This is a genomic window from Pseudomonas sp. PK-RTE-24 (assembly GCF_054052265.1).
Window position 1 is genome coordinate 4361329 of record NZ_CM133224.1, and the last position, 910791, is coordinate 5272119.

Annotated in this window: 829 protein-coding genes, 10 tRNA genes, 5 pseudogenes and 2 riboswitches (1 of these 846 only partly in view); of the genes and pseudogenes, 403 read left to right on the forward strand and 441 right to left on the reverse strand. The window is 60.1% G+C overall.

Features of this window, described 5'->3' with window-relative positions; all coding sequences use genetic code 11:
* Positions 1-274: 274 nt before the first annotated feature.
* From ACV8MC_RS19555 to ACV8MC_RS19580, 6 genes are all read right to left on the reverse strand, one after another.
* Positions 275-1978 carry an amidase gene (locus ACV8MC_RS19555; protein ID WP_457263077.1) on the reverse strand — a complete coding sequence of 568 codons (1704 nt, stop codon included), beginning with the start codon at positions 1976-1978 and terminating at the stop codon, positions 275-277.
* A 165-nt stretch (positions 1979-2143) separates the two neighbouring features.
* The gene (gene proP, locus ACV8MC_RS19560) at positions 2144-3649 is read right to left on the reverse strand and encodes a glycine betaine/L-proline transporter ProP (RefSeq protein WP_252886249.1); all 1506 of its coding nucleotides are present in this window, start codon (positions 3647-3649) and stop codon (positions 2144-2146) included.
* A 382-nt stretch (positions 3650-4031) separates the two neighbouring features.
* Entirely contained in the window at positions 4032-5330 is a 1299-nt protein-coding gene (locus ACV8MC_RS19565; protein ID WP_457263079.1) for a carbohydrate porin, read from the reverse strand.
* A 97-nt stretch (positions 5331-5427) separates the two neighbouring features.
* Entirely contained in the window at positions 5428-7833 is a 2406-nt protein-coding gene (locus ACV8MC_RS19570; RefSeq protein ID WP_457263080.1) for a glucose/quinate/shikimate family membrane-bound PQQ-dependent dehydrogenase, read from the reverse strand.
* A gap of 556 nt (positions 7834-8389) precedes the next feature.
* A complete protein-coding gene (locus ACV8MC_RS19575) occupies positions 8390-9406 on the reverse strand; it encodes an NADP-dependent oxidoreductase (protein ID WP_457263081.1) in 1017 nt (338 codons plus the stop codon).
* Positions 9407-9461: 55 nt separating this feature from the next.
* Positions 9462-10250, reverse strand: coding sequence for an SDR family NAD(P)-dependent oxidoreductase (locus ACV8MC_RS19580; protein ID WP_457263083.1), 789 nt, complete (start codon positions 10248-10250; stop codon positions 9462-9464).
* A 138-nt stretch (positions 10251-10388) separates the two neighbouring features.
* Between ACV8MC_RS19580 and ACV8MC_RS19585 the strand changes: the two genes are divergently transcribed.
* A complete protein-coding gene (locus tag ACV8MC_RS19585) occupies positions 10389-10970 on the forward strand; it encodes a TetR/AcrR family transcriptional regulator (protein ID WP_076562830.1) in 582 nt (193 codons plus the stop codon).
* Positions 10971-11156: 186 nt separating this feature from the next.
* On the opposite strand, the gene ACV8MC_RS19590 is transcribed toward ACV8MC_RS19585, so the two are convergent.
* From ACV8MC_RS19590 to ACV8MC_RS19605, 4 genes are all read right to left on the reverse strand, one after another.
* On the reverse strand, positions 11157-12269 hold the full coding sequence (locus ACV8MC_RS19590; RefSeq protein ID WP_431077998.1) for an alkene reductase: 1113 nt from the start codon (positions 12267-12269) through the stop codon (positions 11157-11159).
* Between the two features lie 171 nt (positions 12270-12440).
* Positions 12441-14675 (reverse strand): molybdopterin cofactor-binding domain-containing protein, encoded by a 2235-nt coding sequence (locus ACV8MC_RS19595; RefSeq protein ID WP_457263085.1) that lies wholly within the window; start codon positions 14673-14675, stop codon positions 12441-12443.
* A complete protein-coding gene (locus tag ACV8MC_RS19600) occupies positions 14672-15145 on the reverse strand; it encodes a (2Fe-2S)-binding protein (RefSeq protein ID WP_258706726.1) in 474 nt (157 codons plus the stop codon). The genes ACV8MC_RS19595 and ACV8MC_RS19600 overlap by 4 nt, the downstream gene beginning before the upstream one ends.
* Positions 15142-16410 carry a c-type cytochrome gene (locus ACV8MC_RS19605; protein WP_457263087.1) on the reverse strand — a complete coding sequence of 423 codons (1269 nt, stop codon included), beginning with the start codon at positions 16408-16410 and terminating at the stop codon, positions 15142-15144. Before ACV8MC_RS19605 ends, ACV8MC_RS19600 begins: the two co-directional genes overlap by 4 nt.
* A gap of 298 nt (positions 16411-16708) precedes the next feature.
* On the opposite strand from ACV8MC_RS19605, the gene ACV8MC_RS19610 reads away from it, so the two are divergent.
* The 3 genes from ACV8MC_RS19610 (at position 16709) to ACV8MC_RS19620 (ending at position 20550) form a co-directional block, all read left to right on the forward strand.
* Complete coding sequence (locus ACV8MC_RS19610; protein WP_457263089.1) at positions 16709-17908, forward strand: MFS transporter; 1200 nt, start codon at positions 16709-16711, stop codon at positions 17906-17908.
* 94 nt (positions 17909-18002) lie between these two features.
* Complete coding sequence (locus ACV8MC_RS19615; RefSeq protein WP_041480316.1) at positions 18003-18917, forward strand: LysR family transcriptional regulator; 915 nt, start codon at positions 18003-18005, stop codon at positions 18915-18917.
* Between the two features lie 130 nt (positions 18918-19047).
* Entirely contained in the window at positions 19048-20550 is a 1503-nt protein-coding gene (locus tag ACV8MC_RS19620) for a sensor domain-containing diguanylate cyclase (RefSeq protein WP_457263092.1), read from the forward strand.
* Positions 20551-20556: 6 nt separating this feature from the next.
* Here the strand turns inward: ACV8MC_RS19620 and ACV8MC_RS19625 are convergent, their stop codons facing one another.
* From ACV8MC_RS19625 to ACV8MC_RS19635, 3 genes are all read right to left on the reverse strand, one after another.
* A complete protein-coding gene (locus ACV8MC_RS19625; RefSeq protein ID WP_457263094.1) occupies positions 20557-22095 on the reverse strand; it encodes a cryptochrome/photolyase family protein in 1539 nt (512 codons plus the stop codon).
* A 195-nt stretch (positions 22096-22290) separates the two neighbouring features.
* Entirely contained in the window at positions 22291-23412 is a 1122-nt protein-coding gene (locus ACV8MC_RS19630) for an alkene reductase (protein WP_457263096.1), read from the reverse strand.
* A 102-nt stretch (positions 23413-23514) separates the two neighbouring features.
* Positions 23515-24192 carry a type 1 glutamine amidotransferase domain-containing protein gene (locus ACV8MC_RS19635; protein ID WP_122692540.1) on the reverse strand — a complete coding sequence of 226 codons (678 nt, stop codon included), beginning with the start codon at positions 24190-24192 and terminating at the stop codon, positions 23515-23517.
* Between the two features lie 212 nt (positions 24193-24404).
* Here ACV8MC_RS19635 and ACV8MC_RS19640 point away from each other — a divergent pair, with 212 nt between their 5' ends.
* On the forward strand, positions 24405-24989 hold the full coding sequence (locus tag ACV8MC_RS19640; protein WP_056786121.1) for a TetR/AcrR family transcriptional regulator: 585 nt from the start codon (positions 24405-24407) through the stop codon (positions 24987-24989).
* A 149-nt stretch (positions 24990-25138) separates the two neighbouring features.
* On the opposite strand, the gene ACV8MC_RS19645 is transcribed toward ACV8MC_RS19640, so the two are convergent.
* Together ACV8MC_RS19645 and paoC are read right to left on the reverse strand one after the other, a co-directional pair.
* Entirely contained in the window at positions 25139-25471 is a 333-nt protein-coding gene (locus ACV8MC_RS19645) for a hypothetical protein (RefSeq protein WP_110600526.1), read from the reverse strand.
* A 25-nt stretch (positions 25472-25496) separates the two neighbouring features.
* Complete coding sequence (gene paoC, locus ACV8MC_RS19650) at positions 25497-27707, reverse strand: aldehyde oxidoreductase molybdenum-binding subunit PaoC (RefSeq protein ID WP_457263099.1); 2211 nt, start codon at positions 27705-27707, stop codon at positions 25497-25499.
* Positions 27708-27973: 266 nt separating this feature from the next.
* On the opposite strand from paoC, the gene ACV8MC_RS19655 reads away from it, so the two are divergent.
* The gene (locus tag ACV8MC_RS19655) at positions 27974-30100 is read left to right on the forward strand and encodes a TonB-dependent siderophore receptor (protein ID WP_457263100.1); all 2127 of its coding nucleotides are present in this window, start codon (positions 27974-27976) and stop codon (positions 30098-30100) included.
* Between the two features lie 235 nt (positions 30101-30335).
* The gene (gabP, locus tag ACV8MC_RS19660) at positions 30336-31742 is read left to right on the forward strand and encodes a GABA permease (RefSeq protein WP_457263102.1); all 1407 of its coding nucleotides are present in this window, start codon (positions 30336-30338) and stop codon (positions 31740-31742) included.
* Here the strand turns inward: gabP and ACV8MC_RS19665 are convergent.
* Positions 31739-31951, reverse strand: coding sequence for a hypothetical protein (locus tag ACV8MC_RS19665; RefSeq protein WP_041480326.1), 213 nt, complete (start codon positions 31949-31951; stop codon positions 31739-31741). The two genes, gabP and ACV8MC_RS19665, sit on opposite strands and share 4 nt — an antisense overlap.
* An 18-nt stretch (positions 31952-31969) precedes the next feature.
* Positions 31970-34021: a 2Fe-2S iron-sulfur cluster-binding protein gene (locus tag ACV8MC_RS19670; RefSeq protein WP_375123738.1), complete on the reverse strand. Its 2052-nt coding sequence runs from the start codon at positions 34019-34021 to the stop codon at positions 31970-31972.
* Between the two features lie 284 nt (positions 34022-34305).
* On the opposite strand from ACV8MC_RS19670, the gene ACV8MC_RS19675 reads away from it, so the two are divergent.
* A complete protein-coding gene (locus ACV8MC_RS19675; protein WP_056786106.1) occupies positions 34306-34935 on the forward strand; it encodes a glutathione S-transferase family protein in 630 nt (209 codons plus the stop codon).
* Positions 34936-35305: 370 nt separating this feature from the next.
* Positions 35306-36226, forward strand: a complete 921-nt coding sequence (locus ACV8MC_RS19680; protein ID WP_122610581.1) for a LysR family transcriptional regulator — start codon at positions 35306-35308, stop codon at positions 36224-36226.
* Positions 36227-36254: 28 nt separating this feature from the next.
* Here ACV8MC_RS19680 and ACV8MC_RS19685 read toward each other — a convergent pair whose 3' ends face one another.
* Positions 36255-37031: an alpha/beta fold hydrolase gene (locus tag ACV8MC_RS19685; protein WP_457263106.1), complete on the reverse strand. Its 777-nt coding sequence runs from the start codon at positions 37029-37031 to the stop codon at positions 36255-36257.
* Positions 37032-37186: 155 nt separating this feature from the next.
* Positions 37187-38092 carry an AraC family transcriptional regulator gene (locus ACV8MC_RS19690; RefSeq protein WP_457263107.1) on the reverse strand — a complete coding sequence of 302 codons (906 nt, stop codon included), beginning with the start codon at positions 38090-38092 and terminating at the stop codon, positions 37187-37189.
* 125 nt (positions 38093-38217) lie between these two features.
* Between ACV8MC_RS19690 and rclC the strand changes: the two genes are divergently transcribed.
* On the forward strand, positions 38218-38793 hold the full coding sequence (gene rclC, locus ACV8MC_RS19695) for a reactive chlorine resistance membrane protein RclC (protein WP_095180050.1): 576 nt from the start codon (positions 38218-38220) through the stop codon (positions 38791-38793).
* Positions 38794-38823: 30 nt separating this feature from the next.
* Entirely contained in the window at positions 38824-39051 is a 228-nt protein-coding gene (locus tag ACV8MC_RS19700) for a DUF2790 domain-containing protein (protein ID WP_041480333.1), read from the forward strand.
* A gap of 1 nt (position 39052) precedes the next feature.
* Here the strand turns inward: ACV8MC_RS19700 and ACV8MC_RS19705 are convergent, their stop codons facing one another.
* Positions 39053-40294, reverse strand: coding sequence for an MFS transporter (locus ACV8MC_RS19705; RefSeq protein ID WP_457263110.1), 1242 nt, complete (start codon positions 40292-40294; stop codon positions 39053-39055).
* A 118-nt stretch (positions 40295-40412) separates the two neighbouring features.
* Entirely contained in the window at positions 40413-41546 is a 1134-nt protein-coding gene (locus tag ACV8MC_RS19710; RefSeq protein ID WP_457263111.1) for a lactonase family protein, read from the reverse strand.
* A 275-nt stretch (positions 41547-41821) separates the two neighbouring features.
* On the opposite strand from ACV8MC_RS19710, the gene ACV8MC_RS19715 reads away from it, so the two are divergent.
* Positions 41822-43114, forward strand: coding sequence for an Nramp family divalent metal transporter (locus tag ACV8MC_RS19715; RefSeq protein WP_370695140.1), 1293 nt, complete (start codon positions 41822-41824; stop codon positions 43112-43114).
* Between the two features lie 42 nt (positions 43115-43156).
* On the opposite strand, the gene ACV8MC_RS19720 is transcribed toward ACV8MC_RS19715, so the two are convergent.
* The 5 genes from ACV8MC_RS19720 to folE all read right to left on the reverse strand — a co-directional run bounded on the left by ACV8MC_RS19720 (position 43157) and on the right by folE (position 46259).
* The gene (locus ACV8MC_RS19720) at positions 43157-43960 is read right to left on the reverse strand and encodes a DUF1206 domain-containing protein (protein ID WP_236168796.1); all 804 of its coding nucleotides are present in this window, start codon (positions 43958-43960) and stop codon (positions 43157-43159) included.
* 126 nt (positions 43961-44086) lie between these two features.
* Positions 44087-44392 carry a DUF6482 family protein gene (locus ACV8MC_RS19725; RefSeq protein ID WP_016774774.1) on the reverse strand — a complete coding sequence of 102 codons (306 nt, stop codon included), beginning with the start codon at positions 44390-44392 and terminating at the stop codon, positions 44087-44089.
* Positions 44393-44406: 14 nt separating this feature from the next.
* Positions 44407-45117 (reverse strand): SDR family oxidoreductase, encoded by a 711-nt coding sequence (locus ACV8MC_RS19730; protein WP_457263112.1) that lies wholly within the window; start codon positions 45115-45117, stop codon positions 44407-44409.
* A complete protein-coding gene (locus tag ACV8MC_RS19735) occupies positions 45114-45656 on the reverse strand; it encodes a DUF3833 domain-containing protein (RefSeq protein WP_076562880.1) in 543 nt (180 codons plus the stop codon). The genes ACV8MC_RS19730 and ACV8MC_RS19735 overlap by 4 nt, the downstream gene beginning before the upstream one ends.
* Before the next feature lie 45 nt (positions 45657-45701).
* A complete protein-coding gene (gene folE, locus ACV8MC_RS19740; protein ID WP_016774771.1) occupies positions 45702-46259 on the reverse strand; it encodes a GTP cyclohydrolase I FolE in 558 nt (185 codons plus the stop codon).
* A 354-nt stretch (positions 46260-46613) separates the two neighbouring features.
* Here folE and ACV8MC_RS19745 point away from each other — a divergent pair, with 354 nt between their 5' ends.
* Positions 46614-46925 (forward strand): hypothetical protein, encoded by a 312-nt coding sequence (locus ACV8MC_RS19745; protein WP_122880606.1) that lies wholly within the window; start codon positions 46614-46616, stop codon positions 46923-46925.
* 171 nt (positions 46926-47096) lie between these two features.
* Here the strand turns inward: ACV8MC_RS19745 and ACV8MC_RS19750 are convergent, their stop codons facing one another.
* On the reverse strand, positions 47097-48092 hold the full coding sequence (locus ACV8MC_RS19750; protein WP_457263114.1) for a LysR family transcriptional regulator: 996 nt from the start codon (positions 48090-48092) through the stop codon (positions 47097-47099).
* Positions 48093-48145: 53 nt separating this feature from the next.
* On the opposite strand from ACV8MC_RS19750, the gene ACV8MC_RS19755 reads away from it, so the two are divergent.
* The 3 genes from ACV8MC_RS19755 (at position 48146) to ACV8MC_RS19765 (ending at position 50990) form a co-directional block, all read left to right on the forward strand.
* A complete protein-coding gene (locus ACV8MC_RS19755) occupies positions 48146-48964 on the forward strand; it encodes an NAD(P)H-dependent oxidoreductase (protein ID WP_457263116.1) in 819 nt (272 codons plus the stop codon).
* Positions 48961-49251: a hypothetical protein gene (locus ACV8MC_RS19760; protein ID WP_457263118.1), complete on the forward strand. Its 291-nt coding sequence runs from the start codon at positions 48961-48963 to the stop codon at positions 49249-49251. The genes ACV8MC_RS19755 and ACV8MC_RS19760 overlap by 4 nt, the downstream gene beginning before the upstream one ends.
* Before the next feature lie 284 nt (positions 49252-49535).
* Positions 49536-50990, forward strand: a complete 1455-nt coding sequence (locus ACV8MC_RS19765; protein ID WP_457263119.1) for a TrkH family potassium uptake protein — start codon at positions 49536-49538, stop codon at positions 50988-50990.
* Between the two features lie 59 nt (positions 50991-51049).
* On the opposite strand, the gene ACV8MC_RS19770 is transcribed toward ACV8MC_RS19765, so the two are convergent.
* The 5 genes from ACV8MC_RS19770 to ACV8MC_RS19790 all read right to left on the reverse strand — a co-directional run bounded on the left by ACV8MC_RS19770 (position 51050) and on the right by ACV8MC_RS19790 (position 57013).
* The gene (locus tag ACV8MC_RS19770; protein WP_457263120.1) at positions 51050-51535 is read right to left on the reverse strand and encodes a DUF6130 family protein; all 486 of its coding nucleotides are present in this window, start codon (positions 51533-51535) and stop codon (positions 51050-51052) included.
* A gap of 121 nt (positions 51536-51656) precedes the next feature.
* Positions 51657-54047: a TonB-dependent siderophore receptor gene (locus tag ACV8MC_RS19775; RefSeq protein WP_457263122.1), complete on the reverse strand. Its 2391-nt coding sequence runs from the start codon at positions 54045-54047 to the stop codon at positions 51657-51659.
* Between the two features lie 121 nt (positions 54048-54168).
* Positions 54169-55149, reverse strand: coding sequence for a FecR domain-containing protein (locus ACV8MC_RS19780; protein WP_457263124.1), 981 nt, complete (start codon positions 55147-55149; stop codon positions 54169-54171).
* Positions 55136-55654: a sigma-70 family RNA polymerase sigma factor gene (locus tag ACV8MC_RS19785; RefSeq protein ID WP_125927061.1), complete on the reverse strand. Its 519-nt coding sequence runs from the start codon at positions 55652-55654 to the stop codon at positions 55136-55138. Before ACV8MC_RS19785 ends, ACV8MC_RS19780 begins: the two co-directional genes overlap by 14 nt.
* 270 nt (positions 55655-55924) lie before the next feature.
* Positions 55925-57013, reverse strand: coding sequence for an NAD(P)/FAD-dependent oxidoreductase (locus ACV8MC_RS19790; RefSeq protein ID WP_457263126.1), 1089 nt, complete (start codon positions 57011-57013; stop codon positions 55925-55927).
* Between the two features lie 405 nt (positions 57014-57418).
* Here ACV8MC_RS19790 and ACV8MC_RS19795 point away from each other — a divergent pair, with 405 nt between their 5' ends.
* Complete coding sequence (locus ACV8MC_RS19795) at positions 57419-58255, forward strand: MliC family protein (RefSeq protein ID WP_457263128.1); 837 nt, start codon at positions 57419-57421, stop codon at positions 58253-58255.
* Between the two features lie 273 nt (positions 58256-58528).
* Here ACV8MC_RS19795 and ACV8MC_RS19800 read toward each other — a convergent pair whose 3' ends face one another.
* Positions 58529-59530 carry a zinc-dependent alcohol dehydrogenase family protein gene (locus tag ACV8MC_RS19800; protein ID WP_457263130.1) on the reverse strand — a complete coding sequence of 334 codons (1002 nt, stop codon included), beginning with the start codon at positions 59528-59530 and terminating at the stop codon, positions 58529-58531.
* 108 nt (positions 59531-59638) lie between these two features.
* Here ACV8MC_RS19800 and ACV8MC_RS19805 point away from each other — a divergent pair, with 108 nt between their 5' ends.
* Positions 59639-60520, forward strand: coding sequence for a LysR family transcriptional regulator (locus ACV8MC_RS19805; RefSeq protein ID WP_457263132.1), 882 nt, complete (start codon positions 59639-59641; stop codon positions 60518-60520).
* Between the two features lie 186 nt (positions 60521-60706).
* Here ACV8MC_RS19805 and ACV8MC_RS19810 read toward each other — a convergent pair whose 3' ends face one another.
* The 10 genes from ACV8MC_RS19810 to ACV8MC_RS19855 all read right to left on the reverse strand — a co-directional run bounded on the left by ACV8MC_RS19810 (position 60707) and on the right by ACV8MC_RS19855 (position 68550).
* A complete protein-coding gene (locus ACV8MC_RS19810) occupies positions 60707-61336 on the reverse strand; it encodes an isochorismatase family cysteine hydrolase (protein WP_457263134.1) in 630 nt (209 codons plus the stop codon).
* An 84-nt stretch (positions 61337-61420) separates the two neighbouring features.
* Positions 61421-62449 (reverse strand): D-cysteine desulfhydrase family protein, encoded by a 1029-nt coding sequence (locus tag ACV8MC_RS19815; protein ID WP_457263136.1) that lies wholly within the window; start codon positions 62447-62449, stop codon positions 61421-61423.
* 98 nt (positions 62450-62547) lie between these two features.
* A complete protein-coding gene (locus ACV8MC_RS19820; RefSeq protein WP_457263138.1) occupies positions 62548-63204 on the reverse strand; it encodes a DsbA family oxidoreductase in 657 nt (218 codons plus the stop codon).
* Positions 63201-63416 carry a tautomerase family protein gene (locus tag ACV8MC_RS19825; RefSeq protein ID WP_024012974.1) on the reverse strand — a complete coding sequence of 72 codons (216 nt, stop codon included), beginning with the start codon at positions 63414-63416 and terminating at the stop codon, positions 63201-63203. Before ACV8MC_RS19825 ends, ACV8MC_RS19820 begins: the two co-directional genes overlap by 4 nt.
* A gap of 204 nt (positions 63417-63620) precedes the next feature.
* Positions 63621-64088, reverse strand: a complete 468-nt coding sequence (locus ACV8MC_RS19830) for an HvfA family oxazolone/thioamide-modified RiPP metallophore (RefSeq protein ID WP_041480354.1) — start codon at positions 64086-64088, stop codon at positions 63621-63623.
* Between the two features lie 266 nt (positions 64089-64354).
* Complete coding sequence (locus ACV8MC_RS19835; RefSeq protein ID WP_252886210.1) at positions 64355-65131, reverse strand: HvfC family RiPP maturation protein; 777 nt, start codon at positions 65129-65131, stop codon at positions 64355-64357.
* On the reverse strand, positions 65124-66008 hold the full coding sequence (locus tag ACV8MC_RS19840) for an HvfB family MNIO-type RiPP peptide maturase (RefSeq protein ID WP_457263141.1): 885 nt from the start codon (positions 66006-66008) through the stop codon (positions 65124-65126). The genes ACV8MC_RS19835 and ACV8MC_RS19840 overlap by 8 nt, the downstream gene beginning before the upstream one ends.
* A 112-nt stretch (positions 66009-66120) precedes the next feature.
* On the reverse strand, positions 66121-66540 hold the full coding sequence (locus ACV8MC_RS19845) for an organic hydroperoxide resistance protein (RefSeq protein WP_457263143.1): 420 nt from the start codon (positions 66538-66540) through the stop codon (positions 66121-66123).
* 59 nt (positions 66541-66599) lie between these two features.
* Positions 66600-67115, reverse strand: a complete 516-nt coding sequence (locus tag ACV8MC_RS19850; RefSeq protein WP_095180030.1) for an HvfX family Cu-binding RiPP maturation protein — start codon at positions 67113-67115, stop codon at positions 66600-66602.
* Between the two features lie 373 nt (positions 67116-67488).
* Positions 67489-68550 carry an SDR family oxidoreductase gene (locus ACV8MC_RS19855; protein ID WP_457263146.1) on the reverse strand — a complete coding sequence of 354 codons (1062 nt, stop codon included), beginning with the start codon at positions 68548-68550 and terminating at the stop codon, positions 67489-67491.
* A gap of 104 nt (positions 68551-68654) precedes the next feature.
* Here ACV8MC_RS19855 and ACV8MC_RS19860 point away from each other — a divergent pair, with 104 nt between their 5' ends.
* Together ACV8MC_RS19860 and ACV8MC_RS19865 are read left to right on the forward strand one after the other, a co-directional pair.
* Positions 68655-69272, forward strand: a complete 618-nt coding sequence (locus ACV8MC_RS19860) for a dTMP kinase (protein ID WP_457263148.1) — start codon at positions 68655-68657, stop codon at positions 69270-69272.
* Positions 69273-69406: 134 nt separating this feature from the next.
* Complete coding sequence (locus tag ACV8MC_RS19865) at positions 69407-69772, forward strand: low affinity iron permease family protein (RefSeq protein ID WP_150742172.1); 366 nt, start codon at positions 69407-69409, stop codon at positions 69770-69772.
* Positions 69773-69846: 74 nt separating this feature from the next.
* Here the strand turns inward: ACV8MC_RS19865 and ACV8MC_RS19870 are convergent, their stop codons facing one another.
* The 7 genes from ACV8MC_RS19870 to ACV8MC_RS19900 form a co-directional block, all read right to left on the reverse strand.
* A complete protein-coding gene (locus tag ACV8MC_RS19870; RefSeq protein ID WP_252876305.1) occupies positions 69847-70959 on the reverse strand; it encodes a hypothetical protein in 1113 nt (370 codons plus the stop codon).
* 126 nt (positions 70960-71085) lie between these two features.
* Positions 71086-71427, reverse strand: a complete 342-nt coding sequence (locus ACV8MC_RS19875; protein ID WP_159894614.1) for a helix-turn-helix domain-containing protein — start codon at positions 71425-71427, stop codon at positions 71086-71088.
* A 518-nt stretch (positions 71428-71945) separates the two neighbouring features.
* A complete protein-coding gene (locus ACV8MC_RS19880; protein WP_353187949.1) occupies positions 71946-72125 on the reverse strand; it encodes a hypothetical protein in 180 nt (59 codons plus the stop codon).
* Positions 72126-72388: 263 nt separating this feature from the next.
* Entirely contained in the window at positions 72389-74791 is a 2403-nt protein-coding gene (locus ACV8MC_RS19885) for a TonB-dependent siderophore receptor (RefSeq protein ID WP_457263151.1), read from the reverse strand.
* A 67-nt stretch (positions 74792-74858) separates the two neighbouring features.
* The gene (locus tag ACV8MC_RS19890) at positions 74859-75809 is read right to left on the reverse strand and encodes a FecR domain-containing protein (RefSeq protein WP_457263153.1); all 951 of its coding nucleotides are present in this window, start codon (positions 75807-75809) and stop codon (positions 74859-74861) included.
* The gene (locus ACV8MC_RS19895; RefSeq protein ID WP_056786013.1) at positions 75809-76318 is read right to left on the reverse strand and encodes a sigma-70 family RNA polymerase sigma factor; all 510 of its coding nucleotides are present in this window, start codon (positions 76316-76318) and stop codon (positions 75809-75811) included. The genes ACV8MC_RS19890 and ACV8MC_RS19895 overlap by 1 nt, the downstream gene beginning before the upstream one ends.
* An 81-nt stretch (positions 76319-76399) precedes the next feature.
* Positions 76400-77296, reverse strand: a complete 897-nt coding sequence (locus tag ACV8MC_RS19900) for a helix-turn-helix domain-containing protein (RefSeq protein WP_056786010.1) — start codon at positions 77294-77296, stop codon at positions 76400-76402.
* 162 nt (positions 77297-77458) lie between these two features.
* Between ACV8MC_RS19900 and ACV8MC_RS19905 the strand changes: the two genes are divergently transcribed.
* The 5 genes from ACV8MC_RS19905 (at position 77459) to ACV8MC_RS19925 (ending at position 83802) form a co-directional block, all read left to right on the forward strand.
* The gene (locus tag ACV8MC_RS19905) at positions 77459-78817 is read left to right on the forward strand and encodes a glutamine synthetase family protein (protein WP_041480368.1); all 1359 of its coding nucleotides are present in this window, start codon (positions 77459-77461) and stop codon (positions 78815-78817) included.
* A gap of 154 nt (positions 78818-78971) precedes the next feature.
* Entirely contained in the window at positions 78972-80060 is a 1089-nt protein-coding gene (locus tag ACV8MC_RS19910; protein WP_457263155.1) for a polyamine ABC transporter substrate-binding protein, read from the forward strand.
* Positions 80057-81358 (forward strand): NAD(P)/FAD-dependent oxidoreductase, encoded by a 1302-nt coding sequence (locus ACV8MC_RS19915; protein WP_457263157.1) that lies wholly within the window; start codon positions 80057-80059, stop codon positions 81356-81358. Before ACV8MC_RS19910 ends, ACV8MC_RS19915 begins: the two co-directional genes overlap by 4 nt.
* Before the next feature lie 222 nt (positions 81359-81580).
* Positions 81581-83236, forward strand: a complete 1656-nt coding sequence (locus ACV8MC_RS19920) for a PqiB family protein (RefSeq protein ID WP_236168823.1) — start codon at positions 81581-81583, stop codon at positions 83234-83236.
* Between the two features lie 17 nt (positions 83237-83253).
* The gene (locus ACV8MC_RS19925) at positions 83254-83802 is read left to right on the forward strand and encodes a PqiC family protein (RefSeq protein WP_457263159.1); all 549 of its coding nucleotides are present in this window, start codon (positions 83254-83256) and stop codon (positions 83800-83802) included.
* A 6-nt stretch (positions 83803-83808) separates the two neighbouring features.
* Here ACV8MC_RS19925 and ACV8MC_RS19930 read toward each other — a convergent pair whose 3' ends face one another.
* Positions 83809-84747 (reverse strand): site-specific integrase, encoded by a 939-nt coding sequence (locus ACV8MC_RS19930; RefSeq protein ID WP_305965242.1) that lies wholly within the window; start codon positions 84745-84747, stop codon positions 83809-83811.
* 241 nt (positions 84748-84988) lie between these two features.
* Between ACV8MC_RS19930 and ACV8MC_RS19935 the strand changes: the two genes are divergently transcribed.
* The 5 genes from ACV8MC_RS19935 to ACV8MC_RS19955 all read left to right on the forward strand — a co-directional run bounded on the left by ACV8MC_RS19935 (position 84989) and on the right by ACV8MC_RS19955 (position 91061).
* A complete protein-coding gene (locus ACV8MC_RS19935) occupies positions 84989-86368 on the forward strand; it encodes a UDP-glucose dehydrogenase family protein (protein WP_236168825.1) in 1380 nt (459 codons plus the stop codon).
* A 244-nt stretch (positions 86369-86612) separates the two neighbouring features.
* Complete coding sequence (locus tag ACV8MC_RS19940; protein ID WP_236168826.1) at positions 86613-87791, forward strand: MFS transporter; 1179 nt, start codon at positions 86613-86615, stop codon at positions 87789-87791.
* A gap of 156 nt (positions 87792-87947) precedes the next feature.
* Positions 87948-88634 (forward strand): HPP family protein, encoded by a 687-nt coding sequence (locus ACV8MC_RS19945; protein WP_236168827.1) that lies wholly within the window; start codon positions 87948-87950, stop codon positions 88632-88634.
* A gap of 165 nt (positions 88635-88799) precedes the next feature.
* Positions 88800-89906 carry an enoyl-CoA hydratase/isomerase family protein gene (locus ACV8MC_RS19950; RefSeq protein ID WP_457263162.1) on the forward strand — a complete coding sequence of 369 codons (1107 nt, stop codon included), beginning with the start codon at positions 88800-88802 and terminating at the stop codon, positions 89904-89906.
* Between the two features lie 3 nt (positions 89907-89909).
* On the forward strand, positions 89910-91061 hold the full coding sequence (locus ACV8MC_RS19955; RefSeq protein WP_039762931.1) for an acyl-CoA dehydrogenase family protein: 1152 nt from the start codon (positions 89910-89912) through the stop codon (positions 91059-91061).
* A gap of 362 nt (positions 91062-91423) precedes the next feature.
* Here ACV8MC_RS19955 and ACV8MC_RS19960 read toward each other — a convergent pair whose 3' ends face one another.
* The 6 genes from ACV8MC_RS19960 to ACV8MC_RS19985 form a co-directional block, all read right to left on the reverse strand.
* Positions 91424-92197 carry an enoyl-CoA hydratase gene (locus ACV8MC_RS19960; protein WP_016774718.1) on the reverse strand — a complete coding sequence of 258 codons (774 nt, stop codon included), beginning with the start codon at positions 92195-92197 and terminating at the stop codon, positions 91424-91426.
* A 15-nt stretch (positions 92198-92212) separates the two neighbouring features.
* Entirely contained in the window at positions 92213-93340 is a 1128-nt protein-coding gene (locus tag ACV8MC_RS19965) for an acyl-CoA dehydrogenase (RefSeq protein WP_130910508.1), read from the reverse strand.
* A gap of 142 nt (positions 93341-93482) precedes the next feature.
* Positions 93483-94676 carry an acetyl-CoA C-acyltransferase gene (locus tag ACV8MC_RS19970; protein WP_457263165.1) on the reverse strand — a complete coding sequence of 398 codons (1194 nt, stop codon included), beginning with the start codon at positions 94674-94676 and terminating at the stop codon, positions 93483-93485.
* Between the two features lie 12 nt (positions 94677-94688).
* On the reverse strand, positions 94689-95450 hold the full coding sequence (locus tag ACV8MC_RS19975; protein WP_041480381.1) for an SDR family NAD(P)-dependent oxidoreductase: 762 nt from the start codon (positions 95448-95450) through the stop codon (positions 94689-94691).
* An 18-nt stretch (positions 95451-95468) separates the two neighbouring features.
* Positions 95469-97133, reverse strand: a complete 1665-nt coding sequence (locus ACV8MC_RS19980; RefSeq protein ID WP_457263167.1) for an AMP-binding protein — start codon at positions 97131-97133, stop codon at positions 95469-95471.
* Positions 97134-97424: 291 nt separating this feature from the next.
* Entirely contained in the window at positions 97425-98441 is a 1017-nt protein-coding gene (locus ACV8MC_RS19985; RefSeq protein ID WP_236168833.1) for an AraC family transcriptional regulator, read from the reverse strand.
* A 272-nt stretch (positions 98442-98713) separates the two neighbouring features.
* On the opposite strand from ACV8MC_RS19985, the gene efeU reads away from it, so the two are divergent.
* Genes efeU through efeO (ACV8MC_RS20005) form a run of 4 tightly spaced genes read left to right on the forward strand, consistent with a single transcriptional unit; the run spans position 98714 to position 102913 of the window.
* Complete coding sequence (gene efeU, locus ACV8MC_RS19990; protein ID WP_236168834.1) at positions 98714-99553, forward strand: iron uptake transporter permease EfeU; 840 nt, start codon at positions 98714-98716, stop codon at positions 99551-99553.
* Positions 99554-99561: 8 nt separating this feature from the next.
* Positions 99562-100746, forward strand: a complete 1185-nt coding sequence (efeO, locus tag ACV8MC_RS19995) for an iron uptake system protein EfeO (RefSeq protein ID WP_236168835.1) — start codon at positions 99562-99564, stop codon at positions 100744-100746.
* Between the two features lie 17 nt (positions 100747-100763).
* The gene (gene efeB, locus ACV8MC_RS20000) at positions 100764-102062 is read left to right on the forward strand and encodes an iron uptake transporter deferrochelatase/peroxidase subunit (protein WP_457263170.1); all 1299 of its coding nucleotides are present in this window, start codon (positions 100764-100766) and stop codon (positions 102060-102062) included.
* A gap of 26 nt (positions 102063-102088) precedes the next feature.
* On the forward strand, positions 102089-102913 hold the full coding sequence (efeO, locus tag ACV8MC_RS20005) for an iron uptake system protein EfeO (protein WP_457263172.1): 825 nt from the start codon (positions 102089-102091) through the stop codon (positions 102911-102913).
* Between the two features lie 105 nt (positions 102914-103018).
* Here the strand turns inward: efeO (ACV8MC_RS20005) and pssA are convergent, their stop codons facing one another.
* Positions 103019-104362 carry a CDP-diacylglycerol--serine O-phosphatidyltransferase gene (pssA, locus tag ACV8MC_RS20010; RefSeq protein ID WP_122507334.1) on the reverse strand — a complete coding sequence of 448 codons (1344 nt, stop codon included), beginning with the start codon at positions 104360-104362 and terminating at the stop codon, positions 103019-103021.
* Between the two features lie 215 nt (positions 104363-104577).
* Between pssA and ACV8MC_RS20015 the strand changes: the two genes are divergently transcribed.
* The 3 genes from ACV8MC_RS20015 (at position 104578) to ACV8MC_RS20025 (ending at position 106707) form a co-directional block, all read left to right on the forward strand.
* Positions 104578-105141: a TetR/AcrR family transcriptional regulator gene (locus ACV8MC_RS20015; RefSeq protein WP_457263174.1), complete on the forward strand. Its 564-nt coding sequence runs from the start codon at positions 104578-104580 to the stop codon at positions 105139-105141.
* Positions 105142-105195: 54 nt separating this feature from the next.
* A complete protein-coding gene (locus tag ACV8MC_RS20020; RefSeq protein ID WP_016774707.1) occupies positions 105196-105675 on the forward strand; it encodes a nuclear transport factor 2 family protein in 480 nt (159 codons plus the stop codon).
* A 252-nt stretch (positions 105676-105927) separates the two neighbouring features.
* Positions 105928-106707 (forward strand): TSUP family transporter, encoded by a 780-nt coding sequence (locus ACV8MC_RS20025; RefSeq protein ID WP_016774706.1) that lies wholly within the window; start codon positions 105928-105930, stop codon positions 106705-106707.
* Here ACV8MC_RS20025 and nudC read toward each other — a convergent pair.
* The 4 genes from nudC to ACV8MC_RS20045 form a co-directional block, all read right to left on the reverse strand.
* Positions 106675-107505, reverse strand: a complete 831-nt coding sequence (nudC, locus tag ACV8MC_RS20030) for an NAD(+) diphosphatase (RefSeq protein WP_095180000.1) — start codon at positions 107503-107505, stop codon at positions 106675-106677. The genes ACV8MC_RS20025 and nudC overlap by 33 nt on opposite strands.
* A 7-nt stretch (positions 107506-107512) precedes the next feature.
* Positions 107513-108325, reverse strand: a complete 813-nt coding sequence (locus ACV8MC_RS20035; protein ID WP_457263176.1) for a crotonase/enoyl-CoA hydratase family protein — start codon at positions 108323-108325, stop codon at positions 107513-107515.
* A gap of 205 nt (positions 108326-108530) precedes the next feature.
* A complete protein-coding gene (locus ACV8MC_RS20040) occupies positions 108531-109676 on the reverse strand; it encodes a PQQ-dependent sugar dehydrogenase (protein WP_457263178.1) in 1146 nt (381 codons plus the stop codon).
* A gap of 52 nt (positions 109677-109728) precedes the next feature.
* On the reverse strand, positions 109729-110049 hold the full coding sequence (locus ACV8MC_RS20045) for a hypothetical protein (protein WP_042609927.1): 321 nt from the start codon (positions 110047-110049) through the stop codon (positions 109729-109731).
* Positions 110050-110237: 188 nt separating this feature from the next.
* Here ACV8MC_RS20045 and ku point away from each other — a divergent pair, with 188 nt between their 5' ends.
* The gene (ku, locus tag ACV8MC_RS20050; RefSeq protein ID WP_073474486.1) at positions 110238-111104 is read left to right on the forward strand and encodes a non-homologous end joining protein Ku; all 867 of its coding nucleotides are present in this window, start codon (positions 110238-110240) and stop codon (positions 111102-111104) included.
* Positions 111105-111235: 131 nt separating this feature from the next.
* Here ku and lpxO read toward each other — a convergent pair whose 3' ends face one another.
* Entirely contained in the window at positions 111236-112135 is a 900-nt protein-coding gene (gene lpxO / locus ACV8MC_RS20055) for a lipid A hydroxylase LpxO (protein ID WP_041480397.1), read from the reverse strand.
* Between the two features lie 309 nt (positions 112136-112444).
* Between lpxO and ACV8MC_RS20060 the strand changes: the two genes are divergently transcribed.
* Positions 112445-112879 carry a short chain dehydrogenase gene (locus ACV8MC_RS20060; protein WP_457263181.1) on the forward strand — a complete coding sequence of 145 codons (435 nt, stop codon included), beginning with the start codon at positions 112445-112447 and terminating at the stop codon, positions 112877-112879.
* A gap of 33 nt (positions 112880-112912) precedes the next feature.
* On the opposite strand, the gene ACV8MC_RS20065 is transcribed toward ACV8MC_RS20060, so the two are convergent.
* From ACV8MC_RS20065 to ACV8MC_RS20080, 4 genes are all read right to left on the reverse strand, one after another.
* Complete coding sequence (locus ACV8MC_RS20065; RefSeq protein ID WP_258706673.1) at positions 112913-113857, reverse strand: class I SAM-dependent methyltransferase; 945 nt, start codon at positions 113855-113857, stop codon at positions 112913-112915.
* 14 nt (positions 113858-113871) lie between these two features.
* Positions 113872-115239, reverse strand: coding sequence for an iron-containing redox enzyme family protein (locus ACV8MC_RS20070; RefSeq protein ID WP_056785944.1), 1368 nt, complete (start codon positions 115237-115239; stop codon positions 113872-113874).
* 110 nt (positions 115240-115349) lie between these two features.
* Complete coding sequence (locus ACV8MC_RS20075; protein WP_056785943.1) at positions 115350-116279, reverse strand: ZIP family metal transporter; 930 nt, start codon at positions 116277-116279, stop codon at positions 115350-115352.
* 15 nt (positions 116280-116294) lie between these two features.
* Entirely contained in the window at positions 116295-117521 is a 1227-nt protein-coding gene (locus tag ACV8MC_RS20080; RefSeq protein ID WP_056785940.1) for a zinc-dependent alcohol dehydrogenase, read from the reverse strand.
* Between the two features lie 377 nt (positions 117522-117898).
* Between ACV8MC_RS20080 and ACV8MC_RS20085 the strand changes: the two genes are divergently transcribed.
* On the forward strand, positions 117899-119485 hold the full coding sequence (locus tag ACV8MC_RS20085) for an ABC-F family ATPase (RefSeq protein WP_016774693.1): 1587 nt from the start codon (positions 117899-117901) through the stop codon (positions 119483-119485).
* 283 nt (positions 119486-119768) lie between these two features.
* The gene (locus ACV8MC_RS20090) at positions 119769-120956 is read left to right on the forward strand and encodes an MFS transporter (protein WP_457263183.1); all 1188 of its coding nucleotides are present in this window, start codon (positions 119769-119771) and stop codon (positions 120954-120956) included.
* 127 nt (positions 120957-121083) lie between these two features.
* On the opposite strand, the gene ACV8MC_RS20095 is transcribed toward ACV8MC_RS20090, so the two are convergent.
* Together ACV8MC_RS20095 and ACV8MC_RS20100 are read right to left on the reverse strand one after the other, a co-directional pair.
* Positions 121084-122121 (reverse strand): alpha/beta hydrolase family protein, encoded by a 1038-nt coding sequence (locus ACV8MC_RS20095; RefSeq protein WP_457263185.1) that lies wholly within the window; start codon positions 122119-122121, stop codon positions 121084-121086.
* A gap of 167 nt (positions 122122-122288) precedes the next feature.
* Positions 122289-122900, reverse strand: a complete 612-nt coding sequence (locus ACV8MC_RS20100) for an FMN-dependent NADH-azoreductase (protein ID WP_016774691.1) — start codon at positions 122898-122900, stop codon at positions 122289-122291.
* A 126-nt stretch (positions 122901-123026) separates the two neighbouring features.
* On the opposite strand from ACV8MC_RS20100, the gene ACV8MC_RS20105 reads away from it, so the two are divergent.
* Both ACV8MC_RS20105 and ACV8MC_RS20110 read left to right on the forward strand, forming a co-directional pair.
* On the forward strand, positions 123027-123935 hold the full coding sequence (locus ACV8MC_RS20105; RefSeq protein WP_056785936.1) for a LysR substrate-binding domain-containing protein: 909 nt from the start codon (positions 123027-123029) through the stop codon (positions 123933-123935).
* The gene (locus ACV8MC_RS20110) at positions 123932-124291 is read left to right on the forward strand and encodes an MmcQ/YjbR family DNA-binding protein (RefSeq protein ID WP_110645259.1); all 360 of its coding nucleotides are present in this window, start codon (positions 123932-123934) and stop codon (positions 124289-124291) included. Before ACV8MC_RS20105 ends, ACV8MC_RS20110 begins: the two co-directional genes overlap by 4 nt.
* A gap of 166 nt (positions 124292-124457) precedes the next feature.
* Here ACV8MC_RS20110 and ACV8MC_RS20115 read toward each other — a convergent pair whose 3' ends face one another.
* Positions 124458-124886 (reverse strand): DUF1294 domain-containing protein, encoded by a 429-nt coding sequence (locus ACV8MC_RS20115; RefSeq protein WP_457263187.1) that lies wholly within the window; start codon positions 124884-124886, stop codon positions 124458-124460.
* On the reverse strand, positions 124883-125713 hold the full coding sequence (locus ACV8MC_RS20120) for an undecaprenyl-diphosphate phosphatase (protein ID WP_016774688.1): 831 nt from the start codon (positions 125711-125713) through the stop codon (positions 124883-124885). Before ACV8MC_RS20120 ends, ACV8MC_RS20115 begins: the two co-directional genes overlap by 4 nt.
* A 304-nt stretch (positions 125714-126017) precedes the next feature.
* Here ACV8MC_RS20120 and ACV8MC_RS20125 point away from each other — a divergent pair, with 304 nt between their 5' ends.
* The 10 genes from ACV8MC_RS20125 to ACV8MC_RS20170 all read left to right on the forward strand — a co-directional run bounded on the left by ACV8MC_RS20125 (position 126018) and on the right by ACV8MC_RS20170 (position 136763).
* Positions 126018-127652, forward strand: coding sequence for a methyl-accepting chemotaxis protein (locus ACV8MC_RS20125; RefSeq protein WP_095179989.1), 1635 nt, complete (start codon positions 126018-126020; stop codon positions 127650-127652).
* A gap of 230 nt (positions 127653-127882) precedes the next feature.
* On the forward strand, positions 127883-128446 hold the full coding sequence (gene pnuC / locus ACV8MC_RS20130) for a nicotinamide riboside transporter PnuC (RefSeq protein ID WP_457263190.1): 564 nt from the start codon (positions 127883-127885) through the stop codon (positions 128444-128446).
* Positions 128443-128967 carry an AAA family ATPase gene (locus ACV8MC_RS20135; RefSeq protein ID WP_457263191.1) on the forward strand — a complete coding sequence of 175 codons (525 nt, stop codon included), beginning with the start codon at positions 128443-128445 and terminating at the stop codon, positions 128965-128967. Before pnuC ends, ACV8MC_RS20135 begins: the two co-directional genes overlap by 4 nt.
* Positions 128968-129298: 331 nt before the next feature.
* Complete coding sequence (locus ACV8MC_RS20140) at positions 129299-129748, forward strand: hypothetical protein (RefSeq protein ID WP_457263193.1); 450 nt, start codon at positions 129299-129301, stop codon at positions 129746-129748.
* A gap of 1 nt (position 129749) precedes the next feature.
* Complete coding sequence (locus ACV8MC_RS20145) at positions 129750-130322, forward strand: hypothetical protein (protein WP_041479691.1); 573 nt, start codon at positions 129750-129752, stop codon at positions 130320-130322.
* Positions 130323-130395: 73 nt separating this feature from the next.
* The gene (locus ACV8MC_RS20150) at positions 130396-131388 is read left to right on the forward strand and encodes a hypothetical protein (RefSeq protein WP_056785920.1); all 993 of its coding nucleotides are present in this window, start codon (positions 130396-130398) and stop codon (positions 131386-131388) included.
* Between the two features lie 64 nt (positions 131389-131452).
* A complete protein-coding gene (locus ACV8MC_RS20155) occupies positions 131453-132133 on the forward strand; it encodes a C39 family peptidase (RefSeq protein ID WP_073474518.1) in 681 nt (226 codons plus the stop codon).
* 43 nt (positions 132134-132176) lie between these two features.
* Complete coding sequence (locus ACV8MC_RS20160; RefSeq protein ID WP_217848650.1) at positions 132177-132923, forward strand: hypothetical protein; 747 nt, start codon at positions 132177-132179, stop codon at positions 132921-132923.
* Between the two features lie 45 nt (positions 132924-132968).
* Complete coding sequence (locus ACV8MC_RS20165) at positions 132969-134285, forward strand: hypothetical protein (protein ID WP_041479694.1); 1317 nt, start codon at positions 132969-132971, stop codon at positions 134283-134285.
* A 225-nt stretch (positions 134286-134510) separates the two neighbouring features.
* On the forward strand, positions 134511-136763 hold the full coding sequence (locus ACV8MC_RS20170; protein WP_457263196.1) for a hypothetical protein: 2253 nt from the start codon (positions 134511-134513) through the stop codon (positions 136761-136763).
* A 56-nt stretch (positions 136764-136819) separates the two neighbouring features.
* Here ACV8MC_RS20170 and ACV8MC_RS20175 read toward each other — a convergent pair whose 3' ends face one another.
* A complete protein-coding gene (locus ACV8MC_RS20175) occupies positions 136820-138145 on the reverse strand; it encodes a sigma-54 dependent transcriptional regulator (RefSeq protein ID WP_041479695.1) in 1326 nt (441 codons plus the stop codon).
* 523 nt (positions 138146-138668) lie between these two features.
* Between ACV8MC_RS20175 and ACV8MC_RS20180 the strand changes: the two genes are divergently transcribed.
* From ACV8MC_RS20180 to nhaB, 3 genes are all read left to right on the forward strand, one after another.
* On the forward strand, positions 138669-138935 hold the full coding sequence (locus ACV8MC_RS20180) for a hypothetical protein (protein WP_095179983.1): 267 nt from the start codon (positions 138669-138671) through the stop codon (positions 138933-138935).
* A gap of 263 nt (positions 138936-139198) precedes the next feature.
* Entirely contained in the window at positions 139199-140488 is a 1290-nt protein-coding gene (locus tag ACV8MC_RS20185; RefSeq protein WP_457263198.1) for a hypothetical protein, read from the forward strand.
* Positions 140489-140575: 87 nt separating this feature from the next.
* Positions 140576-142078, forward strand: a complete 1503-nt coding sequence (nhaB, locus tag ACV8MC_RS20190; RefSeq protein ID WP_252878147.1) for a sodium/proton antiporter NhaB — start codon at positions 140576-140578, stop codon at positions 142076-142078.
* Positions 142079-142238: 160 nt separating this feature from the next.
* Here the strand turns inward: nhaB and ACV8MC_RS20195 are convergent, their stop codons facing one another.
* From ACV8MC_RS20195 to gnd, 3 genes are read right to left on the reverse strand one after another with little or no spacing between them, the layout of a single operon-like run.
* Positions 142239-143060, reverse strand: a complete 822-nt coding sequence (locus ACV8MC_RS20195; protein WP_457263200.1) for an HAD family hydrolase — start codon at positions 143058-143060, stop codon at positions 142239-142241.
* A complete protein-coding gene (gene zwf, locus ACV8MC_RS20200; RefSeq protein ID WP_252886011.1) occupies positions 143057-144580 on the reverse strand; it encodes a glucose-6-phosphate dehydrogenase in 1524 nt (507 codons plus the stop codon). The genes ACV8MC_RS20195 and zwf overlap by 4 nt, the downstream gene beginning before the upstream one ends.
* Positions 144577-145557 (reverse strand): phosphogluconate dehydrogenase (NAD(+)-dependent, decarboxylating), encoded by a 981-nt coding sequence (gnd, locus tag ACV8MC_RS20205; RefSeq protein ID WP_095179978.1) that lies wholly within the window; start codon positions 145555-145557, stop codon positions 144577-144579. Before gnd ends, zwf begins: the two co-directional genes overlap by 4 nt.
* A gap of 275 nt (positions 145558-145832) precedes the next feature.
* Between gnd and ACV8MC_RS20210 the strand changes: the two genes are divergently transcribed.
* The 3 genes from ACV8MC_RS20210 (at position 145833) to ACV8MC_RS20220 (ending at position 148355) form a co-directional block, all read left to right on the forward strand.
* The gene (locus ACV8MC_RS20210) at positions 145833-146015 is read left to right on the forward strand and encodes a DUF6026 family protein (protein ID WP_016774671.1); all 183 of its coding nucleotides are present in this window, start codon (positions 145833-145835) and stop codon (positions 146013-146015) included.
* Positions 146016-146226: 211 nt separating this feature from the next.
* Positions 146227-147969: a phosphoethanolamine transferase CptA gene (locus ACV8MC_RS20215; protein ID WP_457263203.1), complete on the forward strand. Its 1743-nt coding sequence runs from the start codon at positions 146227-146229 to the stop codon at positions 147967-147969.
* A 176-nt stretch (positions 147970-148145) separates the two neighbouring features.
* Positions 148146-148355, forward strand: a complete 210-nt coding sequence (locus tag ACV8MC_RS20220; protein WP_041479703.1) for a hypothetical protein — start codon at positions 148146-148148, stop codon at positions 148353-148355.
* 116 nt (positions 148356-148471) lie between these two features.
* Here ACV8MC_RS20220 and ACV8MC_RS20225 read toward each other — a convergent pair whose 3' ends face one another.
* From ACV8MC_RS20225 to zapE, 3 genes are all read right to left on the reverse strand, one after another.
* Positions 148472-148969 carry a GNAT family N-acetyltransferase gene (locus ACV8MC_RS20225; RefSeq protein ID WP_457263205.1) on the reverse strand — a complete coding sequence of 166 codons (498 nt, stop codon included), beginning with the start codon at positions 148967-148969 and terminating at the stop codon, positions 148472-148474.
* A 201-nt stretch (positions 148970-149170) separates the two neighbouring features.
* Positions 149171-149752 carry a DinB family protein gene (locus tag ACV8MC_RS20230; RefSeq protein WP_457263207.1) on the reverse strand — a complete coding sequence of 194 codons (582 nt, stop codon included), beginning with the start codon at positions 149750-149752 and terminating at the stop codon, positions 149171-149173.
* Positions 149753-149769: 17 nt separating this feature from the next.
* On the reverse strand, positions 149770-150888 hold the full coding sequence (zapE, locus tag ACV8MC_RS20235; protein WP_457263209.1) for a cell division protein ZapE: 1119 nt from the start codon (positions 150886-150888) through the stop codon (positions 149770-149772).
* Between the two features lie 263 nt (positions 150889-151151).
* Here zapE and ACV8MC_RS20240 point away from each other — a divergent pair, with 263 nt between their 5' ends.
* On the forward strand, positions 151152-152618 hold the full coding sequence (locus ACV8MC_RS20240) for a nucleobase:cation symporter-2 family protein (RefSeq protein WP_252880086.1): 1467 nt from the start codon (positions 151152-151154) through the stop codon (positions 152616-152618).
* Positions 152619-152684: 66 nt separating this feature from the next.
* Positions 152685-153158 carry an LEA type 2 family protein gene (locus ACV8MC_RS20245; RefSeq protein ID WP_056785875.1) on the forward strand — a complete coding sequence of 158 codons (474 nt, stop codon included), beginning with the start codon at positions 152685-152687 and terminating at the stop codon, positions 153156-153158.
* Between the two features lie 136 nt (positions 153159-153294).
* On the opposite strand, the gene ACV8MC_RS20250 is transcribed toward ACV8MC_RS20245, so the two are convergent.
* Positions 153295-154218 carry a carbon-nitrogen hydrolase family protein gene (locus ACV8MC_RS20250; RefSeq protein ID WP_150742094.1) on the reverse strand — a complete coding sequence of 308 codons (924 nt, stop codon included), beginning with the start codon at positions 154216-154218 and terminating at the stop codon, positions 153295-153297.
* Between the two features lie 84 nt (positions 154219-154302).
* On the opposite strand from ACV8MC_RS20250, the gene ACV8MC_RS20255 reads away from it, so the two are divergent.
* Positions 154303-155217: a LysR family transcriptional regulator gene (locus ACV8MC_RS20255; protein ID WP_457263212.1), complete on the forward strand. Its 915-nt coding sequence runs from the start codon at positions 154303-154305 to the stop codon at positions 155215-155217.
* Between the two features lie 6 nt (positions 155218-155223).
* Here the strand turns inward: ACV8MC_RS20255 and ACV8MC_RS20260 are convergent, their stop codons facing one another.
* On the reverse strand, positions 155224-155478 hold the full coding sequence (locus ACV8MC_RS20260) for a hypothetical protein (protein ID WP_003224595.1): 255 nt from the start codon (positions 155476-155478) through the stop codon (positions 155224-155226).
* 154 nt (positions 155479-155632) lie between these two features.
* On the opposite strand from ACV8MC_RS20260, the gene ACV8MC_RS20265 reads away from it, so the two are divergent.
* Complete coding sequence (locus ACV8MC_RS20265) at positions 155633-155950, forward strand: DUF883 family protein (RefSeq protein ID WP_016774661.1); 318 nt, start codon at positions 155633-155635, stop codon at positions 155948-155950.
* Positions 155951-156153: 203 nt separating this feature from the next.
* Here ACV8MC_RS20265 and ACV8MC_RS20270 read toward each other — a convergent pair whose 3' ends face one another.
* Positions 156154-157182, reverse strand: a complete 1029-nt coding sequence (locus ACV8MC_RS20270; RefSeq protein ID WP_150635369.1) for an Ldh family oxidoreductase — start codon at positions 157180-157182, stop codon at positions 156154-156156.
* A 233-nt stretch (positions 157183-157415) separates the two neighbouring features.
* Between ACV8MC_RS20270 and ACV8MC_RS20275 the strand changes: the two genes are divergently transcribed.
* The gene (locus tag ACV8MC_RS20275; RefSeq protein ID WP_457263215.1) at positions 157416-162263 is read left to right on the forward strand and encodes a dermonecrotic toxin domain-containing protein; all 4848 of its coding nucleotides are present in this window, start codon (positions 157416-157418) and stop codon (positions 162261-162263) included.
* 71 nt (positions 162264-162334) lie between these two features.
* Here the strand turns inward: ACV8MC_RS20275 and ACV8MC_RS20280 are convergent, their stop codons facing one another.
* Positions 162335-162604 carry a PepSY domain-containing protein gene (locus ACV8MC_RS20280; RefSeq protein WP_095179971.1) on the reverse strand — a complete coding sequence of 90 codons (270 nt, stop codon included), beginning with the start codon at positions 162602-162604 and terminating at the stop codon, positions 162335-162337.
* Positions 162605-162757: 153 nt separating this feature from the next.
* Here ACV8MC_RS20280 and ACV8MC_RS20285 point away from each other — a divergent pair, with 153 nt between their 5' ends.
* Complete coding sequence (locus tag ACV8MC_RS20285; protein WP_150742091.1) at positions 162758-163759, forward strand: FecR family protein; 1002 nt, start codon at positions 162758-162760, stop codon at positions 163757-163759.
* 53 nt (positions 163760-163812) lie between these two features.
* On the opposite strand, the gene pvdQ is transcribed toward ACV8MC_RS20285, so the two are convergent.
* Positions 163813-166152 (reverse strand): bifunctional acylase PvdQ, encoded by a 2340-nt coding sequence (gene pvdQ / locus ACV8MC_RS20290; protein ID WP_457263217.1) that lies wholly within the window; start codon positions 166150-166152, stop codon positions 163813-163815.
* A gap of 243 nt (positions 166153-166395) precedes the next feature.
* Here pvdQ and ACV8MC_RS20295 point away from each other — a divergent pair, with 243 nt between their 5' ends.
* Positions 166396-166773, forward strand: a complete 378-nt coding sequence (locus tag ACV8MC_RS20295; RefSeq protein ID WP_041480968.1) for a fe2+ zn2+ uptake regulation protein — start codon at positions 166396-166398, stop codon at positions 166771-166773.
* A gap of 9 nt (positions 166774-166782) precedes the next feature.
* Here the strand turns inward: ACV8MC_RS20295 and ACV8MC_RS20300 are convergent, their stop codons facing one another.
* A complete protein-coding gene (locus ACV8MC_RS20300; RefSeq protein ID WP_041480969.1) occupies positions 166783-166971 on the reverse strand; it encodes a hypothetical protein in 189 nt (62 codons plus the stop codon).
* 358 nt (positions 166972-167329) lie between these two features.
* Between ACV8MC_RS20300 and ACV8MC_RS20305 the strand changes: the two genes are divergently transcribed.
* Genes ACV8MC_RS20305 through ACV8MC_RS20325 form a run of 5 tightly spaced genes read left to right on the forward strand, consistent with a single transcriptional unit; the run spans position 167330 to position 174379 of the window.
* Positions 167330-168577, forward strand: a complete 1248-nt coding sequence (locus ACV8MC_RS20305; protein ID WP_315435037.1) for an MFS transporter — start codon at positions 167330-167332, stop codon at positions 168575-168577.
* Positions 168578-168586: 9 nt separating this feature from the next.
* Positions 168587-169717, forward strand: a complete 1131-nt coding sequence (locus ACV8MC_RS20310) for a LuxE/PaaK family acyltransferase (RefSeq protein WP_457263220.1) — start codon at positions 168587-168589, stop codon at positions 169715-169717.
* A gap of 1 nt (position 169718) precedes the next feature.
* On the forward strand, positions 169719-172121 hold the full coding sequence (locus ACV8MC_RS20315) for an aldehyde dehydrogenase family protein (RefSeq protein ID WP_457263222.1): 2403 nt from the start codon (positions 169719-169721) through the stop codon (positions 172119-172121).
* A 43-nt stretch (positions 172122-172164) separates the two neighbouring features.
* The gene (locus ACV8MC_RS20320; RefSeq protein WP_457263223.1) at positions 172165-173475 is read left to right on the forward strand and encodes a phenylacetate--CoA ligase family protein; all 1311 of its coding nucleotides are present in this window, start codon (positions 172165-172167) and stop codon (positions 173473-173475) included.
* Positions 173444-174379: a GNAT family N-acetyltransferase gene (locus tag ACV8MC_RS20325; protein WP_095179965.1), complete on the forward strand. Its 936-nt coding sequence runs from the start codon at positions 173444-173446 to the stop codon at positions 174377-174379. Before ACV8MC_RS20320 ends, ACV8MC_RS20325 begins: the two co-directional genes overlap by 32 nt.
* 45 nt (positions 174380-174424) lie before the next feature.
* Here ACV8MC_RS20325 and ACV8MC_RS20330 read toward each other — a convergent pair whose 3' ends face one another.
* Positions 174425-174952: a hypothetical protein gene (locus ACV8MC_RS20330; RefSeq protein ID WP_024012886.1), complete on the reverse strand. Its 528-nt coding sequence runs from the start codon at positions 174950-174952 to the stop codon at positions 174425-174427.
* 353 nt (positions 174953-175305) lie between these two features.
* Between ACV8MC_RS20330 and ACV8MC_RS20335 the strand changes: the two are divergent.
* The 19 genes and pseudogenes from ACV8MC_RS20335 to ACV8MC_RS20425 all read left to right on the forward strand — a co-directional run.
* Positions 175306-176388, forward strand: a pseudogene (locus ACV8MC_RS20335) (cache domain-containing protein); the annotation flags it as partial.
* A gap of 381 nt (positions 176389-176769) precedes the next feature.
* Positions 176770-177297: pseudogene (locus ACV8MC_RS20340) on the forward strand (methyl-accepting chemotaxis protein); the annotation flags it as partial.
* Positions 177298-177537: 240 nt separating this feature from the next.
* A complete protein-coding gene (locus ACV8MC_RS20345) occupies positions 177538-177984 on the forward strand; it encodes a DUF411 domain-containing protein (RefSeq protein WP_236168868.1) in 447 nt (148 codons plus the stop codon).
* Positions 177984-178418, forward strand: coding sequence for a YqaA family protein (locus ACV8MC_RS20350; protein ID WP_056785840.1), 435 nt, complete (start codon positions 177984-177986; stop codon positions 178416-178418). The genes ACV8MC_RS20345 and ACV8MC_RS20350 overlap by 1 nt, the downstream gene beginning before the upstream one ends.
* A gap of 86 nt (positions 178419-178504) precedes the next feature.
* The gene (locus ACV8MC_RS20355) at positions 178505-179551 is read left to right on the forward strand and encodes an alpha/beta fold hydrolase (protein WP_457263227.1); all 1047 of its coding nucleotides are present in this window, start codon (positions 178505-178507) and stop codon (positions 179549-179551) included.
* A gap of 12 nt (positions 179552-179563) precedes the next feature.
* Positions 179564-180517 carry a D-2-hydroxyacid dehydrogenase family protein gene (locus ACV8MC_RS20360; protein WP_457263228.1) on the forward strand — a complete coding sequence of 318 codons (954 nt, stop codon included), beginning with the start codon at positions 179564-179566 and terminating at the stop codon, positions 180515-180517.
* A gap of 590 nt (positions 180518-181107) precedes the next feature.
* Positions 181108-182694: a glycogen synthase GlgA gene (glgA, locus tag ACV8MC_RS20365; RefSeq protein ID WP_016774645.1), complete on the forward strand. Its 1587-nt coding sequence runs from the start codon at positions 181108-181110 to the stop codon at positions 182692-182694.
* A 17-nt stretch (positions 182695-182711) separates the two neighbouring features.
* Positions 182712-184514 carry a malto-oligosyltrehalose trehalohydrolase gene (gene treZ, locus ACV8MC_RS20370; protein WP_457263230.1) on the forward strand — a complete coding sequence of 601 codons (1803 nt, stop codon included), beginning with the start codon at positions 182712-182714 and terminating at the stop codon, positions 184512-184514.
* Complete coding sequence (gene malQ, locus ACV8MC_RS20375) at positions 184511-186589, forward strand: 4-alpha-glucanotransferase (RefSeq protein WP_095179954.1); 2079 nt, start codon at positions 184511-184513, stop codon at positions 186587-186589. The genes treZ and malQ overlap by 4 nt, the downstream gene beginning before the upstream one ends.
* The gene (locus tag ACV8MC_RS20380) at positions 186586-189360 is read left to right on the forward strand and encodes a malto-oligosyltrehalose synthase (protein WP_457263232.1); all 2775 of its coding nucleotides are present in this window, start codon (positions 186586-186588) and stop codon (positions 189358-189360) included. Before malQ ends, ACV8MC_RS20380 begins: the two co-directional genes overlap by 4 nt.
* A gap of 21 nt (positions 189361-189381) precedes the next feature.
* Positions 189382-189720 (forward strand): DUF2934 domain-containing protein, encoded by a 339-nt coding sequence (locus tag ACV8MC_RS20385; protein ID WP_095179950.1) that lies wholly within the window; start codon positions 189382-189384, stop codon positions 189718-189720.
* A gap of 239 nt (positions 189721-189959) precedes the next feature.
* On the forward strand, positions 189960-192119 hold the full coding sequence (glgX, locus tag ACV8MC_RS20390; protein ID WP_457263234.1) for a glycogen debranching protein GlgX: 2160 nt from the start codon (positions 189960-189962) through the stop codon (positions 192117-192119).
* A 1-nt stretch (position 192120) separates the two neighbouring features.
* Positions 192121-193119 carry an acyl-CoA dehydrogenase family protein gene (locus ACV8MC_RS20395; RefSeq protein ID WP_150635384.1) on the forward strand — a complete coding sequence of 333 codons (999 nt, stop codon included), beginning with the start codon at positions 192121-192123 and terminating at the stop codon, positions 193117-193119.
* Positions 193116-193874: a PIG-L deacetylase family protein gene (locus ACV8MC_RS20400; protein ID WP_150635385.1), complete on the forward strand. Its 759-nt coding sequence runs from the start codon at positions 193116-193118 to the stop codon at positions 193872-193874. The genes ACV8MC_RS20395 and ACV8MC_RS20400 overlap by 4 nt, the downstream gene beginning before the upstream one ends.
* Entirely contained in the window at positions 193871-194470 is a 600-nt protein-coding gene (locus ACV8MC_RS20405) for a class I SAM-dependent DNA methyltransferase (RefSeq protein ID WP_252887904.1), read from the forward strand. The genes ACV8MC_RS20400 and ACV8MC_RS20405 overlap by 4 nt, the downstream gene beginning before the upstream one ends.
* Positions 194467-195126, forward strand: coding sequence for a glycosyltransferase (locus ACV8MC_RS20410; protein WP_457263236.1), 660 nt, complete (start codon positions 194467-194469; stop codon positions 195124-195126). The genes ACV8MC_RS20405 and ACV8MC_RS20410 overlap by 4 nt, the downstream gene beginning before the upstream one ends.
* Positions 195127-195304: 178 nt before the next feature.
* Positions 195305-196063: a PIG-L deacetylase family protein gene (locus ACV8MC_RS20415; protein WP_056785811.1), complete on the forward strand. Its 759-nt coding sequence runs from the start codon at positions 195305-195307 to the stop codon at positions 196061-196063.
* A gap of 198 nt (positions 196064-196261) precedes the next feature.
* Positions 196262-197044: an endonuclease/exonuclease/phosphatase family protein gene (locus tag ACV8MC_RS20420; RefSeq protein ID WP_056786852.1), complete on the forward strand. Its 783-nt coding sequence runs from the start codon at positions 196262-196264 to the stop codon at positions 197042-197044.
* A gap of 379 nt (positions 197045-197423) precedes the next feature.
* Complete coding sequence (locus ACV8MC_RS20425; protein WP_457263239.1) at positions 197424-198476, forward strand: autotransporter domain-containing protein; 1053 nt, start codon at positions 197424-197426, stop codon at positions 198474-198476.
* Between the two features lie 116 nt (positions 198477-198592).
* Here ACV8MC_RS20425 and glgB read toward each other — a convergent pair whose 3' ends face one another.
* The 3 genes from glgB to ACV8MC_RS20440 form a co-directional block, all read right to left on the reverse strand.
* Entirely contained in the window at positions 198593-200824 is a 2232-nt protein-coding gene (gene glgB, locus ACV8MC_RS20430; protein WP_457263240.1) for a 1,4-alpha-glucan branching protein GlgB, read from the reverse strand.
* A 2-nt stretch (positions 200825-200826) separates the two neighbouring features.
* The gene (treS, locus tag ACV8MC_RS20435) at positions 200827-204168 is read right to left on the reverse strand and encodes a maltose alpha-D-glucosyltransferase (protein WP_457263241.1); all 3342 of its coding nucleotides are present in this window, start codon (positions 204166-204168) and stop codon (positions 200827-200829) included.
* Positions 204169-204354: 186 nt separating this feature from the next.
* Entirely contained in the window at positions 204355-206352 is a 1998-nt protein-coding gene (locus ACV8MC_RS20440) for an alpha-1,4-glucan--maltose-1-phosphate maltosyltransferase (RefSeq protein WP_150635389.1), read from the reverse strand.
* A 217-nt stretch (positions 206353-206569) separates the two neighbouring features.
* Here ACV8MC_RS20440 and ACV8MC_RS20445 point away from each other — a divergent pair, with 217 nt between their 5' ends.
* Positions 206570-206728 (forward strand): hypothetical protein, encoded by a 159-nt coding sequence (locus ACV8MC_RS20445; RefSeq protein ID WP_167351302.1) that lies wholly within the window; start codon positions 206570-206572, stop codon positions 206726-206728.
* A gap of 150 nt (positions 206729-206878) precedes the next feature.
* Here ACV8MC_RS20445 and ACV8MC_RS20450 read toward each other — a convergent pair whose 3' ends face one another.
* A complete protein-coding gene (locus ACV8MC_RS20450; protein WP_056785798.1) occupies positions 206879-207391 on the reverse strand; it encodes an MgtC/SapB family protein in 513 nt (170 codons plus the stop codon).
* Positions 207392-207512: 121 nt separating this feature from the next.
* On the opposite strand from ACV8MC_RS20450, the gene ACV8MC_RS20455 reads away from it, so the two are divergent.
* From ACV8MC_RS20455 to mapR, 3 genes are all read left to right on the forward strand, one after another.
* Entirely contained in the window at positions 207513-207761 is a 249-nt protein-coding gene (locus tag ACV8MC_RS20455) for a DUF3203 family protein (protein ID WP_056785796.1), read from the forward strand.
* 195 nt (positions 207762-207956) lie between these two features.
* Positions 207957-209387, forward strand: coding sequence for a cytochrome c oxidase accessory protein CcoG (gene ccoG, locus ACV8MC_RS20460; RefSeq protein ID WP_457263244.1), 1431 nt, complete (start codon positions 207957-207959; stop codon positions 209385-209387).
* 500 nt (positions 209388-209887) lie between these two features.
* Positions 209888-211297, forward strand: coding sequence for a GntR family transcriptional regulator MpaR (mapR, locus tag ACV8MC_RS20465; RefSeq protein WP_457263245.1), 1410 nt, complete (start codon positions 209888-209890; stop codon positions 211295-211297).
* 131 nt (positions 211298-211428) lie between these two features.
* On the opposite strand, the gene ACV8MC_RS20470 is transcribed toward mapR, so the two are convergent.
* From ACV8MC_RS20470 to ACV8MC_RS20515, 10 genes are all read right to left on the reverse strand, one after another.
* Positions 211429-212175, reverse strand: coding sequence for an SDR family oxidoreductase (locus ACV8MC_RS20470; RefSeq protein ID WP_457263247.1), 747 nt, complete (start codon positions 212173-212175; stop codon positions 211429-211431).
* Positions 212176-212352: 177 nt separating this feature from the next.
* Positions 212353-214434, reverse strand: coding sequence for a putative bifunctional diguanylate cyclase/phosphodiesterase (locus tag ACV8MC_RS20475; RefSeq protein WP_041480997.1), 2082 nt, complete (start codon positions 214432-214434; stop codon positions 212353-212355).
* 301 nt (positions 214435-214735) lie between these two features.
* A complete protein-coding gene (locus tag ACV8MC_RS20480; protein ID WP_041480998.1) occupies positions 214736-216205 on the reverse strand; it encodes an efflux transporter outer membrane subunit in 1470 nt (489 codons plus the stop codon).
* On the reverse strand, positions 216202-219309 hold the full coding sequence (locus ACV8MC_RS20485) for an efflux RND transporter permease subunit (RefSeq protein ID WP_071172349.1): 3108 nt from the start codon (positions 219307-219309) through the stop codon (positions 216202-216204). The genes ACV8MC_RS20480 and ACV8MC_RS20485 overlap by 4 nt, the downstream gene beginning before the upstream one ends.
* Before the next feature lie 136 nt (positions 219310-219445).
* Positions 219446-222547 (reverse strand): MdtB/MuxB family multidrug efflux RND transporter permease subunit, encoded by a 3102-nt coding sequence (locus ACV8MC_RS20490; protein ID WP_056785779.1) that lies wholly within the window; start codon positions 222545-222547, stop codon positions 219446-219448.
* Positions 222544-223848, reverse strand: a complete 1305-nt coding sequence (locus tag ACV8MC_RS20495; protein ID WP_041481001.1) for an MdtA/MuxA family multidrug efflux RND transporter periplasmic adaptor subunit — start codon at positions 223846-223848, stop codon at positions 222544-222546. Before ACV8MC_RS20495 ends, ACV8MC_RS20490 begins: the two co-directional genes overlap by 4 nt.
* Positions 223849-224022: 174 nt before the next feature.
* Positions 224023-224523, reverse strand: a complete 501-nt coding sequence (tpx, locus tag ACV8MC_RS20500) for a thiol peroxidase (protein WP_076563099.1) — start codon at positions 224521-224523, stop codon at positions 224023-224025.
* A gap of 288 nt (positions 224524-224811) precedes the next feature.
* Entirely contained in the window at positions 224812-225489 is a 678-nt protein-coding gene (locus ACV8MC_RS20505) for a DUF3313 domain-containing protein (RefSeq protein WP_071172345.1), read from the reverse strand.
* 129 nt (positions 225490-225618) lie between these two features.
* Positions 225619-226593 (reverse strand): hypothetical protein, encoded by a 975-nt coding sequence (locus tag ACV8MC_RS20510; RefSeq protein ID WP_457263250.1) that lies wholly within the window; start codon positions 226591-226593, stop codon positions 225619-225621.
* Positions 226594-227022: 429 nt separating this feature from the next.
* Positions 227023-227514, reverse strand: a complete 492-nt coding sequence (locus ACV8MC_RS20515; RefSeq protein ID WP_457263252.1) for a hypothetical protein — start codon at positions 227512-227514, stop codon at positions 227023-227025.
* Positions 227515-227711: 197 nt separating this feature from the next.
* On the opposite strand from ACV8MC_RS20515, the gene ACV8MC_RS20520 reads away from it, so the two are divergent.
* Entirely contained in the window at positions 227712-228404 is a 693-nt protein-coding gene (locus tag ACV8MC_RS20520; protein ID WP_095179921.1) for an aspartate/glutamate racemase family protein, read from the forward strand.
* Position 228405: 1 nt separating this feature from the next.
* On the opposite strand, the gene ACV8MC_RS20525 is transcribed toward ACV8MC_RS20520, so the two are convergent.
* The gene (locus ACV8MC_RS20525; protein ID WP_310219930.1) at positions 228406-228924 is read right to left on the reverse strand and encodes a GNAT family N-acetyltransferase; all 519 of its coding nucleotides are present in this window, start codon (positions 228922-228924) and stop codon (positions 228406-228408) included.
* Positions 228925-229551: 627 nt separating this feature from the next.
* Here ACV8MC_RS20525 and ACV8MC_RS20530 point away from each other — a divergent pair.
* Together ACV8MC_RS20530 and ACV8MC_RS20535 are read left to right on the forward strand one after the other, a co-directional pair.
* A complete protein-coding gene (locus ACV8MC_RS20530) occupies positions 229552-229911 on the forward strand; it encodes a DUF6124 family protein (RefSeq protein WP_252878118.1) in 360 nt (119 codons plus the stop codon).
* Between the two features lie 423 nt (positions 229912-230334).
* Positions 230335-232947 (forward strand): Ig-like domain-containing protein, encoded by a 2613-nt coding sequence (locus ACV8MC_RS20535; RefSeq protein ID WP_457263255.1) that lies wholly within the window; start codon positions 230335-230337, stop codon positions 232945-232947.
* A gap of 364 nt (positions 232948-233311) precedes the next feature.
* Here ACV8MC_RS20535 and ACV8MC_RS20540 read toward each other — a convergent pair whose 3' ends face one another.
* The 10 genes from ACV8MC_RS20540 to ACV8MC_RS20585 form a co-directional block, all read right to left on the reverse strand.
* Positions 233312-234292, reverse strand: a complete 981-nt coding sequence (locus ACV8MC_RS20540) for a substrate-binding domain-containing protein (RefSeq protein ID WP_457263257.1) — start codon at positions 234290-234292, stop codon at positions 233312-233314.
* A 145-nt stretch (positions 234293-234437) separates the two neighbouring features.
* The gene (locus ACV8MC_RS20545; protein WP_457263259.1) at positions 234438-235379 is read right to left on the reverse strand and encodes a peptidylprolyl isomerase; all 942 of its coding nucleotides are present in this window, start codon (positions 235377-235379) and stop codon (positions 234438-234440) included.
* Positions 235376-235846 carry a YbjN domain-containing protein gene (locus ACV8MC_RS20550; protein ID WP_236169736.1) on the reverse strand — a complete coding sequence of 157 codons (471 nt, stop codon included), beginning with the start codon at positions 235844-235846 and terminating at the stop codon, positions 235376-235378. Before ACV8MC_RS20550 ends, ACV8MC_RS20545 begins: the two co-directional genes overlap by 4 nt.
* A gap of 17 nt (positions 235847-235863) precedes the next feature.
* Entirely contained in the window at positions 235864-236493 is a 630-nt protein-coding gene (locus ACV8MC_RS20555; protein WP_150635406.1) for a DNA repair protein, read from the reverse strand.
* A gap of 17 nt (positions 236494-236510) precedes the next feature.
* Positions 236511-238208 (reverse strand): putative porin, encoded by a 1698-nt coding sequence (locus ACV8MC_RS20560; protein WP_457263262.1) that lies wholly within the window; start codon positions 238206-238208, stop codon positions 236511-236513.
* 39 nt (positions 238209-238247) lie between these two features.
* Positions 238248-238952 carry an energy transducer TonB family protein gene (locus tag ACV8MC_RS20565; RefSeq protein ID WP_457263264.1) on the reverse strand — a complete coding sequence of 235 codons (705 nt, stop codon included), beginning with the start codon at positions 238950-238952 and terminating at the stop codon, positions 238248-238250.
* A gap of 3 nt (positions 238953-238955) precedes the next feature.
* Positions 238956-239381 (reverse strand): ExbD/TolR family protein, encoded by a 426-nt coding sequence (locus ACV8MC_RS20570; RefSeq protein WP_003201710.1) that lies wholly within the window; start codon positions 239379-239381, stop codon positions 238956-238958.
* A gap of 11 nt (positions 239382-239392) precedes the next feature.
* Complete coding sequence (locus ACV8MC_RS20575) at positions 239393-241192, reverse strand: DUF2341 domain-containing protein (RefSeq protein ID WP_457263266.1); 1800 nt, start codon at positions 241190-241192, stop codon at positions 239393-239395.
* Positions 241193-241204: 12 nt separating this feature from the next.
* Positions 241205-242803, reverse strand: coding sequence for a ShlB/FhaC/HecB family hemolysin secretion/activation protein (locus ACV8MC_RS20580; protein WP_056785742.1), 1599 nt, complete (start codon positions 242801-242803; stop codon positions 241205-241207).
* A 54-nt stretch (positions 242804-242857) separates the two neighbouring features.
* Entirely contained in the window at positions 242858-243469 is a 612-nt protein-coding gene (locus ACV8MC_RS20585) for a transposase (RefSeq protein ID WP_095179898.1), read from the reverse strand.
* Positions 243470-243845: 376 nt separating this feature from the next.
* Between ACV8MC_RS20585 and ACV8MC_RS20590 the strand changes: the two genes are divergently transcribed.
* From ACV8MC_RS20590 to ACV8MC_RS20605, 4 genes are all read left to right on the forward strand, one after another.
* The gene (locus tag ACV8MC_RS20590; protein WP_457263268.1) at positions 243846-245471 is read left to right on the forward strand and encodes an NADP-dependent glyceraldehyde-3-phosphate dehydrogenase; all 1626 of its coding nucleotides are present in this window, start codon (positions 243846-243848) and stop codon (positions 245469-245471) included.
* Between the two features lie 102 nt (positions 245472-245573).
* Positions 245574-245930 (forward strand): DUF3302 domain-containing protein, encoded by a 357-nt coding sequence (locus ACV8MC_RS20595; RefSeq protein WP_150742061.1) that lies wholly within the window; start codon positions 245574-245576, stop codon positions 245928-245930.
* A 2-nt stretch (positions 245931-245932) separates the two neighbouring features.
* A complete protein-coding gene (locus ACV8MC_RS20600; RefSeq protein ID WP_016774598.1) occupies positions 245933-246892 on the forward strand; it encodes an HlyD family secretion protein in 960 nt (319 codons plus the stop codon).
* A 57-nt stretch (positions 246893-246949) separates the two neighbouring features.
* Positions 246950-247990 (forward strand): FUSC family protein, encoded by a 1041-nt coding sequence (locus ACV8MC_RS20605; RefSeq protein ID WP_150742060.1) that lies wholly within the window; start codon positions 246950-246952, stop codon positions 247988-247990.
* A 3-nt stretch (positions 247991-247993) separates the two neighbouring features.
* On the opposite strand, the gene ACV8MC_RS20610 is transcribed toward ACV8MC_RS20605, so the two are convergent.
* Positions 247994-248887 (reverse strand): DMT family transporter, encoded by an 894-nt coding sequence (locus tag ACV8MC_RS20610; RefSeq protein WP_457263270.1) that lies wholly within the window; start codon positions 248885-248887, stop codon positions 247994-247996.
* 147 nt (positions 248888-249034) lie between these two features.
* Here ACV8MC_RS20610 and ACV8MC_RS20615 point away from each other — a divergent pair, with 147 nt between their 5' ends.
* Both ACV8MC_RS20615 and ACV8MC_RS20620 read left to right on the forward strand, forming a co-directional pair.
* Positions 249035-249472: an Lrp/AsnC family transcriptional regulator gene (locus tag ACV8MC_RS20615; protein ID WP_457263272.1), complete on the forward strand. Its 438-nt coding sequence runs from the start codon at positions 249035-249037 to the stop codon at positions 249470-249472.
* Positions 249473-249530: 58 nt separating this feature from the next.
* Positions 249531-249860 (forward strand): YceK/YidQ family lipoprotein, encoded by a 330-nt coding sequence (locus tag ACV8MC_RS20620; protein ID WP_130910296.1) that lies wholly within the window; start codon positions 249531-249533, stop codon positions 249858-249860.
* Positions 249861-249924: 64 nt separating this feature from the next.
* On the opposite strand, the gene ACV8MC_RS20625 is transcribed toward ACV8MC_RS20620, so the two are convergent.
* Positions 249925-250596: a Bax inhibitor-1/YccA family protein gene (locus tag ACV8MC_RS20625; RefSeq protein WP_008006561.1), complete on the reverse strand. Its 672-nt coding sequence runs from the start codon at positions 250594-250596 to the stop codon at positions 249925-249927.
* 123 nt (positions 250597-250719) lie between these two features.
* Between ACV8MC_RS20625 and ACV8MC_RS20630 the strand changes: the two genes are divergently transcribed.
* Positions 250720-250807: transfer RNA gene (locus ACV8MC_RS20630), tRNA-Ser, on the forward strand.
* A 152-nt stretch (positions 250808-250959) separates the two neighbouring features.
* Here ACV8MC_RS20630 and ACV8MC_RS20635 read toward each other — a convergent pair.
* From ACV8MC_RS20635 to pstS, 6 genes are all read right to left on the reverse strand, one after another.
* Positions 250960-251601, reverse strand: a complete 642-nt coding sequence (locus ACV8MC_RS20635; protein ID WP_457263274.1) for a hypothetical protein — start codon at positions 251599-251601, stop codon at positions 250960-250962.
* Complete coding sequence (locus ACV8MC_RS20640; protein WP_056785687.1) at positions 251601-252299, reverse strand: hypothetical protein; 699 nt, start codon at positions 252297-252299, stop codon at positions 251601-251603. The genes ACV8MC_RS20635 and ACV8MC_RS20640 overlap by 1 nt, the downstream gene beginning before the upstream one ends.
* A gap of 93 nt (positions 252300-252392) precedes the next feature.
* A complete protein-coding gene (pstB, locus tag ACV8MC_RS20645; RefSeq protein WP_016774591.1) occupies positions 252393-253154 on the reverse strand; it encodes a phosphate ABC transporter ATP-binding protein PstB in 762 nt (253 codons plus the stop codon).
* 75 nt (positions 253155-253229) lie between these two features.
* A complete protein-coding gene (gene pstA, locus ACV8MC_RS20650) occupies positions 253230-254141 on the reverse strand; it encodes a phosphate ABC transporter permease PstA (protein WP_016774590.1) in 912 nt (303 codons plus the stop codon).
* The gene (gene pstC, locus ACV8MC_RS20655) at positions 254141-255106 is read right to left on the reverse strand and encodes a phosphate ABC transporter permease subunit PstC (RefSeq protein WP_024012838.1); all 966 of its coding nucleotides are present in this window, start codon (positions 255104-255106) and stop codon (positions 254141-254143) included. The genes pstA and pstC overlap by 1 nt, the downstream gene beginning before the upstream one ends.
* A 74-nt stretch (positions 255107-255180) precedes the next feature.
* The gene (gene pstS / locus ACV8MC_RS20660) at positions 255181-256212 is read right to left on the reverse strand and encodes a phosphate ABC transporter substrate-binding protein PstS (RefSeq protein WP_051600442.1); all 1032 of its coding nucleotides are present in this window, start codon (positions 256210-256212) and stop codon (positions 255181-255183) included.
* 313 nt (positions 256213-256525) lie between these two features.
* On the opposite strand from pstS, the gene ACV8MC_RS20665 reads away from it, so the two are divergent.
* Positions 256526-257965, forward strand: a complete 1440-nt coding sequence (locus ACV8MC_RS20665; protein ID WP_130899380.1) for an ATPase domain-containing protein — start codon at positions 256526-256528, stop codon at positions 257963-257965.
* Positions 257966-257988: 23 nt separating this feature from the next.
* Positions 257989-258348, forward strand: coding sequence for a response regulator (locus ACV8MC_RS20670; RefSeq protein WP_016774585.1), 360 nt, complete (start codon positions 257989-257991; stop codon positions 258346-258348).
* On the opposite strand, the gene ACV8MC_RS20675 is transcribed toward ACV8MC_RS20670, so the two are convergent.
* The gene (locus ACV8MC_RS20675) at positions 258343-259299 is read right to left on the reverse strand and encodes a fimbrial protein (protein ID WP_056785684.1); all 957 of its coding nucleotides are present in this window, start codon (positions 259297-259299) and stop codon (positions 258343-258345) included. The two genes, ACV8MC_RS20670 and ACV8MC_RS20675, sit on opposite strands and share 6 nt — an antisense overlap.
* Before the next feature lie 330 nt (positions 259300-259629).
* Between ACV8MC_RS20675 and ACV8MC_RS20680 the strand changes: the two genes are divergently transcribed.
* Positions 259630-260214: a hypothetical protein gene (locus ACV8MC_RS20680; protein WP_056785683.1), complete on the forward strand. Its 585-nt coding sequence runs from the start codon at positions 259630-259632 to the stop codon at positions 260212-260214.
* 38 nt (positions 260215-260252) lie between these two features.
* Here ACV8MC_RS20680 and ACV8MC_RS20685 read toward each other — a convergent pair whose 3' ends face one another.
* The 6 genes from ACV8MC_RS20685 to ACV8MC_RS20710 form a co-directional block, all read right to left on the reverse strand.
* Positions 260253-261881, reverse strand: a complete 1629-nt coding sequence (locus ACV8MC_RS20685) for a methyl-accepting chemotaxis protein (protein WP_457263278.1) — start codon at positions 261879-261881, stop codon at positions 260253-260255.
* 114 nt (positions 261882-261995) lie between these two features.
* Positions 261996-262457, reverse strand: a complete 462-nt coding sequence (locus ACV8MC_RS20690; RefSeq protein WP_252885945.1) for a hypothetical protein — start codon at positions 262455-262457, stop codon at positions 261996-261998.
* A 308-nt stretch (positions 262458-262765) separates the two neighbouring features.
* The gene (locus tag ACV8MC_RS20695; RefSeq protein ID WP_016774580.1) at positions 262766-263143 is read right to left on the reverse strand and encodes a type 1 fimbrial protein; all 378 of its coding nucleotides are present in this window, start codon (positions 263141-263143) and stop codon (positions 262766-262768) included.
* A 102-nt stretch (positions 263144-263245) separates the two neighbouring features.
* A complete protein-coding gene (locus ACV8MC_RS20700; protein WP_323620637.1) occupies positions 263246-266878 on the reverse strand; it encodes a transporter substrate-binding domain-containing protein in 3633 nt (1210 codons plus the stop codon).
* A gap of 7 nt (positions 266879-266885) precedes the next feature.
* Entirely contained in the window at positions 266886-267593 is a 708-nt protein-coding gene (locus ACV8MC_RS20705) for a response regulator transcription factor (protein WP_258708205.1), read from the reverse strand.
* A 173-nt stretch (positions 267594-267766) separates the two neighbouring features.
* The gene (locus ACV8MC_RS20710; RefSeq protein ID WP_095179872.1) at positions 267767-268987 is read right to left on the reverse strand and encodes an EAL domain-containing response regulator; all 1221 of its coding nucleotides are present in this window, start codon (positions 268985-268987) and stop codon (positions 267767-267769) included.
* 320 nt (positions 268988-269307) lie between these two features.
* Between ACV8MC_RS20710 and ACV8MC_RS20715 the strand changes: the two genes are divergently transcribed.
* The 3 genes from ACV8MC_RS20715 to ACV8MC_RS20725 all read left to right on the forward strand — a co-directional run bounded on the left by ACV8MC_RS20715 (position 269308) and on the right by ACV8MC_RS20725 (position 273388).
* Entirely contained in the window at positions 269308-269913 is a 606-nt protein-coding gene (locus ACV8MC_RS20715; protein ID WP_056785673.1) for a fimbrial protein, read from the forward strand.
* A gap of 68 nt (positions 269914-269981) precedes the next feature.
* Positions 269982-270731: a fimbrial biogenesis chaperone gene (locus ACV8MC_RS20720; protein ID WP_457263283.1), complete on the forward strand. Its 750-nt coding sequence runs from the start codon at positions 269982-269984 to the stop codon at positions 270729-270731.
* A gap of 197 nt (positions 270732-270928) precedes the next feature.
* Entirely contained in the window at positions 270929-273388 is a 2460-nt protein-coding gene (locus ACV8MC_RS20725) for a fimbria/pilus outer membrane usher protein (protein WP_457263285.1), read from the forward strand.
* Positions 273389-273509: 121 nt separating this feature from the next.
* Here the strand turns inward: ACV8MC_RS20725 and ACV8MC_RS20730 are convergent, their stop codons facing one another.
* The 9 genes from ACV8MC_RS20730 to ACV8MC_RS20770 form a co-directional block, all read right to left on the reverse strand.
* Entirely contained in the window at positions 273510-274415 is a 906-nt protein-coding gene (locus tag ACV8MC_RS20730) for a LysR family transcriptional regulator (protein ID WP_016774575.1), read from the reverse strand.
* Between the two features lie 87 nt (positions 274416-274502).
* Entirely contained in the window at positions 274503-275039 is a 537-nt protein-coding gene (locus tag ACV8MC_RS20735; protein WP_024012829.1) for a 2,4'-dihydroxyacetophenone dioxygenase family protein, read from the reverse strand.
* A 108-nt stretch (positions 275040-275147) separates the two neighbouring features.
* Complete coding sequence (locus ACV8MC_RS20740; protein ID WP_095179870.1) at positions 275148-276293, reverse strand: glycerol dehydrogenase; 1146 nt, start codon at positions 276291-276293, stop codon at positions 275148-275150.
* 24 nt (positions 276294-276317) lie between these two features.
* Positions 276318-277088 carry an SDR family oxidoreductase gene (locus ACV8MC_RS20745; protein WP_056785667.1) on the reverse strand — a complete coding sequence of 257 codons (771 nt, stop codon included), beginning with the start codon at positions 277086-277088 and terminating at the stop codon, positions 276318-276320.
* A 33-nt stretch (positions 277089-277121) separates the two neighbouring features.
* A complete protein-coding gene (locus tag ACV8MC_RS20750) occupies positions 277122-277826 on the reverse strand; it encodes an ABC transporter ATP-binding protein (RefSeq protein ID WP_073474647.1) in 705 nt (234 codons plus the stop codon).
* A complete protein-coding gene (locus tag ACV8MC_RS20755) occupies positions 277819-279600 on the reverse strand; it encodes a branched-chain amino acid ABC transporter ATP-binding protein/permease (RefSeq protein WP_236168954.1) in 1782 nt (593 codons plus the stop codon). The genes ACV8MC_RS20750 and ACV8MC_RS20755 overlap by 8 nt, the downstream gene beginning before the upstream one ends.
* 11 nt (positions 279601-279611) lie before the next feature.
* A complete protein-coding gene (locus ACV8MC_RS20760) occupies positions 279612-280487 on the reverse strand; it encodes a branched-chain amino acid ABC transporter permease (protein WP_024012825.1) in 876 nt (291 codons plus the stop codon).
* Between the two features lie 77 nt (positions 280488-280564).
* A complete protein-coding gene (locus ACV8MC_RS20765) occupies positions 280565-281812 on the reverse strand; it encodes an ABC transporter substrate-binding protein (protein WP_016774568.1) in 1248 nt (415 codons plus the stop codon).
* A gap of 202 nt (positions 281813-282014) precedes the next feature.
* Positions 282015-282920, reverse strand: coding sequence for a LysR family transcriptional regulator (locus ACV8MC_RS20770; protein WP_252885941.1), 906 nt, complete (start codon positions 282918-282920; stop codon positions 282015-282017).
* 118 nt (positions 282921-283038) lie between these two features.
* Between ACV8MC_RS20770 and ACV8MC_RS20775 the strand changes: the two genes are divergently transcribed.
* A complete protein-coding gene (locus ACV8MC_RS20775; RefSeq protein ID WP_177434188.1) occupies positions 283039-283965 on the forward strand; it encodes an alpha/beta hydrolase in 927 nt (308 codons plus the stop codon).
* Between the two features lie 94 nt (positions 283966-284059).
* Positions 284060-284269, forward strand: coding sequence for a hypothetical protein (locus ACV8MC_RS20780; RefSeq protein ID WP_056785649.1), 210 nt, complete (start codon positions 284060-284062; stop codon positions 284267-284269).
* A 1-nt stretch (position 284270) separates the two neighbouring features.
* Here the strand turns inward: ACV8MC_RS20780 and ACV8MC_RS20785 are convergent, their stop codons facing one another.
* Positions 284271-285245, reverse strand: coding sequence for an NAD-dependent epimerase (locus tag ACV8MC_RS20785; protein ID WP_457263290.1), 975 nt, complete (start codon positions 285243-285245; stop codon positions 284271-284273).
* A gap of 685 nt (positions 285246-285930) precedes the next feature.
* Here ACV8MC_RS20785 and rfaH point away from each other — a divergent pair.
* From rfaH to ACV8MC_RS20870, 17 genes are all read left to right on the forward strand, one after another.
* Complete coding sequence (gene rfaH / locus ACV8MC_RS20790) at positions 285931-286449, forward strand: transcription/translation regulatory transformer protein RfaH (RefSeq protein ID WP_150742041.1); 519 nt, start codon at positions 285931-285933, stop codon at positions 286447-286449.
* 51 nt (positions 286450-286500) lie between these two features.
* Complete coding sequence (locus ACV8MC_RS20795; protein WP_252887874.1) at positions 286501-287661, forward strand: outer membrane beta-barrel protein; 1161 nt, start codon at positions 286501-286503, stop codon at positions 287659-287661.
* Between the two features lie 12 nt (positions 287662-287673).
* The gene (locus ACV8MC_RS20800) at positions 287674-288207 is read left to right on the forward strand and encodes a polysaccharide biosynthesis/export family protein (RefSeq protein WP_236168959.1); all 534 of its coding nucleotides are present in this window, start codon (positions 287674-287676) and stop codon (positions 288205-288207) included.
* 2 nt (positions 288208-288209) lie between these two features.
* The gene (locus ACV8MC_RS20805; RefSeq protein WP_457263293.1) at positions 288210-290519 is read left to right on the forward strand and encodes a GumC family protein; all 2310 of its coding nucleotides are present in this window, start codon (positions 288210-288212) and stop codon (positions 290517-290519) included.
* A gap of 66 nt (positions 290520-290585) precedes the next feature.
* Positions 290586-291977, forward strand: a complete 1392-nt coding sequence (locus tag ACV8MC_RS20810; RefSeq protein WP_457263295.1) for an undecaprenyl-phosphate glucose phosphotransferase — start codon at positions 290586-290588, stop codon at positions 291975-291977.
* Positions 291978-292023: 46 nt separating this feature from the next.
* Positions 292024-293382 (forward strand): UDP-glucose dehydrogenase family protein, encoded by a 1359-nt coding sequence (locus ACV8MC_RS20815; RefSeq protein ID WP_457263297.1) that lies wholly within the window; start codon positions 292024-292026, stop codon positions 293380-293382.
* The gene (locus ACV8MC_RS20820; protein WP_457263299.1) at positions 293379-294086 is read left to right on the forward strand and encodes a WecB/TagA/CpsF family glycosyltransferase; all 708 of its coding nucleotides are present in this window, start codon (positions 293379-293381) and stop codon (positions 294084-294086) included. The genes ACV8MC_RS20815 and ACV8MC_RS20820 overlap by 4 nt, the downstream gene beginning before the upstream one ends.
* Before the next feature lie 11 nt (positions 294087-294097).
* A complete protein-coding gene (locus tag ACV8MC_RS20825) occupies positions 294098-295177 on the forward strand; it encodes a glycosyltransferase (RefSeq protein WP_457263301.1) in 1080 nt (359 codons plus the stop codon).
* Complete coding sequence (locus ACV8MC_RS20830) at positions 295174-296280, forward strand: glycosyltransferase (RefSeq protein ID WP_252878094.1); 1107 nt, start codon at positions 295174-295176, stop codon at positions 296278-296280. Before ACV8MC_RS20825 ends, ACV8MC_RS20830 begins: the two co-directional genes overlap by 4 nt.
* Before the next feature lies 1 nt (position 296281).
* On the forward strand, positions 296282-297589 hold the full coding sequence (locus tag ACV8MC_RS20835; RefSeq protein WP_252883730.1) for an O-antigen ligase family protein: 1308 nt from the start codon (positions 296282-296284) through the stop codon (positions 297587-297589).
* On the forward strand, positions 297583-298512 hold the full coding sequence (locus tag ACV8MC_RS20840) for a glycosyltransferase family 2 protein (protein WP_252880034.1): 930 nt from the start codon (positions 297583-297585) through the stop codon (positions 298510-298512). Before ACV8MC_RS20835 ends, ACV8MC_RS20840 begins: the two co-directional genes overlap by 7 nt.
* A 17-nt stretch (positions 298513-298529) precedes the next feature.
* Positions 298530-299948 (forward strand): oligosaccharide flippase family protein, encoded by a 1419-nt coding sequence (locus tag ACV8MC_RS20845; protein ID WP_457263303.1) that lies wholly within the window; start codon positions 298530-298532, stop codon positions 299946-299948.
* A gap of 31 nt (positions 299949-299979) precedes the next feature.
* Complete coding sequence (gene galE / locus ACV8MC_RS20850; protein ID WP_457263305.1) at positions 299980-301035, forward strand: UDP-glucose 4-epimerase GalE; 1056 nt, start codon at positions 299980-299982, stop codon at positions 301033-301035.
* Between the two features lie 30 nt (positions 301036-301065).
* A complete protein-coding gene (locus ACV8MC_RS20855) occupies positions 301066-302541 on the forward strand; it encodes a LamG domain-containing protein; glycoside hydrolase family 16 protein (protein WP_457263307.1) in 1476 nt (491 codons plus the stop codon).
* Positions 302542-302949: 408 nt separating this feature from the next.
* Positions 302950-304134 carry an MFS transporter gene (locus ACV8MC_RS20860; RefSeq protein ID WP_236168969.1) on the forward strand — a complete coding sequence of 395 codons (1185 nt, stop codon included), beginning with the start codon at positions 302950-302952 and terminating at the stop codon, positions 304132-304134.
* Between the two features lie 27 nt (positions 304135-304161).
* Positions 304162-304836: a polysaccharide lyase family 7 protein gene (locus ACV8MC_RS20865; protein WP_457263309.1), complete on the forward strand. Its 675-nt coding sequence runs from the start codon at positions 304162-304164 to the stop codon at positions 304834-304836.
* A 333-nt stretch (positions 304837-305169) separates the two neighbouring features.
* A complete protein-coding gene (locus ACV8MC_RS20870) occupies positions 305170-306462 on the forward strand; it encodes an MFS transporter (protein WP_024012798.1) in 1293 nt (430 codons plus the stop codon).
* Positions 306463-306469: 7 nt separating this feature from the next.
* Here ACV8MC_RS20870 and ACV8MC_RS20875 read toward each other — a convergent pair whose 3' ends face one another.
* On the reverse strand, positions 306470-306598 hold the full coding sequence (locus ACV8MC_RS20875) for a hypothetical protein (RefSeq protein ID WP_024012797.1): 129 nt from the start codon (positions 306596-306598) through the stop codon (positions 306470-306472).
* 132 nt (positions 306599-306730) lie between these two features.
* A complete protein-coding gene (locus tag ACV8MC_RS20880; RefSeq protein WP_095179831.1) occupies positions 306731-307282 on the reverse strand; it encodes a cytochrome b in 552 nt (183 codons plus the stop codon).
* 206 nt (positions 307283-307488) lie between these two features.
* Here ACV8MC_RS20880 and ACV8MC_RS20885 point away from each other — a divergent pair, with 206 nt between their 5' ends.
* From ACV8MC_RS20885 to ACV8MC_RS20925, 9 genes are all read left to right on the forward strand, one after another.
* Positions 307489-308166 carry a thermostable hemolysin gene (locus ACV8MC_RS20885; RefSeq protein WP_457263312.1) on the forward strand — a complete coding sequence of 226 codons (678 nt, stop codon included), beginning with the start codon at positions 307489-307491 and terminating at the stop codon, positions 308164-308166.
* Positions 308156-309634: an AMP-binding protein gene (locus tag ACV8MC_RS20890; RefSeq protein WP_457263314.1), complete on the forward strand. Its 1479-nt coding sequence runs from the start codon at positions 308156-308158 to the stop codon at positions 309632-309634. Before ACV8MC_RS20885 ends, ACV8MC_RS20890 begins: the two co-directional genes overlap by 11 nt.
* Entirely contained in the window at positions 309634-310308 is a 675-nt protein-coding gene (locus ACV8MC_RS20895; protein WP_457263316.1) for a TenA family transcriptional regulator, read from the forward strand. Before ACV8MC_RS20890 ends, ACV8MC_RS20895 begins: the two co-directional genes overlap by 1 nt.
* Positions 310295-311104 carry an SDR family oxidoreductase gene (locus ACV8MC_RS20900; RefSeq protein WP_095179828.1) on the forward strand — a complete coding sequence of 270 codons (810 nt, stop codon included), beginning with the start codon at positions 310295-310297 and terminating at the stop codon, positions 311102-311104. The genes ACV8MC_RS20895 and ACV8MC_RS20900 overlap by 14 nt, the downstream gene beginning before the upstream one ends.
* Positions 311101-311745 carry a tetratricopeptide repeat protein gene (locus ACV8MC_RS20905; protein ID WP_041478760.1) on the forward strand — a complete coding sequence of 215 codons (645 nt, stop codon included), beginning with the start codon at positions 311101-311103 and terminating at the stop codon, positions 311743-311745. The genes ACV8MC_RS20900 and ACV8MC_RS20905 overlap by 4 nt, the downstream gene beginning before the upstream one ends.
* Before the next feature lie 11 nt (positions 311746-311756).
* Positions 311757-312419 carry a response regulator gene (locus tag ACV8MC_RS20910; protein ID WP_016774538.1) on the forward strand — a complete coding sequence of 221 codons (663 nt, stop codon included), beginning with the start codon at positions 311757-311759 and terminating at the stop codon, positions 312417-312419.
* The gene (locus tag ACV8MC_RS20915) at positions 312416-313786 is read left to right on the forward strand and encodes an ATP-binding protein (protein WP_457263319.1); all 1371 of its coding nucleotides are present in this window, start codon (positions 312416-312418) and stop codon (positions 313784-313786) included. Before ACV8MC_RS20910 ends, ACV8MC_RS20915 begins: the two co-directional genes overlap by 4 nt.
* 8 nt (positions 313787-313794) lie before the next feature.
* Positions 313795-313998: a hypothetical protein gene (locus ACV8MC_RS20920; RefSeq protein WP_224787232.1), complete on the forward strand. Its 204-nt coding sequence runs from the start codon at positions 313795-313797 to the stop codon at positions 313996-313998.
* 342 nt (positions 313999-314340) lie between these two features.
* Entirely contained in the window at positions 314341-314553 is a 213-nt protein-coding gene (locus ACV8MC_RS20925) for a hypothetical protein (protein WP_224787233.1), read from the forward strand.
* Here the strand turns inward: ACV8MC_RS20925 and ACV8MC_RS20930 are convergent.
* Positions 314547-315518, reverse strand: a complete 972-nt coding sequence (locus tag ACV8MC_RS20930) for a universal stress protein (protein WP_095179823.1) — start codon at positions 315516-315518, stop codon at positions 314547-314549. The genes ACV8MC_RS20925 and ACV8MC_RS20930 overlap by 7 nt on opposite strands.
* A 233-nt stretch (positions 315519-315751) precedes the next feature.
* Between ACV8MC_RS20930 and fnr the strand changes: the two genes are divergently transcribed.
* From fnr to ACV8MC_RS20945, 3 genes are all read left to right on the forward strand, one after another.
* Positions 315752-316492, forward strand: a complete 741-nt coding sequence (fnr, locus tag ACV8MC_RS20935; protein WP_457265580.1) for a fumarate/nitrate reduction transcriptional regulator Fnr — start codon at positions 315752-315754, stop codon at positions 316490-316492.
* A gap of 202 nt (positions 316493-316694) precedes the next feature.
* Positions 316695-318035 carry a putrescine-ornithine antiporter gene (gene potE / locus ACV8MC_RS20940; RefSeq protein ID WP_457263322.1) on the forward strand — a complete coding sequence of 447 codons (1341 nt, stop codon included), beginning with the start codon at positions 316695-316697 and terminating at the stop codon, positions 318033-318035.
* A 49-nt stretch (positions 318036-318084) separates the two neighbouring features.
* Positions 318085-318990 (forward strand): amino acid ABC transporter substrate-binding protein, encoded by a 906-nt coding sequence (locus tag ACV8MC_RS20945; protein ID WP_457263324.1) that lies wholly within the window; start codon positions 318085-318087, stop codon positions 318988-318990.
* 41 nt (positions 318991-319031) lie between these two features.
* On the opposite strand, the gene ACV8MC_RS20950 is transcribed toward ACV8MC_RS20945, so the two are convergent.
* Positions 319032-319943 carry a universal stress protein gene (locus tag ACV8MC_RS20950; protein ID WP_150635443.1) on the reverse strand — a complete coding sequence of 304 codons (912 nt, stop codon included), beginning with the start codon at positions 319941-319943 and terminating at the stop codon, positions 319032-319034.
* Positions 319944-320166: 223 nt separating this feature from the next.
* Here ACV8MC_RS20950 and ACV8MC_RS20955 point away from each other — a divergent pair, with 223 nt between their 5' ends.
* Entirely contained in the window at positions 320167-320730 is a 564-nt protein-coding gene (locus ACV8MC_RS20955; RefSeq protein WP_315434987.1) for a GNAT family N-acetyltransferase, read from the forward strand.
* Positions 320731-320783: 53 nt separating this feature from the next.
* On the opposite strand, the gene ACV8MC_RS20960 is transcribed toward ACV8MC_RS20955, so the two are convergent.
* The 4 genes from ACV8MC_RS20960 to ACV8MC_RS20975 form a co-directional block, all read right to left on the reverse strand.
* Positions 320784-321707 carry a universal stress protein gene (locus ACV8MC_RS20960; protein ID WP_457263326.1) on the reverse strand — a complete coding sequence of 308 codons (924 nt, stop codon included), beginning with the start codon at positions 321705-321707 and terminating at the stop codon, positions 320784-320786.
* A 100-nt stretch (positions 321708-321807) separates the two neighbouring features.
* Positions 321808-323049, reverse strand: coding sequence for an MgtC/SapB family protein (locus tag ACV8MC_RS20965; RefSeq protein WP_457263328.1), 1242 nt, complete (start codon positions 323047-323049; stop codon positions 321808-321810).
* Positions 323050-323095: 46 nt separating this feature from the next.
* A complete protein-coding gene (locus ACV8MC_RS20970; RefSeq protein WP_150742046.1) occupies positions 323096-323320 on the reverse strand; it encodes a hypothetical protein in 225 nt (74 codons plus the stop codon).
* 35 nt (positions 323321-323355) lie between these two features.
* On the reverse strand, positions 323356-324429 hold the full coding sequence (locus ACV8MC_RS20975) for an NAD(P)-dependent alcohol dehydrogenase (RefSeq protein WP_252869420.1): 1074 nt from the start codon (positions 324427-324429) through the stop codon (positions 323356-323358).
* A 255-nt stretch (positions 324430-324684) separates the two neighbouring features.
* Between ACV8MC_RS20975 and ACV8MC_RS20980 the strand changes: the two genes are divergently transcribed.
* The gene (locus ACV8MC_RS20980; RefSeq protein WP_095179806.1) at positions 324685-325611 is read left to right on the forward strand and encodes a universal stress protein; all 927 of its coding nucleotides are present in this window, start codon (positions 324685-324687) and stop codon (positions 325609-325611) included.
* Between the two features lie 144 nt (positions 325612-325755).
* Here ACV8MC_RS20980 and ACV8MC_RS20985 read toward each other — a convergent pair.
* Positions 325756-325842, reverse strand: a tRNA-Leu gene (locus ACV8MC_RS20985).
* A 490-nt stretch (positions 325843-326332) separates the two neighbouring features.
* On the opposite strand from ACV8MC_RS20985, the gene ACV8MC_RS20990 reads away from it, so the two are divergent.
* Positions 326333-326866 carry a GAF domain-containing protein gene (locus ACV8MC_RS20990; RefSeq protein WP_164488345.1) on the forward strand — a complete coding sequence of 178 codons (534 nt, stop codon included), beginning with the start codon at positions 326333-326335 and terminating at the stop codon, positions 326864-326866.
* Positions 326867-326952: 86 nt separating this feature from the next.
* Here the strand turns inward: ACV8MC_RS20990 and ACV8MC_RS20995 are convergent.
* From ACV8MC_RS20995 to ACV8MC_RS21020, 6 genes are all read right to left on the reverse strand, one after another.
* Positions 326953-327026 (reverse strand) — tRNA-Cys (locus tag ACV8MC_RS20995).
* 46 nt (positions 327027-327072) lie between these two features.
* Positions 327073-327148, reverse strand: a tRNA-Gly gene (locus ACV8MC_RS21000).
* Between the two features lie 60 nt (positions 327149-327208).
* Positions 327209-327769: a CDP-diacylglycerol--glycerol-3-phosphate 3-phosphatidyltransferase gene (gene pgsA / locus ACV8MC_RS21005; protein WP_041478738.1), complete on the reverse strand. Its 561-nt coding sequence runs from the start codon at positions 327767-327769 to the stop codon at positions 327209-327211.
* A gap of 32 nt (positions 327770-327801) precedes the next feature.
* The gene (gene uvrC / locus ACV8MC_RS21010; RefSeq protein WP_252869366.1) at positions 327802-329625 is read right to left on the reverse strand and encodes an excinuclease ABC subunit UvrC; all 1824 of its coding nucleotides are present in this window, start codon (positions 329623-329625) and stop codon (positions 327802-327804) included.
* Positions 329626-329627: 2 nt separating this feature from the next.
* Positions 329628-330269 (reverse strand): response regulator transcription factor GacA, encoded by a 642-nt coding sequence (gacA, locus tag ACV8MC_RS21015; protein WP_024012761.1) that lies wholly within the window; start codon positions 330267-330269, stop codon positions 329628-329630.
* 127 nt (positions 330270-330396) lie between these two features.
* Positions 330397-330840: a GNAT family N-acetyltransferase gene (locus ACV8MC_RS21020; RefSeq protein WP_256809904.1), complete on the reverse strand. Its 444-nt coding sequence runs from the start codon at positions 330838-330840 to the stop codon at positions 330397-330399.
* A 605-nt stretch (positions 330841-331445) separates the two neighbouring features.
* On the opposite strand from ACV8MC_RS21020, the gene ACV8MC_RS21025 reads away from it, so the two are divergent.
* Positions 331446-332519, forward strand: coding sequence for a 3-deoxy-7-phosphoheptulonate synthase (locus ACV8MC_RS21025; RefSeq protein WP_095179767.1), 1074 nt, complete (start codon positions 331446-331448; stop codon positions 332517-332519).
* 54 nt (positions 332520-332573) lie between these two features.
* Here ACV8MC_RS21025 and ACV8MC_RS21030 read toward each other — a convergent pair whose 3' ends face one another.
* Complete coding sequence (locus ACV8MC_RS21030; protein ID WP_095179766.1) at positions 332574-333653, reverse strand: hypothetical protein; 1080 nt, start codon at positions 333651-333653, stop codon at positions 332574-332576.
* Positions 333654-333987: 334 nt separating this feature from the next.
* On the opposite strand from ACV8MC_RS21030, the gene ACV8MC_RS21035 reads away from it, so the two are divergent.
* The 10 genes from ACV8MC_RS21035 (at position 333988) to ACV8MC_RS21080 (ending at position 347020) form a co-directional block, all read left to right on the forward strand.
* Positions 333988-334857, forward strand: a complete 870-nt coding sequence (locus ACV8MC_RS21035) for an esterase/lipase family protein (RefSeq protein ID WP_457265582.1) — start codon at positions 333988-333990, stop codon at positions 334855-334857.
* A gap of 95 nt (positions 334858-334952) precedes the next feature.
* Positions 334953-335234 (forward strand): peptidylprolyl isomerase, encoded by a 282-nt coding sequence (locus tag ACV8MC_RS21040; RefSeq protein ID WP_236168984.1) that lies wholly within the window; start codon positions 334953-334955, stop codon positions 335232-335234.
* Between the two features lie 131 nt (positions 335235-335365).
* The gene (locus tag ACV8MC_RS21045; RefSeq protein WP_457263334.1) at positions 335366-337234 is read left to right on the forward strand and encodes an extracellular solute-binding protein; all 1869 of its coding nucleotides are present in this window, start codon (positions 335366-335368) and stop codon (positions 337232-337234) included.
* Positions 337234-338295: a microcin C ABC transporter permease YejB gene (locus ACV8MC_RS21050; protein ID WP_056785267.1), complete on the forward strand. Its 1062-nt coding sequence runs from the start codon at positions 337234-337236 to the stop codon at positions 338293-338295. Before ACV8MC_RS21045 ends, ACV8MC_RS21050 begins: the two co-directional genes overlap by 1 nt.
* Positions 338295-339317, forward strand: coding sequence for an ABC transporter permease (locus tag ACV8MC_RS21055; RefSeq protein ID WP_217850340.1), 1023 nt, complete (start codon positions 338295-338297; stop codon positions 339315-339317). The genes ACV8MC_RS21050 and ACV8MC_RS21055 overlap by 1 nt, the downstream gene beginning before the upstream one ends.
* 9 nt (positions 339318-339326) lie before the next feature.
* Positions 339327-340901, forward strand: a complete 1575-nt coding sequence (locus ACV8MC_RS21060) for an ABC transporter ATP-binding protein (RefSeq protein WP_457263337.1) — start codon at positions 339327-339329, stop codon at positions 340899-340901.
* A gap of 132 nt (positions 340902-341033) precedes the next feature.
* Positions 341034-342449, forward strand: coding sequence for a sigma-54 interaction domain-containing protein (locus ACV8MC_RS21065; protein WP_252885914.1), 1416 nt, complete (start codon positions 341034-341036; stop codon positions 342447-342449).
* Between the two features lie 274 nt (positions 342450-342723).
* Positions 342724-344115 (forward strand): GntP family permease, encoded by a 1392-nt coding sequence (locus tag ACV8MC_RS21070; protein WP_016774505.1) that lies wholly within the window; start codon positions 342724-342726, stop codon positions 344113-344115.
* Between the two features lie 7 nt (positions 344116-344122).
* Positions 344123-344896, forward strand: a complete 774-nt coding sequence (gene hbdH, locus ACV8MC_RS21075; RefSeq protein ID WP_375123553.1) for a 3-hydroxybutyrate dehydrogenase — start codon at positions 344123-344125, stop codon at positions 344894-344896.
* 150 nt (positions 344897-345046) lie between these two features.
* Entirely contained in the window at positions 345047-347020 is a 1974-nt protein-coding gene (locus ACV8MC_RS21080; RefSeq protein ID WP_457263339.1) for an acetoacetate--CoA ligase, read from the forward strand.
* A gap of 18 nt (positions 347021-347038) precedes the next feature.
* Here the strand turns inward: ACV8MC_RS21080 and ACV8MC_RS21085 are convergent, their stop codons facing one another.
* Positions 347039-350728: a hypothetical protein gene (locus ACV8MC_RS21085; protein ID WP_457263341.1), complete on the reverse strand. Its 3690-nt coding sequence runs from the start codon at positions 350726-350728 to the stop codon at positions 347039-347041.
* A 142-nt stretch (positions 350729-350870) separates the two neighbouring features.
* Positions 350871-351980 (reverse strand): PilT/PilU family type 4a pilus ATPase, encoded by a 1110-nt coding sequence (locus ACV8MC_RS21090; protein ID WP_056785248.1) that lies wholly within the window; start codon positions 351978-351980, stop codon positions 350871-350873.
* Between the two features lie 109 nt (positions 351981-352089).
* Here ACV8MC_RS21090 and ACV8MC_RS21095 point away from each other — a divergent pair, with 109 nt between their 5' ends.
* On the forward strand, positions 352090-354627 hold the full coding sequence (locus tag ACV8MC_RS21095) for a PAS domain-containing hybrid sensor histidine kinase/response regulator (protein WP_041478717.1): 2538 nt from the start codon (positions 352090-352092) through the stop codon (positions 354625-354627).
* 52 nt (positions 354628-354679) lie between these two features.
* Positions 354680-354955, forward strand: coding sequence for a peptidylprolyl isomerase (locus tag ACV8MC_RS21100; protein ID WP_007912322.1), 276 nt, complete (start codon positions 354680-354682; stop codon positions 354953-354955).
* A 116-nt stretch (positions 354956-355071) separates the two neighbouring features.
* Here ACV8MC_RS21100 and kdgK read toward each other — a convergent pair whose 3' ends face one another.
* The 8 genes from kdgK to ACV8MC_RS21140 all read right to left on the reverse strand — a co-directional run bounded on the left by kdgK (position 355072) and on the right by ACV8MC_RS21140 (position 361734).
* Positions 355072-355992, reverse strand: coding sequence for a 2-dehydro-3-deoxygluconokinase (kdgK, locus tag ACV8MC_RS21105; RefSeq protein ID WP_457263343.1), 921 nt, complete (start codon positions 355990-355992; stop codon positions 355072-355074).
* Between the two features lie 133 nt (positions 355993-356125).
* Entirely contained in the window at positions 356126-357340 is a 1215-nt protein-coding gene (locus tag ACV8MC_RS21110) for an amino acid deaminase (protein ID WP_256809899.1), read from the reverse strand.
* Positions 357341-357378: 38 nt separating this feature from the next.
* Positions 357379-358143: an IclR family transcriptional regulator gene (locus ACV8MC_RS21115; protein ID WP_150635937.1), complete on the reverse strand. Its 765-nt coding sequence runs from the start codon at positions 358141-358143 to the stop codon at positions 357379-357381.
* 147 nt (positions 358144-358290) lie between these two features.
* Entirely contained in the window at positions 358291-358680 is a 390-nt protein-coding gene (locus tag ACV8MC_RS21120) for a RidA family protein (protein WP_016774497.1), read from the reverse strand.
* Between the two features lie 31 nt (positions 358681-358711).
* Positions 358712-359503, reverse strand: coding sequence for an amino acid ABC transporter ATP-binding protein (locus tag ACV8MC_RS21125; protein ID WP_041478713.1), 792 nt, complete (start codon positions 359501-359503; stop codon positions 358712-358714).
* The gene (locus ACV8MC_RS21130) at positions 359500-360162 is read right to left on the reverse strand and encodes an amino acid ABC transporter permease (RefSeq protein ID WP_252869351.1); all 663 of its coding nucleotides are present in this window, start codon (positions 360160-360162) and stop codon (positions 359500-359502) included. Before ACV8MC_RS21130 ends, ACV8MC_RS21125 begins: the two co-directional genes overlap by 4 nt.
* A 9-nt stretch (positions 360163-360171) precedes the next feature.
* Positions 360172-360834 (reverse strand): amino acid ABC transporter permease, encoded by a 663-nt coding sequence (locus ACV8MC_RS21135; RefSeq protein ID WP_024012746.1) that lies wholly within the window; start codon positions 360832-360834, stop codon positions 360172-360174.
* A 51-nt stretch (positions 360835-360885) separates the two neighbouring features.
* A complete protein-coding gene (locus tag ACV8MC_RS21140) occupies positions 360886-361734 on the reverse strand; it encodes a transporter substrate-binding domain-containing protein (RefSeq protein WP_041478710.1) in 849 nt (282 codons plus the stop codon).
* 458 nt (positions 361735-362192) lie between these two features.
* Between ACV8MC_RS21140 and ACV8MC_RS21145 the strand changes: the two genes are divergently transcribed.
* A complete protein-coding gene (locus tag ACV8MC_RS21145) occupies positions 362193-362624 on the forward strand; it encodes a thioredoxin family protein (protein ID WP_457263346.1) in 432 nt (143 codons plus the stop codon).
* Between the two features lie 132 nt (positions 362625-362756).
* Here ACV8MC_RS21145 and ACV8MC_RS21150 read toward each other — a convergent pair whose 3' ends face one another.
* From ACV8MC_RS21150 to cobW, 5 genes are all read right to left on the reverse strand, one after another.
* Positions 362757-364316, reverse strand: a complete 1560-nt coding sequence (locus ACV8MC_RS21150; RefSeq protein ID WP_457263348.1) for a TerC family protein — start codon at positions 364314-364316, stop codon at positions 362757-362759.
* 356 nt (positions 364317-364672) lie between these two features.
* Positions 364673-365365 carry a vWA domain-containing protein gene (locus ACV8MC_RS21155; protein WP_310219959.1) on the reverse strand — a complete coding sequence of 231 codons (693 nt, stop codon included), beginning with the start codon at positions 365363-365365 and terminating at the stop codon, positions 364673-364675.
* On the reverse strand, positions 365338-366348 hold the full coding sequence (locus tag ACV8MC_RS21160) for an ATP-binding protein (RefSeq protein WP_457263350.1): 1011 nt from the start codon (positions 366346-366348) through the stop codon (positions 365338-365340). Before ACV8MC_RS21160 ends, ACV8MC_RS21155 begins: the two co-directional genes overlap by 28 nt.
* Positions 366349-366564: 216 nt before the next feature.
* A complete protein-coding gene (gene cobN / locus ACV8MC_RS21165) occupies positions 366565-370413 on the reverse strand; it encodes a cobaltochelatase subunit CobN (RefSeq protein ID WP_457263351.1) in 3849 nt (1282 codons plus the stop codon).
* A gap of 3 nt (positions 370414-370416) precedes the next feature.
* Complete coding sequence (gene cobW, locus ACV8MC_RS21170; protein WP_457263352.1) at positions 370417-371481, reverse strand: cobalamin biosynthesis protein CobW; 1065 nt, start codon at positions 371479-371481, stop codon at positions 370417-370419.
* Positions 371482-371580: 99 nt separating this feature from the next.
* Positions 371581-371792: riboswitch (cobalamin riboswitch) on the reverse strand.
* 879 nt (positions 371793-372671) lie between these two features.
* A riboswitch (cobalamin riboswitch) is annotated at positions 372672-372890 on the forward strand.
* Positions 372891-373013: 123 nt separating this feature from the next.
* On the opposite strand from cobW, the gene ACV8MC_RS21175 reads away from it, so the two are divergent.
* The 4 genes from ACV8MC_RS21175 (at position 373014) to cobM (ending at position 375159) form a co-directional block, all read left to right on the forward strand.
* Positions 373014-373211 (forward strand): CbtB domain-containing protein, encoded by a 198-nt coding sequence (locus tag ACV8MC_RS21175; protein ID WP_041478703.1) that lies wholly within the window; start codon positions 373014-373016, stop codon positions 373209-373211.
* A gap of 11 nt (positions 373212-373222) precedes the next feature.
* Positions 373223-373924 carry a CbtA family protein gene (locus ACV8MC_RS21180; RefSeq protein ID WP_056785224.1) on the forward strand — a complete coding sequence of 234 codons (702 nt, stop codon included), beginning with the start codon at positions 373223-373225 and terminating at the stop codon, positions 373922-373924.
* On the forward strand, positions 373921-374334 hold the full coding sequence (locus ACV8MC_RS21185; protein ID WP_122507089.1) for a cobalamin biosynthesis protein: 414 nt from the start codon (positions 373921-373923) through the stop codon (positions 374332-374334). The genes ACV8MC_RS21180 and ACV8MC_RS21185 overlap by 4 nt, the downstream gene beginning before the upstream one ends.
* Before the next feature lie 78 nt (positions 374335-374412).
* The gene (gene cobM, locus ACV8MC_RS21190; RefSeq protein WP_056785217.1) at positions 374413-375159 is read left to right on the forward strand and encodes a precorrin-4 C(11)-methyltransferase; all 747 of its coding nucleotides are present in this window, start codon (positions 374413-374415) and stop codon (positions 375157-375159) included.
* Between the two features lie 144 nt (positions 375160-375303).
* Here the strand turns inward: cobM and nfuA are convergent, their stop codons facing one another.
* The gene (gene nfuA / locus ACV8MC_RS21195) at positions 375304-375888 is read right to left on the reverse strand and encodes a Fe-S biogenesis protein NfuA (protein WP_003225494.1); all 585 of its coding nucleotides are present in this window, start codon (positions 375886-375888) and stop codon (positions 375304-375306) included.
* Between the two features lie 104 nt (positions 375889-375992).
* On the reverse strand, positions 375993-378287 hold the full coding sequence (locus tag ACV8MC_RS21200; protein WP_457263356.1) for a fatty acid cis/trans isomerase: 2295 nt from the start codon (positions 378285-378287) through the stop codon (positions 375993-375995).
* 155 nt (positions 378288-378442) lie between these two features.
* On the opposite strand from ACV8MC_RS21200, the gene metH reads away from it, so the two are divergent.
* Positions 378443-382153 carry a methionine synthase gene (metH, locus tag ACV8MC_RS21205; protein WP_236168996.1) on the forward strand — a complete coding sequence of 1237 codons (3711 nt, stop codon included), beginning with the start codon at positions 378443-378445 and terminating at the stop codon, positions 382151-382153.
* Positions 382154-382207: 54 nt separating this feature from the next.
* Here metH and ACV8MC_RS21210 read toward each other — a convergent pair whose 3' ends face one another.
* Positions 382208-389500 (reverse strand): NEL-type E3 ubiquitin ligase domain-containing protein, encoded by a 7293-nt coding sequence (locus ACV8MC_RS21210; protein ID WP_457263358.1) that lies wholly within the window; start codon positions 389498-389500, stop codon positions 382208-382210.
* A 157-nt stretch (positions 389501-389657) separates the two neighbouring features.
* On the opposite strand from ACV8MC_RS21210, the gene ACV8MC_RS21215 reads away from it, so the two are divergent.
* The 3 genes from ACV8MC_RS21215 (at position 389658) to ACV8MC_RS21225 (ending at position 392485) form a co-directional block, all read left to right on the forward strand.
* Entirely contained in the window at positions 389658-389876 is a 219-nt protein-coding gene (locus ACV8MC_RS21215; protein ID WP_041478699.1) for a DUF2970 domain-containing protein, read from the forward strand.
* 472 nt (positions 389877-390348) lie between these two features.
* A complete protein-coding gene (locus ACV8MC_RS21220; protein WP_236168998.1) occupies positions 390349-392007 on the forward strand; it encodes a nitrite/sulfite reductase in 1659 nt (552 codons plus the stop codon).
* Entirely contained in the window at positions 391991-392485 is a 495-nt protein-coding gene (locus tag ACV8MC_RS21225; RefSeq protein WP_041478697.1) for a DUF934 domain-containing protein, read from the forward strand. Before ACV8MC_RS21220 ends, ACV8MC_RS21225 begins: the two co-directional genes overlap by 17 nt.
* Positions 392486-392550: 65 nt before the next feature.
* On the opposite strand, the gene sohB is transcribed toward ACV8MC_RS21225, so the two are convergent.
* Positions 392551-393582, reverse strand: coding sequence for a protease SohB (sohB, locus tag ACV8MC_RS21230; RefSeq protein ID WP_236168999.1), 1032 nt, complete (start codon positions 393580-393582; stop codon positions 392551-392553).
* Between the two features lie 204 nt (positions 393583-393786).
* Between sohB and ACV8MC_RS21235 the strand changes: the two genes are divergently transcribed.
* The gene (locus tag ACV8MC_RS21235) at positions 393787-394497 is read left to right on the forward strand and encodes a histidine phosphatase family protein (RefSeq protein ID WP_041478696.1); all 711 of its coding nucleotides are present in this window, start codon (positions 393787-393789) and stop codon (positions 394495-394497) included.
* Between the two features lie 63 nt (positions 394498-394560).
* Positions 394561-394878, forward strand: a complete 318-nt coding sequence (locus ACV8MC_RS21240) for an SCP2 sterol-binding domain-containing protein (protein ID WP_150635532.1) — start codon at positions 394561-394563, stop codon at positions 394876-394878.
* A gap of 78 nt (positions 394879-394956) precedes the next feature.
* Here the strand turns inward: ACV8MC_RS21240 and ACV8MC_RS21245 are convergent, their stop codons facing one another.
* The 5 genes from ACV8MC_RS21245 to ACV8MC_RS21265 all read right to left on the reverse strand — a co-directional run bounded on the left by ACV8MC_RS21245 (position 394957) and on the right by ACV8MC_RS21265 (position 398287).
* Positions 394957-395463, reverse strand: coding sequence for a hypothetical protein (locus tag ACV8MC_RS21245; RefSeq protein ID WP_236169000.1), 507 nt, complete (start codon positions 395461-395463; stop codon positions 394957-394959).
* 95 nt (positions 395464-395558) lie between these two features.
* On the reverse strand, positions 395559-396596 hold the full coding sequence (locus ACV8MC_RS21250) for a hypothetical protein (protein ID WP_130929837.1): 1038 nt from the start codon (positions 396594-396596) through the stop codon (positions 395559-395561).
* A gap of 12 nt (positions 396597-396608) precedes the next feature.
* Positions 396609-397136 (reverse strand): PAAR domain-containing protein, encoded by a 528-nt coding sequence (locus tag ACV8MC_RS21255; RefSeq protein WP_041478692.1) that lies wholly within the window; start codon positions 397134-397136, stop codon positions 396609-396611.
* Between the two features lie 183 nt (positions 397137-397319).
* Complete coding sequence (locus ACV8MC_RS21260; RefSeq protein ID WP_016774476.1) at positions 397320-397814, reverse strand: RES family NAD+ phosphorylase; 495 nt, start codon at positions 397812-397814, stop codon at positions 397320-397322.
* Positions 397811-398287: an MbcA/ParS/Xre antitoxin family protein gene (locus ACV8MC_RS21265; protein ID WP_041478690.1), complete on the reverse strand. Its 477-nt coding sequence runs from the start codon at positions 398285-398287 to the stop codon at positions 397811-397813. The genes ACV8MC_RS21260 and ACV8MC_RS21265 overlap by 4 nt, the downstream gene beginning before the upstream one ends.
* Positions 398288-398637: 350 nt before the next feature.
* Here ACV8MC_RS21265 and ACV8MC_RS21270 point away from each other — a divergent pair, with 350 nt between their 5' ends.
* The 3 genes from ACV8MC_RS21270 (at position 398638) to ACV8MC_RS21280 (ending at position 401831) form a co-directional block, all read left to right on the forward strand.
* Positions 398638-399501 (forward strand): LysR family transcriptional regulator, encoded by an 864-nt coding sequence (locus ACV8MC_RS21270; RefSeq protein ID WP_056785192.1) that lies wholly within the window; start codon positions 398638-398640, stop codon positions 399499-399501.
* 111 nt (positions 399502-399612) lie between these two features.
* Positions 399613-400758 carry a sterol desaturase/SRPBCC family protein gene (locus tag ACV8MC_RS21275; protein ID WP_236169001.1) on the forward strand — a complete coding sequence of 382 codons (1146 nt, stop codon included), beginning with the start codon at positions 399613-399615 and terminating at the stop codon, positions 400756-400758.
* Positions 400755-401831: an SMP-30/gluconolactonase/LRE family protein gene (locus tag ACV8MC_RS21280; protein ID WP_236169002.1), complete on the forward strand. Its 1077-nt coding sequence runs from the start codon at positions 400755-400757 to the stop codon at positions 401829-401831. Before ACV8MC_RS21275 ends, ACV8MC_RS21280 begins: the two co-directional genes overlap by 4 nt.
* Before the next feature lie 131 nt (positions 401832-401962).
* On the opposite strand, the gene ACV8MC_RS21285 is transcribed toward ACV8MC_RS21280, so the two are convergent.
* Together ACV8MC_RS21285 and ACV8MC_RS21290 are read right to left on the reverse strand one after the other, a co-directional pair.
* The gene (locus tag ACV8MC_RS21285) at positions 401963-402127 is read right to left on the reverse strand and encodes a hypothetical protein (protein WP_016774471.1); all 165 of its coding nucleotides are present in this window, start codon (positions 402125-402127) and stop codon (positions 401963-401965) included.
* 98 nt (positions 402128-402225) lie between these two features.
* On the reverse strand, positions 402226-402480 hold the full coding sequence (locus tag ACV8MC_RS21290) for a DUF465 domain-containing protein (protein WP_041478686.1): 255 nt from the start codon (positions 402478-402480) through the stop codon (positions 402226-402228).
* A gap of 204 nt (positions 402481-402684) precedes the next feature.
* Here ACV8MC_RS21290 and ACV8MC_RS21295 point away from each other — a divergent pair, with 204 nt between their 5' ends.
* On the forward strand, positions 402685-403206 hold the full coding sequence (locus tag ACV8MC_RS21295; RefSeq protein ID WP_236169003.1) for a DUF4142 domain-containing protein: 522 nt from the start codon (positions 402685-402687) through the stop codon (positions 403204-403206).
* A 56-nt stretch (positions 403207-403262) separates the two neighbouring features.
* On the opposite strand, the gene ACV8MC_RS21300 is transcribed toward ACV8MC_RS21295, so the two are convergent.
* Positions 403263-403526, reverse strand: coding sequence for a hypothetical protein (locus ACV8MC_RS21300; protein ID WP_038862096.1), 264 nt, complete (start codon positions 403524-403526; stop codon positions 403263-403265).
* Positions 403527-403786: 260 nt separating this feature from the next.
* Between ACV8MC_RS21300 and ACV8MC_RS21305 the strand changes: the two genes are divergently transcribed.
* From ACV8MC_RS21305 to ACV8MC_RS21330, 6 genes are read left to right on the forward strand one after another with little or no spacing between them, the layout of a single operon-like run.
* On the forward strand, positions 403787-404638 hold the full coding sequence (locus ACV8MC_RS21305; protein ID WP_041478684.1) for an STAS domain-containing protein: 852 nt from the start codon (positions 403787-403789) through the stop codon (positions 404636-404638).
* Positions 404639-404640: 2 nt separating this feature from the next.
* Positions 404641-405003, forward strand: coding sequence for an STAS domain-containing protein (locus ACV8MC_RS21310; RefSeq protein ID WP_056785183.1), 363 nt, complete (start codon positions 404641-404643; stop codon positions 405001-405003).
* A complete protein-coding gene (locus ACV8MC_RS21315; protein WP_016774465.1) occupies positions 405000-405404 on the forward strand; it encodes an anti-sigma regulatory factor in 405 nt (134 codons plus the stop codon). The genes ACV8MC_RS21310 and ACV8MC_RS21315 overlap by 4 nt, the downstream gene beginning before the upstream one ends.
* Positions 405401-406414: an ATP-binding protein gene (locus ACV8MC_RS21320; protein WP_315435837.1), complete on the forward strand. Its 1014-nt coding sequence runs from the start codon at positions 405401-405403 to the stop codon at positions 406412-406414. The genes ACV8MC_RS21315 and ACV8MC_RS21320 overlap by 4 nt, the downstream gene beginning before the upstream one ends.
* Positions 406407-407282 carry a sensor histidine kinase gene (locus ACV8MC_RS21325; protein ID WP_041478682.1) on the forward strand — a complete coding sequence of 292 codons (876 nt, stop codon included), beginning with the start codon at positions 406407-406409 and terminating at the stop codon, positions 407280-407282. The genes ACV8MC_RS21320 and ACV8MC_RS21325 overlap by 8 nt, the downstream gene beginning before the upstream one ends.
* Positions 407272-409215, forward strand: coding sequence for a response regulator (locus ACV8MC_RS21330; RefSeq protein ID WP_457263364.1), 1944 nt, complete (start codon positions 407272-407274; stop codon positions 409213-409215). Before ACV8MC_RS21325 ends, ACV8MC_RS21330 begins: the two co-directional genes overlap by 11 nt.
* A 123-nt stretch (positions 409216-409338) precedes the next feature.
* Here the strand turns inward: ACV8MC_RS21330 and ACV8MC_RS21335 are convergent, their stop codons facing one another.
* The 19 genes from ACV8MC_RS21335 to ACV8MC_RS21425 all read right to left on the reverse strand — a co-directional run bounded on the left by ACV8MC_RS21335 (position 409339) and on the right by ACV8MC_RS21425 (position 433665).
* Positions 409339-411972, reverse strand: coding sequence for an excinuclease ABC subunit UvrA (locus ACV8MC_RS21335; RefSeq protein WP_236169006.1), 2634 nt, complete (start codon positions 411970-411972; stop codon positions 409339-409341).
* Between the two features lie 38 nt (positions 411973-412010).
* On the reverse strand, positions 412011-414122 hold the full coding sequence (locus ACV8MC_RS21340) for an ATP-binding protein (protein ID WP_252869333.1): 2112 nt from the start codon (positions 414120-414122) through the stop codon (positions 412011-412013).
* A gap of 135 nt (positions 414123-414257) precedes the next feature.
* Positions 414258-414947, reverse strand: coding sequence for a GntR family transcriptional regulator (locus tag ACV8MC_RS21345; RefSeq protein WP_076563214.1), 690 nt, complete (start codon positions 414945-414947; stop codon positions 414258-414260).
* 517 nt (positions 414948-415464) lie between these two features.
* Positions 415465-418542 carry an error-prone DNA polymerase gene (locus ACV8MC_RS21350; RefSeq protein ID WP_252869332.1) on the reverse strand — a complete coding sequence of 1026 codons (3078 nt, stop codon included), beginning with the start codon at positions 418540-418542 and terminating at the stop codon, positions 415465-415467.
* Positions 418539-419954 (reverse strand): Y-family DNA polymerase, encoded by a 1416-nt coding sequence (locus ACV8MC_RS21355; RefSeq protein ID WP_252869331.1) that lies wholly within the window; start codon positions 419952-419954, stop codon positions 418539-418541. Before ACV8MC_RS21355 ends, ACV8MC_RS21350 begins: the two co-directional genes overlap by 4 nt.
* 5 nt (positions 419955-419959) lie before the next feature.
* On the reverse strand, positions 419960-420577 hold the full coding sequence (gene imuA, locus ACV8MC_RS21360) for a translesion DNA synthesis-associated protein ImuA (RefSeq protein WP_041478676.1): 618 nt from the start codon (positions 420575-420577) through the stop codon (positions 419960-419962).
* Complete coding sequence (gene lexA, locus ACV8MC_RS21365; protein ID WP_041478675.1) at positions 420577-421194, reverse strand: transcriptional repressor LexA; 618 nt, start codon at positions 421192-421194, stop codon at positions 420577-420579. Before lexA ends, imuA begins: the two co-directional genes overlap by 1 nt.
* A gap of 193 nt (positions 421195-421387) precedes the next feature.
* Positions 421388-421666: a DUF971 domain-containing protein gene (locus ACV8MC_RS21370; RefSeq protein ID WP_095179719.1), complete on the reverse strand. Its 279-nt coding sequence runs from the start codon at positions 421664-421666 to the stop codon at positions 421388-421390.
* A complete protein-coding gene (locus tag ACV8MC_RS21375; protein WP_252869330.1) occupies positions 421663-422625 on the reverse strand; it encodes a HEAT repeat domain-containing protein in 963 nt (320 codons plus the stop codon). Before ACV8MC_RS21375 ends, ACV8MC_RS21370 begins: the two co-directional genes overlap by 4 nt.
* On the reverse strand, positions 422622-423470 hold the full coding sequence (locus ACV8MC_RS21380) for an ABC transporter ATP-binding protein (protein ID WP_252869329.1): 849 nt from the start codon (positions 423468-423470) through the stop codon (positions 422622-422624). The genes ACV8MC_RS21375 and ACV8MC_RS21380 overlap by 4 nt, the downstream gene beginning before the upstream one ends.
* Positions 423470-424249, reverse strand: coding sequence for an ABC transporter permease (locus tag ACV8MC_RS21385; RefSeq protein ID WP_024012709.1), 780 nt, complete (start codon positions 424247-424249; stop codon positions 423470-423472). The genes ACV8MC_RS21380 and ACV8MC_RS21385 overlap by 1 nt, the downstream gene beginning before the upstream one ends.
* A 329-nt stretch (positions 424250-424578) precedes the next feature.
* Positions 424579-426003, reverse strand: coding sequence for an ABC transporter substrate-binding protein (locus ACV8MC_RS21390; RefSeq protein WP_252869328.1), 1425 nt, complete (start codon positions 426001-426003; stop codon positions 424579-424581).
* A 211-nt stretch (positions 426004-426214) separates the two neighbouring features.
* Positions 426215-426460: a 4Fe-4S dicluster domain-containing protein gene (locus ACV8MC_RS21395; RefSeq protein ID WP_003225615.1), complete on the reverse strand. Its 246-nt coding sequence runs from the start codon at positions 426458-426460 to the stop codon at positions 426215-426217.
* Positions 426461-426487: 27 nt separating this feature from the next.
* Positions 426488-428218, reverse strand: coding sequence for a fumarate reductase/succinate dehydrogenase flavoprotein subunit (locus tag ACV8MC_RS21400; RefSeq protein WP_457263369.1), 1731 nt, complete (start codon positions 428216-428218; stop codon positions 426488-426490).
* Positions 428215-428967 carry a GntR family transcriptional regulator gene (locus tag ACV8MC_RS21405; RefSeq protein WP_236169017.1) on the reverse strand — a complete coding sequence of 251 codons (753 nt, stop codon included), beginning with the start codon at positions 428965-428967 and terminating at the stop codon, positions 428215-428217. Before ACV8MC_RS21405 ends, ACV8MC_RS21400 begins: the two co-directional genes overlap by 4 nt.
* A gap of 225 nt (positions 428968-429192) precedes the next feature.
* On the reverse strand, positions 429193-430158 hold the full coding sequence (locus ACV8MC_RS21410) for a Gfo/Idh/MocA family protein (RefSeq protein WP_252869326.1): 966 nt from the start codon (positions 430156-430158) through the stop codon (positions 429193-429195).
* A 9-nt stretch (positions 430159-430167) separates the two neighbouring features.
* On the reverse strand, positions 430168-431055 hold the full coding sequence (locus ACV8MC_RS21415) for a Dyp-type peroxidase (RefSeq protein WP_071172020.1): 888 nt from the start codon (positions 431053-431055) through the stop codon (positions 430168-430170).
* A gap of 74 nt (positions 431056-431129) precedes the next feature.
* Positions 431130-431867, reverse strand: a complete 738-nt coding sequence (locus tag ACV8MC_RS21420) for a DUF72 domain-containing protein (RefSeq protein WP_457263371.1) — start codon at positions 431865-431867, stop codon at positions 431130-431132.
* A gap of 10 nt (positions 431868-431877) precedes the next feature.
* On the reverse strand, positions 431878-433665 hold the full coding sequence (locus ACV8MC_RS21425; RefSeq protein WP_457263372.1) for a thiamine pyrophosphate-requiring protein: 1788 nt from the start codon (positions 433663-433665) through the stop codon (positions 431878-431880).
* A gap of 180 nt (positions 433666-433845) precedes the next feature.
* Between ACV8MC_RS21425 and ACV8MC_RS21430 the strand changes: the two genes are divergently transcribed.
* The 4 genes from ACV8MC_RS21430 to ACV8MC_RS21445 all read left to right on the forward strand — a co-directional run bounded on the left by ACV8MC_RS21430 (position 433846) and on the right by ACV8MC_RS21445 (position 439175).
* On the forward strand, positions 433846-434349 hold the full coding sequence (locus ACV8MC_RS21430) for a cupin (RefSeq protein WP_256809870.1): 504 nt from the start codon (positions 433846-433848) through the stop codon (positions 434347-434349).
* Positions 434350-434578: 229 nt separating this feature from the next.
* On the forward strand, positions 434579-435418 hold the full coding sequence (gene yghU, locus ACV8MC_RS21435) for a glutathione-dependent disulfide-bond oxidoreductase (RefSeq protein WP_457263374.1): 840 nt from the start codon (positions 434579-434581) through the stop codon (positions 435416-435418).
* A gap of 268 nt (positions 435419-435686) precedes the next feature.
* The gene (locus ACV8MC_RS21440; RefSeq protein ID WP_457263375.1) at positions 435687-437855 is read left to right on the forward strand and encodes a TonB-dependent siderophore receptor; all 2169 of its coding nucleotides are present in this window, start codon (positions 435687-435689) and stop codon (positions 437853-437855) included.
* A 126-nt stretch (positions 437856-437981) separates the two neighbouring features.
* A complete protein-coding gene (locus ACV8MC_RS21445; RefSeq protein WP_457263376.1) occupies positions 437982-439175 on the forward strand; it encodes a GAF domain-containing sensor histidine kinase in 1194 nt (397 codons plus the stop codon).
* A gap of 8 nt (positions 439176-439183) precedes the next feature.
* Here ACV8MC_RS21445 and ACV8MC_RS21450 read toward each other — a convergent pair whose 3' ends face one another.
* The gene (locus tag ACV8MC_RS21450; protein ID WP_457263377.1) at positions 439184-440116 is read right to left on the reverse strand and encodes a helix-turn-helix transcriptional regulator; all 933 of its coding nucleotides are present in this window, start codon (positions 440114-440116) and stop codon (positions 439184-439186) included.
* Between the two features lie 541 nt (positions 440117-440657).
* On the opposite strand from ACV8MC_RS21450, the gene ACV8MC_RS21455 reads away from it, so the two are divergent.
* The 4 genes from ACV8MC_RS21455 (at position 440658) to ACV8MC_RS21470 (ending at position 444579) form a co-directional block, all read left to right on the forward strand.
* Positions 440658-442007 (forward strand): MFS transporter, encoded by a 1350-nt coding sequence (locus tag ACV8MC_RS21455; protein WP_457263379.1) that lies wholly within the window; start codon positions 440658-440660, stop codon positions 442005-442007.
* A gap of 99 nt (positions 442008-442106) precedes the next feature.
* On the forward strand, positions 442107-442799 hold the full coding sequence (locus ACV8MC_RS21460) for a fumarylacetoacetate hydrolase family protein (protein WP_252887790.1): 693 nt from the start codon (positions 442107-442109) through the stop codon (positions 442797-442799).
* Positions 442800-442832: 33 nt separating this feature from the next.
* Positions 442833-443591 (forward strand): SDR family oxidoreductase, encoded by a 759-nt coding sequence (locus ACV8MC_RS21465; protein ID WP_457263381.1) that lies wholly within the window; start codon positions 442833-442835, stop codon positions 443589-443591.
* Positions 443592-443622: 31 nt separating this feature from the next.
* Complete coding sequence (locus ACV8MC_RS21470; RefSeq protein WP_457263382.1) at positions 443623-444579, forward strand: 2-hydroxyacid dehydrogenase; 957 nt, start codon at positions 443623-443625, stop codon at positions 444577-444579.
* An 880-nt stretch (positions 444580-445459) separates the two neighbouring features.
* On the opposite strand, the gene ACV8MC_RS21475 is transcribed toward ACV8MC_RS21470, so the two are convergent.
* Positions 445460-445801: a YajG family lipoprotein gene (locus ACV8MC_RS21475; RefSeq protein ID WP_252885876.1), complete on the reverse strand. Its 342-nt coding sequence runs from the start codon at positions 445799-445801 to the stop codon at positions 445460-445462.
* An 88-nt stretch (positions 445802-445889) separates the two neighbouring features.
* On the reverse strand, positions 445890-446531 hold the full coding sequence (locus ACV8MC_RS21480) for an ATPase (RefSeq protein ID WP_406229183.1): 642 nt from the start codon (positions 446529-446531) through the stop codon (positions 445890-445892).
* A gap of 167 nt (positions 446532-446698) precedes the next feature.
* Between ACV8MC_RS21480 and ACV8MC_RS21485 the strand changes: the two genes are divergently transcribed.
* From ACV8MC_RS21485 to ACV8MC_RS21495, 3 genes are all read left to right on the forward strand, one after another.
* Complete coding sequence (locus ACV8MC_RS21485) at positions 446699-446947, forward strand: hypothetical protein (protein WP_041480432.1); 249 nt, start codon at positions 446699-446701, stop codon at positions 446945-446947.
* 105 nt (positions 446948-447052) lie between these two features.
* Positions 447053-448210: a GGDEF domain-containing protein gene (locus ACV8MC_RS21490; RefSeq protein WP_406228931.1), complete on the forward strand. Its 1158-nt coding sequence runs from the start codon at positions 447053-447055 to the stop codon at positions 448208-448210.
* An 8-nt stretch (positions 448211-448218) separates the two neighbouring features.
* Positions 448219-448734 carry a PaaI family thioesterase gene (locus ACV8MC_RS21495; RefSeq protein ID WP_056785119.1) on the forward strand — a complete coding sequence of 172 codons (516 nt, stop codon included), beginning with the start codon at positions 448219-448221 and terminating at the stop codon, positions 448732-448734.
* Between the two features lie 499 nt (positions 448735-449233).
* On the opposite strand, the gene ACV8MC_RS21500 is transcribed toward ACV8MC_RS21495, so the two are convergent.
* Positions 449234-451438, reverse strand: a complete 2205-nt coding sequence (locus tag ACV8MC_RS21500; protein WP_095179702.1) for an OsmC domain/YcaO domain-containing protein — start codon at positions 451436-451438, stop codon at positions 449234-449236.
* A gap of 220 nt (positions 451439-451658) precedes the next feature.
* Here ACV8MC_RS21500 and ACV8MC_RS21505 point away from each other — a divergent pair, with 220 nt between their 5' ends.
* Entirely contained in the window at positions 451659-454268 is a 2610-nt protein-coding gene (locus ACV8MC_RS21505; RefSeq protein WP_457263384.1) for a bifunctional diguanylate cyclase/phosphodiesterase, read from the forward strand.
* A 3-nt stretch (positions 454269-454271) separates the two neighbouring features.
* Here the strand turns inward: ACV8MC_RS21505 and cydB are convergent, their stop codons facing one another.
* From cydB to ppk2, 5 genes are all read right to left on the reverse strand, one after another.
* Positions 454272-455273 (reverse strand): cytochrome d ubiquinol oxidase subunit II, encoded by a 1002-nt coding sequence (cydB, locus tag ACV8MC_RS21510; RefSeq protein WP_457263386.1) that lies wholly within the window; start codon positions 455271-455273, stop codon positions 454272-454274.
* A gap of 12 nt (positions 455274-455285) precedes the next feature.
* A complete protein-coding gene (locus ACV8MC_RS21515; RefSeq protein ID WP_457263387.1) occupies positions 455286-456635 on the reverse strand; it encodes a cytochrome ubiquinol oxidase subunit I in 1350 nt (449 codons plus the stop codon).
* Positions 456636-456662: 27 nt separating this feature from the next.
* Entirely contained in the window at positions 456663-457052 is a 390-nt protein-coding gene (locus ACV8MC_RS21520) for a VOC family protein (RefSeq protein WP_041480439.1), read from the reverse strand.
* A 23-nt stretch (positions 457053-457075) separates the two neighbouring features.
* Positions 457076-457291 (reverse strand): hypothetical protein, encoded by a 216-nt coding sequence (locus ACV8MC_RS21525; protein WP_041480440.1) that lies wholly within the window; start codon positions 457289-457291, stop codon positions 457076-457078.
* Between the two features lie 707 nt (positions 457292-457998).
* On the reverse strand, positions 457999-458814 hold the full coding sequence (gene ppk2, locus ACV8MC_RS21530; protein ID WP_056785103.1) for a polyphosphate kinase 2: 816 nt from the start codon (positions 458812-458814) through the stop codon (positions 457999-458001).
* A 190-nt stretch (positions 458815-459004) separates the two neighbouring features.
* On the opposite strand from ppk2, the gene ACV8MC_RS21535 reads away from it, so the two are divergent.
* The 3 genes from ACV8MC_RS21535 to msrA all read left to right on the forward strand — a co-directional run bounded on the left by ACV8MC_RS21535 (position 459005) and on the right by msrA (position 462807).
* On the forward strand, positions 459005-461131 hold the full coding sequence (locus ACV8MC_RS21535) for a TonB-dependent receptor family protein (protein ID WP_457263390.1): 2127 nt from the start codon (positions 459005-459007) through the stop codon (positions 461129-461131).
* A gap of 237 nt (positions 461132-461368) precedes the next feature.
* Positions 461369-462154 carry an enhanced serine sensitivity protein SseB gene (sseB, locus tag ACV8MC_RS21540; protein ID WP_457263391.1) on the forward strand — a complete coding sequence of 262 codons (786 nt, stop codon included), beginning with the start codon at positions 461369-461371 and terminating at the stop codon, positions 462152-462154.
* A 146-nt stretch (positions 462155-462300) separates the two neighbouring features.
* Complete coding sequence (gene msrA / locus ACV8MC_RS21545; protein WP_457263393.1) at positions 462301-462807, forward strand: peptide-methionine (S)-S-oxide reductase MsrA; 507 nt, start codon at positions 462301-462303, stop codon at positions 462805-462807.
* Between the two features lie 18 nt (positions 462808-462825).
* Here msrA and ACV8MC_RS21550 read toward each other — a convergent pair whose 3' ends face one another.
* Entirely contained in the window at positions 462826-464043 is a 1218-nt protein-coding gene (locus ACV8MC_RS21550) for an MFS transporter (RefSeq protein WP_076563247.1), read from the reverse strand.
* A 130-nt stretch (positions 464044-464173) separates the two neighbouring features.
* On the opposite strand from ACV8MC_RS21550, the gene ACV8MC_RS21555 reads away from it, so the two are divergent.
* The gene (locus tag ACV8MC_RS21555) at positions 464174-464797 is read left to right on the forward strand and encodes a TetR/AcrR family transcriptional regulator (RefSeq protein WP_150635571.1); all 624 of its coding nucleotides are present in this window, start codon (positions 464174-464176) and stop codon (positions 464795-464797) included.
* A 5-nt stretch (positions 464798-464802) separates the two neighbouring features.
* Here ACV8MC_RS21555 and ACV8MC_RS21560 read toward each other — a convergent pair whose 3' ends face one another.
* Positions 464803-466029: an MFS transporter gene (locus ACV8MC_RS21560; RefSeq protein WP_457263395.1), complete on the reverse strand. Its 1227-nt coding sequence runs from the start codon at positions 466027-466029 to the stop codon at positions 464803-464805.
* Between the two features lie 59 nt (positions 466030-466088).
* On the opposite strand from ACV8MC_RS21560, the gene ACV8MC_RS21565 reads away from it, so the two are divergent.
* Together ACV8MC_RS21565 and ACV8MC_RS21570 are read left to right on the forward strand one after the other, a co-directional pair.
* Positions 466089-467084, forward strand: a complete 996-nt coding sequence (locus tag ACV8MC_RS21565) for a cupin domain-containing protein (protein ID WP_457263397.1) — start codon at positions 466089-466091, stop codon at positions 467082-467084.
* A 360-nt stretch (positions 467085-467444) separates the two neighbouring features.
* Positions 467445-468203 (forward strand): NYN domain-containing protein, encoded by a 759-nt coding sequence (locus ACV8MC_RS21570; protein WP_457263398.1) that lies wholly within the window; start codon positions 467445-467447, stop codon positions 468201-468203.
* A 23-nt stretch (positions 468204-468226) separates the two neighbouring features.
* On the opposite strand, the gene ACV8MC_RS21575 is transcribed toward ACV8MC_RS21570, so the two are convergent.
* Genes ACV8MC_RS21575 through ACV8MC_RS21585 form a run of 3 tightly spaced genes read right to left on the reverse strand, consistent with a single transcriptional unit; the run spans position 468227 to position 470488 of the window.
* Positions 468227-468988 carry a carboxymuconolactone decarboxylase family protein gene (locus tag ACV8MC_RS21575; protein ID WP_457263400.1) on the reverse strand — a complete coding sequence of 254 codons (762 nt, stop codon included), beginning with the start codon at positions 468986-468988 and terminating at the stop codon, positions 468227-468229.
* A gap of 12 nt (positions 468989-469000) precedes the next feature.
* Positions 469001-469435 (reverse strand): cyclophilin-like fold protein, encoded by a 435-nt coding sequence (locus ACV8MC_RS21580; protein WP_224787240.1) that lies wholly within the window; start codon positions 469433-469435, stop codon positions 469001-469003.
* A 24-nt stretch (positions 469436-469459) separates the two neighbouring features.
* On the reverse strand, positions 469460-470488 hold the full coding sequence (locus ACV8MC_RS21585; RefSeq protein WP_095179692.1) for an alpha/beta hydrolase: 1029 nt from the start codon (positions 470486-470488) through the stop codon (positions 469460-469462).
* A gap of 134 nt (positions 470489-470622) precedes the next feature.
* Here ACV8MC_RS21585 and ACV8MC_RS21590 point away from each other — a divergent pair, with 134 nt between their 5' ends.
* Complete coding sequence (locus tag ACV8MC_RS21590) at positions 470623-471531, forward strand: LysR family transcriptional regulator (protein WP_252869309.1); 909 nt, start codon at positions 470623-470625, stop codon at positions 471529-471531.
* A 200-nt stretch (positions 471532-471731) separates the two neighbouring features.
* On the opposite strand, the gene ACV8MC_RS21595 is transcribed toward ACV8MC_RS21590, so the two are convergent.
* Positions 471732-471974, reverse strand: coding sequence for a hypothetical protein (locus tag ACV8MC_RS21595; protein ID WP_457263403.1), 243 nt, complete (start codon positions 471972-471974; stop codon positions 471732-471734).
* Between the two features lie 223 nt (positions 471975-472197).
* A complete protein-coding gene (locus ACV8MC_RS21600) occupies positions 472198-473115 on the reverse strand; it encodes a LysR substrate-binding domain-containing protein (protein WP_457263405.1) in 918 nt (305 codons plus the stop codon).
* A 194-nt stretch (positions 473116-473309) separates the two neighbouring features.
* On the opposite strand from ACV8MC_RS21600, the gene ACV8MC_RS21605 reads away from it, so the two are divergent.
* From ACV8MC_RS21605 to ACV8MC_RS21645, 9 genes are all read left to right on the forward strand, one after another.
* Complete coding sequence (locus tag ACV8MC_RS21605; RefSeq protein WP_073474913.1) at positions 473310-474059, forward strand: SDR family NAD(P)-dependent oxidoreductase; 750 nt, start codon at positions 473310-473312, stop codon at positions 474057-474059.
* 100 nt (positions 474060-474159) lie between these two features.
* Positions 474160-475458 (forward strand): MFS transporter, encoded by a 1299-nt coding sequence (locus ACV8MC_RS21610; RefSeq protein ID WP_123442684.1) that lies wholly within the window; start codon positions 474160-474162, stop codon positions 475456-475458.
* Between the two features lie 17 nt (positions 475459-475475).
* The gene (locus ACV8MC_RS21615) at positions 475476-476324 is read left to right on the forward strand and encodes a transketolase (RefSeq protein WP_457263408.1); all 849 of its coding nucleotides are present in this window, start codon (positions 475476-475478) and stop codon (positions 476322-476324) included.
* A complete protein-coding gene (locus ACV8MC_RS21620) occupies positions 476321-477349 on the forward strand; it encodes a transketolase family protein (RefSeq protein ID WP_457263410.1) in 1029 nt (342 codons plus the stop codon). The genes ACV8MC_RS21615 and ACV8MC_RS21620 overlap by 4 nt, the downstream gene beginning before the upstream one ends.
* 61 nt (positions 477350-477410) lie before the next feature.
* Positions 477411-478370 carry an alpha/beta hydrolase gene (locus tag ACV8MC_RS21625; protein WP_457263412.1) on the forward strand — a complete coding sequence of 320 codons (960 nt, stop codon included), beginning with the start codon at positions 477411-477413 and terminating at the stop codon, positions 478368-478370.
* Between the two features lie 408 nt (positions 478371-478778).
* Positions 478779-490496 (forward strand): BapA/Bap/LapF family large adhesin, encoded by an 11718-nt coding sequence (locus ACV8MC_RS21630; RefSeq protein ID WP_457263414.1) that lies wholly within the window; start codon positions 478779-478781, stop codon positions 490494-490496.
* A gap of 73 nt (positions 490497-490569) precedes the next feature.
* The gene (locus ACV8MC_RS21635; RefSeq protein ID WP_457265585.1) at positions 490570-491976 is read left to right on the forward strand and encodes a TolC family outer membrane protein; all 1407 of its coding nucleotides are present in this window, start codon (positions 490570-490572) and stop codon (positions 491974-491976) included.
* On the forward strand, positions 491973-494135 hold the full coding sequence (locus ACV8MC_RS21640) for a type I secretion system permease/ATPase (protein ID WP_252887770.1): 2163 nt from the start codon (positions 491973-491975) through the stop codon (positions 494133-494135). The genes ACV8MC_RS21635 and ACV8MC_RS21640 overlap by 4 nt, the downstream gene beginning before the upstream one ends.
* 5 nt (positions 494136-494140) lie before the next feature.
* Positions 494141-495328 carry an HlyD family type I secretion periplasmic adaptor subunit gene (locus tag ACV8MC_RS21645; RefSeq protein WP_370593533.1) on the forward strand — a complete coding sequence of 396 codons (1188 nt, stop codon included), beginning with the start codon at positions 494141-494143 and terminating at the stop codon, positions 495326-495328.
* On the opposite strand, the gene ACV8MC_RS21650 is transcribed toward ACV8MC_RS21645, so the two are convergent.
* Positions 495329-495925, reverse strand: a complete 597-nt coding sequence (locus tag ACV8MC_RS21650; RefSeq protein ID WP_156388168.1) for a trypsin-like peptidase domain-containing protein — start codon at positions 495923-495925, stop codon at positions 495329-495331.
* Between the two features lie 238 nt (positions 495926-496163).
* On the reverse strand, positions 496164-498053 hold the full coding sequence (locus tag ACV8MC_RS21655) for a sigma-54-dependent Fis family transcriptional regulator (protein ID WP_056785066.1): 1890 nt from the start codon (positions 498051-498053) through the stop codon (positions 496164-496166).
* 246 nt (positions 498054-498299) lie between these two features.
* Here ACV8MC_RS21655 and ACV8MC_RS21660 point away from each other — a divergent pair, with 246 nt between their 5' ends.
* The 5 genes from ACV8MC_RS21660 (at position 498300) to ACV8MC_RS21680 (ending at position 503580) form a co-directional block, all read left to right on the forward strand.
* Positions 498300-500123: an NAD(P)/FAD-dependent oxidoreductase gene (locus ACV8MC_RS21660; RefSeq protein ID WP_056786821.1), complete on the forward strand. Its 1824-nt coding sequence runs from the start codon at positions 498300-498302 to the stop codon at positions 500121-500123.
* 114 nt (positions 500124-500237) lie between these two features.
* Positions 500238-501242: an NAD(P)-dependent oxidoreductase gene (locus tag ACV8MC_RS21665; protein WP_457263417.1), complete on the forward strand. Its 1005-nt coding sequence runs from the start codon at positions 500238-500240 to the stop codon at positions 501240-501242.
* A gap of 86 nt (positions 501243-501328) precedes the next feature.
* Entirely contained in the window at positions 501329-501895 is a 567-nt protein-coding gene (locus ACV8MC_RS21670; protein ID WP_457263419.1) for a GNAT family N-acetyltransferase, read from the forward strand.
* Between the two features lie 84 nt (positions 501896-501979).
* Positions 501980-502885, forward strand: a complete 906-nt coding sequence (locus ACV8MC_RS21675; RefSeq protein WP_024012654.1) for a LysR family transcriptional regulator — start codon at positions 501980-501982, stop codon at positions 502883-502885.
* Between the two features lie 137 nt (positions 502886-503022).
* A complete protein-coding gene (locus ACV8MC_RS21680; protein WP_056785061.1) occupies positions 503023-503580 on the forward strand; it encodes a flavin reductase family protein in 558 nt (185 codons plus the stop codon).
* Between the two features lie 45 nt (positions 503581-503625).
* Here the strand turns inward: ACV8MC_RS21680 and ACV8MC_RS21685 are convergent, their stop codons facing one another.
* Both ACV8MC_RS21685 and ACV8MC_RS21690 read right to left on the reverse strand, forming a co-directional pair.
* On the reverse strand, positions 503626-503841 hold the full coding sequence (locus tag ACV8MC_RS21685) for an Atu4866 domain-containing protein (RefSeq protein WP_056786820.1): 216 nt from the start codon (positions 503839-503841) through the stop codon (positions 503626-503628).
* Between the two features lie 235 nt (positions 503842-504076).
* The gene (locus ACV8MC_RS21690) at positions 504077-504646 is read right to left on the reverse strand and encodes an NAD(P)H-dependent oxidoreductase (protein WP_016774391.1); all 570 of its coding nucleotides are present in this window, start codon (positions 504644-504646) and stop codon (positions 504077-504079) included.
* Between the two features lie 204 nt (positions 504647-504850).
* Here ACV8MC_RS21690 and ACV8MC_RS21695 point away from each other — a divergent pair, with 204 nt between their 5' ends.
* Positions 504851-505759, forward strand: coding sequence for a LysR substrate-binding domain-containing protein (locus tag ACV8MC_RS21695; RefSeq protein ID WP_423661776.1), 909 nt, complete (start codon positions 504851-504853; stop codon positions 505757-505759).
* On the opposite strand, the gene ACV8MC_RS21700 is transcribed toward ACV8MC_RS21695, so the two are convergent.
* Both ACV8MC_RS21700 and ACV8MC_RS21705 read right to left on the reverse strand, forming a co-directional pair.
* Positions 505753-506883 (reverse strand): MFS transporter, encoded by a 1131-nt coding sequence (locus tag ACV8MC_RS21700; RefSeq protein WP_252883650.1) that lies wholly within the window; start codon positions 506881-506883, stop codon positions 505753-505755. The genes ACV8MC_RS21695 and ACV8MC_RS21700 overlap by 7 nt on opposite strands.
* A gap of 210 nt (positions 506884-507093) precedes the next feature.
* The gene (locus ACV8MC_RS21705; RefSeq protein WP_457263421.1) at positions 507094-507927 is read right to left on the reverse strand and encodes an oxidoreductase; all 834 of its coding nucleotides are present in this window, start codon (positions 507925-507927) and stop codon (positions 507094-507096) included.
* Positions 507928-508222: 295 nt separating this feature from the next.
* Here ACV8MC_RS21705 and ACV8MC_RS21710 point away from each other — a divergent pair, with 295 nt between their 5' ends.
* On the forward strand, positions 508223-508654 hold the full coding sequence (locus tag ACV8MC_RS21710) for a DoxX family protein (protein ID WP_082228565.1): 432 nt from the start codon (positions 508223-508225) through the stop codon (positions 508652-508654).
* 60 nt (positions 508655-508714) lie between these two features.
* Positions 508715-509650, forward strand: coding sequence for an NADP-dependent oxidoreductase (locus ACV8MC_RS21715; protein ID WP_076563265.1), 936 nt, complete (start codon positions 508715-508717; stop codon positions 509648-509650).
* Here ACV8MC_RS21715 and ACV8MC_RS21720 read toward each other — a convergent pair.
* The 5 genes and pseudogenes from ACV8MC_RS21720 to ACV8MC_RS21740 all read right to left on the reverse strand — a co-directional run bounded on the left by ACV8MC_RS21720 (position 509628) and on the right by ACV8MC_RS21740 (position 516398).
* On the reverse strand, positions 509628-512687 hold the full coding sequence (locus ACV8MC_RS21720) for an efflux RND transporter permease subunit (RefSeq protein ID WP_457263423.1): 3060 nt from the start codon (positions 512685-512687) through the stop codon (positions 509628-509630). The two genes, ACV8MC_RS21715 and ACV8MC_RS21720, sit on opposite strands and share 23 nt — an antisense overlap.
* Complete coding sequence (locus tag ACV8MC_RS21725; protein WP_457263425.1) at positions 512684-513793, reverse strand: efflux RND transporter periplasmic adaptor subunit; 1110 nt, start codon at positions 513791-513793, stop codon at positions 512684-512686. The genes ACV8MC_RS21720 and ACV8MC_RS21725 overlap by 4 nt, the downstream gene beginning before the upstream one ends.
* 100 nt (positions 513794-513893) lie before the next feature.
* A pseudogene (locus tag ACV8MC_RS21730) lies at positions 513894-514157 on the reverse strand (outer membrane protein transport protein); the annotation flags it as partial.
* A gap of 141 nt (positions 514158-514298) precedes the next feature.
* Positions 514299-514925, reverse strand: a complete 627-nt coding sequence (locus tag ACV8MC_RS21735; protein ID WP_016774383.1) for a TetR/AcrR family transcriptional regulator — start codon at positions 514923-514925, stop codon at positions 514299-514301.
* Between the two features lie 150 nt (positions 514926-515075).
* Positions 515076-516398: an APC family permease gene (locus ACV8MC_RS21740; RefSeq protein WP_457263427.1), complete on the reverse strand. Its 1323-nt coding sequence runs from the start codon at positions 516396-516398 to the stop codon at positions 515076-515078.
* A gap of 550 nt (positions 516399-516948) precedes the next feature.
* Between ACV8MC_RS21740 and ACV8MC_RS21745 the strand changes: the two genes are divergently transcribed.
* Complete coding sequence (locus ACV8MC_RS21745; RefSeq protein ID WP_056785034.1) at positions 516949-517311, forward strand: DUF6124 family protein; 363 nt, start codon at positions 516949-516951, stop codon at positions 517309-517311.
* Between the two features lie 176 nt (positions 517312-517487).
* Here the strand turns inward: ACV8MC_RS21745 and ACV8MC_RS21750 are convergent, their stop codons facing one another.
* The 3 genes from ACV8MC_RS21750 to ACV8MC_RS21760 form a co-directional block, all read right to left on the reverse strand.
* Positions 517488-518624 (reverse strand): nickel/cobalt efflux protein RcnA, encoded by a 1137-nt coding sequence (locus ACV8MC_RS21750; protein ID WP_122750723.1) that lies wholly within the window; start codon positions 518622-518624, stop codon positions 517488-517490.
* 7 nt (positions 518625-518631) lie between these two features.
* Positions 518632-518931, reverse strand: a complete 300-nt coding sequence (locus ACV8MC_RS21755) for a metal-sensing transcriptional repressor (RefSeq protein ID WP_130930014.1) — start codon at positions 518929-518931, stop codon at positions 518632-518634.
* A gap of 372 nt (positions 518932-519303) precedes the next feature.
* A complete protein-coding gene (locus ACV8MC_RS21760; protein WP_457263430.1) occupies positions 519304-520278 on the reverse strand; it encodes an AraC family transcriptional regulator N-terminal domain-containing protein in 975 nt (324 codons plus the stop codon).
* 191 nt (positions 520279-520469) lie between these two features.
* On the opposite strand from ACV8MC_RS21760, the gene ACV8MC_RS21765 reads away from it, so the two are divergent.
* The 4 genes from ACV8MC_RS21765 (at position 520470) to ACV8MC_RS21780 (ending at position 524627) form a co-directional block, all read left to right on the forward strand.
* Entirely contained in the window at positions 520470-520982 is a 513-nt protein-coding gene (locus ACV8MC_RS21765) for a nuclear transport factor 2 family protein (RefSeq protein ID WP_457263432.1), read from the forward strand.
* Between the two features lie 257 nt (positions 520983-521239).
* Positions 521240-523648, forward strand: a complete 2409-nt coding sequence (locus ACV8MC_RS21770; RefSeq protein ID WP_282382178.1) for a DUF4238 domain-containing protein — start codon at positions 521240-521242, stop codon at positions 523646-523648.
* Positions 523649-523881: 233 nt separating this feature from the next.
* Positions 523882-524154 carry an ECs_2282 family putative zinc-binding protein gene (locus tag ACV8MC_RS21775; protein WP_282382181.1) on the forward strand — a complete coding sequence of 91 codons (273 nt, stop codon included), beginning with the start codon at positions 523882-523884 and terminating at the stop codon, positions 524152-524154.
* Complete coding sequence (locus ACV8MC_RS21780) at positions 524151-524627, forward strand: hypothetical protein (protein WP_336341367.1); 477 nt, start codon at positions 524151-524153, stop codon at positions 524625-524627. The genes ACV8MC_RS21775 and ACV8MC_RS21780 overlap by 4 nt, the downstream gene beginning before the upstream one ends.
* A 107-nt stretch (positions 524628-524734) precedes the next feature.
* On the opposite strand, the gene ACV8MC_RS21785 is transcribed toward ACV8MC_RS21780, so the two are convergent.
* Positions 524735-525652, reverse strand: coding sequence for a LysR family transcriptional regulator (locus ACV8MC_RS21785; protein WP_457263433.1), 918 nt, complete (start codon positions 525650-525652; stop codon positions 524735-524737).
* 146 nt (positions 525653-525798) lie between these two features.
* On the opposite strand from ACV8MC_RS21785, the gene ACV8MC_RS21790 reads away from it, so the two are divergent.
* The 3 genes from ACV8MC_RS21790 to ACV8MC_RS21800 all read left to right on the forward strand — a co-directional run bounded on the left by ACV8MC_RS21790 (position 525799) and on the right by ACV8MC_RS21800 (position 529281).
* Positions 525799-526845, forward strand: a complete 1047-nt coding sequence (locus ACV8MC_RS21790) for an oxidoreductase (RefSeq protein ID WP_457263435.1) — start codon at positions 525799-525801, stop codon at positions 526843-526845.
* Positions 526846-526902: 57 nt separating this feature from the next.
* The gene (locus ACV8MC_RS21795; protein WP_457263437.1) at positions 526903-528213 is read left to right on the forward strand and encodes an NTP/NDP exchange transporter; all 1311 of its coding nucleotides are present in this window, start codon (positions 526903-526905) and stop codon (positions 528211-528213) included.
* 165 nt (positions 528214-528378) lie between these two features.
* The gene (locus ACV8MC_RS21800; RefSeq protein WP_016774370.1) at positions 528379-529281 is read left to right on the forward strand and encodes a bestrophin family protein; all 903 of its coding nucleotides are present in this window, start codon (positions 528379-528381) and stop codon (positions 529279-529281) included.
* 43 nt (positions 529282-529324) lie between these two features.
* Here ACV8MC_RS21800 and ACV8MC_RS21805 read toward each other — a convergent pair whose 3' ends face one another.
* Positions 529325-529624 (reverse strand): hypothetical protein, encoded by a 300-nt coding sequence (locus tag ACV8MC_RS21805; RefSeq protein WP_016774369.1) that lies wholly within the window; start codon positions 529622-529624, stop codon positions 529325-529327.
* Between the two features lie 110 nt (positions 529625-529734).
* On the opposite strand from ACV8MC_RS21805, the gene ACV8MC_RS21810 reads away from it, so the two are divergent.
* Complete coding sequence (locus ACV8MC_RS21810; protein WP_457263439.1) at positions 529735-530346, forward strand: transferase; 612 nt, start codon at positions 529735-529737, stop codon at positions 530344-530346.
* A gap of 118 nt (positions 530347-530464) precedes the next feature.
* Here ACV8MC_RS21810 and ACV8MC_RS21815 read toward each other — a convergent pair whose 3' ends face one another.
* The 6 genes from ACV8MC_RS21815 to ACV8MC_RS21840 all read right to left on the reverse strand — a co-directional run bounded on the left by ACV8MC_RS21815 (position 530465) and on the right by ACV8MC_RS21840 (position 537421).
* Positions 530465-530920 (reverse strand): hypothetical protein, encoded by a 456-nt coding sequence (locus ACV8MC_RS21815; RefSeq protein WP_457263440.1) that lies wholly within the window; start codon positions 530918-530920, stop codon positions 530465-530467.
* Between the two features lie 113 nt (positions 530921-531033).
* Positions 531034-531891, reverse strand: a complete 858-nt coding sequence (locus ACV8MC_RS21820) for a tetratricopeptide repeat protein (RefSeq protein WP_457263442.1) — start codon at positions 531889-531891, stop codon at positions 531034-531036.
* Positions 531857-532078, reverse strand: coding sequence for a hypothetical protein (locus ACV8MC_RS21825; RefSeq protein WP_457265588.1), 222 nt, complete (start codon positions 532076-532078; stop codon positions 531857-531859). The genes ACV8MC_RS21820 and ACV8MC_RS21825 overlap by 35 nt, the downstream gene beginning before the upstream one ends.
* A gap of 236 nt (positions 532079-532314) precedes the next feature.
* Positions 532315-532608, reverse strand: coding sequence for a DUF7660 family protein (locus ACV8MC_RS21830; RefSeq protein WP_071171967.1), 294 nt, complete (start codon positions 532606-532608; stop codon positions 532315-532317).
* Positions 532609-532798: 190 nt separating this feature from the next.
* Entirely contained in the window at positions 532799-536317 is a 3519-nt protein-coding gene (locus ACV8MC_RS21835; RefSeq protein WP_457263444.1) for an AAA domain-containing protein, read from the reverse strand.
* A 327-nt stretch (positions 536318-536644) separates the two neighbouring features.
* Positions 536645-537421: a methyltransferase domain-containing protein gene (locus tag ACV8MC_RS21840; RefSeq protein WP_241149611.1), complete on the reverse strand. Its 777-nt coding sequence runs from the start codon at positions 537419-537421 to the stop codon at positions 536645-536647.
* Between the two features lie 163 nt (positions 537422-537584).
* Here ACV8MC_RS21840 and ACV8MC_RS21845 point away from each other — a divergent pair, with 163 nt between their 5' ends.
* The 3 genes from ACV8MC_RS21845 to ACV8MC_RS21855 all read left to right on the forward strand — a co-directional run bounded on the left by ACV8MC_RS21845 (position 537585) and on the right by ACV8MC_RS21855 (position 540411).
* Positions 537585-537986 carry a GNAT family acetyltransferase gene (locus tag ACV8MC_RS21845; RefSeq protein ID WP_457263445.1) on the forward strand — a complete coding sequence of 134 codons (402 nt, stop codon included), beginning with the start codon at positions 537585-537587 and terminating at the stop codon, positions 537984-537986.
* A 148-nt stretch (positions 537987-538134) separates the two neighbouring features.
* The gene (locus ACV8MC_RS21850) at positions 538135-539118 is read left to right on the forward strand and encodes a helix-turn-helix domain-containing protein (protein WP_122750713.1); all 984 of its coding nucleotides are present in this window, start codon (positions 538135-538137) and stop codon (positions 539116-539118) included.
* A gap of 165 nt (positions 539119-539283) precedes the next feature.
* Positions 539284-540411, forward strand: a complete 1128-nt coding sequence (locus tag ACV8MC_RS21855; RefSeq protein WP_457263447.1) for a mechanosensitive ion channel family protein — start codon at positions 539284-539286, stop codon at positions 540409-540411.
* A 36-nt stretch (positions 540412-540447) separates the two neighbouring features.
* Here ACV8MC_RS21855 and ACV8MC_RS21860 read toward each other — a convergent pair whose 3' ends face one another.
* Complete coding sequence (locus ACV8MC_RS21860; RefSeq protein WP_457263449.1) at positions 540448-542367, reverse strand: tyrosine-protein phosphatase; 1920 nt, start codon at positions 542365-542367, stop codon at positions 540448-540450.
* A 338-nt stretch (positions 542368-542705) separates the two neighbouring features.
* On the opposite strand from ACV8MC_RS21860, the gene ACV8MC_RS21865 reads away from it, so the two are divergent.
* From ACV8MC_RS21865 to ACV8MC_RS21875, 3 genes are all read left to right on the forward strand, one after another.
* Complete coding sequence (locus ACV8MC_RS21865) at positions 542706-544244, forward strand: class I SAM-dependent methyltransferase (protein WP_150742651.1); 1539 nt, start codon at positions 542706-542708, stop codon at positions 544242-544244.
* A 280-nt stretch (positions 544245-544524) separates the two neighbouring features.
* Positions 544525-545406, forward strand: a complete 882-nt coding sequence (locus ACV8MC_RS21870; protein WP_457263450.1) for a manganese catalase family protein — start codon at positions 544525-544527, stop codon at positions 545404-545406.
* A gap of 51 nt (positions 545407-545457) precedes the next feature.
* Positions 545458-545670 (forward strand): hypothetical protein, encoded by a 213-nt coding sequence (locus ACV8MC_RS21875; RefSeq protein ID WP_095179668.1) that lies wholly within the window; start codon positions 545458-545460, stop codon positions 545668-545670.
* 73 nt (positions 545671-545743) lie between these two features.
* Here the strand turns inward: ACV8MC_RS21875 and ACV8MC_RS21880 are convergent, their stop codons facing one another.
* Positions 545744-546175, reverse strand: coding sequence for a DNA methylase (locus tag ACV8MC_RS21880; RefSeq protein WP_457263451.1), 432 nt, complete (start codon positions 546173-546175; stop codon positions 545744-545746).
* 160 nt (positions 546176-546335) lie between these two features.
* Between ACV8MC_RS21880 and ACV8MC_RS21885 the strand changes: the two genes are divergently transcribed.
* Positions 546336-547907: a sensor domain-containing diguanylate cyclase gene (locus ACV8MC_RS21885; RefSeq protein WP_457263453.1), complete on the forward strand. Its 1572-nt coding sequence runs from the start codon at positions 546336-546338 to the stop codon at positions 547905-547907.
* Positions 547908-547917: 10 nt separating this feature from the next.
* On the opposite strand, the gene ACV8MC_RS21890 is transcribed toward ACV8MC_RS21885, so the two are convergent.
* Complete coding sequence (locus ACV8MC_RS21890; RefSeq protein ID WP_457263455.1) at positions 547918-549012, reverse strand: GNAT family N-acetyltransferase/peptidase C39 family protein; 1095 nt, start codon at positions 549010-549012, stop codon at positions 547918-547920.
* 94 nt (positions 549013-549106) lie between these two features.
* Here ACV8MC_RS21890 and ACV8MC_RS21895 point away from each other — a divergent pair, with 94 nt between their 5' ends.
* Together ACV8MC_RS21895 and ACV8MC_RS21900 are read left to right on the forward strand one after the other, a co-directional pair.
* Positions 549107-550687: a RimK family protein gene (locus tag ACV8MC_RS21895; RefSeq protein WP_056784954.1), complete on the forward strand. Its 1581-nt coding sequence runs from the start codon at positions 549107-549109 to the stop codon at positions 550685-550687.
* Between the two features lie 3 nt (positions 550688-550690).
* Entirely contained in the window at positions 550691-551602 is a 912-nt protein-coding gene (locus tag ACV8MC_RS21900) for a magnesium transporter CorA family protein (protein WP_457263456.1), read from the forward strand.
* 42 nt (positions 551603-551644) lie between these two features.
* Here ACV8MC_RS21900 and ACV8MC_RS21905 read toward each other — a convergent pair whose 3' ends face one another.
* Positions 551645-551911: a hypothetical protein gene (locus tag ACV8MC_RS21905; protein WP_041480507.1), complete on the reverse strand. Its 267-nt coding sequence runs from the start codon at positions 551909-551911 to the stop codon at positions 551645-551647.
* A gap of 133 nt (positions 551912-552044) precedes the next feature.
* Here ACV8MC_RS21905 and tspO point away from each other — a divergent pair, with 133 nt between their 5' ends.
* The 3 genes from tspO (at position 552045) to ACV8MC_RS21920 (ending at position 553939) form a co-directional block, all read left to right on the forward strand.
* A complete protein-coding gene (tspO, locus tag ACV8MC_RS21910; protein ID WP_041480509.1) occupies positions 552045-552488 on the forward strand; it encodes a tryptophan-rich sensory protein TspO in 444 nt (147 codons plus the stop codon).
* On the forward strand, positions 552485-553468 hold the full coding sequence (locus ACV8MC_RS21915) for an alpha/beta hydrolase (protein ID WP_457263459.1): 984 nt from the start codon (positions 552485-552487) through the stop codon (positions 553466-553468). The genes tspO and ACV8MC_RS21915 overlap by 4 nt, the downstream gene beginning before the upstream one ends.
* A gap of 219 nt (positions 553469-553687) precedes the next feature.
* Positions 553688-553939, forward strand: a complete 252-nt coding sequence (locus tag ACV8MC_RS21920; protein ID WP_039758903.1) for a DUF2790 domain-containing protein — start codon at positions 553688-553690, stop codon at positions 553937-553939.
* Positions 553940-554009: 70 nt separating this feature from the next.
* Here ACV8MC_RS21920 and ACV8MC_RS21925 read toward each other — a convergent pair whose 3' ends face one another.
* Positions 554010-554936 (reverse strand): LysR family transcriptional regulator, encoded by a 927-nt coding sequence (locus ACV8MC_RS21925; RefSeq protein ID WP_076563297.1) that lies wholly within the window; start codon positions 554934-554936, stop codon positions 554010-554012.
* Positions 554937-555147: 211 nt separating this feature from the next.
* Between ACV8MC_RS21925 and ACV8MC_RS21930 the strand changes: the two genes are divergently transcribed.
* From ACV8MC_RS21930 to ACV8MC_RS21940, 3 genes are read left to right on the forward strand one after another with little or no spacing between them, the layout of a single operon-like run.
* Positions 555148-556584: an NAD-dependent succinate-semialdehyde dehydrogenase gene (locus tag ACV8MC_RS21930; protein ID WP_150635619.1), complete on the forward strand. Its 1437-nt coding sequence runs from the start codon at positions 555148-555150 to the stop codon at positions 556582-556584.
* Between the two features lie 10 nt (positions 556585-556594).
* Positions 556595-556927 carry a carboxymuconolactone decarboxylase family protein gene (locus ACV8MC_RS21935; RefSeq protein ID WP_150635620.1) on the forward strand — a complete coding sequence of 111 codons (333 nt, stop codon included), beginning with the start codon at positions 556595-556597 and terminating at the stop codon, positions 556925-556927.
* A gap of 1 nt (position 556928) precedes the next feature.
* Positions 556929-557930, forward strand: coding sequence for an NAD(P)H-quinone oxidoreductase (locus ACV8MC_RS21940; RefSeq protein WP_457263460.1), 1002 nt, complete (start codon positions 556929-556931; stop codon positions 557928-557930).
* 66 nt (positions 557931-557996) lie between these two features.
* Here ACV8MC_RS21940 and ACV8MC_RS21945 read toward each other — a convergent pair whose 3' ends face one another.
* Positions 557997-559007 carry a zinc-dependent alcohol dehydrogenase family protein gene (locus ACV8MC_RS21945; protein WP_236169206.1) on the reverse strand — a complete coding sequence of 337 codons (1011 nt, stop codon included), beginning with the start codon at positions 559005-559007 and terminating at the stop codon, positions 557997-557999.
* Between the two features lie 157 nt (positions 559008-559164).
* On the opposite strand from ACV8MC_RS21945, the gene ACV8MC_RS21950 reads away from it, so the two are divergent.
* The gene (locus ACV8MC_RS21950) at positions 559165-560079 is read left to right on the forward strand and encodes a LysR family transcriptional regulator (protein WP_056784938.1); all 915 of its coding nucleotides are present in this window, start codon (positions 559165-559167) and stop codon (positions 560077-560079) included.
* A gap of 37 nt (positions 560080-560116) precedes the next feature.
* Here the strand turns inward: ACV8MC_RS21950 and ACV8MC_RS21955 are convergent, their stop codons facing one another.
* Complete coding sequence (locus ACV8MC_RS21955) at positions 560117-560509, reverse strand: carboxymuconolactone decarboxylase family protein (protein WP_370593534.1); 393 nt, start codon at positions 560507-560509, stop codon at positions 560117-560119.
* 70 nt (positions 560510-560579) lie between these two features.
* Positions 560580-560966, reverse strand: coding sequence for a MerR family transcriptional regulator (locus ACV8MC_RS21960; RefSeq protein ID WP_457263463.1), 387 nt, complete (start codon positions 560964-560966; stop codon positions 560580-560582).
* 281 nt (positions 560967-561247) lie between these two features.
* On the opposite strand from ACV8MC_RS21960, the gene ACV8MC_RS21965 reads away from it, so the two are divergent.
* From ACV8MC_RS21965 to ACV8MC_RS22000, 8 genes are all read left to right on the forward strand, one after another.
* The gene (locus ACV8MC_RS21965; RefSeq protein ID WP_056784934.1) at positions 561248-561604 is read left to right on the forward strand and encodes a metalloregulator ArsR/SmtB family transcription factor; all 357 of its coding nucleotides are present in this window, start codon (positions 561248-561250) and stop codon (positions 561602-561604) included.
* A gap of 64 nt (positions 561605-561668) precedes the next feature.
* Positions 561669-562139, forward strand: coding sequence for an arsenate reductase ArsC (locus ACV8MC_RS21970; RefSeq protein WP_457263465.1), 471 nt, complete (start codon positions 561669-561671; stop codon positions 562137-562139).
* Between the two features lie 47 nt (positions 562140-562186).
* Positions 562187-562900: an arsenical resistance protein ArsH gene (arsH, locus tag ACV8MC_RS21975; protein WP_457263467.1), complete on the forward strand. Its 714-nt coding sequence runs from the start codon at positions 562187-562189 to the stop codon at positions 562898-562900.
* A 68-nt stretch (positions 562901-562968) separates the two neighbouring features.
* The gene (locus ACV8MC_RS21980) at positions 562969-564042 is read left to right on the forward strand and encodes an ArsO family NAD(P)H-dependent flavin-containing monooxygenase (RefSeq protein ID WP_457263468.1); all 1074 of its coding nucleotides are present in this window, start codon (positions 562969-562971) and stop codon (positions 564040-564042) included.
* A gap of 211 nt (positions 564043-564253) precedes the next feature.
* Positions 564254-564586, forward strand: a complete 333-nt coding sequence (locus ACV8MC_RS21985; RefSeq protein ID WP_323621009.1) for a hypothetical protein — start codon at positions 564254-564256, stop codon at positions 564584-564586.
* 198 nt (positions 564587-564784) lie between these two features.
* Positions 564785-565609: an oxidoreductase gene (locus ACV8MC_RS21990; RefSeq protein ID WP_252883625.1), complete on the forward strand. Its 825-nt coding sequence runs from the start codon at positions 564785-564787 to the stop codon at positions 565607-565609.
* A 752-nt stretch (positions 565610-566361) separates the two neighbouring features.
* On the forward strand, positions 566362-567303 hold the full coding sequence (locus ACV8MC_RS21995; RefSeq protein ID WP_252883624.1) for an AraC family transcriptional regulator: 942 nt from the start codon (positions 566362-566364) through the stop codon (positions 567301-567303).
* Positions 567304-567422: 119 nt separating this feature from the next.
* The gene (locus tag ACV8MC_RS22000) at positions 567423-567836 is read left to right on the forward strand and encodes a PaaI family thioesterase (protein ID WP_056784917.1); all 414 of its coding nucleotides are present in this window, start codon (positions 567423-567425) and stop codon (positions 567834-567836) included.
* A gap of 69 nt (positions 567837-567905) precedes the next feature.
* Here the strand turns inward: ACV8MC_RS22000 and ACV8MC_RS22005 are convergent, their stop codons facing one another.
* Together ACV8MC_RS22005 and ACV8MC_RS22010 are read right to left on the reverse strand one after the other, a co-directional pair.
* Positions 567906-569483 carry a GMC family oxidoreductase gene (locus ACV8MC_RS22005; RefSeq protein WP_457263470.1) on the reverse strand — a complete coding sequence of 526 codons (1578 nt, stop codon included), beginning with the start codon at positions 569481-569483 and terminating at the stop codon, positions 567906-567908.
* Positions 569484-569509: 26 nt separating this feature from the next.
* Positions 569510-570283, reverse strand: coding sequence for an alpha/beta hydrolase (locus tag ACV8MC_RS22010; protein ID WP_122746497.1), 774 nt, complete (start codon positions 570281-570283; stop codon positions 569510-569512).
* Positions 570284-570371: 88 nt separating this feature from the next.
* On the opposite strand from ACV8MC_RS22010, the gene ACV8MC_RS22015 reads away from it, so the two are divergent.
* Positions 570372-571811, forward strand: a complete 1440-nt coding sequence (locus ACV8MC_RS22015; protein ID WP_457263472.1) for an HD domain-containing phosphohydrolase — start codon at positions 570372-570374, stop codon at positions 571809-571811.
* Positions 571812-571824: 13 nt separating this feature from the next.
* Here ACV8MC_RS22015 and ACV8MC_RS22020 read toward each other — a convergent pair whose 3' ends face one another.
* Positions 571825-572733 (reverse strand): LysR substrate-binding domain-containing protein, encoded by a 909-nt coding sequence (locus ACV8MC_RS22020; RefSeq protein WP_457263474.1) that lies wholly within the window; start codon positions 572731-572733, stop codon positions 571825-571827.
* A 208-nt stretch (positions 572734-572941) separates the two neighbouring features.
* Here ACV8MC_RS22020 and ACV8MC_RS22025 point away from each other — a divergent pair, with 208 nt between their 5' ends.
* On the forward strand, positions 572942-573718 hold the full coding sequence (locus ACV8MC_RS22025; RefSeq protein ID WP_457263475.1) for an SDR family oxidoreductase: 777 nt from the start codon (positions 572942-572944) through the stop codon (positions 573716-573718).
* A 48-nt stretch (positions 573719-573766) separates the two neighbouring features.
* Here ACV8MC_RS22025 and ACV8MC_RS22030 read toward each other — a convergent pair whose 3' ends face one another.
* Entirely contained in the window at positions 573767-574660 is an 894-nt protein-coding gene (locus tag ACV8MC_RS22030) for a LysR family transcriptional regulator (RefSeq protein WP_252885809.1), read from the reverse strand.
* A gap of 95 nt (positions 574661-574755) precedes the next feature.
* Between ACV8MC_RS22030 and ACV8MC_RS22035 the strand changes: the two genes are divergently transcribed.
* Positions 574756-575922, forward strand: a complete 1167-nt coding sequence (locus tag ACV8MC_RS22035; protein WP_041480537.1) for an MFS transporter — start codon at positions 574756-574758, stop codon at positions 575920-575922.
* Between the two features lie 12 nt (positions 575923-575934).
* On the opposite strand, the gene ACV8MC_RS22040 is transcribed toward ACV8MC_RS22035, so the two are convergent.
* Positions 575935-577110, reverse strand: coding sequence for a XylR family transcriptional regulator (locus tag ACV8MC_RS22040; protein WP_016774329.1), 1176 nt, complete (start codon positions 577108-577110; stop codon positions 575935-575937).
* Between the two features lie 289 nt (positions 577111-577399).
* Between ACV8MC_RS22040 and xylA the strand changes: the two genes are divergently transcribed.
* The 4 genes from xylA to ACV8MC_RS22060 all read left to right on the forward strand — a co-directional run bounded on the left by xylA (position 577400) and on the right by ACV8MC_RS22060 (position 582716).
* Positions 577400-578716 (forward strand): xylose isomerase, encoded by a 1317-nt coding sequence (xylA, locus tag ACV8MC_RS22045; RefSeq protein WP_353187664.1) that lies wholly within the window; start codon positions 577400-577402, stop codon positions 578714-578716.
* 147 nt (positions 578717-578863) lie between these two features.
* On the forward strand, positions 578864-579865 hold the full coding sequence (gene xylF / locus ACV8MC_RS22050) for a D-xylose ABC transporter substrate-binding protein (protein ID WP_016774327.1): 1002 nt from the start codon (positions 578864-578866) through the stop codon (positions 579863-579865).
* Between the two features lie 157 nt (positions 579866-580022).
* Positions 580023-581579 (forward strand): D-xylose ABC transporter ATP-binding protein, encoded by a 1557-nt coding sequence (xylG, locus tag ACV8MC_RS22055; protein WP_457263479.1) that lies wholly within the window; start codon positions 580023-580025, stop codon positions 581577-581579.
* Complete coding sequence (locus tag ACV8MC_RS22060; RefSeq protein ID WP_076563313.1) at positions 581580-582716, forward strand: sugar ABC transporter permease; 1137 nt, start codon at positions 581580-581582, stop codon at positions 582714-582716.
* Between the two features lie 168 nt (positions 582717-582884).
* On the opposite strand, the gene ACV8MC_RS22065 is transcribed toward ACV8MC_RS22060, so the two are convergent.
* A complete protein-coding gene (locus ACV8MC_RS22065; protein ID WP_457263480.1) occupies positions 582885-583967 on the reverse strand; it encodes an alkene reductase in 1083 nt (360 codons plus the stop codon).
* Positions 583968-583995: 28 nt separating this feature from the next.
* Positions 583996-584736, reverse strand: coding sequence for an SDR family oxidoreductase (locus ACV8MC_RS22070; protein WP_056784894.1), 741 nt, complete (start codon positions 584734-584736; stop codon positions 583996-583998).
* Between the two features lie 26 nt (positions 584737-584762).
* Here ACV8MC_RS22070 and ACV8MC_RS22075 point away from each other — a divergent pair, with 26 nt between their 5' ends.
* Positions 584763-585800: a LysR family transcriptional regulator gene (locus ACV8MC_RS22075; RefSeq protein WP_236708157.1), complete on the forward strand. Its 1038-nt coding sequence runs from the start codon at positions 584763-584765 to the stop codon at positions 585798-585800.
* A gap of 338 nt (positions 585801-586138) precedes the next feature.
* Here ACV8MC_RS22075 and dctA read toward each other — a convergent pair whose 3' ends face one another.
* Positions 586139-587446 (reverse strand): C4-dicarboxylate transporter DctA, encoded by a 1308-nt coding sequence (dctA, locus tag ACV8MC_RS22080; RefSeq protein WP_042610193.1) that lies wholly within the window; start codon positions 587444-587446, stop codon positions 586139-586141.
* Between the two features lie 102 nt (positions 587447-587548).
* Positions 587549-588718 (reverse strand): mandelate racemase/muconate lactonizing enzyme family protein, encoded by a 1170-nt coding sequence (locus ACV8MC_RS22085; protein ID WP_315435498.1) that lies wholly within the window; start codon positions 588716-588718, stop codon positions 587549-587551.
* Between the two features lie 98 nt (positions 588719-588816).
* On the opposite strand from ACV8MC_RS22085, the gene ACV8MC_RS22090 reads away from it, so the two are divergent.
* A complete protein-coding gene (locus ACV8MC_RS22090) occupies positions 588817-589692 on the forward strand; it encodes a LysR family transcriptional regulator (protein ID WP_024012581.1) in 876 nt (291 codons plus the stop codon).
* 182 nt (positions 589693-589874) lie between these two features.
* On the opposite strand, the gene ACV8MC_RS22095 is transcribed toward ACV8MC_RS22090, so the two are convergent.
* Positions 589875-590843: an oxidoreductase gene (locus tag ACV8MC_RS22095; protein ID WP_150635638.1), complete on the reverse strand. Its 969-nt coding sequence runs from the start codon at positions 590841-590843 to the stop codon at positions 589875-589877.
* A gap of 88 nt (positions 590844-590931) precedes the next feature.
* Here ACV8MC_RS22095 and ACV8MC_RS22100 point away from each other — a divergent pair, with 88 nt between their 5' ends.
* Positions 590932-591852, forward strand: a complete 921-nt coding sequence (locus tag ACV8MC_RS22100) for an AraC family transcriptional regulator (protein ID WP_224787244.1) — start codon at positions 590932-590934, stop codon at positions 591850-591852.
* A 51-nt stretch (positions 591853-591903) separates the two neighbouring features.
* The gene (locus tag ACV8MC_RS22105; protein ID WP_457263483.1) at positions 591904-592356 is read left to right on the forward strand and encodes a thiol-disulfide oxidoreductase DCC family protein; all 453 of its coding nucleotides are present in this window, start codon (positions 591904-591906) and stop codon (positions 592354-592356) included.
* On the opposite strand, the gene ACV8MC_RS22110 is transcribed toward ACV8MC_RS22105, so the two are convergent.
* A complete protein-coding gene (locus ACV8MC_RS22110; protein WP_150635640.1) occupies positions 592339-592836 on the reverse strand; it encodes a DUF2269 family protein in 498 nt (165 codons plus the stop codon). The two genes, ACV8MC_RS22105 and ACV8MC_RS22110, sit on opposite strands and share 18 nt — an antisense overlap.
* Before the next feature lies 1 nt (position 592837).
* Complete coding sequence (locus ACV8MC_RS22115) at positions 592838-593965, reverse strand: saccharopine dehydrogenase family protein (RefSeq protein ID WP_457263485.1); 1128 nt, start codon at positions 593963-593965, stop codon at positions 592838-592840.
* Between the two features lie 171 nt (positions 593966-594136).
* Here ACV8MC_RS22115 and ACV8MC_RS22120 point away from each other — a divergent pair, with 171 nt between their 5' ends.
* Both ACV8MC_RS22120 and ACV8MC_RS22125 read left to right on the forward strand, forming a co-directional pair.
* Complete coding sequence (locus ACV8MC_RS22120; protein ID WP_041480553.1) at positions 594137-594352, forward strand: PLD nuclease N-terminal domain-containing protein; 216 nt, start codon at positions 594137-594139, stop codon at positions 594350-594352.
* A 256-nt stretch (positions 594353-594608) separates the two neighbouring features.
* Positions 594609-595085: a hemerythrin domain-containing protein gene (locus ACV8MC_RS22125; RefSeq protein WP_016774305.1), complete on the forward strand. Its 477-nt coding sequence runs from the start codon at positions 594609-594611 to the stop codon at positions 595083-595085.
* 373 nt (positions 595086-595458) lie between these two features.
* On the opposite strand, the gene ACV8MC_RS22130 is transcribed toward ACV8MC_RS22125, so the two are convergent.
* The 3 genes from ACV8MC_RS22130 to ACV8MC_RS22140 form a co-directional block, all read right to left on the reverse strand.
* A complete protein-coding gene (locus ACV8MC_RS22130) occupies positions 595459-596385 on the reverse strand; it encodes a LysR family transcriptional regulator (RefSeq protein ID WP_457263487.1) in 927 nt (308 codons plus the stop codon).
* Entirely contained in the window at positions 596382-597356 is a 975-nt protein-coding gene (locus ACV8MC_RS22135; protein WP_457263489.1) for a quinone oxidoreductase family protein, read from the reverse strand. The genes ACV8MC_RS22130 and ACV8MC_RS22135 overlap by 4 nt, the downstream gene beginning before the upstream one ends.
* Positions 597357-597509: 153 nt before the next feature.
* A complete protein-coding gene (locus tag ACV8MC_RS22140; protein ID WP_056784860.1) occupies positions 597510-598001 on the reverse strand; it encodes an anti-virulence regulator CigR family protein in 492 nt (163 codons plus the stop codon).
* 126 nt (positions 598002-598127) lie between these two features.
* On the opposite strand from ACV8MC_RS22140, the gene ACV8MC_RS22145 reads away from it, so the two are divergent.
* On the forward strand, positions 598128-598286 hold the full coding sequence (locus ACV8MC_RS22145; RefSeq protein ID WP_081932631.1) for a DUF2986 domain-containing protein: 159 nt from the start codon (positions 598128-598130) through the stop codon (positions 598284-598286).
* A gap of 1 nt (position 598287) precedes the next feature.
* On the opposite strand, the gene ACV8MC_RS22150 is transcribed toward ACV8MC_RS22145, so the two are convergent.
* On the reverse strand, positions 598288-599499 hold the full coding sequence (locus tag ACV8MC_RS22150; RefSeq protein ID WP_412070908.1) for an MFS transporter: 1212 nt from the start codon (positions 599497-599499) through the stop codon (positions 598288-598290).
* Between the two features lie 131 nt (positions 599500-599630).
* On the opposite strand from ACV8MC_RS22150, the gene ACV8MC_RS22155 reads away from it, so the two are divergent.
* Positions 599631-600533, forward strand: coding sequence for a LysR family transcriptional regulator (locus tag ACV8MC_RS22155; protein ID WP_310220446.1), 903 nt, complete (start codon positions 599631-599633; stop codon positions 600531-600533).
* A gap of 330 nt (positions 600534-600863) precedes the next feature.
* Here the strand turns inward: ACV8MC_RS22155 and ACV8MC_RS22160 are convergent, their stop codons facing one another.
* Genes ACV8MC_RS22160 through ACV8MC_RS22170 form a run of 3 tightly spaced genes read right to left on the reverse strand, consistent with a single transcriptional unit; the run spans position 600864 to position 602751 of the window.
* Complete coding sequence (locus tag ACV8MC_RS22160; protein ID WP_150635647.1) at positions 600864-601676, reverse strand: DUF3618 domain-containing protein; 813 nt, start codon at positions 601674-601676, stop codon at positions 600864-600866.
* Positions 601673-602101, reverse strand: coding sequence for a phage holin family protein (locus ACV8MC_RS22165; protein ID WP_310220444.1), 429 nt, complete (start codon positions 602099-602101; stop codon positions 601673-601675). Before ACV8MC_RS22165 ends, ACV8MC_RS22160 begins: the two co-directional genes overlap by 4 nt.
* Positions 602101-602751 (reverse strand): hypothetical protein, encoded by a 651-nt coding sequence (locus ACV8MC_RS22170; RefSeq protein ID WP_252877904.1) that lies wholly within the window; start codon positions 602749-602751, stop codon positions 602101-602103. The genes ACV8MC_RS22165 and ACV8MC_RS22170 overlap by 1 nt, the downstream gene beginning before the upstream one ends.
* Before the next feature lie 298 nt (positions 602752-603049).
* Here ACV8MC_RS22170 and ACV8MC_RS22175 point away from each other — a divergent pair, with 298 nt between their 5' ends.
* Positions 603050-604906 (forward strand): ABC transporter ATP-binding protein, encoded by a 1857-nt coding sequence (locus tag ACV8MC_RS22175; protein WP_457263492.1) that lies wholly within the window; start codon positions 603050-603052, stop codon positions 604904-604906.
* A gap of 39 nt (positions 604907-604945) precedes the next feature.
* Here ACV8MC_RS22175 and ACV8MC_RS22180 read toward each other — a convergent pair whose 3' ends face one another.
* The 7 genes from ACV8MC_RS22180 to ACV8MC_RS22210 form a co-directional block, all read right to left on the reverse strand.
* Entirely contained in the window at positions 604946-606091 is a 1146-nt protein-coding gene (locus tag ACV8MC_RS22180) for an ATP-binding protein (protein ID WP_457263494.1), read from the reverse strand.
* Between the two features lie 179 nt (positions 606092-606270).
* Positions 606271-606612: an antibiotic biosynthesis monooxygenase family protein gene (locus ACV8MC_RS22185; RefSeq protein ID WP_457263496.1), complete on the reverse strand. Its 342-nt coding sequence runs from the start codon at positions 606610-606612 to the stop codon at positions 606271-606273.
* A 28-nt stretch (positions 606613-606640) separates the two neighbouring features.
* Complete coding sequence (locus ACV8MC_RS22190) at positions 606641-607615, reverse strand: zinc-dependent alcohol dehydrogenase family protein (RefSeq protein ID WP_457263498.1); 975 nt, start codon at positions 607613-607615, stop codon at positions 606641-606643.
* Positions 607616-607678: 63 nt separating this feature from the next.
* Positions 607679-607981, reverse strand: a complete 303-nt coding sequence (locus ACV8MC_RS22195; RefSeq protein ID WP_024012559.1) for an ArsR/SmtB family transcription factor — start codon at positions 607979-607981, stop codon at positions 607679-607681.
* Positions 607982-608088: 107 nt separating this feature from the next.
* Positions 608089-608487, reverse strand: coding sequence for a nuclear transport factor 2 family protein (locus ACV8MC_RS22200; RefSeq protein WP_252883597.1), 399 nt, complete (start codon positions 608485-608487; stop codon positions 608089-608091).
* A gap of 49 nt (positions 608488-608536) precedes the next feature.
* Positions 608537-609133, reverse strand: a complete 597-nt coding sequence (locus tag ACV8MC_RS22205; protein ID WP_457265591.1) for an NADPH-dependent F420 reductase — start codon at positions 609131-609133, stop codon at positions 608537-608539.
* Positions 609134-609140: 7 nt separating this feature from the next.
* Positions 609141-609893, reverse strand: coding sequence for a 3-oxoacyl-ACP reductase family protein (locus ACV8MC_RS22210; protein WP_457263500.1), 753 nt, complete (start codon positions 609891-609893; stop codon positions 609141-609143).
* Positions 609894-610005: 112 nt separating this feature from the next.
* Here ACV8MC_RS22210 and ACV8MC_RS22215 point away from each other — a divergent pair, with 112 nt between their 5' ends.
* Positions 610006-610932, forward strand: coding sequence for a LysR family transcriptional regulator (locus ACV8MC_RS22215; RefSeq protein WP_457263501.1), 927 nt, complete (start codon positions 610006-610008; stop codon positions 610930-610932).
* Positions 610933-611100: 168 nt separating this feature from the next.
* Positions 611101-612060 carry an EamA family transporter gene (locus tag ACV8MC_RS22220; RefSeq protein WP_056784828.1) on the forward strand — a complete coding sequence of 320 codons (960 nt, stop codon included), beginning with the start codon at positions 611101-611103 and terminating at the stop codon, positions 612058-612060.
* A 435-nt stretch (positions 612061-612495) separates the two neighbouring features.
* Here ACV8MC_RS22220 and ACV8MC_RS22225 read toward each other — a convergent pair whose 3' ends face one another.
* From ACV8MC_RS22225 to ACV8MC_RS22245, 5 genes are all read right to left on the reverse strand, one after another.
* Positions 612496-613152: a DUF2931 family protein gene (locus ACV8MC_RS22225; RefSeq protein ID WP_457263503.1), complete on the reverse strand. Its 657-nt coding sequence runs from the start codon at positions 613150-613152 to the stop codon at positions 612496-612498.
* Entirely contained in the window at positions 613152-614693 is a 1542-nt protein-coding gene (locus ACV8MC_RS22230; RefSeq protein ID WP_457263505.1) for a T6SS phospholipase effector Tle1-like catalytic domain-containing protein, read from the reverse strand. Before ACV8MC_RS22230 ends, ACV8MC_RS22225 begins: the two co-directional genes overlap by 1 nt.
* Positions 614694-614831: 138 nt before the next feature.
* Positions 614832-615191, reverse strand: coding sequence for a DUF6124 family protein (locus tag ACV8MC_RS22235; RefSeq protein ID WP_252887711.1), 360 nt, complete (start codon positions 615189-615191; stop codon positions 614832-614834).
* Between the two features lie 617 nt (positions 615192-615808).
* On the reverse strand, positions 615809-616369 hold the full coding sequence (locus ACV8MC_RS22240) for a nucleotidyltransferase family protein (RefSeq protein ID WP_095179616.1): 561 nt from the start codon (positions 616367-616369) through the stop codon (positions 615809-615811).
* Positions 616370-616493: 124 nt separating this feature from the next.
* Positions 616494-617360, reverse strand: a complete 867-nt coding sequence (locus tag ACV8MC_RS22245; RefSeq protein WP_095179615.1) for a LysR family transcriptional regulator — start codon at positions 617358-617360, stop codon at positions 616494-616496.
* Positions 617361-617503: 143 nt separating this feature from the next.
* On the opposite strand from ACV8MC_RS22245, the gene ACV8MC_RS22250 reads away from it, so the two are divergent.
* Positions 617504-618478 carry a hypothetical protein gene (locus ACV8MC_RS22250; protein WP_095179614.1) on the forward strand — a complete coding sequence of 325 codons (975 nt, stop codon included), beginning with the start codon at positions 617504-617506 and terminating at the stop codon, positions 618476-618478.
* A gap of 143 nt (positions 618479-618621) precedes the next feature.
* Positions 618622-619389 carry a sulfite exporter TauE/SafE family protein gene (locus tag ACV8MC_RS22255; protein ID WP_457263509.1) on the forward strand — a complete coding sequence of 256 codons (768 nt, stop codon included), beginning with the start codon at positions 618622-618624 and terminating at the stop codon, positions 619387-619389.
* Between the two features lie 12 nt (positions 619390-619401).
* Here ACV8MC_RS22255 and ACV8MC_RS22260 read toward each other — a convergent pair whose 3' ends face one another.
* Positions 619402-620346: a GlxA family transcriptional regulator gene (locus ACV8MC_RS22260; protein ID WP_457263511.1), complete on the reverse strand. Its 945-nt coding sequence runs from the start codon at positions 620344-620346 to the stop codon at positions 619402-619404.
* A 116-nt stretch (positions 620347-620462) separates the two neighbouring features.
* Here ACV8MC_RS22260 and ACV8MC_RS22265 point away from each other — a divergent pair, with 116 nt between their 5' ends.
* Positions 620463-621227: an SDR family oxidoreductase gene (locus ACV8MC_RS22265; RefSeq protein ID WP_375123466.1), complete on the forward strand. Its 765-nt coding sequence runs from the start codon at positions 620463-620465 to the stop codon at positions 621225-621227.
* Between the two features lie 57 nt (positions 621228-621284).
* Here the strand turns inward: ACV8MC_RS22265 and ACV8MC_RS22270 are convergent, their stop codons facing one another.
* On the reverse strand, positions 621285-626747 hold the full coding sequence (locus ACV8MC_RS22270; protein WP_056784805.1) for a trifunctional serine/threonine-protein kinase/ATP-binding protein/sensor histidine kinase: 5463 nt from the start codon (positions 626745-626747) through the stop codon (positions 621285-621287).
* A 56-nt stretch (positions 626748-626803) separates the two neighbouring features.
* Positions 626804-627475: a response regulator transcription factor gene (locus ACV8MC_RS22275; RefSeq protein WP_056784803.1), complete on the reverse strand. Its 672-nt coding sequence runs from the start codon at positions 627473-627475 to the stop codon at positions 626804-626806.
* A gap of 199 nt (positions 627476-627674) precedes the next feature.
* Between ACV8MC_RS22275 and ACV8MC_RS22280 the strand changes: the two genes are divergently transcribed.
* From ACV8MC_RS22280 to ACV8MC_RS22305, 6 genes are all read left to right on the forward strand, one after another.
* Entirely contained in the window at positions 627675-628679 is a 1005-nt protein-coding gene (locus ACV8MC_RS22280) for a GlxA family transcriptional regulator (RefSeq protein WP_056784802.1), read from the forward strand.
* A gap of 96 nt (positions 628680-628775) precedes the next feature.
* Positions 628776-629132 carry a response regulator transcription factor gene (locus tag ACV8MC_RS22285; protein WP_056784799.1) on the forward strand — a complete coding sequence of 119 codons (357 nt, stop codon included), beginning with the start codon at positions 628776-628778 and terminating at the stop codon, positions 629130-629132.
* A 223-nt stretch (positions 629133-629355) separates the two neighbouring features.
* On the forward strand, positions 629356-630558 hold the full coding sequence (locus ACV8MC_RS22290) for an NAD(P)/FAD-dependent oxidoreductase (protein ID WP_056784796.1): 1203 nt from the start codon (positions 629356-629358) through the stop codon (positions 630556-630558).
* Between the two features lie 40 nt (positions 630559-630598).
* Positions 630599-631531, forward strand: coding sequence for an MBL fold metallo-hydrolase (locus ACV8MC_RS22295; RefSeq protein WP_457263513.1), 933 nt, complete (start codon positions 630599-630601; stop codon positions 631529-631531).
* Positions 631532-631709: 178 nt separating this feature from the next.
* Positions 631710-631916, forward strand: coding sequence for a hypothetical protein (locus tag ACV8MC_RS22300; RefSeq protein ID WP_371924020.1), 207 nt, complete (start codon positions 631710-631712; stop codon positions 631914-631916).
* A gap of 84 nt (positions 631917-632000) precedes the next feature.
* Positions 632001-632249, forward strand: a complete 249-nt coding sequence (locus ACV8MC_RS22305) for a DUF6555 family protein (RefSeq protein ID WP_041480580.1) — start codon at positions 632001-632003, stop codon at positions 632247-632249.
* Positions 632250-632418: 169 nt separating this feature from the next.
* Here ACV8MC_RS22305 and ACV8MC_RS22310 read toward each other — a convergent pair whose 3' ends face one another.
* A complete protein-coding gene (locus ACV8MC_RS22310) occupies positions 632419-632928 on the reverse strand; it encodes a nucleoside deaminase (protein ID WP_056784788.1) in 510 nt (169 codons plus the stop codon).
* A gap of 33 nt (positions 632929-632961) precedes the next feature.
* On the reverse strand, positions 632962-634302 hold the full coding sequence (locus tag ACV8MC_RS22315) for a nucleobase:cation symporter-2 family protein (RefSeq protein WP_457263514.1): 1341 nt from the start codon (positions 634300-634302) through the stop codon (positions 632962-632964).
* 202 nt (positions 634303-634504) lie between these two features.
* On the opposite strand from ACV8MC_RS22315, the gene ACV8MC_RS22320 reads away from it, so the two are divergent.
* The gene (locus tag ACV8MC_RS22320) at positions 634505-635419 is read left to right on the forward strand and encodes a LysR family transcriptional regulator (protein WP_123441644.1); all 915 of its coding nucleotides are present in this window, start codon (positions 634505-634507) and stop codon (positions 635417-635419) included.
* Here the strand turns inward: ACV8MC_RS22320 and ACV8MC_RS22325 are convergent, their stop codons facing one another.
* A complete protein-coding gene (locus ACV8MC_RS22325; RefSeq protein ID WP_150635660.1) occupies positions 635420-635845 on the reverse strand; it encodes a VOC family protein in 426 nt (141 codons plus the stop codon).
* 170 nt (positions 635846-636015) lie between these two features.
* Positions 636016-636468, reverse strand: coding sequence for a winged helix-turn-helix transcriptional regulator (locus tag ACV8MC_RS22330; protein ID WP_056784779.1), 453 nt, complete (start codon positions 636466-636468; stop codon positions 636016-636018).
* A 107-nt stretch (positions 636469-636575) separates the two neighbouring features.
* Between ACV8MC_RS22330 and ACV8MC_RS22335 the strand changes: the two genes are divergently transcribed.
* Positions 636576-637802, forward strand: coding sequence for an MFS transporter (locus tag ACV8MC_RS22335; protein WP_457263515.1), 1227 nt, complete (start codon positions 636576-636578; stop codon positions 637800-637802).
* 112 nt (positions 637803-637914) lie between these two features.
* Here ACV8MC_RS22335 and ACV8MC_RS22340 read toward each other — a convergent pair whose 3' ends face one another.
* The 5 genes from ACV8MC_RS22340 to ACV8MC_RS22360 form a co-directional block, all read right to left on the reverse strand.
* The gene (locus ACV8MC_RS22340; RefSeq protein WP_177434183.1) at positions 637915-638061 is read right to left on the reverse strand and encodes a hypothetical protein; all 147 of its coding nucleotides are present in this window, start codon (positions 638059-638061) and stop codon (positions 637915-637917) included.
* A 108-nt stretch (positions 638062-638169) separates the two neighbouring features.
* Positions 638170-638397, reverse strand: a complete 228-nt coding sequence (locus ACV8MC_RS22345) for a PLD nuclease N-terminal domain-containing protein (RefSeq protein WP_024012535.1) — start codon at positions 638395-638397, stop codon at positions 638170-638172.
* A gap of 86 nt (positions 638398-638483) precedes the next feature.
* Positions 638484-638939: a DUF421 domain-containing protein gene (locus tag ACV8MC_RS22350; protein WP_016774256.1), complete on the reverse strand. Its 456-nt coding sequence runs from the start codon at positions 638937-638939 to the stop codon at positions 638484-638486.
* A gap of 7 nt (positions 638940-638946) precedes the next feature.
* On the reverse strand, positions 638947-639465 hold the full coding sequence (locus ACV8MC_RS22355) for a hypothetical protein (RefSeq protein ID WP_457263517.1): 519 nt from the start codon (positions 639463-639465) through the stop codon (positions 638947-638949).
* Positions 639462-639971 (reverse strand): CinA family protein, encoded by a 510-nt coding sequence (locus tag ACV8MC_RS22360; protein ID WP_150635663.1) that lies wholly within the window; start codon positions 639969-639971, stop codon positions 639462-639464. The genes ACV8MC_RS22355 and ACV8MC_RS22360 overlap by 4 nt, the downstream gene beginning before the upstream one ends.
* Positions 639972-640136: 165 nt before the next feature.
* Here ACV8MC_RS22360 and ACV8MC_RS22365 point away from each other — a divergent pair, with 165 nt between their 5' ends.
* Positions 640137-642518 (forward strand): DUF3772 domain-containing protein, encoded by a 2382-nt coding sequence (locus ACV8MC_RS22365; RefSeq protein WP_457263518.1) that lies wholly within the window; start codon positions 640137-640139, stop codon positions 642516-642518.
* 5 nt (positions 642519-642523) lie between these two features.
* Here ACV8MC_RS22365 and ACV8MC_RS22370 read toward each other — a convergent pair whose 3' ends face one another.
* A complete protein-coding gene (locus ACV8MC_RS22370) occupies positions 642524-643537 on the reverse strand; it encodes a LacI family DNA-binding transcriptional regulator (RefSeq protein WP_095180279.1) in 1014 nt (337 codons plus the stop codon).
* A gap of 203 nt (positions 643538-643740) precedes the next feature.
* On the opposite strand from ACV8MC_RS22370, the gene ACV8MC_RS22375 reads away from it, so the two are divergent.
* From ACV8MC_RS22375 to ACV8MC_RS22385, 3 genes are read left to right on the forward strand one after another with little or no spacing between them, the layout of a single operon-like run.
* Complete coding sequence (locus ACV8MC_RS22375; protein WP_457263520.1) at positions 643741-644904, forward strand: Gfo/Idh/MocA family protein; 1164 nt, start codon at positions 643741-643743, stop codon at positions 644902-644904.
* The gene (locus tag ACV8MC_RS22380; RefSeq protein WP_056784758.1) at positions 644894-645976 is read left to right on the forward strand and encodes a sugar phosphate isomerase/epimerase family protein; all 1083 of its coding nucleotides are present in this window, start codon (positions 644894-644896) and stop codon (positions 645974-645976) included. Before ACV8MC_RS22375 ends, ACV8MC_RS22380 begins: the two co-directional genes overlap by 11 nt.
* 42 nt (positions 645977-646018) lie before the next feature.
* Positions 646019-647257, forward strand: coding sequence for a nucleoside permease (locus ACV8MC_RS22385; RefSeq protein WP_457263522.1), 1239 nt, complete (start codon positions 646019-646021; stop codon positions 647255-647257).
* A 79-nt stretch (positions 647258-647336) separates the two neighbouring features.
* Here the strand turns inward: ACV8MC_RS22385 and ACV8MC_RS22390 are convergent, their stop codons facing one another.
* On the reverse strand, positions 647337-647633 hold the full coding sequence (locus tag ACV8MC_RS22390) for a hypothetical protein (RefSeq protein ID WP_042609596.1): 297 nt from the start codon (positions 647631-647633) through the stop codon (positions 647337-647339).
* Positions 647634-648666: 1033 nt separating this feature from the next.
* On the opposite strand from ACV8MC_RS22390, the gene ACV8MC_RS22395 reads away from it, so the two are divergent.
* Positions 648667-649503: an AraC family transcriptional regulator gene (locus ACV8MC_RS22395; RefSeq protein WP_457263524.1), complete on the forward strand. Its 837-nt coding sequence runs from the start codon at positions 648667-648669 to the stop codon at positions 649501-649503.
* 54 nt (positions 649504-649557) lie between these two features.
* On the forward strand, positions 649558-650151 hold the full coding sequence (locus ACV8MC_RS22400) for a LysE family translocator (RefSeq protein ID WP_076563371.1): 594 nt from the start codon (positions 649558-649560) through the stop codon (positions 650149-650151).
* Here ACV8MC_RS22400 and ACV8MC_RS22405 read toward each other — a convergent pair.
* Positions 650148-650918, reverse strand: coding sequence for an AraC family transcriptional regulator (locus ACV8MC_RS22405; protein WP_252885778.1), 771 nt, complete (start codon positions 650916-650918; stop codon positions 650148-650150). The two genes, ACV8MC_RS22400 and ACV8MC_RS22405, sit on opposite strands and share 4 nt — an antisense overlap.
* Before the next feature lie 221 nt (positions 650919-651139).
* Between ACV8MC_RS22405 and ACV8MC_RS22410 the strand changes: the two genes are divergently transcribed.
* The 5 genes from ACV8MC_RS22410 to ACV8MC_RS22430 all read left to right on the forward strand — a co-directional run bounded on the left by ACV8MC_RS22410 (position 651140) and on the right by ACV8MC_RS22430 (position 657615).
* Positions 651140-652765, forward strand: coding sequence for an APC family permease (locus ACV8MC_RS22410; RefSeq protein WP_252869223.1), 1626 nt, complete (start codon positions 651140-651142; stop codon positions 652763-652765).
* 22 nt (positions 652766-652787) lie between these two features.
* Positions 652788-653714: a 4-hydroxyproline epimerase gene (locus ACV8MC_RS22415; RefSeq protein WP_457263527.1), complete on the forward strand. Its 927-nt coding sequence runs from the start codon at positions 652788-652790 to the stop codon at positions 653712-653714.
* A 54-nt stretch (positions 653715-653768) separates the two neighbouring features.
* Complete coding sequence (locus ACV8MC_RS22420; RefSeq protein WP_150635671.1) at positions 653769-654716, forward strand: dihydrodipicolinate synthase family protein; 948 nt, start codon at positions 653769-653771, stop codon at positions 654714-654716.
* Between the two features lie 63 nt (positions 654717-654779).
* Positions 654780-656372 carry an aldehyde dehydrogenase (NADP(+)) gene (locus ACV8MC_RS22425; RefSeq protein ID WP_457263529.1) on the forward strand — a complete coding sequence of 531 codons (1593 nt, stop codon included), beginning with the start codon at positions 654780-654782 and terminating at the stop codon, positions 656370-656372.
* Positions 656362-657615 carry an NAD(P)/FAD-dependent oxidoreductase gene (locus ACV8MC_RS22430; protein ID WP_457263531.1) on the forward strand — a complete coding sequence of 418 codons (1254 nt, stop codon included), beginning with the start codon at positions 656362-656364 and terminating at the stop codon, positions 657613-657615. The genes ACV8MC_RS22425 and ACV8MC_RS22430 overlap by 11 nt, the downstream gene beginning before the upstream one ends.
* Here ACV8MC_RS22430 and ACV8MC_RS22435 read toward each other — a convergent pair.
* Positions 657612-657821: a hypervirulence associated TUDOR domain-containing protein gene (locus ACV8MC_RS22435; protein WP_051600414.1), complete on the reverse strand. Its 210-nt coding sequence runs from the start codon at positions 657819-657821 to the stop codon at positions 657612-657614. The genes ACV8MC_RS22430 and ACV8MC_RS22435 overlap by 4 nt on opposite strands.
* A gap of 164 nt (positions 657822-657985) precedes the next feature.
* Between ACV8MC_RS22435 and ACV8MC_RS22440 the strand changes: the two genes are divergently transcribed.
* From ACV8MC_RS22440 to ACV8MC_RS22450, 3 genes are all read left to right on the forward strand, one after another.
* A complete protein-coding gene (locus tag ACV8MC_RS22440; RefSeq protein WP_056784730.1) occupies positions 657986-658213 on the forward strand; it encodes a hypothetical protein in 228 nt (75 codons plus the stop codon).
* A gap of 147 nt (positions 658214-658360) precedes the next feature.
* Positions 658361-659410 (forward strand): NAD(P)-dependent alcohol dehydrogenase, encoded by a 1050-nt coding sequence (locus tag ACV8MC_RS22445; protein ID WP_150635674.1) that lies wholly within the window; start codon positions 658361-658363, stop codon positions 659408-659410.
* Between the two features lie 129 nt (positions 659411-659539).
* On the forward strand, positions 659540-660238 hold the full coding sequence (locus ACV8MC_RS22450) for a tRNA (adenine(22)-N(1))-methyltransferase (protein WP_457263534.1): 699 nt from the start codon (positions 659540-659542) through the stop codon (positions 660236-660238).
* A gap of 189 nt (positions 660239-660427) precedes the next feature.
* Here ACV8MC_RS22450 and ycaC (ACV8MC_RS22455) read toward each other — a convergent pair whose 3' ends face one another.
* Positions 660428-661057, reverse strand: coding sequence for an isochorismate family cysteine hydrolase YcaC (gene ycaC / locus ACV8MC_RS22455; protein WP_016774235.1), 630 nt, complete (start codon positions 661055-661057; stop codon positions 660428-660430).
* Between the two features lie 287 nt (positions 661058-661344).
* Here ycaC (ACV8MC_RS22455) and ACV8MC_RS22460 point away from each other — a divergent pair, with 287 nt between their 5' ends.
* Together ACV8MC_RS22460 and ACV8MC_RS22465 are read left to right on the forward strand one after the other, a co-directional pair.
* Positions 661345-662055 carry an SDR family NAD(P)-dependent oxidoreductase gene (locus ACV8MC_RS22460; RefSeq protein WP_041480604.1) on the forward strand — a complete coding sequence of 237 codons (711 nt, stop codon included), beginning with the start codon at positions 661345-661347 and terminating at the stop codon, positions 662053-662055.
* 94 nt (positions 662056-662149) lie between these two features.
* Positions 662150-663079 (forward strand): LysR family transcriptional regulator, encoded by a 930-nt coding sequence (locus ACV8MC_RS22465; RefSeq protein ID WP_016774233.1) that lies wholly within the window; start codon positions 662150-662152, stop codon positions 663077-663079.
* Here the strand turns inward: ACV8MC_RS22465 and ACV8MC_RS22470 are convergent, their stop codons facing one another.
* Positions 663080-663997, reverse strand: a complete 918-nt coding sequence (locus ACV8MC_RS22470) for an AraC family transcriptional regulator (protein ID WP_095179591.1) — start codon at positions 663995-663997, stop codon at positions 663080-663082. It lies immediately after the preceding gene.
* Positions 663998-664171: 174 nt separating this feature from the next.
* Entirely contained in the window at positions 664172-664936 is a 765-nt protein-coding gene (locus ACV8MC_RS22475) for an SDR family NAD(P)-dependent oxidoreductase (protein ID WP_056784713.1), read from the reverse strand.
* Between the two features lie 259 nt (positions 664937-665195).
* On the opposite strand from ACV8MC_RS22475, the gene ACV8MC_RS22480 reads away from it, so the two are divergent.
* The gene (locus ACV8MC_RS22480; RefSeq protein ID WP_457265593.1) at positions 665196-666077 is read left to right on the forward strand and encodes a helix-turn-helix domain-containing protein; all 882 of its coding nucleotides are present in this window, start codon (positions 665196-665198) and stop codon (positions 666075-666077) included.
* A 127-nt stretch (positions 666078-666204) separates the two neighbouring features.
* Positions 666205-666942 carry an SDR family oxidoreductase gene (locus ACV8MC_RS22485; protein WP_125915955.1) on the forward strand — a complete coding sequence of 246 codons (738 nt, stop codon included), beginning with the start codon at positions 666205-666207 and terminating at the stop codon, positions 666940-666942.
* A gap of 381 nt (positions 666943-667323) precedes the next feature.
* Here the strand turns inward: ACV8MC_RS22485 and ACV8MC_RS22490 are convergent, their stop codons facing one another.
* The 3 genes from ACV8MC_RS22490 to ACV8MC_RS22500 all read right to left on the reverse strand — a co-directional run bounded on the left by ACV8MC_RS22490 (position 667324) and on the right by ACV8MC_RS22500 (position 669354).
* Complete coding sequence (locus ACV8MC_RS22490) at positions 667324-667524, reverse strand: hypothetical protein (RefSeq protein WP_016774226.1); 201 nt, start codon at positions 667522-667524, stop codon at positions 667324-667326.
* Between the two features lie 144 nt (positions 667525-667668).
* A complete protein-coding gene (gene ycaC, locus ACV8MC_RS22495; protein WP_016774235.1) occupies positions 667669-668298 on the reverse strand; it encodes an isochorismate family cysteine hydrolase YcaC in 630 nt (209 codons plus the stop codon).
* A 129-nt stretch (positions 668299-668427) separates the two neighbouring features.
* Positions 668428-669354: a Gfo/Idh/MocA family protein gene (locus ACV8MC_RS22500; RefSeq protein ID WP_457263537.1), complete on the reverse strand. Its 927-nt coding sequence runs from the start codon at positions 669352-669354 to the stop codon at positions 668428-668430.
* A 273-nt stretch (positions 669355-669627) separates the two neighbouring features.
* Between ACV8MC_RS22500 and ACV8MC_RS22505 the strand changes: the two genes are divergently transcribed.
* Positions 669628-670233, forward strand: a complete 606-nt coding sequence (locus ACV8MC_RS22505; protein WP_016774221.1) for an SCO family protein — start codon at positions 669628-669630, stop codon at positions 670231-670233.
* Positions 670233-670712, forward strand: a complete 480-nt coding sequence (locus ACV8MC_RS22510) for a copper chaperone PCu(A)C (RefSeq protein WP_457263539.1) — start codon at positions 670233-670235, stop codon at positions 670710-670712. Before ACV8MC_RS22505 ends, ACV8MC_RS22510 begins: the two co-directional genes overlap by 1 nt.
* A 218-nt stretch (positions 670713-670930) precedes the next feature.
* On the opposite strand, the gene ACV8MC_RS22515 is transcribed toward ACV8MC_RS22510, so the two are convergent.
* Complete coding sequence (locus ACV8MC_RS22515) at positions 670931-671947, reverse strand: ABC transporter substrate-binding protein (RefSeq protein WP_095179586.1); 1017 nt, start codon at positions 671945-671947, stop codon at positions 670931-670933.
* Positions 671948-672274: 327 nt separating this feature from the next.
* Between ACV8MC_RS22515 and ACV8MC_RS22520 the strand changes: the two genes are divergently transcribed.
* Positions 672275-674485 carry an LTA synthase family protein gene (locus tag ACV8MC_RS22520; RefSeq protein ID WP_256808868.1) on the forward strand — a complete coding sequence of 737 codons (2211 nt, stop codon included), beginning with the start codon at positions 672275-672277 and terminating at the stop codon, positions 674483-674485.
* A gap of 9 nt (positions 674486-674494) precedes the next feature.
* Here the strand turns inward: ACV8MC_RS22520 and ACV8MC_RS22525 are convergent, their stop codons facing one another.
* The gene (locus ACV8MC_RS22525) at positions 674495-674923 is read right to left on the reverse strand and encodes a hypothetical protein (RefSeq protein ID WP_256808869.1); all 429 of its coding nucleotides are present in this window, start codon (positions 674921-674923) and stop codon (positions 674495-674497) included.
* A gap of 260 nt (positions 674924-675183) precedes the next feature.
* Between ACV8MC_RS22525 and katG the strand changes: the two genes are divergently transcribed.
* Positions 675184-677460 (forward strand): catalase/peroxidase HPI, encoded by a 2277-nt coding sequence (gene katG / locus ACV8MC_RS22530; protein WP_256808871.1) that lies wholly within the window; start codon positions 675184-675186, stop codon positions 677458-677460.
* Positions 677461-677570: 110 nt separating this feature from the next.
* Here katG and pepN read toward each other — a convergent pair whose 3' ends face one another.
* Genes pepN through ACV8MC_RS22560 form a run of 6 tightly spaced genes read right to left on the reverse strand, consistent with a single transcriptional unit; the run spans position 677571 to position 684088 of the window.
* Positions 677571-680228, reverse strand: a complete 2658-nt coding sequence (pepN, locus tag ACV8MC_RS22535; RefSeq protein WP_095179582.1) for an aminopeptidase N — start codon at positions 680226-680228, stop codon at positions 677571-677573.
* A 10-nt stretch (positions 680229-680238) separates the two neighbouring features.
* A complete protein-coding gene (locus ACV8MC_RS22540) occupies positions 680239-681069 on the reverse strand; it encodes a DUF2797 domain-containing protein (protein WP_236169540.1) in 831 nt (276 codons plus the stop codon).
* Complete coding sequence (locus tag ACV8MC_RS22545) at positions 681066-681326, reverse strand: YeaC family protein (protein WP_016774215.1); 261 nt, start codon at positions 681324-681326, stop codon at positions 681066-681068. Before ACV8MC_RS22545 ends, ACV8MC_RS22540 begins: the two co-directional genes overlap by 4 nt.
* A 34-nt stretch (positions 681327-681360) precedes the next feature.
* Entirely contained in the window at positions 681361-682230 is an 870-nt protein-coding gene (locus ACV8MC_RS22550; protein WP_305382673.1) for a rhomboid family intramembrane serine protease, read from the reverse strand.
* Entirely contained in the window at positions 682227-683198 is a 972-nt protein-coding gene (locus ACV8MC_RS22555; RefSeq protein ID WP_095179579.1) for a metallophosphoesterase, read from the reverse strand. Before ACV8MC_RS22555 ends, ACV8MC_RS22550 begins: the two co-directional genes overlap by 4 nt.
* Positions 683198-684088, reverse strand: coding sequence for an NAD(+) kinase (locus ACV8MC_RS22560; RefSeq protein WP_041480619.1), 891 nt, complete (start codon positions 684086-684088; stop codon positions 683198-683200). Before ACV8MC_RS22560 ends, ACV8MC_RS22555 begins: the two co-directional genes overlap by 1 nt.
* A gap of 114 nt (positions 684089-684202) precedes the next feature.
* On the opposite strand from ACV8MC_RS22560, the gene ACV8MC_RS22565 reads away from it, so the two are divergent.
* Positions 684203-685153, forward strand: a complete 951-nt coding sequence (locus tag ACV8MC_RS22565) for a DUF1853 family protein (protein WP_056784677.1) — start codon at positions 684203-684205, stop codon at positions 685151-685153.
* 115 nt (positions 685154-685268) lie between these two features.
* Here ACV8MC_RS22565 and ACV8MC_RS22570 read toward each other — a convergent pair whose 3' ends face one another.
* Both ACV8MC_RS22570 and ACV8MC_RS22575 read right to left on the reverse strand, forming a co-directional pair.
* Entirely contained in the window at positions 685269-686552 is a 1284-nt protein-coding gene (locus ACV8MC_RS22570) for an arsenic transporter (protein WP_110599012.1), read from the reverse strand.
* 149 nt (positions 686553-686701) lie between these two features.
* On the reverse strand, positions 686702-687259 hold the full coding sequence (locus tag ACV8MC_RS22575; RefSeq protein ID WP_039763234.1) for an NADPH-dependent FMN reductase: 558 nt from the start codon (positions 687257-687259) through the stop codon (positions 686702-686704).
* Positions 687260-687442: 183 nt separating this feature from the next.
* Here ACV8MC_RS22575 and ACV8MC_RS22580 point away from each other — a divergent pair, with 183 nt between their 5' ends.
* A complete protein-coding gene (locus ACV8MC_RS22580; protein ID WP_071171849.1) occupies positions 687443-687673 on the forward strand; it encodes a hypothetical protein in 231 nt (76 codons plus the stop codon).
* A gap of 85 nt (positions 687674-687758) precedes the next feature.
* Positions 687759-688652: a LysR family transcriptional regulator gene (locus ACV8MC_RS22585; protein WP_457263544.1), complete on the forward strand. Its 894-nt coding sequence runs from the start codon at positions 687759-687761 to the stop codon at positions 688650-688652.
* On the opposite strand, the gene ACV8MC_RS22590 is transcribed toward ACV8MC_RS22585, so the two are convergent.
* The 4 genes from ACV8MC_RS22590 to ACV8MC_RS22605 form a co-directional block, all read right to left on the reverse strand.
* Positions 688618-689232: a GNAT family N-acetyltransferase gene (locus ACV8MC_RS22590; RefSeq protein WP_016774208.1), complete on the reverse strand. Its 615-nt coding sequence runs from the start codon at positions 689230-689232 to the stop codon at positions 688618-688620. The genes ACV8MC_RS22585 and ACV8MC_RS22590 overlap by 35 nt on opposite strands.
* Positions 689233-689530: 298 nt before the next feature.
* The gene (gene dnaQ, locus ACV8MC_RS22595) at positions 689531-690289 is read right to left on the reverse strand and encodes a DNA polymerase III subunit epsilon (protein WP_150742734.1); all 759 of its coding nucleotides are present in this window, start codon (positions 690287-690289) and stop codon (positions 689531-689533) included.
* A gap of 213 nt (positions 690290-690502) precedes the next feature.
* A complete protein-coding gene (gene rnhA, locus ACV8MC_RS22600) occupies positions 690503-690973 on the reverse strand; it encodes a ribonuclease HI (protein WP_007910572.1) in 471 nt (156 codons plus the stop codon).
* Positions 690974-691064: 91 nt separating this feature from the next.
* Positions 691065-691823 carry a class I SAM-dependent methyltransferase gene (locus tag ACV8MC_RS22605; protein WP_041480625.1) on the reverse strand — a complete coding sequence of 253 codons (759 nt, stop codon included), beginning with the start codon at positions 691821-691823 and terminating at the stop codon, positions 691065-691067.
* A gap of 66 nt (positions 691824-691889) precedes the next feature.
* On the opposite strand from ACV8MC_RS22605, the gene gloB reads away from it, so the two are divergent.
* The 9 genes from gloB to ACV8MC_RS22650 all read left to right on the forward strand — a co-directional run bounded on the left by gloB (position 691890) and on the right by ACV8MC_RS22650 (position 706015).
* Positions 691890-692657, forward strand: a complete 768-nt coding sequence (gene gloB / locus ACV8MC_RS22610) for a hydroxyacylglutathione hydrolase (protein WP_056786790.1) — start codon at positions 691890-691892, stop codon at positions 692655-692657.
* Between the two features lie 99 nt (positions 692658-692756).
* Positions 692757-694220, forward strand: coding sequence for a transglycosylase SLT domain-containing protein (locus ACV8MC_RS22615; RefSeq protein ID WP_041480626.1), 1464 nt, complete (start codon positions 692757-692759; stop codon positions 694218-694220).
* Between the two features lie 325 nt (positions 694221-694545).
* Positions 694546-696378 carry an extracellular solute-binding protein gene (locus tag ACV8MC_RS22620; RefSeq protein ID WP_056784667.1) on the forward strand — a complete coding sequence of 611 codons (1833 nt, stop codon included), beginning with the start codon at positions 694546-694548 and terminating at the stop codon, positions 696376-696378.
* Positions 696375-698216 carry an extracellular solute-binding protein gene (locus ACV8MC_RS22625; RefSeq protein WP_457263548.1) on the forward strand — a complete coding sequence of 614 codons (1842 nt, stop codon included), beginning with the start codon at positions 696375-696377 and terminating at the stop codon, positions 698214-698216. The genes ACV8MC_RS22620 and ACV8MC_RS22625 overlap by 4 nt, the downstream gene beginning before the upstream one ends.
* Before the next feature lie 4 nt (positions 698217-698220).
* Positions 698221-699294, forward strand: coding sequence for a microcin C ABC transporter permease YejB (locus ACV8MC_RS22630; RefSeq protein WP_016774154.1), 1074 nt, complete (start codon positions 698221-698223; stop codon positions 699292-699294).
* Between the two features lies 1 nt (position 699295).
* The gene (locus ACV8MC_RS22635) at positions 699296-700315 is read left to right on the forward strand and encodes an ABC transporter permease (RefSeq protein ID WP_016774153.1); all 1020 of its coding nucleotides are present in this window, start codon (positions 699296-699298) and stop codon (positions 700313-700315) included.
* Position 700316: 1 nt separating this feature from the next.
* Complete coding sequence (locus ACV8MC_RS22640; RefSeq protein WP_457263551.1) at positions 700317-701927, forward strand: ABC transporter ATP-binding protein; 1611 nt, start codon at positions 700317-700319, stop codon at positions 701925-701927.
* 19 nt (positions 701928-701946) lie between these two features.
* Positions 701947-702741, forward strand: coding sequence for an enoyl-ACP reductase FabI (gene fabI / locus ACV8MC_RS22645; protein WP_003202751.1), 795 nt, complete (start codon positions 701947-701949; stop codon positions 702739-702741).
* Positions 702680-706015 carry a hypothetical protein gene (locus ACV8MC_RS22650; RefSeq protein WP_457263552.1) on the forward strand — a complete coding sequence of 1112 codons (3336 nt, stop codon included), beginning with the start codon at positions 702680-702682 and terminating at the stop codon, positions 706013-706015. The genes fabI and ACV8MC_RS22650 overlap by 62 nt, the downstream gene beginning before the upstream one ends.
* 267 nt (positions 706016-706282) lie before the next feature.
* Here ACV8MC_RS22650 and ACV8MC_RS22655 read toward each other — a convergent pair whose 3' ends face one another.
* The 4 genes from ACV8MC_RS22655 to ACV8MC_RS22670 are packed head-to-tail and all read right to left on the reverse strand — an operon-like array spanning position 706283 to position 710520.
* Entirely contained in the window at positions 706283-707245 is a 963-nt protein-coding gene (locus ACV8MC_RS22655) for a sensor domain-containing diguanylate cyclase (RefSeq protein WP_095179571.1), read from the reverse strand.
* Between the two features lie 54 nt (positions 707246-707299).
* Complete coding sequence (locus tag ACV8MC_RS22660; protein ID WP_056784654.1) at positions 707300-707878, reverse strand: hypothetical protein; 579 nt, start codon at positions 707876-707878, stop codon at positions 707300-707302.
* Between the two features lies 1 nt (position 707879).
* Positions 707880-710042 carry a molybdopterin cofactor-binding domain-containing protein gene (locus tag ACV8MC_RS22665; RefSeq protein WP_457263554.1) on the reverse strand — a complete coding sequence of 721 codons (2163 nt, stop codon included), beginning with the start codon at positions 710040-710042 and terminating at the stop codon, positions 707880-707882.
* A gap of 22 nt (positions 710043-710064) precedes the next feature.
* Positions 710065-710520, reverse strand: a complete 456-nt coding sequence (locus tag ACV8MC_RS22670; RefSeq protein WP_041478642.1) for a (2Fe-2S)-binding protein — start codon at positions 710518-710520, stop codon at positions 710065-710067.
* Between the two features lie 247 nt (positions 710521-710767).
* On the opposite strand from ACV8MC_RS22670, the gene ACV8MC_RS22675 reads away from it, so the two are divergent.
* Positions 710768-711598: an alpha/beta fold hydrolase gene (locus tag ACV8MC_RS22675; RefSeq protein ID WP_150635694.1), complete on the forward strand. Its 831-nt coding sequence runs from the start codon at positions 710768-710770 to the stop codon at positions 711596-711598.
* Positions 711599-712641: 1043 nt separating this feature from the next.
* Here ACV8MC_RS22675 and ACV8MC_RS22680 read toward each other — a convergent pair.
* Positions 712642-712842: pseudogene (locus ACV8MC_RS22680) on the reverse strand (GFA family protein); the annotation flags it as partial.
* A gap of 162 nt (positions 712843-713004) precedes the next feature.
* On the opposite strand from ACV8MC_RS22680, the gene ACV8MC_RS22685 reads away from it, so the two are divergent.
* The gene (locus ACV8MC_RS22685; protein WP_457263556.1) at positions 713005-713838 is read left to right on the forward strand and encodes a helix-turn-helix domain-containing protein; all 834 of its coding nucleotides are present in this window, start codon (positions 713005-713007) and stop codon (positions 713836-713838) included.
* Positions 713839-713981: 143 nt separating this feature from the next.
* Here the strand turns inward: ACV8MC_RS22685 and ACV8MC_RS22690 are convergent, their stop codons facing one another.
* The 4 genes from ACV8MC_RS22690 to ACV8MC_RS22705 form a co-directional block, all read right to left on the reverse strand.
* Positions 713982-714569, reverse strand: coding sequence for a LysE family translocator (locus ACV8MC_RS22690; RefSeq protein WP_122750638.1), 588 nt, complete (start codon positions 714567-714569; stop codon positions 713982-713984).
* Between the two features lie 301 nt (positions 714570-714870).
* On the reverse strand, positions 714871-717108 hold the full coding sequence (locus ACV8MC_RS22695; protein ID WP_315435683.1) for an ATP-binding protein: 2238 nt from the start codon (positions 717106-717108) through the stop codon (positions 714871-714873).
* Complete coding sequence (locus tag ACV8MC_RS22700) at positions 717105-717710, reverse strand: biliverdin-producing heme oxygenase (RefSeq protein ID WP_041478637.1); 606 nt, start codon at positions 717708-717710, stop codon at positions 717105-717107. The genes ACV8MC_RS22695 and ACV8MC_RS22700 overlap by 4 nt, the downstream gene beginning before the upstream one ends.
* A 194-nt stretch (positions 717711-717904) precedes the next feature.
* Entirely contained in the window at positions 717905-718180 is a 276-nt protein-coding gene (locus ACV8MC_RS22705; protein ID WP_457263559.1) for a hypothetical protein, read from the reverse strand.
* A 161-nt stretch (positions 718181-718341) separates the two neighbouring features.
* Here ACV8MC_RS22705 and ACV8MC_RS22710 point away from each other — a divergent pair, with 161 nt between their 5' ends.
* Positions 718342-719460 (forward strand): carboxylate-amine ligase, encoded by a 1119-nt coding sequence (locus tag ACV8MC_RS22710; RefSeq protein WP_457263560.1) that lies wholly within the window; start codon positions 718342-718344, stop codon positions 719458-719460.
* On the opposite strand, the gene ACV8MC_RS22715 is transcribed toward ACV8MC_RS22710, so the two are convergent.
* A complete protein-coding gene (locus ACV8MC_RS22715) occupies positions 719442-719873 on the reverse strand; it encodes a VOC family protein (RefSeq protein ID WP_243243298.1) in 432 nt (143 codons plus the stop codon). The two genes, ACV8MC_RS22710 and ACV8MC_RS22715, sit on opposite strands and share 19 nt — an antisense overlap.
* Positions 719874-719982: 109 nt before the next feature.
* Here ACV8MC_RS22715 and ACV8MC_RS22720 point away from each other — a divergent pair, with 109 nt between their 5' ends.
* Both ACV8MC_RS22720 and ACV8MC_RS22725 read left to right on the forward strand, forming a co-directional pair.
* Complete coding sequence (locus ACV8MC_RS22720; RefSeq protein ID WP_076567500.1) at positions 719983-721065, forward strand: bifunctional transcriptional activator/DNA repair enzyme AdaA; 1083 nt, start codon at positions 719983-719985, stop codon at positions 721063-721065.
* Positions 721066-721123: 58 nt separating this feature from the next.
* A complete protein-coding gene (locus tag ACV8MC_RS22725; RefSeq protein ID WP_457263563.1) occupies positions 721124-721741 on the forward strand; it encodes a DNA-3-methyladenine glycosylase family protein in 618 nt (205 codons plus the stop codon).
* 44 nt (positions 721742-721785) lie between these two features.
* Here the strand turns inward: ACV8MC_RS22725 and ACV8MC_RS22730 are convergent, their stop codons facing one another.
* Positions 721786-722721, reverse strand: a complete 936-nt coding sequence (locus tag ACV8MC_RS22730; RefSeq protein ID WP_150742752.1) for a LysR family transcriptional regulator — start codon at positions 722719-722721, stop codon at positions 721786-721788.
* A gap of 296 nt (positions 722722-723017) precedes the next feature.
* Between ACV8MC_RS22730 and ACV8MC_RS22735 the strand changes: the two genes are divergently transcribed.
* Genes ACV8MC_RS22735 through ACV8MC_RS22745 form a run of 3 tightly spaced genes read left to right on the forward strand, consistent with a single transcriptional unit; the run spans position 723018 to position 725599 of the window.
* The gene (locus ACV8MC_RS22735) at positions 723018-723716 is read left to right on the forward strand and encodes a CoA transferase subunit A (RefSeq protein WP_016774135.1); all 699 of its coding nucleotides are present in this window, start codon (positions 723018-723020) and stop codon (positions 723714-723716) included.
* Positions 723717-723740: 24 nt separating this feature from the next.
* A complete protein-coding gene (locus tag ACV8MC_RS22740; protein WP_150742753.1) occupies positions 723741-724406 on the forward strand; it encodes a CoA transferase subunit B in 666 nt (221 codons plus the stop codon).
* An 11-nt stretch (positions 724407-724417) separates the two neighbouring features.
* Positions 724418-725599 (forward strand): acetyl-CoA C-acetyltransferase, encoded by a 1182-nt coding sequence (locus tag ACV8MC_RS22745; RefSeq protein WP_252883555.1) that lies wholly within the window; start codon positions 724418-724420, stop codon positions 725597-725599.
* Between the two features lie 219 nt (positions 725600-725818).
* On the opposite strand, the gene cobF is transcribed toward ACV8MC_RS22745, so the two are convergent.
* Positions 725819-726574: a precorrin-6A synthase (deacetylating) gene (gene cobF, locus ACV8MC_RS22750; protein ID WP_252879854.1), complete on the reverse strand. Its 756-nt coding sequence runs from the start codon at positions 726572-726574 to the stop codon at positions 725819-725821.
* On the reverse strand, positions 726574-727143 hold the full coding sequence (locus tag ACV8MC_RS22755; protein WP_252880147.1) for a histidine phosphatase family protein: 570 nt from the start codon (positions 727141-727143) through the stop codon (positions 726574-726576). The genes cobF and ACV8MC_RS22755 overlap by 1 nt, the downstream gene beginning before the upstream one ends.
* Positions 727144-727462: 319 nt before the next feature.
* Here ACV8MC_RS22755 and ACV8MC_RS22760 point away from each other — a divergent pair, with 319 nt between their 5' ends.
* The 8 genes from ACV8MC_RS22760 (at position 727463) to ACV8MC_RS22795 (ending at position 735675) form a co-directional block, all read left to right on the forward strand.
* Entirely contained in the window at positions 727463-728317 is an 855-nt protein-coding gene (locus ACV8MC_RS22760) for a MurR/RpiR family transcriptional regulator (RefSeq protein ID WP_095179557.1), read from the forward strand.
* A gap of 2 nt (positions 728318-728319) precedes the next feature.
* Positions 728320-728964: an isochorismatase family cysteine hydrolase gene (locus ACV8MC_RS22765; protein ID WP_457263567.1), complete on the forward strand. Its 645-nt coding sequence runs from the start codon at positions 728320-728322 to the stop codon at positions 728962-728964.
* A complete protein-coding gene (locus ACV8MC_RS22770) occupies positions 728961-730292 on the forward strand; it encodes a glutamine synthetase (protein WP_457263568.1) in 1332 nt (443 codons plus the stop codon). The genes ACV8MC_RS22765 and ACV8MC_RS22770 overlap by 4 nt, the downstream gene beginning before the upstream one ends.
* A complete protein-coding gene (locus tag ACV8MC_RS22775) occupies positions 730276-731028 on the forward strand; it encodes an N-formylglutamate amidohydrolase (RefSeq protein WP_457263570.1) in 753 nt (250 codons plus the stop codon). Before ACV8MC_RS22770 ends, ACV8MC_RS22775 begins: the two co-directional genes overlap by 17 nt.
* 54 nt (positions 731029-731082) lie before the next feature.
* Positions 731083-732432, forward strand: coding sequence for an APC family permease (locus ACV8MC_RS22780; protein WP_457263572.1), 1350 nt, complete (start codon positions 731083-731085; stop codon positions 732430-732432).
* Positions 732433-732550: 118 nt separating this feature from the next.
* The gene (locus tag ACV8MC_RS22785; protein ID WP_041478622.1) at positions 732551-733567 is read left to right on the forward strand and encodes an arginine N-succinyltransferase; all 1017 of its coding nucleotides are present in this window, start codon (positions 732551-732553) and stop codon (positions 733565-733567) included.
* A 49-nt stretch (positions 733568-733616) separates the two neighbouring features.
* A complete protein-coding gene (gene astA / locus ACV8MC_RS22790) occupies positions 733617-734651 on the forward strand; it encodes an arginine N-succinyltransferase (RefSeq protein ID WP_041478621.1) in 1035 nt (344 codons plus the stop codon).
* A 154-nt stretch (positions 734652-734805) separates the two neighbouring features.
* Entirely contained in the window at positions 734806-735675 is an 870-nt protein-coding gene (locus tag ACV8MC_RS22795) for an isocitrate lyase/PEP mutase family protein (protein ID WP_016774123.1), read from the forward strand.
* 129 nt (positions 735676-735804) lie between these two features.
* Here the strand turns inward: ACV8MC_RS22795 and ACV8MC_RS22800 are convergent, their stop codons facing one another.
* The 3 genes from ACV8MC_RS22800 to ACV8MC_RS22810 all read right to left on the reverse strand — a co-directional run bounded on the left by ACV8MC_RS22800 (position 735805) and on the right by ACV8MC_RS22810 (position 739002).
* Entirely contained in the window at positions 735805-736083 is a 279-nt protein-coding gene (locus tag ACV8MC_RS22800) for a hypothetical protein (RefSeq protein ID WP_457263575.1), read from the reverse strand.
* A gap of 401 nt (positions 736084-736484) precedes the next feature.
* The gene (locus ACV8MC_RS22805) at positions 736485-737720 is read right to left on the reverse strand and encodes a M20/M25/M40 family metallo-hydrolase (RefSeq protein WP_457263576.1); all 1236 of its coding nucleotides are present in this window, start codon (positions 737718-737720) and stop codon (positions 736485-736487) included.
* A gap of 208 nt (positions 737721-737928) precedes the next feature.
* Entirely contained in the window at positions 737929-739002 is a 1074-nt protein-coding gene (locus tag ACV8MC_RS22810; RefSeq protein WP_457263577.1) for a diguanylate cyclase, read from the reverse strand.
* A gap of 188 nt (positions 739003-739190) precedes the next feature.
* On the opposite strand from ACV8MC_RS22810, the gene ACV8MC_RS22815 reads away from it, so the two are divergent.
* The 7 genes from ACV8MC_RS22815 (at position 739191) to ACV8MC_RS22845 (ending at position 748070) form a co-directional block, all read left to right on the forward strand.
* A complete protein-coding gene (locus ACV8MC_RS22815) occupies positions 739191-740645 on the forward strand; it encodes a flavin-containing monooxygenase (RefSeq protein ID WP_457263579.1) in 1455 nt (484 codons plus the stop codon).
* Between the two features lie 21 nt (positions 740646-740666).
* The gene (locus tag ACV8MC_RS22820) at positions 740667-741593 is read left to right on the forward strand and encodes an alpha/beta fold hydrolase (RefSeq protein WP_016774118.1); all 927 of its coding nucleotides are present in this window, start codon (positions 740667-740669) and stop codon (positions 741591-741593) included.
* A gap of 92 nt (positions 741594-741685) precedes the next feature.
* On the forward strand, positions 741686-743185 hold the full coding sequence (glcD, locus tag ACV8MC_RS22825; protein WP_457263581.1) for a glycolate oxidase subunit GlcD: 1500 nt from the start codon (positions 741686-741688) through the stop codon (positions 743183-743185).
* The gene (gene glcE, locus ACV8MC_RS22830) at positions 743185-744234 is read left to right on the forward strand and encodes a glycolate oxidase subunit GlcE (protein ID WP_457263583.1); all 1050 of its coding nucleotides are present in this window, start codon (positions 743185-743187) and stop codon (positions 744232-744234) included. The genes glcD and glcE overlap by 1 nt, the downstream gene beginning before the upstream one ends.
* Positions 744235-744236: 2 nt before the next feature.
* Positions 744237-745457: a glycolate oxidase subunit GlcF gene (gene glcF, locus ACV8MC_RS22835; protein ID WP_457263585.1), complete on the forward strand. Its 1221-nt coding sequence runs from the start codon at positions 744237-744239 to the stop codon at positions 745455-745457.
* A gap of 88 nt (positions 745458-745545) precedes the next feature.
* Positions 745546-746934 carry a 2-oxoadipate dioxygenase/decarboxylase HglS gene (gene hglS, locus ACV8MC_RS22840; protein ID WP_457263586.1) on the forward strand — a complete coding sequence of 463 codons (1389 nt, stop codon included), beginning with the start codon at positions 745546-745548 and terminating at the stop codon, positions 746932-746934.
* 308 nt (positions 746935-747242) lie between these two features.
* A complete protein-coding gene (locus ACV8MC_RS22845; RefSeq protein ID WP_457263588.1) occupies positions 747243-748070 on the forward strand; it encodes a glycosyltransferase family 2 protein in 828 nt (275 codons plus the stop codon).
* Positions 748071-748393: 323 nt separating this feature from the next.
* Here the strand turns inward: ACV8MC_RS22845 and ACV8MC_RS22850 are convergent, their stop codons facing one another.
* The 6 genes from ACV8MC_RS22850 to ACV8MC_RS22875 all read right to left on the reverse strand — a co-directional run bounded on the left by ACV8MC_RS22850 (position 748394) and on the right by ACV8MC_RS22875 (position 753835).
* Positions 748394-748978, reverse strand: coding sequence for a hypothetical protein (locus ACV8MC_RS22850; protein WP_056784570.1), 585 nt, complete (start codon positions 748976-748978; stop codon positions 748394-748396).
* Between the two features lie 86 nt (positions 748979-749064).
* Positions 749065-749265, reverse strand: coding sequence for a hypothetical protein (locus ACV8MC_RS22855; RefSeq protein WP_457263590.1), 201 nt, complete (start codon positions 749263-749265; stop codon positions 749065-749067).
* An 11-nt stretch (positions 749266-749276) separates the two neighbouring features.
* Positions 749277-749519 (reverse strand): hypothetical protein, encoded by a 243-nt coding sequence (locus tag ACV8MC_RS22860; protein ID WP_056784562.1) that lies wholly within the window; start codon positions 749517-749519, stop codon positions 749277-749279.
* Between the two features lie 137 nt (positions 749520-749656).
* Positions 749657-750724 carry a lipocalin-like domain-containing protein gene (locus tag ACV8MC_RS22865; RefSeq protein WP_457263592.1) on the reverse strand — a complete coding sequence of 356 codons (1068 nt, stop codon included), beginning with the start codon at positions 750722-750724 and terminating at the stop codon, positions 749657-749659.
* Positions 750714-753182, reverse strand: coding sequence for an FtsX-like permease family protein (locus ACV8MC_RS22870; protein WP_457263593.1), 2469 nt, complete (start codon positions 753180-753182; stop codon positions 750714-750716). Before ACV8MC_RS22870 ends, ACV8MC_RS22865 begins: the two co-directional genes overlap by 11 nt.
* Positions 753182-753835, reverse strand: coding sequence for an ABC transporter ATP-binding protein (locus ACV8MC_RS22875; RefSeq protein WP_457263595.1), 654 nt, complete (start codon positions 753833-753835; stop codon positions 753182-753184). Before ACV8MC_RS22875 ends, ACV8MC_RS22870 begins: the two co-directional genes overlap by 1 nt.
* Positions 753836-753974: 139 nt before the next feature.
* On the opposite strand from ACV8MC_RS22875, the gene ACV8MC_RS22880 reads away from it, so the two are divergent.
* On the forward strand, positions 753975-755948 hold the full coding sequence (locus tag ACV8MC_RS22880; protein ID WP_457263597.1) for an alkyl/aryl-sulfatase: 1974 nt from the start codon (positions 753975-753977) through the stop codon (positions 755946-755948).
* Between the two features lie 219 nt (positions 755949-756167).
* On the opposite strand, the gene ACV8MC_RS22885 is transcribed toward ACV8MC_RS22880, so the two are convergent.
* Complete coding sequence (locus ACV8MC_RS22885) at positions 756168-757019, reverse strand: helix-turn-helix domain-containing protein (protein WP_457263599.1); 852 nt, start codon at positions 757017-757019, stop codon at positions 756168-756170.
* 96 nt (positions 757020-757115) lie between these two features.
* On the opposite strand from ACV8MC_RS22885, the gene ACV8MC_RS22890 reads away from it, so the two are divergent.
* Positions 757116-758060, forward strand: a complete 945-nt coding sequence (locus ACV8MC_RS22890) for a LysR family transcriptional regulator (protein WP_457263601.1) — start codon at positions 757116-757118, stop codon at positions 758058-758060.
* Complete coding sequence (locus tag ACV8MC_RS22895) at positions 758057-759076, forward strand: helix-turn-helix domain-containing protein (protein ID WP_457263602.1); 1020 nt, start codon at positions 758057-758059, stop codon at positions 759074-759076. The genes ACV8MC_RS22890 and ACV8MC_RS22895 overlap by 4 nt, the downstream gene beginning before the upstream one ends.
* Before the next feature lie 140 nt (positions 759077-759216).
* Here ACV8MC_RS22895 and ACV8MC_RS22900 read toward each other — a convergent pair whose 3' ends face one another.
* On the reverse strand, positions 759217-760914 hold the full coding sequence (locus ACV8MC_RS22900; RefSeq protein ID WP_457263604.1) for a sulfatase-like hydrolase/transferase: 1698 nt from the start codon (positions 760912-760914) through the stop codon (positions 759217-759219).
* A 389-nt stretch (positions 760915-761303) separates the two neighbouring features.
* Here ACV8MC_RS22900 and ACV8MC_RS22905 point away from each other — a divergent pair, with 389 nt between their 5' ends.
* From ACV8MC_RS22905 to ACV8MC_RS22985, 17 genes are all read left to right on the forward strand, one after another.
* Entirely contained in the window at positions 761304-762656 is a 1353-nt protein-coding gene (locus tag ACV8MC_RS22905; protein WP_056784540.1) for a UDP-glucose dehydrogenase family protein, read from the forward strand.
* On the forward strand, positions 762653-763687 hold the full coding sequence (locus ACV8MC_RS22910) for an NAD-dependent epimerase (protein ID WP_095179537.1): 1035 nt from the start codon (positions 762653-762655) through the stop codon (positions 763685-763687). Before ACV8MC_RS22905 ends, ACV8MC_RS22910 begins: the two co-directional genes overlap by 4 nt.
* Before the next feature lie 14 nt (positions 763688-763701).
* Positions 763702-764448 carry a sugar transferase gene (locus tag ACV8MC_RS22915; protein WP_041478600.1) on the forward strand — a complete coding sequence of 249 codons (747 nt, stop codon included), beginning with the start codon at positions 763702-763704 and terminating at the stop codon, positions 764446-764448.
* The gene (locus tag ACV8MC_RS22920; RefSeq protein ID WP_024012451.1) at positions 764448-765095 is read left to right on the forward strand and encodes a CpsD/CapB family tyrosine-protein kinase; all 648 of its coding nucleotides are present in this window, start codon (positions 764448-764450) and stop codon (positions 765093-765095) included. The genes ACV8MC_RS22915 and ACV8MC_RS22920 overlap by 1 nt, the downstream gene beginning before the upstream one ends.
* Positions 765096-765116: 21 nt before the next feature.
* A complete protein-coding gene (locus ACV8MC_RS22925) occupies positions 765117-766139 on the forward strand; it encodes a polysaccharide biosynthesis/export family protein (protein ID WP_095179536.1) in 1023 nt (340 codons plus the stop codon).
* Between the two features lie 16 nt (positions 766140-766155).
* Complete coding sequence (locus ACV8MC_RS22930; protein WP_095179535.1) at positions 766156-767748, forward strand: GumC family protein; 1593 nt, start codon at positions 766156-766158, stop codon at positions 767746-767748.
* A complete protein-coding gene (locus tag ACV8MC_RS22935; RefSeq protein WP_457263607.1) occupies positions 767745-768836 on the forward strand; it encodes a glycosyltransferase family 4 protein in 1092 nt (363 codons plus the stop codon). The genes ACV8MC_RS22930 and ACV8MC_RS22935 overlap by 4 nt, the downstream gene beginning before the upstream one ends.
* Positions 768833-770203, forward strand: a complete 1371-nt coding sequence (locus ACV8MC_RS22940; RefSeq protein WP_457263609.1) for an O-antigen ligase family protein — start codon at positions 768833-768835, stop codon at positions 770201-770203. Before ACV8MC_RS22935 ends, ACV8MC_RS22940 begins: the two co-directional genes overlap by 4 nt.
* Positions 770200-771168: a glycosyltransferase gene (locus ACV8MC_RS22945; protein WP_457263610.1), complete on the forward strand. Its 969-nt coding sequence runs from the start codon at positions 770200-770202 to the stop codon at positions 771166-771168. Before ACV8MC_RS22940 ends, ACV8MC_RS22945 begins: the two co-directional genes overlap by 4 nt.
* A complete protein-coding gene (locus ACV8MC_RS22950) occupies positions 771161-772297 on the forward strand; it encodes a glycosyltransferase family 2 protein (RefSeq protein ID WP_150635726.1) in 1137 nt (378 codons plus the stop codon). The genes ACV8MC_RS22945 and ACV8MC_RS22950 overlap by 8 nt, the downstream gene beginning before the upstream one ends.
* A gap of 13 nt (positions 772298-772310) precedes the next feature.
* Positions 772311-773312 (forward strand): polysaccharide deacetylase family protein, encoded by a 1002-nt coding sequence (locus ACV8MC_RS22955; protein WP_041478593.1) that lies wholly within the window; start codon positions 772311-772313, stop codon positions 773310-773312.
* Entirely contained in the window at positions 773309-774613 is a 1305-nt protein-coding gene (locus ACV8MC_RS22960; RefSeq protein ID WP_095179530.1) for an oligosaccharide flippase family protein, read from the forward strand. The genes ACV8MC_RS22955 and ACV8MC_RS22960 overlap by 4 nt, the downstream gene beginning before the upstream one ends.
* A complete protein-coding gene (locus ACV8MC_RS22965; protein ID WP_252877835.1) occupies positions 774610-776529 on the forward strand; it encodes a hypothetical protein in 1920 nt (639 codons plus the stop codon). Before ACV8MC_RS22960 ends, ACV8MC_RS22965 begins: the two co-directional genes overlap by 4 nt.
* 68 nt (positions 776530-776597) lie before the next feature.
* On the forward strand, positions 776598-777287 hold the full coding sequence (locus ACV8MC_RS22970; RefSeq protein ID WP_252877834.1) for a GNAT family N-acetyltransferase: 690 nt from the start codon (positions 776598-776600) through the stop codon (positions 777285-777287).
* A gap of 4 nt (positions 777288-777291) precedes the next feature.
* The gene (locus tag ACV8MC_RS22975) at positions 777292-778479 is read left to right on the forward strand and encodes a GNAT family N-acetyltransferase (protein WP_252877833.1); all 1188 of its coding nucleotides are present in this window, start codon (positions 777292-777294) and stop codon (positions 778477-778479) included.
* Positions 778451-779242: a carbohydrate deacetylase gene (locus tag ACV8MC_RS22980; protein ID WP_041478588.1), complete on the forward strand. Its 792-nt coding sequence runs from the start codon at positions 778451-778453 to the stop codon at positions 779240-779242. Before ACV8MC_RS22975 ends, ACV8MC_RS22980 begins: the two co-directional genes overlap by 29 nt.
* A 57-nt stretch (positions 779243-779299) precedes the next feature.
* Positions 779300-779992 carry an N-acetyltransferase family protein gene (locus tag ACV8MC_RS22985; protein ID WP_457263614.1) on the forward strand — a complete coding sequence of 231 codons (693 nt, stop codon included), beginning with the start codon at positions 779300-779302 and terminating at the stop codon, positions 779990-779992.
* Between the two features lie 126 nt (positions 779993-780118).
* Here the strand turns inward: ACV8MC_RS22985 and ACV8MC_RS22990 are convergent, their stop codons facing one another.
* Positions 780119-780916 carry a class I SAM-dependent methyltransferase gene (locus tag ACV8MC_RS22990; RefSeq protein WP_056784504.1) on the reverse strand — a complete coding sequence of 266 codons (798 nt, stop codon included), beginning with the start codon at positions 780914-780916 and terminating at the stop codon, positions 780119-780121.
* Positions 780917-781224: 308 nt separating this feature from the next.
* Between ACV8MC_RS22990 and relB the strand changes: the two genes are divergently transcribed.
* Both relB and ACV8MC_RS23000 read left to right on the forward strand, forming a co-directional pair.
* Positions 781225-781416 carry a type II toxin-antitoxin system RelB family antitoxin gene (gene relB / locus ACV8MC_RS22995; RefSeq protein WP_056786779.1) on the forward strand — a complete coding sequence of 64 codons (192 nt, stop codon included), beginning with the start codon at positions 781225-781227 and terminating at the stop codon, positions 781414-781416.
* Positions 781406-781675 carry a type II toxin-antitoxin system RelE/ParE family toxin gene (locus ACV8MC_RS23000; RefSeq protein ID WP_457263617.1) on the forward strand — a complete coding sequence of 90 codons (270 nt, stop codon included), beginning with the start codon at positions 781406-781408 and terminating at the stop codon, positions 781673-781675. Before relB ends, ACV8MC_RS23000 begins: the two co-directional genes overlap by 11 nt.
* Positions 781676-781747: 72 nt before the next feature.
* Here the strand turns inward: ACV8MC_RS23000 and ACV8MC_RS23005 are convergent, their stop codons facing one another.
* Positions 781748-782647: a LysR family transcriptional regulator gene (locus tag ACV8MC_RS23005; RefSeq protein ID WP_056784501.1), complete on the reverse strand. Its 900-nt coding sequence runs from the start codon at positions 782645-782647 to the stop codon at positions 781748-781750.
* A gap of 235 nt (positions 782648-782882) precedes the next feature.
* On the opposite strand from ACV8MC_RS23005, the gene ACV8MC_RS23010 reads away from it, so the two are divergent.
* Both ACV8MC_RS23010 and ACV8MC_RS23015 read left to right on the forward strand, forming a co-directional pair.
* A complete protein-coding gene (locus ACV8MC_RS23010) occupies positions 782883-783902 on the forward strand; it encodes an alpha/beta hydrolase (RefSeq protein ID WP_095179524.1) in 1020 nt (339 codons plus the stop codon).
* Between the two features lie 108 nt (positions 783903-784010).
* Positions 784011-785438, forward strand: coding sequence for a mechanosensitive ion channel domain-containing protein (locus ACV8MC_RS23015; protein WP_457263619.1), 1428 nt, complete (start codon positions 784011-784013; stop codon positions 785436-785438).
* 224 nt (positions 785439-785662) lie between these two features.
* Here ACV8MC_RS23015 and ycaC (ACV8MC_RS23020) read toward each other — a convergent pair whose 3' ends face one another.
* The 6 genes from ycaC (ACV8MC_RS23020) to ACV8MC_RS23045 form a co-directional block, all read right to left on the reverse strand.
* The gene (gene ycaC / locus ACV8MC_RS23020; protein WP_016774080.1) at positions 785663-786286 is read right to left on the reverse strand and encodes an isochorismate family cysteine hydrolase YcaC; all 624 of its coding nucleotides are present in this window, start codon (positions 786284-786286) and stop codon (positions 785663-785665) included.
* A 68-nt stretch (positions 786287-786354) separates the two neighbouring features.
* Positions 786355-788193 (reverse strand): amidohydrolase, encoded by a 1839-nt coding sequence (locus ACV8MC_RS23025; protein WP_042609477.1) that lies wholly within the window; start codon positions 788191-788193, stop codon positions 786355-786357.
* A 40-nt stretch (positions 788194-788233) separates the two neighbouring features.
* Positions 788234-788860, reverse strand: coding sequence for an antibiotic biosynthesis monooxygenase (locus ACV8MC_RS23030; protein ID WP_110646470.1), 627 nt, complete (start codon positions 788858-788860; stop codon positions 788234-788236).
* Positions 788853-789266, reverse strand: a complete 414-nt coding sequence (locus ACV8MC_RS23035) for a DoxX family protein (protein ID WP_024012430.1) — start codon at positions 789264-789266, stop codon at positions 788853-788855. Before ACV8MC_RS23035 ends, ACV8MC_RS23030 begins: the two co-directional genes overlap by 8 nt.
* Before the next feature lie 636 nt (positions 789267-789902).
* The gene (locus ACV8MC_RS23040) at positions 789903-790826 is read right to left on the reverse strand and encodes a LysR family transcriptional regulator (RefSeq protein ID WP_039762138.1); all 924 of its coding nucleotides are present in this window, start codon (positions 790824-790826) and stop codon (positions 789903-789905) included.
* A 54-nt stretch (positions 790827-790880) separates the two neighbouring features.
* On the reverse strand, positions 790881-791864 hold the full coding sequence (locus ACV8MC_RS23045) for an MBL fold metallo-hydrolase (RefSeq protein WP_056784490.1): 984 nt from the start codon (positions 791862-791864) through the stop codon (positions 790881-790883).
* A 236-nt stretch (positions 791865-792100) separates the two neighbouring features.
* Between ACV8MC_RS23045 and ACV8MC_RS23050 the strand changes: the two genes are divergently transcribed.
* On the forward strand, positions 792101-792532 hold the full coding sequence (locus tag ACV8MC_RS23050) for a helix-turn-helix domain-containing protein (RefSeq protein WP_041478577.1): 432 nt from the start codon (positions 792101-792103) through the stop codon (positions 792530-792532).
* Positions 792533-792666: 134 nt separating this feature from the next.
* A complete protein-coding gene (locus ACV8MC_RS23055) occupies positions 792667-795516 on the forward strand; it encodes an ATP-binding protein (RefSeq protein WP_457263621.1) in 2850 nt (949 codons plus the stop codon).
* On the opposite strand, the gene ACV8MC_RS23060 is transcribed toward ACV8MC_RS23055, so the two are convergent.
* On the reverse strand, positions 795481-796953 hold the full coding sequence (locus tag ACV8MC_RS23060; protein ID WP_457263622.1) for an ATP-binding protein: 1473 nt from the start codon (positions 796951-796953) through the stop codon (positions 795481-795483). The genes ACV8MC_RS23055 and ACV8MC_RS23060 overlap by 36 nt on opposite strands.
* 90 nt (positions 796954-797043) lie before the next feature.
* The gene (locus ACV8MC_RS23065) at positions 797044-797994 is read right to left on the reverse strand and encodes a GlxA family transcriptional regulator (protein ID WP_041478574.1); all 951 of its coding nucleotides are present in this window, start codon (positions 797992-797994) and stop codon (positions 797044-797046) included.
* A 220-nt stretch (positions 797995-798214) separates the two neighbouring features.
* On the opposite strand from ACV8MC_RS23065, the gene ACV8MC_RS23070 reads away from it, so the two are divergent.
* On the forward strand, positions 798215-798937 hold the full coding sequence (locus ACV8MC_RS23070; protein ID WP_457263623.1) for a pirin family protein: 723 nt from the start codon (positions 798215-798217) through the stop codon (positions 798935-798937).
* Between the two features lie 41 nt (positions 798938-798978).
* Here ACV8MC_RS23070 and ACV8MC_RS23075 read toward each other — a convergent pair whose 3' ends face one another.
* Both ACV8MC_RS23075 and ACV8MC_RS23080 read right to left on the reverse strand, forming a co-directional pair.
* Complete coding sequence (locus ACV8MC_RS23075; protein WP_252869157.1) at positions 798979-799485, reverse strand: hypothetical protein; 507 nt, start codon at positions 799483-799485, stop codon at positions 798979-798981.
* A gap of 180 nt (positions 799486-799665) precedes the next feature.
* A complete protein-coding gene (locus ACV8MC_RS23080; protein ID WP_375123402.1) occupies positions 799666-800541 on the reverse strand; it encodes a LysR family transcriptional regulator in 876 nt (291 codons plus the stop codon).
* 111 nt (positions 800542-800652) lie between these two features.
* Between ACV8MC_RS23080 and ACV8MC_RS23085 the strand changes: the two genes are divergently transcribed.
* From ACV8MC_RS23085 to ACV8MC_RS23095, 3 genes are all read left to right on the forward strand, one after another.
* Complete coding sequence (locus tag ACV8MC_RS23085; RefSeq protein ID WP_457263625.1) at positions 800653-801852, forward strand: YbfB/YjiJ family MFS transporter; 1200 nt, start codon at positions 800653-800655, stop codon at positions 801850-801852.
* A gap of 60 nt (positions 801853-801912) precedes the next feature.
* On the forward strand, positions 801913-802911 hold the full coding sequence (locus ACV8MC_RS23090; RefSeq protein ID WP_457263627.1) for an NAD(P)H-quinone oxidoreductase: 999 nt from the start codon (positions 801913-801915) through the stop codon (positions 802909-802911).
* Between the two features lie 114 nt (positions 802912-803025).
* Positions 803026-803970, forward strand: a complete 945-nt coding sequence (locus tag ACV8MC_RS23095) for an alpha/beta hydrolase (RefSeq protein ID WP_041478569.1) — start codon at positions 803026-803028, stop codon at positions 803968-803970.
* 30 nt (positions 803971-804000) lie between these two features.
* Here the strand turns inward: ACV8MC_RS23095 and ACV8MC_RS23100 are convergent, their stop codons facing one another.
* Positions 804001-804330 (reverse strand): hypothetical protein, encoded by a 330-nt coding sequence (locus ACV8MC_RS23100; RefSeq protein WP_041478568.1) that lies wholly within the window; start codon positions 804328-804330, stop codon positions 804001-804003.
* Positions 804331-804526: 196 nt separating this feature from the next.
* Between ACV8MC_RS23100 and ACV8MC_RS23105 the strand changes: the two genes are divergently transcribed.
* Positions 804527-804802, forward strand: a complete 276-nt coding sequence (locus tag ACV8MC_RS23105; RefSeq protein WP_457263629.1) for a hypothetical protein — start codon at positions 804527-804529, stop codon at positions 804800-804802.
* Positions 804803-804929: 127 nt separating this feature from the next.
* The gene (locus ACV8MC_RS23110; protein ID WP_041478566.1) at positions 804930-805145 is read left to right on the forward strand and encodes a hypothetical protein; all 216 of its coding nucleotides are present in this window, start codon (positions 804930-804932) and stop codon (positions 805143-805145) included.
* An 82-nt stretch (positions 805146-805227) separates the two neighbouring features.
* Here ACV8MC_RS23110 and ACV8MC_RS23115 read toward each other — a convergent pair whose 3' ends face one another.
* The 3 genes from ACV8MC_RS23115 to ACV8MC_RS23125 form a co-directional block, all read right to left on the reverse strand.
* Positions 805228-805515: a hypothetical protein gene (locus tag ACV8MC_RS23115; protein ID WP_041478565.1), complete on the reverse strand. Its 288-nt coding sequence runs from the start codon at positions 805513-805515 to the stop codon at positions 805228-805230.
* 173 nt (positions 805516-805688) lie between these two features.
* On the reverse strand, positions 805689-806714 hold the full coding sequence (gene rtcA / locus ACV8MC_RS23120; RefSeq protein WP_457263631.1) for an RNA 3'-terminal phosphate cyclase: 1026 nt from the start codon (positions 806712-806714) through the stop codon (positions 805689-805691).
* Between the two features lie 161 nt (positions 806715-806875).
* The gene (locus ACV8MC_RS23125) at positions 806876-808102 is read right to left on the reverse strand and encodes an RtcB family protein (RefSeq protein WP_457263633.1); all 1227 of its coding nucleotides are present in this window, start codon (positions 808100-808102) and stop codon (positions 806876-806878) included.
* 195 nt (positions 808103-808297) lie between these two features.
* Between ACV8MC_RS23125 and rtcR the strand changes: the two genes are divergently transcribed.
* Entirely contained in the window at positions 808298-809902 is a 1605-nt protein-coding gene (gene rtcR / locus ACV8MC_RS23130; protein ID WP_457263635.1) for an RNA repair transcriptional activator RtcR, read from the forward strand.
* A 419-nt stretch (positions 809903-810321) separates the two neighbouring features.
* Here the strand turns inward: rtcR and ACV8MC_RS23135 are convergent, their stop codons facing one another.
* From ACV8MC_RS23135 to thrS, 10 genes are all read right to left on the reverse strand, one after another.
* Positions 810322-810537, reverse strand: a complete 216-nt coding sequence (locus ACV8MC_RS23135; RefSeq protein WP_076567342.1) for a hypothetical protein — start codon at positions 810535-810537, stop codon at positions 810322-810324.
* A gap of 209 nt (positions 810538-810746) precedes the next feature.
* Positions 810747-810823, reverse strand: a tRNA-Pro gene (locus ACV8MC_RS23140).
* A gap of 89 nt (positions 810824-810912) precedes the next feature.
* Positions 810913-811269, reverse strand: a complete 357-nt coding sequence (locus ACV8MC_RS23145; protein ID WP_003179985.1) for a MerR family transcriptional regulator — start codon at positions 811267-811269, stop codon at positions 810913-810915.
* Entirely contained in the window at positions 811250-811552 is a 303-nt protein-coding gene (ihfA, locus tag ACV8MC_RS23150; protein WP_002553164.1) for an integration host factor subunit alpha, read from the reverse strand. Before ihfA ends, ACV8MC_RS23145 begins: the two co-directional genes overlap by 20 nt.
* A 3-nt stretch (positions 811553-811555) precedes the next feature.
* Positions 811556-813934: a phenylalanine--tRNA ligase subunit beta gene (pheT, locus tag ACV8MC_RS23155; RefSeq protein WP_457263637.1), complete on the reverse strand. Its 2379-nt coding sequence runs from the start codon at positions 813932-813934 to the stop codon at positions 811556-811558.
* Between the two features lie 26 nt (positions 813935-813960).
* Positions 813961-814977 (reverse strand): phenylalanine--tRNA ligase subunit alpha, encoded by a 1017-nt coding sequence (pheS, locus tag ACV8MC_RS23160; protein WP_003226365.1) that lies wholly within the window; start codon positions 814975-814977, stop codon positions 813961-813963.
* Positions 814978-815086: 109 nt separating this feature from the next.
* Positions 815087-815443, reverse strand: coding sequence for a 50S ribosomal protein L20 (gene rplT / locus ACV8MC_RS23165; RefSeq protein ID WP_002553161.1), 357 nt, complete (start codon positions 815441-815443; stop codon positions 815087-815089).
* 27 nt (positions 815444-815470) lie between these two features.
* Complete coding sequence (gene rpmI / locus ACV8MC_RS23170) at positions 815471-815665, reverse strand: 50S ribosomal protein L35 (RefSeq protein WP_002553160.1); 195 nt, start codon at positions 815663-815665, stop codon at positions 815471-815473.
* 60 nt (positions 815666-815725) lie between these two features.
* Positions 815726-816277: a translation initiation factor IF-3 gene (gene infC / locus ACV8MC_RS23175; RefSeq protein ID WP_169432615.1), complete on the reverse strand. Its 552-nt coding sequence runs from the start codon at positions 816275-816277 to the stop codon at positions 815726-815728.
* Positions 816277-818199 (reverse strand): threonine--tRNA ligase, encoded by a 1923-nt coding sequence (gene thrS / locus ACV8MC_RS23180; RefSeq protein ID WP_024012407.1) that lies wholly within the window; start codon positions 818197-818199, stop codon positions 816277-816279. The genes infC and thrS overlap by 1 nt, the downstream gene beginning before the upstream one ends.
* Positions 818200-818569: 370 nt before the next feature.
* Here thrS and ACV8MC_RS23185 point away from each other — a divergent pair, with 370 nt between their 5' ends.
* Together ACV8MC_RS23185 and ACV8MC_RS23190 are read left to right on the forward strand one after the other, a co-directional pair.
* A complete protein-coding gene (locus ACV8MC_RS23185; RefSeq protein WP_041478556.1) occupies positions 818570-818872 on the forward strand; it encodes a hypothetical protein in 303 nt (100 codons plus the stop codon).
* A 290-nt stretch (positions 818873-819162) separates the two neighbouring features.
* A complete protein-coding gene (locus ACV8MC_RS23190; RefSeq protein WP_003179963.1) occupies positions 819163-819375 on the forward strand; it encodes a cold-shock protein in 213 nt (70 codons plus the stop codon).
* Positions 819376-819440: 65 nt separating this feature from the next.
* On the opposite strand, the gene ACV8MC_RS23195 is transcribed toward ACV8MC_RS23190, so the two are convergent.
* Together ACV8MC_RS23195 and ACV8MC_RS23200 are read right to left on the reverse strand one after the other, a co-directional pair.
* Complete coding sequence (locus ACV8MC_RS23195; RefSeq protein WP_016774047.1) at positions 819441-819758, reverse strand: I78 family peptidase inhibitor; 318 nt, start codon at positions 819756-819758, stop codon at positions 819441-819443.
* A gap of 166 nt (positions 819759-819924) precedes the next feature.
* On the reverse strand, positions 819925-820227 hold the full coding sequence (locus ACV8MC_RS23200) for a hypothetical protein (RefSeq protein WP_056784439.1): 303 nt from the start codon (positions 820225-820227) through the stop codon (positions 819925-819927).
* A gap of 129 nt (positions 820228-820356) precedes the next feature.
* Between ACV8MC_RS23200 and ACV8MC_RS23205 the strand changes: the two genes are divergently transcribed.
* Complete coding sequence (locus ACV8MC_RS23205) at positions 820357-820557, forward strand: hypothetical protein (RefSeq protein ID WP_056784436.1); 201 nt, start codon at positions 820357-820359, stop codon at positions 820555-820557.
* A gap of 34 nt (positions 820558-820591) precedes the next feature.
* Here ACV8MC_RS23205 and ACV8MC_RS23210 read toward each other — a convergent pair whose 3' ends face one another.
* The 8 genes from ACV8MC_RS23210 to ACV8MC_RS23245 all read right to left on the reverse strand — a co-directional run bounded on the left by ACV8MC_RS23210 (position 820592) and on the right by ACV8MC_RS23245 (position 828205).
* Positions 820592-821620, reverse strand: coding sequence for a nucleoside hydrolase (locus ACV8MC_RS23210; RefSeq protein ID WP_056784434.1), 1029 nt, complete (start codon positions 821618-821620; stop codon positions 820592-820594).
* A 31-nt stretch (positions 821621-821651) separates the two neighbouring features.
* A complete protein-coding gene (gene rbsD / locus ACV8MC_RS23215) occupies positions 821652-822056 on the reverse strand; it encodes a D-ribose pyranase (protein WP_041478553.1) in 405 nt (134 codons plus the stop codon).
* Entirely contained in the window at positions 822053-822970 is a 918-nt protein-coding gene (rbsK, locus tag ACV8MC_RS23220; protein ID WP_150741504.1) for a ribokinase, read from the reverse strand. The genes rbsD and rbsK overlap by 4 nt, the downstream gene beginning before the upstream one ends.
* Positions 822971-822994: 24 nt before the next feature.
* Positions 822995-824014 (reverse strand): LacI family DNA-binding transcriptional regulator, encoded by a 1020-nt coding sequence (locus ACV8MC_RS23225; RefSeq protein WP_252869136.1) that lies wholly within the window; start codon positions 824012-824014, stop codon positions 822995-822997.
* Positions 824015-824017: 3 nt separating this feature from the next.
* Positions 824018-824995, reverse strand: coding sequence for an ABC transporter permease (locus tag ACV8MC_RS23230; protein ID WP_016774040.1), 978 nt, complete (start codon positions 824993-824995; stop codon positions 824018-824020).
* Positions 824992-826545: a sugar ABC transporter ATP-binding protein gene (locus tag ACV8MC_RS23235; protein WP_457263642.1), complete on the reverse strand. Its 1554-nt coding sequence runs from the start codon at positions 826543-826545 to the stop codon at positions 824992-824994. The genes ACV8MC_RS23230 and ACV8MC_RS23235 overlap by 4 nt, the downstream gene beginning before the upstream one ends.
* Positions 826546-826600: 55 nt before the next feature.
* Positions 826601-827557, reverse strand: coding sequence for a sugar ABC transporter substrate-binding protein (locus tag ACV8MC_RS23240; protein WP_024012403.1), 957 nt, complete (start codon positions 827555-827557; stop codon positions 826601-826603).
* Positions 827558-827755: 198 nt separating this feature from the next.
* On the reverse strand, positions 827756-828205 hold the full coding sequence (locus ACV8MC_RS23245; protein ID WP_041478549.1) for a hypothetical protein: 450 nt from the start codon (positions 828203-828205) through the stop codon (positions 827756-827758).
* Positions 828206-828541: 336 nt separating this feature from the next.
* On the opposite strand from ACV8MC_RS23245, the gene ACV8MC_RS23250 reads away from it, so the two are divergent.
* The 3 genes from ACV8MC_RS23250 to ACV8MC_RS23260 all read left to right on the forward strand — a co-directional run bounded on the left by ACV8MC_RS23250 (position 828542) and on the right by ACV8MC_RS23260 (position 830791).
* Positions 828542-829630, forward strand: a complete 1089-nt coding sequence (locus ACV8MC_RS23250; RefSeq protein ID WP_095179504.1) for an asparaginase — start codon at positions 828542-828544, stop codon at positions 829628-829630.
* 197 nt (positions 829631-829827) lie between these two features.
* Positions 829828-830097 (forward strand): DUF1654 domain-containing protein, encoded by a 270-nt coding sequence (locus ACV8MC_RS23255; RefSeq protein WP_016774035.1) that lies wholly within the window; start codon positions 829828-829830, stop codon positions 830095-830097.
* Between the two features lie 4 nt (positions 830098-830101).
* The gene (locus ACV8MC_RS23260; protein ID WP_041478547.1) at positions 830102-830791 is read left to right on the forward strand and encodes an endonuclease; all 690 of its coding nucleotides are present in this window, start codon (positions 830102-830104) and stop codon (positions 830789-830791) included.
* 85 nt (positions 830792-830876) lie between these two features.
* Here ACV8MC_RS23260 and ACV8MC_RS23265 read toward each other — a convergent pair whose 3' ends face one another.
* Positions 830877-831242 carry an SPOR domain-containing protein gene (locus tag ACV8MC_RS23265; protein ID WP_041478546.1) on the reverse strand — a complete coding sequence of 122 codons (366 nt, stop codon included), beginning with the start codon at positions 831240-831242 and terminating at the stop codon, positions 830877-830879.
* A gap of 250 nt (positions 831243-831492) precedes the next feature.
* Between ACV8MC_RS23265 and csrA the strand changes: the two genes are divergently transcribed.
* Positions 831493-831687: a carbon storage regulator CsrA gene (csrA, locus tag ACV8MC_RS23270; RefSeq protein ID WP_003179932.1), complete on the forward strand. Its 195-nt coding sequence runs from the start codon at positions 831493-831495 to the stop codon at positions 831685-831687.
* A gap of 219 nt (positions 831688-831906) precedes the next feature.
* Here csrA and ACV8MC_RS23275 read toward each other — a convergent pair whose 3' ends face one another.
* Together ACV8MC_RS23275 and ACV8MC_RS23280 are read right to left on the reverse strand one after the other, a co-directional pair.
* Positions 831907-832362 (reverse strand): DUF2214 family protein, encoded by a 456-nt coding sequence (locus ACV8MC_RS23275; RefSeq protein ID WP_457263645.1) that lies wholly within the window; start codon positions 832360-832362, stop codon positions 831907-831909.
* A 463-nt stretch (positions 832363-832825) separates the two neighbouring features.
* Positions 832826-832895, reverse strand: a tRNA-OTHER gene (locus ACV8MC_RS23280).
* A 171-nt stretch (positions 832896-833066) separates the two neighbouring features.
* On the opposite strand from ACV8MC_RS23280, the gene ACV8MC_RS23285 reads away from it, so the two are divergent.
* On the forward strand, positions 833067-833276 hold the full coding sequence (locus ACV8MC_RS23285; protein ID WP_457263646.1) for a hypothetical protein: 210 nt from the start codon (positions 833067-833069) through the stop codon (positions 833274-833276).
* 169 nt (positions 833277-833445) lie between these two features.
* Positions 833446-834891, forward strand: coding sequence for a hypothetical protein (locus ACV8MC_RS23290; RefSeq protein WP_457263647.1), 1446 nt, complete (start codon positions 833446-833448; stop codon positions 834889-834891).
* Between the two features lie 83 nt (positions 834892-834974).
* Here ACV8MC_RS23290 and ACV8MC_RS23295 read toward each other — a convergent pair whose 3' ends face one another.
* The 27 genes from ACV8MC_RS23295 to ACV8MC_RS23425 form a co-directional block, all read right to left on the reverse strand.
* Positions 834975-835397: a cell wall hydrolase gene (locus tag ACV8MC_RS23295; protein WP_150635448.1), complete on the reverse strand. Its 423-nt coding sequence runs from the start codon at positions 835395-835397 to the stop codon at positions 834975-834977.
* 60 nt (positions 835398-835457) lie between these two features.
* Positions 835458-836120, reverse strand: coding sequence for an SGNH/GDSL hydrolase family protein (locus ACV8MC_RS23300; protein ID WP_150635449.1), 663 nt, complete (start codon positions 836118-836120; stop codon positions 835458-835460).
* 138 nt (positions 836121-836258) lie between these two features.
* Complete coding sequence (locus ACV8MC_RS23305; RefSeq protein WP_150635450.1) at positions 836259-836618, reverse strand: hypothetical protein; 360 nt, start codon at positions 836616-836618, stop codon at positions 836259-836261.
* Positions 836618-837868, reverse strand: a complete 1251-nt coding sequence (locus ACV8MC_RS23310) for a hypothetical protein (protein ID WP_457263650.1) — start codon at positions 837866-837868, stop codon at positions 836618-836620. Before ACV8MC_RS23310 ends, ACV8MC_RS23305 begins: the two co-directional genes overlap by 1 nt.
* 21 nt (positions 837869-837889) lie before the next feature.
* The gene (locus tag ACV8MC_RS23315; RefSeq protein ID WP_457263651.1) at positions 837890-838570 is read right to left on the reverse strand and encodes a hypothetical protein; all 681 of its coding nucleotides are present in this window, start codon (positions 838568-838570) and stop codon (positions 837890-837892) included.
* Positions 838570-838881 (reverse strand): hypothetical protein, encoded by a 312-nt coding sequence (locus ACV8MC_RS23320; protein ID WP_457265595.1) that lies wholly within the window; start codon positions 838879-838881, stop codon positions 838570-838572. The genes ACV8MC_RS23315 and ACV8MC_RS23320 overlap by 1 nt, the downstream gene beginning before the upstream one ends.
* An 8-nt stretch (positions 838882-838889) precedes the next feature.
* The gene (locus ACV8MC_RS23325) at positions 838890-841931 is read right to left on the reverse strand and encodes a phage tail tip fiber protein (RefSeq protein WP_457263653.1); all 3042 of its coding nucleotides are present in this window, start codon (positions 841929-841931) and stop codon (positions 838890-838892) included.
* Positions 841928-842326, reverse strand: coding sequence for a DUF6950 family protein (locus ACV8MC_RS23330; protein WP_252869412.1), 399 nt, complete (start codon positions 842324-842326; stop codon positions 841928-841930). The genes ACV8MC_RS23325 and ACV8MC_RS23330 overlap by 4 nt, the downstream gene beginning before the upstream one ends.
* 2 nt (positions 842327-842328) lie before the next feature.
* On the reverse strand, positions 842329-842931 hold the full coding sequence (locus tag ACV8MC_RS23335; protein WP_047297606.1) for a hypothetical protein: 603 nt from the start codon (positions 842929-842931) through the stop codon (positions 842329-842331).
* On the reverse strand, positions 842931-843515 hold the full coding sequence (locus ACV8MC_RS23340) for a hypothetical protein (protein ID WP_252869411.1): 585 nt from the start codon (positions 843513-843515) through the stop codon (positions 842931-842933). The genes ACV8MC_RS23335 and ACV8MC_RS23340 overlap by 1 nt, the downstream gene beginning before the upstream one ends.
* 19 nt (positions 843516-843534) lie before the next feature.
* Positions 843535-846450, reverse strand: coding sequence for a phage tail tape measure protein (locus ACV8MC_RS23345; RefSeq protein WP_457263655.1), 2916 nt, complete (start codon positions 846448-846450; stop codon positions 843535-843537).
* 57 nt (positions 846451-846507) lie between these two features.
* The gene (locus tag ACV8MC_RS23350; protein WP_457263656.1) at positions 846508-846807 is read right to left on the reverse strand and encodes a hypothetical protein; all 300 of its coding nucleotides are present in this window, start codon (positions 846805-846807) and stop codon (positions 846508-846510) included.
* A gap of 36 nt (positions 846808-846843) precedes the next feature.
* Positions 846844-847083, reverse strand: coding sequence for a hypothetical protein (locus ACV8MC_RS23355; protein WP_457263657.1), 240 nt, complete (start codon positions 847081-847083; stop codon positions 846844-846846).
* A 2-nt stretch (positions 847084-847085) separates the two neighbouring features.
* Positions 847086-847571 carry a hypothetical protein gene (locus ACV8MC_RS23360; protein ID WP_457263658.1) on the reverse strand — a complete coding sequence of 162 codons (486 nt, stop codon included), beginning with the start codon at positions 847569-847571 and terminating at the stop codon, positions 847086-847088.
* Positions 847572-847642: 71 nt separating this feature from the next.
* Complete coding sequence (locus ACV8MC_RS23365; protein WP_064361194.1) at positions 847643-848563, reverse strand: phage tail tube protein; 921 nt, start codon at positions 848561-848563, stop codon at positions 847643-847645.
* Positions 848564-848626: 63 nt separating this feature from the next.
* A complete protein-coding gene (locus ACV8MC_RS23370; protein WP_110598845.1) occupies positions 848627-849022 on the reverse strand; it encodes a phage tail terminator-like protein in 396 nt (131 codons plus the stop codon).
* The gene (locus tag ACV8MC_RS23375) at positions 849019-849594 is read right to left on the reverse strand and encodes an HK97 gp10 family phage protein (protein ID WP_457263660.1); all 576 of its coding nucleotides are present in this window, start codon (positions 849592-849594) and stop codon (positions 849019-849021) included. Before ACV8MC_RS23375 ends, ACV8MC_RS23370 begins: the two co-directional genes overlap by 4 nt.
* On the reverse strand, positions 849594-849953 hold the full coding sequence (locus ACV8MC_RS23380) for a hypothetical protein (protein ID WP_457263662.1): 360 nt from the start codon (positions 849951-849953) through the stop codon (positions 849594-849596). The genes ACV8MC_RS23375 and ACV8MC_RS23380 overlap by 1 nt, the downstream gene beginning before the upstream one ends.
* A 3-nt stretch (positions 849954-849956) precedes the next feature.
* Positions 849957-850346, reverse strand: a complete 390-nt coding sequence (locus tag ACV8MC_RS23385) for a DnaT-like ssDNA-binding protein (RefSeq protein ID WP_457263664.1) — start codon at positions 850344-850346, stop codon at positions 849957-849959.
* A gap of 40 nt (positions 850347-850386) precedes the next feature.
* Positions 850387-850932, reverse strand: coding sequence for a hypothetical protein (locus ACV8MC_RS23390; RefSeq protein WP_457263666.1), 546 nt, complete (start codon positions 850930-850932; stop codon positions 850387-850389).
* Between the two features lie 46 nt (positions 850933-850978).
* Complete coding sequence (locus ACV8MC_RS23395; protein WP_457263667.1) at positions 850979-851995, reverse strand: hypothetical protein; 1017 nt, start codon at positions 851993-851995, stop codon at positions 850979-850981.
* Between the two features lie 14 nt (positions 851996-852009).
* Positions 852010-852705 carry a hypothetical protein gene (locus ACV8MC_RS23400; protein ID WP_457263669.1) on the reverse strand — a complete coding sequence of 232 codons (696 nt, stop codon included), beginning with the start codon at positions 852703-852705 and terminating at the stop codon, positions 852010-852012.
* Positions 852706-852785: 80 nt separating this feature from the next.
* Complete coding sequence (locus ACV8MC_RS23405; protein ID WP_457263671.1) at positions 852786-853829, reverse strand: minor capsid protein; 1044 nt, start codon at positions 853827-853829, stop codon at positions 852786-852788.
* Positions 853822-855285 carry a DUF4055 domain-containing protein gene (locus ACV8MC_RS23410; protein WP_457263673.1) on the reverse strand — a complete coding sequence of 488 codons (1464 nt, stop codon included), beginning with the start codon at positions 855283-855285 and terminating at the stop codon, positions 853822-853824. Before ACV8MC_RS23410 ends, ACV8MC_RS23405 begins: the two co-directional genes overlap by 8 nt.
* Before the next feature lie 7 nt (positions 855286-855292).
* Positions 855293-856594, reverse strand: coding sequence for a terminase large subunit domain-containing protein (locus tag ACV8MC_RS23415; RefSeq protein WP_457263675.1), 1302 nt, complete (start codon positions 856592-856594; stop codon positions 855293-855295).
* Complete coding sequence (locus ACV8MC_RS23420) at positions 856581-857042, reverse strand: DUF2280 domain-containing protein (RefSeq protein ID WP_085703915.1); 462 nt, start codon at positions 857040-857042, stop codon at positions 856581-856583. Before ACV8MC_RS23420 ends, ACV8MC_RS23415 begins: the two co-directional genes overlap by 14 nt.
* A gap of 30 nt (positions 857043-857072) precedes the next feature.
* A complete protein-coding gene (locus ACV8MC_RS23425) occupies positions 857073-857696 on the reverse strand; it encodes a putative metallopeptidase (RefSeq protein WP_457263677.1) in 624 nt (207 codons plus the stop codon).
* 59 nt (positions 857697-857755) lie between these two features.
* Between ACV8MC_RS23425 and ACV8MC_RS23430 the strand changes: the two genes are divergently transcribed.
* Positions 857756-857953 (forward strand): hypothetical protein, encoded by a 198-nt coding sequence (locus tag ACV8MC_RS23430; RefSeq protein ID WP_016773999.1) that lies wholly within the window; start codon positions 857756-857758, stop codon positions 857951-857953.
* 45 nt (positions 857954-857998) lie between these two features.
* On the opposite strand, the gene ACV8MC_RS23435 is transcribed toward ACV8MC_RS23430, so the two are convergent.
* The 14 genes from ACV8MC_RS23435 to ACV8MC_RS23500 all read right to left on the reverse strand — a co-directional run bounded on the left by ACV8MC_RS23435 (position 857999) and on the right by ACV8MC_RS23500 (position 864730).
* Positions 857999-858181, reverse strand: coding sequence for a hypothetical protein (locus tag ACV8MC_RS23435; RefSeq protein WP_047297581.1), 183 nt, complete (start codon positions 858179-858181; stop codon positions 857999-858001).
* Positions 858141-858527 carry a hypothetical protein gene (locus ACV8MC_RS23440; RefSeq protein ID WP_457263679.1) on the reverse strand — a complete coding sequence of 129 codons (387 nt, stop codon included), beginning with the start codon at positions 858525-858527 and terminating at the stop codon, positions 858141-858143. The genes ACV8MC_RS23435 and ACV8MC_RS23440 overlap by 41 nt, the downstream gene beginning before the upstream one ends.
* Positions 858524-858847, reverse strand: a complete 324-nt coding sequence (locus tag ACV8MC_RS23445; protein WP_047301230.1) for a phage holin, lambda family — start codon at positions 858845-858847, stop codon at positions 858524-858526. The genes ACV8MC_RS23440 and ACV8MC_RS23445 overlap by 4 nt, the downstream gene beginning before the upstream one ends.
* Before the next feature lie 257 nt (positions 858848-859104).
* Positions 859105-859782: a hypothetical protein gene (locus ACV8MC_RS23450; protein ID WP_449100275.1), complete on the reverse strand. Its 678-nt coding sequence runs from the start codon at positions 859780-859782 to the stop codon at positions 859105-859107.
* Positions 859779-860393, reverse strand: a complete 615-nt coding sequence (locus ACV8MC_RS23455) for a recombination protein NinG (protein ID WP_457263681.1) — start codon at positions 860391-860393, stop codon at positions 859779-859781. Before ACV8MC_RS23455 ends, ACV8MC_RS23450 begins: the two co-directional genes overlap by 4 nt.
* Positions 860393-860791, reverse strand: a complete 399-nt coding sequence (locus ACV8MC_RS23460) for a recombination protein NinB (protein ID WP_457263683.1) — start codon at positions 860789-860791, stop codon at positions 860393-860395. The genes ACV8MC_RS23455 and ACV8MC_RS23460 overlap by 1 nt, the downstream gene beginning before the upstream one ends.
* A complete protein-coding gene (locus tag ACV8MC_RS23465) occupies positions 860788-861195 on the reverse strand; it encodes a hypothetical protein (RefSeq protein WP_457263685.1) in 408 nt (135 codons plus the stop codon). The genes ACV8MC_RS23460 and ACV8MC_RS23465 overlap by 4 nt, the downstream gene beginning before the upstream one ends.
* Position 861196: 1 nt before the next feature.
* A complete protein-coding gene (locus ACV8MC_RS23470) occupies positions 861197-861664 on the reverse strand; it encodes a DNA translocase FtsK (RefSeq protein ID WP_457263687.1) in 468 nt (155 codons plus the stop codon).
* Positions 861661-862377, reverse strand: coding sequence for a replication protein P (locus ACV8MC_RS23475; RefSeq protein ID WP_457263689.1), 717 nt, complete (start codon positions 862375-862377; stop codon positions 861661-861663). The genes ACV8MC_RS23470 and ACV8MC_RS23475 overlap by 4 nt, the downstream gene beginning before the upstream one ends.
* Positions 862374-863156 carry a DnaT-like ssDNA-binding domain-containing protein gene (locus ACV8MC_RS23480; RefSeq protein ID WP_457263690.1) on the reverse strand — a complete coding sequence of 261 codons (783 nt, stop codon included), beginning with the start codon at positions 863154-863156 and terminating at the stop codon, positions 862374-862376. Before ACV8MC_RS23480 ends, ACV8MC_RS23475 begins: the two co-directional genes overlap by 4 nt.
* Positions 863156-863968, reverse strand: a complete 813-nt coding sequence (locus ACV8MC_RS23485) for a Rha family transcriptional regulator (protein ID WP_457263692.1) — start codon at positions 863966-863968, stop codon at positions 863156-863158. Before ACV8MC_RS23485 ends, ACV8MC_RS23480 begins: the two co-directional genes overlap by 1 nt.
* A gap of 97 nt (positions 863969-864065) precedes the next feature.
* Positions 864066-864272, reverse strand: a complete 207-nt coding sequence (locus ACV8MC_RS23490) for a hypothetical protein (protein ID WP_047297572.1) — start codon at positions 864270-864272, stop codon at positions 864066-864068.
* Between the two features lie 18 nt (positions 864273-864290).
* On the reverse strand, positions 864291-864503 hold the full coding sequence (locus ACV8MC_RS23495) for a hypothetical protein (RefSeq protein ID WP_047297571.1): 213 nt from the start codon (positions 864501-864503) through the stop codon (positions 864291-864293).
* Positions 864504-864535: 32 nt separating this feature from the next.
* A complete protein-coding gene (locus tag ACV8MC_RS23500) occupies positions 864536-864730 on the reverse strand; it encodes a Cro/CI family transcriptional regulator (protein WP_028236757.1) in 195 nt (64 codons plus the stop codon).
* A 108-nt stretch (positions 864731-864838) separates the two neighbouring features.
* Here ACV8MC_RS23500 and ACV8MC_RS23505 point away from each other — a divergent pair, with 108 nt between their 5' ends.
* From ACV8MC_RS23505 to ACV8MC_RS23520, 4 genes are all read left to right on the forward strand, one after another.
* Entirely contained in the window at positions 864839-865630 is a 792-nt protein-coding gene (locus ACV8MC_RS23505; protein WP_457263695.1) for a LexA family transcriptional regulator, read from the forward strand.
* 32 nt (positions 865631-865662) lie between these two features.
* Positions 865663-866049: a hypothetical protein gene (locus ACV8MC_RS23510; protein ID WP_457263697.1), complete on the forward strand. Its 387-nt coding sequence runs from the start codon at positions 865663-865665 to the stop codon at positions 866047-866049.
* Entirely contained in the window at positions 866036-866767 is a 732-nt protein-coding gene (locus tag ACV8MC_RS23515; protein WP_457263698.1) for a hypothetical protein, read from the forward strand. The genes ACV8MC_RS23510 and ACV8MC_RS23515 overlap by 14 nt, the downstream gene beginning before the upstream one ends.
* A 488-nt stretch (positions 866768-867255) precedes the next feature.
* Positions 867256-867453 (forward strand): hypothetical protein, encoded by a 198-nt coding sequence (locus tag ACV8MC_RS23520; RefSeq protein ID WP_125926727.1) that lies wholly within the window; start codon positions 867256-867258, stop codon positions 867451-867453.
* A gap of 192 nt (positions 867454-867645) precedes the next feature.
* Here the strand turns inward: ACV8MC_RS23520 and ACV8MC_RS23525 are convergent, their stop codons facing one another.
* A complete protein-coding gene (locus tag ACV8MC_RS23525) occupies positions 867646-867996 on the reverse strand; it encodes a hypothetical protein (RefSeq protein WP_041478739.1) in 351 nt (116 codons plus the stop codon).
* A 195-nt stretch (positions 867997-868191) separates the two neighbouring features.
* Here ACV8MC_RS23525 and ACV8MC_RS23530 point away from each other — a divergent pair, with 195 nt between their 5' ends.
* From ACV8MC_RS23530 to ACV8MC_RS23570, 9 genes and pseudogenes are all read left to right on the forward strand, one after another.
* Complete coding sequence (locus ACV8MC_RS23530; protein WP_457263700.1) at positions 868192-868428, forward strand: hypothetical protein; 237 nt, start codon at positions 868192-868194, stop codon at positions 868426-868428.
* Positions 868425-868658, forward strand: coding sequence for a hypothetical protein (locus ACV8MC_RS23535; protein ID WP_016773974.1), 234 nt, complete (start codon positions 868425-868427; stop codon positions 868656-868658). Before ACV8MC_RS23530 ends, ACV8MC_RS23535 begins: the two co-directional genes overlap by 4 nt.
* Positions 868655-868825 carry a hypothetical protein gene (locus tag ACV8MC_RS23540; RefSeq protein ID WP_236170494.1) on the forward strand — a complete coding sequence of 57 codons (171 nt, stop codon included), beginning with the start codon at positions 868655-868657 and terminating at the stop codon, positions 868823-868825. Before ACV8MC_RS23535 ends, ACV8MC_RS23540 begins: the two co-directional genes overlap by 4 nt.
* A gap of 246 nt (positions 868826-869071) precedes the next feature.
* Positions 869072-869581 carry a zinc-finger-containing protein gene (locus ACV8MC_RS23545; protein ID WP_457263702.1) on the forward strand — a complete coding sequence of 170 codons (510 nt, stop codon included), beginning with the start codon at positions 869072-869074 and terminating at the stop codon, positions 869579-869581.
* A 55-nt stretch (positions 869582-869636) separates the two neighbouring features.
* Positions 869637-870443, forward strand: coding sequence for a phage recombination protein Bet (gene bet / locus ACV8MC_RS23550; RefSeq protein WP_457263704.1), 807 nt, complete (start codon positions 869637-869639; stop codon positions 870441-870443).
* Positions 870440-872063 (forward strand): annotated as a pseudogene (locus ACV8MC_RS23555) (YqaJ viral recombinase family protein). The gene bet and the pseudogene ACV8MC_RS23555 overlap by 4 nt, the downstream one beginning before the upstream one ends.
* The gene (locus tag ACV8MC_RS23560) at positions 872060-872302 is read left to right on the forward strand and encodes a hypothetical protein (RefSeq protein WP_108183209.1); all 243 of its coding nucleotides are present in this window, start codon (positions 872060-872062) and stop codon (positions 872300-872302) included. The pseudogene ACV8MC_RS23555 and the gene ACV8MC_RS23560 overlap by 4 nt, the downstream one beginning before the upstream one ends.
* Complete coding sequence (locus ACV8MC_RS23565; protein ID WP_457263706.1) at positions 872299-872763, forward strand: hypothetical protein; 465 nt, start codon at positions 872299-872301, stop codon at positions 872761-872763. The genes ACV8MC_RS23560 and ACV8MC_RS23565 overlap by 4 nt, the downstream gene beginning before the upstream one ends.
* Before the next feature lie 75 nt (positions 872764-872838).
* A complete protein-coding gene (locus ACV8MC_RS23570) occupies positions 872839-873201 on the forward strand; it encodes a hypothetical protein (protein WP_457263708.1) in 363 nt (120 codons plus the stop codon).
* Here ACV8MC_RS23570 and ACV8MC_RS23575 read toward each other — a convergent pair.
* Positions 873198-873515: a hypothetical protein gene (locus ACV8MC_RS23575; protein WP_457263710.1), complete on the reverse strand. Its 318-nt coding sequence runs from the start codon at positions 873513-873515 to the stop codon at positions 873198-873200. The two genes, ACV8MC_RS23570 and ACV8MC_RS23575, sit on opposite strands and share 4 nt — an antisense overlap.
* Positions 873516-873599: 84 nt before the next feature.
* On the opposite strand from ACV8MC_RS23575, the gene ACV8MC_RS23580 reads away from it, so the two are divergent.
* Positions 873600-874379 (forward strand): DUF2786 domain-containing protein, encoded by a 780-nt coding sequence (locus tag ACV8MC_RS23580; protein ID WP_457263711.1) that lies wholly within the window; start codon positions 873600-873602, stop codon positions 874377-874379.
* A gap of 23 nt (positions 874380-874402) precedes the next feature.
* On the opposite strand, the gene ACV8MC_RS23585 is transcribed toward ACV8MC_RS23580, so the two are convergent.
* Positions 874403-875044 carry a DUF4760 domain-containing protein gene (locus ACV8MC_RS23585; protein ID WP_122426742.1) on the reverse strand — a complete coding sequence of 214 codons (642 nt, stop codon included), beginning with the start codon at positions 875042-875044 and terminating at the stop codon, positions 874403-874405.
* Positions 875045-875332: 288 nt separating this feature from the next.
* On the opposite strand from ACV8MC_RS23585, the gene ACV8MC_RS23590 reads away from it, so the two are divergent.
* From ACV8MC_RS23590 to ACV8MC_RS23635, 10 genes are all read left to right on the forward strand, one after another.
* Positions 875333-875833 (forward strand): DUF4406 domain-containing protein, encoded by a 501-nt coding sequence (locus ACV8MC_RS23590; protein WP_457263713.1) that lies wholly within the window; start codon positions 875333-875335, stop codon positions 875831-875833.
* Positions 875830-876567, forward strand: coding sequence for a hypothetical protein (locus ACV8MC_RS23595; RefSeq protein WP_457263714.1), 738 nt, complete (start codon positions 875830-875832; stop codon positions 876565-876567). Before ACV8MC_RS23590 ends, ACV8MC_RS23595 begins: the two co-directional genes overlap by 4 nt.
* Positions 876564-876743 (forward strand): hypothetical protein, encoded by a 180-nt coding sequence (locus tag ACV8MC_RS23600; protein ID WP_457263716.1) that lies wholly within the window; start codon positions 876564-876566, stop codon positions 876741-876743. Before ACV8MC_RS23595 ends, ACV8MC_RS23600 begins: the two co-directional genes overlap by 4 nt.
* A gap of 52 nt (positions 876744-876795) precedes the next feature.
* On the forward strand, positions 876796-877299 hold the full coding sequence (locus ACV8MC_RS23605; RefSeq protein ID WP_457263717.1) for an HNH endonuclease: 504 nt from the start codon (positions 876796-876798) through the stop codon (positions 877297-877299).
* A gap of 73 nt (positions 877300-877372) precedes the next feature.
* Positions 877373-877720, forward strand: coding sequence for an ead/Ea22-like family protein (locus ACV8MC_RS23610; RefSeq protein ID WP_457263719.1), 348 nt, complete (start codon positions 877373-877375; stop codon positions 877718-877720).
* Positions 877721-877769: 49 nt separating this feature from the next.
* Positions 877770-878534 (forward strand): hypothetical protein, encoded by a 765-nt coding sequence (locus ACV8MC_RS23615; RefSeq protein WP_397478736.1) that lies wholly within the window; start codon positions 877770-877772, stop codon positions 878532-878534.
* A gap of 56 nt (positions 878535-878590) precedes the next feature.
* Positions 878591-879241: a DUF1281 family ferredoxin-like fold protein gene (locus tag ACV8MC_RS23620; RefSeq protein ID WP_457263721.1), complete on the forward strand. Its 651-nt coding sequence runs from the start codon at positions 878591-878593 to the stop codon at positions 879239-879241.
* A gap of 44 nt (positions 879242-879285) precedes the next feature.
* The gene (locus ACV8MC_RS23625) at positions 879286-879519 is read left to right on the forward strand and encodes a hypothetical protein (protein WP_016773953.1); all 234 of its coding nucleotides are present in this window, start codon (positions 879286-879288) and stop codon (positions 879517-879519) included.
* Positions 879519-879617, forward strand: coding sequence for a phage integrase Arm DNA-binding domain-containing protein (locus ACV8MC_RS23630; protein ID WP_457263723.1), 99 nt, complete (start codon positions 879519-879521; stop codon positions 879615-879617). Before ACV8MC_RS23625 ends, ACV8MC_RS23630 begins: the two co-directional genes overlap by 1 nt.
* The gene (locus tag ACV8MC_RS23635; RefSeq protein WP_457263725.1) at positions 879617-880654 is read left to right on the forward strand and encodes a tyrosine-type recombinase/integrase; all 1038 of its coding nucleotides are present in this window, start codon (positions 879617-879619) and stop codon (positions 880652-880654) included. Before ACV8MC_RS23630 ends, ACV8MC_RS23635 begins: the two co-directional genes overlap by 1 nt.
* A gap of 109 nt (positions 880655-880763) precedes the next feature.
* On the opposite strand, the gene ACV8MC_RS23640 is transcribed toward ACV8MC_RS23635, so the two are convergent.
* Positions 880764-880840 (reverse strand) — tRNA-Val (locus tag ACV8MC_RS23640).
* Positions 880841-881023: 183 nt separating this feature from the next.
* Between ACV8MC_RS23640 and ACV8MC_RS23645 the strand changes: the two genes are divergently transcribed.
* A complete protein-coding gene (locus ACV8MC_RS23645) occupies positions 881024-882307 on the forward strand; it encodes an NAD(P)/FAD-dependent oxidoreductase (RefSeq protein WP_252869132.1) in 1284 nt (427 codons plus the stop codon).
* A gap of 129 nt (positions 882308-882436) precedes the next feature.
* Here ACV8MC_RS23645 and ACV8MC_RS23650 read toward each other — a convergent pair whose 3' ends face one another.
* The 23 genes from ACV8MC_RS23650 to leuC all read right to left on the reverse strand — a co-directional run bounded on the left by ACV8MC_RS23650 (position 882437) and on the right by leuC (position 907583).
* Positions 882437-883408, reverse strand: a complete 972-nt coding sequence (locus tag ACV8MC_RS23650; RefSeq protein WP_457263728.1) for an XdhC family protein — start codon at positions 883406-883408, stop codon at positions 882437-882439.
* A gap of 1 nt (position 883409) precedes the next feature.
* On the reverse strand, positions 883410-884645 hold the full coding sequence (locus tag ACV8MC_RS23655) for a c-type cytochrome (protein WP_457263729.1): 1236 nt from the start codon (positions 884643-884645) through the stop codon (positions 883410-883412).
* A 2-nt stretch (positions 884646-884647) separates the two neighbouring features.
* Positions 884648-885187, reverse strand: coding sequence for a (2Fe-2S)-binding protein (locus tag ACV8MC_RS23660; protein WP_016773947.1), 540 nt, complete (start codon positions 885185-885187; stop codon positions 884648-884650).
* Entirely contained in the window at positions 885180-888011 is a 2832-nt protein-coding gene (locus tag ACV8MC_RS23665; protein WP_457263731.1) for a xanthine dehydrogenase family protein molybdopterin-binding subunit, read from the reverse strand. The genes ACV8MC_RS23660 and ACV8MC_RS23665 overlap by 8 nt, the downstream gene beginning before the upstream one ends.
* Positions 888012-888500: 489 nt before the next feature.
* Positions 888501-888577 (reverse strand) — tRNA-Asp (locus tag ACV8MC_RS23670).
* Between the two features lie 93 nt (positions 888578-888670).
* Positions 888671-888747 (reverse strand) — tRNA-Asp (locus tag ACV8MC_RS23675).
* A gap of 55 nt (positions 888748-888802) precedes the next feature.
* A tRNA-Val gene (locus ACV8MC_RS23680) sits at positions 888803-888878 on the reverse strand.
* 166 nt (positions 888879-889044) lie between these two features.
* A complete protein-coding gene (locus ACV8MC_RS23685; RefSeq protein WP_252869128.1) occupies positions 889045-889821 on the reverse strand; it encodes an SDR family oxidoreductase in 777 nt (258 codons plus the stop codon).
* Positions 889818-891029: an O-succinylhomoserine sulfhydrylase gene (locus ACV8MC_RS23690; RefSeq protein WP_457263733.1), complete on the reverse strand. Its 1212-nt coding sequence runs from the start codon at positions 891027-891029 to the stop codon at positions 889818-889820. Before ACV8MC_RS23690 ends, ACV8MC_RS23685 begins: the two co-directional genes overlap by 4 nt.
* A gap of 71 nt (positions 891030-891100) precedes the next feature.
* Positions 891101-892606 (reverse strand): amidophosphoribosyltransferase, encoded by a 1506-nt coding sequence (purF, locus tag ACV8MC_RS23695; RefSeq protein WP_016773943.1) that lies wholly within the window; start codon positions 892604-892606, stop codon positions 891101-891103.
* Positions 892607-892647: 41 nt separating this feature from the next.
* Positions 892648-893208: a CvpA family protein gene (locus ACV8MC_RS23700; protein WP_016773942.1), complete on the reverse strand. Its 561-nt coding sequence runs from the start codon at positions 893206-893208 to the stop codon at positions 892648-892650.
* A 98-nt stretch (positions 893209-893306) separates the two neighbouring features.
* Positions 893307-893966: an SPOR domain-containing protein gene (locus ACV8MC_RS23705; protein WP_041478538.1), complete on the reverse strand. Its 660-nt coding sequence runs from the start codon at positions 893964-893966 to the stop codon at positions 893307-893309.
* A complete protein-coding gene (gene folC / locus ACV8MC_RS23710; RefSeq protein ID WP_310215432.1) occupies positions 893950-895257 on the reverse strand; it encodes a bifunctional tetrahydrofolate synthase/dihydrofolate synthase in 1308 nt (435 codons plus the stop codon). Before folC ends, ACV8MC_RS23705 begins: the two co-directional genes overlap by 17 nt.
* Positions 895254-896174 carry an acetyl-CoA carboxylase, carboxyltransferase subunit beta gene (gene accD, locus ACV8MC_RS23715; protein ID WP_457263735.1) on the reverse strand — a complete coding sequence of 307 codons (921 nt, stop codon included), beginning with the start codon at positions 896172-896174 and terminating at the stop codon, positions 895254-895256. The genes folC and accD overlap by 4 nt, the downstream gene beginning before the upstream one ends.
* Positions 896175-896372: 198 nt before the next feature.
* Positions 896373-897005, reverse strand: coding sequence for a phosphoribosylanthranilate isomerase (locus tag ACV8MC_RS23720; RefSeq protein ID WP_457263736.1), 633 nt, complete (start codon positions 897003-897005; stop codon positions 896373-896375).
* A gap of 64 nt (positions 897006-897069) precedes the next feature.
* Entirely contained in the window at positions 897070-897894 is an 825-nt protein-coding gene (truA, locus tag ACV8MC_RS23725) for a tRNA pseudouridine(38-40) synthase TruA (protein ID WP_016773937.1), read from the reverse strand.
* A gap of 268 nt (positions 897895-898162) precedes the next feature.
* Positions 898163-900823 (reverse strand): FimV/HubP family polar landmark protein, encoded by a 2661-nt coding sequence (locus ACV8MC_RS23730; RefSeq protein ID WP_457263738.1) that lies wholly within the window; start codon positions 900821-900823, stop codon positions 898163-898165.
* A gap of 209 nt (positions 900824-901032) precedes the next feature.
* A complete protein-coding gene (locus ACV8MC_RS23735; protein WP_095179494.1) occupies positions 901033-902043 on the reverse strand; it encodes an aspartate-semialdehyde dehydrogenase in 1011 nt (336 codons plus the stop codon).
* Positions 902044-902288: 245 nt separating this feature from the next.
* Positions 902289-903401, reverse strand: a complete 1113-nt coding sequence (gene asd, locus ACV8MC_RS23740) for an aspartate-semialdehyde dehydrogenase (RefSeq protein ID WP_016773934.1) — start codon at positions 903399-903401, stop codon at positions 902289-902291.
* A 66-nt stretch (positions 903402-903467) separates the two neighbouring features.
* On the reverse strand, positions 903468-904550 hold the full coding sequence (gene leuB / locus ACV8MC_RS23745; RefSeq protein WP_016773933.1) for a 3-isopropylmalate dehydrogenase: 1083 nt from the start codon (positions 904548-904550) through the stop codon (positions 903468-903470).
* A gap of 55 nt (positions 904551-904605) precedes the next feature.
* Complete coding sequence (locus ACV8MC_RS23750) at positions 904606-905373, reverse strand: class I SAM-dependent methyltransferase (RefSeq protein WP_095179493.1); 768 nt, start codon at positions 905371-905373, stop codon at positions 904606-904608.
* A 132-nt stretch (positions 905374-905505) separates the two neighbouring features.
* The gene (gene leuD, locus ACV8MC_RS23755; RefSeq protein WP_256811258.1) at positions 905506-906150 is read right to left on the reverse strand and encodes a 3-isopropylmalate dehydratase small subunit; all 645 of its coding nucleotides are present in this window, start codon (positions 906148-906150) and stop codon (positions 905506-905508) included.
* A gap of 2 nt (positions 906151-906152) precedes the next feature.
* Positions 906153-907583: a 3-isopropylmalate dehydratase large subunit gene (leuC, locus tag ACV8MC_RS23760; RefSeq protein WP_252879794.1), complete on the reverse strand. Its 1431-nt coding sequence runs from the start codon at positions 907581-907583 to the stop codon at positions 906153-906155.
* 139 nt (positions 907584-907722) lie between these two features.
* Here leuC and ACV8MC_RS23765 point away from each other — a divergent pair, with 139 nt between their 5' ends.
* Together ACV8MC_RS23765 and ACV8MC_RS23770 are read left to right on the forward strand one after the other, a co-directional pair.
* Positions 907723-908613 carry a LysR family transcriptional regulator gene (locus ACV8MC_RS23765; RefSeq protein ID WP_039762039.1) on the forward strand — a complete coding sequence of 297 codons (891 nt, stop codon included), beginning with the start codon at positions 907723-907725 and terminating at the stop codon, positions 908611-908613.
* A 63-nt stretch (positions 908614-908676) separates the two neighbouring features.
* Positions 908677-910791 carry the 5' portion of a PAS domain S-box protein gene (locus tag ACV8MC_RS23770; protein WP_024012383.1) on the forward strand. The gene runs 1164 nt beyond the window's last position, so the window shows 2115 of its 3279 coding nt (coding positions 1-2115); the start codon lies at positions 908677-908679; its stop codon lies beyond the right edge, outside the window.

The following is a 910791-nucleotide window of genomic DNA, read 5'->3' on the forward strand; positions in this document are numbered from 1 at the left end:
GTAATCAGGATGGCGCTGATGATCGGCGGATTGGCCTGGAAAGGATTGGGCCGGTGTGCTGAGTTGGCAGCCCTCACACCAAACCCTGTGGGAGCGAGCCTGCTCGCGAATGCGGAGTGTCAGTTAACAAAAATGCTGACTGACACAGCGCTTTCGCGAGCAGGCTCGCTCCCACAGTTTGAGTCGGGGTAGTCAGGTGGAAATGTGGCGGCTGTCAGGCCTCCATCGCTGGCAAGCCAGCTCCCACAGGGTTTGTGGGAGCTGACACAGTGCATTAAGCCAGCGGCGGTGTGCGCGGTGGGATCTGGCGTTTGCTGCCGGTGGATTCGAAGGCGGCGGCGAAGCGCAGCAGGTTCGAGTCGTCGTAGGCGCGGCCGGCGAAGGTCAGGCCGACCGGCATACCGATATCGGCCATCACGCCCATGGGCACGGTGACGGTCGGAACGCCGAGGTGGCGGATCGCGAGGTTGCCGTTGGCCACCCAGACGCCGTTGCTCCAGGCGATGTCGGCCGAAGCAGGATTGACATCCGCATCGGCCGGACCGACGTCGGCGACGGTCGGGAACAGCACGGCGTCGAGGCCGAGGTTGTCCATCCAGTCTTCAAGGTCGATGCGTCGGGTTCGCTCCAGACCGCGCAAGCCATCAGGCACGGTAGGGATTTCATTCCACGGCGTGATGCCGCGTTCGGCCATGCGCACGTATTCGTCCATGCCGGCGGCCAGATCGCCCTCGCGGTTGGGCAGGGTGCCGGGGTCGTGCGGGAAGATCTTCGGCCCGTCGACATCCACCAGACGATTAAGCTTCGGGTCACCGTTGGCCTGCAGGAAGTCGTCGAACGCCCAGGCTGTCAGATCCCACAGTTCATGGTGGAGGAATCCTTTCGACACCAGCCCACGGGTGAACACGGTTGGCGCGCCAGGGCGGTCACCTTCGCAATTGGAGACCAGCGGGAAGTCGGTTTCGACGACTTCGGCGCCAGCGGCCTCGAGGGCTTGGCGCGCCTGCTTCCACAAATCAATCACGGACGCGCGGGTGTTGATGCGCTGGCCGGTCGGGCCGCCTATGCCGGGGGCTTCGCTGGTGCCGGCGTCGGGGTCGGCGTTGATGTACATGCGCGGGATGGCGAAGCGTTTGCCGGCCAGGGCTTTGGCATCGGCGGCCAGTTCACTGTACGCAGCCGGGCGCACTTCGCTGACGCGCGGGATCGGCACCCACGGTTGCAGGCGCCAGAGGTCGCCACGGGTGTCCGGGTCTTCGGCGACGACCACGTCGAGCACTTCGAGCAGGTCGGCCATGGTCCGCGCGAACGGCACGACGACGTCCATGGTCGGGGTCAACGGCCAGTTGCCGCGCACCGAAATCACCCCGCGCGACGGGGTGTAGGCGCACAGGCCGTTGTTCGACGCAGGGCCACGGCCGCTCGACCAGGTTTCCTCAGCCAGGCCGAAGGCAGCGAAACTCGCAGCGGTCGCGGTGCCGGCACCGTTGGACGAGCCGGAGGCGAACGGGGCGGTGAGGTAAGCGGCGTTGTACGGACTTTCGGCGCGGCCATAGACGCCGCGTTGCATGCCGCCATTGGCCATCGGCGGCATGTTGGTCTTGCCCAGGCAGATCGCCCCGGCAGCGCGCAGGCGTTCGATGGTGAAGGCGTCGCGATGGGCGACCAGATCGGCAAATGCCGGGCTGCCGGAAGCGGCGGTCAGGCCCTTGACCAGATAACTGTCTTTGGCGGTGTAGGGGATGCCATCGAGCGGGCCGAGGGTTTCACCGTTGGCGCGGCGGGCGTCGGAGGCGCGGGCTTCGTTCAGCGCTTCAGGGTTGCGCACGACGACGGCGTTGAGTGCCGTCGAAGTGTCGGCGCCATCGTAGGCATCAATGCGTGCCAGATAGGCCTGCACCAGCTCCACGGCAGTGGTCTGGCCGGATTCAAGGGCGGCGCGCAGTTGGGCGATGGAGACTTCGGTGACTTCGATCATTGGGTCACCTGTTGAGCGTGGTTGTTTGGGGCAGGGGTATTCATAGCGGTTCTCGTTGCACGGCTTTAAGCGACAAGGTCAAGACTGGCGCCTATTTAACACCAAGCCGCGCTTCGAGTAATCGGCGGGGTGACGGCCCCGCCGATTTTTTCTGCGTCCAGCGGATCATCCATTGATGCGCGGATGCTGCTGGACCAGCACTTTGCGCTTGGCCTCCAACTCGGCGATCTCGGCATCAATGTCTTCGATTTTCTGCTCGATGTTGTCGTGGTGTTCCTGCAACAGTTCCTTGGCCTCTTCGAGGTCGGAAGCCGCCGGGGCCGCGCCGCGCAGAGGTTTGTTGGCGGTTTCCTTCATGGTCACACCAGTGACCAGCCCAACCACGGCGATGACCATCAGGTAATACGCAGGCATGTACAGATCGTTGGTGCTTTCCACCAGCCAGGCCACGGCAGTCGGGGTCAGACCGGCGATCAGCACCGAAACGTTGAAGGCACTGGCCAGCGCGCTGTAGCGGATGTGGGTGGGGAACATCGCCGGCAGGGTCGAGGCCATCACACCGATAAAGAAATTGAGCAGCACCGCGAGGATCAGCAGGCCGGAGAAGATCAGGGCGATGCTGCCGCTGTTGATCAGCATGAACGCGGGAATGGCGAAGATAAACAGGCCAATGCTGCCGACGACGATGAAAGGCTTGCGGCCGATCTTGTCGCTGATGAAACCGATCAGCGGCTGCACAAAGAGCATGCCGACCATGATCGCGATGATGATCAGCACGCCGTGGTTTTCGCTGTAGTGCAGGTTGTGCGTCAGGTAGCTCGGCATGTAGGTGAGCAGCATGTAATAGGTGACGTTGGTCGCCGCCACCACGCCGATGCAGGTCATCAGGCTGCGCCAGTGTTTGGTTGCGACTTCCTTGAACGACACTTTCGGGCCACCGGCTAGGCCTTCGCGGTCGCCTTGTTCGAGTTTTTCCACGTGCTGCTGGAACGCCGGGGTTTCTTCCAGGGCGTGGCGCAGATACAGGCCGATCATGCCCAGCGGCAGGGCGAGGAAGAACGGAATCCGCCAGCCCCATTCTTCGAAGCGCTGTTCACCGAGAATCGTCGAGATCAGCACCACGACACCGGCGCCGAAGACGAAACCGGCGATCGAGCCGAAATCCAGCCAGCTGCCGAGGAAGCCGCGTTTGCGGTCCGGCGCGTATTCAGCGACGAAGATCGAGGCGCCGGTGTATTCACCACCGACCGAGAAGCCTTGGGCCATTTTCGCCAGCAACAGCAGGATCGGCGCCCAGATGCCGATCGAGGCATAGGACGGAATCAGGCCGATGGCGAAGGTACTCAGGGACATGATGACGATGGTCGCGGCGAGGACTTTCTGTCGTCCGTATTTGTCGCCCAGGGCACCGAAGAACAAACCGCCAAGCGGACGGATGAGGAACGGCACGGAGAAGGTCGCCAGCGCGGCGATCATTTGCACGCCGGGATCGGCGCCGGGGAAGAAGACCTTGCCGAGCACATAGGCGACAAAGCCGTAGACGCCAAAGTCGAACCATTCCATGGCGTTGCCCAGTGCGGCGGCGGTAATCGCCTTGCGCATCTTGGCGTCGTCGACAATGGTGATGTCTTTCAAACCGATCGGTTTGACGGTGTTCTTGCGTGATTTCATTGCGCTGTTCCCGCTCGCTGATCCAGATTACCGCTGCGATGCCATCTCCATGATGGCGCCGGCTCTTCTGGCTCAGATACATGCGGACACGAAATAATTCACCGATGGGCTGGAATTAATTTCGACAGGTGGGGCTGGTGGTCGGTGCTCTGAAGGGCTTGGTTGGAGCATTCAAGATAGCGGTTGTCTGAACCAATGCCATCGCGAGCAGGCTCACTCCTACAGTTTCGCGCGGCGAATCACAATTCCCTGATCCAACACAAATCCCCTGTGGGAGCGAGCCTGCTCGCGAAGGCGGCGACACATTCAACATCGCAGTCGCCTGACCCGGCGCTTTCGCGAGCAGGCTCGCTCCCACAGTGGTTTTGTGTTTCGCAGGGACTTATAGCGCAGCCTTCACCTGCAAGCCCACCACCAGCGCATTGTCGATGTCCTGCCCGGAAAACGCGCCCGGTTCGATGATGTATTGCAGGTTCGGGCGCAGCGTCAGCCATGGGGTGGCCTGGTAGCCGTAGCCCAACTCGATCAACTGCTCGGCGCTATCGAGGTTCGGAAACGCAGCACCATTGGCCAGCGCGGCATCCTGTTGCACATCGCGGCTGCGCGGGTTCGGCACGGCGCGGCCATAGCCCAGGGCCACGGTGTCACGCGGGCGGCCTTCGAACGGTTTGTACAAAACCACGCCGGTGCCGTACCACTTGCTGAACGGCGAGGCGGCTTCACTGGCCGCCGAATACTGACCGAACGCATGCAGGCTGCGGCCCTCGGAGGTCGGCGAACGCCATACGGCCTGATCGATCAACAAATAATGCCCGCCACGACCGGACACTTCATCGTCGCTGCCAATGCGTTTGACGTCAGAGCTGTCGTAGTAATAGCCGAGCTTGTACTCACCCGGCAGCTCGCCGGCGTGCTTGTACACCAACTCGATCGGCACGACGGTGCCGGTGGTGTGCTTCGGCCCCAGATGCCAGGCGCGGCTGGAATTGCCGTTGCTCTCGGGGTCGACGTTGAACGCAGCCACACGCAGTTGCCAGGACGGCGACAGGTCGTATTTGACCCGCACGCCCAGACGCGCGTTGGGGTAGTTGGTCCAGCCGCTGCCGCCGGACATGTTCAGCGGGTGACCGCAGAAACCGGCGTTCATGAAGTTGCACAGAATGCCGCTATCCAGACCGCCGAGGTCGTTGCCCATGGCCATGTAGCCGAGCTTCACGTTCAGCGCCGGGGTGAACAGGCTGCGCTCGTAACTCAGTTCAGTCAGGCGCGTGTACAGGCCGCCGTAGTTTTCCTGAATCGGCAAGCGGTTGCCGACCAGATCTTCCGACGCGCTGTTGCCGCGCCGGTCGTTGATGGTCAGTTGCACTTTGCCGGCGTTGTCGACGCCGTAGAGTTTGCTCAGATCAAACTGCACGCCGAGCTTGATGTTCTGCGAGTAGCGCGCCGAACGGTGCAGGCCGCCGTCGGCGTTGTAAGCGGTTTCGCCGCTGTAATCGCCAGTGAACTTGATGCCGTCTTCATCGAGTTGATGACGCAAGCCGCCCCAGTCACCGGTGAGGGTGCTGCGGGTCAGCAGATCGGAGTCGCTGGCGGCCAGCGCGGGTAGGGCAGTGGTGCAGCTCAGACCCAGCAACAGGCCAGTGGAAAGCTTGGTACGAGAAAAGCGAACAGCCGATGACATGTGAATCCTTCCTGCTGAAATCTTTAACGCAATAAAACGGCGACGCGGTGCTTTGGGGCACCGCGCGCTTGGAGGAGGTTGGTTGTGCGGCAGCGAGTTACGGCAGGGCGTAAGCCATCACGTAATCGCCACGATCGGTCGACTGGCGTGCGCCGCCAGCGGTGACGACGATGTACTGCTTGCCGGTCTTCGGCGAAACGTACGTCATCGGGCCGCCCTGGCTGCCGACTGGCAGACGGGCTTTCCAGACTTCTTCGCCGTTGCCGCTGTTGAAGGCGCGCAGGTAGAAGTCCTGGGTGCCGGCAATGAAGATCAGGCCGCCCTGGGTCGACAGGGTGCCGCCGAGGGTGGGGAGACCGATCTTGATCGGCAAGTGCATGCGAATGCCCAGGGGACCGGTGTCTTCAACGGTGCCGACCGGAACCTGCCATGCGACTTTCTGGGTCTTCATGTCGATCGCGGTCAAGGTGCCGAACGGCGGCGCCTGGCACGGAATGCCGGCCACCGACAGGAAGCGGTTCTTGTTCACCGCGTACGGCGTGCCTTTGAGCGGAACAGCGCCCATGCCGGTGTTCAGCGCTTCGCCACCGCCAGCGGCCTGGCCTTTGTTCTGCGACGGGATCATCTGGATCCACAGACCCAGGCGCATGTCGTTGACGAAGATGAAACCGTGCACCGGGTCAGTGGAGATGCTGCCCCAGTTCATGCCACCCAGCGAACCCGGGAAGCTCAGCGATTTGTCGGTACCCGGCGCGGTGTACAGACCGTCGTAGCGCATGCTCTTGAAGTCGATACGGCAGAGCAACTGGTCGTACGGCGTGGCGCCCCACATGTCCGATTCGGTCAGGTGCTGCGCGCCGATCTGCGGCATGCCCACGGATTTCGGCTGGGTCGGCGAGTACGGCTCGTTAGGGATGTTCGCGGCTTTCACCGGTACTTCCTTGACCTCGGTCAGCGGCTTGCCAGTGGCGCGGTCGAGCACATAGATCTGCCCGGCCTTGGTGCCGATGACCAGCGCCGGAACGCTTTGGCCGTCCTTGTCGAAATCGATCAGGCTCGGCTGCATCGGCAGGTCGAAGTCCCACAGATCGTTGTGCACGGTCTGGAACACCCAGCGTTCTTCACCGGTGCTGGCGTCCAGCGCGAGGATCGAGGCGCCGTACTTGTGGTCCAGTTCGCTGCGCTCGACGCCATAGATGTCGGTGGACGAGCTGCCCATCGGCAGGAATACGGTGTTGGTCGCCGCGTCGTAGGACATCGGCGCCCAGCTGTTCGGCGTGCTGCGCACGTAGGTTTTGCCGTCGGCCGGCGCGTTGCGGTCCTGCGGGTTGCCCGGGTCGAACGCCCAGCGCATGGCGCCGGTGATCACGTCAAAACCGCGAATCACACCGCCCGGCATGTCGCTCTGCACGTTGTCGGCAACACGACCGCCAACCACTACGGTGGTGCCAGCCATCAATGGCGCGGACGACAACTGATAGTAGCTGTCCGGAACATCACCCAGACCGGCCTTCAGATCGACTTGGCCGTTGTTGCCGAAACCCTGGCAGAACTCGCCAGTGTCAGCGTCGACCGCGATCAGGCGAGCATCGATGGTATTGGTCAGCAGACGACGCTGGCAGTTGGCAGCCGGCGCCGGTTTGGCTTCGATGATCGAAGAGTTGCTCGGCTGAGCGATGGTCGCGGTGGCGTCGAAATAGGCCATGCCACGGCAGCGCTGCCAGACTTTCGATTGCGCGTTGATCGCGTTCTTCCAAAGCTCTTTACCGGTGTCGGCATCGAGGGCGATCAGGTTGTTGTGCGGGGTGCAGATGAATACTTTGTTGCCGACCTGCAGCGGGGTGAGCTGGTCTTCGGCGCCGTTGCCATCGCTCTCGGCGACGTCCCCGGTGTGGTAGGTCCACGCGACTTTCAACTTGTCGACGTTGTTGCGGTTGATCTGGTCGAGCGCGGCGAAGCGGCTGCCACCTTCGGTGTTGCCGTAGTGCGCCCAGTCTTTCTGCGCCTTGGCCGGCTCGACCGGAGTCAGGCCCGGGCCAGTGCCAGTGGCGGCAACCGTAGGGTGAGCGACAAACATGTTGCCCGCCGCAATGGCCACGCCGACCGCCAGCACAGCGGCCACGGCATATGCACCACGACCGGCAGCCCGGCCATTGGCGCGCGCCAGCAGCGGGTAGACCAGAGCGACGACCATACCGATGGCGCTGAACATGAACAGCCGCGAGAACATCGGCCAGAACACCAGCCCGGCGTCAGCCACGGCCCAGATCGCGGTGGCCACGAGAAACGCGGCGAACAACCAGGCGCCTGCGGTTTTCTTCAGTGCGATCAGCACGCCGGAAACGGTCATCGCCAGACCGCCGACCAGGAAGTACCAGGAACCGCCCAGGCTGACCAGCTTCACACCGCCGGCCGCGAGCGCCAGACCGAGCAGGGCGATGATCACGCCAAGGCCGACCAGAATGAACGTTGAAACGCCTGAGACGCGTTGACTGTGGTTCACATTGAAAGTCCCGTTTGAATGAAGCGCGGGATTATAACGGTAACTAACCATTCAGTTAACCGCAGTTTTGCCATGAAACCGTGCACTTCTGTGAATCAAGCGTGGTGCAGGATTAGCAAAACGCAAGTTGAGAGGGGTTTCTCGAGGTTTCAGCATGAGGGGCGGATTGAGCGTGGTATTGCAATGCACATGCTTGGACACCGCGCTGGATTCACCCCTCACCCCAGCCCTCTCCCCGAGGAGAGGGAGCTGATTTGTGGGCTTTTTGAGACCTGTGTTCGCCTCGGTATCTCAGATCGGTGTAACTCGCGCATTCAACTCGGTCAGTCCTCTCTCCCTCTGGCAGAGGGAGCCGATTCGTGGGCTTTTTGAGACCTGTGTTCGCCTCGGTATCTCAGGTCGGTGTAACTCGCGCATTCAACTCGGTCAGTCCTCTCTCCCTCTGGGGGAGGGAGCCGATTTGTGGGCTTTTTGAGACCTGTGTTCGCCTCGGTATTTCAGGTCGGCGTTACTCGCGCATTCAGCTCGGTCAGTTCCCTCTCCCTCTGGGAGAGGGCTAGGGTGAGGGGCTTTTGAGGTTGGCCGCGATGGCAACCTTGCCCTTTGCCCGGCCTTTTTCTACGTAGTGCAAGGCGTCAGCTATCTGATCGAACGGAAAAGTACGATCGATCACCGGTTTGATCACCCCGGCCTCAATCAACGCAGTGATTTTCTGCAACTGGATGCCGTCGGCACGCATGAACAGAAACGAATAACCCACCCCGTGTTTGCGTGCTTTACGGCGAATACCACTGCTGAGCAGGCGCATCACCACCTCGAGCAGCCACGACAAACCCTGCTCCTGAGCGAACTGCGCAGTCGGCGGCCCTGACAGGGAAATCAGTTGCCCGCCCGGTTTCAACACCCTCAACGATTTTTCCAGCACATCGCCGCCGAGGCTGTTGAGCACCACGTCGTAGTCGCGCAGCTCATTGGCGAAATCCTGCTGTTTGTAATCAATCACCACATCAGCGCCCAGCGCCTTGACCCACGCGACATTCGCCGTGCTGGTCGTAGTCGCAACAAAAGCGCCGAGGTGTTTGGCCAGTTGAATGGCGACCGTGCCAACGCCACCGGAGCCGGCGTGAATCAGTACCTTCTGGCCTTTTTGCACGTTGGCGACTTCGACCAGTGCCTGCCACGCCGTCAACGCCACCAGCGGCATGCAAGCCGCCTCGGTCATGGCGAGATTGGCGGGTTTCAACGCGACCGCTGTTTCATCGACAGCGATGCGTTCGGCAAACGTGCCAATCCTGTTATCAGGCGCACGCGCATAAACCTCATCGCCCGGCTTGAAACGCTTGACCGCCGCACCGGTGCTGAGCACCACACCGCCGACATCGTTGCCCAATATCAAAGGCATTTGATAGGGCAGGATCATCTTGAATTCGCCGCTGCGAATCTTCAGATCCAGCGGGTTGACGCTGCTGGCGCGCACTTCGATCAGCACGTCGTGAGCGCCAACCAGCGGTTCGGGCAGGTCGCCAATCCGGCCGTTCTGCTTGCCGTAGCGCTCGATGAAAAATGCCTTCATTGCGGAAGCTCTTGTCGGAAGAAAACCGCCGGCATAGCGGCGGGTTTGAATGAGGTCAGGCCTGAGTCAGATAACGTTGCGCAACAGCCGACTGGCGGATCTGCCCCAACAGGCCTTGCCGCGCGGTTTGCAGGGCATCCCAGCGCTCGCCCTCGTGCAGCGGCGGGATGGTCACGACTTCGCGACGGTCGAAGCCGACCAGCGCTGCATCGACCATGTCGCCGACTTCCATGATGTCGGTGAGGGTGTTGATGTCGATACCGGCGCGGTCCCAGATTTCCGTGCGGGTGGCGGCGGGCAGGACCGCTTGCACATACACGCCTTGTGGCGACAGTTCCAGGCTCAGGCCTTGAGAGAGGAACAGCACGAACGCCTTGGTCGCGCCATACACCGACATGCCGAACTCCGGCGCCAGGCCCACCACCGAGCCGATATTGATGATCGCGCCATCGCCGGCCTTGGCCAAGCGCGGGGCGATCGCACTGGCCAAACGCACCAACGCGGTGGTGTTGAGCGCGACCAGTTGCGCCACGCTGTCGGTGCTCTGCTCGATGAAGGTACCGGACTGCGCGGCGCCGGCATTGTTGACGAGGATACCGATGCGCGAGTCGTCACGCAGACGCGCCTCGACGGTTTGCAGATCGCTCAGTTGCGTCAGGTCGGCCTGTTGCACTTCGACATGGACGTTGTGTTCAGCGCGCAAACCGGCAGCAAGGGTGTCCAGGCGCGACTGGTCACGGGCGACCAGCAGTAGATCGTGCCCGCGCTGGGCGAAACGTGCGGCGTAGACGGCGCCGATGCCGGTGGAGGCGCCAGTGATCAGAACAGCAGGGCGAGTAGTCATGGTATTGGCTCTTTTTCAGGTGAAGACTGATTTCGGGCTTTTAGGATGATGATCCAAATCTAAACTGTCAACGGTTTTGATTATGGCTAACATCTATGTATCATCGAGCCATGATTTTTCAGCGCTGGAGGATTCAACATGCGCGTATCCAAAGCTCAGGCTCAGGCCAATCGCGAGCACATTGTCGAAACGGCTTCGGTGATGTTCCGCGAACGCGGTTATGACGGGGTCGGCGTGGCTGACCTGATGGCGGCCGCCGGTTTTACTCACGGCGGTTTCTACAAACACTTCGGCTCCAAGGCCGACCTGATGGCCGAAGCCTCGGCCAATAGCCTGGCGCAGTCCACGGCCGCCGCCGAAAGCATGAGCGTGCAGGATTTCATCGACGTGTACGTGTCCCGCGACCATCGCGACGGCCGTTCCACCGGTTGCACTATGGCGGCGCTGTGCGGCGATGCGGCGCGACAGTCCGGGGACGTGAAAGCGGCGTTCGCTGAAGGCATCGAGCGTACGTTGCAGACGCTCGGCGAGAAATACCCGACGGCAGCGGATGCACCGCAAGGTGAGGGCCGAACCCGGATGATCGACCTGCTGGCCCGCGCGGTCGGGGCGATCATGCTGTCGCGGGCCTGTCCGGATGACTCGGCGCTGGCCGATGAGATTCTGGCGGTGTGTCACGCTTCGATGACGGCGTCGTTGCCAGTCATCGAGGCGCCCTGACCCTAACCCTCTCCCAGAGGGGATTGACCGAGTTGTTTGGGCGATTTACGCCAGACGCTGATATCGGGTCGAACTCCGGTTCTGAATGCTCCATAGATCAGCTCCCTCTCCCTGGGGAGAGGGCTGGGGTGAGGGGTGAATCCGGCGCGATACCAAAGCCGAACGCCAGCACTTCGCCTCAGAAACTCAAGCGTGAAACGGATAATCGACGTAACCACGCTGATCACCGCCGAAAAAACTGCTCGGATCCGGTGTGTTCAGCTCAAGCCCATCGTGCAGCCGACGCGGCAGATCCGGGTTGGCCAGGAATGGCCGGCCAAAGGCGATGATGTCGGCGCGATCGGCGTTCAACGCCTGTTCGGCGGACTCGGCGTCGTAACCGCCAGCGAGGATCAGCACGCCGTTCCAGGTCTGGCGCAACTGGGCAATGATCGCGTCCCAGCGCGGATCAAAGTTTTCGTCCTTGACCGTGCCGACCATGGCCGGCTCGACCAGGTGCAGGTAGGCCAGATTCCACTGGTTGAGCGCTTCGACCAGATAACCGAAGGTCGCTTCGGGCGTGTCATCGCCCATGCCCATGAAGCGACCCATCGGCGTCAGTCGTACGCCGACGCGCTCGGCACCGACTTCATCAGCCACGGCGGCGACCACTTCGAGCAGGAAGCGCGCGCGGTTTTCTACGCTGCCGCCATAGGCGTCGTCGCGCTGGTTGCTGTTGCTGTTGAGGAACTGGTCGAGCAGATAACCGTTGCCGGCATGGATTTCCACGCCGTCCATGCCAGCGTTCAACGCGTTACGCGCAGCGCGGCGATAGTCTTCGACGATGTCGGCAATTTCCGCTGTTTCGAGGGCGCGCGGTACCGGCACATCACCCCACACGCCGTTGCCTTGTTCATCGACGATAAAGGTCTTGCCCGGCACTGGCAGGGCGCTTGGCGCCACCGGCAAGCCGGCGTCCGGCTGAAAGCTGGGGTGCGAGACCCGGCCGACGTGCCACAGCTGCATGAAGATCAGACCGTTCGCTGCGTGCACCGCCGTGCTGACTTCGCGCCACGCCTGGACTTGCGCATCGGTGTAGATCCCCGGCGTCCACGCATAACCTTGGCCTTGCTGAGAAATCTGCGTGGCCTCGGTAATGATCAGCGCAGCACTGGCGCGTTGGCGGTAGTACTCGGCGTTCATCGTGGTCGGAACGTCGCCCGGCTGGCCAGCGCGCGAGCGGGTCAGGGGCGCCATCGCCACACGATGGGCAAGGGTGTAAGGGCCGAGGGCAATGGGTTGGAACAGGCGACGGGTCATGGGTAGCTCCGGATGTCGATGAGTAGGGTACAAGCGCGGCAGCCAGGTGCCGCGTGCTGTGCAGGTAACTTAACCGGGGGTGGCGGGGCTGATAATCCGTGGCCGGCGCTACGCAGTTTTGCGCGCAACGCAACGGCACCCGCGCTCATCGGTGATGAACGCGGGCGTGGTTCAGGCGGGTTGGGTCGAGCGAGTCAGCGGCAGATTCAGCCAGCGCCGGCCGGTGGCATTGCTGACCGCGTTGCCGAGGGCAGCAGCCATTGGCCCTTGGACGATTTCGGCAGCGCCGAGGAAGGGTTCGCCCGGTTGATCAAGCAAATGCACATCGACTTTTTTCGGCAATTGGGTGAAACGCAGAATCGGATAACCGCTCCAGTCGTAGCTGCGAATGCCGCCCGCGTCGTAGGCGACTTGTTCGTAGAGCGTCCAGCTGGCCGACTGGACAATGCCGCCCTCGACCTGATTGCGCAGGCCATCGGGGCTGACGATCTGGCCGACGTCGACCGCCGTCACCACATGGTCAACGCGGATTTCACCGGTCTGCGGATGCACCCGCAATTTCACCGCGAGGGCGCAGTAACCCATGATGTTCTTGTAGCGAGCGAAGGCAAAACCGATCCCAGCACTGGGCTCGTTGCTCTTGTGTGGCCAGCCGATTTCATCACGCACGCGCTCGATCACGGCACGGGCACGCGGGTCGCGCAGATGCGCCAGACGCAACGCCACGGGATCGAGTCCGGACTTGATCGCCAACTCATCAATACCCGCCTCGATCGCAAAGATATTGATGTGCGCACCGAGCGAGCGCATGGCCGAAGTACGGAACGGCATGGTGGTGACGAAATTCATGTTGATCCGCGTCGCGCCCAGTTCATACAGCGGCACCGCGTTGCGATCGCCGTCACCTTCGGGCTGGGCAATCGGTACCGACGGCGCCGAAGCGAAGGGGTTCGCCAGCAGGCGTGCCGGCAGCAGGCGCCCGGCATTGACGATGCGTTCGTTGTGCGGCGTGGTCCACAGCTCGTAGTTCCAGTCCTGCAAACGGCCGTGGCTGAGGCCGGCATCGACTTCGGTGACCATCGCCGAACTGTACGGCTCCCAGAGATTTTCCTGCTCGCGCATCCATTGCACGCGCACCGGCGTGCCCGGCAGGCGCATCGCGATCAGCGCGGCATCGGCGGCGGCATCATCGGCGCCGTTGTGGCCGTAGCAACCCGAGCCTTCGGTATGAATGCAGCGCACACGCTCCGGCGGCAGACGCAGCATTTCGGCGATACCGGCGCGCAGTGGATAGACGCCCTGGGTGTGGGTCCACACCGTGAGCACGCCATCGTTAAACCAGGCCACCGCACAGGACGGGCCGATAGAGCCGTGCATCAAATACTGCTTGGTGACCCGCGCCTTGAAGCGCGTTTCGGTCGCGCCGCCGGGATTGTCGGTGTTGCTGATCGGATAGCGCTTGGAGGGCAATTGCTTGAGCAAATCGTGAATCCCGGCGGCTTCGGGAATCGCCTCGCCGCCGCTCCACTTGGCACTTTCCATGCCGCTGCGCATGGCCTTGATCGCTTGCCACTCATCACGAGCGACCACCGCCAGATAGTTGCCGTCGCGGATCACTTTGACCACGCCGCTGAGCGCTTCAATCGATGCCGTATCGAACGCCTGAAGCGTGCAGCCGGGACGCGGCGGGCGGATGACACGCGCATGCAGCATGCCCGGCAGGCGCATGTCCTGCACAAATGCCGCGCCGCCGCTGACCTTGGCCGGAATGTCCAGGCGCGGCAGGTTGTGGCCGATCAGTTTGAAGTCGGCCGCCGCCATCGTCGGTGATTGCGCCTTGGCGTATTGGTGCACATCGACATGCTTGACCGCGTCGGCATAAGCAATGCGCTGACCGGTCGGCCCTTCGATGATTCCGTCGCGAGTGCTCAGTTGCGCAGCATCGACTTGCCAACTGCGCGCAGCGGCATCGACGAGCATTTCCCGCACCTGCGCGGCAGCGTTGTACAGCGCGGTGCCGCTGTCGAAAATGCTGTGGCTGCCGGCGGTGTAGCCTTCGTTGGGCGTCAGCGCAGTGTCGGCGGTGAGCAAGTTGATTGCGCTGGCCGGCACCTGCAAACGCTCGGCGGCGATTTGCAGTAACGCGGTTTTCACTCCAGTGCCCAGTTCGACTTTGCCGGTGTACACGGTGATGCCGTCGGCACCGATGCGAATCCACGCGTCCAAGTAAGGGTTGGTGCGCAGGCTGCCGGGCAGATCGGGGGCCAGCACTACGGTGCCGAGGGTGTCGACTTCGGTGTCGGCCAAGACACGCCGCGCTACCGGCATCAGGGTGAAGGCCATCAGTAGTGCGCCGCCACGCAGGAAGGCCCGGCGGCTGGGGTTCAAGCCGTTAGCGTCGCTCATGTCCGGCTCCCGTTGTGCCCGGCCACCTGTTTGATCGCCTCGATGATGCGCAAGTGCGTGCCGCAACGGCACAGATTGCCGGCCATGTGCTCACGAATGGTTTGTTCGTCCGGGTGCGGATCACGTTCGAGCAACGCCTGCGCGCGCATCAGCATGCCGGCGATGCAGTAACCGCATTGCGCCGCTTGCTTGTCGATGAATGCCGTTTGCAACGGGCCGGGTTTTTCTGCGCTGCCGAGGCTCTCCACGGTGCGGATCTTTTTCCCCTCAAGGCCTGCGCAGGGTGTGAGGCAGGCGAACACCGGCTGGTCGTCGACGATCACCGTGCACGCGCCGCACTGGCCCAGGCCGCAGCCGTACTTGGCGCCGTTGAGGTTCAAGTGATTGCGCAGCGCATACAGCAGCGGCATGTCCGGCTCCAGCTCCAGCGCTTGGGCGGCTCCATTGACGGTGAGAGTGATCTGGCTCATTTCGTCTCCTGACGTAACGCTTCAATAGTGGAAGAAAGGTCGGTCCATGGCTGCTCGGGTCTGGCTTGCTCGCGCAAATACGCCGCCAGTGCGCCGAGCTCGGCGTTATCGAGGCTGGCGGCGAACGACGGCATCACCGGGCCGGGCGCGCCGGGAATGGCGGGCACGCCTTCGAGCACGGTCTTGAGAAAGTTGCGCGGGCTGGCCGCTTGCAGCGCCGAAGTGCTTTGCAGGCCTGGGCGGCCGTCGATTTCGCGCATCGGCGCGGCGGGTGCGTGACATCCGGCGCAGGCGCTGCTGAAGAGCAGGGCGCCGGTGCTGTGATCCGCTGGACTGCTCGGCTGCTTTTTCGGGGTGATTTCGGTCACCGCGTGCGGGCTTTGCAGGCTCAGCAGGTAGTCGGCAATCGCCTCGGCTTCACTGGCCGGCAAGCGCGCCAGACTCAGGCTGACCGGGCGCATCGGGCCGGCGGGTGTGCCGTGACCATCGACCACGTCAGCGCGCAGGTAGCCGACCAATTGCTCGCGATTCCATGGATTGGCGCGTTGCTGGAGGCCGACCAGTGCCGGCGCTTCCCAGCCATCAACGCTGCCGCCCTGCAGATACTCCGAGGATTTCTCCGCGCCGATCAGGTTCAGCGGCGAATGGCAGCCGGCGCAGTGGCCCGGGCCGTCGACCAGATAGCGTCCGCGATTCCATGCCGCGCTGTGTTCGGCCAGCGGCGTCAGTGGCTCGCCATGCAGAAACAGCAGGTTCCAGAACGACACCAGCGGGCGGATGTTCATCGGGAAATTCATCTGGTTCTGCTTGGCGGGCGCATGTACGGCGGGGCCGCTCATCAAGTAGGCATAGGCGTCGGCGATGTCTTCGGAGCTCATGCGCCGGTAGTGCACGTAAGGAAACGCCGGGTAGAGAAAGTGGCCGTCGCGGGCAATGCCTTCGCGCATCGTCCGCTCGAAGGCCGGCAATGACCACTCGCCGATCCCGGTCTGCGCATCTGGAGTGATGTTGGTGCTGTACAGCGTGCCGAACGGCGTCACCAGCGGCAGCCCGCCGGCCAGGTATTCGCCGCCGGGGCGGGTATGGCACACCGCGCAGTCGCCGGCCTCGACCACCCGTGCGCCGCGTTGCAACTGCGCAGTATCGAATGACGTGGGGCGTTTGATTGGCGCGATCGCCGGGCGCCACATCAGCGCGACGGCGACGATCAGGCCGAGTACCGCGAGCACGGCGACGCTGATCCACAGGGTTCTGGATTTGAGCAAATGGCTGTTCATGGTCGGCAGAAAAACGCGGCGGACAGTGGCAGGACGAGTGCAGTGCGGGTCATGGAAACGCTCCTTGTAGCAGCCGGGGGAAGGGCGCCGATGCGGACGTCTGCGCCAGGGCCAAAGCGTAGAGAAGACCCTTGCAGTGGAGAATCACTGGCCCGCGCAACAGCGCGTTGCGCCACAAGCAACGTTGCGCGCCGCGCATCAGTGCGTTGCCAGTGGCACGGATTCTCGCCCCCGCCGGCTCACCGTAGCCTTGGCACAACTTTCCCGAACTCAACGAGGTGTCACCATGCTTACGGGCAACCCTGCCGTTGCGGCCCCCGCCGAACAGCCTGCTTCACTCTCCGGCCTGATGGTCGCGTTTCTGGCATTTTGCTGCGGCGCGGTCGTCGCCAACCTGTATTACGCACAACCCATCGTCGAACTGATCGCGCCGCAGATCGGCCTGTCCAGCGCCAATGCCAGCCTGATCGTGTCGCTGACGCAGTTCGGATACGCGCTGGGCTTGTTGCTGCTGGTGCCGCTGGCCGACCTGATGGAAAACCGCCGTCTGGTAGTCGGTTTCACCCTCGCCGCCAGCGTGACGTTGCTGTGCGCTGGCCTGACCCATTCGCCGTCGCTGTTTCTGCTGCTCTCTTTGCTGATCGGTCTGACCTCGGTAGCGGTGCAGATTCTCGTGCCGTTGGCTGCGCATTTGGCGCCGGAAGCCAGCCGGGGCCGCGTGGTCGGCAATATCATGAGCGGCTTGCTGCTGGGGATTCTGCTGTCGCGGCCGCTGTCGAGCCTGTTGGTTGAAGTGTTCGGCTGGCGCGGGGTGTTTTACAGCGCGGCGGCACTGATGGCGGTAATCGCGCTGATTACCGCTGTGGCATTGCCGCGCCGGATGCCGACGCACAAAGCCACCTATGTCGCGTTGATCGGTTCGGTGTTTGCCTTGGCCCGACGCTTTCCTGTGTTGCGCCAGCGTTCGCTGTATCAGGGTTTGCTGTTCGCCAGTTTCAGCCTGTTCTGGACTCTCGCGCCGATTGAGCTGATGCGTCACCACGGTTTCAGCCAGGCGCAGGTGGCGATCTTCGCTCTGGTCGGCGCGGTGGGTGCGATTGCTGCGCCGATTGCCGGGCGTCTGGCCGATGCCGGGCACGGTCGTCGCGGTACCTTGGTGGCGTTGCTGCTGGCGCCGCTGTCACTGTTGATCGCCGCGTTGCCGGGCAGTGGTTACGTGTGGCTGGTGGTGTGTGCGGTGCTGCTGGATTTTGCCGTGCAGTTGAACATGGTCCTCGGCCAGCGCGAGGTCTACGCCCTCGACCCGCACAGCCGCGCACGCCTGAATGCGGTGTACATGACCAGCATCTTCGTCGGCGGCGCCCTCGGTTCACTGGTCGCCAGCCCGCTGTACGAACACTTCGGCTGGAACCTCTCGGCCGTCGCCGTAGCGGTGTTGCCGGCGCTGGCGCTGGCGTTGCTCCTGAGCCGCAAGGCTGATGGCTGAGGGCGCGATGAGGCCCGGCAAGCACGACGATACAAGACGTGTGGCGAGCACTGATGCACAATCAGCGGCGTTCCCTCACCACCGGATCCCGCTTATGGACAAGTTGCTGGCCTTGAAGATGTTTGTTGAAACCGTGCGCTGCGGGGGCTATTCCTCGGCGGCGCGCAAGCTTGGGATTTCGACGTCTTCGGTGACACGGCAAGTGGCGGGGCTGGAGAACGAGTTGGGCGCCAGCCTGCTCAATCGCACCACGCGCAACACCAGCGTGACCGTCGCCGGTCAAACCTATTTCGAGAAGGCCGTGGCGATTCTCGATGCCATCGACGAAGCCGATGCGGTGGTCGCCGATCGTGGCAGTGATGCCCAGGGCCGCTTGCGTATCAGCGTGCCGGTGGAGTTTGGCCGCCGGCTGATCGCGCCGCACCTGAGCCGCTTGCTCGAACGTCATCCGGGGCTGGAGATCAGCCTGTCGCTGAGCGATCAGGTCAGCGATTTGCTCAGCGAGCAGATCGACGTTTCAGTACGGCTCGGCTCGACGGTGGTCAGCGAAGATATCGTCAGCAAACGCGTCGGGCAGTTTCAGCGTTGGATTGTCGCCAGCCCGGATTATCTGGCGCGCAGCGGCGTGCTCGAACATCCGCGGGATCTGCTTGAGCACCAATGCCTGCGTTTCGATTACGGCGGCAGCCATCATCACTGGACCTTTCAGGGCGACGAAGAGCCGATTCAGCTCAACGTTGCGGGACGCCTGCAAAGCAACAACGCCGACATTCTGCGCGAAGCGGCGATTGGCGGTGGCGGGGTGGCGCTGCTGGCCGACTGGCTGGTGCGCGACGACGTCGCCGCCGGGCGCCTGACGCGCTTGCTTGAGCACTACGAGGTCAATCCCGGCAGTGCCAGCAGTTGCATCAACGCGCTGTACCTGCCCAATCACCGTGGATCGAGCCGGATCAACGTGTTCATCGATTTTCTCGTGGAAATCCTCAAACCCGCCGCACCTGCCGCTTAGCGCTGCACACTCTGTTGCTGCGGCCGCTGCACACTGCTTGTATGCTTGCGCCCCGGAACACGTGGCCGCCGTGAGTGCCGACGTTCGAATGATGGCTGGAATGGATACCGGACTTCCTTAAGGTACTGACGTGAAGCGTGATACTCGCCTTGTAATGCTCCTGCTGCTGGTGATTGGCTGTTCCCTGACTTCGCTGACGATCTGGAAAGTCTGGTCTTCGCGTGAGCGCGCGCTGGCCGAGGTCGATGTGCATGGCCTGAACCTGACCCAGGCGCTCAACACCTACACCGAAGGCATTGTCCGGCAAAGCTCGCTGCTCTTGCTCGGGCTGGTCGAGCGCCTGGAAACCGAGGGCAACGGCCCGGCGCAGATTCAGCGCATCCAGAGCCTGATCGACCGTCAGCAGCCGCTGATGCCCCAGCTCAGCGGCATCATCATCTATGACCGGAACGGGCATTGGCTGATGTCCTCCAACCGGCCGATTCCGGAGGGCGCCAACAGCAGCGACCGCGCCTATTTCATTCACCACCGTGAAAACCGCAGCCGCGAGCCGTTCATTGGCCCGCCGATCCAGAGCCGTGCCAATCATGAATGGGTGGTGACCATCAGTCGGCGCTTCAATGACGCCGGTGGCCAGTTCGCTGGCGTTGTAGCAGTGACGCTGGGGGTGGAAAACTTTCTGCGAGTGTTCGGCAAACTCGACGTTGGCCAGGACGGCGCGATAGGCCTGTCGTACACCGATGGCACGCTGCTGGTGCGTTACCCGTTCCGCGAGCAGGACATGGGCCGCAACTTCTCCAGTTCGCCGATCTACGCCAAATACCTCGTCGACCGTTCGGTCGGCACTGCCTCCTACACCTCCAGCCTCGACGGCGTGGAGCGGTTGTACGCGTTCCGTAAAAGCGAAACGCTGCCGCTGATCACCACCGTGGCCCTGGGCAAGGACGAAGCGCTAGCGGCGTGGCGCATCGAAGCGGCGCTGTCGGCGGTGGTGGTGATCGGGCTGCTGGGGCTGACCGGGTTGATCGGCTGGTTCCTGATCCTTGATATCCGCCGCCGCACCGAGGCCGAAGAAGCCTTGCGCGATGCCCAGCAGCAATTGCTCGCGTCCAATCGCCAGCTGGAATTACTGGCTCTGAAGGACGCGCTGACCGGCCTGGCCAACCGCCGCTGTTTCGATGAAACCCTGACGGTGGAAGCGCGGCGCGCGCAGCGTGACGGGACTTCGCTGGCCTTGCTGATGATTGATATTGATCACTTCAAATTGTTCAACGATGCCTTGGGCCACGTCGCCGGCGATGCCTGCCTGCAAGCGGTCAGCAAGATTCTTGAAGGCTGCGTGCGACGCCCCTCGGATCTGGTCGCGCGCTACGGTGGCGAGGAAATGGCGGTGATCATGCCGGCCACCGACAGCGCCGGTGCGACGGTGGTGGCGCAACTGATGCTCGAGCGTTTGCAGCAGGCGAACATCGCCCACCCGGGCAGTCCGTTTGCTCGGATCACGGTGAGTATCGGCATGGCGGTGGGGACGGGCGCTCAACTGGATTCGCTGCCGCAACTGATCGAGGCCGCCGACCAAGCGCTCTATCGCGCGAAAGCGGCGGGGCGCAACGGGATGGCCAGGCAGGCCTGAGGCGCACTAGAAAGCTTCGCCGCTATCCAGTTTCGCCAACAGCATTTGTCCGCGTTGCCACAGTGCATCCTGCTTGGCCAGCGGCATGCGGTCGAGGTTCTTGTACATCATGCCCATGCGCTGATTGCCACGCAGAATATCGCCGTGGCGCATGAGGAAATGCCAGTACAGCGCATTGAACGGGCAGGCATCGTCCGCGCTGCTTTCCTTGACCTTGTAGGCGCAGTCGCCGCAGTAATCCGACATTCGATTGATGTACTGGCCGCTGGCGCAGTAAGGCTTGGAGCCGAGATAACCGCCGTCGGCATGCATGACCATGCCCAGGGTGTTGGGCAGTTCGACCCAGTCGAAGGCGTCCATGTAGATCGCCAGATACCACTCACAGATTTCCTTCGGCGCAATCCCGGCGAGCAAGGCAAAGTTGCCGGTGACCATCAGCCGCTGGATGTGGTGGGCATAGGCATGTTGCAGGCTTTGACCGATGGCCTGGCGCATGCAGTTCATCTGCGTTTCACCCGTCCAGTAGAACTCCGGCAGCGCACGCGTGTTAGCAAACACGTTGCCCTCGGCGTAATCCGGCATCTTCAGCCAGTACACACCGCGCACGTATTCGCGCCAGCCGATCAGCTGCCGAATGAAGCCTTCGGCAGCGTTGAGGCCGATGCTCCCTGACCAGTAAGCCGCCTCGACATCGCTGCACAGCTGGCGCAAATCGAGCAGGCCGATGTTCAGCGCGGCACTGATCCGCGCGTGAAACAGGAACGGTTCGTCGCTGGCCATGGCGTCCTGGTAATCACCGAAGCCGGCCAGCGCGTAGTCGAGAAAGTACTGCCACAGGGCCTGAGCATCGGCGTGGGTCACCGGGTAATTGAAGTCATCCAGCGTGCCGTAATGCGTGGCAAAGCGCTCGCCGACCAACGCCAGCACCTCTTGGGTGATTGCGTCATTGGCGAAACGCGCCGGGTAGGGCGGTTTGGCGTGTTTAGGCAGCGCCTTGCGATTCTCCGCATCGAAATTCCACGCACCGCCGACCGGCGTGCCGTCACCATTAAGCAGCAGCCGACTCTTGCGCCGCATCTCGCGGTAGAAAAACTCCATGCGCAGCTGCTTCTTGCCGCTGGCCCAATTGGAAAACTCTTCGCGGGAGCAGAGGAAGCGGCTGTCTGAATGCCAGTGCACGGGCAAGCCCGAATCTTTGATTGACTGCTCAAGGCGCCAGTCGCCGCATTCGGTGATGTGAATCTCTTCGGCGCCGGTGAGGGTTTGCCAGCGCTGCAATTCGCCGGGGATGGAGCCGCTGTTATCCGGGTCGTCGAGGCGGACGTATTGGACGCGGTAGCCTTTATCGCGCAACGCCTCGGCAAAGTGGCGCATGGCGCTGAAGATCAGGGCGATTTTTTGCGGATGATGGGCGACGTGAGTCGCTTCCTCCATGACCTCGACCATCAGCAGCAGGTCTTGCTGGGGATCGAGTGGCTGCAGGGAGGCCAGGTCGAAAGACAGCTGGTCGCCGAGGATCAGGAGCAAGCGGTGGGCAGGGGGCATGGAGCTAAGTCCGGTGAACGATTCGAACTCCAATAGTTATACAGATTGTTTGTTATGTATAGGTTTTAGCGGCCACTGACATCCTATTGTGGGAGCGAGCCTGCTCGCGAAAGCGTCCTGTCAGTCAATTCAAGTGCTGACTGACCCACCGCCTTCGCGAGCAGGCTCGCTCCCACAGGAACTTGTTTTGGGTTCTTAGGCGGGGTAGGTCGGGTAATCGATATAACCCTCGGCACCACCGCCATACACCGTCGCCGGATTCAATTGGTTCAACGGCCAGTCATTGGCAATCCGCGCCGGCAGGTCCGGGTTGGCCATGAACGGTCGGCCAAACGCAACGAGATCCGCCAGGCCCGACTCAAGCAATTGCGCGCCGGTTTCGGCGGTGTAGCGACCGGCATAAATGATCGCGCCGCTGAACGTGTCGCGCACGGCCTGGCGAAAGGTCTGCGGCATGGCTGGCGCGTTGTCCCAGTCGGCTTCGGCGATCGACAGGTATGCGATGCCGACGTCTTCAAGAATCTTGATCGCCGCAATGTAAGTTGTGTGCGGATCTTCCTCGACCAGGCCCAGATACGTCCGCGCTTCATCGGTGGTAGTGAACAGCGGCGCAAACCGCACACCGACCTTGTCCTTGCCGATGCATTCGGCGACGCCGGCCACCACTTCGCGCAAGAAGCGCAAGCGATTGTCCAGTGAGCCGCCGTACAGGTCGGTGCGCAGGTTGCTGTGGGCGGAGATGAACTGGTTGACCAGATAACCGTTGGCGCAGTGCAGTTCGATGCCATCGAAACCCGCATCCATCGCGTTGCGCGCGGCCTGGATGTACAGCTGAATCAGTTCCTGCACTTCATCGGTGCTCAACGCGCGCGGAGCGGACGGCGGCACCAGTTCACCGACACCGGGCGCGGTTTCGATGAACACGCTGACGCGGTCCGTGGCGACCGCAGAGGCCGACACCGGCGCATCGCCGTTGGGCTGCAACGCCGTGTGCGAGACCCGACCGACATGCCAGAGCTGGGCGAAGATCACGCCATCCACGGCGTGCACCGCCTCGGTGACTTTGCGCCAACCGGCGATCTGCTCCGGCGTGTGAATGCCCGGCGTCCACGCATAACCTTGCCCGCGCGGTTCGATCTGCGTGCCTTCGGTGACGAGCAAACCGGCACCGGCGCGCTGCTGGTAATACTCGGCCATCAATTCGTTGGCGACATTGCCCGGTTGCGTACTGCGCTGGCGGGTGAGGGGCGGCAGGACGATGCGGTTTTTCAGGGTGTGGGCGCCCAATTTGCCAGGCGTGAAAAAAGCGTTATTCATGGAGTAAGCCTTGAATCTGATTAGACCAGTCGACTAGTGACTGGGCAAAAAAACAACGCCGGGCTGTACGCACGCGGCGTTGATCGGGTTGGAGCGAGGGATTCAGCCGAGCATCTTCAACAGCTTTTCGGCAACGGCGGCGGAGCTGGCCGGGTTCTGGCCGGTGACCAGTTGACCGTCAGCGACCACATGCACCTGCCAGTCGGCGACTTTCGAGTAACGCCCGCCCAGACGCTGGAACTCGTCTTCGATGAGGAACGGCACCACGTCAGTCAGACCAACAGCAGCTTCTTCGGCGTTGGTGAAACCGGTGACGTCGCGATCTTTGACGATCGGCTGGCCGTCAGCGCGCACCACATGACGCAATACGCCGGGTGCGTGGCAGACAAAACCGTGAGGTTTGTTGGCGCGGTCGAAGGCTTCGATCAGCGCGATCGAGGCCTTGTCTTCGGCCAGATCCCACAACGGGCCGTGGCCGCCTGGGTAGAACACGGCATCGAAATCTTCGGCCTTCACATCAGCCAACCGGCCAGTAGTGGCGAGTGCCTGTTGTGCGGCCGGATCAGCGCGGAAGCGATCGGTTTCGGCAGTCTGCGCGCTTGGCTCATCGCTTTTCGGATCGAGCGGCGGCTGGCCGCCGGCGGGCGATACCAGGGTGACGTCGGCGCCGGCGTCCTTGAAGGCAAAGTAGGGCGCGGCGAACTCTTCCAGCCAGAAACCGGTTTTCTTGCCAGTGTTGCCGAGTTGATCGTGGGAAGTCAGAACCATCAAGATTTTCATAGAGCACCCGTGGGTTGGTCTGGCATCGGCAGAAGGCGAGGGATTCGCTTGTTGTCGGTGCCGCATGAATTTGTGTGTCGGGGCGCAGCATAGTTTCCAATTAGACCAGTCGTCTAGTAATTTTTTCAGAAAATGTTTTTGCCCGTCGGTTATGGCAAACTCCCGGTCCTGAAAACTATACGACTGGTCTATTGTCTGGAATTTTGCGCACCATGAAGCCGACCTTTGACGACACCCGCCAACACTTGCTCGACACCGGCCACCGGATGATGGCCGAGAAGGGCTTCACCAGCGTCGGCCTCAACGAGATCCTGCAGACCGCCGGCGTGCCCAAGGGCTCGTTCTATCACTACTTCAAATCCAAGGAGTTGTATGGCCAGGCGCTGCTCGAGGATTACTTCGTCGACTACCTCGCCGACATGGAGCGCCGCCTGACATTGCCTGGGCTGACTGCGTTCGAGCGTTTGATGGATTACTGGCAGGGCTGGCAGAACCGCTGCACCCTCGAAGGCCACGGCGATGAATGCCTGGTGGTGAAACTCAGCGCCGAAGTCGCCGACCTGTCCGAATCAATGCGCCTGACCTTGCGCGACGGCGCCGAACGCATCGTCGCGCGCATCACCGAATGCATCGAACAAGGCCAAAATGACAAAAGCCTGCCCGAGGGCGATGCGCGGAAGTTGGCTGAGACGCTGTATCAGCTCTGGCTCGGCGCGAGTCTGCTGAACAAACTGCAGCGCACCGGGCAGTCGCTGGAAACTTCGATGGCAATGACCCGGCAGTTGTTGCGAGTCTGAGCCTCGCCGCAGATCCCTGTGGGAGCAAGCCTGCTCGCGATGGCGGCGGCACATCCAACATCTTCTTTAACTGACCCAATGCATTCGCGAGCAGGCTCGCTCCCACAGGAGATCTGTGTTGATTGGTGAGATTGGAGATCATTCAAAACTCAGGCAGAACTGCTGTCCTCTTCAGGCAGTTGGGCAAACCACTGCGCATACGGTGTATTGCTCACCTTGAATCGGTTGTAATCCGGGCTGCCGTCATCCCACCACACCGGCCCGCGTTCACCCAGCGCGACTTTGGCCTCGTTGACGCGAGCTCTCGCCGACTTCAACGCCTGTGCATCCTCCGCACGCTTTGCCTCTTTGACCGCACGCCGCGCTGACATGAGCTCGGCTACAAACGCCTCACGCTCGGCGGCTGGCAGTGATGGATTGCTGCAACGCCACAGCTGTTGCTTGACCACAAAATAGCGGCCATCGGGGGTGGTGGGGTACATGGGCGATATCCTGCGCGATCGAGTCTTAGACCGGGTAGGACAACTCGCCGATGAGTTTATCCAGCGTAATCGGATAATCGCGCACCCGTACACCACACGCGTTATAGATCGCGTTGGCGATGGCCGCCGCCGCGCCGCTGATACCCAGCTCGCCAACGCCTTTGGCTTTCAACGGGGTTGCATACGGATCGACTTCATCGAGAAAGATTACTTCCTGATGGGGAATGTCGGCGTGCACCGGCACCTCGTATCCGGCCAGATCGTGATTGACGAAAAAGCCGATTCGATGATCAACCGCCAACTCCTCCATCAATGCCGCACCTGCGCCCATGGTCATGCCGCCGATGATCTGGCTGCGCGCGGTTTTCGGATTGAGGATGCGCCCGGCGGCGCACACGGCCAGTTGCCGGCGCAGGCGAATTTCGCCGGTCGCCGCATTGACCGCGACCTCGGCGAAATGCGCGCCGAAAGTCTGCTGGGCAAAACGCTCGGCCAGATCGCCGTATTCCATGCGGTCCTCGCCCGTCAGCTCGCCATTGGCTGCGGCCTGAGCCAAGGCAACCTGCTGCGAGCCTGCGCGAATTTGCCCGTCGACAAACTCCGCTTGCTGCGGGTCAATCCCGACGGCGCGAGCGGCGGCTTCACGCAGTTTCACACACGCGGCATACACGCCGGCAGTGGAGGAGGCCGCGCCCCACTGGCCGCCGGAGCCCGACGATTCCGGAAACCGCGAATCGCCCAAGTGCACCACGACACGGTCCAGCGGCACGCCCATCATTTCGGCAGCGGTCTGGGCGATGATGGTGTAACTGCCGGTGCCGATGTCGGTCATGTCGGTTTCCACGGTGATGACGCCTTGACGATCGAGACGCACCCGCGCCGCCGAAGCGGTGGTCGGTGCGCCGCGAATCGCCGAGGCCAGCCCGATGCCGATCAGCCAGCCATCCTCACGGCGCTGAGCGGGTTGAGGGTTGCGCTGACGCCAGCCAAAGCGTTCGGCCCCAGTGTTCAGGCATTCCACCAACTGCCGTTTGGAGAACGGCCGCGCCGGTTGCTCCGGATCGACCTGCGAATCGTTGAGGATGCGCAGCTGCAGCGGATCCATCTGCAGCTTTTCGGCCAGTTCATCCATGGCGATTTCCAGCGCCATCATCCCCGGTGCCTCGCCCGGCGCGCGCATCGCCGAACCCTCGGCGAGATCAAGCACGGCGAGATTCAAACGGGTCATGCGATTGGCCCCGGCGTAAAGCAAGCGGGTTGACGCGGTGGCCGCTTCGGCGCGACCACCGCGCAGATTGCCCGACCAGCTCTCATGGCCGATCGCCGTGATCACGCCGTCACGGTTGGCACCGATGCGCAGGCGCTGAAGCGTCGCCGGACGATGGGTCAGGTTGTTGAACATCAGCGGCCGCGGCAGCGCGACTTTCACCGGTCGCCCGGCATGTCGAGCGGCCAGGGATGCCAACACAGCGTCGCAAAGAATCGTGCCCTTACCGCCGAAACCACCGCCGATATACGGCGAGATCAGGCGCACATCTTCCTTGGCGATGCCGAGGGTTTTCGCCAGATCGCGCACGCCCCAGTTGATCTGTTGGATCGATGTCCACAAGGTCAACTGCGTGCCACTCCAACGGGCAATGGTTGCGTGCGGTTCCATCATCGCGTGGGCCTGGTCAGGCGTGCTGTAGTGCTGATCGATTTGCACTGGCGCAGCGTTGAAGGCGCCTTCAAAGTCACCGACGCTGGTCTGCGGCGGCGGGCCGAAACCGGCCGGTGGCGGTGGGGTTGCGGAGTCTTTCGCAGCCGCCAGATCAAATGAACCTGCTTCGGCCACGTAGCGGATGTCGAGCAAGCCGGCGGCCGCGCGGGCCTGTTCAAAAGTGTCTGCGACGACAATCGCCACGGCCTGGTGATAGTGATCGACCTGCGGCCCGGCCAAGGCCCTGGCTACGTAAAACTCGCCTTTGGCCAATGCCCCGGCGTTTTCGTAAGTGACGACGGCGATCACCCCTGACGCCTCCCGCGCTTGCGTCGAATCGATCGAGGCAATGCGCCCCTTGCCGATCCCTGCGCCGACGATATAGCCGTAGGCGGCGTCCGGCACCGCTGCGTTTTGCTCGTAGGCGTAGGGGGCGGTGCCGGTGGTTTTCAGCTTGCCGTCGATGCGGTCGGCAGGTTGGCCGATCACCTTCAGCTGGTCGATCGGATTGGAGCCGGCCGGGGTGTCGAATTTCATCTGCAAATTCCTTCCAGACAGGCTGGCGACGCACACGTAGCGCGGCGCAGCCATCGGTTGACGTCGGATCTCTACGAGCCTAGGCCATCGACGCGCCACTGATAATGCGCGGATTCAGGATGGAGTGATGAATCTCGCTCACCAATCCAGATCAATGTGACAAATAGGAATACGTTTCAATTACTAATGCGACCGTATACCATGCGCGACGTTTTCACTGGCGGTTTTGCCCTTCGTTCTGGCCTATTCGTAAAGGTTTTCACCTCATGCGTCGAACTCTGCTTTCCATTTGTGTGCTGCAGGCGTTGTCTTCTTCCTCGTGGGCTGAGTCAGCCGAACCGACTTCTTCAACGCTTGAGCTGGAAGCTACCGACGTAGTCGGCACAGCGGATTACGAACGGGCAGACGGCCCGGTGCAAGGCTACCGCGCGACCCGTTCGGCCAGCGCCACGCGCACCGACACTTCGATTCATGAAACCCCGCAGTCAATCAGCGTGGTCACCAAGGACGCCGTCGAAGACCTCGGCGCCACGCGTTTGCAGGATGCGCTGGATTACGCCGGCGGCGTCGGGCGGGCGAACAATTTCGGTGGGCAGGGCCTGACCACCTTCACCGTGCGCGGCTTCACCACGGGCGAGTTCTACCGCAACGGTTTCCCGATCAACCGTGGCTACCCGAACATGCCCGACGCCAACACCATCGAGCGTCTGGAAGTGCTGCGCGGCCCGGCGACCATGCTCTATGGCCGTGGCGACCCAGGCGGTACCTTCAACGTGGTGTCGAAACAGCCGTTGCCCGAGCGCACCGTTACGTTAGGCAGCCAGTTGAACGACCAAGGCATGAAGCGCGGCACCCTCGACGCTTCCGGGCCACTCGACGAAGAAGGGCGTCTGGCCTATCGCTTGAATGTGGTGGGCGAGGGCGGTGACACCTTCCGCGATCATGTCGAGAACGAGCGCTACGGCATCACGCCGGTGCTGACCTGGCAGGCCACCGATGCGACCAAGCTGATTTTCGAAGGCGACTTCATGCGCAACAACGCGCCGCTCGATCGTGGCGTCACGCGCTACCCGGCGCAGATCGGCACCGCCTCGCGCGATACCTTCTTTGGCGAGAAGGACGTCGGCAAGCTGCACAACGACAACAACATGGCGCAGTTGCGTTTCGAGCACATGCTCAACGATGACTGGACCCTCGGCGGTGGTTTCCAGTGGCTCGACGGCTCGCTCAAGGGCAATGCGATCGAGGCCAACGGCATTGCCGCTGACGGCCGCACGCTGGGGCGCAACTTCAACTACCGCAAGCTGGAATGGACCGACAAGGACACCCAGCTCAACCTCACCGGGCATTTCGACACTGGTGGTCTGCAGCACACCTTGCTCACCGGCATCGAGTACGAAGATTACGACTACAAGTCGATCATCCAGCGCTCCAGCGGCGCGGTCAGTGCCTACCCGATCGACATCTTCAATCCGGTTTACGGCCAGCCACGCCCGGCGCTGACCCGCACGCCGACCCACGACAAAGAGAACCTCAAGACCTACGCGGCATTCGTGCAGGATCAGGTAGCCCTTACCGACAAACTGAAAGTGCTGGCCGGCGCGCGTTTCGAGCGCTTCGAGCACGATTACGAAACCTACGTGCCGGGTGGCAAGAGCTGGCAGGCCAGCGACAATGCCGTCACCCCGCGTATCGGCGTGACCTACGATTTGACCGAAACCCTGGCGGTGTACGCCAACACCGCGCGCTCGTTCAAGCCCAACACCGGCGCCAGCCGCGAAGGCGGCGGTTTCGCCCCGGAGAAAGGCAAGTCCTACGAGATGGGCGTGAAGTGGGAAGCGCTGGATCAGCAGTTGAGCGTCGACGCGGCGATCTACCAGATCGAAAAGCGCAACGTGCTGACCACCGACCCGGTGGATTCGACTTTCAGCGTCGCCGCCGGTGAAGTGCGTAGCCGTGGTTTCGACGTCAATGTCACCGGCAACCTCACCCCGGAGTGGCGAGTGGTCGGCGGTTACGCTTACGTTGACGCCGAGGTGACCAAGGACAACACGCTGCGCTCCGGCACGCGCCTGCTGAACATCCCGAAGAACAGCTTCAGCCTGCTCAACATGTACGAGTTCCAGGACGGCACGCTCAAAGGTCTTGGCCTTGGCACCGGCCTGAAATACGTCGACGAGCGCGCGGGGCAGACCGCCAACACCGCGTTTTCCATGGGCAGTTACACCGTGGTCGACCTGCTGAGCTTCTACAAAGTCAACGACAAGGTGCGCCTCAATCTCGATGTGAAAAACATCTTCGATCGTGACTACGAAGAGGGCGCCTTCGGCAACGTTTACGCCTACCCAGGCGCGCCGCGAACCGTGCAGGTGGGGATTTCCTACACGCTGTAAATCGCCGCAGCGGTTGCCGCCGCCCCATGGTGGCCTGAGAGTGGCATGTCGAAATCAGACATCGGCATGCCGCACTCAGGCTAGTTGCGCGGCGGTCGGGCCACGTAAGGTGAAGCATCATTTCGTCGGCAAAGCGTCTGCGTCGCAGCTTTCGCCTGATGCCGACACCGGAAATGATGATCGCCTGACGCTCAGTCAGTGGCCCAAACGTCGATCATGAGAACAATAAGAACCCATGAACAGCCTGAACCCCAAGGACTCCAACGGTCAGTTGGCGCAAGGTTTCAAACCGCGTCACGTCACCATGCTTTCCATTGCCGGCATCATCGGCGCAGGACTTTTCGTTGGCTCAGGCCACGCCATCGCCGCTGCAGGACCTGCGGTGCTGCTCGCTTATCTGTTCTCCGGTCTGCTGGTCGTGCTGGTGATGCGCATGCTCGGTGAAATGGCCGTGGCGCATCCCGACACCGGCTCGTTTTCCACCTACGCCGATCAAGCCATTGGCCGCTGGGCCGGCTTCACCATTGGCTGGCTCTACTGGTGGTTCTGGGTGCTGGTGATTCCCATTGAAGCACTGGCCGCCGGTCACGTGCTCAATCAGTGGTTTCCCCAGGTCGATGCCTGGTTGTTCGCCTTGCTGTCGATCGTGCTGCTGGTGATCACCAACCTGTTCAGCGTGTCGAAATACGGCGAGTTCGAATTCTGGTTCGCCATGGCCAAGGTCATCGCGATCATCGGTTTCATCGGCCTGGGTTTTGCGGTGCTGATGGGCTGGATTCCCGAGCGCGAAGCGAGTGGCTTGAGCACGCTGATGGCCGAGCACGGCGGCTTTGCGCCGAACGGCAAGTCGGCGGTGGTCGGCGCGTTCATCACCATCATGTTCAGTTTCATCGGCACCGAAGCGGTGACCATTGCCGCTGCGGAATCGAACAATCCGGCGCAGAACATCGCCAAGGCCACCCGTTCGGTGATCTGGCGTATCGGCATTTTCTATCTGCTGTCGATCTTCGTGGTGATTTCCGTGGTGCCGTGGAATGACCCGCAACTTGCCTCGGTCGGTTCCTACCAGCGCGCACTGGAACTGATGAACATCCCTAACGCCAAATTCCTCGTCGACGTGGTCGTGTTGATCGCGGTGGCCAGTTGCATGAACTCCTCGATCTACATTTCCTCGCGCATGCTCTATTCCTTGGGTCGACGCGGCGATGCGCCGCCGGCATTGAAGGTGACTTCGGCGGCAGGCGTGCCATGCGCGGCGGTCATTGCCAGCACGGTGATTGGTGCGGGCGTTACCTTGCTCAGCTATTTCATGCCGGCCGGGCTGTTCCAGTTCCTGCTCGCCAGCTCCGGTGCGATTGCCTTGCTGGTGTATCTGGTGATCGCCATTTCGCAGTTGCGCATGCGCCGCCGACTGGAACGGGAAAAGGTCGAAATGACCCTGCGCATGTGGCTGTTTCCCTGGCTCACCTGGCTGGTCATCGCCTTTATCTGCGCGGCTTTGGCGGTGATGATGATCACCCCTGAACATCGCCTGGAAGTGACCTCGACCATTGGCTTGGCGCTGCTGATTTCCTTCGTCGGATTGATCACCAGCCGCCAGCATGGGCCGGCGGGCAGAGTGGCGGCGGTGAGCAAAGCCTAAGCAAACAACGCCTTGAGCCCACGGGAAAACCAGCCGTTCGGGCTCGAAGGCAGATGCTCACGTTGATTGAATGAGCCCGTCAACGCGCAGGTTTCACCGGCGAGCGAGCCCATCAGTTGCGGCAGCAAAAAGCTGCGTTCGCATTCGCTGGCGGACAGTCCGGTTTTCTCTTGCGGCCAAACGACGCTGGTTTCGGCAAACGGCTTCATGGCACACCTCCTCAACATTCAAACATCCAGCACCAGGGTGTCGCTGCCCTGCGCCGGGGCGGCGCAGCAGATCAGCACTTCGTCATCCGCCAGACGCATGGCCGGCGGGGTGAGGTAATGCACCTGGCCGCTGGTAAGGCGGGTTTTGCAGGTGCCGCACGAGCCGCCGCGACAGCTGAACTCAGGATTCAAGCCACGCGCCTCGGCCAGTTCCAGCAAGGTGCCGCTGCCCGGTTCCCAGCGTGCTTCCTTGCCGGACGTGGCAAACAGCACCTTGACCGGCTCTTCCGCGACCGGCACTTGCGGCGGCGCCGGGGTGCTGATTTCGACATCGCGGATCAGCGTCGACGGGCCGAAGGTTTCGGCGTGGATGCGATCGTCCGGGATGCGCATTTTGCGCAGGCCGTCGTACAGCGCCTGGGTAAAACTGCCCGGGCCGCACAGGTAGAAATCGTAGTCATCCAGCGGCAGCAGGCTCTTCAGCAAGGCGATGTCGATGCGCCCGGCATGATCGTAACCCTGCGCTGTTGCTTCCAGCGGCGGCTGGCTGACCACGCGCAGCACCTTGACCTTGTCACCGGCGCGTGCAGCCAAGGCGTCGATTTCTTCGCGAAAGGCCAGATCCTCGACGGTGCGACTGCTTTGCACGACCCAGGTCGGGCGCATGCGGCTGATGCGTTTGCCCTGATAGACCACCTCGCGCAGCATCGACAGCAACGGCGTCACCCCAACCCCGGCGGCCAATAGCACCAGTGGCCGGCGTTCGGTGGCGTCAACGGTGAAATCGCCTTGCGGCGCGCGGGCTTCGATCAAATCCAGTGCCTGGACCCGATCATGCAGATGCGAAGACACCGAGCCGTCGCGTTTGACGCTGATGCGCAGGAACTCGTCCGACGGCGCGCTGGACACGCTGTAGGTGCGGATCGACGCGGCATCCTGACCGTCGAGCAAGACCTTGATCGGCAAGTGCTGGCCCGGTTCGAAGCGCGGCAGGCCGAAGCCGTCGTTGGCTTGCAGGTAAAAGGAGCGGATCTGCGGACTCTCATCGACCACCCGCGTGACGTGCAGCGCGCGCCATTGATTGCGCAGCGCCTCGGCCTGCAAACGCTCGCGGGTCTGCTCCCAGCTGCCGGTCATTTGCGAATTGGGCGAATCGCCTTGCGGCTGCTCGGCCCAGCGTAGTGGCAATGCGGCCTGACGGTAAACGATGCGCTGCGGCTTGAAGCGCCACAGACGCTCGGCGCCCTGGAACGCGGCGATTTGCGGATCGTCGAGCAGCACTTCTGCGCTGCCGGTCATCTGCAACAGATCGCCGCTTTCAAAATCGATGAAGGTCAGCCCGGCGCGCGGGTTGAGCAGGATGTTGCCCAAGGTGTTGAAGAACAGATTGCCGGAGAAATCCGGGATGGTCAGGGTGCCGTCCTCGTCCATATGGACGAAACCGGATTTGCCGCCGCGATGGGACACATCGACTTGCCGCTCACCGTCGCGCACCACGTAAGTGGCCACGTAGAACGAATCGGCGGCGGTGATCATGTCGCGCACCAAGGGTTCGCTGACAGGCAGGTCGAGCGCGGTGTCGGTGGTTTCGTCGACGAACGCGTAATGGCGCAGATTGATGTAGCGCGGGCAGTTGCCGTAAGCCTGGGTCACGCCGATCTCAAGAATGTTGTCATCGCGGCGGCTGATGTTGCCGTTCATGCGATTGCGCCGACGGGTGTGCAGCTCGATGCCGAGCATGCCGATCGCGTCGCCGGGCTGCAGGCCTTGATTGGCCGGGTCATTGGGCTGGGCGTCAAGTTTGATCTTCAGAACCTGTGGTGACGGCGAATCCATGAACCCCGGTTGACCGGTGCGCAGCGTCGCCCACGGGTCGCCCTGGCCATCAACGGCGCCGAGCACGACGAAGGGCAGTTGCGCATAGAACTCGCGGTGCTGATCCGGCATCCAGTCGCGGGCCAGTTGCCGCTGGCCGACACCGACCATCATCTCCACCGCGCCGACGGCACGTTGCAGGGTCAGCTCACCTTCATGCCAGGGCGAGGGCTGCGGTTTCGACGCTGTGTCCATTTCGATTCTCCTCGGGTGCAAACGGGCCGGTGAGCCGCCAGGGGCTGAAGCTCAAGTGGGCTCATGTTCGCCCTCGGCCGGTTGCGAGGGAATGGCCAGAAACTGCAATCCACTGTTTCACGCGGTGAAATGATCCCTACGCGCGCCTAAGGACGAGGATGATTATTTCACTGGCTGAAATGCTCGATTGTATTTGCTGAGGATTCCGCGATTTGCGGCAGGGGAGCAGGATGAGCCCATCGACACGATCAGCGGGTCGACCTCAAATAATCCAGGAGCACGTCATGTCTCAGTCAGCCGTCAAACTGTATCGCCATCCGTTGTCCGGCCACTCGCATCGCGTCGAGTTGATGCTGTCCCTGCTGAATGTTCCGACCGAACTGGTGTTCGTCGACCTGATGAAGGGCGCACACAAAACCCCTGAATTCCTCGCCCTCAACCGTTTCGGCCAGGTGCCGGTGATTGATGACAACGGCACGGTGCTCGCGGATTCCAACGGCATTCTGGTTTATCTGGCGAGCAAATACGGCAACGGCCAGTGGCTGCCGAGCGATCCGGTCGAGCAAGCCAAGGTGCAACGCTGGTTATCGGTAGCTGCCGGGCAGATCAGCTCCGGCCCGGCCACGGCGCGCTTGATCACGGTGTTCGGCGCCGGTTACGACGCGGCTGATGCGATCAAGCGTTCCCACGCTTTATTGCAAGTGATGGAAGACGAGTTGGCCAACAGCGCATTCCTTGCCGGCGACAAGGCAACCGTCGCCGATGTGGCCGCCTACACTTACGTCGCCCACGCACCGGAAGGCAATGTCTCGCTGGACGAATATCCGAATGTTCGGGCGTGGCTGGAACGGGTCGAGGCGCTGCCGAAATTCGTCGGCATGCAGCGCACAGCGGTGGGCCTGCAAAGCGCTTGATATCAGCACACGCCAAAAAACCTTGTGGGAGCAGGCTTGCCCGCGATAGCGGTGGGTCATTCAACGGTGATGTTGACTGACAGAATGCCTTCGCGAGCAGGCTCGCTCCCACGGGTTTGGCGTCAGCTGTCCCATCCATGCATTGGAAGACACTGTCTCGCTGGAGGAATATCCGAATGTGCGGGCGTACTGGCGGGAGTTGAAGCATTGCCCAAATTTAACTGTGTACACCAAACCCTGTGGGAGCGAGCCTGCTCGCGAAAGCGGTGTGTCATGCAACGGTGATGTTGACTGACGGAAAGCTTTCGCGAGCAGGCTCGCTCCCACATGATTTCACTGTGTTTTCGAGGTTTTTTACAGGTCCCCAGCTATGGATCGTTTTCAGGAAATGCGCATGTTCCTGGCCGTGGCCGAGGAGGGCGGCTTTGCGGCGGCGGCCCGGCGCTTGAACACCTCGCCCCCCAGCGTCACCCGCGCCATTGCCGCGCTGGAACAACGCATCGGCACGCGTCTGTTGTCGCGCACCACGCGCAGCCTGCACCTGACCGAAGCCGGGCATCGTTATCTGGACGATTGCCGAAGAATTCTGTGCGACGTCGACGAAGCCGAAGAGGCCGCTGCCGGCAGTTATCGGGTGCCGTGCGGGCACTTGAGCGTGACCGCGTCGGTGTTGTTTGGCGAGTTGTTCATCGCGCCGTTGCTGGCGCAATACGTCGATGCGTTTCCTTCGGTGCATCTGAAGGCTTTGCTGGTTGATCGCGTGGTGAACATGGCGGAAGAGGGTATCGATGTCGCCGTGCGCATCGGCCATTTGCACGAGAACAATCAGCATGCAATCAAGGTCGGCGAGGTCCGCCAAGTGATCTGCGGCACCCCCGATTACTTCGCCCGCTATGGCCGACCGCAACATCCGAACGAGCTGAGCCGCGCCAATATCGTCATGTCGTCCGCCAGTCATTTGCTCAGCGATTGGCAATTCGCCCATGCCGACGGGCCGTTGAGTTTTCGCTTCGAGCCGCGTCTGGTGGTCACCGCGAATCAGGCGGCGATCAACATCGCCAGTTCCGGTTGGGGCATTACCCGGGTGCTGTCTTATCAAGTCGCCAGCCAGGTTGCGGCCGGTGAACTGGAATTGGTGTTGCAGGCCTATGAGCCGCCGGCGTTACCGGTGCAACTGGTCTATCTGAAACATCCGCGCGTACCGGCGAAGGTTCGCACGTTTGTCGATTTCCTCAGCGAACGTCTACAACATCATCCAGCGCTGAAAGCCGTGAACAGGGTTCACGGCTAAGGCTTCAAGGGTTCAACTCAGCGCTGGATCACTTCGCGGCCGCAGCGGTTTCGATCAGGCTGGCAACGGCTTTCGGGTTCGACACCATCACCACGTGCGACGCGCCTTTGACCACGACGGTCTGCTTGGAGTGCGCGCGCTCGGCCATGAACGCCAGGGCTTGCGCCGGGATGTTCTTGTCCTGGTCCCCGTAGACGAAGTACGACGGCACGGTTTTCCATGCAGGCTCGGTGGCGGCTTCGTTGAGCGCGGCGACGGTCACCGGGCGCTGGGTGGCGGCCATCAACTTCGCATCTGCCGGGGAAACATCAGCTGCGAACTGCTCATGGAATTTGTCCTGCTGGATGTACAAATCCTTGCCACCATCGGCCAGCTCAACCGGGGCCGACAGGGTCGGGCCAAGAGTGCTGCCAGGGAAGCGGCCGGACAATTCGGCTGCGGTTTCACCCTTTTCCGGAGCGAACGCAGCGACGTACACCAGCGCTTTGACATTGGCATTGCCGTAAGCGGCTTCGCTGATCACCGGGCCACCGTAAGAGTGGCCGACCAACACCACCGGAGTTTTCACGCTGACCAGCACATCCGCCACCGATTGCGCATCACTCTTGACCGAGCGCAGCGGGTTGGCCGCAGCGATCACCGGATAGCCATCCTTCTCGAGAATCTTGACCACGCCGTTCCAGCTGCTCGAATCGGCGAATGCGCCGTGTACCAGCACCACGGTAGGTTTGACCGGTGCGGCGAACGCGGCGGTGGCGCCAAACATGGCAGCGGTGAGGGCGAGGGTAGCGAAGACTTTGTTCATGGTGATGTCCTGTCGATTGATTAAGGTAGGAATGGAAGCGACAGGGGTATTTAGCGCGCTAAATGTGTCAGTTGTGTGTGCGCACGGCCGAACTTCGCATGCGTGTGTATCTGTGTCGGCAAATGCTACACGCTGATACAAAGCGACCCATCCGCTCAGATCGCGCGGCGGATCTTGCCCGGGGTCTCGCCGTAGGTTTCCTTGAATTTCTTGCTGAATGCAGCTTGCGACTGGTAGCCGACCTGCACGGCAATGTCATTCAGGCCCAGATGCGAACGGCTGAGCAGACTGAACGCCAGCTCCATGCGCAACTGGGTCAGCAACACCCACGGCGATACGCCAGCCACCCTGGCGAAGGTGCGCATGAACGTTGCACGGGACATGTTCGCGGTGTCGGCCATGGCTTCGATAGTCCATTCGTGCGCCGGGTCGGCCAATATCGCCTGACAGGTGCGGCCGAGGCGCTGGTCGCCGAGCAGCGCCAGGGTGCTCTTGTCCTGCTCCGCACGGGTCAGGTGCGCACGCAGAATCAAGGTGAACAACGCTTGGGACAGTGAATCGAGGAGGAACCGCGCGCCCGGCTGTTCGCTGTCGGCTTCGCTGCGCAACAGCGCAATCAGGGCGGTCAGCGGCTGATCGACCGGCAGGCCATCGTTGGCAATCAACAGGTAATCGGGGAGGGCAGCGAACAGCATCGATGCGCGGTTGTAATGAAAGCCACCGCAGAGCATGTCCAGATCGGCGCTCGCGCCACCCAGCCGATAGATCGGCAACACCCCGCCGGGAATCAGTGTTGGCAGCATTGGCGCTACATCTTTACCGCCGCTGTGCAGCACATGCGGCGTGCCCCGTGGCAACAGCAGAATATCGCCGGCGCGCATCGCCAGACGTTGTCCGCTGGCCAGCTCAACCCGGCATTCACCTTTGAGCACGACGTGATAGGGCGCCTTGCCCAAGGCTTCCTGTTGATGATCGCGCGCCCAGTCGCCCTGGAACTGGCAACGCAGATCAAGACTGCCGCGCACGTTGGCCAGGCTGATGAGCTTATCAAGCGAGTTCATTGGCACCCATTACGAAGGAATCCGCAAAGTTGAGACGATTGAGCAAGACGTTGAGCATGACCGACAAAAGCGCGATTCGGTAACACCGCAGACTGACTCCACTTTCATTGATCTGGAGACGTCGCATGTTCACCTCAATCAACGCCGGACTACAACAGCTCGGCAAACTCGATCGCCTCGGTATCCCGCTGATGCGCGTGGCCATCGCCATCGTGTTCCTGTGGATCGGCGCGCTGAAATTCGTCCCGTACGAAGCCGACAGCATCACGCCCTTCGTCGCCAACAGCCCGGTGATGTCGTTCTTCTACGAACACCCGCAGGACTACAAGGCGCACCTGACCCATGAGGGCGAGCTGAACGCCGACAAGCGCGCCTGGCAGACCGCGAACAACACCTACGGCTTTTCCACCGGGCTTGGCGTGGTGGAAATACTCATCGGTCTGCTGGTCCTGTCCAACCCGCTTTCCCGCCGCACCGGCCTGCTCGGTGGCGCGCTGGCGTTCGCTACGCCGCTGGTGACCCTGAGCTTTCTAGTCACCACGCCTGAAGCCTGGGTCGCTGCGCTGGGCGATGGTCAGCATGGCTTTCCCTATCTGTCCGGTGCCGGACGCCTGGTGCTCAAGGACGTCCTGATGCTCGCCGGAGCGCTGCCTGTCATGGCCGATTCCGCGCGCCAATTGCTGACCGAACGTCAGGCCTGAATTCCTCATCCTTTATAGAGAGATCACACCATGAAAACGCTTTTTGCTTTGACCCTGGCCATCCTCGCCGGCAACGTGTTCGCCGCCACCGAACCCGCCCAGACCGGCGTGCCACTGGACATCGCCAAAACCATCAGCATCACCGACACCAGCGCCGCCTGCGGAATTGTTCCGGTGGAGGTCGTCTATGAAGACAGCCACGGTCAGCGGCATGTTGCCACGTACAGCGTTTTAGGCGATGGCTGCGGTGGCGATTAGCTCAGCTTTGGCCCATAACTGCAGCGGACTCGAATTTCTCAGTCCGCTGCAGCGTTTCCGGGACACCGATCAACAGCAGCAGGAACGCTGCCGCTGCGACTCCGGCGAGGGTCAGGAATGCCGCGCTGTAACCGGCGGCCTCGACGACAAATCCGGCCAGCCCATTGCTCAGCGCCGCGCCCAGGCCAAACGCTGTGGTCAGCGCGCCGAGGCTGACATTGAAATGCCCGGAGCCGAGGGTCAGATCCTTGACCATCACCGGGAACAGCGCGCCGAACAGCCCAGCGCCGACGCCGTCGAGCAACTGCACCGCGACCAGCCAGTACGGATCATCCGAGAAGGTGTAGAGCAACCCGCGCAGCGGCAGGATCAGAAAACCCGCCAGCAATAACGGTTTGCGCCCCCAGACATCGGCTTTCGCACCGGCCAGCAGCGCCATCGGCACCATCACCAGTTGCGCGGCGACGATGCACGCCGACGTCAGCGGCGTGGCCATGTGCAAGTTGGCTTGGGCGAGTTTCTGGCTCACCAGCGGCAGCATCGCCGCGTTGGCCAAGTGAAACAGCGAGCAGCACAGGGCAAACATCAGTAACGGGCGATTGCTCAGCAGTACCTTGAATCCGGACGGCTGATGGCTTTGATCGCCAGGCTGCAAACCGCGCGCGACGTCGTGATCTATCGCTTCTGCCGAAACGAACAGCACGGCAATCACGCTGGCCAGCGCCATGACCGCCATCAAATAAAACACCGCCACCGGACCAAACAGATAGGCAAACAAACCGGCCAATAACGCTGCGCACGCGTTGCCGGCATGGTTGAACGTCTCGTTGCGACCTGTACGCCGGGTGAATGCTCGTGGGCCGGTGATCCCCAGGGTGATCGCGGAAATGGCCGGGGCAAAAATAGATGCTGCCGCCGCGCTCAAGGCTTGAGTCAACGCCACCAGACTGAATGACGAAATGAACGGCAGCAGCAGACAACTCACCGTCACCAACAGCGCGGCGATGATGACCAGCGCCCGTTTCGCCCGGCTGCTGTCAACCAGCGCACCAGCGGGCGTCTGCGTGATCAGTGCGGCGATACCGGCAAGGGTCATGACCACGCCGATACTGGCCGGGTCCCAGTGGTGCACGGCGAGCAAGTAGATGGCGAGGTACGGCCCGAGGCCGTCGCGGACATCGGCGAGGAAGAAATTCAGACTGTCCAGCGAGCGGTTGTTACGGCGATCGAGATGGCTGATCACGGTGGGCAGTCTCTTGAAAGTGAGGTCTGCGAAAATGTATCAACCTCGGCAAACCTAATGACCGAAGCGGCGGGGGATTAGTTGCAGAACGGCGGAGCAGTTGCTGCTCCGCAGATATTCAAGCGTCAGGCGTTTGCAGTATTTCTATCCATAATGCGCCTTTGCCGGAGGCCGCTTCACCGACACGCTTCAGCGCGCCATCCTTGCTGACCGCGTACGTACCGACCTTGGCGCTTTTCTCGCCCGTCACCAGCAGCCAGTGGCCATCGGGGGAGAAGGCGATGTTGCGTGGTTGCTGTTCCTGCACTGAGTAGTTATCGAGGAACTTCAGTCCTCCGGTTGCCGGATCCACGGCAAATGCCGAAACGCTGCTGCTGGTGCGCTCACTCATCAGCAGCAGTTTTCCATCCGGCGACATGCGCAGGTCAGCGGCCCAGATGCGTCGGGTCGGATCGTCTTTCAAATCGTTGTTGCGCGCATCACGGACTTCGCCGTGGGCCAGTTTCAATCGCTCGGGAATGCCGTTGGCCACAGCGATCTGCGTTAACGCGCCGCTGGCGTCGTCGATTGAAAACGCGGTCACGGTGCCGCTCATTTCACCGACCACGTAAAGGAATTTGCCGTTCGGCGAGAACGCCAGGTGCCGAGGCCCGGTTTTCTCCGGAACACTGACCGAGCCGTTGCCGATCGGGCTGAGCTCGCCAGTCTTGGCATCCAGGCGGTATTGCAGCACCTTGTCGGTGCCCAGGTTGCCGGCGTAGGCAAAGCGATTGCTCGGCTCGGTGCGAATCGAATGCGCGTGCAGGCCGGTCGGATAACGCAGGATGTTGGCGGAAGGTTGCTGATCTTCGCCGATCTTTTGAACGCTGAGGGTGTCGGCGCCGTAGGACGCGGCGAGCAGGTAGCGACCTTTTCGATCGGTCGACAGGTAGGCCATGCTCTCTGCCAGGGGCGCTTGGGTGAATTTTGTCAGGCGACCGCTTTGGCGATCGATCCGGTAACCCAGCACCTGAAAGGGTTTGACGCGCAAGGCTGCAAACAGCACCTTGCCATCCGGGGTGAGCGCCATGGGATTGACCTGATCACCGGCCTGAATCTGTTCGACCAGGGTAAGCGCGCCGTTGCTCTGATCAAGGCGATATTGCGAGATCAGACCGTCGCCGGGGCTTGAGATGTAAGCGTAGGTAGCGGCGTTAGCCGTCACGCTCAACGTGGAGGCGAGCGCAGCAATCAAGAGCGTTCTGTTCATCATTTTCAGCCTTATTGTTGTTGTGATCAGTCATCCTATGAGTGAATGGCGAAGGCTTCAATGTCTATTTCATGGAGCTGGAACGTCGCCTAGCCTGGTTTTATAGACGCGAATTAGAGGATGTTGATCAACAGAAATGATCGAGCAGCACGGTAATCAGCGAGCTGTGAAACATTTTTACATACTCTCCTATTAGCGTTGTTGTACGACATCCTACCTAATGTGCGCACTGCATCAATTCTCACAAAAACAATAACGGAGATACCCCTATGACGAGCATGGCTCCACTCGATCATCAGGCCGCTGCGAAACCGCAAAACCTGTTCCTGCGAACGCTGAAACTGCTCGGCCCCGGCATTATCGCCGTGCTGTCGTGGCTCGGTGCGGGCGATCTCATCACGTCTTCAGTGGCCGGTGCGAACTACGGCTACGCCATGATGTGGGTGCTGGCGGTCTCGCTGTTGCTCAGGTACCTGATCGTCAACATCATTGCCCGGTTCCAGCTGTGCAATAACCAGGGCATGACCATTCTGCAGGGCTACGCCCAGCTCAACCCGGTGTTCGCCTGGTTCATGCTGGTTTATGCCCTGTTGATGGGGCACTTGATGAACGCCTACATGATCAAGGGGGCAGGGGAGTCGCTGGCGATGCTGTTCAAGATCGATCAGCCATTGCTGTGCTCGGTGGCGGTGGTGCTGGCGGTCTGGATGCTGGTCGGGCGCAACATCTACACGATGATCGAAGGCGTGATGAAGCTGCTGCTGGCGATCATGACCCTGGCGTTTATCGCCCTGGCGGTGATGTCCGGCCCGGATGTCAGCGGCATCATCAAAGGCACCATCGGCTTCAGCATTCCGCCGGACGAAGGCGTGCATGGCGCGTTGCTGGTGGCGGTCTCGGTAATCGGCGCGGTCGCCGGCTCGATCGCCAACTTCGTGCACCCCTATGTCATGCGCCAGAAAGGCTGGACCGGGCCGCAGCACAAGCGCATTCAGCGTAACGATCTGCTGTTTGCGGTGTTCGTCGGGATCATCATCAACCTGGCGATCTGGATTGTCGGCGCGGAAATCCTGCGGCCCAACGGCATCGAGGTGAAAACCTTGGGCGATCTGGGCAAGGCGCTGGAAATCTTCTTCGGCCCGATCGGCTGGTATGTGTTCTTCATCGGCGTATTCGCGACCTTGTTTGCCAGTATTTCAGGCAAGACCACGGCGTTTCCGATGCTGATCACCGATGCCTTCCAGCACGTTCGTCCTGAGCGTCGCGAGAAGTACGGCAAAGAGTTCCATCATGACCCGATGCACAAGTGGTTCATGCTGTTCATCCTGGTCACGCCGCTGATCTGGTCGATGCCGGGCATGCCGGATTTCGTGACTCTGACCATTGGTGTCAGCGCATTGAACATCATTGGTTTGCCGGTGATTTCACTGGGCTTGCTGATCATGTCCAACCAGAAATCGCTGCTGGACAAGCAATACCGCAACAACCTGTTTGAAAACATCGCGCTGCTTTTCGCTACCGGGCTGGCGCTCTGGGTAGCGTTCCAGTTGGGCGTTGATCTGTTTACTTGACGGGAAGCAGTCGAGGGGGCACACACCCCCTCGATTCGCCGCTTACAACGGCACATCCATTTCGATCCGGCGCCAGGCCGCTTCGGAAAAGCTGTACACCGAAAACGCGATCAGCCCCAACGCCATCAGCATCAACAGCACGCCGCCTGCCGGAAGATTCTGCAAAGCATCCAGCGCTTCTTTCATGCCGGGTGGATTGGTCGCTTGGTAAACCGAGCCGCTGACCGCCATCAGCACTGCAATCTCGATAAACACCACGCCTCGGGCGATCAAGCCGAAGCGCGACACCGGGCGCACGTAGCGCATCACTTCGTCATCCGCTTCGAAGTACTTCTCGAACGTGGCCTTCCAGCCTTTGATGATGTGGGCGATACCGACGCCCAGTGGGATCAGCGCAATCAGGTAGATCAACAGGTTCGAATGCTCGAATGACAGCAGCTGCGCGAGCAGATCCTTGGTCTTGCCATCGCCGGAACCGCCGGAACTCCTGAGGCCACTCACCAACAGCCCCAGAGCAAAGAAGGCCAGCGCCGCGTTGACCAGCCCGCCGGCGAGCAGACCTGCGCGAATGACCAGGCCTTTGAACTCGGTGCCGTGGTGGTCGACATCGCGGATCGCTTGCAGCGCACGCCAGGCGGCGAAGGCCAGCAGGCCGGCGACCACAACACCGATCAGCACGTAGCCGAAGGGCTGGCTGAGCAATGCTTCAAGGCTCTTGTGGCTGTCTTTCGGTTTGGTGGAGTCGTGCGCTGCCAACAGCGCGAAGATGCCGATGATCAGATAGAGAACGCCGCGCGCGGCGTATCCGCCTCGGGCAAGCAGGACAAGCGTGTGTTGAGTGGGCATGGGTTTTACTTCCAGGGAATCGATGTGAAGCAGACCCGTGGACGGGGCAGGGGTTCGATAAATGCGTCGCCGGTGGGCGACGCGCGCCTTATCAGCCTGCCATTCAGTGCTCGCCGCGCTTGAGCCTCATAAAGGCGTGGTCAGCGAAAATGGAATGCGCAGCTCTTCGACCGGCCCTGAATCCCGGCCACACATTTCGTCGTGCACGCATTGCTGCACCAGCACGCAGGGAAACGCCGGCACGGTTTGCAGCAAGTCGCGCAGGTGGGTGATCGAGCGCAGGTGCATTGGCTTGGCCGCGTCATCGAGCAAGGTGAATTGGCCTTGATCCACGCGAATTCTCGCCAGATAAAATCCACCTTCAAGTGACAGCAGCTCCAGTTCGCGAACTTCACTGTTGGCCGCACGTTCAGTGAGGGTTTGCAGATTCATGCTTCACTCCTTGCCTACCAGGGCAGGCGTTCTCCATCGTAGGCGAAGAAATGGCCGCTATCGGCCGGCGTCAGCGTGTCAATCAAACTCAGTAATTGCGCAGCGGCAATGTCTGCCGGGCGGGCGCTCGAGGCTCCGCGAAAAGGTTGCGACAACGGCGAGACCACCGTGCCTGGGTGCAGACTGAGCAAGCGGCTCTGCGGGCGCGTGCGCGAAAGCTCGATGGCGGCGGTCTTGATCAGCATGTTCAGCGCAGCCTTGGAGGCGCGATAGGCGTACCAGCCGCCCAAACGGTTGTCGCCGATGCTGCCGACTTTCGCCGACAGCATCGCCATCGCGCCTTGAGGCGCAAGCAATGGCAGAAAGTCGCGCAGCAGCAATGCCGGCCCCAGCGTGTTGACTTGAAACACGGCCTGCAGCGACTCGGCTTCGATTGCGCTGTAGCTTTTTTCCGGCTTGATTTGGTCGCGATGGAGCAGGCCGGCCGCGTGAATGATCAGGTGATAAGGCGCTTCGGCTGCCAGTTCGGCGGCCGCGCTGGCGATCGTTTCGGGCTGCTCGAGGTCGAGCTTCGGCACAGTTTTGCGTCCCAGCGCACGGACGCTGGCGCAACGTGGATCCTGTTTCAAATGTTGGCAAAACGCCGTGCCGAGGGCGCCACTGGCGCCGATCACCAAGGCGCGATAACCGTCGCCGAACGAGGCCAGGGTCAACCCGCTGCTCATGGGTTCGCTCCAGCGTTCTGGCGCCGGAAGAACACCGTCACCTGACCGACTTCGAAACCCCACTTGGACATACGCGTGCGGTTGATCAGCGTGTCTTCGTCGACCAGGTACATCCAGTCGTCCATGCTCATTTCGTAGGTCGAGTCGTCGACTGGCAGGTTCAGGCGATAACGCCAGTGGAAGGTATTTCCAGCGATCTGGCCCTGAGCAACCCCGACCACATCGTGCGCGCGACCGCTCCACTGACCATTGCCCCCGGGCGTGAGGGTCCAGACCCGACGCTCACGGGTGCCGTCGCTGTAACGGAAGCGCTCGTCGAGGATCAGGTTTTCACCTTCACGACGGCTGGCGATATCGACCTCGAAACGTTTGACCACTTCGCCGTTGCGCTTCTGGAACATTCCCCAGGCTTTGACGGGCTGGCTGAAAAACTGCTCCAGATTCAATGCCGGTTGCTGATCCGCGTAACGAGCAACATCGACACTGCCGCAGCTTGCGATGCTGAGCGCCAGTCCTAACAGCAGCAGAAATCGGGTCATGTGCCTACTCCTTGAGCTTGTACAGGTAACAGATTGTGTATAGGCCTAGCGCCGTCCGATGAGCTGGAGAAATTCCTGCCGCGTCGTCGAGCTGTCGCGAAAGGCACCGAGCATGACAGAGGAGGTCATGATCGAGTTCTGCTTCTCAACACCGCGCATCATCATGCACATGTGCCTGGCTTCAATAACCACCGCGACACCGGCAGCATCGGTGATCTGCTGGATCGCCTGAGCAATCTGCCGAGTGAGGTTTTCCTGGATCTGCAGGCGCCGCGCGAACATGTCGACCACCCGCGCCACCTTCGACAGCCCCAACACCCGGCCAGTAGGGATATACGCCACATGCGCCTTGCCGATAAACGGCAGCATATGGTGCTCACACAGCGAATAAAGCTCGATGTCGCTGACGATCACCATCTCATCGCTCTGCGACTCGAACAGCGCACCGTTGGTGACGTCTTCCAGGCTCATCGCATATCCGTTGCACAGGTATTGCATCGCCTTGGCGGCGCGCTGGGGCGTGTCCAGCAAACCCTCGCGTTCCGGGTTCTCACCGACGCCAACGAGGATTTCACGGTAATGGCTGGCTAGTAGTGGGCTCATTCGGGTTACTCGTGGCGGTGCGGGTTAGGGATACTGTCGGGCGAAAAGGTTGTACGCATACAGGTTGGCTGTATAGGTTTTATTGAAGATAGGCTGAAAAGGATCAACTGACAACGCATCGGTGGTTTTTTTGTGCGGGTTTGGGAGTTTAGACAGGACAAACCTGGGGCCAGGTTTGGTGAGTGGCTTGCTTGGGCCAGATGTACGGGCGTTTCAGCTGATAGCTGCCGGTGGCGGATGGCAGCTATCGGTCAGAGCGTACGCCCAACGCACTTTTTTCCAACCCAAAGCGGTCATCATCATGTTCAAGTATTATTGCGTCGATGCTCGGACTGTTCATAGGTAGGTTGATGCATGGCCAGAAGCGTTAGGCTTCAACAGAAACTTCATTCAAAGTATCTCGTTGAGGTAGCAGGAGAGGTGGTGCTTGATGACTGCCTTGTTGAAAAGCTGTGGGCGCTCAACAGAGGTGACAGGTTTGAGTTGAATTCACGCTCCTTCGGTTTTGGACCTGTTCAAAAATACCGCTTGGAATACGCGATAACGAGAGGCCCCATTCCTGGGCATTGGCTCTACAAAGAATTTGACCCAAAGGAACTGACATTATTTTTTACGGCAAAAGACTTTGCCGGCATTTGCCATGGCTGGACCTTGTTTGACGAGTGACCATTCACGGTTCGCTGCCTGGGAGGCAGCTTCCGGCCAAAAGCAGTCATTCAGGTATGCCGATAAAAACCCATAATCGACCGTAAGGAGATGGATGGAAATTTATTGCCTCAGCGAGCTTGCAAGAGCGAGCCAACCAGCGAGCCTTTGAGCTATCGAGTACTCGACACGCTAGCTTGTCTGGACGGGTTTTAAGGTCGTCAGAGATCTTGGGTTGCCATAATCGGATGCACGAGAATCGGCCACGCGAGTGATGAACTCACGTACCCATTTGAAGCCGGCGTGCCCATCCGACCGCTCATGCCAGAACAAGCCAATCGCAAAACCTTCCACCGGCAAGGGAGGGACTACGCACAGCAGTTGCTCGCTGCGACCGTCTACAAGACGACTTGGAACCAGGGCCACACAATCGGACTGCGCGACCAACTCCGGTACTGGAAGAAATGACGACGCTGAATGAACGACGTTACGCCGCAGCCCGTGCGCTACCAAGGCGTGATCCACCGAGGTAGAGAAGCCTCCGCCGCGCAGTGACACCACGACATGTTCCAGCTGCGCGAACTCATCCACGGTCAGGTCCGCGCGCAGGCTTGGATGCCCACGACGCCCGATCAGCACGTAACTCTCATCATAGAGGTGCTGCGAGTGCAGTGCGGGCGGAACCCCGTTCATGTTTATCACGGCCAGATCCACCTCGCCGCGGGTCATCTGCAGCTCCAGCTGTGGAACGTCCAGGATGCGCAGTGCGATGCGGACACCCGGCGCTTCGCGTCGCATGGCGACAACGAGATGTTTGATCAAAACCGCCTGCACGTAATCCGTGCAGGCGATTGATACCGTCAGGCTCGCCGTCGCGGGCTCGAAATTCAGATGAGTAGTGACCGTCGCCCTTACCTGGTCAAGTGCCTGGCGAAGCGGCACGAGCAGCTCCAAGGCTTTGACGGTGGGCGTCATTCCACGCTGCGCGGGGATCAGAAGAGGGTCGTTGAAGACGTCGCGCAGACGGCTCAACTGAGCGCTGACTGCTGGCTGGCTCAAATGCAGACGGGCGGCAGCCCGGGTCACGTTCTGCTCAATGAGAAGGGCCTCCAACGTCACAAGCAGATTTAGATCAAAGCGTCTGGTATCCATCGATTTTATGTTAGCAGCAAAATTTTGCGATTTCACAGATGGCCCGAGCCCCGCGACACTCCTTCGAAATCACAGCGGAGCCGTCCTTCATGTCGAAAAAAATATTGATCATCTATGCCCATCCCGAGCCTTCGTCGCTAACGCGGCAACTGGTGGATGTGTCTGTTGAATGCTTGACTGCGCAAGGACACGAGGTCCTGCAATCCGATCTATACGCCATGGGCTGGAAAGCGATATTCGACGAGCACGACTTTCCTCAGCGGGCCAACCCTCAGCGGCTGTCGTTCGGAGCAGAGTCCGCCCACGCCTATCGTCATCGCAGCCAAAGCCCTGACGTGGCGGCGGAGCAAGACAAGGTTCTAGCGGCAGACGTTGTCATCTTCCAGTTTCCGCTTTGGTGGTACGGCATGCCGGCCATCATGAAGGGATGGATAGATCGCGTCTGGGCAGCCGGACTCGCCCACGGCTACAAGGACGCTGGCAACGCCTACCGCTATGGTGACGGCGCTTTCAAAGGCAAGCGGGCCATGTTGTCAGTCGCTGTCGGCGGCCCCGCAGAAGACTACTCGCCGCGCGGCATCAACGGACCACTCGAGCAATTGCTGTTTCCGATCACGCACGGCTCGCTCTACTTTCCTGGGTTCGATGTGCTGCCGACGTTCGCCATATACGGCACTGGCAACTTGACCGCCGCAGATGCCGTCGCAGCCAAAGAGGCTTGGCGCACCCGACTCGAGGATTTGTTCACAGATGCGCCAATACCTTTCCGGCCTCAAAACGGTGGGGACTACACTCCCGGCAATGAGCTTAAACCGCATGTGGCCGTGGGCCAGAGCGGCATAATGGCGCACGTCGCTTATGGTGAAACAATCCAGCGCAAGCAGCTGAAAACGGAGGAGGTGACATGAAAACCTTCGTGATTCTGACTCGCCGTGCTGATGGAGCGGCAGAAGACTTCAAGCGGCTGGCGAAACCGGAGGTAGTGCACGTTTGGCAAGGCTTCGCTGGCGGTATCGTGCGCGCAGTTCATGGGCTGGCCGATGGTCCCGGTGCCGCGTTTGAACTGGAGTCCGTCACCTTCGAAGAGGCGCGTGATTACATCGAGGCGCTGCCTTACGTCAAAGGGAATCTGCTACACGTGCAGTACTGCGCGCTCAAGCCCTTCTCTGATTACGAGAGACTCGTTTCCTCCTGATGAGCGATCAGCGCAGATCAACTCCCGTTTGCACGGCGCTGCATGCTGCAGCCAGATTTTACGCGCAGCATGCAGCGTCAGGCCGGGACTCGTTTGATGCGAAGAGGGCTGGCACTGGCGGCTTCTGCCGTTTCCGGCCTGTTGCGAAGGCCTGTAATTGACTCATAGCCACGCTTTGACTCCCGCAGCCTGACTGATTGCAGGTCAAAATTTTACGGAGAATTTACGCAGTCTTTATTGAGGGCATCCGATACTGCGCGGCGCTAATTTGGAACGCTATCGTGATGTCCCTCGCAGCAATTCGGCTTATCGGCTTCATCTTGGGTATTTTTCTGATCACCCTGGCGGTAAGCATGGCTATACCCATGGTCACGCTGGTGGTCCATGAGCGTAGCGACGATCTGTCGGCCTTTCTCTGGTCGAGTCTGATTACCTTCATCTGTGGTCTGCTGTTGATCGTGCGAGGGCGTCCGGAGACCGGCAATCTTCGGCCCAGGGACATGTACCTGCTGACTACCGCGAGCTGGGTTGTTGTGTGCGCCTTCGCAGCGTTACCCATGGTTTTCATCAGCGATATCAGCTACACCGATGCGTTCTTTGAAACGATGTCGGGCATCACAACCACTGGCTCGACGGTACTCACCGGTCTGGATAGCGCCTCTCCCGGCTTGTTGATCTGGCGTTCCATGCTGCACTGGCTAGGCGGCATCGGTTTTATCGGCATGGCTGTCGCGATTCTTCCGCTCTTGCGAGTCGGCGGCATGCGTCTTTTCCAGACAGAGTCCTCGGACTGGTCGGAGAAAGTGACACCACGTTCTCATGTCGCAGCCAAGTACATCCTTTTGCTCTATCTGGGCCTGACGGGTGTCGGCACTTTGGCGCTCTGGCTCGCAGGAATGACCCCATTCGAAGCGATCAACCACGCAATGTCGTTGATCTCTACCGGCGGGTTCTCGACGTCGGACTCCTCCCTCGGGCACTGGGAGCAGCCAGCAATTCACTGGGTGGCGGTAGTCATCATGATCCTGGGCAGCCTGCCATTCACCTTGTACGTCGCAACCTGTCGGGGCAATCGGCGTGCGCTGATCAAGGATCATCAGGTACGCGGGTTTATTGGATTCTTGCTCGTCACATCGTTGGCAGTAGGTACCTGGCTGTATTTTCACAGCGACTACGGATGGTGGGACGCGTTTCGTATCGTGGCGGTCAATGTGACCTCGGTCGTCACGACCACCGGAATTGCGGTTGGCGACTACACCTTGTGGGGCAGCTTCGCTGTGTTGCTGTTTTTCTATCTGACCTTCGTCGGTGGTTGCTCCGGCTCAACGGCAGGCGGGCTGAAAATCTTCCGTTTTCAGGTGGCTGCCGCGCTTCTGGTCAGCAGCTTGAAGCAGTTGATCCATCCCCGAGCCGTGATTCAGAAAAAATACAATGGTCATCCCATCGACGAGGAAATCGTCCGTTCGCTGCTGACCTTCTCGTTTTTTTTCACCATCACGATTGCCGCCATCGCTTTGGGCCTGGCGCTGATCGGGCTTGATTGGATTACCGCACTGAGCGGTGCCGCTACGGCGGTGTGTAACGTCGGCCCAGGACTGGGTACGATTATCGGGCCGGCAGGTAATTTCTCGTCACTGCCGGATGCGGCGAAATGGCTACTCACCGTTGGCATGCTGCTAGGCCGGTTGGAAATCCTGACGGTGTTGGTGCTAGTGACCCCGGTTTTCTGGAGATATTGAGCCAGTCAATCGCTGGCAGAGACGCCGATCATTGCCTGTTTCGGTGAATAGCACAGCAGTCATGGTTTTACCGCGTGATCATCGTCAGTACGGGGAGCGTCCATCGGTTTCTTCTCCGGTACTGTAAAACTCACTGTCGTACTGGTGATGATCTGGTGCGTCGGGTCGGCCACCTCCAGCAGAACCTTGTGAGGACCGGGCGTTAGCCCGACCAGGATAATCGGGTCTTCACTGGTGTGCGCCCACGTACCTTTCCAGTCATCGACGGTCACGTGAAGGTGACCTAAGCGTGGTGATACCTGCGCAGCCACCTTGCCAAAAACCGGCATGATCCTGGCGTGCTCTGTTCGAAACTGGATGATGACCACTCCACGGGCGAGCGGCTCGGCAAGCGGCGGGTAGGCAATGAGTTTCGGCGCACTCTCGGATGCCAATGGCAGTATTGCCGGTGGAGAATCGCTGTCTGCTGCCCCTTGTCCGAGCACGGATGTGCAAAAGCAGACACCCAAAGCCAGGGCCAATAGACTTCCGGGAGCGAGGGACATGATCTGGTTCTCCGCGTGATTTCATTCAAGCGTAGATCAACCTGGGTATTGCCCGTAGTTAACGGTGCCCGCGGTAACGCGGGCACCGTTTTCTGCGTGGGGAAAACGCTGACCCGCCTGCTTACCAGTTGTAGCTCAGCTTGGCGGTAATCTCGCGGCCCGGGTTGTAGAAGTTCGCGGTGCCGGAGCCGACCACGTGCTGCTCGTCCAGCAGGTTGCTGACATTCACCGCCAGGTCGGTGCCTTTGGCGATCTTGTAGTTGAAGGCGGCGTCGAACAGCGTGGTGCCATCGCTTTTGCCGGAGTTGGCTGCATCGAAGTAATAAGCGCCGACGTAGCGCGCACCCAGGCCCACGCTGACATCGGTGGCGGGTACGTCGTAGTAACTCCACAGCGAAGCGGAGTGCTTGGGTGCCGTGGCGAACTCGTTGCCCTTCAGGGAACTGCCGTCATACAACGAACCGCGCAGTACCTCGGACTCCATATAGGAATAGCCACCGATCAGGCTCAGGTTTTGCGTCACCTGCGCCTTGGCCTCCAAGTCGAGGCCACGCGCCCGCGATTCGCCCACTGTCTGCTGCTCGATGATGCCGCTCGGCAGCACCACGGCGATGGTGACGTTTTCCTGGGTCAGGTCATACACGGCGGCGGAGAACAGTGCGTCCATCCCCATCGGCGCATACTTCACGCCCACTTCGTACTGCCTGCCTGTCTGCGGTGTTACGCCAACCTGCGGCGGCGAGACGGATTCGACCATGCTCACGTAGGTGGACACCTCATCGTTGACGATATAGGTCAACGCACCTCGGTAGGAGGTTTCGGAGAAGGTGTCTTTCTCATTGGATTGCAAGCCTTTGCTGGTCAGGTCCATCGAGTCGTTGCGCACGCCTCCGGTGACGATGAAACGCTCGTAGAACGACAGGTTCTGCTGAAGGAAGACGGCCTTGGTGGTCGCGTCTCGCTTGTTGACGGCATACGGCGCGATTGAGCGTGGAACGCCAGTAAACACAGGGTTGGCAATATCGATCGGGGTTGTCAGGGCGTAGACCGAGCTTTCCTTGGTGGTCGAATCGAGATACTCCACGCCCACCAGGCTGCTGCTGTCGATGTTCTCGAAGCGGGCATCGTATTGCAGCATCAGATTGCCGTTGAACTGGTCAGCTTCGGTGTCGGTGCCAAACAGGTATCGATCAACGGTGGTACCGACACGCGCGGCGCTGTCGCTGAGGTACACGTAGCCGAAATCATCGGTCAACTTGCTGTAACGCAGATTGCTGCGCAGCACGAAACCGTTGTCGAAATCATGGGTGACGTTACCGCTGAGGCTGGTGCGCTCGACATCGTGGAAGTTGTAGCTGGGCTCGCCATAAAACTTGCTGCGGTCGTATTCCCGATCCAGCGGATAGCCGCCGCTGTTGGGCGAACTCTCGGTTTTCAGGTAATCCAGAATCATCGTGGCCGATGTGTAATCCGTCGGTGCCCAAGTCAGGCCACCCATGAACAACTGGTTGTCGTCCTGCGAATGATCGTACTCGCGATCGCTGTTCTGGCCTTTGGCAGTAAAACGGCCGGCCAGGGTTTTCTCGTCGTTCAGCGCATCGCCGACATCGATGCCGGTCTCGACATGGTCAAACGAACCGTAGGTCACATAGCCTTGGCCAAACTTCTCGAAGCGCGGCTGTTTGGTCACGAAATTTACCGAACCGCCCGGGTCCGCAGGGCCAAACAGGGTGGAGTTGGCGCCACGCAGAATCTCGATGCGCTCATAGGCGAACGGATCTTCGCGTACGCCGCGCATCGAGCTGAGGGTCAAGCCGTCACGGTAGGTGGTGGCCTGGAAGCCGCGGATCTGGAAATAGTCGTTGCGATCATCCGTACCATAAAAGTCGCTGACCACGCCCGGCGTGTATTGCAGCGCTTCTTCCGTGGTGCTGACGCTGCGCTGCTGCATTTCCTTGTTGGTTACCACCGACACCGATGCCGGTGTATTGAGAATGCTGGTGGCCACCTTGCCGCCCACCCAGAGCTCCTTGGCAACCACCGAGTTGGCGTCGTCGTCGGCACTGACCCGGACCTTGGCATTGATGATGAGCGGGGCGAGGCGGTAGTCCTCGACGGCCGTTGCGTCGAGTTCCAGCGGGCCGGCGGTTTTTGCTTGAGGGGTCAGCAGGTAAGCATTCGGGCCTTGCTGTTCGACCTGCAATTCGCTTCCCTGGAGCAGCGATGACAGCGCTGCCGATGTATCGAGCGAGCCATTCACGCCAGCCGTGGTGCGGTTCGCCACACTCGAGGCGTCGAAGGAAAGGCTGATGCCAGCCTCGCGCGCAAAGCGGTCAAGCGCTGGCGCCAGTGGCCCGGGGGCGATATTCCACTGTTTGACCTGACTGCTCTGGTCAGCGCCCGAGGTTTGCGCCAGCGATGGCAATGCGTAGCTGCTCACGATCAAACCCAGGATCGCACCGTGCATGGCACGACTTAATGGATGGCGCTGTGAAACCGGGGACGAACTCATTTTCTCGCTCCAAGAAAGGACATCGGCAGACTGGCCTGTATTCCGGCCTTCCTTACAGGTCGAACGAGAATGAGAAACCACCTCATTAATTTTCAGGTAGCGAAGAAATAATCGGGTGGAGTCAGGTGGCAGCGGTTACGGTGACCCAGTAACGGGTTCGGTAATCAATGTGCAGGCGCAGTGACTGCGCGATCAATGCCAGGACCCGATCGTTGTCGGCGAGCTGGAAGGTGCCGGAAACGCGTCGATCAGCGACCTCTTCGGCGCAGCGCAGGACTCCTGGGCGATAACGCGACAACTCTGCGATGAAGTCACCAAGGCGCATATGGTTCGCACTGATCACACCGTCACCCCAACCCCATGGATCAAGACCGTTGTCCCTGAACGTTCGGGTGCCGCTTGGGGTGAACAGCAGTTGGTTTCCTGCCAGGACGTTGCGGCTCGCAGGCGTTTGACTGGAGCCGGGGAACACCGTGACTGATCCTTCCTGAGCTGCGACCAGAGTGCCGTCGTCACGCTCGCGGACCAGAAAGCGCGAGCTATGGGCTCGCATCATTCCGTCGCGTGATTGCACCCACAACGGTCGCGCTTGCGGCGAGTGTTGATCCGCACCGACATTCACGATGATTTCACCACGGCGCAGGATGATCAGGCGCCGCTGGGCGTCGAAATCGCTGTCGACGGCGCTATCGCTATTGAGCTGGATAAGGCTGCCATCATCGAGTTTGAAACGTCGTTGCTCGCCGGTGCTGCTGCGCTGCTGTGCAAGCATGGAGGGCAGGGGGGTGTAGTCGCGGCCGAGCCAGGCTGCCGTGCCGACCGTCGCCAATACGCCCAGTAGCTTCAGGCTTTCCCGCCGGCGCATTCCATGTTGGGCGCCCTTAAGGGTTTGTCGAGCCAGCTGAGCTGGCACGCGTTCGAATTCATCGCCAAGCGTTTCCACACGCTGCCACGCCAACGCATGCTCCGGGCGCTGCTGCAGCCAGTGCTCAAACGTGCGCTGTGTCTGTTCATCGGCTTGATTGAAGCGAAGGCGCACCAGCCATTGGATCGCCTGCTCGACAATGGCCGGATCCAGCGCCTCGGGCTCAGGCCTCGACATAACGCAAGCGATAGCAGTTTTGCAGGGCCGTGGCCAGGTCGCGCTCCACCGTCGCGCGGGAGACTCCGAGCTTTTCGGCGATTTGCGCGCAGGTCAGACCGTCGAGTCGGGCAAATAAAAACGCCTGGCGTACTCTTGGTTTAAGCGAGTCGAGCAAACGGTCTATGCGCTCGAGCGCATCGAGAATCATCAGCCGGCTTTCTTCCGATGGAACCTCGTGTTGCGGCAGCAAGGTGATGCTTTCCAGGTAGGCACGTTCGAGTTCGCGACGACGATACTGATCAATCATCAGACCGCGGGCAATGCTGCTCAAATAGGCGCGTGGCTCGCGCAGGGCGCCGGACTGATGGCGGTGTTTGAGCACACGCACAAAGGTGTCCTGCGCCAGATCTGCGGCGTTATCGCGACAGCCAATGCGACGGACCAGCCAGCCCTGTAACCACGAGAAGTGGGTGCGATAGAGCAGCCCTGGATCTGCAGTACCTAGTGTTTCGTCGCTACGCATCGGCATCCCGGGACATACATGATTGATAATGAATCGCATTCTACTCAGGCGTTGGGCCATCAGGCAAATACGTCGCGCGTAGTGTCTGCTTCGGGCGAAATGACGCCCCGGGTTTCCTGGACAATTGGCCACAGTTCAGGCTGACGCGCCGATCCCGGTAATAGGCCCAGGCTGGGTTGCTACGTTACTGGTCAGAGGTGCAGTCATTCTTGTTTTTCTCCTCATCGCATCACCTTAGGATCGAACGTCTGCTCTTGGCCGATTTCTGCCTCACAAGAGGCTTCCCTCCGCTTGCAAAAAACGATCAGGCCGGCATGGGCAAAGGGCACTGGACACCTTGTCATCGATGATCTCTTCGCTGGCCAGACGTCCCACTATCGCCGCCAAAGTAATTCCAGGGTGCATTGCACAAACGTAGACGCCACCTATATTGGGGAGATAACCGATGATGGGGATGCCATCGGCAGGCATGGGCCTGAGGCCGACACAAGCCCGTTCCGGTTCTATGGAGACGACACCATGGAGTTCGTTCTGGATTGTCTTGGCAGTGCGAAGCGCTATCGCTGCCGGCTGATTTTCCACGGCATCGTTCAGATAATCTTCCGCCGCGAGCAACGCACCATCCGAACTTTGCCGCACTTCCATTTCAGGGCTGGATATGAGGGTGTGTACGAGGTCGGGTTGTGACTTGTAACGGATGAAAATGGCAGGGGAGGCCTCTATTGGCAGGGACACTCCAAGCATGTCTGTCAGTTTCGTGATGCCTGCCCCGGCTGCCAATACGACAATATCGGCATCGATGACGCCTTTGGTTGTTTCGATTCCTGTCACCATTGCGCTCTGGGTTACAAAACCGAGCACTCGCGTCTGAGTGAGAATCTTCGCCCCATATGCCTGCGCACCTGCGATCAACGCATGCGTAGCTGCCACTGCGTCCAGCGCTCCTTCTTCAGCCGCATACAGAGCAGACTGGGGAGGGTTCTTGAGATTTGGTTCCAAGTCGAGAATCCGCGATCGAGACACCAGGTTTGCTGAAGCCTGGTGACCTGAGACTGGCAGCGCCTCAATCGCCATCGCACTGTAAGACAAGGCGCCTGTCCATCTTATCTCCAGACCTGGCAGCTGCGTTTCGAGTCGGCGGTACTCCTTGATGGCAGAACCGCGCAGTTGCGCGATTGGGTCGGGTTCGGGGTGTGAGGCATTGAGCCAGGCGAATGAGCTGCCAGTCACTCCCGAAGCTATATCTTCAGCTTCTAGCAAAGTGACATTCGCGCCTTTACTTGCCAAGTGATACGCCAATGACGCGCCAACGATGCCTGCACCAATGACAACGACCCTTTTGCCCTGACCATTTCCCATATCAACCTCCGTTTTGTCGATGTGCCGATGGTACGGCAGCCGGATGATTTCATGACATGAGAACCTGATCGTTGAGCTTTTTAAGTGTCTGCTTCTGGCCGAATCCGACAACGGTGCCGCGCGACTGATCCACCCCGGTCCTTCACCCACGTGGAGGGCACCACCATGTACACAATCGTTAAATATCGACCTCAGCCATGGAATAAGGGGAAGCTCGTCGGCCAGAAAGCTCCGCTTCGAGTCAGGGATATCTGAGCCTTGAGGCAATCAATCTCCTTCCATCTACTTATGGCCGATTGATGTGGCTCATCAGGTGCTGCAATCACTATTGACTCACCAATCACTAGCGGATGAGACCGGCTAAGATGAGTGGTTGGCGACTGCGTAAATCCAGGGAAACCGCACATGCGCAAATATTTGGTCTTGCTATTGATTGGCGTCACAGGCGTTGCCAAGGCGCAATCTCAATGCTCAAACACGTGGTATCAATCGGTCGATAAGGTTCTGCATACGGCTGATATGCAAGGGCACGGACCGGATCTAGGTTCTGACGAATGGAAGTCAGTGATCGAGATAAAGCTGGGGCTTCAAGATGGGTTAGATGTCCCTGAGCGAAGCTCCGAACAGTGGTGCAATTACATTGATCAGCAAATCAGTGCGATACAGTCGACCGGGGCGCGCACGGGAACATCGTCGGCTATCAATTCGTCACCTGGTCCATCTTACGATTGCTCAAAGGCGGAGCCTGGCGGTGTCGAAGCATTGATATGTGAAGACAAGGAATTATCTGCCCTCGATCGCAAACTCTCGGCAGTGTATGCCAGTGCGAGTATCAAGGCTGGCAACGAGCATCCTCCAATGCTCAAAGCAGAGCAGCGGGGGTGGATCAAGGGGCGGGACGATTGCTGGAAGAGTGATGACGTCGGTGCATGCCTGCGCATGGAATACCAGAACCGCATCGCTGAGTTGCAAGCACGGTACCGACTGATCTCTGGCACTGGACCTGTCTTTTACGAATGCGACGGCAACCCTGCAAACGAGGTAACTGTCAGGTTCTTCGAAACTGATCCGCCGACATTAATAGCCGAGCGTGGCGACAGCGTATCGCTGATGTACCAGCAACTCAGTGGCATTGGCATCAAGTACGTTGGGCGTAATGAATCGCTTTGGGAACATAAGGCCGAAGCCATCATCACTTGGGGATATGGTGCGCCCGAAGAGCAATGCAAAAGAAAACCTTGAGCAGCGGTTTGTTCAGGCCAGGTAATTACAAATGGGTGAGAGGCCAGCTCTCATAGAAAGAGCCGCCTAAAGGGATCGGGTTGCCATCCATATGGTGTGCGGCCCATGCCAATAGGTGTGCCATACGTTCGGCAGCAACTGGCGACAGCGTTTTGGGCTGGAGAAGACCATGGGGGCGGCAGCTCTTGGCCGAAAGCGGTTGCCCTTGTGTGGCAACTAACGGCCAAAGGCGGACGCTTTTGGCCGAGTGCGCTCTAAAAAGATTACAAGGAACTATGCACCCACAAACTCGATCACCGTCTTGCCCTTGCCGCGGCCTTCGGCGACTTGGCGAAACGCCTCGTTGACGTCCTGCGGCGCAAAGTGCTGTTGATCCACGCGGATCGTCAGTTGATCCGCGTCGGCCAGCGCAGCGGCCTCGCGCAGGATAGCGCCGTGATGTTCGCGTCCTTTGCCGGTGAGCAGCGGAGCCAGAGTGAAGACGCCCGAGTAGGTGGCACTTTTGAACGATAACGGTGCCAGGCTGTGCTGGCCCCAGCCCAGGCAGCTCAGCACGTGCCCGGTATAGGCTTTCACGGCTTTGAATGATGCATCCAGCGTGCTGCCGCCGACGGTGTCGTAGACAATGTCGAACCCTTCGCCGGCGGTGTAGTGCTCGACATAATCCTCAACGCTCTGTGCCTGATAGTCGATCGCCGTCGCCCCCAGCGAGCGTATGAAGTCCAGACTGCCCGCCGAACCTGTGGCGTAGACATCGGCACCGCGAGCCTTGGCCAGTTGCACAGCCACTTGGCCGACCCCGCCCGCGCCGCCATGAATCAGTACTCGCTGGCCGGAGCGAACATTGGCGCTATCGACCAGACCTTCCCATGCGGTGATGAATACCAAAGGCAATGCAGCCGCCTCACGCATGCTGAGGGTGTGTGGCTTGACCGCGATCAGGCGGGCATCCACGGCAATGTACTCGGCCATGGTGCCTTGGGCACCGCCGATCCCGCCGGGCATGCCGAAGACTTCCTGGCCCTGGGTGAATCCTTGGACTGCTTCACCCACTTCAACCACCGTACCGGCGAGGTCAAGGCCGAGCACGGCCGGCAGCGTTTGACGGGCGTGAGCCCCTGCGCCGGCGGCAATTTTGGTATCGAGCGGATTGACCCCTGCGGCGTGAACCTTGACCAGGACTTGCCCCTTACCGGCAACAGGGCGATCGATGTGACGGATGGCCAGAGGGGATTGAGCGGACTCGGCGATGGCGGCAAGCATGGAATGTTTCATGGCGCGAACCTGTGTTGGGATGGACGCTTACAGATTGCCGCGCTTTAATCATTCCGATAAGAAACCCAATGTGCATATGACTTATTCCCCAAAGAGAACCAATCGTCGATGGATCTGTTCGACAGCATGCATGTCTTTGTTCGCGTCGTGGAGCGCGGGTCTTTCTCGGCGGTCGCCCGTGAACTGAACATGGGGCAGCCGGCAGTGAGCAAGCAAGTGCGCGCGCTGGAGCAGTATCTGGGTGGGCCATTGTTCGCACGCAGCACTCGGCATTTGGCCCTGACCGACCAAGGTCAACGCTTCTACGACCACTGCCAGGAAATTCTCGGCCACGTCGAAACTGCTACACGGAGCTTTACCAGTGGCCAGGAGCAGATCGCCGGCCCTTTACGAGTCGCCGCCCCGGTCAGTTATGGAAGGTTATGCATCGCACCGCTCATAGGGATTTTCCTGCAACGCCATCCTGACGTGCGGATTGACCTGCGGCTGAGTGACCACAATGAAGACCTGCTCAAGGAAAACATCGATCTGGCTATTCGCATTGGCGCGGTGAAGAGCGAGGGATTGGTGGCACTGCCACTAGGCAATAGCCCACGGCGTGTCTATGCCGCGCCCGGTTACCTGGCTCTGCACGGCGTGCCACTTGAGCCAAGCGAACTGTCCGATCACAACTGCATCGGCTTCACGTTGCTGGAGCATTACGACCGTTGGCACTTTACGCACCTCGGCCAGGCGTTCGATGTAGTTATCCAGGGTAACGTCACCAGCAACAGCAGCGAGGCCATCCGCGAAATGGTGCTCTGCGGCTTGGGTATTTCCCTCTCACCGCAATGGCTGTTCACAGCTGACGTCGAGCAGGGCAGGGTGAGTACCGTACTCGACAACTATCAGACCAGCGCGCTGCCTGTCAGCGCCGTACTCAGCCGCGAGCGACGACGTTCAGCGCGGACGATGGCGTTCATCGATTTTCTACGCGAGCAATTGTTGTAGAAGCGTTTCGCCGGGAAGACGGATCTACATCGACCATCAGCGAATTTTCCTGCCATTGAAGCCGACAAGAACAGGTGGCTCAAGCTGATTTCTGCACAGCTCTTATTGGCGGTCGATCAAGCGCTGAGTTGTCCTTGGAGTGAGCGCGCTACGGCAAACTGGCGAAATCGGTGAGGTTCCTCGCCATTACACCTGCGCTGCAAGCGCCTCAATCAATTCCTGGGTGGTCACGATTGAATGAGCGAAAGTCGGCCCGTTCAACTCGTGGGCGGCGTGCATCATTTCCGCACGGAAAGCGGCGGTCGCATCCCGCACCAGCGTGACGTGGTAGCCCAGTTCCGAGGCGTAGCGGGCGGTCGCTTCGATGCAGGTGTTGGCGAGCAGGCCGACGATGATGACGTGGGTGATGCCTTTCTGCTTCAAACGAAAATCAAGGTCGGTATTGGCAAAGCCGCTGGAGCCCCAATGTTCCTGCACGACAATGTCGCCGTCCTTTGGCGCGAAATCGGGATGCCATTCGCCGCCCCATTCACCACGTGCGAAGTGGTGCATGTGCATGATTTTGCATTGGGTCGGTGTTGGATGATCCCAGCCTTCGTAGTCGCCATGTTCCCAACGGTGGTGCGGCACGATGACCACCGGAATGTTCTGCGCTCGTACGGCGCGATCGAGGGCCCGCAGGTTGTCGAGCAGCCCGACCTGTTCGGCAATCGGCTTGATCAAGGGGAAGACCTTGCCGTTTTCCGAGAGAAAATCGTTGTACGGATCGACCAGCAGATAAGCGGTGCGGTTCAGCGGGTAAGAGGCGTTCGACATGACGATGTACTCCACGCAAGTTGAGTGACCGATGCCGTGGGCTCGCCCGGGCATCAGTTTTTTATGACGACGAAAAAGCTCAAGTCAGTTGAAGGCGCTGCGGTAGGCAAAGAGGCCAGGCAAGCCGCCGGTCATCACAAACAGTAGATTGCTTCCTGCCGGGTAGTCGCCTTGGCGCACGGCAGCGAGCAACCCGGCGAAGGCCTTGCCACCGTAGACCGGATCCGTCAGCAAGCCCTCAACGGAGGCCAGCAGCCGGACCGCTTCGAGCATCGATTCGGTGGGGGCGCCATAGGCGTCGCCACGTTGACTGCCATCCACAGTGATTGCGCTTTCCGCAAGGGTTGCGGACGGGTCCAGGAGCTGCAAGGTTTCCCGAGTTTTGCTCAGGGTCGCCGCCGTGGCCTGCTCCTCAGTTGCCAATACCGAATAGCCGATAACTTCGGTTGATGATCGAGCGAGTGCCAGACCCGCTTGCAGTCCTGCATGGGTTCCGGCGCTGCCGTTGGGGATGATGATCCGCTCGAAGTGAACGCCGAGCGCGTCTGCCTGGCGGAGGATCTCCCCTGCACAAGCGGCGTAGCCCAGACTGCCCCTGGGGCTGGAGCCGCCCAACGGTATGAGGAAGGGTTTTTTGCCTTGGCTTTTGAGCGCGCTGAGCAATTCGCCAGCGTAGCTGTCCGGCGTCAGACCCCGCGGCAGTCGATGAACCTTTGCGCCAAACAGGTCATCAAGCAATACGTTGCCGTTATGACAAAAATCATCATCGCTGCGCACCGCAGACGGGGTCAGGATAAGCTCGCAGGCCAAACCTTGGCGGGCCGCGACGGCGGCGGTCAGCCTGGCGTGATTGGATTGAAAACCGCCCCAGGTAACCAGTGTGTCGGCGCCTTCGGCCAATGCTTCGCCAAGCAGGAATTCAAGTTTGCGCAGTTTGTTACCACCACCGCCAAGGCCCATCAGGTCATCGCGTTTGACGTAGAGATTGCAGCCATGCAGCTCGGCTGCCCGGCTCAGGCGGGACAGCTTCTGAATCGGTGTCGGACCTTCCAGCAGCGCCACTCGAGGGTAAGCAGCCAGCGCAGTTTCCAGTTGATTCAAGTCGTGAGGCATGACGGTTCACTTGACGTTGATGAAAGGAAGTGGGGCGGTCACTTCACCAAGGCCCCGGCCAAATGGTTAATAACTGGTATTGAAGTTAAGTCGCTTTGTCAGGCTGTGGCGGGCTCTCGTGCGACTTGCCTGAGGATTTGTTCGTATTCCTTGACGGATAGCGATCCGGACACCAACTGACGACCGTTCAGTACCATGGCCGGGACCGAATTAATTCCGCGCTCAAGGTAAAAACTCTCAAGTTCACGGACCTCGAGAGCGAACGCCTCGCTGGCCAAAATCTCTCGGGCGCGGGTGGTTGAAAGTCCCGCTTCACCGGCCAGGCGCACCAATGTTTCGTGGTCGCTGGGGTTCTCGCCATTGGTGAAATAAGCCTCGATCAGGATTTTCTTCAGCGCGACCTGGCGGCCTTCCTGCACGGCCCAGAGCAAAAGGCGATGGGCATCGAAGGTGTTGTAGAAATGACTGCGCTTTTCCAGGTCGAACTGAAAACCGATGGCTTTGCCGCGCGCGACGATCATTTCATTGCGCGCGGCGACTTCTTCGGCGCTGCGCCCGTATTTGCGCATCATGTGCTTGATGGCGTGCTCGCCCTCGGCCGGCATGTCCGGGTTCAGTTCGAACGGCTTGAAGGTCAGTTCTACGGCAACCTCGCCGGCAACATTGGCGATGGCTTGTTCCAGCGCCGTGGCGCTGAGTGCGCACCAGGGGCACACCACATCCGACACAAAGTCGATACGGACGGGGAAAGTCATTTCTTCGACTCCGCCAGCTGTTGGCGGTACTCGGTGGTGGTAATTCCGGCATAGCCCCAGTTATCGGTGTCGACCTCTTCAATGACGATATGGGTGAGGTGCGGGTCCTTGTTGAGGACTGTTTGCATGGTTTTGGTGATCTCGGCGATGACTTGGGATTTCTGTTCTTTGGTAACGCCGTCGCGAGTGATACGAACGCTGATGAAAGGCATGGGATAAGTCTCCTGTGGGCGCCCCATCGACATGATGAGGGGAGCAGTGGGATGGACTTTAGAGTGTTGCGTTCAGGGGATAAATCAGGGGCGGAGAACATCACTTATAACGCGGTGTAATCAATACAACTGGTGGCTTTGCAGAAGGTAAATCGCCCTCCCTGGCTGCAGGCGCGGGGAGGGCGAATGCTACGGCGGGAGGAATCAGTTCTGCGCTTTGCTCATGCGGGTAAATAGCTCGGTGGGTACTTTCTTGCCGTTGGAAATGTACTGGTTGGTTCTGAACTTGTAGACCTCACCTTCCGAAAGAAAACCATCGTGGTTGGTGTCCATCGCTTTGAATTCTTCACCGCCCTGAGGTGCCACAGCCAGCAGCTCTTTAAGAGAAACGAGGCCATCATGGTCGGTATCTGTGCGAGCGAAAGAGTCGTCCCCACATTTGCCTTCACCGCACTTGCCCTCGGCAGTAGCGGACTTGTCGCTGGCTTCGCTGGCGCCGCATTTGCCTTCGCCACACTTGCCTTCGCCGGTTTTATCGGCCGATGCCAGTTGGTAGCCTTGGGGCAATGGCTCAACAGCAAAAGCCGCAGACGATGCCAGGCTCATGCCACCGGCTAAGGCAATTGCGGCCAGGCCGAGACTGGTTTTGTTCGACATTGGTTTACGGTACATAGTGCTTCTCCAGATGCTTTGCGCGGCGAGGCCGCGATTCATGTCACGGGGCGGATAGACCCTCAAGGAAGCTCGAGGCGAAGGGCGCAAGCGTCTTCCACTTCGACAGAGCGACCTTATTCGGGCAGGCCTATTTAGCGGGAGTCATGTATCGGCGATGTATCGGCGAGAGGAGCATTTGTAAGCCAATCCCAAGACTTCGCGTTTGGGTACATAGAGATACAAAAACCGACCTCAGCCTTTGCGCGTCAGTCAGGACAACAGCTTTAAACGGGTGTCGCTGCTACCCCGACGGCAGCTTGCGCATGCAGCTGGCGCAGCAGAACCAGTGCGTCAGCGACGAAGCCGGTCACGTCTGAAGCACCAGCCTCCGCAGCCAAAGCGTGCAACTGCGCTCGACCATCCATGTCAGGGAACTGCTCGATCCGCTGCAACAAACGGAACGCGAGAGGGCTGACCTGGGAGAATTGCACCTGGCCACTCTGCACACGGCTGATCAGCAGCAACGTCGGTTGTTCTGGCGGTTCAGAAGGCAGATGACCTGGCCCGAGACGATGTACGGCCCAGGTGTAAGCCAGCGGCCAGACGAGCGGGGAGAGCCTGAGGGGGCGGTCGAGTAAGTGCGCCGCATCACTGGCCTTTAACGGCGCAGCGTCCAACTGTTGCAGCGCCATTTCCACCCACTCGTAATGCGCCAATTCAGGCAAGAACGGGTACCAGGGGTGTTCGTGATCAGGCGAGTCCTCCAGGCTCGCTACGAAGTCTACAAACTCACGAGCAATTTCTCCGAAGCGTGGCGTTTGCGCGCGGTAATCACGCAAAAAACGTCGCACCAGCGCACGCCAACCGGCATCACCCAGCACGGCAACCAGCACCGGAAACGTCCCACCCAGCAACCCCAACAGATTGTTCAACACCAAGTTGAGATAGACCTGCGCTCTTGCGGGATTCATCTGCGCAGGCGGCGCATAACTGTCCGGGTCACGCAGGTACCGGGTCAGCGCGAGCTGCTGACTGTGCAAACTTGAAGGGGAGTCAGCCATCGACAGTCACCCGCGCCAAAGCACCCGCGTCGCGTTGCAAGCGCCTGATGGTGTTCAGCTCAGCCACCAGTTCGTCGTAGGACGGAAAGTTGAAATCGCGCTCCAGCAGGGTTGGCTTCACGCCGAAAAGGTCATAAGCCTGTCCCAGCAATGACCAGACTACCGGTTTGACCGACGCACCATGGGTGTCGATGATCAGGTCATCAGCTTCGTCGTAATGCCCAGCCACATGCATGGCGACTACGCGTTCTGGTTCCAGGCCGGCGAGGAAAACCGTTGGATCAAAGCGATGGTTCACTGAGTTGACGTACACATTGTTTACGTCGAGCAACAGGTCGCAATCGGCCTCGCGAAGCACTGCATTGGTAAAAGTGAGTTCGTCCATGTCCTGATGAGCAGCGGCGTAGTAGGAGACGTTTTCTACAGCAAGACGACGACCGAGAATGTCCTGTGCACGGCGGATGCGCGCAGCAACGTGATGAACTGCCTCCTCAGTGAATGGCAACGGCAGCAGGTCGTAGAGATGGCCATCGTCACTGCAGTAACTCAGGTGTTCGCTATAGAACGGCACGTTGAAGCGATCGAGAAACCCGCGGACTTGCTCAAGAAAAGACTCGTCCAGCGGCGCACTGCCACCCAGCGAAAGTGACAGACCATGGCATGACAGCGGATAACGTTCAGCTAGCATCTGCAGGGCCGCTCCATGCGCGCCGCCGATGCCGATCCAGTTCTCTGGAGCAACCTCTAGAAAATCGAAATCACCGACTGGAGCGTCACGAAGCGTGTTGAGCAGCGCACGGCGCAACCCGAGCCCGACTGTCGCCTCCAGGGGGAGCTGTGGATCTACATGCGTTGGTGATGAAGTGTTCGTTTGCATGAGCTCAATACTCCGATTCGACGTCTGGAACCCCCGATCCACAGCACCTCCACGGTTACCGCAGGCAGCCGGGGGGTGTGAATCGGGTGATTGAAACCCGCCACAGTTCTGCTCAAACGAGGTTGATCACCACGTTGATGTTGTTCCGCGTCGCTTTGGAGTACGGGCATGTCTGGTGTGCGGTATCGATCAGCTCTTGAGCGACGTTGCGATCCAGGCCGGGAAGGAAGACGTTGAGGCGAGCCTGGAGGAAATACGCACCATCGGTTGTGCCTAGATCCACTTCGGCGTAAACGGCAAGGTCAACCGGGAGGGTGACTTTCAGCTTGCTCGCCGCAAGCCCCATCGCGCCGATAAAACAGGCCGACCAACCTGCGGCGAACAACTGCTCTGGGTTGGTACCGGCGCCAGAGGTGCCAGGCGACGACAGCTTTATATCCAGTCGGCCGTCGTCACTGACGGCGGTGCCATTGCGACCACCCGAGGAGGTATGGACTTTGCCGGTGTACAGCACTTTATCAATATGGGACATGATGAAACTCCTGATTACTAGTGGGGTTGAGAGCGATAACCTTGGTGAAGCGATAACACTCAGCGTGCATTCAAGCGCTTGAGATACCGACCGATGAATGCATCCAAGCTCAGCTTGCCGGCGCCTGTGAACACGAGTGGCAGAAGTGCGACGAGATAGATCAACGGCAGCTTGAAATTGCCGTAGCCTTTGTTGCTGATGGAGTACCCCATAGCCAGTTCGCTCAACGTCGACCACTCTGCTGGCCAGTGAACTGCGGCAGTTGCCACGACGGTGACCACTATGAGGATCAGTGCCGAAAGGCGTGTTCCCAGGCCTACAAGCAAAGCAATGGAACAGAGCAGCTCTGCCCACATGGATAACTGCCAATTGAACGTAGCCGGCAGCTGATTGAAGGGAAAAGGAAAGGCCCCTTGAATGCTGGGGAACCAGTTCTCACCGTTCCACTTTTCCCATCCCGCTTCAAAAAACTCCCAGGCCAGAAAAACGCGCAGGCTTAACGGCGCGATCCAGTCTCCAGCACGATCGAGATTAAGGTGCAGCCGATTCAAGACCGATGACGGATTTGTTTGCATTGGTTTAATCCTCCAACTTGTCGTCAAGAAAGTGGAAGCCGTTCAGGTGCTCCCAATGACAGGTGTCAGGCACAGGAGCACTGCGCTGGCCGTGAGCGCAGTTCATCGTGCTGGTGTATCTCGCTTGTGTCTGAGGGGGCGGGAAGATCAATGTTGTGTAACGTGTTTGCGTCCGTACACACTTGGATACAGAGCGATACCTGTGGAAGGCGCTATTTTGGAGTTGGGATATACGATCGGCTGCGTTCTGCCGGTGACTGGCAGGAGGATTTCACAGGGCGAATGAAAGTCGCAGATGTGGGGGGCGAGGGCGTGGAAATGACTGTTGAATGAGGGGGCACGCCAGGTGCCCACCTTATCTGTCTGGAACCGCCTAAGGGATCAAGCGCATCTCCCGCAGTTTGTCGAACACGTCGAAAAATGCCTGATCGCTCGCCTGGTAGGCAGTGAAGCCCATCAGGCGGCTTTTCGACATATCCGTGACCACTTCGATGGGGCGGCCAAGGTCGGCATCGGTATGCCATGGGGAAATCAGACGTCCAATGTCGGACTCTTTCAAACCGTGCTCCGCGACTATTTGCGCCCATACGGCTTGATCGTCAGCCATCTGCTTTTCAAGGGGTGAGACTGAAGCGGGATAATCGGCAGCAGGCAGGTCGAAGTATTCGGCAATGCGGCCCCACATCCATTTCCACCGGAATACATCGCCATTGGTGATATTGAATGCCTGATTCGCCGCAGCCGGCGTGGTGGCCGCCCACAGTTGTTGTTTCGCCAACTGCCGCGCATCGGTCATGTCGGTGAGGCTGTCCCACTGCACTTTTGATCCTGGAAATACGAAAGGGCGATTGGTGTGTTTGCAAATCGAGGCATAGACGGCGAGGGTGGTTGCCATGTTCATCGCGTTGCCCACGGCCACCCCAGTGACGGTATGCGGGCGATGAACGCTCCAAGTGAAACCGTCCTGTTCAGCAGCGGCGAAGAGTTCGTCTTCCTGAGCGTAATAGAAATTCTCGACATCGAGACGACCCTGTTCTTCGCGAAACGGCGTCTGCGGCAGACTGCCTTTCCCATAGGCTTCGAAAGGGCCGAGATAGTGTTTCAGGCCGGTAACCAGTGCTACGTGTTTGACGCTTTTCGCTGGGCGAATGGCCGAGAGCACGTTGCGCACCATGGCGGCATTGACGCGAATGTTTTCGGCCTCCGTGGCTTGCCGCGACCATGTGGTAATGAACACATGCGTGGGTTTCACATCCCTCAGCGCCTGTTCCAGAGAAGCAGTATCCTGAAGGTCTGCCGCGACAGGCATCACGCCTTGAACTTGAGATGGATGCCTCGACAGCGCGGCGACCTGCCACTGGTTGTCGATAAGTAACTGGGTGATGGCGCTGCCGACAATGCCGCTGGCGCCCACGACTAGAGCTGTCTGGGTCATAGGTTTCTCCTGAATTCAGGTTTGGGAGTCCGCCTGAGCAGAAGAGGTTCAACCTGAAAATCCGTTAGAGTGCGCGCTACTCCCCGTTAAAGCCTGTGAGAAAAATGACTCGTCCGCTGTTTGTCGCTCTGGATGGCCCCAAAGGCGTCGGCAAAACCTCGCTGTTGGAGGCCATCACTGAAGTCCTGAGGGCAGACAACCAGAAAGTCATCCGACTCTGCGAGAAAAAAAGCGACCCGTTCAGGGGCGAGACAATGCACTTGGTGAACCGGCTCGTCCGCCATCCTGACAGGAATCTGGAACTGGAAGTTTGCCAACGCCTGGCTGACAGCCGCCGCTGGATTTCCCGAAACGTGCTGACCAGACAACCCACCGACAGCATCATCCTGATCGATCGCTGGTATCCATCCGATGCGGCGTTTCGCCGGATAGTCCCGTTTGCTGAAATCCTGCAATTAAACCGTGATCGCAACGTTCAGGTGCCCGACCTGCATGTTGGCGTGGTCACGGCGGCGGAGATTTCGTGGGCGAGGGCGGGGGCGCGACGGCGTGGCTTGAGCAGTACTGTGCTTCGCGGTCTGGAGGAGCATGTCGACTGTACCCAGGCTTTTGAGCAAGCCGCTGCCGAACAGGGTTGGTTTATATGCCGCAATGAGGGAGCAATCGAGGAGGCGACGGGGCGGGTGGTAGGGGAGATTAATCGGGTGGTGAGCCGCCGGTGAGCCGCCGGTGCAGCCGCTCGATCTGACGCCTGAGCAATCGTGCGAATCTGCGCCACCGACGAGCGGCGCAAATATGACAAAGTATTTCGCCACCAAACGAGGTCAAGTGATTAGGTTTATTCAGAGGTTTCAAGATGAGATTTGCACGCTTTTGCCAGACACTGTCCAACTGGGCGGGTAGCCCGAAGACCTTTTTGACAGCGATCGTTCTGATCGTCGCCTGGGCTGGCACAGGGCCGTACTTTCATTACAACGACACTTGGCAACTGATCATCAACACCTCGACAACGATCATTACGTTCCTGATGGTATTCCTCATTCAAAACACCCAGAACCGCGACAATGACATTCTGCATCTGAAGATCGATGAGCTGATACGAGCTACCCACGAGGCACAGAATGCTACGTTGGGGCTGGAGCAAATGGGCTCGAGTGAGCTGCGAAAACTTCGTGAACAATACCGCATGCTGGGTGAGTCAGGGCAGATCAAGTTTGATTGAAACTGGCGAAGCACCCGCAAAGCTACGGGGCTCCAGCATTGCGAGCATTGCTGGAGCCCCGCATCGATCGGCTATCAGTCGAAACTCAGTTCCTGAGTCTTGATGTGATTGGCCACTGCGCCGGAGATGGCGTCGAAGATTGCTTTTTCATTGTTGCTGTAGACCTCCATGTCGAGATCCAGGGTAATGGCAGCGCTGCGGATCATTACACCTTCATGGTGGTAGCTGACAAACAGTGAGTGCCAGTCTGTGAATTCCACATCCAACACGAGGTAAACCACTGTCACCGAAGCCATGCCCTGGTCGTTCTTGATGGGGCCAAAGGCGACAGTCGTGCGGCCGTCCTTAGTGCTGGCCTTGTTCCACCAGAAGGTCATGAAGTCGTGGGTGCCCGAATCGTTGGGATCCTTGGCCAAGAGCGTCGCGAGCTGCTTGAAACTCTCGAGTTCCGTCGCTCCCAGATACGTGCCAACGATGGTGGTCAGCAAACTACCGATGTCCACGTCACCTGAAGAGACATCCTGCCTGACCTGGCCGCCACTCGCTGCCTTTACGGTAAAGCCCAGATCGGTCAGTTGGTAAACCACAGCATCGAACCATTGCTTCGTCTGCAGATAGTCCGTATTGGTGATGTCCACGCCCTTGTTTTTCAGGACGGCGCGCGCAGCCCCCTGTGCGTAGAGGTTCAGGTGAGAGTATGCGCTGACCTGCTCCGGGGTAGCATCGGTCATGGCATAAACCAACTGCGAGTCGATGGCTGTGGCGTCGATTGTCGTCGTAGTTCCACCGGTTAGTACGCTGCCCAGCTTCGGCGGCGCAAGGGCAGGCCAAGCGCAGGTGATGATCCTGCTCGTAAACCCCACACCATCGCGAAGATAGGCTTGACGAGAGCGCCAGTCGGGATGGGAAGTGCGGTCGATAGTGAAAGGGACGTCACGCAAGCCTTCGGGAGGGTTACCTATAGACTTGTCGATTGCCACGTTGAGTCTCTTCAGAAGCCCGTCGCACTCGCATTTCGCGAAAACATTCAGATGGTAGTTCAGGCCTTCTGTGTTGGTGACTTGCACGTGAGCACCAGCCCCCAGGGCCGCTTGGCAAGTTGAGATGTTCCGACCGAAAAGGCTGAACGTTTTCTGGGACTCGAACTTCACTTCTACATCAGCTTTTGCAGATTCCTTAGTGCACATGATGATCTCCAGCTCATACCCAGGCGTCATTGCTTGGGCATCTAGAAGTTATCAATATCGGCCCCTTCGTGAAGCTCAGTCGGTTGAGCAGGGCTCACGAATTGCCCTGAAAATATTGCGTGGCGCTCAAGGTGCTGGAGTAGTCACTTCATCAAGAAACTTGGCGAGGTTACGAACATCGTTGTCGGCCATTCTTTCAATTACGTCCGCGAGCGCTTTGCGATGCGGCGCGTCATGCATGGCGCCGAGCGTGTGCTGTCCACGGCCGAGCAGAAGCCAATCGGCATTGACGTTCAGCTCGACGCACAGCTTGGCGAAGTTCTCCATACTGATTGGCTCTGAACGAAACCACCGACTGAGGGCGCTGTCCGTCACACCGATTCGGTGTGACAGCGCGTAGAGTTTTGGAAACCCACGAAGGGTATATGCGAACTGAAGTCTCTCGCCGTAGCTTTTGATGCCATGCATTTCCATATCTTTCTTCGTCCTTTACTCGGAGAGGCATCGAAAGCTTCAGAAGTCCGCAGCCTCTCCGGGTTTAAGGCGGGTGAAGCCCCCAAGAGCGAATCGAGTGTGGTGAGAGGCACATGGCAGCGCGCCAACGATTGCTCTCGTCCATGCTAAAGACGAACTCATGTGCAGTGATATGAACTTTGCCGACTGAGAGCTCAGGTAGGTGTCCGGCCAAGGTGGTGAGAGGTCAAGGTGGGAGAAAAACGACGCTGGATAAGTTTAAGCCCAGACGATGCTGCATACCTTATTTAACATAATATACATTACACGTAACAAGATGTTACGGGCTTCGCGTGGTTGTCGTGGTTGTCACGGGTAATCGAAATCCACTGCCACGATAAATACTGCCAAACCTCTACCTCCGGTATTGCCGCAGATTTCCCCATCCGATCATTCAACTGAAAAAATCCCGCTACTTACCGTAACGGGATTTCTGAGCTGGTTGAAACGCCTCGACTACACTTCTGGAAAATTTACTCGTCACTCACCGGGTTTATAGGCTCGGTCGTTTGCGCATTAATAATCTTCGTAACAGCACGCTGATCCACCGGTTCGTTGATTAAATCCTTTCGGCGTGCCAGTTGCGCGGGTGTTAATTGTTTCAATTGCTCTGGAGTCAGGTTCAAGAGCTGGTCATCGCTGAACGTTGTCATGGAGTTTGCTCCTTGGAGGAATGTGCTCATTACGCAGCGACTATCCTTTGCGCCTCAGAGCAATTTTAAAACTGTAAGAAATAACAGTTTTTTAGGCCCGTTCGCGTTATCGCTCATAACGAAAAGCCATGTAGAGATGCGACTGGTTGGGCTGAGTCATTACCTCGGCCGCTATCGCGACTGATTTTTGTTAGCTCAACTAAACGGTCATTTAGTGTAGTTAACGTATTTTCGACGACGATCGACGCACTTACCCTGCTCCGTTAGAAGTCTACCGTCGCCGACAGCAGATACGTTCGCGGCGTCGAAAGCGTCAATCCCGGCTCACTATCATCCGATGCACCCGCCGAGCTCCAATAGCGTTTATCCAGCACGTTTTCGACATTTGCGCGCAAGGTGATCGTCTTCTCGTCCAACTTGAAAGCATAGCGTGTGCCTACGTCGAACCGTTCCCAGGAGTCGATTTCCTTATCATTCGCCTGATCCAGATACTGCGAACTCGAATAGATTGCACGACTGGTCAGTGTCAAACCCTGCACGCTCGGCACGTCCCACTCTGCACCAAGGTTGACGTTGTATTTCGGTGTTGCCGGTGCGCGGTTGCCGTCGAATGTGCCGTTGGTGGTGTGGGTCAGTTCGCTGTCGATGTACATCACACCGCCCAGCAACCGGAAACCTTTGAGCGGTTCGCCGAACACGCTCAGTTCTACGCCGTTGTTTCCGCGTTTGCCGTTCGGGCCGAAGACTCGTGTGGTCGCATTGGTTTCGTAGGCAGGTTGTTTGATGCGGAACACCGCTGCCGTCAGCGCGTATGCACCCGCGTCGTACTTGGCGCCGACTTCGACCTGGCGGCTGATGAATGGCGGGAAGATTTCGTCTTCGTTGATCGACGTCGATGGCGCGATCTTGCCTTGGCTCAGACCTTCCATGTAGTTGGCGTACAGCGAAAGTTTGTCCGTCGCCTTGAACAGAATCCCGCCCGACGGCGAGACCTTTTCTTCATCGTAGGCCGTATCGCCCTTGATGCCGTCGCTCCAGTCATCGACTTTGACCCGCTGCCAGCGCGCGCCCAAAGTCAGCAGCAGTCGATCCTCGAAGAAACCGAGCGTGTCGGACAAGGCCACGCCGCTGAAGCGATTTTCGGTGTAGACCTTGGCGTCATTGCGGGTCGGCGTGCCGGGTCTGGCTATTTCCACCGGGTCGTAGAGATTGCTGCGCCCGGCCGCGTAACGGGCGCCGCCGTTTTCGAAGTCCATATAAAAGTAGTTGGCCGCCAGGTTCACTTCATGGCTGACCGGTCCGGTCTGGAACCAGTTGCGCACCCCAGCGGTAGCCGTGCGAACGTTTTCGTCGCGAGTGAAGTCGCGCGGCTGGACGCTGAAGTCGCCGGCGTCATTGGTCACTGAAACCGCGTGGCGCAAGAAGTCGTGATTGCTTTTGCGTGCGCCGACGCCGCCATACAGCATGACCGAATCGCTGACATCGAACTCGCCGTTGAGCGTGCCGAAAGTGTCTTTGGTTCGCGCCCGGCTCCAGGGTTGCGCATAGTTGTCGCGCACATCATTGGCGTTCGGCACCTTGGCGTTGGTCGCGACTTGCACGCGTTCCTGCGGTGCGTCGGTGTCGCGTTCGGTGTGGCCGATATCGGTGGAAAGTCGCAAGCGTTCACCACGGAAATCCAGACCGAGTACTGCCATGTCGCGATCGACACTCTGATGATCCCATTCTGTATCACCGGACTGTTTAACCCCGTTGAAGCGCACCCCGAATTGATTGTCTTCGCCAAAACGCCGTCCGACATCCACCGCGCCGCCGACTTGATTGTTCGAGGCGTAATTGGCTGTCAGCGAGGTGATCGGCTTGTCGGTCGCGCGTTTCGGCACGACGTTGATCCCCCCTCCTACACTGCCCCGTGGCGAAATCCCGTTGATCAATTGGCTCGGGCCTTTGAGGATGTCGACGCGATCGGCCATTTCCATATCAATCGTGTAAGTCGGCAACACACCGTAGAGGCCGTTGTAGGCAACATCACTGTTGAACAGGCTGAAACCACGGATGGTGAATTGCTCATAGCGGCCACCGGCAGGGTTGGTGGCGCGTACCGAAGGGTCGGTACTGATCAGATCGCCGAGCGTGCGCGCCTGTTGGTTTTTCACCGTTTCGCTGGTGTAGGTGGTCATGCTGAACGGGGTTTCCATGAAATCCCTGGAACCCAACAACCCTTGCGAGCCACGCCGCGCGACCTGACCGCCAGCAAACACGTCGGCATCCGCTGAACCGCTCGCGCCGAGAATGGATGTCGGCGCAAGTTGCAAGGTGCTGCCTTGCGCTGCGGGCACCAGCGTATAAGCCTGATCGCCGACCGGTTGCAGCTGCAAACCCGAACCCAGCAACAACCGGCTGAACCCCTCCTCCACGCCATATTCACCGGACAAACCATTGCTGTTGCGGCCGCTGACCAGTGCCGGATCCACCGACAGATTGACGCCGGCGAGACCGGCGAAGCGCGTCAGCGCTGTACTCAGACTACCGGCCGGCACCTGATAACTGCGGCGACTGCCATCGTCGGCCCAGCTCGATTGGATCAACACGGGGCTGGCACTCAGGCTCAGCAAAAGGCTCAACTGCAACAACGGACGCAAACGACCTGGAAATACTGCGGGCATTGGAAGAAGCTCTCGATTTTGTTCACTTGCCTGGAATGACCAGCGAGGCGAAAAAAAGGGACAGGCTTCAGCCAGTTTTTTCTGCACGCGGTACCAGTGACACCCAAAATCGCGTTCGCGTATGCACATCGACGGGCAAACTGGCTGCCAGCAGTGCCAGCACTTGATCGGTATCGTCGACGCGAAAGCTGCCAGTGACGCGCAGCGATTCCAGCGCCGGATCCCAGCGCAGAACACCCGAGCGGTAGCGACTCAGCTCGCGGAGGAAATCACCCAGCGGCTGGTTTTGCGCCATTAGCACGCCATCGCGCCACCCGGGCATCAACGCATCGAACGCCGTCACCGCCCCGGCGCCCGAAGCTTGCAGGCTGACTTGCTGGCCCTGCTGCAATACCAGCGCCGGGCCGTGCAGTGGCTGCAATTGCACCGAACCACGCAGCACGCAGACCTGGCAATCGCGCGCATTGAGGCGCACCGAGATGTCGCTGTGTTTGACGATCATCCGTCCATAAGGCGCGTTGACGATAAAGGCTGAATCGCCTGCCGCGTTGAGCGCCATCTCGCCACGAATCAGCGTCAACTGACGTGCCGCCAGATCGACATTAACCGCGCTGTCGGTGTTGAGTTGCAATGAATAATCCTGGGCCAACTGCACTTTGCGCCGCTCGCCAGTGCTGGTGTGCAGGTCGGCGCGCCAGACCTCCAGCGGCAGCTCCCGACTGATCAACCACACCGCCGGCACTAGCGCTGCCACGCCCAAAGCACGCTTGAGAGCAGCGCGCCGCGCCGGATCCGGCCGGTCCAGCGTGGCCAGGGCAAGCGCCGGGGGCAAGCCTGCAAAGCGTTGACGCAGTTGTTGAATTTTCTGCCACGCGTTCTCGTGGCGACTGTCACTGGTACGCCAATGCTGCAATCGGGCGTGATCTTCATCACTGGCACCACCGGACTCGAGCAGTGCCAGCCATTGCGCCGCTGCCCGCGCCACTTCCCGCGTTTCCTCGCTGGGGGCAACGCGCATCACAGATCCACCAGCAAGCAATGCTCGTACGCCTGGGCCATGTAGCGTTTCACCGTGCGCTCGGAAACCTGCAAGCGCTCGGCAATCTCGCGGTAGCCAAGGCCCTCGAGTTGACTCCAAAGAAATGCCCGGCGCACGGGGCGCGGCAAGCCATCGAGCAATTCATCCAGCGCCTGCAAGGTTTCCAGCAGCAACCAGCGCTGCTCCGGCGACGGTGCGCACGCTTCCGGCAATTGCGCCAAGGCATCGAGGTAGGCTTTTTCCAGGTGGCGCCGCGTGTAGAAATTGCTCAGCAACCGTTTGCCGACGGTGAGCAGATAAGCGCGCGGCTCGCGCAATTCAGCCAGTGGCGGCGCGTTGCACAGGACGCGGACAAAGGTGTCTTGACTGAGGTCCGCCGCATCCCACGCATTGCCCATGCGCCGGCGCAGCCAGGTTTCCAGCCAGCCGCGATGCTCGCGGTACAACTGCTGCAGGCTTTGCTCCGACGGTGACGTGGCTTCAATCATCTCAAGAGACCCTGCGCGAAGGTAGATTCAAATGAGACTGATTCTATTTAACTTCTGCGAGGACACAAAGCCTTTTTCTGCTCAGCGCTTGAGCGTTTCGCTCGGCAGCTCCTTGAACAGCGCGCGGTAACTGCTGGAAAACCGCCCCAGATGCCAGAACGACCAGCGCATCGCCACTTCGGCAACGGTGGTTTCGCAAGGTCGGCGCTTGAGCAATTCACGGTGCGCACTGTTCAACCGCCTCAGGCGTAACCAATGGCTCGGGGTCATCCCGGTGTAGGCCTTGAAAGCTTGTTGCAACTGGCGCAGGGGTACGCCGGCAACGTGGGAAAGTTCGAGCAGATTGACCGTGTCTTCCGGCGAATCAGCCGCCCACTCCCCTACTCGCTTCATGATTTGGCGTTCGTTGTTGCGCTGCTGCAATCCTCCACGATCAAGACGGGTTTGAGCGTTGTCGAGGATGAACAGGCAGTCCTCGAGCAGTTGCCGAGTCAGGCGATCTTTATCAAGTGGATCAGCAGCTTGCGACAACTTCGTGAGAATCGAGCTTAGCCAGCCGCTGAACAAAGCGTTCTGTCCGCAGTTCAGCGGCGCCATGAACAAACCTTCGAGCTTTGCCACTTGCAAACCGTGCTCGCGGACAAAATCCGGACCGAACACCACAGCGATTTCCCGGTAGTTCTCCGGGGTGATCCAGATGTTGCGGCTCTCTTCGTTGAGCAGATACAGCGCGTTGTCGCTGCGATCGAAACAGAACGCCAGAGCCCCGGATGGCGCACTGAAGTTTTGCTCGACCCGGGTGTTCATCTGTTCTTCATAAACCTCGACGCCCTGCAGATCCAGATAGCGAATCTGCCCGGCGAAATGCCCCGGCGACATCTGCTGGTAATGCTGGACCCAGCCCGGTGTAGCGCGGATTTGCTCGGCCACGTCGGCGGTATTGAACGCTTGAACCTGAAGCGGATTGCACGTTGTCATGGGGTGACCCTGCGCACTCTTTTGGTGCGCTTTGGTGCTGCTGAAAGTGGATAGATGGAATCGCAAGCCGCGCCCAAGATAGTCGCCAACGCGCCACAGGGGAAGGGGCGGAAGATGAAACCCGCCCTCCCCGGCGTCTACAAAACCAATAACGAGGTCTTTATGAACGCCCCTTTCGATCAGCTGTTCACCTGGCTGAAAGATCACAAGATTACCGAAGTCGAATGCGTGGTCAGCGACCTGACCGGCATCGCCCGCGGCAAGATTGCACCGACCAACAAGTTCCTGCATGAGCGCGGCATGCGCCTGCCGGAGAGCGTGCTGCTGCAAACGGTAACCGGGGATTTTGTCGACGACGACATCTACTACGACCTGCTCGACCCGGCTGACATCGACATGGTCTGCAAGCCGGTTTCCGACGCCGTCTACGTCATTCCTTGGGCAATCGAGCCGACTGCCATCGTCATCCACGACACCTTCGACAAGTTCGGCAACCCGATCGAACTGTCGCCGCGCAATGTGCTGAAGAAAGTCCTGCAGCTCTACACCGACAAGGGCTGGAAGCCGATTGTCGCGCCGGAAATGGAGTTCTACCTGACCCAACGGTGTGAAGACCCGGACCTGCCGCTCAAGGCACCACTGGGTCGTTCGGGTCGTGCGGAAAGCGGTCGCCAGTCATTCTCGATCGATGCCGCTAACGAATTCGATCCGCTGTTCGAAGACGTCTACGACTGGTGCGAACTGCAAGGTCTGGATCTCGACACGCTGATCCACGAAGACGGCCCGGCGCAGATGGAAATCAACTTCCGCCACGGCGATGCGCTGGATCTGGCTGACCAGATCACCGTGTTCAAACGCACCCTGCGCGAAGCAGCGCTCAAGCACAATGTCACCGCGACGTTCATGGCCAAACCGATCGGCGACGAGCCCGGCAGCGCCATGCACCTGCACCAGAGTGTGGTCGAGATCGCGACGGGCCAGCCGATCTTTGCCGATGCCGAGGGCAACATGAGCGAGCTGTTCCGTCATCACATCGGTGGCTTGCAGAAATACATCCCGAAAGTGCTGCCGATGTTCGCGCCGAACGTCAATTCGTTCCGCCGTTTCCTGCCGGACACCTCGGCACCGGTCAACGTCGAATGGGGTGAAGAGAACCGCACTGTGGGCCTGCGTGTGCCGACTTCGGGACCTGAATCGATGCGGGTGGAGAACCGCTTGCCCGGTGCCGACGCCAACCCCTATCTGGCGATTGCCGCGAGCCTGCTGTGCGGCTACATCGGCATGGTCGAGAAGATCGAGCCGAGCGCGGCGGTCGAAGGCCGGGCCTATGAACGGCGCAACCTGCGCCTGCCCATCACCATCGAAGAAGCCCTGACGCAGATGGAAGACTGCCCGAAAGTCGCCGAATACCTGGGCAGCAAATTCGTCCGCGGTTACGTTGCGGTCAAACGCGCCGAGCATGAAAACTTCAAGCGCGTGATCAGCTCGTGGGAGCGTGAATTTCTACTGCTCAGCGTCTGACGGCGCGCCCGTCCCTGTGGGAGCGAGCCTGCTCGCGAAGACGTCAGTACATTCAATATTGACGTCGACTGGAACACCGCTTTCGCGAGCAGGCTCGCTCCCACATGGGATTGTGCAGCGCCTGAGAATTCCAATAAATCCAAGAGGTGTCGATATGCGTCCATTGAAATCCATACTTCCCGTCGCGCTGAGCGTGCTGTTCAGTGCAGCAGCCCACGCCGAGCCCCAGGTCAGCGTCTACAACTGGACCGACTACATCGGCGAAACCACCCTCGCCGACTTCCAGAGCAAGACCGGGATCAAGGTGATCTACGACGTCTTCGACTCCAACGAAACCCTTGAAGGCAAACTCCTCGCCGGCCGGACCGGTTACGACGTGGTCGTGCCGTCCAACCACTTCCTCGCCCGTCAGGTAAAGGCCGGCGCGTTCATGAAGCTCGATCGTTCACAGTTACCAAACTGGAAGAACCTTGACCCGAAACTGCTTGAATTGCTTGAGAAAAACGATCCAGGCAATGAGCACTCGGTGCCCTATCTGTGGGGCACCAACGGCATCGGCTACAACGTCGACAAGGTCAAGCAAGTGCTCGGCATCGACCACATCGATTCCTGGGCCGTGTTGTTTGAACCGGAGAATCTGAAGAAGCTCAGCCAGTGCGGTGTGTCGATGATGGACTCCGCCGACGAAGTCTTCCCGGCCATCCTCAACTACATGGGCATGGATCCGCGCAGTGAAAACCCTGAAGACTACAAAAAGGCCGAAGCCAAGCTGCTGAGCATCCGTCCGTACATCACCTATTTCCATTCTTCCAAGTACGTGTCGGACCTGGCCAATGGTGACATCTGCGTCGCGTTCGGTTACTCCGGCGATGTGTTCCAGGCGGCCAACCGCGCCAAGGAAGCGAAGAACGGCGTCAATATCGCTTACGCCATTCCCAAGGAAGGCGCCAACCTGTGGTTTGATCTGCTGGCGATCCCAGCCGACGCGAGCAACGCCAAAGAGGCCCATGCCTTCATCAATTACCTGCTTGATCCGCAGGTGATCGCCAAGGTCAGCGCCACCGTCGGCTACGCCAACCCGAACCCGGCGGCCAAGCCGTTCATGGATGAGGAACTGGTCAACAATCCTGAGGTTTATCCGCCGCAGTCGGTGCTCGACAAACTCTACATTTCCTCGACCCCGCCCCAGGCGATCATGCGTCTGATGACCCGGTCGTGGAGCAAAGTGAAGTCGAACAAATGAATCAGCACAATTCACAGCACGCCCGCTCCTGGTACGCCGCTTCTGCGCGGGCGAGCACGCCCTACCCTGCGCTGGACGGAGATGTGCTTGCCGATGTCTGCGTAATCGGCGGCGGCTTCACTGGCGTCAATACCGCGATTGAGCTGGCGCAGCGCGGTTTGTCGGTGGTGTTGCTCGAGGCGCGACGTATCGGCTGGGGCGCCAGCGGCCGCAATGGCGGGCAGCTGATTCGCGGCATCGGCCATGAAGTCGAGGGTTTCGCGCGCTACGTTGGCCAGGACGGCGTGCATTATCTGCAGCGCGCCGGCATCGATTCGGTGGCGCTGGTGCGCCAGCGCATCACTGAAAACGCCATCGACTGTGATCTGCGCTGGGGCTTTTGCGAACTGGCCAACACCGCCGCGCAATTTGCCGCGTTCCAGCAAGAGCAGGACAGCCTTGCCGAACTCGACTATGCCCACGCAACGAGGCTGGTCGGGCCGGAGCAGATCCGGCAGCAAGTGGTCGACGCCGGTGTGTACGCCGGCGGATTGATCGACATGGGTTCGGGCCATTTGCATCCGCTTGATCTGGTTCAGGGCGAAGCGCGTCTCGCCGCGTCGCTGGGCGTGCGGATCTTCGAGCAGAGTCCGGTCCTGGAAATCCTCCATGGCCCGACCGTCGAGGTGCGCTGCGCCACCGGTTCAGTACGCGCCGGCAGCCTGGTGCTTGGCTGCAACGCGCATCTGGATGACCTCGAGCCGAAACTCAGCGGCAAAGTGCTGCCCGCCGGCAGTTACATCATCGCCACCGAGCCGCTGGACGAAAGCCGTGCCGCGCAGTTGATCCCGCAGAACCTGGCGCTGTGCGATCAGAAAGTCGGGCTCGATTATTACCGTCTCTCGGCGGATCGACGTCTGCTGTTCGGCGGTGCTTGTCATTACTCCGGGCGCGATCCGGCGGATATCGCCGCCTACATGCGACCGAAAATGCTCAAGGTGTTCCCGCAACTGGCCGACGTGCGCATCGACTACCAATGGGGCGGGAAGATCGGTATTACCGCCAATCGTTTCCCCCAGGTTGGCCGGCTCAAACAGCACCCGAACGTGTTTTACGCGCAGGGCTATTCCGGCCATGGCCTCAACGTCACCCACTGGTGCGCGAAATTGCTGGGCGAAGCCATTCACGCCGGCCATAGCCAGGGCATGGACGTGTTCAGCAGCGTGCCGCACATGACGTTCCCCGGCGGCCCGGCGTTGCGTTCGCCGTTGTTGGCGCTGGGCATGTTCTGGTATCGCCTGCGCGAAATGCTCGGTTAACAGGCGCTTACACTGATCGTTCCCACGCTCTGCGTGGGAATGCAGCCCGGGACGCTCCGCGTCCCAAACTCGATCAAAAGATCTCAGCCTTCGGCAGCTCCTGGACTGCAATCGCGTCCCACGCCAGCTATACACATTTGCTCTATCGCCAAGCACTTCTATATTGATGAAGTGCTTTTGCGTTCCTGACGCTCAGTGCCCGATTAATTGAGGAGGACATGGATGAAGTCGTCAGCCAGCGACGAGCCGCGAGCACCCGGTCAGGCGCCGGTCAAAACCCGCCGATTCGGTATCTCGCTGGTATGGATCGTGCCGATCGTGGCGGTGCTGGTGGGCATTTCGCTGGTGATTCACAACATCCTCCAGGAAGGCCCGACGATCACCGTCACCTTCAAGACCGGCGATGGCCTGACCGCCAACAAGACCGAAGTCAGGTACCGCAACGTAGTCATCGGCCATGTCTCCGATGTTGAACTGGCCAACGACCATAAACACGTCAACGCCACGATCAAACTCGCCAAGCAGGCCGAAGCCTTCACCCGCGAGGACTCGCAATTCTGGGTGGTACGTCCGCGCATCGGCGCCGGCGGGGTATCGGGCATCGACACACTGCTGTCGGGCGACTACATCGGTGCCGACATTGGCCAGGCCAATACCCGTTCAAAAAACTTCAAGGGTCTGGAGAACCCGCCGCCGATCACCTACGGCGAACCGGGCAAGCGCTTCACCCTGCACACCGCCGACCTCGGCTCGCTGGACATCGGCTCCCCCGTCTATTACCGCAAGATCCCGGTTGGCCAAGTGGTGTCCTATGCCTTGGACCAGGACGGCAAAGGGGTCAACATCGAAGTCTTCGTGCATTCTCCGAACGACGCCTACGTCACCGAAAACACTCGTTTCTGGAACGCCAGCGGCATCGACATCAATGTCGGTGCCAACGGCTTTGCGGTGAAAACCGAGTCGCTGTCGACCCTGCTGGTGGGCGGCATCGCTTTCCGCGCTCCGGATTACAGTCCCAACGATTCGCCAGCCAGTGAAGACAAGGGTTTCGAACTGTTCGCCGACCAAGCCACCGCCCTCGCCCCGCCCAACGGCAAGGCACAGTATCTGTCGCTGCGCTTCGATCAAGCCTTGCGCGGGCTCAAGGTTGACGCGCCGGTGGAGTTCCTCGGAGTTGAAATCGGCCGGGTGGTGGCAGTCAATCTCGACTTCGACGAGGTCAAGCGCACCTTCCCGGTGAATGTCGGCATCGTCATCTATCCGCAGCGTCTGGGCCGCGCTCACACGAAAATGCTCAAGGCTTACCATGGCGACGAAAACGATGAGGCCACCGGGGCGCGCCTGATCGGCACGTTCATCGAAAATGGCCTTCGCGCCCAGGCCCGCAACGGCAACCTGCTCACCGGTCAGTTGTATATCTCGCTGGATTTCTACCCCAAAGCGCCGAAAGTCGCTTTTGACCCTACGGCACGGCCGGTCACCATTCCGACCGTCCCCGGCAGCCTTGAGCAATTGCAGGAAAAACTCGAGGCGATGGTCAACAAGATCAACGCGCTGCCAGTGGAGCGCATCGCCAGCAACCTCGACGGCAATCTGGTCGAGCTGCGCAAAGGCCTGAAGCAGTTCAACGCCAGGACCCTGCCGGGTGTACAGAGCACCCTCGCCGACGTCAGCAAGACCTTGCAGTCCGCCAATTCGACCCTGGCCGAGGATTCACCGCAGCGCGAGCAACTCACCGAGACCCTCGACGAGCTCGGGCGCATGTCGCGCTCGTTGCGAGAGCTGTCGGATTACCTCGGTCGCCACCCTGAGTCGCTGATTCGCGGACGCCCCGACAACGCCGCGCCGCTGGACCTCAAAGGACCGCCACGCAATTGAGCACAGGAGCTGCATCCATGGTTTTACCGTTGAAGATCTCCCTGCTCGCTGCGCTCGTGCTGCTGGCCGCGTGCCGTAGCGACCCGATCAGCTTCCATACGCTGACCCCGGCGCAACCGGGTGCCAGCCGCAACGGCGCCGACATCGCCATCGAAAGCATCAGCGTGCCGCCGCAGGTCGATCGCGCGCAGATCGTGATTCGCCAAGGCAACAGCGGCGTGGCCATCCTGGATACCGATTGGTGGAGCGCCACCCTTGCCGATGAGTTGCGCGGTGCGCTGGTCGATCAATTGAGCGGCGGCGTCGGCCAGCAGCGCGCCTCCGTGCGTATCGACGTGCAGCGCTTCGATTCGATTCTCGGTCAGTACGCCTTGATCGACGTGAAATGGCGAGTGCGCCCATTAGGTGCGGCGGACGCGGCGCTGCTGAGCTGTCGCTCGGTGTTGCAGACGCCTTCAGGGCCGAGCATCGACGAACTGGTGACCGCGCAACAGAACAACGTCAAACGCCTCGCTGCGCACATCGCGCAGGGTGCCAGCGGCTCGCGCTGCCCGCCGCAGACCTGACACCGCTTACAAATCGAAGCGATCCACCGCCCGCCGCCGCTCGTTGTCATCGCGCACATCGTAGTTGGCTGTCGTCTGGATATTGCTGTGATGCGCCAGTTTCTGCGCGATCGACAGGTCGTGCTCTTCGATCACCCGGGTGATGAATGAACGACGGAAGTCATGGGGCATGATTTTCACCCCGACCTGCGTACCGCGCTGGCGGGCAATGTAGTAAATCGCGTGTTTGGTGATGCGCTCGCGGGTGATGTGGCTGCCCCGGCGAATACGGTTGAACAGAAACGCATCGTCGCTCTCGCCTTCCTTGAGCTGTGAACGACGCAGTTCCAGCCAGGCATCGAGCTTGGCAAAGGCCCAGGCCGGCGCGTACTTGATCAACTGTTTGTTGCCCTTGCCGGTCACCGTCAGGCTGCGTTCGTGAAAGTCGACCTGGCTCAGATCCAGATCCACCGATTCCGACTTGCGCATGCCGGTGCCGTACAGCAGCGCAATCACCGCCGCATCACGCAGGCCCTGCGGGCGCGGGTCGGCAGCGCAGACCTCCATCAGTTCATGAATCAGCGTGCGCTTGAGGTTGCGCCCCTGGGACAGCCGCGTGCCGGCTATGCCCTTGACCGAACGCATCTTCAGCAGGTGATCCTGGCTGATCAGGCTCATGCGCCATGCTTCGTTCATCACCCCGCGTACGGCGTTCACGTACAGCGACGAGGTGTTCGGTGCATAACCATCGGCACGCAAAGCGGCGACCAGCGCCACCACGTCTTCCGGTTGCAGGCCGTGCCAGGGGATTTCTTCGATATCGACGTCCTCGAAACCGAGGCGGTCAGCGGCGTCTTGCAGCACATAACGCATGGTCAACTGGCTGGAAGGTGCCAGTCGCGCCAGGTAAACGGTCAGCGGATTGTTGTTGGACGGTGCAGGTTGGGTACTCGACAAATCACTCAAACGAAACGGCCTTGAAATAAAAAACGATTCAACAAAAACAATAAATGCATGAAATGAAACGCAAAAAACGGCATGACTCGATGACAAGGGTTACCGCGAAAGGCCCACAACCTGCCGTTCGAGGCGGTAAAAGTCAATCGGGCATTCCCCGAACGGTCTGTTTGCTGATTCTTCAGCAGTAGGCGAACTGAAACATCGCGCTCTTATGTTCAGTGCAGGGAACTGCGAGCAGGAGTGCGGCATGAAGATCACGGTGTTTGGCAGTGGTTATGTCGGTCTGGTGCAGGCGGCGGTGCTGGCCGAGGTCGGTCACGACGTCGTGTGCATGGATGTCGACGCGCAGAAGATCGAGCAATTGGGCCAGGGGCACGTCAGTATTTACGAGCCGGGGCTGGCCAGTCTGGTGCGTGAAGGCCTGGATTCGAAACGCCTGCAATTCACCACCGATGAGCGGTTTGCGGTGTTGCATGGGCGTGTGGCGTTCATCGCGGTGGGCACGCCGTCACGCGAGGATGGTTCGGCGGACCTGCGCTACGTCCTCTCGGTTGGCGACGCGATTGCCCGACATCGCCAGCAGCCATTGATCGTGGTGGAAAAGTCCACGGTGCCGGTGGGCACGGGCGACGCTTTGCGCAGCCACATCGAAAAGGCCCTGATCAGGATTGGCCGCCTGCTGCAGTTCGATATTGTCTCCAACCCGGAATTTCTCAAGGAAGGTTCAGCGGTTGCTGATTGCCGGCGACCGGATCGCATTGTCATTGGTTGCGAAGGTACTGAAGTGCGCGATGTGATGCGCGATCTGTACGCGCCGTTCAACCGCAACCATGACCGCATCCTGTTCATGGACCTGCGCAGCGCCGAGCTGACCAAATACGCCGCCAACTGCATGCTGGCGACCAAGATCAGTTTCATCAACCAGATCGCCGAACTCGCCGAGCACCTCGGCGCGGACATCGAATCAGTGCGCCAGGGCATCGGTGCCGATACGCGGATTGGCTATCACTTTATCTATCCGGGTTGCGGCTACGGCGGTTCGTGTTTTCCCAAGGACATGCGCGCGTTGATTCACAGTGCCGAGCAGGCACATTGCTCCAGTGATCTGCTGCAAGCGGTTGAGGCGATCAACCAGCGCCAGAAGCACAAGCTCTTTGAGCGCATCAACGCGTTCTACCGGGGTGATTTGCGCGGCAGGACCTTTGCCCTGTGGGGCCTGGCGTTCAAACCCAACACCGACGACATGCGCGACGCGCCGAGCCGGGTTCTGCTAGAAGATTTATGGGCTGCCGGGGCCAATGTTCGTGCGTTTGATCCTGAGGCCATGGTCGAAACGCAGAAGCTCTATCCGGATGAGTCGAAGCTGACGTTGATGGGGACGCCGGAATCGGTACTGGCCGGCGCCGATGCGCTGATCATCTGCACCGAATGGCAACAGTTCAAGGCCCCGGATTTCGAGCTGATCAAACAGCGCCTCAACAGCCCGGTGATCTTTGACGGCCGCAACCTGTACGACGCCGAGCGCCTGGCGCGCAATGGCTTTCAGTATTTCCCGATGGGGCGCGGTGAGTCTTGCAAGTTGCCGATCACCTTGCGGCAGTGGCCCGCGGCTTCGGATGTGGCTTGAACTGGCCCTGTGGGAGTCATTGCAAATTGTGAGCTACACAGACCCTGTGGGAGCGAGCCTGCTCGCGAATACGGTATGTCAGCGACATAGCAGGTGACTGATCCGCCGCCTTCGCGAGCAGGCTCGCTCCCACAGGGAAATCATGTGCTCCGAGAGACGCTGGTGTATCAGCTTGACCGGTGGCGGCTGCCCAGAGAGGATGGCGTTCGCCCTAGGCAATCCGAATAAGGACATTCCCCCTCCCTTGGCCATCTATTCGCCGTTCATTCGCCGGTTGATGCTCAGCTCGCTGACCGTGGTCATCAGCCGCGCCCTGATCAGCCCGCTGCTGACGCTGTTCCTCAGCAATAAGCTTGGCCTCGATCCGGAGGATGTCGGTTTGCTGCTCGGTATCGCCGTGTTCAGCGCAACATTGCTGTCGCTGTACGGTGGCTACATCATCGACAAGCTGGACAAGCGCCAGTTGCTGGTCCTGGCCATGCTCTCCAGCGGTATCGGCCTGATCCTGCTGACCTTCGCGCAGAATCTGTATGTGGTCACCCTGGTGCTGATCATCAGCGAAACCGCGTCGGCGCTGTTCCTCATCGGCTCCAAGGCGATCCTCAGTGAAAACCTGCCGGTGGGCCAGCGGGTCAAGGCGTTTTCCCTCAATTACACGCTGACCAATATCGGCTACGCCGTCGGCCCGATGATTGGCGTGGTGATTGCCGGGGTGCAGCCGTCCGCGCCGTTCATCGTTGCCGGTGCGATCGCCATTGGCAGTATTTTTCTGCTGCTCGGCGCGACCAGGGATGCCAGTCCGATAAGTTCCGGCAGTGCGCCGCAAAGTTTCCTCGACACGCTGATGATCCTGAAAAACGACCGTACCATGGTGCTGTTCACCCTCGGTTGCCTGCTCAGCACATTGGTGCACGGGCGCTTTACGCTGTACCTGTCGCAATACCTGCTGGTCACCCACACCCAGCAACAAACGCTCGACACCATGGCCGCCCTGCTCGCCTGCAACGCAATCACAGTGATCCTGCTGCAATACCAGGTCGGTCGCTGGCTCAGTCGCGAACACCTGCGTCACTGGATTGCTGGCGGCACTGCGCTGTTCATCGTCGGGTTGATTGGTTTCAGTCTGGCGGACAGCCTGCTCGGCTGGTGCGTGGCGATGTTCATCTTCACCCTGGGCGAGATGATCATCTACCCCGCCGACTTCCTCTTCGTTGACACCCTCGCCCCGGAGGCACTGCGCGGCAGTTACTACGGCGCGCAGAACCTGTCAGCACTCGGCGGCGGCGCGAGCCCGGTGATGTGTGGGTTTCTGCTGATGCACACGCCGGCGCCGAGCATGTTCTACGCCCTGAGCGGTTTGGCGGCGCTGGGTGGATACCTATGCTTCGTCAGCGCTCGGCGCACCGCTTCAATGCAAAAATAGTGCACTAAAACTGCATTTATATGAATTTGTCAGCATCGATTTTGATCGGCAAACTACGCGCGTTCCTCCCCCAATGTTGGAACGCTTCTAGGGCTTTCCGGATATGCCGGACAAGTCCTTTTTTTTGCCCCGGATTTTGTAAAGGATCAGTTCTACATGCTCGCTCGCTGGTTGCCCGCTGCCATCAACACCCGCCCTACTGAATGGAGCCGTGCCGCGATCGGCATGGCCCTGGGCACGCTGTTCAGCGTGTGGATGTGCGCGCAGGTGTTCGGGCACGACGTTGCGTTCCACCTGGTCGGCCCGCTCGGCGCTTCGGCGGTGCTGCTGTTCGCGGTGTCCTCGGGCGCCCTCGCCCAGCCATGGTCGATTCTCGGCGGCTACCTGTGTGCTGGCGTGGTCGCCTTGCTGGCCGCCCATGTGCTTGGCCGTACGCTGGGCAGCGCCTGCCTTGCTGCCGGCATGGCGGTGATTCTGATGTGCTGGCTGCGTTGCCTGCACCCACCGGCCGGCGCCTTGGCGTTGACGCTGGTGCTGGCCGACCCGGCAACCATCGCCATGGACTGGAAAGCCATGGAGCCGGTGATGCTCGGCGCGCTGTGCATGCTCATTAGTGCGCTGGCCTATAACAACCTGACCCGCATCCGCTATCCGAAACGCGCTGCCGACCCGGCTCCGCCAGTGGTCCCGATCGACCGCCAGGCAATTACCGCCGAAGACCTGAAACTGGCGCTGGCCGACATGGAAGCCTTCATCGACGTCACCCCCGAAGACCTCGAACGCCTGATTCACGCCAGCGAACTGCATGCCAAACGCCGCAGCATCAGCGAAACCTTCAGATGATCCCTTTGCACTCGTCAGCTCCTACACGGACAGCGGCGCTAAGAGAAAAACGCAGATTCCCCCTGCACATATCCCCGTTGTACACGACAAATTTGCACTGTTACGATCCGCTAACGCCCGCGCGCGGGCTTTTCGAATAAAGACAATAAAAGCAGGGAGTTACTGATGACAGCTCAGGCTTCATCCCGGCGGACCCCGTCCATGGATGCCATGCAAAACGACGTGATGGCCGAGGTGCGCAATCATATCGGCCACCTGACCCTCAACCGCCCTGCGGGCCTCAATGCCATCACCCTCGAGATGGTGCGTCTGCTGCAACAGCAGCTCGATGCCTGGGCGTCTGATGCCGATGTTCACGCCGTGGTATTGCGCGGCGCTGGTGAAAAGGCCTTCTGCGCCGGTGGCGATATTCGTTCGCTGTACGACAGCTACAAGAGCGGCGACACGCTGCACGAAGATTTCTTCGCCGAGGAATACGCCCTCGACCTGACGATTCATCACTACCGCAAACCGGTGCTGGCCCTGATGGACGGTTTTGTCCTCGGCGGCGGCATGGGCCTGGTGCAAGGCGCCGATCTGCGCGTGGTCACCGAGAAGAGCCGTCTGGCGATGCCGGAAGTGGCCATCGGTTATTTCCCTGATGTCGGCGGCAGTTACTTCCTGCCGCGGATTCCCGGTGAGCTGGGGATTTATCTGGGCGTCAGCGGCGTGCAGATTCGCGCCGCCGATGCGCTGTACTGCGGCCTCGCCGACTGGTATCTGGACAGCAGCAAACTTGCGCTGCTCGACGAGAAACTCGACCAGATGGAGTGGCAGGACACGCCGCTCAAGTCGCTGCAGAACCTGCTGGCCAAGCACGCCGTGCAAACTCTGCCCGATGCACCCCTCCAAGTGTTGCGCCCGGCCATCGACCATTTCTTTGCCCTGCCCGACGTGCCGAGCATGATCGAGCAATTGCGCGCCGTCACTGTCGCTGACAGCCATGAATGGGCGGTCACCACGGCGGATCTGCTGGAAACCCGCTCACCGCTGGCCATGGCCGTGACCCTGGAAATGCTCCGTCGCGGCAGACATTTGAGTCTGGAGAATTGCTTTGCGCTGGAGCTGCATCTGGACCGCCAGTGGTTTGCCCGTGGCGACCTGATCGAAGGCGTGCGCGCCCTGCTGATCGACAAGGACAAGTCACCGCGCTGGAACCCGCCGACCGTCGCTGAGCTGGACGCTGCGCAGGTGGCGAGCTTCTTCCATGGTTTTGATGAGAGCGGGAGCTGAGTCATGCACGATCTCGAACTGACTGAAGAACAAGTGATGATCCGCGACATGGCCCGGGATTTTGCCCGTGGCGAAATCGCACCCCACGCCCAGGCCTGGGAAAAGGCTGGCTGGATCGACGACGCCCTGGTGGCGAAGATGGGCGAGCTGGGCCTGCTCGGCATGGTCGTGCCCGAGGAATGGGGTGGCACCTACGTCGATTACGTCGCCTATGCACTGGCGGTTGAGGAAATCTCTGCCGGTGATGGCGCGACCGGCGCGTTCATGAGCATCCACAACTCGGTCGGCTGCGGCCCGGTGCTCAACTACGGCAGCGACGAACAGAAACAAACCTGGCTGGCTGATCTTGCCAGTGGGCAGACCATCGGTTGCTTCTGCCTGACCGAACCCCAGGCCGGCTCCGAAGCGCACAACCTGCGCACCCGCGCCGAACTGCGCGACGGCCAATGGGTGATCAACGGCGCCAAGCAATTCGTCAGCAACGGCAAACGGGCAAAACTGGCGATCGTCTTCGCCGTGACCGACCCGGAGCTGGGCAAAAAAGGCCTGTCAGCGTTTCTGGTGCCCACCGACACACCGGGTTTCATCGTCGATCGCACCGAACACAAGATGGGCATCCGCGCCTCCGACACCTGCGCGGTGACGCTGAACAACTGCAGCATCCCCGAGGCCAATCTGCTCGGCGAGCGTGGCAAGGGCCTGGCGATTGCCCTTTCCAACCTTGAAGGCGGCCGCATCGGCATCGCCGCGCAGGCATTGGGCATTGCCCGGGCGGCTTTTGAAGCGGCGCTGGCTTACTCGAAAGACCGGGTGCAATTCGACAAGCCGATCATCGAGCACCAGAGCATTGCCAATCTGCTGGCTGACATGCACATGCAGATCAACGCCGCGCGGTTGCTGATCCTCCATGCAGCGCGGCTGAGGACGGCGGGCAAACCATGCTTGTCCGAGGCTTCGCAGGCCAAGCTGTTCGCATCGGAAATGGCCGAGAAGGTCTGTTCGTCGGCGATCCAGATTCATGGCGGCTATGGCTATCTGGAAGATTACCCGGTCGAGAAGTACTACCGCGACGCGCGGATTACCCAGATCTATGAAGGGTCGAGCGAGATACAGCGGATGGTGATTGCGCGGGATTTGAAGAACTATCAGCTGTAATGGCGTTGGCCCTTCCCCTCACCCCAGCCCTCTCCCCAGGGAGAGGGAGCCGACCGAGTCGGTTACGGATTCAGCGGCAACATTTCAGGTCGGCGTAATTCGCCCATATCCCGCGGTCAGTCCCCTCTCCCCAGGGAGAGGGAGCCGACCGAGTCGGTTACGGATTCAGCGGCAACTTTTCAGGTCGGCGTAATTCGCCCATATCACGCGGTCAGTCCCCTCTCCCCAGGGAGAGGGAGCCGACCGGGTCGGTTACGGATTCAGCGGCAACATTTCAGATCGGCGTAATTCGCCCATATCACGCGGTCAGTCCCCTCTCCCTGGGGAGAGGGCTAGGGTGAGGGGCTTTTGAAGGTCACACACTATTTGCCTTGGAATGCAGCCTCACGCTTGGCAATAAACGCCGCCATCCCTTCCTTCTGATCCTGCGTCGCAAACGCGGCATGAAACACCCGCCGCTCGAAACGCACGCCTTCGCTCAGGTTGACCTCGAACGCCCGATTCACGCTCTCCTTGATCATCATCGCAATCGGCAATGACTTGCCGGCGATCACCGCCGCGACTTTCAGCGCCTCATCAAGCAACTCATCGCTCGGCACGATGCGCGCGACGATGCCGCAGCGCTCGGCTTCTACCGCGTCGATCATGCGTCCGCTCAGGCACATTTCCATGGCTTTGGCTTTGCCCACGGCGCGGGTCAGGCGCTGGGTGCCGCCCATGCCCGGCAGCACGCCGAGGTTGATTTCCGGCTGGCCGAATCGGGCGTTGTCGCCAGCCAGAATGAAGTCGCACATCAGTGCCAGTTCACAGCCGCCGCCGAGGGCGAAACCATTGACCGCGGCGATGATCGGCTTGCGCCGGTTGGCCACGCGATCGCTGTCGCTGAACAGATCGTCCATGTAGATCTGCGGATAGGTCAGCTCAGCCATTTCCTTGATGTCGGCGCCAGCGGCGAAAGCTTTTTTCGAACCGGTGAGGACGATGCAGCCAATGTGCGCATCGGCTTCCAGCGTATCGAGGGCGTGGTTCACTTCGCTGACCAGTTGCGCGTTCAGCGCGTTCAATGCCTGTGGCCGGTTGAGGGTGATCAGGCCGACGCGGTCGCGGGTTTCCAGCAGAATCGTTTCGTAAGTCATGAATAAAATTCCTTGTCAGAGATTGCGCGAAATGACCATGCGCTGAATGTCGCTGGTGCCTTCGTAGATCTGGCAGACGCGCACGTCGCGGTAGATGCGTTCCAGCGGAAAGTCGTTGAGGTAACCGTAACCGCCAAGGGTTTGCAAGGCCATGGAGCAGACCTTCTCAGCCATTTCCGAGGCGAACAGCTTGGCCATCGACGCCTCGACCAGCGCCGGTTGGCCGCTGTCACGCAAGGCTGCGGCGTAATGCACCATTTGCCGGGCGACGGCAATTTGCGTGGCCATGTCCGCCAGGCGAAACGCTACGGCCTGATGCTCGATGATCGGCTTGCCGAAGGTGTCACGCTCGCGGGCGTAATCACGGGCGGCTTCGAACGCGGCGCGGGCCATGCCGACGGCTTGCGAGGCGATACCGACGCGGCCGCCTTCAAGGTTGGCCAAGGCAATCTTGTAGCCCTCGCCCTCCTCGCCGAGGCGGTTGGCGACCGGCACTTTCACATCTTCGAAGAGGATCTGGCAGGTGTCGGACGCGTGCTGGCCGAGTTTGTCTTCGACCCGCGCGACTTTGTAGCCTGGCGAGTCGGTCGGCACGATAAACGCGCTGATCCCGCGTTTGCCGGCGCTCGGGTCGGTCACGGCAAACACGATCACGATGCCGGCGTTCTGCCCGGAGGTGATGAACTGCTTGCAACCGTTGAGCACGTAGTGATCGCCTTCCAGGCGGGCGCGGGTTTTCAGGCTGCTGGCATCGGAACCGGCCTGCGGTTCGGTCAGCGCGAAGGCGCCGAGCATCGCGCCGCTGGCCAGCGGTTTGAGGAAGCGCTCGCGCTGATCGTCATTGCCGAATTTGAGAATCGGCACGCAGCCGACCGAGTTGTGCACGCTCATGATCGTCGAGCAGGCACCGTCGCCGGCGGCGATTTCTTCCAAAGCCATGGCGTACGCGAGGTAGCCGGTGTCACAGCCGCCCCACTGCTCCGGCACGAGCATGCCGAAGAAGCCCAGCTCAGCCATCTCGGCGATGGCTTCCCTGGGGAAACGGTGCTCGCGATCCCACTCGGCGGCGAACGGCTTGAGCCGCTCCTCGGCAAACTGCCGGGCCATGTCGCGGATCTGGGTCTGGTCTTCGTTGGGGATCATGGTGAGTCCTTGAAATCTGAGTACGACATTGAACCCTGTGGGAGCGAGCCTGCTCGCGAAAGCGGTGTATCAGTCACGCATGTGCCGGCTGAAACGACGTCTTCGCGAGCAGGCTCGCTCCCACAGTTGATCGGCGATGCCTTCAGTAAACGCATTCCACAGCCATGGCCGTGGCTTCGCCGCCGCCAATGCAGATCGCTGCAATGCCGCGCTTGAGTTGTTTCTGCCGCAGTGCCGCGAGCAACGTCACCAGAATCCTCGCTCCCGAGGCGCCGATCGGATGGCCCAGCGCGCAGGCGCCGCCATGCACATTGAGCTTGTCGTGGGGAATCTCCAGGTGCGTCATCGCCGCCATGCCGACAACGGCAAACGCCTCGTTCACTTCAAACAGATCCACTTGATCCAGCGCCCAACCGGTCTTGTTCACCAGTTTCTTGATCGCGCCAATCGGCGCGGTGGGAAAAAGGCCAGGGGTATCAGCGAACGCAGCGTGGCCATGAATCACCGCCAGCGGTTTGAGGCCCAGTTGCTGCGCATGGGACTGGCGCATCAGCACCAGCGCCGCCGCACCGTCGGAAATCGAGCTGGAGTTGGCTGCGGTGACCGTGCCGCCCTCGCGGAACGCCGGTTTCAGCGAGGCAACCTTGTCGAGTTTGGCTTTTGGCGGCTGCTCATCGTTGCTGATCACCACCTGCTCTTTGCCGACGGTCACCGTCAGCGGAACGATTTCGTCGGTGAAGCTGCCATCCTTGATCGCCTGTTGTGCGCGGGTAGTCGAGGCAATGGCGAAAGCATCCTGCGCTTCGCGGCTGAAGCCGTTGGCCTCGGCGCAATCCTCGGCGAAGGTGCCCATCAGGCGGCCCTTGTCGTAGGCGTCTTCGAGGCCGTCGAGGAACATCGAATCAAGCACGCGGCCATGGCCCATGCGATAGCCGGCGCGGGCGCGATCGAGCAGGTACGGCGAGTTGGACATGCTTTCCATGCCGCCGGCGATCACCACGTCGGCACTGCCGGCAAACAGCATGTCGTGAGCCATGATGGTGGTCTGCATGCCCGAGCCGCACATCTTGTTCACCGTGGTGCAGCGCGTCGATTTATCCAGTCCGGCGCCCAGGGCAGCCTGACGTGCCGGCGCCTGACCGAGGCCGGCGGGCAGTACGCAACCAAACAGCACTTCATCAACCGCGTCGCTGGCGACACCGGCGCGTTCGACCGCAGCCTTGATCGCCGCCGCCCCGAGTTGCGGTGCGGTGAGGCTTTTCAGTTCACCTTGAAAACCGCCCATCGGCGTGCGGACGGCGCTGACGATAACAATCGGATCATTGGACATAGTCATGACTAATCCTCCTTACTTGGCGGCCATGCGCAAGGCGCCGTCGAGACGGATCACCTCGCCGTTGAGCATGCTGTTTTCGATGATGTGGCGCACGAGCGCGGCGTATTCGGCAGGCTTGCCCAGACGCGGCGGGAATGGCACACCCGCGGCCAGCGAATCGCGCACTTCCGGGGTCATGCCGGCCATCATCGGCGTTTCGAAAATGCCCGGTGCGATGGTCATCACGCGGATGCCGAAGCGCGCCAGTTCGCGGGCGGCCGGCAGAGTCAGGCTGGCGATCGCACCTTTCGAGGCCGAGTACGCGGCCTGGCCAATCTGGCCGTCGAACGCTGCGACCGAGGCGGTGTTGATGATCACTCCACGCTCGCCGTCAGCATTGGCTTCGCTCTCGGCGATCGCCGCCGCAGCCAGGCGCAGCATGTTGAAACTGCCTATCAGGTTGACGTTGATCACCTGCGCGAAGCTGCTGAGTGCGTGCGGGCCGTTCTTGCCGAGAATTTTCTCGCCGCGAACGATGCCGGCGCAGTTGATCAGGCCGTTGAGGCTGCCAAATGCGGCAACGGTCGCCTGCACAGCGGCTTCGGCGGCGGCTTCATTGCTGATGTCGGCAACCACGCTTTGCGCACCCAGGCGCTGCGCCTGAGCGGCGACGGCTTCGGCGTTCATGTCGACCAGCATGACTTTGGCGCCGGCACTGACCAGCAATTCAGCGCTGGCGGCACCGAGGCCTGACGCGCCGCCGGTGACGATAAAAACCTTGTTCTCGATCTGCATGACGGTGTTCCCTTGGATTCAAGCTGAAACTCTGTGCGCCGCGGCCTCTTGAGCTTTGGCGATTTCCTGGTTGCGCAAGATAAAGCGCTGCAATTTGCCACTCGGGGTTTTGGGCAATTCGCTGACAAATTCGATTTCACGCGGGTACGAATGCGCGGCCAGACGCTTGCGCACGTGTTGGCGCAGTTCTTCGGCCAACTCCGGCGCGGCGCGGTACTGCGCGCTCAGCACGACAAAGGCTTTGACCAGTTCGGTGCGTTCCGGGTCGGGTTTGCCGACGACCGCCGCCTCGACCACCGCCGGGTGTTCGATCAGCGCGCTCTCCACGTCGAACGGGCCGACGCGGTAGCCCGAAGTGGTGATCACATCATCACTGCGGCCGACGAAGCTGATGCTGCCGTCCGGGTTCCACTCCACGGTGTCGCCGCTTAGATAGTAGTTGCCGACAAAGGCCTTGGTCGGCGCGCCTTCGTAGCCACCGAACCAGCACATCGGCGACTGCGGGCGGTCGATGGCGAGAATGCCCGGCTGACCTACGCCGAGTTCGTTGTACTGCTCATCGAGCACGACGATGCGATGGCCCGGCGAAGCGAAACCAGCGGCGCCGACATGCACCGGGTGCTCAAGGCCGTGGTGGTTGCACAGCACCATGCCCAGTTCGGTCTGGCCGTAGTGGTCGTGGATGACCACGTCGAGGTTGTCGGCGAACCAGCGGATCACTTCCGGGTTCAGCGGCTCACCGGCGCTGCTGACGATGCGCAGTTTGCCCTTGATCGATCTGGCGAACTCCTCGCCACCGGCAATCAGCAAACGATAGGCAGTGGGCGAGCCGGTGAGATTGGTAATGCCGTATTTGTTGATCACCCGACAGGTGCTTTCGAGGGTGAACGGGCCATCGTAGAAGGTAATCGGGTGGCCCAGCGCCAACGGCCCGGTGACGCCGAAATAGATGCCATAGGCCCAGCCCGGATCGGCGACGTTCCAGAACGCGTCTTCGGGGCGCAGGTCCACCGCATCGCGGGTGTAGCTCTGGAACGCGACGATGGCTTTGAGCGGCACTGACAGCGCTTTCGCCGGCCCTGTGGTGCCCGAGGTGAACATCAGCAGGAACGGGTCTTCGCCGGTTAGTAACACCGGTTCGCAAACATTGGAATGGTTGGCCAGCTCAGCCCAGAAACTGAAATCACCGCGAACAATGCCCTGACCTTTGGCGCCGGCCACGGTGACGATGGTCGGGCATGCGCTGACTTCATTGAGCTTGGGCCGGTTGACCGCGTCGGTGACCACGATTTTAGCCCCCGAGCTGTTCAGGCGGTGCTCTAGCGCTTTCGGCCCGAATGCGGTGAATAGCGGCTGATACACCGCGCCGATGCGCCAGGTGGCGAGCACGGTGATGAGCAATTCGACGTTGCGTGGCAGCAGGCCAGCGACTTTATCGCCCTTCTGCACGCCCTGGGCGAGGAGGAAATTGGCGAAACGCGCGGCTTTGTCTTGCAGATCAGTGAAGGTGTAAGTCGCACTTGAGCCGTCGCGACCTTCCCAGAACAACGCAATGCGCCCGGGCAAGGCATGGCGGTCGCAACATTCAACGCAGGCGTTGAGTGCCGCCAGCGTGCCGCTGAGCGACGCATCGACGGTGTGCTGATAGTTGAACTGTTCGGTGGCAGACAAGTAATCGCGCATTGCCAGAATCCCTCGGTGTTTTTATTAGGCTGGGAACCGTAAACAACACAGGGATAGTCGCGCCGCGCGGGCCTTGGGGCAATGGTCAAAGCTATCAACGTGGTTGACTGGTTTGGCCAAGAGGTTGCGGCCGCATGCCCTGTAGGAGCTGACGAGTGCAACGAGGCTGCGATCTTTTGATCTTGATTTTTACCATCAAGTACAAGATCAAAAGATCGCAGCCTTCGGCAGCGCCTACAGGGGAACGCATTTCAAAAATGTGGGAGCGAGCCTGCTCGCGAAGGCGTCGGGTCAGACCACCTCATTGAGGATCAGCGTCCGGTAATGCCCTGGGTTCGACCCCGACCACTTGCGAAACGCTTTGTAGAACGAACTGGCATCAGCAAAGCCCAGCCGTGCAGCAATCTCGACAAAACTGATCGAAGGCTCCGCCAGCCAGGTAATCGCCAGCTCTTTGCGCACGCTGTCTTTCAGCCCCTGATAAGTCTGCCCTTCCTCGGCCAGACGCCGGCGTAATGTCGACGCGGACATACAAAGTTGCTGGGCCAGCGCCTCGGTTTCCGGCCATTGCTCGGCGGGGAGCTGCCGCAGATCCTGCTTGATCCGGCTGGCGAGGCTGTCGGGGTCGCGGTACTTGACCAGAATGTTGGCCGGCGCCTGGGCGAGAAAGCGCTTGAGTTCTTCGGCGCTGCGTTTGATCGGCAGATCGAGGCAATCGGCGGAAAAAATCATCCGCGTACGTGGGCGCTCAAACCGCAGGTTTTCGGAAAACATCACCCGATAGTCATCAGTGAAATCCGGTTCGGCGCAGCGCAGTTCAATCGCCAGAATCGGAATCCGCCGCCCGGCCAGCCAGCACGCCACGCCGTGCACGATCATCCAGTAAGTGAAATAGGTGAAGGCGCGGCGCGGTTCGGCGTCGTCTTCGAGCAGGACGATTTCCGCAAGGCTCTGCTGATGCACCAGTTGCGCCGGCAGTTTTTCCAGCATCAGCGACAGGAACGTCAGACCGGTATCCAGCGCCGCCGCCAGCGTCGGTTGCGCCATGGCGCTGCGACACAAAAACGCCAGGCTGCCGGATTTGAGCGGGCGCGGGTCCATGCCGAAGAACTCGTCATCACCGCGTAGCGCCAGCAGGCGCCAGAGTCTGGCGTATTGCGAGGCCGGCACCCTGCCCTCATCGGCCGCTAACAAAGCCGGATCAATGCCGACCTTGCTCAACGCCTCATTCGTCGCCGCACCCGGGGCACAACTTTGCAGCAGCGCTTCGCGCACCAGTTGAATGGCAATGGTGTCTTTTTCTGCCATGGAGCGAGGTGAACCTTGTTGTTTTTCGGTGGTGGGCATCTTAACCCAGCTGCTGAAGTCATCGCAGGGCCAATGTGGGAGCGAGCCTGCTCGCGAACGCGGTGTGTCAGATAAACAAATGTCACAGGCATACCGCATTCGCGAGCAGGCTCGCTCCCACAGGAATCACAGTTGTTCAGCTAAGGTTCAGCTAAATGTCAATGAATGCCATTTGGGAATGAGTGTCATTATGTTACAACTTAGCCTCCTATCTAAATCGCTGTGGCTCGCCAATGCTCGTTCCCTTTTTGATCATGTTGCGCGAAGGCATCGAGGCCGCGCTCATCGTCGGCATCATTGCCAGTTATCTGCAGCAGACCGGCCGCGGTCAATGGATGCCGGCGTTGTGGATCGGCGTTTTCCTCGCTGCTGCCCTTGCGCTGCTGGTCGGCGGTGGCCTGGAGCTGGTGAGCGCTGAATTCCCACAGAAGCAGCAGGAGTTGTTCGAAGGCGTCGTCGGTCTGGTCGCCGTGGGCATCCTCAGTTCGATGGTGTTCTGGATGCGCAAGGTCGCGCGGTCGATCAAGCACTCGCTGCAAGCCTCGCTGGATCAAGCGCTGACGCAATCCAGGCATCAGGTGATTGCATTGATCGCCATGGTTTTCTTCGCCGTCGCTCGCGAAGGCCTGGAAACCGTATTCTTCCTGCTCGCCGTGTTCCAGCAAAGCGAAGGCCCGGGCGCGCCGATTGGCGCCCTGCTCGGCCTGATCCTGGCGGTGATCGTCGGTTTCCTGATCTACAGCGGCAGCATGCGCCTCAATCTCTCGGCGTTCTTCAAGTGGACCGGATTGTTCATCCTCGTGGTCGCCGCCGGGATTCTCGCCAACTCGGTGCAGGCGCTGCATGAAGCCGGGCTGTGGAATCACCTGCAAACGGTGCTGTTCGACTTCAGCGCGACGCTGCCGATGGACGGCCCGCTGGGCTCGGTGCTGGCCGGCATGTTCGGTTATCAGGATGCGCCGACTGTCAGCACCTTGGGCGCGTACCTGATTTATCTGCTGCTGGCACTGGTGATGTTCTTCATGCCCGCGCCGCGCCAGGCGACGCCAACCACTTCCGTTTCCAGCCAATAAGGCCCTTCATGTCTACTACCCAAACCCCTCCGGCCCTGCGTTGGGCGCTGGCCGGCTCGGTGCTGCTGATGATCGCCGCCGGCGGGCTGTTCTGGTACGCCTCGAACATGGCCGCCGCCAAGCGTCAGCACAACCACGACGAAATCGTCGTCAACATCCATCCCCACAGTTGCGAGCCGAACGCACTGACGGTGCCGGCCGGCCGCGCCAGTTTCCGCATCGTCAACCGCTCTGAGCGTGCGGTCGAGTGGGAAATTCTCGACGGCGTGCTGGTGGTCGAAGAGCGGGAAAACATCGCGCCGGGCCTGAGCCAGGTGATCAACGCCAACCTGCAACCGGGCGACTATGCGATCACTTGCGGCTTGCTCAGCAACCCGCGCGGCACTTTGCACGTGACGCCGACGGCAGCCTCGGATGCCGCGGCCAAGGCCAAGCCGTCGATGGTCGCGTTCGTCGGGCCGTTGTCGGAGTTTCGTGTGTATCTGGCCGTCCAGGGCAGCGCGTTGATCAAAGCGGCGACGGCGCTGAATCAGGCGATCGCCAGTGGTGATCTGGCGCAGGCGCAAGCGTTGTACCTGCCGGCGCGTGCCGCTTATCAGCGTCTGGCGCCGGCGGCGCAGCGCCTGGCCGAGCTGGACAATCAGATCAATGCCCGCGCCGATTATTTCGAAAAGCGCGAGCAGGATCCGGCGTTCGTCGGTTTCCATCGCCTCGAATACGCGCTGTTCCAGCAGCGCAATCTCGACCATGTCGCGCCGATTGCCCAGCGCTTGCTCGCAGATGTCACCACTCTCAAGCAACAGTTGCTCGCGCAGTCGCTGCCGCCGGAGCAACTGGTGAGTATCGTCGTGCGCAACCTCAACAGCCTCGCCGATGTGCGCGCCGGCAGCGGCGAAGAAGAACGCTACAGCCAGAGCGACCTCAACGGTTTCGCCGCCAACGCGCAGACTGCGCGCAAGGTCGTCGACCTGTTGCGCCCGATGCTGAGCAAATCCGCTGCTGAGCTGTTGCCGGAGATCGACCAGGCGCTGGACGATTTCGACAGCCAGCTCAACGCCTTCAAATCCGCCGATGGCTACGTCAGTTACGACGCCGTGACCGCCGCGCAACGCCAGCAGATCGCCGCCAAAGCCAAGGCTCTGGCCACGGCACTGGATGGCATCGACCCCGCCCTCGGCCTTTCCGGCCTGTAAGCAGAAGACCACGACAGATGAACGATTCAGAACCTCTCAACCTGCAACGGCGCCGCGTGCTGATGGGCATGGGCGCCGCCGGTGTCGCCCTTGCCGGATCGGCGCTGAGTTGCCCGGCCATGGCCGCGCTGCCTGCGCAAGTTACCGAAGCGCCGAGCAGCGACAAGACCGAAGACCGCCACGATTTTCACGGTGTGCACCAGGCCGGCATCGTCACCCCGCGCCCGGTCTCCGGGATGCTGGTGGCGTTCGATGTGCTGGCCAGCGATCGCGAAGACCTCGAGCGGCTGTTCCGCACCCTCAACGAACGCATCGCGTTTTTAATGAAGGGCGGCCCGGTCGCGCAGGTCGACCCGAAACTGCCGCCGCTGGACTCCGGCATCCTCGGCCCGGTGGTCACCCCGGACAATCTGACCATCACCGTTTCCGTCGGCGACTCGCTGTTCGACGAACGCTTCGGTCTCGCGGCGGCAAAGCCCAGGCGTCTGCAACGCATGGTTGGCTTCCCCAACGATGCGTTGGACGCCGATTGCTGCCATGGCGACCTGAGCCTGCAGTTCTGCGCCAACACCGCCGACACCAACATTCACGCCCTGCGCGACATCGTCAAAAACCTGCCCGACCTGCTGCTGGTGCGCTGGAAACAGGAAGGCAGCGTGCCGCCGCAAGCCCCGGCCAAACCCGGTGTGCCGGCGCAGTCGGCGCGCAACTTTCTCGGTTTTAGCGACGGTTCGGCCAACCCCGATTCCAACGACGCCAAGGCCATGGAGCGGATTGTCTGGGTACAGCCGGACAGTGACGAACCGGCCTGGGCTGCCCACGGCAGTTATCAAGCGGTGCGCATCATCCGCAACTTCGTCGAGCGCTGGGATCGCACGCCGTTGCAGGAGCAGGAAAGCATTCTCGGCCGGGTCAAGAGCAGCGGCGCGCCCATCGGCGGCCACAAGGAAAGCGAAGTGCCGGATTACAGCAAAGACCCGGCCGGCAAGCTGACCAAACTCGACGCGCACATCCGATTGGCCAACCCGCGCACCGCCGCGACCCAGGCCAATCTGATCCTGCGCCGGCCGTTCAACTACTCCAACGGCGTCAACAAGAACGGCCAGCTCGACATGGGCCTGCTGTTCATCTGCTACCAGGCCCATCTGGAAAAAGGCTTTATCACCGTGCAGACCCGACTCAACGGTGAACCGCTCGAGGAATACCTCAAACCGGTCGGCGGCGGGTACTTCTTCACCCTGCCCGGAGTGACCGGCGAAGACGATTTCATCGGTCGCTCGTTACTGGCTGCCACCTCCCAAAACAAAACCGCATGACACCCAACCGACACTGGAGCCGCCCCATGAAAAAGACGCCACTCGCGTTATTGCTGACCCTTGGTTTGCTCAACACCCCGTTGTCGGCGTTCGCCGCGACTGCGCCGCTGGATCTGGTGAGCCCGGTGTCGGACTACAAGATTTACGTCACCGAAAAGCTCGATGAACTGGCCAGCCACACCCAGCAGTTCACCGACGCAGTGAAGAAAGGCGATCTGGCCACCGCGCAGAAGCTCTACGCGCCGACGCGGGTGTATTACGAGTCGATCGAGCCGATCGCCGAGCTGTTCAGCGATCTCGATGCGTCCATCGATTCTCGCGTCGACGATCACGAAAAAGGCGTAAAGGCCGAAGACTTCACTGGCTTTCACCGGCTCGAATATTCGTTGTTCGCGGAGAAATCCACCAAAGGCCTGGACGCATTGGCCGACGGTTTGAACAAAGACGTGCAGGATCTGCAAAGCCGTGTGGCCGGTCTGACCTTCCCGCCGGAGAAAGTCGTCGGCGGCGCTGCTGCGCTGTTGGAAGAAGTCGCGGCGACGAAGATTTCCGGCGAGGAAGACCGCTACAGCCACACCGACCTGTACGACTTCCAAGGCAATATCGACGGCGCCAAGAAAATCGTCGACCTGTTCCGCCCGCAGATCGAACAGCAGGACAAGGCGTTTGTTGCCAAGGTCGACAAGAACTTCGCCACGGTCGACAAGATCCTCGCCAAGTACAAAACGGCGGATGGCGGCTTTGAGACCTACGACAAAGTGAAGGACAACGACCGCAAAGCGCTGGTCGGGCCGGTGAATACGCTGGCGGAGGATCTTTCGATGATGCGCGGGAAGTTGGGTCTGAACTGATTTTTTAGCCTCTGGTCTGGCCCCTTCGCGAGCAGGCTCGCTCCCACAATTGGAATGCATTTCCCTGTGGGAGCGAGCCTGCTCGCGAAAGCTATTCCGGACGCGCTAGAGAATCCTGTAGAGCAACCGCTCAATCCTCACCCGACTCACCCGTTTGAGAAACTTCGCCACCCCGGCCGGGTAATCCGGCAGCGTTTCAAGCGTTTGGAAGTTATCGATCCGCGTGGTATGGCGGAAGATGTTTTCCAGCTCTTTCGCCCGTGGCTCCAGCCACTCGCCTTTCGGGTCTTCGATCAGCAGCGCGTTTTCGAGGTCGAGGCGGAACGCGCGGGGATTGAGGTTGTTGCCGGTCAGCAAGGTATAGCGCTGATCGATCCACATGCCCTTGAGGTGATAAGTGTTGTCGCCGTCGCGCCACAAGTGCAGGTTCAACTGGCCGCTGTCGATGCTGTGCTGATGGCGTTTGGCGAAGCGGCGCAGGCTGATTTCGTATAGATACGGCAGCGCGGCGATCACCTTGAACGGCTCGCTCGGCGGAATGTAGAAATCGTTGGCGGTCTTGTCGCCAACCACGATGTCGATCTTCACGCCACGGGCCAGCGCGCGGTTGATCTCACGGATCACGCCCAGGGGCAGGTTGAAGTACGGAGTGCAGATGGTCAGCTGCTTTTGCGCGCTGGCGATCAGTTCCAGAATCGCCCGGTTCAGCGGGTTGTTCTTGCCGACGCCGAGCAGTGGCGTGACCGACAGCCCTTCTCGGCTGGTGCTGCCGGCGCCGGTGTCATAAGTCGCGTATTTGAGACGGCTGCGCAGGTCGCCGATGTCGTTGCGCAGGCTGCGGGTAGTCGGCAGGTTGGGCAGGTCGAGGCGGTGCACGGCTTTCGATTCGATCAGGCCGTGCTTGACCAGATGATGCATCGAATCCGCCAGCTCGCGACTGTGCAGCACGTGGTAGCGGTCGAAGCGGTACTTGTCGAGTTTGTGCAGGTAGACGTTGTTCAGACTCGCGCCGCTGTAGACCACCTTGTCGTCGATCACGAAACCTTTGAGGTGCAGCACGCCGAACAGCTCGCGGGTCTGCACCGGCACGCCGTAGATCGGCACTTCGCTCTGGTGCGTGCGGGTCATGTCCTGATACCAGGCGGCGTTGCCCGGCTGCTTGCCCGCGCCGATCAGACCGCGCTGGGCACGCAACCAGTCGACCACCACGGCGATTTCCAGCTCGGGACGCTTGAGCTTGGCTGCGTGCAGGGCATCGAGGATTTCCTGACCGGCTTCGTCCTGCTGCAGATACAGCGCGACGATGTAGATGCGCTGCGTCGCTGCGGCGATTTGCTCGAGCAGGCAGCGTCGGAATTCGGCAGCACTGGACAGAATGCTCACCGCCTCGGCGGTCAGCGCGAAGCTGCGCAGTTTGGGCAGCAGAGAACGTTTGAAAAGCAACGGCATAAGGCTCGCAAGGTTCGATTCCGAAGAGTTTGAGAGCTTACACCATCGTCTGCGCCGGGTCTTGTCAGTGTCAGTAATGGCCCCTTCGCGAGCAGGCTCGCTCCCACCGTTAAAATGCATTCCCCTGTGGGAGCGAGCCTGCTCGCGAAAGCGTTTTCACACACGCCGAAGAAATTCGCTTGACCAAGGAGAACAGTCGTTCTACTGTTCGCCACATGAACGAATCAATCAGCAATGACACACGCGACATCATTCTGGATGTCACCGAAAAGTTGATCTACAAAAGTGGCATCGCTGCCACCAGCATGGATCTGCTGGTGAAGACCGCCGGCGTCTCCAGAAAAAGCATTTACCGTTACTTTGCCGATAAGGACGCCTTGGTGGTCGCAGCCCTGCAACGGCGGGATATTCGCTGGATGCACTGGTTCACAAGTGCCGTCGATCAGGTCGAAACCCCGGCCGATCGTCTGCTCAACCTGTTTACTGTGCTCAAGGGCTGGTTCGACTCGGAAGGCTTTCGCGGCTGCGCCTTTATCAACACTAGCGGCGAAACCGGCGATCCACAGGATCCAGTGCGGCTGGTGGCCAAAGAACACAAACAGAAGCTGCTCGACTACGTGTGCGAGCTGTGTGCCGAATATGGTGTCGAGGATCCGCAACTATTGGCCAGACAGTTGCTGATCCTGATTGAAGGCGCCATTACCGTAGCGCTTGTGATGGGTGATCACAGTGCCGCCGATAATGCGCAATGCATGGCGCGAAAGTTATTGGGCCTGTAACTCTTAATAAGCCGGACTTGTTGTTCAAACATTAAATGAATCAGGAGATTGAACATGTCGACTGCAGCCCAGGTACGTCCGCCATTGCCGCCGTTCAACCATGCGTCAGCCATCGAGAAGGTGCGTCTGGCCGAGGATGGCTGGAACAGCCGCGATCCGGAAAAGGTTTCGCTCGCCTATACCCTCGACACCAAATGGCGCAATCGCGCCGAGTTTGCCAACAACCGCGAAGAGGCCAAGGCGTTTCTGACGCGCAAATGGGCGAAGGAACTGGATTATCGCTTGATCAAAGAACTCTGGGCCTACTCCGATACGCGTATCGCGGTACGTTATGCCTATGAATGGCACGACGATTCCGGCAACTGGTTCCGCTCGTACGGCAACGAGAACTGGGAGTTCGATGACAACGGCCTGATGTTCCAGCGCTATGCCTGCATCAATGACATGCCGATCAAGGAAAGCGAGCGCAAATTCCATTGGCCGCTGGGCCGCCGACCGGATGATCATCCGGGGCTGAGCGAACTCGGTCTCTAAAGCCAACCCACCCCTGTGTAGGAGCTGCCGAAGGCTGCGATCTTTTGATCTTGATTTGATCGTTCCCACGCGCAGCAGCCGGGGCGCTCCGCGCCCGAGAAGATCGCAGCCTTCGGCAGCTCCTACACAGGAATGTATTCCAGACTGTAATTGACGACGGCATGCTCTGGCTCGCCGCAACAGTTCGATACAGGTAACATAACCGCCCTCCCCGCAGCCCACGTTCTGCGCCTTGCCGAATAAGCCGACTCCATGCCTTTCGAACTCAGCGTTGACCTCACCACCCTGGCCATTCTGGCTGCTGTTGCTTTCCTTGCCGGTTTCATCGATGCCATCGCTGGCGGTGGCGGTCTGTTGACCACGCCGGCGCTGCTGACGGCGGGCCTGCCGCCGCATCTGGTGCTGGGCACCAACAAGCTGAGCTCGACCTTCGGTTCGGCGACCGCCAGCTTCACCTTCTACAAACGCAAACTGTTTCATCCACGCCAGTGGACCCACGCGATTGTCGGCACCCTGGTCGGCGCGCTTACTGGCGCGGTGGTTGCGCATTACCTGCCGGCCGAGTGGCTGAACAAGATGCTGCCGGTGATCGTTTTCGCCTGTGGCCTGTATTTGCTGTTTGGCGGCACGCCGAAAGCGCCGCTGGACAGCGACGCGCCGATCAAAAAGAAATGGCAATCGACCCAAGGCTTCAGCCTCGGCTTCTACGATGGCGTGGCCGGCCCCGGCACGGGCGCGTTCTGGACCGTGAGCAGTCTGCTGCTGTACCCGATCGACCTGGTCAAGGCCAGCGGCGTAGCGCGCAGCATGAACTTTGTCAGCAACATCGCAGCGCTGTCGGTGTTCATCTTCTCCGGTCAGGTCGACTGGATCATTGGCCTGTGCATGGGCCTGTCGGTGATGGTCGGGGCCTTCTTCGGCGCGCGCACCGCAATCAGCGGCGGGGCCAAATTCATTCGTCCAGTGTTCATCACCGTCGTGCTCGGCTTGACCGTGCGTCTAGCCTGGCAACACTGGTTCAGCGTGGCCTAAGCGCCGCGCGACGTAGACGTCGATCAGGTAACGGGCAATCGAACGCGACGCCGGCAACGGCGGCAAGTCATGCACGTTGAACCACTGGGCGTCCTCGATCTCGTCTTCCTGACAGACAATTTCGCCACCGGCATATTCGGCATGGAAGCCGAGCATCATCGAATGCGGGAACGGCCAGCACTGGCTGCCGATGTACTGGATGTTCTTCACTTCGATCTGCACTTCTTCACGCACTTCGCGAATCAGGCAATCCTCGGCCGATTCCCCCGGCTCGGCGAAACCGGCCAGCGTGCTGTAAACCCCGGTGACGAAACGCGGCGAGCGCGCCAGAAGGATTTCGTCGCCACGGGTGATCAGCACGATCATGCTTGGTGAAATGCGCGGATAACTGCGCAGATCGCACGGCTGGCAATACATCGCTCGTTCGCGCGGGACTTGCGTCATCGGCTGGCCGCAGTTGCCGCAGAAGCGATGCTCTCGTGCCCAAGTGCCGATCTGAGCGGCATAACCGAGCACTTTGTACAGCGTGTGATCGCCTTCGAGCATGAACGCTCGCAGCCCCTTCCAGCCGCAACCGGGCACATCGCTGACGCTGTGCAACTCAAGCAGATAGACCGGTTCGCCGTCGAGATGACCTATCCCGTGCTCAGCGAGGACCGACAGGTCCTGGCGCTTGAGCCACTCGCGCGGGAACAGTGCGCCGTTGTCATCGAACAGGAAGCCTTCCGGGCTGCGCGCTACGGCCCAGCCGCCGGGTTGATCGGTGTCGAGTACTGCAGTGGTCCAGCGAGAGATCATGGTTAACTCAATCCAGAAATTCGGGTTTCTGTTTGCTCATGTGGGCGGCCATGGCCACGCGCAGATCGGTGGATTGCAACATGGCGGCGTTCCAGGTGGCAACGTATTCAAGACCATCGTCGATGCGATGGTCGCGCATGTAGCTGATCATTTCCTTGGTACCGGTCACGGCGATCGGCGACTTCGCAGCGATGTCACGGGCAATGTCGAACACGCCTTCGAGCAGCGTGTCCTTATCGCCGTAGACGCGATTGACCAGGCCCATGCTGCGTGCTTCCTCGGCGCCAAAGGTGCGACCGGTGTAAGCCAGTTCACGCAGCATGCCGTCTCCGATGATTCGCGGCAACCGTTGCAGCGTACCGACGTCAGCGGCCATGCCGATGTCAATTTCCTTGATGGAAAATTGAGCGTCCTCGGCGGCATAACGCATGTCACAAGCCGAGATCAGATCGATCGCCCCGCCCAGGCAATAGCCCTGAATCGCAGCGAGTACCGGTTTGCGGCAGTTGTCGACGGCGTTGAACGAGGCTTGCAGATTGAGAATCTTGCGCCGCAACAGGCGCGCATTACGGCCCACGTCCTTGCCCAGTTCATTGGCGACACCGGCGAGCATCATCAGGTCGATGCCCGATGAAAAATGCTTGCCGTTACCGCTTAGCACCACCACGCGGACTTCGTCGGTATCGTCAACCCAGTGAAAGATTTCGACGATTTCGCTCCAGAACGCCGCGTTCATTGCGTTGATCTTTTCCGGGCGATTGATCTGCACATGGGCGATGTTGTCGGCCAGTTCGACGCTGAAGGCGGAGTATTGAGTCATGGCAGTGATCCTTTACCGGGCTGGGAAATAAGCCTCGAACTATAACAAGGCAAGGGGGCGGCGGTTCGGCCAAATGCGGGACTGCCCGAAGTCTGCGCAAGATGCGCGGGCCTCTTCGCGAGCAGGCTCGCTCCCACAGGGAGACTGCATTTCAATGTGGGAGCGAGCCTGCTCGCGAAGGCGTCGGATCATTCACCGCACGCAATTATTTCAGCCCCAGCCTGTAAAGCGAGCCATTCTCTTCATCCGTCAGCACATACAGATAGCCATCCGGTCCTTGGCGCACGTCACGGATACGCTGATTCAACTCACCCAGTAAACGCTCCTCATGGACCACCTTGTCGCCATCGAACTGCAGGCGAATCAGTTCCTGGGTCACCAGTGCGCCGATAAACGCGTTGTGCTGCCACGGCGTGAAGCGATCCGCGTCATAGAAGGCCATGCCGCTAACCCCTGGGGATTTTTCCCAGACATGGTGCGGCGCCACGGTGCCTTCAGCAGTTTTGCCCTTCGCCTCAGGAATCGGTTGCATCGAATAGTTGATGCCATGGGTCGCCAACGGCCAGCCATAATTCTTGCCACGTTCGATGATGTTCACTTCATCGCCGCCACGTGGCCCGTGTTCGTTCTCCCACAGCGTGCCGGTCCACGGATTGAGCGCCGCGCCCTGCGGGTTGCGCAGGCCATAGGACCAGATTTCAGGCCGGACACCGGATTGGCCGACGAAAGGGTTATCGTCCGGCACCTTGCCATCCGGGAAGATGCGTACGACTTTGCCTTGCAACTTGTCGAGGTCCTGCGCAGTCGGCCGATCGTTGTTTTCACCGAGGGTGATGAACAGATACCCGTCGCGATCGAACACCAGCCGTGAACCGAAATGGTTGCTCACTGACAGTTTCGGTTCCTGACGGAAGATCACATTGAAGTCCTTCAGCGTCTTCAGGTCATCGGAAAGCCGTCCGCGCCCTACCGCCGTACCAGCCTTGCCGCCTTCCCCACCGCCCTCGGCATAGGACAGGTAAACCATGCGGTCCTGCTTGAAGTCCGGCGATAGCGCCACATCGAGCAAGCCGCCCTGCCCTTTGGCCCAGACTTGCGGCACGCCACTGATCGGCTCCGACAGTTTGCCGTCCTTGCTCACGACGCGCAGATGACCCGGGCGTTCGGTCACCAGCATGCCCTTCTGATCAGGCAGAAACGCCAGTGCCCAAGGATGTTCCAGGCCTTGGGCAATGGTGGTGACTTCAAGAATGCCCTGCTCGCTTTTCAGCTCTTTGGACGCGGCGGCGAACGCCGGGGCACTGATCAGCGCGGCGGCGCAACAGGTGGCTAGTAGGGTTTTACGCAACATGCACGATTCCTTTTGTTCGTGTGAAAGGCTGACAGAACATCAGTCCTGCCGTTCAACGGTTGCTGCCGGTGCCCCGTGAGGGCGGGTTGGGAATGAAAGTTGGCGGATTGCTCGGCACCGAACGAATCGGTTGACCATTGCCGATGCCGCGATTTTCAACGGTCGGCTGACGTGGCACGGGAACGGTGTTCGGCCCGCGAAGCGGCGGAGCGCTGGGCTGGGTGCCCTGCATGCTGTTGGGATTGGCCCGGCGGATCGGGCTGTTGTAGGGATTGTTGCTGTTCCCGGTGGGGCTTTGTGCGAGCACGACATCGGCATGAACCAGGCCACCACTTAAGGCGAGGACGGCGATGCCAATCAGAAACCGGTTCATGGGAATACCTCTCGATGTGCGTGGACTAGAGCCTTGGAGCCCACGCTACGCCGTGGGTTCGCATTTGTTAACCCTCGCGCCTTCAACAACATGTAACACGGCTTGACCATACCGTTGGAAGCCGCGCAATCACTGGAAACTTTCTCGCCGCGCCACGGGTCACCTGATCATCACTCGGAGGACAGGTCATGGCTCGGGCAATCTGGAAAGGCGCAATCAGTTTTGGACTGGTACACATCCCCGTGGCGCTGGTTTCAGCGACGTCGTCCCAAGGCGTGGACTTCGACTGGCTCGACAGCCGCAGCATGGACCCGGTGGGCTACAAACGCATCAACAAGGTCACCGGCAAGGAAGTCACCAAAGAAAACATCGTCAAAGGCGTGGCCTACGAAAAGGGCCGCTACGTGGTGCTCAGCGAGGAAGAAATCCGCTCGGCGCACCCCGTCTCGACACAGACCATCGATATTTTCTCTTTCGTCGACGCCGAGCAGATTCCGCTGCAGAACATCGATACGCCCTACTATTTGGCGCCAGACAAGCGCGGCGGCAAGGTTTACGCGTTGCTGCGCGAAACCCTGAGCAAAACCAACAAGGTCGCCCTCGCCCGCGTTGTCCTGCATACCCGTCAATACCTGGCCGCGTTGATGCCGCTGGAGTCGGCGCTGGTTCTGGTGAAACTGCGCTGGCCGCAGGAAGTGCGCAGTCTTGATGAACTGGCGCTGGGCAGTGAAGTGACCAAGCCGCAATTGGCCAAGGGTGAGCTGGACATGGCCAAACGTCTGGTTGAAGACATGACCTCGGAGTGGTCGCCTGAGGACTACAAGGACGAGTTCGAAGACAAGATCATGGCGCTGGTCGAGAAAAAAGCCCACGAAGGCAAGATCGAGGACGTCGAGACCACCACTGGCGAGGAAGAACGCAAGACTGCCGATGTTATCGACTTGACCGAGCTGCTCAAACGCAGCCTCGGTGGCAAGGCACCGGCCAAGCCCAAGGCCAAATCAACCAGTAAGGCGGCGCCGGCGAAGAAGACTCGGAAGGCGTCCGGGGAGTAAGCGTTGGGCCAGCTAGAGGTTTGTTTGAAGTGAAGCCGCCTTCGCGAGCAGGCTCGCTCCCACAGGGAAACGCATTTCAAAATGTGGGAGCGAGCCTGCTCGCGAAGAGGCCGGTACTGACACCGCAAGTCTCAGATCAGAATAAAGATCGCCAACAACGCCGCAAAAATCGCCCACTTCTCCAGGTAATACCGCGTACGGTTGCGTTTCTTCAGCTCTTTGCCGCGCAAACGGATCTTGTAGATCTTGGTAAACAAGCGGTTGATACCACCGGTTTTGTCCCCCGCATCATTCGGCGCGCCTGCCGCTGACATCACGGTGCGGCTGAACCAGCGGTTGAACGCCGCCGCCCAGCGGTACTTCAACGGCCGCTCAATGTCACAGAACAGAATGATCCGGTTCTGATCCGTGGTGTTTTCAGCGTAATGAATAAACGTCTCGTCGAACATCACCGCTTCGCCATCGCGCCAGTGATAGTTCTCACCGTCGACGTTGATGTAGCAGCCGGGATCATTCGGCGTATCCAGACCCAGGTGATAACGATAGGAACCGGCGTACGGATCGCGGTGGCGCACCAGCTTCGAGCCCGGTGGCAGCTCGGCAAACATCGCCGCCTTGATTGAGCCGATGCTCTGCACCAATTCAGTGGTGCGCGGGCACAGCTTCATCGCCGATGGATGGCTGTCGCCGTACCACTTGAGGTAGAAGCGCTTCCAGCCAGTCTTGAAGAAAGAGTTGAAGCCGACATCGTCATACTGATTCGAGCGCTTGATCTCGCCGGCACGCAGCAGATTCTGGCCTTCCTCGCGAATCTCTTGCCAGTGCGCCTGCAACGGGCTCAGATCCGGGAAATCCGCCGGATTCAGGTACGGCTTGTTGGGAATCTTCGAAAACAGATAAAGGAAGCAGTTGATCGGCGCGAGGAACGTCGAGTGGTCACTCAGTTGCCGCCCCAGCTTGTGGCGCACGCGTCCACGCAAGTGAACGTAAGCAATCGAGATGACATAAACAGCGGCAATGATGAGTTTCACGGAAAAGGGTCACACGTCAAAAGTGAACAAACTGCGCGCGTGGCGACCTGAGGCCCAGCGTCTTATGCAGCGGTCTTGATGCACAGGGCGCGTCCTTGGCCCGCGCCGTTTCCGGGCGCTCGGTGAAAGGGTGGCATTTTAGCCACAGTTCGTAACCGATAGTGAACCCTCAACTGTGAAAAACTGTCTTGCGCGTTTGCGTGTAAAGCTCCAGCACACTTGAATCCATACAAACGCCCGTTGCTCATTTCGATGGAACCACGCTTGGCACGCGCTCCTCTATCGCTTACCAATAACGGAGGAACCCCCATGATCGCCCCACAAACCGGTATGAAACCAGGTCAGCGCTATCGCATTGAGAGCGTCGAGCGCGCGCCGCAATTCTCTGGCTTTTTTCTCGATGGAAAGTATTTCCTGGGGCCTGAGTTGCAGACCGCCGTCGGCTGGCTTGAAGGGCAAATATTCTTCTACGACCAGCTCGACCCGACCGGTGAGCCGGTTTATCCGGGCAGAATTGCCGGCACGATCGAAGGGCTGACGTTGGTAATGCCGGACGGCTTACGCCTGGAGATCGAAGAAGCGCCTTATCTGGCGGAACCTGCCGCACCTGTACGCGCTTCCCTCGCCGGGCGCATTGAGCGTATCTCGCGGCAGCCGATTCGCCCTTCGCCGCTGTTGGTAGTCGGGGCCGCGATGTTAGTAGGTGTTTGCCTGCTGACGATCTCGCGCATCAGAAATCGCTGACGGCCACCGCGCAAGCAGTGGCCCAACTATCGGTCACTGCTCGCGGGTTACCGTCAGTGCGACCACGGCGATTCGCTCGGCGCGCTCGTATTCAGGCTTGAGCAGTTCCTCGCTGAACACATCCGGATCGAGTTCGCGATAAGTCCAGCCAAAACGCTCGCCCTTGAGCAGAGGCGCCACGGCCTCGCGGAACGGGTCCTGCCCGGCGACGATCGCCACGCCGGTGTACACCAGCAACGTGCCGCCGACTTCCAGACGAGGCAACGCTTCACGCACGATACGCACCGACAAGCCTTCGCCCAGCGCCCCGCCGCCGTGGCGATAGGCGCGCTGTTGCTGGTCGTTCATATACGGCGGGTTGGCGATGATCAAGTCGAACTGACCTTCGACACTGGCGAGCAGATCGCTGTGGTACACCGACACGTTGTTGGCCCCGGCCAGCTCAGCGTTGACGGCACTCATGCGCAACGCCTGCGGATTGATATCCACCGCCAGTACTTGGGCATCCGGCCTTGCTTTGGCGATGAGCACCGCCCCGGCGCCGCTGCCGCAGCCGATGTCTACTGCGCGCCTGATCGGCGAAAAGCGCTGCTGCAACTGCGCTTCTATGGCCTGAGCGAAACGGTAGGTATCCGGACCGAAGAACACCGCATCGCTCGCGGTTGTCGGGAAGGCGGAATGAGCGAACAACCGCTCATTGAGCGTCGACCAGCGCACTTGACTGCGCCACACCGCGCCATCGCGTTCGACTACGCCGGCCTGCTCCAGCGTGGCCAGTTCTTCTGCGCGAAACAGCTCTGAAGGAAACGGCATCGACCAGCCAAACACATCACGCAGATCTTTCGCCAACGGCGTGGCAAAGCGCTGCAGAAAACGTTCGTGGGTCAACGGCGTTGGGGTAATGAAGTGATAACCGCTGTCGAGCAGGCGCTTGCCCAACTCGAACAGCGCTCTGTCCGATGTTTCTTGTGCCGACATGAAGCCTCCTTGTTTCAACGCAAGCGGGCGCGCAGTTGCATGAAGCGACGCGTCGCGAAAAGTCCGGCCGGACGCCAGTGCCGCTGGGGTTGCAGCCATGGCATCAACAATGACATCTGTTCGGCGGCAGGCTTGTCGGCCAGTGCCGCTTCCAGGTTGAGCAGATCGGCGTCATCGTCAAAGGTTTCTTCGACGGCAGCTTCGCGGCGTACGTAAGGCCGAGGCCGGGAGGCCGGGCAATCCTGAGTGATCCAGTCGCGCAACAGCTGTTTCTCATAGCCATTGAACACCCCGAACATCGCCGCATCGCTGCCGTCGATCAAACGCCAGAAACGACTTTCTTCCACCGCCTCACCGCGTTTGATCCAGCTTTTGCGCTCCAGCGCCGAAAGAAACTCGCCCATCTGTCCCGGCGTGGCCAGCCACTGATTGATGGTGCGGTTTTCGATACGGCAGTAGTCGGAATGCATGTGCCGGCCAAAGACAGCTTTACGCTCAAGCATGGCGATGACTTCGTGGTCCAGATCAAACTCTGTGATGACGGCGGTTGTGCCTTTGCCGACATCATTGAGGCGATAACCGACAGCCATGCGCCGGTAGAACTCATCGCGTTCATCGCCAAGTGGCAACAGCTCGAGCATTGATTGCACTGCCTTGCGCGCATGGCCGGTGCTGGCGTTGTCGATGGTCACGTGCAGGCGGAAATAGTGCGGATCGATGCCCAGCTCCGCTAGCTCATAAGCACTGATCAACAAGTGCAGCGGCAGTTGCTCGTAGCCGAGGTTGAAGCCGATGACTTCTGGCAGAAACTGCCCGCCGAAACGTCCCAGTGCCAGCTGCACCGCGCCTTGCAGAAAATACTCGTCGGCAAGACCGCTCAGATCAGAGCATTCATGCTCGGCGAGCAGCTTGCGATAGATCACCACATGATTCTGCCGTGGCACGCCCTCGCCCAGCTCTTCAAGATAGGTATCGAGCAAATCGTCGAAACGCGGGTCCTGCCACTGCGGCAACAGCCCAGCCAGCCAAGCGCCATCGACCTCTTTGGTCGGTGCCACATGCAAGATGAAATACAACGCGTGGGATTTGTTGCGGAAATAGCGGCGCGGCGCGCCCTGCTGACGTTGTTCGAGGTAATCGGCGTACTCGGCCGCCACGCTGGCGCAGCGGGTTTCCGACCATTGCAGCAGCTCTTCGGCGCTGGCCGGCAAATCGTCAGACAGCGCAGCCGCCTTGCTCAGCTGCCGGCGCAGGAAGTCCAGTGCCGCACGATCAACCGTGGAGTCTTCCGCCAGCAATCGGTCATAAAGCCGGCGCTCGGTATCCGCCGGCGTGGATGTTTTACCCGAAGACTTCCTGGTCGGGATTTCGATCAGCGACATGACTCATTCCCCTGCGTTATTGGCATTGCCTATAAACGAAAGAGTGATTGGCGCTGAAAAAAATTCCTTTTTTGTGCGAGACGATAGGCTCAGTGGTGCACGTCGTTTTTTTAACCCAAAGCGGTATCGAGAAACATCATCACGCCGAACCCAAGCATCAGCCCGAGCGTGGCAGGCGTCTCGTGGCCGTTGCGGTGAGTTTCCGGGATCACTTCATGCGACACCACAAAGATCATCGCGCCCGCCGCCAGGCCCATCGCCACCGGAAAACCCAACGCAAAACTGTTGGTGATGCCCAATCCGACAATCGCGCCCAACGGTTCCATCAATCCTGAAGCGGCGGCAATCAACGCTGCACGCCCTGCGGAAATGCCGGTCACGCGCAATGCCAACGCGACCGCTAGTCCTTCTGGAATGTCCTGAATGGCGATCGCAGTGGTCAGCGGCAAGCCGATTTTCATGTCGCCGGTGGCGAAGCTGACGCCGATCGCCATGCCTTCCGGAAGGTTGTGCAGAGTGATCGCCAGCACGAACAGCCAGACCCGATTGAAGCGCTTGGCTTCAGGCCCGCGCCGGCCGCTTTTTTCATGTTCGTGGGGGACGAAGCGGTCGAGACCGACCATCAACGCCACGCCTAAAGCCATGCCGGCCACAACGACGGCAGCGGCGAGCATGGGGCTGCTCACCGCTTCCTTCGCCGCCGCAATCCCCGGCAGGATCAGTGAAAAGGAACTGGCAGCCAACATCATCCCTGCCGCAAACCCGAGCATGGTGTCTTGAGTTCGCGAAGTAATCGCCCGCAACGCCAGGGCCAGCAACGCACCGATTGCCGTGGCGGCAAAACCCGACAGACCGCCTAGAGTGGCGAGGCGTAGCGTGTCGCGGCCGGTACTGACCAAACCGGTGTAGCCGCTGATCAGCAACAACACGGTTACACCGACCAGGGTCAGCCAGAAAATGCGCCCTCCCCAGCCCGTGCGCGACAGGTTCACAAACCATGCTCGCACGGGAGCTGCGAACGAAGATGACGGTAGCGCCATGAAAAGTCCTCGGTTTCAGGTGGCCGGTACGAACGGCGTGGTTTCATCCAGCTGCGCCAGCGGAACATCGCTGCCACCCGGGGTCAGAATCACCTTGCGGCATTCTTCCTGCTTCTTATTGAAGATCTTGTAACCCTCGGCCGCCTGCTCCAGCGACAGCCTGTGTGTGATGATCGCCTCGGGCTGCAACTTGCCGGTTTCGATGTAGCCAAGCAGCTCCGGGAGAAAACGCTGTACGTGAGTCTGGCCCATTTTGAAGGTCAGGCCCTTGTCAAAAGCGTCGCCGAACATGAAGCCATGGATAAATCCTGCATACACCCCCGGAACGCTGACCACACCGCCACGGCGGACGGCGGCGATGCACTGGCGCAAAGCCTTGCCGCTGCTGCCTTCAAGCTTGAGTGTAGCCATGACCGTTTCGGTGGTGCTGCCCTTGGCTTCAAGGCCGACGGCATCGATCACGGCATCGACGCCGCGATGGCCGGGAGTCTGGCTGGTAATGGTGTCGGCCGGGTCATCGTCTTCATCGAAGTTGATCGGAATCACGCCGTAGGTGCGCTGGGCATAATCGAGGCGGTACTGGTGATGGTCGACCATGAAAATCAGCTCAGCACCGAGCATTCTCGCGCAGGCTGCGGTGAGCAAACCGACCGGCCCGGCGCCGTAGATCGCCAGACTCGAACCCTGTTTGACGCCAGCGTTGATCACGGCTTGCCAGGCAGTCGGCAGGATATCGGACAGGAACAGCACCTTCTCGTCCGACAGCGTGCCCGGCACCTTGAACGGGCCGGTATTGGCTTTCGGCACGCGCACCAGTTCCGCCTGGCCACCGGGAATTCCGCCATACATACGGCTGTAGCCGAACAGCGCTGCTGGCGGCGGAATCATTTTCTTGTTCAGCGCCGCGCCGGGGCCTTCGTTGGTGGTCTCGCAAGCGGCGTAAAGCTCTTGCTGGCAGAAGAAGCAATCGCCACAGGCGATCACGAACGGAATTACCACGCGGTCGCCGCGCTGCACGGCCGTGACGGCTGGCCCGGTTTCTTCGACGATGCCCATGAACTCATGACCGAATATATCGCCGTGCTCGACGGTGGGTATTTTGCCTCGGTACAGGTGCAGGTCCGACCCGCAGATGGCGGTAGCGGTGACGCGCAGGATGATGTCGTCGGCGGCTTCAAGTTTCGGGTCCGGTACGGTTTCGACGCGCACGTCATGGGCGCCGTGATAGGTCATTGCTCGCATGGCTTGGTCCTCACTCGTTTGAACGAAAATGGCTGCTGCTCCACTTTCCGAAGTGAAAATGGCCGAGTGAGTTCATTCGGGTTTTCGAGATTTTGATCAGCGGATACTGGGGACTTCTCGGACGAGCCGATGCGTACGCCAGTTTGCCTGCCATATAACTGCCGTCTGAGTTATGCGACAATGCGCGCCAATGTCCAACAAGAACCCCGTACTCGTCGCTCAGCAGCTTGCCTTCAACGGCCCCAGTTGCGGACGGCTTATGCGCGTTGGCTCAACTCAAGCACAGACTGGGGGGGAGCTGGAAAAGCTCCAGATTGGTATTCAAGTCCGGTACCAAGCACCACAGACCAGCTCTAACCCATTGATAGGTAAGGTAATTGATCTCCACAGCTAACATCACGATGCAGTTTGGCGCCAAGCCGCTGTTCGAAAACGTTTCGGTCAAATTCGGCGCAGGCAATCGCTACGGCCTGATCGGTGCCAACGGTTGCGGCAAGTCGACCTTCATGAAAATCCTCGGCGGCGATCTCGATCCGTCCGGCGGTCAGGTCATGCTTGAGCCGAACGTGCGTCTGGGTAAGCTGCGCCAGGATCAGTTCGCCTACGAAGAATTCACCGTGATTGACACCGTGATCATGGGTCACGAAGAGCTGTGGAAGGTCAAGGCCGAGCGCGATCGCATCTACTCGCTGGCTGAAATGTCCGAAGAAGACGGCATGGCCGTTGCCGAGCTGGAAACCGAGTTCGCCGAGATGGACGGCTACACCGCCGAATCCCGTGCCGGCGAATTGTTGCTGGGTCTGGGCATTCCGCTGGAACAGCATTTCGGCCCGATGAGCGAAGTCTCGCCAGGCTGGAAACTGCGCGTGTTGCTGGCGCAGGCACTGTTCTCCGATCCGGAAGTGCTGTTGCTCGACGAACCGACCAACCACCTGGACATCAACACCATTCGCTGGCTGGAAAACATCCTCACCCAGCGTAACAGCCTGATGATCATCATCTCCCACGACCGTCACTTCCTGAACAGCGTGTGCACGCACATGGCTGACCTGGATTACGGCGAGCTGCGCCTGTTCCCGGGCAACTACGACGAGTACATGACCGTGGCGACCCAGTCCCGCGAGCAACTGCTGTCGGACAACGCCAAGAAGAAAGCGCAGATCTCCGAGCTGCAATCGTTCGTCAGCCGCTTCTCGGCCAACGCCTCGAAAGCCAAGCAGGCCACCTCCCGTGCCAAGGCGATCGACAAGATCCAGCTGGCCGAGGTCAAGCCTTCCAGCCGCGTCAGCCCGTTCATTCGTTTCGAGCAGAACAAGAAGCTGCACCGTCAGGCGGTCATGGTCGAGAAAATGGCCAAGGGTTTCGATGGCAAGCCACTGTTCAAGGACTTCAGCTTCCAGGTTGAAGCCGGCGAGCGCGTTGCGATCATCGGCCCGAACGGTATCGGCAAGACCACCCTGCTGCGCACTCTGGTCAACGAACTGACCCCGGATGCCGGTAGCGTGAAATGGACCGACGCCGCCGAACTGGGCTACTACGCTCAGGACCACGCCCACGACTTCGAAGACGACGTCACCCTGTTCGACTGGATGGGTCAGTGGACCCAGGGCGAGCAGATGATTCGCGGTACTTTGGGCCGGATGCTGTTCTCCAACGACGAGATCCTCAAGTCGGTCAAGGTCATCTCCGGTGGTGAGCAAGGTCGCATGCTGTTCGGCAAGCTGATCCTGCAAAAGCCCAACGTGCTGATCATGGACGAACCGACCAACCACTTGGACATGGAATCGATCGAAGCACTGAACCTGGCGCTGGAAAACTACCCGGGCACGCTGATCTTCGTCAGCCACGACCGTGAGTTCGTATCGTCCCTGGCCACGCGTATCATCGAGCTGAGCCCGAACGGCGTGACCGACTTCAGCGGCACTTATGACGACTACCTGCGTAGCCAGGGCGTCGTTTTCTAAGAGCAGCCTATTAGTTTCAAGCGGCAAGCTGCAAGTTAAAAGCCCTGTCCGTGTGACGGGGCTTTTTGCATTCGGCGTTTGGGAATTGTGGGTGCGCCGATATTCGCGAGCAGGCTCGCTCCCACAGGGGAATGCATTTCAAATGTGGGAGCGAGCCTGCTCGCGAAGGGGCCGTCAGCAGCCCCATCAATCCCAAGGGAAAGTAGTTAGCCTGCTTTCTTTTATCCCAGCCCCGCGCGATGATGTCGGCAACTCTCCCACCGCCGCCCGCGAACGAGTGCTCATGTCTGCGCAGCCACTGCCACCGCAAAGCTCCCTGGCGATCACCCTGCAGATCGTCTCCATCGTTTTCTATACCTTCATTGCCTTTCTCTGTATCGGGTTGCCGATTGCGGTATTGCCAGGTTACGTCCATGAGCAACTGGGTTTCAGCGCGATCATTGCCGGCCTGGTGATCGGTTCGCAGTACCTCGCCACACTGCTCAGCCGGCCGATGGCCGGGCGCATGTCGGATACCCTGGGCACCAAGCGGGCGATCATTTATGGCTTGTGGGGGATTGTCCTCAGCGGCGCGCTGACGTTGCTGTCGACCTTGCTGCAAAGTTTTCCGCTGACCAGCCTGTTGATCCTGATCGCCGGGCGCCTGCTGCTTGGCATTGCCCAAGGCTTGATCGGTGTCGGCACCATCAGTTGGTGCATGGGCCAGGTCGGTGTCGAGCACACGGCAAAATCCATCGGCTGGAACGGCATCGCTTCTTACGGCGCGATTGCCATTGGCGCGCCGTTGGGCGTGGTGATGGTCGCTGTATATGGCTTTGTCAGCCTTGGCATCGCGCTGTCGGCGTTGGCGGCAAGTGCGCTGTGGTTGATCCGCAACAAACCCTCGGTGCCGGTGATTCGTGGCGAGCGCCTTTCGTTCTGGGCCGTATTCGGCAAGATTGCGCCGTACGGCACCAGCCTGACGCTGGCCTCGATCGGCTACGGCACGCTGACCACGTTCATCACCCTTTATTATCTCAACCGAGGCTGGACCGGTGCGGCGTACTGCCTGACCGTGTTTGGCGTGTGTTTCATTCTGTCGCGGCTGTTGTTCATCTCGGCGATTGCCCGGTTTGGCGGGTTTGCCTCAGCCATCGTTTGCATGTCGGTTGAAACTGTCGGGCTGGTGATGTTGTGGCTGGCGCCCTCCACTGCGTATGCGTTGATTGGCGCAGGGCTGGCGGGGTTTGGGCTGTCTCTGGTGTACCCGGCGCTGGGGGTTGAAGCGATCAAACAGGTGCCGAGTTCCAGCCGTGGTTCAGGGTTGGGGGCTTATGCGGTGTTCTTCGATCTGGCACTGGCGATTGCCGGGCCATTGATGGGCGCGGTGGCGTTGAATCTGGGCTATTCGTGGATTTTCTTCAGCGCGGCGTTGTTGTCGGTGACCGGGCTGGGCCTGACCTTGTTGCTCAAGCGTCGTGCACTTCCCTGAAAACAGACAATTCAATCTCCGTGGGAGCGAGCCTGCTCGCGAAGGCGTCGTGTCAGAGAAAGATGCGCTGGCTGACTCACCGCTTTCGCGAGCAGGCTCGCTCCCACAGGGGAATGCGGTGTTTGAGTTATTGATCCGCCGTCTGCATCCCCGCCCTGCTCGATTTACCCAGTGTCTGGGCAAAAAACCGTCCGGCCTCGGAGATCAGGTTGCGGTGTATATCCTCGCGATCCACCCCGTCGGCATCGGTACACAACGCCGGCATGGCGCGGATCTGCTCTTCGGTGCACGGCGCCATGAACACGAAGTGCCCTGCTCCGGCGAGCAGTTTGAAGTCCGGCGCGGTGGGCAGTTTGCGCGCCAGGGCGGCGGCGTTTTTATCGAAGGCCACCAGTTTGTCGCCGTCGCCGCTGTAGAGCAGCACCGGTACGTGCACATCGGCAAGGGTGTGGCGGCCGAACTTCAGGCTCAGCGGTGCCATCAGCAATAACGCGTGAACCCGTGGATCGGCCACTGGCTGCAAGTCATCGCGATCAACAATCAGTTCACCCTGGGTGTTACAGGCATCGTGATCGTCCGGGCGTTCCTGGCAATAGCGGCGCAGACGATCCAGATCCGGTTGCGCCCCGGAAAGAATCAACGCGGTCTCGCCTCCAGCCGAATAACCGATCACACCAACCTGATCAGCATTGACGAACGGCGCCAGCATGTTGTCTGCGAGCGTCGCGGTGATCGCTTGGGAAATCTGGATTGGCCGCCCGTAGAGATTGCTCAAAGTGCCAAGTCGGCTATGGTCGCGCCAGTTGTCGCCGGGATGAATCACCGCCACCACGACAAACCCCTTGCGCGCCAGCGAAGTGGCCAGATCATGCAAGGCCAGCGGCGTGCCGGTATTACCATGGGAGAGCATCAACATGGGAAAGCGGCCGATGGCAACTTTGGTGTCTTCTCCAGCCTCGACCGAATAGCCCTCAAGCAAACTCATATGCTCACGGTCACTGGACGGGTAAAAAGCGATGGCGCGCATCGGTTGCAGATCGAGCGGGTCGAGAAAGGTCATCTCGTGATAACCGACGCTCCAGACAGGGTGCCGCCCCGGCGCGGCCTGCACTGAATTCAGGCTGCCCAGCAGGCAAATCAGCAACATTGCACAAAGATGCCTCATGAATGCCCCACCCTGTCGGACCACATCGTCGGATGTGCTGAAACTGCATAACCCGGGCCAGATTATGTAACAGCCAGAAACAAAAAACTCCGTAATCAGCCCTTGCGGAATCAGAATACAGAGTTTTTTGGGGATTGCCTGAACAGACGCTGTTCTTTACGCAAGCCTTACGCGGCGGCGAACAGTTGCTCGCTGATCTTCGCTTGCGCAGCGCTCATGGCGTTGTTGCGCACTTCTTCGCCATAGGCCAGACCTTCAGCGCGGACGATTTCGATATCGGTGATGCCGAGGAAGCCCAGTACCAGCTTCAGATACTCTTCGTGAGCGATGCCGCTGGCCTGACCGGCATGGATGCCACCAGAGGTCGACACAATCACCACTTTCTTGCCGCCGCACAGGCCTTCAGGGCCGGCTTCGGTGTAGCGGAACGTCTGGCCGGCGACGGCGACGCGGTCGATCCACGCTTTGAGCTGGGTTGGAACGGTGAAGTTGTACATCGGCGCGGCAATCACCACGGCGTCGGCAGCGATGAATTCGGCCAGGGTCGAAGCGCTCAGCTCGGCTTCGTGCTGTTGCGCAGCGTCGCGCAGTTCGGCGGTGGTGCCGGCGGCAACCAGCGTGGTCGACGAGAAGTGGCTGATCGCATCGGCGGCCAGGTCGCGGTAGGTAACCACGGCGCTCGGCTCGGCGGCTTGCCAGGCGTCGACGACTTGACGGCTCAACTGACGGGAAGCCGAGTTGTCGCCGAGAATGCTCGAATCGATGTGCAACAGTTTCATGTGGGTTCTCCTGAAAGAATCGCCGGCGGCGACGGAATGGAGACAATCCTACGCAACAAACCAATAGCTGATTAGTCGCCGACAATGCGATAGTTCGTCCCATTGATAGAACGACTGGAAACGCGCATGCAGGACCTCAACGATCTCTACTATTTCGCCAAAGTGGTCGAAGCCGGCGGTTTTGCCGCCGCCGGGCGTTTGCTCGGTATTCCCAAGTCACGGCTTTCGAGAAGAATTGCCGAGCTGGAAGAGCGCCTCGGTGCACGTCTGCTGCAACGCACTACCCGCCAACTGAGCCTAACAGCCGTGGGCGAACGCTACTTGCGCCACTGTCAGGCGATGCTGCTGGAAGCGGAAATGGCTGACGAGGCGGTGGCGAGCATGTCCAGCGAGCCTCGCGGACGCTTGCGGGTGTCGTGCCCGACCGGTCTGGCCCATGAAATGCTGCCGACGGTGATCAGCGACTTTCTCGGCAAGTTTCCTCAGGTGCAGCTGGAGGTCGTCCTGCTCAACCGCCGGGTCGATCTGGTCACCGAAGGCATCGATGTCGCCTTGCGTGTGCGCGATCACGGTGATGAAGATCCTTTGCTGGTCACCCGGCGCTTGCGTCAGGCTCAGGCGGTGGTGATCGCCAGCCCGGCGTTCATGCAAGGCAAGACGATCACTCATCCGCAGGACCTGAAAAACCTGCCGGTACTCGGCGCGCTGGAAGCCGACCGCATGGTTCATGTGCGTCTGCTCGATCAGCAAGGCAAGAGCGTCGATCTGAGCATGGAAGCGCGGCTGGGCATTGATGACTTCGTGGTGCGCAAGGCCTGCGTGCTCGCCGGTCAGGGCTTTACCGTGCTGCCGATGATGTTCTGCGAAACCGAATTGCGTAACGGCACACTGGTGCAAGTGCTGCCGCAATGGTCATTGCCTGGCGGCTGGCTGCAAGCGGTCTATCCGCACCGGCGCGGGGTAATGCCGGCGGTGCGCGCATGGATCGATCACCTGGTCGAATCGTTCAATGCCTGCGGGGACAGATTTCTATGAAACAAGGAAGAATGAGCGAAGCCGAAGTTGCCGAGTTTTGTCTTGCCCTGCCCGGCGCGCGGGAAGATTACAAATGGGGCGGCGTGCGGGTGTTCTCGATTGCCGGCAACAAGATGTTTGCCTTGCAGGGATTACGTGGGGATTCGCTGGCGTTCAAGGTCGACAAGGATCTGTTTCTCGGCCATTGCGACCGCCCGGGGATTCATCCGGCGCCGTATCTGGCGCGGGCGCAGTGGATCATCATGCACCCGCCCTACCCGCTGGGTGCCGAGGAATTACAGGGTTTGTTGCAGCGATCGCATCAACTGGTGGTGGGCAAGTTGCCTAAGAAAACCCAAATCGGCCTGCTTTTGTAAGCACGCAAATCCTGTGGGAGCGAGCCTGCTCGCGAAGGCGGTTTGTCAGGCGACTCATCAGCGAGGATTGATCGTTCCCACGCTCTGCGTGGGAATGCAGCCGGGGACGCTCTGCGTCCCAAAAGATCGCAGCCTTCGGCAGCTCCTACAGGGGTAAGTGTGTTCTTTAGATCAAAGACAACAGGTTGGAACCGAGGAAAATCTGGTCAATCCAGAACACCTGATGCAGCAACACGATCGCCCAGAACAGAATCTGAAACGACACCTTGCGCGTTTTGTGCCGAAACACCTGCTGCGCAATCAACGCTCCCGGCCAGCCGCCCGCCAGTTCGACCGCATGCAGGATATTTTCCGGGGTGCGCCAGGCATCGGCGCGGGCTTTGCGTTTGTCGGCCCAGTACAGAAAGAACGCCAGCACACTGACAATCCCGTACGCCGCCAACGGCACCCGCGAGATGCCGCTGAACCACATCGACAGCGAGCCGAACAGCGGCAGCGCGCAGACGATCAGCAGCACCCCAAGCTTCAACTTCAGATGCTGAAGGCGCCCGCCTGAAGGTCGTCCCTCAGGGCGGCGCGAGCGCGAATCATTCATGCCTTGGCCGCCGACCAGTCCACCCAGCCGAACTGCCAGGTGGCCAGAATGAACAGGCCGAACGCAATCCGGTACCAGGCAAAGGCTGCGTAGCTGTGGCTGCCAATGAACTTGAGCAGGCCGCGCACAGCGATCATGGCGAAGATGAACGCCGTGACAAAACCAATGGCGAACACCGGGAAATCCGCCGGCACGAACAGGTCGCGATATTTGTAACCGGAATACACCGCCGCACCGACCATGGTTGGCATGGCGAGGAAGAACGAGAACTCGGTGGCCGTCTTGCGCGAAAGGCCGAACAGCAGGCCGCCAATGATCGTCGAGCCGGAACGCGAGGTTCCGGGAATCATCGCCAGGCATTGCGCGAAGCCGATTTTCAGCGCGTCGGTCCAGCGAATCTCGTCGACGGTTTCGGCGTGGACTTCATGCTGGCGCTGTTCGGCCCACAACATGATGATCCCGCCGATGACCAGCGCTGCCGCCACGGTGATCGGGTTGAACAGATATTCGTGGATCAGATCGGCAAAAATCACGCCGAGCACTACGGCCGGCAGGAAGGCGATCAGCAGGTTGGCGGTGAAACGCCGTGCGCTCGGCTGGGTCGGCAGGCCGATCACCACGTCGAGGATCTTGCGGCGAAATTCCCAGACCACCGCGAGGATCGCGCCGAGCTGAATGATGATGTTGAACGCCATGGCCCGCTCGCCGCCGAAGTTCAGCAAGTCGGCGACGATGATCTGGTGTCCGGTACTCGAAATGGGCAAAAACTCCGTCAGCCCTTCTACAACTCCTAGAATCAGTGCCTGCAAGGCGGTCCAAAGATCCATCAATCCCCCAAAGAGCGATGCACGCGGGCATGCCCCGATAGTATTTTTTCGTTCACTGCGTCCAGCGTAGCCGGTAAAAGCTGTAGCGATTGCGCGCGCACAGGATCCACACGAAACGGTAAAAATTCCGTGAAATATCAAAACCGGATTCAGGTTTTCGCGCGCGGGGCCGAAATCCTAACAGACAAGCCTTAATAGCGCTCCCCGCGTTAGGCGGCTCAAGTCGCGCAATCGCGAGCCCACAGCGGTGGCTGGATGCTGGCGATCGTTTATTACAAGAACAAGAACCCGGAGTGACAGCGTTATGAACAGCTTGCGCAGTGTGTCGATCAGCCGACGCTTGTGGCTCATTTTGATCGTGGCGGTGGTCATGTTGCTGACCTTGGGCGTGTTGATGCTCAAGCAGATCCATGACGACCTCTACCACGCCAAGGCGCAGAAAACCCAGCACGTGGTGCAGACCGCCAGTGGCCTGCTCACCTATTACCAAGGTCTTGAGACCGCTGGCACCCTGACCAGGGACGCGGCGCAAAAGCAGGCGCTGACCGCGATCCGTGGCCTGCGCTACGACCAGAGCGACTACTTCTGGATCAACGACCTCACGCCCGTGATGGTCATGCACCCGACCAACCCCAAACTTGAAGGCCAGAACCTCTCGGCGATCCGCGACCCGGACGGCTTTGCCGTGTTCAACGAAATGGTCGCCATCGCCAAGGCCAAAGGCGCGGGCATGGTCAATTATCGCTGGCCGAAGCCGGGAGCGACTGATCCCGTTGCCAAGACTTCTTATGTGAAGCTGTTTGAGCCGTGGGGCTGGGTGATCGGCTCCGGCGTGTACGTCGACGATGTGCAAGCCGAATTCCAAGGGCAGATGATCAAGGCGTCGGCCATCGGTCTGGCGATTGCGCTGATCATGGCGCTGCTGGTGATTCTGATCGCACGCAGCATCGTCCGTCCATTGCAGGAAACCGTGAATGCGATGGCCAACATCGCCAGTGGCGAAAGCGACCTGACCCGCAGCCTCGATACCCATGGCAAGGATGAAGTCACCGAACTGGCCCATCATTTCAATGCATTCACGGCCAAGCTGCGCCGAGTGATTGGTGATCTGCAGGTCTCGGCCAGCGCTTTGGGCCAGTCTTCCAGCGAGCTGGGTAACGATGCCTCGCAGGCGCAGCAGCGCAGCCAGCAGCAGTCGCAGCAGATGGAACTGGTGGCCACAGCGATCAACGAAGTCACCTACGGCGTGCAGGACGTGGCGAAAAACGCCGAACACGCCGCCGCAGAAATGCGCGATGCCGAAGCGCAGGCGCAACAGGGGCAGATCAATATTGACGGCAGCCTGCAACAGATCGACAAGCTCTCGGGCACGATCGATCAGGCGGTGGAAGTAATCCGCACCCTGGCGGCGGAGAGTACGCAGATTGGCAGCGTGCTGGAGGTGATTCGTTCGATTGCCGAACAGACCAACCTGCTGGCCTTGAACGCGGCGATTGAAGCGGCGCGCGCGGGAGAACAGGGTCGCGGGTTCGCCGTAGTCGCCGATGAGGTGCGCTTGCTGGCCCAGCGTACGCAGAAATCGACGGCGGAGATTCAGTCGATGATCGAGCGTTTGCAGAATCATTCGGAGGCTGCGGTGAAGGTGATCGGCGACAGCAGCAAGGCCTCGCAATTGACCATCGAACAGGCGGGACTGGCCGGGGCGAGCCTTAATGCGATTGGCCAGGCATTACGTAATCTCAACGGTCTCAATGCGTCGATTGCCAGCGCTACGCTGCAACAGGCGCAAGTGGTTGAGGACATCAACCAGAACGTCACCCAGGCGGCCGGGCTTTCCCATAGCACCGCGTTGGCGGCTGAGCAGTCCAGTGCAGCCAGCCTGCGGCTTGGGCAACTGAGCGAACAGCTCAACGGGTTGCTGCGCCAGTTCCGGGTCTGACCGGTCACCGAGGTGAGCCCACCCCTCACCCCAGCCCTCTCCCCGAGGAGAGGGAGCAGATCACTGCGCTTTTCATGATCTGCGTTCGACGCGATATTCCAGGTCGGCGTACCACGACCAAACAACGCGGTCAGTTCCCTCTCCCTCCGGGAGAGGGTTAGGGTGAGGGGCTTTTGACCTGACTAATGCAGTACAATCCGCCCCCTTCTCAACTCCCCCAAGGATCACTCATGTCCGGGCTTGAACTGTTTGCCGCTGCCCTCGGTGTCATCGCCGTGTGGCTGACGGTCAAGCAGAATCCGTGGTGCTGGCCGATCGGGCTGGTCATGGTGTTGCTCTACAGCTGGATCTTCTTTGAGGTGAAGCTGTATTCGGACATGTTGCTGCAAGTGATCTACGCCGCGCTGCAGATCTACGGCTGGTGGCAGTGGACCCGCGCCGGGACGATGCATGACGGTCGACAGGTTACCCGCCTCGATGCACGCTCGATGGTGCTCGGCCTCGGCGTTGGGGCGATCGGCAGCCTGTCGCTGGGCGCGGCGATGGCGCACTGGACCGACGCCGCACAGCCGTGGCTCGATGCCGCGCTCACCGGTTTCAGTCTGGTCGCGCAACTGTGGATGGCGCAAAAACGTCTGCAATGCTGGGCGCTGTGGTTCGTCCTCGATGTGATCTTTGTCGGCCTGTTCATCTACAAAGGCCTGTACCTGACCGCCGCCCTGTACGCGCTGTTTACCCTGCTCGCCGTGCAAGGCTGGCGGGAATGGCGTGCCGATCCGGCGTTGCGCGCATGAAAGTCGTTGTTCTCACCGGCCCGGAATCCACCGGCAAGAGTTGGCTGGCGGCAGGGTTGGAGCAGCGTTTCGGCGGCGTGCGCGTTGATGAATATGTTCGTCGGTTCATCGAAGACAACCCACGCGACACTTGCCTTGCGGATATCCCTGATATCGCCCGGGGCCAGTTGCAATGGGAAGATCAGGCGCGCGCGAAACAGCCCCCACTGCTGATTCTCGACACCCACCTGCTCAGCAACATCCTCTGGAGCCAGACTTTGTTTGGCGACTGCCCGGCCTGGCTGGAAACCGAGTTACTGGCGCGCCATTACGACCTGCACCTGCTGTTATCACCGCAGCAAGTCGACTGGACCGAAGACGGCCAGCGCTGCCAACCGGATCTTGCGGATCGCTTGGCGTTCTACGAAGCCACCCGCGTTTGGCTGATCCAGAACCAACAGCCGTTGCAAGTGATCAAAGGCAATTGGGCCGAACGCCAGACACAAGCCTTTGCGGCGGTCGAGCGTTTGCTGTCCAGATAAGCCGCCCGGCGGCTTTTAACGCAAAACTGTCCGTTTTTGAAACACTCACGACCGCGCAAAGGCCCCGCCCAAGCGTCATTCACCATTGCGTCCCGTGATCTGTTACGCCGGTGAAACACCTCGGCGCAAACCCTTGTTCCAGAGCTTTCCGGCGCCCATTGCCCCGTAAGCGATCCGCCCTGTGTCTCAGCGCTGAAACAGTGCCCGCAACAGGGAATTTCCCAAAGCATGTAAGCCGTTGAAATAAAAAGATAATTCAAAACCGGCACAGCTTTCGCTCTCTCCTTCACAACGCTGAATAACCCAGCCCACTGAAGAAGGAATTGCAGCCGTGGGGAAATTCAATAAAGGCCTGACCTGCCTCCTGCTGATCGGATCAGCCGCCAGCGCTTTGATCAGCGTCAGCGCCCAGGCTGAAGGCAACGGCGTGATCGTCCTTAACCGCGACGTTCAACCCGTCGCGATTGGGCGCAATGGCGGCAAAGACCCCTATCCGACCACGGTCAACGCCAACCCTTCGGCGCGGATCAACCAGACCCTCAGCAGTACCGAACTCACTGACGGTGATTTCGCCAGTGTCGCCAGCGGCTCATCGATTCGCGGCAACATGACCACGCCCAGTTCCAACCTGCCCGGCATGAACACCCTGACCAATCAGAACGGCCTGCCCGGCATGCGTACTGGCAGCGGCGGTGGTTCTGGCGCCTCGATCTCCAACACGGTCAACCGGGCGATGAGTACCGGGCTGGCGCCTCTGACTCGCATGGCCGGAGGCCAATGACATGAATCGCACCCTGCTGCTTCTTGCCCTGCTCGGCTGCACCAGCGCCATGGCCGATTCGGCTTCAGTCAACAAGGCAAACATTCAGGATTCCGGCGCTCAGTATCGCGGCAACTTCAATGTCAACCAGGCTGCCGGTGACCAGATGCAACAAGCCAACACCAAGGCGATTGCCATCGGCACCGAAGCCCATGCCACCACCAGCGTCAGGCAAACCATCGACACGCCCGCCAGCCGCGCCATCGACGCGAGCGCCAACATCGGCGGCAACTCTTTCAGCAATGGCAACGGCATCCTCGGTGTGAACCAGGGCGCCGGTGCCAACAACCAAATGGCCAACGTCACGCGCGTCAGCATCAGTGCCGGCCCGCAGAGCGTTGACGACAGCGCCCTTTCACAACAGAACGTGGCGTTTTTACCGAGCTCAGGAGCAACTGGTACCTCAATCGGCAGTCGCCAGGTCACGACAAGTGATCAGGCCTTCACCGGCAGCCGCGGGGTAATCCAGGTGAACCAGAGTGCCGGGGTGGGGAACCGCATGGCTAACACCCTGAGCATCCGGGTCGCAGACTGACCCAAATAAAAAGCAGTGCAATTAGAAAAGTCCCAACACTTAACCAACTAATAAGCACGACGGAGAAACAACCATGAAACCTACAATGGCTCTCAAACCACTGGTTTTCGCACTCGCAGCAGTGATGGCAATGGCAGCACAGGCTGGCGGCCGTGGTGACAACAACGGTCATGGTAACGGGCACGGCAACGGTCACGGCCAGCCACAAGGTCCGAATCTTGAACAACTGCTGCAGATCACCGCAGGCGCCGGCGCCGCTGTACTCGACGCACAAAACAGCGACGGCAACGTGGTGAAAAACCAGGGCACCCTGAACAACGCCAATGCCAGCGACTCGCTCAACGGCTCCAACGGCAACATGGGTGCCAACGTGGCGGGCGGCGACGGCAACCAGCAGGACAACGCTGCTGCACTGGCCACCGCTGACGAAAGCTTCATCTTCGGCAATGCTGTTGCCGCCTCGAGCGCGACTCAGGTGAACAACAACAACTACGTGAAAAACTCTTCCACCTTCAACAACGCCAACCTCACCAATACTGGCAACAACGGTTCCGGCAACATCGGCATCAACGTGACCGCCGGCAACTTCAACCAACAGAAAAACAACCTCGCCATCGCCGTTTCCGGTGGTCGTGTAGCGCAGGCTGCCGCCTCTGCCAACCAGTCCTCGACTGGCCTGGTCGTGGAAAACAAAGGCGTGCAGGCTTACAAAACCGACACCCTTACCGGTACTTATGCAGCCGCTGGCGTGTTCAAAGCCAAAGGCACTGCGACCATCGAAGACGACAACGACCATGGTGGTTGGGGTAACCGTGGCGGCGGCCATGGCGGCAACGATGATCAGAAAGCCAAGTTCGAAGCCGTGGGTACTTTTGGCCTCGCTGGCGTCACCACCCAACAAGTGTTGACCAAAGATGGCTGGAAAACTCCTGTCGTCAACAACGCCAACATGACCAACTCGATGAACAACTTCTCCGGCAACGGCGGAGCCAACGTCTCGGCGGGTGTGGGCAACCAACAAAGCAACTCGCTGTCCATCGCCGCAGGTTGCAAAGCCTGCATGTAATCGCGATCGAAACGAAAGCCCCGGCAACGGGGCTTTTCCTCGGTTCCACAAGGCGTATTCGATCATGCGGACTCCTGCCCTCCTCGCTCTGCTTTGTCTGTGCGGCCTGACTCAGGCGGCCCAGATGCCCATCGCTGCCCTGCCGGGTGGCGTGCTGGTCTACAAGGACGTGCAAAGCATTCGTGAGCGCAAGTTTGCCGACATCGTCGAACAGAAAACCGATTTCAGCTGCGGCGCTGCTGCACTGGCAACGGTCCTGCGCCAGGCCTATTGGCTCGACGTCGATGAGGAGCACATCATCAAAGGCATGCTGGTCAACGCTGACCAGGACCTGGTGCGAACCCAGGGTTTCTCCATGCTCGACATGAAGCGCTACGTAGAAAGCATCGGCATGCGCGCCCGTGGCTACCGGATCCCGCCCGAGAAACTCGAAGCGGTGACCATTCCGGTGGTGGTTCTGATGGACATTCGTGGTTACAAGCATTTCGTCGTCCTGCAGCGTTCGGACAAGGATTGGGTCTACATCGGTGACCCGGTTCTCGGCCACAAGCGCTACAAGCACGACGACTTTGTCAAAGGTTGGAACGGGATTGTCTTTGCCATCGTCGGCCCCGGCTACGACAAGGCCAACGCCTTGCGCAGCCCTCCCGTGCCGCTGACGGCGAAGAACTCGCTGGACAGTTTCAACCCCGTCAAAGATGCGGAATTGATGGATTTCGGGTTCATTCAGAGCGACTTCTTTTAATCGCCGAGTTAGAGAATGGGACTGGATGTCCCGGGAGCAGCAGATGAAAAGCTCATACTGGCTGGCCGCCGCCTGCCTGGCAGCGAGTGCGTCAGGTTTAGCCCATGCCGGATTCAAACCCATCGAAATCAAGGACCAGGAGCTCGCCGAGCTGCGCGGTCGTTACGTCATGCCGGGGCGGATCATCAGCTTCGGCATTGTCATGAGCAGCACCTGGCGCAACGCCAGCGGCGACTTGATCGGGGCCGCGACCTCGATGCAGATCCAGGCCGCAACCGTCAAACCGGAATTCTACGTCTCGACCATCAAGGAGTCGGGCAACGGCAGCGCCCTCACCGCAGGCACCGGCAGCGTAATCGGTGGCGCCGGCCTCAACAGCAGCCAGGGTGTGACGCAAAGCGTACGCGCCGCCGGCGATGGCAACACCGCCAACAACAACGTCGCGATCAACGTCAGCGAAGCCAGTCAGGCGCCGGCACTGATGCCGTCGCAAGGCCAGGCCCTTATCGCCGGACAAACCATTACTGGCAGCAACGGCGCCGGCAGTGTCGCGGTTTCAGCCAATGGCGGTGGCGTGCAAATGGCCATTCAGGCCAGCGGCAATCAAGGCACCGCGCTGCAACAGGTCGCCCAGGGCGGGCTGCTGCAGAACACCCGTTTGCTGGGCAGCGCCAACGTGGTCAACAACCTTACGCAACTCAACGTCGTACTTAACAATAACGGCAGAAGCGCCGGTGCACTGGATTGCAACCTGACCCAACTCGGGGCCCTACGCAATATCGGATATTGAACTACGCTGAGTCTCGATCATTGGGCTTAAAGGGACGGCTTATTCATGTATCGATCAGTATCACTGCGTGCCGCAGTGTGTTTGAGTACCCTTCTCCCGGCGGCAATGCTGCAAGCAGCACCCGACGCCGATGTAGAAGCCCTGAAACGGGAACTTCTGGAACTGAGACAACGATACGAACAACAACAACAAGCGCTGGCGGTACTTGAACAACGGGTCCGCCAAGTAGAAGAAACACCCGCGGCCCCACCGCCAAAACGGCTGGCCAAATCGCCGTCCGACATGAAAGGCAATCGCGTCGCCGCCGGAGCCGCCACAGGCACCGGTGCGGCCGCTGCATCGGGAGGCGCCGCCGGGGGCAGCGGCGCTTCCTACGGTCAATCGCTGGCCGATGATTCACAACCGGCGCAGAGCGTTTCCAACCTGTATGACGAAGCCAGCGGTTTCTTTGGCGGCGGCAAGTTCAGCGTGGAAACCGGCCTGACCTATTCGCGCTACGACACCCGCCAGTTGATCCTCAACGGGTTCCTTGCGCTGGATTCGATCTTTTTGGGCAACATCAACCTCGACCGGATCAAGGCCGACACCTGGACCCTGGACCTCACCGGCCGCTACAACTTCGATAACCGCTGGCAGTTCGACCTGAACGTGCCGGTGATCTATCGCGAGTCGACGTATCAATCCGGCGGCGGCAACGAGGGTGCGGCTGGCGTAACAACAGAAGAAACCGTCACCAAGGATCCAACCATCGGCGACGTCAACTTCGGTATCGCCTACAAGTTCCTCGACGAATCGGTCAACACCCCGGACGCCGTCGTCACCTTGCGCGTCAAGGCGCCGACCGGCAAAGACCCGTTCGGCATCAAACTGCGCCAGACCGACGCCAACTCCAACCTGTTCGTCCCCGACACCCTGCCCACCGGCAACGGCGTCTGGTCCATTACGCCGGGTATCTCGCTGGTCAAGACGTTTGACCCGGCGGTGCTGTTCGGCAGCCTTTCCTACACCCACAACCTCGAGGAGTCGTTCGACGACATCAGCTCTACGGTCAATCAGAAAAACCCGGGCAAGGTTAAGATTGGCGATAGCTTCCAGATCGGCGCCGGTATCGCCTTCGCGCTCAACGAGAAGATGAGTATGTCGTTCTCGGTCTCCGACCTGGTGCAACGCAAAAGCAAGCTGAAACAGGACGGCGGCGATTGGGAATCGGTAGTGTCCAGTGATGCCAACGCCGGTTACTTCAACGTCGGCATGACCATCGCAGCCACCGACAACCTGACGATCGTGCCGAACTTGTCGATCGGCATGACCGATGATGCGCCGGACTTTTCGTTCAGCCTGAAATTCCCGTATTACTTCTAAAAGCAAAAGATCGCAGCCTTCGGCAGTCCCTACATTGTTCCGTGTAGGCGCTGCCGAAGGCTGCGATCCTTTGATCTGTCGGCTTTTCGCTGCTGGTGCAACTCGCGACCACTTATCGGAAATATGTCCGCACCTGTCAGATCTGACAGGTGCGCCCTACCGCTGAATCCGCTTACATGACTCCAGCGCCTCGCACCTTGCAACAGGCCGTAATGGAGCATCGACATGAACCAGACGCCGGATGAAAACCGCATTCTCGCTCTGAATCCACCCTTTGTTTTGAAACAGGCCGTTTTGAAGGATGGGGGCTACGACGGTGGCATTTCGCTCGAGACCGTCGAAAATGATTTGCTGATCATCGTAGATCCGTGGGTAGGGATGGCGATGTATGACAACTGCAAAATGTATTTTGATGGCGTCGAGGTTGGGACAATTCCGGTCGATGGAAGCAACTTGAATAAGCGGCTCGAATTCAAAGTCCCCAAGGGTCAAGTCACCAATGGCGAAGCACTGATCGTTTACACCGTACAGCGCTTGGGTCAGGACCCGGTCAGCTCCGAGCCGGTACGGCGTGTGTGGGTCCAACTCACACAACCAGGTGGCACCGATAGCGACAGCGAAGAAGGCAACTCCGGCCTGATCTATACGCTTAGCCCGGATCCGTCCAATGGCGTGAATGAGGATTTGGCCCGGCGGGGAATCCGCATGAACATCGTACCCTATGAGAACATCGCCATCTTCGACACCATTCGGTGCCGTTGGGGTGATCAGGTGGTGACGTACTACCCGGTCACCAGAGAGCAGATCGACGATCCGGTCAACCATCCGATCTTCGCCACCTTCACCGAGGACGTCATCAGGGCGCAAGGCAACGGCAACAATATCGAAGTGAGCTATCAGGTCGTCGACCGGGTGGGTAATCTGCCGGATCCGAAGGCGCGGTGGGCGAAAATCACTTACGTCTCGGTGGATCTGAACAATCGCTTGCCGGCGCCGACGATCTGGGTCAACGGCCAGAACGTCACCACCATCGACCTGAAGGTACTGGGCACGAGCGACGCCGCCGCCCGGGTTTACTTCACAGGCGCCGACTACCAGGCTGGTGACAAGGTCGTCCTGACCTGGGCCGGTACGACGTCTGGAGGACAGCCCGTGATCGTCGGCCCGCTGGAAAAAACTGTCGACAGCGTGCCCGGCCATCACGACTTCCCGATCCCGAACGACAAGATCACAGCGATCGTCAACGGTTCGGCCAAGGTCGGCTTTCAGCTGCTGCGCGCCGGCGCACCTGCGCGCCCGTCCAGTGACATTGTGATTGCGGTCACCGGCGAAGTCAGTCAGTTGAAACCGCCAACGGTTGTGCAGGCGCCCGATTACAGGCTGAACCCGAATCTGCATCAAAGCGGATTTACCGTGGTGTTTGACACTTCGACGTTTGGCGCCAATCACGAAGTGCAACTGGAAATCGCCGGCAGACCCGGCGCCGGCTCAGTGCCTCCCCAGCACAAGCCGGTGGCGGGACAGTCGAAAGTGCAATTCGATATCGATTCTTCTATCACCGGGGCAAATCTGCAGCGCAGTGTGGAATTGAAATACAACTTGATCGTCAATGGCCAGCCGACGCCTGTGCAGAGCGTGACGTTGGTGATTGGCGAGTTGCTGCAATCGAGCATGCCGATGCCGAAACTTGAGGGTTTTGATGGTGAGGTGCTGGATGTTGGAATGCTCAACGATGACACGAAGGTTTTGTGTGAGGCTTGGCCATTTCAGCAGGCGGGATTACCGATCTGGTTAAGGTATGTGGAGACGTTCACGAGTGGTGGAGAGCGCGTCAAGGAGCAGTTTGTCGGGGCGGCGCATGATCAGGGAGGGGGGCTTGATTATTTGGCTGAGGTGGAGTGGTTGCGCGGGTGTAAGGCTGATTCGAAGTTGGCTGTTGTATTGAAGGTGGGATTGCATTCGGGGGCGGTTGAGGGTGAGGCGGTGGCGTGTCGGGTGAGGAATTATGGGGTCAAGGCTGGGTTGGATGATTTGACTACGTTTGAGGGGTATGACTGGAATCATTGGGTAAACAAGGGGAGTAAAAGCATCTATCACTCCAAGATTTCTTATTCTTCGGATGAATACTATTTGGAGTCTCTACCAAGTTCAACTCCGCACGATACAACTTTGTTGATCTGTAAGTCTTTTCAAGGTATTGAGGCAGGAGACTTCTTCGAGTTCAGCTTTGAATATAGAAGCTTAGGCATTACAAAATTTTCATTTGAACAAAACTATAAGTTCGAACTCCTTCCGAATGGAGTTCCATCTCAATTATGGCAGAAAAAAAGCGTGACATTTAATGTTGCAGAATATCCAACGCCGAGCACGCTAGTGCTGGTATTCACCGCAGGATCTATCCCGCAGCCAACCCACCTTAGGAAGGTTAGATTAAGAGCGATGTACAACTTAACTTCTATGTCAGCCGCAAAAAAATAACGTTACCAGGCCAAACTTTCTTCCGAAAGCATTGGCAATTACATCAACGTTTACCCTCATCTAATCTGATGCTTATGCAACAACCGATAAAACGTAGGCCGCGAAACTCCGAGGACTTTCGCGGCCACACTCAAATTATCACTGTGCCGGTTCAACACATCACACAACGCCTGCCGTTCCGCCCGGGTCTTGTAGTCTTCCAGCGTGCCCATCGGCGTGGCGATGGAATGCTGACTGATCAACCCTAAATCCCGCGCCTCGATCTGGCGGCCCTCCGCCAACACCAACCCACGCCTGACCCGGTTAGCCAGCTCGCGCACATTGCCCGGCCAGTCGTGCTTGCCCATGGCAATCAACGCATCTTCGCTGAAGCTTCTTGGCCGGCGCCCGGTTTCGTGGCTGTAGAAGTGCGAAAAGTGGTTGGCCAGCATCGACAGATCGCCATGACGTTCACGCAACGGCGCTGTGACCACTTGCAGGACGTTCAGCCGGTAATAAAGGTCTTCACGAAAGCGCTTCTTCTCGATTGCTGCTTCCAGGTCAACGTGGGTTGCGGCCAACACGCGCACATCCACCGGTATCGGCTGACTGCCCCCTACCCGTTCAATATGCTTTTCCTGCAGAAAGCGCAGGAGATTGGCCTGCAATTCCAGCGGCAGGTCGCCGATTTCGTCCAGGAACAATGTGCCGCCATTGGCCGCTTCGATGCGTCCGACCTTGCGCTGGTGTGCGCCGGTGAACGCGCCTTTTTCGTGGCCAAACAATTCGGACTGAATCAAATGCTCGGGAATCGCCCCGCAGTTGATAGCTACAAACGGTTTGTTGTGGCGCTGGGATTGGCGGTGCAAGGTGCGCGCGACGAGTTCCTTGCCGGTGCCGCTTTCGCCGCGAATCAGCACGGGCGATTCGGTCGGGGCCAGTTTGCTAAGGAGTTTGCGCAGTTCGCGGATCGGTTTGCTGTCGCCGAGCAGTTCGTGCTCCGGCTGATCGACATGAATCGTACCCTGCCCGCGCAGGCGTGCCATGCCGAAGGCGCGGCCGAGGGTGACCTGTACGCGGGAAACGTCGAAGGGCAAGGTGTGGAAATCGAAAAACCATTCACAGACGAAGTCACCGACGTTCTGCAAGCGCAGGACTTCCTGATTGAGCACGGCGATCCACTCGGTGCCGCTGCGGCTGATCAGCTCTTTGACGGCTTCGGGTCGTTCCAGGTGGTAGGGCTGCAAACGCAGCAGGCCGACATCGCAGGCCCGGGATGCGGCGTTTTCCAGATTACAACTGTCGACATCCCAACCCACAGCGCGCAATCCGGGCAACAGGCGATAACAGTCGTCGCAGGGATCGACCACCAGTAAACGTCTCGATGCAGGCGCTTCGCTCATGACTGTTCCTTGGCGCCAAATTTGATAAATGATCGTAAAAACAGTCATTTGGCAGACCCGGTTGTAACACTAGCAAGATTTTGACGGAGGCTTGTACCGATTGCTTATAGGCTGGGTATTAAAAGAGTTATAAGAAAGTTGGTTGTTAGTTAGCTATCGACTATTTGCCGTGAATCAAAGAGCGGCCCCTCACCCTAGCCCTCTCCCGAGGGAGAGGGAACTGACCGAGGTGTTTACGCGAGGTCAGCCGATCTGAAAGACCGAGCCGAACTCCAGTTTGAAAAGCCCACAACTCGGCTCCCTCTCCTCGGGGAGAGGGCTGGGGTGAGGGGTGAATTCAGCGCGGTGTTCGGACATGTGCAGGATTAACGAAACGAACTTACGTTATGTAAAGAATCTGAAATTTCTTTGTTTCACGTGTGACCCGCCCCCCGGTTGCGTGCATCAGTACAAGTAACCAGCCGCACGGTATGCCCAACCGACGGCACATCATTTGATTGGGCGCCAATAGAGAGAAGACCCCATGACTGCCCCGCTGCGTATCAACGAAGCTCTTTTGATTGCCAACCACGCGTTCAAGCCTTTTCAATGCGTGGCCTGGGCGCCACAAGACGGCAATGGCGAACTGAGCCTGACCGTCGTCGACCGCACCAACTCCCACATCGGTCGCAAACAGATCCCGAGCAGCGCCTACTCTGACCCGGCGCAACTCGAACAACTGCTGCAGCAGGCCCGCGCTGAGCTCAGCGAAGACGGCCACACACTGCAATCGTGGTCGATGCCACACTGATTACCGAACAAGGGCGGATGACGTTAAAGTCATCCGCCCTTGTTGTATGCGTAGCCGAATAAGCAACGTACTTGCAGCGCAGTTTCATCCAAAGTACTTGGCTCGCTTGCGACTGGTTCAACAAGACACTGTTCTGGCACAGTGCGACCGTCGTCTGTTAATTCGTCCAGTTGTACTTCTCGCGGTTCAGGGATTGAATGTTTCGCTCGTGCAGTCAGCCGCCCAATCACTGGGTATGGGTTCACTCGCAAGGAGACGCGTGCATGTCCACTCTGAACACTTATGCGCTGCCCACTGCATGGAACAACCCCGGTTCGCTCGACGCGACATTTGCCATTGGCGGTTTTGCGCAGGTGTACTTTTCCGGCAGTCTGTCCAGCCAGACCCAACATGTCACGCTCGATGCACAGGGTCGGATTCTGGTCGCGGCCAAGGTCGGTACATCCAAGGGGAGTCGTTTTGGCCTGGCGCGGCTGCTGGCCGATGGGTCGGCGGATTTGTCGTTCGGCTTTCAGGGCAGCGTGATCGGCAGTTTCGTCGAGGGTTTTGAAGCCAAGGCCGGCAAGGTTCAGGTGTTAGCCGACGGCAAGATTCTGCTGGCCGGCCTGCATTATGAAGATACCCAACGCACCCTGCCCGCCCTCGCCCTGTTCGATGCCAACGGCCAGCCAGACCGATTCTTCGGCGATGACGGTTTCCAGGTGGTGCGACTGCCCGGCGAGCTGTCCATGGGCACCCGCGACAACTGGTTGCCGCCGGGCGTGCCGGGCGTCGAAGCCTGTGACTTTGTGGTGCAGGAAGACGGCCGAATTCTGCTGATCGCCAACCATCATTTCAGCCTTGCCGACCACGCCGGCATATTGATCCGCCTGCAGCCCGATGGATTTCTCGACGAATCATTCAACGGACGCGGATTTGTAGTGGTCCGCCACCTGCTGCTCAATACCTGGCTGAGCACGCTGTTGTTGAAGGAGGATGGGCGCATCGTCGTCGCAGGTTCCATCGACTTTCCTCAGCAAGGCCTGCTGGCGGTGTATCGGCCCGATGGCAGCCTGGATGAGCGCTTCGCCGTCGATGGCTTCATGGCCTTCAAGGCTCACGGCAACAGCGCTCAGGTCAGCCAGATTATTGAGTCCGACGACAGGCTCTACTGCTTCGGCAGCAGCCGCGATCCGATCCGCTGTTTGACGTTTGTCCTGCACGCCAACGGTCGACCGGACCTGCACTGTCATCATGGCCAGCCACAGGTGTTGGACATCGGCCCCAGCGGATGCCAATGGAACGCCGCCCAGCAAATGAGCGACGGTCGCATCGTCGCCGTGGGCGCGACCATCGGCGGAGTCGAAGCTGACTTCATGGTGGCGCGATATCAACTCGATGGCAGCCTTGATCCAGCGTTCGGTGAGGGCCATGGCTGGTTGCGCACGCGACTGGGGCGAAGTCTCGATACAGCCAATACGCTGGCCGCACAAACTGACGGAGCCATCGTGGTGGGCGGCTATTCGCTGGATGGCAACTACCGGGCAATGGTTGCGCGTTATCTGAATCCATAGAGCATTCAACAGGATCGAGGTATCGGCGACTTGATCTTCCCTGAAACATCCGGCAACTTTCGCGCTTCTAAATAAAAGGAGCAGCCGATGTCCGGTTCAATCGCCCAGGCGTTCGCGCACAACTTCCTCGGGCAATCGCCACGCTGGTACAAGGCGACCATCGTCGGTTTTCTCATTCTCAACGCCGTGGTGCTGTTCACCATCGGCCCGGTCGCCGCAGGCTGGTTGCTGGTGATCGAATTCATCTTCACCCTGGCCATGGCCCTCAAGTGTTATCCGTTGATGCCCGGCGGCCTGCTGTTGATTGAAGCGTTGCTGTTGAAGATGACCACGCCGCAAGCGCTTTACGATGAGTTGCTGCACAACTTTCCGGTGATCCTGCTGCTGATGTTCATGGTCGCTGGCATCTACTTCATGAAAGATCTGCTGCTGTTTCTCTTCTCGCGCCTGCTGTTGGGCGTGCGCTCGAAAGCAATTCTGGCGCTGATGTTCTGCTTCTTGTCGGCATTTCTTTCGGCATTTCTTGATGCGCTGACCGTGACGGCGGTGATCATCAGTGCGGCTGTCGGCTTCTACTCGGTGTATCACCGCGTCGCGTCGGGCAATGATCCACGCAAGGACAGCGAATTCGCTGACGATCAGCATTTACCGTCGCGACACCATGACGACTTGAATCAATTCCGCGCATTCCTGCGCAGCCTGTTGATGCATGGCGCAGTGGGAACAGCGCTCGGTGGGGTTTGCACCTTGGTCGGTGAGCCGCAGAACCTGCTGATCGGTCATGAGATGGGCTGGCATTTCGGTGAGTTCTTCACCAAGGTTGCCCCGGTATCGCTGCCGGTACTGGTGGCGGGTCTGGTTACTTGCGTGCTGCTGGAGAAGCTGCGCTGGTTCGGATACGGCACGCTGCTGCCGGACAACGTCCGCGCTGTGTTGGCCAACTACGCTGCCGAGGACAACGCCAAACGCACGCCTCGTCAGACGGCGGCGCTGCTGGTGCAAGGTGCGGCGGCACTGATTCTGATTGGTTGCCTGGCGTTTCACCTGGCTGAAGTCGGCCTGATCGGATTGATGGTGATCGTATTGATCACCGCGTTTACCGGGATCACCGACGAGCATCGCCTGGGCAGCGCGTTCAAGGACGCCATGCCGTTTACCGCGCTGCTGGTGGTGTTTTTTGCCGTGGTGGCGGTCATTCACGATCAGCATCTGTTCGTCCCACTGATCGAGTGGGTCTTGGCGCTGCCGATGGATCAACAGCCGGGCATGTTGTTCATCGCCAACGGCTTGCTCTCGGCAATCAGCGACAACGTATTCGTTGCGACCATTTACATTACCGAAGTGAAACAGGCTTTTCTCGCCGGGCACATGACTCGCGAGCACTTCGAGACATTGGCGATTGCGATCAATACCGGCACCAACCTGCCGAGCGTGGCGACCCCTAATGGTCAGGCAGCGTTTCTGTTCCTGCTGACCTCGGCGATTGCACCGCTGGTGCGGTTGTCGTACGGGCGCATGGTGTGGATGGCGGTGCCGTATACCGTGGTGATGGGACTGCTGGGCTGGTATGCGGTGAGCTATTGGCTCTAAGCAACACTGAATAAACCTGTGGGTTACCGGGGTTTGCACGCGCCGCGAAAACCTGTGGGAGCGAGCCTGCTCGCGAAGAGGTCGTGTCAGGCAACGAATCTGTTGAATGACACACCGCCTTCGCGAGCAGGCTCGCTCCCACATTGGTTTTGGTGTTGGGTCAGTGCGGGAGGATGTATTTCTCGATCGCCAGGACCACGCCGTCTTCAGTGTTTGGCGCTGTAACGACATCAGCCTGGTGCTTCACCGCCTCTTCCGCCTGGCCCATGGCAATCGAAAAGCCAGCGCATTTGAACATCGCCGGGTCGTTGCCGCCGTCGCCGATGACAGCGGTTTGCTCCAGCGGCACGCCGAGGTATTCGGCGATGGTCGTCAATGCCGTGCCTTTGTTGGCCTCAAGCGCCGTAACGTCGAGATACACCGGCTGCGAGCGCGACACTTGCGCCATGCCGTTGACCTTGGGCAGGAGCTGCGCCTCCAGCTCAATCAGCAACTCAGTGTTGTTGCTGGTAGCGACGATCTTGTCGATGCGCTCCAGATACGGTTCAAAACTCTCGACCACCACCGGCGGATAGCCGAGGCCGCTCTGTTCACGCGGCACCATCGGCCCGTGCGGGTCCTTGAGCAGCCAGTCGCCGCCGCTGAACACCCAGATTTCCACCTCCGGTTGATCGGCAAACAGTGCCAGTGCGATCAGCGCTGTGGTCGCCGGCAAATAATGCGCGGCCAACAGCGTGCCGTCCGGTTTGACGATGGTGCCGCCATTGAACGCCGCTGTCGGCAGATCAACGCCTAGCGCCTCGATCTGCTGCAACATGGCTTTCGGCGGGCGGCCGCTGGCGAGGCTGAACAGCACGCGGGCATCGCGCAGCGAGCGCACGGCTTCGATGGTACGTTGGTTCAGCGTGTGATCCGGCAGCAACAGCGTGCCGTCCATGTCGCTGAGCAGAAAACGTATGGGTTGTTTCGGCAAATCACTCATCCCAGGCCATGCCAGACGCGACCATCGCGAGTCAGGAGATCTTCGGCTGCTTGCGGGCCATCTTCGCCAGCCGCGTAGGTCTCGACGCTCGCATCCTGCTGCCAGGCATCAAGGAAAGGCTGCACGGCTCGCCAACCGTTCTCGATGTTGTCGGCACGCTGGAACAGCGTCTGATCACCGGTCAGGCAGTCGTAGATCAAGGTTTCGTAGCCGGTGGAAGGCTGCATCTCGAAAAAGTCCTTGTAGGCAAAGCCCAACTCAATGTTGGCCATGTTCAGCGCCGGCCCGGGCCGCTTGGCCAGCAAGTCGAACCACATGCCTTCGTTTGGCTGGATCTGGATACGCAGGTAAGTTGGCTGCAACTCGTCGACTTCGGTGTCGCGGAACTGCGCATAAGGCGCTGGTTTGAAGCAGATGACGATTTCGGTGTCGCGCACGCTCATGCGCTTGCCGGTGCGCAGATAGAACGGCACGCCGACCCAGCGCCAGTTGTCGATCATCACCTTGAGCGCCACGTAGGTTTCCGTGGTGCTGTCGGGCGACACGTTGGCTTCTTCGCGATAACCCTTCAATGGCTGGCCATCGCGCTCGCCGGCGCTGTACTGGCCGCGCACCGAGTTGGCCCGGGCCTCCTCTGTCGACCAGGGACGAATCGCCCCGACCACTTTGGCCTTCTCGCCACGCACCGCGTCAGCGCCGAAAGCAGCCGGCGGTTCCATGGCCACCATGGCCAACAGCTGGAACAGGTGATTGGGCACCATGTCGCGCAGTGCGCCGGTGTGTTCGTAAAAGCTGCCACGGGTTTCCACACCGACAGTTTCCGCCGCAGTGATCTGCACGTGGTCGATGTAATGATTGTTCCAGAACGCTTCGAACAGGCTGTTGGAGAACCGGCTGACCAGGATGTTCTGCACGGTTTCCTTGCCCAGGTAATGGTCGATGCGGTAGATCTGCTTCTCGCTCATGACCTTGAGCAGGCACGCGTTCAAGGCTTCGGCGGTGTGCAGATCGGAGCCGAACGGCTTCTCGATCACCACTCTTCTGAACGCTTCGGGGGTTTCTTCCAGCAAACCGGCGCTGCCGAGGCGGCGCACCACTTCACTGAAAAAACGTGGCGCGGTGGCCAGGTAGAACACCGCATTGCCGGTGCCGCTGTCGGCGATTTTCGCCGCCAGGGCTGAATAGGTGCTGTCGTCCAGGAAATCGCCCTGGACGTAGCTGATACCTTTGGCGAGCTTGGCCCACAAGACCGGATCAAGCATCTGATCGCCCTTGCCGACCTTCGCCGCCACTTCGGTACGGATGAAGTCTTCGAGCTTCTGCGCAAAGGCTTCATCGGTAATGGCGTTGTGATCAACGCCGACGATCCGCAGATTTTCGTCGAGCAGGCCGTCGCGACTGAGGTTGTACAGCGCCGGCATGAGCAGGCGCTTGACCAGGTCGCCGTGGGCACCGAACAGGAATAGCGTGGTCGGTGGTGCGGGTTCTGCCTTGGATTTTCTGCGGATCGTATGGGTCATTTTTTCGCGGTCTCCACGTGGCCGCCGAAGCCGAAGCGTTGTGCCGACAGGATCTTGTCACCGAAGGTGCCCTGCCCGCGCGAGCGGTAACGGGAGAACAGCGAGTTGGAAAGCACCGGTACTGGCACTGCTTGCTCCATGGCCGCTTCGATGGTCCATTGGCCTTCGCCGCTGTCAGCCACGGAACCGGAGAAACCGTCGAGCTTCGGATCGCTGGCCAGTGCGTCGGCAGTCAGGTCCAGCAGCCAGGACGAAACCACGCTGCCACGACGCCAGACTTCAGCGATATCGGCCACGTTCAGATCAAATCGCTGATCTTCCGGCAGGCGTTCGCTGGATTTGGTCTTGAGGATGTCGAAGCCCTCGGCGAACGCGGCCATCATGCCGTACTCGATGCCGTTGTGAATCATCTTCACGAAGTGCCCGGCGCCGGCGGGACCGGCGTGGATGTAACCGTGCTCGGCACGGTGGTCATCGGACTTGCGATCCTTGGTGCGCGGAATGTCGCCCATGCCCGGCGCCAGTGCGGCGAACAGCGGATCGAGACGCTGCACGGTTTCGGCATCGCCACCGATCATCATGCAATAACCGCGTTCCAGGCCCCAGACGCCGCCGGAGGTGCCGACGTCGATGTAGTGCAGGCCCTTGTCGTTCAGCGTTTTGGCCCGGCGAATGTCGTCCTTATAGTTGGTGTTGCCGCCGTCGATGATGGTATCGCCGGGTTCGAGCAGTTCGCTCAGGGTGTTGATGGTGTCTTCGGTCGGCGCGCCAGCCGGCAGCATGACCCAGACAGCACGCGGCTTGTCGAGGCCGGCAACCAGTGCTGGCAAGTCGGCGACGCCGGTGGAGCCCTCGGCGACCAGGTTATCGATGAAAGCGGTATTGCGGTCGTAAACAACGGTGGTGTGCCCGTTGAGCATCAGACGTCGCGCAATATTGCCGCCCATGCGGCCCAGTCCAATAATCCCGAGTTGCATGTGCTGATGCTCCTTACTACAAATAAATGTGTGTCATTGGTTATAGCCCAACGCGACTGATGGAGGTTAGTCCAGAGCGTTGCGATGAAGTTTCCGGGCATTGTGCCCGATCCAGAGTGATAACGCCCCGAATCCTGCCGAAGACACACCGACCATGAAAAATAAAAAAGTTCCCTTCCAGGGCAAAAGAAATCAAAATTGGCGCCGATAGTAAGTCAAGCGCCTCAAAACGAGGAGTGACTTACAGTTGATGCACGCCATTTGCGAGGTGAGCAATGGGCACAGTACATACAGCAATGCCGCCACAAACCCTCTACGTTACGATCCGTCGCGATGAATTGCGCCAGTTGAAAGACGAGCGCGACCAGTTGAAGCACGAATTGGCGCAATTGCGCGCATTGACCCAGGGCTCGCAGCCGCAACCGCGTCCGGTTGTGCAGCGCGCACCCCACGCCTGATCCCCGCCTGCTTCGGGAACGGCCCTCGTCGTTCCCGACACGTTGCACCTCTGACCGCTTGATACACACCAACAGCGGCGCTTAACAAATCTTTCACAAGCCCTTGGGGATACTTCGCCCCATTCTGGCCGTGCCTGCGTGTACGGCCTCTGTTCGTCGGTGTCATGGAAGCGTTTCCGGCGTGGGTCTGATGATTGAGCTGGAGCGCTGAATGGCATTGTTCAAACGCAGCAAAACGACTGCGACCGGTTTCGACTGGGCCGGATTCATCTGGTTGTTCGTCTTCTTCTGGTACTTCTCGGGCATCACTCAACTGCTGATCCAGCTGACCGGCACGTCTGGTTTCACGGGATTTCGTCAGGCATTCGTGATGAGCGCGCTGTGGCTGGCGCCGATGCTGCTGTTCCCCAAACAGACGCGTCTGCTTGCGGCAATCATCGGTGTGGTGCTGTGGGCTTGCTCGATGGCCAGCCTGGGTTACTTCTTCATTTATCAGCAGGAATTCTCGCAGAGCGTCATCTTCATCATGTTCGAGTCGAACGTGTCGGAAGCGGGCGAGTACATGACGCAGTATTTCGCCTGGTGGATGATCCCGGCGTTCCTCGCCCATACCGCGTTCGCCTACTTTCTGTGGACGCGCCTGCGCCCGGTGTATATGCCCCGTGGTCGCGCACTGGTTGCAGCCACCGCAATCGTGATCGCCGTCGCCGGCTACCCGCTGATCAAACAAACCATGCGCATGGGCAATTTCGCCGAAGGCTTCGAGAAATTCGAAACCCGCATCGAGCCCGCCGTGCCGTGGCAGATGGCCGTGGCCTATCACCGCTATCTGGAAACGCTGGGGGACATGCAAGGCATGCTCGACAGCGCGAGCAAGATCCCGCCGCTGAAAAACCTCAAGGACGCCTCGGCCGGGCAACCGGCGACTTTGGTACTGGTGATCGGCGAATCGACCAACCGTCAGCGCATGAGCCTCTACGGTTATCCGCGCAGCACCACGCCGGAACTGGACAAACTCAAGGATCAACTGGCGATCTTCGACAACGTCATCACCCCGCGCCCGTACACCATAGAAGCGCTGCAGCAAGTGTTGACCTTCGCCGACGAGCAGAACCCCGACCTGTACCTGTCGACGCCATCGCTGGTCAGCGTGATGAAACAGGCCGGTTACAAGACGTTCTGGATCACCAACCAGCAGACCATGACCAAGCGCAACACCATGCTCACGACCTTCTCCGAACAGGCCGACGAGCAGGTGTACCTGAACAACAACCGCAACCAGAACTCGGCGCAGTACGATGGCGACGTCATCGAGCCGTTCAACAAGGCGCTGGCCGATGCGGCGCCGCGCAAGCTGATCGTCGTGCACCTGCTCGGCACGCACATGAGCTACCAGTACCGATATCCGCCGACGTTCGACAAGTTCAAGGATCGCCAGGGCGTTCCGGCTGGCGTGCGTGACGATCAGGTGCCGACCTACAACAGCTACGACAACGCGGTGCTGTACAACGACTTCGTGGTCTCAAGCCTGATCAAGGACTACGCCAAGACCGACCCGAATGGCTTCCTGCTGTACCTGTCCGACCACGGTGAAGATGTCTTCGACTCCGCCGGTCACGGCACGCTGGGGCGCAACGAAAACAAACCGACCGCGCCGATGTACACCATCCCGTTCATGGCCTGGGCTTCGCCGAAGTGGAAGCAAAACCACGACTGGAACTTCGCCGGCGACCTCAGCCGCCCGTACAGCAGCTCGCAACTCATTCACACCTGGGCGGATCTGGCCGGGTTGAGTTCCGATGAACTGGATCGCAGCAAAAGCCTGGTCAGCGACAGCTTTGTACCGCGCAAGCTGTTGATTGGCGACCCGTACCAGGCGCCGAGGCGCGCGTTGATTGACTTCAGCTTGATGAAGCCCAAACACCCTGCTCCGGCGGAAGTCGCGCAGAAGTAAAACGACAAAGGGCCGAGAAGGCCCTTTTTTGTGCCTATCGACCGCGTTGTTTCTGTAATACGCCGCAATATTTGCGCTGAACCAGCGTTAACCCATTGTTAATGGCCGCGACGCAGACTTCTTTCGCGGTCTGCTTCACGGACGAACCGACTCCCACTTGTTCAGTAGGAGGCACCATGAAAACCACTACCTTCATTCTCACCACCCTGCTCGCCCTCGGCTCCACCAGCGCCTTCGCTGAAGGCGGTGCCGAACGTATGCGTTATTACTACGACAATTTCCCGGTCCAGCACGCGCAAAGCGAGCAAAAGGCCGACGCCAGCGCGAAAGAAATCCGTGTCCCTGCTGACCAGACGGCGCAGGTGACCGAGTCCTATCGCGACTGAGTTCTACCGAGCAACCGATGGACCTTCCGTGGCTCCGCTCTGGCCCGGAAGATGACAGTTCAGGCGCCCTGATCGGGGCGCCTTTTTTTATGTTGGTGATTTGCGGTGAGGAGCCTTCAGGCCTGTAAATCCTTTATCCAGAACAGCATCCGCCCGTGATCTGGATTGAACATCCCCGGTGCAAAGCCGAATTTGCGATATGAACCCTGCGCCACCGCATTGCCTTCCAGCACTTCCAGGGTGATCTTGCAGCAGCCGCGCTGACGGGCGATCTCTTCTACCCTCTGCAGCATTTTCTGACTGAGCCCCAGGCCGCGAAATTTGCCGACCACGGCGACGTCGTGAACGTTGACCAGCGGTTTACAGGCGAAAGTCGAGAAGCCTTCAAAGCAGTTGACCAGCCCGGCCGGTTCGCCGCCGACGAAGGCCAGCACGCTGAAGGCATGCGGGCGGCGGGCGAGCTCTTCGGGCAGGCGTTGCAGCAGTTCGGGCGCGATCGGATGACCGCCGCCCATGGGATCTTCGGCGTAGTGGTTGAGCACGATGCCGATGGCTTCGGCGTGCACCGGGTTGCTGTAGCTGGCCTGAAGTACGAGTATTTGTGCGGAATCCATTTCCATCCCCGATAAGCAAAAAGCCCCGGCGCGCAAGGTGCTAGCTGAAAGGCCTGGGGGGGGACCTTAGCTTGGGTGCGCTGGAGAGGGCAACTTGAAAAGCTGAAGATCAAAAGATCGCAGCCTCGTTGCACTCGTCAGCTCCTACGGTCCGATATGTGTAGGAGTTGACGAGTGCAACGAGGCTGCGATCTTTCGTGGTCAGTGGCCCCAGATCAGCTCTTCGGTCCAGCCCAGTTCGGCGAAATCTTCGGCACGCAATGCGATTTCGCCGACACAGAAAAATTCATCCAGTTGCGGTGGCTTGACCGCCGTGCCGCTGAGCATGGCGTGCACCTGGCCACGATGATGGAGCTGGTGCTCGAACAGGTGCGAGAGCATGCGCAGGCGGCTGTCATGTTGCGGCGTGTCACGGGCGATGGTGACGATTTTCGACAGGTCGGCATCGCGCAGTTGCTCGCAATAGGCGATCAGGCGGCGATCAACGCGGGCCTGTTCTGCACGCAGCGCCGCAGCCTCGGTAAACGGCTCGTCTGCATTGAAGAACACGTAGCAATCAGGGTGTGGCTCGTCACCGCGCAATTCCCGCTCCAGCGCGTCGACGTAGAACCAGTCGCAAGTGAGGATGTGGTTGAGCGTGAGGCGGATGCTGGGGAAGAAGCTAACCCGTGGTGCCGCCAGTTCAGTGGTGTCGAGCTGGCTCCAGGCCTTTGCCAGGCGGTGATTGGCCCAGGCATTCTGATAGGCCATGGTCAGCAAATGATGGGACAGCGGTTGACTCATGTCGGCGCCCTCTTCTTTCAGGCTTCAGCGAAGCGCTGCAATTGCATCTCGTGCAAACGGCTGAGGGTGCGGCGGAACGGGAATTCCAGGTAGCCCTCGGTGTACAGCGCGTCCATCGGTACGCTTGCCTCGACGTACAGCGGCACCTTGCGGTCGTAGCATTCGTCGACCAGCGAGATAAAGCGGCGAACGCCATCGTCATGCACCGATAACTGCGGCAATTCCCGGTCACCGGCGACCACGCGCTCAGCGCCATCTTCGGTGCCCCGCGCAATGCGCCCTTCGCGTTTTTGTGCGCTGAGGTTCGGCACTTCGCTCAACAGAATAGCCCGGTAGCGATCACACAGGGCAATGAAGTCCATGGCGGCGAAAGGTTGTTCGCACAGACCGCTGTAGCGGCACCACAGCACCGATTCGCTGGCTTGCACGACGTTGAGCGTGCGATGGCCCACGGCGACTGGCTCATCGCTGACAGTCTCATCTGCAGCCAGCGACTTGAACACGGCACCCAGTGCGCTCGGTGAATCGGCTTCATTGACAAAATAGCGCTGCTCAATCGCTCCGGGATGCAAGCGATGATCCTCGGCGCCATTCACCGCCACCACTGTCATGTGTGCCTTGATCGCCGCAATCGCCGGCGTGAAACGGTCGCGATTGAAGCCGTCCGCGTACAGGTCATCAGGCGGCAGGTTGGACGTGCAGACCAGCACTACGCCTTCCTCGAACATCACCTGAAACAGCCGGCCGAGAATGATCGCGTCGCCGATGTCATTGACGAACAGTTCATCGAAGCACAGCACGCGCACTTCAGCGGCCAGCTCTTTGGCCAAAGCGCGCAACGGATCGGCGATGCCACTGAGTTGAAACGAACGCTGATGCACCCAGCCCATGAAGTGATGAAAGTGCTGACGCCGCGCTGGCACGCGCAGGCTCTGGTAGAACTGATCCATCAACCAGGTCTTGCCACGCCCGACCGGCCCCCACAGGTACACGCCGTCGACCGAGCGGGTACCGGCGTGCAAGGCTTCATGGCATTTTTGCAAGGCCCAGACCGCGTGTTCCTGGGCTTCATCCTGGATGAAACCCTTGTGGTCGACCGCGTATTGCCAGGCACTGAGGGGGGAGTCGAAAGTCATGCGCGGGAGTATGCCACGGGCGATTGGCCATTGCTGATTAACGGGCGTGGACGATCATTGTGGGAGCGAGCCTGCTCGCGAAGGCGGCTCGTCAGTCACCGAGATGCAGACTGAGCCACCGCTTTCGCGAGCAGGCTCGCTCCCACATAGGCAGTAAAACCTGACCTTTCAGGCAGTTATTGCTCGTTGCCCTCGCCGCCCTCTTCCGGCATTCTGCGCACCCATTTTCTGACCCGGCCCCGCCTTGCGGCGCGCACATCACCATGACCGCCTCTGACAAAACCCCGCGCAACAACGACCTGATCTACGGCCTCAACGACCGTCCGCACCTGACCGCCACGGTGTTCGCCGCGTTGCAGCACGTGCTGGCCAGTTTCGTCGGCATCATCACCCCGACCCTGATCATGGGTGGCGCCCTCGGTCTGCACAGTGAAATCCCCTACCTGATCAGCATGGCGCTGTTCGTCTCCGGCCTTGGCACCTTTGTCCAGGCCAAGCGCTTCGGCCCGGTGGGTTCCGGTCTGCTGTGTCTGCAAGGCACCAGTTTTTCCTTTATCAGCGTGATTCTCAGCGCCGGATTCATGGTCAAGGCGCGCGGCGGTGGCACTGACGAAATCCTCTCGACCATCTTCGGCGTGTGCTTCTTCGCTGCCTTCATTGAAGTGGTGCTCAGCCAGTTCATCGGCAAGCTGCGCATGCTGATCACCCCGGTAGTCACCGGCACGATCATCACGCTGATGGGCCTGTCGCTGATCAAAGTGGCGATGACCGACATCGCTGGCGGCTTCGGTGCAACAGATCTTGGCGCGGCCAGCCATGTGTTTCTGGCGGCGCTGGTGATCGGCACCATCGTTGTGCTGAACCGAGTCGACGTGCCGTTTCTGCGGCTGGGCGCGATCGTCATCGGCCTGACGCTCGGCTACGTGGTGGCATGGCTGATGGGCACGGTGGATTTCGCTTCGATGCCCGAAGTGCCGCTGGTCAGCGTGCCGGTGCCGTTCAAGTACGGTTTCAACTTCGATTGGGTGGCGTTCGTGCCGGTGGCGGTGATTTTCCTCGTGTCGCCGCTGGAAGCGGCTGGTGACCTGACCGCCAACTCGATGATCTCGCGGCAACCGGTGAAAGGCCCGTTGTACATCCGCCGGATCAAATCCGGCCTGCTCGCCGATGGTCTCAACTCGGCCATGGCGGCAGTGTTCAACAGCATGCCGATGGTGACCTTTGCGCAGAACAACGGCGTGATCCAGTTGACCGGCGTGGCCAGCCGCTACGTGGCGTTTTTCATCGCCGGGCTGCTGGTGTTGCTCGGTTTGTTCCCGATGATCGGCGCGGTGTTGCAACTGATGCCGAAACCGGTGCTGGGCGGCGCTGAGCTGGTGATGTTCGGCACCGTCGCCGTGGCCGGGATCAAGATCCTCGCCGAGGCCGGCCTGCATCGACGCAACATGCTGATCGTGGCGATCTCGCTGGGCATGGGCCTGGGCATCGCGGCGGTGCCGGAAGTCCTGCGCGAACTGCCGCAAGCGCTGCGCAACATCTTCGAATCGCCAATCACTGTCGGTGCGTTGTGCGCTATCGTGCTGAACATCTTCCTGCCGGAAGAATTCATCGAGCTGGAAGAAGATGATTTCGACCCGGAAGCTTCGATTCTGCAGGTCATGGAAAACCCCGACGTCGCCGCCAAAGGTGAACCCGGCCAAGCGGCGGCTGTCGCACAGTTGAACCGCTGACGTCACGCCTCGAAAAAAAGGGCTGCATCGGCGACGGTTAAGCCCTTTTTTTGTCGAGAGATTTTTATGCGCCGCGTCCACGCCGTCATCCTGTCGCTTGTGCTGTTGTCGCTCAGCGCCTGCGCGCTGTTTCCCAACCGCGATCCGGTGAACATCAACGTGGTCGGCCTCGAACCGTTACCCAGCCAGGAACTGGAAGTACGCTTCGCGATCAAGCTGCGCGTACAGAACCCCAATGAAACGGCGATCGATTACAACGGCATCGCGCTGGATCTGGAGGTCAATGGTCATTCGCTGGCTTCGGGTGTGAGCGATCAGAGCGGCTCGATCCCGCGTTTCTCTGAAGCCATTGTCACGGTGCCGGTCAGCGTCTCGGCGTTCTCGGTGCTGCGCCAGACGTTGGGCCTGAGCCAGACGCAAAGCCTCGATAATCTGCCCTACGTGCTGCGCGGCAAACTGGCGGGCGGGTTGTTTGGCACGATGCGCTTTACCGACAGCGGCAAGTTGAGCCTGCCCAAGGCGAGTGCGGCGACCTGGTAAAAGTTTTCTGATCGCGCACCGATCCCTGTGGGAGCTGGCTTGCCAGCGATAGCGGTGCATCTGCCAAAAAGATGTCGACTGACATGGCCCCATCGCTGGCAAGCCAGCTCCCACAGGTTCAAAACAAGTATCAAGGTCAGGAGTTGAACCGCACCCCCGGCTTCGCACGCTCATCAACGGTCAACTCGAAGACATCCGGCCGCGCGTAGTGGCCGACCACATCGTAGTCATACCGCGCACGGATCAGTTCATCGGTGTCGATCTGCGCCGTGAGCAAGCCCGCTTCGCCACGCAACGGTCCAGCCAGCACATCGCCCATCGGACCGACGATCACGCTGCCACCGGCAATCAACGGTCGATCACCCGGCCAATTGGCAATCTCCACCCCCAAATCATCCGGCGAGGCCTGCACCTGACAGGCGCTGACCACGAAGCAGCGGCCTTCGTGGGCGATGTGGCGCATGCTGACCTGCCACATCTCGCGCTCGTCCACGGTCGGCGCGCACCAGACCTCAACGCCCTTGGCATACATCGCCGTGCGCAGCAGCGGCATCATGTTTTCCCAGCAGACCACGGCGCCAAGCTTGCCGACCTGGGTGTCGAACACCGGCAGCGTCGAGCCATCACCCTTGCCCCAGATCAGTCGCTCGGTGCCGGTGGGCATGAGCTTGCGGTGTTTGCCGAGCAGCCCGGCCTGCGGATCGAAATACAGCACCGTGCAATACAACGTGCTGCCAGCGCGCTCGATCACGCCGATCACCAGATTGGCCCCGGTACGCGCTGACAATCCGGCCAGCGCGTCGGTTTCGGCGCCGGGCACATCGATGGCGTTGGCAAAATAACGCGCAAAGGCCTCACGCCCCTCGGGCAGTCGATAGCCCAATTGGGTGCCGAAGCCCTCGCCTTTCGGGTAGCCGCCGAGCAAGGCTTCCGGCATCACCACCAACGCGGCGCCGGATTCGCGGATTGCGTCTTCCCAAGCAAGGATCTGTTCAAGGGTTTCGCCTTTGCCGCCGGGCAATGCGCCGATCTGCAACGCCGCCACTATGGATCTGGCCATCGTATTTACTCCATCAGTTTCAGGTGTTGCCGATTCTCCAGCGTCACGCGATCATGAATAAAGCCCTGCCGACTGCTGAATGATATGAGCCAAATGAATATCTCCGACATTGACCTCAACCTGCTGAAAGTCTTCGAAGCACTGCACGATGAATCCAGTGCCAGTCGCGCCGCCCTGCGCCTGGGCGTGACGCAATCGGCAGTCAGCGCGGCATTGCGCCGCTTGCGTGAGGTGTATGGCGATCAGTTGTTCGTGCGCACTGGGCGCGGACTGGCGCCGACCCTGCAAGCCAATCAGCTGAAACCGGTGATCAGCGATGCGCTCAACAAATGCCGGCAAAGTCTGGCCATGCTCGATCCGGCGGCCAATCAATACGAAGGACGTTCGGTGGCGATCGGTCTGTCAGATGATTTTGAAATTGCCTACGGACGCCACTTGATCGAGGAAATCGCCCGCCGTGCGCCGAAGCTGCGGTTGATATTTCGCCAGACCCACAGCCAGATCGTTGCCCGCGCGCTGATGGAACGCAGCATCGACCTGGCGATCACTGCCGGCGGCTTTTCCGAGCGCCTGCTCAGTCGTCAGGTGTTGGGGGAAGGCGGCTATGCGTGTCTGGTCGACCCGGCCAGTCTCGCGCCAGGCCAACAGCAGATCGCGTTGCAAGAGTTCGTTGAACGCGAGCACATTCTGGTGTCGTCGGGCGGCTTTATCGGCATTACCGATGAGGGATTGGCGGCAGTGGGTTTGAGCCGGCGAGTCTGCGCGTCGACCACGCATTTCGCCGCGCTGCCCTTCCTGCTCAAGGGTAGTCAGGCGGTGGCGACCATCCCGGCCCATGCCGCCGCAAGCATCGCGGCGCTGAGCGGGCTGGCGTTGCTGCCCTGCCCTCTGGCGTTACCACGCTATCCGGTGGAACTGGGCTGGCGCACCAGCACGCAGATCGATCCGGTGCTGGTCAAGGTTCGCGAGGCGATTGCCGCCACGTTCAGCCAGGCGTGAAGCGGATTATTTGTTCGCCGCCATCAGGCGATTGACTTCACTGCGCACCATGTTGGCGAACTCCGGCGGCGACATGCCGTCCAGTTCGGCGCGGACCCACTCGGCCCATTTGCCCTTGCGCTTGGAGCGCTCCCCAAACAAGCGCGCGGCTTCGCCTTTGGCTTTGCCCAGATTGTTCTGCCAGAGTTCGAACAGACGGGATTTCTCATCTTCCAGCGCTGCGCGCTCTGCGAGGGATTTGTCGGCCAGATTGAAACTCATGGGGATTTATCCTGCTGCGTAAAATGGCGACATCTTACACGCTCGATGGAAATCTCCGGTGCAGGTTTTTCCCTTCTCCACGAATGACATGCAACTTTTCGCCTGCCGCTACACTCCATTGGTCACTGTCCATTCACCTGCAAGGAGTCACCCAATGGCCCGTAAAACCGCCTCGCAAGCTGCCGAAGAGCAAATCAAGGATCAAGCTTTCAGCGAGCTTCAGGCTCTGATCGAAGAATCGGACAAACTGCTCAAGAGCAGCGCTTCACTGGTCGGCGAAGAAGCAGAAACGCTGCGTGCACAAATCGCCCAGAAACTGCAGCTGGCACTGGATTCGGTGTCCAGCGTGCGCGATCGCACCAAACCCGCCGTCGAAGCCACCGAAAACTACATCGGTGGTCACCCTTGGCAAACCGTGGCGATCTCCGCCGGTTTCGGCCTGGTGGTGGGCCTGCTGCTCGGCCGTCGCTGAGTTCCAGCGCTACAAAAAAAGCGAGCCTTCCGGTTCGCTTTTTTTATGCCCACCGCTTTGCTTTTCCATTACTGAATTCACCTCGGTATCCCAAGTCGGCGTACCTCGCCCAAACCACGCGGTCAGTCCCCTCTCCCCCCGGGAGAGGGCTAGGGTGAAGGGCTTTTGACCTTGTCACTGCAATCGTCAGAACAACAAAAGACTCACTCCCCCGCCAACTCCCGCAACTGCCCCAGCGTCTGCTCATCCAGTACGATCCCTTGCGCCATTGATCGACTGCGCTGCAAATGCCGGCGATCCCCCGGCAGGCGCTTGAGCCCGACTCCGTGCATCTGCCGCACCAGTTCCTCGCTGCGCTGGGCAAAGCTCTGCCCCGCCGCTTTGCTCGGGTCGATGACGATCAACAGCTGACCGGTCCACGGCGTTTTCGCGCCGGGATGGTTGGACCAGTCAAACTCGAATGAGAAATTGCCGCCGGTCAATGCCGCCGCCAGCAACTCGACCATCATCGACAGCGCCGAGCCTTTGTGCCCGCCGAACGGCAACAAGGCGCCGCCTTCGAGAACCGCTTTGGGGTCCTGGGTCGGCTGGCCGAGGCTGTCGACACCCATGCCGGCCGGGAGTTTTTCACCTTTACGGGCTGCAATTTGCACATCGCCATGGGCGATGGCGCTGGTGGCAAGGTCGAACACAATCGGCGCGGCGTTGGCCCTTGGCGCGGCGAAGGCAATCGGATTGGTACCGAACAATGGCCGATCAGCGCCATGGGGCACCACGCAGGTCATGCTGTTGACCACGCTCAGCGCCACCAGACCTTCGTCGGCGAAGGGCTCGACATCCGGCCACAAAGCGGCGAAATGATGCGAGTTGCGAATTGCCAGGACTGCGATGCCGGCATGACGCGCCTTCTCGATCAGCAAGGGTCGGGCCGCTGCCAACGCTGGCTGGGCAAAACCGTTGCCAGCGTCAACCCGGACAAACCCCGGCGCGACATCTTCAACCTGTGGCACGGCATGACCATTGACCCAGCCGCTTTTCAGCGTCGAGACATAACCGGGGATGCGAAACACGCCATGACTGTGAGCGCCGTCGCGTTCGGCGTTGGCGCAGTTGACGGCGAGTACCCGTGCGACTTCGCTGGAGGTGCCGTGGCGCAGAAAAATCGTTTCAAGCAGTTGCGTCAGTGCCTCGAGGGACACTGTGGACGAGCCATGATCGTGTGGCGCAGACATCTGAAGCTCCAGAATGATTATTGGAGGGAACAACAGCGTACGGTCGATTTTGCCCACCGATTAACCCTGTCCGAGCTGCCAGCTGTCAACCCTTCGATTCATTGCCATCGGTTGGCGCGCCCTGATGCACATTTTGATCTCGGCACGTGCGGTCACTATCTACCGCAAGTGCTCCACTCTGCGCATTTACTGTTGAGTTCCAGCCCAATGGCGCCCTGTTCAGAGTTGCAATGATGTCCACCCCGACTGCCCCGCTGTTGTTTCCAGTGATATTCGATTCACCCGGCCTGCACGCTGACCTCGGTCCGGCACACGGTCTCAACAGCAAAGACTTCGACTGGCTTGCACATGCGCAACTCGCTACGCAATCGCTGCGCAACAAGCAAACACCGCCAATGCTGGCCGAACGCATCCTGCTCAACGCCGACAAGCAACTGGCCGTGCCGCTGGCAGGCAGCTTCATACTCAGCGCAGGGCCGGATGACAACGGCGTGTTTCTCTATACGCCCTACGATGGCCTGAAAAAATTCGCTGACCGCCAGGCACTGACGGACGCCCTGCAGACACGCCTCGACAATGCCGGGGAAGCTGATGATCTGCTGGCTTTCCTCTCGGTTTCATTGCGCAAGGAACTGGTGGAAAAACGCAGTATCACCCTGACTTGCGAAACCATCGAAGGTGATGTGTTCGAGGACCAGCAATTGGCAATCGGCGACTCTCTGGAGAGGTGCGCCCGTGACCTGCTGGACGAGCTCAAACGCCTGCCATCCCTTGCAACGCTGCTGGAAAAGATTCTCGACGAACTGCTCGAGGCGCATTTTGGCGCCGTGCAACAGTCGCTTACCCGGGTCGGTTTCTATTCGGTGACTTCTTCGGATGGGAAACAGTGGGTCGACTCGCTGTCGCTGACTGAAGCGCTGTTGGTGCACTTTCACCGTCAGGGCTGGCCCCACGGTCAGGCCGTAGAATTCACCCATCCCGCCCGTTCGGTACGCGAAGACGATCAGTCGGCCTGGACCAATGCGATCAAGTCGGCGTCGGGAAAACTGACCATGCTGTTGTTTCGACAGCTTGAGGTGTTTTGGAACGGCGCTTCATTCGAAGGCTCGCCCAGACGAACTTTCTTCAGCCAAACGCTGCAGGATCAGGCGCGCGCGGATCTGATGATCAAGCGCGAAACGCAGATCCTCACCGCCGGCGAGTTCAACGCCCTGCACAGCCTGGTACGTGAGCCAACCGTTGCGGTACGGCGGCCAACGTTCGAAACCGTGTGCCTGAGCGAAGAAACAGCCTGTGTCGAGCTGGCCGGTTCGCTGATGATCAATCACGACAAGGCTTATCTCTATACGCCCAGCCAGGGCCTGCAGGTACTCGCGGACTACGCGGATCTCAAACAGACACTGACCGCGAAAATGCGGGCTGCCGGACACGAAGACGAACTCTACGGGCTGATGAATCTGCAAGAGCGCAATCGTTACCTTGGCTTCGCTAACGCGCAGGTATCCGGGGAAAACATTGGCGGTGAGATCATGACCACGCTGTTCGAGGCCATCATCACCAAGCAACGTCAGAACGTTGAATTCGTTCTGCAGCGTTTTCGTCAGAGCGAGCGCACCACTGACATCCATGCGCTCTTCGACAAGGCGCTGGATATCCGCTCAATGATTCATGAACGGCTGCTCAAGCTCGACGTCAATCAGCGCTGGAGTACCCGACCGTTGTTTACCAGTACACCGCCATCGTCACTCGTGCAGGCAGACAAGGCTGCGCAGCAGGCGGCACTTCTGGGGCGGACGCTGGATAATCTGACCAGCCACTTCAAAGACCAGCCGACCGCGCACGGTGCCGAACAGCGCGTCTTTTTGGAAGGCATTCTGTGGAAACTGGCCCAGGCATTCGAAGACGGCCTGCGTGGTGAGGCGTACCTGCGCAGCCTCAGCGGGTCATGGCTGGAGGCGGAACGAAAGATCGTCGACACCGTGTTCGATTCCAGGCACCCGACACGCAGGGACCGCCAGTCACTCAATGGTTTTCGCCCCGATGCCTGGTCACTGACCCTCATCGGGGCCGAGCCCAACGCTGCGCTGCCGCTCGCTCACTGTGTGCTGCTGACCGAGCGCGGCGGCATGGACGTGAAACATTCCGGGCGCGCCATCCTCTGGACACCGGCCCTGGGCCTGGAGCTGTTTGACGACATCGCCAGTGCGCAAAAGCAATTGCAGCAACGGCTGGACGACAATAACCAGAGTCACACGCTGCTGGAAAATCTGCCAAAGGCGCAACACAGACTGGACCAGCAATACACACTGGGCGAGTTTCAATTGATTAATGGCAGTGTCTCCCGAGACCGCATGCAATCTGCCATTGAACAGTTCCTGGCGGAATGTGAACTGCTGCGAGTTTGCATCAAGGAGCCAAAGACATTGGCGAGCTTCCTTGATGAAATGAAGAATGCTGTCATCGATACCAACCTGCGACGCGCGATCGATCTTGCACGAACCCTTTCGTGTCATCTGGATTACCCCGACTGGTTGCGTATGGCCTCGGCGACGGAGCAACGCACGCAACTCGCGCTGCTGGATGAACTGCGGCATGCGTTCATCGATGGCAAGGATTTCCTCGATGAGGTCCCGGCGCTGGCCACTCATATCGAGCAGACTCTCAAAACCCTGCTCGATGCCCGCTTTCCAGGCAACGGGCTCAAGCCACAGGACATCCGGATCACCCCCAATCTGATATTGGCCGGCCCTGCCTGCGACTTGCTGGAATTTGCCTTGCATCACTACAACGTCGTGCAGGGCAGCGGTTTCAAAGTCGCCTCGACAACGGCCACAGCCTTACCAAAAGAGTTTGCCCAGGCCGCGGTACGGCAATTACTGCAATCTCTTGATGTTGCTACCACCTACACCGCGAAAGTCACCGAAGCGCTGTCAGCCGACAGCCCGTCTGCTCGCACCAGCAAAGAACGGTTCTTGCGCCAGTTGCCCTGGCAATTGATGCAACACGCCCACTCGATGAAATTGCAGCAACAGCTCTCGGATACCGGCTATGACTACATTTGCCAGGTCCTCGACATGCCCGACGCGATAGCGCGCGCTGCGGTCGAGGGCGCTCATGCCATCGCCTGCCCCCTATCGCTGATCAAGACCCCAGGCGCTGATTGCGTCGACACACTCGGTTTGTATGTCTTCAGTCCGGGCGCAGGGCAAACAGGCCCCCGGGTCCTCTATGCGCCTTACTCCAGGTATGTCTTTCGCGAATTCGAAAACGAAGCGCAGCTGATCGAGGCACTGAATACCCCCGGGCACTTCCAGGATTTGATCATCCGGCGTCTGCCTGAAGCTCAGCAGGCGATATTCAAGAGCCTGTTGAAAACAACGATCGGCAAAGACAGTGAAATCACTCTTCATGGCGCGCCCATCAATGGCAACGTGCTCGAGCGGTTTCACCAGGACACTCTGCGTCTTCTGCCGCAACTGTTGCGCAGCCAGCCACAGGTCAATGGCCAAGCGGATTGGGAAGCGGTGAAGTTTCTCTTCAGTCACGGCGTGCGCCTGGTGCCACATTTGCTACCGGGCAAACTCGCGTCCGGTTTTTTTCTGTGGCGAAGCTACCAGGACTTCAAGGCGTCCGCCGAAGGCCTTCAGGATCACCACTGGGCAAATGCCCTGAAAAGCTTCATCGCAGGGGCGATTACCCTCTTCAGCCTGGGACGTCTGTCATGGCAAAGCGAGGCAGAAACGGCCGGCTCCGAATTCGCCGCAGAGGCGCAAGCACCTGCGGGTACAGCCACAACGGTGCAAGTCGCCTCTGGCTGGGCAAAGGTGTCGCCCGTCACGCCCGCTCGGATTGATTTGCAGCCCTTTGAAAGCAGTACGGCGCTGGAATCCCTCAAGCTTGATGCCAATAAGCTGGTCTATGGGGATTCGTCAACGACGCAGAAATACGCCGCCATTGCCGGCAAGGTGTATCCGGCAGTCCAGCTCGAAAAAAACTGGTATTTGCGCAAAAAAGACGGCAGTCAGGGGCCGGCACTCGAAGAGAAAAATGCCCGTCTGGTTGTTGCAAGCGCCAGCCAGCCGGTTCATCGCTGCCGATCAAAACGTCGTGACCCTGCTCAACATGAAGTCGAGGAAAACCGCTCAATAGAAATGTATATCCAGGCCAGAGGCATGGCCCAGATCCACCGTCGCTATCCGGCCAGGGCGTTCGTGATACAGCAAGCCGTAAACCGTGCAAGAGAATACGCAGTCAACTGCCTGCATAACTACGTTACACAGCGCAGCCACCCTGCGGGCACACGGCTGGAGAGGGTTTTGAAGGAGTTCTTCGAGGTGCATGAGGTAACGCCCTTGCTGCTCACAAAACTCGAGAAAGTGATAATTCCTGTCTGCCAGGAACTGACGAACCCAAAAGATGATTTGCTCTACACCGAGCGCTTCTTTACTGGTCTGAATGGGCCTGGCAGCGCCAATACCGTTGCTTTCGTTTTCAAACAGGACAAACAAAAAATAATTCATCTCACCGAGGTTTTTTTCAATCCCAGAATGGACAAATACACCGCCCATCTGCCTCCTCGATTCAATGTTGATTCACACGCACGCGCGGTAACGATTATCCATGAACTCTCGCATCTGGTTTGCGACAGCGAAGATCTGGTGACGATCCAGGCCATGGGGCCTTATCTCGACCTTATCGACACGACGACGGCAGAGGGGCAAGCGGCCAAGGGCTCGCTTGAACGTTATCGCAGGTTATTGTCGCGCTACGGCAATCTCTCGCACCTGTTTGCGGTGAAATCCGATAACCACGTCTGGACCGATCTGGACAAAATGCCGACGCATGCCGCGGATTACCTGAAAATCCTCAGCCTTACCAAAACCACAAACCTTGCAGACGCGCGCCGAGCGTTTCGCAGTCCTGTTTCAGCAGATGCGCGGGTCGACGTGATGCTCGCCAACGCCGACTCGATCGCCCTGCTCATCAGCGAACTGGGGCGCCAGCTCGACCCGCTTCCCGCGCCCATACCGCTATCGGCGCCGGTTGCAGATCAGGCGGGATCCTCGCAAGCGCTGGCGTGACGACAAAAAAAATGCGCCGGCGTAACGCCAGCGCATTGCTCATGACCAGAGTCAAAAGTGATTACGGTCGGTTAGTCCTTCTGTTCGCGCAGCACATTGCCCGAGGCGCCGTCGATGCGGAACTCGTAGGCGGTGCCATCGGCCTTGCGCCCTTTGCCTTCCCAGTAGCCGTCATTATCGGCGCCGATCTCATAGACTTCGACATAGCCGGCTTTGGTCTTGGCGACCTCGATGGCTTTTTCGATGGTGATCCAGCCTGCGCCGGGCTTGTCCGCCAGAGCGGCACCGGCACCGAGCAAACCAGCAGTGGCGATCAGGGCAGCGAATGTCTTTTTGATCATTTTTTCACTCCATTTATGGATAGTAGGCAGTTGCTTCCTGTTTTTTTGGGCGCCACAGGGAAAAATAAGTTCCACGTTGATGGGTAAATGCCATGACGGATGTTCTCGGCAGCCTGCCGGCGAGGTTAGAATGAGCGAAATCAGGACGAGTCAATGACCCAAGACACTCTCTCGGAAGCCGAATACGATGCGATCACCGATGCCGCCGCGCACTGGTGCATGCGTCTGCACGCCGCTGACTGCACGGACGAGGAGCGTCGCGCATTTGAGACCTGGCACGCTGCACATCCTTTGCATGCCTTCGAATACGAAGCCATGCAAGAGATCTGGGAAGTCGCCGGAGATCTGCCTCGAACCGAGCCCGAGGCACTCGCCGCGCAGCGCAAGCCTTCGCGTTCGTGGCGCAAGTTCGCGGTCATTGCTGGCGCCTGCGCCCTCGCCTTGCCACTCGCGGCCTACAGCGGCTGGAGTCTGGGCTGGGTGCCCAACAGTTATCAGCATTACGCCGCCACCGACAGTGTGCGTCAGATCACCCTGAGTGACGGCAGCCAGCTCGAACTCAACCTGCACACCGACCTGAGCTTCAGCAATTACAAACATGAACGTCGCGTCACCCTGAACAAGGGCGAGGCGTTTTTTAATGTCAGCCATGACGCGTCTCATCCGTTCGTGGTTCGCGCCGGCGACGGCAAGATCCGCGTGACCGGTACGCGGTTCAATGTGTGGATGTACGAAGATCAGGTGCGAGTCAATCTGATCGAAGGTTCGGTGCTGGTCAGCAGCAATCGCGACTTGCCTGGCGACGGTCTGCGCCTCAGTCCCTCGATGCAGGCGCGCTACCGGCATGGCGATTACGCGCCGCAAATCAGTCAGACCTACCCTGGCGATACTTCGCTGGCCTGGCGCAGCGGCCGTTTGGTGCTCGACAACCTCGCGCTGCACGACGCCCTGCCGCTGATCAACCGTTACCTCGACAAGCCGTTGATGCTGGCCGACACCAGTACCGGCGCGATCCGCGTGGGCGGCGTCTACAACATCAAAGAGATGAACCACCTCGCCAACAGCCTGCCGAAAGTGCTGCCGGTCTATTTGACGCGCAACAAGGAAGGCAACCCGGTAATCAATTCGATGCCGCAACGCCCGCCGAAAAGCTGAAGGCCGCGTCCCTTGCGGGAGGCGGCCTTCGTTTGTTTCGAGCTGTGACTGTTTTACTGCGCTGCCACCTTCCCTGCCTGATCCTGCTTGATCGTCTGCACCTGATATTGCGGATCCGCCTGGATCTGCTGTTCGGTGAACGGCAGAACACTCCACTGCTTCTTCGAAAATGCAGCAGTCTGATCCCGCGAGTATTTCGACATCGGATCACTGGATAACGAGAACGCCAGCAGCCCTTGGGCGTGCGGGCCTTTTTCATCGAAGCTCACAACTTGCAGATAGCTGGTGCCGCTGACCACTTCAAGTTTGCCGTCTTCGCGGGGCACGCTTTGCATCGCGTTGTAGATGCCCAGCGTCCCCGGCCCGCCATGAATCGGCGTTTGCTGCCCGCCGCTGCTGACCACCTGGACATCACCCCAGCGCGTGTCGGGTTTCAGGCCCATTTTTGCGACCCGCTCAACCGACGCGAGCATCGCTTCACGCAGTGCTTTGGCGACGGCAGGTTGTTCGACTGCCAGGCCGCGAGGAGTGTGTTGCGCATCTGCCGGATTGAATGCAACACGCCAGATATCCGCTGATTCAAGCAGCGCCTGCATGATGTTCTGAAAATGCACCAGACCGAGCCCGGAATCCAGATTTGCGCGGCCGTCCCAGGCTTTGAGGCTGGCGCACGCAGACTTGAGTGTCGCGGCATCGCTGCCCAGATCGGCGCCGCAGAACTTCCGCAGATCGGGCATGACCTCCGCGGCCAGATAGACCTGATCGTCCATGACCATGTGCTGCAGATCCTTGACTGCCAGCGGGCCTTTCTTGCTCAGTTCAGCCAAACGATCAAGCGCGAATCGTGAGCGCAGGCCCAGCGGTTGTCCTTCCTGACTGATCAGCGGTGAATAGCCGGTGAGCGGTTGAGCCGGGTTGGCCAGCCATGCCGAATCATTGGAGTGCTGAACGAAATCCCTGCGCAGCAATTGCGGCAACTGGCTGGAAGCGAAGATGCCCTTCTGCGCCGCGTGCGGATCGATATCCCAGGCACAGCCGCTGTTGGAACCGTCCAGTACGATCATGCGCAGACCGAGGCGTGGGTCGCTGCACTTGGCAAGTTTTTCCGCGCTGACGTTCGGTACCACCGACAGGTTCATGTACAGCGTCTGGCCCTTGTCATCCACTGCCAGGGTGTTGACCCACGGAATGCCCTGGATCTTGTGCACCGCGTCTTGCAGATCCTTGAGATTGCTGGCCTGGTTCATCGCATACCACTGTTCGAGCACGCGGTCGTTGTCGAGGTTGGCATCGCGCAAGCTGTAGGCATATTGCCTGTCCCAGTCGAGCTTGCCCGGCCATTGCACGATCGGGCCGAACTGCGAGCTGTAGATGTCGCGCGCAACCGCTACGACCTGTCCGTCAGCCTGCTTGACCTGCACGGTAACCGTCTGTTTGTTCAGTGGCAGCGACTTGCCATCGAGCAAATATCGAGTCGGATCCTTTGGATCAAGTTGCAGGCGATACAGGGTGAAGTGTTTCGACGAATCGACGGTGTGGGTCCAGGCCAGATGCTGGTTGAAACCGATATTGATCATCGGCAATCCCGGCAAAGCGGCGCCCATCACATCAAGCTTGCCGGGGATGGTCAGGTGCATCTGATAGAAGCGCATGCCCCCGACCCATGGGAAATGCGGGTTGGCCAGCAACATGCCACGGCCATTGAACGAGCGCTCGCTGCCGACCGCCACAGCGTTGCTGCCGCGATCCAGAGCAAAACGTTGCTGACGCGCGTCTGCCAACTGGAACGCCTCGGTGTCGCGCTTCACCTGCGCGGTCACTTGCGGCGGCGTCGCGCCAGCAAGGGCTTCGGCGAACTGCCCCACCCCACCTTCAACCAACAGGCGCCGCGTCAGTTTGACCAGATCCTCGGCGCTGATGTCACGTACCCACTCGCCTTGGCATTGCTGCGGCAACCCTTGCTGACGGCGTTCAGCCAGATAGCGGTTGTAACCGGCGGCATATCCCTCGACCAGGTCGCGGACCTGCGTCGGTTGCGCCTGCCAGAAGGTTTCGACCGCTTCAGGGGTATTGAGCCAGGTGAAGAACACATCACTGACGCGGTTTTGCCGTTGTTCAACAGTGAACTGCTCCGGGCCGAAATATTGGGAGCGCTGACCATTGACCGTGACGATCTCGTTGGCCAGCAGGCACAGATTGTCCTGGGCGTAGGCGTAACCGATGCCGAGACCCAGACCGCGCTCGTTTTCAGCGCGAATGTGCGGCACGCCGAAACTGGTGCGGCGAATATCGGCGCTGGTTTGTGCAGCCGGGCTCAGTGCATGGGCCGACAGGCTCAGTCCGAACAAGGTGCTGGCGAGGGCCAGCCCGGTGAGTTGCCTGGAAATAATCACGCTTGCTCCTGATCGAAAGGTCGATTGCCCCTGCGTCCACGCGCAATGAGCCTGTCGAAGAAACGAAGCTGAGGGAAAAAATTTAGCGGGTAGCCCATTGGGGCAATGCCGTCATCACAAGGCTGAGACGAATTAGCGACGAAATTTCTACATCTTTTCTTTCATGATTTGTCGCGCTGAAACGTCTTGTTTAGAGACCGCAACAAAACCTTTCCCGATCTGGCTCTGAAAAGGAGTAATCGCATGTACAACTCGCAACTACCAACGGACGGTAGCCAGACGCCACAGGGCGTTTCCATGAGTTCGCACTCTGGCAATTTCACCCAGCGCGGCGAGCGCCCGGGCAACGAGCGTATTCGCGTGCTACTGAAGAGTTTCGGCCTGCGCACCAGCCTGATTCGCCTGAAAGTCATCGACGCGCTGCTCGTGGCGGCACAGAGCAATCGTCGCCTGGGCGTACGTGGCGTACATAGCCAGTTGCTCGATCTGGACGTGCCGCTGTCGTTTCTCAGCGTGCGAGAAGTGCTTAAACGCTTGTGCGCCGAAGGCGTGATCACCTTCAACGCCGACAAGAGTTACAGCCTGCACCCGCAGGCTGCAGCGGTCCTCAACCACGAATGAGGCTCGCCTTCAGGGCTTGACCTTGCGGCGCATCACGCCGTTGATGATGACTACCACGACCGCCACGCCGATTGCCACGTACTGGAAAGTCTTCTCGGTGATCATGCCGGCATTCTGCAGCCAGGACAGGCCCAGCATGATCGCCAGTACCGACAGAGCGATCAGAATCGAATAAATCAAGCGTTGCTTCTGGGTCATTGCGGTTTCCTGAAACATTGAAATGTAGCCGGTTGCGCGCCGAGCGTTTCCCGGATGAGGGGGATGCGCCAGGGCAAACGGGTGCTCATGTTACCGCCCCTGAGGTTTTTTGGCTGCATGGGCACCCAACCCTGAGACATGCCCGCCCTCCCTGATCCAGCGCAAACAATGCCCGCACTGACGCGGGCATCGTTGTTTTCGCCGCAATGGCAACCAGGTAAACAGCTTTCGCGCCGCGCCAATCCTTTAAACATGCCGTAAGTTTTTGAAATCTGCTGACGCAGCAAACGGCTAGGTCGGCTGTGCGCCTGCGCCTAGGCTCTGCGAACTTCCTACCACTCATAAAACAGGGATGTTCATGCAGAGAACACTTATCAATATCGGCCCCAGACAGGTTGCGGGTTTCTGTCTGGCGCTGACCGCTTTCGAACTGCTCACTTACATGGCCAGCGATGTGATCATGCCAGCGATGCTGGATGTCACCACCGACCTCGACGCGGACGTGCGGCATGTTCCCCATGCCTTCAACCTGTATCTGTTGGGTGGCGTGTGCCTGCAATGGTTGCTCGGCCCGTTGTCCGATCAATACGGCCGACGACCACTGTTGTTATCGGGCAGCGCGCTGTTCGGATTGTCGTGCGCGGCAGCTTTTTTCACCGACAGTATTGGAGCGTTCAACCTGTTGCGGCTGTTGCAAGGCATGGGTCTGGGGTTTGTCGTCGCAGTCAGCTATCCGGCGCTACAGGAGGTGTTCTGTGAAGCGGACGCCGTCAGGCTGATGGCGTTGCTCGGCAATGTTGCGTTGTTATCGCCGCTGCTCGGCCCGCTACTGGGGATCCTGTTGCTGGAATGGCTGAGCTGGCGGGAAATCTTTCTGCTGCTGGGATTCACGGCAGCGCTGGTCTGGCTCGGTCTGTTGCTGTGGATGCCGGAAACCGTAGGCGTCGAGCGCCGCGATGGTCATCGAACACCCCGTGTGCCCTTCTCCTGGCGTTGCACTTCACGGCGCTATGGCGCGTTGTTAGGCAACCCGCGTTTTCTCTGCGCCAGTCTGGCGCTGGGCCTGATGAGTCTGCCCCTGATCACATGGATAGGCCTGGCACCGTTGCTGCTGGTGCGGGTGCTGGAACTGCCGCCGCTGGAATATGGCCTGTGGCAGATTCCGGTTTTCTCAGCGGTGATTGCCGGCAATCTGATTCTCGACCGCTTGCTGCAGACTCATTCGCTGACGCAATTGATTCAACTGGCGCTCTGGCCGTTCTGTCTGGGCCTTCTGTTTCTGGCCGCGTGCGCATTGTTCGGCGCGGGGCTTGGTCCGGTGGTGGCGAGTTTATCGCTGTACGCCGTCGGGCTGGGCATGAGCAACGCCGCGGTGTATCGCCTGGCGCTGTTTGCCAGCGACGACAGCAAAGGTCTGGTGTCGGCGCTGACCGGCATGATTTCGATCGCCGTCATGGGCCTTGGCGGTTCGCTGATTGCGGCCATCGGTGGCGGCGGCCGTCTTGAATACTTCGCTCTCTGGGCCGCATTCGGCGGGCTGATGTGCCTGCCCATGGTTTACCGGCTCCTGCAAACCACCACAGCTGATGTGGCCTCGCCTCAGTAAGGAACACTGATGACTCACCTACCCTATGCCGACGCGCTGTGCGCGTTGAAGCACCCCTATTGCGCGGATTCAGCCGCGCCCGGTCTGTTTGATCGGGCGATGAAGGAAATCAGCCGCTTTCACTGCGATCACACCCCGGGTTACGCCCATTGGCTCAACGCCCATGGGCTGGCACCGCAAGACCTCGACAGTCTTGATGACTGGTCACGTCTGCCGCCGATCTTTGCCAGTTTCTTCAAGCAACACCTGCTGCTCAGCAGCACCGGCGCAGACGCCCTCGAACTGACTTCGTCGGGCACCAGCGGGCAGAAAAGCCGGATGCGTTACGACGAACGCAGCCTGGCGCGGGCGCAGTTCATGGTTGCGCAGATCTTTCGCCATTACGGTTGGGACACTCCGGATACGCCGTGCAACTACCTGCTGCTGAGCTACGAACCCGAGGGTCACATTACGCTCGGGACTTCGTTTACCGACCAGTTTCTCTGTCGGTTCGCCCCGGTCAATCGCGTGGTTTACGCCTTGCGCGACACCGGTAGCGGCCATCAGTTCGACGTATTCGGTGTCATCGCCGCATTGCAGTCATTCGCTGAAGAAGGTTTGCCGGTACGGATTTTCGGCTTCCCGGCGTTTCTCTGGCAGACCCTGCAACGCATGCAGGCTACCGCTGTACAGGATGTGCAATTGCCCGCCGGTTCGCTGGCCTTTTTTGGCGGCGGCTGGAAAACCCTGGCTGCGCAGGAAATTCCTAAACAACAGTTTTATGCCCATATCCATCGGCAATTGGGCATCGAAACCGCCCGCTGCCGCGACGGTTACGGCGCTGTCGAGCATGCGGTGCCTTATATCGAATGCGCCCGTCACCGCTTTCATGTGCCGGTGTATTCGCGGGTGCTGATTCGCGATGCGGCGGATTTTTCTCTGCTGCCCTATGGCCAACAAGGCCTGCTCGGCTTCGTCTCGCCTTACATCTCATCCAGCCCGGCGCATGCCGTGGTGATGAGCGACCTTGCCACGCTGCACCCGGGCGCAAGTTGCGGCTGTGGATTGACCAGCGACTGGTTCGAACTGCACGGCCGCGCCGGCACCACGGCCGGCAGAAGCTGCGCGATGGCCGCCGCCGAATTACTGGGAAGTCACTGAAATGTATTTGATAAATGGACAACTGCACGACATTTACAGCCTCGACCAAGCGCTGCAAGACCTGCAACACAAGTTGCCCCAGCGTTTGGCGACGTCGCTAGACAGCAGCACGGTCATCACGGCGATAACTGTTTTTGCCCAGCTGCTGCGTGACTCGCGCACGAACCTGCCCCTCGACAGCGAACAACGGCAGGCCTTGATCGATTTCTGCCAACCTGAAGCCTTGACGATCAAACGCCAGCGCGAACTCGGCGTCGCTGCCGACTCCCTGCGCCGTATCGATTATCGCCTGCCACGCTTCGAAGCCTGGCGCCCGCTCGGGCTGGTGGTGCACATCACCCCGGCCAACGCGCCGCTGCTGGCCTTTTGCGCGGTGGTGGAAAGTCTGCTCGCCGGCAACGTCAACTGGTTGCGCCCCAGCCGCAGCGATCAAGGCCTGACGGCGCGACTGTTGCGGGCGTTGGTGAACTGCGATGCGAGCGGACAACTGGCCGGCCACGTGGCGGTGGTTCCAGCGAGCACCGAGCAGATCGGCCAATTATGCAAATCGGCCAATGGCGTCGCGGCATGGGGTGGCGAAGCGGCCTTGCAAGCCATTCGGCAACAGCTCGCGCCGGGTTGTCGCTGGATCGACTGGGGGCATCGCATCAGCTTCGTCTATCTCACTCCTGCATCGGCTACGCCAGAGGCGCTTGATGCCGTCGCCGACGAAGTTTGCCGACTGGATCAGCAGGCGTGCTCCAGCCCGCAATGGCTGTTGGTGGACAGCGACGACACGCAAGTCTTGCGCGATATCGGTGAACGCCTGGCGCAGGCCCTGCAACGACGCGCCGCACAGTGGCCGGCACTGGTGCCGACACGCCAGGAAGCTGCGCAAATTACCACGCACACGCAGATGGCCCGCCTCGGTCAGAGTTTCGCCGGTCACACCGGGCAAGTCTGGCACGGCCCAGGCTGGCGGGTGATCTGGACCCATGATCGGCAACTCGCACCTTCGCCGCTGTTTCGCAGCGTATTGCTGCACCCGGTGCCGCAGGCGCTGCTGCCCGCCACTCTGCTGCCGTGGCGCAACGTCCTGCAAAGCTGTGCGCTGGTATGCGCACAATCGCAAATTGTCGAGCTTACCCATGCGTTGATCGCTGCCGGAGTCACGCGGATCGCACCGATCGGCAACATTCACGACGGGTACGAGGGCGAACCCCATGATGGCGTCTATGCGCTGCAACGTTTGAGTCGACGGGTATCGGTGAGTCTTGCAGCCACGCAACTGCCGAATCAGGCCATTCTCGATCCAGCACCATCAGCGGCGACGCCGTGCGCTGCGATCATGGACAAAGAAGCCTTCGTTACCCAGCCCATCAACGATCAGGCGCAGTTGTATTTCCGCTCTGGAGGCAGCAGCGGCACCCCTGCTCTGGCCGGCTACAGCTATCGCGACTTTGATCGGCAGATGCGCGCGACCGCTGATGGCCTGTTCGCTGCCGGTCTGGATCCAGCACAAGACCGAGTCATGAACCTGTTCTTCTGTGGCGGGCTGTACGGCGGCTTTCTCAGCTTCAGCAAAACGCTGGAACTGCTCGAGGTGACGCACCTGCCCATGGCCGCCCCTGCTGATGACGATTATCGGGAGATTGCCCAATTGATCATCGACCAACGGGTCAACGTGCTGGTCGGTATGCCCGGCACCCTGCATCGTCTGTTCCTCAATCAACAGGAGCGTCTGCGTGCTTATGCCGGAGTCGAAAAGGTCTTTCTCGGTGGCGAGCACCTGAGCGAGCAGAACCGTGAATTGCTGCGCAGTTGTGGCGTCTCGACCATTCGCTCGGCGATTTACGGCAGCGTCGACGCCGGTCCGCTTGGGCATGCCTGCGAGGATTCGGCGGATGGGGTTTTCCATCTGATGAGCGAGATCCAGCAGTTGGAGATTGTCGCGTTCGATGAGGATGTGCCGGTGGCGGATGATCAGGTGGGCCGGCTGCTGGTGACCTCGCTCGCCCGCGAGGGTGGTCAGCGCGTGCAGCGTTATGAGATTGGCGACAGCGGACGCTGGCTCCCGGGCGTCTGCGCCTGCGGGCTGAAGTCGCCCCGCTTTGAACTGTTGCAACGCCACGGCAAGTTGTTGCGTATCGGCACTGACTTTATCTCCCTGAGCGAATTGGCGTCACGGCTGCAAGTGCCGTTTCAGTTGCATCTGGACCACAGCGCCGAGGGCGTCGAGCGCATGCAACTGCATTGCGAACTTACAGCCGCCACCGTTGAAACACGTCTCGCCGATTACCTGACCCTGACGACCATCATCGACAGCGGATTGCTGGTGCTGCAGATCGAGCAATGCTCGCCCGAACACTTCGTTCGAAACAAACACAGTGGCAAGACGCCGCTGGTCATTGACTCCCGCCGCTGACGCTTGCCGTGAGCTGGCTCATTCGAATCAAGAAGAACACACCGTGAAAACAACCGACTCGATTAGCGAATTAACGGGTTTCGCCCGTGAGCATTCGCCCTACTACAAGAACAGTCTCGCCAACATCCCCGAGGCGATAAGTTCACTGTGCGAACTGCCACTGCTTGATCCGGCAGACTTCTGGAAAGACAGCGCGGATCTCGCGCAATGGCCGGTCCTGACGGCCCCCATTGGGCACGCCTTGGTGTTCAAGACCGGTGGATCAACCGGCGGTGGCAGGCTGTCCGTGTATGCCCGCACGGAATGGCAGCGCACGGTGGAAGATTTCGGCCGCAGTCTGAGCGAGCAGTTCAGCCCCGGGGACCGTGTCGCCAACCTGTTTTTCGCTGGCGACCTCTACGCCAGTTTTGTGTTTATTCATGACTCACTCGCCCATGTTCAAACAGCTGTCAGCGAGTTTCCGTTTACCGGCGAGGTTGATCCACCGAAGTTGGCCGACGCCATCAACCAGCATCGAATCAATGTACTGGCTGGCGTGCCCGCGCAATTACTGACTTTCGCCAGTTGGCTCAAACAACGCGGCCTTACGTTGCCCCTGGTTGATAGTGTGCTTTACGGCGGGGAGAGCCTGTTTGCCTCACAACGCCAGCTCCTTGAGCAAGTGCTGCCCAACGCGCGCATTGCCTCGATCGGCTACGCCAGCGTCGATGGCGGATTCATTGGCGCCAGTCATCCTGACTGCATCGAAGGAGAACATCGCACACCCGACGGTCACGTCCTGTTGGAGATTGTCGATCAGCACAGCGGCGCAACGATCGAGGCCTGCAATCAAACCGGTCTGCTCGTATTGACCAATCTGCATCGCCGCTTGATGCCGCTGATCCGCTATCCCGTCGGAGATCTAGCGTGCTGGCGCGAACCGCCGGGCACTGCACGACGCAAATTCGCCCTGAGAGGACGCAGCGGCAATAGCCAGCGGGTGCGGGTCGGCATTCTGTCGCTGATGACCGATGAAATCAGCGAAAGCGTACGGAGCATTACTGGCAGCGACGATTGGCAATTGCTGATCGAACAAGCCAACAGCGCTGATGTCTTGACGTTGAAATACGCAGTCATCGAACGATCGGCGCTCATCGACGAGAAACTTGAGGCCCGCTTGATCGAACTGTACCCGCCGATCGCGCAACTGCGGGCTGAGCGGTTATTGGAGCTGCGCATCAAGAGTTGCCGGTTTGAGGACTTGGCGCGCCATCCTCGCGCAGGGAAAAGCCTGCGGATCGTCGACTTGCGCTGCTATGACCAGGAAGAGCGGGAGGTGCGTGATGGAGTCGTTGATTCTGCGCAATTACCGTGACACCGACGCCAAGGCCGTCAGCCAGCTGTTTCGCGAGGTCTACGGTGATCATTACGTGCAAACCGACGTTTACATGCCCTGCCTGATCAATCAGAACCACGCCGACAAACGCTGGCATTCACTGGTTGCAGTGGAGGGTGAGCGGATTCTTGGTCATGCCACTTTGTATCGGCAAAGCGAAAGCTCGCACGATGCCGAACTGGCCTTGAGCGTCGTACATCCCGATACCCGTGGAAAGAACATTGCCACGCGGCTGGGCGGACAACTGCTGACTCATGCGCAGGCGTTGGGTTGTCGCAGCGTCTCGATCAAACAGGTCACCCATCACCCTTACACCCAACGCATGGCTATCAACCTCGGTTTTCACAACACTGGATTGTTGCCGGACTATGTCCGCTCACCCTTTGGCTGCAAAAAACCCGAGTCGATCGTGTTGGGTGTACGTGCTATCGATGGCTATCAACGGCCATTGCCAGAACAGGCATGGCCAGCCAGTTGCCGCCCCTTGATGGAGCGTCTGAGCGCTGTGTTCGGCGTCGGGGCTGATGCAGGACGCTGGCGCGGAGCTTCGGTTCAGGTCCAGCAGCACGGCAGCCGCCATGAAATGTGGCTGGAAAAACTCAATCCGGAACTGCTCGACCAGTTGCGATCACTGCCCGGGCATTGGCTGGTTTCGATTCGTCTACAGCTTTCGCGACAGTTTGCCGTGGATCTGCACAGCCTCAACGCCATCGGTTTTGCTTTCACCGGCCTGGCGCCTGCACAGGATAATCGAGGGGGATGGCTGGCGCTGTTTCATCGTGGCTACCGCACGCGCAGGCTGACATTGCATTGTCCGCACATGCAGCAGTTGCATGACCAGGCACAACGTCACATCACTCGGCAAGCCGTGCCGGCGGCGTAAACAGCATGAGCCCGCACACGGATGAGCGGGCATCATCAGCAGACGTTACGCCTTTGCCTTCAGGCCTTTGTCGGACGGAACTGCCGCATTGCCTTCGCCATAGGTCTTGAGATTCTGCAGGACGTAAATGGCTTTCTTGAATTCGGGGATCAGGCTCTTGCCGTAGTAATTGCCATTGAGACTGTTGGTCTGGATGGCATCGAGCTGAGTGGCGAAATATTCCAGCGCGTTGAACTTCGCCTCCGGGTCTTTCTGCACGCCGAAGCGGTCGAATTTGTCGCCGGCATTGAGCAAAGTGATCGAGGTGATCTCGGAAATCAGGCCGCGCCCGCGCAGGAATTCGCTGAGGTTGCCCAACTGCTTGACGGAAACGTTGGCCGGGTCGAAGCCCTTGATCTGCTTGCGCAAACCCTGCTTATCCATCTCCGCCACATTCAGCGCATTCGGATCGTTGCCGACCAGCGTCAGCATCTGCTGCACTTTGACGCTCTGCGAAACCTGCTTTTTCGCGCCGGTATCACGGACCATTACGCCTGCCTTGCTTTCCCAGGCGCCGGTATAGCCGATCGTCATGCGAGGATTCCTTGTGCGATGAGCATGAAATGTCCTTGTTCCAACCAATTGAATGGGCGCGAGTATCGGCCGATGCGCCTGATCGCACCAAGTCTTTTGTGCGCTTTTTTACAAATCTCGTACATTCGTGACACAAGCCTGCATCCCGTAAACATTGGTTCAGAGCCGTCATCTTGATGTAACAAACGTGGCGATCCGGGGGTTTGTACCCATCCCGATACCAACCGGTCATCGCCCAGCGTTGTTTCGGCGCGCAAGCACCTAAAGCTTCCGCCCGCAACGACGATACGCTGTGATACCCGCCCTGTTTTATTTCTGCCCTCCAACAAAAAAGCCGCTCAAGGATCAGTTCCATGCCCGCACTGCGCACTATTCAGGCTCGCTACACGCTGTTTCTGATTCTGTTCATACTGCTGTTGTCCGTGCTGACCGTGGTCGGCATCAGCCAACTGGTGGCACCGACCCTGCGCGATACCGAAGAGAAGGTCGTGCTCAACCGCATCGCCGAAGTCGCCGTGCAGATTCAGGGCGAACTGAACAAGGTCCAGGCGCAGCAACGCAGCATCACCCAGACCATCCCACTGCTCGACAGCGCCGCCATCGACGTGGTGCTGCCAGGGCTGGTGGATCAGTATGGCGAGCTGAAAGTCTTCGGCGGCGGCATCTGGCCGTTACCGGGCCAGCGTGAAGCCGGGCGCAACAAATTCAGCACTTTCTGGCACCGTGACGCCTCTGGCCAACTCAAGGTCAACACGTTCTGGAACAGCGATGCGGCGCCCAACTATTACGACCAGAGCTGGCACAAGGGCGGCATGGCCACTCCGCGCGGCCAGTGCGCGTGGGCCGCTGCCTATAAGGACGACGCCAGCGCCGAGCCGCGCACCAACTGCGCCATGGCGATCTACAAGAACGGCAGCGCCTGGGGCGTTTCGACCATCGACGTGACCCTGGGCTTCTTCAACGATTTGGTGGCGCGCAAGGAAAAGGACCTCAACGCCGAAATGCTCATCGTCGAGGCGGACGGCAAGATCATCAGCAACAGCTCGCGCATCAGCGGCCCGATCGTGCTGAAAAACATCAGCGAACTGGCGGCCAGCTCGACCTTCGTCAATCAGATCAAGACCGGCCTGCAGAATCGCGATACAGCGCAACGCGTCGAGTTCGATAACAACGGTGAAGATGCCACCTTCTTCATGCGCCCTATCGAGGGCACACCGTGGTTCCTCGCCACCGCCCTGCCGACCAAGATGCTCACTGCCCAGCGCGATGACGTGCTCCATAGCCTCAGCCTGATCCAGATTCCGCTGGTGATCCTGCTGGTGCTGTTGCAGGTTTACGCGATTCGTAAGCTGGTGCTGCGCATGAAAGCGCTGAAGGCCAACATTGACTCGCTGTCCAGCGGAGACGCCGATCTGACCCGCCGAATCACCATTCGCGCCGAAGACGAACTGGGCGCCATCGGTCACTCGGTCAACACCTTCATCGCCTATCTGCAGAACATGATCGGCGAAGTCACCCAGGCCACCGGCGCCATGGCTTCCAGCCTCGACAACCTGCAGCGCACCTCGGCACATACCGGCCAGATTCTGCTGCGTCACGCTTCGGAAACCGATCAGACCGTCACCGCCATCAACGAAATGAGCTCGACTGCTGAAAGCGTCGCGCAAAACGCCGCTGAAACCGCTGCATTCACCCAGCGTGCCAATGAGAACGCAGACCGCTCGCGCGTCGTGGTGGGTGAAGCGACCAACAGCGTGGTCGCGCTGATCGACGAAGTGGCCAGCGCTACACACAAAGTTGAAAACATGCAGCAGGACGCCCAGCGCATCACCGAAATCCTCGGCGTCATCGGCGCGATTGCCGGGCAGACCAACCTGCTCGCCCTCAACGCGGCGATTGAGGCGGCACGTGCCGGTGAACAGGGTCGCGGCTTTGCGGTGGTGGCGGATGAAGTCCGCGCCCTCGCCGCCCGCACTCAGGCCAGCACCTCGGAAATCAACGAAATGTTGACCCGTCTGACCCAAGGCGTGAGTTCGTCGGTCAGCGCCATGGAAAACACCCAGGCCAGTTGCCAGTCCGCTGCTGACGCCACCGCCCGAGTCAACTCGGGGCTGGACGAAATGGCCGGTTCGGTCAGCCATATCAACAGCCTCAGCACGCAGATCGCCACCGCCGCCGAACAGCAAAGCGCAGTGACCGAAGAGATCAACCGCAGCATGGTGCAGATTCGCCACATGGTCGATGAACTGGTGCAGAGCGGCCAGGCCAGCGAGCTGAATACCCGCCAGTTGCTCGAAGCCAATAGCCGCGTGAGCGCGATCATGGGGCGGTTCAAGGTCAGTTAAGCCAACCGCGACCACGGGGATTTCGGCCTTTACGCCAATCCCCTGTGGGAGCGAGCCTGCTCGCGAAAGCGATTTTTCAGTCACTGTATCTGCGGCTGGTCAACCGCATTCGCGAGCAGGCTCGCTCCCACATTGGTTCGGCTGTCTTGTAGCAACTGGAAACACTCAGTTGATGCCGGGATGGAAAAACCGGTCAAAATGCGTTCTTGCTGACCTACACCGAGTCGAGAGCCCATTCCCATGCGAAGCCAACTGCGTCTGCTCGCCCTGAGCGCCCTGTTCACCTCCTCCCTGGCGCAAGCCGCCGAACTGATCCCGATCGAAGTGCACCGCGATGCCAATTGCGGCTGCTGCAAAAAGTGGATCAGCCATCTCGAAGCCAATGGCTTCAAAGTCGAAGATCACGTCGAAAGCGACATGAGCAGCTTTAAACAGCAGCACGGCGTACCACCGCGTCTGGCGTCCTGCCACACCGCGATCATCAATGGCAAATTCGTCGAAGGCCATGTGCCGGCCGATCAGGTGCTTGCGTTGAGCAAGCGCGACGATCTGCTGGGTGTGGCTGCACCGGGCATGCCAATGGGCTCGCCGGGCATGGAAATGGACGGCATGAGCGATGCGTACCAAGTGATCGGCCTGAAGAAGGACGGCGCCGACGTGGTGGTGGCGGACTACCCGGCCCGTTGATGGGGGCAGCCTACTTCGGCCTGTTCTTTGCTGCGTTTGGCGCGGCGACATTGTTGCCGTTGCAGTCCGAGGCGCTGCTGGTCGGCCTGATCGTCAGCGAGCGTTACTGGCTGTGGGGTTTGCTCGCGGTAGCGACGCTGGGCAACGTACTCGGCTCGCTGGTCAACTGGTGGCTGGGCCGTGGCATCGAGCGCTTTCAGGATCGACGCTGGTTTCCGGTCAGCCATGGGCATATGGCCAAGGCACGCAAGCACTATGAGCGCTATGGGCATTGGTCGCTGCTGCTCAGTTGGCTGCCGGTGATCGGCGATCCGCTGACCTTGATAGCAGGCGTCATGCGCGAACCGCTCGGGCGCTTTCTGTTGATCGTGACGCTGGCCAAAGGCGCGCGCTATGGCGTGCTGGCCTTGCTGACACTTGGCTGGCTAGGTTGAACCAACCCTCAGTGTGATTGCCTTTGTTTAACGTCGGCGTAATCCCGACCTTCCAGAGTCGGCCAATTTTCAAGGAGTTTGTGCTTATGTCCGTCACGCTTTCCCGCTGGCTGCCCGGCCTCGTCCTCAGCGCTGCCTTGCCATTAATGGCGCACGCAGCCACTGAAACCGCCCCCGCCGAAGGGCCTGCCTACGGCCCGGAGCTGCAAGGCTTCCAATACCCCTACACGCTTAAACACTTCGCCTTCGAATCCCAGGGCCAGAAACTGCAAATGGGTTACATGGATGTCGCCGCCAATGGCAAGGCCAACGGCCGCACCGTGGTGCTGATGCACGGCAAGAATTTCTGCGCAGCGACCTGGGACAGTTCGATCAAAGCCCTGAGCGACGCCGGCTACCGCGTGATTGCGCCGGACCAGATCGGTTTCTGTACCTCCAGCAAACCTGCGCACTATCAATACAGCTTCCAGCAACTGGCCACCAACACCCAGCAATTGCTCAAGGCGTTGGGCATTCAGAAAGCCACCCTGCTCGGCCACTCCACCGGCGGCATGCTCGCCACCCGTTATGCGCTGCTGTTCCCTGAGCAGGTCGATCAACTGGCAATGGTCAACCCGATCGGTCTGGAAGACTGGAAAGCCCTCGGCGTTCCGTATCGCACCGTCGATCAATGGTATCAGCGTGAGTTGAAGGTCACGGCCAAGGGCATTCGCGACTATGAGCGCACCACCTATTACGACGGCCGCTGGAAGCCGGAATTCGATCGTTGGGTCGACATGCTCGCCGGCCTGAGCAACGGTCCGGGCAAGACCCAGGTTGCGTGGAACTCGGCGCTGATCTACGACATGATCTTCACCCAGCCGGTGTACTACGAGTTCAAAGACCTGAAGATGCCGACCCTGTTGCTGATCGGCACCTCCGACACCACCGCCATCGGCAAGGACCTCGCGCCGCCGGAAGTGAAAGCCAAAATCGGTCATTACGAGGTGCTTGGCAAACAGGTCGCCAAGCTGATTCCGCAGTCGACGCTGATTGAATTCCCGGGCATGGGTCATGCGCCGCAAATGGAAGAACCGGAGAAATTCCATCAGGCGCTGCTTGGCTGGCTGGGCAAGACTCCTTCCGCTCCTTGATGAGGCAAGCCGATGACGGTGCAGATTGCAGTGATCGATGACTGGCAGGACGTGGCCCGCGACGTGGTCGACTGGTCCGCGCTCGAGGGCATCGGTGAAGTAACCTTTGTGCATGATTACCCGGCCGACAACGCCACACTGGCCGAGCGCCTTGGCAAGTACGAGGTGATCTGCGTCATGCGCGAACGCACGCGCTTCGACGCCGATTTGCTCGGGCGCTTGCCCAATCTGAAGTTGCTGGCCACCGGCGGCATGCGCAATGCCGCGCTGGACATACCGGCCGCAGCAGCTCTGGGCATCAAGGTCTGCGGCACCGATAGCTACAAACACGCCGCGCCGGAACTGACCTGGGCGCTGATCATGGCGGCCACCCGTGATCTGGTGAAGGAAGCCAATGCGCTGCGGGCCGGCCAGTGGCAGCAGGGCCTCGGCGGCGATCTGCATGGCAAGACCCTGGGTATTCTCGGTTTGGGCAGCATCGGCCAGCGGGTCGCGCAATTCGGTCAGGTGTTCGGCATGCGGGTGATCGCCTGGAGCGAAAACCTCACCGCCGAACGCGCTGAACAGGCCGGCGTGACGTACGTCAGCAAGCAACAACTGTTCGAGCAGGCCGACGTACTGTCGGTGCATCTGGTGCTCAGTGAACGCAGTCGCGGTCTGGTTGATGCCCAGGCGCTGGACTGGATGAAACCGAGCGCGCTTTTGGTCAACACCGCTCGCGGGCCGATCGTCGATGAAGCGGCGTTGATCAAGGCGCTACAGAAACGGCGCATTGCCGGGGCAGCGCTGGACGTATTCGAGCAAGAGCCTTTGCCGGCCCTGCACCCGTTTCGCACGCTGGACAATGTCCTCGCCACGCCGCATGTGGGCTATGTCAGCCGGCAGAATTACGAACAGTTCTTCCGGCAGATGATCGAGGATATTCAGGGTTGGGCAGCTGGGGAGCCGGTGCGTCTGTTGAACTGAGCCCATCACTTTAAAGTTGAGTTGCTTCAACCGCCCTCTTCGCGAGCAGGCTCGCTCCCACAGGTTGTACGCGTTCCAATGTGGGAGCGAGCCTGCTCGCGAAGAGGTCATCTCAGATACCACTCTGCAATACGCTCGCACCACAACGGTGCAACTCGCCCTTCCCCTAGCACAAAACCGTGACTACCCAGTCACTGTGTTGGCCCACTCCGTCCAAAAAACATGCCCTTCGTCGGAGCGTTTTCCCTCCTGAACCCTCGCTAACATCCCGACACAACCGATTGTCGAACAATTTACCCATTTGCCCTAACCCGCTCTAGGATCTGGCCTAGACTGATTTTTCAGTGGCCAAACCACTCGGTCATACCGACGAAAAAAAGTCGAAACTTTTGCTTCACGCCACAGGTCATCAGAACAACTGGGCGAAAGCGACTGGTGTAATCCTTGCAACGGCCTCACCACCCATTCTGCTTGCGCGTGTTGGGTCAGCATTTGCTCACCGATGCGTGGCGCCTTTGCGCCCGGCCACAGGACTTGGCCACGAAACAGCTTGTTCGAGACAAGAATCAGATCACACACGGGAGATACATATGATCAGTGCGGCATTGGATATTCAGGGAGAGCGTGCTCACCAGTCGCTTGGAGAATCGAGCACCATCAGTGTTCCCGGCAGCCGACAGATCAACGTACCCGGCACCAAGACGCTTGCTCCGGTAGCAAGCCAGAATCCCAACAAGAAAAAAGTGTTGTTCGTGACCTCTGAGATCGCCGATCTGGTCAAGACCGGTGGCCTCGGTGATGTCTCCGCCGCCCTGCCCCGGGCGATGGCCCACCTGCATGACGTGCGGGTTTTGATTCCCGGGTATCCGCAAGTGGTGCACAGCGAAAACCCGATTCACATCATCGGCGAGCTGGGTGGCCACGCCGCGCTGCCACCTTGCAAGATCGGGCGCATGGACATGCCCGATGGCCTGGTGATCTACGTGTTGATCTGCCCTGAACTCTACGAGCGTGAAGGCGGCCCTTACGGCGCCAACAACGGTCGCGACTGGCCGGACAACCATATCCGCTTCGCCCGTCTCGGCCTGGCTGCTGCCGACATCGCCGCCAACCTTGCGCAAATCCACTGGCGCCCGGATCTGGTGCACGCCCATGACTGGCCGGCTGGCCTCGCGCCCGCTTATATGCACTGGCGCGGGCAGCGCACGCCAACGCTGTTCACCATTCACAACCTTGCCTACCAGGGCGTGACCAGCCTCGGTTCCTGCCCGGAGCTGGGGATTCCCACCCATGCCCTGCAACAGGAAGGCATGGAGTTCTACGGCAAGATGTCGTTCCTCAAGGCCGGCATGGCCTATTCGAGCCACATCACCACGGTCAGCGCGACGTATGCGCAGGAAATCACCACGCCTGATTTCGGTTGCGGCCTCGACGGTTTCCTTGCCGCCAAGACCCAGCAAGGCCTGCTCAGCGGTATCCCGAACGGCATCGACGAGAGCTGGGATTCGGCGACCGACCCGCACCTGTTTGCCCCGTTCGCCATCGGCGACTGGGAAGGCAAAGCGGTCAATGCCGCCCATGTCCGTGAGTTGTTCGGCTTGAATGACTCCACCGGTCCGCTGTTCGCCGTGGTTTCGCGCCTGGTCTATCAGAAAGGTCTGGACCTCACCGAAGCGGTGTCCGAGTTCATCGTGCAGAACGGTGGTCAGATCGCGATCATCGGTCGCGGCGAGCCGGAAGAAGAGCAAGCCATGCGTGAACTGGCCCTGCGCTTTCCTGGCCAGATCGGCGTGCGCATCGGCTTCAACGAGACCGATGCACGACGCATGTTCGCCGGCAGCGATTTCCTGTTGATGCCGTCGCGCTACGAGCCTTGCGGCCTGAGCCAGATGTACGCCCAGCGTTTCGGCTCGCTGCCGGTCGCGCGCAACACCGGCGGCCTGGCCGACACCATTGAAAACGGCGTCACCGGTTTCCTCTTCGATGAGTCCACCGTTGATAGCTACAAGGAAGCCCTGAGCCGCGCGTTCAAGGTCTTCGCCTTCCCGGAATTGCTCAATGCCATGCGTTGCCGGGCCATGGCTGCACCGTTCAACTGGAGCAAAGCGGTTGAACCGTACGCCGAACTTTACGAACAACTGGTCGCCAAGGCGTTGGGTAAAGCCAGCCACAAATAACCAGGGAGTTGCAGAAAATGCCGTCAAGGACCCAAGAAACCTGGCCCCACGGCGCGATCATGCTGGATGCCGAGCACACGCAATTTGCGTTGTGGGCGCCTGACGCGTTCTACGTCAGTGTGGAACTGGAAGATGGAAAATCGTTGCCCATGCTGCCCCAGGGCGACGGTTGGTTTGTAATCAAGGCCAATTGCCCGGCGGGCAGTCGCTACCGTTACTGCATCGATGGCGAACTGGAGGTGCCGGACCCGGCCTCCAGAGCGCAGGATGGTGACCTTGACCGCCACAGCGTGGTGGTCGACCCCCATGCCTATCAATGGCGGCACACGACCTGGAATGGTCGGCCGTGGAGCGAAGCGGTGATTTACGAGATGCACGTCGGTGCGCTCGGTGGATTTGCCGAAGTCGAACAGCATATGGCGCGGCTGGTGGCGCTGGGCATCACCGCGATCGAACTGATGCCGCTGGCGCAATTTCCCGGTGATCGCAACTGGGGTTACGACGGGGTGCTGCCCTACGCGCCTCAAGCCTCCTACGGCACCCCCGAACAACTCAAACACCTGATCGACACCGCCCACGGCCATGGCCTGGCGGTGATTCTCGACGTCGTCTACAACCACTTCGGCCCCGACGGCAACTATCTGCATCGTTACGCCAAAGGCTTTTTCCGCGAGGACAAGCACACACCTTGGGGCGCGGCGATCGATTTCCGCCGCCCGGAAGTGCGCGAGTTCTTCATTGAGAATGCACTGATGTGGCTGCTCGAATACCGTTTCGACGGCCTGCGTCTGGATGCGGTGCACGCAATTGAAGACCCGGATTTCCTCAGCGATCTGGCCCGGCGCATTCGCCAGCAGATCGACCCGACCCGGCACGTCTGGCTGACCGTCGAAAACGAGCTGAACCAGTCGAGCCTGCTGGAAAACGATTACGACGCGCAATGGAACGATGACGGTCATAACGCGTTGCACGTGCTGCTGACCGGCGAAACCGACGCCTATTACGCCGACTATGCCGCGCAGCCCACCGAGCAACTGGTGCGCTGCCTGAGTCAGGGCTTCGTGTTCCAGGGCCACATCACTCGCCATGGCGAACCTCGGGGCGAGCCGAGCGAACATCTGCCCTCCACCGCTTTCGTGTTGTTCCTGCAGAACCATGACCAGATCGGCAACCGCGCGTTTGGCGAACGTCTGCATCAGCTTGCCGACCCGCGTGCGGTGCAGGCGGCGACGGTGTTGTTGCTGCTGTCGCCGATGATTCCGCTGATGTTCATGGGCGACGAGTTTGCCGCCGAGCAACCGTTCCTGTTTTTCACCAGCCACCACGGTGAACTGGCGGAACTGGTGCGTGAAGGTCGGCGCAACGAGTTCGCCGCATTCAGTGCCTTTACCGATCCGCACAAGCGCGAACAGATCCCTGATCCAAATGCCGAAAGCACTTTCCACGCTTCGCAGCCGCGACTGTCCGGCAGCGGTACACCATTGCAACAGCAGACCCAAGAGCTCTACCGGCAACTGCTGAAGTTGCGCCATCAGTACATCATTCCTCATCTCTCCGGGACCCAGGCTCTGGGCGCGCAAATGCTCGGCTATGGAGCGGTCAGCGCGCGCTGGCGGCTGGGCAACGGCAGTGAGCTGCGAATTGACCTGAACCTCAGTGACACGCCAGTGGTCAACCCTGCACAGACCGATACGGAGTGGCTGTTTCAACAGCCAGCCGCGATCGAACTGTCGGACCCGAACCAACTGCCGGCGTACACAGCGCTCGTCAGCCTCACGGCCGCACCCCTTTTGCACCCCCTGGATGGAGAGCGCCTATGAGCGATGCGCAACTGGAAATACTCGCCAGTCGAGCCGGCCTTGCCGTCGACTGGATCGACGCCAACGGGCGTCAGCAAAAAGTCGCTCCCGCTGTGTTGCGCAATGTCCTGATCGGACTCGGCCACCCCGCCAGCACCGCGCAAGAAATCGATGCCAGCCTGTTGCAACTGCAAGAAGTCCAGCAAGACCGCCATCTGCCGCCCCTGCTGACCTGCGACGTTGGCGTTGCCCTCGACCTGAGTCGCTACTTCACACCGGAGACGCCCTGCGAGATTCATCTTGAAGACGGCTCGCAGATGAACCTCAAGCTGGACAACGAAGCCATGTTGCCCGGCTTGATTCCGGTCGGTTACCAGCAAGTGCACATCGGCGATCAGTATTTCACTCTCGCTGTGGCGCCTGAGCGTTGTTTCAGCGTTGGCGATGCGGTCGATAGCCCGATCCCGCGCGCCTGGGGTCTGAGCGCCCAGTTGTATTCGCTGCGCCGTCCGGGTGACGGTGGTTTCGGCGACACCCAGGCGCTGGAGGAATTGGTTCGTGTAGCGGGTGAACGCGGCGCCGATGCGCTGGCGATCAGTCCGATGCACGCGATGTTCAGCTCAGACAATGGCCGCTACAGCCCTTATTCGCCGTCCAGCCGCTTGTTTCTCAATTCACTGTACGCAGCGCCGGGCAGCATTCTCGGCGAGCGCGCATTGCGTGACGCAATCGATGCCAGTGGCCTGGCCGCGCAGTTCGACCAGTTGGAAAATCTCAAGCTGATCGACTGGCCTGCCGCCGCCCAAGCCAAGCAGAAACTGCTGCAAGCCTTATATGATGGTTTCGTCGCTGGCGAGCATCCGCTGCACGCCGACTTCGCCAGTTTCCGTCATGCCGGTGGCGAAGCGCTGGAGAATCATTGTCGCTTCGAAGCCATTCAGGAAATGCGCGCGGCCCGTGGCGAAAGCCTCGACTGGCGCGAATGGCCGGAGCACTGGCACGACCCGCGCGGCGCGGCGCTGGGCGCTTTTGCCGAAGAATATGCCGAGCGCATCGGTTATTTCGCCTTCTGCCAATGGCTGATCCATCGCTGCCTCGAGCGCGTTCAATCTGCCGCGCGCAGCGCCGGCATGGGCATTGGCCTGATCGCCGACCTCGCCGTCGGTGCTGACGGTGCCGGCAGTCAGGCCTGGAGTTTCCAGGATGAATTGCTCGCTTCGCTGACCGTAGGCGCTCCGCCGGACATCCTGAATCGCAGCGGCCAGGGTTGGGGGATTTCCGCCTTCTCGCCGGAAGGGTTGATCCGCAACGGTTTCCGTGCCTTCATCGAGATGCTGCGGGCCAACTTCGCCCACGCCGGAGGCCTGCGCATCGACCATGTCATGGGCCTGCAACGCCTGTGGGTGATTCCCAACGGCGCCGCCCCGGCCGATGGCGCCTATCTGTATTATCCGTTCGACGACATGCTGCGTCTGCTGGCCCTCGAGTCGCATCGGCATCAAGCCATCGTGCTCGGCGAAGACCTCGGCACCGTGCCGGAAGGCCTGCGGGAAAAGCTCGCCGCGCGCTCGATTCTCGGCATGCGCGTGCTGTTGTTCGAACAGGACAATACCCGCTTCAAACCGATTCTCGACTGGCCGGATGACGCGCTCGCCACCACCAGCACCCATGACCTGCCGACACTCAATGGCTGGTGGCATGGCCGCGATATCGACTGGAACGCGCGCCTCGGTCTGGTCGATGCCAACGGCGAAATCGACTGGCGCCGGCATCGCGAGCGTGAACGCGAAGGCCTGCGCGATGCGCTGCGTCAGGATCCGCAAAACTTTCGCGAAGAGTCCCACGAAGCCGATCAAGTGGTCGATGCCAGTGTGCGCTTCCTCGGCCACACCCGCGCGCCGCTGGTACTGCTGCCGCTGGAAGATGCCTTGGGTATCGATGAACAGCCGAATCTGCCTGGCACCACCGATTCACATCCGAACTGGTCGCGACGTTTGCCCGGTCCCAGCGAAGCGTTGCTGGACGGCCCCGATGCCGCCCGCCGCCTGGAACTGCTGGCCTGCGCGCGCCTTCAAGCCTCTGAGCGTGACCAATGAATCAACAGCAAATCCAGCCACTGCGCGCCACGTTGCGCCTGCAATTTCATAAAGGTTTTACCCTCGAACAAGCGGTGCCACTGGTGCCGTACTTTGCCCGACTCGGCATCAGCCATATCTACGCCTCGCCACTGCTGGCGGCGCGCGCCGGTTCCATGCATGGCTACGACGTGGTCGACCCGACCCAGGTCAATCCGGAGCTGGGCGGCGAGCCGGCATTGCGCCAACTGGTCAGCACCCTGCGTGAACACAACATGGGGCTGATTCTCGACATCGTGTCCAACCACATGGCCGTGGGCGGCAATGACAACCCGTGGTGGCTCGACCTGCTGGAATGGGGACGCCTGAGTCCGTACGGCGAATTCTTCGACATTCAGTGGCACTCGCCGGACCCGTTGATGGAAGGCCAATTGCTGCTGCCGTTTCTTGGCAGTGACTACGGGGTGGCGTTGCAGGAAGGCACACTCAAGCTCAAATTCAACGCGCAGACCGGGACTTTTTACGTCGAGCATTACGACCACCACTTCCCGATCTGCCCGAACAACTATGGCGAGCTGCTCAAGTCCGACGACACGCTGAAATCGCTGGCAGATCGCTTCAGTACGCTCAGTTACCAGACCGATGCTCACTCGCTGGCGATCCCGCTGAAGCAGGAGTTGCGAGAGCTGGCAAGCGATCCGCGTGTTCTGGCCACCATCGAAAGCAATGTCGCCCAATACGATTCCACCACTGACGAGGGCTTCCACAAGCTCCACGAGTTGCTCGAGCGGCAAAGCTATCGCCTGGCCAGTTGGCGCACGGCGGCGGACGACATCAACTGGCGGCGCTTCTTCGACATCAACGAGCTTGGCGGTCTGCGCGTGGAGCGCCCGGCAGTGTTCGAAGCAACCCACGGCAAGATCTTCCAATTGGTTGAAGAAGGTCTGGTCGACGGCCTGCGCATCGACCACATCGACGGCCTCGCCGACCCGCGTGGCTACTGCCGCAAGTTGCGTCGGCGTCTGGATCACTTGGCACCGGGACGTCATCTGCCGATCTATGTCGAGAAGATCCTCGGCGAGGGCGAAACCCTGCGCCGCGACTGGAGCGTCGACGGCACCACCGGTTACGAGTTCATGAATCAGCTGTCGCTGCTGCAACACGACCCGGACGGCGAACATGTCCTCGGCGAACTCTGGCAGCGCCGCACCGAGCGCCCGGCAGCGTTCATGGAAGAAGCGCAACTGGCCCGTCAGCAAATCCTCAATGGTTCGCTGGCCAGCGACTTCGAAAGTGTTGCCCAGGCGCTGCATCAGGTAGCACGTGATGACTTGATGACCCGCGACCTGACCCTGGGCGCGATTCGCCGCGTGCTGCATGCGTTGATCGTGCACTTCCCGGTTTATCGCACCTACATCAGCGCGATGGGCCGTTCCGAGCAGGACGAAGCGATTTTCCTGCACGCCATGGACGGTGCGCGGCAGACCCTCAGCGAAGCTGACTGGCCAGTGCTCGACTCGGTCGCCAGCTGGCTTGGCGGCACGCCATGGCGCCGCAAGCCACGGGGGCGCTCGCGCAAGATCCTCAAGCATGCCTGCGTGCGGTTCCAGCAACTGACCTCGCCCGCAGCTGCCAAAGCCGTGGAAGATACTGCGCTGTATCGCTCGGCGGTGCTGTTGTCGCGCAACGATGTCGGTTACAACACCGAGCAATTCAGTGCGCCGGTCAGCGAGTTCCACGAAGTCAATCAACAGCGCATGACGGAGTTTCCCGACAACCTTCTGGCGACTGCCACCCACGATCACAAGCGCGGTGAAGACACTCGCGCCCGGCTGGCCGTACTCAGTGAGCGCAGCCATTGGTACGCCGATCAGGTCGAACTGTGGCGCGCCCTCGCCCGCCCGGTGCGCATCGAAGATGACGCGCCTTCCGCTGGCGACGAACTGATCCTCTATCAGGCATTGCTCGGCAGTTGGCCGCTGGACCTGCAGGACGACGACAAGGCCGGTTTCGCCGATTACGCCAAGCGCATCTGGCAGTGGCAACAGAAAGCCCTGCGCGAAGCCAAGCTGCAAAGCAGCTGGAGCGCGCCGAATGAAGCCTATGAAAACGCGGCCCAGGCTTTCACGGAGAAGCTGCTGACCGGTGAAGAAGGCGAGTTGCTGCGTGCGGCGCTGAGCAAGACCGTCAACAGCATCGCCGCTGCCGGCGCGCTCAACGGGCTGGCGCAAACCTTGCTGCGCATGACCGTGCCGGGTGTGCCGGATCTGTACCAGGGCAACGAGTACTGGGACTTCAGTCTGGTAGACCCGGACAACCGCCGCCCGGTGGATTACGCCGCACGCGAGCAAGCGTTGCAGGCATCCGTGCCGGGTACCGAGCTGCTTAAGGACTGGCGTGACGGGCGCATCAAACAGGCGCTGATCAGTGAGGTGTTGAACCTGCGCAAGGAACACGGCGAGCTGTTCCGCCGTGGCGATTACCAGCCATTGGAAGTATTGGGCAGTCAGGCGCACAACGTCTTGGCATTCGCGCGTGAACACGAAGGCGCGCGGGCCATTGTCGTAGTGCCGGTGCGTTGCGCAACGTTGCTGGAAAACAGTGCCATCCCGCAGGTCGATGCGCTGCGCTGGGGCGATACGCGGGTGGTTTTACCGTCTGCCGCTTCGGATGCAAACCTGAAGGGACTTTTTGCTAGCAGCGTAGTCACACACAACAGGGAGCTGAATGTCAGCGAAGCGCTGGGGGATGTCCCGGTCAATCTCTTTATCCAACACTTAACACAAGCATGAGTTCAGTTCAGGAGCATTGCGATGAGCACCGACGATAAACGCATTCGCGAATTCGCCTATCAGATCTGGGAGTCGGAAGGGAAACCTGAAGGCCACGAAGAACGTCATTGGGAAATGGCGCGCAAGTTGGCCGAGGCCGAAGCGCTGGCACCCAAGAAGCCACCCAAGGCGGCTGGCAGCAAAGTGGCTGGCAAGACTACAGCGGCAACAGCGAAAAGCACCGACGGCAAGACACCGGCAGCCGCCAAAGCCAAACCAGCGGCGAAAGCCAAGCCTGCGGCCACGGCCAAAGTAGTCCCGCCGGGCGAAAAGGCTGCCGAGAAAAAGCCGCGAGCCGCGAAGAAGCCTCCGGCGAACTGATCCGATCCATTTTTGAACTGAATGACTGTGTGGCGAGCGTGCTCGCCACAAGGGGCTCTTGCGCCCCGAAGAAAGCCCTTCTTGGGGCAAAACACACCACCCTGTGGGAGCGAGCCTGCTCGCGAAAGCGCTAGGTCAGTTGGTGAAAACGTCGAATGTACCGACGCTTTCGCGAGCAGGCTCGCTCCCACAAGGAAATCTCATTGCCTGAACTGTCCCGTTTTTTTGCAGGAGCAATCATGACCCGTCCAAAGAAAGCCGAACCCGCTGCGCACGCCGAGCCGTCGAGAATCCGTGAAGGCCTGCCCTTCCCGCTGGGTGCGACCTGGGATGGTCTGGGGGTGAACTTTGCTCTGTTTTCCGCCAACGCCACCAAGGTCGAGCTGTGCATTTTCGACGATGCCGGCGAAGTCGAACTCGAACGCATCGAGCTGCCGGAATACACCGATGAGATCTACCACGGCTACCTGCCGGATGCGCATCCTGGCTTGATCTACGGCTACCGCGTTTATGGTCCTTATGACCCGGCCAATGGTCACCGTTTCAACCACAACAAACTGCTGATCGACCCTTACGCCAAACAATTGGTCGGCGAGCTGAAATGGTCGGAGGCGCTGTTCGGCTACACCATCGGCCACCCCGACGTCGACCTCAGTTTCGACGAGCGTGACAGCGCGCCATTCGTGCCCAAGTGCAAGGTCATCGACCCGGCCCACACCTGGGGCAATGACCATCGCGTCAGCGTGCCGTGGGACAAGACCATCATTTACGAAACCCACGTGCGCGGCATCAGCATGCGTCATCCTTCGGTGCCGGAAAACCTGCGCGGCACCTTTGGCGGCTTGATGGTCGACGACGTGCTTGAGCACATTCGCAAGCTCGGTGTTTCGTCTGTCGAACTGCTGCCGATTCACGCCTTCGTCAACGATCAGCATCTGCTGCAAAAGGGCATGACCAACTATTGGGGCTATAACAGCATCGCGTTCTTCGCCCCGGACCCGCGTTATCTGGCCAGCGGCAAGATTGCCGAATTCAAGGAAATGGTCGCGCACCTGCACGATGCCAATCTCGAAGTCATTCTCGACGTGGTCTACAACCACACCGCCGAAGGTAACGAGCAAGGTCCGACCCTGTCGATGCGCGGTATCGACAACGCCTCCTACTACCGCTTGATGCCCGACGACAAGCGCTACTACATCAACGACTCCGGCACCGGTAACACCCTGGACCTGAGTCACCCATGCGTGCTGCAAATGGTCACTGACTCCCTGCGCTACTGGGCCAGTGAGATGCACGTCGATGGTTTCCGCTTCGACCTGGCAACCATTCTTGGCCGTTATCACGATGGTTTTGACGAGCGCCACAGCTTCCTCGTCGCTTGCCGTCAGGACCCGGTGCTGCGTCAGGTGAAAATGATCGCTGAGCCGTGGGACTGCGGTCCCGGCGGTTATCAGGTCGGCAACTTTCCGCCGGGCTGGGTTGAGTGGAACGACAAGTTCCGCGACACCGTGCGTGCGTTCTGGAAAGGTGACGACGCCCAGCTCGCCGATTTCGCCAGCCGCATGACCGCTTCGGGGGAGATGTTCAACCAGCGTGGGCGCCGGCCGTATTCGTCGGTGAACTTCATCACCGCCCACGACGGTTTCACCCTCAACGATCTGGTGTCGTACAACGACAAGCACAACGAAGCCAACGACGAGAACAATCAGGACGGCAGCAACAACAACCTGTCGTGGAACCACGGCGTCGAAGGCCCGACCGACGATCCGGAAATCAACGCTCTGCGCCACCGGCAGATGCGCAATTTCTTCGCCACTCTGCTGCTGGCCCAAGGTACGCCGATGATCGTCGCCGGTGACGAGTTCGCGCGCACGCAGGACGGCAACAACAATGCCTATTGCCAGGACAGCGAGATTGGCTGGGTCAACTGGGACCTGAGCGAGGACGGCAAGGCCCTGCTCAAGTTCGTCAAACGCCTGATCAAGCTGCGCCTGACTTATCCGATCCTGCGTCGTGGACGCTTCCTGGTCGGCGAGTACAACGAAGATATCGGCGTCAAGGACGTGACCTGGCTGGCACCAGACGCCACCGAAATGACCACCGAGCACTGGCACGATGCGCACAATCGCTGCCTCGGCATGCTGCTCGACGGTCGCGCGCAGGAAACCGGCATCCGTCGCAAAGGCGCCGACGCGACGCTGCTGCTGGTGGTCAACGCACACCATGACATCGTCAACTTCACCCTGCCGGAAGTACCGGATGGTGGCTTCTGGACGTGCATGATCGATACCAATCAGCCGTCGATTCGCGGCCAGGAACGCTTCGAATTCGGTCACGAGTATTCGGTGACCGGGCGTTCGTTGCTGTTGTTCGAACTGCAACGTGACGAAGAAGATTGATATGGACTTTCAACATTATCTGGCTCGCCGTCCGCCAGATTACGCCGACACCAATGCCCTCGGCCGTTGCCTGCGGGCAATGGTCGAGGCCGGCCTCGACCGCTTGCCGTTGCCCGGCAGCGGTCACACGCTGGAGCGCTTCCAGCGTCTATCGGAGGTGGGCGGACACGATCTTGGGCTGTGCAAACTCTATGAAGGCCACACCGACGCTCTGGCGATCATCGAGCAATTGGGCGGTACGCCAACCCCGGGCAGCACGTGGGGCATGTGGGCCGCCGAACCGCCGCAGGCACGGGTGAAAGTCACGCCGTCCGGGCATATGGTGATGCTGAACGGGCGCAAGGCCTGGTGCTCTGGCGCGGCGGTGCTCAGCCACGCCTTGCTCACTGCGTGGGACGCTGATGATCAGCAGCAATTGGTTGCAGTCGCACTCGATCAACCTGGCGTGACCATCACCGATCAGGGCTGGCAAGCCGTGGGCATGGCGGCCACCGGCAGCGTCGAAGTGCTGTTTGAAAACGCCGAAGCGCAGGCCATTGGCAACCCCGGTGATTACCTGCAACGGCCGGGGTTCTGGCAGGGCGGGATCGGTATCGCGGCTTGCTGGTACGGCGCTTCACGGCGGATTGCCGAAGGGCTGCGTCAGCATTGCGCGCAACGCGATGAACCGCACGCCCTCGCCCATCTCGGTGCGACTGACACAGCACTGCAAGCAGCGGCCGACGTGTTGCGCTTCAGCGCGTTGCAAATCGATGCGCAGCCTGAGGCTGACGCTGAACTGCTGGCCCGTCGCGCCCGCGCGGTGGTCGAACAGTCTGCCGAACAGGTCATGCGTGAAGTCGGGCGGGCGCTGGGTGCCGGGCCGTTTTGTCAGGATCGGCATTTTGCGCGACTGAGTGCCGACTTGCCGGTGTTTCTGCGCCAGAGTCACGCCGAGCGCGACCTTGCTGCGCTGGGCCAGCGGATTGCCGGTCAATCCTGCGAGGTCTGGGCGTTATGAAGGACAACCCGATCGTCGGCCAGGGCACTTCACTGCAGCAATGGCAGGGTTCGCGGCGTCTGGCCGAACTGCCCGCCATCGACGTTCTTGACCTGGTACCGCTGGGTTCGCGGGCGGTGATCATCGCGCCGCATCCGGATGACGAAGTGCTCGGTTGCGGCGGCATCATGCAGTTGCTGGCGGCAGCCGGACGGCCGTTGCAATTGATCTCGGTTACCGATGGCAGCGCCAGTCACCCCGGCTCGCAACGCTGGACGGTCGAACGCTTGAGCGTGGTGCGACCGCAGGAATCCGCCGAAGCTCTGCGCCGCCTCGGCTTGCCGATGCACAGCCTGAAATGGCTGCGCGGCGGGTTTACCGACACCCAAGTGGCGGCTCAGGAAACCGGGTTGAGCGAATTCATCGCCGGTTATCTGCACGCCAATGATGTGGTTTTCACTACCTGGCGCCAGGACGGCCACAGCGATCATGAGGCCGTCGGCCGCGCCAGTGTCGAGGCGGCGCGACGCGTCGGTGCGACCTGCCATGAACTTCCGGTCTGGACCTGGCACTGGGCAACCCCGGAAGACGCCTCGGTACCATGGGAACGCGCGCGCAAGATTCTTCTGTCACCCACGCACATCGCGCGCAAACGCCACGCGGCCCACGCGTTCGCCAGCCAGTTGGAAGGCGACCGCGACGTCGGGCTCGGGCCGGTGCTTGCGCCCTATGTGCTTGATCGTTTGCTGCAACCTTTTGAAGTGGTGTTCCTGTGAGCGTCGATGACCGCTATTTCGACGGCCTGTTCGCGGGCAATGACGACCCATGGGCGTTCCGCCAGCGCTGGTACGAGCAGCGCAAACGCGCGATCACCCTCGCCGCCCTGCCGCGTCCGCGCTACAGGTCGGTGTTCGAACCGGGTTGCGCCAACGGCGAACTGAGTGCAGAACTGGCTCCGCGCTGCGACCGCCTGTTGTGCTGCGACACGGCGAGCGCGGCAGTGAAGCTGGCGCGTACGCGCTTGAGCGTGTTCGAGCATGCCGAAGTCCGTCAGGGCCGCCTTCCGGCTGACTGGCCGGAGGAAAAATTCGACCTGATCGTATTCAGCGAAATCGGCTACTACCTCGACGAAAAAGATCTGACAGAAATGATCCGCCGGATCAGTGAGTCACTGACCGCCGACGGCCAATTGCTGGCCTGCCACTGGCGCCCGCCGATCGAGGGCTGCCCGTTGAATGCACGACAGGTCCACGATCAGATTCACGATCAATTGGCTTTGCCGCGTCTGGTGCTGCATCAGGAAGCGGATTTCATTCTCGAAATGTGGAGCCGCGAGCCACGCTCGGTGGCGGCACTGGAGGGCTTGCGTTGATCGGTATCGTGATTCCGGCGCACAACGAAGAGGCGCTGCTTGATGAATGCCTGCGTGCAGCGTTGCGCGCCAGCCAGCATGCACAACTGGGCGGCGAGCCGGTGGAAATACTGGTGGTGCTCGACAGTTGCAGCGACGCCTCGGCGCAGATCGTCAGCGCTTATCCGGTGCTGAGCCTGCAGATCGACGCACGCAACGTCGGCGAAGCCCGAGCCGCCGGTGCGCGACTGCTGCTCGAGCGCGGTGCCCGCTGGATCGCCTGTACCGACGCCGACAGCCGCGTCGCCGATGACTGGCTGGCGGCGCAACTGGGACTGGAGGCGGACGCAGTGTGCGGCACGGTGACCGTCGAGCACTGGCACGAATCGATCGATGAAGCGGCGCAGATTCGCTATCACCGCCATTATCAGGCGCGCGATGGCCATCGGCACATTCACGGCGCCAACCTCGGTGTCAGCGCCGAGGCTTATCGCCTGGCCGGCGGTTTCAAACCGCTGACCTGTGACGAGGACGTGCAACTGGTGCGTGCGCTGGAGCGCAGCGGTGCGAATATCGCCTGGAGCCACCGTCCGCAAGTGCACACCAGCGCCCGTCTGGACAGTCGGGCCAAGGGCGGATTAGGTGACTTTCTGCGCAATCTGGCACAGCTGGAATAAAAAAATACGGATCAGATCGATCTGTGACGCGACGAATCGGCTGTCTTGAGCAATACTCTGCTTCGCAGTAATCCAAGGGTTGGAGCACTGCACAGTTGCTATTCATTTGCCTTCACGGGCCGCGATCAGCGTTGGCTGTTCACGACTGAGGGCGAGATACCACAAGGACGTCGCACTCATGAAATCGTCATTGATCAACGAACACGGCCTGCCAGCACAGATCTGGAACAGCGCGCCGCAACTCGACAATATTCCCGTCATCAACACCCACAGCCTGGTTCCCGCCGGCGCCCGCGCCGTGGTCATCGCCCCGCATCCGGGCGATGAAGTGGTCACTTGCGGCGGTTTGCTGCAATTGCTCTCCAGCCTTGGCCATCCCCTGCAATTGCTCTCGATTACCGACGGCAGCGCCAGCCACCCCGGCTCGCGGCAATGGTCGGAACAACGTCTGAGTGTGTTCCGCCCGCAGGAAAGCGTCGAAGCCCTGCGCCGCCTCGGCCTGCCCATGCACAGCCTGAAGTGGGTGCGCGGCGGCTTTACCGACAACGCACTGAGTGATCAGCAAAGCCAGCTCACCGAGTTCATCGGCCGCTACCTGCGACCGGGCGACGTAGTGTTCAGTACCTGGCGCAAGGATGGCCCGCCGGATCATGAAGTGGTCGGCCGCGCCAGTTTCGACGCGGCGCAAAAGGCCGGGGCGACCTATCACGATGTGCCGGTGTGGGCCTGGCACTGGCCGGAGCGCGAGCAGCGCATGATTCCCTGGGAACGCGCGCGCAAGCTGCGTCTCGACACCTGGACCGTAGCGCGCAAGAGCCACGCCACCCACGCCTACGCCAGCCAGCTCAAGGGCGAACCGGCCATCGGCATCGCCCCGCTGCTGCCCCCGGTGCTGCTGGAGCGGATGCGCTTGCCGTATGAAATCGTCTTCTTCTGAACGGCGGAAGCTCACAATACCTGTGGGAGCGAGCCTGCTCGCGAAAGCGGTGTGTCATGTGTCAGATGTATTGAACGTGATGAAGTCTTCGCGAGCAGGCTCGCTCCCACATTGGCCCAGCAGTGAATCATCGGAAGGAACTGCCACCCCCTCAAACCAGTCGCATGAACAGGCATGGCCCAATTCAGAGGAGTGAACGTGTCCAGCGATCCCAAGCGTCAAGTGGTCGACGCGCCAGTCATTCATCGCCTGCGGGTACTCACGGTCAACACCCACAAGGGCTTCACCGCGCTGAATCGGCGGTTCGTTCTCCCGGAGCTGCGCGAAGCGATGCGCAGTACCTCGGCCGATCTGGTGTTTCTGCAGGAAGTGGTGGGTGAACACGAACGCCATTCGAGTCGCTACAACGACTGGCCGCAGACCTCGCAATACGAATTCCTCGCCGACAGTATGTGGAGCGATTTTGCCTACGGCCGCAACGCCGTTTACCCCGACGGCCACCACGGCAACGCGCTGCTGTCGAAATACCCGATCCGCGAATACCGCAACCTCGACGTGTCGATCACCGGGCCTGAACGGCGCGGCCTGTTGCACTGCATTCTTGATGTGCCCGGGCATGCCGAGGTGCACGCGATCTGTGTGCATTTGAGTCTGCTGGAGAGCCATCGGCAATTGCAGTTGCAGCTGCTTTGCCAGTTGCTTGAATCACTGCCCGACGATGCGCCGGTGATCATTGCCGGTGATTTCAATGACTGGCAGTTGCAGGGCAACGCCGCCCTCGCCCGTCGCGACTATTTGCACGAAGCTTTTGAACGTCATCATGGGCGCCCGGCGAAAACCTATCCGGCGCGTTTCCCGCTGTTGCGCCTGGACCGGATTTACCTGCGCAATGCCAGTAGCCACGATCCAAGGATTCTCGGCAACAAGCCATGGACGCATTTGTCGGATCATCTTCCCTTGGCGGTTGAAGTGCACCTCTAGCTGCATTTTTGACAGCCATCCAATGACAGGTCGTTCCGGCAATAACCGCTCGGAAGGACCTTTCGTCGGCGGCAAAAAACCGTCAGATGCACCCTTCGCAAGCGTTTTTCCATGCAAACAAGCACTTAGTTATGTGCAGAAAAACAAACGCTTGCGGTTGCTGATTTAAGCGCGCCATTCATCGTGCATTTTCTTGACGCGCGAGCATCGCTCTTCTTATCTCTACCTTACTACCCCCGGAATCACTACTGGGGCTGACCTTCCGGCACTCGCGAAATCGAGCAGCCGCGGTTCGCCCCGCTCTATTCGGTCGCCCCTCGTTCGGGGTAGGAGAGACGCCAAACTCGAGATGACGCATGCGCTTGCAAGGTAGACCTCCATGAAAACTTCACTGACCCCACATGAATTGAAAATCACCTTTTGCACAGTGTCAGGTTCGCTGTTGCTGTGCTCGTCCATGGAGGCGCATGCGGAATTTTCGGCGGATGAACGCGCGTGGTATCGCGCCGATGTCCCTGTGATGACCTTGCCAGTGACCGTGATAACGCCCGGACCGCTGCCATTGAGTCAGCAGAGTTCGCGCCTGATCACCGAAGATCTTGCCCCGTCTGCCTGGGACGAGCTCTACGGCAAAAGCGCCCGGCGCGCGCAGACGGATGCATTGTCCTCCGGTTACGCGATGCCTGGCGGCGAGTTCAAAGGCCCGGCGGTGGTCACGTTGAAAAGCAGCAGTGGTGCCACCCAGACCCTTGGTCTGATCGGCGGCGATAATCAGATTCAGATGAATGCCGATGGTGCGCTGACCCGACGTGCCCTCGCCGACCGCAACACTGACAGCCTCAACCTGCAAGGCCAGAGCCTTGGCGCCTATTACAGCCTGGTCGGAGCGCAGGGCTGGCACGTCGACCTGTCGGCCAGCGGCGGTCGGGTCAGCGGTTTCAGTCGGACCCCGCAAGGCAATCGGCAAGCCACCGAAGGCAACGCGATGACCTTTTCCGTTGAAGGCGGTTATCCGATCGGCTTGAGTGACAACTGGGTGGTCGAACCACAGGCGCAACTGATCAACCAGCGCATCAGCCTCGACGCGCCTTATGCAGGCTCGGGCAACGCCTCGTCGACCGACCTGACCGCGTGGAGTGGCCGTGTCGGTGCGCGATTGAAAGGCAGTTATGACTTGAACGGGTTGCCTGTTGAACCCTACGTGCGCACCAACCTTTGGCACACGGTGTACACCGGCAGCACGGTGACCCTCGATCAGGTCGACAAGATCAGCAGCAGCCGCAAGTCTTCAACAGTGGAATTGGGCTTGGGACTGGTGGCGCGGGTCACACCGGCGGTAAGCCTGTACATGAGCGCCGATTACAGCAGCGATGTGGATGACAATGACCTGAACGGCATTATCGGCAGCCTTGGAGTGCGGATGCGTTGGTAATCTGCTGAACGCTGAAGAACCTTGTGGGAGCGAGCCTGCTCGCGAAAGCGGTGCCACCTTCAACATCATCGTTGACTGACATGGCGCCTTCGCGAGCAGGCTCGCTCCCACAGGTGCTAGCCGTGCGGCTTAAGGATCAACACCGCCAACGGCGGAAGATTCAGTTCCAGCGACAACGACTGACCATGGCTTGGCACTTCTTCGGTCAACGCTCCGCCGCCATTGCCATAGTTGGAGCCGGCATAAATGTCGGCGTCACTGTTGAACAGCTCGGTCCAGCGCCCGGCAAACGGCACGCCGACCCGATACGCCTGGCGCGGTACCGGGGTGAAGTTGGCAACCACCAGCACTGGCGAGCCATCCTTGCTCCAGCGCAACCACGCGTAAACGCTGTTTATCGCATCGTCGCCAATCAACCACTGGAAGCCCTGCGGCGCATCGTCCTGGTCGTGCAGCGCCGGCTCTTCGCGATACAGCCGGTTGAGATCGCCAACCAGTTTCTGCACGCCCTTGTGCTCGGAATACTGCAGCAGGTACCAGTCCAGCTGCTGATCGTGGTTCCACTCGCGCCATTGGCCGAACTCGCAGCCCATGAACAAAAGCTTTTTGCCCGGATGCGTCCACATGAAGCTCAGATAGGCGCGCAGATTGGCAAACTTCTGCCAGCGATCGCCAGGCATCTTGTCGATCAACGAGTGCTTGCCGTGCACCACTTCGTCGTGGGAAATCGGCAGGATGAATCGTTCCGACCAAGCGTAGACCAGACCAAAGCTCAACTCGTTGTGGTGATGGGCGCGGTACACCGGATCCTGCTGGATGTAATGCAGCGAATCGTGCATCCAGCCCATGTTCCATTTGTAGGCAAACCCGAGACCGCCCTGCTGGGTGCTCTGACTGACGCCGGGCCAGGCGGTGGACTCTTCGGCAATCACCAGCGCACCCGGCGCTTCCAGCTCAACCACGTCGTTCAAATGCCGCAGGAAGTCGATGGCCTCCAGGTTCTCCCGACCGCCGTGGCGATTCGGCACCCATTCGCCAGCCTTGCGCGAATAGTCGCGGTACAGCATCGAAGCCACCGCATCGACACGCAGGCCGTCGATATGGAAGTGTTTCAGCCAGTGCAGCGCCGAGGCCAGCATGTAACCGTGCACTTCGGTGCGACCAAGGTTGTAGATCAGCGTGTCCCAATCCTGATGGAAGCCTTCCAGCGGGTTGCCGTATTCGTACAGCGCGGTGCCGTCGAACTGCGCCAAACCATGGGTATCGGTGGGGAAATGCGCCGGCACCCAATCAAGAATCACCCCGATGTCGGCCTGGTGACAGGCGTTGACGAACTCGGCGAACTGATCCGGCGTGCCATAACGCGCACTCGGCGCGAATTGCGAAAGCAACTGATAGCCCCAGGAACCACCAAACGGGTGCTCCATGATCGGCATCAGTTCGATGTGGGTGAAACCCAGCTCTTTGACATATGGAATCAGGCGCTCGGCCAGTTCCGGCCAGGTGTACTGGCGCGCGACCTCGCCGAGATCATCCAGCTCGCACTGCCAGGAACCGGCGTGCAACTCGTAGATCGACAGAGGTTTGGAGCGCTGCTGGCGATCCTGACGGGAACTCATCCAGTCGTGATCCTGCCAGTCGATCTGCAGGGGCGAGGCAACTTTCGAAGCGGTGTCCGGCGGCAGGCTGGTGGCCAGTGCCATCGGGTCGGCCTTGAGCGGCAGAATGCCGTGGGCGCCGAGGATTTCGTACTTATACAACTCCCCCGCTTGCAGACGCGGGATGAACAGTTCCCAGACACCGGACGGATGACGCAGCCGCATCGGGTGGCGACGGCCGTCCCAGACGTTGAAATCGCCGACCACCGAAACACGGCGGGCATTCGGTGCCCACACGGCAAAGCGCACACCGTCCACGCCATCAACGGTCTTCAGCTGCGCACCGAGGCAGGCGCTGAGGTCGCGGTGGTTACCCTCGGCGAACAGATACAAATCCATCTCGCCGAGCAACTGGCCGAAGCTGTACGGGTCTTCGGCAACCTGCTCGCCACCGGCCCAGCGCGTGCGCAACAGGTACGGTCGCGCCTGATCGAAATGGCCGACAAACAGCCCCGGCGTCTCGGTCATCTCCAGCGGGCCAAGCTCTTCGCCGCTGTCCTTGTCCAGCACCGTCACACTCAGCGCACCTGGCAAATAGGCACGGATGAACTGCCCGCCGGCGCCATCGCCGTGCGGGCCGAGAATGGAAAACGGGTCCTGATGCTCGGCGCGTACCAAGGCATCAATGTCGCGTGCCGAGGGTAACAATGCTTCCTTTACCACACCCTGTTCCTTGTTCGAGAAACTCATGACTACTCTCCACCAAGATCGGAAAAGGGTTTAAGCCCTGTCAATAATCCATACAAGCCGTGCAATGGCACGGGCAGCCACGTTGGGCGGTTTTCCGCCTCGTAGGCCACTTCATAAGCGGCTTTTTCCAGGCCGAACAACGCCAGCGCGGCGTCGGCACCCTGAGGATCCTGCCAGGCATGCTCAAGACTAGCTGCTGCCTCGCGGTATGCCTGAACAAATGCCTCGCGTGCTTCGCGCAGATAACGCTCGGCGACACGTTTACGCGCCGCTTCGGCTTCGACGCTGTTATCAACGTTATGCACATTGATGGTCATCGCCGCTGCGTAATCGAACGAACGCAGTACGCCGCTGACGTCCTTGTACGGGCTGTGTTTACCGCGACGCTCGCTCAATGGCCGCGCCGGTTCGCCCTCGAAGTCGATCAGGTAGGCGTCGCCCTTGATCACCAGCACCTGGCCCAAATGCAAGTCGCCATGCACCCGAATGCGCAAGCCGCCGGTGGCTTTCTTCGCCAGATCCTGCACATGGGCAAGAATGGTTTTCTTCTCGTCGAGCAGACGCTTGACCAGTTTCTGATCCGACGCATTCAACTCGCCTTGATGCTGTTTGAGCAGTTTCAGGGCGTGTTCGACCTGGGCGGTGACATCCTTGCCTGTCGTGGCCATGTCCTTGCTCGACGACACTTGCGGCGCGAAGTCGGCATTGTCGGTTGGCGCAGCGAGCACCTGATGCATCTCGCCCAGACGCTGACCAAGCATGCCGGCGAAGTCCTTCAACTCGCCGAGGGCGTTGTAATGCTGCTCCTGCTCGGACATGGCGTCGGCCAGTTCATCGCGCAGCGCCCGTTCCAGGTTGTTCTGCGTCCATTCCCATGCGTCACCCTGATTGCTCAGATAGCCTTGGGCGATCATCAGCAAGTTGTCTTCGCCTTGCGCGTCGCGGCGAATCACCGAACCGAGCAGTGGAGAGATATTGGCAAACCCGGCCTCGGTCAGGTAAGCGCTCATCTCCAGTTCCGGGTGTACGCCAGAAGCGACTTTGCGTATCAGCTTAAGCACCAGACTGTTGCCGATTACCACTGAACTGTTCGATTGCTCGGCCGACAGGTAGCGCACATCCGACTCGGCGCCGAGGCCGAGTTTTTCCAGATGATCTGTCTGTTCGAAGCGGATTTCGCCTTCGATCGACTCCAGTACGGTGTTGTTCTGCATGCCTTGCAGAACGGCGCGGACGAAGGTTTCCAGGGTGAACGCATCGGTGATCAGGCCAACCTGACGCACACGGCGTACACGCGACAGCGCCAATTGCTGCGGCAACGGCGGGCCGACATGGTCTTCGCCAATGAAGCCGAACGGCAGCTGATAACGGTTGGTCTGGCCGCCACTGGTGACTTCGATTTCGCTGAGCAGCACTGGGTGCTGGGCGTCACCGAAGCGCACGCCGTAAGCCAGATTGACCTTCTCGATCGCCGCATCCTTGCCGGCAAACCAGCGACGATTCTGCAGCCAGCTCGGCAGGATGCTTTGCTCCAGCGTCGTCCGCGATGGCGCTTCGAGCAGTTCTTCCATGCGCTTTTTCAGCACCAGCGTGGTGAAGTCCGGCAGGCTCTGCGCCGGCTCGACGTGCCAGCTCGGCATCTGGTTTTCTGCCGCCAGTGCAAACCAATAGAAACCGTACGGCGCCAGGGTCAGGAGGAAATTCAACTGACCGATCGGCGGGAACGCGTTACCACCGAGCATTTCCACCGGCACCATGCCGACATACGCCGACAGGTCCAGTTCGACCGCTTGCGCACTGCGCGAGACGTTCGCCACGCACAGAATGATTTCGTGCTTGCCGTCGGCATCGGTGTATTCGCGGGTGTAAGCCAGCACGCGACGGTTGCTCGGCGAGAGCATTTTCAAGGTGCCACGGCCGAACGCTTTCGACTGCTTGCGCACCGCCAGCAGACGGCGCGTCCAGTTCAACAACGAGTGCGGATCGCCGGACTGGGTTTCGACGTTGACCGACTGATAGCCATACTGCGGGTCCATGATTGGCGGCAGTACCAGACTGGCCGGATCGGCGCGGGAGAAACCGCCGTTGCGGTCGATCGACCACTGCATCGGCGTACGCACGCCGTCGCGGTCGCCGAGGTAGATGTTGTCGCCCATGCCGATTTCGTCGCCGTAGTACAGGGTCGGCGTGCCGGGCATCGACAGCAGCAGGCTGTTGAGCAGTTCGATGCGGCGACGGTCGCGTTCCATCAACGGTGCGAGACGACGGCGAATACCGAGGTTGATCCGCGCGCGACGGTCAGCCGCGTAGTAGTTCCACAGGTAATCGCGCTCACGGTCGGTGACCATTTCCAGGGTCAGTTCATCGTGGTTGCGCAGGAAAATTGCCCACTGGCAATTCGCCGGAATTTCCGGGGTCTGCCGGAGAATGTCGGTAATCGGGAAGCGATCTTCCTGCGCGAGCGCCATGTACATGCGCGGCATCAACGGGAAGTGGAAGGCCATGTGGCATTCGTCACCATTGACGCCAGCAGCGTCGGTGTCACCGAAATACAGCTGGGTGTCTTCCGGCCACTGATTGGCCTCGGCCAGCAGCATGCGGTCGGGATAGTTGGCGTCGATCTCGGCACGGATCTGCTTGAGGACGTCGTGGGTCTCGGGCAGGTTTTCGTTGTTGGTGCCGTCGCGCTCGATCAGGTACGGAATCGCGTCGAGGCGCAGGCCGTCGATGCCCATGTCGAGCCAGTAACGCATCACCGACAGCACGGCTTTCATCACTTGCGGGTTGTCGAAGTTCAGATCCGGCTGGTGCGAATAGAAGCGGTGCCAGAAGTACTGGCCAGCGACCGGATCCCAGGTCCAGTTGGACTTTTCGGTGTCGAGGAAGATGATCCGCGTGCCGTCGTATTTCTGATCGTCATCGGACCACACGTAGAAATCCCGCGCCGCTGAACCCGGCTTGGCTTTACGCGCACGCTGGAACCAAGGGTGCTGGTCGGAGGTGTGGTTGATGACCAGCTCGGTGATCACCCGCAGCCCGCGTTTGTGCGCTTCGGCGATGAAGCGCTTGGCGTCGGCCATGGTCCCGTAGTCGCTGTGCACGCCACGATATTCGGCGATGTCGTAACCGTCGTCGCGACGTGGCGAGGGATAGAACGGCAGCAGCCAGATGGTGTTGACGCCGAGGTCGGCAATGTAATCGAGTTTGGCGATAAGCCCGGGAAAGTCACCGATCCCGTCATTGTTGGAGTCGAAAAACGATTTGACGTGAACCTGATAGATCACCGCATCCTTGTACCAGAGCGGGTCTTTGATGAAGGCGGCTGCCTTGGGTTTCTTCGCCATGTGGAACTCCTGAAAAATTCTCTGATACACCGAGGAGCTAGCATTGGTGAGCCCCTGTGGCGAGGGGATTTATCCCCGTTCGGCTGCGCAGCAGTCGCAAATTGTTAACGCGGTGCAGCTTGAAAACAGGGGCCGCTGCGCGCCCCAACGGGGATAAATCCCCTCGCCACGGAGGCGGTGCAAATGTTACGAAGCGGTAATCCGCCAAATCCCGAACGGCTGATACGCCGGATCGATGCGCATGAACTGATACTTGCCGTGCCAGTCCCAGCGATGGCCGTTCATCAAATCTTCGCCATGGGTGGTGGCATCGTCCGGCAGGCCCATTTCCCACAGCGGCAGTTCGAAATTCGCTTCCTGCACGTTATGCGGATCGAGGCTGACCGCGACCAGAATGAAATTGCTGCCATCGGCGCTGCGCTTGCCGAAGTACAGAATGTTGTCGTTCCAGGCGTTGTAGATCTTCAGGCCCAAATGGGTGTGCAGCGCCGGGTTCTGCCGGCGGATGCGGTTGAGCTGAGCGATCTCGGCAATGATGTTGCCCGGCGCGGTGAAGTCGCGGACGCGGATTTCGTATTTCTCCGAATCCAGGTATTCCTCTTTGCCCGGCACCGGTGCCGATTCGCATAACTCGAAGCCGGAATACATACCCCACAGGCCCGAGCCCATCGTTGCCAAGGCAGCGCGGATGAGGAAACCGGGACGCCCCGACTCATGCAAAAACGCCGGGTTGATGTCCGGGGTATTGACGAAGAAATTCGGCCGGTAGCATTCGCGCCACGGCGACTGATTGAGTTCGGTGAAATATTCCGCCAGCTCGGCCTTGGTATTGCGCCAGGTGAAATAGGTGTAGCTCTGCGAATAACCGACCTTGCCCAGACGCGCCATCATCGCCGGCGTGGTGAAGGCCTCGGCGAGGAAAATCACTTCCGGATACAGCGTGCGCACATCGGCGATCAACCATTGCCAGAACGGCAGCGGTTTGGTGTGCGGGTTGTCGACGCGGAAGATCTTCACACCTTCCTTGACCCAGCCGACAACGATGTCGCGCAACTCGACCCATAGACTCGGAATTGCATCCGGCGCATAGAAGTCGACGTTGACGATGTCCTGGTATTTCTTCGGCGGGTTTTCGGCGTATTTGATCGTGCCGTCCGGGCGCCAGTTGAACCAGCCCGGATGCTCTTTGAGCCACGGGTGGTCCTGGGAGCACTGGATGGCGAAGTCGAGAGCGATTTCCAGACCGTGATCGGCGGCGGCAGCCACCAGCCGGCGGAAATCTTCACGGGTGCCGAGCTGCGAGTGAATCGCCTCGTGGCCGCCCTCTTCGCTACCAATCGCATACGGGCTGCCGGGATCATCCGGGCCAGCAGTCAGGGAATTGTTGCGGCCCTTGCGGTGGGCGCGGCCGATCGGGTGAATCGGCGTGAAGTACAACACGTCGAAGCCCATGTCCTGAATCATCGGCAGACGCGAGTGCACGTCGTTGAAAGTGCCGTGACGCTGAGGATCGTCGGTGATCGAGCGCGGAAACAGCTCATACCAACTGGCGAACTCGGCGAGTTCGCGCTCGACGTCCATGGGGAATTCGGCGCTGATGCTGAGGTAGGCGCGGTGATCGGCCTGAGCCATCAGCTCTGCACTGCGCGAGTGCAGAAACAGCGCAACCTGCTCGGTTTCGAGCAGGCCGGACAATTCATGGTGCAGCGCGGCAAGCTGCTCGCTGAGCTGACCTTCGCTGCGTTCTGCGGCCTGTTGCACCATGGTCCGGCCTTCCTGCAGCTCCAGGGAAACCGGCACAGCAGCGTTGTGCTTCTTTTCCAGTTCGTACTGGAAGCTGGCGAAATGGTCGATCCACGCTTCGATGCAATACAGATAGCGGCCCTGCTCTTGCGGGCGGAACTGGCCTTGCCAGGTGTTGTTGCCCTGATCGGACATGACCTCGGTCTGCCAGGTTTCCTGGCCTTCTTCGCGCCAGCGGATGCGTACGGCGAGCTTGTCATGGCCGTCGGCAAACACTTTGCTGGTCACCACCACTTCGCGTCCGGCAACCGACTTGACGGCAAACTGGCCGCCGTCGAGGGTCGGCATGGTGTTTTCGATAACGATTCGAGGCAGCAGCAACGCCTGCGACAATGGCATGTGCGGGTTGTAACTCAGCTCTGAAGGTCTTTCAGCAGTCATTGAGCATCTCTCCTTAACGCCCCAAGGACGCTCTTGTGCCGGAACAGTATTCGCGACAAAGCGCCGGCCCTGTCATGAACTCACTTAGGTTCCGAGCAACCGGCGCGGGGAAAAGTTCAGATGAAATTAACAAGACAAACCGGCGGATCGAATTTGCCGTGGCCGGGTCAACTTACTTAAGCACGTCCCACGCCATGTGCCATACGGAGGTCATCAGATGAACATCCCGATCCCGGCGGAAACGCCTGATCCGAACATCGACAAACCCACCCTGCCGGATACCGAGCCGCCACCGGTGCCCGAGCAAGAGCCACCCGGCACCACGCCACCGCCGAAAGAAGAGCCACCGAATACGATGCCGCCAGTGATCGTCTGACCCTGCCCCCCTGATCGTTCCCACGCTCCGCGTGGGGATGCCTCAACGGACGCTCCGCGTTCGGCTCCAGAAGGGACGCGGAGCGTCCCGGGCTGCATTCCCACGCGGAGCGTGGGAACGATCAGGCAACGATCATCAGCCGGCGGGAAGTCAGAGGTGGTCATTCTTGTCGACATCCTTTTCGAACACTCTCACCACGTAAGGCATCACGCTGAAAATCGCCAGTGCCAGAATGGTACTGAGCAATGCCGTCGCTTCCTTGCCCAGCCCCGCCGCCACGCCGATCGCCGCCGTCATCCATAAGCCCGCCGCCGTGGTCAGGCCTTTGACATGGGCCTCGTCGCCCTGCTGATTTTTCAGAATGGTGCCGGCGCCGAGAAAGCCGATCCCGGCAATCACACCCTGCAAGACCCGACTCATGGCATCGGATTCTGCGCCCGAGGTCTGCGGCACCAACACGAATAGCGCAGCGCCCAACGCCACCAGCATGTGCGTGCGCACGCCCGCTGCCTTGCCTTTATGCTCGCGCTCAAATCCGAGTATCCCGCCGAGAATCGCCGCCATCAGCAGGCGTACGGTGATCCGGGTCATTTGCGAGGCGTCGCCGATATCGGCAAATTCGGCTTGCATCGTGGCCCACACTTCATCCCACCAGTCTTCCATCGTGCTTCCCTTGTTATTGGCTTGATAAGCGATGGACAACAGCGACCATTAATCGGTTGCGCAGAACGAACTGCGCGCTGCGTTTCCTAACGTGCAGACCTCACTTGAAAGGACTGCCGCCATGACCGTTCGAATCGATGAATCCAACCCTGAGCAGAAAGTGTGTTTTTTCACCGTCGAGCATGGTGAGGAAATCCGTATCTGCGACACGTTGACAGTCGAGACCGATAGCGAAAAAGCCATGTCGTTCGTGGAAATCGAAGGCAAACGCGCCTACATCACCGAAGCAGAAGCCGATGTCTTGACCGTCGCCGGGGCCAAGGACGGGCGCAAACATCTGAAGGCCGATGACAGTGATTCGGTGGTTTGATTGATCTCGATCAACACCCGGCGCAGGCGCCTGCAATAGGCGTTTGCGCCGCGCCCACCCTGATGCTTCAAGTTGTCGCAGGGATTGCGCCAAACCCCATCTGATCCGCTTTTTATTGCCAAACCTGAGTCTGTTCTGCAAACAGATCGGCGCTCATAGTGCATCGGCCTGATGGAGGCTGATGAGCGAACGAACATGAGCGAGCAAATCCCCGTCCGAACCGTAGAAGCAGCGCCGACGATAAGAAGCGTACCCGCACGCCCACTGAAGGCGACTGCCGGATCCACCGACAAGCAAATCCACACCCGCAGTTTCACCGGCCTGTTCCGCAATCTGCGTTTAAGCGGTGCCGGGTTTCTGTTCCTGCTGTTCTTCGGCACCGTGTGGCTGAACTGGGGCGGTCGGCAGGCGGTGCTGTGGGATCTGGCGGAGAGCAAATTCCACATCTTCGGCGCGACGTTCTGGCCGCAGGATTTCATTCTGCTCTCAGCATTGTTGATCATCGCTGCGTTCGGACTCTTCGCAATTACCGTGTTCGCCGGTCGCGTCTGGTGCGGTTACACCTGCCCGCAGAGTTCGTGGACGTGGATCTTCATGTGGTGCGAGAAGATCACCGAAGGCGAGCGCAACCAGCGAATCAAGCTGCAAGCGGCGCCGTGGAGCCTGAACAAACTGGCGCGGCGCGCCGCCAAGCACACGTTGTGGCTGGCGATCAGCGTGATGACCGGCCTGACCTTCGTCGGTTACTTCACCCCGATCCGGCCGCTGGCTGAAGATTTGCTGACCCTGCAGATCGGTGGCGTCAGTCTGTTCTGGGTGCTGTTCTTCGCCGCCGCCACCTACATCAACGCCGGTTGGCTGCGTGAAGCCGTGTGCATGCACATGTGCCCGTATGCGCGGTTCCAGAGTGTGATGTTCGACAAGGACACGCTGACCATTGCCTACGACGCCGCCCGTGGCGAAAACCGTGGTCCGCGCAAGCGTGATGTGCGCCCGGTCGAAGCCGGCCTGGGTGATTGCATCGACTGCCAGTTGTGCGTGCAGGTCTGCCCGACCGGCATCGACATCCGCGATGGCTTGCAAATGGAATGCATCGGCTGCGCAGCGTGCATCGACGCCTGCGATTCGATCATGGACAAAATGCATTACCCGCGCGGCCTGATCCGCTACAGTTCCGAGCGCGAATTGCAGGGCGGCAAAACCCATCTGCTGCGTCCGCGTTTGATTGGCTATACGGCGGTGTTGTTGGTGATGATCGGAGCGTTGGCGCTGGCATTGATCGAGCGGCCGATGGTGTCGCTGGACGTGACCAAGGATCGCGGGTTGTTCCGCGAGAACGCTCAGGGGCAGATCGAGAATATTTATTCGCTGAAAGTGATCAACAAGACTCAGCAGCGACAGGAATACCGGTTGAGTCTGGTTGATGGCGACGGGTTTGAGTTGCAGGGCAAAACGGCCCTGAGCCTGGCGCCGGGAGAGATTGTCGATGTGCCGGTGTCGGTGGCGATGACCACCGAGCGCCCGGCGAGCAGTTCGCAGACATTGAGTTTCAGGATTGAAGACAGTGACGAGCCGCAGGTATACAGCGTGGCGAAGAGCCGGTTTGTGGCACCGATAAATCGTTGAGAATTTGGCATTGCTGCCCTCACCCCAGCCCTCTCCCGGAGGGAGAGGGAGCCGACCGAGGTGTCTGTCGCTATGCATCGACCTGAAAGACCGAGTCGATTATGGATTCGGCAAAGCACTGTCAGGTCGGCGTATTTCATCAGCATCCCCCAATCAGTCCCCTCTCCCGGAGGGAGAGGGAGCCGACCGAGGTGTCTGTCGCTATGCATCGACCTGAAAGACCGAGTCGATTATGGATTCGGCAAAGCACTGTCAGGTCGGCGTATTTCATCAGCATCCCCCAATCAGTCCCCTCTCCCGGAGGGAGAGGGAGCCGACCGAGGTGTCTGTCGCTATGCATCGACCTGAAAGACCGAGTCGATTATGGATTCGGCAAAGCACTGTCAGGTCGGCATATTTCATCAGCATCCCCCAATCAGTCCCCTCTCCCTCTGGGAGAGGGCTAGGGTGAGGGCTCCTTCCCTGACACCCCACAAAATCAAGTCCACCAAGGCCCACCGATGAAACGCTACGAAAAATTCGCCGACGACATCGCTGAACTGATCCGCTCCGGCGTCCTCGGCCCCGGCCAGCGGGTGCCGTCGGTGCGCTACGCCAGCCAGAACTACGGCGTCAGCCCGTCCACGGTGTTCCAGGCCTATTACCTGCTCGAACGCCGTGGCCTGATCCGCGCCCGGCCGCGCTCCGGTTACTTCGTCAACGCCCATACGCCGAGCACATTCTCCGAGCCGGTAATCAGCAGCCAGGTCAACGAATCCACCGAAGTCGACGTCAGCGAGTTGGTGTTCTCGGTACTCGATTCGATCAAAGACCCCAACACCGTGCCCTTCGGCTCGGCCTTCCCCAGCCCGACGCTGTTCCCGCTGCAACGCCTGTCGCGCTCCCTGGCCAGCGCCGCGCGGGAGATGGATCCGCGCATGGTCGTCACCGATATGTCGCCGGGCAATCCGCAACTGCGCCGGCAGATTGCCCTGCGCTACATGGTCGGCGGGCTGATGTTGCCGATGGAAGAATTGCTCATCACCAACGGTGCCCTCGAAGCGCTGAACCTGTGCCTGCAAGCGGTGACCGAGCCCGGTGATCTGGTGGCCATCGAGGCCCCGGCGTTCTACGCCAGCCTGCAGGTGCTCGAACGCTTGAAGCTAAAAGCCGTGGAAATACCCGTGCATCCGCGTGACGGCATCGATCTCGGTGTGCTCGCGCAAACCCTCGAACGTCACCCGATCAAGGCCTGCTGGTGCATGACCAGTTTCCAGAATCCGATGGGCGCGACTGTGCCCGAGGCGAAGAAACAGGAACTCGTCGAACTGCTGCGTCAGCATCAGGTGCCGTTGATCGAAGACGACGTCTACGCCGAGCTTTATTACGGGCAACAGGCGCCAAAACCGGCCAAGGCTTTTGATACCGAAGGATTGGTCATGCATTGCGGCTCGTTCGCCAAAAGTCTCGCGCCCGGTTATCGCATCGGCTGGGTGGCGGCCGGGCGTTTTGCGCAGAAAATCGAACGGCTGAAGCTGATGACCTCACTGTGCGCTTCGATGCCGGCGCAAGCGGCTATCGCCGATTATCTGCAACACGGCGGCTACGATCGGCATCTGCGTAAACTGCGTTATGCCCTGGAAGAACAACAGAGCGCGATGCTCGCGGCGATTGCCCGCTACTTTCCGGCGCAGACCCGGGTCAGCCAACCGGCGGGCGGCTACTTTCTGTGGCTGGAATTGCCGGAGCAGATGGATTCGCTGAAGCTGTTTCAGATGGCACTGGCACAAGGCATCAGCATCGCGCCGGGGCCGATATTCTCGCCGACCCAGCGCTTCAGGAATTGCATTCGGTTGAATTACGGCAGCCCCTGGACCGAGGAATCGGAAAAGGCCATGGAGACGTTGGGGCGGATTGTGCGGTCGTTCTGAGGGATAGATGTTGTCTGGACTGGCCCCTTCGCGAGCAGGCTCGCTCCCACATGGGGTCTGTATTCACAAATCCACTGTGGGAGCGAGCCTGCTCGCGAAGAGGCCGGTTTTAACACTGCAAACCCACCGGTTTACCGCCCACCCCCCAAATCAACAAACGTCCCGGTCGCATACGATGCCTTGTCCGACAGCAACCAGACAACCGCCTCCGCTACTTCATCCGGCCGCCCGCCCCGGGCCATGGGAATCGCCGATTCGAGCTTGCTGACCCGATCCGGGTCGCCGCTCAGCGCATGGAAGTCGGTATAGATGTAACCCGGACGCACGGCATTGACGCGAATGCCCTCACCCGCGACTTCTTTCGACAGACCGATAGTGAAGGTGTCGAGCGCACCCTTGGATGCGGCGTAATCAACGTACTCGTTCGGCGAACCGAGGCGTGCCGCGACCGAGGAGACGTTGACGATGCTGCCGCCCTGCCCGCCGTGTTTGGGCGACATGCGCAGGATCGCGTGCTTGGCGCAGAGGATCGGCGCCAGCACATTGGTTTTCATGATTTTGAGGATGCGGAATTCGGACATCTCATCGACCCGCGATTTCTGCCCGACGGTGCCGGCGTTATTGACCAGCGCGGTGACACGGCCCAGTTCGGTGTCGACGCGATGAAACATCGCGATCACTTCGTCTTCGATGCTGACATCGGCGCGAACCGCGATGGCCTGCGCGCCCAAGGCTCGAACCTGTTCGAGTACGCTGTGTGCGGCCTGCTCATCCGACTGGTAGTTGATGCAGATCCGGTAGCCCTGTTCGGCTGCCAGCAATGCCGTAGCCGCGCCGATTCCGCGCCCGCCCCCGGTGATGACAATGACTTTATCCATGCTGGCCTTCCCCCACGTGCACACGTAACAGTCGGGGGAAGAATAACTGCCATTCATGGCTTTTGCATGAGTTCTATGGTGTTTGCACAAGCGCCTTCGCGAGCAGGCTCGCTCCCACAAGGGAATGCGATCACCTGTGGGAGCGAGCCTGCTCGCGAAGAACGATGACTCGGTATCTCAGACCACCGCCAGCCGTTGCCCACGCACGATGTCCTGCATGAAGCGCTCCGCCGGCATCGGATGGCCGAGCAGATAGCCCTGCAGTGAATCACAGCCCAGTTTGGTCAGGAAGTCCTGTTGCGCGCCGGTTTCGACACCTTCGGCGACAATCCGCAAATCCAGGGCCTGCCCCAGCGCAACGATCGCCGAGACGATTGCGGCATCATCGCTGTCATGCTCCAGATCGCGGACGAAACCGCGGTCGATCTTCAGCTCATTGGCCGGCAAACGTTTGAGGTACATCAGGCTGGAATAACCGGTGCCGAAGTCGTCGATCGACAGGTCGACGCCCATGTCCGACAGCTCTTGCAGCACGGTCATGCTCGCATCGGCGTCGCTCATGGCCGTGGTCTCGGTGATTTCCAGAGTCAGGCTGTTGGCCGGCAAGTGGTGGGTTGCCAGCGCCTTGGCCACGCTTTGCACCAGCCCGGCATGGCAGAACTGCAAGGCCGAGAGGTTCACGGCGATGCGCCAGTCGGTGTAACCGAGCACGTACCATTCGCGCATCTGCCGGCAGGCTTCGTTGAGCACCCATTCGCCCATCGGAATGATCAGCCCGGTTTTCTCCGCCAGATCGATGAATTTATCCGGCATCAGCATGCCATGCAGCGGATGCTTCCAGCGCAGCAGCGCTTCGGCACCGACCGGGCGGCCATTGGCGGCGTCGAATTTGGGCTGGTAATGCAGGCAGAACTGGTTGTGCTCGATGGCCGCGCGCAGGTCCTGTAACAGTTGCAATTGTTTGCGCGCGTTGGTGTTCATCGACGCATCAAAGAAGCTGTAGCCGTTCTTGCCGCCGCCCTTGGCGTGGTACATCGCAGCATCGGCGTTCATCAGCAGTTCCTGGGCGTTGTCACCGTTGCCCGGGTACAGGGCGATGCCGACGCTGGCGGAAATCTGCAGATCATGTTCAGCGACGCGGAACGTGCGACCGATGAGGCTGACCTGACGCGCAGCCAGGCTCAAGGCGTCATTGGGCTCGCTCAAACGCACCAGCAGAACGAACTCATCGCCGCCGATCCGCGCAAGAGTGTCCTGGCTGCGCAAGTCTTCACGCAGACGCGCGCCGACCTCGCGCAGCAATTGGTCGCCCATGTGATGGCCGAATGCGTCGTTGACCGGTTTGAAGCCGTCGAGGTCGATGAACATCAAGGCGAAGCAGCCACCCTGCTCTTGCACCTTTTTGATCGCCTGATTGATGCGGTCGTCGAGCAGCATGCGGTTGGGCAGACTGGTCAGCGGATCGTGCAGGGCCAGTTGGGTGAGTTCGCGGTTGGCCACCGTCAGCGAGTGCGCCAGATCAGCCGTGCGCGCTTCGAGGCGGGCGTCGAGAATCGAGGTCAACAGGGCAATCGACAACACCGCCAGCGTAGTGACCACGACCAGGCTATCGAGGCCGTTGCCTTTCAAGCCATTGAGCGTCGCGCCGCAGAAACTGCCGTCAGGAAATTGCGCAGCAGCCATGCCGGTGTAGTGCATGCCGACAATCGCCACCCCCATGATTACCGCCGCGCCGGCGCGAATCAGCCGTACATAGGGCGATTGCTGGCGCAGGCGAAAGGCAATCCACAAAGCCGCTGCCGAGGCGCCGACGGCGATCAGCAGGGAGGCACTGAACAGGGTCGGGTCGTAATCGATGCCCGGTGTCATGCGCAGCGCGGCCATGCCGGTGTAGTGCATGGCGCTGATGCCCGAACCCATGATCAGCGCACCGAAAGCCAATTGCGCCAGTGGCAGTTTCGGTTGGCTGACCAGCCACAAGGCGAAACCGCAGGACAGCACCGCGATCAGCAGCGACAGCGCAGTGAGGGCGAAGTCGTAGCCCAGGTCGATCGGCAATTTGAAGGCGAGCATGCCGATGAAATGCATCGACCAGACGCCAACGCCCATCGCCAACGCCCCGCCCGCCGTCCAGAAATGCACGGCCCGGCCTTTAGCCGTGGCAATGCGTCCGGTGAGATCGAGCGCCGTGTAGGAAGCCAGAATGGCCACGCACAACGAAATGAAAACCAGGGTGAAGGAGTAGCTGCCGATGAGCATGGACGTTCTCGTGACAAGCCGAAACCGTACTGCTTCCATTCTCGGTCGGGCAAATGCGGCGATTGTACTGATTGCGCGGAAGAACGCACTGACAAAGTAACCAAATTGCCATCAAGCCGATGAAACGCTTGTTCGATCGTCCTACAAGGCTCTGCGGTGGGCTTTAACCTCACCCTGTGAAAGCGATCTCATGCCAGACAAAAATCCCCGTGGGAGCGAGCCTGCTCGCGAAGGCGTCGGCACAGCCACCATCGTAGTTGCCTGACCCACCGCTTTCGCGAGCAGGCTCGCTCCCACAGGTTCAGCGGTTGTCGCTGACGTCGAGTTGGCCGTCCCAGCCGCCGCCCAGCGCGGCGATCAGTTGCACGCTGGCGATCAGTCGGTTCTGCAGAATATTCAGCACACTGCGTTCGTTGCTCAGCGCCGTGGCTTGCACCACGACCACGTCGATATAGGCAATCAGCCCGGCCTTGTACTGGTTTTCCGTCAGGCGCAGAGAATCGCGGGCAGCATCCAGCGCTTCCTGGCGCACTGCCGCTTCGTCCTCATACACCTTGAGCTGCACCAGGTAGTTTTCCACTTCGCGGAAACCGTCGAGCACGGTCTGGCGGTAGCGCGCGACGGTTTCGTCATAGGCCGCCTCGCTGCGGTCAACCTCGGCCGAACGAATGCCGCCGTCGAACAGCGGCAGAGAAAGCTGCGGGCCGACCGACCAGAAACGGTTCGGCAGGCTGATCAGGTTTTTCGAGGTACTGCTGCTGTAGCCGCCGCTCAGGCTCAGGGTCAGGTCCGGGTAATACGCGGCCTTCGCCACGCCGACATTGGCGTTGGCGGCGATCACAGAGCGCTCGGCCGAAGCGATGTCAGGACGGCGTTCCAGCAGTTGTGAAGGCAGGCTCAACGGCACTTGCGGCAGATTCGGGATGTTCTGGGTTTCGGCGATGCTGAAGTTGGCCGGGGCTTCGCCAGTGAGCACGGCAATGGCGTTTTCAAACTGTGCGCGCTGCCAGATCAGGTCGACCAGATCGGCCTGGGTGCTTTTCAACTGGGTTTGCGCCTGCGCCACCGCATCGCGCCCGGAAACCCCGGCGCGGTACTGGTTCTGGGTCATCTTCAGTGATCGCTCGTAAGCGGCAACCGTGGCTTCAAGCAAACGCTTCTGCTGATCGATGACGCGCAGTTGCAGGTAGTTCTGCACCAGCTCCGACTGCTGACTCAGACGCATCGCCGCCAGATCGGCAAAACTCGCCTGGGCGTTGGCCTCATCCGCCTCCAGCCCACGGCGCAGCTTGCCCCAGACATCGGCTTCCCAACTGACGCCCAGTTGCGCGGTGTAGGTATCACGAATACCGCTTGAGGAACTGCTCAGGCTCGAACTGCTGCTGCCGGTGCCCTGACTGGAGCGGTTCTTGCCCAGACTCAGGTCGACACTGGGGTAAAACGCCCCGCGCGCGCTGCGCACCAAAGCCTGCGCCTGACGAAACTGCGCTTCGGACTGGGCGACGGTCTGGTTGGAGCTGTTGAGTTTTTCCACCAAGGCGTTGAGCTGCCGATCGCCGTACAACTCCCACCAGGCGCCCCGGGCCAGCGAGTCGCTGGGATTGGCCTGACGCCAGCCTTCGGCTTCCTTGAACTGAGCGATTTCGGCAGTTTGCGGGCGCTGGTAGTCCGGGCCGACTGCGCAAGCGCTGAGCAGCGCCACGCACAGCGACAGGCTCAATAGGCGCGAGCCGCGGACGGTGGCCAATTGGATAAGCGAACGGTCAGTCATAGCGGAGTTTCCAGAGCGGCATCAGTACGCACGCCACGCCATTTGTTGAAGCGATGGCGCAGCTTGTCGAGATAAAGGTAAACCACCGGGGTGGTGTAGAGGGTCAGGACCTGGCTGAACACCAGGCCGCCAATGATGGTCAGGCCCAGCGGCTGGCGCATTTCCGCACCCTCGGCGCGGCCGAGCAGCAACGGCAAGGCGCCGAGGATCGCCGCCAGCGTGGTCATCAGGATCGGCCGCAAGCGTTGCAGACAGGCGCTGCGGATCGACTCCAGCGGCGACAGGCCCTGATGACGCTCCAATTGCAGCGCCAGATCGATCATCAGAATGGCGTTCTTTTTCACCACGCCGATCAGCAGGAATATCCCCAGCAGGGAAATCAGGCTGAACTCGCCCCCCAATGCATAGATCGACAGCAACGCGCCAACCCCGGCCGAGGGCAAGGTCGAGAGAATGGTCAGCGGGTGGATGTAGCTTTCATACAGCACACCGAGCACCAGATACACCGCCAGCAATGCACCGAGGATCATGAACGGCTGGCTCTTCTGCGTCGCGGCGAAGGCGTCAGCGGTGCCGGCCATTTTCGCAATCACATCCTCCGGCAAACCGACCTTGGCGATCGCTCGTTCGATGGCGGCACTCCCCTGCTCCACGGTCACGCCTTCGGCCATATCAAATGAAATGCTTTCGGACGCAAACTGGCCTTCATGGCTGACGCGGTCGTTTTCCAGGCTGTTTTCGTAATGGGCGAACGTCGACAGCGGCACGCGCGCACCGTCAGCGGTAATCACCTCGACCTGCTTGAGCGTCACCGGATCCTGGGCGTATTTCGGATTGACCTCCATCACCACCTGATACTGATTGAGGCTGTCGTAGATCGTCGAAATCTGCCGCTGGCTGTAAGCGTTGTTGAGCACGGCGGTGACCATGTTCATGTCGACCCCCAGGCGCTTGGCCTGATCCCGGTCGACAATCAGTGTCACCTGCTGCGCCCCGGCACCTTCGCGGGCATCGATGGCGGTCAGCTCGGGCAAAGCGCGCAACGCGGTGACCACTTTCGGGAACCACTTGCGCAGCTCGGCGAGGTCGCCGCTTTGCAGGATGTAAGTGTATTGCGAACTGGTCTGCTCGCGGCCGCCGCCAAATTGCAGGTCCTGGTCGGCCATCAGCATCAACTGCGCCCCGGGCACCTTGGGCATTTCCTTGCGCAGACGCTCGATGACTTTCTGTGCCGACAGCTGGCGCTCCTTGATCGGTTTCAGGCGCACGATCATGAAGGCGTTGTTGGTGCCGTTGTTACCACCAATGAAGCCGGCCACGCTTTCCACCGCTTCGTCCTTGAGCACGGCGCGGCGGAAGGTTTCCATTTTCGGCTGCATGACGTTGAACGACAGACCGTCGTCGCCACGCACGAAACCGATCAACTGGCCGGTGTCCTGCTGCGGCAGGAAGGTTTTCGGCACTACCACATACAGCGCAATGTTGACGCCAACGGTGAGCAGCAGACTGAACAAGGTCAGACGGCGATGACGCAATACCCAGTCGAGGCTGGTGGCGTATTTGCCGACCATCCAGTCGTTGGTCTTGTGGCTCCAGCGTTGCAGGCGGTTTTCCTGGCCCGGCGTGTGCGGCTTGAGCCAGCGCGCGCAGAGCATTGGTGTCAGCGTCAGGGACACCACCAGCGACACCACGATTGCCGCCGCCAGGGTGATGGAAAACTCGCGAAACAGGCTTTCGACCAGCCCGCCCATGAACAGGATCGACAGGAACACCGCCACCAGCGAGACGTTCATCGACAGCAGGGTAAAACCGACTTCCTTGGCCCCAAGGTACGCGGCCTGCATCGGCTTGACGCCTTCGTCGATATGCCGGGAAATGTTCTCCAACACCACGATGGCGTCGTCCACCACAAGACCTGTGGCGAGAATCAGCGCCATCAGCGACAGGTTGTTCAGCGAGAACCCGTACAGGTACATCACCGCAAAGGTACCGACCAGCGACACCGGCACCGCCAGCGTCGGGATCAGCGAGGCGCGGAAGTTACCCAGAAACAGATACACAACCAGCACCACCAGAGCGACGGCGATCAGCAAGGTCATTTCGGCTTCGTGCAGCGTGGCCTTGATCACTGGCGAGCGATCCATGGCCAGATTGAGTTTGACGCTGGCCGGCAGCACCGCTTGCAGCGCCGGCAACTGCGCCTTGATCTCGTTGACCGTCTCGATGATGTTGGCGCCGGCCTGACGGTTGATCACCAGTAGCACCGCCGCATCGTCGTTGAAGAAACCGCTGTTGTAGCGGTCTTCGACGCCATCGCTGACTTTCGCCACGTCCTTGAGACGCAACGCGGCGCCATCGGCGTAGTGAATGATCAGCGACTCGTAATCCTTGGCTTTCTCCAACTGGTCGTTGGCCTGGATCTGCCACAGGCGCTCGCCGTCCTCGACCGAGCCCTTGGGCCGGCGCACGTTAGCGTCGGCGATGGTCTTGCGCACATCGTCGAGGGCCACGCCGTACTGGTTCAGCGCCTGCGGTTCGAGCTCGATGCGCACCGCCGGCAGCGAACTGCCACCGATCTGCACTTCACCGACGCCCTGCACTTGCGACAGGCTTTGCGAGAGGATGGTCGAGGCCAGGTCGTAGAGCTGGCCTTTTTCCAGCACATCCGAAGTCAGCGACAGCACCATGATCGGCGCCTGCGACGGGTTGACCTTTTTATAGGTCGGCATGCTGCGCATCCCGCTCGGCAGCAGATTGCGCGAGGCGTTGATCGCCGCCTGCACTTCCCGCGCCGCGCCGTTGATGTCGCGGTCGAGGTCAAACTGCAGAATGACCCGCGTCGAACCCTGACTGGAACGGCTGCTCATGGTATTGACGCCGGCAATCGCACCGAACGACCGCTCCAGCGGCGTCGCCACCGTCGAAGCCATCACCTCGGGACTGGCGCCCGGCAGACTGGCCTGGACGACAATCACCGGGAAATCCATCTGCGGCAACGGCGATACCGGCAACAGCCCGAAGCTGACCCCACCGAGCAACATGATTGCCAGGGAGAGCAGCATGGTTGCCACGGGGCGTTTGATGAAAGGGCCGGAGAGGTTCATCGACTCTTGTTCTCCCCGCATACTTCTGTGGGAGCGAGCCTGCTCGCGAATGCGCCCTTACCTTCAACTTTGGCAGTGACTGACCTCCCGCTTTCGCGAGCAGGCTCGCTCCCACAGGGGAGATATATTCCGACAGTCATACCGCGACCTCTTCACCTTCGGCTTTGGATTTGCCAAAGCGCCTTCCGAGGCGGTCGAAGTACAGGTAAATCACCGGCGTCGTGAACAGCGTCAACACCTGGCTCACCAGCAAACCGCCGACCATCACCAGACCCAACGGCTGACGCAGTTCCGCGCCAGACCCCGTGGCCAGCATCAGCGGCACCGCGCCGAACAACGCCGCCAGCGTGGTCATCAGAATCGGCCGGAAGCGCAGCAGCGCCGCTTGATAGATCGCCTCTGCCGGGGCCATGCCCTGGGTGCGTTCGGCGTCGAGGGCGAAGTCGATCATCATGATCGCGTTCTTCTTGACGATACCGATCAGCAGGATGATGCCGATGATCGCGATCATGCCCAAATCGTTGCCACTGAGCAGCAACGCCAGCAAGGCACCGACCGCGGCGGACGGCAAGGTCGAAAGAATGGTGATCGGGTGGATGTAGCTCTCGTAGAGCACACCGAGGACGATGTACATGGTCACCACGGCCGCCAGAATCAGCAGCAAGGTGCTCGACAGCGAAGCCTGGAACGCTTGCGCCGCGCCCTGGAACTGAGTCTGCACGCCGACCGGCATGCCGATGTCCTGCTGCACTTGCTCGATGATGTCCACGGCATGCCCCAACGCCACGCCCGGCGCGAGGTTGAACGACATCATCACCGCCGGGAACTGGCCGATGTGGGTGATCGCCAGTTGCGCCTGACGCTCTTCGACATGCGCCAGACTCGACAGGCGTACCTGCGCGCCGTCGGTGGTCTTGACGTGAATCTGATCCAGCGCCTGCGGGCCGATCTTCTCCCCGGCCTGGGCTTGCAGCACCACGCGGTACTGGCTGGCCTGAGTATAAATGGTCGAAATCTGCCGCTGGCCGAAGGCGTCGTATAGCGCATCGGTGATATTCGCCACCGACACACCCAGGCGCGAAGCGGCGTCGCGGTCGATCACCAGATAGACCTGCAAACCTTTGTCCTGCAGATCACTGGCAACGTCGGTCAACTCCGGACGCTGGGCCAGGGCTTCGACCAGACGGCCACTCCACTGGCTGAGCAATTCGGAGTCCGGCGAGGACATGCTGAACTGGTACTGGGTGCGGCTGACCCGATCCTCAATGGTCAGATCCTGCACCGGCTGCATGAACAAACGAATGCCGACCAGTTTGTCCAGTTGCGGTTGCAGGCGGGAAATCACTTCACTGGCCGTCAGATCGCGCTCGCCATGGGGCTTGAGGTTGATCAGCAAGCGGCCGCTGTTGAGCGTGGCGTTGTCGCCGTCGACGCCAATGTAGGACGACAGGCTCTGCACCGCCGGATCTTCGAGAATGATCTTCGCCAGTTGCTGCTGCCGCTCGCCCATCGCCGCGAAGGAGATCGACTGCGGCGCTTCGGAAATACCCTGAATCACGCCGGTGTCCTGCACCGGAAAGAAACCCTTCGGCACGATCACGTACAGGAACACGGTCAACGCCAGTGTGCCGATGGCGACCAGCAAGGTCAGCGGCTGATGCTTGAGCACCCAGCGCAGCATCCGCCCGTATTCCTTGATCATCCAGTCGATGAACGCACCGCTGGCGCGATAGAAACGGCCTTGCTCGTGCTCTTGCGGTTCACGCTTGAGCAGACGCGCGCACATCATCGGCGTCAGGGTCAGCGACACCACCAGGGAAATCAGGATCGCCACCGCCAGGGTGATGGCGAATTCGCGGAACAGGCGCCCTACCACATCGGCCATGAACAGCAGCGGAATCAGTACGGCGATCAGCGACAGGGTCAGGGAAATCAGGGTGAAGCCGATCTGTTTCGCGCCCTTGAGCGCGGCCTGCATCGGGCTGTCACCCTCTTCGATGAAGCGCGAAATGTTCTCGAGCATGACGATGGCGTCGTCGACGACGAAACCGGTGGCAATGGTCAGTGCCATCAACGTCAGGTTGTTCACCGAGAAACCGGCGAGGTACATCACGCCGAAGGTGCCGATCAGCGACAGCGGCACGGCGACCGAGGGAATGATCGTCGCACTGGCGCGGCGCAGAAACAGGAACGTGACCATGACCACCAGCGCGATGGCAATCAGCAGTTCGTGTTGCACGTCGGTGACCGAGGCACGGATGGTCTGGGTGCGATCCGTCAGCACCGTGACGTCGAGGCCGGCCGGCAGGTTGTCGGTGATGCTCGGCAGCAAGGCCTTGATGCGGTCGACCACTTCGATAACGTTGGCGCCGGGCTGTCGCTGGATGTTCAGCAACACCGCCTGATTCTGGTTGGCCCAGGCGGCCAGACGCTCGTTCTCGGCGCCATCGACGATTTCCGCTACGTCCTTGAGCCGCAACGGTGCGCCGTTCTTGTAGGTCAGGATGAGGTTGGCGTAGTCCTCGGGCGAGGTCAGTTGGTCGTTGGCATCGAGCATCGACACCCGGGTCGGGCCGTCGAAGTTGCCTTTCGGCTGGTTGACGTTGGAGGCGCCGATCAGCGTGCGTACGTCCGACAGGTTGAGGCTGTTGGCCGCCAGCGCTTCGGGGTTGACTTTGATCCGCACGGCTTGACGCTGACCGCCGGCAATGCTGACCATGCCGACGCCGCTGATCTGGGCGATTTTCTGCGCCATGCGCGTATCGACCAAGTCATTGAGCTTGGGCAGCAGCATGGTTTTCGAAGTGATGGCCAGGGTCAGCACCGGGGTGTCCGCCGGGTTGACCTTGTTGTACACCGGCGGTGCCGGCAGGTCGGTGGGCAGCAGGTTGGTCGCGGCGTTGATCGCGGCTTGCACCTGCTGTTCGGCGACGTCCATGTTGATGTCGAGGCTGAAACGCAGGGTCAGCACCGAAGCGCCGCCGGAGCTGGTCGAGGCCATTTGTGTGAGGCCCGGCATCTGCCCGAACTGGCGTTCAAGCGGCGCGGTGACGGCGCTGGTCATCACGTCCGGACTGGCGCCGGGGTACAGGGTCATGACGCGGATGGTCGGATAATCGACCTGCGGCAAGGCCGAAACCGGCAGCAGGCGATAAGCGATCAGGCCGGCCAGAACAATGGCCAGCATGCTCAGGGTGGTGGCTACCGGACGGAGGATGAACAGCCGCGAAATGTTCATGCGCCCTTCTTGGCCTTATCGGCTGTGGTCGCATCGGGATTGGCGGCAGATTTGCCTTGCAGGTGTTCGGTCGGCGAGGTCGGCACTTCGCTGCTGTCATTGACCACTTCGACTTCGCTGCCCTCCTTCAGGCGATCGGTGCCTTCAAGCACAACGCGATCACCCGCGGCGAGGCCTTCGGTGACCACGGTGTTGTCACCGTCGCTGGCACCGATTTTCAGTTGGCGAATGGTGACTTTCTTGTCGCCGTCCAGCGCATAGACAAAGGTGCCATTGGTGCCGAACTGAATCGCTGCCGACGGTGCCAGCACTACACCTTTGAGCGTGTCGGCCAGCAAATGAACGTTGACGAACTGATTGGGGAACAGCGACTGGTCGCGGTTATCGTAACGGGCCTTGAATTTCAGGGTGCCGGTGGCAACGTCGATCTGGTTGTCCAAGCTTTGCAGCACGCCAGTGGCTTGCAGCTTGGTGTCGCCGCGATCCCACGCTTCGGCAGGCAACTTGGCGCCACTGCGGTAACGGGCGAGCACGGTGTCGAGGCTGTTCTCCGGCAAGGTGAAGGCCACGCTGATCGGTTGCGTCTGGGTGATCACCGCGAGGAACGTCGTGTCATTGGCGGCGACGAGGTTGCCGACGTCGACCTGACGCAGACCGACGCGACCGGCAATCGGTGCGCGGATCTTGGTGAATTCGAGATTGAGCTTGGCGTCGTTGACCGCCGCCTGATTGGTCTTGACCGTGCCCAGGTACTGGCCAACCAGCGCTTCGGCGGTGTCGAGGGTCTGTTTGGCGATGCTGTCTTCTTTATACAGACCGCGGTAACGCTCGACGTCGACCTGGGCGTTTTTCAGTTGCGCCTGATTCTGCAGCAGCGTGCCTTCGGCCTGGAGCAAAGCATTCTGGTAAGGACGCGGATCGATCTCGGCCAACAGGTCGCCCGCCTTGACCATCTGCCCTTCTTCGAAATGAATCTTTACCAGCTCGCCGCCCACGCGGCTGCGAACATTGATGGTGTTCAGCGCGGTGACCGTGCCCAGCGCCTTGTAATACAGCGGGAAGTCGCCCTTCACCGCCGGCGCCACACGCACCGGAATCGGCCCGGTACCGCCGCCGAAGCCAGGCCGCATCATTCCCGAGCGCCCGGTATGCCCAGCGGCCGCTTTGTCGCCGCCCGCCTTGTCAGCAGAGCCGGCGGGCCAGAATTTCCAGCACAGGACAGCGATGACCAACAGGACCAGCAGGCTGATCAGCCAGCGACGGGATTTGCGGGGGGACGATTGCATGGAGTTATTGACCATTGGGCGCGTGGGCTTCTATTACGGGAGGCTGAACGATAAGCACTGAGTGGATTTAAGCAAAGCAGCTTTACCGGCAATTTACCTTCCACTTACGTTTCAAGGTGTGAGGCAAAACCCTGATACACAAATGAAAACGGCCTGGACAGGGCCAGGCCGTTAACAATTGTAAAAGCCTTACTTGAGAACGGACAGTGCCGCTTCGTAGTTAGGCTCCTCAGCGATTTCCTTGACCAGTTCGCTGTGCAGAACGGTGTCGTTTTCGTCCAGCACCACAACGGCGCGAGCGGTCAGGCCTTTCAGCGGGCCGTCAGCGATGGCCACGCCATAGTTTTCGATGAACTCGCTGCCGCGCAGGGTCGACAGGTTCTGTACGTTTTCCAAGCCTTCAGCACCGCAAAAGCGTGCTTGGGCGAATGGCAGGTCAGCGGAGATGCACAGCACCACGGTGTTGCTGATGTCGTTGGCCTGGGCGTTGAACTTGCGCACGGAGGTGGCGCAGGTCGGGGTGTCGACGCTTGGGAAAATGTTGAGGACTTTGCGCTTGCCGGCGAAGTCTTGCAGGGTGACGTCGGACAGATTGCCGGCTACCAGGGAAAAGGCTGGCGCCTTGGAACCGGCTTGTGGCAACTGGCCGTTGACTTGAACCGGATTGCCTTTGAGGGTGACTTGAGCCATGACTTGAGTCCTTCTGTTTTTTGATTGGAAAGCATGCAAGAGGCGGAAGTTAACCACGAAATCGGCTGACGACCTATGCCCTGTTGGAAATTGTTGGGTGCTGAGCGGTGACATTGTATACAACCCACCGCAGCTTTCCTGTAGGGCTGAGCCTGCTAGCAAAAGCGTTGTGCCAGGCAGCACATTCGGAACTGATACACCGAAATGCGAGCGGGATCACTCCCATACTGAATACGAGTCCAGTGTGGGAGCGAGCCTGCTCGCGAAAAGGCAACCGGCCTTACTGCATCATTTGGCTTCAGATTTGAGTTTCAGATACGACTGATGCAGATCGCTTGCCCAGCCATCGATCACCGCTTTCATGTCGTCGGCTTTCATCACCTGGGAAGAGTTTTCCAGCGGTTTGCCGGTACCTTTGCGCACCACCTGCGCGATGACATGATTGGTCGCGCCGTCCATGAATACCGCTTCGGTGGCCAGCGTGGTTTCCTGGTCGCGGATGCCAGAGGCCGTACTTACCGCTGCGGCGACCAGTGCGATCGGGATCACTTCATAGACTTGCAGGCCTTCGGTCTTGCTGCTGACTGCGGTAATCGCCGGACGCACCACAATTACGCCCGGCCCGGGACCTGCGGCCAACGGCAGCGATTTGCCGAGTTCGCGCTTGAGCGCCTGATCGTAATAACTGGTGATGCCGTTGAGAGTCTGCTGGGGGATTTTCTCGGTGGCTTGCGGCTTCGGGTAGAGCTGGCTTGGCTCTACGTAAACGCTGGTGAATTTATTGATGTCGAGTTTCGGGTCCATCCAGCGCATCACCTCGGCACCAGAGGGTGACTTGGCCTCCTTCAGCTGGCTGTAATCCTTGAGAAAGCCGGAATACTGGTCAGGCTCGACGGTTTTGCTGGAACAACCCACCACGCCAAGGGTGGCAATGCACAGCGTGCCCATCACGACGGCTAGCTTCATGCTGTAATTCCTTTGAGAAGGCCAAGACATTTTGCATAGGGGAGATACAGGTATAGCCAAAACCCCGGCAAATGCGATGGCCAATTGCAAAGTTCACATCCGACAGCGCGTGTGCCTCGCCAACCGGTATTACCAGGAGGATGTTTCGCCACTGCGCAACGCCATCTCTCGCCGGCTATTGGCGCGTATCGCCTTGATCAGCGATACCGTTCCCACCAGCAGAATCGCCGCACCAAACAAGAAGTCGATGTTGTATAGCTGGAAATCTTCCACCGGCCCGATCAGCAATGTACGCACCACCGCAATTCCCACCAGCGTCGCGAGAAAGTCGATCCCCGGTTCATCGCGGTAGAACACCAGCATCAGTGGCAGGCACAGCACCAGCAGAAGCAACAGCACCACGACCTTGAACGAGCCTTTGCGTTCGACGCTGAACGCGCACTCATGCGCCCCGTACGGCTTGTAGTCCTCATCGCGGATCATCGAGTTTTTCTCGTTGATGTAGTCGGCGCGGTTGTACTTCTGGATCGGCGTAAAGGTGTTGGACATCTCCATCAGCGTGGTGATGTTCTTGAAGCGCAAGTCGATGCGCTCGCTGCCCTTGAGGTAATACAGCACCGGTTTATAGCCGTAGCGATAGGTATCGAAGGGGAACGCGGCAGTCTGAGCGTGCACGCCGATTGCGCGAGGCTCAAGTTCGGCGAAGGCGCTTTTATTGGTCGACGAGAGGTTGCGGCTCAGCGGCTGCACCTTGACCTGCTCGAGGAAGATCGGCGTGACGCCGAACGACCACTGCAGCGGTTCCAGACGCAGGCGCAGTTCGTTGCGGCCCAGGTCGTAGCGGTTGAAGGTTCGTTCGGAAACCACCAGCGAGCCGCCAACCATGAATTCGCCGCGCAGGTTGTTGGTGACGCGCAAGGTCAGTTGATCCTTGCCCAGCAACGCCGCTTCACTGGTCGGCGGCGTGCCGCACCACGCGGTGCTTTCGCCGACACCGCCGAGCTGGCCGTTGCGGTTTTCCTTGAATACATAAAAGTAACTGGCCCACAGCGTCAGCAGCAAAAGCGACGCCGTGAGACCGAGGATTTTTTTACCCGGACTCACTGATCAGACTCCCTTCTTCGGTTCCATCGTCCAGCCGAAAACCCGCTGGCGACGGCGACTCTACCAAAAGGCCATCAGTGACCCAAGGGAAAATGCCGGATTGGCACCGAACCTAAGGGTTTCCCCGGTCTACGCCTCACTCCTCCTGCGGATGTGGCGCTGGCCCGGCGTCATGCTCAGATTGCTTGAGGGCTCAGGTGATGGAGATGCTTTTTGATGCGCTGGGCGTGATATTTTTGTGGCTGGCGGCGGGCTGCCCTCACCCTAGCCCTCTCCCAGAGGGAGAGGGGACTGACCGAAGTGTTTGTAGGACTCACGTCGACCTGAAATATCGCGTCGAGCTCAAGTTTTGAACATCACTCGGTCTGCCCCCTTTCCCCCTCGCCCCCTTGGGGGAGAGGGCTGGGGTGAGGGGGTAAGCTTTTGATCTTAACCGCGATCGCGAGGTATCAGGCTCTGCAATTGCTGAGCAAGGAAATCGGCGTCGAAGGCAAACGTATCCGGATCCTTCAAGCCATTGGTCTTACGCCACTGCCATGCGCCATCCGCCAGGCCAACCAGCGAAATACTCCCGTACCGCGCCGCCGTCAGCCCCATCACTGCCAGGGAAATCTGCCCGCCGCTGCCCATCACATCCGGCACAAATTCCACCGGTTTGCCGGCAATCACAATGCTCAATTTTTCCGTCTTGAACGTCGAGGTTTCCACCGGCACGCTCGGCCCGAACGCGACATACGCCTCGCGACTGACCTCCAGCAGATTCGGCGCCTTGACCGGTTCAAGCCATTGCTCAATCTCGTCGAACAGCGCGCCAATTCGAGCCGCCCAAGCAGCCGATTGCGTGGTGAACAGTTGCTTCTTGTGCGCTTCGCTTTCGGCATAGTGGCGAAGCATTTCGCCCAGTTGCTGTACGTCGTTCATTGCGGTGTTCCTCGGAAAGGACCTGCGAAGGGTGATAGTGGCAGATCCCCGGCGCGGCGTACGTTTAGTTCTTGCAGATGCACAGTTGCGGGAAAGATCGGCGGTACAGTCAGTCGGTACTGGCGTCGAGTCTCGAACAGAAGGAAACTTCAGGCAGCCCTGAATGCTCGACACTGACATTTGCTTGAGGAAATCCAATGCGCACCATCGGCCTTATCGGCGGCATGAGCTGGGAGTCCAGCGCCGAATACTATCGCCTGATCAACCAACAGGTTCGCGAGCGCCTCGGCCCGTTGCGCTCGGCGCAGTTGCTGATGTACAGCGTCGATTTCGGTCCGGTCGAACAGGCCCAGCACGCCGGGCGCTGGGACGATGCAGCGGCGATTCTGGTGGATGCCGCGCGCAGGCTCGAAGCTGGCGGCGCAGAATGCGTGGTGCTGTGTACCAACACCATGCACAAGGTCGCCGAGCAGATTCAGGCGGCGATCAGCATTCCGTTTTTGCACATTGCCGAACCCGCCGCGCAGGCTGCACTGGAAATCGACGCGCGCACGGTCGGGCTGCTCGGCACCGCGTTCACCATGGAGCAGGACTTTCTCAAGCAACGTCTGATTGCCCAAGGCCTGACCGTACTGGTGCCGGATGAAGCCGAGCGCAAAGAGGTGCACCGGATCATCTACGACGAACTCTGCGTGGGTGTGATCAGCGAACAATCGCGAGAAATCTATCAAGGCGTCATCCAGTCCCTGACCGCCCGTGGCGCCCAGGCAATCATCCTCGGCTGCACCGAAATCGGTCTGCTGATCAAACCCGAACACAGCGCCCTGCCCCTGCTCGACACTACCGAGCTGCATGCGCAGTCGGCAGTGGCGTTCGCACTGGGCGACTGACTCAGGCTTTCGGGCTATTGCGTAGACGGGCCATGCTCAGGGTGTCGACCCACTGCCCGTCGCGCACCGCGTAATCACGCAACAGCCCTTCGGCCTCGAAACCGAACTTGCGGTAGAGGCCGATGGCTGCCTCGTTATCGGCGTACACCGTGAGTTCGACGCGGTGCAGATTCATCCAGTTATCGGCGACCTCCAGCGCCGCCGCCAACAACATCGAACCGACGCCCTTGCCCTGCCAAGCCGCCCCGACTGCCATGCCGAAACTGCCGGCGTGGGCGCGGCGCATGCGTGAATAAGCTTCCAGGCCCAGATTGCCGATCACCACGCCCTGATGCAGCGCCACCAGTTTCAGCGCGCGCTCGTTGTCGGCCTGCAGTCGCTGGCGCCAGACCTCGGTGGATTGAAACGGCATTTGCAGCACTTGCCGTGCAACGACGGGGTCGTTGTAAAGCGCAGTGATACCTTCGAGGTGGGATTCGTTGGAGCGTTCGAGATGGATCGTGGAGGTTGGGTCTGACATGGGATCGGTCCGTGATCAGCGTGTGGCTGGTCACTCTAAACCGCTGATCTGGAATCTGGCGAGCGGCAATGGTGGGGGCGAGCCTGCTCGCGAAGGCGGTTGGCCAGTCACTGAAGCCTCGACTGGCAGATTGCATTCGCGAGCAGGCTCGCTCCCACATTTTGATCCAGCCCGGGCACAACCCCTGTGAGCACTGAAGATTCCTGTGGGAGCGAGCCTGCTCGCGAAAGCGACCTCATAGCCAACACCTGCTTCCCGGCAAAAACGTCTACCGTGCTGTCGCCAATTTTTTGCTTTTTAAACACCGCTGTTTAAATGACACCTGCTGACACGCCTTCCAGGCTACAAATCCTTGCGTCGTTGCCTACAGCCAAGCCAGAATCCGCCGGCTTGTGCGCCTTGGGGGCGGGTTCTATTGTGGTGCGGTCGCTGACGAATCAGCGATCGGGTCTCGCAGCCCGTCGATCTCTGGACGCACAACACCCGCTGTTTTTATGGCGGCTGTACGTGGGAGACCTTCGGGTCTGCCGGTTCTAGAGTCCCGGTCTGCGACCCGCGTACAGCTGCCACCAACCATTTCGTATCGCAGCGAAAGGTGGCAGCTCCGTCGACTCTAGGAGCTTTACCATGATCAAACCCACACCCAACCCACCCCAAACCGACCCCACCTCTCCCTACGAATCCCTCGACTCAAAAAAACTTCACCAAGCCGCCGACCGCGCCCTCGACCACTACTTCTGCCCACCCGGCTCCACCCCGCCGCCCTTCAGCCCCCGCGCCATGTACGCCGTCACCGCCGACACCAAAAACGAAGACCTGCTGGCCAACGCCTGCGAAACCCTCGCCTCGGCCAAAACCATCGCCCAGGAGTTCGCCGGGCTGGTCAAGCCATCGCAGCGGCGGACGCTGATGGGGATTGCGCAGTTGATCATGCTCGGCGAACTGGCGGTGAATCGGGTGCTTGATAATCTGGAGTTGCCGCAGTAGCGGGCCTTTGATGATCGTTCCCACGCTCTGCGTGGGAATGCCTCAAGGGACGCTCCGCGTTCCAGCTCTGGTGGGGACGCAGAGCATCCCGGGCTGCATTCCCACGCAGAGCGTGGGAACGATCAACGCGTAAGCAATGAAGATTCCTGTGGGAGCGAGCCTGCTCGCGAAAGTGTCGGAGCAGTCAGCATTGCAACCGAACATTACGACAAATTCGCAGGCTGGCTCGCTCCCACAACAACCGCGCAAACAAGAGCCGGCTCGACCGCTCGTCTGAATACCGCCTGTACCTGTCAGATCTGACAGGTGTGCTTTTTTTCAAACTGGAGTGAGATGGATCCCATTCAATGCACGGCACGGCACGGCACGGCACGGCACGGCACGGCACGGCACGGCACGGCAAAATTCTCAGGGAGCGCTTCCATGGATATCCAGTCTTCGATTTTCAACGAATTGTTTGTCTTGTATCCGGTCATCATCAGGGGCTGGGTCACACCGGTGAAGCCGCAGGGCATTGCCCAAGGCGGGATTCCCAAGGTGCTTTACGATGGCGAGACGCAGGGTCTGGAATGTCTGATAGATCCGTGGACGGAAATGCAGCTCGCTTCCTGGACCATGGCCGCTGATGACCGCGTCGATCTGTACGTCAACGACAACCCTACTCCCGCAACGGGCAAGACCGTTGCCCCGGGCGAAGAACAACAGCGGGTGCGCTTGTACTTGCCCCACGGCTGGCTCAATCAGGGCGTCAATCGCCTGTATTACAAGGTCACGCGCGTAGGAGGTAACGATGAATCGTCTCGGGACACGCTAGCCCTCTACCATTTGCGTCTGCCGGAATCTCTGGATCTGATCATTCCGCCGGAAGTAGTACGTGAAGGCGTGGGGCCGGAGCTCGCCGCACGAGGTGTGACATTTGCGTTTACTTACACCAACCGACGCCACTTCGACTCCATCGTTTTTGCGCTCGGCGATACCACCGTGCGCTTCGACGTGCCCGACGCGCCGGCCCCGATCAACCTGACCCTGCTCACCGATACCTTCCAGCGTGCCGGTGACAACCCGAATGCTGTGGCGGAATTCAGAGTATTTGACCAATTGGGCAATGCCGTCATGTCAGGTGAAAAGCGCGTGGACATTCACCTCGGTCGCCTTTCTCTGCTGGCACCCACCGTCCGTGGCATGAACGGCAATCAGTTCAGTCCGACCACTCCGGAAATCAGAGTCCTCGTACCGCAGGGTTCGTTACTGCCCACCGACACGTTGTGGGTGAACTGGCAAGGCGCGACGGCTGTCCCTGAAGGCTCCTACCCAAGCCCACCTCGGCTGGTCAGTGCCGGCCTGGAGATTGCGGTACCGCGCTCGGTGCTCGCCTACAGCCTGGGCCAACGGGTTGCAGTCAGTTATTTTATCGACCGCGACGACAAACCCGTGGAGTCGGCTGTGTTGCTGCTGGACATTCTGCCGCTGCCGGCAACCGCTTTGAACTCCCCGAAAATTGTCGAGGCCGATGCCAACAATTTTCTCGACATAACGGCGCTCGGCACCAAAAACGCAACCATTCATGCGCTGCTGCATACCTTGATTGAAGCCGAACAGCCCTGCTGGCTGCGGCTAGAGGGCAAGAAGGCGGACGGCACTGCACATGACTTGACTCTCTGGGCTGGGTTGCCAGCTAGAGTCAACAGCACTTGGATCAACCAGGGTTTCTGGCCACAGACACTGGCAAACAGTTATCTCGTTCAATTGGGGCATGGCACGACGCTGACGCTTAAATACCTGGTGGCGCTGGACAAGAGCAATATCGAAACGAACGCAGTGAAATTTCCGGATCGGGTTTACACGATCAAGTCTGTAGAACTGGTTGTGCCGACACTGGACAGGGTATTGGACTCGAACGGTGAGGAAGTTCTGGAAGGGGGATGGACGGTCAGCACTAGCTTAACGTTGTCGGGGACTGCGAGTAAGGGACTGGAGATTGAGGTGTTCGATGATGATGGCTCGGGCACTGTTGCCAAAGGGCGAGCGACGGCCGACCCGCAGACGGGGATCTGGACACGGGAAGTAACTGTTGCTGAAGGGAAGCACCGGTTATTTGCGAGATCGTTGTATCACAGTGGTGAGGTGGATTCTGACGCGCGGAGTTTTACGGTGACAGCGGATGTTGCGCCGACGATTGATTCGGTTAAAGGCTCGCCCAGCAACGTCGAAATACCTGAAGGAGGTTCAACGTCGGATACAAGTGTGACGCTGACAGGGAAAGCAGCCAACGGATTGAAAGTGAATATTCTGGACGGATTGACCTCCATTGGCGGCCCCACAGCCGATCCTGCCGATGGTGTTTGGACGATGACAGCCACTTTCAGCGTAGGCCTCCATGAAATCACCGCTGAGGCAGCGTATGGCTCAGGCAATAAGTCCGCAGTCAGAAAATTCAATGTTGTGGCTGCGCTGACCATCGACGAAAGTGTTATGAATCTAGACGCAGTGAAATTCGTACAAAGCTACGGCTGGGGCACTAAAGAAGTTCCCGGAAACGTTCTGACTCGTCAGGCACAAGGTGGCACTCCACCCTACACCTATCAATCAGATAATCCGGCCGTGGTTTCAGTGACATCTACAGGAAAGGTTACCGGATTAAAAAATGGCACAACAACGATTCGAGTGCGCGATGTCTCAGGCGCCGCCGTTTCGTTTAGTGTGAATGTTAAAAACGTTTATCGAATCACCAAGGGAAGTACGACGTATATCGGCGATCCTGGAGGCATTGCCGCGCAGCAATGGATCGGAAGCCAAGGTGGCCTCCATCTCGGCCAAATCCACAACGTTTGGCACGCCGCAACCCTTAACGCTAACTTCACAAACGTTTTCGGCGATTTGTTCGAGAGCATTCAATGGGGAAGCCCATTGTCATCGTGGGTGTACACTCACGGTCTCCCCAATGGGACTAGGTATATGTCCTGGTCAAATGGCATATCCTTTCACACCGGGACCTTTGCCCCCCCATTTCGGGCACTGTTCGTTGTCCCGACATGATGGTTGAAACTGTCCAATCGGCTTATTGATTCAAATCCACCTGTCGCCTAAACCACACTCCGACAAAGTGCCTAAATTACTGATGGAGGCCATACTCGCGCTCCGGCAATCACCAAGTCTTACGAATGATGATCGTCCCCACGCTCTGCGTGGGAATGCCTCAAGGGACGCTCCGCGTTCCAGCTCTGGTGGGGACGCAGAGCGTCCTGGGCTGCATTCCCACGCGGAGCGTGGGAACGATCAACGCGTAAGCAATGAAGATTCCTGTGGGAGCGAGCCTGCTCGCGAAGGCGGTGGGTCAGTCACTGAGGCTTCGACTGGCGGATTGCTTTCGCGAGCAGGCTCACTCCTACACGGGGGCGGGTTAAGGCTGGAACCATTCGTGGCGTTCGTTGAAGGTTTGCTGGATGAGGTCGATGAGGGTTTTGATTTCGGGGGAGTTTTGCGAGTCGGTGTTGACGGCGAGCCACGCGTGTAGCTGCATCGGTTCGGCGAATAATCCGGGCAGTGCGATGAGGCCACGGTCGAAGCGGCTCATGTATGCCGGCAGCAACCCGATGCACGCGCTGCAGCGAATCATCTCCAGCATCAATTCATAAGACTGCATCTGCACCACCCCAGCCAACCTCTCCTCCACCAACTCATTCCACGGCCGAAAGCTCTCAACCTGTCGGTCATGCTGCCATTGCACCAACATGAAATCAGCCAGATCTTCCGGCGTTTCCGGTCTAGCTGTCACCCGCGAATAGCGCTTGGCAATGTGCGGCAGATACTCGATCCGCGCGAGGTGTTGCGGTTCGCTAGTGGAAAAGGTCGGGCCGGGATTTGGGCATTCGCCAGGAGCAAGCCACAGGACAATGTCGGCGCTGACCGCACGCAAGGCCAGTTCGCTATCCAGAGCAATAATTTCCAGACGCAGGCTGGCGTTGCGGCGCAGCAATGCGATGAGGTCGCGGCCAAGGATGTCGTGGAGGATGGATGCGGCGACGGCGAGGCGGATCAGTGGCTGTTCGATGACCGGGAGTTTGCGTTCGTGGGCCAGGGTGATGAGTCGGGCCTGCAACTGTTGGCCTTCGCGGGTCAGGCTGAGGGCGCTGCCCTGGAAGCTGAACAGGCTGCGTTGCAGTTGCTGTTCGAGTTGCGCGAGTTGTTTGCGCAATACAGTTGAGCGCACGTTGAGGCTGCGCGCGGCTTGCATGAAGCAGCCGCAGCGAGCACTGACCAGGAAGTATTGGGCGACTTCGCTGTCGATGGTCGCGGCCTGGTTTAGCCAGGGTTCGGAGCGGGATGGGGGCGATTGGAAATCAGCAGTGCCCGAGCGTCCTGCGGGTTCGGTGAATGACATTGATGACTCCCTGTCGATCTAATGTGGTGTCGTTACGCAAATCTTTGTAGGAGCTGCGGCACGCTGCGATCTTTTAATCTTTAAAAGCAAAATCAACAGATCGCAGCCTCGTTTCACTCGACAGCTCCTACAGAAACACCGTGTGTCAGTTACCTATCACTTTGTTCAGTTCGGCGCCGTCGATGCTGAGGGTGGCGGTGTTGAGCATGCCGTCCAGATAAGCCTGGGCGATCTGTTCCTGGCGTTGCGCGCGCAGGGCCTGGGCCAGTTGGTCGCGCAGTTCCTCCAGCGTCGCGGTGCGGGCCGGTTGTTGTTCGGTGAGCTTGATCACGTGGAAACCGGCGGCGCTTTGCACCGGATCAGACACGGCGCCCACCTTGAGCCGCGCCACGGCGCCACGCACTTCCGGCACCAGTTGTTGCAACGGTTGCAGGCCGGTATCACCGCCCCGCTCTGCCGTGACGCGATCCTGCGAATATTGCGTAGCGAGCGCCGCAAAATCAGCCGGTGCTGATTGCGCCTTCTTGCTCAATTCAGCGGCTTGTTTGCGCACCGTTTCCACATTCGCTGCGTCACTGACGCCAAGGAAAATCTGACTGACCCGGTACATCGGCGGCGTCTGCCAATTGGCCTTGCCGGCGTCGTACGCCTGCTGCAATTCAGCTGCGCTTGGATACTCCGCCGGCACCTGACTCACCGAGCGCAAGTAATCACGAAACACGATTTGCTCAGTCGCTGCGCGAGTCTGCCGGGCGACGTCCGGACGCTGCGCCCAACCCTGCGCATCGGCCTGTTCCAGCACCGCTTTCTCGGCCAGCCGCGCACGAATCCAGCGCTCCAGTGCCTCACGGTTGCCGCGCAATTGCTCGCGGGTTTGCGCCGGGACGGTGGCCAGCAGCGCCTGCAATTCCTCTGGCGAAACCTGCTGATTGCCCAACCGCGCGACCGCTGGCCCGGCTGCAACCGCCGGCAACGGCGACGGCTGCTGGGCGGCGACCGGATCACTGCCCGGTCGCAGCACCAGCGCCACGGCCACCACCAACAACGCCAGCGCTCCGGCGCCGATCACCATGGCAGGCTTTTTCACAGCGCGGCTTCCTCTGCTTCGGCGACAGCGGACTTGGCGGCTTGCACAGCAGCGGTCTGGCTGAAATCGCGCAGGTAAACGATGAATTCCTGCAACAGGCGATCCCACAACTCCAGATTGCCGCGCAGGTGCTCGTTGCTCACCCCTGCGGCCACGACCACGTCCATTTCCATCAGCAGAAACTCGCCCTGCAACGACAACCGTGCAAACCGCCGCGTCGCGTTCCACTGCTCGGCCACGCCCTGGGGCAAGTCGCCCTGCACGCGCAGCGCACAGCTGAAGGTGAAATCAACAAAGCTGCCCTGCTCCACCGCCGGGTTGCCGAAGCGCACGGCGTAGCCGATGCCCTGACTGGCGCTGAGCAACTGGACGATGCCGTTCTGTTCACTCTGGTTGACGCGATAACCAGCGGCCTGGAGGACGTCGGTCAGCGATTGCGGGGAAACGTGGGTGATCAATTGAGTCATGGCTTTCTTCCTTGCTATCAGTGAGCGATCGCCGCTTGCGGCGCGTCGAATTGGGTCTTGTACAGCTCGTCGCCGAAGCCCTGGGCCAGTTCATCGAACTTGACCCGGGCGCTGCCGGCGAAGGGCTGGCGGATCTTCATCACTTCGGCGACGTCGATGTTTTCGTAGGCCGTGAGGATCTGTTTGGCGACGCCGTACATTTGCTGATTCTTTGCTGAACATTGCTGCACTTGTGTGTCACGTTCCGCCAGTTGTGCTTGCAGCTTCGAGCGTTCCGCTTCCTTGCCGCGAGCGAGGACCAGCAATTCGTCATAGGCTTTTTTGAACTTGCCGGTTTGCTCGGCACTGGCCGCCACTTGCGCCTGAGCCTGGCTGTGCAGGCTCTGTTGCTGCCCGGCGAGTTGCTCGGCGAGGCCTTTGGCCTTGGCCAGTTCGGCGGTCAATTGCTTGATTTGCGCCTGGGCTGCCTTGACTTCGTTCTGCGCCGCCAGTTGCGCGGCGCTGGCCTGGGCCTGTTGGCTTTGCAGGGCCTGCAATTGCTGGGTGGTGCTGCGCAATTGCGTGCGCAAGCGTTCTTCCATGCCTTCGGCGCTCGCCCCGGTGGCAATCAACAAACCCAGGCCCAGCGCGAGAAAACGCGTGTTCATAAAGCTCTCCCGGCGCCTTAGAAGCGCGTGTTGATCTCAAGCTGCAAGACGTCGATGTCGAACGGCGCGCCGTACACCGCTTCGGTGCTCATCCAGCGACCCGTGGCGGAAACGTTCTTCGCCAGGCCGTAGTTGCCGCCCATGAAATAGCCCTTGGCGTTGGTGCCGCCGAGGTGGAACGACGAGTCGTTGAAGCCGTCCGGCAAGGCGTCCGGCTGGATGTACTTGTAGCCGGCGAACAGGTTCCAGTCGCCCTTGCGCTTGAGGTCCAGCGCGTTGCCGAGGGTGAACTGCACCATCCACGCATTGGCGCCGCTTTCGATCTCGCCGTTGCTGTCGAGGTTGTTGACGATCTGCCCGGCGGAGCGCTTGCGCATGTCGCCCTCGTCGTAGCTGAGGTTGTGGATGTAGTTGCCCTGGCTGCGCAGTTTGAAGTCCTGCGGCAGGTCGGCGTCCCACACGACGTTGAGATCGAGCAGGTTGAATTCGGACGCAAGCCCGACGAATTGCGGCTGCGGCGTGGCGCTCGGATTTAGCGGGTTCGGCGTGATGTCACGCAGCAGGAACACGCTGTTGCCCTTCTGCATGAACGCCGCGCGGGTGCCGTCGCTGTCGCAACCCGGCGCGCCGGCCCACGGTTCGCAGGGGCTGGAGCGCTGGCCCTGAATATCGTCGAAGCGGTAATAGGCCAGCGCGCCTTTGAGGCGGTTGTTGCTATTGATCGCCCATTTCGCGCCGAGCTGCGCGCCGTACAGCCACTTGTTGTCGCTCTCTTCCTTGTCGAAACCGTTGCTGCTGGAGGTGTCGTTGGTGTAGTCCACGGGGAACGCGCCGACCGTGCCGAACACGCTCCAATCGCGGTTGAGCTTGTGATCGAAAATCGCCGCCACACCGTCGAAATTCAGGTCATTGGAATAGAGCATGTCGGTGGACATGAACGGGTTGGCGAAGCGCCCGCCGGTCAGAGTCAATTCGTCCATTGGCTTCCAGGTCAGATAGCCCTGATCGAGCCAGATGTCCTTCTTGGCGAAGCCGCCGCCGAGGTTCTGCGTGGTCGATACCGGATTGTTGTCCGAACCGGTGCCGATGCGAATGCCGGCGGTCCATTCCTCGGAGATCAGCGCTTTCATGCCCAGGCGTGCGCGCAGGCGAAAGAGGTTTTCGCGGTCTTCGCGGGTATTGAGCAACGGCGGCAGACTGGTGCTGCTGTTGGGATTCACGTCGTACGGGCCATTGTTGTTGAGCTTGGCGAAGTCGACGATTTCGTTGCTGTTGTTGCCCGAGTAGTAACGCGATTCGTCTCGCAGGCGAATGTCGCCGTCGAAGCTGATGCGCGAGGCCCAGTCCGGGAAGGTATTCGGTGCTGCCCAGTTTTCCTGTTTGGCGGTGGCCATGACCTCGGCTTTGACCTGATCGCGGATCTGGTCGCGCACCGCTGCCGGCACGTATTGCACGCGCACATCCCCCGGCGCGGCGACCGGCCCGGCCGCTACGGCAGTGGACGCGGCAGCCTGCTTGGCCTGCGCCGCTTCGTTCTGGGCCTGGGCGATCAGCGCGTCGGCCTTGTCCTGTTTCAGAATGCCCTGCTCGACCAGCAAGCGGATCAGATTGATCGTGGCGTTCTCCGAAGGCGCAGGCGCTGCCATCGCCTGACCGACCAGGGTCGCAATGACCATGCCGACCGCCAGGGACAATCGATTCACGTTGGAAATCATCTGCACACAACTCCTTTTGCCAAAGCTTAAATAAGTGAATTAACCCGGACGCCGCCCTTGCAGGGACAGGCGCACGGGCAAAGTGATGGAGGCCGGAGGCCTTTCGCTGAGCGCTGGCGCACCGCGTAAAGCGGCCAGCACCTGGGTATCGATTTGCGGGTTGCCGCTGGACTTGATCAGTTCGACACGGGTGATCTCGCCGACGCTGCTCAGCCAGACATCGGCCTGCAGCGAGAACGCGAGGTTGCGCAGCTCGGGGTTCTCGCGCAGCAAACGCTGGAAGGTGAACGCGAGAAACTGGCTGTACGTGCCCGTACCCAAACGCCCGCCGCCGGCACCGGCCATGCCGCCGCCCTTGCCCGCGCCGATGTTGAAAGCGTCGCTGCCGGCCTGCGCGTCGCCGTCCATTTGCATCGGGTTGGCCAGATCGTCCGCCGGCGATGGCGGTGCTTCTTCTTCAGGCTTGACCTCCTCCGGCTCAGGCGTTGGCTCGGGCTCGACGACTTTTTCTTCCACCGGCGTTTCCGGCTCTGGCGGTTTCTCCGGCGGCGGTGGTGGCGGTGGCGGCAACGGAATGATCGTCGGCACCTTCGGCGCTTCGCGACGCATGCCGGCCATGTCGTTGGCCCACTGCCAGAGGAACCACGCGGCGAGTGCGCCGACCAGCAATCCGGCGCCCCACTTCACATAACGCAACGGCGACTTTTTCACGGGCGGCGGTTCGATCGGGAGTTGTGCGGTCATGACTCAGCCCTGACTCGGTTTGCCGGTGACGAGACCGACCTGGGACAGTTCGAGCCGGCGCAGCAGGTCGAGCACTTCGATGACTTTCTGGTACTGCACCGTCGCATCGCCGCGCACGATCACCGGGAAATCCGGACTCTGTGCTTTCTCGATGCGCAGGCGCTCTTCCAGCTCGGCCAAAGTGACCGGATAGGCATCGAGGAACACCTGGCCGCCGTCGTTGACCGAGATCGCCTTGGTCTTGGCCTCCGACAGCGACACCGAAGCGCTGGCCTTGGGCAGGTTGATCTGGATCCCGGAGACCTGCGCGGTGGCGGTGAGGATGAACATCACCAGCACCACCATCAGCACATCGACCAGTGGGGTGATGTTGATGCTGTCGACTGCGGCATCGTCATCATCGTCGTGGGAGGCATTTACGGACGCCATGGCAGTGCTCCTCAGGCCGGTACGGAGTGGTTGGCGTGATGGCCGCGCTGGTGCGACGCCTCACTGAACTGGCTCTCGCCATGCATCTCCGCCAGACGAGTGATGAACTCGTCGACGAACACGCGCATGTCGGCGCTGACTTCCTTGTTGCGGGTGATCAGGCGGTTGTAGCCAAACAGCGCCGGGATCGCGACGAACAGGCCCATCGCTGTGGCGAGCAGTGCTGCGGCCATGCCCGGCGCGATGGCGTTGATGTTGACGTCGCCGGCCATTGCCGTGCCGAGGAACACCACCATGATCCCCAGCACCGTACCGAGCAGGCCGATGTACGGGCCGCCGGCGATGGCGTTGGACAGGGTCGAGAGTTTCGAACTCAGTTGCTGGTTCTCGCGGGTGCGCACGCCGTCCATGGAGCAGCGAATGGCTTCGATGGTCGCGGCGGAAACCGACGAGGTATCGGCGCCCTGCTCGCGGCGGGTGCGGATCTCTTTGACTGCCACCAGATACAGGCGCCACAGCGACGAATGCTGCAGACGTTGAGCCAGTTGCGCGTCGTCGGCGAACATCTCCAGACGCGTGCCGACCTTGGCGAATTGCACGCGAAAGTCTTCGTTGGCCGCAGTGACGCGACTGAGGCTGCGGTTCTTGCGCAGCATGATGATCCACGACTGGAACATCATCAGCACCAGCACGGCGATGATCACCCAAGCGTCGATGGGCACCGCGTTAAGGAGGAAGCCGAGGCTGCCGAAACCGAAGCCGGATTGTTCTTCATCGACGCCGTAAGCGACCAGTTTCGACTCGGCGCCTTGCGAGGTGGCATCCGCCAGCAACAGCGCGGCCGGACGGGCGACCTTCGACAGGCGCAGTTCATCAATGGCGCCAGCGAATGGCTGGAACGCGCCTTCCTGCAGATCAGCGCCGATGGCCATGACCGAGTTGAACGCCGGCATCGCCTGGGCCAACGCAGCACTCTCGCGACCGTTGACGTACAGCGTGACTTTCGAGCCCTCGGCAGTCAGCGCAACGTGCTGCCATTGCGAAGGAGCCAGAGCTTGCGTGGCGGCAGCGCGCTGGCCGTCGATTTCCACGAACGGCAGGCCTTGGCTGACACCGATCAGCAGACTTTGCATGCCTTCGCGCCGAGCCAGGATCAGTTGCTCGCCAGTGGCCTGATCCAGACGCAGCCAGGCGCTGAAAGTGAACGCGCTACCAGCGTTGTGTTGCAGCGACGGACTGGCCGGCAGCAACAACGGCTGACCGCTGAACTGCAAGGCACGGCCGACGACGCCATCGATCGCTGTGCCGGTCGCGCTTTGCGCGGTGTTGCCGTACGCCGTGGTGTCTTTCGCCGGGGTGCCGGTGGCGCCGTCGAAGTGATACAGCGCGGTGTAATTCGGATCGAAAGTCAGTTGGCCGTTGCCGGTAGCCGGGGCTTTCTGGTTGCCGTAATACATCCAGATGTCCTGACGCTGACCGCCCTCGACATTCGGCACATCGACCCAGATCAGCGCCATGCCCATCAGCGCATCGAAACTCTCGATCTGGTGGTTGAGCACGGTTTTGTCATCGGCAGCGACAAAGCGCAGATCGGAGCCGTCCTCTTTCACGCCGTCGAAGGTGAAGTTGCCGGTGTGCAGGCGCACCAGCAGCGCGGTGCGGCCGAGGGCCTGATTGATCGCCGCGCCTTGTGGCGTGGTGTCGACGGCGATCTGTTTGCGGTAATGCCAGTCGTCCTGCCACCAGGCCTGAGCCGTGGCCGGGAGCACGAAGCCCAGGCAGATCAACAACGAAAGGAGAAGGCGTTGCATGGACGTGCTCCGTTAGAAAGTGGCTTGAAGGTTGAAGTGCAGGCGCGATTCCTGCTTTGAGGTGTTCGGCCCTTCGAGTAGCGGGTAGCCCCAGTCGAGGCTGCCGGACAGCCATTTACTGAGGCTGGCGCGGGTGCCGAGGCCGACGCTGGCCAGGGCGTAATTGGCATCCTGGTCCGGCAGTTCGTCGCGCAGGTACAGCTGCGCACCTTCGGCGAAGGCATAGAAGCGCCAGTCCTGCATCCACGTGCCGGCGAATTTCGCCAGCGACGGTGTGCGCAATTCCTGGCTGAGCAAGTAGCCGTCATCGGCGGTGCGCTCGGCAGCGAGATAGCCGCGCACCGAAGTGGCACCGCCGGCGGAGAATTGTTCGTTGGAAACCAGCGGCCCCGAGGCGAGTTGGAATGCGGCTTTGCTTGCGCTCTGCCAGTCGCTGTCGAAGGTCCAGGTGTAGTTGGTGTCGCCCTTGAGCACGGCGAAACCCGGTTTGGCGCGATAGCGTTTGTAGTCGAAGTCTTCGTCGTCGCTGCCGTAGCCGAACACGCTGCGCGTGGCGGCAACCAGACTCAGACCGAGACCGAGCTGGCTCTTTTCGCTGTAGCGATAGCCGTTGTAAGCGAAGGTGAACGGTGCATATTTGAGCGGCACCTTGTCGCTTTCGCCGGACAGGCTCAGGCGCTCGTCGAAGTCCTTGAAGTCGATGCCGGCCGACAGCGAGTTCGACCAATTGCCGCTCGAGGGCAGCGTGTAAATTGCCGCGACGCCGTAGCTGTGACCCTTGCCGAGCACGTTGCTGCCGCCGATGGTGGCGACGTTGCTGTCGGACTGGTAACCGGAGAATTGCACGCTCCAGCGCTCGCTCAGCGGCGCGGTGTAGGACCCGGACCAGACCTTGGCGTTGTCGGTTTCCTGCGGCGCGGTGAAGAACGTCAGGTTGACGCTGTGACCGAGCTGCCAAAGGTTGTTGTAACCGAGACTGGCGACGCTGCGCAGCTTTTCGGTGTCGGCGCTGTAGTCGTTATTGAGGCCGACGCTGGCCGTCCACGGGTTCTGGTCTTCGACCTGCAAATCGACATCCATGGTGCCGGGGCGCTGCCCTTCGCGCACCAGCGGCATGACCTGGCGACCGGGAGTCTTGTTAAGTTGCGCGAGTTCGCCCTGGACTTTGGCGAAGTCCGGCACCTCGCCTTCTTTCAGCGCCGGGACGTTGTCGCGAATGTCCAGCGGCGAATAGTGTTTGGCGCCGACCACGCGCACCCGGCCGACCTTGGTTTCGCTGACTTGCAGATAGACGATGCCATCGGCCACGGCCTGCTCTGGCAGCTCGACAAACACCGATTGATAGCCGCGTTCCTGGTAGGCCTTCTGCAACGCATCGCGGGCGCCTTCGATGTCGCTCAAGGCTTTCTGCGGGCCGAGAAACGGGTACACCGCTTCTTCGATCGCCCGCGCATCAAGCACGGTGTTGCCGCGCACGAAGTATTCGTTGACGTCGACCAGTCGCTGCGCGGCGGGCGCTTCTGTGCCCTCCTCGGCCAGCGCTGGCTGCGCGCCCGCCGTCACCAGCAGCCAGCCCCACAGCGCCAGCCGTGACGTGAAAATCCGTTCCACATTACCCCCTGAAATTCGCGATGACCTGTGGGCGTTAGCGCCCGGTGTGCTGCGTCAATTGCTGATCGTTGTGGCGCAGGCGTGCTTGCCCAGCCAGGTGTGCAACAGCGCAAAGTTCAGCGAGAACTCGGGCATTTGCAGCAAGGCACCGCAGAACACTTCGCCGATGATTTTCTGAATCAGCAGCACCGCGCGCGGCTCGTTGAGCAGCGTGGCGATGTCACGGCTGAGGGCGGTGAAACTCCAGACCTTCTGGTTCAGGCCAAGACCGACGAACCAGCGGAACAGCAGGTTGTAATTGAGCTGTTCATAGAGCTGCTGTTCGCTGGGCACCGAATACAGCAATTGCAGGAGCAGGATGTGCATCACCGTCTGCGCGGGAATGAGCATGCCGGGCGCGGCGTTGAGGTCGCGCAGCAGGTCCTGGTGGGCGTCGAGCAGATCGTCGATCTGCGGGCGCAGCAACACCAGCGAATGGCCCGGCGGAATGTAGCTGGACACTTCTTTCAAAGCGCCCTGCCAGTCATCCTGCGAGACGATCCAGACCCACGGCGCGCCGTAGCGATACACCGAAACCGGCTTCTTGCGCGCGGCTTCGACGATCTTCGACAGGCGTTGATCGAGCTCCTGCATGCCCACTTTCGAATAGCGTTCCATAGTCCCCATTGCCTCACTCCCGGCGTCCCGCCTCGGCTTGCAAAGTGCGCCCCGAAAGGCCCCTCAAGCGCGTTACACAGGCATGACCGGACTGGCAAAGGGCTACCGAACTTTTGTCATAAAAGCTTCATTACCGAAGATGGATTGACGGATGTAGATGATCGACCGTGGGAGCGAGCCTGCTCGCGAAAGCGCTGTGTCAGGCGATGAGGATGTTGGATGTGCCGCCGCCTTCGCGAGCAGGCTCGCTCCCACAAGGTGGACTGTGGTTGCACCGTTGCGTGACATTCGCGTGACATTCACGGGGTTAAATCCCGGCCCGTTCAGGCGTATAACCTTCACAAGACTTTCAATCGGCACGCCGACTTCAACACAGGGTAGTGACATGACCACAGCAAACATCCTTGGCAACCTGTTCCCTTCGGTCAGCGACATCCCGGAAAAATATCGCCTCGACGCTCAGGTCGAGCAGCGTGAATACCTGGTCGATGGCCAATTGCGCCGCTGGGACGGCCCGCTCGCGCAGGTGCGCAGCCCGGTTTATCTGAAAAGCGCAAACGGTGCAGAACAGGTGATCCTCGGCAGCACGCCGCTGCTGGATGCCGACACCGCCCTCACCGCCCTCGACGCTGCCGTTCGCGCTTACGATCGCGGCCAAGGCCTGTGGCCAACCATGCGCGTGGCCGAACGCATCCAGCACGTCGAAGCATTCCTCGGCCGCATGCGCGAGCAGCGCGAAGCCGTGGTCAAGCTGCTGATGTGGGAGATCGGCAAGAACCTCAAGGACTCGGAAAAAGAGTTCGATCGCACCTGCGATTACATCGTTGACACCATCAACGCATTGAAAGAACTCGACCGCCGCTCCAGCCGCTTCGAGCTGGAGCAGGACACCCTCGGGCAGATCCGCCGCGTGCCGCTCGGCGTCGCCTTGTGCATGGGACCTTACAACTACCCGCTGAACGAAACCTTCACCACGCTGATTCCGGCACTGATCATGGGTAACACCGTGGTGTTCAAACCGGCCAAGCTCGGCGTGCTGCTGATTCGCCCGTTGCTCGAAGCCTTCCGCGACAGCTTCCCGAGCGGCGTGATCAACGTCATCTACGGCAGCGGCCGCGAGACTGTCAGTGCTTTGATGGCCAGCGGCAAGATCGACATCTTCGCCTTCATCGGCACCAACAAGGCTGCCAGCGACCTGAAGAAGCTGCACCCGAAACCACACCGTTTGCGCGCCGCTCTCGGTCTGGATGCAAAGAACCCGGGAATCGTTTTGCCCGAAGTCGATCTCGACAACGCCGTCAGCGAAGCGGTCACCGGCTCGCTGTCGTTCAATGGTCAGCGCTGCACCGCACTGAAAATCCTCTTCGTCCATGAAGACGTGGTCGACAGCTTCATCGAGAAATTCAACGCCAGACTGGCCACGCTGAAACCAGGTATGCCGTGGGACAGCGGCGTGGCGCTGACGCCACTGCCGGAGTCGGGCAAAGTCGACTATCTGCACGGTCTGGTCGCGGATGCGCAAAGCAAAGGCGCACAGGTGGTCAACCCGAATGGTGGCGAGTCCCACGCCTCGTTCTTCTACCCGGCAGTGCTGTATCCGGTGAACCCGCAGATGCGCGTGTATCAGGAAGAACAGTTCGGCCCGGTCGTGCCCATCGTGCCGTACCGCCACCTCGATACCGTGATCGACTACGTGCTGGAATCGGATTTCGGCCAGCAGTTGAGCATCTTCGGCACCAACCCGGTGGCGGTCGGCCGGCTGGTTGACACCTTTGCCAATCAGGTCGGGCGGATCAACCTCAACGCCCAGTGCCAGCGCGGCCCGGACACTTACCCGTTCAATGGCCGCAAAAACTCCGCCGAAGGCACGCTGTCGGTTCACGATGCATTGCGAGTGTTTTCGATCCGCACCCTGGTGGCGACCAAATTCCAGGAGAGCAATAAGGACCTGATCAGCGAGATCATTCGCGGGCGTGATTCGAGTTTCCTGACCACCGATTACATCTTTTGACGGATGATCGGCAGGATTGAATGATCCTGCCGATCCGTCAGCTACCCGGCAATTCAGTGACTACACTGAGCCCAGCATTGCTGGATGCCCGGGAGGCTGACCATGCTCGATTACTTCGCATTGGGTCTGTTGGTTTTTGTCGGTCTCGTGCTGTTTTACGGGATTATCGTGCTGCATGACATTCCGTACGAGATCGCCGTCCACCGCAACCACCCGCATCAGGACGCGATCCATGCCACTGGCTGGGTCAGCCTGTTCACCTTGCATGCGCTGTGGCCGTTTCTGTGGATCTGGGCGATGGCCTATCGCGAGGATCGTGGTTGGGGGTTCGGCGATGGCAAACCCATTCAGAATCACGTCAATCAACTGGAGCAGCAGGTCGTCGAGCTGCAAGCCCGGATCGAGCGGCTCGAAGCGCAGTCGCCGCTTGCGCCGCAATCTGACAGCCGGGGGATCTGAGCATGGATCTGTTGCTCATCCTCACGTATGCCGCGCTCTGCGTCGCGATTTTCAAGATCTTCCGCATTCCGCTGAACAAATGGACGGTGCCCACCGCTGTCCTGGGTGGCGTGCTGATCATCGGCGCGCTGATTTTCACCATGAACTACAACCATCCCTATTCTGAGGTGGCGCGCTCCTACTTCGTCTCGGTGCCGGTTATTCCGATCATCAGTGGCCAGGTGATCGACGTACCGGTAAAGGGCAACGAACCCCTGGAAAAAGGCGACGTGCTGTTTCGCATCGATCCAACGCCTTTCCAGAACCGCCTGAAATCGCTCAAGGCGCAACTGGTTGCAGCCAAGGGCGACCGCTACCGCATCACCGAACTGATTCGCCGCAACTTCGGCACCCAGCGTGAACTGGACGCGGCCATCGCCCGCACCGACGATCTGCAGGCGCAACTGGACAATGCGCAGTTCGAGCTGGACAACACCGTGGTTCGGGCACCGAGCAAAGGCTTCGTCACCCACGTTTCGCTGCGACCGGGGATGATGGCGAGCAAGCTGCCGCTGCGCCCGTCGATGGTGTTTATCCCGCAGGAAGGTCAGTACTTCGCCGCTTGGATGCGTCAGAACAGCCTGCTGCGTCTGACCGTGGGCGACGAGGCCGAAGTCGCCTTCGACGGCATTCCCGGCAAGGTCTTCGCCGGTCGGGTGAAAAGTGTGATCGGGGTGATAGCCGAGGGCCAGGTGCAACCTTCCGGCACCCTGATCAGCTACACCGGCTCACCACCGGCCGGACGGGTGCCAGTGATCATCGAGATAACCGATCCGGCGTTCGCCGAATACAGCGCGCTCATGCCAGGCGGCGCGTATGGACAAGCGGCGCTTTACAGTCAGCACTTTCACCACATCGGCGCGATGCGCAAAATCCTGCTGCGCATGTCCGCCTGGATGAATTACATTTTCCCCTTCCACTGATTTGACTGACTCACGAGGTTCGCACTGACTACTTACAGCACCCACCGCCTGCCACCGCTGTTGCGCCGTATCCTGCGTCCGTTACTGGACCCGTATCGGCGCTACCGTCACGCCCGACTGATCCATTCCGTGCGGGTGGCCTTGGGATTGTTGGCGACGATTCTGCTGACCACTGGCATCAATCTGCCCCACGGCGAATGGGCATCGGTGACCATGCTGGTGGTGATCGGCGGTTTGCAGCACCACGGCAACATCGGCAAAAAAGCCGCCGAGCGCGCCATCGGTACCTTGATCGGTGCAGGAGTCGGGTTGGCACTGGTGGCGCAGCACGCCTGGCTGGGCATGCCGTGGCTGACCTACTTTTCCATGGCCGTGGTCTGTGGTTTTTTCTCCTATCACGCGATTGGCAAGGGCGGCTACACCGCCCTGCTCTCGGCCATCACCGTGTTCATCGTCGCCGGGCATGGCGACAACCCGATCACCGATGGACTGTGGCGCGGCGTCGACATCCTGATCGGCATCGCCCTCGCCCTGGCGTTTTCCTTCGCCCTGCCGCTGTACGCGGTCTACTCGTGGCGTTACAACCTCGCCGATGCCTTGCGCGATTGCGCTACGGTGTACGGACGCATCATCAACGGTGAAGCGGTCAGCGCCGACGAACACGTGCGGCTGATGAGCAAGCTCGGCGCGGTGATGGTGCAATTACGTTCGCTGATGCCGTCGGTGTCCAAGGAAGTGAAAATCTCCATGACCGAGCTCGACGCGATTCAGCGCAACCTGCGCATGTGCATCAGCACGCTGGAGATCCTCGGTAATATCCGTCCCAGTGCCAGCGACCCGCAGGCCACAGCCCATTTGCAAACGGCGCTGAAGGCTGAGCACCGGCAGATTCGCGTGCAACTGATCGGGATGGCTCGCGCCTTGAAGACCGGTGCCTCGCAACGGCTGGAGCGGCCGATGGAACTCCCGGAAGCGAACCTTGACGCGCCAGTTGCCAATACGCTCGACGGCTACCGGATGCTGACCCGACAACTCGCTGCCAATATCAGCGAGATGCGCCAGCGCTTGGCAGCGACCGCACCGCGCTGGAACATCTGATCCTCACTGCGCCGCCAGCCGCCGGGCTTTCCAGCCCCAACCTTGTTGCATGCCGGCGGCGGCGAGCAGGATCGCCGCCACGCCGATCCACTGCAGCAATTCGAGGCGATGGCCGAAGGCGAACCAGTCAACGAAAATCGCCGCGATCGGATAGATAAAGGACAGCGCGCCGGTCAATGCCGTGGGCAATTTCTGAATCGCGCCGTACAGCAACACATACATCAGCCCCGTGTGAACAATGCCCAGCGTCACCAGACTGGCCCAGGCATCGGCGCCTTGTGGCAACGCATCGAAATGCGCGAACGGCGCGAGCAACAACACCCCGGTGCACACTTGAACCAGCGCGATCAGGTGCGGCGGCGTGCCGGTCAGGCGCTTGATGATCAGTGCGGCAATCGCATACAGAAACGCCGCGCCCAATGCCAAGGCAATCCCCAGCAGATAGTCATTGCCGCTCTCGCCTTGCGTGCCGTGGGCACTGACAATCGCCAGCATGCCCATGAACGAAATCGCCAGCCAGAACAGCTTCCGCAAGGTGATTTTTTCGCCGAGGAACAACGCCGCCAGGCCGACCAGCATGAACGGCTGTACGTTATAGACAGCCGTGCCGATCGCAATCGAGGCGCGGGAATAGGACGCGAACAACAGCACCCAATTACCGACAATCGCCATGCCACTGAGCACCGCCAGCAGAAACGTTGTGCGGGTCAGAATCCCCGGACGCAGGAAGCCGAACGCGGCGCAGACCAACAGCAAGGTGCCGGCGCCGAACACGCAGCGCCAGAACACCACGTCGAGCACCGGTTGCCCGGACACCAGCACAAACCAGCCGATCGTCCCGGATATGAGCATGGCGGCGGTCATTTCCAGCGAGCCGCGGCGGATTGCGTTGTCCATAATCTTCTCCTGAGGCTGTGAGCGAAGCGTGGCAAAAGTATGCCAAGCGCACCTCGGGCTGCTCCAGCGCATAAAGCAGGCTAAACTTGGTTTTCGCCTTTTTTATCGAGGGTGATTTGCGCCCTTCGCCTAATCCGGAGTTTGAATGTGACTGACGATATCGATCAGATCCTTATCAGCGCGCTGATGGAAGACTCGCGTCGCTCGCTCAAAGCGCTGGCGCAGATCAGCGGCCTGTCATCGCCCAGCGTAGCCGAGCGGTTGCGGCGGCTGGAAGAACGCGGCGTGCTCAAGGGCTACACGGTGGAGATTGATCCGAAATGCTTCGGCTATCAGTTGCAGGCGATCGTCCGCGTACGGCCACTGCCAGGGCAACTGCAGGAGGTTGAGCGGCAGATCATGTCGATTCCAGAGTTCACCGAGTGCGACAAGGTCACCGGCGACGACTGCTTTATCGCCCGCCTGCACGTGCGCTCGATGGAGCAGCTCGATTCCCTGCTCGACCGACTGAATACGTTGGCCGAAACCAACACCGCGATCGTCAAGAAGACCCCGGTCAAGCGACGCCTGCCACCGATGGCGTAGGTGTCTTTTACCAATGATCAGGGTAGATTGGGGTTTTTCGCAGCTAAGGAATGGCGCTATGAAAATTCAGGCAATACTGCTGGCCGGCATGCTGCTCGGCGGCTGTGGCACGATTCAAACGGTGGCGCGCAACGACCAGGCTGCCGTTGACGGACTCAAGCAGCAGAAAAGTTATTGCGGCGCGGTGCCGAGAATCTACAGCGGCCTCGCTTATGACTTCTGCACGCTGAACGCTCCGCTGGCCTCAGGCATCGATCCCGATGATCACCGCAACGCGGCCATTCCGGTGGTGCTGGTGGACGCCGTGGTCTCCGGCGCCCTAGATACCTTGCTGCTGCCCTACACGATCTACCGTCAGCAGGTGGATGGCAGCATCGTCATCAACTGAACGATTACTTTCTTACAGACAATAAAAAACCCGCCGGAGCGGGTTTTTTATTGCAGCCCTCAAATCAGTCGTCGCGGCTCATGATGCCGAACAGTTGCAGCAGGCTGACGAACAGGTTGTAGATCGATACATACAGGCTGATGGTCGCCATGATGTAGTTGCGCTCGCCGCCGTGGATGATCGCGCTGGTCTGGAACAGAATGCAGACCGACGAGAACAGCACGAAGCCGGCGCTGATCGCCAGTTGCAGGCCGCTGATCTGGAAGAAGAAGCTCGCCAGCGTAGCGCCCAGCAGGACGAAGAAACCGGCGGTGATGAAACCACCGAGGAAGCTCATGTCCTTGCGGGTGATCAGCACGTAGGCCGACAGACCACCGAACACCAGTGCGGTCATGGCGAAAGCCGAGCTGACCACTTCAGCGCCGCCCTGCATGCCCAGGTAACGGTTCAGGATCGGGCCGAGCAGGAAACCCATGAAACCGGTCAACGCGAAGGCGGACACCAGGCCCCACGCGGAATCACGGAGTTTGTTGGTGAGGAAGAACAGCCCGTAGAAGCCGATCAGCACCACGAAAATGTTCGGGTAGCCGACACGCATCTGCTGGGCTACGAAGGCCATCACGCCGCTGAATGCGAGGGTCAGAGCCAAGAGACCATAAGTGTTGCGCAGGACGCGGCTAACCTCTAGCTGCTCAGCCTGCACGCTGTTATTAACTGCGTAATCCTGTTCGCGCATGGCGACACTCCTGTTGGTTTGAAACGTTCAGTCGCAAAGATCATAACAGACGCTCTGTAACAAGCCATGCAGAGAGTTTGACAGTGTGTTTCATTCAGGTATTATGGCGCCCGCAACGCAAACGGAGGTGTGGCCGAGTGGTTTAAGGCAACGGTCTTGAAAACCGTCGACTGTAACAGGTCCATGAGTTCGAATCCCATCGCCTCCGCCATCTTATGTACGACAAAGCCCTGATTATTCAGGGCTTTGTCGTTTCTGCGAGATATGTTTTGCGCAGCATCGTTTGCGCATCTGTTGAGTCATTTCACAGCAGTGCCTCGTACACCTGAGGCGCTGCTGCCCGAATAGCCAATGCGTACCCGCTCAGCCAAGCGACTCAAAGACAGCCTCCGCACGCTGTTGCACCGGCGCCTGAGGTCTGAGCATTTGCTGCCAGGCGAGCTGCGCCTGGACCTTGGCCACCGAATCCAGCACTTTCTGCGCCCAGCGATCATCCTCGGGATGCACCACGACCACCCGGAAGCCATGATCCTTGCCTTCAATCTGCACGCCCTCCGAATCATCGACATGCAAGTCGATATCGAACGCTGGCGGATACTTGGAAGGCGCATTCGACATCCCGTGCGCCGTCAGCGCACGGTTGTGCAGCACGCTGTTGACCACGCCATCGACGCGGATACCGTACAGCGCCAACCAGCGCCTGATATAGGACGGCGTGCGCCCGGATGAGGTGTAGACCCAGACACTGCAATCCTGGCGACGCAGCTCTCGGATCAGCGATCGTGTGCCCATCCGCAACGGTTCACCCAGCCAGCGACGAATACAGGCCGGTAGTCGACTCTTCTCCACTGCGCAGTGGTGGAGCTGGCAAGCGAGCGTGTCATCGATATCGAACGAAATCCGTATACGCTGACGTTCGAACAACTGCGGCAAAGCGCAGCGGATAGCCTGCCCTGCCCGGCTGCCGAAGGTTCTCAATCTGGCAAATGCTGGTGCCCAGTTCATCAATGGCCACCTTGAGAGAGAGGCAAAGGCTTGCCTTTGAGAAAGAACTTCATTGGATCGGGCGCCTGTTCTTCTAAGAATGCTGCATATTTTTTCTTGATCTTGGGCAATTCGTACAACGCCTTGACGCCATGCTTGGCGGAGTTGCGGATGACCGAAGACGGGTTGAAATAGCCCTCGGCATTTTCCAGGGTCAACACGAATGGAGGCAGCCCTGCCCGCATGAGCAAGTAGCTGACAATCAGCGAGCCACTGCGGTTGTTGCCTTCGATAAACAGCTGCGGCTTGCTCAGAATGCGCACATAGACTCCCGCTGCACGCTTCCAGACTGACTCACTGCGATAAGCGCAATACCAGTTGTACAAGTCCTTGATGCCTCCCTCAACATTGTTGAAGAAGTGCGCCTCAGTGGCTGCCAGATGCTGGGCGTATTCCAGCCGGCGCGCCGGATCCCGGCCACAAAGCACTGTGGCATTGATCTCCAGCATCAGGTTCAGTTGCTGCAGATCGAACAGGTCGATGCCGCGGGCAACATATTCGTCAACCAACGCATAACCTTCAAGCACATTGTTCAGGACTTCGTCAGTGAACGGGTCTCGGGGCTCGGTGAAGTGCCGGCTGAGCTCGGCGAAACGGCTCTGCACGTTACGCAGTGCGCGTTCAATCGCAGGCAAATCAAGGCGATGCGTGGCAGGCATTGGAGCTCCTTGGAAACGCTTGGTAAATGTCCGCCGGTGCCCGCCAAATCCATTTGGCTTGTGCAGGTAGGCGGCCGTGACCGGTGCTGTGACTTAGCTGAACTTGCCGCTGATGTAATCGCCGGTCATCTGTTCACGCGGGTTGTCGAAGATCTGCGCCGTCGGGCCCATCTCGACCAGATAACCGGTGCGCGTGCCCTGGGAAATATCCACCGAGAAAAACGCTGTGGTGTCAGCAACACGGATGGCTTGCTGCATGTTGTGAGTGACCAGTGCGATGGTGTAGTCCTTCTTCAGCTCGACCATCAACTCTTCGACGCGTCGGGTGGCGATCGGGTCCAGTGCCGAACAAGGCTCATCCAGCAGCAGGACTTCCGGCTCGGTGGCGATTGCCCGGGCGATACACAGGCGTTGCTGCTGGCCACCGGAGAGCGACAGGCCGCTGACCTTGAGCTTGTCCTTGACCTCATCCCATAACGCGGCGCCTTGCAGCGCATGCTTGACGCGGTCACCGATATCGCCCTTGTAGCGATTGAGGCGCAGACCAAACGCAACGTTGTCGAAGATGCTCATCGAGAACGGGTTAGGCTGCTGAAACACCATACCGATGTAGCGGCGTACGACCACCGGATCGACGCCCTTGCCGTAGACGTCCTGGCCGAGGAAATGCACATGGCCCTCGAAACGAAAACCCTTCACCAGATCGTTCATCCGGTTGAGACTGCGCAGCACGGTGCTTTTGCCGCAGCCTGAGGGACCGATGAATCCGGTGATCTTGTTTTTCTCGATGGGCACGTGGCTGTCACGTACTGCCATGAAGTTGCCGTAGAAAATCTTGTCCAGTTTGCAGTCCATGACTACAGGCGCCTGGGTGACAAACGGAGCGGCAATTTGCGCAGTGGATACGTTCAAAATCAGATGCTCCCGTTCTTAATACTTGGGCTTGCCGAAAATCCGGCTGATGATGTTCACGAACAGCACGATCATCACCAGCACCAACGAAGCCGCCCATGCGAGCTCGAGCTGGTTATCGAAAGGCATGCCGGAGAAGTTGTAGATCAGCACCGCCAGCGAGGCAGTCGGATTCATGACATCGAGATTGCCCTGGTGGTAGATCCAGTAGTTGCTGAAGAGCGCGGTAAATAACAGCGGTGCCGTCTCGCCTGCGGCACGCGCCACGGCGAGCATCACGCCAGTCAGGATCGCCGGCATGCCGGTCGGCAAGATGATTTTCCAGATGACCTGCGAGCGAGTGCAGCCCATGCCATAAGCAGCATCTTTCATGATCTTGGGCACCATCCGCATCGATTCTTCTGCGGTCAGCACCACGATAGGCAGCATCAGGACGGCGAGCGCCACGCCACCTGCCGGTGCCGAATATGTGCCAGTCGTCATTACAACCAAAGCGTAGGCAAATACACCTGCCAGGATTGATGGCAGGCCCGTAAGCATCTTGGCGGCAAAACGCGCGGCGTTCCCCAGCTTGCTATCCGGCCCCAGTTCAGCCAGAAAAATGGCCGCCATGATCCCGACCGGCACCGCGATCGCTGCCGCGATACCGACCATCACGAAAGTACCCGCCATCGCATTGCCGAAACCGCCACCCATCTCGAAGCCGGTCGGCGGCAGTTCGGTGAAGACTTCCAGGTTAAGACGCGCGCCACCACGAGTGATCAGCATGTAGAGCACGGAAATCAGCGGCACGCTGGCCAGCAAAGCACCTGCCCAGACCAGGGTGGTCAGGATCAGGCTGCGCAGCGCGCGGCCTTCGAACCTGCGTTGCAAACTGGGCATCGCACCGGTTGGCGCCGTCAGGTCTGTTGCTGCGGTCAGATCAGTCATCACTTGTTACCCCGTTGGGCGTACATCATGATCATCGAGCCGAAAATGTTCACGATCAGCGTAATCAACATCAGCACGAGCGCGGCATACATCAACACCTCGATCTCGTTCGGTCCGGCTTCGGGGAAGTTCAGCGCCAGCAGAGCCGCAAGCGTGTTGGCCGGTGCAAACAGCGAGAGGGAAATGTTGTTGGCATTGCCGACCAGCATCGCCAGCGCCATCGTTTCACCCAGCGCGCGCCCCAGGCCCAGCACCAGAGAGCCGAAAATGCCGGTGGCAGCCGAAGGCACCATCACTTTGAGAATCGCTTCCCAATGGGTTGTGCCCATGCCGTACGCGGCCTGTTTGGTTTTCATCGGCACAGCCGTAAGCGCGTCCTGCGACACGGCGGCAATGGTCGGCAGAATCATGATGGCGAGCACCAGAGCTGCGGGCAGCAGGCCCGGACCGCTCAGGGACGTGCCGAAAAAGGGTATCCAGCCCAGTTCGCTGTTCAGCCAGGTCGTCAGCGGCCGAATCGCCGGGATCACCACATAGATCCCCCAAAGGCCATAGACCACGCTGGGGATGGCCGCGAGCAGTTCGACGATGGTGCGAAACAGCGCAGCAAGCTTGGTCGGCAGGAAATCCTGGGTCAGGAAAATCGCCATGCTCACACCAAAAACACCGGCGATCAGCAACGCGATGAAGGCGCTGTAGAGCGTGCCCCAGATGGCTGGCAGAATGCCGTATTTGCCTTGGTTGACGTCCCATACGCTGCCCAGAAGCACATCGAAGCCGTGCTTCTCCATACCGGGAAGTGCTTTGCGTCCGACCTCGAACACCAGTGCAAATACCAGCGCCAGAATCAGTACCACACCGATGCGCGCGAGCGCGCGGAAGGTGCGATCAACCAGGAAATCCTTCGTCGAGGGTGGCTGGCAGGCAGAGTCGGGATTAACCGGTACGACAAAAGGTTTGTTCATGGGCTAAGTCCGGAACAGGGGGAAAACTCTCCCGGCGTGGTGCAGACGCACACGCCGAGAGAGACCTCACGGCGTTACTGAATGTTGGCGGACGCTTTGCGAACCTGTTCGACGACCGATTGCGGCAACGGGATGTAACCCATCGAATCGGCAATCTTCTGCCCCTCGGTCAGGCTGTATTCGACCATTTCACGCATGGCTTTGGCCTTGGCCGGGTTGCCATTGTCCTTGCGGAAAATCATCCAGGTATAAGAGGTGATCGGATAGGACTTGGCACCGTCCGGATCAGGCAGCCAGGCCACCAGGTTTTCCGGCATCTTCACCGCCGCCAGGGCCTCGGCACCGCTTTCGGCGTTTGGCACGACGTAATTGCCAGCCTTGTTCTGCAACTGGGCAAAGTCGACCTTGGCCAGCTTGGCGAAGCCATATTCGATGTAACCAATCGCTCCAGGGGTCTGGCGCACGGTCGCCGTCACGCCATCGTTTTTCGGCGATTTGATGAACTTGTCACTGGCCGGCCAGTTGACGGTGTTGCCCTCACCCAACGCCTGCTTGAACTCGGCATTGACGGTTGCCAGGTGCTTGGTGAATACGGCGGTAGTACCGCTGGAATCTGCACGCACGACAACCGTGATCGGCGTATCGGAGAGTTTCAGGTCCGGGTTGGCTGCGACGATCTGCGGATCGTTCCAGCGCGTGATTTTGCCCAGGAAAATGTTGGAATAGACGTCGCGTGGCAGCTTCAGGCCCTTGGGATTGCCCGGCAGGTTATAGGCCAGCACGATTTCCCCGGCGGTCATTGGCAGCAACTGCACGCCTTCGGCGACCTTGGCGATATCTTCGTCTTTCATTGCCGAGTCACTGGCAGCGAAATCCACGGTTTTGTTCAAGAAGTCCTGTACGCCCGCGCCACTGCCCTTGGATTGGTAATCGACAGTGACACCATCGGATTTCTTGCTGAAATCCTTGAACCAGGTCAGATAGATCGGCGCCGGGAAACTTGCTCCGGACCCCGTCAGGCGAACATTTTCTGCTGCAAAGGAGGCCGAGGTGGCACAAAGAGATACCGCAATGGCGAGCGCAGCAGACTTCATCAAACTTTTCATTAAATGACACCTAGTGATTACGGGCTCCCGAACTCTGCAGCAGTTTTGTGACGATTTCATGAAAGCAAAGTGGCAAGCGTTACCCTCATGGTCCGCAGCAGCGCATATGGACGTAATCGGCTTCCGGGTTTCGAAAAATCGAATCTTCCTGTGCCGGACTTGTCACTACCCCCTGATCCCGAGCAGTCACGTGCCAGGTTCACATTGCAAAAACGCTACTTTTCCCCAGCCTTTATGGCCCTCAACCGGAAATGGCGTTAGCATTTCACTCATTCGGCTGAACAAGCCTGTTTATTCAGATCAGGGTTGCATTGTGGAAAAGCTAAAACGCCTTCAAAGCGGGATCGAAGGGCTCGACGCGCTGCTTCAGGGGGGCTTTGTCGCGGGCGCCTCGTACATCATTCAAGGGCGTCCGGGCTCCGGCAAGACCATCCTTGCCAATCAGCTCGGATTTCACCACGCCCGAAACGGCGGCCGTGTGCTGGTCGCCACGTTGCTGGCCGAGTCCCACGACCGTCTGTTCCAGTTTCTGTCGACCATGAGTTTCTTCGACGCCTCGCGAGTCGGCGCCGAAATTCAGTTTGTCAGCGCCTTCGATACGCTGGAAAACGAAGGCCTTGATGAAGTCGTGAAGCTGCTTCGGCGCGAAATCACCCGGCAGAAGGCGACCGTCATGGTCGTCGACGGCCTGCTCAACGCACGTTCCAAAGCCGACTCGCCGATCGATACGAAAAAATTCATCTCTGAACTGCAAGGCCATGCCGCATTTGCCGGTTGCACCGTGCTGTTCCTGACCAGCTCGCGCCTGGACGACGGCAGCCCCGAGCACACGATGGTCGACGGCGTCATCGAAATGGGCGAAGAGCTGTTCGGTACCCGTTCCGTACGGCGCATTCATTTGCGCAAGACTCGCGGCAGCGGCGCGTTGACCGGTCTTCACGAGTGCGAGATCACCGATAACGGCCTGGTCGTCTACCCGCGCCTCGAAAGCCTCTACAAGCGCCCTTCCGCCCCTGACAGCGCGGACATGACGCGCATTCCAAGCGGCATTGCTTCACTGGATGACATCCTCGGGGGTGGCTTGCACAGCTCCAGCGTGACGCTGGTCATGGGGCCTTCCGGGATCGGCAAGACCACGCTGGGTCTGAAGTTCATCGCGCAGTCGACGGCCGAATCGCCGGGCCTGCACTTCGGCTTCTATGAAAGCCCGCAGCGGCTGCGGCTGAAAGGCCGTTCGCTGGGCATTGATATCGAACACATGGAACACAGCGGTGCGCTGAGCATTGCCTGGCAGCCAACTACCGAAGGCTTGCTGGACGGCCTCGGCGCACGCCTGCTGAGCCTGGTCGATGAAAAAGGCATCAAGCGCCTGTTCATCGATAGCCTCAGCGGCATGACTCGGGTTTCAACCACACCGGAACGCATCACCGACTTTTTCAGCGCGCTGATGAATGAGCTGCGATCCAGAGGCGTTACGGTGTTCGCCTCATGGGAAATGCGCGATTTGTTCGGCTCCGAGGTCAGCGCACCGAACTCCGACCTGTCCAGTATTGTCGACAACCTGATGCTCATGCGTTTCTTTGAGAATCACGCTGAACTTCACAGGACGCTTTCCATTCTCAAGATACGTGATAGCTCCTACAACCCGTCGCGGTTCGAGGTGGTTATCCGTGATCAAGATGTGTTCCTGGAAAAGGCTTTGAAAAATGAACCTTCAGTCACAGCTGAGTCATTGCCTGGTTCAATTTCGTAAGTCTGCAAGCGGGTTGAAATAACATGACCACCATCCTGGTAGTCGACGACGAGTATCTGATTGCTGACATTCTTGGCTTTGCGCTTGAGGATGAGGGCTTCATGACTGTGACCGCGAGCAATGGCAAGAAGGCTCTCGAAGTGCTGGAAAGAGAACGTCCAGCCCTGGTCATCACTGACTTCATGATGCCGGTCATGGACGGCCTCGAATTCGCCGAAGCCGTGCGTGCCCAGCCGTCCGTCAAACACTTGCCGATCATTCTCATGAGTGGCGCGCAAGCGCACATCGGCATGCAGCGCTCCGATCTGTTTGATGTGGTAGTGCCCAAGCCGTTTGATATTGCGGTGATTGTGGCTGAGGTGAAGAGGCTGTTGGGCTCATAGATACTCGACGACAAAGGCAATTTCGGCATTGGCATCGCCCGCTCGCATTTGCGCATTGGAAGGCTCGATGCGCACGAAGCGGGCTTGCAAGGAAACGGATGCATTACCGCCGCTCGATGTTGGCGCTTTCATTATGTAATTCTGGTTCAGCTTGAGTATCGTCCTGTCACTGAAGCGCATTTGCAATGCCAGCCCTTTGGCAGTGGAATTACTGTTGAGGTGTACCACGCCGGTATCAGCGCTCCATGCAGGGCTGCCCGCAGTGGGCGAAAAGGAGTACCTGAAGTTATTGATTCCGGGAGGACAGTTTTTCATATCAAGAAAGAAATATTTCTCCTTGGCATAGTCACCGTTCTGCAAAAAATCGCTCATGGTGTAGCTGCCCATATCCACTTTCACATCAGGTGTTTCACAAGACTGCGAGACGATCCGCGTGCCATTTGTATTCATTGCCAGAGGCTCGATTTCTGCAGCGACGAAGGTCCCAAGTTGGCCTGAGGGTATCGTCGCACTGCCGGAAATAGTTCCCGTCTTTACAAAACGCAAGATGTGCTCAGAACCATTCCAACCCCAACCGCCAGCAGTGTCGGTAGTTCCTGGAAAGCCTTTCCACGCTTTCCCCGATGGCGGTCGGACCCATTGCCAGCCGATTCCGGTATTTCCGATAGGAAAAATCTCCGCGCCCGGCTGAGTAACGCCGACAGTATTGCGTACACCTTCGTTGTGTACCGCAGAGCACCTGAATGAGCTGGGTATGGCGCCCAGGGTCACGATCGGGCTTTCATAGATAACCGTGCCGTTGGGCGTGTCACGAGGCACCGAGATCGTGGCTGGAAGAACCACCCTGACACTGCCCTTGGAATGGTCGGGATAAAATTCGCAAACTGCAGCCATTGCGTTAAATGGCAGTAAATACAAAAAACCGACAATTAAAACATGGGAAAACTTCATAGCAATCTCTCTGAACTCGCCGTGTTTGCAAACATTTGAATGGCGGACGATTGCGTGAACTATCAGCAGTAAACGCCACCAAAGCGGCAGCAGACGATAATGAAAAAAAGGAGCTTGAGCAAAAAGTTTATTTATTCGCAAACAAGACAATTCTCATGGACCCACAAGAAACTTTAGATAGTCGGTTTAAACAAGAAGCCTTCTGCGAATTCGTTAACAAATGTTAGCCGTTATCGACATACGCAAATAGAGCACAATTTAAGACTCGTCTTAAAGGCCCAGCGAATCGAGGTTATTACACTGTCTACTCTTGATAGGAGAAACGATTCCGTGAGAGCCCTCGATACCCTCAATAGCTCAAAACCCCAGAGCAACGCCGCCATCTACTGCCTGACCATTCTTGCGCTGGCACTGATCGCCATGACTGTGGTCGCCGGCTACCAACTCAATGAACTGTTTCCACTGAAGGCTGTGGTGCAACAACAGGAGGTCCAACTCACCCAGCGCGCCGATGCAATCCAGTCGATGAGCGCAGAACTGAAGCGCCTGGCGGAACAGAAACAGGTTTTGGAAGCCGACCTGCTTAGCGCAAAGGAACAGGCGAAGGCCGCTGAGCACGCAAAAACCGAACTCGAAAACAATCGACAGGCAGCCCTGACCAGCGCGGCGTTAGAGGATGAAGATTCACTGTGCGCGATCATCGAGCAAAACATCCGACTTGTTGCGGACCAACTCAATCGCGACGATTTCTTCCGCCTGCGTGATGAGCGCGAAGCTGAAGCCGAAGCGGTACTTGAAAGCTATGAAAAACAACTCGCCAGCTGCATTGAGCAGTTGACAGCACAAACCGCATCGCCAGCACAAACTGACTCTGCACCCCATGCGCAAGACTTTGCTGCGCCGATCGAGCGCTGATCAAAAAGCCCTGGTAGCCAGGGCTTTACGTTTACTGATTAAAGTTTGAATTCCTTGGTCAATTTGTTCAGCGACGCCGCCAATTGCGACAGCTCCGCCGATGCGACTGCGGTCTGTTTCGATCCCTCTGCGGTTTCACACGAAAGGTCGCGAATGCTGATCAGGCTGCGATCCACTTCACGCGCAACCTGAGCCTGCTCTTCTGCAGCGGTTGCCATCAGCAGGTTTCGCTCGTTGATGAGATTCAGCGAGCCAGTGATGTCGGTCAGCACTTCGCCGGCGATATTGGCCATTTCGAGCGTTCTCTCGGCCTGAGCGCGGGTGTGGCTCATGGAGGAAACTGCGCGGCTGGTGCCCGACTGAATGGAGCTGACCATGGACTCGATGTCCTCGGTCGACTTCTGAGTACGCTGCGCCAGCCCTCTCACCTCATCGGCAACCACGGCAAAACCGCGACCCGCCTCCCCCGCCCGCGCTGCTTCGATCGCTGCGTTCAAGGCAAGCAGATTGGTTTGGTCGGCAACCTCTCGGATAACGTCCAGCACGCTGCTGATATCGCTCGCCATGGTCGATAGCGCCTGCACCTCAGCCGAGGTGCTGTGCACGCTGGACACCATCAGATTGATTGCGGCTACCGTGTCGCTAACCTGGCTTCGACCGGCGACGGCTGCCGCACTTGATTCCGACGTCAGCTGCGAGGTCGATGCGGCGTTGTCTGCAACCTGCTCCACCGCTGCACTCATTTCAGTGACGGCGGTGGCGGCCATTTCGATTTCATGGCTCTGACGTTGAGTGATACGCGAGATATCTTCAGTGACGCCGTGCATGACCTCCGAGGTCTCGGCCAACTGCGTGGACGAATCACGGATCATGATCAGGGCATCTCGCAGGCTGGTTTGCATCGCCGCCAATGACGACAGCATTTGCGCCGCCTCATCAGAGCCATCCAGCGCAATGGTTTCGCTCAGATCATTGGCGGCGATGCATTCCGCTACCCTCAGCGAGCCTGCAATCGGCACGGTCAGACTGCGGGTATACAACACGGCCAGGGCCAACGAAGCACCGATCGCGATGAGAATGAACACACTGACGATCAACAGCGTGTGCTCATAGACATTGTCGGCCTGCTTGCCCGCCTCATAAGCTTCTATCTCGTTGAGAGCAATCAACTTTTTGAGCGCGACCTGTACGCCATCCGACGCCGCACGCATCTGATTCCTGGACAGCGCAATGGCCGCTTCAAGCTGCCCGTTCGCCACTGTTTCAAGGTATTGGTCCTGCGCCTGATCGTTGACCTTCTGTGCTTTGGCAAACTCCTCGAACGCCTCGCGCCCGGCGTCAGTCGCCAGCAGGTCAATGAGCGCACGCTGATGATTTTTGATCATCTGACGCGACTGCTGGATGTCAATCAGGGCCTGCGCTTTGCGCTCACTCGTTTCAATGGGATTGCGCAAACGAGCGTTGTTGCCCTTGATTTCGACGAACTCTCGATCGAGTTGGCCGAGCAGCTTGATACTCGGCACGATCGTCGTCTCGACGTACGTTTCTGCCTTGTTGAGCAAGTCGACTTGCTGCAGGGCGATCAATCCGATCGCGATAATCATGAGACAGAACAAGCCGAAACACAGCGCCGAACGCGGCGCGAGATTGAGTTTACGAAGCAGCATGATGCCTTACCTTAGAGTGTATTCAAGACAATGGGGTAAACGAGTGGGCAGCAGAGCGGCGCTGCGGTATAGCGCCTCGGCGCATACCTGGATCAACGCGGGAAGGTGCGGTAGCTAGCGGTTGGCGCACGGAGAGAGTGTGGAGTTGGTCGAGGCCGGCTCCGCAATTTCCTTGAGCGCCGGGTCGGCCAGCATCAGAAAATCTGCCAGTCGCGGCAGATTGATTTTCGAGACCAGGCGCATCCAGCGTTGCGGATGCGGGTTGAAGAAGGTCTTCGACCACTGGTGATCATCGTTGGGATTGAAAATCAGCAAATGACGAATCAGCGGGTTTTCCCCGAAAAAGTCGAGCGGATCCATCGCCATCTCGCTGAGCAGCTCAGCATTGACGACGACCAGGCTCAACCGTTGAGGGCAGTAATACGTCAGTATTTTCAGGTCACGATAAGTGCAAACGTTCAAGACGCTGAGACAGCCCAGCTTGTTGAACTGCTGTTCGATTGACAGACCTCTGCGCACATCGCTATCGGCGATCAGGATCCGCAAGGATCGACTGCGGTTATTTTCAAGAAACATCGGGCACCTTTGGCAGCTCCATTCTTCCTTTCAAGAAAATAACCAAGGGCCAACCTGTCTGATATGAGACTTGTCTCAAAAATGAACGCAGGGATAGATGATAAAAAGCCACACCTTGACGACAGCCCACGCGATCGGCGCATGGTCTGGCTCAGAAAGTGTTGAAGGAGGGATTTTGCAACGCAGGGGAGTGGCGACAAGCCAGAAGCGCGGGACGGTTCTGTGCGAACCAGACAATTCTCATTATTAACGCCCCTTTTTGTCAGTAACCTTGAAACAAGGGGCGCAGACTCATTCTTTCCAAGCCATCAAGGCAGCGTCATCGTCACTACGTAATTACCGCTCGTTATCTGGTGACCCTTGTTGTCCGTGAGCAGCAAGCGCTGGTCGTAATAATCGTCCTGCTCATGAGTATCGGCAATCACCTTCACAAACACCTGCTGGCGCGACTCACCTCGCCCTGCCGCACTGACGTTGTTCACGGTAAAAATCTGCCCGGTGCTTGCCTGGGGGCAATCAAGCAACTCGACAGAAGAATGGCTGGCGCCACTGGCAATGCAACTTGCCTCGACAATTCGACCGCTGAAGCGAATCACTCCGCTGACCGGCGCAGACTGGGCTGCGCTGACGGTGTCAAAACCGAGCAGGCAAAGGCAGGCAATCAATAAAGGACGTCGAATGATCATCGCGAAACTCCATGGTTATTAACCAAGGTATCGCCCGCTGCAAAATGATCTTTAACGTCAGCTTCAATGCAAGGCCAGTCGGATGGTCATGAGCCGATACGTTTACAGCTCGATCCGTTTGATTTTCTTGATCAGATCAGCCTGTGCATGCTCCAGCTTCAATGCACTGCGATTGAGGTCCAGCGGATCGATAACAGGCGCCTCGCACTCGGCTTCAAGCTCGTTACACGCCTCAATGACCTGATGCTCGGCAACAATGCGCGCCGCCCCCTTGATGCGGTGCGCCAGGTCAGCCAACAGCCCGGGATCGCTTTCGGGTATTAGCGAATGCAACTCCTCCAGATCCTTTTCGCAACTCGACAGCGCCTCGCGCAGAAGTTCTTTCATCATGTCGAGATCGCCTCCGGTGAGCTCGTCAAGACGCTCGCGAATCGAACCCAGCTCCTTGATAGTCGCCGCAGGCGGGCTTTCAAATGGCTGGGTTTCAACATTTTTTTCCCAGCCTGCAAGCATGATCGACAAGGTGCCGAGACTGATCGGTTTGAACAGACAATCATCCATCCCGGCCTCCCGGCATTTCACTTTTTCTTCCGGCTGCGCGTTGGCCGTGAAGCCCAGTACGATGCACGGCGATCCACCACTTTCGCGTTCGTCCTGGCGAATGGTGCGGGCCAGCTCATAGCCGTTCATGACCGGCATGTTGCAGTCCGTGATCACAATGTCGAACGGCTCCGAGCGCCACAGCGCCAATGCCTGGGCACCGTCGGCGGCATCACGCACCGCCTGGCCAAGGAAACTCAGCTGCTGCGTCAACAGCAGGCGGTTGGCGCTCTGGTCATCGACTACGAGAATCCTGAGTGTCGGTACCGGTTTGTCCTGAACAACCGAAACAGGCAGCACTTTGCCGCCAAGCGGGCTGAGAATATTGAAGAACAGCGACACTTCCAGGCAGGTGCCTTTGCCAAGCGTACTGGTAATGTTCAGCCGCCCGCCCATCAATTCGCACAATGAACGGGAGATCGCCAGTCCCAAACCGGTGCCGCCTCTGCTGGAGGGACCATGATTGGCTTGGGAAAACGGCTGGAACAGATTCTGCAGATCGGCGCTGGAAATGCCGATGCCGGTGTCCTCGACCTTGAGGTCGACCTGTAAGCGTTCGTCAGCGAGACGTTGGCCGCGAATCGAGACGCTGACATGGCCGGTGTCGGTAAACTTGATCGCGTTGCCCACCAGGTTCGAGAGCACCTGCTGGAAGCGCATCGGATCAACCAATACGTCACAGCCGACAGTGGCGTCGATGTCGAGCTTAAGCACCAGACTCTTCTGCCTGGCCAAGCCGTCGAACACCCGCGCCACGGATTCGACCAATTCGCGCAGGTTGGCACGTTTCGGCGAAAGGCTGACATGGCCCGATTCGATGCGTACCACATCGAGGATATCGCCGATCAGTTCCAGCAGACCTTTTGCCGAGTCGTATGCCACTTCAATCGCCGGCCGATCGAAGTGACCTTGCTCGGCACGCTTGAGGGTAAGTTCGAGCATGCCGATCACGGCGCTCATCGGCGTACGGATTTCGTGGCTCATGGTCGCCAGGAACGTTGTTTTGGCGCGGCTCGACTCGTCAGCCAGCTCTTTCGCCGAACGCAACTCCTCGATCAGTTCACGGCGTTCGCTGATATCGATCCAGCCGCAGATCACGCCTCTGACTTCACCCGCCGTATCGTGATAGGGCTGGATCCAGTGATAAATGATCAGCCGCGTATCACCGACATGCAGCGTGCGATCCACCTCGTAAGGTTCGTCCTGCTCGATGACGCGCAGGTAGTCATCGTGAAACTGCAACGCTTCCTGGCGATTGCGCTTGCCGCTTTCGAGCACGGTCTTGCCGATCACATCCTTTTCTGACAGGCCAAATGTTTGCAGATAATTATTATTGCAGGTCACCAGCCGACCTTCCCGGTCACGTACGTAAATGGGATGCGGCGTGCCGTTGATCAGCGCCCCCATGAACTTCAGCTGATCGCCGAGCAAGCGCTCTGCACGACTGCGTTCGCGAATCTGCCGACGGATGTAGAAATTCCACGCCAGCGATCCCAGGATAATCAGGAACGCGCCAGCGCTGATCTGGTAGATCAGCGCCTTGTAATCGCGCCACGACAACCCCGAAAACGCTGCAATGGGACGCCACCTGTTGAGGATTACGTCCAGCTCATCCGGCGGAATGCTCAGCAGCGCCTTGTTCAGAATGCTGACCAGTTCGGTATCGGCACGCCGCGCGGCGAAAGCGAGGAAGCCTTTGTTCATGCCGACGATGTTGGAGATACGCAAGCTGTCGCTGTAGATGTGGGCGATGTAGTAGCGCGCACTGTGCAACGTGGTAATCATCGCGTCCGCTCGACCGTCCTTCACGTCAGCCAAGGCGCCCAGAACTGTTTCGTTATCAACGATCTCGATGTCGGGGTAGTCCTTGAGCAGCTCACGCTCAGCCGAACTTTCGGGCACTGCGACGCGCTTGCCGCGCAGCTCCTGCAGGCTTGAAGGCGCGCCTGCGTCCTTGGTGGTGACGATCACAAAGGGGCTGGCAAGGAACGGATGAGTGAAACGCATGCCGACTTCCCGCGAGACCGTTGGTGTCAGCAGAGAAATATCCGCGCTGCCATCCAGCAGACGCGTGCTCAGACTGGAAAAGCTGTCGGTGCGCTCGACATTGATCTGCAAGCCGGTACGCCGCTGGATGAGCTCGAGCAGATCAGCGCCGATCCCGCCAAAGTTGCCGTCACCATCAAAGAATGCAAACGGTGCCTGATCGTCATTGATCACGAACCGCGCGACCGGATGCAGCTCAAGCCAACGTGCTTCGCCGGGTGTCAGGTCAATGCGTTTGGGCGTCAGCGCCCCGCCGCCGCCCGACCAGCGCTTGGTAATTTCGGCAATCTTCGCATCACCCAGCGACTCGAGGGTCGAATCGATCAGACGCAGCAATTGGTCGTTGCCCCGGCGCAAGGCAAAGCTGAAACCGCTGGTTTGGGTTTTGACGAAAGAGTGCAGCCGCACATAGTTGAAGTAGTTGAGGTTGATCAGGTAATTGCTCGACACCGTATCGCCGAGAAACAGGTCGACCTTGCCAAAAGCCAGCGCAGCCAGTGCCAACTCGTTCGATGGAAAAAGCACGAATTCGGCGTTGGGGTATAACGCGTGTAATTGACTGGAAGGCAGGTAATCGTCGGCAACCGCAATACGCAAACCGGCCAGATTGGCCGGCATCGGTCGTCGATCATCGCCGCGCATGAACATCGCCGGCACGTCTTCGACATAAGGCTTACTGAGCGTGACGAGGCCGTCGATCAACTCGAAACTGTTGGAGCTGCCCAGCATGTCGATGTCGCCACGCTCGAGCGCCGCCATGGCGTCGCGACGGTCGGGATAAGCCTTGACGGTAACTTCGACATGCAAGGCCTGACCGATAATGCAGGCGATGTCGGCGGCTATTCCCTCGTACCGCGTACCGCTGGCGGTCATGACATAAGGCGGGAAATCCGGAAGCGCCGAGCCCAGCACCAGACTGCGCTTCTGCCGCAGCCAACTCCAGTCGTCATTGGCCAGATCGACCTGCAGTTCCTTGCAGTCAGACCGACCGAACACCTGCAGAGTGCGCGGCTCTGCTGCCCACAACGACCCGCTACCGAACATGACAAGCACACTGACTAGCAAAACACCGCGCAACAGATGAAACATAAGCGAGTTATCCCTGGTTGTCCGCCGTCAGGCTGTGCTGCAACTTGAACAGCTCCGCATCACCACGAATGCCAAGCTTTTTGAAAGCGGCCTGTTTTTGCCCGCTGATGGTTTTGCGACTGCGCGAGAACTTCAAAGCGATCTGCGTCACTCCCATCCCCTCGAGGCAGCAGCGCAATACTTCTTTTTCTTTCGGTGACAGCAGAGGATTACTGAGGAAGTCGTCGCCGTGCGCCGCGCCATCATCATTGGCACCAGCAGGTTCGTCGACCGACGCAGGCAGCACATCGAGTTCGAAGGCCATTTCCGGCGACAGATACAACTGGCCGGACGCAGCACTGCGGATGGCGGTGATCAGGTCATCGACCGACTGCGACTTGCCGAAGAATCCGCTGACGCCCGCCCCGATCGCCATATTCACTACCGCCGGGCGCTCTTCGGAAGATGAGACAAGGATGCGCATGCCCGGATATTGCTTGCGCAGCAGGCGGATCAGATTAAGCCCGTCCAGCTCCCCATCGTGCAGTTTGTAATCGAGTATCAGCAGGTCGATGTCGATTTCGCGCAATCCGGCGAGCAACTGCGCGCTGCTGCCATACACACCTACGACACTGAACTCGGCTTCGCGCGTCAGCCGCGACTTCATCGCCAGACGTATGAGCGAGTGATCATCAAGGATGGCAACGCGTAACGGATTCACGACTGACCAATGCATGAACAGCTCCATGATGAAGAGTGTTGGAGGACCATCAGCACTTGGCAACCGCAGCAAATCCCGGGCATTACCGAAGCATTCAGGTGCATCTGATTGATTTCTCGGCACATGATGAGTGTTTTGAAGGCGTGACGAAATAGGGCTTTGTCCCAAAAGTCAGAATGCCGCTTGCATCAACGATCGGATGTGCCTATTGCGCGGCGCCAGGACGACTTCTGGCCTTCGAAACGCCAGTCGACCAAATGCGCCCAATTCATCGGGCGAGCATAGAAGAAGCCCTGCCCCCACTGACAACCAAGCCGCGCCAGATGCTGAACCTGATCTGCGGTTTCAATACCTTCTGCCACCACGCGCATGTCCAATTCCCGGGCCAGGGCCAACGCCCCGTGGATGACCGCGCTGTAGCGCGCCTGATGGAAATTCTGCACGAAGCCGGCGTCGAGTTTGATTTCGTTGAACGGCATCTGGCACAGCCGCTCAAGTGAAGAATAGCCGACACCGAAATCATCGATTGCCAGACTGAAGCCGAGCATGCGCAGACGCACCATGTTTTCCATGCTGATCTCGGGCATCTGCAGCAGGCCGGTTTCCGTGAGCTCGAAAATGAGCCCAGCCGGCGAGGCGCCATGGATGCGCAACAGCGCCTTGATCCGGTCGACAAGATTCGGATTGGCCATCTGCGTCACGTCGAGATTGAACGCCAGCTTGAACGGCTTGCCGTGAGACTGGACGAAGCGCTGCAGACTCAAGCCTTGCGTGAGCAGGCTGAAAAACATCTCATCGAGCAGCCCGCAGCGCTCGATCGTCGGCAAGAACATGCCCGGCGAAAGCAATCCACGACTGGGGCTCTGCCATCGCACCAGCACCTCGGCGCCATCCACTTCACCGCTGCGCAGATGAAATTTGGGCTGGAAGTAGGCGCGAAACTCCTGCCGACGAATGGCTTCGAGTACCTCACCCTCTGTGGGCTGATCAAGCTGACTTTCTGCCACTTTGGCATCGATCTGATTGTGCGGCCGGTAGCGAGCCAACAACGGCGCCAGCACATCGACCATCAACGGTTTTCCGACACTGCCAAGCAACTCAAGCCCCTGCAACGTGACGATTCGATCAACCGTGCGCAACAAGTCTTCAGGCAGTGAACTGCAGATGATCACTGCACGAATCAAACCGGCCTCTCTCGCCAGGCGCAAGAACGTCAAACCATCCATCCCGGCCATGCTCAAGTCACACAATGCAACGTCCACGCCTCCAGCCTGGGATATCACAGCCAGCGCATCCTTGCCGTCAGCCGCCTGAAAGATATTTTTGTACCCCAGACTATTAAGCGCACTGACTGCCGCCGTGCGCTGAAAGGCGTGATCTTCCAAGACCAATATACGAAGCGTGTTCACAAACCTGGAACCTCTTTCTATCAGTCGTTAATAGCGAAAGTCTGAATAATCTTTCAAGCAGGACGCCCGCTCACAAACTTTGCGTTGACTGAGAATTTCTGCATCCGCGAATACTAGCCAGACAAAGACCGCACGACTTTGAGAATTGTCTCATTTGGTTCGCTGCACCATTACCGCAAATATGAATACGCCACTGCCATATTACTGACTGGCTCGCACCTTTATCGCTTTAAGACAAATCCCAAAGACCCGCCACCACCGCACACCTAATATGGCCTGGCATTTCAATGCAGCACTTCACAATAACTTCGGATATAAACATGAAAAAGTTCGCTTTCGCAGTACTCACTCTTTCCGTACTGGCTGCCTCCACTGGTGCAGTGGCTGAAGAAGAAGCCGCTAAAGCTGTCAAGGGCGGCAGCGGTCAAATCAGCTTCACCGGCGTTATCAACAACGACGCCTGCTCGGTAGACGGCGCTTCGGGTAACGACAAGATGATTGCCGTGGACATGGGCAGCGTGTCGATCAAAGACATGGGCACCGACTCTGCTCCGGGCGCCGGTCGTGTGGCCGCCAACGATTTCAACCTGAAAGTGAACTGCAACGCTGGCACCAAGGTTTCGATGCTGTTCAAACCAACCGTAAACGGCGGTTCGGGCCTGGTTGATGGCAAGAAAGTTCTCAAGCTGCAGGGTGCAGACGCGGCCAAGGGCGTTGGTATCGCACTGCTGGACAGCAATGGCCAGTTGATCGACCTGAGCTCCGAAGCCACTGCCAAAGTGCAGACCAACCTGACTGGCGACGCAACCACAGGTGGTGACGGCACCCTGTCGTTCGCAGCCGCTTACGTCACCACCGGCGACAAGACCACCGCTACTGCCGGTACCGGTAACGCCACTCTGCCGTTCGTTCTCGAATACGAATAAGCAGCCCGCAATACCTGGACGGGGCCGCTGTGCCTCGTCCTTCCCGAACAGATTAATCGGTGAAATCTATGTTAAGTCGCTACTTTCCGCTTTGCCTGGGGCTTGCCGGGGTGTTGATGACGCACTCGGCATTCGCCAGCATCTCCTTGAGCTCCACCCGGATTATCTTCGATGGCGCGCACAAAGAGGCGAATGTCACCGTGCGCAACGGCGGACAAACCATTCTGGCGCAATCGTGGCTGGATGCCGGCGACACGGCTGGCAGCGCACCGCCTTTCGCAGTTACTCCACCACTGGCCAAACTTGAGCCCAATCAACAGCAATTACTGAGGATTCTTTATGAAGGCCGCGGCATGCCTGCGGACAAGGAGTCGGTGGTATGGCTGAACGTGCAGGAAATCCCCCAGGCCAGTGCTGCCGATGTCAACACGCTGCAATTGGCGGTACGTCAGCGTATCAAGGTCTTCTTCCGCCCGGACGGACTCACCGGTGATGCCGCAAAGGCACCGGAGCAACTTGCATGGCAATTGGGCACTCAGGCTGGCAAGTCGGTGCTGAAAGTAAAAAACCAAAGCAACTACCACGTGTCGCTGGCGGATCTGAAAGTCGTTGCAGGGAAAAAAGCGGAATTGGTAATTGATTCGACAATGATCGTTCCAGGGGAAGTTCGCTCATTCAATCTGAAAGATCTGCCAGCTGGTACTTCGCATTTGAGTTTTTCAGCAATTAACGATTACGGCGCACAACAACGATTCGATGCACCACTAAGCGTTGCCGAAAGCCATGCCGAGCGCGTGAAAGATGCCTCCGCCCAGTAAATCCCCCACCCCACCCTGCCAACTTACAAGCTATTCACAAGTTCCGGACTCCGGTTGAAGCAACACGGACTGATAAGGCAAATTGCATGTTTCCCTCCCAACACCACACATCTGAAAGTTGTGTTAAGCATCATGTTGCGCGCCAGAAAAACAAAGCGGCGTTGGGCTGCCTGCATCCATTGTGCTTTGCTATCAACATGGCCATTTGCGGCTTCGCCGTGGGCGCCGAAGCCCCGGCCGCAGTGGCGAGTGAATCTTTCAATACGCTGTTCCTTGAAGGTTCATCGGCGGTCGATCTGCAACCGTTGCTGAATGCCAACAGCGTCTTGCCAGGCCAATACCGCGTCGACGTGTTCAGCAATGGCACGCTGGTCGGGCGTCGCGATATCGATTTCGCGGCCAACCCGGTCAACGGCAAAGTCGAGCCACGCATCACTCTGGAACTGTTGCAGCAGCTGGGTGTGGACATGCGCAAACTTCGTGAGCAGGGTCTGGTTGACGAGCAACACCCTGCCGATCACTACGACCTGCCTGCAATGATCGAGCAAGCCAGTCTCAATTTCGATGCCAACCGCCTGCGCCTCAATATCAGTGTGCCGCAGGTCGCCATGGCGCGTGGCATGCGCGGCTATGTAGATCCAGAGCTTTGGGACCAAGGTGTGGCCGCCGGTTTCATCAACTACCAGCTGAGCAGCACCCGCAGCAAAACCGATTACTCGACGCAAATTTCCAACAACCTCGGGCTTCGCAACGGCCTGAACCTGGGCGCCTGGCGGCTGCGCAACGAGTCCAACCTGAGCAGCTCCACCGGCCGGCCCAATCGGTTCGTCAGCAACCGCACCTTCATCCAGCGCGACCTCACGGCGATCAAGGGGCAACTGAGTGCGGGGGAAATCTTTTCCGATTCGGATCTGTTCGACAGCGTGCGCTATCAAGGCGTCAAGGTGGCCTCTGATGAGGGCATGCGCGCAGACAGCGAGCGGGGCTATGCGCCGATCATACGTGGCGTTGCTGAAACCAACGCCACGATCGAGGTCCGCCAGGATAACTACATTCTCTACACCACCAACGTGCCGCCGGGTCCGTTCGAGATCAGTGACATCTATCCATCGGGCTCCAACGGCGATCTGGAGATCACCATTGTTGAAGCAGATGGACGGCGCAAGGTCACCCGACAGGCATTCTCCGCCCTGCCGACGATGGTGCGTGAGGGGCAACTGAAATACAGCCTGTCGAGCGGCAAATTCAACAACAACAGCGAGGGCTATGACAAGCCCGCCTTCCTCAGCGGCACGTTCGCCTACGGCTTGACCAGCAACCTGACAGGCATTGCCGGCCTTCAGGCCAGCAATGGTTTCAAGGCGATTTCAGTCGGTGCGGCGAAGAACACCTCGATTGGCGCAATGTCCCTGGACGTGACGCAATCGTCCAGCAAGGCATTCGGCAAAACCACCCAAGGCAGCAGCATACGCGCGCTCTATGCAAAGACCTTCACCGGCACCGATACCAGCTTCACCCTCGCCGCTTATCGTTATTCGACCGAGGGTTATCGCACGCTGACCGACCATGTCCAGGACACCAGCTCCGGGGCCACCCGGCGCCTGGGTAATTCCAAAACCCGCACCGACCTCACGGTCAACCAGACTTTGGGCGAAGCACGCCAGTTCGGCTCGCTGTACCTGAACGCCAGTGACCAGCGCTATTGGGATCGCGGTGGCTCGCGGAGCTTTTCCGCCGGCTACAACAACAATTGGCGCGACCTGAACTACAACATCAGCCTGAGCAAAACCCAGGAGTTCGGCGCGCGCGGTGACACCAGCAACGACACACAACTGAGCGTCTCGATTTCGTTTCCGCTCGGTTCGACACCCCGCGCACCGCGCGCCTACATTTCCAGTAACCATCAGAACACCGGTACCAGCACCCAAGCCGGGATCAACGGTTATCTGACCGAGGACAGCGACACCTACTATTCCGTGCAGACCGGGCGCAGTGTCCAAGGCGATCGATCTGGCTCGCTGAGCCTGAGTACCCGCACATCGATGGGCGACCTGAGCTTTGGCTACAACCGAGGCAACGGTTATGAATCACAGAACCTGAGTGCCGCCGGATCGCTGGTGGCCCATGCAGGCGGCATCAATATGGGCCAGACCGTCGGTGAAACGTTCGGCCTGGTGGAAGTGCCCGGCATGTCGGGCGTCGAAGTCAGCAGCTATTCGGGTGTGAAAACCGGCCTGAACGGCTATGCGGTTCTGCCTAACGCGCAACCGTACCGCGTGAACTGGGTAACGCTGGACACGCGTAACCTGGGCGGTGAGATCGAGCTGGACAATGCCACCCAGCAACTGGTGCCAAGACGAGGTTCGATAGTTCTTGCACGCTTCGAAGGCAGCAAAGGCAGACGCGTCCAATTTGAACTGTACGATGCCAACGGCCAGCCGATTCCATTCGGCGCGGTGCTGTTGGATAGCGACGGCAAACAACTGGCATTGTCAGATCCGACGGGCAAGGCCCTGGCGCTGGTGACCAAAGATCACGGTGTCATCACCATCAAGTGGCAGGGCAAAAGCTGCCCCGTGCCGTACAAGCTGCCGGAAAAGGTCGAAGGCTTGAACTATGAACAATACCGGTTGGCCTGCTCTTCGAGCGCGAAGTAGACCGACCGCGAGCTTGTCACTCTACGCCCCCTCAACCAAAACTCAGCCCTGATGATTCAGGGCTTTTTAATGCGCAGTTTGAGCATCGCGTTGATCAATACGCTGCCCCCAGAGCTGAACGTCAGGAGACCTTCCACGGATGCTCACGCCACTTGTTCTGAAAAAACTCGATGAACACTCGTATCCGTGGACTCAAATGCTTGCGATCCGAATAAAGCAGGTAGATCGGCTCAACCACACCCGTTTTGAAATCCTCAAGCAACGGCACCAGCGTTCCCGCTTTTACATCAAGCCCGATATGAAAGTCCGCAAGCTTCACCACGCCAGCGCCTGACAGCGCCATGTCGCGCAACAGATCGCCTTGAGTAAAAGACGCGCTGGCGGTCACCGGTACCGAGACGCCGTCTCCATCCTGCAAAAATGACCATTTGTTCCACGGGCTGACGAAGCTGAAATTGAAGCAACGATGATTCAGCAAATCTGCGGGTGTGGTTGGTGTGCCGTGTTCAGCCAGGTACTGCGGCGAGGCACAGATCAGCCATTCACATTCGCCGATGCGTCTGGCAATGCGTGATGAGCTGGGCAATACGCCGCTGTGGATGGCGATATCGAGCCCTTGCTCGAAGTGATCGACGAATTGCGCGCCGAGTTGAATCTCAACGTCCAGTGAGGGATACAAATCCAGAAATTCCGGTAGCCACGGCACGATCTGGTGTTTGGCGAAAGAGGTCATGGTGTGGATGCGCAGGGTGCCACTGACCCTGGAGGGCAACGCCTCGGCCAGCGAGTCCGCCTCGTTCATGGCTTCGACGACGGCTTTGGCGCTGCGCAGGTAAGCGGCGCCCTCCTCGGTCAGCGTCAGCACGCGTGAGCCGCGCTGGAACAGCCGGACCTGCAAGCGATCTTCCAGGCGGGTGATCAGTTTGCTGACCGCTGATGGCGTCAGGTGATGGGCGCGCGCGGCAGCAGAAAAACTTCCACATTCGGTAGACCATATAAAAGCGAGCAGCTGCGAATAATTGTCCATGGCCGGTCCTGGCGAAAAGCTTGAAGGCATGTTGTCTCAACGCTTATGAAAAAGCGCGCCGAAGCGCGCTTTTTCCTGGGGTCCGGGTCAGCGAATGAACTGTTCGATGTAGTCGTCCGGCAAACCCAGCGTCTTGTAATGCGCTCGGGCGGCTTCAAGCTTGGTGAAGACATCTTCGTAACCCACGGCAACGCCCTGCGGATCGACGTAAGTGTAGCCACCCTGCACGTGGAACCAGGTGATCATTTCACTCACATCCTCGGGGACGAACAGGGTATGCGTTTCACCGGGCGGCTCATAGGCAAAAGACCCCTCCTCCGCGACCCAGTCATGCTCCAGGTAGTACCAGCGCCCCTTGAGCACGATCGCATGCACGCCGCCGGTATGGCGGTGACGCGACAGCACGCCGGCCTGACGCACCCGCAACAGGTTGATGTAATAGCCGCCGCTGGTGTTGAGCAGCAATGGCTTGAAGGAGACAGATTTTGTTACCGGCACCCACAGCGCATCGTCTTCGAGCCACTGCGTCATGACGCCCGGATGCACCATGTCGGGCGTCATGAATGGAACTTGCGGCAACTGATACGCAATGGCGAGTTCATCAGGTTTAACAGGAGTATTCATAGTCAGGCCTCTCGGTTTTTTTGACGAATTCACAGCACTTGATTGCGCCAGGATTTCGCTTGAGGAAAAGGTTATGGCGTCGCTGTACGGGAGAAAACAGCTACTTGGTCACACCTGTTGTGACGCAGGATCACAGTGTCGGGGCGGGTTCGCGCAGACTCTGACCAGCCGTGAACCAAGGCTGTCAGCCGCCGCCAATCCTTCCACCAGGCGCTGGTAGTTCAAGGGCGGTTGCATGTTTCTGGCGTAAACCGCCGATAAGGTTGCGTCCACGAGAATATTGATCTGCGCCGTCGTCAACGGCGTGCGCTGACCCAGTTCAGCGAACGTCACGGGCAGCTTCACCGCGTGCAGCAGACGCGCGACCTGTTCAATCTCTTCGGCCGGTCGCGCCTCCACCGCCATCTGCACCAGCGTGCCGAACGCCACCAGTTCGCCATGCAGCATCGACGCCATCGCCGGTATCGCGGTCAGCCCCCGAACCAGGGCATGGGACAGTGACAAACCACCGCTCTCGAAACCGACACCGCTAATCAGCACGGTGCCTTCGATGACCCGCTCGACATCATCGGTGAGTTCATGACGACACACCGCCTGATAAGCCGGGACGCCGTACTGCATCAGCGTGTCGAAAACCAGGTTGGTGAGCATCAATGCCGTGTGCAGCGGCGGTGTACCGAAAGAGTTGTGGCCGCCGGCGGCGTAGCACTGTCGGGCTTCGAATTTCTTGCTGATGGCATCGCCGATCCCGGCCGCGAAGAACCGTGCCGGCGCCTGAACGATGACCTCTGTATCGACAATCACCGCAGCGGGATTCATCTTCAGAAACTCCACGCCCACCACTTTGTGCTCTTCGTCGTAAAGCACGATCAGCCGACTCGTTGGCGCGTCACTTGAAGCGATCGTGGGGCAGACAATGATCGGCACGTCGAGATTGGCCGCCAGCCCCTTCGCCGTATCGATGGTCTTGCCACCGCCCAGCGCAATGATCGTGTCGGGGGCGTGCAGCAATGCCTGCTCGGATAACTGCGCAATCGCAGCGCGCGTGCACTCGCCGGGAAACTCGATGTGCAATGGCTCCAATCCCTGGTCCTGCAACGTGGCGCCAACCTGCGGCCATAGATGCCGGGCGACAAACTCATCGCAAAGAACCAGCGGCCGTGATCGGCCCATGTCGTTCAGCACTCTGCCCAATTGTTGCAATGCATTCGGACCCTGCTCGTAGCGCCCGGGAAATCCCATCGTTTTAACCATGACAAACGTCCTCGCAAGAAGTCATCAGCGCATCAACCAGCCGCCCGCGACATCAACCACCTGGCCGGTAATGAAGTCGCTTTCGCTTGACGTGAGAAAACACGCCGCTCTCGCCACCTCAAGCGGTGTGCCCAGCCTGCGCAGCGGTGTCTCGTCGACCACGGTTTGATTGGCCTGGGCCGATACGGTCTTGAGCAATGGCGTTTCGATTCGTCCAGGTGCCAGCGCATTGGCGGTGACACCGAACGGCCCGAGTTCGCCGGCCAGGTGGCGGGTAAAGCCGATGATTGCGGCTTTGGTCGCACTGTAGTGCGCTGCGACAATCGGCAAGAACGCGCTGCCCGCCACCGAAGACATATTGACGATGCGCCCGAACCGGCGCTCGACCATGCCGGGCGCGAGCACTCGCACCAGGTTGAAGGAGCCATTGAGGTTGATATCGACCACCCGCAGCCACTCCTCCGGCGCCATGGTCCAGATCGGCGCGGGTGCGCCGTGGTGTTTGGGCGAAACGCCGGCGTTGTTGATCAGGGTATCGATGGGGCCGAGCTCACCTTGCACGCGCTCGCATGCAGCAGCGCAGTCTTGAAAACTCGCGACATCAGCCTGCGCCCACGCGACCGCAAAACCCGCATCACGCAACGCCACGCCCTGCTGTTGCACCTTGTCGGCATCAGCATCGAGCAGCGCCACGGCTGCACCTTCTTCGCAATACAACCGCGCGATCGCCGCACCGATACCGCCCCCGGCGCCGGTGACCATTACGGTGCGCCCAGCGTGTCTGGAATGAGTCATGAGCTGTTCTCACTTGCAGATGAATGGACTGGGTCAGAGCCCCAGATAAGCACGCTTGACGTGCGGGTTTTCCAGCAGTTCCTGGCCGGTGCCGCTGAGCACCACTTCGCCGTTCTCCAGCACGTAACCACGATGAGCAATGCGCAGCGTATGAACGATGTTCTGCTCGACGATCAACACGGTGGTGCCCAACTGGAGAATCCTGTTGATGATCTCGAAGACCTGCGACACCAGCAGCGGCGACAGGCCCAGCGAGGGTTCATCAAACATCAACAATTTCGGCTCGGCCATCAGGCCCCGGGCGATGGCGACCATTTGTTGTTCGCCGCCCGACAGTGTCCCGGCGTTCTGATCAAGGCGTTCGCGCACCCTCGGAAACAGATCGAGAATATTGTCCAGACGCTGCCTGTAGCCCGCTCGTGCACTGCGTTTGTAGGCGCCCATCAAGAGGTTGTCGCGCACGCTGATGAAGGGAAACAACTGGCGCCCCTCCGGTATCAGCGTCAGGCCCGCGTCGACAATCTGATCGGGGCGATTGCCATCGATGCGCTGGCCTTCGAATTCGATCGTGCCTTGGGACGGTGTGACGATGCCGCACAAGCTGCGCAGGGTCGTGGTTTTGCCGGCGCCGTTGGCGCCGACGATAGTCACCACCTCACCGGCATTGACCTCGAACGACACGCCACGAAGGATCTCCGTACCGCCATAGCCGCTGTGGACGTTGTCGAGTTTAAGCATGGCTGTACTCCTTACCGAGGTAGGCTTCGATAACCTGAGGATCGTTGATCACATCGTGAGGCGCGCCCTGCATCAGCAGCGTGCCGGAACTGATCACGACGATGCGGTCAGAAAGGCTCATGGTGGCTTGCATCAAGTGCTCGATCATCAACACGCTGACGCCCGAATCACGCACCCGGCGAATGACTGCGATGGCCTTGGCAACATCCGTCGGGTTGAGGCCGGCCATGACCTCGTCGAGCAGCAGGATGCGCGGGCGGGTCGCCAGAGCGCGGGCCATTTCCAGGCGCTTCATGCCGCCGACCGTCAAGTTGCGCGCCCGGGTGTCGAGCAGCGCGGTGAGTTCGGTCAGCTCGGCGACTTGCTCGGCGATCGCCCTCGCCTCCTTCGCGTCGGCGGTGTGCATGAATGCACCGAGCATGATGTTCTCGCAGACACTCAAATCAGCGAATGGCTGCACGATCTGAAAGGTCCGGCCAATGCCTGCCCGGGCGAACTCGGCCGGGCTGTTCGGGGTGACCCAGTCGCCATTGAGCAGGCGCACTTTCACCTGGCCTTTGGATGGCAGAAGAAACCCGGAGAGCTGGTTGAACACCGTAGTTTTGCCGGCGCCGTTCGGACCGATCACACCCACGATTTCGCCTTCGGCCAAGCTCAGCGAAACATCGTTGGTGGCGTGCAGTCCGCCAAAGAACTTGTGCAGGTTTTCTGCGACCAGAACCGGCTCACCGTGCGTGGCCGAGTGGGCTTGCGCCAAGGTCGGCCCGATCGGTGCTTTTGTATTTGCCATCGAACGACGGCCGCCGGGCAATGAGTCGATCCAGGCAAATATCCGAGCCCCAAAACGCCCCACCACGCCTTGCGGAATAGTCAGCACCACCGCGACCAGCACGATGCCATAGACCAGACCGTGCACCCCGCTGCCCAGATCGCCAAGCCAGCCGCGTGCCAGTTCAGCCAGCGGCAGCACCAGCAAAGTGCCGATCAGCGGTCCCGATACCGTGCCCAGTCCACCAATCAACGCGAACATGGCGATCTGAATCGACATCTCGAGAGAAAACATCGAGCCGGGTTCGATGAAGGTCAGGTACATCGCATGAAAGCTGCCGACCAGGCTGGTGATAAATGCGGACAACACCACGGCGATCAGCTTGACCTTGACCGAGTTCACGCCCACCGCATGGGCGGCGTCTTCACGCTCACGCACGGCGATCAGGTAATAACCCAGTCGGGAATTCTTGATCTTCCACGACACTGCCAATGTGATGAGCAGAAAGGCGAAGGCAATCAGCAGGTATGGCCAGCGCGGGCGGAACAACATCCACTCGAAACCGAGCTTCAGCGGTACGCCCAGCCCTGCCGCACCACCGGTCACGTCATGCTGATTGATCGCCACCAGACGCACGACCTCCAGCACCGCAATGGTCGCCAAGGCAAAAAACGGCCCGCGCAATCTGAAGCACGGCCAACTGATCAGCACCGCGACAATCGACGATAGGATTGCGCCAGCGAACATGCCGATCCATGGACTGATGCCCAGTTTCATCATCAGCAGCGTCGTCGTGTAAGCGCCCACCCCATAGAACACGGCATGCCCCAACGACAGCTGGCCGGCAAACCCGCCGACGATGTTCCAGGCACTGGCCAGTGCCGCATAACTGCATATGAGGATGAACAGGTGATAAACGAACGGCGAGCCAACGCTCAATGGAATGATCAGTAACAGCGCCAGGGCCAGTGCACTGACATAGACACGCGGGTGCAAAATATTCATGAACATCTTCCTCACTCAGACCCGCGACCGGCGCCGAAAAGACCTGTCGGACGAAACACCAGGATGCCCAGGAAAATCGTGAAGTAGACGACCTCCTTGAGGTCCGGCGCGATGTAGTAACCGGCGAGACTGTCGACGATGCCGATCAGCATTGAACCGATCAGTGCGCCGGACAGGCTACCCAGGCCGCCCAGCACCACAATCACAAACGCCGTCAGCACGAAGAAAGTGCCAACGGTTGGAAAGACCGGATATTGCGGAGCGATCAGTCCCGAGGCGACGCCCAGGCAGGCGCAACCCAGGCCGAAGGCAAACACATAGATGTTCTTGACGTTGACACCCATCAGTTGCGCCGCGTTGCGATGCTGTGCAGTAGCGCGGACAGCCCGGCCGAGAAAGGTGTTCTGCAAAAACCAGTGCAGCCCCGCGACCAGTGCGAGCGACGCGACAAACGTGATCAACTGACCGCTGCTGACGCGAAAGGCGCCGAAGCTGACGGTCGTGGTACCGACGCTGATGTTCTTCACCGTCATGACGTCGGCACCGAAGATCAGCAACGCGCCGTTCATCAGGGCAATCGAGACGCCGACGGTGGCGAAAATCTGGATATGTCCCTCGGCGCCAAGCAACGGCTGGATGATGAAACGCTGCATTGCCGCACCAGCGGCAAACAACAGGATCGTCGCAGGAATGATCGCCATATACGGGTGGATGCCGAAGTGCGAATTCAGCAAGTACACGGCATACAGGCCGATCATCAGAAACTCGCCATGGGCGAAGTTGACCACACGCACGATGCCGAAAATCAGAGTCAGGCCGATGCTGATGATGGCCAGCGTGCCACCGAGCAATAAGCCGTTTAACAGGAGCTGGATGAAAATTTCCACGGTTGGCGCCCTCTTTGCGAGCGAACGAACCCGTGAAGCTCAATGATCAAGCTTCAGCAGATTGCGGGGTTCAGGTATCAGGGTTGGTCGGAAAAACGCGCTTGGGCAACGGCGGCTGCCTGGGGGTAAACGGTTTTCAGCAGTCCGTTCTGCCACTGCATGATTGCCGTATTGGCGCGCTGGTTCTGGCCGTTCTTGCCAAACCTGGCACCGATGCCGGCAGCCGTGCCGCCGAGAGGAATATCGATGGTTGCCACCGAGGCACGGATCGCATCGGCGTCCAGCGAAGTACTGTTTTCCATGGCATCGAGGAATATCTTCGCCCCGACATAGTTGATCAGGCTGTGGCCCGAGCGCGGTTCGCTGCCGTAGCGATCCTTGTATGCCTTGGCGAACGCCCCGATACCGGGAGCGCCGTTTTCATTGGTCTGGAACTGTGGGAAATCGACATCGAGCACGCCTTCCATATTGGCTGCGCCGACGACCTTGACCGTGTCCTGCATGGAATAGCCGCCGCCGGCGCCGATAACGGCTTTGGGCCTGAAACCGGCTTCGCGGATCTGGCGGAAAAACAGCGTCGTGTCGTTCTGATAACTGGTCTGCAATACCACATCCGCCTGGGCGCCTTTCAAACGCAGGATCAGCGATGAGAGATCGACCGCTTTGGCCGAATACGGTAGTACCTCGACCACATTCAGACCTTGCTCCTGAGCGATTTTTTTCTGAAACCCGGCGATGGTCGTACCGTACAGCGCATCCTCGTGGATGATCGCGACCTTCAATTGTTTCGGATCGACCTTGAGCGATGGGCTGACAATGTCCGTGATGGCGGTGATGGTGCCCTCGGCGAAATTCCTGGCGGTCGGGTTGCTGCGCATCACGTAGCTCAGATCACGCTCAGTGATGTGGTCGGACACCGCACCCAATTCGAAAAAGGGCACCCCCGCCATCTCCGTCACCTGCGTGGCCGCAAATGACAGCGCCGAGGAATAGCTGCCAAATACAGCAGTGACGTTTTCAACAGAGGTGAGCCGGCGCGCGGCACCGACCGCTTGTCCCGCATCGACTGCGTCGGCCTTGAGCAACTTGATCGGCTCGCCCTTCAAACCGCCCGAGGCATTTCGTTCGGCGACGGCCAGTTCGAGGCCACGGAAGCTCTCGTCGCCCAGCAACGCCAGGGATCCACTCAGGGGATAAAGCGCACCGATCCTGATGTCCGCGAGCGCGGCAACCGGAGTGGACAGGCAAAGCAGGATGCCGGCAGCTTTCAGCCAGCTTTTCGCGGTAGCCGCCACGGCCACGGCTTCCTCTTGAGCGAGTCTCATTGGATTCATCTCCCGCAGATATTGTTTTTATTGTTCCTTCAAATGATCCGTGCCGAGCACAGACATCATCGGATTACAGTGGCGATGACACGCAAGTTTCTGCGCCACTGTTTGCAAGAGTACGGCTCGCCAAGATTGGCTGGATATAGCTGAAAAAGCACACCTGCTGTGAATTTGCGGCACAGCTCCTATGGCGGGCTGATCAGTCCCAAGGCGCCGGCGACCACGCTTCCACCAGCCTGTCGATGAACAGCCGAATCTTCGGCGACAGGTGTCGCTTGCTCGGATAAATCACCCGGATCGGCTCGGCAGCCTCGGCGTAATCTGCGAGCAACTGCACGAGCTTGCCACTGCGCAAGTCATCGTTGACTACATAGGATGGCAACGTCGCGATACCGAGGCCGGCGGCAGTCGCCTGATGCAAGGCTTCAGCGCTGTCCATCTGCAGCCGCCCGGCATGAATGACCGACACAGGCTGACCATTGACGCGAAAATTCCACGGCAGCAATCGGCCACCGCTGACGAAGTGCAGGCACGCATGCCCGGCGAGATCTTCAGGTGTCTGCGGTGCCGGATGTTCATTCAGGTAATTGGGCGAGGCACAGGTGATCATTTGCTGGTAAGCCACCGTGCGCGTGAGTAGCCCGGAGTCTTCCTTGGGCGGACCGATGCGAATCGCCAGATCGAAACCCTCGTCGATCAGGTCGACCAGCCGATCGGAAAACGTCGCGTCGATGGCGAGCGACGGCCAGTCTCTCAGGCAGCGCTCGATGTGCTGCACAACGTGCAGCCGGCCCAGTGCTACCGGCAGGCTCATGCGCAAGCGGCCGCTGGGCGTCGAACGGCGGAACGCCAAAGCTTCTTCGACCTCGTCCAGATCCTGCAGGATGCCCACGCATCGCTCATACAGCACCCGACCATCGTCGGTCAGGCTCAGGCTGCGGGTGGTGCGGTTGAGCAGACGGACCTGCAGACGCGATTCGAGCCGCACGATCGATTTACCGACGGCCGAGCGAGTCAGCCCGAGTTGCCTGGCCGCCGCCGTAAAACTTCCGGCATCCACCGAGGCGACGAAGGCGGCGATGTCGTTCAGGTTATGCAGTTCCATGTGGCCTCCGGATTTGGCATTCAGGCGGCTTGGCACCGGTTATGGGGAACCCTATTCCCCAATCATGAGGATAACATCTCGATTAGTTAATCCATCACCAACGCCTGATTGAGGTCATATGAACACTGAAGTAAAAGCAGCCGTGCAAACCTGGGCCAACAGCCTCAGCGATCTGGTACCCGTGCTCAAGGGCACCGATACCACCACAAAGATGAGCGACATCCGCGATGCCTACGCAAAGATGCTCGGGCAGAATCAGCCGCCGGCTGGCGTGAGGTTTGAAACAGTCGATATGGGCGGCGTGCCCGCTACGCTGGTGACTCCGGATGAGCTCAAGACCGACGCGGTGCTGATGTACATCCACGGTGGCGCCTACATCGTCGGTCGACCTGACGGCTACCACGGCATCGGCGGCAACTACGCAAAAATGCTCGGCGCGCGGGTGTATATGCCGGATTACCGCCTTGCACCCGAGCATCAGTTCCCCGCCCCCATCGATGACACTTTGCGCGCCTATGAGTGGTTGCTTGAGCAGAACATCGCCGCCAGCAAGATTGCCTTCGCTGGCGAGTCGGCGGGTGGCGCGATGGTGGTCAGCGTGATGGTCGCGGCAAAATCCAAAGGTTTGCCATTGCCTGCGGTGGGCTCGTCAATTTCGCCATGGGCCAACCTCGAACACACCGGCGCTTCCATGAGCAATCGTGAAGGCCTTGACCCGCTAAACTCCAAGCCAGTGCTGGACATCCTCGCGCGAGCCTTTCTCGGCGACACCTTGGCCAACCATCCGCTAGCCTCGCCGGTGTTCGCCGACGTCACCGGACTGCCACCGATTCTGGTGCAGATCGGCGAAAACGAACTGATGCTCAGTGACGCGATGCGTCTGGCCAATCACCTGGCGGACAACCGCGTCCGGGTCAATCTTGAAGTGTGGCCCGGCATGTTTCACGCCTGGCATTTCTACGCGGGCATATTGGCCGAGGGGCAGCAGGCGCTGGAGAGTTCGGTGCGGTTTATCGAGGCGGGATTGACTGAGGCTAATCGCTGACCAAACTGCGTCCGCTGCTGATCGGGGACACTTGTCGCTGTATTGCTCGGCGCCTTGGCGGTATGGTGATTTGCCGACCGCCGAGGAACCCTGAATGCCGAAAAAACCACCAGCCCCTGACAGCACCGCCAGCGCAGCCGACATCGAACGCGCCATTCTGGCCTTGAACAAAATGGCCGAACGCCTATGGGGTGACGGTCGTGAGGCCGAGGCCAAGGCGCTGCTCGATGCACTGGATGCGCTGAATCGCGCCCTCGACCGGATCCGCATCGGGGAAAGTCGCAGGGCCGTTACGCTGCACTGAATCAGACCTGATAGAACTCGCAATACCACTGCACGAACGCTTGCACGCCCTGCTCGATAGGCACGTGCGGACTGAAGTCGATGCAGCGCGCCAGCGCCGACACGTCGGCCCAGGTCTTCAATACATCGCCCTCCTGCATTGGCAGATAACGGCGCTGGGCCTTCATGCCCAATGCCTGCTCCAGGCATTCGACGAAGCTCAATAGCGCTACTGGACTGCCGCGACCGATATTGAACAGCCGGTTAGTACCACGCTCGGCGCTGAGTGCGGGCGGTTTGTCGAGCAGTCGGAAAATCCCTTCGACGATGTCATCGATGTAGGTGAAATCCCGCGCCATTTCGCCTTGGTTGTAAAGGTCGATGGCGCGCCCCTGCAGCATCGCTTCGGTGAACTTGAACAGCGCCATGTCCGGTCGACCCCAGGGACCGTAGACGGTAAAAAAACGCAGGCCGGTGGCTTGCAAGCCGTAGAGATGGCAGTAACTGTGCGCGAGCAATTCGTTGGCACGCTTGGTCGCGGCGTACAACGAAACCGGTTGGTCGACCGGGTCGTCTTCTGCAAACGGCATCTTGGTATTGGCGCCATACACCGAGCTGCTCGATGCGTAGATAAAGTGCTCCGGCGGATGACGACGGCATGCCTGCAGAACGTTGAGAAACCCGACCAGATTCGATTGCGCATAGGCATCGGGATTGTCCAGCGAGTAGCGCACCCCGGCCTGGGCGGCCAAGTGAATGACCTGTTTGAAGTGGCCGTGCTGTAACAGCGCGTTCAACGCCGCCTGATCAACAATGTCCAGCCGATGGAAAGTGAAATTGGCCAGCGTCTGCAATCTGTGCAAACGCGCCTGTTTGAGTTTGACGTCGTAATAAGGATTGAGATTGTCGATACCCACAACCTCGAGCCCCTCGCGACACAAACGCATGACCGTGTGATAACCGATAAAACCTGCGGCACCTGTTACCAGAACACTCATGATTACCTCGGCTCACCGGTTGGACTTTAAGGAGATACACAGCACCGAACATTTACCGGCCAACAACGGCAACTATTGATAGACGACGCTAGTTACCCTGGCCAGCAGCATCCGACGCGAGGTATTTAAAAGCCGAACTGCCGATGAATCGAAAGATGTAAGATTGAAACTAATTTGCTATCACGGACGCCATCTAAGACCCGCGACTTCAATAACTTCGAAAAGTTTAAAAAATCCGACGAATAAATTTCACCTTTCATAAACAATGACTTACGGAACACGGCCATTATCAGCGGATGAAAGGCAGTCTTTTTGACTGTTATTAATTGACAGCTTGCAAAGACTGGTCGATAACTTAGCACTGCCCGAAGAGCTCGCGCCGCCGCGCACTTTTCTGCTCTCCGGCTACTTATGTAATTGGATCCTAAAGGTCGCAACTGCGAACCGTGCGGTAGCTTTGCCTGAATGAAAGCGCGCCGATTCGTTATAGCCAAGACGGCCACGGATATAACAATAACCAACCAAGTTGATTCATTTTTGAAACACTTCTTCTGCCAATAAACATTGATGCATCTGGCTCGGCACTTTGCCTTGATCAGCCTACTACCTACTAGCAAGCTTGGCGGCTAGTCCCACGTTATCGGCCGCCCTGCTTACACGATCGCTATGTATGGAGTACTCCAGCATGCTAACGGTTTGCCGCAACGGCTCTAACTGGTATTTATTGCAGTGCAAGCCCCGCCAGGATGAACGGGCACAACTCAATCTGCAGCAACAGAACTATTCGACCTTTCGGCCGCAGCTGATGAGCGAGCGAAGTATTCGTGGCAAACGCCAACGAACACTGGAATCGCTGTTCCCCGGCTACGTATTCATTGAACTGAGCCGCGACGATAACTGGGCACCGATTCGCTCGACCCGTGGTGTCAGCCGCATCGTCGAATTCAACCATGTGCCCGCCCGGGTCGATGAAGACGTGATCGCGCAATTGCGTGAGCGCAGTCAGGAGTCGATCGGCTTTCCTGCGGAACCGACACTCAAGCCCGGCGAACCTCTGCAAATCGTCCAGGGTCCACTGTCCCCGCTCGAAGGCGTGTTCCTGTCCATGCAGGGCGATGAGCGGGTAATGATCCTGCTCAATTTCCTCAACCGCCAACAGCACGTCAGCGTCCCACTGAGTTACCTCGAACGCCAGCGACAATAGTCCGGATCCGCTTCGCCCTGACCCCGACCCCCTTAATCAGGAGCGTGATCCATGGCTCTGAAGCCTCGCTGTTCCCTGGTTTTAGTCGTCGCCTGCTGTGCCCCCGAAGCTGCCTGGAGCGTTGAGCCGCAAGCGATCAATGTGTACGGCTTCGATTTCACCCCGACCTTTGCCTTGTCGGAAAGCTACGACGACAACTTTCGTGAAGTCGAACACGATGTCGAATCGACCATGGTCACCCGCCTGGCGCCGGCCTTCGAGCTCAAAGCCGAGGACCGCAACAGCGCCACGCGGGTGATCTGGGAGCCGACCCGCTACATCTATCACAGCGCCTCGGACGCTTCGAACACCGCCCAGCGTCTGCGCGCCGACAGCATCATGGAGTTCACCGACCGGCATCGGCTGAAACTCGAAGCCGAGGCACGCAAGTACGAGCGCACCACCTCGACCGCCGTCGACGGCATCAACGACAAGATCGAGAGCCAGCGCGTCGGCGGCGTCTACACCTTCGGCGCGCGCAGTGCGCTGAACCAGATCGACCTCGGCGCCAGTTACGCACAACTGCGCTATGACAACTCCGACGGCATCAACGATGACAAGGAGCGCAACACCAGCAATCTGTCCAGCACTTGGTATCACCGCCTCGGCAGCAAGACCCGTGGCCTGCTCGAATACGACCACACCCGCTTCGATTACCTGCAATCGAACAGCCCGCGCAGCAGTCGCTCCGACGCGGTACTGGCCGGAGCCGAGTGGGACATGACGGCGAAAACCACCGGCAAATTGCGCGTCGGCTACGAGCGCAAGAACTTCGACCAGAGCGGCGCCGACGACCTGAGCAATCCGACCTGGCAAGTGGATCTGGCGTGGAAACCGCGCACCTACTCGACCTTCACCTTCCTCGCGCGCCAAGCCATGGCCGAAGGCGATGACGGCTCCGACGCGGTGAAAGCCACCTTCACCCAGATCGGTTGGCGTCACGGCTGGACCGAACGCATCACCACGATTGCTGAAGCCGGCATGGGTCATTACGTCTACGAAGGCCAGGACCGCAGCGACGATTTGCAGGACTACAAACTCGGCGTGAATTACGCAATGCGCCGCTGGCTGGACGTCGAAGTCGCCTATCGCCACCGCGACAACGACTCCGATGCCGACAACGAAAGCTTCACCCGCAATGTTTTCCAGATCACGTTCGACGTCAGTCTTTAGGAGGGTTGGGCCATGCACACGCGCCTGATTTTACTGTTGTTGCTGCTCTGGACAGTGCCCACGGTCGAGGCGGCGGACACCGACACCCATTACCGCCTGGCCGCTGGCGATGTCTTGCGCATCATCGTGTTCGGCGAGCCGGAACTGAGCTTCAAGAAGATTCGCCTCAATGATGCCGGCACGTTCTCCTACCCGTTTCTCGGCGAAATCGTCGCCAAGGGCCTGACGCCCAATCAGGTCGAACAGAAAATTGTCGATGGCCTCAAGCAAGGCTATCTGGTCGATCCGAAAGTCAGCCTCAGCCAGATCGAGTACCGCCCGTTCTACATCAACGGCGAGGTGCAAAAGCCCGGCAGCTATCCGTTTCAGCCCGGCCTGACCCTGGAGAAAGCCATCGCCCTGGGTGGCGGCCTGACCGAACGCGCCTCGATGAAACGCGTGACGATCCTGCGCGGCAGTGGCGGCCCGCCGGTCACTGAAAACGTCTCGCGCACCACTGTCATCGCCCCCGGCGACACCATTTCCATTGCACAAGGCTTTTTCTGATCATGGACAACAGCCCAAGCACCTACCTCGAACGTCCGCTCCAGGGCCACTTGCCAACGCAAGCCGCCGACGAGTCGGACACCCTTGATCTGCTGCATCTGTGGCGGGTGATCTGGTCGGCGAAGTGGAACATCGCCTGGCTTGTGCTGCTCAGTTGCGCGCTGGCCGTGGTGGCGCTGTCGTTCATCACGCCGCAATATGTCGGCAGTGCGACGTTGCTGATCAAGGACAAGACGCCGCCCGTGATGAGTTTTCAGCAAGCCGCCGAAGCCGGTGGCGCGACCACCACCGATTACTTGCAGACCCAGCAAGCGCTGCTGCAATCGCGGGAGCTGGCCGAGCGCGCCGTACGCAAACTGGGCCTCACCACCCACCCGGTCACCGATCCACGCCAGCAGGCGCAGAGTTGGTTCACCCCGCGCCAATGGCTGGCGGAGCTCAATCGCGACCAATGGCTGCCATGGCTGGACCTGTTGCCGCCGCCGAAGCCGCCAGCGACTGAAGAACAGGTGTTCAACGACGTCACGCAAAACCTGATGCTGCACACCAGCGTCAAGTTTGTCGGCAAGAGTCAATTGCTGGAGATCGACGTCGAACTGCCCGACCCGGCACTCGCTGCGGCGGTGGCCAACGCCCTCGCCCAAGGCTTTATCGACAGCCAGCAGGACACCAGCCTCAAGTCTTCGCAAAACAACACCAGCTGGATGAACACCCGCCTGGTCGAGTTGCGCGACAACCTGCGCGTGGCCGAAAACAAGTTGCAGGCCTATCGCGAGGAACAGGGTCTGGTCGATGTCGACGGCGTCGCCACCATCAGTGCCAACGAGCTGCAAATGACCGGCAACCGCATGATCGATGCGCGCCGCGACCGTGCTGAAGCGGAGAGCCAGTTCCGTCAGGCGCAAGCCTTGAGCAACGGCGACATCAGCCGTTTGTCCAGCGTGCCGGCAGTGCTGAGCAATCCGCTGATTCAGCAGTTCCAGGCCGACCTGGCCAAGGCTCAGGCCAAAGTCGAAGAGTTGTCGGGCCGCTACGGGCCGAAACACCCGGCGCTGATATCCGCCCGTTCCGAACAGCGCACCGCCGCCAACAGTCTGCGCCTGCAAGTGCAGCAAGTGGTCGCCGGCATCGAGCGTCAATACCAATTGGCGGTGGCCAGCGAAGACGCCCTGCGCAAATCCTTCAACAGCAACAAAGCGCAGATTCAGGACATTTCGCGCAAGGAATTCCAGCTGCGCGAATTCCAGCGTGAAGTCGACAGCACCCGCGCGCTGTATGAAACCTTCGTCACCCGCCTCAAGGAAACCGCCGCCACTTCGGACATGGATTCGGCCAAGGCGCGCATCGTCGACCCGGCGATCGCACCTCTGGAAGCGAGCAAACCGCGCAAGAATCTGATTCTCGCGATTGTCGCGCTGGTCGCAGCGATCGTCGGCGTTGCCCTCGCCTTCCTCTTCGATACGCTCAGCAACACCTTCAAGACCGACGACACCGTCGAGAGTCTGCTCAATGTGCCGTTGCTCAGCGTCGTGCCGCTGGTGATGAAGAAGAGCCGGCGACAGTTGGCGCGGTTGTTCGAAGACAACGACCACCCGCGCTTCTGCGAAACCATCCGCAACCTGCGCACCTGGCTGATGCTGCAGAACAACGAACGCCCGGCGCAGGTGGTGCTCGTCACTTCCTCGGTGTCGGGCGAAGGCAAAAGTACCATCGCCAACAACCTTGCCTCGTCACTGGCGCCACTGGAACGGGTGCTGCTGATCGATGCCGACATGCGTCAGCCGACGCTGTCGCTGAACTTCGATTTCCCGCCGCAGAGCCCCGGCCTCGCCAACCTCATGGCCGGCAGCGCGCGGCTGGAAGACTGCATTCGCAGTGTCGGTAATCTGGACATGCTCCCGGCCGGCTGCCTGACGCCCGCAGCGCTGGACCCGTTCGAGGCACCACGCTTGAAAGCCTCGAGCAGTTCGAGCAACGCCGTGGCCCCCGCGCAGGACTTGCTCAGTTCACCGCGCCTTGGTCGGCTGTTACAGATTCTCAAGTCGCGCTACCGGCACATCATCATCGATTCGCCGCCAGCGGAAATCGTGAGTGACGCGCTGTTGCTGGCCCAGCATTCCGATGCGGTGATCTACGTGGTCAAGGCGCAGAGCACGCCGGTCGGCCAGGTGCGCAAAAGCATCGCCGTATTGCAGCAGAGCCAGGCGCCGGTGTTCGGCGTGGTGCTCAATCAGGTCGATCTGCGCAAGGCGCGCAAGTACGGCCATGGCCATTCCCGTTCCTTCTACGACTACGACTTCGCCCCGCGCTGATCCTTCGGGCCGTGCCGCCCGGCCGCAGCCTGTCCTTCCCTGTACGACGAATCGGAGATCGCGCCGATGACCTCGCAATATTCCGCGCAAATGGCACACCGTCGCGGCCTCACCTTCTGGGGGCAATGGTTGTGCGCAATGACCCTGGTCAATCTGTTGCTGATTGTTCTGGTGCACTGGCGCATCGGCGCCTTGCCCAGTGAATACCGGCTACTGATCATCCTCACGGTGCTTGGCTCGATGCCGGTCTACGGCCTGGTGCAGGTCTACCACAAGCGCCATGGTCTGCTGGTCGGGCTCGGACGTTTGCTGGCCGGCTGGCTGATTCTGCTCGGACTGCTGATGAGCATCGCCTTCGTCACCCAGACCAGCGCGTTGTTCTCCCGGCAGGTGGTGATTGTCTGGGCGGTGGTCGGTTTTCTCGCCCAGGCGGCGACGTTTCTGCCGCTGCATCTGTTCGTGCGCATGTACACCAAAATGATTTGCAACGAGCGCCGCGCGGTGATCATCGGCACCAGCCCGACCGCCCATGACCTGGCGCGCAAACTCCTCGACCCGGATCGCGCGTTACTGCTCGGGTTTGTCGCTGCGAAAGCCGACAGCGGCCCGGCGCCGAGCATCCTGCCGCTGCTCGGTGAGGTCGAGGACATCCGCGAAATCATCACCCGTTTGCAGGCGCGGCGCGTGTACATCGTGCTGCCGATGGCCGAGGCGGCGACCATCGAAGCGCTGTACATCAACCTCCTCGACATGAACGTCGACGTGGTGTGGATTCCGGATCTGGGCAGCATGGTCTTGCTCAATCATTCGATCTCCGAGATCGAGCGGATGCCGGCGATCTATCTCAACGAAAGCCTGCTTACCTCGCACCCCGGCAGCCTGTTCTGCAAGGACCTGTTCGAACGCAGCGTCGCAGCGGTAGCGCTGATTCTGCTCAGTCCGCTGCTGCTCGGCGTCGCCATCGCAGTCAAGCTGACGTCGCCGGGGCCGGTGCTGTTCAAGCAGAACCGCCATGGCTGCGACGGCGAAGTGATTCGCGTGTGGAAGTTTCGCTCGATGCGCGTGCACGATGATCAGCAAGTGCGTCAGGCCACCCGCGACGACGACCGCGTCACACCGCTGGGACGCTTTCTGCGGCGCAGCTCCATCGATGAGCTGCCGCAACTGTTCAACGTGCTGTTCGGCCACATGGCGCTGGTCGGGCCGCGTCCGCACGCGGTCACCCACAACATCTATTACACCGGCAAGGTGCGCGCCTACATGGCACGGCATCGGCTCAAGCCTGGGATCACCGGACTGGCGCAGATCACCGGGCACCGCGGCGAAACCGAGACCGTGGAAAAGATGCAGCGCCGGGTCGCCCAGGACCTCAATTACATCAATCAATGGTCGCTGTGGCTGGACATCAAGATCCTGCTGAAAACGCCCTTCACCCTGTTCTCGAAAAACATCTACTGACAGCGGCCAGCGCTCTGGCCCACCCCGCCACGCATGAGGTTTTCCCATGAATGTGAGTGTATTCGGTATCGGTTATGTCGGACTGGTCCAGGGCGCCGCGCTGGCCGAGGTCGGCCACAACGTGCTGTGTGTGGATGTCGACGCGGCCAAGGTGCAGGCCTTGAACGACGGCAGCCTGCCCATCTACGAGCCGGGCCTGAAAAGCCTGGTGCGGGACAATCATCACAGCGGTCGCCTCCAATTCGGCAGCGATCTGGCCGCTGCGGTAAAGCACGGCGATGTGTTGCTGATCGCGGTCGGCACGCCGCCGGACGAGGACGGCTCGGCGGATCTGAAACATGTCCTCAGCGTCGCCCGTACCATCGGCGAACACCTGCGCGGCGAGCAGATCATCGTCGACAAATCCACGGTGCCGGTGGGCACGGCGGACCGGGTACGCGAATGCATCAGCGCCATCCTCGCCGAGAGCGGCCGCGCTGCGCTGACCTTCGACGTGGTCGCCAATCCGGAATTTCTCAAGGAAGGCTGCGCGGTCGACGATTGCATGCGCCCCGACCGGATCATCATCGGCACCGACAGCCCCCGCGCCGAAGCGCTGATGCGCGAGCTCTACGAGCCGTTCAATCGCAACCGCGAAAAAATCATCGTCATGGATGTGCGCAGCGCCGAACTGACCAAGTACGCCGCCAACTGCATGCTGGCAACCAAGATCAGCTTCATGAACGAGATGGCCGGGCTTGCCGAAAAGCTTGGCGCCGACATAGAAATGGTTCGCCATGGCATCGGCTCGGATCCGCGCATTGGCTACCAGTTCATCTACCCCGGTATCGGTTACGGCGGTTCGTGTTTTCCCAAGGATGTGCGTGCACTGATCCATGCTGCCCACGGCGTCGATGTCGATGCACGTCTGCTGCGGGCGGTGGAGTCGCGCAACAACGAGCAGAAAAGCACGCTGTTCCACAAGATCGCCGAGCACTTCAACGGTGCGCTGGAAGGCAAGACCTTCGCGCTGTGGGGCCTGAGCTTCAAGCCCAACACCGACGACATGCGCGAGGCCCCCAGCCGCGTGTTGATGGAAGCGTTGTGGCGTGCCGGCGCCAGCGTGCAGGCGTTCGACCCGAAAGCCATGGAACAGGCGCAGCAGCTTTACGGCCCGCGCGATGACCTGACCCTGGCCGGCACCAAAGAGGCGGCGCTGAAAAATGCCGACGCGCTGGTGATCGTCACCGAGTGGCAAGCGTTTCGCGCGCCGGACTTCGAACTGCTCGCCCGCCAGTTGAAAAATCCGCTGATTTTCGACGGGCGCAACCTGTTCGATCCGCAACGCCTCAGCGCACGCGGTTTCACCTACATCAGCGTCGGCCGGCCAACCTGCGCCGCTGAAGCACAGGATCTCGCGTCATGATCCGCCTGGAACTGCTGGATCGTTATTCGCCAGCGCTGCTGGAATCCAACCGGGCCTTCTCCTTTCTCAACTTCGCCTCGATCGGCAGTTTCATCCGCCAGCCGCCGTCGTCGCTGGCGTATTTTTGCGACGGCATGCTGATGTCCGGGTTCATGTCGCGCATCACCGGGCGCGCGGTGCAGCGGGTCAGTTTCGATTTCACCTCGATTGCCGATCCGGTGTTGCGTGAATCCGAGCAGCGCGGCAAACGCGTCTATGTGGTCGGTGCGCGGCAGGCGGAGCTTGATCGTTTCGTGGAAAAGCTCGGCATGCAGTACACGCGCCTGCAACTGGTCGGCGCGCACAACGGGTACTTCGATGCCGAGCAAGGCGCCGCGCTTCAGGCTGATATCCGTCGGCAGCGGACCAACCTGTTGCTGGTCGGCCTCGGTGCCGGTCTGCAGGAGCGCTTTGTCCTCGATGCGCTGCGTGGTGGCTTCAGCGGCGTGGCGTTCACCTGCGGCGGTTTCATTCGTCAGGAAGCCGATGCCGGCGAGCGTTACTACCCCGACGCCATCAACCGCCTGCACCTGCGCGCCTTCTACCGCATGTACCGCGAGCCGCACACGATCAAGCGCTACCTGCTCGACTACCCGAGCAATGCCCTGCGCCTGACCGAACTGATTCTGCGCCAGCAAGTGGCAATCAATGTCACTGCCCCATGAGGATTGTGCCGATGCATATTCTGTTCACGCTCAAGGATTACCAGACTGGCGGCGGCGTCGAGTGCGTGCAGCAACGCCTCGCCGAGCAGTTTCTGGCGGACGGCCGGCGGGTGAGTTTTTTCGTCATGAACGGCGACTCGCCCAACGTCGACGGCGCGCCGAGCATGGCCGGTGGCGGCAGTGGGCTCGCGGGCTGGCTGAAGTCGATCGTGCTGCTGCGCCGGCTGATCCGCCGTGAGGGCGTGACGCATCTGATTGGCGCCAAGGAGCAGGCCAACCTCTGCACCTGGTTCGCCACCCTGGGCAGTCCCTGCAAAGTCATTTACACCCGCCATGCCGCGCTGGATTGCGCCGAACAGAACACCGGGCGCGCCAGCCTGCGTCTGTTGTACGCGCTGTATCTATGCGGCAGCGGCAAGGTGGTCGCGGTGTCCCACGGTCTGCGCCAGTCGCTTGCCGGGTTGATGCCGTGGGGGCGACCGCGTATTCGTTATTGCCCGAACGCAGTGATCAGCGAACAACTGATGCGTGCGGCACAAGCGCCGTTGCCCGGTGGTGTGCCCCATCATTACTGGCTGGGCATCGGCCGATTGGTGCACACCAAGGGCTTCGATCTGCTGCTCGACGCCTACGCGCTGGCGGCGCAACAACGCCCGCTGCCGTATCTGGTGATTGCCGGCGACGGCCCGTTGCGCACAGCGCTTGAAGCGCAGGCACAACGGCTGGGCATCGAACGCCTGGTGCATTTCACCGGGCATCTGCGCAATCCCTATCCGCTGATCCGCCATTCGCAACTGTTGGTGCTCAGCTCTTTGCACGAAGGCTTGCCGACGGTGCTGGTCGAGGCGCTGGCGCTGGGCACTCCGGTGATCTCCACCGATTGTGGCAGCGGGCCGCGCGAGTTGCTCGACGATGGACGCCTCGGGCGTTTGGTCGGTGTCAATGATGTGCCGGCCCTGACCGAGGCAATGCTCGACAGTCTGGCCAACCGCGAACCGGCAGCTCCAGCCCGACATTCAGTCAGCGAAGCGATCCTGCCCTATACCAGCCAGTACGCCGCCCAGGCCTATTACCAGGTATGGAACCGATGAAAAAGCTGCTGATCATTCTCCAGGACCTCGGCGCCGGCGGCGCGGAGAAAATGATGGTGCGCCTCGCCGGTGCCTTGGTTGAGGCCGGCAACGAAGTCACGCTGCTGATGCTCACCGGTGCCGGCATCAATCAGCCGGCGCTCGACCCACGAGTCAGACAAGTGCTGCTCGACAGTCCGCGCAGCGCGGCGGCTGTGCCGGCACTGACACGGTTTTTACGCAGCAATCAGTACGACGCGCAACTGGCTGCCCTCACCCACGTCAACGTCGTGGCGATTGCCGCCGCCGCGCTGTCCGGGACGCTGGCGCGGCTGCATGTCAGCGAGCGCAATGCCTTTTCGCGGGACAAACACGTCAACCCGGCGCTGTCGGTCAAGCTTGCCTACTGGCTGGCGCCGTGGCTGTACCGGCTGATTCCCAACCCGGTGATCTGCGTGTCACAAGGCGTCGCCGAGGATCTGGTCGACACCACCATCGCCCGCCCTCGCGATGTGACCACCGCTGACAACCCGGTGCTCGACAACGATTTTCGTGACAAACCCGCCGCCGCGCCCAGCCATACCTGGTTGAAGGACAAAACCACCCCGGTGATCGTCGCCGTGGGTCGACTGGCGCAGCAAAAGGGCTTCGACACTCTGATCGACGCCTTCTCCCGTCTGCCGCAACGCGATGCGCGGCTGATCATCTTCGGCGAAGGCGCCTTGCGCGGCGAACTGCTGGCCCGAGCGACAGCGCTCGGCGTCGCGGAGCGTTGTGATCTGCCGGGTTACGCCAGCGACCCCATCGCCGAAATCGCTCGGGCCGATTGCTTCGTCTTGTCGTCACGCTTCGAAGGCAGCCCCAACGCCCTGGTCGAAGCCCTGTCGACCGGCACGCCGGTAGTGGCGACACGCTGCCCGTATGGCCCGCAGGAAATTCTCGCCGATGGCGCCGTCGCGCCCTTGGTCGAGGTCGACGACCCCGCCTCGCTCGCCGTCGCGATCAGCCAACAATTGGCCACGCCGCGAGCCCTGCATCGCCAGCGGCGGATTGATGCCGCCGCGCGCTTCGTCAGCGGCCGCGCGGTGCAGACCTACCTCAAGGCGTTACTCGGGAGGCGCTGAGATGAACCGCCTGCAAGTGCGTTATTCGACACTGGCCGACGCCTTCACCTTGTTTGGCGTGCTGTTCTATACGCAAGTGATCGGCTTCTTTCTGCGCCTGGGGAATGTGAGCACGCTGGACGATGCCCAGCAGGATCTGGAAGGCAATCTGGCCAATCAGGTCTGCGGCTTGCTGACGTTGCTGGTGCCGCTGTTCTTCTTCATTCGCCACAAAGTGTTCCTCAGCAAGAGTTTCTACCGGCAGAACCTGTTTTTGCTGTTGTTTCTCGGCTGCGTGGCCGCGTCGATCAGTTGGTCGAGCGAGCCAATGCTCAGTTTCAAGCGTTTCGTTGCGCTGCTCAGCGTGGTGTTTTTTGCCGGTTTTATCGCTTGGCGCTACAGCATCGAGCGGATCGCTTTTCTGTTCGGCTGCGTGATCGGTGCAGCGGCGCTAGTCGGGTTGATCTTCGCCGTGATTCGCCCGGACATCGCCTTTATTTCCGGCGGCATCCGTGACGGGGCCTTTCGCGGGGTGTTCGCGGAAAAGAACGCTGGCGCACGCCTGAACGCGATTGCGATCCTGTTGCTGCTGCCGATGATCCGCCAGCGCAACCCGCTGGCCATGCTGTATGGGCTGTTCGCGCTGATCGCCATCGGTCTGGCGCAGTCAGCCACGGCGATTGCGCTGATCGTCGCCGGCACCGCCAGTTACGCCTACTTCATCACGCTGATCCGGCTGCGCATCAACCGCTCACTGCTGGCCTTCACCGCCGCCACGCTGGTGTTCTTCCTCTTGTGTGGGGTGCTTTACGCCAATTACGCCATGCTGCTGGAACTGGTCGGCCGCGACCCGTCACTCACTGACCGCACGTTGATCTGGGAGCTGTTGCAGCCGCTGATCGATGCGCAATTTCTCAAGGGCTATGGCTTCGGCGCGTTCTGGGCCAGTGCCGATGCCGATGCGTTTATCACGCGCTGGGGCTATATCGGCAATGCGCACAGCGGCTACGTCGAAACCCTGCTCAATGGCGGCCTGATTCAGTTGGTCGCTCTGCTGCTGATGTTTGCCCAGACCCTGAGCAAGCGCTATCGGGCAATCACGGCGGATCAGTCGGCGCGCTATCAGGCCTGTGCGCTGGTGATCATCGGCCTGTTCGTCGTTACCAATTACGTCGCCTATGTGATCCCCAACTACCGCTCGGGGGAGTTCCTGATTTTCTGCGTGCTCAGCCTGACCTTCCGCCACCACCTCGTCGCCCGTCCGCAGCCGCTGCCAGCGGCGAATGCTCGGCCAATGCGCGGCACTTTTCGGGAGCAACGCCCATGCTGAATGATCCCTCGGCCGTCACCGTGTGCGTGGTGGTTCCGCTGTACAACGCCGCCGCCAGCATTCAACGCACACTGGACTCGGTGTGCGCACAGACCCGCCCGCCGGACAAAGTCATTGTCGTTGATGACGGTTCCAGCGATGCCGGGCCAGAGATCGTCAGGCAGTACGCCGCGCCCTTCCCCATCGTCCTGTTGCAGCAGCCCAACCAAGGCCCGGCCAGTGCACGCAATCGCGGCGTGTTCCGCGCCGAAGAAACCTTTATCGCTTTCCTTGATGCCGACGACCGCTGGCACCCGGAAAAACTGCAAAAACAACTGGCACTGCACGCGGAATTGACCCGACAGGGACGCAAAGTCGGTTTGATCGATTGCTTTCAGATGAGCGAATTCAGTGATGGCAAACGCCAATTGGAGGATCGCTGTAAACACGGCGAGCACTTTGCCGACTTCATGCGCGAGAACATCATCAACGGCACCTCCGGCGTACTCGCCCTGCGCGAGATCATCGTCGCCATTGGCGGCTTCGATCAGAGCCTGCGCTTCGCTGAAGATCGCCTGTTGTGGACGCGCATCGCCGAAATCAGCGAGATCCACAGCGTGCCGCAGATCCTCCACTGGCGCGCCGTCAATGCCGCCAACATCACCGCGCAACCGCACAAGTATTACCCGCACAAGCTGCGCTTCATCCAGCTGTACCTGGCGCGTTACGGCACCCGTTTGAACCAGCAACAGCGGATCTATTTCGTTCTCGCCAACCACGCGGAATTTCTCAATGCCTTCTCCCGGCGCGGCGATCATCGACGGGTTATCGAGGTGTTCCGGCAGATGCTCGGGCATTCGTGGCAGACGCTGTTGTTCTCCCGGGGCAAACCGACCCTGCGCTACCTCTACGCCTGCTTCAAAAGTCTGGGCAACAGCCGCTGAATTTCAGGGATCGCGCCATGGCCAACCGTCGCCTGATGACCCTCGCATGGATTTTCACCGAGAAGTTCGGCCTGATTTTCCTGTCGATGATTACCTTTGTCGTCTACGCGCATTTGCTGACGCCGACGGAGCTGGGCATCGGCACGCTGATCATCGCCGTGGTCGAAGTGGTCGGCATTCTGTTCTCGTCGATGCTAGAAGACCCGCTGGTGCGCCTGCAGCGGATGGAAGACAAACACATCAGCAGCGTGTTCTGGTTTGCGGTGCTGGTCAGCCTGCTATCGATCGCGTTGATTTCGCTGGCGATGGTGCTCTATACGCCGTCCACCGCGCTGCGCTGGATGACCGCTGTGGCCTCGGTGAAAATCCTTTTCACCCTGATGGCGCGGGTGTATGTGGCGCAAATGCGCCGCAGCGGCAACTTCAAGCTGCTGGCCTCGCGTACCTTGCTCGGCAAAGTGGCTGGCGGTGTCGGCGGGGTGGCCGTGGCGCTGTTGGGTTTCGGCCCGTGGGCGGTGGTCGCGCAGGCGCTGATCATGGACGGCATTTCCACGCTGGTGCTGATGCGCAGCGAACGTCGGCGCATTCCCTTGCTGATCGACCGCCAGGTGCTGAGCGAACTGCTGCGCGCCGGTCTGCCGGTCTGCGTCAATGTCATGAGTTCGCAAACCCTGCAACGCGGCGTCAATCTGATTCTCGGCCTGACCGCCGGGGCGCACGCGGTGGGCATGTTCAACCTGGCCATGCGCATCATCGACCTGCCGCGCTCGGCGATCTACAACGGCTTGATGAGTTACGCCCTGCCGGTGTTCGCCCGGCGCAGTGCCGAACCGGCGCGCCTGATCGGGGTTATAGGCGATTCCACGGCGATCAGCGGCTTCGTGCTCACGCCGCTGTTCTTCGGCATCGCCCTGACCGCCGAGGACATCATCCTGCTGATCTTCGGCGCGAAATGGGCCGATGCGATTCCTTTGCTGCAAGTGCTCGCCTGCACGGCGGCGCTGGGCAATCTGGCGCTGTACGCGACCACCGCGCTGGTGGCGGTCAATCGCACGCACTTGACCCTCAAGGCGGAAGTCGCCACCACCCTGCTCGCGCTGGCGCTGGTGTATCTGCTCGGCGCGACCTACGGCGGCATGGCGGCGGCGCTGGCATTGCTGCTGCGCACGCTGCTGATCACGCCGTTGCAGGTACGCGGCCTGCACGCCGCGATCGGTTACGACTGGCGCAGCTTCTTTCAGTCCAGTTACCGCAGCCTGCTTGCCTCTCTCGTGATGGTCGTCGTGGTGATGTGGCTGTCGCGGCAGACCGGCCTGTCCGGTTATGCGCACCTGGCCGGCGACATTGCCATCGGCACGCTGACCTATGCCTTGGCCTACAGCCTGCTGCACCCGCGCTGGCCGCAAGAATTCAAGTTGGTGTTCACCGCCCGCTGAGCCGGATTTCCTCGCAATGGAGTACGTCGTCATGCGCAAAACCACGTTGATCACGGGCGGTGCCGGCTACCTCGGTTCGCACACGGCACTGCAACTGATCGAAGCCGGACACTCGGTGCTGATCCTCGACAATCTGTGCAACAGCAGCCGCGAAGCAGTCGCACGGCTGGAGCTGTTGAGTCATTCGCACGTCGATTTCATCGAGGGCGATATCCGCGACGCCGCGCTGCTGGACGAGATTTTCAGCACCTACGCGATCGACGCCGTGCTGCATTTCGCCGGCCTCAAAGCCGTTGCGCAGAGCGTGCGCCGGCCGATGGATTACTACGCCAACAATGTGTTCGGCACGCTGAACCTGTGTCAGGCGATGGCCCGCGCCCACGTGTTCAATCTGGTGTTCAGTTCCTCGGCGACGGTGTACGGCGAGCCCGCCCGCATGCCCATCATCGAAGACCACGGCACCGGCAAACCGGCCAATCCCTACGGGCGCTCGAAGTTGATGATCGAAGAATTGCTCAGCGACCTTGCCCTCGCCGATTCACGCTGGAACATCGCTGTGCTGCGTTACTTCAACCCGATCGGCGCGCACCAGAGCGGGCTGATCGGCGAAGCACCCAGCGGTCGACCGAACAATCTGCTGCCGTGCCTGACCGAGGTTGCCAGCGGCCAGCGCGCGGCGTTGACCGTTTACGGCAACGACTATCCAACAGTCGACGGCACCTGTATTCGCGATTACATCCATGTGCTGGATCTGGCCGAAGGTCATCTCAAGGCGCTACAGGTTTTGCAGGACGACGAGCATGGCCTGCACGTGTGGAATCTCGGCAGCGGCACCGGCTACAGCGTATTGCAGATCATCAGCGCCTTCGAAGACGTCACCGGCCTGCGCATTCCCTACCGCTTCGCCCCACGCCGCGCCGGAGATATCGCCGAGTGCCGCGCCGACGCGAGCAAGGCCGGGCGCGAGCTGGGCTGGCGGGCGCAACGCGAGCTGACGCAGATGCTCATCGACAGCTGGCGCTGGCAGACCAGCAACCCATGGGGCTACCGCCCGCAACCGGCGCCGCTGCTGGCGGTGGGCAGCTGAACCGGCGCACATCCATGTTAGGGACGACTCATGAAAAGATCACGATGCTTGCTGTTTGTCTTGCTGCTGAGCGCTGGCGCCCGCGCCAATATTCCTCAACCGGTGGCTGACGGACTGGTGCTGTGGCTGGACGGCAATGATCCCGCCTCGATGACTCTGGAGGGGCAAAATCAGGTCGTGCGCTGGCGGGACAAATCCGGCAAGGGCAATGACGTCGTCGTCGACAATCGCGCGGCGACGACATTGCCCATGCGCGTCGACAACGCCCTCAACGGCCACGGCGTGGTGCGTTTCAGCGGCACGGCGGCGTTCATGGGCCAGGCGATCCGCATAAGCAAAGGCCCGGTGACAGTCTTTATCGTCTCGCGGCGTCTGCCCGAGCAGGCCGGCGGCAAGGCCTGGCAGCGACTGTTCAGCTCGCGGCCGCAACTGGCGGACAACGATAACGTCGCACCGAATTTCGGCATCAGTGTGCAGCAGACCACCGCCTACGAGCCAGCCCTGGCCTTGCTGGAAACCAGTGACGTGCCGATCGGCCCGTTCGCGGTGGCGCGCAATGTGGTGGGCACCTCGGAGATTCTGCGAGGCGACATCGCCGAGGTGTTGGTTTATGACCGCCCATTCAACAGCCAGGAAGAACGCCGCAATGTGTTCGAGTATCTGGCGCAGAAATGGGCGGTCGCCATTCCGCAGCAGGCCGATGCCTGGACCCGCGTCGGCCCGTTAGGCGCGACCCCGACGCACGTTACGCCCGATCTGCCGCTGTCGGATCAGGCCAATGCCGGCGGCTGGAAACTCGATACACGGCTGTCCGACGAATTCAACGGCAGCACCCTCGATGTCGAGCGCTGGCACGTCAACAACGCCACCGGTACCGATTCCCTCGGGCGCAAACCGGCGCTGTTTTTGCCGGAGAACGCCAAGGTCGGCAGCGGTAATCTGAACATCACCTTCCGCAAACAGACCCTCCCCGAGAAATACGTCGCCTTGGGCTACAAGGACTACAGCTCGGCGATGGTGCGTACCCATGAACGGGGCATGTACGGCTATTACGAAGCCCGGGCGAAGCCGATGAACTCTGCCGGCTCCAGTGCGTTCTGGCTGGCGTGGACCGGGCTGCCGGACAACGCCACGGAAATCGACATCTTCGAAATCGGCGGCAAAACCCGCAACGAAGCGTTCGACCGCCGGTACAACATGAACGCCCATGTCTGGGCCAGACCGCAGAATGATCAACACCTGAGTTCCGGCAGCACGTGGAATGCCCCTTGGCGGCTGGCCAGTACCTTTCATGTCTACGGTTTCGACTGGCAACCCGAGACCTTGCGCTGGTACGTCGACGGCGTATTGGTCCGGGAGGCGAAGAACAGCTACTGGCATTTCCCGATGCAAATCGTCTTCGACAGTGAAGCGATGTGGGACTGGTTCGGCGTGGTCGACGATGCTGACCTGCCGTCGGTGTTTCGCATCGATTACGTGCGGGTCTGGACGCGCTCAGCGCAGTAGTGCTGTGTTCAACGGTTTTGTACCCTCGCTTGCATCCGCCACCGCGCGCGGAAAACTCCCTGACCCACGCGCAATTCTTTCGGCGTGCCGTTCGGCACGATCTTGCCCCCCTCCAAGCGCCATCCCCCGCCCCTCGATACCCGCAAAAACCCCTCGATTCTGCTCGCAAAGGTTGACGTGCGCCAAGCCAACCGAGAGCTGCCCTCGCCCTTTGCTCTACCATCCATCGGCTGTGTTGGAAAATCATCAAACCCAAGTGCAAGTCCGTTATCAGAATCGGTAACCACTCCAGCAACAGACATCCTCGAGGACACTCATGGCTAATGATCCCTCCAACTCCGATCGCACCAGGTTCAGGCCGGAGCATGCGGTCGAGACAACCTTTCCTGCCAGCAATCCGATTTCACCGTGAGTCTTGACCGGCGCAGCCTCAATCTTGTCGCGGCAGCGTTCGCGCTGACGGCGTTGTCCTATGGCCTCGCGCGCTTCGCTTACGGATTGCTGCTGCCGCAGATTCGTCAGGATCTGACGCTCAGCGTGACCGCTGCGGGATGGATTGGTGGCAGTGCGTTCGCCGCTTACTGTGTGGGCATCGTTGCGACGTTTGTCTGCAATGGCAAAATCAGTCCGCGCGGGTTGACGGTGATGGCCGGCGCCGCCGCGACGCTGGGCATGGGACTGGTGGTTGTGGCCTCGTCGGGGCTGACGTTGGGCTGCGGTGTGGCGCTGGCGGGATTGAGCACGGGTCTGACTTCGCCGCCATTGGCCAGTGCGGTGGCAGCGCGTCTTGATGATGCGGATCGCCCACGGGCCAATGGTTTTATCAATGCAGGGACAGCGGCGGGAATCGTTTTTTCCGGTTTTGCGGCGATATTGGCGGCCGGGCAATGGCGCCAGCTGTATGCCCTGTTTGCCTTGATCGGCATCGGCGTTACGCTCTGGCTCTGGTTTGCGGTGCCGCGACGGGTCGAGCGTGACGTCGCGCAGAACTTCTCGCTGGCAATGCTGCGTCGACCCGGCGTACGGCCTTTGTGCGCCAGTGCTTTCCTGATGGGGTTGGCGAGCACGGCGATCTGGACATTCGGCGCCGATATTTTGCGCAGTGAGGCTGGTTTCTCCGATCAGGCCATTGCGTGGGCGTGGATAGTGTTGGGCGCGGCGGGAATCAGCGGCTGCATGACCGGCGTGCTCACTGGCCGCTTCGGTGTCGCACGCATGCAGCATCTGGCGCTTGCCGGAATCGCCCTCGGGACATTGGGCCTCACTGGCGCATCAGTTTCCGCCGGATCGGGCCTCGTCGCGATGTGCCTGTTTGGCGCGGCCTACATCGTTTCTTCAGGCGTTTATCTGCTGCAAGGCATTCGTTTGTTGCCGGACCGCCCGGACCTGGGACTGGGCATTCCGTTTCTGCTTCTGGCGCTCGGTCAGACCGCTGGCACGCCGGTTTTCGGCGCGGTGCTGGAGGCTGCCGGCGTAATCGTTGCCCTTTGTGTTTTCGCGGCGGCCGCTTGCGCCGCCATGGTGCTGTGCCCAAGAGATGGTGAAAGTCCGCGCAGACAGATGTGCCAATCCACCGAAGGCTTGGGTCGCTAATGATTTTTATCGTCAGGAGTACAAACCATGGCCGTAAACATCAGCAATCTCACCCTCTCCACCCCGGTACCCGTCTCGGCGACCAATCCGGTCGCACTGGAGCTCAACGGCGCCGAAGCCATTGCGCAATTTCCCAGCATCGTCACCGTGCTGCCGGAAGGATCGCTGCAACTGTCCGCGCCGACCAAAGGCGCCTCAAGCAAGAGCACCCACCGCACCCGCTGCGAATGGAAAGAATCCTTCTATTGGTCGCTGGCCAGCGCCGCTGACCACCTCAACTATCAGGAGATGACCGTGACCAAGGTCAACTCTGCGCAGAAAGTCGTTATTTCGCAGATGCATGTGAAAAACGACGACAGCCCCGCCATCAAGGTGTTCTGGCAGAAAGGCAACATCACCATGGGCTTCCGCCAGAGTTTCAACCAGCCCACCCCGGTCAACACCACGGTGCTCAAGGGCGTACCGCTGGGCGCGAAATTCAAGGTGACCATTCGCGCCAACTCTGCCGGCGTGGCCCGCGTCACCGTCGACTACAACGGCGTTGACGGAACATCAGGTGATTTGCAGCTCGACTCAACCTGGAATTCGCAGGTGTTCAATTTCCACGGCGGGGTCTACAACCAGATCGACTACACCGACGCCACGCCGCCAGAGGATGGCTCGATCTGCATCATCAGTGACTTGTTGATTTCGCATACTTAGGCGCTGAAACGAGCAAGGGCCTGCGTCAGCTTCGCTGGCAGGCCCTTGTCAGAGCTGAGCTCGATGGTGGGTTTTCAGCCTCCTCTTCGACTTCGAAATTGCCTGCGTCCTAACGTCGCAGCCTTCAGCTATTGGCAAATCCTGAGCAAGCCGTAGAATCCCGCGCGCTCTTGCAATCGCGCGTCTGGTCACAGACGCGAACTTGCAGGGCTGGCCATGTCGGCCGACGCCACCGCCCTGCCCGATCGGCAGACATTTGCACAACACCTGTTCCAGCCTGGCAACCGCATGCGCAGAGGCGCACGTTGCGCTGTACGATTTCTTGAGGTTTTTATGTCTCCGCGTTTGCTGGCCATGGCGCTGGCGCCCCTGCTCGGGCTGTTCATTATTGCTCTGGGCAACGGTTTTCTGTCTTCCCTGACCACCCTTCGCCTGGACGCCGCCGGCGCCTCGGCGACGATGATCGGAATTGTTTCGTCGGCCTACTTCATCGGCCTGACGCTGGGCGCGGTGTTCAACGACCGGCTGATTCTGCGCATCGGCCACATTCGTGCCTACGGCAGCTTCGCCTCGCTGATTGCCGTGACGATCCTGTTGCAGGGCCTGTTCTACGACACCTGGGGCTGGCTGGTCCTGCGCCTGATCAACGGCTGGGCCACGGTCGGTGTGTTTCTGGTGATCGAAAGCTGGCTGCTACTGGCCGGTGACGAGAAGATTCGCGGGCGCTTGCTCGCGCTGTACATGATCGTCCTTTATGGCGCTGGCGTTTTGGGCCAGGCGACGCTGGGAACCATCACCGGCATGAGCGACAGCGCGCCGTTCATGGTCGCCGGCATGCTCGCTGCGTTGTCGGTGCTGCCGATCGTGATCCTGCCGCGCGTGTCGCCGCTGCTCGATCAGGTCGAGCCGCTCAAGCCCCGGCAACTGCTGGGCGTGACGCCGACCGGGCTGGTCGGCTGTTTCGGCTCGGGGGTGACCATAGCGGCGATCTACACCTTGTTGCCGCTGTATCTGCAACGCAGAGGTCTGGACGTCGGTGAAGTCGGCAGCATGATGGCCTGGACGATTCTCGGCGCGATGTTGCTGCAGTATCCGGTCGGGCGCTGGTCCGACCGCACCGATCGCTTGCAGGTGCTGACCCTGCTGACGGTGGCGTGCACCGCGTTATCACTGGTGATTGTGCTGCTGCCGCTGTCTTCGACAATGCTCGCGGCAATGCTGTTTCTGCTCGGTGGCGGCGTCTTCGCGCTGTACCCGGTGGCCGTCAGCCACGCGGCCGACCGCGCCCCTGCCGAAGCGCTGGTGCCGATGATTCAGGGTTTGCTGCTGATCAACTCGCTGGGCTCGGCCATCAGCCCGATGATGATCTCGCCGGTGATGAATTCGTTCGGCGCCAACGGCCTGTTCTGGGTATTTGCGGTGGTCAACCTGAGCATGGTCAGCTTTTTCTTTTGGCGCCGCGGCAAACGCCCGGTGCCGGCCAACCCCGCACCTTTCACGGCGGCAGCAACCTACTCGCCGACGGGTGCGGAGTTGCGCGTCACCGAGGATTTGCGTGTGGCCGCTGAGGAGCATCCGGCGATGATGGATGCGATCAGCGGAGAATTGGTGACGCAGCCGCGGTAACTGGTGATCAGCAACTGCCCGGCGGAATACCGTCCTTGTTGAAGTCCTTCAAGCGCTCGCGCTCTTCTTCGGTGGAATGCGCCGGGGTGGTTTGATCCGGTACTTCTTGCGGCACTTCGGTTTTTTCTTCAGTCATGGCTTTGCCCTCGTTGTCGATGCTATTTCGGCATCGGCGAGGGCTGGCAGTTCCGGATTTTCAGCTCCACCGCAGCCATGCGCTTGAGTTGCGGCGAACATTACCTTCAGCGAACAGCGCCAGATGCTTGCCTCAAGAGCGGGTACGCTCAATCAGCATCCTCTGCAACGTGTTGTCCTTCACCCAGTAATGATGGAACAGCCCCGCCAGCGCGTGCAGGCCGATCAGCCAGTAGCCGGCACTGCCAATCCATTCGTGCCAGTACTTGAGTTGTTTGGCCAGGTCCGGATCAATAGCCACCGGCGCCGGCACATGGAAACCGAAGTACGGAAACGGTTTATCGCCCGCCGCGAGCATCAGCCAGGCGAGTAGCGGTGTGACAATCATCAATCCATACAGCGCCAGGTGCGTCAGGTGCGCAACTGCGGTCTGCCACGCCGGCGGTTTGGGGGTGATCGGTGGACGCGGGGTCAATCGGCCGATCAGACGAATCCACACCAACGCGAAGATGCTTGCGCCAAACAGCCCATGCATACCCATCAGCAGGCCGCGTGCCTCGCTGCCTTTGGGCATATAGCCTTTGATTTCGACGCACGCATACACACCGACGAACAACGCCAGCATCAGCCAATGCAGGATGATTGAGAGTTTTCCATAACGGGTTACAGCGGTGTCGCGAATCATAGGAAACGCCTCGTGATTGTTGTGGAGCGACGATCATCTCGCTCGAAATTATCGATCCGGTTGCCCTGAATCAAGGCTGACCATGCTTGCCCAGCCTTAAGGGAGTCTGAAGATCGGCGCTGCGGTTAACGGTTTTTCATCTTCAGACTTCGTTAAGAAATGGCTTGGATACTGCGCTCAAACCCATTGAGGGAGGCGTTCTGCCCATGCCCGAATTCGACTGGAACATCCCGCTGCCCCTGCACTTCGGCCAGGCCGAATCGTTGCCGATGACGCTGAGAAACGCGTTGCCGGAGGACGCGCTGCGCGCGCCCTTCGAAGCCTTTATCCAGCAGCGTTTCCGCACGACTCACGGTGCCGAAATCCGCCATTTCATGCCCGAGCTGTTCGGCATGCACAACAGCGATGGCCAGTTGTGCGCAGTGGCCGGGGTCCGTCGAGCGCATCTGCAGGCACTGTTTCTCGAGCGCTATCTGGATGAACCGATCGAGCCGTTGATCAGCGCCGCCGCCGGTCGTGCAGTGGATCGCAAGGTCATTGTCGAAGTCGGCAACCTCGCCGCCAGCGACACCGGCAGTGCGCGCCTGAGCATCATCGCCATCACCTATCTGCTGGCCATGGGTGGCCTGGAATGGGTGACCTTCACCGGCAACATCGGGCTGGTCAACAGCTTCCATCGCCTGGGTCTGAAGCCCGTGACATTGTGCGCCGCTGATCCACAGCGACTGGGTGACGAGCGTCAACACTGGGGCAGTTATTACGAAAGCAAACCCTGGGTGCACGTCGGCAACATTCGCGCGGGATTTGTTCACCTGCGCAATATTGGCCTGTTCACTCGCCTGGGTTTGCCGACTTCTGTTGAAGGAGCCTGCCATGTCGCTTGAATTGCAACGCTTCCAGGAAACCCTGCGCGACCATGCCCGGCGCAATGACAACGCCTCAGCCCTGTGGGGCGACACGCTGAGAATAGATTACGCCACGCTGTATGCCGAGGTGTTGTATCGCCAGGAGCGGCTGCGCGATGAGCAGGTGCAGGTGATCGCGCTGGCGCTGGACAACGGCGTCGACGCGATGCTTTGGGATCTGGCTGTGTTGTTCGAAGGCTTGACCTGCGTAACGCTGCCACCGTTTTTCAGCGCCGCGCAGCGCGCCCATTGTCTGGAGCAGAGCCAGGCCGAACGGGTGATCGCCGAGCCGCAACTGCAAGCCGAGCTGCTGGCGGCGGGCTATGAATTACGAGGTGAATTCTGGTGTCGCTCGTTCAATGGCCCGAGTCGCATGCCGGCGGGCACCGCGAAACTCACGTTTACCTCCGGGACCACCGGCACGCCGAAAGGGGTGTGCCTGAGCGCCGACAGCTTCCTGCGCGTTGCCCGGGAGCTTGATCAGGCAAGCGCAGCCACTGGACCGGAGCACCATCTGGCGCTGTTGCCTTTGGCGATCCTGCTGGAGAACCTGGGCTGTTATGCCGCGCTGTACGCCGGTGCGGTGTTGAGCCTGCCAAGCCAGACAACCCTCGGCATTCAAGGTGCCAGCGGCATCGATGTTGCGCGCCTGCTCGGTTATCTGGGCAAGCGTGCGCCAGAGAGCCTGATACTCGTGCCACAGCTGCTGCAAGTTCTGGTCAGCGCCGCTGAACAGAACGCTTTCGATCCGCAAACCTTGCTCTTCGCCGCGGTCGGTGGCGCGCGGGTGTCAGCGGATCTGCTGCACCGCGCGCAACGGGTCGGGTTAGCGGTTTACGAGGGATACGGCTTGTCCGAGTGCGCCTCGGTCGTATGCCTCAATCGCCCCGGCGCGCGCCGTCCGGGCAGCGTCGGGCGCCCTCTGCCCCACCTCGAGGTGCGGTTGGCCGAGGACGGTGAAGTGCTGATCAAGGGTTCGGTGTTGCTCGGCTATCTGGGGGAGCCAGCGTATACCGATCAATGGTGGCCGAGTGGCGATCTGGGCGAGTTCGATCCGGAAGGTTTTCTCTATCTCAAGGGCCGCAAAAAACACCAATTCGTCACCAGCTACGGGCGAAACGTCAACCCGGAATGGGTCGAGTCGGAACTGACCCAGCGCCGCCACATCGCTCAAGCGTTCGTTTATGGCGAGGCGATGCCGCACAACCACGCCCTGCTCTGGCCGCATCGTCCGGACTGCACCGATGCCGAGCTGGCCGCCGCCGTCGCCGAAGCGAACGCGGCGTTGCCCGATTACGCCCAGGTGCATCAGTGGACGCGCCTGTCGCAGCCCTTCACCGCCGCCAACGGCCTGCTCACCGCCAATGGCCGGCCGCGCCGCGACGCCATCATCGCGCAGTACCGCACGCAATTGACCGAATCCGCCACTTCCGAGGAATCCGCATAATGAGTTTTTTCGACACCCTGCAAGAAGCCACACAACGCGAACGCCACGAGCTGTTCAACCTGCCGATCATCGTCGATGCGTTGCAAGGCAAGGTCAGCCTCGACAGCTATCGGGCCTTTCTTACCCAGGCTTACTACCACGTGCGCCACACCGTGCCGCTGATGATGGCTTGCGGTGCACGCCTGCCGACGCGCCTGGAATGGCTGCGCAAAGCGGTGTGCGAGTACATTGAGGATGAATACGGCCACGAACAATGGGTGCTCAACGACATTGCCGCCTGTGGTGGTGATCGCGACGCCGTGCGCGATGGCCAGCCGTCATTGTCAATCGAGCTGATGGTCAGTTTTCTCTACGACCTGATCGCCCGGGGCAATCCGGTGGGTCTGTTCGGCATGGTGAACGTGCTCGAAGGCACCAGCATTGCCCTGGCGACCCACGCGGCGGGGAGCATTCGCGATCGCCTGGCGCTGCCGGAAACGGCATTCAGCTATCTGAGCTCCCACGGCGCGCTCGACATCGAGCACATGCAGACCTATCGGCGGTTGATGAATCAGCTGGAAGACCCTGACGATCAAGCGGCGGTCATTCATGCTTCGAAAGTCGTCTATCGGCTCTACACCGACATGTTCCGTGATCTGCCCCGCGACGCTGAGGCCCAATATGCAGCTGCATGAAGCCCGCGTGGTGCTGACAGGTGCCAGTGGCGGCATCGGCCTGGCCATCGCCAGTGCCTTGTGCGCCGCCGGTGCCAGGGTATTGGCCGTGGCGCGGCATCAGGAGGCGCTGTTGCCGCTGCTTGAGCGGTATCCGCAGAACCTGTGCTGGGTCGCCGCCGACCTGACCTTCCTCAGCGATCGGCGCAAAGTGTTGGCCGCCGCCGACGCCATCGGCGGCATCAACCTGCTGATCAACGCCGCCGGGGTCAATCACTTCGCCATGCTCGAACAGCTCGATGACAGTGACATCAACGCGATGCTGGCGGTGAACATCAGCGCGCCAATCTGCCTGACCAAAATGCTGTTGCCGCTGCTCAAGCAGGCTGACAGTGCGATGGTGGTCAACGTCGGCTCGACCTATGGCTCGATCGGCTACCCCGGTTACGCCAGCTATTGCGCGAGCAAATTTGCCCTGCGCGGATTCTCCGAGGCGTTGCGCCGCGAGCTGGCCGACACGCGGGTCAGCGTGTTGTATGTCGCGCCCCGGGCCACCCGCACCTCGATGAACAGCGCCGCTGCGCAAGCCTTGAACGATGCCCTCAAGGCCAGCGTTGACGATCCGCAGACCGTGGCGTCGGCAGTGATGCATGCGATTGCCGGCGACCGTCGTGATCTCTACCTAGGCTGGCCGGAGCGATTTTTCGTCCGTTTGAACAGCTTACTTCCGCATCTGGTGGATCGCGGTCTGCGCAAGCAATTGCCACTGATCCGCCGTCTCAGTGAAAAACCTGACAACGAGGCTTCAAAGCCATGAAAAAACTCTCCACATGCCTGCTGTTTGCCGCCCTCAGTCAAAGTGTCTGGGCGCTTGAGCCGGCTGATCAGCAACGTCTCACCGGCATCCAGCAGAACTGGGCGCACATTCAATACGAGGTCGCGGAAAAGCAGCGCGCCGCGGCGTTCGAGCAATTGGCCAGCGAAGCCAACGCGTTCACCACGCAACGTCCGAATGTGGCCGAAGCCTGGATCTGGAAAGGCATCGTCACCAGCAGTTGGGCCGGTGCCGAGGGCGGGCTCGGTGCCCTGGGCAAAGCCAAGGACGCCAAAGCGGACCTGGAAAAATCCCTGACGCTTGACCCTAAAGCCCTGCAAGGCTCGGCATACACCAGCCTCGCTGCATTGTACGATCGGGTACCGGGCTGGCCGATCGGCTTCGGCGACAGCGACAAGGCCGAGCAATTGCTCAAACAAGCCCTGCAGCTCAACCCCGATGGCATCGACAGTCTGTACTTCTGGGGCGACCATCTCTACCGTCAGAAGCGCTACGCTGAAGCCAAGGCAGCGCTGATCAAGGCCAGACAAGCCGCACCCCGTGCGGGCCGCGAAAGTGCCGATGCCGGGCGTCGTAAAGAGATCGACGCCTTGCTGGTGGACGTGAACAAGAAACTCGACTGAAAGGAGTGCGCGTGCGTTTATTACTGATCGAGGATGACGTAGCGCTGGGTGAAGGCATCTATCAGGCGTTGGGTCGCGAGGGATACACCGTCGACTGGCTCAAGGACGGCAGCAGCGCCTTGCATGCACTGCTCAGCGAAACGTTTGATGTCGCCGTGCTGGACCTCGGCCTGCCACGCATGGATGGCCTCGAAGTGTTGCGCCGCCTGCGCGACAGCGGTTCGAACCTGCCGGTGTTGATTCTCACCGCTCGCGATGCCACCGAAGACCGCATTGCCGGACTCGACGCCGGTGCTGACGATTACCTGGTCAAGCCGTTCGACCTCGCCGAACTCAAAGCCCGCCTGCGCGCCTTATTGCGCCGCAGTGCCGGGCGCGCCCAGGCGCTGATCGAACACGCCGGCATCAGCCTCAACCCCGGCACCCAGCAGGTCAGTTATCAAGGCCAGCCGGTCGCGCTCACCCCCAAGGAATATCAGCTGCTGCACGAACTGCTGTCGCCGCCGGGGCGGGTGATGACTCGCGATCAATTGATCCAGTTGCTCTACGGCTGGAACGAAGAAGCGGAAAGCAACACCCTGGAAGTGCACATTCATCACCTGCGCAAGAAGTTCTCCACCGACCTGATCCGCACCATCCGCGGCGTGGGTTATCTGGTGGAGGAGCGTCGATGACCTCGATCCGCCGGCGCACGCTGACCCTGATCATCGGCCTGTTACTGGCCGGCCTGGCGATACTCAGCCTCTTCAACGTGCATGACAGCAACCACGAAATCGCCGAGGTCTACGACGCGCAATTGGCGCAGAACGCACGCCTGCTGCAGGGCGTGATGCGTATGCCGATGGCGAGTACCGAGCACGCGCAGTTGTATCAGGCCTTCAATCAGGCTCTCGGGGAAGCCAAGCCCCGGGTTGACGGACATCCTTACGAAAGCAAAATCGCCTTCCAGGTGTGGAACCCGCAAGGCGAGGTGCTGGTACACACCGCCAGTGCGCCCTCCTTCACTGCGCCGCCGACGAGAACGGGCTTCAGCGACGTCGTCGATCTGAAAGGTCGGCAATGGCGAGCGTTCATGCTGGAAGACAAGCAGAACGGCCTGCGAATCTGGGTCGGCGAGCGCGACGATGTGCGCACCGACCTGGTCGACCGCATCGTACGCCACACGCTGTGGCCGAACATGCTTGGCAGCCTGATCCTCGCCGCGATGATCTGGCTGGCCATAGGCTGGGGACTCAAGCCCCTGGCAGACATGGCGGCGACTCTGCGCGCCCGTCACAGTGGTTCACTTGAGCCGCTGCAACTGACGCCCCTGCCCAGTGAGCTGGAGCCCATGCAGGCAGCGCTCAATCGCATGCTCGCGCAGATTCAGGAAGTGCTCGGCCGGGAGCGTCGCTTTATCGCCGATGCCGCGCACGAAATGCGCACGCCGCTGGCGGTGTTGCGGGTGCATGCGCAAAATCTGCAGGAGGCCGGTACCGAAGACGAGCGTCGTGAGTCACTTGAGTTTCTGATCTCCGGAGTCGACCGCACGAGCCGACTGGTCAACCAGCTGCTGACCATGGCGCGTCTTGAACCCAAACCCAACCCGCCGCCACTGCAACGCATTGATCTCAGCGAAACCGTACGCAACAGCCTGGTGCAATTGACACCATGGTTGCTGAGCAAACACCTTGAATTGATCTTCGAGGTCAGCGACCAACCGTTTCATGTCCTCGCCGACCCCGCCGCCATCGACATCGCGCTGAATAACCTGATCACCAACGCGGCGAATTTCTCCCCCGAACACGGTGCGATCACCGTGCACCTGAGCAAGTCTGATGGCTTCTGTCATTTGACGGTCGACGATCAAGGGCCGGGAATCGATGAATCGGGCAGAGAGCGATTGTTCGAGCGTTTCTACAGCCGTGGCACGGCGCATGGAGCCGGGTTGGGGTTGACCATTGTCAACACCATCGCTATGCGACTGAACGGACGGATTGAACTGACAAACCGCGCAGAGGGAGGTTTGAGGGCGACGTTATCGATTCCGGCAGGGGAATAATCATCCGATTGATTCAGCTGTATGCCGCCGGCCCCAAATACCTGCTGCTCAGCGCTCTGCTCTACGCGCCTGGCTCGTTGATTTACCTGGGCACGCTGAAAACACGTCAGGGTCAGCCGCTCAGCGGTCCGGAAACGGGTGTGTTGATCATCATCTGGGCCGCCGCGATTTACGCTGGCCGGATGTTGTGGGCCGGAACGCTGACTTTGTAAGGTGCACCAGCGTTTGCGCTAGACCGCCAGTACGCTGCAGGGGTCCTGGTACAGTGAAAAACCTGAATATCGAGGCTTGTCCACCACCCTTGCGAAAGCGCCTGGAAAACCGACAAAGCGGCGATGAAACTGGCGAGCGACATTGATCTGGATCAATCGCTGCGACGACAAACTGGATCGAAATAGATTCATGACTCGGCTGCGCCCGCATCTCGGATCAGGGACAGTCACAAGCTGCTCGAACGCGTGAAAGTTACAGATGCGGCCACAGGGTGGCAGGTCCGCAACCCACTCTCATTCTTGCTTTGCGAGGTTCACGATATGGTTATCAATGATTCAGCCATGACAACCGCCAATGTCCCCGACGCGATCGATGACAGTGGCGCACTGTTTCACGAAGCCGATCGGCTCAGCGAACGGGCCTATGCCGTCCTTGAAGAGCCGTTTTCTACAGACACCATGCACAAGTTCACTGAAGCGAGGAAACGCGCCGATGAGAAATATCGGCACGCCTGGCAACAATGGCAATACGCACACGGCGGGCGCAGTCACTGATGGATTATCCCCAACCGATTACCATCAACTGCTGCGATGACCGGGCAGGCTGTGGCAGGCATTGCCTTGACCATCAACAAACTGCAAGAAGCCCGGTTCATCAGGCATTCGGCCGTGCCGCCGATGAAGCCGTCGAGCGCTTGATGGTGACAGATACCGAGCACCAGCAGGTCGAACGCGTGCTGCCGGGCGAAGTCTTCGATCACCCGGTACGGGACACCTGAGAGCAGGTGGCTATGCTCTTCATCGAGACCATAGCGCTCGGCCAGCGTATCGAAGGCTTCCTGCTGAGTGTCGTTGATCGCATCGCGCAAACTGTGATCCAGACTCAAGTTCGGCACACTCATCGCCGCATCACCCACCACTGACCAATTGGCGACGTTCAACAAGTGCAACGATGCATCGCATTTAGCTGCCAATGTCGATGCAACGCCAAGTATCCGGTCATTGAGCCCTTGGGTCAGATCCTCGAGATGCGACAGGTCAATGGCCGCCAGGATCTTCAAGGGTTTCGGATGTGCGGCCTCGGTGACCAGATGCACGCAGGCGGGACAATCTCGTACCAATAGCCAGTCCAATGGCGGATGAAACGTTTGATTGAGCGCTGAAACATGGTGAGCATCCTTGATCACCAGATCGACATGAATGTCATTGATGTACTCAAGCACATGCGCCGGGGTGGCCCTGGCCCAGACCACTTCGGTGCTGACTTGCACGCCGGCGCCACGTTGAAACCGGGCCTGCTGCTCCAGCCACTGGCGATGCATCTGCAAATAGCCTTCACGCGCTTGCGCCATGGCGTCGTGGTCGATCAGGCCGGCCAACGCCAAGGACTGGACATGATCGAACGCTACGATGTGCAGCAACGCGCCACTGGCCCGAGCGAGCGCCCGGGCGCGATCAAACGCCGGGGTGCGGGTCATTTCGGCGGGTGCGATCAACAGAATGCGTTTGAGCCTGAACATCACGTGTATTTCCAGTCAGCGCCATTGGACGATTCTGCAACTCTGCCAACCGCCACGCTTGATATGCATCAAGTCTCCCCATCAAGCCTGCGACACAAGAGCGGCGCAGAGGCCGTTGCCTTTGTGATTCCCGTCCCCGCCGTTCGTCCGTAATCACGCTGGCACGCCAAACGAAAGGCACGTGCGCTGCGAAGACTTCTATGCTTATCACACTCACTGGAGGCTGCTTATCCATGCTTGAAGCCCACTCGCCCCCGCCGATTCTTAAAACTGCCTGTTGCAATTGCAGTGTGGTGGAGTTATGCCTGCCGCTCGGTTTGACGGGCCCGGAGGTCGAGCGGCTCGACACGCTGATCGTGCAGCGATACAAGGTGAAGAAAGGTGCCGCGCTCTACCGGACCGGGGACCCGCTGCGCTCGCTGTACGCTGTGCGAATAGGCTCGTTCAAGACCAGCGTGGTCTCCGTCGATGGCCGCGAGCAAGTGACCGGTTTTCATATTCCCGGCGAAATGCTCGGGCTCGACGCCATCAGTATCGATCAACACGCGTGTACTGCGTATGCGCTGGAGGACAGCGAGGTCTGTCCGATTCACTTCGCACAGCTGGAAAAACTCGCGCAAAGCCTGCCATCCCTGCAGCACAATCTGAATAAACTGCTGAGCCGGGAAATTGTGCGCGATCACAGCATGTTGATGCTCATGGGCAACATGAACTCAGATGAGCGCCTCGCGGCTTTCCTGGTCAACCTTTCACAACGCCTCAGCTCCCGTGGCTATTCCTCGAAAGAGTTCGTGCTGAAAATGCGCCGCGAAGAAATCGGCTCCTACCTTGGGCTGCGTCTGGAAACCATTTGCCGCGGCATTGCCCACTTGCGCGATCAGGGTTTGGTGGAAATCACCGCACGCGACGTAAAAATCCGCAACATGGACGGCCTCAAGCAGATGGTGTCGGGCTGCAACCGCCAGCAGCATTGAGCCCGTCCATGAGTTCCTGCCATGCCTTCGCCATCCCTCGGGCAAGCCATATCGAAGCGATGGGCGCGCTGTTTCGATGCACTTGAAATCACCTGTCTTTCTAACCGTTGAACGTCGCTTGAAAAGCTGCGTACTGCCGATGCCGGCAAAACCTTGTGCGTTGGCTGAGCGGTGACGCGTTGCGCAAATCGAGGGAACTCCGATGGCCGACTCAAGCAAGAAAATGAGCCTCATGGGGCTCACCACACTGGTGACGGTGAACATGATGGGCTCAGGCATCATCATGTTGCCGACGAGCATGGCCCAACTCGGGGCTGTTTCATTGTTGTCATGGATCGTCACCGCTGTCGGCTCCATGGCCATCGCGTATTGTTTTTCCCAGTGCGGCATCTTCTGCCTGCGCTCTGGCGGGTTATCTGCCTACACCGAAGAGGCGCATGCAAAGTCAGGATTTTTTCTGTGCTCTTACCTGTACTTCCTGTCGCTGGCCATCGCCAACGTGGCGGTGGCCATTTCGGCAGTGGGATACATGACATCGTTCATGCCCTGGCTGGGAAGCGGCGCCATTCCCTTATTCGTTGGGACAGTCGGTCTGCTCTGGCTGACCACCGTGGCGAATTTCGGCGGCCCAGGCATCACCGGCAGGATTGGTGCGGTTACGGTGTGGGGGGTGATCATTCCTGTAGCGGGCTTGAGCATCATCGGTTGGTTCTGGTTCAAACCCGATCTGATCATCGCCGCCTGGAACCCGAATCAACTGCCGATATCCGAGGCCATCAGCAAAGCGATTCCCCTCACGCTCTGGGCGTTTCTCGGAATGGAGTCGGCAGCCCAGGCCTCAGATGCGGTGGAAAACCCCAAGCGCACCGTACCGCTGGCCTGTCTGTTCGGGACATTGGGCGCCGCGGTGGTCTATGTGCTCTCGACGACGGTCATTCAGGGCATTATTCCCAACGCCGAACTGGCCAACTCATCTGCTCCTTTCGCGCTCGTTTATGCACACATGTTCAATCCCCTGGTCGGCAACATCACCATGGCGCTCGCGGTAATGGCCTGTGTTGGCTCGCTGCTGGGCTGGCAGTTCACGTTGGCGCAAACGGCCAAGGTGACCGCTGATCAGGGCATGTTTCCAAAACTGTTCTGCAAGGTCAGCGCACGCAACGCCCCCATCGTCGGGATGCTGGTCTGCGGCGTCCTGCAGACCTTGATGGCGCTGTCGACCATTTCGCCGAACGCGAGTGCGCAGTTTGGAAAACTCGTCAGCCTCGCCGCGGTGACCAACCTGATTCCCTACGTGACGGCAGCCACCGGGCTGCTGGTCATGATGTACAAAGCCAGAGTCAGCGCCGCCGTATACACGCGCAATACCCTGCTGTTAGTGGTTGCCGTGGCCTATTCGTTGTATGCGCTGTATGCCTGCGGCAAGGACGCGGTATTCGGCGGCATCCTGGTCCTGGTTTTCGGCTACCTGCTTTACGGTTTCCTTGCCAAACGTTTTGTCGCTGCCCCTGCGCCTGTCGGCCCCCGGCCTGATAACCCTTGATCGAAGTCTTCGGTACAGCACAGAAATCTGAATTCGAGGAACCGCGCGCATGAACGTGAAACTGATCAGAGCCCACCACCTGCTGCTCGTCTGCCTGATTGCGCTGCTACCGGTAATCGCCCATGGCAACACGCTTGAGCGCATCCGTGCCAGTCAAGCGATCACCCTTGGCTACGTGCCTGACTTCATGCCGTTCAGTGATCAGGCCGCCGATAAAGCCAGCGGTTATGCCATCGATCTCTGTCTGAAAATAGCCGAGAAGGTCAGGATCGATCTGAATCTGCCGGCGTTGAAAATCCAGTACCAACCGGTCTCGCTCAACGACGAGATGAGCGCCGTCAGTTCCGGCAGGATCGACATTCTTTGTACGCCGACCCCACCCACGCTGGCGCGGCGCAGGGTCGTCAGCTACTCGGTGCCGATTTACACCGCCGGTCTCTCGGCCGTGGTGCGCCAGGATGCTTCCGAAACCTTGCTCAATGTGCTGAATGGCAAAGTGGCCCATACCGGGCCAACGTGGCGAGCCACGGTGAACCGTGGTCTGGCCAACCAGACGTATGCCGCCATCGCCGGCGGGGTCACCGAAACGTGGATACAACAGCAGATGCGATTGCTGGGTGTGGTAGCCACGCTGGTCACCGTAGAGAACGCAGAAGCCGGTCTGAATCTGGTTGCCAATGGCAAAGCCGATGCGTTTTTCGCTGAACGCATGCTGCTCAAGCATCTGCTGACCAGAAATTATCCATCGGGCAACCTGGTGCTGCTGGAGCGGATTTTCGAGTACGCACCGACGGCGATGGCAGTGGATCGAGAGGATGAGGATTTCCGTCTGCTGGTCGACACGGCGCTGAGTGAAATGTACCGATCCGGCGAAATTGAACAGGCATTCGACAAACATTTGGGCGGCGCCGGCGATGCGGCCAGGAAGCTGTTCAAGATCTATGCAATACCGTAGCGGGCCAGCGAACAGGCTGGCTCGCTACGCTGCGATCATGCTCACCGCACAGGCTCTTTCCTCACCGCCAGAATGCTCCCCGGCACCGAATACAAGGCGCGCTCGGTGGTGCTGCCGATCACGCGTTCGATGCCCACGCGATGAACCGTGCCCATCACCACCACGTCGGCCAGGTACTGCTCGACAAACTCATTGATGACCTGCACTGGATGGCCCATGACGAAGTGTCGACGCTCAGGTGGCACACCGTGACGATCGGCAAGGGCGACAAAAGCCTGATGCAGTGTCTGACGCAGCTCGTTCGCCAGATCTTCGTTCCAGCCACCGTTGATCATTGGTGCATCGCCGTTGAAAGCGGCGGACAAATCGTAGGCGCAGAGCAGGTGCAACGGCACGTCGCATTGCAACGCCAAAGCGTTCGCCGATCGTATGATGACGTCGTTCAAGCCATTGATTTGGGTATCTGGATCAAACGGATCAACGGCCGCGACGACACGATGCGGCAACGCATAGCGAATCTGATTGACCAGATGCACGGGGATCGGACACTCACGCAGCAGGTGACAATCGAGCGGCGTGATGAACACGCGCTTGAGCGCCGGTTCCAGTCGCACATCCTTGATTAACAGGTCGGGCTTGAGCACATGGACGGTCTTGAGGATGTCCAGCAGCGGATGGCTGGAGAAGACCACATCAACGGTGCCGTCCAGCCCCTGGTTGCTGAGCTGCTCGAGCTCATCGGCCACCCAGCGACGGTAGCGCCGCTGATAGCGCTGAGCATCCACGTCATCGATTTTTTCCTCCCACAGATGGGTGATCGGCACCGGCTCGACGAAGGCCCGCACATCCAGCGCCGCCCCGCTCGCCTTGGCCAGCGCGATGGCACGCAGCATCGCCGCCGATTGATGCAGCGTCTGGTCAGCGACCAGCAACAGACGTTCATATTGGCCCATCACACACCTCCGCTCGGCACCGGCGCGGTGGGCCGGCAGGCTTCAAGACTGCGCCCGCTCGCCCTGGCCGGGCGTTGATCTACATCAAGCCCGGGTCAATGAGCGAGGCGCATGGCAGCTGTCTGATGTAGATCAGATGTCGCCGTGGGCAACCGCGTAGAAGGGAGGCAAGCGGACGGTTTTTCAACGCCCGCCAGCCTTTCGAACCGGATGGAGAATGATCATGCTCACCGTCAAAGACCACAACGATCAGGCCGTGGCCGCTTATGCGGCGGTTTCCGGTCAATACTGGATTGAGGCGCTCAAGGACGGTCGCCATGTATTGATCCGGCCCCTCACGGAAAAGGATCGTCTGCGCGAATACGACTTCATCAAGCGCCTGTCCCCCGAATCCAGGCACATGCGTTTTCTCGCCCAGATCGGCGAACCCGGCACGGCTCTGCTCGACCAGTTGATGGACACCGATAACAAACAGCGCACCGCCTTCATTGCACTGGTTCACGAAAACGGCAAGTTGATCGAAATCGGCATCAGCCGCTATGCCGGCACAGGCGGACATCAATGCGAGTGCGCGGTGACGGTCGCCGATGAATGGCAGCACTTGGGCTTGGGCACGTTGCTGATGGAACACTTGATCAAGGCAGCCCGCCACAACGGATTCCGCCAGATGTACTCGGTCGATGCCGCCAGTAACTCGGCGATGCGCGATCTGGCCAAAAGCCTGGGCTTCGAGACCCACAATGATCCTGACGACGCACGCCAGGTCATTCATCGTCTTGACCTGTAAATGAATCGCCCCGAGGTGAGTCGGCCAACGATTCACCTCGGGGCGTTCGTGTTTCAGGATTGCAGTGTGGGTTGCGGCTTGATCGCCAGCACACTGCAAGGTGCCCGATGCAGCAGCTGTTCGGCGGTGCTGCCTAACAACTTGCTCAAGCCGTGGTGCTGCACTGTGCCCATGACAATGACGTCGATCTGCTTGTTGATGGCGAACTCGCAGATACTGCGCACCGGTGCGCCCTCGATGAAGTGCCGGCATGAGGCCGGTACGCCGTGACGCTCGGCCAGGGCCGTAAATGCCTCATGCTGCGCAGTGCCCAGCGTTTCATGGATCCCGGTGGCCAATGGCAGTGCGCCGAACCCCATGTCCGTGGCGTAAACCGCCGTCCAGTCGTAAACATGCACCACATCAAGACGGGCATCGCACTGCGCGGCCAGTTGGGTGGAGGCATCGATGATTTGATCGTTGAACAGGCAGTCCTGCTCTTCGCTGCGCAAGACATCGACGATGGCCAGCACACGGCGTGGGCGCGGATGAGTGTCGTCGCTCACCAAATGCACCGGCACCGGGCAATCGCGTAACAGTTGCCAGTCCAGCGGGGTGTAGAAAATACGCTCCAGCACGGATTCGTGCTGCACATCCTTGATGATCAATAGCAACGGCATCTCGTTGATGAACTGCAGGATCTCGGCGAAGGGATCCTGAACCCACACCACCTCGCTGGTGACCATGATCTGATGCCTTGCCAGCAATGAAGCCTGCTCTGCGAGCCACTGCCGGTGAGTGCGCAGATAACCATCGCGGGCGAGGCGAATCTGCTCGGGGGCAAACAGCCCTGCCACGGCCAGCGCCTGCAAGTAATCGAAGGCCACGATGTGCAACGGCAACTGCATGGCCTGGGCCAGTGCAGCCGCGCGCTCGAACGCCGGCGTGCGCTCCATGGCTGAAGGAGCGATCAACAGTAAACGCGGAATCTGTGACATGGGATACCTCGGCATGCGGCCAGCCAGGAGAAACAGTCTTCAGGGTGAATGCTGTGGCCACTGGCAGCTTGATCTTTGTCAGCAAGAGCACCGATTGCGCTCAAAACAGCACAGTGCCCGCCCACATGGCCAAGGTCAGCAACAACTGCCCCGGGATCACGCAGGCAGCGAAACGCCTGCCGCCGCTGACCCACGCCACCACGCATTTGCTCAACGAGTTACTGCTGACGGCAATCAGCGCTGGCACGACTATCGAGTCATAAGGCACCTGGCCCGCCTTGGCCAGGCTTGCGATGGACGCTGTGGCAGAGTGCGCATCGGCAAAGCCCGAAAGCATTGCGGTCAGCCACAAGCCTGCCTGACCAAAGTGGCTGAGCATGGCCGAGGAGACGAATGTGATGCCGGTAAGGGTCAGTGTCACGATGACCGCGAGTTTCAGATTGAACGCCCCTGCCGTGTCGACCGGTTTGCTGCGGCTCCCTCGCGTGGGGTCGGGAAACATCAGGCAGGCGCCGTACAACAACGTAGCGATCAGGCCGAAAAGCAGAGGCGTCCATATACTGTTCAGCAGATTCGGATCAACCATCATGAGGATCAGTCCGACCTGTATCACCGTTGCCAGATTGGAGAAAATCGCGGCCGCGCTGAGGATGCGGATATTGCCCGGCTCATGGGCAAGGCGTTGGCCCATGGTCGCGATCGTCACGGTACTGGAGGCGAAGCCGGATGCAATCGCGCTGATGACGTAGCCATAGCGCGAGCCCAAAGCGCGCACGGCAACGTGGCCGAACGCGCCGACCAGCATCAGCAACACCGTCACGGTACAAATGGTGCGCAGATTGATCGCGGCGTACGGGCCGATATAGCGGTCCGGTGCCAATGGCAGTATTACCAGCGCTGCGATCAGCAAGATCAGGCCATCGCGCATTTCAGTTTCGGACAACTGGCTGTTGGCAAAGTGATGCAGCGTCTGGCGATAAGTCAACAAACCCGCGATCACCACGCCAAGGGCAATGGCCAGCGCCGGCGCGGTTGCGCACAACGCGCCCAGGATCAGCACCGCGATCAACGCCACCTCGCTGGTCAGCCCAGGGTCGTCGCTTTGACTACGCCAGTACGCAACGCTGGTCAGCAACGTGACACAGCCGGCGACAATCCCCAGCAGCAGGCCACCGCCGACCTGTAGCGCGACATACCCCAACAGCGCGGTAATGGCGAACGTGCGCAAACCGGCGCAGTGTCGCGCATCGCCGGTGCCCTTGTGCCGTTCACGCTCAAGACCGATGAGCATGCCGATCCCCAACGCCGCAGCGGCGCCGGACAGATCAAAAACCTCATTCATGATGGGTAGCGTCCCACAGGGTCTGCGACCCTGCTCTGCATTCGGCTTACGGCGAGCATTCAACGCTCACGGCCATTCGGCGCGCCGTTGCCGGCCGCGCTGGCAACGGCTGGGCAAACGCATTCGGCCACTCGTGAGGGGCGTTGATACGGGCCTCAAGCACCTCGACAAATTCCTGCGCAGCCTTAAGGCTCCTGAAGCCCACATCCCAGTCATCCATGTGCACGACCCAGCCATGGGGAGCGTGTTTTTCAGCGATCTTGATGTTCATGGAAACCCCGGTTTCAGCGGCACGCCAAGGTGCTTTCAAGGAGTGATTGCGACTTTCATGACCCCGTCGCGTTGATGAGCGAACAACTCATACGCCTGCTCGATGTCGTCCAGTTTGAAACGGTGAGTCACCAGCGGTGACAGATCGACGGCGCCGCTCTGCACCACCGCCATCAGGCGCCGCATGCGCTCCTTGCCGCCGGGGCACAGGGTGGAAACGATGCTGTAATCGCCCAGTCCGGCGGCAAACGCGCCGAGCGGGATGTGCAGATCGCTGGAATACACCCCGAGGCTGGACAAGCGCCCACCCGGGCGCAGCACCCGCAATGCCGACTCGAACGTGCCTTGGGTGCCCAGCGCTTCGATGGACACATCCACGCCACGGCCATCGGTCAACGCCATGATCTGCTCCACCACATTGCCGTCCTTGAAATTGACGGTATGGGTCGCGCCCAGTTGGCGCGCCATGGCCATGCGTTCGGGCACCGCGTCGACACCTATAATCGTGGTGGCGCCCTTCAGGCGCGCTCCGGCCACGGCGCAGAGGCCGATGGGACCCAATGCAAATACTGCGACAGCGTCGCCGATGGCGATCTCGCCCCGCTCCGCCCCCGAGAACCCGGTGGACATGATGTCCGGGCACATCAGGACCTGTTCATCGCTCAACTCATCGGGGATCGGGCACAGGTTGGCCTGTGCATCCGGCACCAATACGTACTCGGCCTGGCAACCGTCGATCGTGTTGCCAAACTTCCAGCCGCCAATGGCCTTGAAGCCGTGCCGGGTGTCGGGGCCGTCCTGCGAGCCGCAGCCACACAGGCACGCGTAACTGTGCCCGCTTGGGGTGATGGCACCGGCGATCACTCGCTGCCCTTCGATAAAACCGCGTACTTGCGAGCCCAATCGCTCAATGATGCCGACCGGTTCGTGCCCGATGGTCAGCCCTTTGGCCACTGGATATTCGCCGCGCAGGATATGTACGTCGGTGCCGCAAATGGTGGTGGTGGTCACGCGGATCAACGCATCCAGCGGCCCGACCTCGGGAATCGGCTTGTCATCGAGCACGATGCGGTTTTTTTCAACGAATATTGCGGCTTTCATGGTGGCCATGATGACTTTCCCTCCGCCGACAGGTGAGCGCAGAGCAGAGCTTGAGCCGCGGCGACAGGGTCGTAGTTGATAATGGTCAACTATCCGAGGATCAGTGGTCTTGCTCGACCGTACATCCGCTCACGACCACGCGCTGATGTCTGGTTGATAAATATCAACCCCGCCCTGCTGGCTCGCTCCAGGATAAGCGCATGCGCCACTACTCACTCCAGGCATGCAGCGCAATGCTTGGGTGACTACCTCGGGAGTTCTGTCATGTCTGAGCAATCGCGTTTCATGCTGGTCGTGTCGCCGCTGATGAAAAACAGTCCCGCATTCGACCGCGCCGCCGCACTGGCCAAAGCGTCGGATGCCGCACTGCATATTGTCGCGTTTGATTATCTGGAGGGCCTGGCGACCGCAGGAATGGTCAACGAGCAAGCCCTGGAGCAGATGCGTCTGGGCTATGTCGAACGCCATCATCAATGGCTCGAAGACCAGGCCCGGCCGCTGCGCAAGATCGGAGTGACCGTCACCACCGAGGTCGTCTGGGTGGACAATCCTTTGAAGGAGATCCTCATCCATTTGAAGGAACAGCCGATGGCCGCGCTTGTAAAGGCTCTGGAGCACGAATCATTTCTGTCGCGGCTGATGTTCACGCCGCTGGATATCCACCTGTTGCGCGAATGCCCGGTGCCGCTGCATTTTGTCAGCCACGCTCAAAACGCACTGCCACGCCGAATCGTCGCGGCGGTCGACCCCTTCCATCGTGATGGCCAATACCAGGGCCTCAACGACCGGATCCTGCGCGAAGCAGCAAGACTGGCCGGTATCTGCAATGGCAGCCTGGACGTAATTTATGCCCATGACCTGTCATCGATCAGCGCTGCCGAATTCGGCTTCAATAACGCGTCCGCGATCTTTTCTTCCAGCGCAGCCAAGAAACTGTTCGATGCCCAAGGCGAAGCTTTCCAGGCGCTGGCTGCGCGCAACAACATTCCGGCAGAAAACCAGCACATGATTGTGGGCGATCCCGCCAAGGTGCTTTCCAGCTATGCCGATGCTTACGACATCGATGTGATCGTAATGGGCCGCGTCACTCATCGAGGAATAGGCCGACTGGTTGGCAGCACGGTCGAGCATTTGTTGTACAAAATGCCCTGTAGCGTATGGGTGGTAGCGCCGGAAACACTTACTCGCTGATGGATGCAGTCGACGCTGAAGAAAGGAGTGGAACTTCAGGCACCAGACGGCGACGGAATGGCCAGTCAGGAGCGTGGAAAACATTCCCACGGCACAAAAAATAAGGGCTTGCATGACATATGTCATGCAAGCCCTTGATATTTATGGTGCCCGAAGCCGGAATCGAACCGGCACGCCCTTACGAGCGGGGGATTTTAAGTCCCATGCGTCTACCAGTTTCGCCATTCGGGCGGTAGCGCGGTATTGCTCTGTTCAGCCTTGCGGTTGGATCCTCACAGGATGACCGCTTGAAAAGCCGAGCGGGGAATATATACATCACGTCCCGGTGAAGCAAGTTTGGAGTGCGCGATTTGAGAACTAAATATCGCTGACCGCGGAAAATTAAAAAGCCCCAGAAATCAGGGAGCTACGAAGTTTGCTTGAAGTAGAGGCCGAGGTAACTGGCAAATCGCAGCAACCAGACTGGAAATTGTGGCGATAAACTCAAAAGATTCAGATGCTCACCATCACCTTGGCTGCACGGGTGACAGATGTTTCATCGATTGAGATTATGAGCAGGCAACCCAAGTTTGGACGGGATGTCTACGCTAAAGGTTGGCGCCGAAATCAATAATCAAAGGGTATCAGCACGCCCCCCTTCAACCACGATCACGCCTCACAGAACGTCACCAGAGCAGAGCTCAGGGATGTACAAGCAATCAGGAGATTTGATTCCATGCAAATGAGTGACACCGTTCTAAAAGCGTCTTTAAGCCAAGAGGAGCGCTCGGCGATCGCCGAGATCGAAGCGACCACCAATATCCTGCAGCTTGTCACCCGCCTGACCGGTACACGCTTTGCCGGAATCGCAAAATTCACGGAAACGGAATGGATCGTCTGTTCGGCATACGATCCGATTGAACTGGGAATAAACGTAGGCGATACGCTGGATCTGGAAACTACGCTCTGCAGTGAGTTTCGACGAAATCCTCAAGCCCTCTTCCTTCCACAAATCAGCAAGGATGGACGACTGTCGTCACGTCCTGTGGTGAAGCAGTATTCAATTGAAAGCTACGCAGGCGCGCCTGTTTTCCTGCCGGACGGAAGACTCTGGGGTGCCCTATGTGCTTTGGATTCAAGGGCCGTTCTGTTTGATAACCCGGATCTTGCGGACACACTGACGTTATTCGCACGCCTTATTGGCTGCATCTTTTTCTCGAATCTGACGGTGGAAGGTGCCAGCCATATCAAGACCGGGGCGTGTCTGACTGAGTGACCCTACTCAAACGATGCGGAACACCACACTTTTCCCACAAGCAACAAAAAACCCCGTAGATCATTGATCTACGGGGTTTTTGATAGTGGAGGCCGAGGTCGGAATCGAACCGGCGTAGGTGGATTTGCAATCCACTGCATAACCATTTTGCTACTCGGCCTCAAAGTATTTGCTGTCAGTAGCGCAACAACAAACACTGTACAAATTGGAGCGGGAAACGAGACTCGAACTCGCGACCCCGACCTTGGCAAGGTCGTGCTCTACCAACTGAGCTATTCCCGCTTGGTGTGGCGCATTCTATAGAATTAAGAAGCCCCGTCAACCCCTTGATTCAAAAAACTTTTATTTCTTTTCTACATCAGTCTTCAGGTGCGGCCAGGCGGCGCGAAGGTATTGAACCATCGACCACAGGGTCAGCCCTGCCGATACAATCAGCAGCGTATAACCGAGCACGACCCAGAAGCTCAATGCCTTTGGATGAGCCAGCAGAATTACCAGCGCGAGCATCTGCGCAGCGGTTTTCCATTTGCCGAGATTGGAAACCGCTACCTGCGCTCGGGCGCCGAGTTCGGCCATCCATTCGCGCAGCGCCGAAATCACGATCTCGCGACCGATGATGACTGCTGCGGGCAGCGTGAGCCAGAGATTGCCGTGTTCCTGCACCAGCAAGACCAGGGCAACAGCGACCATCAGCTTGTCGGCGACCGGATCGAGAAACGCCCCGAACGGTGTGCTTTGCTCCAGTCGGCGCGCCAGATAACCATCGAGCCAGTCGGTTGCAGCCGCAAAGGCAAAAACCGAAGCGGAGGCCATGTAACTCCATTGGTAAGGCAGATAGAACAGCAATATGAAGATCGGGATGAGCAGGACGCGTAGAACGGTAATCAGATTAGGGATATTCATCGGCACAACTGGCTACGAGGTGAAGGGGCATTCTACTCACTATGCAGGTTCGCATAAATCGACTCAGCGAGCTTTTTACTGATCCCCGGGGCTTTGGCGATCTCTTCGATGCTTGCACGAGACAGCTCCTGCAATCCACCAAAATGTTTCAACAGGTCACGGCGGCGCGTCGGCCCTACCCCTGCGACACCCTCAAGCGTCGAGGTTCGGCGGGTCTTGCCGCGACGGGCGCGATGCCCCGTAATTGCAAAGCGGTGTGCCTCATCGCGGATCTGCTGAATCAGGTGCAACGCGGGCGAATCGCCGCGCAAGGTGAACTCGTGCGCTGCATCATTCAGATACAACGTTTCGAAACCGGCCTTGCGCGTGGCGCCTTTGGCGACACCCAACAGGATCAGATCCGGTACGGCCAGTTCGTTGAGCACATCGCGGGCCATCGACAATTGGCCCTTGCCACCGTCGACCAGCAGGATGTCCGGCAACTTGCCCTCTCCGTCCTTGAGTTTGCTGAACCGGCGGGTCAGCGCCTGGTGCATGGCCGCATAATCGTCGCCGGCAGTGACGCCTTCGATGTTGTAGCGGCGATAATCCGACTTGATCGCGCCTTCCGGCCCGAACACCACGCAGGAGGCAACCGTCGCTTCGCCGCTGGAATGACTGATGTCGTAGCATTCCAAACGTTGCGGCGGCTCATCCAGATTCAGCACTTCGGCCAGCGCGTCGAATCGCGCGGCGGTGTGCTGACGGTTGGCCAGACGCGCGCCCAAGGCTTGCTCAGCGTTGGTCACTGCCAGTTGCTGCCAGCGCGCACGGGTACCGCGCACCCGGTGACTGATGGCCAATTCGCGGCCGCGCAAGGTATGAATCCCTTCGATCAGCGCTGGGAAATCTTCATGAACCACGTTGACGATCAGTTCGCTCGGCAAATCCCGCTCGGGGCTGCTGATGTAGTACTGGCCGAGAAACGCCGCCATGACTTCGGAAACATCTTCCTCGATGCCGACCTGCGGGAAGAAATTCTTGCTACCCAGCACTCGGCCGCCGCGCACGCTGATCAGGTGGACACAGGCGCCGCCGGGGTTGACGAATGCGGCAATAACGTCGATATCGCCGGTTCCGCCTTCCATGCTCTGCTGGTCCTGTACCCGGCGCAGCAATCCGATCTGGTCACGCAATTCGGCCGCGCGCTCGAACTCGAGATTGATCGCTGCCTCTTCCATCGCCATGGACAGCTCGTTGGTCAGCGCATGGCTGCGACCTTCGAGGAACATCACCGAGTGGCGTACGTCTTCGGCGTAGACGTCAGGCTCGACCAACCCCACGCACGGCGCCTTGCAGCGTTTGATCTGGTATTGCAGGCACGGACGGGTGCGGTTCCTGTAATAGCTGTCTTCGCACTGACGGACGAAAAAGGTTTTTTGCAGGATGCTCAGGCTTTCGCGTATGGCACCGGCACTCGGATATGGGCCGAAATACTTGCCCTTGGCCTTTTTTGCCCCGCGATGGATACTCAGGCGCGGAAACTGCCCGTCGGAGAGAAACACGTACGGATAGGATTTATCGTCGCGCAGCAGGATGTTGTACGGCGGGCGCCACTCCTTGATCAGCGTCTGTTCCAGCAGCAGCGCTTCGGTTTCGTTGGCGGTGATGGTCGTCTCGACCTGAGCGATACGGCCGACCAGTGCGGCCGTCTTCGGCGCCAGCCCGGTCTTGCGAAAGTAGCTCGCCAGACGTTTCTTCAGGTTTTTCGCTTTGCCGACATAGAGCAGGCGCGCTTCGCTGTCGAACATGCGATAGACGCCGGGCCGACCGCTGACGGTCGACAGGAAAGCACTGGAATCAAATTTCTCGGTCATGGTCAGGCGCTGGCATCCACCATGCCGTGACGCACCGCGAGCAGTGTCAACTCGACGTCGCTGCTGATCGAAAGCTTCTCGAAAATGCGATAGCGGTAGGTATTCACGGTTTTCGGCGACAGGCACAACTTGTCGGAAATGATCTGGACCTTCTGGCAACCGACAATCATCAACGCAATCTGGATTTCCCGCTCGGACAACGCATCGAACGGCGAATCATTGGTGGGCTGGAATGATTTGATTGCCAACTGCTGAGCGATCTGCGGACTGATGTAACGCTGCCCGGCGAAGACCAGACGAATGGCCTGAACCATTTCCGGCAGACCCGCGCCCTTGGTCAGGTAACCAGCCGCCCCGGCCTGCAGCAAACGCGTCGGGAAAGGGTCTTCCTCGCACACCGTAACGGCAACCACCTTGATGTCCGGGTGGCTGCGCAGCAGCTTCCGCGTGGCTTCGAGGCCGCCAATGCCGGGCATCTTGACGTCCATGAGCACTACGTCAGGCTTCAATTCACGGGCCTTGATCAGGGACTCTTCACCTGACTCGGCCTGACCCACCACCTGCAGGCCATCGATATCGGCCAGCATCCGTGTAATGCCTGTGCGAACGAGATCATGGTCGTCGACCACTAGCACCCTAATCAAGCAGACACCTCGCGATATGGTCTTATTGGGATGCCGGACACCTTAGCAAAAAGTGCCAGACAGACCTAGCGGAAAGCCGCATTTAAAAAGTTTCAATTCATCATTCAGGGCTTGCCGGCTGTGGGTTTCAGAGCACAGCTGTACTCAAATCGAGCTGCATCCTGAGGAAACACTCATCCCTGCCCACGATGCGCAGTCCTTTGCGTGCATACAGTTCTTGCGCCCGGTTATTGTCAAACACTGTCAGTCGCAGTGCCGGTCGTCTTGCCTGACGAGCCATTTCGGTAACTTGACCAATGGCCCAGGAACCGGCGCCCTGCCCTTGCCAGGGATGATCAATCTGTAATTCGCGTATGTACAGCGCCCGCGCATCCTGGCTCAGACTGAAAAAACCGATCGCCAGTTCATCCTGGAGGATCATCCAGTTGTCACGATACTGCCAGCCTGCGTCGAACGCCTCGTCCTGCCACAGCAGGTCGTGCTCAATGTAATAGCGCAGCATGTTTTGACAGGTCAGATCCCGCGCAAAAGCAAGATCATCACGGGTGGCATGCCGGATTCGATAACTCATTCAGCTTTCTCCATGACTGCAAAGTTGCCCTTCACCCGCATGGTTTGCCAGTGATAGGCGTTTTGAGCGGCGGGCAATAGCATTTTCTGATTGCTGATGCGTATCAGCGTCGAGTAAGCTCGGCGCATTCAACGGAGACAGCACATGTTCAACACCCTTCCACAGTCTTGCACCACCAGCGCCCTGCGCTCGGTTGCGGCTGCCCGGGTGAATCACACTTGCGCTCCTGACAATTTTTATTTTGGGTATTGGTTTAGCCACTGGCGCGCCTGATACCCAAACGGCGCCCATGATAACGGGTCGCCTACCAGAGATTTCTCAACCCCCGGTCGGCCTCCCGACCGGGGGTTTTGTTTTTTCAGGCCCATCACTTTCAGCGACACACCACATTTCGAGGATTACACCATGAACTACGCCACTTATTACCGTTACGACAGCTTTAGCGCCTGGCGATTTACCAGCCTCCGCTCGGGACAGCCTGCCGCCTCCGATCGGTCACCCACAGGTGGCAAACACACATGCCTAGCCAGTACGGCCATTTGTCGAACACCCCAGTAGGGCCGAGTGCGCGGGAAAAACCCGCCATCCGCCCAGGAAGACCGAACATGAACTCTTCAGTTTCCGCTTTGCCGCTGTCCACAATCGATTCTGCCAACGAAGCGCTGACTCTGCGTCTGCCCAGCTCGTTGCAGCTCAAACAGCAATTGCCGCTCAGCCATTCCCTGCATCAACAGGTCAACACTCATCGCCAGGCGGTGCGCGCCATCCTTGACGGTGAAGACCCACGCCTGCTGGTCATCGTTGGCCCCTGCTCTATCCATGACCCGCAATCAGCGATTGAGTACGCCAGCAAACTCGCTCGTCTGGCCGAAGATGTCAGCAGTGAAATGCTGCTGGTCATGCGCGCCTACGTCGAAAAGCCGCGTACGACGGTCGGCTGGAAGGGGCTAGCCTACGATCCGCATCTGGACGGCACTGACGACATGGCTACCGGCCTGACGCTGTCGCGCGAACTGATGCTGGAAATGATCCAGCTCGGACTACCGGTCGCTACGGAACTCCTGCAACCCATGGCCGCCAGCTACTTTGATGACCTGCTGAGCTGGGTGGCCATTGGAGCCCGCACCACCGAGTCGCAGATCCACCGCGAAATGGCCAGTGGCTTGAACATGCCGGTGGGCTTCAAGAACGGCACCGACGGCGGCGCCGCCATTGCTGTCGACGCCATGCGCTCGGCAGCCCATGCGCATCGGCACTTCGGTGTGGACAGCCAAGGGCATCCGGCGATCGTGCAGACAGCTGGCAACGCTGATACCCACATCGTGCTACGCGGAGGCCATCAAGGGCCGAACTACGATGCAACCAGCGTAGCCAACATCAGCGCCGAGCTCAGCCGACTGAAGATCCCCAACCGGATCATGGTCGATTGCAGCCATGCCAACAGCGGCAAGGATCCCCTGCGCCAGCCAGCCGTGTTCAACGAGGTGCTTGAACAACGCCTGCGTGGCAACCACTCGCTGATCGGCGCGATGCTGGAATCTCATCTGTTCGAAGGCTGCCAGCCGCTGAGCACCTCTCTACGCTACGGCGTATCGATCACTGATGGCTGCCTCGGCTTTGACGCAACGGAACAGTTGCTGACCGACGCCGCACGGCGCCTCGCTAACGCCAGGGCCTGATCGCAGATCGCCCTCCCGTTCCATACGAAGCGCGGAGGGCTGACCTTCCCCAGGTTATGCCACTATGCTGATCCGCCTCACGGCAGATTGCTGACTGGTATCGTCCAGACGTTCGATGGTGTAGGCAATCTCCACCGTCGTGCCGTGGTGCTCGCGCCAGAACCGATGGGGAACAATGAAACTCACCGGTTGCCCGGCCGTCTCCCGAGTGATTTCAAGATCATCGCGATGACTGAAAAAATCACCATCGCACTTGAGATAGACCAACTCGTCTTCCTGCACCAGCGGGTCTTCAATCAGAATGGAAACCCCCTCTATCGAGTCCTTCACCGACAGCACATCATCGATCGCCCCAACAATATCCGGCGCGGCCAGTTCAGCACGCACTGCCGGCCCAATGAAAACCGTCGCAGGCTCCGAGGTTCGGATGGCTCCACAGCGTTGTTCAACACGGTAGGCGACCACCACCTCGCCACCACGATGCGCTTCGACGTAGCTGGCCGGCACCCAGAAGGACAGGCTTTGCGCGACGGCGCAGGCCTCGACCTTCAACGAGTCGGTGAATATTTCAGGCGAAGCATCTCCATGCCACGACAGCATGATCCGGTCGCCCGCTGACATCCGAGCGTAAGGCTGCAGGGTCACCAGGGTGCCTTCGACCACTCGCGACGGCTCCAGCGCTCCGTTTACCGAGCCTTCTATTTGCGGCGCCAACAGATGCGGTCCAACGTCCCCGACAGACAGTTGCAGGCGAGCAGATTCCACTGCCTTGGGCGCGGACGCACTTTGCAGTGTCCAGTAAACCTCCAGCGAGCCCCCGTCCAGCGCAGCGACATGCATCGCCTTGATGACGAAGATGACGTCTTTGCCAACCTGGACCTGGCTGATGAATCGAACACTCTCGTATTGATAGGCAAAGCCTTCGATATCCAGCCCCTCCCAAGACAGCACGATCTGATCGCCGCAGCTCATGTTGGCATAAGGGGAAATGCGAACGATGGCCTTGGCCAGCGAAGGATCCAACACGCTCCCTTGGAGCCCGTCAATCGTTGGCGCGACCAGAGGTTCGATAGACACTTCGGCAACCATCGGCTGGCGCATCCGCCAGCAAAACTCGATTTCATGGCTATTCATTTTCGCTTCCACTCCCTGGAAAACGTGCCGCCCCGAATGACGACACTGACATCTACATTGAGGACCTCTTTGAACGTTCCGGATGTCAGCCGAATCCACCGCGACAACGGCGTAACCGCTACTCGCAAAGTAGGCAACAGCAGAGGTCACGCAGTTATGCCGACAAACGACCCACTGAACTTCCGATTCGGATTTCACAGCTCTCCGAAATTTCGTACGCCTCGTAGTCCATTTTCAAACGCAATGTGAAGCCTCTTCGTACTTCTTCAACGGGATGAGTGTTTTAGAGTGGCCCGGTGATTTCCCGATGAACTTCTACGAAAAAGGTAAGAACATGCAACGGAATGCTACAACTCGTTATCCCATCCTGTTGGTCCACGGTCTGTTCGGGTTCGAGCATATCGGTCATTTCGAGCTGTTCCATGACGTCAAGTCCGCGCTGAAAACGGCCGGATGTCGATTGTTTGTTCCACACCTTTCGGCCACCCACGACAATGAAATGAGGGGCGAGCAACTGCTGTCACAGATTGCTTGCGTGCTGCGAGGCACAGGCGCGAAGAAAGTCAACCTGATAGGACACAGTCAGGGCGCACTCGCTGCGCGCTATGCCGCGGCGCTTGCGCCAAACGTCGTCGCTTCGGTCACCTCCGTCAGTGGCCCGAACCACGGCTCGGAGCTCGCCGACTTCCTGCGCAGGGCACTGATTCCAGGCAAGCTTCCCGAAGCCGTCGCACAGAATGTCGCAACGCACTTCGCCGACTTACTGTCGCTACTGAGCGGCAGCGCGACATTGCCGCAGAATGCGTTAGCCGCACTCAACGCATTGACCACGGTCGGCGTCGGTCAATTCAATGACAAATTTCCCCAGGGACTGCCGCAAACCTGGGGCGGGCATGGTCCTGAGCAAGTCAACGGCGTGCGCTACTACTCGTGGAGCGGGGTTGTTGCGCAAACCAGGCTGCCAGTGCTGGATCCGGTTCAAGCAACCTGCCGGGTCCTGTCGCAATATTTCACCACCGAACCCCAGCAGAATGATGGTTTCGTCGGACGCTTCAGTAGCCATCTCGGCCAAGTGATCCGTTCCGATTACCCAATGGATCATTTGGCCAGCCTGCGGCGGAGCGCGGGCACAAAAGCGCCCTCGCCGGATCCGATCGACCTGTACGTCGAACATGCCCAGCGTCTGCAAGCGGCGGATCTATGAATCGGGCAAGGAACGCAGAATGGAACTTTGCCGAGAATTCGCCGACTGATTCCGGTACGCTCCACCTTTTATTGAAACAGTTCGGAGAATTCCCCATGGCCAAAGCCACTGCCCGCCACATCCTGGTTTCCAGCGAAGACAAGTGCAACGAACTCAAGGCTCAGATCGAAGCCGGCGCCGATTTCGCTGAAGTCGCCAAAGCCAACTCCACCTGCCCGTCCAGCCGTCAGGGCGGCGATCTGGGCTCGTTCGGTCCAGGCCAGATGGTCAAGGAATTCGACACCGTGGTATTCAGCGCGCCAATCAACGCCGTGCAAGGCCCGGTGAAGACCCAGTTCGGTTATCACCTGTTGGAAGTCACCAGCCGTCAGGACTGATTCGTCGTCCGATTGCTGACAACGGCCCGCCTTCTGGTGGGCCGTTGTGTTTCAGTTACATATACGGCTGGCGAGTGGCGCGCGGCTCGCGTACAACTTGCGCTTATCGATTTTGCGTTCCAAGGCTGACGATGCGACTGGTTTTTCCCACACTGATGCTCACCGCCCTCGCCTTTCTCATTGGCGCCGCTGGCGTGAACGCTGCCCCGCAACACGCACTGACCGTTTACGGCGAACCGGCCAAATACCCCGCCGGTTTCAGCCATTTCGACTACACCAATCCGCAAGCGCCGAAGGGCGGGACGATGCGGCGCTCGGCCATCGAGATCGGCCACTTCGACCATTTGCTGCCTTATATAGACAAAGGCATCGGCGTGACGCAGATCGACGGCCTGCTGTACTCGCCGCTGGCCCAACGCTCGCTGGACGAGCCTTACACCGTCTATGGTCTGGTTGCGCAGAAGATGGAACGTTCGGACGACGGTCTTTCGCTACGTTTCTTCATCAACCCGAAGGCGCGCTTTGCCGATGGCAAACCGATTACCGCCGAAGACGTGCGCTACACCTACAACCTGCTGATGACCCAGGGCAGCCTGCGTTATCGCACCCAGTTTGCCGACGTCAAAGGCGTCGAAATCGAGGCACCGCTGACCGTGCGCTTCGACTTCAAAAGCAACGAAAACCGAACTTTGCCGCTGGACATCGCGACCTTGCCGGTATTCCCCGAACACTGGTGGAAGAGCCGTGATTTCGCCAGCGGCGGTGGTTATGAACCGCCGCTGGGCAGTGGGCCGTACCGGGTTGGCAAGGTCGACTCCGGGCGCAGTATCACGTTCGAACGCAATGGCGACTGGTGGGGCAAGGACCTGCCGGTCAGCCGCGGCCTGTACAACTTCGACCATTTCAGCATCGAGTACTTCGGCGACACCGATGTCGCCCGCCAGGTGCTGCGTGGTGGCGCCTATGACTACAACCGCGAGTTTTCCGCGACCGGCTACTCGATCGGCTACGACAGCCCTGCCCTCAGCGATGGCCGTTTGCAGAAGGCCCACCTCGCCACTGAAGCGCCGCAATCGGCCCAGGGTTTCGTGTTCAACCTGCAAAAGCCGATGTTCCAGGACCGCCGCGTGCGCCAGGCACTGGCGTTGCTCTGGGATTTCGAATGGAGCAACCGGCAGATGATGCGTAACGTCTATATCCGCCAGCAGAGTTACTTCTCCAACACCGACCTCGCCGCCCGACAGTTGCCCGACGCACAGCAACTGAAAATCCTTGAACCACTGCGCGATCAGATTCCCGAAGAAGTGTTCACTGAAGTCTTCGAAGCGCCGAAGACCGATGGCAGCGGCATCATCCGTGACAAGCAGTTGCAAGCCCTGGAACTGCTCGAGCAGGCCGGCTGGAAACCGGATGGCGACCAGTTGGTCAACAGCGCCGGCGAACCGCTGAGCTTCACTTTTCTGGTCAGCCAGAATGGAATGGACCGCCTGCTGTTGCCTTACAAGCGTACGCTGAAACAGATCGGCATCGAGCTCAATATTCGCCGCATCGACGCCTCGCAATACGTCAATCGCCTGATGAGTCGCGACTACGACATGATCGTCACCGGCTACCCCGTTACTACTTCTCCGGGCGGCGAGTTGCTCAACTACTTCGGCTCGGCAGCGGCCAACGATCCGGGCGCGAACAATTACATGGTGCTGAAAAATCCGGCAGTCGACACTTTGATCAACGGCCTGATCCGCGCCTCGACCCAATCAGACATGCTGCATTACGCCCATGCGCTGGACCGGGTGCTGCAATGGAACTACTACTGGATTCCCAATTACTACCCGCCAGGCACCTCGACCGTCTGGTGGAACCGCTTCGGCATTCCCACGGTGCAGGCGAGCAATGACGAAGCCATCGAGAGCTGGTGGGAAATCAGCCGCACGCCACTGACCAATCAACAGATGACCGCTGAGAAAATCAGTCGCGGCAGACCCGGAGGACCGCACTGATGTGGGGTTACATACTGCGGCGCCTGCTGCTGATCATTCCGACGCTGGTGATCATCCTGCTGGTCAATTTCGTGATCATTCAGGCCGCGCCCGGCGGACCGGTGGAACAAGCCATCGCCCACCTGCAAGGCATTGGCGGTGCCAGTGTCGGCGGCGGTGCCAGCGAGACCTCGAGCTCTGCCTCGCGCGCCAGCCGTGGCCTTGATCCGCAGCTGATCAAGGACATCGAAAAGCAGTACGGCTTCGACAAACCGGCCCACGAGCGTCTGTGGCTGATGCTGAAGAATTACGCGCAACTGGACTTCGGCAAGAGCTTCTTCCGTGGCGCGACAGTCACCGACCTGATTCTGGAAAAGATGCCGGTGACCATTTCGCTCGGGCTGTGGGCGACGCTGATCACCTATCTCGTGTCGATCCCGCTGGGCATCCGCAAGGCTGTGCACCACGGCAGCCATTTCGATATCTGGAGCAGCACGGCGATCATCATCGGTTACGCCATGCCGGCGTTTCTGTTCGCGATGTTCCTGATCGTCGTATTCGCCGGCGGCACTTCGCTGAACTGGTTTCCGGTGCGCGGGCTGGTGTCGGACAACTTCGAATCGCTGTCGACACTGGGCAAGATTGCCGATTACTTCTGGCATCTGGTGCTGCCGGTCACGGCGCTGGTGATCGGTGGATTCGCGACGCTGACGATCCTTACAAAAAACTCGTTCCTCAATGAAATCACCCGACAGTACGTAGTGACGGCCCGCGCCAAAGGCTTGAGCGAACGCCGCGTGCTGTACGGACACGTGTTTCGCAACGCCATGCTGTTGGTGGTCTCGGGGATACCTCAGGCGTTCATCAGTGTGTTCTTCGCCGGATCACTGCTGATCGAAGTGATCTTCTCCCTCGATGGCCTTGGGCGCATGAGTTACGAAGCAGCGGTATCGCGGGATTATCCGGTGGTGTTCGGCTCACTGTTCATCTTCACCCTGTTCGGCCTGCTGATAAAACTGATCGGCGACCTGTGCTACACCCTGGTCGACCCGCGTATCGACTTCGCCGCGAGGAATGCCTGATGTTCAAGCTTTCGCCTCTGGGTCGTCGCCGTTTCGAACGTTTCAAGAAAAACCGTCGTGGCTGGTGGTCGCTGTGGCTGTTCATCGGCCTGTTCATCCTGACGCTGGGTGGCGAGTTGATCGCCAACGACAAACCGTTGATGGTCAGTTATCAGGGCCAGTGGTACTTCCCGGTGTTCAAGCGCCATACCGAACAGGAGTTCGGCGGGCAACTGCCGTTTCAGGCCGATTATCGCAGCGAGTACGTGCAGAACCTGATACGCAAAGACGGCGGCTGGATGCTGTTCCCGCCGATTCCGTTCAGCGACGACACCCCCAACTATGACCTGAACAAACCGGCGCCAAGTCCGCCGACTTCGGTGAACTGGCTGGGCACCGACGATCAGGCGCGCGATGTGCTGGCGCGGGTCATCTTTGGTGCTCGGGTGTCGATTCTGTTTGCCCTGATGCTGACATTTGTCAGTGCGCTGATCGGTATCGCCGCCGGCGCATTGCAGGGGTATTACGGTGGCTGGGTCGACCTGCTCGGACAACGCGTGCTGGAGGTATGGTCGGGGCTGCCGGTGCTGTATCTGCTGATCATCCTCTCCGGTTTCGTCGAGCCGAATTTCTGGTGGCTACTGGGGATCATGGCGCTGTTTTCCTGGTTGGCGCTGGTGGACGTGGTGCGCGCCGAGTTCCTGCGCGGGCGCAATCTGGAATACGTCAAAGCCGCACGTGCCCTGGGCCTGACTGACCGCAAGGTGATCTTCCGGCACATTCTGCCCAACGCAATGAACGCGACGCTGAGTTACCTGCCGTTCATTCTGACCGGAGCGATTTCGACGCTGACCGCGCTGGATTTCCTCGGCTTCGGCATGCCGGCCGGCAGCGCTTCGCTGGGTGAACTGATCGGTCAGGGCAAGCAGAACCTGCAAGCACCGTGGCTCGGGTTGACCGCGTTCTTCACTCTGGCGCTGATCCTCTCCTTGTTGGTATTCATCGGCGAAGCGTTACGTGACGCTTTTGACCCTCGATCCTGAAGCGTGACCATGACTGAAAACCTGATTGAAATCCGCCACCTCAATGTCGCCTTCCATGGTCAGACTGTGGTGCGTGACCTGTGCCTGGATATCCGCCCCGGTGAGTGCCTGGCTCTGGTCGGCGAATCGGGCTCGGGGAAATCGGTGACCGCGCATTCGATCCTGCAACTGCTGCCTGAGAGCGATGCGCAAACCCGTGGCAGCATCCGCTATCGCGGGCAGGAACTGCTCGGTGCTGATCCGAAGGTCTTGCGAGAACTGCGCGGCAATCGCATCGCGATGATCTTTCAGGAGCCGATGACTTCGCTCAATCCGTTGCACACCATCGAAAAGCAGATCGGCGAAACTCTGTTGCTGCACCGCGGCCTCGGCGGCAAGCAAGCGCAGCAGCGCATTCTCGAATTGCTCGGACTGGTCGGCATTCAAAAGCCCAAGGAACGCCTGAAAGCCTATCCGCATCAACTCTCTGGCGGGCAACGGCAACGGGTGATGATCGCCATGGCCCTGGCCTGCGAACCGGAGTTGTTGATTGCCGACGAGCCGACAACGGCACTGGATGTCACCGTGCAACGCAAGATTCTCTTGCTGCTCAAGTCCCTGCAACAGCGCCTGGGCATGTCGCTGCTGCTGATCAGTCACGATCTCAATCTGGTGCGCAGCATCGCGCAGCGGGTGTGTGTGATGAAGGCTGGCGAGATCGTCGAGCAGGCACCCTGCGAAACCCTGTTCACCGAACCCAAACACCCTTACAGCTGCGTGCTGTTGAACGCTGAGCCGGAAGGTGAAGCCCTGCCCCGTGACGAACGTGAAAATGTGCTGGAAGTCGCTGACCTGCGCGTCGATTTCCAGGTCGGCGGCGGGCTGTTCAGGCGCAAGCAGTATCTGCGCGCAGTCGATGGCATCAGTCTGAATATTCAGCGCGGCAAGACCTTGGGCATTGTTGGCGAATCCGGTTCGGGCAAGTCGACGCTGGGTCAGGCGATCCTGCGCTTGCTGGATTCCGAGGGCAGCATTCGCTTTCAGGGCGAAGCGCTGGACGGCCTCAATCAAAAGCAGCTGCGGCCGTGGCGGCGGCAGATGCAGGTGGTGTTTCAGGACCCGTTTGGCAGCCTGAGCCCGCGCATGTCGGTGGCACAGATCATCAGCGAAGGTCTGGAAGTGCATTGCGAGTCGACCGCTAATGAATGTGATGAGCAAGTGATTCGCGTGCTCAGGGAAGTCGGCCTCGACCCGGAAAGCCGCCATCGCTACCCGCATGAATTTTCCGGCGGCCAACGCCAGCGCATCGCCATCGCCCGGGCCTTGGTGCTGAAACCGGCGCTGATCCTGCTCGATGAACCGACCTCGGCCCTCGACCGCACTGTGCAGAAACAAGTGGTCGCCCTGCTCCGTGATTTGCAGGAAAAATACGGTTTGACCTACCTGTTCATCAGCCATGATCTGGCGGTGGTACGCGCGTTGGCGCATGACATGATCGTGATCAAGGACGGTCAGGTGGTCGAGCGTGGTGCCAGTCACGACGTGTTTGACAACCCGCAGCATCCCTACACCAAGGAGCTGCTGGCGGCGGCGCATCCGGGGTAGGTATTTTCTGCTGATTCGCGGCGCGGCATTCGCGAGCAGGCTCGCTCCCACATTTGGAATGCAGGCCCCTGTGAGAGCGAGCCTGCTCGCGAAGGGATCGGTACCGGCAATAAACAATCAGGACCAGCCTCCATGAACACCACCGAAAGCCTCAAGGACTACCAACGGGTGCGCACTCTGGCGATCCGTTCGCTGTTCGAGATCATCGAGCAATCCAGTGAGGGCACGGTGATTGTCGATCGCGATGCGAACATCGTCTGGATGAACGAACGCTATGCCCGGCGCTTTGGTCTCGAATCGGCGGCAGGGGCTATCGGCAAGCCTTGCGAAAGCGTGATCCCCGGGAGTTTGCTGCGCGAGGTGGTGCGCACCGGTCGGCCGATTCTGCTGGACATGCAGGACACCCCAAAGGAACCGCTGGTGGTGATGCGCCTGCCGATCCACGACGATGCCGGCAGCGTGATCGGCGCCATCGGTTTTGCCCTGTTCGACGAGTTGCGCACGCTGTCGCCGATGCTCAAGCGTTACCTGAGCATGCAGGAAGAACTCGCCTCGACCCGCTCACTGCTGCGTGCGCGGCAGACCAAATACAACTTCGCCCATTTCATCGGTACCAGCGCCGCCAGCCTTGAAGTCAAACGACGTGCGCGACGAAGCGCCAGCGCTGATTCGCCCGTGTTGCTGTTGGGAGAAACCGGCACTGGAAAAGAGTTACTCGCACAAGCCATTCACAGCGCTTCGCCGCGCGCGCACAAAGCCTTCGTCAGTATCAACAGCGCGGCAATTCCAGAGGCGCTGCTGGAAGCCGAATTTTTCGGCACGGCACCCGGCGCCTTCACCGGCGCTGACCGCAAGGGCCGCACCGGTAAATTACAAATCGCTCAGGGTGGCACACTGTTTCTCGACGAGATCGGCGATATGCCGCTACCGCTGCAAAGCAAACTGTTGCGCGTGTTGCAGGAAAAGGAGTTCGAGCCGGTCGGCTCCAATGAAGTGATTCAGAGCGATGTGCGGGTAATCGCCGCGACGTCGACGGATTTGCAGGCAGCGATCAAGCGCGGCGAATTTCGCGCGGATTTGTACTACCGCCTCAATGTGCTGCCGATCCAGGTGCCGCCGCTGCGCGAACGTCTCGATGATCTGCCGGCGCTGAGCGAGGCGATTCTCGAAGAACTGCGCAGCCAGCATGAACTGCACCGCGATGCGCTGGCGCTGTTGGGCCAGCATGCCTGGCCGGGCAATATCCGTGAGTTGCGCAATGTGTTGGAGCGGGCGGCGTTGCTCAGTGATGACCTCATGCTGACCGAGCAGGATATTCGCGGGGCGATTGGCACGTTTACTCCCGTTGCGCGGACGTCCGAGCCGAGCACGCACGCATCGGCTCGGGAGACATTCGCGCAGGCGCGGGCGCGCTTTGATCGGCAGTTGATCGAATCGACCCTGGCGCAATGCGCGGGGAAGGTACCGGAGGCTGCGGTTCGGCTGGGTCTGGGGCGGTCGACGCTGTACAAGAAAATGGCTGCGCTGGGGATTGTCGAGTCTACATAAAGAGATATCGAATCTCTGTATGAAGACAAAACAAAAGCTTCGCGAGCAGGCTCGCTCCCACAGGGGAATGCATGTCATATGTGGGAGCGAGCCTGCTCGCGAAGGCTCCGGCCCATTCAAAGAAAATCTCAACTAAGAGACAAAAACAGCTTCGAGAACTCGACCGAGATCTAATTTCCTTATATTTCAAACAGTTAGAAGATTGGCACAAATCTCGCTAACACCTCTCCACACCCGTTTCACCCACAAAAATAACAATCTGGAGAGACACACCATGAGTGTGATCATTGCCTTGGCAGCCCTGACGCTGCTGATGCTCGCCGCCTACCGTGGCTACAGCGTCATCCTCTTCGCCCCGATCGCCGCCCTCGGCGCGGTGCTGCTGACCGATCCGTCCGCCGTTGCCCCCGCGTTCACCGGGGTGTTCATGGACAAGATGGTCGGTTTCATCAAGCTCTACTTCCCGGTATTTCTGCTCGGCGCGGTGTTCGGCAAGCTCATCGAACTGTCCGGTTTCTCGCGCTCGATCGTCGCCGCTGCGATTCGCCTGCTCGGTACCAAACAAGCAATGCTGGTGATCGTGCTGGTGTGCGCCCTGCTCACTTATGGCGGCGTGTCGTTGTTCGTCGTTGTATTCGCCGTTTATCCGTTTGCAGCGGAGATGTTCCGCCAGAGCAATATCCCCAAGCGTTTGATTCCGGCGACCATTGCCCTCGGTGCATTCTCGTTCACCATGGACGCCCTGCCCGGCACGCCGCAAATCCAGAACATCATCCCCAGCACCTTCTTCAACACCACCGCATGGGCGGCGCCGTGGCTGGGGGTGATCGGCACGATTTTCGTGTTCTGCGCCGGCATGCTGTTTCTGCAGCGCCAACGCAACAAGGCGCAACGTGCCGGCGAAGGCTACGGCACTGAACTGCGCAACGAACCGGAAACTGCCGAAGACCTGAAGCTGCCCAACCCGTGGATTGCCCTGTCGCCATTGCTGGCCGTGGGCATCATGAACCTGCTGTTCACCCAGTGGATTCCGCAGTGGTATGGCAAGACCCACAGCCTCGCACTGCCGGGCATGGCCGCGCCGGTCACTACCGAAATCGCCAAGCTCACGGCGATCTGGGCGGTGCAGGCGGCGTTGCTGGTCGGCATCCTCATGGTGCTGGCGTTCGGCTTTAAGGCGATTAAAAGCAAGCTCGCCGAAGGCAGCAAAAGTGCGGTCAGCGGTGCGTTGCTCGCGGCCATGAACACCGCGTCTGAATACGGCTTTGGTGCGGTAATCGCTTCGCTGCCGGGCTTTCTGGTGCTGGCCGACTGGCTCAAGCAGATTCCCAATCCGTTGGTCAACGAAGCCATCACCGTGACGCTGCTCGCCGGCATCACCGGTTCGGCCTCGGGCGGCATGAGCATTGCGCTGGCGGCGATGTCCGAGCAGTTCATCAGTGCAGCACATGCGGCGAATATCCCGCTGGAAGTGCTGCACCGCGTGGCCGCGATGGCCAGTGGCGGCATGGACACCCTGCCGCACAACGGCGCGGTGATCACCCTGCTGGCGGTGACCGGATTGACCCACCGCGAAGCCTACAAAGACATTTTCTGTATTACGCTGATCAAGACCCTCGCGGTTTTCGTGGTGATCGGCACTTTCTACGCCACTGGTATTGTGTGAGGTATTCATGACCACTCTTTCCGGCAAGACAGCTTTGGTGACCGGCTCCACCAGCGGTATCGGCCTGGGCATCGCGCTGACTCTCGCGAAAGCTGGCGCCAACCTGATTCTCAATGGCTTCGGCGATGCTTCGAAGGTGATCGCCGAAGTCGCTCAGTTCGGCGGCAAGGTCGGCCATCATCCCGCCGATGTCAGCGACCCGGCGCAGATTGCCGACATGGTCGCCTACGCCGAGCGCGAGTTTGGCGGCGTCGACATTCTGGTCAACAACGCCGGCATTCAGCACGTTGCGGCGGTAGAAGAGTTTCCCGTTGAGCGCTGGGATTCGATCATTGCGATCAACCTGTCATCGGTGTTCCACAGCACCCGTTTGAGTCTGCCGGGCATGCGCCGCAAGAACTGGGGGCGCATCATCAATATCGCCTCGGTGCACGGCCAGGTCGGCTCCATCGGCAAAGCCGCGTACGTCGCCGCCAAGCATGGCGTGATCGGCCTGACCAAAGTGGTCGGGCTGGAAACCGCGACCACCAATGTCACTTGCAATGCGATCTGTCCGGGCTGGGTGTTGACGCCGCTGGTGCAGAAGCAGATCGACGATCGCGCGGCCAAGGGGGTCGATCCGCAGCAGGCGCAGCATGATCTGCTGGCGGAAAAACAGCCCTCGCTGGAGTTCGTCACACCGCAGCATCTGGGTGAGCTGGTGCTGTTCTTGTGCAGCGAAGCCGGCAGCCAGGTGCGCGGCGCGGCGTGGAACATTGATGGTGGCTGGCTGGCGCAATAAACACCTGGCCATTGTGGGAGCGAGCCCGCTCGCGAATGCGGTTTATCAGACACAGTTCGGGATACTGAGACAACGCTTTCGCGAGCAGGCTCGCTCCCACAGGGAATGATCTCCCTGGCCTGTACGAATCCGATAAGAAGAGGCAAACCCATGTCCGACATCCTCTGGCAACCCGACACCCAGCGTATCGCCGGTTCGCGTATGGATGCCTTCCGGCGCGATATCAATCAGCGGAATTCGCTCGAGCTCGACGGCTACCCTGCCCTGCACCAATGGAGCATCGATCAGCGCCCGGCGTTCTGGCAGGCGATCGTCGATTTCTTCGACATCCGCTTCCACACTCAGCCCGACGCCGTCTTGCGTGAAGGTGCAGAAATGCCCAGCGCCGAGTGGTTCCCCGGCGCGACCCTGAACTTCGCTGAACACCTGTTGCGCCGCCGCGACGATGCCGTGGCCGTGATCGCAGTTGCAGAGAATGGTCAGCGCGAACAACTGACCTGGGCCGAGCTGGCCGAACAGGTCGCCGGGTTTCAGGCGAGCCTGCGCGCGGCGGGCGTTGGCCGGGGTGATCGCGTGGCGGCGTGCATGCCCAACACCTGGCAAACCCTGGTGGCGATGCTGGCCACTACCAGCCTCGGCGCGATCTGGTCCTGCTCGTCGCCCGACTTCGGCACACACGGCGTGATCGATCGCTTTGGCCAGATCGAACCGAAAGTGCTGCTCACCTGTGCCGGCTATCAATATGCTGGAAAAACTTTGGATCAAACCGCCAAGCTCAACGAAATCCTGACACAGCTGCCGTCGCTGCAGCAGTTGATCATCGTCCCGTACGCCCGTCCGCAAGCGCGCATCGAGGATTACCAAACCCACGCTGATGTCTGCTTCTGGGAAGACTTCTATCAACCCGGCGGTGAACCGGATTTCACCCCGGTGCCGTTCAATCATCCGCTCTACGTGCTGTACTCCAGCGGCACCACTGGCGTGCCGAAATGCATCGTCCACAGCACCGGCGGCGTGCTGCTGCAACACGTCAAAGAGCACGGCCTGCACTGCGATCTCAGTCCCGGTGACCGTTTGTTCTACTACACGACCTGCGGCTGGATGATGTGGAACTGGCTGGTCTCGGCACTCGCAGTGGGCAGCGCCGTGGTGCTCTACGACGGCTCGCCGTTCCACCCGAATCACCAGCGCCTGCTCGACCTGATCGACGATGAACGCATCAGCGTGTTTGGCACCAGTCCGAAATTCCTCGCGACGCTGGAAAGCAGCGGCGCCAGGCCACGGGAAAGCCATGATTTGAGCAGTTTGAAAACCCTGCTGTGCACAGGCTCGGCTTTGTCACCGCAAAGCTACGATTTCGTTTATCGCGACTTCAAAACCGAGGTGTGTCTGGCCTCGATGTCCGGTGGCACCGACATCGTTTCGTGCTTCGTCAATGGCAATCCGCTGTCAGCGGTACGTCGCGGAGAAATCATGGGCAAGAGCCTGGGCATGGCCGTCGAGGTGTGGAACGACGCTGGCCAGCCGGTGATCGGTGAGAAAGGTGAACTGGTCTGCACGCGGCACTTCCCGGCGATGCCGATCGGCTTGTGGAATGACCCCGACGGCACAAAACTGCACCAGTCTTATTTCAGCCAGTTTCCCGGCGTCTGGGCACAGGGTGATTACGCCGAGCAAATGCGCGATGGAGCGATGATGATCCATGGCCGTTCGGATGCGGTGTTGAATCCGGGCGGCGTGCGCATCGGCACGGCGGAGATTTATCGGCAGGTCGAGAAAATCAGTGAAGTGCTGGACAGCGTCGCCATCGGTCAGCAATGGCAGGAGGATGTGCGCGTCGTGTTGTTCGTGCGTTTGCGCGACGGCGTCGAGCTGGATGAAGGGCTTGAACACCGAATCCGCGAAGTGATCCGCGCCAATACCACACCCAGGCATGTTCCCGCACGCATCGTCGCAGTAACCGATATACCGCGCACCATCAGCGGAAAAGTCGTAGAGCTGGCGGTGCGCGATGTCGTGCATGGGAGGCCAGTGAAAAATACCGATGCACTGGCCAATCCCGAAGCGCTGGAGCAGTTTCGGGATCGGCGCGAACTGGCCATGAACGAAGTTATTCAACACTGAATTTCGTCTGGCGCAGCCTCAATTCAGCTGTATTACAACTTCACCGGTGAGGGGCTGATCTCCACTGGCTTCGATCGCTGCGCGCATGATGCTGAGATTCAGCGAAAACAACGCTTCGTTTGTTTTCAACAAACTGAGCAAGGCAATAACGAGCATCAGCGAGTCTGCATTGAGGAGCGCTTGAGCACTTTCGTGAAAACTGCCAGTGATAGGCTCAGACCGGGGCAAGCGTCCCTTTGCCAAGTTTAGTAAAGGCGCCACATCCAAACCGACCTTACCATCTCGGGTCGCCCCCTCGGCAGTGATCAGACTGGTCTTGGCGGGGTTGACCCGAATCATTTCGTGGATGAGGTCATCAGCGATTTCGCCGTAACCTGTCAGGCTGAATCGCTGGTTGAAGTTACGTGTATTGACCGTCATGTACTGAACACGCTTTTTATCTGTAGCTCCTGCGCTCTTCCATTTGCCGTAATCGAATGGATTTACCTCAATGACACCATCATCTAGTTTCAGGCTATCCAACAGGAAATTACTGGCGGACGTTCCGCCGAAATCCAGCCTGATGGCGCTTAGCAGATTGGACAATTCGTCACGCGCCGCCGCGGTACTGCCAAAAAACAATCCAATCGCGGGGTCGGTTTTGAAATTCAGCGCCGGCGAGCCCAGCATTTCAATTGCGCTGTCTATTTTGAAACGGGCCAGTGGCAGACTGCGCTCGAGAATGTGAGCTGTAAAAACACCCGGAACCGGTTTCTGCAGTAATGGCAGACTAAACTTCTCTTGCAGGTCGAAATTGACGAGTCGTTTTCCCCACGGCTTACCTAGCCGATTGGCCGCGTACCACTCACTGCTTTTCTTGATGGCACAGACATTGAAAGAAGACGCGGTGCTTCCAAGCGGGCGCCACCTCCCGAAACCAACATCGGTAGCATTCGCCAGCTTGTGAAATTCCCGCGCCGTACCGGTCAGTCTGCTCATCTGGACAACGGCAGATTCCACGACTTTTGCGCCCGACGCGCCCAAATGCATGACGCTTTTGAACAATGCTTTTGACGCTTGGTATCCAGCAGTTGGCAATCCATCAATCGGATTGAAAGTGGAGACTGTCAGAGAAATGCCAAACCTGACGAGGCTGCCGATTTTTGCCGTTAACGAAACTGTTTTGGCTGCGATATGCAGAATTTTAGCCGGGGCACCCAGTACAGTGAAGAAAATACCGATAGCATCCATCGTGCACGCGTAAATTCCGTCAACCACCTGATTTCTATTTCCGGAAGCCAAGTCTTCGATACATTTCTTGAACGGGACACACAGGTCAATGATATACGTCAGCACCTCGTTATAAGTGTTCTCCGCACGCTCTTTATCAGTGTATTCGGTGAAGACTTCCCTGAAATCCTGGAGGCTGCCCAAAGGTCTGTTCTTCACAACAAATTGGGCAATATTTTCGATATGCTCATTTACGAAAAACTGATAATGATTACGAACGACCCGCGACGCAGAAGTCGGAGCCATAACAGTGCCAAGTTTCTCTATAACCATAATCCCAGAGGCATTCGGCGACGGCTTTTTTCCGACAATGTAGCTATCGAAATCAGTTGGAACGTTATGCGTGGGGGGCAAAGGGAAAAATGCATCATTGGGCTTCCCTGTATATTCAACCCTTCTAGGCATGTTCATTTTTTGGGTATAAATAATCAATTTGCCTAGCTCATCGTTTCTTCTGCACTCCCCCAGCAAGGTAAACATTTCATAGCATAAAGTCTGATTATTCCCGAAGGAAGCTATCATAATTACGCCGAACCGCCCCACCGCCTGGTCTTTCTTCAGCTGAACTTCGATATTTTTGGGCGGCTGATTACCCGCGCCGACCAAGTTATAATTAGCCGATGACGGATAGTAAATCTCTGCAACCGAAGGACGTACAGTAAAAAACGTGATCTTGCTTGAGGCAAAGATATCTCGATCGGCTCGAGGCATTCCTGCTATCGCCAGCTTTATGTTTGAAGCCATCGCCTTATGAATATTGCAGTGATAGCTAACGAGCTCAGCTTCGAATGCTGGTTTGATGGCAGGCAAGGCCAAAAGCTGCGGATACTTATCGAAAATGCCGGGCTCTTTATTCCAATCCCATGTTCCGGACGCCAGCAACCCTTCGATATGAAGATCAAGCATCGACACTCTCATTGCAGAATAAGTCTCAGGACGCAAAAGAGGTTGTTCAATAACATCAAAATCAGCAACCGCCTGCTTCAATGCAGTCATCGCCAGTCGTTTCCGATTGGGCGGAGCCGCCCCAAATGCCTTGATTCCCAAAACAATATCATCCACGTGCGTTTTATACGCATTCAAAGCGTCTTGAGCTGCTGTAAGAGCAGACGTGCTCAGTTGCTCATGAGTGATGACTTCATTCATCAATGCCCAGTCAATGATAGGGTCGATCGCAGTAATACCTTGCAGCTCCCCCAGTACCGGGCTGACCGTTTCCATGCTTGCAAACTTCATGACTTGTTCATATGTCATGAAGCGAGAGACGCCTCGACAATTGATCTCGATAAAGCTCACCGCCTGGCAAAACGTCACCCAGCCGATCGAGCCAGCGTGAAGCTCTTGGGGCAGATTTTTAACCAAGAGACAAGGCGCTACATGAGCCAGGAGCAGGTGGGAAGCGAGAGGAATAATCGAGTGCGAATGGCCCTTTGCTACAAGGTAAGCCTCAAAATTTTCACGTATGGCATATAACGGCCTATCAGCCATGGTGCTCGAATCGTATATATCAAAGGTTCCGATGCAGTTGCGCTTGCCAGTAACGCCTATGGATGAATCCAACTGCAAAATTATTGCGGTGAGCAATACCTGAGCTAGATCGTCACTACTGATTTCCTCGGAATCCTTCGCACCCCACCAGTCCAGTGCAATGACGTATTCCTTGGCAATTTTCTGCGACGCTGGATGACGAACCAGCATTGCAACGACCTCGTTAGCGCTGTCCCAATTAACGGTAGTAACGTTATACGGTCTGACGCTTCTGAAGATTGTGTTAAGTAGATTCTCATTCGCAGGGAAAAGTTTACTCGTCACTGCGCGAATCTCTGCACACTGCTGTGGTGTCAAGGTGATCGACGTATCATTTAGCCCAGTTATCTGCCCCCAGTAATTACCAAAATCATCTCCTTCAGGCCACTTCCACTCCAAAAAGCCAATCAAGCTTTCTAGTTTTTCTCTGTCATCCGGCACGTTGAACCCGTGAAAACGCAACCACTGCGACAACAGCACTGCGTTATCAAGGTGAACGAATCCACCAAGACCTGCTGCAATAGCAACTAACTTCTCGAACTTCTCATTCGCGCCGGGATTACTCTTGACCTTATCCGATACATCCATCCACCCTTCATGAGTAACGTATATGTGAATTTCACCCGAAGACGTAACTCTACTGTAGGTGCCGGAACCGAGTAAGCTCATCAGATCCTGAAGCATCTCGCTGGCCGGTTTCTGTAAACGTCCAAAAGAGGATTCAGGCGAGAGCCAGATGATCTTTTGGTCATCGTTTGAAATATCCCGTGCAACGTCTTCCGGAGCTTCGACAAGAAATCTTTTCAACTGGCCTAGAAGTGCCATTCGCTCTAATTCATCTGCGGCAGAACAACGCACATTATCGGCAGCGCTCAATTTGGAAAGAGCACCTGCACCACATCGATTTTTCATTTTATTGACCTGTTTATTTACATGGACTTGCTATCGAGATCGCAAATCTAATAAAAACAGGCGAAACCACAACTAACCAAGTATTAGTCTAGATTTCAAACATCTATCACCTGACCGCTCAGCCGCCTACAGACACGACAACTTACTCCACCAACCCCCAATCCCCTGTCGATGCTTTTTCGTTGATTGGAGAATCAAGTTTAAGCTTGATGCCTAACCGTAAGTTGTTTGTCGAATCCGCGTTTTTCAAAGCTTCTTCTACTGTAATAACACGCGCAAGGACTAACTGTAACAGTGCAGCATCGAATGTCTGCATGCCTGAGTCTTCGGATTTCTCCATGATACTTTTCAACTCAGCCAACTCATTGCGACGGAGCGCATCAGCGACAGTCGGCGTACCTAATAACACTTCCACGGCCGCCCTGCGCTGGCCGTCGACAGTGCGTACCAAGCGCTGCGAGACAAATGCTTTCAGGTTGTTGCCCAATGTCTGCAACAGCTGCTCGCGCTTCTCCTCGGGAAACATATTGATGATGCGATCCAGCGCCTGATTGGCGTTGGTCGCATGTAATGTCGACAACACCAGATGCCCTGTATCGGCAAACGAGAGCGCGTGCTCCATGGTTTCGCGGTCACGGATCTCACCAATCAGGACGACGTCCGGTGCCTGGCGTAAAGTGTTCTTCAGTGCAGCATGAAAGCTGCGCGTATCGACGCCAACCTCACGCTGATTGATGATCGAGCGCTTGTGCCGATGGATATATTCGATCGGGTCTTCGATGGTAACAATGTGTCCGGCACTGTGACGGTTGCGATGATCGATGAGCGCCGCCAGGGAGGTCGACTTGCCCGAACTGGTAGCGCCGACAAAAAGAATCAGGCCACGTTTGAGCATCACCGTTTCCAGCAACACCGGCGGCAGTTTCAAGTCTTCGAACCGCGGGATGTCGAGCTTGACGTTGCGGATAACGATCGAAACGTCGTTGCGCTGCTTGAAAATGTTCACCCGGAACCGGCCGACGCCCGTTCGGGAGATTGCCAGGTTCATTTCAAGATCCCGGTCGAACTCCCGGCGCTGCTCGGCGTCCATCAGGGAGGTGGCGATGGCCGCGGTTTCGCCAGGTTTGAATGGCTGATCGCTCAGCGCCGTCAGCACACCATCAATGCGAGCGCTCGGTGGTGCGCCGGTGGAAAGGAAGAGATCCGAACCGTTTTTTTGCGACAATGTTGACAACAGTGCATCGATTTCCATGGCTGAAAGCACCCGCGAAGCATTGAATGAGCAGATTTGGCCTACGCTTGGCGCGGCTCCTGCAACAATGATAGACCCCGTCTCACCGAACCACGCTCAGGATTGAAACATGAATGCTGTACCCACCACCGATGACGCCCAGGCCCTGATCGCCCGCACCGACTGGAGCCGCAGTCCGCTGGGCGCCGCCGGCACCTGGCCGCAGAGTCTGCGCACAGCGGTGGACATCGTGATTCATTCGCCGATGCCGATGCTGCTGTTGTGGGGGCCGCAACTCACGCAGATCTACAACAATGGCTTTGCCCTGCTCGCCGGCAGCAAGCATCCCGAAGCCTTCGGCCAGCCAACGCATGAGATCTGGCCGGAAGTGCGGGATTTTGCCGAGCCGATCTACCAAGCGGTGCTGCAGGGTCAGGTGCGCAGCTTCAGCGAGCAGCGTTTCAGCGTACAGCGGGACGGCAAAAAAACCGATTTCTGGCTGGACCTGACCTACAGTCCGATTCGCGATGAAACCGCACAGGTCGCCGGCATTCTGATCACTGCCATTGAGACCAACGAGCGCCGCCGTATTGCCCTGGAATTGCAGCGCCGTTCCGAGGAAAGCCTCAAGGCTCAGCGCCAGTCCGAAGAGCGTCTGCAACTGGCCCTTGCCGCCGCCGACGCCGTCGGAACGTGGGACTGGGACATTGGCGAAGACCGATTCATTGCCGATGCGCATTTTGCCGAACTGCATGGCGTTGATCCGAGCAAGGCCGGGCAATTGCCGATCAGCGAATATATGCACGGGGTGCACCCCGAAGACCGCGCAATGGTTGCGCGCGGCATCAAGCACTGCATCACCCACGGCACCGAGTACGCTGAGGAATATCGCTTGTTGCAGGCCGATGGCACGCTGCGCTGGGTGTTCGCGCGGGGGCGTTGCTACAAGGATCATCATGGTCGGCCGATGCGCTTTCTCGGCGCGGCGCTGGACCTGACCGAACGCAAACACACCGAACAAGCGCTGCGTCAGAGCCAGACCGAATTGCAGTTGATCATCAACGCCATGCCGATCCTGATCAGCTATGTCGACGCCGAAGAACGTTTTCGCTTGAACAACGCAGCGTATCTCGACTGGTACGGCCTTACACCGCAAGAGTTGTACGGGCGCAAGATTCGCGAAGTCATCGGCGAAGAGGCGTATTTCCTGCGTGCGCCGTACATCGCCGAAGCGCTGGCCGGGCGCGCCTGTTCCTTCAGTTTCTACACACCGCACCGCGATGGCAGCACCCGTCATGCCCTCATGAATTATCTGCCGCGACATGGTGCGGACGGTGCAGTGAACGGCTTCTACATCTTTGTCATCGACGAGACCGAGCGCAAGAAAACCGAAGAAGCCCTGCGTAATCTCAACGAGACCCTCGAAGAGCGGGTCAGCGCGCGCACCGAGCAACTGGCTCAGGCCAACGAGCGTTTGCAGAACGAGATGTTCGAACGCGAGCGCGCCGAAGATGCCTTGCGCCATGCGCAGAAGATGGAAGCCGTCGGCCAGCTCACGGGGGGCATCGCCCACGACTTCAACAACATGCTCACCGGCATTATCGGCAGTCTGGACTTGATGCAGCGCTACATCGCCAATGGTCGTGCCGACGAGATCGGCCGTTTTACCGAAGCGGCCGTGTCATCGGCCAATCGCGCGGCGGCGCTCACGCATCGATTGCTGGCGTTCTCGCGGCGCCAGTCGCTGGACCGCAAGCAACTGAACGTCAATGAGCTGGTGCACTCGCTGGAAGATCTGATCCGCCGCACCAAAGGCGATCCGATCGACCTGCAACTGCGCCTGCCCGAAGACGTTTGGCCGGTGAGCACCGACGTCAGCCAGCTGGAAAATGCCTTGCTCAATCTGGTGATCAACGCCCGCGACGCGATGCCCGAAGGCGGCACGTTGCTGATCCAGACTGCCAACGTCTACCTCGACAGCAGCGACATCACCATTCTCGAACCGGTCAAGGCCGGGGAATATGTGATGCTCGCGGTCAGCGATAACGGCACCGGCATGACTCCGTCAATTCGCTCCAAAGCGTTCGATCCGTTCTTCACCACCAAGCCGATCGGCCAGGGCACCGGGCTCGGGCTGTCGATGATCTACGGTTTCGCCCAGCAATCCGGTGGTCACGTCAGCCTCGACAGCGTGCCGGGGCAAGGTACTTGCGTGCGCCTGTACTTGCCGCGCTTGCTTGAGCCGACGCCGGAAACCTCATCTGTGAAGAAAGCCGAACCGATTGCTGCTTCATCTTCTGGCGAAACCGCAATCGTGGTCGAGGATGACGCGGCAGTGCGCATGCTGGTGCTCGATCTGCTGAGGGAGCTGGGCTATAAAACCTTCGAAGCGGCAAACGCCAAAATCGCCCTGCCCTTGTTCGAGTCCGCGCAACGTGTCGATCTGCTGGTCACCGATGTCGGGCTGCCCGGCATGAACGGTCGCCAGTTGGCGGAAATTGCGCGCCAGCATCGTCCCGGCCTTAAAGTGCTGTTCATGACCGGTTACGCGCAGATTGCTGCCGAGCGCCAGGGCTTTCTTGAAGAGGGCATGGACATGGTCGCCAAGCCTTTTGTCCTGGAAGTGTTGGCGAGCAAGATTCGCAAGTTGAGCAACCCGACCCCGTGACTTGAGGCATAATCGCGCGCCCCGCTGTCACCCCGTTATCAGGTATTGCACGATGAAAGCCCAAGCCCGCCACATTCTGGTGAAAACCGCCGAAGAGGCCGAACAACTCAAACAGCGCATCGCCAAGGGCGAAGCATTCGATGTGCTGGCGAAGAAGTTTTCCACCTGCCCGTCCGGCAAACGCGGCGGTGATCTGGGCGAAGTACGTCCAGGACAGATGGTCGGCGCGATTGATGCGGTGATTTTCAAGAAACCACTGCGCACCGTGCATGGACCGATCAAGAGCAAGTTTGGTTATCACCTGGTGCAGGTGTTTTATCGGGATTGATCGGCTGGCTGCCGGGCTTCTTCGCGAGCAGGCTCGCTCCCACATTTCGACCGGGTTTTCATTGTGGGAGCGAGCCTGCTCGCGAACCGATTGCGCAGCAAGCGGCCATTCTCTGACTACCTGGGGATCAGCGCCCCTGGCACCTGTATCACCTGACTGGCCAATTCATGTCCCGCTTGGGCCGCATCTGCCGGGCTGCCGCCGAGCAAGCGCCGGGCCAGATACGCCGCACTGAACGAATCCCCCGCCGCCGTGGTGTCGACAACATTGTCGACCTTTTGCGCCGGCACCTCAAACGCCTCCCCCTGACAACGAATCAGGCACGCCTCGGCGCCACGCTTGAGCACCACTTCTGGCGTGCCAATCTGCGCATACGTCGCAAACACCTCAGCGCAATCGGCAAACCCGAACAACGCCTGTTCGTCATCCACGGTGAGCAACGCCAGATCGACATAGGGCAAGACGCTGCGATATGCCGCGCGGGCCTCTTCCACAGAAGCCCACAAGCGTGGGCGGTAGTTGTTGTCGAAAACGATGTGCGCATCGCGCTGCCGGGCTTCGCTCAACGTCTTGATCAGGCGGGCACGGCCTTGCATGCCAAGTACGGCGAGGGTGATCCCGCTGAAATACAGCACGTCGTAGTCCGGCAAGGCCGCGAGAATCGGCTCGGCCGCAGGGGTAGTGAAGCAATCGCGTACCGCCGCTTCGTTGCGCCAGTACAGAAAGCGCCGCTCGCCGTTGGCGTCGGTCTGTATGCAATACAAACCGGGAAGCCGACCGGGCAAGCGCTGCACCAGATCGAGGCCGATGCCTTCGCTGCGCCAGATCTGGCACATTGCGTCACTGAAACTGTCATCGCCCAGCGCGGTAACGTAATCGACTTGCGCCTTGTCGCCCAGGGCGCGGGACAGGTACACGGCCGTATTGAGGGTATCGCCACCGAAGCTTTGCTGCAGACTGCCGTCGGCACGTTGTTGCAGTTCGATCATGCATTCGCCGATCAGGGCGATGCGTGGGGTGTTGCGGAGGATTTTCATCGGGTGGGATCTCGGGTGGTTCAGTGGTGGCTAAGCGGGCGTCTTCGCGAGCAGGCTCGCTCCCACATTCAAATGCGTCCTCTGTGGGAGCGAGCCTGCTCGCGAAATAGCCGCCGCAACGCAATCTCAAGCCTTAGAAACAAGTCGCCATGGTCTCGATGACCGCCAACTGCTCATCCACCAGCAACCCCACCCGCCATTTATCGAACGTCAGGCACGGATGCGAAGTACCAAAGGAAATGATGTCGCCGACCCGCAGTTCTACACCCGGCGCCACGGTCATGAACGCATGCTGATCCATCACCGCTGTGACCTTGCACGCACCGATATCATCACCTGTCGCCGGCACCACACCGGCCTTGTAGCGCAACAACGGCACCGGCAAACCGGCGTCGAATGCGACGTCGCGCTTGCCCAGAGCGATCACTGCGAAACCCGGTTCCGGCAGCGACTGCACATGAGCCCAGACTTCCAGCGCTGGGCGCAGGCCTTCGTGCAGATCGCTGCGACGGTCGAGCACGCAGCACTGCGCCTCTTTGTAGATGCCGTGGTCGTGCGCGACATAACTGCCCGGACGCAACACACTGAGGAAGCGGCCAGCGGCGTTCTGGGTTTCGAAGGATTCGGCGATCAGGTCATACCAGGCTGAACCCGATGCGGTGATGATCGGTTTGGCAATGGCGAAAGCGCCGCTGTCCTGCAGCTGCACCGCCAGGCGCACCAGCGATGCGGCGAACTGGCGAATGCCACTGACCGCGTGATCGCCATGAATCACGCCTTCGTAACCTTCAATGCCGGTCAGTGCCAGCGCCGGTTGCGCATCGATGGCCTTGGCCAGCTCGATGACTTCCTGCTCGCTGCGGCAACCGCAACGCCCGCCGACCACGCCGTATTCGATCATCACGTTGAGCTTGACCCCACGGGAAGCGAAGTAAGCCCCGAGGTCGGCGACGTTGTCCGGGTGATCGACCATGCAATAGAAATCGAACGTCGGATCGGCGAGCAGATCGGCAATCAACGCCATGTTAGGCGTGCCGACCAATTGATTGGCCATCAACACCCGACGTACGCCGTGAGCATAAGCGGCGCGGGTCTGGGTGGCGCTGGCGAGGGTGATGCCCCAGGCGCCGGCGTCGAGCTGTCGCTTGAACAGTGCCGGGGTCATGCTGGTTTTGCCGTGGGGCGCGAGTTCGGCGCCGCTGTCGCTGACAAATTTCTGCATCCAGCGAATGTTGTGCTCCAGCGCCTCGCGGTGCAGCACCAACGCCGGCAGGCTGACGTCGCGGGTCAGTTGCGCGCCGATGGCGGCGTCGCCTTTTTCTACGGCAGAGTTGATGGCAGTGGTCATGGTCCAGTCCTCACAGTCGCGGCCGCAGGCAGCCGCGGTTATTCGTTGATCCGCCGGGCGAGGCTGTTGGCGCTCTCGATCAGCACCCGGCGATAGTCGTTGTAATTGTTTTTTGCATCGGCGCGTGGGGCGACGATGCACAACGTGCAAATGGCCACGCCTTGCGGGTCTTTCACCGGCGCGGCGAAGCAATGGGTGAACGTGTCGGCGACGCTGTCGAAGGAGAAGAAGCCATCGAGGCCAGCCTGACGAATCTCCGCCAGAAAGCGTTCCAGCGGCAGGCGTTCGCCGTCGGGCAGGATGTAGTCGTCCTCGTCGATCAGGTCGATGATCTGCTGATCGCTTAAATGCGCGAGCAGCAGGCGCCCGGAGGCGGTCCAAGGGATCGGCGCGTTTTCGCCAATATCGGAGGAAATGCGGAAATGCCGCTCGCCCTCCTTCATCAACGCCACCGTGTATTTGCGCCCGTTGAGCAGGCACATCTGCGCAGTTTCGCGGGTCTGGCTGACGATCTCCTGCAAGGCGTGATCGGCCTCGCGGCTGAGGTCGAAATGGCGCAGATGCGCTTGGCCGAGGAAGTACAACTGGCGGCCGAGATAGACGTGGCCGTCCTTGCCCACCGGCTCGAGAATCCGCCGCTCCAGCAAGGATGCGACCAGCTCGTAGACCGTGGATTTCGGGCCGCCGATGCCGTTGGCGATGTCATTGGGGCGCAGGGGCTGGCCGATTTCCTTGAGAAAATCGAGGATATCGAACGCCCGGTCCAGACCACGTGCCCGGCGCTTGATGGTGTCTTCGGTCATGTCAGTGGTTTCCATTCAAAGTCGCCGGGAGTTTACCGAGAGTCCAGTGTCGCCTGTTACATCGCTTTCGCGAGCAGGCTCGCTCCCACAGGAAAACGCATTCCAAATGTGGGAGCGAGCCTGCTCGCGAAGAGGGCTGCACTTGTTTCAGGCCTTCTTCTTGTAGGCAATGCAGTCGATCTCAACCTTGCAATCAACCATCATGCTCGCCTGCACGCAGGCCCGCGCCGGGGCGTGTTCGGGTTTGAAATACTCGGCGAAGACCTTGTTGAAACTGCTGAAATCCCGTGGATCGTCCAGCCAGACGCCAGCGCGGACCACATCTTCAAGGCCATAACCAGCCTCCTCGAGAATGGCGATCAGGTTCTTCATGGTCTGGTGGGTCTGTTCGACGATGCCGCCGACGATGATCTCGCCATCCACCGCCGGTACCTGGCCGGACACATGCAGCCAGCCATCCGCTTCGACTGCGCGGGCGAATGGACGAGGCTGGCCGCCGGCGGCGGTGCTGCCGGTGCCGTAACGCGTAATGCTCATGGGTGTTTCTCCTGATTGCAAAAGTGCAGATTCAAAACCGCGTGCTTTTGAGAAATTCCGCCAGACGCGGCGATTGCGGGCGTTCGAACAGTTCCTTGGGAGGCCCCTGCTCTTCGATCCGCCCTTGATTCATGAAAACGATCTTGTCCGAGACCTCGAAAGCGAAACGCATTTCGTGGGTCACCAGCAACATGGTCATGCCGTCCTCGGCCAGCCCCTTGATCACGTTGAGCACCTCACCGACCAGCTCCGGATCGAGGGCCGAAGTGACTTCGTCAAAGAGCATCAGGCTCGGGTTCATCGCAATAGCTCGGGCAATCGCCACGCGCTGTTGCTGGCCGCCGGACAACTGACCGGGAAAGTGATTGCGCCGCTCCAGCAGGCCGACACGCTCCAACCATTTTTCGGCAAGCACCACGGCTTCGTCCTTGTGCATCTTCTTCACCTTGAGCAGGCCCAAGGTGACGTTCTGCAACGCGGTCAGGTGCGGAAACAGGTTGAATTGCTGGAACGCCATGCCGGTCATCGCACGATGACGGGCAATGACCTTTTCCGGGTGACGCACGCGTTTACCGTTGACCTCGTCATAGCCGATGGATTCGCCGTCGAGCAGGATCTGCCCGCCCTGAAACTCTTCAAGCATGTTCACGCAACGCAGCAGCGTGGTCTTGCCCGAGCCACTGGAGCCGATCAGCGTAACGACGTTGCCGCGCTGCATGCTCAGGTCGACACCCTTGAGCACTTCCACCGCGCCGTACTGTTTGTGCAGGCCGCGAATGTCCAGCAGCGCCTGATTCTGTGAAGCAACTTGAGCTTGAGTCATGGCAAGGCCACCCGCTTTTCAATGTGCCGGCCGAGTAACTCGATGCCGTAGTTGATGACGAAGAACAGAAAACCGGCGAACAGGTAGAACTCCAGGGTCATGAAGTTTCGGGCGATGATCTGTTGTGTGCTGAGCAGCAATTCGGCGACACCGATCACCGAGAGCAAGGTCGACGCCTTGACGATTTCGGTCGACGAATTGACCCAGGTCGGCAGGATCTGCCGCAGCGCCTGAGGCAACAGCACGTAGCCGAGGGATTGGTAGAACGTCAGGCCGATGGCTTTGCCCGCCTCCATCTGCCCGCGCGGCAAGGCTTGCAGGGCGCCACGAACGATTTCGGCGACGTGCGAGCCGCAGAACAGCGTCAGGCCCAGGGCTCCGGCCTGAAACGCGCTGATCTGCCAACCGAGCGCCGGCGCCATATAAAAGCAGGCCAGCACCAATACAAACACCGGCGTGCCGCGAATCAGATCGACGTAAAGCCGAAACGGCGCGCGCATCCAGAATCTGCCGTAAGTCAGGACCAGGCCGGCGACCACACCAAGCAGCGTGCCCAGCACAATGGCCAGCGCCGAGACCTGCACACTGGTCAGAAAGCCCTGCCACAACGGCTCGCGCGCGAGCCACAATTCATGCAACCAACTGGGAGATTGGTACATCGCAGCCTCCTATCGGCGGATCGCCAGACGCTGCTCGAGGTAACGCAGCAGCATGGCAATGAGGTAACAGGCCGCGACATACAACGCCGTGGTCACCAGCCAGGTTTCGATCACCCGGTAGCTCTCGACGTTGATCTTGCGCGCGTAATAGGTCAGCTCCGGCACCGCAATCGCAGCCGCCAGCGAGGTGTCCTTGAACAGCGAAATGAAGTTGTTCGACAGCGCCGGCAGCACATTGCGCAGCATCACCGGCACGGTGACGTAAGCCTTGACCTGCCATTCACCGAGACCGATTGCCAGCCCGGCTTCACGCTGGCCTTTGGGAATGCTCAGCAAGCCGCCACGAAAGACTTCGGTCAGGTACGCGCCGGCATACAGCGACAGCGTGATGATGAACGAAGGAATCTTGTCCAGACGAATGCCAAGACTGGGCAGTGCGAAGTAGATCAACAGAATCAACACCAGGATTGGCGTGTTGCGCACCACCGTGACGTACACCGAGGCCAGCACCCGCAAGGCGCGATGTTTGGAGAGCAAGGCAAACGCCATCAGCAGGCCGATCACGCAGCCGATGGCGATCGACACCAGCGCCAGCTGCAAGCCCAGCCCGAGCCCTGCCAGCAAGGTGTCGAAATCGCGCCACACGGCGGCAAAGTTCAACTGATAATTCATGGTCAGCAGTACCTTGAGCGGGGCGACTGAAATCGCCCCACTCTCACGGGATCATTTGAATTCGACTGGGAAACCGATCGCGGGCGACGGCAGATCGACACCGAACCATTGCTTGAAGGAGGCGGCGTAGGTCGGGAACTCAACCCCGGTCATTGCTTCATGCAGCGCGGTGTTTACGAAGTTCAGCCAGTCCTGATCGCCACGTTTGACTGCGCAGGCGTAAGTCTGCGGGCTCCAGGCATAGCTCGGGCTGCGGTAGCGGCCCGGGTTCTGCACCATCAGGTATTTGACCGACGACTGATCGGTTGCGGCGGCATCGGCACGGCCGGAGTTCACTGCCTGATACATCAGGTCGACGCTGTCGTACTGATCGACCTTGGCCTTGGGCAATGCCTGATGCACCAATTCTTCGGCGTAGACGTTTTGCAGCACCGCAACGGTAACGTCATCGCCCGCTGCCTGCAGGTCTTCGATTTCCTTGTACTTGCTGTTGTTCGGCAACAGCAGGCCGACGCCTTCGCGGTAGTACGGCAGAGTGAATGCCACTTGCTGCGCGCGGCTCGCGGTGACGGTGATGAACTGGCAGCTCATGTCGACCTTGTCGGTCAGCAGGTTGGGGATACGCGCATCGGACGACTGCACCACGAACTCGACTTTACTCGGGTCGTTGAACAGTCCCTTGGCCACCATCCTGGCGATGTCGATATCAAAACCCTGCAACTTGCCGTCCGCGCCCTGAAAGTGCCACGGCGCGTTGGTGCTGCCGGTGCCCACGATCAACTTGCCACGGGCGAGAACACTGTCGAGCTTGCTGTCGGCCGCCTGGGCCAGACCCATGACCGAGGAAGAAGCCGCAAGGACAAAAACACACGCTTTGAACAACGAAGGATGGCGACGCATGGCAAGCACTCCACAATTGTGTTTATTCCGCTATACCGGAACACGGTTTGTTACTGCGGAATAGACAGCAGAAAGTGTGCCACAGGAATCTCCCGAAATCTGTAACTGCGTTGAACGCTTTTGGAATCAACAAGATATGTTTCGTGGACCAAAGGGTTTGGCCCGACCAGGAGCGAAGGAAACACCTGACAAAGCCAGGAAAGGGGTAATGCGTTCCCAACTTGGGTCAGATCGCGCCATTGTGGTGCGAATCAGGGTGACAGTTGAGCAAAACCCGGTATCAGCGCTTTAGCGCCTGCCTGTAGACATCACCACCCTGCCGTTTCGCGACGGCTATCACCGTGACGACAGCACTTCTCGTGGTTACGCAGTCCACCTGTAATTTCTGACAGTAGACCCCGACATGCCTACTCCTTTAACGTCAAGCAACCTATCCGCTCGTTGAAAAGGACCCTTCGATGAACGTCACCAACACAACTTCCGCGTTGGCCCCGGTTTACCGCAAAGCCCTGAAAACCTGGCGTCCGGTCATTCTTTATTTCGCCAATGAACATTGCCCCGCCTGCGAATGGGCCGGGCCGATCTTTCGGCAGATTGCCGAGCCTTACCGACTGCGCGCCAACATCTATATGCTCAACACCAGCCAATCGCCCAAGCACCCGAATGTCACGGGCACGCCAACCGTGCTGTTCTATAAAAACGGCAGGCTGATGAAAAAGCTCAAAGGTATCGGCACTGAAGAAACCCTCGCACGGGATTTCGCCGTGCACATCGGCAAGACCAAAGCCCCCTTTGCCGCGCGTAAACGAAAGCATGATCTGCCTTGGCTGCGTCAGACACTTCGTACTTTGCGTACCGTTCCACGTGGACGCCTACGCCGGATGTTCTGAACGAGCCCAGAGCTGTGAAGTGCCTGCCAAATTGCCTTCGCGAGCAGGCTAGCTGCCACATTGAACCGCGTTGCAATGTGGCAGCTAGCCCGCTCGCAAAAAGGCAGGCACAGCTTTTAGAAAGCGCAAGTATTACGCGGCAGCGCGCTCCAGCAACACCCGCGTCACCCGCCGCTCTTCCACCGCTTTGACAGTCAGTTGCCAGCCCTCGTATTCCAGTCGATCACCGGTCATCGGCAAGCGATCCAGCAGACTCATCACCAACCCGGCCATCGTCTGATAATCCTCGGTCGGCTCGGCATCGAAGCCGGTACGCTGGCGAACGCGAGCCAAGGGCAGCGCGCCGCTGACCAGAAACCCGCCGCGCTCTTCGACCACGTCCGGGCCTTCGATTTCGCTGGCATCGGGTAGTTCGCCAGCGATCGATTCGAGGATGTCGGTCATGGTCAGTACGCCGACAAAATCGCCAAATTCATTGACCACGAAGGCAATGTGCGTTGACGCCGCGCGCATCTGCTCCAGGGCATTGAGGATTGAGTAACTGTCGAGCAGATTGACGGTCTTGCGAGCCAGATGCTCAAGGTTCGGCTCATTGCCGGTCAGATACTCCTTGAGCAATTCCTTCTTGTGTACGAAGCCGAGCGGCTCGTCCACCGCGCCATCGCGAATCAACGGCAAGCGCGAGTAGGACGAATGCATCAAATTCGTGCGAATGGTTTCGGCGTCATCCGCAAGATCAATCAGGTCAACGTCGGCGCGCACCGTCATCAGGTTGCGAATCGGCCGTTCCGCCAGTTGCAGCACACCGCTGATCATCACCCGCTCACGACGGTCGAACAGCTCGGCCACCGGCGCTTCACCGTTGTCCAGCAGGTCGGAGATTTCCTCGCCAACCTCCTCCGCCGCCAGCTTGCGCCCGCCGAGCAGACGCATCACCGCATGGGCCGTGCGCTCGCGCATCGGCCGCACGCCCTGCATCGAACGTTTGCGCCGTGCCCGGGCGATCTGATTGAACACCTCGATCAGGATCGAGAAACCGATGGCCGCGTACAGGTAACCTTTCGGGATATGGAAGCCCAGACCTTCTGCGGTCAGGGCAAAACCGATCATCATCAGGAAGCCCAGGCACAGCATGATCACGGTCGGGTGCGCGTTGACAAAGCGGGTCAGCGGCTTGCTGGCGACGATCATCAGGCCGATGGAAATGATCACGGCGATCATCATCACCGCCAGTTCATCGACCATGCCCACGGCGGTAATCACCGCGTCGAGCGAGAACACCGCGTCAAGCACCACGATCTGCGCCACGATCGGCCAGAACAGCGCGTAGGTCGTGTTGGTCGAGCGCTCGCCGACGTGGCCTTCGAGGCGTTCATGCAACTCCATCGTCGCTTTGAACAACAGGAACACGCCACCGAACAGCATGATCAGGTCGCGGCCGGAGAAGCTCTTGTCGAACACCTCGAACAACGGCTGCGTGAGCGTAACCAGCCAGGAAATGCTCGCCAACAGGCCCAGACGCATGATCAACGCCAGCGACAAGCCGATGATGCGCGCACGATCACGCTGATGCGGCGGCAGTTTGTCGGCAAGAATTGCGATGAACACCAGGTTGTCGATACCCAGTACCAGTTCCAGCACGATCAGAGTCAACAGGCCTAACCAGGCCGTGGGATCCGCTAACCATTCCATAAAACGTCTCGATCTCTCTACAGTGAATTCAGGCGGCCGGACACGGCGAAGTGCAACGCGAAGGCTCAAGGGCCGCGTTATCAACCATAGTCGGGAGTCGGAAGACGGGATGCTGCGAATGGATCAAGACCGCGCAACGTTGCGCTGGAGAGTGCTGACTGGGAGGCTCCGAGAGGGTGTTCATGTAGATCCTGAATGAAAAATGGCCTTCGAGCGTACAGGGTCGACTGGTCCGCTCCACAGCGGTAAATCATTTCAAAATCTGTATGAATGACCTTGATCGGAGACTTTCAGCGTTGCCGAAAAAGCCTTCGCGAGCAGGCTCGCTCCCACAGGGTGCGAGCGGTGCGGCGGATTCAGCGTAGACCCAGCTCATCGATATGCTGATACTGCGCTTGCAGCGCGGTCGCCAGATCCTTCGCCCGGCCCAGTCGGATCGGCCCGCGTTCGATGTCGATCAGCAATCCCGGGCACGCCAGCACCGGCAACCCCGACAGCTCTTTCAAGCGACCATCGGTCACGATCAGACAGCGTTGCTGTTCGGCGGGAAAGCGCTTGCGTCTAACCGTCAGCCATTGCTGCGCCTGTTCCAGCGCCGCGAGCAACGGCGTGCCGCCACCAGCGCCCAGACCGTCAAGCCAGGTGCTCAGGCCGCTTGAGGCCTTCAAACCTTGCACCTGCCATTTCGGCGCAGAACCACTGGCGGTCAGCAACGCCAGCCGCGCCCGCTGGCGGTAAGCATCGTCGAACAACTGCGCGAGCAGGCCCTTGGCATCGCTCAAGGCCTGATGGCGACGGGTCGAGGCCGACGCGTCGACGATCACCAGCCAGATTTCATGGGGCGAACGGGTGCGCTGTTGAAACAGCAAATCGGCGCGGCGCTGCGGGCGGCCATTGAGCAGCGTGCCCGGCCAGTTCACCGAACCGCTGCTGGCAGCGTGCCGTTGGCCCTGGCGGCCATTGTCGAGTTGTCCGGCACGGGGTCTGGCATTCGCCCCCGCGTCTGATCGGGGGCGAATGCCTAGGGCTTTTTTGCCTGTGGCGGCCAGCTCGGAACTTCGCGGCGGGCACCGGTAGCTTGCGCCGTTGCCGGCATCTCGCCCCACTGGCCCTGGCCTTCGCCGGATTTGCTGTCTGTGCCTGACGGAGATTGCGCTTGTGATTGGGCGCTGGATGAAGGTTGTTCGCGACGGCGATGGCGCAGGGCAAATTCGGCCACCGCGTCGATATCCTCTTCAGCAATCGCATCGGCCCCACGCCACGCCGCATGGGCGCGAGCCGCGCGCAACCAGACCAGATCAGCGCGCAAGCCATCGACGCCGGCGGCGAAACAACGCTCGGTAATCAACGCCAATGCCGCATCATCCAGCGGGATGGCTGCCAAGCGCTCGCGGGCGCTTTCACAGCGCGAACGCAGGATGTGTTGCTCGCTCGCCCACTGCGCGCAGAACCCTTGCGGATTGCTGTCGAAATCCAGCCGCCGGCGAATGATCTGTCCACGTTCGGCGGGCGCAGTGTGGCCGCTGAGGGCAACGTTCAAGCCGAAGCGGTCAAGCAGTTGTGGCCGCAGTTCGCCCTCTTCCGGGTTCATGGTGCCGATCAGAACGAATTTGGCCGAATGCCGATGGGAAATGCCGTCACGCTCGATCAGGTTGGTACCGCTGGCGGCGACATCGAGCAGCAGGTCGACCAGATGATCGGGCAGCAGATTCACCTCATCGACATAGAGCACGCCACCGTCAGCCTTGGCCAGAACACCGGGCGAAAACTGCGCGCGACCGCCGCTCAGGGCAGCGTCGAGATCGAGGGTGCCGACCAGGCGCTCTTCAGTTGCGCCCAATGGCAACGTGACGAATTGGCCGCTGGCGAGCAGATCCGCCAAGCCCCGGGCCAGGGTCGACTTGGCCATGCCGCGCGGACCTTCGATGAGTACGCCGCCGATTTTCGGGTCGATGGCGGTCAGGCACAGGGCGAGCTTCAAGTCATCGGCGCCGACCACGGCGGAGAGCGGGAAATGCGGGGTGTCGGTCATGGGTTTCTCTTTCGTGGTCGTGGATGGTCGTGACGTTGTGGTGTGTCAGTTGTTGCCCTCACCCTAGCCTCTCCCAGAGGGAGAGGGAACAGACCGTGATGGCCTCTCGAGTTCTGTCGACGTGATGCATCGGGGTCGACGCAAACTTCGACAGCGCTAAAGATCGGCCCCCTCTCCCTCCGGGAGAGGGCTGGGGTGAGGGTAGCTTTTTAGCGGTTACATATCTTCCTCGATATCCAACAGCAAATTCTCCAGCGCCTCTTTATAAGCCCCAGGCTCCTGCCACATTCCGCGCTGCTGCGCTTCGAGCATGCGTTCGGTCATGTCGCGCAGCGCATGGGGATTATGCTCACGAACAAAATCCCGGGTCGCCGGATCGAGCAAATATGCCTCCGCCAGCAACGCGTACTGATGGTCGTCGATCAACTGCGTCGTCGCATCGAAGGCGAACAGATTATCAACCGTCGCCGCCAGTTCGAACGCGCCTTTGTAGCCGTGACGCTTGATTCCGTCGATCCACTTCGGATTCGCCGCGCGCGAGCGCACCACGCGGTTCAATTCTTCCTTCAAGGTACGAATCTTCGGCAGATCCGGTTGGCTGTGATCGCCGTAATAACTGGCCGCCGCTTCGCCGCGCAGAGTCTCCACCGCCGCGAGCATGCCGCCCTGGAACTGGTAGTAATCGTTGGAATCGAGCAAGTCATGCTCGCGGTTGTCCTGGTTTTGCAGCACGGCTTGCACCTGGCTCAGGCGCTGGCTGAATTGCGCGCGGGCGGCCGTGCCCTCGTCGGCACCGCCGTAAGCATAGGCGCCCCAGTTCAGGTAGACCTCGGCGAGGTCTTCGCGCGACTGCCACAGACGTCCGTCGATAGCGCCTTGCACACCGGCGCCATACGCCCCCGGTTTCGCGCCGAAGATGCGCCACCCGGCTTGACGCCGCGCGGTGTCCTCATCGACGCCCGATTGCAATAACGCCTCGCGTTCGGCACGTACCTTGGCGGCGAGTGGGTTCAAGTCATCCGGCTCGTCCAGCGCGGCCACCGCTTGCACGGCGGCGTCGAACAGGCGGATGAGATTGGCAAACGCATCACGGAAAAACCCCGAAACCCGCAGCGTCACGTCAACTCGCGGACGATCGAGCAGGCTCAGCGGCAGAATCTCGAAATCATCCACGCGCTGACTGCCCGTGGCCCAGACCGGACGCACGCCCATCAAAGCCATGGCCTGAGCGATGTCGTCGCCGCCGGTGCGCATGGTCGCGGTGCCCCAGACCGACAGGCCGAGCTGGCGCAAGTGATCGCCGTGGTCCTGCAGATGCCGTTCGAGAATCAGCGTTGCCGACTGGAATCCGATGCGCCACGCGGTGGTGGTCGGCAGATTGCGCACGTCCACCGAATAGAAGTTGCGCCCGGTCGGCAGCACGTCGAGGCGGCCACGGCTGGGCGCACCGCTGGGGCCGGCCGGGACGAAACGACCGCTGAGGGCGTCGAGCAGACCGCGCATTTCGGCGGGGCCGCAAGCGTCGAGGCGCGGGGCGACGACTTCGCGCAGATGGTCGAGTATCGAATCAACCTCAGCCCAACCCGCCCCTTGTGGGAGCGAGCCTGCTCGCGAACTCGGTGTGTCATTCAACAATGATTTACCTGACGCACCGCTTTCGCGAGCAGGCTCGCTCCCACAGGGGACATTCAGTGCTTGGAAGATCAGGCCTGCGGCGAAGAGTTCGAGGCGTTCGCGGGTGTCGCCGGCGGTGCGCCAGACTTCTTCGCTGATGGCCTGCAACTCGATCGGACACGGGCCATTCCAAGGATCGGCCAATGCACAATCCAAGGGGTCGAAGCCCAACTCAAACGCCTTGGCCAACGCTCGCAACAAGCTCGACTGCGCGCCTTTACCGTCACCGCGCGGGATGCGCAGCAACGCCAGCAAGGTGTCGATACGCAAGCGCCCGCTCGGCGATTCACCAAAAATGTGCAACCCATCGCGAATCTGCGATTCCTTCAGATCGCACAGATAAGTGTCGAGACGCGGCAACCAGATCGCCGCATCGGCATCGCTGTCCAGCGCTGCATCCAGTTGCAGCTCGCGGTCGATCTGCGTGTCCCGCACCAATTGCAGAATGTCGCGCTGCAACTCGCGGGCACGGCGCGGATCGAGCAGTTGCGCCTCGTAATATTCGTCGGCCAGCAACTCCAGATTGCGCAGCGGCCCATAGGTTTCGGCGCGGGTCAGCGGTGGCATCAAGTGGTCGATGATCACCGCTTGCGTGCGCCGTTTGGCCTGGGCACCCTCGCCCGGATCGTTGACGATAAACGGATAGATATTCGGCAACGGCCCGAGCAGCGCGTCGGGCCAGCAGTTTTCCGACAGCCCAACACCTTTGCCCGGCAGCCATTCGAGATTGCCGTGCTTGCCGACGTGGATCACGCCGTGGGCGCCGTAGGTGTTGCGCAACCAGAAATAGAAGGCCAGATAGCCGTGCGGCGGGACCAGATCCGGGTCGTGATACACCGAGCTGGGATCGACCTGATAACCGCGGGCCGGCTGGATGCCGACAAAGGTCAGACCGAAACGCAGACCGGCGATCATCAGCCGGCCGTCGCGACACATCGGATCGTTGTGTGGCGATCCCCAGCGCTCGAGTACCGCCGCGCGATTCGCCTCCGGCAACGCGTTGAACATTGCCAGGTAATCGTCCATCGCCAGGCTTTGCTGGCACGGGCGCAGGTCAAGACTGTCGAGGTCGTTGCTGACACCGCCGAGCAATTGCTGGATCAGCTCGGTGCCGCTATCGGGCAACTCGGCCGTGACCGGATAACCCTCTTCGCGCAAAGCGCGGAGGATGTTCAGCGCCGCCGCTGGCGTATCGAGGCCGACACCGTTGCCGATGCGGCCGTCGCGGGTCGGGTAGTTGGCGAGGATCAGCGCGATGCGTTTTTCGCCATTGGGCACCCGCCCCAGAGCAATCCAGCGCCGCGCCAGTTCGGCGACGAAATCCATGCGTTCAGGTTGGGCGCGATAACAGACCACATCGGACTGGCTGCGCTCGCTGCGCCAGGCCAGATCCTTGAAGCTGATCGGGCGGCTGATGATGCGTCCGTCAAGTTCGGGCAAAGCAATGTGCATCGCCAGATCGCGCGGCCCGAGGCCCTGCTCGCTGTCGCGCCAGCCAGGCTCGTTGTCCTGGGCGCAGATCGCTTGAATCACCGGGATGTTGCGGCGAAACGGGCGCAGATGCGGCGCCTCGGGACTCGATTGGGCAAAACCGGTGGTGTTGAGAATCACCCCCGCCTCGACTTCATCCAGCCAGTCCTCGACCACCGACAAGCAACCGGGTTCTTTCAGACTGGCCACCGCGATCGGCAGCGGATTGAGTCCGGCTGCCTGCAAACGCTGACAGAACACATCGATGAACGCCGTGTTCGCCGCCTGCAAATGCGAGCGATAAAACAACAGCGCCGCCACCGGTTGACCGGGCAGCCATTCGGCTTGCCAGTCGCTCAGGGCAGCGCTGTTTTTCTGTGGGTGATAAATCGCCGTGCGCGGCAGGGTTTGCGGCTCGCTCCACGGGTAATCGCGGGCGAACCATTGGTTGCCCAGGCAACGGAAGAAATCCAGCGCGTTACCCATGCCGCCCTGACGCAGGAATTGCCAGAGTCGATCGCGCACGTCGGCGCTGACCGTGCTCAAGTCGCTGAGCTCGGGGTCCGGGCGGTCATCGCCGGGCACCAGAATCAGTTGCACGCCGCGTTCGGACAACTCGACCAGCCGCGCGACACCGTAGCGCCAATAGGCGATGCCGCCGTGCAGTGAGATCAGAATGACCTTGGCGTGGCGCAGCACTTCGTCGACATACAGATCGACAGAGGCGTGATTCTGGACCTGCATCGGGTTGGCCAGACGCAGGCTCGGATAATCATCGGGCAGTTGCTGCGCAGCCTCGGCGAGCAGCGCCAGGCTGGAATCGCCGCTGCACAGGATCACCAGCTCGGCGGGGGTTTGTCCGAGGTCGGCAATGTTGTCGTCCGAGACGAATCCGCCGGGCTGGGTCCTGAGCAGGTGCATGGCTTAAACGCTGAGCGCAGCGCGCAATTGCGCTTCGAGTTGTGCCGCATCAAGCTCCTGACCGATCAGCACCAGACGCGTCACCCGCGCTTCGTCGGCACCCCACTGGCGGTCGAAATGCTTGTCGAAACGCGTGCCCACGCCCTGGATCAACAGGCGCATCGGCTTGTTCGGAATCGCCGCGAAGCCTTTGACCCGCAGGATGCCGTGCTGCACCACCAGTTGCGTCAGCGCGTCGAGCAGCAGGCTTTCGTCGGCTTGCGGCAATTCGATGGAGATCGAATCGAAGGCGTCGTGATCGTGGTCGTCGTCATCACCGTCATGGTGGTGATCGTGGTGGCTGTGGCGGCTGTCGATATGCTCTTCAGAGCCGGCACCGAGACCGATCAGCACGTCGAGCGGCAGGCGGCCATTGCTGGCTTCGACGATTTTTACCGCTGGCGGCAGCTCTTCGGCGACTTCAGCGCGTACGCGAGCCAGATCTTCCGGGCTGGTCTGGTCGGCTTTGTTGAGGATGACCAGGTCAGCGCTGGCCAGTTGATCGGCGAACAGTTCATGCAGTGGCGATTCGTGATCAAGGTTCGGATCGAGTTTGCGCTGGGCATCGACCTGATCCGGGAACGCAGCGAATGTGCCTGCGGCGACCGCCGGGCTATCGACCACGGTGATGACTGCATCGACGGTGCAGGCACTGCGAATTTCCGGCCACTGGAAGGCTTGCACCAACGGCTTGGGCAGGGCCAGGCCCGAGGTTTCAATAAGAATGTGGTCGAGATCGCCGCGACGGGCGACCAGTTCGCGCATCACCGGGAAGAATTCTTCCTGCACCGTGCAGCACAGGCAGCCGTTGGTCAGCTCATAAACGCGGCCGCTGGCCTCTTCTTCGGTGCAGCCGATGGTGCATTGCTTGAGGATTTCACCGTCGATGCCCAGCTCGCCAAACTCGTTGACGATCACCGCGATGCGCCGGCCCTGAGCGTTGTCGAGCATGTGCCGCAGCAGCGTGGTTTTGCCCGAACCGAGGAAACCGGTGACGATGGTGACGGGGAGTTTGGCCAGTGTTTTCATCGGTATGCCCTTTGGCAAGCGGCGGGCATACGGGACGAGAACCGGCAGCGCGCGTGCACGCCGGAAGCATTCGCCACCGGATCACCCCGCCCGGTTGTAGTGAGAATCTGTGACGAGGCAGGTCTCCTGGCTGACGGCGTTCAGGCGTTGGGCCTGGCGTCCATTGCGCCTTCCCGCTGGCTCATCGGTTGAGCTGGCAGTGGCGTGGCAACGAACATCACCGTTCACAGTTGCGGGGGCAGCCGCGGCTTTGACCGCGTTCCCTTCTTAGCTTCGGCGAGTGCCGAAGAACCTCGAAAGCGCAAGGCTACGCATGGGTCCGTCGTGGGTCAATGGTCGGTGAGTCTGAAACTGGGGGTATATCCGTTGCTGCGGTAACGGCTTCTTATGGTTTCGCTCTTACAGCGAGTCCCTTTTTCAAACGCCAAAAAGGAACCAAAAGGCTTTGCCCCGGCGTACGGCCCGCTCGCTGGGGCTCGGGGTACCTTCGTTACGGGACCGATCCGGGCGCAGCGGCTACGGTTTGCTTCGCTGCACCTCCTTCCGCTGTGTACGACTGCGTCGTACGGTCGCTGCGCTCCCACCCCCGGATCGATCCCGTAACGAAGCCTGCCGAAGGGGCAAAAGATCAAGAGCCGAAGCAAAAGCAGAAGCCAGATCAAAAGATCGCAGCCTTCGGCAGCTCCTACAGTTGGATCGCGCACCAGCTCAAGAACAGGTGGCTGTCAGGCCGCCTTCGCGAGCAGGCTCGCCTACAAAGCAAACGCAAAGCAGCGCAGCTGCCCGCGGCGAAGCCGCCCCACTCAACAATGAGCGTTAGCTCGAGTGCTCTTGATCTTGATCCACCGGCGACGTCGGAAGGCTGAGTGGAGGGATTGATCCGGGCGTGGGAGCGCAGCGACCGTACGACGCAGTCGTACACAGCGAGTGTAGGTGCAGCGAAGCAAACCGGAGCCGCTGCGCCCGGATCAGTCCCGGAGCGAAGGAACCCGAGCCTGCGAGGGCCGAACGTAGGAGCAAGCCTTTTTGGGTACTTTTTCGGCGTTTGGAAAAAGTGCCTCGCCGTAAGGGCGAAACCGTAATCAGCAACACCCGCAGCAACGGATATACACACAAAAACATCAGAAAAATACCCCCACTGCAGCACCGAAAACTCCCGGAAATTGACTAAAAACCCAAACCCATGTTCTCCTGCACACCTTGTTACGGGTGCCCTTCACAGGGTGAAACGGGAAACCGGTGAATCATGTGCTTTACTCAAAGCCATGTCAGTCCGGTGCTGCCCCCGCAACGGTAAGCGAGCGAAGCGTCAGATCCACTGTGCCCCGGCATGGGAAGGTGATGCTTGCAGGTCGGCGACCAGCCAACCCCTCGCGAGCCCGGAGACCGGCCCGCAACACCCAGCACGCGCAAGCGCCGCTGAACACAAACAAACCCGCGGTGGGCGGGCGCTGTTCGAAATCCCTGCGTGCCCGGCCCGCAGGGATTTTCATGCGCTCTGTTTACCCGCTGACATTTCAGAGGGAAGCGCTATGTCGATCATCAGTAACACTGTCAGCCACACTGACCCCATTTCCAGCAGCACCACACTCGGCCAACGCGTCGCCGCCGCCCTCTTTGCCTCGATCCTCGGCGCCAGCCTGGTCTGGTTCGCCGGTTTCTCGCACATCGAAGCGGTGCACAACGCCGCCCACGATACCCGCCACAGCGCCGCGTTCCCGTGCCACTGAGGCCTGCCGAAATGATCAAGCGTATCGCGCAAACCGCAGGCTTCACCGGCTTGCTGGCCGCCCTGCTGCTGACCTTGCTACAGAGTTTCTGGGTATCACCGTTGATTCTGCAGGCCGAAACCTTCGAGAAATCCGAACCGGTCGCGCAAGTCCACGAACACGCCGCCGGCACCGCCGCCCACAGCCATGATGGCGAAGCCTGGGAGCCGGAAGACGGCTGGCAGCGTGTGGTCTCGACCACTGGCGGTAATCTGGTGGTGGCAGTGGGTTTCGCCTTGATGCTCGCCGGCCTGTACACCTTGCGCGCGCCGACCAAGACCTCGCAAGGGCTGCTCTGGGGTCTGGCCGGTTACGCCACGTTCGTTCTCGCGCCGACCTTGGGCCTGCCACCTGAGTTGCCGGGCACAGCCGCCGCCGATCTGGCTTCGCGGCAGATCTGGTGGATCGGCACTGCCGCTTCGACCGCTGTCGGCCTGGCACTGATCGCTTTCAGCCGTCACTGGCTGATGAAGCTTCTTGGTGTAGCGATTCTCGCCGTGCCGCATGTGATCGGCGCGCCGCAACCGCAGGTGCATTCGATGCTCGCTCCAGAGGCACTGGAAACCCAGTTCAAAATCGCTTCGCAGCTGACCAACGTCGCGTTCTGGCTGGCCTTGGGCCTGATCAGTGCATGGTTGTTCCGCCGCAAAAGCGCAGGCCCATATCAGGCATGACCGATGACCGCGCAGCGCCGACCCTCGTGGTCGGCCTCGGCTGCCAGCGGGGCTGCCCGGCCAGTACGTTGCGTGCGTTACTCGATCAAGCGTTGCAGGCGCACCGCATCGAGCTGCGAGCGGTCAAGGCTTTGGCGAGTATCGACCTCAAGCGCGACGAACCGGGGTTGCTGGAACTGGCCACACAATTGAACCTGCCGCTGCAGTATTTCAACAGTGCCGAACTGGCGCCCTATCAGCAGCGCCTCAGCCATCAATCGCAGATCGCCTTTGAGCGCACCGGCTGCTACGGCGTGGCGGAAAGCGCCGCGCTGGCGCTCGCCGAGCAACTGATTCAGGCGCCGGCGAAACTGCTGATCCACCGGCAGAAATATGCGCAGGCCACGCTGGCATTGGCCGGCGCTGCATAAAATCCCGATAATCCCCGCCATCGATCATGAGCACGCTTCATCTGCAGTGTGCCTGCGCCTCTTCACAAGGATTCAACGATGACCGTCTACTTCATCGGCGCCGGCCCCGGCGACCCGGAACTCATCACCGTCAAAGGCCAACGGCTGATTCGCAGCTGCCCGGTGATCATTTATGCCGGCTCGCTGGTACCCGCAGCGGTGCTGGAAGGTCATCAGGCCGAAATCGTGGCCAACAGCGCCGAACTGCATCTGGAACAAATCATCGATTTGATCAGGAGCGCCCATGCCAAAGGCCAGGATGTGGCCCGTGTGCATTCGGGGGATCCAGGTCTGTACGGCGCGATTGGTGAGCAGATCCGCCACTTGCGTGAGCTGAGCATTCCTTTCGAGATCATCCCTGGCGTGACCGCCACAGCGGCATGCGCAGCACTGCTGGGCGCAGAGCTCACTCTGCCGGACATTTCGCAAAGCGTGATCCTGACCCGTTACGCCGACAAGACCGCGATGCCCGCCGGCGAAGAACTGGCGAGCCTGGCGCAGCACGGCGCGACCATGGCCATTCATCTGGGGGTCAATCATCTGGAAAAGATACTGGTTGAACTGCTGCCGCATTACGGCGCGGACTGCCCGATTGCCGTTATTCACCGCGCGACATGGCCGGATCAGGACTGGGTGGTAGGTACATTGGCGGACATTGCCGCAAAGGTCGAGGCCAAAGGCTTTCGGCGTACGGCGCTGATCTTGGTTGGCAGGGTGCTGGGCAGCGAGGTGTTCAGCGAGTCTTCGTTGTATCGGGCCGGGCATGCGCATCTTTATCGCCCTTGAAGACGCTTTCGCGAGCAGGCTCGCTCCCACAGGTGATTGCATTTCAATGTGGGAGCGAGCCTGCTCGCGAATGGGGGCGGCAAAAGTTACCCATAAAAAAACGGCGCTCACGGGGCGCCGTTTTTCATGTTCGCAGCGAACACCTTAGTAGTAGGCGTTTTCTTTCTGCGTGTGGTCGGTCACGTCGCGAACGCCCTTGAGCTCCGGAATGCGCTCGAGCAGGGTGCGCTCGATGCCTTCCTTCAAGGTTACGTCAGCCTGGCCGCAGCCCTGGCAACCGCCACCGAACTGCAACACGGCGATGCCGTCCTCGACCACATCGATCAGGCTGACCTGACCGCCGTGGCTGGCCAGCCCCGGGTTGATCTCGGTTTGCAGGTAGTAGTTGATGCGCTCGTTGACCGGGCTGTCGGCGTTGACCATCGGCACCTTGGCGTTTGGCGCCTTGATGGTCAACTGGCCGCCCATGCGGTCGGTGGCGTAATCAACGACCGCGTCATCGAGAAACGCTTCGCTGAAGGAATCGATGTAGGCGGTAAAGCTTTTCAGCCCCAGCGCAGTATCTTCGGGTTTCTCTTCGCCTGGCTTGCAGTAGGCAATGCAGGTTTCAGCGTACTGGGTACCAGGCTGGGTGATGAAAACGCGGATGCCGATGCCCGGGGTGTTCTGCTTGGAGAGCAGATCAGCCAGGTAATCATGGGCGGCGTCGGTAATGGTAATAGCGGTCATAAAAACTCCTCGCAGGCGTGGGCGCAGTTTACGCCAATCGGCGCGGCTGACAAAGTCCTAGTATTTTTGTCGGGAAAGAATCCCGGGCACACGCCTGCGAATACTCAAAGATTCTCGTACCGGTTCATATCCAGCACGCCCTCTTCCACCGGGTCGGTTTCATGGATGTACTGGCTCAGATCGTGGAAATACAGCCAGAACTGCGGATGACTGCGCCGAATGCCCCAGCGCTCGACGATCTTTTCGAACCGATTGACATCCCTGGCGTTTTCCATGGCATCGACAAACGCCGGCACCTGCTCGGCCGGGACGTTGAACATGAAATTCGGGTAACTGCTGAGCACACCCGGATAGATCGTCAGGGTGTCGAGCCCTGGCTGATAGCGCCGCGACTCACCGAGCAAAAACGCCACGTTGCTGTGGGCGCGGTTGCGCAGCAGGCTGTAGACCTCGCGCTTGCCGCTGGCGGTTTCAACGCGCAGCAAGGTCGCTTCGGGCAACTGGTCAATGACTTTCAGCCCTGCGGCCGGGCGCGACGCCAGACGGCTCAGGGCCTGCTCGGCATTCTGCAACGCCGGATCGATATTCGGTCGCGAGCAATAAGCGTCGTCGCAGCGATTGATCGGGTCTGGCCGCGCGTTCAGATCACCGTAGCGCGCCAGCAACTGCATGGCGAAATCGTGTTTCGGGTCTTCTTCGTCGAGTTTCAGCGCGGTCGGTTTGTCGTCATCGATGGCCTCGTAATCGAGCCACATCTTGAATTGACCGCCATCCTGGTACCAATCGTTGAGGTAGTCCTCGCGCGAGTCGGCGGGCATCAGGCGCAGGAAGTTCTGCTCCGCGCCGTTACGGATCAGGTCGAAATACAGACGGGTCTGCGCCTGATGGGAGACGTTGCCGAACACGTCGAAATTGACCGCGAGCTGGTAATAGGTGCGTTCCAGCAGCGGATAGTCGAACAGCCACATGGTTTGCGGCACCTCACCGATAAGCCCCTTGGTCACCGAAGCACTGTCGAAGTGGCGGAAAATGCTCAGCAAGGCGTTGTCGTTGCCGGCCCACAGCGTCGACCAGCTCGGCGCCGGCAGATCGGCGTAGCTGTCACGGCGCAGTGCCTCGTATTCGTTGCGCTTGTCGCGATAGTTGCGCCACAGACTCAGCACGCTGCCGACATCGTCGTTCTGCCCCGGCATCGCCAGCAGCGGCGTGGCCTGGCCGCGGTAGTTCGGGTCGGTGATATAGAGATCATGTTCCGGCGCCTGGAACAGCGCCCAGAAGTTGTCGCGGATCACGTCGGTCGCGATCTGCCCACGGCACACCGGGCCGCGAATGAAGGTGCGGACGAAGTATTCAGCGTTATCGAGCATGAATTGATAGCGCGCCTGCGCCGGAATCGCCTCGAAGGTGGCAAACGGATTGGCGCGGCTTTGCGGCCCGTAACCCGGTAACGCGTTGACCTGCCAGTTGCCGCTGTAGAACAGGCTCTTGATCCGGGCCATTTTCGCCGCGCTCAGCGGATAAGTGATGTGCGTCTTGTGCACGATCACCCCTTGCACCGGCCACAAGCGGTAATACACCTGCGTGCCCGGGTCGTCGTTGGGGCGGCGAGTGGCGATCAGATCAATCGGCTGGCCGCTCGGCGTGCGCGAACGCACCCACTGGAAATAATGCCCCGGCTCACCGTCCTTGAAATAGATGTGCGCCAGATACCAGTGCTCGAACAGCCAGCGCCCGACCAGGCTTTGCCGAGCACCGGGAGCATTGAGCAGGTTCTCCCACTGCAGGATCTGCATGGCCTCTTTGGCAGTCGGCGCCAGGCTCTGCTCATCAATCGGCGCGCCAGACGCCAGCCAGCGCTGCAAGGTCTGGTATTGCTGGTCGGTCAGACCGGTGACGGCCAGCGGCATACCCTCTTTCGGGTGCGCGCCGGCATATCCGTCGAACTCCGCAGGCATTGCGCATAGATTGTTGCGATTGAGCCCAAGAACAATCTCTTCTGGCAGCTTGGCGTTCGGCGTCAGCGGCGTCTTGTGGCCGAGTTCAAGCATCCGCGCCATCAGCGCGGCCTGACTGCCCTGGGCGTCGAGTACCGAATAGAAGTCTTTCTGCTGCCAGGCGCGCTTGCCGAAGGCGTCGTAAAACAATCGCGTGGTCGGTGCCGCCTGGGTACGTTCGCCGTCATATACCGGCATCTTGCTCGCGCCACGGGCGGCGCCTTCGCCACTGCCGAGATTGAGCTGACAGGCCGAGTCATAGCACGCATGGCAGGCTACGCACTTCTCGGTGAAGATCGGTTGGATGTCTCGGCTGTAGGAGATGGAAGAAGAAATGGCGGGATCTTGCGCCGCAACGCTCCCGCTCAGGACCAGCAACCATAAACTGATGAAGCGGTGCGGCATGCTGCTGATCTCGATGATAAAAAAAGGCTGCGATTCTACCGTTATGACGCTCGTACCAACATGAGCGATATTCATGCAAAAGCTGCACATGCTCCAAAAGCGCACAGGTTTGCTATGATCGCGCTCCTTCGTAATGGTCTTTCCGAGTAGTCCACATGTCCGATCGCAGCGTCCGCCTTCAAGCTCTCAAGCAAGCCCTCAAAGAGCGCATCCTGATTCTCGACGGCGGGATGGGCACGATGATCCAGAGCTACAAGCTCGAAGAACAGGATTATCGCGGCAAGCGCTTCGCGGACTGGCCGAGTGACGTCAAGGGCAACAACGACCTGCTGGTGATCACCCGTCCGGACGTGATCGGCGGTATCGAAAAAGCCTATCTGGACGCCGGCGCCGACATTCTCGAAACCAACACCTTCAACGCCACGCGCATTTCCATGGCCGATTACGGTATGGAAGAGCTGGCGTACGAGTTAAACGTAGAAGGCGCACGTCTGGCGCGCAAGATTGCCGACGCCAAGACCGCCGAAAACCCGGCCAAGCCGCGCTTCGTGGCCGGCGTGCTCGGCCCGACCAGCCGCACCTGCTCACTGTCGCCCGACGTCAACAACCCCGGCTACCGCAACGTCACCTTCGATGAGCTGGTGGAAAACTACACCGAAGCCACCAAAGGCCTGATCGAGGGCGGCGCCGATCTGATCCTGATCGAAACCATTTTCGACACCCTCAACGCCAAAGCGGCGATCTTCGCCGTTCAAGGTGTGTTCGAAGAGCTGCACCTCGAATTGCCGATCATGATTTCCGGGACCATCACCGACGCCTCCGGCCGAACCCTGTCGGGGCAGACTACCGAAGCGTTCTGGAACTCGGTAGCGCACGCCAAGCCGATTTCCGTAGGCCTGAACTGTGCCCTCGGCGCCAGCGAACTGCGCCCGTACCTGGAAGAGCTGTCGAACAAGGCCAGCACCCACGTTTCGGCGCACCCGAACGCCGGCCTGCCCAATGAATTCGGCGAGTACGATGAACTGCCCTCGCAAACCGCGAAAGTCATCGAAGAGTTCGCCCAGAGCGGTTTCCTCAACATCGTCGGCGGTTGCTGCGGCACCACGCCGGGGCACATCGAAGCGATTGCCAAAGCTGTGGCCGGTTATGCGCCGCGGCAGATTCCGGACATCCCCAAGGCCTGCCGCCTTTCGGGTCTGGAGCCGTTCACCATTGATCGCAGCTCGCTGTTCGTCAACGTCGGCGAGCGCACCAACATCACCGGCTCGGCAAAATTCGCCCGCCTGATCCGTGAAGACAACTACACCGAAGCCCTCGAAGTCGCGCTGCAGCAGGTCGAGGCCGGCGCGCAGATCATCGACATCAACATGGACGAGGGCATGCTCGATTCGAAGAAGGCCATGGTGACCTTCCTCAATCTGATCGCCGGCGAACCGGATATCTCGCGCGTGCCGATCATGATCGACTCGTCGAAATGGGAAGTCATCGAAGCCGGCCTCAAGTGCATCCAGGGCAAGGGCATCGTCAACTCGATCAGCATGAAAGAAGGCGTCGAGCAGTTCATCCACCACGCCAAGCTGTGCAAGCGCTACGGCGCTGCGGTGGTGGTGATGGCCTTCGACGAAGCCGGCCAGGCCGACACCGAAGCGCGCAAGAAAGAGATCTGCAAACGCTCCTACGACATTCTGGTCAACGAAGTCGGCTTCCCGCCGGAAGACATCATCTTCGACCCGAACATCTTCGCCGTCGCTACAGGCATCGAAGAGCACAACAACTACGCCGTCGACTTCATCAATGCCTGCGCCTACATCCGCGACGAGCTGCCGTATGCGTTGAGCTCCGGCGGCGTGTCCAACGTGTCGTTCTCGTTCCGTGGCAACAACCCGGTGCGTGAGGCGATTCACTCGGTGTTCCTGCTCTACGCGATCCGCGCCGGGCTGACCATGGGCATCGTCAACGCCGGTCAACTGGAGATCTACGATCAGATCCCGGTGGAGCTGCGCGACGCGGTCGAAGACGTGATCCTCAATCGCACCCCGGACGGCACCGACGCCCTCCTCGCCATCGCTGACAAGTACAAGGGCGACGGCAGCGTCAAGGAAGCCGAGACCGAAGAATGGCGCAACTGGGACGTCAACAAACGTCTGGAGCACGCGCTGGTCAAGGGCATCACCACGCACATCGTTGAAGACACCGAAGAATCCCGCCAGTCGTTTGCGCGGCCGATCGAAGTGATCGAAGGCCCGCTGATGTCCGGCATGAACATCGTCGGCGACCTGTTCGGCGCCGGCAAAATGTTCCTCCCGCAAGTGGTGAAATCCGCCCGCGTGATGAAGCAGGCCGTGGCGCACTTGATCCCGTTCATCGAACTGGAGAAAGGCGACAAGCCGGAAGCCAAGGGCAAGATCCTCATGGCCACGGTCAAGGGCGACGTGCACGACATCGGCAAGAACATCGTTGGCGTGGTGCTTGGTTGCAACGGCTATGACATCGTCGACCTCGGCGTGATGGTCCCGGCCGAGAAGATCCTGCAGGTCGCCAAAGAAGAAAAGTGCGACATCATCGGCCTTTCCGGCCTGATCACCCCGTCGCTGGACGAGATGGTTCACGTTGCCCGCGAAATGCAGCGTCAGGATTTCCATCTGCCGCTGATGATCGGTGGCGCGACCACCTCCAAGGCGCACACTGCGGTGAAGATCGAGCCGAAGTACAGCAACGATGCCGTGGTCTACGTGACCGACGCCTCGCGCGCCGTCGGCGTGGCGACACAGTTGTTGTCCAAGGAGCTCAAGGCCGGTTTCGTCGAGAAGACCCGCCTGGAATACATCGACGTGCGCGAGCGCACTTCCAATCGCAGCGCCCGCACCGAACGCCTGAGCTATGCCGCCGCCATCGCCAAGAAGCCGCAATTCGACTGGGCCAATTATCAGCCAGTGGTACCGACCTTCACCGGCAGCAAGGTGCTCGACAATATCGATTTGAACGTGCTGGCCGAGTACATCGACTGGACGCCTTTCTTCATTTCCTGGGACCTGGCCGGCAAGTTCCCGCGCATCCTTGAAGATGAAGTGGTCGGTGAGGCCGCCACTGCGCTGTACAAGGACGCCCGGGAAATGCTCGCCAAGCTGATCGACGAAAAGCTGATCAGCGCCCGTGCGGTGTTCGGTTTCTGGCCGGCCAATCAGGTCAACGAAGACGACATCGAGCTGTACGACGATAACGGCAAGCCATTGGCCAAGCTGCATCACTTGCGCCAGCAGATCATCAAGACCGACGGCAAACCGAACTTCTGCCTCGCCGACTTCGTTGCGCCCAAAGACAGCGAAGTCACCGACTACGTCGGCGGTTTCATTACCACCGCCGGCATCGGCGCCGAAGAAGTGGCCAAGGCTTATCAGGACGCTGGCGACGACTACAACTCGATCATGGTCAAGGCCCTCGCCGACCGCTTGGCCGAGGCCTGCGCCGAATGGCTGCACCAGCAAGTGCGTAAAGAACATTGGGGTTACGCCAAGGATGAAACCCTCGACAACGATGCACTGATCAAAGAGCAATACCGTGGCATCCGCCCCGCTCCGGGCTACCCGGCCTGCCCGGATCACACCGAGAAAGCGGCGCTGTTCACCCTGCTCGATCCAGAGGCTGCGGAAATGCGCGCCGGGCGCAGTGGCGTGTTCCTCACCGAACACTACGCAATGTTCCCCGCCGCAGCGGTCAGCGGCTGGTACTTCGCCCATCCGCAAGCGCAATACTTTGCGGTGGGCAAGATCGACAAGGATCAGGTGCAAAGCTACACCGCACGCAAGGGACAGGATCTGAGCGTGACCGAGCGTTGGCTGGCGCCGAATCTGGGTTACGACAGCTGAGGCTTGTTGCAAGCCCGATCCGGTAGTTTGCGACTCCCGGATCGGGTCAGCTCCTCAGTCCCGACGCGATGACGGCCCCGGTTGCGGTGACGCCGGGCGTGTCTGCGAATCCCCTGCAGCGACCCGCGCAAGGTTTACCAGTTCCTGGCGAGACAGCTCCTTGAGTTTGTCGGTGCGTGCCTGCGCCAGCTCGATTTCCAACTGGCTCATCGCTTCCACGTACAGTCTTCGCGAGTCCTCGTCGTTCCACTTGTCTGGATGCGCATCCTCGACTTCTTCCTGACGATGTGTGGCGCTGCGTTCAAGCTCATCGAAGATGGCGGCGTGTCGGTCGCGCATGTAGCGAATCCAGTAATCGCGGGCAATCAGGTCCTCGAGGAACAGGTCTGACGCTTCGTCGGCCAGCACAGAAGCGCGTGCCTCGCTCAGCAGTTGTCCCTCGATCGGTGTCCTGTACAACATGTGATCCGGTTGCGCAGGCAGCTCTAACCCGTCGGGCCAGCCGCGCGTCATGCCGATTCGGTACTGCAGACGGATTTCGGCCCGGTCCTGGAACCTGCCAGCTGCTTCCGCCAGCCTGTCGACCCTTTCCAGTCGGAACAGGCGCCGCGTCAGCTCGACCAACGCTATGCCGCGCTGATCAGGCAGATGGCGTGGGATGTCGCGCAATGCGGTGTATTCATAGACCCGTGTTTCCAGCTCACTGAACGACAGTATTCGGCCATCGGGGCAGGTGCCGTGAGTCGCGGAGTTGAAGAAGAGCAACTCGCGCAACTCCGTGTTTTCGCTTGCCGCTTCTATCACCCGCCATACCCGTTGCGTCAGATCAGCGCCCGACACGCTGAAATCGGCAGTGTCGTGCAACATCGACAGCAGGTGAAAGAACGCCTCATGGTTGGGTTCGCGCGCCAATTGCAGCCATAGCGCTTGCCGCGTTTCGCGCGTCTGGGTCCGGGTGTAATTGAGCCAGGTGTTCATTGCCTGCTCATCTACGTCTTGCTGCGGATTGGCGATGATTTCGTCTGCTTCTACGGCTTCATGCCTGTCCACGCGTCCGGCACCGCCGGCATTACTGTCATCGCTATCGCTACTGTCGGAATCAAAAGGCGTATCGGGCTCGCTTTCGGACGTCGCTTCATACTCGGTAATTGCGCGCTCGAGAGATGCAAACGAATACCCCATGACGCCACGGTTCGCGTTAGCCGCACTGTAGTCCCTGAGCTGTTCCAGACTGTCGAGAGGCAGTCGGTTTCCGCGCAGGTCGGTGCCTGCCACCAGTCGCTCATGGTTGCCATCCAGCAGCGTGTCGGGAAATAGGGAAATACGGTTGCCAAGAAGATTGAGAGTTTGCAAATGCTCCAGTGCCTGTACCCCATCAGGCCAGTGGCTTATCGAATTGAGAGACAGATTCAGGCGCTCGATCCGGGTGAGTGCGCTGGCGTTGAATTGGCTCAGTTGGTTATGACTCAGATCCAGCGAACGCAGGCGATTGGCCATTTGCTGCAAAACGCCAGGCGCTTCAGCAAAATGGTTAATGCGTAGCTCCAGATGCTCCAGCCTGTGCAATGTACCGACAGCCTCCGGTAGCCCCTCCAGATTGTTGGAGTTAAGCACCAGCGTGGTCAGTTCAGGGAAAGCGCTGCAAAAATCATTCAGGCTCTGCAAGGAAAACCCTACCGAAGTCAGGTCGAGCGTTCGTACTTGCGTAAACGCGTTCGACAGAGGCGGCAACTCAACAATGTGCAAGCCGCTGAGGTCGAGCTTGCGACCCGCTTCTTCGGTATGACGGGTCAGTCCATCGACCCAGCAATCACGGATTCTCATCGCCGTGAAGACTCTGTCTTGCGTCGAAACCCTCGCGGCCGCCGGCTTGAAGATCCAACCGTTCAACTGACGCGTCAGCGCCTCGTCACTCTCTCGCCAGTCCTTGATCCGGGCATCAATCTGCGCTTCATCCAACCCTGCGCCGCCCAACCGCGCAATACAGTGCTGGGCCTGTTCCTGGGAAAGGTCCGGATTCAATTCCCGCAACCGCCTGACCAGACCTGCGCTACCTTCAGCCGCAGATGACGCAGTACGCAGTGGTAACAGAAACTCGTGAATCCGGGAAAACGCGGTGCCTGGCACCGAGGTGTTCGCAGCGACCAGGTAGCCGGCCGGCTGACTTTCATAGCTTTTCAATGCACCTCGAGGCAAACCGTTGCTCGCCTCGATACGCCCGCGCGCCGTTGTCAGAGCTGCCTCTGCCTCAGCGCTGAACGGGTTCCCGGTCAGATGGCTCTTGAGCAATACGCTGTCTATGGCCAGAACGCGCTCGGGCAGCGAATCGAGGCTGTTGTCTCGCAGATCCAGCCACTTCAACCCGGACAGATTTTCCGCCCCCGCTGGCCACGTTTGAAGGCTATTGCCACTCAAATCCAGCACTTCGAGCTTCGGCATGGCCGTCACGTCCAGCGCCGTCAAACGGTTGCGCCGCAAGTTCAGAAACTCAAGCGCCTTGAGCTCGGCGAACTGGCTTTGAATTTCCCCCGTAGAGGTGATCTGGTTGCTGGACAGGTCCAGCCGCGTCAGCTGCGCAAAATCCGCCGGTTTCACCGGCAACTCGGTCAATCCGCAGCCAGTGATTTGCAGTGTCCGCACGCCGCTGAACGCTTGCAGAAAAGCCTGAATCTGTCCAGCCGGCACGTTCAACCGATCCAGACGTAAGGTCTGCACATGGGAAAATGTACCGGCCGGCAATGGCACAAGCTCGCTGATGGCCGCGCCATGGTTCAAACCGTCTGTGTCAGACAGCTCGAATACCAGAGAATCGTCCCCCAGGTCGAGCAGGCGATAGCGTTTGCGTACGCTCGCGCGCCAGTTTTCCTCAAGCTCACGCACCACCGCGCTGTTCGGCGGCGACTGCCAGCGCGGCTCGCGTGCAGCGCCACGCAGGCCATCGGACGTCGTCGGTTGATAAAACCGACGGAAGATCCCGGCGTGTTCCAGGCGCAGCAGTTCGATCGCTTTCAACCGGGTTTCCGGGGTATTCCAGACAGTCATGATGTGCTCAGGCAACGGATCGAGAAAGCGGCCTTCACCCGTCAGGAATTTCAGTTCACCGAGGCAGTACTGGCGGACCATCAAGTTCAGGTCCATCAGATGCCCCATGGACCCCGAATAATTTTTGACGTACTCGAATGCAGGTTTGAATGCCTCATGGGAGAAGTTCGACCAATTCAGTGACAGGCCCGCCCACAGTTTTTCATGGCCGGTATAGAGCGCTGGAGGAATGGAAGCGATTGACGTCCGAAACAGATCCAGCCTCTGCAGCTCGGGAAGCGCTTGTACGAATGCTGGCCATTGCGTCATGCCGGGTGCTTCGATCTTGAGTCGTTTCAGGTGTTTGAGCGCGGCCAGTTCCAGTGCCGGCGGGTTCTCGTCAATGAATCCTTGAAAATCGAGTTCAAGGGCTTCGAGCGAGGTCAACATTTTCACCCGCTGAGGGAAATCTGTGGCCATTGCCGGGGCCGAGGTCCTCAGCTTGAGCGTTTTCAATGCAGGCATCCTGGCTAAGCTTGCGGGCAGAGAGGACAGCGACTGCTGGTGCATACCCAAATCAAAATAACTCTCGCGCTCACCCAGCGAGAGTTTTTCCAGGCCGGGAAACAGGGCAAGAAAAGCGTCGGCATTGCCATCAGTAATGCCATCTCCGCGAAGGGATAATTTACGCACGTGGGAAAAGTCTGCTGTCAGCGCGGGCAAAGCATCGTAAGTCACCAGGCGCAGTTGATCCGCATTGGGCACTTCATCGACCAAAAGGGCATTGCGCCAACTGGTTTTAAGCGCTTGCGCGACCAGCAGATTCTGAACAGTACCGGAAGGTTCCCAGGGAGCCATCGCGTTGGTCCCCGCCCACTCGTCCAGTGTTGCCTCAAGTTGTTGCCACTCTTCGCGTCGCGACTGCAACCACCGAAAAATCTCCCGGTTGTTTCTGCCCGCACGCACCTGCTCAAGGATCAATCCACTGGCCTGCTGATCGGTGAGGCCCGGGTAGAGGTCGCGCAGGTCGGCAACCAGATTGCGCTCCAGCCAACCCGCTCTTCCGCTGGCGGGATAGCCGATCAGCGCTTCGTTTACCCGTACAGGCGGTCTCATCCACTGCGCTGGCTGTTCCAGCAATGCGGCCGCCATGCCGTGGTGCTGGTCAGCGTGGGCGATGATTTTCTTTTGCAGTTCGGCCGACTGACTGACCTCGGGCACCCCCAGGGCGCGCCGCGCGTGATCCGGCAGAGCGTGCATGAGAGAGGCATAAAAGTTGTCGCCGTGGCGTGGCAGGCTGTTGAGCGTTTCGCCTCGGTCGTTGAATGCCTGAAATTGCTGGCCGCTTTTGATCAGGTACTTTCTCTCGAAGGCCGTCTGGCTGCCAATGCTCTCAAGCAACGGACCGCTGTCGCTGCCCTCGCGTATTTCAAGGCGCAAGTTGTCCGGCCAGCCGGGCAACCGTTCAAGCGTGTGCAACGCCAGGCGTCGACTGTCCGCCGAGGCAATATTCTCGCTGCGCAGCCCCGCATATGCCCGCACCTGCCGGCTGCGGCGCGCATACCAGCGAGCTTCCTCCAGCATGCGCAGCGGTATGGGACGAGTTGAGCCGAGCCGTTGCAGTTCATCCGGCCGCGCCTGCGCCAGCACTTGCTGTGCAGCTGACTCACTGAGTCCCGGACAGGCGTTCTGCAATTGCCTGACCTGATCGGCGACAGGCTCGGTGCCCTGATAAATACTGTCGTAAATGGCCGATTGGCGGGTTTGGGCATAGGCCGCAATTTGCTTGGCGAGTTCTGCAGGTCTCGCTTCTCGAACCCGCGCACCTTCACCTCCGAGCAGGTGGACGATTTCCGATTCATCCAGTCCGCCCAGAACAAGCTGCGGCAGGTCGCCGCTGAGGACGTCCGCCCGGGAAATCCGGATCGGTGCCTTGCCCCCGACACCCCGCACCCGATATCCGCCGCCATACTTGACGGATCTGCCGGTCAGTTGCGTCCCCTCAAAGACTTCCAGTACGCGATTGGCCGGCCAGCGCGGCATGTCAGTGACCAGTGGCAGGGCATACAGATACTTGTCATCGACCGGCGCCCCACCCTCCAGTTGCTCAATGACTTGCGCGGCTTGTGCATCGGTTTTCAACAAGCGCATGGCCTGAATCAGCTCCGGTGGCGGTACCCCATGGTCGAGGTGCATCTTGCGCAACATATCGTCGCTGACGCCGCTGATATCCATCGCTTTGAGCAGCTCCGTATCGGATAGCGGCTCGCAGATGTGGCCCATGCGCCGCAACAGCGTCAGACGATCCCATTCCAGAGGACGTTCCAGGGTATGGCGCCACGCTCCATGGCCATTACTTTGCAGAACAGGTTGATAGGCTGCAGGATCGGTCGGGTGCTTGATGCGCCACTGGTTGATCGAGTCGTCGAAGACCTGCTCATACACCTTGTTGTCCTGACGGATCCAGGTTTTGCCATCCACCGCATACTGCCCGGAAGGATTCGGGGTCAGGTGTGCTTCAAGGACAACAGCGGCCTCGTAGCCGCTGAGATCAGGTTTCCACAGGCGGGTTTCGCCATTGGGTAACGTGACCGGACTCAACTGTTCGATGACCGGTACAGCCCTGGCGGCCGAGAACTTCCTTACACCTGCTCCAACACCCGCCATCACGGCAACCTGAGCGAGATTCTCGGCCACGTCGACCAGGTGATCCCTGGCGGCCCTGCGATCACCTTCACTCCACTCGATAGCGCCTTCAAGGGTTTCATACAGCAGTTGTCCCGCCATCACGACCATCATTGTTTCGCCCAGCACAGGCACGAACATAGACACCAGATTCAAGCCCAGCATGCCGATCTGCATCAGATGGGCCAGTTTGGCATCTCGTGCGTTCGCATCGACATCGGCAGTGGGTACCGCGTGGCTTCGCGCGTCGGCCAACACCTTGGCGCGATTCTGCGCATAAAGGTATTGCCACAAGTCCTCGTTGGGCGCCCAAAGCCCCCTGCCCTTGCGTTCGACTGTCGAAGGCGCGATGTACGGATCAACCGCCGGCTCCCACTTGACCGTGCGCTCGGGCGGAACCTGTTCGATGGTGGTGAATGTAGAACCACTGGTAAAACCCTGTACGAAGGCCAGCCAAGGGGAACGCAGAACGTCCCAGGCATCGCCAGGTGAGTCGGCTGCCTTTTGCCTGAACTGGCTGAAATAATAGGGGCGCTGATCATAGGGCAGGAACTGACTGAAAAAACGCTGGTAGGCGGTGGGCTCTGCGCTGGTCTGTTGCGACGCATCACGTGCGGTGAGCAAGCGCTTGAGCTCTTCGCGCATTTGCTCGAACGTGTAGCGCTTGAGCGGATGTTCCGGGTCGTTGGGGATGTAAAGGATCAGTTCATCGGTGTAACGGTATTTTTCGCAGATGACGAAAGCCACGCACCCGGTCAGCCTTTTTTTCATCAGGCCGAGGTCCTGGAACCAGACTTGCTTGCGCCCCATCCACGGGTGCATTTCGCCGTCGATGACCGAGAGGATCATCGCGTGATCTGCCGCCTCGATGTCATTGCGCAATAGCGCCTGTTCGGCTGCGGCGCGCATCGCTGCCTTCTGGCTGGCGATGAAGCGTTCGCTGAGCACCGCCTCTGCCACCGCGTCCCCCGGATGAAAAAAACCCTGCAGGTAAGTCTGGTATTGCTGACCTATATCCAGATTGCGGCAAAGGTGCAAAAACTGGCTGACCGAGAGGCCTGTGTCGACGTGCTTGAATGTGTCCGCAGCAGGCGTCGCCACAACAAAACCGGAGCTCGAATGATAGGTCCCCTCGCATTCGTCAGCTTCGAAGTTGTGCAGCGAGGCTTCCAGCAGCGTGATCTTGAGAACCTCGAACGAGGCCAATACGGTTCTCTGAATACCCATTTCGACCGGGCGCCGCAGACATAACAGAGTTTTGTCTACATCGATTTCCAGCGCGTATTGGCCCTTCAAGGCTTTGATCAATAACGGCCTGGCGAATGTTTCGACATCCACGAATTTCGCCATGCTTTTGTCGAGACTGTTCTGGGCAATGACACTGGCCTTGAAAGTGTCATCGAGGGTTTTGCGCTGGGCCGGCGTCGCATTCTGATACCAGGCCGGTAACGCGGTCGGAACCGCCTTGAGCGCCTCGCGCCGATGCGGCAAAGCGTTGGTCAACCACTGCGGGATCGATGTCTCGAGAAACTCGCCGTGCAGGCTTTGCGTTGCAATGAGCTTTACTGACCGACCGGGGTCTGCCGGCTGAGCGGTCGACGCAGGCAGCGCCGACACTGGTTTGGGCGGGATAACGTTCATGGTCACTCCTTTTTGATGGAGCGGTCAGCAAACCATGTCGCGTTAGTGCTTCTGCGTTATCCGGGTATCGCTCAAACTTGTCCGGGCTGCTTCGATGGCATCCCGGACCCAGCGGATTGGCTATGCTTCAGGAGGATGACTTTTCGCAGAGGGATTTATGGACGATCCAATCGACAACAAACCGCCGAGTTTCTGGCAGATGCTGCACAGCGTCATGGCGGCGGCGTTCGGGGTGCAGAGCGGCAAGAACCGGGAAAGGGATTTTACCCACGGCAAACCCAGTCACTTTGTGATTCTGGGAGTTTTGTTCACGGCGGTGTTCGGCCTGACGCTGTTTGCCATCGTCAAGCTGGTGCTGTATCTGGCCGGGGTGTGATGGCACTGAACAGGCATCTGCCACAGGTTATCCGGGCCTTGGGAGAACGGCCCGGAAGCGCGGATGTTACTGGTGACTGACCCAGAAGACCGCTGTTCCTACTACGAGAATGATCAGAAACAAAATGGCCCACGCGTCGACACTGCTGTCGCTTTTTCTGGCTTTGGTCGGGTTGCTCATTGCATCGCCTCTTGTCGGTTTTATCGGTGATTGCACAAAGACTCGATCACATTTAAGACGATGATTGTCCGCACGACAAATGTGGATTAGATGACCGGCATTCGCGTTAGGCGATTTGGTTCTTTACATATACTCAAACATCACTTTTGCGCATAACTGCAAACGGGTATATTGCCCCGGCTCCGTGACGGAGTGCGCGGCCGTGCGCGCAGAATTGCAGAGGCAACATCGGACTCCAGCAAGCGAAAACGCAGCGTTTTCCGAGAAGCCCAAGCCTGAGAACAGGACTTATATGTACGTATACGACGAGTACGATCAGCGGATCATCGAGGACCGCGTCAAGCAGTTCCGTGATCAGACCCGACGCTATCTGGCAGGTGAGCTGAGCGAAGAAGAATTCCGCCCCCTGCGCCTGCAAAATGGCCTGTATATCCAGCGTTTCGCGCCGATGTTGCGCGTGGCCGTGCCTTACGGCCAGCTGACTTCGCGTCAGGTGCGCATGATGGCGAAGATCGCCCGCGACTACGACAAGGGCTATGCCCACATCAGTACGCGGCAGAACGTGCAGTTCAACTGGCCGGCGGTTGAAGACATCCCGGACATCCTCGCTGAACTCGCGACCGTGCAGATGCACGCCATTCAGACCAGCGGCAACTGCCTGCGCAACGTCACCACCGACCAGTTTGCCGGCGTCGCCGCCGATGAAGTGATCGACCCGCGTCCATGGTGCGAAATCGTCCGTCAGTGGACCACGTTCCACCCGGAATTCGCCTACCTGCCGCGCAAATTCAAAATCGCCGTCAACGGTTCGACCAGTGACCGCGCAGCCATTGAAGTCCACGATATCGGTCTGGAACCTGTCCATAACGCTGCTGGCGAGCTGGGCTTCCGCGTGCTGGTTGGCGGCGGCCTCGGTCGTACGCCGGTGGTTGGCGCATTCATCAATGAATTCCTGCCGTGGCAAGACCTGCTGAGCTATCTCGACGCCATCCTGCGGGTGTACAACCGCTACGGCCGTCGCGACAACAAATACAAGGCGCGGATCAAGATCCTCGTCAAGGCGCTCACCCCTGAGGTGTTCGCGCAGAAAGTCGACGCGGAAATGGAGCACCTGCGCGGTGGCCAGACCACGCTGACCGAGGCTGAACTGCATCGCGTCGCCAAGCACTTCGTCGATCCGGACTACAAGACCCTCGACAACCAGACCGCGCAACTGGCCGATCTGGACAAAGAGCATCCGGGTTTCGCCCGCTGGCGCAGCCGCAACACCCTGGCGCACAAAAAACCGGGCTATGTCGCTGTGACGCTGTCGTTGAAGCCGACCGGCGTTGCCCCGGGCGACATTACCGACAAGCAGCTCGACGCCGTCGCCGATCTGGCCGAGCGCTACAGCTTCGGTCAACTGCGCACCTCCCACGAGCAGAACATCATTCTCGCCGATGTCGAGCAGAGCCAGTTGTTCACCCTCTGGGGCGAGTTGCGTGAAAGCGGTTTCGCCACGCCGAACATCGGCCTGCTGACTGACATCATCTGCTGCCCCGGTGGTGACTTCTGCTCGCTGGCCAACGCCAAATCGATCCCGATTGCCGAATCGATCCAGCGCCGTTTCGATGACCTGGATTACCTGTTCGACATTGGCGAACTGGACCTGAACATCTCCGGCTGCATGAACGCCTGCGGTCACCACCACGTTGGCCACATCGGCATCCTCGGTGTGGACAAGAAAGGCGAAGAGTTCTACCAGGTTTCCCTCGGCGGCAGCGCCAGCCGTGATGCGAGCCTGGGCAAGATCCTCGGCCCGTCCTTCGCACAGGAAGCCATGCCTGACGTGATCTCGAAGCTGATCGACGTGTACGTTGAACAACGTACCGAAGACGAGCGCTTCATCGACACTTATCAGCGTATTGGCATCGACCTCTTCAAGGAACGCGTCTATGCAGCGAATCATTAAGAACAACGAAGTCGTCGACGAAACCTGGCACCTGTTGCCGAAGGATTTCAACATCGATGAGATCAGCAACTGCGACGATCTGATCGTTCCTCTGCAGTTGTGGCGCGAGCACAGCCGCATGCTCAAGGCCCGCGACGGCGGTCTGGGCGTGTGGCTGGATGCTGACGAGGAAGCCGAAGAAATCGGTGAAGACGTCGGTGAGTTCCAGGTAATCGCGCTGAATTTCCCGGCGTTCACCGATGGCCGCAGTTACTCCAATGCCCGTCTGCTGCGTGACCGTTATGGTTTCAAAGGCGAGCTGCGCGCGATTGGCGACGTGCTGCGGGACCAGCTGTTCTACATGCACCGCTGTGGCTTCGACGCCTTTGCCATTCGCGCGGATAAAGACCCGTACGAAGCACTGGAAGGTCTGAAGGACTTCTCGGTGACCTACCAGGCCGCCAGTGACGAACCGCTGCCGCTGTTCCGTCGGCGCTAAGCCAGCGGGTTTATTGCGGACACAAAAACGCCGGTCATTGACCGGCGTTTTTTTATGCCTGGTGTTTACCAGAAACGTTGCTGAGTGAGGCGACTCCACCAGCTCAACAGCACGCGGTCTACCGAACCGCTGGCGGCCATGCCGATGCGTTCCTGCAGGCTTTTACGCTCGGCGTAGTGCAGGTGGTAAACCTCAGCCTGTTTGGCTTTCTGCGCCAGGTATTCATCGCTGGTCTTGAGCTCATCCACCAGTTGGTTTTCCAGCGCAGCGATACCGAGCCACACCTCACCGGTAGCCACTTCATCGATCGCCAGTTGCGGGCGGTACCGCGCCACGAAGTTTTTGAACAAGCGATGAGTGATGTCGAGGTCTTCCTGGAACTTCTCGCGGCCCTTTTCGGTGTTTTCGCCAAACACGGTCAGGGTGCGCTTGTACTCACCAGCGGTCAGCACTTCGAAATCGATATTGTGCTTTTTCAGCAGGCGATTGACGTTAGGCAATTGCGCGACCACGCCGATCGAACCGAGGATGGCGAACGGAGCACTGATGATCTTGTCGCCGATGCAGGCCATCATGTAACCGCCACTGGCTGCGACCTTGTCGATACAAACTGTCAGTGGCACGCCCGCATCACGGATTCGCGCAAGTTGAGAAGACGCCAGACCGTAGCTGTGCACCATGCCGCCGCCACTTTCCAGACGCAGGACTACTTCGTCCTTCGGCGTGGCCAGGGTCAGCAGTGCGGTGATCTCGTGGCGCAGGCTCTCGGTGGCGGAAGCCTTGATATCGCCGTCGAAGTCGAGCACGAACACCCGGGATTTGGTCTCAGGCTCGTTCTTCTGTTTTTTCGCGCTTTTTTCCGTTTTTGCCTCGCCCTTGCGCAATGCCTTGAGCTGATCCTTGTCGAGCAAGGTCTGCTCCAGGCGTTCACGCAGCCCCTTGTAGAAATCGTTGAGCTTGCTGACCTGCAACTGCCCTGCCGATTTGCGCCGGCCTTTGCTGCGCAACGCGGCGAAACTGGCGAGCACCACCAGAATCGCGATCACCAGTGTGACGGTCTTGGCCAGAAAGCTGGCGTATTCGGTGAAAAAATCCACAGAGACTCCTCAAAGCAATGCGTGACGGTGTATTACACGCGGAATGGCTCCAGCATACCCATGCGTCGGCTCGTCGGCCAGCCGTGAAACCTCTGGCAACACGCCTGTAACGGGCATTTCAAACAAGCGTATGTTTTTTCATTGACAGCCTTACGCCATCCTCATAACCTCGCCTGACCTTCAACGTACCGGGACGACGCGGACGTGGGCAGCATCTACTTGATACGACATGGCCAGGCCTCCTTTGGTGCAGACGATTACGACGTCCTGTCGCCGACCGGTGTGCGTCAGGCAGAAATTCTCGGCCAGCACCTCGCCGACCTTGGTATCAGCTTCGATCGTTGCCTTGCCGGTGATCTGCGCCGCCAACAGCACACCGCCAGCAGTGCACTGGAGCAATTCAGCGCCAGAGGCCTGCCGGTTCCAGTCCTCGAAACCGATTCCGCTTTCAACGAATTTGACGCCGACGCGGTGATCCGCGCCCTGCTCCCGGCCATGCTGCCGGAAGAGCCGGAAGCCCTCGACATCCTGCGCAACGCCGCGCAGAACCGCGGTGAATTCCAGCGCATCTTCGCCCTGATCGTCGAGCGCTGGCTTGCCGGCACCTACGACACACCCGGACTGGAAAGCTGGCTGGGTTTCGTCGAACGGGTTCAGGCCGGGCTGCACCGCATCCTCGATCTGGCAGAAAAGAACCAGAAAATCGCCGTGTTTACCTCCGGCGGCACCATCACTGCCCTGCTCCACCTGATTACGCAAATGCCTGCCAGACAGGCCTTTGAATTGAACTGGCAAATCGTCAACACCTCGCTCAACCAACTGAAGTTTCGTGGTCGCGAGGTGGCTCTGGCTTCCTTCAACAGTCACGCACACCTGCAACTGCTGAAGGCCCCGGAACTCATCACTTTTCGCTGAGTCCGGCTTACTGTGACCCTGGCTGTAACCACCCAGCTCCCATGACCAAGAAAGGATCGAACCATGACCTCCGTAGCTGATGCCGTAAAAGCAATGCAAGCCAAGTTCAACCCAGCCGCCGCTGCCGGTCTGGATCTGGTCTTCGGTTTCAACATCACCGACGAAGACAAGCATTACGCACTGATCGTCAAAGACGGCACCTGCAACATTCAGGAAGGCGAAAACCCGGACGCCAACTGCACGCTGGTGCTGGATAGCGAAACCCTGAAAGGTATCGTCAGCGGCGAGACCGACGGCATGCAGGCCTTCATGAGCGGCAAGCTGCGCGTTGAAGGCGACATGATGCTGTCGATGAAGCTGTCCGAGCTGTTCCCTTCGTAAGAAGCTTCTTGGTAAAACACAAATCCCGCTTATTGGCGGGATTTGTCGTTTCAACCATTGAAGACATGGCAACGTGAGTTAACGCTTGGCTGAAGCCGTCCCATCAAGCTCTTTTTTTACCTGGAGGTATGCCGCCTCTTCATCACTTTTTTCGATCAGATTCGAAGCCATCGAGCGGGGCAGGAGTTTCTTTTCTGTCACGTCCCAATCGATCGTAACGACCACGGTCTTGTTTGCAAACGTGATGAAAAGCCAATAGGAATCCACCGGCCTGTCAGGCTCGGCAAATGAACTATAGGCATACCGTATCTGGCGGTGCAGGTCCGGCGTATTCAGAATGAGGTCTTCGGTGTCCAACTTCGGAAACTGTCGCCCTACAGCGAATAACGCTTCGGTCAAGAGAACATCATTCTCAATATGTCGCAAACTTTCAGGCTTATTGCGCAGCATGGTCACTGGGCTCTCTTCAGGCGGAGTACCCATGAGACGCGGGCGATACATACCTGAACTGAACCACTGGCTGGCATCGAAACGGTTTTCTTCCGGACTCCACGGGCCGTAATACATCATTGCTTTGGCTGGCATCTGGGCTTCCTTGGCGTAAATAAATAGTCCTGCAAAGCTGGCAGCAATCAACAAGACACAGAAGACGTGACGTTTGCCTATAAACTTCAGGAGCGTCATAGCGGTTTATAGGCAAGCAGGTGTTTGGGTACGCCGTCCGGTGTATCACCTGATCGAACGTCACGATGTGCGCCTAAGGCATCCAGCGGAAATCCAATCTTTCGTTCATACAATGCTCGGCTGTCATCGTGCGCCAGCAAATTGCGCTCTTCTTCAGAGACTGTTGGCGTCGGCGCCTGCGGCGCCTGTTCATCAGGTAATTGCGCCGTTGGGTCTTTGAGGGTCTTGCGATGTTCGATCAGCTTTCGTTCATAAGCGGTTTTTCGACTCAAATAATTCCGCATCGCTCGCCCATCAGCTGCTTCTCTTTCACGAATTCCCGGCACAGATCCCCGTTCCGCGGCAGTACCATAAGTCGTGTCGTAGTTGCTGCGTCTTGGAAATGCCCACACGGTGGTCCGGGTAGCATTAGCAAGAATCTGCGCCAGGCTGCGCTCGTAATGAGGATCTTCTGTTTCATTGACCTTGAAGTCGGCATCGATACCCAAACCTGTGCGACAAGCGTAGGAGTGAATTTTCGCACCATAGGCAAACGCTTCGGGCTTGAACATACTCGCTTGTGCATCACGCAGACGGTAGCTATCGTTTTTATCCAGCTCGTAGCCCAACTCGATACTGCCCACCACACCATGGGAAAAAAAGTCGAGCTGTTTGATCTCGCGCCCGCGGCGTTGCCGAGCTGCGATGAAATCCACAAGACCGGATATCGAGTCCATCTCCCGGTACTGTGCTCCGTGCTGATTTTCGACAACGTCCTTCAAAGCCGCCAGCAAGTTCTCCGGATAGTCATTTTTGAAAATCAGAAATACACGCTGGATTGTGAAGTTTGGAGTGCCGATTGGATACTTTGTGAGTTGGCGGATACCCTGATTGATAAAGCGCATCTTGTTGCCCTTCTGGCCACGAACCTTTTCATAAAGGGACATGTAAGACGCACCCACAACCGTTACGTAATCCTGTGCCAGCGTACCTTTCACTTGGGTCGTTGTATGTTGATCGCTTGTTCGAGCTTGATTCTTTTTGGGGGCTGCCACCTGCCACCTCCCTTAGTAATCTAGGCCGAGCGCATCGAGATGGGCGGCGGCTTCCTTACCCCACTGCACAACTATCGAAGTCGGGTTGGCCGTAAACACTCGCGCGGCGTTACCATGACTATCGGTATGGCCGACGAGACGCTGCCCGTCACCCGTTTCGATGCAATAGAGCATGTCGGGAATAGCTTCGCCAGTGGCCTCATCAACCAGTTGGAAGCGCTCGCTGTGTTTAGGAACAGTGATAATCGGGGAGAAAGGTGCGGAACCGACCTGGGTGCCGACAAAAACGTCGCCAGAGCCCGTGATTATCATGCCTCCGTGGGCCGTTGCACTGCCCAAGAAAGCAATAGGCTTGCCATTGATCAAAATATTGCTGATGCCTTCGGTGACAGTATCTCCGCACGCTGTGGTGTCTCCGACACGCAAAACTGGCATTCCATTGATGTTTACATCACCGGAACCGCTGTTACTGGGATTGGTGCCATGGCCTGTGATCGGGCATGCATTAAGATCGCTGAGTCGAGCGGCAGGCTTTGCCATCTTTAACTTCCTTGTAGTAAGCGTGGGCGCGAAATGTACCGGATCTTTATATTGGTTGAAAGCTTCAATCCAGACGTAGAATGCGAGCCGCCGCGAATGTAGCTGGCAGCGACTCATCGGCCCTTGATCGCTCCCGGAACCTGGAAATTGTCGTGTCGGATTCGCAGGCCCACACAAATCCGATCAACCCTCCTGCAACAACCGCGTATCCAGCCCAAACCGCTCTTGCGAAACCATCCTGAACTGACCTTCCGCCAGATCGCAACTCACCAGCAAATTCCACGAGTGTCGGGTGGCCACCGAAGGCACCAGAACAAATGGATGTTCAGCCAGCAGTGCGTCGGCAAACTTTCGCTGGTTGGGCGAGGTTTTGATCGGCGTGAGCCAATGCGGATTGGGCACATCTTCCGGTTGCACGATTCTGACGCTGGCGTCGTGGGTGATTTCAAAACAGGTCAATACATAGGGCTCCTGATCAAGTGCATCGAAGCTGCCGTGGGCGGCTACCTCCAGAATTGCCGTGGATGGGTCGACCGACGCATAAACGACTCTGCGGCCGGGCGTATTCCAGCGACCGCCGTCCCGTTTCGACCCCAGGCCACTGTCCCAGGTCTCGCTGTACACCTCGCGATCCAGCCGCCACGCGTACCAGCGATCATCCCAGGGCAAGGGATTCATTGATAAACCCCGTATTTGATCTGGTTCAGATACTCCTCCACCATCCTGAAGCCCAACGCATTTCCAACCAGATCGAGCGGCACATAACCGTAGAAGTAAGTGGCGCGTTGCTCCAGCCATGATTCGGCCTTGGCCTGTCGCCCGAACACCTCGATGGCCAGTTCCAGCGCTGCCGCATATTGGTAGGCGATGATGCTCTGCGGCGTGTCCAGGCGCACCGACGCACCTTCCTTGAGCAGGCGTCGCACGGTTCTCACAGATTTGCCGGTGATACGTTTGACCATCTCTCCCTGTTGGTACAGCTCGGAGGTTGCGATCATGTTCACCACATCGAGCAGCTCAAATCCTTCGCTTGTGCAGCGCAGGATGAGCATCGGATCGTCGCCGGTGTCCTGCCCTCGCAACAGCAATTCCAGAGGCTTGCCCTCAAGCCTCTTCAAGCCCGTGAGCCGGGGCACTTTGGCGCTCGGCATGGCAACGTCCTCCGAGGGGCATCTCGCGCGGTCGTCGCGCCAGTAATGGCGAGGCGAGTAAGCAGGCGTATGGCTTTCAATCAGTGGGATTCGCATAGTCCATCCTTTGTCCAGGTCCAGAGCGATCTGTGCGCTCGATGACTTCAATGTCAGGACTGATCCTATAGATCCGGCGTCCGACGACCAACCTGAAAAAGTCGTCAGAAATATCCCCTCATCTGATCAAAACGCTCCTGTTTCCGTAGGACTGAAACGCAATTTTCAGCGGTTCAGTCCATTGCTGCTTTCAAGTTGGGGAGAGGGACTTTTGACTTACAATGCGCCCCACCTTCAGATATCGGCCCTGCCCCATGGACATCGACCTCGCCCGCACTTTCCTCGAAATCGTCCGCCACGGCAGTCTTGCCGCCGCCGCGCAGAAGCTGTTCGTCACGCAAACGGCGATCACCGCACGGGTGCAGAAACTCGAAGGCCAGCTGGGCAGTACGCTGTTCGTGCGCAATCGCGCCGGGGCGAAGTTGACGGCCAATGGCGAAGCGTTCGTGGTCTACGCCAATCAACTGGTGCAGACCTGGGAAGCCGCGCGCCGCGACTTGCCGCTGCCCGAGGGTTATCACAACGTTCTGCACATTGGCGGTGAGGTCAGCCTGTGCAACCCGTTGATGCTCAGTTGGGCGGCGGAACTGCGCGAGAAAATCCCCGGCCACGCACTGCGCATGGAAATTCGCGACGGCGAAAATCTTTTGCGTCAGCTCGAACTCGGTGTGCTCGATGCGGCGCTGGTTTATCAACCGGAATACTGGCCGGGATTGCAGGTCGAGCAAGTGCTGGAGGAAAAACTGATTCTGGTGCGCGCGCCCGAGCGTCCGGAGCCTTACGTCTACATCGACTGGGGCCCGGATTTTCGTCGTCAGCACGACGCCGCCCTGCCGGAAAAAGCCAAAGCCGCGCTGAGCTTCAACCTTGGCCCGCTGGCCCTGCAATACATCCTCGAACATGGTGGCAGCGGTTATTTCCGTACCCGGGTCGTGCGCACTTATCTGGAGACCGGCGCACTGGAAGCCGTCACCAAAGCCCCGGAATTCGGTTATCCGACCTATCTGGTGTATTCCCGCGATCGCGATTCGGCAGTGCTGCAACAGGCTTTCGATTTGTTGCGCGAGGTGATCCGCACCGATGACGACTGGTCGCAGCGCTGGAACCCGTTGAGCTGACGGGCAGCTTCAGTCCAGAGCATGGCGCTTAAGGCCGCAAGGTTCGCCCTGCACAAGTCAGCGGATCGGCTAATCTGCCGGGTATAACAACAATACCCGCAGGTGAAAGCGTTGAGGCAGACCACCGAGGCATTCCGCAGCCGCTACCGTGCGGCCACTCATCCTTTATACAACCCGTGGTTGCATGGCGCGTTCGTGTTGCTGTTCGGCATTTTCGCCGTCGCTGCGTTCTGGCGCACGGTGCATTCAGTGAGCTGGCTGGAATGGCTGACAGTGCCGCTGAGCCTGTTGTTGTTCAACTTCGGCGTGTACATGGTCCATCGTCATCTGGGCCATCGCAAAAAAGCTTTCGCAAAGATGTTCTACGCACGACATGCCGGCGACCATCACAGCTTTTTCACCCCCGGCCATATGACCTACGACAGCGCGCGGGACTGGCGAGTGATTCTGTTTCCAGCCTGGCTGATCGTCATTCATACGCTATTGATCACCCTGCCCCTCTGGTGGCTGCTCGCGCAGGTCAACGCCAATGTCGCCGGGCTGTTTGCCGGGTGCATGGTGCTCGGTTATCTGCTCTATGAGGTATTCCATGCCTGTGAACATCTGCCACCGCAGAATCCGTTGACTCGTTTGCCGTGGATTCGCCAGATGCGCGGTCTGCACGAACTGCATCACCGCCGCGAGCGCATGCAGGAGCGCAATTTCAACATCGTTCTGCCCTTGATGGACTACCTGTTCGGCACGCTGTACCGCGAGCCGGAACCCGCCCCTTTGAGTGATTCGCAAATGCCCACGACGCGCATGCAGCACCAGATCGATATCGCCGGCGAACCGGTCGCCGTGCTGGCTTATGCCGCCAGCGTCAGTCACTGGCCGGACTGGCATCCCTCCTCATTGAAGATTGACGGTGCGCAAGGTCCACTGCATGCCGGTGCACGTTTCGAAGAGGACATCCATGCCGGCGGACGTGCCGGTCACTTGCGTTGGGAGGTTACTGAATATCTGCCGGGCCGGCGCTGGTGCGCACGCGCGCAAAGTGATCAGGGCTTGTCCCTGCGGTTGACTTACGAGTGCTCAGCGGAGGCTGGCGGCACGCGTTTCGTGCGCACGCTGGAATATCGCTTTGACGGTTTGCTCATGCGTCTTGCCAATCGCCTGCTGCTCAAGCGGCGCATCGAGCGCGAATCTGCCGCATCCATGCTCGCCCTGCGCGACATGGCTGCGCAGTTTATCGGCGCGGCGAGGGCCAGCGCGTGAAATTACGTTATGTGCTGTGCCTGCTGATCGTTCTCGTCATCGCCTTCTTGTTGTTGCTGCCGACCAAGGTCGAACCGGTCGCCTGGACGCCGCCACCGGCGCCCTCGCTGAAAGACGGGATCTACGCGGACAACCAGCGCCTCAAAGCTGTGGCGAAGGTCGGGCCGAGCGACATCGAAGGGCCTGAGGCGTTGCTACTGGAAGACGAATTCCTCATCACCGGATTGCATGACGGCAGGCTCATCCGTAGCAGCCTCGACGGTACGCAGCGCAAGGTCCTGGCCGACACCGGTGGCCGTCCACTGGGCCTGGCCCGTCATCCGAATGGCATGCTGGTAGTTGCCGATGCGGTCAAAGGCTTGCTGTCGCTGGATGCGCAGGGCCGCGTGATTCCGTTGACCACCGAGGCCAACGGCGTGCCATTTGGATTTACCGATGATGTAGCGGTCGACAAGTCAGGCCACTACGCCTACTTCAGCGATGCCTCGAGCCGCTGGGGCTATGGTCATGACGGCGAGGCGATCATTGAACACGGCGCCGACGGACGTCTGCTGCGCTACGACTTTCAAACCGGCAAGACCAGCGTCTTGCTCGACAAGTTGCAGTTTGCCAATGGCGTCACTCTTGGCCCCGACGAAGCCTATGTGCTGGTCAATGAAACCGGCGCTTATCGCATCAGCCGCTACTGGCTGAGCGGGCCGAAGGCCGGTACCCATGATGTGTTCATCGACAACTTGCCGGGGCTTCCGGACAACCTCTCGTTCAATGGCAGCAATCGCTTTTGGGTAGCGCTGTATGCGCCCCGCAATGCCTTGCTCGATGGCACCGCTGAACACCCGTTCGTGCGTAAGATGATCGTGCGGGCTTTGACGGTTTTACCCAAGCCTGTCGAAAAGCGTGGGTTTGTGCTGGGACTGGATCTGGACGGCAAGGTGATTGCCAATCTGCAGGACGCGAGCGAAGGCAATTATTCGCCGATTACCACGGTGCGCGAGTATGGGCAGTGGTTGTATTTCGGCTCGTTGAAGGCCATGCATATGGGGCGAATGGGGTTGGATGCGGCGCTTAAGTAAAACAGAAAAATTTTCACCGTATGGACCGACGATATCGCTGGCAAGCCAGCTCCCACAGTGTCCGTGTGAATTCCAAATATGTGTTCACCAGATGAACCTGTGGGAGCTGGCTTGCCAGCGATAGCGGTCTGTCAGTTGCCGGACCGGTCGAACTTCTCCGGATCTTCATCCTCAGGCAGTTCTTTCACGGTTTTTTCCGGATGCGCTGTGGTATGCGCCGGGCTGTTCGGTTCAGGACGGGTAGGAATCGGGTCGAAACCACCCTGCTCTTCACTGGGGAATTTGGGGTCGTTCATAAGGCACCTCGCAACGAGTCGATGGTTTGCAGACTCTGCACATTGGAGGTGCCATTGGCCGTAGCCGTTCCCTTCAAAAATGACCACGGGTCGGGCGACTACTGTCCCGTCAGCGGCTGCCCGGCGAGTTGAGCAACGATCTGTTCCTTGACGATCACGCGCTTCTCTTTGAGCTTTTTCAATTCGTCGTCAGTGGGGGCGTCTGACTGGGCGTTCTCGGCTTCGACCACGGCTTTATCCACGTCGAAGTACTTGTTGAGCAGCGAATCCAGCTTCGGATCCTCGGAGCGTTTTTGCTCGATCTCTTCCTTCTTGCAGCCCAGGTCCTGATACAGATCATGTGAAACCGGCATGAAACACCTCCATCAATTTGATCGACAACCAGCGCGACCGATGCGCTGACTCATTATCAGCATGGCCTTGCCCGATGACTTCTGTCGACTCCCTGTCAGACCAGCGGTTGCCGTTCGTCGCCCTGTCGTAAATGCGATAAAACCTTTGGCGTCTGCGCTCGCTCCATTGGATAACGCTCACAAAAACCTGCATGGAGATACCCAATGGACGGATTCAACCTGCGTCATCTCGCTATGGCTGTTGCACTGTCTGCCGGCATGGGCAGCGCCTTTGCCGCAACCGACAACGACTTTGTCGACAATGCCGCCGCTGGTGGCATCGCCGAAATCGAAACCAGCAAGCTGGCACTGGAAAAAAGCCAGTCAGCCGACATCAAAGCCTTCGCTAACCAAATGATCGCTGATCACACCAAGGCCAATGAAGAGCTGAAGAAGATCGCGACCACCAATGACATCGAAGTCCCTGACGACACCACCCTGGTCAAGCAGGCCAAGGAAAAAATTCTCGACATGCGCGATGAATCCTTCGATGCGGCCTACGCCAACAACCAGGTCAAGGCTCACGAAGAGACCATCGAGCTGTTCAAGAAACAGGCGAACACCGTGACCGATGACAAGGCCAAGGGCGCCACTGAACTGAAAGCGTTCGCGCAGAAGATGTTGCCAGCGCTGGAAAAACACCTGGCCCACGCCAAAGAGCTGCAAGCCAAACATCCGAGCAAGTAACCGGCCGGCAATAAAAAGGCCGCATCCTTCGATGCGGCCTTTTTGCGTTTCAGCGATCAACCGCCATCGGTGTCAATATCGGCGTCGGTGCTTTCGCCCGGTTCAGGACGGTCAGGGTCAGGCTTGAAGCCGGGGCTGAAGTCGTTGCTGTTGTCGTTGTGATGCTGCTTCTGATCGACCTCGGCAGCCGCGCTGTCCGCCTGCCCTTGTTCAGCCGGCGCGGGAGTATTTTGCCCCGGCGTTTGCGGGTCGATGGCCGGATCGTTGCGGTTAATTGACTCTGAGGACTGATTTTGCTGTTGCGGAGCTTGCTCGTTCATATCCACCTCATTCATAGTCCTGCCTCCTTCTTCCAGCACGACTGGAAAACGTCGGGCATGCAGATTCGAAGCCTGACGCCGCAGATTCGTTCAAAAGATCGCTGCCTGTTGCCACGCCGACTAGAGTTAGCGGGGCGTTCGACGCGGCAGGCAGAAAAATTCATCGCTAGCTGAACAACTATTTCAAGCGGTAAATGTCAGTCAAATCGCGCCGGTCATTTCGCCGAGCCGGCCCATATACGTAACGGAGCGACACGCACATGGCAGCACTGCAGAACAGCACAGTTGAAGCAATCAAGAACAACCAGACTCAGCTGTTGAGCGAGTGGACCAAACGCCTCGAAGCCAGCGGCGCCACACGCAACCTCAAGGAACACGACCTCGCTCAGCAAACCCGCGACTTGCTGGGCCTGCTCTTGGCGGGTCTGGAAAACGGCAACGGCAGCAAGATTGCCGCTGCGGGTTGGGAGGATACCCGTCAGTTCCTTGAAAAACTGTCGCAGAGCCGCGCCCTGCTCGGCCAGGATTCCCAGCAAACCGCCAATTTCATCTTTGCCCTGAAAGGCCCGTTGTTCGCCCTGCTGCAAAACCATTATCAGGACCAGCCGGCACTGCTTGCCGAGCAATTGCTGGAAGTCTCCGAATTGCTCGACACCGTCGGTATGCACACCATCGGCACCTTCCAGAAATCCCGTGAAGCGGTGATCAAGCGTCAGCAGGAAGAGCTGCTGGAACTGTCGACTCCGGTGGTCAAGCTGTGGGATGGCGTCCTCGCCCTGCCAATGATCGGCACCCTCGATTCGCAGCGCACCCAAGTAGTCATGGAATCGCTGCTGCAACGCATCGTCGACACCGGTTCGGAAATCGCCATCATCGACATCACCGGCGTGCCGACCGTTGACACCCTGGTCGCCCAGCACCTGCTGAAAACCGTGACCGCAATCCGCCTGATGGGCGCTGACTGCATCATCAGCGGCGTGCGTCCGCAGATTGCGCAAACCATCGTGCACCTGGGTCTGGATCTGCAAGGCGTAGTGACCAAGGCCAATCTGGCCGACGCATTGAAACTGGCCCTGACCCGCTTGGGTGTCAGCCTCGTCAAGACGGCTTGACCATGGAACGTATTCCGATTCTTCAAATGGGCGATATCTTGCTGGTGACCATTCAGGTCGACATGCATGACCAACTCGCCCTGACCCTGCAGGACGATCTGTCCGAGCGCATCAGCCGGACATCCGCCCGGGGCGTGCTGATCGACATCACGGCGCTGGACATGGTCGATTCGTTCATCGGGCGCATGATCGGCGACATTTCCGGGCTGTCGAAAATCATGGACGCCAAAACCGTGCTGGTCGGCATGCAGCCGGCAGTGGCGATCACGCTCGTTGAGCTGGGCATGACTTTGCCAGACGTGAGCACCGCCCTGAACGTCGAACGCGGGATGAAACTGCTGCGGGAACGAGTACTTGCACAATGACCGTGCGCAGTAGCGGTACGCAACCCATTCTCATTGAACAGGACGTAGTGCTGGCCCGCCAGACCACGCGCAAACTCGCCACCGAATGTGGCATGCGCCTGATCGACCTGACCAAACTGGTGACCGCTGTCAGTGAGCTGGCGCGTAACACCATGGTCTATGGCGGCGGCGGCGACATGGACTGGCAGATTCTCGAGGAAAACGGCCGGGTCGGTTTGCGCATCACCTTCCGCGACGAAGGCCCTGGCATCCCCGACATCAAACTGGCGATGACCGACGGCTGGACCTCCGGCAGCGGGTTGGGCCTTGGCCTGACTGGCGCCAAGCGCCTGGTCAATGAATTCGAACTCGACACTGAGCCCGGCAAAGGCACGCGCATTACGATCACACGATGGACATGAATATCACCGGGTCGTTGACCCAGGTTCTGCCGATCGAGGACAGCAGCCAGATCGGCCACGCGCGGCGCACCGCGCAGAAACTCGCCGAGCAGCATGGCTTCGACGAAAACGATGCCGGCCGCGTGGCGCTGGTCGCGACCGAACTGGCGAGCAACGTGCTCAAGCATGCCCAGCGTGGTGAATTTCACCTGCGTGTACTGGCTCGGCCGGATAACGGCTTCGGCATCGAAATGCAGACCGTGGATCGGGCGCAGGGCTTTGATCTGGATGCCTGTCTGGCGGATGGCTTTTCCACTGGCGGCACACAAGGCATCGGCCTCGGCGCCGTATCGCGGCAGACCAGTGTCTTCGATGTCTACGCCGACCACCGTGGCGCGGTGTTGCTGGCGCGGATCTTTGCCCGCAGCGATCGGCAGGCCGATATCCGCTTTGGGGTCAGCCAGCATTCGCTGTATGCCGATCCAGCCTGCGGCGATGTCTGGCATCTGGCGTATGAAGGCTCGCGGATCAGCGCGCTGGTGGTCGATGGCCTCGGCCATGGCGAAGACGCCGAACGTGCCGGCCTGGCCGGTGCCCGGGCATTCGCCCGGGCACCGTTTGCCGATCCTGTGGTATTGATGGAAGACCTGCATCAGGAAATGCTCGGCACGCGCGGTGGCGCCGTGGCGTTCGCGCAGTTTGACAGCCAGCGCGACGGCCTGACGTTCGCCGGTGTCGGTAACATCGGCGCCAGTCTGCTGGAGCCTGGCAAATCCCGCGGTCTGGCCTCACATCCCGGTATCGTTGGCGGCCAGTACCGTAAAGCCAAACCCTTTGACTATGCTCACGTGAACGGACATTTATTGATCATGTACAGCGACGGCCTACAGTCCCGTTGGAATCTTGCAGACTACCCCGGCCTGGTGCATCGCCATCCTGCCGTGATAGCCAGCGTCCTGCACCGCGACTTTTGCCGTGGTCGCGATGACGTGACGGTGCTGGTCGTGGCTCTGGAGGCCGCCCATGGCTGAATCGACTCACTTGAGCCACGCCGAACAGGCGGCGCTCATCGCTCAGTTGCAGCGCGAAACCACTGCCCTGCGCGAAGAACTCGATGAAACCAACCAGGGTGTTCTGGCGCTGTACGCCGAGCTCGACAATCAGGCCGAAGAACTGCGTCAGGCATCGGATCTCAAGAGCCGTTTCCTGTCGTACATGAGCCATGAATTCCGCACGCCGCTGGGCTCGATACTGAGCATCAACAGTCTGCTCGCTGACGAACTCGACGGTCCGCTCAGCCCTGAACAGCACAAGCAGGTAGCCTTCGTCAGCACCGCTGCCCGCGAGCTCAGCGACATGGTTGATGACCTGCTCGATCTGGCGAAGATCGAAGCCGGGCGCATCAGCATTTCCCCGGCCTGGTTCGACATGTTCGACCTGTTCTCCGCCCTGCGCGGGATGTTCCGGCCAATCGTCGACGCCTCGGCGGTGGATCTGATCTTCGAAGAGCCACTGGGCCTGCCGCGCCTGTATACCGATGACAAGAAGCTCGGGCAGATCCTGCGCAACTTCATTTCCAACTCACTGAAATTCACCACCCGTGGCGAAGTGCGGGTATCGGCGCGAATGGAAGGTGAAGACAAAGTGCGCTTTGCCGTCAGCGACACCGGCATCGGCATCGCGGCCGAACTGCATGACACGCTGTTCGAAGACTTCTCCCAAGTCGATTCGCCATTGCAGAAACGTCTGCGCGGCACCGGTCTGGGTCTGTCACTGTGCAAGCGTTTCGCCGCCCTGCTCGGCGGTGAAGTCGGGGTAGACAGTACGCCGGGCGTCGGCTCGACGTTCTTTGTCATCATCCCGCTGGCAATCGCTCTGGAGAACGTCGATGAATCGTGACATCCGCCTGTTGATCGTCGATGACAACGTCGCCACCCGTTACGCCCTGCGCCGGCGCCTGGAGAACCATGGCTACACGGTGCTCGAAGCCGGCACCGGCAGCGACGGACTGGCCCTGATCGAGAGCGAAGCCCTCGATGCGTTGATCCTCGACGTCAACCTGCCGGACATGAGCGGTTTCGACATCGTCCGCCTGCTGCGCGCCGACCCGGGCACCGCGCTGCTGCCAGTGATTCATGTGTCAGCGGCGTCGATCCAGACCGGCGATATCATCACTGGTCTCAACGCGGGTGCCGATGCCTATCTGATTCACCCGGTCGACCCCGATGTGCTCTTGGCGACCCTGCGTACCCTGCTGCGGGTGCGCGACACGGAAAATGCCCTGCGCGAAAGCGAGGCGCGTTTCCGCGAGATTTTTGCCAACGTCTCGGCACCGATCGCCGTGCTCGATGCCAATCTGAAAGTGCATGAATGCAACCACGCCTTTGCCCAGTTGATCGTCGACAACCGCGACGCGCAGGCGCTGCGTGAATGCTTTGCCGAAGATCAATGCTCGATCCTCGACGAACTGCGTCTGCGTCTGGTCGACGGCGAGCGCTGGAAAGGCACGCTGAACATGCGTGTGCAGGGCGAGATTCGCGAGACGCTATGGCAGATTTCGCCGTATCGCACCCCGGAACTGAGTCTGGTGTTCGTCGAGGACGTCACCGAACACCGCCATCGCGAGCGCTCGCATCTGGCGCGGCTGGATGACACCACCACGCAGCTGGCCAAGGAAGTCGCCGAACGCGTGCATGCCGAAGCGCAATTGCTGCAAGTGCAGAAAATGGATGCGCTGGGCAAGCTCACCGGCGGTATCGCCCACGACTTCAACAACCTGCTGACCGGGATCATCACCAGCCTGGAACTGATCCAGAAACGCGTGGCCGATGAGCGTCTGGACAAGGTGCAGTTCTATACCGAAGCAGCGCTGAACTCAGCCATGAGCGCGGCCTCATTGACCCATCGTCTGCTGGCATTTGCCCGCCAGCAGCCGCTCGATACACGGCCGGTGGACATCAACGAGCATGTCCGCTCGCTGGAAGAATTGCTGGTGCGCACCATAGGCGAGCGCATCACCCTCAAGCTGGAACTGACCAACAAACCGGCGATTGCGCTGGTCGACCCGGTGCAGCTGGAAAGCGCGGTGCTCAATCTGGTGATCAACGCCCGTGATGCCCTGCCCTCGGGCGGCAATATCTGGGTCAATACTTACGCCGCTTATTCCCATGGCGATCCGAATCTGGCCGATGGCGCGTACGTGGCGCTGTCGGTACGCGACGACGGCACCGGCATTGAACACAACGTGATCGACAAGGTGTTCGAACCGTTTTTCACCACCAAGCCTTTAGGCCAGGGCACCGGGCTCGGGCTGTCGACGATCTACGGTTTTGCCCGTCAGTCCGGCGGTGACGCGCACATTCGCAGCGTCGCCCGCCGTGGCACCGAAGTGACCATCATGCTGCCCGGCACCAACGACCCGACCGGGGCCGATGCGCCTGTGCCCGTGCCTGACGCGAAAGGCAGTGGCGAGCATGTGCTGATCGTCGAGGACATGGCCACGGTGCGCTTGTTCGTCACCGAAGTGCTGGAGGATGCCGGCTATCGCTGCACGCAAGCGGCGGATATCGAATCGGCGCTGGAGCGCTTGCAGAACGACCCGTCGATCGACCTGCTGCTGACCGACGTCGGCCTGCCGCGCATGAGCGGGCGGGAGTTGGCGGATGTTGCCCGTGGCTGGCACGAAGGGCTGCCGATCCTGTTCATGACCGGCTACGCCGAAACCGCGCTCAACCGCCAGGTCTTCCTCGGCACCGGCATGGACATGCTGGTCAAACCGTTCCAGATCAGCGAACTGCTCGACAAGGTCCGCCGTACGCTGGATGGCGCCTGAACTGGCGCCATCGCTGGCAAGCCAGCTCCCACAGGGGGCATCAGTGTGCGCAGATTTTCGGCAACAACTTGAATTCCTGTGGGAGCTGGCTTGCCAGCGATGGCGGCCAGCAAGGCGCTGCAGTTATCGGCTCAAAGCCCGAGCCAGAAACGGCGCAGTCTTGCTCTTCTTGCTCGCCGCAACTTTTTGCGGTGTGCCGGCGGCGACGATCCTGCCGCCCTGATCACCGGCGCCGGGGCCGATGTCGATCACCCAGTCGCTCTGCGCGACCACACGCATTTCGTGTTCGACCACAATCACCGTGTGCCCCGCTGTCACCAGCGTATCGAGTTGTTCCAACAAGCGATCGACATCTCTCGGGTGCAATCCCGTGGTCGGCTCATCCAGTACATACAAGGTCGCGCCACGCTGGCTGCGCTGCAACTCGGTGGCCAGTTTGATTCGCTGCGCCTCACCACCGGAGAGCTCCGTGGCCGGTTGTCCCAGGCGCAGATAACCCAGGCCGATATCGCGCAGCACTTCAAGCGAACGACGAATCCCCGCCTGCTCGGCAAACACGGACACCGCCTCATCGACAGTCAGTTGCAGCACCTGGGCGATGCTCAAGCCCTGCCAGAGAATCGCCAATGTCTGCGGGTTATACCGCGCTCCGTGGCAGGTCGGGCATGGCGCATACACGCTGGGCATGAACAGCAATTCCACACTGACGAACCCCTCACCCTCGCAAGTAGCGCAACGGCCCTTGGCGACGTTGAAAGAAAACTGCCCTGCGTCATAGCCCGCCGCTTGCGCTTCGGGAGTCGCGGCGAACAGCTTGCGCACGTTGTCGAACAACCCGGTGTAAGTCGCCAGATTGGAGCGCGGTGTGCGCCCGATGGGTTTCTGATCAACCTGCACCAGCCGTTTGATCGACTCCAGGCCGGCGCTGATCTGCCCGGTGCTGGGCGGCGGCGTGTCATCTTCCAGGCTCGGTTCTTCTGACTCGGCCTCGGCCACCGGACGGCCCAACTGCGCGCCGACCAGTTCGAGCAAGGCCTGACTGACCAGACTCGATTTGCCAGATCCCGATACGCCGGTCACCGAGGTGAAACAGCCCAAAGGGAATTCGGCGTTAAGATTATTCAGGTTATTGCGCGTCACGCCGTCGAGCTTCAGCCAGCCGCTCGGCTTGCGCGCGGCGCGCTCAGGGCGTTGGTTTTCGGCAAACAGATAAGCGCGGGTCTGCGAATCTGCAATATCAGCAAGTCCCGCAGGCGGACCGCTGTACAGCACGCGACCGCCCTTCTCGCCCGCCGCTGGGCCGACGTCGATCAGCCAGTCGGCACGGCGCATGGTTTCGACATCATGCTCGACTACAAACAGCGTGTTGCCGTCCGCCTTCAAGCGCTGCAACGCTTCGAACAGCGCCTCACCATCCGCCGGATGCAGACCGGCAGACGGCTCGTCCAGGACATAAATCACCCCGAACAGCTGCGAACCCAATTGCGTGGCCAGGCGCAAACGCTGCAACTCGCCCGACGACAAGGTCGGCGTACTGCGTTCCAGCGCCAGATAACCCAGGCCGAGATCGGTCAGGGTGCTGACCCGCTCCAGCAAATCCTCAGCGATGCGCTGCGCCGCCAAGCGTTTCTCCAGCGACAGATTCGGCGTGTGGCGCACGTCCGGTGCGCTGGCATGCCCGCTGGCGCCATGGGCGACCCGCTGCTGACGAGCCTCGCGGGTTTGCGCATGGCTGAGGGTGTCGCCGCTCTCCTCGGCCTGTTCCAGATAATTTGAAGCTGCTACAGGCCGCAGCACTTCGGCCACTTGCAGCAACGGCATCTGCGACAACTCGCCAATGTCGTAGCCGGCAAAGGTCACCGACAACGCCTCGCGCTTGAGCCGTTTGCCCTCGCACAATGGGCACGGGCTACCGCGCATGAACTGTGAAACACGCTTCTTCATCAGCGCACTTTGCGAGTGAGTGAAGGTGTGCAGGATGTAGCGCCGAGCGCCGGTGAAGGTGCCCTGATAACTCGGCTCCATCTTGCGCTTGAGGGCTACGCGGGTTTCCTCCGGGGTCAGCCCGGCGTACACCGGCACCGTCGGCGTCTCTTCAGTGAAGAGAATCCAGTCGCGCTGCTTTTTCGGCAGTTTTTTCCAGGGAATGTCGACATCGATGCCCATGGTCACGAGGATGTCGCGCAGGTTCTGCCCTTGCCAGGCCAACGGCCAGGACGCCACTGCACGCTGGCGGATGGTCAGGTTCGGGTCCGGCACCATCAGCGCTTCGGTGACTTCATAGACGCGACCAAGTCCATGACACTCCGGACAGGCGCCCTGCGGCGTGTTCGGTGAAAAATCCTCGGCATACAGCATAGGCTGCCCCGGCGGGTAACTCCCGGCCCGGGAATAGAGCATGCGGATCAGGCTCGACAGCGTCGTCACACTGCCCACCGAAGAACGCGCGCTTGGCGTGCCGCGCTGTTGTTGCAGAGCGACGGCAGGCGGCAGTCCTTCGATGGAATCGACATCCGGCACGCCGACCTGATCGATCAGCCGCCGCGCGTACGGCGCCACCGATTCGAAATACCGCCGCTGGGCCTCGGCATACAGCGTGGAAAACGCCAGCGACGACTTGCCCGAACCGGAGACACCGGTGAACACCACCAGCGCATCGCGCGGAATATCGACATCAACGTTCTTCAGGTTATGTTCGCGGGCGCCGCGCACACGAACCATGCCGGCGGGTGCTTTGGAATTGCGCTTGGAAATCATCGGCCTGCCTTGATTGAAAAACTGGGCAGCGCTCGGCATCAGGTGCCGAGCACCTCGCAAATCATCTGCAGTAAAGCTTGCGGGCTGTAGGGTTTGCCGAGCAGATGCGTATCGGGGCTGAGCTGGTGGTCGCGGGAAATGATGTCGCGGGTGTGACCGGAGGTGAACAGCACCGGCACCGGCGGTGTCTGCACCTTGGCCCACGCGGCCAGATCGGAACTCTTGATCAGGCCGGGCATGACCACGTCGGTGAAGATCAGATCGATCTCGATGCCTTCCAGCAACATCTGCATGGCCACGTCGCCATTGCACGCGGTCATCACCCGATAGCCTTCTTCGCGCAGCAACTCCACCGCCGAAGCGCGCACCGCGTCATTGTCTTCCACCACCAGAATGGTTTCGTGGCCGCCGCTCTTGCGCTCGCCGACACTGGCGGTCTCTTCACGAACCGGACGCAGACTGCGCGGGAAATACAACTGCACCCGCGTGCCTTCGCCGAGCTTGCTGTCGATCTCGACGTGGCCGCCACTCTGTTTGACGAAGCCAAAGACCATGCTCAAACCGAGCCCGGTGCCCTGGCCGTCGGCCTTGGTGGTGAAAAACGGTTCGAAAACCTGTTCCAGCATTTGTGGGGCAATGCCCACGCCGGTGTCGGTGACCGCCACGCGCACATACTCACCGGACGCGATGCCCTTGCCGACGCAGTATTCGCTGTCCAGACAGACATTGGCGGCGCTGAGGCCGATAACGCCCTCGCCTTTCATCGCGTCGCGGGCGTTGATGGCCAGATTGAGAATCGCGTTTTCCAGTTGGTTGCGATCGACGTTGATGTGCCAGGGCTGCGGCGGCAGTTGCACGTCGATCTGAATGGTTTCGCCCAATGCACGTTGGAGTAATTCGCCCACGCCTTCGAAAATTTGCTCTGGATTGCACACGGCCGGTGACAGCGGTTGCCGCCGGGCAAAGGCCAGCAGTTGCGAAGACAGTTTGGCACCGCGTTCGACCGCCGCCAGCGAAGCCACGACCCGGCGTTGTACGTTGGCATTGTTGGGCTCATGCCGGGCGAGCAGATGCAGGTTGCCAGCGATGACTTGCAGCAGATTGTTGAAGTCGTGGGCAACGCCACCGGTCAGGCCGCCGATGGCTTCGAGCTTCTGCGATTGGCGAAGTTGTTCCTCGGCTGCCAGCCGCGCATTCACTTCGGCGGCCACGCGCTGTTCGAGATTACGGGTGAATTTGAGCAGTGATTCTTCGGCGTTTTTGCGCTCATGGATGTCGATCAGCACACCGGGAAAGCGAAACGGCTTGCCTTGCTCATCGAACTCGCAGGCACCACTGGCCAACACCCACAGGTACTGGCCGTCGGCCCGCTGCACGCGGTATTCAGCGTTGTACGGCTCGCCAGTGCGCACGCTATGGGCAACTCGCTCCTGCACCCACCGATGATCTTCGGGATGGATGCGCGATTCGGCGATGTCTTGTTGCAGATCGCTCAGGTCCTGATCCGGCGGGTAGGAAAAGGTGCGGGCGAAACGTTCGTCAGCAGAGAAGCGATTGTTCTTGATGTCCCAGACAAACGAGCCCAGCAGTGCGCCGGCATTCAGCGCCAGACGCACGCGCTCGTTGTCGGCGCGATAGGCATCTTCGGCCGCCTGACGCAGGCGCTCGGAATGCACCAGTTCGGTGGTTTCGACCACCATCGCCATGACGCCGCCGGGCACGCCTTCGTCGTTGGCCACCGGGCTGTAATACAAGTCCATCCAGACGTCTTCGGGCACGCCGTCGCGCAGCAATACCAGCTCTTTGTTGCGATAGGACAAGGTGCCGCCGGCCAGGCAAGTGTCAACGACGTGGCGGTTGAATTCGGCGACTTCCGGCCAGCCCAGCTCTACCGGCACGCCAAGCAGATAGGGATGGCGGCCACCGGCGAATTCGGAGTAGGCGTCGTTGTAGATCATGTAGCCGGCATGGCCCCAGAGCATCACCATCGGCAGCGGCGAAGCCAGCATCAGCTGCACGGTGTTACACAGGCTGGCCGGCCAGTCGGCGAGCGGACCCAGTTCGGTGAGGCTCCAGTCGAATGCACGGATGCGTCCGGCCATTTCGCCTTTCCAGCCCTCACAGCCGTGGCTTTCGGATAAAAACTGCATCGCCTGACTCAGTGTCCTTTTTTGCGGTTTTCCGATCTATCGCAACGCTACAACGACGCGACGCCCGTGTGTTTCGAGGCCCTGAAAACGCATTGGTTTCATTGGAGGTATAGCCGATATGCGACACAGGGCCATTCAGACGCCAATCAAGTGTTTGAGTGGGTGATAGCCGGTTTTCATTTTTGCAGCAACGTCGAGAATCGCCTTCTCGATTCCGTTGAGGTGCGTGCAGGTCAGCTCGATCGCGGCGCTCTGATTACCGGCCTCGATGTACTCAAGCAAACGCAGGTGTTCATCGTCGCGGCAGGCTTGATGACTGTCGTCATCGAGCGCGGCGGCATACAGCGAAGCGCGCGAGATCAGCTTCTGGAACCAGTCGAGCAGCACCGGATTGTTCAGGCTGCGCGCCAGTTTGAGGTGGAATTCGCCGAGCAGATGGATCAGCCGTTCATGGTCGCCGGCCGCATGGGCGGCATCCTCCAGCAACAAGTGCTCACGCAGATCCTGCATCGCAACGGTGTCTTTGCGCCGGCACAGTTCGGTGACGATGCCGATTTCGATCAACCGCCGGGTTTCGAACAGCGAACGCAGCTCTGCGTCACTGGGCAGCGACACCGATGCACCTTTGTTGGGCTCAGTGGTGACCAGACCATCGGCTTCCAATTGCTTGAGCGCAGCACGCACCGACGTGCGGCTGACATTGAACAACTCGGCCAGCGAGGCCTCACCCAGCTTCATGCCTGGGCGCAACGAACGCTTGCTGATCGCCGCGTAAACCCCTTGGTAGACGCGGTCGACCGTGGTTTCCAGTTTCTTTTCGCTCATTCGAACACTCCTTTGGCGTCGGGCAATTCATCCTGGCAGTGGCTGGCCATGGAGTTGATCGGGTTCCCGTACCGGTGTGAAGCGCAGAATATCTGCCTTCGGCCCAAAGGTGCAGCCTTTTGATTTATCTCGATTTTGGATAAACAGCCAAAACCTGTGGGAGCGAGCCTGCTCGCGAAGGCGGCGGCACGTTTGACATCGTCATTGCCTGACAGTCCGCTTTCGCGAGCAGGCTCGCTCCCACACTGATACGGGGTAAATCCACCATCTTCATCGCAACCAAATTCCCTGTGGGAGTGAGCTTGCTCGCGAAGGCGGCGGCACAGTCAACATCGTCATTGCCTCAGACTGCGCTTTCGCGAGCAGGCTCGTTCCCACACTCATACGGGGTAAATCCACCATCTTCATCGCAACCAAATTCCCTGTGGGAGCGAGCCTGCTCGCGAAGGCGGCGGCACAGTCAACATCGTCATTGCCTCAGACTGCGCTTTCGCGAGCAGGCTCGTTCCCACAAAGGTCAGTGGAAATCCCGGCTCTGCACGTGAATGCCGTTGAGCAGCGGGCTAAGGTCGCTCATGCGCCCGGCGATCAGGTGGCGCACATCGCCTTCGCGCTCCCAGCGGCCGTCGACCTTGAGCAATTGCGAACCCACCAGCACTTGGCGCTGACGCTCGGCCAGGTCACGCCAGACCACTACGTTGACGTTGCCGAACTCGTCTTCCAGGGTCACGAACGTTACCCCACTGGCCGTACCTGGGCGCTGTCGGCCGGTGACCAGACCGGCCACGCTGACCGGCCGGCCATGTTCAATATCCATCAATTCCCGCGAGCTGCGGCAGCGCCGGGCCTGCAACTCGCCACGCAGCAATGCCAACGGGTGCGGCCCCAGCGTCGTCCCCACCGTGGCGTAATCAGCATGCAGGTCTTCGCCAACGCTGGGTTTGGGCAGGACGATTTTGACTTCTTCTTCGTTGGGCAGGCCGGCGAACAGGCCGAGCTGTTTCTGCACCCCGGCCACTTCCCAACGCGCACGATGACGGTGCCCGGCCAGACCGCGCAAAGCGCCGGAGTCTGCCAGCAAGGCCTGCGCACGACTGTCGAGGGCGGCGCGCTCACCCAGGTCAGCGACATCGGCAAACGCCCCGTGTCGGCGCGCGGCTTCGATGCGCCGTGCGTCCTCTTCGCGAAAACCCTTGATCATGCGCAGGCCCATGCGAATCGCCGGTTGCCCGGCACTCAGCGGCTCGAGGCTGCAATCCCAGTCGCTGGCGCGCACGTCAACCGGACGGATCTGCAATTGGTGCCGCCGCGCGTCCTGCAGAATCTGGTCCGGACTGTAAAAGCCCATCGGCCAACTGTTGATCAATGCACAGGCGAACGCCGCCGGCTCGTGGCATTTCAGCCAGCAACTGGCGTAGGTCAGCAAGGCGAAACTGGCGGCGTGGGATTCGGGGAAGCCATAACTGCCGAAGCCTTTGATCTGCTCGAAGATCTGCGCGGCGAATTCCGGGGTGTAGCCGTTCTTTTTCATACCGGCGGCGAGACGTTCCTTGTGCGGCTCCAGTCCGCCATGGCGCTTCCACGCGGCCATGGAACGACGCAGTTGATCGGCCTCGCCGGGGCTGTAGTCGGCAGCGACGATGGCGATCTGCATGACCTGCTCCTGAAACAGCGGCACGCCCAGGGTTCTTTTGAGTACGACCTCGAGCGCTGGCGACGGATAGGTTTCCGCCTCTTCCTTGTTACGTCGGCGCAGATAGGGATGAACCATGCCGCCCTGAATCGGCCCCGGGCGGACGATCGCCACTTCAATCACCAGATCGTAGAACGTCTGCGGTTTCAGGCGCGGCAGCATCGACATCTGCGCCCGCGACTCGATCTGAAACACACCGACGGTATCGGCGCGGCTGATCATTGCGTAGGTCGGTTTGTCTTCGGCGGGGATCGTCGCGAGCGTCAGGTTCAGATCACGATGCCGGCGCAGCAGATCGAAGCAGCGGCGAATCGCACTGAGCATACCCAAGGCGAGAATATCCACCTTGAGCAGGCCGACCGCATCGAGGTCGTCCTTGTCCCATTGGATGATGGTGCGGTCGGCCATTGCCGCGTTTTCTACCGGCACCAAGGTGTCCAGCGGTTGCTCGGAAATCACGAAACCGCCGGGATGCTGCGACAGGTGCCGGGGGAAGCCGATCAGTTGCCCGGTCAGGCTCAGCACCCGGCGCAGCACCGGACTGTCCGGGTCGAAGCCGCCTTCACGCAAACGTTCCAGCGGCGGCGTTTCATCGCTCCAGCGCCCGCAGCAATCGGCCAGCGCGTTGATCTGATCCGGTGGCAGGCCGAGGGCCTTGGCCACATCACGCACGGCACCGGTGGCGTGATAGGTGCTGACCACCGCAGTCAGCGCCGCACGCCGCCGGCCATAACGGTTGAACACGTATTGCAGGACTTCCTCGCGGCGCTCGTGCTCGAAATCGACATCGATGTCCGGCGGCTCGTTGCGCTCTTTGGACATGAAGCGTTCGAACAGCAGCGTAGTACGATCCGGATCGATCTCGGTGATGCCCAGGGCAAAACACACCGCCGAGTTGGCGGCCGAACCACGGCCCTGACAGAGGATGTTCTGCGTGCGGGCAAAGCGCACCACGTCGTGCACGGTGAGGAAGTAGCTTTCGTAGCCGAGTTCAGCGATCAATTGCAGCTCGTCATCGATCTGCTTGAGCACCTTGGCCTGAGGCCCTTTCGGCCAGCGCCAGGCAATGCCCTCCTCGGTCAGATGACGCAACCAGGAACTGGCATTGTGGCCCTTGGGCACCAGCTCTTTCGGATATTGATAGCGCAGCTCGCTCAGATCGAAGGTGCAGCGCTGGGCCAGGTTGACCGATTCCTCGAGCAAGGCCGGCGGATACAATTCGCGCAGCACATCAAGGCAACGCAAATGCCGCTCGCCATTGGGATGCAGGCGCAGACCCGCTTCGGCCACGGGGACGTGATGACGGATCGCGGTCATGGTGTCCTGCAAGGCACGGCGCCCCCGGGCATGCATGTGCACATCGCCGCTGGCCACGGCTGGAGTCTGCAGCTCAGCCGCCAGAGCCAACAATGCCGCGAGCCGCTGCTGATCGTTCTGCCCGCGATGCAGTTGCACCGTGAGCCACAGGCGGTCGCCGAAGGTTTGTTTCAGCCAGCGCCCTTCTTCCCGGTCATCCACTGAATCCGGCACCCACAACACCAGCAAACCCGGCAGTGCTTCGTCGAAGTCTTCGCGCAGCAGCTGATACTGGCCTTTCTGCGTACGCCGCCGGGCCTGGGTGATCAAGCCGCACAGGGCCTGATAACCAGCAAGGTTTTCCACCAGCAGTACCAGTTTCGGGCCGTTGTCGATGCGCACCTCGCTGCCGATGATCAGCGGCAACTCCACGGACTTCGCCGCTTGCCATGCACGAACGATCCCGGCGAGGGTGCACTCGTCGGTGATCGCCAGTGCCTGATAGCCGTGCTTTTTCGCCCGCTGAAACAGCTCCAGCGCGCTGGAGGCACCGCGCTGGAAACTGAAATTCGACAGGCAATGCAGTTCGGCGTAATCGGCACTCATGCGAACCAGCCTTGCAGCCACAGCGGGCCGCCCTCACCCACAGCGCGCCAGGCCCAGCCCTGCTGACCGGCGCGGTTCTGGATCAGGTAGTAATCACGCCGCACGTCGCCACCGTCCCACCAACCGGATTCGATGCGCTCCGGCCCCATGAGAATCCGCGCCGAACCTTCCGGCACGCTCTGCGGTTCGTTGAGCAGCCAGCCCGGGCGCTGGACGCTGGGCAAACCTGTGCAAGGCTGTTTGTCGACGCCATTCTGCCACGCGCACTCGGGGCGATAATCGGCCTGAAAGCGCAAGCCCTGCACCGCGTCATCACCCAGCCGTGCGCGCAGACGTTCGCGCAATTGCTCCCAGGGCAAGGTCTGCTGCGGGCGGTCGTCGAACAGTTCCTGATACTGCGGAACGAAACTCGGCAGGTCTTCGGCGCGCAAGCGAAAACCACGCACCGGCGCCTCGACCTGGACTTGCTCCAGCCGGCCACGGGCCAGTTCAAACAGCATCGCCGCGTCACGCTCCGCGCTGAGCAGGCCGACCTTGATCACTGTGTCCGGCAGCCCTGCGTGTTCCAGATGCAGGTCAAAACGCTGCACGCCACTGTCGCGCCCACAGAGGAACGCCGACAGGTCGCCGGTCAAGCGCCGTAACGGGAACAGCAATGCCTGATGGGATTGCACGTCGAAATTCAGTTCGATGCGGATATCGAAACGGTCTGGCGGCAGATAGAACGCCAGCGCCAGCGGGCGTGCGCCGAACAGCGTGTCGAGGTGCTTGAGCATCTGCGCTTCGAAGCGCCGGGCCAGTGCCTGGCGTGGCAGGCTTTGCACCTGACTGAGATTGCGCAGGCCCATGCGCGACAACGCCGTGGCGACATTCGGCTCCAGCCCCACACGATCAACAGGCAATTGCCCGAGATGATGCTGCAAGGCTTCGCTGTCCGGCACCACCAGGCCATCGTAGGCATTGGCCAGCACTCGCGCCGCCACCGGGTTCGGCGCGGCGACGATGCGATGGCGAAAGCCCAGATCTTTCAATTCCTGGCGCAGGCGAGCTTCAAATTGCGGCCAGGTACCGAACAGGCCGAGGCTGGATTCGATCTCGAACACCACGGTACGCGGGTAATGCACGCTGACCTGCGCGCTGAAGCGATAGGCCCACGCGGCGAGAAACTGCTGCCAGCGCTCGACCTCGGCCACCTCGTAATCGGCGGTGGCAAAGCCTTTGCTCATTGCTTGCGCGGCGGTCATCGACATGCCGGGGCGCAGGCCGAGTTTGCGCGCCGCCGGATTTACCGCTTGCAGCACTCGGCGTTGGGCCGGACCGCTGAGCAGCACCAGCGGCTCTTCAGGGTCGGGGCGCTGACGCAGCACAGCGTCGAGGGCCAGTTGCGGAAAGAGAATACATACCCAGCGCATGACGATCAGTGCCCCACGGCAAAGGCAATCGGCGCCGCACGCGCCAGCCCGCCACGGCATTTGAGTACGCGGAGTTGCGCCGGTTTGGCATCGATGGCTATGCGCAACGCTGCCGGTGACGGGTTGACCGCCTCGCTCAACGGGCGCCAGGCAAAGGCCAGGGTCTGGCCGGTTTCCGCCGCTACCTGCAAACGCCGCAAAGCCCGGTCGTCGGCCTTGTTCGGCCAGCACAGCACCGCGCCGCAACTGCCCGAGCGCAGACACTGCTCCGCCGCCCACAAGGCATCGCGTTCGCTGGCCTGAATCACCGACAACTGACGCAAATCGACCCCGGCATTGGCCCAGGCCTGCGGGTACGGCACGAACGGCGGCGCCACCAGCACGATGCGCTCACCGGCCGCGGACAATCGCGCCAGGGTTGGCCAGACCAGTTGCAGCTCGCCGACACCAGGGCCGGCGAGAAGGATTTCGCTCAGCGCCGCTTCCGGCCAGCCGCCGCTGGGCAGAGCTGCGTCCAGTCCCGCATGCCCGGTCGGCTGCGGACTCGCCGCCGGTGGCGCAGGCCTGCCGCGCCAGACCTGGCCGCCATTGAACAGCGTATCCAACGCAACGACGGCGCCCATCAGCCTTGCCTCACCAGACCACAGAACACGCCTTCAATGGCCAGATCCTGATCATCACGCACGACAATCGGCTTGTACGCCGGGTTGCGCGGCAGCAGGCGCACTTCATCCCCGACCCGTTCGAAGCGTTTGATGGTGACTTCACCGTCCAGACGCGCAACGACGATCTGGCCGTTCAGCGCCTCGGGATTGCGCCGCACACCGACCAGATCGCCATCGAGAATGCCGTCTTCGATCATCGAGTCGCCCTGCACCCGCAGCATGTAATCCGGGGTGCGGGAGAACAGCGCCGGGTCGAGCAGCAAACGGTTATGGATATCGGCATCGGCGCCAATCGGCGCGCCGGCGGCCACACGACCGAGTACGGGGATCTCCAGCAGCTCCGGACGCGATGGCTGGCCGAGCAAACGAATGCCCCTGGCCTGATGCGGGTTGACCTCGATGAAACCGGCTTCCGTGAGCGCCAGCACATGCTTGCGCGCCACGCTGCGCGAGGCAAAACCAAAAGCCTCGCTGATTTCAGCGAGGCTTGGGGGCTGACCGTGCTCGGCGATGCGATCGCGGATAAAGGTCAGAATGGCGGTACGGCGGGGAGTCAGATTGGTCATGGAGTACATTTGTACTCCTGTGGGAAATGCCTGACAAGAACCGCCAGTCGGCGCATGCCGACGCAGGGAGCTGCCGAAGGCTGCGATCTGATCGTTCCCACGCTCTGCGTGGGAATGCCTCAAGGGACGCTCCGCGTCCAGTGACGCGGAGCGTCACGGGCTGCATTCCCACGCGGAGCATGGGAACGATCATCGGATAAGGTCAGGAAGCCAGTTGCGCCAGGTACTCCCACGGATAAATCCCGCGTTGATGCCCGTCGCTGAACACCAGTTGCACACCATAACCCTGCGGGTTGAGTTCGATCAGGCGCACGCGATCATCAACCAGCGGCGTGACACCGCGCAGGCGAAATGCGCGGCATTGCGAGCAAGGGCATTGCCGGCGCAGATCGGCATGCTTGAGCAGCGATTCGCGCCCGTCCGGCCAGCTCAGGTGTAACGTGCGCTCACTCTGCGAGTTGCCCACCGACAGCGGATTCATTGCAGCTGACTCAACGCGATGCGCACGGCTTTGCGCACTTCCGGGTCGCCGTCGTCCTGCGCTGCCTGCAACGCGGCCACGGCGCCGCGATCGTTCAACTCTCCAAGCGCCAGCGCGGCCTCCTTGCGCAGGTTGCTGATGCGGTGGCCGAGAGTGTCGATCAGCGCGTCCAGCGCCGGGACGAAACGCAAGCGGCCAAGGCTGCGAGCGGCGCGCAGCCGCACTTGCCAATAGTCATCGCTCAGCGCTTCGACCAAGGTCGGGCCGGCGTCGCTGTGGCCAACCTTGCCCAGTGTCGTCGCGGCTTCTTCGCGCACTTGCCAGGCGGGGTCGTGCAAGGCCTGGCTCAGCGCCGGCAACACTTCGGCGCCACTGGCCAGACCCAGCGCACCCGTCGCGGCGCGGCGCACTTCGGTGTCCGGGTCGTCGCTGGCCAGGCGCGCCAAGGCTGGCAGCGCGTCGAGCTGTTTGAGCCAGCCGAGCACGCCAACCGCTTCGCGCCGAACATGAGCATCGGCATCCTCCAATGCCGCGACGGCAGCCGGCGCGGCCTCGGCAAAGCGCAATTCTCGCAACGCCCGAAATGCAGCGATGCGCACACTGACATCGGCATGTTCGGTCCACGGCAGAATCACGCGCCCCGCCGCTGCAGTCTTGAGCAGGCTCAGGCTTTGCGCCGCTGCCGATTGCACAGCGGGCGACGGATCCGTCAGCGCTTCGCACAAGGCTTGCACGACCGCATCGTCCTCCCACGCTTCAAGCAATCGCGCAGCTTCAGCGCGAACATCCTTGGCAGGATCCTGACGAAGTCGATCAACCAGCCAGAGCAAGCCATCCGGTTCTTCGAGATCGGCCAGATCGATCAGGGCAATGCGCCGCACGCCGGCGTCTTCAGCCGTCAGGCGCGGATGCAGGGCGAGGATGTCTTCGTTGTCGGTCACAGCAAAAATAGAGGTCATAAGGCAAATCGCGGCAAAGGGTTTTCAGGAGGCAGGCCGAGCGGATTGAGGCGCGGCAGCGGTCGGTCGTTGTCGTGGCGCAGCAGGTCGAGGCAGTGGCGCTTGAGGCGAGCGAATTCCGGGCTGGTGACCAGTTCGCTGGTGCGCGGACGCGGAAAGTCCAGAGGCAAGTCTTCGATGATTCGCCCCGGTCGCGCGCTCATTACCAGCAAGCGGTCGGCGAGAAACAACGCCTCGTCGATGTCGTGAGTGACGAAAACCACCGTGGTGCGGATGCGCGTCCAGATGTCCAGCAGCAGTTCCTGCATGCTCAGACGGGTCAGCGCATCCAGCGCGCCGAACGGTTCGTCCATCAGCAACAGTCGCGGGCGATTGACCAGCACCCGGGCGATTTCGACCCGTTGCTGCATGCCCCCGGAGAGCTGATCGGGCCAGCGCTCGGCAAAGCCTTCGAGGCCGACCAGTTTGAGAATGTCGTCAGCGGCTCGATGGCGCTCAGCCTTGCCGACGCCGCGCATCTTCAGGCCGAAGGCGACGTTGTCGCGCACCGTGCGCCACGGGAACAGCGTGTGGTGCTGAAACACCATGCCGCGCTGCGGCGACGGGCCGGTCACCGCGCTGCCGTCGACTTTCAAGCTGCCGGTACTGGCATTCAAGTGGCCGGCCAGGGCGCCGAGCAAGGTCGACTTGCCGCAACCGGACGGGCCGAGAATGCACACGAACTGGCCGGGTTCGATCTGGCAATCGAGGCCCTGCACCGCTTCGAAGGCTTCGCGGCCCTGGCCGAGGACGATGGACAACTGGCGGATGTCGATCCGCCCTTCCGGGGTTTGCATCACGCTCATCAGGCTTTGCCTCGCGGTCGATGCCAAGGCGTGAACAAGCCGCCCAGGCGTTTGATCAGCCAACTGCTGCCCATGCCCAACACGCCGATCAGGAGCATGCCGACTACAATGTCGGCGTAGTTCTGAATGGTGTAGGACTCCCAGGTGTAGTAACCGATGCCGAACTGCCCGGAGATCATTTCTGCCGTCACCAGACAGAACCACGACGTGCCCATGCCGATCGCCAGGCCAGTGATGATGCTCGGCGCAGCGCCCGGCAGGATTACTTCCAGCAGAATCGCCCGACGCCCTGCCCCGAGGCTTTTTGCCGAGGCGATCAGGCGTGGATCAACGCCTTCGACGCCGTGCACGGTGTTGAGCAGGATCGGGAACAGCGCGCCAGTGAAGGTGATGAAAACCATCGACAACTCCGAGGACGGAAACATCAGGATCGCCAGCGGAATCCACGCCACGGCGGGGATCGGGCGCAGGACTTCCAGCGGTGGCAGCAAAATGTCTTCAGCCCATTTCGACCGGCCGATGGCCAGGCCCAGGGCGATGCCGATGATCAGCGCCGCCACGTAACCGGCGAAGACCCGGCCGAGGCTGCTGCTCAAGTGCTGCCAGAGTTTGCCGGAGTCGCCCAGGCCCAGTGCGGCTTCGATCACCGCCAGTGGCGTCGGCACGTTGGCAAAGGTGACCAGGCCGAGGTTCCAGTGATGGCTGGCGGCTAGTTGCCAGAAGAGCAGGCAGAGCAGCAGTGAGGCGGCTCTTGATGTCCAGCGCAACGGTGTTTTCATAGTCCGGTTTCCAGTTCGGGTTCTGTGTGATGGCTGAGATTTACCCCCTCACCCCAGCCCTCTCCCCCAGGGGGGCGAGGGGGAAAGGGAGCCGATTTGCGTGCTTTTCACGACCTGAGTTCGACTCGGTACTAAACGTCGGCGTATCTCACCAACAACTCGGTCAGCCCCCTCTCCCTTTGGGAGAGGGTTAGGGTGAGGGGCTTTTGATCTTCAGCGCTTGCAGACCTCAGTTCGACTCGGTACTTCACGTCGGCGTATCTCTCACCAACAACTCGGTCAGTCCCCTCTCCCTTTGGGAGAGGGTTAGGGTGAGGGGCTTTTGATCCTCAGCGCGCAGCAACAACCTGCGCAGTCGCATCGCTGAAGTCGAACACCTTGCCACCCTGCGCCGCAGCGTATTGCTGGGCCTGGCCCTTGAGCAGAAATGCGCTGAGGCGACCCTTGGCATCGCTGGCAAACCACGCCTGTTCAGCGAGCAACTTGATCCCGCTGTCACTGGCCTGCGCATACACCGCACGAATGTTCTTGCCCTCCTGCTTCAACCCCGCCAGCGCGGTGAACGCCGCTTCAGCCGAGCCGTAACGGCGGACTTTTTCCTCACCGCGCACCCAGATTTCCGCGACATGGCTGACGTCGGTGATGGCTTTGCCCGTCGCCGCATCCACACCCGGCAACGGCGTCTGCGCGTAGTTGGCCAGTTGCGCGGTGTAATCGAGCTTCGAAGCCTTGAAGGCGGCGCGGATGTACTGGTCGTCGATGAAGTTGTTCAGGTCGAGCCCGCGATCGGCTTTCTTCAGCAGCTTCAAGGTATCGATGGCGGTACCGACAGCCTGACGGTATTCAGGTTTCCAGCTCAGGTCGCGGGTCTGTACGCCGAGCGGGCCGTGAAACAGGTAGTTGACCTCGGCATCGACGCCGGTGACTTTGGCGATCAGTTCGCTGTACTTCTCGGGTTCGGCGGCAAGCAGTTGGTTGGCTTCGATGCTCGCGCGCAAATAGGCGACGACGATTTCCGGGTACTTCCTGGCGTAGGCCTGATCCACCAGTGCGCCATGGAAAGTCGGCGCGTTGGCCTGGGCGCCGTCGTAGATCTTGCGGGCGAAACCACGGCTCGGGAACAGCTCGGCGAACGGCACGAAATCGGCGTGGGCGTCGATCTTGCCGGCCTGCAATGCCGAGCCGGCGACTTCCGGTGGCTGGGCGATGATGTTGACATCCTTGAGCGGGTCCCAGCCCTGCTCTGCCACGGCGCGCAGCAACATGCCGTGAGCCGTCGAGGCGAACGGCACCGAAATGGTCTTGCCCTTGAGTTCGCTCAGGCTTTGCACCGACGAAGCGCTCGGCACGACGATGCCGTTGCCGCTGCCCTTGATGCTGCCTGACAGCACGCTGATGAACAGGCTGTGCTTGCCCGCCGTTTCGAATGCCACGCCGTTGAACGCACCGGGGAAATCGGCCATGGCACCGAAATCGAGTTTGCCGGCGACCATCTCATTGGTCAGCGGCGCGCCACTGGTGAAATTCTTCCACTGCACGTCATACTTCGCGTCTTTGTAGGCGCCATCGTGGGGCAGGTATTTTTCCAGCAGACCCAGTTCCCTGATCAACAACCCGCCAGCGGCGCAGTTGATGGTGGTGTCCTGAGTGCCGATGGCGATGCGAATGGTTTCGGCCGAGGCCGACAAGGTGAATGAAGCCAGTACCAGACCGGCAAGTGCTGCACGCAACATGAGTGTTTCCCCTCGAATCATTTGTTTGAAGTTCGTCTCCGCCGCGATCAGGGCGCGGTGGGAAACGAGGGGTGTTTTGCATTCAGCGTCCGGGGTTCACCGGATGGCTATTGGATAATCACAATTGCAATGTGGGAGCGAGCCTGCTCGCGAAGGCGGCGGGTCAGTCACCATCATTGTTGAACGAACGATTGCTTTCGCGAGCAGGCTCGCTCCCACAATGAATTTGGGGTCAACGCAACAAATAGGGGATGTCGACCTTCACCGCCCCAGTCGGGCAATCCTTCTCGCACGGCATGCAGTACCAGCATTCATCGAACGCCATGTAGGCCTTTTGCGTGGCCGGGTTGATCGCCAGCAGGTCCATCGGGCAGACGTCGACGCACACGGTGCAGCCCTTTTCGGCGATGCATTTGTCCTCGTCCACGGTGACCGGGGCGTTGGAGCGGAAGAAGATTTCCTGAGCTTGATAAGCCATGGTTCGGACTCTCTTTCTAGTGATGCATCAAGCGGCGAAGGCGCCGACCCGCAGGCGGTGATAGGCCTGCATTTCTTCGGCATCGAGCGGGATGATGTAGGGCTCGACGGCCTTCTTGAAACTGGTCATCTGGCCGTCCTCGCCCTTTTTCAGATGGCAGTGGCAGAACCAATCGGCGTCGTTGCGTTGCGGATGATCGACGCGAGAGTGGTAAAGGCCCCAGCGGCTTTCGGCGCGGAACAACGAAGCGCGGGCGGCCATTTCGGCGCAATCGCGGATCACGCTGGTTTCCATCGCTCGCATCAGTTCGTGAGCGTTGTTGGCTTTCATCTGCTCGAGATCGTGCTCGATGTCGCTGAAACGCTGCAGGCCGATCTGCATCTTCTTGGTCACTTTCGGCGGTTGCAGGTAGTCGTTGACGAAGCGGCGCAGCTTGTATTCCACCTGCGCCGGTGGCAGGCCGTGTTCGCGGTCGAGCGGCGCGTAGACCCGGGCTTTTTCCTTGGCGATCTGCTCGCTGTCCAGTGCGGAAAACTCGCGGCCGGCGACAAAGTCTGCGGCGTTGTGCCCGGCGAACCAGCCGTAAGTGAACGCGCCAAGCATGTAATTGTGCGGCACCGCAGCCATGTCGCCGGCCGAATACAAGCCTTTCACTGAAGTCTCGGCACGCTCATTGACCCACACACCGGACGCCGAGTGGCCGCTACAAAAGCCGACTTCCGAAATGTGCATTTCAACCATCTGCGTGCGGTAGTCGGTGCCACGGTTGGCGTGGAACTGGCCACGGCTCGGGCGCTCATTGCTGTGCAGGATTTCCTCGATGTTCTGGATGGTTTCCTCGGCCAGGTGATCGAGTTTGAGGAACACCGGACCGTTGCCGCTCTCCAGTTCCTGATGGAACTCCCACATCATCTGCCCGCTCCAGTAGTCGCACTCGATGAAGCGTTCGCCCTTGTTGTTGGCGGTGTAGCCCCCCAGCGGGCCGGTGACGTAGGCGCAGGCCGGGCCGTTGTAGTCCTTGATCAACGGGTTGATCTGAAAGCACTCGAGATTGGCCAGTTCGGCGCCGGCGTGATAGGCCATCGCGTAGCCGTCGCCCGCATTGGTCGGGTTCTCGTAGGTGCCCATCAAGTAGCCAGACGATGGCAGGCCGAGGCGTCCGGCCGCGCCGCAGGCGAGAATCACTGCTTTGGCCTTGATCACATGGAAGTCGGCGGTGCGGCAATCGAAGCCCATAACACCGTTGACCGCGCCCTCCTTGTCGGTCAACAAACGCGTGCAGACCAGGCGATTGGTGATGCTCACCCGCGCACGTTTCAACTGCCGATACAGGACTTTCTTGATGTCGTGCCCTTCCGGCATCGGCAGCACATAGGCGCCCATGTGGTGGACCTTTTTCACCGCGTAGTCGCCGGTCTCGTCCTTCTCGAACTTCACGCCCCAGCGGTCGAGTTGTTCGATGGTTTCAAAACTGTGCGTCGCATAGGCGTAGACCGCCGCCTGATTGACGATGCCGTCATTGGCGATGGTGATTTCCTTGGTGTACTGCTCCGGTGTCGAGTGGCCGGGAATGATCGCGTTGTTCAGGCCGTCCATGCCCATGCTGATCGCGCCGCTGCGCTTGACGTTGGCCTTGTCGACCAGCAAAACGCGCAAATCGCGGTTCTTCTCTTTGGCCTTGATCGCCGCCATCGGCCCGGCCGTGCCGCCGCCAATCACGACGATGTCGTATTCCTGTTCTAGAACGTTGCGGGTCATGCCTGCTCCCCTTTTTGCCGGTCGATCCGCAGGCGGTACTGGAACGCATCGCCACGGTAATAAAGGTGTTCGAAGTCCAGCGGCTGGCCGTGGGCATCGTGGGTCAGGCGCTCGATGCGCATGATCGGCGAGCCCGCTTCGACGCTGAGTGCCTGGGTCAGGTCGCTGTCGGCCAGCACCGCATCGATGGCCAGATCGGCGTGGCCGAGGGCGATGCCGCAGTCGTTTTCCAGAATCAGAAAGATGTCGCGGGTGACCAGATCCGCCTTCTCCAGCCGCTCGCCGACGGCTTTGGGCAGGTAGGTGATTTCCAACGAGATCGGCTCGCGGTTGATCAGGCGCACGCGTTTGATCTGCGCGACGATTTCACCCTCGGCCACCTGCAGCCGCTCGGCCACACGCTTGTCGGCCGGAATGAATTTGAAACTGCGCAGGCGGTTGATCACTTCATAACCGCGCCCGGTCATCGACTCGGCGAGGCCTTGCAGGCTGCTGACGTTCTGAAAGGTTTTCGGCTTGGCGACGAAGGTGCCCTTGCCATGGATTTTGAAGATCAGCCCTTCTTTCTGCAGATCGCCCAAGGCCTGGCGCACGGTGATGCGGCTGACTTTGAACAGCGCACCCAGCTCGCTTTCGGAAGGCATCTGACTGTCTTGCGGGTATTCACCGTCGAGAATCCGCGCGCGCAGGACGTCGCGCAGTTGGGTGTGCAGCGGAACGCTACTGAGGGAGAGAACGTTATCGGTCATCACGGGATCACTTGTTATAACGAGTTATGACGTGATCTTAGAGACGTTATGAAGAGGTTGAGAAATATTGTTTGGGCATAACCTTAGATGCGTGTTGCGCCGGAAGACCTGTGGGACATCTGTGGGAGCGAGCCTGCTCGCGAAGGCGGTGTGTCAGTCACCAAAATACTGACTGACAGGATTCTTTCGCGAGCAGGCTCGCTCCCACAGGGGATCGTGAGCTATTCAGCGTTTGAGGATCCGGTCCATGACCCAGTCGGTCTTGACGGCTTGCTCGGCCACGGCGGGATGCTGTGAATCACCACGAATATGCGCATTCATCCCCAGCACGTGATGCCACTGGATATGCTCATGGTGGGCAATTTCCAGGCTGATCTGCTCGTCGGCAAACAGCTGCACCGGATGTTCATCAAACACCGAAAACCCGATCCGCCCTTTGCTGCCGATAATCTCGACGCGATCTTCACGGCGGTCCGCAACAAAGTTCCAGCAGCCCATGCCCAACGCCCCGGAGGCGAATCGCCAAGTGGCGCTGACCGCATCTTCAGCCGCGTACAAACCTGCCTGACGCGCAGTGAAACCGGCGACTTCAACGATGTCGCCAAGCAGATACTGGAACAGGTCCAGGCCATGGCTGGCCAGGTCGGCAAAGTAGCCGCCGCCAGCCACCGCCGGGTCGGTGCGCCAATTATCGCGACCCTCAAGATCAGCCGGCGACGGCGCTTTGGTCAGCGTCCAGCTCATATGCCGGACATCGCCGATGCGCCCCTCCTCCAGCCAATGCCGCACCTGGGCAAAGCGCGGCAGCGAGCGGCGGTAATATGAGACGAACAAGTGCAGACCGGCAGCGGCAAACGCTTGCTGCATCTCGCGGCTTTGCCCGGCGTTGAGTGCCATGGGCTTTTCCACGCAGCAATGCTTGCCGGCGGCGGCGACTTTCAGGCTGTAGGCATGGTGGCTGTCGGGCGGCGTGGCGATGTACACCGCGTCCACCTCGGGATCGTTGATCAGCGCATCGACATCGGTGTAGACGCGACTAATGCCGTGGCGCGCAGCGTAGTCGGTCACCGCTTCGAGGCGACGGCCCATTACCGCAATCAGCGCCGAACCGGGCGCCTTGTAGAAGGCCGGCCCGCTCTTGCGTTCAGCGACGCTACCGCAACCGATCATGCCCCAGCGCACCACGTTCATCTTCAGTCCTCAGCCGATGCGCAACGCGCGCAGATCAAGGCGTCCGTCCTTGAGCGGCGGGCACCAGTAGTAGCCGCCGGTGATTGGTCGGCTGATCTGATACAAGCCATCGGCAATACCGTCCTCCAGACCGCTCATACGGCGCAGCTGTGCTTCGAAGGCATCCAGCGAAAAGCCGAAGGCGAGGAACATCAAACCGGCACGATCGCCTTCGATCCACGGCATCGAACGGCGCACGACGAACGCTTCCGGCGCAAAGCTTTCCTGCGCGGTGCGTTTCACGTGGGCGGAGATCGGCGCGTCGTCGATTTCTTCGTTATCGCTCAAGCGACGCCCCATGATGTCGTCCTTGGCACCGGCAGACAGGCGATGAAAGCCCTTGAGGTCGTGCTGCCATTGCTGGATCGCGGCGAAGCTGCCACCGACCAGTCCATCAGCACCACTGCTTAGCAGTGCGGCGGCGACAGCGGCGTCATCGTGGGGGTTTTCCGTGCCGTCTTCGTAACCGGTGAGGTCGTGGCCGTCCATGTGGCGGAAGGCTTCCTGCATCTCGACCAGACGCAAGGCCGGGGCCAGCGCGGCTTCGATAGCGTTGCAGCGGTTGAGCAGCTCACCACGGTCAACACCGTGCAGCCAGATCCACAGGGCATGCTGGGTCGACGGGTTATTCACGCCAACGCCGGTCAGCGCCGGGAAGCTGCGCAGGCCAGCGATTTCGACATTCAGCGCCTTGGTCAACGACTCACCAAAGCCAACCACCGCCGACTTGCCATCCACCAGCATCAGCAGGCTGTCGATCGCCTGCGGCAAGGCTTCAACCGACGCCAGGGCGAAAAACAGATGACGTGCTTGCGCAGGAACAGGGGTAGCGAGAATGCCCGGCTGGTAGTAACTCATGTGAACTCCTTGAAAAAGTGCGCGGAGTTTACCTGTAGCCGGATCGTTTGTGTGGGTAACGAGAGCGTCGTCGTTCAGCGTTCACCGCCTTCGATCAACGCCCTCAATGCCAGCGCATCGGCGGTGGCGGCACCGCTGGCGGTGTTGTCGAAGATGCACCAGATGTCTCTGCCGTCGGCCTTCGCGCGCCGCAGGTTCTGAGCGAGCTGTTGCAGATAAGCCGCTTCATAAGCGCTGTGATAAATCCGTGGCGAGCCGTGCAGGCGCCAATACTGCAGGCCTTGCCATCCACCCGGCGCGGTGTCGCTGCTGATCCGCGAGGGATCGACCACTGCCTGGGCAATCTGCAAATCCACCAGCATTGCCTCTGCCTCAGTCCACGATTCGTGTCGTGGCTCAAGCACCACACTGCCTTTGTACCGCTCGCGCAGGGCACGAAAAAACGCCTCGGCCACCGGAGCATCGAAAGCAAGTTTCGGTGGCAGTTGCACCAGCAGGCAGCCGAGTCGATCACCCAAGCCCTGGCACTTTCCGAGAAACTCATCGAGCGCGGCCGCGCTGTCCGCCAGCCGCTGTTCATGGGTGATGAGCTTCGGCACTTTCACGGCGAAGCGAAAGTCCGGCGCTACCGAGTCGGCCCAGCGCTCGTAGGTCTGACGGCGATGCGGGCGGTAGAACGAGCTGTTGATTTCCACACAGTTGAAGCGCGCGGCGTAGCGTTGCAGGTGCGTGCCTTCGGCGGGGAATGCCGGCCAGTGCTCGCGAGCGAGACTCCAGCCGGCGCAACCGATGTAGATGGTTGACTCGTTCAAGCGCACACCGTCATTTCTGCCCGGGCAACACGGCGCCCAACACCTGCTTGGCGGTCTGCACAATCACCCCGGCTTCATCCGGATCGCCCTTGAGCAGGGTCGTGGCGAATTTCTTCGCTTGCTCAAGCTTGATGTGCGGCGGCAGTGGCGGCACGTTCGGGTCGGTCTTGAACTCGATCAGCACGGGCACTTCCGAGGCGAGTGCCTGTTCCCACGCAGCGGCGACCTCTTCTTCACGATCAACGAAAATGCCCTTGAGGCCAATGGAGATCGCGAACAGGTGATACGGCACATCGGGAATGCTCTGCGACGCTTCGAACTTCGGATCGCCCTCCATCACCCGCTGCTCCCAGGTGACCTGGTTGAGATCCTCGTTGTTGAACACCGCGCAGATCCATTTCGGGTTCTGCCATTGCCGCCAGTATTTGGCGACAGTGATCAGCTCGGCCATGTTGTTCATCTGCATCGCGCCATCGCCGACCAGGGCAATGACCGGGCGTTCCGGGTAAGCAAATTTCGCCGCGATCGCATAGGGCACCGCCGCGCCCATCGAGGCCAGGCCACCGGACAACGAGCATTTCATGCCGCGACGGATTTTCAGGTCACGGGCGAACCAGTTGGCGCAGGAGCCGGAGTCGCTGGTGATAATTGCCTGCTCGGGCAAGCGCGGTGACAACTCGTAGACCACTCGTTGCGGGTTGACCGGATCGGCTTTGGCCATGGCGCGTTTTTCCAGGGTTTTCTCCCAGCTGCTGCGCCAGCCTTCGATCTTCTTGCGCCATTTGTTCGAGGTTTTCTGTTCCAGCAAGGGCAGCAACGCGGCAAGGGTTTCCGCTGAATCACCGACCAGATTGACCTCCATCGGATAACGCAGGCTGAGCATGTCCGGCTGCAGATCGATTTGAACCCCGCGCGCCTGGCCTTCCTTGGGCAGAAACTCGGAATACGGGAAGCCCGAGCCGATCATCAGCAAGGTGTCGCACTCGCTCATCAGCTTGTAGCTGGGCTCGGTACCGAGCAGGCCGATGCTGCCGGTGACCCACTGCAAATCATCTGGCAACGCTGCTTTGCCCAACAGCGCCTTGGCGACGCCCGCGCCAAGCTTTTCCGCCACGGCGATGACCAGATCGGTCGCCTCCAGCGCACCGGCACCGACCAGAATCGCGACTTTCTCGCCGCTATTCAGTACCTCGGCGGCGCGTTGCAGATCGGCTGCATAAGGAACGACTTTCGGCTTGCTGAAGCCGACGCCGGAATGCGCGGTGCCATGGGCGCGCGCCGGTTGTTCGTAAGGCAGGTCCTGCAAGTCATTGGGCAGAATCAGCGCGGTGACGCGGCGCTCGCCGACCGCAGTGCGCACCGCACGATCAAGCAAATGGCGCACTTGCGAAGGCGCCGAAGCCTGCTGCACAAAAGCCCCGGCGACGTCTTTGAACATCGACACCAGATCCAGCTCCTGCTGGTAGTGGCTGCCCAGCGCCGTACGCGCCTGCTGACCGACGATGGCCAGCACCGGCATATGGTCCATCCGGGCATCGTAGAGCCCGGTGATCAGGTGCGAAGCGCCGGGACCCGAGGTGGCGATGCACACGCCCAGCTCGCCGGTGAACTTGGCGTGGGCCGAGGCCATGAACGCAGCCATTTCCTCGTGCCGTGCCTGAACGAATTCGATCTTGCCTTTGGCCCGGCTCATGGCGCCGAACACGCCATTGATGCCATCCCCCGGATAACCAAAAATTCGTGTGACGCCCCATTCGCTGAGCCGCTCAACCAGAAAATCACCAACTGTCATCGTCATCTTGACCCTCGCCATTTACCGCTGCATGGACATGTAAGGGTCTGGACAGCCCGCTGCGCGATGAAGTTTCGCTGGATTTTCCGGGCATCAACTTCGGCGCCGTGTTTGCGCGGCAATGATTTTTTGAGGCGTGCGCCCTGCTCTGTGGTCGATTGAGAAATGATCGAAGGAGGATGGGCCATGACTGAAGTACAAACCCTGCTGCTGCAACGCAATGACTGGGTGCCGAACAATCCGCGTCTGCCAGTGCTGATCTACCGCAGCGCGATTGCCGTTGAAGGCGACGATCCGGCGGCGCGCTTCGAGCAGACCTTCGGCGCCAATGGCTGGCCGGCGCAGTGGCGCTACGGCATTTATGACTATCACCACTACCACACTGAAGGCCACGAAGTACTTGGCGTGGCGGCCGGTCAGGCACGGTTGATGTTGGGCGGGCCTGACGGCCAAGTCGTCGACGTCAGCGCCGGGGATGTGCTGTTGCTGCCGGCCGGAACCGGGCACTGCAATCTGGGATCGAGTGAGGATTTTCTGGTGGTGGGTGCTTATCCGCCGGGGCAGCAGGCGGACATTTGCCGGGCCGCGCCGAGTGATGCGCAGTTGGCGCGGATTGCGGGGCTGGCGTTTCCTGAGACAGATCCGGTGCAGGGAGTCGAGGGTGCGGTTGGGCGGTATTGGAGCCATTAGGCGCGGCGACCCTGCCGACGCTTTCGCGAGCAGGCTCGCTCCCACAATGAATACGGGTGAACCCTGTTTCTCTGTCCAATACATACCCTGTGGGAGCGAGCCTGCTCGCGAAGGCGGCAGATCGGTTTACATCATTCAATATGAATAACCGCACTCACCGCTGGCACCCGCCGGAAATTTTCCCTACGGTGTCTACCTGTTCTCTCCCAGCATCGACGAGGTCCGTTTCATGAGCAATGCGTCTTACGTTCCGCCCAAGGTCTGGAAACACGAAGCCCCGTCCGGCGGCCACTTCGCCAGCATCAACCGGCCGATCGCCGGGCCGACCCATGACAAAGAGCTGCCGGTCGGCAAGCACCCGTTGCAGCTGTATTCGCTGGCCACGCCCAACGGTGTCAAAGTCACCATCATGCTCGAAGAGCTGCTCGCACTCGGCCACAGCGAGGCCGAATACGACGCGTGGCTGATCCGCATTGGCGAAGGCGATCAGTTCTCCAGCGGCTTTGTCGAGGTCAACCCGAATTCGAAAATCCCGGCGCTGCTGGACCGCAGCGTCGAGCCGCCGATCCGGGTGTTCGAGTCCGGCTCGATCCTGCTGTATCTCGCGGAAAAGTTCGGCGCCTTGCTGCCCAAGGATCCGGCCGGTCGTACCGAAACCCTCAACTGGCTGTTCTGGCAAATGGGCTCGGCGCCGTATCTGGGCGGCGGCTTCGGGCACTTCTACGCGTATGCGCCAGAGAAGCTCGAATACCCGATCAACCGCTTCACCATGGAAGCCAAACGGCAGCTGGATGTGCTCAACCGCCGTCTCGCCGACAACACCTATCTGGCCGGCGACGATTACACCATCGCCGACATCGCCGTGTGGCCCTGGTACGGGCAACTGGTGCGCAACAACGTTTACTCGGCGGCGGAATTTCTCGCCGCGCACGAGTACACCCATGTGCAGCGCTGGGCGGAAGAAATCGCCAAGCGGCCAGCGGTTGTACGCGGGCAACGGGTGAACCGTACCTGGGGTGATGAAGACAGTCAGGTGCCGGAGCGGCATGAGGCGAAGGATCTGGACTGATAGCAAAAACCGCATACCCCTGTGGGAGCGAGCCTGCTCGCGAAAGCGTCGTATCAGACAACGCATCTGTTGAGTGACACACCGCCTTCGCGAGCAGGCCCGCTCCCACATTTGTTAGCGGAAGCCATCAAACCCAATTGTGAAAAAATCATTAACTAACTGACTCGTACGGGTTTATTCCCCCGGAAACTTCCGACATACTAATGCGAATAATTCTTACATTCACTCGCATTAGTTTCGTTTGGGTAAATCTTGGGGAAGCAGATAGATGTCGTTTCACACCATTCACCGCCGCTCGAACCTTTCACCTAACCTCCTCGCACTCGCCATCGGCATGGCCAGCATCGCTCCTGCCTTGGCTGAAGAAACCGCAGCCACTGCGCCAGCCAATGGCCCGCTGGAACTGCAAGCGACCGAAATCGGCGCTACGCAGATGAGCAGCACCACCGAAGACACGCAGTCCTACACCACCGGCCCGATGCAGACCGCCACCAAGCTGTCGCTGACCATGCGCGAAACGCCGCAGGCGGTGACGGTAATCACTCGTCAGCGCATGGACGACCAGAACATGACCAGCGTCAACGACGTGGTGCGCGGTACGCCGGGGCTGTTCCTCAGCGAGGCCAGCGGCCCGGGCCGGCAGACTTACAAGGCGCGCGGTTTCGACATCGACAACATCATGTACGACGGCCTGCCCAGCTCGTATTCGCCGTACACCCTGGCGGTGCAACCGAACCTGGCGATGTTCGACCGGGTGGAAATCGTTCGTGGCGCGACCGGCCTGGTCACCGGTGCCGGCAACCCGTCGGCGGCGATCAACATGGTGCGCAAGCGTCCAACCGCCGATCAGCGCGTGACCCTCACTGGCGCCGCCGGCAGCTGGGATGACTACCGTGGTGAAGTCGATGCCTCCAGCCCGCTGAACGACAGCGGCACCCTGCGTGGCCGGGTAGTGACGTCGTATCAGGGCGCGGACAGTTTCCGCGACAAGGAAGAAAACGATCACGGCCTGTTCTACGCCATCGGTGAAGCCGACCTTAGCGACAGCACCACGGCGACCCTCGGTTTTTCCCGGCAGAACGATCAGACCAACTATTTCTGGGGCGGCCTGCCGATCGGCGAAAACGGCCACCACCTCGATCTGCCCCGCTCCACTTACCCGGGCACCGACTGGGAAAACCGCAAGCTGCAGGTCGACACCGTGTTCGGTGAAGTCGAACACCGTTTCGCCAATGACTGGAAACTGCACCTCGGCGGCTCGACTTCGACAACCGAGGGCGAATTCTCCGGCACGTACCTGTCGCGCTACGACGGCCCGCTGGAAACCACCGCCTACCAATCGCACCACACCGACAAGCAACGCGCCTTCGATGGTTTCGCCAGCGGCCCGTTCGAAGCGTTCGGCCGTACCCACGAACTGGTGGTCGGCGCCAGCAACCGCGTGTACGACGCCACCACCAAGGAATACTCGCCTTACGACACCGGCCTGCCGATCGCCGCGCCAAAACCTGACTTCGTCCGTAGCGGCAAGTCGCGCAACGTCACCACCCAGGACGCGGTTTACCTGACCACGCGCTTGAGCCTGGCCGACCCGCTGACGTTGATCCTCGGCAGCCGCCTGGACTGGTATGACTACGACGATCGCAGTGCCGACGGTGACTTCAAGGTCACGCGCAACCTGACCCGTTACGCCGGCCTGATCTACAAACTCGATGACCATCATTCGGTCTACGCCAGCTACACCGACATCTTTACCCCGCAAACCCAGAAAGATCTCGGCGGCAAAGTGCTCGAGCCGATCGTCGGTGAAAACTACGAAGTCGGTATCAAAGGCGAATATTTCGACGGTGCGCTGAACGGCAGCGTGGCGGTGTTCCAGATGGACCAGACCAACCGCGCCACCCAGGCGGCGACCCAGCTCGGCTGCCCGGAACTGACCTGCTACGAAACCTCCGGCAAGGTTCGCGCCCAAGGCGTGGACATGGAACTGCAAGGTGCGCTGACCGAGCAATGGCAAGTCGGCGCCGGCTACACCTACACCCGCGCCCACTACATCAAGGACGAAAACCCGGCCAACAATAACCAGAAATTCGACACCGACATGCCGGAGCACCTGTTCAAGGTGTCCACCGTGTACCGCTTCAAAGGCCCGCTGGAAAAACTGCGCGTGGGCGGCAACGTCTACTGGCAGAGCCGCATGTACAACGACATCGCTCTGGCCAATGGCGGCAGCTATCGCCTCGAACAGGCCGGCTACGCGGTCACCGACCTGATGGCCGGTTACGAGGTCAACAAGCACCTCGACCTGCAGGTCAACGCCAACAACATCTTTGACCGCAAGTACTATTCCTCGATCGGTACTGACGTGACTTGGGGCTCGACCGACAACTACGGCACCCCGCGCAGCTACATGATGACGGCCAAGTACAAGTTCTGAGGCGATAGCGCTCAGCAAGCACCGCACAGGGCGTCGGGAGTTTTCCCGGCGCCCTTTTTGCAGGTTCATTAGGCATGGCCGGCAATTACCGATAGTCTCTGGCGACACTTTCGCGAAGCGCCGGCCATGCCCCAGACAGATTTCTCTTCCGACCTCCAAGCCATCGGCAGCATTGACGCTGTGCCGGTGATCCTGAGTATGGTCAAGCACATCACCGGCATGCGCTTCGCCGCCGTAGCGCGGGTCACCGAGAGCAAGTGGATCGCTTGCGCCGTGGATGACTCGATAGACTTCGGCCTGTTGCCCGGCGGCGAACTGGTACTGGAATCGACGATTTGTCATGAGATCCGTCAGCACCATCAGCCGGTGATCTTCGGCCATGCCAGCCAGCACCCGGTTTTCTCCACGCACCACACGCCGAAAACCTATGGTCTGGAAAGCTACATTTCGATTCCGATCATCAAGGCCGATGGCGAGTTTTTCGGCACACTCTGCGCCATTGATTCGGTTCCGGCGAACCTCGACGACCCGGCCATCGAAAAGACCCTCACCCTCTTCGCCCAGCTGATTGCGATGAGCCTGGATACCCAAGGCCATTTGCACGCGACCAAAACCGCGCTGGCTGATGCCAACGAAATGGGCCGTCTGCGCGAGCAATTCATCGCGGTGCTGGGCCATGACTTGCGTACGCCGCTCAGCGCCATTCGCATGAGCGCCGATCTGCTGCAAAGCAAAGCCGAAGACAAGCGCTCGCGCACGCTACTGTCGGCGATTCGCACCAGCTCGGTGCGCATGGGCGTGCTGATCGAAAACATCCTCGACTTCGCCCGGGGTCGGCTCGGCAGTGGCATCCCGGTGCAGCGCAAACTTGTCGATGACTTGCAGCAGACGCTGCGCCAGACCCTTGAAGAAATCCAGGTGGCGTACCCGCAGGCGAAGTTCATTGATTCGCTTGAGGTACCGACCGGGGTCTATTGCGACCCGTTGCGCATCAGCCAGTTGTTGTCGAATCTGCTGGGCAACGCGGTGACCCACGGTTCTACGGCCGAACCGATCGTGCTCAAGGCGTTTGCCGAGGGCGATGAGATGGTGATTTCGCTGACCAACCAGGGCGCGCCGATTCCACCCGCGCTGATGCCGCTGCTGTTTGAACCGTTCTCACGTTCCGAAGCCGGTCAGCGCAACGAAGGGCTGGGTCTGGGCTTGTACATTGCCGGGCAAATTGCCAATGCGCACAACGGCACCTTGACCGTGACGTCCGACAGCGAGGCAGGCACCTGTTTCGTGGCGCGCTTCCCTGCCCGCTTCAAGTGGGTCTGAGCGCCGCTCTAAGTATTCAGGGGAGTCTGCGGCGTTTCCGGGTTGAGCTGGCGGCGACGAAACTGCCCCGGTGGCTGGCCATGAATCTGGCGAAAACGTCGAGAGAAATAGGCCTCATCAGCAAATCCACACAGCCGCGCGACCTCGCCCACCGAGCGCGTGCTGTTGAGGAGGAAATTGCGCGCCGCGTGCATGCGCCGCTCCAGCACCAGCTCGGTGAAGGTCTTGCCGATCTCCTTGCGCAGCCAGTGCGTCAGGTAAGTCGGTGACAGATAGGTCGCAGCGGCGACTTTGATCAGGTTGAGATCAGGATCGGCGATGTTCTTCCGCAAGTACTCGAACATTCGGCTCAAGGCGTCGCGACGGCTGTTCTCGGCGGCATTCTCTTCCGCCAGGCGCTTGAGCGGCTCGGCGTAAAGAAAACATACGCTGCCAATCATCTGCAGCAACAAGCCCTTGAGCATTTCCCGCGTGCCGAACTGACGGTTCTCATCAAGGCTGCGCATCTGCTCGATCAGGCCGCAGACCTGAGCGAAATCCTCATCGCCCAAAATGAAATCCAGATGCTCCTGAAAGCGGAACGGCGACAGTTCAGGCGCGAGCAGGATTGACACCTCTTCCAGATCCATCGGGTCGCACTGTAGATGCGGCAAGAGGAACGTCTGGGAAAAATTGATGACGATGAAATTGCTGTCTGCGGGATGCGGAATCACATGCACGCGGTGCGGCAGGATGAACGCCAGAGTGTTGCGCGGGAACGGCCGTTGCACGCTGCCGATGTGCTGCACGGTGTCGCCACCGAGGTTGATCTGGATTTGAAAATACTCATGCCGGTGAGGCGCGGTTTCGGCGCGCCGACCCTTTTTGTCGCGAATGTAGAAATCGGTCAATTCGCTGCGTTGCTGCATGACGTAGGTCGGGATACGGCTGGGTGAAGACATGGGCGGGAGGTCCTCCGGGCAGTGAGGTGGCGCCCGTCATCTTGCAGGGTTGTGCGGTGGGCGGCAACGAGTCATACGATGACGTTGTCTTTTTTGAAAGAAGCCTCGCGATGAATCTGTCCAAAAACCGCACCACTATAAAAATACAGATAGTCGTTATTCTTCAGACATTTGGGATTTAAACCTGATCTTTATTCTCAAGACAATTTGTATTTGTCCTTTTGGACACGTTCGCCAAATCCACTTTTTTGAAGAGAAAACGTTCTAACCCATCGGTTGATTTTGAACCGTTGTACGACCACTGTAATGACCAACGCAGCCCAACCTCTTTCAAAAACAATCAAAGGTGCGCACGTCATGATCCTGCTATTTCCCCTCGCCGCCCCGCCCGACCTCCCCTTGAAGTCAATTGCACAAAGACGTTCCTGAACGTCTGAAAGCCGCGCTGCAACCCGTTCGATTGCCTTGCCCCACACCTTGCGGGCAACGGCATCGGCTGCTCGAAAAATCTCGACTCTTCTAACAATAACGAGGTCTCCGCATGTCCAACTCCCATTCTTCCAGTGCCACGGTGCCGCCGGTGATAGCCGGCGCACGCGATGCCGTTTCGGCGCAGCGTCTGCCTACCCGGCGGCGCTGGTTCATGCTGTCGTTGCTGCTGATTGCGACGATCATCAATTACATCGACCGGGTGAACATTTCGATTGCCGCGCCGTTCATGGCCAAGGACCTGGGCCTGGACAAGATCGAAATGGGCCTGATCTTTTCCGCCTTCGCCTGGACCTATGCGCTGGCACTGGTGCCGGCCGGCTTCATCGCTGATCGGTTTGGCTCGCGCTTCACCTACGGCGTATCGCTGATCAGTTGGTCGACCGTCACCGTTTGCCAAGGTTTCGCCACGGGATTTGCCTCGCTGTTCGGCCTGCGCCTGGCGGTCGGCGCCATGGAAGCCCCGGCTTTTCCGGCCAACAGCCGCGCCGTGACGGTGTGGTTCCCGGCGCGGGAACGCGGGATGGCCAGCAGCATTTACGTGTGCGGTCAGTACCTCGGCACGGCGCTGTTCACCGGCGCGCTGCTGTGGCTGGCGACCACTTTTGACTGGCGCCACGTGTTCTACAGCACCGGCGCACTCGGCATCGTCTTCGGTGTGCTGTGGCTGTACCTGTATCGCGATCCGCTGAACTGCAAGAAGGTCAGCCAGGAAGAATTGAAGTACATCGAAACCGGCGGCGGCCTGGTCAAGAGCAGCCAGGAACGCACGCGTTTCAACTGGCGGCAGATCGCCGAGCTGTTCAGCTACCGGCAGATCTGGGCGATCTGCATCGGCAAATTCGCCAGCACCTCGGCGCTGTACTTCTTCCTCACCTGGTTCCCGACCTACCTGATCGAAGAACGCAAACTGACCATGCTCAAGGCCGGGATCTTCGCCGTGCTGCCGTTCGTGGGCGCGACGGTGGGAATTCTGCTGGCCGGCATCGTTTCCGACCTGCTGATCCGTCGCGGCTACTCGATGTCGTTTGCGCGCAAGTTGCCGCTGGTGGTTGGCTCGATGCTGGGCATGTCGATCGTGCTGGTGAATTTCACCGATTCCAACCTGATCTGCATCGCCGTGCTGACCATCGCCTTCTTCGCCCAGGGCATCGCGTCCTCGTCGTGGGCGGCGGTGTCGGAAGTGGCGCCGAAAGAGCTGATCGGTCTCACCGGCGGCATTACCAGCCTGGCGGCGAATATCGGCGGCATTGTCACACCGATCGTGATCGGCGCCATCGTTCACGCCACCGGCACCTTCGCCTATGCCTTCTGGTTTATTGGCGGCGTGGCGCTGATCGGCACCCTCTCCTATTCGTTGTTGCTCGGACGTCTGTACCGCATCGAGCTGAAGGTGCGCTGAGGCGAAAAGCCCGGATTTGTCCAAACGCAGGCGGCTTTCGTCCAACTTCACCGACGCCAGCCGCCGTACGCTGCCCTTTCAAACAGGATGACCCGCAGGATGAACATGACCGAATACGTCTTTACCCCGGATCTGCCCGTGACCTTGCCGGTCCTCGGCACCGAGCAGCGCTTCCCCGTTGGCCGGGTGTTCTGTGTCGGCCGTAACTACCCGTGGCCGGACTCTCAAGGCCAGTCGCGCCAGCCTCCAGTGTTTTTCATGAAACCGGCAAGTTGCGTGGTCGATGCCGTCGGCGACGTCGCCTTCCCCTCAGTGTGCGAGGACTTCGTTCACGAAATCGAACTGGTCGTGGCCATCGGTGAAGGCGGCGCCCATATCCCTGAAGATCAGGCTCTGGCCTACGTCTGGGGCTACGCTGCCGGCCTCGACCTGACCCGCCGCGATGTTCAACGCGCAGCCAAGAGCAACGGCTTGCCGTGGGAAGGCGCCAAGGTGTTCGACGGCGCCGCGCCGATGACCGCCGTGGTCCCGGTGAGCCGCTGCGGCCATCCCGAGGGTGAGTTGTGGCTGAACGTCAACGGCGAAGAACGCCAGCGCGACAACCTCGACAGCCAGATCTGGTCGGTCAGCGAAGTGATCGCGCGCATCTCGCAATCCGTGACCCTGCGCGCCGGCGACCTGATCATGACCGGCAGCCCCGCTGGCGTTGACAGCCTGCAACCGGGCGACGTGATCAGCGCCGGCATCGACGGCATCGGCCACCTGGAAATGCGCGTCGGCCCACGGCCCTGATCCTGCGGATTAAGAAAAAAGGAGAACAACAATATGACGACCTCTTTGAAAGTCGCGCTGGTGACCGGCGCCGGCAGTGGCATCGGCCGCGCCGTGGCGCTGGGCCTGATGGCCGACGGCTTCACCCTCGTGCTCGCCGGTCGCCGGCCCGAGCCCTTGCAAACGCTGGTCGAACTGGCGCAGAGCCAGGGTCATCAAGCCTTGGCGGTGCCCACCGACGTGCGTGATCCGGCCAGTGTCGACGTGCTGTTCGCGACCATTGCCGAGGTCTACGGCCGCCTCGATGTGGTCTTCAACAACGCCGGGGTCAACGCCCCCGCCGTGCCGCTGGACGAGCTGACCTTCGAGCAGTGGCGCAACGTGATCGACACCAACCTCAACGGTGTCTTTCTCTGCGCTCGCGGCGCGTTTGGGCTGATGCGCAAACAACAGCCGCAGGGCGGACGAATCATCAACAACGGCTCGATTTCCGCACACACGCCGCGCCCGTTCAGCAGCGCCTACACCGCGAGCAAACACGCCGTGCTCGGCCTGACCAAATCCCTGGCGCTGGATGGCCGCGAATTCAACATCGCCTGCAGCCAGATCGACATCGGCAATGCCCTGACCGAAATGTCGGTGCGCATGACCAAAGGCGTACGCCAGGCCAACGGCAGCATCGCCGTCGAGCCGATGGTCGACGTCAAACACGTCGCCGATGCAGTGTGCTACATCGCCGGCCTGCCGCTGTCGGCCAACGTCCTGAACATGACCGTCATGGCCAGCGCCATGCCGTTTGCCGGCCGTGGTTGAGCCGGCCTTTTTATTGCGTAACGAGGTAGCCATGAAGCCAGAAATCCTGCAACTGAGCCCGATCCTGATCCCGGCAATCAACGCGCGTCTGGACGAACTGTTCACCGTACGCCGCTACTACCAGCAAGCGGACAAACCCGCCTACATAAAGGAACACGGCGCCAACATCCGTGGAGTCATCACCGGCGGCCACACCGGCATCAGCCAGGCGCTGATGGCGCAACTGCCGAACCTGGAAGTCGTCGCGGTCAACGGCGTCGGCACCGATGCCGTTGACCTCGCCTACGCCCGCGATCGCGGCATTCGCGTCACCGCCACCATCGGCGCCCTCACCGAAGACGTCGCCGACCTCGCCATCGGCCTGCTCATCTCGGTCTGTCGCGGCCTGTGCACCAGCGACCGCTACGTGCGCTCCGGCCAATGGCCACAAAGCCCGACCCCACTCGCCCCGCTGCCCTTGGCCCGACAAGTCTCCGGCATGCGCATCGGCATCGTCGGCATGGGCCGCGTCGGCCGCGCCATCGCCACCCGCGCCGCCGCCTTCGGCTGCCCGATCAGCTACACCGACCTGCAACCGATGAGCGACGTCCCCCACACCTTCGTAGCCGACCTCAAACAACTCGCCCGCGACAGCGACGCCCTGATCCTCGCCGCCGCGGCGGACAAGGGCGAAGCGATCATCGACGCGCAAGTGCTGCAAGCGCTGGGCAAGGACGGTTATCTGATCAACGTCGCCCGGGGCAAACTGGTGAATGAGGCGGATCTGGTTGCCGCGCTTGCGGCTGGCGAGATTGCCGGGGCTGGGCTGGATGTGTTTGTCGATGAACCGAATGTGCCGGAAGCGTTGTTTGGTAATGAACAGGTGGTGCTGCAACCGCATCGGGCCAGCGCAACATTGCAGACTCGCACGCGGATGGGGGAAATGGTGGTGGCGAGTCTGGTTGATACGTTTGCGGGGAAAGTGCCGGTTGGGTGTGTGACGGGGTGAATGGTTGTTTGGGATAGGCTGCAGATTGCGTTGAGTCAGTGAAACCCAGCCCCCTCACCCCAGCCCTCTCCCCCCAGGGGGCGAGGGGGAAAGGGAGCCGATCTTCGTTGAATTCAAGAACGAGCTCGACGCAGAGTCTCAGGTCGGCGCATCTTCAACAAACACCTCGACCAAGTCCCCTCTCCCTCTGGGAGAGGGTTAGGGTGAGGGCCGTCCCTGGAGAAACCGGATCGCAAGACAAAACAACACTCCCCAATCATCATCGTGTTGCCTGATACACAGCCATCGCGAGCAGGCTCACTCCTACAGTTTTGATCGGATGCATTCAGTGAGAAAACGGTCGGCTGTCGGGCCGCCTTCGCGAGCAGGCTCGCTCCCACAGAAAAGCAAAAGCAGACCCCATCGCTTTTCACCACTCAATACAATGAGCGCAAGCTCGAGTGGCTCTTGATCTGGAGCCCGTCGGCAGGCTGAGCGGAGGGATTGATCCGGGGGTGGGAGCGCAGCGACCGTACGACGCAGTCGTACACAGCGGAAGGAGGTGCAGCGAAGCAAACCGTAGCCGCTGCGCCCGGATCGATCCCGCAGCGAAGGAACCCCGAGCCCCAGCGAGCGGGCCGAACGTCAGGGCGCAGCCTTTTGGTTACTTTTTGCTGGGCCGGCATTCCGGCGTTTGAAAAAGTGACCCGCTGTAAGAGCGGAACCGTAATCAGCCACACCCGCAGAAACGGATATACACCCAAAACCCGAAGAGCATGGTCGGCCCAAAGGCCGCCAAGTCCAAAAAAAAGCCCCACAACCGAAAACCAGTGTGGGGCGAAAAAATTGGTTGGTTGCGGCCAACCAAAGGAGCTCTGTCAAAACCATTCAAGCACTCAGATCAAATGCACTCCTGAGCCGCCCGCTCAAAACTCGAAGGCAACAAATTCGACGCCAGCAAATGCCGCTCATAAATGAACACCTTGCCGCCCTTCCCCGCCTTGTACGCCTCCAGCACGTTGTCCGCTGCCACCTTGCTCGGCACCACAATCCGATAACTGCGCTGACTCTGCGAAACCGTCGGATTCAACGCACTGCCCTGCAACTTCGGCACCACGCACTCGGCGTACTGCGCCGGCGTCTTGCTGGTCTGCAAGGTCAGGGTCGGATCGTTCGGCGCCGAAGCGCAACCGGCGAGCATCAGAGAAAAGAAAGCCATGGCTGGTACGAATAAGGGACGCATCGAGGTAAATCCTGAAAATAAAGGTTCGGTTCAACCGGCAACGGTTCGACTTCACGGGATCGCCGCTGCCATTCAATTTTTTGGAGAATCAGCTCGACGCCACCAGGGCCTTGAGCGACACATCGAATTGCTTCAGCGCATTGAGTTGCAGATCACGCTGCTGATTGATCTGTGCCGCGATCTGCGGCGCCGCCCGGTCATGCACCCAGACCGAAGGCAGCTCCTGCTCGATTGCTCCCTCGGCCTTGCCGATGTATTGCAGGTCGGCGTCGTAGAACCGTGCAGAGAAGCGCGCCTCGACCAGACTGTTGCGCTGGGTCAGCAAGCGGTTAAAGGTGTCGAGCTTGACCACCACGTCCGGATGGGCCTGAACCAGCGCATCCAGATTGTCGTAGACGGTCACCGAGACGAACTGTTGCTGCAGCGAACTCATCAGCCAGTCGAGGGCCAGTTCCGGGTCGGAACTGCCGACAAAGGCGTCGCGGATTCGCGAATCCAGTGCGTCTTTCGCACCGTTGAGCGCCATGTCGTGGTAACGCTCCAGATACTGCAGGTTCTGTAAGGTGTTTTCGCTCAACAACACACCCACGGTCTGCGTGTGCTGCAAGGCCGATGCGCTGGCGGCGATGGGTTGCAGGTGACACGACCGGGAGTCGTCTGCGTAAGCCGGTGCGGTAACTACCCCGCCCATCAGCAGGGCGATCATTGCCAGTCGAGTCAGAATGTTCATCGCGCAATTTCCTTGAGCTGCGTCTTCGATGGAGGCGATTTTCCGCCGATCGCCGGCAAAGCAGAACTTGCGTTTCTTGATGGTCACTATTACTTCCAGCAATAGTTGCGCGTCGCGCAGACTGATGCACACTGAGCACATTCAAGAAAAATGATGAGGGTCTCGCCTTGAGAACGTTTGATCTGATCCGTGACGCCGTGCTGCCCGAATATCGCGACCGAGTAGCCGAATACCTGGTGCAATACGAAAGCGTCCTGCTGGACAAAACCACCCGCGATGCGCAATTGATCCGCGATACCGCCCAGCAACTGCGCGGTTACCTGCGCGGGCTCAACACCACGCGGGTGCTGGGCATGGCCTATTGGGAAGAGCTCGATCGCCGCGTGGTAGACACCTGGCTAAGCCCGCAAGAGTGACCGCTGAAGCGCCAGTGGTCTGCCCGGCAACACGCCCCCTGCGAAAAACCTGACCAAACGCTTACAATCGCAGGCCTATTGCCATACAGACAGGCCTGCCCGGAAATGCCGCTCGACCCGCCAACGATGCTGACCATCACGATCGCCCTCGCAGCCGCTGCCGCGCTGTACCTGGCGGTCGAGTGGCGCAGCATCCGTGAGCCTTCGCTACTGTTCTGGAGCGCCGGTTTCGCCACCATCACCATCGGTTCCACCCTCGCGCTGCTGCGCAGCAGCGGTTTTCTGCTGCTGGGCATCTGGTTCGCCAACGGCCTGCTGGTGACCGCGCATTTCTTTTTCCTGCTCGGTGTGGCGCGCTTCACCCAGACCCGACTATCGCCGGCGTGGTACCTGATTTTCGCAACCTGGCTGATCATGTTGACGTTGCCGGACGGGCCGCTGTGGTCCAAGGCCATGCTGGTGGCCAACTCGCTGCTGGTGGCGATCCCGACGCTCAAGGCCAGTTCGCTGCTGCGCCCGCACGGCAAGTCGTTGAGCGTTGGCGCGGTGCAATTGCGTTATGTGCTGCTCGGCCACGGCATCTTTTATGTGGCCAAGGCCCTGACCGTGGTGATCCCCGGCACACTGATCGATCTGGCGGCATTTCGCGGCGAGATCATTCAGATCTCGCTGGTCGAAGGCGCGATGGCGATCATGTTGATCGCCCTGTCGATGACCGGCACCGAGCGTTATCGCCGGGAAAAGCAGATCGCCCGCCTCGCCGAGCGCGATCCGCTCACGGCCCTCTACAACCGCCGCGCCCTGGAAAAGCGTACGCCACGCCTGCTGGCCGGCGTATCCGCGCAAAAACCAGGGGCGCTGCTGTTGATCGATATCGACAACTTCAAACTGGTCAACGATCAGTATGGGCATATCGCCGGCGACCGCTTGCTGATTGCCTTGAGCGAAATGATCCGTGCCCAGCTTCCGGCCAATGCGTTGACGGCGCGGCTGGGTGGCGATGAGTTTCTGATGCTGCTCAACAACGCGTCAGCGGAAGCTATCCTTGAACTGGGCAACGCCTTGCGCGAACAGTTTCTGGCCCTGGCGTCGCACACCTATCCCACGTCCGCTTCGGTGACCTTGAGCATCGGCGCCACCCTGTTCGACACACCGCCGGCCAGTCTGGCGGCGCTGATCGAACTTGGCGACGCCGCGCTTTATGAGTCCAAACGCGGCGGACGCAACCGCTTGCGCCTGTCCGGCCTCGCCACTCCAGGATGAAACCCGCCATGTCCAGCCACGACACCCCACTGCAAGACCTCGCCGCCCCCGAAGGCGTTTGTTACGGCTGCGGCGGCCGCAATCCGCAAGGCCTGCACGTGAAAAGTCGGTGGGATGAGGACGGCAACCACGTCATCGCCGAGCATCTGCCCGAAGCTCAATACTGCGGCTGGCCGGATCTGGTTTACGGCGGGCTGATTGCCATGCTCGTCGACTGTCACTCCAACTGGACCGCCATGGCCTGGCACTACCGCGCAGAAAACCGCGAAGCCGGCAGTCTGCCGCGCATCGACTGCGTCACCGGTAACCTTGGGATCAAATTCATCAAACCCACACCGATGGGCGTGCCGCTGCTCTTGCGCGCGCGAGTCGAAGGTGAAGTCGGGCGCAAGACCCGGGTGATTTGCGAGGTGTATGCCGGGGAAGTGCTCACGGCGGTGGGTGATTCGGTGTTTGTGCGGGTGGATACGGGGCAGTTGGCGGATGCAGCGCATGGCCGCAAAAGCCAAAGCCCCTCACCCTAGCCCTCTCCCAAAGGGAGAGGGAACTGACCGAGGTGCTTGGTGCAGATACGCCGACCTGGGAAACCGAGCCGAACTCAAATCTTGAAAAAACCCCCACCCTAGCCCTCTCCCAGAGGGAGAGGGAACTGACCGAGGTGCTTGGTGGAAATACGCCGACCTGGGAAATCGAGCCGAACTCAAATCTTGAAAAAACCCTCACCCTACCCCTCTCCCAGAGGGAGAGGGGATTGACCGAGGTGTCTGGTGGAATAGGCCGACCTGGGAAACCGAGCCGAACTCAAATCTTGAAAAACCCTCACCCTACCCCTCTCCCAGAGGGAGAGGGGATTGACCGAGGTGTCTGGTGGAATAGGCCGACCTGGGAAACCGAGTCGAACACAAATTCTAAAAAGCTTGAAAATCGGCTCCCTCTCCCTCGGGAGAGGGCTGGGGTGAGGGGCTACGGTTCAAGCCACGCAGCCACACTCAAGCCGAAAGCGAAACGTTCTGAGCCAGCTCTTCAACGCGACAAAGCCACCACACCAGCCCGCGCCGCGTGCAGCTTTTTATAGCTTTCGATCAAGCGCAAATGCCGATCCAGCCCTTCCAGCTTCATGCTCGTTGGCGTCAAACCGTAAAAACGCACACTGCCATTCACCGACCCAATCGCCGCATCCATACGCTCGTCACCAAACATCCGGCGGAAATTGGCTTCGTAATCCTCAAGCTCGAGATCCTCGTCCAGCTCCATCTCCAGCACCACATTCACTGCCTGATAGAACAAGCCGCGCTCTACGGTGTTGTCGTTGTATTGCAGGAACGCCTCAACCAGATCCTTGGCCTCGTCAAACTTCTGCAGTGCGAGGTAGATCAGCAGGCGCAGTTCCAGAATCGTCAGCTTGCCCCACGGCGTGTTGTCATCGAACTCAATGCCGATCAGCGTGGTGATATCGGTGTAGTCATCCTGCTCGCTGCGTTCCAGGCCTTGGACCAGATTGCGCAGGCCAACCTTGCTGAGGTTGTGCAGATTGAGGATGTCGGCACGGAATTGCAGGGCTTTGTTGGTGTTGTCCCAGATCAGGTCTTCGATCGGGTAGATCTCCGAGTAATCCGGCACGAGGATGCGGCAGGCCTTGGCGCCGATGTGCTCGTAGACCGCCATGTAGACTTCCTTGCCCATGTCTTCGAGGATGCCGAACAGCGTCGCGGCTTCTTCGGCGTTGGAGTTTTCGCCTTGGCCTGAAAAGTCCCACTCGACGAATTCGAAATCTGGCTTGGCACTGAAGAAGCGCCACGACACCACACCGCTGGAATCGATGAAGTGCTCGACAAAGTTGTTCGGCTCGGTCACTGCCTGCCCGGAGAAAGTCGGCTGCGGCAAGTCGTTGAGTCCTTCAAAGCTGCGGCCCTGAAGCAGTTCAGTCAGGCTGCGTTCCAGCGCGACTTCCAGGCTCGGGTGCGCGCCGAAGGAAGCGAAGACGCCGCCGGTGCGCGGATTCATCAGGGTCACGCACATCACCGGGAATTCACCGCCCAGCGAGGCGTCCTTGACCAGCACCGGGAAGCCCTGCTCTTCAAGGCCTTTGATGCCGGCGAGGATGCTCGGGTATTTTTCCAGTACCTCTTGCGGTACATCCGGCAGGGCCATTTCGCCCTCGAGGATTTCGCGTTTGACCGCGCGCTCGAAAATTTCCGACAGGCACTGCACCTGCGCTTCGGCCAAGGTGTTGCCGGCGCTCATGCCGTTGCTCAGGTAGAGGTTTTCGATCAGGTTCGACGGGAAGTACACCACTTCACCGTCCGACTGGCGCACGAACGGCAGCGAGCAGATACCGCGCTGAGTGTTGCCGGAGTTGGTGTCGTAAAGGTGCGAGCCGCGCAGTTCGCCGTCGCGGTTGTAAATGCCAAGGGTGTAGTCGTCGAGAATCTCGCTTGGCAATTCGTCTTTCGAACCCGGCTTGAACCACTTCTCGTCCGGATAATGGACGAATTCGGCGTTGGCGATGTCTTCGCCCCAGAACTGGTCGTTATAGAAGAAGTTGCAATTGAGGCGCTCGATGAACTCGCCCAGCGCCGACGCCAGTGCGCCTTCCTTGGTCGCGCCCTTGCCGTTGGTGAAGCACATCGGCGAATGCGCATCGCGAATGTGCAGCGACCAGACGTTGGGCACGATGTTGCGCCACGAGGCGATTTCGATCTTCATGCCGAGGTCGGCGAGGATCTTCGACATGTTGGCAATGGTCTGTTCCAGCGGCAGGTCCTTGCCGGCGATGTAGGTGCCCGCCTGGGAATCGGACTGCGGCATCAACAAGGCCTGGGCATCGGCGTCGAGGTTGTCGACTTCTTCGATGATGAACTCGGGGCCGGTCTGCACCACTTTCTTCACGGTGCAACGGTCGATGGAACGGAGGATGCCCTGGCGATCCTTGTCCGAGATGTCGGCGGGCAATTCGACCTGAATCTTGAAGATCTGGTTGTAGCGGTTTTCCGGGTCGACGATGTTGTTCTGCGACAGGCGAATGTTCTCTGTCGGAATATTGCGGGTGTCGCAGTACAGCTTCACGAAGTAAGCCGCGCACAAGGCCGACGACGCCAGGAAGTAGTCGAACGGCCCCGGTGCCGAGCCGTCGCCCTTGTAGCGGATGGGCTGATCGGCGATCACCGTGAAGTCGTCGAACTTGGCTTCAAGTCGAAGGTTGTCGAGAAAGTTGACCTTGATTTCCATGCGGGATTACCAGAATACGGCTAAACGAATGGCGGCCATTATCCGGTTTTTGTGCGGGAAGTCTCGCCCTTTCGGGATTCGCCGCTGGCCGGCGCTGCTGGAAATTCCAACGGATTCGCTACACTTTGAAAAAATCCAGGCGATACCAATAACAACAATCTGAACATTGTGCGCTCGCCATTGTTCTAGATTCAGAAGACACCGGATCAAGGACGAGCACATGGCCGTTATTCTCCCTGCGCAGCCAATCCCCACCCCGCAACGCGCCGTCACCCGGCGCCTGGCCATCGCCGTTGGCGCACTGTTCGTCGCTGGCGTTATTGCCGCGATCAGCACCCTGCTTGGCATTGCCAATACCCTTGACGCGAAAGATCTGGAACAGAACCAGTTCTATTCCGTGCGCGCCGTGGAAAACCGCATCACCGCGTCGAAAAACTACATCACCAGTTATGCCTACTGGACCCGCGCCTATGAGGCCTTGAGCGGGCCGATCGACGTCAACTGGGCCTACACCGAACAGAACATGGGCAAGACCCTGTTCACCAGCGACGGCTACGACGGCGTGTTCGTCCTTGATCGCAATCGCACCAAGTACGCGGTGATTCGCGGGCAGATGGTTGAAACCGACGTATCCAGCGTACTGCAAGCGCCCGCCTCGGCGCTGGTCGAGCAGGTGCTGAGTCAGCCTGATCTGACCAAGCCGATCAGCAGTTATTCATTGTTCGAAGGCTGGCCGGCGCTGATCACCGCTGCCGCGATCATTCCCAATGACGAGCGCCCGCTGGATGAATTGAGAAACACCTCGGTGCTGGTGTTCGTCGACAAGCTGACCCCGACCAAACTGCGCAAAATCGGCAGCGGTTATGGCCTGACGAACCTGACCCTGGTCCCGGATGAAACCATTGAGAAAGGTCATCCAAGCGTGCCCCTCGACAGCACCGGCTACAGTCTGGTCGCCGACCTGCAGCGACCCGGTCAGCAATTGCTGTGGACGCTGGTGCCGCCGCTCGGCGCGACGTTTCTGGTGCTGATGCTGCTCACCGCCTATTTTTTCCGCCATGCATTGCGCTCATCGCAATACGTCGACAACAGCATTCATGCCATGCAGGCCTCGAATCAGGCACTCGAGAAAGCCAATCATGCCCTCGAAGCCAGTGAAGAACGCTTTCGCGCCGTGGCCGAAGCGGCGTCGGACTGGATCTGGGAAGTTGATGATCAGTTGGCGCTGACCTATCTGTCGGCGCGCTTCAGCGAAGTCACCGGCTACCCGCAAGCCCTGTGGCTGGGCCAGGACATCGGCGAATTACTGAGTTGCGACACCACGCCACTGGAGCTGTGGCTGCGCAAACTCAGCGAGGAAAACAGTGCTGGCGACTTGCGCTGCACTTATCGCGATCACTCCGGGCAGCCGCGCCACTGCCGGCTCTCGGCGCGGCCGATTTTCGACAAGAACATCGTCGTCGGCTATCGCGGCACTGCCAGCGACATCACCGACGAAGTCGCCGCCCATGCGCAGATCCAGCACCTGTCGATGCATGACGCCCTGACCGGTCTGCCCAACCGCAACAAACTGGCGCGTTATCTGGATGAAGTGCTGATATTGAAAGAACACTCGCCACCGCTGTCGCTGCTGATGATCGATCTGGACAACTTCAAACCGATCAACGATTCCCTCGGCCATCCTGCCGGTGACGCGGTACTCCAGGAAGTCGCCACGCGTCTGCGCGAATGCACCCGCGAGCACGACCTCGTCGCCCGCCTCGGTGGTGATGAATTCGTCGTGGTGCTCAATGGCATGGACAGCCATAACGAGATCGACAAATTCTGCACACGGCTGATCGGCAGCCTGCATCAGCCGATCCTCTACGAACAGCATCCACTGCATATCGGTGCCAGTGTCGGCATCGCCCTGAGTCGTCGGCACGGTTTCGTCGCCAGCGATCTGATCCGCTACGCCGACATCGCGCTGTATCAGGCCAAGTCCGATGGCAAGAACACCTGGTGCTATTTCGAAGCGCACATGAGCGACCAGATCCAGACGCGCCGGCAAATGGAAGATGACCTGCGCCACGCGCTCAAGCACAACGAATTTGTCCTGCACTATCAGCCGCGCTACAAGGTCGACGGCAAACACATCGTTTCAGTCGAAGCGCTGGTGCGCTGGCAGCATCCGACCCAAGGGTTGCTCGGACCGGACGTGTTCATTCCGCTGGCCGAGCAGACCGACCTGATCGTGCCGCTGGGCCGCTGGGTGTTGCGCGAAGCCTGCGAAACCGCGCTGGAATGGCCCCATGACATTCTGCTGTCGGTCAACCTCTCGCCTGCGCAGTTCGCTCTCAGCGACGTCGTCGAGGATGTTCGTGAAGTGCTGGTGGAAACGCGTTTCCCGGCCAGCCGTCTGGAGCTGGAGATCACCGAGAACGTGATGCTCAACGACACCGATGGCGCGCTGACTACCATGAATCAGCTAAAGGAGCTCGGCGTGCGTCTGAACATGGACGACTTCGGCACCGGTTATTCGTCGCTCGGTTACCTACGCGCCTATCCATTCGACGGGATCAAGATCGACAAACGCTTTATCGCCTCGATCAGCAGCGGCGCCAACGACCGTGCCGTGGTGCAGGCGATCATCGGTCTGGGCAAAGCCATGGGGCTGACGGTGACCGCCGAAGGCGTCGAGACCGAGGAGCAACTGGCGATTCTCGGCAAGGATCAATGCAACGAGGTGCAGGGTTATTTCATGAGTCGGCCGATCGACAAGGCGGCTTTTGCTGATCTGCTACGGGCTTCGCGCCTGTCGCTGGTGAGCAAAAAAGGTCGGGTAACGTGAATCTCAACCATCGCTGGCAACGCGGACCTTGCCGCTGAATACGCGGAAACCGAAGGTGTTGTAGGCCAGCGTGATGGGGATCAGCACGGCGAATCCGACCAGCATGAAGATCTGGCTGTTCGGGCTGGATGCGGCTTCGCTCAAGGTCAGATCCGGCGGAATGATCAAGGGAAATAGCGCGACCAGCATCACCGCGAAAGCCAGCACAAAAACGCCCAGCGCGGCGAACAGCGGGATGAAGTCGAAGCGGCAGTGAAAGCCTTTGCTGAACACCCATCCTAGAGCGCTGACGATCAGTCCTGCCGGCAACCACAGGCGAATATCGGCGAGCCGCCGGGCATATTGCGGCTGCAACGTCGCCGTCCATGCGATCAGCACCAGCAATAGTGCCGCGACGACCAGCGCCAGCATGCGGGCCTGGTGGGCCGAGTGCTGCTGCAGTTCATCCAGGGTGCGCCAGTACAGCCAGCACGTCCCCAGCCAGACGTAACCGAGCACCAGCACCAAACCGCAAAACACCGGGAACGGATTCAGCCAGTCGCGGCCATCGCCAATGTATTGACCGCCCCGATGCGCAACGCCTTGCACGAGAGTACCGAGCACCATGCCCTGGACCAACCCGGTCAGCAGCGAAGCCAGGGCCAACACGCCGTCGACGATGCGCTTGCGTCGCTCGTTCGGTGCGTAATCGCGAAACTCCAGCGCCATGGCCCGCGCGATCAAGGCGAGGAACATCACGATAAAAGGCACGTACAAGGCCGGCAGCAAGATCGCGTACGCCAGCGGAAACAACGCCAGCAGCCCGCCGCCGCCGAGCACCAGCCAGGTTTCGTTGGCGTCCCACACCGGCAGAATCGACACCGCCATGGCTCGTCGCTGGTATTTGCAATCCGTGAGGCCCATGAGCATGCCGACGCCCAGATCGGTGCCGTCGAGCAACACGTAGTTCATCACCGAGAACGCCAATGCGGCAGCGCACAATAGAGTCAGCCAATCGATATCCATGTCTGCGACTCCTCAGTGCCCGGTTTCGTCGGCAAGGGTGGGCTGCGGCCCGGGTTGATCCTGCTGCGGCGGCTCGCGCAACAGGCGCAGCAACACCCACAGACCGATGCCGAAGATCAGCAGATAAAACAGCAGAATCAGCCACGTCGACCCGACGACTTGAGCCCTGGACACTGACGACAGACTGTCAACCGTACGCATCAGCCCATAGACCGTAAACGGTTGTCGCCCCACTTCAGTAACCACCCAGCCACTGAGCATCGCCAGAAACCCGGCTGGCGCCAATAGCACGCAAGCACCCAGCCATCCGCGCGCGGTGTACAGCCGATTGCGCCGACGCAGAACCAGGCTGACCACGCCCTGACCGAGCATCAGCAGCCCCAGGCCGACCATCAGCCGAAACGCAAAAAACACTGGCGCGACGGGCGGTATGTCCTCAGCCGGGAATTCATCAAGCGCGGCGATTGTGCTAGTCAAATCGTGATGCAAATACAGGGAGCCGATGCGTGGAATGGCGACTTCCCAATGATTGCGTCGCTCGTCCATATCCGGCCAGGCGAACAGCCGCAGCGGCTCCCCTGCCCCCGGCGCCGGCCGCGTCCACGAGCCTTCGATGGCCGCCACTTTCTGCGGCTGGGCGTGCAAACTGTGCCGGCCATGCAGATCGCCGATAACAATCTGCACCGGCATCAGCAGCGCAATCACCCACAGCGCCATGGAGAATTGCAGGCGAGCACGCGGGTTTTCCGGGGCCTTGCGCAATTGCCAGGCACTGATCCCGGCAATCAGCGTCGCGCTGCCGATGAGCACGGCAAGTAGCATATGCGCCAGGCGATAGGGAAACGAAGGATTGAAGATGATTGCCCACCAGTCCTCGGCAAGGAAACGCCCGTCCGCGCCAATCGAATAGCCGGCCGGGGTTTGCATCCAGGAGTTGGCAGACAGAATCCAGAACGCGCTGATCAGCGAGCCCACCGTCACCGCGCACGTGGCAAAAAAGTGCAGACGCGGGCCGACTTTCTTCAAGCCGAACAGCATGATGCCAAGGAAACCCGCTTCGATGAAAAACGCCGCCATCACTTCATAGAACATCAGCGGACCGAGGACATCACCGGCCTGCACCGACAGCCGCGACCAGTTGAGGCCGAACTGATACTCCAGAATCAATCCCGACGCCGTGCCCACCGCAACGTTGAGGGCGAATACCTTGAGCCAGTAACGATAAACATCCAGATAAACCTGGCGCCCGGTTTTCAACCACAACGCTTCCAGCACCATGAGGAAATTCGCCAGACCGATGCTGAACGCCGCCAGCACGATGTGAAAGCTGATCGTGATTGCGAACTGAGCGCGGGCCGCCATCAGGGCCGAATCAACGGGCTCCATCCATCAGCCGCTGTAGAACACAGCCAGCTTGTTGCCTTCGGGGTCGCGCAGATAGGCCACGTAAAAGTCCGGCGTATAGGCCTCGCGAGTGCCGGGCGCGCCTTCGTCGCTGCCGCCATGGTCGAGCCCGGCCTTGTGCACCTGATCGACCTTATGCCGCGAGTCGGCGCGAAACGCCGGCATCATGCCGTTGCCGGGTGTCGCCGGCTCACCATTGAACGGTTGCGAGATGTGCACACTGCCGGGGCCGTTGGACTTGTCGATGCAATCGGGCAGGTAAAAACAGTAGTGTTCTTCGCGATCATGCCGGTAGCCGAGCGGCGTCAGGATCGCCTTGTAAAAAGCTGCCGAACGCTCGACGTCGTTGGCGCCGATAAACAGATAACTGAGCATGGGACGTCCTCCGATGACAGCTGTCAGCGCTGTGGCTGTTCTTGGTTCAAGGTGAAAACGTTGCCGGCGTCACGCACCAACTGGCGCCATTCGGCACTGGTGATCAGGCCTTGCTCCTCCATCTGATCCGCAGCCTTGAGCAGCTCGTCATATTGCTGTTCCGGATCCAGATCGCCCTCGGCCTGCTCCGCCATCTTGCGCCATGCCGCCAGTGATGCCTTCTTTTGCTGATCGAACATACGGGTATCTCCTGAGGGACTTACCCGGTAGAAAAAACAGCGCGAGAGAGGTTCAGGGCAGACGACGGATGGACGGTTGATGCGCAAAACCTTCTCGGAGTGAGCCTGCTCGCGATAGCGGTATATCTGTCAAATTAAATTTGAATGTTCCTCCGTCATCGCGAGCAGGCTCACTCCCACAGAAAAGCAAAATCAAAAGATCGCAGCCTTCGGCAGCTCCTACAGTTGGATCGCGTACCACCTCAAGAACAGGTCGGCTGTCAGGCCGCCTTCGCGAGCAGGCTCGCCTACAAAGCAAACGCAAAGCAGCGCAGCTGCCCGCGGCGAAGCCGCACCACTCAACAATGAGCGCAAGCTCGAGTACCGCTTTTGATCTTGATCCACCAGCGACGTCGGAAGGCTGAGTGGAGGGATTGATCCGGGCGTGGGAGCGCAGCGACCGTACGACGCAGTCGTACACAGCGAGTGTAGGTGCAGCGAAGCAAACCGGAGCCGCTGCGCCAGGATCGATCCCGGAGCGAAGGAACCCGAGCCTGCGAGGGCCGAACGCAGGAGCAAAGCGTTTTGGTTACTTTTGGGCGTCTGCAAAAGTGACCCGCTGTAAGAGCGGAACCGCCAGCCGCAACACCCGAAAAAACGGATATACACCCAAAACCCCAAGAGCCTGGTCGGCCCAAAGGCCGCCACGCCCAAAAAACCCGCAAATGTCAAAACCGCTCCGCCACCCGCTTGTACGCATAATCCGGCTCCCGGTACTTGCCCGGCTTCTGCCGTTTCGGCAACTCGACCTTGTCGCGCTTCACCTCTTCATAGGGGATGCGACTGAGCAGATCAGTGATGATGTTCAGCCGCGCACGACGTTTGTCATTCGAGTCGGCAACCCTCCACGGCGCCCAATCGGTGTCGGTGTGCTTGAACATTTCGTCCCGCGCCCGTGAGTAGTCATACCAGCGGCTGTAGGACTTCAGATCCATGGGTGTCAGTTTCCAGATCTTGCGCCCGTCATTGATTCGCGCTTCAAGCCGGCGGGTCTGTTCCTCCGGACTGACCTCAAGCCAGTACTTGAGCAGGATCACCCCCGAATCGACGATGGCGTTTTCCACCCACGGGATCGACTTGAGAAACTTGTCGGCCTGCTCCTCCGTACAAAAACCCATGACCCGTTCGACACCGGCGCGGTTGTACCAACTGCGGTCGAAAATCACCACCTCGCCGCCCGCCGGCAGATGCGGCAGATAGCGCTGTACATGCATCTGACTTTTTTCTCGATCGGTTGGCGCCGGTAATGCCATCACGCGGAACACCCGTGGGCTGACGCGCTCCGTGATCGCCTTGATCACCCCGCCCTTGCCCGCACCGTCGCGCCCTTCGAAAACAATACAAACCTTGACACCTTTGGCGATGACCCACTCCTGCAGCTTGACCAGCTCAACGTGGAGCTTGCGCAGCTGTTCGAGATAGTCCTTGTTTTTCAAGCGCGGACGTTCGATTGCCTTTGCAGGTTTCTTCTTGTCTTTCGCCATGAACCTGTCCTCGCGCTTCAACAGCCCGCTGAATTTGTTTATTGACCCGATGGCCCTGATCCGTGAGGTTAGTTCACGCCCGGTTGTTTGCCATCGCCGGGCAAAAAAGCCCTGTCGCCATGTGTTTCCTGAGGTTGTTCCGACGTCGCACTGTTCATTGCCCGATCCCCTGTTTGCTGGAGTTTTTTCGATGCCGTCGTCCAAATCATTGCCCACTGCCCTGCTCGGTCTGGCCCTGGCCGGCCCGGCGATGGCCGAGATCCAAGGTCTGGAGCTGGGGCAAGTGCTGATTTCGGCAGATGAGCGCAGTGGCAGCGATGCAGCGGTCGAAGAAGCGCGGGAACGCCTTGAGCAGGTTCCCGGCGGCACCAACGTGGTCGACATGCGCCAGCCGTTGCAGGGCCGCGTTGCCAGCAATCAGGATGTGCTGGCCTATCAGCCGGGGGTGTATGCACAGTCGGCGGGCAACGAAGGCGTGAAGATTTCCATCCGTGGTTCAGGCATCAACCGCGCACCCGGCGCCCACGCCTCGGGGCTCTACACGATGCTGGATGGCTTGCCCCTGAGCGGCCCCGGCGGCACACCGTATGAATTGCTCGAGCCACTGTGGGTCGACCATGTCGAAGTGCTGCGCGGCGCCAACGGTTTCGATCGCGGCGCGCTGGCACTGGGCGGCGCTATCGATTACGTCAGCCACACCGGTTACACCGCGCCAAAGCTGCACGTGCGCTACGCCACCGGCAGCCATGGCTATCAGCAGCGCCAGGTCAGCTCCGGGCAAGTGCTGGGAGATTTCGATTACTACGTGTCCCTGACCGATGCCAACGCCGACGGCTATCAGGACCACACCGCCAGCGAGAGCAAAGGCCTGGTCGCCAACTTCGGCTATCGCTTCAACCCGAATCTGGAAACCCGCTTCTACTTCCGCTATCGCGAGACCGATAACGACCTCGCCGGTCGCGTGACCAAGCATTCCATCGAACACAGCCCACGGGCAGCCAACCCGGCGTATGTGGCCCGCGATGACAGCCGCAAGCAGCCCGGCAGTACGTTCATCGGCAACAAGACCACGTTCTACCTCGATGACGATTCGAGTATCCAGACCGGCCTCGCCTACCACGACTACCCGATGGATCTGCGCGAAGGCCCGAACCGGCTGAAGGTGGCTTATACCGACGTCAGCGGCACCTTCGACTACAAACGCCGCGACACTTTGTTCGGGATGGAAAGCCGCAGCAACGTCGGCCTGCGCGTGACCAAGCACCTGCCCAACGATGGCGCCAGCGAGTTCGTGCGCATCCCGAGTGGCAACACCGCCAGCTACGCCCCGGGCACGCGGATGCGCAACTTCACTTATCAGGGTTCGGACACCGTTCTGCATTTCGGCAATGACCTGGAAATTGCCGACGACCTGTGGCTGACCTCCGGCCTCGCCGCGATCTACACCCGCCGCGAAAGCGCCGTGACCTATCCGCAGGGCGGCGGCAAAACCAGTCTCAGCGACTGGGACTATGCACCGCGCATCGGCCTGCGCTATCAGATCACCCCGGACGTGCAAGTGTTCGGCAACCTCAGCCGCTCCGTCGAAGCACCGCACCCGTGGTCGCTGATCTACAGCTCCAACGTGCGCTTCCCTGCCGGCAACGGCGCCGCCACCGGCACCCAGCGCGACCCAGTCGAACTGCAAAACCAGACCGCAACCACTCTGGAACTCGGTGGCCGTGGCGACAGCAAACTGGGCGAATGGAGCCTGGCCTGGTACTACGCGCAAGTTCGTCACGAACTGCTCTCGGTACTGCCGGACGCCAACGCCGTCACGCCCTACGAACTCAACGCCAGCCCGACCGTGCACCAAGGCATCGAGGCCAGCCTGAACAGCAAACTCTGGACCGCCGCCGACGGCCGCCAGTTGAGCTTGCGCCAGGCCTACACCTTCAGCGACTTCCACTACCGCGACGACGAACGCTTCGGCGACAACCGCTTGCCGGGCCTGCCGATGCATTATTACCAAGGCGAACTGCGTTACGACTGGCCGCAGGGCTTCTTTGCCGCCGTGAACACGCAACTGGTCTCCAAAGTTGCCGTGGACTACGCCAATAGCTACTACGCCGATCCGTACGCCCTGTTCGGCGCAACGCTGGGCTACAACGCCCCGAAGGGCGACTGGCAAGGTTGGGTGGACATGCGCAACCTGACCGGCAAGCGCTACGCGGCGACGGTCACGCCGGGGTATGACGACAAGGGAGTGGACGCCGCGCGGTCGACGCCGGGTGAAGGGATGGGGGTTTATGTTGGGGTTTCGTGGAGTTTGCTATAAGACCCAACGCGAAATTCAAATGTGGGAGCGAGCCTGCTCGCGAAAACGGTGTACCAGTCGTGAATTATTCGACTGACACGACGCCTTCGCGAGCAGGCTCGCTCCCACATTTTGCTTTGTGGTGCTGGTTAGAAGGGCGCAGGATTCAAATCTCTGTTCGAGAATCATCGTGACAGCAGGTCTCCTCGAACTGATCAGACAACCATCGCTCTCCATTGAAAATAACGGACTGACCTCATGGATACTTCCCAAGAAAACCCACTGGAAACATCACTGCGACTGGCCGCGGACGAACCCGCGCATCGCCCTGAGTTTTATCGCACCCTTCTGGACTCGACCGTCTACATCCTCGGCACCGCCGGTGCGGCGCAAGGTCATGTCAATCTCGAAGCCGGCAGCAACATCAGCATCGCCCATTGGCAGAAGCCCGATGGCACGCCTGTCATTCCGTTCTTCTCCTCGCTGCCAACGCTGCAACAATCCATCGACAGCGAACAGAGCTATGTAGAGATACCGGCACAATCATTGTTCGAAATCACGCTGGGCGCGCTGCTCTTTCTGAATCCGAAGTCGCCGTACGGCAAGGAATTCCTTCCGGATGAAGTGCAACGGCTGCTCTCAGGCGAAATCGGCCGGCCCGCCACGCAACGTACCGTCGAAAAAGAAACCAACGTGTTGCTTGGACAGCCTTCGGACTACCCATCGACGATGGTCCATTCGCTCTCGCAACTGCTGGCCAAACACGCCAATGTGAAACGCGCGTTCCTGGCGCTGATGCACGACACCTCGGTTGATGAAAAGCCGCACCTGATCGTTGGCATCGAAGCGGATGGTGATATCGAACAGGTCATGCGCGAAGCCGGCAATGTCGCTGGGGACACGGCCCCTGATGGCGGGCCGGTTGATTTTTGCCGCGTGCTGACGGGACAAGCCGGGCTCAGTGATTACTTCCTTAAGGAGACCAAACCGTTCTACGAGCGCAAGTCGCCAAGCAAGCTGCGTTCGTTATTTGGCTTTGGTTGAATACGATCTGATGAAAATCGCAGTCGCCTGCATGTCGCTTGATCAGCAGGCCAGTGGTCGATTCTCATGAGCGTGACCTTGGATTCTCTCAACCCGCCCTCATAACAGTGGGTATCCCCACATCGTCTCGAGAGGAAGCACACACCATGACCACTCAAACCGAAACTGCCATTCTCGCCGGCGGCTGCTTCTGGGGCATGCAGGATCTGTTGCGCCGCTATCCGGGTGTGCTGAAAACCCGCGTCGGTTACACCGGCGGAGAAGTGCCGAATGCGACCTATCGCAACCACGGCAACCACGCCGAAGCCATCGAGATCGAGTTTGATCCGGCCGTGATCAGCTACCGGCAGATCCTCGAGTTCTTCTTCCAGATCCACGACCCGAGCACGCCCAACCGTCAGGGCAACGACCTTGGCCCAAGCTACCGGTCGGCGATTTACTACCTCAACGACGAGCAGCGCGCCGTCGCTGAAGACACCGCCGCCGACGTCGACGCATCGAAATTGTGGCCGGGCCGAGTGGTTACGGAAATAGAACCGGCCGGGCCGTTCTGGGAAGCGGAACCCGAGCATCAGGATTACCTGGAGCGGATTCCGAACGGCTACACCTGCCATTTCATCCGGCCTAACTGGAAACTGCCGAAGCGCGGTTGAAGAAACTGCTGGCGGGGTTCAATGCCCCGCCACCACCGAAGCTTCTACAGAGCGCGGGCCCGACTTGAAACCGTGGGCCCGGGCACCCCAGGCAATGGCGAAGGCGATAGCGACCAGTGCCAGCATGGCCCACGGAAATGAGGTAACGCCCCACTGATCGAGCAGCACGCCGCCGACGACACCGCTGCCAGCGATCGCGCTGTTCCACGCCACTACGTTCAACGACAAGGCGACATCCGCTCCGTCGCCCGCCGCATCAGCCAGCGCCGTTTGCAACAGCGTCGCCGCGCCGCCAAAGGTTAAACCCCATGCCGCCACGCCGAGATAAATCACCTCTGGGCTGCCTCCGCCAAATCCCAGCGCCACGCAGACGGCGGCAAAGGTCGCCAAACTCAGCAGAACCGTCGAACGCAGCAGCGGCTCGACCAGCTTCGCCGTCAGCCATATCCCGACCAGAGCGGCGATGCCGAAGCTCAACAACACCACATCCACCCGCTCGGCCATGCCCGCCGGCGCCACGAACGGAGCGATATAGGTGTAGAGAATGTTGTGCGCCAGCATCCAACTGATCACCACTGCTAGCACAGGACGCACGCCCGGGGTAGTCAGGACTTTGCTCAGCGATAGGCGTTGATGGGCCGGCTGCGGCGGGTAGTCGGGCACTTTCACCAGTACCCAGACGATCAGTACCAAGGTCAGCGCCGACATCAGACCGAATGTAGTGCGCCAACCGACCAGCCCACCGAGCCACGTACCCAGAGGCACGCCCAGCGACAGCGCAATCGGTGTGCCGACCATCGCCAGCGCCAACGCCTTGCCCTGCTGTTCGGGCTCAACCATGCGTCGCGCATAGCCGGCCAGCAGACTCCATGCCAGACCCGCCGCAACCCCGGCGAAGAACCGCGCGACCAGCGTCACGCCGTAATGCGACGACAGCGCGGTAATCGAATTGAACAGCAGGAAACCGACAATCGTCAGCAGCAGCACGTTGCGGCGCCGCCAGCCCCGGGTGGCGATGGTCATCGGGATCACCGCCAGTACGGAACCCAATGCGTACGCGGTAACCATTTGCCCGGCCATGGACGGCGAAATCGCCAGGCCTTCACTGATCAACGGCAACAGGCCCGCCGGCAGGGTTTCGGTGACGATGCAGATGAAGCCAGTCATGGCCAGCGCCAGCAAAGCGCCGATGGGCAGACCTTTTGGCGTAGCCGTTAACGTGATTGAAGGTGTCACTGGAAGCTCCTCGAAAAAACCGACTCAGATTTAAATACCGATCGATCTAGATCCTGAGGGTGCATGCGCAGCGTTGTCAACAATTTCTGTATCGACTAGTCTTTATATTAAATCAATGAGGAGTCAGGTCATGGCGAGAACCGGTCGCCCCCGTCAGTTTGATCGCGACGACGCCGTCGATCAGGCTTTGCAACTGTTCTGGCAACACGGCTACGACGCGACATCGCTCGCCCAATTGAAGGCAGGCCTGGGTGGCGGTATCTCTGCGCCTAGCTTCTACGCCGCGTTCGGTTCCAAGGAAGCGTTGTTCGATGAATGCGTGCAGCGTTATTTAACCACCTACGCGCAAGTCACCGAGTGCCTGTGGGACGACAGCCTGCCACCACGCCAGGCGATCGAGACCGCTTTGCGCCAGTCGGCACGCATGCAGTGCGACGACACACACCCCAAGGGCTGCATGGTTACCCTCGGCGTCATGAGCGCACCGAGCCCGGAAACCGCCCATGTGGCGCAAGCCCTGACCCACTCCCGGCAGCGCACCCGTGCCGGCATTCAAGCCTGCGTCGAACGTGCTGTGAATGCCGGCGAGCTGGCCAGCGGCACAAGTGCGGCGGCGATGGCGACGGTATTCGACAGTTTCCTGCAGGGCATATCCATCCTCGCCAGAGACAACACCGCGCTGGATAACATTGATGCTGCCATCACTCAGGTCATGCAAACCTGGGACATTGCCGCCACGCGTAAGGCGGATTGATCAAATCACAAATGCACCGGTGCCACCGGCGCCGAACCCGGCTCCGGCACATCGACATTGACCTTCAGGGCAATCAGCAGCGCGGCCAGCAACATCAGAATTCCAGCTGCTACAAACACGCCATTGATGCCGCTGAAACTGAACACCGAACCGCCGGCGGCAGCGCCTGCGGCAATCGCCGACTGCACCGATGCGACGACCATGCCGCCTGCGCTTTCGGCCTGATCGGGTATCGATCGCGCCACCCAGTTCGACCATGCCACCGGCACGCCACCGAAGGCCATCCCCCACAGAGCCAGAAGCAACGCCTGCCCGGTGAGCGACGCCGGTAACCCGACCAACGCCAGAGCAGCAACGCCCACCAACACCGGCATCAGCACCAGTGTTGCGCGTGGATTGCGCTGCAACAGCCAGCCGGCGAACAGCGTGCCGGCAAAGTTCGCCACGCCGAAACCGAGCAGCATCAGCGCCAGCGTCTGCGCGCCGACTCCGGTGGTGCTTTCCAGAAATGGCCTGATATAGGTGAACAACGCGAAGTGGCCGGTGTGCACCAATACACAGCCGAACATGCCAATGGCAATGCCCGGTCGCAGCAACACCTCAAGCACCGTACGCAGGCGTGACGGTCGATGTGGCGCCAGACTCGGTAACGTGAACATTTGAAAGACCAGCGTCACCACGCCAACCGCCGCAGCTGCGAAAAACGCACTGCGCCAGCCAAACTGGCCGCCGAGATAACTGCCCAATGGCACCGCGACCACGGTCCCGACGGCGATCCCGCTGAAGATAATCGACAGCGCCCGTGGCAGCAGCGCCCCCGGCACCAGGCGCATCGCCACGGCCGCCGCCATGCTCCAGAATCCGCCCAGAGCTATGCCCAAAAGGATGCGCATGATCAGCAAAACTGCGAGGCTCGACGACAGCGCCACCAGCAGATTCGACGCGATCATCAGTACCGAGAAACCGAGCAAGACCAGCCGCCGATCAAGACTGCGCGTCAATCCAGGTACGAGCAATCCGGCAAAGAGCGCCACCACTGCGGTCACCGTCACTGCTTGCCCGGCCAGCGCTTCGCTGACGCCGAGATCCAGCGCCATTGGTGTCAGCAGGCTGGCCGGCAGATATTCCGCAGTGAGTAAACCGAACACCCCCATCGCCAGTGAGAAAACCGCCATCCACGCAGGAGCCATCGGCTCCTCTTCAGTTCGCCCATCACCTACACATTCATTCATTTCAAGACTCCCTCGGACATTTCAAGAGAGCAGTCTATTAGCGGCAAACCGGATGATCTATGATGCGCAGTCTTGAACTTTTGATCGAAACCCCGAACATGAGCAGCACTGATTCCTTTTCACTGTCATCAGACCTGATCACTGAATTGCTGCGCAGCATGCGTCTGCGTGGCGTGCAGTATCGGCGGATCCACGCCGGTCCGCCGTATGGTCTGGGTTTCAGCGACAAATCGGGCCATGCGTATTTCCACTTCGTTGCCGCTGGATCGACGGTGTTGCGACTGGAGGACGGCAGCCTTTACGAGTTGGCGGCGGGCAATGCGGTATTCATTGCCCATGGTGCAGCGCACCAGTTGCTGTCACACCCAAACGCCGAAGTGCAGGACATTGACAGCGCCGTCGCCGCGCCACTCGGCGATACGGTCTGCGCGGTGCAGGTCGGTCACAGCGCCGTTTCGCCCGATAGCGCCCTGCTCTTCAGTGGCTGTATGGAGTTCGAGCTCGGCAGCCTGCAGGGCCTCGGTCGGCTGATGCCGGGACTGATGCTGATCGACGCCGGCGGCCAGCGTTATCCGGGACTCATGCCGATTCTTGCGACCATGGAACGCGAAGTCAGCGCAGCGCGCATCGGCTTCGCCGGCATTCTCGCTCGCCTTGCCGACGTAGTGGCGGCAATGATTGTTCGTGGCTGGGTCGAATGCGCTTGCGGCAATGCCTCCGGTCTCGTCGCAGCCCTGCGCGACCCTCGTCTGGCGAAAGCTTTGCTGGCCCTGCACCAACAACCGGGGCGCGACTGGAGCGTCGCCGAGCTGGCAACGCTGTGCAACACCTCACGCTCGGTCTTCGCCGAACGCTTCCAGACCACCCTCGGCACCCCGCCGCTGCGCTACGCCACCGAACTGCGCATGCGCCTGGCCAGTCAGTGGCTGACACTGGAAAGACTGCCGATCGAAGAAGTGGCGCAGCGCTTGGGCTACACCTCCCAAGCGGCGTTCAGTCGTGCGTTCAAGCGGATAACGGGAAGCTCACCGGGAGCGAGTCGGCGCCAGCGCTGAAGACGAGAATCGCCGTAACAGAGCCGCTCTCATTCTGTGCCTCCCCCGGATTCTGCCCAGCCCCGCGCTCACCGGCTCACGGATAACCGAGCCTACGAGATACAGCGCTTTTGCCTACAAATCTTACGGAAGTCGCTGTCTTGCCCGCTTACCATCCGCAATTTATCGTTTCCCCTTCGCCACCTGAAATTTGAAAGCGCTGGGCACATTCAACTTTATACAAACAGGTCAGACGAAAAAGGGGTTGTTGACGTATCCGTCACTCCCTCCTAATCTCGGTCCCATCCCGCCCAAGGCAGTACGCCGTTCTAATCATCCAGAACGTGCCAAACCCTTGGGCGTTTTTTCAGGTAAAAAAACATGCCCACTGCGGTGTTGGTCGATGGCGCCTTTTTCATCAAACGCTTTCGACGAATCGAACCTCAAAACGCCTTCAACGCTGAACGCGCGGCCGCTCTGGTCCATCGATGGGCAACCGCCCACCTCCTTAATAAAACCTTGACCCGTCCAACGGGGCCCATCCGAGAGCTACGACAACGAGCGAGGAAAGAGCTCTACCGAATCTTCTTCTATGACTGCCCCCCACTGGACACTAAACAGCACAACCCCATAAGCAAAAAAGCTGTGGATTTTTCGAAATCCAGGGAGGCGGCATTTCGCAAAGAGCTGCATTCCAGGCTGCGAAGTAAACGTAAGTTGGCATTACGACTTGGGCATTTGTCGAAGGATGTCAGATGGACCATCGAGCCCGTCAAAATCGCTGAGCTGTTGAAAGGAAAAATCCAGATGACTGACCTTATGGAAAATGATGTCAGTATCGAAACCCGCCAAAAAGGTGTCGATATGCGGATCGGCATTGATGTCGCGTCGCTGTCATTTAAACAGCAGGTCGACCAGATAGTATTGATAGCAGGCGACGCAGACTTCGTTCCAGCCGCAAAAATGGCAAGGCGAGAAGGTGTGGACTTCATCCTTGATCCGATGTGGCAGAGCATTCCCGATAGCTTGATGGAGCACATAGACGGTTTGCGCTCAACATGCCCCAAGCCACCGCTTCGTGAAAATAAAGCGGCGATCTTGGAGATGCAGCAAGCAGGTTCAGTCATTGGTGAGAAATAATGGTGCCGGTATCCCTGTCGACTTCAGCCCCCCAATTTCCCCAGCCCCGCGCCCACCCGCTCAGCAGCCTGCAAATCCCCACGCGCCTCCAACTCCTGCGCCACTTGCCGCAACTGCTCAACCGTCAATCCCACATTCAGACTGATCTTCAAATGCGACTCCAGCTGTGATTCCACCCCAGCCATTGCCGCCAGCGCGCCAACCGTCGCCAGTTCCCGATCCGTCCATGCCAGGTTGTCGCGGGCGAAGATGTCGCCGAACAAGTGCACTTTCAGGAACTGATCGATCGCCGGGGCGAATTCGAACAGTGGGCCGGACACTGGCGCGCCGACCAGACGGGTCTGATTGTCGGTGCCGAGTTCGGTAAGTGCATACCCCGACGGAACCGGACCGGGCTCGCGTCCCGGCACGTCTTCAATGCCCCGCGCGGCGCGTTCCTGCACAACCTTCATTAGCAAGGACAAGGCGTTGAGGCTGCGTGGGAACCCGGCGTAGGCGTACAGCTGCACCAGAACTTCCTTGGTTTCGCTGATGCTCAACCCGGCATCGAGGCCGCGATTGAGTGCGTCGTGCAAACGCGGCATGTCGCCGATTGCAGCGTTGGCGGCAATCGGGGCGATCGCCAGTTGCTTAAGCGTCAGAGGTTGTTCTTGCATGATCGGTTTCTCCTGTGATCGGGAAGGATTGGCGCAGAGAGGATTAACGCAGGCTGCACTGGCGAGGACCGCGCAGCCGAGGGCCACGATGCGCAGAAGACGCCCTTGCTTTAACGATCTCTGGTTCATCAATGAATCTCCTCACTCATCCAGCGTGAACGTCACCCGCACATCGCCACGCCCCAAGGTCTCGGCCAAGTCCTGCGGCCGGTCGATGCGACCAAGGCGCGAATAGCGGTAAGACGAATCGAAGGTTTTGTAGAAGACCACCAACGTATCGTCGCCATACAAAAGGAAATCGCCGTTGTGGATCGTGCCCGGCCGATAGGGCTGCGTGGGCAAGGGCGGCTGCACGGTGGCGTATTTTTCGTTGCTGTGCAGGTCGACCATGTTCAGGCTCAGCGGCAATCGCGTGAGCAATTGCCGAGTGCTCGGGTTGTCCTCAAGAGCAATGGCAAAACGGTGTTCTCCGACGGTCATCCACATCGTGGTCTCCTCCGGGTTAGCAGCAGACTGAGCAAAGGGCAGCCATGCCATCAGTACGAATCCCTTCCAGCCGTTGGCAAAAATCCGCATCGCTTTGCTCCGTCGCGTTGAAAGTTACTTCAGGTTGCTCTTGAAGAACTGCGTCAGCTTGGCAAAAGGAATCAGCTCGGCCCGGTCGTACAGATCGACATGACCGGCATTCGGCACAATCACCAGTTCTTTCGGCTGCCCCGCCAACCGGAACGCCTCTTCGCTGAACTCACGGGAGTGCGCATCGGCACCGGCAATAAACAACATCGGGCGCGGCGAGATGCTCTCGATATCGACGAATGGATAGAAGTTCATGAACTTGGTGTTGCTGCTCAGCGTCGGGCGCGTGGTCTGTTGCGGCGTCGAGCTGGCCGGGGTGAATTCGCCGCGCGGGGTGCGGTAGAAATCGAAGAATTCACGCTGGATCGGATGGGTGTCGGCCTTCAGTTCCAGCACCGTGCCGCCGGTGTATTCGACCTTGCCGCCAGTAAACTCGGCGTAACGCTGCTCGGCCGCTTGCGCAATGATCTGCTTGCGCTGCTCAAGGCTTTGCGAATGCTTTAGGCCGTCACGGTTGGCGGCGCCCATGTCGTACATGCTGACCGTGGCGATGGCTTTCATGCGCGGGTCGATTTTCGCCGCGCTGATCACGAAGCTGCCACTACCGCAAATGCCCAACACGCCGATGCGCTCGCGGTCGATGAATGGCCGTGTGCCGAGGTAATCGACGGCCGCGCTGAAGTCTTCGGCATACATGTCCGGCAGCACGGCATTGCGCGGCGCGCCCTCGCTTTCGCCCCAGAACGACAGATCCAGCGACAAGGTGACAAAGCCCTGCTCCGCCAGTTTCTGTGCGTACAGATTGGCGCTCTGCTCCTTTACCGCGCCCATCGGATGACCAACGATAATCGCCGCGCTACGCGCTGCCGGGTCGAGTCCTTTAGGGACAAACAGGTTGCCGACCACGGTGAGTTGATATTGATTTTTGAAGCTGACCTTCTGCACGGTCACCTTATCGCTCTTGAAAAAATTGTCAGCACCGTGGGACATGTCAGCTCCGAATGCAGTGAATGAACTCAGGAGAAACCCGAGCAGTATGAACAGTCGTTTCATGGGGGCGTCCTTGATCGAGAAGCCAGTCGTGGCCGGGATGAAGGTATTGTTGCGCACGCTCGAGACTTTGATTAGCTAATGAGTGCTTAATGCGGTTATAAACTCTGCTAATCAATAAACCCGAGCGCGCGCCCATGGCCAAACCCAATTTCAACGACCTGCTCGCCTTCGTCACGGTTGCCCGCAGCGGCAGCTTCACCCGCGCGGCGGTGCAACTGGGCGTGACGCAATCGGCGGTGAGCCAGGTAGTCTCGGCGCTGGAGGCACGTCTGAAAATTCGCTTGCTGACCCGCACTACGCGCAGCGTGTCACTGACCGCGGCCGGCGAACGCCTGTTGCACACCGTCGGGCACCGTTTCGATGAAATTGAAGCCGAGCTGGACGCCCTGACCGAGTTGCGCGACAAGCCCGCTGGCACGGTGCGCATCACCTGCGGCGACAACATCATCAAGACCACCCTGCTGCCCAAGCTGACGCCACTATTGCTGCAATATCCGGACATCAAGCTCGAGTTCGATATCAACTACGGTTTCCGCGACATCGTGGCCGACCGCTTCGATGCCGGCGTGCGTTTCAGCGATACCGTCGCCCAAGACATGATCGCCGTACCGATCGGCCCGCCACTGCGCATGGCCGTGGTCGCTTCGCCCAGCTACTTCGCCCAGCACCCCGCCCCGCAACATCCGCGCGATCTGGCGGCGCACCGTTGCATTGACATCCGCTTTCCGACCTACGACGGTGTCGATGCGTGGGAATTCGAGCGCGAGGGCAAAAAGCTGAAAGTACGGGTCGACGGCCAACTGGTGTTCAACTCCACCGTGCACATCGCCGACGCGGCTGTGAACGGGTTAGGGATTGCCTACCTGCCTGAAGACGAGTTCGGTACGCATCTGGCTGAAGGGCGTTTGGTCAGAGTGCTGGAAGACTGGTGCGAACCGTTCGGTGGCTTCCACCTCTACTACCCCAGCCGCCGCCAACCGTCGCCGGCGTTTTCACTGGTGGTGGATGCGTTGCGCGTGGTCAGAGACCCAGCCCCGTTGTAGGAGCGAGCCTGCTCCGATAGCGTCGGCACATCCAACAGAGTAAGTGCCTGACCCAGCGCTTTCGCGAGCAGGCTCGCTCCCACAGGGTTTTGCGTCAGATCCCGGAAATCAATCGATTCACAAATCCATTGTGGGAGCGAGCCTGCTCGCGAAGACGCCAGACCAGGCAAATCATCTCTGCATGCCACCCCGCGCGCGCCTCACAACTTCGACACATCCCCGATAGCCTCGGCAATCGTCGCCAAGGTTTCCTCCATGCTGGCGATGTCTTCTTGCAGCTTTTGAAACACCAGATCCAGCGACTCGGGGGCGTCCACGGTCTGATGACCACGCAGCGACTCGACGCTATCGCCCTCCACGTGCTGAAGAATGTCCACGCTTTCTCGCAGTGCCAACAGCTGATCAAAGATCGAGGCAATCTGCGCCTGGCTGCGGGTGCTCATCGCTGCCCCGGCTTACAGATCAGTGATCCCCATCCCAGATATGTGATGACCATAAATCAGCCCCTTCTAAAGAAACGATGAACACAGAAAACAACAGCCTGCTCAGCCTTTGGTTTTTCGCGGATCGGCAGCGCGCGGTAAAGTGCGTTCTTGCGTGAATGATCAAGACCGATAATGGATTGACCTTGAGCAGTTCAGAGAGTTTGAAAGAATTGATCCCGACTCAATACGCGAACTCGTGGCCCAACTCGCTCTCCATCCACGCCAGAAAACGCCTGACCCGTGGAAAGCTGGAGTGCGCCTTGGGGAATACCAAATGGTGCGCAGCCACCGCAGCACTCAGTGATTCAGGCGCGACTTCGACCAGCGTGCCCGCCGCCAGATACTTCTGCGCCAGCAATGTGCTTTCCAGCGCGAAACCCAAGCCATGACTCGCCGCTTCCAGCGACATGTAGGAACGATCGAAGCTCAATGCATAAGGCCGTTCCGGACGCGCCAAGCCATGCTGGGCAAACCATTGCGGCCATTTGAGCAGGGTGGCTTCCGACAGAATCAGATCGCATTCCAGCAGATCCGCAGCGCCGCGCACCCGGCGTTGCGCGAGCAGTTTCGGTGAAGTCAGCACCGCGAACGTCTCATTCCTGACCGTGCGCACCTCATAGCTTGGCCAGTTCGGCAAACCGTGGCGGATATCGACATCGATCTTGTCGCGACTGAAGTGCAGCGATTCATAGGAGCACGACAGGTTGATCTGAATGTCCGGGTGACTGGCGCGAAACGCTTCCAGGCGCGGCATCAGCCAGAGCAGGCCGAAGCTTGGCGACGAGTGCAAGCGCAGGCAATCGAGGCTGACATCGCTGGCCGCACGCTCGGTGGCAACGGCGAGACTGTGCAAAATCCCGGAAACTTCCTTGAGGTATTGCTCGCCGACCGGCGTCAGCGAGACGCCCCGGGCAGCACGGACGAATAATTGCCGGCCGATCATCCCTTCCAGTTTCGCCAGTTGATGGCTGACTGCCGAGGGTGTCAGGTCCAGCACTTCCGCCGCTCTGGCGACGTTGCCGAAGCGCGCGGTTTGTTCGAAGGCCTGAATTGCTTTCAGCGGTGGCAGGATGATCGATGCCTCAGTGTCTGAGCGCATGGGGACTCCGTGGTGATTTCTTGTGATGTACGGACCGGTTTCATTCAAGCATTTGCGAAACGGCCTGACGAGTGCTGAATTTTTTTCAGCATTGAGTGACTTCCGCGTTATTGCTCACGCTCGCCCCGGAGGACAAGCTGAGTCATCGGTTACTTACACACCGACCCAATAAAAACAATTCGAGGGAATCCTCCATGCTTCTTCAAGGCAAAGTCGCAATCATTACCGGTGCCGCATCTGCCCGTGGCATTGGCCGCGCTACCGCCAGCACATTTGCGCAACACGGCGCTCGCGTGGTCATCCTCGATCTGGATGCATCCGCAGCACGTGACGCCGCCGCAGCACTGGGCGAAGGTCATCTGGGCCTGGCGGCCAACGTGGCCGACGAAGCGCAGGTTCAGCAAGCTGTCGCCGCCATCATCGAGCACTTCGGGCGCATCGATATCCTCGTCAACAACGCCGGCATTACCCAGCCACTGAAGACTCTGGATATTCGCCCTTCGGACTACGACAAGGTGCTGGACGTCAGCCTGCGCGGCACTTTGCTCATGTCCCAGGCGGTGATTCCGCTGATGCGCCAACAGTCTTCCGGCAGCATCGTCTGCATGTCGTCGGTGTCTGCCCAGCGCGGCGGCGGCATCTTCGGTGGCCCGCATTACAGCGCGGCCAAGGCCGGTGTGCTGGGGCTGGGCAAGGCCATGGCGCGGGAATTGGGGCCGGACAATATCCGCGTCAACTCCATCGCCCCGGGCCTGATTCACACCGACATCACCGGCGGCCTGATGCAGGATGACCGCCGCCACGCCATCATCGAAGGCATTCCGCTGGGGCGCCTGGGTCAAGCGCAGGACGTCGCCAACGCCGCGCTGTTTCTGGCCAGCGACCTGTCCGCTTATCTGACCGGCATCACCCTCGATGTGAACGGCGGCATGCTGATTCACTGAGTAACTCTGGGCGGGCCTGCGTGGCCCGTGCGGTTCTGGATCGATGACGCAGCCGGGCCTGATGGCCTGGCGGTCAATAAAAACAAGAGATCAGACCATCATGACTACCCTGTCGCTCGAAGCGGTTTCGACCGTGCGTTCTTCTGCCTATCGCAAAACGGCGTGGCGCCTGATGCCGTTCCTGATGCTGTGCTACCTGTGCGCCTATCTGGACCGGGTCAACGTCGGTTTCGCCAAGCTGCAAATGATGAACGATCTGGCCCTCAGCGAAACGGTCTACGGACTGGGCGCCGGGGTGTTTTTCATCGGCTATTTCCTTTGCGAAGTGCCCAGCAACATCATCCTGCACAAGGTCGGCGCACGGGTGTGGATTGCGCGGATCATGATCACCTGGGGCATCGTCTCGGCGCTGTTCGCCTTCGTCGAAACCGCCTGGCAGTTCTACGCGCTGCGCTTTCTGCTGGGGATTGCCGAAGCCGGTCTGGCGCCGGGCCTGCTGCTCTACCTCACCTACTGGTTTCCGTCCTATCGGCGGGCGCGCATGACGGTGTTGTGGTTTATCGCCATTCCGCTGTCAGGCATGGTCGGTGGCCCGCTTTCGGGCTGGATCATGAACCACTTTGCCGGTGTGCACGGCTGGGCCGGCTGGCAGTGGATGTTCGTTTTGGAAGCGGTGCCCACCGTGGTCGTCGGCCTGCTGGTACTGAGTTATCTGAAAGACGGCGTGCATCAGGCGACCTGGCTCAATGACGAGGAAAAAGCGCTGATCACTCGCGAACTGGCCGAAGACGACCAGCAAAAGGTCACCCATGCCTCGGTCGGCGAGTTCATCCGCGACCGGCGCTTGTGGCTGCTGGCGGCGATCTACTTCTGTGTGGTGATGGGCCAATACGCGATCACCTTTTGGCTGCCGACACTGGTGCGTAACGCAGGGGTTTCCGACCCGCTGCACATCGGGTTCCTGACCAGCCTGCCTTACCTGTGCGCCATCGCCGCCATGCTCCTGGTCGGCCGCAGTGGCGACAAACATCGCGAGCGCCGCTGGCACCTGATCGTGCCGATGATCGCCGGTGCGATCGGCTTGAGCCTGGCAGCGATGATGGGCGGCAATCCGACCTTGTCGATCCTCAGCCTGTGCCTGGCCGCCTCCGGCATTCTGTCCGCCACTTCGTTGTTCTGGATGCTGCCCACCACGCTGCTCGGCGGCGTGTCTGCGGCGGCCGGCATCGCCGCGGTCAACAGCTTCGCCAACCTCGCCGGATTCTGCTCGCCCTATCTGATCGGCTGGATCACCACCCTGACCGGTTCCAGCGCCATCGGCATGTACCTCATCACCGGCGTGCTGTTCCTCGGCGCCAGCCTGGTCCTGCGTATTCCTGCCGCTTTGGTCAATCGTTGAGTCAACGGAGTTTCATCATGACGACTAATCTTGCACACGCTGCATCGCTGAGCCTGACCCAGCGCGCGCACAACATTCGCCGCCATGCATTGCGCATGGGCCAAGTTCAGGGCCAGGGCTATGTGGGCCAGGCCCTCGGCGCGGCTGACCTGCTGGCGGTGTCTTACTTTCATGCGATGAATCATCGCCCCGCAGATCCCGAATGGGAGCAGCGCGATCGCTTCTATCTCTCCATCGGCCACTACGCCATCGCGCTGTACGCAGCGCTGATCGAAGCCGAGATCATTCCCCTCGACGAGCTGGAAACCTATGGTTCGGATGACAGCCGCCTGCCGATGTCGGGCATGGCCGCCTACACCCCGGGGATGGAAATCACCGGCGGTTCGCTGGGTCAGGGCCTGGGTATCGCGGTCGGTGCCTGCCTGGGCCTCAAGCGCAAAGGCTCGACCTCGTTCGTCTACAACCTGCTGTCCGATGGCGAACTCAATGAAGGCTCGACCTGGGAAGCGGTGATGTCGGCTTCGCACTGGAAGCTCGACAACCTGATCGCCATCGTCGACGTCAACAACCAGCAGGCCGACGGCTATTCCAGCGAGATTCTCTCGTTCGAACCCATCGTCGATCGCTGGCAAGCCTTCGGCTGGTTTACCCAGCGCGTCGACGGCAATGACCTCGACGCCCTGGTCGCTGCATTCGATGCCGCCCGCAATCACCCCGGCGGGCAACCGCGCGTGATCATCTGCGACACGAAAATGGGCAAGGGCGTGCCGTTTCTTGAGAACCGGGAAAAGACCCACTTCATTCGCGTCGAAGAGCACGAATGGGACCTGGCACTGAGCAACCTTGAAGAAGGAAAAAACCAATGAGCAACGCCGCCAATACTGCGACTTCGACTGCTACTGGCGCTCCGGTGAAAAAGCGCCTGACCACCTCGGCGATGATTGCCTCGATTGCTTCCGAGGGCCAGGCGACCCGTTCGGCACCGTTCGGCCATGCGCTCGCAGCGCTGGCAGACCAGCGCGCGGACATCGTCGGTCTCTCGGCTGACCTGTCCAAGTACACCGACCTGCACATTTTCGCCAAGGCGCATCCGGAGCGCTTCTATCAAATGGGCATGGCCGAACAGTTGCTGATGAGCGCTGCGGCGGGCATGGCGCGTGAGGGTTTCGTGCCGTTCGCCACCACCTACGCGGTGTTCGCATCGCGGCGTGCTTACGACTTCATCTGCATGGCCATCGCCGAGGAAAACCTTAACGTCAAAATCGTCTGCGGCCTCCCCGGTCTCACCACGGGTTACGGGCCGAGCCACCAGGCCACCGATGATCTGGCTATTTTTCGCGCCATGCCCAATCTGATGATTGTCGACCCGTGCGATGCACTGGAAATCGAACAGGCCGTGCCGGCCATCGCCGCTCACCAAGGCCCGGTCTACATGCGTTTGCTGCGCGGCAATGTGCCGTTGGTGCTGGACGAGTACGGCTATCAATTCGAGATCGGCAAGGCCAAGACCCTGCGCACGGGCAACGACGTGCTGATCATCTCCACCGGGCTGATGACCATGCGCTCACTGGAAGCGGCCAAGCAATTGCAGGCCGACGGCATTGATGTGGCCGTGCTGCACGTGCCGACCATCAAGCCGCTGGATGAACAAACCATTCTCGCCGAAGCGCGTAAATCCGGGCGTCTGGTGGTCACAGCCGAGAACAGCTCGATCATCGGCGGTTTGGGTGAGGCGGTTGCCGGGTTGTTGTTGCGCAATGGCGTGACGCCCACCTTCAGACAGATCGCGTTGCCCGACGCCTTCCTCGACGCCGGCGCCCTGCCGACGCTGCATGATCGCTACGGCATTTCGACGCCGGCCGTTTGCGCGCAGATCAAAGCCTGGCTGTAACTCCACCGTGAGCGGCGCCTCCATCCGAGGCGCTCGTTCATTCGAAAACAGGAGGCAGAACGTGAAAGCACGTGAACTGCTGGATCCCGACTTCAAAAGCTTTTTAACCCCCGGCGCACAAGCCTGGACGTTAGAGACGCTGCCCGCGATCAGGGAGCGTGTCCATGCGACATTCAAATCCCGAGAACAAGCGCGCGGTGAAAGCCTATGGACCAAGGCCCACGACGGTGAGGATTTGCGCCTGTGTCTTTACCGGCCCGCCGCCGGGGCACCGGGCGGTAATTTTGCGGTGATCCTGTACATCCACGGTGGAGGCTTCGTCCTTGGTTGCCCCGAAATGGCCGATGACTATCTGGCTAACCTCGCCGAAGCACTTCAGGCGATCATCGTCGCCGTCGATTACCGTCTCGCGCCAGAGCACCCCTTCCCTATTCCCCTGGAAGATTGCTACACCGCGCTCGGCTGGGTTTTCGCCCACCGGCAAACGCTCAACATTGACGCCGACAAAGTAATCGTCATGGGTCACAGTGCCGGTGCAGGTCTGGCAGCAGCGCTGGCCATCGTGGCGCGGGATCGCGGCGAATATTCCATCGCCAGCCAGGTGCTGGTTTATCCGATGCTCGATTACCGTTCGGGCAGCCCGGCCTCGCCTCAGCAGAACAGCACGACCGGAGTGATTGGCTGGCCGGCGCAAGCCAACCAGTTCTGTTGGGAGTGCCTGCGCGCTGACCAAGCGCTGGATGATCTGCCAATTGGCTGGTTTTCGCCGGCCCTGCAGGACGATCTGCGTGACTTGCCACCGACGTTTCTGGCCGTCGGGGCGCTGGATCTGTTTCTGGAAGAGGACGTTGCATTTGCCATGCGTCTGTCGCGCGCCGGGGCTGCCGTCGAACTGCATGTCTACCCTGGGGCGCCACATATGTTTGATCAGTGCCCCGGCAGTGTTAGCGATCAGTCTGCGCTGGATATCGTCCGATCACTTCGGCGATCGATAGCTAGCGCATTAACTGCTGAGGGATAGAAAGAACCGCTGAAACGGTAAAACAGGATTTCTTATACAAAGCCTTCCCCCCACTTCTACGCTTATTGATTAATACCTTCGCAGACAGGCAGCTGCGGAGGGTGGCCTGCGCTTTGAGAAATTCAATATCGCTTAGCCATCGCTCTCCTCGATTCCGCCCGGATATTTTCCAGCGTCTCTTTGGATAATGTCGAAACCGACACATTTTGTTGCACCCAAAAACCCCTTGGATCCAACGTCCCGACAAACGGTAACGACCTGAATAGAACAAATTTTCAAAGAGATAAACGTGGGCAAATGGCCCATCCATACGCTCGTCAAAAATCAGGCAGCCCCATCTGACACTCCCTATCTATGGTTTTAAAACCATCCGTGGACGTCCGCCCCACCCATTTACAGGGAGTAGTAATGGACAACATCGTCATTGCCGACAAAGCCAATTCTCAGCTCACTGCCCAGAACTGGGGCAATGTTCAGCTCAATCAGCCTTCAGTTGTACAAATGCCGGTTCGGCCCGATCAATTGGCGTCGACCAGTCGCAGCGGTCAGGATTTGATCGTCAATCTGAAGTCTGGCGAGCAAATCAAAATCTCCAATTTCTTTGTCACCAGCCCTGACGGCGTGCCCAATGACATTGTCTTTCAGGGTGACGACGCGACGCTGTGGCAGGCGCGCTACAGCGCCGAGCCGTTCAACGGCTTTACCTTTGACGAAATCAATTCGCTGGACGAGCTGATCGCTGGCGTCGGTGTGGTGGATGGCGCAACGCCGGCCTGGGCGATTGCTGGGCTTGGCCTGTTGGGCGCGGGTGGTGCGGCGGCCGCTGCGGGCGGAAGTGGCGGCGGCGGAGGTGGTGGCGGTGGAGACGCGACGCCTCCTGCGCCCGCGACCGGATTAACCTTGTCGGCCGATGGCCGGGTGCTGAGTGGTTTTGGCGAAGCTGGCAGTGTCGTTCAAGTGCGCGACGCGGCGGGCAATCTTCTGGGCTCCGGAACGGTCGGGGCTGATGGCAGTTTCCAGGTTGACCTGGGTACGCCGCAGAACAATGGCCAGCCGCTCGACGTGACGCTCACCGACCCTGCGGGCAACGTTTCGACACCGGGTACGGTCACTGCGCCGGATACTACCGCGCCGACCGCACCAGGCAATCTCAGCGTGAGCCCTGATGGCACGCAACTCGGCGGCACCGGTGAAGTCGGCTCGACCATCCAGGTGCGCGCCGCCGATGGCACTCTGCTCGGTAGCGCTGTGGTGGCGGCGGATGGCACTTTCAGCGTCGCCCTCAGCCCCGCGCAAACCGGCGGCCAGCCGCTGACAGTGAATGCAACCGATGCGGCAGGCAATATCTCGACCGGCGCAACGGTCAGCGCGCCGGAGATCGTCGAACCGACGACGCCAGGCAATCTCGATTTGAGCAGCGACGGCAGCCAACTGACCGGCACCGCCCGAGCCGGCACCACCATTGAGGTCCGTGCCGCCAACGGCGAATTGCTCGGGCGTGCGGCGGTGGCTGCTGACGGCACTTTCCTGCTGACGCTGGTTCGTGCGCAGGCCAACGGTGAAACCTTCAGTATCGTGGCGGTCAACAGCGCCGGTGCGCAATCGCCGGCCATCACCTTCAATGCACCGGACATCACCGGCCCCGGCACTGCGACGGATCTGGCGGTGAGCAGCGATGGCCTCTCGGTCACCGGCCGTGGCGAACCCGGCAGCACAGTCAGCGTCACCAATGCCCAAGGCACGCTACTGGGGACAGCTCTGGTCGCCGCCGACGGCTCGTTCACCGTGCAACTCAACGCCGCGCAAATCGATGGTGAAGCGCTGAGCGTGCTGGTCACCGACGCCGCCGGCAACCCTTCGCCAGCAGCGACCGTTATCGCCATTGATCTGGATGGCCTGACTCAACCGAGCGACATCGCGGTGAGCATCGATGGCACGCAGTTGAGTGGACGCGGCCAGGTCGGTTCGACCGTGACGGTGCGCGACGCCAACGGCAATGTGCTCGGCACGGCCGTGGTGGCGGCGGACGGCACGTTCAGCCTGCAACTGAGCAGTCCGCAGAACAACGGCGAAACACTGCAGATCAGCGCCAGTGACGCCGCTGGCAACACTTCCGCACCACTGAACTACGTGGCGCCTGACACCCAAGGGCCGACGGCCGTCTCCGATCTTGCGCTCGACGCTCAGGGGCAGACGCTCACCGGTAAGGGTGAGTTGGGTGCGTCGGTCACTGTGCGCGATCCGGCCGGCAACATCATCGGCACGGGCACGGTGGATGCCGATGGCAATTTTACCGTTCCACTTTCCACACCACAGACCGATGCGCAACAACTGCAAGTGATCCAGACCGACGCGGAAGGCAATCCTTCGGCGCCGGTCAACGTCACCGCACCCGATCTGACCACGCCGGTCGCCGTGACCGATGTGAGCATTTCTGCTAATGGCGCCGTAGTCTCCGGCGCGGGTCAGATCGGCGCCACCGTTACTGTCACTGACACCAACGGGACCGTGCTGGGAACAGCTTTGGTCGGCAGCAACGGCCGGTTCGAAGTCACCCTGTCCTCGCCACAAACCAATGGCCAGAACCTCAGCGTGGTGCAGAGCGATGGCTCGCCCACTGGCTCCCCGGCAGTTCCAGTTGAAGCGCCGGATATCCAGGCCCCCACTGCCCCTTTCAATCTGGCGCTGAACGCAGGCGGCACTGAACTGAGCGGCACCGGCGAACCCGGCGCCACGGTGACGGTCAAGGATTCGGCCGGCAATACCTTGGGCACTGCGATCGTCGACGGCACCGGCACCTTCACGGTGACGCTGAACAGCCCGCAGATCGATGGCCAACAACTGCAAGTGAGCCAATCGGATGGCGTGAACGTCTCCCCCAACACGCCGCTGACCGCAGCGGACACCACCGCGCCGCTGGCGCCGGACAATCTCGTGCTCGCCAGCAACGGCGTGACGTTGACCGGCACCGGACAAGCCGGCAGTACCGTAACCGTGAGCGCAGCGGACGGCACGGTGCTCGGCACTACGGTGGTCGCCAGCGATGGCAATTTCAGCGTCAACCTGAGCCCGGCTCAGCTCGACGGTCAGGTGCTGAGCGTGATCCAGACCGATGCGAGCGCCCTGCCGTCGCCCGCCACACCGGTCACCGCACCGGACATCACCGCCCCACCTGCACCGAGCGGTCTGCTCATCGATCCGGCGGGTGCCACGGTCACCGGCACCACGCAGCCCAATAACACGGTGCAGGTGCTGGATGCCGACGGCAACGTCATCGGCACCGCGACCGCTGACGGCACGGGCGCCTTCACGGTCAACCTCGATACTGCGCAGACCAATGGCGAAGCCTTGCAAGTCGTGGTGTCGGACGGCGCCAACAGTTCGCTTCCCGGCAGCGTCACTGCGCCGGACAGCACCCTGCCGGCGCCAGTCAGCGATCTCGCGCTCAATCCCGCCGGCACGCAGGTCTCTGGCCTTGCCGAACCGGGCACCACGGTCACCGTCAGCATTGCCGGCGGTGGCGCTGTGCTGGGCACCGCGACGGCCGATGCGGACGGCCGCTTCGTCGTGACCCTCAGTCCACCGGCCGAGCCTGGCGGCAATCTGGAAGTCATCAGCACTGACGGCGGCGGCAATGATTCGCCCGTTGTGCCGCTGGCAGGACTGGACGGTACCCAGGTCGCGACCCCGACCGATCTGGCCTTGAGTGCCGATGGTTTCACCCTGACCGGCGCCGGAACGCCCGGTTGCACCGTGACGGTGACCAGCAGCAGCGGCACGGTGCTCGGCTCAGGTCTGATCAACAGCTTCGGCCGCTTCACCCTGTTGCTCAGTAGCAAACAGATCAATGCGCAAGTCCTCCAGGTGACGGCCACCAGTCCCGACGGTGACGTGTCGATTCCGGGCACGGTGACGGCGATCGATGGCACGGCGCCGGACGCGGTGACCAATCTGGCGCTGAATGCCAACGGCACGACACTCACAGGACGCGGAGAGGCCGGGGCGACGGTCACTGTCACCGACGCCACAGGTACCGTGCTCGGTACTGCACTGGTCGCCAGCAATGGCACGTTCAGCCTGACGCTGACGCCGGCACAACTTAATGGCCAGGCACTTACCGCGATCCAGAGCGATGCCGCCGGCAACCTGTCGCAACCCGCCGGCATCATCGCCACCGATCTGCAACCGCCAGCCGCAGCGACTGGCGTTACGATCAATGACGTCGGCACCGTGGTCAAAGGCCAGGGCGAAGCCGGCAGCACCGTGACCGTGCGCGATGCCGCCGGCAATGTTCTGGCCACCGGCGTAGTCGATCAGAGCGGCAACTTCCAGGTCACCTTGCCCAACGCGCAGAACACCGGCGAAACCCTGCAGGTCACCCTGACCGACGCCAACGGCAACGCCTCGATTTCCACTGGCGTGGTCACCGTCGACGGCACCCCGCCGGCCGCCGTGCAGAATCCACTGATCAGCGCCGATGGCAGCACCCTCAGCGGCACGGGTGAGGCTGGCGCAACAGTCAACGTCACCACCGCCAACGGCACCCTGCTGGGCAGCGCCGTGGTTGGCGCGGACGGCTCGTTCAGCGTGACCCTGGCGCCAGCACCGACCAATGGTGAGGCGCTAGCGATCAGCCAGACCGACCCTGCCGGCAACGTCTCGCCATCGACCAGTGTCAACGCACCCGATATCAGCCCGCCGGCGGCGCTGACCCAAGTCGCGGTGAATGCTGACGGTGTTACCGTCACCGGCAACGGCGAGCCGGGCGCCACGGTGTCTGTGCGCAGCGCCGATGGCACCCTGCTCGGCACCGCGCAGGTCGGCAGCAGCGGCGCGTTCACTGTCACCCTCAACGCAGCACAACTGAATGCCGAAGTGCTGACCGTCACTCAGGAAGATCCGCCGGGCAACGTATCGACAGCGGTTGAAGTCATCGCCGTGGATTTGACTGCGCCGGCGATTCCGAGCGCATTGACGCTCAATGCTGCCGGCGTGCAACTGGCCGGTAACGCCGAGGCCGGCAGCACGGTGACCGTGCGTGACAGCCAGGGCAACCTCCTCGGCACCACCACGGCGGCAGCGAACGGCACTTTCCAGATTACCCTCAACAGCCCGCAAACCAATGGCCAGGCACTCAACGTGACAGCCACCGATGCGGCAGGCAATCCGTCGGCCCCGGCAATCGTCAATGCCGTCGATAGCACGGCGCCGTTGGTGGCGAGCGATCTGGCGGTCAGCGCCAATGGTGCCACCCTGACCGGCATTGGTGAGGTCGGCGCCAGCGTGGAAGTTCGCGATGCCGGCGGTGTTTTGCTGGGTACCGCGACCGTTGCCAGCAATGGCAATTTCAGCGTCACGTTGTCCCCGGCTGCGGTGGCTGGATCGAATCTTTCCGTGGTGCAGATCGATGCTGCCGGCAACACCGGACCGGCGGCGCCGGTGACTGCACCGGGCAATCTGGCGGAAAGTGCACCGACCAATCTGGCCCTCAGCGTCGACGGTCTGACCCTGACCGGCTCGGCCACCGCCGGCAGCACCGTGAGCATTCGCAATGCCTCGGGCGTGTTGCTCGGCAGCGCGCTGGTGGCGGCCAATGGCACTTTCAGCGTCACCCTCAACGCCGCGCAACTCAACGGCGAACAGCTGTCTGCCGTGGCGACGTCGAGCACCGGTATCAATTCATCCCCGACCGACTACACCGCTGCCGATATCGCCGCGCCAACGCCGCTCAGCGAACTGAGCCTGGCACCGAACGGCACGGCCCTGACCGGGCGCGGTGAAGCCGGCGCCACGGTGACCGTGCTCGGCACCGGCGGAGTGGTTCTCGGCAGCGCCGTGGTGGCGGCCAACGGCACGTTCAGCGTCACCCTCAGCCCGGCGCAGACTTCGGGCCAGACTTTGAGCCTGAGCCAGGCCGACGCCGCCGGCAACGAGTCCAACAGCGTCAACCTGATCGCCCCGGACCTGCTCGCGCCCAATGCACCGGCGGCGCTGGTGGCAAGCACTGACGGCACCTTGCTGTCGGGTACCGGTGAGGCCGGCACCACGGTCAACGTGTACAACGCTGCCGGAGCGCTGGTCGGGACCGGCACCGTGAGCATCGACGGCACGTTTGCGATAACCCTGACTACGCCACAAGCCAACGGTCAGGCGCTGACCGTGTCGCTGACGGATGCGGCGGGCAACACCTCGGCAGCCACGCCGTTCACTTCGGTCGACAGCACACCGCCAGCGGCCGTTTCGCAACTGAGCATCGGCGGCGACGGCGCGAGCCTGACCGGGCGCGGCGAACCCGGCGCGCAGGTGCGCGTCATCGACAGCGACGGCAACGTGCTTGGCACCGCCGTGGTCAGCGCGACCGGTACCTTCACCCTGCCACTGAACCCGGCGTTGACCAACGCCGAAGTGATCACCGTGGTCCAGGCCGACGCGGCGGGCAACGACTCGCCGGCAGTGAACCTGACCACACCGGACTTCACCCCGCCTGATCCACTGGACAACGTCGATATCAACTCGTCCGGCGCGCTGGTCATTGGTACTGGCGAACCCGGCGCGACCGTGACCGTGCGCGATGCCAACGGCACTTTGCTCGGCACCAGCGTGGTACTCGGCGACGGCACCTTCAGCGTCACCCTCAATCCGCCGCAGATCAACGAACAGATTCTCAGCGTGCAGCAGGCCGATCCACCCGGCAACGTCAGCGCCCCGGTCACGGTCACCGCCCCGGATCTGACCCCGCCAGCGACGCCGGCCGATCTGCAACTGAATGCCGATGGCGGCCTGCTCACCGGTACCGGCGAAGTCGGCGCCACTGTCCGTGTGACGTCGGCCGATGGCACCGAACTGGGCACCGGCACCGTGGGCAGCGATGGTCGTTTCCAGATCACCGTGACCCCGGCGCAGACCGATGGCCAAGCGCTGTTCGTGGTGTTGGCGGATGCGGCCGGCAATGCCTCGCCTGCCGGCACCCTGACCGCGCCTGACAGCACGCCTCCTGCCGCGCTGACCGATGTCGATATCGACGCCAGCGGCAGCCTGATTACTGGTTCCGGCGCGGCTGGCTCGCAAGTGATCGTCACTAACGCGGTGGGCACCATCGTCGGCACCGGCACCGTCGCGGCCGATGGCAGCTTCAGCGTGACTCTGGATCAACCGCTGCTCAACGGTGAAGCCTTGTCGGTGATCCAGCGCGATGCGGCGGGCAATCCCTCGCCTATCGTGCCGGTCACTGCACCGGACACCACCGTGCCTGTCGCGCCTGCCAGTCTTGCCCTCACGCCCGATGGCGTGACGCTGACCGGTACCGGTGAAGCCGGCGCCACGGTGCGCGTGCTGAGCGCGACTGGCACGGTACTGGGCTCGGCAACCGTGGCCGCCAATGGCTCGTTCAGCGTGACTCTCAATCCGCCGCAAGTGAACGGCGAGCTGTTGAGCGTCAATCAGACTGATCCGGCTTCAAACATTTCACCCACAGCACCTCTGCAAGCGGGCGACAGTACTGATCCACTGGAAGTGGCCGATCTCAACGTCAGCCAGGACGGCTTGACCGTCACCGGTACTGGCGAGCCCGGCGCAACCGTCACCGTGCTTGACGGCGCGGTGGTGCTCGGCACGGCGACGGTGGCCACAGACGGCAGTTTCAGCGTCACGTTGTCGGCTGCGCAACTCGATGGTCGCGCGCTTTCGGTCATACAGGCCGACGCACAAAACAACGAGTCCCAGCCCGTTCTGGTCGACGCGCCGGACAGCACTGCACCTATCGCACCAACGGTGACATCGCTGACCGGCGCCGGCACCTTGCTCGCCGGAACCGCCGAAGCCGGCAGCACCGTGACTGTGCTGTCCGCCACCGGCACCGTGCTCGGCACAGCGGTGGCATTGGGCGACGGCACCTATACCGTTACGCTGAATCCGGCCCAGGCCAATGGTCAGTTGTTGTCAGTGATCGCGACGGATGAGGCGCAAAACGCATCGCCAGTGCTGCTCTACCCGGCGGCTGATACTACCGCTCCAGATGCCGTCACCGGTCTGACCATCAGCGGCGATCTGAGCCAACTCGCCGGTCGTGGCGAAGCGGGCGCGAGTGTCGAAGTGACCGATGCGCTGGGCAATATCGTCGGCACCGGCACAGTGGCCGCCAACGGTACGTTCCTGATCGATCTGGCGCCGGGCATCACTGCCGGCCAGGTGCTGACGGTGAATCAGATCGACGTGGCGACTAACATTTCGGCAGATGCCAGCCTGATCGTTCCGGCCGTTCCGGCCCCGGATGCTCCAGCCAATCTGGCGCTCACGGCCGATGGTCTGACGCTGACCGGCACTGCGGCCATTGGCACGATCATCAATGTCTACGCGCCGGACAACAGTCTGATCGGCACCGGCGTCACCGGCGCGGATGGCACGTTCAGCGTCGTGCTGACGCCCGCGCAAACCAACGGCGAAAGCCTCGAAGTCACCGCCAACACTGCGTTGGGTGGCGCCTCGCTGCCGACTGAAATCACCGCAGGTGACACCTCGGCGCCGGCGCCACTCAGCGATCTGGCGGTCAACGCCAACGGCACTTTGGTTACCGGTCGCGGCGAAGTCGGCGCGTCGGTGACCATCACCGGCGCTGGCGGCGTCGTGCTGGGCAATGCGACGGTTGGCGCCAATGGCACTTTCAGCGCACAGCTCAATACGCCGCAGGTCAATGGCCAGGTGCTCAATGCGACTCAGACCGATGCGTCCAACAACACCTCATCCGGCCTTAACGTAACCGCGCCCGACATCACTCCCCCGGCCGCTCCGACGGCGCTGGTCCTCAGCGGTGCCGGTCTGGTGCTCGGCGGGCTCGGTGAAGCCGGCGCCACCGTCACTGTTCGCGGTGCGGGTGGCGCGGTGCTGGGCACTGCGACGGTGGCGGGCAATGGCTCGTTCTCGGTGACCTTGTCCTCCGCGCAACTCAACGGCCAGCAACTCAGCGTCACGCAGAGTGATGCGGCGGGCAACGTTTCGCCGGTTACCAACCTCAGCGTCGCCGATACCACCGCGCCAGCGCCGCTGAGCAATGTCAGCTTGAACGGCACCGGCCTGGCGGTCAGCGGCACGGGTGAGGCCGGCGCGACCGTCAGCGTGACCAACGCAGCCGGTACCGTCCTCGGCACCGCTGTGGTCAATGCTGGCGGCACCTTCACCGTGCAACTGTCCAGCGCGCAATTGAATGGCCAACAGCTCAACGTCCAACAGGCCGACCCGACGGGCAATCTGTCGCAGGTCTTCAATCTGACGGCCCCTGACGTGCAGGCGCCGATTGCAGCCAGCGGTCTGACGCTCGCTGCCAACGGTCTGACTTTGAGCGGTACGGGCGAAGCCGGTGCGACGGTCAACGTCTACGGCCCGGGCGGCGCGCTGATTGGCACTACCACCGTGGGCAGTGGCGGCACGTTCAGCTTCAACCTGAACACCGCACAACTCGACGGGCAGCTGTTGACCGTGCGTCTGGTCGACCCGGCCGGCAATCTGTCGCCCAACGCCAGCCTGACAGCGCCGGACATTACCGCGCCCGGCGCGCCGACCGGCGTCAGCGTCAATGGCAGCGGCACCGTGCTCACTGGCGTCGGTGTGCCCGGTTCGACCATCAGCGTACGTGGCGTCGGCGGTGTGGTGCTCGGCACCGCGACCGTTGCCGCTAACGGCAGTTTCTCGGTGACACTGGCCTCGGCGCAGATCAACAGCCAAGTGCTCAGCGTTACCCAGGCCGATCCGAGTGGCAACGTATCGGCAGCGGCGACCGCGACGGCGCCAGACCTGACACCGCCCGCTGCGGCAACGGCGCTGCTGGTCGGTGCCGATGGCCTGACCGTCACCGGTACCGGTGAAGCCGGTGCAACCGTGACCATCAAGTCGGCCAGCGGCAGCGTTCTGGGCACTGGCACGGTCGACAACCTCGGCGTGTTTAACGTCACCCTGAGCAGTGCGCAGATCAACGGCGAAAACCTCACCGTCAATCTCAGCGACGCTCGCGGCAACGTTTCGGTGGCCGCCAACGTCATTGCGCCGGACGTCGACGTCAACGCGCCAGTGATCGCCAGCGATAACCTCGCCGTTGGCACCGTCACCCTGGCTCCGGTCACCGCGTCGCAGACCTTTAACGACTCGTTCACCACACTGCTGGCCGGGTTCTCGAAAACCTTCACCTTCACCGTGGCCGGCGGCACGCGTCTTGATCCGACCCTGACGCTGACCACCAGCAGTCTGATTTCGCTGATCGATGGCGTGGTCTACACCCTGCAAGTGAAAGATGCCAGCGGCAACTGGGTCACTCTGGATGTCAACGGCAGCGGCGGTCTGCTCGACCTGATCGCGCTCGCCGGCCAGGGCGTGCGGGTCGACATCGGTAACCTGCTGTCAGGCGATTATCGACTGACGGTTTCGAGCACCGGCATCGGCGTGCTGACCACGGTCAATACCCAGCTGCAACTGGATGTGAGCAGCCTGACCCAGTTCAACGGCATTGCCGGGCCAGCGGTGACCGGCAACGTCATCACCAACGTCGGCGTCGATGGCACGGCCGATCAGACCGGCCCGGACAACGGCGCGCAATTGCAGATCTTCAAGAACGGCGCCTGGGTCAACGCTGGGGCCGGCACCACGGTGCAAGGGTTGTACGGCACGCTGACCATCGACGCCAATGGCAACTACAGCTACAAACCGAACGGCAGTGTTGGCAGCGTCGGCAAAGTCGACGTGTTCAACTATCAACTGGTGCACCCGAACGGCTTGAGCGACACCGCCAATCTGTACGTGCGCATCGACAGCCCGCAAGCCAGCGAAGTGTGGAATGACGCCAACCTTGGCAGCCCGGCGCTGGTGGTGGATGCCACGCCAGACGTCGCCTCGACTGACGTCACCCTGATCAACCGCGAAGTCACCACCAACTCTGCCCTTGGCACGTTCAATGTGCTGCTGGGCGGCGGCAGCGGTAACTACAACACCGTGGTCGCGGCCGATACCGTCAGTGACCTGACCGTGGTGGTCAATTCGAGCAACCTGTTGGCGCTGCTCGGTTCGATGACGGTGGGCCTGTACAAGCTCAACACCGCCACCAACCAGTACGTGCTGGTCAAGAGTTACGGCGGCAACGCGCTGGTCAATCTCGGCGGCGGCAACTACGGGATCAAGTTCGACGACCAGACCGCCGGCAGTTATCAGGTGCGGGTGGCAGTGGGCGGCCTCGGCCTGCTGACCAGCGTCAACACCAGCCTGATCAACGTCGCGACCTACAACAATCAGTTCGTGGTCGGCGGCTACACGCCGGTATCGGGCAATCTGCTCACCGACACCGCTGGCGGCGGCGCCGATGTGTTGGGCTCGGTCTACACCTTGCTCAGCGTGCTGGTCGCCGGCAGTTACGTTGCGCCGGGTTACAACGGCGTCTCGCTGGTCGGTAACTACGGCACCCTGGTGGTCCAAGCCAACGGCAACTACACCTACACGCTCAAGGCCGGGCTGACCGATGCGGTGATCGGCCAGGAAGACACCTTCACCTACCAACTCACCCACCCCAACGGCACGGTAGACACCGCGACGCTGACCATCGACCTGAACAAGGCCGGCGCATTTGCCAGCACCGCTTTCTCGGCCCTCGCCAGTGATGACCTCGGTCTGGCCCATGCCACTGGCAGCGACTTGATCCAGGGCACCGAGGGCAACGACACCCTCGACGGCTCGCACGGTGGCGCCGTGACCCTGCAAGGTGGCGGTGGCGACGACACGCTGATCATCGCCGATCAGCAATTCACCTCGGTGGACGGCGGCAGCGGCACCGACACCCTGCTCTGGGCCGGTGGCGACGTGTCGATCAACCTCGGCGATCTGCAGAGCAAGATCCACAACGTCGAAATCCTCGACCTCAACCATTCCAGTGCGGTTGCGCTGACATTGAATCTCGGCGATCTGCTGGCGATTACCTCTTCGGACAACAACACCCTGCTGATCAAGGGTGACGACAGGGACAGCGTGCACATGACCGATGGCTGGGTCGCCGATGGTACGCAACAGGCCGACGGCATCGACTATGTTCAATACACGGCGCAGGAGGATCCGAGCCACCACTTGTGGGTACAGAACGGCATTCAAGTGGTTTGAAACAAGACATCGAACGTCGGTCTCTCAACAGTAAGGGAAGTCTGTGGAGTCAGTTTTTCGCCAGAAATGGCCGGTGGTCCTGTTGACCATCGGCCTCTACCCCGCTTTCACCGCCGGCGTTCGCGCCGACGACAATCTCGACAGCAGCATGCGCAGCATCAGCCCGTCGCAACTGCAACAACCGGCAGGCAATGAAAGCCGTCAGCGCCCTGCCCCTGCTCTGAAAGCGTCCGCCGATGCGGACCCGTTGGGGCTGGAACAAGCGGTCAGGCTCGCCGTGGACTGGCACCCACGCATCGGCGAAGCCATCGGCACCCTGTTCCAGCAAGGCGAAGGCGTCAACGTCGCCGAATCCGGTTATTACCCGCAGGTCACCGGAGGCATCAAGGGTGGTTACACCAGCGGTTACGGCAGCGATGCCGGCAGCCAGTCGGTGAACATTTCCCTCAAGCAGATGCTGTATGACTTCGGCAAGGTTTCCAGTTCGGTCGACGCCGCCCGCGCCCGGGTGGCGCGCAGTCAGGCGGGGATTCTGCTGGCAATCGACGACATCGCCCGCGACACCGCCAGGGCCTACATCGAAGTGCAGCGTTATCAGCGTCTGCTCGAGGTTGCCCGCGAACAGATTCAGGGCATCGGCGGCATCGTCGACCTGGCCAAACAGCGCAGCGACATGGGCGCCAGCACCCGCTCCGATATGGTCCAGGCGCAATCCCGCGCAGAAGGCGCGACGGCGACGTTGCAGGAATTCAAGGCGCAATACGCACGCTGGCAAGCGACCCTGACCAGTCTGCTCGGACGACGCACGCCGCCAGCAGTCAGCGACGCCGCCGCGCCGACGCTAACCCAGGCCTGCGACGCCTCGCAGATCTCCGACACCCTGCCCGCCGTCCTCCAGGCCGCCGCGCAACGCACTCAGGCCCAGGCCGAGCTGGCCCAGGCCAAAGCCGAGGCCTACCCGACCCTGTCGCTGCAACCGTCGGTCAACCAATATCTGGACGACCATTACGACGATCAGAACTCGCGAGCCGATCGCACTCAGGTCGGGATCTTTCTCAATCTCGAAGTGCCGATCTACCAGGGCGGTGCGATCAGTGCGCGCAGCCGCGCCGCCGGGCATGCGCTGACCGCAGCGGACTCGGCCGAAGACTTCGCCCGTCTGCAAGCGCGCCAGGGTCTGGCCGAAGCCCAGGCGCAAACCTCGGGTCTGAACCGGCGGCTGCGCTCGCTGGAATTTCGCCAGACCAGCATCACCGAGGCGCGCATGTTGTATGGCCGCCAGTACCTGGAACTGGGCACGCGACCGCTGCTCGACCTGCTCAACGCCGAGCAGGAAATCCACCAGTCGCGCTTCGATCTGGTCAACACCCAGGCTGATCTGCAACGTCTGCAGATCGACTGCTTCTACAACAGCGGTGCGATTCGCCGGGTCTTCGGCATCGACCACAGCGCCATCCAGAATGTCGAGATCCTGCCATGACCGATGTCAGCATCACTGTCCCCGAACCCGCCGCTGCCGAAGCTCGCGAAGATTATTCGCCATGGCTGGAAGCGGTGCTCAAGGTCGCCCGCCACTATCGCCTCGACGTCTCGCCGGAAAGCGTGCGCCTGGCTTCGGTGCACAGCGAAGGCCGCGTCGAAGAAGTGGTTCGGCACATGGCGCGGCAGGCCGGTTTAAGCGTGAAGTTCGCGGTTTTCGACAACAAGAGCCTGAGCCGCTGGCGCACGCCGCTGGTGGTGCAACTGCGCGATGGTCAGGTCGGCGTGCTCGAAAGCATCGGCGAGACCGGCGAGCTGGGCATCTGCTTCAGTGGCGACCAGGGTTTGCAGAGCCGCATGGACGCCACCGCGCTCGCCGAGCAAGCCCTGCGCACGGTGATTCTGCGTCCGACGCAACCGGTGGCGGACGTGCGCACCAACGATTACATCAAGCCCTACGACGAGCACTGGTTCCGGCGCATCGTCCTCACCGATCTGCGGCCCTACAGCCAAGTGATGATCGCCTCACTGGTGGCCAACCTGCTGGGCATGGCCGGGGTGCTGTTTTCCATGCAGGTGTACGACCGGGTGATTCCGGCCGAGTCGCTGCCGACCCTGTACGTGTTGTTCGGCGGGGTGATGCTGGCGCTGCTGTTCGATTTCGTCATGCGCATTCTGCGTCTGCGCATCACCGATGTGCTGGGCAAGCGCGCCGATTTGCGCGTCTCCGATCTGGTCTTCGGCCACGCCCTGCGCCTGCGCAATTCCGCGCGGCCGAAATCCACCGGCTCGTTCATTTCACAGTTGCGCGAGCTGGAGCAGATCCGCGACCTGATCACCTCCAGCACCGCCACGGCGCTGGCGGACATGCCGTTTTTTCTGCTGTTCCTGCTGGTGTTCTATTTGATCGGCGGGCCACTTGTGTTGATTCCACTGGTGGCGTTGGTGTTCATGTTGCTCCCCGGGATCATCGCGCAACCGCGTCTGGCGCGACTCGCCAATGCGTCGATGCGTGAAGCGGCGCTGCGCAACGCCATGCTGGTGGAAAGCATTCAGGGCCTCGACGACATCAAGGCGCTGCAGGCCGAGCAGCGTTTCCAGCAACAGTGGAATCAGTACAACGCCGCCTCGGCGGACAGCAGCCTGCGCCTGCGCACCTTGACCAACAGCCTGGTGGCGTGGACGCAGAACGTACAAGGCGGAGTGTTCGCGGTGGTGATCGTGTTCGGCGCGCCAATGGTGATTGCCGGCGACCTGACCACCGGCAGTCTGGTCGCGGCGTCGATTCTGTCGTCGCGGATGATGGGGCCGATGGCGCAACTGACCCACGTGCTCACCCGATGGCAGCAGGCCAAGGTCGCGCTCGAAGGCTTGAACCGGATCATGCAGATGCCGGTGGATCATCCCGAAGGCAGCCAGCGCGTGCACTTGCCGGCGATTCGCGGCGACTACCGCCTGCGTCAGGCCAGCTTCCGCTACAGCGAAGAATCGTCCCCGGCGCTCAACAACATCGACCTGAGCATTCGCCCCGGCGAGCGCATCGCCCTGCTCGGCCGCAACGGCGCTGGCAAGTCGACGTTGCTGCAAGCACTGGGCGGCGCGATGGATCTGAGCAGCGGTGAAACCACTCTGGACGGCATCGCCCTGGCACATCTGGATCCGGCCGACCTGCGCCGCGATGTCGGCCTGCTCTCGCAACAGGCGCGACTGTTTCACGGCACCTTGCGCGACAACATCACCCTCGGCGCCGGTCAGGCCAGCGATCAGGAAATCATCGCCGCGTTGACTGTCACCGGTGCGCTGGACTTCGTTCGGCAGCTGCCCAAAGGCATGGATCATCTGGTACTCGAGGGCGGGCTGGGTTTGTCTGGAGGTCAGCGTCAAAGCCTGTTGCTGTCGCGCTTGTTGATCCGCCAGCCACAAGTGCTGCTGCTCGACGAACCGACCGCCGCGCTCGATGACGTCACCGAGCGGCTGCTGCTGGAAAAACTCGCGACCTGGACCCAGGGCCGAACGCTGGTGGTTGCCACGCATCGGGTCAGTGTGTTGCAACTGGTCGAGCGGATCATCGTTCTCGACAACGGCCGCATCGTCATTGACGACCATCGCGACGCGGCATTGGCGCGGCTGCGCGCACCGGGTAAAGGAGTGGCGGTATGAAGCCGATGATGACCGACGTGCCAGATCCGATGTCCTACCTCGATGGCCGCGATGAGCGCGCACTTGCCGGTGGCGCAAAGGTGATCTGGGGTTGCGCGCTGATGCTCGCCTGCTTCATTGCCTGGGCGGCTTGGTTCGAGATCGTCGAAGTCTCGACCGGCACCGGCAAAGTGGTGCCGAGCTCGCGCGAACAGGTGATTCAGTCGATGGAGGGCGGCATTCTTGAGCAGCTCAATGTCAGCGAAGGCGCGTTGGTCGAGCGCGGGCAGATCCTCGCGCAACTGGACCCGGTGAAGAACCAGTCCAACGTCGGCGAAAGCGCGGCCAAGTACCGCGCGGCGCTGGCCAGCGTCAACCGCTTGCAGGCCGAGGTCAGCGAAAAGCCCCTGACCTTCGACGCATCGCTGCAAGAGTTTCCTGATCTGATCCGCGCCGAAACCGAGCTCTACCAGACCCGGCGCAAAGGTCTGGCGGAAACCCTCGACGGCATTCAGAGCTCGCTGAAACTGGTACGTAGCGAACTGGCAATCACCGAGAATCTGGCGAAGATCGGCGCCTCGAGTCGGGTCGAAGTGCTGCGCCTGACCCGTCAGCGTTCGGAGCTGGAATTGAAAGCCACCGAAGCCCGCTCCGATTACATGGTCCGCGCCCGCGAAGACCTGGCCAAAGCCAACGCCGAGGCGCAAATGCTCGAAGCGGTGATCCGTGGGCGCACCGATTCACTGTCGCGCCTGACCCTGCGCTCGCCGGTGCGCGGCATCGTCAAGGACATTGAGGTCAGCACGATTGGCGGCGTCATTGCGCCCAACGGCCAGGTCATGCAGATCGTACCGCTGGATGAACAACTGCTGATCGAGACGCGTATCTCGCCGCGCGACATCGCCTTCATTCACCCGGGCCAGGCGGCGAAAGTGAAAATCACCGCCTATGACTATTCGATCTACGGCAGCCTCGACGGCGAAGTGGTGACGATCTCGCCGGACACCATCCAGGACGAAGCCAAGCCGGAAATCTTCTATTACCGCGTGTTCATCCGTACCGCTTCGGATGAACTGCGCAACAAGGCCGGCAAACGCTTCGCCATCGTGCCCGGGATGATCGCCACGGTGGACATCCGTACCGGCGAAAAAACCGTGCTCGACTACCTGATCAAACCACTCAACCGCGCCCGCGAAGCGTTGCGCGAACGCTGATCAGCGGCTGGCCAGTTTGGTCGCTGGTGGCGCTATGGGGGTGATGCTGGCCTGATAGCGCGACCACTCGCGATTGATCTCCGCGTACGGCAAAAAGATGCTTACGCGCGGTTGATCGAGCAAGTCCTTGCGCTTGAGGCGGCTGACATCATCGCGGGTGAGAAACGCCACGTTGATGCCAACCACTTTGCCATCGGCGGAAAACACCGGCCCTCCGGACATGCCTTTGGCCAGCGCGCCATTATGGGTGCCGTAGAGCACGTTGCCCTCTTTGACGTCGAGGCGAACCATGGCCGGCAGCGCCTGGCCGGTGCCCTTGACCGACATGTACAGCGAATTGAACCCCACCGAAGTCAGCTCCTCGCCCGGCTTGTAGCCGCGCCACGCCGGCACGCTATTGGCCTTGTGGCGGAAGAACTGCACGTCTGCCTGCCCTTGGAAAACCGTGCCCGACAAGTAAGGAATGTGCTTCACCGTCACGGCGAAGTCTTCGTTCCATTGCACAGCCGAACCCATCAGCAGGTAAGGCAAAGGCGCGCCGGAGTGGACGACAAAGGCTTGGTCTAAAACAGGATCCTGAACAAAAGCGACTGGCATTCCATTGCACCCGCTGAGCAGCAACGACGCTGCAACAAGTGACTTGAGGGGGCGCATTTTCGGTACATCTTGAGGTGAGGAAAGGTGCTGCAATATGTCATTGCGCCATCACTTTTAGCAATAGGCTCAGCCTACCGCTTGTCGGCGTGCGATATAGTGAGTTAATGATTGGATCCAAGCAATTTCCCGGCAATGCACGCAATCAACAGCGAATGAACGCAAATGATCGCGATTGTCTTCAACCAGGTCGAGTGATCCCATGCTGACGAAGCTTGCGGTACAGGGTATTGCGGCTAATCCCCAGACGACGGGCAACTCGCGCGATATGCCAGTGTTCAGCTTCAATCAAGCTCAGCAGAGTTTGCCGTTCGGATACGCCCAGTGGATCGTCAACAGGTTGGTCGTCACTTGCGGGCAGTAACTCATGCACGTCCTCCAGCGTGACCCGGCCTTCCACTGCCAACGCCACCAACGTACGCAAACAGGTGCGCAGTTGCCGGACGTTGCCCGGCCAGGGCTGCGCCAGCAAGCGCTCTCGAACTCCCGATTGCAGCCGCACAGTGGCGCCCGCCGCTTCTTCGCGCAGCAGGAGGTCGAGCAGACGGCCCTTGTCGGAACGCTCGCGCAGCGGCGGCAGTTCCACGGCGAAACCGCCAATGCGATAGAACAGGTCCTCGCGCAGGCGTCCGTCGGCCACGCAGGCTGGCAGATTCTGGTGACTGGCGCTGATCAGGCGTACATCAAGCGGTCGCGGCGTTGCGCTGCCCAGCGGCACAACCTGGCGCTCTTCGAGCACGCGCAGCAGACGGGTCTGTAGCGCGAGGGGCATGTCGCCGATTTCGTCGAGAAACAGAATGCCGCCATGGGCCTGCTCAAGCTTGCCGACCATGCCGTCCTTGCGCGCGCCGGTGAAGCTGCCGCCGCGATAGCCGAACAGCTCGCTTTCAATCAGCGTCTCGGGGATCGCCGCGCAGTTGATCGCAACAAACGGCTGGCCGGCGCGCGAGCTGGCGCGATGCAGCGCTGCCGCAAAGGCCTCCTTGCCGGTGCCGGTTTCACCCTGCAGAAACACCGGCACGTCACGCTCCAGTACACGCAACGCGCGAGCGAATCCGCGTTGCAGGCGCGGGTCTTCCAGGCACACGCGCTCATCCTTGATTGGCGGGACAGGCGCAAGGGTCAACGGCGCGGAGCGGATCGGTTCGCGCAACTGGCCGTAGAACAAGCGCCCGTCGGCCAGGCGCATCGGCCAGCAGACGTGCGCCTGAGCACTGGCCTGCTCGAGCAACTGCTCCATCGGCGTTTCCAGCAGCATCGTCAACGACTGCCCGACCATCTGCTCGCGGCTCAGGCCCAACAGATCGAGCGCCGCCGCATTCACCGAACAGATCCGCGCACTCTCATCGAAGCTGAGCAGGCCTTCACCCAGCAGCCCGACAAACCCGGCGTCGGGATGAAACCGCAGCAAATAGCGCTGCGGATCGTGGCCAAGGAAAAAACAGCTCTCGATCAACCTGGCCGACAGATTGGTCAGGGCCATGGCCTTGAAGCGTTGCTCAAGGCTGCTTTCCTCGCGCACGGAGGACAGGTTGAGCACCGCGAGCAACTCACCGCTGGCGTCGAATATCGGGCTGGCCGAACAGGTCAGGCCGACGTGCTGGCCACGGAAATGCTCGTCGCGGCGAATGGTCACGTGCTGGCGCTCGACCAGGCAGGTGCCGACGCCGTTGGTGCCCTCGTGCTCCTCGCTCCAGACCGAGCCGAGCCACAGCCCGGAGCGCTGGAACTCGCCGCGTTCGGCTTCGTTGAACACGCTGTCGATCGCCACGCCGCGCGCATCGGTGAGCAGCACGACATGGCCGTCACGTCCCAGTTGCTGGTGCAGGCTGTTCATCTGCCAGTGCGCAACGGAAATGATGTGTTCCAGCGGCGCACGGTGTTCGCGCAAACGCGCCTGTTCGAGCACATCCGGCGCGCGGCGGCTGGCCGGATCGAGCTGGTATTGATCCAGGCAACGCCGCCACGAACGGGTGATCGCCAGGTCTGCCGCCGCGCTGTGGCTGGCAACAGAGCCCTGCACGGCTTGCAGTACCTGGCGCGCGTGGGCGTTGATCGAGGCCGGTTTCATTGTTGTTGTTCTCCGCTTCGGTGAAGACACGGGTGTGTCCGCAGCTTAGATGAAAAGCTCGTTGCGGGGGAATTTCGCGCCGAGTGACACAGTGTCATCCGCGATTCTCGAATTTGTGACATGTCGCCTGTGCCAAGCCTTGTCGGCCTTTGCATCAAACGCTCTGGCCCGCGTCTTTCAAGGAGATGGCCCAAGCCTTGCTCTGATGCCATGGCTTACCAAAACAACAAGATCGGGAGTGGCCCCATGAACATCGCTATTGAAACCCCTTTGCAATCGCCAACAGCGCAACTCGCCGCTTGGGTCGAACGCCTCGGCGGACGTCTGGCGCAACGAGATGTGGACGGCACGCTGGAGCTGTTTGCCGAAGAATGCCACTGGCGTGACTTGCTGCTGTTCAGTTGGAACCTCGTCACCCTGGAAGGCAAACCGGCGATTCGCGACATGCTCGAAACACGCCTTGAGCAGACCCGGCCCGAACGCTGGCAACTCGAAGGTGAAGCCACGCTTAGCGATGGCGTGCTTGAAGGCTGGATGAGCCTGGAAACCGACTCGGCGCGCGGCAAAGGCTATGTGCGCCTGAAAGAAGGTTTGTGCTGGACGCTGCTGACCACCATGCGCGAACTCAAAGGCTTCGAAGAACCCAGCGGCCGCCGCCGGCCGATGGGCGCGAGCCACGGCCATGCCCACGCTGACAAGCGCAACTGGCTGGAGCGCCGCCGCGATGAAGAAGCGGCGCTGGGCATCACCACGCAACCGTACTGCCTGATCGTCGGCGGCGGTCAGGGCGGGCTCGGCCTCGGCGCAAGGCTCAAACGCATGGGCGTACCGACGCTGATCATCGACAAAGCCGAACGCCCCGGCGATCAATGGCGCGGCCGCTACAAGTCGCTGTGCCTGCACGACCCGGTCTGGTACGACCACATGCCCTACCTGCCCTTCCCCGACCACTGGCCGGTGTTCACCCCGAAAGACCAGATCGGCGACTGGCTGGAGATGTACACCAAGGTCATGGAACTCAACTACTGGCCCCGCACTGAGTGCCTCGGGGCTACGTTTGACGAAGAGACTGGCCGCTGGACCGTGGAGGTCCTGCGCAACGGCGAGCCCGTCACCCTGCAACCGACGCAACTGATCCTCGCCACCGGCATGTCTGGCGTACCGAATGTGCCGGTGTATCCAGGCGCCGAAAACTTCCAGGGCCAGCAACATCACTCCAGCCGTCACCCCGGCGGCGATGCGTGGAAAGGCAAGCGCGCAGTGGTCATCGGCGCGAACAATTCAGCCCACGACATCTGCGCCGATCTGGTGGAAAACGGCACCGAGGTGACCATGGTGCAACGTTCGAGCACGCACATCGTGCGTTCGGACAGCCTGATGGAACTGGTTTTCGGCGGGCTTTATTCCGAAGAGGCGCTCGAGTCGGGGCTGACCACGGACAAGGCCGACCTGCTGTTCGCCTCGATTCCGTACAAGGTCATGCCACAGTTTCATCGGCCGATCTTCGACGCGATCAAGGAGCGCGACAAGGACTTCTATGAACGCCTGAGCCGGGCGGGTTTCATGCTCGATTTCGGCGATGACGAATCGGGTTTGTTCATGAAATACGTACGCCGTGGCTCGGGTTACTACATCGACGTCGGCGCCTCGGAACTGATCGCCAACGGCACGATCAAGCTCAAGAGCGCGCCGGGCCTCGGCGTCGAACGCATCGAAGCGGATGCGGTGGTGCTCACCGATGGCAGCCGCTTGCCGGCCGATCTCATCGTTTATGCGACAGGTTATGGCTCGATGAACGGCTGGGCCGCGAAGCTGATTTCCCAGCAAGTCGCCGACAAGGTCGGGCGCTGCTGGGGCCTGGGTTCCGGCACCACCAACGACCCCGGCCCGTATGAAGGTGAACTGCGCAACATGTGGAAGCCGACCCAGCAGCAAAACCTCTGGTTCCACGGCGGCAACCTGCATCAGTCACGGCACTATTCACTGTATCTGGCGTTGCAGTTGAAAGCCCGTTTCGAAGGCCTCGACACCGATGTTTATCGCCTTGCAGAGCGCCATCATCTGGGCTGATTCCTCAAGTGGTCGTTCGTCGGTGCGCAGACCAAGCGCACCGGCGAACTGGAAAGTGCGTGCTAGGGTGTCTAGCCCAAGCACGTTTCAATCCAGGAAAAATGAGGAGGATTCATGCCACTTCATCCCATTCTGTTCATGGGCGGTTCCGGCGCCATCGGCCACCAGACGGCCCGCGCATTGCGCGCAGCGCATCCCGACGTCCCCTTGCTGATCGGCGGACGCGACCTCGCCAAGGCTGAGCAAACCGCCGAGCAAATCGGCAATGCCCAGGGTGTGGTCATCGATGCTCGCGCAGATGATCTGGGGCTGGGTGATCGCCCGGTCAGCGCCATCGCCCTGTTCTACATGGACCACGCCCTCGCCGGGCTGCGCTTTGCGCAAAAGCGCAAGGTGCCGCACTTGAGCATCTCTTCCGGCGTGTTCGAAATCGCCCCGCAGATCGCCAGTTTCATCCACTCGCCCGACGCGGCGCCCATTGTCCTCGGCTACGAATGGATGGTCGGTGCCACCACCGTGGCAACGCTGCACCTCGCCAATGCATTCGCCCGCGTGCACGACATCCGCATTCATGCACTGGTCGACGAACAGGACGGCGGCGGCCCGACCGTGGCCGTCGATTTCGAGCACCTGAACAAAATGCTGCCCGCCGCACTGACCCGCCGTGACGGCGAATTCATATGGCGTGAAGGCGACGACGCCAAGGTGAGCTTCAGCGCCGTCGACGGCACGACCCTGCAGGGCGCCGGCTTTTCCTCCATCGACGTGACAGGCCTCGCCGCCGCCACCGACGCCCCGAACGTCGAGTTCAACCTCGCCAGCGGCGTCAGCTCGACCCGGCGTCAGGGTCAGCCGATGTCGACGGAAATACTCATTGAACTTGAAGGCACGGATCACAAGGGATCTGCGTTGCGCACCCGCCACGCCGTGGTTCACCGCGCAGGCGCAGCGGCGTTGACCGGGCTCAGTGTGGCCATGTTACTGGAGCGGCTGGTTGGGCTGGATGGGCAAGCGCAGGTAAGGCCGGGGCTGTATTTTCCCTATCAGTTGCTGGAGGCACAGGTGTTTTTGCAGCGGTTGAGAGAGGACGGTGGGGAGTTGATCGAACTACTTGAGTGAGACGGCGCACAGGTCACTCGACACTTGAACTGCTCGTTTGAGAGAGTACCGGTGCTGCCCGCCACTGCTCGCAAGGATTGATTGCCATGGATTGCATCCCCACGCTTTACACCCGCCGCTTGATCCTCACGCCGCTGCAACTGAGCGATGCAGCGGCGGTGCAACAATTGTTTCCGCAATGGGAGGTCGTGCGCTATCTCGACAGCCGCGTTCCGTGGCCGTATCCGGACGACGGCGGGCTTGTTTACGTCCGCGATGTCGCGCTGCCCGCGATGGCTGCCGCAAAGGAATGGCACTGGATGATCCGCACCCGCGTTCAGCCCGAGAGCTGCATCGGCAGTATCAGCCTGTTTGATCAACCGGGTAACCATCGAGGCTTCTGGCTCGCCCCTCAGTTTCAGGGCAACGGCTACATGCGCGAGGCCTGCAAGGTGATCAATGCCTACTGGTTCGATACGTTGATGCGCCCATTGATGCAGGTGCCCAAGGCCGCCGCCAACCGCGCTTCGCGCAAGATTTCCGAAGATGAAGGCATGCGGATGGCTGAAACACGGGACGGCCAGTTTGTGTCGGGGCCGATGCCGGTGGAGGTGTGGGAGATCACGCGCAGCGAATGGCTTGCCGAAGAAACAAACCGGTCAATTGATTGTTAGAGCCGATCAAGTGCTCAATCTTGCGTATATGCTGCTGTCTGCAAAATCAGGACAAGTACTCCCCAAACGTTCGAGACAGTAGAAATGATCTCCGATCCAGGAACACCAACGCTTGATCAACTGAAAGTATTTCTGACGGTTGTAGAAGTGGGCAGTTTTGCCGCTGCGGCCAGAAAACTGCATCGCGCGACATCGGTGGTGAGTTACTCCATTTCCAATCTGGAGATGCAGCTCGGGGTTTCACTGTTTGACCGCAAAACCACGCGCAAACCGCAACTGACGGAGGCAGGTCGAACCGTCCTGGCTGAAGCACGCACTATTACCAACGGCGTAAATGGGCTGCGCGCAAAAGTCTCCGGTTTGCTGCATGGGCTTGAAGCAGAAGTTCACCTCGCGCTCGATGTAATGCTCCCTGCCGAGCGAGTAGTCGATGCGTTGAGGACCTTCAGGGAAGAATTTCCCACAGTCACTCTGCACTTGCACATGGAAGCCTTGGGGGCAGTGACCCAACTGGTGATGGAGAAGAAAGCTGGAGTCGGCATCAGCGGTCCGCTGGACATTGGCCTGGACGGCATCGAGCGCATCGGCGTGGGCAGTGTTCAATTGATACCGGTCGCCGCGCCTGCACACCCGCTTGCAACCGAGTGTTCCAAATCCCCTGGCGCTGCCAGAGAGTTTGTTCAATTGGTGCTATCGGATCGTTCAACGCTTACGGGTGACAAGGACTTTGCCGTCGTGAGCACTCGCACTTGGCGACTGGCGGATCTGGGCGCCAAACACATGCTTCTCAAAGAGGGCATCGGATGGGGGAATATGCCGGTGCCCATGGTTCAGTCTGACCTGGACGAAGGACGCCTGGTCGAGCTTGATATGCCCGACTGTAAAGGCGGCACCTATGCCTTCGATGCGATTTATCGAACCGACTCGCCGCCCGGTCCGGCTGGGCAGTGGCTGATCAAGCGGTTCGGCGAACAGCTCTTGCCGACGTAAGCAATTCAGGGAAAAGAGCAAAAATCCGACAGCCTGAGCAAGGCTGCCGGAGAGATGCATGTCAAAAAGCAGGAAAGTTGAATTGTCGAAAGCGACTGACAACAACTGTTTATCCTCTTTTGATCCCCGGAGGCGCCATGACCGCATTTCGAAAATCCGACTTCCCTTTGAGCGAGGTTCGCCAGCATCTGGAAACCGGCCCCATCGTCCTGGTGACCTCCGCCTGGCAAGGTGAAACCAACATAATGACCATGGGTTGGCACATGATGATGCAGTTCTCCCCCGCCCTGTTTGGCTGCTACATCTGGAGTGCAAACCACAGCTACGAGCTGATCCACAACAGCCAGCAGTGCGTCATCAACGTGCCCACCGTCGAATTGGTGGACCAGGTTGTTGCCGTCGGCAACAGCAGCGGTGGCGCCATCGACAAGTTTGCCCAATTTGACCTCACAGCCGCCCCCGCAGAACGGGTAAAGGCCCCGTTGATCAAAGAGTGCTACGCCAATTTCGAGTGCAAGCTGTTCGACTCCAATCTTATCGGCGAGTACGGTCTGTTCGTGTGGGAAGTGGTCAAGGCGCATGTGGCTACGTCGGTGAAAAACCCCAAAACCCTGCATTACCGCGGGCAGGGGAAATTTATGGTGGCGGGCGAAACCCTGGATTTGCGCGATCAATTCCGCCCACAGAATCTGTAATACGACACTAATAAAAAAGCCGGAATGTTCATTCCGGCTTATGCGTCAGCGCTCGGGATATAACACCATGCCCGCGTGGTACAGCACGTTATCTCGAAACTCTCCGTCTGCGGTAAAGCCAGTATCGTCCACATACTCGATGTGGTCGCCTTCCAGCCAGTAGCGCCCTTGATAAGCGCTTTTTTGCCGACCGCGAGCCTCGTCATATCGCCCTCCTGGCAGCAACTCATGGCGAATATGACCGTCGGCTGTCACCCACATGCCAACGTACTTGCCCTGATCGCCGGCTGGATTTGCCGTGGCGTTTTCTTGCGCATCAGGGGTTACGCGAATTTCGACATCGGACATTTTAGAACTCCTGTTTTCAGATCATAGTTTCCTGCCGTTCAGCAGGATTTGAAGCAAGAGTAAAAAGTCGCGGCGCGGTGCCGTTATGCAATTCCTGCGCAGGTTTTGCCCAATGCTCCAGGCGCTCGCAGAACGTCTAAGCGAAGGACTACGCGAACTTCTGCAAAGGAGAGAAGGCCCGCGCATCTTTCAGCGCCCGTGCCCACCAGGCCAGCTGGATCAACAACTGCGCCATCGAAACCCGTGCTTGCGCAAAGTGCTCCAGTCCGAGGCCTTGTTCGAGACGCTCGGCAATCTCAGCGAACTTCACATAGCCACCAACAGGCATGGCCTGCAGCTTCAACAACTCGCATCCAAGCTCGTCGACCTCATCCTCCCCGCCGGTCGTGGTGCCATAACCAACAAATGAACAAGGTCGTCCCTGGAGGTGTTCAGGCCAGCGCGCCATCAAGACTTTCAATCCATGCTGGTAACCAAGGTGACGTGCGGGCACCAAGACGATATAGGCATCTGCTGCCGCTAGCGCTCTCAAGCACACTCGACGACCGGGTTGTTCCGAAAAATCGTCTATAAATCTCAGGTCAAACGGCTCTACCACGCTCAACGCAAATTCGCTGCGGTCTTGCACCACGGCGGTAATCCATTGCACCAACGCCGTGTCTACGCCGTTGGACTGGTTGCTGTTATGGATCAGTACTAATTGCAGTGTGTGAGTCATTTCAGCCTCCGAGCAGCTATCAACTTGGCAATGTTCTACGGTTAGAGAAAACAACGTGACAGCAAGAGCGCGATGGTTGGAAGTGGCCACTTCTTTGCTTGCAAAGTCGGCAACCGTTCCATATCGCGTTGGCAAAATATTAGGCGCGCGAAATGGTAGATAAACAGCCCGTGCCCAGGCACACGATTTATGACGTGAGTTCACATGCGACGACTGGATATCAATTGCTTCGCCGAGATGAGCGTGTTCGTTAAAGTGGTGGAACGCGGAGGTTATTCAGCGGCCGCAAGAGCTTGCGCGATAACCCCCTCTGCCGTGAGCAAGCTCATGACGCGCCTGGAAAGCCGTCTTGGCGCACGTTTGCTGAGCAGGTCCACGCGCAAGCAACTGCTGACGCCAGAAGGAATGGCTTTTTACGAACGCAGCGTTGCCATACTGGCCGATCTTGACGAAGCGGAACGCGAAGCATCTGCCAGTTCTGCACCGCAGGGAGTGGTCAGAATCAGCTCTAATGTGGGTATCGGCCGCCAGCTTTTTCTTCCCATCATCAACTTGTTCATGAATCAACATCCTGGGGTCAGCGTCGAACTTTTCCTCACCGATGAGGTGGTCGATCTCATCGAAGCACGTGCGGATATCGCCATACGCACCGGAGCGCTCAAGAACTCCAACCTTGTGGCGAAACGACTCGGGCAATCCAGAGGGCTGATCGTAGGATCTCCTGACTACCTGGCGGCCAAGGGCACTCCGCTGGTGCCTCAAGACCTTGCCGATCACAACTGTCTGGGTTTCACCTTTTCGCCTCCCGCCATGGAGTGGGCCTTGCTCGACGAGAGCGGCGAGCAACGTATGTACCCGGTAAAAGGCAATCTGCGCGTCAGCGATGGCGACGCCTTGCGTGAATTGACGGTGCTGGGCGCAGGGCTAGCCAGGCTGGGGTTCTGCCAGGTTGCAGATGACCTGGCTGCCGGAAGGTTGGTTTGCGTCCTGCAACCATTCGTGCCTGCAAGCGTCACGGAGATTCATGCGATTTACGTCGGCCAAGGCGGACATCTGCCCGCACGCGTAAGAGCCCTGATGGATTTCCTCGCCGCCCATTTGCATGTTCATTGAACCGCAACGCGGGCAAAGGGCCGTTCCTTCAATGCATAGGCCAGCACAAGAGCCGCGGGCAAAGCAGCGCCCAGTAGGCACAGCCCTTCCCAGCCGACATACCGAATACCGAAACTTGCAACTGCGGAGCCAATAGCGCCGCCAACAAAGTTGATACTGATAAACACCGCGGTAATCCGTGAGTTGGCTGCGGGGGCCAGTTTGTAGATGACCGATTGATGGGTGATCTGCAAGCCCATTACGCCAACGTTCAAGGCCATTGCGGCAGCGATAATTATCCAGAGCCCTGTCGCCGCAAAGCTCAGCACTGCCCAGGCCAGTATCATCAACGAGGCCAACCCGAATGCCAGCGCGTGCCGGTAGCCATGATCACAGAGCCGGCCAACCACACCGGGAATCAACGCGCCAGTCACTCCCGTGAGCCCGATCAGTCCGATGCTCGAAGTCGAAAAATTGAACGGCGGTTGCGACAACAGTATTGGTAATCCAGTCCACAACATGCTGAAGCTGGCCATTCCCAGCGCACCGTAAAGCGCCCGGCGAGCAAGCGCTGGGTACTCGAGGATGAGTTGCCACAACGAGCGCATCAACTGCTCATAACGCACGGGCTGGCCTCGGCGCTCGGGCTCGGTTGGCAAGGTGATTCTGAGCAGCATGAGCAGGATCAGCGCCGCGCACCCGGCGCTGGCGTACACCAAGCGCCAACCTGCCGCGTTGCCGATACCGCCGGAGACCAGCCACGACAGCGGTATCGCGAGCAAGGCCCCGGTCATCACCACGCCGATCACTTGACCGCGCCGATGCTCGGCTGCGATGGACGCTACATACGGCACAATCAACATGGCAGCGGATGCCGTGACTCCACTGATCAACACTGCGGCGCAGAACAGCAAGAAATTCGGGCTGGCCGCAGCCACAAGCAGCGCTAATGCGTTGATGGTAAACATCCGGCTCAGAAGCGCTCTTCTTTCGAGGACGTCACCGAGCGGGACGACCAGCACAATGCCCAGCGTGTAGCCAAGTTGAGCGCAACTCACCAGCAGGCCGGACGTGGCAAGCGGAATACCAAATGCCCCCGTTACCAACGACAGGATCGGCTGCAGATAATAGAGATTAGCGATCATGGCCCCCGCTGCGAATGCGCAGAGCCACATGAAAGGTCGGGACGGGGACGACGAATTCATACAAATACTCCTCGGTAAATGCCGTTCAAAATTGGGCGAGTCAACTCACTCGCCCAGTTTTTCCCGCACCGCGTCGTCCCCGTTAACTCACTCCTCTCAGGTGTTTGCCTGATTCTGTAGCGTCCATGCCATCAGTGGGGGCTTCGCCTGTCAGGCCGTCGGGAAGTCCGCGCCACGGGCGGTAGACTCCCATGCGCTGAACTCGCGGCCCATGGCGGCAAGCTTCGCCTGCGCTGCCTCATAGGCTTCATTGCCCAACAGCAGGCGCGCCGGCGGCGCTGCGCAGGTAACCGCGGCGTAGATCGCCGCTGCCGCCCTGTCTGGGTCGCCAGCTTGATTGCCAAGAGATTGCTGGTACGCGCGCATCGCAGCGCCGGCGGTTGCCTGATAATCCTCGGCCACCGTTTGCGCAGCGCCCGAAGACCCCGCCCATTGGGTTCTGAAGGCGCTGGGCTGAACGGTCATCACGCCGATACCCAGTGGCGCAACTTCGGCGCGCAGACTTTCCGACAGGCCCTCAACGGCGAACTTCGTCGCGCAGTAGTGGCCGACCGCTTCGAACCCGACCAGACCGCCTACCGATGTGAGGTTGACGATCATGCCGGTGCGCCGCTTGCGCATGCCAGGCAGTACCGCGCGAATCATATGGGCCGTGCCGAAGTAGTTGACCTCGAACATCCGCCGAACAGCCCCATCGTCGCTGTCTTCTATCGATGAGAAATAGCCGACGCCGGCGTTATTGATCAGCACGTCCACTCGCCCGAAGCGATGCTCGGCCGCCTGTACGACCTGCATCGCCTGCGCCGGATCGGTCACGTCCAGAGGCAGAATCAAAGCGTCGCCGAGGGCGGCCAGATCCTCGATCTGCTGTGTGTTGCGCGCCGTGACCACCACACGCTCACCCTCATTCAGCAGCGCCGTGGCGATGTGGCGACCGAACCCGGTGGAACAGCCTGTAACCAACCAAACCTTAGTCTCGTTCATTGCAGTACTCCTCTAGATAGCGGCGGTTCAGGATTCGGCTGAACCGCGTTCGAGACCAACGTACCGAATCCGCCCCGCCACTGTTATCCGATTAATCCGCGACATTTGCCTGATCCTGCTCCCCAACACACGTCGCTGACCACAGTGGAAGGTCCACTTCGATTTCTGCTGCATTTCTAGTTTTTCGAACCTGATCATCGAAACTTGTCGGCTATTGCGCAAAGCCTCGCGATGACATCATCTGCTCCACAACGGCGCTTCATGGTGAAGCGCTGAAATCAGCGGAATCCACGTCATGTCCCACGCAGCCACAATTTCCAGCGTCACTGCTTCAACGTCTTCCAACCTCAACAGCACCGTTTCCTTGATCGGGCGGATTCTTCTGAGCGCGATCTTCATTCTTTCGGGCCTGTCGAAAATCGCGGCACCGGCCATGATGATTGGCTACATCGGCTCTGTCGGGTTGCCTTTTCCCGAACTGGCGTTGGGCGTGGCGATTGCTGTCGAGGTTCTCGGCGGCGTAGCGTTGATCGCCGGTTATCGCACACGTACCACCGCAGCGCTGTTGGCGATTTTCAGCGTACTGACCGCACTGATTTTCCATAACGCCCTGGCGGACCAGAATCAGTTCATTCACTTCTTCAAGAATATCGCCATGGCCGGTGGGCTCTTGCAGATCGTTTCTTTCGGCGCAGGGCGTTTCAGCCTCGACGCACGTCGCCACTAATCGAATCGCCGGCACGTCCATTCCTTCCGACGAGCCTTGACCATCACAACGGAGAGAATCATGAAAGCGATCCAAGTCGCGCAGTACGGCCAGGCAGAAGCGCTGGAGCTCAAAGAACTTGCGGATCTGAAACCCAATGACGATCAGGTGTTAATCAATGTTGCCGGTAGTGGCATCAATCCAATCGATTGGAAAATCCTCTCCGGTGCCATGCAGCAATTCATTCCTCTGCCACTGCCCTACACGCCTGGCGTGGAAGTCTCAGGCACAGTCGCCGCGGTGGGCAGGAATGTCAGAGACTTTGTCGTTGGCGACAAGGTGTTCGGGTTTATCGGGATTACCGGCGGATATGCGACCCAGGCCCTCTCAACGCCAGATCGTCTGGCCCACACGCCGACAACACTATCGTTGCAAGAAGCCGGCGGCGTGCCGGCGGCAGCGCTGACCGCTTGGCAAGCTCTGCATGAACACGCCGGAATTCAGGCAGGTCAAAAAGTCCTCATTCACGGCGGCTCAGGTGGCGTGGGCAGCTTCGCAATCCAGCTCGCCCGCCTTGCCGGTGCTTATGTGATCGCGACCAGCTCTGCGAAAAACCACGACTATCTGCGTTCACTTGGCGCCGATGAGGTGATTGACTACACCACGGCTAAATTCGAAGACAGCGTTGCTGACCTCGATGCGGTCATTGATCTGGTCGGCGGCGAAACTCAGAACCGTTCATGGAGTGTGATCAAGCGCGGGGGCGTTCTGGTTTCCCCCGTAAGCGCACCCTCTGCACAGAAGGCAAGCGAGCACGGTGTGAGTGGCAAAAATTTCGCCACCCGCTCCGATGGCAGCCAATTGGTCGAGATTGCCGCGCTGTTCACATCCGGCAAGCTCAGCCTTGAGGCTCAAGTGGTACCGCTGACAGAAGTTGTCGACGCGGTTAAACAAAGCTGGGCCGGACACACCCGGGGAAAAATCGTGCTCGATGTCAGCGCTCAGGCCGAATCCTGAACCAGATCGCATACATCGCCGGCAGAAACACCAGCGTGATGATGGTGCCAACAAACGTGCCGCCGATCAGCGTGTACGCCAGCGTGCCCCAGAACACCGAGTGGGTCAGCGGAATGAACGCGAGAATTGCCGCCAGCGCGGTCAACAACACTGGCCGCGCCCGTTGCACTGTCGCTTCGACCACGGCATGGAACGGCGCCAGCCCTTCCTGCTCGTTGTGATGAATCTGCCCGATCAGGATCAGCGTGTTGCGCATCAGAATCCCCGACAGCGCAATCAACCCGACCAGCGCATTGATGCCGAACGGCTGGTTGAAGATCAGCAGCGTCGGCACCACACCGATCAAGCCTAACGGCGAGGTAAGGAAGACCATGATCATCGCTGAGATCGAGCGTACCTGGACGATGATGATGAGCAGCGTCATGGCGATCATGATCGGCAGCAACGGCAGAATCGCTTTGCCGGCCTTGCCGGATTCTTCGATGGCGCCCGCCTGTTCAATCCGGTAGCCGGAAGGCAGGTTTTCGATGATCGGCTGCAACTGCTGGATGATCGCGCCGGAAACGTCCGGCGGCTGCAAGCCTTCGGCGATGTCGCCACGCACGGTGATGGTCGGCGTGCGATCACGGCGGCGCAGGATCGGGTCCTCCATGCGCACTTCCACCTCGCCGATCTGCGACAACGGGATGCGCTGCCCCGCCGCACCGACCAGGGTGAAGCCTTCGATCTGCGCCGGGTCGAGGCGGATATTGCCCGCCGCACGACCGACGACCTGCACGGAACGGATGTCCTCGCGAACCGCCGTGATCGGCACGCCGCTGAGCAGAAACTGCAACTGCTGGGCGACTGCGCTGGACGTCAGCCCCACCGCCTGCAAGCGATCCTGATTCAGGTTGAAGTGCAGCGTCGGCGTCAGCGGCCCCCAGTCAGTGTTGACGGTTCTCATCATCGGGCTGTCCTGCATCACCGCCCTGACCTGCTCGGCGATGTCGCGCAGCTTCGCCGGATCAGGCCCCATCACCCGATAGGCCACCGGGAATGGCGAATACGGACCGAACACGATCTGCGTCGCCCGAACCCGCGCCTCTGGAGCAAGCCCTTCGGCGACCGCTTCGCGCAAACGCAACTTGAGGGTTTCGCGAGCGTCCTGGTTGTCGGTCAGCACAACGATTTTGGCGAACGATGGATCCGGCAACTCCGGCGCCATTGCCAGGAAAAACCGAGGCGCACCCTGACCGATATAGGCGGTGACGATTTTGGCCTCTTCCTGCTTGTGCAGCCAGGCTTCGACTTTGGCTGCCGCCTCGCTGGTCTGCTCGATGGACGTGCCGTAAGGCATCTGCACTTCGATCATCACTTCGGGGCGGTCCGAGGTTGGAAAGAACTGCTTCTTCACCAGCCCCATGCCTGGGATCGCAACAGCAAACAGCGCGACCACCGCACCGGCCACAAGCCATTTGCGCGTGATCACCCACGTCAGAATCCGCCGGAAGCGGTTGTAGCGCGGCGTGTCGTAGATCGCCGCGTGCCCGCCTTCGACTTTCTTGATGTCCGGCAACAGCTTTACGCCCAGGTACGGCGTGAAAGCCACGGCGACGACCCACGAAGCAATGAGCGCGATGCCGACAATCCAGAACATGTTGCTGGTGTATTCGCCCGCCGTTGATTGCGCGAATCCGTTGGGCAGAAAGCCAATCGCCGTGACCAGTGTGCCGGCCAGCATCGGCGCTGCCGTATGACTCCAGGCATAGGCCGAGGCCTTGATGCGGTCGTAGCCCTCCTCCATTTTCACCACCATCATTTCAATGGCGATGATCGCGTCATCGACCAGCAGCCCGAGCGCCAGAATCAGCGAGCCGAGGGTGATCCGGTCAAAGTTCTTGCCGGTCGCCGCCATCACCACAAACACGATCGCCAGGGTCAACGGCACCGCCGCTGCGACCACCACGCCGACGCGCCAGCCCATGCTGAGAAAGCACACCAGCATGACCACCAGCAGCGCGACAAAGAACTTGACCATGAACTCGCCAACGGCCGAGTCGATATTCACTGCCTGATCGGTAACTTTCGAGAGCGTCATGCCCAAGGGCATTTCTTCGTTGATCCTGACTGTCTCGGCATCCAGCGCCTTGCCCAGATCGAGACCGTTCCAGCCCTCGCGCATGATCACGCCGAGCAATAACGCTTCTTCGCCGTCGTTGCGCACCAGAAAGGTTGCCGGGTCTTCGTAGCCGCGCTCGACCGTGGCCACGTCAGACAGCTTGAGTGTTCGGCCCTGAGCGACAACAGGCGTGTCACGGATTTTCTGCAACGTGTCGAACGCGCCATCGACGCGCAAAAATACCTCCGGCCCTTTGGTTTCGACCGATCCGGCGGGCGTCAATACGTTCTGATTGTTCAGCGCGGCGAAGATGTCCTGTGGCGCCAAGCCCAGCGTCGCCAGCCGATCATGGGACAACGAGACGAATATCCGCTCGGCCTGCTCGCCGATGATGTTGACCTTCTTCACGCCAGGCACATGCAACAGCTGCTGGCGTAACCTCTCCGCATCACGCACCAGCAAGCGCTGTGGCTCGCCCCTGGCTTTCAAAGCGAACAGCGCGAAGGTCACGTCGGAAAACTCGTCGTTGATCATCGGCCCGATGACACCCGCCGGCAGCCTGATCGCTTCATCGTCGAGCTTCTTGCGTGCCTGGTAGAACTCTTCCTGCACCTGCGATGGCGGTGTGCTGTCGAGCAACGAGACCACGGTGAATGCCAGTCCCGGACGCGTGTAGGTTTCCGAGCGGTCGTACCACTTCAGTTCCTGCAAGCGTTTTTCGAGGGGTTCGGCGACCTGATCCTGCATCTCTTGCGCGGTCGCTCCTGGCCACGCGGTGATGACGGTCAGTTGCTTGACCGTGAACGGCGGATCTTCCGCCCGGCCCAATTTGAAGAACGACAGGACGCCGGCAACAGCGATCAGAAAAATCAGAAACACCGTGATTGCGCGCTGGCGCACGGCGATAGCAGAAAGGTTGAACCGGCCCTCGCTCATGGACGACTCCCGGCAATCTGGCCATCGTCGCGGGCAAGCAAGCGTACTTCTTCGCCATCGCGCAGCAGATGCGCGCCCAGCGCGACAATCGGTTCACCGACGTTGAGCTGGCCAGCGACACGGGCCGAGTCATCGCTCAAGCCCAGCACCTCCACCGGGCGCCAGCTCACTTTCGCCGGTGTGCCGGCGATCACCCACACGCCGGGGCCTTTGCCCGGGTCGTAGATCGCGGCGACGGGCACCTTGAGCGCCTGATCTGGCGAAGAACCCTGGGCAATTTCGACGGTGACCGTCGAGCCGATTGGCGCATTGGCCAAACTGCCTTCGAGCACATAGCGCGCCTCGAAGGTACGAGTTGTGCTGTCGGCCGAATCGGAAAGCAGACGCAGTTTTGCGCTCACGGCAGCCGACGTATCGCCATACCGTTTTGCCTGAGCGGTCGAGCCCGGTGCGGGCCGCAAGGTCTCGGGCAGATGGACGATGGCCTCCCGCTGACCAGCCCGCGCCAACCGCACCACCGGTTGTCCCGGGCTGACGACTTGCCCCGGTTCGGCGAGGGTTTCCACCACCACGCCGTCAGCGTCCGCCACCAGCACCGCATAACCGGAAGCGTTGCGCGCAACGTCCGCTTGCGCGACAGCGGCATTGAGTTGCGCCCTGGCGGTGTCGGCTGCGGCTTTGAACTGATCGTAGGCCGATGCCGAAATGGCGCCGGCGGCGACGAGCCGGCGATTGCGCGCTTCGTCACCGGCAGTCTGTTTGGCTCGGGCGCGAGCGGCGCTAACCGCTTCTTCCTGAGCTCGCGCCTGCAGGCCGAGGTCGATCGGGTCGAGGCGCATCAGCGGCTGGCCGCGCTTGACCGTCTGGCCGGTATCAACCAGACGCTCAAGCACCTTGCCCGAGACGCGAAAACCCAGGTCGCCCTGCACTCGCGCCGCCACGACACCGGTGAACGATCGGGAGCCGTCTTCTGCAGGCTGCACCGCCGCCGACCTGACAAAGGGCGCCAAGGTACGCGGATCCTGCGCGGTGGAAGAATCCCCGCACGCCGTCAGGGCCAAGGGCAACAAACATACCGCGAGGGGGAAAGGTCGGAGCCGGCGCATGGAATGCCTTTACTGAAAATAGGATGATCATCATATTCTCAGTCTTGTGACCGATATCGTCAACCGTCACCAAATCGCCGGCCCGATTTTCATCGCTGAATCAGAAGCGATAGCTGACAGAAGTACCGAGCCCGCTGGCGCTGTTCTTGTATTTCGCGCTGTACGAACCCTTGCCCGCCGAGGTGTCGTTGATCTCGACGCTCTCTTCCCAGAGATACGAATAGGCGGCGTCGATGGTGACATTCTCCGCTGGAGTCCAACCGGCGCCGAGGCTGAACACCTTGCGATCGCCGGTGGGAATACGCGGCCCGCGATTGCTGTTGTTCGCCGGAGATTGATCAACCGAGAACCCGGTACGCAGCACTGAAATAACCAAACTGCGGCGGCCATGTTGCCCTAGTGACCATACAAGTTAAGAGTCACAATCAGAACAGCGGAAATGTCGTTGCGTCAGGAACAGGATGGGGTTGGGGCGACTGATCCGAGTATTCGGATCAGCAGAGGGTCAAGGCATCAAGCTGCGCAGGATGAGGTTCGAAGTCAGCGTCGGCGCCACTTCGATAAAGTCGAGGTTGTGTTGCAGCATCAGGGGATTGACGAAGGGCCGCAGCGCCAGGTGGATCGATTCGACCGTCTCGTCCAGCGGCGTCCTGCGCTCGAACTCACCGGCCTCGCGCCCTTCACGGACAATGTCGGTGATGAAACGCTTGATCTGCGCATCGTAACGCTGCGCACTCGGCCAGTTCTCACCCGCTGCAAACGCAGCAATGTCGTAGAGCTTGCGGTCGTTGAAAAACAGGTTCACGCCCGTGGCGATCACGGTTTTCACCAAACGGCGGAAACGCTCGGTAGGCGTCAGGTCTTCCTCGTTGATCGCCTGCTCGACCGCCGCAACGATTTGCCCCAGACAGTTAGCGCAGATGGCTTCGCCAATCGCCTGCTTGGAATCAAAGAATTTGTAGATGTACGCCTTGGAGAAACCGATGGCCTTGGCCAGATCGGACACCGTGGTCTTGGCGTAGCCGTACTGGCTGAAATGCTCGTTGGCAGCCGCGACAATCTGATCACGAATGTCGTGATCGACTGGCCCACGCGGGCCGGGGAAGGATGGGGAAACTGAGGACTGGTTCATGTCGGCAGCTTACTCACCCGCCCGCCGACTGACAACGTGTGACACATTTTGAATACCACCACCCATCCACTGTGGGAGCGAGCCCGCTCGCGAATACGCCCGCCCAAACAACACAAATCTCCCGCCCATCACCTGCCAGGAAACGTGACGCTAACCAGCCTTACTGATCGCAGAAAAATTGATACGAGAAAAGCCATGCAGCAACATCCCGACAATGATCAGCGCCCCCGCCCGCAACCACGTCTCCCACCCCTGCTGACTGAGCAGCACCAGACACGACACGATCGCAAGCACCGGGACAAAGGTCGGCACGCGAAAGTGATCCTCCTCTACCCTGTCCCGCCGAAGAACCAGCACCGCCACATTGGTACTCAGAAAAACGAACAGCAACAGCAAAACCACCGTCTCTGCCAACGTTGCCAGCGTGCCTGTGAGTGTCAGGGCAATAGCGACCACGGTAGTTGCAACAATGGCAGCCCATGGAGTTTTTCGTTCAGGCAGCACCGCACCCAAAACACCCGGCAACAGCCCCAGATTCGCCATGCCATAGGTCAATCGGCTGGCCATGATCATGGTTAACAGCGCACCGTTGGCCACAGCAATCAGCGCAATGAAAGAGAACAGTGCCGGCGGGATTGCGAGGGTCGATGCGCGGACAACTTCGAGCAAAGGCGCCGACGTGGCCACCAACTTCTCGGTAGGCAATACCGAAGAAGCCGCCACGCCCACCGCCATGTAAACCACGCCAGCGGTGAGCAAAGCCGCGAACAAGGCGCGCGGGTAGACCTTGCGCACGTCCTTGATTTCCTCGGCGAGATTGGCCGAGGTTTCGAAGCCTACGAAGGAATAGAAAGCCAACAACGCCGCCCCCAACACCGCCAGCATGGGACTGACGCCCGGCTTGAACGTGAGCGTCCGCCCCAGATCCGCATCGCCTGTGCGGAAATACCAGACAGCGGCGACGATCACCAAAATCAGCCCGGACAGTTCAATCACGGTCATCACCAGGTTTGCCCCAAGCGACTCCTTGATCCCCCGCGCGTTGAGCAGGCCGATCGCCAGAAGAAACACTAGGGCGGCAATCTGCGGCGATACGTCAACGAAGGCGTTGAGGTAATCACCGGCAAACGCCAGCGACAAACCCGCAGCGCTGGTGACCGCAGCCGCCAGCATGCAGAAACCGACGAGGAAGGAAATGAGCGGTGACTTGAAGGCCTTTTCCGCGAACACCGAAGCCGCGCCGGCGTGAGGATATTTGGTCACCAACTCCGCGTAGGAACCCGCCGTCAACATGGCGAAGAACAGCGCAATCAGCAGCGGCACCCAAATCGCGCCGCCCACCTCCCCTGCGATCGTTCCGGCGAGTGCGTAAACACCCGCGCCGAGTACATCGCCGAGAATAAACAGAAACAGCATCGGGAAAGTGATAGCCCGGCGCAGAGCAGGTTTATGAGTGGGAGCCGTCACGGTCATTCCTTGATTCAGGTGGGTAGGAGCTGGAGGGTTTTCACCTCAAACAATGGAAATGGCGCCGAAAGCAAAGTTCAAAATGTGTGACCGCCCGACTGGCACGACGCTGTAAACGTTGCCAACTCGACACCTGTGGGAGCGAGCCTGCTCGCGAAGACCCCAGCCCGATCAACACGAAACCTCAGCCAAAACCAATTCCCTAAACACCCCGTTTAAAACCGACATCCAGACCGTTCCAGCAAGCTACAACGCCTTGCGCCATTGCCTACGACTACGCCAGAATCCGCCGGCTTGTGCGCCTCGGGCCGGGGCTCTATCGTTGGCCGGTCACTGAAAAACAGTGATCGGGTTTGGTAGCCCGGGTATACGAGGTGCGCAATGACACCATTTGGCGAAGTCTTCGCCTGGCTTCTATGGTGGCTATGCGCAGGGCGCTTTCGAGCGCGCCGGTTTTGCCTCGTGTCCCGGTCTACCAACCTGTGCATGGCCGCCACCCTTCGTTTGGTAGCGAACGGGTGATGGCTCCTTTTAAAGCGGCACGAGGAGAAAGATCATGTTCAAAGTCACGCCCAACCCGCCACAGTCAGACGCAACCTCCCCCTACGAATCCCTCGACTCAAAAAAACTCCACGAAGCCGCCGACCGCGCCCTCGACCACTACCTCAAACCCACCGACACCCTCAAAACCACGCCCTACCAGACCAGCAGCATGTTCCTCGCCAACCCGAAAACCGCGACTGAAGAATTGCTGGTCAACGCCAGCGAATCGCTAGGCTCCGCCTCGGTAATGCTGAGTGATGTGATCGGGATGGTTGAAGGATCTGCTCGCAAGACACTGCAAGGTATCGCGCAGGTAGTGATGCTCGGCGAGCTGGCGGTTAATCAGGCGTTGGATAACGTCGTGCCGGTCGAGTAATTCTGCGGATGCAGGCGTTCGCTAATGCCTCGCCCCCATCGCGCGCTCCTCGATAGCCCAGCCTTGCGCTGGGCTTTTTGCTCGTCAGTGGCAGTGGTAGTCGTTGTCGTTGTCGTTGGTTTTATGGTTGCGATGGCAACCCTTTGCATCAGTGCCACCGCTGTGCGCAAACGGCCTTATGCGCTCAGGCCAATCCAGCCATGAAAGCCGACATACAGGCCAACGCCAATGATCAGCACGCTGGACAGGTAAGGAGCGCGGCGCGCCACGGTTCCCAGCCACGGCCAGCGATTGGAAGCCTGTCTGGCACCGATGGCCGCAGCGGCACCGACAGTGACCAGAGTCAGCGCCAGGCCGATGCTGAAACACAGGACGAGCATGCCGCCGAGCGCGACTTCTTTGACTTGCAGGCACAGCAACAGGACAGTGATGGCAGCCGGACAAGGAATCAGGCCGCCAGTCAGCCCGAACATGACGATCTGACCCGTGGTCACTTCGCGGTTGGTGAAGCGTTTACGGATGTCGTTGGCATGAGCACGTTCGTGCGCATCCTGATAGCCATCAATCGACAGCTCCAGGCCTTCCAACTCGGAATGCGCATGCCCGTGACCATGCTCCTGGAATGTCAGGTCGTAATCATGCGAATGCCCGGCATGTCCAAGGCTCAAGCGAGCGCTGAACTCGTGCGGTTCCGGAATATCCACCGTCGACTGCAGAAAGCCTTCACGCTCGACGAAAGCGAACGATTGGCTGCTGCCGTCCGGACGCGTCGTGGTCAGGCGAACATCCGAGGCTGCCCAGGCGTGTCCGCTCAAGGTCTTCAGGCGCCAGTGCGGTGGCATGCCTTCCTCGAAGATCGACAGTTCAACACGGCCATGGCCGGTATCTATTCGGTGCGTTTCATCATGATGACCATGGTCGTGTTCGCCGTGATGGTGATCATCGCTTTGCTCGAACTTGAACATCTGCTCACCGCGCCAGGTACGCCACAGCATCCACAGGGCAATCATGATGATCAGTGCAGCAGACGCAAGCTGGAAGTACGGCTCAGTGGTTTGCGCATCCAGGCCTTTGCCCAGGTACATGCCGCCGATGGCGACCAGCCACACCACGGCGGTGTGCGAAAGCGTTGCGGCCAACCCCAACAAAACAGCCTGTTTGACCGAGCCACGGATGGCCACGATGAAGGCCGCCATCATGGTTTTCGAATGACCTGGTTCAAGCCCATGCAAGGCACCGAGCAGAATCGCGCTCGGGAAATACAGCCAGGCGTGAGCCCCGCCTTGCTGCAACAGTTCAGCGAAATCGGGCATGTCAGACCTAAAGGTACTTGGTGATTTGTTTGAAGGCTTCCAGCGGTGCGCGCTCGCCATTGCCTAGCGCCGAAACGGTATCTTCGAGGCAGTGGTCGATGTGATCCTGGATGAGCGTGCGTTTGGCCTGGCAAATCGCTTTCTCAACCGCATGAAGCTGCTGGGCGATATCCACGCACTGACGCCCTTCTTCGATCATGGTGATGATGCCGCGCAAATGCCCGTCCGCCCGTTTGAGGCGTTTGATGATCGCCTCATGACTTTGGTGGGTGTGGGGATGGTTGTGGTCGTGTTCGTGCTCACTCATGAGTTGAGTCTCAGGGCTCGATGAATCGCTGGCATCCTATCCCCCCAGGGGGGATTAGGCAATTCGCTTGAACGCCCTGTCAACGAGTTGAAACCTTTAACGCCATGTACAGCAAAACACTGACAACGACGCTAGTAATCGCGCTTGCTCTCGCCATGTTCATGGCCTGGGCCGGGCATACCTATTCGTTGGCAGTCACCTCGGGGCAGCCAGCCTGGGAGATCGCTCAGGACGTCCATCATTCTCACGGCGAAGAGTCGTCATCCAGCCACGACCGGCGATTACCTGAGCGTCAAACAGTAGTCCGGAACACATTGAAAACGAGGCCGCAAATGCGGCCTCGTTTTTTCTGCGCGACGAAAAGTGCTGGATTCAAATCCCGCAAATGTCCGTGCGCAGCCGCCAGGCGTCTTTCGCTGGTGGCATGCCGAACAGACGGGCGTAGTCCCGACTGAACTGCGAGGGACTTTCGTAACCGACTGCATATCCCGCCTCTGCGGCATCGACCGCTTCGGTGACCATCAGCCGGCGTGCTTCCTGTAGCCGCAACTGGTTACGAAATTCCAGCGGGCTCATCGAGGTGATCGCCTTGAAATGCGTATGAAAAGAAGAACGGCTCATGCCGGCGATTTCGACGAGTTCATCTATCCGACACGCTTCGTTGTAGTGGCTGCGTAGCCAGGCAATAGCCTTGGCGATCTGGTTCAAGCGGCTGTCTGCTTGTGCCATCTGCCTGATGAGGCTGTTGCCGTTTTCGGTTAGAAGGCGATAAAGCATTTCGCGAATCACCAGCGGAGCGAGCGCTTCGATATCCCGTGGCCTGTCGAGCAGCCCGGCCAGCCGGACCGCAGCATCCAGCAGTTCTGGAGTCGTATCGTTGAGCGTAATGCCTGCCGGCGGTGCACTGACGCTCTCTTCTCTTAACGGATGGCGCAGCGCAAGTTCATTCAACACATTGGTATCGAGATCCAGCGCCAGGCACAGATAAGGAACAGCCTCACTCGCCTCGATGACCGAGCCCATCACCGGAAGGTCTACCGATGCAATCAGGTACTTGGCCGGATCGTAAACATAGGCGGTAGTGCCCAGCATCGCTTGTTTACGTCCTTGGGCGACCAGGCAGAGCGCTGGCTCGTACACCACCGGCATAGGCATCGTGGGCGAAGCCGAGCGAATCAGGCTGACACCCGGAATCGCGGTGCTGTGAATGCCGTCATCCCGGACGTGACGACTAACGATATCGACAAGCTTTGAAAGGGAACTCAAACGCAACTCCATAACGAGGGCATGCGGCGGTTTAACAACTGGTATCGGATGATCAAGCAAGAAATCAGGACGATCCTGCAACAGCCCTCCTCCGCTCATAAGTCACACTTCAGATGAGGCCCAGAGATACTGCCGTCCACACCCGCGCCGATTCTTTGCCAATGCCTCATATAGAACAACGGCGTGTGGGAACGCAACTAACGGCTTACAGATAACAACAACGGCCCATCCAACTCGACGGGGCTCATCGAACAGATTAAGGAGCACAGGAAATGACGCTTGTTCAACGCCTCTCTACAGCACTAGCGCTAGTCCTCACCGTTCTCATTGCAGGGCCGGCGCCCGCCGTGGCCAGCGAACCGACTACGGAACGCAACCGCCAATTCATCGCGCAAGCGTTCAACCAGTGGGCTCAAGGCGGCCGGACGTTCTTCACAGATGTGCTGTCTCCCGACGTGACCTGGACAATCAAGGGAACGAGTCCTTCGGCGGGCACTTATCGGGGCCGAGATGACTTCCTGAAACACGCAGTCCAACCCTTCGCAAAACGGCTCGCCTCGCCCGTTCGCCCGACGGTGACGGATATCTGGGCTGAGGGCGATGACGTCGTCGTGCACTGGGACGGCACCGCCACCGCAGCCGACGGCGCGCCTTATCGCAACAGCTACGTATGGATCATGCGCATACGAAATCTGCAGGTAGTTGAGGTCGTAGCCTTTCTCGACCTGGTGCCTTACGACGACGTTATTAGGCGAATTCCGCTTGAAGCGGGAGATCTTGAATAGATAAGCCTGCCAGAATCGGCTGAAGGATCTGCCTGTAGGAAACTGCGAGATATTACGCAGGTGGACATGTCACCGAATGTCGGCTTTCGGCCAGAAGCCGTCACTCTCTAAGCGGCTGTAATCGGTCCAGAACAGCCAGTCGGCGTGGCGTTACTGCTATACCAGCGATAACGGACAAAGACGTCAAAAACTGGAAAACCTATCGAGTGTCTTTGGGCTAATGTTGTTGCTCTAATCATCTAGGCAGCGATGGTCTCATGCAGAAGCAAGTAACCCGCGAAAACCATTACGTTCCTCAGTGGTACCAACGAGGTTTTCTAGCAAAGGGGCGGCACAAACTGCATGTTCGAAATCTTTGCCCTGCAATCACAACGTTGCCGAATGGACAGCTTCTACAAGAGCCAGAAGTCGAGGAGCTCGGCCCGAAGCTAGCCTTCAAGGAATTCGACCTTTACACGACTCGCTTCGGTGAGATGTTGAACGACGATATAGAGACCCATTTGTTCGGCAAGATCGATAAGAAAGGTGCTGATGCAGTCCGAGGCTGGATATCCGGCGACCCGGGACGGATACACCGCACGTTCCTAGATTTTTTCGGCTACATGGACGCCCAGAAGCTGCGTACTCCGAAGGGACTGGATTGGATATTGAAGCACTTCCAAGGCCTCCCTCAGATGGAATTGATGGTACAGATGCAGTTACTGCGTCAAATGCATTGTGCGATGTGGTCCGAGTGCGTCAGAGAGATCGTGTCGGCCGCGAACTCATCTGTGAAATTTTTGGTGAGCGACCACCCCATCACCCTATTCAATCCGAAACTCAGCTCTGGCACTGACGAATATCAGTACCCTGATGACCCAGGCATTCAGATGGTGGGGACACAAACCATCTTTGCGCTTGATGCCAATCATTGTCTGATCCTGACAAACCTTGAGTACGCCGAAAACCCTGATGCAGCTGATCACCTTGCGCGCCGAACAAATGCTCGATTCCGTGGTGAGTCGATCACACGCACTGACGCCATGTTGCGCGGGCGCGAACTGACTGAAGGAGAGGTCAACGCGATCAACCTTGTTCTCCTGTCTCGTGCTAAGCAATTTGTAGCTGGCGGCCAGCCTGAGTGGCTGCACCCTGAGCGATCGTGCCGACTTTCCTGGGATGAGATCGGAAAGATTCTTCTACCAGGTGATGAGCTGCATAATTTTGGTGGACAGATCTACGTAGGATTCGAAGACGGTACTTCGAAGTACAGCGACCAATTCGGCCGAACGTCAAATTCACACGAATTCCTCGCTAAACCGCACCTGAAGAGCGAGCCGGAGCCTGATGATCGATGTGGTTGTGGGGGCGGATTACCCTTCCGGGATTGTTGTGCCGACATTACCCCGAGGTTGCGCCCGTCTTGGCGAATGATGAGCATCAGAGAGCGTAATCTTGCGCTCATAGGTGGCATTTCGAAGATCCTTAAACTAGATGGTTCGGCGGAGTCTTGGCTGCGTGTACGCCGCACTCTAACGGATGATCAAGTACGGCATATATATCAATTGCATGCTGCACTTTGGCCGTTGGACACTCAGATGATCGATCTGCTACCAAGCCCGCAAAGCAAACGATCACGCGCGCTCTATTTAGGTATGACGGATGCACGAACGCTTTCCGCGAAGATCACAGGCATGCTTGCATATGTAGACGAGCTAGTTGTGGCACATCCGTTCATGAATGCGAATGCGGTACGGAAAGAGTTCAGTCCAGTTCATCTGCCGGCTTCATATCGCGCCCAGACCCTACAGAATATTTTTGCGCTGCTTGTCTTGGAGCCGGCAATAAGGGGAGGTCGGGTTCACCTCGTACCTGACCCATCTGACTTCGACTATGATTTTCGCAGTGAGATTAAGGCGATCAATGATCGCGCCGGAGGTGAGGTTGAGATTGGTCCGTTGGACAAGGAGATGGTGCGTGACCTTGGACGATACGAGATGATGTGCGCGATCAAGCGGCTTTCATCTCATGAGATGAAGAGTTATATCCGTAGGCTCAGCCCTACTGGTTCGGAAGGTATGACAGATGCCGCTATCGAATTGGTCGTTGACACCTGGAGAGCGGAAGTTGAGCGAGATCCTTTGGCCTTGCTCACACCAGTACCGCAGACAGCTCAGCACGGCGAGTTTAAAATCATGAAAGGTTTTACTCGTGAAACGGGCCTGTATGTTGCAACACTAACCGGAGCGTTTGTATATACAGACTCGGATACTCAGTGGGGTCGACTTCACCACACGGATGGAGTGCATCGCTACGAGGAAGACTTAATTTCAAAAGAAATCGCCGCGCAATTGGAGCTAAAGCAGATCCAGGTTCCGACCCTCACCTACTATCACGAGCTGCCGCCAAAGGACGCCGATACAATCCGGGTTTTGCTTCGAGAAATGGTGATGGCATTGCGAAAGGGTGCGGCGTTTGAAGTTGGCGCCATGGAGGCCGAACGAGAGTCCACAAATGCAACCAGTGAGGCAGAACAGTTGCTCACTTATAAACTCCATGCGTCTATTCCGGCTGGTGGATTTCAGCGTACCGACGTGACTCGCCTGGTCATGACTTTTGGGCGGCTTGAGGACGTTCCACCTGTTCGATTAGCCCTATTTTTAGAACCAGCTGTGAAGGCAGTTTAGGGTTGCACTTGATGTAGACTCGCTGGGTGAGTACGGATTCGAATCGTACTGATTGGCTGCTCATAGCCGAAAGCCGGCGTGAGCCCTGAAACGATATGGAGTATTGATCTTTTTTTGTGCCAATGAGACGGAAAGCTAATGCAGGGCGTGCATCTTTTTGAGTTTGGGCTACTCTTTATCTCTGGAAGTACGCATTTCAACAAGCACCCTATCTCAATCCGCAGAGGTTAATTGTGAACTTTGATAAGCACTCCCGCACTGTCTCACTGCAATGCCCAACTTGCGGAGGGTCATCTTTTGAATCTGACGTAAATGAAAGCCCAGAGGTAAAATGCGTTCAGTGCGAGAGGGTAATCTCGCGCGACGAGCTTTTGCGCGAAAATAGTGAAAACATCCGGGAGAACTTAGAAGAAATCAAAGCGAACGTCGCTAAAGATATTGCTGGGCAGATGAAAAAGGCTTTGAAAGATGCGTTCAAGGGCAATAAAAATATTAAATTCAAATGACTAGTTTTGCTGTTGGCTCCGGCGAAATCATTGCAGGATTCGCATTGCTTTTCTCAATCTATGCAACCTTTAAAACTATTCAGTTTAACAATCGTCAGCAAAAATTAATTGTTACTCAAGAAAAGCTTAATCAGTTGCTGCTTGATAAAGAAACCTCGGTAATTGAATTCGAAAAACAAGCTGAGCTCGGCGCTTCCTTTTTAAAGCTTGGAAGTAACAAATATCGTGTGAAAATTTGGAATAAAGGTAAAGCGCCCGCGCAGGATGTTTCAATTGATTTTCCTGAAGGAAACGAAATTGTTTCGGAACGTGAGATTAATGAAAAATTCCCATTGCAGTTTCTTGATGTTCACCAGGCCGTCGAGCTCATTGCATCCGTGGGGCTGAGCACTAAGTCAAAGCACCTTGTGAAGCTTGAGTGGTCGGACGGAAGAGCACTGAGAGTTGAAAAGCTGATATGGATAACTATTTGATAAATGCAGTTTTATGAAGCCCGCGAACGTCCGCTTTTGGCCGATTGCCGCCAGTCGCCATGGGCGCTCTGCTGCCAGGCCATGTATTCGCCTCGCGAAACCGCGCTTCAAACACCTGAACTCTCCGCAATCTCCCCTTCGCCCCGCAAAAATTCCACAAACGCCCTCAGCGGCGAAGGCATGTGACGGCGGCCGTGGTAGTAAAGAAACGGACCGTCGAATGTCTGCCACCAGTCCTCGAGAATCGGCACCAGTCGACCATCGGAGAGCGGCTCGCGCAGGAAGTCCTCGAAGGTATAGACGATGCCCAGTCCGTTGATGGCCGAGCGAATTTTCAGATCGTGCGACGACGTCAGCAGTTGCCCCTGAGGCGGGATACGCACGATACGGCCGTCTCGATGGAACTCGAATACGCCGACTTTGCCACTCTCGAACCGATGGCCAAGCAGGTCATGGCCCGGCAGTTCTTCGGGGTGAGTGGGCGTACCGCGTTCAGCCAGATAGCGCGGGGCGGCGGCTGCAACGAAGCGTTGGCGACGCGGGCCGATGGGCACGGCGATCATGTCTTTGGCCAGGCTCTCTGCATAGCGCACGCCGGCGTCATACCCGCCAGCGTTGACATCGACGAAGGTGTTGTCCATGACGACTTCGACACTGACCCCTGGATAAAGGCGCAGAAAACGCGCCAGCAGGTCGGGCAACAGAAAGCGTGCCACCGGCACTGGCACATTGAGCTTGAGCGTGCCGACCGGGCGCTGAGCGTCGTCGTCCAGATCGTTGAAAGCGGCGTCGATTTCCTGCAAGGCCGGGCGCAGGCGCTCGAGCAATCGCTCGCCGGCGGCAGTCGGCGTGACGCTGCGCGTGGTTCGATTGAGCAGGCGCACGCCCAGGTCGCTTTCCAGCCGACGCATGCAGTCGCTCAACGACGAGGCGGACAGCCCGCGCTTTTGCGCGGCAGCACGAAATCCCCCCGCCTCGACCACCGCAGCAAATATCGACACATCGGTAAGGTTTGGTTTACGCATGGACGCTTCCTCTGCAAGCGGCTGACTGTACGCCATACCGTACGGGCCATCCACCAATGCCCGACTTATCCTCGCGCATTCGTACACCGATACTGCTCACTCGCCCCCGCCAACCGGGAACCTGTCACGCGAATGAGAATCCCCCGATGAGCCATTCACCCGCTACGCCGAGCAATACCGCGACCCAACGCCTCCTCAAGGCCACCCCGATGCTGTTCGCCATTTCCGCGATGGCCGGCACACTGGCTGCGCAGGCTGCTCCCCAAACGGAGCCGAAGCCGGACTGGTCAACCCACGACATGCCCAGCCAGAAAGGCCGCATTGTGCTGGTGACCGGAGGGACCAGCGGCATGGGCTATGAAGACGCGCTGGCCCTGACGCGCGCTGGTGCCGAGGTGATCATCGCCGCACGCAACGCCGAGCGCGGCCGCGAAGCGATCACGAAGATCAAGCACGCCGTGCCCGAGGCGCGCGTGCAATTCGAAACGCTGGACCTTGCCAATCTGCAATCGGTGCGCGACCTCGCCAACCATCTGCAAGGTCGCCTGCCGAGGCTCGACGTGCTGATCAACAATGCCGCGATCATGTCGCCGCCTGTTCGAGGCGTTTCGGCCGACGGCTACGAGATGCAGCTGGCGACCAATTATCTGGGGCATTTCGCCTTGACCGGCCTGCTGATGCCCCTGCTACGCAAAAGCGACGATGGTCGGGTGGTCAGCCTGTCGAGCATTGCCGCCGGGCGCGCAAGCCTGAACTTCGATGACCTGCAGGCTGAGCGCGATTACGACCCTTTCGCCACCTACAGCCAATCGAAACTGGCGGTTCTGAAATGGAGTATTGAGCTGCAGCAGCGCAGCGATGCCGCCGGTTGGGGGATACGCAGCATCGCCGCGCACCCCGGCGTTGCCGTGACCGAACTGATCGCGCGTGGGCCTGGCCTGGACAGTCAATTCGGCAAACAATGGGCTGTAGAGCGGGACCTGTATCATTCCGCAGCGCAGGGCGCGCTGCCCACGCTGTATGCGGCGACGGCGCTGGAGGCGGTGGGCGGCGCCTACTACGGCCCCACCGGTGATAACGAGAAGCGCGGGCCGCTGGGCTTCGCCAAGATGCCGCCGGCCGCTGCCGATCGCTCGAATTCGGCCACACTGTGGCAACTCTCCGAGCGACTGACCGGCGTCACCTACCGCTGACCGCCCGGCACGGGCAGGCCCCGTGCCATTGCCCCGCCACTCCCACAGGAGCGCAACATGGATACGTCTCTTCTTGCCCACCGCGCCGGCGCCATCATCAATGCCGAGGCTCACGAGCTGCGCCCTGCGCTCAACGGTTTTCTGCTGTTCGTTTGCCTGTTCGCCGGCTATTTCATGCTCCGTCCGATCCGCGAATCGATGGGCATCACTGCCGGCGTCGAGAACTTGCAGTGGCTGTTCACCGCGACCTTCGTGGTCATGCTGGCGGCCGTTCCGCTGTTCGCCTGGCTCAGCGCACGCGTGCCGCGCCTGCATTTCGTGGACTGGGTATACGGATTCTTCTGCACCAACCTGCTGTTGTTCGCCGCCTTGTTCCTGGGTGAGGAAAGCCCGTGGCTGGCGCGCGTGTTTTACGTGTGGATATCGGTCTACAACCTGTTTGTCGTATCGGTCGCCTGGAGCCTGATGGCCGATGTATTCGACAGTGCCCAGGCCAAACGTCTGTTCGCGTTCATCGCGGCGGGCGCCAGCGTCGGCGGCCTGAGTGGCCCTGCGCTGAGCGCCTTGCTGATCGGTCCGCTGGGTGAGTCCGGCCTGATGCTGCTGGCCGCTGTTCTGCTCGGCGCTGCGATGTGGTTCAAGCGCCAGCTGATGCACTGGCGCGAACAGGGTGGCGCAGGACGCCCCGATGCCGCGCCGAGCGAAAGCCCTCGCAGGCCGTTGCCCGGCAATCCGTTCAGCGGTATGACGGCCGTTCTGAAATCACCCTATCTGCTCGGCATCTGCGGCTTTGTGGTGCTGCTGGCGACAGTCTCCACCTTCCTTTACTTCGAGCAGGCACGCGTCGTCGCCGAACACTTCCCGGACCGCGAGGCGCAGGTGCGCGTGTTTGGCATCATCGACTTTGTCGTGCAGGCGGGCGCCCTGCTCTGTCAGCTGTTCATCACTGGACGCCTCGCGCAAAGGCTCGGCGTCGGCGTGCTGTTGGCCATGGTGCCGCTGGTCATGTGCGCGGGGTTTATCGGACTGATCTTCGCGCCCAGCTTTGGCCTGATCGCCGCGCTGATGATCGTGCGCCGCATCGGTGAGTACGCCTTCGTGCGCCCAGGCCGGGAGATGCTGTTCGCCCCGCTCGATGCCGAGAGCAAGTACAAGGCGAAGAACTTCATCGACACCGTGGTCTACCGCGCCGGCGACGCCATCAGTGCCTGGGCAAAAAGCGCGCTGGACGCCCTCGGCCAAGGTGCAGGCATGGCAGCGCTGGTCGGCGCGTTGTGTGCACTGCTGTGGGGTCTGCTGGGGTGGCGGCTCGGCGAGCGGGCGGACCGCCGAGCCAGTGTGACGGGAGCACGGCAAAACCCAGCGTAGCGCGGTCCAATCGAGAGACAAGGATTTTTCTTGAAAGCATTCGCCATGCACAGGGCCAGACTTTGCAGACTGACTGACGGCTGACCGCTCCACCAGGGAACTGCCGGTGCCAGGCATCGTCCGAGCTTAAGCGTTTAAGCAAACAGCTCGCCACGAGGTTTCCGTTTGAAAGCTGCCATCGTCAAAAAATACCGTCTGATCATCAAGACCCTCGGCTACGTGGGCTGGTCTTTGTTCTGGTTGCTGCTCTGGGACATCGCCGTCACTGTCGACTTCATGCTATTTCTCAACGCCAAGCTGAATCTGCCGCTGATGCCGCTGACGTTGCTCGGTTCGGCGTTGATCGTGTTGATCAGTTTTCGCAACAGCAGCGCTTACAACCGCTGGTGGGAAGCGCGGACGCTGTGGGGGTCGATGATCAACAATTCCCGCAGCTTCGCCCGGCAGGTGCTGACGCTGCTGGACGACGCAGGTGGCGAGGTGAATCCGATCAAATCCACCCTGCTGCGCCGCCACGTCGCTTACGTAAATTGCCTCGCCGCGCATCTGCAAGGCCAGCCGTGTCCCGACGAGGTGCGGGCGTTTATTCCCGCCGAAGAATTCGCCCGCAGTGGCACGACCAATAACTTTGCCAACGATATCCTCACCGGCTCGGCGACTTTGCTCGCTCGCGAATACAAGGCCGGGCACCTGGACAGTATTCGCCTGGCGCGGCTTGAGTCGACGCTGGTGGATCTGTCCAACAGCCAAGGCGGCATGGAGCGGATCGCCAACACCCCGCTGCCCTACCCTTATGTGTATTTCCCACGGCTGTTCATTTCGCTGTTCTGCCTGATCGTCCCGATAGGTCTGGTGGAATCCCTCGGCTGGTTCACGCCGCTGGCGTCGACCGTGGTCGGGTTCATGCTGCTGGCCATCGAACGCATCGGCACCGATCTGCAGAGTCCGTTCCGCCACAGCGAACACCAGATTCAAATGGAAGCGCTGTGCGAAACCATCGAAAAGAATTTGCAATCGATGCAGCGTGATTCCTTGGGGGATGTGCGCAGGGTTGAGGAGCCCGCTTGAGGCGCTGTTTCAGCAGCAGCGCTTTCCATCAGATGCGCAGCGGCTATTGACGAGTGTCCGCCGCCTCGGCCGGGTAAAACTCGCCCTGCTTGCCCATTTCTTCGAGTCGTTCGCGCGCTACCGCCTCAACACGTGCCACTGCGTCTCGATCGTCAGGGTCAACCAACTGCAAGCACAGGCGTCGGACATTCTGATCATGTGTGCCCTCGCTGAGCATTTCGTGGGTGAAGACTTGTTCAGCACGCCATAGGCATAACTGAGTATGGGTCCCGCCGAGCCATATCTCGTTGATTGATCCAAGATCAGTGGTTGCCAGTTGATCCACGGTGATTGTCTTATCCATTGCGCCGTACCTTGAAAATGCTTGTACAGGTACGACTGGCAGGCATAGCGAGTCGTTCAAGTCGTCGACAGTCCACCCACGCCTTACTCTCACTTATTCGGGAGACTCTTATGAAATCGCCAAAAATCGAAGATTACATCGCTCAATGGCCATTACTGGGCGTGGACTCCGCTGCCCCTTGGTCAGTGGTTCAGGGTTGCGAGAGCCGGATTCTGAAATTGCTTGAAACGCTCGGCCCGGGATACCGGCGCCACGACTATTGTGCGATTCATGAAACCGCCATCGTTGAGCAAGGCGCCGTTCTCAAAGGCGCAATCATCATCGGCGAGGGCTGTTTCGTGGCGGCGGGCGCTTATCTTCGCGGTGGTGTGTATCTCGGCAGAAACTGCATCGTTGGCCCCAGCTGTGAGCTGAAAAGTACCTTCATGCTTGATGGCAGCAAGCTTGCCCACTTCAACTTCGTCGGCGACTCATTGATTGGCGAAGCGGTAAATATTGAAGCCGGCGCGATCATCGCCAACTACCGTAACGAACTGGACGGAGCTGATATCAGGATCCGCCACGAAAATCAGGTGATCGAAACAGGCGTCAGCAAATTCGGAGCGCTGGTGGGTGACGGCTGCAAGATTGGCGCAAACGCTGTGATTGCTCCTGGCGCTTTGTTGCGGCCCGATACGCGTGTTCCTCGCTTGGGGTTGATTGATCAGTTTGCTTACGATTAAAACGAAATGTGTACTCAGGAATTGAATCGCCGTCGCGCGGGGCTGCCCAACTCAGCAAATCTCCCATACGAAAAAGCCCGCAAAGCGGGCTTCTTCAGGCATCGACCAAGCATGCCGCTTACTTGTTCCTCAACAACACATAAGTCTCACCGCCCTTGCGGTCATGCTGAAGAATGAAGTTGTTGTCCTGAATACGCACCTTCGACGGCACACGATCAGCGACCGGCGTTTGCGAGTAAATCTGCGCGGCACTCAGCAATTGTCGGGTCAGGCTGTCATCCGACTGAGTCTCAGTGGCGACGACGCATTCCTTTTCGGAGAGTTGCACGGAGAGATTTTTGTCTGCGGTGAAGCCGATGCGCGTGAAGCCCATGTCCACAAGCTCGGTAATGCCGTTCCTCTTGGCCGCTTCATCCGAGCCGGCGAACGACGGGGCGGTTTTCAGACAAATGTCGATAAAAGCTTCAATGGCTTTGGAGGTGACAGGTGTCGGTGCGGTTGGCGTTGCGGTGGTGCAGCTGGCGAGCACGAACAGGCTGGACAAAGCCAGTGTGCGGAACAACGTATTGGACATGACGCGGGAATCCTTCCATTTGAAATTCGCAATGCAGCCGTCTGGCTGAAACCGCCGGACCGGGCGGCGTGCATGATAAATGAAAAACGCGATACTAGGCCCACCCCTGCAGCTTACTGTTCGCTTGTCAGATCACCTTTGAGTCCCATGAGACCCGGCGGGCTTGAATAGAGGTTCTCCAGAGCCGATATCTCAGCCAGTTGCTGCGGCGAAAGTGTTTTCTCTTCGTTCTCAAGCTGCTCGCGCATAGGGTCTGCAATATCGCTCGGCAGCGACTGTTTAAGCGCCACACGCAACAATCCGCAAGCCTTGAGCTTGTTACGGCTGACGCCCTGCCCATTATCGAAATGAACGGCGAGGGTAATCTGCGCCACAGCGTGACCTTGAACTGCCGCCTGCAACAGCCAGTGATTGGCAAGTGGATAGTTCACCGGAACATCCCCGCCACTGCTATAGAGATAGCCGAGGACGTACTGGGCGTTGACCCGACCCTGATCGGCGGCACGGGTATACCAACGCAATGCGGCGGGTACGTCTTTAGGAGTACCAGTGCCTTGTAAAGTGACCGCTCCCAATAATTCAAATGCAAAACTATCGCCAGCATTGGCCGCTTGGGTGAGCAATTTGACGGCGTGTTGAGGGTCGGCTGGAATTCCTTTACCGGAAAAATAGAGTGTGCCTAATAGAGTCAGAGCCTCGGCATCTCCATGATCGGCTGCCTTGCTAGCCCATTTGAACGCCTGTTGGTCGTTTGCCTCAACGCCGTAACCTTTGTCATAAAAGATAGCGAGTTGTCGTTGAGCTTTGGTATGACCTTGTTCTGCTGCCTTGCTGAACCATTGCGTGCCTTGGACAAAATCACTGGCCACCTCTCCACCCGCGATGCTTGCAACCCCCATGTAATATTGTGCGTCGGCGTATCCCTGATCGGCCGACTCAGTTATCCAATGCATACCTTTGGGGTCGATCAACTTCGACGCCTCGACCGTAGTATTGAATGATGCCAATCTTGTATTGCGCGACAGGGTCGCCTTTTTCTGCAGCGCTCAAGTACCAGTCTGCGGCTTTGCTAGGGTTGCGGCTGACTATCAGCCCCTCCTCATAAGCTGAGGCGATCAAGACAGGAAGGCTATAAGGTCTCCGCCATAGTGCGATCACGAAGGTAACAAGAAGAACGGCCAAGAGGCTGAGGCATAGAGGAATCGAGAACTTGCGCAATTTTGAATCCGTTCATGAATGGGAGGACAACCCTCGGGGCCGAGTCGCCCGACAGGTTATCGCCAGGTTTCATGCTCGCTGAAGGGCAAATCTACAAAAGAGCTCGTGCACACAGTGGGTTACCGCAGGTTCGCAGGTTCGCAGGTTCGCAGATTCGCAGATTCGCCTGCCAAGGCTCACTCATAGAATTTGCCAGCTAACAGAATGGATGCACACCGCTGCCATATATTTGTTTCTGAAATGCTCGGAGAATTCCGAGCACTGTCGGTTGCCCAAGCAGCTGCTGCTTCGAGAAAAGTATCAACAGAACCATTTTCCCACTGCGAAACGCCCAACTCATCGCGTTTTAATGGCGTCACATTATCTAGCAAGGGTTGACTGGCAAAATCCGAACCCAGAGCATCGATGAATGCGATGAACGATTGCTCGTCGTTCACACGCTCCAGTAGTTCATCGAGATCAATCGACATATAAAGACATTCCGCTGCGGCATAATCGAATGAGAGATTCGCCGCGATTTTGTTCCGCGAAAGGAAAAAGAGTCAACTTCTATAACGGGGCACGTCGGGGCTGAAGTGGTTTGCGAGCGACAGCTTCCGGCCGAAAGCTGCCCTTCACGGATGGCAGATTTCGGCCAGTAGCGGACGCCTATGTCGAGCGCTAAGCTGACGTTGCTCTCTTCGGAATGGAGGTCACCCGTTGCGCTAAACTAGCGCGGTTGATTGCAAGTTCGCCGCTTACATCAGGGCCGCGATAGACCATGGAAGTTTCATGGTGCACATAGTCGCCATAGCGCTGCGCACTCAGCCAATTGAACGAGCCGATACACAGTAACTCCTCATCGGCCATAACTATCTTGCTGTGCACCTTGTTAACCACGCACACCTGAACATCCCGCATTCTCAGCGCTGCAATCGCGCCTTCGAATTCGACGACTTTCTCAGGATCGCCCTCCGGCTTGGCGCGCTTGATGCCAGTGTTGAACCCAAGGTCGGTATACACCACCACTTGGACGCCGCGCTGAACGGCGTTACCCATGATTTCCATCGCGCCGCTTTCCAGCATCCATCGCAGTCTGACCCAAGGCGTTACGATCTGAACCTGCTGGCGAGCCGCTTCAAGCGTCTGCATCAGAAACCGATCATGCTCTTCAACTTCATGCAGGTGGCTCAATCCTGTACGCGCTGTTTGTAAGTCATCTCTGGGTTGATACTCGAAAATCAGCTCGTTCGTCGAATCTGTAAACAGAAACTTGGTTAAAAGCCCGCGCGGCTTGCTTATCGGCACCTGGCTGAACAGGTCCATGTCGCCAAACACCAGGAAACTGTCCTTGGCCCGAGAAACGGCAACGTTCAGCATGCTGTCCTTGCGATCGATAAATTCGCCATCGGCATGTTTGGAATAGACCGCAGAGAAAATCACCACCGGCCGCTCCGCGCCCTGAAAGGAATGAACCGTACCGACAGTCATCTCGCCATCGCCTTTACCGGTCTTGATGCCCAGTGCTGTGCAGGCCTTGACGATCGCCTGCGTCTGCGCGCCGAACGGCGTGATCACGCCGAGAATTTCCCACAGTTCCTTCTTGTAGCGCTTTGTCAGCTCGGCTCCATTCGCTTGAATCCACGCAGCGATCGTCTGCGCTTCCAAGAGGTTATGACGGCTACCGCCATTGCTCTTCTGGCACACTCCATCAATATGCAGGTAGCCCAGCCCCGGCAAACCATCTTCCAGTTTTCGCCCGCGCCGCGGCTGTAGCTTGCCCTTGTAGCAAAGGGCATTGCAGTATTCGATTATCGAGTCGTAGCAGCGACGGTGCTCATACAGATACATGCCTCGGGCGAGGTCGTGATCGTAGTGGTACCGACTGGTCGCCTGGGCGATAGCCATGACGCTGCCGTTGGCCGCGCTACGGCCGCTATCGCAAAAGGCGGCATAGTCATCATCGACCTTGTCGCGCGATAGCAGACCGGCGCCCATCAGGTTGCCGATATCGACCGCGGCCGGAATCGACCAGATCGGTTCGATCTGCTGAGTATCGCCGATTACCAACGCTTGCTTGGCGAGCGCGAACGACGGCGCGGCGACTTCGGGAAGGACTTGGCCAGCTTCGTCGACGATCAGTAGATCAATGAAGTTCAGCGCGTAGTCGTCGACGAAGCCGTTACCCTCGTGCCGCTTGCAGTGCAGCTCCTTGGGCAGCCTGAAAAAGGTGGCCACAACGCAGGGCGTGAGCTTCATCCACCGCCGCCAGTTTTTCTCCAGGGTCTTGCGGCCGTTTTTGCCGCGGCTCTTGAGGATCTCTGGCAGGCTTTCGGCGACTTCCATAAGCCAACGACCTTCCCAATAATGGGTAGTCAGCAGGAAGATTTCGAAACGCAGGGAAGTGTCCGCCCACCTGTCGCAGTCGTTGAGAGTCACTTGGGCAGCAGGCCTGTCGGTAAGGGTAGGCAGAACAGCAATCACGGCCTGCCAATTCAATACGTGACGTTGCTCCGCTTGCAGCAATTGCCGGGCCTGCTGCAATCGGGCCACGACGACTTCCTGGGCCTTGCTGGCTTGAGCCACGGAGGCCGTCAACCGGGTCTCGATTTCGCTGATACTGGCGGCGTTTTGCAGCTCGGTGCTAGCCTCATCGAAATGTAATTTCGCCAAACGCAGACGTTTGCCAGCGACCGGGCCAAACCAGCCGAACAGTGTGTAGATCCACGGCTCATGGGCCAGGTAGTGTTTGAAAACCTTCAGACGTGCTTGCGCGTTCGCAAGCTCTTCGGCGTGGTTGAGGCGTTGTGCCTCAAGACGCGCAATGCCTGCATGTGGATCATCGCCCAGCAGTGTCCGGATGGCTTCGCGGGCGCCGACCAGTTCGGCCCAGGCGTACTCGATATCGGTGAGTTGCTGCTGGCGCGAACGGATCGCGACCTGGAGCTGCTTGACCGCGCCCTGGACGCTCAGGCTCCGATCATGGGGGAAGGCGATGGTGGCGCGGGCCAGGTAGGCCTGTTGCGCCTTGTCCAGATAGGACTGCGACTCAAGCTCGGTAAAAAAGCTTTTGGTCTGGTAGGTGCGGGCCATTTCCGCCTCGGCCGAAGACTTGGGAAAGTAAGCGCCGAAGCTGTTGATATCGGGCAGCCAGCGCCCCGCAAAAGGACCGCTCCCCTCTGAGAAGTCCTTGCCGAACGCTTTGATGATGTTGGTCACGGCTTGGTTGTTGGTGGAACTTGCCACAATCACCGGAGGCTCGCCACCGGCCAATGCGGCCTTGGCCCAGAGCGAGGCGACGACCGAAAGCAGCAAGGTGGTTTTACCGGTACCCGGCGGCCCGTTGACGGCCAGCACATCCCCCACATCCGCGACGAGAACATGAGCCAAGCCATCACGTTGGGCGGGCGTCAGGGCATATTCGTCTCCAGCATGGCCCAATCGCACGGCAAACTGGCTGTTGGCGGGCAAGCAAACTTCGTCAGGGCTGGAATCGCGCTGAGCGAAGCGGTCGAATAATGGTGCGTCGGGCTTGCTGTCGCGCAAGTGGTCGTAGAGGCCGACGATATTGCGACTGAAGCCGTCAGCTTTCTCTTCCTTGAACAAATAGCAGAAGTTCACCAGGTCGAAGCCATCCTCTGCCCCCTCCCAACCGCTGGTGACCTTGCGGAACATTTCCATGCAGAAATGGACATAGGCATTCCACTTGTCCCGGTGCTGGTCTGCGGTCAGCTCTTCACCCTCGGCGGATGGAGCGAACAGCGGCACATCTTCGGTGGACAAAAACGCATCCACGTCGACTTGGGCACCGATGACGAAATTATCGCGGTCCAGCGGTTCGAGAATATCGCGGGGCATCAGGGTTTGCGATGTCGGATAAAGACGACCATCGCGGGCGACCAACACTCGACATACAACTGGAGTGATGAACGCCGGAAGACCGTTTCGGGCTTTGCGGTGCTCCAGGCGAGACTTGTAAACCAAGGGCCGCAGGGTGATCTCTACACAGGCTGATTCAGCGGTTTCGTTGGCGAATAAGAGACTCACCTGCTCTGCCGGCACACACCCTGAGAATAAGGCCTCGATGGGTAAAGCGGTGAGCTTTCGGGCTTGGCTGGTGGACAAGGCGCCGTTGCCATTTTCGGCGTCGGCCAAGCAATTTCGCCAATAGTTCGCGAGTTTGAAGGAGTTGTCGTTCATCGTCCTGATTCAATGCGGACCGTGACTCACTGTGACGGTCGATGGATGGGTGATTAGGGCGAGGGTAGCGTGTTGGGTGAGGAATGGCCAACCAGGACATGCTGCGCACCGCGATGCTCCAGAACTGACATCGGCGTAAATGTGGAGGACCAACCAGAATACTCACGCCACACAAGTCCAATTCCATCGAGGATCGCATCTTGAGACTGCCTGTTAGTTCATGAATTAGACCCAAGTGCGGTAGACCAGCCCGTAATGACCGCGACATTAGATGTCAGGTTAGTATCGATGAATGGCGCCTCCCCTTCGTATCCGCCTCTCAAAACGTCAATTTTTCCGAGCCCAACTCCCAAACATCACATCACCGACGTAGATACCCGAAGAAGCTGAACGCTCCTGATCCAGACGCGCCTGCAACGTTTCAATGTCCACCTCTTCTGCATTGGCTACTCCTAATGCAATGATTCGTGGCAAGCATGCTCGAACGATGGCGCCAAGGCTGTACGGCGCATCAGGCGTTTGTATCAGGCACTCAGCGCGCACGCTTTCAACGGTCAAGCCGGCCTGAGTGAAAATGCCGTGCAGGTTGAACCCGATGTGCAAATCCGCTCCTTCGTGAGCAAGCATTTGCTGTAACCAACGTTGCGCTTTTTCATGCAAAGGGAAAGGCTCGACGCTGGCGGGCGCCATCGTCGTATCGTGTTCCTGGAAGATCATGATCCCACCGGGACGCAGACATCTCGACAGCGCTCGGATCGTCGCCACCGCATCCGGTTGATACATCAGGACGCGCCTGCCGACGATGGCGTCAAAAGTGCCGATAGAGTCTGGCAACTCCTGCAGGTCTCCCTCGAGAAAGGTCAGCGCATGTCCTGCGGTGCGCTGGCGTGCAACGGCCATGGCAGCGGCATCGTGATCAACGCCGATGATCTCCCCGTCTCTTCCCACGAGATCACACAGCAAAAACGAAACATCACCCGAACCGCAACCTACGTCCAGGATTCGCATCCCTTCACCAACGCCCGCATCGATCAGCAAGCGTGTGGTGAAGTCGAGTCGGTTGAGCGGCATTATCAAATTCCCTGAGCTTTCCGAAAAAATCATTTATGGACTGCTGTCTCTTGCCGCATAGGATGACCGCTTTTGGTCAAAAAGAGACAGTGGACATTATCTACGCCAAGAAGCTAGCGTCAGACCCTTTCAATTCGAGGACGACACCATGGATGCTATCGCCGACAACTAAAATGAAAACCATCGCCGCTACGTCGTGGAGCTCTGGGAAACACTGTTCGGTTACGAAACCCCGCATAACACCCCCAGCCTGGCTATCGATAAAAAACTGGCCGCAGCCGATGGCCTTTTCTATGTGGCCCTGTCAGGACAAGAAGTCGTTGGCACCGTTCTCGCCGGATATGACGGCCATCGCGGATGGTTGTACTCGGTGACGGTGCACCCTTCGCACCGCAGAAAAGGCATAGGGATGAATCTGGTCCGTCATGCAGAGGGCGCGCTGACCGCGCGCGGCTGTATGAAAATCAACCTGCAAATCTTCAGCTCAAATGAAAATGTCAAAACCTTCTACGAGTCTCTGGGCTACTTGATCGAGCCGCGAATCAGTATGGGCAAAAAGATCGAGTCAAATATCGAGATTCCGGGAGAGCAGGTTTGATCAACGTCCGTTTCGGGTAGGAAGCGACCATTGATGAAGGTGTGCTTTTGGCCGAAAGCGGAAGATGCTCCAAAGCCCTGTCACCAGAAAGTCATGCCAATTTCCTAATCTTCATCCCTCCCGTCGCCCCAAGAGCCCGCATTCCAAAATGCCGCCCATCACCGCCACCTCCCCACTCCGCCAAAAGATCATCCTGCGCTCCGACAACCTCACCTCTTCCGACTTCGGCGCCCTGTTCTCCAGGCTCTTCGGCAACCGCTACGCCGATACTCCGCCGCCACCTTCCAACATCATCATCGGCGGGGTCTACGGGCGGCACGACGGGGTGAGTTTTCGGCGTATGCATTACCACGGCGATTTCAGCGTCACCCTCCCCGACCCGCAGAACGAAATCACTTTCGTCATCCCCACCGCCGGCAAGATCGTTTTCAACCACGTCGCTGAATCCATTGGCATGGCGCACGTCGGTCTGGCAATCGACAAGGCAGATATCCGTTCGATGCGCTTTGTTGATGACCACGCGCATCACGGCATTTCGATCAATCGTCTGCAGCTCACCGAGCGGTTGTCGGCGCTGCTGGAGAAACCGGTCGTGCAGAAGATCGTGTTTGAGCCAAGCGTGGATCTGAATACCCCGGCATTTCAGGGCCTCAAGGCGTTGATCGATCTGGCCACGGGCACTGAGTTCGATGCCTTGATCAACAGCGGCACGTTGATGCCGTCACGGTTGCGCGAGATGTTGATCGATGCGGTGCTGGAGGCGTGGCCGCACAATTTCACCGAGGCATTACGGGGGCCGGCGCCGTGTGTGGCGCCGCGACATGTGAAGGTGGCGATGGAGTTTATTCAGGCGCATCCGCAGCAGTTGGTCAGTGGCGTGGATCTGGCGCGGTTGAGCCATGTCAGCCAGCGCGCCTTGCAGGAAGGTTTTCGGCGTTTTGTCGGGATGTCGATCGTGGCGTATCAGCGGCAGGTGCGTTTGCAGCGCGCCTATGAGGCGTTGGCGCGAGGGCATGCAGGCTCTGTGACGGAGGTGGCGTTGCGTTTTGGCTTCAGCAATGTCGGGCGCTTTTGTCAGTATTTTCAGAGTGCTTACGGCGTAAGCCCAGCGGAATTGAAGGCCAGGCGTTGACCATTCGGTCCGGTGAAACCTGCATTTGATTGAACAGCAGGAATCTCAGGGCGACTAACCCAGACAGGTCGTTTGACGGCACCACCGATTCAAGCGGCGTTTACCTGGCTGCGACCGACGGTGCGTTTCTGCGCGCGTCGGTGCAGGCTTCGCAAGGGGGTTTCCATGACCGAGGATTTCATCGGCTTTTTCACGGCTCACACGATTTTAGGAATTTCACTGGCGAACTGGGTCCTGGCGTTCCTCGCCGCGACACTCAGTTATCTGCTGACCACCACGGCGATCCGTTTCGTGTTCCGCAAGGTGCAGGCGCGGGCCAGTGCCGGCAATGGACATCTGACCTACATGGCCAGCGAAGTGCTGGCGGCGACCAGCACCACGTTGCTGCTGTTGGCGTCGATTCTGGTCGGCATCGGGTTGCTGGATTTGCCGGAGCGCTGGCTCGGGCGGGTCAGCAGTTTATGGTTCGTGGTGGCGGCGTTGCAGGTCGGCCTGTGGACCAACCGCGCGCTGGCGCTGGGGCTGCATCGCTATTTTTCGCGGCATAACGCGACCGGCTCCTTTCAAGCGAGCGCCCTGGCGACCCTGAGCCTGTGGGGCGTCAAGGTGTTGCTGTGGGCGGTGATCCTGCTGGCGATGCTGTCGAACCTGGGCGTCAACATCACTGCATTCGTCGCCAGCCTGGGTGTCGGCGGTATCGCGGTGGCGCTGGCGGTGCAGAACATTCTCGGCGACGTGTTCGCCTCGCTGTCGATTGCCGTCGACAAGCCGTTTGAGGTGGGCGATTTCATCGTCGTCGGCACGCTGGCCGGTACGGTCGAGCACGTCGGCCTGAAGACCACGCGCATCCGCAGTCTCGGCGGTGAGCAGATTGTCATGGCCAACGCCGACATGATCGGCAGCACCATTCAGAACTACAAACGCTTGCAGGAGCGTCGAGTGGTGTTCGAGTTTCGTCTGACTTACGAGTGCACCAGCGAACAGATCCGCCAGATCACTCAACGCGTTGAAAGCATCATCAAGAACGAAAAACAGGCGCGCTTCGACCGCTGTCATTTCCGCAGTTTTGGTGAGAGCGCGCTGGAATTCGAAACGGTGTACATCGTTCTGGACGCCAGTTACAACGTCTACATGGACGTGCAGCAACGCATCAATCTGGCAATCATGGAAGCGGTGGCCGAGCTGGACGCGACGTTCGCCTTCCCGGCGCGCACCGTGCATGTCGCCTCGCTGCCCGAACCCACCGCGCAACCGGCACGCACACAGCAACCTTCGCGTGCGCAGCATGCTTGAGCGCAAGAGCCCGGCAATTTGCCGGGCTCGCTGTGTTCAAAAGGCGTAACTGGCCTTGAGTCCGCCATTGAAACCATGGCTGTCACCGCCACCGTTGGCCCCGACCTCAGCGCCTACACTCAGGGCGCCGAGGTTGGCCATCAGATTAACGCCGCCGCTGAACTGGTCACGATTGTCGAACGCCGCGCGCTGCTCGATATCCAGCCCCAGCAGGTGGCCTTCGCTGTCGACTTGCTGACCGCCGAGCGCACGTTCATAGCCCACGCGAACGCCCGGGACCAATTGCCACGCACCCACGGCCACTGGGGCAAATGACACGTCGAGATTAGCCACCGCGCTGCGGCGGGTCTGCTTGATGCCATCGACGTCGAGCGCCAGCTCGCTGCCCTTCTCTTTGAAACCTTGCAAGTCGAGATGACTGACGCGAAAGCCCAGGTTCGGTTCGACAATCACGCTGCTCAGCGGCAGGCGATAACCCAACGCCACGGTCGCGCCAGTGAGATTGCCGTGAGTGTCGCCCTTGGCAGTGCCGAGACCACCGCCGAGCTCGCGTTTGCTGTCGTAGTCGACGTAACCGGCGCTGGCGTTGGCATCGACAAACATGCCGCGCTCAAGGCTGGTGAGGCCGTAACGCGCACCGAGGTTAAGGAAGGTGAAGTCAGTATTGGACTCGCCACCGGCCCCGCCCACGCTGCCCTTGCTGTAGCCAAAGCCGCCGCGCGCGCTGAGTTGTTCGTTGAAGCGCTGGGTAATGCCGAGCATCAGGCCCTGGCTGTGTTCGTTGCTGCTCTCGGCATGGGTCGAGCCGTCAGTGCCGAGGTAGCCGGCAAGCGCGGTACTCCAGAGGCGGTATTGGCCGACCTTTAAATCGCTGCCACTGGCGAACGGCGCGGCGGCTTGTTCGATCATCGCGTTCTGCCGCAAGAGATAGCTGGCCGCATCGGCGTGAACCTGACCGCCGACTTGAGATTCGACACCGCCCAGAGTGCCGGCGTCGATCGCCGATTGCAGGTAGTAGTTGTAGGCGCTGTAGGTGCCGGACAGCTCGGAGTTCTGCAACTGCCGCAGCAATTCGGCACCAGCGGCGGCGTTGCCGATCAGCCCGGCCTGCCCCGGCAAGCTGTTGTACTCGACCAGTTTGCCGCGCAGCACATAGATGGTTTCCTGGGACAGACCGAGGCCCTGCTTGAGATAGTTGTCCATGCTGCCGTACTCAGCGGCGATCTGGTCGAGACCGGCCTGCAAGTAACTGGCCTGCACCCCGAGCAGCGGCTCGTAGACAGCGGCCATGCTCGGCGGCAGCGCTTTCAAGGTCGCGGCGACACGGGCGGCGGTGTAGTCGTTGGTCGCCAGATAATTGGCCATGATCGTCGCCTCATCGACGCCAGCGATGCTCTGCAACACGGCGGCGGTCCAGCCGGTGCGGTCCTTGCCGGCGGTGCAGTGGAACAGTTGCGCGGCGTCGACACTGGCCAACTCATTGAACAACTGGCCGAACTGCCCGCGCATGCCGGCATCGCTGACGAAAGCGCGGTTGGTTTCCTCCATCATCGCCACCGCTTCGGCGGCGCTGTGGAACGAGATATTGGTGATGTCCGCACCCGAGGTGGTGCTGCCGATGATGTCGATATTGCGGTAGGCCGCGCCCGTGATCATCGTGTCGGGCGTGGCGGCAATTTCGCTGGGCGTGCGCAAGTCGTAAATGGCTTTGATGCCGAGACCATTGAGTGTCGCCAGATCCGCCGCCGACGGCGTCAATGCGTTGGAGCGGTAGAACACGCCGCTGCGCATCACGCCGTCGTGGGCGGTGGAGTACGCGGTGGTGATGCCGGCGATGTCGCGAAAGTTGTCGATGCCGGACAAGCGCGGCGTGTCGAGGGTGACAGGCTCGGCCGCATGGGCTGCGGCGATGGAAAGGCTCAGAACGGACAGCGAACACAGAAGACGTTGGAACACAGTGCAGCCTCATGAAATCAGCGTTGGGCTGGTCACTATGGGCAGACGAGTGGGAGGGAATATGACAGTTTCGGCTGGCTACAAAATGCCTGCGCGAATGGGCCGTGGAGTGCGTGATCGGTCCATCAATCCTGCTTGGATGTGTTGAAGATCCCTGTGGCAGCGAGCCTGCTCATGAAAGCGGCGTGTCAGCCGATTATATTCAAACTGAAAAAAAGCTTTCGCGAGCAGGCTCGCTCCCACAGGGTTTGGGGAAGTATCCGTTTTTTCAATTTGTCGCGCGCAGCGACAACCCCTTATAAGACTGCCATCACTTTCAAGAACAAGAGACCGCCCCCATGAGCAACGCCTGGAACGAAGGTTATTTCACCGACGAAGGCTACACCTACAGCTATAGCCGGGAGATCAATCCGGTATTCCTGCGTTACTGCCTGTTGTTGCGCGGGTTCGCCACGCTGGAAAGCAACGACGGCGTGCACTGCGAACTGGGCTTCGGTCAGGGCGTGTCGATCAACATCCACGCCACCGCCAACCCGGGTTCGTTTGTCGGTACGGACTTTCACCCGGGTATGGCGGCCCATGCCATCGAACTCGCGACTGCCGCCAACAATGGCGCGCGTCTGTATGACGACAGCTTCGAACAGCTGCTGGCGCGCAATGATCTGCCGCAGTTCGACAGCATCAGCCTGCATGGCATCTGGACCTGGGTCAGCCGCGACAATCAGAAACTGATCGTCGAATTCGCCCGCCGTCACCTTAAACCGGGCGGCATGCTCTACGTCAGCTACAACTGCTTCCCCGGCTGGTCGCCGTCGGCGCCGCTGCGCAATCTGTTCAGCCTGCATGACCGCTTTGCCAATGCCTCGTCGCGCTCCGACCAGCGCATCGACGCCGCACTGCAATTTTCCGAAGCACTGCTCGCGGCCAACCCGAAATACGCCGCTGCGGCGCCGAGTCTCGGCGCGCGGCTGCAGAGCATCAAGGGTCAGGATCGTCACTACGTCGCCCACGAGTATTTCAACCGTGACTGGAATTGCATGTACTTCGCCGACATGGTCGACGCGCTGGCCTCGGCCAAACTCGACTACGCCACCACGGCAGTGCCGCTGGATTCGGTCGCCCCGCTCAACCTGAGCGCTGAAGGCATGGACTTTCTGGAAACCATCGAACATCCGATCATGCGCGAGCAAGCGCGGGACTACTTCGTCAACCAGCACTTCCGCCGCGACCTGTACGTACGTGGCGCGACGCGCCTGTCCGCTGCCGAACGCCGCGCGAGGATGCTGCACAGCCGTTTCGTGCTGCTGCAACCCTGGGAAACCGTGGCGGGCTCGGTCAGTGGTCCCGCCGGCGAAGCGACGCTGCAACCGGAGATTTACGGCCCGGTACTCGATGCACTGGCGGCACAGAACTATGCGGCCAAATCGATGCGCCAATTGCTGTCCGAGGCTGCGCTGGCTTACGACGACCTCGAACAAGCCCTGGCCGTGCTGATCGGTATGGGCGCTGTCGCTCCGTGCCAGAGCGAGGCCGCCGAGTCGCAGGTCAGCGGTCGCTGCGCCGCGCTCAACCTGCAACTGTGCAAACGCTCGCTGTACGGCGCCAACATCCAGACCCTGGCCAGCCCCGTCACTGGCGGTGGCGTGACGGTCAGCCGCTTCCAGCAGCTGTTCCTGATCTCGATCAAGCAAGGCAAACAGCAGCCAGCCGAATGGGCGCAACTGGCGTGGAGTGTGATCAGCGAACAAGGTGAAGTGCTGGTAGACAACGGCCAGCCGCTGCTCACTGCCGAAGCCAATATCGCCGCGCTGACCGCACAGGCGCAGGTCTTCGCCGAGCAGACGCTGGTGGTGCTGAGGGCGTTGAAGATCGCTTGATTGCCAACGAACCATTGTGGGAGCGAGCCTGCTCGCGAAAGCGCTGGATCAGCCGCCAAATCGGTGACTGACGTACCGCATTCGCGAGCAGGCTCGCTCCCACATTGGTCGTGGAACAGGGTCAAGCCAACCGTCCTGTTTCCGGAACTTTCCGCCCTCTGCCGTCCGTCCAGCCGGCCTGCAATAAACGAAATTTCCGCTCCACCCACTCCTCACAACTATGCATGCGCTAACGCCCACCAGGGCAAAAGCGCGATAGCCTGGTCTGAGGAAAATTTGAATGTTCATACATAACAAGCGACTTCAGTACACCGTTCGCGTGGCCGAGCCCAACCCTGGTCTGGCCAATCTGCTATTGGAACAATTCGGGGGCGCCAATGGCGAACTGGCCGCAGCAGCGCGCTATTTCACCCAAGCCTTGGCCGAGGAAGACCCGGGACGCAAAGATCTTCTGCTGGACATTGCCACCGAAGAATTGAGCCATCTGGAGGTGGTCGGCTCGATCATCGTCATGCTCAACAGAGGTGCCAAGGGTCAACTCGCCGAGGGCGTTCAAGAGGAAGGCGAGCTGTACCGCGCGCTGAATGGCGCCGGTAATGACTCGCACATCACCAGCCTGCTTTACGGCGCAGGCGCGCCTCTGGTCAATTCCGCTGGCGTACCGTGGACAGCGGCGTATGTAGATTCGATCACCGAGCCGACTGCTGACTTCCGTTCAAACATCGCAGCCGAAGCGCGGGCGAAAATCCTCTACGAACGCTTGATCAACATCACCGATGATCCGGGCGTCAAAGAGGCGCTTGGCTTTTTGATGACGCGGGAAATCGCCCATCAACAGTCCTTCGAAAAAGCCCTGCATTCGATCCAGCCCAACTTCCCGCAGGGCAAGCTGCCGGGGATGCCGGAGTTCACCAACAAGTACTTCAACATGTCTGGCGAGCCTAATGTGCGCGGCCCTTGGAACGAGGGCGGTGCGTGGGAGTACGTGGAAAACCCGGAGCCGGCAGTCGACGGCGGCGCTGGTCTGGCGACCGTCAGCCTTCCGGCTGAAGACGAACAGGTGCTGGAAGCGATGAAGACCCGTACAGCCTCTGACCCACTCAGCGAGCCGGTGACCGGTGCTGACCTGGGCTCCGGTTATGTGCAAGGCAAAGATGTCTGAACCCGTCCGGCGGCCCCGGACCGGGGTCGCCACTTGCTCAAGGAAAACCACATGAAAAGCAGCAAAGTCCTGGCACTGACCTCTGAACATTTTCAACGTTTGATGGAGCACGCATACGCCGGTTTTGAGCTGGACTGCAAACAGGCCTGTCGAGGATTGAAAGTCAGCATGGCGGTGAATGTATTCGGCTTGGGCACCCTTCTCCCGAATAATTTTGCCGATCAAGCCACAGTCCAGCAATCGGAGGTGGCAGCCATCCATTGACCGCGAACTGGCGGGAAGACTTGCTGCTCTGTGAGCCGAGTGTTGCCACCGTCTTCAATGCAGAACCGGGCGTTCAGAAAAGTACCGCTGCCGCTTCCCTCATGAAGATCTCGACGGTCTTCGGCCCTATCCCCTCGAACTCGGACAGGCGCTTCTCCAGCGCCTTACGGTCCGCGCTCGCGGCCACGATGTTACTGACCTTACCGGCGTACTCGCTGTTGAGCTTGTTGGCCAACGCGAGCAGTCGCGACGCCGTGCTTTCGTCGTAGCGCACGTAACGCGCCTGCCCCAGCATCGACACCAGTTGACGGTGCGTACACTGCGCGAGCTTTTGCGGGGTGTCTTGGTGATGCTGCTCTACTATGACTTGATACGCCTTGGCGGCAATGGCGCCCTGAATCCTTTTGCCCGTCAGAAAACTGGCAAGTAGCCATTTGAACAGGCCGGTTTCGTTGGCATTGCGCAGGTCGATGTTCAAGTCACCGGCGGTGATGATATCGCTCACAAGTCTCACCTCAAGGCGCGCTTCAATTACAGATGTTGACCCGGCACGGCTTTGAACGATCCAATCGCGACCGCCTGGCCAAGGCAGTAAATTGAATTCCAGGTGGAAAAGGATGGTCATCTTTCAAGAGATGAGAGATGACAAGCATAAGGACCCTCAGATGCTCGGTCGTAAGATGCCCAAAACCAAGGGGCATGACGCCGCAGAAACCGCTCCCATCAAAGCTGCCAGCGAGATAGCCGCTTTCCGCCTGACAGTCATCTTCATGCTGACGGTCATTCTGGCGTTTCTCGGCGTGGAGGGATGGCGAACCTGGCGTGACTATCATGCAGCCTTCTCGTCGGCGCGTGATTCGGTCACCAACCTCGCGCGGGCAACCGCGCAACATGCCGAAGACGCCATCCGCCAGGTCGATGTGTTGACCGCCGCCCTGGGCGAGCGCGTCGAAGGCGACGGTCTGCAGAACATCGACGTAGCGCGTATCCACAACCTGCTGGTCCAGCAGGCCAAACTGATGCCGCAGTTGCATGGACTGTTTATCTACGGCCCGGACGGCAAATGGATCGTCACCGACAAGGAAATGATTCCGGACCCTGCGAACAATGCCGATCGCGTCTACTTCCAGTATCACCGCGCCAACACCGATCGAAACGTGCGTATCGGTGATGTCGTCAAAAGCAAATCCACGGACGACCTGATCATTCCGATTTCCCGCCGCTTGAATAACCCGGACGGCTCCTTCGCTGGCGTGCTGCTGGGGACGATCAAGGTCAGTTATTTCGTCGACTATTACGGCGATTTCAAGATCGACGACAAGGGTGCACTGGTGCTGGCGTTGCGCAATGGAACCATTCTCGTGCGTCGTCCTTTCATCGCTTCGGTAATCGGTCAGAGCCTCGCCGACAGTGAGGTGTTCAAGAACTACCTGCCGTTTTCCAATCAAGGGATCGCCGAGGTCCGAGCCGTCGTCGACGGCACCCAGCGTCTGTACGGTTACAGAGCTTTGAGCACCTATCCGCTGGTGGTCGAAACCGGCCTGTCCCGCGAATCGATCATTGCGCCGTGGCGCTGGGACCTGATCAAAACCGGCTTTGTGTTGATGTCGGTGATCACCGCGTTCACGGTCTTCGGACTGATCGTCTTGAGGCAACTGCGCCAACGGATGGTGATGGAAAAGGATTTGCGCAAGGCACACCAGGCCATGAAGGACATGGCCTTGACCGACAGCCTGACCGGGCTGGCCAACCGTCGGCGACTGGACACTGCCTTGATTGACGAAATTCGTCTGGCCAGACGCCAGGGTTCGTCGATCTCACTGATCATGATCGATGTCGATCACTTCAAACTCTACAACGACAGCTATGGGCACGCGGCAGGTGATGATTGCCTGAGCGCAGTCGGCCAGGCCATTGCGCAGGCGGTAAAGCGACCGGGTGATCTCGCCGTGCGCTATGGCGGCGAGGAGTTTTCCGTGTTGCTGCCCAACACCGATATTCGCGGGGCGGCGCTTGTGGCTGAGGAAATTCTTGAGGCCATTCGATCCTCGCGGATGGAGCACAGAGCCCATCCGCTGGGTCACGTCACCGCCAGTGCAGGTATTGCGGTTGGCAAACCGGCCGAACATGAAGTGAGCCCCGCCACTCTTATCGAGTCGGCTGACAAAATGCTTTATGCCGCGAAGCAGAAAGGCAGGGATCGCTGCTGTATCGGCGAGGAAGTGCTCGGCGCCTAGCCACCGCTCTTCAACGGGAGCGCAGCATCACGGCTGCGCGAACCCGCTGTACGCCAAACACCGTCATGCGCAGGAATTCCTGGTGACTGACCGGCAAGTGCTGGCAGTCCAGGCCGCGCTTGAGTTTGCTGTGGTCAACATCAGGATCATGCAAGTAGACGAAGTCCTCGTCACACCCGGTGATGATGACCCAATGCGGCGCTTTCAAGCGGGTGAATCGGTAGCTGCTGATCAGCACCAGCGGTTTGTATCCGGCCGCCAACGCAGCGCCGATCTGCAGATAATCACCCAGAACCTGCTCGACTTGCGTGGCAGCCAGTTCCTGGGCAAACCCGTCCTCGACCAGTTTCATGATCGACTTCTTCTCCGTGCTGCGTACGCCGTGAAGAAAAAGCGAGCCCGGGTGACTGACCTCAAGGCGCACATCGAAGCCGCGCCGCCAGGCCGCCAATGCCAGACCCTGAGGACTACAGCCACCGTGCCCCGCCGTCATGAAAATGGTGGTTGCCTCGCGCCACAGCTGGATTTCCTCCGCTCGGGTCATGGCACGGCTCGCGTCGATGGCAGACATGGCCATCAGCAGGCACGCGGCGCCGCAGGTGAACTCGGTGGTCTGCTGGTAATACGGCACTTGCCGGGCGGGGGCAGGTGTTTCGCGCAGGATGCGTTTCTCGTAGCGCAACGCCTCGCAGTGGTCTTCGTAGTAGTCCTCGACGCTGGCAAAGCGCTGATAGCCATTGGCTTCGTAGAGGCGGATGGCAGCGGTATTGTCAGCGCGCACCTCCAGGCGCAGCCATGCGCAGTTGCGCGCCAATGCGCAGGCCTGGGCCTGTTCCAGCAGACGCTGGCCAAGCTCATGTCCGCGCCATGCGGGGCTGACCGCAATCGAATACAGGCGTCCAAGTGAGGTGCCACGGTGAAAAAGCACCAGCGCGTAACCGCAAAGTGTTGCGCCCGAGGTGACGACAATCAGCGCGGCATTGGCTCGACTGAGCATCCAGCTGAAGTTGCGCTGATTCAACCGGTCGAGGGTAAAACACACCCGCTCCAATTCGACCAGATCGTCGATATCGTCCATGGATGCAAAGCGAAAATCAAAAGACATGACCGCACCGTAAAGTTTGAGTAACGAACCGGGACAGACCGAAAGGCCCGTGATTTATTGAAGCGGCGTCTTCTTCAACAGGGATTCATTACTCATGTCAGCGGTGCAAGCCAACGTGAACGAAGTATTAGACAAAACCGAGCATTCGACAATCTCCCTCAGCGAGGAACCTCCCAGTATCAAGCCCTCGGGAAGTCGATTGCTCATACTGGTCGAACGCAAGGATGACTGGGCTGATTACCTGCCCAGCGAGAGCCTGATGCTGGCTCAGGATTACCTTGAACACAGCGATGATTTTCCTCATCGCACCCAGGTCATAAACCTCTGCCGCAATTACAAATACCTCGGTCAGGGCTATTACTGCTCATTGCTGGCCGAAGCGCGCGGACACAAGGTTTTCCCCTCGGTACGCACCGTCAGCGAGCTGGCGCGCAAAGCGCTTTACGGGGTCGGGCTGAATGATCTGGAGCGCACCCTGGAGCGGGCGCTGGCCAACCATCCATACGGCGAAACCGAAGCCTTCACGCTGTCGCTGTACTTCGGCAAGGCCTCGATCGAGCCGCTGCAAGAGATCGGCCGTCAGCTGTTCGAGGCGTTCCCCTGCCCTATCCTGCTGGTGGAATTCCGCCGTGGTGAGAGCTGGCAGATCGCAGGCATCAAAGCCGGTGCACTGCACAAACTTCGCGATGAACAGCAGCATGTTTTCGCTGATGCACTGGACGCGTTCAATCGCAGGACATGGCGTCAGCCCGCCTCCAAACGTGTGGCCCGCTACGACCTGGCCATCCTGCATGATCCTGACGAAGCCCTGCCGCCTTCTAATCCCGAGGCATTGCAGCGTTTCATCGCTGCGGGCGAACAGCTGGGTATCGATGTCGAACTGATCGAGAAAAAGGACTACGCACGTCTCGCCGAATTCGACGCGCTGTTCATCCGCGAAACAACGCGAGTGGATGATCACACCTATCGGTTCGCGAAAAAGGCTGAAAGCGAAGGCCTTGTGGTGATTGACGATCCGTCGTCCATCCTGCGCTGCACCAACAAGGTTTATCTGGCCGATTTGCTGAAGCGTCGCGGGCTGGGCATGCCGGCAACGGAAATACTCTACAAGGATCGTCCGCAGGAACTCGAAAACGCAGGCCGTCGCCTCGGTTTTCCCTTGGTATTGAAAATCCCCGATGGCTGTTTTTCACGGGGTGTGATCAAGGTCGCCGATGCACAAGCGCTGGCCACTGCCGCGCAGGAGTTATTCGAACACTCGGTGTTGCTGCTGGCGCAAGAGTATTGCTACACCGAATACGATTGGCGCGTCGGCGTGCTCAATGGCGAAGCGCTGTATGCCTGCCGATACTTCATGTCCAAGGGGCATTGGCAGATTTACAACCACAAGGCGCTGCCCGGCGAGATCAACGGAATGTGCGAGGCGGTGCCGGTCGAGCAAGCCCCGCCCGCAGTCGTGCAGCTCGCCGTACAGACGGCGCGGCTGATCGGCGACGGCCTCTACGGCGTCGACCTCAAGCAGGCGGGTGATCGGGTGCTGGTGATCGAAGTGAACGACAACCCCAACCTCGATGCGGGCATCGAAGACGCGGTACTGGGCGACGAACTTTATCGGCGCGTGCTGCAAGCGTTCACGCAAAGGCTCGAGCTCAAACACCGTGGCCAAGCGTGGTGAGCAATGATTGAAGGCTATTGCATTGATTGCGGCGCCCTGCATAGGGCATCTGAAGACCAGGCGACTGTCTGGCTGTGTGTCGCCCCGGACGCAGCCGAGCAACTGGATTTGCACAGACGCCTGGGCATTGGCGCACAAGCGATAGAGTCGTCGCTGGACCCTGATGAAGTGGCCCGCATCGAGGTCAAGCCAGATCACCTGTTCTTGATCTGGAAGCGCCCGGAAAGCTTCGACGGGCGCGCATTCAACGTTTCGTCTTTCGGAGTGGTGCTGAGCGAAAAACGCTTGGTGGTTATTTGCGCGAGCAACTCGCTGCTTTCGGGTCTTGAGCACGATGCGCAAATGACCGGGCCGCTGGACGTGCTGATGGCGTTACTCGCTGAAAGCGTTCATCACTATCTCGGGCATTTGCGCGTGGTCAAACAGATCGCCCGGGAGATTCAACAGCAATTCACGCGGGCAATGGACAATCAGCAATTGGCGCAGATGTACAACCTGAGCGAAAGCCTCGTGTACTACGTCAATGCGATTCAAAGTAACGGTGCGGTGCTGACGCTGCTGCGCAACCACGGCCAGCGTCAGGGCTTCAGCGACAGTCAACTGGCTGCGCTGAACGATCTGATCGTGGAAAACGAACAAAGCTTTCAGCAGGCCAGAATTCACGCCAAGGTGTTCGCCAACCTCATCGAATCCCATGGCAACCTTGCCAACAACAGCATGAACCGGGCCCTGCGCAAGCTGACACTGATCAACGTCGTATTCCTTCCTTTGAACCTGATCGCCGGCATCGGTGGCATGTCGGAGTTCAGCATGATGACGTCCGGCGTCCCATGGTGGATGTCCTTTCCCGTGCTGATCGCCTGCATGGGCCTCGTGGGCGCGGGGATGGTGCTGGTATTGCGGCGCATGGCCTGAATTCAGAGCACATTCTGCTAACGCCTGCGCCGCATGCGGGCGTCAATTGGTCCGGCTGACCACCCGGATATGCGTAATCCCTACCCGCTCAGCCTGCTCGAGAATCTGCTCTGGCGTCGAATCCGCCGTGGGCATGACCAGGCTGTTTTCGGCATCGCCCAGATGCAGTTCGAGCAGATGCATCGCCGCGTCGTGCTCGGCCAGTTGCGCTTCCTTGAGTTCGAGCAGATAAGTACGAGGCTCGCCGTTGAAACGGTATTCGATGTGATAGGTGTACATGTTGTCGTCCGCGTCGGTGGGAAAAGGCACTGTTTATCCTGACGCAGCGGTCAGCTTTTAGTTCAACCTGACTGCCAAATTGCATTTGCGAACAAACTTTTTGCGCAGCGAAGCGTCCTCTTCTTAACTCTCCACAACAGCTGATCACAGCTAAGGACTGGCAATGACCTTTTTCATCTTCCTCTTGGCCTGCGCGGCGGCGGCAACCACTGGCGTGATGTTCAAACCCGGCCCGTGGTACGAATCGCTGACCAAACCCTCCTTCACCCCGCCCAACTGGGCCTTTCCCGTAGCGTGGACGATCATCTACCTGCTGCTGGCCTGGGCCGGTTATCGCCTGAGCCTGATCCCCGGCAGCCAAACGGTGCTGGCCTTGTGGGCCGCGCAAATCGCCCTGAACACGCTGTGGACGCCGGTGTTCTTCGGCGCGCATCAGGTGCTGGCGGCGCTGGTGATTCTGGCGGTGCTGTGGGTGGTGGTCGCGGTGATGGTCGTGCTCGCCCTGCAACTGGACGTGGTCACCGGGCTGATTCTGTTCCCGTACCTGGCGTGGCTGTGCGTTGCGGCGGCGCTGAACTGCTCGATCCTGATGAAGAATCGCCTGTGAGCGATTTTCCATGGCCGCAAGGCGAGCGTGAGCTGGCACAGGTTCGCGCGTTTAACAAAAAGCTCGCCTGGCTGCCGCGTTTCAAGATCCGCAATCGCCTCACCCCACGGCTGATTCAGGCGTTGCTGCGGGCGGGTCAGATCGGCGGCGCTGGCAAGCTGCGCCAGCATGGGCTGAGCGCCGAATGCAAGATCATCGACACGGTGCCGGTACGCATCATCCGTCCCAAGGGCAAAGCCAGAGGCGTGGTGCTGGATTTCCATGGTGGCGGCTGGGTGATCGGCAATGCGCAGATGAACGACAACTTCAACATCGCCATCGTCAACACTTGCGACGTGGCGGTGCTGTCGGTGGATTATCGGCTGGCGGTGTCGACGCCAATCGAGGGCTTGCTGGAAGACTGTCTGCGCGCCACTCGCGGCATCTTGAACGATGGCGAATTTGCCGGACTGCCCGTGGTCGTCGTCGGTGAATCGGCCGGTGGGCATCTGGCGGCGGCCACCCTGCTCGCCCTCAAATCTTCGCCGCAACTGCTGCAACGGATCTGCGGCGCGCTGCTGTATTACGGCGTCTACGACCTGACCGGCACGCCCAGCGTGCGCGCCGCGCCAGCCGATACCTTGGTGCTCGACGGCCCCGGCATGGTCGAAGCGTTGCGCCTGCTCACGCCGGATATCCGCGACGAACAACGACGCCAGCCACCGCTGTCGCCGCTGTATGGCGATTTCAGCGGACTGCCACCAGCGCTGCTGTTTGCCGGCGACCTCGATCCGCTGCTGGATGACACGCGGCTCATCGCTGAGCGCTGGCAGCAAGCGGCGCCGGTGGAGATGTACGTGCTGCCAGAGTGTCCGCATGGCTTCATTCACTTCCCGACCGCCACTGCTGACCATGTGCTGGCTTACAGCCGCAAGTGGATTTCGGCGCGAGTGGCAAGCTACTCAGTGAAATCCGCCGAAATCAGCCCGGCGTTTTCGTAGCTGCCGATTGCATGGCGAGCCATAAAGAAACGAGACAAACAAAAGGCGCCTTCACCGGCGCCTTTTTTTGTTTGCGCTGAACCCTGCGCGATCGTTCACCCCATGCCGATTGTGGCTCAAACCGTAAACAGTCTTTACCCGATCCGCGCCTGTTTCCCCCGCCAGCCGCCGCATAGAGTTTGTTCCAGCAGCACACTCAACCAGCAAAGGAAAATACCCATGAAAGTCTCAATGCTCGTCCTCGCACTCTTCGGCTTCAGCTCGGTGGTCATGGCTCAGGACTCGACTACCACGCCACCCGTCGAGCAATACACCTACGCCAGTCACCTCGACGTCGCCAAAATCATCTCGGAAGATCCAGTGCCGGATGTCTGCGCCGTAGTGCCGGTGCACATGACTTATCAGGATTCCCAAGGCAAACAGCACATCCTGCAATACGAGGTCATGGGCAGCGGCTGCAGCAACGGTTGATCAGGCCAATACCTCGCACACCCATTGCGTCTCAGAGTTGGCTCGCTGAGACGCAAATGCCTTTACCGCTTCAATCGATAAGCGCCTGAGCAGTGCTCGCCAACTGCGCGCCGACCCGGGTTTTCAAGGTATCGATGAATCGCGTGATCTTCGCATCGACAAACTGGCGAGACGTGTAGACCGCGTAAACATTGCGCTCGTAGGTGTGGTAATCGGGCAGCACCCGCACCAACCTGCCGGCACGCAAATCGTCGATCGCCGTGAAGCCTGCCAACAGACCAATCCCCGCCCCTTCGCGAATGGCCACGGCCATTGCGTCCATATCGTTCACGCTGAAACTCGGCCCGCTCGGGATGAACGTCGCGTCGCCCGCCTTGCTTTTGAGCTGCCATTCATCGCGCACGTAATCCACGGTACCGAGCAGCAGGCATTGATGATCGCAAAGCTGCTCCGGCGTTTCGGGTGCGCCATGCCGCGCCAGGTATTCCGGGGAGGCCACCAGTACACAGTGACTGACGCCGATCTTCTGGCTGACATACGCCGAATCCGGCAGCGTTCGCGCGATCAGAATGGACACGTCCAACTGATCCTCAAGCAGATTGGGCATGCGTTGGGAGAGCATCAAATCGACGGTCACTTCGGGAAACGCCTGGCGATACTCCAGCACCGCGCCGGTCACCAGTTGCCGGGCCAGTCCGGGCACGCAGTGCACCCGTAACGTCCCTCGTGGTTGCAAGGCGGCATTGCTCGCCTCGGCTTCGGCGCTTTCCAGGTCAGCGAGAATCTTCACGCAGCGTTCATAAAACCGCCGGCCCGCGTCGGTCACCGAGAGACGCCGGGTCGAGCGCTGCAAAAGGCGGGTGTCGAGCACGTTTTCCAACGCCGAAACCGCACGCGATACGTTACCAACGGTGGAGTCGAGATGGTTGGCCACGGCAGTGAAACTGCCCATCTCGACTACCTTGATGTACACCGACATGTTTGAAAGTTTGTCCATCCTGATCGTCCTGTAGACCTGCCACTCACTGCGGATAACGTCGGATGCTACACGCTCGCTCCTGCGCTCGATATTACCTTCTGGGACAACAATGATTCCCTCGTGGCCGGCTAAATCAAACGGCACGCCTTCCATAGACTGGATTCCACGGGACGCCTGAACCACTGCGTACAAGGCGCCGAATGAATCCTCAACCATGAAGGCGACATCCATGAACACTCCTTACGATCCGCTCTATCTCTTCATCGGTGGTCAATGGCTCACCGCCCAGGACCGCGCGACCGCCGCCGTGGTCAACCCGGCAACCGGCGAGGAAATCGGCCAGGTGCCACTCGCCACCGCCCAAGACCTGGATCACGCCCTCGAAGTGGCTCGACTGAGCTTCGACCAATGGCGTCAGACCGTGCCGGACCAGCGCGCAAAAATCCTCAAGCGCGCCGCCGACCTGATCCTCGAACGCGCCCCGCACATCGCTGCGCAAATGACGCTGGAAGAAGGCAAGCCACTGCGCGAAAGCCTCGATGAAGTGACCCGTGCGGCGGAATATTTCGAGTGGTTCGCCGAAAGCGCACGACGCATCGACGGCCGTGTCGTACCGGCCAATCGTCCGGGTGTACTGCAACTGGTCAAACGTCAGGCGATCGGCCCTGTGGCAGCGTTCACACCGTGGAATTTCCCGGCCATCACCCCGGCGCGCAAGCTCTCGGCAGCGCTGGCCGCCGGTTGCAGCGTGGTGCTCAAGCCCGGCGAGGAAAGCCCTTCCACCGCGCTGGCCCTGGCCCGGGCGCTGGACGATGCCGGCTTGCCCAAAGGCGTGCTGCAAGTGGTGTTCGGTGTGCCGGATCAAGTGTCCAGCCATTTGATTGCCTCACCGATCGTTCGCAAAGTGACCTTCACCGGTTCGGTGCCGATCGGTCGGCTGCTCTCGGCCCGCGCTGCCGAAGGCGTCAAGCCGATCACTCTGGAACTGGGCGGCCACGGCCCGGTGCTGGTGTTTGCCGACGCCGACATCGAAGAGGCTGCTGTGGAAGGCGTCGCCAATCGCTTTCGCGGCACCGGCCAGGTGTGCATTTCATCGACTCGTTTTCTTATCCAGCGTGAGGCCTACGCCGAGTTTGTCGAGCACTTCGTCGCGGCCACCCAAGCGTTGAAAATCGGCGACGGCATGGATCCGCAAACCCAGGTCGGCCCTCTGGCGAACCCACGGCAACTGGCGAAGATGGAGCAACTGATCGCCGACGCCGTGGAGAAAGGTGCACGGGTGCTGGCCGGCGGTGAAGCGTTGCCGGGCGCAGGCTTCTTCTTTCAGCCCACCGTATTGGCCGATGTGCCGATGAGTGCGCGAATCATGCACGAAGAACCCTTTGGCCCCATCGCGATACTGATGCCTTTCGATGAACTGAGCGACGGCCTGCAAGAAGCCAACCGCCTGCCCTATGGCCTCTCGGCCTACGCGTTCACTTCCAATGCGCGCACCGCGATCGACGTCGCCGATGGCCTGGAAGCCGGAATGATCGGCATCAACCAGTACCGCATCGTCGCCACCGAGCTGCCCTTCGGCGGCATGAAGGAAAGCGGCCACGGTTCCGAAGGCGGCATCGAAGGCATCGAGCACTACCTCACTAACAAATTCATCAGCCAGGTTTAAGGGGATTTCCATGTCGACTATCGATTTCAGCAGCCCACGCGAAGCCGCCCGCGCCTTCACCCCGAAACTGGCGCAATTCGTTGACTCAACGCTGTACCCGCAGATCTGGAGTGACCCCGCATTGGCACCCCGCGAGCGCAGCCTGATCACTGTCGCTGCGCTGATTGCCGGAGGCCACTGCGAAGAATTGCCCGCACATCTGCGCCGTGCCGCCGGCAATGGCGTGAGCCATGAAGAGTTGGCGGCGGCGATCACGCACCTGGCCTTTTACGTCGGCTTTCCGGGCGCCATCACCGCCTCGGCCATCGCCAATGCCACGCTTGCCGACACGGAGCAACGCTGAGATGAAAGCCATCAACCTGAAAGCATTCGGTTCGGCAGAAGTGCTGCAACTCGGTGAAGCGCCCAACCCTGAAGTGCGCGCGACCGACCTGCTGGTGCGTGTCTATGCGGCCGGCGTGAACCGTGCCGACCTGACCCACCGAACCGGCGGCTACGGCCATGCGAACTTCGGCGACTCGCTGATCATCGGTCTGGAGATTGCCGGGGAAGTGATCGAGACCGGCAGCGAGGTGAGTGGATTCGCCGTCGGCGACCGGGTGATGGGCGTCGTCGGCGGCGGCGCCTACGCCGAACTGGCGCGCATCGACTACCGCATGGCCATGCCGATTCCGGCGCAGCTCGACTATGTGCACGCCGCGGCGATTCCCGAAGTGTTCGTCACCGCCCACGAAGCGATGCTGCACCTGGCCCGACTCCAGTCAGGTGACTCGGTGCTGATCCATGCCGCCGCCGGCGGCGTCGGTTCCGCTGCCGTGCAACTGGCCTTTGCCACGGGCGCCACGGTGTACGCGACCACCGAAGGCAGCAAGCTGTCGCGCGTCGAACACCTGGGCGCCGACGTGGCCATCGACTACAAAAACGAGGATTTCGCCGCAGTCATCGCCGACAAAACCCAAGGTCGCGGGGTCGACGTGATCATTGATTTCATTGGCGCGCCCTACTTCGCCCGCAACATCGCCTCGCTGGCCCACGGTGGCCGCTTGGTGCAGGTCGGCATTCTTGGCGGCGGCGGCAAGGTCGACGTGGAGCTGGAGCACATCCTCTACCGGCACCTGCAAATCATCGGCACGGTGATGAAGTCACGCACCCAGCCGGAGAAGCACGCGATGATCCAGCGCTTTCGCGACCACTGGCTGGAACGCTTCGCCGGCGCTGCGAGTCTGGAACCGGTGGTGGACAGCACCTTCCCGCTATCCCGCGCAGCCGATGCCCATCGGCGTATGGAATCCTCGCAGAATGTCGGGAAGATTATTCTGACGATGCAGCCGGAGGATTTGCGCTAGGACAGACATAAAAAAAGGCCAGTCCGTTGAGCTGACTGGCCTTGGTTTGTCTGACGTTTTCGCTGATCAGCTCACCTTGATCACAACCTTGCCAAACGCCCCTTTCGCCAGATGCTCATAGGCCTCGCGCGCCTGTTCGAATGGATAGACATGGTCGATCACCGGGCGAATGTCGTGCTCGGCGAGGAACACGTTCATCCGGTCGAACGATGAACGCGGTGCCACCGCAATGCCGCGAATGGTGGTCTGGCGGAAGATCAGCGGCATCAGGTTCAGCTCGACGGTCTGCCCTGTCAGAAAGCCAATCTGCGCTATCCGCCCCGAGGCCTTGGTCGCTGCTACCGACTGATTGATGCCATTGCCTCCCGCCACATCGAGCAGCAGGTCCACACCCTTGCCCTCGGTGAGTTTCAGCACCTCGTCCGCCCAGTTCGGCGTGCTGCGGTAGTTGATACCGGCGACCGCGCCCAGACGTTTTACCGCGTGCAGGTTTTCATCGCTGCTTGAGGTAGCGATGACTTTGGCGCCCAGCGCGGTGGCGATCTGCACGGCGAAAATCGATACGCCGCCGGTACCCTGCACCAACACAGTCTGGCCCGGTTGAATAGCGCCGAAATCCACCAGCGCATACCACGCAGTCAGTGCGGCGATCGGCAGTGTCGCCGCCTCTTCATCGCTCATGTTGGCCGGCGCGCCGACGGCGCTGTCCTGATGAATGATCATGTACTCGGCGAGGCCACCGGGCAGCGGCGAACCGAAGCAATAATCCGGCTCGCTCGGCCCCGGCTCGCCATCCAACCAGCGCGAGTACAGATGTGAATTGACGCGGTCGCCAACCTTGAAACGAGTAACACCGGCGCCGATTGCAACTACGGTACCGGCGGCATCGCTCACCGGAATCAGCGGTTTCGGCACCAGGTGCGGCTCGTAGATACCGTCAACGATGGCCTTGTCGCGAAAATTCAGCGAGACCGCGCCGACCTTGACCAGCAGCTCGCCAGCCTTGGGCTGCGGGGTTTGCGTCTCGCCCAGTTGCAGATTGTCGAGCCCGAAATCTTTCAGTAACCACGCTTTCATGATGTGTCTCCAAATGCATTATTGGCCGCAAACCCTCAGCGGGCTTGCCTTGGGGCCATGATTGGCTTTTACATCAGCGCAATAAATGCTTGGAAACAGACATGATTGTTCTATTCTCAGGCAACAAATCCAGATACTGAAGCTCACCGGAAAAGTCATGGAATTACTGCAATCGATGCGCCTGTTCGCCCGACTGGCGGAGCTGGGCAGTTTCACCAAAGCCGCTGAGTCGCTGGACATCGGCCGGCCGCAGGTCACTCGCTATATTCAGGAACTGGAAACATCGCTGGGCGTGCGCCTCTTCCAGCGCACTACGAGGAAAGTCGCACTCACCGCCGAGGGTGAACTTTTCTATCAGCGGGTCCAGGAAATTCTGGCCGAGATCACCGCCGCCACCACAATGTTCGATCGCACCGGAGCCACGCTGTCCGGCCGCCTGCGCATCGACATTCCCACGGCGTTCGCGCAGCTGGAATTCATCAAAAGCCTGCGCGAATTCACCGACACCTACCCCGGCATCGATATGGTGCTGGGCGTCACCGATCGTGCGGTTGATCTGGTCGGCGAAGGCATCGACTGCGCGCTGCGCATCGGCGAGCTGCCCGACTCAACCCTGATCGCCCGCCCTATCGCCTTGGCGACCATGGTCACCTGCGCCGCGCCCGAATACCTGCGCGAGCACGGCACACCGGAAACGCTTGGAGATCTGGCGAACCATCAAGGCGTGAACTTTCTCTCGGGCCAGAACAACCGCACCTTGCCCTGGCAGTTTTCAGTTGAGGGCAAACAGAAATCCTACGTCAGCCGCCAAGGTATTACCGTCACCGAGTCGAACGCCTATGTGCAGTGTGGCGTGTCGGGCTTCGGCATTATTCAGGCACCGGGTATCGCGGTGGCAGAGCATCTGGCTAACGGTGCTCTGGTGGAAATTCTGCAACCGCTGCGCCCGCTGCCTCGGCCAGTGACGCTTTTGTACCCGAGCCGCACGCATTTGCCGGCGCAGGTGCAGGTGTTTATCGAATGGCTGCAGGTGCGGTTTGTGCAGTTGCATGGGGGGTGGGTGGTAGGTTGAATCTGGCTTTATCCCGCAGTTTCTGCAGCGTGCGCACCTAGGATTTAACACTGATCCCGCGAGCAGCAAAGACTTCACGCGCAGCCGTTATACCGTTCAAGGCGCTGGGAAATCCTGCGTATACGGTCATTTGCAAGATCACATCGACCACCGCCTCCGGTGTGCACCCGACGTTCAGGGCGCCGCCGATATGCACTTTCAGTTGTGGCTGTGCATTGCCCAGTGCGGTCAGTGCCGCAACGGTTGCCAGCTCACGAGTGCAGTGATCGAGCCCGGGGCGGGCGAAGACATCGCCGTAGGCAAAACTCAGAATCCAGTCCGCAAGCTCTGGAGCAGTATCCTTCAATGAATCAACCACTGCCTGCCCAGGTCCGCCAGTAATCTGCGTCAGAGCGGCTTCTCCGCGCGCTCGACGATCAGTCATGTCCACGGGCGCTGCCACACTGGTCACGCTTGCGCCAATCAATGTGGCGGGCAGCAAGCGGTTGAAACCGGGAAGTTTACGGATCATGGTGATGCTCCTTTTGCTCGAGTTGGTGATAGATCTGAATCTTGTTATCCAGAACCTCCAGGGACTGGCTCAACTGGCTGATCTGCGCTTGCACGTCCCGGCGATGCTGCTCGAGAAGCTCGCGGCGTTCTGCCAGGGTCGAGTCGCCTGATCGGCGCAGTTCGGCATACCGCAGCATTTGCTGGATCGGCATTCCGGTCGCCTTCAACCGGAGCAGAAACTCGGCCCACAGCACATCCTTCTCGGCGTACACCCGGTGGCCATTGCCACCGCGCCCAACCGGGTCGAACAGCCCGATGCGCTCGTAATAGCGGATCGTGTGAGCGCTCATATCAAGGCGCTTGGCCAACTGTGAAATTGTCAGTTCTGGATTCATGTCATCACCGTAAAGGTTTGAGCGTGCTCTAAGTCAATGGCTATTTTCAATCAGTTGGAATCAGACAAATCGCGGGCACTATCCGCGCGGTCCGTCGCTATCAGTCTCGACGGTTCAACCCCTGTTATATTCGCTTTACCAGATATATGACTATGCGTATATTCGGTTATCCGTATCCATTGCTCGGCAATCATCCCGCCGCCTTTCACCCTACGCGTCACGACATCCGCAAGCGCATCAGGCTCTTCGTTTTGGTCAAGACACAAGCTTCTGGAGGATGTATGACAGAACCCATGACCCCCACCACTTTGTTCAAGTGTCTGGCCGATGACACCCGGGCCAAAATTTCCCTGCTTGTCGTGCGCGAAGGCGAGTTGTGTGTATGCGAGCTGACGGCAGCACTCGACCTCAGTCAGCCGAAGATTTCTCGCCACTTGGCGCTGCTGCGCTCCGCCGGTTTGCTGCTGGATCGTCGCCAGGGTCAATGGGTGTACTACCGGCTGAATCCTGATGTGCCCGCGTGGGTGGCAGCAGTTCTGAAGGAAGTGGCAGACGCCAATCAGCCATGGCTGGAAACCGAGGCCAAGCGCCTGTGCTGCATGAGCGACCGACCGATCAATCAGGCCATGTGCAGCTGATTCATGCCCACCGGATCAACCACCCTGGCACTGCGCCTCAGTTTCTGAATCAAGGAATCGTCTGATGAAAATCTTGTTCATGTGCACCCACAACAGCTGCCGCAGCATTCTGTCCGAGGCGCTTTTCAACCATTTGGCGCCCGAGGGCGTAGACGCTGTCAGCTCAGGCAGCTTTCCCAGTGGCCGGGTGAATCAACGGGCACTGCAAACGCTGGAGGCGGCGGGTATTTCCACAGTGGGCTTGAGCAGCAAGGCTTCGGATGCTTTTGAGGGCTCGCCTCCGGACATCATGATCACCGTCTGTGATCGGGCTGCGGGAGAAGCATGCCCGATCTTTTTCGGCCCAGCCCTGAAGGCGCATTGGGGTCTGGCCGACCCGTCTGAGGCTAGCGGGTCGGAAGCCGAGATCACCGCAGCGTTTGAAAGCACACTGGCCAAAATCCAGGAACGCGTGAGTGCTTTTCTCGCACTGCCGCTCAAGGCCATGAGCCCTGACCAACTGCAAGCTGAACTGAACCGCATCGGTTCGCTTTAAAGATCAACCGAGGCGGCACCCAACCAGGCGCCGCCGTAGGAGCTTATATGCAAGACACATTGCCAAACGTACACGCCGACCTGATCGACATTCCTACGCTGGAGCAGCTGTCTCCGCGTAATCCTTCGCCCCACAAACCTCGCATTTTGCTGCTATACGGATCGACGCGAGAGCGCTCGTTCAGTCGTCTGGTCACGCAAGAAGCGGCACGCCTGCTGAATGAGTTTGGCGCCGAAACCAGGATTTTTGACCCTGCGGGTCTGCCGCTGCCTGATGACGCACCCGACACGCATCCCAAAGTCGTGGAACTGCGCAAGCTGATGCAATGGTCAGAGGGTCAGGTGTGGTGCTCTCCTGAGCGTCACGGTTCCATGAGTGCCGTGTTCAAAGCGCAGATCGACTGGGTTCCGCTGGCGCTGGGCGCTGTACGACCTACGCAAGGCAAAACCCTCGCTGTGATGCAGGTCTGCGGCGGCTCGCAGTCCTTCAACGTGGTCAATCAGTTGCGGGTACTTGGCCGCTGGATGCGGATGTTCACCATCCCGAACCAGTCTTCCGTGGCCAAGGCGTTCACCGAGTTCGATGAAGCGGGTCGCATGAAGCCTTCTTCGTACTACGACCGCTTGGTGGACGTGATGGAAGAATTGATGAAGTTCACGCTGCTCTTGCGCGATCGTCAGGATTACCTGGTCGACCGTTATTCCGAGCGCAAGGAATCCGCCGAAGAGCTGTCCAGACGAGTCAACCAGCGTTCAATTTGATACCTGTGTGCGGAAACGGTATGAGCGCACCACGATCTTTCACACGTTGAGGCCTTTGCGCCGGGAGGATGCTGGTGAGTCAGAATTCGACACTTGATGTTGTGGTCATTGGTGGTGGTCAATCCGCGCTGACAGTCGCCTATTTTTTGAAGCGCACAGGCTTGTCTTACGTGCTGCTCGATGCCGAGCCGGGACCGGGAGGCGCCTGGCGGCATGGCTGGGATTCGCTGCGACTCTTCTCGCCGTCGGCATGGAGCTCGATTGCAGGCTGGCCGATGCCGGCCATAACCGAGGGGACGCCCGGGCGGGACGATGTTGTCGAATACCTGACTCAGTACGAGCGCCGGTATGACTTCCCCATCATCCGCTCCACGCGGGTGACCGGTGTCGAGAAGATCGAAGGCGGGTTGCGCGTTATCTCAAAGGACAATTACTGGGACGCCAAAGCGGTTATCAGTGCAACAGGCACCTGGAGCCGCCCGTTCGTACCGGACTATCCCGGCCAGGCGTTGTTTGCAGGCAGGCAGCTTCATTCCGCTCATTACGTCGGGCCGAACGGGTTTGCGGGTAAAAACGTCCTTGTCGTCGGTGGCGGCAACTCCGGCGCCCAGATTTACGCCGAGGTCTCCAAAGTGGCTCAGGCAACCTGGGTCACGCAACAGGCCCCAACGTTCTTACCTGATGAGGTGGATGGACGCGTCCTGTTCGAACGCGCTACTGCTCGACTGAAGGCGCAGCAGGATGGCGTGGAGCCTCAACAGCCCGTTGGAGGGCTGGGCGACATCGTCATGGTGCCGCCGGTGAAGGAAGCTCGCGAACGCGGTGTACTGAACGCAGTACGGCCGTTCACGCGTTTTACTTCGACGGGGGTTGTGTGGTCATCGGGCATCGAGACAAAGGTGGACGCTGTCATCTGGTGCACGGGTTTTGCTCCGGCGCTCGACCACCTGAACAACCTGGGCGTTGTAGGCCGGGATGGCAAAGTGATTGTGGACGAAAGCCGAAGCGTTGCGATGCCCGAACTGTGGCTGGTGGGTTATGGCGACTGGACGGGGCTCGCTTCTGCCACATTGATCGGCGTAACCCGCACCGCCCGGGATGTAGTCAGGCAAGTGCAAAGCTATCTCACTGGCGGAACCTGATTGCTCGCGGCGCCGTGAAGCCATAAGGTCGCTAGCCTGTAAATCATCTTCAGCGAGCAGAATCAGGCAAGTCGCCAACAGTATCCGCCTAACGCCGACACCGCCCTGCCCCCTAATCTGAACCCATGCAGAACACACCACTGCAACGGGTTAACCAGATACGGATCTGAACGACCCGGACCTCAATCTCAACTTGACCGGAGTCACCGCCATGAAAACTGTAAGCCAACTGATCGCCGTCGCCACTTTCGCCCTCAGCGCCAGCGCATTCGCCGTACCGAGCAATCAGGAAGATCGTTTCTTCACCCAGGTCAACGAACCACAGCAGACTGTTGCTGCCGATGGCTCGGAACGTACGCCGCAGGGTCAGGCTCTGGCTGAAAACGGCCGCAACCGCCTCGAGGAAAAAGGCCTGGCGGAGGACGGTTATGACAAGACCCCACAAGGCCAGGCCATCGCTGCCGACGGCTCAGACCGCACCTCAATGGGCCAGGCCCTCGCCGCTGATGGATCAGACCGGACCCTAGGTCGTCGCGCAGCATAAGCGCGTGTCGCTGAAACAAGAAAAGTCCTGCAGGTTTGAAACCTTCAGGACTTTTCCGCTTTTCGGGGCCAGCGCAGGACAACTCGATCCACAACCCTATTGATAGGAACAGGCAATACTCCGATCCGATTCGGCATCGTCCGCCAGCGTTATCCGACCTAGCATGGCCTCTCCAATTGCCTGCTGGAGTACAGATCCATGAAGACCCTTTTCATCACCGGTGTCAGCAGCGGCTTCGGCCAAGCGCTGGCCAAGGAAGCACTTGCCCAGGGCCATAAGATCATCGGCACAGTGCGCAGCGAATCCGCGCTGGCAGCCTTCGAAGCGCTGTCGCCCGAACGCGCTCATGGGGTGGTGCTGGACGTTACCGATTTCGATGCCATCGATGGGGTGGTTGCGGCAGTGGAGGATCGCCACGGCCCGGTGGAGGTGCTGGTCAACAACGCAGGTTATGGCCACGAGGGGATTTTTGAAGAGTCATCGCTGCAGGAAATGCGCCGCCAGTTCGACGTCAACGTGTTTGGCGCAGTGGCGGTGACCAAGGCGTTTGTCCCGTATTTCCGCCAGCGCCGCGCGGGGCATATCCTCAATATCACTTCGATGGGCGGCCATATCACCATGCCCGGGATCGCCTATTACTGCGGCAGCAAGTTTGCGCTTGAAGGGATCTCCGACACCTTGAGCAAGGAGCTTGCGCCCTTCAATATTTTTGTCACCGCTGTGGCGCCGGGGTCATTTCGCACCGACTGGGCAGGCCGCTCGATGCAACGCACGCCGCGTAGCATCAGTGACTACGACGCAAGCTTCGATCCGGTGCGCAAGGCCCGGGAGGAGAAAAGCGGCCAGCAGCTGGGCGATCCGCTGAAAGCTGCACGGGCCATGCTGACCATCATCGACAGTCCAGATCCGCCGGCTCACCTGCTATTGGGCAGTGATGCGCTGGCGCTGGTGCGTGACAAGTTGCAGCAGACGGCGGAGAGTATTGAGCAATGGGCAGCGCTTAGTCGTTCGACGGATGGCTGAAAGATCAAAAGCACCCTCACCCCAGCCCTCTCCCGGAGGGAGAGGGAGCCGATCGCGGGTGGATTCAACTCCTGAGCCTGCCTCGAAGATTTCCGCAGGGCTTATTACGCTAGAACAGCGCGGTCAGCATTCGGCGCGATATTTCAGGTCGGCAGATCCCGATCAAACACCACGGTCAGTCCCCTCTCCCTCTGGGAGAGGGAGCCGATCGCGGGTGGATTCAACTCCTGAGCCTGCCTCGAAGATTTCCGCAGGGCTTATTACGCTAGAACAGCGCGGTCAGCATTCGGCGCGATATTTGAGGTCGGCAGATCCCGATCAAACACCACGGTCAGTCCCCTCTCCCTCTGGGAGAGGGAGCCGATCGCGGGTGGATTCAACTCCTGAGCCTGCCTCGAAGATTTCCGCAGGGCTTATTGCGCTAGAACAGCGCGGTCAGCATTCGGCGCGATATTTCAGGTCGGCAGATCCCGATCAAACACCACGGTCAGTCCCCTCTCCCTCTGGGAGAGGGAGCCGATCGCGGGTGGATTCAACTCCTGAGCCTGCCTCGAAGATTTCCGCAGGGCTTATTACGCTAGAACAGCGCGGTCAGCATTCGGCGCGATATTTCAGGTCGGCAGATCCCGATCAAACACCACGGTCAGTCCCCTCTCCCTCTGGGAGAGGGCTAGGGTGAGGGCTCTGTCTGACACCCCGCCAATCAGCCAGACAGGTTCAAACGCGCCTTTTCACAAGGAAACCCACAGCCCATGCCGAAACCGAAAGACCCAATCACAGCGCGCATGGTCCAGCTAATGAGCCAGCTCGCCCCGCTGGAAGGTTACAACCTGAGCCCGCTGGACGATGTACGTTTCCTGCGTTCCAACCGACCGCTGACCCGCACGCCGGTGCTGTATGAACCGGGCATCGTCATCCTCTGTCAGGGGCGTAAACGCGGTTACCTCGGCGATGAAATCTACGTCTACGACGCTCAGCACTATCTGGTGGTGTCGGTGCCGGTACCCTTCACCATGGAAACCGACGCCAGCGAAGCCGAGCCAATGCTCGCGGTGTACGTACGTCTGGATTTCGCCCTGGCTGGCGAGCTGATTCAGCAAGTGGATGAGCTGTGGGATTTCCCCACAGCGCAGCCGATGGGCATGTACGCCTCGCCTCTCGACGAACCGCTACGCCAATCGACCCTGCGCTTTCTTGAAGTGATGAGCAACGATGCCGACGCGCAAATCCTCGGCCCGGCGATGCTGCGCGAGCTCTACTACCGTATCCTCACCGGCGAACAAGGTGGCACCCTGCGCGCCGCCATCGCCCAACAAGGCCAGTTCGGCAAGGTGACCCGCGCCATCCACAAGATCCACAGCTGTTATCACCAGCATCTCGACGTAGAGACCCTGGCAGAGGAAGCGCAGATGAGCGTGCCGAATTTTCACCTGCACTTTCGCAAGGTTACCGATTCCTCGCCGATGCAGTATCTGAAGTCGACGCGTTTGCACCAGGCGCGATTGCTGATGCTGCGTAACGACCTGACCGCGGCAAAATCTGCGTTTCTGGTCGGTTACGAAAGCGCCTCGCAATTCAGCCGCGACTTCAAACGCCTCTTCGGCCGCACACCGCTAGCGGAAGTGGCGTGGATGAAAACGGCCTATGCGCTGCCGGCACCGACGAGTGCTTCGCCGTTTGTGTCGTCGCACTGATTTTCAGTGCCACGCTCCGCGCACTTATTGCAGCAAATTCCCCGTTCGCATAGTGCTTGCCCCCTCCTGCGTTTCCTCGCCCAATCATGCAGGTCAGCCACCTGCATCAGGATGGGATCATGAACACCACAGCCATTCCCGAAGGTTTTACTCCGTTCACCCGCAGCAGTCCGTTGCTGGATCTGCTCGGCCCGATCTACGCCAGGGGTCAGGGGCTGCACTTGGAACTGGGTTTACTGACCGACTCCCGCCACGCCAATGGCCGTGGCACTTTGCATGGCGGTGTATTGGCGACACTGGCGGACGTGGGCATGGGTTACGCCATGGCCTTTTCCAGCGATCCGCCGCAGCCGTTGATCACGGCGAGCATGACCCTGGATTATCTCGGCGCGGTGCAAATCAACGAGTGGCTCGAAGTGCGTCTTGAGCACTCCAGAAAGGGCCGCCAATTGGCGTTTGCTGGCGTCAGTCTGCACGTCGGTGAGCGAACGGTTGCGCGCGCCAGTGCCGTGTTCGCCGTGCCGATGAATTGAATCGACTGACTCGACTCATCGTCACATCTGGACGGCAGGCCGGGATTTGCCGCCCCGCCCGCACGGTCATTACCTTGAAGGCATTGTGTTCGCCATCGTCACCCCATACGCAGCCAGAAGCATATCCGCCGCCCGCTCACCAATAACGACACACGGCGCCATCGTGTTGCCAACGGTAATGCGCGGCATGATCGAGGCATCTGCAACGCGCAGCCCGTCGATCCCGTACACGCGTAATTGGTGGTCAACCACCGACAGCGCATCGCGGCCCATTTTTGCCGTGCACGACAGGTGCCAGTAGGTCACGGCCGAATTGCGGATGAACTGTTCCATAGCGCGACGCTCTCTGGGACCGGGCACGACTTCGCGCTTGATCAGCGCATTGAATGCCTGGCTGTTGCCGAGTGCGCGGCACAGTTCGATCGACGCATGGGCTGCGGCCATGTCCTCGGGCTCGCTCAGGGAGTTCGGCTCAATGATCGGTGCATCCAGCGGCCCAGCACCCGACAACCGCAAGCGCCCACGACTGGCCGGTCTGGCCAGCCCGGCGAACATGGTCCAGCCATGCTCCGGCGGCTCGATGGCGACCTCAGGCGGAGACGGTACCGCGAATGCCAACTGGCACTGCAACAGGTCCGGGGCTTCCAGGCGGCTGTCGCTTTTCCAGTACAAGGTGGTTTCGCATCCACTGCCCGCGACGGCCTGGGGTTTTCGATACTCCCACGTGCAAGCGAACGCCAGATGATCCTGCAAATTCTCGCCCACACCGGGTAGATGAACGACCGGTGCGATGCCGTGTTTTCGCAGTTCATCCGCCGGGCCGATGCCCGACTGCATGAGCACTTTCGGTGATTGCACCGCGCCCATGGACAGGATGACTTCTGCTGCGGCATGAAAGCAGCGCCGCTCGCCGGCAATCAACACTTCGACACCGACGGCCCGGGTGCCGACCAGCAAAACGCGAGTCACTAAGGCTCCGGTCAGCACCGTCAGGTCGGGACAATGCAACCTTGGCTGGATGTAGGCGTCGTAAACCGATTCGCGCTTGCCCTGTTTGATGCGCAGGTCGGTGACAGCGATCCCACCTGCGCCTTCCATCATCTCGCCATTGGGACTGTCGAATCGGGGGATGCCCAGATCGCTGGCCGCCTCCAGCGTTGCCCACGCAAGGGGTTGAGGCGTGGCCGGCTGTTCGACATGTACCGGCCCACCTGAACCACGCCGAGTGGCGTCCGGGCTGCCTTGCCAGTTTTCGATCCTGCGGTAGTAATCGAGAACCGATGCGTAGCCCCAGGCCGGGTCGCCAGACTCGGCAGCAAAATGCTCCCAATCGGCGCGATGGCCGCGCGACCAGACCATCACGTTGATGCTCGAACCTCCACCGAGCCCCTTGCCCATGCTCAGCGGGAGCCGTCGACCGTTGAGGCGTGGATCGGATTGCCCCTCGAATGCCCAGTCGCGCGCGGAGCCGAGGTTCAGCGGCCATTGCGCCGGTTCGGTCACCTCGGGGCCTGAGTAACCTTCGCCGGCTTCAATCAGCAGAACCCGTGCGCCTGACTGATCGGCAAGCCGCGCAGCGACCACGCAGCCCGACGTGCCGGCACCACAGACAATGAAGTCATAGTCGTGATCGCTCCGAGGATTCATACGCCCGCTCACCTTCGATGCCGCGATCACTGCTCAGCAACGCTGTGCACGGCTTTGAGAATCACTGCGGCGACCTCGGCCGGCTGCGATTGCTGCGGGACATGGCTGGCGTGTACCTCTGCAAGGGTCGCACCGATACGCTTGGCGGCAGACCGCTGGACGTCGGGATGAATCATCCGGTCTTCGGTAGCGAGCAGGTACCAGGACGGCTTGGTTTTCCAGGCCGAAGCGGTGGTTTTATCTTCGAAAGCCGAGGCCTTGATCGGCCCCTGTGTGGCGGTCATGACGGCGGTCTGCGCGGCCGGCAGATCCTGAGCGAAATCCTTGGCCATGCCTTCAGCGGTGAGATAGAGGAAGCCGTTACCGTCGGCCTTGATCTGACTGATGCCCGGCGGCGTCGGCGCACCTTTGCCCTGTTCGCCACTGGTTTGCCCGGCGTCTGGCGCGAAGGCGGCGACATACACCAGCGCGCTGACTTTCTGATCGTTACCGGCTTCGGTGATCACCGTGCCGCCCCAGGAGTGACCGACCAGCACCACCTTGCCCTGCTGGTTGTTCAGCGCGCGGCGCGTGGCGGCAACGTCATCGGCCAGCGAGGTGAGCGGATTTTGCACAACGGTAACGGCCACGCCTTTGGCTTGCAGCAGTGGCACCACTTTGGCCCAGTCGGAACCGTCGGCGAAGGCGCCGTGTACGATCACCACCGAAGGCGTTGTATCCTGCGCGTGGCTGGCGCCGGCCATGAAGGTACTGGCCAGGGCAAAGGCGACGGTGGCGAATTTCGATTTGATTGTTTTCATTGGATGAGCTCCTGTTCGGGAGTTCAGAGTGTGCTGGCCGGCCTGCGATGTGGGCATCGGTCAATTATCCGACCCCGGGGCATTTTTCATGGATAGTGGCTTGCAACTGGACATCTCACTGGACGGCGCACTGGCAACCATCGCCCAGGTCGGTGACCTCAGCATGGGGCAACCGCTCGGTCACTCCCGGCGCGTTGCCGCTTTGGCGCGGATGCTCGCGCAGGCATGCCACGGCGCCGGTGAGCATCTGCAGGTTGCAGAGCAGATTGCCTTGCTGCGCTGGTCTGGGTGCACGGCCAACGCCGAAGGCTTTGCCGACCTGCTGGGTGACGACGTCGATGGTCGCCGCGCAATGCTCGATCTGACCCTGGGCAATGAGCAGATGAACGCGGTGCATCAGGCAACCCCGCTGGCCGTGGTGCACTGTGAAGTGTCCGGTGCAATCGCCAAAACCCTCCAGCTCGGAACCGCCGTCGAAGCGGGCCTGTGTCGGGTGTTCGAAACCTACGACGGCACTGGCCGACCGCTCGGCGTGGCGCATGAACATATTCCGGAGGTGGCCTATCAGGTGGTCATGGCCGGTGATCTGGATATTCTCACTCGCGCTCACGGTCTGGACGCGGCGTTGCGCTGGATCAACGAGCAGTCGGATCGGCGCTATCCAGCGTCGCTGGTGTCGTTGCTGGTGGCCAATGCCAAGGCCTGGCTGGCGGATCTGGAAACGCTTTCCACCAAAGTTGAACCCGCGCCTGAGCAGCGTCGTGTCTCGCTGACTTTGGTCGGAGACGTCATTGACTTGAAGCTGCCATGGCTGGCCGGGCATTCGCGTCAGGTCGCGCATGTTGCCGTGGAAGCTGCGCGCCTGTGGGGGCTGGGTGAGCCGGCTTTGGCAAACATTGGCAAGTCCGCGCTGATTTACGGTCTCGGCCGCGCAGCCGTTTCCAATCACCTATGGAATAGCCCGGGGTCGCTGCCCTACGGTGCGGCAGAGCGAGTGCGGCTGGTGCCTTACTGGACGCAACAGGCGCTCCGACCGGTTCCTGAACTGGCCGCGCCCGCCGAAATAGCCACCCACGCGTATGAACGGCTCGATGGCAGCGGCTATTTTCGCGGCGTGGCCGGTGATGCACTGAATGCCGAACATCGGCTGTTCGCCACCTCGGTCGCCTGGGTAGCGTTGAGGCAAGCCCGGCCATGGCGAACAGCCCACGACGAAGCCGCAGCAGCCACGCTACTCAAACAGGATGCTGGCCGTGGTCTGTTCGATAACGATGTCTGCGAAGCGGTCATTGCCGCCGCCAGTGGCGAGCGCCGCCTGCGGCAGCCCAAGCCTTCGCTGCTGACAGCCCGTGAGTGCCGCATTCTTCTGGAGATCAGCCGTGGCGCCAGCAACAAACAAGTCGCGCTACTGTTGGATATCAGTCCGAGCACGGTACGCACGCACATGGAAAGCATCTTTCGCAAATTGCAATGCTCGACCCGTGCAGCCGCCACTCTGAAGGGGCTGACACTGGGCTTGATCGCCTGAGCCCTGCGCCGGGTCAAGCCTGATCAGCCTGACTGGCGCGCGCCAACTCAATGAATGCCCTGGCGGCCGCAGAGGGATTGCGGCGGTTCGGGTAGTACAGGCACAACCTGTCTCGGGGCGGGGTCCAGTCCTTGAGTACCTGCACGAACTCGCCGCTGCGGATTTCGTCACGAACGTCCTGCTCCATGAAAAAGCCCAGCCCCATATCCGCCTGCACCGCCACCTTGACCACGCTCGATTCATCCAGGGTCAGCGGCCCGTTCACATCCAGACGAATGACTTCGCCGTCGCGCTCGAAATACCAAGGGAAAATCGCCCCGTTCGGCAGTCGCACACGGATGCATCGATGCCCGGGCAGATCGGACGGCGAGCGCGGTTTGCCGTGTTGTGCAAAATACCCCGGCGAACCGACCACCGCGTACCGTTGCGGCGGGCCGACAGGCACCACAATCACATCGTTGGGCACCAGGCCTGCCGAGCGCACGCCGAAATCGAAGCCGTCAGCCACGATATCCACCAGGCGCCCTTCGGTCACAAGGTCAATGTGGACTTTCGGATGCTGCTGCAAAAACTCGATCACCAGTGGCAGCAGCGCCGAACGCGCAGCGCTGGCGAATGCGTTGATGCGCAGCGTTCCCGAGGGTCCGGCGTTTTGCGAGCGCACTGCATCCAGTGCCGCGCGCAAATCCTGCAAGGCTGGCCCCACTTGCTCGAGAAACACCTTGCCCGCTTCGGTGATGGCAACGCTGCGGGTGGTGCGGTTGAACAGGCGCGATTCGAGGCGCGCTTCCAGTTGCGCAATGGTGTTGCTCAGCGCGGTGGTCGAAACGTCGAGATCAATGGCAGCCTGGCGGAACGACCCCCTGCGTGCCACCGCTATAACGGCATCCAGTTCATTAAGGGCTAAGCGATCCTGGGCCATGGATTGTCCTGTTTTACGGGATAGGTCATTACGATTTGTCCCAGTTGAACAAACTATCTGCAGCGCAGCAAGATGACTCCAGACCATCAATCAGGAGTCAGGCAATGAACCTTCAACCTTCCAACGTCGTGCAAACGTATCTCACGGTCACCGACGAGAAAAAAATCTCCGACGCAATCCATCAATTCGTCGCGCTGGAGATTTCGCCATGCTGAATTCAGGATTGACTGGCAAGCGGGTCCTCGTCACCGGCGGCACCAAGGGAATCGGCAAAGCAGTGGTCGAGTGGTTCCTGGCCGAGGACGCAAAGGTCATCACCTCGGCTCGGCAAGTGGAGGTCGAAATGCCGGGCGCACTGCTGGTTGCGGCTGATCTTTCGACACGGGAAGGTTGTGACGCACTCATCGCTGCGGTCCAACAGCAACTGGGCGGCGTCGACATAGTGATCCATGTCCTGGGTGGCTCGTCGGCCCCCGGTGGTGGTTTTGCGGCGCTGGACGAGGAACAGTGGCAACGCGAGCTCAACCTGAATCTGCTGCCGGCGGTGCGCCTTGATCGCGCCCTGCTGCCGGACATGCTCGAGCGTCGTAATGGCGTGGTGATCCATGTCACATCCATCCAGAGTAGGCTGCCACTGCCGGAATCAACGACGGCGTACGCGGCGGCCAAGGCTGCGCTGTCGACCTACAGCAAAAGCCTGTCGAAAGAAGTGTCACCCAAGGGGGTTCGCGTCGTGCGGGTCTCGCCGGGCTGGGTTGAAACCGAAGCGTCGGTGGCATTCGCCGAGCGACTCGCGCAGGAGGCAGGCACTGACTATCAAGGTGGCAAGGACATCATCATGCAGGCCCTGGGCGGTATCCCGCTCGGCCGCCCGTCGACGCCAGTTGAAGTGGCTGAGCTGATCGGGTTCCTGGCATCGCCGCGAGCAGCGTCGATCACCGGGAGTGAATTTGTGATCGACGGCGGCACCATCCCGACCATTTAGCCGCCAGTCTGCGGGTCATGGACGACCCGCAGAATCCGCACAGCACGTCTACATCCGATGCTGCTCCAGCAAAAAATCCACAAACAAGCGCACCCGCACCGGCATCGCCGCGCCGCCGACGAACACCGCATGAATCGGTTCCTCATCGCCCGGGTTAAACACTTGCAGCAGCGGGATCAGCGTGCCGCGCTGCAAGTCTTCCCTGACGGTGAACTCGCCAATCCGCGCAACGCCTGCGCCGAGTCTGGCGAACTGGGCCAGTGCTTCGCCGCTGCTGCATTCGATGTTGCCGCTGACTTTCAGCGAGAACTCCTTGCCGTCGCGGATGAACGGCCAGTTGGCTTCGGCGCGGCGGAAGTTGAAGCGCAGGCAGTTGTGCTTGAGCAGGTCTTCGGGTTGCTGAGGCGTGCCATGACGTTCCAGATAGTCGGGCGATGCCACGACCACCTGGCCGGTGTGGCCGAGCCGGCGGGCGGTCAACGGGCTGTCGGGCAGATGGCCGAAGCGTATGGCGACGTCAGCTTGGCCGGCGAGGATGTCGACGACTTCGTCGCCAAGGCTGAGGTCGACGACGATGTTCGGGTAACGGGCGGTGAAGGCTGCGACCAGCGGCACAATGGTCAGCCTTCCATGGCCAAGGGCGGCACTGACACGCAAGCGGCCCTTGGGTACGCCCTGATCGGTGATGGCCCCTTCCACTTCGTCCATGTCGGCGAGAATCCGCCGGGCACCGCGCAGGAAGGCCTCGCCCTCGGCGGTAAAAGTGAGTGCGCGGGTGGTGCGCAGCAGCAAGCGGGTACCAAGTCGTTGTTCCGCGCGGGCGATGATCCGACTGACCGCCGAAGGCGTCAGTCCCAGCGCACGCGCAGCAGCTGAGAGACTGCCCTCCTGCGCCACGGTGACGAACACGCTCATTTCCCCTGACCTGCCGTTGAAGTCCATTCGTGCCTCTTGCGCAAAGGTGATTGCCAAAATCGCCATCTACCGCCTGGAAACCATGGATCGTAGCATTGGCGGCATAGATGAGGAGACTTTCCATGCGTATCAATCCACCACTTGTTGCACTCGCTGTCGGCGCCTTTGGCATCGGCGTCACCGAGTTCGCGCCGATGGGCATGTTGCCCGGCATCGCCGCCGATCTCGGCGTTTCCATTCCCGCTGCGGGGTTGCTGGTCAGTGCCTACGCCTTGGGCGTGCTGCTCGGCGCGCCGCTGATGACCCTGACCACTGGCAAGATCCCCCGGCGCTATCTGCTGATCGGGCTGATGGCGATTTTCACCCTGGGTAACCTGATGTCGGCGCTGGCCACCGATTACTCCAGCCTGATGGTCGCCCGAGTGATCACCTCGCTCAATCACGGCGCATTCTTCGGAGTGGGCTCTGTGGTCGCCGCCAGCGTGGTCGCGCCGGAAAAACGCGCCGGCGCAGTCGCGGCGATGTTCATGGGCCTGACCCTGGCGACCATTGGCGGTGTGCCGCTGGCAGCCTGGTTCGGTGAGCTGTTCGGCTGGCGCACGGCGTTCTGGGGCATTACCGGCCTCGGTGTGCTGACCATGATCGCCTTGTGGTTCGCCCTGCCCAATCTGAAAGCAGAGCAAGGCGCGGGTGCGCTGGCAGAAATACGGGTATTGGGCCGCGGTCCGGTGTTGGCCGCGCTGGCCCTGACCGTGGTCGGCTCAAGTGCGATGTTCACCGTATTCACCTACATCGCGCCGATCCTCAGCAGCGAGACCCATGCCTCCGCCGCGTTCATCACCGCCATGCTGGTGTTGTTCGGAATCGGTTTGACGCTGGGCAACATGTGGGGTGGCAAGGCTGCCGACCGTTCGATCGACCGCACCCTGATCGTGTCGCTGAGCGCATTGATTGTGGTGTTGCTGGCGTTCACGGTGCTGATGCGCTGGCCGCTGCCGGCCGCCGTGGCCATTCTGATCTGGGGTATCGCCAGTTTCGCCCTGGTGCCACCGCTGCAAATGCGCGTGATGGAAGCGGCCAAGGACGCGCCGAATCTGGCTTCGGCGGTGAACATCGGTGCCTTCAATTTCGGCAACGCGATCGGCGCGGCGCTGGGTGGCGCGGTGATCAATGCCGGGCTGGGTTATCCGGCGATTTCCCTGGCCGGCGCGGCGATGGCTGGTCTGGGGTTGCTGATGGTGCTGACGTTCGCCTGGCGCTCCAGAGCCAGTGCCGCTGCGCTGGCGTAAGTCTTCGCAGCGCTACGCCCCGCCCTGCTGATACTCGCGGGGCGTGCAGCCGAACTCGCGACGGAACACCGTGTGCAGGTACTGCGCCGATTTGAAGCCGCAGGCCTGGGCAATGTCGGCAATCGCAGCATCGGTGTTCTTCAAACCGCTGGTAGCCGCCGCCAGTTTGAAACGCAGAATCTCGTCATGCACGCTGCAACCGCGCTCGGCGCGGAAATGCGCTTCCAGCGATGAGCGCGACACGCCGACATACGCCGCCACTTGCGCGGTCTTGATGCCCTGACAGGCATATTGGCGGATGAACAGCAGCGCTTGCATGACGTAGGGATTGCCCAGCGGTTGGTGCAGGCTCGACACCTGCACATTGACCGCATCAGGCGGAATCAGGATTTGCGTGCCGGTGGACGGCATGCCGTGGAGCATCTGGTGCAGCAATTGCGCAGCGGTGCGGCCCATGGTTTCGGTGCCCTGAATCACCGAACTCAGCGGTACACGCGTCAGGCTGCGGGTCAGCGGGTCGTTGTCGATGCCGATCAGCGCGACCTGCTCCGGCACGGCGATGCCGGCGGTCAGGCAGGCTTGCAGCAACTGGCGGGCGCGGGCGTCGCTGACGGCGATGATGCCGATCGGTTTCGGCAGGCTGTGCAGCCAGGCGATCAGTTGTTCGACGGCGCTGTCCCACAGCGGCGCGCTGGTGCCCATGCCGCGATAGATCTCGGCGTGCAGGCCGTCTCGTTGCATCAGTTTGCGAAAGGCTTTTTCCCGCTCCTGCGCCCAGCGATTGGCCTGCGCTTCCGGCAGGCTGAAACAGGCAAAGCGCTGCAACCCCGCCTCGACCAGATGCGAATAAGCCAGAGTGATCAGTGCGTTGTTATCAGTGGCAACGTAGGGGATCGCTTTCGGATAAGCGCGAGCATCCTCGTAAGAACCGCCGACCGCCACCACCGGCAAATGAATGTCGGCCAGCGCCTCGCCGATCAGCGGATCGTCGAAGTCAGCAATGATGCCGTCACCCTGCCAACGCTCGATGCCCTTCAAGCGGCAAAGAAAGTCCTCTTCCAGAAACAGGTCCCAGGAAGCGCGGGTGCTGCTCAGGTAGTTGCCGATGCCGCTGATGATTCCACGGTCGTAGATCTTGCTGCCGTTGAACAACAGGGCGATGCGGTGCACGGGCGGTAGGCTTTTCATTCAGTATCCGGATTTTGCGTAAAGCCATTCGCGAGCAGGCTCGCTCCCACACGGTTTTGTGCACGACACGAATCAAATGTGGGAGCGAGCCTGCTCGCGAAAGCGGCCTCAAATTGTTTTTGTACTGTTCCGGGCCGCCATGTTGCGGCGACGATGGACACAGACTAGGCCTGCGAGCGCTGAAGCTCAATACGCAAAATCGCACTCACGGTTGAGGCTTTTCATAATCAGCGGGCACGGGGGCGTTGCTAGTATCGAGACACCGCCAAGAACAACAAGGACAAGGTCCATGCAGTATTTCCCCAATATCGAGCCGGTTCGCTACGAAGGCCCGAACAGTGATTCGCCCCTCGCTTTTCGTCACTACGACGCCGACAAACTGATCCTCGGCAAACCCATGCGCGAACACCTGCGCATGGCCGCCTGCTACTGGCACACCTTCGTCTGGCCGGGCTCCGATGTGTTCGGCGCCGGCACCTTCAAACGCCCCTGGCAACGCAGCGGCGAGCCGATGCAACTGGCCATCGGCAAGGCTCAAGCCGCATTCGAGTTCTTCAGCAAACTGGGCATCGATTACTACTGCTTTCACGACACGGACGTCGCCCCCGAAGGCAACTCGCTGAAGGAGTACCGCGAACACTTCGCGCAAATGGTCGACCGCCTCGAACAGCATCAGGAACAAAGCGGCATCAAGTTGCTCTGGGGCACTGCCAACTGCTTCAGCAATCCACGTTTTGCCGCCGGTGCCGCGAGCAATCCCGATCCGGAAGTGTTCGCCTGCGCCGCTGCGCAAGTGTTCAGCGCAATGAACGCCACCCATCGCCTCAAAGGCTCCAACTACGTGCTGTGGGGCGGTCGTGAGGGCTACGAAACCCTGCTCAATACCGACCTGAAACGTGAGCGCGAACAACTCGGGCGCTTTATGCGCATGGTGGTCGAGCACAAGCACAAGATCGGTTTCACCGGTGACCTGCTGATCGAGCCCAAGCCCCAGGAGCCGACCAAGCACCAGTACGATTACGACAGCGCCACGGTGTTCGGCTTCCTTCAGCAGTACGGGCTGGAAAAGGAAATCAAGGTCAACATTGAGGCCAACCACGCGACCCTGGCCGGCCACAGCTTTCATCACGAAATCGCCACGGCCGCCTCGCTGGGAATTTTCGGCAGCATCGACGCCAACCGTGGCGATCCGCAGAACGGCTGGGACACCGACCAGTTCCCCAACAGCGTCGAAGAAATGACCCTGGCGACCTATGAAATCCTCAAGGCCGGCGGTTTCAAGAATGGCGGTTTCAATTTCGACTCCAAGGTGCGCCGGCAGAGCCTCGACGAGATCGACCTGTTCCACGGCCACGTCGGCGCCATGGACGTTCTGGCCCTGTCGCTGGAACGCGCCGCTGCGATGGTTGAGAACGATCAATTGCAAACCCTCAAGGACCAACGCTACGCCGGCTGGCGTCAGCCGTTCGGGCAAGCGGTGATGGCGGGCGACTTCAATCTCGAGTCGCTGGCCGAGCACGCGTTCACCAACGAACTGAACCCGCAAGCCGTCAGCGGCCGCCAGGAAATGCTCGAAAACATCGTCAACCGTTACCTGTATCGCTGATCGCCAAGGGAGGCTGCCGACGCAACGACGCTGTGACAATTGCACGACAATTCTGTGCCTGCTGCGTCGGCAGATTCTCTACAGTTCTACCAGCCCGATTCATCGTCAGGCCGTGTCTTTCCAACAAAAATAAAAGGACGCACCACCATGAAGAACTTGAAACGTACGCTGTTGGCCAGTGCCCTGGCGTTGTTGGCCCTGCCGGTAATGGCCGACGCTACCCACCCGAAAATCGGTTTCTCCATTGACGATCTGCGTCTGGAACGCTGGTCGCGCGATCGCGATTACTTCGTCGCGGCAGCGGAAAAAATGGACGCCAAAGTCTTCGTGCAATCGGCCGACGCCAACGAGCAGAAGCAGATTTCGCAGATCGAAAACCTCATCTCTCGCGGCGTCGACGTGATCGTCATCGTGCCGTTCAACGCAACAGTGCTGACCAACGCCGTGGCCGAGGCGAAGAAAGCCGGAATCAAAGTGGTGTCTTACGACCGGCTGATTCTCAACGCCGATGTCGACGCCTATATCTCCTTCGATAACGAAAAGGTCGGCGAGATGCAGGCCGGCGGCGTGCTGAAAGCGGCGCCCAAGGGCAATTACTTCTTGCTGGGTGGCGCGCCCACCGACAACAACGCCAAGATCCTCCGTGAAGGCCAGATGAAAGTGCTGCAACCGGCCATCGACAAGGGCGATATCAAGATCGTCGGCCAGCAGTGGGTCAAGGAATGGAACCCGACCGAAGCGCTGAGCATCGTTGAAAACGCCCTGACCCGTAACAACAACAAAATCGACGGCATCGTCGCCTCCAACGACGCTACCGCTGGCGGCGCCATCCAGGCATTGGCCGCGCAGCAACTGGCCGGCAAGGTGCCGATTTCCGGTCAGGACGCCGACCTCGCAGCCGTCAAACGCGTGATCGCCGGCACGCAAACCATGACCGTGTACAAACCGCTGAAACTCATCGCCTCCGAAGCAGCCAAGCTCTCGGTGCAACTGGCGCGCAACGAAAAACCGGCCTACACCTCGCAGTACGACAACGGCAGCAAGAAAGTCGACACCATCCTGCTCACGCCAACGCCGTTGACCAAGGACAACATCGACTTGCTCGAACAGGACGGCTTCTACACCAAGGCGCAGATTGCCGGGCAGTGATCCGGTCGTAAATCTTGATCAGACCTGTGGGAGCGAGCCTGCTCGCGAAAGCGGAGTGTCAGTCAGTAAAGCTCTGTCTGAAAAGGCCCCTTCGCGAGCAGGCTCGCTCCCACACAGGTTCAGTGGTGTTTGAGTCCCTGGTATACGAGCCTTTTCCATGTCCGACTATCTGCTGCAAATGAACGGCATCGTCAAAACCTTCGGCGGTGTCAAAGCGCTCAACGGCATCGACATCAAGGTCCGGCCCGGTGAATGCGTGGGCCTGTGCGGCGAGAATGGCGCCGGCAAGTCGACGCTGATGAAGATCCTTTCGGCGGTCTATCCCCATGGCACCTGGGACGGTGAAATCCTCTGGGACGGGCAACCGCTCCGGGCGCAATCGATCAGCGAAACCGAAGCCGCCGGCATCGTCATCATCCATCAGGAACTGACCCTGGTGCCGGACCTGTCGGTGGCGGAAAACATCTTCATGGGCCATGAGCTGACGCTGCCGGGCGGGCGCATGAACTACCCGGCGATGATCCACCGCGCCGAAGCCTTGATGCGTGAATTGAAAGTGCCGGACATGAACGTGTCGCTGCCGGTTTCGCAGTACGGCGGCGGTTATCAGCAACTGGTGGAAATCGCCAAGGCCCTGAACAAACAGGCGCGTCTGCTGATTCTCGACGAACCCTCCTCGGCCCTGAGCCGCTCGGAAATCGAAGTGCTGCTGGACATCATCCGCGACCTCAAAGCCAAGGGCGTCGCCTGCGTCTACATCTCGCACAAGCTCGATGAAGTCGCCGCCGTATGCGACACCATTTCGGTGATCCGCGACGGCAAACACATCGCTACCACCGCCATGGCCGACATGGACATTCCACAGATCATCACGCAGATGGTCGGGCGCGAAATGAGCAACCTTTATCCCAGCGAGCCGCACGAGATTGGCGAGGTGATTTTCGAAGCGCGCCACATGACTTGCTACGACGTCGACAACCCCAAGCGCAAACGGGTCGACGACATCTCCTTCAGCCTCAAGCGCGGCGAGATTCTCGGCATTGCCGGGCTGGTCGGGGCCGGCCGCACCGAACTGGTCACCGCACTGTTCGGCGCCTACCCCGGACGCCATGAAGGCGAAGTCTGGCTGGACGGCCGACCGATCGACACGCGCACGCCGCTGAAAGCGATCCGCGCCGGCCTGTGCCTGGTGCCCGAAGATCGCAAGCGCCAGGGCATCATTCCGGATCTCGGTGTCGGTCAGAACATCACCCTCGCCGTGCTCGAGAGCTATTCGAAAATGACCCGCATCGATGCCGAAGCCGAACTGGGCTGCATCGACCGGGAAATCTCCCGTCTGCATCTGAAGACCGCAAGTCCATCCCTGCCGATCACCAGCCTGTCGGGCGGTAACCAGCAGAAAGCCGTGCTGGCGAAAATGCTGCTGGCCAAACCGCGCGTACTGATTCTCGACGAGCCGACCCGAGGCGTGGACGTCGGCGCCAAGTACGAGATCTACAAATTGATGGGCACGCTGGCCGCCGAAGGCGTGTCGATCATCATGGTTTCATCGGAACTGGCCGAAGTGCTCGGCGTCTCCGACCGCGTGCTGGTGATCGGCGAAGGCCAGTTGCGCGGCGATTTCGTCAACCATGAGCTGACCCAGGAACAGGTACTCGCCGCCGCCCTCAGTCAGCCGGGCAGCCATAACAATAATGATCGGAAAACCGCGTAAATGAATCAGGTCAAACAACTGTTCACCCGCTACAAGATGCTCGCGCTGGTATTTGCCGTGGTGCTGATCTGGCTGTTCTTCAGCTGGCAGACCGAGGGCGGCTTCCTCACCCCGCGCAACCTGTCCAACCTGCTGCGGCAGATGTCGATTACCGGAATCCTCGCCTGCGGCATGGTGCTGGTGATCATCAGCGGCGAGATCGATTTGTCGGTGGGTTCATTACTCGGTCTGCTCGGCGGCCTCGCGGCGATACTCGACGTGGTCTATCACATTCCGCTGCTGGCGAATCTCAGTCTGGTTGCCCTGTGCGGTCTGGTCATCGGGCTTGCCAACGGCTACATGGCGGCGTACTTGCGCATCCCCTCATTCATTGTCGGCCTCGGTGGCATGTTGGCGTTTCGCGGGATTTTGCTGGGGATCACCGGCGGCACCACCATCGCCCCGGTATCGCCGGAGCTGGTCTACGTCGGCCAGGGTTATCTGCCCCACGCGATCGGCACCGGCCTGGGTGTGCTGCTGTTTGTGCTGACGGTATTTCTGACCTGGAAACAACGACGCAATCGCGCCCTGCATGGCCTGGCGGCGCATTCGCTGGTACGTGATGTTGTGCGCGTGCTGGTAATCGGCGCGGTGCTGGCGGGTTTTGTTCAGACCCTCAACAGTTATGACGGTATTCCCGTGCCGGTGCTGCTGTTGCTGATTCTGCTCGGCGTGTTCAGTTACGTCACCAGCCAGACTGTGTTCGGCCGCCGGGTCTATTCGGTCGGCAGCAACATGGAAGCGACGCGCCTGTCAGGCATCAATGTGCAGGCGGTCAAGCTGTGGATTTTCGGCATCATGGGCGTGATGTGCGCCCTCGCCGGCGTGGTCAACACCGCACGCCTCGCCGCCGGCTCACCGTCCGCCGGCAGCATGGGCGAACTCGACGCCATCGCCGCCTGCTTCATCGGCGGCACCTCCATGCGCGGCGGCTCCGGCACCGTCTACGGCGCCCTCCTCGGCGCACTGGTGATCACCAGCCTGGATAACGGCATGTCGATGCTCGACGTGGATAGCTACTGGCAGATGATAGTCAAGGGCAGCATTCTGGTGTTGGCGGTCTGGGTGGATGTGAGTACGCGCACGGCGCGGCGTTGAAACGTTGCAGGTGAGTTGGTAAAACGCAAATGAGGCCTGATCACAGGCCTCACTTTTTCCTATCAACGGCGTGAACCGTCTCTTGCGACTGGCTTAAGCGTGCTTTTCCGGGTTCTGGCCAGCCCGTCAGGGCATCCACTGCCACGGCGGCTGGCACCGACGCTACATTCAAACGCCATCCACCGCCGGATAATCCCCATACCCTTCCCAACCCTGGCTGAACCAAGTGCTCATTTCGCTTTCCGCCAATGGCAACTGCCGAGCGAATCTCAGCGGCAGATCCGGATTGGCTATAAACGGCCGTCCAAACGCAATCGCATCGGCGAGCCCGGCATCCAGTTGCGCTTGTGCCCTGGCGAAACCGTAGTCCGAATTGAGGATCAGCACGCCTTTGAACACGTCGCGAATCATCCCGGCCAGTGGCGGGCGTTCGGACTTGCCGAAGGTGCCGTCCGGCGGTGGTTCGCGGACTTCCAGATGAGCGATGCCAATCGCTGACAGCACTTCGGCGGCGCGGATGAACAGCGCTTCGGGATCGCTGTCGCGGATGCCCTGCTCGTAGCTGCTTGGAGTCAAGCGCACGCCAGTGCGGTCGGCGCCGATGACTTCGGCGACCGCCTCGGTCACTTCCTTGAGCAAGCGGATACGGTTGTTGATCGAGCCGCCGTACGCATCGGTGCGAAAATTGTCGCTGTCGCGCAGGAACTGGTCGAGCAGATAGCCGTTGGCGGCGTGGATCTGCACGCCATCGAAACCCGCCTCGATTGCGTTGCGAGTGGCCTGACGAAAGTCTTCCAGCAGTGCGGGAATTTCTTCCAGCGGCAACGCACGCGCCGGTGTATACGGCTGCTTGCCGGCGTACGTATGCGCCTGTCCCGGCGCGGTGGTGACCGATGCGGAAACCGGCTGGCCGCCGCCAAGGAAACTCGGGTGCACGACCCGGCCCATGTGCCAGAGCTGCGCGATGATCCGGCCGCCAGCGCCATGCACGGCATCGGTGACCTTGCTCCAGCCGGCGACCTGTTCGGCCGACCAAATGCCTGTCGCATACGGCCAGCCCAGACCTTGCTGGCTGATGCCGATCGCTTCGGAAATGATCAGGCCGGCACTGGCGCGCTGGCGGTAATACTCGACCATCATCTCGGTCGGGACGTGCTCGCGAGTGCCGCGCGCGCGGGTCATCGGTGCCATCAGGATGCGGTTGGGCAAATCGAGCGCGCCGAGGCGCACGGAATCAAATAACGATGTCATGTTCAGGCTCTCAAAAAGGTGGGCAGGATCAAACCAGGCGTGCGCCGCCGTCGATGTTGAGCACGGCGCCGTTCATGAAGGTGTTGCTCATCAGGAAAACCACTGCCGCGCCCGCTTCTGCAGCTGTGCCGAGGCGATGCAGGGGCAGCACCTGCTCAAGAGAAGCGACAAATGCATCCCGCCCCTCGCCCAGTGCCTTGCCCAGAATCGGGGTGTTGATCGGGCCGGGCGAAAGCGTGTTGACTCGCACCGGTGCCAACTCAAGGGCCAGACCGCGAGCCAGTGCTTCCATGGCTGCCGAGGCGGCGGCGAGTACGGCGGTGCCGTAGGCATTCGGGCGATCAGCGAGAGAACCGGAGATAAACGTGATCGAGCCGTCTTTTGCCAGCCTGTCGCCAAGGACCCGAATCGCATTGATCGATGCCCAGATGCGTTCGTCGAACGCGCGGTGCAGATAATCGAGATCAGCCGCGCGCACGGTGCCAGCGACAAACGTGCCGGCGAGCAGAACGAGGTGATCGACCTGAAGGATATCGGCCAGTGCAGTATCGAGAGCCTGGCTATCGGTCACGTCGGCCGCGCGCCAGCCATCGAGCCCGTGCTCGCTGGCGGCCTGCTCGGCACGTGCAGCGTTCGAGCCGATGACGATGACCTTGGCGCCAGCGGCTTTCGCTTGCACCGCAGCGGCCAGGCCAATGCCGGAGGTGCCGCCGAAAATGACCACGGTTTTGTCGGTGAGTGTGGAAGGCAGGGTTTGGCTGATGTTCATGCTGAGTCTCCGTCTGGAACACCTGAATGGCGTTCGATGGGCAAAGACTACGTTTTGGAAGCCACATTGATAATTGGGCCAGAAGTCGCTTTACTAGTGCCATGAAGGCACAAATTGGATTGGATCGTTTAACCGGGCTCATCGCCTTTGCACGAGCGGCTTCGCTGGGCAGCTACACGGCTGCCGCTCGGGCACTGTCGGTGTCGCCGTCGGCCATCAGCAAAAGCGTGCAACGGCTCGAAGAGCATTTCGGCCTGATGCTGTTTACTCGCACCACGCGCTCGCTGGTACTCACCCCGGAGGGCCGTGATCTATACGAACGGGCGCTGCGGATTCTGCGCGAAGTCGAAGACATCGATCAGGCCGCCGTTGCTTCACGCGCTGAGCCATCGGGCGTATTGAAGGTCACCGCGCCGTTGCCGATTGGACTGAATATCCTCGCGCCGGCCCTGCCGAGATTTCGCGAGCAATATCCAAAGGTGACGATCGATCTACGACTCGGCGATCAGTATGCCGACCTCATCGAACAAGGCATCGACGTCGCGGTTCGGGTTGGCAATCTTGCGGATTCGCGACTGATTTCTCGCCCGCTGGGCCCGCATCGAATCGGTGCGTTCGCATCACCGGACTATCTGCAGCGCAAGGGTACTCCGCTTACGGCCGAGGATCTCGCCGAGCATGAGTGCGTGAATTTCCGCTATCAAAGCACCGGGCAGAGTTTGCGCTGGCCGTATCTAGCCGGTGACAGACAGTTGGAACTGGCACCCGACGCGGCCTTCACCGTTGATGCCAGCGATGCGGTCGCGGCGGTGCTGGCTGCCGGCGGCGGCATCGGTATTTCGCCGCACTACGTAGCGGCGGCGTATGTTCGTCGGGGCGAACTGGTCCCGGTGCTGCCACAGTTCACCGTCGAACGCTTCGCCATTACCGCGTTGTGGCCGGAGAGCCGTCGCGGTAGCCCGAATGTCAAAGCGTTCACGGCGTTTTTGCTTGAGTTGTTCCCTGCAACGCCGCCTTGGGATGAGGTCATCCAGACGTACGTAGAGGGTTCAGGTCCGGCCTGACGGTTCATAGCGAACGTTTTGCAATCCACTGCTTGTACTGTCCGGTGCGAAAGAACATCGCCAACTGTTGTGACAGCAATCGCGCAACCTACTGTGGAAACGGGCTTGCTCGCGAAAGCGCTCTGCCGGTCGCCATCCGTGTTGACCGTTCTGGCCCCTTCGCGAGCAAGCTCGCTCCCACAGGTTTTTTGGCATGGCTGGGGATTGGTGGCGTGCCAGCACCGACTGGTTTTCGTCAGTGCGCCAATTCTCATCGTCCCGCCCCCAGTCCATAACCTTTGGACTGACTTGAAACCTGTACGCGTCGGCAGGCCAATCAAGCGCTCACGTTGCCCGAATCACTTATGCACAAGCAGCGACTTGCGCGCTGCCTTGTCCTGCTTCATGGCGGCGATTTCCCGCTCGCACGCTTCGACATCGAACGACTTGTCCCATTTGGCGATGGCGATGGTGCCGATGCCGTTACCGATCAGGTTGGTCACGGCTCGCGCCTCGTTGAGGAAGCGGTCGATGCCCAACAGCAACACCAGGCCCACCAGAGGTATCGAGTGAATGGTGGTGAGGGTGGCCGCGAGTGTCACAAAACCTGCTCCCGCCACTCCGGCCGAGCCCTTGGAGGTCAGCAGGAACACGCCGAGCAGAATCATCTGATCCATGAAGGTCAGCGGCGTGTTGGTCGCCTGGGCGATGAAGATTGCTGCCATGGTCAGGTAGATGCAGGTGCCGTCTGCGTTGAAGGTGTAGCCCGTCGGCAGGACCATGCCGACCACGGATTTCTTGCAGCCGAGCTTTTCCAGTTTGACCATCATTCGCGGCAGCACCGCTTCGGTCGAGCAGGTGCCCAGGGTGATCAGGATTTCATCCTTGAAATAACGCAGAAACTGCATCAGCGGCATGCCCGACCATCGCGCCACCGCGCCCAATACAACGACGATGAAAATCAGCGTGGTGATGTACAGCGCGACCAGCAACTGCCCCAGCGACAGCAGAGTGCCGATGCCGTATTTGCCGATGGTGAATGCCATGCCAGCCCCCGCGCCCAACGGCGCCAGACGCATGACCATCGCGACGATTTTGAACAGACCTTGCAGGAACAGATCGATGGTGTTGATCAGCGGTTTGCTGGTTTCGCCCATTTGCACCAAGGCGACGCCCATCAGCACCGACAACAGAATCACTTGCAGCATGACGCCATTGGAGAAAGCGCCGAGGAAGGTGTGCGGAATGATATTGAGGAAGAATTCGACCAGACCGCCCTGCTCGCTCGCCGCCTGGCTGTATTTGTTGACAGCGCTGCCATCGAGGGTACCGGCGTTGATGTTCATGCCGGCACCGGGCTTGACCACGTTGACTACGATCAGGCCGACCACCAGAGCGATGGTGGAAAGAATCTCGAAGTAGATCAGCGCTTTCACACCGATGCGACCGACCTCCTTGATACTGCCCATCTTGGCGATACCGACCACCACCGTGCCGAAAATGATCGGCGCCAGGAGCATCTTGATCAGCTTGATGAAACCGTCGGCGAACGGCTGCAGCTTGGCGCCGATGTCGGGCACGAAGTAACCGATGGCAGCACCGATGACGATGCCGATCAGCACCTGCACATAGAGCTGGCTGTACCAGCGCGATTTTGAAGTTTCCACGGAAGCACCTCATTTTATTGTTGTGGTGGGCATGTGGCTTTGGCGTCGAGGATGACGCCTGAAGGTGCGGCCTCGGAAATCGAGGCCGCAGATAAAACCGAATCAGCCCTCGCCCAGTTCGCGCATGACGGCATACAGCGCAGACTTGGCTTCGAAGCCGACCCCCGGGATATCCGGCAGCCCGACGTAGCCGTTTTCCACGCGGATACCATCGGCAAACCCGCCGAATGGCTGGAACACGTCCGGGTACGATTCGTTGCCGCCCAGGTGCAGACCGGCAGCGATGTTCAGCGACATCTGGTGACCACCATGTGGCACCACGCGGCGCGAAGACCAACCCAGCTCTTCCATCACTTTCAGGGTGCGCATGTACTCAACGAGCCCGTAGGACAGCGCGCAGTCGAATTGCAGGTAATCGCGGTCCGGGCGCATGCCGCCGTGGCGCAACAGGTTGCGGGCGTCCTGGTGAGAGAAGAGGTTTTCGCCGGTGGCCATCGGCAGTTCGTAGTGATTGGCCAGCTCGGCCTGGAGCGCGTAATCCAGCGGGTCGCCGACTTCTTCGTACCAGAACAGGTTGTACTTCTTGATCGCTTCGGCATACGCGATACCGGTCTGCAGATCGAAGCGGCCGTTGGCATCGACCGCCAGGCGCTGGCCGTCGCCCACCACTTCGAGCACCGCCTCAATGCGGCGGATATCTTCGTCCAGCGGCACTGCGCCAATCTTCATCTTGACCACGTCGTAGCCACGGTCCAGGTAGCTCTGCATTTCGGCCTTGAGCTTGGTCTGGTCCTTGCCCGGGTAGTAATAACCACCCGCCGCATACACCCAGACCTTGTCATCGGCAACGCCGTTGCGATAACGATCGGCAAGCAGGCGATACAGCGGCTTGCCTTCGATCTTCGCTACCGCATCCCACACCGCCATATCGATGGTGCCGACCGCTACTGAACGCTCGCCATGCCCGCCCGGTTTTTCGTTGGTCATCAGGGTTTTCCAGATGGCGAACGGATCGAGGTTATTGTTCTCGTGATCGATCAGGGTTTGCGGGTCGGCTTCAGTGATCCGCGCCAGAAAACGGTCGCGCATCAACGCGCCCTGGCCGTAGCGACCGTTGGAGTTGAAGCCGTAACCGATGACCGGTTTGCCGTCGCGAATCACGTCGGTAATGACCGCGACGACCGAGCAGGTCATCTTCGAAAAATCGATGTAGGCATTGGCGATCGGGGAAGCAATGGAGACGGTTTTTTCACGGATATCGACGATACGCATGACGGGTTCCTCTTGTTGTGGTGGGCCAACGTTATGCGTTGCGACGACACCCGCCCAATGCTATTAATGCCGCGCCCTATGCACAGGAGGCATTGCCCTTGGAACTGGTTTGGCTTGAGGATTTTTCAGCGCTGGCCGAATACGGCAGCTTTGTCCGGGCCGCCGAAGCGCGCCATGTGACGCAGCCGGCATTCAGTCGTCGGGTGCGTTCACTGGAGAACTGGATGGGCGTGGAATTATTCGTGCGCACTCCGCAGGGCGCGACGCTGACCGAGGCCGGCAGGCAGATTTTGCCCAGCGCTCAGGAAGCGGCCAGACGCCTGTATCGCATGCGTTCCGAGGCTCAGGAAGTGGCCGGCATGGCGGCGAAAACCTTGCAGTTCGCTGCCACTCACTCGCTGTCATTCACCTTCTTCCCACGCTGGTTGCGCAGCGCCGAAAGTGGCGCGCCGATCGACGCGGTTCGCCTGCATTCCGACAGCATGGCCGTGTGCGAACAGATGCTGATTCATGGCCAGGTGCAGTTCCTGCTATGCCATCGCCACCCCGACGTTCCGCCATTACTGGCGCCTGATCAGTTCATTGGCAAGAAGGTCGGCGAGGACGTACTTGTGCCGCTGGCGAGTGCTTCAGCCCAGTTCGGCACGTCGCCTGAAACCCTGCCCTATCTGGCCTACACCCACGAATCCGGCCTGGGCCGAATCGTCGCCCACAGGCTACACGGCAAGGCCGATTATCTGCATTTGAAACCGCTGTTCAGCAGCCATCTGGCGGCAGTGCTGATGTCGATGGCGCTGGAAAGCAAAGGCGTCGCCTGGCTGCCGAAAAGCCTGACCGAACAGGAAATGGCCGACGGGCGCCTGGTCAGGGCACTGGATGAAAGCTGGGACATTCCATTGGAAATCCATCTGACTCGCCCGACCGCGCCGATCAGCCCTTCGGCGGAGGAATTCTGGGCGAAGCTGGGAGAGTAACTCTATCGAGCAGCCCCTCACCCCAGCCCTCTCCCGAGGGAGAGGGAGCCGATTTGGGTGCTGTTCAAGAACTGAGTTCAACCCGGTATTTCAGGTCGGCGAATTTCTACTAAACACCCCGGTCAGTCCCCTCTGCCTTCGGGAGAGGGTTAGGGTGAGGGGCTTTTGTCCTTTGACTCGATTTATGCCACCGTGAGCCCCGTCCATTGCTCCGAAACCGCCCAAAGTCGCTCAGCCAGCTCAGCATCCGCCGCCCATTGCGCAACGCCCTTGCGGCCCGCTTCAGGTTGATTGATCGGCGCAACATTGCAGTCTTCGCAATACACGCCACCCAAATCCGCAAGCAATGCACTGGTCGCACACCACAATCCCGTCGCGGCGCCCTGCTCCAGCGTTTTCAGACCGTTGTGGGCATCCAACCGTGGTCGACCGTGTTCATCCAGGGCGTCGAATGCGGCGAGTTCCGCCGTGCTCAAGTGCCGTGCCAGATCCGTCAGAATCTGCCCCGGATGCAATGAGAACGCACGAACGCCATGACTGCGTCCGCGCCGATCCAGCGCGATGGCAAACAAGGCATTGGCTGTTTTTGACTGACCATACGCGGCCCATTTGTCATACGGCCGTTGCAGGAAATCGATGTCGTCAAAGTCGATCCCGGCAATCTGGTGCCCGCGCGATGACACTGACAGCACCCGCGCCTGTCCAGCTTTGACTAGCGCCGGCCAAAGACCGCAGGTCAGGCGATAGTGGCCCAAGTGATTGGTCGCGAACTGGCTTTCATGGCCATCGGCATCGCGCAGCAACGGCGCGGCCATGACTCCGGCGCAGTTGATCAGCAATGACACTGGCTGACCCGCGCTGACCACGCTGTGGCTGAACGCCGCCACCGATTCAGCCTGCATGAGGTCCATGGGCAGCACGCGGACACCGTCAACACCCGCCAATGCCACCTCTGCCCGCTCCGTATCTCTGGCCGGCACAATGACCTGCGCTCCTGCCGCCGCGAGGCTTTTCACCGTCAGCAGACCCAGGCCGGAATAGCCGCCGGTGACCACAGCGAGCTGCCCGCGCAGATCGATGCCAGCCATGACTTCAGCCGCTGTGCTCGCGGCGTTGAACGGTGATTGCACAGGTTGTTGGAGCGTAGCCATGAGCGTTAATCCTGAGTGAGCTATCGAAGGTCTTCATTCTTGGCTAAGCTCTACGGACGAACCAGTCTGATAAATCCAGGTTTCTGTCGTGATCATCCAAAATCCTGCTGGCGATCCGCTTTCTGCCGTATTGGCGCTCTCCGAGTTGCAAGCAGCCTGCTCGGTTCGCTTGCAAGCGGGAGGCGTCTGGGCGCTGCGATTTCAACCCATCGAACTGAAATTCAACGTGGTGCGACGAGGCGAATGCTGGTTGCGCATGCAGGGCTTGCCGGCGCAGTTGCTGCGGGCCGGCGACTGCTTTGTGGTGTCGCGCACGCCGTTCATTCTGGCCAGCGGCGCCGACGTCGAGGCGGTGAATGCAGCGGATGTTTTTGCCCATGACGGCGTCTCGGCGACGTTTGGCGTCGGCGAGGAAGTCGAGCTGCTGGGCGGCAGCGTGTCGCTATCGGGACCCGGCGCAACCGAACTGCTCGACGTGCTGCCGACCTCGCTGATCATTCGCGCCGAGGCCACAGGTGCCTCGTCGTTCGGTTGGCTGCTGGATGAACTGGAGCGCGAGTGGCCATCACACCAGGCCGGCTCGCAGGCGATGTGCAACGACCTGCTGCGGCTGATCTTCATCCATGCGCTGCGCCATCACATCAACAGCGCGGATGCCGAACAATTGGCCTGGCTGGGCGGGCTACGGGAACCGGCGATTGCCGGCGTCTTGCGCGCCGTTCACGCTGCTCCGCAGAAGCCTTGGCGACTGACGCAAATGGCCGAGATTGCCTGCATGTCGCGCTCCGGTTTCGCCGCGCTGTTCAAGACACGCATGGGTCTGGCACCGGTCGAATACGCCACGCGCTGGCGAATGCGCGTGGCCGCGTTTCGCTTGCGCAATGGTCGGGACAATGTGGCCACTGTTGCCGCGTCACTGGGCTATCTGTCCGACGCGGCGTTTGGCGCTGCCTTCCGCCGCGTGCACGGCAAATCGCCGGGCCAATACCGCCGCGATCCACTCCTGTAGGCCAATGATCGAGGTTATGATCGCGACAACCGCCGCCAGGGACATCCGCTGATGCCTGCCATGAAAACCCGCCCCACCTCCGCGCCATTGCTCAAGCCAGGCGAAACCGTGGTGCTGTTCGACGGTGTGTGCAAACTGTGCAACGGCTGGGCGCGCTTTCTGATTCGCCATGACCGTCAGCGCCATGTGCGGCTGGCGACCGTGCAATCGCCCGAAGGCCAGGCCTTGCTGGCGTGGGCCGGTTTGCCCCTGGATGAGTTCGACACCATGGCGGTGATCCGCGACCGGCAGTACTGGGAACGCTCGGATGCGTTTCTCGAAGTGGTCGGGCAACTGCCAGGGCGCTGGCAGCCGCTGAAACTGCTGCGGATTTTCCCGCGCCGCCTGCGTGACTGGGCTTACGATCGCATCGCGCTGAACCGCTATCGGCTGTTCGGCAGGTACGACGCTTGTCTGCTGCCAACAGCGGATCATGAAAGCCGCTTTCTAAAAGCCCACGGTTAACCCGACCAGTTGCACCGGCGTCATCTTCGTCACCATCATCAGCACGATGACAAACATCCCGGCGAACCCGGCAATGCCCATCCAGAACCACCAGCGGTAAGTGCTAGCAAAGCGATCATCCAGAGGCAGGCCACTCTCGCCCGCGCTCAGCGCCATCTTCTGCAGACGCTTTTGCAATACCAGTACAGGCAGCCACAGTGCGCCTACGCAGAAGAAAATGATCAGCGACGTCAGCAGCCACTCACTGCTCATCGAAAGCCCGGAAAGCCGCATCAGCAGATAGCCGGTGATGACCTGCACAATCCCTGCCGGCGTGGTGATCCACGTATCGAAACGCACCACCATCCTTGCGACATGGGCGATCACTTGCGGGTTGCCGCTGCGGCTGGCGGCGATCAGGTAGAGGTAGGAACCCATGCCGAAACCGAAGAGGAAAATCGCCGCGATTACATGCAGGTACTTCAGGCAGAGATAGAGCATCTCAACGCTGCCCATCGGAGAATTGAACCGACAGGCTCAAGTTGGCCGGATCGTTGATCGCCGCCAGATATTCATCGACGCTGATTTCGCCAACACACGGCCGCGCGCCGGCCTGCGGTACATAACCCCGAGCCATTTTGCTCGCGAGGGCGACGGCGGCGCAGCTGGGGATTTCCGGGCCTTTGTCATTCAGCGCGGTGAGTTGCGCGGTCATGCTCAGCGGCTGGCCTTCGACACCGATGCCGCGAACATCGATGTACATCGCGCTTTTGCCATCACCGAAACGTTCGAACCACGTACCCAGGCGATGCAGGCGCGCCGCCCAGCGCACATGATCGCGCACCAGCCCGAAGCGCAAGGCCTGCGCCAGCAAGGCGTTGGCAACGCCGCCGAGCTTCAGGCCGGCGCCAGCCTTGAAGCGCAGCGTCTGTGCGCCATAGCGGCGAGCGAAAATATCCATGTCCGGCACATCGACATTGGCCAGCACCCGCGTGCCCAGTTGCGGCATGCTGCGCAGGGTCAGATCGAGCCAACCCAATACTTCGTGAACCTGGCCGTTTTTCAACTGCCTGATCGGTTTGCCGGCATAAGCGAGCACGCCTTCGACCGTGGACAGCCCCGGCATTTTTGCCGAGGAAGAAATGCCATGCTCGATCGAGTCGATTCGCGCAAAACGTGAGCGCTGCTGATCGATGATCGCCGAAGACAAGGTCGGCACCGAACTGCAACCGCTGAGCACGGCCACACCAGCCTCCCTGGCGCGGGCGTCGAGCACATCAATGCCGTTGACGAAGGTGCGGCAGTCAGCCAGATCGCAATAATTCACACCGGCGCCGATGCAGCTTTCAGCAACTGCGTAGGATTGCCCCTGAAACGGCCCGCCGGTGTGCACCACCAACTGAACATTGAACTCACGCAACGCCGCCTGAAAATCCGCGCCCAGCGCATCGCCGCACCAGCCATCGCACGGACGGCCTGATTGCGCTTGCAGCTCAGCGACCTTGATTTGCAACTTGCGTGCATCGCGGCCCGACAACAGCAGTTCAATCTCTGGCATGAGCGCCAGATGCCGACAAACGATGCTGCCGAAATTGCCGTAACCACCGACGACCATCACCCTGAATGCCATTACCCTATCCCTGTTCCAGCCTAAACGTGTGGCGCAGAGGATATAGGGCGCAGCGGCGACCAGACATTTATTTTGCAACCGGGTATCACCCCGTCCGCTTGTCCCAGGCAAAAAGAATGAACCCAACGCCCCTCTCGTCGCCTAACGCACAGACCATCAGGAGCTAAGCCTATGCAAATCGAAACCGTGTGGATCGTATTGGCGGTCATTCTTGTGCTGATCGAGCTTTGGGCCATCAATCGGGTGCGTAAAAGCGAAGGGAAATCCAGTAGTAAAGGCGTGTGGATCGTGCTGATCGTGTTCGTGCCGCTGTTCGGCCTGATCGCCTGGGCACTGGCGGGACCCAAGCATGTCGGTCGCATTTCGCCTTCCCAGGCTAACCGGTGACCCACGGGTGCAGGCCCGTCTGAAGTATCACCACAGCCCGGCTTTTGCCGGGCTTGTTATATGCAATGCCCGCCGCGCGGATTTCTTGCAGGCTGCACGAAAGCATTGTGCCTGCTTCGATGCCAGCCCTTGATTTACAAGGGTTGCGCTTGATCGGCGAGTTGGCATGAGTCCTGCGATAGCCTCTTCCTGAATACACAGCAGCGCGAAAAAAAGAACGCTGTGTTCAATCCGTGAAAAGCAGAGGCCTCAAAAAATGAATGCCATCGACCTTCTCAAAGCCGACCATGAAAAAGTAAAAGCCATCCTCAGCCAACTGAGTGAGTCCACCGACCGCGCGCTGAAAAAACGCGTCGAGTTGCTGGGCAAACTGGAAATGGAAATCACCATCCACACCCGCCTCGAAGAAGAGATTCTCTACCCTGCGTTCAAGGAAGCCGGCAGCAAGGAAGAAGACATCATGTATTACGAAGCCAAGGAAGAGCACCGCACCGTGGATTCGCTGGTACTGCCTGATCTGAAAGAAACCGATCCGGGCAGCCCGGAATTTGCCGGTCGGGTCAAGGTGGTCAAGGAACTGCTGGAGCACCACATCGAAGAGGAAGAAGAGGAAATGTTCCCGAAAGCGCAGAAGCTTCTGGGCAAGGCCAAGCTCGAGGAACTGGGCGCACAGATGGAAGCCATGAAGGCGAGCCACAAAAAGGAAATGGCGGCCAACAAGATCGCTGCGTAAAGTGCTGAAGACACGGAAGCCCGGCAGCAATGCCGGGCTTTTTTTGTGCGCCCAAACAGGCCCCGGCTCCCACATTGGATATACGTATGTCCGGCAATTCCTGAGCAAGCCACGAAACCTGTGGGAGCGAGCCTGCTCGCGAAGGCATCAGGTCAGCCACATCATCCATGACTGACACTGCGCTTTCGCGAGCAGGCTCGCTCCCACACTGGATATACGTATGTCCGGCAATTCCTGAGCAAGCCACGAAACCTGTGGGAGCGAGCCTGCTCGCGAAGGCGTCAGGTCAGCCACATCATCTATGACTGACACTGCGCGTTCGCGAGCAGGCTCGCTCCCACAGGGCCAGTGTCGGTCTTGAGGCAGGTTGTTATCAAACCGCCCAAGGTGGCCTGGGATCGAATTTAGTTTCAATCCACTCCTTGAACGCCACCACTGCGGCCGCCGGAAATCGCGATGACGGTCTGACCAGATAAACACCGCCCGCCGAATCCAGATGCCAGTCGGGCAGCACGTGAATCAGCCGCCCTGCCGCCAGATCGCGGCTCATCAGCCAGTCGCCGGCACCGAGTATGCCGGCGTCGGCGCGGGCGGCGGCGAGCAGGGATTCGCTGTCGCTGGCAGTCAGGTTGCCGTGGGGCGTGATGGTCTGCACCTCGTTGCCGCGATGCAGGCGCCACAGCGGGAACGAGGCCAGCCCACTGAAGCGCAGGCAATTGTGCTGCAGCAGATCCTGTGGTGTCTGCGGCATGCCATGGGCCTCGATGTACGTCGGTGATGCGCAAAGAATCCGACGATGGTCACTGAGCTTTTTTGCGGTCAGCCGATTGTCCTCAAGCTCGCCGATGCGGATAGCCGCGTCGAAACCCTGCTCGATGATGTCGACCAGACCTTCGCTGTAATCGGCCACCAGCGAAACCTGCGGATGAGCCTTGAGAAATTCCGGCAGCAGCGGCCCCAGCCACAAGCGCCCCATCGCCGCCGGCAACGCCAGGCGCAGGGTGCCGCGTACTTCGCTGGCGCCCTGCACCGCTTGCTGCTGCGCTTCGTTCATCAACTCGACGGCCGCGCGCAGGCGCTGTTCGAGTTGCAGGCCGGCCTCGGTGATACGCACGTGTCGCGTCGAGCGTTCCACCAACCGCACGCCCAGTCGCTTCTCCATCGCCGCAAGGCGCTTGGAAACGATGGTCGGATGACGCTGCAACAAACGCCCCGCCGCGACAAACGAGCCTTGCGCGGCGACGGCCAGGAAAGCAGCGATTTCATCGCTGTGCGGGTTGCTCAGAACATCCAGATTCATGGTTTTAGAATGATCGCCCCTGATGATCGGCCTGCCTCGAGATCGGCATGCGCTTGTGCCGCGTCGGCCAATGAATACCGCGCGCGAATTTGCGGCGTGATGATACCGGCGGCCACCGCAGCCAGCACATCTTGTGCGCGCTCCTGATACTCGGCTGTCGTGGCGGTGTGCGCGGCCAGCGATGGACGGGTCAGGAACAGCGAGCCCTTGGCGTTCAGCGTGGCCATTTCCACCGCTGCCGGCGCGCCGGTCTGCGCGCCGAACGAGACCATCAATCCGCGTGGGCGCAAGCTGTCCAGCGAGGCCTGAAAAGACACCCGACCAATCGGGTCATACACCACATCGACCTTGCGCCCCTCGGTGATACGCAACACGTCGGCGGCGAGGGTCTCGGCATTGAACACCAGCACTTCGTCACAGCCCGAGGCGCGCGCCTTGTCGACACTGGCCTGCTTCGACACAACGCCGATCACCGTCGCGCCAAGGTGTTTGGCCCATGGCACCATGATTTCCCCCAGACCACCCGCGACGCCGTAAAGCAGCATCGTCGTGCCCGGCCCGACCGGATAAGTCGCCTTCAGCAGATACTGCGCGGTGATGCCTTTGAACAACACCGCCGCCGCATCTTCGAACGACAACTCATCGGGGATCTTCACCAGACGCTCCGCCGGAAACAGCCGCGCCGAGGCGTAACCACCCAAGGGGCCAGTGGCATAAGCAACTCGATCGCCGACGCGGACATTGCTCACACCGGCACCGACCGCTGCCACCCGACCCGCGCCTTCCAGACCCAACCCCGAAGGCAACGCCACCGGCACTGCACCTTTGCGCTGGCTGACATCGAGGTAATTGACGCCCACCGCCGCTTGCTCCAGCCAGACCTCGCCGGCCCCGGGGGTCTGTTCGCTGACAGTGTGCAATTGCAGGACATCCGGTGCGCCCGTTGCGGTGAAGCGGATTGCATTGGCCATGGTCATCTCCATTCATTCGTTAGCCGTTGAGCTCAGTCTGAAAGCTCAGCATTCAACGAACAACCCAACCTGAATGCAGTTCATTGCTGCATCTGATGCAGCTATGCATGAATAAAAAAGGAGCGGCAGGTGCTGCCACTCCTCTTTGCAGAATCAATCGAACGCGCCGTTGAGCACCTCGTAGATCAGCCCGGTAGCCAGCGCGACGAGGATCAGGTCGGTGCCAACCTGTTGCCATTCGTAGCCGTCGTAATGAGGCAAATGGCCGAGCAGACGCCCGTCCAGCTTCTTGGCGATGCCTGGTGGCAGCGGTTTGCCCCGCGCCAAATTCTTCTGAACGCCAGGCGGCAGCGCTGGCCCCGGATTCCAGTATTCGCCGCGATAGCCGTCGACGATGCCGAGAATATTGCCGCGATCAATGCTCGGAGCACCGCCGCCATTGCCAGAGTGTTGCTGGCCTTTATTGCCATTGCCCTGACCGCCCCCACCCTGTTTACCATGATCCTGCATGTTCTGCGGTTTGCCCTTGCCGTTGCCCTGGCCGCCCTGGCCCTTGCCATTGCCGGGGTCGGCCAGTGCCGTCGTGCTGCCGACTACAAGCGCGAGGCAAGACAGCGCGACAATCAATCTGCGAGCTTTTCTCATGTGCGATTCCTTCGGTTTGGAGGGGCTTGAGTTGGGGGGAATGTGCTCAGCTTAGTGGATTTCTCCTTGCTGACCACTCGGCCTTGCGTCAGGATTCCCACCCTCTCCACCCGCGATCGAAAAAACATGAATCGTCAAAAGAAGCTGCAGCAGTTGTTCAAGGAAAAAGCCAAAAAGGCCAACGCCAAACTGGCGCCGAAAAAGCCCAAATACATCTGCAAGGCTGATCGCCTGAAGCTGGAAGCCGAAGCCGCGCAGGCTTCAGTGGAAAATACCGAGAGCTGAGTCAGGCTTTCTGCCGCGACGTCAGCCACGTCATCAGCGCCGCCAGCACCAGCAATGCCGCGCTGGCGAAGAAGGTCAGCCGATAGCCACTGCCGTCGAACAGCAGACCACCGACGGTCGACCCCGAAGCGATCGACAACTGCACCACCGCCACCATCAGCCCACCGCCCGCTTCGGCATCGTCGGGCAGCGTGCGCGCCAGCCACGACCACCAGCCCACCGGCGCCGCCGTGGCGATCAATCCCCACAAGCCGAGCAACACGAACGTCGCGACCACTGAACTGCCCATCCCAATGAGCGCCACTGCGATCATCGCCATCAACAGCGGGATGGCGATCACCACGCGATACAGCCCCTTCTTCAACACGGAACCGATGACCACGGTGCCGATAAACCCCGCCACACCAATGACCAGTAAAATCATCGACAGCACCGAAACATCGACCCGGGTCACGGTTTCCAGAAACGGTCGCAGGTAAGTGAACAGCACAAACTGGCCCATGAAGAACAGGCCGGCGCCGAGCATGCCGAATGCCACCCGGCGGCTTTTGAACAACGCAAAGCCGTTGGCTGCGCTGGCTTTGCGTGGCGCGGCCGGCAACGCGGGCAAGCTTATCCACTGCCAGAGCAGCGCAATCAACGCCACCGGTATCAGGCAGAAAAACGCCCCGCGCCAGCCAATCACACTGCCGAGATAACTGCCCAGCGGCGCCGCGACCACCGTAGCCAAAGCATTGCCGCCGTTAAAAATTGCCAATGCCTTGGGCACGCTGGCGGAGGGCACCAGACGCATGGCCAACGCTGCCGACATCGACCAGAAGCCGCCAATCACCACGCCGATCAATGCGCGACCGATCATGTAAACCGTGTAGTTTGGCGCCAGGCCCACCACCAGCCCGGACGCACACATCAGCGCCGTCAACAGCAGCAACAGGCGCTTGCGATCCATCGAACCGGCAAGCCTGGTGATCGTCAGGCTGGTCAGCACCGCGAACGCGCCGGAGATGGCGATGCCGTAGCCGGCCAGGCCTTCGCTGATGTGCAAGTCCGTGGCCATGGGCGTGAGCAGACTGACCGGCATGAACTCGGAGGCGATCAGCGCGAAGACACACAGGGTCATGGCGAACACGCCGCTCCAGTACGCCGGTTGCTCGCCGGCAGTGGACACGCCCATGGGCTGGTTTGTCGGGTTGTCGATTGCTTGGGCCGTCATGCAAAAACCTGTTTGGAAGAACAAATGGTCGAGGCACTTCTGCCCCGCTACTCAGGCTGCAAAGCTTGACGGATCGGGCTTAACTTGATTAGTAGCGGTAATCTTCATGTGCTTTTGAGAAAAATTCAGCAATGAGCAACGCCAAAGTCAATGACCTGCAGGCCTTTCTGGCGGTGGCCCAGGAGCAAAGCTTCACCAAAGCCGCTGCTCGCCTCGGCGTCACGCCTTCTGCGTTGAGTCATACGGTCCGCGCGCTGGAGCAGCGTCTGGGTATCCGCTTGCTGGCTCGCACGACGCGCAACGTCTCGCCGACCGAGGCTGGCGAGCGCTTGATGCGTTCGATTGCGCCGCTGTTCGAGCAGATCAGCGCCGAGCTCGAAGCCCTTGGCGAATTGCGCGACAAGCCCAGCGGCACGATCCGGATTTCCTGCACGGACGATCAGATCGAGTTGTGCATTCGGCCGATGCTTGCAAAGTTTTTGCAGGACTATCCGGACATCACCTTGGAGTTTTACGTCGATTATGGTTTCACCAATGTGGTCAAGGAGCGCTTCGACGCTGGTATCCGTCTCGGTGAATCGATCAGCAAAGACATGATCGCCGTGCGCATTGGTCCGGACTGGCGTCTGGCCGTGGTCGCCTCGCCCGATTACTTCGCTCGTCACCCGGCACCCGCCACGCCGCATCAGTTGACGGAGCACACTTGCATCAACATCCGCCATCAACCGGCCGGCGCGATATACGCCTGGGAGTTTGCGCACAAGGGTCAGGATTTCAGCGTGAAGGTCAACGGGCAATTGGTGTTCAACAGCATCATGCACGTGCTCAATGCCGCCGTGGATGGCATCGGCGTGGCGTACGTGCCCGAGCAATTGGTCGCGCCGTATCTGGCCGACGGGCGACTGGTGGAAGTGCTGGAAGAGTGGTGCCCGACGTTTCAGGGCTATCACCTGTACTACCCGAACCGGCGCCAAGGCTCGGCAGCGTTTGCAGCGTTTGTCGAAGCACTGAAGCTGAACACCGCGCCCCTGTAAGAGTGAGCCTGCTCGCGAAGGCGCCAGATCAGATACATCCACGTTGAATGACACACCGCTTCGCGAGCAGGCTCGCTCCCACAATGGTCCGGGGCAAGGCCAAAATCTTCAGCGCAACCAAAATCCCTGTGGGAGCGAGCCTGCTCGCGAAGGCGCCAGATCAGATACATCCACATTGAATGACACACCGCTTTCGCGAGCAGGCTCGCTCCCACAATGATCCGGGTCAAGGCTACGTTTTCACAGGCTGGCTCACCACAGCGGCACACCGAATCACCGCCGCACAACGACGAAGGGAGGCCCATTGCAGACCTCCCTCGTTTCTCCCCGTCAGGATGTACCCAGACCCTGCGACAGATCCGAAGAAGACGGCCGCGCCGGATCCGGTTTGGTTTCGACTTCGGTTTGTTCAGTGGTTCGGGTCACCGTGTCACGCACGGCTTCATAACCTTCCTGAGCTTTTTGCTTGGCTTTGTCGACCATGCCAGCGCTGGTGCGGCCCATGTAGCGCTGTTCAGTGGACGTGGTCGGCAACGCCGCGCCGAGCAAGGCACCCAAAGCGACCCCAGCGGCAGCCACCATCAGCGGTTGCTCCTTGAGCAGGTGACTGAACTGCTGGCCAAGCACTTGCGAATTACGCGACAGTCGATCACTTGCGTCATGCATCGCATGGCTCAGATTTTCCTTCGCCGCACCGACGTTTTCCCCGAGGTGGCTGGCCTTGCCTTTCAGCGACTGGTAGCCGTCCTTCAGCGAGTCAGTGGTCGAATGCAAATGCGCGCGCGCACTGTCGATGCCGTCGGCCAAACCATCGGCCCATTCGCCGGCCTTGTCTTGGTCCGGCCCACTGCGATAGGTCGGCTGCGGCACCGGTGGGCGATTCTGGCTGATCATCAGCCAGAGCAGGCCCACGGAAGTCAGCACCGCTGGCACCGGATTATTGCGCACGCTGGTGCCGAGATTGGTGAAGAATGTCGAGCCGTTGCTCTGCATCATTCCCCAGGCCTGATCGATCATCTGCCCGGGGGTGAACTTGCTCTCCAGTTGATCGACGATGTTGCCGATGCTGGCGCGCTGCGCATCGATTTCGCGCTCGATCTGCTCCGGGCTTTTTTCCGCTTCGATATCCAGTTCGCTTTTCATGAGACTTTCCTCCGCAGCGCTTCCTGATCCTTGTTCAAGGCGTCGAGGGTGCGATCAGGTTTGAAGTGAGATGGCTCGAATTGCTTTTTCCCGGATTGCAGCATGGCGAAGCCGATGATCATCACCACCACGCCGACGATCAGCGCGGCCAGCCATGGCGCCATGAACATGCTCAGGCCGTACACCGCCGACATCAGCAGAATGATGAAGCCGGCGAGGAACACGATCGCGCCGCCGGCCACCGCAGCGATGCCCGCCTTCAGCGTGCTGAGGCTGTTGTGCAGTTCGGCTTTTGCCAGTGCCAGTTCCTTGGTGAACAAGGCCGGTACCTCGCGGGACAGTTGCCGCAACAGGCCGACCACCGAAGCGTCATCTGTTTGGCCGAGGGGCCTTGCCCTGCTCAGATCAGATTCATCTCTGTTCATCACAGTTCTCCTTTGGCGTCGGGTGCGTGCGGTACGGAAGCCGCGGCAAAATCAGCGGGGTGATCGCTGTCACTGGGCGAGTTAGGGGTAATGCCGGTAGCCAATCCCGGATTGGCGTGGGTCGACGACGGCATCGACGATTCATAGGGTCGCTGCGCGCCGTAATCGGCTGGCGGTGGCGTCGAGGTGGAGCCCGCCGCCGGATCGTGTTCGGCACTGACCGTCGCTGCTGCAGAGGTGCCTGCTTTGAGAAACCGCGACAGGCCGAAACCGATGGCAATGCTGCCGGCGATGAACAATCCCGGATTGCTGCGCGCCAGATCCGCCGCATCATGCAGCAACTGCTCGGCACTCTTGCCGCGCAGATTGCCTGCCAGCCCGGTCATGGAATCCGCCATGTCGGTCAGGTAGTCGGACATACCCAGCGTGTCCTTGTCCTGCAGTTCCGAGACAAAGCTTTTCGCCCCTTGCGCCAAGGCTTCGATCTGCTCGGCCGCCGTGTCGCGATACTGGCCGAATTGCGCATCGGCCTGCTGCCGCGCACCGCCCAGTGCTTCGCTGACGTTGTCCTTCAAATGATCAAAATTTTGCTCAGGCTTGCCGTTGGGATCACCTGATTCATACCCTGACCTGCTGTCTGAAGTATTCATGTCGCCCCTCGCCTTCTCACTGAAAACGCAAAAACGGAGCTACACGGCAACATTGCCTCGAGCCCCCACATAGGAGATGACGGAGCAGCTTGCGCGAGAGTTCAAAGAGGTTGATGAGCGTGCGACATCAGGTCTGGATCAGTGACGAAAGGTTGCGCTTGGCAGGATTGTGTTGAGCTTCTGCGCCGGTCTGCGGTCAAGACAAGGCACGGGGGTTCATCCAGATGATGGCAGTGAAACCCTCAACGCCGCCGATAGATGGCAGAATCCCCACACCCTGATCACTTCGGAGACCGCAATGCTTCGCCTGTTTGAAGAAAGGCTCGACCCCTTCCCGCCCGACGAGGCGCCGCCACCGCCAGTCGGCCTGATGCGTTTCTTGTGGGCCTGCACCCGGGGCGCGCGCGGTTACATTCTGGCCTTCGCCCTGCTCAGCGCCAGCGTGTCGATCTACGAGGCATGGCTGTTTTCGTTCCTCGGGCAAGTGGTGGATCTGCTCTCGACCTGGCAATCCGGCGGCGCTGCTGGTGATGAGGAAAGCCGCGTGTTGTGGGGCATCGGCATTGTGCTGGTGGTCAGCATCGGGCTGGTGGCGCTGCGCACGATGGTCCAGCACCAGATCCTCGCGATCAATCTGCCGCTGCGTCTGCGCTGGGACTTCCATCGGTTGATGCTGCGGCAAAGCTTGTCGTTTTTCTCCGACGAGTTCTCCGGCCGGGTCACGACCAAGGTCATGCAAACCGCGCTGTCGGTACGCGAGGTGCTGTTTACCCTGATCGAAATCCTCCCCGGCATCGGCGTGTACTTCATCGCGATCATTGCGCTGGCCGGTGGCTTTGCGCTGAAACTGATGCTGCCGTTCCTGGCGTGGATCGTTTTGTTCGGGCTGGCGATGGTGTATTTCGTCCCGCGTCTGGGCAAGGTCGGCCAGGAACAGGCCGATGCGCGCTCGTCGATGACCGGGCGGATTGCCGACGCCTACACCAACATCACCACGGTCAAACTGTTCTCTCACTCCAAGCGTGAAGCGCATTTTGCCCGTGCGGCGATGGAAGATTTCAAGCTCACCGGGTTCCGCCAGATGCGTCTGGTCAGCCAGTTCGAGATCGTCAATCAGGCGCTGGTGGTCGCGTTGATTATCGGTGCCGGCGGTTACGCGCTGTGGCTGTGGCATCAGGGCGAAGTCGGCACCGGCGCTGTTGCGGCGATCACCGCCATGGCGTTGCGCATCAACGGCATGTCGCACTGGATCATGTGGCAGATGACGTCGCTGTTCGAAAACATCGGCACCGTGCAGGACGGCATGGCCACCCTGACCAGCGGCCCGAATGTCCAGGACGCGCCGGATGCCAAGGTGCTTGAGCCTGCCGGTGGCGAAGTGGTTTTCGACAATGTCAGCTTCAACTACAACGGCGAACGCCAAGTGCTCGACGGCTTGACCCTGCACATTCGCCCCGGCGAAAAAATCGGCCTGGTCGGCCGCTCCGGTGCAGGCAAGTCGACGCTGATCAACCTGCTGCTGCGCTTCTATGACGTTGATCGCGGCGAGATCCGCATCGATGGGCAGAACATCGCCGAGGTCACCCAGGACAGCTTGCGCAGCGTGATCGGCATGGTCACCCAGGACACGTCACTGCTGCACCGCTCGATCCGCGACAACATCGCCTACGGACGCCCGGACGCCACCGACGAAGACATCCACCGCGCTGCGGTGAACGCCCAAGCCGATGATTTCATCAGCCAGTTGAGCGACAAGCAGGGCCACAGCGGTTACGACACGCTGGTCGGCGAACGCGGCATCAAGCTCTCCGGCGGCCAGCGCCAGCGCATCGCCATCGCCCGGGTAATGCTGAAGAACGCGCCGATCCTGCTGCTCGACGAAGCCACCAGCGCACTGGACTCGGAAGTCGAAGTCGCGATCCAGGAAAGCCTCGATGAAATGATGCAGGGCAAAACCGTGATCGCCATCGCCCACCGCTTGTCGACCATTGCGGCCATGGACCGGCTGATCGTCATGGACGAAGGCCGCATCATCGAGCAAGGCACTCACGCGCAATTGCTCGAGAAGAACGGCACCTATGCGCGGCTGTGGCAACACCAGAGCGGCGGGTTCCTCGGTGAGGATCGCGGTTTGGTTGAGGTGATGGAGGAGTGATCAGGCTGGAGGGCCGGGGCCGGCTCTCCATCGATTGGCCTAGATGGTGACGGGGCTTTCGGCATCAACCGGAAGCTTTACGCGAAACACGGTTCCGCCGTCCAGGTCAGAGCTGACCTCGATGGAGCCGGCATGTGAGGCGACGATTTCCGAAGCGATAAACAGGCCCAGACCGAGCCCGGCAACCGGTCCGTGATCAACCACGGAGCGCTGCGAGAACCGCCCCATCGGGTTGAAGATGAACGGCAATACATCCTCCGGGATCGGTTCACCGCCGTTATGTACGGTGAACACCGCGCAATCCTCGCGGACCTGCAACTCGACCGAGACCGGAAACTTATTGTCGCCGTGGGTCACCGCATTGCTGATGATGTTGGAAAAGACCTGTTCCATCCTGGCGCCATCGAAGGCTCCCCTCACCGCTTCCTTCGCATCGAACCGCACGTTGGCCTGCGGATGAAAGGCGCGGATTTCCTCGATCACCCGCTCGCACACAGGGCTGAGATCGATCAGGGATTTTTTCACCGGAATTCCCGGCCCCATCTGGCAGCGCGTCAGATCCAGCAGGTCGCCAACGATCTCGCTGGCGCGCTGCACGCTGGCGTAGATCTGCCGGGCCACCTTGCTGGTGCGCGGGTCGGCAGTCTCTGTACGCCGCAACATATCCGCACCAAGCAGAATCGCCCCCAGTGGCGTGCGCAAGTCATGGCCGAGAATCCCCAGAAACACGTTGCGCGACGCCTCGACGGCGCGTGAATAGCTGGCAATCGACTCGGCCAGCGCCTGGTCGATGGCTTCGTGAAAGCGTGTCATGTCGTCGACATTCACTGATTTGCCATCCTTGACCTGACGCAGCCACTGGCTCAGCACACTGGTGCGCAGCGCGCGGTATTCCGACACCATCTGATCGATGGTAAAACCGGCCATCAGCCGCGTCACCGCGTGGGTTTCCGCAGCTGTTTCTTCATCGTCGCGCGGCGCTTGGCCCTGGGCTTTGGCGATTTGTTCGCTCATGGTCTGCTTGGTCCGCAGATCGATCACGATGGCGCGCAACATCTGCTCGGCGTGATCGCGCAGCGCGACGTTATCGAGTTCCGCACCAGGTGTCTCAATGGTGCGGGCGAAATCTTCCCAGGCCTGCAGGATCGGCTCTAGGTTTTCGAGAATGAAATCTGGCAGGCGCATGGCTGTAATCCATAGAGGAAATCCATCTGCGCCGACAGGCGCGCCGGCGCAGACAGTAAAAGAACAAACTCAGGAGTACAGAAGGTACGGCTGACCTCGTGCAGCCTACCATCATTGCAGTGGTTCAACGCGGGAGGAAAATCGGCAGCAGCCGCTGGTGACGAAAGCCGTCAGAACACTCAACTCCCTGTGCTTGAGCTGCTGCCCGCAACGCTCAAGTCGCCACCCGGAAAAGCACCACCCTCAATGTGGTACACCATCGGTTCCGCCGAAAAATAATCCTCCAACCCCAGCATGAACCGCTGGTGGTCGTCACTCTCTTCAAACCCCGGTGAGTGGTCCTCAAGTGACTGCCAGCGCACGATCAAATTGAATTGCTCGGGGGTTTCAATACCTTGCGCCAGCAAGTGGCCGCCGTATCCCTTGGCGCGGGTCAGCAACGGTTCGACTTCGGCAAATGCCCGTCGAAAGGCTTCAGTCTGTTGCGGGTGAACGGGCAGGACTGCGATTTCATAAACCATGATGCTTCTCCAAAATCAGTGAGCGGATTCAGACGATGAGCGTAGGCTCGACGGCGATGGCGATTTTTCCCAGCAGACCGTTGTTGGCGCTCTCCAGTCGAGCGTGGGCGAGCGGGATGTCGGCGAGCGAATAGACGGCGCCCACATGTGGCCGCAACTGGCCGCGCTCGACCAACGCGCTCAATTCATCGAGCTTGCCGCGATTCTGCCGGGTGAAGACGAAGTGGTAGCTGGCGTTCTTGCCCCAGGCCTGGACGAGGTTTTGTGGCTGCGCGATGTCGACGATCGAGACCACGCGGCCAAGCTGAGCGAGCACGTCGGCGCTGCGGGACAGGGTATCGCCGCCGATGGTGTCGAACACCACATCAACGCCATGCCCGGCGGTTTCGCGCATGATCGCTTCGACGTAGTCCTCTTGGGTGTAATCGATCACCACGTCGGCACCCAGGCTGCGGACGAACTCGGCGTTGGCCTCGCGCACGGTCGTAAAGACCCTGGCGCCCATGGCTTTGGCCACCTGAATCGCCACATGGCCGACCCCGCCGGCGCCGCCGTGGATCAGAATGCTTTCGCCAACGCGGAGCACGGCGCGCACGGTCAGCGCTTCCCAAACCGTACCGCCGACCAGACTCAGACTGGCCGCCTCGAGGTGGCTCAGAGAAGCAGGCTTCCTGGCGATGATGCTTTCGGCTGCGACGTGGTACTCGGCATAACTGCCCTGCCCGTCGAATATCTGCGGGGTGTACCAGACCTCGTCGCCCGGCGCGAAAGCGCTGACGCCCGGCCCGATGGATTCAACCACGCCCGACACGTCGTGACCGGTAATGGCTGGCAGCGGCACCAGGTCGGGATAGTCACCGCGCCGAACCTGATAATCCAGCGGATTGATGGAAGTAGCGTGCACTCGGACCAGCACTTGGCCCGCTTGCGGAACCGGTTTGGGCACTTCGCTGAGTTCGAACGAATCAGGACCGCCGAAGGATTTCAGAATCATCGCTTTCATGGCAAAACCTCGTATCGATAAAGAGGGATATCGAGATTTCTCGATATCCTAGAGTAAAAAAATTTACAGCTCTTTCCCTATGATCTCTGCAAGCGCGCTGATTGCTGCCTCATTGCGTTTGTAGTAGGTCCATTGACCGATGCGCCGCACCTCCACCAGCCCCACGCGCTGCAACGTGGCCAGATAACTCGATACCGTCGACTGCGACAGGCCGATACCTTCCTGGATACTGCTGACGCAGACACCCTCAACGAGAACGTCACCCTCATCCTGCGGGGGGAAGTTCTTGACGGGATCCTTCAGGCCTTCAAGGATCTTGAGGCGCGTCGGGTTCGAGAGGGCTTTGAAGATTTCGATCAGTTCCATGCGCCGAGGATATCGAGATTTTTCGATATGTCAATGCGCGATATTAATCTGATCGGCAGTCGGCGACAGGCGGCAACGGGATCCGATTTGCCACCCTGCCGTGCGGCTCAGCCTTGGGGCGCATCCAGCAACACCCACAGTCGCACGATTTTCCCTTCGCTGATTTCTGCCACATCGACGCCGCTGACGATGACCGGCCCATCGCCCGGGCCTGCGTGCCAGCGCAGATAACCCAAGCCGTGATGCCCAACTGCAGTGCCCTCCGCAACAAAAGCGAAGTCCGGCCCGAACTGATCCAGCAACGCACCGGCCACTGCCGAAATCGCCGCTTGCCCGGTGACGATGCCAGCCGGTTCATACATCGTCGGTGCGTCTGCAAAAAGCTCCTGCACCGCCGCCAAGCGCCTTTGTGCATCGCGTTGGTTGAACACCCGCTGCAGATTGGCCCGTAGCAAGGCGTCGTAGTTTTCAACTTCATCAGTATTTCGCGAATCTGAGCCAGCCATTTTTGATTCCTCGATTTGTGTGTGAAGCCCGGTTGCCCGGGCTCAGCGATTAACCATGTTTGACCAGGTTCAAGGCTGGCAGCGGTCCGCCCGGAAACTGCGCAAGCATTCCTTGCTGCACACCGCCCAGGTCGATGCCGTAAAAACCCAATTGATCAATCAGCTCTGCAACTTGGGTTTTGCTCGCGGCATCTTCACCGGAATAAAACAGCACACGCTTGCCGCCCTCGGCGGAGGGATCGCTCAGCAGAGCCGCGAGCAAATGGTTGAAGGCCTTGACCACGTGCGCACCGGGCAGCATCTGCGCCACCACTTGCGAAGACGGCTGGCCGCCCAGATCGAACGGCTTGAACAGTGGTGCCTCGATCGGGTTGTTGGCATCGATCACGATGCGCCCATCCCAAGGCCCGAGATCGCGTACCGCGTCGGGGATCTTCGACCAGTTCACCGCCAGAAAAACGATGTCCGCCTGGCTGGCTTGCCGAGCCGTCACCGCTTGTGCGAGTGGACCCAATTCGTCGACCAAAGCGGCAAGGCTCTGCGGCCCACGGCTGTTGGCCAGGCTGACCGGCAGGCCTGCGTTGACGAGCAACCGAGCGATGGCGGTGCCGATGGAGCCAGTACCAATGATGCTGATAGTCATGATGCTCTCCTTACGCTGTGAAGCCGCCGTCGACGATTAATTCTGCGCCGGTGACAAACCCTGCCTCTGCACTGGCCAGGTACGCCACCGCACTGGCGACATCCTTGCCCTCTCCGTACCGCCCCATGGCGATGTTCGGGCGTAGGAAGTCCGCAATAGGCCCGTCGGCCGGGTTCATGTCGCTGTCGGTCGGGCCAGGATGGACGGTGTTCACAGTGATGCCGCGCGGCCCCAGGTCGCGCACCAGTCCACGACTGAAACCGGTCAGCGCACCTTTGCTCAGGGTGTAGACGGAGGCGGTAGCGAACGCAGCGTATTGCACCATCGAGCTGCCGATGTGAATGATGCGGCCGCCCTGCCCCATGTGTTTGAGCGCGTGCTGAGTGGCTACGAAGACGCCGGTCACGTTCACCGCAAGGATGCGTTGAAAGTCCTCAAAGACGATGTCCTCGGGGGCACCGAGCAGGCTGATACCAGCGTTGTTGACCAGAATGTCGATCTTGCCAAAACGCTGTGCAACCTCGGCAATGGCTGCACGTACAGCCTCGGGGTTGCCCGCATCGGCCGCCAGCGCCACAGCCTGGCCGCCCGCCGCAACGATTTCCTGCACGACCGCTGCGGCGCGATCTGGCGATGCGTTGTAGGTGATAGCGACGGTTGCGCCATCTCCCGCGAGCCGTTTGGCGATTGCTGCGCCGATGCTGCGTGAGCCACCGGTAACGATGGCGATTTTGCCGGTCAGTGGAAGCGTGGATGTGTTCATGGTCGAGCCTCTGGGTGGTTGGAGTTGATGAGGCTATGAGACGCCTTTTGATCTTCCACCAGTAGTGGAAGCCAACTAGAATCACTTTCAATTATTAGTTGAAGGTGCACGGATGGAAACGTTGGGTAATTTGCTCTCATTCGTGCGCAGCGCCGAGGCGGGAAGCTTCTCTGCGGCGGGGCGCCGCCTGGGCCTGACACCCGCGGCGGTCAGCCGCAATGTCGCGCAACTGGAGGCCAACCTCGGCGTACGCTTGTTTCAGCGCAGCACGCGCAAACTCACGCTGACCGAAGCGGGAGAACGTTTTCTGGCCAACGTCGGTTCGGGATTGGAAAGTGTTCAGGCGGCGATCGCCGATGTGGCCGGCAATGCCGGAGAGCCTTCCGGCACCCTGCGTCTAAGTGCGGCACCGGGTTTTGCCAGGGATTTCCTGCTGCCGCTGATGCCGGAATTTCTCAATCGATATCCCGCCGTGATCCCCGAATGGCATGTCGACAATCGCCAGGTCGATCTCATCGCGGATGGATTTGATGCGGCCATCGGTGGCGGCATCGAACTCGCGCAAGGTGTGGTCGCCAGAGCCATCGCCCCGGCGCATCTGATTCTGGTGGCATCGAAGGAATACCTCTCGGCACACAAGCGCATCCGGCACATCGAAGAGCTGTCGACGCTGAATCACCTGGCCATGCGCTCGGTGCAGACCGGCAAGGTGCGCAGCTGGATGTTGCAAGGACCCGCCGGGCAACGAGCGCCCCTGGAGTTGACGCCGCGCCTGTTGGTCAACGATCCGCAAGCGCTGTGTCAGTGCGCGCGACTGGGGTTGGGGGTTGCGCTGTTGGCGGTTCCGGATGTTTTGCCTTATCTGCAGGACGGTACGCTGGAAAGGGTTTTGCCCGATTGGTATGTCGATGCAGGGCAGATCTACTTGTACTTTTCCAGCCAGAAACTATTGCCAGCAAAAACCCGGGCTTTTGTGGATTTTCTGGTCGGTCAGGCTCGTGAGGATGGGTGGGCAACTCGACTTGATGCTCGTGCCTAGCAAGCAAGTTATACGATCTCTGAAACTCAAAAAGCATCACGCCTAAGCGGCTTTTCAAGCCTTTCGAGCTTGCCGCGCCTGCTCGATTACGGTACAAATCGGTCAGTTGTACGACAACATAATAAAAACCTGAGCCACCCCGAGTGGCTATCATTTTTGAGATCTGCCATGTCCCGTCCTGAGTTTGCGCCAACCGTACCGCCGCCCTTCCCCCGTTATCTCGCCGTGATCATTCTGTTGTGCATGGGTTGTGCGTTCGCCGGCAACCACGTCGCGGCACGGGTCGCTTTTGATGATGGCGCGGGCGTGTTGCTGGCGATTCTGATGCGCTCGGGCGGGACCTTGCTGGTGCTTGCCATTCTCGTTCTGTGGCAGCGGCAAAGTCTGCGTCTGCCGGCGGGCGCGTGGCGTTGGCAGTTACTGTTGGGGCTGTTGATCACCGCGCAGAGCCTATGTCTGTATTCCGCCGTAGCACGGGTGCCGGTTGCTTTGGCGCTGCTGGTGGCCAACGTGTTTCCGATCCTGCTCGCCTTGCTGACCTGGGCGATGGGCGGCCCACGACCAAGCGCGCGCACCGCGATGTTGATGGGCTTGATTCTCGTGGGATTGGTGTTCGTACTGGACGTCCCCGGACGTCTGTCAGACAGCGCCAGCGTCGGTCCGGAATGGCTGCTGGGCGTCGCACTCGCCTTCTGCGCCGCCAGCGTATTCGCCTGCGCGCTGTGGATCACCGATCACAAACTGTCGCAAGTGCGCGGCTCGGTGCGCAGCCTGCTGACCATCTTCATCGTCTTCAGTAGCGTCAACCTGGCCGGCCTGACCGGCGCCCTCCCCGGCGGACTCAACCTCCCCGCCACCTCAACCGGCTGGCTGGCCCTTGCCACGCTCGTCGTGCTCTATGGGACCGGCTTCATTGTGTTGTTCATTTCCGTACCCAGGCTGGACATGCCACGCAACGCACCGGTGATGAACATTGAGCCATTGGCGACGTTGTTGATGGGCTGGATTGTGCTGGATCAGATGCTTAGCAGAGGACAGATCATCGGTGGCGTGATTGTGGTGAGCGGGATTGTTTTGCTGACGTATCGCAAAGCGGCGTTGAAGGTTGGGGTGAAGGCTGAGGTTTGAGGGGGTGTGGTGGCGGGACTCTTGGTTGGCGAGTCCTGCTTATCGCCCCCGGCTCGATACCGGATCAGCAGAATTGCAGGCTCTCGAGGTCTACCTGGACATAGCTTCCTATTTCACCCTTGTAGAGATAAATCGCAGTTACCTCCAGCTCCGTTCGTAAGAATTCCGCTAGCGTCCTTAGTCTGGTGCTTGTGGTCATGGCAGGGCGTACAACCGTCGCGCTACCGGGTTGGTCATCGTAAGTTCTGACGAAAAACTGATCGACACCATCCAGAATCAGGTAATTGAAACCTCGATACTCATAGCCTGCGCCGTAGTCGACATCATCGAAACGGTCGACCTTTCCTATTCTCAAGACGCCGCCCCGCTAATTCGACTCAGCGAAATTGAAACGGTCTGGCGCCTGAAAAGTAGATGGCGCTCCATCCACGTCGTTTACCAGCTACCGTACGGGATGCCGAACTTATCAATGTATCGTTTGGCCTTTTCACTCACGGGATAGGCATAGCGCCCGCCATGCTTGCCCTGCTCCGGGCCGAGAGGTTCGAGTTCGCCTTGAGCATGGGAGACTTTTATCGGGCGGTGGCAGGAGTCCCTGACCCACGCTTGAAGCACTCCCCCCGGGGCGAGCCCCACAAGCAGCGTTGCGGAGTAACGTGCGGTTCTTTCGGGAGTCTTCGGGCACCGCTGATGTGTGGACTGCACCATCAGTTGCCTCGCTTCTTCTGGAATCTCTATGAAGCCTTTATAGGTTTTCTGCTCCGATATCGACTGCCAACGGACAAAAATCATTCGAGGAAGGTCAGCACCGGTAACCAAAACTCCAGAACCACCGACTGTTCCCCAACCACGGGCAGACTCCGTCCCATCTTCTGGTTCGCCTCCGGGAGCGGATTTTCCACCGACTCTGAAAAACATTCTGTTATTGATATCCAGCACCGAGCTGTCCTCAACCCAGATCTTCATGTAATTCGGCTCAACGAATCCTATTTGCCACCAAGGAGACTTGGGGTCATTTTCTCCACTTTCGAAACCTCCTTTCTGGCAGCCTATTAACAATAAGGCGACAAGCAGAGCGATTACAGACTTCATTACCAGAGCTTCCAATCAGCTACGTGAGGATGTTGTACACGGATCGCGTCTTCCGTCGGGGCGTTGATGTAAACAGCATCAATACCGCTCCCGTCTCTTCTTCCAAGGGGATGATTCCAGTTTGCAGAGGTATGAATGTACTTCAGCTTGAGCAAAGCCTCTTCTTCTGCAGTTGTTCTGTAGTTTCCGGTGAGAAATCGGTCACAAAGAGGTTGCAGCTCTGCCGGCACGGAGTATTCGTCATCTTCCGGTATATCAATGAATTGAACACCCTTTTCTTTTGCCAGCTGATACATGACTCTTAAATAAACTCTCGAAAGTTTTCCACTCACCGGACGTTTCAATTGTAGAGCGGCATATACGCGCTTCTGCCCCGGTGAAAGCCTGTCTTGATGCTCCTGCGGAATTTCGAAGGAAGCCGGGGTGACAATATCCAGCAGATGCGCAGGCCATCCTTTAGCAAGCCACTCGCTTTTTACGCGCCCGGCGTCGTGATAAATCGACGTCGTTGAAACGTCTACGTACCGAGGTACATCGAGAGTTTGCATCGGACTGACAAGCACGCGTTCCTCTACTTCATCAAGATAGCTGCCGCCAATATCCGAATGAACCCCGGGAAGAGTGTACTCAGGGTGCGCGGGCTTCACCCGGCTGAGCGCAAAATTAGCGCGACACTCATCGCGCGCTACGAGATGTACGACATCCGTGAAGTATCGACGGTCCAGGTAAAGCCTCACACCGGGAGCTATAGGACTTTTCACCCGGCCAAGATTGGTGAAGCCAGCAATTGAGGGCACCGTGTCAAAGAGCCCGATGAAACCCATTTTGATGCCGTTTCCGTATTTATTATCAAAGGTGCGACTGAAATCTGCGGCGTTCCGGTTTAGGAGATCTCCTAAAGCTCCTTGCTTACCCCGCACCACTTCATTTGCGAAGTGCCGTGCAGCAGCAGCCCCACGACTGAAGCCAAATGTATCGAACGTCAGGGACGCAATTTCACTGTCGGGGTTCTCTTGCAGTGCCTCTTCGATAGCTTGTTTTATCTGCATGAAGGACGCTTGTACGCGACTCGTAACACCAGTCTCACCTCGCCCCGTTCCAGCACCTACAGCGCTATCCATCTGATCGCTTTCAGTGCCTATACCTACGACATATATTGGGCTTGAGACGAACTTAAGAAAGCCATCGCCTTCGGCTTTCTGGGTCTTTTTATACAGAGAAAACAATTTCTTGATATTCGTAGGCCCGGCGCCATAACTACTATCCGGGTCACTCATATAAGGCATGCAGCTAGCTGGTATATCCTCAGGCGCAATCGGATGCTGAGCACCACACAACAACCCCGCAGCAGAGTTGTTCGCATTGTTGCCAGTGCCATCAAAGAAAACCCCGATCCTCAACGCAATGCCTATCTTCTCAGGCTCGCGCGCGGGCTCTTTCCCGTGCTTCTCATATTCGGCCCAGTGCTGGGCGTGCAGGTCGACGGGTTTGGCTTGTTCGTAGCGGTAGTTTTTCGGCGGGTTTGGAACGTAGCCACTCAATCCTTGATTCCTTGTTCTGATCCTTGAAGAACGACCAGAAGGGTGACAGTCGAGGCTCGGTGGTGCAAGCCGTGGCCGTGTGCCAGCCATGGTGCGCCCGGGTGTTGCGACGAGGTTTTGCGCTCGTCGCATTGCGGGTTATTTGGCTATTTCGACTTTGTCCAAAGCCTGATTGACCGCGATTTCGCCGAGCATGACGACCTGGGCGATGCCTAGAAGGGTTTTGCGGCGCGGGTTGTCGAGCAGCGCGGCGAAGTCGTAGAGCATGGTGGTGGCCGAGCCGAGGGATTCGCTGGCGTTGGCCAGCAGGGATTCGGTGTCGTATTTCGGGTTGGCGAGGAACATCTGTTCCGGGGTGTTGGTGCTGGCCAGGATGTCTGCCGGGCCGAGGTAGTGATCGAGGGCGCGTTCGGCGGCTTCGTGTAGTTTTTTCGATGCACCGGATTCGTAGGGTGATGCGGGGTCGGTGGTTGGGGGATTGGGTGTGACTTTGAACATGGTGAAACTCCTAGTTAGCTAAAAGGAGCCTTCACATTCGCTACCAAACGAAGGTGGCGGCCATACGCGGGTTGGTAGACCGGTAACTAGGAACCGGCACACCCGAAGGTGTCCTGCGCATGGCCACCATTGAGCAGCGACCTGAAGCCGGTCTGCGAACGGTGCGCGATGCGACTAGTTATGGCGGGCTACCAAACCCGATCACTGTTTTTCAGCGACCGACAGACGATAGAACCCGCGACCTAGACGCACAAGCCGGCGGATTCTGGCGTAGTCGTAGGGAATGGCGCAAGGCGTTGTAGCCGTTTGCTTAATGCTTGATTTACTGTTTAAACGGGCTAAGGGTTTTCTGTTTATGTGGCGGTGAATGGGCTGGCGTCATCGCGAACAGGCTCACTCCTACAAGGGGATCAGGCGATGGGCAGTCACAGCATTCTGCTCCTGCACATTCAACTGTCGCTTCTTAAGCAGCGGGTCAATCTCCATTTTGCTCCTCGGTCGTGTGCCGCTAGTTGTCCCTGGTACTTCAAAGCCTCAATCAAAAACCCGAGCGCTCTACGAAAGGTCGGGATGCATAAAGATTTCCTTATCGGTTTAAACGATCAATCGGGGCGGCATCAACCCTGCGTTACGAGCGTCAATTTCGGCCAGATCTCGAGCCATCTCTTCGACTGCAGGCGCTCCAGAAACACCACGTATTTATCACTTTCAAATCGGGCGGTTGGCCGCACTTTCAGCGCAAACAAATCCTCCAGCCCCAACGGCGCCGAAACCTCTATCGCACCATGCCGATCAAGCCTGACACCTACTGCCGTAGCAGTTTCCGGCCAGAACGTCATTGCATCCGCAGCCGCCCCATAAGGCGCATCGGCGTTCCGCTGGTGCATGCGTGCCTGGTTTTTCACCGACCACTTCAAGTCACTGCACAGTGCTGCAAGCTCGACCTCCACGGCCAAATCCGTTTGATCACCGGGACGTGTTCTGTCAAACCATATGACATCAATGTCCTCGGGCAACGGCGAAGGTTGGCGCTGATGCAGATGATCCCAAACCAGGCTGCGCACAAAACCTGCGGCAACCCAGCAGTCCGGCAAGTTGAGATCCCTGACTATGCGCAAGATGTGCATGCGGACGAGATCTTCAGCAATCAGATCCCGCAGTTGCGCTTCCAGATTCATTTATTTCAATCCAATGACCATGGTTGCGAGAGCCTATCAGTGGTCTCTGTAAGGGCTCGGTCCCTTGTGCTGAATGACGAGTGCAGGCGAACTTTGCAGGATAGGGCCAACTGCCGCCCACTTCTCAAACCTTGAACTCTTCCTTGAGCAAATCGGCAAACTTGTCTTTTGCGCGATGAGATTCAACGTGCCTGTTCCAGATAAAATAATTCTGCACAGGCTTTAAGTCATTGAAGAAGAATCCTTGAATACCGCCGAGCTGGCGGAACTGTTCAAACATGCCTCTCGGCACCAACGATATCCCGGCGCCTGAACTTACGCAGCCAAGGATGGTGCCATAACTGGCTATGCTTGTTATCGGATTGAAAACTTTGTACCGCTCCAGCCAGGTTACCAAAGCCTTTCTGTAGGGACATCCTTCAGGCCACATGAATAAATCCACACCGCGCAGGTCCTCTGGCTGGTTTATCACCCCCGCGGACGGCGAGGCAATCACCACTAGATCCTCTTCATAGATCTCCAGACTCTCGATGTCCGGATGTTCTGGCCTGACGGCAATTATTGCCCCGTCCAACGTGTAGTTGACCACTTCTGCGGATAATTGTGACCAATCGCCAGTGCTGAATTGCATTTGTACAGCCGGATAAAGTTGATGAAACCTGGATAGCACTTTGGGTAACCGGCCGGTAGCGGATGATTCTATGGCACCAATCCTGAGTTCTCCCGAAGGAGCTGACGACGGATCAAGCGCTCGTTGCGATTCTTCGCACAAAGACAGGATTTTGTTGGTATAGCCGAGAAAAAGCCGACCTGAAGGGCTGATGATCAATCCTCTGCCTTTCCTTATAAACAGGTCAACTCCAAGCTCACGTTCCAGAAGCTTGATGCGGTTGGTGATGTTGGACGGCACGCAGTGCAATCGCTCCGAGGCACGGACGATACTGCCCAGATCGGCTACTGCCTTGAACATGACCAGTTGTGAAAACTCCATGTAAACGCTCATTAAAAATGAATGATTGCGTCAGTATAAGTCACTTGTCGCAGGTCAACAAATCGGGCTAATTTCGCCGCTGCAAGGCAAGAAAGTGCGTTAAAACCAAACATTTCATAGGTCTTTAGGGAGAAGGACACATCATGAGCTCAGCATCGCCACAGAGTCGTTTGGAACCGCTTGAACATAAATCCATGCAAGAATTTGGCGAGACATTTATCCAGGCCCTGCCCAAGCACATACGCAACTTGAAAATTCCCGGACGTACCTTAGAAGAAAACCAACGGCGTCAACCGTTGCTGGCCTGCGTCGGCAACGTTGCTGAGATACAGGACGCCATGCTTGAGGTACTCAATCATTCCATCACGCAAGACGCGCAACTGGCGGCTGAAAGCGCATTCAGGGCGTTCCTCGAAAAGCCAGTAATAGACTCGTCGGTATTGAGCTTTTTCAATGGGTGGAATGAAACCCATAAAACCACCAGCCTTGTCTCGGCAAAAATCATCATGCGCCTGTCGGCGGATGCGATATCGGTATCTGCCGACAGACGTGAGGGTTACCACAATGTCATGGCGCATATGCATGAAGTGGCGAAAGATGATTTCGGTCTTGGACATCAGGGCCATGACGGAATGTACAACTACATGACTGCAGCTTTTGGTGCGTCAGCCTGGGTTGAAGAACAATTCAAAATTGCTGAATGCAATGACTTCGCGGACTTCCTATACAACACCGGGGTCGCCAAGCATAAAACGGCACTAAACTCGCAGGAACACAAATCTTCAATTATGGATGCGATGATGGTTTCAATCTCATCTGAACTGTGGAACGGTCGTGAATACAATTTCATCGCTCAATATATTGAAGCAAAGCTCCTCGCGGCCAATCCGTTCTTGAGGACAAACACGCAAAACCTGCGTAACGCCAAAGGCTACGTAATGGGGCACTCCGGAGAAGTTGAGAACAAACACGGATTGCATGCCTTGGCGGCCGCGCAAGCTTACGGTCAGACGGTAGGTCTGGAATTCAAGCCTGCGCGACTGAAGGGCATCATGCTCAATTACAATGAAAGAGTCGGCAATGCATTCTCCGCCATGCATCGGATTATGACCTGTTGATCTCTATGGATTAACGAAGCATGCCGATGAACTCTCATAATGTGAGCTTGGAGAATGATCGGCATGTTTTGACGATATTTAAACCAAACCACGAGCGACTCATGAACCTTCCGGCCAAATGACGTTCCGCAGGGATCTATCGCATGGATGTTGAACACGCTGTTCTTGCATTGGGTTTCTTCGCGTTTTGTGGTGGCCTGATAGACGCTGCGGTCGGTGGCGGGGGCCTGGTACAGGTGCCGGCACTTCTACATGCTCTACCCCAGTACAGCCTTGCCACCATTTTCGGCACCAACAAACTGGCCGTTCTGGCAGGCAATATTTCATCAATATCGGGTTACCTGAAGCGCATAAAAATTCGCTGGAATTTAATGCTTCCGACCATGCTCGCCGCTTTTTTATTTTCTTTTCTCGGAGCTCTCTCGGTATCCCTTGTTCCTAAAAGATTGATGGAGATCGTCGTCTTTTTCATATTGATAGTCATGGCTATCTACACGTTTATGGAAAAAAAACTTGGTTTGGCAGGCACCGACCGCCACTTCGGAAAGAAAGACATTTGCCTTGGAGTTTTCTTTGGCAGCCTGATCGGTTTCTACGATGGTGTCTTCGGCCCGGGCAGTGGCAGCCTGCTGCTGTTTATCTTCGTCAAGGTCTTTGGCTTTGATTTCCTCAATGCATCAGCCTCTGCAAAACTGGTCAACCTGGGGACGTTCAGCGCTGCGCTCATATTTTTTATCCCCTCCGGTAATGTCTTGTGGGCGATTGGCGGCATAGTTGCTTTATGCAATATGGCCGGTGCACTGACCGGTGTCTTTTTGGCATTACGGTATGGAAGCAGTTTCATCAGAGTTTTCTTCCTGATTCTGCTCGTATTCCTGATCGGCAGAATGGGGATCAACATTTTTTCGTAGACCCTGGTCACGTCATACCCTCCGCCGCGAATCCCGCCGTACCGCCTGCGGCGGCACGCCAAAGCCGCGCATGAACACCTCGCGCATATGCCGACGGTCACGAAACCCGGTTTCTCTGGCAACAATATCCAGACTGTGATTGCTCTGCTCGATCAGCAAACGCGCCGCTTCCAGGCGCAGGCTCTCTATCGCCTTGGCCGGAGACTGGCCGGTTTCGGCGGTGAACACGCGGGTGAATTGCCGCGGACTCAGGTGCACCACCTCGGCCAGTTCTTCGACACTCAGCGGGCGATTGAGGTGCTTGCGCGCGTAATCCAGCGCACTCTGAATGCGATCGGATTTGGGTGACAGCGACAGCAATTCCGAGTGCTGCGACTGCCCGCCCGAGCGGCGCTGATGCATCACCAGCCGATGGGCCACCGAGCGCGCAATGTCGCTGCCCAGATCTTTTTCAACCATGCCCAACGCCATGTCGACACCAGCGGTCATGCCCGCCGACGTCCACACCGGGCCGTCGATAATAAAGATCCGGTCGTCCTCGACATTCACCGAGGGATGCATCCTGCGCAGCGCCGGGGCGAACGCCCAGTGCGTGGTCACGCGGCGATTATCCAGTACACCGGCCTGCGCCAGTACGAACGAGCCGGTGCAGATGCCGGCCACGCGGCGTGCGCCGTCGGCGAGCCCGCGCACGCTGTGCAGCACGTCAGCATCGGGCGGCGTCAGCGGTGTCAGCGTTCCCGCCACCAGCCAACTGTCGGCCAGCCCCGCTTGCGTCAGCGGCAACGTATCGACGTGCAAGCCCAGCGAGGAGCTGACGATGCCGCCGGCCTGGGAAAAGTTCTGCACCTTGTACACGGCTTTGCCCGTGACGATGTTGGCGAACTCGAACACCGACTGGGTCGCCAGCGCCATCACCTGAAAACCTTCCGTGAGCAGATAGCCGACTCGATGCATGGTCGCGCTCCGTTTGTTGAATGTCCTGAAACACTACCACATACGTCATTCAGGTCGGAGCAGGTTTTCTCCATCATGGCTTGCATTCCAATCAATCCACTCGCGGGACGCAGCTCATGAAACTTGAAGCCAACACGATCTTCATCACCGGCGGCACTTCCGGCATCGGCCGCGCACTGGCCGAGGCCCTGCATCAGCGCGGCAACAAGGTCATCATCGCTGGTCGTCGCCAGACCCTGCTGGCAGAGATTGCCCAGGCGAATCCGGGCATCGACACCGTGCAGCTGGACATCAACGATGCGCAGCAGATCAAGGACGTCGCCGCCGAAGTCATCCGCCGCCATCCGTCGTTGAACGTAATCATCAACAACGCCGGGATCATGCCCTTCGACAACGCGGGTTCCGGCGACTACGACGATGAGCAGGCAGTAGGTCTGTTGCAGACCAACCTGCTCGGCCCGGTGCGCGTCAGCGCCGCATTCGTCGAACACCTCAAGCGCCAGCCCGAGGCCTACATCATCAACAACAGCTCGGTGCTGGCCTACCTGCCGCTGGCGACCACGGCGCTGTATTCGGCGACCAAAGCGGCGATCCATTCCTACTCGCTGTCGCAACGTTTCATGCTGCGCGACACCAACGTCAAGGTCCTGGAAATCGCGCCACCTTGGGTCGATACCGACCTGATTCACAAGAGCGGCGACGAGCGCGCCATGCCGCTGGGCGAGTTCATCGAGGAAACCCTGATCAAGCTGGAAACCGCCACCACCGAAGTGCTGGTCGACCGAGTGTTGCCGCTGCGGGCCAACCAGGGCGCGAACGAGCACGGGTTGATCGAGCAGTTCAACCTGTCGCTGCTGGAAAATCCTATTCCGGTGGCCTGAACTCACCGACAGAAACATCCGGGCTCAATGCCCGGGTAGCCTGGCTGTTGATCATGTTCATTCACAACGCGGCAAGCCAAACACCACCCGCGCCCCCCTCGGCTCATTGCGCTCGGCCCACAATTTGCCGCCATGTCCTTCAATGATCGTGCGGCAAATCGACAGGCCCATGCCCAGCCCGGTGGATTTGGTTGTGAAGAACGCCGTGAACACTTGCTCCGCCCGCTCGCAGGCAAAGCCCGGCCCCGAATCGCTGACGCTGATGTGCACGTTATCGCCCAGCGCCTCACTGCGAATCAGCAGACGTCGCTGCCCCTCTGCCATGATCGTCATGGCTTCGAGGCTGTTGATGATCAGGTTGAGCAACACCTGTTGCAGTTCGACCCGGTCCGCCACTACGAAAGGCAAATCTGCCGCCAGCTCAACGCTGACTTCGGCGCCGTGCTTGAGCGCTTCGCCCCGGCTGAAACCGACCATTTCTTCAATCAGCAGATTGAGGCTGACAGGCTGACGCTGCGGTGGCGTTTTGTGAATCAGCGCGCGGATGCGCCCGAGTACGTCGGCGGCGCGGTTGCCGTCGAGAATGATATGCCGCAGGCCCTGCTCGACCTCGTTGATATTTGGTGGCTTTGCACCGAGCCAGCGCAACGCGGCATTAGCATGGGTCACCGTGGCGGCGATCGGCTGATTGACTTCGTGGGCAATCGATGCGGCCAACTGACCCATGGTTGCCACACGATTGGCGTGGGCCAGTTCCGTTTGCACCTGACGATAACGACGCTCGCCTTCGCGCACTTGCTCTTCAGCCAGCTTGCGTTCGCTGATATCCAGCACAAAGGCCAGGCCCTGTTGCTGACTCGCTTCGAAGGCAGCCAGACCGACAATCACCGGCAGCCGACTGCCGTCCTTGCGGATGTACTCCTTTTCGAATGGCTGGGCCCGGCCAGTGTGGATCGCCGTTGCCAGTGCAATATCGCTGTTAGCGCGCATCGCCGGCGGGGTCATGTCACGCCAATGGACACTGCCCGAAAGCAACTCATCACGGGTGTAACCGACCATGCGCAGGAACGCGTCATTGGCCTCGATGATTTCCCCTTCCACGCCCCAGACGATGATGCCGATGATGTTGGCGTCGACCAGCCGACGGATCTTCGCTTCTCGCTCGGCGAGGTCGCGGTACAGGCGCGCGTTGTCCAGCGAGATCGCTGCCTGCGACGCCACCAGGCGCAACACGGCGAGACGCGTCGGGCTGAACACCCCGGCGGACAGGTTGTTTTCCAGATACAGCGCCCCGGCGACCCGCGCCTGATTCATCAATGCCAGGCACAGGATCGAGCGCGCGCCTCGTTGCTGAACGTATGGATCAGCGGCGAACAGCGGATCGGCAACCGCGTCGTCCAGGCACAGGTTTTCGCCGGTGCGCAGCGTCTGGTAGAGCACTGACTCTGCCAGCGCCACCGTGTGCAGCGGCGCGTTGCACAGCTGCGTGGCACCGTCGCCGATACGGGTTCGCGCAGCGACATAGGGAATGTCGGCGTTCAACAAAATGAGCAGGCCATGCTCGGCCCCGGCCTGTTCGATCGCGGTGCGCATCACCGTTTCGATCAAACGGTCCAGGACGATCTCGCCGGAGACTGCTTGAGAGACCTTGAGCACCGTTGCCAGGTCGAGATGTTCAACTGGCGTAATGAGCGTGGTGACCGGATTCGGTTGCGCCTCTTCGGCACGCAGAAAACGATGACGTCGCTCCAGCTCCCGCACCTTGCCAGCAGCCCCCCAACGCAGATAGGCGTAGCGTGCGTCGCGCAGGTAAACCCGGGATATCCTGACCAGCCCGCGAGCGCCGTAGAACCGTGCGGCCAGTTCGTTGGCCAGCGCTTCGATATGGAGCAAACCATTGTCCTGAGCCAATTGAATGGCTTGCTCGTACTGCAATTCGGCTTCGAGCAACTGTCCGGTGACGCGCGCCATTTCCGCGCCGACCAGCGCCACCTGACTGGCGAAGGTCTCTGCACACAAGCGCGCCCACGTCTGCAACTGTTCATGATGTTGACCCAGACGCTGCAAAGCACCGGCGTCAGTTTCGCCGTGGGCCGCCAAGGTCAACGCCGCGTAGAAATGGTATTCGGCCTCCTCGAAAAACGCCGAAACCACCCACAAAAGTCCCTGCGCCTGGGCCGCGCACTCAGCGGCCGCCGCGTAATCCCCGGCCAGATAGCGCGCCTGCAACTTGCGTACCCAGTACTTGCCGCGCGCCAGCGCCAGATCCGCCGAACCGGCCAGATGCGCCTCGACAGCTGTTTCATCGAACCCGTCATCGTCGAAACAGCCGAACGTCGGCGTCTGCCCGCGCAGCATGCGGATCAGCGTCAACTGGCAGCGCATGAAATCCGCCACCAGACCGAAACCGACCTTTTGTGCATAGACCAGCCCTGATTCCGCTTGCGCCTGCACCTCGGCCAGCGGCTCGCCGATAAACAACAGATCGGAAATCAGGCTGTTTCCGGCGAACGCGGCATACGGCAGATCGCCGCTGCGATGGGCCGCGTTGAGCGCACGGCGCAACAGTTCGCGGCACTCGCGCACTGGCCGCATCCAGCGCACCACGAAGATCGAGAAGCACAACCAGGTGCTCGCCTCATAACGCGTGAGCCCGCGCCGATCAACCAGATCGCAGCCCAGACGGCCAAATCGATAACCAGCGGCATAGTCGCCAAAACGCGGCCCCGACACGCGCCCGAAGTTGGCATAGAGCAGGCAGGAGGCGTCGCAGTTGCCATATTGCAGGCTCAGGCTGATCGCTTTGCAAATGGTCAGGCTGGCGAGGTTCAGATCCGACTGCACCGCCGGCGCGAAGAGTTTGCCCAGCGCATCGAGGGTGGCCCGCGCGGCAGGATCCTCCATCAGCGGCAAGTCGATCATCTGCTCGATACTGCGCCCGCGCAGGCTGGTCCAGACCTGCTGATATTCGTCGCGCACCTGAATATCGTCCGGACGCGCTGGCCAATCGATGCCGACCTGACGCAGAAAGGCCAGACACACCGTCACCGCCCGGTCACTGCGATCAAGCAGCAAGTAGACATCCATCTGCAGGCACGCCACCGCCGCGCGCTCGACGGTGGTCACGGCGCGCTCGGCCAATGTCGCCAGGCGCGAGTCGGCAAGCTGCAGTTGGCCGGTGAGAAATTCGCACTCGGCACGGTTCAGCTCCAGAGCGAAACCCAGTTCATGCCGACTGTCATAACCCTGCTCGCCCAACAGTTCTGCGCCGGCGCCCAGATAGGTCAGTGCTGAGGTATAAGCGGTCGAGGCCTTCGCTCGCTGGCCGGCGAGCAGGTTGAACTCGGCCAGTTGCTCGCGCTCGGCACGCAGGCTGATCAGATGCGCACCGCGATTGAGCTGGCCGACAATCTCGAAGATCGCCTCCTCGCGCCGCTCACCCTGGGTTTGCAGTGCCAGCAGCCGGCCGATGCGCAAGTGCATTTGCGCCCGTTCGGTTTCAGCGATCAGCGAATACGCCGCCTCATGGATGCGATCATGCACAAACCTGTAGGCACCGTCCTGACGCTCGACCAACTCAAGCCGCACCGCCGGCCACAATGCGGAGTGAACGTGAGGCACCGGCACATCAAGGACTGTGGCCAGCGTGTCGAGACGCGCGACGTTGCCCAGGCAGGCCAGTTGTTGCAGCGCCTGGCGGGTTTCCTGGGGCAGCCGCGCCAGTTTGCCGACCATCAAATCGACGACATTGTCGGTGTAGCCCTTGCCGTTGATCAGGTGCACATCCCACCGCCAGCGCTGGCACGCAGGCTCGTATGTCAGCAGCTTCTCCTCGGCCAGGGCGTGCAGAAACTGGATGACGAAGAACGGATTGCCAGCGGTCTTGTCCAGCACCAGCCGCGCCAGCGCGACAATGCTCGCCGGCGGGCAGCGCAGTGACTCGCTGATCAGTTGTTCGATGTGCGCGCCAGCCAGTGGCGCCAGACGAATTTCGTCAATGTGTACGCCGGCGTGATGCAGGGTCTTGAGTGTGCGGCTGAGTGGGTGATCGCCATCTACCTCGTTGTCGCGATAAGCACCGACCAGCAGCAGATGAGGGGTCTCTGCGCGACTGAGCAAATCTTCGAGCAGATCAAGGGTGGCCGCGTCGAGCCATTGCAGGTCGTCAAGGAACAGCGCCAACGGATGCTCGGACTGAGCGAACACGCCGATAAAACGCTGCAAGACCTGAAGGAACCGCTGCTGCGCCTGTTGCGGCTCCAACTCAGGCACGGGCGGCGGCTCGCCGATGATCAGCTTGAGTTCGGGGATCAGATCGGTGATCAACCGCGCATTCGCTTCCAGTGCCCGCAACAGTGCTTCGCGCCAGCCCGCCAGTACGTCGGTGCGCTTGCCCAACAGCGTCCGCACCAGCCCCTGAAAGGCCTGAACCAGAGTCGAATAAGGCACGTCGCGCTGGTACTGGTCGAACTTGCCGGCGGCGAACAAGCCACGCGACGGCACCAGCACCTTGTGCAGTTCACTGACCACCGACGATTTGCCGATGCCGGAATAGCCGGATACCAGCACCAGTGTCGGCGCGCCTGTCTGCACCACATTGGCGAAGGCATCGATCAACGTTTGCACTTCGTGTTCGCGGCCGTAGAGTTTTTCCGGAATCAGCAAGCGCTCGCAGGCGCCCTGCTCGTCCAACGTGAACGTCTCGATCTGCCGCATACGGCGCCAGTCATCGAGGCAACGGCGCAAGTCATGCTCGACACCGACTGCGCTCTGATAGCGCTCCTCGGCAGTTTTCGCCAGCAGTTTCATGACCACTCGCGAGAACATCGGCGGCACCGTCGCCACCCGTTCACACACGGGCATTGGCAGCCGCGCGATATGGCAATGCACCCACTCCATCGGTTCACTGGCACTGAACGGCAGCGAGCCGGTGAGCATCTGGTACAGCGTCACGCCAAAGGCATACAGATCACTACGCGAATCGATCGAACGATTCATCCGCCCGGTTTGCTCCGGCGCCATGTAAGCCAGCGTGCCGGCGATAGATTCCGGTGGCGTGGGCGCTTGCCGTTCCCGTGGCAAGCGCGTGGCCAGGCCGAAGCCGGTCAGCCGCGCCTGCCCGTCATGGCAATGGACAAAGACATGCTGCGGTTTCAGGTCTTTGTGCACCAGACCACACTGATGCATATGGCCCAGTGCCTTGGCGATGTTCGTGGCCAATTCCAGACAGGTTTCGATATCCAGCGGAGCGACCAGCAATCGCGACAACGGCTCGCCACCCGGATCGTCGAACAGCAGACGAACTCGGGTGCCCGTACGCTCGAAAGCTGTCGGCTGCAACGCCCAGGCAGGATTGAGGTCGTCCCTGAGGCTGTATTCATGCGCCAGACGCTCCAGGGTGCTCGGCAATGGCTGGCCCATCGCCGGACGCACCGCCAGTAGGCTGCCATCATTCGAACCGCGCTCACGGGACAGCACCCGCTCGCCGTCGTCCCACAAAATCTGTTTTCTGCTGGCCATCTGCGTCAACACTGCTCAGGTTTTTTGCCGCACGGTGAGTTGCACGTCGCCAGCGCTCAGGGGTTGCGCTGGACAGGCTCGATGCCCAGCGCTTCTGCGATACGCACCAGATCGGCCACTGAACGTGCGGCCATTTTGCGCATGACCTGGCCACGGTGGACCTTGACCGTGACCTCGCTGAGGTTGAGCTGTCCGGCAATCTGTTTGTTCATCAGCCCGGCAATGACGAAGCCGAGCACTTCGCGCTCACGTGCGGTCAGGGTTTGGTAAGCCCGACACAAAACGGCGCCGGAGTGTTCGGCTGCTAGCCGCGCACGGTCGCGAGCCAACGCACTGGCCACGGCGTCGAGCATGTCCTGATCACGGAACGGCTTGGCCAGAAAATCCACCGCGCCGGCCTTCATCGCCTTGACGCTCATGGCGATGTCGCCGTGGCCGGTCATGAACACCACAGGGATGCGCAAGCCATTTTTTTCCATCTGTTCCTGAAACGTCAGGCCACTTTCGCCGCGCAGGCGCACGTCGAGCACCAGGCAACCGGGTACCTCACGTTGCGCTTGCGCGAGAAAATCTCCGGCGCTGTCGAAGGTTCGCACCTGCAAGCCGATCGAGCGCAGCAAGCTGTCGAGCGCCTGGCGCATCGAGGCATCGTCATCGACCACGTACACCACTGGTTCGCCGAGCACATCGGGACTTTGCGCAGGGCTGGAATGCGACCACAAGGTCATTGTGTCTCCTCGGCGAGATCGCAGCACGCATTGGGCTGGTCAATAAATCTAGTTCAGGATGGCCACCGCAGCCAGACACCGGCCGGACGGTCAGCAATCAGGCTAACAGTCAGCACCATTGCCCGCCGGCCAGAAACCCCTGAAAATCGGCCAGGCTGAGGCAGTCCCGCCTCTAGCGCTGCAAACAGGCAGGCCCGCGATGTCCACTCATCCCGCTTTTACAACGGCCCCGCGCGACGTGGTGTTTATCGCCTACCCACGGCTGAGCCTGCTCGATCTCAGCGGTGCGCAGACCGTGTTCTGGGCGGCGAGCAAAGCCTTGGTCGAGCGCGGGCAGCCCGGTTATCAACTGCACACCGCCAGCCTCAGCGGCGGCTTGATCCCGACCGTCGAAGGGCTGGCCATCGACACCCAAGCGTTAACCACGCTCGACACCACCGCGCTGGACACGCTGGTCGTGCCCGGCGCCCCTGACATCTGCCAGACCCTTGAGGAGCACCGCGAACTGAGCGACTGGCTGCAGGACCATGCTCACCTCGCCCGCCGCGTGGTCTCGGTGTGCAGTGGTGCGTTTCTGCTGGCTCAGGCCGGATTGCTCGACGCCCGCCGCGCTGCCACTCACTGGGCGATGTGCGACGCTTTGCGCGATCGCTTTCCAGCGGTCGAGGTAGATGCCGACGCGATCTTCATTCAGCAAGGCAAGGTCTGGACCTCGGCCGGAGTCACCGCCGGGATCGATCTGGCGCTGGCGCTGGTAGAGGCCGATTACGGCCGTGAAGTGACGTTGCAAGTCGCGCGGGAATTGGTGGTGTACATCAAACGCCCCGGCGGCCAGGCGCAATACAGCACGCTGCTGCAATCGCAGGCGCAGGACGCTGCGATGTTCGATGATCTGCACCTTTGGCTCATGGAGCGCCTCGGCGACCCGAATCTGACGGTGGAGCGCCTCGCCGAGCAAGCCGCAATGAGCCTGCGCAACTTCACGCGGGTCTATAAAGCGCGCACCGGGCGCACACCGTCGAAAGCGCTCGAGCTGTTCCGGCTCGAAGCGGCCAAACGCCTGCTGGAAAACTCCCCGCACAAAATCGAACGAATCGCCCGCCTCTGCGGCTTCAACGATGAAGAACGCCTGCGCGCCTGCTTCCAGCGCCACCTGTCGATCTCCCCGCGCGACTACCGCAGTCGCTTCAGCCGCGATGGCTGAACCGCTATACCTACGTATAGTTTTGCCCGCTGGCCATCGGCGTATGGTGCAAGAACGACAGGAGTCACCAGCTCGGCCGCCCGGCCCGGGAGCTTTATGTACAAGACGCATGTCATTGCGGTAGTGGACGACGACGAGGCAATGCGCACATCGCTGAGCAGCCTGCTGCGAGCGTCGGGGTATCAGGTGTTCTGCTATGCGGCGCCAGCGGACTACCTTGACTCGGACGGGCCGGCGCAGACTGATTGTTTGATTTCCGATATTCAGATGCCGGGCATGGGTGGTTTGCAGATGCTGGATGCACTGCGGGCGCAAGGCTGGCGGATGCCGGTGATTTTTGTGTCGGCGCATGCGGGCAAAATGCCCAACAGCGTACCCGGGGTCATCGCGTGTCTGGCCAAGCCATTTCAGGCTGAACGTTTGCTCGCCTGCCTGGAAAAAGCGCTGGGTTGATCCTTTTTCCCCATACCTTCGTATACCCCCCTTCCACCCATGCGTACCCCACGCACACCGATGGACAACTGCGCTCGTAGCCTCCCCGCCCTAGCATGGCTCTACACAGCGGGCGATTGAGCGCCAGGCAGTACGGCAAGCAGTTACGGCGGCCAGTGATCGTCACGCCAGAGTCCGCATCGGACTCGGGTGTCATCCATCCATCAGCGTCAGGGAGCACATTATGAAACAGCAATTATTGGTGATCGGTGCAGGGTTCGGCGGGCTGTGGAGTGCGCTGAGCGCTGCGCGTTTGCTGGATATGCATGCCCGTCAGGATGTCGAGATCACGCTGCTCGCCCCGCAAGCGGAATTGCGTATTCGCCCGCGCTTCTACGAGCCGGACGTGCACAGCATGTACGCGCCGCTCGACGCGCTGTTCGATGCGGTGGGTGTGCGCTTCGTCAAAGGCACCGCTGAAAGCATCGACGCCCGGGCGCGCCGAATCGGTTACCGCGACGAGGCCGGGCGTCCGGGTGAACTGGCCTACGATCGGCTGGTTCTCGCCAGCGGCAGCCAGCTCGCTCGGCCTCCGGTGCCTGGCCTCAAGGAGCATGCGTTCGATGTCGATCAGATCGAATCCTCGGCGCGTCTGGAACGCCATCTCATCGCCCTCGGCAACCAACCGCCCAGCGTTGCGCGCAACACCGTGGTGGTCGCCGGTGGCGGTTTCACCGGGATTGAAACTGCGACGGAAATGCCGGCGCGCCTGCGCGCGATTCTCGGTGAGGATCAAGACCTGCGCGTGATCATTGTCGATCGCAGCAAGGACATCGCTGCGACCATGGGCGATGGCATTCGCCCGTCGATCATCGAGGCGTCCAATGACCTGGGTATCGAATGGATCGTCGATGCCAGCGTTGCCGCTGTGGATGCCAATGGCGTCACCCTCGCCGATGGCCGCCACATCGAAAGCCACACCGTGATCTGGACCGTAGGTTTCCGCGCCAGCCCGCTCACCGAACAACTCGACGCCGAACGCGATGGCCAGGGCCGCTTGCATGTCGATGGCAACCTCAAGGTGCACGGCATCGATCACGTCTTTGCCGCCGGTGATGTCGCTCGCGCCGCCACTGACGACCTCGGCAACTATGCCGCGATGTCTTGCCAGCATGCGATCAGCCTGGGTCGCTACGCCGGCAACAACGCCGCCGCCGATATCCTCGGCGTCGCTCCGACAATGTATCGCCAGCCCAAGTACGTGACTTGCCTGGATCTGGGCGCCTGGGGCGCGGTGTACACCGAAGGCTGGGATCGTCAGCTGAAACTGGTGAAGGCCGAAGCCAAAGAGCTGAAGACGCAGATCAACACGGTGTGGATCTACCCGCCCGCCGCCGAACGTCGCGCCGCCCTCGCGGCCGCCGATCCGCTGATCCCTGTAGCCTGATTTCACCCTCCGCTTTAGCCCTGAGAACAAGGAGAACACCATGACCCTGCATCTGGATTCCTTCACCGCCAACCGCGCGGTGGCCCTGCAAACGCAAAGCGAAGAACTGGTGCCGTCGCGCTACGCCCTGCGCCTGGGCGACATTGACGTGATGGTGATCAGCGACGGCGTGTTGCCGTTGCCGACCCAGACCATGTCAACCAATGCCGACCCCGCCGACCGTGCCGCCTGGTTCAAGGAAATGTATCTGGGCCCTGACGCCTTCGACTGGGCGCTCAACGTGCTGGTGGTGCGTAGCGGCGAACAAGTCATCCTCGTCGACGCCGGCCTCGGTGGCCAATTCCCCGGTTTCCCGCGCGCCGGGCAGTTCCCCAAGCGCCTGGCCGCTGCCGGGGTGGACCTCGCCGACATCACTGATATCGTCATCACGCACATGCACATGGACCATATCGGCGGCCTACTGGTCGACTCGGTGAAGAGCCGTCTGCGCCACGACGTGCGCATCCACGTCACCGCTGCCGAAGTGAATTTCTGGTCCACGCCAGACTTCACCAGCACCGACATGCCCGCACCAGTACCAGACGTCCTGCGCAGCACCGCCAACGCGTTCATTAACCACTATGAAAGCAAGTTGCACATATTCGAAGACGAATGTCAGGTTGCACCGGGCGTAGTTGCAAAACTCACCGGTGGTCATACGCCAGGGCACTGCGTGGTCTACGTCAACTCCGGTGGCGAGCGCCTGACCTTTGCCGGTGACGCGTTGTTCCCGGTGGCGTTCGATCACCCTGACTGGCACAACGGTTTCGAACACGATCCGACCAAATCGGTGGAAGTGCGCGTGCGCATGCTCAAGGAAGCCGCCGTCAGCGGCGAGCTGTTTGTCGCCACGCATCTGGCCTTCCCTTCGGTGGGTAGGGTCGCGATCAATGGTGCTGCTTTCCGTTGGATACCTGCGATTTGGGATTACTGATTGCGCGCCTGAAATCTTCGCCCGGCTTCTGCCGGGCGAAACCTTTTTCACCGCCATTGCTACGCAGAACCGTGCGGGCGGTGACCATACTTCGGTTGCTGTGTACCCTTTCTGCATCAAGCAAATCTGAGCAGAGGATGGAGTATTGGCATATCTGGATTGGGTGCAATGGCCGGCGATGCTGGTCACCGTTCTGGCCGCCTGGCTGATCGGTTCGCAACGACCGCAACGGCGCATGAGCGGCTTCGTTTGTTTCAGTCTGAGCAATTTGCTGTGGGTGATCTGGGGCGTCCATGCCGGGGCTTACGCGCTGATCGTTCTGCAGCTTTGCCTGTTCCTGATGAACCTGCGCGGCTTCATGAAGAACCGCGTTCCAGAGCGCTGAGTGACGCTGATCATCTGGCCAGAAAATCCTTTGAATTTTTCTTGTCGGACAAAATCATTTACGTATGAGCGTAAGGAGGAACTCATGCGTAGCACCGATATTTTCGTCATCGAATACAAACATCACGACCAGCCAAAATCATTCGTCATCCGCGCCAAGAGTATGCGCAACGCCGACGCTTGGCATTGGGCGAGCTGTGACGCCGGTATTGCGCCGATTCCGAAACCGGGTAAACCACCGTTGAAAGTGGTTTCCAAACCCCAGGCCGAGCGCTATGGGATTACGGAGGTGAAGTGGCGCGAGACGGCTGCGCTGGACTGGACGGAGGCTTAGACCAATCGGGTCGCCTGGCTGAGCTTGTACGTCAGCCAGGCGCCCCACAACAGACCATGGGGGGCATTCCGCTGGGGAATGTGCGGTTATCGTCCCGGTGAAGTGACCAGTACCTGACCGCGCGAAACTGATCGTTCCTCACGCTCCGCGTGGGAACGATCCATATCAACTAAGACCAGAACCCTTTATGCGGCTCAGCCGCCTCTTCCTCCAGCATCGGCCCGAAAACGCTCACCGTGCGCTGCCCTCTGGCAAACACCTCGCGACACGGCAACGAGAACGTCGGGTTCTCCGGATGATCGCCGGTCAATCCGAGCAAAGCATGCTCCGACAACGCATACACCACTCGCCCGACACCGGTCCAATACACCGCGCCCGCGCACATGCAGCAAGGTTCGGCGCTGGTGTACAGCGTGCACGCCTCCAGCTCCGGGGGTGACAACCGCTTCGCCGCCGCAGCGACCGCGACCAGTTCGGCGTGCTGGGTGGGATCACCTTCCGGCGGCATCGAATTGTTGCCCGCTTCGGCAATGACGTTGCCGTCGCGGTCCGCCACCAGCGCCGCAAACGGGTGCCGGCCACGTTGTTTCGACGCCTGCGACAGGGCGATGGTCTGGCGCAGCAATGCCAGGTCCAGATCGCTGACGCCGGCCGGGACAAGCTGAGTGAATTGATTCATGGGTAACTCCTGGGCAGTGAGAAAAGACAAAAGTCAGTCGGCCAGTTCGGCCGTGGAAGCGCCGACGGCGTCGGTCGATGGTTTTTGTTTGTTGAGCAAGAGGTTGAGCAGAATGGCGGTGATCGCACCGAGAAAAATGCCGCTGTCGAGCACCAGTTTCAGCGTCGGGCCGACATGTTCGAACAGGGCCGGAAACGACATCGGCAGGACGCCGACGCTGACCGACACCGCAACAATAATGGCGTTGCGTGTGCCCTCGAACTGCACCCGTGACAGTTCCTGAATGCCCGCCACCGTGGTCATGCCGAACATGACGATCGCGCAGCCGCCCAGCACCGGCGTCGGCACCGCCGCAATCAGCGCGCCGAGCTTGGGGAACAAGCCCATCAACACCATGATCGCGCCAGCGGCCGCAACGACGAAGCGGCTCTTGATGCTGGAAAGCGCAATCGGGCCGGTGTTTTGCGTGAAGGCGTTATAGGGAAAACTGTTGAACAAGCCACCGAGCATGGTCGACGAGCCGTCGGCGCGGAACGCGTTGCCAAGGGTTTGCTGGGTGGTGGGTTTGCCGACCAGTTTGCCAATGGCCAGGCAGTTGCCAGTGGTCTCGGCCATGATCACCAGCATCGCCAGGGTCATGATCAGAATCGGTACCAGAGAAAATTCCGGCGGACCGAACGCCATTGGCGCGCTCAACTCGAACCACGCCGCCTCGCTGACCCGATTGAAGTGCGTCATGCCGCAGGCGGCAGCGATCAGGCTGCCGACAAACAAGCCGATGAGCACACTGAGGTTACCGATGAAGCCGCTGAATTTCGCATAAATCACCAGCGTCACACTGACTGTGGCCAGACCCAGCAGCAGATTGGCCGGGCGACCGAAGTCAGGCGAATCGGGATTGCCACCACCCAGCCAGATTGCCGCCGCCGGCATCAGTGAAATACCGATGATGGTGATCAGGCTGCCAATCACCACGGGCGGAAAGAATCGCAGCAAGCGGCTGAACACCGGCGCCAGTGCGATGGTCAGGAAGCCGGCGGCGATCACCGCCCCGAAGATCTGGCTGAGGCCGAACTCCTTGCCGATCATGATCATCGGCGCCAGCGCAATGAACGAGCAGCCCTGAATCAATGGTAAACGCGCGCCGAACTTCCAGAAGCCGAGGGTCTGAATCAACGTCGCCACACCGGACGTCAGCAGGTTGGCGTTGATCAGTAAAACCACCTGAGCCGACGTCAGTCCCATCGCACTGCCGAGAATCAGCGGCACCGCCACCGCTCCCGCATACATCACCAGAACATGCTGCAGACCGAAGGTGAAAAGCTGCCGCAGGGGCAACACCTCGTCGACCGGGTGAACGCGTTGTGTAGTCATGGCACAAGCTCCTGAAGGGGCAGCGTTGGTTGTAATCGCGGGCGCTCAGGGACAGACGCACAAACAGAATCGGCCCCGGCGTTCGAAGACGCGGGGTCATCCTTGAATGTTTTTAACGATGAAACAAATTGGCAACCATCGCTTTTTTCGATGGCAAAGACGCGGCACAATCGCCGTCTCGCTCAAGCTCGGAGTACACCGCGTGCGCTTCTCACTCGATCAGTTGCTGATGTTCGTCCAAGTGGTGAAAAGCGGCTCGTTCTCCGCCGCCGGGCGCAAGCTGGGCAAGACGCAATCGACCATCAGCGCGGCGATCGCCAATCTGGAAACCGACCTTGGCGTCGAGTTGTTCGACCGCAGCAATCGCAGCCCTGCCCTCACCGCCAGCGGGCATAAATTGCTGGTCCAGGCAGAGGCGGTACTGGAGCGCTGCATGACCTTCGAGGCCCACGCTGATTGCCTTTCCGATAGCGTCGAACCGAGCCTGACCCTGGCGATTGAAACGCCGTACGGCCCGATCATGCCGGTGCTGCAAGCGTTCGAGCAGGCCTTTCCGTTTGTCGATCTGATCATTCGCCACCCGGTCTACGGCGATGTCAGCGAACTGGTCAGCAGTGGCGAGGCGGTGCTGGGCGTGGCGTTTTCGCAGCCGGGCTATCCCCGGGAACTGGCGTTCCAGCAACTGGGCAAACTGATCATGCTGCACGTCTGTCATCCCGATCATCCGCTGGCGCAACTGGACAACGTCACGTTCGACGATTTGCACGTGCATCGGCGCCTGGCGTTCAGTGCGCACGCCAGCAAACTGCCGAGCAGTGAATACCTGCGTTCGACGCAACTGTGGCAAGCGGAAAGCTATCTGGCCCTGCTCGAAATGGTCCGCGCCGGCCTCGGCTGGGCGACCCTGCCGCGCCAGCTGATCCAGCGTGAACTGGGCAATGGCGAACTGGTCGAGTTGCAGCTGTCGGCGTACCCGCATACCGACTGGCAAATCGGCGTCGACCTGTTATGGGCACGCCAACGGCCACTAGGGACGGCCGAGCGCTGGCTTAAGGAAAAGCTCCAGGCCAACAAGGTTTATGAACGCGATCGCAACGGTCAGACCACTACGCTGTGATTACTTGGCGAACACCTGGCCCATGTCCTTGAACGCCTTGAATTCCAGCGCATTACCGCAGGGGTCGAGCAGAAACATGGTCGCCTGTTCGCCGACCTGACCCTTGAATCGAATGTAGGGCTCGATCACGAATTGCGTGCCGAATGACTTCAGTCGCTCGGCCAGTGCTTCCCATTGCTGCCACTCTAAAATGATGCCGAAGTGCGGGACCGGTACGTCGTGGCCGTCGACCGGGTTGCTGTGAACGCTTTCCTGGGCAGCTGTCTGCGGCTGTTCATGGATGACCAATTGGTGGCCGTAAAAATTGAAATCGACCCACTGCGCGCTGGATCGGCCCTCGTCCAGACCGAACACTTCACCGTAAAAACGGCGGCAAGCGGCAAGATCGTAAACCGGGATGGCGAGGTGGAAAGGCGAAAGACTCATCAGGCACTCCGGCAACCGCGTTGATTAAACCAATCTGGCAACGGCGCACCGCTGCTGATCGAGGATCGAAAACAGCCTAGATCAAAAACCCTGCGAATGCCGGCTCGACTTTTCATGCCATGGAGATAGCGCGTCTGTGAATACGCGCCACGACTATCTGCTCGGCTTCTTTACCGGCGCGTCACCACTTTTCGGTGACAGTCTGCCGGGGCCAGCACCGCGCCGGCGCTGGAGCGCACGACGATAGTTTCGACGGGCTCGGCCCGTTCGTTGTCGAGCAGGATCGAGTGCTCCTCCCCCTCGACAAACAGAAAACGCTCGCCCCACTGCCGCAGGCTGACGACGATGGGGAACACCGCCCGGCCCATGTCGGTGAGCACGTATTCCTTGTAGGCGCTGCCATCGGACGCGGGCTGAATCTGCAACACGCCGAGCTCGACGAGCATTTTCAGTTTGACCGTGAGGATGTTCTTGGCCAAGCCCAGACGTTTCTGGAATTCACTGAAACGGCGCACGTCATCGAACGCATCGCGAATGATCATCAAGGCCCAGCGATCGCCAATGGCTTCGAGTGTTCGGGCCACCGGGCATTCGCTCTGCGCCAATGTTTGTTGTCGGGCCATGTGATTCCTGATGGATCGGCTATTGAATGTGGTTGCATTTAACAACCCGAATGAATAAAGATCAACGTATCGGTTTCAATTCAAAACCACACTACGAGGAAGCAAGGATGCCGTGTCAGACGCAAACCCTGATCAATGCGCAAGCCGCAGCTGACAGCGCAACGACCGGGCTGAGTCGTTTGCAGACTTTTCTCTTTGCAATCACCTGCGCGATAGCAGTGGCCAATGTTTATTTCGCACAGCCATTGTTGGAATCGATGGCCGCCAGCCTCGGGGTTTCACCCGGTGCAATCGGCGTTGTGGTCACGGCCACGCAAGCCGGGTATGCGGTCGGGCTGCTGTTCATTGTGCCGCTGGGTGATCTGCTCGATCGAAAGAAACTCATCGTCAGCCAACTGCTTTTGTCTGCAACGGCGCTGTGTGCCGTGGGCCTGTCCGAGAGCTGGGGAGTGTTGCTCGGCGCCATGATGCTGGTGGGATTGCTGGCGGTGGTGGTGCAAGTGGTGGTCGCCTGCACCGCCAGCCTTGCTCGTCCGGAACAGCGCGGCGCCGCCGTAGGCACCGTCACCAGTGGCGTGGTGCTGGGCATTTTGCTGGCGCGTTTCGTTTCCGGCGTAGTGGCTGATCTGGCCGGTTGGCGCGGCGTGTATTTTGTCTCGGCAGTCATGATGATCGGCATCGCTCTGCTGTTATGGCGCACCCTGCCCGCCTCGGCAAAACCGCCCGCACAGGGCAGCTATCGGCAATTGCTGCGCTCGATGTTCCAACTTTTTTTGACTGAGCGGGTATTGCGCATCAGAGGTATCTTCGCCCTGCTGATCTTCGCCGCGTTCAGTGTGTTGTGGACGTCGATGGTGCTGCCGCTCAGCGCCCCGCCCCTGTCGTTGTCCCACACGCAGATCGGCCTGTTCGGACTGGCCGGAGTGGCGGGCGCGCTCGCCGCCGCACGGGCTGGGCGCCTGGCCGATCGCGGCTTGGGCAATCGCACCACCGGCATCGCCCTGGCGCTGTTGACGCTGTCCTGGCTACCCATCGCATTTGTCGACAGTTCGCTGCTGGCGATGGCCGTCGGAGTGATCCTCCTCGACTTCGCCGTGCAAGCGGTGCACGTCACCAACCAAAGCCTGATCTTCGCCGCACGGCCCGATGCGCAGAGCCGACTGGTCGGTGCGTATATGTGTTTTTACTCGGTGGGCAGTGGTTTGGGCGCCATCGCGGCGACGTATACCTATGCGCACTCTGGCTGGGTGGCGGTGTGTTTTCTCGGAGGAGGGATCAGTGCTGTGGCGCTGATGTATTGGGTGTGGCTGGAGTACGTTTATTCACACGACTGAACCAATGTGGGAGCGAGCCTGCTCGCGAAGACGGAGCATCAGTCAGCACAGAGTTGTCTGACCTGACGCCTTCGCGAGCAGGCTCGCTCCCACAGGGATTACTCGCCAGCAGCTACTTGCCGTCCTCGGGCTTCTCGGTCTGCATCTGCACCGACGGTTTGCTTTTGTCACCGTCCTTGTTGGGTGCATCGTTGGAATCGAAGCAGCCGCTCAACAGAAACATTGAGCAGAACCCCAGACATACGCAGATTTTCTTCATGACAATCTCCTTTCAGCAGTGGTATTGCTACCCGGTTCAAGCTTGACCTAGCATCGTTTACCTTCTTCCGGGATGTGCGCAAATTCATTGCAGGACTGCATCGGGCTCTCAGCCCTTACTGTGCTCCGGCGACGAAGGCCCTTCCTTGACGCCGCGCGGGCCGGCGATGCCCCACACGATCAGGCCGAGCACCGGGAACACGATCAAGCCGATCGCCCAGGCGGCTTTGACGCCGACGCTCTTGTTGCTGCGAAACACACTGACAATCGCCCACAGGTCGACCAGCAGAATGATCACCGCCACGGCGATGGAGAAGTAACTCGCTGCCTCGTTCATTTCGCAATCCTCCGATGACTTGTAAGCATTGGGCTGCGGGGCTTTTTCAGCGTTCAAAAAAATTGCGCGTGCGCGGCGCCAAAGGCTCAGCCGCCTTCCGGATCCTGGCGGATCACTGAAATCTTGCCGTTGCGTTCGATGATCGCGAATTTGATCTGGTCGATGGTTTCAATGCCCTGACTGGAACGCGCGGCTTCCATGACGTCCGCCTCGACCAGCCGCGCATGGCGCAGACGCCGCTGCAACAGCTTGCCGTTCTCGACAATGATCGTTGGTTCACCATCGATCAGCCGCGAGATCCAGCTGGAACGCTGCTTGAGCAAGGAGAACCCAACGTCGATGGCGATCAGGGTGATGATCACCAGAAACGCATTGGTCAGGGAAAAATCATCCCCGAGCAGCGCTTGCTGGGTGGCTTCACCGATGATCATCAGCAAGACGAAATCAAACGTCGTCAGCTCGGCCAACGAACGCCGACCGGCAATTTTGAACAGCACCATCAGTGCCAGATACATCGCGAGTGCGCGCAACACCGAGTCCATGGGTCACCTATGGATAAATGAATTGAATGAGCTTCACTTCGCTCGAGCCTAGCGCGCGGATATGGCTGCGAAACAGGCCCAGTCCGTCGCCGCGCAGGGTCAGATAAAGCGTTGCCTGGCCCTGCGTATCCGCCTGCAACCACAAACGCATGCCCTGCGCTGAGCTGCGCATACGCACCGGCGCCGGCTGCATGGTTTCGATGCTGAAGCCATCGAGCATCTCGCCGCCGATGTCCAATTCGACGGTAGCTTCAGGCGTCGCGTGCACGCTGAGTTTCAGCGGGTTGGTCGAGCCGTTGCGGTGGAACATCTCGTACTCGACCTGGACTTTGCCATCGTCGCTGCGGGCGTCCTGCGAACTGAGCACGCCCCGGGAAAACAGCCCCAACAGACCCAGCAGCATGCACAGCACCAGCAGATACCAACCGATGCGCTCGAAGCGCCAGACCTTCAGTTGATAGGCCATGTCCTCCTGCACCGGGAACTGCCGACTGCGCAGATCGGGATGCTCAGCGTCAGGCTTCATCGGCGCCACCCTCCTTCGCCGCGCAAGGCGCGACGGTGATAGGCCGGCAACTGCTGCAAGGCGAACTCACAGGCCAGGGTCTGCACTTCACTGCGCGATCCGGGAAACCATTGCCGGGTGCTGAACAGAAAATGTTGGTCATCGAACTGGAATGCCCAGGCGAAACACACCGTACCGGCCTTGATGCCGTCCATATCATCGGGTCCGAGAATGCCGGTGGTGGCGACGGCGACGTTGGCCGTGCTGTCGCGCAACGCACCAATGGCCATTTCACTGGCAACTTCCACGCTGGTCAGATTGAAGGTTTCCATGGTCGCCGGGCTGACGTGGAGCAAGCGCTGCTTGGCCTGCGGCGAATAGACCACGTAGCCGCATTCGATCAGCTCGCCGCTGCCGGGCACTTCCGACAGCAACATGACGATTTCCCCGGCCGTGCAGGATTCGGCGGTGGTGATGATCAGCGAATGTTGGCGCAGGTATTCAATCGTTTCCTTGGCGATGGACATGGCACGCTCTCGAAGCTGTTATTGCCGGTTGACCGCTCGCTGTGCGGATCATTCCGCTGGACTGGATGAGCGTATACCCGCCTCTTCCAGTGAAAGTTTTCCGCTCCATTCGGCGCGATCACCTACCCTCATAGACTGTGTGTTCCACTCGAGCCCGCCGCCCCCATGCGTTGTTCATTCAAGTCGTTGTTTTTGATTCTGTTCCTGCTGCTGATGCCGGGCAGCGCTGCGCCGTGGGCAGCGGAGCCTGCCGCGCCGACAACCCCCGGCGCAGCGCCGCTGCCGGTGATTTCGCAGAGCGATCTGCAAGCCCTGCAACAACGCCTCGACGGGCTCAAGCAGCAGATCTCGGCGGCGAACAATTACAACCAGCTCGAAGGCCCGCAGGATCGGGTGCAGGCGTTCATTCTCGATGTCGATCGGTTGTCGGCAGCGCTGTTGCCGCAACAGGCGCAACTGGCGGTGCAACTGGGCGTGCTTGGCACCGCTCCAGACGCTGAGGTGGCTGCCGAGCAAGCCGATATCGTCGCGCAACGGGCTGCGCTGGCGGAACAGAAAAGCAAGGTCGACGGCACCCTGAAAAGCCTCGCCGCACTGAAACAGAATGCCGCCGACCTGATCACGCAAATCGCCGGCATCCGCCGCACGCTACTGGAAAGCGAACTGACCCTGAGCACGCGCAGTGTGTTGAGTCCGCAGTTCTGGGCGCCACTGATCAATCCAAGCGAGGACGACCGCCAGCGCCTGCGACTGTTCGTCGAGCAGGTGGCTGACGTATGGGCCACGGTCTGGGCGCCGGGCGAGCGGTTTTACACCTGCGTACTGGTGCTGCTGGCGCTGCTGATCTGGACCTTCGGCCGACGTCTGGCTGAGCGCGGGCTGACCTGGTTCTGCATTCATCGCGTGGCGGAGGGCCGACTGCGCCGCAGTGCCTTGGCCTTCGCCTCAGCCATAGCGACCTTCATCACCACCGCCATCGCCCTGAAGCTGCTGTTCTACGCCTGCACCCGCCACGACGCCCTGCCGCCGATGCTGGAAACCTTCTCCGAAGAGTTCGAAAAAGTCGTCTATGCCTGCGTGCTGATCACCGGGCTCAGCCGTGCATTGCTGTCCACCGAGCACCCGTCGTGGCGCCTGCCGGCAATTGCTGATCCAGTGGCGCTGGCCCTCAAGCCTTATCCGCGAATCCTCGCCTGCGCGTTGCTGGTGTTGGTGACGCTGGTACAAGTCGCCAATGCCACAGGCATGAGCAGCCACATCGTGATGGCCGGGCGCGGCGTGATTTCCATGGTGGTGCTGGCGATCATCGGCACGATGCTGGTGCGCGTGGGCAAAGTGCGCAAGGCCTTGGTCGCCGCCAACGACGCTTCGGCGACGAACAGCGTGTTCGCCGGGCTGATCTACAGCGTCGCCAGCGTCTCGATGTTTGTCACGGCCATTGCCCTGCTTGCCGGCTATGTTTCGCTGGCGCGGTTCATCAGTTATGAACTGGTGTGGAGCTACGTCGTGCTGTCGGGTTTCTATTTGCTCATTCAGTTGGTCAAGGACGCCTGTGAACACCTGTTTTCACCGAAACACGCGAGCGGCCAGGCGCTCAAGCAATTGCTCGGGGTCAGCGATCGACGCCTTGAGCAAACGTCGATCCTGTTGTCCGGCGTCAGCCGCGCCGGCCTGATGCTGATGGCGCTGATTTCGTTGTTTGTCGGCGGCATCGGCACCACGCTCGGCCAACTGGTCACCAACATCATGTCGATTCTTGGCGGCGCCGGTTTGCGCAAGCTGAATATCGTCCCCGGGCACCTGCTCAATGCGCTGCTGGCGCTGCTGATCGGCATCTGGCTGATCCGTACATTGAGCCGCTGGCTCGACAACGAATTCCTGCCCAAGACCGACATGGACCCGGGCATGTGCGCGTCGCTGAGCACGCTGTTCTCCAATATCGGCTACGCCTTCGTGATTCTGCTGACGCTGTCGTCGCTGGGCGTGCAGTGGACCAATCTGGCGTGGATCGTCAGTGCGCTATCCGTCGGTATCGGCTTTGGCTTGCAGGAGATCGTCAAGAACTTCGTCTCCGGCCTGATTCTGCTCACCGAGCGCCCGGTCAAGGTCGGCGACCTGATCAGCATCAGCGGCGTCGAGGGCGACATCCGCCGGATCAACGTGCGCGCCACGGAAATCCAGCTCAGCGACCGCTCGATCGTGATCGTGCCCAACTCGCAGCTGATCTCGCAGAACCTGCGCAACGTTACCCTCGGCGGCAGCGCTCAGGGCGTGGCATCGCTGGAGCTGGTGTTTCCGCTGGATATCGATCCTGAGCAGGTCAAACAACTGCTGCTGGATGCGTATCACGAGAACGAAACCATTCTCGATAAACCGGCGCCATTCGTGCGTTTCAGCAAGTTGTCCCCGGACGGCATAACCCTCACGGTCACCGGCTATGTGGGCAGCCCGAGGATTGTCGGGCTGACCAAGAGCGATTTGTTGTTTGAAGTGTTGAAGCGGTTGGGCGCAGCGGGGATTGCGCTGGCGAAACCGCCAGCGGCGTGATCAGGTTAGCGCTTGCCCGTGTTGTCGATGCGGGCCGTGCTGCTGCGTGGCGTCAGCTCGAACGGCAGGACGACATGCCTTTCTGCCAGCGGCCGCTTTTCGATCAGGGCAATCAGCATCTCGACCGCCTTGGCCCCGAAGGCCTCGGCTGGTTGCGAGATGGTGGTCAGCGGCGGATCGCAGAACGCAGCCATGGGAATGTCATCGAAACCCACCAATGAAATATCCTCGGGCACACGCAGCCCGGCCTGCCGGATGCGCTTGAGCGCACCAATGGCCATTTCATCGTTTTCGCAGAACAGCGCGCTCGGCCGCTCGGCCAATGCGAGCATCTTTTGCGCGCCGGCAAAACCGGCCTCGAGGCTGAAATTGCCATGGCAGATCAGTGCTTCGTCGAAGGCAATCCCGGCCTCGCGCAGTGCCGCTTCGTAGCCTGCCAGTCGATCCAGAGTCAACGGGCTGTTTTTCGAGCCCTTGATCAGGCCGATGCGTCGGTGCCCCGATGCGATCAGATGTTCGGTCATGGCTTTGGCGGCGGCAACGTTGTCCAGGCTGATGGTTGGATAACGCCCGGCCTTGAGCACTTCGCAAGCATTGATGATCGGCGGCACATCGGCGTCGGCCGGAGCGTTTTCGAAAGGATCGTAGGCGCGCAACTGAATCACCCCGTCGGCCTGATAGGCGTACACCAGCTCGGCGAATTGTCGCTCCAGTTCTTCCCGGCCCTGAGTGTCGCACAGCAGCAGCCGATAACCGGCTGCCTGCGCCGCTTGCTGCGCGCCGCTGATGACCCGGGCAAAGAAGGTATTGGCGATGGTCGGCACCAGAATCACCAGATTGCCGGTGCGCCGCGAACGAAACTGCACGGCCATCAGGTTCGGCCGATAGCCGGCCTGCTCCACGGCCGCCATGACGCGCTCACGGGTTGGCGCGAGCACACGCTCGGGCGATTTCAAAGTCCTCGAAACCGTCGCCACGGAAACCCCGGCCAGTCGAGCCACTTCGCGAATATTGGACAAAAACACCTCGTTGATTCATGCCGATCAGACGCGGAGCTTACCGCAGGCAACGAGCGATCGAAACGCTGTCGATCATCCGCTGGCATTTGACACTCGGCTATTTCACGCCTAGATTTCGCCCACGATGTAACCGGTTACATCACTCATCAGCATTGCATCCAGCTACCGAGACGACTGCCATGTACGCTGCCGCAAAAATAAGAATGGGTTTTGTTGGAGGCGGTGAAGGTTCATTCATTGCCCGTGCCCACCGGCAAGCCGCCGGCCTCGACGGACGCTTCGAACTGGTCTGTGGCGCGTTCAGCCGCGACTCAGAGAATAATCAGCGCACCGCTGCGACCCTGGGAGTGTCCGCCGAACGTTGTTACGACGATTGGCAAACCCTGCTTACCCGCGAGGCCGCCCTGCCCGCCGAGCAACGCATGCAACTGCTGGTCATCGTCACCCCCAATCATCTGCACGCACCGATTGCCCGTGAGGCATTGAGCGCCGGTTTTCACGTGTTCAGCGAGAAACCCGCGGCGCTGAACCTCGCCGAGGTGCAGGCGCTGCATTCGGTGGTGATCAACAGCCAGCGAATTTACGGGCTGGCGCACACCTACCTCGGTTACGCGATGGTCTGGCAGGCCCGCGAAATGGTCGCCAGCGGCGTGCTCGGGCACGTGCGCAAAGTCATCGTCGAGTACCCGCAAGGCTGGCTCAGCACCGATGTCGCCGGGCAAGGCAACAAGCAGGCCGGCTGGCGCGACGATCCGGCGCAATCCGGGATCGGCGGCTGCATTGGCGACATCGGCACCCATGCGTTTTCCCTCGCCGAGTTCGTTGCCGGCCAGTCGATCCAGTTCATCAGCGCAATGCTCGGTTCGCATGTCGAGGGTCGGCAACTGGATGACGATGTGGCGATGCTGTTCAAAATGAGCGACGGCGCCAGTGGTGTATTGCTCGCCAGCCAGGTCTGCGCCGGTGAGGAAAACCCGCTGAAGATCCGCGTCTACGGTGACAAGGGTGGGCTGGAATGGCGTCAGGAAGAGCCGGCCAGTCTGATTCATCGACCGTTGAATGAACCGATGCGTATTCTGCGATCCGGAGTCGGTCAGCCGTGGTTGTGTGACGCTGCCAGTCAGCGCATGCGCCTGCCCGCCGGGCATCCCGAGGGTTATCTGGAAGCGATGGCCAACCTGTACGGCGATCTCGCCGAGGCGATTGTTCAAGGCGTCGAAGGCCATCATGCCCCGGGCATACCGGGCATCGAGACCGGCCTGCGCGGCATGGCCTTCATTGAAACCGCCATCGCCAATCACCTTGGCAATGAAAAGTGGAGCGAGATACCCGGCCCACTGACAGGAGCCCAGCACAATGAACAGTGATCAGCAAAATTTGACTGGCCTGAAAGGTCCGGGGATTTTCCTCGCGCAATTCATCGCCGACGAAGCGCCTTTCGACTCCCTCGCCAACATCGCCGAGTGGGCAGCCTCGCAAGGCTATAAAGCCATTCAGGTACCGACCCTCGGCACGCGTTTCATCGATTTGCAGCGCGCCGCTGAGAGCCAGGATTACTGCGACGAACTCATCGCCGTCTGCGCCCGCGCGGGTGTAGTGATCAGCGAGTTGTCGACGCACCTGCAAGGACAATTGGTCGCTGTGCATCCGGCGTTCGACAGTCTGTTCGACGACTTCGCCCCGCCAGCACTGCGCGGCAAACCGCAGGAGCGCACCGAGTGGGCCATCGAACAGTTGAAACTGGCGGCCCGTGCCAGCCAGCGTCTCGGACTCAAGGCCCATGCGACCTTCTCCGGCGCACTGCTCTGGCCCTACGTCTATCCATGGCCGCAACGTCCGGCCGGTTTGGTCGAGCAAGGTTTCGCCGAACTGGGCAAGCGCTGGCTGCCGATCCTCGATTGCTTCGAAGAGGCCGGCGTTGATCTGTGCTACGAAATCCATCCCGGCGAAGACTTGCATGACGGCGCGTCGTTCGAGCAGTTTCTTGAGGCGGTGAATCATCACCCCCGCGCCGCAATTCTCTATGACCCGAGCCACCTGCTGCTGCAGCAAATGGATTACCTCGGCTTCATCGACCGTTACCACCAACGCATCCGCATGTTCCACGTCAAGGATGCCGAGTTCCGCCCCGATGCGCGCTCCGGCGTCTACGGCGGCTATCAGGGCTGGGTCGAGCGTCCCGGGCGCTTCCGCTCGCTGGGCGACGGCCAGATCGATTTCAAATCGATCTTCAGCAAATTGTGCCAATACGACTTCAACGGCTGGGCCGTGCTGGAGTGGGAATGCTGCCTGAAAGACTCTGCACAGGGCGCGGCGGAAGGCGCGGCGTTCATCGAGCGACACATGATCCGCAAGACCGCCAAGGCCTTCGACGATTTCGCCGGGGTCAGCGCCGATGCCGCTTCCAACCGGCGCCTGCTCGGCCTGACCGACGACTGATTCATCCGCGTTACCGACATAAAAACAATACGGTGATCTGAAATGAACGTAATGAATGCGCGACTGAGCGTGATGATGTTTTTGCAGTTCTTTATCTGGGGCGGCTGGTTCGTCACCCTCGGCACTTTTCTGGCCACCACGCTCGCTGCCAGCGGCGGCCAGGTCGGCATGGCCTTCGCCACGCAATCATGGGGTGCGATTCTGGCGCCGTTTGTCATTGGCTTGATTGCCGACCGGTTTTTCAATGCCGAACGCATTCTGGCGGCGCTCCATCTGCTGGGCGCGGTGCTGCTCTATCAGCTCTATCGCGCGGCAGACTTCAGCGCGTTTTATCCCTATGTGCTCGCCTACATGATGGTCTACATGCCGACATTGGCGCTGGTGAACGCCGTGGCGTTCCGCCAGATCAAAGACCCGGCGCTAGAGTTCTCGCGCATTCGCGTATGGGGCACAGTGGGCTGGATTGTCGCCGGTGTGGTGATCAGCTTCGTGTTCGCCTGGGACTCGCAACAAAGCATCGCGGCGGGAGGCTTGCGCAATACGTTCCTGATGTCCGCCGTCGCATCACTGCTGTTGGGGCTTTACAGCTTCAGTCTGCCGAACACCGCGCCGCTGAAAACCGCAGCCGGCTCATCAAGCCTGAAGCAGATGCTCGGCGTCGATGCGTGGGGTTTGCTCAAGGATCGCAGCTATCTGGTGTTCTTTCTCGCCTCGATCCTGATCTGCATTCCGCTGGCCTTCTATTACCAGAACGCCAACCCGTTTCTCGCGGAGATCGGCGTGACCAACCCGACAGCGAAGATGGCCATCGGTCAGGTCTCGGAAGTGCTGTTCATGTTGCTGTTGCCGCTGTTCATCCATCGTTTCGGCATCAAGATCGCCCTGCTGGTCGGCATGGCTGCCTGGGCGTTGCGTTACGTGCTGTTTGCCTTCGGCAATAACGACGATCAGGCATTCATGCTGCTGATCGGCATTGCCCTGCACGGCGTGTGCTATGACTTCTTCTTCGTGTCCGGGCAGATCTACACCGATGCAAAAGCACCGGAACGCTTCCGCAGTTCGGCGCAAGGTCTGATCACCTTGGCCACGTACGGGTTGGGCATGTTGATTGGCTTCTGGATTGCGGGACGGATTACTGACCACTTCACTTCGAGTGCGGGCCATGACTGGAGAAGTATCTGGCTATTTCCAGCCGGTTTTTCCGTGGCGGTGCTGCTGTGTTTCTGGGCGACGTTCAAGGGCCGCGATCGGGACAAGGCTGTGTTGCCGACTGCGGTTTAGAGCAGAGTTCTAATGCATGAACAGAACGAATGCCGCCTGTGGTTTAGGCGGCATTCGCTATCGATGCTCATGGTTGCGCTCAAGCGGTGCGACGTTCGAGCAGACGGTCTGCGCCACCTTCGGCAACCCGATTGCCTTGCAGATGATCGGAGCCATCAGAGGCTACTGCATCGCTGAACAGTGGATCGGTTTCGGTGGCGGCAACTGCGTCGCTGAATAGCGGGTCGGTTTCGGTGGCGGCTACTGCGTCGCTGAACAGACGATCAGTTTGAGTAGCGGCCACCGCGTCGCTGAACAGTGGGTCGGTTTCGGTGGCGGCGAAGGCGTTCAGTGCAAAAACCGAGAAAGCGATACCGAGGATAGTCTGGCGTTTCATGATGATGTGCTCCGAGTTGCAGTGGTTGGGTATGGAACCGATCTTACGCCGCACCGTGGATATGAGAACTTCATTGACTTAATGGTTGTTATTGACGCAATCAATGATGAGTTGAGTAAAAGCAGCTGCTTACCTAACCGTTAAGCTGGTGCTTACGCGTCCAGACGAAACGCCCTACAAAGTCTAAAGCACAAAACTGACAAATCGTATTTCTGACAGCTTTACGCAAGCAAAAAAAGACCCGAATCGATCGAAACCGAAACGGGTCTTTCCCACCCAGACGACCCTTATTTCAAGTCGTCAAAGTGATCTCGCAGGAACTCGTAAAAGCGCAAAGCTTTCAACAATCTCCATACAAGGCTCAGCGTACGCAGCAAAAGCTTCATACGTTTTGGCCTCCAGGGCTGGCGGCCAAACCTCCAGCAAACTTACCGGACCATGCGTGCCTTCAGCCTACATGCTGGTGTGGCTAGTGAGGCGGCCGGTTGAAATCCCTCCGAGACAACATTCCGGCGCGGGTGCGAATCCGCGTCAGAGGGCGTGAAACCTTTTGCGCCCCCCAGCCAAACCTCACTGCTCTACCAACAAGATGAGCGCAGGCATCTTAACGCAGAAATCAGAAGAGAAAACCCGAGTAACCAAGGTTATCCTGCGGCTACGCCTGAACCTTTGTAAAATCGTATTTCTGACAATGTTTATTGACAGATCTGAATTCAGTTGCATGCGCTGGCCGCTCCGAAAAAACCTCCCACATCACGCTAAACCTACGTTGCACTGACGGGAGAAACTTAATACCATGCGCGGACATGTTGGTGTGGCTAGTGAAGCACATGGCCTCGGCTCCAAACCGAGGATTGAAAAACCGCCCCGCGAAGGCGGTTTTTTTTCGTCTGTGTTTTCTGGTCCCCCTCCCATCCAAGGCACATTGCCTGACTCGATCCCCCTGCGCCCCTGCACAAATCTTCTAAACACTCTTCTCCCCCACGCGGTATTTTAGAAACGCCCCTGCTCAACCGCCCTATGGAATCCTCCCATGGACAAACGCAACTGGATCTCTCTCTCCCAGGATGTCGATACCGGGATCGAGTCGATTCGTGCGCATTTCCGTGGGCATGCCTACGATCCGCACTGGCATGACAGTTTCCTCGTGGGCGTTACCGAGCAGGGCGTGCAGCAGTTCAATTGCCGTCGTATACGTCATCGCAGTACCCCGGGGCATGTGTTCCTGCTTGAACCAGGAGAGATCCACGATGGCCATGCACCGACCGAGGATGGCTTCACCTACTCGATGCTGTACCTCGATCCGCACTGGCTGGAGCGCGAACTGCACGCGCTGTTCGAAGAGGCGCCCGCCGACAGTCAGCCAGGCTTTGCCGACACCCTGAGCCACGATCCGCGCCTGTCGACTGCGATCGTGCAAGCCTTCCACGCGTTACATGACGGCGATCTGCGCATCGTCCGGCAGACTGCGCTGGATGGCCTGCTGGCGTCCCTCACCCGCCACCTCGACTGGCGCAAGCGTCAGGACTTCGATCCGCGCCTGCCACTGGTTGCGCAGGTTGCGCGCGACTATCTGCATGCCCACACCTACGAAGACATCGGCCTCGACGACCTAGCGCAAGCCTGTGGTGTCGATCGTTTTCGCCTGACCCGCGCGTTCAAGGCCGCTTTCGGTCTGGCACCCCACGCCTATCTGATCCAGTTGCGCCTGGCCAAGGCGCGGCAATTGCTCGCGCGCGGCGAGACGCCAGCGCAGGTGGCCAGCGTGCTCGGTTTTGCCGATCAGAGTCATCTCGGTCGCTGGTTCCGCCGCGCCTATCAATTGACCCCGGCGGACTACCGCAAACGCTGCTCAAATCTTCCAGACTGAGGCCCGCCCGCTGACGATCATGGTGTCCTGTTTCGACTTTCAGGAATTTGCACCATGGCTTCTTTACTGCCCTTTCTGCTGTTTGCTTTCGTCGCCTCGATCACTCCGGGGCCGACCAATATTCTGGTGCTGAGCCACAGTTCGCGGCGCGGATTGATTGCCACGTTGCCGATCATTTTTGGCGCGTGTGCGGCGGCCGCGTTGATCGTGCTGGTGGTCGGTCTCGGTGCTGGCGAAACCCTGTTGCGCTTTCCGCGCGTGCAGCAAGCGATGGCCTGGGCTGGCGTGCTCTGGTTGAGCTGGCTGGCGTGGCAGATCTTTCGCAGCCCGCCGCCATCCCTGGACCCGAAATCGCAGGAACAAAGCTTGAGCGTATTCGGCGCGGCGCTGCTGCAATTGGTCAACCCGAAGGTGTGGATGATGGCTGTGGCGGTGGTCAGCGTATTCGTCGGCGGCGGCGACAAGACGCTGCGCCTGTTGGTGTTGTCGCTGGCGTTTCTGCTGGTGTCGTTGCCGTGCATGACGCTCTGGGCATTGCTCGGCGTTGGCAGCGCGCGCTTGCTCAGCTCACCGCAGGCGTTCAAGCGCATGAACGCGGCACTGGCCCTTCTTCTGCTGCTCTCGGCCTGGCTGGCCGTGTTGGTCTAATGCCCGGTGGCTTGCCGGTATTCGCGTGGTGTAAACCCGGTCGAGGCTTTGAACTGACGGGTGAAAGCGCTGTGATCGGTGTAGCCGCATTGCAGCGCAACCTCGGTAATCGGCAAGTCGCTGTGCAGCAATCGATGCGCGTGTTCCAGGCGGACTTTCTGAATCATCTGCCGTGGTGTCAGGTGGAAAACGCGTTTGCAGTAGCGTTCCAGTTGCGCCACGGAAATCCCGGCGATCCGCGTCAGTTCACTCAGCGTCACCCGCCGGTTGAAGTTGCCGCGAATGTATTCATCGACAGCCGCCAGGCGCTCGAACGCCGGGTGGGTTTCACTGGCTGACTGCAGATCCACCGAGATCCCCACCAGACCGATGATCGTCCCGTCACGGTTGTAGATCGGCCTCTTGTGGGTCAGGCACCAGCCCGGTTCGCGACTGCCATACAGATGCAGTTCGAGCTGATCCTCCAACACGAAACCTTCCTCCAGCACCTTGCGATCCTGCTCGGTATAACCCGGCCCCAACTGCGCCGGGAACACCTGCGCACTGGTTTTGCCGAGCAACGGGCGCAGGTCCTTCAAGCCACAACGCTGCACCAGCGTACGGTTGGCCAGCACATAACGCGCTTGCAGATCCTTGATGAAGATCGCCGCGTTGGGGATCACATCGAGTATCGGCAACAGCTGCGCGGCACCCGCGACCATCTCTTCGAGGGTCTGCGCACGCAAGCCGTCAGTGCCCTGGCACAGGATCGAAAACGCTGACTGCATCAAAGACTTCCCCTCGAGTTGAACCACCGCAAATGTCACTCGCCAGCAGATTGCAGCAACGTCGCGGCCCTGTCGAGGCCGCGCATTCATCGGCGCCATTGTGCTGAATTCGTCATCGATCCCTGCATAAAACATCAATCGCCGCCACTGCCGGGCGGTGCAAAGTCTGCTCGTCCCCGTGACACAACTGCCTATCCAATAACTCACAAGAAGGCGATGCCATGTCAGGCCAAGGCAAGTTCAAAAAACAGCTTTCATTGATCGACCTCACCTTTATCGGACTCGGCGCGATCTTCGGCTCCGGCTGGTTGTTCGCCGCCAGCCATGTCTCGGCGATTGCCGGACCGGCGGGGATTTTTTCCTGGTTGCTGGGCGGTTTCGCCGTGTTGCTGCTGGGCATCGTCTACTGCGAACTGGGCGCGGCATTGCCCCGTGCTGGCGGCGTGGTGCGCTACCCGGTTTATTCCCACGGCCCGCTGCTCGGCTACCTGATGGGCTTCATTACGCTGATTGCGTTTTCCAGTCTGGTGGCGATCGAAGTGGTCGCCTCGCGCCAATACGCGGCGGCATGGTTTCCCGGTCTGACCAAGGCTGGCAGTGGCGATCCGACGATCCTCGGCTGGCTGGTGCAGTTCGGCCTGCTCTGCGTGTTTTTCCTGCTCAACTACCGCAGCGTGAAGACGTTCGCCAAGGCCAACAATCTGGTCAGCGTGTTCAAATTCATCGTGCCGCTGCTGGTGATCGGCGTGCTGTTCACCTTCTTCAAACCGGAGAACTTCCAGGTTCAGGGATTCGCTCCATTCGGCCTGTCCGGCGTGGAGATGGCCGTCTCTGCGGGGGGGATCATCTTTGCCTATCTGGGCCTGACGCCGATCATTTCCGTCGCCAGCGAAGTGAAGAATCCACAGCGCACCATTCCCATCGCGCTGATTCTCTCGGTACTGCTGTCGACCCTGATCTACGTGCTGCTGCAAATGGCCTTTCTCGGCAGCATCCCGACGGAAATGCTCGCCAACGGCTGGGCCGGTATCAGCAAGGAATTCGCCCTGCCCTATCGCGACATCGCCCTGGCGCTCGGTGTGGGCTGGCTGGCGTATCTGGTGGTCGCCGATGCGGTGATCTCGCCGAGCGGCTGCGGCAACATCTACATGAACGCCACGCCGCGAGTGATCTACGGCTGGGCGCAGACCGGCACCTTCTTCAAGGTCTTCACCCACATCGATGAAAAGTCCGGCATCCCGCGTCCGGCGCTGTGGCTGACTTTCGCCCTGTCGGTGTTCTGGACCCTGCCATTCCCGTCGTGGGAAGCGCTGATCAACGTGGTCTCCGCCGCGCTGGTGTTGAGCTATGCGGTGGCGCCGGTGTCGGTTGCGGCGTTGCGGCGCAATGCGCCGGACATGCCGCGCCCGTTCCGGGTCAAGAGCATGGGCCTGCTTGGGCCGGTGTCGTTCATCATCGCCGCGCTGATCGTTTACTGGTCGGGCTGGAACACCGTGTCGTGGCTGCTCGGCCTGCAAATCCTGATGTTTGTCATCTACCTGTTCTGTGGCCGCTTTGTGCCCACCGCTCACCTGAGCCTGGCGCGTCAGGTGAGTTCATCGGCGTGGCTGATCGCCTTCTACGCGGTGACCATCGCGCTGTCGAAACTCGGCACCTTCGGTGGCCTGGGCATCCTCGCGCATCCGTTCGACACGATCGTCGTCGCCGCTTGCGCCACCGGCATTTACTACTGGGGTGCAGCAACCGGCGTGCCTGCCCATCTGCTGCGCCTGGACGAAGAGGACGAAGAAAGCGAAAGCCCTGCGCCCTCGTCCACCGTCACCGCCCGCCCTGCCGGCGCCTACTGAAATCATCCAACGGGATCTCTCCATGAAACGAGTACACGTCATCGATTCCCACACCGGCGGCGAGCCGACACGACTGGTGATGAGCGGCTTTCCCGAGTTGTCCGGCAACGACATGGCCGAGAAACGCGATGCCCTGCGCAGCCAGCACGATCAGTGGCGGCGCGCCTGTCTGCTCGAGCCACGCGGCAACGACGTGCTGGTCGGCGCGCTCTATTGCCCACCGGTATCGGCGGACGCCACTTGCGGGGTGATCTTCTTCAACAACGCCGGCTACCTGGGCATGTGCGGCCACGGCACCATTGGCCTGATCAATTCGTTGCAGCATCTGGGGAAAATCCAGCCGGGCGTGCACAAGATCGACACACCGGTGGGGCAAGTCAGCGCGACGCTGCACGACGATGGCTCGGTCACTCTGGGCAACGTGCCCGCTTACCGTTATCGCAAACAGGTACCAGTGGACGTGCCCGGTTTTGGTCGCGTAGTCGGTGATATCGCCTACGGCGGCAACTGGTTTTTCCTGGTTTCCGAGCATGGCCAGACATTGACCATGGACAACGTCGAACACCTGACCGCGTACACCTGGGCCATGCTCAAGGCGCTGGAAGATCAGGGCATCTTCGGCGAAGACAGTGCGGTCATCGACCACATCGAATTGTTCGCCGATGACGATCAGGCCGACAGCCGCAACTTCGTCATGTGCCCCGGCAAAGCCTATGACCGCTCACCGTGCGGCACCGGCACCAGCGCCAAACTTGCCTGCCTGGCCGCCGACGACAAGCTGCAACCGGGCGCACCGTGGATACAGGCGAGCATCACCGGCAGCCAGTTCGAAGGCCGCTTCGAATGGGAAGGTGAACGCATTCGCCCGTTCATCACCGGCCGCGCCTACATGACCGCCGACAGCACCTTGCTGATCGACGAAACCGACCCGTTCGCGTGGGGCATCTGAGCCTCCACGCCGATTTTTTCCCTCGAATAAAACCAAATGCCAAGGAGTTGAATCATGAGCGACAACATCTTCACTGGTTGCATGCCGGCCCTGATGACCCCGTGCACCGCCCAGCGCAAACCGGACTTCGATGCGCTGGTGAGCAAGGGGCGCGAGCTGATTGATATCGGCATGAGCGCCGTGGTCTATTGCGGCTCGATGGGCGACTGGCCGCTGCTGACTGAAGCCGAGCGTCAGGAAGGCGTGGCGCGCCTGGTCGCCGCCGGGGTGCCGACCATCGTCGGCACTGGTGCGGTGAATACCCGTGAAGCGGTTTCCCACGCAGCGCATGCGGCGAAAGTCGGCGCGCAAGGCTTGATGGTCATTCCGCGCGTGCTGTCCCGTGGTGCTTCCGTAACAGCGCAAAAAGCGCACTTCGCCGCGATCCTGCAAGCCGCACCGAACTTGCCGGCGGTGATCTACAACAGCCCTTACTACGGCTTCGCCACCCGCGCCGATCTGTTTTTCGAACTGCGCCGTGAATACCCGAACCTGATCGGCTTCAAGGAATTCGGCGGCGGCGCGGACCTGCGCTACGCGGCCGAGAACATCACCTCCAAGGATGACGACGTGACGCTGATGGTCGGCGTCGACACGCAAGTGGTGCACGGTTTCGTCAACTGCAACGCTACCGGCGCCATCACCGGTATCGGCAACGCCCTGCCCCGCGAAGTGCTGCAACTGGTCGCGCTGAGCAAGCAGGCCGCGCAAGGCGATGCCAAGGCCCGGCGTCAGGCGCGGGAGCTGGAATCGGCATTGGCAGTGCTGTCATCGTTCGACGAAGGCTGTGATCTGGTGCTGTATTACAAGCACTTGATGGTGCTCAACGGCGACAAGGAATACACCCTGCACTTCAACGAAACCGATGCGCTGAGCGACTCGCAACGGCGCTATGCCGAGAAGCAGTATTCGCTGTTCCGTCACTGGTACGAGAACTGGTCTGCCGAACAGAACTTCGCCTGACCACCACCTGCTGCGAGTCATCACGATTCGCGGCAGGCCTCGCTCATTTCACAGGAAGACACCATGACTCTGACGGGCAACATGCTGATCGGCCAGCAAGCCGTGACCGGTAATCGTCCAGCCTTTCGCGCGATTGATCCGGCGACCAACCAGGCACTTGAACCGCAGTATGCCGGGGCGTCAGCCGAACAGGTGGAACAAGCCTGCGCCCTGGCCTGGGCGGCGCAAGACGCGTATCGCGAAACCAGCTTGAGCAGCCGTGCGGCATTTCTCGAAAGCATTGCCGAGCACATCGAAAACCTTGGCGATGAACTGATCGAACGCGCCCAGGCCGAAACCGGTCTGCCGCCTACACGCCTTCAGGGCGAACGCGGCCGCACCTGCTCGCAATTGCGCCTGTTCGCCCGTACGGTGCGCGCGGGTGAGTGGCTGGACGTGCGCGTCGACAGTGCGCAACCACAACGCCAACCGCTGCCGCGCGCCGACCTGCGGCAACGACAGATTGCCTTGGGGCCGGTCGCGGTGTTTGGTGCGAGCAACTTTCCCCTGGCATTTTCCGTGGCCGGTGGCGACACCGCTGCGGCATTGGCGGTTGGTTGCCCGGTGATCGTCAAGGCGCACAGCGCGCATCCCGGCACCAGCGAACTGGTCGGCCGCGCAGTGGCGCAAGCGGTCAGGGCCTGCGCTCTGCCCGAGGGCGTGTTTTCCTTGTTGTTCGATTCGGGGTACGAAGTCGGCATCGCATTGGTCAGTGATTGGCGCATCAAAGCCGCTGGCTTCACCGGCTCGCGGGCTGGTGGACTGGCCTTGATGAAAGCCGCGCAAGTGCGGCCGGAGCCGATTCCGGTGTATGCGGAAATGAGCTCGATCAACCCGGTAGTGCTGTTTCCTGCCGCGCTGGAAAATCGGGCGCAGGCGTTGGCCGAAGGATTTGTCGCGTCGCTGACACTGGGCGCCGGGCAGTTCTGCACCAACCCGGGATTGTTGATTGCCCGCAAAGGCCCGGCGCTCGACGGGTTTCTCGGCGCGGTAGCGGAACTGATCCCGCGCAGCGCGGCGCAAACCATGCTCACGCCCGGCATCTTCGGCGCCTATCAAGCAGGCGCGACGGCTTTGCAAGACAATCCCCGTGCGCGCGCGGTAGCGGTTGGCCAAGTCGGCGGCGGCCCGAATCAGTGTCAGACGCATGTCTTCAGCACCGATGCAGCGGATTTTCTTGCCGATCAAAGCTTGCAAGCCGAGGTCTTCGGCGCGACAGCGCTGATCGTGCAATGCAGCAGTGACGAGGAAATTCGTCAGGTCTGCGAACATCTGGAAGGTCAACTGACCGCGACCTTGCACATGGACGACGCCGACCTTGCACTGGCGCGCGCGTTGTTGCCTACCCTGGAGCGCAAGGCCGGGCGCTTGCTGGTCAATGGCTGGCCGACCGGCGTGGAAGTCTGCGATGCGATGGTGCATGGCGGGCCTTACCCGGCGACCTCGGATGCGCGCAGCACCTCGGTGGGCACTGCGGCGATCCTGCGTTTCCTGCGGCCGGTGTGCTATCAGGATTTCCCCGACAGCCTGCTGCCGACGGCGCTGCAACAGACCAATCCGCTAAACCTTCGGCGCTTGCTCGATGGCCAACGGGAAGCGACACACCATGGCGAATAACCCTTCGCACGACATCGCGGTGGTCGGCGCGGGGATCATCGGCGTCGCTTGCGCACTGCGCCTGGCGCGTCAGGGTTTGCGCGTGGTGGTCATCGATCAGCAGGAACCGGGGCATGGCGCTTCGTTCGGCAACGCCGGGCATCTGGCCACCGAGCAAGTCTTTCCGATTGCTGACGTGTCGATCCTCAAGCGCTTGCCGGCCATGTTGATGGACCCGATGGGACCGCTACGCCTGGACTGGAAGTACCTGCCGCGCGCCCTGCCGTGGTTCACCCGCTTGCTGCTGAATCTGCGGCCCGAGCCTTTTCAGAAAACCGTCGCCGGCTTGCGCGCGCTCAATGAAAGCAGCCTCGACGCGTGGCAGCGCTTGCTCAGCGATATCCAGCGCACCGATCTGCTCAAGGTTGACGGCTCGTTACTGGTCTTCGAAAAACCTGAATCCCGTCAGGCCATCGAAGCCTTGCAGGCACGCCTGAATCAGCAGCAGGTGCCGGTGGACTATTGGCAGGCGGGGCCGATTCGCGAAACGGCGCCGCAGCTCAGCGAACAGATTCAGGGCGGACTGTTTTTCCCGCGAACCGGGCATTTCCTTGACCCCTATCGGGTGGTTCGTGCACTGGTCGAGGCGGCGCGCAGCAGCGGCGTGAGTTTTCTCAAACAGCAGGTTCAGGGCGGCTACGTGCAGGAAAACGGTGTGCTATTAGTCACCGGTAATGGCGGCGTAACGGCCAGCCGCGTGTTACTGGCCTGCGGTGCGCATTCGGCGAAACTGACTGCCGCGCTGACCGGCAAGCAAGTACCGTTGGACACCGAACGTGGCTATCACCTGATGCTGCCGCACGAGCATGATCGCCTGCCCTTCCCCGTCACCTCGCTGGAACGCAAATTCATCATGACGCCGATGCGCGATGGGCTGCGCCTGGCCGGCACGGTCGAATTCGCCGGATTGGAGCGGCCAGCGAACATGGCGCGCGCCTGGCAGTTGCAGCGCCTGAGCCAAGGCCTGTTTCGCAAGGACCTGAACGCTGATGGCGCCACACCGTGGATGGGCTTTCGCCCGTCGCTGCCGGATTCGCTGCCAGTGATTGATCAGGTTTGCGCCGGCAAGGTCTTGCTTGCCTTCGGTCATCAGCATCTGGGCCTGACTCAAGCGGCGGTGACGGCGGAATTGATCGGGCAGATGGTCTCAGGCGCGGCCGGCGAGTTGCCGAATGCCGACGCCTACCGACTGGCACGTTTCTAAGCGTGCTTCAGCGCGTCGCCGTGATGCATGGCCAGGTGGCCGGTCTTGTCGCTCTTGACCTCGTACTGCGGCGCGTCTTTCGAGGCTGGCCGGTGGCGGCCCATGAACTCGGTGTCGCGGGTGTGCACCTTGACCACTTTGCCGTGGATCTCGCCCGCCTCGGAATTCCAGCGCACCGCATCGCCGACTTTGAATGAGCTGCTCATCATTGCGTCCTCGCCTCTGGCTGTTGGTTTATGGAGCGGCGCGCGTCGGAGAAATTCCGCTTTTTTGCGAGGCGACCGAAGGCAGGCAAAAAAATCGAACGGCGAAAATCACCCGCACCTCCAATCTGCACAAGCCGTAGAAAACGGCCATGACGAGGTGTGAGATGAATAACGATCAAGGCAAGCAAGGTGACGATCCGCTCCCAACCACGCCCGACCCGCTGAGTCCGGGGCGTACCGAGGTCGATCCGATGAAGGAACGCGGCATCGACGAACTGCCCGACAACGAAGGCGAAATCCCGCTGGACGATGACAGTACCGGGCTGGATCCGGAGCGCGTACGTCAGGAAACCGATAACGCCGAGATGGACGACCAGCCCAATCCGCGTTGAGCCTGAACAGGCAGCCGTCGCCATACGGCTGCCTGTCGGTTGCGCAATCAACAGCAGAATCAGGCAAGCATTTCACAGAAATGCACTACTTCGCGCTCCGACCCAGGCGCAACAATGGGCGTCCGACAACCCATGGAGGATGCTCACATGCTCGTACAAGCCTATGGCGCCCACGCTGGCGACAAACCCCTTGAGCCCATGCAGATCAAACGCCGTGCGCCAGCCGCGCACGACGTACAGATCGATATCGCCTTCTGCGGCGTCTGCCATTCCGACCTGCATCAGGTGCGCGCCGAATGGGCCGGCACGCAATTCCCTTGCGTCCCCGGCCACGAAATCGTCGGCCGCGTCTCGGCGGTCGGCGATCACGTCAAGGACTACAAGGTCGGCGATCTGGTCGGTGTCGGTTGCATCGTCGACAGCTGCCAGCACTGCGATGACTGCGAATCCGGCCTGGAAAATTACTGCGACGGCATGATCGGCACCTACAATTTCCCGACCCCGGACGCACCGGGCTGGACCCTCGGTGGTTACTCGCAAAACATCGTCGTGCACGAACGCTATGTGTTGCGCATCCGTCATCCCGAGGCGCAACTGGCAGCCGTCGCGCCGCTGCTCTGCGCCGGCATTACCACCTACTCGCCGCTGCGCCAGTGGCACGCTGGCCCCGGCAAGAAAGTCGGCGTGGTCGGCATCGGCGGCCTGGGTCACATGGGCATCAAACTGGCCCACGCCATGGGCGCCCACGTGGTGGCGTTCACCACCTCCGAATCCAAGCGTGAAGCGGCCAAGGCACTGGGCGCGGACGAAGTGGTGGTGTCGCGCAATGCCGAGGAAATGGCGGCACACGCCAAGAGCTTCGACATGATCCTCAATACCGTCGCAGCCCCGCACGATCTCGACGCCTTCCTCGTCCTGCTCAAGCGCGACGGCGCGTTGACCCTGGTCGGAGCGCCCGCATCGCCGCATCCGTCGCCGAACGTGTTCAACCTGATCACCAAGCGGCGCACCATTGCCGGTTCGATGATCGGCGGCATTCCCGAGACGCAGGAGATGCTGGATTTCTGCGCTGAGAACGGCATCGTTTCCGACATCGAACTGATCCGCGCCGAACAGATCAACGAGTCCTACGAGCGCATGCTCAAGGGCGACGTGAAATACCGCTTCGTCATCGACAACGCAACGCTCGCCGGCTAAGCGCAAGCGCCCATCGGCAGCGCAATGCTGCCGATGGCTCGAGTAATTCCATCACGTAATTGACAGCGCCAGCGTTGCTCGCCAGAGTCGCACCCCTTTTTTCCACCGCAGGGTGAACAGGGGTTTGCGTTGAACCAACAAACATTGTCCATGCGTCTTGAGCGCGTCGCCGCCCATGTGCCGCTTGGCGCGAGACTGGCCGATATCGGCTCCGATCATGCTTACCTGCCGGTGGCCTTGCTGCGCCGGGGCCTGATAACAGCAGCGGTCGCTGGCGAGGTCGCGTTGACGCCGTTCCACGCGGCGCAACGCACCGTCAATGACAACGACCTGCACGGCCAGATCAGCGTGCGCCTGGCCGATGGTCTGGCGGCAATCAAACCTGGCGACGCCATCAGCGCCATCACCCTGTGCGGCATGGGCGGCGAAACCATTCGCGATATTTTCGACAGTGGTAAAGCCCATCTCAGCGGCCACGAACGCTTGATCCTGCAGCCCAACGGCGGCGAGCAAGCGCTGCGCCAGTGGTTGATGGATAACGGCTACCGCATCGTCTGTGAAGAGGTGCTGCACGAGAATCGCTTCGACTACGAAATTATCGTTGCCGAGCGCGGTTCTGATCCGGTGACTTACGATGCCAGGGAACTGTTTTTCGGACCGCTGCATATGCAGGCGCGCTGCCCGGCATTTCTGCACAAATGGCAACGCAGGCTGAAGCAGCGGCAGAAGACGTTGGGGCAGTTTACGCGAGCGCAACAAGCGCTGCCGGAGGACAAAATTCTTGCGCTGAAGCAAGAGATGCAGTGGATCAGTGAATTGCTCGGGTGACTGTGCCGCCGTCTTCGCGAGCAGGCTCGCTCCCACAGGAAATTGCATTTCTCCTGAGGGAACACGGTCAACTGTGGGAGCGAGCCTGCTCGCGAAAGCGGTGTGGCAAGCTACACAGCAACCAAGTTGGCCGCAGCCGTCGGAAAAAAAGCCTGCTGTTAAAAGCAGGCTTTTTCGTGGGTGGTGAACTTACTTCTGCTGCGTCAGCGCCGAGTAGCTGTTCATCAGGTTGCGGTAGTTGGGAATGCGCTGCGACAGCAGGTTACCCAGACCTTCGATGTCGTTGCGCCAGTCGCGGTGCAGCTCACAGGCTACAGAGAACCAGTTCATCATCTGCGCGCCAGCCTGAGTCATGCGGCTCCATGCGGCTTGCTGCACGGTGGTGTTGAAAGTGCCGGACGCATCAGTCACCACGAACACATCAAAACCTTCCGCCAGCGCCGACAGGGTCGGGAACGCTACACACACATCCGTTACGACACCGGCAATGATGATCTGCTTGCGCCCGGTGGCCTTGATCGCCTTGACGAAATCTTCGTTGTCCCAAGCGTTGATCTGACCTGGACGAGCGATGTACGGCGCATCCGGGAACATCTCTTTCAACTCCGGTACCAGCGGGCCGTTCGGGCCTTGTTCGAAGCTGGTGGTGAGGATGGTTGGCAGGTCGAAGAACTTGGCCAGATCCGCCAGCGCCAGCACGTTGTTCTTGAACTCGTTCGGCGAGAAGTCCTGCACCAGCGAGATCAGGCCGGTCTGGTGGTCAACCAGCAGCACGATAGCGTCGTCTTTGTTCAGGCGGTTGTAGGTTGGAGTGGTCATGGTGTGCGTCCCTTTTCAAGTTTGAAGTTTTGTTGTTGCGTTCAAGTTGGGTACAGATTACTGACGCACAGCAAAGGGATAAATCGGCTGAAAAGCGTTTCACCGTCCACTCAAACGGGACAATCGAAAGCTGCCTCCTACAAAAACGCGTGCAGGCCGTTCTGATTAGATACACCGAAGTACAAATGATGTACCTCAGCCCCCATTTATCAACTCCGCGCAACTTCCTAAAGTCCTCTCCAACAGCCACCCGCCATCCTGACGGGCCAGCGACAGAGGAAATCATCATGAGCACATCGAAAAAAGTAGTTGTCATCACCGGCGCCTCGCAAGGCATTGGTGCAGGTCTGGTCGAAGGCTTTCGCGCCCTTGGCCATCAAGTGGTCGCAACCTCGCGCTCGATCAAAGAGTCGAGTGACCCGGATGTGCTGACCGTCGCCGGCGACATTGCCGATCCGCAAACCGCCGAGCGCGTGATTCGCGCCGCCGTCGCCCGCTTCGGTCGCGTCGATACGCTGGTCAACAATGCCGGGATCTTTCTGGCCAAGCCGTTCACCGCTTACAGCCAGGCGGACTATGCCCAGGTCGTGGCGACCAACATGAGCGGCTTCTTCTACATCTCGCAACTGGCCATCGCCGAGATGGAAAAACACGGCAACGGCCACGTCGTCAGCGTGACCACCAGCCTGGTCGATCATGCAATCGACGGCGTGCCTTCGGTATTGGCGTCGCTGACCAAGGGCGGCATCAACGCCGCGACCAAATCCCTGGCGATCGAGTACGCCAAGCGTGGCATTCGGGTCAACGCGGTATCGCCGGGCATCATCAAAACGCCGATGCACGCCGAGGAAACCCATCAGGCGCTGGGCAGCCTGCACCCGGTCGGCCACATGGGGGAAATCGACGACATCGTGCAAGCGATCCTCTACCTCGACGGGGCAAATTTCGTCACTGGCGAGATCCTGCATGTCGACGGTGGCCAGAGCGCTGGCCATTGATCGAAACCCTGCAACGCCGCCGGTGGATACCGGCGGCGTCGTTGGTTGTGGTACACAGAGGATGAACGTCCGTCGATCCTCGGTGCGAGCCACAATGAAACGCCATTTTGAAGATTTGCAGTTAGGCAGTATCGAACTGTTCTGCCTGGCCGCCGAAGCCGGCAGCTTCACCGCCGCCGCGCAACTGGCCGGGGTCACGCCCGCTGCGGTGAGCCGGTCGATTCTGCGTCTGGAGCAACGCCTGGGTTCGCGACTGTTCGCCCGCACTACGCGCAGCATCCGCCTCACCGACGCCGGACGGAGCTTCTTCGAACAGTGCAGCCAGGCGTTGACGCAACTGGTCGAAGCGCAGCAGGAAGTCATGGGCGCACAGACTTCGCCGTCGGGTCGACTGCGCATCAGCCTGCCAACCACCTACGGGCATCACCGCATCCTGCCGCTGCTGCCGAAATTTCGTGCGTTGTACCCCGAGGTCACGGTCGACGTGCACTTGGGCAATCGCAATATCGACTTCGTTGAAGAAGGCTACGACCTGGCGATACGCGTACGCGCGCAACCGGACTCGACCCTGATCGCGCGCCTGCTGGAAGACGCCGCCCTGGTGGTGGTCGCCGCCCCCGAATATCTGCATAGAGCCGGCACGCCGCAGACCCTCGACGATCTCATTGCGCATGAGTGCATCCAGTTCGAATTGCCCAGCAGCGGGCGGCGGATTTCCTGGCTGTTTCAGGAAAACGGCCGAGACCTGGAAGTGATTTCCGACGGTGGCTATTCCTGCTCCGACGATGTGCTCGGCGGTGTGACGCTGGCCAAGCACGGCGCAGGGCTGTTTCAGACTTACCGGTTCATCGTCGAGCAGGAACTCGCCGATGGCCGCCTGATTGAAGTGCTGCAGCCGTACGCCGGACGTTCGCGCCCCTACACCCTGCTCTACCCGCACGGCCGCTACGTGCCGCAGCGGGTGCGGGCGTTTGTGGATTTTCTGCTGGGGTTTCGTGATGAATGGGCGGGACACCCGCGGTAATCAGCCGGTCTGGCGCAGGCGGCTGAGTTCCTTGGACGGCGGGCAGCCGAACTGGCGGTTGTATTCGCGGCTGAACTGCGAAGCGCTTTCGTAGCCGACGCGGTAGCAGGCGCTCGAGACGTCCAGCCCTTCATTGATGATCAGCCGCCGCGCCTCTTGCAGGCGCAGCTGTTTTTGATATTGCAGCGGGCTCATGGCGGTGACGGCTTTGAAGCGGTGATGCAGCGCCGAATTGCTCAGATTGGCCACCTGCGCCAGCGCGTCGATGCGCAGCGGTTCAGTGAAATTCTTGTTCAGCCAGTCGATGGCCCGCGTGACCCGGTGGGTCTGCGAATCGCTGACGGCGATTTCATACAGCAGATGCCCGTGCTGGCCGCGCAGCAGGCGGTAATACAGCTCACGCAACACCATCGGTGCGAGCATGCCGATGTCGCGCGGGTTATCCAGCAGGCGCACCAGACGCAGCATGGTATCGAGCAATGTCACGTCGATCTTGTCGAGAAACATGCCGCGCCCGGCGTCCTGTGGCATGCCGGTCAGCGGCGACTCGGCAATCAGTTGCGTCAGTTGCGCCGGATCGAAATCCAGCCGTACGCAAAAATACGGCGCCTCGGGTGAGGCTTCAATCACCCTTCCCGACACCGGCAACGTCACCGACACCACCAGGTAATTCAACGGGTCGTAGAGGAAACGTTCGTCGCCCAGCCCGACTTCCTTGCGCCCCTGCACGATCAGGCACAGCGCCGGGCGGTGCACGACATGGATCAGCTCGGACGGCCCATCGAGACGGATCACGTGCAGTGGCGCAATCGCGGTTTCGTAGGTGCCCGGCGCATCAAAGCGCTGAGTCAGCAAGCGCACCAGCTCGGCGCGATACACCGCCGTGTCGTGGAGGATGGAAGCGTCGTGGTTATCCATGCAAAGGGCCTCGAAAGCAGACGAAGGTGGGTCAACTGCGGAGGAAGATTAGCCAGTTTTATCCAGCGGCGACTAGATCAAAGATGCTGCAGGTTTGCCTGATTCTGCGTGCTCGTGATCGCGGCAAAGCCATGGGCGCGTTCTCACACGCGCCCTTGGTTTCTCACACCACTATCAACCCGCCGTTACCGTCATGCCGCCATCGGCCATGACTACCGAGCCGACCATGAAACTGGCGCGGTCGGAGGCCAGAAAGGTCACGATCTCGGCGATCTCTTCCGGCTGCGCCGCCCGACCGATCGGCGCCGCTTCGCCGTGTTGCGCGAGGAAGCCCGGGCCGTCCTCGACCACATCATTAAGGATATTGGTCACCACATCGCCGACGCCGATCGCGTTGACGCGAATGCCGTGCTCGATGACTTCCAGGGCCAGCGTGCGGGTCAGTTGTGCCAGCGCACCTTTGGAAGCGGTGTAGGCGGCGATGGTCGGGAAGGCAAAGTACGAGGCATAGGAGGCGATATTGACGATCGCACCGGACTTGTTCGGGATCATCGCTTTCACCGCTTCGCGGCAGTGCAGGAAGGCGGCCGTGGCATTCACTGCCTGGATCTTTTCCCAGTCGTCGCGGCTCATGTCGATCACGGCTTTGTTGATGATGATCCCGGCGTTGTTGACCAGAATATCCAGACGCCCGAACTGCTCGACGGCAAGGCCGACAGCACGTTCGGCGGCGCCGTCCTCGGTGATGTCCGCCACCAGCGGCACCAGATCGGGACGAGCCAGTGCTTCGACAGCCGGATTGAGGTCTTCGGCAATTACCTTGGCGCCGCGAGCGTGCAGCATCAGCGCAATCGCCTTGCCGATGCCACTGGCCGCGCCAGTGACCAGTGCAACTTTGCCGGCGACTTCTTGGGGCAGGGTGTGGTTGAAATCAGTCATGGTTTTAACTCCTCGATAGCGAATCGGTGTTGCGCCTGATGGCGCGGTCGTGAACACGGCTTCACTGTCGCGCACTGGCCGCCGCCGGGCTTTCGGGCGATTGCCGGGACTGTCGGAGTTTTGCGCTGGAGTTTCTCGTTCGCCCGCCCTAACCTTCAAAATCATTCCGCAGCCGAAGCTTTTCATGGAGCGTCCTGTGCCCTCTGCCAGCCCTGCTACACCGACAATCAGCCAGCCCGCGCGCATCGCCGCCGAAGCCATGCCGGAGCATCTGCCCGGTGTTGCGGAAACGACCACGCCGCGGCCGCAGATCAAGGATGCGGTGGTGCAGCTGTTCCGCCATCAAACCCTGCTTGAGCCGATCCGCGTGCCGTGCGTGGCCGAACCGCTGCTGGTGCTGGTACTGGCCGGCACTGCCCGGGTCGAAGAACGTTCGTTGGGCGGAGAGTGGCAGGCGAGCCAGGTCACGGCGGGCGATTTTTTCCTGACCAACACCCGGGAACCCTACGAAATGCGCTGGCAGACCGAAGGTTGCGAGGTCTTCGAAGTCATGCACCTTTATCTTGGTCTGGGCTTGATCGAACACGCGGCGCGCGAAGCCTTCGGAGAACAGGCCGGTGCAGTGACGTTTGTCGACGTGTCGGGTGCGCGTGACGAGCAGGTCAGCTTCATTCTTGAGCAACTGCGCGTCGAACTGACCGAACAGCGCCAACCCAGCGCACTGCTGGTGCACAGCCTGGCTCAGGCGTTGGCGATCCATCTGCTGCGTCATTACCTCGACCCCGACAGCAACCCGCGCCGCGACAACGCCCTGCCCGCCTACAAACTGCGCCGGGTGATCGAAGCCATGAATGCGCATCTGGCGGAAGATTTCAGCCTCGGTGATCTGGCCGCAGTCGCTGAGCTGAGCGACTACCACTTCAGCCGCACCTTCAAGCGCGCCACCGGTTTATCGCCCTCGCAATACTTCATCCGCCTGCGCATGAGCCGCGCGCGTCATCTGTTGCTGGAGACCGCACGCAGCGTGATCGACATTGGCCTGGAAGTCGGCTACTCCAGCCCCAGCCACTTTTCCCAGGTGTTCCGCCGTGAAGTCGGGGTCACTCCGAGTGCCTACCGGGACGCGCCACGCGGGGCCTGAAAACCTGTCGAAAAGCGATGCAGCAGAATTGGGCAAATCCCGTGGAGGAATCGATTAATAGCCCATGAGCCGCCGCACTTAATCTTCTTCCAGGCCCACTCACGGGCACACAGAAGAGGACGACATCATGCTGAACATTCAAGACAAAGTGATCGTGATTACCGGCGCCAGCAGCGGCATCGGCGAAGCCACCGCACGCCTGCTCGCCGAACGTGGCGCCAAAGTGGTGTTGGGTGCACGGCGCACCGAGCGTCTGGCCGTGATTGCCGAAGAGATCAACGGCGCCGGTGGCCACGCGCAGTTCCGCGCACTGGACGTCACCGATCAGCAGGATGTGCAGCGCTTCGTTGATTTCGCCGTCGAGCATTACGGCCGCGTCGATGTGCTGGTCAACAACGCCGGGGTCATGCCGTTGTCACGGCTGGATGCGCTGAAGGTCGATGAGTGGAACCGCATGATCGACGTCAACATCCGTGGCGTGCTCCACGGCATAGCCGCCAGCCTGCCCTTGATGCAGCGCCAGCGCGCCGGGCAGATCATCAACATCGCCTCGATCGGCGCTTACGCGGTCAGCCCTACTGCGGCGGTGTACTGCGCGACAAAATACGCCGTACGGGCGATTTCCGAAGGCTTGCGCCAGGAAGTCGGTGGCGATATCCGCGTCACTGTCATCGCACCGGGCGTGACCGAATCGGAACTGGCCGAGAGCATTTCCGATGAAGGCGGCCGTGCCGAAATGAAATCCTTCCGGAAGATCGCCATCCCCGCCGAAGCCATCGCCCGCGCGATTGCGTATGCCGTCGAACAACCGGCGGATGTCGACGTCAGCGAACTGATCGTGCGCCCGACCGCGAGCCCTTACTGAGACCAGATGAATCACAATCAACTGTAGGAGTGAGCCTGCTCGCGATATCGGTAGACCAGTCAATGAAAATGCTGAATGTGCCGCCGCCTTCGCGAGCAGGCTCGCTCCCACAGGGTTTTGTGGCGCAATCAAATCAATGGTCAACACGTAACATTGTGGGAGCGAGCCTGCTCGCGAATGCGCTGGGTCAGTCGGAAGATGTTGAATGTGCCGCCGTCTTCGCGAGCAGGCTCGCTCCCACCGGGGATTTAGCGCACGGATATTCCAATCCTGGGCGGTTGAAACTGGTTTTCACGATGTCGGTGACTGAACTGCATCAGGGTGCGCGGGAGAGCCTCTCACTCTAATTCCAGAGTGGGAGGCATCGATTAAATCGCTCGATCAGCGTGACGGCGGATGTTCGGTTGACACCGAGTTGGCCGCATCCACATCTGACATATCTTCCTCGACCGGTGCCTCATCGTCCGGCGGCAAAGGCACCTCGGGATTTTCCCGCTTGGGATCGTGCCCGGTCTCGTTGTCGGTGGTGCGCGTCACGGCTTGTTGCGACTGGTTGCCCGGTGCGTTTTCATCAATGTCCATGTCGGTCTCCGATGTGATTCAGCGATAGGTACCTGAACGTGTGAAATGCCGGCGCGTGACAAGTGCCCGGCAATGGACGAACGGCGTTCTGTAGAAAACGCAAAAGCCTGCTTTCGAGGCAGGCTTTAGCTTTGGATGGGAGGCTTACTTCTGCTGCGTCAGCGCCGAGTAGCTGTTCATCAGGTTGCGGTAGTTGGGGATGCGCTGCGACAGCAGATTGCCCAGGCCTTCAATATCGTTGCGCCAGTCGCGGTGCAGCTCACACGCTACAGAGAACCAGTTCATCATCTGCGCGCCAGCCTGAGTCATGCGGCTCCACGCGGCTTGCTGCACGGTCGTGTTGAAGGTGCCGGACGCATCAGTCACTACGAACACATCAAAACCTTCCGCCAGCGCCGACAGGGTCGGGAACGCTACACACACATCCGTCACGACACCGGCAATGATGATCTGCTTGCGCCCGGTGGCCTTGATTGCCTTGACGAAGTCTTCGTTGTCCCAGGCGTTGATCTGGCCTGGACGAGCGATGTACGGCGCGTCCGGGAACATCTCTTTCAACTCTGGTACCAGCGGGCCGTTCGGGCCTTGTTCGAAGCTGGTGGTGAGGATCGTCGGCAGGTCAAAGAACTTGGCCAGATCCGCCAGCGCCAGCACGTTGTTCTTGAACTCGTTCGGCGAGAAGTCCTGCACCAGCGAGATCAGACCGGTCTGGTGGTCAACCAGCAGCACGATAGCGTCGTCTTTGTTCAGGCGGTTGTAGGTTGGAGTGGTCATGGTGTGCGTCCCTTTTCAAGTATTGAGTTTTGTTGTTGCGTTCAAGTTGGGTACAGATTACTGACGCACAGCAAAGGGATAAATCGCTTGAAAAGGGTTACACCGTCCACTCAAACCGGACAATCCACTTCAATCGTAAAACGGCTCAACCAACGCCCGGCTGCCGACAAAGAAACTGTCCGCCACCAGGCGCAACGGTTGCAGATCGAGGTCGCTGGCCTTGTCGCCGATCAGTTGCTGGAAGTGGCGGTAGACCGCTGCGTACTCGCCCTCCTCCGATACGCTTTGCCGGACGCCGTCGATGCTCAGCACGGCACCGCCGTTGTCCAGGCGCAGGACGCCTTCGGCGCAGCGGATTTCGATGCTCCACAGTTCGTCGTGACCATGGTCGAAATCGAACTCGGCGCGCACGTCGAGCCGACGCGCATCGGACATTTTGATCGAGGCGGCAATCGGCGACTGGCAGTTGCTCGGCACGCGCAGTTCGGCGGCTTCGACAAACAGCGGCAGCGCCAGCAGGTGGGTGATGATCGACAAAGCGTTGATGCCCGGATCGAACACACCGAGGCCGCCCGGCTGCCAGATCCATGCCTGACCCGGATGCCACTTGCGTACGTCTTCCTTCCAGTCGATCTGCACGCTTTGCAGGGTGCGGCTGGCCAGCCAGTCGCGGGCGGCGGCGATGCCCGGTGCGTAGCGCGAGTGCCAGGCGAACAAAGCGCTGACGCCTTGGTCGGCGACTTGATCGACCAGGGCCATGGCCTCGCCCAATGTCGCACAGGGCGGTTTTTCCACCAGCACGTGCTTGCCGGCGGCCAACGCCTGTTGCACCAGTGCGAAGCGCCCTTGTGGCGGCGTGCAGAAAGCAATCGCATCGACGGTCGGGCCGTTCTCGAGCAGCTCGCCCAGCGACTGGAAGTTTTCCACCCCGGCGCAAGGTTTGCCTTGGGTAGCGACCGCCACCAACTGGAACGCCGGGTTGGCGAGGATGGCGGGGACGTGTTGATCCTGGGCGATCTTGCCGTAGCCCACCAGGCCGAGACGAATCGGTTGCATTACAGACTCCTGTTGTTGTTTTGGTCTTTGCAGCGCAGCGGCAAGAGTACGTGTTTCTGCGCTCGCCTCCAATCGTCATACTATTTAAATCAAGTTTGGTCGCGGCGAACGCATGGCTTATTCGTCATTTCTTCTTACACCTTTTGTCGTCCGATCCGGCACCGCGCGGCGATCGGCAGCCGGCGATCAGCCTCAGTTTGCTATCATGCGGCGCTTTTACGGTTAACCCCCCGCCAGTCCTGCCGACTCGCGGGCTGCAAAAGGCGGTATTAGATGACGGCTTTGTTGACTCGCCGCAAGGTACTTGCGGGAATGGGCGTGCTCGGGCTCGGCCTGCTCGCCGGTTGCGACACCCGTGGCCAACTGTCGTACAAGTACGGCAAGGATCTGAGCGACAAGATCCTCGGACGCACCTTCAAGCTGAAGAACCCCGAAGGCGAAACCATGTCGCTGTCGAGCTTTCGCGGGATGATGCCGATGATCTTCTTCGGCTTCACCCAGTGCCCGGCCGTTTGCCCCACCACCCTGGCCCGCGCCGCGCAGATCAAGAAACTCATGGGCCGCGACGGCGACCGCCTGCAAGTGGTGTTCATCACCCTTGACCCTGAGCGCGACACGCCGCAGATCCTCGACGCCTACGTCAAAGCCTTCGATCCGAGCTTCGTCGCGCTGTACGGCACACTTGAGGAAACCAAGGCCACCGCCAAGGAATTCGACGTGTTCTACGAGAAAGTCCCCGCCGGCGACACCTACACCATCTCCCATACGTCCACCAGCTACGTCTACGACTCGCGTGGTGAGTTGCGCCTGGGCCTGTCCACTTCGCTGACAGCCCAAGAGTGCACGGAAGATTTGCTTACTGTTATGGAGGTCTGCTGATGCATCCCGTTCTGAATCACCTCAAACGCACCGTATGTGCACTGTCCCTGCTCGGTCTGGCCTTCCAGGCGTCGGCGCAGACCAAAATCGACGACGCCTGGGTCCGTGCAACCGTGCCGACCCAGTCCGCCAGCGGCGCGTTCATGACCGTCACTGCCGACACCGACAGCAAGCTGCTCAGCGTTGCCTCGCCAGTGGCCAAGGACGTTCAGATTCATGAAATGAGCATGAAGAACGATGTGATGACCATGGGCCCGGTGAAGTCCGTTGAGCTGCCTGCCGGCAAAGCCGTGAGCTTCGACCCGAACGGCTACCACGTCATGCTGATGGGCCTGACCGGTCAGTTGAAGGAAGGCGACAGCGTGCCGCTGACCCTGACCGTGGAAAACGTCAAGGGCGAGAAAGAAACCATTGAAGTCAAGGCACCGGTCCGCGCGCTGACCAACATGGGCGGCCACGATCACAGCAAGATGCATTGATCGCTGACGGAAAGACTGTTCGCCCGACACATAAACGGGGCGGCCTGATCGATGATCGGGCCGCCCCGTTTTTTTGCCCGGAAGAGGGTTTACGCGGCTAAACCTGTGGGAGCGAGCTTGCTCGCGAAGGCGTCAGGCCAGTCAACTCATCTGTGGCTGAAACTCCGCTTTCGCGAGCAAGCTCACTCCTACAGTAGTTCCGGGTGATGCCCAATCCCTCAACTCCCCGCACCACCATGCGCTTCTTCAAAGAAGTAATCCTTCCAGCTCGCCGCTTTGTTCTTCAACACGCCCAGTTCCTGCAATTTCTCGGCATATATAAACGTGCGTTGCGGTACGACGGTGAAGTCGATTTCCGGGTCTTTGACGATTTGCTCGACCAGAGCCAGCGGCAGTTTCGATTGTTCGACGCGGATGTAGGCTTGGGCAGCGGCGGGCTTGTCGGCTTTGATGATCTGCTCGGCTTCGGCCAGTGCGTCGTAGAACGCCTTGTAGGTTTTCGGGTTTTCGTCGTGGAATTTTTCCGTGGTGTAGAGCACGTTGAACGTCGCCGGGCCGCCGAGGATGTCGTAGGAACTCAGCACTTTGTGCACGTTGGGGTTTTGCAGAGCCTGGTACTGAAACGGTGGGCTGGAGAAATGCGAATTGATTTCCGAGCCGCCGGCGATCAGCGCGGCGGTGGCGTCAGGGTGCGGCAGGCTGACCGAAATGTTGTCGAATTTCTTGAACTGGTCGTCGCCGAATTCTTTCGCGGTTTCAATTTGCAGGGTGCGCGACTGAAAACCTACGCCTGCGGCCGGCACGGCGATACGGTCCTTGTCGCTGAAGTCCTTGAGGGTTTTGATGTTCGGGTTGTTGGTCAGCAGGTAATTGGGCATCGAGCCCAGCGCGGCGATGGCTTTGACATTCTGCTTGCCCTTGGTGCGGTCCCACACGGTGAGCATTGGCGGCACGCCGGCCGAGACCACATCCAGCGCTCCGGTCAGCAGCGCCTCGTTCATCGCCGTGGCGCCGGAAATGCTGTTCCAGTCGACCTTGATGTCCAGACCCTGAGCCTTACCGTGTCTCTCGATCAGCTGTTGATCGCGTACGACATCGAGAATCAGGTAACCAATGCCGAATTGCTGGGCGATGCTGATCCTGCCCTCGGCTTGGGCGCCGCTACTGAACAGCGCACCCGCTGCCAGAGTAGCGGCCAACAGAGTCAGCGCAGAACGTTTGAACGGTGTGGCCATGACAACCTCGCAGCATGGGGATGGGCTGAAAGGCCTGACTTTATAGCTATAAAAAATTGAAATTAAATATCTTTATCGCATATCGATAGCACTGAGCGGTTTGACGTCTGCTGCTGGAATTCAGGAGCAGTGGATGAACCTACAACAGTCTGAAACAAAAAACTGCCCTCGGGAAAAATGGCACTGCGCCCCACAACCCACGCCCGCTATGGGCACGCGCCGTTTCGGGGATCGCCGGCCGCAGGTTTAAAAAGCCGATCAGCCTTCCTGCCCTTGATATCATCACCCACACTTTTTTGACCCTTTGATGACAAGCAGGCCTTTTTTGTGAGCGCTCTTTTCAACTGGCTGCGGCGGCCGAATGCCCGCCTTCTTTCTCTAATCGTTTTGGTAATGATCGTGCCGGTGTGCCTGCGTGCAGCGTTGGGCTGGTCGACACCGCTGGGCTTTTTGTCGGATCTGGCCGTGGGTAGTCTGCTGGTGGTAGCGCTGCATCGCCGTATGTGGTGGCTGGCCTTGCCGGTGCTGGTGTTTTGGGCGCTGCTGGCGATCGCCACGGCAGAATTGGTCAGCGCCGTCGGCCGCCTGCCGACGCCTTCGGATGTTCACTACCTGATCGACCCGCAGTTCGTCGAGAACTCCACTGGCGGCGGACTTGCGCACCCTGCCCTGGCCATTGCTTTGCTGGGTGCGTTGGTTTTCTGGCTGCTGGCCCAATTTGTGGGGCGCGGTCTGGCTCGGCCGGCATTGCCGCGCGCGGCCTGGGCAGCGCCGATCGTTTTGTTCGCCGCGCACTGGGGCGCGCTAAACCTGTGGCCGAATGACGGCGACGCCTGGCGCCTGTACAACCTGCCGCATCAATTGCTCGCCAGTGAAGTCGCCGACCTGCAGATCCAGGCCGAGGAATGGCTGGACGGCGACGTCGAAGAACCGACACCGGCGATGGCCGGGCTCACCGACGTCGACCTCAATGGCCAGAAGCTGCTCGCCGCGCCGGGTCAGGCGCGCAATGTGTTGATCATTGCCCTGGAAGGAATCCCCGGCGCCTACATCCGCGCCAACCGCGAAGCGATCGGCAGTCATTACCAGGAAGACCTGATGCCCAACCTCAGCCGCTGGGCCGAGCGCGGCATGAACACTCCGGATTACGTGCTGCACACCCATCAGACCATTCGCGGTCTGTACGCCATGCTGTGCGGTGACTACGACAAGCTCAACAACGGCACGCCCAAAGGCGTGGAAATGCTCACCCTCAACGAACGCAATCAGGCCTGCCTGCCGGCGCAGCTGCGCGAACACGGCTTCAGCACTCATTATTTGCAGGGCGCCGGCCTGCGCTTCATGGCCAAAGACAAGATCATGCCGCACATCGGTTTCGATGCGACCCACGGCCTGGAATGGTTCAGCAACAGCAACTATCTGGAGTTCCCGTGGGGCAAGGATGACAAGGCGTTTTTTGAAGGCGCGCTGGATTACGTCGGCCAGTTGAAAAAGCAAAAGCAGCCGTGGATGTTGACTCTGCTGACGGTCGGCACCCATCAGCCCTACTCCGCACCGGAGGATTATCTGCAGCGTTATGAGACGCCCAAGCAGGCTGCCGTCGGTTATCTCGACGATGCGCTGGATCAGTTTCTTTCAGGGCTGGAGCGCCAGGGCGTTCTCAAGGACACACTGGTGGTGATCACCTCGGATGAATCCCATGGCATCGACGGCGTGCGGCTGGCCTCCTCGTGGGGTTTCAACCTGACGCTGGCACCGGAGCAGGCGCAACTGCCGCGTCTGAATGCCGGGGTTTATGGTCACGTCGATCTGAGCACCTCAATCCTCGACTATTTCGACCTGCCGGTGCCGACTGCGCTGAGCGGGCGGTCGCTGTTTCGCGACTACGATTCGGGGCGAGAAATCATGTCGTTCACCAACGGCAAACTGCGCTACCACAACGGTCAGGGCATCTTCTCCGAGTGCGATCTGCCGCGCCGCTGCCGCTATTACCAAAGCACCGGTTTCATCGCCGAAAGTGCCACATACAAAGGCACCTACAGCGGCCACCCGGCCCGGCAAATCGCCGCGCGCGCCGATGCGCTGGACCTGTCCTTGCTGCGCACACCGCTCAATCATCGCTACCAGTTCGGCAGCAACAACATCATCCCTCTGCAAGCGCAGATAAAGGATGACTGGGCCGACAACCTGATCGGCGCGCAATACCTGGAAATGCCCAAAGGCTCGCACACCCGCGTGCGCCTGACCGTGCGCTCGGTCGATCCGCAGCAGGCGGCGTACATTCAGCTCAAGGCCAAGGAATTTGAACAGGACGTGCAACTGGGCCTGCCAGCAGAAATGGTAGCCACGGCGGATCAGCCGCTGGAGATGGATTTCAGCTTTGAAAACCCGCAGCCGCGCAAAGCCTTCTCGTTTCATTTGCTGGGCTACGGCAATGGCGCGGTTGAAGTATCGGACTTCAGCGTGATCACTGAACTGCCTGGGCAGGATGACATTCTTGATGACGTGCCCGAGGACGACACCGCGCAATCGAGTTGACGCCTTTATTTATAAAGGCTGCACTCGCCTGTCACTTTGCTTCGGGGTAACGAGTGTAAGATCGAAATTGCCTGTCACTTTCCCGGCTTGTCCCAGATCCAGAGCAAAAGTGCCTGTTACGGTTTTGCGAAAATTGGAAAAGGTGACGATGAGTTCACCCTCAATAATGGGTTGGTCAAAATGATTGATCACAACCTTCCAATGCCGCCCCATGGTTGGAAAAATCACTGTGTGAGGACCATCTCCCTCTAACGCATTCGGCACAGACAAATCGACCGTGTTTATAAAATCTTCAGTTCCGATGATGATAAATTCCTTCTCGGTCTGTGCATAAACACATAACTTGCTCTCCAGAAATTTATCGTCATCGAGAAACGCGACGAAGCTACCGGTAGCATTTCGTTTGTTCATAAGGTCACTTGTTTTGTCCTGATACATGTCGATATTCCCTTTAGGTAAAGGTGACGTTGCGTTGACTCCAACGTATTGGGATTGCGTGGTATCAACAACTGTCAAAGCTGACAGTTTTTAAGATCGCTTCGAAATAACGCTGCTTTTTCATCACGATATCGCGCTAGCAAGAGAGCCTGCCTATCGCCTGCCAAGACTGCGGCTATTAGCCGACTTGCCAACTCGGGTCTAGCCTTACCAGTCCGAAGTCGGCACGAGCCGGCCGCAGACCTGATAGGGATCCGAACATGGCAAACGAATCGAAATGCCCGTTCAACCACGCCGCCGGCGGCGGTACGACGAACCGTGACTGGTGGCCGAATCAACTCAATCTGAAAATCCTCAGCCAGCATTCCCCCAAGTCCGATCCGCTGGGCCAGGACTTCGACTACGCCAAAGCCTTCAAAAGCCTCGATTTTCAGGCGCTGAAACAAGACATCAGAGCGCTGATGACTGACTCCCAGGACTGGTGGCCGGCCGACTTTGGCCACTACGGCCCGCTGTTCGTGCGCATGGCCTGGCACAGCGCCGGGACCTATCGCACCGCCGATGGCCGTGGCGGCGCCGGCTCCGGTCAGCAACGCTTCGCCCCTCTCAACAGCTGGCCGGACAACGTCAGCCTCGACAAGGCCCGCCGCCTGCTGTGGCCGATCAAGCAGAAATACGGGCGCAATATTTCCTGGGCTGACCTGATCGTGCTTACCGGCAACGTCGCGCTGGAATCCATGGGCTTCAAGACCTTCGGTTTTTCCGGGGGCCGCGCCGATGTCTGGGAACCGGATGAAGATGTTTACTGGGGCTCGGAAACCGAGTGGCTGGGCGGCGACAACCGTTACGGCAAGAGCAATGGCCCAGTGCAAGAGCCCGGTGACGGCACGCTGGTGGCTGAGCCCGATTTGCATGGCAGTGAAGAAAGCCGCACCGATCAGGGCGAACGCAATCTGGAAAATCCCCTCGCCGCCGTGCAGATGGGCCTGATCTACGTCAACCCGGAAGGCCCGGAAGGCAACCCGGATCCGGTGGCCTCGGCCAAGGATATTCGCGAAACCTTCGGCCGCATGGCCATGAACGACGAAGAAACCGTGGCGCTGATCGCCGGCGGCCACGCGTTCGGCAAGACCCACGGCGCCGGCCCGGCCGACAATGTCGGTCCCGAACCGGAAGCGGCTGGCCTTGAGCAACAGGGTCTGGGCTGGAAAAACGCCTTCGGCACCGGTAAAGGCGCCGACACCATCACCAGTGGTCTGGAGGTAACCTGGACCACCACGCCCACACAGTGGAGCAACAACTATCTGGAAAACCTGTTCGGCTTCGAGTGGGAGCTGACCAAAAGCCCGGCGGGCGCCCATCAGTGGCAACCGAAAAACGGCGCCGGTGCCGGCACCGTTCCCCACGCTCACGATCCGAACAAGAAGCTCTCGCCGACCATGCTCACCTCCGACCTGGCGTTGCGCTTCGATCCTGCATACGAGCAGATCTCCCGGCGTTTCCTGGCCAATCCCGATCAGCTCGCCGACGCATTCGCCCGCGCCTGGTACAAGCTGATCCATCGTGACATGGGTCCGCTCTCTCGCTACCTCGGCCCGGAAATGCCACAAGAGGAATTGCTCTGGCAAGACCCGCTGCCCGACGTGACGCACCCGCTGATTGACGACAGCGACGCTGCGGCGCTGAAAACCAAGGTGCTGAATTCAGGACTGTCGGTGTCGCAACTGGTTTCGACCGCGTGGGCGGCGGCGTCGACGTTCCGCGGCTCGGACAAGCGCGGTGGCGCCAACGGCGGACGCTTGCGTCTGGCCCCGCAGAAGTTCTGGCAGGCCAACCAGCCCGAACAACTGGACAAAGTGCTGAGCACGCTGGAAAGCATTCAGAACGAGTTCAACGGTTCTGCTGCCAATGGCAAGAAGATCTCGTTGGCGGACCTGATCGTCCTGGCCGGTAATGCCGGGGTGGAAAAAGCCGCGCAGAACGCCGGGCATTCGGTGTCGGTGCCGTTTTCACCGGGCCGCGTCGATGCTTCGCAGGAGCAGACCGATGTCGAATCGTTCGGCTTCCTGGAACCGATCGCCGATGGCTTCCGCAATTACAGCAAAGGCAAATACACGGTTGCGGCAGAAACCCTGCTGATCGACAAGGCGCAGTTGCTGACTCTCACGGCACCAGAAATGACCGTGCTGCTGGGTGGTTTGCGGGTATTGAACACCAATGTCGGCCAGACGCGGCATGGCGTGTTCACCGATAAAACCGAAACGCTGAGCAATGACTTCTTCACCCACCTGCTGGACATGGGTGTGGAGTGGACCCCAACGTCACGGGATGCCGATGAGTTTGAAGGCCGTGACCGCAAGACCGGGGCGCCAAAGTGGACGGCGACGCGGGTGGATCTGGTGTTCGGCTCCAATGCGCAATTGCGCGCATTGGCCGAGGTCTATGCCAGTTCCGACGCGAAGGCGCAGTTCGTCAACGATTTCGTCAAGGCATGGACGAAGGTGATGAATCTGGATCGGTTTGATCTGCGTAAATAGCTGTTTGTTGTGCCAATGAAAATGCCGCTCGTTGAGCGGCATTTTTTTGTTGATCGTTCCCACGCAGAGCATGGGAACGATCAATTAAACGCCCCAACATTTAATCGGCGTCAAGCCAGGCTTTTGCTCACCACTTCATACACATCACTGGACAGCGCCCCGGACGCCAGAATCCGCTCCAGTTCAGCCTTCATCAACGCCTGACGCGCGCTGTCGTATTTGCGCCAGCGGGTCAGCGGTGCCAATTGACGTGAGGCGATCTGTGGGTTGAAACCGTTCAGTTCGATCACCAGATCGGCAAGGAAGCGATAACCGGAACCGTCCGCCGCGTGGAAGTTGATCAGGTTCTGCCCGGCGAACGCGCCGATCAGTGCCCGCACCTTGTTCGGGTTCTTGATGTTGAACGCCGGGTGCTGCATCAACGCCTTCACCCGCGCCAAACCGCCCGGCAAGGTGCTGCCGGCCTGCACGCTGAACCACTGATCCATGACCAGCGGATTGTCCTTGAAGTGCTCGGCGAAGCTGGCCAGTGCCAGGGCCTTCTGCTCTTCGAACGGCGAGTTGACCAGCACCGCCAGCGCGGTCAGGCGCTCGGTCATGTTGTCGGCAGCCTCGAATTGCTCCAGCGCCGCTGCCAGCACTTCCGGCTTGCCGCTGAGCATCAGGTACGACAGGGCGATGTTCTGCAAGGCGCGACGGGCGAAGTGCTCGGCCTCAGCCACGTATGGAGTCTTTTTCGAAAGATCGCGATTGGCCTGATAACGCAGCCACAGCGCTTCGAACAAGCCTTCGGCGAGTTGCTTGCGGGCAAATTCGCGCGCGACATGAATCGCCTCGACGTCGGCCACTTCGCTGATCTCGGTGAGATAAGCCTCACCCGGCAGCGAGAGCATTTCGGCAACCATCGCCTGATCCAGCGACTCGTCGGACAGCACCGTGCGCAGCGCCGACACCAGACGCGGATCGAGCTTCAGGCTCTCGCCTTTCTGATGCTGGCCGATCAACTCTTGAAGCACTTGCACCGAAAGTTGCTGACCGGCATCCCAGCGGTTGAAGCCGTCGCTGTCGTGCTGCATCAGGAACATCAGTTGGTCGCGGTTGTACGGGAAACTCAATTTCACTGGCGCCGAGAAGCCACGCAGCAGCGACGGCAGCGGCTGTTCGTTGATGTCGACAAAAGTGAAGGTCTGCTCGGCTTCGGTTACCGAAATCACCCGAGTGGTGCCTTGTGCCGAGGCTTCGCCAGCCAGACGCAGAGCGATTTCATTGCCCTGGCTGTCGAGCAGGCCGAGCTCGACCGGAATCACGAACGGCAGTTTTTCTACCTTGTCCGGGGTCGGCGGGCAGCTCTGGCGGAAGGTCAGGCTGTAGGTTTTCGCCGCAGCGTCGTAGGACTCGCTGACGGCCAGACGCGGTGTGCCGGCCTGGCTGTACCAGCGTTTGAACTGACTGAGATCAACGCCATTGGCATCTTCCATGGCCTTGACGAAGTCGTCGCAGGTCACGGCCTGACCGTCGTGGCGCTCGAAATACAGATCGCTGCCCTTACGGAAGCCTTCGGCGCCCAGCAGGGTGTGGATCATGCCGACCACTTCCGAACCCTTTTCGTACACGGTCAGGGTGTAGAAGTTGGAAATCTCGATGAAGCTGTCCGGACGCACGGCGTGGGCCATCGGCCCGGCATCTTCGGCGAACTGGTGAGTACGCAGGTACGCCACGTCCTGAATGCGCTTGACCGTCGCCGAGTTCATGTCCGAGGAGAAACCGGCATCGCGGAACACCGTGAAGCCTTCCTTCAGCGACAACTGGAACCAGTCGCGGCAGGTCACGCGGTTGCCCGACCAGTTGTGGAAGTATTCGTGGGCGACGATCGCCTCGACCCGCTGGTGCGCGGCGTCGGTCGCGGTTTCGGCGCGGGCCAGCACGGCGCTGGAGTTGAAGATGTTGAGGCCCTTGTTCTCCATCGCGCCCATGTTGAAATCGTTGACGGCGACGATCATGAAGATGTCCAGATCGTACTCGCGACCGTAGACCTCTTCGTCCCAGCGCATGGATTTCTTCAGGCTGTTCATCGCGTGCTGGCACTTGTCGATGTTTTCCGGCTCGACATAAATGCGCAGCGCGACGTTGCGCTGGCTCATGGTTGTGAAAGTGTCTTCGACGCACCACAGATCACCGGCGACCAGCGCAAACAGGTACGCCGGTTTCTTGAACGGATCTTCCCAGGTCGCCCAGTGCCGGCCGTCTTCGCCGGGGCCGGAAGCGATCGGGTTACCGTTGGAGAGCAACACCGGGTAGCTGTGCTGTTCGGCCACGACGGTGGTGGTGAACTTGCTCATCACGTCCGGGCGGTCGAGGTAATAGGTGATCTTGCGGAAGCCTTCGGCCTCGCACTGGGTGCAGAACATCGTGCCGGACTTGTACAGGCCTTCCAGCGCGGTATTGGTTTCCGGATGGATGCGCACGCTGGTGTCGAGGGTGAAGGTTTCACTGGTCGGTTGCAGCGTCAGGTGACTGTCGGAGACTTGATAGTCAGCGGCGCTCAGCTCCTGGTCCGCCAGCGTCACCGACAGCAGCTCGAGTTGCTGGCCGTCGAGCACCAGCGGCGGCAGGCCGGCGCCGCGTTCAGGGTTGCGGCGCATCACCAGTTGCGCGTGAACCAGGCTGTGGTCCTCGAACAACTCGAAGGTCAGGTGCGTTTCGTCGATCAGGTACTCGGGCGCCTGATAGTCCTTGAGGTAAATCATCTTCGGTTGCTCGGTGCGCATGCTGGAATCCTTATTGATGCACGGCGAGCTGGTACGCCGTGTATTTACGAATGTTGATCACGCCGGTGTCGAAGATCAGGTACTGGCCCTTGATCCCCAGCAGCGTGCCTTCGGCAATCGGGTTCTTGTCCAGGTTGAAGCTGACGATTTTCGCCGGGTATTGCTCGACGGGATAGCGGATTTCCAGCGGTTCGACATCGGCAATCGTCTGAATCGCCTGTAGGCCGAATCGCTCCTGCAACCCTTGCAGGCCTTCGGCGCAGCTTTCGAACAACTGGTCGCGCACCTGGGGCAGATCCACCGCCGCCGCATCACCTTTGAGCAGCGCGCGCCAGTTGGTCTTGTCCGCCACCTGGCTGCGGAACAGGTCCTCGACAAAGCCCGATTGCTGCCGCGTAGACACGCGCATGATCGGCAGCGCCTGACTCGCGCCCTGGTCGAGCCAGCGGGTCGGCAACTGCGTGGCACGGGTGATGCCAACCTTGATGCCTGACGAATTGGCCAGGTAAACCACATGGTCGGTCATGCAGAATTTCTCGCCCCACTCCGGATCGCGGCAGGTGCCGGCGTCGAAGTGGCAGCGTTCCGGGCTCATGATGCACAGGTCGCACTGCGCCAGTTTGGTCATGCACGGGTAGCAATAACCCTGACTGAAACTGGTTTTGGTCTTGCGCCCGCAATGGGTGCAGTGGATCGCCCCCAAAAATTCCAGACGCAGCGTGCTGCCGATCAACGGATTGACCGGCACCTCGACGTCATCCAGACGAAACGCGTACTGCACGTTCGACCCGTCCAGACGCGCCGACATTTTGCTGATTGCACCGCGGCCAATCTCGATCAATGGATGGCATCCGACTTGAACAGGATGTTCGGCACTTCGATCGACTTCGACGCACATTCTTGCGGGCCCATGTAGCCAGTGCGCTGGTCTTCCGGCAGGTTCTGGATTTCCCAGGCAATCATCGCCTGCAACGACAGCTCGCGCTGTTCGGCAGTGAGTTTGTTGCCGTCGGACCATTTACCGATTTCCACGGCCAGTTTCAGGCTTTCGTAGATGTCCGGGGTGATGTTGTTGATCATGTCGTTGAAAGAGGACATCAGGGTCTCCGTGCTCTTTGCTGAAACAAAAATGTTAGACGGCCAGTTTACGGCGGTTATACAAACCGCCCAACAAACCGGTAAAGCATCCGATGAGTAACCCGCTCAGGTGCGCGGCGTTGGCGATCTGGCCGAAACCGATCAGCGAGATCAGCCCGGACATGCACACCACCAGCCACACCAGCATCATCACCAGCACGCCGCGCGGCAGACGATAGGCCGGGTTCGGCGCCAGCAACTGGAAGATCCAGCAATGCCCGAGCAAGCCGTAAAGCACGCCGGACAGCCCACCAAACAGGCTCGGGCCGCTCCAGACGAACTGGGCGTAGTTGGACACCAGACTGAACAGCAGCGTCAGGCCGATCAGGTTGATGCTGCCCTGGCGCGACTCGATGCGCCGCCCCAGCTCCCAGTACCACATACCGTTCATGGCCAGATGGAGGATGCCGAAGTGGATCAGCATCGGCGTGACCAGCCGCCACCACTGCCCCGCCGCGAGGCTGTCGGCCAGCGGCGTGAAGTGGATGTACTCACCGATCACGCGGAAATCGAGGAAGGTCAGCCAGCGCAAGGTCTCGAGGTTTTCGCCGAGGAAGGTCAGACCACCGACGATCAGGCTCAACAGCAGAATCAATCCGGTGGCTTTGGCGTGTTTCAGCTGCTCGGCGAAGCTCGGGCGCTTGAAGGTCTGGCCCATGGGTACGTTCAGTTGCTGATCCGGGTCGCCGGCCGGGAAGCGCTCGTACAAGGAACGCACGTCTTCGCTGATTTCTTCTGGTGCCCACAGCACCTGCTCGCCCGCCTCTTCGCTGACCCGATGCGGGACCTGCATGCGCTGCAACAGTTTGACGAAACCGCTCAAATCCACCGCCAACGGCAGGCGCAATACCGCTACCGCACTCATTGCAGCACCTCCGGCCGCTCGACATCGACCCAGACAAATTTTTGCGGATCCAGGCGCGTTTCCTGGTCCAGACGATAGGCCACCAGTTTGCCGTAGAGCACGGCGCTGTAATCCAGGCACGCGAGGTTCGGGCGGATCGGCGCCGGTTTGCCGCTGCGCCAGTAGTGGCCGACGAACAGCAACGGCTCGTCGACGCCATAGCGCAGCAGGGAATTCTTTTCGGTTGAAGTCAGCGGGGTCTGCGCGACAGGTTCGGGCAGTGCATCGGGCTGGAACACGATGTCGCCATAGGTTTTCGGATCGTCTTCCCAGAACTTGGTGCGGAAGAACGAACGCACCAGACCGTCGCCGCTGGTCATGGTCAGGCCACCGGGCAGACGCATGTCGGTACCACGCAGCAAGCGATCGAACACAGTGCAGGCGAAGCTGCCGGGCACCGCCGAGGCCTGGAGGAAATGCTCATCGACGCAGCCATTGGGGAACAGCGCCCGCAGCGGCTCGATCAGCCCGGCATCCCAGCATGCATGGACGACGCGAAACCGCCCGGCATCTACGAACAGCGGCAACTCGTAGAACCACTGCTGGAAGTCATGCCAGTCACCGGGATGGTCCTCGAATTGGCTCAGGGTTTCCTGCAACAGCCGCGCATGGCGCTTGGTGTGTTCGCGCACGAACTGCTTGCCGCTGCCCGGTGGCGCCGGGGTGACCCAGCCGAGCGCGTTGAATTCGTGGTTGCCCATGATGCACAGCGCCTGCCCCGCCTCGACCATGTCGTGAACGATGTGCAGCGCCTCGCGAATGCGCGGGCCACGGTCGATGATGTCGCCGACGAACACCGCCATGCGCGACGGATGCCGCCAGACCCCTCCCTGCTTGTGATAACCGAGACGGTCCAGCAAGTGTTCAAGGGTCATGGCGCATCCGTGCACGTCACCGATCAGGTCGTAACTGCGCGCGGGATCGAGCATCAGTCGCCTCCGCCCCCCAGCTTGCTGCCCCAGCCAAGCTTGGTGCGGCACACCTCGTAGTAATTGTGATCGAGCGGATGAATCAGGCGCAGCTTCTGCGCTTTCTTGCTCACGGTAATGGTGTCGCCCGGTGCGCAGGTGAAGTGGTTCTGCCCGTCGCAGGACACCTGCGGGTAGATCTGCATATCTTTGGACACGACGATTTTCAGCTCACTGTTGCCATCGACCACGATCGGCCGTCCCGACAAGGTATGGGGGTACATCGGCACAATCACAATAGCGTCGAGCTTGGGATGCATGATCGGCCCGCCGGCGGACAACGCGTAGGCGGTGGAGCCGGTGGGCGTCGCGACGATCAGGCCGTCGGCCTTCTGGCTGCAGACGAACTGGCCGTCGATGTACAGCTCGAATTCGATCATCCGCGTCGATTTGCCCGGGTGCAGCACGACATCGTTGAGCGCATCGCCCTGGCCGATGGCCTCGCCATGGCGACGCACTTCGGCTTGCAGCAGGAAACGGTTTTCTACCAGATAGTGGCCGTCGAGCACTTCGGCGACCTTGATTTCCAGCTCGTCGGGGCGAATGTCGGTGAGGAAGCCAAGGCTCCCGCGGTTGATGCCCAGCACCGGAATATTGTGTCTGGCCAGCGCCCGCGCGGCGCCGAGCAGGCTGCCGTCACCGCCGACGACGATAACCATGTCACAAACTTCGCCGAGCATCTTGCGCGACGAGGTTTGCAGGCCATGGCCGGGCAGGACTTCAGCGATGGTGTCTTCGAGGATCACATGCAGGTGACGGTCGAGCAGAAAGCGTTTCAGTCGGCGGACGGTATCCAGCACCTGGGAACTGCCCAGGCGACCGATGATGCCGATATTACGAAATTGCTCCATGGGACCTCTGCGGACAATCGAAAACGCGAAAACCCGATTATGGGCGAAAGCGCCAGATAGACAAAATCCTTTCAGCCTCAAGGGTGCACTCAGGTTTAAGGCTATGCTCGCAAGATGATCCTGTTCCCCGACTTGTTGCAATTGCCCCATCGATTACGCCATCCCGAAGTGCGGGACCTGGCGTGGGTGATCCTCGCGCCGCCGATGCTCGCTGCCACGCCGTGGCCCCAGCGCCATCCGCTTGCCGGCAGCGAATGGGTGCACGACCCGCAGCGCCTCGAACATTGGCTGCACCAGCTCGACCGCGACAGTTACGGCCTGCTGCAATGGCTGTCTCAGGCGCGCACCCGGCGTCTGGGTCTGTATTACGAGCGTCTTTGGCAGTTCGCCGTCTCGCATGCGCCGGGCATCGAACTGATCGCCGCCAACCTGCCGATTCGCCGCGCCGGGCACACCCTCGGCGAACTCGACATGCTGCTGCGTGACCGCGACGGCGTGCATCATCTGGAACTGGCGATCAAGCTCTACCTTGGCCCGCAGGATGGCGATGGCCGCGATCCCGCGCAGTGGCTGGGGCCGGGTTGTCATGACCGGCTGGATCGCAAACTGGCACATCTGGCCGAGCATCAATTGCCGATCTCGGCGCGCCCGGAAAGCCGCGAGGTGCTCGCGGCACTGGATATCGAAACCTTCAGCGCGCAGTTGTGGCTGGGCGGTTATCTGCTGTATCCGTGGCCAGGGCAGGCCGACTCACCGAACGGCGCGCATCCACAACATCTGCGTGGCAGTTGGCTGCATCAGAGGGACTGGCCGGCGTTTGTCGCGCAGCGCCCGCCGGGCCGCTGGCAACCCCTGCCCCGCCATGCGTGGCTGGCGCCGGCGCATTACCCGGCGGATCAGGTCTGGACAGATGAGCACCTGCGTTTGTGGCTGGCAGACCTGCCAGCACTGGCCCCGGCGCAGTTGATGGTACGCCTGACCGAGAATGCCCAGGGCGAATGGGAAGAGGCGGAGCGGTTGTTTCTGGTGGCGGATCTTTGGCCGAATGTCCCCGGCCAAACCTGAGATTTGTGGTGTCCGACCCAATTCGCGAGCAGGCTCGCTCCCACAGAGAATGCATTTCAAATGTGGAATGCGATCCCTGTGGGAGCGAGCCTGCTCGCGAAAAGAGCAACTCGGTCTATAGGGATAACCGCACCGCCAATGCCGCCAACGTCACCAGCAACACCGGCACCGTCAACACAATCCCGACACGGAAGTAATAGCCCCAGCCGATATGGATGCCTTTGCGCTCCAGCACGTGCAGCCACAGCAAGGTCGCCAGGCTGCCGATCGGAGTGATCTTCGGCCCCAGGTCGCTGCCGATCACGTTGGCGTAGATCATCGCTTCCTTGATCACGCCGCTGGCCTGACTGGCGTCGATCGACAGCAAGCCGATCAGTACCGTTGGCAGATTGTTCATGATCGACGACAGCAGCGCCGTAAGCACCCCGGTGCCCATCGCCGCGCCCCACACGCCGTGACCGGCGAATACGTCCAGCCACCCGGCGAGGTAACCGGTGAGTCCGGCATTGCGCAGGCCGTACACCACCAGGTACATGCCCAGCGAGAAAATCACGATCTGCCACGGCGCTTCTTTCATCACTTTGCGCGTGGAGATCTTGTGGCCGCGCGCGGCAATACCCAGCAGCAGCGCGGCACACACCGCCGAAATTGCGCTGATCGGAATGCCCAGCGGTTCGAGGGCAAAGCAGCCGATCAACAGGATCACCAACACCGCCCAACCGGCGTAGAACGTCGCTTTGTCGTGGATCGCGGTTTGCGGATTTTCCAGTTGTTCCGGGTCGTAAGCGGCCGGGATGTCGCGGCGAAAAAACCACAGCAACATGCCCAACGTCGCCGCCACGCTGACGAAGTTCACCGGCACCATCACTGCGGCATAGCGGTTGAAGCCAATATGGAAGAAGTCCGCCGAAACGATGTTGACCAGGTTCGACACCACCAGCGGCAGGCTCGCCGTATCGGCGATAAACCCGGCGCCCATGACGAAGGCCAGCGTCGCCGCTGGTGAAAAGCGCAGCGCCAGCAGCATTGAAATCACGATCGGCGTGAGAATCAGCGCCGCGCCGTCATTGGCGAACAGCGCAGAGACCAGCGCGCCGAGCAGCACCATGAAGGCAAACAATTTGCGCCCACTGCCCCGCCCCCAACGCGCCACGTGCAGCGCCGCCCAATTGAAAAAGCCAGCCTCGTCGAGCAACAGACTGATGATGATCAGCGCGACGAAGGTGCCGGTGGCGTTCCAGATGATCTGCCAGACCAGCGGGATGTCCGTGAGGTGAACGACGCCAAAAATCAACGCCAGCACGGCGCCCAACGTTGCACTCCAGCCGACGCCGAGACCTTTGGGTTGCCAGATAACGAGGGTGATGGTCAGCAGGAAAATCAGTGACGCAGCGAGCATTCGCAGAAGCCTTCAAATAGCGAAACGGGTGGAAGTCGAACAAATGTGGGAGCGAGCCTGCTCGCGAAAGCGGTTTGTCAGACGCGAAATTGTTATCTGACAGTCCGCCTTCGCGAGCAGGCTCGCTCCCACAGTGCGTTTCGGTGAGCTTATTTCTTGTGTTGCTCGACGAACTGGCCGTAAGCATCGATGAATTTTTGCAGGAACGGCTTCACCGAGTCGCTCAGTTTGCCCGCTTCGTCGAACGCGTTACCGGCGCCGCCCAGGTAGGCTTCCGGCTGTTGCAGGCAATGGATATCAAGGAAAACAAAGGTCTGGCGCAGGTGCTGGTTGGCGCCGAAGCCACCGATGGCGCCTGGCGATACGCTGATCACCGCGCCGGGTTTGCCACTCCACGCGCTCTGGCCATAAGGACGGGAACCAACGTCGATGGCGTTCTTCAACGGTGCCGGGATCGAGCGGTTGTACTCGGGGGTGACAAACAGCACCGCGTCGGATGACGCCACTTTCTGACGGAAAGTGCTGTAGGCTGCCGGCGGAGAATCGCCGTCGATGTCTTCGTTGTACAGCGGCAGTTCACCGATTTCGACAATCTCGAGCTTGAGATTGGCCGGTGCCAGTTCGGCGAGGGCCAGTGCGACTTTGCGATTGATCGATGCTTTGCGCAGGCTACCGACCACTACAGCGACGTTGTAGACATTGCTCATGGATGACTCTCGATGGTCCGTGGGAAGAGTCGCTAGTTATAGATGATCCAGTGACATTTTCACCAGTGGTCATTGGTTTTTCCTGCGCGAGGAATATTTTTTTCCTGTAGGAAAACTTACCGAGCTTGCTGACGGTCTACAAAGCCGCAAATCAAGCGTTTTATCTCCAGAGGTTCTAAGCAGATGGCAGCAGTACTCGTCGGTCAGTTTCATGCAAGAGATGCGGAAGGCCGCGTTTATTCCGTGCATGAATTCCAGGAATCGAACCCGTCTGCAGACGGATCCACTGGCTCGGAGCCCATTTACAAACTCGCCATTGGCGATCGGGTCAACAAGGTCAGTGACAGCGAGTTTCTCCTGGTGCAATCAGGCATTACCCTGATCCGCGAACCTGAGCCAACCGTCGCTCAATAACCTAGCGTTATGAGCAGAAGTCATGCGAGCGGACTTGGGGTAGGATTCAGCGTCTGACCCCACCTGCTGAACATGGACTTCACGCATGCGTTTACGCCACATCGAAGTGATTCAGGCGCTCTTGCAGACCGGTCACCTGGGCACCGCCGCCGAATGGCTGCAACTGCCGGTGACCGAGGTCGAAGAGCGTTTGCGCGAAGCCGAGAGTCAGTTGGGGTTCATGTTGTTCGCCAGCGTTCGCGGTCGCCTGCAATCGACCCCCGAAGCGCGCGCCTTGCAAGTGGAAATCGCGCACATCTATGAGGCGCTGGAGCCGGTGCAGCGTCTGGCCAGCAGCCTCAAGCAGTACCTCGCCCCGCCCTTGCGCATCATCGGCACCCCGCCGCTGGCCCAACAATTACTGCCACAAAGCCTTGCGACCCTGCGTCGACGCCTGCCCGACGCACCGTGCAGCCTGCTCAGCGCGCCGACTCGCGACATCGTCCGCAGCCTGTTATTGCGCGAAAGCGATCTGGGCCTGAGCCTGCACGATCCCGAACACCCCGATATCCACTGCCAGCCGCTGGCCCAGGGCAAGCTGCAATTGCTCGCTCCGCACGGCTGGCTGCAGCCGAAACAGAAATACATTTCCCTCGCGGATCTGGCCGGTCAGGCCATGGTCGGTCTCGAAGGTCAGGATCCGCTGAGCCCGGCACTGGAAAACAAACTCCAGGCCCTGCGCCCGGCGCCAAGCATTCAGACCCGCGTGCAGACCCATCAGATGATGCGCAGCATGGTCGAGGCCGGCGAAGGTCTGGCCATCGTCGATCCGTTCACCGCTCTGGGCGCCCGCGCCGGTGGGCTTGACGTCTGCCCGCTCTCACCGGCAGTGCCGATCAGCCTCTGCGCCCTGACCTTCAAACATGCCGCGCCGTCGGCGGCGATTCAGACCTTGCTGGCGATCGTCACGGAACAAGCCGAGGCGATGTTGTCGAGCTGAGTGGTTTTTCCAGCGGATTATCGAACAGGCGATACCAGAACAACGCGACTTCAGCGGTATGCGGATCGATGCCGCGATAGCGCAACTGGTCGATGCCGCCGATCACATAGCCGCAACGCTCATACAGACGACAGGCGCCGAGATTGTTGTTCTGGGTTTCGAGCATGATGCCCGGCAGCTTTTTCTTGCGACTCCAGAACTGCGCGACATCAAGCAACGCCTTGGCCACGCCGTGGCGACGGGCCGGGGCGTGCACCGCCAGTTCATCGATATGGGCAAAGCCGTTCCAGTTGGTGCTGATCACCAGGTGGCCGACCGGCTCGTCGTCCAGATACGCCATGAAAATCGCACTGTCGGGCGCGTTGTGAAAGGCGCTGAATTCTTCGGGATCGATGCCGTAGCACTTGCGGTACGGCACGATTGGCGTCACCGGCCATTGCTCGACCGGTTTGCCGATCACGGCAGCGCCGTAGGCAGCGACCTCGAAACTGAAGTCGCTGCCCCAGATATACGGCGCAAAACCTTCGTCGGCTACACGCACCGACAACCCTGGGTATTTCGGATTCATGACCGGTTGCATACTGGGAAAAGTCCTCATTCCTTGACGCAGCCGACGCTGTCGACCTTACCGTCGCGATGGATGATTGCCAGCGCAAATTTCAACTCTTTGTACATGAGACTCAGTGTCCTGAGGCGGCAGATTTGCACCTGACCAGTGCAATCAGGGTAGAGGGTTGTGGCGAATGTGGCGAGGGTGGCAACTTGGCTCCATGTCGCCAAACGCAAAAAATCGCTGCCTTCCTGGTCCCTACTATGGAATGCAATCCCCGTAGGAGCTGCCGAAGGCTGCGATCTTTTGATCTTTGATCTTCAGGTTTTCAGACCTGTGCATCAGCCTCGGCAATCTGCGTCCACAACGCCGGCGCTCCTGCCGATTTGGCGATGATTTCCAGCCGCACCAGATGCGCCGCCAGTTCTTCTTCGGTCGCCCGGATGATGCGTGCTGGCTGGCGATCGACCGGCAGGCGGCGGATTTCGGTAGCCGAGTTGTCGGCGCCCTCGCCCGTGCCATTGCCGTCAGACGCGTTGCCAGCCAGCGACAGGCTGGTCTGGCCGCCGGTCATGGTCAGGTAGACGTCGGCGAGAATCTCCGAGTCGAGCAAGGCGCCGTGCAGTTCACGGCCGGAGTTGTCGACGCCGTAACGTTTGCACAACGCGTCGAGGCTGTTGCGCTGCCCCGGGTGACGTTCCCGGGCCATTATCAGGGTATCGAGGATGGTGCAATGCTGGGTGATATCGGCGCGATCGTGCTGGCCCATCAAGGCGAATTCGTTGTTGATGAAGCCAACGTCGAACGCCGCGTTGTGGATGATCAGTTGCGCGCCCTGGATGAACTCGAAGAACTCATCGGCAACTTCGGCAAAGCGCGGCTTGCCGACGAGGAATTCGTTGGTGATGCCGTGCACACCGATCGCGCCTTCGTCGCTCTCGCGATCCGGTTGCAGATAAACGTGGAAATGCCGGCCCGTCAGGCGCCGACCGATCAGTTCGACGCAACCGATTTCAATGATCCGGTGACCATCGGTCACCGGCATGCCGGTGGTTTCGGTATCGAGTACAACGGATCTGGTGGCCATCAGTGCTCAGCTCTCAACGGGTCAATCGTGCAAAAACGCGGATGTTAACACGCTCGGCGGGGTGTTTCAGTCGGACCGTGGCGCAGACCGTGGCGGGTCCTTCGCGAGCAGGCTCGCTCCCACATTGAATGCATTCCAATTCAAGGCCTGGAATACATTTCCCTGTGGGAGCGAGCCTGCTCGCGAACGGCCACGCCACGGTTAGAAGCGAAATCAGCTCTGCTTGTAACCACGCACTTCGTCAACGCCACGATTGGCCAGTTGGTCAGCCCGCTCGTTACCGTGATGACCAATGTGCCCGCGCACCCATTTCCAGGTGACTTTGTGGCGATTGACCTGCTCGTCCAGCTCTTTCCACAGGTCGGCATTCTTTACCGGCTCTTTCGCAGCCGTTTTCCAGCCGCGCTTCTTCCAGTTGGCCATCCACTCGTTGATGCCTTTCATCACGTATTGCGAGTCGGTGACCAGCAGCACTTCGCAGGGGCGCTTGAGCGCTTCGAGGCCACGAATCGCGCCGAGCAGCTCCATGCGATTGTTGGTGGTGTTGGCCTCGCCGCCCCACAGTTCCTTTTCGACGCCCTTGCACACCAGCAGCGCGCCCCAGCCGCCGGGGCCGGGGTTGCCCTTGCAGGCGCCGTCGGTGAACAGTTCTACGGTATCGACGCTTTCCACGCTTTCGCTCATGCCAGTCTTTCCAGAAAAAATGCCTGTCCTGCCAATCACGGATCGACAATGACCGCGGCCGGGACAAGCCCGGCCACAAATAAAAGAAGATTTACGGTTCGATGCGGCGGCGGTTGACCTTGGCCATCGGCAGCGGAATCAGCTTGCCCATCGGCTCGCGGCGTTCCTGGCGCAACGGCCTGAGCCCCACCACGATCTTGCGCGCCACCAGCAGATAGAAGCCGCCGCCAGACAATTGCCAGTCACCGGCCTTGCGTTCCCAGCCGGCCAGACGGTTCTGCCACTTGGGTGACGCGAGCGGCGGACGATAGCACCCGAAGCGGCGTTTCTCCAGCGCGAAGCCCAGCAGATTGAGCCAGTCGGCGACCCGCGACGGCGAGATGCAGCGCGCCTTGCGCAGGGCATCATTGGCGAAGAAATGCCGCAGCCCCCAGGTGCTCCAGGGGTTGATGCCGATGATCAGCAGATGCCCGCCGGGGCGCACGCTGCTCGCCGCTTCACGCAGCAAGCCGTGGGGCGACAGGCAGAAATCCAGGCCATGCTGCATCACCACCACGTCGGCGGCGTGCTCGCTCAACGGCCAGGCCTGCTCTTCGCAGACGATCTCGACCCCGGGCAACGGCGCGCCAAGACGCACGTTGCGCTGCACTTGCGGCGCGGCCGGCGGGGTTTCGGCGGACGGCCCGTAATGCACCAGATAACCGCCGAAGAAGCGGCCGAGCTCGTCATCGAGCATGCGCCGCTCTTCATCCAGCAGAAATTGCCCGAGCGGCCCCGACAGCCATTCGCGGGCGGCGCTGATCAATGCCAGCCAGTCGGGATCGGCCTGAGCGAACGCTTTATCGGTCATGTCATTCTCCAACGCGCCAGGAACTACTAAGATGCGCCAATGTTTTCTGCTTGGCGAATTCCGACGATGATACAGATCAGTGCCCTGCCCGCGTTCACCGACAACTACATCTGGTTGTTACAGGATCATCAGACCCAGCGCTGCGCGGTGGTCGATCCGGGCGACGCCACCCCGGTGCAGGCGTGGCTTGACGCGCATCCGGGCTGGGTGCTCAGCGATATTCTGATCACTCACCATCACCATGACCATGTCGGCGGTGTCGAGCGCCTGAAAGCCGCGACCGGCGCCAAAGTCTACGGTCCGGCCAGCGAAAGCATCCCGGCGCGCGACGTAGCGCTCAAGGACAACGACAGCGTCAGCGTGCTCGGCTGGGACTTCGACGTCTATGCGGTACCCGGTCACACCCTGGGGCACATCGCCTATTACCACCATGGTCTGCTGTTCTGCGGCGACACCCTGTTCGCCGCCGGTTGCGGCCGGCTGTTCGAAGGCACACCCGAGCAGATGTACCGCTCGCTCAGCCGTCTTGCGGCCCTGCCGGAAGATACGCTGGTCTACTGCACCCATGAATACACCTTGAGCAATCTGAAATTTGCCGCCGCCGTCGAGCCGGGCAACCCGGAAGTCGCCGCCCGTCTGGAAAAGGTCACGCAGCAACGGCAGAACGGCGTGATGACATTGCCGTCGACTTTGGCCCTGGAAAAGCTTACCAATCCGTTTTTACGCACTTCTGAAACATTGGTTACACAAAAAGTGGACGAACGGGAAGGCGCTCAAAACCGGGCGCCGAGCGAGGTATTTGCGGCTCTGCGGGCATGGAAAGACAAGTTCTGACAAGCGCGCCGGCCGGGACAAAAATTCTCAATGGTTGACCGCAGGGGGTGCGCTTTCTAGAATCGCCCGACATTTTTGCCCGGAACTTACTTCCAGCCAATGTCGTCATCCATACGTAAGTCCGTCAATTCAGATGCTTTGACCCGCCTGGCGCAAGCCATCGCGGTGGCTGTGTCCGCCACGCTGGCGGGTTGCTCCAGCCACGCTCCGCAGACTGAAGCGACGCATACGCCGAACATTGCTGCGCGAGCCAAGCAGAAGCCGATCTGGCTGACCGAGAAGCCCACTCCCGTGGCGCCCCAGGACATCTGGGAACGCATGCGCCAGGGCTTCCAGTTGCAGGAAGGCCTTGGCGTCAATCCGCGCATTGAGCAACAGCGCCTGTGGTTCGCCAGTAACCCCTCTTTTCTCGAGAATGCCGGCGAACGCGGCAGCCTCTACATTCATTACATTGTCGAACGCCTCGAAGAGCGCAATATGCCGCTGGAGCTGGCCCTGCTGCCAGTGATCGAGAGCGCGTACAACCCGATGGCCTACTCCCGCGCCGATGCGGTGGGCCTGTGGCAATTCATTCCGTCCACCGGGCGCTACTTCAACCTGCGCCAGACCCGCTTCTACGACGGTCGTCGCGACATTACCGCCTCGACCACGGCCGCGATGGATTACCTGACCCGCCTGCACGACATGTTCAACGGCGACTGGCTGCTGGCGCTGGCAGCCTACAACGCTGGTGAAGGCACCGTCAGCCGGGCGATCGAGCGCAACGAAAAGCTCGGCCTGCCCACCGACTACTGGAACCTGCCGCTGCCGGCGGAAACCCAGGCCTATGTGCCGAAGTTGCTGGCACTGTCGCAAGTGGTACTGGCGCCTGAAGCCTATGGCGTCAACCTCAACCCGATCGCCAACGAACCGTACTTCCAGGTCGTCGAAATCAACCAGCGCATGGACCTGTCCAAGGTCGCTGCGGTGGCGAACATCGATGAAGACGAACTGTTCCAGCTCAACCCCGCGTTCAAACAGCGCACCACCATCGACGGTCCGCAGCACTTGCTGGTGCCGACGTCCAAGGCGCAACTGCTGACCGCCAGTCTGCAGACCATGCGCCCGGACGAACTGATCAGCCCGCGCTCGCTGAAACCGGTGTTCGAAGGCGCCGATCCGTCGGAAGTGGCGCAGCTCAAACGTGCTTATCGGGTCAAGCGTGGCGACAACCTCGGCTCCATCGCCAAGGCCAACAAGGTCGAAGTCAAGGATCTGCAGCGCTGGAACAAGCTGACCGGCAAGAATCTCAAGGTCGGCCAGACCCTGGTCATGCAGGACAACACCAAGCGTGCCCCGGCGCGCAAGTCCGGCCGGGTCAACACCGTGGTCGCGGCGAATACCAAGACCAAAGGCAAGGACGAGAGCAAGCAGCAGACCCAGTACAAGGTCAAGCGCGGCGACACCCTGTATGTGGTGGCCAAGCGGTTCAACGTCGAGATGCAACATCTCAAGCGTTGGAACCCGGGTGCGGGCAAGGCGTTGAAGCCGGGGCAGATGCTTACGGTTTATCAGCCGCACTGATTGAAGAGCCTCTGATATTTCAGGGGCTTTTTTTGGATGAAGTTTTTGTGGTGTGCTTTAGATCCATCCCAGCCCTCTCCCCCAGGGGGGAGAGGGGGAAAGGGAGCCGATCGGGGGCTTTTCAGAAACTGACTTCGACTCGGTATCGCACGTCGGTGCAATTCGCCCAGCCACCACGATCAGTCCCCTCTCCCTCCGGGAGAGGGTTAGGGTGAGGGGCTCTTCGCGCAAACGATTAACCCGGCATTAACCCGCATCTTTTTCCTGTCCAGACAAGCTGTTACTGTACGGCCCACAAAGCCCAAGCCGCTGGATCGGATCTGACTTGAAGCGTGCCCTCTCCCTGCTCCTGATCAGCCTGGCCTTGAGCTCACCCGCAAGCGCGACGATTACCGAAAGTCATGGTTATGCGCAGTTCGGCACGCTCAAGTACCCGGCCAGATTTACCCACTTCGACTGGGTCAACCCGCAAGCGCCCAAAGGCGGTACGTTGCGGGTGATGGCGTTCGGCACCTTCGATACGGTCAATCCGTACACTTTCAAGGGCACCAGCCCGGTCACCACAGCGAACTTCCTCCAGTACGGTATCAACGAGCTCAACGAGCCGCTGATGGTCGGTACCGGACAGTATTCGCCGTCCGGCGACGAGCCGGCGTCGAGCTACGGTTTGATCGCACAATCGGTGGAGTACAGCGAAGATCGCAGCTGGGTCGTCTTCAATTTGCGCCCCGAAGCACGCTTTCACGACGGCGCGCCGATCACCGCCTACGACGTGGCGTTCTCCTATCGAACGCTGCTCAAGGACGGTCATCCGCTGTATCGCACGGCCTTGCAGGAAGTGCTACGGGTCGACATCCTCAACAAACAACGCATTCGTTTCGTGTTCAAGCGCTCGGGCAATCCGCTGCTGATCCTGCGCCTTGGCGAGTTGCCGGTGCTGCCGCAGCATTACTGGAAAGACCGCGACTTCAAAGCCACCACCTTCGAACCGCCGCTGGGTAGCGGGCCGTACCGCATCACGTCGGTCACGCCGGGGCGGCAGCTGATTTTCGAGCGGGTCAAGGATTACTGGGGCAAGGACCTGCCGGTCAATCGCGGCAAGTACAATTTCGATCGCATGGAAGTCGAGTTCTACCGCGACAGCGATGTCGCCTTCGAAGCGTTCAAGGCCGGTGAGTTCGACATCTACATCGAGCATCAGGCGAAGAACTGGGTCAACGGCTACAACTTCCCTGCTGTACGTCGTGGCGAGGTGATCAAGGCGCAGATCCCGCATCAGATCCCGACCCAGACTCAGGGCCTGTTCATGAACAGCCGCCGCGCGACCTTCGCCGATGTCAGGACGCGCGAAGCGTTGGGCCTGATGTTCGATTTCGAGTGGACCAACCGTGCGCTGTTCAGCGATGCCTATAAACGCACCAGCAGCTACTACCCCAACAGCGAATTCACTGCGTCCGGCCTGCCGGTCGGCCATGAATGGCTGATGCTCAAACCCTACAAGGAGCAACTGCCGGCCAGGCTGTTTACCGAGCCGTTCACCCTGCCGAAAACCGACGGCCGTGGCATTCCGCGCGAGACTATGCGCAAAGCCCTCGCCCTGCTCGCCGAGGCCGGTTGGAAGCTCCACGGCCAGCGCCTGCAAGACAAAGACGGCCAACCGCTGCGTTTCGAACTGCTGCTGGTCAACCCGAGCCTGGAGCGGCTCTATCAGCCGTACATCGAAAACCTCAACAGCATCGGCATCGACGCGCGCCTGCGCACCGTTGATCGTGCGCAATACAAACAGCGCCTCGATCAATTCGATTTCGACATGATCTCGATGACACTGGGCCAGACCCTGAGCCCGGGCCTTGAGCAGTGGCAGTACTTCCACTCCAGCCAGGTGAACGTCAAGGGCAGCAAGAATTACGCGGGCATCGCCAACCCGGTGGTCGATCACCTGCTCGAACAATTGCTCGCCGCGCGCACCCGCGACGAGCAGGTCGCCGCCGGCAAGGCGCTCGACCGCGTGCTGCTCTGGCAGCACTACAGCATTCCCAACTGGTACCTCAATTATCACCGTCTGGCCTACCGCAACCGGTTGGCCTTTGTCACCACGCCGCCCTACACCCTGGGCCTGAGCGCATGGTGGCTGAAGTCTTCGGAGAAAGATAGATGAACGCTGTTCGCACCCTGCTCGTGCAGGCCGGCGGCTTGCTGTTCGCCGGGCTGGCCTGGGCCGCCCCGCAACACGCCGTGACCCTGTACAACGAGCCGCCGAAATACCCGGCCGATTTCAAGCATTTCGATTACGTGAACCCTGATGCGCCCAAGGGCGGTGTGTTTCGTCAGGCCGGTTTCGGCGGCTTCGACAGCCTCAACCCGTTCATCAACAAAGGCGTGCCCGCCGATGACATCGGCCAGATCTACGACACCCTGACCAAACACAGCCTCGACGAGCCGTTCACCGAATACGGCCTGATTGCCAGCAAGATCGAGAAAGCCGACGACAACAGTTGGGTGCGTTTCTACCTGCGCCCGGAAGCACGCTTCCACGACGGCCACCCGGTGCGCGCCGAAGACGTGGTGTTCAGCTTCGAGACGCTGACCAAGGAAGGCTCGCCGATGTTTCGCGGCTATTACAACGACGTCGCCGAAGCCATCGCCGAAGACCCGTTGAAAGTGCTGTTCAAGTTCAAGCACAGCAACAACCGCGAGCTGCCGCTGATCCTCGGCCAGTTGCCGGTCCTGCCGAAACACTGGTGGGCCAGTCGCGACTTCAACAAGGGCAATCTGGAAATCCCGCTGGGCAGCGGCCCGTACAAGGTCACCCAAGTGAAGGCCGGCCGTTCGGTACGTTACGAGCGGGTCAAGGATTACTGGGGCAAGGGCTTGCCGGTCAACCGTGGCTTCTACAACTTCGACACGATGACCACCGACTATTACCGCGACAACACCGTCGCCCTCGAAGCGCTGAAGGCCGGGCAGTTCGATTACTGGTTGGAAATGACAGCGAAGAACTGGGCCAGCGCCTATAACGTTCCGGCGGTCACCGAGGGGCGTTTGATCAAGGAACTGATCCCCAACAGCAACCCGACCGGCATGCAGGGCTTCGTCTTCAACCTGCGCCGCCCGGTGTTCCAGGATGTGCGCGTGCGTCAGGCGCTGGGGCTGCTGTTCGACTTCGAATGGACCAACAAGCAATTGTTCAACGGCGCCTATGTGCGCACCCGCAGTTACTTCGAGAACTCGGAAATGGCCGCCACCGGCCTGCCCGACGCCGAGCAACGGAAGATCCTCGAACCGTTTCGCAGCAAACTGCCGGCCCAGGTGTTCAGCGAAGCCTTCGAAAATCCCAAGACCGACGCCAGCGGCATGATCCGCACCCAGCAGCGCGAGGCGTATCAACTGCTGCAAGAGGCCGGCTGGAAAATCGTCGATGACAAAATGGTCGACGCCACTGGCAAACCGGTGGTAATCGAATTCCTCCTCGCCCAGACCGAGTTCGAACGGGTGCTGCTGCCGTTCAAGCGCAACCTCAGCGACCTCGGTATCGATCTGGTGATCCGCCGCGTCGACGTCTCGCAGTACATCAACCGCGTTCGCTCGCGGGACTTCGACATGATGGTCGGCAGTTTTCCCCAGTCCAACTCGCCGGGCAACGAGCAACGCGAGTACTGGATGAGCGCCGCCGCCGACAAACCGAGCAGCCGCAACAGCATGGGCCTCAAAGACCCAACCGTTGACCAACTGGTGGAAAGCCTGATCAACGCCGACTCGCGCAAAAGCCTGGTTGCCCACGCTCGCGCCTTGGACCGGGTGCTGCAATGGGGCTACTACGTGGTGCCGAACTGGCACATCAAGAGCTGGCGCGTAGCTTACTGGAACCACATCGGCCACCCGAAAACCTCGCCCAAGTACGACATCGGCATCAATACCTGGTGGGTCAAGCCTGACGCCAAGCCTGCCGTAGAAGTCAAAACCCAACTGCAAGCCGACCCTGCGGGCACGGAGTAATCAGATGCTGGCGTATATCTTTCGGCGACTGCTGCTGATCATCCCGACCCTGTTCGGCATTCTGCTGATCAACTTCGTGATCATCCAGGCCGCGCCCGGCGGGCCGGTCGAGCAGATGATCGCCAAGCTCGAAGGTTTCGAAGGCGCCACCAGCCGGATTGCCGGCGGCGGTGCCGAAGTGGCGGTGGCCGGCTCGTCCTACCGTGGCGCGCAGGGGCTGGATCCGGCGCTGATCAAGGAAATCGAGCACATGTACGGGTTCGACAAATCGGCCCCGGAACGTCTGTGGATCATGGTCAAGAACTATGCGCAGCTGGATTTCGGCGACAGTTTCTTCCGCGACGCCAAGGTCATCGACCTGATCAAGGAAAAGATGCCGGTGTCGATCTCGCTGGGGCTGTGGAGCACACTGATCATGTATCTGGTGTCGATCCCGCTGGGCATCGCCAAGGCCACGCGGCACGGCAGCCACTTCGATGTCTGGACCAGTTCGGCGATCATCGTCGGCTATGCGATCCCGGCGTTTCTGTTTGCGATCCTGCTGATCGTGGTATTTGCCGGCGGCAGTTATCTGGACTGGTTCCCCCTGCGCGGGCTGACTTCGAACAACTTCGATGAGCTGAGCCTGGGCGGCAAGATCCTCGATTACTTCTGGCACCTGGCATTGCCGGTCACCGCACTGGTGATCGGCAACTTCGCGACCATGACCCTGTTGACCAAGAACAGCTTTCTCGACGAAATCAACAAGCAGTATGTGGTCACCGCCAAGGCCAAGGGCCTGACCCGCCATCGCGTGCTCTACGGGCATGTATTCCGCAACGCCATGCTGCTGGTGATTGCCGGTTTCCCGTCGGCATTCATCGGTATCTTCTTCACCGGTTCGTTGCTGGTGGAAGTGATCTTCTCTCTCGATGGCCTCGGCCTGATGAGTTTCGAGGCGGCGATCAACCGCGATTACCCGGTGGTGTTCGGCACCCTGTTCATCTTCACCCTGCTCGGGCTGGTGGTGAAACTGATCGGCGATCTGACCTACACCTTTGTCGATCCGCGTATCGACTTCGCCAGCCGGGAGCATTGAGATGAACCTGTCCCCTCTCAACCGCCGGCGCTTCGAACTGTTCAAGGCCAACAAGCGTGGCTGGTGGTCGCTGTGGCTGTTCCTGATTCTGTTCGGCCTCAGTCTGGGCGCCGAACTGATCGCCAACGACAAACCGCTGGTCGTGCATTACGACAACAACTGGTATTTCCCGGCGATCAAGCGCTATCCGGAAACCGCGTTCGGCGGCGAATTCCCGCTGGAAGCCAACTACAAGAGTCCGTACATCCGCGAACTGCTCAAGGCCAAGGACGCGTGGATTCTGTGGGCGCCGATCCCCTACAGCTACCAGAGCATCAACTACGACCTGAAAGTCCCGGCGCCGGCGCCACCCTCGGCGGACAACCTGCTGGGCACCGACGATCAGGGCCGCGACGTGTTGGCGCGGGTGATCTACGGTTTCCGCATTTCCGTGCTGTTTGCGCTGACGCTGACCGTGCTGAGTTCGATCATCGGCGTGATTGCCGGTGCCCTCCAGGGCTTTTATGGCGGCTGGGTCGATCTGGCCGGGCAGCGTTTTCTCGAGATCTGGTCGGGGCTGCCGGTGCTGTATCTGCTGATCATCCTTGCCAGTTTCGTCCAGCCGAATTTCTGGTGGTTGCTGGGCATCATGCTGCTGTTCTCGTGGATGAGCCTGGTCGATGTGGTGCGCGCCGAGTTCCTGCGCGGGCGCAATCTGGAATACGTGCGCGCCGCCCGCGCGCTGGGCATGCAGAACGGCGCGATCATGTTCCGCCACATCTTGCCCAACGCCATGGTCTCGACCATGACTTTCATGCCGTTCATCCTTACCGGCGCCATCGGCACCCTGACCGCGCTGGACTTCCTCGGCTTCGGCTTGCCGGCCGGCAGTCCGTCGCTGGGCGAACTGGTTGCCCAAGGCAAATCCAACCTGCAGGCGCCATGGCTGGGCATGAGCGCGTTTGCCGTACTGGCACTGATGTTGAGCCTGCTGGTGTTTATCGGCGAGTCCGCTCGCGATGCCTTCGACCCGAGGAAGTGAAATGAATCAGGACAATCTGATCGAAGTGCGCGACCTCGCCGTCGAATTCGGTTTCGGCGAGCGCGTGCACCGTGTGGTCGAGGGCGTGAGCTTCGATATCAAGCGCGGCGAGACCCTGGCACTGGTCGGCGAATCGGGCTCGGGCAAATCGGTCACGGCGCATTCGATCCTGCGCCTGCTGCCCTACCCCATGGCGCGGCATCCGGCCGGCAGCATCAATTACGCCGGGCAGAACCTGCTGGATTTGAGCGAGAAGACCATCCGCCATATTCGTGGCAACCGCATCGCCATGATATTTCAGGAGCCGATGACCTCGCTCAATCCGCTGCATTCGATCGAGAAGCAGATCAACGAAGTGCTCGGCATCCACAAGGGCCTGAGTGGCAAAGTGGCGACCAAACGCACGCTGGAGCTGCTGGAAATGGTCGGCATTCCCGAGCCGCACAAGCGGCTCAAGGCGCTGCCCCATGAATTGTCCGGCGGCCAGCGGCAACGGGTGATGATCGCCATGGCCCTGGCCAACGAGCCGGAATTGCTGATCGCCGACGAACCGACCACGGCGCTGGACGTGACCGTTCAGCTGAAAATCCTCGATTTGCTCAAGGATCTTCAGGCTCGATTGGGCATGTCGCTGCTACTGATCAGTCACGATTTGAACCTGGTGCGAAGAATTGCGCATCGCGTATGTGTCATGCAGCGCGGTTGCATCGTCGAACAGGCATCGTGCGCAGAGCTGTTCCGTTCGCCGCAGCATCCGTACACTCGGGAATTGCTCGGCGCGGAGCCCAGCGGCGGCCCGGCGAGCAATGAAATCGGCGCCCCGCTGCTCGAAGTCGAGGACCTCAAAGTCTGGTTCCCGATCAAGAAAGGCCTGCTCAAACGCACGGTGGATTACGTCAAGGCAGTGGACGGCATCAATTTCAGCCTGCCTCAGGGCCAGACCCTGGGGATCGTCGGCGAAAGCGGTTCCGGCAAATCCACCCTCGGTCTGGCGATTTTGCGGCTGATCGGCAGCAAAGGCACGATCCGCTTTGAAGGCAAGCAGCTAGACTGCCTGACGCAGAACGAGATTCGCCCGCTGCGGCGGGAGATGCAGGTGGTGTTTCAGGACCCGTTCGGCAGCCTGAGCCCGCGCATGTGCGTCAACGACATCGTTGGCGAAGGCCTGCGGATACACAAGATGGGCACCGCGACCGAACAGGAAGCGGCGATCATTGCGGCATTGAAGGAGGTAGGTCTGGATCCGGAAACCCGGCACCGCTACCCCCACGAATTTTCCGGTGGGCAACGGCAGCGAATCGCCATTGCCCGGGCCTTGGTGCTGAAACCGGCGCTGATCCTGCTGGACGAGCCGACTTCGGCGCTCGACCGGACGGTGCAGCGGCAAGTGGTGGAGCTGTTGCGTTCACTGCAAGCCAAGTACAACCTGACGTATTTGTTCATCAGCCATGATCTGGCTGTCGTCAAAGCGCTGAGCCACCAACTGATGGTGGTCAAGCATGGCCAAGTGGTCGAACAGGGAGACGCGCAAAGTATCTTTGCCGCCCCCCAACATCCGTATACACAGCAGTTGCTGGAAGCCGCTTTTCTGGCACCAGCCACTGCGCAATAACCTGAAAGAGGAGCAACACATGGGTTTTCTCGCCGGTAAGCGCGTACTGATCGTCGGTGTCGCCAGCAAGCTGTCCATCGCATCCGGCATCGCTGCCGCCATGCATCGCGAGGGCGCTGAGCTTGCCTTCACTTATCAGAACGACAAACTCAAGGGTCGCGTCGAAGAGTTCGCACAAGGCTGGGGTTCGAGCCCTGAGCTGTGCTTCCCGTGCGACGTGGCCAGCGATGAAGAAATCGCCAAGGTCTTCGAAGAGCTGAGCAAGAAGTGGGACGGTCTGGACTGCATCGTGCACTCCGTCGGCTTCGCCCCGGGCGACCAACTGGACGGCGACTTCACCGAAGCCACCACCCGTGAAGGTTTCCGCATTGCTCACGACATCAGCGCCTACAGCTTCGTGGCCCTGGCCAAGGCCGGTCGCGAAATGATGAAAGGCCGCAACGGCAGCCTGCTGACCCTGTCGTACCTGGGCGCCGAGCGCACCATGCCGAACTACAACGTGATGGGCATGGCCAAGGCCTCGCTGGAAGCCGGCGTCCGTTACCTGGCCGGTTCCCTCGGTCCGGACGGCACCCGCGTCAACTGCGTATCGGCTGGCCCGATCCGCACCCTGGCCGCTTCCGGCATCAAGAACTTCCGCAAGATGCTGGCCGCCAACGAAGCGCAGACTCCGCTGCGCCGCAACGTCACCATCGAAGAGGTCGGCAACGCCGGCGCCTTCCTGTGCTCCGACCTGGCGTCGGGCATCAGCGGTGAAATCATGTACGTCGACGGCGGCTTCAACACCACCGCGATGGGCAACATCGAAGAGTGATCTTCCTGTAGCCGATAGAAAAACCCGCCGGATCCGGCGGGTTTTTTTATGCCTGCAGAAAAGCTCGCCCAACTACATATGTACCGCCAACCACCCTGCCCTGCCTTTGATACTCGGCGCTCGATGCTTATCAGCCGCCAGGGAGGCGCAGATGGACGACACACCGGTACACGAACAGACGCTGATTCACAATCTCATCGCAGAATTGACCGCCGTACCGGTGGTCAGCGCCGCCACACCGGCGCGCACGCTGGAGGTTCCCCGTGCATGCCGGCTGCGCGAATGGATGGAGCTTTACTGGAGCGCCCTCGAACGCCCTGAATTTCTCGATTGGGCCAGTGGCTTTAACATCGATCTGGACACCCTGCAGATCAAGGGCGATACCCTGCAAGCGCAATCACCCTCGAACGGCTCCAGCGATGTCCGCACGTTCACGCTGGAAGATGATTCGGGCTGGTGGCAGATGGCGCCGATGCTGCTGTCGATTTCCCAGCGTATCGATCCTGCGGGGCTGGGCCTGCCCTACATCGGCGGTAAATCCGCCAACCCGCTGTATCGGTTTCCACGGCAAGTGGTGCTGGCGTTCTACGGTTACCCGGAACCGCAAAACCAGATTCAGGCCCGAGTCATCCTCGCCGAGCTGAAGAAAACCGGGCTGGCGGCCATCAATGAAAACGGCCAGAGCACGTCGGCGCTAGTGAAGGAACGCAACGCGCAACTGGAAGACTTTCGGGCGATCGCCGATCGAATCGATGAAGTGTTGCTGGCGAGCGACCCTTTCGAGCAGCGAGGCTTTCTCGACACGCCGGTAACCCTCACTTCGGCCTCTGTTTCTGCACCCGCCAGAGGGCCGCGCCTCAAACTGGGCGAGCTTCTGGGCCGCTATGAGTTTGCGTTGCCGCAAGATGCTCGCGAAGCCAGGGCACTTGCGCAACGCCTGCGCCAGCAAAGCTGGCCGGCGCTGCCCTACGTCAGCGATTACGTGCAAAGCAACGACCCCATCCGCAGTTATCGTGAAGAATTTGGCGCTCTGGAAGATAACCGGCACATCGTGCGACGCCTTGAAGCGCTGAGCTGGAACAAAGCGCCCAAGGCCAAGATCGATTACGAGGAAATCAGCGAGCCCCATCCGGATTCCGCGCTGGCGGGACGGATGAAGTATGGCCAGCGTCAACTGCAGACACTCAGCGCCGATGAGGATTTTCAAGCCATCCTGCAGCAGCACGGACTGCCCGCCGACAGTCAGTTGCTCGTCACCGAATCCGGTCATGTCGGTACTGCCAGCGTAAAAGGCTGGGTCACCCTGACGGCGCAGGTGGAAAAACAGGCTGATCTGAAACTCTTTCGCGACCAGCTCAAGGCCAATGCAAGCAAAGCCGGCGGCGCCCTGCGCTCAAGCGGTAAAGTCACCCTTGGGCAAATGTTGCGCTTCTACAATCTGCTTTTGCCGAACACTGTCGAGCAAGCCCTCGCGCTGGTGAAATGGTTCAGGATCAATCTGCACACCCGCCCCGGGCATATGAATCACTGGTATCTGCTCGGCCAGCCGTGGACACAAACCGAACGGTTCACGGCGCAACAGCGTCAGAGCATCATCGACACCACACAGGCGTTTTTACCCGTAGACTCGCCGCCGTTGATCGACTACCTCAGTGAGGGTGTCGATACCGATCTGCCGCTCAAAACGCTCCAGGCAAAAGCCGACTACCTGATCAGCCGTATTCTGATCACACCGCGCGCGCAAACGCTGGGCAATCTGCTGGTGAAGACTCTGGGCGCTCCGGCGCAGGAGAAACGCCTGCTGGCCACCAACCGCGATCGCCTGTTGCTCGCTGCATTGATTCTCAGCCTGGAGCCGAACGCGGGTGAGGATTTGAACCGTATTGTCGAGCAACGTCTGGAGGGGCGTGATTTCTGGGGCGACAGCTATGACGAGGTACGCCGCTTCATTGATCGGCAGCCCGCTCTTGCATCGGTCAAAAACAAGACGTTGGCCACCCATCTGTTGTTGTCCGGTATAGCGCCGGAGTTTCTGACCCGGCATATTCCGCCATCACTCTGTTACATGAGCTGTTCGCGTTGGGTCAGGCTGAAGCAGGTCGTGCTGTATATCGAAAGCCAAATGCCGGGTGTGGCACGCCTGATGAGCTATGAGCAACTGAGCCAACTGACCAAAGGCCCGGCCCCCACGCACTTCTACAAATTCCTGCGCGAGGATTCCTGTGCCTCACTGGTCGTTGACTGGGCGGTTGCCAGAGGGCTGATCCAGCGCAACGCCGAATTTCCGGTGACTGTTTATGACGCCACGACGCTGAAGCAGGCCGATGTCCTGTTCCGCAATCACAATCGCCTGTTGAACGATCTTTATCGGCGGGCGTTCCTTTCGGCACCGCCCACTCCCGTCACGGTTGCCCTGGCCGATCTGCGCAAGGTGTTCAGCGATTCCCCCTACCTCACGGAGAAGGCGCTGTTTGTTGCAGACGCCAACCCGCAGACCTTTTCAGCGCATTACTCGCTGAGCGAATTGCATGTCGCCGGCAAGCTGACAGGGAAGCTGGCGGGATGGCAATCGAGCAATGCACAGTTGCAACTGGCCCCCATGCTTGCCTCGTTGCCCAGACTGCACAATGTGGCGACCTACTTCCATGCGGCACTGAGCGCACGCCTGAGGCAAATGAAGGACGCACATATCGCATTTCTCAAGGAAGCGTTCTGTCGCTTGCCGTTCGCGCAGCGAATCGACATCGAAGACCACGAGCTGGAACTGCTCGCCCTGCGGCCAGTATCGGCAGCCACGGACAAGCTGGCTGACGCCAGCACTGCGCCATTCGGCATCTTGGCGCTGCTGCGTGGGAGTCCAGCCAGAGTCTTCGAGATTTTCACTGGCAGGAATGAAGTGGTGCTGCGTCGCGATATCGACCTTGCATTACTCAAACCATCGGGGCCGAATGATGCGGCGAAATCGCTGCCCGTCGACGCCGAAGCCTACAGGCACGGCTCCCAGCCTCGCTTGAATGCCACTTGTAACGCGTTCATTACTCGCCTCGATATTCAGGGCGCCCCCCTGGCGCAACAGGAGCGCGCCGCCGTGCCCGATACCTTCGCCTCCAACACAGTCAACGCCATCGCCAGCACTGCCGTCAGGCATCTGTTCGATGCTTTCAAAGCGCAAGCCTTGCAAGACGCATTGCGCGTGCCCGAACTCGAGGATGCCGCTGCCAGTGACGAGAAATGGCTGGCGTTTTACCAGAAGCTGAGCCCGCCCAAGCGCTGAGCACTGGCGAATCCGGCGATAGATCGACTGACGCCTTCGCGAGCCGGCTCGCTCCCACAGAGATGGTGCTGAACTGAAAAATCCTCCGCGCCATCGAGACCTGTGGGAGCGAGCCTGCTCGCGAAGACATTCGATCAGCCAGCATCAAATTGCCTGACCCACCGCCATCGCGGGCAAGCCCGCTCCCACAGGAATTCAAGGTGAACCCACACCTCATTAACGTCACTGGACTCTGTGGGAGCTGGCTCGCCAGCGATGGTGCCGTTACTAACAGCCTTTCAGAGCTTGCTTGTGCGCATACATCGCGCCATCCGCATCGGCGAGCAAGCGATCAACGGTTTCGTGGCGTTTGGGGTCGTATTCGATCTGGCCGACGCTGAAACGAATCGCATAACCGCGGTGCAGCGTGGCGTTGCGCTCTTCGAGGATTTCCTTGAGCCGCGCCATGATCCGCGTGGTTTCAACGTGGCTCGAGCCGGTCAGCAACGCGACGAACTCATCACCGCCCAAGCGCCCCACCACATCGCTCTCGCGAAAGGCAATGCGCAACACATCGGCGAAGGTCTTCAGCGCACTGTCGCCTTCGGCATGCCCGTACAGATCGTTGATCTGCTTGAAGTCGTTGAGATCGAAAAACAACAGCGTCGCCGGTCGGTTCAAACGTGCGCAGGCATCCAGCGCATGCTGGGCCAGTTGCTTGAAACCACGGCGATTGGACAGCAGCGTCAGTTCATCCATGCTTGCCATCTGCACCGCCGTCAGCTCTTGCTCGGCCATCTCCGCGAGGTCGCGCAACAAGGCTCGCTCTTCGTCGTCGAGATGGCGGGGTTTGGTATCGATCAGGCACAAGGTGCCCATTTTGTTACCGTCCGGTACGGTCAGCGGATAACCGGCGTAAAAGCGAATATTCGGTGCGCCGGTGACCAACGGGTTGTCATGAAAGCGCAAATCTTCCAGCGCATCGGGCACCAGCATCAGCTCGTTTTGCAAAATCGCATGGCCGCAGAACGAGACATCGCGGGACGTCTCGCTGACATCCAGACCCACACAGGACTTGAACCACTGGCGATCCTTGTCGACCAGCGTGACCAAGGCGATCGGCACGTTGAACAGGCGCTTGGCCAGGCGTGTCAGACGATCAAAGCGCTCCTCCGGCGCCGAGTCGAGGTTGAGGCCGTGCAAGGCGTCGATTCGTGCAGCTTCATTGGCAGGTTTTCCGGGCACCAGCATGCGCACACTCCGTAGACAGTCATGCGTTCAGCGTAGCGCTTAATTGTCGGGGCATCACATTTGCGCCACCGGACAAGGCCCGCCGGCATCGGCCCAGAGCTTGAACTGCGCGACGAAAATATCGTGCGGCACCGGCACCGGTGCGCGCCCTGCCCCGGGATTCCAGCCCCAGAGCACCAGTTTGTCTTCGCTGACGTGTTTTAACAGTGCGGCAAAATCCCGATCGCCGTTGCTCGCGCGGTCCTTGATCATCGCGCAGAGCTTGTCCGAGGGCAGGCCGATCCAGGCCATTTTGTGTGCCGCTGGCGGCAGGCTCCAGTGCGGCGCACCCGGCGGCGCATGGGGGCCATAACTGGCCGGCGGATTGCTTTCAGCGTGACAGGTGGCGCAGGGCAAACCGGCGGCGCCCTTGCCATCCATGCCGCGCACTACATTCATCGCGTGAGGGATGCCAGCGTCGAACTGCAACGGCGAATCGCCGGGGATGTGGCAGTTCTGGCAGCGCGGGCTCTGGAACACTTTCTGCACCGTGGCGAAGGCTTTCAACGCCTGCTGATCCTCGGCAAACAGGTCCGAGGCATAGCCACCAAGACCGAGCAACACGACGGTGCCCAACACAAGATGTCGTTTCATCTCACACCCCCGACAATTGCAGTGGCAGTTCGCGCAGGCGTTGCCCGGTCAAGGCGAACACTGCGTTGGCCACCGCCGGCGCGGTCGGTGGCACGCCGGGCTCGCCGATGCCGCCGGGTTTTTCGCTGCTGGGGACGATGTGCACTTCCACCGCCGGCATTTCGTTGAGCCGCAGCACTTGATAATCGTGATAGTTGGACTGCACGACGCCGCCATCCTTGACGGTGAGCTTGCTGTGCAGGGCCATGCCGAGGCCGAAAGTGATGCACGATTCCATCTGCGCGGCGATGCTCTGCGGGTTTACCGCAATGCCGCAGTCCACGGCGCAGACCACCCGATGCACGCGGATCGCCAGATTGTCCTGCGACACCTCCGCCACTTGCGCCACGTAGCTGCCGAACGACTCGTGCACCGCCACGCCGAGGGCATGGCCGTCCGGCAACGGTGCGCCCCAGTTGGCCTTCTCCACCGCCAGATTGAGCACGCCGAGGTGGCGCGGGTGCGCCTTGAGCAGCGTTCGTCGGTACTCCACCGGATCCTTGCCCGCCGCCGTCGCCAGTTCATCGATCAGCGATTCCATGACAAAACCCGTGTGGGTGTGGCCCACCGAACGCAGCCACAACACATTGATGCCGGTCTGCGGCGAATGCAGGTCGACCTGATGATGAGGCAGATCCTTGATGTACGGACTGTCGGCCACGCCCTCGACCGAGGTGGCATCGATGCCGTTCTTGACCATCGCTGCCTCGAGCATCGTCCCGGCCATGATCGACTGGCCGACCAGCACATGCTGCCAGCTCATCGGCAAACCATCAGCGCCCAGCCCGACCTTCGCCTTGTGCAGGTACATCGAGCGGTAGTAGCCGCCGCGAATGTCGTCCTCGCGCGCCCACACGGTTTTCACCGGCAGGTCCGCCGCTTTCGCCACTTGCACCGCTTCGGCGACGAAATCCGAAGTCGGATTGGCACGGCGACCGAAGCCACCACCAAGAAATTCCGTATGAATTTCGACCTGCTCGGGCTTGAGCCCGGTGATCTTGCTGGCGACCATTTGGTCGAGGGTCTGAAACTGCGTGCCAGTCCAGATTTCGCATTTGCCGGCGCTGATTTTCACCGTGCAATTGAGCGGTTCCATCGGCGCGTGGGCCAGGTAAGGCACGCTGTATTCGACCTCGATTTTCTTCGCGGCTTTGCCGAAATTGGCCTTGGCGTCCCCCGCCTGAGTGGCGGAAGTACCCGGCGTCGCCGCCAGTTTGCGGAAACTCTCCAGCAGCTTTTCACTGCTCATGCCGGCCAACGGCCCCAGGGCCCAATCGACCTTCAGCGCATCACGGCCCAACTTCGCCGCCCAGAAATGCTCGGCCACCACCGCCACGCCGCTGGGCACCTGCACAACCTTGTGTACGCCGGGAATGGCCAGCGCTGCGGCGCCTTCGAAGGTTTTCACCGTGGCGCCAAACACCGGCGCGCGGGCGACCATCGCGGTCATCAGGCCTTCGAACTGCACGTCCATGCCGAATCTGGCGCGGCCGGTGATCTTCTCCGGGGTGTCGAGACGCTTGGTCGGTTTGCCGATGACTTTCCAGTCCTTGGCTTCCTTGAAAGTGATGGTCTTCGGGTCCGGCACCGGCAGTTGCCCGGCGGCATCGGCCAGTTCGCCGTAGGTCGCGCGTTGGTCCCCGGCGATGACCACGCCGGACTCCGTGCGAATCGTCGACGGCGCGACGTCGAAGCGTTTCGCAGCCGCTTCCACGAGCATCTGCCGCGCCGTCGCCCCGGCCAGTCGATAGCGGTCGAATTCCATCCAGGTCGAAGTCGAACCTCCGGTGATCTGCATGCCGCCAAAAGCCGGCAAGCCGTAATCCGCCGCCGAGGCTGGCGAGTGCTCGACGCGGATTTTCGACCAGTCGGCGTCCAGTTCCTCGGCAATCAGCATGGTCAGGCCGGTCCAGATGCCCTGGCCCATTTCCGAATGGCCGAGCAGCACGGTGACGCTGTTGTCCGCCGCGATGCGCAGAAACGCGTTGGGTGCGAAGGTCTTGTTCTGATTTTCTGCCGCCCGGGCAAAGCGGTTGGCCCCGGGCACCACAAACGCCACCATCAGGCCGCCGCTTAACAGTGCGCTGCCCTTGAGAAACCCGCGACGCGATACAGGACTGTTCATCGTTCCTCTCCCAGAGAATGAATCAGCCGATTTCGGCGGCGCGTTTGACCGCAGCGCGAATGCGCGGATAGGTGCCGCAGCGGCAGATATTGCCGGAGAGCGCCTGATCGATATCGCTGTCGGTGGGCTTGGGAATTTTCGCCAGCAATGCGGCGGCGGACATGATCTGCCCGGACTGGCAATAACCGCACTGCACCACGTCCAGCTCGGCCCAGGCCTGCTGCACCGGGTGCGAGCCATCGGTGGACAAGCCCTCGATGGTGAGGATTTTCTGCCCATGGGCGACGGCAGTCGCCGGGGTAATGCAGGAGCGTAAGGGCGCGCCGTCGACGTGCACGGTGCAGGCGCCGCACTGGGCCATGCCGCAGCCGAACTTGGTCCCGGTCAGGTGCGCGATATCGCGCAGAACCCAGAGCAGCGGCATGTCGGCGGGGACATCGAGCTCTTGGTCCTTGCCATTGATATTCAGGGTCAGCATCGGGTGATTTCCTCAGACTCACGTATTGCAAAGGGGCGTCGCTGTGGTCGCAAAAACCTACGGACGCCCGCGCTTATCCCTTTCAGCAAAGCCTAATTTGCGCAGCAAGCCACACGTTGTGACCAGCGGTCATGCAGACCCCGGCATTGCTCCTACAGTTGATAACGGCTCGCACTGAGTCGTCGTATCTCTGCGCAACCGGCCCGCGAACCTCGCGGTTGTCCATCACAGGTCAGGAGTAACGAATATGGGCTTTGTCACCACTCGAGACGGCGTCGACATCTTCTACAAGGACTGGGGGCCGCGCGACGCGCCGGTGATCCACTTCCACCACGGCTGGCCGCTCAGCTCGGATGACTGGGACGCGCAGATGCTGTTTTTCCTGGCACAGGGCTTTCGGGTGATTGCTCATGATCGACGCGGGCATGGCCGCTCGAGCCAGGTCTGGGACGGCCACGACATGGATCACTACGCCGACGATGTGCTGGCAGTGGTTAATCATCTGGGTACGCGCGACGTTGTCCACGTCGGCCATTCCACCGGCGGCGGCGAAGTGATCCATTACATCGCCCGGCATGGTCAGGACAAGGTCAGCAAAGCGGTGTTGATCAGCGCCGTGCCACCGTTGATGGTGCAGACCGAAAGCAACCCGGGCGGTTTGCCGAAATCGGTGTTCGATGGCTTTCAGGCGCAGTTGGCGGCGAATCGCGCGCAGTTCTATCGCGATGTGCCGAGCGGACCTTTCTACGGCTACAACCGCCCGGGCGCCGAGTCGGCGGAAGGGATCATCGCCAACTGGTGGCGCCAGGGCATGATCGGCGGGGCCAAGGCGCATTACGACGGCATCATCGCCTTCTCGCAGACCGACTTCACCGAAGACCTGAAAAAAGTCACCGTGCCGGTGTTGGTGATGCACGGCGAGGATGACCAGATCGTGCCTTACGCCAACTCCGCACCGTTATCGGCGAAACTGCTGCCCAACGGCACACTGAAGTCGTACCCGGGATTTCCGCATGGCATGCCGACGACGCAAGCGGAAACCATCAATGCGGATTTGTTGGCGTTTATTCGCGGGTAACCGCCTCAATCAGGCTTACTGCAATTGGCAAACACTGATCCCCTGTGGGAGCGGGCTTGCCCGCGAGGCGTCTCTCCAGTCCAATTATCTGCGAATGACACTCCGCTTTCGCGAGCAGGCTCGCTCCCACAGTTGGGATTGGGTATATCCGTCAGAGACTGGTCGGCTACAAGGCCGCCATCGCTGGCAAGCCAGCTCCCACAGTTGGAATTGGGTATATCCGCCAGAGACTGGTCGGCTATAAGGCCGCCATCGCTGGCAAGCCAGCTCCCACAGTTGGAATTGGGTATATCCGCCAGAGACTGGTCGGCTATAAGGCCGCCATCGCTGGCAAGCCAGCTCCCACAGTTGGAATTGGGTATATCCGCCAGAGACTGGTCGGCTATAAGGCCGCCATCGCTGGCAAGCCAGCTCCCACAGTTGGGATTGGGTATATCCGTCAGAGACTGGTCGGCTGGAAGGCCGCCATCGCTGGCAAGCCAGCTCCCACAGGGATCAGGGTAGATCTGCTGTTCATTCGTATCTTTGAGATAGCTATCGCGAGCAGGCTCACTCCTACAAGAGCAAGAGCAAGAGCAAGAGCAAGAGCAAGAGCAAAAGATCGCAGCCTTCGGCAGCTCCTACAGTCTCCGCGTTCGCCTTAGGTCGAGTGTCAGCTCGCCTGCTTTTGATCTTGATCCACCGGCGACGTCGGAAGGCTGAGCGGAGGGATTGATCCGGGCGTGGGAGCGCAGCGACCGTCTGGCGCAGCCAGACTCAGCGGAAGGAGGTGCAGCGAAGCAAACCGGAGCCGCTGCGCCCGGATCAGTCCCGGAGCGAAGGAACCCGAGCCTGCGAGGGCCGAACGCAGGAGCAAGCCTTTTTGGTTACTTTTTCGGCGTTTGGAAAAAGTGACCCGCCGTAAGGGCGGAACCATAAGCAGCCGTTACCGCAGCAACGGATATGTACCCACTCAAAAACACCCCCACCGCCTGACAACAAGCCTTCGCGAGCAGACTCGCCCCCACAGAAATCGCAAGCGTGCTGAAGGCTGAATCAATCCCCTACCCCTCTGCCCGCCCTTCGCCTTCACGATCACCACGGTAATGCCTGGCCAGCGGAAAATCCGGCAGCCACGATTCACGCCGCACAATCCAGCTCTCATAGGTCGGCTTCAACTGATCCGGCGCATCCCGCGCACCGAGGTTCACCTCGACCTCATCAACACTGCGGTTGAACACCGACGAACCACAGCGCGGGCAGAAATCTCCATCGCGCCCGTGGTGTCACGCCCCCCAGAGCCTATAACAGCCGGCGCTGCAATGCAGGCGCGTTTCAGATGAAAAAGCTCGATGTCACTGCGCTGCAACGGGCATTCGCCGGCCAGAGCTAATACACTCAGACGCTGACCTGCCGGGACGATCACGATGAAACACCCCACAGCGAAAAACCCCGAGAAAGCCCCGCGCTTCTGGCGCGACGACGCCCTGCCCTTCATCGAAGCGCGGGCCATCGCGGATGGGCGTGAAGTCTGTTATGCGCGGCATTCCCATGCGCACTTTTCCATAGGCGCAATCACCGCCGGGCGCAGTACCTATGTGCATGAGCAGGCGCAATTTGAGGTGGCGGCCGGCACCGTGGTGCTGATGAATCCCGGCGATGTACACGCCTGCAATCCGATCGATGATCAGCCTTGGTCGTACGTGATGTTGTATGTCGAAACGCCGTGGCTGACGGATTTTCAGCATCAATTGGGGTTTGCCGGGGAGCTGGAATTCCGGCGATTTTCCGACACGCATCTGGCTGATGCCGAGCTGTTCGGCAAATTGATGGGGTTGTATGAGGTTTTGCTCGACGACCAAATGGAGGCGCTGGCGAAACACAGCGCGGCGGTAGAGTTTTTCAGTGATTTGCAGGTCCGCCTCAATCCGGCGGATGAGCCCGTCGATGAGCCGAATTTCAAGCTGGAACGCGCCGCTGATTTCATCCGGGGACATTGCACCGAAGTGCTCAGCCTCGAGGCGATTTGCGCGGCGGCGCAGCTGTCGCCGTCATACCTGATTCGCGCGTTCAAGCAGCGCTACGGGATGACGCCCCATGCCTTCCTGGTCAACCAGCGCATCCAGTTCGCCCGCGAGCGCTTGCGCAGCGGCCAGTTGATTGCCGATGTCGCGCTCCAGGCCGGGTTTGCCGATCAGGCGCATTTTCAGCGAGCGTTCAAACAACATCTGGCGGCAACGCCGGGGCAGTATCGCGGCTGACTTCATACTCAAAGTTGAACACTGCCCCCCTTGTGGGAGCGAGCCTGCTCGCGAAGGCGGTGTGTCATTCAACACTTCACTGACTGATCCACCGCATTCGCGAGCAGGCTCGCTCCCACAAGGGGTTGTGGTGGGCCTGTCAATCAAGTGAACAGCAAATAAAGCGCACTCACCGCCAGCAACAACGCCATCAACCGATTGAACCAGCGCATCCCTGCCGCATTGCTCAGATACCCGCGCAAGAACGTCCCGGCATACGCCCAGCAGCCCACCGACAGATAGCAGATCACCAGATACACCGCCGCAAACTGCCAGACCAGCCGCGCCTCGCCGTCGGCGACAAACGCGCCCATGCCGGCGACGCATGCCAGCCAGGCCTTGGGGTTGAGCCATTGCATCACCGCGCCATAGAGCATCGACGGCGCACGGCCGGACTCGCTGGTGTTCAGTTGGCCGTCATCGCTGGCCAGTTTCCAGGCCATGAACAACAGGAACGCCACCCCGGCCCATTGCACCACGCGGGTCATGAACGGCCACAACTGCAAGACCTCATGCAGGCCCAGGCCCATCAGCACCAGCAACAGCACAAACCCCAACGTCGCCCCGGCCACGTGCCGTTGGCTGGCGCGGAAACCGTACTGCGCGCCGGAACTCAAGGCGACGATATTGACCGGCCCGGGGGTGATGGATGCGGCGAGGGCAAACGCCGCCATGGAAAGAATCAGACTCATTGCACACCTGCTTCAATCGAGGAACGAGGTGGCTACGGTAGCGAGCGGGGGATTTGCGGTATTGAAGAAAATGACCCTGAGGCTGCGAATCTTCTGAGGGAGCGGTGGGTCAGTCGCCCAGTGTTGGCTGAGCTGACGTCTTCGCGAGCAGGCTCGCTCCCACAAGGTTTTGCGTGAGACTCAAATCTCGCCCCCCCCACAAGACCTGTGGGAGCGAGCCTGCTCGCGAAAGCGTTCGGTCAGTCACAACAGACTTGTCAGGACTGACGCCATCGCGAGCAAACTCCCCCTACAGGGGCACTCAGGCCAGGCGCGGCACGGTGAAGCGGAATTCGCTGCCCTGCCCCGGCTCGCTCTCGGCGACGATCTGGCCGCCATGGGCTTCGACGATGCCTTGGGTGATGTACAAACCCAGGCCAGTGCCGGTCGGGTTGCCTTCCTTTATCGTCCAGTAGCGGTCGAACACATGCGGCAAGTGCTCCTTGGGAATGCCTTCACCACTGTCACGCACGATGAACACGATCTCGTCGCCCACCGATTTCGCGTGTACGCCGACGGTGCCCATGCGCGGGGTGAACTTGATGGCGTTGCCCACCAGGTTCGACAGCACCTGAAACAGCCGCTCGGGGTCGGCGTGGATGCGCAGGTCAGGATCGGCCTGGAAGGAAATGCTGATGTCCTTGTCATGGGCCAGCGGCGACAGCAACGCTTGGGCCTCTTCAAAGATGTGCCCGACCTCCAGCGCCTGCGGGGTGATCGAGTAGCGCCCGGCATCGATTTTCGAGGTATCGAGCAGGTCTTCCAGCAGCGTGTTCATCCGCGCCGTGGCCTGCTGCATGGTGTCGATTGCAGTGGAGATACGCCGCGAAGTGTGCGCGCCTTCCGAGCTGAAGGCTTTCTGCATCATGCCGCAGAGCATCGAAATCACCGTCATCGGGTTGCGTAGGTCGTGGGAAACCACCGCCACCAGATCATCGCGCGCCTGCACAGCCGCCTGCTCGCGACGTACCTGACGGGCCAGGTCGTTTTCCAGCGCCGAACGGCGCAGGTCATTGGCGGCGAACCGGTCACCGTGGCTCCACTTGGTGGAGATCCCGGCCATCTCGACCTTCCAGATTTCGAACGAGGTACGCGGACGCAGGCGCATCCCGGCATCGGAGGTTTCCAGATCCAGCGGTTTGCGCGGATCGCCACTCCAGTTGATGTTTTCCTTCACTTCCGGACGGAACCACAGCACACCGTTGTCCACCGGTTTGGGCAGGCTCATGGCGAGCACACCGCTGGCCACAGACTGATACTGCGCCGCCGGCGGGTAAACGCTGGACAGGTGATGGCTGGCGAACACCGGCTCGCCGCGCGCCTGCAACCACTTGTGCAGCGCGCGAATTTCTTCCGGCGCCGGGCAGTTGCCGTAACGGTGCAACTGCTTGTCTTCGATGATCGCGATGCCGCCGGCATTGACCAGCGCCATCAGCGTCGCTGGCTGCTGGGCGAGGCCGTCGAAAACATTTTGCGGCGAATCGACCATCGCCTGATTGAGCCGCGCCAGCGCTTCGACCTTCTCTTCGCGCTGGCGGGTCAGCTCAAGGGTTTCCATGGCACTGATCTGCAATGACAGGACCTGGCCGATGGTCTGGCAAGCCATGCGCAATTCATGCGGCACGTGCAGCGGCTGGCGATTGCCGCAGCTGATCAGGCCCCAGAGCTTGTCGCCCTTGAGCAGGGAAATGCTCATCGACGACAGCACGCCCATGTTCTTCATGTACTGGCAATGAATCGGCGAGACGCTGCGCAGCGTGGCGAAACTGAGGTCCAGCGGCGTTTGCGTGTCCGGGCGCAGCTTCGGCACCAGTGGCACTGGCTGATAATCGGCGTTGGGGATGATCCGCAGCCAATTGGTGCGATACAGCTCGCGGGCCTGCTCGGGAATGTCCGAGGCCGGGAAGAACAGCCCGTTGAACACTTCCATCGACGGATCGGACGCTTCGGCGATGACCTGACCGTGGCCCTCTTCCTCGAAGCGATAGATCAGCACCCGGTCGTAACCGGTCATCGCCTGGATTTCCTTGACGCTGATGTCGTACAGGGCCTGCAGCGTGGTCGCCGCTTGCAGGCGCTGGAGCATGCGGCCCAAGTGAGTGTTGACCCCGGCGACGTTGCGCGGCTGGAAATTCTTCACATGGATTTCCAGCTCGAGAATCAGCACGCCCTGATGGCGGTGCAGCAAACCTTCGAATTCAGTGCCGTTGAGCTCGAATCGCAGCGGCGCCGCCTCGGAAAACGCTGTCTGCTGCAAGGCTTCGAGCACGTGCGCGGTGTGTTCGGCGCCGATCAGGCTGTGCAGCGGCTGGCCGATCAGCGATTCGGGCGCGCGGGCCAGCAGGGCTTCGACGTTGGCGCTGACCTGAATGATCTGCAGCGCAGGTTCGGTCAGAGTCAGCAGCAGACCATGGGGCTGGATCGCGCCGGGAAAACGGATCGGCTCGTCGGCACAGTTGGCCAGCAGTTCTTCAAAGGCTTGTGGGTCTTGCGGGTTCATGCCAGTACCTCCTGGCGCTCGAGCCACTGCTCGAAACAGCTGAATGTGGTTTGTGCTGCGCTGACCACGGCCGCGCGTTCGCTGGCCGCCATGGGCCGGTTGCTCAGGTATTCGATGAACTCACGCCAGCGCCGCCCGGTGGCCGCGCCGTAGACGTCGAGGAAGGCAGCGCCATTGTCGGCGTCCAGATTCAGCCGCGCGGCGATCTCCCGACGCAGGATCTGCCCGCCGAGAGTGGCGCCTTCGAGCACGTACAAAACACCGAGACTGGCGGCGCTGGAGTCGATCACCGGCAAGTCCTCGCACAGCGGCAAATCATTGGTCGTCGCGCCCAGCGCGCGCAGGTCGGCGTGCAAGGTCTCGGCCTTCAAACGAGGCGTCAGATCGAAATCATCCGGGACAGCGCCACTGGCGAGCAACGCCCGTTCCAGCGGCTGATAAAAACCGTAATAGGCCGCCATCAAGCGCTCGAATGCGGGGGTATCGAGGGTATCGGTAAAAAAAGGAAGGCGTTTTTCCAGTGCGATGTGCAGTTCGGCTGTGCCGGCCCGCAGATCTTGCAGCACCGGTGGCACATAAACCTCACGGGCCTTTGCTTGCATGTAGATCGCTCTTGGTGGGACCCGGCAGGGGCCATTCTGGGTGGGCTCGACGTGGGGGGAATTTATCACGCCACGCGGCTTTTTCTGCCTGCCGAAGCGTTTTTTCTGTCGAACTGCGACCCTATGACAGGTTCAGAGTGGCGCCGGATCAGAAAAGTTCGACCGACGCCATTATCCTGCCACTGCTGACCACCTCAATCAGCGCCGTCGTTCTGCACCGATGGATCGCCGTTGGCCGGTACGCTGCTGTCGACAACGGGTTTCGAAGGATTGTTTTTTTCGGCCCCGGGATAACCGGGCAGACCGCGAGTATCGTCCGGCGTCATGACATCTTCGTTGTCACGGCTGACATCCCAGTCGGTGGTGGCGTTAGGGTCTTCATCACGCCCGGCCGTGCCGATGGCGAAGCCGTCGTCGTTGGCATTGACGGTTTGGTTAAGCGCTTTGTCGTTGCTGGATGGGTTGCTCATGTCTGCCTCCAGAACACGTTGATCGGACTTGTTTGGAAACGCCTCGGCCGCTCAAGTGCAATGGACAAGACCAACGGTGCATTCGCGGGGCACTGGTCGCCTGGCGTGAACCACCGCAACGGCGCACGGTTCTCAAGAGAACCACTTGCTCGAGCACCGTCATGAGCCACCCGCGATTCGGCATTGAGGAAGAGTACTTTCTCACTGACCTGCTGAGCCTGCGCATGGTCGGCAGCCCGCCACCACAGGCCATCGAGGCTTGCCGGGCGGCGCTGGGCGTGTGGTTTGCCACAGAGATGTTTCAGGGCCAGATCGAAGTCGCTTCGCCGGTGTTCAGCGACTTTGTGCACGCTGGCGATTTTCTCCGTGGCAGCCGTCAGGCTTTGGGTGCAGCCCTTGAACCGTTTGCTCTGGGCGTGCTCAGCGCCGGCAGTCATCCGCTGGCCGACTGGCGCGAGCAGGTTCCGACCGACGAGGAACATTTCCATCATCTGTTCGAGCGCTACGACCATGTTGCCCGGCGCAGCGTGTTGTCGGGGCTGCATGTGCACGTCGAGGTGATCGAGCCGCTGGATCGCATCGCCGTGATGAACGAAGTCCTGCCGTGGACGCCGCTGCTGTTGGCGCTGAGTTGTTCGTCGCCGATCTGGGATGGCGCCGCCAGCGGTTTCATGAGCTATCGGCAGACCGCGTGTGACGAGTGGCCACGCATGGGCATCCCGCCGCTGTTTGCCGATCAGCGCCATTACGACGAACACTTGGCGTTGCTCATGCGTATCGGCGCGATCAGCCAGCCCGGCGAGTGTTGGTGGGGCGTGCGCCCGGCCGCGCGTTTTCCGACCCTGGAACTGCGCATGACCGACGCCTGCCCTCGGGTCGACGATGCGCTGACCCTGGCGGCGTTTTTCCGGGTATTGGTGGCCCATGCCAGTACACAGCGACGGCCCGGATTGCTGTACGACCAGACCGCGCGTTCGATGCTGGAGGAAAATCGCTGGCGGGCCAAACATCAGGGGATTCATGCGCGCTTTTTGGTCGAAGGCATCGACGGCGACTGTTCGCTCGCGCAATGGCTGGAACTGGCCGAGCAGCGTTTTGCCGAAACGGCACAGGTATTGGGCGCGGCGCAGTTGTTCGAACGTGCCCGGGCGATCATCGACAGCGGCACCAGCGCCGATCGGCAACTGGCGCTGTTCAATCTGGCGTCTGAACAACCGCAAAACGGCCGTTCGGCCCTCGGGCAAGTGGCCGAGCTGCTGCTTCAGGAAACCGCTGGCTGATCGCTCTCGGACGGGCCTTTGAGTTCGACCTGATTGCCGTCCGGGTCGAAACAGTAAAGCGACAAGCCGTAACCCTCGGCGCCAAAACGCCTGGCGGCTTGTTCAACGGTCAGCCCGAAGGATTGCAGGTGAGCGATGAGCGCGGCTTCGTCGAACGGTTCTATGCGCAGACAGAAGTGATCGACGTTGCGCTTGTGCGCATCAGCGGCGCCGCCGCCCTTGCGCCCGAGTTCGCCCGCCAGGTCGACGAGATCGATCATCGACGTACCGGCCCGCAGGTGCACCAGCCCCAGCGGCTGGTTATGCCTGACCACTTCGGCGCCAAACACCCTGGCGTAGAAATCGATGCTGCGCTGCAGGTCGGCGACGCGCAGAACGATGTGATCAATGCGCTGAATGGAAAACGGATGCATGAGTTGGCTTCCTCGAAAGCGGCGACCCGCTCATTGTGCTGCACAAGGGAAAAAATTCACTGTCGATTTTTCGGTGGAGCCATCGACAAAGCGGATTTACTCTCTGGCCATGAACATACCAGCCGCTGCCCTGCCGCCCCACGCCGAAATGGTTCGCGCCATGCTCGAGCGCGACACTGCCTATGAAGGCGTGTTCTTCACCGCCGTGAAAACCACCGGGATCTTTTGCCGTCCCAGTTGCACGGCGCGCAAGCCGAAACCGGAGAACGTCGAATTCTTCGCCCACGCCGACGAATGCCTGTGCGCCGGCTACCGCGCCTGCCTGCGCTGCAAACCGCTGGACGCAGCGGCCATCGCCCCGGACTGGGTGCAGCGCCTGCTCAATGCGGTGGACGCCGATCCCGAACGGCGCTGGAGCGATGCGCAATTGCTCGCCGAGGGCATCGAACCGCTGAAACTGCGACGCTGGTTCAAGCAGCACTTCGGCATGACCTTCCACGCCTGGCTGCGCACACGTCGCCTTGGCATGGCCTTGGGCGGGATCAGGCAAGGCACGTCGATCGATCACGCGGCGTTCGACTCCGGCTACGAGTCGCTCAGCGGTTTTCGCGATGCGTTTCAGAAGTCCTTCCACATCACCCCGGGCCGTGCGGCCAACAGTGAGCCGTTGCTGTTCACCCGCCTGACCACGCCGCTGGGGCCGATGATTGCCATGGCTGAGCGGCGTGGGCTGGTGTTGTTGGAGTTTCTCGATCGACCGGCGCTGACCCGCGAAGTCGAAGCGCTGCAGAACCGTTATGGCTACGCGATTGCACCGGGGCATAACGCCCACTTGCAGCAGATCGAGGTGCAACTGGCGGATTATTTCGCCGGCAAACTCACTCAGTTCAGCGTGCCGCTGCACCTGCCCGGCAGCGCTTTTGCACGCGAGGTGTGGGCGGCGCTGCTGCAAATCCCCTACGGTCACACCAGCACGTACGGCGCCATCGCGGCAGGCTTGGGCAAACCCGGCGCCAGCCGTGCCGTCGGCCTGGCCAACGGGCACAATCGGCTGTCGATCGTGGTCCCGTGCCACCGAGTGATCGGCGCAGACGGCTCGCTGACCGGTTATGGTGGCGGACAACCGCGCAAGGCGTTTCTACTCAGACTGGAAAACGCCGCACTGCAAATGACTCAACAATTGGCTTTTTGAGCCGTGCGATCCAACACGCAAACAGGGATTTCGATGAGTACGTTCGAATCACCGCAACATGGCTGACATGTATGAGATGGCCAGCGCTTTTCTGGCCGCGATAGACGCTGATTGGCTGCGCCATGTCAGCGCCGTCGGGCCATGTCTGCATCAGCCACATCCGGCGCGCGACCCGTATGAATCGCTGGTACGGGCGATTGCCTATCAGCAACTGCACGCCAAGGCCGGCGATGCGATCCTTGGGCGTTTGGTGGAGTTGTTCCCCGGCCAGTCGTTTCCGCATCCGCAGCAGATTCTGGCTACCGAGGTCGAGCGACTGCGTGCTTGTGGTTTTTCGGCGAGCAAGATTGCGACGATTCAAGGGATCGCCCAGGCTTCGCTGGACGGCGTGGTCCCCGACTACCCGACTGCACGGGCGATGGACGATGAAACCCTGATCGAACGCCTGACCAGCCTGCGCGGGGTCGGCCGCTGGACCGTGGAGATGCTGTTGATCTACAGCATCGAACGCATGGACATCCTGCCGGCGGATGATTTTGGCGTGCGTGAGGGATATCGGCGCTTGAAGGGACTGGAGGTGCAGCCGACGCGCAAACAGATGATCGAGATTGGCCAGGCGTGGAAGCCTTATCGGACGGTGGCGGCCTGGTATCTGTGGCGCGTAGCCAAGGGTTAGACCGCGTTATCGTTCTTCGCGAGCAGGCTCGCTCCCACACTGAATCAGCGTTCGGCGCTCTGTTTCCGCGCTCCCAGGGTGAGGGGAAAATCGAACTGGCGCTGCAAATCTTCAGCCTTGAGAATCTCGAACAACGCCTGCGCCGCCGCCGACAGTTCATTGCCCGGCTCGGTCAATACACCAATCGCCCGCTCCGCAGAATCATTCAAGGTCAGGCAATGCGCACCGAGCTCGCGCATTTGCCCCGCGCACAATGCCGGCACCGCGCTGACCCCAAGCCCGCTGGCAACCATTCGGCCAACGGTCGCCAATTGATGACTCTCGAACTCCACCGGCAACTTCATTCCGCGCGCCTGCAAATGCTCTTCCAGCATCACCCGCACCGTTGATGGCCGCTGCAGGGTGATGAACGGTTGCTCCAGCAAGGTCTGCCAATCGATGTCGGCGCGACCGGCCAGCGCTGAATCGGCCGGCACCACGGCGACAAAACGATCGACATACAAAGGCGTGAACGTCATCGATGTGCTCTGCATCGGCGCGAACGCCACGCCGAGTTCAACCTGACGATCGCGGACCATTTCCAGCACTTGCTCGTTGATCACGTCGTTGACCGTCACGTTGACGTTCGGATAACGCGCGCGGAAGCTCTTGAGAATCGGCGGCAGAAGATTGCCGGCAAACGACGGCATCGCCGCCAGCGTCACGCGTCCGCGTTGCAGGCTGAAACGCTGGCGCATCTCGTCTTCGGCGTTGTCCCAGTCGGCGATCAAGCGGCGCGCCAGCGGCAGCAGGGACTCGCCTTCCGGGGTCAGCGCGACATTACGCGTGTTGCGGCTGAACAGACGCCCTCCCAGGCCCTCTTCCAGCGCCTTGATGGTCAGGCTGAGCGCCGATTGCGACAAATGCAGACGCTCGCAGGCCACAGCAAAACTGAGGCTGTGGGCCACGGCGAGAAAGGCCCGGATCTGTTTGATGGTCATGGTCGCTTTGCTCCAGTTGCAAGCTGCAAGCGTCAAGCTGCAAGCCGTGATGCGATGGCCCTGATCGTTCCCACGCTCCTGCGTGGGAATGCAGCCCGTGACGCTCCGCGTCACTGGACGCGGAGCGTCCCTGGAGGCATTCCCGCGCGGAGCGTGGGAACGATCATCGCCGAACGCGTATTGGTGAGATTTATCAATCAATCAACCGGAAAAATCAACTTAACAAATATATCCAGCAGAGAGACACTCCAGTCATTCGGCTAGCCAGCCGCCCGCAAATAATAAAAGAGGTGCCTATGGCAGGTTTCGACAAGCGTGTGTATTCCTACGAGGAAGCGATGGCCGGGCTGGAAGACGGCATGACAGTCATCGCCGGCGGCTTTGGTCTGTGCGGCATTCCGGAAAACCTGATCGCCGAGATCAAGCGCAAGGGCACCCGTGACCTCACCGTGGTTTCCAACAACTGCGGCGTTGATGGTTTCGGCCTTGGCGTGCTGCTCACCGACCGCCAGATCAGCAAAGTCATCGCCTCCTACGTCGGCGAGAACAAACTGTTTGAAGAGCAACTGCTCAAGGGCGAGATCGAAGTCATCCTTACCCCGCAAGGCACCCTCGCCGAGAAGATGCGCGCAGGCGGCGCCGGCATTCCGGCGTTCTTCACCGCCACTGGCGTTGGCACCCCGGTTGCTGAAGGCAAGGAAGTGCGCGAGTTCAAGGGGCGCAAATACCTGATGGAAGAATCCATCACCGGCGATTTCGCCATCGTCAAAGGCTGGAAGGCGGACCATTTCGGTAACGTCGTTTACCGTCACACTGCGCAGAACTTCAATCCGCTGGCCGCGACCGCCGGCAAGATCACCGTGGTCGAAGTCGAAGAAATCGTCGAGCCCGGCGAACTCGACCCGACGCAGATCCACACCCCGGGTATCTACGTCGATCGAGTCATTTGCGGCACGTTCGAAAAACGCATCGAACAGCGCACCATCCGCAAATAATTCAGGCCTACGGAGAACAACAACATGGCACTTACCCGCGAACAAATGGCTCAGCGCGTCGCCCGCGAAATGCAGGACGGCTACTACGTCAACCTCGGCATCGGCATTCCGACCCTGGTCGCCAACTACATCCCCGATGGCATGGAAGTCATGCTGCAATCGGAAAACGGTCTGCTCGGCATGGGTCCGTTCCCGACCGAAGAAACCATCGATGCCGACATGATCAACGCCGGCAAACAAACGGTGACTGCAAGGATCGGCGCGTCGATCTTCAATTCCGCCGAATCCTTCGCGATGATCCGCGGCGGCCATGTCGACCTGACCGTGCTCGGCGCTTTCGAAGTGGATGTGGAAGGCAACATCGCTTCGTGGATGATCCCCGGCAAACTGGTCAAGGGCATGGGCGGCGCGATGGATCTGGTGGCCGGCGCCGACAACATCATTGTCATCATGACCCACGCCTCGAAGGATGGTGAGTCCAAGCTGCTGGCCAAGTGCAGCCTGCCACTGACCGGTGCCGGCTGCATCAAGCGCGTGCTGACCGACCTCGCGTATCTGGAAATCGAAAATGGCGCTTTTGTCCTCAAGGAACGCGCACCTGGCGTCAGTGTTGAGGAAATCGTCGCCAAAACCGCTGGTAAACTGATCGTCCCGGATCACGTACCGGAAATGCAGTTCGCTGCCCAGTGAGGAATTCGCACATGCAAGACGTCGTCATTGTTGCCGCCACGCGTACCGCGATCGGCAGTTTTCAGGGCTCCCTGGCCAATGTATCCGCAGTAGACCTGGGCGCGGCGGTGATCCGCCAGTTGCTCGAGCAGACCGGCCTCGACGGTGCGCAGGTCGATGAAGTGATCATGGGCCAGGTGCTCACCGCTGGCGCCGGGCAGAACCCGGCACGTCAAGCCGCAATCAAGGCTGGCCTGCCCCACGCCGTACCGGCCATGACCCTGAACAAGGTTTGCGGTTCCGGCCTCAAGGCTCTGCACCTGGGCGCGCAAGCGATCCGTTGCGGCGACGCCGAGGTGATCATCGCCGGCGGTCAGGAAAACATGAGCCTGTCCAACTACATCATGCCGGGTGCGCGCACCGGTCTGCGCATGGGCCACGCGCAAATCGTCGACACCATGATCAGCGATGGCCTGTGGGATGCGTTCAACGATTACCACATGGGCATCACTGCCGAGAATCTGGTCGACAAATACCAGATCAGCCGCGAACAGCAGGACGCCTTCGCTGCCGCTTCCCAGCAGAAAGCTGCCGCTGCGATCGAGGCCGGGCGCTTCGTTGATGAAATCACGCCGATCCTGATCCCGCAGCGCAAAGGCGATCCGGTCGCGTTCAAGGTCGACGAGCAGCCACGCGGCGATACCACCGCACAATCTCTGGCGAAACTGCGTCCGGCGTTCAAAAAGGACGGCAGCGTCACCGCAGGCAACGCCTCGTCGCTGAACGACGGTGCCGCCGCCGTGATTCTGATGAGTGCCGAGAAAGCCAAGTCGCTGGGCCTGCCGGTTCTGGCCAGGATTGCCGCCTACGCCAACGCTGGCGTCGATCCGGCGATCATGGGTATCGGCCCGGTATCGGCCACCCGCCGCTGCCTGGACAAGGCCGGCTGGAGCATCGATCAGCTCGACCTGATCGAAGCCAACGAAGCGTTCGCTGCGCAATCGCTGGCCGTGGCCAAAGACCTGCAATGGGATCTGGACAAGGTCAACGTCAACGGCGGCGCCATCGCCCTCGGCCACCCGATCGGCGCATCAGGTTGCCGCGTGCTGGTGACATTGCTGCACGAAATGCTCAAGCGCGATGCGAAAAAAGGTCTGGCGACCTTGTGCATCGGCGGCGGTCAGGGCGTGGCTTTGGCGCTGGAACGCGGCTGATACGGAGTTCTAGGTTGACGGCGGATCCACGACATCCGCTGTTGGCTGGCAACAAAAAACCCGGTGCGATTTGCGTTGCACCGGGTTTCTTTTTGCCTGTCTACAATCGGTGGTGAATGTTCTGGCCCCTTCGCGAGCAGGCTGGCTCCCACATTCTGCAACGCATTTCCCTGTGGGAGCGAGCCTGCTCGCGAAAGCGCTTGTTCAGGCGCCAACCACTCAAGGCTTGCGCAACAGATAGGTATCCATGATCCAGCCATGCTCCGCTCGCGCCGCCTTGCGCACCCGTTCGATCTCATCGGCCACTTCCGCCAGCCGGCCGCTGAGCAGTATCTCGTCCGGCGTGCCCAGGTAAGCGCCCCAGAAAATCTCGGTCTGCCGATCTGCCACTTGCTGATAGGAATCTTCGGCATCGAGCATCACCACCAGACTGTCCGCTTCACTCACCTGCCCCGCCGCCAATCGCCGGCCTGTGGTGATTTCTACTGAGCGACCAATCGTGTTCAAAGGTATTTTGTGCTGCGCAGCCAGGGCCTGAACGCTGGTGATCCCCGGTATCACTTCGTATTCAAACTGACAGCGGCCTGATGCCTGAATCGCCTGAAGAATCCGCAGTGTGCTGTCGTACAACGCCGGATCGCCCCAGATCAGGAATCCGCCGCACTGGCCGTCGGACAATTCTTCATTGATCAGCTGTTCGAATGTCTGCTGCTTGGCGCGATTGAGTGCATCGACGCTCGCCGTGTAGTCGACATCGCCGCGCTCGCGCTCCGGACTGCTGGCTTCGACAAAGCGATGTGCGTGGTCGGTGATGTAGCGCTCGCAGATCTCGCGGCGCAGATCGATCAGCGTCTGCTTGCTCTGGCCTTTATCCAGCAAAAAGAACACATCGACCCGATTCAGCGCTTTCACCGCCTGCATCGTGATGTAGTCCGGATTGCCGGCGCCAATGCCGATGACCAGCAGCTGTTTCATCAGAATTCCTCTTCAAGGGCTATGCCCGGCAAGCGTAGCCGCCAGATGCCATTGAAGCGCAAGTCGATCATCGCCAGGGGCTCGACGTCGATTGCGTGGAACGCCGCGCCCTGCAGCACCTGCATTAGCGCCGCGCGAATGACGAACGGATGCGTGACTGCCACTACATGTAATGGGGTTTCGGCAATGGAGTCCAGCCACATTGAGACCCGCTGCGTCAGTTGCCTGACCGATTCGCCGCCGTGGGGTGCGGCTTCAGGATCGGCCAGCCAGGTTGACAACGCGTCGGCGTGGTTGGCCTGCAAATCCTTGATCGACTGGCCGTGCCAGCGTCCCCAATCGCAATCGCGCAGGGCTTGATCAATCTGCGCATCGACGCCAAACCATGCTGCCGTTTGCTGAGTTCTCAACTCCGGGGCACACACCAGCCGCCGTGTTACCGCCAATCGCGCCCTGAACGCGTCGGACGGAACAGCCAGATTTTCAACAGGCTCGTCCGTAGGAAAACGCGCCAGTTTCTGTGCGATGGTTCGCGCATGGCAAATCAGTGTCAAACGGCTACTTGGCACAAGCAGGTTCTCGCTCGAAATATATAAAAAAATAACGGTCACCAAGAGATTTGCGGCCCATTGTGCCGTAAAACCGTGCTCCTCAGCGTAGCCCGGCATCTGGCCACGCGCGCGCCACGGGCAATGTCTGACACTAGCGAAGGCAAAGGACTACAAAACAATGCAACTTCCGCGTAAGCCTTGCTACACGGGCACTCTGCACACTTTTGGTGCTCGGAAAACCTGTACAAAAATTAGCTAGACATGTAGCACCCATTACATAAATACTCGTTTAACGGATTGTGAAACGAATTCGACACCCCATCCAGCAGGAGCCAGGATGCCCCCTCTCAGAGACCTGATCACCGACCCCGGCCTGGACCTGACGCCGTCGGAGCGCAAAGTCGTTCGCGCCCTGCTTGATCAGTATCCGCGCAACGGTCTCGGGCCTATGGCGCGACTGGCCGAACATGCCGGTGTCAGCGATCCGACCATCGTGCGTCTGGTGAAAAAGCTCGGTTTCGGCGGTTATGCCGAATTCCAGGAAGCCCTGCTCAGCGACATGGACCATCGCCTGCGTTCACCGCGCACACTGTTGCAGCCGCGCTCGCAGCAGAACAAGGACGATGCCTGGGCGCATTACCTGGCCGACAGCCAGCGTTTACTGGTCGACACCCAAGCCCTGACCCAGCCTGAAGACGTGCGCATCCTCGTGGAATGGCTGCTCGACAGCCGCCATCAGGTCTACTGTTTCGGTGGCCGCTTCAGCATTCTGCTGGCCAATTACCTGCTCAACCATTTGCGTCTGCTGCGTCCCGGCTGTTTCGCCCTGGAAGATAACGCGCTGCTGCCTGACCGCTTGTTCGACCTGCAACGTCAGGACGTGGTGCTGGTGTTCGACTACCGGCGCTACCAGACCCAGGCTTTGCGCGTTGCGCAGGCGGCGAAGAACAACAACGCGCGGGTAGTGCTGTTCACCGATGTCTACGCCTCGCCGCTGCGCGAATTGGCCGACCTGATCATCAGCGCGCCGGTGGAATCGGCGTCGCCGTTCGACACCATGGTGCCGGCGCTGGCGCAGGTCGAGGCGTTGATTGCCTGCCTGACCTTGCGCGTGCCAGACCCGGCCGATCGCCTGGAAGGCATCGATGCCCTGCGCAACGATTTTGCGACTCACCTGCTGGAGGACAAATAAGGATGTTCAGCCTTCCCCACCGTTCGCCGCGAGACTTGCCGTTTGCGTTCGACCACACCGCTTTGTTGCTGGTGGACATGCAGCGCGCCTGGCTCGAACCGCAATTCGACCCGCACCTGAGCGGCGCGGATGCCGAGTATTTTCTCCAGCGCACGCGCAGCCAGGTGGTGCCCAACCAACAGCGCCTGCTTGGCGCCTTTCGTCAGGCGCAGCAGAACGTGCTGCACACGATTATCGAAAGCCTGACCGCCGACGGTCGCGACCGCTCGCTGGATCACAAACTGTCTGACATGCACTTGCCCAAGGGCAGCGTGCAGGCTCAGGTCATCGCTGAACTGACCCCGACCGAAAACGAAATCGTGCTGCCGAAGACCTCCTCCGGGGTGTTCAACTCGACCAACATCGATTACGTGCTGCGCAATCTGCAAACCCGCCATCTGATCATCGCCGGCATCGTCACCGACCAATGCGTGGACATGGCCGTGCGCGATGCCGCCGACCGTGGTTATCTGGTCACGCTGGTGGAGGATGCCTGCGCCACTTACACAGCTGAACGCCATCACGCCTGCCTCAACGCGATCAAGGGTTACTGCTGGATCACCGACACCGACACCGTGCTCGGTCGTCTGCGGGAGATGCAGCCATGAGCCCGCGCCTGACGCCTTTACCGATGACCACGCTGGTGACAACTGACCTGATCGGCATCACCCGGGGCCGCTCGTTTCCTACCGATGAGCTGGAGCATTACCAGGCGGCGGGTTGCGGCTGGGTCCCCGCCAACAGCGCGTTGACGCCGCAGGACATCATCGCTTCGAGCAGTCCGTGGGGCGCGTACGGCGACCTGCGGCTGATTCCGGATCTGAGCAGCCGCGTCACTGTCGGCAGCGGCCCGGACGCCAATGCGCCGGTGCTGGATTTCATCCACGCCGATATTCGCGAGACTGACGGTCAGGCGTGGGGCGCCTGCCCACGCACATTGCTGCGCGATGAAATCGAGCGCTATCACGATGAGTTGGGGTTGCAGGTCAACGCCGCCTTCGAACATGAATTCAACCTGCACGCAGGCATTGCCGAACACGCGGCGTTCTCTCTCGAAGCGCAGCGCCAGGGCGCCGAATTCGGCGGCTGGCTGCTCAGCGCCCTGCGCGCCGGCGGCGTCGAGCCGGAAATGTTTCTGCCGGAATACGGCAAGCACCAATACGAAATCACCTGCCGCCCGACTCTCGGCGTAGCGGCGGCGGATCGTGCGGTCAACGTGCGCGAAATCACCCGGGAAATCGCCCGGCAAATGGGCCTCGACCTGAGTTTTGCGCCGAAGACTGCCGCCGAGGCGGTGTGCAACGGTGTGCACCTGCACGTCAGCCTGCTCGATCTGAGCGGCCAGCCGATGTTGTACGACGCCGGCACCAGCAACGGCCTGTCGAGCATCGGCCAGCACTGGGCTGCCGGAGTCCTGCATTTTCTGCCGGCGCTGTGCGCGTTCACCGCGCCGACGCCGCTGTCCTACCAGCGTTTGCAGCCGCACCACTGGAGCGCGTCCTATGCGTGTCTGGGGCAGCAGAATCGTGAAGCGGCGTTGCGCATCTGCCCGACCGTGACCTTGGGGGGTAAATCCGCTGCGCAGCAGTTCAACCTGGAATTCCGCGCCATGGACGCCACCGCCTCGCCGCATCTGGCCATGGCCGCGCTGCTGATTGCCGGGCGGCTGGGCATCGAACAGCGTCTGGCCCTGAACGCGATCACCGATGAAATTCCCGATTCACTCAACGACGAGCAACGCAAGGCCCGGGGCATCGTCGCCCTGCCCGCCTCGCTGGCCCAGGCGCTGGATTGCCTGCGTGACAGTGCAGCCTTCAACGAATGGCTGCCCAAGCCGTTGCTCGACACTTATTACGCCCTGAAAACCGAGGAACTGGCGCTGACGGAACAGCTCTCGCCCGCTGACCTGTGTGAGCGCTATGCACGCCTGTACTGAATCCGCCGAGCTTGGGTTGTACACCCGCCCGGTCTACAACCTGAGCCGCGAGGACTCGACGAACCCGTTGATCCTCGTGTGCGAACACGCCAGTCGCTACATTCCCGACGCCCTGAACAATCTGGGCCTGGACGAGGCGGCCGCGCGCGAACATATCGCTTGGGACATCGGTGCGCTGCAACTGGCCGAACAGTTGTCGGAACAACTCGGCGCCACGTTGCTCAGCGCCAATTACTCACGGCTGCTGATCGACCTCAACCGCCCGCGCCATGCGCCGGACAGCATTCCGTTGCAGAGCGAGATCTATCCGATACCTGGCAATCGCGAGCTCGACGAAGCAACCCGCGAGTACCGCCGGCAAACGCTGTTCAAGCCGTTTCATGCGCGCTTGCAGACGCTGATCGATGAACGCATTGCAAAAGGCCGGCCGGTGCGTGTAGTCGGTATTCACAGTTTCACCCCGGTGTATTACGGCCAGCCGCGACCACTGGAAGTCGGCGTGTTGTTCGGCCAGGCCCGGGACTATGCCCTGCGTTTGCTCGACGGGCTGCAAGTGCATCCGCTGAAGGTGGCGGGCAACCAGCCGTACAGAATTGATCCCTTGGGCGACATGACCGTGCCGGTGCACGGCGATGCCCGGGGCCTTGAGGCGGTGCTGATCGAGGTGCGCAATGATCTGCTGCGCAGCCCCGAAGCGGTCTCGCGCTGGGCAGGTTACCTCGCACCTTTGCTGTAAACGATGGACCGATAAAACATAAACCGACCGATGGCTGACAAGGAGTTGCGCTTCATGGAAATTGAAGAATTCGGCTACAAGCAAGAGTTGAAACGTAGCCTGACGCTGACCGATCTGGTGGTGTACGGGATGATCTTCATGATCCCCATCGCCCCGTTCGGTGTGTATGGCTACGTCAACGCCGAAGCACCGGGGATGGTGCCGCTGGCGTACATCATCGGCATGGTGGCGATGCTGTTCACCGCCCTGAGTTACGGCAGCATGGCCAAGGCCTTTCCGGTTGCCGGCTCCGTATATTCCTACGCCCAGCGCGGCCTTAATCAACACGTCGGCTTCATCGCTGGCTGGCTGATGCTGCTCGATTACCTGCTGATTCCGCCGCTGCTGTACCTGTATTCGGCGATGGCGCTCAACCATTTGTACCCGGACATCCCCAAGGTCGGCTTCATTCTGGCGTTTCTGGTCAGCGCAACATTCGTCAACCTGCGCGGCATCACCTTCACCGCGCGGATGAACATGCTGTTCCTGCTGGCACAACTGGTGGTGCTGGGCATCTTCCTGTTCTACGCCTGGAACGCCCTGCACAACGGTGGCGGTAACGGTGAGCTGACGCTGGCGCCGCTATATCACCCGGAAACCTTCAACTTCGCCCTGCTGATGCAAGCGGTGTCGATCGCCGTGCTGTCGTTCCTCGGCTTCGACGCGATCTCCACCCTCGCCGAAGAAATCAAGGAAGATCCGGGCCGCAGCGTCGGCAAGGCAGCGCTGATCACCCTGGCGGTGATGGGCACGATTTTCGTCGTACAGACGTGGATTGCCACCGATCTGGCGGCGGGCATGGGCTTCAAATCCGCCGACACCGCGTTCTATGAAATCGCTGAAATCGCCGCTGGCAGCTGGCTCGCGACCCTGACAGCCGTCGCCACGGCGCTGGCCTGGGGCGTGGCCGTGGCAATCACCTCGCAGGCCGCCGTATCGCGCCTGCTGTTCGGCATGGCCCGCGACGGCAAGCTGCCGAAGGTGCTGGCCAAGGTCCACCCGAAACACAACACGCCGTACCTGAGCATTTATCTGGTGGCGGCGTTGTCGCTGCTGATCTGCTACCTGTTCATCGACGCGGTCGACATCCTCACCTCGCTGATCAACTTCGGCGCCCTCAGCGGTTTCATGCTGCTGCACCTGACGGTGATCAACCACTACTGGCGTCGGCAGAAGTCGGGGCAGTTTGTGCGCCATCTGCTCTGCCCGGTGATCGGCTTCATCATCGTCGCCGCCATCATGTACAACATGGGCGTCGATGCGCAGAAACTCGGCCTGATCTGGATTGCCGTGGGCCTGGTGTACCTGTTCTTCCTCAACAAGCTCGGCGCCAGCACAGCGCTGCCCGATCCGAGCAAAGGCTGACAAGAAAAAGAGCGGCGTCTGACAACAAATCAGGCGACCGCCGATTCAACGCGTGGACACCGACAGTGATAGTCAGGTTCGGCGAATCGGCCGAACCTTTTGATACAGGAGTACATCCATGCTGGTCTTACGCCCAGTCGAGCAGAATGATCTGCCCCAGCTACAGCGCCTGGCCCGCGAGAGCCTGATCGGGGTGACTTCGCTGCCGGATGACAGCGAACACCTGCGCGAAAAAATCGCCGCGTCGTGCGCGTCTTTCGACAGCGCCGCCACAGCCCAGGGGCCGGAAAACTATTTCTTTGTACTGGAAGATCTCGAACGCCAGCAATTGGTCGGCTGCTCGGAAATCCTTGCCACCGCCGGTTTCAAGGAGCCGTTCTACAGCTTGCGCAATCGCCACTTCACCAGTGCTTCGCGGGAATTGAACATCGAGCATGGCGTGCCGGCGCTGTCGCTGTGCCATGACCTCAGCGGGCATACCTTGCTGCGCGGTTTCCACATTGACGCCGCGCTGGTGCGTACGCCGTTTTCCGAACTGTTGTCGCGAGCGCGCCTGCTGTTCATTGCTGCGCATGCACAGCGGTTCTCCGAAGCGGTGATCACCGAGATCGTCGGCTACAGCGACGAGCAGGGTCACTCGCCGTTCTGGGATGCGCTGGGCAAGCACTTTTTCGACCTGCCGTACGCGGAAGCCGAGCGCCTCTGCGGGTTGCAGAGCCGCACGTTCCTCGCCGAACTGATGCCGCAATACCCGATCTACGTACCGATGCTGCCGCAAGCGGCGCAGGATTGCATCGGCCGCGTGCACCCGGACGGCCAGGAAGCGTTCGACATCCTCGCGCGGGAAGGCTTCGAAACCAACAGCTACATCGACCTGTTCGACGCCGGCCCGACCCTGTATGCGCGTACCGCAAACATTCGCTCGATCGCTGACAGCCAAACGGCCATTGTCCGCCAACAAGTATCGACCGACGCCCGTGGCCGTTACCTGCTCAGCAACGACGCCCTGCATGACTACCGCGCGATTGTCACCGAACTCGACTATCACCCTGATCAACCGCTGCCCCTGACACCCGCCATCTGCGCGGCACTGAAAGTCAGCGAAGGCAGCTCGATACGGCTGGTCGCTCTGTGAGCCGCGTTAGCCATCCGCGCCTGAATCGGTACGCCAAAGGAGTTGGAGCATGATTGTCCGTCCGGTAAAAGTCAGCGACCTGCCTGCCTTGATGACCCTCGTCGAACAGGCTGGACCAGGTTTCACCACCCTTCCGGCCAACGAGGACCGACTTGCGCACCGGGTGCGCTGGGCGCAACGGGCGTTCGCCGAACAGGTGGAGCGCGCCGATGCCGATTACCTGTTTGTCCTCGAGGATGATGAGCAGCGCGTGGTCGGTGTCAGCGCAATGGCCGGCGCCGTTGGCCTGCGCGAGCCCTGGTACAACTATCGGCTTGGGGTGACCGTCAGTTCGGCACCGGACCTGGGCATTCAGCGGCAGATCCCAACGTTGTTCCTCAACAACGAACTGACCGGCCAATCGGAGCTGTGCTCGCTGTTCCTGCGCCATGACCAGCGCAACGGCAGCAATGGCCGCCTGTTGTCGCTGGGTCGTCTACTGTTCGTCGCCGAATTTCCGCACCTGTTTGGCGAGAAGATGATCGCCGAGTTGCGCGGCAGTGCCGATGAAAACGGTTGCTCGCCATTTTGGGACAGCCTTGGCCGGCACTTCTTCCAGATGGATTTCACCCACGCCGATCACTTGTCCGGTCTGGGCAACAAAGCCTTTATCGCCGAACTGATGCCGCGCCAGCCACTATATACCTGCCTGCTCACCGAACAGGCGCAGGCGGCGATAGGCCAGACTCACCCGAACACCCAGCCGGCGTTGAAGATTCTTCAGGCCGAGGGCTTCACGCACAAAGGCTATATCGACATTTTCGACGGTGGCCCGGTCATCGAAGCGCCGATCCGCAGCATCCGCACGGTGCGCGACAGCCTCGAACTGACCTTGAGCCTCGGCACCCCGGACGAGCAGGCGCCGCTATGGCTGATTCACAACCGCCGGCTGGAAAACTGCCGTATCACCGTGGCCCCCGGGCGACTGGTGGGCAACAGCCTGGTTGTCGATCGTCTCACTGCCAAACGCCTGCAACTGCAGCCGGGCAATTCAGTGCGCGCAGTGCTCCTGCCCCATCAACAGCAACATGCCGTGGCGGCCTGATATTTCCGGCACGGGAGATTAAACCTTTCAGCCGCCAGTCCTGCCGCGCAAATTCGTCATGATTCTTGACCCATTCGCGTGATAGCCTTTTCACTCTTCGGCGTTGACACCTTTGCTCAAGCCTTTCCATTCCTTATGTATTGGTGGAACTCGTATGACCAGGCTTTCCCATCAAGATTTGCGCCGTAACTTCCGTCAGCTGCTGGCCTCCGACACCTGCTACCACACGGCTTCGGTATTCGACCCGATGTCCGCCCGCATCGCCGCTGACCTGGGTTTTGAAGTGGGTATCCTCGGCGGTTCCGTGGCCTCCCTGCAGGTGCTTGGCGCGCCGGACTTCGCCCTGATCACCCTCAGCGAATTCGCCGAACAGGCCACGCGCATTGGCCGCGTCGCCCAATTGCCAGTGATCGCCGACGCCGACCACGGCTATGGCAACGCTCTTAACGTGATGCGCACCATCGTCGAACTGGAACGCGCGGGCGTCGCTGCACTGACCATCGAAGACACCCTGCTGCCCGCGCAATTCGGGCGCAAATCCACCGACCTGATCACCGTGGCCGAAGGCGTCGGCAAGATCCGCGCGGCGCTGGAAGCCCGGGTCGACACCGAGATGGCCATCATCGCCCGCACCAACGCCGGCATTCTGCCGAATCAGGAAATCATCAGCCGCACCCGCCAATATCAGGCGGCGGGCGCTGACGGTATCTGCATGGTCGGCGTGCAGGACTTCGATCAGCTGGAACAGATCGCCGAGCATCTGACCGTGCCGCTGATGCTGGTCACCTACGGCAACCCGGCCCTGCGCGACGACAAACGCCTGGCCGAACTCGGCGTACGCGTGACCATCGACGGCCATGGCGCCTACTTCGCCGCGATCAAAGCAACCTACGACAGCCTGCGCGAACAGCGGCAGATCTTTACCCAGGCCTCCGATCTGAGCGCGACCGAGTTGACCCACACCTATACCCAGCCGGAGGAATACATTCTCTGGGCCAAGGAGTACATGAGCGTCAAGGAGTGATGCACACGCTGCACCGGCCCCTTCGCGAGCAGGCTCGCTCCCACAGTTGAAATGCGGTCCCCTGTGGGAGCGAGCCTGCTCGCGAAAGCGTCTATTGCGGCACCGCTAAACCGGCGTCTTATACCCCTCCTACCGCTGCGCCGCCCGCGCCTGAATCACATTCAGAATCGCGCAGCCCTCGCGCATCAGCAGATGAACCGCGCTGGTCACCCGCGTCAGATCACAATCGGAGATGCCCTTGAGGTTGAGGCTGGCGAAAGTGTCGGCCAGATCGCGCACGACCACAAACCGGTGCATCGCACAGGCGGCCATGTCGCTGAGTTCTGTATGGGTATTGATGAAGAGCACCGGCGATTCGGCGTCGTAGGTGTCGATGGGGAGATAGCGCGGCATTACTTGGTCGGTCATAGAGTTCACTCCAGAAAGGTCAGGTTCTGTATTCGACCGGCCAAGATCGTCGCAGGGTTATCTGCGAACCGAGACTATAAGAGCCGCGCCCGACGGCCGCAACGAGAGCTTCTGTCGGACTTTTCGGTATTTTTTGTGCGCCGTCCTCGACTGCCACTTTTCCCACAAAAGCCCCTCACCCTAGCCCTCTCCCAGAGGGAGAGGGGACTGATTGGGGAATGCTCTGGATCTGCGCCGACGTGGTGGACCGTGTTGAATGCGAAATTGAATTCAGCAGAAAATCTTAAGCTTGCCGCATTGACTATAAACAACACGGTCAGTCCCCTCTCCTGGGGGAGAGGGCTAGGGTGAGGGGTGAGTCAACTGACACCCCGCCCCAAACATTCACACCACCAATCCCATCACCGCGGCTTCGCCAACTCCATTATCATCCGCGACAACAAATAAATCCGCGGCGCCACGCTCGCCACCTCGGCATATTCCTCAGGCGTGTGAATATTGCCGCCGACAATGCCGAAGCCATCCAGCGTCGGCGTCCCTACGCCTGCGGACAGACTGGCATCCGCCGCGCCACCACTGCCCTCCTCGGTCAGCTTGCGGCCAATCTCGCCGTAAATTCCCTGGGCCATGGCCATCAGGCGATCCGACTCGGCCGTTTGTGGCATCGGCGGCAAACCGCGCTGCAGAGAGGTTTTCACCTCGGTCTCGGCAATCAACTTGTCCTGCGAGACCCGCGCCAGATCCTTCTCGATGCGATCAAATTCCTCCGGCACTGCCGCACGCACATCCGCTTTGGCCGTGGCCTGATCAGGAATCACGTTGGTGCGATCGCCGGCCTTGAGCACGGTGAAGTTGATGGTGGTCTTCTTCGCCTCGTCACCGAGCTTGCCCAGTTGCAGAATCTGGTGCGCCGCTTCCATCGCCGCGTTCCGTCCCAATTCTGGCGCGACCCCGGCGTGGGCGGCTTTGCCTTTGACTTCGACCAGCGCCGTCGCACTGCCCTTGCGCCACACCACCAGGCCATCGGCCGGGCGCCCCGGTTCGAGGTTGAGGGTGACGTCGTGCTGTTTGGCGGTTTTCTTGATCAGGTCGGTGGCGACGTCCGAGCCGGTTTCTTCGCTGGCATCCAGCAGGAAGGTGATCTGCGCGTAATCCTTGAAGTCGAGGTTCTTCAGCACTTTCAATGCGTAGATGCCGGCGACGATGCCGCCCTTGTCGTCCATCACACCCGGCCCGTAGGCGCGGCCGTCCTTGATGTGGAAAGGCCGCTCGGCGGCGGAGCCTTCCTTGAACACCGTGTCCATGTGCGCCATCAGCAGGATTTTCGCCTTGCCGGTGCCTTTGAGCGTGGCCAGTACGTGGTTGGATTTTTCCGGGGTGTTGGGCACCAGTTCGATGGTGGCGCCGAGTTTTTTCAGTTCATCGATGGCAATGTCGCTGACCTGTTTCAGGCCCGGCTCATAACCTGAGCCGGAGTCGATATTGACCAGTCGCTCCAACAATTTCAGGGCTTCGGGCTGATACTGCTCGGCATCGGCGAGCACTTGTTTGTGCGGTTCGGCGGCGTTTGCGGCCGAGAATGCGAGGGACAGACCGAGGCTGGCGGCCAGCAGAGAGCGGGAAAATGAGAACGTCATGAAGCAGTCCTTGTTTCGTGTCGGAGGGATTCAACCGTAACCGACATTGACGCAAGGCTCTATAGCGGATGCGACACTGATCTAACCGACAACACATACCCCGGTGGGAGCGAGCCTGCTCGCGAAGGCGTCGTGGCAAACGATATTGATACCGCCTGACCCAGCGCTTTCGCGAGCAGGCTCGCTCCCACAGGTATCAGCTCGCCCGTCAGACCGAATCCAGCAGCGCCTGCCTCGGCTTGTTGTCGCTGTTGCAGATCACCCGATTGCGCCCACTGGCCTTGGCTTCGTACAACGCCTGATCGGCCTCATCCAGCCAACGCGTGGCGTCGGCATGGCTCGGGTCGTACGCGGCCAGGCCAATGCTCAGACTGACCTTCAACGCGGGGTTCTGCTCGTAGCCCATCACCGCAAAACGCTCGCGCAAGGCTTCCATGGCCTGAGCCGCGTTGAACAGTGGCAGCTCCGGCAAAATCACGCAGAACTCGTCCCCGCCATAGCGCCCCGCCACATCCGTGGCGCGCAGATTCTGTTTGAGCAGTTTGCTCAACTGGCGCAGGACGATATCGCCAGCGACATGCCCATAGGTGTCATTGATCGCTTTGAAGTGGTCGATGTCGATCAGCGCAATCGCCGCGCCCTGCTGCTGGCGTTTGCAGCGCTGGAACGCGAGGTTCAGCTGATCCTTCCACGCGCCATGATTGAGCAGGCCGGTCAGGCTATCGGTGCGACTCAACGCCAATAGCTCGCGCTTGTGCCGGCCGAGGGTCGAAGCCTGGCGAAAGCAGATCCAGCCCAGCGCCAGCGGATACAGCAACAGCAATGGTAAACAGGCGTACAGCTGCAGCGGCGTTGTTGGCGGGACGAACGCCGGAGCAAACACCACCAGCCCCACGCCCATACCGAATAGCTGCGCCGCCGTGCCCGCCAGCAAAAACCGCCCGCCACCGATGGCGACGTTGTTCATCGCCATCATCGAAATCGTGGTAGCGCTGGGCAAGGGATTAAACTGCATGGCGGCGACCCAGAAGCCGCCCATGAATGCATCGATCAGCAAATTGCGGTGTTCGGCGCGAAACGGCACGCTCGAGCTTCGCGCCCATTGAAAGGCCAGATGCGGCCAGACCAGGCCGTTGAACAGCATCAGGCCCCACACCCACAGCGGCGGATCGAGCGCATGCATCGCCACGCTGACACACATCAGCCCGAGCAGCAGCCCGAACACCCGCGACCTGTACAGCCTCCTGGCCAGTGAAAGTCCCTTTCCTCGCGTATTTCCCATAAGGGCCTCGACCGCGCGATGCATGGTTACATCCCGACAAGGATGTGTCCGGAGTCTATCAGGGCGCCGCTAAATAGCCATCACCGGCCAGCGGCCTGAATAGAGCGCTATCAGCGCCGCACGCGCGGCCCAGAGTTGGCTATAAATGAAAGAGGGGAAATGGAAAAACAACTATAAAAAGGGGGCACATGCATACCTACGCTGTGTTGATCATCGGCAGCGGTTTCGGCGGCCAGTGCGCGGCGGTCAACCTGCTCAAGGCCGGAATCGACGATTTTCGCATTCTTGAGCGACGCGACTTCTTCGGCGGCACCTGGTGCCAGAACACCTACCCCGGCGCAGCGGTGGACGTCCCGTCGCCGCTGTATTCGCTGTCATTCGCGCCCTACCGCTGGTCGCAGATGTTCGCCGAACAGGCGGAATTGCGTCGCTACACCGAACAGCTGATCGAGCAGTTCGGTTTGCGCGAGCGCGTGGAACTGGGGGCGGATGTCGAGCGCGTCGAGTGGGACGAAGCGGAAAAGCATTGGTTGGTGCACACCCGCGCCAGAGGTACTTTCCGAACCCAATTCCTGATCAATGCTTCCGGGCCGTTGAGTCAGCCGGTCATCCCCAACTTTCCTGGGATGGATCGCTTTCAAGGCAAGACTTTTCACACAAATAATTGGGATCACAGCTACGACTATCGCGGTAAACGCGTCGCGATCGTCGGCAGTGGTGCCAGCGCCGCCCAGGTGATTCCGGCGATTGCGCCACAAGTCGAACACCTGCATGTATTCCAGCGCACGCCGCATTGGGTGCTGCCGCGTGCCGATCGCAAATTCGGCCGTTTCCAGCGCTGGCTGCTCGGTCTGAAGCCGGCGTACAAGCTGCTGCGCTGGCTGATCTACTGGCAATTCGAAACCCGGGTGATCGCCTTCAAATACTCGAGACCGGCGATTCACTTGGTCCAACAACATGCGCTGCGTTTTCTCAAGCGCCAGGTTCCGGACCCGCTGCTGCGGCAGAAACTCACCCCGGACTTCACCATCGGCTGCAAACGCGTTTTGGTGTCCAGCACGTACTACCCGGCGCTGAGCCGCGCCAACGTCACGTTGCACAGCCGCGAGCACGGCATCGCCTCGATCGACGAAAGCGGGATCAACAGCGTGGACGGCGAGCATCTCGATGTTGATCTGATCGTCTGGTCCACCGGTTACGACGCCACCGACGGGGTGATTTCCTACCCGGTCAGCGGCAAAAACGCGGTGCAACTCAGAGATGTCTGGGCCGAATACCCGCGCGCCTACCTCGGCACCAGCCTGCCGGATTTCCCCAACCTGTTTATCGTCACCGGGCCGAACACCGGCATTGGCCACACTTCGGCGCTGTTCATCATCGAATCGCAGATGAACTACATCCTCGACTGCATCCGCACCGTACGGGCCAAAGGCCTGCGCAGCATCGAAGTGCGCCGTGACGCAGAACGTACCTACACTGCAATGATCCACCGGGAAATGCAGCGCACGGTGTGGAAGTCCGGCGGTTGCCACAGTTGGTACCAGAGCAAGAGCGGTCATGTGATCGCGATGTTTCCCGGCTTCAGTTTCAGCTATCACCTGCTGACCCGGGCGCTGAAACCGGCCGACCATATTTTGTCCTGAACACGTATAAGGAAGACGTCGATGCTTTTGCTGTTTGTCGCACTCGCGGTTTTCGTGGCCTGGAGCTGGTTGAGTTACCCGGCGGTCGGCCATTGGTTGTACAACCTGGCCATGGCCAGCGAGGCCAGGTTGTACAAATTGCACAAGATCGAAGTGCCGATCGCCGAGATGACCGTGTCGACCTGGCAAGGCGGGCCGTACGAGGCGTCCAGCGCGATCCTGATGCTGCACGGCTTCAGCGCCGATAAAAACCTCTGGCTGCGCTGCGCCCGGCATTTCGTCCGTCAGTATCGGGTGATCATTCCGGATCTGGCCGGCCACGGTGAGACTGGCTTCAAGGCTGGCGGCGGTTATGACATCGCGGTTCAGGCCAAACGCATGATTCAACTGCTCGATGTCTGCGGCGTGGAGAAAGTCCATGTCATCGGCAATTCCATGGGCGGCTATATCGCCGCGTGGCTGGCGGCGACCTATCCGGAGCGAATCGCTTCGCTGGCCTTGATCGACCCGGCCGGCGTCACCGCACCGGAGCCGAGCGACATGGAGCGCCATCTGGCGCGCGGGCACAATCCGTTCCTGATCAACTCCCGCGAAGAATTTCAGCGCTTCTACGCGATGACCATGGAGTCGCCGCCGTGGGTGCCGAAGCTGGTGCTGGACGCCGTCGCCCAGCGCTACGAGCAACAACGTGACGAGCTCGAAGAAATCTTCCGCGACTTCCGCGCCAGCCCGCCGATGGAGCCGAAACTGGCCGAGATCAAATGCCCGGCGCTGTTGCTGTGGGGGCGCAAGGATCGCCTGATCGACGTCAGCAGCGTGCCGGTGTGGAGCAAAGGCATCGCCAATCTCGAAGTGGATGTGTGGGATCACGTCGGGCACATGCCGATGGTCGAACAGCCGGGAAATACCGCGCGGCTGTACGGGGAGTTTCTGGAACGACAGCGATGAAGATGGATACTCGCAATGCCCCAGGTTGCGCACCTGATCGTTCCCATGCTCTGCGTGGGAACGATCAGCGGAGACAGAAGGTTGGCGTTCCCATGAACATCCTTTACGACGAACGCCTCGACGGTCCGTTGCCCGAGGTGAACAAGGGCGAATTGCTCAAGGCCCTGCAACAAGCCCTGCCGGACCTGGACATCCTCTGGCGCGAAGATGAACTCAAACCCTACGAATGCGACGGTCTCTCCGCCTACCGCACCACGCCGATGCTGGTCGCCCTGCCCCGGCGCCTGGAGCAAGTGCAAACCCTGCTGAAACTCTGCCATCAGAACAACGTGCCCGTGGTCGCGCGGGGTGCCGGCACTGGGTTGTCCGGCGGCGCCCTGCCACTGGAAAAGGGCCTGCTGCTGGTGATGGCGCGATTCAACAACATTCTGCACATCGACCCCGCTGCACGTATCGCGCGGGTTCAGCCGGGGGTGCGCAATCTTGCTATCTCCCAGGCGGCGGCCCCATTTGGCTTGTATTACGCACCGGATCCGTCGTCGCAGATCGCCTGTTCGATCGGCGGCAACGTCGCGGAAAATGCTGGTGGCGTGCATTGCCTCAAGTACGGCCTGACCGTGCACAACGTGTTGAAAATCGAAGTACTGACCATCGAGGGCGAACGTCTGACGCTGGGCTCCGAGGCGCTCGATTCAGCCGGTTTTGACCTGCTCGCCTTGTTCACCGGCTCCGAAGGCCTGCTGGGGATCATCACCGAAGTCACGGTGAAACTGCTGCCCAAACCGCAAGTTGCCAAGGTCCTGCTCGGCAGTTTCGACTCAGTGGAAAAGGCCGGCCGTGCGGTTGCCGAAATCATCGCTGCCGGGATCATTCCGGGTGGTCTGGAAATGATGGACAACCTCGCCATTCGCGCCGCCGAAGACTTCATCCACGCCGGTTACCCGGTCGACGCCGAGGCGATTCTGCTGTGCGAACTCGACGGTGTCGAAGCCGACGTGCACGACGATTGCCAGCGCGTACGGGAAGTCATGACAGCGGCCGGCGCCACTGAAGTGCGCCAGGCCCAGGACGAGGCCGAGCGCGTACGTTTCTGGGCCGGGCGCAAAAATGCGTTTCCGGCGATCGGCCGGTTGTCGCCGGATTATTACTGCATGGACGGCACCATCCCGCGCCGCGAATTGCCCGCTGTGCTGCAAGGTATCGCCAGCCTCGGCGAAAAATATGGCTTGCGCGTGGCCAACGTGTTCCACGCCGGCGACGGCAATATGCACCCGCTGATTCTGTTCGACGCCAACCAGCCGGGGGAGCTGCATCGCGCCGAGGCATTGGGCGGCAAGATCCTCGAACTGTGCGTGAAGGTCGGCGGCAGCATCACTGGCGAGCACGGCGTCGGCCGCGAAAAAATCAATCAGATGTGCGCGCAGTTCAACAGCGACGAGTTACTGCTGTTTCATGCAGTGAAAGCCGCGTTCGATCCGCAGGGCTTGCTCAATCCCGGCAAGAACATTCCGACCCTGCACCGCTGCGCCGAATTCGGCGCGATGCACATTCACGCCGGGCAACTGCCCTTCCCCGAGCTGGAGCGATTCTGATGGCTGATTTCGACGCCGCCAACGCCCTGCTCGATCAGGTCAACGCCGCGCGGGCCAATGCCACGCCGCTGAAGATTCAGGGCGGCAACAGCAAGGCCTTTCTCGGTCGCGAGGTGGTCGGCGAAGTGCTCGACACCCGTGCTCATCGCGGCATCGTTCAATACGATCCGACCGAACTGGTGGTCACCACACGTGCCGGCACGCCATTGTCCGAGCTGCTTGCGGCGCTGGATGACGCCGGGCAAATGTTGCCCTGCGAACCGCCATCCTTCGCCGACAGCGCCACAGTCGGCGGCATGGTCGCCACGGGACTGTCCGGACCTCGCCGGCCGTGGTCCGGCTCGGTACGCGACTTCGTTCTCGGCACGCGGGTGATCACCGGCCTCGGTCAGCATCTGCGCTTCGGTGGCGAAGTGATGAAAAACGTCGCCGGTTATGACCTTTCGCGACTGATGGCCGGCAGTTTCGGTTGCCTCGGCGTGCTCACCGAAGTGTCGCTGAAAGTCCTGCCGAAACCGCGCCAGTGCCTGAGCATTCGCCTCGATATCGACTGCGCTCGGGCCTTGAGCAAACTTGCCGAATGGGGCCAGCAACCGCTGCCGATCAGCGCGGCATGTCACGATGGCCGGAGCCTGTACCTGCGTCTGGAAGGCGGGGAAGGTTCGGTGACGGCGGCGCATCAACGCCTGGGTGGCGAGCCGCTGGACTCGGTTTTCTGGCGCGACCTCAACGAACAGCGCCTGAGTTTTTTCGACGAAGGCTTGCCGCTGTGGCGCCTGTCATTGCCGAACAATCTCGGCCCGCTCGAGCTGCCCGGCGAGCAACTGATCGACTGGGCCGGCGCGCAACGCTGGCTTAAATCCGATAGCACTGAGATTCACGCACTCGCCCATTCCTTGGGCGGGCATGCAACGTGCTTTACCCATGGCGCCACGGATTCGCCGTTTCAACCCTTGGCGCCAACCCTGTTGCGCTACCACCGGCAACTCAAGGCGCAACTCGACCCGCAAGGGCTGTTCAACCCCGGGCGAATGTACGCGGAGGTTTAGCCATGCAAACCACCCTCAGCGAACAATCGCGAAAATTGCCCCGGGCTGGCGAAGCGGAAAAGATCCTGCGCACCTGCGTGCATTGCGGCTTTTGCAACGCGACGTGCCCGACGTACCAATTGCTGGGCGATGAACTCGATGGGCCGCGCGGGCGCATTTATCTGATCAAGCAAGTGCTGGAAGGCGCACCGGCCACCGAGCAGACGCAGCTGCATCTGGATCGCTGCCTGTCGTGTCGCAACTGCGAAACCACCTGCCCGTCCGGCGTCGATTATCACAACCTGCTCGACATTGGCCGCGCAGTAGTCGACAGCGCGGTGCCGCGCCCGGCCGCTCAGCGCTTGCTGCGCGAAGGCTTGCGTGCGTTGGCGCCCAATCCCGGTTTGTTCAAAGGCTTGCTGCGCATGGGCGCGACCTTTCGACCGCTGCTGCCGCGCCTGCTGGAAAGCAAACTGCCGCAACACTTGGGTGTTATGGGGTCGCGCCCCGCTCCTCGGCATGCGCGCCGGGTGTTGTTGCTCGAAGGCTGCGTGCAACCGGGTCTGTCGCCGAACACCAATGACGCGACCGCGCGGGTGCTCGATCGTCTGGGCATCAGCGTCACTCCGGTGAGCGAGGCGGGTTGCTGCGGCGCGCTCGACTATCACCTCGACGCCCAGGCCAAAGGTCTCGACCGCGCTCGACAGAACATCGACGCTTGGTGGCCGCACTTGCAGAATGGCGCCGAAGCCATCGTGCAAACGGCCAGCGGTTGTGGCGCGTTCATCAAGGATTATGGGCATCTGCTTGCGGACGACCCGATCTACGCCTCGAAAGCACGGCGGATCAGCGAAATGACTCGGGATCTGGTGCAAATCATCGCCGAGGAACCGCTGGAGCAAGTGTGCGCCGCCAGCGAACGACGCATCGCCGTGCATTGCCCGTGCACTTTGCAGCACGCACTGAAACTCGGCGGCGCCGTGGAAGCCGTGCTGACCCGACTCGGCTTCAACCTCACACCAGTGCCGGACGGCCATTTGTGCTGCGGCTCGGCGGGCACTTACTCGCTGACCCAACCGGTGCTGGCGCGGCAACTGCGCGATCAGCGCCTCAACGCCCTGGAAAGCGGCCGACCGGAGTTGATCGTCACTTCCAATGTGGGCTGTCAGAGCCATCTGGCGAGCGCCGGGCGCACGCCGGTCAGACACTGGATCGAGCTGGTGGATCAGTCGTTGGCAGAATGAAGTTCGTAGGATTCTTCGTTTGCCCGCGTGGGCGAAGGCTGCGATCTTTTCGGGCATCTATTTCGTCACCGTGGCAGGAATTTTTTTCATGACCGTGCAGCCGTTCGTCAGCCCCGACCTGATCCGCCAACGCTTCTCCCGAGCGATGTCCGACATGTACCGCGAAGAGGTGCCGCTGTACGGTGCGCTGATGGAACTGGTGGAGAAAACCAATCGCGAAGTGCTGGCAGGTCAGCCAGACATCGCCGGGCAACTCAAGCGCACCGGCGAAATCGATCGGTTGGACATGGAACGCCACGGCGCCATTCGCGTCGGCACCGCGAGCGAACTGGCTACCCTCGCCCGCCTGTTCGCGGTGATGGGCATGCAACCGGTGGGTTATTACGACCTGACCCCGGCCGGTGTGCCGGTGCATTCAACGGCGTTTCGCGCGGTGCATGAAGAAGCGCTGCAGGTCAGCCCGTTTCGCGTGTTTACCTCGTTGCTGCGCCTGGAGCTGATTGAAGACGCCGAATTGCGTTCGTTTGCCGAGTCGGTGCTGGCCCGTCGTACGATTTTTACTGACTCCGCATTGCGCCTGATTGAACAGGCGGAAACGGCAGGCGGACTTAATGACGACGAAGCCGCAGAATTCGTCCGACAGGCACTGGAGACTTTTCGCTGGCACCACAGCGCCACCGTCAGCGCCGCGCAGTACCAGAAACTCAGCGCCCAGCACCGCTTGATCGCCGATGTCGTTGCGTTCAAAGGCCCGCACATCAACCACTTGACCCCACGCACGCTGGACATCGACACCGTTCAGGAGCAGATGCCTGCCCATGGCATCACACCCAAAGCGGTGATCGAAGGTCCACCACGCCGCAATTGCCCGATCCTGCTGCGCCAGACCAGCTTCAAAGCGCTGGACGAGCCGATCGCCTTCACCGATCAGCCCGAAACCCGTGGCAGCCACAGCGCGCGCTTCGGCGAAATCGAACAACGCGGCGCAGCTCTGACACCCAAGGGTCGCGCGCTGTATGACCGCTTGTTGAATGCCGCTCGCGATGAACTGGGCGACTTCCCCAATGAAGCCAATGCCGCACGCTACGACGCGCTGATGACGCAGCACTTTGCCGAATTTCCTGACAGCATCGAGGGCATGCGCGAACAGGGGCTGGCGTACTTTCGTTATTTCGCTACGGAAAAGGGCATCGCGGCGCACGGACTTGGCGAATCGTCACTGGAGGATTTGCTGCGCGATGGCTACGTGAAAGCGGAGCCGCTGGTGTACGAAGATTTCCTGCCGGTGAGCGCGGCGGGGATTTTTCAGTCGAACCTGGGGGATGCCGCACAGGCGCATTACGCCGAACACTCCAATCGACATGCTTTCGAACAGGCGCTGGGGCGTTCGACCATTGATGAGTTGGGGTTGTATGCCGAGACGCAACGGCGGTCGATTGAGGAATGTGCCGAAGTGCTGCGGATCAAACTCACCTGAATTTTGCACCGCTCTACTGTAGGAGTGAGCCTGCTCGCGATAGCGGTGTAACAGTCGCCGATGATGTGACTGGAAAGACGCCTTCGCGAGCAGGCTCGCTCCCACAGGTTTTGCGGATGGACCGCCGTTCAGGACAAGCGACAAAACCAAATGGTCGCTGCATCTATTGGAAAACAATGTCGGATCTGAATTATCCCGCTTGTTTTCACAAACCAATCAGATCGGCAAATTAAGCTTCACCTAAGCTTCCCTCGCTAGCATCCCGGCTCATCAACCTGTCGTCTTGAGCCGTGATGAGTCCCTCCGACATGAAAGCCTTCGATCTGCCTACCCAGCCGCATCCCAACTTCAGTCTTGTTCTGGTCAATTACAAAACCCCGGACATCACCCGCATGTGTCTGGAACTGTTGCGCGAGCATGTTCAGGCGCAGGGCATTCCAGTGTGGGTGGTGGATAACGATTCGACGGATGCCAGCCTCGATTATTTGCGTTCGCTGGACTGGATCAATCTGATCGAGCGGCCGTCGCCCGGTAAGGAAATGGGGCATATTGCCCATGGCAAGGCGCTGGATCTGGCCTTGGCGAAAGTTGAGACCGATTATTTGTTTCTGCTGCACACCGATACCTTTGTCTACGACATGGAAGTGTTCGCGATGATGATGCGCGAATGCACGAAAAGTGCGGACATGGCGGCGGTCGGTTGTGTTGAGCAACTTGATCGTGGGTTACTGCGTGATACCTGGCGGTTAACTTCGCGGTTCTGCAAACATCATGTTCGTCGGCTAAAAGTTCATTTCGGCCTGCGTTCGAAACCACCACGCCCGTATAAAGAAACGCATCTGAAAAGTTTCTGTACGCTGTGGAATGCGCGTTTGATGAAGTCGCTCGGGCTGCACTTCTGCATGGATGAGGAGGTGCCTGGTTACACGCTTCAGGATCGAATGGTCGGGTTGGGCTATGGCGTCAGGTTTCTCTCGCCGCGGAAGATCTTCCGCTACCTTGATCACATCCAGGCCGGCACCGTCGCGGCGGCAGGCACATATGGCAAGGATCATCGCCGTACAAAAATGTACCAGCAGACACTCAAGCGCTTGCAGGGGCAGCATTGCAAAACCGGTATGCAAGCTTCGACTTGATCGAAAACAATAAAAAAGGGCGACTGCAAAGTCGCCCTTTTTGTTTGCAGATTCTGTATACAACTTTCGTCAGTAGTGGAGTTCGCCCAGTGTTACGGCCTGGCAATCCTTGCACCGGTAAAGAGCCCTGACACTGGGCGAACGCCGAGGATTTTAATTCAAACAAGTGGACCTGTCGTCATGGGCAAACATGAAATTTTTGCACTGAAAATTTAAAAACTGTGTTTTACCGATTTATCCCGGGAATTGTCTTACAAAAAACTTTATATGATTGCTCTCATACATAAAGTTATACAAGAGCAATAAACTTGTAGAGTTAATACTCAACTATCGTGCTGACTGGTCACTTTCAGGATATCGGTGTAAGTGACAATAACGCTCTGCCCTACTTTCAGATCTTTCAACTTGGCCTGAATCTCCGGCTTCTTCACATCGAGCGTCTTCGATTGTCCGGACGGATCTTGGAGGGTGACCTGATTGGTCTTCAAATCGATTTTGCTGATTTTCAGCTGCACCTGAACCTGACGATAGGCCTCGCCGCCCGGGTTATCGCTGCCCGGGGCCTTGCGCAGTTCGCCGGTACGTTCGGTGGTGCCTGGCAGACCTTTATCCACGTCTGTATCGAGATAAGCGGCGACAGATCGCTGCACCTCGATCTTCACCAGGTCCCCTACTTTGAGATTGGCAAGATTTTTCGCTTTGTCGCTGAGCTGAACGTGGACCTGACGTCCCTCGGGGCCTTCCAGCACGACCTGGTGATGGGCCGGGTCGACGGCGAGCACTTTGGTGGTAACGGAATCGGCCTCAACGACGGCGGATAACGGAATGTCGGCAGCTAAAGCGCCGAAACTGGCAGCAGAAAGCAGCGTTGCGAGAGTGATGGCCTTGGCCAGAGCGTCGAGCTTCATATGCATTACTTTCCCTGTGATGAAATGGCGACGCCCACCGCCGAAACGACTTCAGCAGCAGGCGTGCCAGTGAGCATAGACGCTGTTCAGGGCTTGACTTGGGTTTGTGGCCCACGGGTATGTGGCTTGGCAGTCTCTTGGGCGGTGGATTCGCCACCCGGCGTGCCTTTGCCGCTGTCCTGCCGCTGCTTGGGATCGGTCGGGCGCAGGGCATCATTGTCGCGCTCGGTTTCGCCGGCCGGGCGTGGCTCGTCGGGGTTGTCGTTCTGGTTGTTGGTGGTATTCATGGCAGGAGTCCTCAGGCTTCGGGATCTTCGAGTTCGCGGGCGACGTTGACCTCGGGTGACTGCTTGTGCAGATCGTCGGCTTTGGCGCGCATCAACTGCCATTGCTCAAGATCGATTGCGCCTTGGCCGAGCAGGTCATCGGCGATGCGTTGCAGATCGAGGTAGTGAGCGTCAGGGGAGTTCTGCCAGTAGGCTTGATCGTCGAACAGACGCTGCCAGGTGTCGAGGTCTGGGGGTTGCAGGTCGTCGCTCATGGGTGAGTCCGAAAATGGCGGGTTTCTGGGTAGAGCGGAGAGCGCTGGCGAGAGTTCCAGTCAGTTAACTCAGCGGTCACAGCGCTGACGCTTTCGCGAGCAGGCTCGCTCCCACAGGGAAGAAAGCGGTGCCGCCGTTAATACCCGGTCATTTCCAGATAGCCCTGGCCAGGATGGCTGCCATCGACCTTCACCGGCCCTTCCCAATAGGGAATACGCAAATCCATCCACGCATTGCGGTTGATCGCGTCAACGCTGATATCGAGTTTCTTGTCAGGAATGCGGATCGACCATTTCACCGGCATCGGCCGATCAGCAACCTTGGCCGTATCCTGCGGCACAAGGCTGATCTGCTCGCTGCGCAACGTCTGAATCTGCCCGTCAGCGGCGATCCAGGTGCCGGTCAGATAAGGCGCGCCGGTCTTCTGCCGCATGCGATAAAGCATCACGTGTTCGCCGCTGTCCAGATGCAGCGAGAACCAGTCCCAGCCAGTTTGATTGGCGGTGAGTGGCTGACTGCTCCACTCGCGATCGAGCCACGCCGGGCCGCTGACGGTGTAGGCCTGGCCGTCGATCTGCAGCGTGCCGCTGGCCTGGAAAAATGGCTGGCTGTAGTAATACGACGCCTGGCCTTCTTCGGATTTTTGGCTGAAACCGTTGTCGCCCTGCAGCACCAGCGGTCGGCTGGAGGTAAGGCGCAGTTGATAAGCGAAATTCTTGTCACGAGCACTGAGTTGCATATCGCTCAACGGATCCTGCGCCTGACTGGCAAACATCCAGTCATCGATCCACGCCTCGAACGGCGCCAGGCGCACGCCGGCCTGGCCTACTCCGCCCCGGGCGTAGCGCTCGGCGGCATGATGCACCGAGCGCGAAGTGACTGCCGCATGGCCCAGCCAGATCGTTTGGTTGCCCCAACCGGCCTGCTCGGCGACGGGTTTCAGGGCGCTGCGAAACAGCGTCCATTGCACGCCGAAATCATTGCCCTGCTGATCCTTGAGGTTGGCGGTGACGTACCACCACTCAATGCGAAAACCATCATGCGCGCCATGATCGGCCGGGAAGCTGAATACCCGTCCGGGCACCACCGGGGTGAAGGATTGCGCCTGATCGCCCATGCCGGCAAAGCCCTTTTCCTCCGGTGCAGGCTGATCGCAGCCAGCGAGCAGCAGCGCAATCATCAGCACGAGCCATTTAGTCCTCATGGGCAAACGTCCTCAGCAAGTCCGCCGGTTGTGTGCGGTACAGCGAATACAGCGGCCATGCCGAAGCCAGTAAAGTCGCGAGCAAGGCCAGGCCCATCAGTTGCAACAACTGCAACGGGAACACCCGCAGCGGCAGTCGCCAGCCGAACGCCTGCACGTTGATCACCGCATCGAGGCACCACGCCAGGGCGATGCCCAACGGCAGCGCCAACAGTAACGTCAATACGGCAAGCAGCCAGGTCTGACCGAGGTTGAGCAGCATCAATTGTTTGCGTGTAACGCCCAGCGCCCACAGCGGTGCGAGCTGACTGAGGCGACTCTGGCTCTGAGTGAGCAGACTGATGAACAGCGCCACACCCGCCACGGCCAGGGTCAGGCTGTTCAAAGCTGCTGTCGCAGCAAATGTGCGTTCAAAGACTTGGACCGACCAGCCCTTGAGCCGCGCCTGATCGACGATGCGGTTGTCATCTAGCGCAAAACGCGTCTGCAAGGCGTTGAGCAGCGCCGGAATCTGCGCTGGGTCGATACGCAGATTGAAGCGGTTCGGCGTGAGTTGCGGCCAGCCGCGCAGCAGGTGCTCACTGCTGATCAGCACGTGCCCCTTCGGATTGCCGTAGTCGGCGTAGATGCCGACGATGCGCGGCGACCATGTGCCGTTCGGCGTGGGAATGTTCAGATGCTCGCCCGGCTTCACTTTCAGGCGTCGCGCCAGTTGTTCGCTGAGCATCACCGCATCGTCCGTGGCCAGTTTGCCCCACGGATCGCTGCCACTGCTGTCGAGCAACGGCCAATGCTGGCGATAGTACGAGTGGTCGATGATGCCGTAGACATCGGCCGGCCAGCCTTGCAGCGTCACCGAAACCTGCCAGTTGGGCAGCACAGCGGTCACGTCGGGCTGCTGCTTGAGCCAACTGTGCATCTCGCGGGCCTGCGCCGGATTGGCCGGGTTGATGTACAACTCGGCGCTCAGGCGTTGTTCGAGCCAGTCGTTGAAGGTCTGGCGAAAACCGGCGGTCATGCTACCGGCGCCGATATTGGCGGCGAGCGCCAACAGCAGCGCCATCAGCGCCAGACTCAGGGCTGGCAGTTGCTGGCGGCAGTCGGCGAGAAACCACTGGCCGAGCACCGAACGACTGCGCCCGAGCAACGGGTTCAACAACGCGCTGAGCAACACCGGCAAGGCCAGCGCGGCACCGAGCAACAGCCCGGCCATGAGCACGAAACCGCTGCTCAGGCTGTCGCCCCAGATCAGCGCCGCCAGCGCAATTGTCAGCAGCGCTGTCGCCAGCCAACCCTGTCGGCGCAACCAGCGCGAATACTGTTGATGCCAGGCCTGCGGATCGGCCACCGCCAGCAACGGCAGGCGCGCCGCCCGCAGCAGACTGTTGGCCCCGGCCAGCAACGCGCCGAGCAGGCTCAGCCCTATGCCGCTGAACCACCACCAGGGACTCAGGCGCAACTGCCCCGCCACTTCCGCGCCATATAAACCGCGCAGGCTGGCGGCGACGTCCGGCAGCAGCACGCTGGCCAGCCAATAGCCGCTGATCACACCGAATAATCCGCCGATCAGCGCCAGCACACCCAGTTCAACCACCAGACATGCGATCAGCATTCGTGCACTGACGCCACAGGCGCGCAAGGTGCGCAGCAAACCTCGGCGCTGTTCCAGAGCGAGGCCGATGGCGGCGTGGACGATGAACAGGCCGACCAGAAACGACAGAAATCCAAGGGCATCGAGATTGAGGTGAAAGCTCTCGGTCAGCCGCGCGAGATTGTTTTCTTCGCCGCTGCTCTTGAGCTGCAAGCGATCGTTGAAACTCGCTGGTAATTCTTGATGAAAGTCCTTGGGTAGCAGCAGTCGCGACAATTGCTCGGGTTGTTCGAGCAGGCGCTGCGCTACGCCGATGTCGACCAGCAACAGGCCCGGCGCCATGTCCTTCTGCGCGAGCAGTGGCGGCAGGGTTTGGCCGTTTACGGTTTGCGGTGTATCACCTTCGCGCAAGCCGAGCATTTGCAGGGTGTCCGGAGAAATCCAGGTGCTGCCCGGCGGGCTGAAAAATTCGACGATGCGCTCGATCGGCATCGCCTGCCCGGCCACTGCCGAATCCGTCGGCAGCGACACCGGCTCGATGCCCATCACCTGAATCCGCTGGTCTTCGTGACCCTTGAGCGTCAGCCGGCCCTGCAACACCGGCGACACCGGCCAGCCCTGACGGCGCAATTCGATAAACCAGCGCTGGGGAAACAGCGCCCCATTCGGCGTGCTCAGGCTGGCTTGCGGTTCGCCGCCGATCATCTGGCTGGCCCGCGCGTAGCTGTCACGTGCCTGACTGTTCAGCGCCTCGACGCCAGTGAGCAGACTGGTGGCCAGCCACAGCCCGGTCAGCACGCTGAAAAACTGCACGGGATGGCGCCGCCAGTGGCTGAGCAGCGCGCGCAGGGTTTGCCGCCAGATCATCAGGCGACCCGCCCGCTCGACAACACCACACGCTGGGCCAATCGCGCCGCGACGCGCTGACTGTGGGTGACCATCAGCAGGGTCGTCGGCGTGTCATCGAGCAATTCGAGCAACAGCCGCAGCACTTCATCGCTGGTCGCTTCATCGAGGCTGCCGGTGGGTTCATCGGCCAACAGCAATTTCGGCTGCGAAGCCAATGCCCGGCCCAAAGCGACTCGTTGCTGCTGACCGCCGGAGAGTTGCTCGGGATACCGCGAGAGCAGATCGCCCAGACCCAGACGCTGCACCAGATGCGCTTGCCAGCGCGGCTCATGGCGCCCGGCCAGGCGCGCCTGAAAGGCCAGATTGTCTTCCACGCGCAGGCTGCCGATCAGGTTGAACTGCTGAAACACCAGACCGATTTCCGTACGCCGCCAGTTGGCCAGTTGCGCTTCGCTCATGGCTTCCAGACGATGTTCGCCGCTGCGGATGCTGCCGCTGTCGACCTTGTCCAGCCCCGCCACCAGATGCAGCAGCGTGCTTTTGCCACTGCCCGATTCGCCCATCAGCGCCAGGCTGCCACCGGCCTCCAGCGTCAGGTCGACGCCTTGCAGCACCGGCAACAATCCCTGTGGCGTGGCATAGCTTTTGAAAACGTCGCGAACCTCAAGCATGGGCAAACCCGATCAGTGAACCTGGGCCTAGGATAGCGGCCCTGAATGGTTTTTGTCCGCTGATGATCATCGTCAACCCAGCGCCGCACACTAAGCTGCTGGCTGTTCGGCCATAACGATAAAAAAACCGGAGACACCCATGCCCCGTTTCATCCTGAGCCCGCGTGGCCTGCTGACCTGCCTGATCACCGCTTGCCTGAGCCAGCCGTTGCTCGCTGCTGACGGTCCGGTGGCGCCAAGCGTGCAAACCGCCGCAAGCAACGCTGCCGTGCTGCAAACCCTGCCTTTCAGCGACCGCACCGATTTCGAATCCGTCAGCAAAGGCTTGATCGCACCGTTCAAGGGCCAGATCAAGGATGCCGCCGGCAAAGTCATCTGGAACGTCAATGCCTATGATTTCCTCGCCAAAGACAAGGCGCCGGAATCGGTCAATCCGAGCCTGTGGCGACTGGCACAACTCAATGCCCACGCCGGTCTGTTCGAGGTCAGCCCCAAGCTGTATCAGGTGCGCGGCCTCGACCTCGCCAACATGACCATCATCGAAGGTGACGACGGGCTGATCATCATCGATCCGCTGACCATGGCCGAAACCGCCAGGACGGCGCTGGATCTGTACTACGCCCATCGCCCGCGCAAACCCGTCGTCGCGGTGATCTACAGCCACACCCATGTCGATCATTTCGGCGGCGTGCGCGGGGTGATCGACGAGGCCGATGTCAAGTCCGGCAAGGTCAAGGTGTATGCGCCAGCGGGCTTCATGGAACACGTGATGAGCGAGAACGTCATGGCCGGCAATGCCATGAGCCGCCGCGCGCAGTACCAGTTCGGCAGCCTGTTGCCGCGCAGTGAAAAAGGTCAGGTCGATGCTGGCCTCGGCAAGAGCGCGCCCAGCGGTGGCACGGTCACACTGATCGCGCCTACCGATCTGATTGCCGAGCCGTTGGAAACCCGCACCATCGCTGGCCTGCAAGTCGAATTCCAGCTGACCCCGGGCACCGAAGCGCCAGCGGAAATGAACCTTTATCTACCGCAGCTGAAAGCCTTGTGCATGGCCGAAAACGCCACGCAGATGATGCACAACATCCTCACCCCGCGCGGTGCGCAGGTGCGTGACGCCAAAGCCTGGTCGCAATATCTCGATGACAGCCTGGCGCGCTATGGTGACAAGGCCGACGTGCTGTTCGCCCAACACAACTGGCCGACCTGGGGTGGCGAGCGGATTCGTACTTTGCTCGCCGATCAGCGCGACATGTACGCGTTCATCAACGACCGCACCCTGCACTTGCTCAACCAGGGCCTGACGCCGCTGGAAATTGCCGAAGCAATCAAGAAACTGCCCGGCTCGCTCGATCAGAAGTGGTACACCCGTGGCTATTACGGCTCGCTGAGTTTCAATACGCGCGCGGTGTATCAGCGTTACATGGGTTTCTACGACGGCAACCCGGCCAACCTCAACCCGCTGCCGCCGGTCGATGCGGCTAAACGCTCGGTCGAGGCCATGGGCGGTGCCGCGTCGGTGCTGGAAAAAATGCGCAGTGCGATGGCCAGTGCTGACTACCGATGGGCCGCGCAGTTGGGCAACCAGTTGCTGTTCGCCGATCCGGACAACGCGGATGCCCGCAACGCTCAAGCCGAGACGCTGGAGCAGTTGGGTTATCAAAGCGAGAACGCCACCTGGCGCAACATGTACCTGACCGGTGCGATGGAACTGCGCAACGGCGTACCACCGCAGTCTGCCAATACCGTATCGGTGGACATGGTCCGGGCGATGAGTCCGGAAATGTTCTTCGATTACCTCGCGGTACGCCTGGACAGCGACAAAGCCGTGGCCCATGACCTGACGCTGAACTGGACGTTCGACGATGTGCAAAAGGATTTCACCCTGACCCTGCGCAACGGCGTGCTGACTCACCGCGCCGGCTTGAATCCGGCGGCGGATGCGAGCGTCAGCCTGAGCCGCGATACGCTGGAGAAGATCAGCCTGAAGCAATTGGACTTCCCGACGGCGATGCAAAAAGGACTGGTGAAGTTGCAGGGCAATGGTCAGAAATTCGGATTATTGATGGGCAGCCTGGATACGTTCGGGCCGCAGTTCAATATCGTCACGCCGTAAGTCAAAAGCCCCTCACCCTAGCCCTCTCCCAAAGGGAGAGGGGACTGACCGTGTTGGATGTACGAGATACGCCGAGGTGGGATACCGAGTAGAACTCAGATTCCGAACGCCATGAAGATCGGCTCCCTTTCCCCCTCGCCCCCTTGGGGGAGAGGGCTGGGGTGAGGGGGGAAATCTTGCTGGCACCCTCAATAACGATCAATCACCTCAATCCTGCTTTCAACAAACCTGCCCCGGATTCAACCGAAACTGCTTCGGCGTAATCCCGAACTGTTTGCGGAACGCGCGGATAAAGTTGCTCGGCTGGCGATAACCCAGCCGCTCAGCGATCCGCTCGATCGGTTGATCACCCGCCGTCAGCCAGTGCCGCGCCATCGTCAGATTGTCCTCACGCGCAGGCGCACAAGTTGCAGCGTGCCAGTGGCGCAGCATGCTCTGGTGCAGAAACGGGTTGGCGCCCAGCAAAGCCTGATCGAGCCTGGAGCGCGGCAAGGTCAGGCACAGATGCTCGCCCTGCTCCACCGCGATACCCACTCCACGCAGCCAGCCACCGGCCATTTGCGCGGGGCGCAGGCTGACACTCACAAACAAATCTCCAGGCGCCCCGCCGAGTCGACGGGCAATGTTGCGCACCAGCGTTATCGCCGCCGCATCCAGAGCGAAATGATGGAGCTGCCCCTGCTGCGAACGCAGGCGCAAATGAGCAAAATCGCCCGCCTCGACCAATTCCACCGCAATGTAATTGATCACCCTTGGCAAGCAGTCGATGAAGCACTTCAGACTGGCCCGCAGGGTCGCGGCCGAGTCGAGCAGAATATTCAGTCCTTGCAGGCAATCGGTCGCCATCCCGTCGGACAGTTCGCAGCCAAACGTCGGCGCTACCCCGGCCCATTCACACTCACGCCACAACCGTTCAAGCGCTTGTGCGGCGATCAATTGATGCTGTCTGGCAAGCACAGACGGGCAGATCCCGACGCGCGCCATCAAGCGTTGCGGGCACAGCCCGGACTGGCGAGCATGCGCGAGAATCGTGCGGGTGAACGCGCTGGACGCGAACAGAGGCTGAGACATGAAGGCGGCCATCGAAGAACAGGCGTGTACTTATGCCAGCGGACGTGCTATCGATCCAATGCATTAAAAGTATTCACAAAATGCAGGAGATGCATGATGGATCTTCGCCAGCTTCGCCACTTGATCGCCCTCGCTGATTACCGCAACTTCGGTCGCGCCGCCGAGGCGATCAACCTCAGCCAACCAGCGTTCAGCCGCAGCATCCAGACTCTGGAACGGGATCTCGGCTGCGAACTGGTCGAGCGCAGCAGCCGTGAGTTTCGCCTGACCGGGCAAGGCCAACTGGTGCTGCAACATGCGCGGCGCCTGCTCGCTGGCAGTCAGGCGCTGCACAACGAATTGACGCAATACAACGGCCTCACCGGCGGCGAACTGCAATTCGGTTGCGGCCCGTATCCGGCGCAGGTGCTGGTGCCGGAAGCGCTGGCCGACTTCATTGATGCGCATCCGGCGATTCGCACGCGGTTTCATCAGGGCGACTGGCAGCAATTGTCGCTGTGGTTGCGCGAGCAGCAGATCGAGTTTTTCGTCGCCGATGCGCGGCACTTTGTCAGCGATCCGCAGTATCAGGTGCATCTGCTGCGCACGCGGCCGGGACGGTTTTTCTGTCGCGCCGGCCATCCGCTCCTCGCGCAACGAGACCTGCGATTGCGCGCCCTGCTAGATTACCCGATCGTCGGCACGCGCATTCCACCGATGATCCGCAAGGTGCTCGCCGATATCCTCGGTGAGCAGGACTTCACCCCAAGCGTCGAGTGCGCACAATTTGACGCGATTCAGCGCGTAGTGCTGCGTTCAGACGCGGTGGGGCTCGCCACGCTTGAGGCCTTGCGTGAACAACTTGATCGAGGCCTGATCGAGCTGCTCGACTTTGTCGACGTCCCCCATGACGAGCCTGCGCTGCAACTGGGTTACGGCATCGTCAGCCGCGCCGGTTTTACCCTGACGCCAGCAGCGCGGGCGATGATCGAGGCGATCCTCAGCGTCGATCAGCGTTTGCTGGCGGCTAACGGAGCGACGGGAGACGCGCGCGCAACATGAGCAAAACCCATCCGCAATCCGTCAACGCTTTTTACGCGCCGACCCTGCTGCCGGCCATTGAAGAATTGCTCGCGCGCGGCGTTACCCAAGACGCCATCGAAGCGCAGCTGCGCCGCAGCCTGTTCGATCTGCGCACGCCGTTCACGCGCATGCCGCTGCTGATGTCACGGCGCTTCTGGGCGTTTGCCGTGGAACAGAGCGGGGATCCACTGATCGGTCTGGCGGCGGGCGAACGTTTCGTTTCGACGGCCACCAATGGGCTGACCTATCTGTTCGATGTCGCCGTGTCGCTGGAACGTGCCTGTGCGTTTTTCGCCGAGTACTTTGCGTTTTTCAACGGACATTTCCGTGTGCAAATCCTGCGTGAAGATGACGGCGTAACACTGCGTCTGGTCGAAGCCGGCAGTCTGGGTGCTCCGGCGGCGCTGACCGATTACATCCTTGTCAGCCTGTGCAGCCTGGTGCGGCGCAAATTGCTCGCCAGCGGCGTGAATCGTGATCCGGTGCTGGGCGTGGCTCTGGTGTCGGCCAGCCGTGAGGAACATGAATCGGCGTTGCGCGCCCCGGTGAGCGCAGAGCAGTCGTGCGCGGCGATTCATCTGGATCCTCAGCTGTTCGTGATGCCGTTGACACCGGGCAATCCGGCATTGGAAACAACGCTTGTCGATCTGCTGGAACAGACCCGATGTCTCAGTGAATCGACCTTGCTCGGACAGCTCAGCGATTATCTGATCGAAGATCTGGCTTCAGCGGATTGGCAGCAGTTCTGTGCTACACAGCATGTGCTTGAGCGCACGGCGGCAAGGCGTTTGAAGGCGTTGGGCTGGACTTTCAGCGAACTGCTTGATGAGCATCGGCGCTATCGTGCCGAGGACTTGTTGCAGTCCGGGGCGCTAGAGCTGGTCGACGTGGCGGATCGCTTGGGTTACAGCGATGTGCAGGGATTCAACCGGGCTTTCGCGCGCTGGCTGAAGTGCGCGCCTGGGGAGTATCGCGCGCGGTGGCTGAAGCTTTGAATTGGCTGGTGTCAGTGCTGGCCCCATCGCTGGCAAGCCAGCTCCCACAGAGGCCAGTGCTGACACAGGATTTGTGAACAACCTCGAACCCTGTGGGAGCTGGCTTGCCAGCGAAGAGGCCCGCCCGAGCAACCCAAAACTCACTGCCCCGAAGCCACACTCGCCGGCGCCCGCTCGGGCGTAACGATGCTGTCCAGATCGATATGCTTCCACTCAGGCTTGGCCCCCAAGCGCGCATTGAAGCGGTAGTTGAAAGTGAACTCATCCGCCGTCGGCACGCTCAGCGGTTTGCCATATACCGCTTCAATCCCCGCAAGGTCATATCCCATCACCTGCAGCAGCGTCGGGAAGATGTTGTAGTGGCTGGAGCGGTCCTTGTTTGCCGGCAGATTCGCCGCCCAGTCCGGCGCCTGCAATCCACGGCCCTGAATCACCACCAGCGGCACCAGCCCCTCCTCTTCCACCGGGTCGCCGCCGCAGTGGGTATTCAAGCCCGGGTTGCCGCGCTCATGCAGATCCTGGCCATGATCGGAGGTGTAGATCAGCAGCGCATTGTCCAGATTGGCCTGGGCAAACACCCGGGCGAAGAACTCGCCGACGTTCCACAACAGCGTGTTCTTGTAGGCGTTGCGATACAGCACCCAGTCATCCGGCTGGCCATTGAAACCGGGGCGTTCGCCAGTGTCGGCGACTTCGGTGAACTGCCCGCGCGGCAGCGTCGGCCGGTAGGCCATGAACGCGTCCGGGTATTTGTCATGCACCGGAAAATGCGCGCCGACCTTATTGATCACGATCAGCTCGGGGCGATCGTCATTGAGCAATTCGATCAGCTTCGCCGCTGCCGCCATATCGCGGTCGCGCACGCTGGTCTGGTCGAATTGCACGAAACTGTCGATGTCGTTTTTCTCGGCGGCGGTCATCAGGTTCTGCAGGTTGCCGGCCGTGCGTTGGGCGTCGATGTAGACCGTGCCGAGCCCGGCCTTCTTCGCGTACTGCCAGATCGACGGCAACGTGCTGTTGATGCGCCTGTAATCGGCGCGGGTGCCGCCGTAGCGCAAGGTGACGTTGGTGTCGGCGCTGCAGTTGGCAATGGACGCGGCATAACCGAAGTTGAAGACATCGACCCCGGCCGGCGCTTGCTTGAGGTTACTGTGCACGCCGAACGGCGCGTTGATGTCGAGGTAATTGCCGGAAATGCTTTCGTCGATGATCAGCACGATATCGTGGCTGATGGCAGGCGCGGCGCGCGCGAGCGTCACCGATTCACGCGGGCCGACGGTGTCATGCAACGCTTCGTAAGCAAACAGGTTGAGGTAGGCCAGCGGCGTGTACATGATCGGCAGACCACGTGCGCCCTCTCCCGCTCGTAGAAACAACAATCCGCTGAGCATCAATACGCCGACGAGGGGCGCCGCGACCCGCAACGTGTTGGGTATGAACAGCGCATGACGCGGCTTGAGCCCGATGCCGAACAACAGCAGCAAGCCACTGAGCAGCGCGCGCAGGATCGCGTCGCGGTACTGATAGGCCGCTTCCTGAATGAAGCCGCCGGAGTACACCAGCGAGACAAAATCGCTGTACCTCAGGTAATCCGCCGTGACCCGGGTATAGACATCGAAAAAAACCGCCGCAACAAACAGCGTTAATGCGAACGCATGTCGAACAAGAGCCTGACGTATATAGGCAGTTAGATATAACGCGAAAGTAAGCGCCAAAAACATCGCGCCAAAAACAAGTACATTAAAACCCCACCCGATAGCATTTAACCGGTCCAGATAGTAGTCGGAAAAGAGCAATAAGTAGGCAACTAAAAGCAGTTCCTTGGCGTATTTGAACATGGCGATACCGGCCGTCCGAAATGGGAGGTTGTCAAAGCTTTGTCGGTCAGAACCTGACACTAGCACCCGGCCATCAAAGCGCAAGAAATGACTGATAGCCGGGTAAAGCGTCAAAAAAACGGTGACTCAAATCTGACACACCGGCGGGGATGAAAGCCTTTAATTTCGGGGACTTAGACCGTCTGTCGGTTAAATTGAATCTGAACAAATCTGCAAAGAAAGAACAAATTCAATCGCAGCAATGACTTGATGGCCAATCGCCAAAAACGCCTCAAGTGTTATACCCGTGCAACATGTCATTTTGCTGACACGCTTTTCAAACCCTGCGCTATACCCCTTTAACAATCTCATTCCGTAGTTAACTTTTCTGGTTTTATTGAGGTGCGCAGATGGACGTGAGCGTATTTGGCACTGGCTATGTCGGACTTATACAAGCCGCTGCACTTGCCGATGTCGGTCATCGGGTTTTATGCATTGATATTGATCCCAACAAGATCAAACAACTGCAACAAGCGGTACCGCCCATCAGTGAACCAGGCCTGTCCGCAACACTTGAAGAAAACATCAAGGCCGGGCGCTTGTTGTTCAGCACCCAGGCCAGTGATGCGGTGACTCACGCCGAGCTGATTTTCATCGCCGTCGGCACCCCGGCGGACGAAGACGGCTCAGCCGACCTCAGCCATGTACTCAACGTCGCCCGGCAGATCGCCGGCCTGATGGAGGCCGATCGCACGCTGATCATCAAATCCACAGTGCCGGTCGGGACTGCCGATCAGGTTCTGGCCACGGCCACCAGCGAATTGCTGCAGCGCGGAAAAACCGAGCTGCAGGTGCGTGTGGTTTCCAACCCGGAATTTCTCAAGGAAGGCAGTGCCCTCGCCGACTGCATGCGCCCGGACCGGATCATCATCGGCACCCGCGACGACGCTGCCCGCGAGCAGATGAGCGAGCTGTACGCGCCGTTCTGCCGCAACCACGAAAAACTGATGTTCATGGACAACCGCAGCGCCGAGCTGACCAAATACGCGGCCAACGCGATGCTCGCCACCCGCATCAGTTTCATGAACGAACTGGCCAATCTCACCGAGCTGCTCGGCGCCGACATCGAAGCGGTGCGCAAAGGCATCGGCTCCGACCCGCGCATCGGCTACCACTTCATCTATCCGGGCTGCGGCTTCGGTGGCTCGTGCTTTCCCAAGGATCTGCGGGCCTTGCTGCACACCGCCGAACACAACGGCATGCCGTTGAAACTGCTGCGCAGCGTCACCGACGTCAATGACAGCCAACGGCACATCCTGTTCAGCAAACTGCGCGCGCAGTTTCCGCAAGGCCTGGCCGGCAAATCCATCGCGGTCTGGGGCCTGGCGTTCAAACCGAACACCGACGACATGCGCGAAGCCCCCAGCCGTTACCTGATGGACGCGTTGTGGGCCGAAGGCGCCAGCGTGCAGGCCTACGATCCGGAAGCCATGTCCGAGTGCCGACGCATCTACGGCTATCGCAACGACCTGCACTTGTGCGCAACCCGCGACGACACCCTTGAAGACGCCGACGCGCTGGTGATCTGCACCGAGTGGAAAAACTTCCGCGTGGTCGATTTCGAGCTGCTCGCCGAGAAGCTGCGTTCGAAGGTGATCATCGATGGGCGCAACCTTTACAACCCGGAACAGGTTGCCGCCGCCGGCCTGCATTACAGCGGCATCGGCCTGCGCCACATCGCCCCTGAAGGGCTGCGGCCATGAAGATTCTGGTGACCGGTGCCGCCGGTTTCATTGGTGCCCATTGCGTCCTGCGCTTGCTGCGCGACGGGCATTCGGTGGTCGGCCTGGACAATTTCAACCACTACTACGACCCGCAGCTCAAGCACGACCGCGTGCAGTGGGTGCGCGAGCAGGTCGGCGATTTTCCGCTGGCCACGGTGGATCTGGCCCACGCTTCGGCGATCGATGCGCTGTTTGCCCGCGAGCAGCCACAAGTGGTGATCCATCTGGCTGCGCAGGCCGGGGTGCGTTATTCGCTGGACAATCCACGGGCGTATCTGGACAGCAACCTCAACGGTTTCCTGAACATTCTCGAGAGCTGCCGCCACCACCCGGTCGAACACCTGATCTACGCCTCGTCGAGTTCGGTGTACGGCGCCAATCAACACACGCCTTACTCGGTCAAGGATGGCGTCAACCATCCGCTGTCGCTGTACGCCGCGACCAAGAAAGCCAATGAACTGATGGCGCACAGCTACAGCCATCTGTTCGGCATTCCCTGCACCGGCCTGCGCTTTTTCACCGTGTACGGGCCTTGGGGTCGGCCGGACATGTCGCCGATCCAGTTCGCCCGGGCGATCAGCGAAGGCGAGCCGCTGAAGCTGTTCAATTACGGCGAGCACCAGCGCGATTTCACCTACATCGACGACATCATCGAAAGCATCGCACGCCTCATCGATCAGCCACCGCAAGCCAATCCGCAGTGGGATCGCGAGCAGCCCGACCCGGCCAGCAGCATGGCGCCGTGGCGTCTGTTCAACATTGGCGGGCAGCGGCCGGTTGCACTGAAAACCTACCTCGCGCTGATGGAAAAACATCTCGATCGGCAAGCCATTGTCGAGCTGCTGCCGCTGCAACCGGGCGACGTGCTCAACACCTGCGCCGAGGCCAGCGATCTGGCCCAGGCCACCGGATTCCAGCCCCGGATAGAACTGGATGAAGGACTGGGCCGCTTCATCGCCTGGTTCCGCGACTACTACCCCATTGCCCGTGCGCCGCTTGCGGCTGATTGAATGCGGAGGACGCCATGACTGGACATGAAAGAAGTGTGTCGATTGCACAGATGCGCCCTGACAAGCGCGTCGACCCGGAACATCGCATGCGCCTCGACGCGGCGATCCACCGTCAGGGTCGCGGCTGGCTCAGCGGCCGCGATGGCGGCCGCCCATGGCAGCTGTCGCGGACCAACCGGGTGGTCGCCTGCCTCGGCGCGCTGACGATTCTCGTGCTGATCTCGCCAGTGCTGCTGGGCCTGGCCCTGGCCATCAAGCTCACCAGCCCGGGGCCGGTGCTGTTCGTGCAGAAACGCACCGGTTATCGCGGGCGCAAGTTCGGCATGTTCAAGTTCCGCACCATGGTCAGCAACGCCGAAGACCTCAAAGAGTCGCTGCGCCACCTGAACAAACACGGGGCTGACGCCATCGACTTCAAGATCGACAAGGACCCGCGTGTCACCGGCATCGGCAGTTTTCTGCGGCGCACCAGCCTCGACGAGCTGCCCAATCTGATCAACGTAGTGACCGGCGACATGCGCCTGGTCGGCCCTCGTCCGACCTCGTTCAACGCCTACCGCTACAAGGACAATCACCTCGCGCGTCTGGCGATCTACCCCGGCATGACCGGTCTGTGGCAGATCTCCGGACGCAGCAACATCGACTTCGACCAGCGCGTTGAGTTGGACCTCAGCTACATCGCCGAGCAGAGCCTTCTGCTTGATCTGAAGATTCTGTTGAAAACCCCCTTCAAAGTATTCAGCGGCCACGGAGCAAGCTAATGGACGGTTCAACCAATAAAAGCCTGAGCATCGCCAGCCCCAGCGAATCGAATCTGACTTCGACCGTGCTGGATCTCGATCTGCGCATTCTGTTCCTGACCGCCGCCAACCCCGGCGCCGGCACCACCACCAGCGCTCTGGCACTGGCCAGTCAGCTGGCGCAGATGAGCAGCGGCCAGGTGCTGCTGGTCGACGCCAGCCAGTCGGCGAACAACCTCACCCAGCAGATGAACCTCGGCAAGGAGCGCGGCCTGCGCGACCTGCTGTTCAACCCGGGCAACCCGCCGCTGTTGCAGGACTGCGTGGTGCAGGTCTCGAGCCTGCCATTCCATGTGCTGCCCAACGGCCGGCCGATCCGCACGCTGGAACACCTGACCGCCGAGCGCCTGAGCCCGTTGCTCGACCAGTTGGGCAGCCAGTACCGCTTTGTGGTGATCGACGGCGACGCGGTGTATTCCGCCGCCGACACCCTGGTCATCAGTACTCAGGTCGACGGCGTGGTGTTTGTCGTGCGCGCCGAAGACACCCGCTGGGAAGTCGCCCAGGCCGCTGTGCAACGCCTGACTCAGGCCGGGGCGAAAGTGGTCGGCAGCGTGTTCAACCGGCGTAAGTACTACATGCCCAAATGGCTTTACAAAAACCTGTAAGCGAACGCAAAGGATGACGCCATGAACGCCAGAATGCTTGTCCTGCTGTTGCTGCCGCTTGCGGGCTGCTCCAGCACTTCCGACACCCAGAACATGCCGGTGAATATTCTCACCGCCTCCCCGGCCAACGCCCAGGCGACCGATATGCCGAAGATCGAGCAGACCCTGCGCCCGCAGGATGTGCTGGACGTGATCTTCCATATCAGCACCAGCGGTTCGGACGCCTACCGCGTGCAATCGGGCGACCAGATCGGCCTGAATTTCACCGCCGCCAGCCAGCTCAACGGCAATCAACTGGTGCTGCCCGACGGCACCATCGAACTGCCGGGCGCCAACACCTCGGTGAAAATCGCCGGGCTGACCAGCGAAGAAGCGCGCCAGGAAATCCAGCGCGTGTATCAGCGCAAACAGCTGTTCCAGCCCAACCGCAACCAGCTCACCGTGCAGATCATCAGCCCGCTGAGCAACGAGCAGAACCTGAAAAGCGCCCTCAATCACCCGGCCACCGGCATGAGCCGCGAGATCACCGTCGGCACTGACGGCTACGCGAGTTTTCCGGAAATCGGCGCCGTGCCGCTGCAAGGCATGACCGTCAATCAACTGGAATCGTTCCTCAACAAAAAGTACGCGCAACTGCCGGGCCGCATGACCGTGGACGTGCTGCTCAAGTCCACCGCAGGCAACGAGATCTACGTGCTGGGTGAAGTCGCACAACCGGGCTCGTATCCGATCCGCCGGCCGGTGTCGGTGCTCGAGGCGCTGACCCTGGCGCGCGGTACCAACGTCAAGGCGCGGCTGGATTCGGTGGTGATCATGCGGCGCAACGGCAATCAGGTGAAAGCCGTGCGCTACGACGTCGAAAAAGCGCTGTCCGGCGACGCCCCGCAAATCGCCTACCTGCAACCGGACGACATGCTCTACGTGCCAAAAACCAAACTGGCCAGCGCCGGCGAACTCGCCCGCCAACTGGCTGATGTGGTGCTGTTCCAGGGCGTCGGTTTCAGCTTCGGCTACCGCGTCGACAACAAAGACAGTGACAACTAACTCACAGGTGACCGACATGAACCCCAAGGAAAACTACCTGCATGAGTTCTTCAGGATTTTCTTCGCCAACAAGCAACTGGTGAAGCGCGTCTTCCTGACCTTTGCAGTCATCGCCCTGCTCCTGCCGTTGCTGCTCAAACAGAGCTTCGATATCACCGCGCAGGTCATCGTGCAGTCGAAAAAACTCTCTCAGGGCGACGCCACTACGTCGCTCACGGTGGACAACGCCACCTTCATTCCGCCGTCGCTGGCGGACATGGAAACCGAGAGCAATATCCTCCGCTCGCCAGCGCTGATCCGTCAGACCATCAGCGAACTGCGCGACAACGGCGAATACAGCCCGCCACCCGGGGTGTTCGCCAAGTTGCTCGGCGAACCGTTCAAGCGCTACGTCTCGACGCCGCTGCGCGAGTACGTGATCAATCCGCTTCGCGACGGGCTCGGCATGGAAACCGATCCGGTACGTGACACCACCCTCGACGCCCTGACCCAGCAAGCCGTCGACAGCCTGAAAATCGAAACCCTGCCCGGTTCCAACGTGATCTCGATCACCTACAGCTTCCCGGATCCGCAGCAAGGCACGACGTTTGTCAGCGCCCTGCTGCAGAACTATCTGGTCAGCCGTCAGGCCCTGCAATCGATCGACTTGCCGCAGTCGTTCTACGAGACCAAAAAGCACCAGTATCAAGTGCGTCTCGATGGCCTGGAAGGTAATCGTCAAGCACTGCTGGAAAATGTCGGCGCAGCGGATCCGAAGGAGGAAATCACCTTCCGCCTCAACGCCATCAATACTGAAGAACAGGCGCTGAACCTGTATCAGGACCGCCTGCTGCAAAGCCAGCGCTGGCTCGAATATCTGAAAACCGCGCTCGCCGCCGCCAGCAGTAGCAAGCTCAACGACTACACCTTCCCCTACACCTTCACCACCACCGTCGACAACGTGGCGTTCGAGGACCGGGAAATCAAACAGATGGGCGAGCAACTGACCAGCCAGGTCAGCCGTTACATGAACGATCTGGCGGTGTTCCAGCCCGGCAGCGAACCGATGCTGTTGACCCGCGAGCAGATCGCCCGCACCCGTCAGCAGTTTCTCAAAGTGGTGAGCAACCGCATCCAGGAACGCACCGCCGATCTGGCCGTGGTCAAGCAGGTGATCGAGCAGAAAACCGCGCGCATCGCCGAGTTCAAGAACCGCATCCGCGACCTGCAGCAGACCCAGAGCAAACTGCGCCAGATGGACACCGAGATCGATGCGCTGCACGCAGCGTTCTCGACCTATGCCCAGCGTTTTGCCGAAAGCAGCACCACGCGCTCGCTCAACGATGACCTGTCCAACGCCCGGGTACTCAGCCCGCCGTTCGAACCGACCGAGGCAGCGTTCCCGAAACCGCTGCTGATCATCCCGTTCGGGCTGTTCACCGGTCTGCTGCTGGCAATCGCGTTCGTCTACGTGCGTGAGTTCTTCGATCACCGCTTCAAGCATCCGGCGCAAATCAGCCATGAGCTGGGCCTGCCGGTGCTGTTGGTGCTCAACGAAGAAACGTCGCAGCCGGGCAATCCGCACAAGAACTGGACCATGCCGAGCCTGGTTCACTGGGTGCGCAATTGAACGCGGTGTCCACCCCAATCGTCGCCCTGCCGATCATTCATTTGCTCAGCAGCGGCGGCTTCTACGGGGCCGAGCGGATGTTGCTGGATCATTGCCTGGCCACGCCGGGGCAGCACCAAGTGCTGTTCCTCGACGCGCCGCCAGAACTGATCGCGCGCTTTCGTGAAGCCGGGGTGGACGCTCGCGCTTGTGCCGGGCTCGGCGAATTGCTGCGGCATTTGCGTCAGCGCCGGGGCGACAAACCGTTGCTCAACACCCACAACTTCAAAGGGCTGCTGTTCGGCTGGGTCGGCGCCACGCTGTTGCGCCTGCCGCTGGTGATCACCCAGCACGGGTTCACGCCGCGCAGTCGCAAGCAGAAGTTCTACACCTGGCTAAGCCTGCAACTGTGCCGCACGGCGTCGGTGAAACGGGTGGTCTGCGTGGCGGAAAGTATCGCCGTGCTGCACCGTCAGGCCAACGTCCGGACGGAGAAGTTGCAGGTGATTCCCAACGGTTTACCAGCGGCGCCAGCGATGCCGTCGCTGGCAGAGCGGCAACGCTGGCTGGCCGGTTACGTCGGGCGGTTGAGCAGCGAGAAAGGCCCGGACCTGTTCCTCGATGCGCTGATCGCATTGTGTCACCAGCATCCGCAACTGGACGCGGTGATGCTCGGTGACGGACCGGAACGCGAGGCCCTTCAGGCGCGCATCGATGCTGCCGGGTTGCAGCAGCGGATTCGCCTGCCGGGCTACCAGACGGCGATGCAAGGCTGGTGGCAGCAACTCGATGCGTTGGTGATCAGCTCGCGCACCGAGGGCACGCCAATGATTCTGCTCGAAGCGATGCAGGCCGGCGTGCCGGTGGTGGCGTTCGCGGTCGGCGGTATTCCCGATGTCCTGCAGGACCGTCACAACGGCCTGCTCGCGGCGCCGACGGATACCGCCGCCCTCGCCCGCCAGCTCGACACACTGCTGGCCCAACCGAAGCTGGCCGCGCAGTTGCGCGACAACGCCAGACGCACCCAACAGGAGCGCTACGACCTCAAGGCTTTGGCCGAACGCTGGTCGCAGCTGTACATCCAAACGGCACGGGAGACACGCGCATGATTTTCCCGCTCTCGATCGTCAGTCTGTTCGCCCTGGTCAGCCTCGGTTTGCTGGCCAGTCCCTGGCCGTATCTGGCGCCGGGGGCGGTGATTGGCCTGGTCGGTTTCACCGTCCTGTACCGCAAGCCGACATGGGGCCTGCTCGGCATTGCCGCGCTGGTGCCGTTCGAAGGGTTCTTCAAGGACAGTTCAGTGTCGGGAAGCAAGTTGCTCGGCGCCTCCCTGGCGGTAATCGTGATGCTGCAACTGGCGCTGCACCAGATTCCGTCGCAACGCCTGCGCAGCAACCTGTGGCACTGCCTGATCGGCTTCATGGTTCTGTATTTTCTCAGCCTGCTCAATACCGATGACATGGGCATGTCGCTGGGGCATCTGCGCGAACTCAGCGTTGGTCTGGTGCTGTTTGTCATTACCTTGTTGATCGGCCGCGAACTGAACCTCGACCTGTTCGCCCGGCTGGTGACCCTCGCCGTCACCGCGACCTGCGCCATGGCGATGTTCTCGGCGAAGTTTCAGGATCAGGGCCGCGCCGCCGGCCTGCTCGAAGACCCCAACGCCTTCGCTATGCTCATCGCCTTCGCCATTCCTCTGGGTCTGCTGCTGGTGATCCGCAGCCCGAACCTGCTGCACCGCTTGTTCTGGGGCGCCTGCTGCCTGCTGTTGCTCGGTGGCATGACCAAGACCGAATCGCGCTCAGGTCTGGTGGTATTGGCGTTGAGCCTGCTCATCGGCATTTGGCACTACCGCGCGCAACTGACCCACATCCGCCCACGGCATCTGGGTTTCGTCATGCTCGGTGCGGCCATCGTGATTCCGCTGGCGATCTACGCCATGCCGGCCGGTTACATGGCGCGGATCCAGTCATTGAGCATCCTCAGCGCCGGCTCCAAGGCGCAGGACGAATCCCTCGGCCGCCGTGCTTCCTACATCGTCGTCGGCGGCCAGATGATCCGCGAACATCCGGTGCTCGGCTCCGGTCCCGGGACCTTCCCGTTGCATTACGCGACCACCGGTTACGCCAAGGCGTTTTCCGCCAACCGCAAGATCGGCGATCTGTACCGCCGCGCCCACAACACCTATCTGGAAATCTTCAGCGAACTGGGCGTGCCCGCCGGGCTGTTCTTCGTCGGCATGCTCGGGCTCGGTCTGTACAACCTGATTCGCGCGCGGGCGGCGTGGATGCTGCGCGGTGATGGACATCGGGCGGACATGATGACCCACCTGGGGGTGAGCTTTCTGTCGCTGACCCTGTTCCTGATGTTCCTCAGCGCGCCGAACCAGAAATACGTGTGGATCATGCTGGCGCTGACCAGCGTCCTGCGCATCAAGGCCGAGCAGGCGCCACTGACCCCGGAGACGCAGGCATGAAGCGGATCAGCATCGTCATCCCGATGTACAACGAGGCGCGGCACATTGGCCGTACCCTGCTCGCCGCGCAGAAAGCCGCACACGCGGCCAATGTCGAGTGTGAGCTGATCGTGGTCGACAACGGCTCGACCGATCAGGGTCCGCAGATTGCCCGGCAGTTCGGCGCAACCGTGCTGAGCTTGCCGGGGCTGTTGATCGGCGCGCTGCGTAATCGCGGCACGGCGATCGCCAGCGGGGAATGGCTGGCCTTCATCGACGCCGACGTGGAAATGCCTGAAACCTGGTTGCAGCCCTTGTTCGACATCCAAGCCAGTGGCCAAGCCGATGTGTTCGGCCTGGATCTGCATACGCCGGCCGAGGCGCCATGGTTCGCCACGGCCTGGCAGCGGCGCACTTCGCAGCCGTCGCACCGCGTCAGCCACAGTGTCGATTGGCTGCCCAGTTCCAACCTGCTGATGCGTCGCGACTGGTTCGACAAGGTCGGCGGTTTCAACGAGGCCCTGCGCACTGCCGAAGACAAGGAATTCACCCTGCGCCTGCACGAACAGGGCGCGCGTCTGCTGTCGGTCAATGACAAGGTCGCGCTGCACTGGGGTTACGAGATGAACTGGCGCGAATGGATGGGCAAGGAAATGTGGCGTCAGGGCAGCCATCTGCAACTGCTGCGCACCCATGGCATGAGCCTGCGCCTGCTGCGCTTTCCAATATTGTCGTTGTTGGTGTGGATCCTCGATTTCCTGGCGATTTCCGCACTGCTAGACGGCTTTCCCCATCACGCGGCGGTGATGGTCACCCTGACCGTGATCCCCGGTCTGGTCCTGAGCGTTCGCCAGAGCATCAAGCACCGCGATCCGATTCTGCTCCTGCAACTGTGGGGCCTGCACTGGCTGCGCCTGCACCTGGCCGGCGCGGCGTTCATTTTGAGTCTGTGTCAATGGAACGCAAGGAGGCCTGCCCGTGGCTGAGTTCATTTTCTGGATGTGCCTGTTGCTGCCCGTCTACGCCTACGTCGGCTACCCGCTGTTGCTGACGATCCTCGCGCCGCTGTTTCCAGCGTGGCGACACACGCCGGCGCCGCCGCTGAACGTCAGCATCGTCATCGCCGCGCACAACGAGGCGCGGCATATCGAGCACAAGTTGCGCACGCTGCTGGCCCAGGATTATCAACCGGCAACGCTGCAGATCATTCTCGCCAGCGACGGCTCTACCGATGACACCGTGGCCTGCGCGCACAAAGTGATTGATCCGCGCATCACCGTGCTTGACCTGCCGCGTCAGGGCAAAGCCGCCACGCTGAATGCCGGCGCGGCCCTGAGCAGCGGCGACATTCTGGTGTTCACCGATGCCGACAACCAATGGTCACGCGACACCCTCGGTCACTTGCTCGCGCCGCTGAGCGATCCACAGGTCGGCGCTTGCGCCGGGCACATGGTGATCCCGGTCACCGGTGGCGGTCTGAGTGTCGGCGACAGCCTCTATCGGCATTACGAAGGCTGGTTGCGCCGGGTCGAGAACCGCACCGGTTGCATGGTCTCGGCCGACGGCGCCCTGCTCGCCCTGCGCCGCGAGCTGTTCCAGAACGTACCGGCCGAGGTCAACGACGACTTCTTTATCAGCACCTGCGCGCCGGTAGCCGGCAAGCGCATCGTCTACGTGCCCGAAGCGCAAGTGATCGACCATGGCGTCGACGAGGCGGACAAACAGTTTCGCCGCCGTCAGCGCGTCACCGTCGGCGGCCTGCAAAGCCTGGCCCAGCGCCGCGAACTGCTCAATCCGCTCAAGCATGGCCTGTATTCCCTGGCGTTGATCAGCCACAAACTGATCCGCCGCCTGGCGCCGGTACTCCTGCTGCCATTGCTGCTGAGCAATTGCTGGCTGTGGGACGAGCACGCTTTCTATCGCCTGAGCCTGATCGCGCAACTGTTCGGCTACAGCGTGGCAATTGCCGGGCTGCTGGATGCGCAACACCGCTTGCCGAAACCGTTCCGCCTCGCCGCGTTTCTGCTGGTCACCCTCGCCGGGATGAGTCTCGGCCTGTGGCAGTTCCTGCGCGGTCAGCGGTATGCCCAGTGGAATCCGGAACAGAACCGTTAAGAGGACCGAAGCCATGGCGATCAAACAACTGATAAAAAGCACCAGTGGCTGGCTCTATCTCAACTCGCCGGTGGGCCGTCAGCAGTTGCAGGGCGCGGGGGTGATTCTGATGCTGCACCGCGTGCTGTCCAATGACCGCGCCGCCGACCTGCCGCACCGCAATGAACTGTGCGTCGGACCGAAAGCGTTCGAGCATTTGCTGGTGTGGCTGCGCAAGCATTTCGACTGCGTGCCGCTGATGGAAATTCTCCAGCCCAACGCCCTGCGCAGCGAGCGCCCACGGGTGGCGCTGACCTTTGACGATGGCTGGCGTGACAATGCCGTCAACGCCTTCCCGTTGCTGCAGAAACACCAAGTGCCGGCGAGCATTTTCCTCTCCACCGATTTCATCGGCAGCCGCCAGCGTTTCTGGTGGGAAAGCCTTGGCGAAACCCTATGGGGCAGCCATGGCGATAAAGCACGCATGCACCTGATCGAATGCCTGCATGCGCGCAAACATCCGCTGCCGGTGCTGCTCGACGACATCGATGTCGAGCGCCGCAGCCTGGCGCTGCTGCATTACCTGCAAGGGCTGAAAAGCCTGGCCCCGCAGGAGCTGGAAGAACTCACCGACGAATGCCCGAAGGACTCGCTGCCACAGGCACTGGACTGGCATCAGGTGCGGGCAATGGAAGCCTCCGGTCTGGTGCGGTTCGGCCCGCACGGCGCCAGCCACGCAATCCTCACCGGTCTCGATGATGCGCGCCTGAGCGAAGAAATCCGCCGCAGCCGCGACGCATTGAACAACGGCTGCAACCGACCTCTACCGGTCTATTGCTACCCCAACGGCGACAACGATGATCGCGTTCGCCAGCAGGTCGCGGACCACGATTACCCGTTTGCGCTGGGCACCGGCACCGGGATCTATCGCGGCGACGGCGATCCGCTGAACCTGCCGCGTTTCGGCGTCAGCCAGCGCACCGCGCGCCATCCGCAATTGCTGTCTTGGCGGATCTACCGGGGAGCGCGGCCATGAGCCGAGGCAACTACCTCAAGCACCTCGCGTTGAGCATGGGCACCAAGCTGGCGATGATCGCCTTGCGTTTGCTGCGCAACGTCTTGCTCGCGCGGATTCTCGGCCCCAGCGAACGCGGCCTGTTCGCCCTGCTCAGCACCCTGCCTGACCTGATCAGCGCGGCCACCAGCGGCGGTTTGAATTCGGCGGTCGGTTATCAGGCGGCCAAGCAGCGGCCGATGGGTTTGCTGCTCAGCCAGGTGCTGGTGTTCGGTTGTTTGCTGGCCGGTTTGCTGACTTTGCTGGTGGTGGCGTTGGTGCGCGAATTTGGCACGCAACTGGACGTGACCATGCAACTGGGCCTGCTCGCCTGGCTGTTGCTGCTGGCGGTGCCGTTGACCGTGTTGAAAAGCGGCCTGCTGACCCTGCACAACGCCTCGGGTGGCGTGGTCGCATTCAACGTCTTGCGCCTGATCGAATCGCTGGCGCCGCTGTTGCTGTTCGTCGCACTGTTCTGGATGTGGCAGAGCGCGGCGTTGGAGGCAGCGCTGATCAGTTGGCTGGCCGGTATCAGTCTGGTGGTGCTCGCCGGTTGGGTCTGGCTGAAGCGGGCGCAGCCATTGCAGCTGCAATGGGATCGCGCCAGCCAGAAGGAGCTGCTGCGCTACAGCGCGCGCAGCCATCCCGATCTGCTGTTCCAGCAAGTGATTTTGCGCTCCGATTACCTGTTTATCGGCGCCCTGCTCGGTAGCACCGCGCTGGGCCATTACGCCATGGCCAGCGCTGCTGCCGAATTGCTGTTGATCGTCCCCGAAGCGGTGACTACGCCCCTGATGAAACGCCTGCTGCAACAGGATGAAGGCATGGACAAGGTCACTCCGCTGGCGCTGCGCCTGACCGCGACGGTGATGCTCGGCGCCTGTTTGAGCATGGCCGTGATCGGCGAGTGGTTGATCGTCACCCTGTTTGGCGCTGCCTACCAACCGGCGTACCCGGCGCTGCTGGCGTTGCTGCCGGGGCTGTTGGGTCTGTGCTACGCGAGCATTCTGCGCCTGGACTTGCTGGGCAAGAATCGCCCCGGCTCGGTGTCGTTGTTGATGGGCCTGGGCGCGCTGCTCAATCTGGCGCTGAACCTGGTGCTGATTCCGGCCTACGGCATCGTCGGCGCCGCCGCCGCATCATCGATCGCCTATCTGGCGGTGACCGTGGCCATGCTCGTGCTGTATTGCCGTTTGAGCGCTGTGCCGTTCTGGCAAACCCTGATCATCCTGCCCCGCGACGTGCTGCCGATGTGGTCGATGCTGCAGAGGAAACCCGCATGAAAGGCTGGTACCTGCTGTTCGGTCTCGGCCTGTCGCTGGACGCTTTGGCGGCGTCGATGCGCTGGGGCGAGATTCGTGACGGCAGTCTGTTTCTGCAAACCGATCAGCCTGACAGCGTGACCGTGCGCTGGACCCCGGCGTGGCAAGCGGATGCCAACGAAGAGCAACTGTACCTGCTCGACGGTCGCGGCAAATTGCTCGGCGAACGCTTGATCAAGGCCAGCGAAACCCGTGGCAGCCAGACCTGGCCGCTGCTGCCCGGCGCGGCGAGTTATCGACTGGAAATTCCCGGCTACAGCTTCCGCCACTACCGCATCGAACACGATGAACGCACCGTTGCCCTGTTTGCCCCGGCCAAAGTGCACTTCAGTGCCGAAAGCAAAAATGGCGACGTGCTGTATTTCAAAGTCGCGGCCGGTGAGCATGCAGTGCTCGCCGGCAAGTTTCACGGCGGCGTCACCGCGCTACAGGCGCAGCGGATCGGCGACCACCAGGCGCTGACTCTCGCACTGAAGCCCTATCGCGCCTATTGGCAGTTCGATCAGGTCGCGTTGCCAGTCAGCCCCCGTGAGCAGGTCTGGCGTCTGCAACTGCAAGGCAGCGGCAAAGCGGCGTTCTGGCTCGACGGCACGGCCAATCTGTTTGCGCAGAATCCGCAGCAACTGCAACCGCTGCGCGAAGACGTCGGAGATGTCCGGCTGGTGCTGCATGACAAAGTCCTCGGGCGCACGCCGGATCTCGGTATTGCCCTGCCCTACGTGATGCCGCCCGCAGCCAGCCACGCGCTGCTCGATGCGCTGAAACCGACGGCAGCGAGCTATTACAGTTTCGTCGACGTCACGGCGCAGAACCCGCAATTCGAAGACGCATTCCGCCGGGTCTATCAGCAGCGCTTCGGCATTCGCAACGACATCACCCTGCTGGCCGGCAGTCAGCGCCAGGCCGATCTGCGCGCCGACGTGCAGAGCAACAGCGGCCTCGACGCCTGGCTGGCGAGCACCCGCGCGCTGGGCGGCAATGGCACGCATTACATCGGCTTTGCCGACGAACCCAATCTCAACTATTCCAGCTACGGGCAATATCAGGCGATTTTCACCAGCATGGCCCGTCAGGTGCGCAGCGACCCGGCGAATGCCCGCGCCGGTGTGCGCATCGCCATGCCGGCCAGTTCGCGACTGGTCAACGGCCCGTTCGCCGATAATGCGGCGGACAAGCGCGGAATCGATTGGGCACGGCGCCTGCTCAGCGAGTCAGCCGATCAGGTCGATGCACTGGCCTGGCATGAATGGATGATTCGCGATCTGCTCGCCACCCGCGTCTACCGCGACAGCGTGCGCCGTGCCGCCGAACTGGTCGGCCGCGACGCCAATGGTCAGCCGCGCAAGGCCTTGCTGCTCGATCAGACCAACCTGTCCAGCGGCTCCAGCCTCAGCCCCTACGATCAGGAAACCCACTACACCTCGCTGTGGTGGGCCTCAGTGGTGATCAATGCCTCGCAGGACGGTTTGCTGAGCATGCTCAACTGGTTTCAGGCCGCTGACGAACCGCATTACCCCAAAGGCATGTTGCGCGTGTTGGGCGACGATCGCTTCGAGCTGAAACCGGTCGGCCTGGCCCAGCAATTCATCGCCCGCCACTGGCTGCACCAGGTGCTGCAACTGGACAACGACGCCTTCGAGGTGGATGTGCTGGCGATGGCCGGCGACGAGCAGCGCACGTTGCTCGGAGTGAACAAAGGGACGCGCCTGCAACGCGTCGATCTGAGCGGCGCCAGGTGCCCGCTGAACCATGGCGCCCTGCGTTACTTCGGCGCCGACAATCGCAGCCGCGACGCACCGTTTGCCTGCGACAACGGGCGCGTGCGTTTCGAACTGCCGGGGCAAACCCTGTTTGCCCTGAGCTGGAGCGCTTCATGAGCCGCCCTTCGATGCTCTGCCGCGCGGTCTTGATGCCGCGCATGGCACCTTCATCAGGAGAAGAGACCATGGATGTTTTGCAAAAACTCAGCGGACATATTCGTCGTAAAGGCCTGCGAGCGACCTTGGGCAAGATCCGCAAACTGTACATTTTTTCCCATCAGCAACTGCTGTGGATGGAGCGCGACCTGGTCAGCCCGGTGCCGCCGCACAAGCTCAAACCCTATCCGCCGCTGCGCGTGGTCAGGATCACCGCGGACAACGCCAGCGCTTTCGCGCGTTACTTTGGCGACCGTGTCGGCACGATGGCCGAGCTGGCCAAAGAGGGCCACACCGGGCACATGCATGTCGACGAGCAAGGCGATGCCGTGGCGTTTATCTGGGGCACGCCGCGCAGTTATTTTGATCGGCACTACTACGGCTGCCGATTCCCGGTGAAGCCCGGCGAGTTCTTCGAGTTCGGCGGCGAACTGGCCCGGGCCTACTGGGGAACAGAGCTGTCGGTGGACCTGCAATTGCGCTTGTGGGAAGCCATGGCCGCCCAGGGCTGCAGCAAAGTGGTCGATGTCTGCGAGTCGCACAACATACCGGCGCTCAAGCTGCATCTGCGCATGAGCTATACCGAACAACAGCGGATCATGAATATCTACACGCTGTTCGGCCGCTGGCGCTTCTATCGCGAAACCCGCTACAGCGGTTCGCGCCTGGCGGCGCTGGGTAAAACTTCCCGTCCACCTGTCAACGCAACGGCGGCCTGAACCTATGGTGATGCGATTCGAATGGTGCACGTCCCTGTGCGCCGCCGACTTCCCGGCAACCGCGTATGAAACGCTGCGCCTGGGCGTGACCGACCATACGCCGTTCAACAATCTCGGCTGGTTATGTGCGGCGGAACAGGCTCTGGGTGAGGATCAGCGCCTGCACATTCTGCTCGGTTGGGAAGCCGCAGAACTACGCCTGTGCCTGCCGCTGGTAGCCAGCCGCGAGCGCTTCGCCGGCGTGCCGTTTCGGGTCTTGCATCACTTGGGTTATCCGCTGGCTGATCGTCTGGCCCTGCTGTCGTTGCTCGGCGGCGCGGACATGCACGAGGCGCTGCTGTTGATTCGCCAGCGCCTGCCCCATGCGCTGCTGCAACTCAATGAATTGTCGGAGCCTGCGGGTGAAGAAAGTGCCGTCACCGCATGGATGGCGCGCAGTTCCACGGCCGAGCGACGCCTGAGCTGCCGGGTGCCAGTGCATCTGATCAGCGAAGCCGACCATCAGGAAGTCTCCGGCGACCCGCGCTACAAACTGCGCCGGGCACGCAAACGGATTGCCGCGTGCGGTGCGCAGATCCGCCGGATTACCCCGGATGCGCTGAGCATGGCTGCCTTGTTGCAGACCATCAGCGAAGTCGAGGCGGTGAGCTGGAAAGGCGATGAAGGCGTCGGGATTTTCGCCACACCGCGCAGTCGCCAATGGATCGAACGCGCTTTCACCGCCCTCGCCGGCCAAGGCCTGGTACGCGTGGTGATGCTCGAGCTGAACGGCCGCTGCATCAGCTATCGCCTCGGCCTGCTCGAACAGGGCCGGCTCTACGATTACAACCTCGCCTTCCTGCCGCAGTACGCCGACCTGGGCAGTGGCCGGGTGTTGCTGGAGGAATGGATTCGCTGGGGCCTGGACGAGCACTGGCGCTGGATCGATGCCTCGCGGGTCAGCCTGGAAAACTCCAGCCATCAACTGCACGAACGCATGACCGGGCAATTGGAACACTGGCGCTGGAGTTTCTATTCGTGGCGCCCAAGTGGGCTGGCATTGGGTCTGGCGCTGCGCATCTGGTATCGCTGCAAGCCCGCCGTGCAGCAGTGGCGCACCAGGCGCGCCAACAAAAAATCTGCAGCACTGGTGCAACCTGTCGCAATCACTCCGGAGGGCGGCCATGCCTCGCCAAGTCATAGTCAACGCTGATGACTTCGGTCTCAGCGCCAACGAAAACGCAGTGATCTTCGCTGCCTTCCAGGCCGGCCTGATCAGCTCGGCCACGGCCATGGCCAACATGCCGGCGTTTGAAGCCGCCTGCACCATGGCCCGCCATCCGACGCTGCAAGGTCGGATCGGTCTGCACTTCAACCTGACCTACGGGCGCCCGCTGAGCCAGGCGATCCTGGGGCGGCGGACCTTTTGCGATGGCAACGGCGTGTTCGACCTCAACCTGCCCCGCCACAGCCTGTGGCTGAGTCGCGCAGACCGTGACGCGGTGCGCGCCGAGTTACAGGCGCAGTGGCAACGCTGCGTCGATCACGGCATGCGCCCGAGCCATATCGACTCGCACCAGCACGTACACAACATCTGGCCGATCGGCGAAGTCGTCGCGAAGTTTGCCGCCGAGCAAGGCGTACCGATTCGGCTGGCGCGCAACCTCGGGCACAACCTCACGCTGCCCAAGCGCCTATTCAAGGGTTTGCTCAATGGCCGTTTGCAGAGTCTGGCGCGGGTCACCGCCGATTACGTCTGTACACCGGTGGACCTGCGCAATGCCAGCGTCCCCAGCGACGGCGTGCTGGAAATCGTCGCCCACCCGACCCGCCTCGGCGTCGATTTCGGTGATGCCTATCTCGACTCCGGCGAGTCTTTGAGCGAGGTAATCGAACAGGGTTTGAGAGGCGTCGCGCGAGTCTCGTATGCCGACCTCAATCGAGAGGAAACGCAGGGCGCTACGGCGCTCGAATGAATCACCGCTGTAACGACACTCACCACAACATCCGGGCAAAGACCCTGGAGGGGCATCATGAGCATCATCACCAAAGTGCAAGATCGCATCAGACAGAAAGGCCTGGGCCGCACCGTCGGCACGTTGTGGAAACGCTACGTGTTCTTCCACTGGGAACTGCTGTGGATGGAGCGCGACCTGGTCAGCCCGGTGCCGCCACACAAACTGCGCCCGTATGAAGGCCTGCGCAAAGTCGACATCACCCCGGAGAACGCCGTGGCGTTCAGCAAACACTTCGGCGACCGTGTCGGCACCATGGCCGAACTGGCTGCCGAGGGCCACACCGGGCACATGTACCTGGACGCCGATGGCCACGCCGTGGGCTTTATCTGGGGCAGCATTCGCGACTACCACGACCGCCACTATTACGGCTGCACCTTCCCGGTCAAACCCGGCGAGTTCTTCGAATTCGGCGGCGAAATGATCCGCGCCTACTTCGGCAGCAGCCTGTCGGTGGACGTGCAGGTCGCGCTGTGGCAAGCGATGGCGGCGCAGGGTTGCACCAAGGTGGTCGACGTCTGTGAAACCCACAACATCCCGGCGCTTAAACTGCATATCCGCATGGGTTATCAGGAACAAGGTCGGGTGACCCACGTTTACTGCCTGTTCGGCCGCTGGAAATTCTTCCGCGAAACCCGCTATGAAGGCTCACGCCTGGACCCGTTGCGCAAACCGGGCCGGCCGGCGGTAAGTGCCGCGGCGCAGGCTTGATCCGGCCTTGTGAAATGTGGCGGTCGCAAGGCCGCCATCGCGAGCAGGCTCGCGGCCACACTGGAATGCGTTTCCCTGTGGGAGCGAGCCTGCTCGCGAAGAGGCCAGCCGTCGCAAAAAAAGTTCTCAGGCCTTGCTCGCCACCAGGCTAAAGCACATCGGCAGCTGCGCCTGCTGGTTCAGGTAGCAGTCATACACCTCTTCCCGGTTCGAATGCGCATATTCCTTAAAATCCACAATGCTCAGCCCCGCTCCAATGGCGCCGCTGAAGATCGCGCCCAGCGTATGCACGAACCAGTACGACTTTGCCGCCGGCTGCTCGACTTTACCTACGTAAACGATCGGCTCTTGCTGCACAAACGGCTCGGCACGGAAGTACGAGCTGGCGAGGCGGTAGGGATCTTCAGCCTGCGGATCAACCATTTCCAGAAACGGATGGGTTTCGTAGATCACCAGCTTGCCGCCCGGCTTGAGCACCTGCGCGACATGACGGAAGAATTCGCCGATGTCAGGCATCCAGTTGAGTACCCCGATGGTGATCAGGGCGACGTCGAAGCGGTTATGCAGCGATGCGGGCAGATGGTGGATGTCGCTCTCGACGAATTCGGCAGTATGCGGCGAGCGGCTGTTGAGCTCGCGGGCCTGCTCAAGAAACGCTGCCGATTGATCGACGCCGACGACACTGCGCGCACCCAGCGCAAACAGCGACAGGCTCTCCCGACCGTTATTGCAGCCCAGTTGAATCACGTCTTTGCCGTCGACGTCCAGCAAGCCACGCAAGGTGTCGTCAAGGCAGCAAAACTCCCCCTGCGCAACATCGCTGAGCAATGCCTGCCAGTCCGGTGAATCCTGATGATGGCGAGCGGAATCGTTCCACGCCTGTCGATTGCTTTCGATGGCGGTTTTGGGGTTGGGCACTTCCATGGCGCTACTCCGGGTGAGGCTCGTGATTGAGCGGCGTGAGTGTAGAACAGACGCGGGGTGGCGGTTGTTCCAATGTTGTAATCACACTGCGCAGTCCTCTTCAGCGAGTCCTACAGAAAAAGGAAGGAACTCGAGAAACCCCAACCGTTTTCCTACATCTTCCGTCGGTTGGCCGTCGGAAGCGCTCAGTCTAGGATTTGTCGAACTACAAGTACTCATGGAGCTCGACCAAGATGCAGTTCATCCAGACAACGACGACAGCAATCCCTGTACCGAATAGACTGCCAGGCATTGATCCCGGAGGCACTATGGACGGCAAAATCTTTCCCGACGATTCAGGGTTTAAAAACAACGAGCAGGCTGCCAGTCATGATCGCTGGTTGCGAGCCAAGGTGCAGGCGTCCAGAGATGATCCCCATCCGAGTCTCCCCCATGAGGACGTGATGGCGGACATGCATGCCTTGATCGAATCCATGCGAAAAAAGGTCGATGCAGATTGAGTGGCGGCCCGAAGCCAAGGCCGATCTTTCGAACATCCTCAGATACATTGGCGAGAGAAACTTTTCAGCCGCAGTGAGTCTCTCGAAATCCATCGAAGAATCCACAACCTCACTCTCCGTTCATCCCCATCTCTACCGTAAAGGTCGATCTCCCGGCACCCGGGAAATCGTTGTACATCCTAACTACGTAGTGATTTATGAGGTGACGGATCGAATCGAGATACTTAGCGTTTTGCATACCCGACAGGAATATCCATAAAGACATCGCAGGAAAAAACGGTAGGACGTTCGCCCGATCGATAACACGCCGTTTGCCCAGCAGGCCCCACTATCAAAGATTCACATGACTCTGGTTAAGCCGCTCACGCAAAAACTCCACCAGCGCCTGTACCGGCCGCGAAGCCTGGCGATGCTGCGGATAAACCGCCGACAGGGTCAACGGCTCCGGGCGCAACTCATCCAGCACTGGCACCAGCCGCCCGTCCTTCAGTGCCGCGCCGACGATAAAGGTCGGCAGATAGGTAATGCCCATCCCCTGCACCGCTGCGTCCCGCAGCAGTTCGCCGTTGTTGACGCGCATGCGGCCGGTGACGTTGATAAGTAGCGGTTTGCCCGGCGCTTCGTTGAAACGCCATTGCACCGAGCGCCCGTGGCCGTAAGGCAGGCAGTCGTGGCTGTGCAGGTCTTCGGGTTTGAGTGGTGTGCCGCGTTCGGCGAGGTAGGCCGGGCTGGCGCAGTAGACCCGTTCGATGCTGGCGATACGTCGGGCGATCAATGTCGAGTCCTCCAGCACGCCGATGCGCAGGGCCAGGTCGTAGCCTTCGCCGAGCAGATCGACCGGGCGATCGCTCAGATCCACTTCGACGGTGACTTCGCGATAACGCTGCAGGAATAGCGGTAGCAGACAACCCAGATGCGCCACGGCAAACGACAACGGCGCGCTGAGGCGAATCGTGCCGCGCGGCTCGGCGGTTTCGCCGGCGATGCCCTGCTCGACCTGTTCCACCTCACCCAACAAGCGCAACGCCGATTCGTAATAGCTCTGCCCCAGCGGGGTGACGTCGAGGCGGCGGGTCGAGCGATTCAACAAGCGCACACCGAGGCGCTCTTCCAGTTGCATCAAACGGCGGCTGACGAACTGCTTGGACAGCCCCAACTGATCGGCCGCGGCGGTGAAGCTGCCGGAGTCCATGACCTGGCAAAAAATACGCATGTCTTCGAACGGGTTCATTGTCACTCTCTGGTGGACAGTTAAACGCTTTATAGCCGCTTTTTCGCTTTTCAGCAGCCCATTAATCTGTGCTCACGGTTTGAAAACAACCCTGAACACAAAGAGCTGCCGAAGGCAGCCATCTGATCGTTGGGACGCGGAGCGTCCCCGGCTGCATTCCCACGCAGAGCGTGGGAACGATCAGATCGCAGCCTTCGACAGCTCCTACATCACACATTCAAAAATGGAATTGAACATGAGCATCAAGAAAACCCTCGCCGCATCCCTCCTCGCCCTGTCCGTCAGCAGCGCTTTCGCCGCTGGCAGTCCAGGCGTCGAACACAACACCCAAGCGTTCCTCGATGCCCTCGCCGCTGGCGGTGGTCGTCCGCTGGAGCAACTGAGCCCGAAGGACGCCCGTGCAGTGCTGACTGGTGCCCAAGCTTCGGTAAAGGTTGATCTGTCCGGCGTGGAAGTCAGCGACAAGGCGATCAAGGTCGACGGCCAGACCATCAACCTGAAAGTGGTGCGCCCGGCCAAGGTCAAAGGCGAGTTGCCGGTGTTCATGTTCTTCCACGGTGGCGGCTGGGTGCTGGGTGACTTCCCGACGCACCAGCGCCTGATCCGTGATCTGGTGGTCGGCTCTGGCGCTGTTGCGGTGTATGTCGATTACACGCCATCGCCGGAAGCGCAGTACCCGACCGCGATCAATCAGGCTTACGCCGCGACGAAATGGGTGGCCGAGCACGGCAAGGACATCGGTGTCGATGGCAAACGTCTGGCGGTGGCCGGCAACAGCGTCGGCGGCAACATGGCGGCGGTCGTGGCGTTGATGGCCAAGGAGCAGAAAACCCCTGCCCTGCGCTTCCAACTGTTGATGTGGCCGGTGACCAATGCGCAATTCGACGACGGTTCTTACCAGCAATTTGCCGAGGGACACTTCCTTACCAAGGGCATGATGCAGTGGTTCTGGGACAACTACACAACCAACCCGGCCGAGCGTGCGCAGATCCATGCCTCGCCGCTCAAAGCCAGCGCCGAACAGCTCAAGGGCCTGCCCGCTGCGCTGGTGCAGACCGCCGAGTTCGACGTGCTGCGTGACGAAGGCGAAGGCTATGCGCGGCATCTGGATGCAGCCGGCGTGCCGGTGACTTCGGTGCGCTACAACGGCATGATTCATGACTTCGGCCTGCTCAATCCGCTGAGCCAGATTCCGGAAGTCAAAGCGGCGGTGCGTCAGGCGGCGGCTGAACTGAAGACTCATCTGAATCCATAAAAGCGAAAGATCGCAGCCTGCGGCAGCGCCTACCCTGGAATACGATTCCTTGTAGGAACTGCCGCAGGCTGCGATCTTTTTTCTCACCAGCGTCGCGGAGTACCGGTCATGACTCTTTTCTACGCCCACCTGCTGTCCTGGAGCGCCGTCCTGCTCCTGCTCGACGCCGCACTCTGGCACTTCTCGCCCTTCAGCCATCGCGCGCCGCGAGTCGGCGTACGTCTGGCGTTGTTTCTGGCATTCAGCGCGCTGGTGATCAACGCCGGTGTCAGCCCCTTGCAGGCGCCGCTGTTCGCTGATGATCGCGTGGCACAACTGGGGGCGACGGCGCTGGGGATTCTCTGGTGGTTGTACGCAGCACGGGTGCTGACCGAAGTGATCGGCCTGGCGCTGATGCGCCGCATCGGTCACAGCGGTCGCTTGCTGCAGGATGTCATCGGTGCGCTGGTGTTTCTGGTCGCGATTGTCGCGGCGGCCGGTTACGTGCTGGAGCTGCCGGTCAAAGGTCTGCTGGCCACCTCCGGGGTGGTCGCCATCGTGGTCGGTCTGGCGCTGCAAAGCACCCTCGCCGATGTGTTTTCCGGCATCGTCCTCAACACCACCAAGCCGTATCAGGTGGACGATCTGGTGATGATCGACGGCGTCGAAGGCAAGGTCTTCGATATCGACTGGCGCGCCACGCACCTGCTGACCAGCGCCGGCACCATGGCCGTAGTACCGAACTCGGTGGCGGCCAAGGCGAAAATCGTCAATCTCAGCCGGCCGAGCAACATGCACGGTGTCTCGATCAGTATCAAAGTGCCGAACCACATTCGTCCGCGTCGGGTATTGGATGCCCTTGATCGCACTCTGCAGGGCAGCAGTTCGCTGTTGCTCAGCCCGGCGCCGAAAGCCGTACTCAAAGAAGCCGGCGAAACCATGTCGGAATACGTTGCCAGCGGTTTCATCGCTGAGCTGGGCAAGAAGAGCGAAGTGCGCAATCAACTGTTCGACCTCGCCCATCGCCATCTCGAAGCCGCAGGTATTTCGCGCCATCCCGACGGCGTGATCGAACCGTCGAGCCGCGCCCGTGCGTTGCTGGATGAGGTGAAGATTTTCCGCTCGCTGAGCAGTGAAGAGCGCGATCGCCTCGCTGAATCGATGGTCGCGCAGCAGTACACGGCCGGTCAGGTGGTGCTGGATCTGGACGACGTGCCGGACAGTCTGTTCGTGATCGCCACGGGCGTGGTCAGCGCGACGGTGCCGGACGGCAATGGCCAGACCGAGGCCGGGCGCATGGGGCCGAGCGAAGTCATGGGTGAGCAGAGCATTCTTGCCGATACACCGTCGCAGGCGACGTTCACGGCGCTGACGTCGAGCATCATCTATCGTCTCGACAAACAGTTGACCCGTGAGTGCATGGACAAGCGCAGCGAAGTCGGCCGGGCCTTGAACAAGTTGCAGGCGGTGCGTCAGCAGAACAGTCGCCTCGCGTTGATGGCCAAACCGGTGGCGGTGAAAAAAGGTGGTTTTTTGGGGTGGTTGCAAAAACGCTGATCTGAAACTTTGAAGATCAAAAGCTCACCCCCTCATCGGAACGCCGCCCGCCCAGCCCTCACCCCCTAAGGGGGCGAGGGGGGAAAGGGAGCCGATCTCCATGCGTTTCAAGAGCGGAGCTCGGCTCGGTATTGCAGGTCGATGCAACTCTTGCAAACAACGCGGTCAGTCCCCTCTCCCTCCGGGAGAGGGCTAGGGTGAGGGGCTTTTGACTTTCGACCAGATTACTTGGCAGTGAACTTGGTGTAGCTGTTGATCAGGTTGCGATAGTTAGGCAGACGCTCGGACAGCAGATGCGCCAGGCCTTCCATGTCGTTGCGCCAGTCGCCTTGCAGCTCGCAGGCCACAGCGAACCAGTTCATCAGGTGTGCACCGGCGGCCGACATCCGCGCCCACGCCGCTTGTTGCACGGTGGTGTTGAAAGTACCCGACGAGTCGGTGACCACGAACACTTCGAAGCCTTCAGCAATCGCCGACAGGGTCGGGAAAGCTACGCAAACGTCGGTCACTACACCGGCGATGATCAGTTGCTTGCGGCCGGTGGCCTTGATCGCTTTGACGAAGTCTTCGTTGTCCCAGGCGTTGATCTGGCCTGGACGCTGAATGAACGGCGCGTCAGGGAATTGCTCAAGCAGCTCGGGCACGATCGGGCCGTTTGGACCGGCGTCGAAGCTGGTGGTCAGAATGGTCGGCAGCTTGAAGAACTTGGCGATGTCGCCCAGTGCCAGCACGTTGTTCTTGAACTCGTTCGGCGAGAAATCCTGCACCAGCGAGATCAGACCGGTCTGGTGATCGACCAGCAGGACGACGGCATCATCTTTGTTCAGACGCTTGTAAGGAACGCTCATGGCAAAACTCCTGGATGGATGGTTGTTGCGGGAAGCGCCGGCCCTGATGACCGGCGCTTTTTTCAAACTCAGAACGCGAAGCAGGAACAGCCGAACGCGCCCCAGAAACCGGCGAAATCGCTGACCGGCGCATTCGACATCCGCGCTTTTTCATGGCTGTGGGTGTGCACGGCGCACGGCCCGCTGCACTGGTGCACCTGCGCCTGCAACGGCGAGTTCGGGCGCCAGTGGCCCGGGACTTTGACTACCGGCGACCAGTCCGGCAGCACCGGAATCGAACGCGGGCCGAGGTCTTCGAAGTCGCCGGCGGCGTAGACGATCTTGCCGCCGACCACGGTCATCACCGACTCGATCCACTTGATCGCTTCTTCCTCAACGCTGAAGAAGTCCGCGCTCAGTGCCGCGAGGTCTGCCAGTTGGCCGACGCGGATCTGGCCCTTCTTGCCCTGCTCCGAAGAGAACCAGGCGCTGCCGTGGGTGAACAGCTCCAGTGCAGTGCTGCGTGGCAAACCTTCTTCGTAAAGCGCCAGACCGCCAACGGTACGGCCGCTGACCATCCAGTACAGCGAAGTCCACGGGTTATAGCTGGACACGCGGGTGGCGTCGGTGCCAGCGCCAACCGGCACGCCTTCAGCGAGCATGCGCTTGATCGGTGGCGTGGCTTCGGCGGCTTGTTTGCCGTAGCGATCGACAAAGTATTCGCCCTGGAACGCCATGCGATCCTGAATCGCGATACCGCCGCCCAGCGCTTTCACACGCTCGATGTTCTGCGGGGTGATGGTTTCAGCGTGGTCGAAGAACCACGGCAGACCGTTGAACGGAATGTCGCGATTGACCTTCTCGAACACATCGAGCATACGGCTGATCGATTCGTTGTACGTGGCGTGCAGACGGAACGGCCAGCGCTGCTCAACGAGGTGGCGTACCACCGGCTCGAGTTCCTGTTCCATGGTCTGCGGCAGGTCCGGACGCGGTTCGAGGAAATCCTCGAAGTCGGCGGCGGAGAACACCAGCATTTCGCCGGCACCGTTGTGGCGCAGGTAGTCGTCGCCCTGATGCAACTTGACGCTGCCGGTCCAGTTCTGAAAATCGGTCAGCTCTTCTTTCGGCTTCTGGGTGAACAGGTTGTAAGCGATGCGTACGGTCAACTGGTCGTCTTTGGCCAGTTGCTCGATCACTTGGTAATCGTCCGGGTAATTCTGGAAACCACCACCGGCGTCGATTGCACTGGTCAGGCCCAGGCGATTGAGCTCGCGCATGAACTGGCGGGTCGAGTTGACCTGATATTCCAGCGGCAGCTTCGGTCCCTTGGCCAGTGTCGAGTAGAGGATCATCGCGTTCGGCCGCGCGACCAGCATGCCGGTCGGGTTGCCGTTGCTGTCGCGGACTATTTCGCCACCCGGCGGGTTTGGCGTGTCGCGGGTGTAACCGGCCACGCGCAGGGCAGCGCGGTTGAGCAGCGCACGGTCGTAGAGGTGCAGGATGAACACCGGAGTATCCGGCGCGGCCTGGTTGATTTCTTCCAGGGTCGGCATGCGTTTTTCGGCGAACTGGAACTCGTTCCAGCCACCGACCACACGCACCCACTGCGGGGTGGGCGTGCGATCGGCCTGATCCTTGAGCATGCGCAGCGCGTCGGCGAGCGATGGCACGCCTTCCCAGCGCAGTTCGAGGTTGTAGTTCAGACCGCCGCGAATCAGGTGCAAGTGCGAGTCGTTGAGGCCAGGGATGACGCAGCGGCCCTTCATGTCGACCACTTGTGTGGCGCTGCCCTTGAGGGCCATGGCCTCGGCATCGTTACCGACGGCGACGAAGCGGCCATCCTTGATCGCCACCGCACTGGCCAGTGGTTTTTCCCGGTCTACGGTATGAAATTGGCCATTGAATAAAATCAGATCGGCGCTCATCGCAGTTCCTCAAGCGAAAGTGAAAAGAAGCAAACCCCGCTCAACGCGGCGAGGTTTCTTGGGAATCGAGGTGTTCGTGGGCCTGACTGGCTTCCAGCCACGGGGTGAACAGACGGGTGACCGGCGGCATCACCACGTAGACCACCGAGAGGACGATGGTCAGGGTAATCAGGAACGTGGCGACCACGTAGTTGGACAGAAGCGGATGCAGCGCCAGCAGCGGGCCCCAGATCAGCGGCACCAGCAGGGTGTGCGGCAGAATCACCAACAGTGTGACGACAGCCTGCTTCCAGCGCGGCGGCGGCGAGCCGGCCTCGGCCAGCGGTGTGAACCAGAACTCATTGACCGGCGCGACTTCGGTCTGATCACCGTCAGCCAGCATCGGTGCGGCTTCAGCCACCAGCGCCTGACGCTCGGAGGATTCCAGCCAGCCCTGCATCGCTTCGGTGGAGCTAAAGCGCAATACGCAAGTGTAGAAATCCAGACGCCCGCGCTTGCCGCGCACCACGTCGACACCCAAATGCCCTTCGCGCTGCCCGGCGACGCGCACGATATTGCGCAGCCATGCTTCATACGCCGATTCGAAACCGGTTTTGACCGAGTGTTTGATGATCAACGTGACGGTCTCATCGGCCCCCGGTGCTTGTGAATTGAGGACTTCAGGCATAACGCAGCACTCCGGGCAAACGAACAGGGATCGCCAGCCGTCCCGGCCCGGCAATCAATACGGTGGTGAAAAGAATCAACAGCAACCAGCCAAACTGCCCTTCAGCCACACTCCATTGCGGATGCACGACCAGCAGCGCCACGAGCAGTACAAAGAGAATAGGCAAACAAGCCAATCGCGCCAGCACACCGGCGACGATCAGCAAAGGGCAGAGGACTTCGGCGAAAATCGCCAGGATCAGGGTCAGGTGAGCGCCGAGGTGGAACGGGTCTTCGATCAATTGCAGCTGCGCGGTGAAGTCCAGCAATTTGGGCAAGCCGTGCACCCACAACAGAAACAACCCGCCGCTGACCCGCAGAAACAGCAACCCGATGTCGCGCGCCTGTTCATCCCTCGTAGCAATCATGACCCGACCCTTTGAATGTCATTGACGGGAATCATGCCAAGGCCGGCGCGGGAGAAATTGGATGGGTGTGCTTAGTTGCTTTTCAGGTCTTTGATGTTCTGCCGCCAGCCACAAAACAATGTGGGAGTGAGCTTGCTCGCGAAGGTGTCAGGTCAGCCACATCCACATTGACTGACACACCGCTTTCGCGAGCAGGCTCGCTCCCACAGGTTTTTGTGGTGACCAACAATGTTCATTCCACCCCGTATCCCTGTGGGAGCTGGCTTGCCAGCGATTGGTCGGCACATCCACCACCTTCTTTGACGGACCCACCGCAATCGCTGGCAAGCCAGCTCCCACAAGTCTATGTGCCGAATCACAAAGCCCGGTCAGCCCCGAATTTCTCTGTGGGAGCGAGCCTGCTCGCGAAGGCGTCAGGCCAGTCACATCCACACTAACTGACCCACCGCAATCGCGAGCAAGCTCGCTCCCACAAGGATTGGCGGCGTGCATTCAATTTGCAGACCGCCACAAAAACAATGTGGGAGTGAGCCTGCTCGCGAAGGCGTCAGGCCAGTCACATCCACACTAACTGACACACCGCTTTCGCGAGCAGGCTCGCTGCCACAGGAGAACTGCTTGTGTAATCGAGGGCGGTTAAAGCGCCGGAATATCCAGCGGCGCCGCCATGAACTGGCTGATGCGCGAGCGCAGCCACTTCTCCGCCGGGTCGTTGTCATGCACCCCGCTCCACGCCATCGACAATTGCGCGGCATCGATCGGGAATGGTGGATCTTCGGCACGCAGGGCGCAGCCTTCAACCAAGGCACAGGCGGCGTAGTCCGGCACCGTCGCGATCATCTCGGTACCGGCGAGCAAGGCGCGCAAGCCGCTGAACTGCGGCACGCCGAGAACGACTCGGCGGCAACGGCCGATCTTGGCCAGATCCAGATCGATATTGCCGCTCAGATCACCGGAGAACGACACCATTGCATGCGGACGTTCGCAATATTCGTCCAGGGTCAACGGCCCCGGACGGTCGTCGCCGCGCAGCACTTTGCAGGGAATATCACGCAGCTTCTTGCGCTTGGCGTTGGCCGGCAGATCCGTGGTGTAGCTGACGCCCACGGAAATTTCTCCAGAGGCCAACAACGCCGGCATCAACAGATAGTTGGCGCGGCGCACCACCACGACGATCCCCGGCGCCTCCTGCTGAAGCTGGCGCAACAGCGGTGGAAACAGACCGAACTCGGCGTCGTCCGACAGACCGATGCGAAATACGTCACAACTGCTGGCCGGTTCGAACTCCTTGGCGCGGCTGACTGCGCCGGAAATCACGTCCATTGCCGGTTGCAATTCCTTGAGGATCGCCAGCGCCCGCGCTGTCGGCTCCATGCCGCGACCGTTGCGCAGCAGCAACGGATCGTCGAACAGATCACGCAAGCGCCCCAGTGCAGCACTGACCGCCGGCTGGCCCATGAACAGTTTTTCCGCCACACGGGTCAGATTCTTTTCGAACATCAGCGCTTCGAAAATCACCAGCAGGTTCATGTCGACGCGGCGCAGATCGTTACGGTTCATGGGTGTGGTTTCCTTATCGGTGTCAGACGCTTTTTGCCACAGGCGTTGGGCACTTTACTCGATCAATGGCACTTTCGCCGCGCGTTTGTAGGGGCCGTACTCCACCGGCACCCATTGGAAATGTTTGCCCTCGGCGGTGATGTGGCCGATGCCCGGGAACGGCAGATGCGCTGCCGTCACCCAGGTCTTGCTCGCTGCCGCAGCACTGAACACTGCCTGACGACTGCTGATCGCTTGCTGACTGTTGACGTCGAAACCGATCGACACTTCCGGGTGCAAAAACTGCACCGCCAGGTTATGCACCAGATCGCCCATGAACACGATGCTCTGCTGCTGCGAATTGAAGCGATATGTGGTGCTGCCCGGCGTGTGGCCGGCTTCGAGGGTTGCTTCGACCAGTCCCGGCAGTGGCGACTGCCCGGCGGCAAACGTCTTGAAGCGGCCGGCGGCAACATAGGGCGCCGTAGAGTCCCGGGCTATCTTGAAAAACTCTTTTGCGCCCGCCGGGGCCTTGGCCAGCGCTGCCGGATCGAGCCAGTAGTCGGCCTCGGCTTTGGCTGCAAACACGGTGGCGTTGGCGAACACCGGTTTCTTTTCGGCGTCGACCAGACCGCAGACGTGATCGAGGTGCAGGTGCGTCAGCAGAATCGTGTCGACCTGTTCAGGCTTGTAACCGGCGGCCTGCATGTTGGCCGAGAGTTGGCCTGCGGTGGCGCCGATGCACTGCCCTGCGCCCGTGTCGACCAAAATCAGTTGTTTGCCAGTGTTGACCAGAAACGCATTGAACGCAGTCTGCACGCCAGGGGTTTCAATCGAACGGCGCGCAAGCAGCGCGCGAATCTGACTCTGGCTCATGCCCTGCAACAACTTCGGCGACAAATCGTTGTAACCGTCGAACAACGCGGTGACTTCGTAATCGCCGACAGCCAGCCGGAAATAACCCGGCGCCTGAGTGCCAACCTGCGGTGCCTGCGCCATGGCGCCGGACATTGCCAGCACGACCGCCAGCGTCGTTGCCGCTTTCACCAAGCTTTTCATTGCATTCCCCTTTGAACCTGGCCAACGGCGGCCGTGCTTTGTCGACATCGTCGCGCAAAGCGCCGGGCGCTGACTTGCAAGGATGTGCTGAGTTCCAGCCTGAGCGAGGAAATTAACAACGATTAACTCGTCAGTCTCAAGGCATCGCCCAACAATGAAGCCCTCTGCGCAGCGTTGCTTTTTTGACCTGAGGGAATGCGCCGACCGTGCCTTCCCCACCGACACGGACCTTGGCCATGGCTTATCTACAGCAATCCGTCGCCCTCGCCCCTGCCAGCGAACCGCGTAAAAACACGACTGGCGGACTCAGTCCGCAGCGCGAACGCCAGATCAAACAGTTGATCCTGGATCGCTTGGGCGAAAGCCTCGAAGTGGCTGAACTGGCCCGGGCATGTGCACTGTCACGCAGTCATTTCTCCCGCGCATTCAAGTGCAGCACCGGCCTGTCGCCACAGGACTGGATCCGCGCCCAGCGCCTGGCTCGAGCCAAGTTGCTGATCCAGCACACCGACTTGAGCCTGACGCAAATCAGCCTCGAATGCGGCTTCTGCGATCAGGCGCATTTCTGCCACATGTTCACCCGCAGCGAGGGCATCAATCCCTTCGCCTGGCGCTGTCGAGTCATGGATAAACCGAAAAACACCGCAGCGCAGCCTGCGGTGTTTTGACTGCTGCCGTTACGCCACCCGTTGCACTGATGCTCAAACCTGAGGATTATGCCCGGACACCCCGGATCAGACGGCCTGCGCATGCGCCAGGCACTGATTCGCCCTGTCCGCCGCATCACCGCAGGAGCGCGCTGTTGAGTTTTTCCCCGAATCAGGCCATTGCGTTTGGCCCCTATCGGATTCATCCCGGGCAACGATTGCTACTTGAAGGCCAACAGCCTTTGCGCCTGGGACGGCGGGCGATGGACATCCTCCTGATTTTGCTGGCCCATGCCGGTGAAGTGGTGAGCAAACAGCAATTGATGGCCGGGGTCTGGCCAGACAGCGTCGTCGAAGACATCAACCTGCGCGTGCACATGGCGGCGCTGCGCAAAGCGCTTGGCGACGGGCAGAACGGCCAGCGCTACATCGTCACCGTGGCGCAGCGCGGCTACAGCTTTGTCGCACCGTTCGTGCTCGACAGCATCGAAGCAACGCCTGCGGTCGCCGCGCCCCGGCACAACCTGCCGCTGCGTCGTACGCGGATGATCGGTCGCCAACCCCTGATCGATCACTTGATTACGCAACTGCCGCGCCGACGCTGCATCACTCTGGTCGGCCCCGGCGGCATTGGCAAGACCACCGTCGCCCTGCGCGTCGCCGAACAATTGCTCGACCAGTATCGCGACGGCATCCGCCTGGTGGATCTGGCGCCCATCGCCGATCCCGCGCTGATCGGCTCGCATCTGGCGACGCTGCTTGATCTGTCCGCAGCTGAAGGCGATGCGCAGGCTGGTCTGGTCGACGGCCTGCGAGAACAGCAAATGTTGTTGGTGATCGACAACTGCGAGCACTTGATTGATGCGGTCGCCGCGCTCAGCGAGCAGATTCTGCGGGGGGCACCAAAGGTGCATATCCTGGCGACCAGCCGCGAGAGCCTGCGCGCTGAGGGTGAGTTCGTGCAGCGTCTGGAATCGCTCGAATGCCCGTCCATGTCGCCCCCGATGGAGCCGGCTCAAGCACTGGGCTTTGCTGCGATGCAGTTGTTTGTCGAGCGCGCCATCGCAGCCAGGGAAAACTTCCGACTGAGCCACGCCGAGCTGCCGCAAGCGATCGAAATCTGCCAGCGCCTGGACGGCATTCCGCTGGCACTGGAACTGGCCGCCGCGCAGGTCAGCGAATTGGGCATGGACGGATTGCTCAAGCACTTGCGCGAGGGTTTGCCGCCATTGTCGGCCGGACACCACAGCAGCGCCGAACGCCACCTGACCCTGCGCGCGACGATGGACTGGAGTTTCAACCTGCTCAACGTCTGCGAGCAAACCTGTCTGCGGCGACTGGGGATTTTCCGCGGCAGCTTCACCCTCGCCTCGGCGGCAGCGGTGATCATCGGCCAACAGATTGATCCCGGCGCGGTGTTCACCGCCGTCACGCAATTGGTAGCCAAATCCCTGCTGAGCGTCGAAGTGGGCGACGAAGATGTTTTCTATCGCTTGCTCGACACTACCCGCCACTACGCACTGGAAAAACTCGAACAGGCCGACGAGCTCAGCGCAACCCGCCAACGCCACGCCGAGCGCTGCCTGACACTGATGCAGCAGGCGCAGGCGGATTGGGACAATACTCCGACTGTATTGTGGATGGAGCGCTATGCCCGGGGTCTGGAGGATTTGCGCGCGGCGCTGGACTGGAGCCTCAACGGGCCGGGACCGGATGAGCTGGGGGTGCAACTGGCAGCCGCGTCGGCGCCTTTGTGGCAGGAGCTGTCGTTGCTGCGCGATTACAGCCGCTATGTACGCCGGGCACTGAGTCTGCTGGAGGCTTCGCCAGCAGACTCGCTGCTACCGCCCTGCCCTCGCCTGCAAATCGCCTTGAAACTGGCGCTCGGTAGCGCCAGCTATCACACCTGGGGCGGCACGCCACAAACCATTCAGGCCTTCGTCGACGCCTGCCAATTGGCCGAGGAACACGGCGATCTGGCCGGGCAACTGCGTGCGATATCGGGGCATATGGCGGTCAATCTGAGTTGCGGGCATTACCGCATGGCTTTGGCCCAGAGTGAGCAATTCGACCGCATCGGCCTGCACGGCGAACCGCTGCTGTCACTGAGCACACATCGCTTGCGCGTGCTGGCCCTGCATTATGCCGGCGACCAGCCGCAGGCCCGCGTACATGCCGAGCAGGTGCTGCAACGCATGGCGCACAGCGGCCATCTCAATCGTTTCACCCATGGTTTTGGCGTGCAATACGACCAGAGCGTCGCTTCGCTGACAGTACTGGCCCGAGTGCTGTGGTTGCAGGGTCTGCCCGAGCAAGCCTGGCGCGCCGCACGACAGGCGCTGGACATCGCCGTGCAGATCAATCACGGCACATCGATCTGTTACACCCTGGCGCTGGCCAGTTGTCTGATCGCTCATTACAACGGCGACCATGTAAACGCCCGCGCGCTGCTGCAGTTGCTGCTGGAACAATCGCAGAAGCACTCGGTGCTGCTGTTCAATAACTGGGGCCGGCAGTATGCGCAGGTGATCGATCCGGATAATGCCGTGCCCGTACCAGCACAGAGCAGCGGTCTGATTCGGGAAGTGATGGTTACGCTGGATGAGCGTTTTGTCGATGATGCACTGGTGGAGCGCGCGCGCAATGGCGATGCGGGATGGAGTGCAGCGGAGATATTGCGGGCGCGGGCGGCGGCATTGTTGAAGGGTTCATCCTGTGGGAGCGAGCCTGCTCGCGAATCGGCCCGCTCAGACACCGCTGAAACCCGAGAAGCCGAACAAACCCTGCAACAAGCTCTGGCCATCGCCAGATGCCAGGGCGCCCTCGCTTGGGAACTGCGCAGCGCCACGGACCTCGCCCGATTATGGCAGCGCCAGTCCCGCCATCGCGAAGCATGGGATTTGCTCAGCCCCATTTACCAGCGCTTCACCGAAGGCTACGCCACACCGGACTTGCGCAAGGTCCGCCTGCTACTCGACAGCCTCCACGAGCAGTGCCCGGCCTGAAGCGTTGCGCGTTCTGCTGAGATAGCGCACATGGCGCTGTTTCAGTTCGAACTTGTCGTCACTGCGCTCGAACTGATCACGAGCATAGCGGCGCACGGTGTTGAGCATCCAATAGCGGGCCGTCGCACGGTTGGGTTCTCGAACAAGCAACGATTTGCGCGCCAACCCTTCGATTATCGCGGACAGTCTGGAACCCGCCAGATCCGCGCTGCTGATCACACTCAGTGCGGCCTCCAGGGTAAAGCCCGCGCTGAATACCGACAGACGCAGCAGCACACGCTGTTCCATTGCCGTCAGGTACTGGAAGCTCCAATCGATCGCAGCGGCCATCGACTGATGGCGCGGTTCCGCGGTGCGCCGGCCTTGGCCAAGCAACTGCAGGCCGTTTTCAACCTGTGCCTGCAAGCCGATCAAGCCCAGCGCGTCGATCTGCGCAGCGGCGAGCTCGATCGCCAGCGGCAGACCGTCCAGTTGACGGCAGATCTCGCGCACACCTGGCAAATCCTGCTCACGCAAACAGAAGCCATGCTGCCGTGCCCGCGCGCGATTGACGAACAACTGCACCGCCGGATAGCCCATGGCTTCTTCGACGGTGTTCAATGTCGAGCGCTTGGGAATCGCCAACAGAGGCACGTAATGAACGGTCTCCTGCGCGACTTGCAAGGCTTCGCGGCCGGTGACCAGAATCGACAGGCGAGGCGCAGCATGCAACAGCGTTTCCGCCAGTGCCGCACAGCTGTCGCGCTGGTGGTCGCAGTTATCCAGTATCAACAAGGCGTGCCGGCCGGTCAGTGCGAAAAAGTCTGTCTTCAGGGTGTGCAACAGGCGCTCGAGCAATGGAATGTCATCTTCGAGGCTGGCAAGGTCGACCCACCAGGCGCCATCGCGAAAGTATTGCAGGAGCAATTCCGCCACGCGCAATGCCACAGTGGTCTTGCCAACACCCGGCGCACCGGTAATCGTCATCAAGCGGCATACCGGCATTTGTCGAACCAGACCACCGATCAAGGCGTCGCGCCCACTGACTGGCGTCAGTCGTGCCGGAAGATTGTGCAGGGGCGTGAGCGCGGCAGCGGGCATGGTCAGCGCATCACTGGTGCCCTGCTCCACCGGGGCGACAAAACTGTAGCCGCAGTGCGCCACGTGAATGATGAAACGCTGCCCGTTTACGCCGTCACCCAGTGCGCGGCGCAACGCCGCAATGTGCACCCGCAGGTTGATCTCTTCGACGACCGAGGTCGGCCACACCCGAGCAATCAACTGCTCTTTGCTGACCACCTCACCCGCGTGTTCGAGCAGCGCCTGAAGGATGTCCATGGCGCGCCCGCCCATGCGCAACGGCTGCTCTCCTTCAAGGACCAGACGTTGGCGCACATGAAAGGCGTAGGGGCCGAAACGCAGCACTGAACCGTGGCTTGTGTCGTTGTGATTATTCATGCCAAACATCTTGGCACTCTCGCGTGACGATACAACCGCCAGAGCCGACGCAGCACGGACATCCCGCTGCGTCAGACGGACAGAACCGCTCTAGCTGAACTGTTCGCGGTATTGTAACGGCGTAAGACCGAGCTTTTCGGCGAACAACGAGCGCATGTGCCGAACGCTGCCAAAGCCACTTTTATAAGCGATGGTTTTCAGTGGCAGATCGCTGGTTTCCAACAGGTTTCGCGCGCAGTCAATGCGGGCATTCTGCAAAAACTCCATCGGCGTCATATTGACGTCACGGGCGAACAGGCGAGCAAAGTGCCGTGCGCTCATGTTCGCCAATCCAGCCATGCGCTCGACGGTGAACGCTTCATCCAGATGTTCAAGGACGTAATTCTGTGCGCGGGTGATGGGCGTTTCTTGCGGTGAGACTGCCGCCATCAACGGGCTGAACTGCGCTTGACCGCCCTGGCGCTTCATGACCACCAACAAGACCTTGGCAACGTCCTGGGCGATTTTCTTGCCGTGATCTCTGGCCACCACCGCCAGCGCCAGGTCGATGCCGGCCGTAACGCCACCGGAGGTGATGAGATTACGATCCTCGACGTAGATCTGATCGGTGGTCACCGTGGTTTTCGGGAAAGCCTTGATCAGCCGTTCGGTGTAGTTCCAGTGCGTGGTGACGCGATAACCATCAAGCAGGCAAGCGTGGCCGAGGATGAATGCGCCAGTGCAAATCGAACCGTAACGCTCCGCGCGCGGCACGGCTTTTTTCAACCAGCCAAACAGCTCGGGAAATCTCTGGTTATAGGCGCCGGGTCCGCCCGGCACCAATAGCAGGTCATAGCGCTCGGCCGCTTCGTCGATGTGCAAGTCAGCCTGAACCTGCACGCCGTTGGACGCCCTCAGCAAGCCGCGCTCTGTCCCGAGAGTCGTCAATTGATAGTGCAGATCAGGTTTCAGATAACGGTTGGCGACTGAAAACACCTCCAGCGGCCCCGCCATGTCGAGCATCAGAAAGTCAGGGAACAGCACCATTGCCACGGTTTTCATGGGAGGTTTCACACATATTCAAGGGTCAATACGCACGCTTCAGCCAAGGCATTATGGCGGACCGAGTGTTCAGGAGCGTGATCGAATGGGTGAACCATAACGCAAAACTGTCAACCTGAGCCGGACAGTCTTTCAATTTCCATCTACTTATTGCCTCACCGGGTAACCAGTAACCTTCTCCTCACTCGGACGAATTCACGTCCCGCCAGGAGATTTCATCATGCTGACTCTTCGCAAAGCCTCCGATCGCGGCCTCGCCAATCACGGCTGGTTGAAGTCGTTTCACACCTTTTCTTTCGCCAGCTACCGCAACCCGCGTGAACAGGGTTTCTCCGATCTGCTGGTGATCAACGATGACCGGGTCACCGCCGGCAAAGGCTTTGGCCAGCACCCGCACCGCGACATGGAGATCTTTTCCTATGTGCTCGAAGGCGCGCTGGAACACAAGGACACCCTCGGTACCGGCTCGGTGATCCGCCCCGGGGACGTGCAATTGATGAGTGCCGGCAGCGGCGTGGCGCACAGTGAGTTCAACCACTCGGCCACCAAGCCCGTGCACTTTCTGCAAATCTGGATCGTGCCGGATGTCAGCGGCGCCAAGCCCCGCTATCAACAGGAACACTTCAGCGCGCAGAAAAAACGTGGTCGCCTGCAACTGATCATCTCGCCGGACGGTAGCAATGGCTCCCTGAAAGTCCGTCAGGATGCGCGGGTCTACGCCGGGTTATTTGACGGCGAGGAAAGTGCCACGCTGAAATTGCCGGCCAATCGTTACGCTTACGTGCACGTTGCGCGTGGCAGCGTCGAACTCAATGGCCAAGCCTTGCAGGAAGGCGACGGCGTGCGGGTTCGTGAAGAACAGCTGCTCACCTTGAGCAACGGGGTTGATGCCGAAGTGCTGGTGTTCGACTTGCGGCCTCAGGAGTTGCCGCAAATGCCATGATCTGGCGCGATGCAGAACGGCCTTCCACTGAAGGCCGTTTTTTATTGCGGCGGCTCTGCTGAGGGTTGTACGACAGGTTTGGGTGACGATACCTCTTTGCCAATCTGAATCGCTGCCAGCGTGGTTTGTATCGTGGTCAACACCGCCGCCTGATTGGCAAAATGTGCGCCAACCAGCAAGGAAGCCACGCCGAGGAAATGCACAGTGGTGGCAGCCCAGTAATTGGCCTTTACCGTCGATGCCTGTCTGATCGCTTCCCGCGATTCGTCGGCGATTTTCTGCACGCCCATCCACATCAGGTCATAACGCTTGTCCCGTTCCTGCAGGGCCTTGTCCCGTTCAAGATAGACCTTGTCCCGCTCTGCCTGAGCAGCCAGGAACCCGCGAATGTCGGCGCGCATTTCTGCCACGCGGCCATCCATCCTCGTCTCGATGGTTTCTATCCTGGCATCGAATTCTTCGCGACTTATGCTGCTCATGATTTGCCTGTCCCGCCCCGCGTCCGATCTGTCCGTGACTGCATATTGATTCACTTCCCTGATTTTCAATTCGACACCTTTCTGCGGCTACGCGGCCTTCCCTGGCTCTTCGTTTCGATGCGTCACTGAGGTCTGCATCGAGCTGCAGTGACAATAGAACTCATCACGGACTACAACAAGCCGGCCCATTCTGTCTCGGACGTAGGCTGTTTCGTCAGCAGTTGTAGCCTCGGCAAAACCCTGAACCACTTATTCGTTTTCCAGCGCAAAAGCCTCAACGATCTGCTCGATGACCGCCCGTACCCGCGCGGTGTGACGCAGGTCAGCGTGGGTGACCAGCCACACTTCATACGGCAGCGGCCGGGTCCGCTCCGGCCAAAGTCTGACGAGGCCATCGCGTTCGCCCATGTATACCGGTATCTCGCCTATCCCGAGGCCTGCGGCAAGGGCTCGACGCACCAAGAGGCTGGAGCTGAGCGTGGCGACGATGCGTCCGCGGGTCAACGGTTCAGAGACCAGCGTCAGGTCTTTTTTGCTCTGTAAGTACGGCTGATACACCACCAGATCATGGCCCCCGAAAGCGTTGCCGGGCTGCGGTTCTCCATGGCGCTCGACATAGGCCTGTGCTGCGAAAAGTCCTACAGGCCAACGGGCGATTCGCCGAGCGATGAGATCCGGGTTATCCGGCCGAGTATTGCGCACCGCGATATCGGCTTCGCGCTTGGCCAGACTGAGGATTTGCGTCGACGCATCCAACTGGATCTGCACGTCGGGGTGCTGGTCATGCAGGCGCGCCATCGCCGGGATGATGAAGTCGATGGCCATCGAGTCGGTGGTGCTGACCCGTACGTTACCGGTCAGACGATCGTCCAGCCCGTGGATGTGCCGCTCCAGTTCCAGTGCCGAATGTTCCATTTTTTCCACACTTTTACGCGCCGCTTCACCAACACTGGTCAGCGCGTAGCCATCGGAGGTACGCAGGAACAGCGTCGCGCTCAAAGACTTTTCCAGCGCGGTAATACGCCGCCCGACAGTGGCCTGGTCCACGCCCAGAACTCGTGCAGCTCCGCGCAAGGTGGACTCGCGACAGACCGCCAGAAAAACCCGCGCATCATCCCAATTCATGCTGATCCTCATCGAAGCATTTTTGCATCACTCTGCCGCTTAATCGCTGCATATGCGCAGCCAAGATAGCCGATAAGCTGAGCGCCATACACCTCTTGTGAGATCGCTATCATGCGTACTGCAAATTCCTCCGGCATCTGGCTGCCGATCTTCGCCGGGCTTTGCGCCAGCCTGGTCAGCATTGGCCTGGCGCGTTTCGCCTACACGCCGCTGATCCCTTCGCTGATTCAGGCGCAGTGGTTTTCCGCCAATGATGTCGTCTATCTCGGCGCGGCCAATCTGGTCGGCTACTTGATCGGCGCCCTGCTCGGTCGGCCCATGGCCCATCGACTGGGTAACCGCAACGCCCTGCGCCTGATGATGCTCGCGGTCACGGGAGCATTTTTTGCCTGTGCTTATCCGCTGTCGGTGAGCTGGTTCTCCGGCTGGCGTTTGCTGTCCGGCATTGCCGGTGGCGCGATCATGGTGCTGGTGGCGGCAACCGTGCTGCCTCACGTTCCGGTGGCGCGCAGAGGTCTGGCCAGTGGCGCAATCTTCCTGGGCATCGGCCTCGGAATCGCCGGCTCCGGGACCATCGTGCCGCCGCTGCTGAGCCTCGGCTTGCAAGCGACCTGGCTGGGACTGGGCGCGCTGGCGTTGTTGCTGACCGCGGTGAGCTGGTTCGGCTGGCCTGCGGATACCGCGCACCCTGTGGCTGCGCACGCAACGTCGGCTGATGAGCCGACACCGCCGGGCGTCTACCTGTTGTTTGCTCAATACGCGTTCATGGCCGCCGGGCTGGTGCCTGCCATGGTGTTTCTGGTGGATTACGTGGCTCGCGGACTGGGCGCCGGGGCGCATATCGGCGCAATGGTCTGGGTGATGTATGGCCTGGGAGCGATTGTCGGGCCGGTGACGTACGGTTTTCTGGCCGACCAGCTTGGTGCACGCACTGGCATTCGCGTGGTGCTGGTAGTTCAAGCCATTGCCCTCGGTTTGCTCGCCGTCTCCCATGCGTTTCTGGCGCTGGCTTTACTGGCGGTGATTCTCGGCTCGTTCCCGCCGGGCATCGTGCCTCTGGCTTTGGCCCGCGTGCATGAGCTGGTGCCGTCGCATCACCGTCAGCAGATCGCCTGGAGCCGTGCCACTGTGTCATTCGCAACCTTTCAGGCGCTGGCCGGGTTTGCCTATTCGGCATTGTTCAATGCCTCGGGCGGCCAGCACACGCTGCTGTTTGTGATCGCCGCTGGCGCAATCGTCGTGGCTCTACTGCTGGAGCTAGCCATGCGCTGGCTGCCCTCTGCTAATGAAACGCGCTGCGCGGCGAACTGAGGGGAATCATTGCACCCTGTCTGCGCTCCCATCTACACGACCTTCTCCACAGGAATAGACATGTCACTGCCTAAAGAAATGACCCGTATCGAAATCACCCAACCCGGCGGCCCTGAAGTATTGCAAGCCAGGCGCGTATCTCTGCCCACTGCTTCCGAGGGCCAAGTGCTGATCCGTGTTCACGCCGCGGGAATCAATCGTCCGGACGCCTTGCAGCGCGCCGGCAAGTACCCGATGAAGCCCGGCATGGACCCGATCCCCGGTCTGGAAGTGGCTGGCGAAGTGGTTGCACTGGGTCCCGGAGTTACGCGGTTCGCTGTGGGCGATCGTGTGTGCGCACTGACCAATGGCGGTGGCTACGCCGAGTATTGCGCGGTTCCGGCCGGCCAGACTTTGCCTGTGCCGGATGGAGTCGATTGGGTCCAGGCCGCCGCGATTCCGGAAACGTTTTTCACCGTCTGGGCCAACCTGTTCGGCCTCGGCGGTGCCAAGGCCGGCCAGCGCGTGCTGATTCACGGTGGCACCAGCGGTATCGGTACCACCGCGCTGATGCTCTGTCGTGAATTTGGCATCGAGGCGTTTGCTACCGCAGGCAGTGCTGAAAAATGCGACGCGATCCGTCAGCTTGGCGGGCAACCGATCAACTATCGTGAGGAAGATTTCGCCGAGGTCATTGCCCAGAAAACCGCAGATCAAGGCGTGAACGTGATTCTCGACATCATGGGTGGCTCGTATCTGAACGGCAACATCAGCGCACTGGCAATGGATGGCCGACTGGTGATGCTCGGCTTTCTCGGCGGCGCCCGCGCCAACGACATCGATCTGTTGGCGATCCTCGGCAAACGCGCGGTGGTCACCGGTTCGCTGCTGCGCGCGCGTACCGCTGCGGAAAAAGCCGCCATCGCCGATCAACTGCAAGAACACGTTTGGCCTGCCCTCAGCGCCGGGCGCTGCCTGCCGATCATCGACAAGGTTTACCCGCTGGCTGACGCGGCTCAGGCCCATGCCCGCATGGAGGGCGGCGATCATATCGGCAAGATTGTGCTGCAAGTGGCGTGATCGATTGCAGCATCTTGTAATCGTTGGGCGTGCACGGTGGTCGAAAAACAGTCACGCGCAGACCGAGGCATCTGGTAAAAAGCGTTCTTTGTCTGCGCTGTGGTGAAACGATTAATGTTCCTGTCCTTCCTGACCCGCCTGCGACGCCGCCGCTTGGCATTCGCCATGATGGCCGCGCTGATCATTGGCGTGCCGACGAGTTGTGCGGTGCTGGAACACACCGAGCGCAAACTGTTGTTTCGCATCGAGCCGGGCACCGCCGGCTGGTATCGCGGTCTGCCCGGCAGCGTTCAGGAACTCGATCTGCAACCGAAGAGTTTCAAGGCCGGGCAGAACATCCATGCCTGGTGGTGGCCGGCGGAACGTGCCAATGCCCCGGCAATCCTTTACTTGCATGGTGTGCGCTGGAACCTCACCGGACAGTTATTCCGCATAGAACAACTACGCGCGGCGGGCTATTCGGTGCTGGCCATCGATTATCGCGGGTTCGGCCAAAGCAAGGGTGATCTACCATCCGAAAGCAGCGTTTATGAAGATGCCCGCGTGGCCTGGGAGCGCTTCCAGCTGCTGCAACCGGACCCGAACAAGCGCCTGATCTACGGCCACTCTCTCGGCGGTGCGGTGGCGATTGATCTGGCGGCCGAGCTCGGACAGAACGCGGCGCGCAACAACACACCTCTGCCGGTTCGCGGTCTGGTCATCGAATCTACCTTCACTTCTCTCGCCGACGTAGCTGCCGCCGTGGCCAACACCTCGCTTCCTGTGCGTTGGCTCCTGTCGCAGAAATTCGATTCCATCGACAAGATCGCCGACATTCACATGCCACTGCTGGTGGTGCATGGCCTGGCTGATGCCTTCGTGCCGCCGCGCTTCAGCGAGCAGCTATTCAATGCCGCAGAGCAGCCCAAACGCCTGCTGCTCGTGCCCGGCGCGACGCACAACAACAGCATGGCGCTTGGCGGCCAGGGCTATCGCAAGGCTCTGGATGCACTGATGCAGACCAAAGCGGCGCCGCGGGTTGCCGGGCCGGCAGTCGCCAAGGGCTCTCGCGATTCCTGAGCTGTGTAAATCAGCCCTGAGAAACCGGCATCAGCGCCGAGCCAACTCATGGCGTACGCATTGTTCGTAATAGGTCTGCTTGACCGCTGCCGGTTTGAGCTTCGAACTGCTGTTGTAGGTCTGCTCGGTAATCCCCATCGCTGTCATGCGCATCCAGGGTTGCTGGAATCGGCGAACCTGCAATTGCTTGCGCGCGCCATACAGCGAAACCCCGGACAGTTTTGATCGCTGCGCCCCGGCAGCAATATCCGAGCCCCAGGTGCAGGCAAAGCGATGGCCCTTGCTCAACTCTTTTGCCTGCACTCCCGAGGCGATCAAAGCCAGGGAAAGCGTCACAACGGTGATGACAATCGTGCGCATATAGCCAACCTAACCTTTTGAAAAAAGGCGATTTTGCCGGTGCGAAATACCTATGGGGGCCAGCAATTTGCCTGCTGTCGCGAGATTTTTGATCCGGCTGAATACAATCAGGCTTCGCCGCTCGTCCAGTACTGCGCACCTTTGGCAGACAGGCTTATCCAAAGCAGTACATCCCACCGCGTAGAAGGCCCACGTGATGAACAAGAAAATCTTCGCAATGTCGTTTTTCAGTCTGTGCTTGATTGGCCCGCTCCACGCTTGGGCAGCCGAAACAACAGCGGGCGCTGCCACCCCCGCCACCGCCCAGCCCGGTGTCAATCATGCACAAAGCTCTAGTGACCATGATGAGAAGGCCAACAAGAAAGGTGAAGAGTCTTCAGGCGCCAATGCGGGCTCAGAACCTCATGAGACGGAGAAGGATGCGGCGACGTCGAGCGACTCCGAAGATCTTGAGAAAAAACCCGCTCAGTAACGACGGACTTTGCTATTCATAACGAAATACCGACGCCGAACTAGCGCAATACAGGGTGATATCAATATGATGCGCGCACTGGCCACCATAGAAGGTGGCCAGAGGAAGATACATCCAAGGAATGCAAATGAAAGATTTCGTCATCGGCGTCAACAACATCGTTCTCTACATCGCACTGGCGGTCATCCTGATCGTTTCCCTCTTCATGATGAGCCAGAGCTTTCTTTCGGGTCTCGGCATGTTCGTAGGCGGCACCCTGGGCTGGTGCATCGTCTCTGGCTTCTGGTTCGTGCAATCGGCGACCTACGAAGAACTGCGCAAGCTGAACTCGAAAACCAGCTGATCTGCGCCGAGCATTCGTTAAAGAAAAAGGCCAATGTCATCGACATTGGCCTTTTTATTTCAGCTTCGAAAGGACTGATTAGTCATTGCTTGGTGCACTGAGCGCCCAGTCCCATGCCCATGGAACCCAGAGCAACCATCGGGCCGCTCGGCAGTTCGCACGTATATTCGCCGCTTTCGGTTTGAGCGGTGTAGAAGGTTGTATTGAAGTCGCTGCGGATATTTGAAACCTTGATTACGGGTTTGCCGATGGTGGTCTGTGCGCGATTCTTGAGATCACTCTCTCCCGGTTTGACGGTCTGGCATCCAGTAACTGCGAGCGCCATTGTTGCGAATAAAGCGAGAACCGGGATAGTCCTTGATGAGTTCATTGCAGATCGACCTTTTTGATTTTCATACCGGAGAAATACTGGCAATAACCTGCCAAGCGAAATGACTTTAAGGTCGAGCCAGAACGGGGGCAATTAGGTCGGATGTGCTAATGGCTGAAGGCTAGCCTCACCTGCATGAGGTTGTGCAACTGCTTTCCGGTTGCCGGCCGCTGTTAACCGGTTTGGAAAACGTCTACCCGCAAGCGATCGCCGCCCTCCTCTCGGCAATCGATACGGACCGGCAAAAACAGATGAATGACTTCGATGTTGCTGCGCAGATGATCAGTCATGCGCGGCGTGGTGAACGATCCGCCACCGGCCAGCGCCATCGGCAACAGCAACTGATCGGCCAGATGCTCAGCGACAGCAGCATTACTGCACAACCAGTCGACGGCCTGATTGATTGCGGCATCGGCCACCTTCTCGGCGCGTAACGACACTTGGCCAAATGCGCTGAACACCTCAGTGACATGCTCGAAAACATACTCCAGCAATAACACATTGCCCGGACCGCGTGCCGGGTCAAGCGCCACAGGTTGCAGCGCCTCCACTGGCCAGTTCAAACGCTTGGCCACCTGACTCAGCTCTCGCTGAGCGACAGTGGGCGCGAGACCTGCGGTCAGCGCCAATGCGCGTCGTGAGACTGCCTCGCCGCGCTCACACAGGTCCAGGCGCGTGAGGCGCGAGGGCTGCACCTTCACCGCAATTTCGCCACCGCCAGCCGGTACGAAACCATGACGCAGCAACTCCAACTCGACATCGCCGCCCATGCGCCGCAGCAGCGGCAACCAACTGCGCGACAGGAAATCCGTCGGCGGCGCCAGCGGATTATGCGTGCCACCGGAGATTGTCACTCGACTGGCCTTCGATGCCCGCAACAAGGCTGGCAGCAACGTCTGCAGCACCAGCGTGCAGCTGCCGGCCGTGCCGATAGCGAACTGAAAGTCGCCGCCGCTAATCTCGCCCGGTTCGAAGCTCAGGGCTTGCGACCCCAGATGCGCACCAGATATCTCTGCACCACAAACCTCGGCCGCCGCCATCACGGCTGTCAGGTGCTGACGCAGCAATCCCGGACGACTGCGTCTGGCGCGAATCTGTTTAATGCGAAACGCCCGACCTGTCACCATCGACAGGCTCAACGCACTGCGCAACACCTGGCCGCCACCGATGGCGCCGTCCAGTTCGATTATCTCTTTCATTGCAAATCCTTACGCGTATAGCCCGACGGTGTCTCTGAGGTACCGTTAAACCGTCGTGGGTCTTCCTGAGTTACGATCAATATTGATAATTCGCGCTTCAGCTCAGCCGCGATGAACCGGGGCAGCGCCGGACGCAGAATTCTCGCCAGCGCTGTAGTTCCTTAGCCTTTGACGCACACCACCTGACGCAGGGTGTGCAGCACTTCCACCAGCTCACGCTGGGCGTGCATGACTTTGTCGATGTCCTTGTAGGCCATCGGAATTTCGTCAATCACCGCTTCGTCCTTGCGGCATTCCACGTGGGCCGTGGCGCGAATCTGATCGGCGACGGTGAAGGTATTCTTGGCCTTGGTGCGGCTCATGGTGCGGCCGGCGCCGTGGCTGCAGGAACTGAACGACTCTGCGTTGCCCAGACCGCGAACGATAAAGCTCTTGGCGCCCATCGAGCCCGGAATAATCCCCAGTTCGCCCTTCTTCGCTGACACCGCGCCTTTGCGGGTAATCAGCACGTCCTCACCGAAATGCCGTTCCTTCTGCACGTAATTGTGGTGGCAGTTGACCGCCTCCAGCGCCACTTCGAACGGCTTGCGGATGATCTGCCGCGCGGCCTGAACCACCGCACGCATCATCAGTTCGCGGTTCTGTCTGGCGAAGTCCTGCGCCCAGCCCACCGCTTCCACATAGTCATCAAAATGTCGGCTGCCTTCCTCGAAATAGGCCAGGTCACGGTCCGGCAGGTTGGCAATATGCTGACGCATATCAGCTTGGGCCATCTGGATGAACAGGTTGCCGATAGCGTTGCCGACACCGCGCGAACCGCTGTGCAACATGAACCACACCCGGTTGGCTTCATCCAGGCACACTTCGACGAAGTGGTTGCCACTGCCGAGCGTCCCCAAGTGCCCACGGTTGTTGGTGTTGGCCAGTTTCGGATACTTGTCGGTGATCAGTTTGAAGCGCGGCTGCAACCCCGCCCAGGCCTGATCGGCTTGCTGAGGAATCTCATCCCAGGCGCCTTTGTCTCGCCGCGAACGATTCGAACTGCGGCCATGTGGCACCGCTTGCTCGATGGCGCTACGCAGTCCGTGGAGGTTGTCCGGCAGATCCGAAGCCATCAGCGATGTACGGGCAGCGATCATTCCACAACCGATGTCGACGCCCACCGCTGCGGGAATGATCGCGCCGACCGTTGGAATAACGCTGCCGATGGTTGACCCCTTGCCCAGGTGCACATCCGGCATCACCGCCAGATGCTTGAAGATGAAGGGCATTTTCGCAGTGTTCATCAATTGCGCGCGGGCTTCATTTTCTACTGGAACGCCTTCGGTCCAGAGTTTGATTGGCTTGCCGTTGGCGACTTCGAGAAGCTGGTAGGTTTGGTCTTTCATATCTTGATGTCCATGTTCGTTTCCATCAGCATTGCAGCCGCTGTGCCAGCTTTGGATGCGGCTATGGTTTTTTCTTCTATGTTTCTGATTTTAATAGCTTTTATCTCTGACTCGGCGAGTCTCGATAATCTATGGAAGACAAATCAGACCAGAAAAATTATCATTGCATATCGTCATTTATCTTATGAGATAAGCATGCCCAACAAACGCACGGTCGCCATCGGATTTATCGGAGCCACCCTGGATCGTGTCGGCAAAGGTGCCAGCCGATGGAATTATTGGCGACCAAGCGTAGGCCTGTGCCAACAAACAGACCTCCCTATCCACCGACTTGAATTGATTCATGGCCTCGACGCGCGCGACGTCAGCCTCGCCGAGCGTGTCCGAGCGGACATCCAGCAGATTTCTCCGAGCACCGAAGTGCGCCTGCATCCAATGTCGCTGCGCAATCCTTGGGATTTCGAAGAGGTGTACGGCGCACTGCACGACTTCACCACTGCGTACAATTTTGACACCGAGCACGAGGATTACCTCGTCCACATCACCACCGGCACCCACGTCGCACAGATCTGCTGGTTCCTGCTCACCGAGGCGCGCTATCTGCCAGCCCGGCTGATTCAGACCTCCCCCGCCAAGCGCAAGAACGATAACGAGCCCGCCTGCGGCACTCATGCGCTGATCGATCTCGATCTGTCGCGCTATGATCGGATTGCCTCACGCTTCGCCAGCAAACGTCTTGAAGGCCTGGAATTTCTCAAGTCCGGCATCGCCACGCGCAACCCGGCCTTCAACCGCTCCATTGAACAGATAGAGCGCGTAGCCCTGCGCTCAAAAGCCCCCACGCTGCTGATCGGCCCGACCGGCGCCGGCAAATCCTTCCTGGCGCGACGCATCTACGAACTCAAACGTAACCGTCATCAAATGCAGGGACGCTTTGTCGAAGTCAACTGTGCAACCTTGCGTGGCGACGGCGCGATGTCGGCCTTGTTCGGTCACGTCAAAGGCGCCTTCACCGGAGCGCAAAACGCTCGCGATGGCCTGCTGCGCGCCGCAAACGGCGGCATGCTGTTTCTCGATGAAATCGGTGAGCTCGGCGCGGACGAACAAGCGATGCTGTTAAAGGCAATCGAAGAGAAACGCTTCTTCCCGCTGGGCTCGGACAAGGAAGTCGAGAGTGATTTTCTGATAATCGCCGGCACCCACCGCGACCTGCGCAGCCGCGTCGCCGAAGGCCTTTTTCGCGAGGACCTGTACGCAAGGATCAACCTCTGGACATTCGACCTGCCCGGCCTCGCCGGCCGCCGCGAGGACATCGAGCCAAACATCGATTTCGAACTGGAACGCCACGCGCGCGAACATGGGCAACGCGCGCGTTTCAATCTCGAAGCACGCCGACGCTACCTGGCCTTCGCCAGCTCAAGTGAAGCAGCGTGGCTGGGCAACTTTCGCGAACTGTCTGCGTCGATTACACGGATGGCGACTTTGGCCGACAGCGGACGCATCGATGAAGCGCAGGTAGATGATGAGATCGATCGATTGCGATATGCGTGGGGGTTGGCGCAACCCACTGCTGTATCAACTGAGTTGCCGGGAGATAGCGATAGCATGGACCTGTTCGATCGCTTACAGCTGAAGGCGGTTATAGAGGTATGCCGGCAGGCGGACAGCCTGTCCGATGCCGGCCGACAGCTGTTCGGTGTTTCCCGGCAGGCCAAGGCGCAACCCAATGATGCCGATCGCTTGAGGAAGTACCTGGCGCGGTTCGGACTTGAATGGGGCAAGTTAGTGGACACGAAGTGAAGCACAGCGCTCTTGATCACACTGCTTCAATGATTACTGTAGAAAAAATGAATTAGCCGCCTGATCTCTCGGTCAAGAATTATGAACGCAGTAAATCTGACGAGGTGACAGCAATGACTATCCAGGCAGAGACACTCGTACAACTGACCGAAGCGCTCCAAGAGCGAGGCATGAAAATGGTCTCAGACGTCCATTTCACCCGCGCACCCTATCGATACAACCATCGCTGGATCTGCATCGTAGAGTGAACATGCTTGTTGCCGGCGCCTGGATCGAAGCTTCCAGCCGCCGGCGCCGCTCGGCTTCGCCCACCCAAGCCCAAATAACCGTCTGCGCCCAAGGATGTCGATAGAGGGTTGGGCGGCAATAAAAACCCGGCGCGATGGCCGGGTCTCGTGAACTATTACAATTGATCGGGCTTACTTAGCGCCGCCATTATCTCGGCCCGTCTGGGCGTCCTGATCAGAGCCAGGATTGCCGGGTGGCGGATTCCAGTCCTCTGGTCGTTCGTCGGTGCCCTGCTTCGGCTCAGAATCAGCCTGCTCCAGGCCGGAATCATGACCCTCGCCAGAATCAGGTGTTTGTTCGTCTGGTCCCGGATATGGCGCTTCAGGGCCATTGTTGTCGTCGATCATCATTCTCTCCCGTCAGTGGCGCAGGGGCTGCGCTTAATAAGTAAGAGAAGATCGGCGCACAGAGAGTGCTATTTGCTCGACGAGCGGACTTTCTTACTAATCCAAACACTTGGTGATGCGAGTCGCAGGCGTGATCGAGTAGCCCCGCAAATCTCACACACATGAAAAAGGCCAATGCTGTGAACATTGGCCTAGATCATTGAAAAATATGGTCGGGACGGAGTGATTCGAACACTCGACCCCTAGCACCCCATGCTAGTGCGCTACCGGACTGCGCTACGCCCCGACTGATGTTGCATCCCGTTCTTCACCTCGAAGAACGCTCAAGAATATATCGCAAGCTTTTGAAAACTGGAAGTATTCAAACGCAGCTTTTTATTTCTTGAGTACCACCAGAACATCTTCCAATTCAGCAATCATCTGCCGAATCATCTGTTTGTACTGTGTGGTGTCATCTTTGGCTTCGTCGCCGGACAGACGCAGACGTGCGCCGCCGATGGTGAAACCCTGATCGTAAAGGAGCGCGCGGATCTGCCGGATCATCAGCACGTCCTGGCGCTGATAATACCGGCGGTTCCCGCGGCGTTTGACGGGGTTGAGCTGCGGAAACTCCTGCTCCCAGTAGCGCAGCACGTGTGGCTTTACGGCACACAGCTCGCTGACTTCACCAATGGTGAAGTAGCGTTTGCCCGGGATGACGGGTAGTTCGTCGTTATGACTTGGTTCCAGCATAAGCCTCAACTCGGGCCTTCAACTTCTGCCCTGGACGAAAGGTGACCACACGGCGAGCCGTGATCGGGATTTCTTCCCCCGTTTTCGGGTTGCGGCCAGGCCGCTGGCGTTTGTCCCGAAGGTCGAAATTGCCGAAACCGGACAATTTGACCTGCTCGTTGTCTTCAAGAGCGTGCCTGATTTCCTCGAAAAACAGTTCGACCAATTCCTTGGCTTCCCGCTTGTTCAGGCCCAGCTCTTCATACAGACGTTCCGCCATCTCAGCTTTCGTCAAAGCCCCCATACGTCACTTCCTTAACGTGGCGTTCAACCTTTGTTCGAGCGAGGTGAGGATATTTTGCGTCGTCGAATTCACCTCATCGTCATTAAGAGTGCGCGATGGATGCTGCCAGGTCAAGCCGACTGCAAGGCTTTTTCTATCAGGATCAATACCTTTACCCTGATACACGTCAAACAGCCTGAGCTCTGTGAGCCATTCGCCTGCATTTTCACGGATTACGTCCAGTACAGCCGAGGCCGCGACGTCTTTGTGCGCGATCAGTGCAAGGTCACGACGCACTTCAGGAAAGCGCGACAACTCGTGGAATTTCGGCATTTTACCGAGCGCCACTTCCGCCAGAACCAGCTCAAAGACGAACACCGGACGATCCAGCCCCAGCGCCTTCGACAGCTCAGGGTGAATTGCACCGATATAGCCTACCTCGCGACCTTCACGCTCGATGCGCGCGGTTTGACCCGGATGCAGCGCCGGGTGCTTGCCCGGAGCAAAGGTGAACGAATCCAGGGCACCGGCGAAACCCAGTACCGCTTCCACGTCAGCCTTTACGTCGAAGAAGTCGACGGTATCCCGACCCTGCGCCCAGCCTTCCGGCAAGCGACTCCCGCAAACAACCCCGGACAGCATAGGCTCTTGCTTCAAGCCCTCAAGCTGACCAACGAAGCGCAGGCCGCTCTCGAACAGACGCACGCGATCCTGCTGACGGTTGAGGTTGTGCTGCAACGCCTTGACCAGACCTGGCCACAACGACGAGCGCATGGCGGCCATATCGTTGGAGATCGGATTGGCCAGCAACAGCGGCTCGACACCTGGACTGAACAGTTCGAACTGACGCGGATCGATGAAGCTGTAAGTGATCGCTTCCTGATAACCACGAGCAACCAGCAGACGACGCAGCTCAGGCAGATCACTACGCGCTTCGGCCTTGGCTTGCGGCGCCAGACGCGCTTGCGGGTAGCGAACCGGCAAACGGTTGTAACCGTAAAGACGCGCCAACTCTTCGATCAGGTCGACTTCCAGGCTGATATCGAAGCGGTGGCTTGGCACTTCAACGCGCCATTGGCCTTCGCCGTCAGCAGTAATGCTCAGGCCCAAGGCACTGAGCAGACGCTCGACCTGTGCCGAATCCATCTCCATGCCGAGCATCTGAGTGATGCGCTGAGCACGCAAAGTGATCGGTGCAATCGATGGCAGATGTTGTTCGCTGACGGTCTCGATGATCGGACCAGCTTCGCCGCCAGTGATTTCCAGCAGCAGGCCAGTGGCGCGCTCCATGGCTTCACGTGCCAGCTGCCAGTCAACGCCACGCTCGTAGCGATGCGAAGCGTCGGTATGCAAGCCGTAAGAACGTGCCTTGCCGGCAACCGCAATCTGATCAAAGAACGCAGATTCGAGGAACACATCACGGGTGGTCGCGGAAACACCGCTGTGCTCGCCACCCATGACGCCGGCGATCGCCAGTGCACGAGTGTGGTCAGCGATGACCAGCGTATCGCTGCGCAGGCTGACTTCCTGACCATCAAGCAGAACCAGCTTCTCGCCCTCTTCAGCCATGCGCACACGAATGCCGCCATTGATTTCGGCGAGATCGAAAGCGTGCAGCGGTTGGCCGAGCTCGAGCATGACGTAGTTGGTGATATCGACGGCAGCGTCGATGCTGCGCACGTCGGCGCGACGCAGACGCTCAACCATCCACAGCGGGGTTGGCTTGGACAGGTCGACGTTACGGATGACCCGACCCAGGTAACGTGGGCAGGCCGCCGGGGCCAGCACCTCGACCGAGCGGACTTCGTCGTGTACCGCTGCAACCGCAGCCACCACAGGACGGGTTACCGGCACGGCGTACAGCGCGCCGACTTCACGAGCCAGACCGGCCAGGGACAGGCAGTCGCCACGGTTCGGGGTCAGGTCGACCTCGATGCTGGCGTCTTCCAGATCCAGATACACACGGAAATCTTCGCCCACCGGCGCATCGGCCGGCAGCTCCATCAGACCGTCGTTGCCCTCACCGACCTGCAGCTCTGCCTGCGAGCACAGCATGCCGTTGGACTCGACGCCACGCAGCTTGGCCTTCTTGATCTTGAAGTCGCCCGGCAGCTCTGCGCCAATCATGGCGAACGGAATCTTCAGGCCCGGGCGCACGTTTGGCGCTCCGCACACGACCTGGAAGGTTTCCGCGCCATTGCTGACCTGGCATACGCGCAACTTGTCGGCGTCCGGATGCTGCTCGGTGCTCAGCACCTCACCCACCACCACACCACTGAATACGCCGGCGGCCGGAGTAACGCTATCGACCTCAAGACCGGCCATCGACAGACGGGCAACCAGCTCGTCGCGATCTACCTGCGGGCTTACCCAGCCACGCAGCCATTGTTCACTGAATTTCATCCTGCTCTCCTAAGAATTCGTTACGACTAGCGAAATTGCGCGAGGAACCGCAAGTCGTTGTCGAAGAACAGACGCAAGTCGTTCACGCCGTAACGGAGCATGGCCAGACGCTCGACACCCATGCCGAAGGCAAATCCGGAGAACTCTTCCGGATCGATGCCGGACATGCGCAGCACGTTCGGGTGAACCATGCCGCAGCCCATCACTTCCAGCCAGCCAGTCTGCTTGCAGACGCGGCAGCCTTTGCCGCTGCACATCACGCATTCCATATCGACTTCAGCGGATGGCTCGGTGAAGGGGAAGTACGAAGGACGGAAACGCACGGCCAGTTCTTTCTCGAAGAACACCCGCAGGAATTCTTCGATCGTGCCTTTGAGATCGGCAAAATTGATATCGCGATCGACCAGCAGGCCTTCGACCTGGTGGAACATCGGCGAATGGGTGATATCGGAGTCGCTGCGATAGACGCGGCCCGGGCAGACGATGCGGATCGGCGGCTGCTTCGATTCCATGGTGCGGACCTGTACCGGCGAGGTATGGGTGCGCAGCAACATGTTGGCATTGAAATAGAAGGTGTCATGCATCGACCGGGCCGGGTGATGGCCTGGGATGTTGAGCGCTTCAAAGTTGTGGTAGTCGTCTTCGACCTCAGGGCCTTCGGCGATGCCGTAGCCAATGCGGGTGAAGAACTGCTCGACACGCTCCAGAGTCCGGGTGACCGGATGCAGACCGCCAGAGGTCTGGCCACGGCCCGGCAATGTCACGTCGATGGATTCGGCAGACAGTTTGGCAGCCAGCTCGGCTTCTTCAAACAATGCCATGCGCGCATTGAGAACGCCTGTAACACGTTCCTTGGCAACGTTGATCAGCGCACCGACTTGCGGACGCTCTTCGGCCGGCAGATTCCCCAGGGTCTTCATCACCTGAGTCAATTCGCCCTTCTTGCCAAGGTATTGAACCCGGATTTGCTCCAGGGCATTGATATCTTCAGCGCTTTGCACAGCCTCTAGTGCTTGAGAGACCAGCGCATCCAGGTTTTCCATGTACAGACTCCAGATACAAAATAGGGGAAGAGCTTGAAGGCTCTTCCCCTATTTATGACGTTTAACACCTGGCCCCACAGAGGTGAGGCCGGGTGACTGTCGGGGGTACTTAAGCCAAGGTGGCTTTAGCTTTCTCGACAATCGCAGCAAACGCCGCTTTTTCGTTCACTGCCAGATCAGCCAGAACCTTACGGTCGATCTCGATGGACGCTTTTTTCAGGCCAGCGATGAAACGGCTGTAGGACAGACCGTTAACACGAGCACCAGCGTTGATACGAGCGATCCACAGAGCGCGGAACTGACGTTTTTTCTGACGACGGTCACGGTAGGCGTATTGGCCTGCCTTGATTACCGCTTGCTTGGCAACACGGAATACGCGGGAGCGTGCGCCGTAGTAGCCTTTAGCAAGTTTCAGAATTTTTTTGTGACGCTTACGGGCAATGACGCCACGCTTTACACGAGCCATGAGTTACTTCCTCTATTCTTGACTAAATTAACGAAGGCGCAGCATGCGCTCGACTTTTGCCACGTCAGACGGATGCAGCAAGCTGCTACCGCGCAGTTGACGCTTACGCTTGGTCGACATTTTAGTCAGGATGTGGCTCTTGAAAGCGTGCTTGTGCTTGATGCCGTTAGCAGTTTTCAGAAACCGCTTGGCAGCACCACTTTTGGTTTTCATTTTTGGCATGTTCGGATACTCCGCATTCAGTTGATAAACATAATCAGAAGGCCTGCCGTGCCCTGTTGATTACTTCTTCTTTTTCGGGGCGATGACCATGATCAGCTGGCGTCCTTCCATCTTAGGATGCTGTTCGACCGAACCGTACTCGAGCAGGTCTTGTTCAACCCGCTTGAGGAGTTCCATCCCCAGCTCCTGGTGGGCCATCTCACGGCCGCGGAATCGCAAGGATACCTTGGCCCTGTCCCCGTCACTCAGGAAACGTACCAGGTTGCGCAGTTTTACCTGGTAATCCCCTTCCTCCGTCCCTGGACGAAACTTGATTTCTTTAACCTGAATCTGCTTCTGGTTTTTCTTCGCCGCGGCAATCTGCTTCTTCTTCTCGAAGATCGATTTGCCGTAGTCCATCACCCGGCAAACAGGCGGGACTGCATCTGCGGAAATTTCCACCAGATCAAGCTTTGCTTCTTCAGCGATACGAAGCGCTTCATCAATCGAGACGATGCCAATCTGCTCGCCATCAGCGCCAATTAACCGAACCTCGCGTGCCGAGATATTCTCGTTGATCGGGGCTTTCGGTGCAGCTCGTTTATCTTGTCTCATTTCACGCTTAATAATAATTACTCCGAATCTGGGCGACCACGCCGGGAAACCGCTTGCGCGAGAAACTCAGCGAACTGGGCGACGGGCATCGAGCCCAGGTCAGCACCTTCACGAGTACGCACAGCGACAGTCTGCATCTCGACTTCCTTATCTCCGATAACCAAAAGATAGGGAACCTTGAGCAAAGTATGCTCGCGGATTTTAAAGCCGATCTTTTCATTTCTCAAGTCGGACTTGGCACGAAATCCGCTTTCGTTGAGAGTTTTTTCAACCTCTGCAACAAAATCTGCCTGTTTATCAGTGATATTCATGATCACCGCCTGGGTCGGCGCGAGCCACGCAGGGAAAGCACCTTCGTAGTGCTCGATCAGAATCCCGACGAAACGCTCGAACGAACCGAGGATCGCGCGGTGCAACATCACCGGGTGTTTGCGGCTGTTGTCTTCAGAGACGTATTCAGCGCCCAAACGGACAGGCAGGTTAAAATCGAGCTGCAAGGTACCACACTGCCAGACGCGACCGAGACAATCTTTCAGCGAGAACTCGATCTTCGGCCCGTAGAAAGCACCCTCGCCCGGCTGCAGATCGTACGGCAGGCCAGCAGAATCAAGGGCTGCAGCCAATGCAGCTTCAGCGCGATCCCACAGTTCATCGGAGCCGACGCGTTTTTCCGGACGAGTGGACAGTTTCATCTCAACTTCGGTAAAGCCGAAATCGCGATAGACATCCATGGTCAGCTTGATGAACGCAGCGGACTCGGCCTGCATCTGCTCTTCGGTGCAGAAGATGTGCGCGTCGTCCTGAGTGAACGCTCGCACGCGCATGATGCCGTGCAACGCACCCGACGGCTCGTTACGGTGGCAAGCACCGAACTCGGCCAGACGCATCGGCAACTCGCGGTAGCTTTTCAGGCCCTGATTGAACACCTGCACGTGGCATGGGCAGTTCATCGGCTTGATGGCGTAGTCGCGGTTTTCCGACTGAGTGGTGAACATGTTGTCGGCGTAGTTGGCCCAGTGCCCGGATTTTTCCCACAGGCTGCGGTCGACGACTTGAGGAGTCTTGATCTCAAGGTAGCCGTTGTCGCGCTGGATCTTGCGCATGTACTGCTCGAGCACCTGGTACAGAGTCCAGCCATTCGGGTGCCAGAACACCATGCCCGGGGATTCTTCCTGGGTGTGGAACAGGCCCAGACGCTTGCCGATCTTGCGGTGATCGCGCTTCTCGGCTTCTTCGATGCGCTGGATGTACGCCGCCAGCTGTTTCTTGTCAGCCCAGGCGGTGCCGTAGACGCGCTGCAATTGCTCGTTCTTGGCGTCGCCACGCCAGTAAGCGCCCGACAGCTTGGTCAGCTTGAAGGATTTCAGGAAACGCGTGTTCGGCACGTGCGGACCACGGCACATGTCGACGTATTCTTCGTGATAGTACAGACCCATGGCCTGCTCGTTCGGCATGTCTTCAACCAAACGCAGCTTGTAATCTTCGCCACGAGCCTTGAACACTTCGATCACTTCAGCGCGCGGAGTGACTTTCTTGATGACGTCGTAATCTTTCTCGATCAGTTGCTGCATGCGCTGTTCGATAGCCGCCATGTCTTCCGGCGTGAAAGGACGCTCGTAGGCGATGTCGTAATAGAAGCCTTCGTCGATGACCGGGCCGATGACCATCTTCGCGGTCGGGTACAGCTGCTTGACCGCGTGGCCAACCAGGTGTGCGCAAGAGTGGCGAATGATCTCCAGCCCCTCTTCATCCTTTGGCGTAATGATTTGCAGGGTCGCGTCGCTGCTGATGATGTCGCTGGCGTCGACCAGTTGGCCATTGACCTTGCCGGCGAGCGTAGCCTTGGCCAGACCTGCACCAATGGATGCGGCGACCTCGGCTACGGAAACCGGGTGATCGAATGAACGTTGACTGCCGTCGGGAAGAGTAATAGTTGGCATGGCGCCTCCTCTCCTAGTGGTGACCCCTACCAAAGGTCACGTGGGTTGGGATGAGCCAGTACAAGATCCGATCCAGGCCATTCAATGACGAACGCCTGCCTTACAGCGGCAGGAGCCTTGCGGCCAACCGGAAAACCGAACCAGAGTGACTGGGATTCAAATCGGAAAAATTCGCACGCCGACCGCTTCGGGACTGAAGGTCATCCGAAGCCTGAGAACGCTTGAGCCCGGCATGCTAGCACAGATGAGCGGTCGCTTACGTCCTGATTTGGCAGAAGGTCAAATGTCCGTTTTTATGCCAAAGTGCTGAACTTGATCGGCCTTTGCGCCCTCAGATAACAAGACATTGACCCACAAGGAGCATCCTCGCATGCGTCTGAAAAGCTTATTCGCCCTCGTCGCACCCGTCGTTCTGCTGCTGCCACTGAGCGCCCATGCCGACTGGCCGAAAGGCGAGCGCGAGAAGTACATGGCCCAGTGCACTCAGGCTGCAACCCAGCAAATCGGTGCTGCCGCGGCGAAATCCCACTGCGCTTGCGGAGCTGACGCCATCAAGTCCTATCCGGCCAGTGACATTCAGGCGCTGATGGACAACAAGGCGACTCCTGAATTGCAACAGAAAGCCCTTGGCCAGATCGCCAAATGCAAGGCAAATACCGCCCCGAAAAAATAAGAAAACCGGGCATTAACATCGACTGAAAGGCGGAAAAAAGTGCTGGAAATGAGCCTTTTCAGACGATTTATGCAGGTTTTACAGGTTTTTTTATTGTCTTTACGTTTCGCTGAAAGCCTTTCAAACCGGGGCTTTCAGCGCAACCAGGTGGTAAAGAAAACACGACTGATTGGCAAACAGCACGTCCGGGGGGCTACCAAAGCGAACATTTCGACTATGATACCCGGGTGTGCCCAGTTGGCCTGAGCAGCACAGCACTACTGAAAATATATGTTTCTTGGAGATACACCATGTCTAATCGCCAAACCGGCACCGTTAAATGGTTCAACGATGAAAAAGGCTTCGGCTTCATCACTCCTCAAGGTGGCGGTGACGACCTGTTCGTACACTTCAAAGCTATCGAATCCGACGGTTTCAAAAGCCTGAAAGAAGGCCAGACCGTCTCTTTCGTGGCTGAGAAAGGCCAAAAGGGTATGCAAGCTGCACAGGTTCGCCCAGAGTAATTCCTCGGCGCACTAAAAAAACCCCGTCCTGGTGACGGGGTTTTTTATGCCTGACACAAAAGGACTCAGCCGCAGTTGACGCGAGTAACTACCAGGTTGTTATCGGTGTTCAGGTTCAGGCGATCGGAGCGGTATTCCAGGGTGATCATGTCGTTCGGCTTGAGGAAACGCGCATTTTGCGCCCCAGCCTTGGCACGCGCCTGATCCAGCAACTCAGGGGATGCCTTCTTGCCGATGGCAAATTGCGCTGCCGATGCTTCGCAGCGGCTATTTCCTGATTCAGCCGCCACGGGCTCCTTTGCCGACTCGCTGGAGGTTGTGCTGCAACCAGCCAACAGAGCAGCGGCCATAAGTGCACCCAGTGTCGCGAACTTCAAAGGCATGAAGCCTCCTTGTTTTCAAATGTTTAAGCAGAGATCGTGCGACCGCCAATGCGGCGTTTGGTTTCAAGGCTCAAGCCATGCCCTGCCCCACGAGCGGAAAAATGCCGAGTGTGCCTGAGCCGCCCTGTCCGGCTCATCAAACATTCGTGACTGAATATTAACGACCTCAATAAACGTCGATGTAGTCGTAGGGCGGATTCGGCCAGTTGTCTTTGAGTGCGTTGAAAATCTGCATCACCCAGACTTCATCGCTGGCTGCGACGTTACCCACATAGCCCGACCCCTTCGCCCAGGTTTCCAGGCGAAACAGCAGACCCTCGATATCCTGCCCACCGGTCACCGTAGACAGATAGGCAATGCCATCTTTGGTCACGCGCAATTGGTTGTGCACGTCGTCACTGCCCGAGGCAAGCAATTGGCGCACTGCTTCGAGTGTGAGGCCGTCAGGGGTATTCAGATCAATCTGCACAGCGGGGTCCTTTGCAAGCCGGAAAAGACCAAGTGTCGCATAGCGCTCCGCTCATGCCTAAGTCGCAGTGCCAAATGCCGCACAAAATGGTTAACTCGAAAACAGACATCCTGACCTTTCGAGCCTCCCATGACCAGTGTAAGCATCGACGCCGCCATCAACGCCAAATGGGCCGAAGGACACAGCTCTTACAGCCCCGGCACGACGGAAGAATTGGCGCTGATCGGCATTGATTTACTGGTCAAGGAGTTGGGGATAGAAGCGGCGCAGCATTTTATCAATCAGGTATTCGAACGCTATCCGATCAGCCAGGCTGAACAGCCGCAGTGAAAACCCGCAGGCAAACCGCCTGCGGGTTGACGAATTATTTCAGGCGTTTCAGGCGCTCGGTCAGCAGATCAAAGAATCCCTGGGCGTCGCCATTTTCGACCCAGAATGCATTCTTCGGTGCTTTCAGGCCGTCATACCAGTCAACAATGGTCTGGCCGAATGTCGGTCCTTCACGGCTATCCACCACGACGTTGACCGCCCGACCGGTAAACAACTCAGGCTTGAGCAGATACGCCACAACCGTCGCGTCATGCACCGGGCCACCGGGAATGCCGTAGTGCTCCATATCGCCCTTGATGTATTCGTTGAGAATGTCGCCGACGATCTTGCTCGCATTGTTGTTCAGCGCGGCGATCTGCTTCAGGCGTGCATCGCTGGTCAGGATCTTGTGGGTCACGTCCAGCGGCAGATAGGTGAGCTTCACCCCGCTCTTGAGCACCACCTCGGCAGCCTGCGGATCGGCGAACAAGTTGAATTCAGCCACAGGGGTGATGTTGCCACCGTTGAAATGCGCCCCGCCCATGATCACCACTTCCTTGATGCCCTGAACGATTTCCGGCTCCTGGATCAATGCCAGAGCCAGGTTGGTCTGCGGACCGAGCATGGCAATGGTGATGCTGTGCGGTTTGGCCGATTTAAGAGTGTCGATCAGGTAATTGACCGCATTGCCTTTCGCCAGGCCTTTCTTCGGTTCGTGAACCGTGACGCCTGACAAACCTTCCTTGCCATGAATGTTCTCGGCGTAGATCGGCGTGCGCATCAGCGGCTTCGGTGCGCCAGCGTAAACCGGCACGTCTTCGCGCCCTGCCCATTCGCGAGCGAGTCGCGCGTTACGCGAAGTCTTGTCCAGGCGCACGTTGCCGGCGACAGTCGTTAACGCGCGGATATTCAATTCATCCGGCGACGCCAGCGCGAAGAGCAAAGCGACAACGTCGTCAGCGCCTGGATCGGTGTCGATGATCAAATCGATTTTTTCAGCGGCCTGAACGCCGGTCGCAGTTATCACAGACAAAAGCAGCAGGCTCCGGACCAGTTGATGAAGTTTTGCAGCATAGCGTTGCATAGCGCATTCCTTGTGCAGGTGATATCGGAAATCAGAATGTAACCCCGGCGACCAGAACGATGTTGCAGTACGGCTGACATTCTCCTGTACGAATGATCGCCCTGGCTTGTCGGCTAAGCACCTTGAACTGCTCGTGGGTGAGCAGATCCCTACGGCCCAGCGCGCCCTCTTCGTTCAACGCGTCCAGATCGGCCAGCGCCGTGGGTTGTTTGTCGAAGATCTCTTTGGCCAGCACATGGCTCTCTACCTGCATCTCGCTGAGTACAACTTTCAGCGTGCTGACGAAATCAGGGATGCCATGGGTCAGTGCCAGATCAATCAACTCGACACCCGGTGGCACGGGCAAACCGGCATCGCCAATCACGACCATGTCACCGTGGCCAAGAGAAGCGATCAGTCGCGACAGCGCGACGTTAAGCAGAGGAGTCTTTTTCATGCGGGTTTGAACGCCTGTACTTCGGACATGGTTGGAATCGACGGTTGCGCACCGGCGCGGGTAACCGACAGTGCAGCGGCGATCTGCCCGTAGCGAATCGCCTCGGCCTCAGTCTTGCCATCGGCCAGCGCTGCGGCAAAACCGCCGACGAAAGTGTCGCCCGCCGCCGTGGTATCGACCGCCTTCACGGTCGGCGCGGGGAAATGTTCGAAGCCGTTGCCGTTGGCGAACAATGAGCCTTGCGCGCCTAACGTGACGATGACTTTGCCCGCGCCCATGGCAATCAACTGAGTGGCAGCCGTTTCTGCCGACTGCAGCGAGTCGACAGCGAGCCCGCTCAATGCGGCGGCTTCGCTTTCGTTGGGAATCAGATAGTCGATGGCGGCAAACCAGTCAGCCGGCAAAGGACGGCTGGCCGGCGCCGGGTTGAGGATGACGGTTTTGCCCAGTTCACGCGCGCGCTTGAGCGCATGCCCGACCGTCGCGTCGGGAATCTCGAGCTGACAGATCACAACATCGGCGGCCTGTAAAACCGCATCAAAGCGGTCGATCACTGCCGGCGTCATCGCGCCGTTGGCACCGGCGACAATCACGATGGCGTTCTGGCTGTCGTCATCCACCACAATCAGCGCTACGCCACTGGAATCCTCTACGACACTGACAGCCTCGCAGTCGATGTGCTCGGCGAGCAAGGCATCGCGCAATCGCACACCGTAGTCGTCATTTCCGACGCAACCGATCATTGCCACCTTAGCGCCCAAGCGCGCAGCAGCAACCGCCTGATTGGCGCCCTTGCCGCCAGACACCGTGGCAAAGGAATGACCAATCAGCGTTTCACCGCCGCGTGGCAGCCGTGGCGCCCGGGTGACCAGGTCCATGTTCAGGCTGCCTATTACCACTACATTTGCTGGCATACATCACTACTCATCAATTCGGTTTCAGCGATATTCGGTGAACACGCCGGACAGCGGCGCGGTCGATTCGCGCAGGACAATGCTCGGGGTCACGATGCGTTGATCGGTGCCCGAATCCGGCGCAGCAATTCTGCGCAACAGCACTTCGGCGGCCATCTCGCCCAGTTGCAGGATCGACTGGCCGACCGTGGTCAGCGCCGGATAGACATAACGGCTCATCTGAATGTCATCGAAGCCGATTACCGACAGCTCGGCCGGCACCCGGACATTACGTTCAGCCGCCGCACGCAGCACACCGATGCCAATCATGTCGTTACCGGCAAAAATCGCGCTCGGCGGATTGATCTCGAGCAGCCGGGCAGCGGCGTTGTAACCGCCAGTGCTGGTGAAGTCGCTTTCGAGCATACGCTCCTCGCGCACCTCGATTCCCGCTTCTCGCAGCGCTCGGCAATAACCGGCCTGACGCATTTGCGCCACGCTGGTACTGGCCGGACCGCCGATGGTGGCGATGTCGCGATGCCCCAACTCGAGCAGGTGACGGGTTGCCAGATAAGCGCCGTATTCATGATCGATACGCACCAGATCGGCATTTACACCTTCCAGGCCCCGGTCAACGATAACCATCGGCGTCTTCACGCCTGCCAGCCCTTGCGCCAGACCAGTGTCACCGCCGGCGGAGGCGACGATCAAACCGTCGATACGTTTTTCCAGCAACACGCGCAGATAACTGCGCTGCTTGTCCGGATTGTCGTCGGAGTTACAGAGGATCACGCAGTAACCGTTGCGCTCGCAGTAATCCTCGATTCCGCGCGCCAATTCAGCGAAGTACGGGTTGAGGCTGTTAGGCACCAGCAGGCCGATGGTCGCCGTGGTTTTGGCTTTCAGCGAGCGCGCCACGGCACTGGGCACGTAGTCGAGGCTCTTGATCGCCGCCTCGACTTTGCGCCGCACTTCTTGACTCACCGGGCGGGTGTTGTTCACCACGTGCGACACGGTCGTGTAGGAAATACCCGCAAGCGCCGCTACATCCTTGATCGTTGCCATGGTTCAGCCCCGGCGACTGGCGCGTTGACTGCGATAGGTGTCGAGCACCACGGCGATAACAATTACCGCACCGGTGATGATGCGCTTGGTCGGTTCCGTCGCACCAATCTGCGCGAGACCGGCCGCGAGCACGGAAATGATCAACACACCAAAGAAAGTGCTGATCACCGAACCGCGTCCACCCATCAGGCTGGTACCACCGATAACCACCGCCGCGATCACTTGCAGTTCCAGGCCCGAACCTGCGTTCGGGTCAGCCGCCTCCAGACGCGAAATCTGAAACAGAGCGGCAATGCCCGCCAGCAGGCCCATAAGGCTGAACACCAGAATTTTGTAGGGCTTGGGATTGATCCCGGCCAGCCGCACGGCTTCTTCGTTGGTGCCGATGCCGATCAGGTAGCGGCCGAAAACAGTGCGGGTCAAAACTGCCTGCGCGATGAAGATCACCAGCAAAGCGATGATGAACGAGGGTGAAATACCGAACGCGATCGGATTCGACAGCCAGGCGAACGCATCGCCGATGTACGCAGTCCGCGACCCGGTCATCTGATACGCCACACCGCGGGCCATTTCCAGCACGCCGAGGGAGACGATGAACGACGGAATCCGCCAGGCCACGGTGATCGAGCCAGTGATGGTCCCGGCCAGAGCCGCCACCGCCATGCCGAGCAGCGCCGCTGGCAAAACGCTCCAGCCCCAGCCGAGAATCGCAACGCTGACCGTCGATGCGGCCAACGCCAGCACCGAGCCGACGGACAAATCGATGCCGCCGATGATCAGCACAAAGGTCATGCCCACGGCCAGCACCATCAGGTCGGGAATCTGGTTGGCCAGGGTGCTGAAAGTGTTGTACGAAAGGAAATGGCTGCTCAGAACCGAGAACAGCGCAATCATCGCCAGCAAGGCACCGGCCAGGCCCAGATATGTGCCCAGGCCGAAGAAATTGCCACTACGTTTACTGGCAGAAGATGCAGTTTTCATGGGAGATCCCTAGGCGCTGCCTCATTGAGCAACGCATCACGTTTTTGGTAGCCGGCGAATGCGGCGGCAAGCAAATCATCCTGGGTCCAGCTGTCGCGCTCGAAGGTGTCGATCAGACGCCCCGCCGAAAGCACGCCGATCCGGTCGCAGATCAGCATCAACTCGCGCAAGTCACTGGACACCACCACCAACGCCTTGCCCTGACGGGTCAACTCGCCGAGCAAACCGTAAATGTCGAACTTGGCGCCGACATCGATTCCGCGAGTGGGCTCGTCGAACAGCAGTACTGAACAGTCACGTTCCAGCCAGCGACCGATCACGACCTTCTGCTGATTGCCGCCGGACAGTTCCGAAACCAACTGCGTAGGGCTCGAGCTGCGGATGCGCATGGCCTCGATCTGGCGTTGCGCCAGGCAAATTTCGTCGCCGTTGTTGACGAAACCGCCACTGGAAATTTCCGGCATGTTGCCCAAGGCAATGTTGGCACTGATCGACTGACTGAGCAGCAGCCCTTCGCCCTTGCGATCTTCGGTGATCAACGCGATGCCATTGCGTACGGCATCGACTGGCGAGCGAACACTCACGACCTTGGCCGGGGAGCCGAGCGCGATGGTGCCGCTGTCGGCAGCATCGGCACCGAATATCAGCCGCAGCAATTCCGTGCGCCCTGCCCCGATCAATCCGGAAATGCCGAAGATCTCCCCGGCACGCACCTCAAAAGAGACGTCGCGGACTTTGTCAGAGCGGGTCAGGCCTTTGACCGTCAACGCCGGAGCGCCGATCTTGCGCGGCCCCATGTCGATGTGTTCGCCCAGTTCGCGACCGACCATCAAGGTGACCAGTTGCTCGCTGTTGTAGTTGGCCATCGGCTCGACGCAGACCAGATTGCCGTCACGCAGCACGGCAATACGCTGCGCCACCCGCGCCAGTTCTTCGAGACGGTGCGAGATATAGATGATGGCAACGCCGCGGGCCTGCAATCGGCTGATCTGCTCGAAGAGCATTTCGACTTCGCGCGCCGTGAGCATCGCGGTCGGCTCGTCAAGGATCAGCACATGGCAGTCGCCGATCAGGTTGCGCGCGATTTCAACCATCTGCTGATGGCCGATACCGAGTTCACCGACCAGCGTGTCCGGATCGATCGCATCGAGGCCGACTTGCGCCATGGCTTCGATCGCCGCCTTGCGCAACTGCTTGCGGCTGATCCAGCCAGCGCTGCTCGGCAGATTATCCAGAAAGAGGTTTTCCGCCACCGACAGCGTCGGCAACAGATTGAGTTCTTGCATGACCATGCGCACGCCAAGCTCTTCGGCCTGGGTACGGCTGCCCGGACGATAATCCTTGCCGTGGAATTGCATCTGGCCGGTAGTGGGTGTGACCAGACCACCAATGATCTTCGACAGGGTACTTTTGCCGGCACCATTTTCGCCGGTCAGCGCCAGTACTTCACCGCGCATCAGCGTCAGATCGATGCCGGTGAGCACCGGTTGCGCATAGGTCTTGCCGATACCGCTGACCGAGAGGACAGCGTTCGGAGCGGAAACTGACATAGGAATCTCCACGCGCTCGCCCAGACGGACGAGCGCCGTTGTGTCGCCAGATGACTTACTGGGTGACCAGCTCGACCGGTGTTTCGATCACGCCGTTGGCACCGCTGTCGACTTTCTCGCCCTTGATGATCTTCAGTGCGGTTTCGATGCCGAACACGGCCTGCTTGGCTGCAAACTGGTCAGCCGTCGCCAGCACGCGACCGTCCTTGAGCATTGGCTTGATGGCATTGATATTGTCGTAACCGACGACTTTCACCTGCCCTGCCTTACCAGCGGCACGGACTGCGGAAACGGCACCGACCGCCATGCTGTCGTTACCGGCCAGCAGTGCTTTGACATCCGGGTATTCACTGAGGATCGAAGCCGCAACCTTGTTGCCCTTGTCGATTTCCCAGTCACCGGACTGCAGCGAGACCACTTTGATCTGCGCGGCTTCCATCGCGTCCTTGAAACCGGCCGTGCGCGCCTGCGCGTTGGTGGTGGTGGACACGCCTTCGATGATGCCGACCTCGTCGCCCGCCTTCAGTTGCTTGGCCAGATATTCGCCAACCAGACGTGCACCCTTGCGGTTGTCCGGACCTACGAACGGCACGTTGATGTTCTTGCTTTTGACCACGGCGGGATCAAGCTGGTTGTCGATGTTGATCACCGTGATACCGGCGTCTACGGCCTTCTTGATCACAGGCACCATGGCCTTGGAGTCAGAAGGCGCGATCACCAGTGCATTCACCTTGGCCAGGATCATCTGTTCGACGATGCGAGTCTGGCCGGCAGTGTCGGTTTCGTCCTTGATACCGTTGGAGATCAGATCGAAATCGGCGGAGTGTTCTTTCTGGTAGGCCTTGGCGCCGTCTTCCATGGTCAGGAAGAATTCGTTGGCCAAGGATTTCATGACCAGCGCGACTTTGGGCTTTTCTGCAGATTCGGCGAACGCCGAGGAGACAGGTAGTGCGGCGGCTGTGGCAGCCAGCATAGCGACAGCAAGAAGACGTGCGGCGAATGGCAGCTTCATGGGTTCACTCCGATCTTATGATTATTGTGAGCAACGTTTGCGCTGACGTAAGCTACGTCACGACTCCGGGAGCAGATGCCCTTCCAAGTCGCGCAAACGTTTGCGTAGACCGAACTATGAGAATCCCGCTGACATTTGTCAACAATCAGAAATCGTCTTTTGTTGTAGGCCGAATCGCTGAGTCGGCCATCAGACGCTTCAGGCGGTCGTGTTGACCAGGCCACCGCTGGTAGCGCTTTTCGACATCTCCTTGACCAACGCACCCGCCACTTCTGCCAGTGCGGCGCTGGTTTGCGCGATCTGGCCCTGAATCGACATCACTGCCTGGGACTTCGCTTCGGGAGTCGGATAGCTTGCAGCCTGAGCCGCAGCCAGTTGCTGTTGCTGCTCCTGAAGTTGCTTCTGCAATTCCTTCATCCGCTTGAGCAACGTCTTGACGGTGATGCTGAGATTGCTGTCAGCCTCGGTTTCACTGTTTTCCTGCACAGGCCCGCCACCGGTTCTGACCTGATTCTTCTCAGTCTTTTCGGTACCCAGCGCCTGCGCCGAAGTCTCATTGGTCGCATCGTTCAGGCTGTTGATCGTCGCTGCAGTTTTACCGCCAATGGTGACTGCAGCGGGATTGGCAAAACCGACCGTCAGTGACATGTGAACTCCTAAGATTTGGTTTCCTTGAGGACGCATCGGCCTGAGAGCACATTTCTTTAGCGGGGATTTGTCACCCGCCTGGCTTTTCAGAGATTGCCTATCGGCGAGCCGAACACGAATCCGCCTGTCGTTCGGAATCCCGGATGGATGGATCCTCAACGATGCTCCAGCCCTCGACAAATATTGATTTAAATCATTGGGTTAAACATTTTCCGCCAGCACATTACGCATGGTATGAATCCTGCTCCCGTCCTTGCACCTCGAGCATTCAGATCGGCTTGGGGCGCATCTAGATGAACCTGCATCAGCACCGTCTCACGACTAGAGAGAAAAATAATGAAATCTGCTTTCAATACTTTGATTCCGGGCGCATTGGCCCTCCTCCTGCTCCTGCCTGCTGCCCTTCAGGCAAAAGAAGCCGAAACCCAGACGAAACTGGCCAACGTCGTCGTCCTCGCCACAGGCGGCACCATCGCTGGCGCCGGCGCCAGTGCGGCCAACAGCGCCACGTATCAGGCAGCAAAAGTCGGTATCGAACAACTGATTGCCGGCATTCCCGAGTTGAGCAAACTGGCTAACGTGCGTGGCGAACAAGTCATGCAGATCGCTTCGGAAAGCATCACCAACGACAACCTGCTGCAATTGGGTCGTCGCGTTTCCGAACTGGCCGACAGCAAGGACGTGGACGGCATCGTTATCACCCACGGCACCGACACTTTGGAAGAAACCGCGTACTTCCTGAACCTGGTCGAGAAAACCGACAAGCCGATCATCGTCGTTGGCTCGATGCGTCCGGGCACTGCCATGTCGGCAGACGGCATGCTCAACCTGTACAACGCCGTCGCCGTGGCGAGCAGCAAAGAAGCGCGCGGCAAAGGCGTGCTGGTGACCATGAACGACGAGATCCAGTCCGGTCGCGACGTCAGCAAAATGATCAACATCAAGACCGAAGCATTCAAAAGCGCCTGGGGTCCGCTGGGCATGGTGGTCGAAGGCAAATCCTACTGGTTCCGCCTGCCGGCCAAGCGTCACACCATGGATTCGGAATTCGACATCAAGGACATCAAGAGCCTGCCTGACGTAGAAATTGCCTACTCCTACGGCAACGTAAGCGATACCGCCTACAAGGCACTGGCTCAAGCCGGCGCCAAAGCCATCATCCACGCCGGCACTGGCAACGGTTCGGTATCTTCCCGCGTGGTTCCATCCCTGCAAGCGCTGCGCAAGGATGGCGTGCAGATCATTCGCTCGTCCCACGTCAACGCCGGCGGCTTTGTCCTGCGTAACGCCGAACAGCCCGACGACAAATACGACTGGGTTGTCGCTCACGACCTGAACCCGCAGAAAGCCCGCATCCTGGCGATGGTTGCACTGACCAAGACCAACGACAGCAAAGAGCTGCAACGGATGTTCTGGGAATACTGATTGAACATCGCCTGATCACTTCTCGACCGGGCAATTGCGCATCACCTGTCAGCTTGGCAGGTGGTGCCCCGCTTACACCCTTCCAATACTTTTCCCACAAAAATCTCGACAAGTCCTACACCAAAATCGGAAACCCGCTGTCAGAGGATTTTCTTGAATTTTAAGCAGTTGCGAAATCGCTTACAGTTAAATACTGTATGCACGTACAGCTTAATAAGGATAACCTCGTGGCCACCTCTCCTGCTGCTCCTGACGCTTATGAACGCATGGGTATGCGCGTTCAGAAAATCATCAATTCCCCCACCGCACAAAAAGCCAAAGCCGCACTGATTTTCCGTCTGCCGGATGAGCCGATGGACGACTGGGAGCGCTTGCTCGAGGAAATCGACGAGAACGACAACGTCACCCTCGCCTATCGCGATGACGGTGGCGTGCAGATTTTTTGGGTTGTGCCGAAGGAAGATTGATTCAATGAGTGTCCGCTGTGTTGCTTTGCTGTTGTTGTTTTTCGCCGTGGGCGCCCAGGCTGGCGCCCCACGTACATTTTCCGAAGCCAAGAAAGCTGCATGGAAACTTTATGCGCCGCAGTCCACGGAGTTTTACTGCGGCTGCAAGTACACCGGCAACCGCGTCGATCTCAAGGCTTGCGGCTATGTGCCGCGCAAGAACGCCAAGCGTGCATCGAGGATCGAGTGGGAGCACATCGTGCCAGCGTGGCAGATCGGGCATCAGCGGCAGTGCTGGCAGCAAGGCGGGCGCAAGAATTGCACGCGTTACGATCCGGTTTATCAAAAGGCCGAAGCTGACCTGCACAACCTGGTACCGAGCATCGGTGAGGTCAACGGTGATCGCAGCAACTTCAGCTACGGCTGGTTGCCGGTGCAGTCCGGTCAGTATGGATCCTGCCTGACCCAGGTCGACTTCAAGGCCAAGAAGGTCATGCCCCGCCCTTCGATCCGCGGCATGATCGCCCGCACGTATTTTTACATGAGCAAACAATACGGACTGCGGCTGTCGAAGCAAGATCGGCAGTTGTACGAAGCGTGGGATAAGACCTATCCAGTGCAGGACTGGGAACGTCAGCGCAACCAGAGCGTGGCGTGCGTGATGGGTCGCGGCAACGAGTTTGTCGGCTCGGTAAATCTGAAAGCCTGCGGTTGATCGCAGCACAAATAAAAAGGCCTCGAGCGTTATGCTCGAGGCCTTTTTCATGTCTGGCGTTCAATCTGTGTTGAAGGCGCTTCGCTTATGGCGTGAGCGGATGCTCAATCACCACCGACTCGATATTTTGTTTCTTGGCTTTTACCAACGCCGCATCCACCTGCACCTTGCGCGCTTCGGCATCAGCCTGGGAGTTGAACGGACCTATCAGAATTCGTGTTTTACCGTTGCCGTCCTTCACGACCGTCGGAACGAAAGCGTGCTCGATCAACCAGCCGCTCAGATCACTGACGGCCTGAGGAGTCTCGCCACGCACTTCCAGATCCCACTGTGGCGCGGCGGCCGCCGGCGCTGCCGCGACCTTTGTCTCAGGCTTGGGCGCATCTACACTCTTGCCTTCACCGCAGCCTGCCAATGCCAGTGCCGCTACCAGCCAAACCAATTTGCGCACAACGCTTTCCTCGGAATTCACAAAGCGGCGATCTTATCATTCAAAAATACTTCGCGAGCCCCGCAAAATGGGCACAAAACAACGAGAATGATGATTGCAGCCTCTGTATAGTTACGCCCTGGGAATTAATGCCGCTTCTGCGCGTCAGAAAGAGGCACCCAAACCGTGAGACTTCGCACTAATCTATAGATACCACCGACCTCTGCACTGTCTGAATCAGGTGCCCTACAAAGCAATCAAGGAGAAGACCATGCTGATACTCACCCGCAAAGTCGGTGAAAGCATAAACATTGGTGATGACATCACGATCACCATCCTCGGAGTCAGCGGCCAACAGGTTCGCATCGGCATCAACGCTCCGAAAAACGTGGCAGTGCACCGTGAAGAAATTTACCAACGCATCCAGGCCGGCCTGACCGCTCCGGACAAGCCGCAAACACCCTGAGCCACTTTGCATTACGTAGCCAGTCCTATTGCCGTCGCGCAAGACTGGCTAAAGATTCACGCGCCGTTTAGCCATCCGCATTTCACCCCGCTGGGCACGGCGCCTGAAGCACACTGACTCCTTTCACTTGTCACTCCCTCCTTTCTTGCGCCGATATTACCTTTCACTCCTGGAGCTGGCTGTCGGACGTTTCCGATAGAGCACGGCGAATTTCGCCTTCTAAGCGAATATCACGCCACGCGCCATGCCTGTCGCCGCGACCATCATCAGGATCAGCAGCAGCGCTTCAACATGACTGATTCGCGCGTACAACTTCGCACGCCCGGCTTCAGGCGCTACCCCGCGCGACGATGCGATGCGCCATTTGATCAGCGTGATCATCGGTGCAAGCTCCATCAGTAGTATCAGCAAGAACAGCGTCATCTTCAGATGAAACAGCGGCTGATGCAGGTAATAGTCAGAGCCTCTCTCGTAACCACCAAACGCACGCATCGCTCCGGTAATAAGCAGCGTCAAAGCTGAAAGCCCCCAGAGGTTATCCGCGAGCAGCACGCGCTTGAGCTCTCCCGTGCCCGCCGAGAGCTGGCTGAACGCTGTGCCGCGCGTCAGTACCGCCCAGAAAGCCAAGGCAAACGCGAATAGATGAACAGCCGCAAGGATCCACTGACTCAGCATCGACGCACTCCCTTACAAAGAGTTGAAAATCGGCCAGTCAGTAGTAGACGAAAAAGCGGGGTCTCGCTTGGAGGTGACGGCGAGACAGATGCCAAACGCCAAATCGCAGGCAAAAAAAATCCCAAGCAGCTGATGGAAGCTTGGGATTTAAAAATGCATAAACCGTGGTGGTGAACGCGGAACGGATGTTACTTAAATTCCCAATATGCAACAAGGCTTTTTCGATAACCGGTTGGAGAAAAATAGCTGTAAGCCTTTGGATATTCAGGTGTTTTCAACAACAAAATGGTAGAAAACGCACCAAAATGGCGCTTGATCACTTTGCCCAAATAGTAATGAATGGAGAGCTGATCAGAGCGAAGCGGAAATGACCGGGAACAAGCGTTGCGCAAATCGCAGACAACAAAAAAGGGCTCACCTTTCGGTGAGCCCTTCCAGACCGCCCAGCAGAGCGGATTTTGTTTGGTAGGCGCGATTGGACTCGAACCAACGACCCCCACCATGTCAAGGTGACCCCGAAACACGCGCAACCTATTGATGGATAAAGAAAATACCCCTAAATTTGCAGGTTCGAAAACTGACGTTACCCGCTATAAGAATCAACAACTTAGCGCTGTATTTTCCTACAGTGCTCTGCCCTTCCCTGGCGTTCTGCCGATCAAATCTCCCTCTGCTATTCTGGGTTCTTCCATGGAGGACACCCAATGCCGAACTCAGATCTACTCCCTTCCCTGCTCGCCAAGATCAACGAAAACCAACTTGCCCTTGAAGCCGCCATCATGGAGCTCACCCTTTTGGTAGGGCAGCGCGGATCCGCCGATGTCGCCGAAAATGTCCGAAGCTCTCTGGCCGCGCTGGATCGGAATGAAGAATTCATCAAAATGACCTTGGCTGTTTTGATGACGCCCGACTGAAAGCTATCGACAGCTGTCGCGATGACAGCGCGGGGTAGCCTCGATTGTCTTGCGGTTCTACCTAGAGAAGCGATATCCGATAGGGGGCGGGCGCATAAACCGACCACTATTTTCACGATTACGTTTCCCATACAATGCGCGCCGTAGAACTTTTTGAGTCAGATTAAAGATGAGCCTTGACCTATTAGATAAGACAACCCGAAAGCAGTCACTATCAAAATGTGATAAAACTTCGAATACAAACAACTTAAGCCTGAGAAAATTCGTAGCACTGGCATTTGTAGCAATTTTATTCATCATACTTCGAATCGAGTTTTCTGACGGCCCGATAAATGTAGATGAAAATATTGCACCCTCCGTAGCTCGCTCTATGGTTGAGCGAGGCGATTTCAACGGCAACTGGCGACTTGCCGAAAACATAATGCCGTACTTCAAACGCGACATGCACAACTTTTATAGTTACAACTTATTCGCAATCCCCTTTTTGAAGCCTACAGAAAACGAAACTATCGCAGCTCTGCGTTCGGCTAATATTGCCCTTCAGCTCGGAGCGCTTGCATTCATTTGGTTCGCAATGAAGAACGGAGGGATTGCTTTTTGGCGTAGATTCTATACATCGACAGCTATAGCGGTTCTCCCTACGATGGCGTTTGATGCTCATCTAGCAAGAGCGGAAAGCCTTCTTTATTTCTTAGCAGCAGCCGTGATTTTTGTGGCTTCTGTAAATCGAAGTGTGCTTTTGAGATGGAGTTTAGCAGCATTTATAATTGGAGTCGGCACAGCTTCCAAGTTAACATTCGCGGCCACAGCAATAATATTTCTTCCTGAGGGCTTAAAATTATTAAGAAACGAACCCACTAAAACGATTCGCTTGCTGGCAATATCAGCGTTGGCAATGTTAGCTGGGTTTGCGGCAACCTCACCCTACACATTCATCGAGCCAAACGTATTTTTCGACGGTCTCGGCAGGCTGATGAGGCAGTATTCAACACAACATCTCCCGCACTCTAATCCTGGAACCGGGATGCTTGATTGGGCGAGCCATTTAGTTCTATTCGCCGTAGGTATTTCTGGCGCAGCTTGCATCGCCATTAGAACACCTTTGCGTAGTTCACCGAATTGGATGATTGGCCTTTCAATTATGGCGTCCGTAATATATATATACTTCGCAACCAAACCTGTTTTTTTTGAGCGAAATATAAGTTTAGCGCTATTGGCATCGATAATCGTGGCATTTAGCCTTCCACGTTGGCGCTCAACAAACCTCATTCTCACCGCGTCACTTATAGTCATGACATACTGGTCTATCAACATCGCTTTGCTGTCGTCAAGCCGAGGCTCTCAAATCACAGAATGGGAGATTAATAAGTTTGGCATGGCAATCGATAGGACGTGGCCATTAACCGGAGCGGCCGACCTTTTGAGCACATGCGGAGACAGAATTATTGGAGTTAGCGATTATGGAGACGTCACTTCTCAGCGAATCAAAAATGAAATAGGAATAGAACCCATGGCTACACGAAATGGAGCATTTTCTAAACTGCCAACCTCTACGCTCAACACCTACCTTGAGACAAGCATTGACTATTATCAGTGCTACGGAGGATCTAAATAGACCAACCTATCGAGTTTGAATAGTTAACTCTATATCTTGCTGACGTACATCTAGCACGCTGTCATTCGTCCAAGACATGGTAATCACAGTACATCCTTGAAGAATAAGTGGCCACCAAGTCTGAGGGTTTGCTTCGCCCTCAGGGACCACGTCGGCGGTTTGATGCTGGTGGCGTAATAGTGCGTCGCGCCGCCGGTAGGGTCCGGCACCTTTCCGTCGATCACCTGGTCAGCGGCGATCCGGCACTGCGCCAGCTCGCGGAACGGGATTTCCTTCACGCCAATCAGGAACTGGTAGTTCGGGTCGATCTTGTTCCAGCAGCTGAACTGCCAGGGCTTTTGGCAGACGCCGGCGTAGCCCTCGCCCCACCACGACTTTTCCTTTCCGTCAAACACACGGTTGCGGATCGCCCAGGCCACGGCGATCTGGCCGGCGGGCCCCTCCCCTCGCGCCTCTCCCCAAAGAGTGAGGGCAAGAATTTCGCGGTCTTTTTCGGTTACAGGCATCACTTTTCTCCAGACAAAAAAAAACCCGCACGCGGCGGGGATCTATAAACGAAGGGGCGGCTACAGCTCTGAGCGAATGCTATCGGATACAGACTTGGACAGCTCGGAATATCCAGATTCGGTGTAGTGCACGTCGGTGTCGGACTCATACATCTGGGCCGGCAATGTAGCCGACACGGCAGATAAATCATTGACAGATATGCCAAAGCGCTTCATGACTTCAGTGGCGACTTGATTGTAACGGACGACATCACCTGCATGCCTGCCAGGCTCATTGTCCGGAACGAAAGTGGTGGTTTGGAAGATCACCTTGGCGCCGGTTGCCTTTAATCGGCTGGCAATCAACGAAAGATTCTTCTCGTACTGTGCAAGAGGGACCGCGACGGCACCATTAACCTTGTCTCGATTTTGAAAGGTGATCGGTCCTGGACGCCGGTAGCAGAGATCCCATAGACCGAAGTTGAAGCTGATCACGTCCCACTTTTTTGCACCAACCCACCGCTCCACATTCCGAACCCCGTTATTTGAGTCCTCGGAGTTTCCTTGGCTGTGAATCACGACTGCATCAGATGACAGGGCTTGCGTTACGTAGGGTGTATAGCCAAGCGATATGGAGTCACCGATGATCAGCACTTTCGGAGAAGTATCGGGATGGCTGGCGCAGCCAGCCAATGAGATCGCGACCATAATGGCCAGGACTTTAATGAGTGTTCGTCTTAGCACTGCAGTGTTCCCTAGATGGCTTCGATCGACAGTCTACATAGGCGCTGACTCGTTTCAACATCAACCTTCTGCAATAGTCCTGCTTTCTAGGCAACATCGCATCGATGTGCGTGCTGCCGGGTTTCCGATTTCATTGGCCTATTCCGGTCGGGCGGGTCGTTGGGCTGAGTCGGGAAAGCCCTCAGCACCCTCTTTCCAGGCTCGAACTTTGGTGCGATACGAAAGCCACTGCGATCGAGTGCCCGGAAGCGCGCCGGCAGCCTCTCCTGTAGCCTCGCTCTCTTCCAAGGCCATCAGCTGATTGGCTATCGATCCAATCTCCTGTTCGCGCCATGCGTTCTCGGCAACCATCAATAGCGCCTGTTCTTCAGCGGCCGCGAGCCTTTCGTAGAACCACTGTGGTATTTCGCTAACAAGCGTTTCACCTTCGGAAAGCTCGCTTTCCTGAAAGTCATCACTTACTGAGTTCCATCCTGTAGCGTTGATTACATAGGGCATTATCTGTCGTTCCCGTATCCGTAAACGTCGAGGGTCAGCGAACCACCAGAGACCCATCTACTGATTTGCTGCGTTGGGCTGGTTGCGAGCCGGAGGGCTGATCGGGTTGAGCTTGTTGCACCTGATGCGACCTGCAGCACTTTGGGCTGACGATCGGGCGTACTGAAGTACATATCGTAAGCAGATGCGCCGGCGTTCGCCGTGGCGATAGTCAAGGCGATTTGAGTTGTAATCGGCACGGCTGGCGACAGGTCAGAAGTTGTGGGAGTGCTCGCCGGGGCCTGCAAAACCACGCGAAACGGCGGATCGCTGAAAGTCTCCATGAACTGGATGGTGTCCCCCATCCACAGGAAAGCAAAAAGACCAGAAGATCCAGTCTTCAAGGCGCAGATAAATCGCCGACTGGTGTTTGCTGTCTTTGTGCGCGCGGTCCCGCTGTACGGTGCGGCGGGGGCTGTGGTCACCAGCTCAACGGCCGTTACGCCGGCGTTGTCGTATAGGTAAAGGTAGTACCAGGTGTTAGCGGTCAATGACAGGCTCGAAAGCGTCAAGGGCGATGCTGCGACCAGAGGCTTTTGCGCGCCCGGGATGTAAGCGGTACCGGGCGAAAAAGTGATCGATGTCGCCGAATTCCACTGAGGGATCAAGCCCTCAATGTAACCAGCCGATACACCGCCCTGAGCGGCAGTGACAGCTTTCGTCAGGCCGTTCAGCTCTGTGATATCAGTGTTCGCCCCGCCAGCAGCCTTCCCGGCTTGAAGTTTTCCTAACGCCGCCAGAATCGTGTCAGTCGAAACGACCGGCGTTTTCACTGTCAGGTCAAGTCCGGTCAGCGTGATGCCGCGAACAGTAGCTGGTGTCGCATATTTATTGGTTTGACCTTCAGGCAGTCCATCGGCAGTCGCGAGGTTGAGCGCCTGCCTTACTCCAGTCTGCGTGGGCGTCTCGCCAAGCACAGCCAATACGCCGCCGAATTGATTGACTAGCGCTCGAAGCGCGTCTGCCGAATCCTTGACGTAACCCTGCATCGGCGCCAGCGCGTAAACACCAGACACGTTGGTCGAGCCTTGATAGTTCGGCGAGATCGACAGTGCTGTATCGCTGGCAATATTCGTTACCTCGTACCAACCACCATCAGGGCCGCGAAAGGCATCGCCAACACGGCTATTCGCAATGAAGGCCGTACCCGTGCCGATCACCGCATTGGAATTTTGGGTGACAGAAACTGTTCCCGTCTTGTACCAGGGCATGGTGTTCATCCTATAAATGGGTTATGCGGCTTGTTTTGCAAATACTGCCGGCAGGAAGAAAGCGAAGGGATTCGATGCCGCAATGGTGATGGCGTATAGCGTGTTGTTAGGGAAATCCCACCAGCAATAAAGATCGCGAGGGATGCCGCTACCCGAAGTCATGGGCATGCCGAACGTGTTCAGCAACATGTACTCGTTCTCGGGGAAGTTGAACGGAACGCTATAGTAGATCCGCGTCAGCCCCTGAGGGGTGGTGTCGTAGCGAACATAGGTCCAGTTCTGGAATGCTCGGGTAAACATTGCGTTCGGAGTGCCCGAGTCAAACAGCAGCTTCCCTGCGCCGTCCCACAAGCGCATGCCGTATTGAGCAACTGGCTGTGCGCCAAAGGCGGCAACGAAGTAACGCCCATTCAGACCGGCAACGCTGACGTCGTATGCTCTGACATAAAAGCCAGTCCAGTTACCCGCAGAGCCGATAAGACTCATGCGACAAAGTCCAGCCACCCCGTTGATAGTGTCCGGTCGCACGAATACAAGCGGAGGCTCCTGTGAGGTAACGGGGCGCGCAAACGTGGTAACCGAGCCAAGCCCAGACTCTTGGTTTGGTGCGTATCGCCCTGAGGCGATGACCATCAGTCGTGCAAACTCTGAGTCCAAAGTCACGACGTTATTGTTGTTTGTGAACTGAACGCCGTAGCTCATCAGCTCCACCTCATTACTATCAGGCGCATGGTTCCGGACGACGTGGTACTCGCCGCGTATGTCCGGGTGTGGTTGTAGACGCGGACGACTCCGTCGAGCATCTCGGTTTCGAACTGCATCTGGTTCTGCGAATAGGCGCCAATCGGAATCACAATTGCCGTTCCGTTACCGGGACCAACGCCGGGAACCGAAAAATCCTGAGACCCTTTGCTGGCTCCGGGCGCAAAGGTCACTTGCACCGAGAGCACGACTCGAATCGTGAATGAGTTCTCATCCAGCTGGAGCGCCCCATCGGCGCCCCATATCCTCATGCCGTAACTCATGCGTTGAGATTCCCCCACTGGTAGCGCTTCACGCCGTTCTCATCGAACACCTTGCCGCCGTTGTTGTTGATGACCTGGCGAGCCCCTCCGCCCAGCGGGCTGTTCAACTCGAAGTTGCCAGCCTTGTCGATGCGCCAGCCTTGAACCCCGGCGATGTAGTTGTCCGACTGGATGAAGAAACCGATCTTGGCGTTTCCGATGGAGGCATCTTTCACAAACAGGGTATTCAGGAAGACCTGCCCGCCCTCAACCGCGAAAGGCACAGAAATGGCGCCGCCGGCAATGGTGTTGACGATGGCGAAACGGTCAGCGCTCACTAGGAACTGGCTTTGGAAAACCCCATTCACGTTCTCGATACCGAGACCAATGCCGGCGGCAACGTACTGCCCGTTCGCATTGACCTGCATCTTCACGGACCACATCGTTTTCAGATTGCCGTTAACATCAGCAAAGGCGGTGGCCGTTTCCTGAATGGCGGCCGCGTTCTCGCCGACCTTCGCGTTTACCTGCACGATCGCTTGAGCAGTGGCCTCCTTGTCGGTGGCAACGGTGCTGCGAAGATCGGTAACGTTCGCTTCGTTCTCGCCAACCTTTGAATCAAGAGTGATGAGCTTTTGAGCGCTGGCGAGATTCTCCGAAGATCGAACCCGGTCCTCACCGGCAATGGCGGACGTGCTGCTCCACTCCTTCAGCGCCCCATCAAGATCACCTTGCCCATCGTCGTCACGCCAAGAAGCACGTAAAGCGTTAAACGCCGTTGAGGTAGCAGTAACCTCTCCGTCGAGATCAGTGATCTCTGTGGCGTGAGTTGCAACCTGCTCTGCCAGACCGTTGGCTGTTTCCAGAAGGTCACCGACATCCTCCCAATAGGTCGGATCAGGTGGCGGCGTGTTTACCGGGACCGGCTGCAAAGCCAAATAGATCTGGCCGTTTTCGACGATCATTTGCCCCTTCAGATACACCTGGTCCGGCTCATACCCCTTAAGCCCATCGAGCGCGTTGATCTGATCTTGCAGTCCGGGAATCTTGTCGATTTCACTAAGGACATCCTCACCCAGCTCGGTGCGCGTGATCTTGCCCAGCAGAGCAGCGAGGTACGCCGACACGTCGTTCGAAGTCTGGGCAGGCACATAGAGGAACGAGCTCTTTCCGTACGCGTTCGATGATCGAATGAAGTAGTAATAATTCGTCCAAAACCCAAGACCTGTATGGGTAAAGGTCAGGCCTTGTCCCAAATATTCCGCATCCGCAGAGGTAGCCGTCGGCGACGTGCTGAAGAAATACTCGTAGGTTCCGCCATTCAGCCCGTTCTGCGCGTTGCTCGGAATCAGCACGATGTTGTCGATCGAGGACTGCACCACACAGCTTTCCGGAATGGGTGGGCCGTTGATGCTGACGGTGATAGTCACCTCTCCCGATCGCGCCATCGGGCCGGCAGCCGCCACGCTCATGGTGTAGTTGCCGGACGGCAAGCCATTGATGGCGCATTCCGTCGATGTCGCTGGCACGTTGTGCGACTGAATCGCGGTCGCCCCCTGCCGCACGATGACGATGTACTCCTTCACCACGCCAGCAGGAGGCGTCCACGACAGAACGCCCTGCGTCACCTCGGCCGTGGTGTCCTGCGTCCACGCGAGATTCGTTGGCGTGCCCAATCCGCCGGATGGCAGATTGATGAAGCCAATCGGGTTGTACGGTTGGCCGACAGCGTCATCGAAGATCGCAGGCTCGTACTGCTTGACCTGAACCGTGCAGCCCTCGCGATCGCCCATCGACCAGTCGGAGACGATGAACTCGCCAAGGATGTTCAGCGACGGCAGGTTCACCCGAACCACGCGGCCCGGCCGGCAGTTGTAGCCAGCGAAGTTCATCGGGATGCTGATTGCGCCACCGGCGCGGCGCCGGCGCAGCTCCATGTTCGCCAGGCGCTGCGCTTGGTAGGGGTTGGTGACATAGGAGTAGGTCAGCGTCTCCGCCGCCTCACCGCCGTCCTCAACGATCCATTCGGCTACGCTGACTTCCGGGTAATCCGTCTCGGTCCACGACTGCTCGGGATCAATGAAGGTGCCGCGTACAGTGTTGATTGCGGTGTCATTGGTTGGCTCAGTGCTGCCGGTGACTGTGCCGATCACCATGTCCTCGGTGATCTCGAAGTCGTACGGTCCGTAATAGGCGCCAGCCTGGAACATCCAGCGGCCGCCAACTCGAATCAGATGGCCACCCGACGCTGCTTCCAGCTTCTGGAGAACGCCGGTGCGCTGCTCGTCCGCACCGATTACGCAGCCGGTGCGATACCGCTGGCTCGTCGAGCCGTCGGCGTTGGTTACGCCTTCGTCGCAGACGTTGGCAGCGCTGGCGAAGGTCTCGAAAACGATCTCATCGTCCGGCACGTTGCAGCGGTTACGCAGGAACCAGAGCAGGTGGAGCGCCGTGTTTGCGCTGTAACCCGCCGCCCCGGTGCGCGGATCGTAGATATCATTCCGGCCACGAACCACAAAACGCGTGTCAGGGATGCCCGATGGAAACTTCTCTGCGCTGTAACGCAGGGAAACTCGCACATAGGACAAGCCGCGACCGATCTGCGAGTCTTTCCAGTCGGGGCAATTTGCCTTCAGGAATGCGTTGACTTGAGTTGGATTGACGACCAGCTCATAGCTGGCCAACGGGCCGAATGCGCCGATATCTTCCTCGCCCAGGTAGATGTTTTCGAGCGCATCGATCGCACCCTCGCACAGCACATACACCAGGTGCAGCCATTCGCCCTCACCCTGATCGCCGGACTGCTCTTGCGCCCACACCAGGACGCCGCCAGTGGAGACGCGACCAAGGATGAAGCGCACCGGTGCTTTTGAGGACCGCACGGTCTGGGCAGACGGCTCGTTGTCGCGCAGGGGCGACTTGGTGTTGAGCTTTTCCTGCTGCTCGGCGGCGTAAAAGGCAAGCGCTGCGCCTGCAACCGCACCCCATGGGCCGCCCTGGGCAAAACCAACCACCGCTCCAATGACGACCGATGCGAGTTTTTTAACGCCGCCGCTCATTCAATTCTCCACGCGGCCAGTGGCTCGCACTCAACCCGGGCGGCGCCGTCATCGGTCGCCGCCCAGTAATCTCCTGCCCAGAACACGGCCATGCTTCGGCCGCCGGGCGCGTCGTACAGCACGACGTCACCGCGCTGGATGAAGGGCAGTGACACCCGGGCAAAGTGGGTATCCCACGCCGCCTCAAGGCTGCCGTGCTGCTTCTTCAGCTGCCGCTTGGCGCCGGTTTCCGTCGTGTACTTGCCCCGGTAGTTCTCCGCCGGGTCCACGCCACACACCGAGACGGCGCAGTCGGCGGCGAACAGGCAGCAATCAAATTCACCCCATGAAAAAGGCCGCTCTTGGGCGGCCTTGATCGTTTCGTTCAGACGGGTTGTCCAGTCTCGGTAGCGCATGGCTAGCTTCCATAGGTGAATGTCGGCGCGTCCTTCTTCGAGCCCCAGTAAATGGGCCACTCGGACATCTGGGCGATGGCGTAGAAGAACCGGTCGCCCTGATGGCGCGCGCGGTGGTTTTCGTCGGTGAATCGTTCGGTGCCGGTACGGCTCCACTCGGCCATACGGTCAATAACCGGGACGGTGATGCTGTTGCCGTCCTCGCCATTGCCGGCAAAGGAGAACTTAGCCGCGTCCATCCGGCCGGAGAACAGGATGTCCGCCGCGTAATTGCCGGCCTCGTCGAACACCACGAACATGACTTTGGCCATTCGCCCACGGCAGCCTCGGACGTTGGTTTCGGAGAGAATGTAGGCATCCAGCCCGCTCAGGGTCAGTTCTACCGACATGGGCGAGCCTGAGTTATCGCTCTCCTGTGACTGGCTGACCTGGCCGAAATTGCCCACGCCGAGGTAGGTAATACCGTCGATCACCAGATCACCGGTACCGGTGTGCGCGAAGACCATGCCGTCGACGAAGTCGAGCTGCACTGCATACACCGGCATGAAGCGGCCGGTCGCGATGATGTTCACCACGTTCTGGCTGAACGGGAATGCTGATGGCATCAGAACGCCTCCCTGAATTGGTAGCTGCCGTTGGCGATCACCGGCTTTACGGACATGGCCCAGGTGTCGGTGGTCATGCGCATTTCGGAATATGGGTTGAGGTACTCGACGGCGGTACCGGCCGTGAGCGTCCTGCGGATCCGCTTGTTGAGCGACACCGTAACCCTGCCCTGCGCGTTCGCCGACGCTGCATCGGTTATCTCGAACATCTCGCCCGCGATGGTGATGTAGTCGCCAGCAGCAAACACCGCAGCATTCGCCGGCGCGCCGCCGATGACCATCGACCGCGCTTGCGCGTTGCCTGTGACCACTGAGAGTGCGCCGACGCTGCTGGTGCGCCGGCGGGTGAAGGCCGGCAAGTTGAAGGTGCCGAACATCCCATCCAGTCGCCCGAGAAACGCTGAAAGCTCGCGCTCTTGGGCTCTGGTCAATAGTCCGAACGTCAAGGTGCACTGCCAGTAAGCGCCCGGGTAGCCGACGATCTGCTGGGCATTCGAGAGCGTCGAGGTGAACGCCCTGCTGTTGTTGACGATGCCCCACGTCATTTCTGACGGGCGCAGCGAAGCCGGCCACGTGAGAGCCATGCAGTACTCCTTAGATTGCTTAGCGCCGCGCGATCAGCTGGCGGATGGTTCCGTTCTTTTTCAGGTCGCGCACGACCAGCTCGTAGCCGCCCTTGGCACCCTGCATTGCCGCCTCGCGCACCATGTTGACGGTCGCTTCATCTGGTGTGCCTTGGAAGCTGAAGCTCTGCTGGATGACCGGAGCATTAGGCGAGCCCGACGAGATCGGGACGACGTTGGAGGTCGAGGCCGCCGCAGTTGCGCCAACGTAGCCGCCATCTGCGTACCCTTTGGCGTTCGCGTTCATGCGCTCGAGGAACTCCCGAGCGCCCGGCTGGCTCACCGCTTCCTTGCGGACAACGAACTCACCGCCGTGCACCACGCCTTTCGGCTCGAACTTGCCGCCGTCGCCGGTATAGCCGCCGTCGGAGAATCCGAACTTCGAGCCGTATCCGGCGGCAGATGCCCCCAGCGTGGAAGACGTCGCGCCGGCGGATCCGGCTGCGAGGCCATTGCCGGCTGAGGCGCCGGCGGTCAGCCCGCTGAAGATCGTGCCGAAGATGCCCACCGCCGCCTGTCGCACCTGGATGCGGATCAGGTCAGCGATGATGCCGTCCGCCAGATCCTTGAACGACAATTTCCCAGTCTTCACGAACTGGATAATGCCGTCTTCCATGTTGCTGAAGGCGTTGGTGAACAGGTTGCGGGTCTGACCTGCGACGTCGCGCGCTTGCTCCGTGTAGGTCTGAAACGCCGATGAGGCACCGAGCGCCCAGTCCGATTGGGCCTTGTCCACATCCGTATAGTACTGCTGCTGCATGGCGAGACGGGTTTGCAGGGCCGAACGCAGGGCCTCGGTCTCCTCGCTATAAAGCTTTTCGCTGATGCGCCCTTCGTTGCGCTGCTGCTGCAGAGCGTCCATCTGCGACTGGTACTGCTGCTCGATGCTGAACTGTTCCTGCAAGCGCTGACGCTGCTGGTCGCCCAGCCCCATGCCGGCGAGGTTGTTGTCCAGCCCGGTCTGTGCCTTTGCCAATTGGCTGGCCAGATTGGCCTGGAATGCTGCGAGCTTCTGCGTCTCCTCCATGGAGATCTTCTTGAGCTGGTTTTCCTTCTCAAGCGCGGCGTTCTTTTTCAGCTGGGCGGTGATCAGTTCCTGGTTCGCGACCAAAGCCTTCTGGTCGGCCGTCAGGATCTGCTTACCCTTGATGTCGGCGAGTTCCTGCTCCCATTTCACCAGCGCCTGCCCAGCGGCGCCTAGCTTATCGACCTCACCTTTCTGCACGCCGATCAGCGAATTCTGCTGTTGCAGCACAGCATATTGCTGGCGGGCTTGGTCAAGCGCCTTCATGCCGGCGTCTTCGCGGTATGCCTTGGGCTTCTTCTCCGCAGCCTCCTTAAAGCTATCGCTTTCCCGGATAGCCTTCAGGGCTGCGGCCTCCTGTTCAGCTGTGATCGTATAGCCTGCCGCCCTTGCTGCGTTGATTCGCTTCAGCTCATCCTCAAGGGCCTTGTTCCTCTTTTGCTCTTTCGTGAAGTACTGCTCTTTGTTTTTTTCGAAAGCCTCGTATGCGGCTTGGCCGTCGCGCTGAATTTGGGCGTTTCGCGCGGCAGCATCAGCAGCGTCCTGCTCGGCCTTGGACTTTTTGTTGTAGGCATCCAGCTCAGCCTGAAGAGAGGCGATTCGCTCCCTTGCGTTACCGTCCTCGTAACCCGTATCGAGAGTGGATTTCAGGTAATTGATCTTTTGCTGGATGGCTTGAACATCAGGACCGTCGTTCGACTCCCGCCCGATGTTCAGAATGGCATCCCATCCGCTCTTCGCTGCGCCAGCAAGATCATTCCACGCTTTTTCAAGCGTGCCGAGGTTCGCCTTCATCGTTGCGGCGCGCTCGCCCAGCGCCCTGGCATAGGCTTCCTGCGCTATAGCTGCGGCTGCCTCCTTCTCACCCATTTGCTGAGCGGCTCGGATTTGCTCGTACACCGACGCGGTCAGAAAGTTGTACTTGTCGTTTAGCTCCGCAACCGCTTTCACGGGGTCGTCGGCGAGCCGGGCAAACTCAGCGACCGTCTCCGACACTGCTTTGCCCGTGGCTTTTTCATAGGCGATTGCAGATGTTGCGATTTGCTCAAAGCTTGAACTTGCAATCTTCCCGGTGCCGGCCAGTTGGGCCAGTGCCGCAGCGGCGTCTGCAGTGGTGCCGACGGTGCCGCTGACACGCTTCGCCATCTCGGCCAGCGCCAGCGTGGTAGTGCCGGCAGCATTGCCAGTGGTGACGAGAGAAAGGCGGTAAGCGTCTTGCTCTTTCGAGCCTTGGTAGTAGGCCAGACCGAGCACGCCAACCGCTGCGGCAGCCACAGTGAACGGGTTGACCAGGCCAAGAATATAGCCGCCCAACGCTTTCGCGGCCGGCCCAACACCGCCGAACATATCCTTAAGCTGGCCACCCTGCTGCAGGAAAACAGTGAGAGGCGCCTGTCCGCCCTGCAGCGAAACAGCGATATCCGTGAACTGTGCCGGAACGCCCCGCAGTGCGGCGGCTGTTGCCTTGGCCGTCATGCCGGTTTTACCAAGGTCCGCGTTGAAGCGCCCAAGATCTGCTCGGGTGGTGTTGATCTTCGTTTGATACTCGGAAAAAGTATCTGCGTCGATCAGGCCAAGCTTTCGGTTTTTGGCCAGTTCCTTCTCTTGCTTGTCCAGCTCACCCAGCTTTCGGGTGACAGGGTCGATGCTCCCCAGCAACTCTTCCAATTGCTCTTTCTGTGTTTTGACCTTTTTGCCTGTGGACTCGGAGGACTCGCCGACGCTATCAATCCCGTCGGCCAGCTTGTCCATCACTGGCTTGGCCCGAAGCCCGGCGCCTTCGAGAGCCTCAAGTGCCTTGCGTGTGTCGGCAGCCTTTTGCTCGGCGTCCCGGCTGTCGATTTCCAGAACGAGGCGGGATGTCTGAGCCATTCTCTTTCTCCAGGCGCAAAAAAACCCGCCGGAGCGGGTTATTCATTTGATGCTGATTCAACTGTTCGCGTTGAGGCAGACTCGATATGCCTCATTGCGGAATTCTTTTACTGCTTCTTCCTTCATGGTGTCGGTGATCATGACTTGCTTTTCGTAAGCCTTGAGAACGACACCTCTGGCGAATTTGCTGCCATCCCCCACTTTCTCGAGCGAGTCCTCAAGTAACTGGCCCTCCTGGCGCGCGGTCATCGCTTCCCCCGCAAGCGCGGATATTTTCTTGCAAGAATCTCCAGCCGCATAAGTAGCGGTTGAGGCAAGAGCTGCAAACGAAAAACACAAAGCGACACTTAACTTCATTACGGGAATCTCTGCGTCTGGTGGGTGAGCAGCATTCTAGTCGGCATTATCAGCGAGGCACACAGCATCCAGCGCAAACATCACATCGTCAATCTCATCGCGCGGCAGCGGCGAAGGGTGCGACTCCAGCCAGTCGGAGATCTCCCGCGCCGAGAGCGGCAGCGGGAATGCCCCCGCCATCCCAGCGACGTACCGGCGGCCGCGAGACACGTTCCGGTACAGGTTGAGCAGGTAGGCAGTCAGCGGGTCATTGTCGGGCTCGCCGGGAATCGCCATCTTCAGGCGCGAGTAGACCGCCCGGCGCTTCTCGCTTTCCCCGCCCCACTCTTGCTCCCACTCGAAGCGGGCGACTGCTTTCCCACCGACTCGGCTCGCTCCTCGGCGGCATCGTTGGCAGCCAGCGCGCCTTCGCGCAGGACGAAGATGAAGAACTCAATGTTGTTTTCCAGCAGCTCAGCAGCTACGGCCGGGCTGTATTTGATCGGCTTGCCGTCTGCATCCAGCACACCTTCCCAGTCCTTCACGATGAAGTGGCTGAGCAGCATCGCGTGGTTCTGGTGCTCGGTCATTTCGCCGGCAACCACACCCACCTGGCCTTCTTCAAACCGCGCGTCGTTGCGCTGGATCCGGCGGCGCATGCGCTCAAGGGCGACTTGATATTCAGGGTTGTCGATGCTGGCCAGCAGGATTTTGGTGTCGTCGTCGAACTTCGCCCAGCGCTCACCGGCGACCGCCGGCTTCTTCTTGCCCAGTTGCAGAGCCATTTCAATTCCTCAACGCCACGCCAATAAAAGGGCTCCCCCGGCCGGCGTTTGAACCGAGGGAGCCAAAGGGTTTACGGGGTTGGATCAGCCGCTTCGCGGGTGATGGTCGGGCTGAGCTTGGCGACGGTGTAGTTCAGCGTGACCTCGATCAGGTCGCGCTTACCACCGTTCGGCAGCTCGCCGTCCACCTCCACGGCCGGGAAGTTGAAGGTGTACTTGTTGCCCAGCGAGTCGGTGATCGGGAAGACAACTGCGATAGGCGTCCGGGTGAAGGTGTTTTTCCAAATCTCCCACGCGCGCTTCGACCAGGCCAGCGTAATGCTGCCAGTGACCGCCGCCTCGGTGGCGATGTGCGCGCCCGGTCCGAGACGATCGGAGCCAAGGCAGCGCTGAGTCTGCAGGCTGTTGTCGAGGTTCACGGTCATGGCCGATACGCAGGCAACGCCTTCCAGCGACTGGCCGTTCACCAGGATCGTGCCGACGTTGTTGTTCGACAGGAACGGGGTGGTGGTCGGCGCATTCGGCGAAACGACAATCGGGGTGTCGCCGTCGGTGTAGTCCAGGCACGCCATGTTGAACGTGGCGGTCACCTTACCTTCCGACGGGATGTCGAGTGCAAAGGTCGAGACGTGCGCACCCTTGAACACGCCATAGACGCCGACGTCGTTGTAGCCCTTGGCGATGCTGAAGGTATGGCGTGTATCGCCCACGCGCAGCACGTCAGCCGTCCACACGCCGTAGAAGGCAGCTTCGAGCAGCTGGTCGAACGAGCCGAACGAGAATTCTGCCGTCAGATCGCCGCCGATATCGATGCTGGTGGCCACCGAGCCTTGGCTCAGCCGGGTGTCGGTGATTTCGTCGCTGACTTCGGTGTTGACGGTCGGGGTCAGCGCGTTGCCGGTGAGGCGCAGCGTGTCCCAGGTACCGGTGGGAGTAACGCCGGGCGTCACCTCCGCAATGATGTGGCTTACAACTTTTGCGCCAGAGCTCATTGGAGCCTCCTATTCGCGGGCATAAAAAAACCCGCAGGCGCGGGCGTGGCGGTTGCTTTGCTGTCAGCCGGCGCGAAACCGGATGTTGACGTTGATTTGGTAGAAGCCCTCGAACTCGCCGGCCACCACTTGGCTGGCTTCCATGCACTCAAGGTCGCCGGACATCCAGTAGGCGAAGTGCGCTTCAAGCGCGTCGGCCAGTTCGTTTATGGCCTTGGTGCCGGTGCGCTCCCGGGCGAAGCATTGAATGCTGATCTGCCCGGGCTTGCGTGTGTGTGGTCGGTCGGCCATGCCAGCCATGAAGGCCGAGGCGTATTGAATATTCAGCCGGCACCAGAGGCCGGTCGCCGGCGGCGTGAACACTTCCGGCTGGTTCGGGTAATCGATCCGCGCCTGGTCAATGCCAGTAAAGGCGACCATGCGCGCGGTGATGAGCGCTCTGATCTGCTCGAAGGTCATTTGTAGGCCTCGGATACGCCGATGAACGCGAGGTCATAAACCCCGCCGGGCGCCTGCGTGGAATGCCCCAGCTCGAGCATCTCGCCGTAGGGGCTGTTCGTTTGGATGTAGATGACGGGAAACTGGCCCGATGCCTTGATGAGCATGCTGCCCTTGCTGATCGTTTCGCGGCCGGACGGGTCGACGTTGTCGGTCACAGTCATGTCCGGCGCACCAATCGATACCAAGTGACTGCCTCGGAACGTGCCGCCGATGTAGCCCTTCCCCGCTGCCTGCGCTTTTACGAAATAGTTCTCTTCGCGCTCGCGCTTGGTCAGCTTCTTGAAGGCTCGGCCACCAGTGCGCGCCGCGTTGCGAGCATCGACGTTCGCGTCATAGGCATCTGCCAGCGCCACGTTCTTCGTGCGCAGCGCCACGTTGGCCTGCCACAGGTCGGGGTTGCCGACCGGAGAACGGTTCACCACCTCCGTAAGCATGGCAGTCGCGATGACGCGCGCCATCTGGGTGATGTCCTCGCCAGCCTGATCAGCAAAGTCTGTGAGGCTATGGCTCCAGCCCGCCTTGTTCGTCATCAGACTTTCCTCAGCTGGATCTCGTAGTGGGCGCCGGCCGGGTCGGTCTGGACGTTGACCACGTCGAAATCGTTGATCTTGTGGCCGATGTCCGGCACCCCGCCGATCGTTTCGTTGGTCAGCGCGATCAGCAATTGGTCGGCGGCGCGGATGTTCACGCCGTCGACCTGGGCAATCTTAAAGGCGTCGAACACGCCCCGGCCGGTATAGGCGATGACAACAGGGTCGCCCGCCACCTCGGTGACCGGATCCCACGTTCCCGGCAGCGTCACGCCACCACTGAATGGTTTCACTGCGTCCGCCAGATCAGTGTCGAAGGCCTCGGCCAGATCCGCCTGGATCTCTTCACGTAGGCCCATAGGTCACCTGTATACGTTGAAGCTGAAGCCGCTGACACGCCATGGCGCGAGCAGCCCCAGCGCGAACTGGACCCCATCGGGCAGCGCAGTGGATTTGTTGGTGTCGATCGAGGCGAACGTCTTGCTGGTGGTCACCGATCCGGCCTTCACCGTCTTGGCTTCCAGCGATCCCTCTGTGTGCTGCTGGTACAGCTTGCCCTCGGAGGCGACAGCCGCCAGCTCGGCGCCGGCCTGCTTCACCTCTTCGGGAATGGCGTCCATGTCGATGCCGACCAGATTGAGCGAGGTCAGATAGGCATTCGCCTGCAACACCGCCCGGGCCTTCTTGTCATCTGGAGCCCACGAAGCCCCGAGGATGGCGTCAACGTCCGCCACGGTGATGTAGGTAGCCATCAGGCCTCCGCTTGAATGAGTGGGGCCGAAGCCCCGGGTATTACTGGTTGGCCTTCAGCAGAGCGAGCAGCTCAGGCTTCGAGTCGTTGACTTTGTAGCCAACACCCTTGGCGTCGAGCTGTTCCTTGATCTGCACGACGGTCAGTTCGTCGAGAGGGTCGGTCGCGGCCGCCAAGCGGTCTTTCTCTGCCTGCGCCAGCAAGTCATCGACCTGCTTTTGCAGCTCTTCCGACTTACTCACAGCGGCGTCGCGATCGCTTGCCAAGCGCTGCATGCCTGACTGGATGCCGGTCAGGGCTTGATACAGGCGCATCGCTGGGCCGTCGCCTTCGACAGGGTTCAGCACGCCATTTTCAAGGTCAGCAGCCAGCGCATTTACAGCGTCGAGCTGAATGGCTTCCTGCGTTGCTTGCGAACCGCTCCCTGCGTTACGCCCGGCACCGTTTTCATTGCGGGTGCGCGCATGTTCAACACCGCCGGTTTCGCCAACAGTTTCCGGCCCTACGGTGATGTTCCCTTCAGTACCGCCGAAGCCCCAGCGCGCCTTCAGCTCGGGGTCGATGTGATGGTCTTTTACGACTGGCATGATTTTCTCCTCAAATTCGCCAGCCCCCGTAGGGGCTAGCCATCGGTCAAGCCGATACGGTGGAAGTGATGAACGCCAGCGGCACCTGCTTACGAGCGAACTTGCGCTCCCAGTTGGTGGCCAGTGCCAGGTCAGCCCAGTTCGCCGAGATCGGCCGCGTGGTGGTCGGGGTGCCAGTGATGGTGGCGCTCAGGAACGAGTAGCCCAGCGGGTGCACCACGAAGTCACGGCGACTCCACAGGGTTTCGGCGCCACCACCGTTACCGCGATCCGGCGTGCGGTCGTACTCAAGGCCGTCTTCACCCGGCGGGGTGTCTTCAGCGAAGCCCAGCGCACCCGGCCCGAAGATCACGGACAGATACTTGTTCGGCGTGCCAGCAATGACCGGCATGCCGTCATCCACCACAACGCGCATGCCCTGGAAGCGGCCGAACTCGGGAGTCTGGTCAGCGATCGGCGTGAAGTCGATCAGGTTGAGGATCTGCAGCTCGGTTTGCACGGCGGAGTGCATGGCGATGACGCTCACGCCGCCCAGTTGGCCGGAGTAATCGCCCATGGTTGCCTTGGCGCGGATGATGGCAGCAGCGCTGATGGTGCCGCCGGCGTCCACAACCATGTCGCCGCCGTTGCTGGCCACGTTGTCGTTGTAGATACCCACGACCGTGGCGATAGCACGGCGCTGGGCCTGCTTGCGCCAGTAGCTCAGCATGCGGCCGGCCACGAACTCGAGAGGATCCTGATTGGTGATGTTCTTCACCAAGTTCATGCAGTTGAAACCTTCGTTGAGGTACGCGGCGCGAGCCTGCATGGAGGCACTGGTCACCGACAGCGGTACCGCGATGTCGGTGTACACGTCGTTCGAGTAGTTCGGCTCGATGGACGCGTCCAGGTCAACCCACCACGGAATGGTGAAGGTGTTGGACGGGCTTGCCAGCAGCGTGGACATGTCCGAGTTGCTGGTCAGGATGCCGGATTCGAAGAACGCGGTGCGCTCCACGCTGTTGACGGTGATGTAGTCGCGCAGCTCATCGCGAAACACGACGTCCGAGAGAATGGTTGGCATTGCGGAATATCCTTTTACTTGGCCTTAGCAGCGGCGCTCAAACGCGCGTGCTCGGCGGGGTTGGTTCGGCGAAGCTCTACGCGCTCCATGCCGGTCATTTGGTCCCACGTTTTGGTGGCCCCGCCACCCTTACCCCCGGCAGCCCCGCCGCCGTTCGCTTGCGTGCCGCGCACCAATGCTGCGTAGCGCGGCGCTTGCTGGAATTCTTTTGCCAGGTCTTCGAGAGTGGCGATGGTCAGGTTGCCGGCGGCATCCGTGACCTTCACCTGCCCGTCTACGATCTTCAGGCGGCGCTGGACGAACTCAGCAAGGATCTCGGCGTTCTCGCCGTCGGCGATGCTGCTGGACACCTTCGAGGCTGCCGACGTCAGGTCGCGGCGCTCGATGCTCTGCGTCAGCTCGGCCAGTCGCGCGCGCTCAGCCGCCAGGGCTTGCTCGCTGCTGGCATACAGCTGCTCGAAGTCGCCTTTCGCTTTGGCGGCATCAAGTTTTTCGCGCTCGAGCTTCTCGTCCGCCTCGCGCTTCAGCCGCTTCGCTTCCTTGGCCTCGTCCAGCAGCGTCTGGTTCTGGCGCTTCAGGCCTTCCAGATCCTCACCACCGGCTGGCAAGCCCTCAACGCTCAGAACGAAGTCATCGCCCATCGCCTTGTAAAGCGCCTGCATGGCCGCATCGAGCGCTTCGTATTCCGCCTTGCTGATCTTGTACTTCATGTCATCCCCCGGATGATTTGCCGTTGGCTCAGCCTCAGGCAAAAAAAACCGGCTCAAGGCCGGTCGTTTGTGGTTCGTTGTCAGAGCCCTGCTCGCTCGAAAGCCAGCGGCTCAAGGTCTTTCAGTTGTTGAAGGGTCAGCGTCTTGCCGTTGTCATCCACGAACTTCTCCAGCGTCAGCTCGCCCTTGGTGAAGAGCGCGTACCGGTTCGGGCCGAGGATGTCTCGCTGGAAGGCAGCAGGCTGGCGCGAGAGCCATTCCTGATAGCTCGTCTTGCTGGATACCAGCGTGACGCCGTCAGGGCCGATTGAGGGCCGAGTAGACCCGGGAATCTCGCGGGCAAACTGATCTTTCAGCACGGGCAGCGCGCTCGATCGGCAATTCCAGTGGCCAGGCGGCTTGGGGTCTTCCCATCCGTAGATGTGCTGATCCCTCGCCTGACACATGGCGCTGGTCTTGCTGTCGAGCGTGGATATCCAGCGCCAGCCCTGAAGGATGTCGTCGTTGGCCTTGAGCGTTTCCATGCGCGCCGTGCTGGCGACATGGTTGGTCATGGTTCGGACGAGCGACGAGGCCTGATCCTGATGCAACTGGTGGATGCTGGTGAGTCTCCGGCCGATCTGCTGGCTGGTCTCACCCAGGCTGGAACCAATCTGAATCTCGCCGATGATCTCGGCCGCCTTCTTGGTCCCGAACTGATCGAGCGCACCGCTGATGCTGATCCGCTGTACACCCTTGCGAGCCTCCAGCAGCATCGGGTCAGCCAGTGCCGCAGCGCTCACCATCTCAGCGGACGGCACGTTGAACTGCACAACGGCCTTGATGACCTTGCCGAGCATCTTGCCGTTGAACTCAGCCTCGTAGACCGCGAATTCGCCAAGATCGAGCTGCGCCCTTCCCTTCATATCGTCGTAGATGCCCCGCAAATCGCCTTGGAGCGTTTCTATCTGCGAGGTGTACCGACGCGTGCCGTAGGCGCTCAGTCCTGCCGCCACGCGCGCCTTTGCCGTGTTGATGGCCTTGCTGATGAATGACGCCACCCGTTTCAGGTTGCCGCCAGCGTATCGCTGGACGTACACCTGGTGCCGAGTGGTGGCATCCGTCAGATAGCCCTCGCTACTCATCCTTCACCTCTGGCGGCTCGTTCGGCGTCAGTGGGTCACCTTCGCTTCCCGGCACCGGCGCCTCGCCCTCGCGATCGTCGTCGATGTCGTCGTCTGTGCGGTCCGACTCCAGCACGCCAGCCTGACGCAGGTTCGTGCGCAGGTCCTTCTTGGCGATGATGCCCTGTTGCCAGAGCTGCATCTGAGCCAGGATCGACTGCGCGTCCATGACCTGATCGAAGAACTCCTGATTGAGCCAGAAGACGGTTCCGTTCTCGTCGACCGCGTCCATCATGAAGCGCTGAGCATCGAACAGGGACAGCCGCACAACCTCGGATACGTTGCCGGCGATCGTACCCAGCATCGAGTTATCCGAGCTGTAGCGGATGCGAACAGCTTCTGCCGTCTCGGCGCCACCGCCCTGCTGGACGATGCGGGCGCCGATCATGAGCATCTGCTCTTCCTTGTCCTTCATCAGCTCGCGGGCGAGCTGCGTTTCCTTGGCCTGCAGCATGACGGCGGAGCCGACCTTGCCAAGCAAGTGGCCCTTTCTCGACCCGATCTGCACACCGTTGGGGTTGTGAGTCTTGAAGGTGTCCGGATCGAGATCACTGGTGAGGAACAGCGTCGGCTGCGAACTGATGAAGCCCGCCTCTTCCACCGTGGCGCTGTTGCCGTAGTGGAGGATGTTCACCTCTGCAAGATCTTCGAGCGGCGCCTTGTCGATACTGGCGTCGTTGTTCTGGGAGCCGAAAAAGTGGAACGGGATGTGGTCGAAGGCCTTGCCGGTCTTGTCAGTCGGGTTCGTCTCTACGCCGTCCGGGGTGTCTTCCGTGTACACGCGCTGCACGTACTTGCCGCCGATCAGCATCAGCGCGCGGTATTGATCCTTGGCGGTGAACTCGAACCCGTCGAGCGTGGCCTCGTTGATCTTTTCGTGCAGCACCACCAGCGTCAGCCGGCGCACGCCATCGATCACATCCTCGCGCCAGTTGACGATACTCTCGGCCGGGTAGAAGTGGATGTAGGCGCGTGCATTCGCAGCCTGGGCGACAGTGAGCGAGGTTTGACCCTCTGGCAACTCAACCTTCGGGAAGTCCACCAGCAGCCCGCCGCGACCAGTGTCGAGGCATTCGCCGGTTGCTTCCTTGCACAACTGCTCAAGGCTGGAGCCGTCACCGCTGACGTTTTCGAGCAGGTAGTCGATGGCCGACGGCAGTTCGATCTCCGCCGTCTTGCGGAACACCGCTCCCAGCAGGCCGGTACGCGTGCGACCGGTGACGTTGAGGAACATTGCCCGCTTCTTGAGCTGCTCATACCGCGCGATGTTCTCGGGCGACTGATTCAGCGGGTCAGGCATGGGCAGATATTCGTTGTACTTGCGAACCTCTCTCGGCCCGGCTACGCAACGCTTGACCAGCTGCCAACCGGGCAAGGCATCGCTGTACTCCTGCCTGATGGCGCTGTAGTTGGGCATATGGGCCTCAGAAAGTGAAGGTGACAGGAATGTGTGTCATCGGCTTGATGATCGGGTAGTCGTGGTGGATGAAGTAGCCGCCTGCGTCGTTCGCGTGGTCGACGCCTGACTTCTTGTCTGGCTCGCCATTCGGCGCCCACACCTGCTGCTCCAGGCCATCGGCATAAGTCGGGCAGCGCAGCGGGTTTACCAGGTAGCGCCGCTCGCCATTGGCGTTGCAGAACATCGCGTTCATGGCGTTGATGCGGTCTTTCACCGGCGGGTTCGCATCTGGTGCGATGACGCTGAATCCCGCTTGGCGCAGGATGGCAATGTCCGTCTCACTGGCATTTACCGACTTGCGGGAACCGCCCGAGGCATCTGGATAGATTCGAATCTCGCAAGTTTTCTCGTAGTCCTTGCCGTTGTAGCGCCAGTAGCGTTCCTTGATGCGCCGGATCATGTCCGGGGTATCGAAGCCATCGATCAGCTCGTCGACTGCCCGAGGCTTCCCGTCTGCGCGCTTGACGTGCGTGATCGCCGCCATCTTGCCGACGTTGAAGTCCATGCCGATGAAAAGCGGTTCGCCGGGATCTACAGCGTCGAAGCAGCCATTCAGCTTCCGGTCGTACGCGTGATAGATCGACCCGGCATTCAGGTTGACGAACTGCCCGTTGAGGTAGGCCAGGATCAGCTGTGGCGGGTACGATTCCATCAACGATGGGATGTAATCGGGCGGCAGGTTCAATTCGTTGTCGAACGTGCTGGCCTGCACCAGGCCGTACATGCCTTGGAGCGATGGCTTCTCGCGCAGCTGCTTCACGAACTGCTGGTAGACGAACTTGAAGCCTTCCGGCGTCGTGGTCACGTCTACGCCGTTCTTGAGCCCCGGCTCGTTGTATCGCATACGGGCAATGATCTTGCGCCATGCATGCTCAGCCTTCAGTGCGGGCAAGACGTCCAGTTCATCCACCAACGCGTGGCCAATCTTGAAACCAACAATCGTCTGCGGCTTCTCCATCGAGCGGCAGATGGTGGTGCTGCGATACTGACCGCCGCTGTAGAACTCGACCTCTTTGTCGCTTTCCTTGGTCTTGACCTTCAGGCCCCAGTCGAAAGCCACTTCTTCAATCGTCGGGAAGAAGATGTCGCGGATCTGCGGGTATGTCGGAGCGAAGTAGCCCGAGTTGATTCGAGGCCATTCCCATACGTGCTTGCAGATGCCTGCGCAGCCTACCCACGTTTTCCCGGAACCAAACCCAGCGACAAAGCCGCGAAACTTGTTCTCCATCTGGAGGAATTTTGCCTGCGGGACGTTAAGCGTCGGCATCAGGCTTCCTCGCGTCCACCACGTCTACCTGCACTCGGGTGGGCGGGAGGTTGTCGTGAGGGTTTTCGTTTTTGGTTTGGCGATTCACATAGACATCGCCGACTTCCTTCGCGGCCTGCTCCAGCAACTGGGCAGTCAGCGCCATGTTCTTCATGTTCTCGGCCTTCTCGGCCATGCGTCCCAGGGTGCGAAGTCGATACGCTCGGTTGGCGATCGGGATCTCTGCCGTCTCTTCGCGAAACCTCTTGCGGGTGTCGTTGAACAGCGTCTGCCACTTCACGTGCAGGTTGCGTCCAACGTACTTGGTTGGGTCGTATGCCTCGCATTGCTGGCGGGTCACTTCGAGCCCGAATCTTTCTTTGACGGACGCCACGACTTGCGATGGCGTGTCAAAGCAGGCGAGAGCCTGTACGACAAAGGCTTTCACCTCGTCTCTGAGTGCGGCCATAAGTGGGCATCCGTCAAAGTACTGTCAAAGTCAGGCCGACTTGAGCAGACAGGTTCCGCAGGCCCTCGATATGTTCAATTTCCCCACCTCGGCAGGATTGTTTGCAGCGTCCACCAGCTCTTGCACCTGAGCGCTTGCCCCATAGCGACGCACCACACCGACGAACTCTTCAACGTCGTGTCCGCGCATCTCAAGCTTGGGCAATCCTTCTTGGGTGAACTTGGGTGCGCCGTACTGATCGGTCGCTTGGGCAATGTGGTAGAGCTCATGCTCAACCAGTGCGCAGAAGTCAGCGTCGGAGCACTGAGCGCAGTAATCGGCAGCCAGGGTGATGATGTAGGCCGGCACGTCGCCGAACCAATCCAGCATCTGCTGTTCCATCCGGGCTTTCTGCCAGCCACCGGCGCGGAACGCTACCTGTTCGGCCTGACCGACCACCGTGCGCCCCTTCTTCGTGAAGGCGGCGGAGGCCCACATGACTCGCACGTCCGCATCGATCAGATGGGCATGGTCTTCGTTGTGGATGCTGCCGGTGTCGGCGAGAATCTCGGATTGGAGCCATTCCCACACCTCAGGCGCGGGGATCAGGCGAATACCGAAGCTGGACAGCTCAGACAGGTTGAGTAGTGATTCAGGCGGCATTGGTCGATTCATTTCATCTCCATCCGCCCACTCAACTAAGATCAGTTGCACTCAACCAGGGAAATCCGTAAGTGAGCCATCGCATTGATGAAACAGCTGTGCTGAAGGCCGCATCAGAATGGGCGGAGCGAACCGGGAGGAACACCGAGACGGTAAGCTCAACCGCTCAGGACGTCATGGTCAGGCTTAAGTCCAAGCTCACAGCTTCCGAATATCAGGGAGCGCTCAAGCAGCTTCATGGCCAATACAAACGCGATAATGTCTCTTGAACAGTGTCGCGACACAATTTGCACTCTCGCGAAACGTGTCGCGACCTACTTGCTCTGACTGCGCTTGATCTGCGCGTCCACCTGGTCTGCGCAGGTGTCGAGTAGGTTGATGGCTTGGTTCTTCAGTTCCCACAGCTGGCCGTTGTCGGCGAGGTCTTCATCAGCTACCCGCTCACATGGCACCAGCTCAGGGGGTTCGACTCTTACCGCCGCTGTCTTTGTTACCACTTGCGGCTTTCCCGCGCAGGCCGTCAGGCAGAGGCTGAGCAGCCCAATCACGAACAGGCTTGCTGTTGCGCTTGAGTTCTTCAAAGTTCTTCTCCGCCTTTCTGGCTTTGGCTTGGCTGGCCTGTAACCGCTTGTTCAGGTCTTTCTGGTAATCGGCGTTGCGCTGGGCTTCGGCGCGCAGGGTGGTGATCGTGGCCTGGCTTTCGAGGTTGGCGTCGACCGCCTTCTTCTTCTCGCTGGCTTCGAATGCCACCTCCCCGCGAAGGGCGACGACGCGCGACTGCTGGATCCCAATGAGGAGCAGGCCGACCAAGGCAATGATGATTGCAGCAGCGAAGGCCTTCATGCGGCATCTGCCTTGCGACCGAGGAAGCGGGTCACCAGCTCGCGTATGGCGGTCACGCCAAGGAACCCAATAGTCCCTCCCGCGGCGATCGATAGGCTTGAAGGCCAGGCCATCCACTCGATAACGCTGGACGCGACCAGACTCAGCGATCCACAGATCAGCGCCTCGAAAATGATCCGGCGCACGCTGGTTTCTTTTCCGTCGTAGATGACGCGAAGCAAGCAAACGGTGATGGCCATGATGACGCCCGCCATTAGCGGATTGCTCAACGCCAGCCAGAGCTTGGCCCATGAGTCTGGCTTGTCAGGCATGTTTGGCATCCGGGTTGCCTCCCCCTTGGGGAGATTGATAAATCCGGCGTCCGCTGCACTCCCAGCTCGGGGCAATGGGTGTGGGGAGCCGAAAACGAAAAGCCCCTGCGAATGCAGAGGCCCTGAATAGGTGCGCGGCGACCGAAACCCGGCAGCGCATAAACCAAAAGCCCCGCACGTTGGCGAGGCTTTGAAGTGGTCGTGCGCTGGAGGTAAGTTGCGCAGTGTGGGAAAAGTACATCAAATTCCCCACCATGACAACACTTTTATGCCGCATCCTCTGAATTTTCTGCGTGAATAACCTGCCACACCGGCTGCTGTGCCTGAATATCCACTTCCTCGATGGCGTTTCGCAGGAAATTCCAGATGTCGAGCCAGTCGCGATCCCAGTGCTTGGGCTGGATAGCGATCCCGTACAGCTTCAACATGGCGTCAGACACTCGGGCTGGCCCCCACGCATCACCACCGTTCGCCTCGGCCTTGTAGGACTGCAGGGCACAAGTGATCAGGCAATGCACCTTCGCCGCCTTGGCATCAGTGAGCGCACTGAAGTCGGTATCCGACCAGATCAGCTTCTCGGCGTTGAGCATGTGAACGACTGTCATGCACGGGTGGTAGAGGTAGTGCCCCAACTGCTGCACCTGGAACGGCAAGGACTCGATCGCCTTCTGGACCTTCCCCATCGTCACCAGGTGGGCGGCGCGATGCGTCGACCGGCCAATTGGCGTGCGGCGCGTCTCGGCGATGTGGATCTTCTGTCGCACGGCCTTGATGCGCTCTTCCTTGTCGTCGCCCTGGGCGGCGAAGATGATCTCTCGAAGCGCGGCCTTTTCCTTCCGGACGACAGTTGCGGATTTTGCCCGATCAGCCGCTGCCGCACTGATTGAGGCGTTCGACTCATGCTGTGCGTCTGTCCACGCTTGACGTGCGTTGATCAATTTCATGCTGCCTGCCCCTTCTTCAGTTCCCGAGTCTTGGCCCGGTATTCGGCCTTGATGGTTTTGATTTCTTCGACGGTGTGCTTGCGGGGCTCATGAGGCCCTTCGAGCCATGCAACGGTTTCGGCACCGATGCGCAGTACCAACCGGATGCGGTACTCGACCGCGTTACCGGACAGGTTGCGGTTGCACTTCACGCACTGGCGGTGAATGTTCAGCGGCTCGAAACGCAGCTCAGGACAGGCGCCGACAGATCGGTAATGGCCAGCGTCCCAGCGGCTGCCCGTGATCAGGTCGTTGTCGTTCGGCATCGAGTCGCAGCTGATGCACGGCAGGTGAGCGTCACGTAGGCGGACGTACTCGTTCACGGCGGCCTGTGCTTCTCGCAGGTGATCCGCCCTGCTCTTCAGCTTCTCCTTGCGCACCTGGATCTCGCGGCGGTCGCGCTGGGCGATGGCCTTGCGGGCTTTCTCGGTATTCGCCGGCGCCATGGCCAGCGCGCACTTCGGACTGCACACCGCCTGACCCAAGCGCTGCGGCGGGAAGCTGATGCCGCACGCTGGGTTCTTGCACTTCTTCGGCTTCGAGGCCTTCTGTTCCTTGATGGCGGTTCGCATCAATACCGCCCTCCCCACTTGTCCTGCTCGGTCCAGCGCACGTCATGCTCGGCGCCGAAGGCATGCATCAGCTCGAACAGATCGCTGAACCACTTCTGCGACTGCTTGCGGGTCGATACGGCCATGACCACGAACCCACCGTCGAGGCCTGGCTCCGCGCGCTGCTTCTCCAGCGAGGCACTGAAAAGGCACTTCCAGTCTTCACTGCTCAGCTTCTTGCCGTGCCAGACCACCTGCTCGGATACGTCCTTGAGCATTGCCCACATCTTGCGGTTGCAGATGTCCGGCCGCTTCTCGTCTTTGATGACCACGATCTTCGGCTTGGTGAAGTCGGTGGCGTGGAGTACGCCCATGAGGCGGCTGATGTCGCGCTGGCTGCGGATTGCGAATTCGGTCATTGCCCGAACTCCTTGAGCAATTGGCGCGCACCCATGACGGCACCTTTGTCGCCGGATGTGCGGCTAATGTCCTTGAGCCACCCCAGCATTCGGGTGTTCTGTGCTTTCAGGTCGACGACCATGCCGAGCAACTCGTCCCCGTCGGCGTCCATGTCGGACTTGAGCGCTTCGCCAATCGCGCCAAGGTCGCAAACGGCCGCCAGAAGCATGCGCTTGTGTGATTCGAGATCTTTGCGAAGCGCCTCGGTGTCAGCCAGCAGCTCCAGCGCCACCTCCTCCACGGTCTTCTCACCGAGGAATTCCTGCAGAGCCTCGGTGTTGCGCTTCCAGTCTGCGCAGTCGGCACGGTAAGACGCGGCTTCAGCCCACAGCAGCTTCTGGAGTTTTTGTTTGTCGATGGTCATGTCAGAAGTCCTCCTTGGTCACAGGTAGGACGGTGCGGCGGCCCTCCGAGTCGATTGGCGAAACCACGCCTTGGCGCACAAGTCCATCCATGAGCCGGCAGGCATTGCCGTAGCTGAGCTTGAAATTGCGCTGCAAGGCTGAAATCGATGCTCGGCTGGTTTCCCGAACGAAGGCTTCAGCGCGCACATGCAGCGCCTGCTTCTCTGCTTCCATGCGATCGAGAATCGCCTTCCACTCCGGACTAACCTCTTCGAACTCAGGAGCGCGAGCGTTCCAGTCGCGCAGTAACAGCGGAAGCTGGTCGTCCGTCTGCGGGCAGTCGAACTGCTGATCATCAAGCAGGCAGTTTTCCGCGTGATCGGCTGTGATGCGGTACCAGTCACGTCCAACTGATGAGAGGTGTGCTTTGCCACCACAAAACGGACATGGCAGCAGATCTTTTTTATTCGGCTCGCTATGGTCGGTCATTGGGAAAGCTCCTGATTTTTGTTCTTGCCGAATTTCGCAAGCAGCAGTGCGCGGGCGGACTTGCCGTCGGAAGGGATGCCCTGCTGGAGGATTCGTGTTTGGGTTTGCTGGTCGGCCAGTTCGTTCGCAAGCTCGAAGGCGGTCTTCTGGCTGTCGTGGCCGATGCCGGCGAGGATCTTGCCGTCCAGCGGCTGGCTGGCCTGAGCGCGACGGAGGATCACCTCGTAGTTGCGGTCGAAGCGTGCGCGCAGCCCCTTGTCTTCCTGCTTTGCTGCACGCAGGTCGAATAGGCCGGTTGCCTCCGATGCGAGCTTCACGGCTTCATGGCTGTAGGTGCCCATCAGCGCTTCGATCCAGGCATCGGCCGGCGCAGGCATGCCGAAGTCTTCAGGGCTCGGCACGCACATGGCGATGAACTCACCAACGCTCGGCGCGAAAGGCTTCTTGAGCTTGCGGCACTTCTGGATACCGAACTCGATCTGCTCCAGCGTGCGGATGCCTACATCGGCAAATTCCTTGAGCCACTCAGCCTTGGCGGCGTCCAAGGCTTCAGTCGACGGCCAAGCCTGGCGCCACGCCGGGAAGATTCCGCGCAGGCGTTGGAACAGATCGTTCACAACGTCGACCGTCTGAGTCGTCACTTGCAGAGGCTGGGTCTGCGTGGCCGGCGGCAGGTTGCCCATGGTCGCCATCAGTTGGTTGGCAGGCTTCATGGGCTCACCACAAGCCCTTCGGCCCAAGCATTGCTTTCGAAGTCAGGCTCGGCAGGCTGTCGACGCGGCGGGAACTGGCGGACATTGCTGGCCGTTGCGTTGTCGCGCTTCACCCACTTCACCAGCAGGCTCACCCAAGAGGCCTGCGTCTCGACGCGGCCAGAGGCCGAGTAGTGGCAGACGAATGCAGCAGTCGCCTCGCTGGTGAACTCAGCAACCGGAATCGCCATGCGCAGCGCATAGGACTTCAGCAGCTTCTGGTCTGGCACCCAGTCGAGGGTCATTTCAGTCGGCGACTTTGGGTCGACCGAATTTTCCTCATCCGCGTGTAGTGAGTTGTGTTGATCTTCTCCTATTCCCTTCCCTTCCCTTCCGGGGTCTACCGGTCGACGATCAGTCGACGACTCCTCGGCGAATTGTTGGCGAATGCTCTCCGACTGGTCGTCGAATTCAGAAGGTGGGCCTGGATATTTGAAGTTCTTTTTCTCGATCTTCTGGTGCTTCCAGCCACGGACGTGGAAGTAGTTTTTCCCGGTCACCCAGTAGCTCTGGATCAGCTCGGCGCCTTCCAGCTCGCCCAGCAGATTGCTCACCTCTTCAGTGGTGATGTCGTCACCTGGAAACACCAAGGCCTTGATGGTTCGCGGTGCCAGCGGATGGTTGCCGCCGTCATCGCAGAAATTCCACAGACCAATGAACAGCAGCCGAGCCATCGGACGGCAGGACATAACCTGCTCGCTCGACCAGAACTCGGGCTTGACGGTACGGATGCGAGCCATCACGCGGCCCCCTTGAGTGCTTTGTCATGAGTGAACAGTCCGTCCCAGGTCTTCTTCATTGGCAGCTCGCCCGCCAGGTACAGGTCGTACAGGCGCGCGGCGCCCTTCTTGAGCAGGGCGGGCGTGAAGGAAACGAACGGCTCTTTGCCGTGGGGAGTGACTTCGTGCTGATGCTCGGTCATGTACTTGTCGCGGGCGTAGGAAGCCACACGGAAGCGCAGGCCGGATTTGCTCTCGTTGTAGAGCCAGTTGCGGCTTTCGAGGAACTTGCCAACCTGCATGACGTTGACCCCATTGAGGCCCTTGCAGAACTGGGTGTGGGTCATCCCTTCCTTGAACAGGTTCTCCATGGAATGGATTTTTGTGGCCTGCGCCTCGACCTGGATCGACAGCTGCAGACGCTGCTGCTCAGCCTCGAACGCGATCTGGATGAGATCCATGCGGGAGAGTTCGCGGGGTTGGGCGATCTGCCCTTCCAGCTCCTGCCAGCGATCCACCAGTGCGGCGGTGAACTCCGGGCTGAGCTGGGCAACCACGACGAAGCTGTCGCGCTTGCAGACCAGATACTCGGAAGCCTTGCGGCCGAGGCTGTCGAGGTATTCCCCCATTGGGGGAAGAGCAATCACAGGGTTTCCATTCGCGTCGGTCCGCGCGGAAAGTCGTTCGATGGATTGCTTGACCTTGTCGTGGCGCGAGCCGACCAGTTCGGCAATCTCGCGAGAGGACATAGAGGTACGCGACACGTTTTCACCGTTGCCAAATTGTGTCGCGACACTGGCCGGGGTATTGATCGTTTGGATTGATTGGTGCATGATTTGCTCCACAAGCGATTTAAGAGAGCCGGGCTGCAATCCCGGCTTTTTTTCGTCCGAAGGAAAGTGACTGCCCCTTCTGTGTTCACAAAGAGTCCTAATCGAGGCCCTTTTTGTGTCCTACCAGCGAAAGCACAGGCGCTTTTCGCCGTACCTGTTTGAGCTGGGCTTGAAGCGCTAGCGACCTGCCCATCTCAAGGTATTCATCTGCCGCTCTTTCAAGGCTCCATCCGAGATCGACACTCAGCTGTCGAACCTCTTCCTGCACCTCCAGCGGCAGCATTTCGAATGTTGTTTCAGGCATAGGCCCTCCATAGGGGTCTTAAGCCGATTTATCCTGCTTGCTGGCCCCGTGGTGTTCTCGAAGAAGATCGGCGGCGCCCAGGCTGCGAGCCAGGTTCGCCAGCTCGTAGACGTAGGTCGCCAACTGCATGCCGGCCAAACGGGCTTCCATGCGCAACTTCCGAGCTTCCTCGGGCTTGTGACGGGTCTTGATCACTTCGCTACGTTTGTGGGCCGGGTTGTCAAAGGCCATACGGGTGATGCTCCTTGGTGATGGAAAAATGGTTATGCGGCGGATTTCTGGGATGGGAACGGACGCTGCTCTTGCGCCGACAAGCTGCCGTCGTCTTCGAGGGTCACGTACACATCACGACCTACGCGGATCGCCTTGCTGAGGGCGCCCTGCGTACAGCCGAGCAGCTGCGCGGCCTTTGTATGGCCGTGTTCTTTGGCAAATTCGGTGAGTGGGATTCGGCGCATTGCGGCGTCCTCTGCGTAGATTTCGCCACAAGTATGACCGCCGGTATTGTTAACAGTCAATACCGGCGATATTGGTTAAGTAAATACCGTGGGTAATAACATCACTTCATGAAAAAAGACTCCCGACGGCTACCGCTATCAGACTGGCAGCTGCAAGACAGCGCCCGACTGAAATCTCTATTCCAAGCAAAACGTGGGGAGCTGAAGCTTACTCAAGAAAAACTCGCGGCCGAGCTCGGCGATGGTGTCACCCAAGGCGCTGTCAGCCACTTTATGAACGGCCGCACCGCGCTGAGCATTAATGCAGCCGTGGTCTTTGCGAAAGCTCTCCAGGTCCCCGTATCAGATATAAGTCCGACGCTCGCCGCCCAGATCGAGAAGATGGCCGAATCGCTTCCCGATATGCGCTCTCCCCACCGTGAGGCGGAAGACATTCGCATCCCTCCGAGGAGCTTCGATCTCCGAAACGAGCCTGGTTATAAGGGCGTGCTGCAGTTGACGGCGCGCGGATCAACCGGTGATGGCGATGACAATCCTCATGTCGAAATCCGCGGCGTAATGGCCTTCAAATCGTCATGGCTGCGCGCGAACAACCTCAATCAGCGACACCTAGATGTCATTTATGCGAACGGCCACAGCATGGAGCCGACCATCAACGACGGCGACGTGCTTTTGGTGGATGAGTCCAAGGTCGAACCGAAAGACGGTCAGATCTTCGCCATGGAAAGCACCACCAAAGGCACGATCGTGAAGCGCCTGGTGAAGTCGGACATTGAGGGCTGGATCATCCGTAGCGACAACTCTGATAAAGCGCGCTACGGCGACGAGATATTGCGAGACGGCGAGATAAACGAAGTACGGATCATCGGACGCGTCGTATGGCGCGGCGGGATGCTTTAGCGGCTAACAAGACGCATGGCGCAGGGAAAAAAATGAGCACAGAACCGGATATGGTCAACATTGGCGGAATTCACGATATGCAATATTTGTGTGAGCCAAAGGAGATTTTTGCATACCTCGACACAATCGCCCCGCCAAAGGGATCACGGTTTTCATGTCCCGTTTGCTCGAATAATCAGTGGGGATGTTCAACAATCGGTTTTACTGACGAATCTGGAGTTTCTAAAGATCTCGTTGCCCCTTGTCAGTTGCCTCTCAAGGGCCCTAATGGTGCAACTGTGGGGATGAGCGGCAAAGAGCTGCCGAACTATCATTACGCACTTACCTGCTTGACCTGTGCAAACACGGTGTTTTTGAACGCTGCGATGGTACAAGGACGTATTCAACTCTTGCGGGAGCGGTCGGATGAGCAATCATAGATTGTTTCACGACTATCACCTCCCAAATGGGGTTGGTCTAGCAACGAACCCTTCGAATGACGATTCCGAAAATAGAAACATAGAAAGCATTTTGGAGGGGATCAAAAGCGACATATCGAATGATCAGTTCGCACATCTAATTCGGGATTATGAGCGATCGCTGTCCTCGATAGCAGAGTTGAATCTGCATCATCTTAGCTTTTCCTCACACCAAAAAATGTATGGCCTACTCAACCCTTTTTCCTCCCGCGTGATTGCTGACGCGGTCAGGAATAGCACGGAGCTCCTCAGCCTCCGAAAAAAGCCGAAATCATCAGAAGATGACAAGGCAGACGATGCTGTCCATACTGAAGGCATGACTGATATTTCGCGTGACGAGCTTAAAGCCCATCTTGAGAACCAAGACCTCAAGGTCGACGCTCGCCTTGGGAAATTCGAGCAGCGTGTCTCTGACGGTCTCACCGAGATGAATCACAGCTTGCAATTACTGGACAAAGACCTCGCCGGGCTCAGGGGCCTTAAAGGCACCATCATCCTAAACTCGGTTCTGTCCGTAATCGCTGTGGTTGGTATTGTAATCGCGGTGATGGCTTATGGTACGTCGAGTTTCGATTCTGGTAGGGATACGGCGCAGCTCCTCCAAGAGCTTCGCCAGCAATCGTTCGAAAATAAACAAATGCTCGAACAGATAAAGGCCAACCAAACGCCTAGTAAATAAGCAGTGAGCAAGCCCGGCCTAGAGCCGGGCTTGTTGTTTCTACCCTCCCCGATCTGATCCGCACCCCGCCACTGAGCGGGCTTTTTCATGCCTTTTGAAAAATACATGACCGGCGGTATTGACCACATACAATACCGGAGGTATTGTTCACCCATCGCAGCGACACACAGTCACTGCGAAGGGCCTCAACAGACCCGCCGCTCTTTAACAGTCAGCGCCATGAACGACTACCCGGTCAGTCCGGTTAGGTCACTCCCGGCTCCATCGGTGGGAGGTCAGTAAACCGATGAACAAAACCGCACTTGCCTCTACCGGCGACCGGCGATCCGACAGGCCCGAAAGCCTGCCCACGCGCAGCCCACTGCGACGGCGGACGAGGTGTTGACCGAACTGAGTGAATGACCTGGTAAGCGGGTGCGGTGAAAAACAGATTTCACTGGCTGGCCTTGGCGACAGGGCCAGACGGGAAATCAACTGAGGGCAAGACGATGAACAAGGTAATCCACATCACGCTGCGCGGAGAGCTGCAGGTCTTCGCTGATGCCGACCTGAACGCCTGCATCCGAGAGGCGAACAGGCTCAACGCTGAGCGTGGACTCACCAGTGGCGTGCGCGTTGTTGAGTGCGAAGACGGCCATCGAATGACGGCGGCTGATTGCAAGGCTGCTGCCCGATCCTCTCTATGAGAGCGCATCGGGGTGTGATCTGAGGCTAAGTCTCGGGCAGCGGATGTGCCAACCGGTCGCCTTCAGGGCTACCCCTTCCGCCGAATGCCGGTTGAGCCCCGGCCAGATCACACCCCGATGCGGAAAGACAGCGGCCTGTAACCGCCGACATGCATCAGGCATGGCTCACAGCAAAGGAAGAAAGCGAGGCAATTACTTAGCAGTAATCAATCCACCGCAGAGGCTTTCCAGCAAATCCTGGCCGCCTTTGGAATTGAAAAATTCAGTCGACTGCTTCACTTCCATTTCGTACCGAGGATTTGTAGCAACATCACGGATGTGTTTCGCCATCTCGTCAGTCATGCCCTCTTTCTGCTCCGTCAGGAATTTTTCTAAAGTGATACCTGCTTCTGGGTGTTTCTTTGCGCATGCCTGGGTGGATGCGACAGCCATAACCGCAGTGTTGTGGTCTGCGACAACGTCGGTGGTAGCCGAAGCTGGGACAGCATAAGCGAGGGCAATCACCGCGATGGCTGTAGCACTGCGAACTTTACTCAGAAACATTCAGATCTCCAGATCTCAATTATTTGGCATTAATGCCAAGACGTATCGGCCCAGCTCGCTGGTTCCTTTAGCGATTTAGTCGCCCTTCCCCGACACCACCCGAATGCACTCCCCTCCGCGCCCAACGGCAACCAGCGGAGCGGATGAGTGCATTCGAGTTTTGTTGGATCAACACCCGCCACCACGGAGGCGACCATGGCAACCAGCTATGCAGACAGTGCGCAGGCCCGACAGTGGGATCGGCGCTTTGATGAATGGGGGCGCCCGAAAGCGCCGAAGGTTGAAGACTTTCACGACTACGAAGCCGCAGCTCAAGAACTGACACAGCGTCAGGCGCTGATGGCAGCTCAAGAGTTGGTCGACCGCAAGGCGCGGGCCAAGCGACTCGCGGCAGCGGTGGTCGCCTACGGCGAATTCTGGGGGCTCAAATGAACATCCAGCAGCGTGACCATCAAACGGCGGTGACCTGGATCGAGGGCGAGATCAGCAACATGATCCGCGACCTCGGCAAGCCCAACGCCAGCGCCGCAGCGACATCCTGCATCACCCTGGCCTTCATGCTTCGAGCCATTGATGACAACGAGCACCGTCACTACCGCGCACGCATCGACCAGATTTACGCCTCCTACAACGCCTCCGTCTCGCAAGGAGCTGCAGCATGACAACCGCACCGGTAAAAACGCTTCTCGATGAGCAGTTGGAAGAGATTGAACGCAGCCTCGCGGTTGTCGGCGCTGGTATCCCTCGTGAGCTTCCTGTTTCGGCGCTCCCTCCACCACTGGTGGCAGCGATTAAACAAGGCCGCATCGCGGTGAGGGCTCGGCCATGAACCTCGTCTACTGGATTCTCGTTGTGCTTCTGGTTGCCGGCGCAGGCGCCTACGGTGTCATTCGCGATGGCTCGGGCACTTGCCAAGTGCCGCGCTCCACCACCTACCAGGTGTTCCGATGACCAGCCTTCAGCGTGCACGCCGCGTCCTGATTCGGCGCGGCTCGTTTCGAGTCCTCTCGATTTACACCTTCCTGATGCTGCTCAGCGCCCTTGCCGATCGCATCACTCAGTAGGAAATACCGATATGCCACTCGATCCTCGGGCGAGCGCCCCCGAGCGCATTGCTGCGCCTGCTCCGCTGCCTCACGTCAGCCGACGCGCACTCAAACGCGTGAAGAACCCAATCCCCGCGCCAGCGGACTGCCGCTATTGCGGTGATGACGTGCACCTGGTCTGCAACTCGGAAATTTACCGAGGTCGCAGCTTCGGCGATTGGCCCTACGCCTACCTGTGTCGAGGCTGCCGCGCTTACGTCGGCCTGCATCCACAAACGGATATCCCGCTTGGCACGCTTGCCGACGATAAGTTGCGAGTCCTGCGGAACCGAAGCAAGGCGGCATTCCACGACCACATGAAGAAGGCCGGCATGACTCGAACCGGTGCTTACCAGTGGCTGGCCGAGAAGATGGGCATCGATGTAGGTGTCTGCCACTTCGGATGGTTTGATCATGCCGAATGCCTCGCGGCGGAAAGCATCGTAGAGCAGTCGGGGCCGCAAACAGCAATGGCAAACGCATTCGCAAAAGCTAAATAACACATGTATTCAATCGCTGCGCACGTCGCGGCAAGGATTCCCCGTGAGCGCAGTAATGAAGCAAGAAGACCAATTGCCTGCGATGTCTGAGGCGGCACTTGTTGAAGTGCTGAGCAACAGCCTCTATCCGGGCGCAGAGAAAAATTCGGTAGTGATGGTGTTGGCTTACTGCCAGGCCGCGCATCTGGACCCAATGCTGAAGCCTGTGCACATCGTGCCGATCTGGAACACCAAAGCGAAAAAGATGCAGGACACGGTAATGCCCGGCATTGGTCTTTATCGCATCCAGGCCGCGCGCACTGGGCAGTACGCAGGTATCAGCGACCCTGAATACGGGCCGCCTATTACCGCAAAGCTGGGCGGCGTGGACGTCACCTATCCAGAGTGGTGTCGGGTGACCGTCAAGCGCCAAATGTCGAACGGCCTCGTTGCCGAGTTCACCGCAAACGAGCGCTGGCTTGAGAACTACGCAACGGCCGGAAAGGACACGATTGCCCCAAACACCATGTGGAAGCGCCGCGCCTTCGCCCAGCTCGCCAAGTGCGCTGAGGCTCAAGCGCTGCGCAAGGCATTCCCTGAGGTCGGATCAGCGCCAACTGCCGACGAGATGGAAGGTAAAACATTCGAAGAGGCGCCGCGCGACGTGAGTCCCCAGCGGCAGCAAGAGCCTGAGCCCGATGCTCTTCCGCCCTACTCCGATGATCTCCTGAAAGAGAACATCGCCAAATGGCAGCCACTGGTTGATGCCAACCGAACCAGCCCCGAACACCTGATCGCGACCATCAGCAGCAAATACACGCTGAGCCCGGCCCAGATCGAAAAAATCCAGAACCTCAAAGCCATCGACGGAGACGCAGCATGAAAATACACAACGTAGCTCAAGGCTCCGCCGAGTGGCACGCATTGCGCGCTCAGCACTTCACCGCCTCCGAGGCGCCCGCAATGATGGGTGCGTCGAAGTACCAAACCCGCACCGACCTGCTCACCATGAAGAAAACCGGCATCACGCCGGAGGTCACTCAGGCGCAGCAGTACATCTTCGACAAGGGCCATGCAACTGAAGCGCTTGCCCGGCCGCTGGTTGAAGTCATGATCGGCGAGGAGCTGTATCCAGTCGTGGGCACCGACGGCAATCTGCTCGCCTCCATGGACGGCGCGACGATGCTGGGCGAGACCCTCTTCGAACACAAGCTTTGGAACGAGTCGTTGGTCGCCCAGGTGAAGGCCGGCGAGCTGGATCCACACTACTACTGGCAGCTCGAACAACAACTGCTGGTGAGCGGCGCCGAGCGCGTGATTTTCGTTTGCTCCGACGGCACCGCCGAAAACTTCGTGCACATGGAATACCGACCTGTCGCCGGCCGCGCCGCGCAGTTGGTCGAAGGCTGGAAACAGTTCGAGGCCGACCTGGCCAACTTCGAAATGGCAGAGGCTCCGTCGATTATCGTCGGCAAGGCCCCGGACGAGCTGCCAGCGCTTCGTATCGAACTGACCGGCATGGTTACCGCGAGCAACCTCAAGGTGTTCGAGGATTCGGCTCTCGCTGTCATCGACTCTGTGAAAACCACGCTGCAGACCGACCAAGACTTTGCCGATGCCAAGAAGGCGGTCAAGTGGTGCGGCGATGTCGAGGAAGCGGTTGCGGTAGCGAAGAAACAAGCACTCTCCCAAACCCAAAGCATTGACGAGCTTTTCTCGTCTCTTGATCGAATCAGCGCACATGCTCGCGAGACGCGCTTGAAGGTCGACAAGCTCGTTAAGGCTCAAGAGCTGCTGGTGAAGACCAACATCAAGCAGAAGGCTGAGCAGGCGCTGGCGGATCACGTCGCGGCCATCAATAAAACACTGGGCCGGGTTAGCGCTGCCAGCGGTTGCTTCCGACTTCGCCGGCGCGATGAAGAACAAACGCACCATTGCCAGTCTGCAGGATGCTGTCGATACCGAGCTGGCTCGAGCAAAAATCGCCGCGAGCCAGTCAGCAGATGCGATTCGCTTGAATTTGACCAGCTTGGCCGAGCTCGCGCCCGACCATGCATTCTTGTTCAACGATATTCAGCAACTCGTCCTCAAGGCCAACGATGACCTGGTCGCGCTGATCAAGGTGCGAATCTCTGAGCACCAGAAAGCCGAGGAGGAGAAAGCCGAGTCGCAGCGCGAGCAGATCCGGCAACAGGAGCTGCAACGGATCGAAGCTGAGGCGAAAGCCAAGGCCCCTGTTGAGCCTGCACCAGTCGCCAGTCCAGCACCGGTAAAAGCAGCCTCGCCCGTTCAGTCTGCCTCGAAGCCAACGACCACAACTGCGGCGCCGACGAACCTGCAGGCCGAAGTGTTTGATCTGGAAGAGCTGATCAAAGCGGTTGCTTACGGCCAAGCGCCAATCTCGGTGCTGACCGTGAACTTGGAAAACCTCGACGCGCTGGTCGCCGATCAGGGCAACAAATTCAGCATGGCCGGCGTGAGGCTGGTAAAGGTGGCAGCATGATCAGCAACCACCTCAACCTCGTCGAGCAGCACCGGCCGGACGCCGAATCGATCTCTGAACGAATCGCCCAGTACCTGGCCGCCGGCGGGCGAATCGACCAACTGAAAAGCCCGCCGCGCAATCCGCTGCCACCACCCCGCTCGAAGAAAATAGACCCTGAAACGGTCCTCAAGCGCCGGCCGAAGCCGATATCGGCGGCCGAACGCAAGGCGCTGCGCAAAATGGCGGACTCGCTATGAAGTCGAAACGCAAACCCAACAACGGTTTCGCCCGGGCTGAACGCAGTTGCCGGGCGCTGCTGCGCACCAACCACGTCGCGGTCGTGAACATCGACCCCAGCGGCAGCCAGATCATGGCGAACTGGAAGAGTTGCCGGCAGATCCGCAGTCTGGCAATCGCCAACGCGATATTTGATTTCTCCTACCGCTGGACGATCTACATCGGCGCCATGTGTCGAGACGAGCGCGGCGCCGAGTACATCAAGTCGGTGGAGATATCGCCGGAGGGCGTCTATAAGGTCGAGCGCCTGACTGATGCGATCGAGCATTACTACCTGGAGCTGCGCAACAGCGCGAACCCGAACCATCTGGTCGCGTCAGGCTGGATCGCCATTCCCGACGAGATCTCGATGGATGAAGCCCAAGCCGCGAAGCTGTTCTACGCCGCCGGCGCCTGGCATCAGGTGAAGGTTGCAGCGTGAGACGTTTTCGCACCCAACAACGCAAACGACAGACCTGGCTGGACTTGCCGGCCAGCGGAATTGAAGAGGTAGGCCATGGCCGAAGTAACGGAGCCGACGAAGGAAGCGATCAAGCAGAAGAAAAAGCGCGAGAAGGCAGCAGCAAAAGATGCTGCGCTGGGCGTCGAGAAGTTTACGGTTGAAGTCGCCGGGGTGTTCAAGCCTGACCTCAAGCGGGTCATGGCCGCCCACGGCATCAACAATCAGCAGGAGGTTTACCAGCTGCTGCTGATGAACCTGATCGCCGCCGACTTCGAAACCCAGGCCAAGATGCTCAAGTGTGTCACGACACCTTTTGTCATTACGGAAAAGTTGTCGCGACTGATTGAGGCGGCCGGAATGAAGTCGCTTGCCGATGATCCGCCAGAGCCGGACGACGAAATCGTCAGGACTGGTTAAAGATCAAGATGAGACAACTCTTTAGCAATGATCGCCTCAGCCCTCTTCATCGCCGAGGTGGCGTACCGGTAGTAAATTTGAAGATCGTCATAGCAGAGGCCCTCTTTGCCGTCTTGAATTTCTCGACACCGAAGTAGAGCAACCTCGATCAAGCCATGCTCCAGAATATTGTTGGTGCTCTCTTCACCTTCGGTTTGGCTAAGCCGGCGAGCAAGATCTACCACTTGCTCAAGCTTACTCACGGCGGCAGCACGACCCTGTGAGTCAAGATCTGCGATTTTGTGCCACACATGATCGACGATTGATTTCTTCATAGCTCACTCCTTGATCCGGCTCCATGCCGGGCCGAACACAAATACCCCACTTCTACGAATCACGCCAGCCGGCGAGGATCCCCTATGTCCGCACAACAGATCGACGAAAAGAAACTCGAGCGCGCGATCCGCAAGATCAAGCATTGCTTGGCACTGGCCCAGAGCGCCAACGAGAACGAAGCCGCTACGGCGCTGCGGCAAGCACAGGCGCTGATGCGCGAGTACCGGCTGACCGAAATGGATGTGAAGTTGAGTGACGTCGGGGAAGTCGAATCGGACCTTCATCGCGCCAAGCGCCGGCCGGCATGGGATCAGCAACTGAGCATCGCCGTAGCAGATGCATTCAACTGCACGACCTTGCGACGCCGGAAGTGGAGCCCTTCGAAAGGGCAAGTCATCGAGTGCGCGACATTCGTCGGCGTTTCTCCCGCTCAGAACATCGCCCTGTATGCGTATGAGTCGCTGCACAGAAAGCTCACCCAAGCGCGGAAGGAGTACTGCTCAGCGGTCAGGTCTGGGATTCGACGCAGTGAGTATTCCGCAGAAACCGCCGGCGACCACTTCGCTCTGGCGTGGGTCTGGGAGGTTCAGTCAAAGCTGAAAGCGCTCGTGCCTCAAGTTGATGATGATCCGGCCGGCCAGCCCGGCACTGGGCAACAGCTGGTAGCGATTCAAGCACAAGACAAGGCTTTGATCAGCGAATTCCTCGCCACTCAGGACATCAGAGAGTCACGGAAAAGAAAGGGCGTCGAGCTGGATATGAACGCCCAGATTGCCGGGATGCTTGCCGGCAGCAAAGTAGAGCTGAACGCCGGAATCGCGCACAGCGGCAACGAGATTCTGGCCATTTCCGCAACTAATTGATCTGCTAGGTAAAGGAAAGAATCTTATGTTTCGCTTAGCAGGTCTTCAATTTGATTCAACTTATGCTGCAGTTGAATTTCTTTGAACTTCGTTAGCTTCGCATCTCTGCGAATGCGCCATCTTATGGCAAGCCATTGGACTTCTACAAAAAACTTAGGATTGGACAATCGCTTCTTGTGAACGTACGGAGACAATGTCTGCCATACTGCGATAAGAAATCCTGAATACGTATTATAAAGCATCTCTTCGTCGTATACCTTGTTACGCACCGCAACCGCTACCCTCTCCCATGAGTTCAAAAGCTCTCTAGCACTCCTTGCGCCTTTTTCTTGGTTCCTTTCACGCAATGCGAGGGCTTCAATCTCGGCCGTGTCGAGCTGCGAAATTACGCTTACAAAATATTTCGTAGCCTTTTTGACATCATCAGAATTATGAAATGCAGTTTGAAAGTCAATCGTGTTTTTAGCTATTGCCAGATGGCGCTGACTGAAAAAGCTTTTATAAGCGATGACTGCTGTTACTGACAAAAAGCCAAGGGTTGGATTCATCTTTAAAAAAAGATATATGCGCTCAAACTTATACGAACTCAACAATATGAAAAGAGCAAAGAAGAAAACAATCCAAAGATACTTCTCGTTACGTCTGAAAAAGCCATGAAATTCCATTTACTGCTCCAAAAAAATGCCCCTCGTAGAGGGGCATTTATCAAACACAAAACACTAATTACTTGGGATTCGTTAGACCCATTCTTCTTCACGTAGAATTACTCGGTTCATACTGTTCCCTCACGTCAATTTTTAGGACGCAATCTTGTACACCAACGCCAGTTGAATGTCAAAGCTGCGATGAGGTTTCCCAACCTCACGACCAATGTATAGCCCCCTGCTCGCCCCAAAGCAACCCCCCCCTCCCCACCGCATACCGCCCGGGCATGCCCCGGCATAGGACGCCCCATGCCCACAGAAAACATCCGCACGGTAGTCACCGATTCTCTGGTCTGGATGATCTCCGCCGTAACGTCGATGACCCCGCCGGCGAACGAACCATTGCCCGACTTCATTCAAGGCCCGATCGACCGTGCGGTTGAGCGAATCAGCGCCGCGGTTGCACCAGGCGTGACGGCTGCGTGCTCTCGTATCAACCACCTGTACTTGGCCGGCCCGATGACTGGATTCGAAGACCTCAACTTCCCCGCCTTCAACAAGATGGCCGCCGAGCTGCGCGCCCGGGGCTACGTCGTGGAAAACCCGGCAGAGCACGGTGTGGTCGAGGGTGCCGACTGGGCGGACTACATGGCCTACGACCTGACCCGCCTCGGCCTTTGCGGCCAGGTCGCGGTGCTGCCCGGCTGGGAGAACTCGAAAGGCGCCCGGCTCGAAGTGCACATCGCCCGCGAGCTCGGCATGAAGGTTGTGAATGCCCATGATCTGGTATCGATGGAGATTGCAGGATGAGCGAATTCAAGATGGTGCCAGCGCGCATGCTGCTGGACAAAGAAACGATCGAAGCAATCAACTTCCATTGCGGCGACGGCGCTGATGGTCAGTTCGGAGAATATTCAGACGGCCTGCTTTGGGTCGGTATTGTCACTGACGACGATGGAAATGAGGTTTATGGCCTACACCTAGCTACCGCCGAGTATCCAGAAGAAGGCAGCACCACGCTGGCTGAGTTCGCGCCGCCGCCTGAGATCAGCAAGCTGGAGCAGCTCACCGCCGAGCGTGACGCCCTGCAGCAGCGCCTGAACGCAGCGGATCAGCGGATTGATGAGCTGGAGCAAGACAAGGCGCGGCTTGACGCTCTGGATTCCAATTGCTGGGACGTTCGCTTCATCAGCAGCCCCAGCGGCGACGCCGGCGACAGCAGCATCAACATCGAGGTCGTCGGCCATTGGATGGATCAGCCGTTCGAGCGCGTCATTGGCGAGAACTACAGCGAGAACCTCCGCGCTGCCATTGATCAGGCCATGACGGCTCCGGCTTACCCACCTGCCCGTCCAGAATATCCAGAACCAGAAGCCACAAAGGATGATGACTGGCATATGAACCCGTGCAAGCAAGGTCACCGCGATGTCGGCGCGGCCGGCGGTGTGGCGGCGTGCAACCAGTGCGACGAGAAGATCGAAGCTGCCACCACGCAAGAAGCCTTCGAGCGCTGGAACGCGAGCCACCCGGCACCGCAGGAATGAAGCGCCTCATCCGCCGCAAGTTCGAAGCTTGGCTGATCCTGCTGGCAGCGAAGATCCTGATGGACCGCAACGTTCAGCGCTCACCGGTCGTCTCCCGTCGCGACAATAACGACATGCGGGCCATGGCCGAAAAGCTCGAAGCCATCGCCAAGCGCATCAGCACCAAATACCAGTAACTCCCTCCCCCTTCAAAGTCAGCCGCTATAGCGGCAAAGGATGAGTGCGCCCATGAAAACGCGCCAACTCACGCACGCACGCCTGCTGGAAAAAGTGGTGTATGACCCAGACACCGGAAAGTTCACGCATCTAGGACGGCGCCGGCCCAAGGTCGGGCAGTTCGACAAAGACGGCTACGTGAAGATCTCGATCGATGGAATCAAGCATCAGGCCCACCGGCTGGCGTGGCTTTACATGACCGGCAGCTATCCGCCGGCAGACATGCACGTCGATCACCGAAACGCCGTGCGCGACGACAACCGATGGCAAAACTTGCGCCTTGCGACATACGCAGAGAACCAAGCGTATCGCCTCGCATCCGCTTCCAGCGGGCCGGGAAGAGGGGCCAGCGGAGTTCGTGGCGTGTATTGGGACGGCAGGAAGGAACGATGGTTCGTCCAGGTCAGGGCGAACAAGAAAGTCCACTGCGGCGGCTACCACGTCGACGTTGCGTCGGCGGCAATCGAAGCCGCTGCGCTGAGAAATCAAATCAAAAACGAGAGGGTCGCACCATGATCACCAAGTGCTTACTCGGCTGCACCCTCTTCTTCTGGCTTCCATTGGTACTGACCATAAAAGCGGTGATCGGATGAGCGACCATTCAAAACTGAAACAACTGGCCGAGGCTGCAACGCAGGGCGGCTGGCAGGTAATCGAAACCGAACTTCCGTGTCGCCTCGGGCAACCGCACGTTGAGCGCCGGATATTCACCACCAAGGATCACCCGCAGCTCAAGGCGCCATACCCAGTAGTAAACGGTTCCGTGGCCCTCGGCACTGACGAAGCTCCAGTTCACCACATGGTGAGCATGACGGCCGAAGACGCGGCATTCATTGCGGCCGCCAACCCCGAAGCAGTCTTGGCACTGATCGCAGAGAACGAAGCGCTGCGCCAAGACCGCGACGGCCTGCTCGAAGCAGGAGCGCACCTACTATGATCGCCCTCGCCTGGTTCGCTTACGTGTACTGCTACAAGGGGCCTCGATGATGAACAACAGGATTGTCTGTCAGTTCAGTTGCGGCGCTGCCTCGGCGGTGGCCACCAAGCTGGCCCTGACCGAATACGGCGCCACTCACGACGTGCAAATCGTCAATGCATTCCTGGCAAATGAGCATCCCGACAACCGCCGCTTCGCCCTGGACTGCGAAGCGTGGTTCGGCCGCCAGGTGACTGTGCTGCGGGATGAGAAATACGGCGCTGACGCTCAGGAGGTGTTCCGGCGCGAGCGTTACATGAAGAACCAATACGGCGCGCCATGCACCAAGCTGCTCAAGCGCAGGCTGCTCGACACCTGGAAGCAGCCAGGTGACGTAATGGTGTTCGGCTATACCGCCGAAGAGGCTGATCGCCTGGCTGACTTCCGCGAGCGCAACCCTGATCGGCCGGTTATTGCACCGCTGATTGATCGCGGCCTGGGCAAGGAAGACTGCAAGGCAATGATCGAGCGCGCCGGTATTGAGCTGCCGCTGATGTACCGCATGGGCTACGACAACGCCAACTGCATCGGCTGCGTGAAGGGTGGCGAAGGTTATTTCCGTGCTATTCGGGAAGATTTTCCGGAGCAATTTGAGGGGCTGTGCCTGATCCAAGACGACTTGGGCGAAGGCTCCTACCTTTTCCGCAACCGAACTACCAACGTGCGGTTTTCCCTTCGCGACCTCGGCGAAGGCCCAGTGCGGCGAAACGAGAAGATCCCGTCCTGCTCTTTTTTTTGCGAGATGGCCGAAGCCGACATCGCAAACAACTCGTAACCTCTCCCCCAACTCAACAGCCTGCCGGTGTACGGCGGGCGAGGATTTCTATTGCCATGCCGAACCATGTGACCAATAAGGTGCGCGCGCCAGCGCACGTCCTGAAGTCGCTGATCAACGAAAGCGGCAAGATCGATTTCAACACCATCCTTCCATTTCGAGGTGCGTTCCCTTGGGACAGCATCAGCGGGCGGGCCGAGACCGCGGCGGAAGCGATCACTGCTCAGCCGCTCCACGATCATCCTTTGATTGCGGGGCTTGAGCGGCGTAACCGCACAGAGGCCGACGTGTTGCAACTGAGCGAAGAATGCTTCAGGCAGTTCATCCAGATGCTGCGCAACAAGCGATCGTCTGGGCACTTCCACTCGCTGGACTTCGCCCGGGATGCTTGGGGCACAAAGTGGAACGCCTACGACCAGGTGATTGAGCTGGATGCTGGTGAATTCTCGTTCGATACCGCCTGGTCGTGTCCGATTCCGGTTCTGACAGAGCTTTCGAAGCTCCATCCAGATGACGAAATCGTTGTTCGTTATGCGGACGAAGATCTCGGTAGTAACTGCGGAACCGTGCATTTCAAGGCAGGGGAAGTGGTTTCTTCCGAGGTTGCTGGGCGCTGGAACGAAATGAGCGACGAACAACGCAAGCATTGGACGGCCTGGGCGCGAGACCTGAAGGGCTGGCCAGAAGACGAAGAAGACGCCGAATAACCCATCACCACCTTCTGCCGCCACGCGCGGCATGGAGCATCACAATGGCAAAAATTCTGGCCCAGATCACGGTCAAGTTGCCGCGCCTTATGGAGGCAGGCGAATACAGAAAGCTCCGCTACGTCGGCGGAAAGCCGAGTTTGCAGCAGTTGAAAAAATGGATTGAGGAAGGCGAAGTGGTAGGAGAAGTAAAAGGCGGGATGTATTTCGTGGATGTGCAGGCGGCCGTGATGGGGTCAGATGATCCCCTGCTGGCCAAGATGTTGGAGATAGGCTGATGGCTGCCCGGCCGCGCACGCTCAAAAACAGGAAGCTACCGCCAAATCTTTACCCGAACGGTAAATATTTTCGGTACCGGAACCCATTACCGGCTTGATGACAAGCATCAACCGCCCACTTGAGGAAGCAATCAAGCTCGCGCACGCAGCAAACCTCAAGGTCGCGGCGCTGGTCGTCGATGACGGGGCGCTGCTCACCCTGCTGACCGGCGACCGGTTGCCAACGGTGAGCAACCTGCTGCAGCGGTTCAATGACGAATGGCTGGTGGACAAGGGTTATGCGGCGCGGACACTGGAAGAGATCAAATTCAAGCTCGAGCGATACCGGCAAGATCTCGGCGATCGCCTGATCGGGCAGATGGACGTGCTCGCCATGGCCGAATACCTGGACCAGTTCAGCAACAACGCCTACACGAAGCATCGCGGGCTGTGGGTGCAGATCTTCGCTTTCGCCGTGGCCAAGGGGTTGGCCGAGCGCAATTGCGCCGAGCTGACGCTGGTAAAGAAGGAAGCCGAGAAGAAGCGCCAGCGGCACACGCTGGAAGGACTACAAACGATCATCGGCGCGGCGACCACGCCGCCCTGGCTGAAGCGGGCAATCCGCCTGGCACTGGCCAGCCTCCAGCGCCGCGAAGATATCGTGACCTGGCTGAAGTCGGCGGTCGACATGGACAAGAACACGCTGACCGTGTCGCCGGGCAAGACGCAGGGCTATGACAATCCGGTTCACCTTAAGATCATGATGGGCGCCGCGCTGCGCGAAGTCGTCGGCGAGTGCCTGCGATCGCCGTTGGTGTCGCCCTACCTGATCCACTACAAACCGAAGGCTCGGCGCCGGGAACAGATCGATGCGAAGGACCACTGGACGTCGGTGACGCCGGACTATCTGACCAAGGAGTTCAGCAAGGCGCGGGACGCGGCACACGCTTATGACCACGTGCCGGCCGGTGAGCGCCCCACTTTTCACGAGATCCGCGCTTTAGGCGCATGGCTGTACGAGCAGCAGAATTTCCCGCAGGAATACATTCAGGCGCTGCTGGGCCACGCGGACGAGAAGATGACGAAGCACTATCAGGAGGGACACGGCGACAAGACAATCGACTATGTTGAGGTGAGCGCCGAACTGGCGTTCTGAGGTGGGGGTTTTGCAAAAGTTTTGCAAAAGTTTTGCAAATCGCAGACAACAAAAAAGGGCCCACCTTTCGGTGAGCCCTTCTAGACCGCCCAGCAGAGCGGATTTTGTTTGGTAGGCGCGATTGGACTCGAACCAACGACCCCCACCATGTCAAGGTGGTGCTCTAACCAACTGAGCTACGTGCCTGCTGTGAGGCGGCATTCTACGGAATTCCGGAGGGGTGTCAACACCTTTTTTTCACCTAACCCTATGAATATGCAAAATATTTAATTTCGCCTCAGCGACGAAGATTTTTCGGTAGCTGGCGGAGGTTTTTCAACTCGGGTAGGATCGACGCACTCGTAAAATATATTAAACAGAGGCGGCAGGATGGCGAACAACCAATACCCAGAGTCTTATTACGCTGCGTCGGCCAATGCCGTACCACCACGCCCTGTGCTGCAGGATGATGTGGAGACGGACGTCTGTGTGATCGGCGCCGGGTATACCGGGCTGTCGTCCGCCCTGTTCCTGTTGGAGAACGGTTTTCGCGTAACCGTGCTGGAAGCGGCGAAAGTCGGTTTTGGCGCCTCGGGCCGAAACGGCGGGCAGATCGTCAACAGCTATAGCCGCGACATAGACGTCATTGAACGCACGGTCGGCCCCAAGCAGGCGCAACTGCTCGGCGAAATGGCCTTTGAAGGCGGCCGGATCATTCGCGAGCGCGTGGCCAGATACAACATCCAGTGCGACCTGAAAGACGGTGGTGTATTCGCCGCCCTTTCCGCCAAACAAATGGCCCACCTTGAATCGCAGAAACGGTTGTGGGAGCGCTTCGGCCACACCCAGCTGGAATTGATGGACCAACGCCGCATCCGCGAAGTGGTCGGCTGCGATCAGTACGTCGGCGGCATGCTCGATATGAGCGGCGGCCACATCCATCCGCTGAATCTGGCGCTCGGTGAAGCAGCGGCAGTCGAGTCTCTCGGCGGCACCATCTATGAGCAATCACCTGCCGTGCGCATCGAGCGCGGGGCCAATCCGGTTGTGCATACACCGCAAGGCAAGGTCAGGGCCAGGTTCATCATCGTCGCCGGCAACGCCTATCTTGGTAATCTGGTGCCCGAGCTGGCGGCCAAATCGATGCCGTGCGGTACCCAGGTGATCACCACCGAGCCGCTGGGCGATGAGCTGGCGAAGGCGCTTTTGCCGCAGGATTACTGCGTGGAGGATTGCAACTATCTGCTCGACTACTATCGCCTGACCGCCGACAAACGCTTGATCTTCGGTGGCGGCGTGGTTTACGGCGCTCGCGATCCGGCGAACATCGAAGCGATCATTCGCCCGAAGATGCTCAAAGCTTTCCCGCAACTCAAGGACGTGAAGATCGACTACGCCTGGACCGGCAACTTCCTGCTGACCCTTTCGCGCTTACCGCAGGTCGGGCGCCTGGGCGACAACATCTATTACTCGCAGGGCTGCAGCGGCCACGGCGTCACCTACACGCACCTGGCTGGCAAAGTCCTCGCCGAAGCGTTGCGCGGTCAGGCCGAGCGCTTCGATGCCTTTGCCGACCTGCCGCACTATCCCTTCCCCGGCGGGCAACTGCTACGCACACCGTTTGCCGCGCTGGGCGCCTGGTATTACGGGCTGCGCGATAAGTACGGCCTATAAACACCATTGTGGCGAGGGGATTTATCTCCGCTGGGGGTGCGAAGCGCCCCCTCTTGAGCAGGAGGGGACTGCTACGCAGTCCAACGGGGATAAATCCCCTCGCCACAGTAGATTCAGCAAGGCTTAGGATCAGAGCTGATCCCGAGCGATCCCGCTGCGAATCCGCAGGATATCCGCCAGCACCGCCAGCGCAATTTCCGCCGGGGTCTTGCTGCCGAGGTTGAGGCCGATCGGCGCATGAATCCGCGCCAGCTCCGCCTCGCTCAAACCACCAATGCGACGTAAGCGCTCAAAGCGTTTTTGCGACGTCTGCAGCGATCCCATCACACCGATGTAAAACGCCTTGGTGCGCACCGCCTCCATCATCGCCAGATCATCGATACGCGGATCGTGGGTCAACGCCACTACCGCCGTATCGCGATGACAACCACCGTCGGCAATAAACACCGAAGGCAACTGTCGACGAATTTCCACGCCATTGAGCACCACACCTTCCAGCACCTCGTCGCGCGGATCGCAGAGAATCACTTCGAAGCCAAGTCCTACCGCGAACTCGGCACAGGCCTGCGCCACACTGGAGTAGCCGGCGAGCAACAAGCGCTGTGCTGCACCGATACGAATGCGCACCCGATCAATCTCACGCTCGATCCGCGCACCCTGCTCGCGGTCAGCGAAAAGAGTGCGCGCACCGCTGGCCAGATCAACTTCGCGAAGCAGACGACGCTGCCCCAGCAGCGCCGATTCCAGTTCACGCAGGTGCGCCTGCACCGCGCAGTCGGCGTCAAGTTTCTCAACCAGCACATCAAGAATGCCGCCGCAAGGCAGACTGACCCGCGAGCGCGGATCATCGCCTTCGCCGTAACGCACGACGCTTACCGCTTCGAGAAACGCACCTTCGGCAACGCGCTGAAGAAAATCCTCCTCAACGCAACCGCCCGACAGCGAACCGATCCACTGCCCGCCTTCGTTCACCGCGAGCAGCGAACCCGGCGCGCGCGGTGCCGAGCCGTAAGTGGTAAGCACCGTGCACAGCCAGATTCGCTGCCCGGCCACCGACCATTCCAGCGCCCGACGCACCACTTGCAGATCGAGATGCTGCATATCAGTGGGCCTTGTGCTCGACGCTCGGCGCGTCGGCTTGCAGCTTCTGCACTTCGCTCACTGCCAGTTCAGCGCTCTGTCCGCCCCAACCTTGACGCAGGTAGTTGAGCAGATCGGTCAATTGCTCAGGACTGAGCTTTTCAGCAAAACCCGGCATCGGCTGCATGTGCTCGAACCCGGAGAACTTCTGTTCGCCGATGCCGTCATCGATCACTCGCAACAGGTTGCGCGGATCTTCCAGACGCAACGTCGTGTTGCCACGCATGGCCACTGCAATGTGCGGTTTGCCTTCACCGCCAACCGCGTGACAACCGGCGCAGACGTTCAGATATTCCTGACGGCCGCGCTGGGCACTCGGGCTGAGCTTGTCCAGCGGTACTTCGACGAGCTCTTTGGCTGGTGGCGGTTGCTCGCCAAGCAGGAACGTCGCCATTGCCGCCAGATCAGCATCGCTCAGACCTTGAGTGCTGTTGTGAAACACCGGGAACATTTCGTTGAACATCGTTCCTTGCGCGCTCATGCCATGCTTCAGAAACGTGCTCAGATCCTGCTGATTCCAGCCGCGCGCGGCGAGGTCGGTAGCCAGCAGGCTCGGCGCCAGATAACCATTGAGGATGCCGCCGGTCATGCGCTTGTCCATTTGCATCGCACCCGGCAGGCCACGTGGCGTGTGGCATTCACCGCAGTGGCCGAGGACGTCGACCATATACTGGCCGCGCTTCCACGCCGCACTTTTGCCTTCGGCCGGCTCCAGCTTGACGTCTTTGCCGTAGAGCATGTTCCAGCCTGTCAGGCCCAGACGCACGTTGAACGGAAAGCTCAGGCTGGTCACCGGCGCGGCGCGTTCGATCGGCTCGATGGTTTTCAGATACGCGTGAATCGCATCGGAATCGGCGCGCGGCATCAGGTGATAAGAAGTGTACGGCATCGCCGGATACAGATTCGCACCGTCGCGCCGTTTGCCTTCGGTCAGCGCAGCGAAGAACTCGTCATCGTTGTACAGACCGATGCCGTGCTCTTTGCTCGGGGTGATGTTGGTGCCGTAGATCGTGCCGAACGGCGACACGATCGGCAGGCCGCCAGCATAGGGCGCGCCACCCGGCGCGGTGTGGCAGGCCATGCAGTCGGCAGCGCGAGCGAGGTATTCGCCGCGCTTGACCTGTTCATCGGCGTGGACCGCCAAAAGCGGCGCAGCCAGTCCGACCGCAAAAGTCAGGCGGGTCAGTAAACGCTTCATGCTCAACCCTCCTTGACCAGGCCGAGATCGGTCAGCACGTTGCGCGTGGCGTTGTAATAACGCACGTAACCGGTGCAGCGGCAGACGTGATGGCCAAGGCTGTCCTCGATCACCTGTTCCAGCTGACTTTTGACAATCGGCTGGCGCTGCAGCTTCTCGACCAACACCGTCGCGGCGTTGACGAAGCCTGGCGCGCAGTAGCTGCACTGGAAGGCGAACTCGTCGACAAAGCGCTGCTGAATCGGATTGAGCTCGGTGACCTGGCCCTGCTCGTCGCGAGTGGCGTGGCCTTCGATGGTGCGGACTTTCTTGCCCTCGAAGTAGTGCGCGCCGGTGATGCAGGTGCGCACTTCTTCGCTGGTACCGTCGGGGTTATCGACGATCACCACGCAGGCGTGGCAGATCCCCTGACCGCAGCCCAGCCGCGAGCCGGTGAGGTTTTTGTATTCGTGCAGGTAGTCGATCATCGGCAGGTCATCAGGGATGTCCACCGGGCCGACGGATTGACCATTGAGGGTCAGTTGAAGCGGACGGTTAGCCATTGAGGGCCTCCTTGATGCGCGCAGCAGTGATGGGCAGGTCGCGAACACGTTTGCCGATGGCATGCGCCACGGCGTTACCGATGGCACCGACAATCGGGATCATCACCACTTCGGCGATGCCCTTGGACGGATCGCTCGGCGACAGCGGCGGCAGAATCTCCGCAGTCTGCTTCCACACGGCAACGTGACGGGCCATCGGCAGACGATAACGGTTGAAGTTCCAGTCACCCTCCCCCGGCCCGCCTTCGTACAACGGCATTTCTTCCATCAGCGCATGACCAATACCCATGGCGATACCGCCTTCGAGCTGGCCCTTGACCAACTCTTCAACCAACACGCGCCCGCACTCGATCCAAGAATGGTGGTTGAGCACCTGAACCTCCGCCGAGCCTTTGTTGACCTTCAGCTCGACCAACGTGGCGACCGGGCTGTAATAGGTCACGGCAGCGTTGTTCAACTGCACTACCGGGTAGTTGACGTTCTGCCGATCAAGCAAGTGGAAGCCGGCGCTGTTCATCTGCGCTTTCTTCGCTTGTGGCGCGCCATCGCCGTATTTCACCGCCAGACCGTCGAGCGGCAAGCGCTCGCGCACGCCGTCGATGCTGTATTCGGCTTCGGCCCAGCTCCAACGGTTGAAACCGTGCACCGTGGCGCCCGTCACCAGCCCGCGTTCGTGGGCGCGCTTGGCCAGCTCTTCGAAACTCAGCGGCTGCATGCCGTTGGCGGTCAGCTTGCCGTCGACCCAATGCGCATCTTCGCGACGCACCACGTAAGGGTTGGCCTGGCCGCCGTACGGCCCCTGACGCCATATCTCCAGCGCCGCCGGCCACAAACCATGGTTGAACAGCACGCGCGCGGCCTCACGGGTTGCATGGCTGAAGTAATAGGCGGAGTTGGTCGCCGAAGACGCCGACGCCAGCTTGCCGACCCAGCGCGGATTACGCAGCAGATTGTCCTGTTCGGCCTGACTCATGATGTACGGGTTGCCGCTGGTGATCAGCTGCATTTCCTGCCACTCGGTTTCTCCGGTCTTCACATCATGCGCCGGGCTGCCGAGGAAATCGGCGACGACCAAGGCTTGCGAAGTGGACATGCCGGTGCCGATTTCGATACCGATATGGCGCAGGGTGATGCGCCCGTCAGCGGTGAATTCGATGCTGGCCATCGGTGCTTCGGAGCCGGTACCGAAGTCTTTCTGGCAAATGGCGAAACCGACGCCGTACCAGTTATCCGGGTCTGCCGCTTCACGTTGTTGCTTGATCGTGTCGCGGTTTTTCCAGACTTCGTGCACCGAGGCCTTGTCGAGAATTTCGTGCAGGCGCAATGCACCGGCCGGGATTGCGCCCTGGGTATTTTTCATACCGGAACGCAGGGCATTCCTGCGGCGCAAATCGATGGCGTCGACACCCAGACGATTGGCGATCTCGTCGACCATCATTTCGGTCGCCGCCATGCTTTGCAGGGTGCCGTAACCGCGCATCGAACCCGCCTCGACCGCGCGCGAGTGATACGCGGTGACTTGCAGGTCGTTCTGCGGCATGTAGTAGATCGACTGCGCTGCGGTGGCGCCAACCGCCGCCACCGATGGGCTGTAGTTGACCCGACCGCCGCCGTCGACGCTCATTTCTGCACGGAAAATCTTGAAGGTGTAGTCGTTCTTGTCCACGGCCAACTGGTAGCGGATGTCGAACGGGTGACGCTTGATACCGCTCTGGAATTGCTCATAGCGGTCGTTGGCCAGACGCACCGGCACACCGGCGCCGTACAGCGCGGCCAGGGCTGCGTAGTAGACAAAAATGTTGTGGTCTTTGGAGCCATACCCGACGGTGTAGCCCGGGTGCATGTTCAGGTTGGCCAGGCCGAAACGCGACGGCCCGATCATCTTCGCAGTCTCGGTCGCGACTTCCAGCGGGCACTGCGTCGCCACGACGAAATGCAGGGTTTTGGTTTTCGGGTCGTACCAGCCGTTGCCGTTGTCCGGCTCAAGGGCGGCCGGTTCGATCGACGGCGTCTTGTAGCGCTCATCGAACACCAGCCAGTTGTCTGGCGGCGTGTCGATCTCCTGCTTCATGCGGTCGGCGTAGAACAGACCGCGCTCGGTGAGGTTGCCATGCAGGTTCGGCGATGCATTCCACACTGGACGGCGGTTCTTCAGCATCGGGAACAGAATCGAATCCTTGAGGCTGGCGAACTCGTCTTCATCCGCCGAGGTCGCGCCACCGACGCGCACATAGCGGAAGCTGCCGTAGGGATCGCCTTCGTAGAACGGCACTTTGGCGCCGTAACGAATCGCCTTGTCATTGAATTTGAGTTGATTCTTGGCCTGACGGAAACGCTCGAAATCGTTCCAGATCAGGATCGCCACCGGGTGACCGATGAACATCGGCACTTTACCTTCCGGCAGCAATGGATCAGGCGCGTGCTCTTCGGGGAAGACGATACCGTCCTTGTCCAGATCGGCAGCGGTGACGATGCGGTCCGGTTGCAGATCGGCGCCGAGCCACGACAGGTCGTAGCCTGCGTAGATATGGTCGGCCTTGATGGTTTTCAGCAGCATGGCGTGGCCTTGTTGCTCAGGCCAGCCAGGCATGTCCTTGGCGCGGATGTCGCGGGCAAACACCTTGCTGCCGCAGACCTTGGACAAGGCATCGTTGCGTTGACGGGCCTTGCCGTTATTGCCGAGCCATTTCTCGGAGGGCACGGTGACGCTGTTTTCCATCAAGGCAGCCAGCGCCTGACTGCTGAGCGGCGTAAGCGTAACGCTCACACCCGCCACCAGCCCGCCCTGGAGGAACGAGCGCCGGGATATTTCACGGTTGGACATGGATCATCCTCTGGGCGGTTATAGGTCCGCCCTTGTGGTTATCTACTGGGGATCTCGAGTCGTGCAGAAGCTCTTTCTGGCGAAGCAAAGAGCTGTGTTGACAGTGCAAAGCTGACCGAAAGGTTAACTTTAAAGGTTTCTGCGCCCACAGCAAACAACCAGTTACAAAAACCTGACTAAATAATCAAAAAATCAATGCGACGTAGCACCGCATCCGATCTGCCGAGATAACAGAGCGTGCCTATGTGGGAGCGAGCCTGCTCGCGAAAAAGTTTTTCCAGGCAATACAGATTTTGAACGTGCCGGCGCTTTCGCGAGCAGGCTCGCTCCCACAGGGATTCGCATGGACTTAAGGAGAGAGGAAGAGGAATAACCAAATTTCAGACACAAAAAACCCCGGTCTTTCGACCAGGGTCTTTGCTATCGATCCGATTCAGCCAATGGCTTATGTCGGCGCTTCAAGGCGTTCAGTGGTCCTTGAAACAGATATGGCGCAGCGGACGGGACTCGAACCCGCGACCCCCGGCGTGACAGGCCGGTATTCTAACCGACTGAACTACCGCTGCGTATCGCTTTGAGCTTGCGCTCAAGTAACTCGTTTTGATTGCCGGCTTCGGTGCCTTGCAATCGCGAACCAGATGAATCTGACTCGTAAAATATGGCGCAGCGGACGGGACTCGAACCCGCGACCCCCGGCGTGACAGGCCGGTATTCTAACCGACTGAACTACCGCTGCGCGTCGGTGCAGGCACTTTCAGCCTACTCTCTTGCTTGCGCAAGCTTCTCGGGAGTGGTGGGTGATGACGGGATCGAACCGCCGACATTCTGCTTGTAAGGCAGACGCTCTCCCAGCTGAGCTAATCACCCGTTTGCATCTCCGAGGCCGCGAAATTTACGCAGGTGGCGAAGCTAAGTCAATAGCAGGATTGGAGTTTTTCTGAAAAAGACGAAATTGCTTCATTCCTGAAGAAGCCATCGACCGATGGACCGCATTCGCCAGCAGGCTCGCTCCCACAGGACGCGGCTTCGCTTGTTATTCCGTGTAGATCATCTTCTTGGTCATGCCGCCATCGACGACGAATTCCTGCCCGGTGACAAATCCCGCATTGCGCGACAGCAACCACGCCACCATCGCCGCCACGTCTTCGACCGTCCCCACCCTGCCCGCCGGATGCTGGGCGTGATCGGCATCGGCCAACGGTTCGGCGCGACGCACAGAGGGATCACGAGTATCGATCCAGCCCGGACTGACCGCATTCACGCGGATTTCCGGCCCAAGGCTGATTGCCAGCGCATGGGTCAGCGCCAACAGCCCCCCCTTGCTCGCCGCATACGCCTCGGAGTCCGCCTCCGACTGTCGCGCACGGGTCGAGGCCAGATTGACGATCGAACCGTTGTGCGCACGCAGATAAGGCGCACAGTGCTTGGCCAGCAACATCGGCCCGCTCAGATTCACCGCCAGCACCCGATTCCAGTACGCCAGATCGAGGCTTTCCAGAGTGATGTTGTGCGGATCTGCCACCGCCGCGTTGCAGACAAGCGCATCAAGGCGACCAAACTGTCCCAGCACCTCGGCCACGCCCAGTGCGACCTGATTTTCCTCGGCGACGTCCATGGCGATGAACCAGGCATTCTCGCCGAGCACCTTCGCCACTTTCGAACCACGCGCCCGATCGAGATCGGTCAGCACCACTTGCCAGCCTTCGCTGATCAGCCAGGCGGCAATTCCGAGGCCGATACCGCGTGCAGCGCCGGTGACCAGCGCCACGCGGCCATGGGTATTGGCCGCCGGTGTGGACAACTCGATCACAATGCCGCCAGACCGCGCGCCAGGTCAGCCTGCAGGTCAGCCACATCTTCCAGACCAACCGCGACGCGAATAAGGCTGTCGCGAATCCCCGCCGCTTCACGCTCCTGGGGCGCCAGACGGCCGTGGGAGGTGGTGCTTGGATGGGTGATCGTGGTTTTGCTGTCGCCGAGGTTGGCGGTGATCGAAATCAACCGAGTAGCATCGATAAAGCGCCAGGCGCCTTCTTTGCCGCCCTTGACCTCGAAGCTCACCACCGCACCAAAACCCTTCTGCTGGCGCTGGGCCAACTCGTGCTGCGGATGGCTCTTCAGACCGGCGTAATGGACCTTCTCGATGCCGTCCTGCTGCTCCAGCCATTCGGCCAGCGCCTGAGCGTTGGCGCAATGCGCTTTCATGCGCAGGTTGAGGGTCTCGAGGCCTTTGAGGAAGATCCACGCATTGAACGGGCTGAGGGTCGGCCCGGCGGTCCGCAGGAAACCCACCACTTCTTTCATCTGTTCACCGCGACCGGCGACAACGCCGCCCATGCAGCGACCCTGACCGTCGATGAACTTGGTCGCCGAGTGCACGACAATGTCCGCGCCGAGCTTCAGCGGCTGCTGCAACGCCGGGGTGCAGAAGCAGTTGTCGACCACCAGCTGCGCGCCCTTGGCATGCGCGATTTCTGCCAGCGCGGCGATATCCACCAGCTCGGCCAACGGGTTGGACGGCGACTCGACAAAAAGCAGTTTGGTGTTGGACTTGATCGCCGCGTTCCAGGCCGACAGATCGGCCAGCGGGACGTAATCGACTTCGACGCCGAAGCGTTTGAAGTATTTCTCGAAGAGGCTGATGGTCGAGCCGAACACGCTGCGCGACACCAGCACATGATCGCCAGCACTGCACAGGCTCATCACCACCGCCATGATCGCGGCCATGCCGGTTGCCGTGGCGACGGCTTGCTCGGCGCCCTCCAGCGCGGCAATGCGTTCTTCGAACGCGCGCACGGTCGGGTTGGTGTAGCGCGAATAGACGTTGCCGGGCACTTCGCCGGCAAAGCGCGCCGCTGCATCGGCAGCGGTGCGGAACACGTAACTGGAGGTGAAGAACATCGGGTCACCGTGTTCGCCTTCCGGCGTGCGGTGCTGACCGGCACGGACGGCCAGGGTATCGAACGCTACGTCTTCGAGGTCGCTGTCCAGCCGACCGGCATCCCATTCCTGACTCATGCTGTCTCTCCTTGCTGTTCTCGAACAATAAATATCAGATACAAAACCGGCCCCTCAGGGCCGGTGGAAACTCAGTTGTTGTACAGATCGATGATCGCACTGACTGCCTGGGTCTTGACCTTCGAGGCATCGTTGCGCGCCTGCTCGATCTTGTTCAGGTAAGCCTCGTCGACGTCACCGGTCACGTACTTGCCGTCGAACACTGCGCAATCGAAGTGCTCGATCTTGATCTTGCCGCCGCCGACCGCTTCGATCAAGTCAGGCAGGTCCTGATAGATCAGCCAGTCTGCACCGATCAGGTCGGCCACGTCCTGAGTCGAACGGTTGTGCGCGATCAGTTCGTGGGCGCTCGGCATGTCGATACCGTACACGTTCGGGAAGCGCACCGCAGGTGCCGCCGAGCAGAAGTAGACGTTTTTCGCGCCAGCTTCGCGGGCCATCTGGATGATCTGCTTGCAGGTGGTGCCGCGCACGATCGAGTCATCGACCAGCATGACGTTCTTGCCACGGAATTCCAGCTCGATGGCATTGAGCTTCTGGCGTACCGACTTCTTGCGCGCAGCCTGGCCCGGCATGATGAAGGTGCGACCGATGTAACGGTTCTTGACGAAACCTTCGCGGAATTTCACGCCCAGGTGATTGGCCAGCTCCAGCGCTGCGGTACGGCTGGTGTCCGGAATCGGGATGACCACGTCGATATCGTGCTCAGGGCGCTCGCGCAGGATCTTCTCGGCAAGCTTCTCGCCCATGCGCAGACGCGCCTTGTAAACCGACACGCCGTCGATGATCGAGTCCGGACGCGCCAGGTAGACGTGTTCGAAAATGCACGGGGTCAGCGACGGGTTGGTTGCGCACTGACGGGTGTGCAGCTTGCCGTCTTCAGTGATGTAGACCGCTTCACCCGGGGCCAGGTCGCGAATCAGGGTAAAACCGAGCACGTCCAGCGAAACGCTTTCCGAGGCGATCATGTACTCGACGCCTTCGTCGGTGTGTCGCTGGCCAAACACGATCGGGCGGATGCCGTGCGGATCGCGGAAACCGACGATGCCGTAACCGGTGACCATCGCCACAACGGCGTAACCACCAACGCAACGGTTGTGCACGTCGGTCACGGCGGCGAACACGTCTTCTTCGGTCGGCTGCAGCTTGCCGCGCTGGGCCAGCTCGTGGGCGAATACGTTGAGCAGCACTTCCGAATCGGAACTGGTGTTGACGTGACGCAGATCGGATTCGTAAATCTCTTTGGCCAACTGTTCAACGTTGGTCAGGTTACCGTTATGCGCCAGTGTGATGCCGTACGGCGAGTTGACGTAGAACGGCTGGGCTTCGGCCGACGTCGAGCTGCCGGCAGTCGGGTAACGGACGTGGCCGATACCCATGTGGCCGACCAGACGCTGCATGTGACGCTGCTGGAACACGTCACGCACCAGGCCATTATCCTTGCGCAGGAACAACCGGCCATCATGGCTGGTCACGATACCGGCAGCGTCCTGGCCGCGGTGCTGGAGCACGGTTAGCGCGTCATACAGCGCCTGATTGACGTTCGACTTACCGACGATACCGACGATGCCACACATGCGACGCAACCCCTACTTAATGGATCTGAACTGAACAGCACTCACTGAGGCGTTTTCGCCGTCGGCAAGAGCTGCTCCTTGAACGGAATCTCAGCGGGTACGCTGATTCCGCTGGCAAGCCACTGACTGCTCCACCCGAGTATCAGGTTTTTGGACCAGTCGGCGACCAATAGAAACTTGGGCACGAGCTGTGATTCTTTCCACCACCCGTCCTGCTGTACCGGCCCCAGGCTCAACAGCCCGACCGCCACGACCACCAGCAACACGCCACGCGCTGCGCCGAAGGCCATGCCGAGGAATCGATCGGTCCCGGACAACCCGGTGACGCGAACCAACTCGCCGATAAGATAATTGATCATTGCGCCCACGATCAGTGTGGCGACAAACATGATGGCACAGCCCGCGATCACGCGAGCCGATGGGGTTTCGATGTATCCGGCGAGGTACTCGGACAGTGAGCCACCAAACATCCAGGCAACCGCTCCTGCGATGATCCAGGTCAGCAGCGATAAAGCTTCCTTTACGAAGCCGCGGCTCAGACTGATCAAAGCGGAGATGGCGATGATTGCAACGATCGCCCAGTCAACCCAGGTAAATGGCACAGTGCAGCCTACAGACGGATAAGGCGGCGCATTTTAGCAGAGCGCATGGCTGTCGGTAAGCTGCGATTGTCAGTGCTTTTCAATCGAGGTGATAGATTTCAGCCACGTTCAGGCTGAAAACGGACAACGAAGCCCTTGAGGTTCTGCTGACGACTCAGCAGATCACGCAGACGATCGGCTTCGGCACGCTCGATCAGCGGACCGACGAACACCCGATTCTTGCCATCGGCAGAACGAATGTAGGCGTTATAACCCTGGCTGCGCAGGTTCTTCTGCAGGCTCTCGGCGCTGGCGCGGCTCGACAGACTGGCCAGTTGCACCGACCAGCTCACCGACAGACCGTTGGCATCGACGCGGCTCTGCGTGGTGTCAGGCTTGCTGGTTGCGGATGTGATCGGCTGAGCCGGCGCCGGAATCGGCTTGGCCACCGGTGGCGGCGTTGCCGGACGGGCTATCTGCGCAGGGATGGTCGGTGCTGGCGCAGCCGGTGCAGCCGGGGCCGCAGGCACCGCTTCTTCAGCGACTTCTTCGTCAGTCGGCACAGGCTCTTGCGGCAAGGCTTGCGGCTCGGGCACAGCCACCGGGTCAATTTGCACCTGCGGCATGGCCGAAGGCTGAGGCGCAGCCGGGGCCTCGACGGTCACCTGACGCTGCTCGTCCTGGCGGGAAAACAGCATCGGCAGGAAGATCACCGCCAGCGCCACCAGCACCAGCGCGCCAACCATGCGCTGCTTGTACGCTTTATCCAGCAAAGCCATTTGCCGCTTCCTCCGTGGAGCGCCGGGCCAGCCATTCAAGGGCCTCGGCGACACAATAAAATGATCCGAACAACAGAATCTCGTCGTCGCTGGTTGCTATAGCGCACTGCCCTTCCAGAGCGGCCGCAACGCTGGCATAGGACGTTACTGAAGCACCAAGGTTCTGCAGCGCTGCCTCAAGTTCAGCCACCGGACGCGCGCGCGGCGAATCCAGCGGCGCGACAGCCCAATGCGCGACACTAGCATTCAATTCGCCAACAACACCATCCAGATCCTTGTCCGCCAGCAGGCCGAATACCGCCAGGCGCTTGCCCGCCGGGGGCCGCGCAGCCAGACGCCGAGCGAGATATTCAGCGGCATGAGGATTGTGACCAACATCCAGCAACATGTTCAGGCGCTTGCCGTTCCATTCGAACGAACGACGATCGAGGCGTCCGACCACGCGCGTCGCCTGCAACGCCGCGACAATCTGTTCGGCATTCCACGGCAAACCTGTCAGCAGATAGGCCTGCAACGCTAGCGCGGCGTTTTCCATCGGCAGATCGAGCAGCGGCAAGTCGCGCAACTCGACCACTTGGCCCAGGGCATCGGTGCCGCGCCATTGCCAGTGCTGGTCAGTGATGCCGAGATCGAAATCGCGTCCACGCAGGAAGAACGGGCAAGCCAGTTCGTGCGCCTTGTCGAGCAGTGGTTGCGGAGGATTCAGGTCGCCACACAGAGCAGGCTTGCCCTGGCGGAAAATTCCGGCCTTCTCGAAGGCCACGGATTCGCGGGTATCGCCCAGATAATCGGCGTGATCGACGCCAATGCTGGTGACCAGCGCAATATCGGCATCGACTACATTGACGGTATCCAGACGCCCGCCCAACCCGACTTCAAGCACCACAGCGTCAAGCGCCGCCTGCTGGAACAGCCAGAACGCTGCCAGAGTGCCCATTTCGAAGTAAGTCAGGGAAGTCTCGCCGCGGCCCGCCTCGACCGCAGCAAAGGCTTCGCAGAGCTGCGCGTCAGTGGCTTCGACGCCGTCGAGCTGCACCCGCTCGTTGTAACGCAGCAGGTGCGGAGAATTGTAGACACCAACGCTCAGGCCCTGCGCACGCAGCAATGAAGCCACGAACGCGCAGGTCGAGCCCTTGCCGTTGGTGCCGGTGACCGTGATCACCCGAGGCGCCGGCTGGCCCAGCCCCATGCGGGACGCTACCTGTTGCGAACGCTCCAGGCCCATGTCGATGGCCGACGGATGCAACTGCTCAAGGTAGGCGAGCCATTCACCAAGGGTGCGCTGGGTCATACGTTGGCAGGCACCGGCGGCACCACGATCGGTTCGATCGGCGCGGCGACGAACTTCGGCGTCGGCTTGCCGGTCATCTGTGCCAGCAGGTTACCCAGACGCGGACGCAGTTCCTGACGGTGGATGATCATGTCGATCGCGCCGTGCTCCAGCAGGAATTCGCTGCGCTGGAAGCCTTCCGGCAGTTTCTCGCGGACGGTCTGCTCGATCACACGCGGGCCGGCGAAGCCGATCAGGGCTTTCGGTTCGCCGACGATGACGTCGCCAAGCATCGCCAGACTGGCGGAAACGCCGCCGTAGACCGGGTCGGTCAGTACGGAGATGAACGGAATGCCTTCTTCACGCAGACGCGCAAGCACGGCCGAAGTCTTGGCCATCTGCATCAGCGAGATCAGCGCTTCCTGCATGCGTGCACCACCGGAGGCGGCGAAGCAGATCATCGGGCAGCGGTTTTCCAGTGCGTAGTTGGCAGCGCGCACGAAGCGCTCACCGACGATGGCGCCCATGGAACCGCCCATGAAGTTGAATTCGAATGCCGAAACCGCTACCGGCATGCCCAGTAGGGTACCGCTGACCGAGATCAGCGCGTCTTTTTCGCCGGTCTGCTTCTGCGCAGCGACCAGGCGGTCCTTGTACTTCTTGCCGTCGCGGAATTTCAGACGGTCAACCGGCTCCAGGTCAGCGCCCAGTTCGTTGCGGCCTTCCGGATCGAGGAAGATGTCGATGCGCGCACGTGCGCCGATGCGCATGTGGTGGTTGCACTTGGGGCAAACGTCCAGGGTCTTTTCCAGCTCCGGACGGTACAACACCGCCTCGCAGGATGGGCATTTGTGCCACAGACCTTCAGGCACCGAGCTCTTCTTGACCTCCGAGCGCATGATCGAAGGGATCAGTTTGTCTACTAACCAGTTGCTCATGCTTTCTTTCTCCAGTACCGGCGGCCCGAACGCTCTGGTTCGCAGCCCCGCGTATGCCCTTGAGCTAAATTCATGTGTGTGGCGATGGTTGCCGAACAGTGGCGGTCAGCGCGGAACATGACCTGCGACGATTCAGCAACCCTCAGCCGCGCCTGCTTTGTGCAAGTGCATTGATGGACGGCGGCAGACTGCCAGCCGTCACATCGACGATGTATTGCCGCGCACCGCGTTGATGAATGCGCGAATCTTGTGGTGATCCTTGATGCCTTTGCTCGCTTCTACCCCGCCGCTGACATCCACCGCGTAGGGCTTGACCCGTGCTACCGCGTCGGCAACGTTCTCCGGCGTCAGGCCGCCGGCCAGAATCAGCGGTTTGCTAAAGTGTTGCGGAATCAGTGACCAGTCAAACGCCTCGCCGGTTCCACCGGGCACCCCTTCGACATAGGTGTCGAGCAGTACGCCACTGGCGCCGGGAAAGGCATCGCAGGCAGCAGCAATGTCATCACCCGCCTTGACCCGCAGCGCTTTGATGTACGGACGATGCCAGCCTTCACACTCCTCCGCACTTTCGTCGCCATGGAACTGCAGCAGATCCAGCGGCACCGCATCGAGGATTTCTCCGAGCTCGCAACGGCTGGCATTGACGAACAGCCCCACGGTGGTAACGAACGGCGGCAGCGCCTTGATGATCGCCCGCGCCTGCTGCACGTTCACCGCTCGCGGACTCTTGGCGTAAAACACCAGGCCGATCGCGTCGGCACCGGCTTCGACGGCGGCCAGCGCATCTTCGATGCGGGTAATGCCGCAGATCTTGCTGCGAACGGCTGACATGTCAGGAAAACCTCAAGGCAAAATCCGAAAACGTCCCTGATGGTAACAAAAGCGTTCGAGGGCGTCAGCCGTCAAGTTCGGAGAAACCCGTAAGGAAATGTGGCCCGATAAAGCGCTCGGGCAACGGAAATTCGTCGTGGTACTCGACCTGCACCAGATACAACCCGTAGGGATGCGCCGTGACCCCGCCGGAGCGACGCTCGCGACTTTCCAGCACTTCCTTCATCCACTCCACCGGACGCTCACCGGCACCGATGGTCATCAGCACACCAGCGATATTGCGCACCATGTGATGCAGGAACGCGTTGGCACGAATGTCGAGCACGATCATCTTGCCGTGACGGGTCACGCGCAGGTGATGCATCTTCTTGATCGGCGACTTTGCCTGGCACTGACCGGCCCGGAACGCGCTGAAATCGTGGGTACCGATCAGGTACTGCGCGGCCTCGGCCATGCGCTCGGCGTCGAGCGGACGGTGATTCCAGGTGATTTCTTCATTGAGGTGCGCCGGGCGGATCTGATCGTTGTAGATCACATAGCGATAACGCCGGGCAATGGCTTTGAAGCGCGCATGAAAATGCGCCGGCATGACCCTGGCCCAGCTGACGCTGATGTCATGGGGCAGATTGATGTTGGCGCCCATGACCCAGGCTTTCAGCGAGCGATCAACCTGGGTATCAAAGTGCACCACTTGGCCGCAGGCATGCACGCCGGCATCGGTACGCCCGGCGCATTGCAGGGAAACCGGCGAATTGGCGACTTTCGACAGGGCTTTTTCAAGCTCTTCCTGCACCGTCGCCACTCCGGTCAGCTGCCGTTGCCAGCCGCTGTAGCGCGAGCCTTTGTACTCAACGCCCAGCGCGACGCGGTAAAAGCCGTCGGGCGCCATTTCGGCGACCGGGTTATCTATGTTTGCCAAGGTGGGACAGCCTGCTGATTTGCAAAGGCGGGCATTATAAGGCGGTGGGCCGGGGATGCCAGAGTTCTCTATCGGCAGTACCGCCCCCTTCGCGAGCAGGCTCGCTCCCACATTTGCAATGCGCCCCCCCCTGTGGGAGCGAGCCTGCTCGCGAAAGCAATCGATCAAACACCGCCGAATCCGGCACAAACAAAAACGGCAGCCCCACCGGGCTGCCGCTTATTGTTTACCGCTGAACTTACACCAGGTTGGAAAGCATGTCCTTGGCCTCGCCCCGCTGCTTCTCGTCACCCTCGGTCAACACTTCGTTGAGGATGTCACGCGCACCGTCAGCGTCGCCCATGTCGATGTAAGCCTGGGCCAGATCGAGTTTGGTCGCTGCTTCGTCGGTGCCGGCGAGGAAGTCGAAATCATCTTCACCCAGGTCATCACCCAACGCTGCGTCCGCTTCGGTGAAGCTCGGCTCGGCCATGCTTTGCGACAGGCGATCCAGCTCGGCATTGACGTCGTCGAGCTCGGCCGCGAAAGCATCCGGCTCGGCGGCTGGGTTGGTGTCCATTTCGTCGGCCAGCGACAGGTCGAAATCGGCTGGCAGCTCCAGGTCGTCCTGCGGCACGTCAGCAACTACCGGCGTCTCGACCGGTGGCAAGTCCTTCACGCCGTCGTCCAGATCCAGCAGGAAGTCATCTTCAGCCAACGTGGCCGGCGATGGTTCGGCGCCCAGATCCATGTCCAGATCGAAGTCCGACAGATCGTCGAGATTGTCTTTCATCTCGGTCTGCTCTTGCAGCACCGAAGCGAAGCTCAGATCGTCTTCGGCCGGAAACGCGTCTAGCTCGACAGGCGCTTCTGGCTCGACCGCTGGCGCAGGATCGACCGGGGTGATGTTGTCGAGGTCGTCCAGGCTCAAATCGAACGCGGTGTCGAGATCGTCAGCGGCAGCCTCGGGCGCTTGCGGCTCGTCTTGCAGCAATTCCTTGACGTACTGCGCGTCCAGTTCGGCAGCGACGGCGGCAGCTGCCAGCCCACCGGCAGCGACCACAGCCATGGCTGGGAAGCGGCTTTTCAGCGCTTCGACCTTGGCGAAGTTATCGCCATTGGCCACCAGTTGACGCTCTTGCGCAACGAACGCATCGCGGTCGCCCTGCTGACCGTAGACTTCCATCAGCTTCAGGCGCAGATCGCTGCGTTCCGGCTCAAGGCTGACGCCCTCTTCCAGCAGCGCAGCGGCCTGATTAAGGCGGCCGGCATTGATGTGCGATTGCGCTTTGTCGAGCACATCATCAGAGCGTTCGCCGGCCGGGGCCACCAGTGGTGCGGCAATCGGCGCAGCCATCACCACCGGAGTGACGACCGGTGCAGGGGCTGGCGCAGGTGCCGGAGCTGGCGTGTTGAGCTTGACGCTGGCTGCCGGGGTTTCCAGGCCGGAGAAGCTGCTTTCCGGCAGATCCTGCTCAGCGGAGAACTCTTGCTCTTCAGCCAGAGCGCGGGCCATGCGCAGGTGCTTTTCGGCTTCCTGCTGGGCTTTGCGGCGACGTGCCAGCAGCAACAGCAGAAGCAGCAGAACCACCGCACCGCCGCCGATCAGGCCGAGCAGGATCGGATTGGTCAGCAGTTCATTGAAGGCTTTGTCGTCATCGGCGGCAGCAGGCGGCGTAGTTTCGACCACCGGCTCGACGACTGGCTCAACCGGGGTTTCCGCTGGCGGCGCGATGGCTGACTCTGGAGTCGGTGAAGCCGCTGCGGCGTCGGCCGGAGTGGCTGGCGGGGTCGCCGCCAGTTCGGCAGTGATCGCCGGCACCGGCGGCACAGCAGCAGTGGCGCCAGGCGCAGCGCCGGCGCCGTCGGCTTGCATCTTCGCCAGTTGATTGTTCTTCAGCTCGATGAGCTTTTGCAGCTTGTCCAGCTGGCTCTGCAGATCAGCCATGCGGCTTTTCAGTTCCTCGTTGTCACGACGGGTCGTGTCGAGGTTTTCCTGAGTGATTGCCAGTTTGTTGCTCAGCGCCTTGGCGTCGCCGGCCGGGCCTTTCGCACCGGGCTTGGCGCTTTCCGCCGAGACCAGGCTCAGATTGTCCTGGGTGTTGGCCGCTGCACCGGTATTGCCACGGCCACGATTGGTCGCATCCAGCTGCTGCTGACCGGTGCCAGGCTTGCCTACATAACGACGGCCCTGACGCCAGGCTTCGTTCTGCGCCGCCACTTCAGCAATGGCAGCCGACTGCGGCAGCGCTGTGCTTTGTACCGGGTCCGGCAGACGCAGCACCTGGCCGGTTTTCAGACGGTTGATGTTGCCGTCGATAAAGGCATTCGGATTGAGCGCCTGAATCGCCAGCATGGTCTGCTGCACCGAGCCGCCGTTGCGCGCCTTCGCGGCGATTTCCCACAGGGTATCGCGCGGCGTGGTGGTGTATTGATTGCGATGGGTGGCGCCAGTGGTTGGCGCGGTGATGGTCTGCGACGGCGCCGGTTGCGCGGCGGCGTCTGCGGTCTGCGGCGAGAACTTCGACGGATCGAGCAGCACGCTGTAATCACGCAACAAGCGGCCATTGGGCCACATCACCTGCACAAGGAACTTCACCATCGGTTCCGACAGCGGTTGGCTCGAGGTCACGCGCAACACGCTTTTGCCGTTGGCGTTGAGTACCGGGGTGAACGTCAGGTCATTGAGAAAAGCCTGACGGTCGACGCCGGCCTTGGCGAAATCTTCAGGGGAAGCCAGGCTCGGCACCACTTCGGCAGCGGTGAGATCCTTGACGTCGAGCAGCTCGATTTCAGCCACCAACGGCTGGTTCAGGGTCGACTTCAGGGTCAGCTCCCCGAGCCCGAGGGCATGCGCCATACCGGAGGACAGCGCCGAGGCGGCCGCTATTGCTAACACCAGTTTGCGAACTTGAACCATAGCCTCATCCTTTGTTTGAACGTTCCTCGGCCAGCGAGAAGCTTTTGAATACCGCTGCCGTAAGGCATTGCGCGCGACGACGGGGGTCGCCGCGCGCGATCATTTCGGTGCTGCCCCGGAAAGTCCCGGAGGGTGACTCGTCATCGACGCGCTTCGGGCAAGCATAGCGCTCACCTAGAATCAGTCGACAAATTGTTGCCAAGTATCTTTTACAGCAGGTCTTTTATCAACAACTCAGCCAGTTGCACGGCGTTGAGCGCCGCGCCTTTGCGTACGTTATCTGACGTCAGCCAAAGATTTAGTTCCGCCGGGTCGTCGACGCCCGTCCGCACGCGGCCTACGTAGACCACGTCCTGCCCCACCGCATCGCCGACCGCGGTCGGATAATCACCGGCCTCGACCAGCTCGATGCCCGGTGCAGCCTCAAGCGCTGCGTTGACCTTTTCCAAGTCAACAGCGCTGCCTGACTGCAAGGTCACGCTAAAGCTATCGCCAAAAAACACCGGGGCTTGAACGCAAGTGGCAGAAATCTTCAATAAAGGTTTTGCCAGAACCTGGCGCAGCTCTCGAACCAATCGTTTTTCCAGCAGCGTGTGGCCCTGCGCATCAGGCGTACCGACTTGTGCCAGCAGGTTGAAGGCCATCTGCCGGTCGAAGAACGTCGGTTCCAGCGGACGCATGTTGAGCAGCTCGGCGGTCTGCCGCGCGAGCTCGGTGACCGCCTCGCGGCCTTGCGCCGAAACGGCCAGATTGGCGGTGACGTTGACGTATTGCAGATCGAGCAGATCGAGCAGCGGCGCCAGCACCACCGCAAGCGTCGTAGCAGACGGGCTTGGGCTGCTGACCTGGAACGGGCTTTTCAGACTGGCGAGAATATCGGCATTGGCCTCGGGCACCACTTGTGGCGCCTGATCGGCGGGCAAGGCGCCGGACAAGTCGATCAACGAGCAACCGGCAGCATGGGCGCGAGCGGCGTAGCTCAGCGACACCGCAGCGCCGGCGGCGAAGAACACCAGTCTGACCTTGCTGAAATCGAACTCGTCGACCTCGCGCACGCGTACGTTTTTGTTGCGGAAAAGCACCGAGCTGCCGGCCGATTCACTGCTGGCCAGCAGGTGCAGGTTGCCGACCGGGAAGTCGCGTTCTTCGAGAATCTGTACGAGGGTTTCGCCGACAGTACCGGTGGCGCCGATAACGGCGATATCGAAAGTCTGGGTCATGGAGCTACCTCTGGCAAAACGGGGGGAGCGGCACTTTACCGGGTGGGTGGCGCGCAGGCAATTTCTGCAGGATTTGCGGCGGCTGGACCGGCCCTTTCGCGAGCAGGCTCGCTCCCACAGGGACCGCATTTCAATGTGGGAGCGAGCCTGCTCGCGAAAAAGGCAGTACAGACACCGGAGAAATCCTTGGCATAAAAAAACCCGCACCTCTCACAAGGCACGGGCTTCTTCAATGCTTCAAGCGATCAACGCTCCAGCAGGATCCGCAGCATGCGGCGCAGCGGTTCGGCCGCGCCCCACAGCAGTTGGTCGCCGACGGTGAAGGCGCCGACGAATTGCGAACCCATGTTCAGCTTGCGCAGACGACCGACCGGTACATTCAGGGTGCCGGTGACCTTGGTCGGGCTCAGCTCCTGCATGCTGATCTCGCGGTTGTTCGGTACCAGCTTGACCCAAGGGTTGTGCTGGCTGATCAGCCCTTCGATATCGGCGATCGGTACGTCTTTGTTCAGCTTGATGGTCAGCGCCTGGCTGTGGCAGCGCATGGCGCCGATGCGCACGCAGATGCCGTCGACCGGGATCGGGCTCTTGAAGCGACCGAGAATCTTGTTGGTCTCGGCCTGGGCCTTCCACTCTTCGCGGCTCTGGCCGTTCGGCAGTTCCTTGTCGATCCATGGGATCAGGCTGCCGGCCAGCGGTACGCCGAAGTTTTCGGTCGGGTACGCGTCGCTGCGCATGGCTTCGGCCACGCGACGGTCGATGTCGAGGATCGCGCTGGCCGGATCGGCCAGTTGATCGGCGACAGCGGCGTGGGTCGCGCCCATCTGCTTGATCAGTTCACGCATGTTCTGCGCGCCGGCACCGGAGGCCGCCTGATAGGTCATGGCGCTCATCCACTCGACCAGACCGGCCTCGAACAGACCGCCCAGGCCCATCAGCATCAGGCTGACGGTGCAGTTGCCGCCGATGTAGTTCTTGGTACCCGCGTCCAGCTGCTGGTCGATGACCTTGCGGTTGACCGGGTCGAGAATGATCACCGCGTCATCGTTCATGCGCAGGCTCGACGCCGCGTCGATCCAGTAACCCTGCCAGCCGGCTTCACGCAGCTTCGGGAATACTTCGCTGGTGTAGTCGCCGCCTTGGCAGGTCAGGATCACGTCGAGGGTCTTCAGCTCGTCAATGCTGTAAGCGTCCTTGAGCGGAGCAATGTCCTTGCCCACGGACGGGCCTTGGCCACCGACATTGGACGTGGTGAAAAACACCGGCTCGATAAGATCGAAATCCTGCTCTTCCAGCATCCGCTGCATGAGCACGGAACCGACCATCCCGCGCCAACCGATCAGACCTACACGTTTCATCGCAACTACACCTTCTTGAAAAGTGGGCCGCTGCTTTGTATTGAATTTCGCAGCGGGCCCGAGAGATTACAGATTCCGCAGCGCGGCGACTACTGCGTCGCCCATTTCCTGCGTACCGACTTTGGTACAACCGGCCGAGTGGATGTCGCCGGTGCGCAAGCCCTGATCGAGCACGACGCTGACAGCTTTTTCGATGGCATCGGCAGCGTCGTGCAGATTGAAGCTGTAACGCAGCATCATCGATACCGACAGGATCGTCGCCAGCGGGTTGGCAATGCCTTTACCGGCAATGTCCGGGGCCGAACCGTGGCAAGGCTCGTACATGCCCTTGTTGTTGGAATCCAGCGAGGCCGACGGCAGCATGCCGATCGAGCCGGTGAGCATCGACGCTTCGTCGGAGAGGATGTCGCCGAACATGTTGTCGGTGACGATCACGTCGAACTGCTTGGGTGCGCGCACCAACTGCATGGCGGCGTTGTCGACGTACATGTGGCTCAGTTCGACTTCCGGGTAATCCTTGGCCACTTGCTCGACCACTTCGCGCCACAACTGGCTGGATGCCAGGACGTTGGCCTTGTCCACCGAGCAGAGCTTCTTGCCACGAACCATGGCCATGTCGAAACCGACACGGGCGATGCGGCGGATTTCGCTTTCGCTGTACGGCAGCGTGTCGTAGGACTGACGCTCGCCGTTGTCCAGCGTACGGGTGCCACGCGGCGCGCCGAAGTAAATGCCGCCGGTCAGCTCACGGACAATGAGGATGTCCAGACCGGCAACGATTTCCGGTTTCAGGCTCGACGCGTCGGCCAGTTGCGGATAGAGGATCGCCGGGCGCAGGTTGCCGAACAGGCCCAGTTGCGCGCGGATTTTCAGCAGACCGCGCTCAGGGCGGATGTCACGCTCGATGGTGTCCCATTTCGGGCCACCGACCGCGCCCAGAAGCACGGCGTCGGCAGCGCGGGCGCGATCAAGGGTTTCGTCGGCCAGCGGCACGCCATGCTTGTCGATGGCCGCGCCGCCGATCACGTCGTGGCTCAGCTCGAAGCCCAGGCTGTACTTGTCATTGGCCAATTCCAGCACCTTGACCGCTTCGGCCATGATTTCCGGACCAATACCGTCACCCGGGAGAATCAGAATCTGCTTGCTCATGCTTTCCTCGTGTCTTCAAGCGGTGCGCCAGTGAACGGCGCGCCGGGAAAAATTCCTATCGCTCGGCCATCAGTACGATCACATCGGTACTGAACGAGCCGTCGGCATCTATCTCAAAATACTCACGCACTTCGTTGCCCATCGACTGCTGCAACTGGCGGATCGCCGCGCGCATCACGTCAGGTGTGCGCATGCGCTCGACCCAGCTGCTGTACTCCAGACGCAGGCGCTGCCGGGTGGTACTGCGCACATGCAGACCAGCCTCGCTGACCTGGCGCAGCCACTCGGCGGCGGAGTAGTCGCGGACATGGCTGGTGTCGCGCAGCACTTCGACGCTTTGCAGGTAAGTGTCGAACAACGCACTGCCCGGTGACAACACGTCAACGAAAGCCGCCACCCCGCCCGGCTTCAGCACCCGGCGCACTTCGCGCAAGGCGAGACCGAGGTCGCTCCAGTGATGCGCCGAGTACCGGCTAAACACAAAATCGAACTCGCCATCGGCGAACGGCAAGCGCTCGGCAGCACCGTTGACGGTAATGATATTGCTCAAGCCGCGATCGACGGCAGCGCCGGCAACCACATCAAGCATTTGCTGCGACAAGTCGTAAGCCACCACCTCCTTGACCAATGGAGCGACATGGAAACTGACATGGCCTGCGCCGCAACCCAAGTCCAGCAAACGAGCCTCGCCCTGCCCGGCCAGCTCAGCCTGTAGCAATGCGAATTCGGTGCCTTGAGCGTGAACCGCGCTGCTCAGGTAAGCGGCGGCCTGTTCACCGAATTGCTTTTGTACGACCTGAGTGTGTTGGGCGGTGCTGGTCATGGGCACATCCTGGTATCTATGTTGTTTGCGCTGCCGTCTTCGCGAGCAGGCTCGCTCCCACAGGGGAATGCATTCCAAGGTGGGAGCGAGCCTGCTCGCGAAGGGGCCAGCCCTGACTACATCAATCTCGAATCACGCGTCGCGAAACAACCACGGCTGGCTAACCCGATGCTTGGCCTCGAACGTCGCGATCGCATCGCCGTCCTGCAAGGTCAGGCCGATATCGTCCAGACCATTGAGCAGGCAGTGCTTGCGGAACGCATCGATCTCGAAGCTGTACACCTTGCCATCCGGGCGGGTCACGGTCTGCGCTTGCAAGTCGATCTGCAATTGATAACCCGGCTCGGCTTCAACCTGCTTAAACAGTTCATCAACTTCTGCATCGCTGAGAATGATCGGCAGCAGGCCGTTCTTGAAACTGTTGTTGAAGAAGATGTCGGCGTAACTCGGCGCGATGATGCTGCGGAAACCGTACTCTTCCAGCGCCCACGGCGCGTGTTCACGGCTCGAGCCGCAGCCGAAGTTCTCGCGGGCGAGCAATACGCTGGCACCCTGATAACGCTCGGCGTTGAGGATGAAATCCTTGTTCAGCGGGCGCTTGGAGTTGTCCTGGTACGGCTGGCCGACATCCAGATAACGCCACTCGTCGAACAGGTTCGGACCAAAACCGGTGCGCTTGATCGACTTCAAGAACTGCTTGGGAATGATCTGATCGGTGTCGACGTTGGCACGATCCAGAGGCGCGACAAGACCAGTGTGCTGAGTAAATGCCTTCATCTTTACTGTGCTCCTTGGATCAATTCACGAACGTCGATGAAACGGCCGTTCACCGCTGCTGCCGCCGCCATGGCCGGGCTGACCAGGTGGGTACGGCCACCGGCGCCCTGACGGCCTTCGAAGTTACGGTTGGAAGTCGAGGCGCAATGCTCGCCGGACTCCAAACGGTCCGGGTTCATCGCCAGGCACATCGAGCAACCCGGCTCGCGCCATTCGAAACCGGCCTCGAGGAAAATCTTGTCCAGCCCCTCGGCTTCAGCCTGCGCCTTGACCAGACCCGAGCCCGGCACGACGATTGCCTGCTTGATGGTCGAGGCGACCTTGCGGCCCTTGGCGATGACCGCAGCGGCGCGCAAGTCTTCGATGCGCGAGTTGGTGCAGGAACCGATGAATACGCGATCAAGCTGAATGTCGGTGATCGCCTGATTGGCGGTCAGACCCATGTATTTCAAGGCGCGAACGATCGAGTCACGTTTGACCAGATCCATTTCCTTGGCCGGGTCCGGCACGTTCTGATCAACAGCCAAAACCATCTCAGGCGAAGTGCCCCAGCTGACTTGCGGCTTGATCTGCGCGGCGTCCAACTCGACCACGGTGTCGAATTTGGCATCGGCGTCGGAGACCAAGTCTTTCCAGGCTTCGACGGCCATGTCCCACTGCTCGCCCTTCGGCGCGAATGGACGACCTTTGACGTAGTCGATGGTCTTCTGATCTGCCGCCACCAGGCCCACGCGGGCGCCGGCTTCGATGGACATGTTGCAGATGGTCATGCGGCCTTCGACGGACAGATCGCGGATCGCGCTGCCGGCAAATTCGATGGCGTGGCCGTTACCGCCGGCGGTGCCGATCTTGCCGATCACCGCAAGGACGATGTCCTTGGCGGTCACGCCGAACGGCAATTGGCCTTCGACGCGCACCAGCATGTTTTGCATTTTTTTGGCGACCAGGCACTGGGTGGCGAGCACGTGCTCGACCTCAGATGTACCGATACCGTGGGCCAATGCCCCGAATGCGCCGTGGGTCGAAGTGTGCGAGTCACCGCAGACCACGGTCATGCCCGGCAAGGTCGCGCCCTGCTCCGGGCTGATCACGTGAACGATGCCCTGACGCACGTCGTTCATCTTGAATTCGACGATGCCGTATTCATCGCAGTTGTCGTCGAGGGTCTGCACCTGCAAACGCGAAACCTGGTCGGCAATGGCTTCGATGCCGCCCTTGCGCTCCGGAGTGGTCGGTACGTTGTGGTCCGGGGTCGCGATGTTGGCATCGATGCGCCAAGGCTTGCGCCCGGCCAGACGCAAGCCTTCGAAGGCTTGCGGCGAAGTCACTTCGTGGATGATGTGACGATCGATGTAGATCAGCGCCGAGCCATCGTCGCGCTGCTTGACCAAATGCGAATCCCAGAGCTTGTCGTAGAGCGTTTTGCCGGCCATCAGACGGTTCCTCATCAGCTTGTTTCTATGCCCTGGGCTCATCAATAACCCTTTGGCTTGTGAGGCCGATCCTATGGGGTTAGATTAAATAACTCAAATTCATATTTTTTATGCTTTGGATAACCAACTGGAATGCGACATGGATCTGGCTAACCTGAATGCTTTTATTGCCATCGCCGAGACCGGCAGCTTCTCCGGCGCCGGCGAACGCCTTCATCTGACCCAACCGGCGATCAGCAAGCGCATCGCCGGGCTTGAGCAGCAATTGAAGGTACGCCTGTTTGATCGACTGGGTCGCGAAGTCGGTCTGACCGAGGCGGGTCGCGCCCTGCTGCCAAGGGCTTATCAGATTCTCAACGTGCTCGACGACACCCGCCGTGCCCTGACCAACCTGACCGGCGAGGTCAGCGGTCGCCTGACGCTGGCCACCAGTCACCACATCGGCCTGCACCGCTTGCCGCCTCTATTAAGGGAGTTCACCCGCCGCTACCCACAGGTTGCGCTGGATATTCAGTTCCTTGATTCGGAAGTGGCCTACGAGGAAATTCTCCACGGCCGCGCAGAACTGGCGGTCATCACCCTCGCGCCAGAGCCGCATACCCTGGTCAAAGCTACGCCGGTATGGGACGACCCGCTGGATTTCGTCGTCGCCCCGGAGCATTCGCTGATCAACAACGGTGTCGTCAGTCTGGCGGACATCGCCGGCCATCCGGCGGTTTTCCCCGGCGGCAACACGTTTACCCACCACATCGTCCAGCGTTTGTTCGAAGCTCAGGGCCTGACGCCGAACATCGCCATGAGCACCAACTATCTGGAAACCATCAAGATGATGGTCTCCATCGGCCTGGCCTGGAGCGTGCTGCCGCGCACCATGCTCGACGAACAAGTGGCAAGCATCGCATTGCCGGGCATACAGCTCACTCGCCAGCTAGGCTATATCTTGCACACCGAACGGACGCTATCGAATGCAGCACGCGCCTTCATGGCCCTGCTGGATGCACAAATCGATCGGCCAGGGATCCCGGCCTGACTTGTGCTACTCCTATAGAGCCGCTCCTGTGCCTAACGCCACTCAGCTCAAGGCCCGCTGACAATGCCGAAATCTGTTGACCGAACTCCGCCGATGCCGCGAATCCAGGCTGTCGATCCGCGCCATTCCGAGCAGAGCTGGGAAAGCGCGCCGCAATTGCTCGCCGCGCTCAACGGCGCGCGGCTCGGTGCCTGGTATTGGGACATCGAGCGCGGGCAGATCAGCTGGTCGCGGGGCACTCAGGCATTGTTCGGTTTCGATCCACGGCAGCCATTACCTGCCGACCTGGAATACCTCGACCTGTTGCCGCCGGAAGACCGTGCGAAAACCGTGCGTGCTTTCCACGCGGTGATCGCCGGTGCCCCGTTGGAGCAGGCGATGCATCACCGCATTCGCTGGCCCGACGGCAGCCTGCACTGGCTGGAGATCAGCGGCAGCCTGCTGCCAGACAAGAACGGCCGGCCCCGAATGATCGGGGTGATTCGCGAAATCACCCACCAACGCCAGCGCGAGCAGGCCCTGAGCAGCTCGGAGAAACGTTTCGCGACACTTTTCCACCTGTGCCCGAACATGGTTCTGCTGACCCGTCAGGATGACGGTCTGATCAGCGAGGCCAACCAGTATTTCGAAAGCCTGTTCGGCTGGCCGGTGCAAAGCGCAATCGGCCGCACCACCCTGGAACTGGGCCTGTGGGTGCACCCAGAGCAACGCGCCGAACTGGTGAAGAAAACCAAAGCCAAGGGCGAACTGATCAGCATGGAAGTGCAGTTTCGCGCCAGCAATGGCCAGGTGCACGACGGCATCCTCAGCGCGCAGAAGGTCGAGCTTGAAGGCCAGCCCTATCTGCTCAGCACGTTCCTCGACACCACTGAACGCAAAGCCGCCGAACTGGCCTTGAAGGACAGCCAGGAACGCCTCGACCTGGCGCTGGATTCGGCGCAACTCGGCACCTGGGACTGGCACATCCCCAGCGGCATGCTCTACGGCTCGGCGCGCGCTGCGCAATTACACGGGCTGGAGCCGATTCCATTCCATGAATCATTCGAGGAGTTTTTCGAAGGCGTGCCGGGCGAGGAACGCGACAGCATGCGCGACGCCTACCGCAGCCTGCGCGAAGGCCCCGCCGGCAATTATCAACTGACCTACCGCGTGCAATTGCCCGACGGCAGCTCGCGCTATCTGGAAAGCCGCGCGCGACTCTATCGCGACGACAACGGCGCGCCGCTGCGCATGGCCGGCACGTTGCTGGACATCACCGATCAGGTCGAGCGCGAGCAGCGGCTGGTAGCCTCGGAAGAGAAATTCGCCACGCTGTTTCAGGTCAGCCCCGATCCGATCTGCGTGACGCGCCAGGAAACCGGGGAGTTCATCGAGATCAATTCGAGCTTCAGCCAGACTTTTGGCTGGAGTGCCGCCGATGTGATTGGCCACACCGCCGAGGAAATCGGCCTGTGGGACGCCTCGGCGAAAAGCCTGCAACGCATCGAACGGGTGATTCGCGAACAAGGCCTGAGCAACGTGGCCATTCTCGTCCAGCACAAGGACGGCCAGTCGCTGACCTGCGTGATTTCCAGCCGGCAGATCAGCGTCGGCGATCAGCCGTGCATCGTCACCACCCTGCGCGACATTACTCAGCAACAACGCTCGGAAGCAGCGCTGAAGGCTAGCGAAGAAAAGTTCGCCAAGGCGTTTCACTCAAGTCCAGACGCGATCACCATCACCGAACGCGACACCGGGCGTTATCTGGAGGTCAACGACGGTTTCTGTCGCCTCACCGGTTACCGCGCCGACGAAGTAGTGGGCAAAACCGTTTATCAGGTGGGGATCTGGGCCGAAGAGAAACAGCGCTCGACCTTACTCGCCGAGTTACAGATCAAGGGCCGCGTGCATCATCAGGAAATGCTCGGGCGCAACAAGCGCGGCGAATTGCTCACGGTGGAAGTCTCGGTCGAGCCGATCACCCTCAATGAAACCGCGTGCCTGCTGCTGACCGCGCGCGATGTCAGCCTGTTGAAGAACGCCGAAGCGCAGATTCGTCACCTGGCCTATCACGACCCGCTGACCAACCTGCCCAACCGCGCCCTGCTGATGGATCGCCTGAGTCAGCAGATCGCCCTGCTCAAGCGCCACAATCTGCGCGGCGCCTTGCTGTTTCTCGACCTCGACCACTTCAAGCAC

What these genes read in the sequence shown, in the direction of transcription:
- ACV8MC_RS19555 (WP_457263077.1), bottom strand. Translation starts at nt 1,978, where the DNA reads ATGATCGAAGTCACCGAAGTCTCCATCGCCCAACTGCGCGCCGCCCTT.
- proP (WP_252886249.1), bottom strand. Translation starts at nt 3,649, where the DNA reads ATGAAATCACGCAAGAACACCGTCAAACCGATCGGTTTGAAAGACATC.
- ACV8MC_RS19565 (WP_457263079.1), bottom strand. Translation starts at nt 5,330, where the DNA reads ATGTCATCGGCTGTTCGCTTTTCTCGTACCAAGCTTTCCACTGGCCTG.
- ACV8MC_RS19575 (WP_457263081.1), bottom strand. Translation starts at nt 9,406, where the DNA reads ATGAAGGCATTTTTCATCGAGCGCTACGGCAAGCAGAACGGCCGGATT.
- ACV8MC_RS19580 (WP_457263083.1), bottom strand. Translation starts at nt 10,250, where the DNA reads ATGACTACTCGCCCTGCTGTTCTGATCACTGGCGCCTCCACCGGCATC.
- ACV8MC_RS19585 (WP_076562830.1), top strand. Translation starts at nt 10,389, where the DNA reads ATGCGCGTATCCAAAGCTCAGGCTCAGGCCAATCGCGAGCACATTGTC.
- ACV8MC_RS19590 (WP_431077998.1), bottom strand. Translation starts at nt 12,269, where the DNA reads ATGACCCGTCGCCTGTTCCAACCCATTGCCCTCGGCCCTTACACCCTT.
- ACV8MC_RS19595 (WP_457263085.1), bottom strand. Translation starts at nt 14,675, where the DNA reads ATGAGCGACGCTAACGGCTTGAACCCCAGCCGCCGGGCCTTCCTGCGT.
- ACV8MC_RS19600 (WP_258706726.1), bottom strand. Translation starts at nt 15,145, where the DNA reads ATGAGCCAGATCACTCTCACCGTCAATGGAGCCGCCCAAGCGCTGGAG.
- ACV8MC_RS19610 (WP_457263089.1), top strand. Translation starts at nt 16,709, where the DNA reads ATGCTTACGGGCAACCCTGCCGTTGCGGCCCCCGCCGAACAGCCTGCT.
- ACV8MC_RS19615 (WP_041480316.1), top strand. Translation starts at nt 18,003, where the DNA reads ATGGACAAGTTGCTGGCCTTGAAGATGTTTGTTGAAACCGTGCGCTGC.
- ACV8MC_RS19625 (WP_457263094.1), bottom strand. Translation starts at nt 22,095, where the DNA reads ATGCCCCCTGCCCACCGCTTGCTCCTGATCCTCGGCGACCAGCTGTCT.
- ACV8MC_RS19630 (WP_457263096.1), bottom strand. Translation starts at nt 23,412, where the DNA reads ATGAATAACGCTTTTTTCACGCCTGGCAAATTGGGCGCCCACACCCTG.
- ACV8MC_RS19635 (WP_122692540.1), bottom strand. Translation starts at nt 24,192, where the DNA reads ATGAAAATCTTGATGGTTCTGACTTCCCACGATCAACTCGGCAACACT.
- ACV8MC_RS19640 (WP_056786121.1), top strand. Translation starts at nt 24,405, where the DNA reads ATGAAGCCGACCTTTGACGACACCCGCCAACACTTGCTCGACACCGGC.
- ACV8MC_RS19645 (WP_110600526.1), bottom strand. Translation starts at nt 25,471, where the DNA reads ATGTACCCCACCACCCCCGATGGCCGCTATTTTGTGGTCAAGCAACAG.
- paoC (WP_457263099.1), bottom strand. Translation starts at nt 27,707, where the DNA reads ATGAAATTCGACACCCCGGCCGGCTCCAATCCGATCGACCAGCTGAAG.
- ACV8MC_RS19655 (WP_457263100.1), top strand. Translation starts at nt 27,974, where the DNA reads ATGCGTCGAACTCTGCTTTCCATTTGTGTGCTGCAGGCGTTGTCTTCT.
- gabP (WP_457263102.1), top strand. Translation starts at nt 30,336, where the DNA reads ATGAACAGCCTGAACCCCAAGGACTCCAACGGTCAGTTGGCGCAAGGT.
- ACV8MC_RS19665 (WP_041480326.1), bottom strand. Translation starts at nt 31,951, where the DNA reads ATGAAGCCGTTTGCCGAAACCAGCGTCGTTTGGCCGCAAGAGAAAACC.
- ACV8MC_RS19670 (WP_375123738.1), bottom strand. Translation starts at nt 34,021, where the DNA reads ATGGACACAGCGTCGAAACCGCAGCCCTCGCCCTGGCATGAAGGTGAG.
- ACV8MC_RS19675 (WP_056786106.1), top strand. Translation starts at nt 34,306, where the DNA reads ATGTCTCAGTCAGCCGTCAAACTGTATCGCCATCCGTTGTCCGGCCAC.
- ACV8MC_RS19680 (WP_122610581.1), top strand. Translation starts at nt 35,306, where the DNA reads ATGGATCGTTTTCAGGAAATGCGCATGTTCCTGGCCGTGGCCGAGGAG.
- ACV8MC_RS19685 (WP_457263106.1), bottom strand. Translation starts at nt 37,031, where the DNA reads ATGAACAAAGTCTTCGCTACCCTCGCCCTCACCGCTGCCATGTTTGGC.
- ACV8MC_RS19690 (WP_457263107.1), bottom strand. Translation starts at nt 38,092, where the DNA reads ATGAACTCGCTTGATAAGCTCATCAGCCTGGCCAACGTGCGCGGCAGT.
- rclC (WP_095180050.1), top strand. Translation starts at nt 38,218, where the DNA reads ATGTTCACCTCAATCAACGCCGGACTACAACAGCTCGGCAAACTCGAT.
- ACV8MC_RS19700 (WP_041480333.1), top strand. Translation starts at nt 38,824, where the DNA reads ATGAAAACGCTTTTTGCTTTGACCCTGGCCATCCTCGCCGGCAACGTG.
- ACV8MC_RS19710 (WP_457263111.1), bottom strand. Translation starts at nt 41,546, where the DNA reads ATGATGAACAGAACGCTCTTGATTGCTGCGCTCGCCTCCACGTTGAGC.
- ACV8MC_RS19715 (WP_370695140.1), top strand. Translation starts at nt 41,822, where the DNA reads ATGGCTCCACTCGATCATCAGGCCGCTGCGAAACCGCAAAACCTGTTC.
- ACV8MC_RS19720 (WP_236168796.1), bottom strand. Translation starts at nt 43,960, where the DNA reads ATGCCCACTCAACACACGCTTGTCCTGCTTGCCCGAGGCGGATACGCC.
- ACV8MC_RS19725 (WP_016774774.1), bottom strand. Translation starts at nt 44,392, where the DNA reads ATGAATCTGCAAACCCTCACTGAACGTGCGGCCAACAGTGAAGTTCGC.
- ACV8MC_RS19730 (WP_457263112.1), bottom strand. Translation starts at nt 45,117, where the DNA reads ATGAGCAGCGGGTTGACCCTGGCCTCGTTCGGCGACGGTTATCGCGCC.
- ACV8MC_RS19735 (WP_076562880.1), bottom strand. Translation starts at nt 45,656, where the DNA reads ATGACCCGATTTCTGCTGCTGTTAGGACTGGCGCTCAGCATCGCAAGC.
- folE (WP_016774771.1), bottom strand. Translation starts at nt 46,259, where the DNA reads ATGAGCCCACTACTAGCCAGCCATTACCGTGAAATCCTCGTTGGCGTC.
- ACV8MC_RS19745 (WP_122880606.1), top strand. Translation starts at nt 46,614, where the DNA reads ATGGCCAGAAGCGTTAGGCTTCAACAGAAACTTCATTCAAAGTATCTC.
- ACV8MC_RS19755 (WP_457263116.1), top strand. Translation starts at nt 48,146, where the DNA reads ATGTCGAAAAAAATATTGATCATCTATGCCCATCCCGAGCCTTCGTCG.
- ACV8MC_RS19760 (WP_457263118.1), top strand. Translation starts at nt 48,961, where the DNA reads ATGAAAACCTTCGTGATTCTGACTCGCCGTGCTGATGGAGCGGCAGAA.
- ACV8MC_RS19765 (WP_457263119.1), top strand. Translation starts at nt 49,536, where the DNA reads ATGTCCCTCGCAGCAATTCGGCTTATCGGCTTCATCTTGGGTATTTTT.
- ACV8MC_RS19770 (WP_457263120.1), bottom strand. Translation starts at nt 51,535, where the DNA reads ATGTCCCTCGCTCCCGGAAGTCTATTGGCCCTGGCTTTGGGTGTCTGC.
- ACV8MC_RS19775 (WP_457263122.1), bottom strand. Translation starts at nt 54,047, where the DNA reads ATGAGTTCGTCCCCGGTTTCACAGCGCCATCCATTAAGTCGTGCCATG.
- ACV8MC_RS19780 (WP_457263124.1), bottom strand. Translation starts at nt 55,149, where the DNA reads ATGTCGAGGCCTGAGCCCGAGGCGCTGGATCCGGCCATTGTCGAGCAG.
- ACV8MC_RS19785 (WP_125927061.1), bottom strand. Translation starts at nt 55,654, where the DNA reads ATGCGTAGCGACGAAACACTAGGTACTGCAGATCCAGGGCTGCTCTAT.
- ACV8MC_RS19790 (WP_457263126.1), bottom strand. Translation starts at nt 57,013, where the DNA reads ATGGGAAATGGTCAGGGCAAAAGGGTCGTTGTCATTGGTGCAGGCATC.
- ACV8MC_RS19795 (WP_457263128.1), top strand. Translation starts at nt 57,419, where the DNA reads ATGCGCAAATATTTGGTCTTGCTATTGATTGGCGTCACAGGCGTTGCC.
- ACV8MC_RS19800 (WP_457263130.1), bottom strand. Translation starts at nt 59,530, where the DNA reads ATGAAACATTCCATGCTTGCCGCCATCGCCGAGTCCGCTCAATCCCCT.
- ACV8MC_RS19805 (WP_457263132.1), top strand. Translation starts at nt 59,639, where the DNA reads ATGGATCTGTTCGACAGCATGCATGTCTTTGTTCGCGTCGTGGAGCGC.
- ACV8MC_RS19810 (WP_457263134.1), bottom strand. Translation starts at nt 61,336, where the DNA reads ATGTCGAACGCCTCTTACCCGCTGAACCGCACCGCTTATCTGCTGGTC.
- ACV8MC_RS19815 (WP_457263136.1), bottom strand. Translation starts at nt 62,449, where the DNA reads ATGCCTCACGACTTGAATCAACTGGAAACTGCGCTGGCTGCTTACCCT.
- ACV8MC_RS19820 (WP_457263138.1), bottom strand. Translation starts at nt 63,204, where the DNA reads ATGACTTTCCCCGTCCGTATCGACTTTGTGTCGGATGTGGTGTGCCCC.
- ACV8MC_RS19825 (WP_024012974.1), bottom strand. Translation starts at nt 63,416, where the DNA reads ATGCCTTTCATCAGCGTTCGTATCACTCGCGACGGCGTTACCAAAGAA.
- ACV8MC_RS19830 (WP_041480354.1), bottom strand. Translation starts at nt 64,088, where the DNA reads ATGTACCGTAAACCAATGTCGAACAAAACCAGTCTCGGCCTGGCCGCA.
- ACV8MC_RS19835 (WP_252886210.1), bottom strand. Translation starts at nt 65,131, where the DNA reads ATGGCTGACTCCCCTTCAAGTTTGCACAGTCAGCAGCTCGCGCTGACC.
- ACV8MC_RS19840 (WP_457263141.1), bottom strand. Translation starts at nt 66,008, where the DNA reads ATGCAAACGAACACTTCATCACCAACGCATGTAGATCCACAGCTCCCC.
- ACV8MC_RS19845 (WP_457263143.1), bottom strand. Translation starts at nt 66,540, where the DNA reads ATGTCCCATATTGATAAAGTGCTGTACACCGGCAAAGTCCATACCTCC.
- ACV8MC_RS19850 (WP_095180030.1), bottom strand. Translation starts at nt 67,115, where the DNA reads ATGCAAACAAATCCGTCATCGGTCTTGAATCGGCTGCACCTTAATCTC.
- ACV8MC_RS19855 (WP_457263146.1), bottom strand. Translation starts at nt 68,550, where the DNA reads ATGACCCAGACAGCTCTAGTCGTGGGCGCCAGCGGCATTGTCGGCAGC.
- ACV8MC_RS19860 (WP_457263148.1), top strand. Translation starts at nt 68,655, where the DNA reads ATGACTCGTCCGCTGTTTGTCGCTCTGGATGGCCCCAAAGGCGTCGGC.
- ACV8MC_RS19865 (WP_150742172.1), top strand. Translation starts at nt 69,407, where the DNA reads ATGAGATTTGCACGCTTTTGCCAGACACTGTCCAACTGGGCGGGTAGC.
- ACV8MC_RS19870 (WP_252876305.1), bottom strand. Translation starts at nt 70,959, where the DNA reads ATGTGCACTAAGGAATCTGCAAAAGCTGATGTAGAAGTGAAGTTCGAG.
- ACV8MC_RS19875 (WP_159894614.1), bottom strand. Translation starts at nt 71,427, where the DNA reads ATGCATGGCATCAAAAGCTACGGCGAGAGACTTCAGTTCGCATATACC.
- ACV8MC_RS19880 (WP_353187949.1), bottom strand. Translation starts at nt 72,125, where the DNA reads ATGACAACGTTCAGCGATGACCAGCTCTTGAACCTGACTCCAGAGCAA.
- ACV8MC_RS19885 (WP_457263151.1), bottom strand. Translation starts at nt 74,791, where the DNA reads ATGCCCGCAGTATTTCCAGGTCGTTTGCGTCCGTTGTTGCAGTTGAGC.
- ACV8MC_RS19890 (WP_457263153.1), bottom strand. Translation starts at nt 75,809, where the DNA reads ATGCGCGTTGCCCCCAGCGAGGAAACGCGGGAAGTGGCGCGGGCAGCG.
- ACV8MC_RS19895 (WP_056786013.1), bottom strand. Translation starts at nt 76,318, where the DNA reads ATGATTGAAGCCACGTCACCGTCGGAGCAAAGCCTGCAGCAGTTGTAC.
- ACV8MC_RS19900 (WP_056786010.1), bottom strand. Translation starts at nt 77,296, where the DNA reads ATGACAACGTGCAATCCGCTTCAGGTTCAAGCGTTCAATACCGCCGAC.
- ACV8MC_RS19905 (WP_041480368.1), top strand. Translation starts at nt 77,459, where the DNA reads ATGAACGCCCCTTTCGATCAGCTGTTCACCTGGCTGAAAGATCACAAG.
- ACV8MC_RS19910 (WP_457263155.1), top strand. Translation starts at nt 78,972, where the DNA reads ATGCGTCCATTGAAATCCATACTTCCCGTCGCGCTGAGCGTGCTGTTC.
- ACV8MC_RS19915 (WP_457263157.1), top strand. Translation starts at nt 80,057, where the DNA reads ATGAATCAGCACAATTCACAGCACGCCCGCTCCTGGTACGCCGCTTCT.
- ACV8MC_RS19920 (WP_236168823.1), top strand. Translation starts at nt 81,581, where the DNA reads ATGAAGTCGTCAGCCAGCGACGAGCCGCGAGCACCCGGTCAGGCGCCG.
- ACV8MC_RS19925 (WP_457263159.1), top strand. Translation starts at nt 83,254, where the DNA reads ATGGTTTTACCGTTGAAGATCTCCCTGCTCGCTGCGCTCGTGCTGCTG.
- ACV8MC_RS19935 (WP_236168825.1), top strand. Translation starts at nt 84,989, where the DNA reads ATGAAGATCACGGTGTTTGGCAGTGGTTATGTCGGTCTGGTGCAGGCG.
- ACV8MC_RS19945 (WP_236168827.1), top strand. Translation starts at nt 87,948, where the DNA reads ATGCTCGCTCGCTGGTTGCCCGCTGCCATCAACACCCGCCCTACTGAA.
- ACV8MC_RS19950 (WP_457263162.1), top strand. Translation starts at nt 88,800, where the DNA reads ATGACAGCTCAGGCTTCATCCCGGCGGACCCCGTCCATGGATGCCATG.
- ACV8MC_RS19955 (WP_039762931.1), top strand. Translation starts at nt 89,910, where the DNA reads ATGCACGATCTCGAACTGACTGAAGAACAAGTGATGATCCGCGACATG.
- ACV8MC_RS19960 (WP_016774718.1), bottom strand. Translation starts at nt 92,197, where the DNA reads ATGACTTACGAAACGATTCTGCTGGAAACCCGCGACCGCGTCGGCCTG.
- ACV8MC_RS19965 (WP_130910508.1), bottom strand. Translation starts at nt 93,340, where the DNA reads ATGATCCCCAACGAAGACCAGACCCAGATCCGCGACATGGCCCGGCAG.
- ACV8MC_RS19970 (WP_457263165.1), bottom strand. Translation starts at nt 94,676, where the DNA reads ATGACTATGTCCAATGATCCGATTGTTATCGTCAGCGCCGTCCGCACG.
- ACV8MC_RS19975 (WP_041480381.1), bottom strand. Translation starts at nt 95,450, where the DNA reads ATGCAGATCGAGAACAAGGTTTTTATCGTCACCGGCGGCGCGTCAGGC.
- ACV8MC_RS19980 (WP_457263167.1), bottom strand. Translation starts at nt 97,133, where the DNA reads ATGCGCGATTACTTGTCTGCCACCGAACAGTTCAACTATCAGCACACC.
- ACV8MC_RS19985 (WP_236168833.1), bottom strand. Translation starts at nt 98,441, where the DNA reads ATGGCAGAAAAAGACACCATTGCCATTCAACTGGTGCGCGAAGCGCTG.
- efeU (WP_236168834.1), top strand. Translation starts at nt 98,714, where the DNA reads ATGCTCGTTCCCTTTTTGATCATGTTGCGCGAAGGCATCGAGGCCGCG.
- efeO (WP_236168835.1), top strand. Translation starts at nt 99,562, where the DNA reads ATGTCTACTACCCAAACCCCTCCGGCCCTGCGTTGGGCGCTGGCCGGC.
- efeB (WP_457263170.1), top strand. Translation starts at nt 100,764, where the DNA reads ATGAACGATTCAGAACCTCTCAACCTGCAACGGCGCCGCGTGCTGATG.
- efeO (WP_457263172.1), top strand. Translation starts at nt 102,089, where the DNA reads ATGAAAAAGACGCCACTCGCGTTATTGCTGACCCTTGGTTTGCTCAAC.
- pssA (WP_122507334.1), bottom strand. Translation starts at nt 104,362, where the DNA reads ATGCCGTTGCTTTTCAAACGTTCTCTGCTGCCCAAACTGCGCAGCTTC.
- ACV8MC_RS20015 (WP_457263174.1), top strand. Translation starts at nt 104,578, where the DNA reads ATGAACGAATCAATCAGCAATGACACACGCGACATCATTCTGGATGTC.
- ACV8MC_RS20020 (WP_016774707.1), top strand. Translation starts at nt 105,196, where the DNA reads ATGTCGACTGCAGCCCAGGTACGTCCGCCATTGCCGCCGTTCAACCAT.
- ACV8MC_RS20025 (WP_016774706.1), top strand. Translation starts at nt 105,928, where the DNA reads ATGCCTTTCGAACTCAGCGTTGACCTCACCACCCTGGCCATTCTGGCT.
- nudC (WP_095180000.1), bottom strand. Translation starts at nt 107,505, where the DNA reads ATGATCTCTCGCTGGACCACTGCAGTACTCGACACCGATCAACCCGGC.
- ACV8MC_RS20035 (WP_457263176.1), bottom strand. Translation starts at nt 108,325, where the DNA reads ATGACTCAATACTCCGCCTTCAGCGTCGAACTGGCCGACAACATCGCC.
- ACV8MC_RS20040 (WP_457263178.1), bottom strand. Translation starts at nt 109,676, where the DNA reads ATGTTGCGTAAAACCCTACTAGCCACCTGTTGCGCCGCCGCGCTGATC.
- ACV8MC_RS20045 (WP_042609927.1), bottom strand. Translation starts at nt 110,049, where the DNA reads ATGAACCGGTTTCTGATTGGCATCGCCGTCCTCGCCTTAAGTGGTGGC.
- ku (WP_073474486.1), top strand. Translation starts at nt 110,238, where the DNA reads ATGGCTCGGGCAATCTGGAAAGGCGCAATCAGTTTTGGACTGGTACAC.
- ACV8MC_RS20060 (WP_457263181.1), top strand. Translation starts at nt 112,445, where the DNA reads ATGATCGCCCCACAAACCGGTATGAAACCAGGTCAGCGCTATCGCATT.
- ACV8MC_RS20065 (WP_258706673.1), bottom strand. Translation starts at nt 113,857, where the DNA reads ATGTCGGCACAAGAAACATCGGACAGAGCGCTGTTCGAGTTGGGCAAG.
- ACV8MC_RS20070 (WP_056785944.1), bottom strand. Translation starts at nt 115,239, where the DNA reads ATGTCGCTGATCGAAATCCCGACCAGGAAGTCTTCGGGTAAAACATCC.
- ACV8MC_RS20075 (WP_056785943.1), bottom strand. Translation starts at nt 116,279, where the DNA reads ATGGCGCTACCGTCATCTTCGTTCGCAGCTCCCGTGCGAGCATGGTTT.
- ACV8MC_RS20080 (WP_056785940.1), bottom strand. Translation starts at nt 117,521, where the DNA reads ATGCGAGCAATGACCTATCACGGCGCCCATGACGTGCGCGTCGAAACC.
- ACV8MC_RS20090 (WP_457263183.1), top strand. Translation starts at nt 119,769, where the DNA reads ATGTCTGCGCAGCCACTGCCACCGCAAAGCTCCCTGGCGATCACCCTG.
- ACV8MC_RS20095 (WP_457263185.1), bottom strand. Translation starts at nt 122,121, where the DNA reads ATGAGGCATCTTTGTGCAATGTTGCTGATTTGCCTGCTGGGCAGCCTG.
- ACV8MC_RS20100 (WP_016774691.1), bottom strand. Translation starts at nt 122,900, where the DNA reads ATGAAACTGTTGCACATCGATTCGAGCATTCTCGGCGACAACTCGGCT.
- ACV8MC_RS20105 (WP_056785936.1), top strand. Translation starts at nt 123,027, where the DNA reads ATGCAGGACCTCAACGATCTCTACTATTTCGCCAAAGTGGTCGAAGCC.
- ACV8MC_RS20110 (WP_110645259.1), top strand. Translation starts at nt 123,932, where the DNA reads ATGAAACAAGGAAGAATGAGCGAAGCCGAAGTTGCCGAGTTTTGTCTT.
- ACV8MC_RS20115 (WP_457263187.1), bottom strand. Translation starts at nt 124,886, where the DNA reads ATGAATGATTCGCGCTCGCGCCGCCCTGAGGGACGACCTTCAGGCGGG.
- ACV8MC_RS20120 (WP_016774688.1), bottom strand. Translation starts at nt 125,713, where the DNA reads ATGGATCTTTGGACCGCCTTGCAGGCACTGATTCTAGGAGTTGTAGAA.
- ACV8MC_RS20125 (WP_095179989.1), top strand. Translation starts at nt 126,018, where the DNA reads ATGAACAGCTTGCGCAGTGTGTCGATCAGCCGACGCTTGTGGCTCATT.
- pnuC (WP_457263190.1), top strand. Translation starts at nt 127,883, where the DNA reads ATGTCCGGGCTTGAACTGTTTGCCGCTGCCCTCGGTGTCATCGCCGTG.
- ACV8MC_RS20135 (WP_457263191.1), top strand. Translation starts at nt 128,443, where the DNA reads ATGAAAGTCGTTGTTCTCACCGGCCCGGAATCCACCGGCAAGAGTTGG.
- ACV8MC_RS20145 (WP_041479691.1), top strand. Translation starts at nt 129,750, where the DNA reads ATGAATCGCACCCTGCTGCTTCTTGCCCTGCTCGGCTGCACCAGCGCC.
- ACV8MC_RS20150 (WP_056785920.1), top strand. Translation starts at nt 130,396, where the DNA reads ATGAAACCTACAATGGCTCTCAAACCACTGGTTTTCGCACTCGCAGCA.
- ACV8MC_RS20155 (WP_073474518.1), top strand. Translation starts at nt 131,453, where the DNA reads ATGCGGACTCCTGCCCTCCTCGCTCTGCTTTGTCTGTGCGGCCTGACT.
- ACV8MC_RS20160 (WP_217848650.1), top strand. Translation starts at nt 132,177, where the DNA reads ATGAAAAGCTCATACTGGCTGGCCGCCGCCTGCCTGGCAGCGAGTGCG.
- ACV8MC_RS20165 (WP_041479694.1), top strand. Translation starts at nt 132,969, where the DNA reads ATGTATCGATCAGTATCACTGCGTGCCGCAGTGTGTTTGAGTACCCTT.
- ACV8MC_RS20170 (WP_457263196.1), top strand. Translation starts at nt 134,511, where the DNA reads ATGAACCAGACGCCGGATGAAAACCGCATTCTCGCTCTGAATCCACCC.
- ACV8MC_RS20175 (WP_041479695.1), bottom strand. Translation starts at nt 138,145, where the DNA reads ATGAGCGAAGCGCCTGCATCGAGACGTTTACTGGTGGTCGATCCCTGC.
- ACV8MC_RS20180 (WP_095179983.1), top strand. Translation starts at nt 138,669, where the DNA reads ATGACTGCCCCGCTGCGTATCAACGAAGCTCTTTTGATTGCCAACCAC.
- ACV8MC_RS20185 (WP_457263198.1), top strand. Translation starts at nt 139,199, where the DNA reads ATGTCCACTCTGAACACTTATGCGCTGCCCACTGCATGGAACAACCCC.
- nhaB (WP_252878147.1), top strand. Translation starts at nt 140,576, where the DNA reads ATGTCCGGTTCAATCGCCCAGGCGTTCGCGCACAACTTCCTCGGGCAA.
- ACV8MC_RS20195 (WP_457263200.1), bottom strand. Translation starts at nt 143,060, where the DNA reads ATGAGTGATTTGCCGAAACAACCCATACGTTTTCTGCTCAGCGACATG.
- zwf (WP_252886011.1), bottom strand. Translation starts at nt 144,580, where the DNA reads ATGACCCATACGATCCGCAGAAAATCCAAGGCAGAACCCGCACCACCG.
- gnd (WP_095179978.1), bottom strand. Translation starts at nt 145,557, where the DNA reads ATGCAACTCGGGATTATTGGACTGGGCCGCATGGGCGGCAATATTGCG.
- ACV8MC_RS20210 (WP_016774671.1), top strand. Translation starts at nt 145,833, where the DNA reads ATGGGCACAGTACATACAGCAATGCCGCCACAAACCCTCTACGTTACG.
- ACV8MC_RS20215 (WP_457263203.1), top strand. Translation starts at nt 146,227, where the DNA reads ATGGCATTGTTCAAACGCAGCAAAACGACTGCGACCGGTTTCGACTGG.
- ACV8MC_RS20220 (WP_041479703.1), top strand. Translation starts at nt 148,146, where the DNA reads ATGAAAACCACTACCTTCATTCTCACCACCCTGCTCGCCCTCGGCTCC.
- ACV8MC_RS20225 (WP_457263205.1), bottom strand. Translation starts at nt 148,969, where the DNA reads ATGGATTCCGCACAAATACTCGTACTTCAGGCCAGCTACAGCAACCCG.
- ACV8MC_RS20230 (WP_457263207.1), bottom strand. Translation starts at nt 149,752, where the DNA reads ATGAGTCAACCGCTGTCCCATCATTTGCTGACCATGGCCTATCAGAAT.
- zapE (WP_457263209.1), bottom strand. Translation starts at nt 150,888, where the DNA reads ATGACTTTCGACTCCCCCCTCAGTGCCTGGCAATACGCGGTCGACCAC.
- ACV8MC_RS20240 (WP_252880086.1), top strand. Translation starts at nt 151,152, where the DNA reads ATGACCGCCTCTGACAAAACCCCGCGCAACAACGACCTGATCTACGGC.
- ACV8MC_RS20245 (WP_056785875.1), top strand. Translation starts at nt 152,685, where the DNA reads ATGCGCCGCGTCCACGCCGTCATCCTGTCGCTTGTGCTGTTGTCGCTC.
- ACV8MC_RS20250 (WP_150742094.1), bottom strand. Translation starts at nt 154,218, where the DNA reads ATGGCCAGATCCATAGTGGCGGCGTTGCAGATCGGCGCATTGCCCGGC.
- ACV8MC_RS20255 (WP_457263212.1), top strand. Translation starts at nt 154,303, where the DNA reads ATGAGCCAAATGAATATCTCCGACATTGACCTCAACCTGCTGAAAGTC.
- ACV8MC_RS20260 (WP_003224595.1), bottom strand. Translation starts at nt 155,478, where the DNA reads ATGAGTTTCAATCTGGCCGACAAATCCCTCGCAGAGCGCGCAGCGCTG.
- ACV8MC_RS20265 (WP_016774661.1), top strand. Translation starts at nt 155,633, where the DNA reads ATGGCCCGTAAAACCGCCTCGCAAGCTGCCGAAGAGCAAATCAAGGAT.
- ACV8MC_RS20270 (WP_150635369.1), bottom strand. Translation starts at nt 157,182, where the DNA reads ATGTCTGCGCCACACGATCATGGCTCGTCCACAGTGTCCCTCGAGGCA.
- ACV8MC_RS20275 (WP_457263215.1), top strand. Translation starts at nt 157,416, where the DNA reads ATGTCCACCCCGACTGCCCCGCTGTTGTTTCCAGTGATATTCGATTCA.
- ACV8MC_RS20280 (WP_095179971.1), bottom strand. Translation starts at nt 162,604, where the DNA reads ATGATCAAAAAGACATTCGCTGCCCTGATCGCCACTGCTGGTTTGCTC.
- ACV8MC_RS20285 (WP_150742091.1), top strand. Translation starts at nt 162,758, where the DNA reads ATGACCCAAGACACTCTCTCGGAAGCCGAATACGATGCGATCACCGAT.
- ACV8MC_RS20295 (WP_041480968.1), top strand. Translation starts at nt 166,396, where the DNA reads ATGTACAACTCGCAACTACCAACGGACGGTAGCCAGACGCCACAGGGC.
- ACV8MC_RS20300 (WP_041480969.1), bottom strand. Translation starts at nt 166,971, where the DNA reads ATGACCCAGAAGCAACGCTTGATTTATTCGATTCTGATCGCTCTGTCG.
- ACV8MC_RS20305 (WP_315435037.1), top strand. Translation starts at nt 167,330, where the DNA reads ATGCAGAGAACACTTATCAATATCGGCCCCAGACAGGTTGCGGGTTTC.
- ACV8MC_RS20310 (WP_457263220.1), top strand. Translation starts at nt 168,587, where the DNA reads ATGACTCACCTACCCTATGCCGACGCGCTGTGCGCGTTGAAGCACCCC.
- ACV8MC_RS20315 (WP_457263222.1), top strand. Translation starts at nt 169,719, where the DNA reads ATGTATTTGATAAATGGACAACTGCACGACATTTACAGCCTCGACCAA.
- ACV8MC_RS20325 (WP_095179965.1), top strand. Translation starts at nt 173,444, where the DNA reads ATGGAGTCGTTGATTCTGCGCAATTACCGTGACACCGACGCCAAGGCC.
- ACV8MC_RS20330 (WP_024012886.1), bottom strand. Translation starts at nt 174,952, where the DNA reads ATGACGATCGGCTATACCGGCGCCTGGGAAAGCAAGGCAGGCGTAATG.
- ACV8MC_RS20345 (WP_236168868.1), top strand. Translation starts at nt 177,538, where the DNA reads ATGCGAAGCCAACTGCGTCTGCTCGCCCTGAGCGCCCTGTTCACCTCC.
- ACV8MC_RS20350 (WP_056785840.1), top strand. Translation starts at nt 177,984, where the DNA reads ATGGGGGCAGCCTACTTCGGCCTGTTCTTTGCTGCGTTTGGCGCGGCG.
- ACV8MC_RS20355 (WP_457263227.1), top strand. Translation starts at nt 178,505, where the DNA reads ATGTCCGTCACGCTTTCCCGCTGGCTGCCCGGCCTCGTCCTCAGCGCT.
- ACV8MC_RS20360 (WP_457263228.1), top strand. Translation starts at nt 179,564, where the DNA reads ATGACGGTGCAGATTGCAGTGATCGATGACTGGCAGGACGTGGCCCGC.
- glgA (WP_016774645.1), top strand. Translation starts at nt 181,108, where the DNA reads ATGATCAGTGCGGCATTGGATATTCAGGGAGAGCGTGCTCACCAGTCG.
- treZ (WP_457263230.1), top strand. Translation starts at nt 182,712, where the DNA reads ATGCCGTCAAGGACCCAAGAAACCTGGCCCCACGGCGCGATCATGCTG.
- malQ (WP_095179954.1), top strand. Translation starts at nt 184,511, where the DNA reads ATGAGCGATGCGCAACTGGAAATACTCGCCAGTCGAGCCGGCCTTGCC.
- ACV8MC_RS20380 (WP_457263232.1), top strand. Translation starts at nt 186,586, where the DNA reads ATGAATCAACAGCAAATCCAGCCACTGCGCGCCACGTTGCGCCTGCAA.
- ACV8MC_RS20385 (WP_095179950.1), top strand. Translation starts at nt 189,382, where the DNA reads ATGAGCACCGACGATAAACGCATTCGCGAATTCGCCTATCAGATCTGG.
- glgX (WP_457263234.1), top strand. Translation starts at nt 189,960, where the DNA reads ATGACCCGTCCAAAGAAAGCCGAACCCGCTGCGCACGCCGAGCCGTCG.
- ACV8MC_RS20395 (WP_150635384.1), top strand. Translation starts at nt 192,121, where the DNA reads ATGGACTTTCAACATTATCTGGCTCGCCGTCCGCCAGATTACGCCGAC.
- ACV8MC_RS20400 (WP_150635385.1), top strand. Translation starts at nt 193,116, where the DNA reads ATGAAGGACAACCCGATCGTCGGCCAGGGCACTTCACTGCAGCAATGG.
- ACV8MC_RS20415 (WP_056785811.1), top strand. Translation starts at nt 195,305, where the DNA reads ATGAAATCGTCATTGATCAACGAACACGGCCTGCCAGCACAGATCTGG.
- ACV8MC_RS20425 (WP_457263239.1), top strand. Translation starts at nt 197,424, where the DNA reads ATGAAAACTTCACTGACCCCACATGAATTGAAAATCACCTTTTGCACA.
- glgB (WP_457263240.1), bottom strand. Translation starts at nt 200,824, where the DNA reads ATGAGTTTCTCGAACAAGGAACAGGGTGTGGTAAAGGAAGCATTGTTA.
- treS (WP_457263241.1), bottom strand. Translation starts at nt 204,168, where the DNA reads ATGGCGAAGAAACCCAAGGCAGCCGCCTTCATCAAAGACCCGCTCTGG.
- ACV8MC_RS20440 (WP_150635389.1), bottom strand. Translation starts at nt 206,352, where the DNA reads ATGACTGCTGAAAGACCTTCAGAGCTGAGTTACAACCCGCACATGCCA.
- ACV8MC_RS20445 (WP_167351302.1), top strand. Translation starts at nt 206,570, where the DNA reads ATGAACATCCCGATCCCGGCGGAAACGCCTGATCCGAACATCGACAAA.
- ACV8MC_RS20450 (WP_056785798.1), bottom strand. Translation starts at nt 207,391, where the DNA reads ATGGAAGACTGGTGGGATGAAGTGTGGGCCACGATGCAAGCCGAATTT.
- ACV8MC_RS20455 (WP_056785796.1), top strand. Translation starts at nt 207,513, where the DNA reads ATGACCGTTCGAATCGATGAATCCAACCCTGAGCAGAAAGTGTGTTTT.
- ccoG (WP_457263244.1), top strand. Translation starts at nt 207,957, where the DNA reads ATGAGCGAGCAAATCCCCGTCCGAACCGTAGAAGCAGCGCCGACGATA.
- mapR (WP_457263245.1), top strand. Translation starts at nt 209,888, where the DNA reads ATGAAACGCTACGAAAAATTCGCCGACGACATCGCTGAACTGATCCGC.
- ACV8MC_RS20470 (WP_457263247.1), bottom strand. Translation starts at nt 212,175, where the DNA reads ATGGATAAAGTCATTGTCATCACCGGGGGCGGGCGCGGAATCGGCGCG.
- ACV8MC_RS20475 (WP_041480997.1), bottom strand. Translation starts at nt 214,434, where the DNA reads ATGCTCATCGGCAGCTACTCCTTCACCCTGGTTTTCATTTCGTTGTGC.
- ACV8MC_RS20480 (WP_041480998.1), bottom strand. Translation starts at nt 216,205, where the DNA reads ATGACTGACCGTTCGCTTATCCAATTGGCCACCGTCCGCGGCTCGCGC.
- ACV8MC_RS20485 (WP_071172349.1), bottom strand. Translation starts at nt 219,309, where the DNA reads ATGAACCTCTCCGGCCCTTTCATCAAACGCCCCGTGGCAACCATGCTG.
- ACV8MC_RS20490 (WP_056785779.1), bottom strand. Translation starts at nt 222,547, where the DNA reads ATGAACATTTCGCGGCTGTTCATCCTCCGTCCGGTAGCCACCACCCTG.
- ACV8MC_RS20495 (WP_041481001.1), bottom strand. Translation starts at nt 223,848, where the DNA reads ATGGTCAATAACTCCATGCAATCGTCCCCCCGCAAATCCCGTCGCTGG.
- tpx (WP_076563099.1), bottom strand. Translation starts at nt 224,523, where the DNA reads ATGGCTCAAGTCACCCTCAAAGGCAATCCGGTTCAAGTCAACGGCCAG.
- ACV8MC_RS20505 (WP_071172345.1), bottom strand. Translation starts at nt 225,489, where the DNA reads ATGAAGCTAGCCGTCGTGATGGGCACGCTGTGCATTGCCACCCTTGGC.
- ACV8MC_RS20515 (WP_457263252.1), bottom strand. Translation starts at nt 227,514, where the DNA reads ATGAACGACGTACAGCAACTGGGCGAAATGCTTCGCCACTATGCCGAA.
- ACV8MC_RS20520 (WP_095179921.1), top strand. Translation starts at nt 227,712, where the DNA reads ATGCGCACCATCGGCCTTATCGGCGGCATGAGCTGGGAGTCCAGCGCC.
- ACV8MC_RS20525 (WP_310219930.1), bottom strand. Translation starts at nt 228,924, where the DNA reads ATGTCAGACCCAACCTCCACGATCCATCTCGAACGCTCCAACGAATCC.
- ACV8MC_RS20530 (WP_252878118.1), top strand. Translation starts at nt 229,552, where the DNA reads ATGATCAAACCCACACCCAACCCACCCCAAACCGACCCCACCTCTCCC.
- ACV8MC_RS20535 (WP_457263255.1), top strand. Translation starts at nt 230,335, where the DNA reads ATGGATATCCAGTCTTCGATTTTCAACGAATTGTTTGTCTTGTATCCG.
- ACV8MC_RS20540 (WP_457263257.1), bottom strand. Translation starts at nt 234,292, where the DNA reads ATGTCATTCACCGAACCCGCAGGACGCTCGGGCACTGCTGATTTCCAA.
- ACV8MC_RS20550 (WP_236169736.1), bottom strand. Translation starts at nt 235,846, where the DNA reads ATGACTCAATTGATCACCCACGTTTCCCCGCAATCGCTGACCGACGTC.
- ACV8MC_RS20555 (WP_150635406.1), bottom strand. Translation starts at nt 236,493, where the DNA reads ATGAACACGCGTTTTCTCGCGCTGGGCCTGGGTTTGTTGATTGCCACC.
- ACV8MC_RS20560 (WP_457263262.1), bottom strand. Translation starts at nt 238,208, where the DNA reads ATGATTTCCAACGTGAATCGATTGTCCCTGGCGGTCGGCATGGTCATT.
- ACV8MC_RS20565 (WP_457263264.1), bottom strand. Translation starts at nt 238,952, where the DNA reads ATGACCGCACAACTCCCGATCGAACCGCCGCCCGTGAAAAAGTCGCCG.
- ACV8MC_RS20570 (WP_003201710.1), bottom strand. Translation starts at nt 239,381, where the DNA reads ATGGCGTCCGTAAATGCCTCCCACGACGATGATGACGATGCCGCAGTC.
- ACV8MC_RS20575 (WP_457263266.1), bottom strand. Translation starts at nt 241,192, where the DNA reads ATGCAACGCCTTCTCCTTTCGTTGTTGATCTGCCTGGGCTTCGTGCTC.
- ACV8MC_RS20585 (WP_095179898.1), bottom strand. Translation starts at nt 243,469, where the DNA reads ATGGGGACTATGGAACGCTATTCGAAAGTGGGCATGCAGGAGCTCGAT.
- ACV8MC_RS20590 (WP_457263268.1), top strand. Translation starts at nt 243,846, where the DNA reads ATGACCACAGCAAACATCCTTGGCAACCTGTTCCCTTCGGTCAGCGAC.
- ACV8MC_RS20595 (WP_150742061.1), top strand. Translation starts at nt 245,574, where the DNA reads ATGCTCGATTACTTCGCATTGGGTCTGTTGGTTTTTGTCGGTCTCGTG.
- ACV8MC_RS20600 (WP_016774598.1), top strand. Translation starts at nt 245,933, where the DNA reads ATGGATCTGTTGCTCATCCTCACGTATGCCGCGCTCTGCGTCGCGATT.
- ACV8MC_RS20610 (WP_457263270.1), bottom strand. Translation starts at nt 248,887, where the DNA reads ATGGACAACGCAATCCGCCGCGGCTCGCTGGAAATGACCGCCGCCATG.
- ACV8MC_RS20620 (WP_130910296.1), top strand. Translation starts at nt 249,531, where the DNA reads ATGAAAATTCAGGCAATACTGCTGGCCGGCATGCTGCTCGGCGGCTGT.
- ACV8MC_RS20625 (WP_008006561.1), bottom strand. Translation starts at nt 250,596, where the DNA reads ATGCGCGAACAGGATTACGCAGTTAATAACAGCGTGCAGGCTGAGCAG.
- ACV8MC_RS20635 (WP_457263274.1), bottom strand. Translation starts at nt 251,601, where the DNA reads ATGAACTGGGCACCAGCATTTGCCAGATTGAGAACCTTCGGCAGCCGG.
- ACV8MC_RS20640 (WP_056785687.1), bottom strand. Translation starts at nt 252,299, where the DNA reads ATGCCTGCCACGCATCGCCTTGATTTGCCTGCGATTGAACGCGCACTG.
- pstB (WP_016774591.1), bottom strand. Translation starts at nt 253,154, where the DNA reads ATGGACTGCAAACTGGACAAGATTTTCTACGGCAACTTCATGGCAGTA.
- pstA (WP_016774590.1), bottom strand. Translation starts at nt 254,141, where the DNA reads ATGACTGATCTGACCGCAGCAACAGACCTGACGGCGCCAACCGGTGCG.
- pstC (WP_024012838.1), bottom strand. Translation starts at nt 255,106, where the DNA reads ATGAACAAACCTTTTGTCGTACCGGTTAATCCCGACTCTGCCTGCCAG.
- pstS (WP_051600442.1), bottom strand. Translation starts at nt 256,212, where the DNA reads ATGAAAAGTTTGATGAAGTCTGCTGCGCTCGCCATTGCGGTATCTCTT.
- ACV8MC_RS20670 (WP_016774585.1), top strand. Translation starts at nt 257,989, where the DNA reads ATGACCACCATCCTGGTAGTCGACGACGAGTATCTGATTGCTGACATT.
- ACV8MC_RS20675 (WP_056785684.1), bottom strand. Translation starts at nt 259,299, where the DNA reads ATGAAGTTTTCCCATGTTTTAATTGTCGGTTTTTTGTATTTACTGCCA.
- ACV8MC_RS20685 (WP_457263278.1), bottom strand. Translation starts at nt 261,881, where the DNA reads ATGCTGCTTCGTAAACTCAATCTCGCGCCGCGTTCGGCGCTGTGTTTC.
- ACV8MC_RS20690 (WP_252885945.1), bottom strand. Translation starts at nt 262,457, where the DNA reads ATGTTTCTTGAAAATAACCGCAGTCGATCCTTGCGGATCCTGATCGCC.
- ACV8MC_RS20695 (WP_016774580.1), bottom strand. Translation starts at nt 263,143, where the DNA reads ATGATCATTCGACGTCCTTTATTGATTGCCTGCCTTTGCCTGCTCGGT.
- ACV8MC_RS20700 (WP_323620637.1), bottom strand. Translation starts at nt 266,878, where the DNA reads ATGTTTCATCTGTTGCGCGGTGTTTTGCTAGTCAGTGTGCTTGTCATG.
- ACV8MC_RS20705 (WP_258708205.1), bottom strand. Translation starts at nt 267,593, where the DNA reads ATGCATTGGTCAGTCGTGAATCCGTTACGCGTTGCCATCCTTGATGAT.
- ACV8MC_RS20715 (WP_056785673.1), top strand. Translation starts at nt 269,308, where the DNA reads ATGAAAAAGTTCGCTTTCGCAGTACTCACTCTTTCCGTACTGGCTGCC.
- ACV8MC_RS20720 (WP_457263283.1), top strand. Translation starts at nt 269,982, where the DNA reads ATGTTAAGTCGCTACTTTCCGCTTTGCCTGGGGCTTGCCGGGGTGTTG.
- ACV8MC_RS20725 (WP_457263285.1), top strand. Translation starts at nt 270,929, where the DNA reads ATGGCCATTTGCGGCTTCGCCGTGGGCGCCGAAGCCCCGGCCGCAGTG.
- ACV8MC_RS20730 (WP_016774575.1), bottom strand. Translation starts at nt 274,415, where the DNA reads ATGGACAATTATTCGCAGCTGCTCGCTTTTATATGGTCTACCGAATGT.
- ACV8MC_RS20735 (WP_024012829.1), bottom strand. Translation starts at nt 275,039, where the DNA reads ATGAATACTCCTGTTAAACCTGATGAACTCGCCATTGCGTATCAGTTG.
- ACV8MC_RS20740 (WP_095179870.1), bottom strand. Translation starts at nt 276,293, where the DNA reads ATGGTTAAAACGATGGGATTTCCCGGGCGCTACGAGCAGGGTCCGAAT.
- ACV8MC_RS20745 (WP_056785667.1), bottom strand. Translation starts at nt 277,088, where the DNA reads ATGACTCATTCCAGACACGCTGGGCGCACCGTAATGGTCACCGGCGCC.
- ACV8MC_RS20750 (WP_073474647.1), bottom strand. Translation starts at nt 277,826, where the DNA reads ATGCTTAAACTCGACAACGTCCACAGCGGCTATGGCGGTACGGAGATC.
- ACV8MC_RS20755 (WP_236168954.1), bottom strand. Translation starts at nt 279,600, where the DNA reads ATGAATATTTTGCACCCGCGTGTCTATGTCAGTGCACTGGCCCTGGCG.
- ACV8MC_RS20765 (WP_016774568.1), bottom strand. Translation starts at nt 281,812, where the DNA reads ATGAGACTCGCTCAAGAGGAAGCCGTGGCCGTGGCGGCTACCGCGAAA.
- ACV8MC_RS20770 (WP_252885941.1), bottom strand. Translation starts at nt 282,920, where the DNA reads ATGGAACTGCATAACCTGAACGACATCGCCGCCTTCGTCGCCTCGGTG.
- ACV8MC_RS20775 (WP_177434188.1), top strand. Translation starts at nt 283,039, where the DNA reads ATGAACACTGAAGTAAAAGCAGCCGTGCAAACCTGGGCCAACAGCCTC.
- ACV8MC_RS20780 (WP_056785649.1), top strand. Translation starts at nt 284,060, where the DNA reads ATGCCGAAAAAACCACCAGCCCCTGACAGCACCGCCAGCGCAGCCGAC.
- ACV8MC_RS20785 (WP_457263290.1), bottom strand. Translation starts at nt 285,245, where the DNA reads ATGAGTGTTCTGGTAACAGGTGCCGCAGGTTTTATCGGTTATCACACG.
- rfaH (WP_150742041.1), top strand. Translation starts at nt 285,931, where the DNA reads ATGCTAACGGTTTGCCGCAACGGCTCTAACTGGTATTTATTGCAGTGC.
- ACV8MC_RS20795 (WP_252887874.1), top strand. Translation starts at nt 286,501, where the DNA reads ATGGCTCTGAAGCCTCGCTGTTCCCTGGTTTTAGTCGTCGCCTGCTGT.
- ACV8MC_RS20800 (WP_236168959.1), top strand. Translation starts at nt 287,674, where the DNA reads ATGCACACGCGCCTGATTTTACTGTTGTTGCTGCTCTGGACAGTGCCC.
- ACV8MC_RS20805 (WP_457263293.1), top strand. Translation starts at nt 288,210, where the DNA reads ATGGACAACAGCCCAAGCACCTACCTCGAACGTCCGCTCCAGGGCCAC.
- ACV8MC_RS20810 (WP_457263295.1), top strand. Translation starts at nt 290,586, where the DNA reads ATGACCTCGCAATATTCCGCGCAAATGGCACACCGTCGCGGCCTCACC.
- ACV8MC_RS20815 (WP_457263297.1), top strand. Translation starts at nt 292,024, where the DNA reads ATGAATGTGAGTGTATTCGGTATCGGTTATGTCGGACTGGTCCAGGGC.
- ACV8MC_RS20820 (WP_457263299.1), top strand. Translation starts at nt 293,379, where the DNA reads ATGATCCGCCTGGAACTGCTGGATCGTTATTCGCCAGCGCTGCTGGAA.
- ACV8MC_RS20825 (WP_457263301.1), top strand. Translation starts at nt 294,098, where the DNA reads ATGCATATTCTGTTCACGCTCAAGGATTACCAGACTGGCGGCGGCGTC.
- ACV8MC_RS20830 (WP_252878094.1), top strand. Translation starts at nt 295,174, where the DNA reads ATGAAAAAGCTGCTGATCATTCTCCAGGACCTCGGCGCCGGCGGCGCG.
- ACV8MC_RS20835 (WP_252883730.1), top strand. Translation starts at nt 296,282, where the DNA reads ATGAACCGCCTGCAAGTGCGTTATTCGACACTGGCCGACGCCTTCACC.
- ACV8MC_RS20840 (WP_252880034.1), top strand. Translation starts at nt 297,583, where the DNA reads ATGCTGAATGATCCCTCGGCCGTCACCGTGTGCGTGGTGGTTCCGCTG.
- ACV8MC_RS20845 (WP_457263303.1), top strand. Translation starts at nt 298,530, where the DNA reads ATGGCCAACCGTCGCCTGATGACCCTCGCATGGATTTTCACCGAGAAG.
- galE (WP_457263305.1), top strand. Translation starts at nt 299,980, where the DNA reads ATGCGCAAAACCACGTTGATCACGGGCGGTGCCGGCTACCTCGGTTCG.
- ACV8MC_RS20855 (WP_457263307.1), top strand. Translation starts at nt 301,066, where the DNA reads ATGAAAAGATCACGATGCTTGCTGTTTGTCTTGCTGCTGAGCGCTGGC.
- ACV8MC_RS20865 (WP_457263309.1), top strand. Translation starts at nt 304,162, where the DNA reads ATGGCCGTAAACATCAGCAATCTCACCCTCTCCACCCCGGTACCCGTC.
- ACV8MC_RS20870 (WP_024012798.1), top strand. Translation starts at nt 305,170, where the DNA reads ATGTCTCCGCGTTTGCTGGCCATGGCGCTGGCGCCCCTGCTCGGGCTG.
- ACV8MC_RS20875 (WP_024012797.1), bottom strand. Translation starts at nt 306,598, where the DNA reads ATGACTGAAGAAAAAACCGAAGTGCCGCAAGAAGTACCGGATCAAACC.
- ACV8MC_RS20880 (WP_095179831.1), bottom strand. Translation starts at nt 307,282, where the DNA reads ATGATTCGCGACACCGCTGTAACCCGTTATGGAAAACTCTCAATCATC.
- ACV8MC_RS20885 (WP_457263312.1), top strand. Translation starts at nt 307,489, where the DNA reads ATGCCCGAATTCGACTGGAACATCCCGCTGCCCCTGCACTTCGGCCAG.
- ACV8MC_RS20890 (WP_457263314.1), top strand. Translation starts at nt 308,156, where the DNA reads ATGTCGCTTGAATTGCAACGCTTCCAGGAAACCCTGCGCGACCATGCC.
- ACV8MC_RS20895 (WP_457263316.1), top strand. Translation starts at nt 309,634, where the DNA reads ATGAGTTTTTTCGACACCCTGCAAGAAGCCACACAACGCGAACGCCAC.
- ACV8MC_RS20900 (WP_095179828.1), top strand. Translation starts at nt 310,295, where the DNA reads ATGCAGCTGCATGAAGCCCGCGTGGTGCTGACAGGTGCCAGTGGCGGC.
- ACV8MC_RS20905 (WP_041478760.1), top strand. Translation starts at nt 311,101, where the DNA reads ATGAAAAAACTCTCCACATGCCTGCTGTTTGCCGCCCTCAGTCAAAGT.
- ACV8MC_RS20915 (WP_457263319.1), top strand. Translation starts at nt 312,416, where the DNA reads ATGACCTCGATCCGCCGGCGCACGCTGACCCTGATCATCGGCCTGTTA.
- ACV8MC_RS20925 (WP_224787233.1), top strand. Translation starts at nt 314,341, where the DNA reads ATGACAACCGCCAATGTCCCCGACGCGATCGATGACAGTGGCGCACTG.
- ACV8MC_RS20930 (WP_095179823.1), bottom strand. Translation starts at nt 315,518, where the DNA reads ATGTTCAGGCTCAAACGCATTCTGTTGATCGCACCCGCCGAAATGACC.
- fnr (WP_457265580.1), top strand. Translation starts at nt 315,752, where the DNA reads ATGCTTGAAGCCCACTCGCCCCCGCCGATTCTTAAAACTGCCTGTTGC.
- potE (WP_457263322.1), top strand. Translation starts at nt 316,695, where the DNA reads ATGGCCGACTCAAGCAAGAAAATGAGCCTCATGGGGCTCACCACACTG.
- ACV8MC_RS20945 (WP_457263324.1), top strand. Translation starts at nt 318,085, where the DNA reads ATGAACGTGAAACTGATCAGAGCCCACCACCTGCTGCTCGTCTGCCTG.
- ACV8MC_RS20950 (WP_150635443.1), bottom strand. Translation starts at nt 319,943, where the DNA reads ATGGGCCAATATGAACGTCTGTTGCTGGTCGCTGACCAGACGCTGCAT.
- ACV8MC_RS20955 (WP_315434987.1), top strand. Translation starts at nt 320,167, where the DNA reads ATGCTCACCGTCAAAGACCACAACGATCAGGCCGTGGCCGCTTATGCG.
- ACV8MC_RS20960 (WP_457263326.1), bottom strand. Translation starts at nt 321,707, where the DNA reads ATGTCACAGATTCCGCGTTTACTGTTGATCGCTCCTTCAGCCATGGAG.
- ACV8MC_RS20965 (WP_457263328.1), bottom strand. Translation starts at nt 323,049, where the DNA reads ATGAATGAGGTTTTTGATCTGTCCGGCGCCGCTGCGGCGTTGGGGATC.
- ACV8MC_RS20970 (WP_150742046.1), bottom strand. Translation starts at nt 323,320, where the DNA reads ATGAACATCAAGATCGCTGAAAAACACGCTCCCCATGGCTGGGTCGTG.
- ACV8MC_RS20975 (WP_252869420.1), bottom strand. Translation starts at nt 324,429, where the DNA reads ATGGCCACCATGAAAGCCGCAATATTCGTTGAAAAAAACCGCATCGTG.
- ACV8MC_RS20980 (WP_095179806.1), top strand. Translation starts at nt 324,685, where the DNA reads ATGTCTGAGCAATCGCGTTTCATGCTGGTCGTGTCGCCGCTGATGAAA.
- ACV8MC_RS20990 (WP_164488345.1), top strand. Translation starts at nt 326,333, where the DNA reads ATGAGTGACACCGTTCTAAAAGCGTCTTTAAGCCAAGAGGAGCGCTCG.
- pgsA (WP_041478738.1), bottom strand. Translation starts at nt 327,769, where the DNA reads ATGAATATCCCTAATCTGATTACCGTTCTACGCGTCCTGCTCATCCCG.
- uvrC (WP_252869366.1), bottom strand. Translation starts at nt 329,625, where the DNA reads ATGACCGAGAAATTTGATTCCAGTGCTTTCCTGTCGACCGTCAGCGGT.
- ACV8MC_RS21020 (WP_256809904.1), bottom strand. Translation starts at nt 330,840, where the DNA reads ATGAGTTATCGAATCCGGCATGCCACCCGTGATGATCTTGCTTTTGCG.
- ACV8MC_RS21025 (WP_095179767.1), top strand. Translation starts at nt 331,446, where the DNA reads ATGAACTCTTCAGTTTCCGCTTTGCCGCTGTCCACAATCGATTCTGCC.
- ACV8MC_RS21030 (WP_095179766.1), bottom strand. Translation starts at nt 333,653, where the DNA reads ATGAATAGCCATGAAATCGAGTTTTGCTGGCGGATGCGCCAGCCGATG.
- ACV8MC_RS21035 (WP_457265582.1), top strand. Translation starts at nt 333,988, where the DNA reads ATGCAACGGAATGCTACAACTCGTTATCCCATCCTGTTGGTCCACGGT.
- ACV8MC_RS21040 (WP_236168984.1), top strand. Translation starts at nt 334,953, where the DNA reads ATGGCCAAAGCCACTGCCCGCCACATCCTGGTTTCCAGCGAAGACAAG.
- ACV8MC_RS21045 (WP_457263334.1), top strand. Translation starts at nt 335,366, where the DNA reads ATGCGACTGGTTTTTCCCACACTGATGCTCACCGCCCTCGCCTTTCTC.
- ACV8MC_RS21050 (WP_056785267.1), top strand. Translation starts at nt 337,234, where the DNA reads ATGTGGGGTTACATACTGCGGCGCCTGCTGCTGATCATTCCGACGCTG.
- ACV8MC_RS21055 (WP_217850340.1), top strand. Translation starts at nt 338,295, where the DNA reads ATGTTCAAGCTTTCGCCTCTGGGTCGTCGCCGTTTCGAACGTTTCAAG.
- ACV8MC_RS21060 (WP_457263337.1), top strand. Translation starts at nt 339,327, where the DNA reads ATGACTGAAAACCTGATTGAAATCCGCCACCTCAATGTCGCCTTCCAT.
- ACV8MC_RS21065 (WP_252885914.1), top strand. Translation starts at nt 341,034, where the DNA reads ATGAACACCACCGAAAGCCTCAAGGACTACCAACGGGTGCGCACTCTG.
- ACV8MC_RS21070 (WP_016774505.1), top strand. Translation starts at nt 342,724, where the DNA reads ATGAGTGTGATCATTGCCTTGGCAGCCCTGACGCTGCTGATGCTCGCC.
- hbdH (WP_375123553.1), top strand. Translation starts at nt 344,123, where the DNA reads ATGACCACTCTTTCCGGCAAGACAGCTTTGGTGACCGGCTCCACCAGC.
- ACV8MC_RS21080 (WP_457263339.1), top strand. Translation starts at nt 345,047, where the DNA reads ATGTCCGACATCCTCTGGCAACCCGACACCCAGCGTATCGCCGGTTCG.
- ACV8MC_RS21085 (WP_457263341.1), bottom strand. Translation starts at nt 350,728, where the DNA reads ATGAAAAATCGATGTGGTGCAGGTGCTCTTTCCAAATTGAGCGCTGCC.
- ACV8MC_RS21090 (WP_056785248.1), bottom strand. Translation starts at nt 351,980, where the DNA reads ATGGAAATCGATGCACTGTTGTCAACATTGTCGCAAAAAAACGGTTCG.
- ACV8MC_RS21095 (WP_041478717.1), top strand. Translation starts at nt 352,090, where the DNA reads ATGAATGCTGTACCCACCACCGATGACGCCCAGGCCCTGATCGCCCGC.
- ACV8MC_RS21100 (WP_007912322.1), top strand. Translation starts at nt 354,680, where the DNA reads ATGAAAGCCCAAGCCCGCCACATTCTGGTGAAAACCGCCGAAGAGGCC.
- kdgK (WP_457263343.1), bottom strand. Translation starts at nt 355,992, where the DNA reads ATGAAAATCCTCCGCAACACCCCACGCATCGCCCTGATCGGCGAATGC.
- ACV8MC_RS21110 (WP_256809899.1), bottom strand. Translation starts at nt 357,340, where the DNA reads ATGACCACTGCCATCAACTCTGCCGTAGAAAAAGGCGACGCCGCCATC.
- ACV8MC_RS21115 (WP_150635937.1), bottom strand. Translation starts at nt 358,143, where the DNA reads ATGACCGAAGACACCATCAAGCGCCGGGCACGTGGTCTGGACCGGGCG.
- ACV8MC_RS21120 (WP_016774497.1), bottom strand. Translation starts at nt 358,680, where the DNA reads ATGAGCATTACGCGTTACGGCACCGGCAGCACCGCCGCCGGCGGCCAG.
- ACV8MC_RS21125 (WP_041478713.1), bottom strand. Translation starts at nt 359,503, where the DNA reads ATGACTCAAGCTCAAGTTGCTTCACAGAATCAGGCGCTGCTGGACATT.
- ACV8MC_RS21130 (WP_252869351.1), bottom strand. Translation starts at nt 360,162, where the DNA reads ATGTACCAATCTCCCAGTTGGTTGCATGAATTGTGGCTCGCGCGCGAG.
- ACV8MC_RS21135 (WP_024012746.1), bottom strand. Translation starts at nt 360,834, where the DNA reads ATGAATTATCAGTTGAACTTTGCCGCCGTGTGGCGCGATTTCGACACC.
- ACV8MC_RS21140 (WP_041478710.1), bottom strand. Translation starts at nt 361,734, where the DNA reads ATGCGTCGCCATCCTTCGTTGTTCAAAGCGTGTGTTTTTGTCCTTGCG.
- ACV8MC_RS21145 (WP_457263346.1), top strand. Translation starts at nt 362,193, where the DNA reads ATGAACGTCACCAACACAACTTCCGCGTTGGCCCCGGTTTACCGCAAA.
- ACV8MC_RS21150 (WP_457263348.1), bottom strand. Translation starts at nt 364,316, where the DNA reads ATGGAATGGTTAGCGGATCCCACGGCCTGGTTAGGCCTGTTGACTCTG.
- ACV8MC_RS21160 (WP_457263350.1), bottom strand. Translation starts at nt 366,348, where the DNA reads ATGACCGACACCCCGCATTTCCCGCTCTCCGCCGTGGTCGGCGCCGAT.
- cobN (WP_457263351.1), bottom strand. Translation starts at nt 370,413, where the DNA reads ATGCACCTGCTCAGGACCCAGCCCGGCGGATTCGTCTCGGACGACAAC.
- cobW (WP_457263352.1), bottom strand. Translation starts at nt 371,481, where the DNA reads ATGAAAACACTGGCCAAACTCCCCGTCACCATCGTCACCGGTTTCCTC.
- ACV8MC_RS21175 (WP_041478703.1), top strand. Translation starts at nt 373,014, where the DNA reads ATGTCGATCATCAGTAACACTGTCAGCCACACTGACCCCATTTCCAGC.
- ACV8MC_RS21180 (WP_056785224.1), top strand. Translation starts at nt 373,223, where the DNA reads ATGATCAAGCGTATCGCGCAAACCGCAGGCTTCACCGGCTTGCTGGCC.
- ACV8MC_RS21185 (WP_122507089.1), top strand. Translation starts at nt 373,921, where the DNA reads ATGACCGATGACCGCGCAGCGCCGACCCTCGTGGTCGGCCTCGGCTGC.
- cobM (WP_056785217.1), top strand. Translation starts at nt 374,413, where the DNA reads ATGACCGTCTACTTCATCGGCGCCGGCCCCGGCGACCCGGAACTCATC.
- nfuA (WP_003225494.1), bottom strand. Translation starts at nt 375,888, where the DNA reads ATGACCGCTATTACCATTACCGACGCCGCCCATGATTACCTGGCTGAT.
- ACV8MC_RS21200 (WP_457263356.1), bottom strand. Translation starts at nt 378,287, where the DNA reads ATGCCGCACCGCTTCATCAGTTTATGGTTGCTGGTCCTGAGCGGGAGC.
- metH (WP_236168996.1), top strand. Translation starts at nt 378,443, where the DNA reads ATGTCCGATCGCAGCGTCCGCCTTCAAGCTCTCAAGCAAGCCCTCAAA.
- ACV8MC_RS21210 (WP_457263358.1), bottom strand. Translation starts at nt 389,500, where the DNA reads ATGAACGTTATCCCGCCCAAACCAGTGTCGGCGCTGCCTGCGTCGACC.
- ACV8MC_RS21215 (WP_041478699.1), top strand. Translation starts at nt 389,658, where the DNA reads ATGGACGATCCAATCGACAACAAACCGCCGAGTTTCTGGCAGATGCTG.
- ACV8MC_RS21220 (WP_236168998.1), top strand. Translation starts at nt 390,349, where the DNA reads ATGTACGTATACGACGAGTACGATCAGCGGATCATCGAGGACCGCGTC.
- ACV8MC_RS21225 (WP_041478697.1), top strand. Translation starts at nt 391,991, where the DNA reads ATGCAGCGAATCATTAAGAACAACGAAGTCGTCGACGAAACCTGGCAC.
- ACV8MC_RS21240 (WP_150635532.1), top strand. Translation starts at nt 394,561, where the DNA reads ATGACCTCCGTAGCTGATGCCGTAAAAGCAATGCAAGCCAAGTTCAAC.
- ACV8MC_RS21245 (WP_236169000.1), bottom strand. Translation starts at nt 395,463, where the DNA reads ATGCCAGCCAAAGCAATGATGTATTACGGCCCGTGGAGTCCGGAAGAA.
- ACV8MC_RS21255 (WP_041478692.1), bottom strand. Translation starts at nt 397,136, where the DNA reads ATGGCAAAGCCTGCCGCTCGACTCAGCGATCTTAATGCATGCCCGATC.
- ACV8MC_RS21260 (WP_016774476.1), bottom strand. Translation starts at nt 397,814, where the DNA reads ATGAATCCCTTGCCCTGGGATGATCGCTGGTACGCGTGGCGGCTGGAT.
- ACV8MC_RS21265 (WP_041478690.1), bottom strand. Translation starts at nt 398,287, where the DNA reads ATGCCGAGCGCCAAAGTGCCCCGGCTCACGGGCTTGAAGAGGCTTGAG.
- ACV8MC_RS21270 (WP_056785192.1), top strand. Translation starts at nt 398,638, where the DNA reads ATGGACATCGACCTCGCCCGCACTTTCCTCGAAATCGTCCGCCACGGC.
- ACV8MC_RS21285 (WP_016774471.1), bottom strand. Translation starts at nt 402,127, where the DNA reads ATGAACGACCCCAAATTCCCCAGTGAAGAGCAGGGTGGTTTCGACCCG.
- ACV8MC_RS21290 (WP_041478686.1), bottom strand. Translation starts at nt 402,480, where the DNA reads ATGCCGGTTTCACATGATCTGTATCAGGACCTGGGCTGCAAGAAGGAA.
- ACV8MC_RS21295 (WP_236169003.1), top strand. Translation starts at nt 402,685, where the DNA reads ATGGACGGATTCAACCTGCGTCATCTCGCTATGGCTGTTGCACTGTCT.
- ACV8MC_RS21300 (WP_038862096.1), bottom strand. Translation starts at nt 403,526, where the DNA reads ATGAACGAGCAAGCTCCGCAACAGCAAAATCAGTCCTCAGAGTCAATT.
- ACV8MC_RS21305 (WP_041478684.1), top strand. Translation starts at nt 403,787, where the DNA reads ATGGCAGCACTGCAGAACAGCACAGTTGAAGCAATCAAGAACAACCAG.
- ACV8MC_RS21310 (WP_056785183.1), top strand. Translation starts at nt 404,641, where the DNA reads ATGGAACGTATTCCGATTCTTCAAATGGGCGATATCTTGCTGGTGACC.
- ACV8MC_RS21315 (WP_016774465.1), top strand. Translation starts at nt 405,000, where the DNA reads ATGACCGTGCGCAGTAGCGGTACGCAACCCATTCTCATTGAACAGGAC.
- ACV8MC_RS21320 (WP_315435837.1), top strand. Translation starts at nt 405,401, where the DNA reads ATGAATATCACCGGGTCGTTGACCCAGGTTCTGCCGATCGAGGACAGC.
- ACV8MC_RS21325 (WP_041478682.1), top strand. Translation starts at nt 406,407, where the DNA reads ATGGCTGAATCGACTCACTTGAGCCACGCCGAACAGGCGGCGCTCATC.
- ACV8MC_RS21330 (WP_457263364.1), top strand. Translation starts at nt 407,272, where the DNA reads ATGAATCGTGACATCCGCCTGTTGATCGTCGATGACAACGTCGCCACC.
- ACV8MC_RS21335 (WP_236169006.1), bottom strand. Translation starts at nt 411,972, where the DNA reads ATGATTTCCAAGCGCAATTCCAAAGCACCCGCCGGCATGGTTCGTGTG.
- ACV8MC_RS21340 (WP_252869333.1), bottom strand. Translation starts at nt 414,122, where the DNA reads ATGCAGTTTTTATCCGAAAGCCACGGCTGTGAGGGCTGGAAAGGCGAA.
- ACV8MC_RS21345 (WP_076563214.1), bottom strand. Translation starts at nt 414,947, where the DNA reads ATGAGCGAAAAGAAACTGGAAACCACGGTCGACCGCGTCTACCAAGGG.
- ACV8MC_RS21350 (WP_252869332.1), bottom strand. Translation starts at nt 418,542, where the DNA reads ATGAGTGCCGATTACGCCGAACTGCATTGCCTGTCGAATTTCAGTTTC.
- ACV8MC_RS21355 (WP_252869331.1), bottom strand. Translation starts at nt 419,954, where the DNA reads ATGCGCTGGGTATGTATTCTCTTTCCGCAACTGGCCCTCGACGCTGTG.
- imuA (WP_041478676.1), bottom strand. Translation starts at nt 420,577, where the DNA reads ATGGGCGCCGTCGTTGCGTTGGATACGCTGTTCAATGGCGGCCAGGTC.
- lexA (WP_041478675.1), bottom strand. Translation starts at nt 421,194, where the DNA reads ATGTACTCCATGACCAATCTGACTCCCCGCCGTACCGCCATTCTGACC.
- ACV8MC_RS21370 (WP_095179719.1), bottom strand. Translation starts at nt 421,666, where the DNA reads ATGAATCCGCTGTCGGTGGGCAACTCGCAGAGTGAGCGCACGTTACAC.
- ACV8MC_RS21375 (WP_252869330.1), bottom strand. Translation starts at nt 422,625, where the DNA reads ATGACCTCTATTTTTGCTGTGACCGACAACGAAGACATCCTCGCCCTG.
- ACV8MC_RS21380 (WP_252869329.1), bottom strand. Translation starts at nt 423,470, where the DNA reads ATGAGCGTGATGCAAACCCCGGAAGGGCGGATCGACATCCGCCAGTTG.
- ACV8MC_RS21385 (WP_024012709.1), bottom strand. Translation starts at nt 424,249, where the DNA reads ATGAAAACACCGTTGCGCTGGACATCAAGAGCCGCCTCACTGCTGCTC.
- ACV8MC_RS21390 (WP_252869328.1), bottom strand. Translation starts at nt 426,003, where the DNA reads ATGATTCGAGGGGAAACACTCATGTTGCGTGCAGCACTTGCCGGTCTG.
- ACV8MC_RS21395 (WP_003225615.1), bottom strand. Translation starts at nt 426,460, where the DNA reads ATGGCTTATCAAGCTCAGGAAATCTTCTTCCGCTCCAACGCCCCGGTC.
- ACV8MC_RS21400 (WP_457263369.1), bottom strand. Translation starts at nt 428,218, where the DNA reads ATGACCCGCAACGTTCTAGAACAGGAATACGACATCGTCGTGATTGGC.
- ACV8MC_RS21405 (WP_236169017.1), bottom strand. Translation starts at nt 428,967, where the DNA reads ATGACCGATAACGTTCTCTCCCTCAGTAGCGTTCCGCTGCACACCCAA.
- ACV8MC_RS21410 (WP_252869326.1), bottom strand. Translation starts at nt 430,158, where the DNA reads ATGAACGTGGTGCGCTGGGGCATGATCGGTTGCGGTAGCGTCGCTGAA.
- ACV8MC_RS21415 (WP_071172020.1), bottom strand. Translation starts at nt 431,055, where the DNA reads ATGAGTTACTACCAGCCGGGCATTCTCGCTACCCCTGTTCCTGCGCAA.
- ACV8MC_RS21425 (WP_457263372.1), bottom strand. Translation starts at nt 433,665, where the DNA reads ATGACGATGACAGTTGGTGATTTTCTGGTTGAGCGGCTCAGCGAATGG.
- ACV8MC_RS21430 (WP_256809870.1), top strand. Translation starts at nt 433,846, where the DNA reads ATGACTGAAGTACAAACCCTGCTGCTGCAACGCAATGACTGGGTGCCG.
- yghU (WP_457263374.1), top strand. Translation starts at nt 434,579, where the DNA reads ATGAGCAATGCGTCTTACGTTCCGCCCAAGGTCTGGAAACACGAAGCC.
- ACV8MC_RS21440 (WP_457263375.1), top strand. Translation starts at nt 435,687, where the DNA reads ATGTCGTTTCACACCATTCACCGCCGCTCGAACCTTTCACCTAACCTC.
- ACV8MC_RS21445 (WP_457263376.1), top strand. Translation starts at nt 437,982, where the DNA reads ATGCCCCAGACAGATTTCTCTTCCGACCTCCAAGCCATCGGCAGCATT.
- ACV8MC_RS21450 (WP_457263377.1), bottom strand. Translation starts at nt 440,116, where the DNA reads ATGTCTTCACCCAGCCGTATCCCGACCTACGTCATGCAGCAACGCAGC.
- ACV8MC_RS21455 (WP_457263379.1), top strand. Translation starts at nt 440,658, where the DNA reads ATGTCCAACTCCCATTCTTCCAGTGCCACGGTGCCGCCGGTGATAGCC.
- ACV8MC_RS21460 (WP_252887790.1), top strand. Translation starts at nt 442,107, where the DNA reads ATGAACATGACCGAATACGTCTTTACCCCGGATCTGCCCGTGACCTTG.
- ACV8MC_RS21465 (WP_457263381.1), top strand. Translation starts at nt 442,833, where the DNA reads ATGACGACCTCTTTGAAAGTCGCGCTGGTGACCGGCGCCGGCAGTGGC.
- ACV8MC_RS21470 (WP_457263382.1), top strand. Translation starts at nt 443,623, where the DNA reads ATGAAGCCAGAAATCCTGCAACTGAGCCCGATCCTGATCCCGGCAATC.
- ACV8MC_RS21475 (WP_252885876.1), bottom strand. Translation starts at nt 445,801, where the DNA reads ATGCGTCCCTTATTCGTACCAGCCATGGCTTTCTTTTCTCTGATGCTC.
- ACV8MC_RS21480 (WP_406229183.1), bottom strand. Translation starts at nt 446,531, where the DNA reads ATGAACATTCTGACTCGACTGGCAATGATCGCCCTGCTGATGGGCGGG.
- ACV8MC_RS21490 (WP_406228931.1), top strand. Translation starts at nt 447,053, where the DNA reads ATGCCGCTCGACCCGCCAACGATGCTGACCATCACGATCGCCCTCGCA.
- ACV8MC_RS21495 (WP_056785119.1), top strand. Translation starts at nt 448,219, where the DNA reads ATGTCCAGCCACGACACCCCACTGCAAGACCTCGCCGCCCCCGAAGGC.
- ACV8MC_RS21500 (WP_095179702.1), bottom strand. Translation starts at nt 451,438, where the DNA reads ATGGAAATCAAGGTCAACTTTCTCGACAACCTTCGACTTGAAGCCAAG.
- ACV8MC_RS21505 (WP_457263384.1), top strand. Translation starts at nt 451,659, where the DNA reads ATGGCCGTTATTCTCCCTGCGCAGCCAATCCCCACCCCGCAACGCGCC.
- cydB (WP_457263386.1), bottom strand. Translation starts at nt 455,273, where the DNA reads ATGGATATCGATTGGCTGACTCTATTGTGCGCTGCCGCATTGGCGTTC.
- ACV8MC_RS21515 (WP_457263387.1), bottom strand. Translation starts at nt 456,635, where the DNA reads ATGGCGGCCCGCGCTCAGTTCGCAATCACGATCAGCTTTCACATCGTG.
- ACV8MC_RS21520 (WP_041480439.1), bottom strand. Translation starts at nt 457,052, where the DNA reads ATGCTCAGTTATCTGTTTATCGGCGCCAACGACGTCGAGCGTTCGGCA.
- ACV8MC_RS21525 (WP_041480440.1), bottom strand. Translation starts at nt 457,291, where the DNA reads ATGTTCGATCAGCAAAAGAAGGCATCACTGGCGGCATGGCGCAAGATG.
- ppk2 (WP_056785103.1), bottom strand. Translation starts at nt 458,814, where the DNA reads ATGGCGAAAGACAAGAAGAAACCTGCAAAGGCAATCGAACGTCCGCGC.
- ACV8MC_RS21535 (WP_457263390.1), top strand. Translation starts at nt 459,005, where the DNA reads ATGCCGTCGTCCAAATCATTGCCCACTGCCCTGCTCGGTCTGGCCCTG.
- sseB (WP_457263391.1), top strand. Translation starts at nt 461,369, where the DNA reads ATGGATACTTCCCAAGAAAACCCACTGGAAACATCACTGCGACTGGCC.
- msrA (WP_457263393.1), top strand. Translation starts at nt 462,301, where the DNA reads ATGACCACTCAAACCGAAACTGCCATTCTCGCCGGCGGCTGCTTCTGG.
- ACV8MC_RS21555 (WP_150635571.1), top strand. Translation starts at nt 464,174, where the DNA reads ATGGCGAGAACCGGTCGCCCCCGTCAGTTTGATCGCGACGACGCCGTC.
- ACV8MC_RS21560 (WP_457263395.1), bottom strand. Translation starts at nt 466,029, where the DNA reads ATGAATGAATGTGTAGGTGATGGGCGAACTGAAGAGGAGCCGATGGCT.
- ACV8MC_RS21565 (WP_457263397.1), top strand. Translation starts at nt 466,089, where the DNA reads ATGATGCGCAGTCTTGAACTTTTGATCGAAACCCCGAACATGAGCAGC.
- ACV8MC_RS21570 (WP_457263398.1), top strand. Translation starts at nt 467,445, where the DNA reads ATGCCCACTGCGGTGTTGGTCGATGGCGCCTTTTTCATCAAACGCTTT.
- ACV8MC_RS21575 (WP_457263400.1), bottom strand. Translation starts at nt 468,988, where the DNA reads ATGAACCAGAGATCGTTAAAGCAAGGGCGTCTTCTGCGCATCGTGGCC.
- ACV8MC_RS21580 (WP_224787240.1), bottom strand. Translation starts at nt 469,435, where the DNA reads ATGCGGATTTTTGCCAACGGCTGGAAGGGATTCGTACTGATGGCATGG.
- ACV8MC_RS21585 (WP_095179692.1), bottom strand. Translation starts at nt 470,488, where the DNA reads ATGAAACGACTGTTCATACTGCTCGGGTTTCTCCTGAGTTCATTCACT.
- ACV8MC_RS21590 (WP_252869309.1), top strand. Translation starts at nt 470,623, where the DNA reads ATGGCCAAACCCAATTTCAACGACCTGCTCGCCTTCGTCACGGTTGCC.
- ACV8MC_RS21595 (WP_457263403.1), bottom strand. Translation starts at nt 471,974, where the DNA reads ATGAGCACCCGCAGCCAGGCGCAGATTGCCTCGATCTTTGATCAGCTG.
- ACV8MC_RS21600 (WP_457263405.1), bottom strand. Translation starts at nt 473,115, where the DNA reads ATGCGCTCAGACACTGAGGCATCGATCATCCTGCCACCGCTGAAAGCA.
- ACV8MC_RS21605 (WP_073474913.1), top strand. Translation starts at nt 473,310, where the DNA reads ATGCTTCTTCAAGGCAAAGTCGCAATCATTACCGGTGCCGCATCTGCC.
- ACV8MC_RS21610 (WP_123442684.1), top strand. Translation starts at nt 474,160, where the DNA reads ATGACTACCCTGTCGCTCGAAGCGGTTTCGACCGTGCGTTCTTCTGCC.
- ACV8MC_RS21615 (WP_457263408.1), top strand. Translation starts at nt 475,476, where the DNA reads ATGACGACTAATCTTGCACACGCTGCATCGCTGAGCCTGACCCAGCGC.
- ACV8MC_RS21620 (WP_457263410.1), top strand. Translation starts at nt 476,321, where the DNA reads ATGAGCAACGCCGCCAATACTGCGACTTCGACTGCTACTGGCGCTCCG.
- ACV8MC_RS21630 (WP_457263414.1), top strand. Translation starts at nt 478,779, where the DNA reads ATGGACAACATCGTCATTGCCGACAAAGCCAATTCTCAGCTCACTGCC.
- ACV8MC_RS21640 (WP_252887770.1), top strand. Translation starts at nt 491,973, where the DNA reads ATGACCGATGTCAGCATCACTGTCCCCGAACCCGCCGCTGCCGAAGCT.
- ACV8MC_RS21645 (WP_370593533.1), top strand. Translation starts at nt 494,141, where the DNA reads ATGATGACCGACGTGCCAGATCCGATGTCCTACCTCGATGGCCGCGAT.
- ACV8MC_RS21650 (WP_156388168.1), bottom strand. Translation starts at nt 495,925, where the DNA reads ATGCCAGTCGCTTTTGTTCAGGATCCTGTTTTAGACCAAGCCTTTGTC.
- ACV8MC_RS21655 (WP_056785066.1), bottom strand. Translation starts at nt 498,053, where the DNA reads ATGAAACCGGCCTCGATCAACGCCCACGCGCGCCAGGTACTGCAAGCC.
- ACV8MC_RS21660 (WP_056786821.1), top strand. Translation starts at nt 498,300, where the DNA reads ATGAACATCGCTATTGAAACCCCTTTGCAATCGCCAACAGCGCAACTC.
- ACV8MC_RS21665 (WP_457263417.1), top strand. Translation starts at nt 500,238, where the DNA reads ATGCCACTTCATCCCATTCTGTTCATGGGCGGTTCCGGCGCCATCGGC.
- ACV8MC_RS21670 (WP_457263419.1), top strand. Translation starts at nt 501,329, where the DNA reads ATGGATTGCATCCCCACGCTTTACACCCGCCGCTTGATCCTCACGCCG.
- ACV8MC_RS21675 (WP_024012654.1), top strand. Translation starts at nt 501,980, where the DNA reads ATGATCTCCGATCCAGGAACACCAACGCTTGATCAACTGAAAGTATTT.
- ACV8MC_RS21680 (WP_056785061.1), top strand. Translation starts at nt 503,023, where the DNA reads ATGACCGCATTTCGAAAATCCGACTTCCCTTTGAGCGAGGTTCGCCAG.
- ACV8MC_RS21685 (WP_056786820.1), bottom strand. Translation starts at nt 503,841, where the DNA reads ATGTGGGTGACAGCCGACGGTCATATTCGCCATGAGTTGCTGCCAGGA.
- ACV8MC_RS21690 (WP_016774391.1), bottom strand. Translation starts at nt 504,646, where the DNA reads ATGACTCACACACTGCAATTAGTACTGATCCATAACAGCAACCAGTCC.
- ACV8MC_RS21695 (WP_423661776.1), top strand. Translation starts at nt 504,851, where the DNA reads ATGCGACGACTGGATATCAATTGCTTCGCCGAGATGAGCGTGTTCGTT.
- ACV8MC_RS21700 (WP_252883650.1), bottom strand. Translation starts at nt 506,883, where the DNA reads ATGATCGCTAATCTCTATTATCTGCAGCCGATCCTGTCGTTGGTAACG.
- ACV8MC_RS21705 (WP_457263421.1), bottom strand. Translation starts at nt 507,927, where the DNA reads ATGAACGAGACTAAGGTTTGGTTGGTTACAGGCTGTTCCACCGGGTTC.
- ACV8MC_RS21710 (WP_082228565.1), top strand. Translation starts at nt 508,223, where the DNA reads ATGTCCCACGCAGCCACAATTTCCAGCGTCACTGCTTCAACGTCTTCC.
- ACV8MC_RS21715 (WP_076563265.1), top strand. Translation starts at nt 508,715, where the DNA reads ATGAAAGCGATCCAAGTCGCGCAGTACGGCCAGGCAGAAGCGCTGGAG.
- ACV8MC_RS21720 (WP_457263423.1), bottom strand. Translation starts at nt 512,687, where the DNA reads ATGAGCGAGGGCCGGTTCAACCTTTCTGCTATCGCCGTGCGCCAGCGC.
- ACV8MC_RS21725 (WP_457263425.1), bottom strand. Translation starts at nt 513,793, where the DNA reads ATGCGCCGGCTCCGACCTTTCCCCCTCGCGGTATGTTTGTTGCCCTTG.
- ACV8MC_RS21735 (WP_016774383.1), bottom strand. Translation starts at nt 514,925, where the DNA reads ATGAACCAGTCCTCAGTTTCCCCATCCTTCCCCGGCCCGCGTGGGCCA.
- ACV8MC_RS21740 (WP_457263427.1), bottom strand. Translation starts at nt 516,398, where the DNA reads ATGACCGTGACGGCTCCCACTCATAAACCTGCTCTGCGCCGGGCTATC.
- ACV8MC_RS21745 (WP_056785034.1), top strand. Translation starts at nt 516,949, where the DNA reads ATGTTCAAAGTCACGCCCAACCCGCCACAGTCAGACGCAACCTCCCCC.
- ACV8MC_RS21750 (WP_122750723.1), bottom strand. Translation starts at nt 518,624, where the DNA reads ATGCCCGATTTCGCTGAACTGTTGCAGCAAGGCGGGGCTCACGCCTGG.
- ACV8MC_RS21755 (WP_130930014.1), bottom strand. Translation starts at nt 518,931, where the DNA reads ATGAGTGAGCACGAACACGACCACAACCATCCCCACACCCACCAAAGT.
- ACV8MC_RS21765 (WP_457263432.1), top strand. Translation starts at nt 520,470, where the DNA reads ATGACGCTTGTTCAACGCCTCTCTACAGCACTAGCGCTAGTCCTCACC.
- ACV8MC_RS21770 (WP_282382178.1), top strand. Translation starts at nt 521,240, where the DNA reads ATGCAGAAGCAAGTAACCCGCGAAAACCATTACGTTCCTCAGTGGTAC.
- ACV8MC_RS21780 (WP_336341367.1), top strand. Translation starts at nt 524,151, where the DNA reads ATGACTAGTTTTGCTGTTGGCTCCGGCGAAATCATTGCAGGATTCGCA.
- ACV8MC_RS21785 (WP_457263433.1), bottom strand. Translation starts at nt 525,652, where the DNA reads ATGCGTAAACCAAACCTTACCGATGTGTCGATATTTGCTGCGGTGGTC.
- ACV8MC_RS21790 (WP_457263435.1), top strand. Translation starts at nt 525,799, where the DNA reads ATGAGCCATTCACCCGCTACGCCGAGCAATACCGCGACCCAACGCCTC.
- ACV8MC_RS21795 (WP_457263437.1), top strand. Translation starts at nt 526,903, where the DNA reads ATGGATACGTCTCTTCTTGCCCACCGCGCCGGCGCCATCATCAATGCC.
- ACV8MC_RS21805 (WP_016774369.1), bottom strand. Translation starts at nt 529,624, where the DNA reads ATGGATAAGACAATCACCGTGGATCAACTGGCAACCACTGATCTTGGA.
- ACV8MC_RS21810 (WP_457263439.1), top strand. Translation starts at nt 529,735, where the DNA reads ATGAAATCGCCAAAAATCGAAGATTACATCGCTCAATGGCCATTACTG.
- ACV8MC_RS21815 (WP_457263440.1), bottom strand. Translation starts at nt 530,920, where the DNA reads ATGTCCAATACGTTGTTCCGCACACTGGCTTTGTCCAGCCTGTTCGTG.
- ACV8MC_RS21830 (WP_071171967.1), bottom strand. Translation starts at nt 532,608, where the DNA reads ATGTCGATTGATCTCGATGAACTACTGGAGCGTGTGAACGACGAGCAA.
- ACV8MC_RS21835 (WP_457263444.1), bottom strand. Translation starts at nt 536,317, where the DNA reads ATGAACGACAACTCCTTCAAACTCGCGAACTATTGGCGAAATTGCTTG.
- ACV8MC_RS21840 (WP_241149611.1), bottom strand. Translation starts at nt 537,421, where the DNA reads ATGATTTTTTCGGAAAGCTCAGGGAATTTGATAATGCCGCTCAACCGA.
- ACV8MC_RS21850 (WP_122750713.1), top strand. Translation starts at nt 538,135, where the DNA reads ATGCCGCCCATCACCGCCACCTCCCCACTCCGCCAAAAGATCATCCTG.
- ACV8MC_RS21855 (WP_457263447.1), top strand. Translation starts at nt 539,284, where the DNA reads ATGACCGAGGATTTCATCGGCTTTTTCACGGCTCACACGATTTTAGGA.
- ACV8MC_RS21865 (WP_150742651.1), top strand. Translation starts at nt 542,706, where the DNA reads ATGAGCAACGCCTGGAACGAAGGTTATTTCACCGACGAAGGCTACACC.
- ACV8MC_RS21870 (WP_457263450.1), top strand. Translation starts at nt 544,525, where the DNA reads ATGTTCATACATAACAAGCGACTTCAGTACACCGTTCGCGTGGCCGAG.
- ACV8MC_RS21875 (WP_095179668.1), top strand. Translation starts at nt 545,458, where the DNA reads ATGAAAAGCAGCAAAGTCCTGGCACTGACCTCTGAACATTTTCAACGT.
- ACV8MC_RS21885 (WP_457263453.1), top strand. Translation starts at nt 546,336, where the DNA reads ATGCTCGGTCGTAAGATGCCCAAAACCAAGGGGCATGACGCCGCAGAA.
- ACV8MC_RS21890 (WP_457263455.1), bottom strand. Translation starts at nt 549,012, where the DNA reads ATGTCTTTTGATTTTCGCTTTGCATCCATGGACGATATCGACGATCTG.
- ACV8MC_RS21895 (WP_056784954.1), top strand. Translation starts at nt 549,107, where the DNA reads ATGTCAGCGGTGCAAGCCAACGTGAACGAAGTATTAGACAAAACCGAG.
- ACV8MC_RS21900 (WP_457263456.1), top strand. Translation starts at nt 550,691, where the DNA reads ATGATTGAAGGCTATTGCATTGATTGCGGCGCCCTGCATAGGGCATCT.
- tspO (WP_041480509.1), top strand. Translation starts at nt 552,045, where the DNA reads ATGACCTTTTTCATCTTCCTCTTGGCCTGCGCGGCGGCGGCAACCACT.
- ACV8MC_RS21920 (WP_039758903.1), top strand. Translation starts at nt 553,688, where the DNA reads ATGAAAGTCTCAATGCTCGTCCTCGCACTCTTCGGCTTCAGCTCGGTG.
- ACV8MC_RS21925 (WP_076563297.1), bottom strand. Translation starts at nt 554,936, where the DNA reads ATGGACAAACTTTCAAACATGTCGGTGTACATCAAGGTAGTCGAGATG.
- ACV8MC_RS21930 (WP_150635619.1), top strand. Translation starts at nt 555,148, where the DNA reads ATGAACACTCCTTACGATCCGCTCTATCTCTTCATCGGTGGTCAATGG.
- ACV8MC_RS21935 (WP_150635620.1), top strand. Translation starts at nt 556,595, where the DNA reads ATGTCGACTATCGATTTCAGCAGCCCACGCGAAGCCGCCCGCGCCTTC.
- ACV8MC_RS21940 (WP_457263460.1), top strand. Translation starts at nt 556,929, where the DNA reads ATGAAAGCCATCAACCTGAAAGCATTCGGTTCGGCAGAAGTGCTGCAA.
- ACV8MC_RS21945 (WP_236169206.1), bottom strand. Translation starts at nt 559,007, where the DNA reads ATGAAAGCGTGGTTACTGAAAGATTTCGGGCTCGACAATCTGCAACTG.
- ACV8MC_RS21950 (WP_056784938.1), top strand. Translation starts at nt 559,165, where the DNA reads ATGGAATTACTGCAATCGATGCGCCTGTTCGCCCGACTGGCGGAGCTG.
- ACV8MC_RS21960 (WP_457263463.1), bottom strand. Translation starts at nt 560,966, where the DNA reads ATGAATCCAGAACTGACAATTTCACAGTTGGCCAAGCGCCTTGATATG.
- ACV8MC_RS21965 (WP_056784934.1), top strand. Translation starts at nt 561,248, where the DNA reads ATGACAGAACCCATGACCCCCACCACTTTGTTCAAGTGTCTGGCCGAT.
- ACV8MC_RS21970 (WP_457263465.1), top strand. Translation starts at nt 561,669, where the DNA reads ATGAAAATCTTGTTCATGTGCACCCACAACAGCTGCCGCAGCATTCTG.
- arsH (WP_457263467.1), top strand. Translation starts at nt 562,187, where the DNA reads ATGCAAGACACATTGCCAAACGTACACGCCGACCTGATCGACATTCCT.
- ACV8MC_RS21980 (WP_457263468.1), top strand. Translation starts at nt 562,969, where the DNA reads ATGCTGGTGAGTCAGAATTCGACACTTGATGTTGTGGTCATTGGTGGT.
- ACV8MC_RS21985 (WP_323621009.1), top strand. Translation starts at nt 564,254, where the DNA reads ATGAAAACTGTAAGCCAACTGATCGCCGTCGCCACTTTCGCCCTCAGC.
- ACV8MC_RS21990 (WP_252883625.1), top strand. Translation starts at nt 564,785, where the DNA reads ATGAAGACCCTTTTCATCACCGGTGTCAGCAGCGGCTTCGGCCAAGCG.
- ACV8MC_RS21995 (WP_252883624.1), top strand. Translation starts at nt 566,362, where the DNA reads ATGCCGAAACCGAAAGACCCAATCACAGCGCGCATGGTCCAGCTAATG.
- ACV8MC_RS22000 (WP_056784917.1), top strand. Translation starts at nt 567,423, where the DNA reads ATGAACACCACAGCCATTCCCGAAGGTTTTACTCCGTTCACCCGCAGC.
- ACV8MC_RS22005 (WP_457263470.1), bottom strand. Translation starts at nt 569,483, where the DNA reads ATGAATCCTCGGAGCGATCACGACTATGACTTCATTGTCTGTGGTGCC.
- ACV8MC_RS22010 (WP_122746497.1), bottom strand. Translation starts at nt 570,283, where the DNA reads ATGAAAACAATCAAATCGAAATTCGCCACCGTCGCCTTTGCCCTGGCC.
- ACV8MC_RS22015 (WP_457263472.1), top strand. Translation starts at nt 570,372, where the DNA reads ATGGATAGTGGCTTGCAACTGGACATCTCACTGGACGGCGCACTGGCA.
- ACV8MC_RS22020 (WP_457263474.1), bottom strand. Translation starts at nt 572,733, where the DNA reads ATGGCCCAGGATCGCTTAGCCCTTAATGAACTGGATGCCGTTATAGCG.
- ACV8MC_RS22025 (WP_457263475.1), top strand. Translation starts at nt 572,942, where the DNA reads ATGCTGAATTCAGGATTGACTGGCAAGCGGGTCCTCGTCACCGGCGGC.
- ACV8MC_RS22030 (WP_252885809.1), bottom strand. Translation starts at nt 574,660, where the DNA reads ATGGACTTCAACGGCAGGTCAGGGGAAATGAGCGTGTTCGTCACCGTG.
- ACV8MC_RS22035 (WP_041480537.1), top strand. Translation starts at nt 574,756, where the DNA reads ATGCGTATCAATCCACCACTTGTTGCACTCGCTGTCGGCGCCTTTGGC.
- ACV8MC_RS22040 (WP_016774329.1), bottom strand. Translation starts at nt 577,110, where the DNA reads ATGAAAAGCCTACCGCCCGTGCACCGCATCGCCCTGTTGTTCAACGGC.
- xylA (WP_353187664.1), top strand. Translation starts at nt 577,400, where the DNA reads ATGCAGTATTTCCCCAATATCGAGCCGGTTCGCTACGAAGGCCCGAAC.
- xylF (WP_016774327.1), top strand. Translation starts at nt 578,864, where the DNA reads ATGAAGAACTTGAAACGTACGCTGTTGGCCAGTGCCCTGGCGTTGTTG.
- xylG (WP_457263479.1), top strand. Translation starts at nt 580,023, where the DNA reads ATGTCCGACTATCTGCTGCAAATGAACGGCATCGTCAAAACCTTCGGC.
- ACV8MC_RS22060 (WP_076563313.1), top strand. Translation starts at nt 581,580, where the DNA reads ATGAATCAGGTCAAACAACTGTTCACCCGCTACAAGATGCTCGCGCTG.
- ACV8MC_RS22065 (WP_457263480.1), bottom strand. Translation starts at nt 583,967, where the DNA reads ATGACATCGTTATTTGATTCCGTGCGCCTCGGCGCGCTCGATTTGCCC.
- ACV8MC_RS22070 (WP_056784894.1), bottom strand. Translation starts at nt 584,736, where the DNA reads ATGAACATCAGCCAAACCCTGCCTTCCACACTCACCGACAAAACCGTG.
- ACV8MC_RS22075 (WP_236708157.1), top strand. Translation starts at nt 584,763, where the DNA reads ATGGCGTTCGATGGGCAAAGACTACGTTTTGGAAGCCACATTGATAAT.
- ACV8MC_RS22085 (WP_315435498.1), bottom strand. Translation starts at nt 588,718, where the DNA reads ATGCGTATCGTCGATATCCGTGAAAAAACCGTCTCCATTGCTTCCCCG.
- ACV8MC_RS22095 (WP_150635638.1), bottom strand. Translation starts at nt 590,843, where the DNA reads ATGGCTACGCTCCAACAACCTGTGCAATCACCGTTCAACGCCGCGAGC.
- ACV8MC_RS22105 (WP_457263483.1), top strand. Translation starts at nt 591,904, where the DNA reads ATGCCTGCCATGAAAACCCGCCCCACCTCCGCGCCATTGCTCAAGCCA.
- ACV8MC_RS22110 (WP_150635640.1), bottom strand. Translation starts at nt 592,836, where the DNA reads ATGCTCTATCTCTGCCTGAAGTACCTGCATGTAATCGCGGCGATTTTC.
- ACV8MC_RS22115 (WP_457263485.1), bottom strand. Translation starts at nt 593,965, where the DNA reads ATGGCATTCAGGGTGATGGTCGTCGGTGGTTACGGCAATTTCGGCAGC.
- ACV8MC_RS22120 (WP_041480553.1), top strand. Translation starts at nt 594,137, where the DNA reads ATGCAAATCGAAACCGTGTGGATCGTATTGGCGGTCATTCTTGTGCTG.
- ACV8MC_RS22125 (WP_016774305.1), top strand. Translation starts at nt 594,609, where the DNA reads ATGAATGCCATCGACCTTCTCAAAGCCGACCATGAAAAAGTAAAAGCC.
- ACV8MC_RS22130 (WP_457263487.1), bottom strand. Translation starts at nt 596,385, where the DNA reads ATGAATCTGGATGTTCTGAGCAACCCGCACAGCGATGAAATCGCTGCT.
- ACV8MC_RS22135 (WP_457263489.1), bottom strand. Translation starts at nt 597,356, where the DNA reads ATGGCCAATGCAATCCGCTTCACCGCAACGGGCGCACCGGATGTCCTG.
- ACV8MC_RS22140 (WP_056784860.1), bottom strand. Translation starts at nt 598,001, where the DNA reads ATGAGAAAAGCTCGCAGATTGATTGTCGCGCTGTCTTGCCTCGCGCTT.
- ACV8MC_RS22145 (WP_081932631.1), top strand. Translation starts at nt 598,128, where the DNA reads ATGAATCGTCAAAAGAAGCTGCAGCAGTTGTTCAAGGAAAAAGCCAAA.
- ACV8MC_RS22150 (WP_412070908.1), bottom strand. Translation starts at nt 599,499, where the DNA reads ATGACGGCCCAAGCAATCGACAACCCGACAAACCAGCCCATGGGCGTG.
- ACV8MC_RS22155 (WP_310220446.1), top strand. Translation starts at nt 599,631, where the DNA reads ATGAGCAACGCCAAAGTCAATGACCTGCAGGCCTTTCTGGCGGTGGCC.
- ACV8MC_RS22160 (WP_150635647.1), bottom strand. Translation starts at nt 601,676, where the DNA reads ATGAAAAGCGAACTGGATATCGAAGCGGAAAAAAGCCCGGAGCAGATC.
- ACV8MC_RS22165 (WP_310220444.1), bottom strand. Translation starts at nt 602,101, where the DNA reads ATGAACAGAGATGAATCTGATCTGAGCAGGGCAAGGCCCCTCGGCCAA.
- ACV8MC_RS22170 (WP_252877904.1), bottom strand. Translation starts at nt 602,751, where the DNA reads ATGAATACTTCAGACAGCAGGTCAGGGTATGAATCAGGTGATCCCAAC.
- ACV8MC_RS22175 (WP_457263492.1), top strand. Translation starts at nt 603,050, where the DNA reads ATGCTTCGCCTGTTTGAAGAAAGGCTCGACCCCTTCCCGCCCGACGAG.
- ACV8MC_RS22180 (WP_457263494.1), bottom strand. Translation starts at nt 606,091, where the DNA reads ATGCGCCTGCCAGATTTCATTCTCGAAAACCTAGAGCCGATCCTGCAG.
- ACV8MC_RS22185 (WP_457263496.1), bottom strand. Translation starts at nt 606,612, where the DNA reads ATGGTTTATGAAATCGCAGTCCTGCCCGTTCACCCGCAACAGACTGAA.
- ACV8MC_RS22190 (WP_457263498.1), bottom strand. Translation starts at nt 607,615, where the DNA reads ATGAAAGCGATGATTCTGAAATCCTTCGGCGGTCCTGATTCGTTCGAA.
- ACV8MC_RS22195 (WP_024012559.1), bottom strand. Translation starts at nt 607,981, where the DNA reads ATGGAACTGATCGAAATCTTCAAAGCCCTCTCGAACCCGACGCGCCTC.
- ACV8MC_RS22200 (WP_252883597.1), bottom strand. Translation starts at nt 608,487, where the DNA reads ATGGCTGGCTCAGATTCGCGAAATACTGATGAAGTTGAAAACTACGAC.
- ACV8MC_RS22210 (WP_457263500.1), bottom strand. Translation starts at nt 609,893, where the DNA reads ATGAACACATCCACGCTTCCACTGACCGGCAAAATCGCCATCGTTACC.
- ACV8MC_RS22215 (WP_457263501.1), top strand. Translation starts at nt 610,006, where the DNA reads ATGGAAACGTTGGGTAATTTGCTCTCATTCGTGCGCAGCGCCGAGGCG.
- ACV8MC_RS22220 (WP_056784828.1), top strand. Translation starts at nt 611,101, where the DNA reads ATGTCCCGTCCTGAGTTTGCGCCAACCGTACCGCCGCCCTTCCCCCGT.
- ACV8MC_RS22225 (WP_457263503.1), bottom strand. Translation starts at nt 613,152, where the DNA reads ATGAAGTCTGTAATCGCTCTGCTTGTCGCCTTATTGTTAATAGGCTGC.
- ACV8MC_RS22235 (WP_252887711.1), bottom strand. Translation starts at nt 615,191, where the DNA reads ATGTTCAAAGTCACACCCAATCCCCCAACCACCGACCCCGCATCACCC.
- ACV8MC_RS22240 (WP_095179616.1), bottom strand. Translation starts at nt 616,369, where the DNA reads ATGAATCTGGAAGCGCAACTGCGGGATCTGATTGCTGAAGATCTCGTC.
- ACV8MC_RS22245 (WP_095179615.1), bottom strand. Translation starts at nt 617,360, where the DNA reads ATGGAGTTTTCACAACTGGTCATGTTCAAGGCAGTAGCCGATCTGGGC.
- ACV8MC_RS22250 (WP_095179614.1), top strand. Translation starts at nt 617,504, where the DNA reads ATGAGCTCAGCATCGCCACAGAGTCGTTTGGAACCGCTTGAACATAAA.
- ACV8MC_RS22255 (WP_457263509.1), top strand. Translation starts at nt 618,622, where the DNA reads ATGGATGTTGAACACGCTGTTCTTGCATTGGGTTTCTTCGCGTTTTGT.
- ACV8MC_RS22260 (WP_457263511.1), bottom strand. Translation starts at nt 620,346, where the DNA reads ATGCATCGAGTCGGCTATCTGCTCACGGAAGGTTTTCAGGTGATGGCG.
- ACV8MC_RS22265 (WP_375123466.1), top strand. Translation starts at nt 620,463, where the DNA reads ATGAAACTTGAAGCCAACACGATCTTCATCACCGGCGGCACTTCCGGC.
- ACV8MC_RS22270 (WP_056784805.1), bottom strand. Translation starts at nt 626,747, where the DNA reads ATGGCCAGCAGAAAACAGATTTTGTGGGACGACGGCGAGCGGGTGCTG.
- ACV8MC_RS22275 (WP_056784803.1), bottom strand. Translation starts at nt 627,475, where the DNA reads ATGACCTTGTGGTCGCATTCCAGCCCTGCGCAAAGTCCCGATGTGCTC.
- ACV8MC_RS22280 (WP_056784802.1), top strand. Translation starts at nt 627,675, where the DNA reads ATGTCCACTCATCCCGCTTTTACAACGGCCCCGCGCGACGTGGTGTTT.
- ACV8MC_RS22285 (WP_056784799.1), top strand. Translation starts at nt 628,776, where the DNA reads ATGTACAAGACGCATGTCATTGCGGTAGTGGACGACGACGAGGCAATG.
- ACV8MC_RS22290 (WP_056784796.1), top strand. Translation starts at nt 629,356, where the DNA reads ATGAAACAGCAATTATTGGTGATCGGTGCAGGGTTCGGCGGGCTGTGG.
- ACV8MC_RS22295 (WP_457263513.1), top strand. Translation starts at nt 630,599, where the DNA reads ATGACCCTGCATCTGGATTCCTTCACCGCCAACCGCGCGGTGGCCCTG.
- ACV8MC_RS22300 (WP_371924020.1), top strand. Translation starts at nt 631,710, where the DNA reads ATGCTGGTCACCGTTCTGGCCGCCTGGCTGATCGGTTCGCAACGACCG.
- ACV8MC_RS22305 (WP_041480580.1), top strand. Translation starts at nt 632,001, where the DNA reads ATGCGTAGCACCGATATTTTCGTCATCGAATACAAACATCACGACCAG.
- ACV8MC_RS22310 (WP_056784788.1), bottom strand. Translation starts at nt 632,928, where the DNA reads ATGAATCAATTCACTCAGCTTGTCCCGGCCGGCGTCAGCGATCTGGAC.
- ACV8MC_RS22315 (WP_457263514.1), bottom strand. Translation starts at nt 634,302, where the DNA reads ATGACTACACAACGCGTTCACCCGGTCGACGAGGTGTTGCCCCTGCGG.
- ACV8MC_RS22325 (WP_150635660.1), bottom strand. Translation starts at nt 635,845, where the DNA reads ATGAGTCTTTCGCCTTTCCACCTCGCCATCCCGGTTTACGATCTTGCC.
- ACV8MC_RS22330 (WP_056784779.1), bottom strand. Translation starts at nt 636,468, where the DNA reads ATGGCCCGACAACAAACATTGGCGCAGAGCGAATGCCCGGTGGCCCGA.
- ACV8MC_RS22335 (WP_457263515.1), top strand. Translation starts at nt 636,576, where the DNA reads ATGCCGTGTCAGACGCAAACCCTGATCAATGCGCAAGCCGCAGCTGAC.
- ACV8MC_RS22340 (WP_177434183.1), bottom strand. Translation starts at nt 638,061, where the DNA reads ATGAAGAAAATCTGCGTATGTCTGGGGTTCTGCTCAATGTTTCTGTTG.
- ACV8MC_RS22345 (WP_024012535.1), bottom strand. Translation starts at nt 638,397, where the DNA reads ATGAACGAGGCAGCGAGTTACTTCTCCATCGCCGTGGCGGTGATCATT.
- ACV8MC_RS22350 (WP_016774256.1), bottom strand. Translation starts at nt 638,939, where the DNA reads ATGGACTCGGTGTTGCGCGCACTCGCGATGTATCTGGCACTGATGGTG.
- ACV8MC_RS22355 (WP_457263517.1), bottom strand. Translation starts at nt 639,465, where the DNA reads ATGAAGCCTGACGCTGAGCATCCCGATCTGCGCAGTCGGCAGTTCCCG.
- ACV8MC_RS22360 (WP_150635663.1), bottom strand. Translation starts at nt 639,971, where the DNA reads ATGTCCATCGCCAAGGAAACGATTGAATACCTGCGCCAACATTCGCTG.
- ACV8MC_RS22365 (WP_457263518.1), top strand. Translation starts at nt 640,137, where the DNA reads ATGCGTTGTTCATTCAAGTCGTTGTTTTTGATTCTGTTCCTGCTGCTG.
- ACV8MC_RS22375 (WP_457263520.1), top strand. Translation starts at nt 643,741, where the DNA reads ATGGGTTTTGTTGGAGGCGGTGAAGGTTCATTCATTGCCCGTGCCCAC.
- ACV8MC_RS22380 (WP_056784758.1), top strand. Translation starts at nt 644,894, where the DNA reads ATGAACAGTGATCAGCAAAATTTGACTGGCCTGAAAGGTCCGGGGATT.
- ACV8MC_RS22385 (WP_457263522.1), top strand. Translation starts at nt 646,019, where the DNA reads ATGAACGTAATGAATGCGCGACTGAGCGTGATGATGTTTTTGCAGTTC.
- ACV8MC_RS22390 (WP_042609596.1), bottom strand. Translation starts at nt 647,633, where the DNA reads ATGAAACGCCAGACTATCCTCGGTATCGCTTTCTCGGTTTTTGCACTG.
- ACV8MC_RS22395 (WP_457263524.1), top strand. Translation starts at nt 648,667, where the DNA reads ATGGACAAACGCAACTGGATCTCTCTCTCCCAGGATGTCGATACCGGG.
- ACV8MC_RS22400 (WP_076563371.1), top strand. Translation starts at nt 649,558, where the DNA reads ATGGCTTCTTTACTGCCCTTTCTGCTGTTTGCTTTCGTCGCCTCGATC.
- ACV8MC_RS22405 (WP_252885778.1), bottom strand. Translation starts at nt 650,918, where the DNA reads ATGCAGTCAGCGTTTTCGATCCTGTGCCAGGGCACTGACGGCTTGCGT.
- ACV8MC_RS22410 (WP_252869223.1), top strand. Translation starts at nt 651,140, where the DNA reads ATGTCAGGCCAAGGCAAGTTCAAAAAACAGCTTTCATTGATCGACCTC.
- ACV8MC_RS22415 (WP_457263527.1), top strand. Translation starts at nt 652,788, where the DNA reads ATGAAACGAGTACACGTCATCGATTCCCACACCGGCGGCGAGCCGACA.
- ACV8MC_RS22420 (WP_150635671.1), top strand. Translation starts at nt 653,769, where the DNA reads ATGAGCGACAACATCTTCACTGGTTGCATGCCGGCCCTGATGACCCCG.
- ACV8MC_RS22425 (WP_457263529.1), top strand. Translation starts at nt 654,780, where the DNA reads ATGACTCTGACGGGCAACATGCTGATCGGCCAGCAAGCCGTGACCGGT.
- ACV8MC_RS22430 (WP_457263531.1), top strand. Translation starts at nt 656,362, where the DNA reads ATGGCGAATAACCCTTCGCACGACATCGCGGTGGTCGGCGCGGGGATC.
- ACV8MC_RS22435 (WP_051600414.1), bottom strand. Translation starts at nt 657,821, where the DNA reads ATGAGCAGCTCATTCAAAGTCGGCGATGCGGTGCGCTGGAATTCCGAG.
- ACV8MC_RS22440 (WP_056784730.1), top strand. Translation starts at nt 657,986, where the DNA reads ATGAATAACGATCAAGGCAAGCAAGGTGACGATCCGCTCCCAACCACG.
- ACV8MC_RS22445 (WP_150635674.1), top strand. Translation starts at nt 658,361, where the DNA reads ATGCTCGTACAAGCCTATGGCGCCCACGCTGGCGACAAACCCCTTGAG.
- ycaC (WP_016774235.1), bottom strand. Translation starts at nt 661,057, where the DNA reads ATGACCACTCCAACCTACAACCGCCTGAACAAAGACGACGCTATCGTG.
- ACV8MC_RS22460 (WP_041480604.1), top strand. Translation starts at nt 661,345, where the DNA reads ATGAGCACATCGAAAAAAGTAGTTGTCATCACCGGCGCCTCGCAAGGC.
- ACV8MC_RS22465 (WP_016774233.1), top strand. Translation starts at nt 662,150, where the DNA reads ATGAAACGCCATTTTGAAGATTTGCAGTTAGGCAGTATCGAACTGTTC.
- ACV8MC_RS22470 (WP_095179591.1), bottom strand. Translation starts at nt 663,997, where the DNA reads ATGGATAACCACGACGCTTCCATCCTCCACGACACGGCGGTGTATCGC.
- ACV8MC_RS22475 (WP_056784713.1), bottom strand. Translation starts at nt 664,936, where the DNA reads ATGACTGATTTCAACCACACCCTGCCCCAAGAAGTCGCCGGCAAAGTT.
- ACV8MC_RS22480 (WP_457265593.1), top strand. Translation starts at nt 665,196, where the DNA reads ATGCCGGAGCATCTGCCCGGTGTTGCGGAAACGACCACGCCGCGGCCG.
- ACV8MC_RS22485 (WP_125915955.1), top strand. Translation starts at nt 666,205, where the DNA reads ATGCTGAACATTCAAGACAAAGTGATCGTGATTACCGGCGCCAGCAGC.
- ACV8MC_RS22490 (WP_016774226.1), bottom strand. Translation starts at nt 667,524, where the DNA reads ATGGACATTGATGAAAACGCACCGGGCAACCAGTCGCAACAAGCCGTG.
- ycaC (WP_016774235.1), bottom strand. Translation starts at nt 668,298, where the DNA reads ATGACCACTCCAACCTACAACCGCCTGAACAAAGACGACGCTATCGTG.
- ACV8MC_RS22500 (WP_457263537.1), bottom strand. Translation starts at nt 669,354, where the DNA reads ATGCAACCGATTCGTCTCGGCCTGGTGGGCTACGGCAAGATCGCCCAG.
- ACV8MC_RS22505 (WP_016774221.1), top strand. Translation starts at nt 669,628, where the DNA reads ATGACGGCTTTGTTGACTCGCCGCAAGGTACTTGCGGGAATGGGCGTG.
- ACV8MC_RS22510 (WP_457263539.1), top strand. Translation starts at nt 670,233, where the DNA reads ATGCATCCCGTTCTGAATCACCTCAAACGCACCGTATGTGCACTGTCC.
- ACV8MC_RS22515 (WP_095179586.1), bottom strand. Translation starts at nt 671,947, where the DNA reads ATGGCCACACCGTTCAAACGTTCTGCGCTGACTCTGTTGGCCGCTACT.
- ACV8MC_RS22525 (WP_256808869.1), bottom strand. Translation starts at nt 674,923, where the DNA reads ATGTATCAGGACAAAACAAGTGACCTTATGAACAAACGAAATGCTACC.
- katG (WP_256808871.1), top strand. Translation starts at nt 675,184, where the DNA reads ATGGCAAACGAATCGAAATGCCCGTTCAACCACGCCGCCGGCGGCGGT.
- pepN (WP_095179582.1), bottom strand. Translation starts at nt 680,228, where the DNA reads ATGCGCACCGAGCAACCGAAGATGATTTACCTCAAGGACTATCAGGCG.
- ACV8MC_RS22545 (WP_016774215.1), bottom strand. Translation starts at nt 681,326, where the DNA reads ATGTCCTCTTTCAACGACATGATCAACAACATCACCCCGGACATCTAC.
- ACV8MC_RS22550 (WP_305382673.1), bottom strand. Translation starts at nt 682,230, where the DNA reads ATGAGTGCGGTAGCGGTATTGCGCCTGCCGTTGGCGGTGGATTTGAGC.
- ACV8MC_RS22555 (WP_095179579.1), bottom strand. Translation starts at nt 683,198, where the DNA reads ATGCTCGATCCCGCGCGCAGTTACGACCTGATCGGTGACGTGCACGGA.
- ACV8MC_RS22560 (WP_041480619.1), bottom strand. Translation starts at nt 684,088, where the DNA reads ATGGAGCAATTTCGTAATATCGGCATCATCGGTCGCCTGGGCAGTTCC.
- ACV8MC_RS22565 (WP_056784677.1), top strand. Translation starts at nt 684,203, where the DNA reads ATGATCCTGTTCCCCGACTTGTTGCAATTGCCCCATCGATTACGCCAT.
- ACV8MC_RS22570 (WP_110599012.1), bottom strand. Translation starts at nt 686,552, where the DNA reads ATGCTCGCTGCGTCACTGATTTTCCTGCTGACCATCACCCTCGTTATC.
- ACV8MC_RS22575 (WP_039763234.1), bottom strand. Translation starts at nt 687,259, where the DNA reads ATGAGCAATGTCTACAACGTCGCTGTAGTGGTCGGTAGCCTGCGCAAA.
- ACV8MC_RS22580 (WP_071171849.1), top strand. Translation starts at nt 687,443, where the DNA reads ATGGCAGCAGTACTCGTCGGTCAGTTTCATGCAAGAGATGCGGAAGGC.
- ACV8MC_RS22585 (WP_457263544.1), top strand. Translation starts at nt 687,759, where the DNA reads ATGCGTTTACGCCACATCGAAGTGATTCAGGCGCTCTTGCAGACCGGT.
- ACV8MC_RS22590 (WP_016774208.1), bottom strand. Translation starts at nt 689,232, where the DNA reads ATGCAACCGGTCATGAATCCGAAATACCCAGGGTTGTCGGTGCGTGTA.
- dnaQ (WP_150742734.1), bottom strand. Translation starts at nt 690,289, where the DNA reads ATGGCCACCAGATCCGTTGTACTCGATACCGAAACCACCGGCATGCCG.
- rnhA (WP_007910572.1), bottom strand. Translation starts at nt 690,973, where the DNA reads ATGAGCGAAAGCGTGGAAAGCGTCGATACCGTAGAACTGTTCACCGAC.
- ACV8MC_RS22605 (WP_041480625.1), bottom strand. Translation starts at nt 691,823, where the DNA reads ATGACCGATAAAGCGTTCGCTCAGGCCGATCCCGACTGGCTGGCATTG.
- gloB (WP_056786790.1), top strand. Translation starts at nt 691,890, where the DNA reads ATGATACAGATCAGTGCCCTGCCCGCGTTCACCGACAACTACATCTGG.
- ACV8MC_RS22615 (WP_041480626.1), top strand. Translation starts at nt 692,757, where the DNA reads ATGTCGTCATCCATACGTAAGTCCGTCAATTCAGATGCTTTGACCCGC.
- ACV8MC_RS22625 (WP_457263548.1), top strand. Translation starts at nt 696,375, where the DNA reads ATGAACGCTGTTCGCACCCTGCTCGTGCAGGCCGGCGGCTTGCTGTTC.
- ACV8MC_RS22630 (WP_016774154.1), top strand. Translation starts at nt 698,221, where the DNA reads ATGCTGGCGTATATCTTTCGGCGACTGCTGCTGATCATCCCGACCCTG.
- ACV8MC_RS22635 (WP_016774153.1), top strand. Translation starts at nt 699,296, where the DNA reads ATGAACCTGTCCCCTCTCAACCGCCGGCGCTTCGAACTGTTCAAGGCC.
- ACV8MC_RS22640 (WP_457263551.1), top strand. Translation starts at nt 700,317, where the DNA reads ATGAATCAGGACAATCTGATCGAAGTGCGCGACCTCGCCGTCGAATTC.
- fabI (WP_003202751.1), top strand. Translation starts at nt 701,947, where the DNA reads ATGGGTTTTCTCGCCGGTAAGCGCGTACTGATCGTCGGTGTCGCCAGC.
- ACV8MC_RS22655 (WP_095179571.1), bottom strand. Translation starts at nt 707,245, where the DNA reads ATGCTGGTGCCCGGAAAACCTGCCAATGAAGCTGCACGAATCGACGCC.
- ACV8MC_RS22660 (WP_056784654.1), bottom strand. Translation starts at nt 707,878, where the DNA reads ATGAAACGACATCTTGTGTTGGGCACCGTCGTGTTGCTCGGTCTTGGT.
- ACV8MC_RS22665 (WP_457263554.1), bottom strand. Translation starts at nt 710,042, where the DNA reads ATGAACAGTCCTGTATCGCGTCGCGGGTTTCTCAAGGGCAGCGCACTG.
- ACV8MC_RS22670 (WP_041478642.1), bottom strand. Translation starts at nt 710,520, where the DNA reads ATGCTGACCCTGAATATCAATGGCAAGGACCAAGAGCTCGATGTCCCC.
- ACV8MC_RS22675 (WP_150635694.1), top strand. Translation starts at nt 710,768, where the DNA reads ATGGGCTTTGTCACCACTCGAGACGGCGTCGACATCTTCTACAAGGAC.
- ACV8MC_RS22685 (WP_457263556.1), top strand. Translation starts at nt 713,005, where the DNA reads ATGAAACACCCCACAGCGAAAAACCCCGAGAAAGCCCCGCGCTTCTGG.
- ACV8MC_RS22690 (WP_122750638.1), bottom strand. Translation starts at nt 714,569, where the DNA reads ATGAGTCTGATTCTTTCCATGGCGGCGTTTGCCCTCGCCGCATCCATC.
- ACV8MC_RS22695 (WP_315435683.1), bottom strand. Translation starts at nt 717,108, where the DNA reads ATGAACCCGCAAGACCCACAAGCCTTTGAAGAACTGCTGGCCAACTGT.
- ACV8MC_RS22700 (WP_041478637.1), bottom strand. Translation starts at nt 717,710, where the DNA reads ATGCAAGCAAAGGCCCGTGAGGTTTATGTGCCACCGGTGCTGCAAGAT.
- ACV8MC_RS22705 (WP_457263559.1), bottom strand. Translation starts at nt 718,180, where the DNA reads ATGAGCAACCCATCCAGCAACGACAAAGCGCTTAACCAAACCGTCAAT.
- ACV8MC_RS22710 (WP_457263560.1), top strand. Translation starts at nt 718,342, where the DNA reads ATGAGCCACCCGCGATTCGGCATTGAGGAAGAGTACTTTCTCACTGAC.
- ACV8MC_RS22715 (WP_243243298.1), bottom strand. Translation starts at nt 719,873, where the DNA reads ATGCATCCGTTTTCCATTCAGCGCATTGATCACATCGTTCTGCGCGTC.
- ACV8MC_RS22720 (WP_076567500.1), top strand. Translation starts at nt 719,983, where the DNA reads ATGAACATACCAGCCGCTGCCCTGCCGCCCCACGCCGAAATGGTTCGC.
- ACV8MC_RS22725 (WP_457263563.1), top strand. Translation starts at nt 721,124, where the DNA reads ATGGCTGACATGTATGAGATGGCCAGCGCTTTTCTGGCCGCGATAGAC.
- ACV8MC_RS22730 (WP_150742752.1), bottom strand. Translation starts at nt 722,721, where the DNA reads ATGACCATCAAACAGATCCGGGCCTTTCTCGCCGTGGCCCACAGCCTC.
- ACV8MC_RS22735 (WP_016774135.1), top strand. Translation starts at nt 723,018, where the DNA reads ATGGCAGGTTTCGACAAGCGTGTGTATTCCTACGAGGAAGCGATGGCC.
- ACV8MC_RS22740 (WP_150742753.1), top strand. Translation starts at nt 723,741, where the DNA reads ATGGCACTTACCCGCGAACAAATGGCTCAGCGCGTCGCCCGCGAAATG.
- ACV8MC_RS22745 (WP_252883555.1), top strand. Translation starts at nt 724,418, where the DNA reads ATGCAAGACGTCGTCATTGTTGCCGCCACGCGTACCGCGATCGGCAGT.
- cobF (WP_252879854.1), bottom strand. Translation starts at nt 726,574, where the DNA reads ATGAAACAGCTGCTGGTCATCGGCATTGGCGCCGGCAATCCGGACTAC.
- ACV8MC_RS22760 (WP_095179557.1), top strand. Translation starts at nt 727,463, where the DNA reads ATGCCCCCTCTCAGAGACCTGATCACCGACCCCGGCCTGGACCTGACG.
- ACV8MC_RS22765 (WP_457263567.1), top strand. Translation starts at nt 728,320, where the DNA reads ATGTTCAGCCTTCCCCACCGTTCGCCGCGAGACTTGCCGTTTGCGTTC.
- ACV8MC_RS22770 (WP_457263568.1), top strand. Translation starts at nt 728,961, where the DNA reads ATGAGCCCGCGCCTGACGCCTTTACCGATGACCACGCTGGTGACAACT.
- ACV8MC_RS22775 (WP_457263570.1), top strand. Translation starts at nt 730,276, where the DNA reads ATGCACGCCTGTACTGAATCCGCCGAGCTTGGGTTGTACACCCGCCCG.
- ACV8MC_RS22780 (WP_457263572.1), top strand. Translation starts at nt 731,083, where the DNA reads ATGGAAATTGAAGAATTCGGCTACAAGCAAGAGTTGAAACGTAGCCTG.
- ACV8MC_RS22785 (WP_041478622.1), top strand. Translation starts at nt 732,551, where the DNA reads ATGCTGGTCTTACGCCCAGTCGAGCAGAATGATCTGCCCCAGCTACAG.
- astA (WP_041478621.1), top strand. Translation starts at nt 733,617, where the DNA reads ATGATTGTCCGTCCGGTAAAAGTCAGCGACCTGCCTGCCTTGATGACC.
- ACV8MC_RS22795 (WP_016774123.1), top strand. Translation starts at nt 734,806, where the DNA reads ATGACCAGGCTTTCCCATCAAGATTTGCGCCGTAACTTCCGTCAGCTG.
- ACV8MC_RS22800 (WP_457263575.1), bottom strand. Translation starts at nt 736,083, where the DNA reads ATGACCGACCAAGTAATGCCGCGCTATCTCCCCATCGACACCTACGAC.
- ACV8MC_RS22805 (WP_457263576.1), bottom strand. Translation starts at nt 737,720, where the DNA reads ATGACGTTCTCATTTTCCCGCTCTCTGCTGGCCGCCAGCCTCGGTCTG.
- ACV8MC_RS22810 (WP_457263577.1), bottom strand. Translation starts at nt 739,002, where the DNA reads ATGGGAAATACGCGAGGAAAGGGACTTTCACTGGCCAGGAGGCTGTAC.
- ACV8MC_RS22815 (WP_457263579.1), top strand. Translation starts at nt 739,191, where the DNA reads ATGCATACCTACGCTGTGTTGATCATCGGCAGCGGTTTCGGCGGCCAG.
- ACV8MC_RS22820 (WP_016774118.1), top strand. Translation starts at nt 740,667, where the DNA reads ATGCTTTTGCTGTTTGTCGCACTCGCGGTTTTCGTGGCCTGGAGCTGG.
- glcD (WP_457263581.1), top strand. Translation starts at nt 741,686, where the DNA reads ATGAACATCCTTTACGACGAACGCCTCGACGGTCCGTTGCCCGAGGTG.
- glcE (WP_457263583.1), top strand. Translation starts at nt 743,185, where the DNA reads ATGGCTGATTTCGACGCCGCCAACGCCCTGCTCGATCAGGTCAACGCC.
- glcF (WP_457263585.1), top strand. Translation starts at nt 744,237, where the DNA reads ATGCAAACCACCCTCAGCGAACAATCGCGAAAATTGCCCCGGGCTGGC.
- hglS (WP_457263586.1), top strand. Translation starts at nt 745,546, where the DNA reads ATGACCGTGCAGCCGTTCGTCAGCCCCGACCTGATCCGCCAACGCTTC.
- ACV8MC_RS22845 (WP_457263588.1), top strand. Translation starts at nt 747,243, where the DNA reads ATGAAAGCCTTCGATCTGCCTACCCAGCCGCATCCCAACTTCAGTCTT.
- ACV8MC_RS22850 (WP_056784570.1), bottom strand. Translation starts at nt 748,978, where the DNA reads ATGAAGCTCGACGCTCTGGCCAAGGCCATCACTCTCGCAACGCTGCTT.
- ACV8MC_RS22855 (WP_457263590.1), bottom strand. Translation starts at nt 749,265, where the DNA reads ATGAATACCACCAACAACCAGAACGACAACCCCGACGAGCCACGCCCG.
- ACV8MC_RS22860 (WP_056784562.1), bottom strand. Translation starts at nt 749,519, where the DNA reads ATGAGCGACGACCTGCAACCCCCAGACCTCGACACCTGGCAGCGTCTG.
- ACV8MC_RS22865 (WP_457263592.1), bottom strand. Translation starts at nt 750,724, where the DNA reads ATGAGGACTAAATGGCTCGTGCTGATGATTGCGCTGCTGCTCGCTGGC.
- ACV8MC_RS22870 (WP_457263593.1), bottom strand. Translation starts at nt 753,182, where the DNA reads ATGATCTGGCGGCAAACCCTGCGCGCGCTGCTCAGCCACTGGCGGCGC.
- ACV8MC_RS22875 (WP_457263595.1), bottom strand. Translation starts at nt 753,835, where the DNA reads ATGCTTGAGGTTCGCGACGTTTTCAAAAGCTATGCCACGCCACAGGGA.
- ACV8MC_RS22880 (WP_457263597.1), top strand. Translation starts at nt 753,975, where the DNA reads ATGCCCCGTTTCATCCTGAGCCCGCGTGGCCTGCTGACCTGCCTGATC.
- ACV8MC_RS22885 (WP_457263599.1), bottom strand. Translation starts at nt 757,019, where the DNA reads ATGTCTCAGCCTCTGTTCGCGTCCAGCGCGTTCACCCGCACGATTCTC.
- ACV8MC_RS22890 (WP_457263601.1), top strand. Translation starts at nt 757,116, where the DNA reads ATGGATCTTCGCCAGCTTCGCCACTTGATCGCCCTCGCTGATTACCGC.
- ACV8MC_RS22895 (WP_457263602.1), top strand. Translation starts at nt 758,057, where the DNA reads ATGAGCAAAACCCATCCGCAATCCGTCAACGCTTTTTACGCGCCGACC.
- ACV8MC_RS22900 (WP_457263604.1), bottom strand. Translation starts at nt 760,914, where the DNA reads ATGTTCAAATACGCCAAGGAACTGCTTTTAGTTGCCTACTTATTGCTC.
- ACV8MC_RS22905 (WP_056784540.1), top strand. Translation starts at nt 761,304, where the DNA reads ATGGACGTGAGCGTATTTGGCACTGGCTATGTCGGACTTATACAAGCC.
- ACV8MC_RS22910 (WP_095179537.1), top strand. Translation starts at nt 762,653, where the DNA reads ATGAAGATTCTGGTGACCGGTGCCGCCGGTTTCATTGGTGCCCATTGC.
- ACV8MC_RS22915 (WP_041478600.1), top strand. Translation starts at nt 763,702, where the DNA reads ATGACTGGACATGAAAGAAGTGTGTCGATTGCACAGATGCGCCCTGAC.
- ACV8MC_RS22920 (WP_024012451.1), top strand. Translation starts at nt 764,448, where the DNA reads ATGGACGGTTCAACCAATAAAAGCCTGAGCATCGCCAGCCCCAGCGAA.
- ACV8MC_RS22925 (WP_095179536.1), top strand. Translation starts at nt 765,117, where the DNA reads ATGAACGCCAGAATGCTTGTCCTGCTGTTGCTGCCGCTTGCGGGCTGC.
- ACV8MC_RS22930 (WP_095179535.1), top strand. Translation starts at nt 766,156, where the DNA reads ATGAACCCCAAGGAAAACTACCTGCATGAGTTCTTCAGGATTTTCTTC.
- ACV8MC_RS22940 (WP_457263609.1), top strand. Translation starts at nt 768,833, where the DNA reads ATGATTTTCCCGCTCTCGATCGTCAGTCTGTTCGCCCTGGTCAGCCTC.
- ACV8MC_RS22945 (WP_457263610.1), top strand. Translation starts at nt 770,200, where the DNA reads ATGAAGCGGATCAGCATCGTCATCCCGATGTACAACGAGGCGCGGCAC.
- ACV8MC_RS22955 (WP_041478593.1), top strand. Translation starts at nt 772,311, where the DNA reads ATGGCGATCAAACAACTGATAAAAAGCACCAGTGGCTGGCTCTATCTC.
- ACV8MC_RS22960 (WP_095179530.1), top strand. Translation starts at nt 773,309, where the DNA reads ATGAGCCGAGGCAACTACCTCAAGCACCTCGCGTTGAGCATGGGCACC.
- ACV8MC_RS22965 (WP_252877835.1), top strand. Translation starts at nt 774,610, where the DNA reads ATGAAAGGCTGGTACCTGCTGTTCGGTCTCGGCCTGTCGCTGGACGCT.
- ACV8MC_RS22970 (WP_252877834.1), top strand. Translation starts at nt 776,598, where the DNA reads ATGGATGTTTTGCAAAAACTCAGCGGACATATTCGTCGTAAAGGCCTG.
- ACV8MC_RS22975 (WP_252877833.1), top strand. Translation starts at nt 777,292, where the DNA reads ATGGTGATGCGATTCGAATGGTGCACGTCCCTGTGCGCCGCCGACTTC.
- ACV8MC_RS22980 (WP_041478588.1), top strand. Translation starts at nt 778,451, where the DNA reads ATGCCTCGCCAAGTCATAGTCAACGCTGATGACTTCGGTCTCAGCGCC.
- ACV8MC_RS22985 (WP_457263614.1), top strand. Translation starts at nt 779,300, where the DNA reads ATGAGCATCATCACCAAAGTGCAAGATCGCATCAGACAGAAAGGCCTG.
- ACV8MC_RS22990 (WP_056784504.1), bottom strand. Translation starts at nt 780,916, where the DNA reads ATGGAAGTGCCCAACCCCAAAACCGCCATCGAAAGCAATCGACAGGCG.
- relB (WP_056786779.1), top strand. Translation starts at nt 781,225, where the DNA reads ATGGACGGCAAAATCTTTCCCGACGATTCAGGGTTTAAAAACAACGAG.
- ACV8MC_RS23000 (WP_457263617.1), top strand. Translation starts at nt 781,406, where the DNA reads ATGCAGATTGAGTGGCGGCCCGAAGCCAAGGCCGATCTTTCGAACATC.
- ACV8MC_RS23005 (WP_056784501.1), bottom strand. Translation starts at nt 782,647, where the DNA reads ATGAACCCGTTCGAAGACATGCGTATTTTTTGCCAGGTCATGGACTCC.
- ACV8MC_RS23010 (WP_095179524.1), top strand. Translation starts at nt 782,883, where the DNA reads ATGAGCATCAAGAAAACCCTCGCCGCATCCCTCCTCGCCCTGTCCGTC.
- ACV8MC_RS23015 (WP_457263619.1), top strand. Translation starts at nt 784,011, where the DNA reads ATGACTCTTTTCTACGCCCACCTGCTGTCCTGGAGCGCCGTCCTGCTC.
- ycaC (WP_016774080.1), bottom strand. Translation starts at nt 786,286, where the DNA reads ATGAGCGTTCCTTACAAGCGTCTGAACAAAGATGATGCCGTCGTCCTG.
- ACV8MC_RS23025 (WP_042609477.1), bottom strand. Translation starts at nt 788,193, where the DNA reads ATGAGCGCCGATCTGATTTTATTCAATGGCCAATTTCATACCGTAGAC.
- ACV8MC_RS23030 (WP_110646470.1), bottom strand. Translation starts at nt 788,860, where the DNA reads ATGCCTGAAGTCCTCAATTCACAAGCACCGGGGGCCGATGAGACCGTC.
- ACV8MC_RS23035 (WP_024012430.1), bottom strand. Translation starts at nt 789,266, where the DNA reads ATGATTGCTACGAGGGATGAACAGGCGCGCGACATCGGGTTGCTGTTT.
- ACV8MC_RS23040 (WP_039762138.1), bottom strand. Translation starts at nt 790,826, where the DNA reads ATGAACCGTAACGATCTGCGCCGCGTCGACATGAACCTGCTGGTGATT.
- ACV8MC_RS23045 (WP_056784490.1), bottom strand. Translation starts at nt 791,864, where the DNA reads ATGAAAAGCTTGGTGAAAGCGGCAACGACGCTGGCGGTCGTGCTGGCA.
- ACV8MC_RS23050 (WP_041478577.1), top strand. Translation starts at nt 792,101, where the DNA reads ATGGCTTATCTACAGCAATCCGTCGCCCTCGCCCCTGCCAGCGAACCG.
- ACV8MC_RS23060 (WP_457263622.1), bottom strand. Translation starts at nt 796,953, where the DNA reads ATGAATAATCACAACGACACAAGCCACGGTTCAGTGCTGCGTTTCGGC.
- ACV8MC_RS23065 (WP_041478574.1), bottom strand. Translation starts at nt 797,994, where the DNA reads ATGAAAACCGTGGCAATGGTGCTGTTCCCTGACTTTCTGATGCTCGAC.
- ACV8MC_RS23070 (WP_457263623.1), top strand. Translation starts at nt 798,215, where the DNA reads ATGCTGACTCTTCGCAAAGCCTCCGATCGCGGCCTCGCCAATCACGGC.
- ACV8MC_RS23080 (WP_375123402.1), bottom strand. Translation starts at nt 800,541, where the DNA reads ATGAATTGGGATGATGCGCGGGTTTTTCTGGCGGTCTGTCGCGAGTCC.
- ACV8MC_RS23085 (WP_457263625.1), top strand. Translation starts at nt 800,653, where the DNA reads ATGCGTACTGCAAATTCCTCCGGCATCTGGCTGCCGATCTTCGCCGGG.
- ACV8MC_RS23090 (WP_457263627.1), top strand. Translation starts at nt 801,913, where the DNA reads ATGTCACTGCCTAAAGAAATGACCCGTATCGAAATCACCCAACCCGGC.
- ACV8MC_RS23095 (WP_041478569.1), top strand. Translation starts at nt 803,026, where the DNA reads ATGTTCCTGTCCTTCCTGACCCGCCTGCGACGCCGCCGCTTGGCATTC.
- ACV8MC_RS23100 (WP_041478568.1), bottom strand. Translation starts at nt 804,330, where the DNA reads ATGCGCACGATTGTCATCACCGTTGTGACGCTTTCCCTGGCTTTGATC.
- ACV8MC_RS23105 (WP_457263629.1), top strand. Translation starts at nt 804,527, where the DNA reads ATGAACAAGAAAATCTTCGCAATGTCGTTTTTCAGTCTGTGCTTGATT.
- ACV8MC_RS23110 (WP_041478566.1), top strand. Translation starts at nt 804,930, where the DNA reads ATGAAAGATTTCGTCATCGGCGTCAACAACATCGTTCTCTACATCGCA.
- ACV8MC_RS23115 (WP_041478565.1), bottom strand. Translation starts at nt 805,515, where the DNA reads ATGAACTCATCAAGGACTATCCCGGTTCTCGCTTTATTCGCAACAATG.
- rtcA (WP_457263631.1), bottom strand. Translation starts at nt 806,714, where the DNA reads ATGAAAGAGATAATCGAACTGGACGGCGCCATCGGTGGCGGCCAGGTG.
- ACV8MC_RS23125 (WP_457263633.1), bottom strand. Translation starts at nt 808,102, where the DNA reads ATGAAAGACCAAACCTACCAGCTTCTCGAAGTCGCCAACGGCAAGCCA.
- rtcR (WP_457263635.1), top strand. Translation starts at nt 808,298, where the DNA reads ATGCCCAACAAACGCACGGTCGCCATCGGATTTATCGGAGCCACCCTG.
- ACV8MC_RS23135 (WP_076567342.1), bottom strand. Translation starts at nt 810,537, where the DNA reads ATGATCGACGACAACAATGGCCCTGAAGCGCCATATCCGGGACCAGAC.
- ACV8MC_RS23145 (WP_003179985.1), bottom strand. Translation starts at nt 811,269, where the DNA reads ATGCTGGAACCAAGTCATAACGACGAACTACCCGTCATCCCGGGCAAA.
- ihfA (WP_002553164.1), bottom strand. Translation starts at nt 811,552, where the DNA reads ATGGGGGCTTTGACGAAAGCTGAGATGGCGGAACGTCTGTATGAAGAG.
- pheT (WP_457263637.1), bottom strand. Translation starts at nt 813,934, where the DNA reads ATGAAATTCAGTGAACAATGGCTGCGTGGCTGGGTAAGCCCGCAGGTA.
- pheS (WP_003226365.1), bottom strand. Translation starts at nt 814,977, where the DNA reads ATGGAAAACCTGGATGCGCTGGTCTCTCAAGCACTAGAGGCTGTGCAA.
- rplT (WP_002553161.1), bottom strand. Translation starts at nt 815,443, where the DNA reads ATGGCTCGTGTAAAGCGTGGCGTCATTGCCCGTAAGCGTCACAAAAAA.
- rpmI (WP_002553160.1), bottom strand. Translation starts at nt 815,665, where the DNA reads ATGCCAAAAATGAAAACCAAAAGTGGTGCTGCCAAGCGGTTTCTGAAA.
- thrS (WP_024012407.1), bottom strand. Translation starts at nt 818,199, where the DNA reads ATGCCAACTATTACTCTTCCCGACGGCAGTCAACGTTCATTCGATCAC.
- ACV8MC_RS23185 (WP_041478556.1), top strand. Translation starts at nt 818,570, where the DNA reads ATGCGTCTGAAAAGCTTATTCGCCCTCGTCGCACCCGTCGTTCTGCTG.
- ACV8MC_RS23190 (WP_003179963.1), top strand. Translation starts at nt 819,163, where the DNA reads ATGTCTAATCGCCAAACCGGCACCGTTAAATGGTTCAACGATGAAAAA.
- ACV8MC_RS23195 (WP_016774047.1), bottom strand. Translation starts at nt 819,758, where the DNA reads ATGCCTTTGAAGTTCGCGACACTGGGTGCACTTATGGCCGCTGCTCTG.
- ACV8MC_RS23205 (WP_056784436.1), top strand. Translation starts at nt 820,357, where the DNA reads ATGACCAGTGTAAGCATCGACGCCGCCATCAACGCCAAATGGGCCGAA.
- ACV8MC_RS23210 (WP_056784434.1), bottom strand. Translation starts at nt 821,620, where the DNA reads ATGCAACGCTATGCTGCAAAACTTCATCAACTGGTCCGGAGCCTGCTG.
- rbsD (WP_041478553.1), bottom strand. Translation starts at nt 822,056, where the DNA reads ATGAAAAAGACTCCTCTGCTTAACGTCGCGCTGTCGCGACTGATCGCT.
- rbsK (WP_150741504.1), bottom strand. Translation starts at nt 822,970, where the DNA reads ATGCCAGCAAATGTAGTGGTAATAGGCAGCCTGAACATGGACCTGGTC.
- ACV8MC_RS23225 (WP_252869136.1), bottom strand. Translation starts at nt 824,014, where the DNA reads ATGGCAACGATCAAGGATGTAGCGGCGCTTGCGGGTATTTCCTACACG.
- ACV8MC_RS23230 (WP_016774040.1), bottom strand. Translation starts at nt 824,995, where the DNA reads ATGAAAACTGCATCTTCTGCCAGTAAACGTAGTGGCAATTTCTTCGGC.
- ACV8MC_RS23235 (WP_457263642.1), bottom strand. Translation starts at nt 826,545, where the DNA reads ATGTCAGTTTCCGCTCCGAACGCTGTCCTCTCGGTCAGCGGTATCGGC.
- ACV8MC_RS23240 (WP_024012403.1), bottom strand. Translation starts at nt 827,557, where the DNA reads ATGAAGCTGCCATTCGCCGCACGTCTTCTTGCTGTCGCTATGCTGGCT.
- ACV8MC_RS23245 (WP_041478549.1), bottom strand. Translation starts at nt 828,205, where the DNA reads ATGTCACTGACGGTCGGTTTTGCCAATCCCGCTGCAGTCACCATTGGC.
- ACV8MC_RS23250 (WP_095179504.1), top strand. Translation starts at nt 828,542, where the DNA reads ATGAAATCTGCTTTCAATACTTTGATTCCGGGCGCATTGGCCCTCCTC.
- ACV8MC_RS23255 (WP_016774035.1), top strand. Translation starts at nt 829,828, where the DNA reads ATGCACGTACAGCTTAATAAGGATAACCTCGTGGCCACCTCTCCTGCT.
- ACV8MC_RS23260 (WP_041478547.1), top strand. Translation starts at nt 830,102, where the DNA reads ATGAGTGTCCGCTGTGTTGCTTTGCTGTTGTTGTTTTTCGCCGTGGGC.
- csrA (WP_003179932.1), top strand. Translation starts at nt 831,493, where the DNA reads ATGCTGATACTCACCCGCAAAGTCGGTGAAAGCATAAACATTGGTGAT.
- ACV8MC_RS23275 (WP_457263645.1), bottom strand. Translation starts at nt 832,362, where the DNA reads ATGCTGAGTCAGTGGATCCTTGCGGCTGTTCATCTATTCGCGTTTGCC.
- ACV8MC_RS23285 (WP_457263646.1), top strand. Translation starts at nt 833,067, where the DNA reads ATGCCGAACTCAGATCTACTCCCTTCCCTGCTCGCCAAGATCAACGAA.
- ACV8MC_RS23290 (WP_457263647.1), top strand. Translation starts at nt 833,446, where the DNA reads ATGAGCCTTGACCTATTAGATAAGACAACCCGAAAGCAGTCACTATCA.
- ACV8MC_RS23295 (WP_150635448.1), bottom strand. Translation starts at nt 835,397, where the DNA reads ATGCCTGTAACCGAAAAAGACCGCGAAATTCTTGCCCTCACTCTTTGG.
- ACV8MC_RS23305 (WP_150635450.1), bottom strand. Translation starts at nt 836,618, where the DNA reads ATGCCCTATGTAATCAACGCTACAGGATGGAACTCAGTAAGTGATGAC.
- ACV8MC_RS23310 (WP_457263650.1), bottom strand. Translation starts at nt 837,868, where the DNA reads ATGCCCTGGTACAAGACGGGAACAGTTTCTGTCACCCAAAATTCCAAT.
- ACV8MC_RS23315 (WP_457263651.1), bottom strand. Translation starts at nt 838,570, where the DNA reads ATGAGCTACGGCGTTCAGTTCACAAACAACAATAACGTCGTGACTTTG.
- ACV8MC_RS23320 (WP_457265595.1), bottom strand. Translation starts at nt 838,881, where the DNA reads ATGAGGATATGGGGCGCCGATGGGGCGCTCCAGCTGGATGAGAACTCA.
- ACV8MC_RS23325 (WP_457263653.1), bottom strand. Translation starts at nt 841,931, where the DNA reads ATGAGCGGCGGCGTTAAAAAACTCGCATCGGTCGTCATTGGAGCGGTG.
- ACV8MC_RS23330 (WP_252869412.1), bottom strand. Translation starts at nt 842,326, where the DNA reads ATGCGCTACCGAGACTGGACAACCCGTCTGAACGAAACGATCAAGGCC.
- ACV8MC_RS23335 (WP_047297606.1), bottom strand. Translation starts at nt 842,931, where the DNA reads ATGCCATCAGCATTCCCGTTCAGCCAGAACGTGGTGAACATCATCGCG.
- ACV8MC_RS23340 (WP_252869411.1), bottom strand. Translation starts at nt 843,515, where the DNA reads ATGGCTCTCACGTGGCCGGCTTCGCTGCGCCCGTCAGAAATGACGTGG.
- ACV8MC_RS23345 (WP_457263655.1), bottom strand. Translation starts at nt 846,450, where the DNA reads ATGGCTCAGACATCCCGCCTCGTTCTGGAAATCGACAGCCGGGACGCC.
- ACV8MC_RS23350 (WP_457263656.1), bottom strand. Translation starts at nt 846,807, where the DNA reads ATGAAGTTAAGTGTCGCTTTGTGTTTTTCGTTTGCAGCTCTTGCCTCA.
- ACV8MC_RS23355 (WP_457263657.1), bottom strand. Translation starts at nt 847,083, where the DNA reads ATGGCGATTCCCGGCGAGCCCGACAATGACCCGCTGACTGCCTACCTG.
- ACV8MC_RS23360 (WP_457263658.1), bottom strand. Translation starts at nt 847,571, where the DNA reads ATGGCTCTGCAACTGGGCAAGAAGAAGCCGGCGGTCGCCGGTGAGCGC.
- ACV8MC_RS23365 (WP_064361194.1), bottom strand. Translation starts at nt 848,563, where the DNA reads ATGAGCTCTGGCGCAAAAGTTGTAAGCCACATCATTGCGGAGGTGACG.
- ACV8MC_RS23370 (WP_110598845.1), bottom strand. Translation starts at nt 849,022, where the DNA reads ATGACCTTCGAGCAGATCAGAGCGCTCATCACCGCGCGCATGGTCGCC.
- ACV8MC_RS23375 (WP_457263660.1), bottom strand. Translation starts at nt 849,594, where the DNA reads ATGACGAACAAGGCGGGCTGGAGCCATAGCCTCACAGACTTTGCTGAT.
- ACV8MC_RS23380 (WP_457263662.1), bottom strand. Translation starts at nt 849,953, where the DNA reads ATGGGCCTACGTGAAGAGATCCAGGCGGATCTGGCCGAGGCCTTCGAC.
- ACV8MC_RS23385 (WP_457263664.1), bottom strand. Translation starts at nt 850,346, where the DNA reads ATGGCTACCTACATCACCGTGGCGGACGTTGACGCCATCCTCGGGGCT.
- ACV8MC_RS23390 (WP_457263666.1), bottom strand. Translation starts at nt 850,932, where the DNA reads ATGCCAGTCGTAAAAGACCATCACATCGACCCCGAGCTGAAGGCGCGC.
- ACV8MC_RS23395 (WP_457263667.1), bottom strand. Translation starts at nt 851,995, where the DNA reads ATGCCAACCATTCTCTCGGACGTCGTGTTTCGCGATGAGCTGCGCGAC.
- ACV8MC_RS23400 (WP_457263669.1), bottom strand. Translation starts at nt 852,705, where the DNA reads ATGAAGTACAAGATCAGCAAGGCGGAATACGAAGCGCTCGATGCGGCC.
- ACV8MC_RS23405 (WP_457263671.1), bottom strand. Translation starts at nt 853,829, where the DNA reads ATGAGTAGCGAGGGCTATCTGACGGATGCCACCACTCGGCACCAGGTG.
- ACV8MC_RS23410 (WP_457263673.1), bottom strand. Translation starts at nt 855,285, where the DNA reads ATGCCCAACTACAGCGCCATCAGGCAGGAGTACAGCGATGCCTTGCCC.
- ACV8MC_RS23415 (WP_457263675.1), bottom strand. Translation starts at nt 856,594, where the DNA reads ATGCCGACGCTTAACGTCCCGCAGGCAAAATTCCTCCAGATGGAGAAC.
- ACV8MC_RS23420 (WP_085703915.1), bottom strand. Translation starts at nt 857,042, where the DNA reads ATGGCCGCACTCAGAGACGAGGTGAAAGCCTTTGTCGTACAGGCTCTC.
- ACV8MC_RS23425 (WP_457263677.1), bottom strand. Translation starts at nt 857,696, where the DNA reads ATGAATCGACCAATGCCGCCTGAATCACTACTCAACCTGTCTGAGCTG.
- ACV8MC_RS23440 (WP_457263679.1), bottom strand. Translation starts at nt 858,527, where the DNA reads ATGAAGGCCTTCGCTGCTGCAATCATCATTGCCTTGGTCGGCCTGCTC.
- ACV8MC_RS23445 (WP_047301230.1), bottom strand. Translation starts at nt 858,847, where the DNA reads ATGCCAAACATGCCTGACAAGCCAGACTCATGGGCCAAGCTCTGGCTG.
- ACV8MC_RS23450 (WP_449100275.1), bottom strand. Translation starts at nt 859,782, where the DNA reads ATGAAATTGATCAACGCACGTCAAGCGTGGACAGACGCACAGCATGAG.
- ACV8MC_RS23455 (WP_457263681.1), bottom strand. Translation starts at nt 860,393, where the DNA reads ATGCGAACCGCCATCAAGGAACAGAAGGCCTCGAAGCCGAAGAAGTGC.
- ACV8MC_RS23460 (WP_457263683.1), bottom strand. Translation starts at nt 860,791, where the DNA reads ATGACCGAATTCGCAATCCGCAGCCAGCGCGACATCAGCCGCCTCATG.
- ACV8MC_RS23465 (WP_457263685.1), bottom strand. Translation starts at nt 861,195, where the DNA reads ATGACCATCGACAAACAAAAACTCCAGAAGCTGCTGTGGGCTGAAGCC.
- ACV8MC_RS23470 (WP_457263687.1), bottom strand. Translation starts at nt 861,664, where the DNA reads ATGACCGACCATAGCGAGCCGAATAAAAAAGATCTGCTGCCATGTCCG.
- ACV8MC_RS23475 (WP_457263689.1), bottom strand. Translation starts at nt 862,377, where the DNA reads ATGAAGCCTGCCAACCAACTGATGGCGACCATGGGCAACCTGCCGCCG.
- ACV8MC_RS23480 (WP_457263690.1), bottom strand. Translation starts at nt 863,156, where the DNA reads ATGGCTCGCATCCGTACCGTCAAGCCCGAGTTCTGGTCGAGCGAGCAG.
- ACV8MC_RS23485 (WP_457263692.1), bottom strand. Translation starts at nt 863,968, where the DNA reads ATGCACCAATCAATCCAAACGATCAATACCCCGGCCAGTGTCGCGACA.
- ACV8MC_RS23490 (WP_047297572.1), bottom strand. Translation starts at nt 864,272, where the DNA reads ATGCCTGAAACAACATTCGAAATGCTGCCGCTGGAGGTGCAGGAAGAG.
- ACV8MC_RS23495 (WP_047297571.1), bottom strand. Translation starts at nt 864,503, where the DNA reads ATGGCCTTTGACAACCCGGCCCACAAACGTAGCGAAGTGATCAAGACC.
- ACV8MC_RS23500 (WP_028236757.1), bottom strand. Translation starts at nt 864,730, where the DNA reads ATGCGCCGAATCCCACTCACCGAATTTGCCAAAGAACACGGCCATACA.
- ACV8MC_RS23505 (WP_457263695.1), top strand. Translation starts at nt 864,839, where the DNA reads ATGAAAAAAGACTCCCGACGGCTACCGCTATCAGACTGGCAGCTGCAA.
- ACV8MC_RS23510 (WP_457263697.1), top strand. Translation starts at nt 865,663, where the DNA reads ATGAGCACAGAACCGGATATGGTCAACATTGGCGGAATTCACGATATG.
- ACV8MC_RS23515 (WP_457263698.1), top strand. Translation starts at nt 866,036, where the DNA reads ATGAGCAATCATAGATTGTTTCACGACTATCACCTCCCAAATGGGGTT.
- ACV8MC_RS23520 (WP_125926727.1), top strand. Translation starts at nt 867,256, where the DNA reads ATGAACAAGGTAATCCACATCACGCTGCGCGGAGAGCTGCAGGTCTTC.
- ACV8MC_RS23525 (WP_041478739.1), bottom strand. Translation starts at nt 867,996, where the DNA reads ATGTTTCTGAGTAAAGTTCGCAGTGCTACAGCCATCGCGGTGATTGCC.
- ACV8MC_RS23530 (WP_457263700.1), top strand. Translation starts at nt 868,192, where the DNA reads ATGGCAACCAGCTATGCAGACAGTGCGCAGGCCCGACAGTGGGATCGG.
- ACV8MC_RS23535 (WP_016773974.1), top strand. Translation starts at nt 868,425, where the DNA reads ATGAACATCCAGCAGCGTGACCATCAAACGGCGGTGACCTGGATCGAG.
- ACV8MC_RS23540 (WP_236170494.1), top strand. Translation starts at nt 868,655, where the DNA reads ATGACAACCGCACCGGTAAAAACGCTTCTCGATGAGCAGTTGGAAGAG.
- ACV8MC_RS23545 (WP_457263702.1), top strand. Translation starts at nt 869,072, where the DNA reads ATGCCACTCGATCCTCGGGCGAGCGCCCCCGAGCGCATTGCTGCGCCT.
- bet (WP_457263704.1), top strand. Translation starts at nt 869,637, where the DNA reads ATGAAGCAAGAAGACCAATTGCCTGCGATGTCTGAGGCGGCACTTGTT.
- ACV8MC_RS23560 (WP_108183209.1), top strand. Translation starts at nt 872,060, where the DNA reads ATGATCAGCAACCACCTCAACCTCGTCGAGCAGCACCGGCCGGACGCC.
- ACV8MC_RS23565 (WP_457263706.1), top strand. Translation starts at nt 872,299, where the DNA reads ATGAAGTCGAAACGCAAACCCAACAACGGTTTCGCCCGGGCTGAACGC.
- ACV8MC_RS23570 (WP_457263708.1), top strand. Translation starts at nt 872,839, where the DNA reads ATGGCCGAAGTAACGGAGCCGACGAAGGAAGCGATCAAGCAGAAGAAA.
- ACV8MC_RS23575 (WP_457263710.1), bottom strand. Translation starts at nt 873,515, where the DNA reads ATGAAGAAATCAATCGTCGATCATGTGTGGCACAAAATCGCAGATCTT.
- ACV8MC_RS23580 (WP_457263711.1), top strand. Translation starts at nt 873,600, where the DNA reads ATGTCCGCACAACAGATCGACGAAAAGAAACTCGAGCGCGCGATCCGC.
- ACV8MC_RS23585 (WP_122426742.1), bottom strand. Translation starts at nt 875,044, where the DNA reads ATGGAATTTCATGGCTTTTTCAGACGTAACGAGAAGTATCTTTGGATT.
- ACV8MC_RS23590 (WP_457263713.1), top strand. Translation starts at nt 875,333, where the DNA reads ATGCCCACAGAAAACATCCGCACGGTAGTCACCGATTCTCTGGTCTGG.
- ACV8MC_RS23595 (WP_457263714.1), top strand. Translation starts at nt 875,830, where the DNA reads ATGAGCGAATTCAAGATGGTGCCAGCGCGCATGCTGCTGGACAAAGAA.
- ACV8MC_RS23600 (WP_457263716.1), top strand. Translation starts at nt 876,564, where the DNA reads ATGAAGCGCCTCATCCGCCGCAAGTTCGAAGCTTGGCTGATCCTGCTG.
- ACV8MC_RS23605 (WP_457263717.1), top strand. Translation starts at nt 876,796, where the DNA reads ATGAAAACGCGCCAACTCACGCACGCACGCCTGCTGGAAAAAGTGGTG.
- ACV8MC_RS23610 (WP_457263719.1), top strand. Translation starts at nt 877,373, where the DNA reads ATGAGCGACCATTCAAAACTGAAACAACTGGCCGAGGCTGCAACGCAG.
- ACV8MC_RS23615 (WP_397478736.1), top strand. Translation starts at nt 877,770, where the DNA reads ATGAACAACAGGATTGTCTGTCAGTTCAGTTGCGGCGCTGCCTCGGCG.
- ACV8MC_RS23620 (WP_457263721.1), top strand. Translation starts at nt 878,591, where the DNA reads ATGCCGAACCATGTGACCAATAAGGTGCGCGCGCCAGCGCACGTCCTG.
- ACV8MC_RS23625 (WP_016773953.1), top strand. Translation starts at nt 879,286, where the DNA reads ATGGCAAAAATTCTGGCCCAGATCACGGTCAAGTTGCCGCGCCTTATG.
- ACV8MC_RS23630 (WP_457263723.1), top strand. Translation starts at nt 879,519, where the DNA reads ATGGCTGCCCGGCCGCGCACGCTCAAAAACAGGAAGCTACCGCCAAAT.
- ACV8MC_RS23635 (WP_457263725.1), top strand. Translation starts at nt 879,617, where the DNA reads ATGACAAGCATCAACCGCCCACTTGAGGAAGCAATCAAGCTCGCGCAC.
- ACV8MC_RS23645 (WP_252869132.1), top strand. Translation starts at nt 881,024, where the DNA reads ATGGCGAACAACCAATACCCAGAGTCTTATTACGCTGCGTCGGCCAAT.
- ACV8MC_RS23650 (WP_457263728.1), bottom strand. Translation starts at nt 883,408, where the DNA reads ATGCAGCATCTCGATCTGCAAGTGGTGCGTCGGGCGCTGGAATGGTCG.
- ACV8MC_RS23655 (WP_457263729.1), bottom strand. Translation starts at nt 884,645, where the DNA reads ATGAAGCGTTTACTGACCCGCCTGACTTTTGCGGTCGGACTGGCTGCG.
- ACV8MC_RS23660 (WP_016773947.1), bottom strand. Translation starts at nt 885,187, where the DNA reads ATGGCTAACCGTCCGCTTCAACTGACCCTCAATGGTCAATCCGTCGGC.
- ACV8MC_RS23665 (WP_457263731.1), bottom strand. Translation starts at nt 888,011, where the DNA reads ATGTCCAACCGTGAAATATCCCGGCGCTCGTTCCTCCAGGGCGGGCTG.
- ACV8MC_RS23690 (WP_457263733.1), bottom strand. Translation starts at nt 891,029, where the DNA reads ATGAGTCAGGAATGGGATGCCGGTCGGCTGGACAGCGACCTCGAAGAC.
- purF (WP_016773943.1), bottom strand. Translation starts at nt 892,606, where the DNA reads ATGTGTGGCATCGTCGGTATCGTCGGTAAGTCGAACGTCAATCAGGCG.
- ACV8MC_RS23705 (WP_041478538.1), bottom strand. Translation starts at nt 893,966, where the DNA reads ATGGCTTTGCTGGATAAAGCGTACAAGCAGCGCATGGTTGGCGCGCTG.
- folC (WP_310215432.1), bottom strand. Translation starts at nt 895,257, where the DNA reads ATGACCCAGCGCACCCTTGGTGAATGGCTCGCCTACCTTGAGCAGTTG.
- accD (WP_457263735.1), bottom strand. Translation starts at nt 896,174, where the DNA reads ATGAGCAACTGGTTAGTAGACAAACTGATCCCTTCGATCATGCGCTCG.
- ACV8MC_RS23720 (WP_457263736.1), bottom strand. Translation starts at nt 897,005, where the DNA reads ATGTCAGCCGTTCGCAGCAAGATCTGCGGCATTACCCGCATCGAAGAT.
- truA (WP_016773937.1), bottom strand. Translation starts at nt 897,894, where the DNA reads ATGGCGCCCGACGGCTTTTACCGCGTCGCGCTGGGCGTTGAGTACAAA.
- ACV8MC_RS23730 (WP_457263738.1), bottom strand. Translation starts at nt 900,823, where the DNA reads ATGGTTCAAGTTCGCAAACTGGTGTTAGCAATAGCGGCCGCCTCGGCG.
- ACV8MC_RS23735 (WP_095179494.1), bottom strand. Translation starts at nt 902,043, where the DNA reads ATGACCCAGACTTTCGATATCGCCGTTATCGGCGCCACCGGTACTGTC.
- asd (WP_016773934.1), bottom strand. Translation starts at nt 903,401, where the DNA reads ATGAAACGTGTAGGTCTGATCGGTTGGCGCGGGATGGTCGGTTCCGTG.
- leuB (WP_016773933.1), bottom strand. Translation starts at nt 904,550, where the DNA reads ATGAGCAAGCAGATTCTGATTCTCCCGGGTGACGGTATTGGTCCGGAA.
- ACV8MC_RS23750 (WP_095179493.1), bottom strand. Translation starts at nt 905,373, where the DNA reads ATGACCAGCACCGCCCAACACACTCAGGTCGTACAAAAGCAATTCGGT.
- leuD (WP_256811258.1), bottom strand. Translation starts at nt 906,150, where the DNA reads ATGAAGGCATTTACTCAGCACACTGGTCTTGTCGCGCCTCTGGATCGT.
- leuC (WP_252879794.1), bottom strand. Translation starts at nt 907,583, where the DNA reads ATGGCCGGCAAAACGCTCTACGACAAGCTCTGGGATTCGCATTTGGTC.
- ACV8MC_RS23765 (WP_039762039.1), top strand. Translation starts at nt 907,723, where the DNA reads ATGGATCTGGCTAACCTGAATGCTTTTATTGCCATCGCCGAGACCGGC.